The following is a 917431-nucleotide window of genomic DNA, read 5'->3' as shown; positions in this document are numbered from 1 at the left end:
CGCTCGGCACGTTCGTCGCCTTCTCCACCTACCTCGCCCAGCTGGTCGGCCCGGTCCGCATGCTCGCGGTGGTGCTCACCGTCGGCCAGCAGGCTCGGGCCGGCACCGAGCGCGTCCTGGAACTGATCGACACCGAGCCGTCGATCGAGGACGGCCACAAGGATTTGCCCGCCGACGCCCCCGCGACGGTCGAGTTCGACGACGTCTCCTTCGGCTACGACGACGCCCCCGGCGCGGCCGGCAGCGTCCTCGACGGACTGTCCTTCGAGATCCGCCCCGGCGAGACCCTCGCCGTCGTCGGCTCCTCCGGCTCCGGCAAGTCCACGGTCTCCCTCCTGCTGCCGCGCTTCTACGACGTCACCCGCGGGGCCGTCCTGGTCGGCGGGCACGACGTGCGCGAGCTGACCACCGAGTCGCTGCGCGCCGCGATCGGCCTCGTCCCCGAGGACTCGTTCCTCTTCTCCGACACCGTCCGCAACAACATCGCCTACGGCCGCCCCGACGCCACCCAGGAGGAGATCGAGAAGGCCGCCCGGGCCGCCCAGGCGGACCGTTTCATCAGTGAGCTCCCCGACGGCTACGACACCACCGTCGGCGAGCACGGCCTCACCCTCTCCGGCGGCCAGCGCCAGCGCGTCGCCCTCGCCCGCGCCATCCTCAGCGACCCGCGCCTGCTGGTCCTGGACGACGCCACCTCCGCCGTGGACGCCCGCGTGGAGCACGAGATCCACGAGGCCCTGAAGGGCGTCATGCGGGGCCGCACGACCCTGCTGATCGCCCACCGCCGCTCCACCCTGAACCTCGCCGACCGCATCGCCGTCCTGGACGGCGGCCGCCTCGCCGACCTCGGCACCCACGAGGAACTCCAGGAGCGGTCCGCCCTCTACCGGCGCCTGCTCACCGACCCGGACGAGCTGGGCGCGGTCTCCCCGGGCCACACCCAGCCGGCCTGCCCCCGGGAGGACACCTCCGTACGGGACGAGCTCGACGCCGAGTTCGACGCCGAGCGCGGGGTCACCCCGCGGCTGTGGACCGGCGACCGCGAGCGCAAGGACCTGGCCCTCGCCGAGAGCCCCGCCACCCCCGAGCTGCTCGCCCAGGTCGAGGCGCTGCCCCCGGCGGCCGACGTCCCGGACATCGACGAGTCGAAGGCGGTCCGGCCCGAGGCGTCCTACGGCCTGCGCCGCCTGCTGGGCGGCTTCGGGCTGCCGTTGCTGGTCAGCCTCGCCCTGGTCGCCACCGACGCGGGCATGGGCCTGCTGCTGCCCGTGCTGATCCGGCACGGCATCGACTCCGGCGTCACCCAGGCCGCGCTCGGCGCGGTGTGGGCGGCGGCACTGCTGGGACTGCTGACGGTCGCGGTGCAGTGGGCGGCCCAGATCGGTGAGATCCGGATGACCGGGCGCACCGGTGAGCGGGTGCTGTACTCGCTCCGGCTGAAGATCTTCTCCCAGCTCCAGCGCCTCGGGCTCGACTACTACGAGCGCGAGCTGACCGGGCGGATCATGACCCGGATGACGACCGACGTCGACGCGCTGTCGACGTTCCTCCAGACGGGCCTGGTCACGGCCTTCGTCTCGGTCGTCACCTTCTTCGGGATCATGGTGGCGCTCATGGTGATCGACGTGGAGCTGGCACTGGTCGTCTTCGCGACGCTGCCGCCGCTGATCATCGCCACCTTCTTCTTCCGCCGCGCGAGCGTGAAGGCGTACGAGCTGGCCCGCGAACGCGTGTCGGTGGTGAACGCGGACCTCCAGGAGTCGGTGTCCGGGCTGCGGATCGTGCAGGCGTTCCGGCGCGAGCGGGACGGCGAGCGGCGGTTCGGCGGACGCAGCGCCGACTACCGTGAGGCCCGCATCCGGGGCCAGTGGCTGATCTCGGTGTACTTCCCCTTCGTGCAGTTCCTGTCGTCGGTGGCCGCGGCGGCCGTGCTGATCGTGGGCGGGGCCCGGGTCGACGCCGGGACGCTGGCCATCGGCTCGCTGGTGGCGTACCTGCTCTACATCGACCTCTTCTTCGCGCCCGTGCAGCAGCTCTCCCAGGTCTTCGACGGCTATCAGCAGGCGACCGTGTCGCTCGGCCGCATCCAGGAGCTGCTGCGGGAGCCGACGTCGACGAAGTCCGCCGACGAACCCGTGGAGGTGCTGTCGCTGCGCGGCGACATCGCCTTCGAGGACGTGCACTTCGCCTACGGCGCCGCCGACGAGGGCGAGGCGGCCCTGGGAGGCGTCGACCTGCGCATCCCGGCCGGGCAGACCGTCGCCTTCGTCGGCGAGACCGGCGCGGGCAAGTCGACCCTCGTCAAGCTCGTGGCCCGCTTCTACGATCCGACCGGCGGCCGGGTCACCGTCGACGGCAGCGATCTGCGGGACCTGGACCTCACCTCGTACCGGCACCGTCTCGGGGTCGTCCCGCAGGAGGCGTACCTCTTCCAGGGCACCGTCCGCGACGCCATCGCCTACGGCCGTCCCGACGCCACCGACGCCGAGGTGGAGGCGGCGGCCCGCGCGGTCGGCGCGCACGACATGATCGCCACGCTGGAGGGCGGCTACCTCCACGAGGTCGCCGAGCGGGGCCGCAACCTGTCCGCCGGGCAGCGCCAGCTGATCGCGCTGGCCCGCGCCGAGCTGGTCGACCCGGACGTCCTGCTGCTCGACGAGGCCACGGCCGCCCTGGACCTGGCCACCGAGGCCCAGGTCAACCAGGCCACCGACCGCCTGGCAGGCCGCCGTACGACCCTCGTCGTCGCCCACCGCCTCACCACCGCCGCCCGCGCCGACCGGGTCGTCGTCATGGACCACGGCCGGGTCGCCGAGGACGGCACCCACGAGGAACTGCTCGCCCGCGGCGGCCGGTACGCGCAGCTGTGGCGGACGTTCATCGGCGCCGCCGAGCCGGAGGAGCCGGTCGGCGCGTCCCGCTGACGGAGCCGCCCGACCGCGTTTTCGTAACGCTCGTGCAACCATCCGACATACGTCATGCGTCCGTACTGGCGTACGCCGATGGTCGCGGACGGCGCGGTACGGGAGGACGAGAGTGCACAGTGGAGCGATACGCCGGCGGCTCGCGCTCGGACTGGCCGTGCTGACCGCCTCCGGGCTGCTCGCCGTCGCCGCGCCGGGGGAGGCGCAGGCCGCCTCCGCGTACTGTCCCGGCCGCAAGGTCCGCACCCTGTCGTTCTCCACCGGCACCGTGCTCGTCTACAAACGCGGCCAGTACGTCTGCGCCGTGACCCTCACCAAGAAGCCCGGCGTGAAGCGCAAGATGTCGGTGAGCGTGCAGGCGCGCGGCAACCGGCCGGTCGTCGACGCGGGCAAGTACGCCTACCACGCGGGCCCGGTGATCGTGCACGCCGGGCGCCGTTGCGTCTGGCTCAAGGGCCAGGTCGGCCAGGGGAAGTTCAGCTCCGGCTGGATCCTCTGCTGACGGACGCCGCGCACCCCGTCACACGCCCCCCGCGCACAGGGTTTTCCCTATGTCCCCTGGTGCTCCGGTGAGTTGGTCCGCTAGCTTCCGGCGCACATCTGTCTCACAGGGGAGTGCGCATGCGCAAGGCGCTCAGATGGCTGCTGGCGCTCACGGTGCTCATAGGCACACTGGGCACGGCGGGAGCGGCCACCGCCGCCGACGCCGCCGGCACCACCGACATCAAGGAGAGGCTGCTCTCCATACCGGGCATGAGCCTGGTCGAGGAGAAGCCGTACACCGGCTACCGCTTCTTCGTCCTGAACTACACGCAGCCGGTCGACCACCGCAAGCCGTCCAAGGGCACGTTCCAGCAGCGCATCACCGTGCTGCACAAGGACGTCGCGCGCCCGACGGTGTTCTTCACCAGTGGCTACAACGTCTCCACGACGCCCCGCCGCAGCGAGCCGACCCAGATCGTGGACGGCAACCAGGTCTCCCTGGAGTACCGCTTCTTCACCCCGTCGCGGCCCGCCCCGGCGGACTGGTCCAAGCTGGACATCTGGCAGGCCGCCAGCGACCAGCACCGCGTCTTCAAGGCGCTGAAGGGCATCTACGGCAAGAAGTGGATCTCCACGGGCGGCTCCAAGGGCGGCATGACCGCCACCTACTACGAGCGCTTCTACCCGCGGGACATGGACGGCGTCGTCGCCTACGTCGCCCCCAACGACGTGGTGAACAAGGAGGACTCGGCCTACGACCGCTTCTTCGCCCGCGTCGGCACCAAGGAGTGCCGCGACCGCCTCAACGGCGTGCAGCGCGAGGCGCTGGTGCGCCGCGAACCGCTGGAGAAGAAGTACGCGGCCTTCGCGCAGGAGAACGGCCTCACCTTCACCACCATCGGCAGCCTGGACAAGGCCTATGAGGCGACCGTCCTCGACTACGTGTGGGGCTTCTGGCAGTACAGCCTGCTGTCCGACTGCGACCAGATCCCGGCCGACGCCAAGAACGCCACCGACGACCAGATCTGGGACTCCGTCGACACGATCTCCGGGTTCTCCGCCTACGCCGACCAGGGCCTGACGACCTACACGCCGTACTACTACCAGGCCGGCACCCAGCTCGGCGCGCCGACCATCCGCTTCCCGCACATCGAGAAGCAGTACATCCGCTACGGCTACCAGCCGCCGCGCAACTTCGTCCCCCGGGACATCCCCATGAAGTTCCAGCCGTCGGCGATGCGGGACGTGGACACCTGGGTCCGGCACAACGCCCGCCACATGCTCTTCGTCAACGGCCAGAACGACCCGTGGAGTGCGGAGCCCTTCCGCGTCGGCAAGGGCGCGAAGGACTCCTACGTCATGACCGCCCCCGGCATGAACCACGGCGCCAACGTCGCGGGCCTCGTGCCCGAGCAGAAGGCCCTCGCCACCGCCCGCATCCTCGACTGGGCCGGTGTCGCCTCCGGTTCGGTGCAGGCGGACCCGCAGGCGGCCAAGCCGCTGGCGAAGTTCGACGCCAAGCTCGACAAGCGGGACGTCCAGCGTGAGATGACGCTGCGTCCGTAACCGCCCGCAGCCCGGCTACGACCGCCCCTCGGCCCCCTGGCCGAGGGGCGGTTCGCATGTTCCTGCGCGCGCGGTGAATGCTCCGTACGGTGACCTGATGGACAGTTCTGTCGTCTTCAACGTCGCGACCACGGCCATCGCCGTCGTCGCAGTGGTGACCTCCATCGTGTTCAGCACACGGCAGGCCCGCATCGCGAAGCACGCCAACCACATTTCGGTGCTGATCGATCTGCTCCGGGAGTTCCGGTCCGCCGAGTTCCACGAACAGCACGACTACGTGTGCACCCGCCTGGGGGCCGAGCACGACCCGGCGGACGGAGTACGCGGGTTACCGGCCGAGGCCAAGACGGCCTTCTGCAGCGTCGTGTACTACTACCAGTCCTTCGCCAACCTCGCTGTCTTCGGTCTGCTCGACCAGACGCTGCTGGTCACGGTCCTGCGCACGCGGATCGTCTCGGTCTGGAAGGCCGTCCGGCCGTTCGTGGAGCGGGAGAGGGAGCTGCGGGGCGAGGGCAGCACCGGAACGTACCTGTCGACCTTCGAGGAACTGGCCCGGCTGGCGGCGGACCTGCCCCCGCAGCACGTCCGCGACCAGATGGCCGAGGCCCGGCGAAGACTCCCGCGCAACAGGCTCTTGGGGTGACGCGGGCGATGGCCAACGCCCCGCTCACAGCGGCCGGGCGCACCCCACCGGCCGTTTCCCGCCCAGCCGGACGTACAGGGCGGTCGGGCCGGGGCAGTCGGCGCGGTCGGTGACCGCGCGGACCACCTTGTACTGCGGCTTGCGCTCGCCCTCGCCGTCGCAGGCGGTCTCGCGGACCTGCCCGTCGCCGGAGCCGTAGACGCAGTCGCCCACGATCGTGCGGGGCCCGCCCCCGCCGCCCGGGTCGCCGGGGTGCGGCGGCTGGAGGTTGCGCATGCAGGCGTAGCCCTGCGGGACCGCCCCGTCGCCGTCCTCGTCGGAGGCGGGCCGCTGCTCGCTGATGTGCAGCACGAAGTCGGTGGTCGCCGGGCAGCGCGGCCCGTCCCGCACCGTGCCGTCGTGCCGTGCCGTGACCCGGGCCGCCGCCCGCTCACCGGCGCACGGCACCTCGGTGAAGCTGGTCGTACCGAACGAGCTGCACTCGCCGACCGCGAGGAACACCGCCCCGTATCCGGAGGGCCGGGTCGGCACCGGTGACGCCGTGGCGGTCTGCGCGGTCCTGCCGGTCGCGGGATCGCCCAGCCGGCCGTCCTCCGCCACGCCGCCCGACGGGCTCTGGCAGCCGGTCAGCAGCGTGCCGAGCAGCGCCACCAGTCCCCAGACCACCCCCACGGAACTTCTCCCACGCATCGCCGACCCCCCGAGTGTGCTCGCCCAGCGTGACCCGCCGTCGCGGGCGCACGCCAGGCACATGGGGCGGTTTGCGCACGTTGGGGGTGGTGCGCCCGGGCCGTGGCGTACGTCTAGTACGACAGCCCGTAGCCGATGGGGTACAGCACCTGCTCCGGATCATCCGCCCGCTGCACCGCCACCGGCAGCTTCCCGCGCGGTTTCACCCGCCCGGCGATCACCCGTGCGGCGGCCCGCAGTTCGACGTCGGTCCAGGAGTAGGCGGCCAGGCAGGCCGGCACGGACGGCAGCTGGGCCACGTCGTACGGGTTGCGGACGGCCACCGCCACGACCGGCCTGCCGGTGGCCACGAGCTGCTCCACCAGCGCCTTCTGGCCGCTGCCCGCCGTGACGTTGTACGTGGCCACCACGACCGCGTCGGTGTCCCGCGCCGCGGCGACCGCCTTCGCGATGGTCGCCGCGGAGGGGGCGGTGCCGGTCGACAGGGCCGTGGCCGTGAAGCCCAGCGCGCCCAGCGCGCCCGCGAGCACGCCGGTGGGCGGCCCCGTCGTGCCGGACGGCGAGGCAGGGTCCGCGCCGACCACCAGCACCTTGGGGTGCCGGCGCCGCGACAGGGGCAGCAGCCGCCCCTCGTTGACGAGCAGCGTCGTCGTCCGCTCGGCGATCCGGTCGGCCGCCGCCAGATGCGCCCGGGTGCCGACGGTCCGGTCCACACCGGCCTGACCGACGTACGGCGAACGGAACAGTCCCAGCTTCGACTTCAGCCGCAGCACCCGCAGGATCGATGCGTCGAGCCGGGCCTCGGTCAGCTCGCCCTCGCGCACGGCGGTCAGGACGGCGTTCCAGGCCAGGTCCAGATCGGGCGGGTTGAGGAGCTGGTCCACGCCCGCCTTCAGCGCGAGCACCGGCACCCGGTCGTCGCCGTACTTGGTGCGTACGCCCTCCATGCCGAGGGAGTCGGTGACCACGACTCCGTCGTAGCCGAGGCGTTCGCGCAGGATGCCGGTGAGGATGGGCCGGGAGAGGGTCGCCGGATCGCCGGAGTCGTCGAGGGCCGGGACCATCAGGTGGGCGGTCATGATCGAGTCGATGCCCGCGGCGATCGCCGCCCGGAACGGCGGGGCGTCCAGCCTCTCCCACAACTCGCGGCTGTGGGTGATGGTGGGGAAGCCGGTGTGGCTGTCGACGTTGGTGTCCCCGTGCCCGGGGAAGTGCTTGGCGGTCGCGGCGACCCCGGACCCCTGGTACCCGGCGACCTCGGCGGCCACCAGCGCGGACACGGCCCGCGGATCGGCACCGAAGGACCGTACGCCGATGACCGGGTTGGCCGGGTTGACGTTCACGTCGGCCACGGGGGAGTAGTCCTGCCGGATCCCCATCGCCCGCAGCTCGGCGCCCGCGATCCGGCCGAGGGTGCGCGCATCGGACCGCGACCCGCCCGCGCCGACGGCCATGGCGCCCGGGAAGAGCGTGGCGGGCCTGCCGACCCGGGCGACGATCCCGTGCTCCTGGTCGGTGGAGATGAGCACCGGCAGACCGCGCGGCAGCTCCAGGGACGCCTTCTGGATGCCATTGGACAGGTCCGCGATCTGGTGCGGCTCGCGGGTGTTGTGCGCCCACGCGAAGTAGATGATGCCGCCGACCCGGTACTTCGCCACCAGCTCGGCGGCCGTACGGACCCCGATCTCCTTGAGGTTGGCGTCGATGTCGGCCTGGTCGGGGGCGGTGGCGGAGTGGCCGTAGACCCGCATCACGAAGAGCTGGCCGACCTTCTCCTCCAGCGTCATGCGGGAGACGAGGGCGCGCAGCCGGCTGTCGTCAGGGGCGGCGGCCCGCGCGGGCCCGGCGGCCGCGAGGGCGGCGGTGACGCCGGCCGTGGCGGCGAGGAGGGTGCGTCTGGAGGGCTGAGCCGTGTTTCCCGTGTTTCCCGTGCCGGTGTCGTGCACGTGCGCTCCTTCCGGAGGTGATCCGTTGCGGATCCGCTGAAGGAAACTTCCAAGAGGTCACCAATATCCGGGAAGTTTCTGCCAGTCAAGGGAATGCACGGTAACCGCCGAGGGGCCGCCACCGGCGCGGTTGGAGGGGGACGCGCCGATGGCGGCAGGTGCCGCCGGCCGCGGTACGGCGGAGAGGGTGGTCAGCGATCGCAGCCAGTGGCGAGGGCCGACACCGCACCGTGGTGACTCTCCGGTGGCCTGCGATTGGACGGGGACGGTCCGGTCCGGGTTCCCGGCCCGGCCCGGATTTCCGCAAGTCGGTACACAGGGGAACCAGGGGGTCAGCGGGGCGGATGAGCCTCCACTCCCGGCCACAGCTCACCGAGCACCCGTACGGTCTCCGCGATGGCCGGACGCCGCGCCGCACCCGTCCGCCACAGCGCGTACAGCCGCCGCACCGGCATCGGATCGAGCGCCACCGCCACCACCCCGGCGGGCAGCGGCCCGCGCCCCAGCCGCGGGATGAGCGCGACCCCGAGCCCGGCCGCGACCAGGGCCACCAGGGTGGGGTTCTCGTCGGCCTGGTGGACGATGTCCGGCTCGTGCCCGGCCGTGCGCAGCGTCCGCAGCAGCCAGTCGTGGCAGACCCGCCCCGGCGGCTGGCAGATCCACCGCTCGCCGCCCAGCTCCTCGCGCCGCACGGCGGCCCGCCCGGCGAAGGGATGCCCCTCGGGGACGAGCAGATCGCACAGGTCGTCCCCGATGACCGCCTGCTCCAGACCCGGCGGGGCGGGCAGCGGCGCGATGTCCCAGTCGTGCGCCACGGCGAGGTCGACGGCGCCCTTCGCCACCAGGTCGACCGACAGATGCGGATCGACCTCGCAGAGCCGGGCGTCCAGGGCGGGATGCCTGCGGCCCAGCTCGGCCAGCACACCCGGCATCAGCCCGCGTGCCGCCGACGGGAACGCGGCGACGGTCAGCCGCCCCGCCGGCCGGCCCCGCCGCTCCTCCAGTTCGGTCTCGGCGCGCTCCACGATGGCCAGCAACTCCTGTGCGGCCGCCACCAGGTGCTTGGCCTCGTCGGTGAGCCGCACGCCCCGCCCCTCCCGCTCCAGCAGCACGGTCCGGGTCTCCCGCTCCAGCTTGGCGATCTGCTGGGACACCGCGGAGGGCGTGTACCCGAGCGCGAGCGCGGCGGCGCCGACGGTGCCGTGCACGGAGACGGCGTGCAGGGCGCGCAGCCGCTGGAGATCGAGCACGGGGGGCTCCTTTCTGCTGAGCGGGTCGCCCGGGGGCGTGCTCGGCGATGCTGTTGCTGCTCAGCGTGCTTTTGCTCGACGTGCTTTCAGCGGGGCTTCTGGTCAGCGGGGCTTCTGCTTAGAGATGCTTCATCCAACCATGCAGCAATCATCGCTGGTGCTTCACGGTCGCGGGACGCGATGCTCACGGCATGCGCCCGTCACACCGTGCCCTCGCCGTCCTGGTCGCCGCCGTCTGGGGCGTCAACTTCACGGTCATCGAGATCGGCCTGGACCACTTCCCGCCCCTGCTCTTCTCCGCCCTGCGCTTCCTGGCGGCGGCGCTCCCGGCGGTGTTCCTCGTGGGACGCCCGAAGGTGGCGTGGAAGTGGATCGTGGCGGTCGGCCTGGTCCTGGGCGTCGCGAAGTTCGGCCTGCTCTTCGTCGGCATGGACGCGGGCATGCCCGCCGGTCTGTCCTCCCTGGTCCTGCAGATCCAGGCGGTGTTCACGGCGGCGATCGCGGCCCTGACCCTGGGCGAACGGCCGTCCCGCGTCCGCCTGCTGGGCATGCTGACCGCCCTCGCCGGTATCGCCGTGGCGGCCGTGGACGAGGGCACCTCGGGCCCACTCGGCGCGTTCGCCCTGGTCGTCGGCGCGGCGGCGTGCTGGGGCGCCTCGAACGTCCTCACCCGCAAGGCCGCTCCGCCGGACGCCCTGAACTTCATGGTCTGGGTCAGCACGGTCCCGGTCCTCCCCCTGCTGGCCCTCTCCCTCCTCACCGAGGGCCCCTCGCGCGACCTGGCGGCCCTGCGCGCGCTGGACTGGCAGGGCGCGGGCACGATCCTCTACGTCGCCTGGATCACCACGGTCTTCGGCTTCGGCGCATGGGGTTTCCTGCTGCGCCACCACCCCGCCTCCACGGTGGCGCCGTTCTCCCTCCTGGTCCCCGTCTTCGGCATGTCGTCGGCGTTCCTGTTCCTCGGCGAGCCGGTGAGCCCCCTGCGGTGGTGCGCGGCGGCGCTGCTGGTGGGCGGAGTGGGGCTGGCCTCCCTCACCCCGCGGGCCCCCGGGCCCCGGCGGCCGCCCCTAGGACGCCTCGACCAGCATCCCGGGCGGGCTGATGTGGAACGTGCGGGCCCGCACGCCGAAGCCCGTGTCGCCGTCGAGGTGGCTGTCGTCGTCCCAGGTGATGATCGCGCTCTCCGGGCCGTTGCCGAAGGCCGTCGCGGTGCAGGTGTGGGACCGGTTCCCGGGGTCGGCCGTGCTGACCCGCACCGGGTCGCCGAGTGAACCCTGGCTCTCCGAGCAGACCTTGGCCATCACGGTCGGCACGGTGTCGTGGGTGTCCGCGCTCTCCTCGACCCACGCCATCAGGAAGCGCCCGCCGGGCAGCCGGGACAGGGCCGGGGAGCTCCGGGTGAAGCCCCGGGGGTTGCCGGCCGTGATGTCGAACGTCTCGGTGCCGTCGGGCTGGAAGATGCTCGCCGCGACAGTGGTCTGCGGTTTGCCCAGGTCGCTGGGCTGGATGCGCTCGATGTGCGCGACGACGAACCGTCCGCTGTCGAGCAGGGTGATCGCGTTGACCCCGGTGAAGCCGCCGACGTCGGGCTGGATCTCCCCGCCCAGGGCATTGCCCTCGAAGTCGAAGAACCGCAGCGTGAGCCGGCCGCCGCCGATCGATGAGGGATCGGTCGACCAGGCGACGACGACGTTGCCGTTGGTGAGGATCGACGCGGCGGGCTTCTCGTGGAAGCCCTCGGTGGTGCTGACCGTGAACTCCGGTGTCGCCGGGCTGCCGTCCGCACGGAAACGCCGCGCGCGGATGCGCTGGTCGGGCCGCCGGCTCGCCCAGGTGACCAGCACACCACCGTCGATCATGAACGCGAGGCAAGGCCGGACCTTCGGATCCGCGTCGGCCGTGACGAGCGTCTCCGGACCGGCCTTCCGGCCCTCGGTGAACCGCTGGAGCTTCACGGACGGGCTGGGCCCGGGCATGCCGAACGGCGTCTCCAGCCATACGGCGAACTGGCCGCTGATCCCGGCGGACAGCACGGAAGGCCACAGCGGCCGCACCCCCGGCCCGTCCGCCGGCTGGGCACTGACCGCGAACTCGCTCCCGAGCTTGTCGCCGTCGTCCCCCAGGAACTGTCCCTTGATGACGAAGTCGCTGTCGTCCGACCACAGCTCCAGGAACTGCGTGCCGAACAAGCCGTCGACGGCGGGCTGGAGCTGGTCGCCGGACTTGGTGGTGTTGACGAGGAAGTCAGCCATGGCTGCTCTCCGAATCAGGATGCGAGGGGAAGAGAGAGCACTACGACCGGCCGAGTCCTTGGGAAAAGCGTGTCACGCCCGGGGGACGGGTGCATCCGGAACGGCCCGGGGCGGCCCCGGCACGCCACCGCCCCGCCCCCGGGTACACGGGGGCGGGGCGGAGGCGTGGTCCGCGGGGCGCGGTCAGCGGGTGTGTTCGATGAACCTCCGCGCCGTCTCGGCCAGGACCTCCTGGCCGTCGCGTGCCCACAGGACGTCGTTGAACAGCTCCACCTCGATGGCACCGGTGTAGCCGGCCGCCTCCACGTGGTCCTGCCACTCCCGCATGTCGATCGACCCGTCGCCGATCTGACCGCGGCCGGTGAGGACGCCCTCGGGGAGGGGAGTCGTCCAGTCGGCGAGCTGGAAGGTGTGGATACGGCCGCCCGCGCCCGCCCGGGCGATCTGCGCGGGGGCGGTGTCGTCCCACCAGATGTGGTACGTGTCGACCGTGACGCCGACCTGGTGCGCCGGGAAGCGTTCGGCGATGTCCAGGGCCTGGGCCAGGGTCGACACCACACAGCGGTCCGAGGCGTACATGGGGTGCAGCGGCTCGATGGCCAGCCGGACGCCGTGCCGCTCCGCGTACGGGCCGAGTTCCGCGAGGGCGTCGGCGATGCGCTCCCGGGCGCCGTGCAGGTCCTTCGAGCCCGCGGGCAGACCGCCCGAGACCAGGACCAGCGTGTCCGTGCCCAGCGTCGCCGCCTCGTCGATCGCGCGGCGGTTGTCGGCCAGGGCCTCCGCACGCTCGCCCGGGTCGATCGCGGTGAAGAACCCGCCCCGGCACAACGTTGTCACCGTCAGCCCGGCGTCCCGCACCAGCTTCGCCGCGGCCTCCAGGCCGAACGCCTGCACCGGCTCGCGCCAGAGCCCCACGTTGCGGATGCCCAGCCGGGCGCAGCCGTCGGCCAGTTCCGGCAGCGACAGCTGCTTCACCGTCATCTGGTTGATGGAGAAGCGTTCCAGGGACCCGCTCACTGGTTCACCCCGTACATGCTCAGCAGCGTCTTCATCCGCTCTTCCGCCAGCTTCGGGTCGGGGAACAGCCCCAGCCCGTCGGCCAGTTCGTACGCCGTCGCGAAGTGCGGCAGCGAGCGGGCCGACTGCAGGCCGCCGACCATCGCGAAGTGCGACTGGTGGCCGGCCAGCCAGGCCAGGAAGACCACGCCCGTCTTGTAGAAGCGGGTCGGCGTCTGGAACAGGTGCCGGGAGAGCCCGACCGTGGGGTCGAGCAGATCGCGGAAGCCCTGCACGTCGCCCGTGTCCAGGACCCGGACCGCCTGCGCCGCCAGCGGGCCCAGCGGGTCGAAGATGCCGAGCAGCGCGTGACTGAAGCCCTGCTCGTCGCCGGCGATCAGCTCGGGGTAGTTGAAGTCGTCGCCCGTGTAGCAGCGCACGCCCTTCGGGAGCCGGCGGCGGATGTCGATCTCGCGCTGTGCGTCCAGCAGGGAGACCTTGATGCCGTCGACCTTGTCCGGATGGGCGGCGATCACGTCCAGGAACGTGTCCGTCGCCGCGTCCAGGTCGGCCGACCCCCAGTAGCCCTCCAGGGCCGGGTCGAACATCGGTCCCAGCCAGTGCAGGACCACCGGCTCGGCGGCCTGGCGCAGCAGATGGCCGTAGACCTCCAGGTAGTCCTCCGGCCCGGAGGCCGCCGCCGCGAGTGCCCGGGACGCCATCAGGATGGCCTGCGCGCCGGACTCCTCGACGAGGGCGAGCTGCTCCTCGTAGGCCGCGCGGACCTCCGCGAGCGAGCCGGAGGCGATCTGGTCGGTGCCCACACCGCAGGCGATTCGGCCGCCGACCGACTTGGCCTCGGCCGCCGACCGGCGGATCAGCTCCGCCGCGCCCGCCCAGTCCAGGCCCATGCCGCGCTGGGCGGTGTCCATGGCCTCGGCGACGCCGAGACCGTGGGACCACAGGTGGCGGCGGAAGGCGAGGGTGGCGTCCCAGTCGACCGCGGCGGGCGAGTCGGGGGAGACGTCCGCGAAGGGGTCGGCGACGACGTGCGCCGCCGAGAAGACCGTGCGGGAGGTGAAGGGCGTGCCGGGGGTCACGGCCAGGGGCTCGGTGCGGGGCTCGTAGGTCCGCAACGCCCCGCCGGCGCCGGGAAGTCGGATGGTCACAGCGAGATCTCCGGCACGTCGAGACGGCGGCCCTCCGCGGAGGACTTCAGGCCCAGCTCGGCGAGCTGGACACCGCGGGCACCGGCCAGCAGGTCCCAGTGGTAGGGGGCGTCGGCGTAGACGTGTCGCAGGAACAGCTCCCACTGGGCCTTGAAGCCGTTGTCGAACTCGGTGTTGTCCGGGACCTCCTGCCACTGGTCGCGGAAGACCTCCGTGGCGGGGATGTCCGGGTTCCAGACCGGCTTGGGGGTGGCGCTGCGGTGCTGGACGCGGCAGTTGCGCAGGCCCGCGACCGCGGAGCCCTCGGTGCCGTCCACCTGGAACTCCACGAGCTCGTCGCGGTTGACGCGGACGGCCCAGGAGGAGTTGATCTGGGCGATCGCGCCGCCCTCCAGCTCGAAGACGCCGTACGCGGCGTCGTCGGCCGTCGCGTCGTAGGGCTTGTCGTTCTCGTCCCAGCGCTGCGGGATGTGCGTGGCGGTGAGCGCCTGGACGGACTTCACCCGGCCGAACAGCTCGTGCAGCACGTACTCCCAGTGCGGGAACATGTCGACGACGATGCCGCCGCCGTCCTCGGCCCGGTAGTTCCAGGAGGGGCGCTGGGCGGTCTGCCAGTCGCCCTCGAAGACCCAGTAGCCGAACTCGCCGCGCACGGACAGGATCCGGCCGAAGAACCCGCCGTCGATGAGGCGCTTCAGCTTCAGCAGGCCCGGGAGGAACAGCTTGTCCTGGACGACGCCGTGCTTGATGCCGGCCTCGTTCGCCAGCCGGGCGAGGTCCAGGGCGCCGTCGAGGCCGGTGGCGGTCGGCTTCTCGGTGTAGATGTGCTTGCCGGCCGCGATGGCCTTCTTCAGGGCCTCCTCGCGGGCGGAGGTGACCTGCGCGTCGAAGTAGATGTCCACGGTCTCGTCGGCGAGGACCGCGTCCACGTCCGTCGAGAAGTGCTCCAGCCCGTGCTGCTCGGCCATCGCCTTCAGCACGTGCTCACGGCGGCCGACCAGGATCGGCTCGGGCCACAGCACCGTGCCGTCGCCGAGGTCGAGGCCGCCCTGCTCGCGGAGGGCGAGGATGGAGCGGACCAGGTGCTGGCGGTAGCCCATGCGCCCGGTCACGCCGTTCATGGCGATTCGCACCGTCTTGCGTGTCAACGTCGTTCCCTTCGTACGCGGTCGCGGCGCCGCGTACGCCCCACCCGTCACAGGCGGCCCGGTGAGCCGTCGGTTAACTGGTGAGCGTTGCAGCAAGCGCTTTCTATATACGGAGAAGCTAGCCTCTGAACCGCGGTCCGGACAAGACCGTGACCAGGACGAGTTGTTCGAGGGGGCGAACAACAGGGGGTCGGGGGCTTAAGGTCTGCTCGGAACCTTGGCCATTGGTTCGCCGGGGGCGGGGGCGGTCGACCTGCTGATCCGTGCGGAACCATGTCCGGTGGTCTGGGTGTGTACGAGGGTGGAGACGAGACGAGATGCGCGACCGGAGGACGACGAGATGACGGTGACCCTGGCGGACGTGGCGGCCCGCGCCCAGGTCTCACCCGCGACGGTGTCGCGCGTGCTGAACGGCAACTACCCCGTGGCGGCCTCCACCCGCGAGCGGGTGCTGAAGGCCGTGGACGAGTTGGACTACGTGCTCAACGGGCCCGCGAGCGCGCTGGCCGCCGCCACCTCCGACCTGGTCGGGATCCTGGTGAACGACATCGCCGACCCGTTCTTCGGGATCATGGCGAGCGCCATCCAGGCCGAGATCGGAGGGCCGGGCGGCCGTGCGGGCGGGGAGAGACTCGCGGTGGTCTGCAACACGGGCGGCTCACCCGAGCGGGAGCTGACCTACCTCACGCTGCTTCAGCGGCAGCGGGCCGCGGCCGTGGTGCTGACCGGTGGGGCGATCGAGGACGCGGCGCACCAGGTGGCCATGGACGCCAAGGTGCGGAAGCTGGGGGAGGCCGGGACGCGGGTCGTGCTGTGCGGACGCCCGCCGGCGTCGGACACCGGGGCCATCGCGCTGACCTTCGACAACCGCGGCGGCGGGCAGGAGCTGACCGAGCACCTCATCGGGCTCGGACATCGGCGGCTCGGCTACATCGCGGGCCCCGAGGAACGGACGACCACGCGGCACCGGCTGGAAGGACACCGCGCCGCGCTGGCCGCGCACGGCATCGAGGAGGACCCCCGGTGGACGGTGCACGGCCGCTACGACCGGCGCTCCGGCTACGAGGCGACGCTGGAGCTGCTGCGCCGTGACCCGTCGCTGACGGCGGTCGTCGCGGCGAACGACTCCGTCGCGCTGGGGGCGTGCGCCGCGCTGCGCGACTCGGGCCTGCGGATCCCGGAGGACGTGTCGGTGGCGGGCTTCGACGATCTGCCGTTCAGTATCGACGCGGTGCCGTCGCTGACGACCGTGCGGCTGCCGCTGGCGGATGCGGGGGCCCGGGCCGGACGGATCGCCATGGGCCGTGAGGAGGCACCGCCCGGGGGGATCGCGTCGGTGCGCGGCGAGTTGATGGTGCGCGGGTCCTCCGGGGTGCCGCGCTCCTCTTAGCGGCCGGGGCCTGGTGGCGGGGGTGTGGGGCCTGCCGTCCCCATGCCCCTGCGCCCCCGCTTCGGCCCGGACGTCTCGCCCTCATGTGCTCCTGCGTCCGCCGGGCAGGCCCCTCCGGTACGTGCCACGTCCCGGGAACGCGACGGGAGGACGCGTGCGGGGCCCCGTCAGCGAACGACGTCGAAGACGTTCTTCTGCAGCCCGTTGGCGTAGGCCTCGTGCTCGACGAGCCGCAGCTTCTGGGTGTCCTTGTCCGTGGCGCTGAAGAGCCGCTTGCCCGCCCCGAGCAGGAGCGGAAAGACGAGCAGGTGGTAGCGGTCGATCAGGCCGGCGTCGGAAAGGGCCTGGTTCAGGGAGGCGCTGCCGTGGACGATGATCGGGCCGCCCTCGGTCTCCTTCAGCGCGGCGACGTCGTCGAGTGAGCGCAGGATCGTCGTCTCCCCCCAGTTCGACACAAGGTTCTCCTCGGCGAGGGTCGTGGAGACGACGTACTTCGGCATCACGTTGTAGTCGGCGAATTCCTCCATGTCAGGCCACACCGGGCTGAATGCCTCATAGCTGAGGCGGCCCATCATCATCGCGGTGGCCTCTTCCTGCTCCCGGCCTTTGATCTCGAACGCCTCGGGAAGGAACTCGACGTCCTTGAAGGTCCACCCGGAGTTCCGGTAACCGGGCTCGCCGCCCGGGGCCTCGACGACGCCGTCGAGCGACATGAAAGCGGTGCTGATCAGGGTGCGCATTTCGGGTTCCTCGGTATCTCGTGTCGGGTGCTCGGCGGATTCGTCCCCGCACGCTTCCACATCACTCGCGGCTGCGACGCACGAACACCCTTCCTGACCGCGGAACACGGAGAAACTCATCGGCCGTCGCCTGGCCGCAGCAGCTCGTCCTGGTCTCAGGTCCCCTGGACGTCTAGGCTCGACTCAGATATCTCTGACTGAGTCAAATATCGGGGGTCGAGACCATGACCGTCCAGGACATCCGCTCCTTCAACCGCTTCTACACGAACGTCATCGGCGCCCTCGACTACGGCCGCCGCCTCTACGCCCCCTACACCCTCACCGAGTCCCGTGTCCTCTACGAGCTGGCGCACGCGCCCCGTACGGACGCCGCCGACCTGCGGGCCCAGCTGCACCTGGACGCCGGGTACCTGACCCGCATCCTGAACAAGTTCGAGGAGGACGGGCTGGTCGAGCGCGGTCCGTCCGAGACGGACCCGCGTCGCCGCAGCGTCACGCTCACCGGGCCCGGCCGGGAGGCCGCCGCACTGCTCGACGAGCGGGCACGGCAGTCGGTCGGGGAGATGCTCGACACGGTCCGCGCCGAGGACCGGCCCCGGCTCGCGGAGGCCATGCGGACCGTCCGGACGATCCTGGGCGAGGGCCGCGCCCCGCGCCCCGAGGACGTCGTCCTGCGCGAGCCCGCACCCGGCGACCTCGGCTGGATCGTGCAGCGCAACGCCGCGCTGTACGCGGCGGAGTACGGCTTCGACGCCGACTACGAGGGCCTGGTGGCGAGGATCGTCGCCGACTACGCCGAGGACCGCGACCCGCGCCGGGAGCGGACCTGGATCGCCGAGCTGGACGGCCGCCCGGTGGGCTGCGTGATGTGCCTCCGGGACGACGCGCCCGGCGCCGCCCGGCTGCGGCTCCTGCTCGTCGAGCCCGACGCGCGCGGCCTCGGCATCGGCGACCGCCTGGTCGGGACGCTCGTCGGCTTCGCGCGCGAGGCCGGCTACCGCGAGGTCGTCCTGTGGACGAACGACGTCCTCGCCGCGGCCCGCCGCATCTACCAGCGCCACGGTTTCGTCCTGGTCGCGGAGAAACCGCACCACTCCTTCGGCCAGGACCTGACGGGCCAGGACTGGCGACTGGATCTCCACGCAACACCCGAGTGACGAAGGAGAGTCGCCGGCGGGGGTGCCGGGTAGGGTCCGTCAACATGAAGCTGGCGTTCTCCACCCTCGGTGTCCCCGGCCTGCCCCTGCCCGACGTCCTGCGGCTCGCGACCGCCCACGGCTATCACGGCGTGGAACTGCGCACCCACCCCGAGGAACCGGTCCACACCGGCCTCGGCCCCGCCGAACGGGCGGACGTCGCGGCCGAGTTCAAGGGAGCGGGCGTAGAGCTCCTGGGCCTGGCGGGATACGCACAGGTCGCCGCGCCGGGCGACGACGAGCCCGTCCTGGCCGAGATCCGTGCCCTCCTCGACCTGGCCCACGACCTGGGCGCCCCGTACGTCCGGGTCTTCCCGGGCGGCGACCTCGACGTGCAGACCCCCGAGGAGGCCGACGCGACGGCCGCCCGGCGCCTGGGCACGGCCGCCGAACACGCCAACGACCTGGGCGTACGCATCCTCCTCGAAACCCACGACTCGCACCGCACCGCCGCCGACGCGATGCGGATCCTCGGCCTCGTCGGCCACCGTCAGGTCGGCGCCCTCTGGGACGTGATGCACACCTGGCTCGGCGGCGAACAGCCCTCCGAGACCTACGCGGCGCTCTCCCCCCACCTCGGCTACGTCCAGGTCAAGGACATCGCCTCCCCCGACGACACGACCCCGCTGCCCCTCGGCGCGGGCGTCCTCCCGCTCGCCGAATGCGTCGAGATCCTCTCCCGCCACGGCTGGGACGGCTGGCTCTGCTGGGAGTACGAGAAGCGCTGGTACGAGGATGCGGCACCGCTGCCCGACCTCCTGGGGGCGGGGAGCGAGCACCTGAGCAGGTTGCTGAACGAGTCGGCGTGACGCTCGGCCCCGGGCGGCCCCGGTCGCCCGGACCATCAGCGGTCGCCCGGGCCGGCAGGTCTGCTAAGGCACCCGTGCCGGTCATGGGTGCCGTCGCCTTCCTGCCAGAGGCGTCGGTCACCGGGTACCGGGCTTGCCGAACTCCTCGATCAGCACCGGATACTGCTCCTTGCCGTGCCCGGCGGCGACCGCACGATCGGCCATCGCCTTGAGCAGTCTCGGAAGCTCGGCGTTGATCCCCGCCGCCTCGCTCTCCTCGATCAGATGCGCCATCGCCCGCGCGTCGGTCTCCAGCGCCGACACCTCGGCCGGGAACGAGCCCCGGTCGATCTGCCCGGCGTACCCCGGCAGCCAGTCGGCGACACCGGCGGCGATCCGTTGCGCGAACGGTGCGTACGTCCCGGCGTCGACACCCGCCGTCCCGAGCAGGGCCGTGCCCTGGAGCCAGGCGTTCAGCACGCTCCACATCATGGCCAGTCCGGCCGCGTCGTACAGCGACGCCAGCCCGTGGTCCGTACCGAGGTAGGTGACGGTGCCGAGAGCGCCGAGGGCCGGCTCATGCGCGTCGAAGTCCGAGCGCGCCCCGCTCTGAAGGATCACCGCGTCAGGGGTGCCGATGGCCGACGGGACGGCCATGACGGCGCCGTCCAGGTAGCGGGCGCCTCGCGCTTCGGCCCATCGGGCTGTCTCCCGGGCCTGACCTGAGTCGCCCGAGGTCAGGTTGATCAGCGTCGTGCCGTCCAGCTCGACATCGGCTGTGCCGAGTGTCTCGTGCACGGCTCGGTAGTCGGTGACACAGATGACCGTGAGGCGACCGGGCTCGATCGCGGCGCCGACGGTCGGGGCCGGCCGCGCGCCCTGGGCCACCAGCCGGTCGGCCTTGCCGGCCGTACGGTTCCACACGGTCGTGGGGTGTCCCGCCTTCAGGAACGCCCCGGCGAGCGCCTGGCCCATCAGGCCAAGTCCGATGACAGTCACGGGTGTTGTGGTTTCGTCGTCCATGGCAGCATCGTCGACGTTCATACCGGTGTGAAGGTCAAGCGAGGTTGTCGATGCGGATCGGGGAACTGAGCCGACGCACGGGCGTCAACGCCCATCAGCTGCGGTACTACGAGGCCCAGGGCCTGCTGGAGCCGGCCCGCGGGGCGAACGGCTACCGCGAGTACGACGAGGGTGCCCTGCTCCGCGTGAGGCAGATCCGCCACCTGCTCGGCGCCGGCCTGTCCTCCGAGGACATCGCCTACCTGCTGCCCTGTGCGACGGGGGAGGCCCCGACGCTGGTCGGATGCCCCGAGTTGCTCGCCGCGATGCGGTCACGGCTGCGGCAGCTGGACGACCGGTTGGCGAGCCTCGCCCAGTCCCGGGACGCCCTCGCCGACTACATCGAGGCGGCCGAACGCGTCGGCGGCGAGAGCTATCCGCCCCTGGGTCTCACACAGCCTGCCTAGCCTTCGATGTGCCCGTCCTTGACGGCGCTGACGAACGCGGCCCAGCCGCTCCGCGAGAAGACCAGGGCGGGGCCGTGGGCGGCCTTGCTGTCCCGCACCGGGACGTGGGGGTGGCCGGGGGCGACTTCGAGGCACTCGCCTTGATCCCCGCCGCTGTAGCTGGACTTGTACCAACCTGTGAGGGCGAGGTGCTCATTCATCACGCGCATGCTCCTCCGCTGCCGCCCTGACGAGGGCCAGTGACTCCTGCTGCGACAATGCGTCGCTCAGCGCCAGAGCGTAGGCGGTCTGACAGGCACTCACCAGAGCTGGCTCGTCCATCAAGTTGCCCGTCTGGAAGCCCTCCACGTAGGCCACCGGGGCCGAGTCCTCGAAGGTCATGAGCGTGAGCAGACTCTGCATGAGTGCGTGCGCCCCTACGCCGTAGGGGAGCACGTGCAGGCGCAACCGTCCCGACTCGGCCGTGTTCGCCACCTTGTGCAACTGCTCTGCCATGACGCGCGGCCCGCCGACACGGCGACGGAGGACTGCTTCGTCGAGCAGCGTCCAGACGACGGGTTGTGCAGGCCCGTCGAGGATTCGGCGGCGTCGCGTTCGAATGACAACGAGTTCGTCAAGTTCCTCGGGCGTGTGGTTCGGGCGGTAGGCCCCGAACAGGGCGCGTGCGTAGCCGTCGGTCTGAAGCACTCCGGGAACCAGGGAGAGTGCGAACTGCTGGATCTGCGTTGCCAGTTGCTCCAGCTCGGCCACCGCCGCGAAATGGTCGGTGTAGCGCGACTCCAGATCCTCCAGCCACCGCGCGAAGAACCCGTCCGTCCCCAGGGCCCGGTCGATCCGCCGCGCGTCATCCGGCTTGGGGAGGCGTCTGCCCGCCTCGAAATGGCTGATCAGCGTGGGTGAGCACACCACCTGGTCGCCCAGTTCCTCCTGGGTGAGACGGGCGGCGGTCCGCCTCAGCCGCATCTCCTCTTCTTGACAAACGCGATGTCAAGCTCCACCCCCTGGCAGGGTAGCGAGCGCCGGCCTCACTCTGTGAGTGATTCAGCACAGAGCGCAGTCACCGCAGGTGAGAAGGCAGGCAGACAGACGTGGTACACCTCATCGGCCCCCTCCTGGAGCCGTTCCTCCGCTTCCTCTTTCCTCCCCGGGGGAGGCGGCGGCGCCCGGCGGCGCCACCCCTGCGCACGTCCGCGTGCCCGGCGGCCTGCTGTCGTCCCGACGAGCGCCCGCTCCGGGGAGAGGACAACCGACTGGTGCGCCCCTACCTGATGGCGGAGGCGTCCGCATGACCGGCGAACCGCGCGACCGCACGGTGGCCGGGCGGCTGCTGCCCTGGACCGGTGACGACGGCAGACCGTGCTACCTCGTGGGCGACGGAACCGGCTACGTCTCACGGCTCGCAGACGAGATCGAGGACGTGCAGATCGACATGGCGGACCGTCTGCTCGGGCACGCCGCCGAACTCCTCGCGGAGCGCCGCGTGACTGGCGAGGAACTGCACTACCTGGCCCGGCGGCTCAGTGAGTCGCTGCGGGACGTCATAAGGGTCGCGGAGAGCAGAGGGGAGCGGCTGGCCCGACGGTCCCGGCCGTGACCGGGATGGTGTCAGCGCTGCTCGGTGCGGCGTGCGTACGCCCGGGCCGCGCGGGCGCGGTCGCCGCAGCGGGTGGAGCACCAGTGGCGACGGCCGTGGCGAAGCAGGTAGCGGTTGCAGGGCGGGGAACCGCAGGCGGTGAGGCGCTCGGCCTCGGGGGAGGTGAGCAGGTCGGCGGCGTCGGCGGCGAGGGTCGCCAGCGCGAGGTCGACGATCGCGGTGGTGGGGTGGGGGGCGGTGCGGTAGGGGCCGGTCTTGTCGTCCCACCGCAGCAGGGGGGCCGTGGGGACCCTGGTCATCGCGTCGTTGATGGCGCTCACGGCCGCGGGCAGGGCGGGTACGCCGTCGGCGCGGGCGGCGAACAGCGACCTGATCTGTTCGCGCAGCGACCGCAGTTGGGCCGCGCACATCTCCCGCATGCCGGCGTCGACGGGGGCGAGGCCGCGCTGGGTCAGCCAGTGGTTCGTCTGAGCGGGGGTGCCCAGGAGGTCCAGCGTGCGCCCGCCGGGCAGAGCGAGGGCGGTGTTGGCGAGGGCGAGGGAGGGGTGCTCCTCCTCGCCCTGGGCGGGCGGCGGGGCGGGCTGCTCAGTCACGGACTCCTCCATGCTTCTCATGGTACGGCTTGCCTCTATCCGTGAGAAGCGGCTACGGTCATCTCACGGTTCGATCGCTTCTATCCGTGAGGTGCTGCATGTCTTCCCTGCCCGTGACGGCCGACTTCCCCATCCGCGTCCTCGGCGGCCCGACCGCCGTCCTCGAATACGGCGGCCTGCGCCTCCTGACCGACCCGACCTTCGACGCGCCCGGCGACTACCCCCGTCCCGGGGGCCCGCTCCTGACCAAGACCGCACCCGCCGCCGGCAGCCCGGCCGACCTCGGCCGTATCGACGTGGTCCTGCTCTCCCACGACGAGCACGCCGACAACCTCGACATCTCCGGCCGGGCCCTGCTCGACGGCATACCCCTGACCCTCACCACGCCCGGCGGCGGCGAGCGGCTGCGTGAGAGCCTGGGGGAGAGGGTCAGGGGCCTGGCCGACTGGGAGTCCGTCGCGCTGGACCGCCCTGACGGCGGCACGATCACCGTGACCGGCGTCCCCGCCCTGCACGGCCCGGGCCCCCGCGAGCAGGTCGAGCCGTTCACCGGCCAGGTCGTCGGCTTCGTCCTGACCGGCGAGGGCCTGCCCACCGTCTACGTCAGCGGCGACAACGCCTCACTCGACGCGGTCCGCGAGATCGCCGGCCGCTTCGCCCCCGTCGACACCGCCGTGCTCTTCGCCGGTGCTCCCCGCTTCCCCGTCCTCTTCGACAACCAGGTCGTCGTCCTGGACAGCGCCATGGCCGCCGAGGCCGCGCAGATCCTCGGCGCCCGGCGCGTCGTCCCCGTCCACTACGACAGCTGGGCTCACTTCACCGAAGGCGGCGACGCGCTGGAAGCCGCCTTCACCGCCGCCGGGCTCGCCGACCGGCTGGACTGGGGCAAGGGCGCCTGACCTGGCGTCACTTGCGCCAGAACAGGTGATGGATCACCCCGCTCGGACTCGGCACGACATCGCAGTGGAAGCGGTCGAGCAGTTCCTCGGGCGACTCCCACAGCCGTGAGCCGGACCCGAGCACCACCCCGGGCGAGACCGTCACGTGCAGCGTGTCCACCAGATCGGCGTCCAGGAACTCTCGGACGGTGGCCGCCCCGCCGCCGAGCCGGACGTCCTTGCCCCCGGCCGCCTTGCGCGCCTCGTCGAGGACCTCGGCCGGATCCCCGCCGACGAAGTGGAACGTGGTGTCGGAGAGGGTGAACGACGGGCGCTCGTGGTGGGTCATGACGAACACCGGCGTGTGGAACGGGGGCTCGTCGCCCCACCAGCCCTTCCACTCGTGGTCCTGCCAAGGGCCGCGCTGCGGGCTGAACTTGTTGCGGCCCATGATCTCGGCGCCGATGTTGTTGTGGAAGTCGCGCACCAGGTAGTCGTCGAGGCCGCGGCTCCCGCCCGGGTCGGTGCGGTTCGGCCAGCTCGCGGTCGCGCCGGCCCAGGCGAACATCTGCCCGGGATCGGCGTGGCCGAACGGCCGCTCCAGGCTCTGGCCCTCACCGGCACCGAATCCGTCACTCGAGACGTTGAAGTTCTGTACGCGCAGCAGCTGGGTCACGGCGCTCCTCCTGTGGTCGACGCTAGAAAGACCGCCCGGCCCGGCGAAACTCATCGGGCGGAGCCGATGAATCACCGGTCCGGCGGGTCTTGTCGGCGTGGAGCCGGTGGATCGCTGGTCCGGCGGGTCTTGTCGGCGTGCAGCCGATCGGTCGCCGGCCCGGCGGAACCCGTCGCCGCGGCCCCGGCGGATCACGGCCCGGCGAACCTCATCGGCGCCGCCCCGGCGAACCCCATCGGCGCCGCTCCGGCGCGGCAAACGCTCCGGCTCACCCGGCCTGCGCCACCACGTGGTCGATCACCTGCTGGAAGTCCTCACTGGGCGAGAACTCCACCAGCTCACTGTCCTCCAGCGCCACCGGCACATGGCCGGGACCCCAGTAGTACGCCTGCCCCGCCTCGTACTCCTCCTCGCCCGTGGCCGTGCGCATCCTGATCCGGCCCTTGAGCAGGTAGCCCCAGTGCGGGCACTGGCAGGCGTCGTCGGGCAGGCCCTTGAGGGCCGGGCCCATGTCCGTGCCCTGGGGGAGGGTGATGTAGCCCACCGACAGGCCGCCGCCGATCGGCATCATGCGCAGTTCCACGCCGTCGCCTTCGAGGGCGACAGGTACGTCGTTCCGGGTCGCCGCCGTCATGGTTCCTCCGCTCCGGCCCACCAGGGCCTCGCACGCCCCACAGGAAACCCCCGTACCTCCAGCCTGGCCCGCCGGGCCGCCCCCCGCGACATCACGATCCGGTCAAGAGGTACCGCCGGGGGCTTGATTCGGATGCGTGTAATCGATTCCATGCTCCCGTCGATGTAATCGATTCCACGAGCACTCACCCCCGTGCTCCCCGACTGATCCACGAGGAGGTGGAGCGGCGGTGGCCAGCATCAAGGACGTCGCTGCCGAGGCCGGCGTCTCCGTCGCCACGGTCTCGCGCGTCCTGAACGACCACCCGTCGGTCAGCGCCGACGCACGCACCCGCGTGCTGGCCGCCGTCGAGACCCTGGGCTACCGCCCGAACGCCGTCGCCCGCTCCCTGCGCACCGACCAGACCCACACCCTCGGCCTGGTCATCAGCGACGTGATGAACCCGTACTTCACCGAACTGGCCCGCTCTGTCGAGGAGGAGGCCCGCGCGCTCGGCTACAGCGTCATCATCGGCAACGCCGACGAGCGGCCGGACCTCCAGGACCACCACGTACGCACCCTGCTGGACCGGCGGATCGACGGGCTGCTCGTCTCCCCGACGGACGGCGGCTCGCCGCTGATGCTGGAGGCCGCGCGGGCCGGGACGCCCATGGTGTTCGTGGACCGGTGGATCCCGGGCGTGGACGTGCCGGTCGTACGGGCGGACGGACAGGCCGCCGTGCGGGATCTCGTGGCGCACCTGTACGGGCTCGGGCACCGCCGGCTCGCCATCATCGCGGGCCCGGCGGCGACCACGACCGGCCGCGAGCGTGTGGAGGCCTTCCGCGAGGCGCTCGCCGCGTACGGACTCGAACTCCCCGACGCCTACATAGGGCAGGGCGACTTCCAGGCCGAGAGCGGCCGGCTGGTCACCGAGGGCTTCCTCGACCTGGCCGAACCGCCCGAGGTCGTCTTCGCCGCGGACAACCTGATGGCGCTCGGCGCCCTGGACGCCGTACGCGCGCGTGGTCTGCGCGTCCCGGACGACCTCGCGCTGGCCGCGTTCGACGACATCCGGTGGTTCGTGCACACCGATCCGCCGGTCACCGCGATCGCCCAGCCCACGGGCGAGCTGGGCCGGGCCGCCGTACGGGCCCTGGTCGACCGCATCGAGGGGCGGCCCGGCCAGTCCGTGACCCTCCCCGCCCGGCTCGTCGTACGCCGCTCGTGCGGCGAGCACCCCACCCCAGTGCAAAGGAGCACGACGTGAGCAACGCGGACGAGTTGCTGCGCATCGAGGGCATACGGAAGACCTTCCCGGGCGTGGTCGCGCTGGACGGCGTCGACTTCGACCTGCGCCGCGGCGAGGTGCACGTACTGCTCGGTGAGAACGGTGCCGGCAAGAGCACCCTCATCAAGATGCTCTCCGGCGCCTACACCCCCGACGCCGGGCGGATCCTGGCCGGCGGCGAGGAGACGCGCATCCAGGGTGCGCAGGACTCCGAGCGGCTCGGGATCGCCACGATCTACCAGGAGTTCAACCTGGTACCGGATCTGACGGTCGCCGAGAACATCTTCCTGGGGCGCCAGCCGCGCCGGTTCGGGATGATCGACCGGAAGAAGATGGAGGCCGACGCCGAGGTCCTGCTCCAGCGGGTCGGCGTGAACGTGTCGCCCCGCGCCCGGGTCCGTGAACTCGGCATCGCGCGCCTCCAGATGGTCGAGATCGCCAAGGCCCTCAGCCTCGACGCCCGCGTGCTGATCATGGACGAGCCGACCGCCGTGCTCACCTCCGAGGAGGTCGACAAGCTCTTCGCGATCGTGCGCACGCTGCGCGAGGACGGCGTCGGGATCGTCTTCATCACCCACCACCTGGAGGAGATCGCCGCCCTCGGCGACCGGGTGACCGTCATCCGCGACGGGAAGAGCGTCGGCCAGGTCCCCGCCTCCACCCCCGAGGACGAGCTCGTCCGGCTCATGGTCGGCCGCTCCATCGAGCAGCAGTACCCGCGCGAGCGGGCCGACCGCGGCGCCCCCCTGCTCACCGTCGAGGGGCTCACCCGGGACGGCGTCTTCCACGACGTCGGCTTCGAGGTGCACGCCGGTGAGGTCGTCGGCATCGCCGGACTGGTCGGCGCCGGCCGCACCGAGGTCGTCCGCGCGGTCTTCGGGGCCGACTCCTACGACAAGGGCACGGTGAAGGTGTCCGGCGCCCCGGTCGCCAAGTACGACGTCAACGCGGCGATGACCGCCGGGATCGGGCTCGTCCCCGAGGACCGCAAGGGCCAGGGCCTGGTGCTGGACGCCTCCGTCGAGGAGAACCTCGGCCTGGTGACGCTGCGCTCGGCCACGCGGGCGGGCCTCGTCGACCTCAAGGGCCAGCGCGAGTCCGCCGAGCGGATCGCCCGGCAGCTCGGCGTGCGGATGGCGGGCCTCGGCCAGCACGTGCGCACCCTCTCCGGCGGCAACCAGCAGAAGGTCGTCATCGGCAAGTGGCTGCTCGCCGACACCAAGGTGCTGATCCTCGACGAGCCGACGCGCGGCATCGACGTCGGCGCCAAGGTCGAGATCTACCAGCTCGTCAACGAACTCACCGCCGCCGGCGCGGCCGTCCTGATGATCTCCAGCGACCTGCCCGAGGTGCTCGGCATGAGCGACCGGGTCCTGGTGATGGCGCAGGGCCGGATCGCCGGTGAACTCTCCGCCGACGAGGCGACCCAGGACGCCGTCATGGCGCTCGCAGTAAGCAACCCCAGCACCGACAAGGAGGCCTCCCGTGGCCACTGACACGCTCAAGAGCACGACGGGCGCGGGTGGCGCCTCGGGAGGCCTGCGCCGCCTCCTCCTCGACAACGGCGCACTCACCGCGCTCATCGTCCTCGTCATCGCGATGTCGGCCCTGTCCGGCGACTTCCTGACGACGGACAACCTCCTCAACGTCGGCGTGCAGGCGGCCGTCACCGCCATCCTCGCCTTCGGTGTCACGTTCGTGATCGTCTCCGCGGGCATCGACCTGTCGGTCGGCTCGGTCGCCGCGCTGTCCGCCACGGTCCTCGCCTGGAGCGCGACCTCCGCGGGCGTCCCGGTCTTCCTCGCCGTCCTCCTCGCCATAGCGACGGGCATCGTCTGCGGCCTCGTCAACGGCATCCTCATCTCCTACGGCAAGCTCCCGCCGTTCATCGCCACGCTCGCCATGCTGTCCGTGGCCCGCGGTCTGTCCCTGGTGATCTCCGAGGGCTCCCCGATCGCCTTCCCCGACTCGGTCTCCCACCTCGGCGACACGCTCGGCGGCTGGCTGCCCGTGCCGGTCCTGGTCATGATCGTCATGGGCCTGATCGCGGCCTTCGTGCTCGGCCGGACCTACATCGGCCGCTCCATGTACGCGATCGGCGGCAACGAGGAGGCCGCGCGGCTGTCCGGCCTGCGCGTGAAGAAGCAGAAGCTCGCCATCTACGCCTTCTCGGGCGTCTTCGCCGCCGTCGCCGGTGTCGTGCTGGCCGCCCGGCTCTCCTCCGCGCAGCCCCAGGCCGCCGACGGCTACGAGCTGGACGCGATCGCCGCGGTCGTCATCGGCGGCGCCTCCCTCGCGGGCGGCACCGGCAAGGCGTCCGGCACGCTCATCGGCGCGCTGATCCTGGCCGTGCTGCGCAACGGGCTCAACCTGCTGAACGTCTCCGCGTTCTGGCAGCAGGTCGTCATCGGTGTCGTCATCGCGCTCGCGGTGCTGTTCGACACGCTGCGGCGCAAGGCGGGGGCGACCCCGGTGGCCGGTGCCTCCCAAGGGGGCAAGGGCAAGCAGGCGGCGACGTACGGGCTCGCGGCCGTGGTCACCGTCGCGATCGTCGGCGCCACGTCCTTCCTGCACAACGGCACCTCCGCCGCGAGCAGCCCGAAGCTGGGCCTGTCGCTGTCCACCCTCAACAACCCCTTCTTCGTGCAGATCCGGGCGGGCGCCCAGGCCGAGGCGGAGAAGCGGGGCGTGGACCTGACCGTCACCGACGCCCAGAACGACGCCTCCCAGCAGGCCAACCAGCTGCAGAACTTCACCAGTTCCGGCCTCGGCGCGATCATCGTCAACCCGGTGGACTCCGACGCCGCGAGCAACTCCGTCAAGGCCGCCGACAAGGCGAAGATCCCGGTCATCGCGGTCGACCGGGGCGTCAACAAGGCGTCGGTGGACGCCCTCGTCGCCTCCGACAACGTCGCCGGCGGTGAACTCGCCGCCAAGACCGTCGCCGACAAGCTGGGCGGCAAGGGCAAGATCGTGATCCTCCAGGGCCAGGCCGGCACGTCCGCGGCCCGGGAGCGCGCGCAGGGCTTCGCCAACGGTCTCAAGGCCTTCCCGGGCATCCAGGTCGTGGCCCAGCAGCCCGCGGACTTCGACCGCACCAAGGGCCTCGACGTCATGTCGAACCTGCTCCAGGCCCACCCGGACGTCCAGGGCGTCATCGCCGCCAACGACGAGATGGCGCTCGGCGCGATCAAGGCCCTGGGCTCCAAGGCCGGCAAGTCGGTCTCGGTCGTCGGCTTCGACGGCACGCCGGACGGACTGAAGGCGGTCGAGGGCGGCACGCTGTACGCGTCGGTGGCGCAGCAGCCGTCCCAGCTCGGGAAGATCGCCGTGGACAACGCCCTGCGCGCCCTGAAGGGCGAGAAGGTCGAGGAGACGGTGAAGGTGCCGGTGAAGGTGGTCACCAAGGAGAACGTGGCCGGCTTCAGCGGCTGACATCGGGGAACGGCCGGGCGGTCACCCACAGCCGGTGGACCGCCCGGCCATGTCACTCACGTGGGGAGCAACTCATGTACGACTACGACCTCCTGGTCGTGGGGTCGGCCAACGCCGACCTGGTGATCGGAGTGGAGCGCCGGCCCGGTGCCGGCGAGACCGTGCTCGGCTCCGACCTGGCCGTCCACCCGGGCGGCAAGGGCGCGAACCAGGCGGTGGCAGCCGCCCGGCTCGGCGCCCGTACGGCGCTCCTGGCCCGGGTCGGCGACGACGCGCACGGCCGGCTGCTGCTGGACTCGCAGCGGGAGGCCGGCGTCGACACGGTGGGCGTCCTGGTGGGCGGCGCACCGACCGGCGTCGCGCTGATCACGGTCGACCCGTCCGGGGACAACAGCATCGTCGTCTCACCCGGCGCGAACGGCCGCCTCACCCCGGAGGACGTCAGCGCCGCCGCGTGCCTCTTCCAGGGCTCCCGGGTGGTGTCGGCGCAGCTGGAGATCCCGCTGGAGACGGTGGTGGAGGCCGTACGGAGCCTGGCACCGGAGAGCCGTTTCGTGCTGAACCCCTCGCCGCCGCGCCCTCTCCCGCGGGAGGTGCTGGCGGCCTGCGACCCGCTGATCGTGAACGAGCACGAGGCGAAGGTGATCCTCGGCGACTCCGCCGTCGGGGACACCCCCGAGGACTGGGCGCGGATCCTCCTCGCCAAGGGCCCGAAGTCGGTGGTGGTGACGCTGGGTGCGGAAGGCGCGCTGGTGGCGTCGGCGGAGGGCGTCTCGCGCGTCCCGGCCGTGAAGGTGCACGCGGTGGACACGACGGGCGCGGGCGACTCCTTCACCGCCGCGCTGGCCTGGCGGCTGGGGGCGGGTGAGGCCCTGGCCCAGGCGGCGGCGTACGCGGTGCGGGTGGGGGCCGCGACCGTGACGAAGGAGGGCGCGCAGGCGTCCTTCCCGACGGCGGCGGAGGTCGCCGCACCGTGAAGAGGAGCGGAATACTGAACCGTCACCTCGCCGGTGCGCTGGCCGAACTCGGCCACGGCGACGGGGTGCTGGTGTGCGACGCGGGCATGCCCATCCCCGACGGCCCCCGGGTGGTGGACCTGGCGTTCCGGGCCGGGGTGCCGGCGTTCGCCGAGGTGCTGGACGGGCTGCTGGCCGAGCTGGTGGTCGAGGGGGCGACGGCGGCGCAGGAGCTGCGGGATGCCAACCCGGAGGCGTCGGCTCTGCTGGAGGGGCACTTCCCCGGGCTGCGCCTGGTGTCGCACGAGCGGCTCAAGGAGCTCTCGGCGGGGGCCCGCCTGATCGTCCGCACGGGCGAGGCACGACCGTACGCGAACGTCCTGCTCAGGTGCGGCGTCTTCTTCTGAAGCCGTCTGATTCCGAAGCCGTCCGACGCGTTCTGACGCCTGCGGCACGCGTGCGAACGGTTTCGAGGGGGCCCGGTCCGTCGACCGGGCCCCCTCGGCTTTTCCCCTCCCGTCAGGAACCCCCGCGATCCCCCCGGATCCCCCTCCAGAAGTCCTGACGCCTAGTACGACAGCCGTGGGGCCGGAAGGGTTGCACGGAGAAGTAAGAAATTCTTGCCGGATTCTTGAGGGCCCCTGCGGAGGCCGTGCCGGGCCGCCCTAGGTTGACACCATGCGCCTCTTCGACAAGCTGACCGGGACCGCCCACCCCGCCGACGGTGTCGCTCCGCGACCGGCCGAGGAGGTACGGACGGCCCTGCTCGGCCTGGGCACTCCCGATGTGCCGTACGTCATCCGCATCGGTGCGGCCGAGGGCGCCGACCTGGTCGCGGAGTGGAGGACGACCGAGCCCGCCTGGCAGCAGCTCTTCGTCCGGTCGCAGCTGACCCGGGCCGTCCGGTTCCGGATGCGTCTGGTCCCGGGGGCCCACGAGGTGCGGGTCGTCGAGGAAGGACGGGAGGTCACCCGGGTCGGCGATCCGCCGCGGCTGAAGATCTCCGGGCAGTACACGCGCGGGCCCGACCGAACCGTCTCCCGCCACTACACGATCGGCCGCGGGGAGAGTGGCCGCCTCGAAGCGACGGAGACCTACCGCTTCGACAGCGCGGAGTTGCGCGACCCCCTCAGGAACGCCGTCCTCGCAGCGGGCTGGACGTGGCGCTCCGTGGTGTTCGGGAGGCTGTGAGCACGCGGGTGAGACCACCGTCGTCCTCCTCGATATCGCGCACGTGCGCGAACCCGACCCGTCCGAGCAGGCGCAGCGAGGCCTCGTTCTCCGCGGCGACGGTGGCGTGCACCTCGCTGAGCCCGAGCGTCCCGAAGCCGTACGCCACGAGTGCCTCGGCGAGTTCCGTCCCGAGACCGCTTCCCCAGACCGCGGGGGACAGCGCGTAGACGATCTCGTGCCCGTCCACCTCGTCGGTCCGCTTGATCTCGGCGTGCCCGATCAACCGCCCGTCGCGCCGGACCGCCCACACGCCGAAGAGGTCCCGCGCGTAGACCTTGCTGAAGATCCGCCCGAACAGGGCCCGGTCGTCCGCCTCGGAAGAGGGCCCGTCACCCATCCACGGGGACACCCTGACGTCCTGGAACAGGGCGACGAAACCCTCTTCGTCGTCCGGTGTGTAAGGGTCCAGGAGCAGGCGCGCGGTGTGCAGGGTCGGAGGCATGGGCGGACGCTAGTCAGGCGGGAGGCGGAGCGGCAATCGGGTTTCGCGCCGCCCGGGCATCCGCCGACGCCCTCACCGCCGGAGGCTGTAGCTCACCATCGACGCCCCCACGACCGACCCGAACGCCGGCAGCAGGAACTGTGCGAAGGCCTCCCAGCCCCATACGATCCCCGCGCACGCCGCCGTGATGTTGATGGCCAGGGACATGATCCACAGGGCGACGCTCTGGGCCTGGGGTGACATCGTTCCTCGTCGTCATTCGGGGCGGGGGAGAAGGAAAAGGGCCCGGCGGAATCAGCCCGGCCCGGGGCTGGGGAGCGGGCGGAATTCCGGCGCGGGTTCCCGGTGCGGCGGGGGAAAGCCGGGGGTGTTCCCGTTCGGTGCGGAAGGCCCCGGAGCCACGACCGTGTGACCCCCGGAGATCGCGGGGGCGATCACGAGCAGCGTCAACGTGCTGACGGCGCACAGGGCTACGAGAAGCGTGCCCGCGGTGTACGCGCGCAGAGGGACGCTCGGGCCAGGGGAACGCATCGGCATCACGGTCGCTCCGGAATCGAATCCGCCCCCCTGTTGACGAACCCCTGAATTCTTCCACGGGAAAGGATCACAAAAGGGGCGGCCCAGATGCTTGAACTGTAAAGCTTCGGGTTCTTGTGTGAATTGGCCGTGAAAGGTGAAGCCTCGGCCGCATACTGATCGGTCGCTTTATGCGACTACCGCCCGCCGTTCCGCCCCGCCGCCCTGTCGTACCCGGGCGGTACCGTCGGATCATGACCGATCAGGCGGGGGCCGCCCAGGCGGGCGAGCGGCGCATGGCCACGCTGGAAGGCGTACTCGAACGCATCACGTACGCCAACGAGGAGAACGGCTACACGGTCGCCCGGGTCGACACCGGCAGAGGCGCCGGCGACCTGCTGACGGTCGTCGGCGCGCTGCTCGGCGCGCAGGTGGGCGAATCCCTGCGCATGGAGGGCCGCTGGGGCTCCCACCCGCAGTACGGAAAGCAGTTCCACGTCGAGAACTACACGACGGTGCTGCCGGCCACCGTCCAGGGCATCCGTCGCTACCTCGGCTCCGGCCTGGTCAAGGGCATCGGCCCGGTCTTCGCCGACCGCATCACGCAGCATTTCGGCATGGACACCCTCCAGATCATCGAGGAGGAGCCCAAGCGCCTCATCGAGGTCCCCGGCCTCGGCCCCAAGCGCACGAAGAAGATCGCCGACGCCTGGGAGGAGCAGAAGGCCATCAAGGAGGTCATGCTCTTCCTCCAGACGGTCGAGGTCTCCACCTCCATCGCCGTGCGCATCTACAAGAAGTACGGCGACGCCTCCATCTCGGTCGTGAAGAACCAGCCGTACCGGCTCGCGTCCGACGTCTGGGGCATCGGCTTCCTCACCGCCGACAAGATCGCCCAGTCCGTCGGCATCCCGCACGACAGCCCGGAGCGCGTGAAGGCGGGCCTGCAGTACGCGCTGTCCCAGTCCACCGACCAGGGCCACTGCTTCCTCCCCGAGGAGCAGCTGATCAAGGACGCGGTGAAGCTCCTCCAGGTCGACACGGGCCTCGTCATCGAGTGCCTGGCGGAGCTGGCCGAGCCCTCGGAGGACGGCGAGGACCCCGGCGTCGTACGGGAGAAGGTCCCCGGCCCCGACGGCGGAGAGCCCGTCACCGCGATCTACCTCGTCCCCTTCCACCGCGCCGAACTCTCCCTCTCCGCCCAGCTGCTGCGCCTCCTGCGCACCGACGAGGACCGCATGCCGGGCTTCCGGACCGTGGCGTGGGACAAGGCGCTGGGCTGGCTCAAGGGGCGCACCGGCACCGATCTCGCACCCGAGCAGGAGGCCGCCGTCAAGCTGGCGCTGACCGAGAAGGTGGCCGTCCTCACCGGCGGCCCCGGCTGCGGCAAGTCCTTCACGGTCCGCTCGATCGTGGAGCTGGCCCGTGCCAGGAAGGCGAAGGTCGTGCTCGCCGCCCCCACGGGCCGGGCCGCCAAGCGCCTGTCCGAGCTCACCGGCGCCGAGGCCTCCACCGTCCACCGTCTGCTGGAGCTCAAACCCGGCGGCGACGCGGCCTACGACCGGGACCGCCCGCTGGACGCCGACCTGGTGGTGGTCGACGAGGCGTCCATGCTGGACCTGCTGCTCGCCAACAAGCTGGTGAAGGCCGTCCCGCCGGGGGCGCACCTGCTCTTCGTGGGGGACGTGGACCAGCTGCCCAGCGTCGGCGCGGGGGAGGTGCTCCGCGACCTCCTGGCCGACGGCGGCCCGGTCCCCGCGGTCCGCCTCACCCGGGTCTTCCGGCAGGCCCAGCAGTCCGGCGTGGTGACGAACGCGCACCGGATCAACGCCGGCCAACACCCGGTCACGGACGGCATGAAGGACTTCTTCCTCTTCGTCGAGGACGACACCGAAGCAGCCGGCCGGCTCACCGTCGACGTGGCCGCCCGCCGCATTCCGGCCAAGTTCGGGCTGGACCCCCGCCGTGACGTCCAGGTCCTCGCTCCCATGCACCGCGGCCCGGCCGGCGCGGGCACCCTCAACGGCCTGCTGCAACAGGCCGTCACCCCGGGCCGGCCCGACCTGCCCGAGAAGAGATTCGGCGGACGGGTGTTCCGTGTCGGCGACAAGGTCACCCAGATTCGCAACAATTACGAGAAGGGCAAGAACGGTGTCTTCAACGGCACCGTCGGCGTGGTCACCTCGCTCGACCCGGTCGACCAGCGCCTGACGGTGCTCACGGACGAGGACGAGGAGGTGCCGTACGAGTTCGACGAGCTCGACGAGTTGGCCCACGCGTACGCCGTGACGATCCACCGCTCCCAGGGCAGCGAGTACCCGGCGGTCGTCATCCCGGTCACCACGGGCGCCTGGATGATGCTCCAGCGGAACCTGCTCTACACCGCGGTCACCCGGGCGAAGCAGCTGGTCGTCCTCGTCGGTTCGCGCAAGGCGATCGGCCAGGCGGTGCGCACGATTTCGGCGGGCCGGCGGTGCACGGCACTCGACTTCCGGCTCGGTTCCGCAAAAAATGATCGATCAAATGAGTCGTGAAGGTCACAAGACACTTCCGGAAGGGGGACCCAGGGGGCAGGATGAGCAAGTTGGCGGCACTCAGTGCCGTCAATAGGCCCGATGGTCGACCCCGAGTGCACTCTCCTGAGCCAAGTGGGGGATGGTAGAGACAGTCAGGGCAACCTCGAAGATGAGGCACAACGTCGGTGAGGGAAGACGTGAGCGACAACTCTGTAGTACTGCGGTACGGCGACGGCGAGTACACCTACCCGGTGATCGACAGCACCGTCGGTGACAAGGGCTTCGACATCGGAAAGCTCCGCGCCCAGACCGGTCTGGTGACGCTGGACAGCGGTTACGGCAACACGGCCGCCTATAAATCCGCCGTCACGTACCTGGACGGCGAAGCGGGCATCCTGCGGTACCGCGGCTACCCGATCGAGCAGCTGGCCGAGCGCTCCACCTTCCTGGAGGTCGCCTACCTGCTGATCAACGGCGAGCTGCCGACCGTCGACGAGCTCTCGGTGTTCAAGAACGACATCACGCAGCACACCCTGCTGCACGAGGATGTCAAGAACTTCTACAAGGGCTTCCCGCGCGACGCCCACCCGATGGCCATGCTGTCCTCGGTCGTCTCGGCCCTGTCCACGTTCTACCAGGACAGCCACAACCCGTTCGACGAGCGTCAGCGCAACCTCTCCACGATCCGGCTGCTCGCCAAGCTCCCGACGATCGCCGCGTACGCGTACAAGAAGTCGATCGGTCACCCGTTCGTCTACCCGCGCAACGACCTCGGCTACGTCGAGAACTTCCTCCGCATGACCTTCTCGGTCCCCGCGCAGGAGTACGAGCTGGACCCGACCGTGGTCTCCGCCCTCGACAAGCTGCTGATCCTGCACGCGGACCACGAGCAGAACTGTTCGACCTCCACGGTCCGCCTGGTGGGCTCCTCGCAGGCGAACATGTTCGCCTCGATCTCCGCCGGCATCAACGCCCTGTGGGGCCCGCTGCACGGCGGCGCCAACCAGTCGGTGCTGGAGATGCTGGAGGGCATCCGCGACTCCGGCGGCGACGTCGACTCCTTCATCCGCAAGGTGAAGAACAAGGAGGACGGCGTCCGCCTGATGGGCTTCGGCCACCGGGTCTACAAGAACTTCGACCCGCGCGCCAAGATCATCAAGGCCGCCGCGCACGACGTGCTGTCCGCGCTCGGCAAGTCCGACGAGCTGCTGGACATCGCGCTGAAGCTGGAGGAGCACGCGCTCTCCGACGACTACTTCGTCGAGCGCAGCCTCTACCCGAACGTCGACTTCTACACCGGCCTGATCTACCGGGCCATGGGCTTCCCGACCGAGATGTTCACGGTCCTGTTCGCCCTCGGCCGGCTGCCGGGGTGGATCGCCCAGTGGCACGAGATGATCAAGGAGCCCGGCTCCCGCATCGGCCGCCCGCGCCAGATCTACACGGGCGTGGTCGAGCGCGACTTCGTTCCCGTCGAGGAGCGCTGAGCCGCCGCAGCACCGCTTCGGCCCCCGTATCCGCTTGCCGGGTGCGGGGGCTTTCGCGTGGGCGGTGGGGCTACGGGGGTGGTGCGGGCTTCGTGGGCGGTAAGGGCTTCCGCGTGCAGTGTGGCGGGCTTCCGCGCGCGGGGTCCCGGCTTCGCGTGATCTCTCACGGGATTTCTTACGCAATGAAGAAGGCGCCCCGGCGTCGGTCCCCCCACGGGCCGACGTCCAGGGCGCCTTCCCAGTCCCGGTACGGATTCCCCCCACGGGATCCGGCCGGGCGTCTGTGAGGACAGCGCCTGAATCGCTGTTGAGCAGAACGAGCAGAACTCGTCGTACTGCGGTACTGCGGTGGTGCGGTACTGCGGCGGTGTGCGATCTGCCGGGACAGCGCACGCCCGGGAGGGCCGCTCAAAGCTTCCCGGTGTACGTGCCCCGGCAACGCTCCCCCAAGCTCTGAACTCCGTTCGAGCAGGGAGGTACCCCCACCTGGAGAAGTCCCCCAAGACATCTCCAGATGTCAGGTGGCGCCCCCCAAGACGCTCCCTGACATCGTCAACTTAGACCTTCGAACCCCTTCGATGGTTACGTTCGCATCACTGTGATCTGCGTCTCTTGCGTATGTCCGTTAGATGCGCAAGAGCCCGGGTATGCCGTTCGAGGCCCAAGCGTAAGGATGATGCGCGAGCCTTGTGAAGAGCTTATGTGAGCCGGGCCCGGGACTCCAGAGGGGCTCAAATCGCGTTCGCCGTGAACTTAGGCTGAATTCGGGCGACTTCACCGAAATGTCCGCAGTCGCAGACTGTTCGTGACGACGAAGACCGACGAGAAGGCCATCGCGGCCCCCGCGATCATCGGGTTCAGCAGGCCCGCGGCGGCCAGTGGCAGCGCGGCCACGTTGTAGCCGAAGGCCCATACGAGATTGCCCTTGATCGTGGCCAGGGTCCGGCGCGACAGCCGGATCGCGTCCGCGGCGACCCGCAGATCGCCGCGGACCAGCGTCAGATCGCCCGCCTCGATCGCCGCGTCCGTGCCGGTGCCCAGGGACAGGCCCAGATCGGCGGTGGCGAGCGCGGCCGCGTCGTTGACGCCGTCGCCCACCATGGCGACGACCCGCCCCTCGGCCTGGAGGCGCCGAACCGCGTCGACCTTGTCCTCGGGCAGCACCTCGGCCACGACCTGCTCGATGCCCACGGCCGCGGCCACCGTCTCGGCCACCGCACGGTTGTCCCCGGTCAGCAGCACCGGCGTGAGTCCCAGGGCGCGCAGCTCGCGCACGGCCTCGGCGCTCGTCTCCTTGACCGAGTCCGCGACGGCCAGCACGGCCCGCGCCGTCCCGTCCCAGCCGGCCACGACGGCCGTACGCCCGGCCCGTTCGGCCTCGTCCCGCGCGCGGGCCAGCTCCGGCGGCAGCTCGTCGAAGAGCCGCCCCACGGCGACGTCACGGCCCTCCACGCGCCCGCGTACGCCCCGCCCGGGCACGTTCTCGAACGTTTCCGCCTCCGGGAGCCGCCCGGCGCTCTCCTCGGCGCCCAGCGCGATCGCACGGCCGACGGGGTGCTCGGAGGCGTGCTCGACGGCGCCCGCGAGCCGCAGCACCTCCTTCTCGTCGGCTCCCTCGGCGAGGTGGATCTCCTGGAGGGTCATCCGGCCCGTGGTGACGGTGCCGGTCTTGTCGAGGACGACCGTGTCGACCCGGCGCGTGGACTCCAGGACCTCCGGGCCCTTGATGAGGATGCCGAGCTGGGCGCCGCGGCCCGTGCCGACCATCAGCGCGGTCGGTGTGGCCAGCCCCAGCGCGCATGGGCAGGCGATGATCAGGACGGCGACGGCAGCGGTGAACGCGGCGACGCCGTCGCCCGTCAGCCCGAGCCAGGCCCCGGCCGTGGCGACGGCGATCAGCAGCACCACCGGCACGAAGACCCCGGAGATCCGGTCGGCGAGCCGCTGGACCTCGGCCTTGCCGTTCTGCGCGTCCTCCACCAGCTTCGCCATCCGCGCGAGCCGGGTGTCGGCGCCGACCCGCGTGGCCTCGACGACCAGCCGTCCGCCCGCGTTGACCGTCGCGCCCGTGACCGCGTCCCCGGCCGTCACGTCCACCGGTACCGACTCGCCGGTCAGCATCGAGGTGTCCACGGCGGAGGCGCCCTCGACGACCGTGCCGTCGGTGGCGATCTTCTCGCCGGGCCGTACGACGAACCGGTCGCCGACGGCGAGGCGCTGCGCGGGGATCCGCACCTCGCGCCCGTCCCGCAGCACGGCCACGTCCTTGGCACCCAGGTCCATCAGCGCCCTGAGCGCGGCCCCCGCGCGGCGCTTGGAACGGGCCTCCAGCCACCGGCCCAGCAGGATGAAGGCGGTGACGCCGGAAGCGACCTCCAGGTAGATCGAGGAGGCGCCGTCCCCGCGCGAGACCGTGAGCTCGAAGGGGTGCCGCATGCCCGGCATGCCCGCGTCGCCGAGGAACAGCGCCCACAGGGACCAGCCGAAGGCGGCCAGCGTGCCGAGGGAGACCAGGGTGTCCATGGTGGCGGCGCCGTGCCGGGCGTTCGTCCAGGCCGCCCGGTGGAAGGGCAGCCCGCCCCAGACGACGACCGGTGCGGCGAGGGTGAGCGAGAGCCACTGCCAGTTGTCGAACTGGAGCGCCGGGACCATGGCCAGGAGGATCACGGGCAGGGCGAGGGCGGCGGAGACGGCGAGGCGCCGGCGGAGCGCCGACAGCTCGGGGTCGTCCCCTTCGGCGTCGGAGGCCTCCTGCCGCGGGGGCGCGGGCTCCTCGGCGGTGTACCCGGTCTTCACGACGGTGGCGATCAGGTCGGCGACCTCGATGCCCGCGGGGTAGGCGACCCGGGCCTTCTCCGTCGCGTAGTTCACCGTGGCCGTGACGCCGTCCATGCGGTTGAGCTTCTTCTCGACGCGGGCCGCGCAGGAGGCGCAGGTCATCCCGCCGATGAGCAGCTCGACCTCGGCGAGGGCCGGCTCACGGTCGGCCGGCGCCTGGGCGGTGGTGCTGGTCATGTCCTCTGACTCCAGGAGGTGCGGGCGCCCGCGAAGCGGAACGGGCCGTACGGGCCGGGGGCGGCGGCGTACGGCCCGTACGCGGGTACGAGTGCCCCCGTGCACGGGTACGAGTGCCCCGTGCGCGGGTACGTGTGCCGGGGCCGGCGTGTCTCGGACCTGCCGGCTGCCGGACCCGGGCGGGGTCGGGCCCGGCCGGGTGCCGGAACCGGGTGGCTCAGGCCCGGCCGGCCAGTTCGAAGCCGGCCTCGTCGACGGCGGTGCGTACGGCCTCGTCGTCGAGCGGGGCCGCGGAGACGACGGTGACCTCGCCGGTCTTGGCGACGGCCGTAACCGAACTCACGCCGGAGAGCTGGGAGATCTCGCCGGAGACCGCGCCCTCGCAGTGTCCGCAGCTCATGCCGCTCACCTTGAAGACGGTGGTGACGGGGCCCGTGGTGTCGGTCTGGGCGGTCATGTCGTTACTCCTCGTCGAGGCATGTGGGGCTGTGGGGTCCTTTGAGGGACCCGCATATCCCAACTGTACCCCTAGGGGGTATCACTTCACGACGTCCCCATGAGGGGCTCCAGGTAGCGCACGAGGGCACCCTTCAGCTCCTGCACGTACGCCTCCCGCTCATCGCCCTCATGGGCCAGGATCAGCTCCAGGCCGGCCTTGTAGATGCCGACGCACATCTGGGCGGTGCGGGTGACGGCCGCCGGGGGCGCGTCGGGTGTGAACGGGGCCAGGATCGTCTCGACCCGGGCGACCAGCGTCGTGTGCAGCGCGTCGTGCTCCTCGGCGATGCGGCCCGGGATGTCGGGGCCGTGCATCAGTGCGAAGAAGGCCGGGTGGCGGCAGTTGAACTCGATGAAGCGGTCGACGGTCCCGGCGATCACCTCCTCCAGCGGGGTCGTGTCGGGGGTGATCGGGGTGAGGACCTCGTCGTACGACTGCCGCATCTCGTGCATGAGCCGGCTGCCCAGCTCGATCGCGATCGCTTCCTTGTTCGGGAAGAACTGGTACAGCGTCCCGGGGGAGACGCCGGCCTCGCGGGCGATCGCGTTGGTGCTGGCGGCCGTGTAGCCGGTCGTGGCGAAGACCCGGGCGGCGGCTTCGAGCAGCTGGACGATCCGGCGCTCACCGCGGGCCTGCCGCCGGCGCGGCCGCTCTTCGGCGGTCGTTGTCGTTGCGGCCTGCGTTGCGGCCTCCGCTGCGGGCTTCTCGGTCTTCTCGGGCACGCGTTATCCCCAGGTCTCAGAACGCGATTGACAAACGCGAGTGGCCGCTCGCATTCTGGTGGTCGGCAGAAATGCGAGCGATCTCTCGTGTTTGCCAGTCTATGGCAGCCCCGTGCTGTCAGGCTGCGCCTGGACACGGGTCACGGTGAAGGGGACACCGCACGATGACCGAAGTCAACACACCACCGCGCGTCGGCGGCTGGACCCGTTTCGTCACCGCCCGGCCCAGGCTGTCGCTGCTGGTGGCGCTGGTGATCACCGCGCTCGCGGTGCTGGCCGGCAGCGGCGTCGCCGACCGGCTCGGCGCCGGCGGCTGGGAGGATCCGGCCGCCGAGTCCACCTACGCGACCAAGGTCCTTGAGCGCGAGTTCCCGGGCTCCCAGCCCAACCTGCTGCTCCTGATCGACGCGGGCGACGCCTCCGTCGACGACCCGGCCGTCGCCGCCGAGGCCAAGCGGCTCGCCGAGCGCCTCGCGGGCGAGCGGGGCGTCACCGGAGTCGGCTCCTACTGGCAGTCCGGCGCCCCGGCCCTGCGCTCTGAAGACGGGCACGAGGCGCTGATAGCCGCCCGCATCACAGGCGACGAGAAGACCGCCGGCGAGACGCTGGAGCGCCTCGCGCCCCACTACCGCGGCACGCACGGCCCGGTGGAGGCCGGCATCGGCGGCCCGGTCGCCGTGCGGCACGAGATGCAGACGATCATCCAGGAGGACCTGACCCGGGCCGAGCTCATCGCCCTGCCCGTGACGCTGGTGCTGCTCGTGATGGTCTTCGGCAGTGCCGTAGCGGCTCTGCTGCCGCTCGGCATCGGCATCGTCGCCATCCTCGGGACGAACGCCGTACTGCGCGGCCTCACCGAGCTCACGGATGTGTCCGTGTTCGCGATCAACCTCACGACGGCCCTGGGCCTGGGCCTCGCCATCGACTACGCGCTCTTCATCGTCCGCCGGTTCCGCGAGGAACTGTCCGCGGGCGCCGAGCCCCTGACCGCGATCGGCACGACCCTGCGCACAGCCGGCCGCACCGTGCTCTTCTCCGCCCTCACGGTCGCGGTCTCCCTGGCCGCGATGCTGGTCTTCCCGCAGTACTTCCTGCGCTCCTTCGCCTACGCCGGGATCGCCGTGGTGCTGCTGGCCGCCGCGGCCGCGCTGATCCTGCTCCCGGCGGCGCTGATCCTGCTGGGCCACCGGGTCAACGCGCTGGACCTGCGCCGCCTGTTCCGGCGCGGGCACCGGCCGGACCCCACCCGGCAGGAGGGCAGGGCCTGGGCCCGCACGGCGACACTCGTCATGCGCCGCGCCCCCTTCTTCGCCCTCGGCACCACAGCCGTCCTCGTCCTGCTCGGCCTGCCCTTCCTGGGCGTGAAGTTCGGCACCGCCGACGACCGCCAGCTGCCCTCGACATCGGAGTCCCATGTCGTGCAGCAGCACATCCGGGAGGGCTTCCCGGGCAGCCCCGGCGGCGGCCTCGAAGTGCTCGCCGAGGGCCGTGCGACCGAGGCGCAGTACGACGCCTACAAGGAGCGCCTCGCCGCACTGCCCGGCGTGGCCCGGGTCGACGGACCACTGGTGAAGGGCGACTCCGCGTACTTCACGGTGCTGCCGAAGGGCGAGGCGGTCGACGACCCGGCCCAGCGTCTCGTCGGCGACCTGCGCGAGACACGCGCCCCCTTCGACACCAAGGTGACCGGCACGGCGGCCGTCCTGGTCGACTCCAAGCACGCCATAGGGGAGCGCCTGCCGCTCGCGGCGGTCTTCATCACGATCGTCACCCTGCTCCTGGTCTTCCTCCTCACCGGCAGCGTGCTCATACCGATCCAGGCGGTCGTCCTCAACGCGCTCAGCCTGACGGCCATGTTCGGCGCGGTCGTCTGGGTCTTCCAGGACGGCCACCTGTCCGGCCTGCTGGCCTTCACCAGCCCCGGCTCCATCGAGACGACGCTCCCGGTCCTGATGTTCTGTGTGGCCTTCGGCCTCTCCATGGACTACGGCGTGTTCCTGCTCTCCCGCATCAAGGAGGAGTACGACCGCACCGGCGACCACGACCAGGCCGTCCGGCACGGCCTGGCTCGCACCGGCGGGCTGATCACGGCGGCGGCGGTCATCCTGGCCGTGGTCATGGTCGCCATCGGCACCTCCCGGGTGACCAACACCAAGATGCTCGGCCTGGGCATCGCCCTGGCGGTCCTGATGGACGCGATGATCGTCCGCAGCCTCCTGGTCCCGGCGGTCATGCGCCTCACCGGCCGCGCCACCTGGTGGGCCCCGGGCCCCCTGCGCCGCTTCCACGAGCGCTTCGGAATGAGCGAGGGCGAACCGGAGCGGACGGTGGCCGAGACGGAACCCGCCCGGGACAAGGCCGGGGCCTCGGCCGGCTGACAGGGCCGCCGACGGGGCTCGGGTCGGCAGGGGCTCGGGGCGGCGGCGTCCCGCACCGCGGCGCTAGCGTTCCCCGAGGCGCCGGACGCCCGGGGACGCGCGGTCACTCGACGCCACCCGGGGGGCCCGGCGCCCCGGGCACGACAGCGACGAAAGGCGGGTGGGTCCATGCGGGCCGTGGTGTTCGAGCGGTACGGGGAAGCGGCCGAGGTGCGGGAGGTCGCGGATCCGGAGCCCGCGGAGCACGGAGTGGTCGTGCGGGTCGAGGCCACCGGACTGTGCCGCAGCGACTGGCACGGCTGGCAGGGCCACGACCCCGACATCGCCCTGCCGCACGTGCCCGGGCACGAACTCGCCGGGGTCGTCGAGGCGGTGGGCGCCCGGGTGACCGGATGGCGGCCCGGCGACCGGGTCACGGTGCCGTTCATCTGCGCCTGCGGCACCTGCCCGTCCTGCGCGGCCGGCGACCATCAGGTATGCGAGCGCCAGACCCAGCCCGGCTTCACCCACTGGGGTTCCTTCGCCCAGTACGTGGCGCTCGACCACGCCGACGTGAATCTCGTGGCGCTGCCCGGAGAGCTGACCTTCGCGACGGCGGCCTCGCTCGGCTGCCGTTTCGCGACGGCGTACCGGGCGGTGGTGCGGCAGGGCCGGGTGGCGGCGGGGGAGTGGGTGGCGGTGCACGGATGCGGCGGGGTCGGGCTCTCGGCAGTGATGATCGCGGCCGCATCGGGAGCCCGTGTCGTGGCGGTCGACGTGTCGGAACGGGCCCTGGAGCTGGCGCGGACGTTCGGCGCGGCCAAGTGCCTGGACGCGACAGCCGTGCCGGACACCGCGGACGCGGTCCGTGAACTGACCGGCGGCGGTGCCCACCTCTCTCTCGACGCCCTGGGCTCACCCGGCACGTGCGCCGCCTCTGTGAACGGCCTGCGCCGCCGCGGCCGGCACGTCCAGGTGGGCCTGCTGCCCTCACCGGCCGGCACGACCCCCGTGCCGATGGCCCGCGTGATCGCCCTGGAGCTCGAACTGCTCGGCAGCCACGGCATGGCCGCGCACAGCTACCCGCCGATGCTGGAGCTGGTCCGCGGCGGCGTCCTGCGCCCCGACCTGCTGGTGACGTCGACGATCGGGCTGGACGACGTCCCGGCTGCGCTGGCGGCGATGGGGACGGCGCCGGGAGCGGGGGCGACGGTCATCGAGCCCTGGAGCTGACACCCCGGCCGACGACCGTGCCCCATGCGAGGGCGGGGCACGAGGCCGGGGCAGGAGAGGGAATCACTCGGCTCTTCGGCCGCGGTTGCCGGGCCTGGAGGCGACCCACGCCCGGACGGTGTCGGCGTACCAGTAGGGCTTGCCGCTCTCGACGTGGTCGGGCGGGGGCAGCAGCCCGTGTTTGCGGTAGGACCGCACGGTGTCGGGCTGCACCCGGATGTGCGCCGCGATCTCCTTGTAGGACCAGAGCCTTCGGTCGGTCATGACGTGCACCTCCCCGCGCGCACCACTGCGGCGGCCGTGGACGGCCGTCCGGGGGAGCCGGGCGCTGCGCTGGCGATCAACAAGCCTGTGTCCGGTCAACGACTCCCGGTGACAAGGGGCAGGGCCTGTGGGCCGGGTGTGACGGAAGACCCGCGTACACGGCACGCACGTGACAGGACGGGTGCGTTTGTGACACAGCCGGGGCAAAGCCGCGCACCGGACGATCGGCGAGGCGCCTTGACGCGAGGTTCGACGCGCGGGCGCCGGGGCCGAGCCGAGGCCTGAACTCCGCAGAACCGCGAAACCCGGATCGGGACATCCGGACCAGGACATCCGGACCAGGACATACGGAAAGCGCTGTCATGATCTGGTCCGAATGTCTGGACAAAACATTGACAGGGCGTCGAGAGGGGGCTACAAAACCGGGGAGAGCCGAGCACCGAGGGGACACCGATGGCGTACGACCTGATCACCATGGGGCGGATCGGAGTGGATCTGTATCCGCTCCAGACGGGCGTCCCGCTGCCGCAGGTCACGTCCTTCGGCAAGTTCCTCGGAGGCTCCGCGAGCAACGTCGCGGTCGCCGCGGCCCGCCTGGGGCGGCGGACGGCAGTGATCACCCGCACCGGCGACGATCCCTTCGGCACCTACCTCCACGAGGCCCTCCAGGGCTTCGGCGTGGACGACCGCTGGGTCACCCCGGTCCCGGGCCTGCCCACCCCGGTCACCTTCTGCGAGGTCTTCCCGCCGGACGACTTCCCGCTGTACTTCTACCGGCAGCCCAAGGCCCCCGACCTGGAGATCGACGCCCACGAGCTCGACCTCGACGCTGTCCGCGACGCCCGGGTCTTCTGGGTCACGGGCACGGGCCTGAGCGAGGAACCGAGCCGTACGGCGACCCTCGCGGCCCTCGCCCACCGCGCCAAGTCCGGCACGACGGTCTTCGACCTCGACTGGCGTCCCATGTTCTGGACCGACCCCGACGCGGCCCGCCCCTTCTACACCGAGGCCCTGCGCCACACCACCGTCGCCGTCGGCAACCTCGACGAGGTGGAGGTCGCCACCGGCGTGCGCGAACCCCACGCCGCCGCCCGCGCCCTCCTGGACGCCGGTGTCGAGCTGGCCGTCGTCAAGCAGGGCCCCAAGGGCGTCCTCGCGGTGAACAGCGCCGGCGAGAGCGCCGAGGTCCCGCCGCTGCCCGTGACCGTCCTCAACGGCCTCGGCGCCGGCGACGCCTTCGGCGGCTCACTCGTCCACGGCCTGCTGGCCGGCTGGGACCTGGAGAAGACCATGCGGCACGCCAACGCCGCCGGTGCCATCGTCGCCTCCCGCCTGGAGTGCTCCTCCGCGATGCCCACCCCGGCCGAGATCGAGGCGGCCGTCACCGCGGGGGCCGTCCAGTGACCGTCGACGTCTCCGAACTCGTCCGCCTGCGCAGCCACCGCCCGGAGGCGATCGCCGAAGCCGCGGCCCGCCGCCCCCGGAGGCCGCTGCTGAACACGAGCGGCCGCCTGATGATCGTCGCCGCCGACCACCCGGCCCGCGGCGCCCTCGGCGTCGGCGGTCGCAGCCTGGCCATGGCCAACCGCGCCGACCTCCTCGAACGCCTCTGCCTGGCCCTGTCCCGCCCGGGCGTCGACGGCGTCCTCGCCACCGCCGACATCCTCGACGACCTGCTCCTGCTCGGCGCCCTCGACGGCAAGGTCGTCCTGGGCTCGATGAACCGCGGCGGCCTCCAGGGCGCACGCTTCGAGCTCGACGACCGCTTCACCGGCCACCGCCCCGAGGACATCGAGCGCCTCGGCTTCGACGCGGGCAAGCTGCTCCTGCGCATCGACTACGACGACCCCGGCTCGCTCACGACCCTGGAGTCCACCGCCCGGGCCGTCGACGCCATGGCCGCCCGGAAACTCCCCGTCTTCGTCGAGCCGTTCATCAGTCACCGCGACGAGCGGGGCCGGCTGCGCAACGACCTCTCCGCCGAGGCCGTCACCAAGTCGATCGCCATCGCCTCGGGTCTCGGCGGCAGCTCCGCCTACACCTGGCTGAAGGTCCCGGTCACGGACAACCCCGACGACATGGCCGAGGTCATGGCCACCTCGACGCTGCCCGCCGTGCTGCTCGGCGGCGAGGTGGGCGACGATCAGGACGGGGCGTACGAGAAGTGGCGCGGCGCCCTGCAACTGCCCACCGTGTGCGGGCTGGTCGTGGGCCGTTCGCTGCTGTACCCGGCGGACGGCGACGTGGCCGCCGCCGTGGACACCGCCGTCGGACTGCTGTGAGGGCCGCCTCATGACCACCCGCACCTGCACCACGGGCGACAGCACGGAAGACCACGAGTTCCCCCTCCCGGGCGTGTCCCGGGCCCAGATCGCCTCCGGCGCGGGAGGCCGCTTTGCTTTGGCAGGAGCGAAGTGCGAGCGACAACTCCCCGCCCGCTACGGCCCCGCGCCGGAGGTCTCCCACCCGAGGCGTACGCGGCCTCCCCAGGTGAACACCCGTCGCGGCCGTCGCGTATCCGTGAGAACCCAGAGGGAGGGACACCGATGACCTCGACGACGAGGCTGACGGTCGCACAGGCGCTGGTGCGCTTCCTGGCGGCCCAGTACACCGAACGCGACGGCGTCCGGCAGCGGCTCATCGGCGCCACCTGGGGCATCTTCGGCCACGGCAACGTCGCCGGCATCGGTCAGGCGCTCCTGGAGCACGCCGAGGAGATGCCCTACCACCAGGGCCGCAACGAACAGGCCATGGTGCACGCGGCCGTCGGCTACGCCCGCCAGTCCGGCCGCCTGTCCACGCACGCGGTGACGACCTCCATCGGCCCGGGCGCCACCAACCTCGTCACCGGCGCGGCCCTCGCGACCATCAACCACCTTCCGGTGCTGCTCCTGCCCGGCGACACCTTCGCCACCCGCCCCGCCGACCCGGTCCTCCAGCAGCTCGAAGTGCCGTACGCGGGCGACGTGTCGGTCAACGACTGCCTGCGCCCGGTCTCCAGGTACTTCGACCGGATCACCCGCCCCGAGGCGCTGATCCCCGCGGCGCTCGGCGCGATGCGGGTGCTCACCGACCCCGTCGAGACCGGCGCCGTCACCCTCGCCCTGCCCCAGGACGTGCAGGCCGAGGCGTACGACTGGCCGGAGGAGTTCTTCGCCGAGCGCGTCTGGGCCGTGCGGCGGCCCGGCGCCGACCCGGCGGAACTGGCCGAGGCCGTGCGGGCGATCCGGGCGGCGAAGCGGCCGCTGGTCGTCGCGGGCGGCGGCGTCCACCACAGCCGCGCCGAGGAGGCCCTCGCCGAGTTCGCCGGGGCCACCGGCATCCCGGTCGCCTCCACCCAGGCCGGCAAGGGCTCACTGCGCCACGACCACCCCCAGGACGTCGGCGGCGTCGGTCACACCGGCACGGCCACCGCGGACGAACTCGCCCGCACCGCCGACCTGGTGATCGGCATCGGCACCCGCTACACCGACTTCACCACCGCCTCCGGCACGCTGTTCAGCAACCCGGACGTCCGGTTCCTCAACCTCAACATCGCGCCCTACGACGGCCACAAGCTCGCCGGGCAGCCCCTGGTCGCCGACGCCCGCAGCGGCCTCCAGGAGCTCACCGGAGCCCTCCGGCTGCACGCGTACCGGGTCGCCGGCAGCTACGCCACCGAGTACACCGAGGACAAGGAGCGCTGGGAGCAGCGCGTCGACGCCTGCTACGAGGTGGACGAACCGGACACCCGCCCGACCCAGCCGCAGATCCTCGGCGCCCTGGACGAGATCGCCGACGAGTCGGACATCCTGATCAACGCCGCTGGCTCCCTCCCCGGCGACCTGCACAAACTGTGGCGCACCCGGTCGCCCGACCAGTACCACCTGGAGTACGGCTACTCCTGCATGGGCTACGAGATCCCGGCCGCCATCGGCGTGAAGCTGGCCGCTCCCGACCGGCCCGTGTGGGCGCTGGTCGGCGACGGCACGTACCTCATGATGCCGACGGAGATCGTCACGGCGGTGCAGGAGGGCATCGCGATCAAGGTCCTGATCATCCAGAACCACGGCTACGCGTCCATCGGCGGACTGTCGGAGTCGGTGGGCGGCGAGCGGTTCGGCACCGCCTACCGCTACCGCTCCGAGGACGGCTCGTACACAGGGTCGCCGCTGCCCGTGGACCTCGCCGCCAACGCGGCCAGCCTCGGCATGCGCGTCCTGCGCGCGAAGACGGTCCGGGACCTCCGGGAGGCCCTCGCCGAGGCCCGGGCGGCCGACACTCCCACATGTGTCTACGTCGAGACCCAAACGGCAGACACAGTGTCGGGCGCGCCTCCCGCGCAGGCCTGGTGGGATGTACCCGTGGCCGAGACCGCGACACGGCCGTCCGCGGTCAAGGCACGTGAGCTGTACGAACGGCACGTCTCCACCCGACGCCGCCATCTGTGAAGGAGTTCCCGGCCATGACGAAGACCGTCAACCACTGGATCGGCGGCAAGACCGTCGAAGGCGCCTCGGGCACGCACGGGCCGGTGACCAACCCGGCGACCGGCGAGGTGACGACGAACGTCGCGTTCGCCTCGGTCGAGGAGGTGGACGCGGCGGTCGCCGCCGCCAAGGAGGCCTACCTGACCTGGGGCCAGTCCTCGCTGGCCCAGCGCACCTCGATCCTCTTCAAGTTCCGCGCCCTGCTGGACGCCAACCGGGACGCGATCGCCGAGCTGATCACCGCCGAGCACGGCAAGGTGCACAGCGACGCCCTCGGCGAGGTCGCCCGCGGCCTGGAGATCGTCGACCTGGCCTGCGGCATCAACGTCCAGCTGAAGGGGGAGTTGTCCACGCAGGTCGCGAGCCGTGTCGACGTCTCGTCGATCCGCCAGCCGCTGGGCGTCGTCGCGGGTATCACCCCGTTCAACTTCCCGGCGATGGTGCCGATGTGGATGTTCCCCATCGCCATCGCCTGCGGCAACACCTTCGTGCTGAAGCCGTCCGAGAAGGACCCCTCGGCGTCCCTCAAGATCGCCGAACTGCTGGCGGAGGCGGGCCTGCCGGACGGCGTCTTCAACGTCGTCCACGGCGACAAGGTGGCCGTGGACCGCCTGCTGGAGCACCCGGACGTCAAGGCCGTCTCCTTCGTCGGCTCGACCCCGATCGCCCGCTACATCCACACCACCGCCTCCGCCAACGGCAAGCGCGTCCAGGCCCTCGGCGGCGCCAAGAACCACATGCTGGTCCTGCCCGACGCCGACCTCGACGCAGCCGCCGACGCCGCCGTGTCGGCCGCCTACGGCTCCGCCGGCGAGCGTTGCATGGCCATCTCCGCGGTCGTCGCGGTCGGCTCGATCGGCGACGAACTGGTGGAGAAGATCCGCGAGCGCGCCGAGAAGATCAAGATCGGCCCCGGCGACGACCCGGCCTCCGAGATGGGCCCGCTCATCACCAAGGTCCACCGCGACAAGGTCGCCTCCTACGTCGAGGGCGCGGCGGCCGAGGGCTGCGAGGTCGTCCTGGACGGCACCGGCCACACGGTCGACGGCTTCGAGAACGGCCACTGGATCGGCATCTCGCTGCTCGACAAGGTGCCCACCTCCGCCAAGGCCTACCAGGACGAGATCTTCGGCCCGGTGCTGACCGTGCTGCGCACCGAGACGTACGAGGAGGCCCTGGACCTCATCAACGCCTCGCCGTTCGGCAACGGCACCGCGATCTTCACCCGGGACGGCGGCGCGGCCCGCCGCTTCCAGCTGGAGGTCGAGGCCGGCATGGTCGGCATCAACGTCCCGATCCCGGTCCCCGTCGGCTACCACAGCTTCGGCGGCTGGAAGGACTCGCTCTTCGGCGACCACCACATCTACGGCAACGACGGCACGCACTTCTACACCCGCGGCAAGGTCGTCACCACCCGCTGGCCGGACCCGGCCGACGCCCCGGCGGGCGTCGACCTGGGCTTCCCGCGCAACCACTGAATCCTCGTCAAGCAGTCAGGCGCACAGACCACACCGGAGGCGGCCCGTACTGCGGGCCGCCTTCGACATCTGGTCCCTGGAGTCGATCATCTACGGCACGAGTCTGAGAAGCCTGTTGGGTGATCCGGTCCCGATGTTGTTGAGGACTCCGGTTGTGGCCCCGTTCACGAGGGCGCTGTGTACGGTCGCCGGACCGGCGCTGGGGTGCGAGGTGAGGTAGACGGCCGCGGCTCCCGCGACATGGGGGGAGGCCATGGATGTCCCGGAGAGCGTGGTCGTCGCCGTGTCACTCGTGTGCCAGCCGCCGGTGATCAGGGAGCCGGGGGCGAACATGTCGAGCCGGGGACCGTAGTTCGAGAAACTGGATCGGCTGTCGGTCCAGGTGCTGGCCCCCACGGTGAGGGCGGAACCCACCCGGGCGGGTGAGAAGGAGGTGGCGTCCGCGTTCGAGTTGCCGGCGGCCACCGCGTACGTGACACCGGAGGCGATGGAGTTCCTCACCGCGGTGTCCAGCGACGTGCTGACGCCGGCGCCCAGCGACATGTTGGCGACCGCGGGCCGGACGCGACGCACCGTGACCCAGTCGACGCCCGCGATGACACCGGCGAGGGTGCCGGCCCCGTTGTTGTCCAGCACACGTACCGACACGATCTTGGACTGCTTCGCCACGCCGTACGTCTTGCCCGCGACCGTGGTGGCGACGTGTGTTCCGTGACCGTTGCCGTCAGAGGCGTTGGTGTCACGGTCGACGAAGTCGTAGCCGTGCCTGGCGCGCCCTGCGAACTCGGTGTGGGTGATGCGCACTCCCGTGTCGATCACGTACACGGTCGCGGATTTGCCCGCTGTGTCCGGATAGCTGTACATCAGGTTGCGTGGGAGCCGGGGCTGGTCGATGCGGTCCAGGCCCCACGGAGGGTTGTACTGGGTGGCCTCGAGGTGGACCATCCGGTCCTGCTCGACGAACTCGACGGCCGGGTCTTCCGCCAAACTCCTCGCTCCGGAGGCGCTGATACGGATGGCGAAGCCGTTGAGTACCTCGTCGTAGGTCCAGTCCACGGTGGCGCCGTACTTGGCCACCAGATCTTCGCCCTTCGTGGAGTTCGCCCTGAACCCCGCGGACTCTTTCAGTACGACGATGTAACTGTTCTCGACCGCGTTGGCGGAGTTCTCCTGCAGAATCCTTCCTGCGGACGGGGTGGCTTGGGCGGGCAGAGCGGAACCGCTCCCGATGACGGCCGCCGCGGCCACGGCGGCGACCGCTGCGACGATCCGCCGCCGGGCGGTGAAGGTTTCGCGCATCCTGAAGGCCTTCCTGACGTGTTGGCTGACGCTAATTCGAGGATGACCTGGCCGTTGGTCAGCACAATGCGCTATTAGTCCTTTTGATCCTTAATGACCACGAAGGGCTTACAGATCACCAACAGTTCTTCCTGGTCCTGTGTGGTGCGCTCGTGGCATCGGGCGATGACCCGGCCTGGAAGGACGTGAGCCGTGGCGGTCGGCTCCCCAGGCCGGTCGCAGTGGCAGGAACGCGGGGCCCGCTCACGCCTGACAGTCGCTCAAGATCGGGCTTCGTACCACGCCTGCAGTACGCACGGAGAACCCGTACTCCTGGGGGAGGGGTGGGGGTTCGCTCTCTGGTCGACAACTTGCCGACAGGTTGAGCCCTTACCGTTGACGCATGAATCTTCGACTGCCCGGACTGCGGGACCTGTGGTCACGGCGACGGCGACGGTTCATCGCTGCCGCGTCCGCCGTCGTCCTGCTCGCCGGTGCGGGTACCTGGACGGTGACGTCGGCCGTCGCCGCCGACGACCCGCCCCCGGTGCACCACGCCGACCAGCTCATGACCATGGGCGACGGGGTACGCGTCGACACCTCGTACTTCACCGCGGGCTCGGGCGGCCGCCGCCCCGCCGTCCTGCTCGGGCACGGCTTCGGCGGCAGCAAGGACGACGTCCGGCAGCAGGCGGAGGACCTTGCCCGCGACGGGTACGCGGTGATGACCTGGTCGGCGCGCGGCTTCGGAAGGTCCACGGGGAAGATCGGGCTGAACGACCCCCAGGGCGAGGTGGCCGACGTCTCGAAGCTCATCGACTGGCTGGCCGAGCAGCCCCAGGTCGAGCTCGACAAGCCCGGCGACCCGCGCGTGGGCATGGCGGGCGCCTCCTACGGCGGCGCGATCGCGCTGCTGGCGGCGGGCCACGACGACCGGGTGGACGCCATCGCCCCTTCGATCACGTATTGGAACCTCGCGGACGCGCTGTTCCCGAACGGCGTGTTCAAGAAGTTGTGGGCCGGTATCTTCGTCAACACCGGTGGCGGATGCCGGAGGCTCGAGCCCGCGCTGTGCCGGATGTACGAACGCGTCGCCGCATCAGGGAAGCCGGACGCCGAGGCGCGCGAACTGCTGGAGAAACGCTCACCGACCGCCGTCGGTGACCGCATCAAGGTGCCCACCCTCCTGATGCAGGGCCAGACCGACTCCCTCTTCCCGATGAACCAGGCCGATGCCGCGGCGAAGGCGATCCGCGCGGGCGGTGCCCCCGTCGACGTCGACTGGATCGCCGGCGGTCACGACGGTGGCGACATGGAGACCAGCCGCGTCCAGGCCCGGGTGCAGACGTGGTTCGACCGCTACCTCAAGAACGAGAAGGGCGCCGACACCGGTCCGGCCTTCCGGGTCGCGCGCACCGTCGGCACCGGCACCGGCGACGGCGGTCCGAGGCTGACCGGCGTGGCCGAGGACACCTACCCCGGCCTCAAGAGCGACCAGCACTCCGTCACCCTGACCGGGCGCGAGCAGCGCCTTGACAACCCGGCGGGTGCCAATCCGCCCGCCGTTTCCGCCCTGCCCGGCCTCGGCGGCGCGGGCGGCCTCTCCCAGCTGTCCTCACTCGGCATCGGGGTGGCCCTCGACTTCCCGGGCCAGTTCGCCGCGTTCGAGTCGGCGCCCTTCCGGGAGGACACGCAGATCACCGGCTCGCCGACGGTGACGGTCCGCGTGGCGTCGACCAGCGACGACGCCGTGCTCTTCGCGAAGCTGTACGACGTCGGCCGGGACGGCACCCGGCCGGTGCTGCCCTCGCAACTCCTCACGCCCCTCAGGGTGGAGGGCGCGAAGGCCGGCAAGGACGTGAGCGTCACCCTCCCGGCCATCGACCACGAGGTGGCCGACGGTCACCGGCTCCGCCTGGTCCTCGCCTCGACCGACCTCGGCTACGCCTCCCCGACGACCCCGGCGACGTACACCGTCTCCCTCAAGAGCGAGCTCAAGGTACCGATGCCCCTCGGCCGGACCGGCGGTGCGGGCCCGCTGCCCGCCTGGGTGTGGTGGATGCCGCCGGCCGGCGCGGTCGTCGCGCTGGCGCTGCTGCTGAGTGGACGGCGCCGCACGGTAGCGCCCACCCCCGACCCCGCGCTGGCCGAAGTGCCGCTCACCATCACGGATCTGTCCAAGCGGTACGCCAAGTCGACGGATCGCTACGCGGTCAAGGACCTGTCCTTCCGCGTGGAGAAGGGCCAGATACTGGGGCTCCTCGGCCCCAACGGTGCGGGCAAGACGACGACCCTGCGCATGCTGATGGGCCTGATCAAGCCGGACGGCGGCGAGATCCGCGTTTTCGGCCACGCGATCCGGCCGGGCACCCCTGTGCTGTCGCGCGTCGGCGCCTTCGTCGAGGGCGCGGGCTTCCTGCCGCATCTCTCCGGCCGCGGGAACCTCGAACTGTACTGGCGCGCCACCGGCCGCCCGCCCGAGGACGCGCACCTGGACGGAGCGCTGCAGATCGCGGGCCTCGGCGACGCCCTCGCCCGCCCGGTCCGCACCTACTCGCAGGGCATGCGCCAGCGCCTCGCCCTCGCCCAGGCCATGCTCGGCCTGCCGGACCTGCTCATTCTCGACGAGCCGACCAACGGCCTGGACCCCCCTCAGATCCGCGAGATGCGCGAGGTCATGATCCGGTACGCGGCGGCCGGCCGCACGGTCATCGTCTCCAGCCATCTGCTGGCCGAGGTCGAACAGACCTGCACCCACCTGGTGGTGATGGACCACGGGCGGCTCGTCCAGGCGGGGCTGGTGACGGAGATCATCGGCTCTGGGGACACACTGCTGGTGGGCACGACCACCCCCTTGGACGAGCCCCTCGTCGAGAAGGTGGGGGCATTGCCGGGCGTCGCCTCGGCGGTGCGCACCGACGAAGGACTCCTGGTCCGCCTCGACTCCGGCGGAACCCCTGCCCGCCTGGTCGCCGGGCTGGTACAGCTGCAGGTCGCCGTGGAGTCCGTAGGCCCCCACCGGCGCCTCGAAGACGCCTTCCTCACTCTGATCGGAGCCGAAGCATGAGCAGCATCGTGGCCGATCCCCCGGAGGTCGCGTCCGGCTACCGCGCGGGCCGCACGCTGCCCCTGCGGGTGGAGCTGGTCAGGCAGTTGAAGCGGCGGCGCACACTCGTCATGGGGGCGATCATGTTCGCCCTGCCGTTCGTCCTGCTCATCGCCTTCCAGATCGGTGGCGATCCGGGCCAGGACAACGGCCGGGTGAACCTCATGGACTCGGCCACGGCGTCCGGCGCCAACTTCGCCGCCGTGAACCTCTTCGCCTCCGCCGGTTTCCTGCTCGTCATCCCCGTGGCGCTGTTCTTCGGGGACACGGTCGCCGCGGAGGCCGGCTGGTCCTCGCTGCGCTACCTCCTCGCGGCGCCGGTGCCCCGAGCACGCCTGCTGTGGTCCAAACTCGTCGTCGCATTCGGCCTCAGCCTTGCCGCCCTCGTGCTGTTGCCGGTCGTCGCCCTTGCCGTCGGCACGACCGCTTACGGCTGGGGCCCGCTGCAGCTCCCCACCGGGGGCACACTGTCCGCCGGCACCGCCGCGCAGCGCCTGGTGATCATCGTGGCGTACGTCCTCGTCTCCCAACTCGTCACCGCGGGCTTGGCGTTCTGGCTGTCGACCAGAACCGACGCGCCTCTTGGTGCCGTCGGCGGCGCGGTGTTCCTGACCATCATCGGAAGCGTTCTCGACGAGGTGACAGCCCTCGGCGACTGGCGGGACTTCCTGCCCGCGCACTGGCAGTACGCCTGGCTCGACGCGGTCCAGCCCCAGCTCCAATGGACGGACATGATCCAGGGCACGGCTCTCTCCGTGACGTACGCGCTCGTGCTGTTCGCCCTGGCCTTCCGCGGCTTCGCCCGTAAGGACGTGGTGTCCTAGCCAGTGCGGGAGTCTTCGGATCCGCCTGGCGGATGGTGCAGGTCGGGGCCGTTCTCGCGCATCCACCTCATGCAGACCTGCCGCCCGTGAACGACCAGGCATTGCGCCCGGCCGGGCGGCGGAGGCACGGCCGAAGCGGCCGACGGGAGCGTGCGGTTGCGCCGTAAGCGGTGAGGACTCCGACCGCACGAGAGAACCGACCCGCCACACGATCGAGCGCTGTGTTCAACTCCCGTACCAACAGGTCGCCTTGGCCCACACATAGCGCGCCGGCCTACGCCGTATCACCCGCAGGCACCGACGTCATGACGGAAGCCGACACCCAAGCACAGCAGGCACGGCGATCCCGAACGCCCCGTCACCCGAGTGGCGGATCACCATGGTTCGCCGTGTTGCAGAGCTCGTGCCGACCGTGGTCACATCTTCCCGCCAAAGGCGCTTAAGGAACATTTCGCGCCGAGATCGAGCGGCTGGCCGCCCGGCGGTCGGCCGAATTGAACACCCTGGAGAACCAATGCCTCATCGCATGCTCCGTTCTGCGGCCACCGCGCTGCTGGCTTCAGCACCGCTCATCGCTGCCGCGCCCGCGCAGGCGGCTCCTCAGCAGCCCTTCCCCTGCAGCATCGGCAGCCACGCGGTCACCAACAACGTGACCAAGCAGTTCACGGTCAGCGTCACCTGCGACCAGACGCGGACCGTCGGTGTCCGCATCACCTCCGGCGACACGGAACTCGCGAACGTAAGCAAGACCGTCAAGGCGGGTGTTGAGGAGAGCGTCACGGTCACCGCGCCCAAGGCCCCGGTCTGCGCAACGCTGAAGACCGACGGTGAGAGCTTCCAGATCTGCGGCTGACGTAGCCCCTCCCCGGCAGTCGTCTGACGGGACTCCGTCACCGCCCAGTACTGCCGATACCAGGTGGCCGATGGCGGGACCACCATGAGGTGATCGATGCGAGCGGGTCCTCACCATGGTGAGGACCCAGGCCGACGCCGACGAGGCCTTGAACCGGGCATCCTCGGTGGTCTCCACGATCGTGCGCGCTCACCAACGCGCGGCCGGGGCCCGCAGAACGGGGGCCCCGGCCGACGAGTCGACGACCGCGCCATCAGCCGGTCCCGCACCCGGCCGGGCACCGGCTTCGCCGGGGATGCCGGGCAGCAGGCCACCCGAATTCGACCGTGAGGTTTACGAGCAGCGCACCACCGTCGAGCGGTGCGTCAACCGCCTGAAGCAGCGGCGAGGCATTGCCACCCGCTAGGAGAAGGCCGCGACCGGCTACCTGGCCGGCCGGACTCCACATCTCAGGCGTCTCCCTCCGGTCCGCCCGGTGATCCAGACGAAACGTCCGGAGCCGTCCACGCCTCCCCCCTGCAGCGACCGCAGCGTCTTCAGTCCGTCGGCTCGAAGAGGTCGATGTACGTGTTCCGGTCGTCACCACTGAGGACGGAACCCGGCATCCGTCGGCGTTCTCAGTCCCTGCTGCATCCGCAGGAGCGCATCACCGGTGACTTCCAGCACGGCCCCCCACACCCCCTGAGCGCGACTCAGCCTTCACCGGCACAAGAACAGCTCCGGCCGGCCCTCAAGTCCGGTATGTGTCAGGCGTATCGGTAGCGCTGTCACCGTGGCGCACGCCCAAGTCCTCCCCGAGCCGGGGAGGATTCCTGCCGGCTACCGTTCGGTTGCTCTCCGGCGGGGACTGCGTGGCCGCTGTGGACGTGCTGCGGGCCGAATCCGCCGTGTCGGGCCACGCCCCCCAGGTACGTCCGGCGGCCGAACTCCCCAATGCTGTGCTGGTCTGCGGGCATGCGGCTGACCTGCTTGACGGCGGCCTGTCCCTGCTGAACCGCCGCACAAGGCCGGTCTGTCTGACGGAGACTGCCCAAACTGCCTTCCACGTGTTGGCCAACTGCCCATCGCAGTGAAGGCGTTGCCTCCGGAGTGAAAATAGGAGCAATGCAGGAGGTTCGTCGGCCGCGCACCGGTCGAGGGGCAAGGGTGTGACCCAACTCTGTTGATTAACCGGTGTGTGTCCGGTGTGCCATTACTCCGATGGGTTGATCGACCCGTCGCGACCTGGGAATTCCGCACTCATATCATCTGCATCAGGGGGCCATGTGGATGAAGTTCCGGAGCTACGGGCATTCCGAGTGGAGCGTGCCCTGGAGTTGAGGCAATACTGGTTTCGTCCTTCCAGCCTGGAAGACACAGAACGGAGATATCAATGCGCACGAATGTTAAGCGCGGGGCTGCGTCGGCCCTCGCGGCGGTGGCCCTTCTCGCGGGTTCCGCCTCGGTTGCCAGCGCCAACGACTACGACGACGAGCCGGGCATCGTCATCGTCAACGAGAACGAGAACAACAACGACAACGACAACGACAACGACAACACGGCGACGGCCACTGCCGGCGTCGAGGTCGACCTCGTTGACGAGGCCGTCGCTGCTGCCCCCGCTGCTGCCCCCGCTGCCGCCCCGGCGGCCGCCCCGGCGGCGCAGAGCGCCTCGGACCCGAGCCTCCTGGGCTTCCTGCTGGCGGTTCTGTGACGCTGGGCTGAGCCCAATGCAGTCGGCCGGTGATCGTTCGAGTCCAGTTCGACGGTCATTCGATTCTCTCGGGATCGTGGCTCGAACTGCAAGCGTTTCTCCCTGACTGGCGGATGGGGTTACATCCTCATCCGCCGAGGAAGAGGAGCTCCGCTCGAACGGTGGCAAGCTAAGGCGAATGCGCGGCCTCGAGCCGCGCATTTCGTTTGCCGTCGCCCCCGAGTGGTCCCAGGGTATTTCGATGCGTCCTTAGAGACCGGTCGCCTGTGGCGGTCGGTCCTCTTGGTTTATTCGTGTGATTCACCGTTGCAGCGCAGCCGTTTCCGTTGGCCGGCCTGAGTGCTCGATCATCGACATAACCTGCAGCACAGGGCCATATGAGTGAAGTTCCGGACCAAGGGGCCTTTCAAGTTGTGCGGTCTCCGGTGTCGCGGCAATATCGATTTCGTTCTTCCAACGGGGAAGAAAAGGAACGGAGACAACAATGCGTATGACCATGAAGCGCGGAGCTGCGTCGACCCTCGCTGCGGTGGCCCTCCTCGCGGGTTCCGCCTCCGCTGCCAGCGCCGCCTGTGACAACGACGACAACGGCAGCGACGAGCCGGGCATTGTCATCATCAACGAGAACGAGAACAACAACACCAACACGAACACCAACACCAACACCGCTACGGCCACGGTCTCGGTGGTGATCGGGGACCTCCTCGACGCGGCTGTCTGAACGGCCTGAGTCCACTGGGGCCGGGTTTTGATCGTTCGAATACAGTTCGACGGTCAGGGGCCTCATCTCGATTCCCCGGGATGGAGGCCCGACCTGAAAGCGTCTCTCCCTGACGGGCGGATGAGGTGAGCATCCTCATTGACGGAGGGAGGGGCGCTTTCGTTCCGTGGTGTCAATCATATGAAGCGCCGGAGGCGACCATCCTTCCCGATGGCCGTCTTTTCACTCGGCTGGGGGAGTTTATGAGCCGCGGGCTATGCGTCCTTGTGTCATCTGATTAACGCACACTCGCATCAGCTTCCCAATAGGGGCCGAACGGACGAAGTCTGGAGACGGCTGACCCATAAGAGTGTCACCCGCTTGATGCAGCTTTCCTGCGGATGCACCATCGGTTCGGCCCTTCAGTTGAAGGGGGTTGCGAAACGCATATTTGAGGCGGTGTGAGTGGTATGATCATCTTGCCGCGATGCCCGGATACGAGGAAAGCGTCGTTCCGTACCAAATCCGAGGCGAGGCTCTGGCTGGTCAAGCAGTCATTGTTGGAGAAAACCCCTGACCGCATCTACCGGTGCTCGGGTTGTCGGTACTGGCACTTCACCGCATCCCATCACTGGACCAGCCAGAAAATCAGGCGGAGGAGAAATTACGGGAGGAGGGAAGTCGTCCCGAGCCCCCGCCGCAAGAAGAGTGGGAAACGCTGACGAATTCCGCACGCCGTGGCGACAGCTCGGCGGGCTGGATCTCGATCAGTCACTCCCTAGTCGATCTCTCGGTGCACCTGTACCGGATTCCCCGCAGCACCTGCCAGTCCGTCAGCGGTGAGGTTCGTTGACGCGTCGGCTGAACGGGCTGCGGCACGGGCCTACCCTGACGCTTTCCTCTTCTGGCCAGGGTCGGCTGTTCCCCTTTCCTCTTTCCTTGAGCAGGAAGACGACGATGCGAAAGAAACTGAGCAAGGGGCTGGTTGTGGCTGCGGCCGCGACGAGCATTCTGCCCCTGTACGGCATTCCGGCGTTGGCGGACTCGCATGGCGAGGCTCTCACAAACGCCTGCGGCAGCTCCTCTGGTGAGACAGCCGTGAACGGGCCCTCCTCCGGGAACGGCTGCACCAGCGGCACCAGTGTGCAGGGGCCGAACGATGCCCCCGACACCGCTCGCATCGACGGCTTGGACGAGCACAAGAGCCACGCCGATGCGGCGGTCGAGCGCGCTCTGGCCACGCTGAAGGACAAGGAGTCGGCCGCCGTACCCGCTGGCGAAGACAGCGATGACACGGAGGGCAGCAGCCGCGTCGCCACCGCGAGCGGGGACGAGGACGGCGGTGAGGGCGAGGAGTCTTACGGCAGCGAGGAGTCGGACGAGGCAGACGGCTCCGGTGCGACGTCGTCCACGCAGTCTCCCAGCACGCTGCCGGCGGAGGTGAAGCCGTCGGCGTCGTCTCAGGACAGCGACTACGGCGACGAGGAGAGCGGCGACGAGAGCCGGGACGACGAGAGCGTCGCCACCGCGAGCGGGGACGAGGACGGCGGTGAGGGCGAGGAGTCTTACGGCAGTGAGGAGTCGGAGGAGCCGGACGGCTCCGGTGCGACGTCGTCCACGCAGTCTCCCAGCACGCTGCCGGCGGAGGTGAAGCCGTCGGCGTCCCAGGACAGCGGTTACGGCGACGACGGCGGTTACGGCGAGGAGAAGCCTGGCTACGGCGAGGAGAAGCCCGGTTACGGCGAGGAGAAGCCGGGCTACGGCGAGGAGAAGCCGGGCTACGGCGAGGAGAAGCCGGGCTACGGCGAGGAGAAGCCGGGCTACGGCGAGGAGAAGCCGGGCTACGGCGAGGAGAAGCCGGGCTACGGCGACGACGGCTATGGCCACGAGAAGCCCGGCTACGGCGACGACGGCTACGGCCACGAGAAGCCCGGCTACGGCGACGACGGCTACGGCCACGAGAAGCCCGGTTACGGCGACGACGGCTACGGCCACGAGGAACCCGGTTACGGCGACGACGGCGGGTACGGTGACACGCCGTCCACGCCGCCTCACACCACTCCACCGGCGACGCAGCCGCCCACGCCCTCGACTCCCCCGCACACCAAGCCTCCGACGGATCGGCCCTCCCTCCCCGACACCGGGGGTGGGGAGGTGATCGCGGCCTCGGGCGCAGCCGCGCTGCTGCTGGCCGGTGGCGTCATCCTGTACCGGCGGGGACGGGTCCTGTCCCGTCGGTAGCGATCACTCCCTACCGGGTGCCGGACGCCAAGCGTCCGGCACCCGAGTCGGTTCCGGATCCATCGGCCAACCAGAGCCGGTCGTTAGGGTCAGGCCTCAGGAAACTGACGGGGTGCTGGTCGATCCCGCGTTTGCGGCGTGATCCAAACGACACCCCCTAGGGGCGGGTGCCCATCATTCGGGTGACCTTCCGTGTGAGGGGTCGCAATTTTCCGTGTGCCCGGTTTCCGCTCGCTCGAGGGCTCGTTGAAAGTGGTGAAGCAATTCCCGCTGGTGGCCCCGAATTGCTCGGACAGGAACACGATGTGGCCGGCACCGCCGCTCCTGCTGATGCGCTCGAAGCGCCGAAGGCCGGGGGCGCCGTACACACCGCAGACGTGACCGCGGTCAGCAAGCATCCCGGACCGTGGACGCACAGTTGAGAGGGAATCCCGGGCCGATCGCGTCGCGCATGCGAGGGGCCCGTCGAGCGTGTGTCATGTGGACCGCCCTGTTCAGGGCGAGGAAGAGGCAGGCATTGCGAACCGGCAAACCACTGCAGCCACAACCAGCGCGCCCCGCGGCGCCCGCGACGGTTCCCCCCGTGGCCGTCGGCTCTGCGCAGTCGCCCGCACACGCCGCCAGGACCACGGTGCGACGCCGGGTGCTGTGGGGGCTGTTCGCATCGGCGTTCTCGGTGACTCTCGCACCGGTACTGGTGGCGTCGGGGACGTCCCCGAGGGCGTCGGGAGCGGTGGGGAACGGGCCGGGACCGGCCGGCGACGGGGAGCGTTTCGACGAGACGTACCGCGGGCGCCGCATCGCAGGTGTCAGGTACGACGCCGGGCGGCCCGGGGAGGACGGTCGGAGCGCGTGGCACGTAACCGTGGACGGGCGGCCATTGCACCTGATGCGCCGGGCCGACGGCAGCTGGATGAGCATGGTCGACCACTATCAGTCGTATGCGACTCCGCTCGCCGCCGCGCGCGCTGCCGTCGACGAACTCGGTCCCGACGCACGGCTGGTCACGCCGGGTGAGCGGGACAGTCACATGGAGGACAGCCGTACGGCAGACGGAAACGGGCACGCCGAGGGGGAGCATCGCCGTGGTCTACACGCGTAAGGACGTCAGCACACTCACCCGCTCCGAACGGCGCCGGCTCGTCAACGCGCTGCTGGAGCTCAAACGGCGCGGCGAGTATGACGAGTTCGTGCGTATGCACATCGAGTACTACACCCCCGACGGCGAGGGCGGCCTGCGCGCCGCCCACATGGCGCCTTCCTTCCTGCCCTGGCACCGCAAGTTCCTGCTGGACCTGGAGAACGCGCTGCGCCGCGTGGACGAGTCGGTGACCCTGCCGTACTGGGACTGGACGCGCAACCGTTCGCGGACGGCCGTACCGTGGACCGATGACCTGCTCGGCGGCACCGGGCGGCGATCCGACCGGCAGGTGATGTCCGGCCCCTTCGCCCACCGCAACGGCAAGTGGACGATCAGAGTGGGGGTCACCGACACGAAGTTCCTCACGCGTGAGCTGGGCCGTCCGCGGGATCCGATCGCGCTGCCGACGGCCAAGGATCTGGAGGGGGCCCTCAACGACCCCGTCTACGACGCGGCACCGTGGCACTCCGGGTCGGCCAAAGGGTTCCGCAACAAGGTCGAAGGGTGGGGGCCCGGGCAGGGCTCCGCTTCGTGGCGCACCCACAACCGGGTCCACCGTTGGGTCGGCGGCCACATGATGGGTGGCGCGTCTGTCAACGACCCAGTGTTCTGGATGCACCACGCCTTTGTGGACCTTCTCTGGTTGCGCTGGCAGCGGCGGCACCGGGGCGCCCGCTATCTCCCCGCGAAGCCGCTGGCCCGGGGGGACGCTCAACGGGGCCGAGTCGTCGCGCGGCACCAGAAGATGCCACCGTGGGACGTCACACCGGCCCAGTTGGAGGACCAGAGCCACATCTACCGGTACGCGTAGTCCGAACGAGCCGGGTAGGGGTGCGGCTGCGTACGCGGGGCGCGCCAACGGGCACGGCGAGACCTGTCGGCGCTACCGCCGGGCCTTGCGGGTTGCGGCCGCCGCCGACGGCGGCGCCGTGACCGCCGGGCCAGGCGGTCACCAGGCGGCGCACCTCATCGGGCCAGGAGCCGTATCGGCGAGCCGGCCAGAAATGCCTGGATGTTCTCGACCGCCTGGCCGTAGTACGTCGCGTAGTTGGCCCGGGAGACGTAACCGAGGTGCGGGGTGGCGAGGAGGCGAGGGGCCGTGCGCATCGGGTGGTCGGCGGGCAGGGGCTCGATGTCGAAGACGTCGACGCCGGCCCCGGCGATCCTGCCGTCGTGCAGGGCGGCGAGGAGGGCCTCCTGGTCGACGATGGCCGCGCGTGAGGTGTTGACCAAGTACGCGGTCGGCTTCAGCACGGCGAGTTCGGCGGGGCCGAGCAGGCCGCGGGTACGGTCACTCAGCGCGAGGTGGACCGAGACGAAGTCGCTGCTCGCGAGGAGGTCCTCCTTGGAGGGGGCGAGCTCGACGCCGATCTCGGCGGTGCGCCCGCGGGTGAGGTTCTGACTCCAGGCACTCACGTGCATGCCGAAGGCGAGCCCGACCTGGGCGACCCGGCTGCCGATCTTCCCCAGGCCGAGCAACCCGAGCCGCCGACCGTGCAGATCGGCACCGACGGTGCTCTGCCAGGGGCCACCGGAGCGCAGGGAGCTGCTCTCCTCGACGATGCCGCGAGCGAGGCCGAGCAACAGCGCCCAGGTCAGTTCGACGGGTGGCGTGGAGGAACTGGCCGTGCCGCACACCGTGACGCCGCGTGCCTCGGCGGTCGCGTAGTCGATGACGGAGTTCCGCATGCCGGAGGCGACGATCAGTTTCAGCCGGGGCAGCCGGGTGATCAGCGACCCGGGGAACGGCACGCGTTCGCGCAGGGTCACCACGATGTCGAACGCGGCCAGGGCGGCGGCCAGGTCGTCCTCGCCCTCGATGTGCCGGTCGAAGGCGACGACCTCCACGTCGTCCGCGACGAGCGACCAGTCGGCGACCTCGGCCGCCACCTTCTGAAAGTCGTCCAGTACAGCGCAGCGCAGCCGCACGTCGTGCCCCTTTCACGGCCCGTGGGTCGATCCCCGGAGCAACCCACGGATCGGTCCATGATCCGGTTCCAGGGGTCCATGATCGCGCCGGGGCGCTGGTGCCGGAAGGCTCTCGCATCACCCGACCATTCGGTCGGTCGCAGCGTATCCTCCCGTGAAGGACCCCCTCGGCCCGCGTCGGGCTCCCCGATGAGGTCGTCAACGGGGCCGTCTTCCTCGCCTCCGGGTGTGGCGGGCGATGGTCCACATGGGATGGTCGTCGGCCGGCGGGTTCGCCGCGCGTGGCCTCGGTGTCGATCATCCCGGGGCTGACGCAGTTGGCGCGGATGCCGTAGGCGGCTCCTTCGGCGGCGAGTTGCCGGGTCATCGCGATCACCGCGCCCCTGGACGCTATGGGGGAAGGCAGTCCGCTGGTTGGTGAGCGAGCCGGTCAGGCCCGCTGGGGACCCCACCGTGACGATGCAGGTGCGACTGCGCACCAGTTGGGGCCGGGCAACCTGCGCGGCCGGCCATACCGAGTCCAGCTCGGCGCGCATCGTGCAGCCGAAGTCCTCGTACGGCTGGGTGTCGACGGCACCGAAACGGACGGCGTCGGCGTCGGCGTAGAGGATGTCGATGCCCCCGAAGGCGTCCGCGGCCTCCTTGACCCAGGCGCGGACGGAGTCCTCGTCGGTCGCGTCGAGCGGGCCGGGGGTGAGGGCCGCGCCGCCCGCCCGCGCGACGAGACGCTGGGCCCTCAGCTCGGACTCGTGCCGCAGGTTGCCGTCGACGACGATCGCGCCCTCGGCCGCGAACCGCAGCGCCGCCGCGCGTCCCGGACCGCGGGCCCTGCCCGATATCAGGGCCACCTTCCCTTTCAGCCGCTTCAATTCCCCTCCGGATTCGAGGCAGCCGAATCCACCGCAGCTGAACCCAGAGCGTCCGAGATGGACTTGACGCCCCCATGCGTGGTGAGTCCGCCGTCGACCGGGATCTCGGCGCCGGTGATGAAGGAGGACTCGTCGGACAGGAGGAAGACCACGAGCGGGGCGACCTCGTCCACCGTGCCGGTGCGGCCGAGAGGGGTCTCGCGGATGTTCGCCTCGCGGAAGGCAGGGGCGGCGGAGGCGGTCATCTCGGTCTCGATGAAGCCGGGGTGGATCGTGTTGACGCGGATGCCGCGCGGGCCGAGCTCTGTGGCCGCGGTCTTCGACAGGCCGCGCAGTGCCCATTTGCTGGTCGTGTAGGCGACCGGGTAGTGGCCGCTGAGCGCGGCGGTGGAACCGACGTTGACGATGGACGAGCCGGGCGGCATCAGCGGCGTCAGGTGCTGGATGGCAAGGAGCGGGCCGGTGACGTTGACGGCGTGGACTCGGGCGAAGTCGTCGGGGGTCACTTCGTCGAGGCGGGCGCGCCATGTGATGCCCGCGTTGTTGACCAGGCCGTGCACCTGGCCGTACGACTCCCTCAGTTCGGCGGCCAGCTCCGCCCAGTGCTCCTCGTCGGTGACGTCGAGGTGGCGGCAGCCGGGGGCCTCGGTCACGTCGGTGGCGATGACGCGGGCGCCCTCGCGGGTCAGGGCCTCGGCCTCGGCGGCGCCCTGGCCGCGCGCGGCGCCGGTGACGACGACCTTGTCGAGGAGCCTCTTGGGGTGCAGATCGTTCACGGCCGCTCCCGGCTGCGGCGCCGGGCGGTCGGCAGCGGCTCCGGATTCCTGCCCGCGACCACGGTGTTGGAGACGGTGCCGATGCCTTCCACGGTGAGGGTGACGGTGTCTCCCGGCTTCAGTGGGGGCGGGGACTGCTCGCCCCGGACGCCCCACAGCTCGGCGAGGCAGCCGCCGTTGCCGCAGGTGCCGGAGCCGAGCACATCGCCGGGGCGGACGACGGTGCCCCGCGAGGCGTAGGCGACCATCTCCTCGAAGGTCCAGCTCATGTTGGACAACAGGTCCTTGCCGACGACCTCGCCGTTCACCGAGGCGGTCAGCGCCAGGCGCAGAAAGCCGTCGGTGTCGCGGTACGGCTCCAGCTCGTCGGCGGTGACCAGGTACGGGCCGAGGGTGGCGGCCGTGTCCTTGCCCTTGCACGGGCCGAGGCGGACCTGCATCTCGCGGGACTGCAGGTCGCGGGCCGACCAGTCGTTGAAGACGGTGTAGCCGATGATGTGGTCCCGTGCCTGTTGGGGCGTCAGGTCCCGCCCCTCCCGGCCGATGACGGCGGCGACCTCCAGCTCGAAGTCGAGGACTCCGCTGCCCGGCGGCACCGGGACGTCGTCGTGGGCGCCGATGACGGCGTACGGGTTGGTGAAGTAGAACGTCGGGGCGTCGTACCAGGCTTCGGGCACCCCGCCGACGCCGACACCGTCGACGGATCGCCGTACGCCTTCGACGTGTTCCTCGAAGGTGACGAAGTCCCGCACGGTGGGCGGCTGAAGCGGTGGCAGCAGCCGCACCTCGGACACGTGAGGGCCCGGCGGGACGTCGAGCGTGGCGGCGCCGGCGCGCAGGAGCGCGTCGAGTCCGTCGCCGCGGCTGATCAGCTCCGTGAGCGAGCGCGCCCCGGGAACCGGGTGGAGGGTGCCGTCCTCCTCCACGACGGCGACCCGTCGCTGGTGTCGATGTTCATAGGTGGCGAAACGCATGTACGGCTCCAGGCTCCGGCGGTCTTCGGCAGCGGTGGGAACCGGGGACGCGGCAAGGGCGTCAGGGCGGTGACAGGGCCACCGCGTCCCCGGGGTTCGAGGGGGTCAGACCGGCGGGGCGACGAAGCAGCCGCGGTCGACGTCGTTGAAGGACTCCTTGGCGACCAGTTCGTTCATGGGATTGGCGGTGCCCCACTGGTCGGTGACCTCGGGCTGGGAGAAGTCGTAGACGTGGGGGTGCCAGGTGTCCTCGTCCAGCAGCTCCAGTTCCGTCGTGTACTCGACGGTGTTGCCGTGCGGGTCCAGGAAGTACGTGAACGTGTTGTCGCCCGCCATGTGCCGGCCCGGCCCCCAGACCTTCTTGAAGCCGGCGCGGATCACGCGGCCGGAGCCGCGCATGTACTCGTCCAGGCCGCGCATCTCGAAGGAGACGTGGTGCAGGGAGGTGTGCGGGCCCTTGGCGATAGCCATGGAGTGGTGCTGGTTGGAGATCCGCATGAAGTGCATGACCTCGCCCATGTGCGGCGTGCCGAGGGTGTCGGAGAGCCGGAAGCCGAGGTGGGTCTCGTACCACTCACGGGTCCTGTTCAGATCCGGGGAGTTGAGTACCACGTGCGACAGGCGGACCGGGATCGCCTCCTTCTCCTCGATACGGCGGTGCTGCCGTGCCTCGACATCGGCGGCGACCTCGATGGTGCGGCCGTCGACGTCGAAGAAGCGGAAGCCGTAGCCGCCGCCGGGTGTGTCGATCTTGCCCGGCTGGGAGATCAACTGCACGCCACCCACGAGGAGTTGCTCGGCGAGGGTGTCCACGTCCTCGGTGGAGCCGGCGCCGTACGAGACGAGGTCGAGGCGCTTCTCCTCGGCCTTGCGCAGCCGCACCACGTACTGCTCGGGGCTGCCCTCGGCGGCGAGGAAGGAGATGCCGGAGTCCTCGGCGACCTGGGTCAGGCCCCAGACGCCGGCGTAGAAGTCGAGCTGCTTGTCGTAGTCGGGCACGGCGAGGTCGACGTGCCGCAGATGGGTGAGCAGGCGTGCGTCCATGGTGGGTTTTCCTCCCGTGGGGGGTCAGGTCAGGCGCAGCAGCGTTGTCGCGTTGCCACCGCGCACGGCATGGAAGTCGTCGTCGGGCAGGCGTGCGGCGCGCAGTGCGCCGACGGGGTCCTCGGTGCCCATGTCGAAGGGGAAATCGGAGCCGAGCAGCACACGGTCCGGGCCGACCGCGCCGACCAACGCCCGCAGTACCTGCGGGTCGTGGACCAGCGAGTCGAAGTACAAGCGCTTGAGGTAGCTGCTGGGCAGGTGGGCGCAGCCGGCGCCCGCGTCGGAGCGGGCCGACCAGGCGTGGTCGGACCGGCCGATGTGGGTGGGCAGATACCCGCCCCCGTGCGCGGCGATGACCTTCAGCTCCGGGTGCCGGTCCAGCACCCCGGAGAAGATCAGGTGCGAGAGCGCGACGGCGTTCTCGGTGGGCTGGCCGACGGTGTTGGACAGGTACCACTGGTCGAGGCGCTCGTCGAGCGTGCAGCCGAAGGGGTGCAGGAAGAGGATCGCGCCCGACTCCTCGGCCCGGGTCCAGAAGGGTTCGTACGCAGGGTCGGACAGCTCGCGGCCCGGTGCGTGACTGGAGATCTCGACACCCAGAAGTCCCTGGTCCTGGGCGTGTTCGAGGGCCCGCACGGCCTGCTCCGGATGCTGGAGGGGGGCGAGACCGAGCCCTCGCAGCCGGTCGGGCGCCTGTGCGCAGTGCGCGGCCGTCGCCTCGTTCGCGAGCCGGTAGAGCTTCTCGGCCGTCTCCTCGTCCGCCCAGTAGTGGTAGTGCGAGGGGGACGGGCTGACCAGCTGGACGTCCACGCCCTGCGCGTCCATCGCGGCCAGTCGTACGGCAACGTCCGTCAGCCTCGGAATGCGCTCGGCGACCATGGGGCCGCTGACGGCCTGGGCCGCGGGCCCGTTGCGGCGGGCGTCGAGGGCCTTGGCCTCCGCCAGGTCCGGCAGGTCGGCCACCAGGGCCTCGACCTCGGGCAGGAGGAGGTGCGCGTGCACGTCCACCGTCCGAACGGGGTGCGCGTCCGTGCTCGCCGAGGGGCGGGGGTCGGGCTGGGGGCGGCTCCCAGCGGTAGCCGGGGGCGGGTGGGCCGTCACGGCAGCTCCTTGAGCACCGGCATGGTGGCCTCCAGCAGCCCGGGCACATCACCGGGCACGCCGTCGAGCTGCCACTGCCCGATCTGCACGGACGCTTCGACGACCATCCGGACCCGGTCGATCCGCCGCTCGTAGTAGCGCGTGAGCAGTTCCTCGTCCCACGCGGATCCGCTGGTCAGCAGCTGGGACAGCACCCAGGCGTCCTCCAGGGCCATGGCCGCGCCCTGGGCCATCGTGGGTGGGCAGCAGTGCGCGGCGTCGCCGACGAGGACGACCCGGCCCCGGTGCCAGGACCCCTCGACCAGCATCCGGTCGAACCAGGTGTAGTTCACCTGCGCCGGGTCGGTGATCGAGTCACGGATCTCGTCCCAGGCACCGCCGTAGCCCTCGGCGAGGCGGCGCATCTCCCGCGCGTAGGACTCGGGCGGGATCGCGGCGCGGCCGCGGGCGGCCTCCACCAGATAGGCGTAGATCGTGTCCTCGCTGGTGGGCGTGTAGCCGGCGATGTAGCAGGGTCCTCCGTGAGAGAGGACGCTGCACTCCACTCCGGCCGGGCGGGGCGCCGGGACACGCCAGATGGCCATGCCGGTCGGCTCGGGTTCGACGCCGGTGCCCAGGGCGACGCGGGTCGCGGAGTGCAGGCCGTCGGCGGCCACGACGAGGTCGTAGCGGCCCTCGGTGCCGTCACTGAACCGGACGGTCGCTGATGTCTCGTCCTCGGTGAGGATCTCGGCGGTGGTGCCCAGCCGGACGTTCGCGCCGGATGCCCGGACGGCGTCGACGAGGATGCGCTGGAGCACCGGGCGCTGCATGCCGAGGGTGGCGGGGAGGTCGTCTCCGCCGGTGCGGAGGACGTCACCGACGTGGAGCACGGTGCCGTCGGGCGTCGTCAGCCCCAGGGCGTCGAAGCCGAAGCCGTGCTCGCGGACCTCGTCCCAGACACCGATCTCGCGCAGCACGCGCAGGGCGTTGCCCTGAAGGGTGATGCCGGAGCCGCGTACGTTCCAGTCCGGCCTGACCTCGACGAGGTCGACGTCGATGCCGGCCCGCCGCAGCAGCACGGTCATGACGTTGCCGGAGGTGCCCCCTCCGATGACCAGGACTCTCTTTCCTTCCATGGCCAACTCCTTTGTTGGGCAGGTCACTTGACGGCGACCGGATTGACAGGGGAGCCGACGGCTCCGGTGATGGGCAGGGGCGCGGCGGTGAGCCAGAACTCGTACACGCCGTCGGAGGCGCAGTCGGCCGCGAGAGCGTCGGGGTCCCACATCTCGCCGATCAGCAGGCCCATGTTGGGAATGACGACCTGGTGCAGCGGCTGGAAGGCGCCGTCGAACTCGTTCGGCCGTACCTCGAAGCCCCACGTGTCGGTGGCGATCGCGGCGATCTCGCTCGTGTGCAGCCAGCCGGCGGTGGTGAAGGACAGGCCGGGAGAGTCGCCGCCCGCGTAGTCACCCCAACCCTCGCGGCGGGCGCGCGTCAGCCGCCCGGTCCGGACGACGACGATGTCCCCGCGGCCGACGGCCACGCCGTGCGCTTCGGCGGTCGCGGTCAGGTGTTCCTCGGTGATCGCGAAACCGTCCGGCAGTTCCCCGCGTTCGTCGCCGATCATCCGGCCGACGTCGAGGAGGACTCCGCGCCCGGCGACGTACGGGGCCATGTGCTCGATGCCGGTGACCAGATCGCCGTCCGAGGTGACGGTCTTCGCGGCGTCGCGTCCGTTCCACGCCTTGCCGTGGTCGAAGATGTGCCCGAGCCCGTCCCACTGGGTGGAGCACTGCAGAGGCATCGTGATCACGTCGTCGGCGCCGCCGATGCCGTGCGGAAAGCCCTGGTTGCCCAGCGCCGCGTCCGTTCCCGTGTCCAGCATGGTGTGGACGGGGTTGGTGCGGCGGCGCCAGCCCTTCTGCGGCCCGTTCATGTCGAACCGCTGCGACAGCGAGAAACTCACGCCCCGGCGGACCCGTGCCGCGCCCTCGCGGCGCTTGGCCTCGTCGAGGAAGTTCAGCGTGCCGAGCACATCGTCCTCGCCCCAACGCCCCCAGTTGGAATACCGCTTGGCGGCGCCGTTGATCGCGCCCTCGGCGTCCGTGGGGTCGAGCGGGGCCGTCACGACGCGGTCCCCTCGGCGACGCAGCGGGTGCGCTGCGCGCCCAGACCCGTGATGGAGCCCTCCATGACGTCACCGTCGCGCAGCAGCCGTCCCCAGTGCATGCCGTTGCCGGCCGGGCTGCCGGTGAGCACAAGGTCGCCGGGCAGGAGCCGGGAGGTCTGGGAGATGTACGACACCAGCCGGGCGATGCCGAAGAGCATGTCCTTGGTGGACTCGTCCTGCATGGTCTCGCCGTTGAGCTTCAGCGTGACGCGCAGGTCACCCGGGTCGGCGATCGACTCGGCGGGCACGATCCACGGGCCGAGCGGGGTGAAACCGGGAGCGTTCTTGCAGCGCAGCCAGTCGGTGCCGATGGCCTTCATGTCCCGGCGGAAGACGGTCGCGCGGTCGGTGAGGTCGTTGGCGATGGTGTAGCCGGCCACGTACTCCAGGGCCTCCTCGACCGTCACCCGGTAGGCGGGCCTCGCCATGACGGCCGCCAACTCCAGCTCCCAGTCCGGCTGCTGCGCCCAGTCCGGAAGTACGACGTCATCGAAGGGGCCGGTGATCGCGCTCGGCAGGCCGATGAACGCGTACGGCAGATCCTCGGCCGCCCGCCGGTCCATGACCGCGGCGATCTCCGCGCGCGCCTCCTCGACCGTGCGGGGGTCGTCGGGGGCGCGATGGGCGACCTCCAGATCGATCACGTGCTGCCGGTAGTTGGCGCCGGACTGGAAGACCTGGCGGGGCTCGACCGGCGCGTGCACCCGCAGGTGCTCCAACGGCCGCCAGTCGGCCGTCTCGTCGGCCGCGAGCTCGTGCAGGCGAGGGAGTATCTCGTCCCAGTGCTCGAAAATCCCCCGGGTCGTCAGGGCCGGCTCTCCGAGGGCCGTGCGAAGATCCAGCACGCGCCCCCCGGGGATCACAAGACCGGGGAAAGTCGCCTGGTCAGAGTCAGAGACGACGCCAAGGGCGAAGGGACCGGAAAAGGACGCGGAAGCGGCTGCGGGTTTCACGGGAATGTCCTCCAGATTGCGGTGCGACCAATCTGACTCCCACCCCGTAATCTGGGAAATAGATTCTTTAGATGTTGATCATCCACGGTGCAAATGTTTCCGCCGCAAGCGGCCTCGCTCTGGAGGCGTCGTGTCCCTCTCCGGCCTCGATCTCAATCTCGTCCTGTCCCTGCGGGCCCTGCTGGAGGAGCGCAACGTCACCCGCGCCGGGCAGCGCGTCGGGCTCAGCCAGCCGGCGATGAGCGCGGCCCTGGCCCGCCTGCGCCGCCACTTCGACGACGACCTGCTCGCGCGCGTCGGCAAACAGTACGAACTGACCGCTCTCGGCCGCGCTCTGCTGGACCGCACCTCGACCGCCTGCGACCTGCTGGAACGGGTCTTCAGCAGCAGGGCCGACTTCGCCCCGGGCAGCGAGGAGCACGAGTTCACCCTGCTCACCTCCGACTACGCCCTCACCGTGTTCGGCGCGGAGCTCGCCCGGACCGTGCACGCCGAGGCCCCGGGGGTACGGCTGCGCTTCCAGCGGACGCCCATCGACGTCACGGAGGACACCGCACCGCTGCTCAGCACGGCCGACGGGCTGCTGATGCCGCGCGGCATCATCGGCGGTTTCCCCGCCGTCGACCTGTTCACCGACCGCTGGGCCTTCCTGGTGGCCGAGACGAACGACGAGGTCGGCGACCAGCTGACCATGGAGGACCTGGCACGGCTGCCCTGGGTCATCTACCAGCGCGCCTACGACGCTCCGGCCGCCCGGCAGCTGAGCATGCTCGGTGTCGATCCCCACGTGGAGATCTCCGTCGACAGCTTCCAGGCGCTGCCCTTCCTGGTCGCCGGCACCCGCCGGATCGCTCTGGTGCAGCAGCGCCTGGCCGAGCTGCTGCGCGGCGTGGCCGCCGTACGCCTCATGGAACCTCCCTACGGGGCGGTGCCTCTCCAGGAGGCACTGTGGTGGCACCCGGTGCACACCCACGACGCGGCCCACATCTGGCTGCGCGAGACCGCGGCCCGCGTGGGAGCGGAGCTGGCCGCTTCCGAGCCCGGCCGTATCGCCACGGTCGCATCGAGATAGCGGGTCCGTGCAGGTGCCTGGCATCCAAGGTCCGGATGATCCACATCTTCGATATCGATCGGATGAGGGCTAGGCAGGACCTATCCGTTGGCCCATAGTCATCTCCACCCGGCGCCGTAGCCACACCATCCCCCGCTGCCGGGACCCGGCAGGCGCCCGGCGAGCCGGCCCGCCGCGACGTCCGGCAGTCATCGGCTCCCCGCTCCGAACCTGCCACGGATACCGGGCGGCCCGACCACGACGGCCGCACCATCCCGCCCCCCTCCCGACCCGCCACGTGGAGTTCCCGCATGCCTGCACCCGTGCCCCCGCTCCCGTCCCCGACGTCCGAAGCTGTCGCAGACGACCGACCCGAGCAGACCGTCTCCGGCCCCGGCCACAGGCTTCGCCTCACGCTGCTGATGGCTGGAAGCTGCCTGCCCATCCTGGGCGCCGTACTCATCGCCCCCGTCCTGCCGCAGATGCAGTCCCACTTCGCCGACGTGCCGGGCGTCGACGCGCTCGTCCCCATGGCCCTGACCATCCCCGCCCTCTCCCTGGCGCTGCTGGCCCCCTTCGCCGGTGTCATCGCCGACCGGCTCGGCCGCAAACGCCTGCTCGTCGTCTCGACCGTGCTGTACGCGATCCTCGGCACCGCCCCCCTGTGGCTGGACTCCCTCGGCGCCATCGTCGCCAGCCGCGCCCTCGTCGGTGTCGCCGAAGCCGCCATCATGACCTGCAGCACCACGCTGATCGGCGACTACTACTCCGGCCGGCAACGCGACCGCTACCTCGCGATGCAGACGATGTGCGCCTCGATCTCCGCGACGGCCTTCTTCGTGCTGGGCGGCGCGGCCGGATCGGCCGGCTGGCGCGCACCGTTCTGGGCCTACGCGGTGAGCCTGCTGCTCGCCCCGGCCATGGCCGCCTTCCTGCCGCGGCCCCGGCCGGCGGACCACGTGGAAGAGCCCTCCGTCACCGCCTCGGAACCGATGGCCAAGAGACCCTTCCCCTGGCGTCCGCTGGCCGGCACCTGCGCGCTGACCCTCCTCGGCGCCATCCTCTTCTACACCGTCCAGGTGGAGATGGCATTCCTCCTGAACGACATGGGCGTGAGCAACCCCGGCGTGATCGGACTGGCCACAGCCGGCTCCAGTGCCGCGGTCGTGATCGGCGCCGTCGTCTTCGCCAAGGCCGGCCGCAGCCCGCAAGCCTGGCTGCCCACCGCCTTCGGCCTGTCCGCCCTCGGCTTCGCGGTGATCTGGCTCGCCCCCAACCCCGTCGTACTGACCGCCGGCGCGGTGATCAACTGCCTCGGCAGCGGCATCATGCTGCCGAGCCTGCTCACCCTCGCCATGTCCAAGCTCCACTACGCCGACCGCGGCCGCGGCACCGGCCTGTGGACGGGCTTCTTTTTCCTCGGCCAGTTCATCTGCCCGCTCGTGGTCCTCGCGCTCGCCTCCGCCGTCGGCACCCTGGCGAACGCCCTGGGCGTACTCGCCCTCGCCGGGGCCGTCGCCACCGCCGCACTCGGCCTCGCCGCCCGGCGCCACCGGACGGCCACCCCGGAACCGATGCAGCAGACCGCGGGCTGACCACGCGGCGCCGATCCACCACGAGAACCACACACCCGTCGAGATCGGCATCGCGGATTTCCCCGCGATGCCGATCGCCACGCGTTCCACCGGAGAAACGAAGGATGCCGACGCCGACCCTGATCGCCGATCGCCGCCATCCGTCGCAAGCCGGGCATGACGCACCAGGCGTTCCTGCACTCACTCCAACACGTGCACGGCTCCCGGCCGCCGCGAACCCTCTTCGGATTCGGCGCTGACTCAGCTGTCCAATTCCGTGCGGGGTGACGATGGGCGCGGAATGGTCGTCCGTGCGGCTGTTGCGCTGTGGTACGGACGTGGGGGTGATGCGGGTGCCGATGCGGCCGAAGGGGCCTCATCGGGAGGGCGTCCGGGGCTTCGGCATGTCGGGCGGCATGTGCTCTGACCAGCAAAAAGCCCTCCCCAAAGGGAGGGCGGAGACTTGCGCCCCCGGCAGGACTCGAACCTGCGGCCAAGCGCTTAGAAGGCGCCTGCTCTATCCACTGAGCTACGGGGGCCGGGTGTGGTGGCCTCTGTCTGGGTGCCCGGGTGTGGGCCGATCCGTGACGTTGCCGGGGACAAGGATAGGGCTCCCGCGACCTTGTCCCTGTTGCTTCGCCTCCGTGGCTCGATGTGGAGGTTCAGTGAAGCGGTCCTGATAATCGCAGGCAGGTACGAATCGTGCATCGCTTTTGGCGTCAGAGGCATCGGGTGTTGTGCACTCGTTATGCCTGGAGTCTGCCTGTGTCCCAGTCGTCCCTTCCGTCCCTTGTGTTCTGTCGGCGCGCAGACATGCTCATATGCTTCAGAATTCCCCTAAAATTGGGCATTCTTCACATGTGGTGACCTTGGACGTACGGCCTCAGCTGCTCGACGCACTCTCCGCCCTGCGCGACCGTGTCGCCGCCGCACGCTTCCCGCTGCCCCTGGCGGGGGCCCCACGCGCGCGTGCCAACCGCGACGAACTCCTCGCGCAGCTCGACGACTACTTGGTGCCCCGGTTGCGGGAGCCCGAAGCGCCGCTTCTGGCCGTCGTGGGGGGGTCGACCGGAGCCGGGAAATCGACGCTCGTGAACTCCCTCGTGGGACGGCGGGTCAGCGAGGCGGGCGTGCTGCGGCCGACGACACGCACCCCCGTGCTGGTCTGCCATCCGGAGGACCACCACTGGTTCAGCGGGATGAGGGTGCTGCCCGACCTCACGCGCGTGTGGGTGCCCCAACAGGACTCCACCGACGACCTGCTGCTCCCCGGCGAGAACCCCGCGCGCGTGCTGCGCGTCGAGACCGCCGAGACACTCCCGCCCGGGCTCGCCCTCCTCGACGCGCCGGACATCGACTCCCTGGTCTCCGACAACCGGGTTCTGGCCTCCGAACTCATCTGCGCCGCCGACATCTGGGTCATGGTCACCACGGCCGCCCGCTACGCCGACGCCGTCCCCTGGCACATGCTGCGCACCGCCAAGGAGTACGACGTCACCCTCGTGACCGTGCTCGACCGGGTGCCTCACCAGGTGGTCAACGAGGTGTCGCGGCAGTACGGGGCCCTGCTCACCAAGGCCGGGCTCGGCGAGGTGCCACGCTTCACCGTGCCCGAACTGCCCGAGTCCGCCTGGGGCGGCGGGCTCCTGCCGGCGTCCGCCGTCGCCCAGTTGCGCACCTGGCTGGTGCACCAGGCCCAGGACCCCGCGGCCCGGCAGCACGTCCTCGCCCGTACGGCCTACGGTGTCCTCGACTCCCTCAAGTCCCGGATGCCGGAGCTGGCCGGTGCCGCCGCCGCGCAGTACGCCGCCGCACTGCGGCTCACCTCCGCCGTGGAAGGCGCGTACGACAGCGAGCACACGCGCGTGCGGGGCCGGTTGCAGAGCGGGGCGGTCCTCGCCGGGGACGCGCTGAAGCGATGGCGCGCCTTCCCCCTGGACTGCACGGCCGCCGAACTCCTCGACGCGCTTGTGGAGAGCCTCAGCACGCTGCTCCTGTGCGCCGTCACCGCCGCCGACGAGCGCGTCGACAACGCCTGGCGGCGCGAACCGGCCTCCAGCGCCCCGGAACTCGCCGCACGTGATTCCGGCGCGGACAACGCCGAGCACCGCATCGGGCTCGCCGTACGGCGGTGGCGGCGCGAGCTCGAGGAGCAGGCCGAGGAGGAGGTGCGCGAGCTCGACCGCAACCTCGCACCCGACCCCGAACTGGTCGCCGCCCTGGTCGCCACCTCCCTGCTGGGCGGCCGCCGGGGCCGGATGGCCGGTGAGAGCCTCGCCGAGCGGATGGGCGCCCATGGCGCACTACGACTGCGCGACCGCGCCGGGAGGCTGCTCACTGAGCACGTGGACCGGGTCGTGCACGCCGAACGTGAGCGCCGGCTCGCCCCGCTCGACGCGCTCGACGTTCACCCCGAGCCCCAAGCCGAGCTCATCGCCGCGCTGTCCGTACTGCAGAAGGAGAGGTGAGCGGTGACCGTCACCGACCAGGACCCCACCGAGCACGCCGATGAGCCGGATGACGACGCCCACCATGGCGGCGGCGACCGGAGCGCCCCGGGCGGAGAGTGTGCGACGCGTACCGACTCCACCGAGACCTGGGACGACGGACTCATCGCGCGCCGGGTCGCCGAGACAGCCGAAGGAGTCAGGTTCCCCATGACGGACAACCGCTCCGCCGCCTCGCCAACGGTGACCCCACTGGTGCACGAGGGGTCGCTGCGCTCGCGGCTCGAGGCCCTGCGCGAACTCGTGGGGCTCTCCCGCACCCGGCTCGACAGCCGGACTCTCTCGGGGGCCGGCCGGGTACTCGACGAGGCGGCCGCGCGGCGCAGGCTCTCCGGGCAGCACACCGTCGTCGCCATCGCGGGCGCCACCGGCAGCGGCAAGTCGCAGCTGTTCAACGCGCTCGCCGGGGTGACCATCTCGGAGACGGGCGTACGCCGCCCCACCACCGCCGCGCCCATCGCGTGCAGTTGGAGCGATGGGGCGGCCGGCCTGATCGAACGGCTCGGGATCCCGCCCCGGCTGCGCCGCCGTCCGTTGCCGACCGGGGACGGCGAGTCGCCGCTGCGCGGACTCGTCCTGGTCGACCTGCCCGACCACGACTCGGCGGCCGTACAGCACCGCCGGCACGTGGACCGCATCCTCGGGCTCGTCGACGCGGTCATCTGGGTCGTCGACCCGGAGAAGTACGCCGACGCCGTCCTCCACGAGCGCTATCTGCGGCCGATGGCGGCCCACGCCGAGGTCATGTTCGTCGTCCTCAACCAGGTCGACCGGCTGCCCGGGGAAGCCGCCGAGCAGGTCCTCGACGATCTGCGGCGGCTTCTCGACGAGGACGGCATCGCCCTCGGGGAGTACGGCGAACCGGGCACGACCGTGCTCGCGCTGTCCGCGCTCACCGGGGACGGCGTCGGGGAACTGCGCGAAGTGCTCGGCCAGTTCGTCTCGGAGCGCGGGGCGGCGAACCGCCGCATCTCGGCCGACGTGGACGTCGCCGCGGCGCGGCTGCGGCCCCTCTACGCCACCCAGCGGCGTACCGGGCTCAGCGAACAGGCACGGGAGGAGTTCTCCGACCGGCTGGCGGACGCGGTGGGCGCCACGGCGGCGGGCGAGGCGGCCGAGCGCGCCTGGCTGCGCAACGCCAACCGGGCCTGCGGCACGCCCTGGCTGCGGCTGTGGCGCTGGTACCAGGACCGCGGCGAGCCCACCACGGGCCGGCTCCCCTCGCGCACGCAGGCCGACGAGGAGGCGACGGCCCGTCAGAGGGTCGAGCAGGCGGTGCGGACCGTGGCCGACCGGGCGTCGGCCGGGCTGCCGGCGCCCTGGGCGCAGGCGGTGCGCGAGGCGGCCCTCCGTGGTTCGCATGGACTGCCCGAGGCGCTGGACGAGCTGACCGTGCGCGCGGGCGTGCCCGCGGGGCGGCCGCCGCGCCCGGGGTGGTGGCCGGTGGCCGTGCTCACCCAGGCGTCCATGACGATCCTGCAGTTCCTGGGCGGGCTGTGGCTGCTGGGTCAGATCATCGGGGTCATGGCGCCGAACCTGGGGGTGCCGGTGCTGCTGATGGTGATCGGCATCGTCGGCGGACCGCTCATCGAGTGGAGCTGCCGGATGGCGGCCCGCGGCCCGGCACGGCGTTACGGCCTGGAGGCGGAACGCCGGTTGCGGGAGGCGGCGGCCGGATGCGGCCGGGCCCGGGTCCTGGATCCGGTGGCGGCGGAACTGCTGCGGTACTGCGAGGTCCGGGAGCAGTACGGGAGGGTGGTGGGGGCGGGGCGGTGACGCCTTGGCAATGACGCCGTGACAGCGACGCCGTGACTGCGACTCCGTGACAGTGACTCCGTGACAGTGACGCCATGGTGGTGAGACCGGGGGCGGGGTCGCCACCCACTCCACCCACCCCGCCCCACCCGGCATCACCCGCCTGGGTGACTGCGTTATCCACAGGCACCCGGCGATCCACAGCGCTCAGCGGGCCCGGCCCGGCGACGGCAGTCTGGAAGACACAGCCGTACGGGACGGGCCCGTACGCGTGTCGGCCCGGTGCGTCGCCGCACTCGGGCGAGGGAGGGTTCGCGATGAACGAGACGATGGTCTGCGCGGTCGGCAGGGTGGCGACGCAGCCGGTGTACCGGGAGATGGCGTCCGGCCCGTCGGCGAGGTTCCGGCTGGCGGTCACCGCGCGCTACTGGGACCGCGAGAAGAACACGTGGACGGACGGGCACACCAATTTCTTCACGGTGTGGGCCAACCGCCAGCTGGCCACGAACACGGCGGCATCGCTGACGGTCGGCGAGCCCGTGATCGTGCAGGGCAGGCTGAAGGTGCGGACCGACGTACGCGAGGGGCAGAGCTGGACGTCGGCGGACATCGACGCCGTGTCGATCGGACACGATCTGGCCTGGGGCACCTCGGCCTTCAGGCGCGCCGGCAAGGCGGAGACGGCGCCTGCGCCGACCCATCCGGAGCCCAACTGGGAGACATCGCCCAATGGTTCGGCGGAACCAGCGGAGCCCGCCGACCAACGTCGGCCGGAGTCAGCCGTATTGACGTAGCGTCAAATCACCCAACCGCGGCCGTCCGCCCGAACTACGCCTTATCGCCCGGTGCGCACCGAACGGTCAAGGGTGGATTTGTCGATAAGCCCTGCCCACCAGGGATCTTGGCGATAACGATTCCGAGTCGGATCACTCGTCCGACCGTCTGACCGGCGGGCGGGGTCCCCCGCGTCCCTAGGATGCCGGACATGGTTCTCGGGTCTCTTGTGTCCTGTGAGGCCTCTGATTCTGCTGGTGGGACCGTCCCCCCACGTCAACGGTCCTGCTCGAAGGGGAATTCGGTGTTTGCTTCGTTCTCTGAGGTGTTCGTACGCAGGCGAGCGGCGACTCGTCTCGCCACCGCGACAGTGGTGTCCGGGCTCGTCGCCGCGGGCGGTCTGGCCGGTGCCGGCCGGGCCGTCGCCGACGAGACGACACAGAGACAGGGCGGAGCGGCCGCGACGATAGGCGGCCTCAAGACGTACGGCGCGGCAGTGATACACGCCGGCACGGGCGACCAGGAGATCTCGGCGGGCCTGTTCGAGATGTCCGTCGACGGCGGCGGCATGCTGCAGACGTACTGCGTCGACCTCCACAACCCCACGCAGCGGGACGCCAAGTACCACGAGACGCCCTGGAGCGGCACGTCCCTGGGCACCAACAAGGACGCCGGCAAGATCCGCTGGATTCTGCAGAACTCCTACCCGCAGGTGAACGACCTCGCGACGCTGGCGCGGAAGGCGGGCGTGCGTGGTGCGCTGACCGAGCAGGACGCGGCGGCCGGCACGCAGGTGGCGATCTGGCGCTACTCGGACGACGTGCCCGTCGACGCCCTCGATCCGCAGGCCGAGCAGCTCGCGGACCACCTGGAGAAGAGCGCCCGCGATCTGCCCGAACCCCGGGCCTCGCTCACCCTGGAGCCGCCCGCCGTATCCGGCCGGCCGGGGGAGCGGATCGGACCGGTGACCGTGCGCACCAACGCCGGCAGCGCGACGGTCACCCCGCCCGCGGACGCCGCCACGAGCGGGGTGCAGGTCGTCGACAAGCAGGGCAAGGCCGTCACCACCACGTCCGACGGCGGGCAGGTGTACTTCGACGTGCCCGAGGACGCGGCAGCCGGTACGGCGGACCTGACCGTGCAGGCCTCGACGACCGTGCCGGTCGGCCGGGCCTTCGCCTCCGAGAACCGCAGCCAGACCCAGATCCTGGCCGGCTCCAGCGAGTCGACGGTGTCCGCGACGGCCGGGGCCACCTGGGCGAAGCAGGGCCCGGTCCCGGCGCTGTCGGCGGCGGAGAACTGCGCCGAGGGCGGTGTCGACATCATCGCGTCCAACCAGGGCGACGAGCCGTTCACCTTCGAACTGGCCGGTCTGGAGCACACCATCGCCGCCGGCGAGACCCGCACGGTGACGGTGCCGCTCCAGGAGGACCAGGCCTACGACTTCACGATCCACGGCCCGGGCGGCTTCGAGAAGCGCTTCACCGGCATGCTGGACTGCCGGACGCGCGGCAGCGACACCGGCACCACCACCCAGACCCTCAGCGAACCGAGCCCCGCGACGGTGGGCGGCACCGCCACGGACACCAACCTCGCCGAAACGGGCAGCTCGGAGATAACCCCCGTGATCGTCGGCGTCGCCATCGGCCTGGTCCTGATCGGCGGGACGACGCTGGTCGTGCTGCGGCGCAGGGAGGCCACGGCGGGGGAGTGACCCGGCCGGGCGGCACCGCCCGGGCCACTCTCGTCAGCCGTCAGCCGTCAGCCGTCAGCGGCCGGCGAGGAGTTCGAGGGTGTCGATCACGCGGTTCGAGAAGCCCCACTCGTTGTCGTACCAGGCGACCACCTTGATGTGGCGGCCGTCGACGCGGGTGAGGGCGGAGTCGAAGATCGACGAGGCCGGGTTGCCCGTGATGTCGGCGGACACGAGCGGGTCCTCGGAGTACTCGAGGACGCCGGCGAGCGGGCCCTCCGCCGCGGCGCGGTAGGCCGCCAGCACGTCGTCGCGCGTCACGTCACGGGCGACGGTCGTGTTGAGTTCGACGATCGAGCCGACCGGAACCGGCACGCGGATCGAGTCGCCCGACAGCTTGCCGTCGAGGTTCGGCAGCACGAGACCGATCGCCTTGGCGGCGCCCGTCGTGGTCGGCACGATGTTGACGGCGGCGGCGCGGGCGCGACGGGCGTCGCGGTGCGGACCGTCCTGCAGGTTCTGCTCCTGCGTGTAGGCGTGCACCGTCGTCATGAAGCCGTGCTCGATGCCCGCCAGTTCGTCGAGCACCGCGGCCAGCGGCGCGAGCGCGTTGGTCGTGCACGAGGCGTTCGAGACGACCGTGTGCACGTCCGGGTCGTACGCGTCGGTGTTGACCCCGAACGCGAGCGTGACGTCGGCGCCGTCCGACGGCGCACTGACGAGTACCTTCTTCGCGCCGGCGTCGAGGTGGGCACGGGCGGCCTTGGCCGAGGTGAAGCGGCCGGTGGCTTCGAGGACGATGTCGACGCCGAGTTCGGCCCAGGGCAGCTGCGCCGGCTCGCGCTCGGCGAGCACCTTGATGCGGCGGCCGTCGACGACGAGGGTGTCCCCGTCGGCGGACACCGGGCGGCCGAGCCGGCCGGCCGTCGTGTCGTAGGCGAGCAGCCGGGCGAGGGTGGCGGGCTCCGTGAGGTCGTTGACGGCGACGATGTCGAGGGCGCTGTCACGTTCGAGCAGTGCGCGCAGCACATTGCGTCCGATGCGGCCGAATCCGTTGATTGCGATGCGCGTCATGAGTGGTGTTGTCCCTTCGGGTCTCTCCGGTTCGTCACCAGCGTCGCGGCAGGCATCCGCCCGGGACAGCGGCGGGATCGCCACGGTTCAAAAGGATCGCGCCACGGGCCACGTGCGCCACGGGACGGCGGGCTACTCGCCCCGGGCGAAGGTGCGCCGGTACTCGCTCGGCGTGGTGCCGAGGATGCGCTGGAAGTGCAGCCGCAGATTCGCACCGGTGCCCAGACCGACGTCGGCGGCGATCTGCTCCACGCCCCGTTCCGAACGCTCCAGCAGCTCACGGGCCACGTCGATTCGGGCGCGCATGACCCACTGCATGGGCGTGTACCCCGTGTCCTCGACGAAGCGCCGCGACAACGTACGGGGCGAGACCGCCGCGTGCCGTGCGAGCACGTCGAGGGTGAGGGGCTTGCCGAGGCGGTGCAGCGCCCACTCGCGGGTGGCGGCGAACCGCTCGCCGAGCGGCTCGGGCACGCTGCGCGGCACGTACTGCGCTTGGCCGCCGCTGCGATAGGGGGCCGCGACCAGACGCCGGGCCGCGTGGTTCGACGCGGCCACTCCGAGGTCGCCGCGCAGGATGTGCAGGCACAGGTCGATGCCCGAGGCGGCGCCCGCCGACGTCAGCACGCTGCCCTCGTCGACGAAAAGGACGTCCTCGTCGATCCGGACGAGCGGGTGCTTCGCCGCGAGCGCCCGTGAGTAGTGCCAGTGCGTCGTGGCGCGTCTGCCGTCGAGCAGGCCCGTGGCGGCGAGCGCGAAGGCACCCGTAGAGATGGCGGCGAGCCGCGCGCCCCGGGCGTGGGCCGCGATCAGCGCGTCGACGACGGCCTGCGGCGGGTCGTCGCGGTCCGGGAACCGGTAGCCGGGGATGAAGATGATGTCGGCCCACGCCAGCGCGTCGAGCCCGTGCGCGACGTCGTACGACAGACCGTCGCCGCCGGTCACGAGCCCGGGTGCCGCCCCGCACACGCGCACCTCGTACGGCATGCTGGCGCGGGTCGTGAACACCTGTGCGGGAATGCCGACGTCGAGCGGTTTCGCCCCCACGAGCACGAGGACGGCGACGCGATGCAGGCGGGAGGACGGCACGGGGACAGCGTACGAGGGAGTACGTGACTCCCACACGGATCCCCACCCCGCCCGCCCAGCCACATCTCACGAATCCCCAGGCCGCGGCAGCGCTTCGGGAGTGTCCGCGTCTGTCGAGCGGTGCGAGCCGTCAGCCCTGTCACTCAGGTAGCGAGGGCGACCCGGCCCGATGCAGGGGCGGCCCGCAGGGGATCACCCCTGGGCCGTCCCCAGGCCGTGCGAGGCTGCCCGAGGTCGACCATAGGCGACCCACAGTGACAGTCGCCCGGCAGCAGGCATCCGAGAAATGCCAGGTCAGCCGCCCCCGGCCATACGCGTTTCCACCCAGGGGTGGCGGTACGGCAAGATGGGGTGTATCTGCCCACTGCCAGTTTCAAGCTGCCGGACGGTTTCTCTTGGCTGAGTTCATTTACACCATGCGCAAGGCGCGCAAAGCGCACGGCGACAAGGTGATCCTCGACGACGTGACGACCAGCTTCCTGCCGGGGGCGAAGATCGGCGTCGTCGGCCCGAACGGCGCCGGCAAGTCGACGATCCTGAAGATCATGGCCGGCATCGAGCAGCCGTCCAACGGTGACGCCTTCCTCACGCCCGGTTACACGGTCGGCATCCTGCTCCAGGAGCCCCCGCTGACCGAGGACAAGACCGTCCTGGAGAACGTCCAGGAGGGCGTCGCCGGGATCAAGGGCAAGCTCGACCGGTTCAACGAGATCGCCGAGCAGATGGCGACCGACTACACCGACGCGCTCATGGAGGAGATGGGCAAGCTCCAGGAGGACCTCGACCACGCCAACGCGTGGGACCTGGACGCCCAGCTGGAGCAGGCCATGGACGCCCTGGGCTGCCCGCCCGGCGACTGGCCCGTCACCAACCTGTCCGGTGGTGAGCGCCGCCGCGTCGCGCTGTGCAAGCTGCTGCTGGAGCAGCCCGACCTGCTGCTGCTCGACGAGCCCACCAACCACCTCGACGCCGAGTCGGTGAACTGGCTGGAGCAGCACCTGGCCAAGTACCCGGGCACCGTCGTCGCGGTCACCCACGACCGGTACTTCCTCGACAACGTCGCCCAGTGGATCTGCGAGGTCGACCGCGGTCGCCTCTACCCCTACGAGGGCAACTACTCCAAGTACCTGGAGACCAAGGCCGCCCGCCTCAAGGTCGAGGGCCAGAAGGACGCCAAGCGGCAGAAGCGGCTCAAGGAAGAGCTGGAGTGGGTGCGGTCCAACGCCAAGGGGCGTCAGGCCAAGTCCAAGGCGCGTCTGGCCCGCTACGAGGAGATGGCCGCCGAGGCCGACAAGATGCGGAAGCTGGACTTCGAGGAGATCCAGATCCCGCCGGGCCCGCGTCTGGGCAACGTCGTCGTCGAGGTCAGCAACCTCAGCAAGGGCTTCGGCGACAAGCTGCTCATCGACGACCTCAGCTTCACGCTGCCGCGCAACGGCATCGTCGGCATCATCGGCCCGAACGGCGCCGGCAAGACCACCCTGTTCAAGATGATCCAGGGCATCGAGGAGCCGGACTCCGGCGCCATCAAGGTCGGCGACACGGTCAAGATCTCCTACGTCGACCAGAGCCGCGAGAACATCGACCCGAAGAAGTCGCTGTGGGCCGTTGTCAGCGATGAGCTGGACTACATCAACGTCGGCCAGGTCGAGATGCCGTCCCGCGCCTATGTGTCGGCCTTCGGGTTCAAGGGTCCGGACCAGCAGAAGCCGGCGGGCGTGCTCTCCGGCGGTGAGCGCAACCGTCTGAACCTTGCGCTCACCCTCAAGCAGGGCGGCAACCTGCTGCTCCTCGACGAGCCGACCAACGACCTCGACGTCGAGACCCTCTCCAGCCTGGAGAACGCGCTCCTGGAGTTCCCGGGTGCGGCCGTGGTCGTCTCCCACGACCGGTGGTTCCTGGACCGGGTCGCCACGCACATCCTCGCCTACGAGGGCGAGTCCAAGTGGTTCTGGTTCGAGGGCAACTTCGAGTCGTACGAGAAGAACAAGGTCGAGCGACTCGGTCCGGACGCCGCCCGTCCGCACCGCGCCACCTACAAGAAGCTGACCCGGGGCTGATCGATCTTGCGGCACATCTACCGCTGCCCGCTGCGCTGGGCGGACATGGACGCGTACGGCCACGTCAACAACGTGGTGTTCCTCCGCTACCTGGAGGAAGCCCGTATCGACTTCCTGTTCCGCCCGGAGAAGGACTTCAAGCAGGGGTCCGTGGTGGCACGCCATGAGATCGACTACAAGCGGCAGCTCGTCCACCGGCACCACCCGGTGGACATCGAGCTGTGGGTCACGGAGATCAGGGCCGCCTCCTTCACCCTCACCTACGAGGTGAAGGACGACGACCAGGTCTACGTGCGGGCCTCGACGGTGATCGTGCCGTTCGACTTCGAGGCCCAGCGCCCGCGCCGGATCACCGCCGAGGAACGGGAGTTCCTCAGCGAGTACACGGATGACGCCGAGGAGGGGGCCGTCGCGGCATGACGGTGCTCCACCTCGCCGACGAGGGGGAGGCGGCGGATCTCGCGGCCTTCCTCTCCCGGCTGCTCCGCTACGACCGTGGGGCCGCGGTGCGTCTGCAGGCAGCGGGCACCGCACTGGCCGTCTTCGGACGGCCCCCGTCCTTCGAGGTGCTGGCCGTGCGGGCGGTGCGGCTGGCGAAGCCGTACGAGAAGGGCCTTGAGGTCACGCTGGACGTGACCGTGTCCGCCGGTGAGTTCCTGGAGACGGTGGACGAGAACGCCGGCACGGCCGTCGTGCCGGGCGCGGTGACCGGGCCGCCGTGGGCGGGTGTGCTGCCGCCGCGCGGCGGCTGGCGCAGCGAGCCGGGGCTGCCGGCGCCGGACGCCCTGCGGTCCCTCGTCGCCGCCGTCGTCGCCGAGTTCCGTTCCCGTACGCAGGAGTTGTCCTCCGAGCAGCGGACGCGGGCCGAACTCGACCGGATCGGACGCGACATCTGGTCCCGTACGGTCGGGGACACCCGGCTGCCCGTGCGGGCCGTGCACGCGGCGCAGTCCCTCGGCTTCCTGCGGCCCGGGGTGCCGCTCGGGCTGTTCTCGTCGGGCGCGTGGCTGAGGCTGCGCACGCCGTACGGGTCCATCGCCGTACGACGTGCCGGGCTCGGGGCGCTGGACGTCAGCGTCCGCTGACCTGGCCCTCGACGGCCGTCAGCCCTCGGTGTTGACCATCGAGGCCGCCGCGTACGTCAGGTACTTCCACAGCGTGTGCTCGTGCTCCTCGGACAGCCCGAGCTCGTCGACGGCGACCCGCATGTGCTTCAGCCACGCGTCGTGCGCCGCACGGTCGACCGCGAAGGGCGCGTGCCGCATCCGCAGCCGCGGGTGGCCGCGGTTGTCGCTGTACGTCGTGGGGCCGCCCCAGTACTGGATGAGGAACAGCACGAGGCGCTCCTCGGCCGGGCCCAGGTCCTCCTCGGGGTACATGGGCCGCAGCAGCGGGTCCTCGGCGACTCCCTCGTAGAAGCGGTGGACGAGCCGACGGAAGGTCTCCTCCCCGCCGACCTGCTCGTAGAAGGTCTGCTCCTGAAGTGTGCCGCGCCGAATCTCATTCACGCGCTCCATGGTCTCAGACGCTCCGGCATAGGACTCAAGACCTAGGACCCTGCCGCTGTTGTCAGGGTCCTGCCCCTACTGTGGAGACATGGGCGGTTACGCACCCGGCAGGGAGCTCGACGATCTCGCCGCCGCCGCGCGGGAGGCGCTGGTGCGGCGGATCGGGGCGAGCGGGGCCTGGGACGCCGACCCGGGCTGGCGGGAGGCCTTCGCGGCGGTACCGCGGCACCTCTTCGTGCCGTACTACTACGTCGGCGTCGCGGGCGGCTACGAACGCCGCTGGGGAGAGAGCACCGACCCCGGAGCGCGTGAGCGGTGGATGCGGGGCGCCTACGAGGACACCCCGCTGGCCACCCGGCTGCGCGACGGCGAGCTGGTGTCCTCCAGCAGCCAGCCGTCCCTGATGGCGGACATGCTGGCCGCGCTGGGTGTCGCGGAGGGCCACACGGTCCTGGAGATCGGCGCCGGCACCGGCTACAACGCGGCGCTGCTGGCCCACCGGCTGGGCGACGACAAGGTCACCACCGTCGACCTCGACCCGGAGATCACCGAGTCGGCCCGCCGGCACCTGGCAGCCGCCGGGTACCACCCGGTCGTCGTCACCGGCGACGGCGCCCGGGGAGTGCCGGAGCGCGCGCCGTTCGACCGGATCATCGCCACCTGCGCCCTGGGCGGCGTCCCGCCCGCCTGGGTCGCCCAGAGCCGCCCCGGCGGCCGGATCCTCGTGCCGCTCGCCACCGGCCTGATCATGCTGACGGTGACGGGCGCCGGGCTCGCCGAGGGACGCTTCCTGCACACGCCCGCCTACTTCGTGCCGCTGCGCGGCGCCGGCCGGCCCGGGGGCGAGCCGGTCCAGCTGGGCGGGGTGCCGCACCGGGCCCGGGAGGACGACCTGTTCCGTTTCCTGCTGGCCCTGACCCGCGGCAGCCTCGACCCGCAGGAGGCGCACGCGTTGTGGGAGCAGGAGGGCAGGCCGCAGCGCGAGCGCTACGGCATCACCGTCAGCGGCGAGAGGCAGTGGGCCTGGCTGGACGACCCGGAGGGGCCGTACGCCTGGCCCCTCCCGTCGTGACGCGGCTGCCCGGGCGGGGGTTCAGCCGCGGCGGATCGTGATGGTCGTCCAGGCGCCCACGTGCACCCGGTCGCCGTCCTGCAGCGGTACGGGGACGAAGGGCTGGATCGGCTCGTCCGAGCCGTTGACCGTCGTGCCGTTCGTCGAGTTCTGGTCGACGACCGCCCAGCTGCCGTCCGGCTGCTGCACCAGCACCGCGTGCTGGTGCGAGACGCCCGGGTCCTCCGGCGGCGTCGACAGGTCGATGTCGGGGGTGTCGCCGGTGGAATGCCGGCGGCGCCCGATCGTGAGCTGGTTGCCGGTGAGCGTGCGCTGCTGCTCGGGCGAGTACGCGGGCAGGTTCAGGCCCGTGGCCTCGGGGCCGGAGCGCTGCATCATCGCCATGAAGTAGTCGCGGTCCGGGCCGATGGTCGCCGTCCACGTCGCGGGCCCCTGCGGTGCCTGGGGCTGCTGCGGGAAGCCGCCGGGTCCGGGCGGGGCCTGCGTCGCGCCGGGCTGCGGGTAGCCGTAGCCGCCCTGTCCGGGGCCGCCCTGGCCGCCCGGGCCGGACGTCGGCGGGGAGATCACCCAGTCGTCGTCACCGCCGCCGAAGGACGGACCGCCCTGCTGCGGGGGCCGCTGGGTCTCCTGCGGGAATCCGGGCGGGGCCTGCGGGCCGGACTGGTGGAACGCCTGCGGAGCACCGGGACCGCCGGGTCCGGGCGGGGGCGGGACCGGCCGCGAGGGGTCGGCACCGAAGCCGCCGGGACCGCCGGGACCTCCCGGACCACCGGGACCACCGGGACCGCCCGGGCCGCCGAAGCCGCCGGGACCACCCGGGCCGCCGGGGCCGGGCGAGGTCGGGGCACCGCCGGGCTGCGGGTAGCCGTAGCCACCGCCCTGGGGGCCACCGGGGCCGGGGCCACCGGGGCCACCGGGGCCACCGGGGCCGGGGCGGCCGGACGGGTCGCCGCCGAACGGAGGGATCGGCTCGGCGGGGCGGTTCACCTGCGACGGGCGGGAGCCCTGGTACTCGTAGGAGTCACCGCCGCCGTACGACGGGCCGGGCGGGCCCTGCCGGCCCGGTGGCTGGAAACGCACGCCGGGGCCGGGCGGCGGGGCCGCGGGGGTGTACGACGTCGCCGTGTTCGTCAGGAAGTTCCACCGGCACTCCTCGCAGAACGGGGCGCCGCCCTCACGCGGCGTACGGCACTGCGGGCAGAGCTCCGGTTCGGCGTTCGGTACGGCGGACAGGTGCGGCGGGCGTCCGCCGGGCTGGCCGCCGGGGCCCTGCGGGCCGCCCTGGCCGGGCGGGGGCGGGAAGCCGTAGCCGCCGGGCGGGGGCGGCGGGGGAGGAGGCGGAGGCACGGCACCCGCCATGCGGTGACCGCAGACCTCGCACCAGTCGTCGGAACCCGACTGGTGTCCGTTCGGGCAGGTCGGCATGTCGGCGCGTCCCTCCTTCGATCTCTTCTAGGTCACTTCTTCACGCGAACGGTCTTGGTGGAACGGGTTTCGAGCGTCATCTCGTCAGCCTCCGCGACCTTCGCCTTCAGTCGCACAGTACCGGTCGCGGCATCGACCACGTCCACCACCTTCGCAAGCAGTTTCGCAGTATCCGCGTTTCCGGAGGCACTGGCGAGCTGAACGGCCCGGCCCAGTTTGGCCGTTGCTCCGTCCATATCTCCGGACTTACGAAGATCCAGACCTTGTTGGATGACTTGTGCCAGTTCGGCCTGCCCGGTGTAGTGGGCGACCTGAGGGTTGATCGACGTCGAGGCGGCCATGTCGTCCGTCCACACGGCCCGCACCAGACCCTGCGCGCCGAGGTTCTGGACGCTGCCGTCGGGCTGCGGAATGACCAGGGAGATCCGGCCCGCCAGCATCTCCTGCCCGATGTTCGCGACCGGGACTTCGATGCAGACGTGGTAGTCACGCGACTCATCTCCCCAGGAACCAAGGGGGTAGTCGCCGGCGCGCGGACTCGCCTCGGTGCGCCGGCCGGTCAGGTCCTCGACCGTCGGTGCGACCTGCTTGACGAACCTCACGGTCGTGTCGACGGGGGTCCACAGCCGCAGCGAGACGTCCGCGACCTCCTTGCCCATCGCCGTCTCCATCATCCGCGTGAAGTCCGCGGCGAGCGCGGCCGGATCGGCGACGATGTCGGCGGTGCCGAGCAGGGCGGAGGCGATCCCTGTGACTTCTTTCACTTCCCAGTCGGTGCCCACGCCGCGCGCGTCACACGTGAAGCGCCCGGCGCAGGCGTCGAGCGCGGCCTTCAGGTCCTGGGGTGACTCGTGCTCGTTGCGGCCGTCGGTGAGCAGGATGCCGTGCCGGATCGCGACGTCGGCGGAGGACAGCAGGCGGTCGGCCAGTTTCAGCCAGGTGCCGATGGCCGTGCCGCCGCCGGCGCTGAGCGAGCGCAGCGCCTGCTTGGCCTGCTCGCGGGTGGTGGCGTCGGCGACCGCGACGCGCCCGCCGCCCGGGTAGACCTCCTTCGCCACGTGGGTCCCGCCGATCACCGCGAAGTGCACGCCGTCGCGCAGGGTGTCGATCGCCGCGGCCGTGGCGTCGCGGGCGTTGCGCATCTTGGTCGGCGGGTAGTCCATCGAACCCGAGCAGTCGACCATGATCGCCACGGCCGCGGACGGGCCCTGGCCGGGCGCGTAGAGGTGGGGCGCCGCGACCGCGGTGCCGATGGTGCCGCCGCCCGTCGCCGTCACCGTGACGATGGCGTTGACCTCGCCGGCGCCCTCCGGCAGGTACTCGTTCTGGTAGACGTCCACCGAGAACTGGGGCACGTTCGACTTCGAGAAATTGGCCATGCCTGCTTCGATCCCCCTCCAAAGCCCCCGCCGCGGCGAGGTGATGACGGTAGGCGGACCGGTCCCCTCCGGTCCGCCGAGGCGTCCCCGTACGTGGCCTCAGGCCGATCCTGCCCCCTGGGGCACGGCCGGGAACGGCACGAGCGCCACTGTTACGTTGTCGTGGCCCCCGCCGTCCAGGGCGTGGCCGACGAGCACCCGGGCGCTGTGCAGCGGTTGCGTGGCCGCGTCGAGCGGGACGACGCGGGCCATCTCCTCGGCCGCCTCCGCGTAGTTCCACAGGCCGTCGGTGCAGACCACCACCACACCGGGGCGGTCCGGCTTGAACGCGGCGGTGTGCGGTTCCAGTTCGTAGGCGTCCGCGCCGAGCCAGCCGGTGATCGCGTGGGCGCGCTCGTCGGCGTAGGCCTCGGCCTCGTTCATCAGGCCCGCGGCGACCATCTGCGCGGCCCAGGAGTCGTCCTCGGTGAGCCGGGCGGGGGGAGCGCTCCGGTCGACCGGCACCCAGTAGGCGCGGCTGTCGCCGACCCAGCCGACGATCAGCAGGCCCGACGTCACCACGGCGCCGACGATGGTGCAGGCGGGGGCGTTCTGGTGTGGGGCCTGCTCCAGGGCCGTGGCGGGCTCCGCGGCGAGCGAGTTGACGGCGCGCGAGGCGGCGAGGATCGCGTCGTGCATCGCCTGCTGCGGGTGCGTGCCGCGCGGCAGGGCCGCCAGCAGCGTCTCGCCCGCCGCCTTGGACGCCGCCGCGGAGGCGTCGTCGGGGCGGGTCGCCGAGGAGACGCCGTCGCAGACGATCGCGACGGAGGCGGGGGAGCCGTCGGGCAGCGTGGTGGTGCCGATGGCGAACGCGTCCTCGTTGCGGTGGTGGCGCAGACCGCGGTCGCTGACCGCGGCCAGGGGGCCGGACTCCTGCTCCATGTGGTCCCGTTCGCGCGGCTGGGCGTGGCCGCAGTTCTCGCAGTAGCCGTCGTCGTCCACGCGGCCGGCCCGGCAGGCGACGCAGACCTTGCCGCCGGCGCCCGCGGCCTGGGCCGCCGGCTCGGCGGACACCCGTGGGTCCGGTGCCTGGAGGAGGTACTCGTCGGGCTGTGTCTGGTAGATCTCCGGCGCCACCGCAGCCCCGTCGGGCTGCCGCGGCCGGTCGAAGCGCACGCCCGCGGCCGCGGCCGGCGGGGCACTCGGTGGCGGGGGCGCCTGAGGCGGCAGGGCCGAGCCGCCCGAGTCCGTGCCCGGCAGGTCCGTCGACAGGTGCACCGCCTCCGGGGCTCCCGTGCCGTCCGGCCCGGGGGCGGGCCAGGCCGCGCCGGCGGGGGGCGCCGACGGGGGCTCGGGATACTCGCCGGCCGGAGCGCCCTGTCCGGGCACCGAGCCGTTCATGGTGATGGTCGGGTTGTCCTGCGGCCGTTCCGGCACGGCGGACAGGTCATATCCGCACGCGCCGCAGAAACGGTCACCCGATTCGAGGGGTTCCTCGCAACTCGGGCAGGCGGACAACTGGGGCATCTGCGACATCAACTACACCCACGTCCGGGGGCGGTAACGATTGGCACGTTCCACCAGGTCGATCCTCTCCTCGCCGCCCCGCGCCAGCCGGGCCAGCGTGCGGTACGAGCGTTCCAGGCCGAAACGCAGGCCCCGCTCGTCCAGGCCGCTGCCGAGCAGCGTCCGTCCCCCGGCGGCGGGAGGGGCGGAACCCTGGCCCCCGGAGAGTACCCAGTCCAGCGCGCAACCGAGGACTTCGGCCGACAACTGTTCCCGCCGCGCCGGATCCAGACCGTACGCCTCCAGCGCCTCGACCTGCGCGGCGGCCGCCGTCAGATCCCCCAGGAACGCCGCGTCGGAGGCGCTCGCCGTGCGCTGCCGCAGCCGCGCCCGCACGGCCGCCACCCGGGCGGCCGTGTAGTGGATGGAGGACTCCGGGACCGACTCCAGCGTCCGTACGGCACCGAGCCGGTCCCCGGTCGCCAGCTGGACGCGGGCCAGGCCGAACGCGGCGCTCACGTAGCTCGGGTCGGTCGACCACACCAGCCGGTAGTACTCGGCGGCGTTGTCGAGCTGCCCCAGCACCTCCGCGCACAGGCCCAGTGCCAGCTTGGGCGCGATCTCACCCGGGAAGGCGTCGTAGATCGCGTCGAAGGCCAGCGCGGCGCCCTCGTCGTCGCCCGTGACCAGCGCGGCCACGCCCCGGTACCAGACCACCCGCCAGTCGTCGGGCCGCTCGCCCTCCAGCGCGACCAGCGCCTGCAGTGCGGCGGCCGGATCACCGGTCTCCAGCCAGGCCCGGATCTGCCGCAGCCGGGTCTCGATCGACGGGGCCGGCGCGGCGGCCAGGGCGCCGAGCAGTTCCGCGGGCGCCGAGGTCATCAGGCCCGCCAGGAAACCGGCGTTGGGGTCGGTCGGGTCGACGCGCGGGACGGGCAGGGCGAACGCGGCGGAGGGGGTGTCGACGGGCTTGACGAGGCTGTGTGCGGGCCCCGGCCGCTGCGGATCGGGCAGGGCGGCGGGAGCACCGGCACGAGCCCCGCTCCGCCGCACCACCCGGGCCCCCAGACGGGACACCTCGCCGTCCAGTCTCGGGAACAACTCCGTGTCCGTCACCCGAAGTTCCGGCCCGAACAGTGTCGAAAGGGCCGGGCGGGCGCGGCCCGTCTGGAGGGAGACGACCTCCCGCAGTACACCCGTCAGCTGCTCGGTCATCTCCTGCGCGGACGCGAACCGGCGGGCCGGGTCGGGGTCGGTGGCACGGACCAAGAGCCGGTAGAACGACTCGTACTGCCGGAACACCTCGATGTGGTCCGGGTCGGGCAGGGAGTCGGCGTAGACGTTCGTGTAGCCCTGGAAGTCGAAGGTCAGAACGGCCAGGGTGCGGGCGACGGTGAACAGGTCGCTCGCCACCGACGGGCCCGCCTCCGCCACCTCCGGGGCCTGGTAGCCGACCGTGCCGTAGATGGCCGACTCCTCGTCGTCCATCCTGCGCACCGCGCCCATGTCGATCAGCTTCAGCTGGTCCTCGGTCTGGATCGCGTTGTCGACCTTGAAGTCGCAGTACAGCAGGTTCCGGCTGTGCAGGTGCCCGAGCGCCTCCAGCGCCTCGATGCCGTAAGCGCACGCCTGCTCCACCGGCAGCGGGTCGCGCCTGCCCTGGGCGGTGCGGCGGGCGTTGGCGATCTCCTTGAGGGACTTGCCGCCGACGTACTCCATGACGATGTAGCCGTCGAGCGAACCCGTGCGCTGGTCCAGGTGTTCCACGAAGTTGTAGATCCGCACGATGTTGGCGTGCTCGATCTCCGCGAGGAAGCGCCGCTCGGAGATCGCCGCCGCCATCGCGTCCTGGTCGCCCGTGTCCAGCAGGCCCTTGAGGACCACCCAGCGGTCCGAGACCGCCCGGTCGACGGCGAGGTAGATCCAGCCCAGCCCGCCGTGCGCCAGGCAGCCGACCACCTCGTACTGGCCGTGCACCACGTCCCCGGCCTTGAGCTTCGGCACGAAGGAGTACGGATGGCCGCACTTGGTGCAGAAGCCCTCCGTGCGGCCCGGACGGTCGCCGCGCGCCCGGCCCACCGGGGCGCCGCAGTCGGAGCGCGAGCAGAACCGCTTCCGCTCGGGCACCTCGGGGTTGTCCAGGACCATCTCGCGCGGGTCGGGCCGCGGGATCGGCGGCACCTGCACCAGACCGGCGCCCAGCCGGCCCCGGGACCCGGAACCGGCGGTCGAACCGGAGCTGCGCACCGACACCGAGCGGCCCGTCGACTTGCCCGACAGGGACCGCGACAGGCGCCCCGACACCGAGCGGCGCGACTTCGACGACTGCGACGACGTCCGCGAACTGCGGCCGCTGGAGCGGGAACTGCCGCTGCCCGCGGACCCGCGGGAGCCGCCCCTGCCGCCGGCGGTCACGCCGGTGGGGGGCGAAGCGACCATGCCGTCCCCGGAGGGGGGACCCCCGGCCGCGACGACCGGGGCCAGACCGCAGGTGTCGCAGTACAGCTCGCCCCCGCCCACGTCCTCGTACGTACCGTCGCAGGCGGGACGCTGGCAGGTGCGTGGCTGCGCGCCGGGCGGCTCCTGCGGTGCCTGACTCATGGACTCCCCCTCGTCGCTCACGCGCCCGGCCCCCTCCGGTCGTCCTCGGGCACACCCTGCTCCGGCACCCTGGGGCCGCCGAACAGCTCCGCCGCCGCGTGCTGGTAGCGCAGCACCGCCTGCTCGGCCGCGCGCAGGTCGCACGGGGCGCTCCACAGCATGCGGCGCGCCTTCTCGTACCGCTCCACCAGCAGCGTGTCCTCGGCGAAGCCGTGCCGGGCGACCTTCGCCTTGTACGCGTCCAGCCGGCCGCGCAGCTCGGCGCGGACCGCCAGCGGGGCGGTGACCGCGGTCAATGACTCACGGGCGCGCAGCAGTTCGTCCTCGGCCTTCTGCTCCAGCGACTCCAGCAGCGGGGACAGCCGGTGCCACTGCGCCTGCCTGCGGTACTCCGCGGCCGCCGCCAGCTGCTCCTGCAGGACGGTCGGCGGGCCGCTGACGACCGGCACCTCCGTCGCCGCGATCTTCGCCAGCACCTCGCCGCGTGCCGTGCGCGCCTCGGCCAGCGTGCGGTCCGCGCGGCTGAGGAGGTCCCGCAGCTTCACGATCCGCTTCTCGGCGTCCTGCCGGACGGTCAGTACGGCGTCGATCTCACGGCGTACGTCGTCCAGCGCACGCGCCTCGCGGTCGTACACCGTCGTGTCCGGCCGGCCGCCGCCCGGCGCCGAACTGCCCTCCGCGGCCACCCAGAAGGCCAGCGGGTCCGAGACGACCTGCTCGCGCAGTTTCGTCAGTATCCGCGTGATGCGCTCCAGGTCGTCGCCCGCGGGGTGCTCGCCGGGGCGCACGCCGACCGAGTGCGCCAGCCGCCGGGTGCGCTGGAGTTCCGCCGCGAGCAGGTCGATCCGGGCCGGCAGGGCCGACCAGACCGCGTCCGCGGCGACCACCATGTCCAGGCTCGTCGCGTACAGCTCGTTCATCCGGTCGACGAGGGTGGTGAGCGAGTAGCGCTCGCTGAGTTTCGTCGGACTGCCGTGCAGGGTGGGGGCGTTGGCCGTCGCCGTGGCGCTGCCCGCGACGGTGACCGCGTCGCCGTTCAGCAGTTCCGTCAGCTCCGCCAGGTCCTCGCGGCTGGACCAGCGGCGGCGGGAACGGATGTCGCGGGCGGAGCGCAGCGCGTCGGTGTACGCGTCGAAGTACGTCCACAGCAGCGTGATCGACGCCTCCGTGGCCGTCCAGCGCTCCTGGGTGACGCCGGTGAGCTCGGCGCCCTCCAGGAGTCTGCGGCCCGCGTGGTCCTGCAGGGCGAGGAGCGAGGTCTCGATCGCCTCGTGCTCCGCGCCGAGCCGCGCCAGCGCACGGTCCACCTCGTCCCGGTCCATCACCGGCCCGGTGGGTCCCGTGACGCCCATCGATCACCTCTCGCTGCCGTTGTGTGTCGCGTGTCGTCTGTCGTCTTCTGGTGTGGGGTGCTCGCGGGTTCAGCAGGGTGTCAGCCGGTGGTGCGGAGGTACTGCGGTGCCGGTGGTTCCGACTTCTTCGCATCCTTGCCCAGTGTTGCCGACAGCCAATGGTCGTACGACGCCTGCCAGCCGTTCGCGGTGTCCTTGCGGTAGTCCACCAGGATCTGGTTGACCCGGCGTACCAGGTCGTCCGCGTCCTTCTTCATCGCCACGCCGTAGTACTCGGCAGTGAAGGCGTCGCCCTTGAGCTGGACCGTCGGATCCTGTGCCGCCTGGCTCGCCGCGAGCGCGCCGTCGGTGACGACGGCGTCGACCTCGCCGAGCTGGAGCCGCACCAGGCAGTCGAGTTGGTTCGGCACGGTGGTGGAGATGTCGGTACTGGCCGGGAGGTCGCCGTCCTTCTTGTCCGCCTCCAGGGTGGAGTACGCGGTGGAGCCCGCCGCCGTGCAGATCCTGCGGCCGGCGAGCGTGTCGTCGTACCCCTCGACGGGGGAGGACTTCGGGGCCAGGACCTGCTGGCCCGTCTTGAAGTAGGGCGCGGAGAAGGCGACGTCGGCGATGCGGGCGCAGTTGATCGTCATCGTGCGGACGACCATGTCCACGCGGCCGTCCTTGATGGCCGGGATGCGCTGGTCGGTGGGGATCGCCTTGAACTGCACGGCGTCCGGGTCGCCGAGTATGTCCTCGGCGATGCGGTGGACCAGGTCGATGTCGAAGCCTTCGAGCTCCGCGGTCTTGCCGCTGTTGGGGTTGCGGTAGCCCCAGCGGTAGCTGTTCTGGTCGACGCCGACGATCAGTTTGCGCTTCTCGCCCTCGCGGTTCTTGATCGCCCGGATGGTGTCGCCGTCGGCGGAGGAGGGGGAGAGGGTCTGCTTCTCGGGGGCCTCGCAGTCCTCTTCCGCCGCGGTCCGGGCGGTCTGGGTGGCCGCGGTGGTGTTCTGGGCGGACGTCGTGTCCGTGGTGAGCGGCAGGCAGAGGGCCACCAGCGCCACCAGGGCGCACACGACTGCCATCGCGGTCACTCCGCCCCAGCCCCTGAGCGCGTCTCGCACGGTCGTTCCTCCCTTCGCCTCCGGCCCGTTCACCGGTACTCCGACAGCCTGCGGCCGATGCCCAGGACCGAGCCCGCGGCGCCCAGCACCGCCAGTACGGCCGCGCCGGCCGGCATGCCCGTCAGCGCGTCGCGGCCGTCACCGGCCGCGCGCTTGAACTCCGTCTCCTCGTGCGCCAGTGCCGTGCGCAGGTTCTCGTCGACGCTGTCGAAGCACTCGCCCGTCGCGTCCTTGCTGCCGATGACGCGGTCCAGCGCCTGCTGGTAGTTGCCGTTCTCGTCCTGCTCGCGGGCCGCGGTGTGGCGCTTCTTCCACTCCGTCATGTTGCCCACGGCGGCGGTGACGGGGCGCTCGCCCGAGGTGTCGTCGGCTAGCTTCTCCGCCGCCGCCAGGCGCGCGGCCAGCGCCTTGATGTCCCTGCCGAAGTCGTAGTCGTAGGCGTCGTAGGTCTGTTCGCCGATCTTCTTCGTCTCCGCGCCGCGGGCCACCAGGGTCAGGTTCTCGTTGCCCCGGGCCTTGAGGGAGGCGATGCGCGCGTCGTGCAGGACGTTCAGGGAGCGGACGCCGTGGTCGTAGGAGTCGTCCAGGCCCGCGCGGGCGATGGTGTGGCCGACCACCAGCCAGAGGAGGACGACCGTGGCCGTGACCGTGGCGGTCACCAGGCCGTGGTTCAGGACCCTGTTCGTCCGCTGATAGTTGCGGTGCTGGGCCCACGCGAGGGCGGCCAGGGCGACGACGCCGAGGGCGATGGCCGCCCAGGGGTAGGGCGTGGCGCTCGCGTAGTCCGCGCTGAGGCGCTGGTTCTCCTTCGTGTAGAGGTCCTCCGCCGCCGGGAGCATCTCCTTCTGCATCTTCTCGTTGGCGTAGCGCAGGTAGGCGCCGCCGACGGGGAATCCCTGGCGGTTGTACGTACGGGCGCGCTCCACCAGGCCCTTGTACTCCGGGAGGAGTCTGTTGAGTTCGGCGATCGTCGCCGTGGACGGAGAGCCCGGTTCGGCGTTGGCGGCGGCGTTGACGAGCTTCTCGGCGGCCGTGCGGATGTCCCGCTCGTAGCGGTCGCGGGTGGCGGCCGACTCCTGGCCGCCGGCGAGGAAGCCGCTGGAGGCGGCGGTGTTGGCGTCGGCGAGGGAGCGGTAGATGTCGGCGGCGTCCGAACTGAGGGGCTGGCTGCGGGTGAGGACGTCGTCGGCGGCGGCCGCGCGGTCGGTCATCTGCCAGGCGGTGACGGCGCCGAAGGCGATGACGAGGAGGGCGAGGAGGGCACCGATGATGCGCAGGCGGCCTGGTTCGGTGGTGGCGGCGGCACGGAGCTGGTCGAGGCCCTCGGCGAAGGCGGTGCGGCGGGGTGCCGCCGGGGGCGCCTCGGGGGCCGGGGTGTTCTCGGGGGGCCGGGCCGGGGGCGCCGCCTGTGCCGGAACCGCCGGCAGGACGGGCAGGCCCGGGCCTGGTGGTGGCGGGCTGCTCTTCGGCGTGTACGTCACTGTGACCTCCCCCATGGTCATCCGTCGCCGCAAGTATCGCTGCCGGGACTGACATCCGCACCGGCCTTGCCTCGATCTTGATCGGATCGCAGCGTGGAGCGCGGCTCGCGCCCCCTTGCACCACCCCTCGCACCACCCCTTGTTCAGGAACACGTACGGGGAGGTTGTTCGGTTCCCGTGGGTGGGGTGCGTGCCTGCCTTTGCCTTTCGCCGGGTGGGGGGGCGCGCGCTTTCGCCTTCTCGCCGGTGGTGGGTCGGGGCCGCGCCGGGGGGTGTCCGTCCTCGGAACGGCGCGATGGGGTCGGACGCCGACTGACTGTTCGTTGACGCGCCAACCGCTGCGGGCGGACACCCCCCGACACGGCCCCTTCTCGCCGTACGCGGGTGCGGGTCGTCCCAGCTGCGGGCATGCGTGCCGCTAAGGGCGGCACGGGTGGGCGCAGCGGCACCCCGCTACGCCGGGCTGCGGACCCACCCCGCTCAGCGGCAACCGCCCTTGCGATCACACGCCGTAGTACCTCCGCAACCGCCCCTGCGCCCCCTCGCGCGTGCCCACTCTGTCCAGGCCCAGCAGCGCCGCCCCCAGCACCGGGCTCGCCGTCACCACCTGGGGGACCGCCTTGGGGGCGCGTTCCGTGAGCAAGTGGGCGATGCGGTCGTTCAGTTGGGGATGACGGGCCGCCAGGACGCCGCCGCCCAGGAGGACCGGGGTCTCCTCGGACAGGAGGTCCAGGCGGGTCAGGGCGACGACGGCCATGGCGGCAACCTCTTCGGCCTGGCGTTCCACGATGGTCCGGGCGACCGGGTCACCGCCGGAGGCCGTCGCGAAGAGGACCGGGGTCAGCTCGTGGCGTCGGAGCGGCGGGATGTGCTCCAGGTGCAGGGCCTCGATCAGGGCGTACATGGTGGGCAGGCCGAAGTGGGCGGGGAGGGTGCGGGCGAGGGCGGTGGGGGCGCCGCGGCCGTCCTCCGCCCGGGCGGCGTGCCAGAGGGCCTCCTCGGACAGGCCCCAGCCGCCGCCCCAGTCGCCCGAGACCCGGCCGAGGGCAGGGAAGCGGGCGGTGCGGCCGTCGGGGCGCATGCCCACGCAGTTGATGCCCGCGCCGCAGACGACCGCCACGCCGCGGGGTTCGGTGACACCGGCCCGCAGGATCGCGAAGGTGTCGTTGCGGACCGTCACGCTCCTGCCCCACGCGCGTGCTCGCAGCGCCGCGGCCAGTTGCTCCTCCTCGACGGGGAAGTCGGCGTTCGCCAGGCACGCCGAGACCTGGGTGACCGAGGTGAGCCCCGCGGCGGTGAGGGCCTGTGTCACCGTCTCGGCCAGGTCGTCCATCGCCGTGTCCACGCCCACGGCCGGCGGGCGGAAGCCGCCCCCGCGTGCCGTGGCCAGGACCTCTCCGTCGGACGTCACGATCGCGACGTCGGTCTTGCTGTTGCCCGCGTCGATGGCGAGGACGGTCAGGCCCACGCGAGGTGCTCCCGGTTGTGTGCGATCAGCCGGTCGGTGAGCGTCTCGGCGTACGCGTACTGGCCGATGAGGGGGTGGGAGAGGAGGGCGCGGAAGACGCGTTCCCTGCCGCCGTGCAGGGCGGCTTCGAGGGCCAGGTGCTCGTAGGCGGTGACGCCGGCCATCAGGCCCGCGTAGAGGGGGTCGACGGGGTGTACGGGGAGGGGGGTCGCGCCCTGGGCGCCCACGGCCGCCTGGACCTCGATCACCGCGTCGTCGGGGAGGAAGGGGAGCGTGCCCCGGTTGTACGTGTTCACCGCCTGGTACGGCGTGCCGCCGCCGCCCAGCAGGGCCGCAGCCAGGTCCACCGCCGCCTCCGAGTAGAAGGCACCGCCCCGCTTGCCGAGCAGCTCCGGCTTCTCGTCCAGGGCCGGGTCGGCGTACAGGGCCAGCAACTCGCTTTCCATGGCAGCCACTTCGGCCGCCCGGGACGGCTTGGTCCGGAGTTCCCGTACGACCTCGTCGTGCGCGTAGTAGTAGCGCAGGTAGTAGGAGGGGACCACGCCCAGGGTGTCGAGCAGGGGGCGGGGCAGGCGGAGGTCGGCGGCGATCCGCTCGCCGTGTTCGCCGAGCAGCTTCGGCAGGACGTCCTCGCCCTCCGGGCCGCCCAGGCGTACCGCCGTCTCCCAGGTCAGGTGGTTGAGGCCCACGTGGTCCAGGTGGATGTCGGAGGGCGCCGCGGACAGCAGTGCCGCGAACTTGCGCTGCAGGCCGATCGCCACGTTGCACAGGCCCACCGCCTTGTGGCCCGCCTGGAGCAGGGCGCGGGTCACGATGCCCACCGGGTTCGTGAAGTCGATGATCCAGGCCCGGGGGTTGGTGCGGCGGACGCGGTCCGCGATGTCCAGGACGACCGGGACCGTGCGCAGGGCCTTCGCCAGGCCGCCGGCGCCGGTGGTCTCCTGGCCCACGCAGCCGCACTCCAGGGGCCAGGTCTCGTCCTGCAGGCGGGCCGCCTGGCCGCCCACGCGGAGCTGGAGGAGGACCGCGTCCGCGCCGTTCACCGCCTCGTCGAGGTTGCTCGTCGTGGTGATGCGGCCCGTGTGGTCCTGGCGGGCGAAGATGCGGCGGGCCAGGCCGCCCACCAGCTCCAGGCGGTCCTGGGCGGGGTCCATCAGGACCAGTTCCTCGACGGGCAGGGTGTCCCTCAGGCGGGCGAAGCCGTCCACGAGTTCGGGGGTGTAGGTCGAGCCTCCGCCGACCACGGTGAGTTTCACTGAGGGGTCCCTCGCTTCCAGGCGCCCGGGACGACGACCATCGGCCGGGGGTCCGGGGGTTGGCCCCCGGGGAGATGCTGCATGTCTGTCTAACCCTTTACTCCGGTGAGCGTGACGCCCTCGACAAACGCCTTCTGCGCGAAGAAGAACACGAGGATCACGGGGGCCATGACCAGCACCGTGGCGGCCATGGTGAGGTTCCAGTCGGTGTGGTGGGCGCCCTTGAACGACTCCAGGCCGTAGGAGAGCGTCCAGGCGCCCGGGTTCTCCGAGGCGTAGATCTGGGGGCCGAAGTAGTCGTTCCAGGCGTAGAAGAACTGGAAGAGGGCGACGGCGGCTATGCCCGGCTTGGCCATCGGGAGGACGACCTTCAGCAGGGTGCGCAGGTCGCCGCAGCCGTCCACCTTGGCGGCGTCCACGTACTCGTCGGGGATCGTCGTCAGGAACTGGCGCAGCAGGAAGATGGAGAACGCGTCGCCGAACGCCATGGGGATGATCAGCGGCCAGAGGGAGCCGGACAGGTCCAGTTGCTTCGCCCAGAACAGGTACATCGGGATGATGATCACCTGCGGCGGCAGCATCATCATCGAGATGACCAGCATCAGGGCCAGATTGCGGCCCCGGAAGCGGAACTTGGCCAGGGCGTAGGCCACCGGGATCGAGGAGATCACCGTGAGCGCCGTGCCCAGGAACGCGTAGAACAGGGTGTTCCGCCACCAGGTGAGGAAGCCCGGGGTGTCGAAGACCTTTCGGTAGTTGTCCCACTCCCAGGTGTGCGGGATCAGGTCGCGGCTGAGCGCCTGGCTGTCGCTCATGAGGGACGTGAGGAGGACGAAGACGAAGGGGAGGGTGAAGAACAGGGCCGCGGCGATGCCGAGGGAGTGGACGGCGATCCATTCCAGGAGGGATCTGCGGCGGGCCGTGCGTTCCGCGGGGGAAGGCGGCGCCTTCAGCTCCAGGGGTTTGTCGAGTACCTGCGTCATCGTTCACCTGCCTGGATCAGGCCGCCCTTGCGGCGCATCAGAAGTGCCGTGAAGGCCATCGAGAGGGCGAAGAGGACCAGGGCGACCACGCAGGCCGAGCCGTAGTCGAAGCGCTGGAAGCCCAGGTTGTAGACGAGTTGGGGGAGGGTGAGGGTCGACTTGTCGGGGTAGCCGGGCTCGAACAGCGTGCCCGCTCCCTGGATCACACCCGAGGCGACCTTCCCGGCGATCAGGGGCTGCGTGTAGTACTGCATGGTCTGGATCACGCCGGTGACGACCGCGAACACCACGATCGGGGAGATGTTCGGAAGCGTCACGTAGCGGAAGCGCTGCCAGGGCGTCGCGCCGTCCAGTTGCGCCGCCTCGTACTGCTCCTTCGGCACGTCGAGCAGGGCGGCCATGAAGATGACCATCAGGTCGCCGATGCCCCACAGGGCCAGCAGGGTCAGGGCCGGCTTCGACCAGGACGGGTCGTTGAACCAGCCCGGGGCCGGCAGCCCGGTCTTCTCCAGGAGGGAGTTGACCGGGCCGGTGCCGGGGTTGAGGAGGAAGGCGAAGGCCATCGTGGCCGCCACGGGCGGGGCCAGGTACGGCAGGTAGAAGAGGGTGCGGAAGACACCCGTGGCCGTCTTGATCTTGGTGATCAGCAGGCCCACGCCCAGGCCGAAGGCGACCCGGAGCGTGACCATGATGACGACCAGCCACAGGGTGTTGCGCAGGGCGGGCCAGAACAGGGGGTAGTGCTCGAAGACGTACGTCCAGTTCTTCGTGCCGGTCCACACCGGCGGCCTGAAGCCGTCGTACCGCATGAAGGAGAAGTAGACGGTGGAGACGAGGGGGTAGGCGAAGAAGACCGTGAAGCCGATCAGCCAGGGGGAGAGGAAGGCGAGGGTGCGCAGGGTCGAGCGGCGGTGTTTCGCCCGCAGCGTGTAGGTGCTCATCGGCTCGTCGCCTACTTCGCCTGCGCGATGTCCGTGTCGATCTGTGCCGCCGTCTTCTTCAGGCCGGCCTTGAGATCGGTCGCCTTGCCGCTTTCGTAGTCGTAGCCGAACTGCTGGATCGTGGTGAGGTAGACGCCGCCGTTGACGGAGGCGGGAGCGGTGGTGGAGTCCGGGTTCGCGGCGATCTCCAGGAACGTCTTGAAGCGCGGGTCGTACGTCAGCTTCGGGGACTTCAGGGCCGCCAGCGTCGAGGGCACGTTGTGGATGGCGTTGGAGAAGTTCACCACCGCGTCCGTGTTCGTGGTCATGTACTTCACCAGCTCCCAGGCCGCGTTCTGCTTCTTGCTGGTCGCGGCGATACCGGCGATGGTGCCGGTGATGTAGCCCTTGCCGTACTGGTCGGCCTGGTCGTCCGGGACGGGCAGCGGGGCCACGCCGATGTCGAACTTCGGCTTGGCGTCCAGGGCCATGCCCAGGCGCCACTCGCCGTCGAGCTGCATGGCGACCTGGCCGGTGTGGAAGGGGTGCTTGGGGCCCCATTCGTCGCCGAGCCCGGAGCGGTAGGTCTCCAGCTTGCGGTAGCCGCCGAGTGCGTCGACCAGCTTCTTCTGCAGCTTGAACGCGGCCTCGAAGGCCGGGTCCTTCGCGACGTTCGACTTGCCGTCCTTGTCGAAGTACGTGGGGGAGAACTGGCCGAGGTAGTGCTCGGTGGTGGTCTCCCAGCCGTGGTAGTTCGGCATGAACCCGAGCTGCTTGTACGTGTCGCCCTGGGGGATCGTCAGCTTCTCGGCGTCCCGCTCGAATTCCGACCAGGTCTTCGGCGGGGCGGTGATGCCCGCCTTCTTGAACGCCGTCTTGTTGTAGTAGAGGCCGTAGGCGTCGCCGAGGAGGGGGACCGCGCAGCGGTTGCCCTCGAACCGGGTGTACTCGTTCATGGCCTTCGGGAAGGTCTTCCGCGGGTCGATGCCCGACTTCTCGAAGAAGGGGTCGAGATCCACCAGGGCGCCCGAGGAGCAGAACTTCCCGACGCTGTTCGTGGTGAACGACGAGATCACGTCCGGGGCCTTGGCGCCGCCGGTGCGCAGGGCCTGGTTCATCTTGTCGTCCGTCATGTTGCCGACGACATGGACGTGGATGTTGGGGTGCGCCTTCTCGAATCCGGCGACCAGGTCCTTGACGGCCTTCACCTCCGACGGCGCGCTCCAGGCGTGCCAGAAGGTGACGGTCGTCTCCTTGGAGGCGTCGTCGCTCGCGCCGGAGTCCGGCCGGCCGGTGCAGGCCGTGGCGAGGAGCGCGATGGAGGCGGAGGCGGCGAGGGCGATGGTGGTTTTTCTCGATATTCCGGGCATGGCAGGGCTCCCTGAGGCACGGGGGAAGAGGAAGGGAATCGCGGGAGGGGGGTGGGGTCAGCGGGAGGTGTCGAAGACCTCGTCGCGTGTCGTCGCGAGCGCGCTCTCCAGCGCGCCGCGCAGCACGGGGTGTTCACGGACGTCGCCCACGACCAGGCGCGGGCGGGACGCGGCCAGCTCTTCCAGTTCGGTCTGGACGAGGGCGCGCAGCGGCTCGCCGCCGGAGGTGAGGGACGTGCCGCTCAGCACGACGAGCTCGGGGTCGAGGACCGAGACCAGGGAGGCCAGACCGGTGGCCAGCCGGGTCGCGTAGGTCTGCAGGAGGTGCCGGTGGGCGTCGTCGCCGGCCTGTGCCGCCCTGGCCACCAGTTCGGCGGCGGCCTCGGCGTACGGGCCCTGCGGGACGTCCTCGATGCCGAGTTCGCGGGCCAGGCGCGGGACGGCCTGGGAGCCGGCCAGCTCCTGGTAGCCGCCGCTGTTGGCCTTGGTGACCTGGCGGACCAGGGGCGTGCCCGGCACCGGCAGGAAGCCGACCTCGCCGGCGCCGCCGGTCCAGCCGCGGTGCAGCCGGCCGCCCAGCACCAGGGCGGCGCCCAGGCCCTCCTGGTTCCACAGCAGCACGAAGTCCGCGTGACCCCGGGCCGCCCCGAGGCGCTGTTCGGCGAGCGCGACCAGGTTGACGTCGTTCTCGTACTCGAACGGCATCGGCAGGGCGGCGGCCAGCTCCTCCAGCAGGGTGGGGGAGTGCCAGCCGGGGAGATGGGAGGCGTAGCGCAGCCGGCCGGTGGTGGGGTCGAAGGCGCCGGGGGTGCCGATGACGAGGCGGTGGACGTCGTCCCGGGCGAGACCGGCCGCCTTCACCGCGCCGTCCAGGGCGTCGGTGACCTGCTGGACGACCGGGGTGCCGGTGCGCCTGCCGGGGGTGGGCAGTTCGAAGCGGCCGACCGTGCGGCCGGTGATGTCGGCGACCGCGGCGAGGATCCGCTGGGGGGTGACGTCGAGTCCGGCGGCGTGGCCGGCTGCCGGATTGACCTCGTAGAGCTGGGCGCTCGGGCCCGGCCGGCCTTCGGTGGTGCCGGTGGCCAGGACGAGACCCGCCGCCTCCAGTCGGGACAGGAGCTGGGAGGCGGTCGGCTTGGACAGGCCGGTGAGCTTGCCGATCCGGGTGCGGGACAGCGGTCCGTGCTCCAGCAGCAGGTCCAGGGCGGCCCGGTCGTTCATGGCGCGCAGGACGCGCGGGGTGCCCGGCGTGCCGGCGGTTCCTGCCATGCGTGTCCACACCTGCCCTTCGGCTGCTCAGCTTCTCAGTGATCAGGCGGGGAAGTCCATCGGACCGCCGCTCCCCGATCACTGTTAGGAAAGTTTCCTATCGGTGGGGAGGAAGGTAAGCCCGGCGCCGGGTGGCCGTCAATAGCGGACGCCCCGTCTCCATCCGGACATGCGAGAGGGCGGCATCCGGCAGAACCGGATGCCGCCCTCTGGGTAAGGGGGTGCTGCTACTTCGCTGTGCTGCTACTTCGTGGTGCTCGTCTACTTCGCTGTGCTGCTACTTCGTGGTGCTCGTCGGCGCGGGCGGTGCGAGCGGGGACGCCGCCGCCGACTGCGGGGACGTCGCGTTCGCGTACACCGACGGGGCGGCCATCCCCGCCGTCGGGTCGACGGGCTGCTCCTCCACCGGGGCCGTGGCGCCGCCGACGATCCGGATGCCCGCCGCGTCGAAGGCCCGCTTGATGCGCCAGCGCAGCTCGCGCTCCACGGTCAGGGACTTGCCGGGCATCGTCTTGGCCGTGACGCGCACGACCATGGAGTCCAGCAGCACGCTGTCCAGGCCGAGGACCTCGATCGGGCCCCACAGCAGCTCGTTCCAGGGCTCCTCGGCCCCCATCTTCTCGGCGACCTCGTCCAGGGTGGCCTTCACCCGGTCCAGGTCCTCGCCGGCGTGGACGGTGACGTCGACGTTGGCCGTCGCCCAGCCCTGCGAGAGGTTGCCGATGCGCTTGACCTCGCCGTTGCGGACGTACCAGATCTCGCCGCCGTCGCCGCGCAGCTTGGTCACGCGCAGGCCCACCTCGATCACCTCGCCGGAGGCGACGCCCGCGTCGATCGTGTCGCCGACGCCGTACTGGTCCTCCAGGATCATGAAGACGCCGGACAGGAAGTCCGTGACGAGGTTGCGGGCGCCGAAGCCGATCGCCACACCGGCGACACCGGCCGAGGCCAGCAGCGGGGCGAGGTTGATCTGGAAGGTGCCCAGGATCATCAGCGCGGCGGTGCCGATGATCAGGAACGACGCCACCGAACGCAGCACCGAGCCGATGGCCTGCGAGCGCTGCCGGCGGCGTTCGACGTTGACCAGCAGCCCGCCGAGCGCGCTGCCGTCCACGGACTGCACGGTCCGGTTCATGCGGTCGATCAGCTTGGTGATCGCCCGGCGCACGAAAATCCGCAGCACCGCGGCAATCACCACGATGAGCAGGACCCTGAGACCGATCGCGAGCCACGTCGACCAGTTCTGCTCGACCCAGCCGGCGGCGTTCGTCGCGCTCTCCTGGGCGTCCTGGAGCGAGGGCACTCTCGGAGTCTCCGAGTCCGAGGGGGTCGGCGACGGCGACGGGCCGGCGGCGAGCAGGACGGCGGACAGGGACACGGCAGGTACCTCCAGGTGCAGCGGTCTGCCCCGGTGCGGCGGTTCACGGGGGTCAAGGTCACGGCTGGGTCACCGAACGGGCAGAACCACCACACTAACGGGGCATTGTGTGTGCTTCGGCAGGATGTGTGAAGGAGAGACCGTGCTCACCTGGGCTTGAACAGGCCATGGTCCGGGGGATGAATCAGATGTGGTCGAAAACACTCCCAGCCCGTTACGGGGACATGGTGGCGCTTCCACCAGGCATGAGGGGAGACTGACTACGAATCGTCCCGGCGCGAGCCACGCGCCGCCGGCGTCCAAGGAGGCATCCGTGCCGCATGTCCTGGTCCTCAACGCGTCGTACGAGCCGCTAGGTGTCGTACCGCTCCGCCGCGCGCTCGTCCTCGTCCTCGAGAACAAGGCCGTATGCCTCGAGGAGTCCGGCGCCTATCTGCACAGCGCGACCGTCACAGTCCCCGCACCCAGCGTGGTCCGGCTCAAGCGATTCGTCCGGGTTCCCTATCGGGGGCCCGTTCCTCTGACCCGCCGGGCGCTGTTCGCCCGCGACGGGGGCCGGTGCATGTACTGCGGTGGCGTCGCAACCAGCGTCGACCACGTCATCCCGCGCAGCCGCGGGGGCAAGCACGTCTGGGACAACGTGGTGGCGTCCTGCCGCCGCTGCAACCACGTGAAGGCCGACCGGCACCTCTTCGAGATCGGCTGGCGGCTGCGCCACAAACCTGCCCCGCCCTCCGGCCTGGCGTGGCGCATCATCGGGACCGGCCATAGGGATCCGCGCTGGCTGCCCTACTTGCAGCCGTACGGCGCGGAGGACGCCATGGCCCGGATCGACGGCATTTCCGCCTGACGATCCGGGCCTTCGCATGCCCGGGGTGCGGCCGGACGGTCAGGTCCGGGGCCCCTCCGGCCGCGCCCCGCGCACGGCGTAGAAGGCGGTGCCGACCACGAAGGCCGCGCCGGCCGCGAGCCAGGCTCCCGGCTGGGGGCCCGGCTGCATCGGCCACGCCCACACCGTGACCGCGGGGCCGCGCACCCCGCTCGAGGCCAGAACCACCGAGCCGACGAAGCAGAACGGCGGCAGCCAGCTCAGGCGGGCGCCCAGCACGACGGACGCGGCGGCCGTGACGCCGACGCAGCCCAGGGTGTTGCGGATCATGGCCGGGGGGCCGAAGGCGGTCGCGTCCCCGAGCACGGCGAGCGGCAGCAGTGCCGCCGCGAGCGCGGTGAGGGCCAGCAGCTGGGTCAGCCGCCGCGGCCACCAGGGACGTACGGCCGTCCGGTCCAGCTCGTCGGAGGGGGTATGCAGGCTCACTCCGATCACCGCGGCGGCCAGCAGCGGGGACAGGGCCACGATCGGCACCCGCTGGTCGGTGTCGAGGTAGGTGTCCATCCGCTCCGCCGCCCACACCGCGAACCCGACGGTCCCGGCGAGCGCGGCGAGGGTGCGGGGAACGGTGCGGGAGCGGGCGTAGAGGAAGCCTCCGAAACTGCTCACAGCGCCGGCACCCCCCTCGCGTCGCAGTCGCCCGCCGTTGCGAAGTACGCCGACAGCCACGCCCGCCGCTCGTCCTCGTCCATCGCCGTCAGCCGGGCTCGCGCCGCCAGCCGCCGCCGCAACTCCGCCCGCTGGGCCTCGTCACCGGCGGCATCGTGCTCGTCGAACGTCTTCTCCATGGGGCTGGGCGCCAGATAGTGGGTCACCGCGTCGTCCTCCGTGTGCACCCGCGCGTCCATCGCCCCGCAGTCCATCCGGCCCTGCAGCGCCTGCACGGCCTCCCAGGCGTACTGCCCCGGATCGGTCAGCCGCCCCCGCACCACCGACCAGCCCAGCGGCGTCAGCATCGGCAGTTCCGCCTCGTCCCGACCCGGGCGGCCCGGCCGGTCCTCGAACCGCACCGGCACGTTCCGCACTCCCTCCAGGCGGCCGGTGATCCCCGACAGGGCGGCCGTCACCTGCGGCAACAGCTTCTCGTACCGAGCGTTGACGCAGATCTGGGGGCTGGTGGAGGTGTCGCACACCTGACGGCTCCCGGCGGGGTTGGTGCGCCACACCCCGTCCCCGGCCTGCACCAGCAGCGCGCCCGCGGCCGTCGCCGCCGCCAGCGGCAGGAGGGCCGTGTACCGGCGCCGGGCGGTGTGGGCCAGCACCACGGCCGCCGCGAGACCCGCGGTCCACAGCGCCACCGCCGCGGGCTGCCACGCGACCGGCACCGTGTCCGTGCGGACTGGGAACGCCGGGTTCAGCAGGCGACCGGACCCCTCGCGGACCGTCGACGCCATGCCCAGGACGACATACCCGGCCAACGCCAGCAGCGGCGTCGCCAGCCGCGAGGCGACCACCCGCCCCACGACCTGACCTGCCGCCGCTGCCGCCGCTGCCGCCGCCATGTCCGCCGGCAGCAGATCGAAGTAGGGACGGTCACCGGTGGCGTACGGCCAGGTGGCCACCAGCGCGCCCGCCGCGGCGGCCCCGTACCCGGCGGCCGTCCACAGCGCGACCGGCAGCGCCGCCACCACGAACCGGGCCAGCGGCCCGCGCGACACCGTCCCCCACAGTTCCTCCGTACGACGCCGGCGCTCCCGTCCGCCCTGCCAGCAGCCCGCGGCCGAGGCCAGGGGAAGGACGATCAGCATCCCCTCGTGCAGCCGTGACCGGGTCTCCGTCCAGCCGCCCTGCCACTGCTCGGCCGACCCCGCCAGCAGCACACCGAGGGTCAGGAAGACGGCCGCTCCGGCCCAGGGCGCGAAGCCGTGGACGGCTTCGGCGCGCAACGGGTGCGGCGCCCGGCGCGGGCGGCCCGTGCGTCGCGGCGGGGTCCGCCGCTCCGACACGAGGGTCATCGCGCCACCTCCCCGAGGGCCGCTGCCTGGCGCGGCCGGGCGCGGTGGGCGCGCAGCGCCGCCGTGTACCCGCGCTCGATCGGGTTGTCGCCGACGCAGTCCGTGGCGTCGCCCAGCCCGGCGAGGGAATCCGGGGTGCCCCGGTAGGCGACCCGGCCCCCCTCGACGAGGGTGACCTCCGTGCAGGCAGCCGCCACGTCCTCCACCAGGTGGGTGGAGACGATCACGGTCGAGGAGGCGCCCAGTTCGCGCAGCAGTTCACGGAACTCCACGCGCTGCTCCGGGTCCAGGCCCGCGGTCGGCTCGTCGAAGAGCAGCACCCGGGGGTCGTTGACGATGGCCTGCGCGATGCCGACGCGGCGGACCATGCCGCCGGACAGCGTGCGCACCTTCGCGTCGATGCGGTCGGCGAGGCCGACGCGGGCGACGGCCCGCTCGACGGCGTTCGGGGTGACGGCCGCGGGCATCTCCTTGAGCCAGGCCACGTACGCGACGAACTCCCGCACAGTGAAGCCCGGGTAGTAGCCGAACTCCTGCGGCAGGTAGCCCATCCGGCGGCGGACCCCGCTGCGCCGCCGGTGGTCGCCGGCGTCGTGGCCGAGGATCTCCACCCGGCCGCCGGACGGTTCGGCGACCGTGGCGAGCACGCGGATCAGCGAGGTCTTGCCGGCGCCGTTCGGGCCGAGCAGCCCGTGCACGCCCGGGCCGAAGTCGAGGTCCACCGAGTCCAGGGCGACGGTCCTGCGGTGCCGGACACGCAGGCCGGTGACCCGGATGCCGACCGGCTCCGCGGGCAGGGAACGTGAGGGGTGGGGGGCCGTGGTCAACGCATCTCCAGGAAGTGGTGGGCGGGGCGCCGCGTGGCCAGCACGGCGGCGCACAGGACGGCAGCCGCCGCCCAGCCGCCCTGTGCCGGGGCGCCGTCCAGGAAGGACGACAGTCGCTCGGACAGATGTGCGGTGAGCCGTCCGCCCGGGGCGGCGAGCACCGGACCGAGCACGGCGCACAGCCAGCCGCCGCCGGTCACGGCCGTGGCCGTGCGGACGCCGACGTGGCCGGCCAGCGCCAGCGAGGCCAGCGTCAGCGCGAGACCCGGCAGCAGCCAGGCGGCGGCGCCCGGGGCGTCCGAGGACGGCAGCAGCGCCCCGGCGAGGGTCAGCAGCGGCAGGCTCACCGCCAGCACGGCGGCGGTCCGCGTCAGCACCAGCCGCAGCCCGGCCGACGGGGTGGCCGCGGCGATCTCGTGCAGCGGGTCGGCGTGCGGCCCGTAGGACAGGGCGACACCGGCGACCGGCAGGACCGGGGCGAGGGCCAGCAGCCAGGGCCGCGCGTCCGGGAGGCCGCCCGCATGGGCCAGGGCGACGGCTCCCACGGCCACCAGCAGCACGGCCGGCAGCCACGCCCCGCGCACGGCCGGGCCGGCCGCCCACAGGATGCGGGCGGGGCGCGAGCCCGGCGCCCACGGACGGGCCCGGTGTGCCTTCCGCGCCGCCGCTGGTGCGCGGGGCGCCGCCTTCGCCGCGTGCGGGGCACCCGGCACGGCCTCGCGTGCGTTGCCCAGCACCGCTTCCCGGACCTCGGCCAGCACCACCCCCGCCGCCGCCCCGCGCACCGCCCGCGACACACGGGCCGCGCAGGTGCCGCAGCACTCCAGGTGCTTCTCCAGCGACCAGGCGTCCGACTCCGGCAGAGAGCCGTCCGCGTACCGGGTGACGAAGTGGTCGGGCGCGTGCCAGCCGGTCATGCCGGGCCTCCCATCGGCGACGGGCTCACCTGGGCGAGGGCCGCGCGCAGTTCGGCGCGGGCGCGCATCGCCCGGGACTTGACGGTGCCCTCGGGTATGCCGAGGAGCCAGGCGGTCTCGCGGGTGGTCAGCCCGTCGACGACCGTGGCGCGCAGCACTTCGCGCAGCTCGGGCGAGATCCTGTCGAGGGCGGTGCCCACGTCGCCGTACTCCAGCCCCGCCAGCACCCGGTCCTCCGCGGACGGCGCCGCCGGCCGGCAGTCGTCCCCCGCCTCCTCCATCGGCGCCGTCCGCAGCCGCGCGGTCCGCTGCTGCACCCGCCAGGCGTCGACCAGGCGGCGCGCGGCGATCGTCCACAGCCAGCCGCCGGCGTCCTCGCCGCGGTGCGAGTCCGCGGACCGCCACACCGTGACGAATGTGTCTTGCAGCACCTCGCGCACGACCTCCGGATCGGCGCAGCGCCGGGTCAGCCGCGCGTGCAGCCAGCCCGCGTGCCGGTCGTACAGCGCGGCCATCGCCGCCGAGTCCCCGCCCGCGACCGCCCGTAGCAGCGCCGCGTCCGAGTCCCCCTCGTCCGTCTCCCGGTGGCCCCCCATGGGGCGGAACAGTCTCACACCCCGTCTATCGACGGCCCCGGTGGCGCCGGTTCACGGCGCGACGGCGTACGCCTCCGCCGACCACAGCGAATACCCGTACGGGGTCGCCCGCTTGTCGCCCTGCACGCGCACGAAGCGCACGTCCTTCTCGTCCATGCGGACGTCCTCCCGGCCGCCCCGGCCGTCCCGGACCGTGGCGGCGGTGCGCCAGCGGCGGCCGTCCGGGGAGACCTGGACGCGGTAGGCCGAGGGGTGGGCGTCCTGCCAGTGCAGCGCGACCCGGCCGAGCCGCGCCGGGCGGGCCAGCTCGACCTGCCACCACGCGCCGTCCTCGGCCGGGGACGACCAGCGGGTCTCCGGATCGCCGTCGTTCGCCGCGCGCGCGGGGAAGTCGGGCGTCTCGTCGCCCGAGGAGCGGGCGGTGCCGGTGCGGGCCAGGTCGGGGCCGCCGGTGGGCGGGACGGCCCGGACGGCGAGGGTGCGGTCCGCCCCCGCGAATCCGAGCCGGACGTCGTAGGACCGCATCGGGGTGCCGCGCTCCACGGTCACCTCGACCGGGACCTCCACCGTCGTGCCGCGCCGCACGGTCAGCTCGCCCTTCGGCCCCCGGACGCGGACGCCCTCGGGCGCCTCGACGATCAGCCTGCCGCGGGCGTCGGCGGGGCGCAGCGATCCGAGCCGGGCCGTCAGCCGCTCGGTCCGCCCGGTCTCGACGTCCGCCCGGTCGCGGGGCAGGCCGAGGGAGGCGGCGGGGGAGTCGGTGAACCAGGGGATGAGGTGGTGCACGCGGGAGGGTGCGGGGCCGGTGACCCGCAGGGCGTCGGCGCGGGTCCCGAGCCGCACCTCGGTCGCCCCGGACCGGTCCAGCCGGCCCGCCCCGCGCCAGCCCTGCCCGGGCACGTGCACCTCGACGCCGCCCTCGGTGCCCGGCTCGGTCAGGGCCGTCACGGCGGTCAGCGCCCGGGGCTTCGGGAGGCGCAGGGTGCGGCCGTCGCCGGGGTTGCGGGGCGGCTCGTGGTCGATTCCCGACCAGGCCGTGTACGACTTCTGCGCCCGCTGGAGGAACGGGTCCAGGACGTCCTTGCCGACCTGGACCGGCGCCGACTCCAGCCGGGCCCGCAGCTCGCCGAGCCTGCGGTACGCCGTCCAGGCCGCCGCCGCGTCCCCGGAGCGCTGGGCGTCCAGCATGCCGAGCGCGGCCGTGCCCGCCTCGCCGTAGTCCTCCAGCTGCTCGGACCAGGGGCCCACCTCGGAGCCGAGGCCGGTGCCGGCCAGCCGCCGGGGCAGCTCGCGCAGCACGGTGAAGGCCTCGCGCAGCCGCCGCCCGGCGTCGCCGTCGGTGCCCGCGCCGCCGGCCGTGCGGGACCGCCAGTACGCCTCGGTCAGCGGCCGCAGATACGCCGACTCCTCGTCGTCCAGGACCGACGACGCGTCGTTGCCGGCCAGTGCGGCCAGGGCCTGCTCGCGGCGCCGGTCCCCGCCCGCGAGGTCGGCGATCGCGGCACGCCAGGACTCCCCGGGGCGGTACGCGCGCGGGTTCCAGGCGTAGTCGGCGGCGGTGAACAGCGGGATGCGGGACGCCTCCGGCTGCTGCATCGCGTTGGCGAGCAGGGCGGCCGAACCGGTCGCGACGGCCGGCTCACGGCCCTGGTAGGGGCCGAGGAAGATGCGCCCGGGGTCGTAGTCGTTGACCGGGTAGTTGTCCATGGTGACCAGCGGGTGCCCGAACGCCCTGCGTGCGTCGGCCAGTTCGCGGCCCGTGATGGTGCGGGGCACCACCCCGACACCCGTCCACGCCACCTCGACACTCGCGGCCAGCTCGTTCGCCAGCGCCCGCCGGTAGTCGGTCGTGCCGTCCTCGTAGTACTCGGTCGGCATCAGGGACAGGCGCGCGGCGCCGGGGTGCCGTTCCGCCAGGTGCCGGGCCACCGCGTTCGCCGCCCGGGCCTGCGCCCGCGCCGCCGCCTCGGGGCCGGAGCCGAACCGGTCGGCGTCCGCCCCGCAGTGCCACTCGCTGTAGCTGACGTCCTGGAACTGGAGCTGGAACGCCCGGAAACCCAGCGCCCACATCGCGTCCAGCTTGCGCGTCAGCGCCCGCACGTCGTCGTCCGAGGCGAAGCACATCGCCTGGCCCGGGGCCACCGCCCAGCCGAGCGTGACGTGGTTGCTCCGCGCCCGCTCGGCCAACTCCCGGAACCCGGCCCGCTGCCGCGCCGGGTAGGGCTCACGCCAGCGGGCCTGCCGGTAGAGGTCGTCGCCGGGGGCGTACAGGTAGCGGTTCTGCTTGGTGCGGCCCATGAAGTCCAGCTGCGCCAGCCGCTGCCGGTGCGTCCACGCGGTGCCGTAGAAGCCCTCGGTGATGCCGCGGACGGCGGTGCCGGGCCAGTCGCGGACGACGGCCGACGCGATCCTGCCGTCGGGGCGCAGGAGCTGCCGCAGTGTCTGCACGGCGTGGAAGAGGCCGTCCTGGCCGGTGCCGGTGAGGGAGACGCCGTCCGTGCCCACGGACAGTTCGTATCCCCCGGCGGGGAGGGCGTGCCGGTCGCCCGGGCGCACGGGCTCCGTCCGGGCACGCACGACCAGGGCGCCCGGCTCGGGCGTGTCCGTGATCCGGCGGGCGCCGGCCTGCCGCAGCAGCTCGCGCAGGGCGTCGACCGCGGCGGGGTCCGCCTGCGCGTCGGAGATCAGGGCGACCTCGTCGGGAACCGCGACCGGGGCGCCGTTCGCGCGCAGCGAGTGGGGGCGCGGCCAGACGGAGAGGTCCGCTCCGGCGGTGTCGGGGGTCGGGGCCGTCGCGGTCGTACCCGGGGGAGACGGAGCCGACATCGCGGCGGGCGGGGCCGCGAGGCTCCCGGCGACGACGGCGACCGCGAGGGCCGCGGCCCGTTTCCCACGCCGCAGTCCCACAGGCCCCCTCCAGATGCGTTCGACCGGCACGACGAGCCCACCACCCGCCCGGTGAAGGTGTCAACGAGAGTGGCCGTTGTGGGTGAAATGCCGGAATCTGGAGTGTGTGGAGGGGAGTGGAATGTGAGCAGGAGCACGATGTTCGGTCCGGGGCGTCTGCCTTCGCGTCGACTGGGTAGGGCTGCGATGACCCGTTGAAAGCCGTACCCGACAAGGAGGCCCCCGTGGCTGCGATGACTTTCCTTCCGCTCCCGGCCCCGTCCAAACCCGTGGCGGACCCGTCCGCCGACCTCGACGACACCCACCACGACGACCCGCGCTACTGCGTCTTCAGCTCCGAGAGCACCCACACCGAACTGCCGCTGACCAGCGAGCCCCCGCTGCCCGACGCCGAGCCCCTCACCAGTGAGCCGCCGCTCGCCGAAGCCGCTCCCCTGACCAGCGAGCCCCCGGCCTTCGTCCCGGACTTCACGAGGATGTAGATGACCGCACCCCGGCCGGCCGACCCGCCCTCCGAGGACCTGTCCCGCCTCGCCGTCCTGCACGGCGTCGCCACTTCCTACAGCCCCTCCCCGGACCGCTCGGTCGCGGCCTCGGCCACCGCGGTCACCCTGACCCTGGCCGCCCTCGGCGTGGACGCGAGCACGCCCGGCGCCGTACGCGCCGCGCTCGCGGCCCGCGAGGGGGAACTGGGCGAACGGCTGCTGCCGCCGACCGTGGTCGGCTGGAGCGGCAGCCCCCCGGCCGCCCTGGCCGCGCTCCCCGGCGGAACCCGGCTGCGGATCGACACCGAGCAGGGTGAGAGCCGCGCCTCGGCGGACGGTCTCCCGCCCGGCGTCCACCGGCTGACCGCGACCACCCCCGACGGCCGCACCGCCACCGCCCACCTGATCGTCGCCCCGCCCCGCCTGCCCGCCCCCGCCGGACGCTCCTACGGACTCCTCGTCCAGCTCTACTCGCTGCTGTCCCGCCGCTCCTGGGGCATGGGCGACCTCGGTGACCTCGCCGAGCTGGCCGGCTGGGCCGGGCGGTCGCTCGGCGCCGGATTCGTCCAGGTCAACCCGCTGCACGCGGCCGTGCCCGGAACCCCCACCGACCCCTCTCCGTACCGTCCCTCCTCGCGCCGCTTCCCCGACCCCGTACACCTGCGTATCGAGGACATCCCGGAAGCCGCCTACGCCGAGGACCCCGAGCGGCTGCGCGCCCTGCTGGAGAGATCCGGCCGGCTGCGCGAAGCGGTGCTGCGGCAGGGCGCGTTGATCGACCGGGACGCCGTGTGGGAGCTCAAGCGGGAGGCGCTGGAGCTGCTCGGCGAGGTTCCGCTCGGCCCCGGCCGGCGCGCCGCCTACTGCGACTTCCTCGCCGGGCAGGGCCAGGCCCTGGAGGACCACGCCACCTGGTGCGCCCTCGCCGAGGTGCACGGCTCGGACTGGCACCGCTGGCCGACCGGCCTGCGCGACCCGCGCTCGGCCGAGACGACCCGGGCCCGCAACGGCCTGATGGACCGGGTCGACTTCTGGTCCCGGCTGGCCTGGCTCACGGACACCCAGCTGACCGCCGCGCAGCGCGCCGGGCGCGAGGCCGGGATGCCCGTCGGGATCGTGCACGACCTCGCGGTCGGCGTCCACCCCGGCGGCGCCGACGCCTGGGCCCAGCAGGAGTACTTCGCCGCCGGCATGTCGGTGGGCGCCCCACCGGACGCCTTCAACGCCCGCGGCCAGGACTGGGGCCTGCCGCCCTGGCGCCCCGACCGCCTCGCCGAGTCCGGCTACGCCCCGTTCCGCGACCTGCTGCGCGCCCTGTTCCGCTACGCGGGAGCCCTGCGCATCGACCACGTCATGGGCCTGTTCCGCCTCTGGTGGGTCCCGCAGGGTCACCCGCCCACGGAGGGCACCTACGTCCGCTACGACGCCGAGGCCATGCTCGCCGTCCTCGTCCTGGAGGCCTCCCGGGCCGGGGCGCTGGTGATCGGCGAGGACCTCGGCACCGTCGAACCCGGCGTGCGCGAGGCCCTGCGCGAGCGCGGAGTGCTCGGCACGTCCGTGCTGTGGTTCGAACGCGACTGGGACGGCGACGGCCGCCCCCTGCCCCCCGACGACTGGCGCGCCGACTGCCTGGCCACCGCCACCACCCACGACCTGCCCTCCACGGCCGCCCGCCTCACCGGCGAGCACGTCGAACTGCGCGACAGCCTGGGCCTGCTGACCAGACCCCTGGAGGAGGAGCGCGCCGAGGCCGCCGCCGACGCGGGGGAGTGGCTGTCCCTGCTCTCCCGGCTCGGCCTGCTGCACGGCACGGGCGGCGGTGGCGACACGTCGTCGGAGGAGGCCGAGATCCAGGCCGTCCACCGCTTCCTGCTGCGCACCCCGGCCCGCATGGTCGGCGTCTGGCTCCCGGACGGCGTCGGCGACCGCCGCCCGCAGAACCTGCCCGGCACCTGGGACCAGTATCCGAACTGGCGCCTGCCGATCGCGGACGCGCAGGGACGGCCGGTGACGCTGGAGGACCTGGCGGCCTCGCCGCGGCTGCGCGCGCTGATGGAGGTGCTCAGGGGCGACGGGCACGAGGTCGGGGACGGTGGGTCATGAGCCGAGGGCCTCTTACGGCACCCCGGGCGCGCGTCCCTGGTCGGCGTTGGATATTTTGACACCGTGGACAAGAAGAACGCCCTGCGCGCCGGCGCCCTGGCAGCCGGTACGACGCTGATGATGCTGCTCATGTCGTCCCCCGCGAGCGCGCTCACCCGCGACGACGGTGACGACCCCGGCCCGGGCCTGAGCGTCATCGAGACGCTGGGCCTCTTCGTCGTGGCCCCGATCGCGCTGTACCTGGTCATCCACGCACTGGTGGTGATCGGCGACAAGACGCACAAGAAGAAGGACCCGACCAGCTCCAACATCGCCACCAAGGCCGAGGCGAAGAGCGAAGTCAAGGCCTGATCCGCGTTCCTCGTCGAGGGCGCCGTCGCGACATCCGCGACGGCGCCCTCGACGTGTCAGGACCTGTCCGTCCCGGCCAGCAGGTCCCGCAGCAGACCGGCCAGCTGCCCGGCCCGCTCCGCGCCCAGGACTGACAGGGCCTCCGTCTGCACCGCCAGCCCCGCTCCGACCGCCTCGTCGACCAGTGCGAGTCCCTCGTCCGTGAGCGTGACCTGCAGCCCGCGCCGGTCGTGCGGGTCGGGGGAGCGGCGCAGCAGCCCCGCCCGCTCCAGCTTGTCCAGGCGTCCCGTCATGCCGCCGGTGGTGAGCATCAGCGTCGCGGAGAGCTGCCGGGGCGAGAGCGTGTAGGGCTCGCCGGAGCGGCGCAGGGTCGCCAGGACGTCGAACTCCCCGCGTGAGACGCCGAACTTCGCATAGGCCTGGCCCACCCGCTCGCCGATCGCGTGCGAGAGCCGGTTGATCCGGCCGAAGACCTCCATGGCGGCGGTGTCGAGGTCGGGCCGGACCGTCGCCCACTGGCCGATGATCGCGTCGACGGGGTCCTTGCGCTGCTCCGGGCGTTCGCTCATGTCACGAGTATCGACCGCCTCTCGGTGACCCGCAAGAAAGTAGCTTGACTGAAAGTTGCTTAGCAGTAAGCTACTTTCTGCCGACCTACTTCGAAGGGTGCTTCCCATGGCCATCTCCCGACCGGCCCTCATCACCCTCACCGCCCTCGCGCCCGTCTCCTGGGGCACGACCTACGCGGTCACCACCCAGTTCCTCCCGCCCGACCGCCCCCTGTTCACCGCCCTGGTGCGCGCCTTGCCCGCCGGCCTGCTGCTGTTCGCCCTCGCCCGGGTGCTGCCGCGCGGCGCCTGGTGGTGGAAGGCGGCGGTGCTCGGCGCTCTGAACATCGGCGCCTTCTTCCCGCTGCTGTTCCTCTCCGCGTACCGGCTGCCCGGCGGGCTGGCGGCGGTGGTCGGCTCGGCCGGGCCGCTGTTCGTGGCCGGCCTGTCGGTCCTGCTGCTCGGGCAGCGGCCGTCGGCGCGCACGCTGGTGACCGGGGCCGTGGCCGCGTTCGGCGTCAGCCTCGTCGTGCTGAAGGCGGCCGGGTCGCTGGACACGCTCGGTCTGCTGGCGGCCGTCGCCTCCACGGCGTCGATGTCGACCGGCACGGTGCTCACCCAGCGCTGGGGCCGCCCCGAGGGCGTCGGGCCGCTGGCCCTCACCGGCTGGCAGCTGACCGCGGGAGGCCTGCTGATCGCGCCGCTCGCCTTCCTGGTGGAAGGGGCGCCCCCGGCGCTCGACGGCCCGGCGGTCGGCGGCTACCTCTACCTCGCCGTCGCGAACACGGCCCTCGCGTACTGGCTGTGGTTCCGCGGCATCGGCCGCATGACCGCCACCCAGGTCACCTTCCTCGGCCCGCTCTCCCCGCTGACCGCGGCCGTCGTCGGCTGGGCGGCGCTCGGGCAGGCGCTGACGCCGGTGCAACTGGTCGGCATGGGGCTGGCGTTCGGGGCGACGGTGGCGGGGCAGTTCGTCACGCGGCCGCCGCGAACCCCCGGCCCGGCAGGGAGGAATGCCACGGCGGTCCCGATCGGCTCGTCCGCCCGGCGGTAGGCCGGGGCGGGTGGAGCCGGATCGGCCTGTCCGCAACGGGGGTGGGCCGGGGCGGGTAGGGCCGGTCGGGACCGGTCCCGGGCGGGCCGGAGGGCAGACGAAGGGGCGCCCGGCACGAGCCGGGCGCCCCCAGCCGCTGGTGCGTGGCCCGTTACTCCCCGGCCGCCGCGTCCGCCCGCTGGGCCCGCAGGGCGCGCTCGACGCCCGCGCGGGACTCCGAGACCAGCCGGCGCAGGGCCGCGCTCGGCTCGGCCGAGGCCAGCCAGGCGTCCGTCTTGTCCAGGGTCTCCTGGGAGACCTGGACCGTCGGGTAGAGGCCGACGGCGATCTGCTGGGCCATCTCGTGGGAGCGGGACTGCCAGATGTCCTTGACCACCTCGAAGTACCGGTCCGCGTACGGGGCGAGCACCTCACGCTGGTCGGTCTGGACGAAGCCCCCGATGACCGCCTCCTGCACGGCGTTCGGCAGCTTGTCGGAGTCGACGACCGACGCCCACGCCTCCGCCTTGGCCTCCTCGGTCGGACGGGCCGCCCGGGCCGTGGCCGCGTGACGCTCACCGGCGGCCGTGCGGTCGCGCTCGTACTCGCCCGCGATCTCCGCCTCGTCGAACCGGCCGACCGCGGCGAGCCGCTGCACGAACGCCCACCGCAGTTCCGTGTCGACGACCAGGCCCTCCACGGTCTGCGAGCCGTCCAGCAGCGCGTCGAGCACATCCAGCTGCTCGGGGGTGCGGGCCGTCGCCGCGAACGCGCGCGCCCACGCCAGCTGGTGGTCGCTGCCCGGCGCCGCCGCCCGCAGGTGGGCCAGCGTCGCGTCGGTCCAGCGGGCCAGCAGCGCCTCGCGGGCGGCCGGGTCGGCGTACAGGTCGATCGCCAGCTTCACCTGGCGCTGGAGCGACTGCACCACGCCGATGTCCGACTCCTTGCCGATGCCGGACAGCACCAGGGACAGGTAGTCGCGGGCCGCGAGCTGGGCGTCACGCGTCATGTCCCAGGCCGACGCCCAGCACAGGGCGCGCGGCAGGGACGACTCGAAGTCGCCCAGGTGCTCCGTGACGAAGGCCAGGGACTGCTCGTCCAGGCGGACCTTCGCGTACGACAGGTCGTCGTCGTTGAGCAGGATCACGGCCGGGCGGCGCCGGCCCACCAGCTGCGGTACGGCGGTCAGCTCGCCGTCCACGTCCAGCTCAATGCGCTCGTCGCGGACCAGCTTGCCGCTGTCGTCGTCCAGCTCGTACAGGCCGACGGCGATCCGGTGCGGGCGCAGCGTCGGCTCGCCCTTGGCGCCGGCGGGCAGGGCCGGGGCCTCCTGGCGGATCGAGAAGGAGGTGATGACGCCGTTCGAGTCCGTCTCGATCTCGGGACGCAGGACGTTGATGCCCGCCGTCTCCAGCCACGCCTTCGACCAGGCCTTCAGATCACGGCCGGACGTCGTCTCCAGGGCGCCCAGTAGATCGGACAGGCGGGTGTTGCCGTACGCGTGCGCCTTGAAGTACGCCTGCACGCCGCGGAAGAACTCGTCCTCGCCGACGTATGCGACGAGCTGCTTCAGAACGGAAGCCCCCTTCGCGTACGTGATGCCGTCGAAGTTGACGAGCACGTCGTCCAGGTCGTTGATCTCGGCCATGATCGGGTGCGTCGACGGCAGCTGGTCCTGCCGGTACGCCCACGTCTTCATGGAGTTGGCGAACGTGGTCCAGGAGTGCGGCCAGCGCGACTCGGGGTGCGCCGCCTGGCAGGCGATCGAGGTGTACGTGGCGAACGACTCGTTCAGCCACAGGTCGTTCCACCACTCCATCGTCACGAGGTCGCCGAACCACATGTGGGCCAGCTCGTGCAGGATGGTCTCCGCGCGCGTCTCGTACGCCGCGTCCGTCACCTTCGAGCGGAACACGTACTGGTCGCGGATGGTCACCGCGCCCGCGTTCTCCATCGCGCCCGCGTTGAACTCCGGCACGAACAGCTGGTCGTACTTCTCGAACGGGTACGCGTAGTCGAACTTCTCCTGGAACCACTCGAAGCCCTGCCGGGTCACCTCGAAGATCGCGTCCGAGTCGAGGTACTCGGCGAGCGAGGGACGGCAGTAGATACCGAGCGGGACGGACTGGCCGTCCTTCTCGTACACGCTGTGCACCGAGTGGTACGGGCCGACGATCAGCGCCGTGATGTACGACGAGATGCGCGGTGTCGGCTCGAACTCCCAGACGTTGTCCTGCGGTTCGGGCGTCGGCGAGTTGGAGATGACCGTCCAGCCCTCGGGCGCCTTCACGGTGAACTGGAAGGTCGCCTTGAGGTCCGGCTGCTCGAAGCTCGCGAACACCCGGCGGGCGTCCGGCACCTCGAACTGGGTGTAGAGGTATGCCTGGTCGTCGACCGGGTCGACGAACCGGTGCAGGCCCTCACCCGTGTTGGTGTACGCGCAGTCGGCGACGACCCGGAGGATGTTGCGGCCCTGGAGCAGACCGGGCAGGGCGATCCGCGAGTCCGCGAAGACCTCGGCCGGGTCGAGGGAGTCCCCGTTCAGGGTCACCTCGTGCACGGCCGGCGCCACCAGGTCGATGAACGACTCCGCGCCGTTCTCGGCCGTCACGTCGAAGCGCACCGTGGTCACGGACCGGTAGGTGCCGCCCTCCTGCGCGCCGGAGAGATCGAGCTCGATCCCGTACGACTCAACGGCGAGCAGCTGCGCCCGCTGCTGCGCCTCTTCGCGGGTCAGGTTTGTGCCAGGCACGCGGTCATCTCCTCGTTATGGGTGGGTTGCGCCATCTTTCCACGGAGGATCGGCGTGAGGCGACGACCCGGGCGTCTCCTAGGGATACCCCTCGGCAGGCGAGGGGCGGGGCGAGCGCGCGCGTCCCGGCCGGCGCTGCCGGCCTTGCTCAGCGCGGGAACGCGACGTCCGGATCCCGCCGGTGCCACGGCGGTGCGCGAACGAGCCTGATGAGCATGACGACCACGCCCACGACTGCTGCCACGACCACGACTGCGACCACGCACACCGCACGCCCCATCGCTCCGCGCGCCCTGGAGGAACTGCGCACGACGGACGACGCGGGCCGCCCCACGACCCCGTTCACCGACACCGAGGGCGGGGCCCCGCTCCGCTGCTGCCTGCGCCGCAGCGAGCCCGGCGAACGGATCGCCCTGGTCTCCTACGCTCCCCTGCGCCGCTGGGCCGCCGAGACGGCTGCGGCACCGGGCGCCTACGACGAGGTGGGCCCCGTCTTCATCCACGCGCAGCCGTGCGACGGCCCGGCCGGAGCGTCCCTCCCCTTCACCGGCGCCCACCGCACGGTCCGCCGCTACTCCGCGCAGGGCCACATCCTGGGCGGGCGGCTGGTCGGGGAACCGGACGGCTTCGAGCAGGCCCTCACGGAAGCGTTCGACGACCCGGCCGTGGCACTGGTCCACGTCCGGGCCGTCGAGTACGGCTGCTTCCTCTACGAGGTACGCCGGGACTACGGGGCGGGCAGGGGCTAGCCCTTCAGCTCCGCCGCCACCAGCTCCGCGATCTGTACGGCGTTCAGCGCCGCGCCCTTGCGGAGGTTGTCGTTGGAGACGAAGAGGGCCAGGCCGTTGTCCACCGTCTCGTCACTGCGGATGCGGCCGACGTAGGACGGGTCCTTGCCGGCGGCCTGGAGGGGGGTCGGGATGTCGGAGAGCTCGACGCCGGGGGCGTCCTTCAGCAGCTCCGTCGCGCGCTCCGCCGAGATCGGGCGGGCGAAGCGGGCGTTGATCTGGAGGGAGTGGCCGGAGAAGACCGGGACGCGCACGCAGGTGCCGGAGACCTTCAGCCCGGGGATCTCCAGGATCTTGCGGGACTCGTTGCGGAGCTTCTGCTCCTCGTCGGTCTCGTTCAGGCCGTCGTCGACGATGCTGCCCGCGAGCGGCAGCACGTTGAAGGCGATGGGGCGCTTGTAGACGCCCGGCTCCGGGAAGTCCACCGCCTCACCGTCGTGGGTGAGCTTCTCGGCGTCGGCGACGACCTTCTGCGCCTGGCCGTGCAGCTCGGCGACGCCCGCGAGGCCGGAACCGGAGACCGCCTGGTACGTGGCGACGACCAGGGCTTCCAGGCCCGCCTCGTCGTGCAGCGGACGCAGCACCGGCATCGCGGCCATCGTCGTGCAGTTCGGGTTGGCGATGATGCCCTTGGGGCGGTCCTTGATCGCGTGCGGGTTGACCTCGGAGACGACCAGGGGGACCTCCGGGTGCTTGCGCCACGCGGAGGAGTTGTCGATCACGACCGCGCCCTGGGAGGCGACCTTCTCGGCCAGCGCCTTGGAGGTCGCGCCGCCCGCGGAGAACAGCACGATGTCCAGGCCGGTGTAGTCGGCGGTCGCCGCGTCCTCCACCGTGACGCCGTCCAGCTCCGTGCCCGCGGAACGGGCCGAGGCGAACAGGCGCAGCTCCGTGACCGGGAAGTTCCGCTCCGTGAGGATCCTGCGCATGACCGTGCCCACCTGTCCGGTGGCTCCGACGATTCCGACCCTCACGGTGACTCCCTCTCCTGCGTCTCTTCACGTGCTCGTTGCTTGGCCGAGGCTTTTCCATCATGCGGCCGACCACGGCCCGCCTGTCCACTTCTTTCCCCGGTCTGCCCGGAGAGTGGGACGGCGTGTCCCACTCCATGGTTGCGGACCTGCGGTGTCGACCCCGCTGAGCTGGAGGAATTCGTCCGGCAGGGGTCGTGCGCCGCAAGCTCGCCTGCCCCTGTCGGTCTCGGCCACACGGAAGTGTGACGTATGCCTCTGTCGCCCGGGCGGCACTCGCCGGGAAAACGGCCGAACGTTCCGGGCCGTACCGGCGTCGTAGGAGAAACACGGCGAGGGGGGTGGCTTGTGCTGCTGCGCGGGAGGGCCCGGCGCGCCCGGGAGGCGCACACCGCGACCGGCGACGATCCACGGGACGCGGCCGGTCCGCTGGGCGGGGACGAAACGTCGAGCGAGGCCGGTCGGCTGAGCAACGCCGGTCAGGCGGCCGCGGCCGATCCGCTGGACGCGGCGCAGGAGCGCCGGGTGCGGGCGGTGCTCGCGCTCGGCGGGGTGCCGCAGGCGGACCTGCCGGACGGGGTGCAGCAGGTCCGCCTGCGGCTGCTGGAGCGGGCCGCGAGCGGCCGGGAGGCGCCGCGGGACGTCTCGGCATGGGCGGCGGTCGTCGCCTCCAACCTGGCCATGGACTGGCACCGGGCCAAGCGCCGCCAGGAACGGCTCGGGGAGCGGCTGGCCGCCCTGCGCCAGCCGGCGGAGCACCCCTCCGGCGAGGACAGCAGCGTGCTGTCCGTCGCCGTCGCCCAGGGCCTGGACGAGCTGCCCGACGCCCAGCGGCAGGTCGTCGTCCTGCGCTTCTACGCCGACCTGCCCGTCCGGTCCATCGCCGATCAGCTCGGCGTCCCGGAGGGCACGGTCAAGAGCCGGCTGCACACGGCGGTACGGGCCCTGCGCGCCCGCCTGCACGAGGACGAGGTGGTGTGACGTGACCGCCGAGCATGGCAAGGACGGGTACGACGAGGTCGCGCTGATGGCGGTGCTCACCGGCGAGGCGCCACCGGACGATGCCCTGGCGGACGACGCCTTCATGACGGAGTACCGGTCCGCGACCGCCGACGTGGCGCTGCTGCGCGAGCAGCTGGGCCTCATCGGACAGGCACTGGCCGGGCCCGAACCGGTTCCCGGGCACGTCCCTGAGCAGGACCCGGACCACGTCCCTGCGCAGGGCCCCGAGCCCGGACCGGGGGCAGGAGGCGGCGCCTCCGTGACGTCGCTGTCCGCGCGCCGCGGCCGGCGCAAGCCCTGGGACCTGGCCCTGAAGGGCCTCGTCGCGGCCGTCGGTGCCGGTCTCGTGATCGGTATGGGCTGGCTCGTCGTCCAGAGCGGCGGCATGGACGCCGGGAGTGACCAGGGCGCGTCGTCCGCCGCCGACGGTTCCGCCGGCCGGGAGCACGCCGACCAGGACGCCAAGCTCACCAACGCCGGGTATCTCGCCTGCGCCCGGATCGTCGTCGAGGGCATCGTCACCGAGGTCGAGACCGTTCCCGGTACCGGCCAGGACCGGATCACCCTGGACGTGACGCGCTACTACAAGCCCGACAAGGGCCGGGCGCGGATCACCTTCCCCCTGGAGACCGGCGCCGTGCCCTCGCTCCGAGCCGGTGAACACATGCTCGTCGGCATCTCCGGCGAGCAGGCCCACCCGGACACGTGGGCGACCGGGGAGAAGGAGATCGCCCGCGAACGGGCGTGGATCACCGCCGCGCTGCCCGCCTCGCGCACGCTCCCGTGCCCGTAGGAAAGTGCCCGTAGGAACGTGCCCTCGGGAACGTGCCCTCCGGAACGGCAAGGGGCGGGCGCCCCATCGGACGCCCGCCCCCCCCAGTGCCGCGATACCGCTAAGGCAGAACCTTCTCGATCTTCACGCTGCCCAGGCCCGCGACCGTGCCGCGCGCGTTGACCAGCTGGACCTGACCGAAGAACTCACGCCCCTCGGGAGCGGCCGCCGCGGCGGTGACGCTGCCCGAGACCGTCGCGGAGTCGCCCGTGCCGAGCTTCACCGGCGCCGACCCGTCGACGCTGACGCTGCCGAGGGAGGGGGAGAAGAACACGTCCTGGTAGTCGTACTCCGTGGTGCCGGCCGGCACCGAGTAGCCGACGACCTCGATCGAGTACTTCCCGGCGGCCGGGGAGGGGATGGAGACCGACTCCTCCGAGTCGCCGTCGGCGGAGCTGCCGACCTGCGTGCCCGACGCGTCGTACACGGCGAGGTCCAGGTCCGCGGCCGTGTCCGAGACACCGCCGATGGCGACGTCCAGGGACTTCGCGCCCGCGGGCACCTCGACCGTCGTGGTCTGCGTCTCGCCCTGCTTGATCGAGGGGCGGGTCGCCTTGGCCGAGCCCAGCGGGCCGCCCACCAGCTTGCCGTCGAGCGCGGCGAAGCCGTTCGTCACCTTCCAGGAGGCGGCGGCCGGGGTGCCGACCTTCGCCTCGGGCACGGTCACGGTCTCCGGGTCGAAGGCCGCGCCGAGGACGGCGACGTCCAGCTTGTACGGGTTGTCGAGCAGCGGCGACGTACGGCGCGACTCGACCTCGATCTCCCACACGCCCGGCAGCGGGTTGGCGTACGAACGCACGTCGGGGCGGCAGGTGTTGGCCGGGTTGGTGTAGTTCGGGTAGCAGTTGATCGTCGACGTCGGGTCGGACGGGACGCCGTACGGGTGGATGGAGATGAACCGGGTCTGGCTCTTGTCCTTCAGCCCGCTCATCGCGACCTCAAGGGTCTTCGCGCCCTCCGGGACGGTGACGAAGTAGTGGTGCGAGCTGTTGCGCTGCACCGAGTTCTTCGCGGAGGTCGTGAACTTCAGCGGCGTGGAGACCACGGCCGTGCTGAGGACCTGGCGGTCGATGCCCTCGGTCTTCGGGTCGTCGACCTCCAGGATCGCGCTCTTGATGCCCGCGGACTTCGGCGCGGCCTGGACCTTGACGGTCACCGGCTGGTTCAGCGGCAGCTTCACCTCGTCGGAGCCCACGATGCGGAACGTGCCGCCCGCGTTGTTCTCGAAGTGCAGCTCGTGCCGGATCGCCTTGTCGGCGCCGGACGTACGGGTCAGGGTGATCTCGTACGTCTTCTTCTGGCCGGCCTTCAGGCCGCCCTCACGGTCGTAGAGGCCGGTGCCGAAGCCCGGGGTCTTCAGGAACTGGTCGATCGCGGTGTCGACCGGCGCCTTGACCGTGTAGGAGTGCGAGGTGGCGTCGTCGCGGATGGCGTCCCAGGCGTCGGGGATGTTCATCAGGCCCGCGCCCTCCTCGTACGCCTGCACACCCTTGATGTGGTCGGCGGTGGAGGTGAGGGCCGTGCGCAGGGTCGCCGGCGTGAGGTCGATCTTCTTCTGCTTGGCGGCCGAGATCAGCAGCGCCGAGGCACCGGCGGCCTGCGGGGAGGCCATCGAGGTGCCCTGGAGCATGCCGTAGCCGGCCGGCAGGGCGTAGCCCGCCTCGGCGACCGGCTGGCCCGGCATCCAGGTCTGGATGGTGTTGATCGCCGCGCCCGGGGCGACCAGGGTCGGCGTGAAGCCGCCGTCCTCACGCGGGCCGCGCGAGGAGAACGGCATCATCGCGTACTTCTTCTCCACGACCGAGCCGTAGTTGGCGGCCCAGGTCTCCTTGGAGACGGACGCGCCGACCGAGATGACCTTCTCGGCCAGGGCCGGGTCGCCGATGGTGTTGGCACCGGGGCCGGAGTTGCCCGCGGAGATCACCAGCTGGACGCCGTAGGTGTCGATGAGCCGCGTGTACAGCTCGGCGCGCGCGTTGTTGCCGTCGTTCAGCGCCGGCAGGCCGCCGATGGACATGTTGACGATGTCGACACCGCGCTTGGTGACGAGGTCGATCATGCCCTCGGTGAGCGCCACGTTGGTGCAGCCGCCGGACCAGGTGCAGGCGCGCGAGGAGACCAGCTTGGCGCCCGGAGCGGCACCGTCCATCTTCCCGCCGAACAGGCCGTTGGCGGCGGTGATGCCGGCGACGTGCGTGCCGTGCTCGGACTCGATGACTCCGATGTTGACGAAGTCGGACTTCTTGCCGACCCAGGTGCCGCCCAGCGGGTCCATCGGGACGTCCTTGCGGATCTCCACGACGAACGGCTGCCGCTCGGCGACGTCGGTGGCCGGGTTGTCGGTGCCGAAGTACCCGACCTGGTGGCCGTCCTTGTACGGCTTCATCGGGGCGTCGTCGGCGAAGTCGTTGTTGTTGTTCAGGTCGACCCGGACCGTGCCGGCCGCGGCGTCGTAGAGCACGCCCCAGACGTCGGTGGTGTCGCCGTCCCGGTTGGCGTCGCCCGCCGCGTCGCCGCCGGTGGTGTACGACTCCTTGAAGAGGCTGACGGCGTACGAGCCCGCCGGCGCCTTGTACGACTGGCCCTGGTAGGTGAAGGCCGGGCCGGAGACGGCCGAGACCATCGGGCGCCAGGTGTTGTCGTTGTCGATGATCGGGTCGGTCGCCGTCACCCAGTCGACGATCTTCCGCTCACCGGTCGTCGTCTTCTGCAGCGCCGGGTGGCCGAGGTCCACGCCGGAGTCCAGGATGCCGATGGTGACGCCGCGGCCGTCCGCCTTCGGGTGGTCCTCGACGAAGTCGACCGCGCCCGTCTCGAAGGACGGGTTGTACGGGTTCTCGGCCGGGGTCTTCTTCCCCGGCGCCGGGTAGGTCCCCTTCGCGGCCTTGGCGCCCTTGGCGGTGTCCGCGCTCGGTGCCGGGTCGTCCAGCGGGATCTCCTCGCGCAGGTCGATGCCGTGCACGGAGGACAGCTTGGCGGCGGCGGCGATCGCCGAGTCGGCCTTGGCCGTCGGGACGGTGGCGCGGACGTAGCCGAGCTTGTCGTCGGCCCGGCCGACCGAGCCGCCCTTGACCGCGTCCAGCTGCCCGGCGACCTGCTCGGTCTTCCCGGGCGCGGTGGCGATCATCATCGTGACGGTCTTGTCGCCGTCGGCCTTGGCCTCCGCGAGCAGGTCCGCGTCGTCCGAACCGAGCTTGGCGTGCGCGGACTTGACGCTCGGCTCGGCCGGGGCGTCCGCGCCCGGGCCGTCGGCGGAGAACGCCATGGGGATCGGCCCGGCCGCGGAGAGCGCGGCGACGAGACCGGCGGCCACGGCGATGCGTGCCACACGTCTCGGGCCCGATATCTGATCGCGCGGGGTGGGAGGGGTCATCGGCATCCCTTGTAGGTAAAGGAACGAGCGGGAAGCGACCGGGGCCCGATCGGTCCTGGTCGCAGACGGTCCGAACGGCAAGCCCGGACGATCGCACAGCCTTACGCAAGGTGAACTCCTTTGGGGAGTGTTGACCGAAACGAGATGGATGTATGGGGAAAACCCGCGATGCGATTTGTGAGCATCAGTCCTGAAGGTGGCAAAGAAATCGGTTAACGTCCCGGAGTGCGACAGAAGTTGAGGGTGGCGGCCTACGCCATATGCGTCCGGGACGGACAGATCCTGCTCGCCCGCTCACCCGCCCAGGACGGCACGCCCGAGTGGGTCGTGCCGGGCGGCGGCATGGAGCACGGCGAGGATCCCTACGACACCGTCCGGCGGGAGGTGGAGGAGGAGACCGGCTACCGCATCGAGGTGACCGGGCTGCTCGGCGTGAACTCCTCGCACCGCGTCTTCCGCAACGGCTTCGGGCCGGCCGTCGACCATCACGGCGTCCGGTTCGTCTACGAGGGCCGCATCACCGGCGGCGAACTGCGCAACGAGGTGAACGGCTCCACCGACCTCGCCGCCTGGCACGACCTGGACGCGGTGCCCGGGCTGGTGCGGATCTCGATGGTCGACATCGCCCTGCGGATGTGGCGCGAACGCCCGGTCACCGGACGGCTGGCCGACGTCCCGGAGTAGCACGCCCCCGGTGCAGTACCCCGGAAGGTGAACGCCGCGTGACCGGCTCCGGGCCGTATCCGGAGCAGGCGACGACGCGCGGGGTAGTCCAAGATCCACGTACGGTGATCGGCGCTGCGCGTTGCCGCCTCGTTTACGCGCAGGTCATTCCCGGTGCCAACGATCCAGTACGAGCGGGGTGTTCATGACGTGAACGCCCCGCGACCACTGCCGACGCGTTCGCACTCGGGGAGAGAAGCGCATGTCGCGCACACGCTCAGTCGCCGGCTCCGGCCGGGGCATCCACCGTCGTTCCGTCCTCGCCGCCACCGGAGCGGTCGCCCTCTCCGGAGGCGTCGGCTACGCCCTTCGGCCCAGCGACAGCCAGGCCGCCACCATCAAGGAGAGCACCGACACCGCCGTGGCGGCCTCCTCGCGCCGGGCACCGGCCGCTCCGCTGGCCCCGTACACCAAGGGCACCACCCTGGCGTCCGTCGCCGCCCCGCGCGGCGGCTCCGGCTACCGGCGTCTGAACGACGGACCCGGCTGGCAGCGGGTCGTCCGCTCCGACCTGGCCGCGCCCAAGCCCGGCCGGGCCGGCCGCCGTACCCCGCTCGCCGCGTTCGTGCAGCTCACCGACCTGCACATCATCGACGCCCAGCACCCGTTGCGTCTGGAGTACCTGCGCTCGGCCGACATCCACGCCTGGCGGCCGCACGAGGCGCTGACCGTGCAGGGCGCGATCGCGCTGGTGGAGCGGATCAACGCGCTGCGCGGCGCCCCCGTCACCGGCGCTCCCCTGCACTTCGCCATGACCACCGGCGACAACACGGACAACAACGCCAAGTCCGAGCTGGACTGGTTCCTGAAGATCATGAGCGGCGGGCGCATCACGCCCAACACCGGTGACCCGCGCCGGTACGAGGGGGTCCAGAACAGCGGCCTCAAGCAGTACTGGCAGCCCGACGCCGCGGTCCGCGACAGCGACAAGCAGGCGGGCTTCCCCCACCTCGACGGCTTCCTGAAGGCCGCGATCCGCGAGGTGCGCAGCCCCGGCCTCAACCTGCCCTGGTACTCGACGGTCGGCAACCACGACACCCTGCCGATGGGCTGCTACGCCTCACACGGCGACTCCTACCTCACCGAACTCGCCGTCGGCGGCAAGAAACTGATGGACGTCTCCGCGGCCGAGGCGCAGCGGCTCCAGGCGCAGATCAAGAAGGCCCGCGACCCCCAAGGTGTCCGCTACCACGACTTCCTCAAGTCCCACGCCCGCTCCACGCGTTCGGTCACCCCCGACGAGCGTCGCGCGCCCTTCACCCCGGCCGAGTACCTCCAGGCGCACCTGGACCCGGCCCACCGCGGCGTCGGCCCGGCCGGCCACGGCTACTCCTCCGCCAATCTGGACGCGGGCACCCAGTACTACGCCTTCCGCATCTCCGACGACGTCATCGGCATCAGCCTGGACACCACCGACTCCGGTGGCCACTACGAGGGGTCCATCGGCACGGCCCAGCTGAAGTGGCTCGACAAGACGCTGCGGGACAACAAGGACTCCTACGCGGTGATCTTCAGCCACCACACCAGCAAGACGATGACGAACCTCCGCAGCGACCCGGCCCGCCCCGCCGAGCGCCGCCACGACGGCCAGGAGGTCCTCGCCCTGCTCGGCAACCACCCCAGGGTGCTCGCCTGGGTGAACGGCCACATCCACAAGAACGTCATCACCCCGCACGCCCTGGCGAGCGGCGGTTCCTTCTGGGAGATCTCCACCGCCTCCCACGTCGACTTCCCGCAGCTGGCCCGGGTCATCGAGCTGACCGACAACAAGGACGGCACGATCTCCCTGTTCACCACGCTGGTGGAGTCATCGGCCCCGCACCGCACGGACTTCTCCGACCTCTCCCAGACCGGCCTCGCGGCCCTCTACCGCGAGCTGTCCCTCAACGCGCCCGGCGCCAGCACCTCGCTCGGCGGCGACCCGGAGGACCGCAACACCGAGCTGGTGCTCAAGAAGGCCTGATCCCGCTCAACCGCCAGGCGTTCGGTCAACCCCCGCCACAGCCGCCGGAGTCCCCCCTCCCGACACGACTCGATATGACGTGACGGGGGGAACATGAACAGACGAGCGCGTACGGCGGCCCTGACGGCGGCGACGGCGATGGTGCTGTCGGCGGCCCTGGCGGTTCCGGCGGTGGCGGCGAGCCCGGTGGCCGCACCCGGTGGCCATGACGCGACCGAGCGGGCCGTCCGGGCCGCGGTCGCCGACGGCGTCCCGGGAGTGACGCTGACGGTCCGGCGGGGCCACGGCACCTGGGCGGCCGCGGTCGGCGTCGGCAACGTGGAGACGGGCACGGCGCGTTCGGCCCGGGACCACTACCGCATCGCCAGCATCAGCAAGACGTTCGTCGCCACGGTCGTCCTCCAGCTGGAGGCGGAGAAGCAGCTGTCGCTCGACGACACCGTGGAGAAGTGGCTGCCGGGCGTGGTCCGGGGCAACGGCCACGACGGCCGCCGCATCACGATCCGGCAGCTCCTGAACCACACCAGCGGCATCTTCGACTACCTGGAGGACCCCGGCTTCCAGCAGAAGTACATGACCGCGGCCGGCTTCATGAAGCACCGCTTCGACGAGGCGGCCCCGGAGGACCTGCTCGCCGTCGCCATGGCCAACGAGCCCTACTTCAGGCCGGGTACGTCGTTCGCGTACTCCAACACCAATTACCTCCTGGCCGCGCAGGTGATCGAGAAGGCCACCGGCAACGACTACGGCGACGAGATCGACCGCCGGATCATCGCCCCCCTGCACCTGACGTCGACGTCGGTCCCCACCACCCGGGTCACCCTGCCCCGGCCCAGCAGCCGCGCCTACTCCAAACTGGCCAGGGAGACGACGGGCCCGACGTACGACGTCACGGAACTCAACCCGCGCCTGGCCTACGGCTCCGGCCAGATGGTCTCCAGCTCGGCCGACCTGACCCGCTTCTACTCGGCCCTGCTCGGCGGCCGGCTGCTCCCGCGCGAGCAGCTGAAGGAGATGAAGACCACGGTCGATTCCAGCCGGGAAACGAGCCGCTACGGCCTGGGGCTGGTCGATCGCAAGCTCGGCTGCGGCGTCCACGTCTGGGGCCACGACGGCGGGATCTACGGCTCGAACTCGGACGCGGTGACCACCGAGGACGGCCGCCACTCCCTCGCCGTCAACTTCAACGGTGACTGGTCGGGGAGCACGGACGCGATCATCGAGGCGGAGTTCTGCGACAAGTAGCGCTCCCGGCAGGAGAAGGGGCCGCCGGTGTGTCCCGGCGGCCCCTCCTCTCCCCTCCTGGTCCTGCCCCCGCGTCCGTCATCAACGGGGCAGCACCCCGACGTACGCGGCCGGTTCGCGGTCGGCCGAGGCCATCAGGGCCGTGCGGAGTACCGTCGCCTGCTGCTCCGGACAGTCGCGGAGCTTGCGCGGCGTGATGTACACGACCGTGATGCCGAGCCGCTCCAGGTGCTCGCGTTTGCGGGCGTACTCGGACCACAGGGCGTCGTCGTCCTGCCGGGGCGCCCGGGTGTCGAGTTCCACCGCCACCGCCTGGTCGGGCCAGTACGCGTCGAGGCCGCCGAGGTAGGGGCCGCCGGGCAGGCGCAGGTCGACGTTCCAGACCGGGTCGGGCAGGCCGTACTCGCGGACCATCCGGTACAGGCGGTCCTCCGCACGGGCCCGGCCCTCGGTGAGCAGGGAATCCACCGCGTCCACGACGTGCGGGCGGCTCAGCAGCCGGGCCTGGTTCAGTTCCCGGACCACCGCCGCCGGGTCGCAGTGGCCGCCGCGGACCGCCTCCGTGAGCAGCAGGCGGACGGTGCCGGCGTCCGCGAGTTCCGCCACCGCGTCGGCCAGCGCCCGGGCGACCGGTGCCACCGGCACCCCCGTGTCGTGCTCGGGGTCGGGCATGACGGGCGTGCGGACGATACGCGCGCAGCCCGTGGAGCGCAGCCTCCGCGGCCGTGGGACCAGGACGTCGATGGTGTCCAGGGACGGCAGCGGGGGAGTGGAGGAGAAGCCGTGCAGGGTCAGCGCGGCCAGGCCCGTGATCATCGCCTCGGGGTAGGCGGGGGCGTGCGGCCGGCTCCCGCCCGGCTGGGCGGGGACCCCGGTGCCGCGCTCCCGCGCCGCGTACATCAGCACCGCGTGCAGCCGCTCCTCGCTGGTCGGCGGGCCCGGGTGGAGCAGGACGACACCCGGGAGGAGCTGCTGCCAGGGGCCGCCCGCGCGGCACTGCTCGTTCGTCTCGGCGGTGGAGACGCCGTGCGAACGGAGCCGGGCCGTGGTCGTCACACGGGGGCGGCCACCGCCGGTCAGGTCGTGCAGCGGGCGGGGGGAGAGCGGGGTGTTGTGGGTCATGCCCCGCAATTTCCCGCGCTCCGGCCCTCTTTGAACCGCTGTTACAGGTCCGTCGAAACATGCGGACAATCCGGCACTAAAGGACGGATGTTCGGATGCCGAAAGCCCCTGGTCCGTTCGGGTGCGGGCCAGGGGTTACGGCTCACGGGGCGATCGTCTCGTAACGAAGGCGGAACGCCCGAGATCTCAGGCCAAAGCTAATGGTCAGAGGCCTCGTCGCACGCTTGTCCGCGCAACGCCCGTGCCAGATCGTCACGGGACTCCAGTACCAGCCGGCGCAGCGCCGGTGCCGCCTCCTTGTGGGCGTCCAGCCAGGCGTCCGTGGCGTCCAGCGTCTCCTTCGACTGCTGGAGCGACGGGAACAGGCCCTGCACCACGTGCATGCCGATCTGGATCGACCGCTCGGCCCACACCCGCTCGATCGCCGCGAAGTACTTCTCGGCGTACGGCGCGATCAGCTCCCGCTGCGAGCCCTGGGAGAAGCCCGCGATGGTCGCCTCGACCATGGCGTTGGACAGCGCGTCCGACTCCACGACCTGCGCCCATGCCTGCGCCTTGACCGCCTCGGAGGGACGGGCGGCCAGACAGCGCACCTGGTGGCGCTTGCCGGAGGCCGTGTCGTCCCGGGCCAGCTCCTCGGCCAGCGCCTTCTCGTCCACGGCCCCGTGCGCGGCCAGCGGCTCCAGGAACACCCAGCGCAGCTCCTGGTCCAGTTCGAGGCCGTCGACCGTCGCCGTGCCGGCGAGCAGGTCCCGCAGCAGCTCGAAGTCGGCCCCGGTGGTCGCCGTCCGGGCGAAGAAGCGTGCCCAGGCGAGCTGGTGTTCGCTGCCCGGCCCGGCCGCGTACAGCTCGCGCCGGGCACCCTCCGCGAGCAGCCGGGCGGCCGTCTCGCGCCGGGCGGGCGCCGTGTAGTGGGTGACCGCCGACTCGGCCCAGGCATGCAGCATCTGCACCACGCCGATCTCGGACTCGCGTCCGCCGAAGCGCAGCACCAGGTCCACGAAGTCCCGCGCCGGGAGCAGCGCGTCACGCGTCATGTTCCACAGCGCCGACCAGCACAGGGCACGCGCCAGCGGATCGGTGACCGAGCCCAGGTGCTCGCGCAGGGTGGCCAGCGACGTCGCGTCGAAGCGGGTCTTGCAGTACGTCAGGTCGTCGTCGTTGACCAGGACCAGGTCCGGTGCCTCGGCGCCGGCCAGTTCCGCCACGACCGTCCGGGCGCCGTCGACGTCGGTCTCCACGCGCGCGTACCGCTCCAGCGAACCGCTGTCCGACACCCTGTACAGGCCCACCGCGACCCGGTGCGGGCGCAGCTCGGGGTACGCCTCCGCCGCCTCCTGCACCACCGCCAGCTCCTCGATACGGCCGTCCGCGCCCAGCAGCACCTGCGGCGTCAGCGAGTTCACCCCGGCAGTCTGGAGCCAGGACCGCGACCAGGCACTCATGTCCCGGCCGCTGGTCTCCTCCAGCACCGACAGCAGATCGCCGAGGCGCGTGTTGCCGTACGCGTGCCGCTTGAAGTAGCGCCGGGCGCCCTCCAGGAACGCCTCCTCGCCGACGTACGCCACGAGCTGCTTCAGCACCGACGCGCCCTTGGCGTACGTGATGCCGTCGAAGTTCAGCTTGGCGTCCTGCAGGTCGCGGATGTCCGCCGTGATCGGGTGCGTGGAGGGCAGCTGGTCCGCGCGGTAGGCCCAGGCCTTGCGGCGGTTGGCGAAGGTGATCCAGCCGTTCTCGAAGCGGGTCGCGCGGACCAGGGAGAACGCGCCCATGAAGTCCGCGAAGGACTCCTTCAGCCACAGGTCGTCCCACCACTCCATGGTGACCAGGTCGCCGAACCACATGTGCGCCATCTCGTGCAGGACGACGTTGGCCCGGCCCTCGTAGGACGCCTGCGTCACCTTCCCGCGGAAGATGAACTCCTCCCGGAACGTCACCAGGCCCGGGTTCTCCATCGCGCCCAGGTTGTACTCGGGCACGAACGCCTGGTCGTACTTCCCGAACGGGTACGGGTGGTCGAAGTGGTCGTGGAAGAAGTCCAGACCCTGCTTGGTGACCAGGAAGACGTCGTCGGCGTCGAAGTGGGGCGCGAGGCCCTTGCGGCACAGGGCGCCGAGCGGGATCTCCAGCGTCGTGCCGTCGTCGAAGGTGCGCGAGTAGGAGTCCGTCACGTAGTGGTACGGGCCCGCCACCACACAGGTGATGTACGTCGAGATCGGCTTGGTCTCGGCGAACCGCCACACCCCGTCGGCCTGCTCACCGGCCCCGTTGCTCCACACCGTCCAGCCCTCGGGCGCCCGCACCTCGAAGCGGTAGGGGGCCTTCAGGTCGGGCTGCTCGAAGTTGGCGAAGACCCGGCGCGAGTCGGCCGGCTCGTACTGCGTGTACAGGTACACCTCGCCGTCCTCGGGGTCGACGAAGCGGTGCAGGCCCTCGCCGGTGCGCGAGTAGGCGCACTGGGCGTCGACCACCAGCTCGTTGTCCGCGGCCAGGTCCTCCAGCGTGATCCGACAGCCGTCGAAGACCTCGCCGGGGTCCAGATCACGGCCGTTGAGTGAGACGGCCGTCACGCTCGGCGCGATCAGGTCCGCGAAGCTGCTCGCCCCGGGCTCGTTGCAGCGGAAGCGGACCGTCGTGACGGAGCGGAAGGTGCGGGGCCCGTCCCCCCGGTCCTCACCGACCGCGGACCGCAGGTCGAGGGACACCTCGTACCCGTCGACGCTCAGCAGGGCGGCCCGCTCCCGGGCCTCGTCGCGGGACAGATTCTCACCGGGCACGGGCGGCACTCCTCGGATGTCGTGGGGTACGGCTGAACAGGACCGATCCTGCCACGTGCCCCTGACGCGGGGCAGCCGGGAATGACGGGAGCGCGCACCGGCGTTGCCGGAGAAAAGGTTTCCTCTTGAGGAGAGACATGTCGGACAAGACACCCGTCGACTTCTGGTTCGACCCGCTGTGCCCCTGGGCCTGGATGACCTCCCGCTGGGTTCTGGAGGTGGAGAAGGTCAGGGACATCGAGGTCCGCTGGCATGTCATGAGCCTCGCCGTCCTGAACGAGAACAAGCTGGACGAGCTGCCCGAGGAGTACCGCGAACTGCTGGAGACCAAGGCGTGGGGCCCCGTCCGGGTCGTCATAGCCGCGCAGCAGGAGCACGGCCCCGAGGTCCTCGGCGCCTTCTACACCGCGCTCGGCACCCGCATCCACAACCGGGCGGAGGGCCCCGGCAAGGAGACGGTCGCCGCCGCCCTGAAGGACGTCGGCCTGCCCGAGTCCCTCCTGGAGCACTGGGACGCCACCCCGTACGAGGCCGAGCTGCGCGCCTCCCACAAGGAGGGCATCGACAAGGTCGGCCAGGACGTGGGCACCCCGGTCATCGCCGTGCCCGGCTCCGACGGCGAGCAGATCGCCTTCTTCGGCCCGGTCGTCACCCCGGCCCCGCAGGGCGAGGAGGCCGGCCGCCTCTGGGACGGCACCCTCGCCGTGGCCTCGGTCCCCGGCTTCTACGAGATCAAGCGCACCCGCACCAAGGGCCCGGACTTCTCCAACCTGTAGGGCTCACTGCGTGGCGTCGGCTCCCGGGTTCTGCAACTCCTCCGGGAGCCGGCCCCCGCCTGCCTGATGGTCCCAGGGCTGATACCACCGGCAGCCCGCGGCGGTGCAGCGCCACAGGTCCGTGCGGTTCGTCCCGAGGGCCTTGCGCTCCCCGGGCTTGAGCGGCGTGAACACCTGAGTGCCGCTGCCCTTGCAGGTCGGGCAGTGCTTGTCCTTGAAGAACATCAGCTCCTCCTCGCGATCACCGCCAAGTCCGGGAAGTCGGTTACGACCGCATCGACCCCCATGCGGTAGTACAGCGTGTATTCCGCGAACGCGTCCCCGAAATCGTTCGGTCCGCTTCCGCGCCGGAACCGCTCCGGCAGGAACTGGTTCTCCGCGCGGAAGGTGTACGGCCCGATCCGCAGCCCCGCCGCATGCGCGTCCGCGACGAGCGCCGTGCCCGCGACCGAGGACTTGTCCGGCCCGATCCAGTCCGCGTACTCGGCGATCCCCGCCAGTCCCGCCGGCGTCATCATGTCCCGGTAGGTCACCGAGGGCAGGTCGTAGGGCCCGCCCGTCGTCCCCAGCGCCTGCCACAACGGCACGTTCAGATCCGTCATGCGCCGCAGGCTCGTCGGTTCGAAGGACTGCACGACGCACTCGCGCCGCCCGAGCCGGTTGCGGCGGATCACGGCCGCCAGCTTCGGCTCCAGCGGCAGTCCGATCGAGCGGAAGTACGTGGGGTGCTTGGTCTCCGGGAAGACCGCGATCGTCCGGCCGTGCTCCCGTGACAGCCGCCGCGCCAGGTCCACGACCTCCTGGAACGTCATGACCTCCGCACGCCCGTCGAAGACGGTGTTGCGGTTGCGGACCGCGGGCAGCCGCTCCACCGCCCGCAGCGTCTTCAGCTCGGCCAGCGTGAAGTCCTCCGTGAACCAGCCGGTGACCGCCCGCCCGTCGACCGTCTTCGTCGTCCGGCGGTCCGCGAACTCCGGCCGGCGGGCCACGTCGGTCGTCTGGGAGATCTCGTTCTCGTGCCGGACCACCAGCACATGGTCCTTCGTCGGCACCAGGTCCGGTTCGATCCAGTCGGCGCCCGTCTGCACGGCGTACGTGTACGAGGGTGCCGTGTGCTCCGGGCGCCAGCCGGCCGCGCCGCGGTGGCCGATGACGACCGGGCCACCGCCCTTGCGTGCTCCGGCCGCCGCCGGGCCCGCCGTGGCGGCTGCGCCGGTTCCCGCGGCCGCGGCGAGCAGGAGGGATCTCCGTCCGAGTCGCATACGACTCCCCTTCGTCGAAGGCAGGTTCACTTCCGTGCCCGGGCCCGTGCCCCGGCCAGCCGGTCCAGGTGCTCCTCGTAACCCCTGGTGTAGAACGCGGCCCGCTCCGGGTCCGGCTCGACGACCGCCGTCGGTTGCGTCCACACCTCCGCGTCCAGCGGCACCCCGTACCGCTCGGCCGCCGCCAGGACCGCGCCCCGCGCGCCCACCTCGCCCTCCACGACCCGCAACGGCCGCCCGAGCACATCGGCCAGCAGCCGCATCCAGGCGGAACTGCGGGTGCCGCCGCCGCAGACGGCCAGGCTCCCGGTGAGGCCCGCCGCCGCCAGGCAGTGCCGGGCCGCGTACCCGATGCCCTCGCAGGTGGCGCGGACCAGGTCACCCCGGCTCGACTCCAGGGACACGCCCGTGAGTTCGGCGCGCAGGCGCGGTTCGACGAAGGGGGCGCGTTCACCGGAGGGCGCGAAGTACGGCAGCACCCGGACACCGTTCGCGCCCGGAGGCGTCCCGGCCAGCAGGCCGTCCACCTCGTCGTGCCGCACCCCCGTCGTCGACAGCACCCAGTCCAGCGCCGCCGTGCCGACCATGGCGGGCATGGCGCGCAGCCAGTGCCCGGGCCGGTCCGTGGAGATGTACAGACCGGCCGGTTCACCGGTCAGGTCGAGCTCGGTGGTGGCGACCAGGCTGGCCAGACAGGTGCCGACGATCAGCAGACCGTCCCCGGGGGACGTCACCCCGGCGCCCAGCGCACAGGCCGGCAGGTCGTAGGGCCCGTTCGCGATCCGGGTCCCGGACGGCAGGCCCTCGCCCCGCGTCCCGGCCGTCGCGACCGGGTCGCTGACCGGGGCGAGCAGCCCGCGGCGGTGCGCCAGCCCCAGCAGTTCGACGACCCGGTTGTCGTAGGTCCGGGTCCGCGGGTCCAGGAACGGCATCGACGCGTCCGACACATCCGTCGTCGAACCGGCGCCGGTCAGCCGCTGGAACACCATGTCCTTGCAGTACAGGGCGGCCTTCGCGGCATCCAGCGCCTTCGGTTCGTGACGGTCCAGCCACGCCAGCAGCGGGCCCGGGGAGCCCGGGAACATCGCGCCGCCCGTCCGCCGGAACACCGTCTCGAAGGTGCCGTCCGCCAGCCACCGGTCGACCAGTTCGTGCGCCCGCCCGTCCATCCAGGAGGCGGCCGGCCGCACCGGCCGTCCCTCGCCGTCGACCAGCCACACCCCGTCGCCCTGCCCCGTGAGCCCGGCCAGCTCGACGGGCTCCGCCACGGCGGAGGTCAGCGCTTCGAGCACCGCGACGACCTCCCCGTACACCTCCTCCATGTCCTGCTCGACCAGCCCGCCGTGCAGCTTCAGGCCCACCGGGCGGGACTCCACCGCCAGTTGGCGGCCCATGGCGTCGAAGGCCGCCGCCTTGACCATGGACGTGCCCACGTCGATCCCCACGTACATGCGGCTCTCCTCCCGGTCCTCAGGTCAGGCAGTGCGCGAGCGGCTCCCCGCGCACCCAGCGGCCCACTTCCTCGGCGGCGATCCGGGCGGCCTTCTCGGCGACCGCGCGCGACGCCCCGCCCAGGTGGGGGGTGAGGACCACGCGGTCGGCCAGCCCCGGCAGCCGGGACTGGGCCGGCAGCGGCTCCCGCTCATAGGTGTCCAGAGCCGCCGCCGACAGCCGCCCGCTCTCCAGCGCGTCACACAGCGCGCCCTCGTCCAGCAGCGGGCCCCGGGCCACGTTGACCACCACCGCGCCGGACGGCAGCAGCCCCAGCTCCCGGGCGCCGATCAGCCCCCGCGTCTCGGGCGTGAGCCGGGCGTGCAGGGTGATCACCTGCGAGCGGCGCAGCAGGTCGTCGAGCGAGGTCACGCGCAGGCCGTGGATCTCGCCGTGCACATACGGGTCGTGGACCATCACCCGCGCCCCGAAGGCGCACAGCACGCGCGCGACCCGGCTGCCGACGGCCCCGTACCCGACCAGACCGACGGGCAGGTCCTCCAGCTCCAGTCCGCTCCGCTCGTACGTGTAGTACGTCGCCCCCTCCCAGCTGCCCTGCCGGGCGAGCGGGTCGTGGGCCTGGGGGATGCGGCGCAGGGCGGCCAGCATCATGCCGACGGTGAACTCGGCGGTGGCGGCGGCGTTGCGGCCCGGCGCGAAGCACACCCGTACGTCATGGTCCTTGGCCGCGTCCAGGTTGACGTTGACCGGCCCGCCCCGGCAGACCACGACCAGCCTCAGATCCGGGCAGGCGGCGAGGACCTTCCCGGTGACCGGCCCCATCTGCGTGACCAGCACCTGCGCCCCGGCCAGCGCCTCGATCAGCTCGTCCTCGGCGTCACTGGCCTCCTGCACCTCGGCGACCGGCCCGAACGGCTCCAGCGGCCAGCCGAGCCGCACTTCGTGGACGTCGGCCCGCTCCACCTCGTGCTCCACCGCCCGCGTGATCAGCGACGGCAGGACGAAGTGGTCGCCGGCGGCCACGACACGCACGCTGTTTCCGTCAGTCATCGCAGGGCCTCTCCTGTCTCGGCGTCGAAGACATGGGTGTGCTCGGGGTCGGCGGCGACCCGGACCCGGTCGTCGTGGGCGAGCCGCACCTCGGGGTCGGTGAGGACGACCAGATGCCGTTCGACCCCGTCCAGGGCGAGGGTCGCCAGGCCCGACTCCAGGAGCGGTTCATGGGCGACGACCCGGGCGGGCAGGCCGCCTTCGGCGGTGAGCCGGACGTCCTCGGGGCGGATGCCGACCACCACCTCCCGCCCCCGGTCCACCGGCACGGGCAGGGCGATCCGCACCGTGTCGGAGAGGCGGGCGTGGCCGTCGCCGCCGGAGATGCCGGGCAGCAGGGTGATCGCGGGCTCGCCGACGAAGTCCGCGACGAACACGTTGGCCGGGCTGTCGTAGATCTCGTAGGGCGTGCCGAGCTGCTGGATGACGCCGTCCTTCATCACGGCGATCCGGTCGGCGAGGGAGAGGGCCTCCTCCTGGTCGTGGGTGACCAGGATGGTGGTGTGGCCCAGGTCCTTCTGGATGCGCTTGAGTTCGCGGCGGGTGGAGTCACGCTGGGCCGCGTCCAGGTGGGAGAGCGGCTCGTCGAGGAGCAGCACGTCGGGCTCGCGGATCAGGGCCCGGGCCAGGGAGACGCGCTGCTTCTGGCCGCTGGACAGCCCCGCCGGGCGGGCATCGAGGAGGTCGGTCAGACCGACCCGCTCGGCGATGTCCTTGACCTTGCGGTCGACGTCCCCCCGGGAACCGCGGGCGGCCCCGCGCCGGGCCTTCAGCCCGAACGCCAGGTTCTCCGCGACCGACAGCGGCGGATACAGCGCGTAGTTCTCGAACGCCACCCCGATGTTTCGCTGCTGGGCGGGCCGTTCGACGACGGACGCCCCGCCGACCAGGATGTCCCCGCCGGTGACGGACTCCAGCCCGGCGATCATCCGTAACGTGGTCGACTTGCCGCACCCTGAGGGGCCGAGCAGCCCGAGCAACTCCCCGGACCGCAGGGTCAGGTCGATCCCGCGGACGGCGTCCACGGAGGGCCGCCCACGCGACCGGTAGGTCTTCCGCAGCTCACGTAGCTCCAGTCCCGTTCCCGTCATGGCCGTCCCCTTCTCATGGCCCGCTCGCCTCCAGGGCGCTTTCAGCCGGCGCCGAGGCCGCGACCGTGCTCGACCCTTCGGGCCTCCGCGCGCTCGCACCCTCGACACCGGCGCGCCCTTACGGCTCACGAGCGGGAGTCGCGCAAACCTCGTAACGGACCTTGTGCTCGTCCAGATCCCGCAGTGCCTCCGGCGACGCCCCGTCGTCGACGAGGAGCGTGTCGAAGCGGGACAGGGGGACGACCCGGTGCAGGGCGACCCGGCCGAGCTTGGTGTGGTCGATCAGCAGGACGTTCCGTGCCGCCGCGTCGAGCATCGCCCGCTTCACCGACACGATGTGCTGCTCCTGGTGGTAGGCGTAACCCCCGTGCACGGCCGACGTCGACGCGAAGCACACGTCCACCCTGAGCTGCTGGACCGCCTCCACGCACGACACCCCGAGGAACGAGGAGTGCAGCGGGTCGTAGTCGCCGCCGAGCGCCATCAGGTGGATGCCCCGCTGGCCGGAGAGGAGGTTGATGGCCTCCAGGAAGTTGGTGACGACCGTCAGCGGTGTGATCTCGGCCGTGCGCAGCCGTCTGGCTATCTCCAGGGTGGACGTGGAGTCGTCCAGCAGGATCGCCATCCCGGGCTCCACCATCCGCAGCGCGTGCTCGGCGACGGCGGCCTTCTCTGCGCGCATGCTCTTCAGCCGGTACTGCACGTTCGACTCGAAGACCCCAGACGGCTGCGCGGTCACCCCGCCCCGGAACTTCCGTACGATGCCCTGCCGTTCGAGCTCGTCGAGGTCCCGGTGGATGGTCATCAGGCTCACCCCGAACCGCTCGGCGAGTTCCGCCGCCGTCGCCGAGCCGTCGGCCAGCACCTGCTCGGCCATGGCGGCCTGCCGCGCCGCGGGCCCCTGCTGTCCACCACTGCTGTTGCTCATGGCTGCGTCTCTATCCGTCGTCCCGGTCGCTCCGGCCGGTCGGCCTCGAACAGCAGCAGGTTCTCAGGCCGGACCACGAGCCGTACCGGATCGTCCGGACGAAGGCGCGCCGCGTCCGCCCGCGGGGCCACCAGCGACACCCGCTGCTCCCCGGTCCCGAGCCGGACGGTGACCTCCACGGACCGGCCGAGCACCTCGGTGACGTACACGGTCCCGGCCAGCCCGTGGCCCTCGCCGCCGTGCAGGGCGATGTCCCGGGGACGCAGGCCCACCAGCACCTCCGTGCCCGGTGCGGCCTGCGCCCGGACCGGCAGCTCCACACCGCCGTCCGAGCGCACGCCGCTCTCCGTCACCACGCCCGGCAGCAGATTGATCCGGGGCCGGCCGAAGGCCCGCGCGACCTCCGTGTCGTACGGCTCGTACCAGATCTCCTCCCGCGTGCCCGTCTGCACGATCCGGCCCTCCCGGATGACCCCGATCCGGTCCCCGAGCGCCAGTGCCTCGACCGAGTCGTGAGTGACGTAGAGGGTGGTGGTGCGCTGCACGGCCCCGATCGCCTTCAGTTCCGCCCGCATCTGCTGGCGGAGCTTGGCGTCGAGGTGGGAGAGCGGCTCGTCCAGCAGGAAGGCCCTGGCCGGGCGGACCAGGACCCGGCCGAGGGCGACGCGTTGCCGCTGACCGTTGGACAGCTGCCCGACGGGCCGGTCCAGCAGCCCGGAGATGCCGAGCAGTTCGGCGATCGCGCCGATCCGCTGCCGGGCCTCGGCGGCGGGCAGCCGGTGCCGGGGCGAGCGCAGCGGCGAGGCGAGATTGTCGTAGGCCGAGCGGTGCGGATAGAGGGCGTAGCTCTCGAAGCACATCGCCACGCCCCGGTCGTACGGCTCGACCCCCCGCATGTCCTCGCCGTCGAGCACGACCGTGCCGGAGTCGGGCTGTTCGAGCCCGGCGACGGTCTTCAGGGTGGTGGTCTTGCCCGCGCCGGACGGTCCGAGCAGACAGAAGAACTCGCCTTCCCGCACCTCCAGTTCGAGTTCGTCGAGGGCGAGGGTCTTCCCGTACGACTTCCGTATCCCGCTCAGCCGGATCATGACTTCACCGCCCCGAACGACAGGCCCCGCACCAGGTACCGCTGGATCGTCAGCGCCAGCAGCAGCGGCGGTACGACCGACACCAGCGCGGCGGCGGCCGTGAGGTTGTACTTGGGCCGGTCCCCGCCGAGGAACGACAGCGCGCCCACGGTCACCGTCTGGGCCTCGTTGGAGGTGAGGATCAGCGGGAAGACGAAGTTGTTCCAGGCGAAGATGAACGCCAGCAGCGACACGGCCGCGATGCCCGGCTTGACCAGCGGGAGCGCCACCTTGAAGAACGCCTGCTTGCGGGTGTAGCCGTCGAGCAGGGCGGCCTGCTCCAGCTCGGGTGTGAGGTCGGCGAAGTAGGACCGCATGATCCACACGATCAGCGGCAGCGTGACGAGTTGCAGCACCCACACCATGCCGACGTACGTGTCGAAGAGACCGAGCTTCTGGTAGAGCACGAACAGCGGGATGATCACGGTGAGTTCGGGTGCGAAGCGGAACGACAGCAGCGTGAACATCAGGTTCTCGGAGCCCTTGAACCGCCACCGGGCCGAGGCGTAGGCGGCCGGCAGCCCCACCACCAGCGACAGCACGACCGCCCCCACCGACACCACCAGGCTGTTGACGAAGAACCGCACGAACGGGATGCCCTCGCTGTCGCCGAGGACCGTCCGGTAGCCGTCGAGGGTGGGGGAGAAGGAGAAGTAGGTGGAGAAGAGCTGGTCGGCCGGCTTCAGCGACAGGATCACCATCCAGGCGATCGGGAACAGCGCGAAGACGAAGTAGAGGATCAGGGCGGTGTCGCACAGCCACCCCACCAGGCGTTTCCTCATGTGGTCACCTCCGCGGCCTTCCGCTGGATCTTCCCCAGGTGCTTCACCAGCACCATCGCGGCCAGATAGACCACGGCCCACAGCACGATCGTGTAGCTGATCCCGAAGGAGTACCGCTGGAAGCGGATGGCTTCGAGATACGCCCGGATCTGGAGCACCACCGTCGAGTCGCCCGGCCCGCCCTCCGTCAGGGCGTAGATGATGTCGAACACCTTCAGCGAGTCCATGAACCGGAAGATCACCGCGACCAGGACGTAGGGCCACAACATCGGCAGGGTCAGGCGCCGGAAGGTGTACCACCACCCCGCGCCGTCCACGGCCGCCGCCTCGAACGGGGAGGCGGGCAGCGACCGCAGACCGGCGAGGGCGAGGATCGCCACGAACGGGGTGTAGACCCAGACGTCCACGGCGATCGACGACAGCAGCGCGCCCGTCGGGGTGTCGGTCCACTGCACCCCGCCCAGGCCGAAGGGCCTCAGCAAGTAGTTGACCACCCCGACCGACGGCTGGAGCATCAGCTTCCAGATGATCGCCGCGATCACCGGCGCGATCATCAGCGGCAGGATCAGGATCTTCTCCAGCACCCGGCCGACCATCGTCGAGCGGTGCAGCAGCAGGGCGACGGCCACCCCGAGCACCGTCTCGGCGAGCGCCGCCCCGACCGCGTACAGCACCGTCACCCACGCCGAGTTCCAGAACGCCTCCTGGGTGAAGACGGCTCCGTAGTTCTCGAACCGCACCATGTCCGGCTGCGGTTTGCTCGCCGAGAAGTCGAACAGCGTGTAGTACAGCCCGAGGCCGAAGGGGTAGAGGATCCCGCAGGTCAGCAGCAGTGCCGGGACGATCAGGAGGTACGGGCGCAGGGTGAGCCGCCACCCCATCGCTCTAGCCCACCTTGCCGGCGAGGTCGTCCGCCAGCCCGTCCAGGACCGACTTCGCTCCCTTGCCGCCGTAGATCTCCTGGAGGGCCGAGGCCCAGCTGGTCGTCGCGTCGAAGAACTGGGCCTGCGGGGTGAACTGGATCTTCGTCTGGTCGACGACCGTCTCGAAGGTCTCCAGGAAGCCCGGCAGATGCCGCATCTTGTCCTTGTACGCGGCGTCGTCGGCGACGGACTTGCGCACCGGGTCGATGTGGTTGTGCGTGATCGCGCTCTTGCGCAGGTGCTCCTTGCCGGTGGCCCACTGCAGGAACAGCCAGCTGGCGCTCTTCTTCTTGCTCTTGGCGTTCATGCCGAGCGACCAGATCCACATGTTGGTGGCCAGCGACCCTCCCGGCCCCTTCGGTCCCGGGTGGAAGGCGATCTTCCCGGAGGCGGGGCTCGCGCCCTTCACCGCCTGGAAGTAGGCGGCCGTGTCGGCGTCGAACAGCATCCCGGCCTTCTTCGCGCCCAGGTCGCTGGAGCACTGGTACCAGGTGTACGACGTCCAGGACGGCGGCCCGCCCCGCTTGACCATCCGCGCCCAGTCCTCCGTGAAGGCGACGGCCTCGGGGCTGTTCATGGCCGGGGTGAGCTTCCCGCCGTCGACCGTGAAGTCCTTCAGCCCGTTGCGGGCGTACATCGTCATGAAGCCCGGGTGGATGGTGGCCCAGCTCCTGGACCCGCGTACGGCGATCCCGTACATGCCGTCGAAGCCCGCGCCCGGCGCCTTGCGCTTGATGGTGCCGGCGAGTTCGGTCAGCTCGTCGAACGTGTCCGCCGGTTTCACGCCGAGCTTGCGGAACACCTCGGTGTTGTAGGCGACGACGTTGGTCTCCCAGCCCCACGGCAGCGCGTACTGTCCGCCCTGGCCGAGCGGGGCGCCCGCCTTCAGGGACCACTGGTCGGCCTGGAGCAGGTTCGGGAAGAAGTCCGCCTGGTCCCATTCGGCGCCCGTGGCCGAGGAGTTGCGCATCCAGGGGCCGAGGTCTTCCAGCCAGTTCGGCGGCCCGTACTGCCACACCATGTACGCGCCGAGCATGAAGACGTCGTAGGAGGCACGCCCGCTGGACAGGTCCACGGTGAGCTTGTCGAAGTAGTTGTCCTCGGGGAAGACGTCGTACTCGACCTTGATGCCGGTCTTCTCGGTGAACGACTTCAGGTCGGCGATGAGCGCGTCCGTGTAGGGATGCTTGTTGAGCAGGGCCTTGACGGTGGTGCCCTTCTCCCGCTTCCAGTCGAAGGAACCGGTGACGTCGTCCGCGGCGGAGCCGTCGCTCTTGTCGTCGTTCCCGCCGAAACCGGCGCCGCAGGCCGTGAGCATCGGGGCCGCCGCCGCCCCGGCGGCGAGGGCGAGGAAGCGCCGGCGGTCGTGCACGTGCGTGTCCATCCGTACCTCCGCGTGGAGCCTGGTTAACACGTCGAGTCGACTCGTTAACAGAGGGTGGAACGGCTGAAGTTGGGCGTCAATCCCTCGCGCACGGGAAAATATCGGGGCACAGTGAGAAGTTCACAGATCCGGCTGCGACGGCACGGGAGGTTCCGGATGGTGGACGAGGGTGCGGGCGAGGGCGCGGCCTGGCTGGGTATCGACCTCGGCACGCAGAGCGTCCGCGTGCTGCTCGTCACCGCCGACGGCACGGTCCTCGGCAGCGGCTCGGCCCCGCTGACGGGCCGGCGGGACGGGGTGCGGCACGAGCAGGACCCGCTGCGCTGGTGGGCGGCGCTGTGCGAGGCGTCGCGGGCGGCCCTCGGCTCCGCACCGCCCGGTCTGCCGGTCGGCGGACTCGCGGTGTGCGGCACGTCCGGCACGGTCCTGCTGACGGACGGCTCGGGCCGCCCGGTGAGCCCCGCCCTGATGTACGACGACGGGCGGGCGAAGGCGCAGGCCGCGCGGGCGCGGGAGGCGGGGCTCGCGGTCCAGGACACCTGGGCGCTGCCGAAGGCGCTGTGGCTGCTGGGGGAGTACGGCGGCACCCCACTGCGCCTGACGCACCAGCCCGACCTGATCGTCGGCCGGCTCACGGGCGAGCCACCCCCGGCCGATTCCAGCCATGCCCTGAAAACCGGCTACGACCTGGCGGGCGACGCCTGGCCGGAGGCCGCCCTCGCCCGACTGGGCCTGCCGGACGGCCTGTTGCCCGATGTCGTCGGCCCGGGGACGCGCCTCGGCGAGGTCTGCCCGGCCGCCGCCGACGCCACCGGCATCCCCGCCGGCACGCCCGTGCTCGCCGGGATGACCGACGGCTGCGCGGCCCAGATCGCGTCGGGCGCACTGCGGCCCGGCTCCTGGAACTCCGTGCTCGGCACCACGCTCGTGCTGAAGGGCGCCGCCCGCGACCCGGTCCGCGACCCCACCGGCGTGGTCTACAACCACCGTGCCCCGGACGGCACCTGGCTGCCCGGCGGGGCGTCGAGCGTCGGGGCCGGGGCGCTCACGGCGCACTTCCCGGGGGCCGACCCGGCCGGCATGGACGCGCGGGCGGCTGCTCACGAACCGTCCCGTGCGGTCGCCTACCCGCTGGTGTCACCGGGGGAGCGGTTCCCGTTCCGGGCGCCGGAGGCGACCCCGTTCGTCCTGGGCGACCCCGTGGAGGACGCCGACCTGTGGGCGGCCCTCCTCCAGGGGGTCGGCCTCACCGAACGCCTGTGCCTGGACTACCTGCACCATCTCGGCGCCCCCCTCGACGGCCCGCTCACCTTCACGGGCGGGGGCGCCCGCAGCCCGTACTGGAACCAGCTGCGCGCCGACATCCTGGGACGCCCGGCCCGCGTCCCCGAGCAGACCGAACCGGCCCTGGGGATGGCGGCGCTGGCCGCCCACGGGGCGTCGGGGGCCGGTGCCCTCGCGGACGTCGCCGAACGCATGGTGCGCGTCCGGACCGTCGTCGAACCCCGCCCCGGCCGCACCGCGGTCTTCGCCGAGCCCTACGCGCGTCTGGTCGACGCCCTGCGGGACCGCGGCTGGCTGCCCGGTCCGGTCGCCGCGCACGCACACAGCCGTCTGGGCGGGGATACTTCCGCATCATGAGTACGACCCTCCTGCTGGTCCGCCACGGACAGACCGTCTGGCACGCCGAGAACCGCTACGCCGGCATCAGCGACATCGACCTCACCGACACCGGCCGCGCCCAGGCCGAGGCCCTCGGCCGGTGGGCCGCCGCCCATCCCGTCGACGCGATCTGGACGTCCCCGCTGTCCCGCGCCGTCGCCACCGCCGAGCCCGCCTGCCGCGCCCTCGGCCTCACCCCCCAGAGCGAACCCCACCTGCGCGAATGCGACTTCGGCGTGCTGGAGGGCCGCACGCTCGCCGAGTTCGAGACCGAGGACCCGGAGTGGGCCGCGGCCTACCGGGCCGACCCGGTGGAGCACTCCTTCCCCGGCGCCGAGGACCCCCGGGCGGCGGCGGCCCGCGGCGTGCGCGCCCTGCGGGACATCGCCGCCGCGCACCCCGGCGAACGCGTCCTGGTCGTCGCCCACAACACCCTGCTGCGCCTGGTGCTGTGCACCCTGCTGTCGATCCCGGTCGGCGAGTACCGCAGGGTGCTCCCGCGGTTGCGCAACGGGGCCGTCAGCGAACTGCGCGTGAACCCCGACGGTTCCGCCGCACTCCTCTCACTCAATGTGCCGTGCGAGGCCGATGTGCCGTAGCACTATGAGCACATGAAGCAGATCGACACGTCGGTGCCGCATTCGGCCCGGATCTGGAACTACTGGCTGGGCGGCAAGGACAACTACCCGGTGGACGAGGCGGCCGGTGACGCGTACACCGCCGTCTTCCCCGGCATCGTCACCATCGCCCGCAGCAGCCGTGCCTTCCTCGGCCGCAGCATCCGGTACCTCGTCCAGGAGGCCGGCGTACGGCAGTTCCTCGACGTGGGCACCGGCCTGCCGACCGTCGACAACACCCACGAGGTCGCCCAGCGCCTCGCCCCCGAGGCGCGGATCGTCTACGTCGACAACGACCCGCTGGTCCTCGCCCACGCCCGCGCCCTGCTCACCTCCACCCCCGAGGGCGCGACGGCGTACGAGCCCATCAACCTCCACGAGCCCGAGCAGATCATCGAGGCCGCGGGGAAGACCCTCGACCTCACCCGGCCCACGGCCCTGATCCTGAGCGGCATCCTGGGTCACGTGGCCGACTACGAGGAGGCCCGCGACCTGGTCCGCCGCCTCATGGCCGGTCTGCCCTCCGGCAGCCACCTCTCCCTCAACGAGGGCTCACGCGGCACGGACCCGGCCTACGAGCAGGCCCAGGACGCCTACAACGAGACCGGCGCGGTCCCGTACTTCCTGCGGCCGGTCGAGCAGATCGAGGCGTTCTTCGAGGGCCTGGAGCTGGTGGAACCCGGCGTGGTCTCGGTGCCGCTCTGGCACCCCGAACCGGGCGCGCCGGCCGAGCCGATCGGCCAGCACGGCGGCCTGGGCCGCAAGCCGTAGCGCCCACACCACGGAAAGCCCCCGCGAGTCACGTCCTCGCGGGGGCTTCCTTCTTTCCGCCTGCCGTTCGTGAAGGGTGAGAAGACGATCACGAGGCAGGACGCTTCACGGCCTCAGGGGGCCAGGAGCAGCACATCCGCCCGGGACATGGCGGCCTCGTAACGGCGGGCCACGTCCTGCCAGTTGACGACCTGCCACATCGCCTCGATGAAGTCGACCTTCTGGTTGCGGTACTGGAGGTAGAAGGCGTGCTCCCAGGCGTCGAAGACGAGGATCGGGGTGGCGCCCTGGCCGACGTTGCCCTGGTGGTCGTAGACCTGCTCCACGATCAGCCGCCCGCTCAGCGGCTCGTAGGCGAGCACGCCCCAGCCCGAACCCTGCGTGGTCGCGGAGGCCTTGGTCAGCTGGGCCTTGAAGCCGGCGAACGACCCGAACGACTCGGTGATCGCGTCCGCGAGTTCACCCACCCCGTCCTGCGCCAGCGGCTCGCCGCCGCCGTCCTTCGGACCGGTCATGTTCTGCCAGTAGATGCTGTGCAGGATGTGCCCGGAGAGATGGAAGGCCAGGTTCTTCTCCAGCCCGTTGACCGCCCCCCACGTCTCCTTGTCCCGCGCCTCGGCCAGCTGCTCCAGCGTGTCGTTGGCGCCCTTCACATAGGCGGCGTGGTGCTTGTCGTGATGCAGCTCGATGATCTCGGGGCTGATCACGGGGGCGAGCGCGGAGTAGTCGTACGGCAGCTCGGGCAACGTGTAGACGGGCATGGGCGGGATCCCCTCCGGACCTTATTGCAACTTGCTTGCAAGTACACGCTAACAGCAAGAAGGACGCCGGGCCGGGCGGACGCGCGGAACGGCGGTGCGCGGCGGTGGAGTGCGACCTACTATCGGTTCTCGTAGGAAGGGGGCGGCCATGGGGCCCGAGATCGCCGAACTCGCCAGAACCGCGGGAACGACGATGGTGACGCTGATGGCCGGCCAGGCCTGGGAGTCGGCCCGCGAGGGACTCGTCTCCCTCTGGCAGCGCTTCCAGCCCGACCGCGCGGAGGCCGTCGGCGGCGAACTGGAGGCCACCCGCGAGGACCTCCTGCTCGCCCAGCGGACCGGTGACGCCGACACCGAGTCCGAACTCGCCGCCGAGTGGCAGGCGAGGGTCCGCCGTCTCCTGGTCGCCCGGCCCGAAGTGGCCGACGAACTCCGCCGCATCCTTGCGGAGTTGGACCCCCGGTCCGCGGAGGCACAGTCCGTGGTGGAGGTCCGGCTGCGCGCCGAGGTCTCCGGCAGCGGCCGGGTCTACCAGGCCGGCCGCGACCAGCACATCACCGAACGATGAGCGAGCTCGGCGCCCGGGCCTCGGGACAGGGGCGCATCTTCCAGACCTCCGGCGACCAGCACATCGAGGAACACCACCATCACTACGGGGCCGGCGCGGGCGGCCCGCTGTTCGGGCGGGAGGCCGCGCTGTCCGCGGGTGCCGGGCCGGCCGCTCCCGACTCCGTACGGATGCCGCTGGTCGGCCGGGCGCCGGGAGTGCTGCGCAACCGTGAGGAGCTGCGCGAGACGCTCGGCGCGGCCGTCGCCGGACCCGGTGGTGAGGTGCACGTCGTGCACGGCATGGGCGGCTGCGGCAAGACCGCGCTGGCGTACTGGCTGTTCAACGAGGCGGTGCGCGAACACGGGCGCGTCGGCTTCTGGGTCAACGCGTCCGAGCTGATGTCGCTGCGCGCCGGGATGCTGGCGGTTGCCGGGGACCGAGGTGCGGGGGCGGGCGAGCTCGCCGCCGCGGCAGCGGGCCGGCGCGCTGCCGCCGACCTCGTCTGGCACCACCTCGACCACTCCACCGACCCCTGGCTGCTCGTCCTCGACAACGCCGACGACCCGACGGTCCTGGAGAGCGGCGCCTGGCTGCGGTCCAGCGGCCGCGGCACGGTGCTGGTCACCACCCGCCACGCCACGTCGCCGCTGTGGCGGGGACCGGGCGTGCACCGGCACCCGCTGGGCGTCCTGCCGTTGGAGGAGGCGGCCCAGGTGCTGTGCGATCTCGCGCCGGACGCGGGCGACCTGGCATCGGCGCGGAAGGTCGCCGAGCGGCTGGGCCGGCTGCCGCTCGCCCTCACGCTCGCCGGCTCTCATCTCTCCCACCAGCTCCTGGAGTCGTGGTCCATGGACGAGTACGACCGCAAGCTCGGCGAGGAGTCGACGGTGATCGTCGACCGGGGAGCGGCCGGACACGGTGGCAGCCAGTCCCGCCAACTGGTGGGCCGCACCTGGCAGCTGTCGCTGGACGCACTGGCGGGGCAGGGGCTTCCCGAGGCGACGGCACTCCTGCGGCTGCTGTCGTTCCTGGCCGCGGACCCCGTGCCCTTGAGCGTGCTGGTGCCGGTGGCCCGGGGAGAGGTGACCGTCGACGGGCTCGAACCCGCCCTTCGCCCGGAACAGTTGGAGCCGTCGCTCAGGGGCCTGATCGACCACTCGCTGGCCGAACTGGTCACCGTGGACGGGGTGCGCTGCGTGCGGGCCCACGGCGTGCTGCTCGACAGCGTCGCCGGGGGAGTGCCCGAGGACCGGCGCGCGAGCGTCGCGGACGCCGCGGCCGCACTCCTGGAGACCGCCCTGCCCGACGAGGGCTCCGACACCCCCGCGACGCGCAGCCGGCTCGCCCTGCTGACACCGCACGTGACGAGACTGCTCACGGTGGCCGCCGACGAGCGGACCGCGCTCCTCGGAGTCCGGACCCTGCGGCAGGTCTACGAATCGGGGGACTACGCGGCGGCACTGGCGCTCGCGCCCACGGTCGTCGAAGCGGTCCGGGGCGTCCTGGGCGCCGACCACCGGCTGGTCCTGGAGGCCGAGCACCTTCAGGGCACGGCGTTGTTCCGGATGGGGCGGTTCGCCGACTCGGAGCAGCTGCACCGCCGGGTGCTGCAACGCCGGGAGACCCTGCTCGGCGCCGATGACGTGGACACGCTCCACAGCTGCGCCGCGCTGTCCCAGTCGCTCGATCTGCTCGACCGGGACGAGGAGGCCGAGACCTGGGCCGGACGGGCGCTGGACGGCTACCGGCGGACACTGGGGGAGGACAGTACGGAGGCGCTGTTCATCTGGTGCGGACTGATCGAGATCCTGCCCCAGCTCGGCAAGGAGCGGGAGTTCGCGCAGGAGGGCCCGGCACTCGTCGCGGCCTGCGAGCGTGCCCTGGGCCCGGACCATCCCACGACGGTGCTGGCCCGGCACGACTACGCCGGCGGCCTGTTCGGGTTCGGCCGCCACACAGAGGCCGAACCCATGGCCCGCCAGGTGCTGGCCGACCGGATCCGGCTCCAGGGCCCGGACCACCCCCTCACCCTGTCGGCCACCTCCCTCACCGCCCGGATCACCCATGCCCTGGGCAGGACCGACGAGGCCATCCGCATGATGAAGGAGCTGTCCGAACACCGGGCACGGGTGCTCGGCCACGAGCACCCCTTCGCCGCGCACGACCGGGCCTGGGTCGCCACCTGGCAGGCCGGGGCCCGGGGCTGATCAGACCCGGTGCCCGGCCCGCACCCGCTGCCACCCGTACCCGACCCCCGCCAGGACCAGGATCATCCCGCCCGTCGAGTACAGCTGCACCCGTGTGTCCGGCTCCCGGGCCATCAGGACGAAGACCGCGGCCATGCCGGCCAGGGCGACCCAGGTCAGCCAGGGGAACGCCCACATGCGCACGGCCAGCTTCTCGGGGGACTCGCGCTCCAGGCGGCGGCGCAGGCGCAGCTGGGAGACGGCGATGAAGATCCAGACGGCCAGGATCACCGCGCCGATCATGTTCAGCAGCCAGGCGAAGACGTCGTCGGGCCGCCAGTAGCTCAGCAGCACGCACAGGAACCCGAACACCGAGGACGCCAGCACGGCGATCCGCGGCACCCCGCCCGAGACCCGGCCAAGCCCCTTCGGGCCCTGGCCGCGCTCCACCAGCGAGTACGCGATGCGGGATGCGCCGTAGATGTTGGCGTTCATCGCCGACAGCAGGGCGACCAGCACGACCACGTTCATCAGCTGGCCGGCGCCCGGGATGCCGAGTTCGTCGAGGGCGGCGACGTACGGGCCCTTCTCGACGACCTCCTTGGAGTCCCACGGCACCAGCGTGACGATGACGGCCATCGAGCCGATGTAGAACAGCGCGATGCGCCACATCGCCGTACGGACCGCGCTCGCGACGCCCTTGACCGGGTTCTCCGACTCGGCCGCCGCGATGGTGACCGTCTCCAGGCCGCCGTAGGCGAAGACCGACGCGAGCAGGCCGATGACCAGGCCCTCACCGCCGTTCGGCAGGAAGTCCGTGAGGTGGCTGGCGCCGGGGGAGTCCGTGCCGGGCAGGATCCCGAGGATCGCCAGGACACCGAGCACCAGGAACAGGGTGATCGCTCCGACCTTCAGCGCCGCGAACCAGAACTCGAACTCGCCGAAGTTCTTCACGGCCGCGAGGTTCGTGCCGCAGAAGACGACCATGAACAGCGCGACCCACGTCCACTCCGGTGTGCCCGGCAGCCAGCCGCTGACGATCTTCGCGGCGCCGATGCCCTCCAGGCCGACGGCCGTGCAGAGCAGCACCCAGAAGGACCAGCCGGCGGTGAACCCGGCCCACGGGCCGATCGCCCGCTCGGCGTGCGCCGAGAACGACCCCGACGACGGATACGCGGCCGACATCTCGCCGAGCATCCGCATCACCAGCATCACGAGGACACCGGAGAGGGCGTAGGCGACCACGATCGACGGACCGGCCGCGGCGATACCGGCACCGGAGCCGACGAACAGCCCGGCTCCGATCACCCCGCCGAGGGCGATCATCGACAGGTGGCGCTGCTTCAGACCGTGGGAGAGGGAAGCGTCCGTGCTGGGCGGGGTCCCCGTGGTGGTGCTGCTGGGCATCGGCGCGGCTCGTCCTATGCGTGAGAGGCGTACGAGGGCAAAAACGCCGCCAGTCTCGGATGCCTCTCCGCTCACACGAAGAGGCATCCCACTATCCGGACAGTCGCGTCGCTCTGTGTGGCTAGGCGGCGACCGGTGTGTAGTGCGAGGCGTCGCCCTCGATGACGTAGCTCTCCTTGCCCTCCACCCCTACGGGGACGTCCCCGGCGACCGTCACCCGGTGCAGGCGGCGGGGCCGGCCGTCGTAGTTGTCGACGGCGTAGTGCTGGGTGATCCGGTTGTCGAACAGGACGAGCTGGTTCGGCGACCAGCGGTGGCGCAGGACGTTCTCCGGCCGGGTGACGTAGGCCTGGAGCAGGTCGAGGATCTTGCGGGACTCCCCGGGGGACAGGCCCACGATCCGCTGGGCGAACCCGCCGATGAACAGGCCTCGCTCCCCGGTGAGGGGGTGGACGCGGACCACCGGGTGGACCGTGCGGTACTTGATCGAGGTGAACTGGGCGCGCCGGGCGGACTGCTCCTCGTCGACGTCCTCCTCGGGGACGGCGTAGTCGTAGTCGTTGGTGTGCTCGGCCCACAGCGTGTCCGCGAGGCCGCGCAGCGAGTCGGGCAGGTTCCGGTAGGCGGCGGCCGAGCTGGCGATCAGCGTCTCGCCGCCGTAGGGCGGGACGGTGATGCTGCGCAGGCTGGTGGCCTGCGGCGGGTTGAGGACGAAGGTGACGTCGGTGTGCCAGTGGTTGGCGGCCCGGCCGCCCTCACTGTCGACCGGCAGCACGTTCGGGGCGCCGTCCACGGCCGACACCGTCGGGTGGGCGGTGGTGATGTCGCCGAAGTGGCGGACGAAGGCCTGCTGGCCCGCGTCGTCCAGGCCCTCCGCGTCGAAGACCAGGGCCTTGTGGGCGTTGAGCGCCTCGCGCAGGGCGGTGGAGGTCTCCTGGTCGAGGGGACGGGTGAGGTCGATGCCCTCGACGCGGGCGCCGATGTTCGCGGTGACCTTGTGGATCTCGATGGCCATGACGGGTTCCTTCCGGACGAGGGGGATCAGACGAGGGCGGGGGCGATGGTGTGCTGATTGGCGGGGCGCGGGAGGCCGTAGCGGTCCCGCAGGGTGCGGCGGGCGCTGCCGTACTCGGTGCGGAGCAGGCCGCGGGCGCGCAGGACCGGGACGACGTGGTCGACGAAGGCCTCCAGGCCGGACGGCAGCAGCGCGGGCATGATGTTGAAGCCGTCGGCCGCGCCCGACTCGAACCAGAGCTGGATGGTGTCGGCGACCTGCTCGGGCGTCCCGGCGAAGGTGAGGTGCCCGCGCCCGCCGCCGAGCCGCCCGATCAGCTGCCGCACGGTGAGCCGCTCGCGCCGGGCCAGCTCGACGACGAGCGTGTAGCGGCTCTTGGCACCCTCGATGGCGCTCTCCGGCGGCAGATCGGCGGGGAGCGGGCCGTCCAGTTCCAGGCTGCCGGGGGCCACTTGCAGCAGCCGCTCCAGGCGGTCCACGCCGTGCGCGTGCACGATGTGGTCCTCCAGGACCCGCTCGTTCGCCCGCGCCTCGGCCTCCGTGGAGCCGATCACCGGGACGATGCCCGGCAGCACCTTGATGTGGTCCGCGTCCCGGCCGGCCGCGACCGTCCGGGCCTTGAGGTCGGAGTAGAAGGCCTGCGCGTCCTCGACGGTCTGCTGGGCGGTGAACACTGCCTCCGCGTACCGCGCGGCGAACCGCTTGCCGTCCTCGGAGGAGCCGGCCTGCACGAGCAGCGGGTAACCCTGCGGCGAGCGGGGCACGTTGAGCGCCCCCTCGACGCTGAAGAAGCGCCCCTGGTGCCGGGGCGGGTGGATCTTCGCGTCGTCGCCCCACACGCCCGCCGCCTTGTCGGCGACGATCGCGTCGTCCTCCCAGCTGTCCCACAGCTTCAGCGCCACGTCGAGGAACTCGGCGGCCCGCGCGTACCGCTCGGCGTGCGCCGGCTCGGCGTCCAGACCGAAGTTCCGGGCGGCCTCGGCACCGGCGGTCGTGACGATGTTCCAGCCTGCTCGGCCACCGCTGAGATGGTCCAGCGTGGCGAACTTTCGGGCCAGGTTGTACGGCGAGTTGTACGAGGTGGAGGCCGTGGCGATCAGGCCGATGTGCTCGGTCGCCGTCGCCAGGGCGGTCAGCAGCGTGATCGGCTCCAGTGCCCCGGCGGGCCGCTGCGCGAGGTTGTTCCACAGCTGGGGGCCGTCGGCGAGGAACAGCGAGTCGAACGTGCCGCGCTCGGCGATCCGGGCGAGCCGTACGTAGTGCGCCAGGTCCACATGCGCGTACGGGTCGCTCTCCGGCAGCCGCCACGACGCCTCGTGGTGGCCGGTGTTCATCAGGAACGCGTTGAGATGCAGCTGTCTGCGGGTCATCGATGGTCCTCCGTGACGCCGAGCGCGGCCAGCAGCCGCTCCCGGTACTCGCCGAGCAGGGGGTCGCGGTACGACCGCGGGTGCGCGCGGTCGATGGTGAGGTCGAGGCCGATGCGGCCCTCCTCCAGGACGAGCACCCGGTCGGCGAGCACGATCGCCTCGTCCACGTCGTGCGTGACCAGCAGCACCGACGGCCGGTGGCGCTCCCACAGCTCCCTCAGCAGGCCGTGCATCCGGATCCGGGTGAGGGCGTCCAGCGCCCCGAACGGCTCGTCGGCCAGCAGCAGTTCCGGCTCGCGGACCAGGGACCGGGCCAGGGCGGCGCGCTGGGCCTCCCCGCCGGACAGCTCGCCCGGCCAGGCCCGCTCGCGGCCCTTCAGCCCGACCTCCTCCAGGGCCGCACGGCCCCTGCGGCCGGCGTCCTTGCCCTCCGCGCCGAGCAGCACGTTGTCGAGGACCCGCCGCCAGGGCAGCAGCCGGGAGTCCTGGAAGACCACCGACACCCGCTCGGGCGCGATCAGCTGCCCGGAGCCCGTGACGCCGTGGTCGAGTCCGGCGATGGCCCGCAGCAGGGTGCTCTTGCCGGAGCCGCTGTGCCCGAGCAGGGCCGTCAGCTGCCCGGCGGGCAGGTCGAGGTCGATGCCGTCGAGGACCGTGCGCCCGTCGAACGACCTGGTCAGGCCGCGCAGTTGGACGGCGGGGCGGGTCAGCTGCTCAGTGTGCGGCGCCATGACAGCACCCTCCGTTCGACAAGACGGACCGCGCTGTCGGAGATGAGGCCGAAGATGCCGTAGACGACCAGGCCGACGAGGATGACGTCCGTCTGGCCGTAGTTCTGCGCCTGGAACATCATGTAGCCGAGGCCGCTGGTGGCGTTGATCTGCTCCAGCACCACCAGGCCCAGCCAGGATCCGGTGACCCCGAGCCGCAGCCCGACGAAGAAGCCGGGCAGCGCGCCGGGTACGACGACCTGCCGGATGAACCGGAGCTTCGACAGGCCCTGCACCTCGGCGAGTTCGACGAAGCGGCTGTCGATGCCGGACAGCGCGGCGTGTGTGTTGAGGTAGATCGGGATGTAGACGACGATCGCGATGATGGCGATCTTGAAGGTCTCGCCGATGCCCAGCCAGAGGATGAACAGCGGGATCAGACCCAGGGTCGGGATCGCCCGGTTGAGGTTCACCGTCCCGTCGATCAGCGCCTCCCCGGTCCGGGTCAGCCCGGACGCCAGCGCGAGCAGGATCCCCACGACCAGGCCGATCGAGAAGCCGGTGGCCGCGCGCTGCAACGAGGTCAGGATGTCGTCCGGCAGCGTGCCCGCGCTCCACAGCCGGCTGCCCGTCTCCAGCACGGTCCAGGGGGCCGGGATCGCGCCCGGGTCGAGCAGCCCGGCGGCGGAGGCGACGCTCCACAGGGCGAGGACGGCCGCGGGCCCGACGAGCCGGGTGGCGGGCAGCCGCTTGCCGGGGGCCAGCCGCCGGCGCCGGCGCACCTGGCGCGTCCCGTCCTCGGCGAGGGCGACGAGCGGCGGGGTGGCGGTCGTGGTCGTCGACTGGGTCGACGAGTGCGTCGTCGTGTGCGTCGTCGTGGTCACGGCGGTCACCTCCGGTACTCCGCGGGCACGGCCTTCGCCGCGAGCGACTCGAAGCGGTGGTCGAAGAGTTCGGAGACGTCGAACTTCTTCACGAAGCCGCCCTCCGCGAGCAGATCGGCGGTCTCCTGCTCCCACCGGATCGCCTCGTCCCAACGGGGCGGGAACAGCGGCTTGTTGGCCAGCGCGGTGACCGCCTTCGCCTGGGCGAGGGTCAGGTTCTGCGTGCCGACGTAGAACCGCTCGTTCCACTCGTCGGGGTGCTCGTACGTCCACACCTGGCTCTTCGCCCAGTACGGGACGTACGCGGCGACCGCGGCGGCCTTCGCCCGGTCGTTCAGCACCGACACCGGCGCCCACAGCAGGCTCAGCAGGTCCACCACGTCCGTGGCGATGGTGCGGGCGGACTTGTACTGCGTCAGATACGCGGGTGCCTGGGTGTTGGCGAGCGGGGCGATGTCCACCTGCCCGGACTGCAGGGCGGTGAGGAACTGGTTGCTGGTCAGCGGCACCAGCTCCACGTCGTCGTACGCCAGCCCGGCCTTCTTCAGCGCCCGCAGCAGGACGACGCCCTGCGCCTGGCCCTGGGAGAAGGCCAGCCGCTTGCCCCGGAAGCCGGAGACCCGGCGGATGTCGCTGCCGGGCTTGGTGGCGAAGAGGTAGTTGGGCTTGCGGGTGATGTTGATCGCGACGATCTTCGCGTCGAAGCCCTGGTAGTGAGCCTGGATCGGCGGAATCCCGGCGTTGTTGGCGACGTCCAGGGACTGCGCGCGGAAGGCGTTGATGACATCGGGGCCCGCGCCGATGTTCAGCCAGTTGGACACCTTGAACGGCAGATCGTCGAATCCGGCCAGCTTGAACTGGAGTTGCTGCGCGTTCTGGTACGAGGAGATCTTCAGGCCCGTCCCCGCGGGGACCTTGGAGGCCAGTGGAGCGTCGGAGGCCGTCTCGTCGGCCGCGGCGCTGCTGTCCGCGCAGCCGCTCAGTCCGGCCGCCGCGGCCGTCACGCCGAGCAGCGAGGTCAGGAACAGGCGCCGGTCGGGACCGGAAACGGGGGGCGAGGGCATGGGAGGCTCCCTGGGTATGGAAAACGGCACAGCGCGCGGAATTCCGGGCAGGAAATGACCTGCCAAGGAATTCACGCGAATGTCACAAAGGAAGAAGAAGACGCTCCGTGAAGGGGCGCCGGGGGCGCGTCAACGGGTCAGCAACAGAGGGTGCGACAGCTCGTGAGCGGGCTCATGAACAGGATGTTCCTGGTCGGCGGCCCGCTCTGTCAACATTCCGAGTTTCTGAATTAAATAGCGTCAGGTGACGCGGCCAGCGGATCCCGGTAAAGGACGTCGAGCGCCACCGCGCCACCCGCAACGGCCAGCACGGAATCCGGGAAACTGACAGGCGAGACGGTCGCGGCGCGATCCGCTCCGACCTCCTCCCGCAGCGCGGCCAGACAGTCCGCCCGGTGCATGACCCCGATCTCCGTCACGACCACCCGCTCGGGATTGAGCACATCGAGCAGCAGCCCGACGGCACGACCCACCCGGCGCGACCGCTCCCGCAGCAGCCGCACGGCCACCGGGTCGCCGGCCGCCGCGGCATCGACCACGTGCATCGGGTTCACCCCGTCGACGACGCCCGCCGCACGGGCCCGCCGGCACAGCGTCCCTTCGCTCAGTTCGGCCTGGAGGCAGCCCAGCCGGCCGCAGTCGCAGGGCTCCGTGCCGCCCGGCACCGGCAGATGGGCGATCGACCCCGCCTGGGAGCGCGGGCCGTGGTGCACCTCGTCATGGGTGGCGAACGCCGCGTCCACGACATGGCCCGCGAACAGGTGCAGCACACTGCGGCTGCCCCGCGCCCGCCCGAACAGCCGCTCCGCGTTCACCAACGCCCGTGCGTGGCCGTCCACATGGACCGGCAGCCCGGTGCGCGCCCCGAGCACCTCCCGCACCGGCACCTCGCGCCAGCCCAGCAGCGGATGCTCCACGACGGTGCCCGAGTCCCGGTCCACCCAGCCGCCCGCGGCGAACCCGACCCCCAGCGCCCTGCTGCCCGGTGCCCCGGCGAGCAGCGCCGCCAGCGTGTCGGCGGCCCGGGCCAGCACCTGCGCGGGCTGGGCCCGTCCGTGCTTCACCTCGCTGCGGGCCAGCACCCGCCCACGCAGATCCAGGAGCGCGACCGTCGTGTACGGCACCGCCACGTGCACCCCGCCCACCACGAACCGGGAGTCGTCCAGGTCGACCGGCAGATGCGGCCGCCCCACACCCTTGGACCGCCGCGGCACGGCGGACTCCCGGATGAGCCCCAACTCGGCGAACCGGGCGCAGTAGTCGGTGACCGACGCCGGTGACAGGCCCGTCAGCCGGGCGATGGTGCTGCGCGCGACCGGCCCGTGCTCCAGCACGGACCGCAGGACGACGCTCGCACTGGTGCGGCGCCGGTCGCTGTCGGCGACACGGGGGATGGGGGACGTCAGAAGGGGAGCCGCTGTACGGGGCATGGGAATCTTCCTGGAGGCCGGTCCGACACTGCGCCGTCTCGATCGGCGGACCGGATCCCTCCGCCCCGCCTCACACCGGGCGGCGACAGGTGGCCGTGCCCTGGCGTCGCAGGTCGACATAGCGACGCGACGAGAAGTACCGGGCCTGGGCAACCATGTCGGCGACGCTAGCAAAACGACCAGGGGCTGCCCAGACGGCGACCGACGGGCGAGACGGCGCGCGGAGCCTTTGGGGGAACCCTACAGACGCGCCCCGTCCCGCTCTCGTGGCGCATGGCACCCCATCACCGTGACCGGCGTCACCGCATGGTCGCTGTAACCCGCATCCTTTGTGCGAAGCCGACCAACGGCCGGTCCACGTCTTTGTGGACGGCTGACGGTGATCGGGCCGGGCACGCTGGGATAGCGTCACGATGTCCCACCGGCCCTCACCTTCGCGGAGTCCCCATGAGCACCGCTGCCGCCACACCCGCCAGCACCGGGCAGGTCCTCGCCGACCTGCTCCCCGCATCCCGAGTCCGGGACGCGGCCCTCGTGCTCGGCGGCGCCGCGCTCACCGGCCTCGCCGCCCAGATCTCCGTGCCCGTGCCGGGCTCCCCGGTGCCGGTGACGGGCCAGACCTTCGCCGCGCTGCTCGTCGGCACGTCCCTCGGCGCCGGCCGCGGCTTCATGGCGCTCGCACTGTACGCCGTGGCGGGCATCGCGGGCGTGCCGTGGTTCGCGCAGGGCACCTCGGGCGTCGCCCCCTCCTTCGGCTACATCCTCGGCATGATCCTCGCCTCCACCGTCGTCGGCGCCCTGGCCCGCCGCGGCGCCGACCGCTCGGTGCTGCGCATGGCCGGCACGATGCTGGTGGGCGAGGCGATCATCTACGCCATCGGCGTGCCCTACCTGGCCCTCGCCACCGGCATGTCCGCCACCGCCGCGATCGCGGCCGGCCTCACGCCGTTCCTCATCGGCGACGCGCTGAAGGCGGCGCTGGCGATGGGCGCCCTGCCGACGGCCTGGAAGTTCGCGAACAAGCGCTGACGGCACAGGAGTTGCGGAAGAGGCCCGCCGGGGCGATGCCCACGGCGGGCCTCTCCGCGTTCCGCGCGGCGTGACAGCGGCTGGTTCAGCCCTCCTGAGCCCCCGGCCGCCGCCGCTGCGACCACCACATTCCGGCCACGCCCGCCGCGAGCAGCGACGCCCCGGCCGCGCCCAGCGGCAGCAGATCACGGGCCGGACCGGTCTTCGGCAGCTCCTTGCCGCCCGGGCCCGCCGGCTCGTTGTCGGTACCGAGCAGCAGGGGCGTGGCCGGAGCGTTCGGCGACGGGTTGCTCGTGCCGAACGGCACCGGGCCCTGCTGCCAGAAGGTCTTCTTCCCGTCGCCCGTCTGCACGGGCAGACAGATCTTCCCGGTCTTGCCGAGGTCGAACGTTGCGTCGACGGCGTACGACTTCGACTTACCGGCCGCGAGATTGTCGATCGGGCATGCGAATCCGCTGTTCGAGCCTTCCGGAAGTCCGTTCTCGGGTATCGCCGAACATCCCTCGACGCCCTTGACGACAAGCCCGTCGAAACCGACGACCAACAGCCTGATCTTTCCGCTGTCCTTGCTCCCCTCGTTCTTCACCGTGGCGGTAATCGCCGTCTTTTCCGAGCCGTTGTCGACCGAGATCTTCCCGGGCAGCAGCGTGGTGAGCTTCACCCCCGCCGGCGCCTCGTCAACTGCCTTTCCCCCCTTGCCGCTCGGCGGCCCTTCGTCCTCCGCCCCGGCCGTGCCGGAAAGGATCAACACCGCCGAGAAAGATGCCATGACCAGCGATCCCGCGACCGCTGTCGAACGACGAGAACTCATGTTCGCCCCCCTTGCGTCCCCCTGGGCTGCGCCTGAATTCGCAGCACTGAAAGAGGTACCACAAGATTTCACCGCACTATCCTGGTGCAGCACGAAGTGTGACCATTGTGTTTCACTGGAGTCGGTCGCGGTGTCGTGGAGGGGGTGCAGCGGATTGCCGGGGAATGCGAACAGCGGCGGTGTTCCAGGGATATTGGTGACGGGACGCTATCGGTTGGTCGAAAGTATCGGCCAGGGGGGAATGGGGCGGGTGTGGCGAGCCGCCGACGAAATACTCGACCGGCCGGTCGCCGTCAAGGAAATGCGGATTGACGGTCTCGACGCGGAGGACAGCAGGACCCGCCGCGAACGCACCCTGCGCGAGGCCAGGGCCACGGCCCGGATCGACCACCCCAACGTCGTACGGGTCTACGACGTGGTCGACGAGGGCGAACGCCTGTGGATCGTCATGGAGTTGGTCGCGGGCCGCTCCCTCGAACGGATCCTCACGGAGGCGGGCCCGCTGAGCCCCGGCGAGACGGCCCGCATCGGACTCGGACTGGTCGCGGCGCTGCGGCAGGTGCATGAACGGGGCGTACTGCACCGCGACATCAAGCCCGGCAACGTACTCGTGGAGCCCGCGGACGGGGTGGCCGGATCCGGGCGCGGCGACGGCACCGGTTCCGGCCGCGGAGGGCGGATCGTCCTCACGGACTTCGGGATCGCCGCGATCCAGGACGCCAAGGCGCTCACGATGGTCGGCATGCTGGTCGGCTCGCCCGACTACATGGCCCCCGAGCGCATCTCCGGCCGCCCCCAGGGCCCGCCGTCCGACATCTGGTCCCTGGGTGCGACCCTCTGCGCGGCCCTGGGCGGCCGCTCCCCGTTCTCCCGCGACACCACGCTCGCGACACTGCACGCGGTCCTGTACGAGGAGCCGGAACTCCCTGCCGCGGCAGGCCCGTTGCGGGACATCCTGACGTCCCTGCTCGCGAAGGAGCCGTCGGCCCGCCCGGACCTGGACGCGCTGGAGACGGCACTGCGACCGGTGGCGTTCCCGGTCCCGACACCGACGGTCACGGTGACGGTCGGGGTGGGACCGGGGGAGGCGGAGCCGGAGCGGGTACGGGAGCCGGAGCCGGAACGCCGGCGGGAGGCGGGGCCGGAGCCGAAGTCCGAGACGGACGAGGAGTCCCCACCGCCCCTGTGGCCACCGGCTGCGCCTGATCTGGAAACCACCCTCGGCGTGCGGCAACCGGCCCCGCAGCCGCACTCGCTGTCGCAGCCGCAGTCGTGGGCACCTCTGCCCACGCCCCCGCAGGAATCCACGCAAGAAGCCCCGCATGAATCACCGACCCCCGCCTACCTCCCGGCACCCAGGGACCCCCGCCGGCCCGCCCCCGCCCCGGGCCCGCACCTCCACCCCGCACCCACCACACCCACGGAGACGTCCACACCCACGGAGACGTCCGCGAAGTCCCGGGGCCCGGTCTCCCTCACCCGCGCACAGGCGGAGACCGAGCGCCGCCCCCACCCCGCACCCACGCCGATGCCGCCGGGTGAACTCCCCGGACCGGCCGTCCCGGCCGCGCCCGGCGCGCGTCCCCGGCACGGCGCGGGCCGCCGTCGTACGGCGCTCACCGCCGCGGCAGCCACCCTCGCCACCGCCGGCACCGTCGTCGGCATCCTGCTGGCGACGTCAGCGGGCTCACCGGGAGACGACGACACTCCCCGCGCCGGATCCTCCGCGTCCGCGCCGGCCAACCATGGCGGCAGCACCACCGCCCCCTCACCCACCGTCGAGGGCACCGCGAGGCCGCAGACCCTGCCGCCCGGCACACACCGGGAGGCGGGCGGGTTCGCGTGGGCGACGCCGGACGGCTGGCGGCGGGACGTGAAGACGGGCGCGGAGGTGCACTACACCTCCCCGGACGGCACCCAGGAACTGGTCGGCAAGTCCTCCCTGGCCCGCGGCGACCTGCTGGAGACCTGGCAGACCTCGGAGCGCAACGCCCACCAGGGCCAGGACTACCGCAAGATCCGCCTGGAGGAGACCACGTTCCGCGGCCACCCGGCGGTGGTCTGGGAGTACACGTTCACGCTGAAGGGCGTCCACTGGCACGCCCGGCTGCTCGGCTTCAACGTGACCGGCAAGTCGTACCAGGTCAACACGTGGTACGACGCCGGGGCCGAACAGGAGGCACTCGTCATCTACGAGAAGGTCAGGGACAGTTTCACGGTGCTGTGAGCGGCCGTGGGAAAGCGATGGAAAAGGAGAGGGGCCTGTGGTGCGTGCGGCAGCACGCACCACAGGCCCCCGTTCACGACGAACGGTGAGGCGGTGGCCGCAGGATCAGCCGGCCGACACCTCGCTGCGCTCCTCACCCTGAGCCTGCGGGGCATCGGCGGCCGGCCGGCCCCCGCGCACTCCCTTCTTCACGAAGGCGATGACGAGCACCACCGCGGCGACGAGCAGCGACAGCAGGATGGTCTGGCGCCCGTCGTGCTCGGTGTCGGTGAGCATGTAGCCGAGGATGAACACGATCAGCCCGGCGGTCGCCCAGGTCAGGTACGGGTACAGCCACATCTTCACGACGAGCTTCTCGGGCGCCTCGGCCTTGATGATCTTCCGCATGCGCAGCTGGGAGAAGCAGATCACCAGCCACACGAACAGCGCGACCGCACCACTGGAGTTCACCAGGAACAGGAAGACGGAGTCCGGGAACTTGTAGTTGAAGAAGACGGCCACGAAGCCGAAGGCGACGGAGGCGAGGATCGCCGTGCGCGGCACACCGTTGGAGGTCGTGCGGGCGAAGGCCTTCGGAGCGTCGCCGCGCTGGCCGAGGGAGAAGGCCATGCGGGAGGCGGTGTACAGGCCGGAGTTCAGACAGGACAGCACCGAGGTCAGCACGATGAAGTTCATGATCTGACCGGCGTGCGCGATGCCGAGGGAGTCGAGCGCGGCGACGTAGGAGCCGTCCTTGGCGATGGCCTTGCTGTCCCACGGAAGCAGGCACACGACGACGGCGATCGAGCCGAGGTAGAAGACGGCGACACGCCAGATGATGCTGTTGGTGGCCTTGGTGACGGCCTGCTGCGGGTTCTCGGACTCACCGGCGGCCAGGGTCGCGATCTCGCTGCCCATGAAGGAGAAGACGACGAGCAGCACACCGGTGAGGATGGCGCCGGCCCCGTTGGGCAGGAAGCCGCCGTGCTCGGTGAGGTTGCCCAGCCCGGCCTGCTCACTGTCCACACCGGGCAGCAGCCCGAAGACGGCCAGCCCGCCGATGACGATGAACGCGGCGATGGCGACGACCTTGATGCCCGCGAACCAGAACTCGAACTCGCCGTAGGAGCCGACGGAGACCAGGTTGGTGGCGGTCAGCACCACCATCACGATCAGGGCCCAGCCCCACTGGGGCACGGCCGGGATCCACCCCTCCAGGATCACGGCACCGGCGGTCGCTTCGACCGCCAGCACCACGACCCAGAAGAACCAGTACAGCCAGCCGATGGAGAAACCGGCCCAGGACCCGAGGGCCCGGTCGGCGTGCGCGGAGAAGGAACCCGAGGTCGGGTTGGCGGCCGACATCTCACCGAGCATCCGCATCACCAGCACCACGAGCGTGCCGACGAGGGCGTACGACAGCAGGATGCCGGGCCCGGCGGTGGCGATACCGGAGCTGGACCCGACGAAGAGTCCGGCGCCGATGACACCGCCGATGGCGATCATCGAAAGATGCCGGTTCTTGAGCCCGGCCTGCAGCCCGGAGCCCTCGGCTCCGGGTTCTCCGGGCCCTCCGGGTTCGTTTCCGGTCTTGTTCATGGTCGGCTGCGAGGTCATGGAACGGATTTCCTTTGCGCCGGGGAGCTGTACTTCCGTACGAGACGCACGAGCCGCACGAACGGGGTGTTTCGCGGCATGGCGGTGTACGGGGGACTCGCACGAGCGGTGTACGAGCCGGTCCAGTGAATCGGAGGCGAACGGATAGGAGAACCTTTGAATCCAGATTGTTACTTGAGGTTTTCCTGAGGTTCAGTAATGCGGCTCACATTTGCCTCGGGTTTTCAGGAGCGACACCCCGCGCGCCTTCCCCGAAACACCCGTGTCACACTCGTCCCATGCGCGTGTACCTCGGCTCGGACCATGCGGGCTACGAACTCAAGAACCACCTCGTCGAGTGGCTGAAGCAGGCGGGTCACGACCCCGTCGACTGCGGCCCGCACATCTACGACGCCCAGGACGACTACCCGCCCTTCTGCCTCCGCGCAGCGGAGCGCACGGCCGCGGACCCCGACGCCCTCGGTGTCGTCATCGGCGGCTCGGGCAACGGCGAGCAGATCGCCGCGAACAAGGTCAAGGGCGTCCGTGCGGCCCTCGCCTGGAGCGAGGAGACGGCGTCCCTGGGCCGTCAGCACAACAATGCGAACGTCGTCGCGGTGGGCGCGCGCATGCACTCGCAGGACGAGGCGACGAAGTTCGTGGAGACGTTCCTCGGCACGCCGTTCTCCGGTGACGAACGTCACATCCGCCGGATCGACATGCTGTCCGCCTACGAAACGACCGGCGACCTGCCCCCGATCCCGCCGCACCACCCGCAGCAGTAGCCGACCCGGCCTTCGGGGGTCGGGGCGGGGCGGAAGTCACGCTGTGCTGCGGGTTTCCCGCAGGGGCTGGACTTCTGTTCTGGCAGGGCGAGAGCTGCCCCCCGGCAGGGGGCGCAAGACCTGCCACGAGCGGGGAGCTCCGCCCGCCGGCAGGGCCGGAGCTCTGCTGGGGACAGGAGCTCTGCCGGGGGTCAGGAGCAGCCCCCCGCGGGGGTATGGGGGCGGAGCCCCCGAGAGGGGTGCAGGGGACGAAGTCCCCGCCGGGGTCCGGGGCGGAGCCCCGAGGCGACCTCGTCTCTCGACTCAACCGTGTAGGGCGGGCGGGTGGGCAAACCCTGCCCAGGCGCAGCCCCGAGACGTCTCGAAGGACCGCGCCGGGCAGACGGGTGGGCCGAGCCGGCCCGGGACCCCAGCCCGCCGCCCGTCCCGGCCGCCGGCAGGCAACCGCAACGACCAGGGAGACCCCGTGCCGGAAGGCCACACCATCCACCGCCTGTCCCAGGACTACGCGGCCGCCTTCCTCGGCACAAAGCCCCGCACCACCAGCCCCCAGGGCAAGTTCACCCCCGCCGCCGACCTCCTCACCGGCACGGAACTCACCCACACGGAAGCCCACGGCAAACACCTCTTCCTCGGCTTCCGTGACACCGACTGGATCCACATCCACCTGGGCCTCTTCGGCAAGGTCACCTTCGGCCCGGCCCCGGAACCGCCCCCCACCGACACCGTCCGCCTCCGCCTGGCGAACGACACCGCCTACGTGGACCTCCGAGGCCCCACCACCTGCGCCCTCATCACACCCCCCGAGAAGCAGGCGATACACGACCGCCTCGGCCCGGACCCCCTCCGCGGCGACGCCGACCCGGACACCGCGTACCGCCGTATCACCCGCAGCCGTACGACGATCGCCGCCCTCCTCATGGACCAGAAGGTCATCGCCGGCGTCGGGAACGTGTACCGCGCGGAGGTCCTCTTCCGGCACCGCATCGACCCGTACCGTCCCGGCAAGGACATCACCCCCACCGAGTGGCACGCGATCTGGAGCGACCTCGTCGACCTCATGCACGAAGGCGTCCGCAACAACCGCATCGACACCGTCCGCCCGGAGCACACCCCCGAGGCGATGGGCCGCCCGCCCCGCGTGGACGACCACGGCGGCGAGGTGTATGTCTACCGCAGGGCCGGCCTGCCCTGCCACATCTGCGACGGCGAGATCCGCACCGCCGACCTCGCCGCCCGCAACCTCTTCTGGTGCCCGTCCTGCCAATGCCCCTGAGCACCCCAGCCGGTGAGGCCCCCCCGCCCTCAGAAGCCGTGCGGCAACCACGGAGCCACGGCGGTCCCGAACCCCAGGGAGGCCTCCGCCAGCGCCCCCTGCCGTACCTCCCGCACCCGCCCGGCCGCCGCCAACGAGGCCAGCGACACACCCCCGAGGTACGCGGCCCCCAACTCCCTTATGGACAAAGCGAGATCCGCCGCATCCGCCGTACGCTCGCAGGACGCCCCCTTCGCATCCCCTCTGAGCCGCCAACGCCCGGAGTTCCAGGGGCAGAACGCGTCCTCCACCTCGAACACCACATCCACCGGCGCCTGATACGTCCGCGCCTCCAGTGCGGCCCCCAGGTCCACCGGCCGCAGGTACAGCGAATCCAGCAGCTGCGGCCGGCACCGCCGGATGTCGGACACCCAGTGCCGCCACCCCTCGTCCACCGGCCGGCCCCGCCTCCGCACCACCAGCGACGACGTCAGGTCGATGCCGAACAGGAACCGCCACAGCGCCGCGTCCGCGGCGGGGTCCAGCGCGGCCAGGCTCTGTAGGATCACCGTGCCGTCGGGCCCGGCGGCATCCCAGTCCGGTTTGACGCGGAAGCGCGCGTACCCGACCGTCTCGCCGTCCCGCTCGGCGAGGACGCACTGCAGGGGCGACGCTCCTTCCCGGTCGCTCTCCGGGTCGAGCAACTCGAGCCGCTCCCAGCCGGGCTGCCGTGCCAGCATCCCCGGCCGCGACGGGACCAGCCGGGCGTACACCGCCTCGCACGAGTCGAGTACATCGGCGGGAACCGCGTACCGCACCCGCACGTCATCCGTGCCCGCCGGCAGCGACGTGAGCCGCACCCGGGTCGTGTCGATCTCGGCGTTCAAGTGGAAGGTGGCGGCCTCGTATCCGAACCGGCCGTAGATCGCCGGTTCGGAGGCCGTCAGCACGGCCAGCGGCTCACCCGAGGCCCGGACGTCGTCCAGTTGCCGCCGCATCATCGAGGTCAGCACCCCGCGCCGGCGATGGGTGGCGGCCACGCTGACCATGGTGACGCCCGCGGCCGGTACCGAGGCGCCGCCGGGCACCGTGAGCCGGAAGCTGAACACCCCGGCCGTCCCCACGCACTCGTCGCCGTCCCAGGCGCCGAGGGAACGGTCGATCTCGGTCAGCGAGTTCCACAACTCCCGCTCCTCGGTGGACTCCGGCACCCCTCCGAAGCCCCGGATGAGAGTGTCGTACCACTTGTCCCAATCATCACGCCGAAGTACCCGAAGGCCGGGCGCGGAGCCGGTCGCGTCAGTCGCCATGGGCCATGCCTACCAGGGCGATGCGGGACGAGCGAGGGAATTTCTCCCGGAGGGCGGCGGAGCGGCGCGCCGTGAAGTTCACTGTGAAGTCGGCCCTCGGACGGGGGACAAGTGGGACCTCCCGTGCCAAGCGGCTGGTCCGATGGATAGGGTCCCGAACTAATGGCATCAGGACGAGAGCGGCGTGCGGAAGCCGATACGTTCACGGCCCGGTTGAAGAAGCAGTGGCACCGGGTCCGCGTCGGCGTGCGCCGCGCCGCCGTGGACTACTTCCGCGGCAACGGCTCGGACTGGATCGCCCTGGCCGGTCTGCTCCTGATGGTTCCCGTGATCGCGTCGGCCACGCTGGCGAACTCGGTGTGGTTCTCACCGGCCGCGCTGGTCCTGCCCGTCGTGGTGGGCGGTCTGCTGCTGCGCCCGGCGAGCCTGCTGGGCCTGTACGCGGCGGCGGCCACGGCACTGATCGTGGAGTCGGTGCAGCTCGGCCCGTACACGGAGGGCCCGTCGCGGGTCACCCCGGGCGTCGTGCTCGTGGTCGCGGCCTGCGGCTTCTTCGGGCTGCTCCTCGCTCAGTTCCGCAGCCGGGTCGGTGTGCCCTGGCGGCGCGGCGGCACCATGCTCTTCGACCTGCGTGAACGCATCCGGGTGCAGAGCAAGCTGCCCGATCTGCCGAACGGCTGGCACCGGGAGATGGCCCTGCGCCCGGCGGGCGGTCAGTCGTTCTCGGGCGACTTCGTGGTGGCGGCCCGTACCAACGGCGGCCGCACGCTCGAAGTCGTCCTCACCGACGTCTCCGGCAAGGGCATGGACGCGGGCTCCCGCGCCCTGCTGCTGTCCGGCGCGTTCGGCGGCCTGCTCGGCTCGCTCCCCCCGCACGCCTTCCTCCCGGCCGCCAACGGCTACCTCCTGCGCCAGGACTGGGACGAGGGCTTCGCCACCTCCATCCACCTGGTCCTCGATCTGGACTCCGGCGACTACGAGCTCTACTCCGCGGGCCACCCGCCGGGCCTCCAGCTCAGCGCCGGCACCGGCCGCTGGGAGGAGAAGGCGGCCGAGGGCCCGCTCCTCGGGGTGTACGACGGCGCCCAGTTCGACCCAGTGAAGGGTTCGCTGCGGCCGGGCGATGTGCTGATGCTGTTCACGGACGGCCTGGTGGAGACCGCCGACCGAGACATCGTCGAGGGCATCGACCGCCTCACCGGCGAGGCCGACCGCTATGTGGCCGGCGGCTTCCACGGCGCCGCCTGGCATCTCATCGAGGCCGTGGCCAAGGACGTCAACGACGACCGGGCCCTGCTGCTGATCTGCCGAGAGGGCCCGACGGCCACCGTTCCCCGCTGAGGTGGGGTTTTCCCCCGGTGGGTTCGGCGGCCGTCCTCATGGCCCGGCCACCCTCCGGCTCCGTACGTTCGAGACACACCGGCGCACCGGTGCGGACGACTCGGATCCGGAAGGACACACATGTCAGGCGACTGGGCCGTGGAACTGCACGGCATCCGCAAGCGCTACGGACGCGGCCGCACCGCCGTGCACGCCCTGCGCGGCGTCGACCTCACCCTCCGGCACGGCAGTTACACCGCGGTGATGGGCCCCTCGGGCTCCGGCAAGTCCACGTTCCTCCAGTGCGCGGCCGGCCTCGACCGCCCCACGGCCGGCACGGTCCGCCTGGGCGGCACGGAGATCACCGGCATGAAGGAGAACAAGCTCACGGCCCTGCGCCGCACCCGCATCGGTTTCGTCTTCCAGGCCTTCAACCTGCTGCCCTCGCTCACGGTCGAGCAGAACGTCGTCCTCCCGATGCGCCTGGCCGGGCACCGCCCCGACCGCCGCCGCGCCGCCGAGGTGCTGCACCAGGTCGGCCTCGCGGACAAGGCCCGCCGCCGCCCGGGCCAGCTCTCCGGAGGCCAGCAGCAGCGGGTTGCCATCGCCCGCGCCCTGGTCACACGCCCCGACGTCGTCTTCGCGGACGAGCCGACGGGCGCCCTGGACACCACCACGGCCACGGAGATCCTCACCCTCCTGCGCGGGGCCGTGGACACCCACGGCGCCACGGTCGTCATGGTCACCCACGACCCGGCCGCCGCGGCCTGGGCCGACCGCGTCCTGTTCCTGTCGGACGGCGAGATCGTCGACCACCTGGACCGCGAGGGCGCTGCCGGTCATGGCCTGGACCGCGACCGCGCTGCCGGTCACGGCTTGGACCGCGACCGTTCTGCCGGTCACGGCCTGGACCGCGAGGCCGCTGCCGGTCACGGCCCTGACCGGGCCCACGCCGACCGCATCGCCGCCCGGATGACCTCCCTGGCCGCCCCGCGCGCCCACACGAAGGCAGCCGCCTGATGCTCGCCCCCAACGGCCTCGCCCGCGCGGCCCTCAGGTTCCGTCCCGCCGCGTTCGTGGGCACCTTCGTCGCCCTCGTCCTGGCCGCCACGATCGTGTCGGCCTGCGGCATCCTGCTGGAGACGGGCGTGCGCGCCTCGGTGCCACCCGAGCGCTACGCGCGCGTCCCCGCCGTGGCCGCCGCCGAGCAGCGGGCCGGAAAGCAGGACGAGAGCAGCGCGGTGCCGGACCGGGCCCGCCTGGAGGACTCCCTGGTCGCGAAGGCCGCCGCGGTCCCCGGAGTGCACGCGGCGATCCCCGACGTCTCCTTCCCGGTGCTCACGCCCGAAGGCAGGCTCACCGCCCACGGCTGGGGCTCCACCGCCTTCACCGGCGAACGCCTCACCACCGGCCGCGCCCCCGGCCCCGGCGAAGTCGTCCTCGCCGGCGGCGGACACGCCTCGACCGGAGACACGGTCACCCTCACTCTCCCGGACGGCCCCCGCACGTACCGCGTCTCCGGTACCGCCGCCGCCCGGGACACGGTCTGGTTCAGCGACGCCGAAGCCGTACGCGTCTCCGGCCGCCCCCACCGCGTCGACGCCATCGCCGTCCTTCCCGACCCCGGAGTCGGCGCCGCCGCCCTCGACTCCCGCCTCACCCGCGCCCTGGGCGGCCGGGCCGAGATCCACACCGGCGACGACCGCGGCACCGTGGAGAACCCCGCCCTTGCCGAAGCCCGCGAGGTCCTCATCGGAATCGGCGGCTCCTTCGGCGGCGTCGCCGCCATGGTCGCCGTCTTCACCGCGGCCGGCACCGTCGCCCTCGCGGTCGGCCGCCGTGCCCGCGAGTTCGCCCTGCTGCGCGCCGTCGGCACCACCCCGCGCCAGATCCGCCGCACCATCGCCACCGAGGCGCTGCTCGTCGCGCCGGTCGCGGGCGCGCTGGGCTGCCTGCCCGGAATCGCCCTGGCCGCCTGGTGGTTCGGGCAGCTGAAGGACAAGGGCGCCGTCCCGGAACCCGTCCGTCTCGCCGTCTCCTGGATCCCCCTCACCGTCACGACCGGGACCGTCCTGCTCACCGCCCTGCTCGCCGGATACACGGCGGCGCACCGCAGTTCGCGCATCAAGCCGGGCCAGGCACTGAGCGAGGCGTCCGTGGAGCGGCTGCGCCCGGGCTGGGTCCGCACACCGCTCGGCGTGGCGGCGGCGGCCGGCGGCTTCGTCTGCGCGGGCCTGGCCGCCTCGGAGTCGGGCGAGGACGCGGCCAACGCCGCCCTCGGCGTCGTCATGCTGTTCATGCTGGCCGTCGCCCTGCTGGGCCCGCTGATCGCCCGCGCCTGCGCGTCCCTGCTCGGACTGCCGCTGCGGGGTGCGGGAGCCCCCGCAGCCCTGGCCGCCGCCAACTCCCGCACCAACGCGCGGCGTCTGGCCTCCGCGATCACCCCGATCGTGCTCGCCATGGCGTTCTCCTCCGTGCTGGTCTTCCTGCACACCAGCGAGGACCGGGCCACCGCGGAGCAGCAGCGGGAGGGCATCGTCGCCGATCACATCGTCACGGCCGACGAGGGCGCCCTGCCGCCGGACTCCGTGCGACGGGCCGGGCAGACGTCCGGGGTCACCGCGGCCGTCGGCCTGCTGCGGACGTCCGTCCTCGTCCGCAGCTCGGGAGTGCTGACCCCGGTCTCCGCGCAGGGCGTCACGGGCTCGGCTCGCGACCTGGCCGCCGTGCAGGACCTGGACATCGACAGGGGCCGGCTGTCGCTGAAGCCGGGCGAGATCGCCCTCGACGCGTCCGTCGCCCGTAACGCGAACGTGGGGGTAGGCGAGCGCATCCGCATCCGTCTGCCCGACGGCACCGGAGCCACCCCGCTGGTGGCGGCGACGTACGGCCGCGGCTTGGGCCTGTCCCAGGTCACCCTGAACCGTGGTGATCTGGCCCGCCACGTCAGTTCCGCCTTCGACACCGAACTGTGGGTCAAGGGCGGTACGGCGAAGGCGCTCGCCCCGCTCGGCCACGTCAGGGACCGCGCCGACCACACCGCCGCCCAGTCCCTCGACCGTGAGCTCAACGCCTGGGCGAACACGGTCATGGCGGCCGTCCTCGGCGGCTTCGCTGCGGTCGCCGCCGTCAACACCCTGGTGATGACGGTGCTCGACCGCCGTGGCGAACTGGGCACGCTCCGCCTGCTGGGTTCCACCCGACGTCAGGTGCTGCGCATGGTCCGCTGGGAAGCGCTTCTGGTCGCCGTCGCGGGCATCGCGCTCGGCACGGCGATCGCCCTGGCCACGCTGGTGCCGATGATGAGGGGCCTGACGGGCCGGGGACCGTACATCCCCCCGCTCGTGTACGGCTCGTTCGTCGCGGCGATCCTCGCCCTCGGCCTGGCCGCGGTCACCCTGCCGGCCCGGGCGGCGCTGCGCGGGGAGACACTGGAGCGGTGACCGAGACATCCCGTATGACCCTGGCCCAGGTCGAGGCCACCGCCCGCGCCGCGCACACCGGCCAGACCGACAAGGCCGGACGGCCCTACGCCGAACACCTCCGGGCGGTGGCGGAGGGCGTACGGGCGCGGGGCGGCGACGAGGAGCAGATCGCGGCGGCCTGGCTGCACGACGCGGTCGAGGACGACGCGCTCTCCGCACAGTGGCTGCGCGAGGCCGCGCTGAGCAGCCGCACGAAGGACATCGTCCTCGCGGTCACCAAACGGGCGGGGGAGCCGCCGGAGGCGTACGCCGCGCGGATCCTCGCCACGCCCGGGGCGCTGGTGGTGAAGGAGTCGGACCTGGCACACAACGCGGACCCGGCCCGTCTCGCGGTCCTCGACGAGGCGACCCGGAAACGACTGACCGAGAAGTACGCACGGATGCGCGCGCTTCTCGGTCTCGTCGGATGAAGTCCGCTGTGGGGGTCAGGCGTCGACCTTCTCGCGCTCACGCTCGCGCCGCTCGGCGCTCTGGCGTTCGCGGGCGAGTTCGGCGGCGTCCCTCTTGAAGGCCCAGTCCATCTTCGGCTCCATCGCGAACCGGAACATGCGCTGCACCGGCTTGGTGCACAGCACGGTCACGACGGCGGCCGCGAGGACGGTCACGAGGATCTCACCGGCCGGCCGGTGCAGCCAGGACGCCTCGAACCAGCCCTGGTAGTCGCCGGCCTTCACCAGGAAGCCGTGCAGCAGGTAGCCGTAGAGCGTTCCGGCGCCGAGGGCGGTGAACCACATCTGGCGGCGCGGCACCCAGGCGAAGAAGCAGGCGGTCAGCACCAGGGAGCAGCCGAACATCGCGAGCACCATGACCGGGCCGGCCCACCAGGGGGCGCCCAGCTCCTGCGCGGCGTCCCGGTGGTAGAACCACGCGGTGTTCATGTGCGGCACCGCCCACCAGCTGAACGCCAGCGCGACGGCGAACACCGGCACCGAGGCGATCCGCACCGCACGGGTGCGCACCATGTGGAAGTGCTCGGGCTTCATGACCAGGCCCAGCACGAAGAACGGCAGGAACTGCAGAACGCGCTGCAGGTCCAGGTCGTCGCCGATCTCCGGGGTGACGGTCGCCAGCATGGCGAGACCCAGCGCGAGCGGCAGCGGCCAGCGCACCAGGTTCCAGATGGGGGTGGTCAGACGCCAGATGAACAGCGCGACCAGGAACCAGGTCAGGTACCAGGGATCGAGGATGCTGATCTCCTGGTGCGGGTCGTTGTCGATGACCCGCTTGAAGAGCGGATAGGCCGTCTCGAAGATGATGTACGGCACGGCCACGCCGGTGATCAGGCGCTTCAGCCGGTCGGGCCGCATGTCGAAACTGCGGGAGAAGTAGCCGGAGATGAGGATGAACGCCGGCATGTGGAACGCGTAGACGACCTGGTACGCGGCCTCCAGTATCCGGCTGTCGCCCTTGAGCGGCTCCCAGGCGTGGCCCATGGCCACCAGCACGATCGCGAGGTACTTCGCGTTGTCGAAGAACGCGTCGCGCTGCTTGCCGTTCTGCTTCTTCTGCGTGCTGTGCGGCGAGCGCGGGCTCGGCACTCCGTCGGCCGGTGACTGTGCCGGGGGAAGTGGCGCCCTGCGGTCGCCGTTCGGTCGCAGCGAGTTCGTCACAGACCCTCCCACCAGGAGCTCGGGGAGACGATCCGGGACCTCGCTGCGCGTGCGGGGGACGAGGCAGCGTGGAACATCTGAGGCACCCTAGCGTTCCCAACAGCTATTCGTAAAACGCCGGAAGTGATTCCTGGCTATTCGCTGCGGGTACCCCGGATTACGGGTAGTTGACGTCACTGTCGGAGTGATGGCCGACACATCGTCCGAGGGCGGATTGTGCGCACCATCCAGGTCCTGCTTGTCAGGATACTTCCGGACTAAGTGACGCATAAGACCAGCAGGCGACTCCAGTGGAATGTCCGCTTCCGTCCTCTCCGGGCCCCGCCTCGAACGGCTGTTGAGGGGCTTGTGGCAGCAATTCGAATTAGCTGCGAACGCGTTGTGTGGAGACGGAAACGATACGGTCGAATTCTCTGTGCGGGTGGCTCGTCGAATTCCCGTGCGACAGCTCGGCGTTGGGGCCTTGCGCACATGCGTCCCCGCGCGGGTGGGCGCGACACGTGTGTGGTCGATGCGTCACCGGCCGCATAGCCCGGCCGTGTTGGTGGCACGATGGTTCTGGCGGGGGTGCGCGGGGTCGCGTCCCCGGGCCGGGAGAGCGGACCGACCGAGGGTGTGTGATCAGTTGTGGCCATTTCACTGTCTGTGGTGCTGCTGTTGGCGATCATCCTTGTGGTGTTGCTGAGAGGGGGATCCATCAAGGCGGGGCCGGCGATCGTGGCGATCCTCTTCGGCTTCTTCCTCGCCTCGACCGGCATGGCCCCGTCCATCAACCGGTTCCTCAACTCGATAGCGGACACCATCAACTCCATCAGCTTCTGACCGGGACGCCGACGCCTCCTCCCGCGCCCCGCGCTTCGGGCCCGGCGCAGGGGCGGTTACGCTCGCCCCGACCACAGGACGGTGCGTGACGGGGGGAACGTACGGGGATGGCGCTGCGCGATTCCGACCCGGCGGAGGTGGGTGGCTACCGCACCGAGGACCGCCTCGGATCCGGCGGCATGGGCGTGGTCTACCTGGCCCGCTCCGCCTCCGGCCGACGCCTCGCGATCAAGGTCGTGCACAGCCAGTACGCCGACGACGACGAGTTCCGCACCCGTTTCCGCCGCGAGGTCGCCGCCGCCCGCCGGGTCAGCGGCGCCTTCACCGCCCCCGTCGTGGACGCCGACGCCGACGCCCCGCACCCCTGGATGGCCACGCTCTACATCCCGGGCGCGGACCTCGGCACGTACGTCCGCGAGCACGGCCCGCTCCCGCTGCCCCGCCTGCGCGGCCTGGCCGCCGGCCTCGCCGAGGCCCTGCGCGACATCCACCGCGCCGGAGTCGTCCACCGCGACCTGAAGCCGGCCAACGTGATGCTCGCCGAGGACGGCCCCCGCGTCATCGACTTCGGCATCTCCCGCGCCGCCGACCACGCCGCCTCCGACGCCCTCACCCAGACCGGCCGCGTCATGGGCACCCCGCCCTTCATGTCCCCGGAGCAGTTCGCCTCCCCGCAGGACGTCGGCCCGGCCGCCGACATGTTCTCCCTCGGCTCGGTCCTCACCCACGCCGCCACCGGTCGCGGCCCGTTCGACAGCCCGAGCCCCTACGAAACGGCCCTGCGGGTCGTCGAGGGCGAACCGGACCTCACCGGCGTCCCCGGCGACCTGCTCCCCTTCATCCGCCTTTGCCTGGAGAAGCACCCGAAGGACCGCCCCGCCGCGGACGAACTGTTCACCCTGCTCCGCGAGGGCGGCGCCCCCGGCCCGGTCCTGGTGCCCGGCACCCGCGCACCGCGCCCCGTACGTCCGTGGCCGGGCGCCCGGCCGACCGAGCCCGCCGGCACGGCATGGCCCGACACGGCCCGCACCGAACGGGGCGAGGCGTCCCACGCCCTGCCCGACCAGGCGGACGGCGGACCGGACGCCCAGCCGGACGCCCAGCCGGACGCCGAGCGGCACGAGGCGCGGCACCCCGGGCCCGACAGGACCCCGACGCAACAGCACCGGCCGCCCCGCGCCCCGGACGGCGCGCCCGCCCCCGGTCCGGAGCGCACCCGCGGCCGCCGCAGACACGGACTGCTGCTGGTCTCGGCCGCCGCGGCCCTCGCACTCGCGGCGATCGTCACCACCACCGTCGCCCTGATCCGCGACAAGGACCGCCCGCCCTCCTCCACCCCCAGGGCGGCCGACCTCCCCGACGGCTGGAAACCGTGGGCCGGCCGGGCGAAGGTCCCGAACCGCCTCGACAGCGGCATGGGCCGCGACTCCTTCCGGAGCTGCGCCGTGGTGGACACGTCCCTGCTCTGCGCCGGTGCCCAGGTCATGGCGACCCGCTTCGACCTGGCCGGGGGCCGCAACACATGGACCCGGCTGGTGGACGCCACCGCACCGGAGAGCCTGACCAGCGACGAGGGCTCGATCATCGGCACGGGCCGCGGCCGCGTCTACGCCTACCAGGTGGACGAGAGGGAGATGGCGGACGGAGCCGGGCCGCTGTTCACCTACACGGTCTCCGCCCTGGCCGCCGGCACCGGGAAGGTGCTGTGGCGGACCGAGACGGCCGACGGCCAGACGGCGAGCGCCCCCGACGGCCGACAGGGAGGCGCCGTCGCGGTCCCCGAGGGCGTCATCACGTCCTACGGCGCCCAAGGAGAGCAGTACGCCCTGCTCGACACCGGCACGGGCGAGGTCCGCTGGAAGCGCCCCGAGCCACAGGGTGCGGACAACTGCCTGCTGCGCGCCGCGGCCGAACGGGCCTACCTGATCTGCACCACCGGCAGGTGGGAGCAGGACACAGCCAGGACCACCGTGTCCGAGATCGGCACGGCCGACGGCAAGCTCCGCTGGACGGTCGAGACGAAGGGCGCCCAGGACCTGCTCGGCCGGGACGGCGGCAGCCTGGTGCTGGCCGGCGCGTACTCGCCCGGCAACGGCCTGACCCTGCTCGACCTCTCCTCGCGCCGGCTCACCGCCGTGCGGGTCTCCGCCAAGCAGGCCGAGGCGTCCGGTGCCCACCTCCGGCGCGGAACCGTCTACTTCACCCGGGGCAGCGGCGGCGTCAGCGCGGTCTCGCCCCGCACGGGCCGGACCCTCTGGGACAGCAATTCCACCGTGGAGCAGCAGGGCCCGCCGGCCGCCTCCGCCACGCACGTCTACTTCGCGTCCCCCACTGGCCGGGTGGCCGCCCTGAACGTCTCCACCGGCAAGATCGAAGGCACCAGCGCCGGCCGGGACGACAGCGGCGAGCCCGACAACACCTCAGGCGCCGCGCTCACCCTGGTCGGGGACGCCCTGTACGTCCCGTACGGCGACCGCTCCGTCTACACCCTGGACGTCCGGACCCTCTGAAGCGGCGGGCGCTGGATCATCCGGCGCCGATCAGCCGGCGGGACGAAGATCGGTGACGAGACGGAAGCGCTCCAGAACCACCGGCGTCGTGTCGTCCACGGTGAAGTGCGGGTCCTCCAGGGCCGCCCGTACGTCATCGCCGTGCCAGAACCGCTCGTGACCCTCCCGCCACTCGGCCACGCCGCGGTGCCCCTCTCCCTCGTCCACCACGTGGGCGAGATCGACCTCGGCCAGCGGGACGACACGCACGCCGGTCACCTCGATGACCGCGACCGGACGCCCCTCCGAGTCGATGACCACCGAACGGTCCCCGGCCTCGGGTATCGGCTCGCCCTCGTGCTCGTAGTCGACGACGAGGGCCGTCGTGGAGGTCTTCGAACCGTCGAGGATCGCCGCGACGAGCCGATCGCGCAGCGAGCCGGGAAAGGCGAACTCGGCCCTGGGCATCGAGGCGATGTCCGCGGGCGAGAAGGAGCCGGAAGCCATACGACGACCGTAACGGCCCACCCCGGAAAACGATCAGGGCCAGGCGGAGAAAGGAACCTCCGGCCTGGCCCTGAGCCGTATGGAGCGGGCGACGGGAATCGAACCCGCGTAGCTAGTTTGGAAGATCGCGTATGCGGATCGGGACTCAGCTGGTGATCCATGATCCGCCTATGTCGGTGACGCACATCATGCGGTGGGCCGGCACGACAGGCTCGCTTGGCAGCGGATCGATTCCACGGACCCGTACGGCGCCGGTATCCGTGACGATGAGGGGTTGGGTCGGGAGCTTGGTCAAACGACAGCGGAAGGGGTCTGGGACGTCCCGGGCGTTCATTAGGCGAGTCGGCTGTCGGGCAATGATGTGTCGGCTGCCCCGAACTCCGCTTCGCGGCCCGCCCGACAGGGATCAGGCCGTCGACGACGAACTGGGACGAGGGGCATGGCTTCGAACTCGTCTCGTGAGTCGCCGTTCAGCACCGTGTGCGTATCAGGTGACGGATGCTCAGCGATGGCTGGGCCCGCCGGTCAGTCGATGCCGTCGATGATGCGGAAGTCGCGCACGACGCCGTCGGGGAGGGCCACCAGCGCCTTCTGGTATGCCTCGCTCTCGTATGCCGCGACGGCCTGTTCAAAGCTGTCGAACTCGATCAGAACGACGCGTTGCGTGATTCCGGCCTCGTGGGCGACGACTCGGCCGCCACGGGACGGGATCAGGGACACGGTGCGCCCGCCCCCAGCCTGGACAGCCGGACCGGCCAGCTCGTCGTAGGCAGTCAGCCCCTCAGGGTCGGACATGGCGGGGTAGACACTGACCCAGTAGCCCTTAGCCATGGAAACCTCCTGTGTTCGGCCGGACACGTCCGACTTCGAATTGACACTCAGATCGATCGATCCCGGCGACAGGTACTGCGGTCAATTGAATCGCCATATGCGCAGGTTAGGGCTCGATGTGCGGTCGAGGGAAAGACCGGTACGGGATAGACTCAGAACGGATCGTTATCAATCGGCAGGGAGGCCACGTGGCGCCGGATACGGTGAGCCTGCGGTACTTCCTGGTGCTGGCGCAGGAGTTGAACTTCACCCGCGCGGCCGCACGGATCGGTATCGCACAGCCCGCACTCAGCGCCCGGATGCGCCGATTGGAGGCGGAACTCGGTACGGCCCTGCTGGTCCGCAACACGCGCAGCGTCGTATTGACCACGGCCGGTGCGGCTTTGGCGGAGTCCGCGCCGCCCGCGCTGGCGGCGCTGGACCGGGCATGGGACACCGCCCGGAGCGCGGCGGCCGGTGAACTGGGCACGCTGCGCATCGGATACAGCCTCAGCACCGGGGCCGAGACGGCACCGGCCCTGGTGGACAGGCTGATTCGCGGCAACAGCGGACTCGAGGTCGGCGCGGTCCCGATGGCGACACCGGAGATCTCCCCCGCGGTCGCCGACGGCCGCATCGATGCCGGGATCACCCGCGGTGAACAGCCGGGCCGTGGCGTGCGCCGGTTCCTGCTGCGGCGCGCGCGCATCGGGGTCCAGCTGGCGCAGCACCATCCGCTGGCCGAACACCCGGAGATCGAGATCGCCGACGCGGCCGCATATCCGCTGCGACTCCCGGACCGTGCGGCCAACCCCGTGATCCACGATCAGCTGTCCGCACTGTTCCGAGACACCCGACCACACCCTCGATTCCACACGCCCGCAGTCTCTTTCGACATGTCTCAGCGCGACCTGCGCGACGGGGTCACCCTCGCCCCGGCCGGAGAAGCCGCGGCCACGGCACAACCGGCCGGTCTCACCTGGCGACCGCTGCGAGGCGCGCCCAGCCTGACAATCCACCTGGTCCTCCCACGCGAGCAGTCGCCACTACACCGCCGCATCCGTGCCGTCGCCAAAACCCTGGCGCACGAGCTGCACTGGCTGCCGGACTGACGCGCAAGAGATCAAGCGAGACGGACGCCTGCGGTGGCGAGGCCGAAGACCCTGCGCCCGGCGGACTTCGCGGTGATGACGACGACGGTGGTCTTGCTGAAGGTCCGACACGAACGGACCCCCCTCGCCCAGGTTCCCGATCGTGACTTCGCGTGCTGCGGACGGCAAGCGATCTCCCTTCACCCACCACTCTCCCCAGCTCCCATCCCGTCCGCCGTCGACCCACACACCGTGGAGCGGGCGTGGTCCATGGCGTCCAGGTGGAGCGCGCCACTGTTCGAACGACCTGGACGCCATGGGCCGCGTCTGCTCGGCTCTGCCTGGGTCGATGGCGGACGGGATGGGAGCTCCCCACGCACGCCACTACGGACCCGCGGCCGCGAACGGCACCTCCTCCCTCCCGGTGCCGGCCGATCCCCCGCCAGAGGCATCGTCTTGACCGCGGGCCGCTCCATACGGTGATCGACTCATGGCCACCGGCCCTATCCACAGGTGGGCGCGCGTCGGCGCAGCGCGGGCGGAGCGGGCCGGAGGCAGGAGCGGCGCCCGCAGCGGAGCCGGGAGCGCGCCCGGCGGAGCGGAGCGCAGCCGGGGCTTGATGAGGTAGAGAAACCTGTAACAGCTCATGGCCAATACGGCACTTGGCGCTGTCACGCCTCCGTGGTGATCTGGGAGAGAGCCGCGTACGAGGGGGCATGGGTGCAGCCGTTACTAGACGACTTGGCACGGAACCGGCCGGGCGACGCGGTGCGCCGCAAGATCCAGGAGTTGCAGCCGAACCCACTGCTGAGACTGCTTGACCGGTGGCGGCCCGGGTCGGAGATCCGTAGTTGGTCAGATGGCCTTACAGGGGAACGCATCACCGGCAAACGATTGAACAGCCTGCGGAGCCGAGGTTGGTTCACCCTTCATGCCATCCAGTGGGCGAGCGGCGCAGACATCGACCACCTCGCCATCGGCCCGGCTGGCGTCTTCTCCATCAACTCCAAGCGACACCGGGGCAAGTCCGTTTGGTACGGCGACGCTGCGATCACGGTGAACGGGGCCGTGCAGCGCCACATCTCGATCGGTCAGTCTGAGGCGCGCCGCGTTTCCCGCGCCTTGTCCCGGCGCTGTGGGATCGATGTGCCCGTCCGCCCCGTGATCTCCGTGGTGCACGCGGCGAAGCTCACCGTGAAGAACGCCAACCCTCCGGTACTCGTCCTCGCGGTTGAAGACCTGGGCCGGGTCCTGTCGGGGCTGTCGCCGGTGCTCCAGCCCGACCAGGTGGCGCACATCTACGGTGCGGCGCGGGACGCCCGGACCTGGGCTGCCTGATCAGGCGTAGAAGTCGTACTCCAGCACGTACGCGTTAGCGTCAAGGATCATTTCGTTCACCTCGACAGGGCGGCCCTCGTCTGCGAACGCGGTGCGGCAAATCATGATCACAGGGGTGCCCATAGAGAGCTGGAGCCGGCTTGCCTCCTCCTACGACGGCATTCGCGAGCGGATCTCCTCGCGGAAGTGCACGGGCTTGTAACCAAGCTCTGCCAAGCGGGCGTAGGTGCCGCCGGGGCCGGTGTCCTCTTGGGTGATCGCTGAACCGGCAACCAAGTCAGCAGGCAAGTAGGACGTGGAGAGAAGGACGGGTTTGTCGTCCAGGACGAAGCGTCGGCTCCGTACACAGGCCAAGGCGCCAGCCTCGATACTCAGGACCTGATTGATCCGATCGGGTGCAGCCTCCTCGGTGACCTGCACTTGGTCGACGACTAGCGCGCGGTCCCCAATGTCTGCCGACCAGATCGAACGCCCCGAACCCCACTGGTCACGGGAAAGCCGCTGTATGCCACGTCGCCTGAGCGGCTTGAAGGTGACCAAGGCGGACGCCGACGACTGGCTTGCCGACAAGCAGACCGAGCTGCGGCGCGGTGACTGGCACGACCCCGACGCCGGGAAGGTGCCCTTCGGCGAGTACGCCGCTGCGTGGATCAAGGAACGCGAGCTGACCTCCACCACGCGGCAGCTCTACGGCTCGCTCCTGCGGCACCACCTCGAACCCGCCTTCGGTGCCGTCAACGTCGCGGAGATCTCGCCCCCGCTCGTGCGACGCTGGCGCGCTGACAAGCTCGCATCCGGCACCGGCCCGACGACGGTCGCCAAGGCCTACGCGCTGCTGCGCGCGATCATGGGCACGGCTGTCGCCGACCAGATGATCAGGCGCAACCCGTGCACCATCAAGGGCGCCAGCACTGTGCACACCCCCGAACGGCCCACCGCCACCGTGCAAGAGGTCTACGACTTGGCCGACGCGATCCAGCCCCGCTACCGGGCGCTCGTGCTCATGGCCGGGTTCCTCGGCCTCCGCTGGGGCGAGCTGATCGGCTTGCACCGACGAGACGTCGACCTCGACCACGGCGCAGTACGCGTCCGCCGTGCCGTCGCCGAGCTGAACAACGGCCACCGCGAGATCAAGGCACCCAAGAGCGCGGCGGGCAAACGAACGGTGTCCATCCCGGCCGCGATCATCCCGGACATCCGTGACCACCTGAAGCGGTACGCCGAGCCCGGTGCCGATGGCCGGGTCTTCGTCGGAGCCAAGGGAGCGACCCCGCGCCGGAACCACTTCAACCGGCTGTGGCGCAAGGCGTGCGAGGACGCCGGCATCAAGGGCCTGCACTTCCATGATCTACGGCACACGGGCAACACCCTCGCCGCGTCGACCGGGGCCAGCACACGGGAGCTGATGTCTCGCATGGGCCACAGCACCGCTCGGGCCGCGCTGATCCCGGTCCCGGGAAACACTCAGGGCCAGGCGGAGGAATGTTCCTCTGACCTGGCCCTGATGCGTATGGAGCGGGCGACGGGAATCGAACCCGCGTAGCTAGTTTGGAAGACTAGGGCTCTACCATTGAGCTACGCCCGCACAGCACGCGCCGCAGGTTGGGTGACCGCGGCACTGAAGGCATCGTAGCGGGTCGGCCCCCTCCGTCGCACACCGCATTCCCGCCGGAGCCGACGCGGCACCGACCCTGTGGAAATGCGGCCGCCGCACCGCCTGGCGGCATGTACCCTACGTGTCGCACCAGACGGGGTGTGGCGCAGCTTGGTAGCGCGTCCGCTTTGGGAGCGGAAGGCCGTGGGTTCAAATCCCGCCACCCCGACCAGCCACCCGATCATCTCGCGTGATCGCCCATCCGATCACTCGCGTGATCGCCTTTTGGGCGGTGTAGGCGCTGCCGTTACTATGCAAGCTGCACGCCCGTGTGTCTCAGCGTCTGAAGTCTCCGGGCGGCGAAATCCGCCGGGCCGTTCTGGCCCCGGCAGAAACCAAGAAGTCAGCCACAAGGAGACCGAACCGTGAAGAGCGCCGTGGAGACCCTGAACCCGACCCGGGTTCGGCTGACTGTCGAGGTGCCCTTCGAGGAGCTCAAGGACAGCCTCGACGCGGCGTACAAGAAGATCAACCAGCAGGTCACGGTGAAGGGCTTCCGCAAGGGCAAGATCCCTGCCCGTGTCATCGACCAGCGGTTCGGCCGCGGTGCGGTGCTGGAGGAGGCGGTCAACGACGCGCTTCCGAAGTTCTACACCGACGCGGTCAACGAGGCCGAGCTCAGCGTGCTGGGCCAGCCCGAGGTCGACATCACGGAGCTGAAGGACGGCGAGACGCTGAACTTCACCGCCGAGGTCGACATCCGCCCCTCCATCGAGATCCCGGACTTCTCCGGCATCGAGGTCGAGGTCGACGCGGTCGAGGTCACCGACGAGGACGTCGACAAGGCCGTCGAGGAGCTGCGCGAGCGCTTCGCCTCCACCGCCCCGGTCGAGCGTGCCGCCGAGGAAGGCGACGTCGTCACGATCGACCTGCAGGCCAAGGTCGACGGCGAGGTCCTGGAGGACGGCGTCGCCGACGGCGTCTCCTACACCATCGGCTCCGGTGAGCTGCTGGAAGGCATCGACGACGCCGTGAAGGGCCTGGAGGCCGGTGGCGAGGCCACCTTCGCCTCCGAGCTCAAGGGCGGCTCCGCCGCCGGCAAGGAGGCCGAGGTCACCGTCAAGGTCACCCAGGTCGCCAAGCGTGAACTGCCCGAGCTGGACGACGAGTTCGCGCAGCTCGCCTCCGAGTTCGACACCATCGAGGAGCTGCGCGCCGACAGCCGCAAGCGCCTCGAGAACATGAAGCAGTACGACCAGGCCACGCAGGCCCAGGAGCGCGTCCTGGAGAAGCTGCTCGACCTGGTCGAGGTCCCGGTCCCCGAGAAGCTGCTCGAGGACGAGATCAACACCCGCAAGCACAACCTGGAGCACCACCAGCTCGGCCAGATGGGCCTCGACCTCGCGAAGTACCTGGAGATCCAGGGCAAGAGCGAGGAGGAGTTCGACGCCGAGACCAAGGAAGCCGCGGTCAAGGGCATCAAGACCCAGTTCGTGCTCGACGAGCTCGTCAAGCAGGAGAAGCTGAACGTCAACCAGGAGGAGCTCACCGAGCACCTCATGCGCCGTGCGGCCTCCTCCGGCATGTCCCCCGACCAGTTCGCCCAGGCGGTCGTCGAGGGCGGCCAGGTTCCGCTCCTGGTCGGCGAGGTCGCCCGCGGCAAGGCCCTGGCCGTCGTGGTCGAGAAGGCCACGGTCAAGGACACCAACGGCGAGGTCATCGACCTCGACGACGAAGAGGACGAGGACACCGCCGAGGCCTCCGCCGAGGAGACCCCGGCCGAGTCCGCCGAGGAGAAGACCGAGGGCTGAGGCCCGGCAGCGGTGACTCCGTGAAGAAGGCCCTGGGGCACGCCCCAGGGCCTTCTTGTCACTGGCGGGGCAGCTCACCTGGGGGGCGCGGGGAACTGCGCGAGCGACCACGACGCGCCCGCAGCCGCCGAGGAACGGAACCACCCCGCCGAAGCCACGCGGCGCTACGCCCCCGGCGAACACTCCCATCTCCGGGATTCCCCGAAGGGACCCGCGCGTTAGGGTCCATGAATACGAGGGCAGTGGAGTCCCCGAACGGCTCCTAGCCCCTAGGGAAACGTGAGACGGCCCGGCGCCGTCGTAAGACGAGCAGGTGGATACGTGACGAATCTGATGCCCTCAGCCGCCGGCGAGCCCTCTATCGGTGGCGGCCTCGGCGACCAGGTCTACAACCGGCTGCTCAACGAGCGGATCATCTTCCTCGGCCAGCCGGTCGACGACGACATCGCGAACAAGATCACCGCGCAGCTGCTGCTCCTTGCCGCCGACCCGGACAAGGACATCTACCTGTACATCAACAGCCCCGGCGGTTCCATCACGGCCGGCATGGCGATCTACGACACCATGCAGTTCATCAAGAACGACGTGGTCACCATCGCCATGGGCCTCGCGGCCTCGATGGGTCAGTTCCTGCTCAGCGCCGGCACCCCCGGCAAGCGCTTCGCGCTGCCGAACGCCGAGATCCTGATCCACCAGCCCTCCGCCGGCCTCGCCGGCTCGGCCTCGGACATCAAGATCCACGCCGAGCGGCTGCTGCACACCAAGAAGCGCATGGCCGAGCTCACGTCCCAGCACACGGGGCAGTCGGTCGAGCAGATCACCCGCGACTCGGACCGCGACCGCTGGTTCGACGCCTTCGAGGCCAAGCAGTACGGCCTCATCGACGACGTGATTCCCACGGCCGCCGGTATGCCGGGCGGCGGCGGCACCGGGGCCTGAGCGGTCCCCACGGGGCCTGTGGCGCCCCGTGAGACCCACGGAGCCCTCCCGGGCCCCAGCGACCCCAGACAGCCCCAGCCGACCGCCTCAGCCCTTTTCAGGAGACACCGTGAACCAGTTCCCCGGCAGCGGGATCTACGACCGTATGCACGCCGTGCAGGACATGAGCGCCTCGCAGGGCCGCTACACCGGCCCCCAGGCCGAGTCCCGCTACGTCATCCCCCGCTTCGTCGAGCGCACCTCCCAGGGCATCCGCGAGTACGACCCGTACGCGAAGCTCTTCGAGGAGCGCGTGATCTTCCTCGGCGTCCAGATCGACGACGCCTCCGCCAACGACGTCATGGCGCAGCTGCTGTGCCTGGAGTCGATGGACCCCGACCGTGACATCTCGGTCTACATCAACAGCCCCGGCGGCTCCTTCACGGCGCTCACTGCGATCTACGACACGATGCAGTACGTGAAGCCGGACATCCAGACGGTCTGCATGGGCCAGGCGGCCTCCGCCGCCGCCGTCCTGCTGGCCGCCGGCACGCCGGGCAAGCGCATGGCCCTGCCGAACGCGCGCGTGCTGATCCACCAGCCGTACAGCGAGACCGGCCGCGGTCAGGTCTCCGACCTGGAGATCGCCGCGAACGAGATCCTCCGGATGCGCTCGCAGCTGGAGGAGATGCTGGCCAAGCACTCCACCACGCCGGTCGAGAAGATCCGCGAGGACATCGAGCGCGACAAGATCCTCACGGCCGAGGACGCGCTGAGCTACGGCCTGATCGACCAGATCATCACCACCCGGAAGATGGACAACTCGAGCCTGCGCTGACGCGAGAGGCAGTAACGTCTGCCGCCCCTTGGCACGGTTTGACTCGGTTCACGTCAAAGCGAACCGCGCCAAGGGGGGCCCGAACGGGGGGCCCGGCAAGGTACCGTCGGACATAAGGCAGCACCAGGAGTCCGCTGGACGTCGACGTCCAGGAGTCTCCCAGGCGAAGGGGAAGCACACCGTGGCACGCATCGGTGACGGCGGCGATCTGCTCAAGTGCTCGTTCTGCGGCAAGAGCCAGAAGCAGGTCAAGAAGCTCATCGCAGGGCCCGGTGTGTACATCTGCGACGAGTGCATCGATCTCTGCAACGAGATCATCGAGGAAGAGCTGGCGGAGACCAGCGAGGTCCGCTGGGAGGAGCTCCCGAAGCCCCGCGAGATCTACGAGTTCCTCGAGGGCTACGTGGTCGGCCAGGAGGCCGCCAAGAAGGCCCTGTCCGTAGCGGTGTACAACCACTACAAGCGCGTCCAGGCCGGCGAGAACGGCGGAGCGAACGGCCGTGACGACGCCATCGAGTTGGCGAAGTCCAACATCCTGCTCCTGGGCCCCACGGGGTCCGGCAAGACCCTCCTCGCGCAGACCCTCGCGCGGATGCTGAACGTCCCCTTCGCGATCGCCGACGCCACGGCCCTCACGGAGGCCGGTTACGTCGGCGAGGACGTCGAGAACATCCTGCTCAAGCTGATCCAGGCGGCCGACTACGACGTCAAGAAGGCCGAGACCGGGATCATCTACATCGACGAGATCGACAAGGTCGCGAGGAAGAGTGAGAACCCCTCGATCACGCGCGACGTGTCGGGCGAGGGCGTCCAGCAGGCCCTGCTGAAGATCCTGGAGGGGACCACGGCCTCGGTCCCGCCGCAGGGCGGCCGTAAGCACCCCCACCAGGAGTTCATCCAGATCGACACGACGAACGTGCTGTTCATCGTGGGCGGCGCCTTCGCCGGCCTGGAGAAGATCATCGAGGCCCGGGCGGGTGCCAAGGGCATCGGCTTCGGCGCGCAGATCCGCTCCAAGCGCGAGATGGAGTCCAAGGACCAGTTCCAGGAGGTCATGCCGGAGGACCTGGTCAAGTTCGGCATGATCCCCGAGTTCATCGGCCGGCTCCCGGTCATCACCTCGGTCCACAACCTCGACCGCGAGGCCCTGCTGCAGATCCTCGTCGAGCCGCGCAACGCGCTCGTCAAGCAGTACCAGCGCCTCTTCGAACTCGACGGCGTGGAGCTGGACTTCGAGCGCGAGGCCCTCGAAGCCATCGCCGACCAGGCCATCCTCCGCCAGACCGGCGCGCGCGGCCTGCGCGCCATCATGGAAGAAGTTCTCCAGGGCGTGATGTACGAGGTGCCGTCCCGCAAGGACGTGGCCCGGGTCGTCATCACGGCGGACGTCGTCCAGTCGAACGTCAACCCGACGCTGATTCCGCGGGATGCGCGGGGCCGCGGGCCGGGCGAGCAGAAGACGGCGTGACACAGACGTGAAGGGAAGGGCCCCGGTCGATGACCGGGGCCCTTCCCTTTGTGCCTTCGCAGTCGTGAGACGTTGACGCTTGTGCCTTCGGAGTCGTCAGACCTTGACGCGGATCTCCGGGCGGATCTTGGTGGTGATGTCGATGGCGGTGTCCTTCGACGTGTCCCCGGCGGCGGTACCCGAGGAGACCACTGCGATGGTGCTGTAGTCGGCCCAGGCGCAGAACCAGTTGGTCTGCTCCTTCTTGGTCATGACGTTCGGGCCCTTGACCGCCTGGCACTTCATGACCGCGCCGTCGAGGTCTGCCTCCTCCGGCTCGCCGATCAGCTCGGTCTTGCCGCCGCTGCTGGAGGAGTCCTTTTCGGCGGACTTCTTGAAGTTGGCGAAGAACGTGTCCAGGGACGCCTCCGGGTCGGAGACCTCGCCGTAGACACCGAAGAAGTTGACGCTCTTGGCCGTGGCCATCTCGGCGGCCGAGGACGGGTCCGTGGGGTCGTACTTGGTGGGGTCCACCGTGGAGTAGGTGGCCAGCACCGACGTGCCGTCCTTGACGCCGCTCTTCTCCAGCTCCTTGGTGGACTCGCCGCCGGCGGTCGCCCCGTCCTTGGTGATGCGGTTGTACTCGCTCATCACCTTCGCCGGAGTCGCCAGCTTGTGCGGCCCGTCGTCCTCCAGGGCGCCCGCGCCACCGCCCCCGCCGATCACGAAGTACGCGCCGACGCCGATCGCCGCCACGACCGCGACCGCGCCGATGACGATGCCGGTCTTCTTCTTGCCGCCGCCCGGGGCGGGAGGCTGGGGGACGCCGTACGGGGCCTGGCCGTAAGGCGGCTGCGGCTGCTGGCCGTACGGGGGCTGCTGGCCGTAAGGCGCCTGCTGGGGCGGGACGCCCTGCGGGGGCTGCTGGGGGTAGCCGTAGCCGGGCTGGGGCGGAGGGGCCTGCTGGGGGTAGCCGTAGCCGGGCTGGGGCGCCTGCGGCGGCTGGCCGTACGGGCCCGGCTGGCCGTACGGACCGGGCTGCTGGGGCTGCCCGCCGTACGGGCCCGGCTGGTTGTAACTCATGTTCTGGGTTCCCCTCCAGATGCTTATGTGTTCCGGACATCCTGGCGCAGACCCGCCGTGTGCATGGCATCGGGGCCCCCACCGTTACAAACGAAACGCGTTTCGGGACCGGTCGGTGACACCTCTAAACTGACCCCCGTGACCGAGAACGCTCAGCAGCAGCCACCAGCGCCCAGCACCGACCTGCCGACCCAGTACGCGCCGGCCGACGTAGAGGGGCCGCTGTACGAGCGCTGGGTAGAGCGGGGTTACTTCGAGGCGGACGAGAAGAGCGACAAGCCGCCGTACACCATCGTCATCCCGCCGCCGAACGTCACGGGCTCGCTCCACCTGGGGCACGCCTTCGAGCACACGCTCATCGACGCCCTGACCCGCCGCAAGCGCATGCAGGGCTACGAGACGCTGTGGCAGCCCGGCATGGACCACGCCGGCATCGCCACGCAGAACGTCGTCGAGCGGGAGCTCGCCAAGGAGGGCAAGTCCCGCCACGACCTGGGCCGTGAGACGTTCGTCGAGCGCGTCTGGCAGTGGAAGGGCGAGTCCGGCGGCCAGATCAGCGGCCAGATGCGCCGGTTGGGCGACGGTGTCGCCTGGTCCCGCGAGCGCTTCACGATGGACGAGGGCCTGTCCCAGGCCGTCCAGACCATCTTCAAGCGCCTCTACGACGACGAGCTGATCTACCGCGCCGAGCGCATCATCAACTGGTGCCCCCGCTGTCTGACGGCCATCTCGGACATCGAGGTCGAGTATCAGGACGACGACGGTGAGCTCGTCTCCATGAAGTACGGCGACGGGGACGACACCATCGTCGTCGCCACCACCCGTGCCGAGACGATGCTCGGTGACACGGCCGTCGCCGTGCACCCCGGCGACGAGCGGTACAAGCACCTGATCGGCAAGCTGGTCAAGCTGCCGCTGACCGACCGCTCCATCCCGGTCGTCGCCGACGAGCACGTCGACCCCGAGTTCGGCACCGGTGCCGTCAAGGTGACCCCGGCGCACGACCCGAACGACTTCGAGATCGGCCAGCGCCACGACCTCCCGGCCCTGACGGTCATGGACGAGCACGCGGTCATCACCGCCCACGGCCCCTTCCAGGGCCTGGACCGCCTGGAGGCCCGCTCCGCGATCGTCGCCGCGCTGCGCGCCGAGGGGCGGATCGTCGCCGAGAAGCGGCCGTACGTCCACTCCGTCGGTCACTGCTCGCGCTGCAAGACGACCATCGAGCCGCGGCTGTCCATGCAGTGGTGGGTCAAGGTCGGCCCGCTCGCGAAGGCCGCCGGTGACGCCGTCCGCGACGGCACTGTCAAGATCCATCCGCAGGAGATGGAGAAGCGCTACTTCGACTGGGTCGACAACCTCCACGACTGGTGCATCTCGCGGCAGTTGTGGTGGGGTCACCGCATCCCGGTCTGGTACGGCCCGAACGGCGAGGTCGTCTGCGTCGGCCCCGACGAGGAGGCGCCCGGGACCGAGGCCGAGGGCTGGCGTCAGGACACCGACGTCCTCGACACCTGGTTCTCCTCCGGCCTGTGGCCGTTCTCCACGCTCGGCTGGCCCGAACAGACCGAGTCGCTCGCGAAGTTCTACCCGAACTCCGTCCTGGTCACCGGCTACGACATCCTCTTCTTCTGGGTCGCCCGGATGATGATGTTCGGCCTGTACGCGATGGACGGCACCCCGCCGTTCCACACCATCGCTCTGCACGGCATGGTCCGCGACCAGTTCGGCAAGAAGATGTCGAAGTCCTTCGGCAACGCGGTCAACCCGCTGGACTGGATGGACAAGTACGGCAGCGACGCCCTCCGCTTCACCCTCGCCCGCGGCGCCAACCCGGGCGTCGACGTCCCGATCGGCGAGGACTGGGTCCAGGGCTCGCGGAACTTCGCCAACAAGATCTGGAACGCGACGCGCTTCGCGATGATGAACGGCGCGACGATCGAGGGTCCGCTGCCGGACGTCTCGGTGATGTCGGCGACCGACCGCTGGATCCTGTCCCGGCTCAACTCGGTCGTCGCCGAGGTCGACGCGTTCTACGAGGACTACCAGTTCGCGAAGCTCTCCGACGCCCTGTTCCACTTCGCGTGGGACGAGGTCTTCGACTGGTACGTCGAGCTGTCCAAGACGACGTTCCAGGCGGGCGGCGAGCCGGCCGAGGTCTCCAAGCGGGTCCTCGGCGAGGTCCTCGACGTCACGCTGAAGCTGCTGCACCCGGTGGTCCCGTTCGTCACCGAGACCCTGTGGACCACGCTCACCGGCGGCGAGTCGGTCGTCATCGCCGACTGGCCGAAGGACAGCGGCTTCCGGGACGCCGACGCCGAGCGCGAGATCGAGAGCCTCCAGTCGGTCATCACCGAGGTCCGCCGCTTCCGCGCCGACCAGGGCCTCCAGCCCGGCCAGCGGGTCCCGGCCCGGCTGACCCTGGACGGCACCCGGTTCGCGCCCCACGAGGCCGCCATCCGCCAGCTGCTCCGCCTCCAGCCGGAGGGCGACGCCTTCACGGCCACGGCGACCCTCCCGGTCGCCGGTGCCGAGGTCGCCCTCGACCTCTCCGGCACGATCGACGTGGCCGCGGAGCGCAAGCGCCTCGCGAAGGACCTCGCCGCGGCGGAGAAGGAGAAGTCCCAGGCCAACGGCAAGCTCGGCAACGAGGCGTTCCTGGCGAAGGCCCCCGACCACGTCGTCGACAAGATCCGCACCCGCCTCGCCAAGGCGGAGGAGGACATCGCCCGCATCCAGGCCCAGCTGGAGAGGCTGCCGCAGGGTTAGGCGTTCGTACGGTGTGTGAGGCCCCCGGAGCCACCAGGCCCGGGGGCCTCACACGTACCTCCGTGTGACGACCCCAGGGGCGCGGGGCTGTATCGATGTGCGGCTCCGCCGCGTGGGCGCGACAAGCCACGGACGACCCGCAGACACCGGACGACACAAACCACCCGCCACCGATGTCACCCCCGCTCCGTAGACTGGCCCCGTGAGCGAGCTCCCTCCAGACCACAACGCCGACGACCAGCCCGACCCCCTCAACGCCTTCGACGAGATCATCGCGGAGGAGACCACCCGCGACCCCGACCTCGCGGTCATCGAGGCCGGCAGCCGAACCCTGCGCACCCAGGGCGGCCCCCCGGACGCCGACATCCCCACGCGCCCCGCCGACCCCGAGGTCGACAAGGCCCTGCGCGAGGTCGAGACCGAGCTGGCCACCCGCTGGGGCGAGACGAAGCTGGAGCCCTCCGTCAGCCGTATCGCCGCGCTGATGGACGTGCTGGGTGAGCCGCAGCGGTCGTACCCGTCCATCCACATCACGGGCACGAACGGCAAGACCTCCACGGCCCGCATGATCGAGGCTCTGCTCGGCGCCTTCGAGCTGCGTACCGGCCGTTACACCTCGCCGCACGTGCAGTCGATCACCGAGCGCATCAGCCTGGACGGCGCTCCCATCGCGCCCGAGCGGTTCATCGAGACGTACCAGGACATCAAGCCGTACGTGGAGATGGTCGACGCCTCCCAGGAGTACCGGCTGTCCTTCTTCGAGGTGCTCACCGGCATGGCCTACGCGGCGTTCGCCGACGCCCCCGCCGACGTGGCCGTGGTCGAGGTCGGCATGGGCGGCTCCTGGGACGCGACGAACGTGATCGACGGGGACGTCGCCGTCGTCACGCCCATAGACCTCGACCACACCGACCGGCTCGGCACCACGCACGCCGAGATCGCCACGGAGAAGGCCGGCATCATCAAGCAGGGTGCGACGGTCATCATGGCGCAGCAGCCGGTCGACGCGGCGCAGGTGCTGCTGAAGAAGGCCGTCGAGGTGGACGCGACCGTGGCCCGGGAGGGGCTGGAGTTCGGTGTCGTCGAGCGGCAGGTGGCCGTCGGCGGGCAGCTGGTGACGCTGCGCGGGCTCGGCGGCGAGTACCCCGAGGTGTACCTGCCGCTGCACGGCGCACACCAGGCGCACAACGCGGCCGTCGCGCTCGCCGCCGTCGAGGCGTTCTTCGGCGTCGGTGCGCAGCGGGCCGACGCACTGGATCCGGACACGGTCCGCAAGGCCTTCGCCGCCGTGGCCTCGCCGGGCCGACTGGAGGTCGTGCGCCGGTCGCCGACGGTCGTGCTGGACGCCGCCCACAACCCGGCCGGTGCCCGGGCCGCGGCCGAGGCGATCGGCGAGGCGTTCCAGTTCAGCCGCCTCATCGGCGTGGTCGGCGCGAGCGGCGACAAGAACGTCCGGGGGCTGCTGGAGGCCTTCGAGCCGGTGTTCGCCGAGGTCGTCATCACGCAGAACTCCAGCCATCGCGCGATGGACGCCGACGAGCTCGCCGGTATCGCCGTGGAGGTGTTCGGCGAGGAGCGCGTCCAGGTCGAGCCGCGGCTGCCCGACGCCCTGGAGGCGGCCATCACGCTGGCCGAGGAGGAGGGCGAGTTCTCCGGCGGTGGTGTGCTCGTCACCGGTTCCGTCATCACCGTCGGCGAGGCCCGACTGCTCCTGGGGAGGGGCTGAGTCCCGTGCGCACGCTCTGTTCTTCGACCCTGATCGGCGAGTTCTTCGTCATCGGGTTCGCCGGTCTGGTCGCCATGAAGGACCCCGACCTGTCCATGACGACCGTGTGGACGGTCAGCGGCATCGCGATGTTCCTGTGCCTGGTGCTGTGCGGCCTGGTGACGCGCCCGGGCGGGGTCGTCCTCGGCTGGGCGCTGCAGATCGCGCTCATCGCGTCGGGGTTCGTCGTCCCGAGCATGTTCTTCCTGGGGGCGATCTTCGCGGCCCTGTGGTGGGCGTCGGTGCACTACGGCCGGAAGGTGGACGAGGCGAAGGCGAGATTCGCGGCCCAGGCGGGCTCCTCCACACCTGACGCTGCGTAACAGCCGCCCTGACACGCCGGGTAACCTCGTCCCACCGCTAAACCTTTACCTACAAGGAGCCCGTCGTGAGCCAGCGCACCCTCGTCCTCCTCAAGCCCGACGCCGTCCGTCGCGGCCTGACCGGCGAGATCATCAGCCGCATCGAGCGCAAGGCGGGCTGGACGATCACCGCGCTGGAGCTGCGCACGCTGGACCAGGAGACGCTGGAGCAGCACTACGGCGAGCACAAGGGCAAGCCCTTCTACGAGCCACTGGTGGAGTTCATGGCCTCCGGCCCGGTCGTGGCGCTGATCGTCGAGGGTGAGCGGGTCATCGAGGGCGTGCGCGCGCTGGCCGGCCCGACCGACCCGATCGCCGCCGCCCCCGGCTCCATCCGCGGTGACTTCGGCGTCATCGTCCGGGAGAACCTGATCCACGCCTCCGACTCCGAGGAGTCCGCCGAGCGCGAGGTGAAGATTTTCTTCCCCGGCCGGGCGTAGCGCCCGCACCTCACCAGCACATTCGGCAGGTCCGGGGTCCCCACGCCCCCGGACTTTGCGGCATATGCGTGGCGATCGAGGGAACGATGGTCCCCGAACGCCCGTCTCCAGAAGCGAATGCGGACGGCATCTGCTGACAATGGCGGAGACCCTCCCGCAGTGTTCGCGAAGGCGCGTCTACGATGGAAGCCTTCACGTCACAGCACCCACCTTTGCCTACCTGAAAAGCCCTCAAAAGCCAGTGGGAAGGCCAGACGAATCCTGATGGGGAACTCAATGTCGTTCATCGGCCGTGACATGGCTGTCGACCTCGGGACCGCCAACACGCTGGTGTACGTCAGGGGTCGCGGGATCGTACTCAATGAGCCGTCCGTCGTCGCGATCAACACCAACACCGGTGGCATCCTCGCGGTCGGCGCCGAAGCGAAGAAGATGATCGGGCGCACGCCCGGCAACATCGTTGCCGTGCGTCCGCTGAAGGACGGCGTGATCGCCGACTTCGAGATCACCGAGCGGATGCTCCGCTACTTCATCCTGAAGATCCACAAGCGGCGGTATCTGGCTCGTCCGCGGGTCGTCGTCTGTGTGCCCTCGGGCATCACGGGCGTCGAGCGCCGCGCCGTCATCGAGGCGTCGTCCCAGGCCGGCGCCCGCCAGGTGCACATCATCGAGGAGCCCATGGCCGCGGCCATCGGATCCGGCCTGCCGGTCCACGAGGCCACGGGCAACATGGTGGTCGACATCGGCGGCGGCACCACGGAGGTCGCGGTCATCTCCCTCGGCGGCATCGTCACCGCCCAGTCCATCCGCGTCGCGGGCGACGAACTGGACAACGCGATCATCCAGCACATCAAGAAGGAATACTCCCTCCTGCTGGGTGAGCGCACGGCCGAGCAGATCAAGATCACGATTGGTTCGGCGTACGACCTCGACTCCGACGAGCACACCGAAATCCGCGGCCGGGACCTCGTCTCCGGGCTGCCGAAGACCGTGGTCATCTCCGCCGCCGAAGTCCGCAAGGCGATCGAGGAGCCGGTCAACGCGATCGTCGACGCCGTCAAGACGACCCTCGACAAGTGCCCGCCGGAGCTGTCCGGCGACATCATGGACCGAGGAATCGTTCTGACCGGCGGCGGAGCGCTGCTGCGGGGTCTCGACGAGCGGCTGCGCCGGGAGACCGGCATGCCGATCCACATCGCCGAGGACCCGCTGGACAGCGTGGCGCTCGGATCCGGAAAGTGCGTCGAGGAGTTCGAGGCGCTCCAGCAGGTGCTGGACGCCCAGCCGCGCAGATGACATAACTCTTCGATTCCGCCGTACGGGACGATCTCCTCTCGTACGGCGGATCGTTGATATAGAGGCATAAGCTCCCACAAAGCAGCCCCTCGGGTTTCCCTGGGGCTTCCCGAATTCCTATGAGGAAGGGCACGGCCGCCGCACGTGAGGGACACACGAGAGAGCCGGCTGCTCCTGGTGCTGCTGATCGCCATCGCGTTCGCGCTGATCACGGTGGACATCCGCGGCGGGGAGGACTCGCCCGTCGACGGTGCCCGGCAGGGCGCGGCAACGGTCTTCGGCCCGATCGAGAGCGGCGTCTCGGCCGCGGTCGACCCGATCGGCAACGCGGTCTCCGCCATTCGCGACTCCGGGGAGCGGCACGACCGGCTCGCCACGCTGGAAGCGGAGAACGCGGCCCTGAAGGCGCGACTCGGCAGCGACGACCGCAGCCGCAGCCGCCTCAAGCAGCTCGACAAGATGCTGAAGATCGCCGGCCAGGGCCAGTACGGCATCAAGGGCGCCGAGGTCATCGCCATCGGAGCCGCGCAGGGCTTCTCCTGGACCATCACCATCGACGTCGGCGCCAACGACGGCATCAAGCGCGACATGACCGTCCTGAACGGGGAAGGGCTCGTCGGCCGCGTCACCACCGTCGGGCCCAACACCGCCACGGTCCTGCTGGCCAGCGACCCCGACTTCACGGTCGGCACCCGGATGGAGTCCGGCGACGAGCTCGGCTTCGCCTCCGGGCAGGGCGACCGCCCGCTGCGCGTCGAACTCCTCAACGGCAAGGCCGAGGTGAAGAAGGGCGACCGCCTGGTCACCTTCGGCTCCCAGGCCGACCGGCCGTTCGTGCCCGGCGTGCCCGTCGGCGTGGTCTCCCGCGTCGACCCCTCCGGCGGCGGCCTGACCCGCACGCTCTACGTCACGCCGTACGCCGCCTTCACCAAGCTCGACATCGTCGGTGTCGTCGTCGAGGCCCCGAAGAAGAACCCACGTGACACGGTGCTCCCGCCCAAGCCCAAGCCCACCCCGAGGCCGACGGTGACGGTGACCGTGACGCCGTCCCCCGAGGCGCCCGTGGACGGCCAGAACCAGCAAGAGCAGTAGGAGCTGTCACCCCATGCGCGTCAACCGGATCCTGCTCTCCTCCGCCCTGGTCGTCGTCGCCCTGGTGATCCAGGTCAGCGTCCTCGCCCGCCTGCACCTGCCGGGCGCCGTGCCCGACCTGTTGCTGCTCACCGTGCTCGGCCTCGCGCTGGTGTACGGGCACGTGGGCGGCGCCCTCGTCGGCTTCGGCGCGGGCCTGCTCGCCGACCTGGCCCCGCCCGCCGACCACGCCGCCGGGCGCTACGCCCTGGTGCTGTGCGTCATCGGCTACCTCGCGGGCCTGGTGAAACCCGAGACGGGCCGGCTCAAGTCCGCGACCGGCCCCATGGCCGTGGTGTTCGCCGCCGCAGTCGGCTCCACCCTGCTGTACGCCGGGGTCGGCGCCCTCGTCGGGGACACCGCCGCCCGCCATGTGGGCCTCGGCAGCCTGCTGTTCACGGCCGCCCTGTACGACCTGCTGCTCGCCCCCTTCGTCGTGCCGGGGATCATGGCCCTGGCCCGGCGCGCCGAGAACGATCCGCTCGCCGAGTCGACCTCGGCCGCGGCCAAGGCCACGGACTTCTCCTCCGGCTGGCTCTCCGGCGGCACCGGACTGAAGATCGGCAGCCAGCGCAACGGGCTGCGTGTGAAGGCCGCCCGGGCGCGGATGGCACGCGCCGGGCGCATCAAGGGGGTCAAGCGGCTGTGAGTGCAGGGAAGTTCACTCGAACGGGTCGGTCCCGTAGGAACGCCGGCTCGTGGGCCGGGCGTTCATCACTCGACGCCGCACACACATGCCCCGGCAGACCGCCGGCTCCGCACACCCGTACGCGCACCGAGAGGGGGAGGCAGCCGCAGTGACCAACATTCCCGAGACCGGCCGGAACTCACGTGTCCAGATCCGGCTCGTCGTCATCCAGGTCCTCGTCCTCTCCCTCCTGCTCACCCTCGGCGGGCGCCTCTGGTACCTCCAGATCCGCGAGGGCGCCGCCTACGCCAAGGAGGCCTCGGGCAACCACGTCCAGCAGGTCGTCCAGCCGGCCGTCCGCGGCTCGATCCTGGACGCCCGCGGCGTGGCCCTCGCCGACAACGAGACGCGGCTGGTGGTCTCCGCCTCGCGCACCGACCTGCTGAAGATGAAGGACGACGGCAAGGAAGTCCTCACCAAGCTCGCCAAGGTCCTGGGCATGACGCCCAAGGAGGTCCAGGAGAAGGTCCGGCTGTGCGACGCCGAGACGCCGCAGCCCTGCTGGAACGGCTCGCCCTACCAGCCCATCCCCATCACCGACGAGGCCACCGCCAAGCAAGCCCTCCAGATCCGCGAGCGCGCCGAGGACTTCCCCGGCATCACCGCCGAGCCTGAGGCCGTGCGCCGCTACCCGAGCCCCGGCAAGGCCAACACCGCCCAGGTCCTCGGCTACCTCTCGCCGGTCACCGACGAGGAGATCAAGAAGGCGCAGAACAGCAACTCGCCGTATCTCCGCTCCGACCAGGTCGGCCGCTCCGGCCTGGAGCGCCAGTACGACAAGGCGCTGCGCGGCAAGGCCGGCGTCACCCGCTACGAGGTCGACAACCTCGGCCGCGTCATCGGCCAGGCCGAGGCCGACCCGACCCACCCCGGCGACAACCTCGTCACCAGCATCGACTCCCGGGTCCAGCGGATCGCCGAGTACCAGCTGAACGAGGCGATGAAGGAAGCCCGCAAGCAGCACGACCGGAACACCGGCACCAACTACAAGGCCGACTCCGGCGCCGTCGTGGTGATGGAGGCCAAGACCGGCCGCGTCGTCGCCATGGCCTCGAACCCCACGTACGACCCGAACGCCTGGGTGGGCGGCATCTCCGCCAAGGACTACGCGCGGCTCACCGGCAAGAGCTCCAACTACCCGCTGCTCAACCGCGCCATCCAGGGCCAGTCGGCGCCCGGCTCCATCTTCAAGGTCATCCCGACGGCCGCCGCGGTCAACGCCGGTTACTCCTTCAACGGCCCCTACGAGTGCTCCAGCTCGTACTCGATCGGCGGCCAGGTCTTCAAGAACTTCGAGTCCAAGGGATACGGCCCGATCAGCCTCGGCCGCGCCCTGGAAGTCTCCTGCGACACGGTCTTCTACCGGCTCTCCCACGAGGAATGGAAGCGCGACGGCGGCACCAAGCCGAAGAAGAACGCCAACGACTGGTTCTACAAGACCGCCCACCAGTTCGGCCTCGGCAAGGAGACCGGCATCGACCTGCCCAACGAGGTCACCGGCCGCGTCCCCGACCGCCAGTGGAAGCTGGACTACTGGAAGGCCAACAAGGACGCCTGGTGCCGCACCGGCAAGCGCAACGGCAGCTACGCCGAGAAGATCGCCTACGAGAACTGCCTCGAAGGCAACCGCATGCGCGCCGGTGACTCCGTCAACTACTCCATCGGCCAGGGCGACACGCTCGTCACACCCATCCAGATGGCCACCATCTACTCGGCCATCTCCAACGGCGGCACCCTCTACAACCCCTCCGTCGGCAAGGCCGTCATCAGCGCCGACGGCAAGACCGTCACGCCCATCAAGCCCGAGGCGCACGGCAAGCTCCCGATGAGCCAGAAGACGCGCAGCGAGATAAGCGATGCCCTCGCGGGAGTCGCCACCCGCGGTACGGCCGCCTGGAGGTTCGGCGGCTGGCCGCAGGACAAGATCCCGATGCACGCCAAGACGGGTACGGCGGAGGTCTACGGCAAGCAGACGACCTCCTGGTTCGCCACGTACACCAAGGACTACTCGATCGTCATGACGATCTCCCAGGGTGGTACGGGTTCCGGCGCCTCGGGCCCCGCCGTCCGCAACATCTACAACGCGCTGTACGGCGTCTCCGAGGACGGCGCCATCGACCCGAAGAAGGCCCTGCTGCCCACCCCGCAGAAGGCCCTGCCGAAGGTCAGGACGGACGGCACCATCACCTCCCCGAAGGTCCCGAAGGACCCGGCCAAGGACCAGAAGGCCGACAAGAAGGACCCGAACGCCCCGGCGGACCCGCTCCAGCCGGTCACGTCGGCTCCGCCGTCACCCGAGAACCGTGACACCCGAAGGCGGCGGCGCCGGGGAAGCCGGAGGTGCCCCGCATGACCGGCGGAGTGAACAGCTTCCAGGTCTCCGGCTACGGACCCGAACGCTCCGGCTGGACCCGACTGCTCGCCCGTGACTCGGTGGCGCGGCGGCTCGACTGGCCCATCCTGCTGTCGGCCGTGGCCCTGTCGCTGCTCGGCACGCTCCTCGTCTACTCGGCGACCCGCAACCGCACGGAACTCAACCAAGGCGACCCGTACTACTTCCTCGTCCGGCACCTGCTGAACACCGGCATCGGCCTCGCCCTGATGGCCGGCACCATCTGGCTCGGCCACCGCGCCCTGCGCACGGCCGTCCCGGTCCTGTACGGCTTCTCGCTGCTGCTGATCCTGCTGGTGCTCACCCCGCTCGGCTCCACGATCAACGGCGCCCACTCCTGGATCAAGCTGCCCGGCGGTTTCTCGCTCCAGCCCTCGGAGTTCGTCAAGGTCACGATCATCCTGGGCATGGCCATGCTGCTGGCGGCCCGGGTCGACGCGGGCGACAAGCAGTACCCCGACCACCGCACGGTCGTGCAGGCGCTCGGCCTGGCCACCGTCCCCATGCTGATCGTCATGCTGATGCCCGACCTCGGGTCGGTCATGGTGATGGTCATCATCGTGCTCGGCGTGCTGCTGGCCTCCGGGGCGTCCAACCGCTGGGTGTTCGGCCTGCTCGGCGCGGGCACCCTCGGAGCGGTCACCGTCTGGCAGCTCGGCGTGCTCGACGACTACCAGATCGCCCGTTTCGCCGCCTTCGCCAACCCCGCACTCGACCCGGCCGGCGTCGGCTACAACACCAACCAGGCCCGCATCGCCATCGGTTCGGGAGGCCTGACCGGCTCCGGCCTCTTCCACGGCTCGCAGACCACCGGCCAGTTCGTCCCCGAACAGCAGACGGACTTCGTCTTCACCGTGGCAGGTGAGGAGCTGGGCTTCCTCGGCGGCGGCCTGATCATCCTGCTGCTCGGCATCGTCCTGTGGCGTGCCTGCCGCATCGCCCGGGAGACCACGGATCTGTACGGCACGATCGTGGCCGCCGGCATCGTCGCCTGGTTCGCCTTCCAGACGTTCGAGAACGTCGGCATGACGCTCGGCATCATGCCGGTCACCGGCCTGCCCCTGCCGTTCGTGTCCTACGGCGGATCATCGATGTTCGCCGTGTGGATAGCGGTGGGGTTGCTGCAGTCGATCCGGGTGCAACGACCGATGTCGGCCTGACACCGCGCGGGGTGGCCCTCTGCCGCCCCGCGCCCCGGCCGACTAGATTCGGTTCATGGCGGACAGCAAGCGCGAGATCGAGCGGAAGTACGAGTCGGCGGACAGCGGACTGCCCGACCTGACCGGAGCCAACGGGGTCGCGGCCGTCGTCGACAAGGGTGTGGCCCACCTCGACGCCACCTACTACGACACCGGAGACGAACGCCTCGCGGCGTCGTCCGTCACCCTGCGCCGCCGCACCGGCGGTACCGACGCCGGCTGGCACCTGAAGTTCCCGGTCGCCCCGGGCATCCGCGACGAGATCCACGCCCCGCTCTCCGACACCCTCCCCGACGACCTCGCCGCGCTGGTCCGCTCCCGGGTCCGCGACAGCGAGCTGCTGCCGGTGGTCCGGCTGCGCTCCGACCGCGACGTACGCCACCTGCTCGACGCCGACGGCCGGCTGCTCGCCGAGGTGAGCGTGGACACCGTGCACGCCGAGCGGCTCACGGGGCGCGGCGGAGAAGCACGGTGGACCGAGATCGAGGTGGAGCTCGCCGACGGGGGAGACCCGGCCCTCCTCGACAAGGTCGAGAAGCGGCTGCGCAAGGCGGGCGTACGACCGTCGGCATCGTCGTCGAAGCTGGCCCGCGCCCTGGAGGAGACGGCACCGGGCAAGCGGCGCAAGTCCCCGCACGTCCGGCGACCGGTGACGGCCGGAGACCATGTGCTGGCCTACGTGCGCACCCAGCGGGACGCGATCGTCGAGCTCGACCCCGCCGTCCGCCGGGACGCCGAGGACTCCGTGCACAGCATGCGGGTGGCCACCCGCCGGATGCGCAGCACCTTCAAGTCGTTCGGCACGATCCTCGACCGGGCCGTCACCGACCCCGTAGCCGACGAGCTGAAGTGGCTCGCCGGCGAGCTGGGCCTGGACCGGGACCGCGAGGTGCTGACCGAGCGGCTGACCACGGCCGTCGACGAGGTGCCCGCCGGCCTGGTCCGCGGCCCGGTCACCGAGCGCCTGCACGCCTGGTCCAGCGCCGAGCACGGCGGGGCCCGCGGCCGCCTCCTCGGGGTCCTGGACTCCCGCCGCTACCTGGCCCTGCTCGACACCCTGGACGCGCTGATCGCCGACCCACCGCTGCTCAAGGCGGCCGCCAAGGAGCCCCGCAAGCCGATCGCCAAGGCCGTGCGCAAGGACTTCCGCAAGGTGTCCGGGCTGATCGGGCAGGCGGCGGACCTGGAACCCGGCACCGACCGGGACGTCGCGCTGCACGAGGCGCGCAAGAAGGCCAAGCGCACCCGCTACGCGGCGGAGGCGGCCCGGCCCGTCCTCGGCAAGCCGGCCAAGACCATGGTCAAGTCCATGAAGGCGCTGCAGAACCTGCTCGGCGAGCACCAGGACAGCGTCATGGCCCGGCAGGCCCTGCGCGAGCTGTCCGCGGTCGCCCACGCGGCGGGGGAGAGCGCCTTCACCTACGGCCTCCTCCATGAGCGCGAGGAGCAGCGAGCGGTGCGCGTGGAGGCAGAACTGCCCGGGTTCTGGGCCGGGATCAAGGACCACGCGGCGGACCTCTGATCTTCCGGCGTACGGAGGTACCCCGCGACCGCGTTAGTCTGGATGGTCACCCCTGTCAGTTCAGTCCAGCTCACGAAGGTGCGCGACATGCCTGCCGAAGTCGCTGCGTCGGTCTTCCCGCAGCTCGAAGCTCTGCTCCCGCATGTGCAGAAGCCGATCCAGTACGTCGGCGGAGAGCTCAACTCCACGGTCAAGGACTGGGACTCCTGTGACGTCCGCTGGGCGCTCATGTACCCGGACGCCTACGAGGTCGGTCTGCCCAACCAGGGCGTCATGATCCTCTACGAGGTGCTCAACGAGCAGCAGGGCGTCCTCGCCGAGCGCACGTACAGCGTGTGGCCGGACCTCGAGGAGCTCATGCGGGAGCACCACGTCCCGCAGTTCACGGTCGACAGCCACCGGCCCGTGAAGGCCTTCGACGTGTTCGGCCTGTCCTTCTCCACGGAGCTGGGCTACACGAACATGCTGGCCGCCCTCGACCTGGCCGGCATCCCGCTGGAGTCCAAGGACCGCGGTCTCGACGACCCGATCGTCCTGGCCGGCGGTCACGCGGCGTTCAACCCCGAGCCGATCGCCGACTTCATCGACTGCGCCGTGATCGGCGACGGCGAGCAGGCGGTCCTGGAGATCACCGCGATCGTCCGCGCCTGGAAGGCCGAGGGCCGACCGGGCGGCCGCGAGGAGCTCCTCTTCCGCCTGGCGAAGACGGGCGGGGTGTACGTCCCCGGCTTCTACGACGTCGAGTACCTGCCGGACGGCCGTATCGCCCGCGTCGTGCCAAAGCGCAGCGGGGTCCCGTGGCGGGTGTCCAAGCACACCGTCATGGACCTCGACGAGTGGCCGTACCCCAAGCAGCCGCTGGTCCCGCTGGCCGAGACGGTCCACGAGCGCATGTCGGTGGAGATCTTCCGCGGCTGCACCCGCGGCTGCCGCTTCTGCCAGGCCGGCATGATCACCCGCCCGGTGCGCGAGCGCTCCATCACGGGCATCGGCGACATGGTCGAGCAGGGCCTGAAGGCCACCGGCTTCGAGGAGGTCGGTCTGCTGTCCCTCTCCTCCGCCGACCACACGGAGATCGGCGACATCGCCAAGGGTCTCGCCGACCGCTACGAGGACGACAAGATCGGCCTGTCGCTCCCCTCCACCCGCGTGGACGCCTTCAACATCGACCTGGCGAACGAGCTGACGCGCAACGGCCGCCGCTCGGGCCTGACCTTCGCCCCCGAGGGCGGCTCGGAACGCATCCGCAAGGTCATCAACAAGATGGTCTCGGAGGACGACCTGATCCGCACGGTCTCGACGGCGTACGGCAACGGCTGGCGCCAGGTGAAGCTGTACTTCATGTGCGGCCTGCCGACCGAGACCGACGACGACGTCCTGCAGATCGCCGACATGGCGACGAAGGTCATCGCCAAGGGCCGCGAGGTCTCCCGCTCCAACGACATCCGCTGCACGGTCTCGATCGGCGGCTTCGTCCCCAAGCCGCACACGCCCTTCCAGTGGGCCCCGCAGCTCTCCGCCGAGGAGACGGACGCCCGGCTCCAGAAGCTGCGGGACAAGATCCGCGGCGACAAGAAGTACGGCCGCTCGATCGGCTTCCGCTACCACGACGGCAAGCCCGGCATCGTCGAGGGCCTGCTCTCCCGGGGCGACCGCCGCATCGGCGCGGTCATCCGCGCGGTGTACGACGACGGCGGCCGCTTCGACGGCTGGCGCGAGCACTTCTCCTACGACCGCTGGATGAGTTGCGCCGACAAGGCGCTGGCCCCCTTCGGCGTCGACGTCGACTGGTACACCACCCGTGAGCGCACCTACGAGGAGGTCCTCCCCTGGGACCACCTCGACTCCGGCCTGGACAAGGACTGGCTCTGGGAGGACTGGCAGGACGCCCTCGACGAGACCGAGGTCGACGACTGCCGCTGGACGCCGTGCTTCGACTGCGGGGTGTGTCCGCAGATGGACACAAGCATCCAGATCGGCCCGACGGGCAAGAAGCTGCTGCCTCTGACGGTCAAGAACGCGGCAGCGGCGCCCAGCGGTCACTCGCACTGAGGTGAGTGGCGCACTGCTCCCAGTGATGGAGTTCTGAAGCAGGTGATGACTGAGCCCCCTTCTACCCGGAGGGGGCTCAGTGGTGCCGGCGCCCGGTGACGGCCTTGCGCAGGGGGATGCCGTCGTGCGGGCCGCGTGCACGGCGACCGCCTGTACCGCTCCTCTTGGAGTTGTTCGTGCTGGTGCTGCCTCCGGCCGCGAACCGATATCCACCCGGCGTTCTTGATACGGGGTTCACCGCAAGAGCTCGCAGATCTTGAACAGCAGCATGGTGATGGCGATGAAGGTGCCCCCTGCCCAGGTGGCCGCGCCGAGGATCGTTGCGTGGAGGAGTACGGCCAGTACGCCCGCTGCCAGGCCGGTGAGCAGGCCGGTCAGTAAGGCGATGACGATGAGCAGGGCTCGTTGCGACAGGCCTCCGGCCGGAGGGGGCGGCACCTGGGTCATGACGTGCCTCCGCCCGGGCTCTGTATTCGCGGGGCCTGGCCGGTGACACAACTCGCGTTACTATCTGCCATGAGGCTTCCTGGTTGAGTCGAGTGGACGAGGTTGCTTCGCGGTGGGGGAGTACTCGGACGATGCTTGCCGGCTGACCGAGCGCTCCCCTTCTTGCTGTTCTTGGCCGAAAAGACGCTTGCCGCTCTACGGGGCGGGGCACCCCCTTTCTGCGATTTCCCGGTGTCGAGATCATCGGTATTCGGCGGCCTTGGCAGTCATGGCTCCTGCCGTCATACTGACGGCCGGCGGCCTGACAGTGCCATCGCTACCGCAGTGCGGGGTTGGGGGAGTCGTGACCTTTCCGGATCCGACATCGGAGTGGCGGAGGAGTTCTGCCAGTGGCGGTGAGAACTGCGTCGAGGTCTCTTTAGGTTGTCCCGTCATGGTCAGGGATTCGAAAGTTTCCGAAGGTCCCTGTTTTTCGGTCGGTTCCACGGCGTGGGCATCTTTTCTGGATTCCTTGTCCCGCTATGCCGCGACCTGAGGGTGTTGTGAACTCCACTCGGTGATGGGCTGGGCGTAGCGGTTCTCGATTTCCCAGAAGGCTTCGAGATAGGTCTCGACGCTCCGTTGCACGCCGACGATCGCCTTGTTGTTGAGGATGACACTTCCGTCGGGATTCTCGAGGTACACCACCCGTTCCTGATCGGCCTTGGTGAACTCGAAGATGACATACGGTGAACGCAGCAGTGGGTAAAGGCCGCTGCTGAACGGCACCACCCCGATGCTCACGTGCTCCAGTGCGCTGACCTGTTGCAGATGCTGGATCTGGGCCTCCATCAACTCGGCCGTGCCCACGACGCGTCGGAGTGCCGCCTCGTCGATCAGGAATCGCAGCTCGGTTTTGGGTTCACTCAGCATGCGTTCCTGGCGCTTCATGCGGAGGTCGAGCAGTTCCTCCTTCTCCGGGACGACGGACTGCTGCAGGGCGGCGCGCGCGTACTCCTCCGTCTGCAGCAGGCCGGGGATGAACAACGCCTCGAAGTTGCGGATCACGGACGCGGACGCCTCGTAGCCCAGGTAGGACTGAAAACCCTCCGACAGCAGGGAGCGGTACTCGTACCACCAGGGCTGCCGTCGCGCCTCCTCCGCCGCGCGACGCAACTTCTCCGATGCGTCGGGTGAGAGTCCGTAGAAGCTGATCAGTGCCTTGAGATCCGTCATGGAGATCTTCACCCTGCCTGACTCCAGGCGCATGACTTTCGACAGGGACCATCCCGTCTCCCGCGCAACATCGGGCTGTGTGTAGCCCGCCTTTCTGCGTGCCTCTTGAAGCTCTGAGCTCAGACGGTGCCGGGAAACCATCGGGTCGGCGTCGGGCATGGAGTTCTCCTTCTGGTGCCACAGGTCGGTCCGCCGCCAGGCACTTCGACCGTGTTCAAGACGACCAGTTTCGCAAGGCTACGCGGATTTTTGACAGGTGTCACTATGCATCACGGCTCTTCGCCGGCGCCGTCGAATCTGAAGAGATGCACGGGATGAATGAGAAGGAATGAAACATCGATACGGTTTACAGGGACGTTTGATCGATGCATTCACTCGCTTGAGTGACTTCAGTGCGTCAAGTCCCGGGAATTGTTGAATCCACTCACCTTGCTCATAGGGGAGACCGGGCAACAGGGGCCCCCGGGAGGTGAGAGCCCCGTTCTGCGGGGGACTCGCTCAGCAGGCCCGGTTGGCGACGCTCCCCCGGGGGGCCGGCCCGGTCAGGTTCCCCCAGTTCAGAATGTGTGCTGGGGGAGCCGTCAGGTCAGGCGTCCCTCTTCGCAGACCCGCCGGGCGACCTCGCGCAGCTTGATGTTCTTCTCCTGGGAGTATCGGCGCAGCACCTCGAAGGCCTGTTCCTCGGTGAGGCGGTGGCTGCCCATGAGGATGCCCATGGCCTCGCCGATGACGTGGCGCGTGGCCACGGCCTGCTCCATCTGGGCGTGGCTGCGGGCGCTGGAGAAGGCGATCGCCGCGTGCGAGGCCAGCAGCCAGCCGGCGGTCTCTCCGTCGTCCGTGAAGGCCCCGGGCCGGTGCGAGTAGAGGTCGAGCGCGCCCAGATCCTCGTCCTCGGTGTAGAGCAGGAAGCCCATCATGCTGCCCACACCCAGGCCGCGGGCCTGTTCGGCGTAGGCGGGCCAGCGGGGCTGCTCGGCGGTGAAGTCGGCGATGCGGAACACGCGCTGTCCGGTGCTGGGGCGGGCCGCGTCGAAGCAGGGGCCCTCCGCGAGGCGCTCCTGCAACCGGTCGCTCTCGACGACCAGGTCATGGGTGGGTGCCAGCGTCTCCACGCTCTTGCCGTGCAGGAGGAGGATGCCGGCCGCATCGCACCCCGGTACGCGCTCAGTGGCTGCTCTGGTGATGTGCTCCAGCGTGGCGCTGACCGAGTCCTGGGCGAGCAGGTCACGCGCCATGGAGGCCATCTCCCGTGCGAACGCGCGCCAGTCCACTGTCGTCCTCCTCGGTCCGAGTCCGGGCATGCGTCTCTCCTGCCACGGTGTCATGGGTCACATACCCCGGTCGGCAGCCGCTTGCCGCGTTCGTCTTCCTGCGGGCGCCCACTCTTGCGTCACCTATCGAGTTTCGATAGATTTCCATCGTGGTTCGATCGAAGGAGTGGTGATGGGGAAGCTGGCCGTGGCGGGATTGCGCGGGGTGCTCGTGGTGCTGCTCGCTGGATCGCTGTTCGTGCAGGGGGTGATGGTGCCGCTGCTGGCCGTCGACATGAACGGGCTCAGGCCCGAGTACGCCTATCTGCGCACTCCGATCCTGGTGATCACGATCCTGGGTATCGTGACGGCCCAGGTCGTCGTGGTCTGCGTGTGGCGGCTGGTGACGATGGTGCGTCGCGGGACGGTGTTCTCCACCGCGGCCTTCCGCTACGTGCACATCGTGATCGGCGCGTTCGTGGCGGCCGCCCTGCTGGTCTTCGCGCTCGCGGTCGTGCTCGCGCCGGGCGAGGCCGTGGCTCCCGGGGTGGTCCTGCTGCTGTGCGGGGTCGTCGTGGCCGTGCTGGGCGTCGCGCTGATCGTGCTCGTGCTGCGGATGCTGCTCGCGCAGGCCGTCGCACGTGACATCGAGGCGGCCCAGATGCAGGCCGAGCTGGAAGAGGTCATCTGATGCCCATCGCCGTCGACATCGACGTGATGCTGGCCAAACGCAAGATGTCCGTGGGTGAACTGGCGGAACGCGTCGGTATCACTCCCGCCAACCTGGCCGTCCTCAAGAACGGCCGTGCCAAAGCGGTCCGCTTCTCGACCCTCGCCGCGCTGTGCGAGGTACTGGAGTGCCAGCCGGGGGATCTGCTGCGCTGGGAGGAGGCGGAGGAGGCGTCCGGCTCGACGGCCGGCTCGACAATGGCCTGATGGAGAGCATCAGCATCCGCCCGGCCCGGCCCGCCGAACTGGCCGCAGTGGCCACCCTCCGCTGGGAGTGGCTCGTCGAGAACGGCTCGGAGGACCTCGGCGAACGCGAGGAATTCGTACGGCACTTCGTGACCTGGGCGGGGGAGAACGAGAACTCCCACCGCTGCATGGTCCTCGTCCGGGACGACCGTGTCATCGGCATGGCCTGGCTCGCGGTGGTGCAGCGGGTGCCCACGCCCCGGGCGCCGCGGCGGGCCTCCGGCGATCTGCAGTGCGTGTACGTCGTACCCGAGGCGCGGGACGGCGGGCTGGGCGGGCGGCTCATCCAGGCCGTCCTGGACGGAGCGCGCGAGCTCGGACTGGAACGCGTGACCGTGCGCTCCAGTCCGCGGGCCATCCCCGCGTACGCCCGCACCGGCTTCCAGGAGTCACCCCGGCTGCTCCAGGCGCAGGTCACCCGCGCGTGAGCCGTATGATCTTGCGGCCGAGTGGGGGAACTGCGGGAGAACGGGGCGGAACTGTGCGGTGCTGGATCCGGACGGGGCACTGAAGGCGTCTACGACGGTATGGATCTGGAGAAACGACCCCGCGAGGGTTCCGAGACGTGGGTCGATCCGCGAGAGCGGCCGGCCGGGCCGGCGGTCCGGCGCGAGCCCGATGCGCCGGAGGGGTGTCTCGCCGTCGCGATCCGGATTCCCGTGCGGATCATCGTGCTCGTCCTGGTCGTCCCCGTGCGGATGCTGTGGGACGCGCTCGTCGTGGCCGGACGGTTCCTGAACGACACCCTGCTCCGACCGCTCGGCCGGGCGCTGCTGTGGCTCGGGCGGGCGGTGTTCGTCTGGCCGTTCGTGGCGCTGTGGCGCTACGTCGTCGTCCCGCTGGGCAAGGCCCTCGGATGGCTCGGCCACGTCCTCCTCGTCGTGCCCCTGGTCTGGCTCTACCGGTATGTGCTGACCCCCGTGGGGCACGCGATCGCATGGGCCGCCCGGGGCGTCGGCGCCGGGGCCGGCTGGATCGCCAGAGGTCTGGGAGCCGCGCTCGGCTGGGTGTACGCTTGGCTGCTCACGCCCGTCGGGCATGCGGTGATGTGGGTTCTGAAGGGGATCGGCGCCGGGCTCGCCGCGCTCGGCATCGGCGTCTGGACGGCCGTGGCGTGGCTCGCGAGGTACCTCGTCGTCGTACCCGCCCTCTGGCTGTACACCTGGGTGCTCGCCCCCCTTGGCCGCGCGGTCGCCTGGTGCTGCAAGGGGCTCGTGTGGCTGCTGAGCACGATCGTCACCGGTATCGGCACGGCCCTCTACTGGATCGCCCGCATCCTGTTCGTCCTGCCCGCGCTCGCCCTGTGGCGCTGGATCCTCACACCGGCCGGGCGCGTCCTCGCCGTCGTCGGCCGGGAGGTGTGGGACGCCCTCGGCCACGCCTGGCGCGTCGCCGGGCACATCTCGCTCGCCGTCGGGCGCCTGCTGGGCACCCTTCTCCGGTGGATCTTCGTCGAACCGGTGCGGTGGGTGTACCGCAGCGTGCTGACGCCCGTCGGGCACGTCGTGCGGGACGCCGTCCTGCGGCCCGCCGCCGAGGCCGCCCGCAGTGTGCGGCGGACCACCCGGCAGGCGCTGGCCGCCGCCCGGGAGTCCGTACGCCAGGCCCGCGCCGACTTCCGGCGGATGCTCTTCGGCGAGCCGCGGCAGCCGCAGCCGGTCGACCGGAGGGAACCTTCGGGGCGCGAGCCACGTACTCTTGGTAGCAGTACGACCGCTCTCACGAAGGACTGAACGACACTGGGCAAGCGACAGCCCGAAGGCCCGCCGCCCGCACCCGCGGTGCAGCGCATCCGACTGCGCTACACCAAGCGCGGCCGCCTCCGGTTCACCAGCCACCGTGACTTCCAGCGCGCCTTCGAGCGTGCGTTGCGCCGTGCCGAGGTGCCGATGGCCTACTCGGCTGGCTTCACACCGCACCCGAAGGTGTCGTACGCCAATGCCGCACCCACCGGCACGGGCAGTGAGGCGGAGTACCTGGAGATCGCCCTCACCGCGCCCCGCGACCCGGAGCAGCTCAGGGCCCTCCTCGACGAGTCGCTGCCCACCGGGCTCGACATCACCGAGGCGGTCGAGGCCCGCACCTCGGGGCTCGCCGACCGGCTGACGGCTTCCGTCTGGGAGCTCCGGCTGGACGGAGTGCCGCCGGAGGAGGCCCGCCGGGCGGCGGACGCCTTCAACGCGGCCGAGACCGTCGAGGTCCAGCGCCTCGCCAAGAACGGCGTCCGTACGTTCGACGCCCGTTCCGCGGTTGCGAGCCTGGAAGTCCGCGACCTCACGGAAACGCACAGTTCGCAGGCTGATAGGCCGACCGACCAGCCCTGTGCGATACTGCGGCTGGTTGTTCGGCACGTGACGCCTGCCGTACGACCCGACGACGTCCTGTCCGGTCTTCGCGCCGTGGCCGACCTGGCGCCGCCGGTCCCCGCAGCGGTGACCAGGCTGGCGCAGGGGCTGTTCGATGAAGAGACCGGCACGGTGACCGACCCGCTCGCGCCCGACCGCGAGGCAGTCGAGGCCCACTCAACGGCCGAACCGACTGCCACCGCGACGGCGTCGGCGTAAGGAAGGTCCCGCGTAGGGACGGACGTCGTAGCGCCGCCCTCGGACTCGGGAGCCACCTGGGTCGGGCAGCGCACCGACCAGAAGACTTTCGCCAGGCCGTACGCATTCGGCGTACGGAACCGGCGAGACAGGACACAGAGAGCTCCCGTGCGGCGCCCGCGCCCCGGACGGCGGCGAACGCGCACAGCGCGCGCCGCGGACGTCACCGGCATCGCCGGACCAGGCGCGGCGCCCGGGAGCCTGACGGGAGATAAGCCCGCATGCTCGAACCGACCGAACCCACAGAGGGTTCCGAACAGAACACTCCCAGTGACACCCTGCCGCCCCGTCGGCGGCGGCGTGCCGCGTCCCGCCCGGCGGGTCCGCCCAGCGGTGCCTCCTCCGACGTGCCGGTGGAGACCGTCGCGCCGGCCATACCGGCCGCCGATGCCGAGGATCTCGCGGCTGACGTCGTAGCGGCTGACGTCGTAGAGGCCGACGAGGCCGAAGAGGCCGTTGCCGAGGCGGAGCAGGCTCCCGAGGCCGTCGAGAGCGAAGAGGCCGCCGCGCCCGCCCCGCCCAAGCGGCGTCGCGCCGTGCGCCGTGCCTCCGCACCCGCCGGTGCTCCGGAGGCCGCCGAGGCCGCCGAAACCGTGGTCCCGGTGACCGCCGGCACTCCCGCCGTCGCCGAGCCGGCCGAGGCCCCCGCCCCTGCCACCTCCGCCGAGGTGTCCGAGGACGCCGCCCCCAAGCGCACCCGGCGCCGCGCCACGCGCACCGTGACCTCGCCCGCCGCCGTTCCTGCGGAGGCCGCCGAGACGGTCGCGGCCCCGGCCGGGGCCGACGGCCCGGAGCCGGCCGTCGTGGCCGAGGGCACCGCCGAGGGTGCCGAGGCCGCTGAAGAGGCTGCTCCGCGTCGGACTCGCCGACGTGCCTCGCGGCGGGCGTCCGCGCCCGCCGGGGCGCCTTCCGCCGCGGACGCGATGGAGGGGAACGCCGAGGAGGCGAAGGCACCTGTGACCGAGAACCCCGCCGCCGAGCCCGCCCGCGCGTCCGAGGCCACCGCCTCCGAGACCGCTGCCGCAGAGCCCGCTCCCGCCGCCGAGGTCCCCGCCGAAACCGCCGCCGAGGCTGCCGACTCCGCCGAGGAGACCGGTCCGCGGCGCCGTCGCCGGGTCGTTCGCCGAGCCGCCGGCGGCTTCGCCGAGCCCGCCCAGCCCGCCAAGGGCGCGCGGGCCTCGAAGGCCGACGCCCGGGTGTCCGCGGACGCGGCCGATGGCGAGAGCGAGTCGACCTCGCGTCCGCGGCGGCCCGCCGTCGCGCTGTTCCAGGCGCCCGTCTTCACCGAGCCCCAGTTCCAGACGCCGGAGCGGGCCGCCGCCGCTGCCGCCGCTGAAGCGGCCGGGGCGACGGAGCCCGAGGAGCCCGAGGAGTCCGCACCGGCCGAGGCCCAGCGCGAGGAGCCGGCCGGCGGTTCGCGTCGCCGGCGCCGGCGCCGGGGTGCCGGCGACGACGCCGAGGCCCAGGCCCCCGAGCCCACCGCCGTCGACACCACCGCCGACGAGGCGGAGGAGGCCGACGAGTCCGAGGACCAGGCCGACGGTGACGACCAGGAGGAGTCCGAGGGCACCGGCTCGCGCCGCCGCCGTCGCCGGGGCGGCCGCCGTCGCAGGCGCGGTGAGTCCGCCGACTCCGACGGTGAGGGCGGCGAGGACGCCGAGTCCGAGCAGAGCGCCGAGCAGGACACCGAGGACGGCGCCGAGGAGGACGACGAGGACTCCGAGGACGCCACCGACCGTGACGAGTCCGGCGGAGGCGGCTCCAGCAGCAGCCGTCGGCGCCGCCGTCGTCGCCGCCGTGCCGGTGACTCCGGCACCGAGTCCGAGTCCTCCGACGACGACCCCGAGCGCACGGTCGTCAAGGTCCGCGAGCCCCGCCCCAAGGCGGAGCCGTCCGACGAGGTGCAGTCCATCAAGGGCTCGACCCGTCTGGAGGCCAAGAAGCAGCGCCGCCGCGAAGGCCGCGAGCAGGGCCGCCGGCGCGTCCCGATCATCACCGAGGCCGAGTTCCTGGCCCGCCGCGAGGCCGTCGAGCGCGTGATGGTCGTCCGCCAGCACGGCGACCGCACGCAGATCGGCGTCCTCGAGGACGACGTGCTCGTCGAGCACTACGTCAACAAGGAGCAGTCGACCTCGTACGTCGGCAACGTCTACCTCGGCAAGGTGCAGAACGTGCTGCCGTCGATGGAGGCCGCCTTCATCGACATCGGCAAGGGCCGCAACGCCGTCCTGTACGCCGGTGAGGTCAACTTCGAGGCACTCGGCATGGCTCACGGGCCGCGCCGCATCGAATCCGCCCTGAAGTCCGGCCAGTCCGTGCTCGTCCAGGTGACGAAGGACCCCATCGGTCACAAGGGCGCCCGCCTGACCAGCCAGGTCTCCCTGCCGGGCCGCTACCTCGTGTACGTGCCCGAGGGCTCCATGACCGGCATCAGCCGCAAGCTGCCCGACACCGAGCGGGCCCGGCTGAAGACCATCCTCAAGAAGATCGTCCCCGAGGACGCGGGCGTCATCGTGCGCACCGCCGCCGAGGGCGCGAGCGAGGACGAGCTGCGCCGGGACGTCGAGCGGCTGCAGCAGCAGTGGGAGGACATCCAGAAGAAGGCCAAGAGCGGCAACGCTCCGACGCTGCTGTACGGCGAGCCGGACATGACCGTCCGGGTCGTGCGCGACATCTTCAACGAGGACTTCTCCAAGGTCGTCGTCAGCGGCGACGAGGCCTGGTCGACCATCCACGGGTACGTCTCGCACGTCGCGCCGGACCTCGCCGAGCGGCTGTCGAAGTGGACCTCCGAGGTCGACGTCTTCGCCACGTACCGGATCGACGAGCAGCTCGCCAAGGCCCTGGACCGCAAGGTCTGGCTGCCGAGCGGCGGTTCGCTGGTGATCGACCGGACCGAGGCGATGGTCGTCGTCGACGTCAACACCGGCAAGTTCACCGGCCAGGGCGGCAACCTGGAAGAGACCGTCACCAGGAACAACCTGGAGGCGGCCGAGGAGATCGTGCGTCAGCTGCGGCTGCGCGACCTCGGCGGCATCATCGTCATCGACTTCATCGACATGGTGCTGGAGTCCAACCGGGACCTGGTGCTGCGGCGCCTGCTGGAGTGCCTGGGCCGCGACCGTACGAAGCACCAGGTCGCCGAGGTGACCTCGCTGGGGCTCGTGCAGATGACCCGCAAGCGGGTCGGGCAGGGCCTGCTGGAGTCCTTCTCCGAGACGTGCGTCCACTGCAACGGCCGCGGTGTCATCGTGCACATGGAGCAGCCGACGGCCGCCGGGGGCGGTGGCAAGCGCAAGAAGCGCGCGCGGGCCGGCGCCGCCGAGCAGCCGCACGTGCACGAGGCGGCCGTCGAGACCGCCGAGCAGGAGGCCGAGACCGAGGCCGAGGTCGGAGCCGAGGTCGCCGAGCCGATCGCGCTGCCCGAGCCGTCCTACGAGCCCGACGAGGAGCTGTACAGCAGCGCCGCCGAGGCGGAGGCCGCGGCCGGCCGTGGGCGGTCGCGTCGCCGGGCGAGCCGGCGGGTGTCGGCTCCGGCGGGTACCCCGCGGGGCGAGACGGAGCCCAAGGCCGAGCAGGGCAGGGACAGGACCCGGCGTGGCCGGGGCAGGGCCGAGCAGGCCGAGGCCGAGGTGCCGACGGCTCAGGACGTGACCGCCGAGCAGGAGGTCGCCCGTCCGGTGCAGCCGGAGCCGGCCGCCGAGGCGCAGGCCGAGCCGATGGCCGTGGAGGACCCGGTGGTCGAGGCCGCGCAGGCCGCTCCGGTCGTCGAGGCCGCTCCCGTCGAGGACGCCGCGCCCAAGGGCCGTACCCGGCGGCGGGCCACCCGCAAGGTGTCCGCTCCGGCCGGTTCCCCGGCGGGGGCGGAGGCGGCGGCGGTGGTGACGGTCGCGGAGACCGCTCCGGCGGTGCCCGAGGCCGAGGCCGCCGAGGTGCCCGAGCCGGCCGGACAGCCCGAGGCGCCCGCGGAGAGCGCCGCCCCGGCCCGTCCGCGCCGCCGCGCCGTGCGCAAGCCCACGGTGTCCACGGCGTCCGAGGAGACGGCCGTCGTGGTCGTCCCGTCGGCCGCGTCCGAGGCGCCCGTGTCCGCTGAGGCCCCGCAGGAGCCCGCGTCCGACGGTGCCGTCACGGAGGAGGCCGCCGAGGAGTCGGCCCCCGCCAAGAAGACGGCCCGCAAGACCGCGAAGAAGGCCACCGCGAAGAAGGCCGCCACCACCAAGAAGACCGCGGTGAAGAAGACCGCCGCCAAGAAGACGACGGCCAAGAAGGCGGCGAAGACCACCAAGACCGCCGCCAAGAAGACCGCGTCGAAGAAGACGGTGGCGGCGGAGCAGTCGGCGTCGTCCGCGTCGTCCGTCTCGGCCTCCACCGACGAGGGCTGAGATCCACTGCCTGTGCGACCGGCGTGACCGGTCGCACAGGCAGTGGGCCCGGCTCGGTTTGACCCCTTCGGCCGCGGCCCCGTAACCTTGACCGTCGGCGTGTCGAATGGCACGTCACATCCCCGTAAACCTCATCCTCCGGGCGCCGGGCGCCAGGAGAGGCCGCTCGCTGAGTCGGGCGGCTGGCCTGCGGGGGTGCCGTTTCCCGAGCTAGAGAGTGAGTTCCGCGTGTACGCCATCGTGCGCAGCGGTGGTCGCCAGCACAAGGTTGCTGTCGGCGACATCGTTGAGGTTGACAAGATTTCCACTGCCAAGGTTGGCGACTCGGTCGAGCTCTCGACCCTGCTCGTTGTCGACGGCGACGCCGTGACCAGCGACCCGTGGGTGCTGGCCGGCATCAAGGTCCAGGCCGAGGTCGTGGACCACCACAAGGGCCAGAAGATCGACATTCTGCGCTACAAGAACAAGACGGGTTACCGCCGTCGCCAGGGCCACCGCCAGCAGTACACGGCGATCAAGGTCACTGAGATCCCCGCGGCTGCGAAGTAAGGGACTGAGGAGAAATGGCACACAAGAAGGGCGCATCGTCCACTCGGAACGGTCGCGACTCCAATGCCCAGCGGCTCGGCGTGAAGCGCTTCGGCGGTCAGGTCGTCAACGCGGGTGAGATCCTGGTCCGTCAGCGTGGCACCCACTTCCACCCGGGCTCCGGCGTCGGCCGTGGCGGCGACGACACGCTGTTCGCCCTCGAGGCCGGTTCGGTGCAGTTCGGCACCCACCGTGGCCGCAAGGTCGTGAACATCGTTCCGGTCGCCTGATCGGAAACTTTCGCGAGGCGGACCTCACTTCCCTCACGGGAAGCGGGTCCGCCTTTCGCGTGTTACCCCAAGACATTCCCGCAGTAACTGGAGGCACATCCCATGACCACCTTCGTGGACCGCGTCGAGCTGCACGTCGCCGCGGGTAGCGGAGGCCACGGCTGTGCCTCCGTCCACCGTGAGAAGTTCAAGCCCCTCGGCGGGCCGGACGGCGGCAACGGCGGGCGCGGCGGGGACGTGATCCTCACCGTGGACCAGTCGATCACCACGCTGCTCGACTACCACCACTCCCCGCACCGCAAGGCCACCAACGGCAAGCCCGGCGAGGGCGGCAACCGCTCCGGCAAGGACGGTCAGGACCTCGTGCTGCCGGTGCCGGACGGCACCGTGGTGCTGGACAAGGCGGGCAACGTCCTCGCCGACCTGGTCGGGCACGGCACGTCGTACGTCGCCGCGCAGGGCGGCCGGGGCGGGCTCGGCAACGCGGCGCTGGCCTCCGCGCGGCGCAAGGCGCCCGGGTTCGCGCTGCTCGGTGAGCCGGGGGACATGAGGGATGTCGTCCTGGAGCTGAAGACGGTCGCCGACGTGGCCCTCGTCGGGTACCCGAGCGCCGGCAAGTCCTCGCTGATCTCGGTGCTGAGCGCCGCCAAGCCGAAGATCGCCGACTACCCCTTCACCACGCTCGTGCCGAACCTCGGTGTCGTCACGGCCGGTTCGACGGTGTACACGATCGCCGACGTGCCCGGGCTGATCCCCGGGGCCAGCCAGGGCAAGGGCCTGGGCCTGGAGTTCCTGCGGCACGTGGAGCGGTGCAGTGTGCTCGTGCACGTCCTGGACACCGCGACGCTGGAGTCGGAACGCGACCCGGTCTCCGACCTCGACATCATCGAGGAGGAGCTGCGGCAGTACGGCGGGCTGGACAAGCGGCCGCGCATGGTCGTCCTGAACAAGATCGACGTACCGGACGGCAAGGATCTGGCCGAGATGGTGCGCCCCGACCTGGAGGCACGCGGCTACCGCGTGTTCGAGGTGTCGGCCGTGGCGCACATGGGCCTGAAGGAGCTGTCGTACGCGCTCGCCGAGCTCGTGGCGCAGTCGCGGGCCGCGAAGCCGAAGGAAGAGGCCACCCGGATCGTGATCCGGCCCAAGGCCGTGGACGACACCGGCTTCACCGTGACGCAGGAGGCCGACGGCCTGTTCCGGGTGCGGGGCGAGAAGCCCGAGCGCTGGGTGCGCCAGACCGACTTCAACAACGACGAGGCCGTCGGGTACCTCGCCGACCGGCTCAACCGGCTCGGTGTCGAGCAGGAGCTGGTGAAGGCGGGCGCCCGGGGCGGCGACGGCGTCGCCATCGGCCCCGAGGACAACGCGGTCGTCTTCGACTGGGAGCCCTCCATGACGGCCGGGGCCGAGATGCTCGGCCGGCGCGGTGAGGACCACCGCTTCGAGGGGGAGCGGCCCGCCGCTCAGCGCCGTAAGGACCGGCAGGCCGAACGGGACGAAGCGCAGCAGGAGTTCGACGACTTCGAGCCGTTCTGAGTTAACAAGAAGCAAATTCGCAACGCACTCAGGTGCAACCAAGCCGTTCTCCGGTGAGTCGTACAGGGCGGTGCCGGTGAGGATCTTGTTCCTCGCCGGCACGTAACTGCCCAGCGGATCGACGGAGTTGACGTGCCACAGTCCATGAGCAAGCGCAGGGTCGGCCGGGCGGTAGCGGCGGCCATCGCCGTCGTCGCGGCCGTGACCACCCTGGTGGCCGCGCACGCCGCGCACGCCGCCCCAGCCGCCCCGTCCGTCGCGAAGAAGCTCAGGGACGACTTCAACGGCGACGGCTACCAGGACCTTGCCGTCGCCGCCCCGCACGGCAAGGTCGACGGGCAGCCCCAGGCCGGGTACGTGGCCGTCGTGTACGGCTCGGCCAAGGGCATCGACCTGACGCACAAGCAGGTCATCAGCCAGAACACCCCGGGCATACCCGGTGCCGCGGAGACCAACGACGACTACGGCGACGGTCTCGCCGCCGGCGACCTCGACGGCGACGGCTACGCCGACCTGGTCGTGGGCGCCCCGGGTGAGGGCGTCGGGGAGGTCACCTACGCCGGTACGCTCGCCGTGCTGTGGGGCGGGAAGCAGGGCCTGTCGGGCGGTACGGCCGTGGCCACCGGCACCGAGGAGGACCGGGTCGACGCCGAGACCCCGTCGCTCGGTGACTTCAACGGCGACGGCCATCTGGATCTCGCCACCGGCAACCGCCTGCTGTACGGGCCGTTCGACCGCACCACGGGTGCCGCGAGGAGCCGGACCCTGGCCATCGAGCCCGCGTACTTCACGGACGACGTGGCCGCCGGGGACATCGACCACGACGGCATCACGGACCTCGTCGCGCTCATCCACGACCGCAACGAGGACGACATGCACGACCCCGACTACAGGCACCGTCGCGCGGTCTTCCTGAAGGGCACCCGTGACGGCCTGAGCGCCCCCGCCCCCGTGAACAACCCGGACGGCACGCGCATGCGCGGCGGCGAGAGCCTCGGCGTCGGCGACGTGGACAAGGACGGGTACGCCGACCTCGTCATCGGCCGCCCGAACGACGGCTTCGGCGAGGTCGATCTCGACGACCCGCTGCTGAAGGGCGGCCAGATCGGCGTGGTGCACGGCTCGGCCGAGGGCCCCGACGCGTCCCGGACGACGATTATCACGCAGGAAACCCCCTATGTGCCCGGCAGTTCGGAGTGGGCCGACGGTTTCGGCGGGAGCATCTCCGTCGGTGACGTCAACGCCGACGGCTACGCGGACGTCGCCACCGGAAGTTCGAGCGAGGACCTCGGGGATGTGTACGCGGCCGGCCAGGTCACGGTCCTGCGCGGCGGCAGGCAGGGGCTGACCGGCAACGGCGCCTACAGCATGAACCAGAACACCAAGAACGTCCCGGGCACGGCGGAGCAGAACGACTTCTTCGGTTCCGACACCCAGCTGCTCGACGTCAACGGCGACGGCCGGGCGGAGCTGTTCACCGGCGCCACCGGCGAGAACCGGGACGGCGGAGTCTGGGCGTTCCCCAACCCGGTCAACACCCCCACCGCGACCGGCTCGGTCGGCTTCGGCGCGGGCACCCTCGGCACGGTCAGGAGCGGCTCCGGACTCGGCGCGGGTTTCGCTCGCTGACCCGGTACTGATCACCTGTCAGACTCGCCCCGGCAACGGCTTGTTCCGATGCTGGCGGCGAGTCTCTCTTTGTCTGCTTAGTTGTCATGTACGTGAACCCCGGCGTTCAGCGGGCGGACCGCCCGCGAGCGTGAAGCTTCCCCGTGTCCAAGTGGCCAGCGAGGTAAGGGAGTCAGCCGATGACCGGAGCAGTATCCCCCGACCGACGCCGCTTTCTGACCGCGGGTGCCGCGGTCCTCGGCGCCGCCGCCTCCGCCCAGCTGTGGCTTCCGGCCGCCGCCCGCGCGGCCGAGACCCCTCTGCCGGACGGCGTGTTCAGCCTCGGCGTCTCCTCGGGCGACCCGCTCCCGGACGGCATCGTGCTGTGGACCAGGCTCGCCCCGGACCCGCTGAACGGCGGCGGCATGCCCGACCGGGTCGTGCCGGTCGAGTGGCAGATCGCGGAGGACCACCGGTTCAGAAAGCTCGTCCGGCGGGGCACCGCCCAGGCCCGGCCCGAGTACGGGCACAGCGTTCACGTGGACGTACGCGGACTGCGCGCGGGCCGTACGTACTGGTACCGCTTCCGCACCGAAGGGCAGCTCTCACCCGTGGGCCGCACCCGCACCGCGCCCCACCCCTATAGCTCCGGTGGCTCCCTGCGCATGGCCCTCGCCTCCTGCCAGAACTGGCAGCACGGCTACTTCACGCCATACGCGGACATGCTCGACCAGGACCCGGACGTGGTGGTGTTCGTCGGCGACTACATCTACGAGTCCACGCCCTCGGCGACGGCCCTGCGGCGGCACGAGGGCACCGGCGAGCCGTTCAGCCTCGTCCAGTACCGCAACCGGTACGCCCAGTACCGGACGGACCCCGACCTCGCGGCGATGCACGCGAACGCGCCCTTCGTGGTGACCTTCGACGACCACGAGGTGGACAACGACTTCGCCGGCGAGATCCCGCAGGACCCCGACAAGCAGCCGCACGACGCGTTCGTGGCCCGGCTCACCGCCGCCTACCAGGCGTTCTACGAACACATGCCGGTCCGCGCCACCGCCGTCCCGGACGGCCCGCACATCCGGATGCACCGCCGCCTGGAGTTCGGCCGCCTGGCCCGGCTCAACGTCCTGGACACCCGTCAGTACCGCAGCGACCAGGCCACCAGCCAGGAAGGCGCCCAGGATCCGTCGCTGACCATGCTGGGCGCGCAGCAGAAGGAGTGGCTGCTGAACGGGCTCAAGAACTCGCCCGCCCGCTGGAACCTCGTCGCCTCCCAGATCATGATGGCCGAGACGGACCTCAAGGTCGGCGAGGGCAAACTCTGGTTCTACGACGCCTGGGACGGCTATCAGGCAGAACGCAACCGTTTCCTCCAGGAGTTCCGGCAGGTCCGCAACCCGGTCGTGCTCTCCGGTGACCGGCACCTGACGATGATCAGCGACCTCAAGGCGGACTTCGCCGACCCGGACTCGGACGTCGTCGGAGCCGAGTTCGTCGGCACCTCCATCTCCAGCAACGGCGACCAGGACCAGGAGGCCTTCCGCAGGGAGTGGGACCCGCGGCGCCCGGACAACCCGCACTGGAAGCTGCTCGACGCGCACCGCGGCTACCACCTCTTCGACGTCCACCGCGACCGCATCGACGCCCAGGTCCGGGTGGTCGACACGGTCCGGCAGACCACGGCGACCCCTAGCACGCTGGCCCGGCTGAGGGTCCGGGCGGGCCGCCCGGGCGTCGAGGTCGTCTGACCCGGCCCGCGTGGCGCGTGAGCCCGGGACTCCTCGGAGTCCCGGGCTCACGGCGTATTGCTCCGGCCGAGACCGAAATGCTGCGGGATCTTGACCAGGAATTCCACGGGCGCCGCCGTCGCCGTGGCGCCGGGCACACTCGCAAAGCGCGTACCGTGCACCGGACATCGTCCAAGGAACTCGGACAGGTCCCCGGTCGCCGCCGACGCGAGCGGCTTCGGCGCCGCTGCGCTTCTGTGGAGTTACTCACAGCAATTCCCGGGGCGCCCGCATCGCCGGCGGAACCGTCTCGCCAATCACCGGCGTCACCAGGTGAATGAGGGGTTGCGCGCACATATGCGGTGGAGGTCGCTCACCTTGCATTGCGGTAACCACAAGTGGGACCATTTCCAAGTTCCCTGTCGCCCCAAGGTAGGTCACCTGTGTCCCAGCACATAGCCAAGCCCCGTACCACCGCAGTGATCCTGGCCGGTGGCACCGGCCAGCGCGTGGGTCTGTCGATCCCCAAGCAGCTGCTGAAGATCGCCGGCAAGGCAGTCATCGAGCACACGCTGACCACCTTCGAGAACGCCGACTCGATCGACGACATCATCGTGCTGATGGCTCCGGGTTATGTGCCCGACATCGAGAAGATTGTCGCGAAGGCCGGATTCAAGAAGGTCTCGAAGGTCATCGAGGGCGGCTCCACACGGAACGAGACCACCGAGCGCGCCATCGCCGCGCTGGGCGAGGGCCTGGCCGAGGGCGAGGACGCCAACGTCCTCTTCCACGACGCCGTGCGCCCCCTGCTCTCGCAGCGCGTCATCGACGACTGTGTCGTCGCCCTGGAGCGCTTCCAGGCCGTCGACGTGGCCATCCCGTCCGCGGACACCATCATCGTCACGCGCACGCACGGCGAGGACGGCGAGTTCATCACCGAGATCCCGGACCGCTCCCGGCTGCGCCGCGGCCAGACGCCGCAGGCCTTCAAGCTGTCCACGATCAAGCGGGCCTACGAGGTCGCCGCCGGCGACCCCAACTTCCAGGCGACCGACGACTGCTCCGTCGTGCTCAAGTACCTGCCGGACGTGCCGATCCACGTCGTCGCGGGTGACGAGTACAACATGAAGGTCACCCAGCCCGTCGACGTCTTCATCGCCGACAAGCTCTTCCAGCTGGCCTCCACGGCCGCGCCCGAGCAGGTCTCCGAGGAGGCCTACCGCGAGCTGCTGACCGGCAAGACCATGGTCGTCTTCGGCGGCAGCTACGGCATCGGCAAGGACATCGCCGAGCTCGCCGAGTCCTACGGCGCCAAGGTCTACGCGCTCGGCCGCTCCACCACCGGCACCCACGTGGAGAACCCGGAGGAGGTCGACGACGCCCTGTCCAAGGCCTACGCCGAGACGGGCCGCATCGACTACGTGGTCAACACCGCCGGCGTGCTGCGCATAGGCAAGCTCGCCGAGACCGACAACGCCACCATCGAGGAGGCGCTGAAGGTCAACTACCTGGCCCCGGTGCAGATCGCCCGGTCGTCGTACAAGTACCTGTCCGAGACCAAGGGCCAGTTGCTGCTCTACACCTCCAGCAGCTACACCCGGGGCCGGGCCGAGTACAGCCTGTACTCCTCCACCAAGGCCGCCATGGTGAACCTCACCCAGGCGCTGTCCGACGAGTGGGCCGGCGACGGCGTCCGCGTCAACTGCATCAACCCCGAGCGCACCGCCACGCCCATGCGCACCAAGGCCTTCGGCCAGGAGCCCTCGGGCTCCCTGCTGTCCTCCGAGGCCGTGGCCCGCACCTCGCTCGACGTGCTGCTCTCCGAGCTCACCGGCCACGTCATCGACGTCCGCCAGCAGGACCCGACGGCCGGCGCGGCCCGGGCCTCCGGCTTCGAGCAGGCACTGGCCACGGTGCTGGACCGGCAGGACGGCGTGTAATAATTGGCGCCAAATAGACTTCAGTAATTCAGGCCTCTGCGCCCTCCTGTTAACGGGTTTTCGTCGACAGGAGTGTTCGCAGGGGCCTGAATCCATACAGTCTCGCGAATATTCACAGACCAGCCGCATTCTCGAACCAAGACCGGCACACCCCTCCCAAGAGCAGGTTTCTCCGTGATATCCACCGCTATTCGCGTCGCCCGGGTGGGCAGCGCGGCCGAGCTGGCCGCGGCGGTCCTCATGGTGGCGGGCTTCCCCGCCCTCATGCTGGCCGCGCTCGTCCCGAGCGTTCCAGCCTTCGCGGCAGCGGCCGCCGTGACGTACCTGGCGGACCACTATCTGCACCGCAAGGGCAGCTACCTGATCAACCGCCTCGGCAAGGTGCGGGCCGGCCTGTCGATCCGCTTCCTGATAAGGCAGCTGCTGCTCGTCCTGCTGCTGGCCCGGCTGTCCCTCGCGGACAACCTGATCTACTACGGGGCGATCGCCTGCTTCATCGCCTTCTACGGCCTCCAGGCCCCGCACGGCGCGCTGGTCCAGCTGATCCGCAACCGCCGCCGCATGCCGGTCGCCACCCGCAACGTCGACCTGGCCTCCCGCATCCGCATCCCGGACGCTCCGCCCCGCAGGCTGCTGCACCGCTCCGCCGAGAAGATGCTCCACCTCGACCTCGCGGCGGTCGTCGGCATCCTGGTCGCCGCGCAGGTCAAGTCGGCCCTGATCGGCTTCATCGGCATCGGCGTCACGGTGGCCGTGGCCACCCTGTACGTCCTGGCGCTCGTGCCCTTCGTGCGCGGCCGGAAGATCCCGCCGAACGCCGAGAAGGTCCTGGCCGCCGTCGACGACTGGCTGGCCGAGTACAAGCCGGAGACGGTCCTGTACTTCTCCGGTTCGAAGGACTCCGCCTACCAGGTCAACATGTGGCTCGACACCATGGAGAAGCTGGAGTCCAAGCCGCTGATCATCCTGCGTGAGCGGGCCATCCTGAACAATCTGGCGCCCACCACGGTCCCCGTCATCTGCGTGCCCGGAGGGGTGCACCTGATGAACATGGACCTGTCCACGGTGCGCGTCGCGCTCTACGCGGCCAACGTCGGCAAGAACATCCACATGCTGCGCGTGCCCACCATCAAGCACGTCTTCATCGGCCACGGCGACAGCGACAAGCTCGCCAGCGTCAACCCGTACAGCAAGGTCTACGACGAGGTGTGGACGGCCGGCCGCGCGGGCCGCGATCGCTACGCCATCGCCGACGTCGGTGTCCGCGACGACGACATCGTCGAGGTCGGGCGCCCCCAGCTCGCCCCGATCCGGACCTGGCAGGGCGTCCCCGAGGGCCGCATCCCGACCGTGCTGTACGCCCCCACCTGGGAGGGCTGGGACGGCAACCCGGGCAACACCTCGGTCGTGCTGGCCGGCGAGAACATCGTGAAGCAGCTCGTGCAGGCCGACCCGCCGGTCCGTGTCCTGTACAAGCCGCACCCGTTCACCGGCAACGTCAGCAAGGAAGCGGGCGCCGCGCACCGGCGGATCACCGCCCTGGTGCAGAAGGCCGCGGCCGAGCGCGCCATCAACACGCGGTTCGTCGCCGACACCGCCGCCCAGGCGCAGGCCAAGGCCGAGCTGGACCGCATCCAGGCCCGGCTCGCCCAGCTGTCCGGCTCCGGCGGTGACCGCGGCGACGAGGCCGTGGCCACCCGTGACGGGCTGATCGACGTCGCCCGGCACGAGGAGGCCGCCCGGCTGCGCGCCGAGTGGAACGACGCCTACTGGCGTTCCTTCCCGTCCTGGGAGCACCGCGTCATCACCGGCGCCGAGCCCCGGCTGTACGACTGCTTCAACGTCTCCGACGCGATGGTCTCCGACATCTCCAGCGTGGTCTCCGACTTCATCGCGAGCGGCAAGCCGTACGCGGTCACGGACTCCGCCGCGGTGGGCGTGGAGGAGTTCAAGCGGAACAACACGGCGGTGCGGGCCGCGGTGATCCTGTCCAACAGCGCGTCCGAGCTGGGCGAGCTGCTCGGCGCGGTCCGCGCACCGGACGCCGACCCGCTGGCCGAGGACCGCAAGGAGCTCAAGCGGTACCTGCTGGGCCCGGACGAGCCGACCTCGCTGGAGCAGTTCAACACCGCCGTCGCGAACCTCGCCCTCAAGGCCGAGACGCGCAACGTCGGCCAGCAGTCACGCGACGCGGCCGCCCTCGCGGAGAGCGAGGCCGAGCTGGCGAACGCCGTGCCCGGGCAGCGGGTGCCCACGGCCGGTGACACGGACGGGGTCGGCACGGCCTGAACTTCCGCCGCTGACTGAAGAGTTCGGCCCCGAGGAGCTTCTCCTCGGGGCCGAACTCTTGTCGTTTCCCGGACCCTGTCCGCTCAATGTGTGACCTGTCCCACTAACACCCGTGTGCGAGGCAACCGCTTGCCTCGATCACCCGTCTACCAAGTAGCGAATGAGGCGATACGGGGGGAATATCCCATTGACTAGGGGGAAACGTGACCGTGACGCAGCCTGATGTGAGTGTGATCATCGGGGCGTACGAAGCGATGCCGTATCTGATCGAGTGCCTCTCGTCCGTCGAGGCACAGACCATCGATCCGACACGCGTCGAGGTCATCGCGGTGGACGACGGTTCGACGGACGGGACGGGGGAGTACCTGGAGGAGTTCGCCGAGCGGGCTCCCATGCACGTGCTGGTGATCCGGCAGGAGAACTCCGGCGGGCCCAGCGGCCCGCGCAACGTCGGCCTGGGCAAGGCCACCGGGCGCTACGTCTTCTTCCTCGACGCCGACGACCGGCTGGGCCCCGAGGCCCTGGAGCGCATGGTCGGCATGGCCGACCGGGCGGGCACGGACGTCGTGCTCGGCAAGGTCGAGGGCGTCAACCGCTCGGCACCGAAGTCCATGTGGGGCAAGACCGTGGAGCGGACGGACGTCTTCTCCTCCAACATCAAGTTCACGCTCAGCGCGCAGAAGCTGTTCCGCCGCGACCTGCTGGACCGGCACGGCATGCGCTTCGACGAGTCGCTGTTCACCGGCGAGGACGCCCTGTTCACCATGGAGGCGTATCTGCGGGCGGACGGCGTCTCCGTGGTCGCCGACCACACCTGCTACTACCTGGTCGGCCGCGACGACGGTAAGCACGTGACGAAGAGCGGCAGTTACACGCTGCGCTTCGACTCCGCGCGGGCCCTGATGGAGCTCATCGCCGAGCTCGTCCCCGCGGGCGGCCGGCGCGACCAGCTGATGCTCCGGCCCTTCCTCGTCACGCTGCTGCCGCAGTTCGGGCCCAAGTACCTGACGGACAGCGAGGAGATACGCCGGCACAAGTTCGAGCTGGCCAAGCCGCTGATGGACGCCCACTGGACCGAGGGCGTCGCCCACCGCCTCAAGGTCCACGAGCGGCTGCGGCTGCACCTGGTCGCCGAGCAGCGTCCGGAACTGCTCCTGGACGTGGTGAAGTTCGTCAAGGCCAAGAAGCAGGCGGCGGCCCTCCTGGAGAGGAAGGGCCGCCGGGTGTACCTGGCCTACCCGCACTTCCGGGACCGCGCCGCGGGCGTCCCCGACTCCGTCTACCTCGCCGAGCCCCGGGAGGCCCGCGCCTTCCCCGGCTACCGCGAGGGCGGCGTCGACACGTTCGTACGCCGGGCGGTGCGCAAGGCGCGGCGGGTCATCACCTCGCGGGAGGTGCGGCACGCGGCCTGACCGCGTCCGCCGCCGCTCAGCGCGGTGCGGTCGGGAGCGCGGTCCCGGTGCGCTGGCCGGGCACCGCGGCCAGCCGGTCCGCCACCCGTGCCCGGTGGTCCCGGGCCTCCCCGCACAGCGCCCGGACGGCGTCGTTGAAGCGCTCCTGTGACGACGGCTCCGCCGGGCCCAGCAGGCGCAGCTTCAACTCCGCCCGCGCCTCGGCCAGCTCGTCGTTCTCCGGGTGCCGGACCGTCTCCAGCAGGCCCGGCACCCCGGCGGCGTCGGGGGTCAGCACCGTCGCGGCCACCACCGTCGGGAACGCCGTACGGAAGGCGTCCTCGGGCAGCCCGCTGGTGTTGGCCACCGCGTACGGCTTCTCGCTCGCCAGGAAGTCGCTGATCACGCTCGACACATCACTGATCAGCAGGTCGGCCACGTTGAAGCAGGAGTACAGCGTCGGCCGGGCGTCCGTGATGATCTGGTGCTCGCCCTCCGGCAGCGAGGCCCAGTACGCCTCCTCCCACGCGGCCGTCGCGCGCGCCACCGCCGCCGCCCGGCCCGGCTCCGGCGCCGACTGCACCAGCATCAGCTCCACGGTGTCGGCCCCGGCCCGGAAGGCCGACCTCGTGAGCCGGTCCAGCTCGGCGGTGCAGCGGGCGAGTTCCGCGCTGTCCGAGGGGCCCGTCGCCGCCCGCTCCCGGTTGGCCGCCCGGATCAGCTCCCGGATCCGCAGATCGGCCGCGCCCGCACGCGGGTCCACCGAGCCCGTCAGCGGATGCGGCTTGTACAGCAGCCGCACGCCCGGGTCGGAGAGCAGCGCCCGCACCAGGTTCTCGCCGGCCGCGACCACCGACGTGTTGCCGGGGTTGCCGTCCCAGCCCTCCCAGGTCGGCGCGTACAGCACGGTCGTGCGCGCCCCGGCCGGCGGACCCGCGTACGGCAGCACGCCGTCCAGCTGCGGGCGGCCGGTCTCCACCACGTCCTTGTCCTCGACCCCGACCTCGGCCAGCGCGTACCGCTCGCGCGCGGCGGGCCCGGCCACCCACACCTCGTCGTACGCCTTCGCGTAGGGGTTGCAGGAGGAGAGCTTGTCGCTCTCGCCGTGGTTGACGAAGGTGTGCTTGATCGTGGGGATCCGCAGCACCTGGGAGGTCTTGCCGGAGTTCGACGGGTGGATGAGGACCTGGAGCGTGGAGTGCTCCAGGTGCATCAGCGTCGACACCTTCGGCAGGCACACGATCGGGATGTCCGTCGCGGCGATCTTCTGCACCATGAACCGCTCGCGCAGCACGATGACCGGCCGGCCCTCCAGCCCGGCGAGCGGCTCCAGCCACATGTTCGCCTGGTAGGCCGAGGCGGCACCGCCGGAGAAGTACAGGCCCACGGTCGGCCGGTAGTCGGCCAGCCACGCGTCGAACCAGTCGAGCACCTCCTGCTCGCCGGCCGGACGACGGCCCGGCAGCAGCCGCAGGAGCAGCATGCCGAGGCCCGTCAGCCCGAGGGCCAGGGACAGGGCGATGCCCGCGGCCGCGTACACCGGCCGGTCGCCCGGCGCGCTGGCCAGGAGCCCGGCCGTGGCCGGCAGGCCGAACACCAGCAGCCGGTGTCCGGGACGCCGCAGCAGCACGGCCGGGGCCGGGGACAGGCGCAGCGCCGAGGCGTCGATGTTCCGGGTGACCACCGGCAGGGTGCGGGTGCGGCGTACCAGCACGGAGACCGCCTGGATCGCGCAGTGCAGCACGTAGAAGACGAGCAGCCCGGCCACCAGCGGGACGTAGACCGTCTCCCGGTCCTGCTCGCCCAGCCGCAGCAGGGCCACGACCAGGAGCAGGTCACGCACGACGTGCCGCACGGTGATGTCCGCGTGTGACTTGGCGAACAGCGACAGCACCCCGCGCTGCCAGCGGTACAGGACGCCCTCGGTGGCCAGGGAGACCACCGTCGCGGCGATCAGCAGCGGAACGTCGGGCAGCAGCGCCGCGACCGCCTGTGCGGCGAACGCGGCGGCCAGGACGACGGTGACCAGCCCCTTGAGGAGGGCCTGCGGGCGGGGGAGAGGTACGGGCACTGCGGTCACTCCAGGAGCGTCGGGTCGGCGCAGGTCGGCCGTCCGGGTTAACGCGCGGCGGCCTCCTGACGACACGCGCGTGTCGTCAGGGTGTGGGGAGCGGTCGTCGACGCGTGTCGTCGGACCGTAGCGGAAGGCAGCGTTCCTGTCGTCGGTGGGGCCGGGAAAAAGAAGATCGGATTCCCGGCGCGCGGCGGGACCGGACGAGGACGGCCGCCGTCCCGTGACACGGGCGGCACCGTCCGTAACGTGGACCGGCGCCACGCCCCGCCCGGCAGTCCCGTAGATTTCCTGGTGAGGGAGCGAATCGACGCGAGGGGACGGACGGCGACGTGGCAGGGGCAAGACAGGCCGTGGGCGAGGCCCGCAGGATCGTCGTCAAGGTCGGGTCCTCCTCGCTGACCACCGCCTCGGGCGGCCTGGACGCGGACCGCGTGGACGCGCTGGTCGACGTCCTCGCCAAGGTCCGCAGCGGCGGGGAACGCGAGATCGTCCTGGTCTCCTCGGGCGCCATCGCCGCCGGCCTCGCCCCGCTGGGCCTGCGCCGCCGCCCCAAGGACCTCGCCCGGCAGCAGGCCGCCGCGAGCGTCGGCCAGGGCCTGCTGGTCGCCCGCTACACCGCCTCCTTCGCCCGCTACGGCGTCCGCGTCGGGCAGGTCCTGCTGACGTCCGACGACATGAGCCGCCGCTCGCACCACCGCAATGCCTCGCGCACCCTCGACAAGCTCCTCGCGATGGGCGCCCTCCCGGTCGTCAACGAGAACGACACCGTCGCCACGGACGAGATCCGCTTCGGCGACAACGACCGCCTCGCCGCCCTCGTCGCCCACCTCGTCCACGCCGACCTGCTGGTCCTGCTGTCCGACGTGGACGGCGTCTACGACGGGGATCCCGCGAAGCCCGGCACCTCCCGCATCGGCGAGGTGCGCGACCCCGCCGACCTCGCACACGTCGAGATCGGCAGCACCGGCAAGGCCGGCGTCGGCACCGGCGGCATGGTCACCAAGGTCGAGGCCGCCCGGATCGCGGCCGCCGCCGGCGTTCCCGTCGTCCTCACCAGCACCGTCCACGCGGCCGACGCCCTGACCGGCCAGGACACCGGCACCTTCTTCCACCCCACCGGCAAGCGCTCCGCCGACCGGCTGCTGTGGCTCCAGCACGCCTCCACCCCGCAGGGCGCACTGACCCTGGACGACGGCGCCGTGCAGGCCGTCGTGGACCGCCGCAAGTCGCTGCTGCCGGCCGGGATCGCCGCCGTCGAGGGCGAGTTCAGCGCAGGCGACCCGGTCGAGCTGCGGGACGGCACGGGGCAGGCGGTGGCCCGCGGGCTCGTCAACTTCGACGCCAAGGAGATCCCCCGGCTCATCGGCCGCTCGACCCGGGAACTGGCCCGCGAACTCGGACCCGCGTACGAACGCGAGGTCGTACACAGGGACGACCTGGTGGTTCTGCACCCGTAATGCGTCGAAACGTCCGCCCCCGGTGGTGGACGTTCCGCAAAACCGCCACGCGATCCCTTGCGGCCTGCTCAACTTTGTCTCGGGGACCTATTCCGCAGCAGCGCCACTGTGCAAAAGGAGGCCGTCGTGCGACGAGTGCGCCCTGGGACTCAGGCGTCCCGCGGTGGTGCCGGCTCCCGCGCGGCCGGTGAGGAGCGCGCCCTGACGAGCGTGGCGGCCGGGGACCGGTTCCAGGGCGAGGAGCCCGGCGACACCCCGCGTCTGTGGCACGTCACCCTCAGCGTCTCCGGCAAGGAGGCCCCGCTCCCGGAGGTCCGCCGCGCCCTGGAGCAGCTCGCCCACGACCATCCCTTCTTCCTGACCAGCCGGTACGCGGTCGACCACGCGGAGATCCGCTACTGGGAGGAGGCCCGCGACCTGCACGACGCGGCCGCCGTCGCCCTGCGCCTGTGGGGCGAGCACCGGCAGAGCGCCGGGCTGCCGCCCTGGGAGATCGTCGGCCTGGAGGTCATCGACCGCGTGACGTACCACCAGCGCATCGCCGAGGGGTACGGACCGCCGCCGGCGTCGCCGGTCGGCGTTCACCCGTTTTGACCCGTTCCACGAAGTGTCTCGCGCTGTGGAACGAACGATGAACCGAACCGCCCGGCGCACTACCCTTCCCTCATGACCACGCTCTCTCCGTACGACTCCATGTCCCCGGTCACCGAGGCCGCCTACCGCGCCAAGGCCGCCGCAGCGACCCTCGCGCCGCTGCCCCGGGCCGAGAAGGACGACGCGCTGCTCGCCATCGCGGACGCACTGGAGGTCCGTGCGAGCGAGGTCGTCGAGGCCAACGCCAAGGACGTCGCCAAGGCCCGCGAGGCCGGCATCAGCGAGGGCATGATCGACCGGCTCACGCTCACCCCCGAGCGGATCCGCGCCATCGCCTCCGACGTGCGCGACGTCGCCGCCCTGCCCGACCCGGTCGGCGAGGTCGTCCGCGGCTCCACGCTGCCCAACGGCATCGACCTGCGCCAGGTCCGCGTGCCGCTCGGCGTCGTCGGCATCATCTACGAGGGCCGCCCGAACGTCACCGTCGACGCCGCCGCCCTGTGCCTGAAGTCCGGCAACGCGGTCCTGCTGCGCGGCTCCTCCTCGGCGTACCAGTCGAACACCGCCCTCGTGCGCGTCCTGCGCGACGCCGTCGGCGGGGCCGGGCTGCCCGCCGACGCCGTCCAGCTCGTCCCCGGCGAGAGCCGCGACAGCGTGCGCGAGCTGATGCGCGCCCGCGGCCTGGTCGACGTGCTCATCCCGCGCGGCGGCGCCTCCCTGATCAACACGGTCGTCCAGGAGTCCGTCGTCCCGGTCATCGAGACCGGCACCGGCAATTGCCACGTCTACGTCGACGCCCAGGCCGACCTCGACATGGCCGTCGAGATCCTGATCAACTCCAAGGCCCACCGGGTCGGCGTCTGCAACGCCGCCGAGACCCTCCTGGTCCACCAGGACATCGCCGCCGAGTTCCTGCCCCGCGCCCTGGACGCCCTCGCGGAGGCCGGGGTCACCGTGCACGCCGACGAGCGCGTGCAGGCCCACGCCAAGGACTCCAAGGCCACCGTGGTCGAGGCGACGGCCGAGGACTGGGAGACCGAGTACCTGTCGTACGACATCGCCGCCGCGGTCGTGGACTCGCTGGACAAGGCCGTCGAGCACATCCGGCTGTGGACCTCCGGCCACACCGAGGCCATCGTCACGACCTCCCAGCAGGCCGCCCGCCGCTTCACCCAGCTGGTCGACTCCACCACCGTCGCCGTGAACGCCTCCACCCGCTTCACCGACGGCGGCCAGTTCGGCTTCGGCGCCGAGATCGGCATCTCCACCCAGAAACTCCACGCCCGCGGCCCCATGGGCCTGCCGGAGCTGACCAGCACGAAGTACATCGTCACCGGGGACGGGCACATCCGGCGCTGACCACGTTCGGCGTAGGGCGGTATGCGGGCCGGTGCATGGATGTGCCGGCCCGGGCGACGCGGGCGCGTCGGTGTGCGGCGGGGGTGAACGGGGCCGGTGTGCGCTCTCCCGGACCCCGTGGGAGCCGTCTCGACCGGTGGATGAATTTCCATACCGTCTGCCCAAATTGACCCCCCAGGTCTACTCTGGATGCGTGCCGGAGGACGTGGGGGGCACGCCGTTTCCGGACGGCCGGGAGCCCGACGACGACCACGACCGCGGGGTGTCGGACGAAGAGTTCGCCTCCGTGGTCTTCGACGAGGCCTTCGTACGCGCGGCCGTGGTGCACGAGCCGACCGCAGTGGAGCGCCTCCTGGCCGCGGCCCAGGCGAGAGCCGAGGCCTCCGAGGCGGAGGCGCGCCGCGCCCACACCAGAGGCGACCGGTTCGACGACGGATACGGCGCGGACGGCCGTCGCGATTTCGGCCGTGATCCCGACCTCGACGACCTCGACGATTCCGACATCATCGAGGACCCCTACGGCGGGACGGGACCGTACTCCAAACAGGTCCGCTGGCACCGCCCCGTCGCCTGGATGCTCGCCCTCGTGATGGGCATCGGCATGGTCGCGCTGGCCTTCACGGCGGTCTACCGGGGAGCGTCCTCCAACCGCGACGAGCCCGCGCCGCCACCCGCCTCGACCGGGCTGGAACAGGGCGGCGGAGCCTCCCCCTCGGCCTCCGCCGACTACTCCCAGCCGGCCGTCTCGGTGATCCCCCGCAACCCCTGACCGGAACCCGCCCATCCTGGTGAGAACCTGTCAGAACTTGTGGTGCAGCGGGGCGTTTACCCGAGCTTCCGGCGACCTACCCTGAAGATATGGGCGGGCCTGGAGACCCACCTGAGGGGCGTCCCGAGGGCGCCCCCGGAGGTGGCGAGGACGAGTACCGATCCGTCGTCTTCGACGAGTCGTTCGTCCGTGCTGCCCGCCTCCAGGAGTTCTCCGCGCAGGAGCGCATCGCCGACCACGCGCCCGCCGTGCGGCGCCGCCCGCCCCTGCGCCGGGGTCTGTCACGGCAGGCCCTCGTCCTGGTCCTGCTGATCGCCGTCGCCTTCGGTACCGCGATCTACATGGGTGTACGGCACCCCTATCAGACCCCTGCCGCCCGGGAGCCCATCGAGCCCCTGCGGATGACCGTCATCCCGCTCGCCCCCGAGGGCAAGGTGCCCGGCAGGGCCGACCTGGAGTACCTGTACGAGCACAGCCCCGCGGCACAGTTCAAGGCCGGCGCGGAGGGCGTGCCGCTGCCCGCCTCGCGGCGTACCGCGCACTTCTCGGACAGTCAGGTCGTGAGCGCCCTGACCACCGCCAAGGACTACATCGTCCGGTCGGCCCTCGACCCGGAGGTGCTCACGGGCGGTGAGGTCCGTGCCGTCCGCGTGCTGCTCGACCCCGACCAGCTGGGACAGTTCGACCAGAGCTTCGCCCGCCCCACCGCCGACGGACGCCACGCGCCCACCGGCTGGCTCGTGCGCTTCGACCCCTCGCGCGCCGAGCTCGCCGACCGCAAGGTCCGGGTCCAGGGCACGCTGCAGGCCGCCGAGGCCGACTCGTCCACGCTTGAGGTCACCGCCGATCACACGTTCGTGTACGCGCTGCGGCCGGCCGGGGCAGGAGGCAAGGACGAGGTGTCCCTGTTCACCCTCCGGCGCGAGCTGCACTTCCGCTTCGACCGGGATGACCTGCGCCTGCACCAGGCCCAGCTCGTCGTCTCCTACGTCCAGGCCGGCCCGCTCTCCTGCGCGGAGGACTCCACGAACCACCTCCGGCCCCTCCTCGCCGGCCAGACCGCCAAGGAGGGCGGCCCCGCGGGCACCGATCCCTACGCCACGGGCAGCGCGACGGCCCTGTGCGGCACCCTGGCGACGAGCGCGCAGCCGAAGGTCTGAGGAGGCTCGGAGAGGGGGGAGGGGCTAGCTCCCGTCCGACGGCGGCCGGTCGTCCCCCGAGGGGTCCGACGGGCCCGACTCCGGGCCCTGGGACGGCTTGGCGGAAGGGCCGGTGAAGCCGCCGAAGCCGCGGCGGACCCGGTCGCCCAGGTCACCGGCGCCGCCCGCGAGGTCCGTGACCAGCTTCATCAGCGGGTCCTTCGAGCTCTTCACATGGGTGCCGTAGTGGTTCGCCGACTCCCGCCAGGAGTCCCGGACCGAGGTGTCCTTGTCCTCGTCGCGCCGCGGGTAATGGCCGTCCATGATCCGCTGGTAGTCCCGCGACTCGGCCCACTTCTTCAGCTCGGCCGCCCGCACGGTGGTGAAGGGGTGGGAGCGGGGCAGCACGTTCAGGATCTTCAGCACGGAGTCGCGCAGGTCGCCCCCGGCCTCGTACTCCTCGGCCTGGGCGAGGAACGCGTCCACGTTCATCTCGTGCAGGTGGTTGCCGCCCGCGATCTTCATCAGGCCCCGCATGGAGGCCTGCAGATCCTGCCCGACCAGCAGCCCCGCGCGGTCCGCGCTCAGCTCCGACTTGCGGAACCACTCCCGCAGCCCGGTCACGATCGCCATGATCGCGAGGTTGCCCAGGGGGATCCAGGCGACCCGGACGGCGAGGCTGGTCAGGAACAGCAGGATCGTCCGGTAGACGGAGTGCCCGGACAGCGCGTGCCCCACCTCGTGCCCGACGACCGCCCGCATCTCCTCCTCGTCGAGCAGTTCGACGAGGCCGGTCGTGACGACGATGATCGGCTCGTCCAGGCCGATGCACATCGCGTTGGGCTGCGGGTCCTGGTTCACGTACATCGGCGGGACCTTCTCCAGGTCCAGGATGTAGCAGGCGTCCCGCAGCATCACGTTCAGATGGGCGAACTGCTGGTCCGAGACCCGTACGGAGTCGGACAGGAACAGCAGCCGCAGACTGCGCTCGGGCAGCAGACCGCTGAGCGCCTTGAACACCGTGTCGAACCCGCTCAGCTTGCGCAGCGCCACCAGCGCGGAGCGGTCGGCCGGGTGTTCGTACGTACGCGAGGAGATCCCGGGGAAGCGCCTGCGCTGCCTGCTCGGCACGTGCTCGTGCCCGTTGTGCTCGTGGCCGTCGGACATGTCTTCCCCCATGCGTCTGTTGTGACCTTTGCGGCCCCTTGTGCGGCCTTTTGCTTCCCCGAGGCAGAGCCCAGCCTAGGCGGAGTTACGGTGGTCGGGCAGTACAGCGAAGGAGACCACCGCCATGGAGCAGCACCCCGCATCCGCCTGGCTCGCCGAGGCCGCGAGCACCGCCGAACGGCAAGGGGGACCGGGGATGCTGCGGTACGTACTGCTCGTGATGATCGTGGGCTGTGTGCTGACCGCATGGTTCCTGCTGCGTGGCTACAGACGGAAGGACGACTGAGGCCACACGAAGGTTCCCCGCCGGGTCCCGGGACCGGTCCGGTGGCGGCACGGGTGGCCGCCCGCGGCACGAACAGGCGGAGTCGTGGTGATCGCGCGGCGGGCGCCCGCTTACGATGAGCCGACGTCTTTAACCCGCCCACACGCGATAGGTCCTGCCGAAGATGAGCTTCCACAGCACCGCTGCCCAGTTGGTCACCCTCGCCGCCGAGGGCGAGGAGCACGGCGGAAACCACGAGAGCCTCAGCCCCTACCTCACCGGCGGCGGCGCGCTCTTCATCCTTCTGCTTCTGCTGTGGATCACCACCCGCTTCAACCGCGACCGCTGAGACCGGCGGGGCATCCCGCCGAGGAGGCCCAGGGGACCACGGGGGCGGCCGGAGCCCTCAGGCAGGGCCGGTAGGGTCTGCACGCATGGGAGAGCAGGACATGCCTACCGGTCCGGCGCACGAGACGCCGCACGACCCGGCACAGGACACGGCGAGCGGTACCGGGCGACACCCGGAGCCCCGCCGTGCCTCCGCGGCGGCCGGGACCGACGGTCCCCGCACGAGCCCGTCGCGGCCGGGCAAGCGCCGCCTCGGCGTCATGGGCGGCACCTTCGACCCGATCCACCACGGGCACCTGGTGGCGGCCAGCGAGGTCGCCGCGGCGTTCCACCTCGACGAGGTGGTCTTCGTCCCGACCGGCCAGCCCTGGCAGAAGAGCCACCGCAGCGTCTCGCCGGCCGAGGACCGCTACCTGATGACGGTCATCGCGACCGCCGAGAACCCGCAGTTCTCCGTGAGCCGCATCGACATCGACCGCGGCGGCCCCACCTACACCGTGGACACCCTGCGCGACCTGCGCGCGCTCAACCCGGACACGGACCTGTTCTTCATCACCGGCGCCGACGCGCTCGCCCAGATCCTCACCTGGCGGGACAGCGAGGAACTGTTCTCCCTGGCGCACTTCATCGGAGCCACCCGGCCGGGCCACCACCTGGACGACTCCGGGCTTCCCGAGGGCGGTGTCTCACTGGTGGAGGTTCCCGCTCTGGCCATCTCCTCCACCGACTGCCGTGCGAGAGTCGCCAAGGGCGATCCCATCTGGTACCTGGTGCCGGACGGAGTCGTGCGCTATATCGACAAGCGCGAGCTGTACCGCGGCGAGTGAGCCGAGAGGGGCACCGGTGAACGACCGATACGACGCGGGGGCCGCGAACCACGGCGCCGACCAGTACGAACTCGTCGGCTACGACGAGTACGGCCAGCCTGTCTACCGGCAGGTCCGGCCCCAGCAGTCCCAGCAGCAGACGTACGACCCGTACGCCCAGCAGACCCAGCAGTACGACCAGGGCTACGGCTACGACCCGTACGCGCAGCAGGGCACGCAACCGCCCGCCTACGACTACGGTGCCTACGACCCGTACGCCACCGGCTCGCACCAGGGCGGCGGCCCCGCGCCGGGCACCGCGCACGACCCCTACGGCCGGACCACCGCAGCGGAAGCACCCGGCCGGCAGCCCCACGCCGAACAGGCCGCGCAGCAGACCGCGCACATCCCGCAGCAGACCGCCCACATCCCGCAGCAGGCCGGCCCGGCGCACGACCAGGAAGCCCCCGCCGAACCGCAACGGGAGTACCACACCGAGCAGTTCGCCTTCGTCGAGGAACCGGACGCCAACTCCGAAGACGTCATCGACTGGCTGAAGTTCACCGAGAACCGCACCGAGCGCCGCGAGGAGGCCCGGCGCCGGTCCCGCAGCCGGATCGTCGCCCTGGCGGTCGTGTTCGCGCTCGTCGCGGCCGGCGGCGTCGGCTACCTCTGGTACGCGGGGAAGCTGCCCGGCCTCTCCTCCGACGGCTCCGCGACCGGCACAGCGACGGCCGCGGGCGCCCAGAAGCGCGACGTGATCGTCGTCCACCTGCACGACATCAAGGGCGACGGCACCGCCACGGCCCTCCTGGTCGACAACACCACCACCCAGCGGGGCACCACCGTCCTGCTGCCCAACTCGCTCGCCCTGACCAGCGACGACGGCACCACGACGACCCTGGCCAAGTCGGTCGAGGACGACGGCTCCGACGGCACCCGCGACGCGCTCGACACGGTCCTCGGCACCGACATCGAGGGCACCTGGCGCCTGGACACCCCCTACCTGCAGAACCTCGTCGACCTCGTCGGCAACATCGACGTCGACACCGACACCGACGTCCCCGACCCCACCGCCAAGAAGAAGGGCACTGCCCCCCTGGTCAACAAGGGCCGGGACCAGACCCTCAGCGGCAAGATGGCCGTCGCCTACGCCACCTACCGCGCCCCCGGCGAGGCCCAGGACGCCCAGCTGAAGCGCTTCGGGCAGGTCCTGCAGAGCGTCCTGCGCAAGCTGTCCTCCGACCCGCAGGCCGCGACGACCACGATCCAGACACTCCAGCAGATCCTCGACCCGTCCCTCACCGACAAGGACCTCGGAACCTTCCTCGCCGGGCTCTCCGACCTCGCCAAGGGCGGCGACTACAAGACGGACCTGCTGCCCGTCCGGAGCGACGGCACGCTCAGCGCCCAGACCGGCGCGGGGATCGTCAGGAACGTCCTCGGCGGCACCGCCAAGAGCCCGGACAAGGACGCCGCCGTCAGCGTCTCCGTCCAGAACGCCACCGGCGTCGAGGACAACACCGAAAAGGCCCGCGTCGTGCTCCTCAACGGCGGCTTCACCTTCCTGGAGGGCGGCACGGGCACCGCCCGGGCCACCTCGCAGGTCGTCTACGCCGACGCCGCCGGCAAGGCGAACGCCGCCGAGGTCGCGAAGACCCTGGGCCTTCCCGCGGGCTCCGTGACCAAGGGGAAGGTCTCCGGGAGCGCCGACGTCTCCGTCGTCCTCGGCCAGGACTACAAGCCGTCGTCCGACTAGACGACGGGAGGGCGCCCCTCACGTGATCCGGGTTATCGCGTAGGGGGCGCACGGCGGTCCGTGAGACCCTTGGTGGCAAGTGTCCGCCGACCGAAAGCCATGCAGTGACCGTGACCGACCGCTCTCACGAGCTGATCAACACCGCCGCCCAGGCGGCCGCCGACAAGCTGGCCCACGACATCGTCGCCTACGACGTCAGTGACGTGCTGTCCATCACGGACGCCTTCCTGCTGGCCTCGGCGCCCAACGACCGCCAGGTCAAGGCGATCGTCGACGAGATCGAGGAGCGCCTCTCGAAGGAACTCGGCGCGAAGCCGGTGCGCCGCGAGGGCGACCGCGAGGCCCGCTGGGTCCTCCTCGACTACGTCGACATCGTCGTCCACGTGCAGCACAGCGAGGAGCGTGTCTTCTACGCCCTGGAGCGGCTGTGGAAGGACTGCCCCGAGCTCGAACTGCCCGAGGAGGCCAAGGCCACCCGCGGCAAGGCCGAGGAGCACGCCAAGCTGCGCGCGGCCGAGGAGGCGGCGGAGCTGGACGGTGAGTGGCGGTGACCTCCATCAGTGAGGCGTCCGCCGGAACGGGCCGTGGCCGTCGCATCATCCTGTGGCGGCACGGCCAGACCTCGTGGAACGTGGAGCGCCGCTTCCAGGGCAGCACGGACGTCGAGCTGACCGAGACCGGTCTCGCCCAGGCCCGCCGCGCCGCCCGGCTGCTCGCCTCCCTGAAGCCGGACGCGATGGTCGCCTCCGACCTCCGGCGCGCCGCGGCCACGGCCGCCGAGCTCGCCACGCTCACCGGCCTCCACATCACCCACGACGAGGCGCTGCGCGAGACCTACGCGGGCGTCTGGCAGGGCCTGACGCACGAGGAGATCATCGCCCGGTACGGCGACGAGTACGCCGCGTGGAAGCGCGGTGAGCCCGTCCGCCGTGGCGGCGGCGAACTGGAGACCGAGGTCGCCGACCGAGCCGCCCCCGTGGTGCTCCGGCACGCGGAGAAGCTCCCCGAGGACGGCACGCTCGTCGTGGTCAGTCACGGCGGCACGATCCGCACCACGATCGGCCGCCTGCTGGGTCTCGATCCCCGCCACTGGGAGAGCCTCGGCGGACTCTCCAACTGCTGCTGGTCCGTGCTCGGCGAAGGCGCCCGCGGCTGGCGCCTGCTGGAGCACAATGCCGGCACCCTGCCGGAACCGGTGCTCGGCGACGACGACTGACCCCGGATTTCACTTTCCGGCAGGTCGCAGGCTAAAGTTCTTCTTGTTCGCCCCGCCAGACGGGGAGAGCGCAAGGGGCTATAGCTCAGTTGGTAGAGCGCCTGCATGGCATGCAGGAGGTCAGGAGTTCAATTCTCCTTAGCTCCACGTCAAGATCCCGTTCCCGCTCAGGGGGCGGGATTTTTCGTGCTCCGGCTTGAGTCACTCGGCCTGGCTGAGGCGTATACCTCTACGGCCCCGCCGGGTGCCGTGTCCGGACTGGTACTGAGGCGTCGCTGACCGTATTGGTCCGGCCGTGGCAGAATCAAACGGCCGGAAGGGGGCGCGGCCCGACGGGAGGAGTAGCGATGCCTGCGAGCATCCGCGAGGAGGTCGACCACCTCCTCGGAGCAGCGTTCACACGGGACATGTCCACCCGCCTCAGCTGCCCTTCCTGCGGTTCCGCGCACGTGGCCCAGATGCTCGGCGACAACGGCGGGGTTTCCTACGTGTGCACGGCCTGCGGCCACAGCTGGAGCTGATCGATGGGTGCACACAGGCGGAAGTGCGACTGGTGCGGCAGTGGGACTCCGATCGTCCGCGACATGGAACCGATCAATCCCGACTACCAGTACTGGTGCGAGGAATGCGCGCGGGCGCTGATCATAAAAGGCGACCCGATCGAGACGTACCGCGAGTTGGAGGGCGAGCCGATCTACGGCCGGCTTCTGGAGGAGCACTGCACGCTCAAGCGGTTCTACTCGTTCGTCACGGCATAACGGGCATTTCGGGCGAAGCGAAACCGATTTGGTGTTGGGGCTGATGGGCCAGTAATGTTGGCTTCGCCGCCGGGGAAACCCGGAGGAGCACCGGCAAGGGGCTATAGCTCAGTTGGTAGAGCGCCTGCATGGCATGCAGGAGGTCAGGAGTTCAATTCTCCTTAGCTCCACAGAAGTTGAGAAGCGGGTCATCCGATCGGATGACCCGCCTTCTTGTCGTGGGTATGCGTACGGCGGGCCCCTTCCAGGGGCCCGCCGTACGTGTGCTCAGCGGCCGAGAGCGCGGCGCCCGCGGCCCTGGGAGAGGACCGGGAGGTTGCGGGACGGCGCGCCCGGCGCGCCCGCCTCCTCGATGCGCAGCGCCAGCGCCGGGCAGCGGCGCACCGCGCGTAGAGCCTTCGCCTCGGCGTACCGCGGCACCTGTGCCTGCGCCACGGTCGGGAAGCCGTCGGCCCCCAGCTGGAACACCTCCGGAAGGATGTCCGCGCACAGCCCGTGGCCCCGGCACAGCGTCCAGTCGACGTAGATTTTCTGGCGGCTGGGGCCGTTCTCCTCGGACTCGCCGCCGCCCGGGATGCCCGTCGGGGCCTTGCCGCCCTCGAAGAGCGGCAGAACGCCCTCCACGGGCCGTCCGCAGCCGTTGCCGAGGACGTGGGCGGCCAGGTCGTCCGTGAACGCCTTGATGGTCGACTCCAGGAACATCGCGGAGCCGTCCGGATGCGAGCACGCGCCGCGCCGCTTCACGTTCTTGGCGACCTGCTTGAGCGCCTCCAGGGCGGCCGGCCCGCCGCCGTTGAGGATGTCCTCCAGACCGCGCGCGGCGGCGGGCAGACCGAGGTAGCAGGGGCCGCACTGGCCCGCGCTCTCCTCGGCCAGCCACTGCGCCACCCGCAGTGACTCGCCCAGCGGGCAGGTGTCCTGAGTGATCGGCAGAATCGCGCCGGCGCCGAGCGCGCCGCCCACGGCGTCCAGGGAGTTGCGGGACACGATCGCCTCGTTGACCGTCGCCGCGTCGATCCACTTGCCGTGGTAGCCGCCGGTGAGCACGCCCTGCGGTACCGGCGGTGCGCCGGCGAGCTGCAGGACGTACCGCAGGGGCACGCCCGTCGGGACCTCGATCACCATGGGGCGGGCGACCGCGCCGGAGACCGTGAGCATGACGGTGCCCGGCTCGTCGTACAGGCCGGTGTTGCCGTAGCGCTCCGGGCCGATGCGGGCGGCGATCGCCAGCTGGGCGAAGGTCTCGGCGTTGGACAGCAGGGTGGGTGCGCCGCCGACGCCGTTCTGCGAGGCGCTGACCTTGCGGCCGGGCGGGATGGCCGGCCCGCCGTCGATCGAGCGGATCAGTGACGCGGCCGCACCGGTGACCATGCGGACCGGATTGCGCTGGACACGCGCGCGCAGCGCCGAGCGGCGGCCGTTGTTGAGGCCGCGTTCGGCGAGCGCGGCCTCCATGGAGCGCTGGGTCGACTCACGGGTGACCCCCACCACGAGCGTGCGGGCACCCAAGGCCTCGGCGCACAGCAGCGCGCCGTCCAGGATCAGATGAGGAGCACGGTTGATCAGCACCGTGTCCTTGCGGCAGGCCGGCTCGTCCTCGCTGCCGTTCACGACGACGACCGGCCGGACGCCGCGCTTGATCGCCGCCTCGGCGACCGAGCGCAGCTTCTTGTGGAAGGGGAAGCCCGCGCCGCCGCGGCCCTTCAGGTTGATGCGTTCGGCGAGCTGCGCGAGCTGCTCACCGCCCATCGGCTCGAGCGGCCCGTGCACCTTGAGGTGCATGGGCAGATCGAGCCGATCGACAAGGTCGAAGCCCGACGTGAGCTGGGGAAGACCGACCACGCGGACTTCGGGTACGTCGGGCAGGGCCTCGTTCACTTAAAGCCTCCGGAAGGCGTGTTCCAAGGTTCGCCCGATCCCGGAGCGTCGAAGTCGTAGGACGCACCGGGATTTGTGTCAGTGGCGGGACCGCTGTTGTACGTGTCGTTCGGGTAGTACGTGTCGTAGACGGCATTCGTCTCACCCGTGTCGTACACGTCACTCGATCCGTAACCGGCGGCGCCTGGATTGCCATAGGCCGGGATGCTTTGTCCGGTGTCCTGCAGGGGGTCGTAGGGCGGGATGTTGAAGCCCGTGTCCTGGAGCGGGTCGTAGGCGGACGGCGGGGCCTCGCCGACCGGGGGCGGGGACGGGATGGGCCAGTTGCCCGAGGTGCTGGAGGGGCCGTCCACGGTCGGGATGGTCTCGGTGGGCTGCATGTCCAGCGGCAGCTGCATGCTGGTGGTCGGCCCGGGCGCGAAGGCCTGCTGGCCCTGGGGCGGGCCCGAGACGGCCCGGTAGGCGGCGGCGAAGCCGTTCGCCGGTTCCTTGGCCGCGGGGCGTTCCGCCCTCTCGTACAGCGGCCCGGACGGGGACGCCGAGGGGCGTGCGGGTGTCTCCCGGCCGTCGTAGCCGGGCAGCGCGGAGCCGGCGCCGGCCCGGGCCCGGCTCTCCTCCAGATCCCTGCGGCCCAGGCCCTCACCGGGCCCGATCAGCGAGGCGACCTTGTCGGCGACCTTGCGCTTGACCTGGCGCGGAGCGGCGCGCAGGGCGAGCGCTCCGGCCACGCCGACCAGGGCCAGGCAGTACAGGATGAGGAAGATCGGCTTGGCCGCGCGACCCGCGTAGAGTCCGTGGACCAGGGCGGCGCACCAGGCCGGGTAGGCCAGCATGTGCATGGCCCGCCAGCGGGCGGCGACCGGCGCGGGGGACGCGAAGCGGTTACGCAGCACGCCGGTGATGCCCACGAAAATCATGAGCATGCCTGCCAGGGTGCCCAGGCCGATCAGGAACGACCGGCCCGCGACCAGTTCGTCGTCGGTGAACAGCAGCCCGAAGGGGATCACCGCGGCGACCCACGAGGTGTGGGACAGCGCCAACTTCACCCCGATGTGCACCAGCAGGAAGGCGATCGAGGCGACGGCCGTGGTCCGGTGCACGGCCTGCGCCAGGATGCGGCGGCGCGCGTCGAGAAGGATCCGGTCCTGGGCCACGAGGCCCCAGATCACGGATGCCGTCAGACACACGAGGGACAACACGCCCGCACCGAAGTTGAGGAACTCGGCGAACGAGTCGTCTGCCGTGGAGTCGTAGGGATTCACGACCGGCCTCCCCACGTCCCGGCGTGCGGGGGTGGCGAGCTGATACTGCGATGAGGGTTCATGGGGGCAACTCCGAGCGGTTCGGGAAAGCAGCGGTCCCGCTGCCGAACTCTAAGCGGAGCCATACCGATCAGTACGAGGTTTGAGTTATTGCGTTGTTATCAAAGGACAATCTGGCTGCTGTGATGTCCTTTAGTAGCTGTTACGCGAAGTAACTATTGACCTTGGTTCAGCTTGTTTGGGCACCGAGACAGCCCCTCGGAAGTGCGTCGCGACGCGCTGGGGGCCTGCGGTACCCTAGCGCCATGCGTGCCGTACGCCTTCTGCTTAGCGGGCCGCGCTGATCAGTCCCGGCCACCGGACGAACCGAGTGGCCGGCATCGGCGCGGCGTCCCCTCCTGTGCGAGGGGATTTTTCGTTTCTCGAATCAGACAGCCGCAGGCAGAGACGATCGATGGAGCTTTGAGGATCATGAGCGAGACGAACCCCGCCGCCACCTCCGAGGTGGCGGCGCCGCACCGCTACACGGCCGCCATGGCTGCCGAGATCGAGGCACGCTGGCAGGACTTCTGGGACGCCGACGGCACCTACGCCGCACCCAACCCCAAGGGTGACCTGGCCGGTGCCCCGGAGATCGTCGCCCGCCCCAAGAAGTTCATCATGGACATGTTCCCGTACCCCTCCGGTGCGGGCCTGCACGTCGGCCACCCCCTGGGCTACATCGCCACGGACGTCTTCGCGCGCTTCCAGCGGATGACCGGCCACAACGTCCTGCACACCCTGGGCTTCGACGCCTTCGGCCTGCCCGCCGAGCAGTACGCGGTGCAGACCGGCACGCACCCGCGCGTGTCCACCGAAGCCAACATGGAGAACATGAAGTCCCAGCTGCGCCGGCTGGGCCTGGGCCACGACAAGCGCCGGTCGTTCGCCACGATCGACCCGGACTACTACAAGTGGACCCAGTGGATCTTCCTGCAGATCTTCAACTCCTGGTACGACCACGACGCCCGCCGGGCCCGCCCGATCGCCGAGCTGGTCGCCGCGTTCGAGTCCGGTGAGCGGCCCGTACCGGGGCACACGCGCGCGTGGGGCGAGCTGAGCGCCGCCGAGAAGGCCGACGTCCTGGGTGAGTTCCGGCTGGCCTACGCCTCCGACGCGCCGGTCAACTGGTGCCCCGGGCTGGGCACCGTGCTGGCCAACGAGGAGGTCACCGCCGAGGGCCGCTCCGAGCGCGGCAACTTCCCGGTCTTCAAGGCCAAGCTGCGCCAGTGGAACATGCGCATCACGGCCTACGCCGACCGGCTGCTGGAGGACCTGGAGGAGCTGGACTGGCCCGAGGCCATCAAGCTGCAGCAGCGCAACTGGATCGGCCGCAGCGAGGGTGCCCGCGTCGACTTCCCCATCGACGGCGAGCGCATCACCGTCTTCACCACCCGCCCCGACACCCTGTTCGGCGCCACCTACATGGTGCTGGCGCCCGAGCACCCGCTGGTGGAGAAGTTCACCCCGGCCGCCTGGCCCGAGGGCACGCACGACGTCTGGACCGGCGGTCACGCGACCCCGGGCGAGGCCGTCGCCGCCTACCGCGCCCAGGCCGCCTCGAAGTCCGACGTGGAGCGCCAGGCCGAGGCCAAGGACAAGACCGGCGTCTTCATCGGCGCGTACGCCACCAACCCGGTCAACGGCGAGCAGGTCCCGGTCTTCATCGCCGACTACGTCCTGATGGGCTACGGCACCGGCGCGATCATGGCGGTCCCGGCCGGTGACCAGCGCGACTTCGAGTTCGCGCGCGCCTTCGAGCTGCCGATCCACTGCATCGTCGAGCCGACCGACGGCCGCGGCACGGACACCTCGACCTGGGAGAACGCCTTCTCGTCGTACGACGCGAAGATCATCAACTCCTCGAACGACGAGGTGAGCCTGGACGGCCTGGACGTCGCCGAGGCCAAGGCCCGCATCACCGAGTGGCTGGAGCGGTCCGGCGTCGGCGAGGGCACTGTCAACTTCCGGCTGCGCGACTGGCTGTTCAGCCGCCAGCGATACTGGGGCGAGCCCTTCCCGATCGTCTACGACGAGGACGGCATCGCCCACGCGCTGCCCGAGTCGATGCTGCCCCTGGAGCTGCCCGAGGTCGAGGACTACTCGCCGCGCACCTTCGACCCGGATGACGCCGACACCCAGCCCGAGACCCCGCTGTCGCGCAACGAGGACTGGGTCAACGTCACCCTGGACCTGGGCGACGGCCGCGGTCCGCGCGCGTACCGGCGCGAGACCAACACCATGCCCAACTGGGCCGGTTCCTGCTGGTACGAGCTGCGCTACCTGGACCCGCACAACTCCGAGAAGCTGGTCGACCCCGAGATCGAGCAGTACTGGATGGGCCCGCGCGAGGGCCAGCCGCACGGCGGCGTCGACCTGTACGTCGGCGGCGCCGAGCACGCCGTGCTGCACCTGCTGTACGCGCGCTTCTGGTCCAAGGTCCTGTACGACCTGGGCCACGTCTCCTCCGCGGAGCCGTTCCACAAGCTGTTCAACCAGGGCATGATCCAGGCCTACGTGTACCGCGACAGCCGTGGCATCGCGGTGCCGGCCGCCGAGGTGGAGGAGCGCGACGGCGCCTACTGGTACCAGGGCGAGAAGGTCTCCCGGCTGCTGGGCAAGATGGGCAAGTCCCTGAAGAACGCGGTCACTCCGGACGAGATCTGCGCCGAGTACGGAGCCGACACGCTGCGCCTGTACGAGATGGCCATGGGCCCGCTGGACGTCTCCCGGCCGTGGGACACGCGCGCGGTGGTCGGCCAGTTCCGGCTGCTGCAGCGGCTGTGGCGCAACATCGTCGACGAGGCGACCGGCGACCTGACGGTGGTGGACGCCGAGCCCGACGAGGACACGCTGCGGGCCCTGCACAAGGCGATCGACGGGGTCGGCGGCGACCTGGAGGGCATGCGGTTCAACACCGCCATCGCCAAGGTCACCGAGCTGAACAACCACCTGACCAAGGTGGGCGGGGCCGTGTCCCGCCCGGTGGCCGAGGCCCTGGTGCTGATGGTCGCGCCACTGGCCCCGCACATCGCCGAGGAGCTGTGGCGCCGGCTGGGGCACACCGACTCGGTGGTGCACCAGGACTTCCCGGTGGCCGACCCGGCGTACGTCGTCGACGAGACCGTGACCTGCGTCGTGCAGATCAAGGGCAAGGTCAAGGCGCGGCTGGAGGTCGCGCCGTCGATCTCCGACGACGAGCTGGAGAAGGCCGCGCTGGCGGACGAGAAGGTCGTCGCCGCGCTGGGCGGGGCCGGGATCCGGAAGGTGATCGTGCGCGCGCCGAAGCTGGTGAACATCGTTCCGGCGTAGCCGCCGGGGCGTGCGGACCGCTCTCGGGGTGGGTTCTCATGGGCAGGGCCCCATGTGCAGGGCCCCCTCGGGGGCCCCTACGGGCAGGACCCGGGCAGGACCCCTCTCGGGGTGGTCCCCTACGGGCAGGACCCGGGCAGGACCCCTCTCGGGGTGGTCCCCTACGGGCAGGACCCGGGCAGGACCCCTCTCGGGGTGGTCCCCTACGGGCAGGTTCGGGGTTTTTCTGGAACTCCGGGCCTGCCTGTTGCGTTTACCGTTGAAGAGCGACGCGAAGCGCCGTGACGTCCGAGGAGGAGCCCTTGTGGATGCAGTGATCGCCGTCTTCGCCCTGCTCATCGTGCTTCTGTTCGGGCTCGGGGCGTACGCCACCGTGAAGGCGGTCGGCGCCGCCAAGCGCGGCGTGGACCGTGGCATCACCCAGGCCCGCCGCACGGTCGAGGACCACACACTGCGCGCCAAGTCCTTCGCCCAGCCCGGCGCCGCGGGGGAACTGGCCCAGCTCCGGCTGAAGCTGCGCACCTCGATGCGCACCACGCAGGAGGCGCTGCACGCGGCCGTCGCAGAGGACGAGTCCCTGAAGGAGTCCGTCGGCCTCTTCGAACGGCTCAGTGCGCACGGCCACGAGCTGGACGACGAGCTCAAGCGTCTGGAGTCCGAGCCGGACCGCGCCGCGCTCATCGAGCGGCTGCCCGGGCTGCGCGAGCGAACCGAACGCATCACGCACTCGGCCGACTCGCTGCGCTGGGCGGCCCGCGACCGGGCCCGCCGCTTCGCGGACGACGACCTGGACTCGCTCAGCGCCCAGATCGACCTGGAGTCCGGAGCGCTGCGGCACTGGACGGCTCCGGAGCCGCAACCCGCGTCCTCCGAGCAGCCTTCGTCCTCGGCGCAGTCCGCGACCACCCGGCAGCAGCCCTCGCCCTCGGCGCAGTCCGGGTCCGCCCGGCAGCAGGCCGCGCCGTCGCAGTCCGGGCCGCCGCCGTGGCCCGAGGCGCCCGCCGCCGATGCCGCCACGGCCGGGCAGACCTGGCCGGACACCGCGCAGTCGAGCTCCGCGCAGGAGCCGGTGCGGCCCGCCATCACGCCGCCGGCAGCACGCCCGACCTACCCCTGGCAGAAGAAGCCCCGCCCCGAGAGCACCACTTGATCCGGCCACGCGTGCCGCGGGGCGCGGGGGCCGGACTGCCGCACGGGCGCTACGGCAGGTAACCTCCAGCTCATGTCCCGCCATGTCGCGATCGTCACCGATTCAACGGCCTACCTGCCGGCCCGGACGATGGAGCGGCACGGCATCACGGCGGTACCTCTGACGGTGGTCCTCGGCGACCGGGCACTGGAAGAGGGCACCGAGATCTCGACCCGCGCCCTCGCCCAGGCTTTGCAGAAGCGGCGTCCCGTGACGACCTCGCGGCCGGCTCCCGCGGTCTTCGAGGAGACGTACCGCAAGGTCGCCGAGTCCGGTGCCACCGGCATCGTCTCCCTCCACCTCTCCGCCGAACTCTCCGGGACGTACGACGCGGCCGTCGTGGCCGCACGGCAGGCCCCGGTGCCGGTGCGGGTGGTGGACACGGGCATGATCGCGATGGCGCTCGGGTTCTGCGCGCTCGCCGCCGCGGAGGCCGCGGAGTCGGGCGGGACGGTGGACGAGGCCGTCGCGGCCGCGGAGAAGAGGGCCGCGGGCACCTCCGCCTACTTCTACGTCGACACCCTCGACTACCTGCGGCGCGGCGGCCGTATCGGTGCCGCGCAGGCCCTGCTGGGGTCGGCGCTCGCGGTGAAGCCGCTGCTGCAGCTGACCGACGGCCGTATCGAACCGCTGGAGAAGGTGCGGACCGCGTCCAAGGCGATCGCCCGCCTCGAGGAGATCGCGGCCGACCGCGCGGGCAGTGCCCAGGTGGATGTCGCCGTGCACCATCTCGCCGCCCCGGACCGGGCGTCGGCCCTCGCCGACCGGCTGCGGACGCGGGTGTCCGGACTGGCCGATCTGCATGTCAGCGAGGTCGGGGCGGTGATCGGGGCGCACACGGGGCCCGGGCTGCTGGGAGTTGTGGTTTCGCCCCGGTGAACATTGCTGAGGGGCTCGGATCGCCCGTGTGAGGGACGGAGTTGTCCACAACCGGTGGACTGTCCCCGGGAATCGAGCAAGATCATCGCGACGGGGCCGAGGTGGCCGATCCTCGTCGCATGGGACTTCGATCACGTTCACGTACAGCGACCGCGACCAGTGGGCCGGGCCGTGGGCCGGCGTCCGACGGGCGCGTCCGTCATCGTCGGCACGCGTCTGTCGCACGCGGGCGGATCCGTCGGGATCATGCGTCGGCGGAGGAACTCCGGCGGCGGGCAGGGGTTTTGTTCGGTGAGTCGGCCGGGTCGGCGGCGCCTGCCGGGTCTGCCGAGCTCGGCGGTTCGGCTGAGCTTGCGGGGTCTGTCGAGCTTGCGGGGTCGGCTGGGACGGCCCGGTCGGCCGGGCCTTCGGGGCGGGCGGAAACGGTCGAACGGGCCGGGGAGCGGCGGGAGTCGGGGCAGGGGCCACCAGGGCCGCCGGGGCCGCCGGGGCCGCCGGGTTTCGTCGGTGTCGAAGAGACCCGGCGAGGGCCGGTTGCCGTGGGTGCTTTCGCCGGGCCGGAGGGCGAGGACGGTGGCGTGGCGGAGGGAGCCTGGCGGGAGCGGGCCGGGCTTGCGCTGCGGGAGCGGATGCCGCTGTGGTTGCAGGCCAGGTGCGGTCTGGAGCGGCGCAATGTGCTGGCTCTGACGGTGGTGCTCGTCGTCGCGGCGGGGTTCGCCGTGCAGCACTTCTGGGCAGGCCGCTCGCAGACAGTGCGGCCGCCGGAGGTGGTGCGGGCGGCAATGCCGTTCGGGGAGCGGCAGGAGAGCGGACAGGCCGCCGGGGAGCGGGGCCCGGCTGCTGCCGGGATGCCTGCCGGGGCTCCTTCCGGAGCTGCCTCCGGGTCCGTCAAGGCGGGGACGGCCGCGATCGTCGTGGACGTCAGCGGCAAGGTCCGCGACCCGGGGATCCACCGGCTGCCGGCCGGATCGCGGGTGGCGGACGCGCTGCACGCGGCCGGCGGGGTGAAGCCGGGCACGAACACCGACGGGCTCAACCGCGCCCGGTTCCTCGTGGACGGCGAGCAGGTGATCGTCGGAGGGCCTGCTCCCGTCGGGGGAACCGGGGCGGGCGGTACGGCCCCTGGCGGTACGGCCGGTGCGGCCGGTGCGGCTGCGGGAGCGGCGGCCGCACCGGCGGCTCCCGTCCCGCTCAACACCGCCACCGCGGACCAGCTCGACACCTTGCCGGGTGTCGGCCCGGTGCTGGCCCAGCACATCATCGACTACCGCACGCAGCACGGCGGGTTCCGTTCCGTGGACGAACTGCGCGAGGTGAACGGCATCGGCGACCGCCGTTTCGCCGACCTGCGGAACCTCGTACGGCCATGAGGAGCCTCGCCGGCCCGCCGTCCCCGCAGGACGAGGCCGCGTCCGGGCTCCGGCCCGCCCGGTCGTCCGTGCACGCTTCCTCCGGCACACGCCTGGGCACCGCCCGTCCACGCCAGGAGGGCCCGACGGACCTGCGGCTCGTACCACCCGCCCTCGCGGCCTGGGGGACGGCGGCGCTCATGCTCGACGCGGCGCCGGAACGGGTCCTCGGCATCGTGATCGGCTGTCTGGTGGCCGTCGGACTGCTGCCTCTGATCCGGCGGCGCCGGACGGCGTCATGGCCGCGGGCCTCGGCGGCAGCCCTGCTGCTGTGTGTGGCCGCGGCTGCCGCCTCGGCCGGGCTGCACGGGGCCGATCTGCGCCGGGGGCCCGTGCCCGGCCTGGCGCGGGAGTACGCGACGGTGACCGCCGAGGTCGAGCTCACGTCGGACCCACGGCTCACCCGGCCGAGGGTCCGGGGCGATCACGTTGCTCCGACGGCCGTGCTGATCGACGCCGACGTGCAGCGCGTCCAGGAGGCGGGAGGCACGGCGGTGACGACGAGGGCGCCGGTGCTGCTGATCGTCGACGCGGACGCGGCGCCTCCCGGCCGGGAGGCCGGTGGGCGGGGGCGGTCACCGTGGCTCGGCCTGCTGCCGTCGACGCGGCTGCGGGTCAGTGCGCGGTCGGCGCCCGCGATGACGGGCGGCGACCGGATCGCGGCCGTGCTGCGGGTGCGGGACCAGGGCGAACCGGTCGTGGTGGGAGAGCCGTCGGGACCGCAGCGGCTCGCCGGGCGTCTGCGCGCCGGGCTGCGCGAGGCGACCGACGGACTGCCTGCGGACGCCCGGGCCCTGCTGCCGGGGCTGGTGGTGGGGGACACCTCACGAATCACTCCGGAGCTGGAGGAGGCGTTCAAGGAGACCGACCTCACCCACACTTTGGCTGTTTCCGGGGCAAACTTCACCATTCTCCTCGCACTGCTGCTCGGGCCGCCGGGCCTGGCGCAGCACGTCGAGCGGCGGGGGCTCGCGCCCCGGCTCGGTATCTCCCTGCGCGGGGCGGCGGTGCTCGGGGGTGCTCTCTCGCTCGGGTTCGTCATCGTGTGCAGACCGGACCCGAGCGTGGTGCGGGCCGCGGCCTGCGGGGCCGTGGCGCTGCTCGCCCTGGCGACCGGCCGCCGCAGATCGATGATCCCCGCGCTGGCGACGGCGGTTCTGCTGCTGATGCTGTACGACCCCTGGCTCGCGCGGAGTTACGGGTTCCTGCTGTCCGTCGTGGCGACCGGGGCCCTGCTCACGCTCGCGCCGCGCTGGAGCGCCGGGCTGCGGCGGCGGGGGGTGCCTCCGAGGCCGGCTGAGGCGCTGGGCGCCGCCGCGGCGGCGCAGGCCCTGTGCGCGCCGATCGTCGCCGTGCTGTCGGCGCGGGTGAGCCTGGTGGCGGTGCCGTGCAATCTGCTCGCGGAGTTCGCGATCGCGCCGGCGACCGTGCTGGGGTTCGCGGCGCTGGCCACGGCGCCGGTGGCGATGCCGGTGGCCGAGGTGCTGGCCTGGTGCGCGCACTGGCCCGCCGAATGGATCGCGCGGATCGCCCGGACCGGGGCGGCGCTGCCGGGCGCGGGAGTGGACTGGCCGGGCAGGTGGACGGGCGCGGCGCTGCTCCTGGCCGTGACCCTCGTGGTGGTGCTCGTCGGACGGCGGCTGCTCGGGCATCCCTGGTGGTGTGGGGTCTGCGGCGTGCTGCTGGTGCTGGTGGTGGTGCAGCCGCCGCCGCTGACCCGGGTGGTCACGGGCTGGCCGCCGCCGGGCTGGCGGCTGGTGATGTGTGACGTGGGGCAGGGCGATGCCCTGGTGCTCGCGGCGGGCGAGGGGACCGGTGTCGTGGTGGACGCGGGACCCGACCCGCAGCTCGTCGACCACTGCCTGCGCTCACTGGGCATCAGCAGGATCGCGCTGGTCGTACTCACCCACTTCCACGCCGATCACGTGGCGGGCCTGCCCGGGGTGCTGCGCGGGCGGGCGGTGGGCGCGATCGAGACGACAGGATTCGAAGAGCCCGCGGCCCAGGCCGCGTTCGTACGGAGACTCGCGGCGGCACGGCGGATCCCCGTGACACGGGCAGCAGCCGGAGAGCAGCGGCGTACGGGGGAGTTGGCCTGGCAGGTGGTGTGGCCGCCCCCGAGCCCGCCGCCGGACTCGCCGCCGGTCTCGCCCCCAGGGGTGGCCCCGGGGCTGCTTCCTGCTCATCCGGTGCCGGAGGGGCCGAACGATGCCAGTGTCGCCATGCTGGTCCGCTCGGGCGGACTGCGCCTGCTGCTCCTCGGGGACCTTGAGCCCCCGGCGCAGCGGGCACTGGCCCGGTCGCCGGCGGCCGAGGCGCTGGAGGGCGTGGACGTGCTGAAAGTCGCCCATCACGGCTCGGCGTACCAGGATCCGGGCCTCATGGGCCGGGTCGCCCCGAGGCTGGCCCTCATCTCCTGCGGTGAGGACAACTCGTACGGGCATCCTGCGCCCGGCACGGTGGCGGCGCTGCGCGACGGGGGTGCGGCGGTGCTGCGGACGGACCGGGACGGCGCGCTCGCGGTCGTGGGAGAGGGCGGAGAGCTGAGCGTGGCGCGAGACTGAGGGCATGAACTCAGCACAGGTTGATGCCTACCTTCGCCGACTGGGAGTCGAGCACCCGGCGTGGCCCACGGTCGACGCGCTGCGCGAGCTGCACCTGAGCCATCTGCAGACCGTGCCGTTCGAGAACCTCTCGATCCACCTGGGCGAGGAGATCGTGCTGGAGGAGAAGCGGCTGCTGGACAAGGTGGTGGGCGCGCGGCGGGGCGGGTTCTGTTACGAACTCAACGGCTTGTTCGGGGCGTTGCTCGCCGCGCTGGGGTACGACGTGGCGCTGCTGGCGGCGCGGGTGTACGGCGACGAGGGGCGGCTCGGGATCCCCTACGACCATCTCGCGCTGCGGGTGCGGACGGTGGACGGGGGTGATTGGCTGGCCGATGTGGGGTTCGGGGCGCACAGTCACCTTCCGCTGGCGTTCGGGGACCGGGGAGAACAGGAGGATCCGGGCGGCACGTTCCGCATCGTCGAGGCGGAGCCGGACGCGGCCGGGGTGCGTGGCGGGCACGGCACGGTGGAGGCGGCGGACCTGGACGTGTTCCGGGGCGGCACACCGCAGTACCGCCTGGAGGTGCGGCCGCGGGTGCTGGGCGATTTCGTGGCCGGCGCGTGGTGGCACAGCACGTCACCGGTGTCGCATTTCACGCGCTCGCTGGTCTGTTCGCGGGTGACGCAGGACGGAGGACGGATCACGCTCAGCGGGCGCAGGTTCACGGCGACGGAGGCCGACGGGACGCGGGAGGTGCGGGAGCTGGAGACGGACGAGGAGGTGCTCGGGGCGTACCGGGAGCGGTTCGGGATCGGGCTCGGCACAGTGCCGGCATTGCGAGATCCCGCGTAGACGCGGGGCGGCCAATTCCGGCCACACAGGGCTACATACGCCCACATATGGCGACCCCGGGACCACCCGGCACCACACGGGGCTACTCGTGCGTAGTACCAGCACATCTGCTGGATTCCCGTGATGTGGTCCCGTGTTGCCTCGAAAGCCTCACCAGTGGTCGAATGCGTCTTCGGCAATGTGTGATCAACAGTGATCGACAGGCGATTTCGAGCCACTCAGGGAGTCTGGATGATCGGCCGCTGGCGGGGAAGCCGCACCAGCCGGGTGCAACGGACGAGTCCCCTGGCGGCGGTGCCGACACCGCCGAGCGCGGGAGTGCTGGCCTGCCGGGTGCTGGACCCGGTCAACGAGCCGGTCAGAAACGCGGAGTTCGCGGTCACGGACGCCGCGGGGCGGCCGGTGGTCAGCGGGGGAGCGGACCCGTACGGGTCGTTCGTGACGACGGTGCCGGCGGGGGAGTACCGGCTCGCGGTGTCGGCGGAGGGGTACACGCCCTACCGGGCGACCACGCAGGTGGCCGAGAACACGCTCGCGTCCCTCGGGGACGTGACGCTCCAGGTGGCACGGCCGCCGGAGCTTCCCGACGCCGGTGACTGGGAGATCGAGTCGGCGCACTCCTCCATCGCCTTCACCGCGCGGCACATCGGACTGGCCCGGATCCACGGGCAGTTCAAGTCGTTCGCGGGGGTCGTACGGGTCACCGATCCGGTGGAGCGGTCGGCGATGCACGTGGTGATCGACGCGGCGTCCATCGACACCAACATGAGGATGCGCGACGACCATCTGCGCTCGGCGGACTTCCTGGACGTCGAGCGGTTCCCGACGCTGGAGTTCTACAGTGAACGGTTCCTGCACAAGGGCGGGAACCGGTGGGCCGTGACGGGGGCGCTGTCGCTGCACGGCGTGACGCGGACGGTCACGCTGGACACGGAGTACCTGGGGCTGGGCAACGGCATGGAGGGCGAGGTGCGGGCGGCCTGCCGGGCCACGACCGAGCTGCACCGGGACGACTTCACCGTGAGCTGGCAGACCATGCTGGCGCGGGGCATCGCGGTGGTGGGGCCGAGCATCAGGGTCGATCTCGACGTACAGGTCGTCCGCAAGGGCTGAGCGGCCGGGCCGCGACGCGGTGTCGGACAATGTCCGGCGTGAGTGACGTGCGACATGTGCTGGTGCTGCCCGACCGAGACGCGGCGGAAGAGGTGGTGGAGGCGCTGCGGGAGCGGTTCGGGGTCGTCGAGGAGCCGCAGCTGGTGCGGGACGCGCTGGCCGGGGAGGACGACGCCGAGGACGCGCAGTGGCTGGTCGTCCTGCGGGACGAGGACGGGCGGCTGGACGCCGGGGAGCTGGACGGCCTGGCCGGTGAGTGGGAAGGCTGGCGGGAGGAGCCGTAGGGCTCCCGGTCCCGTGCGCGCGGGAGGAGCCGTAGCGGCTCCCGGTCCTGTGCGCGGGCGGTTGCGGCGTCGCCGCACGTCGGGGGTCCCGTCCGGGCCCGCTGTCAGTGGCACGTGGGATGCTTGGCGCAATGGCCAGGAAGACTGCGAATGACGACCCCCTCGCCCCGGTGACGCTCGCCGTGGGCCAGGAGGACCTGCTCCTCGACCGTGCCGTGCAGGAGGTGGTGGCCGCCGCGAAGGCCGCCGACGCCGACACGGACGTACGGGACCTGACCCCGGACCAGTTGCAGCCCGGCACGCTCGCCGAGCTGACGAGCCCGTCGCTCTTCGCGGAGCGCAAGGTCGTGGTCGTACGCAACGCGCAGGACCTGTCGGCCGACACGATCAAGGACGTGAAGGCGTACCTGGGCGCCCCCGCCGAGGAGATCACCCTCGTGCTGCTGCATGCCGGCGGAGCCAAGGGCAAGGGGCTGCTCGACGCGGCGCGCAAGGCGGGGGCGCGTGAGGTGGCCTGCCCCAAGATGACGAAGCCGGCGGACCGGCTGGCGTTCGTGCGGGGCGAGTTCAGGACGATGGGACGATCCGCCACGCCGGAGGCGTGCCAGGCACTCGTCGACGCCATCGGCAGCGACCTGCGGGAGCTGGCCTCTGCGGCGTCGCAGCTGGTCGCGGACGTCGAGGGGACGATCGACGAGGCGGTCGTCGGGCGGTACTACACCGGGCGGGCCGAGGCGTCGAGCTTCACGGTCGCCGACCGGGCGGTCGAGGGGCGGGCGGCGGAGGCCCTGGAGGCGCTGCGCTGGTCGCTGGCGACCGGGGTGGCGCCGGTGCTGATCACGAGCGCGCTCGCGCAGGGCGTCCGGGCCATCGGGAAACTGTCGTCCGCGCGGGGTGGGCGGCCGGCCGACCTGGCGCGGGAGCTGGGGATGCCGCCGTGGAAGATCGACCGCGTGCGTCAGCAGATGCGGGGCTGGACTCCGGACGGCGTGTCGATCGCACTGCGGGCCGTGGCCGAGGCGGACGCGGGAGTGAAGGGCGGGGGCGACGACCCCGAGTACGCCCTGGAGAAGGCAGTGGTCACCATCGCCCGAGCGGCCCGCTCCAGAGGACGCGGCTAGCCGTACCCGGGCCGATCGGCGTCGGGCCCCGACGGCACCTTCCTCCGCGGGTCATCCGCCTGCGGCTTGTTTCGGGGACCGCCTCGCGCCGGGCCATCCGCCTGCGGCTTGCTTCGGGGACCGCCCTGCGCCGGGCCATCCCGCTACGGCTCGCTTGAGGGACCGCCTCGCGCCGGGCCATCCGCCTGCGGCTTGTTTCGGGGACCGCCCTGCGCCGGGCCATCCCGCTACGGCTCGCTTGAGGGACCGCCTCGCGCCGGGCCGTCCCCGTACGGCTCGCTCAGAGGCCGCCCCCGCGCCGGGTCCGCTCGGCACGGCTCGCCCCGTGAACCGTCCCGCCTCAGAACACCGGCTCCCCCACCCCCAGCAGGTTCCCCTCGCTGTCGCGGAACCAGGCGCCGCGTTCGCCTCGGGCGCCCTTGCTCGGGTAGTTCCCCTCGATCTCGGCGATGCCGCCCTGCGTGCGGAAGCCGGGGGCGTCGACCTCCTCGAAGACGACGCCGCGCCGCTTCAGCTCGGCGACCGCCGCCTCGATGTCCTCGACCTCCAGCGCCATCTGCGTGAACGTGCCGGGCGAGGACCCCGTGGAGCGGAACAGGACGAACTCCGCGCCGCCGCAGCGGTAGAGCAGCCCGCCGGGCCGCTCGTCGACGGGATCCAGGCCGAGTTTCTCCGAGTAGAAGCGCCGCGCCCGCTCCAGGTCCTGGGCGGGGAGCCTGGTCGCCACGCGGACCAGTACCGGCGCACTGGTGTCAGCTTTGTCCATGTTTCCACTGTGCCGTGATCGAGTCGCCCTCCTCCTGCCGAAGAGGAGAATCGGGTGTATCGGCCGTACGTCGCCAAGTGACGGAGAGGTGGCGAAGACCATGGCTGAACACCCGCACGCAGCGCTGGTCCGCAAGGGATTCGAGGCATTCTCTCGCGGTGACATGGACACCCTGCGCGGACTGATCGCCGGGGACGCCACCCACCACGTGCCCGGAGACCACCCGTTGTCGGGTGACTTCAAAGGGCTGGACTCGATCATCGAGATGTACGAACGGCTGGGCGCGGAGACGAACGGGACGATGCGCGCCGATCTGATCGGCATCTGTGTCGACGGGCGTGGTCACGCGGTCGGCATGACCCGCTTCACGGCCCAGCGCAACGGCAAGACCCTCGACGACACCGGCTGCATCATCTTCCGGATCGTCGGCGACAAGGTCACCGACCTCGACGAATGCGTCGAGGACATCGACAAGAACAACGAGTTCTGGTCCTGAACGGGCCGAAGGCCCCGCCGGCCGCTCTGGGGAAGAGCGGAAGGCGGGGCCTTCGATTCAAGCTGCTGGATCCGCGCCCGCGTGGCGAACGCAGGCCGCGCGCGGATCCGAGGGGTGCCGGACGGGAGCGGATGAGAGAGGGCCCGCTCGATTCCCTCCGGCGTCACATCAGATGTCAGCCCTTGAGCGCGTCGACCTTCTGAGCCAGCGCCGACTTCTTGTTGGCGGCCTGGTTCTTGTGGATGACGCCCTTGGAGACGGCCTTGTCGAGCTGACGCGCGGCGACGCGCTGGTACTCGGTGGCCTTCTCGACGTCACCCGCGGCAGCAGCCTCACGGGCCTTGCGGATCGCGGTCTTGAGGGAGGACTTGACGGCCTTGTTGCGCAGCCGCGCCTTCTCGTTGGTCTTGATCCGCTTGATCTGGGACTTGATGTTCGCCACGAATGAGCCTTCTCAGGTTCTGGCACGAGGGCGCACGCAACCGCGCGCTTCCCGCACCGGGTGATTTCTTGAGGTAGTGCCTCCTGCGAGAGGGCACGAGGCACAGCCACCCAGGCTACCAGTGGCCCCTTCCGCGGCCCAAACCCGTCCGTGGTCCCCACCCGTGGGACCATGGAGGCTACGTATCGATCCGACCCGAGACCGCAGACACTGCGGACGCCTCAAGAATCAGGACCCTGCGTGCCCGCGACCCCCAGCCACGTGCCCGAGCCGAGCCGTACCGATCCGGCTCTGATCCGCAACTTCTGCATCATCGCGCACATCGACCACGGCAAGTCCACGCTCGCCGACCGGATGCTCCAGCTGACCGGAGTGGTCGAGCAGCGGCAGATGCGCGCCCAGTACCTCGACCGCATGGACATCGAGCGCGAGCGTGGCATCACGATCAAGTCACAGGCGGTGCGTCTGCCGTGGGCTCCGACCCACGACAAGAACGACACGCACATCCTGAACATGATCGACACCCCCGGGCACGTCGACTTCACCTATGAGGTCTCCCGGTCGCTCGCCGCGTGCGAGGGGACCATCCTCCTGGTCGACGCCGCCCAGGGCATCGAGGCGCAGACCCTCGCCAACCTCTACCTGGCGATGGAGAACGACCTCAAGATCATCCCGGTGCTGAACAAGATCGACCTGCCGGCGGCGCAGCCCGAGAAGTTCTCCGAGGAGCTCGCCAACCTGGTCGGGTGCGACCCGGAGGACGTCCTCAAGGTGTCCGCCAAGACCGGCCTGGGCGTCGAGGCGCTGCTCGACAAGGTCGTCGCGGAGATCCCCCCGCCGGTCGGCGTCGCGGACGCCCCGGCCCGCGCGATGATCTTCGACTCGGTCTACGACTCCTACCGCGGTGTCGTGACGTACGTCCGTGTCATCGACGGTCAGCTCAACAAGCGCGAGCGCATCCGGATGATGTCCACCAACGCCACGCACGAGCTGCTGGAGATCGGCACCAACTCGCCGGAGATGCTGTCGGCCGACGGCCTCGGCGTGGGCGAGGTGGGCTACCTCATCACCGGTGTGAAGGACGTCCGCCAGTCCAAGGTCGGTGACACGGTCACCAGCCAGCACAAGGGCGCCGAAGAGGCGCTCGGCGGCTACAAGGACCCCAAGCCCATGGTCTTCTCGGGTCTGTATCCGCTGGACGGCTCGGACTACCCCGAGCTGCGCGAGGCCCTGGACAAGTTGCAGCTCAACGACGCCGCGCTGGTCTACGAGCCGGAGACCTCCGCGGCCCTCGGCTTCGGCTTCCGCGTCGGCTTCCTCGGCCTGCTGCACCTGGACGTGATCCGGGAGCGGCTGGAGCGCGAGTTCGGTCTCGACCTCATCGCCACCGCGCCGAACGTGGTCTACCGCGTTCTCATGGAGGACGGCACCGAGCACACCGTCACCAACCCCAGCGAGTTCCCCGAGGGCAAGATCTCGGAGGTCTACGAGCCGGTCGTGCGGGCCACCATCCTGGCGCCCAGCGAGTTCATCGGCTCGATCATGGAGCTGTGCCAGACCCGGCGCGGCACCCTGCTCGGCATGGACTACCTCTCCGAGGACCGGGTCGAGATCCGCTACACGCTGCCGCTCGCGGAGATCGTCTTCGACTTCTTCGACCAGCTGAAGTCCAAGACCCGCGGCTACGCCTCGCTCGACTACGAGCCCACCGGCGAGCAGACCTCCAGCCTGGTCAAGGTCGACATCCTGCTGCACGGCGACAAGGTCGACGCCTTCTCGGCGATCACCCACAAGGACGCCGCGTACGCCTACGGGGTGCGGCTCGTCGCCAAGCTGCGCGAGCTCATCCCGCGGCAGGCCTTCGAGGTGCCCATCCAGGCCGCCATCGGCTCCCGGGTGATCGCCCGCGAGACCATCCGCGCCATCCGCAAGGACGTCCTCGCCAAGTGCTACGGCGGTGACATCTCCCGTAAGCGGAAGCTGCTGGAGAAGCAGAAGGAAGGCAAGAAGCGGATGAAGATGGTGGGTTCCGTAGAGGTTCCGCAGGAGGCCTTCATCGCCGTCCTGTCGAGTGATGACAGTGCGGGGTCGGGCAAGGGCAAGAAGTAACCAAGGATTACCGAGGGTTACACCGCAATCCGGGTGAACAGGGGCCCGCCGTACGAAAGTGCGGCGGGCCCTGTGCGTACGTGGGGTAGCTCTCTGTACGAAGTGACAGGCCGCGGCCCCTTACGCGCGGGCCGGTCGCCCTTTACTCTGATCCCTGCTCGATAGTTACTCACGAGTTAAACAAGGGCTCGTGAGTGAACCCAGCCGCACCTGAGCCAGCCGCATTGTCGCGGGCCCCGGAGGATGTCGTGAGCGACGCACAGACCCTGATCGAGAACCGTCCGCCGTCCGTGGCGGGCCTCTTCCTGGAGCGCGTGACGGCCACGCCGGACGCCGAGGCCTATCGGTATCCGGTCCCGTCGTCGGCGGGCCAGGGCCCGGACGACTGGAAGTCGCTGAACTGGGCGCAGGCAGCCGAGCGGGTCTACGCCATCGCGGCGGGCCTCATCGAGCTGGGCGTGCGGCCCGAGCAGCGCGTCGCCCTCGCCGCCGGCACCCGGATCGAGTGGATCCTCGCCGACCTCGGCATCATGTGCGCCGGCGCGGCCACCACCACGGTGTATCCGCAGACCAACGCCGACGAGTCCGCGTACATCCTGTCGGACTCCGAGAGCCGGGTGCTGATCGCGGAGAACGCCGAGCAGCTGGCCAAGGCCAAGGAGAAGCGCGCCGAGCTGCCCGAGCTGACGCATGTCGTGGTGATCGACGCGGCCGGGGTGGAGACCGCCGACTGGATCCTCACCCTGGACGAGCTGGAGAAGCGCGGCGCGGCCCGGCTGGAGAAGGACCCCGACCTCGTCAAGGAGCGGGTCGGCGCGATCACCAAGGACCAGCTGGCCACCCTCATCTACACCTCCGGCACCACGGGCCGCCCCAAGGGTGTGCGCCTGCCGCACGACAACTGGTCGTACATGGCGAAGGCGATCGCCGCGACCGGGCTGGTCAGCACCGAGGACGTGCAGTACCTGTGGCTGCCGCTCGCGCACGTCTTCGGCAAGGTGCTGACCTCCGGGCAGATCGAGGTCGGGCACGTCACCGCAGTGGACGGCCGGGTCGACAAGATCATCGAGAACCTGCCGGTGGTACAGCCGACGTACATGGCGGCCGTGCCGCGCATCTTCGAGAAGGTCTACAACGGCGTGGCGGCGAAGGCCCGGGCGGGCGGCGGCGCCAAGTACAAGATCTTCCAGTGGGCGGCCGAGGTGGCCCGCGAGTACGCCAAGGTCTCGCAGGACAACTTCCGCCGGACCGGGACCGCGTCCGTGCCGTTCGGTCTCGGCGCGAAGCACAAGGTCGCCGACGCGCTGGTGTTCGCCAAGATCCGCGAGGCCTTCGGCGGGAACCTGCGGGCGTGCGTCTCCGGCTCCGCCGCCCTCGCGCCGGAGATCGGCTACTTCTTCTCGGGCGCCGGCATCCACATCCTGGAGGGCTACGGCCTGACCGAGTCCTCGGCGGCGTCCTTCGTGAACCCGGGCGAGGCCTACCGCACCGGCACGGTCGGCAAGCCGCTGCCCGGCACAGAGGTGCGGATCGCCGACGACGGCGAGATCCTGCTGCGCGGCCCGGGCGTGATGGAGGGCTATCACAACCTGCCCGAGAAGACCGCGGAGGTGCTGGAGCCGGACGGCTGGTTCCACACCGGCGACATCGGGGAGCTGTCGCCCGACGGGTACCTGCGGATCACCGACCGCAAGAAGGACCTCATCAAGACCTCGGGCGGCAAGTACATCGCCCCGGCGGAGGTCGAGGGGCAGTTCAAGGCGGTGTGCCCGTACGTGTCCAACATCCTGGTGCACGGGGCCGACCGGAACTTCTGCACGGCGCTCATCGCGCTCGACGAGGTCGCCATCACCGACTGGGCCAAGGACAACGGGCTGGAGGGCAAGCCGTACGCGGAGATCGTCGCCTCGCCGGTCACGGTGGAGATGGTCGACGGGTACGTGAAGCAGCTCAACGAGGGGCTTCAGCGGTGGCAGACCATCAAGAAGTTCCGGCTGCTGCCGCGTGACCTCGACGTCGAGCACGGGGAGATCACGCCGAGCCTGAAGCTGAAGAGGCCCGTCGTGGAGCGGGAGTACAAGCATCTGATCGAGGAGATGTACGACGGCTCTCGCGAGGCGTAGGGGGCGGCGGGGGCTGTGTGGCGGCTGCGGGTGCGTCGTGGCCGTTCGCGCCCACGCGGCGGAGCCGCACGTCGACACAGCCCCGCACCCCTAGGTGACTTCTCCCACCCGGCGTCGCAAGTCCTGGACCTCCGCCCTGAGGCGTTCCACCTCTCTGCCTTTTCGGTAGAGGTCCAGGAAGACGCTGACCTTGGCCCTGAGCACCCACGGGTCGAAGGGCTTGGTCACGTAGTCCGCGGCGCCCGTCGCGTAGCCGCGGAAGGCGTAGCCCGAGTCGTCGTCCGCGCCGGTGAGGAAGATGATCGGGACGTCACGGGTCTGGTCGAGGCGTTTGATGTGGGCGGCCGTCTCGAAGCCGTCCATGCCGGGCATGCGGATGTCGAGCAGGACCAGGGCGATGGGCTGCCGCAGCAGGGCCTTCATCGCCTCCTCGCCGGAGCGGGCGCGTACCAGCGGTTCGTTGAGGGCGGCGAGGACGGCCTCCAGGGCGGTCAGGTTGTCCTCCATGTCGTCGACGAGGAGGATTCCGGCGCGTTCGGGGTGAGTGGCCGTGCTGCTCATGCCTCTTCTTCCGTGCCCTCGGGGTCCAGCAGTTCGCACACGACCGTCAGCAGGCCGTCGATGTCCACCGGCTTGGGCACATAGTCGTTGGCGCCCCGGGCGATGGACTTCTCCCGGTCTCCGGGCATCGCCTTCGCGGTCAGGGCGACGATCGGCAGGCCCGCCCAGCGGGGTGTGCGGCGGATCGCGGAGATGGTTTCGTAGCCGTCCATCTCCGGCATCATGATGTCCATCAGGACCAGTTCCACGTCCCCGCTGCGCTCCAGTGTCTCGATGCCCTCGCGGCCGTTCTCCGCGTACAGCACGGTCATGCCGACCCGGCCCAGGACATGGGTGAGGGCGAAGACGTTGCGGATGTCGTCGTCGACGATCAGCACCCGCCGGCCGGCCAGGATCCGGCCCGGCCTGCCGGACGTCCACGCCTCCAGCTTGGTCGGGGACGGCCAGGCGTCGTCCGTGTCATGCGCCACCGGGAACGGCTCGGCGGCCGGCCGGAGGGGCAGCGGCAGGCCGGTGCGGTCCTCGGGGCCCGGTACCGGTGCCGGTGCCGTGTGGCCGGGGCTGACGACCGGGACGTAGAGGGTGAAGGTGGACCCCTTGCCCGGTTCGCTCTCGGCGACGATCCGGCCGCCGAGCAGGCCCGCGATCTCCCGGCTGATGGACAGGCCGAGGCCGGTCCCGCCGTACTTGCGGTTGGTGGTGCCGTCGGCCTGCTGGAACGCCTCGAAGATCACGGGGAGCTTCTCCGGCGCGATCCCGATGCCGGTGTCGGACACGGTGAACGCGATGACGTCGTCGGTGTCCCGGACCCAGCGGTGCTCGGCGTCCTGCACCCGGTCCACCCGCAGCTCGACCTTGCCGTTCGCGGTGAACTTGATCGCGTTCGAGAGCAGGTTGCGCAGGATCTGCTGGAGGCGCTGTTCGTCCGAGTACATCTCGCGCGGTACGTCCTCGCCGACCGCCACCTCGAAGGCCAGGCCCCGGTCCAGGGTGAGCGGACGGAAGGTGGCGTGGACGTAGTCGAGCAGCTTGATGAGGGGGAGCCGCTTGGGGCGTACGTCCATCCGGCCGGCCTCGATCTTCGACAGGTCGAGGATGTCGTTGATCAGCTGGAGCAGGTCCGAGCCCGAGCGGTGGATCGTCGTCGCGAACTGCACCTCCTGGTCGGAGAGATGGCCGTCCGGGTTGTCGGAGAGCAGCCGGGCGAGAATCAGCAGGGAGTTCAGCGGCGTGCGCAGCTCGTGCGACATGTTGGCCAGGAACTCGGACTTGTACTGGGAGGACGTGGCCAGCAGGGCGGCCTTCTCCTCCAGTTCGGCGTTGGAGCGCTGGAGCTCGCCCTGCTGCTTCTGGAGTTCGTCCGAGCGCTCCTGGAGCTGCATGGCCAGGCGCTGGGACTCGCCGAGCAGGGATTCCGTGCGGGAGTTGGCGATGATCGTGTTGATGGCGACGCCGATGGTGTTGACGAACTGGTCGAAGAACGCCAGGTGCACGTCGGAGAAGCGGGAGAAGGAAGCCAGTTCGATGACGCCGAGCAGTTTGTCCTCGAAGAGGATCGGGATGATGACGATGGTCGTGGGGGCCGCCTCGCCGAGGCCGCTGTTGATCTTGATGTAGTCGGGCGGGGCGCCCTCGACCAGGATCCGCTTCTTCTCCCGGGCCGCCTGCGCGACCAGACCGTGCACCGGCAGGCCGCCGGTCTCCACGGTCGCGTCCTGGGCGGCCCCGTAACCGGCGATGAAGGCCAGGCCCTTGGTGGGAACCGTCGCGCCGTCCTCCTCCGGGTCGGCCAGGTAGAACGCGCCGTACTGGGCGTTCACCAGCGGGGTCAGCTCGCGGAGTATCAGGTCGGCGACCTCCATCAGGTCCCGGTGGCCCTGCATCAGGGCGGCGAGCCGAGCCAGGTTGGACTCCAGCCAGTCCTTCGCGCGGGTCGTCTCACGCAGGTTGGCCACCATCAGGTTGATGTTGTCCTTCAGCTCGGCGACCTCGCCCTGTGTCTCCACCGTGATCGAGCGGGACATGTCGCCCTGGGCCACGGCGGAGGCGACCTCGGCGATGGCGCGGACCTGGGTGGTGAGGTTCGAGGCCAGTTCGTTGACGTTCGTCGTCAGGCGCTTCCAGGTGCCGTAGACGCCCTCGACCCTGGCCTGGCCGCCGAGCTGTCCCTCGGAGCCGACCTCGCGGGCCACGCGCGTGACCTCCGAGGCGAAGGAGGACAGCGTGTCGACCATCGTGTTGATCGTGGTCTTCAGCTCCAGGATCTCGCCGCGCGCGTCCACGTCGATCTTCCGGGACAGATCGCCCTGCGCCACGGCCGTCGCGACCTGGGCGATGTTGCGCACCTGGGAGGTGAGGTTGTCGGCCATGGAGTTGACGTTGTCCGTCAGGTCCCGCCAGACGCCGGAAACGCCCAGCACCTGGGCCCGCCCGCCGAGCCGGCCGTCGGTGCCGACCTCGCGGGCCACGCGCGTGACCTCGTCGGCGAAGGCGCGCAGCTGCTCCACCATCGTGTTGACGGTGTCCTTCAACTCCAGGATCTCGCCGCGGGCGTCGACCGTGATCTTCTTCGACAGGTCGCCGTTGGCGACGGCCGTCGTCACCTGGGCGATGTTGCGGACCTGCGAGGTCAGGTTCAGCGCCATGAAGTTGACGTTGTCGGTGAGGTCCTTCCAGACGCCGGAGACGCCCCGGACCTGCGCCTGGCCGCCGAGGTTGCCTTCCGTGCCGACCTCGCGGGCGACGCGGGTCACTTCGTCGGCGAAGGCGGAGAGCTGGTCCACCATCGTGTTGATCGTGGACTTCAGCTCCAGGATCTCGCCCTTGGCCTCGACCGTGATCTTCTTGCCCAGGTCGCCCTGGGCGACGGCGGTGGAGACGAGGGCGATGTTCCGCACCTGGGAGGTGAGGTTGTCCGCCATGAAGTTGACGTTGTCGGTGAGGTCCTTCCAGACCCCGGAGACGCCCCGGACCTGGGCCCGGCCGCCGAGGTTGCCCTCGGTGCCGACCTCGCGGGCGACGCGGGTCACTTCGTCGGCGAAGGCGGAGAGCTGGTCCACCATCGTGTTGATGGTCGACTTGAGCTCCAGGATCTCGCCCTGCGCGTCGACGGTGATCTTCTGCGACAGGTCGCCGTTGGCCACGGCCGTCGTCACCTGGGCGATGTTGCGGACCTGCGAAGTCAGGTTCGACGCCATGAAGTTGACGTTGTCGGTGAGGTCCTTCCACACCCCGGACACGCCCCGCACCTGGGCCCGGCCGCCCAGCTGGCCCTCGGTGCCGACCTCGCGGGCCACGCGGGTGACCTCGTCGGCGAAGGCGGACAGCTGGTCCACCATCGTGTTGACGGTCAGTTTCAGCTCCAGCAGCTCGCCGGTCGCCTCGACCGTGACCGTGCGGGTCAGGTCGCCGCGGGCCACCGCCGTCGTCACCGCCGCGATGTCCCGCACCTGGGCCGTCAGCCGGGACGCCATCGTGTTGACGGCCTCCGTCACGTCCCGCCAACTGCCCGACAGGCCCTGCACCTTGGCGCGGCCCCCGAGCCGCCCCTCGGTGCCGACCTCGCGGGCCACCCGCGTCACCTCGCCGGTGAACAGGGAGAGCTGGTCCACCATCTTGTTCACGGCCCGGCCCAGACGCCGCAGGTCACCGCGCAACTGCCGCGTGCCGTCGTGCAGATCGACCCGCTGGGTCAGATCGCCGCCGGCCACCGCGTCCAGCACGCGCGTGGCGTTCGCCGCGGGGGCGACCAGGGCGTCGAGCAGCTGGTTCACGTCGTTGACCCGGGACGTCCACAGACCCTGGCCCGGGCTGGCCGAGAGCCGCTCGTCGAGCCGGCCGTGGCGGACCAGCTCCCGTCTGACGCGCTGCACCTCGGTGGTGAAGTGGACGCTGCGGTCCATGATCTGGTTGAAGACCGCGGAGAGTTCGGCCGCCATCCCGTGGCCGGATTCCGGCACCTTGGTGAAGTCGCCGTCACGGGCGGCCGTCATGGCGGCGAGCAGGGGACGCAGATCGGATGCACGAATCTGACCGTCTTCGTACCGGTCTTCGACCACAGGAGTAGCACTGTTCTCACTCATGACGGCCCACTTCGGTAACTCGGCGCTTATGGGCGTAGTCAGTCTGTCACTCTGTCGGCATCGACTGTGGCGTATTCGTACGAACTGCCCGGGGAGCCGTCCATGGGGGCCATTCCGACGCAACGGGAGACCGTCTCCCGTGCCTCAGAGGCGCCTGCACACGCTGGGGAGACGCCTGTGCCCGTCCAGGAGGGGCCCGTTTTTGAGGAGCCCGCACCCCGTGCGGAGGCGTACGCGCCGGGGGGTGCGCGGGCGTGCGCGACCCTGCCCGGCAGTTCGCTCGCGCCGGGCGCCGCCCGCGACCTGGTGCGCGCGGCGCTCACCGAGTGGACCGAACTCGGCCTGCCCGGCGCCGAGCACCTCACCGACCGTCTCGCCGACGACGCCGTGCTCGTCGTCAGCGAACTCGTCACCAACGCCGTCGTGCACGCCGGCACCGACGTCGAGATGGAGTGCCGGCTGGAAGGCGACGCCCCCGGCACGGCGGCGCTCGTCGTCGAGGTCTCCGACCACCACCCCTCCCGCGCGCCCCGCGGCAGCGAGCCGGAGACACCGCACGACACCCCCGAGCACGGGCGCGGCCTGCGGCTCGTCGGTGCGCTCTCCGAGGCGTGGGGGATCACGTACCGCACGGGCCGCAAGACCGTCTGGGCCCGGCTGCCCGCCGCGGGGTGCACGGCGGGCGAGCAGATCGAGGCGTACGCCGGGGAGCACGCGCTGGCGCGCGGCCTGCGGGTCGCGGAGATCCTGGCACCCGAGCCGCACCCGGACGACGAGGCCGGGGAGGCCCTGGGGAGCCGGCGTGGCACGGGAGAGCCGTGGGATCTGCGTGAAGCGGGAGAGACCTGGGGCTCGCGTGAGGGCGGAGAGGCCCGGGACTGGCCGGACTTACGGGAAGTCGACGGCCTGCGTGACTGGAACGACCTGCGGGACTGGCGGGACCGGCACGAGAACCGCGACGGACGCAACGGGCCCGACGGCGCCTGGCTCGGCCGTGGCGCCCTCTCCTTCCTCGCCGAGGCCTCCGACCTGCTGGCCGGGCAGCTCGACGAGGACCTGGTCGCGGCCCTCGCCGGGCAGCTGATCGTGCCGCGGCTGGCCGACTGGTGCGCGGTGTGGCTGGAGGACGAGGCCACCGGCGGCGGCTGGAGCGGCGGAGCCGGCGTGGGAGGACCGCGCCTGGCCCGAGTCTGGCACGGCAGCGAGAACCGCATCGAGGAGCTGCGCCGCGTCCTGGAGAAGGACCCGCCGCAGCCGTTCGACCTGACGGGGACGTCCCCGTTCGAGCGTGGCCGGGAGCGCGGCGGGTCCGGGCCCGTCGACTACCCCTGGCCCGGCGAGGCGCTCGGGGACGGCGAGCCCGGCGCGGCCCTCGCGTACCGGCTGGTCGCCGGAGGGCGCCCGCTGGGCACCCTCGTCATCGGACGCTCCGGGAAGGCCGGCTTCCCCGACGAGATCACCGGCCTCGTCGAGGACCTCAGCCGCCGGGTGGCCCTCGCCATCGGCGCCGCCCGCCAGTACGCCCGCCAGGCCACCATCAGTGCCGTCCTCCAGCGCGGACTGCTGCCCGGTGCCGTGGCCGAGATCCCCGGCATGCGCAGCGCCCTCGTATACGAGCCGTGCGACAAGGGAGGTCCGAGCGGCGACTTCTACGACCTGTTCCCGGCCGGCGACGGCCGCTGGTGCTTCGCCGTCGGCGACGTCCAGGGCAAGGGGCCCGAGGCGGCCGTCGTGATCGGCCTGGCCCGGCCCTGGCTGCGGCTGCTCGCCCGCGAGGGGTACCGCGTCGCCGACGTCCTCGACCGCCTCAACCAGCTGCTGCTCGACGACGCCACGGAGGCCGCGGACGCGGCGGCCCGGGCCCTGGTGGCGGCGGGGGCACGGCCGACCCCGCCCGGCGACGGCCCGCAGACGCGCTTCCTGTCCTTGCTCTACGGCGAGCTGGTCCCCTTCGACGGCGGGGTCCGCTGCACCGTCGCCTCCGCCGGGCACCCGCTGCCCCTGCGGCTCGGGGCGGGCGGCGAGGTCCACCCGTGCGCGCAGCCGCAGACCCTGCTGGGCGTCGTCGAGGACGCCACCTACACCAGCGAGACCTTCGAGCTGCGTTCCGGCGACACGCTGCTGTGCGTCACCGACGGTGTGACCGAGCGCCGCTCGGGCTCGCGCCAGTTCGACGACGGGGACGGGCTCGCCGCGGCACTGGCCGGGTGCGCCGGGCTGGACGCGGAGCTGATAGCCGAGCGGATCAAACGGCTCGTGCACGAGTTCGGAGCGCGGCCCCCGGCGGACGATCTCGCCCTGCTGGTGCTCCAGGCGGACTGACCGCGCGGGTGCTGGACAATGGAAGGCATGCCTTCCGCACTTCCCGACGGCGAGCCCGTCCCCGACGACGGCGCGCTGCCCGCGTCCGCGCTCGCCGGGGCCGCCGACCGCCCCCTCGGGTTCTACCTGCACGTCCCGTACTGCGCGACCCGCTGCGGCTACTGCGACTTCAACACGTACACCGCGACCGAGCTGCGCGGCACCGGCGGGGTCCTCGCCTCACGCGACAACTATGCCGAGACACTGGCCGACGAGGTCCGGCTGGCGCGCAAGGTGCTGGGCGACGACCCGCGCCCGGTCCGGACGGTGTTCGTGGGCGGGGGCACGCCCACGCTGCTGGACGCCGGTGATCTCGTCCGGATGCTGAAGGCCGTCCGCGACGAGTTCGGGCTCGCGGAGGACGCCGAGATCACGACGGAGGCCAACCCGGAGTCGGTCGATCCGGCGTATCTGGCGGCCCTGCGCGAGGGCGGCTTCAACCGGATCTCCTTCGGGATGCAGAGCGCCCGGCAGCATGTGCTGAAGGTGCTGGACCGCACGCACACGCCGGGTCGGCCCGAGGCGTGTGTGGCGGAGGCCCGGGGCGCCGGGTTCGAGCACGTGAACCTCGACCTGATCTACGGCACGCCGGGTGAGTCCGACGACGACTGGCGGGCGTCGCTGGACGCGGTGCTGGGGGCCGGGCCGGATCACGTCAGTGCGTACGCGCTGATCGTCGAGGAGGGCACGCAGCTCGCGCGGCGGATCCGGCGCGGCGAGGTGCCGATGACCGACGACGACGTCCATGCCGACCGGTACCTGATCGCGGACGAGGTGCTCTCGGGCGCGGGCTTCGAGTGGTACGAGGTGTCGAACTGGGCGACCTCGGAGGCCGGGCGGTGCCTGCACAACGAGCTGTACTGGCGGGGAGCCGACTGGTGGGGGGCCGGGCCCGGCGCGCACAGCCACGTGGGCGGGGTGCGGTGGTGGAACGTCAAGCATCCGGGGGCGTATGCGGGTGCACTGGCTTCGGGGAGGTCGCCGGGGGCCGGGCGTGAGGTGCTGTCGGAGGAGGACCGGCGGGTCGAGCGGATTCTGCTGGAGCTTCGGCTCAAGGAGGGGGTGCCGTTGTCGCTGCTGCGGGAGGAGGGGCTTGCTGCTTCGCGCAGGGCGCTGTCGGACGGGCTGCTGCAGGCGGGACCGTATGAGGAGGGGCGGGCTGTGCTCACGCTGCGGGGCAGGTTGCTGGCTGACGGCGTGGTGCGCGATCTCGTGGACTGAGGTGCTCGGCCTCGGCGCCGGGCGCGGGGGGTTTCGCAGCCCGGCGTAGCGGGGTGCAGCTCTCCTTGGGACGGGAGCCGCCCCTCGCGGCACGCATGCCCGCAGCGGGGCGGCCGTCGTATGCCCGCAGCTAGGGCGCCGTCACGAAGTCGATCAGCTCCTCCACCCGGCCCAGCAACTCCGGCTCCAGGTCCTTGTACGAGTGGACTCCCGACAGGATCCGCTGCCAGGCCGCGCCGGTGTTCTCCGGCCAGCCCAGGGCCCTGCACACGCCCGTCTTCCAGTCCTGGCCGCGTGGGACGCGGGGCCAGGCGTCGATGCCCAGGGACGACGGCTTCACCGCCTCCCAGACGTCGATGTACGGGTGGCCGACGACCAGGGCGTGTTCGCTCGTCACCGACTGGGCGATGCGCCACTCCTTCGAGCCGGGTACGAGGTGGTCCACCAGGACGCCCAGCCGCGCGTCCGGCCCGGGGGCGAACTCGGAGACGATCGACGGCAGGTCGTCGACGCCCTCCAGGTACTCCACGACCACGCCCTCGATGCGCAGGTCGTCGCCCCACACCTTCTCGACCAGCTCGGCGTCGTGCCGGCCCTCGACGTAGATGCGGCCGGCGCGGGCGACACGCGCGCGTGCTCCGGGGACGGCGACCGAACCGGAGGCCGTGCGGGTGGGACGCGCGGGGCCGCCCGGCGCGGGGCGGACGAGCGTCACCACCCTGCCCTCCAGCAGGAAGCCGCGCGGCTCCATCGGGAACACCCGGTGCTTGCCGAAGCGGTCCTCCAGTGTCACCGTGCCCGCCTCGCAGCGGATCACCGCACCGCAGAAGCCGGTCCCCGGCTCCTCCACCACCAGACCCGGCTCCGCCGCGACCTCGGGCACCGGCTTCGGCTTCTTCCACGGCGGGGTCAGATCGGCGGAGTACTGGCGCATTCGCATGACGATAGGAGAAGCCGGAGGGCGATCACCGCGACACGCCGAAACGCGCCGCCAGCGCGTCCCGTTGCGCCCGCACGAACGCCGCGTCCACCACCGCTCCGTGACCGGGCACGTACACCGCGTCCTCGCCGCCCAGGTCGAGCAGCCGGTCCAGGGCGGCCGGCCAGTGCGACGGCACCGCGTCGGGGCCCGCCTGCGGCTCGCCGGACTCCTCGACCAGATCGCCGCAGAACACCACCTCCGGATCACCGGGCACCAGCACCGCCAGATCGTGCGCGGTGTGCCCCGGGCCGACGTTCGCCAGCAGCACCTGCCGCCCGCCGCCCAGGTCGAGCGTCCACTCGCCGGAGACCAGGTGGCCGGGCGGGACCAGCCGCTCCGCCGCCTCCTGGGCCGTGGGCGCCGCCAGGCCCTGGCGCACCCCGTCCTCACGCAGTTCCTCGCGGTCCCGCACCCGCGTCAGCAGCGCGTCCACGCCCACCGCGCCGAACACCTCGGTGTCCGGGAGCGCCGCGGCGCCGAAGACATGGTCGAAGTGCGGATGGGTCAGCGCGAGATGTGTCACACGGTGACCGGTGAGCGCCCGCGCCTGCGCGCCCAGTTTCGCGCCCTCGGCGAGGCTCGACCCCGCGTCGATCATGAGGACCGCCCCCTCCCCGGCGACCAGCCCGATCGTGCAGTCCCACACCGGCAGCCGGCACCGCCCCACGCCGGCGGCCACGCGCTCCCATCCGAGGTCTTCCCAAGTCACCGTCATACGGCGACGCTAGCGGTGCGCCCCGCTCGGGGCACGGCGCCGCACGACCAGCCTTGCCGGGGGTGTACCCCACCGCCGTACACTGGGCCGGGGGATGCTGGCACTCGCACGCGCAGAGTGCCAGGCTCGACAGGCAGGACCACGGGCGGACGACTTCTGGAGGTGTGCGCGATGCTCAGTGAACGCAGGCTTCAGGTGCTGCGCGCCATCGTCCAGGACTACGTCGGCACCGAGGAGCCGGTGGGCTCCAAGGCCCTCACCGAGCGGCACAGCCTGGGCGTCTCCCCGGCCACCGTCCGCAACGACATGGCGGCCCTGGAGGACGAGGGGTACATCGCCCAGCCGCACACCAGTGCCGGGCGCATCCCCACCGACAAGGGCTACCGGCTGTTCGTCGACAAGCTCGCCGGCGTCAAGCCGATGACCGCGCCCGAGCGGCGCGCCATCCAGAACTTCCTCGAAGGTGCCGTCGACCTCGACGACGTCGTGGCGCGCACGGTGCGGCTGCTCGCGCAGCTCACCCGCCAGGTCGCCGTCGTGCAGTACCCGTCGCTGACCCGGTCCACCGTGCGGCATGTGGAGTTGCTCTCCCTGGCGCCCGCGCGCGTCATGCTCGTGCTGATCACGGACACCGGGCGGGTCGAGCAGCGCGTGGTCGACTGCCCGGCGCCCTTCGGTGACGCCTCGCTCGCGGACCTGCGCGCGCGACTCAACAGCTGCGTGGCGAACCGCCGTTTCGCGGATGTGCCGAGTCTGGTGGAGGATCTCCCGGAGGCGTTCGAGCACGAGGACCGGGGTACGGTCTCTACGGTGCTCTCCACACTTCTGGAGACGCTCGTCGAGGAGAACGAGGAGCGGCTGATGATCGGCGGCACCGCCAATCTGACCCGCTTCGGACATGACTTCCCTCTCACGATCCGGCCGGTGCTGGAGGCGCTGGAGGAGCAGGTCGTGCTCCTCAAGCTGCTCGGCGAGGCGAAGGATCCGGGCGTGACCGTACGGATCGGTCACGAGAACGCCCACGAAGGACTCAACTCCACGTCCGTCGTGTCGGTCGGCTACGGTTCGGGCGGCGAGGCAGTCGCCAAGCTCGGCGTGGTCGGACCGACCCGCATGGACTACCCGGGAACGATGGGAGCGGTACGCGCAGTGGCACGGTACGTCGGACAGATCCTGGCGGAGTCGTAGTGGCCACGGACTACTACGCCGTACTCGGCGTGCGCCGCGACGCGTCGCAGGAAGAGATCAAGAAGGCCTTCCGGCGGCTCGCGCGCGAGCTGCACCCGGACGTCAACCCCGATCCGAAGACCCAAGAGCGGTTCAAGGAGATCAACGCCGCTTACGAGGTGCTGTCGGACCCGCAGAAGAAGCAGGTCTACGACCTCGGCGGCGACCCGCTCTCGCAGGCCGGAGGCGGCGGCGCGGGCGGCTTCGGAGCCGGCGGTTTCGGGAACTTCTCGGACATCATGGACGCGTTCTTCGGCACGGCGTCGCAGCGCGGACCGCGCTCGCGCACCCGCCGCGGCCAGGACGCGATGATCCGCATCGAGGTCGAACTCGACGAGGCCGCCTTCGGTACGACCAAGGACATCCAGGTCGACACGGCCGTCGTCTGCAACACCTGTAGCGGTGAGGGCGCGGCCCCGGGCACCTCCGCCCAGACGTGTGACATGTGCCGCGGCCGCGGTGAGGTCTCGCAGGTCACCCGGTCCTTCCTGGGCCAGGTCATGACGTCCCGCCCCTGCCCGCAGTGCCAGGGCTTCGGCACGGTCGTCCCGACCCCCTGCCCGGAGTGCGCCGGTGACGGCCGCGTCCGGTCCCGCCGCACGCTCACGGTGAAGATCCCGGCCGGTGTCGACAACGGCACGCGGATCCAGCTCGCCGGCGAGGGCGAGGTCGGCCCCGGCGGCGGTCCCGCCGGTGACCTCTACGTCGAGATCCACGAGCTGCCGCACAGCACGTTCCAGCGGCGCGGCGACGACCTGCACTGCACGGTGACGATCCCCATGACGGCGGCGGCCCTCGGCACGAAGGTGCCGCTGGAGACGCTCGACGGCATGGAGGAGGTCGACATCCGTCCGGGCACCCAGTCCGGCCAGTCGATCCCGCTGCACGGCCGGGGCGTCACGCACCTGCGCGGCGGCGGGCGCGGCGACCTCATCGTCCACGTCGAGGTCCAGACCCCGACCAAGCTCGACCCCGAGCAGGAGCGCCTGCTGCGCGAGCTCTCCAAGCTCCGCGGCGAGGAACGGCCCACGGGGCAGTTCCAGCCTGGGCAGCAGGGGCTGTTCTCGCGGTTGAAGGATGCCTTCAACGGGCGCTGAGGTGAGCGGTCCGGCCGCTGCCGGGGGTCCGGGGGTTGTCCCCCGGGCAGGCGCGGTCAGCCTGGGCAGCAGGGGCTGTTCTCGCGGTTGAAGGACGCCTTCAACGGGCGCTGAGACCGGGCGTGCTTCTGGTCTATGCCAGTCGGCAGGCCGGTTTCGGAGTTGTTCGGAGGACGTGACAACATGCGGTCATGTCCTCCGCACTGACCGATCTCTTCCCCCTCCCGATCGTGCAGGCCCCCATGGCGGGCGGCGTCTCCGTACCGCAGCTCGCCGCGGCCGTGTGCGAGGCGGGCGGGCTCGGGTTCCTCGCCGCCGGGTACAAGACCGCCGACGGGATGTACCAGGAGATCAAGCAGCTCCGGAGCCTCACCAGCAGGCCCTTCGGCGTCAACGTCTTCATGCCCCAGCCGGAGTACGCAGACCCCGCCGCCGTCGACGTCTACGCCCACCAGCTGGCCGGCGAGGCCACCTGGTACGAGGCCGAGCTCGGCGATCCGGACAGCGGACGCGACGACGGCTTCGAGGCCAAGCTCGTGGTGCTGCGCGACAACCCCGTGCCGGTGGTGTCGTTCCACTTCGGCGTCCCGAGCCGTGAGGTCGTCGACGCCCTGCACCGCGTCGGCACCTTCGTCCTGGCCGCAGCGACCACCCCCGACGAGGCCCGGGCCGTCGAACGGGCGGGTGCGGACGGGGTCATCGCCCAGGGCGTCGAGGCCGGCGGCCACCAGGGCACGCACCGGGACGTCCCCGAGACGGACGGTTCCGGCCTCGGGCTGCTGTCGCTGATCGCCCAGGTCCGCGAAGCCGTGAGCATCCCGATCGTCGCCGCCGGCGGCATCATGCGCGGCAGCCAGATCGCCGGTGTGCTCGCGGCGGGCGCGAGCGCCGCCCAGCTGGGCACCGCCTTCCTCGCCACGCACGAGTCGGGCGCGAACGCACTGCACAAGCGGGCGCTGACCAACCCCCTGTTCGTCCGAACGGAGTTGACCCGGGCGTTCTCCGGGCGGCCCGCGCGCGGCCTCGTCAACCGGTTCCTGCGCGAGCACGGTCCGTACGCGCCCGCCGCCTACCCCGAGATCCACCACCTCACCTCGCCGCTGCGCAAGGCCGCCGCCAAGGCCGGTGACGCGCAGGGCATGGCGCTGTGGGCCGGGCAGGGGCACCGCATGGCGCGGGAGCTGCCCGCCGGGCAACTGGTCGAGGTGCTGGCCGGTGAACTGGCTACCGCCCGGGCCTCGTTGGCGGGCGGGGGCGTGCTGTGACCGCGCCGGTGTTCGTGGTCGAGCACTTCGACGCGGGCGGGGGCGGCCGGTACGTCCTCGACGGACCGGAGGGGCGGCACGCCGTCTCCGTGAAGCGGCTGCGGGCCGGTGAGGACGTCGTGCTGACGGACGGGGCGGGCCGCTGGGCGGACTGCGTCGTGCTCGACACGGAAGGCAAGGACCGACTGATCCTCCAGCTGGACTCGGTGTCCGAGGAGCCCGCGGAGGAACCCCGGGTCACGGTCGTCCAGGCGCTGCCCAAGGGCGACCGGGGCGAACTCGCCGTAGAGACGATGACCGAGGTCGGCGTCGACGCGATCGTTCCGTGGGCGGCGGCCCGCTGCATCACGCAGTGGAAGGGCGACCGCGGGGCCAAGGCGCTGGGCAAGTGGCGGGCGACGGCCCGGGAGGCCGGCAAGCAGTCCCGCCGGGTGCGCTTCCCGGAGGTCGCGGAGGCGGCGACGACCAAGCAGGTCGCCGCCCTGCTGGCCCGGGCGGACTTCGCCGCCGTGCTGCACGAGAGCGGCGACGAACCGCTGGCCACGGCCGAACTGCCGGCCACCGGCGAGATCGTGCTGGTCGTGGGGCCCGAGGGGGGCGTGGCGCCGGAGGAGCTGGCGCTGTTCGAGGAGGCGGGGGCGCAGGCGTACCGCCTCGGGCGCAGCGTGCTGCGCACATCGACTGCCGGGACGGCCGCCGCGGCCGTGCTCCTGGCACGCACCGGACGCTGGTCCTGATCCCCTTGGAGGCACCGTGGAGCTCGCACAGGTTCGTCTGCTCGTGACCGACTTCGCCGCTTGTTACCGCTTCTACGGCGAGGTCCTCGGCCTCAAACCGCAGTCGGGCGCGGCGGACGGTCCGTACGAGAAGTTCAGCCCCGCCGTGGGCTCCGCGGGGATCGCGTTGCAGGACCGGTCGATGATGGCCGAGGTGCTCGACGAACTGGGCGACACGGCCGAGGGCCACCGCTCCCTCGTGGTGCTGCGGGTGGACGGGCTGGACGCGTACTGCGAGGAGATCACGATGCGCGGCGCCACGGTGCTGCACGGCCCTGCGCCCATGACGGACCGGATGCGGGTGGCGCATCTCAAGGACCCCGAGGGTAACTTGGTGGAGCTCCAGGAGTGGCTGCTGCTGCGCGGCTGACGCCTTTGCGCCCTACCGCGCGGCCTCCGTCAGTGGCAGGCTCCCTTCCATGGGGGCTTCGAGGAGGAATCGGCTGGGGCCGCGCGGTCGGCGAGTGGCGGTCGCGGCGACGTTCGGCGCGCTGGCGGTGGGCGGCGCCGTCGCCTGCGAGCCCGGCAGCATCAGCTCCGCGTCCGTCGCGTACACCACCGACGAGACCGTGACCAAAGAACTCAACCGGCAGAAGGCGGGCGTGCGTTGGCTCACCTGCACCGCCAACTACGGGGAGAGCGGCGGGAAGGCGTCACCCTCGGCGCGTGAGCGGACCGTCGCGACCGTCGACTGCGAGGGCGAGACCAAGGACGGCAAGGACATCACCGTCGACGGCAAGGTCACCCACGCGGTGGACGGTGCCTGCGTGCGCGGGAAGATCACCGCCAAGGTGGACGGCAAGGTGTGGTTCGAGGTCGACGGGCTCGGCGACTGCAACTCCACCAGTCCGCCCCCCGTCGGCGGGCCGTCGGCCGGGCAGCCCGGGCCGACCGTCACGGTGACCGTCACCCAGACCATCTGGTGCGAGAAGTATCCGGACTGCCGCCCCGTCGAGGGCAAGTGATCCGAACCCTGTCCGCGCGGCGTGGTCCCTGCATAGGGTGATCAGGTGACATCGTCTGCTTACCTCCGGTTCCCCCATGTGCACGGTGACCTGGTCGCCTTCACCGCCGAGGACGACGTGTGGCTCGCCCCGCTCGACGGCGGCCGGGCCTGGCGGGTCAGCGCCGACAACATGCCGGTGACCCACCCCCGCATCTCGCCCGACGGCACCACGGTCGCCTGGACCTCCACCAGAGACGGCGCCCCCGAGGTGCTCATCGCCCCGGTCGACGGCGGCCCGGCCAAGCGGCTGACGTACTGGGGGAGTCTCAAGACGCAGGTGCGTGGCTGGACCCCGGACGGCGAGGTCCTGGCGATCAGCACCGAGGGGCAGGCGAGCCTGCGCCGCACCTGGGCACGCGCCGTCCCGCTGGACGGCGGCCCGGCCACCACTCTGCCGTACGGGCCCGTCGGCGACGTCGCCCACGGCCCGCACACGGTGCTGCTGTCCGCGCCGATGGGCCGCGAGGCGGCCTGGTGGAAGCGGTACCGGGGCGGTACGGCGGGCAAGCTGTGGATCGACCGCGAGGGCGACGGGCAGTTCGTGCGGCTGCACGAGGACGTCGACGGGAACATCGAGTACCCGCTGTGGGCGGGCGACAGGATCGCCTTCCTCTCCGACCACGAGGGCACAGGAGCGCTCTACTCCTCCCTCGCCGACGGGTCCGACCTGCGCCGCCACACCCCCCTCGACGGTTTCTACGCCCGGCACGCCGCGACCGACGGCACCCGTGTCGTCTACTCCAGCGCCGGTGAACTGTGGGTGCTGGACGACCTGGAGGGGGCCGAGCCGCGGCGGCTGGACGTGCGGCTGGGGGGACAGCGCACCGATCTCCAGCCGTTCCCGGTGAACGCCTCCCGCTGGTTCGGCTCGGCGTCCCCGGACCACACCGCGCGCGGCAGTGCGGTCGCCGTGCGCGGCTCCGTGCACTGGGTCACCCACCGCGCCGGCCCGGCCCGCGCACTGGCCGCCACGCCCGGGGTGCGGGCCCGGCTGCCGCGGACGTTCCGCGCGGACGGCGAGGAATGGGTGGTGTGGGTGACGGACGCCGAGGGCGACGACGCCCTGGAGTTCGCGCCCGCCACCGGACTCGCCCCCGGGGCGACTCCCCGCCGGATCGCCGCCGGGCAGCTCGGCCGGGTGCTGGACCTCGCGATGGCACCCGACGGCAGCCGGGCCGCGGTCGCCTGCCACGACGGCCGCCTGCTGCTCGTCGAGCGGGAGACGGGCGAGGTGCGCGAGGTGGACCGCAGCGAGCACGGCGATGTGTCCGGGCCCGTCTTCTCGCCCGACTCGTCCTGGCTGGCCTGGTCCCACCCCGGCCCCCGGCCCCTGTGCCAGCTGAAGCTCGCCAACACCACCGACCTGTCGGTCACCGAGGCCACCCCGCTGCGCTTCCAGGACTACGCGCCCGCGTTCACCATGGACGGCAAGCACCTCGCGTTCCTGTCGACCCGCTCCTTCGACCCGGTCTACGACGAGCACGTCTTCGACCTGGCCTTCGTGGTGGGCGCCCGGCCGCATCTGATCACCCTCGCGGCCACCACGCCCTCCCCGTTCGGGCCGCAGCGGCACGGCCGCTCCTTCGAGACACCGGACCGCGAGGAGACCCCCGACAGCGAGGGCACCCCCACCACCCGCATCGACCTCGAAGGCCTCGCCGACCGCATCGTGCCCTTCCCGGTCGAGGCCGCCCGCTACACCAACCTGCGCGCCGCCAAGGACGGTGTCCTGTGGCTGCGCCACCCGGTCACCGGTGTGCTCGGCGCGTCCCGGGCCACCCCCGACGACCCCGACCCCAAGTCCGAGCTGGAGCGTTACGACCTCGCCCAGCAGCGCGTCGAGCATCTCGCCGTCGACGCCGACCACTTCGCGGTCAGCGGTGACGGCAAGCGGGTGCTGCTGTGGACCGACGGGCGGCTGAAGGTCGTGCCCAGCGACCGGCGCGCCTCGGGCGACGACGACAGCGACTCCAACATCACCGTCGACCTGGGCCGGGTACGCCAGTTCGTCGACCCGGCGGCCGAGTGGCGCCAGATGTTCGACGAGAACGGCCGCATCATGCGGGACCACTTCTGGCGGCCCGACATGAGCGGCGTCGACTGGGACGGCGTCCTCGACCGCTACCGCCCGGTTGTGGAGCGGCTCGCGACCCACGACGACCTGGTCGACCTGCTGTGGGAGGTCCAGGGCGAGCTCGGCACCTCGCACGCCTACGTCACCCCGCGCGGCGGCCACGGCGGCGGCCCCCGCCAGGGCCTGCTCGGCGCCGACATCTCCCGCCACGAGGACGGCAGTTGGCGCGTCGACCGCATCCTGCCCTCCGAGACCTCCGACCCGGACGCCCGCAGCCCGCTGGCCGCCCCGGGCGTCGCGGTACGCCCCGGGGACGCCATCGTGGCGATCGCCGGCCAGCCCGTCGACCCGGTCGCCGGCCCGGGTCCGCTGCTGATCGGCACGGCGAACAAGCCGGTCGAACTGACCATCTCCCCGTCCGGCGGCGGCGACCCCCGGCACGCCGTCGTCGTCCCGGTCGCCGACGAGGAGCCCCTGCGCTACCACGCCTGGGTCGCCGACCGCCGCGCCTACGTCCACGAGAGGTCCGGCGGCCGCCTCGGCTACCTCCACGTCCCCGACATGCAGGCCCCCGGCTGGGCCCAGATCCACCGCGACCTGCGCGTCGAGGTCGCCCGGGAGGGCCTGGTCGTCGACGTCCGCGAGAACCGGGGCGGCCACACCTCGCAGCTGGTCGTCGAGAAACTGGCCCGCCGTATCGTCGGCTGGGCCGTCCCGCGCGGCATGCGCCCCTACAGCTACCCGGAGGACGCCCCGCGCGGCCCCGTCGTGGCCGTCGCCAACGAGTTCTCCGGCTCCGACGGCGACATCGTCAACGCGGCGATCAAGGCCCTCGGCCTCGGCCCGGTCGTCGGCACCCGCACCTGGGGCGGCGTCATCGGCATCGACAGCCGCTACCGCCTCGTCGACGGCACCCTGGTCACCCAGCCCAAGTACGCCTTCTGGCTGGAGGGCTACGAGTGGGGAGTGGAAAACCACGGCGTGGATCCCGACGTGGAGGTCCCGCAACGCCCGCAGGACTACGCGGCGGGCAGGGACACCCAGCTGGACGAGGCGATCCGACTGGCACTGGAAGCGCTGGAGGCAGTACCGGCGAAAACGCCCCCAGGCCTGCCAACTTAAGGGGCGCGGGGAACTGCGCGACCAGCCCGAACGCGCCCGCACCCGACGACGATACGATGCCCGAGTAGGACCACATTCGGCCAACCCCCGGAGGGAAAATGGCAGGGGAGCCCCAGGAAGACTGCCTGTTCTGCAAGATCGTCGCAGGCACCATCCCGGCGACGATCGTCCGCCAGACAGACACCACCATCGCGTTCCGCGACATCAACCCCCAGGCCCCCACCCACGTCCTGATCATTCCCAAGGCGCACTACGAGAACGCCGCCGCACTCGCCGCCGCCGACCCGGCCCTCACCGCCGACATGGTCCGTGAGGCCCAGGCCGTCGCCGACGAGGAGAAGCTCGACAGCCACCGCCTCGTCTTCAACACCGGCAGCGGCGCCGGCCAGACGGTGTGGCACGTGCACGGCCACGTGCTCGGCGGCCGCGGCCTCGAATGGCCCCCGGGGTAGTCCGCCTTGTCCGTACGTGAACTCGTGGTCCTCGGCACCGCCAGCCAGGTCCCGACCCGGCACCGCAACCACAACGGCTACCTGCTGCGCTGGGACGGCGAGGGCATCCTGTTCGACCCCGGCGAGGGCACGCAGCGCCAGATGCTGCGTGCCGGGGTCGCCGCGCACGACCTGAACCGGATCTGCGTCACGCACTTCCACGGCGATCACTCCCTCGGCCTCGCCGGTGTCATCCAGCGCATCAACCTCGACCGGGTCCCGCACGAGATCACCGCCCACTACCCCCGCTCCGGGCAGCGCTTCTTCGACCGGCTCCGGTACGCCACCGCCTACCGCGAGACCGTCGGCATCACCGAGGCCCCGGTCGCCACCGACGGGCCGCTGGCCCGCACGGGCGGCTACACGCTTCAGGCCCGCAAGCTGTCGCACCCGGTGGAGTCCTACGGCTACCGGATCGTCGAGCCCGACGGCCGCCGGATGCTGCCCGAGCGGCTCGCCGCGCACGGCATCAAGGGTCCGGACGTCGGCCGGATCCAGCGCGAGGGAGAACTCGGCGGGGTCTCACTCGACGACGTCAGCGAGACGCGGCGCGGGCAGCGCTTCGCGTTCGTCATGGACACCCGGCTGTGTGACGGCGTGTACGCGCTCGCCGAGGGCTGCGACATGCTCGTCATCGAGTCGACGTTCCTCGACGAGGACGAGGAACTCGCCGTCGAACACGGGCATCTGACAGCCGGTCAGGCAGCCAGGGTGGCCCGGGACGCCGGCGTGCGGCACCTCGTGCTGACCCACTTCAGCCAGCGCTACACCGACCCGGACGAATTCGAGCGCCAGGCCCGGGCCGCCGGGTACGAGGGTGAGCTGACCGTGGCCCATGACCTACTGAGGGTGCCGGTTCCGAAGCGTCGGTGAAACGGCCGTACGATGAATTGATGTCCCTCCCCAAAGCCGAACTGCACCTTCACATCGAAGGCACCCTGGAACCGGAACTCGCTTTCGAGCTCGCCGCGCGCAACGGTGTCACGCTGCCGTACGCCGACACGGACGAGCTGCGCGAGGCCTACCGGTTCGAGGACCTGCAGTCCTTCCTGAACCTGTACTACGAGCTCATGGCCGTCCTGCGCACCGAGCGCGACTTCGAGGACCTGGCGAACGCCTACCTCGCCCGGGCCGCCGCGCAGGGCGTGCGGCACGCGGAGATCTTCTTCGACCCGCAGGCCCACACCAGCCGCGGGCTGGACATCGGCACGGTCGTCGAGGGGCTGTGGCGCGCGCTGGGGAGCAGCGAGGCGAACCACGGCGTCTCGACCCGGCTGATCCTGTGCTTCCTGCGCGACGAGTCCGCCGAGTCGGCCCTGTCCACGCTGGACGCCGCCAAGCCCTACCTGGACCGGATCACCGGCGTCGGCCTCGACTCCGCCGAGGTCGGGCACCCGCCGGTGAAGTTCCGCGAGGTCTACGAGGCCGCCGGCGCCCTCGGACTGCGGCGGGTCGCCCACGCCGGTGAGGAGGGCCCGCCGGAGTACATCACCGAGGCGCTGGACGTCCTCGGCGTCGAACGTGTCGACCACGGGCTGCGCTGCGTGGAGGACCCGGCGCTGGTGGAGCGGCTGGTGCGCGACCGGGTGCCGCTGACGCTGTGCCCGCTGTCCAACGTCCGGCTGCGCACGGTCGACACCCTCGCCGACCACCCCCTGCCCGCCATGCTGGACGCCGGCCTGATGTGCACGGTCAACTCCGACGACCCGGCCTACTTCGGCGGCTACGCCGGCGACAACTTCGACGCCGTGCGCGCCACTCTCGGCCTCACCGAGGAGCGGCTGCGCGAGCTGGCCCGCAACTCCTTCCTCGCCTCCTTCCTGGAGGACGACGAGGAGCTGCGGGCGCGGTATCTCGCCGAGGTGGAGGCCTATACCTTCGGGTAGCTCCGGGATCGGTGGGCTCCGGGTGGGTCAGAAGACCTCCGACCCCGCCTTGTCGTAGGCGCGCTGGGCGGGGACGGCCGGGGTCTCGACCGGGATCTCCACCACCGGCTGCTCCGGGGCGCCGATCTCGGGGATCGCGCCGCTGGGCGTGCCCGTGGCGGCGGCGACCAGGGCGGCCGGGTGACCGCCGCGGCGGCGGATCGCACCGGGCAGCAGCGGGCGTCCGCCGGTGTGCAGGGCGACGGCGGTCATCGGCAGGGCGATCACCAGCAGCCCGGCGCCGAGGACCGCGCCCATGACCGGGAACCCGGCCTGCGCCGACAGCACGCTGCCGGTCAGCGGCCCGGCGGCGGTGCCCAGCGAGGACGCCGAGCCGACCAGCACCGCCCAGCGGCCGCGCGGGTCGAGCGAGGCCGCGAGCCCGATGAGGTACGACAGCACCACCGGGTAGAGCGTGTTCCAGGCGATCTCGCCGGCCGCGAAGCTCCCCAGGTCGGTCGCGGAGGCGCTGAGCACGATGCAGGCGGCGATGAGGACCGTGCCGCCGCCGATGGGCAGCGCGCGGCCGAGACGGGCCCCGAGGGCGCCCGCCGCGAGGACCCCCGCCAGCCCGGCGCCGAGGCCGAGGGCGAAGACCACGCCGACGGTGGCCTCGCCCAGGTGCACCTGCTCCAGGCCGATCCGGCCGCTCACGCCCCACAGGGAGTTCTGGGCGAGCGACCAGCACACCATGGCGGCGGCCAGCAGCAGGCCTGAACGGGCGTGCGGCAGCCGGGCCTTGTCGTGCCGGGCGGGCGCGACGGGCGTGCCGACGGGGAGCCGGCCGGTGAGCGGCCAGACGGCCAGGGCCGTGAGGGCGATCGCGGCCAGGGGCAGACCGTGCCCCGGGCCGAGGTGCGGCACGGTCAGATACACGGCGCCCGCGAGGGCGGAGACGGTGAGCAGTCCGGCAGTGGAGGCCCGGTGCGGGTCGCGCTGAGCGGCGATGAGCGTGGCGGCGACGGTGGTGGCCGTGCCGGAGCCGAACCCGCCGAGGATCGCGCCGGCGATGACCGCGGGGACGGCGGTGGTCAGGGCGGCACCGCCGTAGCCGAGCAGGGCCAGGGCGAGCCCGAGCCGGGCGAGGGCGCGGGCTCCGATCCGTTCGACCCGGGAGGCCAGGACGAATCCGGCGGCGGCCGAACTCAGCAGCAGGGCACTGCCGACTGCGCCGGCCTGGGTGGCGGAGAGCGGAAGGTCCGAGTCGAGCCTGCCGACGGTGGTGGGCAGCAGATACGGAGCGAGGTACCCGGCCGTGAAAAGGGCGACGAGGGGCCAGGGAGTGGTGCGGGGGGCGAACACGGGCGTTCCCAGGGCATGCGAAAGGAGCGGGGGAAAGGGGGGTTGGGCGACGACCGTCGACGGACAGGAACGCGCGAGCAATTTGTATCAAGCACGTAGTCGCCCACGGGAGCCCGGGGGGTGTGATCTGGAGCACGTTGCGTTTGGGGTGGTGAAGCCCGGGTAAACGAGCGCCTTTCGTCAGGCGTCGGCGGCGTTTTGGCTAACGCCAGTGCACCGATCCGGACCCCGACGGAACGGTCGCCTCGGCCTTGATCCGGATCTCCCGCATCACCGCGATGATCCGCTCCTCGTGCGCGGGTGTGAGCCGGGCGACCGGCACCGAGCAGCTGATCGCGTCCTGCGCCGGGGCGTCGTAGCGCAGCGCGAACCCGAAGCCGACGATGCCGGTCACCCCCTCCTCGCGGTCCACGGACCAGCCGCGGGACCGGATCCGGGCGAGGTCGGCCGCCAGGGACTCCCTGCTCGTGTGCGAGTTCGGGGTCAGCGCCTCGTACGGCCCCTCGGGCAGCTCCCCGTCCGGGCGTTCCGCCAGCAGGGCCTTGCCCAGCGCCCCGGCGTGCGCGGGCAGCCGCCGCCCCACCCGGCTGATCGTGCGCAGGTACTCGTGCGACTCCCGGGTCGCCAGATACGCCACGTCCCGGCCGTCCAGCCGGCCCATGTGAATGGTCTCGCCGAGCGCTTCGGACGCCTCGTCGAGGTAGGGGCGCACGGCCCGGACCCGCGGGTCGGAGTCGAGGTAGCTCGTGCCGGTGAGCAGGGCGTGGATGCCGATGCCGTACAGGGAGCCGGTGACGTCCGTGCGGACCCAGCCGCGCGAGATCAGGGTCTGCAGCAGGGCGTACATCGAGCTGCGCGGGACGCCGAGTTCGTCGGCCAGCTCCTGGAGTCGGGCCGGGCGGTCGCCGCGCGCGGCGAGGAGTTCCAGCAGCTCGACCGTGCGCGCCGCGGACTTCACCTCACGGACGCCCCCTGTGTCTGACATGCACCGATGGTAATCGGGGCGCCCCGGGCGGTTGACGTTCGCATACACAACCCTCATTCTCATACGTAGATGACATCTACATGAGGAGATGACTGGGAGATGACGACCGTGAGCGCCGGACCGGTGGCGGTCGCGCAGCGGCTGCGGGCGGGGATGACGGTCGGCGTGCTGTCGTTCCCGCTGACCGCCTTCCGCGACGACGGCACCCTCGACCCGGACGGCTTCCGCGCCTACGTCGCCGAGCGGCTCGCCGCAGCCCCCGGCGCCGTGTTCCCGGCCTGCGGCACCGGCGAGTTCTTCTCACTCGACGAGGACGAGTACCGGCAGGTCGTCACCATCACCGTCGAGGAGGCGGCGGGCCGCGTCCCCGTCGTCGCGGGCACCGGCTACGGCTGGGCCCAGGCCGTCCGGTTCGCGCGCATCGCCGAGGACGCCGGAGCCGACGCGCTGCTCGTGCTGCCGCACTACCTCGTCGCCGCCCCGCAGGACGGCCTGGTCGCCCAGCTGGAGCAGATCGCCGCCCGCACCCCACTGCCCCTGATCGCCTACCAGCGCGGCCAGGTCGCCTTCACCGCCGGCTCGCTCCGCCGCATCGCCGCCCTGCCGAACGTCATCGGCCTCAAGGACGGCCACAGCGACCTCGACCGGCTCCAGCGCCTCACCCTGGCCGCGCCCGAGGACTTCCTGTTCTTCAACGGGGCGTCCACCGCCGAGATCCAGGCCCGCGCCTACGCCACCGTCGGCGTCCCCGCCTACTCCTCCGCCGTCCACGCCTTCGCCCCCGAGATCGCCGGAGCCTTCTTCGCCGCCCTGCGCGACGGCGACCACGGCACCGTCGACAAGCTGCTGCGCGCGTTCTACGTCCCGCTCGTCGAACTGCGCGACCGCGTCCCCGGATACGCCGTGTCGCTGGTGAAGGCCGCGGCCCGGCTCCGCGGCCACCGGGTGGGCCCCGTCCGCGCCCCGCTCACCGACCCCTCACCCGCCGACCTGGCCGCCCTCACCGCCCTCCTCACCGCCGGACTCGACCTCGTGGGAGCCTCCCTGTGAACCTCACCATCACCGACGTGACGCTCACACCGATCCTGGTCGCGGACCCGCCGCTGCTGAACACCCAGGGCGTGCACCAGCCGTACACGCCCCGGCTGATCGTCGAGGTCGTCACCGCCGACGGGATCACCGGCGTGGGGGAGACCTACGGAGACGCCAAGTACCTGGAACTGGCCCGGCCCTTCGCCGAGCGGCTGAAAGGGCGCCAGGTCAGCGATCTGAACGGCCTGTTCACGGTCGCCGACCAGGTCGCGGTGGACGCGTCCCGCGTCGAGAACGCCGTCGACGTCGGCGGGCTGCGCGGCGTCCAGACAGCCGACAAACTGCGGCTGTCCGTCGTCTCCGGCTTCGAGGTCGCCTGCCTCGACGCCCTCGGCAAGGCGCTCGGACTGCCCGTGCACACACTGCTCGGCGGGAAGGTCCGCGACGCCGTCGAGTACAGCGCCTACCTGTTCTACAAGTGGGCCCACCACCCCGAGGGCGTGCCGGCCGAGAAGGACGACTGGGGCGCCGCCGTCGACCCGGCGGGCGTCGTGGAACAGGCCCGCCGCTTCACGGAGCGGTACGGCTTCACCTCCTTCAAGCTCAAGGGCGGCGTCTTCCCGCCCGACCAGGAGATCGCGGCCGTACGGGCACTCGCCGAGGCCTTCCCGGGGCACCCGCTGCGGCTCGATCCGAACGGCGCCTGGTCCGTGGAGACGTCCGTGGAGGTGGCCCGGGAACTCGGGGACGTCCTGGAGTACCTGGAGGACCCGGCGCTCGGCACGCCCGCCATGGCCGAGGTCGCCGCACGGACCGGGGTGCCGCTCGCCACCAACATGTGCGTGACGACCTTCGCCGAGATCCAGGAGGCGTTCACGAAGGGCGCCGTCCAGGTCGTGCTGTCCGACCACCACTACTGGGGCGGACTGCGCAACACCCAGCAGCTCGCCGCCGTCTGCCGCACCTTCGGCGTCGGCGTGTCGATGCACTCCAACACCCACCTCGGCATCTCGCTCGCCGCGATGACCCACGTGGCCGCCACCGTCCCGGACCTCCACCACGCCTGCGACTCCCACTACCCCTGGCAGTCCGAGGACGTCCTCACCGAGCGGCTCACCTTCGAGGGCGGCAAGGTCGCCGTGTCCGACGCGCCCGGCCTCGGCGTGGAACTCGACCGCGAACGGCTGGCGGTGCTGCACCGGCGGTGGCTGGACGACGACGGCACCCTGCGCGACCGTGACGACGCGGCGGCGATGCGGATCGCCGACCCCGCGTGGGTGACCCCCGCGATGCCCCGCTGGTAGGCCCGCTCCCGTAGGCCCGCTCCCGCCCGGGGCGAGGGCACGCGAGGGCCGGCGCGAGCCGACGGGACGGGTGGGTCCGGCGTGATCGGCGTCACGTTGTCGGTGATGTGGTGCAGACTGGCCTGATCCGCACCACGTCAGGGAGCGCACAGTGACCGCGTCCACCGCCCCGGCCGGAAAGGGCCCGGCCGGAAAGGGATCGCACCGCCAGAGCCAGGTCGATCCCCTCGCCCCGCTGCGCACACCGGACGATCCGCCCTGGGACGTCTACCTCACCGGCACCGTCTTCCTGGACATCATCTTCACCGGTCTCGACTCCGCCCCGGTGCGCGGGACGGAGTCCTGGGCGCGCGGCATGGGGTCGAGCCCCGGCGGCGTCGCCAACATGGCGACCGCACTGGCCCGCCTCGGCCTGCGCACGTCCCTCGCGGCGGCCTTCGGCGACGACCACTACGGCGACTACTGCTGGGACGCCCTGGAGCACGGCGAGGGCATCGACCTCTCCACGTCGCGCACGGTGCCCGGCTGGCACTCCCCGGTGACCGTCTCCATGGCCTACGAGGGGGAGCGCACGATGGTCTCGCACGGCCACGAGCCGCCCCCCGAGGAACCGGCCCCCGAGTGCCCGCCCCGCGCGCGTGCCGCCGTCGCCTCCCTCGCGCCCGGCGTGAGCGCGCCCTGGATCGCCCAGGCCGCCGGCAAGGGCACCCGGGTCTTCGGTGACGTCGGCTGGGACGACACCGGGGCGTGGGACCTGGCGGGGCTGCCCGACCTGCGGCACTGCGAGGCGTTCCTGCCGAACGCGGAGGAGGCCATGCGGTACACGGGCGCGGACTGCCCCCGGGCCGCCGCGCACGCCCTGACCCAGTACGTGCCGCTCGCGGTGGTCACCCTCGGGGCGGACGGGGCCTACGCGGTGGACCGGCGCACGGGGGAGACGGCGGAGGTCCCGGCCATCGCCGTCGAGGCGCTCGATCCGACCGGGGCCGGTGACGTGTTCGTCGCCGGGTTCGTGACCGGGACCCTGGCGGACTGGCCGCTGGCGGACCGGCTGGCCTTCGCCGGGCTGACGGCGGCGCTGTCGGTGCAGGAGTTCGGCGGGTCGCTGTCGGCGCCGGGGTGGTCGGAGATCGCCGCGTGGTGGCGGAAAGTGCAGTCGGTCGAGGGCCAGTCGGCGGTGGCCCTGGAGAGGTACGGCTTCCTGGCCGACCTGGTGTCGGAGGAACTGGTGAGACCCTGGCCGCTGCGGCGTGCCGTCCCCACGATCGGCTTCCGCCGCTCGGCGTGAGGCGCAAGGCCGGAACCCCGACTCCAAAACCCCTACGGCCTTGTCACTCCCCCGTCGTACCCTGGGAATCGCGAGGCCGCCCTCAGCTGCGCGGCCGTGACGAGGAGGAACCGCAGGCCTTCAGCGCCGGCCCATGACTCAATCATCGACAGCTCACACCCCCGCGCAGGAGCAGGCGAGAGCACAGTTCACCGTCCCCGCCCAGCACCCCATGGTCACCGTCCTGGGGTCCGGCGACTCCCTCCTGCGCGTGATCGAGAAGGCCTTCCCGGCGGCCGACATCCACGTCCGGGGCAATGAGATCAGCGCGGTCGGCGACCAGAAGGACGTCGCCCTGATTTCGCGCGTGTTCGACGAGATGATGCTGGTGCTCCGCACCGGGCAGCCGATGACGGAGGACGCAGTGGAACGCTCGATCGCCATGCTGAAGGCGAGCGACAACGGCGAGAGCGACGGCCAGGAGACCCCGGCCGAGGTGCTCACGCAGAACATCCTGTCCTCGCGCGGGCGCACGATCCGTCCCAAGACGCTCAACCAGAAGCGCTACGTCGACGCGATCGACAAGCACACGATCGTCTTCGGCATCGGCCCGGCGGGCACCGGCAAGACGTACCTGGCGATGGCCAAGGCCGTGCAGGCCCTTCAGTCCAAGCAGGTCAACCGCATCATCCTGACCCGCCCCGCGGTCGAGGCCGGCGAGCGGCTCGGCTTCCTCCCGGGCACGCTCTACGAGAAGATCGACCCCTACCTGCGCCCGCTCTACGACGCGCTGCACGACATGCTCGACCCGGACTCGATCCCGCGGCTGATGGCGGCGGGCACGATCGAGGTGGCCCCCCTGGCGTACATGCGGGGAAGGACCCTCAACGACGCCTTCATCATCCTGGACGAGGCCCAGAACACGAGCCCCGAGCAGATGAAGATGTTCCTCACCCGCCTCGGCTTCGAATCGAAGATCGTGATCACGGGTGACGTCACGCAGGTCGACCTGCCGGACGGGACGAAGAGCGGGCTGCGGCAGGTGCAGGACATCCTGGACGGCCTGGAGGACGTGCACTTCTCCCGGCTCTCCTCCCAGGACGTCGTCCGGCACAAGCTGGTGGGCCGTATCGTCGACGCGTACGAGAAGTACGACACCACGCACGGCACCCAGAACGGCACGCACAAGAGCCGCGGCAAGTCCGGGCACAAGGGGAAGTAGACACACACAGCACCATGTCGATCGACGTCAACAACGAGTCCGGCACCGAGGTCGACGAGCAGGCGATCCTCGACATCGCCCGCTATGCGCTCGCTCGGATGCGCATCCACCCGCTCTCCGAGCTCTCGGTGATCGTCGTGGACGCCGACGCCATGGAGCAGCTCCACATCCAGTGGATGGACCTCCCGGGGCCGACGGACGTCATGTCCTTCCCGATGGACGAGCTGCGCCCGCCGTCCAAGGACGACGACGAGCCGCCGCAGGGGCTGCTCGGCGACATCGTGCTGTGCCCCGAGGTCGCGCAGAAGCAGGGCAAGGAAGCGGACACGCAGCACTCCATGGACGAGGAGCTCCAGCTCCTCACCGTCCACGGCGTGCTGCACCTGCTGGGCTACGACCACGAGGAACCGGACGAGAAGGCCGAGATGTTCGGCCTCCAGGCGGCCATCGTGGACGGCTGGCGCGCGGAGCGGGGCCTGACCGGCCCGTCCCCGGCGCCGACGGTCTCGTAACGCCGACGATGAGTCCGCAACTCGCCCTGGGCGCCATCGCCCTGGTCGTCGTGGCCTGGCTCGCCGCCTGCGCGGAGGCGGGCCTCGCGCGCGTCTCCAGCTTCCGCGCCGAGGAGGCCGTGCGCTCCGGCCGCCGGGGCAGCGCCAAGCTCTCCCAGGTCGCCGCCGACCCGACCCGCTACCTGAACGTGGCGCTGCTGGTCCGCGTCGCCTGCGAGATGGCCGCCGCCGCGCTGATCACGTACGGCTGTCTGAAGGAGTTCGACGGCACCACCGAGGCCCTCCTGGTCGCCATCGCGGTCATGGTCCTCGTGTCGTACGTCGCCGTCGGGGTCTCCCCGCGCACCATCGGCCGCCAGCACCCGCTGAACACCGCGACGGTCTCGGCGTACGTCCTGGTGCCGCTGGCCCGGATCATGGGCCCGATCCCGTCGCTGCTGATCCTCATCGGCAACGCGCTCACCCCCGGCAAGGGCTTCCGCCGCGGCCCGTTCGCCTCCGAGGCGGAGCTGCGCGCCCTGGTCGACCTCGCTGAGAAGGAGTCCCTCATCGAGGACGAGGAGCGCCGCATGGTGCACTCCGTCTTCGAGCTGGGCGACACCCTCGTCCGCGAGGTCATGGTCCCGCGCACGGACCTGGTGGTCATCGAGCGCTTCAAGACCATCCGCCAGGCCCTCACCCTGGCCCTGCGCTCCGGCTTCTCGCGCATCCCGGTGACCGGGGAGAGCGAGGACGACATCGTCGGGATCGTCTATCTGAAGGACCTGGTCCGCAAGACGCACATCAGCCGCGACGCCGAGTCCGAGCAGGTGTCCACGGCCATGCGCCCGGCGTTCTTCGTGCCCGACACCAAGAACGCCGGCGACCTGCTGCGCGAGATGCAGAAGGAACGCAACCACGTCGCCGTCGTCATCGACGAGTACGGCGGCACCGCCGGCATCGTCACCATCGAGGACATCCTCGAGGAGATCGTCGGCGAGATCACCGACGAGTACGACCGTGAACTGCCGCCGATCGAGGAGCTCGGCGAGGACCGCTTCCGCGTCACGGCCCGCCTCGACATCAGCGACCTGGGCGAGCTGTACGGCCTGGAGGAGTACGACGACGAGGACGTCGAGACGGTCGGCGGCCTGCTGGCCAAGGCGCTGGGCCGCGTCCCCATCGCCGGAGCCTCCTCCGTCGTGGACCTGCCCGACGGCCGGGAGCTGCGCCTGACCGCGGAGGCCGCCGCCGGCCGCCGGAACAAGATCGTGACGGTGCTGGCGGAGCCGGTGGGCCCGGCGGACCCGCCCGAGGAGGAGAAGCCGGAGTGACCCCGCAGGAGTTGCGCGCGTTCTGCCTGTCGTTCAACGCGGCGGTGGAGGACTTCCCGTTCAGCCCGGAGATCTCGGTCTTCAAGGTCCGGGGCAAGCTCTTCGCCCTGTCGTTCCTCGACGCGCGCCCCCTGAAGGCCAACCTCAAGTGCGACCCGGACGAGGCGGTCCGCCTGCGCGGCGAGTACGAGGGCCTCATCGTCCCCGGCTGGCACATGAACAAGCGCCACTGGAACACGGTCACGGTCGACGGCGGCCTCCCGGACCAGCTGGTCCGGGAGCTCATCGAGGACTCGTACGACCTGGTCGTGGCGGGCCTGCCCCGAGCGGACCGCCTGCGCCTCGACCGGCCCTGAGACGGGGCCGGGGCGGATCGCTCCGTATGCTCGGATCATGACCGACAGCAGCGCGCTCGACCCCGAGGACCGCAAGATCGTCACCCTGGCCCGTTCCGCGCGGGCCCGCAACGGTGTGCCCGAGGGCGCGGCCGTACGGGACGAGACCGGACGCACCTATGTCGCGGGCACCGTGGCCCTCGACTCCCTGAAGCTCAGTGCCCTGCAGACGGCGGTGGCGATGGCGGTGGCCTCGGGCGCGACGTCCCTGGAGGCGGCGGCGGTCGTGACGGAGGCGGAGACCGCGTCCGCGGAGGACCGGGCGGCGGTACGGGACCTCGGTGGCGCACAGACGCCGGTGCTGGTGGCCGGGCCCGACGGGACGGTCAGGACCACCGTGACCGCCGGCTGACGGGTTGGCCGAACGTCGCTGTAACCGCCGGTAATTAGGCCAGTTTTCAACCTTGCCGCCCCCTGCCCCAGGCGCATCAATGGAACCGTAAGTTCCGACGGACCGTCAGGTTCGGCTCTCGCGCAGCGTGCCCGCACTCACCTGCCGAGCGGTCCCCCCACGGAAACGGAGCCGGAATCCCATGAGATGCAAGCGAATCGGAGCAGGTGCGGCACTGGCGGCCGGGGCCCTCGCGGTCACCGGGCTCGCCTTCGCCCCCGCAGCCCTCGCCGTCACCCCCCAGACGGCGACGATCAACGCCGACTGCGGCAGCTTCGGCAGCGGCGAGGCCACCCTCACGGCCACGCAGGACGGCACCGCCGCCACCCTCACCGTCAAGTCCTCCGCCATCACCGCGCCGATCGGGCTCGGTGAGGACTCGATCTCGTCCACCCTCACCCTGGTGAAGGCCGGCGGCGGCACCGTCGACTTCACCGGCACGGAGAACCCGGCGATGGCCGCCGGAGCTCCCGTCGAGGTCGGCCCGCTCAGCGGCACCGTGGCGTCCGGCGACAGCCTGGAGGCCTTCGGCGGCTCGCTGAAGATGACCGTCTTCGGCATCACCATCACGTGCACGGCGAGCGGGCCGCAGTCCCCGGGCCCGTTCGTGTTCGACTGAGCCTTCGCGCACGGGGGTGGGGGCCGGGTGCCTACAGGGCGTCCGGCCCGCGCTCGCCCGTCCGCACCCGCACGACCGTGTCGACGGGCAGCGCCCACACCTTGCCGTCCCCGATCTTGCCGGTGTGCGCGGCCTTCACGACCGCGTCGATGACGGCGTCGGCGTCCGCGTCCTCGACGACGACCTCGATCCGGACCTTGGGCACCAGGTCGACCTGGTACTCGGCGCCGCGGTACACCTCGGTGTGGCCGCGCTGCCGGCCGTAGCCGCTGGCCTCGCTGACGGTCAGGCCGTGCACGCCGAGTTCCTGGAGGGCGTTCTTGACCTCGTCGAGGCGGTACGGCTTGACGATCGCGGTGATGAGCTTCATGCCTGGGGGGTGACCTTCTGGGCGTGGGGGACGACGGAGGAGGAGACCGGGGCGCCGTGGCCCAGGACCCCGTGATCGTAGGCCGTCTCGGCGTGCACCGTAAGGTCCAGGCCGGTCTGCTCCTGCTCCTCGCTCGCGCGCAGGCCCATCGTGACGTCGATCAGCTTGCCGATCCCGTACGTCACACCGAACGCGTACGCCGCCACCACGACCACGGCCACCAGCTGCCTGCCGAGCTGACCGAGGCCGCCGCCGTAGAGGAGGCCCTCGGCGCCGCCCGTCATCGACTCCACGGCGAAGACGCCGATGAGGAGCGTGCCGATGACGCCGCCGACCAGGTGGACGCCGACGACGTCCAGGGAGTCGTCGTAGTTCAGCTTGAACTTCCAGCTCACCGCGTACGAGCAGACGACACCGGCGGCGAGGCCGACGACCAGCGCGCCGAGCAGTGAGACGGACCCGCAGGACGGGGTGATGGCGACCAGACCGGCGACCGCGCCGGACGCGGCGCCCAGGGTCGTCGGGTGGCCGTCGCGCTTCTGCTCCACGAAGAGCCAGCCCAGCAGGCCGGTGCAGCCCGCGGCCAGGGTGTTGAGGAACGCGGCGGCCGCGAGGCCGTTGGCACCGAGCGCCGAGCCGGCGTTGAAGCCGAACCAGCCGAACCAGAGCAGACCGGCGCCCAGCATCACCATGGGCAGGTTGTGGGGGCGCATGGCCTCCTTCTTGAAGCCCATCCGCGGGCCCAGGACCAGGCACAACGCCAGCCCCGAGGCACCGGAGACGATCTCCACGGGCAGCCCGCCGGCGAAGTCCAGCGCGCCCAGCCGCTCCAGGATCCAGCCACCCGGGCCCCACACCCAGTGCGCGACCGGAACGTATACGAGCAGCGCCCACACCGGCACGAAGACCAGCCAGGCACCGAATTTCGCCCGGTCGGCGACCGCGCCGCTGACCAGGGCGGCCGTGACGATCGCGAAGGTGAGCTGGAAGGTGGCGAACAGGATCGTGGGGACCGTGCCCTGGACGCTGTCCGGGCCGAGGCCGCTCATGCCGACGTGGTCGAGCCCGCCGATGAGCCCTCCGGCGGCGTCCTCGCCGAAGGCGAGCGAGTAGCCGGCCGCCAGCCACACCACGGTCACCAGGGCGATCGACACGAAGCTCATCATCAGCATGTTGAGCACGCTCTTCGTGCGGACCATGCCGCCGTAGAAGAGGGCCAGGCCCGGGGTCATCAGCAGGACGAGGGCGGTGGCGGCGAGCAGCCAGGCGGTGTCGCCGGTGTCGGCGCTTGCGGCGGCCAGAGGCACGGTGTCTCCAACGGGTGGGGGCTCCGGGGGCTCGTCAGAGATTCACCGCCCCTCGTTTCCGGTTGCGTACGGGTGTGTTTCCGTGACGTTTCGTTGCGTGAGGGTTTCGGGAAGCTCACCGGGCGCATCCGGTGCGGGGCGGCTCCGAGGATCAGGGACAATGGGCGCCATGAGCGTTCGTACCCAGTCATCCGAAGAGCCGGCCGGGGCCGTCCACAGGGCCGGCTTCGCCTGCTTCGTGGGCCGCCCCAACGCGGGCAAGTCCACCCTCACGAATGCTCTGGTCGGCCAGAAGGTGGCGATCACGGCGAACCAGCCGCAGACGACGCGGCACACGGTGCGGGGCATCGTGCACCGCCCGGACGCCCAGCTGATCCTGGTCGACACCCCGGGCCTGCACAAGCCGCGCACGCTGCTGGGCGAGCGGCTCAACGACGTCGTGCGCACGACGTGGGCCGAGGTCGACGTGATCGGCTTCTGTCTCCCGGCGAACGAGAAGCTCGGTCCCGGTGACCGCTTCATCGCCAAGGAACTGGCGTCCATCAAGAAGACGCCCAAGATCGCCATCGTCACGAAGACCGACCTGGTGGACGGCAAGACGCTCGCCGAGCAGCTCATCGCGATCGACCAGCTCGGCACGGAACTCGGCTTCGAGTGGGCGGAGATCGTCCCGGTGTCGGCGGTCGGCGACCAGCAGGTGGGCCTGCTGGCCGACCTGATCGTCCCGCTGCTGCCGGAGGGTCCGGCGCTCTACCCGGACGGCGAGCTCACCGACGAGCCCGAGCAGGTCATGATCGCGGAGCTGATCCGCGAGGCCGCGCTGGAGGGCGTCCGCGACGAGCTGCCGCACTCCATCGCGGTCGTCGTCGAGGAGATGCTCCCCCGCGAGGACCGCCCCGCCGACAAGCCCCTCCTCGACATCCACGCCTTCGTCTACATCGAGCGCCCCAGCCAGAAGGGCATCGTCATCGGCCCCAAGGGCAAGCGCCTGAAGGAGGTCGGCATCAAGTCCCGCAAGCAGATCGAGGCGCTGCTCGGCACCCCGGTCTTCCTCGATCTCCATGTGAAGGTCGCGAAGGACTGGCAGCGCGATCCCCGGCAGCTGCGCAAGCTCGGGTTCTGAGGCGCCGCACAGCGAGGGGCCGCCCCCGCGCTATAACCGCGTCCCCAGGCTCGCCCACACCGCGTTGCCGCCCGTGAGGGTCGAGCGGGTGATGCCCCAGGCGTCGGCGATCTCCCGGACGAGCAGCAGGCCGCGGCCGTTCTCGTCGTCGGGGCCGGGGCAGCGGTCGGGGATGCCGCGGCCCGTGAGGTCGCCGTCGTGCACCTCCAGCCGGAAACGCGCGTCCGTCATCAGCTGGACGCCGCACAGGATCCGCTCGCCGAGCGTGTGCAGCAGAGCGTTGGTCACCAGCTCGGACACGAGCAGCACGGCGTTCGCGCACGCCTCCTCGGGCACCTGCCACGCGGCCAGCCGTGCTTGCATGGCATGACGGGCGACTCTGACACTGGTGCGCTGCGGCGGCAGCTCCAGCCATTCGGTGCGGTCCGGGCGCACCGCGTCCAGGAACCGGGGAGTGGATGTCGTGTGGGGGGACACGGCGATCGCCTTCCGTGGGGGGTGGGCGAAGTCGAGGAAGAGGCGAGCGGGCAACGGACCGGCCGGAGGTGGGGGTTGGTGCTTCCGGCACCCTGGTCACACACGTAACTATGCTCGGAGAGCAGTTCACGCTGCAACCATCTCCCTGATAATTTCAGAAGGACGGAACCGCCTGGGCGGAACGATCCGACGCATCGTTCAAGTCCTCGCAGAACGAGCGGCGATGACGACCCCTCAGGAGGCACGGCGTGAGCGACCCGCGACCAGGAACCGGCGCCGGTGCCCCCACCGTTCTGCGCATGATCCTGGGCCGCCGGCTCCAGGAGGCCAGGCAGCACGCGGGCCTGTCCCTCGACGACGCCGCCAGGGCCCTGCGCGTCACCCCGCTGACCATCCGCCGCCTGGAGAAGGCCGAGGTCGGCCTGAAGATCCTCTACGTCGAGAAGCTGCTGGAGACCTACGGGGCCGGCCGGCAGGAGATCGACGAGTTCGTCACCCTGGCCGAGCGGGCCAACGAGCCCGGCTGGTGGCACCCGTACCGCGATGTGATGCCGTCCTGGTTCACGGCCTACGTGAGCCTGGAGACCGGCGCGAGAACCCTGCGCACCTACGAGCCGCACTACGTCACGGGCCTGCTCCAGACGCCCGGCTACGCCCGTGCCGTGCTGCGCGGCGGCTTCCCCAACGACGGTGAGGACGGCCTCGACCGGCGCGTGGAGCTGCGGCTGCGCCGCCAGGGCCTGCTCACCAAGCCGGACGCGCCCACGCTGTGGGTGGTGATGGAGGAGGCCGTGCTGCACCGGGTGGTGGGCGGCCCCGAGGTGATGCGGGACCAGATCGACCGGCTCCTGGAGGCGTCCGAGCTGGAGCACGTCAGCGTCGACATCGTGCCGTTCGACGCGGGCGCCCACGTCGGGGCGTGCGCGCCCTTCACCTACTTCCGGTTCGAGGAGCGGGAGCTGCCCGACATCGTCTACAGCGAGATCCTCTCCGCGTCCGTCTACCTCGACCAGCGCGCGGACGTCGTGGCCCATCTGGAGGCGCACAACCGGCTGTCGCTGAAGACCTCGTCCGCGGACAGCAGGGCGCTGTTGAACCGCATGCGGAAGGAGTACTCATGACCGTCACCGGGGGAGCCGTGTACAACGGCATGCCCGCGTCCGACCTCGGCGAGCAGGGCTGGGAACGTCCGTGGAGCGGCCCGAACGGGGGCCAGTGCGTGGAGACGAAGCAGCTCGCCGACGGCCGCGTGGCGGTGCGCCAGTCGGCCGATCCCGCCGGTCCCGCGCTGATCTACACGCCCGAGGAGATCACCGCGTTCGTCGCGGGGGTCAAGCAGGGCCTCGCCGACCATCTGACGGCCCGCTGAAGCCCCACCGGACCGACTCGCACCACCACCCCCCACCGAGAGGCCCCCCACATGAGCAACTCGCAGGCCGCGCGGGACATCGACACCAGCAGGCCGCACTCCGCCCGCATGTACGACTACTACCTCGGCGGCAAGGACCACTTCGACGTCGACAAGCTGGCGGCCGAGCGGGTCGCCGAGGCCTACCCCGCGATATTCGTGTGCGCCCGCGAGAACCGGGCCTTCATGCACCGGGCCACCCGCGTCCTCGCCCGTGAGCACGGCATCCGCCAGTGGCTGGACATCGGCACCGGCATCCCCACCGAGCCCAACCTCCACCAGGTCGCCCAGTCCGTCGTCCCGGACGCCCGGGTGGTCTACGCCGACAACGACCCGCTCGTCCTGAAGTACGCCGAGCGCCTGATGCGCAGCACCTCCGAGGGTCGCACCACGTACATCGAGGCGGACGTCAACGACCCGCAGTCGCTGCTGGACGCGCCCGAGCTGGCCGAGGTCCTGGACCTGGGCCGCCCGGTCGCGCTGTCCCTCAACGCCCTGATGCACTTCGTCACCGACGCCCAGGACCCCTACGGCATCGTGCGCCGCCTGCTGGACGTGGTGCCCTCGGGCAGCGCCCTGGCCCTGAGCCACTGCACGCCCGACTTCGACCCGGCGACCTGGCAGAAGGTCACCGACATCTACACCTCGGCCGGGACGCCGGTGCAGTTCCGCTCCCGGGCGGACGTCGCCCGCTTCTTCGACGGCCTGGACCTGCTGGAGCCGGGCGTCGCGGTCGGCCACCGCTGGCGCCCGGACGCCGCCGAGGGCGAGGCCCCCACGGACGCCGAGGTCAGCCTCTGGACCGGGGTGGGCATCAAGCCGTAGGGCCCTGCGCCCTCAGCAGCTCCCGGTACCAGTGGTACGACGCCTTGGGGGTCCGCTCCAGGGTGTCGAAATCCACGTGCACCAGGCCGAAGCGGCGTGCGTAGCCCTCCGCCCACTCGAAGTTGTCGAGCAGGGACCACACGAAGTAGCCGCGCACGTCGACGCCCGCCTCCACGGCCCGGTGCAGGGCCCGGACGTGGCCGTCCAGGTAGGCGATGCGGTCCTGGTCGTCGACGCCCGGGTACGAGCAGCCGTTCTCGGTGATGACGACGGGCGGGAGCCGGTCGCCGTAGCGGTCGCGGAAGGTGGTGAGGAGCTCGGTGAGGCCCTCGGGGACGACCGGCCAGCCGAAGTCCGTGACCGGCCGGCCCTCGATCTCCCGGACGGAGAAGGGCAGTTCGGCGGGCATGGTGACCCCGCCGAACTCGATCTCCGCGCCCTGCGGGGCTCCCACCCGGGTCGGGGCGTAGTAGTTGATCCCGTACCAGTCGAGCGGCTCGGCGATCACCTTCAGGTCGGCCTCGACGTCCCCGGGCATCAGCTCGCCGATGCCCTCCGGGTACCGGCCCAGCAGCAGCGGGTCCGCGAACAGCCGGTTCAGCAGCAGGTCGTAGAAGTCCGCCGCCTCCAGGTCCGCCGCCTCCGTCGAGGCCGCCCAGGTCGGGCCGTGCGAGTTGGCGACGCCGATGTCCGTGGCGCCAGCGGCGCGCAGGGCCCGGACGGCCAGGCCGTGGGCGAGCAGCTGGTGGTGGGCGACCGGCAGCGCGTCGAACAGCAGCTTCCTGCCCGGTGCGTGCACGCCCAGGGCGTGGCCCAGCAGGGTGTGCTCGGCCGGCTCGTTCAGGGTGATCCACTTCGGTACGCGGTCGCCGAGGCGGCCGGCCACCAGGGACACGTACTCGGCGAAGCGCTCGGCCGTGTCCCGCTCCAGCCAGTCCAGGTCCGCGGGCAGGTCCCAGTGGAACAGCGTCGGGACGGGGCGGACCCCCGCCGCGCACAGGTCGTCGACCAGCCGGTCGTAGAAGTCCAGGCCCTTCCCGGAGCGCACCCGCGGCCAGGAGACGGAGAAGCGGTAGGCGTTCACGCCCAGCTCGGCCAGGAGTGCCACGTCCTCGCGGTGGCGGTGGACGTGGTCGCAGGCCACCGCCGCCGTGGAGCCGTCCTTCACCCGTCCCGGCTCGGCCGTGAAGGCGTCCCACACGGACGGCTCGCGCTCGTCCGCGCCGCCCTCGATCTGGTGCGCCGAGGTGGACACGCCCCAGAGGAAGCCGGCCGGGAAGCGGGGGATCGGGTTGCCTGCGTCAGTCGCCATGCGGTGGATCATCCGTACCGGCGGTAACGGAAGTCAACGGCCGGGCGGGAAGGAGCTGTTGCCCGGCTGGTGACGTGGACCCGTCATGCCCCTTCCGCGTCACGCCCCGTCCCTCGTCACGCCCCTTCCTTCAGCACCCGCGAGATCAGCTTCCGCTGCTCGTCCGTCAGCCGGGGGTCCGCGCAGTACACCGTCCTGCCGTCCACGGTGAGCTGGTAGCTGAACCCGTCCGGGACGCCGACCGGCGGCGTGCTCCGGCCGGCGGCCAGGGCCTGCTCGGCCAGCGTGTGCCACTCGGAGGCATCGGGCCGGCCCGAGGTGTCCACCTCGGCATACCGCTCGATGCCCGCGAACCCGCCCGTGCGCCGCACCTGAATACGCATGGCACCTGTCTAGTACGGAACTACAGGGTCCGCACCCCGACCTGCTCCCAGCCCTTCGAGACGGCGTCCAGCTCCTCCCCGTCGCCGAAGCGCTCCCGGGCGGCCTTGACGGTGAGCGTGGCGAAGTCGGCGAACATCGCGTCCTGCCGCAGCTCGCCGCCGGTCAGCACGTCGTACCAGACCTGTCCGGCCCGCTCCCAGGCGTGCCCGCCGAGGGCCGTGGCCGCGAGGTAGAAGGCGTGGTTCGGGATGCCCGAGTTGATGTGGACACCGCCGTTGTCGCGGCCGGTGCGCACGAAGTCGTCCATCGTCGCGGGCTGCGGGTCCTTGCCGAGGACGTCGTCGTCGTACGCCGTGCCCGGCGCCTTCATGGAGCGCAGCGCCGTGCCCGTCACCCGCGGGGCGAGCAGGCCCGCGCCGATCAGCCAGTCGGCCTCGGCGGCGGTCTGGCCGAGCGTGTACTGCTTGATCAGGGCGCCGAAGACGTCCGACAGGGACTCGTTGAGCGCGCCGGGCTGGCCGAAGTAGGTGAGGTTGGCCGTGTACTGCGTGACGCCGTGCGCGAGTTCGTGGCCGATGACGTCGATCGGGATGGTGAAGTCCAGGAAGATCTCGCCGTCCCCGTCGCCGAAGACCATCTGCTCGCCGTTCCAGAACGCGTTGTTGTAGTCGCGGTCGTAGTGCACCGTCGCGTTCAGCGGGAGGCCGTTGCCGTCGATCGAGTCGCGCCGGTAGGCCTGGAGGAACAGCTCGAAGGTGGCGCCGAGACCGGCGTAGGCGCGGTTGACGGTGGCGTCCTTGCCGGGCTTGTCCCCCTCGCCGCGGACCTTGTGGCCGGGCAGGTCGGTGCCGTGCCGGGCGTCGTGGATCGTGCGCTGCGGCCTGCCGTCGGCGACCGCGGCGACGGCACTGGCGCCGATGACCGTGGTGAGGCGGCGCTGGGTGCGCTCGAAGGCGTCGCGCTGCAGGGTGCGGCGGGCGGGACCGGCGAGTGCGGGGTCCTCGGCCTGGGCCAGCTTGTCGAGGACATGAGGCGGAACGATGGTGCAGAAGACGGGCTCGAAGCCCCCGTGAGTCGTCATGCCCGGCACCCTTGCACTGCGTGACGAACCTGTCACTAGTCGCCACCATGATTGGTGAAATACCGGGACAACGGCCCTCACGCTCCGTGGCGAGTGATATGGCGAAGTGGCATAGCGCACTTTTTGTCCCGTTTGCGCGCCGGGTCCCGCATACTGATACGACCCCACGCGGCGGGAGAGGCTCGGCTAGCATGCTGCGCATCATGCGTTTCGGGCTGCTTCTCCTTAGCTGCCGCGGCGAGGGCCTGTAGTCGAGGCCGACTCCCTCCCCGCGGAGCTTGGTGCTGCGTCGTCGGCCGTCCTTCCGGACACCCCCTGAGGAGCCCCCGCATCATGGCGAACCGCCAGCAGCCCAGTTCCCTGCCGATCCACAAGTACGGCCGCTACGAGCAGGTCGACATCCCGGACCGCACCTGGCCGCAGAACCGCGTCACCACCGCCCCCCGCTGGCTCTCCACCGACCTGCGCGACGGCAACCAGGCCCTGATCGACCCCATGTCGCCGGCCCGCAAGCGCGCCATGTTCGACCTGCTGGTCAAGATGGGCTACAAGGAGATCGAGGTCGGCTTCCCCGCCTCCGGCCAGACCGACTTCGACTTCGTGCGCTCCATCATCGAGGAGCCCGGGGCGATCCCCGACGACGTCACCATCTCCGTACTGACCCAGGCCCGCGAGGACCTGATCGAGCGCACGGTGGAATCGCTGAAGGGCGCCAAGCGCGCCACGGTCCACCTGTACAACGCCACGGCCCCCGTCTTCCGCCGGGTCGTCTTCCGCGGCTCCAAGGACGACATCAAGCAGATCGCCGTCGACGGCACCCGCCTGGTCATGGAGTACGCCGAGAAGCTGCTGGGCCCCGAGACCGAGTTCGGCTACCAGTACAGCCCCGAGATCTTCACCGACACCGAGCTGGACTTCGCGCTGGAGGTCTGCGAGGCGGTCATGGACGTCTGGCAGCCCGGCCCGGGCCGCGAGATCATCCTGAACCTGCCGGCGACCGTCGAGCGCTCCACGCCCTCCACGCACGCCGACCGCTTCGAGTGGATGGGCCGCAACCTCTCCCGCCGCGAGCACGTCTGCCTGTCGGTCCACCCCCACAACGACCGCGGCACCGCCGTCGCCGCCGCCGAGCTGGCCCTGATGGCCGGCGCCGACCGCGTCGAGGGCTGCCTGTTCGGGCAGGGCGAGCGCACCGGCAACGTCGACCTGGTCACCCTGGGCATGAACCTGTTCTCGCAGGGCGTCGACCCGCAGATCGACTTCTCCGACATCGACGAGATCCGTCGCACGTGGGAGTACTGCAACCAGATGGACGTCCACCCGCGCCACCCGTACGTGGGCGACCTGGTCTACACGTCCTTCTCCGGCTCCCACCAGGACGCCATCAAGAAGGGCTTCGACGCCATGGAGGCCGACGCGGCCGCGAAGGGCGTCACCGTCGACGACATCGAGTGGGCCGTCCCCTACCTGCCCATCGACCCCAAGGACGTCGGCCGCTCCTACGAGGCGGTCATCCGGGTCAACTCGCAGTCCGGCAAGGGCGGTATCGCCTACGTCCTGAAGAACGACCACAAGCTGGAACTGCCGCGCCGGATGCAGATCGAGTTCTCCAAGCTCATCCAGGCCAAGACGGACGCCGAGGGCGGCGAGGTCACGCCGAAGGACATCTGGTCGGTCTTCCGGGACGAGTACCTGCCCAACCCCGAGAACCCGTGGGGCCGGATCCAGGTCAAGAACAACCAGTCGACCACCGACACCGACGGCGTGGACACGCTGAAGGTGGAGGCCACGGTCGACGGCCAGGACACCGTCCTGACCGGTTCCGGCAACGGTCCGATCTCGGCCTTCTTCGACGCCCTGCAGTCCGTCGGCATCGACGTACGCCTGCTGGACTACCAGGAGCACACGATGAGCGAGGGAGCCTCCGCGCAGGCCGCCTCCTACATCGAATGCGCCATCGGCGACAAGGTCCTGTGGGGCATCGGGATCGACGCGAACACGACGCGGGCCTCGCTGAAGGCGGTCGTCTCGGCCGTCAACCGCGCGGCTCGCTGACCAGCCGTACGGGTTCGCGGCCGTAGGCCGCTCACCGGTGCCGCAGGGGCTCCGTCCGCCGATGTCCGGCGGGTGGAGCCCCGTCGTATACCGGCCATTGTCTGTGGAGGTCACGGAAAGGTCTCCTCCGGGGTGCTGACTCCTCGTCTTGGATGTGGCTAACATCACGCAAGCACGGCGACGTTGCCGTGCGGCGTGACGGAGGTGCGACGTGCTGCCAGGACGGGGACGAAACGGCCATGCCGCCAGGCTTTCTCGCATCCTGGGCACCCGCACCGCGTGGACGGCCGCCGGTGACGGCGAGTTCTTCTGCCCCGGCTGCGGCGGCGACCGCAACTACCAGCGGCTGACCGGACAGCGCCGCTTCACCCTGCTCGGCCTGCCCGTGCTGCCGCGCGGCGAGACCGGCCCGGTCGTGGAGTGCGCGGCCTGCCGCCGCCACTTCGGCACCGACGTCCTCGACCACCCGACCACCACCCGCTTCTCCGCGATGCTCCGCGACGCCGTGCACACCGTCGCCCTCGCCGTGCTGGCCGCGGGCGGCGCCGGTTCCCGCACGGCACTGGAGGCCGCCGTGCTCGCCGTGCGCGCAGCCGGCTTCGACGACTGCACGGAGGAGCAGCTGGCCGCGCTCGTCGAGGCGCTGGAGGCGGACACCGGCCGGATCACCGGCGAACCCTGCGGAGCCGGGCTGGCCATAGAGCTGCACGAGGCGCTGGACCCTCTCGCCCCGCACCTCGCCGGCGCCGGCCGCGAATCGATCCTGCTCCAGGGCGCCCGCATCGCCCTGGCGGACGGGCCCTACACCCCCGCCGAGCGGGACGTACTGGCGACGGTCGGGGCGGCGCTCACCATCTGCTCGGACGACGTCACGCGGCTGCTGGCGGAGGCCGCGCGCACGCCCTCGTAGGGCCCCCGGCGTTACTCCCGGGGGAGTAACACGAGCCCCGGACCGCCCCTCGCAGTAGGCCCCGATTCGACCTCACGCCCGACGAACCGGCACCCGACCGGCGGGAGTCTGGAGACCGATCCAGACACCCGACCGGAGGGAGCCGGACTCATGGGGGCCGTAAGGACGCGTACCGGGCGCAGGCGGGCCGTGCCCTGGGCGGTGGTCGGGCTGTGGCTCGCCGCGCTCGTGCTGGTCGGGCCGCTCGCGGGCAAGTTCGCCGACATCCAGCAGAACCGCGCCGTCGACTACCTGCCCGACAGCGCCGACTCCACCCAGGTGGCGCGGATCCAGGACGAGTTGCCGGGCGGTGAGGCGACCGACCTGGTGCTCGTCTACCACCGGGACGGCGGCCTGACCGACGCCGACCGGCGCACCGCCGACGAGCAGATCGCCGAGGTGAGCGGCGCCTACGACCTGACGGGAGAGCCGCGGGGCATCCCCTCGAAGGACGGCTCGACCCTGATGTACCCCGTCACCAGCACCCAGCCGGGCCAGGACGAGGAGGCCCGGGACGCCTTCGTCGACGGGGTGCGGGACATCGCCTCGGGCGGCGGCGGCGGGCTGAGCGTCGAGGTCGGCGGGCCCGGCGCGCTGAACACCGACATGAACAAGGTGTTCGAGACGCTCGACGCCACCTTGCTGCTCGCCACGCTCGGAGTCGTCACCGTGCTGCTCGTCCTCATCTACCGCAGCCCGTTCCTGTGGCTGGTGCCGCTCGCCGTGGCCGGGGTCGCCGCCGCCGTGGCGATGGCCGCCGGGTACGGGCTGCACGAACTGTTCGACGTCACCGTCACCGGCCAGAGCGGCGGCGTGATGACCGTGCTCGTCCTCGGCGCCGGCACCGACTACGCGCTGCTTCTCATCTCCCGCTACCGCGAGGAACTGCGGCGCCACGAGCGGCCGTACGACGCCATGCGCACCGCCCTGCGCGGCTGCGGGCCGGCCATCCTCGCCTCCTCGGGGACCGTCGCGGCCGGGCTGCTGTGCCTGCTCGCCGCGGACCTCAACAGCAGCAGCGGCATGGGGCCGGTCGGCATGGTCGGGGTGCTCGCCGCGCTGGTCGCCATGACGACCCTGCTGCCGGCGGTCCTCGTCCTGCTGGGGCGGCGGGTGTTCTGGCCGCTGATCCCGGCGTTCGGGAGCGAGCCGAAGGCCCGGCGGTCGCTGTTCGCCGCGATGGGCACCTCGGCGACACGGCGGCCCGTCACCGTGCTCGTCACCGGAGGCGTCCTGCTCGGAGCGCTCGCCCTCGGCACGCTGAATCTGTCCGGAAGCATCAAGCAGGAGGACTCCTTCACCGAGCGGCCCGAGTCCATCACCGCCATGCAGACGCTGGCACGCGAGTATCCCGAGCGCAGCAGCCGGCCCGTGACCGTCATCGCGCCCCGGGAACGGGCCGAGGCGGTGGGCGAACGGGCCCGGGCGACCGACGGGGTCGCCGAGGTGGTTCCCGGGCGGAGCGGGGCGGGGTGGACCGAACTCGCCGTCTTCACCACGGCGGCTCCGGAGACCCCGGCCGAGACCCGCACCATCGAGGCACTGAGGGCCGGGATCGACCCCGAGGGCGCCTACGTCGGCGGGCCCAGCGCACAGCAGATCGACCTGTCCGCGAGCGAGGCGCGGGACCGGAAGGTGATCGTGCCGCTGGTGCTCGGCGCGGTGTTCGTCATCCTGGTCGGGCTGCTGCGCAGTCTCGTCGCGCCGTTGCTGCTGCTGGCGGCGGTGGTCGCGGTCTGGGGGGCGGCGCTCGGCATCGGAGGGCTGGTGTTCGAGCCGGTCTTCGGGTTCGGCGGGACGGATCCCGGGCTCGGGCTGCTGTCCTTCGTGTTCCTGGTCGCCCTCGGGGTGGACTACGGGATCTTCCTGATGCACCGGATGCGGGAGGAGTCCGTAAGGGGAGCCGAGCCGGAGGCCGCGGCGCTCACCGCCCTGCGGACGACCGGCGGGGTCATCGCCTCCGCGGGTGTGGTGCTCGCGGCGACGTTCGCGGTGCTGACGACGCTACCGATGGTGGGGCTGGTGGAACTCGGGTTCGTCATCGCGGTGGGGGTCCTGCTGGACACCTTCCTGGTGCGTACGTACCTGGTGACCACGGCGAGTGTGCTGCTCAAGCGGCGGATGTGGTGGCCGGGCGGGCTCTCCCGCGCGCCGGAGCGGACGGTTCCGCAGAAGGAGCAGGAACCGGTGGCCGCCGACGTCCGCTGACCGACGGCGTCCCTCCTCTCCCGGAGGGGCGCCTTCCTGGCCGAGGATGATGCCCGTGCAGGCACCCACCACCCCGCAGGCGACCTGGTCGCGGTCCGCCGAGCGGATCATGGCCGCGATCAACCGCGACCCCCTGACCGCCCCGCACGCACTGCGCAACGACGCGCTGCTCGCCGTCTCGGTGGCCGTTGTCGCCGCAGCTCTCGCGCTGTTCGTCGACGACGGCCGCAGGCCCGACGCGCTTGGCTGGGCCTTGCTGCTCGTCTCCCACGTGCCGCTGGTGTGGCGCCGCCGCCGTCCGGTGCTCGTCCTGGTCGCCGTGATCACCTGCGTGTTCCCCTACCACTTCCTCGACTACCCGCACACCGCGGCCACCCAGGCCGCCTACGTCGCCCTGTACACCGTCGCCGTCACCGGCCGGCCGCTGCGCACCGTCCTGGTCGGCATCGGCGTCATCACCATGGCGGTGGGCGTGCTGCTCACCATCAGCGCGCAGGAGGCGCTGGGACTGCTGAAGGCTTCCGGCTGGGTCGTCGCCGTGCTGTTCTGCGGGGTCGACGTGCGCTTCTACCGCCAGTACGTCGCCTCCATCGTGGAGCGCGCCGAACGCGCCGAACGCACCCGCGAGGAGGAGGCCCGGCGGCGCGTCGCCGAGGAGCGGCTGCGGATCGCCCGGGACCTGCACGACCTGCTGGCCCACAGCATCACCCTCATCGGCGTGCAGACCTCCGTCGCCGCCCACGTCCTGTCGGCCGACCCCGAGCGGCTCGACCGGGAGACGGTTGCCAAGGCCCTCGACGACATCGCCGAGACCTGCCGCAGCGCGCGCGGTGAACTCCGCACCACGCTGGAGGTGCTGCGCGAGCACGGCTCACCGGACGCCCGCGGCCCGCTGCCCGGCCTCGACGGACTGCCCGACCTGGCGGAGGCCGCGCGGCTCGCCGGTGCCCGGGTCGAGCAGACCGTCCGGATACGGCAGGCACCGCCCGCCGTGGGCGCCGCCGCCTACCGCATCGTGCAGGAGGCCCTGACGAACGCCGTACGGCACGCGGGGCCCGGACCGGCCGTCCAGGTCGAACTGGCGGAGCGGCAGGGCGTCCTGCACCTGTCGGTCCGCGACGACGGCACCGGCCCGGGCCGGGGCGGCACACCGGGCTTCGGGCTCGTCGGCATGCGGGAGCGGGCCCGCAGCGTCGGTGGCACACTCGACGCCGGACCGCGTACCGGGGGCGGGTTCGAGGTCACCGCGGTCCTGCCGCTGACCACGACGGGGGAGAGGGACGGATGACCATACGGGTGCTGCTCGCGGACGATCAGACGCTGGTGCGGGAGGCGTTCGCGATGCTCGTGGAGTCGGCCCGGGACATGGAGGTCGTCGGCCGGGCCGCCACCGGCCGGCAGGCCGTGGAACTGGCCCGCGGCGCACGCCCCGACCTGGTGGTGATGGACATCCGCATGCCCGACCTGGACGGCATCGAGGCGACCCGGCTCATCGCCGCCGACGAGGATCTCGCGGGCGTCCGGGTGCTCGTCCTCACCACCTACGACACCGACGAGAACATCGTCGACGCGCTGCGCGCCGGCGCCTCCGGGTTCCTGGTCAAGGACACCAGGCCGGCCGAACTCCTCGACGCCATCCGCACGGTCGCCGCCGGGGACTCCCTGCTGTCGCCCGGACCCACCGCACGGCTGATCGAGCGGTTCCTGCGCAGCCCCTCCGCGCCGGCGACCGGCGGGCCCGAGTGCCTGTCCGGCCGGGAGCGGGAGGTGCTCGCGCTGGTCGCGCGCGGCCTCAACAACACGGAGATCGCCGACGCGCTGGGCCTGAGCCCGCTCACCGCGAAGACCCACGTCAGCCGCATCATGGGCAAGCTCGCGGTACGGGACCGGGCCCAACTGGTCATCGTCGCCTACGAGTCGGGCATGGTGACACCGGGCAGCGTCTGACGGGCGGGAGGGTTCTACAGCAGCCCCGCCGCCGCCAGGTGCTTGCCCACCTGCTCCACCTCGTCCGGGGACAGCGGGATCTGCGGCTGGGCCGTCGCCGGGCAGTCGATCACGCCGCGCAGGTGCAGCGCGGCCTTGAAGGCGCCGATCGCTGAGGAGTTCGGGCCCATCCGGGCCGGGTCACCGACGCTCACCATGCCGAACAGAGCACACAGGCGCTCCTGTTCGGCACGGGCCCCCTCCCAGTCCCCGGCGCGGCACAGGCCGTCCAGGCGGACGTAGCCGTGCGGGTCGACGTTGCCCAGGCCCGGCACCGTGCCGTCCGCGCCGATCGCGAGGGCCGCGTCGACGATCAGCTCGGAGCCGGTCAGCACGCTGAAGCCGGTGATGCCCCGGCGTTCCCGCACGCCGGTCACGACCTGCCGGAAGGCGGCCAGATCGCCGCTGGAGTCCTTGAGCCCGGCCACCACGCCGTCGGCGGCCAGCTCCAGCACCACGTCGGCCGGCAGCTTCGTGTGGACGGCGACGGGAAGGTCGTAGGCGATCACCGGGACCGGGCTCGCCGCGGCGACCGCGCGGTAGTGGCGGGCGATCTCCGCCGGGTGGGTGCGGGTGTAGAACGGGGCCGTGACGACGACCGCGTCCGCGCCCGCCGCCGTCACCGACGCCACGTGGTCCAGGACCCGGGGCGTCGTCATGTCGATCGCCCCGGCCAGCACCGGCAGCTGCCCGCCGACGTGCCCCGTCACCGACTCGACGACCAGCCGGCGCTGCCGGTCCGGCAGGAACGCGGCCTCCGAGGTCGAGCCGAGCACGAACAGACCGCGCACCCCGCCGGCCACCAGATGGTCGACGAGCCTGAGCAGCGAGGGAACGTCCACCTCGCCGTCCGGTGTCAGGGGCGTGCACACGGGCGGGATGACACCGGTCAGCGGGGTGAACGTCATGGGGCCTCCATCGGATCGCGCCGGTGGACGAGGTCACGGGTCGACTCGTCCTCCCGGACAGGATGGTGGCAGCGGAAGCGGTGCGAGGGCGCCGACGCGGCGGAGAAACCCGGCATTCGCTCCGCGCACGTCCCGTCCGCCTTCCAGCAGCGGGTGCGGAACGGGCAGCCGCTCGGCGGGCGGGTCGCCGACGGGACCGGGCCGGCCAGCGGGATCGGGTCGACCGGGTGGAGCAGGCCGGGCGTGGCCGAGAACAGGGCCCGGGTGTACGGGTGCCGGGCCCGGTCGGTGACCAGGGCGGCCGGGGTCTCCTCCACGATCCGGCCCAGGTACATGGTGATCACCCGGTCGCTCATCCGCCGTACCGTCTGGATGTCGTGCGAGACGAACACCAGGGCCAGGCCCAGGCGTTCCTTCAGGTCGAGGAGGAGGTTGAGGATCTGCGCCCGGACCGACACGTCCAGGGCGCTCGTCGGCTCGTCCGCCACGACCAGGTCCGGGTCCAGGGACAGCGCCCGGGCGATCGCGACGCGCTGGCGCTGCCCGCCCGACAGCTGCCCCGGCAGGGCGTCGGCGAGCGCCCGGGGGAGGCCGACCAGGGACATCAACTCCCGCACGCGCTCGTCGCGTTGCGCGCGAGTGCCCCGGTCGTGCACGTCCAGCGGGTCCCGCAGGATCCGCCGGACGGTCAGACGGCGGTTCAGGGCCGTCGACGGGTCCTGGAAGATCATGCCGGTGCTGCCGCCGACGGCCCGGCGGCGCTCGGCGGCCGGCATCGACCACAGGTCCCTGCCCCGGAAGGACACCGTCCCCCGCGTCGGCCGCTCCACCCCGACCAGCACCCTGGCCAGCGTCGACTTCCCGCAGCCCGATTCGCCGACCACGCCGATCGTCTCGCCGGGGGCGATGGCCAGGTCCGCACCGGTCAGGGCATACACGCGGTCGCGGGTGAACAGGCCGCCGCTGCGTGCCTTGTGGACGACGTGCGTGCCGGAGAGCTCCACCAGGGCGTTCACGTCACGACCTCCGAGGTGACCAGGTCGATCGCGGGGTGGTGGCAGGCCGCCGTGTGCGTCGCCGTGCCCAGCAGGCCGGGGGGTGCCGTACGGCAGATGCCGGTGGCGAGCGGGCACCGGCCGGCGAAGCGGCATCCCGCGGGGAAGTCGGCCGGGGACGGCACGACGCCCCTGATCTGCGTCATCCGCTGCTGCGCCGACTCCAGCGACAGCACGCTGCCGAGCAGCCCGCGCGTGTAGTGATGCGCCGGGGACTCGACCAGGTCGGCGGTCACGCCCGTCTCCACGATCTGCCCGCCGTACATCACCACCACCCGGTCGGTGACGTCCGCGACCAGCGCCAGGTCGTGCGAGACGAGGATCAGCGCGAAGCCCAGCTCCTCGCGCAGCCGCAGCAGCAGCTCCATGACCTGCGCCTGCACGGTCACGTCGAGGGCCGTCGTCGGCTCGTCCGCGACGATGAGCTTCGGGTCGCGGGACAGGGCCATCGCGATCAGCACACGCTGGCGCTGCCCGCCGGACAGCTCGTGCGGGTAGCTGCGCAGGGTGCGTCCGGGGTCGAGACCGACCATCGCCAGCAGCTCGGCGGGACCGCGGTGGCCGCCGCGCCGCACGACCTGCTTGAGCTGCGCTCTGATCGTCATCGCCGGGTTCAGCGACGACAGCGCGTCCTGGTAGATCATCGCCATCTCGTGCCCGAGCAGCCCGCGGCGCACCCGCATCGGCTCGGCGAGCAGGTCCCGCTGCCGGAAACGGACCTGGCCCCGCACGCGCGCCCCCTTCGGCTGGAGGCCCATGACCGCCAGTGCGGTGAGCGACTTGCCGCAACCCGACTCGCCGACCAGCCCGAGCACCTCGCCGGGGTGCACCTCGAAGCTGATGCCGTCCACGACGTCGACGCCGCCGTGCCGCCCGTCGAAGCCGATGGCGAGGTTCTCCACCGCGAGCACCGGCTGACCGTCCCGGGACAGCCTGCGGGCCCGGGCCCGCAACCGCCGCGCGGCCTCCGCCAGACCGGGCAGCGGCACGACCTCCCCGCTGCCGTCCTGCGGCGCCTCCAGCGGGTCGTCGTCCTCCGGTACGTCCACCTCCCGGGCCGACGGGGCCGCCCACGCGTCGGACACGCCCTCGGACAGGACGTTCAGCGACAGGACCGTGACCAGCATCAGCAGCCCGGGGAACACCGTCGCCCACCAGCCGCCGGTCAGCACCATGTTCTTGCCGTCCGCGATGACACTGCCCCAGGACGGGTCGGGCGGCCGTACACCCGCCCCGATGAACGACAGCGACGCCTCGAAGACGACCGCCTCGGCGACCTGGACCGTGCAGAACACCAGCACCGGAGCGGCACAGTTGACCGCCACGTGCTTCAGCACGATGTGCGGGGTCCGGGCGCCGATCACCCGTTCCGCCGTCACATAGTCCTCGCCGTACTGGTCGAGGACGTTCGCCCGGACCACCCGCGCCACCGGCGGGGTGAACAGGAACGCGATCGCGCAGATCAGCACCGTGATGCCACCGCCGAACACCGCGACCAGCACGGCGGCCAGCGCGATGCCCGGGAACGCCATCACCACGTCCAGGCAGCGCATCAGCGTCTCGTCCACCGCCTTGCGGGAGGTCGCCGCGATCGCCCCGAGCAGCGCTCCGGCCACCAGGGCCAGTCCGGTCGCGCCGAGCCCGATCGCGAGCGACCAGCGCGCCCCGTACATCAGCCGGCTGAGGATGTCCCGGCCGAGGCTGTCCTGACCCATCCAGTGCCCGGCGGACGGATGCCCGGTGCCGCCGGCCGGCGGCTGCTGGTCGAGCGGATCGTGCGGGGCGAGCAGCGGCGCCAGCAGCGCCATCAGCACGACGACCGCCAGGAAGCAGACGGCGATCTTCGACAGCGGCGGCAGCCGGCGCAGGCCGCGCAGCCGGACGCCGGGCCGGGACAGCGCCGCAGTGAGACTCTCGCGGGTCATCATGGGGTTGCGTCCCTCAGTCGCGGGTTGACCAGCAGGTACAGGACGTCGATCACGAGGTTCACGACGACGAACCCGGCCGCCGTCGTCAGCACCACGCCCTGGACGACGGCCGGGTCGCCGTTCTTCACGGCGTCGATCATCAGCTTGCCCATGCCGGGCAGCGAGAAGATCGTCTCGATGACGACCGCGCCGCCCAGCAGATAGCCGACGCGCAGGCCGAGCACGGTGAGGGGGTTGATCAGGGCGTTTCTGAGCACGTTCCGCCCGACCACCACCCGCGGCGGCAGCCCGCTGCCGATCGCCGTGCGTACGTAGTCCTTGTCCAGCTCCTCCACCACGGCCGTCCGCACGATGCGGGTCAGCTGCGCCGCCACCGGCAGCGACAGCGCGAAGGCGGGGAGGGTCATGGTCTTCAGCCAGCCCGTGAAGGAGTCCGCCGGGTTGATGTAGCCGCCGGTCGGGAACCAGCCCAGGTCGACCGCCAGGTACTGGATCATCAGCAGCGCCAGCCAGAAGCCGGGCGCGGCGACACCGGTCAGCGACACGACCCGGATGATCTGGTCGGGCAGCCGGTCCCGGTGGATCGCCGCGGTCACCCCGCCCACGAGGGACAGCACGACGGCGATGCCCAGTCCCAGAAAGGTGAGTTGGAGGGTGAGCGGCAGCGCGGTGGTGACCTGGTCGATCACCGGCGCCCGGGTCAGCGCGCTGGTGCCCAGGTCGCCGTGGAGCAGGTCGGCGACGAAGTCCGCGTAGCGCACCGGCAGCGGGTCCAGCAGGCCGTGCTCCTCGCGGAAGTCGTGCAGTTGCTGCGGGGTGGGGTTGGCGCCCTGGAAGAACGCGGACGCCGGGTCGACGTCCGAGAACCGCATCACCAGGAACACGAACAGCACGATGCCGAGCATCAGCGGCACGAGCAGGGCGAAACGGCGGAGCAGGATCCGCAGGACGGCCGTCATACGCTCAGGCCCACTTGGCCTGGAGGAGGTTGATGCCCGGGTACGGCTGTGCCCTTATGCCGCTGAGCCGCGCCGGGTCCCAGACGGTCATCAGCTCGTTGTGGACGACCGGGTAGAGCACGGCCTGTTCGGCGACGACGTCGATGTAGTCCTGGACCATCGTCTTCTTCTTCGCCGGGTCGGGCTCCCGGGTGGCCCGGTCCATGTCCTTGAAGAGCTGCCGGGCGACGGGGTCGGAGGCCCACCGCGTGTACTGCATCCAGAGGTTCTCGGGCCCGTAGTTGTAGTGCATGATCAGGTCGGCGTCGAGGCCGAACTGGTTGGGGTTAGAGGCGGCGGCCACGACCTGGTAGTCCTGCTTCTGGTCCATCTTCGTGAAGACGGCGGTGGTCTCCTGCGGGGACAGGGTCGTGCGCACTCCGATCGCGTCCCAGGAGGCCTTGACGGTCGGCAGGCAGTCGACGATCCAGCTGACGTTCACGGCCAGGATCTCGATGCTGAGCCCCTTGACCCCGGCCTCCTTCAGCAGCGCCTTCGCCCGGTCCGGGTCGTGGTCGTAGACCGTCTTCGCCCGGCGGTAGGACGGGTTGGCCTCGTCGAGGAAGGAGGTGGAGGGCTTGCCGTGGCCCTTGAGGGCGACCTCGACCATCTTCTCGGTGTCGATGGCGTAGTGCAGGGCCTGGCGCACCCGCACGTCGTCGAACGGCTTGTGCCGGGTGTTGAACATCAGGAACAGGTTGTTCATCCCGGCCCCGCCGGCGACCGTCATCCCGCCGCTCTCCAACTGGCCGATGTTGGCGTACGGGATGTTGTCCGCGATCTGCGCGCCCGCGCTCGACCCCGAGATCTTCGCGACGCGGGGGGCCGCGTCCACGATCGTCAGCCAGTTCATCTTCCGGAAGGCGGGCTTGCGCGGCCCGTTGTAGCCGTCGAACGCCTCGAAGGTCGTGTTCGACTTCGGGTGGTGCGCGGTCTGCCGGTACGGCCCCGAGCCGATCGCCTTGCCCTTGATGGCGTCGTCCCAGGCGCCCGGCCGGGAGAACACGTGCTTCGGCATGATCTTCGCGAGCGTCAGCCGCGAAAGCCCTTCCGGGAACGGGAACTTCAGCACCAGCTCCACGTTCTGCGCGTCGATCTTCCGGACCTCCTTCAGCCAGCTCGCGAAGAAGCCCTTGGCGAGGGTCTGGGTGTCCGGGTCGAGGATCCGCTCGAAGACGAAGACCACGTCGTCGGCGGTGACGGGCTTCCCGTCGTGGAACGTCGCGCCCGCCCGCAGGGCGAACGTCCAGGAGGTGCTGTCCGGGTTCCCCGGGACCTCGGTCGCCAGCGCCGCGTACGGCTCACGGGAGATCGGGTCCGTGTCCAGCAGCCCCTCGTAGATGTGGTGGTTGGCGGCCATGCAGAACGCGGACGCCGTCTGGGTGGGGTCCCAGCTGCCGTCGTTGCCGTAGCCGATCACCGCGGTCAGGGTCCGGTCCCGGCCGCCCCCGGTACCGGTGTCGTTGGTGGACTCCGGACCGGACGAACAGGCCGACAGCGACGCGGAGACGGCGGCCGCCGCGCCCAGCGCGCCGGTGTACTTCAGGAACGACCGGCGGTGCGGCGCCGGCACGTCGGGGGTCACGTCGCGCACGGGTCCTCCAGCGAGATCTGGGGGCAAGGGGCTGGCAGAGGAGATACGACGTCCTACGTCCTGCGGTCAGCGCGACCATAGGAGGGGCCGTGGGGGTGGTCAAGGGATCGCACACGAATGGCGTATCCACCGCGGGCCCGCACCATCGTCACCGCACCCGACGTGAGTTGACTGCCCGTCAGGACAAATCCGCCACCGGGCGGGCGAACGCGGAGCATGATGAGGGCCATGAGCGAGCTGTGGAGCGAGAGTGACGCCGGTGCCCTGCGACTGCCCTCCGGCCGGCTGGTGCGAGGCCGGGGCCTGCGCCACCCCCTGAACCCCGACGCGCCCCTGCCCTCCTACGGCGTCTACCTGCTCGGCCGGCAGCCGCCCGAGGTCCCCTGGGACTCGGCCTGGATCCGCTGGCCCGACTTCCGTCTCCCGGCGGACCGGGCCGCCGCCCGCGCGGTGCTGGCCGGCGTGTGGGAGCGGGCCGCCGGGGAGCGGGTGGAGATCGCCTGCGGCGGCGGACGCGGCCGTACGGGCACGGCCCTGGCCTGCCTGGCGGTGCTGGACGGGGTGCCGGGGGAGGAGGCGGTGGAGTACGTCCGCCGGCACTACGACCGGCGTGCCGTGGAGACGCCCTGGCAGCGACGGTACGTGCGCCGCTTCGGCGAGGGGTGAGCCTGACGGCAGTCTCCTTCCGGGAGCTGAAGCAGTACCCGCGGTGGGGCAAGCCGCTCGCCATCACCGAGTTCGGCACGTGCGCGTACCCCGGTGGCCCCGAGGCCGGCGGCATGGGCTGGGGCATCGTCGACTACGACAGGGAGCCGCCGGAGACCAAGGGGAACCCGGTCCGCAGCGAGCGCGTCCAGGCCGAGTACGTGGGCGGGCTGCTGGACGTCTTCGCGTCGATGGGCCTGTACGCCGCGATGGCCTTCGAGTTCATCAGCGCGGACGCCCGCACCACCCGGACACCCCCCGCCTGAACCTCGACTTGGCGTCGTACGCCCTCACCAAGGTGATCGAGGACCGCCCGGACGTCCCGGCCTCCGACTGGCACGGGGAGCCGAAGGAGGCGTTCCGCGCGGTGGCCCGCCGCTACGGCCGGAACGGCTGACGCGCGCGGTCCGAGGGCCGGGGGGACCATGGCCGGGGAGGTGTGCGCAAGGACTGGACTCTCGAAGTGCTCGTCGTGCCGGTCTCCGACCTGGACCGGGCCAAGGCCTTCTACCAGGACCAGTGCGGATTCCGCGCCGAGATCGACGCCGCGTTCTTCGAAGGCGTCGGCCGCTTCGTCCAGCTGACCCCGCCGGGGTCGTGCTGCTCGATCGTGCTGGAGTCGGGGATGCCCGAGCCGCCGGGGCAGCCGCGGATGGCCCCCGGTTCGCTGCGGGGCCTCCAGCTCTGCGTGACGGACATCGCGGCGGCCAGGGCGGCGCTGGTGGGACGCGGGGTCGAGGTGACCCCGGTCCTGCACGTGGGCGCGTCCGGCTGGGCGGAGGGCCGGGGCGAGGACGGCTGGAACTCCTTCCTCTTCTTCCAGGACCCCGACGGCAACGGCTGGACGGTCCAGGAGGCCCCGGCCCCCCTCGCCGAACGCTGAACGGTCCCTAGTCGCAGTACAGGTCCCGGCGGGGGCGTTCGCCCGACGCCAGGAAGCGGGAGACCGTTGCGTCACCGCAGGCGTTGCCGTTGGCCAGATAGGCGTCGTGGCCGGTGGAGTTCACGGTGACCATGACCGCCCGGCCGCCGAGGGCCTGCCGCAGTTTCCGGGCTCCCGCCAGCGGGGTGGCGACATCCCGCTCGTTCTGCACGAGCAGGACGTTGGAGGGGCCGCGGTCGGTGATCCGCACGGCCGGCTCCTTCGGCTTGTAAGGCCACGCGGCACACACCATCGGCCCGCGCGGCATGCCCGCGGTCAGCGGGTACGCGGCACGGCTCGCGGCGACGTCCTTCTGGTACGCGGCGGCCGAGCCGGGCCACTGAACGTCGTTGCAGATGGTGCCGACGCCGACCGCGGCGACGTTCTGCAGGACCGACTCGGGCGGGGCCTCGGGCGCGGGCGGCACGGTGCCCTTGCGGGCGGCACGGACGGCCTCGGCCAGGGCCGGGTAGTCGTCGGGGTCGTAGAGGCTCGACAGCATGGTCTGGCGGAGCGCGTTGCCGTCCAGCCGCGGGGGGCTGGCGCCGGGCCAGGGGAGGGGGTCGCGGTCCAGCCGGGCGGCGAGCCGCAGGAAGCCGGACCGGACCTCGGCGGGCGTACGGGCGAGCCGGTGCGGATTGCCCGGCCTGGACGCCCACGTGGCGAACTCGGGGAAGTTGTCCTCGACGCCGGTCTCGAAGGCGGCGAGCCAGTTGCGGGTCACGCGGGTGTGGTCGGGGTTGTTGTTGCTGTCCAGCACGATGCGGTCGGTGCGGTGCGGGAACAACTGGCCGTAGACGGCGCCGACGTAGGTGCCGTACGAGACGCCCCACGCGGAGATCTTCTTCTCGCCGAGGGCGGCCCGCAGGCGGTCCAGGTCGCGGGCCTCGTTCGCGGTGCTGATGTGCCGGATCAGCTCACCGCCGTTCCGGGCGCAGGCCTCGGCCGTACGCCGGGCGGTGGCCATGTTCCCGTCGACGGAACCGTCCGGGGCCGGCCAGGGCAGACGCTTCGTCATGCTGATGTCGGCGGGGTCGAGCTTGCAGTCGACGGAGGTGGAGGGCGCCATCCCGCGTGGCGCGAACCCGACGAGATCGTAGGCGTCCCGCACCTTCTGCGGCAGCTTCTGCCCCTTGCCGGAGGGGTCGCCGAGACTGTCCCCGCCGGGCCCGCCCGGGATGAGTAACAGCGCGCCCCGCCGCGCGGACGGCTTCTCACTGGGGATCCGGCTGACGGCGATCCGGATCTCCGGGCTGTCGGGGTCGGAGTAGTCCATCGGGACGTCGAGCGTGGCGCACTGCTGTCTGGGGTCGAGGCCGGGGCCGGTGCACCGTTGCCAGTCGAGGGGAGCGGCTGTGGGCTCGGACGCCCCACCGGGACCGGCGAACCCGAGCATCGCACCGGCGACGGCGACCAGCGCCAGATGTTTCGTGATCTGCTTCATACCGAGCAGCCTGGCGTACCCCGGCGGACGGCCACATCCGGGTAACTCCCGGTATTTACAGGGGGATTACCCCAGGACGAGTGCCTCGCTGAACACGGGCCCTTTTGCAACGCCCCGCACCGAACCCCTTTGTGTCGTGCCGCAGTTGTACGGCACAGACCCTTCCCGAGTGTAGACGCGGAACGTAATCGGGGAGATGCGAAGAGTGAAATGGCGAAAGGAGGGGGAGCACGGTGGAGGTACGACACTCGGCGCTCTGCGCCGAAGGGCGGAGGACGCGGTGAAAGAGTTGCGGGCAGAACTCGTCAAGGCCGGAATCATCCTGCCCTCACCGGGACTTGACCCGGTGAGTTTCGCGAGGAAAGCGCCCTGCCCGCTCATCGAAGGGGGCCGGTGTGCATCGGATACCGCCCGGCGGCTCGCGGCGGTGCCGCGATGAAACCTCCCGTCGGCGCGTATGTCGTGGACACCCGCAGTGGCCGCATCGGCATCGTGATGGGGCATGAGGGGCCCTACGTGCAGTTGCGGCCGTACGGGGGCGGCAGGGAGTGGGACGCCGACCCCGGAGCCGTCCGGCACGCCACCCCGGCCGAGCGGCTGCACGTGGCGACCGCGTACGCCGACGCCCGCAGCAGGGGCGAGGTCCCTTGACGTGACGACCCTGCCAGAATGGCTCCATGAGTCTGTTCCGCGACGACGGCATCGTGCTGCGCACCCAGAAGCTGGGTGAGGCGGACCGGATCATCACGCTGCTCACGCGCGGTCACGGACGGGTGCGCGCGGTGGCCCGGGGCGTGCGCCGGACGAAGTCGAAGTTCGGTGCGCGCCTGGAGCCGTTCTCCCACGTCGACGTGCAGTTCTTCGCCAAGGGGAGCGAGCTCGTCGGGCGGGGACTGCCGCTGTGCACGCAGAGCGAGACCATCGCGCCGTACGGCGGCGGGATCGTCAGCGACTACGCGCGGTACACGGCCGGCACCGTCATGCTGGAGACCGCCGAGCGGTTCACCGACCATGAGGGGGAGCCGGCCGTGCAGCAGTACCTGCTGCTGGTCGGAGGCCTGCGGACCCTCGCCCGGGGGGAGCACGCACCGCACCTCGTGCTCGACGCGTTCCTGCTCCGCTCCCTCGCCGTCAACGGGTACGCCCCGAGCTTCACGGACTGCGCGAAGTGCGGGATGCCCGGGCCCAACCGGTTCTTCTCCGTCGCGTCGGGCGGTTCCGTCTGCGTGGACTGCCGGGTGCCCGGCAGCGTCGTACCCTCGCCCCAGGCCCTGGAACTCCTCGGCGCCCTGCTTACGGGAGACTGGGAGACCGCGGACGCGTGCGAGGCGCGCTACGTCCGCGAGGGCAGCGGGCTGGTGTCCGCGTATCTGCACTGGCACATGGAGCGCGGGCTGCGCTCCCTGCGCTACGTCGAGAAGTAGCGCGAGCAGCGGAGAACGCGAGCAGCGGACATCGCGAGCAGCGGAAAACAGAGCAAGCGAGCACGAGGAGACGAGAAACACATGGCCGTACGCGGGATCCTGGGGCGCCAGCGCCGGGAGTACAGGACGCCGGAGCCGCACCCGTCCGGCGCGCGGCCCCCGAAGATCCCCGGGGAGTTCGTACCGCAGCATGTGGCGATCGTCATGGACGGCAACGGCCGCTGGGCCAAGGACCGGGGCCTGCCGCGCACCGAAGGGCACAAGGTCGGCGCCGAGCGCGTGCTGGACGTGCTCCAGGGGGCCATCGAGATGGGCGTGGGCGCCATCTCCCTGTACGCCTTCTCCACCGAGAACTGGAAGCGCTCGCCCGACGAGGTGCGCTTCCTGATGAACTTCAACCGGGACTTCATCCGCAAGACCCGCGACCAGCTCGACGAGCTGGGCATCCGGGTGCGCTGGGTGGGCCGCATGCCCAAGCTGTGGCGCTCGGTCGCCAAGGAACTCCAGGTCGCCCAGGAGCAGACCAAGGGCAACGACCGGCTGACCCTGTACTTCTGCATGAACTACGGGGGCCGGGCCGAGATCGCCGACGCCGCCAAGGCCATGGCGGAGGACGTGAAGAGCGGCAAGCTCGACCCGTCCAAGGTCAGCGAGAAGACCTTCTCGAAGTACATGTACTACCCGGACATGCCGGACGTGGACCTGTTCCTGCGGCCCAGCGGTGAGCAGCGCACCTCGAACTACCTGATCTGGCAGAGCGCCTACGCCGAGATGGTCTTCCAGGACGTGCTGTGGCCGGACTTCGACCGGCGTGACCTGTGGCGGGCCTGCCTGGAGTTCGCCTCGCGGGACCGGCGCTTCGGCGGGGCCGTCCCGAACGAGGAACTGCTGGCCATGGAGGGCGAGCAGCAGCCGTAACGCGCGGGCGGCCCGGCGGAGTACAGGGCGGGCGGACCGGCATCGCCTCCGGTGGCAGCCGGGCCGTGGCGGCGGTGTCCTGATGGCATGGGTTCCACCGCCGTCGGCGCACCCCGGCGGACCACACGACGGGCCGGGGTCTTCCTCGCGTCCTCCCTCGCCCTGTTCTGCATCCAGCTGGACTTCTTCGCGCTCAACCTGGCCATCCCCGGGATCTCCGACGAGCTGGACACGACCGTTTCCGCGGCGCAGTGGACGCTGTCGGCCTACATGCTCGCCATCGGCTGCCTGTTCATCGTCGGTGGGCGGCTGGGCGATCTCCTCGGCCGGCGTCCGGTCCTGCTGGCCGGGACCGGGCTGTTCGCCGCCGCGTCCGTCGGCTGCGCCCTCGCGCCGAGCCTCGGTGTGCTCGTCGCGGCCCGGATCGTGCAGGGCGCGGGCGCGGCGCTGATCTTCCCCGTGTCGGTGTCCGTGATCACCAACGCCTTTCCCGAGGCGACCCGGGCCCGGGCGCTCGGGGCGATGTTCGGGATCGCCAACGTCGGCACCGCCCTCGGGCCGTTCGTGGGCGGCGGCTTCACCGACGGGCCGGGCTGGCGGTGGATCTTCTGGCTGCTGGCTCCGCTGAGCGCCCTCGCCCTGCTGATCGCGCTGCGGTACGTGCCCGACTCGCGGGACGAGAGCGCCCCGCGCCAGGTCGACCTGCCCGGCTGCCTGGCCGTCGTGACGAGCCTGGCCGCACTGACCCTGGCCGTCGAGCGGGGCAGCGCCTGGGGCTGGGACCACGCCCGCACACTCGCCCTGTTCGGGGCCGCCGTGGTGGTCGGGGCCCTGTTCGTCCTGCGGGAACGGACCTGCCGGCATCCGCTGGTCGACTTCCGGCTCTTCCGTAACATCCGCTTCGACCTCGTCACCGTGATGGGGTCGGTGGCCAACATGGGCTACGCCGTCACCGTGTTCCTCGCCACCCTCCAGTTGCAGCAGGTGCGCGGCCTGTCGGCGGTCCTGTCCGGCACGGTGTTCCTCGCCCCGGCCGTGATGGTGGCCTGCTCCGGGCCCATCGGCGCCTGGCTGTCCGGCCGGATGCGCGCCACCAGCGTCATGGCCCTGGCCGGGGTCGTCGCCGGCACCGGCATGATCGGGCTGAGCTGGGCCTGGTCCTGGTGGGTCTACCTGCCCGTCTTCACCTGGTGCGCGCTCGGGCTCGGCCTGGGCTGGACCTTCGCCAGCGTGGCCACCCAGCAGGTCGTCTCGCCCGCCCGCGCCGGTGAGGCCTCGGGCGTCGTCCTCACCGCCCTCGTCACGCTGGGCGCCATCGGCCTCGCGGCCACGGCGGCGGCCATCACCTCGCTCACCCCGGAGACCGGCCCGGAACGCGCCTACGACCTCATCCTGCGCGTAGGCGGCGCAGTGATCCTGACCTCGACGGCCCTGTCTCTCCTCGTCCGCCGCACACTCGCCACCCGTGCTTGATGCCCTCTGCCTGAGACCGAGCTGACGGAAACATGCCCCAGGGGCGCGGGGAACTGCGCGACAAGCCACGATGCAGCCGCGGCCGGCGACCGGACGCAAGCCCCACGGCGATCAACCGCCGGAGGCCCCCGCACAGTCCACGCAGGTCCCGAAGATCTCCACCGTATGAGCCACGTTCACATACCCGTGCTCCGCCGCGATGGACTCCGCCCACTTCTCCACGGCCGGTCCCTCCACCTCGACGGCCTTGCCGCAGCTGCGGCACACGAGGTGATGGTGATGGTCGTCGGTGGAGCAACGGCGGTAGACGGACTCGCCGTCGGCGGTCCGCAGGACGTCGACCTCACCGGCGTCGGCGAGGGACTGAAGGGTGCGGTAGACCGTGGTGAGCCCGACCGAGTCGCCCTTGTGCTTGAGCATGTCGTGCAGTTCCTGCGCGCTGCGGAACTCGTCGACCTCCTGCAGGGCCGCCGCCACAGCGGCCCGCTGCTTGGTGGCGCGGCCCTTCACGGACGGTCCAGCGGTCGTCACCGTTGCCTCCTCACGTCTGCCTTGCCCGGGCCATTGTGCCAGCCCGGGGCGGGGGCGGTCAGACGCCCACTTCGTCGGTGGCCGACCGGCTGCCCGGAATCGCGCACTCGGCGGGGTCGGCCGTCGTGTCCGCGCCCGCCGCGGCGCGGGCGCGGCGGCGGGCCAGCGGGGCCGCGAGCGCCGTCAGCACGATGAACGCGCCGATGGTCAGCAGCACGATCGTCGCGCCGGGCGGCACGTCCTGGTAGTACGAGGTGACCGTGCCGCCGATCGTCACGCTCACCCCGATGGCCACGGCGATGGCGAACGTCGCGGCGAAGCTCCGGCCGATCTGCTGGGCGGCCGCGACGGGCACCACCATCAGCGCGCTGACCAGCAGCAGCCCGACCACGCGCATCGCCACGGTCACCGTGACGGCCGCGGTGACCGCGGTCAGCAGGTTCAGCACGCGCACCGGCAGGCCCGTCACCCGGGCGAACTCCTCGTCCTGGCTGACCGCGAACAGCTGCCGCCGCAGGCCGAGGGTGACCAGCACGACGAAGGCGGCCAGCACGCAGATCGCCGTCACGTCCGACTCGGACACCGTCGACAGCGAGCCGAACAGGTACGACGTCAGATTGGCGTTGGAGCCGGTGGGCGCGAGGTTGATGAACATCACACCGCCGGCCATGCCGCCGTAGAACAGCATCGCCAGGGCGATGTCGCCGCGGGTCTTGCCGTACCAGCGGATCAGCTCCATGAGGACCGCGCCGAGGACGGACACGAGGGTCGCCATCCACACCGGGGACCAGGTCAGCAGGAAGCCGAGACCGACACCGGTCATCGCCACGTGGCCGATGCCGTCGCCCATCAGGGCCTGGCGGCGCTGGACCAGGTAGATCCCCACGGCGGGGGCGGTGATGCCGACCAGGACGGCGGCGAGCAGGGCCCGCTGCATGAAGGCGTAGTCGAGGAAGTCCATCAGCTCAGCAGTCCCGTGCGGATCGGTTCGGCGCCCGCCGGTGCGTGCGGGTGTACGTGGTCGTGGCCGGGCAGGGCGTGCTGGCCGACGGCCTTCGGGGGCGGGCCGTCGTGGACGACGCAGCCGTCGCGCAGGACGACCGCCCGGTCGATGAGGGGCTCCAGAGGGCCCAGTTCGTGCAGCACGAGCAGCACGGTCGTGCCCTGGCCGACCTGCTCCCGCAGGGTGTGCGCCAGGACCTCCTGGCTGGCCAGGTCGACGCCGGCCATCGGCTCGTCCATGATCAGCAGCTCGGGTTCGGAGGCGAGCGCGCGGGCGATGAGGACACGCTGGTGCTGGCCGCCGGAGAGGGCGTCGACGGAGTCCTTGGCCCGGTCGGCCATCCCGACGAGGTCCAGGGCGCGCCGTACGGCCGCGTGGTCGGCCTTGCGCAGGACGCCGAAGCGGGCCCGGGACAGGCGGCCGGAGGAGACCACCTCGGTCACCGTGGCGGGCACGCCGCCCGCGGCCGTGGTGCGCTGCGGGACGTAGCCCACGCGGTGCCAGTCGCGGAACCGCCTGCGGTCCGTGTTGAACAGCCGGATCTCGCCGGCGCCGGTCTGCACCTGGCCGATGATGCTGCGCACGGCCGTCGACTTGCCCGAGCCGTTCGCGCCGAGCAGGGCGACGACCTCGCCGCTGCGCACGGTGAGGTCGATGCCGCGCAGCACGGGGCGCGAGCCGAGGTCCGCGCGGACCCCGCGCAGGGATACGACGGGCTCGGTCATGCCGTCCTCCGATGGGTCGATCACTTGGCTCCCAGGGCCGCCTGAAGGGCCTTGAGGTTGGATTCCATGACCTGGAAGTAGTCGTCGCCGCGGGACTTGTCCGTGATGCCCTCCAGGGGATCGAGGACGTCCGTCTTCAGGTTCGCGTCGCGGGCGAGGGTCTTCGCGGTCTTGTCGGAGACCAGTGTCTCGTAGAAGACGGTGGTGACGCCGTCCGCCTTCGCCTCCTGCTGGAGTTCCCGGACGCGGGCGCCGCTGGGCTCGCTCTCGGGGTCGATGCCGGAGATGGCCTCCTGGGTGAGACCGTAGCGCTCGGCGAGGTACCCGAAGGCGGCGTGGTTGGTGAAGAAGACCTTGGACTTGGTGTTCTTCAGGCCGTTCTCGAAGTCGCCGTTCAGCCCGTTCAGCTTCTTGACCAGGGCCTCGGTGTTCTTCTTGTAGTCGGCCGCGTGGTCGGGGTCGGCCTTCTCGAAGGCCTTGCCGACGCCCTGGGCGATCTCGGCGTACTTCACCGGGTCGAGCCAGACGTGCGGGTCGCGGGCGTGCTCCTCCTCCTCGGCGTGGCCTTCCTCCTCGGCGTGGCCCTCCTCACCCTCGTGGGCGTGGCCGCCGGTGCCGTGGTCCTCCAGGTGGGTCAGCGAGGCCGCGTCGATCTTGGTCTTGATGCCCGTCTGGCCGACGGCCTCGTCGACGGCGGGCTGGAGGCCCTTGAGGTAGAGCGCCGCGTCGGCCTCCTCCAGCTGCGCGCGCTGCTGGGTGCTGATCTCCAGGTCGTGCGGCTCCTGGCCGGGCTCGGTCAGGCTGGTGACGTTCGCGTGGCCGCCGCCGATCTGCTCGGCGAGGAACGCCATCGGGTAGAACGACGCGACGACGTCGAACTTGTCCGTGTTGCCCGAGGCCGCGCTGTCGCTGGAGCAGGCGGTCAGGGCGCCGAGGCCGAGAGCGGAGGCCAGGGCGGCGGGTATGAGGCGTCGTCGTACGTTCATGACACTCATTTTCAGCAAATATGGAAACCGTTGTCAATAAACGGTCCGAGCAGCGAGATCCGGAGGGCGCCTGGCGGCAGTCGAAGGGGGAGCGATTTGATTGAGGGGGCGCCCCCGCCGGTAACCTGAAGCATTCGCTGGAAGCAACTCGCTCCGCCCGCCCGTCTCCCGACCACCACCCCTCATCGAGGCGCTTCCGCGCCGCACCCATCAGTATTCGTCGTCGTAATGAAGAGAGCACCGTGGCCGCCGACAAGATCGACACCATCGTCAGCCTGAGCAAGCGCCGTGGCTTCGTATTCCCGTGTAGTGAGATCTACGGCGGTCAGCGCGCCGCTTGGGACTACGGCCCCCTGGGTGTCGAGCTCAAGGAGAACCTCAAGCGCCAGTGGTGGCGCTACATGGTGACGTCGCGCGAGGACGTCGTGGGCATCGACTCGTCCGTGATCCTGGCCCCCGAGGTCTGGGTCGCCTCCGGTCACGTCGCCACCTTCACGGACCCGCTGACCGAGTGCACCTCCTGCCACAAGCGGTTCCGCGCGGACCACCTGGAGGAGGCCTACGAGGAGAAGAAGGGCCGCGCCCCGGAGAACGGCCTCCTCGACGTCAACTGCCCCAACTGCGGCAACAAGGGCCAGTTCACCGAGCCCAAGCAGTTCTCGGGCCTGCTGTCCACCCACCTCGGCCCCACGCAGGACTCCGGCTCCGTCGCCTACCTGCGCCCCGAGACCGCCCAGGGCATCTTCACCAACTTCTCCCAGGTGCAGACCACCTCGCGCCGCAAGCCGCCGTTCGGCATCGCCCAGATGGGCAAGTCCTTCCGCAACGAGATCACGCCCGGCAACTTCATCTTCCGCACGCGCGAGTTCGAGCAGATGGAGATGGAGTTCTTCGTCAAGCCGGGCGAGGACGAGACGTGGCAGGAGTACTGGATGGAGCAGCGCTGGAACTGGTACACCGGTCTCGGCCTGCGCGAGGAGAACATGCGGTGGTACGAGCACCCGAAGGAGAAGCTCTCCCACTACTCCAAGCGCACCGCCGACATCGAGTACCGCTTCCAGTTCGGCGGCAGCGAGTGGGGTGAGCTGGAGGGCGTGGCCAACCGCACCGACTACGACCTCGGCGCCCACTCCAAGGCCTCCGGCCAGGACCTCACCTACTTCGACCAGGAGGCCGGCGAGCGCTGGACGCCGTACGTCATCGAGCCCGCGGCCGGTGTCGGCCGCGCGATGCTGGCGTTCCTGCTGGACGCCTACGTCGAGGACGAGGCGCCCAACGCCAAGGGCAAGATGGAGAAGCGCACGGTGCTGCGCCTCGACCAGCGCCTCGCCCCGGTGAAGGTCGCGGTCCTGCCGCTGTCCCGGAACCCGGAGCTGTCCCCGAAGGCCAAGGGCCTCGCCCAGGCGCTCCGCCAGAACTGGAACATCGAGTTCGACGACGCCGGCGCCATCGGCCGCCGCTACCGCCGCCAGGACGAGATCGGCACGCCGTTCTGCGTGACCGTCGACTTCGACACCCTGGAGGACAACGCGGTCACCGTCCGCGAGCGCGACTCGATGAAGCAGGAGCGCGTCTCCCTCGACCAGATCGAGGGCTACCTGGCGGCCCGCCTGATCGGCTGCTGATCGCCTCTCGCCGTGCCGTGGTGCCGGGTTCCTCCTCGGAGGGGCCCGGCACCGCCGCGTCTCACAGGTCCAGATCGACGTAGACCGCCGCGTGGTCCGAGGCGCGGTTCCACTTCGAGGTGACGGTGTCGAAGGACTTGACGGTGGACGGCGCCCAGACGCCGCGCCGTTCGACCTCCACGTGCTGCACCTGCTCCCACAGCGGCGGCGGCAGCATCACGTAGTCGAGCTTCTGGCTCTCGTCGTTGCCCGTGCCGTGGGTGCCCGGGGCGCCCCGGTAGGACGGGTGGCTCATCACGTCCCGCAGGCCCGTGGCCGTCAGGGCCCGGATCGCCTCGCTGGACGGCTCGTCGTTGAGGTCGCCGGCGACCACCACGTACGGCGAACGCTCCAGTGCGGCCTGGTAGATCGACGCCACCCGCCGGGCCTGGGCGATGCGCAGCTCGGGGTCGTCGCCGCTCTGGCTCTTGAGGTGGTTGCCCAGCAGCCACAGCGGCGTGCCGCCGATCTGGATCTCGTACTCCGGGCAGTCCCGGCTGAAGAGGTACGCGCCCGGGCGGTCCGGGTCCGGGTCGAACAGATGCGTCCGTACGGACGTGATCGGGTGGCGGCTGAGGATCCCCACGTCGATGCCGCGCAGGTCGTTGCCGTCGATCACCAGGTCGTAGGGATACGGCGTCTTCTTCAGGTCGGCGCCCAGCACCTGCTCGTTGAAGCGGCGCAGGGTCGTGCGGTCCTCCACCTCCACCGTGAGCAGGATGTCGGCGTCGACCTCGGCGATCACCCGTCCGGTGTTGTGCACCGCCTTCCAGCCGAGGTCGTCACGGACCAGCTCCACCCAGCCCGTCCACCCCGAACGGCCCTTGGCCACGATCTCGTAGGTGACGTCGTCGCCACCGCCCTTCGTCCTGAACAACGTGCCCTGGCCGCGCGTCTCGTTGACGAGGAACGGCCTGTCCTTGCGCGAGTCGTGCACCCGGTGCTTCTTGAGGAGTGCGGCGACGCGGGTCTTGGTGTCGTCGTCGTAGGTCTCCCGCTCCAGGAGGGAGACCAGCTCGGCGTAGTCGTCGAGGACCTCGCGGCGCTGCACGTCGCCCGGGAGGCGGAAGACTTTGGGGCGGCGGAAGAGGTTCTCCGCGTTGAAGGTGGCGATACGGATCGTCATGGCGCTCCCTCGGGCGGCGCAGGAGTTCCGCGCGACCGGTGGACGGGCGCCGCCGGGGAGACCGCTCACCGGCACTTCCATTGTCGGATCGGGTGTGAAGCATGTCGAACGGTGGGGACGTTGAGGTCCCTGGGGCCGGGGATTGGTCCCGTAGCGCCGAAGCCGATTGGTCCTGTCGCCGGGGCGGGGACCGCGCCAGGGTGACGGCATGAGCATCGCCTTCCTGCTGACCACCCTCGTCGTCGTCGCCACGCCGGGCACCGGCGTCGTCTACACCCTCGCCGCCGCGCTCTCCCGGGGGCGGCGCGCGAGTGTCGTCGCGGCCGTCGGCTGCACGCTCGGGATCGTGCCGCACCTGCTGGCCACGGTCACCGGCGTCGCAGCGCTGCTGCACGCGAGCGCGACCGCGTTCCAGGTGCTGAAGTACGCCGGGGTCGCCTACCTGCTGTACATGGCGTGGGCGACGGTGCGGGACAAGGAGGCGCTCGTGGTGGAGGAGCGTGAGGCGGCCCCGGACCTGTCGGCGCGACGGGTCATCGTGCGCGGGGTGCTGATCAACATCCTCAACCCGAAGCTGACGATCTTCTTCTTCGCGTTCCTGCCGCAGTTCGTCGCCCCCGGGGACCCGCACGCGCTGCTGCGGATGGCGGGGCTCGGCGGGGTCTTCATGCTGACGACCTTCGTGGTGTTCGCCGCATACGGGGTGCTGGCCGCGTCGGTGCGCCGGCATGTCGTGGGCAGGCCACGGGTGACGGCCTGGCTGCGGCGGGGCTTCGCGGGGTCGTTCGTGGCGCTGGGGGCGAAGCTGGCGCTCACGGCGCGGTAGCGGCGGACGGCGAACGGGGCGGAGACGTGCCCAGGGGGCCGGCAAGCACCGACTGACAAGCGCCGACGGACAAGCACCGACGGGCGAGGATCGCGTCGGCTGACAGATATCGAATGACAGATATTGAAATCTGTCAGCTGTCATGGCATCGTGGAGGGCATGACGATGCGAACCCGCACCCTCGGAACCACCGGCCCCCAGGTCTCCGCCCTCGGCCTCGGCTGCATGGGCATGTCCGCGCTGTACGGCGAGGCGGACCGGGCCGAGTCCATCGCGACCATCCACGCGGCGCTCGAAGCGGGCGTCACCCTGCTCGACACCGGCGACTTCTACGCCATGGGTCACAACGAGATGCTGATCGGCGAGGCCCTGCGCACCGCCCCCGCCGCCCGGCGCGAACAGGCTCTGACCAGCGTGAAGTTCGGTGCCCTGCGCGGCCCGGACGGCAGCTGGCTCGGCTACGACGGCCGGCCCGCAGCCGTGAAGAGCTTCGCCGCGTACTCCCTCCAGCGGCTCGGTGTCGACCACCTCGACGTCTACCGCATCGCCCGCCTCGACCCCGATGTGCCCATCGAGGACACGGTCGGCGCGATAGCGGAACTCGTCGAGAAGGGCTACGTACGGCACATCGGCCTCAGCGAGGTCGGCGCGCAGACGATCCGCCGGGCGGCCGCCACGGCACCCATCTCCGACCTCCAGATCGAGTACTCCCTCATCTCCCGCGGCATCGAGGACGAGATCCTTCCCACCACCCGCGAGCTGGGCATCGCCGTCACGGCGTACGGCGTGCTCTCCCGGGGCCTGATCTCCGGCCACTTCAGCGCCGACCGGCAGCTCGGCCCGGGCGACTTCCGGGCCATGTCGCCGCGCTTCCAGGGCGACAACCTCCGGCACAACCTGGACCTCGTCGAGGCGCTGCGGAAGATCGCCGAGCAGAAGGGCGTCAGCGTCGCGCAGATCGCCATCGCCTGGGTGCTCTCCCGAGGCGAGGACATCGTGCCCCTCGTCGGCGCCCGCAGGCGCGACCGGCTCACGGAGGCGCTGGGCGCTCTGGGTGTGACGCTGGAGCCGGCCGACCTGGCCGCGATAGAGGAGGCCGTACCGGCCGGTGCCGCCGCCGGCGACCGCTACCCGGCAGCCCAGATGGCGCACCTCGAAAGCTGAACAGCGCTTTGGGTACGGTCAGGGCATGGCACCGACCAGCGAGACTCTGACCGCCGAGCGCATCCTCGAGGCCACCGAGGAGGTGCTGCGCCGCCACGGACCGGCCAAGGCCACCGTGGTGGACGTCGCCCGGGCACTCGGCGTCAGCCACGGCAGTGTCTACCGCCACTTCCGGACGAAGGCTGCGCTGCGCGAGGCGGTCACCAAGCGCTGGCTGGACCGCACGTCCGGGCAGCTGTCCGGCATCGCCGAGGCGGACCGCGTCCCGGAGGCCCGGCTGCGGGACTGGCTCGCCGCGCTGTTCGCCGCGAAGCGCCGCAAGGCGGGTGAGGACCCTGAGCTGTTCGCCACGTACACGGTCCTCACCGACGAGAACGGCTCGGCGGTGGGTGAGCACATCACCGACCTGGAGTCCCAGCTGACCCGCATCATCCAGGCCGGCGTCGACACGGGCGACTTCTCCGCCACCGACGCCGAGGCATCGGCCAGGGCGGTCTTCCAGGCCACGGGCCGCTTCCACGACCCGTGTTATGCGAGGGAGTGGGAGGAGCCGGGGACCGAGGCCGACTTCGCGGCGGTCGTCGACCTGCTGGTGCAGGGGCTGAGGCGGACACTTTAGGGGTGCCCCGTCGGCACCGGGTGCGTCCCGGCCGGGACGGGCACAGGATGGAAGTGAGGGGCGGGTCGCCGCGCGGGACGCGCGAAGAAGGGGATGGCGATCGTGGATCTCACACTGCGCCCGGGTACCGCCGATGACGCCGCGGAGTGCGGCCGGATCTGCTATGAGGCCTTCGCCGGCATCGCCGAGGAGCACGCCTTCCCACCCGACTTCCCGAGCCCCGAAGTGGGTGTCGCGATGATCGAGGGCGCCCTCACTCACCCCGAGTTCTACAGTGTCGTCGCCGAACTCGACGGGCGGATCGTGGGCAGCAATTTCCTCGACGAACGCTCGGCCGTCGTCGGGGTCGGACCCATCACCGTCGACCCCACCATGCAGAACGCGGGCGTGGGCCGCCGGCTCATGCGGGACGTCATGGACAGGGCCACCGAGCGCGGGGCACCCGGCATCCGGCTCCTGCAGACCGGCTATCACAACAGGTCGTTCTCGCTGTACGTGAGCCTGGGCTTCGTCCACCGGGCCACGCTGGCCTGTGTCCAGGGACCGCCGCTGCGGGAAGCGATGCCCGGGTACGCGGTGCGGGAGGCCACGGACGCGGACCTCGGCGCCTGCAACGACGTGTGTCGGCAGGTCCACGGCGTCGACCGCGGCGGCGAGGTCGCCGATGCGCTCAAACAGGGCACCGCCCGGGTCGTGGAGCGCGCCGGACGCGTCACCGGCTACGCCACCGACCTCGCCTTCTTCGCGCACGCCGTCGGCGAGAGCACCCCGGACCTCCAGGCACTGATCGCGGCCGCCCCGCAGTTCCGCGGCCCCGGGATCCTCGTACCCACCAGCGACAGCGCACTGCTCAGGTGGTGCCTGTCCCACGACCTCAAGCTCGTCCAGCTGATGAGTCTGATGACCATCGGCCTGTATAACCAGCCCGACGGCGCCTACCTGCCCTCGATCCTCTACTAGTGCCTGCCGGGCCCGTCACGCCGCGGACGTCGGGTCCACCGTCGCCTGGTGAGCCTCCACCAGGTGTTCCTCCGCCTTCAGCCAGGGCAGGAACTGGGCATTTCTGCGCCAGCCGCAGGTGTCGCATCTGATCGTGCGCTGCACACCCGTGCGGAGCACGCGCACCACATGCTCCCGGCCGTGCTGGTCCCAGCGGCTGACCTTGCTCGTGTCGATCCGTGTCATGGCGCCCTCCCGCGTCGAGTGATCCGGCGTTCCGGTCTGCTCGCAGCAAGGAGTGTGCAGCAAGACCAACATCAACAGGGATTCCCCGGGGACGAGTTCTCAGTCGCGGACGGGGCCGACGAGCGCGCGGCCGTACGGCGACCTGCACGGCAACCTGCCGATATATACCGGGAGATGGGCGCAAGGGCCCTGCTAGGGTGCGCCGATGTCATCGATCAGGCAGGTCCAGGTCACGTTCGACTGCGCGGAGCCCGAGCGGGTGGCCCGCTTCTGGTGCGAGGTTCTGGGGTACGTCGTACCGCCGCCGCCGGAGGGGTTCGCGACGTGGGGAGACTATGAGCGCACCCTGCCGCCTGAACGCCGGGGCGCGGGATTCGTCTGCGGTGATCCCACGGGTGTGGGCCCGCGGCTGTATTTCCAGCGCGTCCCCGAAGGCAAGGTCGTCAAGAACCGGGTGCACCTCGACGTGCGGGTCGGCACCGGACTCGTGGGCGAGGAACGCCTGGCCGCGCTCGAAGCCGAGTGCGTACGCCTGGTCGCGCTCGGCGCCACCCGCGAGCGCGTGCTGCTCGCCGATGAGTACGACGAGTCGTGCATCGTGATGCAGGACATCGAGGGCAACGAGTTCTGTCTCGACTGACTCGACTGAGGGGACCCGAGTCGCAGACTCGGCCCGCACCGTACCGGCACCGGGCCTGGCTTGGTCGGCCCGCTGCTGTCAGGCACCGGCACCGGCGACCGCCGGGCCCGGGAGCCGTTCCGGACTCAGCCGCTCGTCCCGACGGTCTGCCGCACCTCCGCCGGCTCCAGCCGCTCTGCGGTCCGTTCGGCGGTGCCCCGGGCCCACCGCCCGCTCGTCACCGCCCCCAGCGCCAGCACCGCGAAGCCGCACACCACGAGGACCCACCAGCCCGGCCGCGCCGCGGACACGAACGCCTCGCGGTAGGAGGACGAGCCGACGCCCGAGGCGAGCACCGCGCCCACCACCGCGACCCCCAGCGTCTGGCCCAGCTGCCGGCTCGTGGAGGCGACCGCGGCGGCCACACCCGCCTGGGCGCGCGGCATGCCGGACACCGCCGTGTTGGTGATGGGCGCGTTGACGAATCCGAAGCCGATGCCGAAGAGGACGTAGCCGGCGAAGAGCGTGACGTTCGAGGTCTCTGCCTCGAACGCGGCGAACAGGACCCCGCTCGTCGTCATCGCGAAGCCCGCGATCAGCAGCGGCAGGCGGGGGCCACGCGTGCCCACCAGGCGTCCCGACAGCGGCGCACACAGGAACGTCGGGACCGCCATGGGCAGCATCCACAGCCCCGCCTCCAGGGCGCTCAGGCCCCGTACGTTCTGCAGGTACAGCGTCGACAGGAACAGGAAGCCGCCGAGCGAGGCGAACGCGCTGATCGCGATGACCGTCGCCCCGCTGAACGGCGCCGAACGGAAGAAGCGCAGGTCGATCAGCGGTTCCTTGCGGCGCGGCTCGTAGACGAGCAGTCCCGCCAGGGCGGCCAGGGCGACGACGGCCAGCGGTGCGACGGACCGGAACGGAGTGCTCGGCGCCTCGATGATCGCGTACGTCAGGGAGCCGAACAGCATGATCACCAGCACCTGCCCGACCGGGTCGGGGCGGCGGGCGCGCGGAGCGCGGGACTCGGGGACGAAGCGCAGGGTGAGCAGCAGGGCCGCCAGACCCACCGGCAGGTTGATCCAGAAGATGGAGCGCCAGCCGACGGAGTCGACCAGCAGACCCCCGACCAGCGGGCCGGCGGCCATGGAGATGCCGACGACCGCGCCCCAGGCGCCGATCGCCCGGGCCCGCTCGCGCGGGTCGGTGAACGTGTTGGTGATGATCGACATGGCGACCGGGTTCAGCATCGAGCCGCCCACCGCCTGCACCATGCGGAACGCGATCAGCGCCTCCAGGTTCGGTGCGAGGGAGCACAGCACCGAGCCGACGGTGAAGACGACCAGGCCCGCCATGAAGACCCGCTTGCGGCCGATCCGGTCGGCCGTGGAGCCCGCGAGCATCAGCAGCGAGGCGAGGACGAGCGTGTACGCGTCGATGGTCCACTGCAGGCCCGAGGTGCTCGCGTGCAGGTCCTGCTGCATGGACGGCAGGGCCACGTTCAGGACCGTGTTGTCGAGGCTCACGATCAGCAGGCTCATGCAGCAGATCGCGAGCACCAGCATGCGGCGGCGGTGACTGAGCTCGGGCATGCGGACCATCGTACGCCGACTTCGATAGTGTTGCTAACTAATGAATTTTGCCATCTCATTGCACGGCACAATGGAGGCATGTCCACGCCCCTGGAGATCGGCCCGCACACCGTCCAGCCGCCCGTCGTCCTGGCCCCCATGGCCGGGATCACCAACGCGCCCTTCCGCACCCTGTGCCGGGAGTTCAGCGGCGGCAAGGGCCTGTTCGTCAGCGAGATGATCACCACCAGGGCGCTGGTCGAGCGCAATGAGAAGACCATGCAGCTCATCCACTTCGACGAGTCGGAGCGCCCCCGGTCGATCCAGCTCTACGGTGTGGACCCGGCGACCGTCGGCAAGGCCGTCCGCATGATCGCGGAGGAGGACCTCGCCGACCACATCGACCTGAACTTCGGCTGCCCCGTGCCCAAGGTCACCCGCAAGGGCGGCGGCTCCGCGCTGCCGTACAAGCGGAACCTGCTGCGGGCCATCCTGCGCGAGGCCGTCAGCGGCGCCGGCGACCTGCCGGTGACGATGAAGATGCGCAAGGGCATCGACGACGACCACATCACCTTCCTCGACGCCGGCCGGATCGCCGTCGAGGAGGGCGTCACCGCCATCGCCCTGCACGGCCGCACCGCCGCCCAGCACTACGGCGGCACCGCCGACTGGGACGCCATCGCCCGGCTGAAGGAGCACGTGCCGGAGATCCCGGTGCTCGGCAACGGTGACATCTGGTCGGCCGAGGACGCCCTGCGCATGGTGCGCGAGACCGGCTGCGACGGGGTGGTCGTGGGCCGCGGCTGCCTGGGGCGGCCCTGGCTCTTCTCCGACCTGGTCGCCGCCTTCGAGGGCCGCACCGAGGACATCGCCCGCCCCGCCCTGCGCGAGGTCGCCGACGTCATGGTCCGGCACGCCGCCCTGCTCGGGGAGTGGATCGGCGACGAGGCCCGTGGCGTGATCGACTTCCGCAAGCACGTCGCCTGGTACCTGAAGGGCTTCGCGGTCGGCTCCGAGATGCGCAAACGCCTCGCGATCACCTCGTCCCTGGAGGAACTGCGCTCCGGTCTGGACGAGCTGGACCTCGACCAGCCCTGGCCCACCGGCGCCGACGGGCCCCGGGGCCGCACGTCCGGCAACAACCGCGTGGTGCTGCCGGACGGCTGGCTGAAGGACCCCTACGACTGCGCCGGGGTCGGCGAGGACGCCGAGCTCGACACCTCGGGCGGCTGATCAGCCCTTGGAGGGGTGCGGTGTGGAGCCGAACGCCTTCAGGAAGCGGTCGCGGAAGGAGCTCATCTTCCACACGGGCGCGTCACGGTCGGGCTTGAGGCCTTCCGTCCAGTTCCAGCCGGCGACCTTGTCCAGGACCTTCGGGTCCTTGGCGACGATCGACACCGGCACGTCCCGGCCGGCGCCGTTCCCGCTGACCCGGGCGATGGGCTGGTGGTCGCCGAGGAAGACCAGGACGGTGTCGTCGGTGCCGTAGCGCTCCAGCCACTGGGTGAGGCTGGTGACCGAGTACTGGATGGACTTGCCGTACTCCTCGCGGGACTTGGTGGTGTCGGTGAGGACGTCCGACGCCTTTTTGCCGGCCTTCTGGATCGCGTCGAAGACCGAGCCGTCGCCGAGTTCGTCCCAGCCGACCATCTTCGGGATGGGCGCCCAGGGCTGATGGCTGGAGGTCAGGATGACGAACGACATCAGCGGCTTGTCGCGCTTCTTCCCGTGCACCTGACGCTGGAACGCCTCCAGCGCGTACTGGTCGGGCATGGTCGACCAGCTGAACTTCGGGCCCCGGTAGCCCAGGTCCCGGGAGTCGTAGAGCGTGTCGAGGCCGTACCACTTCTCCTCCGGCCAGCCCTTCTGCACGCCCGGCATGACGCCGACCGTGTCCCAGGCGCCGGTCTTCTGGAAGGCCTTGGTGAGGGTGAGGTGGTCGCCGGCGCTGACCGTGCGGTAGCGCCGCTGGTTGTCGATCCACAGGCCGGACATGGTCGTGGAGTGGCCGAGCCAGCTGCTGCCGCCGTACGTCGCCGAGGTCAGCCAGCCGCTGCGCGCGGCGAAGCCGGCCTTCTCCAGGGCCTTGGTGCTCGTGTCGAGGGTCCGGTCGACGCCCGGTGCCATGATCGGGTCCTCGACGGCGCTGCGGCCGTAGCTCTCGATGAACGTGAAGATCACGTCCTTGCCGCGCAGGTCCGGGAGCAGCTGTCCGGGTGGGGTGTTGCCGAAGGTGTCCGCCTTGGACTGCTGCACGAACGCGGCCTCGTCCCGCAGCGACTCCACCGTCCGCTGCGCGTGCACCCGGAGGGCTCCGGCCCCGCGCTCGGAGGCGATCGGCCCGCCGAACAGGGTCAGGCCCAGCGCGGAGCAGGTGACCCAGACGGTGCCGGCGATCAGGGTGCCCTTGGTCGCCCGCACCCGGTGGCGGGCCAGCACGGTGGAGAGCCGGATCGTCGCCGCGACCATGACGGCCGCCACGAGCAGCACGAGCACGACCGCGCCGACGGTGACGGCGGTCGCGACGCCCCCGCCCAGCGTGTCCTCGACGTAGGCCTGCGCGTCGGGCAGCAGATCCCAGTCGAGCGCGGCGTTGAAGCCCCGGCCCAGGTATTCGTTGAACCCCATGTCGAGCAGGTTCACCGTGGTCAGGGCGGTGAGACCGAGCCCGTACAGCACCGCCGCCACCAGCCGGGGCCGGTGGGGCAGCGCCAGCACGACGACGGCCCCGATGACCGCCTCGGCCGGGATCCGCGCGAAGCTGACCGCTTTGAGGGCGGGGAGGGTGTTCGGCAGGAGCAGGGACCCGAGGACCAGGGCGGCGGCGAGGGCGGTGGTGGTCAGGTGGAGCGCGCGGGCCGCGCGGGGGTGCCGGGTGCGCCAGGCGCGCAGGCGGGTGAGGCGGTGGCCGAGGGAGGTTCGTGAGGCCTCCGGGGCCGGACCGGACGCCGCCGTCGCCCCTCTCTCGCCCTCCTCCCGCTCCCCGCCCGCCGGCTCGTCCTCGGCCTCGGGTACGCCGTCACCCGGCTGTGACGACCCGCTGAAGCGTGTGAAGACAGGCACCCGGAGGTCCTTCCCGTTCAAAGCCCGGTGAGGTGGCGGACCCGCGTGGGGGTGCGGGTCCGCCACCGTTCCGTACGGGGCACTCCTCGGGTGTGTTCAGCCCGCCGGGCCAGCGCTCGGCAAACACCCGGCAAACGGCGGGCCAACCAGCCCTCAGACCACACCGACCGCCGTGAGCAGCGCCAACGGGGCGGACGCGGACCGGGATTCACGCACGCAGGCGTGCGGGTACGGCACCGGCTCGGGGTGGGTGTCGCGGCCGTAACCCGCGAGGACCTCCGGGAGCCGGTGGCCGGTGGCGCCCGCCGCGTCGACCAGGCCGTGGGCGATCGTGCGGGCCTCGTCGTGCAGCCCGTAGCGGGCCAGGCCCAGTGCGATCAGCGCGTTGTCGTGCGGCCAGACCGAGCCGCGGTGGTAGGAGAGCGGGTGGTACGCCGGCTGCCCGGCCGCGAGGGTGCGCACGCCCCAGCCGGAGAAGAAGTCAGGTTCGAGCAGCCGCCGGCCGACGAGTTCGCCGTGCTCCTTGTCCAGCAGCCCCGACCACAGCAGGTGCCCGGCGTCGGAGGCCAGCGCGTCGACCTGCTCGCCCCTGCCGTCGAGCGCGAGGGCGGGGAAGGAGTGCTCCGGCATCCAGAAGTCGCGCCGGAAACGGTCGCGCAGGTCGCCGGCCGCCTGCTCCAGCAGATGCGCGTAGGTCGTGTCCTGCCACACCGTGCGGGCCAGGCCCGCCGTGCGGCGCAGGGCGTCGTAGGCGTAGCCCTGCGCGCCCGCCGCCGTCACCGGCCCGTGCGGGCGGGTGCCCTCGGCGGAGCAGATGGCGCCGGGGGAGTCCTTCCAGTTCTGGTTGGCGAGGCCGCCCTGGTCGGCGCGGTAGACGAGGTAGCCGCGCGAGGTCAGGCCGCCGTGGTCGAGCATCCAGCCGACGGCGGCGCGGGCGTGGCGTTCGAGGCGGCGGGCCGGGCCGGTGTCGCCGGTGTGCTCGGTGTACGCGCCGAGCAGCACGAGGAACAGCGGGGTGGCGTCGACCGAGCCGTAGTAGCGGCCGTAGGGGACCTGGCCGAAGTGGGCCAGTTCGCCGTGGCGCACCTCGTGCACGATCTTGCCGGGCTGGGCGATCCCGTCGGCGCTGCTCCCGGTGGCCTGGGTGGCGGCGAGCGCCAGCAGGGTGGCGGCGGCCGGCGCCGGGCGGTAGGGCAGGGCGAACAGCGAGGTCAGCAGGGCGTCCCGGCCCAGCAGCGTCAGGAACCAGGGTGCGCCGGCGGCCGGGACGCGCAGTTGCTCGCCGTCCGGGCCGGTCGCCGGCACCTGGAGCGCGGCCAGGTCGGCGAGACCCCGGGTGCAGGCGGCGGCCAGCTCGGGCCAGCCGGTGGGAAAGGCCACGCCCTGCGTGAACTCGCCCTCGCGGGCCCGCAGTCGCTGCCGGACGGCGGCCGGGGAACTGGGCACGCGCAGGGCGCGCCGGTCGCCGTGCGGGCGGGCCATGACCCGCAGGGTCAGCTCGGCGGTGCCGTGCGGTGCGAGGTCCAGGGTCCAGGCCAGGCGGCGGGCGCCGGTGCCGGTCTCCTCCACGGCGTCCGGCTGGGGGGCGGCCGTCACGGTCGTGACGGAGTGCCACTCGCCGCGCCGGTAGGCGAACTCCACGCCGTGCGGGAGCACGTGGCGGGAGCGGACGGCACCGGCCTTGGTGTAGGTGCGGTGGTCGGAGCGCAATTCGAACTGGTCGGTGAAGTCGGCGTCGGCGGTGATCGCGAGGTGGACCGTCGTCGGCACCGGGCGGTTGCTGGTGACGCGCAGCGACTCCACGAACGAGGAGTCCCCGACGGCCTGTTCGCGGAAGAGCGTGTACGCGGGCGGTTCGTCGCGGCCGCCGCGGGGGACGAGCACACAGCGCGCTGTGTCCCCGTCGGCCACCGGCGTCAGGGTGTCGGGCACCGCCCCGTCGACGGTAAGCTGCCACCGGCTCAGATGCCGGGCGTCCCGTACGAACATGCCGTCCGGGGCGCTGCCGCCCCGGTAGCCGCTGATGTCGCCGCGGTCGCCGACGGCGGCGAACGTCCGGCCGTGCACGAGCAGATGATGCCGGTCCGTCATCACCGGTCCCCTTCCATGATCGCCGTGAGGCCGTTCCTGCCCCGTGCGGGCCGGTCGTGCAGAAGATCGAGCGTGAGCGCGGCACTCCAGCCGAAGCCGGTGACACCGCAGGCCTGTGCCGTGTACGGGTCGACGTACTCCGCGAAGCCGGAGGCGCCGGCGGTGTGCAGCATGCCCTTGCGCAGGGCGTCGGCCCGGCCGCGCTCGCCGTGCAGCCGCAGCCCGCGCTCCAGCAGCCAGTTGGTGTTGAACCAGGCCGGGCCGCGCCAGTAGCGGTGCGGGTCGAAGGCGTCGCCGAGGAGGTCGTAGCTCGGGACCAGGCGGGTCGTGCCGCCGAGGCCGAAGTGCGGGCCGCAGACCGTGCGGACCAGGGTGGCCGCGAGGTCGCCCGGCAGGCCCGGCAGCAGCAGGGGGACGAGCCCGGAGACACCGCGCTCCGGGATCAGCTCCCCGGCGCGCACGTCCCGGCACAGGAACATCCCCGCCGCCGGGTCCCACAACCGCTCCACCAGGGCCGTCGTCAGGCGCTCCGCGCGGGCCTCCCGCGCCGGGCCGCGTGCACCCAACTCGTGGGCGATCCGCTCCAGGGCGTACTCGGAGGCGGCGAGCAGCGCGTTGAACGCCGGGTCCTCCACGGCGAAGTCGCCCGGGCCGTCGGCGTATCCGCGGTCCCGGTAGTCGGCCGCCAGGCGCACGTACCGCCCGTAGTCCAGATCCGTCGGCCGGTCCTCGGGGGCGCCGTGGTCGAGGTCGGCGCGGCGGAAGGAGCGGGCCGGGGCCGGAGCGACCCGGGACAACGGGCGGTCCCAGCAAGGGCTGTTGTCCATACCCTGCTCCCAGGGGTGCACGACGGACACCAGCCCGCCTCCGCCGAGGTCACGCCGGTGCAGGAGGTAGCCGTGCCAGGCGGCCAGCCGGGGGTACGCCCGGGCGAGGAAGCCGCGCGCCCTGGACAGGCCCGGGTCGGCGAGGTGCACCAGCCACGCGGCCAGCGCGTGCACCGGTGGCTGCACGATCCCGGAGGTCTGTACGGTGCGCGGGGCGCCCGCCGCACGCCCGGCGGTCGACGAGCGCCAGAAGTCGGGGCTCGGGAAGTAGGCGTCGAGGGGGACGGAGGGGTTGAAGACGATGTGCGGGATCCGCCCGTCCGCCCACTGGGCCGCCAGCAGCGTCTCCAGCTCCGTCTGGGCCCGTAACGGCGAGAGGTGCCGCAGGCCGATCGCGATGAACGCCGAGTCCCACGACCACTGGTGCGGATACAGGCCGCGCGAGGGCACGGTGGACGTGCCCGTCCAGTTGCCCTCCAACACCTGTGCGGCCCTGACCTGCAGGGAAGGTGGCGCGGCGGCCGGATCGTATGCGATCTCGCGTCCCGCGGGACGCGTGGTGAGCTGGGCGATGCGATCCACTCGGGGCTCTCCCAAAGACGTACGCCTGACCAGGATCGGCAGGGGCTACCGTAGGGTTACGTCTATTTAACACGCAAAACCCAATATGTAATGCAAGGTTGAGAAACGCAAGGGGGTGCGCATGACGGGACGTGTTCAGGCGAGCGCCGGCGATCTGCTCGAACTGGTGCGCAGTCGCCGCGCCGTGACAAGGGGTGCGCTCCAGCAGGCGACCGGACTGTCCCGGGCGACCGTCGGGCAGCGGCTGGACCGGCTCTTCCGCGCGGGCTGGCTGCGCGAGGGCGCCGGGGGGCCGGTGGACTCCCCGCTGGGCGGGCGGCCCTCCATCACCCTGGAGTTCGACGACGAGCACGCGGTGGTCCTCGCCGCCGACCTCGACACCCGGCACGCCCGGGCGGCCGTGCTGTCGCTGAGCGGCGAGATCCTCGCCGAGCACTCCGGCACCCTCATCGTCGAGGACGGGCCGGACGCCGTGCTCGGTGAACTGGGGCGCTGGTTCGCCGAGTTGCTGGTCAAGTCCGGGCGCGGGGCCGAGGCGGTCTGCGGGGCCGGGCTCGCGGTGCCCGGACCGGTCGACTCCGAGACCGGCCGCGTCGTCCAGCCGCCGATCATGCCCGGCTGGGACGGCTACGACATACGGGGCCGGCTGGCCCGGGCGCTCACCGAGCACGCGGGCGCCACCGGGGTGCCCGTCCTGGTGGACAACGACGCCAACCTCATGGCGTACGGCGAGCAGCGCGCCGGCCACCCCGACTGCTCCGCCTTCGTGCTGGTCAAGGTCTCCACCGGCATCGGCGCCGGGGTCGTGGTGGACGGCTCGGTCTTCCGGGGCGTCGACGGCGGCGCGGGCGACATCGGGCACATCCGGGTGCCGGAGGGCGCCGAGGCGCTGTGCCGGTGCGGCTCGTACGGCTGTCTGGCCGCCGTCGCGAGCGGTGGCGCGGTGGCGCGGCGGCTGGCGGAGGCGGGGGTGTCGGCGGCCTCCGGCTCGGACGTGCGGGACCTGCTGGCGGCCGGGCACCCCGAGGCGGTCGGACTCGCCCGCGAGGCCGGGCGCCGGGTCGGCGAGGTCCTCGCGACCGTCGTGACCCTGCTCAACCCCGGCGTCCTGATGATCGCCGGGGATCTGGCCGGAACCCCCTTCCTGACGGGCGTGCGCGAGCTGCTGTACCAGCGGGCGCTGCCCCGCTCCACCGCCCGCCTGGACGTGGTGACCGCACGGCTGGGTGAGCGGGCCGCGCTGGTCGGAGCCGGTGCGATGGTCGTGGAGCACCTCTACGCGCCCGAGAGGGTCGAGGAGCGGCTGCGCGCGCTCGGGGTGTGACGGCCGCGTTCCGGTCCCGTGACGCGTCCGCATGGTGAAATCCGGGCGGCTGTGGCAGCGTGATTCTCGCCACCCCTGATAAGGGTTGCGCTCAGATGAGCGGATCTTGAGCGACTGCACTTCTCCAAAGGGTGGCACTGAGTGCCACCCTTTGATCGTTCATCGAGCGAAATCAAATGTGCGGAAACACCGCTCACATGAGCGCTCTATGGGCTCTAGGGAGGCACTTGCGTTCAAGAAGTGAAAACATGCGGCTGCGATCGCTTGCTCAGCCTTGACTTTCGATCCGCTGGCGGACGAGTGGTTACAGGCGCATGACGCACAAGTGGACGTACCCAGACGCCTTTGATCTGGGTATGTTCCTGCCCGTCAGGGCAGCCACCGCGTCCTCGAGGAGTCGAGACCCGTGTCGGAAAACAAAGATCTCCCGGTAGCCGAGCAGGCCGCGAGCGTTGAGGGCGTGAAGTTCGTCTACGACTTCACCGAAGGCAACAAGGACCTCAAGGACCTCCTCGGTGGCAAGGGCGCCAACCTCGCCGAGATGACCAACCTGGGCCTTCCCGTCCCGCCCGGGTTCACCATCACCACCGAGGCCTGCAAGGTCTACCTCGACAGCGGCGAGGAGCCGGCGGCACTGCGTGACGAGGTGAGTGCGCACCTCGACGCGCTGGAGGCCCGCATGGGCAAGAAGCTCGGCCAGGCCGACGACCCGCTGCTGGTGTCGGTGCGCTCGGGCGCCAAGTTCTCCATGCCCGGCATGATGGACACCGTCCTCAACATCGGGCTCTCCGACAAGTCCGTGCAGGGCCTCGCCAAGCAGGCCGGCGACGACCGCTTCGCGTGGGACTCCTACCGCCGCCTGATCCAGATGTTCGGCAAGACCGTCCTGGGCGTCGACGGCGAGCTCTTCGAGGACGCCCTGGAGGCGGCGAAGACCGCCAAGAAGGTCACGGTCGACACCGAGCTGGAGGCCGCGGACCTCAAGAAGCTCGTCACCAAGTTCAAGAAGATCGTCAAGACCGAGGCCGGCCGGGACTTCCCGCAGAGCCCGCGCGAGCAGATGGACCTCGCCATCCACGCGGTCTTCGACTCCTGGAACACCGACCGGGCCAAGCTCTACCGCCGCCAGGAGCGCATCCCGCACGACCTCGGCACGGCCGTCAACGTCTGCTCCATGGTCTTCGGCAACCTCGGCCCCGACTCCGGCACCGGCGTCGCCTTCACCCGCGACCCCGCCTCCGGCCACCAGGGCGTCTACGGCGACTACCTGCAGAACGCGCAGGGCGAGGACGTCGTCGCGGGCATCCGCAACACCGTGCCGCTCGCCGACCTGGAGCGGATCGACAAGAAGTCGTACGACCAGCTGATGCAGATCATGGAGACGCTGGAGAACCACTACAAGGACCTCTGCGACATCGAGTTCACCATCGAGCGCGGTGTGCTGTGGATGCTCCAGACCCGCGTCGGCAAGCGCACCGCGGGCGCGGCCTTCCGGATCGCGACGCAGCTGGTGGACCAGGGCCTGATCGACGAGGCCGAGGCGCTCACCCGCGTCAACGGCGCCCAGCTCGCGCAGCTGATGTTCCCGCGCTTCGACGAGGACGCGAAGGTCTCGCAGGTCGGCCGCGGTATCGCCGCCTCGCCCGGCGCCGCCGTCGGCAAGGCCGTCTTCGACTCCTACACGGCCGTCAAGTGGTCCCGTTCCGGCGAGAAAGTCATCCTGATCCGCCGCGAGACCAACCCCGACGACCTGGACGGCATGATCGCCGCCGAGGGCATCCTGACCTCCCGCGGCGGCAAGACCTCCCACGCGGCCGTCGTCGCGCGCGGCATGGGCAAGACCTGTGTCTGCGGCGCCGAGGAGCTTGAGGTCGACACCAAGCGCCGCCGGATGACCGTGCCGGGCGGGCACGTCGTCGAGGAGGGCGACGTCGTCTCCATCGACGGCTCCTCCGGCAAGGTCTACCTCGGTGAGGTACCGGTCGTGCCCTCCCCGGTCGTGGAGTACTTCGAGGGCCGGATGCACCCGGGCGCCGACGACGCCGACGAACTGGTCGAGGCCGTCCACCGGATGATGGCCTTCGCCGACCGCAAGCGCCGCCTGCGGGTGCGCGCCAACGCCGACAACGCCGAGGACGCGCTGCGCGCCCGCCGCTTCGGCGCCCAGGGCATCGGCCTGTGCCGCACCGAGCACATGTTCCTCGGCGACCGGCGCGAGCTGGTGGAGCGGCTGATCCTGGCCGACACGCAGGCCGAGCGCGAGGAGTCCCTCAAGGAACTGCTCCCGCTCCAGAAGCAGGACTTCGTGCAGCTCTTCGAGTCGATGGACGGCCTCCCGGTCACCGTCCGCCTCCTGGACCCGCCGCTGCACGAGTTCCTCCCGGACATCACCGAGCTGTCCGTGCGCGTGGCCCTCGCCGAGTCCCGCCAGGAGCCGCACGAGAACGAACTGCGCCTCCTCCAGGCCGTGCACCGGCTGCACGAGCAGAACCCGATGCTGGGCCTGCGCGGTGTGCGCCTCGGCCTGGTCATCCCCGGCCTGTTCACCATGCAGGTCCGGGCCATCGCCGAGGCCGCGGCCGAGCGCAAGGCCGCCAAGGGCGACCCGCGCGCCGAGATCATGATCCCGCTCGTCGGCACGGTCCAGGAGCTGGAGATCGTCCGCGAGGAGGCCGACAAGGTCATCGCCGAGGTCGAGGCGGCCTCCGGTGCGCAGCTCAAGCTGTCCATCGGCACGATGATCGAGCTGCCGCGCGCCGCCCTGACCGCCGGTCAGATCGCCGAGGCCGCGCAGTTCTTCTCCTTCGGCACGAACGACCTGACGCAGACGGTGTGGGGCTTCAGCCGGGACGACGTGGAGGCCTCGTTCTTCACGGCGTACCTGGAGAAGGGCATCTTCGGCGTCTCCCCGTTCGAGACGATCGACAAGGACGGCGTCGGCTCCCTCGTGAAGCTGGCCGCCAAGGCCGGCCGCGAGACCCGCCCCGACCTCAAGCTCGGCGTCTGCGGCGAGCACGGCGGCGACCCCGAGTCGGTCCACTTCTTCCACGAGGTCGGACTCGACTACGTCTCCTGCTCCCCGTTCCGCATCCCGGTGGCCCGCCTGGAAGCGGGCCGGGCGGCGGTCCAGTCCCAGGGCAGCGACCACCGCTAGCCGGGGCCCACAGAACCCGGAGCCGTCGACGGTCCCCGACCACCCTCACCGATCGCGGCGGCTCCGGTGCACGGAGAAGAGCGGGGCGGCACCTTGTGCGGAGGTGCCGCCCCCTCGTGCATCATCTGCGGCGACTGTCAAGCTATGTCGCTGACCAGCGGGAATGGCGCTTGGTGGCGTTGATTGCCGCTGAACATGCGTGAGACCGTTGTGCCCTCGTTGTGCCCTGCACATGAGGCTAGGGTTCGTCACAAGCCGTCACTTCAGGATCCCCCGACCCCGGAGCTGACTCTCGGTCTTGCTGGACCAGGCGGGACGAAATGGAACAACGAGCGGCTTGCAAGCGGGGCTTAGGCGGGGGCATATGCAGTCTCCTGCTCGTAGCGCAGTCTGTACGGGGGTGACCCGCACAGGCGCCTCGGGCCGCTCCTACGGTCCATGACCTGGTCTACGTGCGGTCCACACCTGCCCATGTGCTGAACACCTAGGCGCGCCCGGCCGTGGCCGGCACCGCGGGAACACCGGGCCGTTTTGGATGCACTGCTGCGCATGTGCATCCAACCATGCAAGGATTTGCAGACGATCAGGTGCGAGACAGGGCGGGGGCACGTTGTCTGAACAACCGGAGCTGACGGCCGCAGAGCTTGTGGTCACGGTGCCGCAACCCGATGACTGGGGAGCCAACACACTTGATCGATACGACTGGCAAGCGTCCATGGCCGCAGCAGACGGGTTGGAGCTATACCGCCAGGCCCTCGGCGCTGACAAACGACTACAGGATGGCGAATCTCGAAGAGTCCTCTGCGAGTACCACGAGGACTGGGTAGCCCTCCACGGCGACGCCGCAGAGCTCGTCTCTGCGAAGCATCGAGACGCGTCTGCTGACGCCTACCGAACAGTGAACCAGCTGGCTCACGAGGGGGGCCTCGCGCACCTCTTTCTCAGGTGGCGAGCATTGCAGGAGAAGCCAACTTGCCGACTTGCGACGTCTGGCGGACTCGCACGAGGCGACGCACAGGAGTTCGAAGCAGCAGTTCGAGCCTTACGGGAAGTCCGTCTCTCAGGGCACCAGGTTGGCGTCACGGACGAACATCGACCAGCAATCGAGAAATTTTGCTCCGCCATCCATGCAAATAGCGGAAAACACCTCCCTTCAGACTGGGTCGAGGGCAGCGAGGGCGAAGTTTCCTTGGAGGATCAGCGGGAGCAGGTAGCTCGATTTATCTCCATGCTGACCATTGAATCCGAGCTTACGAGACGAGCAGATATCGGGTTTGCGGCTCCTACAAAATGCGCGAAGCCCGTCGTTGATCTTCTCGGCTTTGACGTGCCTTGCGAGGCCGTCTGGAATGCCGTGTACGGCCTCTTTTTTACTCGCATGAAGGCGGCTGGTCCGCGAAGTAATGCAATCATTTCCCCCGTGCTGGCTTTCGCGAGCGGTTCGCAACCCCCGACCTCGACTGACAGGGAACGTGAACTCGCATCACGGATCGTGACAATGCAAGATATAGATCTTGCCATCATGACTGCCGTAGCTAACCCGTCGGCCTATGGGTCGCTGAGCTCACCCATACGGCTGAGTCGGTCTGCCGTCAAAATGCGGAAGGGAAGATGCTCAGACAACAGTATTGAGCGGGGAGAGCAGCTCAGAAGGGACTTTCAGCGGTACTGGCGCAGCCGCCTAAGCGGAGACCCTACCGCGCTTGCCGAGCGCGAAAAATTGCGTCGACTCCTGTTGCGCGTAAGTGACAGGTCGGACACGCCGGCGCTGCGCTCCAAAGCTGAATGGGGAGCCGATTTCTGGATCGCCCTTCAAGAAGCGCTCGACAATGTTCCTGAGAACCAGCTTCCAGCCGGAATGGATCCCGACCTCCTGTTGGGGGGGATCAGCGAGCTGACCAATGAGTGCAAAATTTGGTTTAGTGAAGTCTTTGACGTAGCAGTGGAGATTAATAGGCTCCGCGAGCAAAATCGAGGGAGTGCAGCATGAGCATCACATACGATGACCTAGATACTGCACTGCTTCGTGACGATTTGGCCTACCATCAAGCTCGCGTCCTGCTGCTAGTGACTGCGGTATCTAAAGCAGCAGGGCATGCACGAAAACTAGATGGTCTGACAAAGTTGGCCAAGCTTGACTTCCTGCTCAGGTATCCGGCCTTAGCTCCCACGGTGCTTGAAGGACTTTCAGAGTCCGACCCTCGCTTAAATCTTTCACGAGAGGAACTCGAAGCACCTACAGAGGTAGAAGCGCCCATGGTGCGCTATAAGTATGGCCCTTGGGACGATCGTTACTATGCGATTATTGGTGCACTGGTTGGGCGAGGACTTCTGAAGTATGTAAAAGGTCGCAAGGGTAGCGTTGCGCTATCGCCCACAAGAGAGGGGAAAGTCCTTGCTGAAGGTATGGCGCAGGTTGGCGATTGGAGGGCCCTAGCTGAGCGCAGCGAGGCGATCGCAGATGCTACATCAGGCATGACCGGTAACACTATTAAAGAATTGATCTATGAAAAGCTCGCTACTTTGATGGATCGTCCGCATCGGCAGGTAATCCAGTGACTCTCAAATTCCGCCTCCACGCCGTGAGCTTGCACACGACGGAAGGTACTGTCAGTTACGAATTTGGATCCGATCTCACCGTACTCGAAGGCCCTACAGGAGTGGGAAAGACGACCCTCCTGGAATTGATCAGGTACGGGTTTGCCGCAGGAGAGCCTCGCCTCGCCACAGTTGCTACAGAGGCCGTGCACGACGTCGCGATTGATATCTCTATCGGTGGCGATGAGTATCTGGTTACACGCAGCCTTGATAGGCTGAAAAGCAAGAATGTTCGCATTGTTGATAAACGTACTGGCGAACGCCTTCCTGATCTCCCGGTCGATGGAGAGTTGAGTTTCAATACATTTTTGCTGGAAAAGCTCGGCCTCCCTGACGACATCAAGGCACCAGCGCAGAAGGGGAAGAGCAGCAAAGCTGGCAGTCGAGTAACTTTCGGCGACATTTTCAAGTATGTGTACATCCCGCAGTATGCAATTAACCGGGACATCGCAGATAGCAGGGAGGGGTACTACGACCCGAAAAGGAAAGCGGTATTTGAGCTGCTCTTCAAGCTGACTGATCCTGAGATTCTGGCTATGCAGTCACGAGTCAATGTGCTGAATGGAGAAATCGACAACGCGGACTCGCATCTGAATACGATTCTGGATTTCCTGCGCGACAGTAACACGAGCAGTCGAGAAGAAGTCGAACAAAATCTGCAAGAAGCTGTAGCAGAGCAAGAGGCCGCCCGGGAAGAGTTGAACTTGCTCCGGGAGGAACTCGATCCCGTGATTGACCGGCAGACTCAAACCTACCGGGATCTCTTGACGGACGCAGAGAGGTCATTAGCTGAAGCTCGTGCTGCCGCTCAAGATCTTGCCCGAGAACGCGATGAAATTGGCCTGGAGCGACGGCGAGTCAAGGCCGACTATGCCCGCCTTGCCCGCATGCGGGACGCCGGCGCCAGATTGGCCAACATCGAGTTCACCGTGTGCCCTCGCTGCATGCAGTCTTTGAGTAATCGCACTGTCGAGGAAGACAGGTGCCGCCTGTGCTTGCAGCCGGACCCAGTTTCACCCGAGCGTGCCGCTGATAGCTACGAGCTGCAGCAGCTTGAGCTGCAACTGGACGAAATGGATGCACAGAGGGAGGCGACGGAGCAGCAGTTCGAGAAAGCCCAACGGGCCATTACCGACCGCGAGTCGCTGATTAAGCATCTCACCGAGACCTTGGAAGCGAGGACTTCGCAGCGTGTTACTCCTAGACTGCAAGCATTCAGCGACGCCTCGGATCGGATGGCGACTGCCCGTACACGACAGGAAAGCTTCGAGGTAGCACTCCAGCAGTGGGACCGCGTCGAAGACATTGCGGGGCAGGTCAGACAGCTTCGATCAGAGCAAGATAGGTTGAAGGCAAGTATCGCAACACGCAAGGCCGCTCTGGCTATCCATCGGAACTCTGTATGCAATCGAATCGAGGAAGAGTTCCGTGAGACCGTGACCAATCTCAACATTGCTACGGTTGAGTCCGCCGGTTTCGACCGAGAGAACTATCTACCGATCATTAATGGGAAGGTCTTCACGAAGACCCTGATGAGCGGTGGGGGCTCTATGACGGCGACTCAGATCGCCTACTGGGTATCGCTAGTCACCGTGGCGCGGGAAATGGACACTCGCTACCCATCCATGCTGATCATCGACGGGCCCCGTTTGGCGCTGAATACAGCAACCGAGACATGTGCTGCAATTTACAAGCGACTCCTCAAGGGGGTCGCAGAAGATCCCGGTGCCGTTCAGTTCCTAGTCTCTGACAACGAACTTCCAGACGACTACGAGGGTGACTTCGCACGCGTCGAGTTCGACTACGAGAACCCGACCGTCGCTACGATTCGGCATCCAGGTGAAGGGCAAGTAGAGGTAATCGCCTCAGCTGAGGACTGAACCTTGGTCGCGACGCGCCGACCAACACTCTTCTGATCTGAGCTGGTTGCCTCGTAGGAGGAAGCCGAATCTCGTCCGGCTCATATACGGGGAACCGGGCGAGGGTCGTGGATTGTGATCAGTCTCAGGGCATCGGCAGCAGGCGGTCATCATGGGAAGCTTGACCCTGATGAAGCTCAGGCGGAGAGAGGGAGAGTGGGTGTCACAGCAGGCGAGCCCTCGGGGAACCTTCTTGAAGATCGCGGATGTGCTGCGAGCTCAGATCGAGTCGGACCCGAACATGAGCGAGCTGCCGTCGGCCGCAGAACTCATGCGTGACCACGGAGTCTCGCGGGGTGTCGCGCTTCGGACGTTCGGAGTCCTTCAGAAGGAGGGGATCGTAGAGTCGGTACCCGGTGGTCGCTGGAGGGTGATCAGGTCGGACCGGCGAGAGGACTGCCGCCCTCTGGTGGACCGGATTGCCGAAGTCATCACTACAGACGGGCTTGAGGTCGGAGCGCAGTTTCCCAGCACCTCCGCATTGGCCACGCGGTTCGGCAGCTCGCGGCCCACGGTGAGCAAGGCCCTGGACAGGCTAGAAGCTGCCGGACTGCTTTCGGCGAGCCGCCAAGGAAAACCAAGGACGGTTCTGGCGCAGCCAGACCGAGAGGAGCGTTCCTAGCCTTGACCACAATGGGATTGGTCGAGTGGGCATACCCCCTCGCTGAGTCGTTGCTTGCTGACCCGCTGCCGCGTAGGTGGAAGCACTCGGTGGGGGTTGCTGAGCGGGCGCGCATCATCGCGCCCATCCTCGATGAGGACGCCGAGCTGCTAGAAGCCGCAGCGGTCCTGCACGACATCGGGTACTCACCCGATCTCGCCAAGACGGGCTTCCATCCGCTCGACGGCGCCCGCTACCTCCGAGACGTGGCCAACGCTGACGAACGGGTCGTGAACCTGGTCGCGCACCACTCCTGCGCGTGGATGGAGGCAGAGGCGCGAGGACTGCGCGAGGAGCTGGAGGGTGAGTTCCCCCGCGAGTCCGCGCACCTCAACGACGCCTTGTGCTTCTGCGACATGAACACCACGCCGGATGGCACGCCCACGAACCCCATCGACCGCGTGAACGAGATCGCTGGACGCTACGGGCCGGACAGCCTGATCGGTACGTTCATCCGCCGCGCCGAACCGGAGATCCTGGCGAGTACCTCCCGCGTGCTCGAACGTGTCGCCGCCGCAAAGCGTCAGCCGATGTAGGGAGTCGTCTGCCTCCGATCCATGGCGTGCTCGATCCGTAGCCGCATGGTGGGGTGGATGTCGAGTTCGGACAGGTCCGCTGGGGCGACCCAGCGGACCTCTGTCGTCTCGTTGCTCGTGCGCAGCTCGCCGCCCACCGGCCGTGCCCGAAAGCAGATGCTGAACTGCTGGCGGACCTCGCCATCGTCGTACTGCATTACGTGACCGGGGTCGGTGTAGATCCCGGACATGTCGACGACTTCGGCCTTGACACCGGTCTCTTCCCAGACCTCGCGCACCACAGTGTCGCTGATGGACTCCCCCACATCGTGCCCACCTCCCGGCAGCGCCCAGCGCCCGTTGTCCGAACGCTTGATCATGAGCACCTGCCCTGCATCGTTCTGCACCAACGCAACGACGGACGGCACAACCGAGTTGGCCGGCGGCGCAGCGGGGTCGTGCAGGTAGTCAATGCGTCCCATGGTCAGGCTCCCGTGATATCGCGGTCCGTCACCTGGCGAGCGCCTCCCCAGGTCTGTTCGATGCTATTCGCGTACGTGTCGAACAGGCCGCCGCCTGGCATGCGGCGCAGATGAAAGACGGGGGCCATGTAGGCGCCGATGCCGTAGACGTGGGGATTGACGAGCATCTCGTCATCGGACCGGTAGATGGAGTTGTAGAGCGTCGTGGCGTGCAACCGGAAGCTGATCTCATGGTGGCTCGTGAAGAGCGGCCGGTAGTTCACCAACGCGTTCCGGATCTTGCCGTCCATGATCCGGTGTCCCTCGTCTATGCCGCGCTGCCGCACGGCCTCGCAGCCCGGGTCTCCCAGCAGGATGCGCACCTGAGTGCTCCCTTCAACCTTCTTCTTCAGAAGGTCGAGGAACAGGGGGTCCTCCGACAGGAAGAGCCCGGAGTAGACGAGAACGTCAAGGTTGGTCTCCGCTCTCGCGTACATCTCACGCCAGAGGTTCGGCGGCACCGAGTGGCGGTGCGGGTACACGGTCACGATCTCCGCCTTGGAGAGGTCTGTTGCGCTCTCCAAGGTGCGGCCGTCGTCCCACAGCGTCGTGACGTCGACCTGGAGCACGGTGGCCGTCGCGTACTGGTGCCGACGGTAAGGCACCTTGCCCTGTGTGATCCAACGTTCGACCGTCTTCGGGTTGACCTTGATCTCATCGGCCAGATCTTGGACGGACATGCCTCGCGCCAACAGGGCCGACCGTAAACGCTCGTTGGGCATCTGCACCCCCCGGTGGGACATCTAGGGACCTCTTGACCGTAGTGAGAACTCCCCGAGCTGTCCATGTACGGGGTAACCAACTCCCCTGACCTGCGGCGATTCTGAAAGTGCGCCAGGAAGTTCCCGGCGCCCATCCAAGAGGCTCCGACGAGGTACTTGACGGGGCCCCATGCAGTACCTGTAAAACAGGTACTGCAAGTGCGACGCCCGGAGGGTCCTCGAAAGGGACTCGAAGGAAGCGCAGGTGCCTTGAGAACTCAACAGCGTGCCTGGGAGGCCGTCCCTCCCCCGCCAACAAGAGGACGGACGCGTGCGGGTTACGCCCGTACGCACAGCACGAACCAGCCTCCGCAGCCTCGCTGCGGCCGGTTGCCTCCGCTGCTCGTCTCGTACGAGCAGCGCTGAGGGGAGCCGCGTGGGCTTCACCCGTCATCCATCGAGAGGACTGTTCATGGACCGTCTGAAGGCACAGGCCTCGAAGAACCGTGACGCGGCGAAGGTGCTGCGTAGCCGGGGCAAGGGCACCGCCGCGAAGCAGATGGAGGCCCGGGCCGACGAGCTGGAGTCGGGCCGTGTCACCGACGTCACCGACTCGGTCGTCGGCCTGTTCCGCTGGGCGCAGGGGGGCTGACCTCAGACCTGCTTCATCCGTAAACGGCGCGCCCCCGGAGTTGCACCTCCGGGGGCGCTGTCGGGCCGTATCTGTTGAGAGGACACACGACCCAATGAGCCACATCGTTACTGTTCAGGACGCTGTTACCGCGTTCGCCGACTTCGTCGAGCCGACGGATGCGGAGCTGGACGCGATCGAGCAGGAGATGCCCGTCATCCTGGCGGACGTCGAGTTGCTGGACGCGCAGATCATCACCCTGGACCGCGTCCCGACCGAGCTGGACAACCGGCGCCTGCGCAGGGCCCGCCGTCGGGCGCTGGCCGCGCGCATCGCCCTGGCCAACCGCACCACGGCCGCGACCCTGCCCGGGGGTGCCGCATGAGCACCACCCGGAGTCTGACCGCCGCGCACGCTGAGGTGAAGGCGGAGATCTCGCGGACTGACACCAAGACCGGTCTGCTGCTGGCGTTCGTTGGCGCGGTCCTGGCCGGCGCATGGACGGTCGCCCGCGACCTGCCCCTCACTGTCCCCGCTTATGTGGCGGGCGGGGTCGGGATGGTGCTGCTGGTCGCGGCGGCCGGTCTGCTGCTGCGCTCGGCCCGGCCGAACCTGCGTGGCCGGCACGGGTTCCCGCTGTGGGCCACGCTCACCGCCGAGGAGATCACCGCCGCCGTCGCCACCGACCTGGCCGCCGACATCGCCGGACTCTCCCGGCTGGCGGTCGCCAAGTTCACGTGCCTGCGCCGCGCGGTCGACCTGACCTGCGCCGGTGGGGCCATGCTCATCCTGGCCGCCCTGCTCACGGCCGGGGGTGCGCTGTGAAGGCCGCAAACCTGCTGCGCATCACGCGGGCCAAGACGGTGCTGCCCGCGGTTGCGATGACGGCGGTGTCCATGGTGCTCACCCTCGCCGTGGTCGTGATGTGGCTTGGTGAGGCCATGCCGCAGGGTGTCGCCCTGGTCGTCGGTCTCGGCCTGGACGGTGGGTGGCTGGCCACCCTCGCCTATGAACGGCGCCTAGCTGCGCAGGGCGACCACAGCACCCCGGTAACGGTGGTCGGTTGGATGTTCGGCGCCGCCGCAACCGGCGTCCTGGTCACCCACGCCCTCATGGCGGAGCAGGCGTCTGTCGGGGCCTGGCTCGCGGTGTCCTGGCTGCCGCTGGCAGCTAAGGCGCTGTGGCTGGTGCACGGGCTGTGGGAGCGCACCGCGCTCACCCCGGATGCACTGGATGCGATCCAGGGTATCCAGCAGGAGGCGCGCGACGAGGCGGCCGTGGCCCGTGCCCGGCTGCGCTCCGAGGCGGCCACGGAGGAGACCCGCCTGGCGGCCGTGACGCAGGCCGGAGCCCGCGTCGCACGCGTCCAGGCCGAGACCGCCGCCACCCTCGCCGAGGCGTGGTCGACGCTGGAGAAGGCCCGCCAGGGTGAGGACACGTCCAGGGCCCTGACCAGCGTGACGGGCCGCGTCACGCCCGACGTCACACCCTGCTGGGAACTGCCCGTCTGGGGGCCCATGGAGCAGGTTCCGGCGCTGGAGTCGGGGCCCGCGCTGAGCGACGAGGCGCTTGACGTTCTGGTGGACGAGATCCGGCGTAGTGAGGTCCCGGCCCTGTCCTATCGGGAGATGGCCGCCCGCTTCCGCACGGCCGGCCACTCGGCCTCTGAGGTCCGGTTGCGGGCCGCGTGGAAGCGCGTGGCGTGATGGGGGCGCTGCCGGTGTTCCGGTGGCGCTTGGCCCCGGACGGCTACGCCACCCGTCGCCAGCTCCGGGCTCGCGGTCTGCGCCCGGGCGGCCAGGACGTGGCCGCTCAACTCGAGCGGCCGCGCCGCCGCCGGGGGCCGCTGGTCGCCTACCTCTACCGCGTGGAAAAGGCCAAGCCGGTACGTCCGATGACGCCGGCGAAGTGGGCGGCCCTGGCCAAGGCCAACGCCGCCCGCCGTACCTGCCCCACCTGCGGGCGGGATGCGGGCTACGTCATCCCCACCTCACTCGGCATGTGCGTCACCTGCGCCTACCCCAACGAGTGCGCCGCCTGACCTGCGCGAATTCCTGAGACGGAGACAGTTCGTGAAGACATCCGTGAGCACACACAAGCTGCCCGGCTACGGCTCCACCCTGCGCACCTCCAAGCGGCTGACCGACCAGGCCGTCAAGCTCGTCAGCCGCTCCGTGTCCGGCCGCATGCCGGACGTGGAAGTCATCCTGACCAACGAGCGCGGCATGGCCGAACTGATGGTCGCCGCTGACATCGCCCTGGCCGGCGCCGCCGACCGCCGCGCCCTCAACCGCGCCACCCGCCAGGCCAAGCACACCGCCCGCGAGATCCAGGCAACAGCGATCCCGCGCCCGGACGGCTCGACGCTGATCCTGATCAACGCCGACAAGCACCCCACCCCGGCCGACTTCGCCGTGACGCTCGTGCACGAGCTGGTCCACGCCATGCAGTTCAGCCGCAAGGGCGTCTTGGAACGGATCGTGCGCAACACCCGCGCCGAACTCGGCATCGAGCGCCAGTCCCGCCGCCAGGCCCGCGAACACGAGCAGCTGGTCGAGCTGGACGAGAACGAGGCGCACAGCCGCGAGTACCTCGCCGAAAAGCTCGTCTCCGGCGCCCGCGCCGCCTGACACCGCACGCCCCCACCAGTGGGCGGGGTGGCCTCTTTCCTGCCACGGACCGGCCACCCCGGCGCCTCCCTCGACTCCCGCCCCGCATCGGGGCAGTCAGGAGAACCCTCAGCATGTCCGACAACGTCGTACGCCTCCACAAGGACACCGAACCCACCGCTCAGGACGCCTCCGTGACCACGCTCACCGTCGTGTCGGACGCTCCTGCCTCGGCCCCGGTGCCGCTTTGGGTGCGCTCCGGGCGGGCCGTGAAGCGGTTCGCCACTGACGAAAAGACCACGACCGCCGTCCGCGCGGTGGCCCGCCACGGGATGTACACGTTCAACGGGGGCCGGATCGTGGCCCGCCGCACCTGGGACGGGCGCACCGGCTCCCGCTACGAACGCATGATCCGCGCTGCTGAGGCCGCGGGGAACCACGAGCTCGCCGAGGAGTGGGAGGAGCGCCTGCAGCGCTTCCGGGACGCCCGGCACCGGCGCCGCATGGACCTGCTCACCTCGCCCGTCGACGTGGCCAAGGGCGCGGCCATCGGCACCGGGATGAGCATCGGCACCCTGGTCGCCCTCGGCATCGTGATGGCTCTCAACACCAAGGACGTCGCCGACGTCATCACCCCGCTGACTGCGGTGATCGAGTTCATCGGCCTGCTCATCACCATCGTCCAGGTCGTCTGGCCCTACGCCGTCACCCTCGGACCGCTGTTCGCCCTGCTCGCCCTGTGGTCGGTCGGCCGCAAGCAGCAAGCCGCACCCAACTGGGCGCTGCCCGACAACGTCCGTAACGGGGAGGGTGAGCCGATCACGCCGTCCATCGTCGTCAAGGCCCTGCGCGACCTCGGCGTGCCCGCCCTGGCGCGAGCCATCAAGGAGATGGGCGACGCCGGCGCGAGCATGCTCGGCCCGATCCGGATCGCCGGATGCGGCGTCGAGGTTGACGTCACGCTCCCGTCGGGTGTGTCGACGGTGGAGGTGCAGCAACGGCGGCGCAAGCTCGCCGAGAACCTCACCCGCCACGAGCACGAAGTGTTCATCACCATCCCCCAGGCCGCCCGCACGGTCCGGCTGTGGATCGCCGACTCCGGGGCGCTGGACGAGCCGATCGGCCCGTCCCCGCTGGTCACCGACGAGACCATGACCGCCGACTACGCCAAGGGCCGCGCCCCCTGGGGCCAGGACCTGCGAGGAGATGCCGCAGCGCTGAGCCTGTACCAGCGCCACCTGCTCATCACGGGCCTGTCCAACCAGGGCAAGACCGTCGCGCTCAGGTCGCTCGCGCTGTGGCTGTCGCTGGACAAGTCGGTGCAGTTCCTCATGGGCGACCTCAAAGGCGTGGGCGACTGGGCCATGTTCGACGGGCTAGCCACCACCCTCATCCAGGGACCGACCGATGAGCACGTCATCCAGGTCACGGAGATGGTCGAGGGCGCCGTGGACGAGATGAACCGCCGCATCCAGGCCCCGCCCGGCACCACGTTCCCGCCGCTGATCGTGCTGGTCGACGAGGCGCAGGTGGCATTCATGTGCCCGGCCAAGGACGAGGACAAGCGCCCCTACGGCGGCGCCAAGGCCAACTCCCGGTACTTCATGGCCGTCCGGAAGATCCACAACCAGGGCCGTGCGGTCAACGTGCTGATGTGGCAGGGCACTCAGGACCCGACGAACGAGAACCTGCCCAAGCTGGTCCGCGAGGGCGCCCACACCCGCGCCTCCCTCGCCCTGGGCACTGAATCCCAAGCCCGCATGGCGCTGGGAGACAAGGCCGTCGACGGGGGCGCCGCTCCGAACCTGCTGCGTCCGGGCCTGGATCGGGGAACTCTGGTCGTCGCGTCCGACGGCATCGCCATCCCGGCCGGGCAGTCGTCCATCACGGTGCGCACGCACTACATCGACGATGACGGCGCCGAAGCCATCACCGACCGGGCCAAGGCGCTGCGCGACGGCGTCACCACCCTGCACGCCATCGAGCAGGGCGAGGAGCGTGACCCGCTGGCCGACATCGCGAGCGTGCTCGGGGAGTCCTCGCGGGTGCGGACGAAGGATGTGCTCACCCGTCTGGCGAACCTGAACCAGGACGCTTACGGCGGCTGGTCGTTCATCGACCTCAAGCGCGTCCTGGACGACGCCGGCGCGGAGCCGTACAAGTCCGACGGCGTCATGGTCGTCTCCCGTGACCGTGTCTCCCGCGCCCTCGTCAACCGCGACAGCGACGGTTCCGCTTCCGCCTTCAAGTAACAGGGAGCCGACCCCCGACGGGTCAGGGAGGCAGGGAGAACTCCCTAACCCCCTCCCTGATCCGCCTCCCTGGCCCTGACCTGCGCAAATGATCAGTCAGGGAGTCAGGGAGGCGCGCAGGTCAGCACCCCTGAAACCCCCTCCACAGCGCACCCCCAAGGGGGTGTGTCTGCCTCCCTGAACCGACACCGGAAGGGATTCCGCATGTACCCCGAACACTCCGGCCACGCGCCCACCGAACGGGCCGTGGAAGTCCACCACACCACCCCCATCACCCCCGCCGCTGTGACGCCGGCACCACTCATCCCCGTCCAGCCCGGCACCGTTCCGTCGGTGGCGAGCGTGGTTCTGCCCGACGGCCGAGTCGTCACCGGCTACGCCATCGAACCCGCCCGCCCGGAACCGGTCGCCGCCAAGCCGGCCGTGTCCCGCGCGGCGGTGAACGTCGCCCTCGGGGGCGTGGGGTTCCTCGCCGTGTGCGGCGGCCTGCTGCTGCTCACCACGTTCATCACCGCCCTGACCGCACTCGTCACACAGCTCATCACCCTCGCCGCGGTCGTCTTCGGCGGCTGGATCGCCGTGCAGGTCTTCAGCGCGAGCAGCCACAAGGGCGGCAACACCTTCAACATCCGCAAGGCCGTCTTCAAGCGCAACCACTTCAACGGCTGACAGGAGCCCACGTGTTCGAGATCCGCGTCATCTGCGACCCCGCCGACACCGACCGCGTCACCACAGCACTCACCACCGCATTCACCACGGGCGCTGTGCGTCGGCGCCGGAGTCGAGACGGCGCACGCACCCGCCTCTACCTCACCGCCGACCACCTCCCCGACCCGGCGGACTGGCCCACCCCCGAGGAGGCATACGCCAAGGCCCCCAGCATCGTCAGCGAGATTGGCTGGACCGCGCGCACCATCGCCACAGCCGAGTGCTTCACCGAGCTGGACCGGGACTTCTACCTACGCAAAGCCGCTCTGCTGGACCGCATCGCGCTCATGGACGAACCCCAGGATCTCTTCAGCGAAGCCACCGAGACCGCCCACGCAGCGGCCGTCTCCCTGCTCGACAGGGACCAGCCGGGCGTGATCTGCGACCCGCGCGCCTACGTCCGCCAGCAGTACGCCCTGCTGACCGTCGACGACCAGTAGCTACGCCAAGGGCGACCCCTATTCCGCCAAGAACCCGGGGTCGCCCTTGTCCACCTGCCACTGACTGACCTGTGGAGGTCTCCCAGCATGACCCAACCCACCCCCATCCGGCGAGCATCCCGCCACAGGCCCCGCCTGCTGGACACCGCTCTCTCGCTGGCCGCGCACGGCATCCCGCCCCTGCCGCTGCGGGCCGGAAAGGTGCCGTTCGGCAACTGCCCCGACTGCACCGGCAACGCGTGCGGCGGACGGCCAAACATGAAGAGTGCCGGGCCCTGCCAGTGCCCCGGCGTCTGCCACGCATGGGCCGCCGCCACCACCGACCCCCGCACCCTCACGTCCACGCCGTGGGTGGCCGCGTGGCGCCAGGCCGCCGCGCTCGCCTACCACCCGGGCGGGGCCGGGGTGACCGTGGTCGACCTCGACAACGCCGCCGCAATGGAGTGGGCCCGGGCAACGCTGCCCGGCACTCGCACGGTGCCGACCACACGAGGCGAACACTGGATCTACCAGGGCGTCATGCGGTCGATGAACCACGTGCGGCCCGGAGTCGACGTCAAGTCGTCCATGGCGTACGTACGGTGGCGCGGGCCCGGCGGTGGCACCATGACCGCCCTGCCCGATGTCGTCCGTGCGCTGGCCGTGAAGGAACCGCCCGCCGCCCGTCCGGCGCCCCGTTCCATCTCCCTGCCCGCACGTTCCGGCGCCGGGCAGTGCCCGCACCGCACACCCGTCTTCCTGGACCGTGGCATCGCCATGGCGGAGCAGCGCATCATCGCCGCGCGCAGTGCGATCCACGCCACCGTGTACCGCTCGTTCCTCGCGGTGCTGTCCACGCACGGCCGGTGCGGCTGCCTCACCGACACCCACGTCGACCGGCTGTTCACCGCCGCTCAGGCCAAGGGCGAAACGGCCCGGCACTGCACGGACGCCTGGAACAACGCCCGCACCACGTTGGGACTGTGACCATGTCCGACGACGACAAGACACCCGCACGTGAGATCATCACCGACTACGCGCAATCGCACTTCCGGTACTTCCGCACCGCCGACGGAACCGTGTACGCGCAACGCAACGGCCACCCCGTGGCCCGCCCGATCCGCTCGCAGGGCACGACCGGTAGCCACCGGCAGGAACTCATGGTCGGACTGTTCAAGGACGGGATCGGCGTTTTCAACGGCACCGCCATGAAAGAGGCGCTCGACCTGATCGAGGCACTCGCCCTGACCGAGGACGTCCAGCCCGTACACATCCGCGTCGCCCCCGGATTCGACCGGGCCACGTGGCTCGACCTGGGCCGCAGCGACGGGCAGTCTGTGCGTATCCACCCCACCGGCTGGGACATCCGCACCCCGGACCCGCGTGAGGTGTGCTGGCGCCGCACCCAGCTCACCGGGGAACTGCCCCTGCCGGTCAAGGACACCGACGGCAAGGGCATCGACCTGCTGATGCGGCTGTGCAACTTCGCGACCGCGGAAACCGAGTGCCTGGCCATCGCGTGGCTCATCGGCTGCCTCGGGCCGACCGTTCCCGTCCCGGCCCCGTTCCTCACCGGACCGCAAGGGGCGGGCAAGTCCACCGGCGGGCGGATGCTCGTGCGGATCATCGAGGGCATGAGCGGCGACCTGCGCCGGGCGCCCAAGGATGAGGAGAACCTGATCACGGCGGTGGCGGCCGGTTGGGTCACCGCCCTGGACAACCTCTCCCACATGACCCCGGACCTGTCCGACGCGATGTGCCGAATCGTCACAGGTGCCGAAGACGTCAAGCGCGCCCTGTTCACCGACGGGGATGTTTTCCGCATCGGCTACCGCCGCCCCTTGCTCCTGACCGGCATCGACGTCGGCGTCATCCGGCCCGACCTCGCCGAACGGCTCCTACCCCTGCGCCTGGAACGCCCCCGCGTCCGGCGCACCGAAGCGGAACTGTGGTCCGACTTCGCAGAGGTGCTGCCCGTCATCCTCGGCTCACTCTTGGACCTCACCGTTCAGGTGCGCGCGGCGGAGGCGGACATCCCGACCGACCTGCGGATGGCCGACTTCGCGCACCTGTGTGCGCAGCTCGACGCGGCCACCGGCCTGGGGGCGCTCGCCGCCTACCGGGCCAGCCTGGACGACCTCAACGACGACGTCATCGAGGGCGACTTGCTGGCGCAGACCGTCCTCAAGCACGCCGCCGGCATCAACCCGGGCACCGAGCAGCGGATGACGTCCGCCGAATGGCTGTACTGCCTCACCGGCCTCTACACGGGCGAGGACTTCCGCCCCATGCCCAAGGGGTGGCCAACCACCGGCAAGGTGCTCTCAGACCGCCTCAAGCGCCTTCAACCCACCCTCGCCGCCCGAGGCGTACTCATCGACTGGGGACGCACGAAAACCTCCCGCTACATCGAAATCACGCGGTCGGCCGCCGCAACGCCCCCGCACGAACAGGAACCGGCTTTCTAACCGCGCCGCCCCACGTCCGAACAGCAAGAGGAGCACCCCGCGGCGCGTGCTCCTCTTGCTGTTCGGCGGCGGCGCCGCCCTGCGATGTTCGCGCCGCGAAGCGGCCCGTTCTTCACTCTCTGAGCCGCGCACCACAACAGACACCACCCCCTCTTGTCCGAAGTAGAGAGACGCTGCGTCACCTGCGTCACCCACACCCCGCAAAAGGCCAGTGACCTGCCGAAAGAGCGGTGACGCAGACGGCCAATCTCTGCGTCATCCTGCGTCACCTGCGTCACCCGATGACGAAGGTCTGTGTCACCGGTGACGCACCCTCCGGGTCCTGCGTCACCTCGAAACCGCAGGTCAGAGGCGTGAATGACGCAGATGACGCGGGTGACGCAGAAATCCGCACCTCGGACAGACAGGGCCACGCTCCCCCCCCATGTCTGACTTCTCAGGAAGGACTTCATGAAGAGGTACTTGACGACCGCGGAAGTCGCCGAGCGCTACCGCACGTCGCCCGCGACCATCCGCTATTGGCGCTACGCCGGAACCGGTCCGCAGTGCTTCATCAGGCGCGGTCGACATGTTCTGTACGACGCCGAAGCGCTCGACAGGTACGACGCCGACGAGATCGGAAACCGATCCGCAGCATGACCCGTAACAGCTCCACGGAGAGGGGGAACTGATGGCTGACGTGTATGACCGCTGGCACCTGTCCCGGCCGCCGGCCGACGCCGAGCCGTGCGAAGTGCACAGCACCAAGACGGCGACCGTGTACCCGAGCACAGAGCACGGAGTCGGCAAGCGCTGGCAGGTGCGCTACCGAGATCTGTCCGGCAAGCAGTGCAAGGAGAACTTCGAGAAGAGGACGGCGGCGGACTCCCGGGCCGCCAAGGTGAAGGCTGAACTCGACGGCGGCACGTTTCTGAACCGGGAGCTTGGCAAGCAGAAGTTCAAGGCTGTCGCTGAGCGCTGGCAGGAGACGGCCGTACACCGCGAGCGGACGCAGACGAACGTCGAGCGGGCCCTACGCCTGCATATCTACCCGACGTTCGGCAACCGTCAGATCGGCAGCATCCAGCGGGCAGACGGCCAGAGGTGGATCAAAGACCGGTCCGCGGTCATCGCCCCGTCGACGTTTGCGACCCCTTGGAACGTCTGCGCCAGCATCCTGAAGATGGCCCACCAAGAGGGCATCATCCCGAAGTACCCGTGGGAGGGCCTCAAGCCGCCCGAGGTCTTCTATCCGGAGATTCACCCGCTCGACCCGGAGGCGGTGAAGGCGCTGATTGTCACGGCGTCACCGCGGTATCGAGCGCTGGTGCGGCAGGCGGCTTCTACTGGACTCCGTCAGGGTGAACTGTTCGGCCAGGAAGATGATGAGCCGGCCGAGACCGTCTCGGTCAAGCACCAGCTGGTCGGTCCCGACAAGGGTGTGCCGTACTTGGGTGAGCCGAAGACCAAGCAGAGCTACCGAGCAGTGCCTCAGGGGCAGTCTGTCATCGAAGAGATCGAGGTCCACCGGAAGAATTTCCCGCCCAGGGTCGTGTACATCGAGGACCGGACGAACCCGCGTAAGCCCGTTTGGCGCCACGCTCGGCTTCTGTACACAAGCGAGACGGGTGGGGCGATCAGGCGCGGTAGCTGGGCGAAGGTGTGGGCCCGCAACATCAAGCGGGCAAACGCCTACCTGGCGAAGTCCGGGAGCAAAGTACGTGTCCCCGAGGGCACCACGCTTCACGACCTGCGCCACTTCTACGCCTCCGTGCTGATCAGAAGCGGGGCGACGCCGAAGCAGGTTCAGATGCGACTCGGTCACGCGAAGCCATCGATCACGCTGAACGTCTACACGCATCTGTGGGAGGCGGAGGCGGATCGGACGGCCGACATGATGGAAGCCGTCCTGAGCGATGTGCCCTGAGAGTGCCCTGAGGGCACGCAATACGGCTGACCTCCCAGGTAGGGAAGTCAGCCGTACACCCTGTGCGGAGGTGCCGCCCCGCTCTCGCGCGTTCGGTTCAAGGCCCGGGGACGCTCACAGCGGCAGGCCGTCGCGCAGGCACACGACCGTGCCGGTGGAGGCCGCGTTCAGCAGGGCGGTGAGGGTGGGCAGCCCGGTCGCCAGCGGGGTGGACTCCAGGTCGGCGAGGGCGAACAGGCCGTGCTGGTCGTGCTCCGCGCTGCGCCGGACGGGCTGCCCGGCCGGGAGCCGGCCGCCGTGGAAGTAGAAGTCGATCACCGGCCCGGTGCCCAGCACATCGGCCCGGTGGTCGTACCCGATGAACGGCATGTCCCCTTCGAGGGTGATGCCGGTCTCCTCGTGCAGTTCCCGGCGCGCGGCACCGGCGGGGTCCTCGCCGTGGTCGAGCATGCCGCCCGGCAGCCCCCAGAGGCCCGCTGCGGGCAGGCCCCCGGCGTAGCGCAGCAGCAGGACCCGGTCCTCGGCGTCGAGCAGCAGCACGCAGGACGCGACGATGGTCTGCGGCAGGGTCTTGACCCATTCGGCGCGGGGCAGCACACCCGGCGCGTTCGGGACGGGCGCGGTCGTGTCCACGGTGGTGTTCCTTCCGTCGGCCGGGCAGCCCGCTGCGAACTGCCCAACCGGTGGAACGGCCGGGCCCGCCGATGGTCACCGGCGGGCCCGGCTCAGGTGCCGCACACGCCCCCGGTTACGAGCGGAACGGGCCCGTCACCTCGTACGTGATGCCGCCCGAGGAGCTGCCGCTGGTGCCGCGCTGGCTGGAGAAGTAGAGGCGGGTGCCGTCGGGGGAGAACGCCGGGCCCGTGATCTCCGAACTCGACTGGCCGTCGACGCGCAGGAACGAGGCGACGATGTCGTCCGGGGTGATCACGCAGATCTCCATGGTGCCGCCGTCCTCGGCGACGAAGAGGTCGCCGGAGGAGGCGCCGGTGATGTTGTCGACGCCGGTGAGAGGGGCCGTGCCGTTGACGAGGGAGTCGTCGTAGGCGAGTTCGTAGGTGTTGTTCAGGAGGTTGACCTGCCACACGCGGTTGTCGCCCTTGGTGGTGAACCAGACCGTGTCGTTCGCGTAGTGGCAGCCCTCGCCGCCGTTGAAGGACTTCGAGCCGGAGACCTGGGAGCGGGTGGCGGTGGGGGAGCCGTCGGGGTCGGGGATGTCGGCCCAGGTGAAGGAGCCGCTCGTGGCGCTGCCCGCGACCATCACCTGGAGTTTGCCGGAGGACAGGTTGCCCCACGTGGTCGGGACGAAGCGGTAGAAGCGGCCGTTCGTCTCGTCCTCGGTCAGGTAGATCACCTTGCGCACCGGGTCGGCGGCGGCCGCCTCGTGCTTGAAGCGGCCCATCGCCGCGCGCTGCACCGCCGCGTTCGTGCCCCACGGGTCGGTCTCGTAGACGTAGCCGAGGGACACCTCCTCGCAGGACAGCCAGGTGTTCCACGGTGTCTTGCCGCCCGCGCAGTTCTGGCGGGTGCTGGAGAGGATGCGGTACGCGGCCGTGATCGCGCCCGTCGACGAGAACTTCACCGCGCTCGCGCCGCCCGAGGGGTTGATCTCGGAGTTGGAGACATAGATCCAGCCCGTGCCGTCGGCGTAACAGGCGCCGCCGTCCGGGGCGTTGTGCCAGGTGTAGGACGTGCTGCCGACGCGCTGGCCGGACCGGGCGATCACCCGGCTCGTGAAGCCGTTCGGGAGTCGGATGCCGTTGGCGTCCGGGGAGCCCAGCGGCCCGTAGGGGCCGGTGCCGGGCTGGGCGGGGGCCGCGTACGCGGCGCCGCGCCACAACGTTCCGCCCAGAGCGGCCGATGTGCCGCCGAGGACGGCCGCACGCAAGAGGCTACGACGTTCCACTCTCACTCCAAGAGGTGCCGTACCGCCCTGCCGCCGGTCGACGGCAGGGTCGTGCGTGGGGGGAGGCGAGAGGGACGCTAAGGGGGCAGGGTTGACGGGGCATGGACAACTCGTGGCCGTGGGGCGGCATGCTGTGTGCCGCCTGTGCGCCGCGGGATACGGGCTCTAGGCCGGCAGCGCCGGTGCCTCCCGTCTCGGCCTCCTCGGGCGGTCGCCGCCCGGACCGTGGTCACTCTCGCCCGGCGGCCGCGCGGACGGCAGCCGGATCACCACGTCCAGGCCGCCGGTCGCCGCCGCGCGCAGGGTCGCCTCCCCGCCGCTGGCATGGGCCAGCCGCTGCACCAGGGCGAGGCCGAGTCCCGTACCGCCCTTGGGGGCGCCCGGGGCGCGCCAGAAGCGGTCGAAGGCGCGGGCCCGCTGCTCCTCCGTCATGCCCGGGCCCTCGTCGGTGACATGCAGGTCGACCCAGCGGGGGCGGCTGTCGCGCAACGCCCGCCGGGGCGGGGCCTGCAGCCGCAGTTCGACCGTGACGGTGCTGCCCGCCGGGGACGCCCGCAGGGCGTTGGACAGCAGGTTGTCCATGATCTGCTCCACGGCCCCCGGCACCGCGAGCACCGGGCCCACGCTCCCCGCGAAGAGCACCAGCGAGACGTCCTCCCGTGCGAACAGCGGCTGCCAGGTGCGGTGCCGCTCCGCACAGACCGCACCCAGATCGACCGTGGCGGGAATGGCCGCGTGCTCCTCCAGCCGCGCCATGGCCAGCAGGTGCCCGACCATCCGGGCGAGCCGGTCCGTCTCCGTGACGGCCGCGGTGAGACTGCCCCGGGCGCGGGCGGCGACGTCCGGCTCCAGGTTCTCCAGGCGCAGCCGCAGCGCCGCCAGCGGTGTCTTCAGCTGGTGCGAGGCCTCGCCCGCGAACGCCCGCTGGGAGGCCAGCAGATGGGCGAACCGGGCCGCGGTGTGGTTGAACGCCGCGGCCAGACTGCGTACTTCCGGCGGACCCTTCGTGATCGTCACCGGCTCGAACCTGCCGCCGTCGGCCAAGTCGTGGGTGGCCTGCTCCAGTTCGCGGATGGGGCGGCCCGCCCAGCGGGCGAAGGCGAAACCGACCACCGCGACGGCCGTCAGCACGGCGAACCCGCCCAGCGCGAGCAGCAGCCAGACGTGATGCACCCGCTCGTGGACCGTCCGCGTCGGCACCGTCAGCCACACCGCACCCACCGGCCGCGCCTCCTGGCCGACCGGCGCGGCCACCGACAGGTACTCGACCCCGCCGATGGTGGAGGTGCGGACGTCCACGGTCGAGGTGCCCCGCAGCGCCGCCGCGATACCCGGCCGGGCGGCCAGCGTTCCGGACATCCCGGCGTCCAGCCGGTGCGAGGTGGCGAGCGGCGTGCCCGCCGCGTCGACGATCACGACCTTGCCCCCGATGCGCTGCGCGCAGTGCGCCACCCGCCCGGGAAGGTCCCGCTCGCCGCGCCCCGCCGCCAGGGACAGCGCCGCGTACGCCGAGACCGACTCGGCCTCGTCCTTCGCCGCGTTGACCACCCGCTCCCGCTCCCCGCGCGAGTACACGAAGCCCAGCGGGATCTCCAGGCAGAGCAGCACCAGCGCGGCCAGGCTGAGGTAGCTGAGCAGCAGCCGGCGGGTCATGGAGAGGCCACCTGCGGCCCCGTGTGCACGGACAGCCGGAAACCGACGCCCCGCAGGGTCCGGATCCACGCCGGGTGCCCCAGCTTCTTCCGCAGCGCGGCGACATGGACGTCCAGCGTCTTGGTCGGGCCGTCGTAGTGGGGGTCCCAGACGCGGTCGAGGATCTGCTGCCGCGAGTAGACCGCGCCGGGGTCCTCGCTGAGCAGCGCCAGCAGGTCGAACTCCTTGGGCGTGAGCAGCACGGGGGCGTCGCCGACCCAGACCTGGCGGGTACGGCGGTCCACGACGAGCGGGCCCGGGTCGTGCGCGGGGGCGGGGTCGGGGGTGGACGCGGACGCCGCCGGGGGTTCGTAGGAGAGGGCCGGGGCGGGTTCGTAGGCAGGTTCGGCCGGTGCCGGCTCGGGGGCGCTCAGAGGGCCCGGCGCCTCGGGGAACGCCGTGTGGGTGCGTTGGGTGGGTTGGGCGCGTTGCGTGCGGCGGGTCACCGCACGGACCCGGGCGACCAGTTCCCGCACGCTGAATGGTTTCGCCAGGTAGTCGTCGGCGCCCAGCTCCAGACCCAGCACGCGGTCGGCCTCCTCGCCGCGTGCGCTGAGGATGACGATGGGCACGTCCGAGACCTGCCGGATGCCGCGGCACACGTCGATGCCGTCCATGTCCGGCAGCCCCAGGTCTAGCAGCACGACGTCGTTGTACGGGCCTCTCAGGCCGTCCGTCCCGGTGGCGACGTGGTCGACCGTCAGCCCGAAGTGGCCGAGCCCCTCGGCGAGCGGCTCGGCGATCGTCTCGTCGTCTTCGATGAGCAGCACTCGTAGGCCCATACGTCCTGTCTCTCCGTGAAACCGGCATGAATCCGGGCAGCGTGAATTTACATTCCCTGCCGCGGAGTTCACACGCTACAAGAAGACGCTGCATCTGGGAATCCGGACAAAGAATGTGCAATTGCTGGCCGGGCTCTGGAGTTTGCTTAACCTTCCTCTGTAGGTCGGCCGTCTACGGTGGAGCGCACAGGGAGTAACCCCAGCTCAGGAGAGTGCGATGAAGGCTTTGCTGGACCGTGCCCGGACGTTCAGGACGCGCGTCGATTTCAACAGCGGCGAATACCGGAAACTGGCTGAAGGGCAATATCCGGAAGCGCTGTTCATTACCTGCTCGGACTCGCGTGTCATACCCGCGATGATCACCGGAGCGCGGCCCGGAGAGATATTCGAGCTGCGGAACGCAGGAAATATCGTGCCGCCCTACGGACGGCCCGGGGCCTGTGGAGAGGCGGCCACCATCGAGTACGCACTGGAGGTGCTCGGAGTTCAGGACATCGTGGTGTGCGGTCACTCACACTGCGGTGCGATGGGCGCGCTGAAGTCCGGCGACGACCTGTCGGCCCTGCCCGGCGTGGATGCCTGGCTCCGCATCGCCCGCCCCGAGCTGGCCTCCGTACTGGAGACCGCCCCGGACGACCCGTCCCTGCCGGAGGTCTCCCAGGGCAACGTCGTCAACCAGCTGGCCGCGCTGCGCAGTTACCCCGTGGTCCGGCAACGCCTCGACTCGGGCCGGCTGCGGCTGCACGGCTGGTACTACGAGGTCGACACCGGCTTCGTCTACGAGCTGGGCGACGAAGGCGACTTTCGGGTGCACGCCGCGTGAGCGGGGCCCATGCGCGGGGGAGGACGCGGGGCGGTCCGGGGGGCCGTCGATCCGGGGGGCCGTCGGGCGGCGAGGGCGGCTGGCGGTCGGGCGGTCCTCCGACGGACGGGTTCGCGGAGTGGGGGGCCGGTTCCGCGGGGGGCACGGGGGACACGGGGGGCTGGTCGACGGGCGGTCTGGAGGGGGATTGGTCGGGCGGGGGTCCGGCGGGGGGTTCGGGGGATTGGTCCGGCGGGGGCCCGGCGGCGGGTACGGGAGGCTGGTCGGGCGGGGGCCCGGCGGCGGGTACGGGAGGCTGGTCGGGCGGGGGCTCGGCGCCGGATACGGGGGACTGGTCGGCGGGCGGCCCGGCAGGGGATACGGGGGCCTGGCCGGTGGACGGTGGTGTGAGAGGTGGGGCGTCCGAAGGTCCGCCGGAGGGGCTCGGAGGCCGGGGCGGCGGCTGGTCCGGGGGCGGTTCAGGGGGGCGCTCGGACCGGGGACAGGGCGAGCACCTCCAGGGTGGTCCGGACGGCCCGGGAGCCGGCATCGCGGTCGGTGGCGCGCTGGGCGGGCTGCTCCGCGGTGTGATGAACGGTGCCAAGGGCGTCGGCGGCAGGGGTGGAGCGACGGGCGTCGGAGGCAAGGCGGGAGCGGAAGGCTCTGGCGGCAAGGGTGGCGCGAAGGGGGACCTGGCCACCGACATCACCGCCTCCCTCGTCGTCTTCCTCGTGGCCCTGCCGCTGTGCATCGGTGTTGCCGTCGCCTCCGGCGTCCCCGCCGAACTCGGGATCATCTCCGGGGTGATCGGCGGTCTGGTCGTCGGCGCCGTCCGGGGCAGCACGCTCCAGGTCAGCGGCCCGGCCGCGGGGCTCGCCGCGCTGGTCGCGGAGACCGTCGCCGAGGTCGGCGTGGCCATGCTCGGCGTGATCGTGCTGTTCGCCGGCCTCCTCCAGATCGTCCTCGGACTGGTCCGGCTCGGCCGGATGTTCCAGGCCATCTCGGTCGCCGTCGTCCAGGGCATGCTCGCCGGCATCGGTGTGCCGCTGATGTTCAGCCAGGCCTACCCGATGGCCGACGCCAAGGCCCCCGGCACCGCGTTGGAGAACATGGCCGGGATCCCCGGGCTGCTGGCCGGCGTCCTGACGAACCCGCAGGCGATGATCGCCATGCTGCTCGGTGTCGTCACGATCGTGCTCAGCTTCGTCTGGAAGAAGGTGCCCGGGCCGGCCGGGAAGATCCCCGCCGCCCTGGTCGCCGTCGGCATCGGCATGGTCGTCGCAGCGCTGCCCGGCGTGGACGTGAAGACCCTCCAGGTGGGCAACCTGCTCAACTCCGTGCAGGTGCCGGGCGCGGAGCAGTTCGCCGGGCTCGCCGACGGGACGATCATCACCGCGATCCTCACCTTCACGGTCATCGCGTCCGCGGAGAGCCTGTTCACGGCCGCCGCCGTGGACCGTATGCACAATGGCCCGCGCACCCGCTACAACACCGAGCTGATCGCCCAGGGCGCGGGCAACACCGTCGCGGGCATCCTCGGCGCGCTCCCCATCACCGCGGTGGTGGCGCGCAGTTCGGCGAACGTCCAGGCCGGGGCCAAGACCCGGCTCTCCCGCACCCTGCACGGCCTGTGGCTGCTGCTGTTCGCGCTGCTGCTGCCCCAGGTGCTCGCGCTGATCCCGATCTCCGTGCTGGCCGGCGTCCTCGTGCACAGCGGCTGGAAGCTGTTCGGGCCCGCCGAGTTCCCGAAGATGTGGCGTCAGGACAGGGGCGAGTTCGCGGTGATGACGCTGACCATGCTGGTCATCGTGGCGACCGCGCTGCTGGAGGGCGTGCTGTTCGGTCTCGCCGCGGGGATCGTGCTGGCCGCGCTGCGCATGTCGCAGACGGTGATCCGCCAGCACGTCGAGCAGGACACGGCCAAGGTCGTCATGGCCGGCAACGCCACGTTCCTGCGGCTGCCGAAGGTGATCGACGCGCTGGAGGCGGCCGCCGCGTCCGGGAAGCCGAGGATCCGTCTCGACCTGACCGGCGTGACCCACCTGGACCACGCCTGCCGCAGCCAGGTCGAGGAGTTCACCGCCCAGCAGCGAGGTCTTGGGCTGCGGGTGGAGCTGCTGATGCCGGGGGAGGCGAAGCAGGCCGTGGACCCGGGCCCGGCACCGGCGCCGCTGCCCCGGCGCCCGGTCCCCGGCGAGGATGCGGCGGAACCGTCGCCCTGGCCCACCGCGGACGCCGAGTGGTTCTACCTCGACACGCGGCCCCTCCCCGAGGAGCACGCACGGTCGCCCCTGGTGGGCTGAGCCTGCCCCTGCGGACATGGCGCGGTGGCGTGCACGCCCGAGCAGACGGGCGTGCACGCCACCGCGTTCGTACCGATGGCCGGTCCGGTCAGCCGCAGCTGCCCGAGATCCAGCGGTGGGAGCGGACCTTGTACGTACCGGCGAGGTTTCCGCCGTGCTGCTGGCGGGTGCAGCCGACCCGGTCGCTGTAGTTGGCGCCCCGGTAGTACGCGACACCGCTGGAGCTGCTGGTGCCGGCGTTCCACACGGACTTCACGTTGGTCGTGGCGGCCCAGGAACAGCGGACGGCACCGCTCTGCCAGTCGGGGTCGGCCACGTCCCAGGCGCACTTGCTGCCGGTGAAGTTGGCTCCGGTCCAGAAGCAGATGTGCCCGGACGCGCAGTCCACCGCGGCGGGCGCGGCCGGGGCCGCCGACGCGGAGCTCGGCACGGCCAGGGTGGCGACGGCGGCGGCGCTGACGGCGAGCACGGCGAGCAGCGGGTTTGCACGGGAGTTCCGGCGGACGGAAAGGCGCATGAGCCTGGTCTCCTCGGAGATCTGGGGACGGTGGTGCGGACGGCCCGACGCTGACAAGGCGCGACCGGGCCGGGCAAGGACGTGGGGGCCCGCTGGGACGCCGGGACGCCGGTGGGCCGCGCACCTGGCGCGTTCCGGAACCGTTGGGACGGCCATGGGACGCCTTTGGTGGCACAGTGGCGGCACGAGACGCCCGACCAGCGTCCGTGGGATTCCCGAGGGGGGAACGGCCTTGTCCGCATGCCCGGAAACGGAGCGGTTCGCCGCGCTGTTGCGTTCGTTGAAGAGCCGGTCCGGCCTGAGTTACGAGGCCCTCGCCAGGAAGTCCGGCCTTGCCGGCTCGACCTTGCACCGCTACTGCCGGGGCACGTCGGTGCCCCAGGACTACGGGAGCGTGCACCGGCTGGCCACGGTCTGCGGTGCGACCCCGGACGAACTGCGCACCTTGCACCGCCTGTGGGCCCTGGCGGACGCGGCGCGTGCCGCCGCGGAACGGGGACCGGTGTCGCAAGCGGCAGGCAGGACGGAACCGGAAGCGCCCCGGGAAGCCGAGCCGAACGCCGAGCCGAATGCCGAGCGGAAAGCAGAGCCGAACGTCGAGCCGAATGCAGAGCCGAGCGCCGAACCGAATGCAGAGCCGAGCGCCGAACCGAATGCCGAACCGGGCGCCGAGCCGATAGCAGAGGCGCCCACCACGGCCCCGCCCCCGGCCTCAACTCCAACCCAGGCCCAGGCCCAGGCCCAGGCCCAGGCCCAGGCCTCGGCCTCGGACGGCGACCGGGCACCGCAGCCCCCCGCCCCCGATGCGGCATCCCCGCCCGCGCGGCAGCCGCGTCGGCACCGGCTGCGCGTCACCGTCGTCGTCGCCGCGGTCCTCGCCGCCGTCACGGTCTCGGCCTGGGTGCTGTCGAGTGGCCGGTCGCCCTCCGGCGACGGCGACGGCGCCGGCGGCCGCAAAACCGGTGAGGCGGTCCGGCCGTTGTTCTCGGCCGGCTGCCCGCCGGTGATCGCGATGGGCGAGCACGACGAGTGCGTGCGGGAGGTGCAGCGCCTGCTGCACGCCAAGGGCGCGGACATCGGCGTGGACGGGGACTTCGGCCCGCAGACCCTGCGCCGGGTCACCGCCTTCCAGGTGCTCGCCGGACTGCAGCCCAACGGGGTCGTCGCGGAGCCGACGAAGAAGGCGCTGTACACCTCGCCCGTCCGGATGGGGGTGTGGTCGCCGCAGAAGGTGCGGCAGCGGGTCCGGGAGGTGTTCCCCGAAGTGCCGGACAAGGCGGTGGCCATCGCCGACTGCCAGTCCTTCCTCGACCCGCTGCACATCCTCCCCAACACCAACGGCACCCGGAACTGGGGCCTGTTCCAGATCTCCGACGCCCGGCTGCGCGAACTGGGCGGCACGCCGCGTAAGGCCCTGGACCCGGAGTGGAACATCCAGGCCGCCCGGAAGCTGTGGAGCCGGGACCGCGACTTCGGTGACTGGCCGCACTGCGAACGCGCCGCTGAGGCACCCCGGTCCCCGGCACCGAAACGGACGTGATCAGTACACGACGGACACGATCCGGCAGACGGCCTCGCCCAGCCGCCGGTCCCCCAGGACCCCGGCCCGTGCGAATGCCGTGGCCGGCTGGATGCCGCGTGTGCACAGTCGCCAGGCGGTCTCCGCATCCAGCCGCAGCGTGGCCGCAGGCCGGCCCGCGGGCGCGGGGGCCAGGGACCAGCCGTCCCGCCCCGCGGTCACGGTCCACCCGGCCTCGACGGGGCCGTCGACCGTCACCTGTATCTGCGTGCCGTCCGGCGCCCCGGTATCGCGCAGGGTGTGCGGCAGCGCCCGCATGAAGGTGTCCAGGACCAGGGACAGGACGCGCGGCTCCGCGTCCGTGTCCCGTCCCACCGCGTGCCGGATCTGCTGGCGGTGGGTCCAGTGCTCGGTGAACTCCCGGGCGCAGTCCAGCCACATCGGCGCCGGATCCACCCCCGCCCAGGACACACCGAGGGCAGGCGTGTACAGGTCTGCCCGGGCGAAGCGTTGGGCCAGTTCGGTGCCGGTCCGCTCCAGATCGTCGACGAGAGCCGCGTCGGTGACGTCCCGGTGGAGGTCGACCCACTCCTGGTTGGCACGGTGGATGAACGCCTCCAAGGCCTCGTCGGGAGCGAACACGAGGGGCGGCTCCCGGCGGCCGAGGCGGGCGCGGTAGTCGCCGAGCAGGTGCGCGGCGACGTCGTGAACGGTCCAGCCCGGGACGGCGATCCGTCCCCAGTCAGGGGCGCGCAGCCCGCGCAACAGGCCGAGGAGTGCCTCCAGTTCCGGGCCGAACAGCGGACGGGCGTCGATCGGGGGACCGAGCCGGGCGAGGCCGGGCCGGTCGTTCGGCTGTGTCACCATGGCCGCAGCCTGCCAGGTGCGGATCCCGGTGCCCGGTGCGGATCCCCGGTGCCCGCCCTCGCGCTCAGGCCGTGGCGCCGCTGTCCACCACCAGGTCCGTGCCCACCGTCGAGGCGGCGTCGTCGGAGGCCAGGTGGAGGACCGCCGCGGCCACCTCCTCCGTCGTGGTGACACGGCCGAGCGGGAGGGCGGTCCGGGCGCGGGCCGAGCGGTCGGCGTCCGTCTCGCCCGGCTGCAACGACATCGGTGTGTTCACGGCGCCGGGGCTGACCGCGTTGATGCGGATGCCCTCGCGGATGTGGTCGAGCGCGGCCCCCCGGGTGAGGGCGGACACCGCCGCCTTGGTGGCGGCGTACGCGGCGGCGCCGGGGTGGCGGGCGTGGGCGCCGAAGGTGGAGGCGATGTTGACGATCGCCCCGCCGGACGGCTGGGTGCGCATCTGCCGGATCTCGGCCCGGAGGGCGAGGAACACGCCGGTGACGTTGACGCCGAGCTGGGTGTGCCAGTCCTCCTCGGCGAGGTCGGCCAGCGGGGCTCCGCCCAGGAAGACGCCCGCGTTGTTCACCGCCACGTCCAAGGAGCCGAAGTGCTCGACGGCGGCTGCCACCGCCGCCTCGACGTCCGCCGCCCGCGCCACGTTCGCCGTGACGGCCAGCGCCTTGCCTCCCGCCGCCTCGATCGACTCCGCGGTCTCCTCCAGTGGTTCTCGCCGACGGCCCACCAGCACGACGTTCGCGCCCTCCGCCGCGAGTGCCCGGGCGATCGTGCGTCCGATGCCGGAGCCGGCGCCGGTGACCAGGGCGGTGCGGTCGGTGAAGCGGGCCCGGTACGGAGCAGTGGTCATGTGACGGTCCTTGTCTCGAAGAATACTTGAACGATCGGTTCAGTATCAGGGCACGGGAAAGGCACCTCAGTCGAGGTGCCTTTCAGTCCAGAAGTGCCAGGGCCTGCTCGGCCGCGTCCCTGACGCGCCCCGGGTCCGGCGAGGCCTTGCCGACCACACGCAGGCCCTGGAGCAGGACGAGCAGCATGCGGGCCAGTGCGAGCGGGTCGCGTGCGGCGGGCAGTTCCCCCTGCGCCTGGGCGCGGACCAGCGTCGAGTGCAGCACGGTCTCCAGCTGGTCCCAGTTGCGCTCCACGTGCCGGGTGGTCGCCTGGTCGTGCGGGGCGAGTTCCGCCGCCGCATTGGTGATCATGCAGCCGTTCAGGCGTTCCCGGGCGTCTGCGGCCTCCGCCGCGTACCGCCGGACGAGATTGCGCACGGCAGGCAGAGCGGGCCCCGGTTGGGACAGGTCCCGCAGGATCGGCGGGAGTCCCGTCCGGTCGTAGCGGTCCAGCGCCTTCAGGTACAGCTCGTGCTTGTTGCCGAAGGTGGCGTAGATGCTGGCGCGCCCGATGCCGAGGTGCGCGACGAGGTCGGACATCGACGTCGCCTCGTAGCCGCGCCGCCAGAACAGCTCGAGAGCTGCCTGGAGCGCGGCGTCCGGATCGAACTCCTTGGTCCTGGCCACGCGTCGAAGCCTAGGCTTTTTCAGAACGCCCGGTCAAGAACCGTCGGTCAAGAACCGTCGGTCGAGGACCGCCGGTCGGTCGGTCGAGAACCTTCGGTCGGGAACCGCTGCTACGACGTCCGCACCTTGTAAGCCGTCACCCGCACCGCCTCGTCGTCCAGGCACTGCCCGGACGCCAGGTCGAAGCGCTGCTTCAGCAGGGGCGAGGCGACGAACGGACGCCCCTGGTGCGTGCCGGTCAGGCCGCGGGAGAGGACCGCGGCGCCGGTGAAGGGGTCGCGGTTGTCGATGGCGAACAGTTCTCCGGAGCGGTCGCGGAAGATCGCGGCCTGCCGGCCGTCCGGCAGCAGTGCGGCCACCCCGCGGCCCGGGAGCAGCGTGCTCAGGTCGCAGACCGCGAACCAGTCGTCGTCCAGGGCGAGTTCGACCTTGAGGTCGGTGGTCTCCAGTGCCAGGGTCATCGCTGGGCGCTTCCTTCCAGTACGTCGGCGGGTCGCATGCCGATGGACAGCAGCGGCAGGTCGGGCTTCATCTGGTCGCGCTCGGGCACGAAGGCGACGACCGGGTCCGGGGTGTCCGGGGCGTTCACGAAGGACACGAACCGGGCGAGCTTCTCGGGGTCGTTGATGGTCTCGGCCCACTCGTCGCGGTAGTGCGCGACGTGCGCCTGCATCAGCTGCTCCAGCTCGTCGCAGATGCCGAGCGAGTCGTGGACGACGACGTCCTTCACGTGGTCGAGGCCGCCCGGGATCCGCTCCAGCCAGGTCGAGGTGCGCTCCAGGCGGTCGGCCGTACGGATGTAGAACATCAGGAACCGGTCGATCAGGCGGACCAGTTCGGCGTCCGACAGGTCCTGCGCGAGCAGGTCCGCGTGGCGCGGCGTGGCACCGCCGTTGCCGCCGACGTAGAGGTTCCAGCCGTTGGCCGTGGCGATCACGCCGAAGTCCTTCGACTGGGCCTCGGCGCACTCGCGCTGGCAGCCGGAGACCGCCGACTTCAGCTTGTGCGGGGAGCGCAGACCCCGGTAGCGCAGCTCCAGGTCGATCGCCATGCGGACGGAGTCCTGGACGCCGTAGCGGCACCAGGTCTGCCCGACGCAGGACTTCACCGTGCGCAGCGACTTGCCGTAGGCGTGGCCGGACTCGAAGCCGGCGTCGACCAGCCGGGCCCAGATCACCGGCAGCTGCTCGACGCGGGCGCCGAACATGTCGATCCGCTGGCCGCCGGTGATCTTCGTGTAGAGGCCGAAGTCGCGGGCGATCTCGCCGATCACGATCAGCTTCTCCGGGGCGATCTCGCCACCGGGGATCCGCGGGACGACCGAGTACGAGCCGTTCTTCTGCAGGTTGGCCAGGAAGTGGTCGTTGGTGTCCTGCAGCGCCGCCTGCTCACCGTCCAGGACGTAGCCGCTCGCGCCGATCGTGGGGGCGAGGGAGGCGATGATCGAGCCGACGGCCGGCTTGCAGACCTCGCAGCCGTCGCCGCCCCGGGCGCCCTCGCGGCCGTGCCGGTCCAGCAGGTCCTGGTAGGTGGTGATGCGCAGGGCGTGGACGATCTCGTACAGCTCCTCGCGGGTCTGCGCGAAGCAGCCGCACAGGCCCTTGTCGACCTCGACGCCGGACGCCTCCAGCTCGGCGGTGACCAGCTGGCCGAGGACCTTGACGCAACTTCCGCAGGTCGTACCGGCCTTGGTGCACTTCTTCACCTCGGGCACGGTGGTGCACTTGTGCTCGGTGACCGCGTCGCGGATCGTGCCCTTGCGGACGTTGTTGCAGGAGCAGATGATCGCGTCGTCCGGCAGCGCGGCCGGGCCGAGCTGGGCGGGCGCCCCGGCCCCGGCGGGCAGCACCAGCGACTCGGGCGAGACCGGCGGGACCGAGCCGGTGAACGCCTTCAGTGTGCCGTACGCCTCCGCGTCGCCGACCAGGATGCCGCCGAGCAGCGTGCCGTCGCGGCCGATGACCAGCTTCTTGTACAGGCCCGCGCGGGAGTCGGAGTAGACGACGTCCAGGCAGTCCTCGGCGGTGCCGTGCGCGTCGCCGAAGGACGCCACGTCCACGCCGAGCAGCTTCAGCTTGGTGGACAGGTCGGCACCGGTGAAGGACGCCTCGTCCGAGGCGATCGTGGCGGCCGCCGTCTCGGCCTGCTCGTAGCCCGGCGCCACCAGGCCGTACACCCGGCCGTCGGAGGCCAGCGCGCACTCGCCGATCGCGAAGACGTGCGGGTCGGCGACCGTACGGCACTGCTCGTCGACCGTGATGCCGCCGCGCTCGCCGACCGTCAGGCCGCAGTCGCGGGCCAGCTGGTCGCGGGGGCGCACACCGGCGGAGAACACCACCATGTCGGCGGCGAGTTCGGAACCGTCGGAGAGCTTCATGCCGGTGACGGCGCCCTCGGCGTCGACCAGGATCTCCTGCGTGCCCACGCCCGTGTGAACGGTCAGGCCCATCTCCTCGATGGTGCGCAGCAGCGCGGCACCACCGCCGTCGTCCACCTGGACGGGCATCAGCCGGGGCGCGAACTCCACGATGTGGGAGGTGAGTCCGAGCCCCTTGAGCGCACCGGCCGCCTCCAGCCCGAGCAGACCGCCGCCGACCACGGCACCCACCGTCGCCTTCGACTTCGCGTACTCCTCGATCGCGAGCAGGTCCTCGATCGTGCGGTAGACGAAACAGCCCTCGGCGTCCTTGCCCGGGACCGGCGGGACGAAGGGGTAGGAGCCGGTGGCGAGGACGAGGACGTCGTAGTCGAAGACCTCGCCGGACCGGGCGGTGACCTTGCGGGCCTCGCGGTCGACGGCGGTCGCCGGGTCGCCGACGTACAGCTCGATGCCGTGCGTCTCGATGAACTCCATGTCCGTCATGGACAGGTCCTCAGGGGTCTTCCCCGAGAAGTACGACGTGAGCGCCACACGGTCGTAGGCCGGGCGCGGCTCCTCGCAGAGCACGACCACGCGGTGCGTGGCGGTCAGGCCGCGCGCGGCGAGCGCTTCGAGGAAGCGCTGGCCGACCATGCCGTGGCCGACGAGCACGATCGTGGGGGTGGCCTCCGTGGCCTCCGGGGTGGCGGTCATCAGGAGCCTCCATCGTTGGTGAGCAGGTGGAGCAGCGGGCCGCCGTCGGAGGGGAGCGGCTCTGCTCCCTCCCAGGCGCGGGCGAGCGCGCCGACGGTGCCGAGTTCGCCGACGAGGACCCCGCCGACCAGGCGGTCGTCGCGGACGACGACCTTGCGGTAGGTGCCGCGGGTGGCGTCGGTGAGCTGGACGACGTCGTCGCCCGGCAGCGCCTCGGTCTCGCCGAACGCGGCGAGGTCGAAGGGGCTGTCGTGCCCGTTCAGCGTGAGCCGGGTCAGGGAACGGGTCCCGGTGTAGCGGGCGTTCGCGTCACCGGCGAGCAGCTCCGCGAGCGCGTCGGCCTGTTCGAGCGCGGGAGTGGCGAGTCCGTAGAGGACGCCGTCGTGCTGGGCGCAGTCGCCGATCGCGTGGATGTACGGGTCGGAGGTGCGCAGTTCGTCGTCGACGACGACGCCCTTGCGGACGTCGAGGCCGGCCGTCTGGGCGAGGCCCACCCGCGGATGCACACCGCAGGCGATGACCACCAGATCGGCGTCGAGCGCGTAGCCGTCGGCCATCTCCACGGAGCGGACGGCGCCGCCGACGCAGCGCACGTCCCGGACGCGGCACTCGGTGTGCACCTCCACGCCCAGGTCGGTCAGGTGCCGCTTGACGAGCTTGGAGGCGGCCGGGTCGAGCTGGCGTTCCATCAGCCGCTCGGACTGCTGGGCGAGCACGACCTGGGCGCCGCGCCGGGCGAGCGCGCGGGCGGCGGAGACCCCGAGGAGCCCGCCGCCGATGACGACCGCCTTCACACCCGGGCGGATCGCCTTGGACAGGCCCAGGCAGTCGTCCATGGTGCGGAACGCGTGGATGCCCTCGGGCAGTTCGTGGTTCTCGGTGAACAGGCCGCGCAGCGGCGGCAGCACCGGGTTCGAGCCGGTGGCGAGGACGAGCCGGTCGTATGCGATCACGGACCCGTCCGCGCAGGCGACGGTACGCCGCCCGCGGTCGATCCCGGTGATCCGGCCGCGCCTGACCCGCGCGGGTGCCGGCAGGGCGATCACCTCGGGGCTGTACCGTCCGGCCAGCACCTCGGCGAGCAGCACCCGGTTGTAGGGCCGGTGCTCCTCCTCGCCGATCAGCAGCGCGGGCGTGCCGAGCTCACCGAGCCGCCGGGCGAGCCGTACGCCCGCCAGGCCGGTGCCGATCACCACCACACGCTCATTCGAGGTCATGCACTTGAGCGTGCGGTGCCGGTGTTACCCGGCAGCATCGCCTCTGTTTCCCGCGGGGAACGCTGCCCTCAGCTGGCCGGGGTGACCGGTGTGAGGGTTCCTGACGTGCGGCGACGGCGGCTGTGAGGGGCGTCGCAGCACCTTCGCACCGGCCTCGCATAGGGTCGCGATCATGCCCGACATATCGCTGACCATGATCGTCCTGCTCTGCGTCGCGGCCCTCGCCGCAGGCTGGATCGACGCCGTGGTCGGCGGGGGCGGCCTCCTGCTGCTGCCGGTGCTGCTGCTGGGGCTGCCGGCGAACACACCCGCCGCGCACGCGCTGGGCACCAACAAGGCCGTCGCCATCGTCGGCACCACGGGCGCGGCCGTGACCTACGCCCGCAAGGCTCCCGTGAACGTCCGTACGGCCGTCCGCATCGGGCTGGCCGCCCTGGCCGGTTCCTCCGCCGGGGCCTTCTTCGCGGCCGGGATGAGCACCGAGGTTCTCAAGCCGGTCATCATGGTGGTGCTGCTCGGGGTCGCCGCCTTCGTGATCCTGCGGCCCGCCTTCGGCACGGCCCCCGCAACCGGCCCGGCCACCCGCCGCCGCATCCTCGCGGCCATCGGCCTGGCCGGCCTCGGCATCGGCTTCTACGACGGCCTCATCGGCCCCGGCACCGGTACGTTCCTGGTCCTCGCGCTCACCGCCGTCCTCCACCTCGACCTCGTCACGGCCTCCGCCACCGCCAAGATCGTCAACTGCTGTACCAACGCGGGCGCCCTCGCGACCTTCGCCTGGCAGGGCGCGGTCCTGTGGCAACTGGCCGCCCTGATGGCCGTCTTCAACCTGGCGGGCGGCACCCTCGGCGCCCACACCGCCCTGAAGAAGGGCAGCGGCTTCGTCCGGATCGTGCTGCTGACGGTGGTGTTCGCGCTGGTGGGGAATCTGGCGTACGAGCAGTGGATCGCCTAGACGCCGGCCGGGTCGCGCGGATGCCGGCCGGGTCGTCCACATGCCGACCGGGTCGGCTGGACGCCGGCCGGGATGACTAGGCGCCGCGCCGCAGATCCAGCAGCTCGATCATCCCCGTCCCGTCCTCCTCCCCGTGCCCCTGCGCCACCCGCCTCTCCATCAGCTTCAGGTACGGCGCCAGCAGCTCGGGACTGACGTGCTGTTCCTCGGCCGTGCGCAGGAACGTGGGGACGCCCGCCGCCTGCATCGCCAGGCTGGAGACGACGTTGCGGGTGTGGTCGCCGCTCTCCAGCCGGTCGGCCGTCTGGTGCACGGCCGGGGCCATCGCGGTCAGCCAGTCCGCGAGCAGTGGCGCGAAGTCCTTCGGGGCGATGTCCTCCGGGCGGACCAGGGCGAACGCGTGGAGCATCCCCGCGAACATGCCGTTCATGGCGCTCAGCAGGGCCACGTCGTAGAGGGCTGCGAAGCCGGGGTCGGCTCCGACCCAGCGGGTGCCGGCCGGGACGGCGAGGGTGTCGCGGTGCTCCTCGAACAGCTCCGGTGAGCCGCTGTAGAAGACGTAACCGCCGGAGTCCGCGACCCCGATCATCGGCGGTACGGCCATGATCCCGCCGTCCAGGAACCGGGCGCCGCGCGCCTCGGCCCAGGCGGCCCGCGTCCGGCCCTCGCCCGGGGTGCCGGTCGTCAGGTTCACCAGGTCCCGCCCGGCGAGAACGGCCTCGTCGAGGGCGTCGCCCACGGAGGCGTCGTCGAGCAGGCAGACGATCACGAGCCGGTTCGCGGCCACGGCCTCGGCGGCGCTCCGGACGACGACGGCGCCCTCGGCGGCGAGGGCCTGCGCACGGGCGGGTGTGCGGTTCCAGACGGTCACCTCGTGCCCGGCGGCGAGCCAGGTCCGGGCGAGGACGGTGCCCATGGCGCCGGTGCCGAGGAGGGTGAGAGGGGCAGGGGTACGGGGAGCAACTGCGTTGTCGGTCATGGCGTTTAGGCTCGTCGTAGGGGAAGGGCCTGCTCAAGTACGTACTTCGAAGTGGGTGGTTACCCCGGGGGAAGGGTCCAGGCAGCGAAGGGGAAGGAGACCGGGCATGGGGACGACGGGACGGCGGCCGGGTGCGTACGTCTGCGGGATCGACGCGGCGATGGACCTGATCGGCGGCAAGTGGAAGGTGCTGATCCTCTGGGCGCTGCACGAGCGGCCCTGCCGCTTCGGCGAGCTGCGCCGGGAACTGCCGGGCGTCACCGAGAAGGTGCTCGCCTCGCACCTGCGGGAGATGGAGGCCGACGGCCTGGTGCACCGCGAGGCGTACGACGAGGTGCCGCCGCGCGTGGAGTACTCGCTGACGGCCCGTGGCGTTTCCCTGAACGAGGCGCTGGAACCGCTGGGGGCCTGGGGGAGGGCCAACGTCCCGGGCATGTCACCGGCTCCCGGTCAGATGCGCGAAGACGACGACGTTCCCCTGGTAACCGGTGCCGCGTGAGTAGGTGCCGCCGCAGGTGATGACCCGCAGCTCGGGGCGGCCGGCGGCGCCGTAGACCTTCTCGTCGGGGAAGTCCTTCGCGGCGTGGACCTCGACGGCGTCCACGGTGAACACCGCGACGCCGCCGTCCCGCCGGTCCACCTCGATAGTGCTGCCCCTGGCCAGGGCGCCGAGGTCGTAGAACACGGCGGGTCCGTCGGCGTTGTCGACGTGGCCGGCGACGATCGCCGTGCCCCGCTCACCGGGGGTCGTGCCGGCCTCGTACCAGCCGGCGAGGTTCTTCTCCGCGGCGGGCGGCACATCGAGGCTGCCGGTCCTCGTCAGGCCGAGCCCGGTCAGCGGCGCGTTGACCCCGATCGCCGGGATGCGGATCCGGTCGGGCGGTGAGGGCGGCAGCGGTGGCACGGCGGGCCGCTCACCGGCCCGGCCGTCCAGCCCGGCCAGGGCCTGCGCGGCGGACGGCTGCGGCGGGGCGTGCGTCCCGGCGCCGTCGCGCAGCAGCCACACCCCGGAGCACAGGGCGAACACCGTGAGGGCGGCCATGGCCGCGTGCGCGGGATCGCGGACGCCGCTGCCGAACCCGGGGAACCTGCGCATACCCACCCTCTTCTGATCCGGCCCCGTGCCCCCTCCGGGCCGCGAGGGGCGTCGGACCCGGAGGGGAGGGGACATGCGGTACCGGTGACGGACAGCGGAGGGTGTCCGTCAGATCCCGTCGCCTCTCGCCCGGCGATGCAGGAGCCAGGTACCGCCCGCGGCGGCGACGGCGAGGGCCGCCACACCTGCCGCGGTCTGCACGGGATCGGGGCCCAGAGCGCCACCGACCCCCGTCTTCACGCTCCCCCGTGGATGGACCTGTCCGCGCACCGGTGTCAGCGTGACCACCAGGTCCCCGGTGATCCGCCGGCCGCTGCCGGCGCAGGTCACGGTGATCTCGTACGTGCCCGGCTGCGCGCTCGGCGGCACCCGGAACCGCCCGGTCGCGCCCGGCCCGTGCGCGTCCGGCGCCAGACCGATGGAACCCGCCCCGACCGCGCCGGCGTCACCCGTCGCCGAGCCGCCGTCGCCGCAGGCCGCCGTACGTACCGTGACCTGACCGCCCGGCACGACCGAGGCCGGGGACAGCTCCAGGCCACCGGCGGACGCGCCGTACGCGGGGGCGGCGGTGAGGGCCGCGGCGGCGACGGCGAGCGCGGTACCGGTCAGCGGCGGGGCGATACGTCGCATCGGTGCTCCTTCGAGCGGTTCGGTCTGCGCCTGCCCTTCCGAGGTAACGGGCAGCGGGACGGCCGCGCTTGCTGAAGGCGCGTCAGAATTGGGGTGAATGGGTGTCAGGCAGGGCTGAACCGGCTGCCTTCGACGGCCGTTTCGGCAGGTCACGGGCTTTCGATGGGCGAGGTGCGGAAAAGCGCGGGGCGCGCGTGTGAACGGGTGACCCGGATGTAGGCGGCCGCCGCTTGACCTCAAGGTTGGTTGAGGTTAGAGGCTGTCCGCATGAAGACAACCGCTACCGATCCAGCCACCCTGCCGCAGACCGCCGCCGACCCGCTCCGGCTGACCCTCGTCGTGGGCAGCAACCGGCACGGCCGCTTCGGTCCCGTCGTCGCCGACTGGCTCCTCGGCCGCATCCGGGACCGGGACGACCTCGTCGTCGAGGTCGTGGACGTCGCCGAGGCCGCGCTGCCGATGTCCCTCGAACCGACCCCGGAGGCATCCGCCGCGCTGTCCGGCATCACCCCGAAGCTGGCCCGCGCGGACGCGTTCGTGGTCCTCACCCCCGAGTACAACCACTCCTTCCCGGCGGGCCTGAAGAACCTCGTCGACTGGCACTTCGCCGAATGGCAGGCCAAGCCCGTCGGACTCGTCTCCTACGGCGGCCTGGCCGGTGGCCTGCGCGCCGCGGAGCACCTGCGCCAGGTCTTCGCCGAGCTCCACGCCGTGACGGTCCGCGACACCGTCTCCTTCCACAACGCCGGCGCCTCCTTCGACGACCGGGGCACCCTGCATGACCCGTCCGGCCCGGACGCGGCGGCGAAGACCATGCTGGACCAACTGGTGTGGTGGGGCCACGCGTTGCGGGAGGCCAGGGAGAAGCGGCCGTACGGGGGCTGAGCCGGTGTCAGCCGGGCACGGCCCTCACGTCCGCGCCCGCCAGTCGCCGCCCTCGATCGCCCGCCCACGGGCCCGCAGCCGCGTGGCGACGGCGGGTGCGGCCACGTACACCCAGGCCCGGACGGCCGCCCCGTCCGCAGCCCGGACGACCTTCCGCTCGACGCGTACGTACAGGCTGCGCGGATCGCCGGGCACGTACTCCTCCAGCCGGTCCAGCTCGGTGAGCAGCTCCGCGTACGCCTCCGGCAGTGCGGTCACCAGCTCCCCGCTGACCGCGCCGCCGCCGGGCTCCTCGACCGCGTACGGGTAGCCCGGCCCGGCGTACAGCACCGCGTCCGCGAGCCTCCCCGGCTCCTCGGAGCGGGTGCGGCCGCGCAGGAAGAGGCCGTGATTGACCTCTCCCGGGAGGAGGGTGCCGTAGACGAAGAAGGGGAGGGTCACAGGAACGATTCTGCACCCTCACACACCTGCACAACGGCGCTATGGACATGCCATGTCCGCGCCGCCTTAACTCGCGGTCAACATCAACGCCGCCCCCGGTCGACCCCACGCGACCGGGTGCGCCCGTATGAGGAGACCGATGAGTCGGATACGTCATGTCCGCGGTTCCCGTCTCGCCCTCGCCGGTGTGGCCCTCACCGGCACCACCGCCCTGCTGGCCGCCGTCCTCTCCCCGGCCGCCGGCGCGGCGGACCGGCCGACCAGGTCCGGTGCGATCGAGGACGCGGAGGCGGTGCTCGCGGACCGGGCCGGCGCCCTGGGCCTCACCTCGGCCCAGGAGACGGAGGTCCGGGACGTCGTCGTCGACGAGGACGGCACCCGGCACGTCCGCTACGACCGCACCTACCACCGGCTGCCCGTCCTCGGCGGCGACTTCGTGCTCCACCTGAACCCGGACGGCACCTACCGCGGCACGAGCCGCGCGACGACGTCCGCGCTCTCCCTGGCGAGCGTCACCCCGAAGGTGACCGCCCCCAAGGCCGCCGACCTCGCGGCGAACCTGCTGCGCGCCGCGCACCTCGGCGAGACCCTGAAGAAGCTGACCGCCAAGCCCCGACTGGTCGTCGACGCCCTGCACGGCGCCCCGAAGCTGGCCTGGCAGACCGACGCGGTGGCGCACGACGAACGCGGCAACCCGGTCGGGCGCACGGTGCTGACCGACGCGACGACCGGCGACCGGATCGACGCCTGGGACTCCATGGAGTCGGCCTCCGGCGACGGCAAGTCCCTCTACGGCGGCACGGTCCCGCTGGAGACGACGGCGTCCGGCTCGTCGTACCAGCTGAAGGACGCGACGCGCGGCGGCACGTACACAGGCGACGCCGAGAACAAGACGGACAAGTGCCTGCTGACCGTCTGCCTGACCCGCGCCCCCGCGACGCTCTTCACGGACGCCGACAACCAGTGGGGGACGGGTACGGCCGCCGACCGCTCCACGGTGGCGGTGGACGCCCAGTACGGCACCGACGTCACCTGGGACTACTACAAGAAGGTCCACGGCCGCGCCGGCATCGCCGGCGACGGCAAGGGGTCCTTCAACCGCGTCCACTACGGCAAGGACTACAACAACGCCTTCTGGGACGACAACTGCTTCTGCATGACGTACGGCGACGGCGACGGCAAGCTGATGGGCCCGCTGGTGTCGCTGGACGTCGCCGGGCACGAGATGTCCCACGGCGTGACGTCCAAGACGGCGGCGCTGACGTACTCGGGCGAGTCCGGCGGCCTGAACGAGGCCACCTCGGACGTCTTCGGCACGCTGGTGGAGTTCCACGCGGCCAACGCCGAGGACAAGGGCGACTGGCTCATCGGCGAGAAGGTCGTCCGCTCCGGTCTCGGCCGTGAGGCCCTGCGCTTCATGGACAAGCCGTCCAAGGACGGCAAGTCGGCGGACTGCTGGAACGCGAAGCTGGGCGACCTCGACGTGCACTACTCCTCGGGCGTCGGCAACCACTTCGCCTACCTGCTCGCGGAGGGCAGCGGCAAGAAGTCCCTCAACGGCGTCGCCTACGACTCCCCGACCTGCGACGGCTCCACGGTGACCGGCATCGGCCGGGCCGCCCTGGGCAAGATCTGGTACCGCGCCCTGACGGTCTACATGACGTCCTCGACGAACTACGCGGACGCCCGCAAGGCGACCCTGAGCGCGGCGAAGGACCTCTACGGCGCCGACAGCACCGAGCAGAAGGCGGTCGCCGCAGCCTGGAAGGCCGTGGCGGTGAGCTGATCCCTACCCCTCGACGGCCTCCAGCCGCACCGCGCACGCCTTGAACTCCGGCATCCGGGAGGTCGGGTCGAGCGCGGGGTTGGTGAGGGTGTTGGCGCGGCCCTCGCCCGGCCAGTGGAAGGGCATGAAGACGGTGTCGGGCCGGATGGCGTTCGTGATCCTCGCGGGCGCCACGGCCCGGCCCCGCCGTGACACGACGGCCACCGGGTCCCCCTCGGCCGCTCCCAGCCGGGCCGCCAGCCTCGGGTGCAGCTCCACGAACGGCCCGGGCGCGGCGGCGTTCAGCTCCGCCACCCGCCGGGTCTGCGCCCCGGACTGGTACTGCGCCACGACCCGCCCGGTGGTCAGCAGCACCGGGTACTCGTCGTCCGGTTCCTCGGCGATCGCGCGGTGCGAGACGGGGACGAACCGGGCCCGGCCGTCGGGCGTGGCGAAGCGGTCGAGGAAGAGGCGGGGCGTGCCGGGATGCACGGCCGGTGCCTCCTCGTCGTCACAGGCGTCCTCGCTCACGTCGGCCGTCTCCACCGCCGCCGGACAGGGCCAGAACACCCCGTTCTCCTCTGCCAGCCGCCGGTACGTGATCCCCGAGTAGTCCGCAGCCCCGCCCGCAGACGCCCGGCGCAGTTCCTCGAAGACCTCCTCCGGGTCCGTCGGGAAGCCCTTCTCCACGCCCAGACGGGCGGCCAGTTCGTGCAGCACCTCCAGGTCGCTGCGGATGCCGTCCGGCGGGGTGACCGCCCGGCGCCGCAGCAGGACCCTGCCCTCCAGGTTGGTCGTCGTGCCCGTCTCCTCGGCCCACTGGGTGACCGGCAGGACCACGTCCGCGAGCGCCGCCGTCTCCGACAGCACCACGTCGCAGACCGCCAGGAAGTCCAGCGACCTGATGCGCTCCTCGATGTGCGCGGCCCGCGGCGCCGACACCACCGGGTTGGACGCCATCAGCAGCAGCGACCTGATGTCGGTGCCCAGCGCGTCCAGCAGCTCGTACGCGCTGCGCCCGGGCCCGGGCAGGCTGTCCGGGTCGACACCCCACACCTCGGCGACATGCGCCCGCGCTGCCGGGTCGTCGAGCTTGCGGTAGCCCGGCAACTGGTCCGCCTTCTGCCCGTGTTCCCGCCCGCCCTGCCCGTTGCCCTGGCCGGTCAGACAGCCGTACCCGGACAGCGGGCGGCCCGCCCGGCCGGTCGCCAGGCACAGGTTGATCCACGCGCCGACGGTGTCGGTGCCCTTGGACTGCTGCTCGGGCCCCCGGGCGGTGAGCACCATCGCCGACTCCGGCTCGCAGAACAGCCGTACGGTCTCCCGTAGTTGAGGAACGGACACCCCCGTGATCCGCTCCACGTACTCCGGCCAGTGCGCCATCGCCGCCGCCCGGGCGTCCTCCCAGCCGGCCGTGCGCTCCCGGACGTACTCCTCGTCCACCCGTCCCTCGGCGATGACCAGGTGCAGCAGGCCCAGGGCGAGGGCCAGGTCCGTGCCCGGCCGGGGTGCCAGGTGCAGGTCCGCCTGCTCCGCGGTCTTGGTGCGGCGCGGGTCGATCACGATCAGCGTGCCGCCGTTCTCCTTCAGCTCGGTGAAGAACCGCAGCGACGGAGGCATGGTCTCCGCGAGGTTCGACCCGACGAGGATCACGCAGCCGGACTTCGGGATGTCCTCCAGCGGGAACGGCAGCCCCCGGTCGAGCCCGAACGCCTTGATGCCGGCGGCCGCCGCCGACGACATGCAGAAGCGGCCGTTGTAGTCGATCTGCGAGGTGCCGAGCACGACCCGCGCGAACTTGCCGAGCGTGTACGCCTTCTCGTTCGTCAGGCCGCCCCCGCCGAACACCCCGACCGCGTCCGGCCCGTGCTCCGCGCGCGTGCGGCCCAGCCCCGCGGCGATCCGGTCCAGCGCCTCGTCCCAGGAGGCGGGCACCAGCGTGCCGCCCTGGTCGCGCACCAACGGGGAGGTCAGACGGACGTTGCTCGCGAGCACCGCCGCGGACGTACGGCCCTTGCCGCACAGGGCGCCCCGGTTGACCGGGAAGTCCGTGCGCTCGCTCACCTCGACGGTCCCGTCCGGCGCGGGTGTCAGGTTCATCCCGCACTGCAGGGCGCAGTACGGGCAGTGCGTGGGCGTCACGGTGCTCTGCATACCGTTCAGCGTGCGTCGGCCGTGTTACGCCCGGGACGGTTCCCTGTTACGCGGCCGGGACGGCAACCTCCCCGCCACCGGCCCGCCCGCGTGAGGCAGGAGCCCGCCCGTCCTGGTGAGACACAGTCCAGCCCTCCTTCAGGTCGTCGCCGACCGCCACGGACGTTGCCTGTGGGACGAGAAACGCCACATGTGGCTCATTGCGTTCCTTTCTTGGCTGATCCGACCTCGTTGAGTGTTGAAGCATCCGCACTACGCTCTCGCTACGCGCAGCGCTCGCACGACTCCGCACGGCGTTCGACACCCGGGCATGCCCGCCGCTCACGGCTGCATCCACCCGCGGCCGGCCCGCAGGTGGCAATCCGACCTCGAAACAGCCAGGAGGCCACTCGATCATGCCTCTGCGCCACTTGACCCCCCATGACCAGCAGCTCTTCCGGCAGTACGGCCGGGGCCCCACCGTCCCCGTCCCCGACCCGCTCCTGCACCACGCCGTCGCCCGGCACGCCCGGACCACCCCGCACGCCGTCGCCGCCGAACACCAGGGCGCCCGCATCACCTACGGCGAACTCGACCGGTACGCCGGCGCCCTCGCCGCCCGCCTGGCCGACGAGGGCGTGCGCCCCGGCGACCACGTCGGCCTCTTCGTCCGCCGCTCGATCCCGATGCTGGTCGGCCTGCTCGGCATCCTGAAGGCCGGCGCCGCCTACGTCCCGCAGGACATCGGCCTCACACCCCCGGCCCAGCTCACCCACGTCATCCGCACCGCCCGCACCCGGGTCGTCCTCACCGTCGCCGAGCACGTCCACCGCGTGCCCCTGCCGGACGGCCATCTGCTGCTCCCGCTCGACGAGCCGCTGCCGTACGCCCCGGCCCCGCACGTCCGCGTCACCGGCGACGACGGCTGCTACGTGCTGTTCACCTCCGGCACCACCGGCCGCCCCAACGGCGTGAAGGTCACCCACCGCAACGTCGCCAACCTCCTGCTCACCGCCCCGGGCGGCCTCGGCGTCCGGCCCGGCGACCGGGTCGCCCAGCTCCTCAACATCGCCTTCGACATGGCCGCCTGGGAGATCCTCGGCTGCCTCGCCCAGGGCGGCACGCTCGTCATCCGCGGCAAGGACCTCGCCGCCGCGGCCCGCACCGCCGACGTGCTGATCGCGACCCCGACCGTGCTCTCCGGCCTCGACCCGGCCGCCTGCCCCCGGGTGCGCACGGTCGCCGTCGCGGGGGAGCCCTGCCCGCGCCCGCTGGCCGACCGGTGGGCCCGGCAGGCCGCCTTCTTCAACTGCTGCGGCCCCACGGAGACGACGATCGTCAACACGATGAGCCGCCACGACCCGTCCGCCCCGCTGCTCACCATCGGCCGCCCCACCCCGAACAACACGGTGTACGTCCTCGACGCCGACCGCCGCCCCCTGCCGGTGGGCGAGGTGGGCGAGATGTGGGCCGGCGGCGCCTGCGTCTCCGCCGGCTACCTCGGCGACGACGCCCTCAACGCAGAGCGCTACGTGCCCGACCCGTTCCTCGGCGGCGGCCGGCGCATGTTCCGCACCCGCGACCTCGGCCGCTGGACCCCCGGGGGCGAGCTGGAGCACCTCGGCCGCACCGACGACCAGGTCAAGGTGCGCGGCTTCCGCGTCGAGCTGGACTCCGTCTCCTCGGTCCTGGAGTCGGCCGCCGGCTGCACCCGCGCCGTCACCCTGAAACGCGACGCCCGCACCCTGGTCTCCTTCGTCTGCCCGGCGGACGTCGACCCGGACGCCGCCCGCCGCGCGGTCGCGGACGCCCTGCCCTACTACTGCGTCCCCGAGCGGATCCTGCCGCTCGCCCTGCTCCCCGAGACCGACCGCGGCAAGGTCGACAAACAGGCGCTGCTGCACATGATCGAGGAGCGCGTGGCGGTGGCCCGATGACCACGTCACCGCCCCGGAACGAGCAGGCCACCGGCGGCCTCCCGCCACTCCTGTCCGGCCCGCGCCGCCTGCTCAAGCACCCCCGCCTGATGCACTACAACCGGCTCGCGGCCCTGGTGCTCCTCGCCAACGCGGCCTTCGCCTGGATCAATTGGCCGGTGGCCGCCCCCACCCTCGGGCACGCGGCCCTCGCCAACCTCGCCCTCGCCGTCGTCGTACGCCAGCAGTACGTCGTCAACCTGCTGTTCCGGATGGCGACTTCGGCGCCGACGAGCTGGCCGCTGCGGGTCCGCTGGACGCTCGGCAAGGTCTACCACTTCGGCGGACTGCACGTCGGCGGGGCGCTGGCGGGCACGGCCTGGTTCCTGGCGTTGACGATCACGACACCCAGCGGCCCCCTCAGGGCCGTCGGCTGGACCCTCATCGCCCTCCTCGCCCTGATCATCGCCACCGCCCTGCCGCCCTTCCGCTCCCGCCACCACGACCACTTCGAGAAGATCCACCGCTTCGGCGGCTGGGCGGCCCTGGCCCTGTTCTGGACGCACACGCTGCTGGCGTCGCCGGGCCCCTGGGAGGTCGGCACGCTCGCGGTGGTCACCTTCAGCGTCGCCCTGCCGTGGCTCCGGCTGCGCAAGGTGGACGTCCGCCTCGAACGCCCCTCCTCCCACGTCGTCCTGGCCCGCTTCGACCACGGCGAGACGCCCTTCGCGGGCTCCTCCACCGCGATCAGCCGCAGCCCGCTGAAGGAATGGCACTCCTTCGCCAACGTCCCCGCCCCGGGCGAGCCCGGCTTCCGGCTCACGATCTCCCGGGCCGGCGACTGGACCGGCTCCTTCATCGACGACCTGCCCCGGCAGGTGTGGGTCAAGGGCATCACCACGGCCGGCGTCGCCAACATCGAGGTCCTGTTCACCAAGGTCGTCTACGTCGCCACCGGAAGCGGCATCGGCCCCTGCCTGCCCCACCTGCTCGCCGCCCAGGTGCCCTCCCGGCTCGTCTGGGCGACCCGCGACCCCCGCGCGACCTACGGCGACGCCCTGGTCGACGAGATCCTCGCCGTCCAGCCGCACGCCCTGATCTGGGACACCTCCCGGCACGGCAAGCCCGACATGGTGCGCCTCGCCCACGATGCCCACCGGGACTTCGGCGCCGAGGCCGTCATCTGCATCTCCAACAAGAAGCTGACCTGGCAGGTGGTCCACGGCCTGGAGCGGCGGGGCATCCCGGCGTACGGCGCGATCTGGGACTCATGACCCGTACGCGATGCTCGAAAGGAGCAGAGAGATGAACCATCTGAAGGTCGAACGGCACGGCCGTGTGGTGACCGTGCGCCTGCACCGCCCGCACGTCCGCAACGCGCTCAGCAGTGAACTCCTCACCGAACTCCTTGAGGTTCTTAGCCCGTTGGACTCGGACCCGGAGACCGGCTGCTTCGTCGTCACCGGCTCGGACACGGTCTTTGCCGCGGGCGCCGACATCAAGGAGATGGCGGGGAAGTCGGCCGTCGACATGGCCGACGAGGACTACTTCGCCGGCTGGGAGGAGTTCGCCGGCCTCCGCACCCCGAAGATCGCCGCCGTCAACGGGCATGCCCTGGGCGGCGGTTGTGAGCTGGCGATGATGTGCGACCTGGTCGTCGCGGGGGAGTCGGCGGTCTTCGGCCAGCCCGAGATCAAGCTGGGCGTGATCCCCGGCATCGGCGGCACCCAGCGGCTGACCCGGCTCGTCGGCCGGGCCACGGCCATGGACCTGGTTCTCACCGGCCGCACGATGGACGCACGGGAGGCTGGACGCTGCGGTCTTGTCTCCCGCGTGGTCCCGGACGACCGGGTCCTGCCCGAGGCCCTCGAAGCGGCATCGGCGATCGCCTCCCACGGCCGCGCGGCGGTCAGGGCGGCCCGCGAGTGCGTCGACCGGGCCCTGGAAACCGGCCTGCGCGACGGCATCCGCTTCGAACGCCGCGTCTTCCACGCCCTGTTCGCCACCGACGACCAGAAGGAGGGGATGACGGCGTTCCTGGAGAAGCGCCCACCGCGCTTCCGGGGCCGCTGACGGCCACGGCTGATCCGGGGGCGGGGGACGGCACTGCGCCCCCGCCCCCGGACGCGTTCAGGGACGGTGTCTGGTCAGGAAACGGTCCCGGTCACCCTGCGGGCAGCAGGGTCAGCACTCGTACGCGTAGTACGGCTCGTCACCCTGATCCAGACCGATCCTGCCGACCCCGCCGGGGCCGATCTGGATGCACGACGGGTCCCAGCCGTCGACTTCCACGCTGGCGGAGATGGTGTGCCCACACACGTTGTGGATGTCGGCCCACCACTGGCCGTGGGCGCCGAGCTTCGCGCAGCCCGGCTCCGGAGCCTGGATCACCGGTGAAATGGCCGCGTCAAACCCGTGGGCGGAGAACGTACGGATTCATCCGAGCGTTTCTTCGGCCCTGGCCAACGCCCTCTCCACGCCCGGCTCCCGCGGCCCGAGGAACCGCGGATCCGGCCGGAACACCGCGTCCAGAGCGGCCTTCCCGGCGGCGAAGATCTCCCGGGTGCCTCCGTAGTACCAGGTCGCGTCGTGCACGGCGTCCACCCCGACCCCGTACGACGCGACCCCCGCCGCCTCGCACAGCGCCACCGCCCGCCGGATGTGGAAGCCCTGGCTGATCAGCACGGCCTGGTCCACCCCGAAGATCTTCTTCGCACGCACGCAGGAGTCCCAGGTGTCGAACCCCGCGTAGTCGCTGACGATCCGCCCGTCGGGCACCCCGTGCCGGGTCAGGTACCCGCGCATCGCGTCCGGCTCGTCGTAGTCCTCGCGGCTGTTGTCCCCGGTGACGAGCACCACCTCCACCCGCCCCTCCCGGTACAGCTTCGCCGCCGCGTCCAGCCGGTGCGCGAGGTACGGCGAGGGTTCCCCCTCCCACAGCCCGGCACCGAACACCACCGCCACATCGGTACGCGGCACATCCGCCGCCGTACGCAGCCGGTCACCCGTCACGGCGTACATCCACGTCGCCGGAAGCAGCGCGAGCACGCACCCGGCCATCACGGCCTGCACCAGCCTCCGCTGCCCCCGCCGGGTTCGCGGCAACCGCGGTCTGCGGAACGTCACACGACGCATCGGACGGTCCCTCCCCAGGTCGGCCCCTCGACAGTCAGGGACGTCCTCCCGGGCCGCCCGGTTCATCCGCCCCCGCGTGACCAGCTTCACTCGATTTACGGAAACCGCAGGTCACGCCTCCTCACACACCCCTGTCCCGGATGGTGAACCGCTGGAAAACACCCGTGACGCCCAGGCAACGGGAAGGCAACGTGACGCCGCGACCATCGGTGCATGCCCCGTCAGCTGAGCCTCGTGCCGCCGCCCGCCCCGCGCCGCCCCGCCGCGCCCGCCCTCGTGGTCGTGGCGCACGGCAGCCGCGACCCCCGTGCGCTCAGCACCGTGAGCGCGCTCCTCGACCGGGTCCGGGCCCTGCGCCCCGACGTGCCGGTGCACCTGGGTCACATCGAACTCAACGCCCCCCTGCTCCCCGACACGCTCGCCGCCCTGGGCGACACGGAGGCGGTCCTCGTCCCCCTCCTCCTCAGTCGCGGCTACCACGTCAAGCAGGACATCCCCGAGATGGCCGCGGCCTCCCGGGCGCGCACCCACCTGGCGGCCCCCCTCGGCCCCCACCCCCTCCTCGTCGACGCCCTCCAGGCCCGCCTGACGGAGGCCGGCTGGGGCGGGACACCCCGCCGCACCAGCGCGGTGGTCCTCGCCGCGGCGGGCTCCCGCGACCCGGACGCGAAAACGGACACGGGCCGCACGGCCCACCTCCTCGCGGCCCGCCTCGGCGTTCCGGTCATCCCGGCCTACGCCTCCGCCGCGACCCCGACGGTCGAAACAGCCGTCCGCACCCTCCTGGCGAGGGGCCGCCGCCACATAGCCCTCGCGTCCTACTTCACGGCCCCCGGCCGCTTCGCCACAGAGTCCACCCAGAAGGCCCCCTGGATAGCGGCGGCGCCCCTGGGCACCCACCCCGCCATGGCCCAGCTCCTCCTCCACCGTTACGACGAGACACTGGCGAGGTCGGCAGCGGAACGGGAACTGGCCTCGGCATGATGCCCTGAGGGGCGCGGGGAACTGCGCGACAAGCCACAACGGGCCCGCACACGCCACACCACCGAACCCGGCACACGCAAAGGCGTACAGCACACCGGTGCCCGTACTGTCGATCCATGGACGGCACCGCACAGAACCCCCCGGCTTACGACCCGACGTCAGTCGACCGCTGGGCCCTGGAACCCGACAAACGCCCCGGCCGCACAGCCTTCCAACGCGACAGGGCAAGGGTTCTCCACTCCGCCGCCCTCAGAAGGCTCGCCGGCAAAACCCAAGTGGTGACGCCCGGCACCATGGGCCCCGCCTGGGACGCCAGCCCCCGCACCCGCCTCACCCACTCCCTCGAATGCGCCCAGGTCGGCCGCGAACTGGGCGCGGCCCTCGGCTGCGACCCCGACCTCGTCGAAGCCGCCTGCCTCTCCCACGACCTCGGCCACCCGCCCTTCGGCCACAACGGCGAACAGGCCCTCAACGAGTTCGCGGCGGACTGCGGCGGCTTCGAGGGCAACGCCCAGTCCCTCCGGCTCCTCACCCGCATCGAGCCCAAGCGGTTCACCCCGGACGGCTCCGTCGGCCTCAACCTCACCCGCGCCGCCCTCGACGCCGCCACCAAGTACCCCTGGCCCCGTGGCGCCCACCCCACCGACCCGGCCTCGAACAAGTTCGGCGTCTACGAGGACGACCGCCCGGTCTTCGACTGGCTCCGCAAGGACGCCCCCGGCACCCGCACCTGCTTCGAGGCGCAGGTCATGGACTGGTCCGACGACGTGGCCTACTCGGTGCACGACGTGGAGGACGGCCTGCACGCCGGTCACATCGACCAGAACTGCCTGCACGCCGATCCCGAACGCCGGGACGTCTTCGAGGTCGCCCGCGGCCGGTACGTGCCCGCCGACACCGACCCCGCCGAGCTCGCCGAGGCCCTGGACCGGCTCCTCGCCGAGGAATGGTGGCCGCACGGCTACGACGGCACCGCCGTAGCCCAGGCCCGCCTCAAGGACGCCACCAGCCAGCTCATCGGCCGCTTCTGCCTGGCCGCCGAGACCGCGACCCGCACCGCCTACGGCGCCGGGCGGCTCACCCGGTACGCCGCCGAGCTGGTCGTCCCGCGCGAGACCCGGATGGAGTGCGCCGTCCTCAAGGCCGTCGCCGACCTCTACGTCATGCAGCGCGCCGAGCAGGAGCGGCTGCGCGCCGACCAGCGGATCGTCGTCGCGGAACTCGCCGAGGCACTCACCGCCCGCGCCCCGGACGGCCTGGACCCGCAGTTCCGCGCCCTGTTCGACCAGGCGGCGGACGACCGAGCGCGCAAGCGGGTGATCGTCGACCAGATCGCCTCCCTGACCGACACCTCCGCCCGTTCGCTTCACGTCCGCTTGACGGGGCAGGCATGAGACTGACGCGATGGGAGGGACGCGAGCGCCCTCCCATGTGACCCTCCGTGGCCTGATCGGGTCACTCCCCCTTCCCGCATCACGCTCCGTGCGGGACGCTCGCAAGTGGCGACACCCTGACGAGGAGGCACCAAGTGGTCGACGCGGATCAGACATTCGTCATCGTCGGAGGCGGACTGGCCGGCGCGAAGGCGGCCGAGACGCTCCGCGCGGAGGGCTTCACCGGCCGCGTGATACTGATCAGCGACGAGCGCGACCACCCCTACGAGCGCCCGCCCCTGTCCAAGGGCTACCTCCTCGGCAAGGAGGAACGCGACAGCGTCTTCGTGCACGAACCCGCCTGGTACGCGGCTAACGACATCGAGCTGCACCTCGGCCAGACCGTCGACGCGATCGACCGTACGGCGAAGACGGTCCGCTTCGGCGAGGACGGCACGGTCGTCCGCTACGACAAGCTGCTCCTGGCGACCGGCGCCGAGCCCCGCCGCCTGGACATCCCGGGCACGGACCTGGCCGGCGTGCACCACCTGCGCCGCCTCGCCCACGCCGAGCGCCTCAAACACGTCCTGACCAACCTCGGCCGGGACAACGGCCATCTCGTCATCGCCGGAGCTGGCTGGATCGGCCTGGAGGTCGCGGCGGCGGCCCGCGAGTACGGCGCGGAGGTCACGGTCGTCGAGCACGGGCCGACCCCGCTGCACGGCGTGCTCGGCCCGGAGCTGGGCGGGCTCTTCGCCGAGCTGCACCGCGAGCACGGGGTGCGCTTCCACTTCGGCAGGCGCCTGACGGAGATCGTCGGCCAGGACGGCATGGTCCTCGCGGCCCGCACCGACGACGGCGAGGAGCACCCGGCGCACGACGTGCTGGCGGCGATCGGCGCCGCCCCGCGCACGCACCTGGCGGAGACGGCGGGCCTGGAGATCGCCGACCGGGCCCACGGCGGCGGCATCGTCGTCGACGAGCGGCTGCGCACCTCCGACCCGGACGTCTACGCGGCCGGCGATGTCGTCTCCTTCCCGCACCCCCTGTTCGGCACGCGGGTGCGCGTGGAGCACTGGGCCAACGCCCTCAACGGCGGACCGGCGGCCGCCCGCTCCATGCTGGGCCGCGAGGTGACGTACGACCGGGTGCCGTACTTCTTCTCCGACCAGTACGACCTGGGCATGGAGTACTCCGGCTGGGCGCCCGCGGGCTCTTACGACCAGGTGGTGATCCGCGGAGACGCCGGCAAGCGCGAGTTCATCGCGTTCTGGGTGAAGGACGGCCGGGTGCTGGCCGGGATGAACGTGAACGTGTGGGACGTCACGGACAAGATCCAGCGCCTGGTCCGCTCCAAGGCGAGGGTGAACACGGAGTCGCTGGCGGACCCGCACGTCCCCCTGGAAAGCCTCGCACCGTAGCTGTCACACCACCCCCGTAGACTTCACGCGTGGCAGGACGGATCAACGACGAGGACGTGAAGGCGGTACGGGACGCGGTCCCGATCGATGCCGTGGTGTCCGAGTACCTCCAGCTGCGCAACGCGGGCGGCGGGAACCTCAAGGGTCTCTGCCCCTTCCACGACGAGAAGTCGCCCTCCTTCCAGGTCAGCCCGAGCAAGGGGTTCTTCCACTGCTTCGGCTGCCAGGAGGGCGGCGACACCATCACGTTCGTGATGAAGATCGACCACCTCACCTTCTCGGAGGCGGTCGAGCGCCTGGCCGGCCAGGCGGGCATCACCCTGCGCTACGAGGAGGGCGGCTACAACCCCTCCCACCAGCGCGGCGAGCGGATCCGCCTGGTCGAGGCCCACAAGATCGCCGCCGACTGGTACGTGGAACAGCTCGCGACCAGCCCGGAGGCCGACACCGGCCGCCAGTTCCTCGCCGAGCGCGGTTTCGACCAGGCCGCCGCCCAGCACTTCTCCGTCGGCTACAGCCCCCAGGGCTGGGACCACCTCACGCGCTTCCTGCGCGGCAAGGGCTTCACCGACAAGGAGCTGGTCCTCTCCGGCCTCTCCCAGGAGGGCCGCCGCGGCCCCATCGACCGCTTCCGCGGCCGTCTGATGTGGCCCATCCGCGACATCGGCGGCGACGTCGTCGGCTTCGGCGCCCGCAAGCTCTACGAGGCGGACAACGGCCCGAAGTACCTGAACACGCCCGACACGGCGATCTACAAGAAGTCCCAGGTCCTCTACGGCATCGACCTGGCGAAGAAGGACATCGCCAAGGCGTCCCGCGCGGTCGTCGTCGAGGGCTACACGGACGTCATGGCCTGCCACCTGGCCGGTGTGACGACCGCCATCGCCACCTGCGGCACCGCCTTCGGCGGCGACCACATCAAGATCCTCCGCCGGCTGCTCATGGACAACGGCTCGGCCCGCGTCATCTTCACCTTCGACGGCGACGCCGCCGGCCAGAAGGCCGCCCTGCGCGCCTTCGAGGACGACCAGAAGTTCGCCGCCGAGACGTACATCGCCATCGCCCCCGACGGCATGGACCCCTGCGACCTGCGCCTCGCCAAGGGCGACGAGGCCGTCGCCGACCTCGTCGAACCCCGCACCCCGCTCTTCGAGTTCGCCCTGCGCCAGATCGTCAGCCGCTACGACCTCGACACCCCGGCGGGCCGCGCCTCCGCGCTGGACGAGGCCGCCCCGATCGTCGCCCGCATCAAGAACAGCGGTGCCCAGCACGAGGTCGCCGTCCAGCTCGCCGGGATGCTCGGCATCCTCGACACCCAGTTCGTGGTCAAGCGCGTGGCCCAGCTGGCCCGCTGGGCCCGCGACCGCGGCGGCAAGGGCCCGGCCCCGGAGCGGCACCACCAGGGGCAGCAGTACGCCGGCCCGCCCCAGCCCGCCGCCCCCCGCGGCCCGGCCCTCAACCTCCGCAACCCGGTCTTCGCCACCGAACGGGAACTGCTCAAACTGGCCCTCCAGCGCCCCGAGCTGGTCTCCCCGGCCTTCGACGCGTACGGCGTGGACGAGTTCACCGCCCCGCCCTACGCCGCCGTCCGCCAGGCCATCCTCGACGCGGGCGGCGCCGAACCGGGCGTCGCCGACCCCCAGGACTACCTGGTCAGGGTCCGCGAGGCCGCCCCCGACGACGCCGTCCGCGCGATGGTCACGGAGCTGGCCGTCGAGGCGATCATGCTGCACAAGGGCGTGAAGGGCGCCGACGAGGTGTACGCGGGCGCCCAGTTGGTGACGGTCCGCCGCCGGGCCGTCGAGCGCCGTATCCGCGACATCACCGGCCGGCTCACCCGCCTCGGCACCCACGGCGACCCGGCCGAGCTCGCCGCCGTGCAGAACGAGCTGTGGGTCCTCCAGCAGTACGACCAGACCCTGCGCGTACACGGCGCCGCCGCGCTCTGACACGGGTCAGGCCCCGGCCCCCTGGAAGGTCGGCGTCACCGCGCGCACCAGCCGCTCGGCGAACGTCCGCTCGTCGTACCGGAACCGCGGGTACTCGGTGACGAAGTGCTCCCACTCCACGTAGCCGACCGCCTCCGCCACGTCCTCCAGGAGGATCTTCTCGCGGTACGGGTACGGCCACTCGCCCGACAGCCGGAACACCTCGTGCAGCAGCTCGTAACGCAGCGGGTACCGCTCGGCCAGCAGGACGGCGTCGTACAGGTCCTTGCCCTGGGTGTGCACGTCGTTGATCACCCACAGCAGCTTCCACGCCAGCGACAGCTCCGGCGTCGCGGCCTGGACGAGCGCACCGCCCGGCAGCTCGACGAGTTCGGGTCCCTCGGGCAGCCGCTCGTTGAAGACGAAGTCCAGCTGGACGTGGCCGCCGGGCAGGCCGGGCGCGCCCCAGGGGAGCACCATGCGCCGGCCGGGCACGCGGTCGTAGGTCCAGATGTCCTCGACCACCGCGCCGCGTGCCGAGATCCCGACCCCCGGCCCCCGCGTCTCGGCCAGTTCCTGCGCCGCCTCCGCGATCCCGGTCAGCATCCGGTCCGTCCGGCCGTCGTCCATCCGCCAGGTGTGCGGAACGACGACGAAGTCCAGGTCACCGGGCTCGCGCGCGGCCTCCCCGAACCAGGCCGACATCAGCACGCTGCCCCGCAGCACCAGTGCGTCCACCCATGGCGAGCCGGCGATCGCGGCCAGTACCAGGTGCAGGGCCCGGCCGCGGGCCGCCCGCCACGCCTCGTCCCGCGCCGGGTCGGTGAAGCACGGGTCGGTGGCGCGATAGGCCTTCTGGAGGTGCTTGAGGGCCGGGTCGAAGACCGGCCGCTGCACCACGTCGTCCCCCGGCACCGGACGCAGCGTCTTCGGCAGGTGTTCCACCCGGCGGGTGGCGTCGTCCAGCGGCTCCCGGGGGATCTCGGAACTCAGCCAGCCGAACCTCTCCCATGCCGTCCCGGTCATGCCCCTACCCCCACCGGCTCCTCCAGCCATCCCTCGTCCACCGATACATCACTGTCGTGGAGCACGAACTCCCGCTCCACAGAGAGAACTTCACAGCCCCGCAGCTCGGCCAGCAGCCGCTCCAGTGCCCGGCCCGCGCCGTCGGCGTCCACCGCGTGGCAGCGCTGGGTCACGAACCGCTCGTGGTGCCGACCGTGCACCCGCCGGGCGTTCCAGGACAGATGGGCGCCGTGCGGCAGGACGCGCGCCGCGAGAGCCGCCAGGTCCGTGTCCGCGGTGAGCCGCAGCTTCACGTGGTGCTCGAAGTAGCGCCCGTCGTCGCAGGGCCGGCGCGGCACCTCCGGCGCCCAGGGCGACGACTCGATCTTCACGCGCACCGGATCGAAGCCGTCCGCCCGCAAGCGTGCGGCCACGTCCCGCACGCGCGCCGATTCGCCGGCGTACGACGGCGAACCGGACAGGGTGAGCATCGGCTGGTCGCGCATCCGGCCCCTGGCCAGCACGATGTGCGTGAGCTTGAACCCGCCCGCCGCCGCCCACCGGCCCAGCCGGGCGGACTCGTCGGGGCCGGAGCAGCGGACCGTCACATGTGACTCGTACAGGGAAGCGGACATCGGACGATCGTCGCAGACCGGTGGCATATGAGGCATCCGGGTTTCCCACGAGGGGCGACCGCGCGGTCACGGACGGGAAGCAAAAAGTCATCGCACGCCCCTCGTGGCGACGATGTGTCTTACCCCACACTGGGTTGCGGTGCCTGAGTCCTCGGAGCGCGGCCGATCCGTCACCGACGGGTCCCAGACCCCCGCGGTTCCGCTCATCGCGTACGGGACGGAAAGCGGCGAGGCCGACTCCGCCCCCGAAGTACCGCTGCCGTACCCCCTGGCAGCGATCATCCTGGAGGTCGCCCCCGTGCAGACCCAGACCCTCACCCAGACCGGCGCCGGTGCCGCCCCTGGCGCCGACGGGACCGATCCGGACGTGGAGGCCGACGCCCTGTCCGCGGTCCCGGCGCAGAGCCGCGCCGTGCACCACCCCGAGGCGGAACCGGAGCCGGAGGAGCCGCCCGCCGGTGCCGTGGAGCCGGCCGAGGAGCCCGAAGCCGTCGAACCGCCGCGCCTGCGCACCGAGACCGGCAGCCCCTCCTCGGACCTGTTCCGCCAGTACCTGCGGGAGATCGGCCGCATCCCCCTGCTGACGGCCGCGGAGGAGGTCGAACTCGCCCGCCGTGTCGAGGCCGGCCTGTTCGCCGAGGAGAAGCTGCGGCTCACCCCCGACCTGGACAGCCAGCTCGCCCTGGACCTGGACCGGCTCGTCGTCATGGGCCGCATGGCCAAACGCCGCCTGATCGAGGCGAACCTGCGCCTGGTCGTCTCGGTCGCCAAGCGCTACGTCGGCCGCGGCCTGACCATGCTCGACCTCGTCCAGGAGGGCAACCTCGGCCTCATCAGGGCCGTCGAGAAGTTCGACTACGCCCGCGGCTACAAGTTCTCCACGTACGCCACGTGGTGGATCCGCCAGGCCATGTCCCGTGCCCTGGCCGACCAGGCCCGCACGATACGGGTCCCGGTCCATGTCGTGGAGCTCATCAACCGGGTCGTCCGCGTCCAGCGGCGCATGCTCCAGGAGCGGGGCTACGAGCCGACCCCGGAGGAGGTCGCGGCCCACCTGGACCTCGCGCCGGAGCGGGTCAGCGAGGTCCTGCGCCTCGCCCAGGAGCCGGTGTCGCTGCACGCGCCCGTCGGCGAGGAGGACGACGTCGCCCTCGGCGACCTCATCGAGGACGGCGACGCGGCCTCTCCGGTGGAGTCGGCGGCGTTCCTGCTGCTCAGGGAGCATCTGGAGGCGGTCCTGTCGACGCTGGGGGAGCGGGAGCGGGAGCGGAAGGTGGTGCAACTCCGCTACGGGCTGGCGGACGGCCGCCCCCGCACGCTGGAGGAGATCGGCCGCATCTTCGGCGTGACGCGGGAACGGATACGGCAGATCGAGTCCAAGACCCTCAACAAGCTGCGGGACCACGCTTTCGCGGACCAGCTCAGGGGCTACCTGGACTGACGCCGTCCGCGGGCCGGTGGGGGCGGATCGCGCAGTTCCCCGCGCCCCTGAAGGGGCGTCAGCTTCACGTCCCCAAGGGGCGCGGGGCTGTGCCCGTGTGCGGCTCCGCCGCGTGGGCGCGAGCATCCCCCACCGGGCCCGCAGCCGCCCCACGGCCCCACTCGGCACCCCCGGGCGCGACTCAGTCCACCTCGGCCACGGCCTGCGCGAACTGCGCCTTGTACAGCCGCGCATACGCACCGCCCGCCGCGAGCAGCTCCTCGTGCGTGCCCTGCTCGACGATCGACCCGTTCTCCATGACGAGGATCGCGTCCGCGTCCCGGATCGTCGACAACCGGTGGGCGATGACGAACGACGTACGCCCGTGGGCGAGTTTCGCCATGGCCTTCTGAATGAGCACCTCGGTACGCGTGTCGACCGAGCTGGTCGCCTCGTCCAGCACCAGGATCACCGGGTCGGACAGGAACGCCCGGGCGATGGTGATCAGCTGCTTCTCACCCGCGCTGACCCCCGTCCCCTCGTCGTCGATCACGGTGTCGTACCCGTCCGGCAGCGTCCGGACGAACCGGTCCGCGTGCGCCGCCCGGGCCGCCTCCTCGATCTCCCCGCGGGTGACTTCCCGGGACGCGCCGTACGCGATGTTCTCCGCGATCGTGCCGCCGAACAGCCAGGTGTCCTGGAGCACCATGCCGATCCCGGCGCGCAGTTCGTCCCGGGACATCCGCGCGATGTCGACCCCGTCGAGGGTGATGCGCCCGCCGGTAACGTCGTAGAACCGCATCAGCAGGTTCACCAGGGTCGTCTTGCCGGCGCCGGTCGGGCCGACGATGGCGACCGTGTGCCCCGGCTCGACCTTCAGCGACAGGTCCTCGATGAGCGGCTTGTCGGGGTCGTAGCGGAACGACACGTGCTCCAGCGCCACCTGCCCGCGCAGCTCCTCCGGCCGCACGCCCGGCACCGGGTCGGCACCCTGCTCCTCCGCGTCGAGCAGCTCGAAGACCCGCTCCGCGGAGGCGACACCCGACTGCACCAGGTTCGCCATGGAGGCGACCTGCGTCAGCGGCATGGAGAACTGCCGCGAGTACTGGATGAAGGCCTGCACGTCGCCGATCGACAGCGAGCCCGAGGCGACCCGGAGCCCGCCCACCACCGCGACCAGCACGTAGTTGAGGTTCGACACGAACATCATCAGCGGCTGCATGACCCCGCTGTTGAACTGCGCCTTGAACCCCGCCTCGTACAGCGCGTCGTTCTGCTCGGCGAACTGCCGCGCCGACTCCTCCTGCCGCCCGAACACCTTCACCAGGGCGTGCCCGGTGTACATCTCCTCGATGTGCGCGTTCAACTGCCCCGTGGAGCGCCACTGCTGCACGAAGTGCGGCTGCGACCGCTTGCCCACCCGTGTGGCCACGACGAACGACAGCGGCACGGTCACCAGCGCGACCAGCGCCAGGATCCACGAGACGTAGAACATCATCGCGAGCACGCCGATGATGGTCAGCACCGAGTTGATGAGCTGCCCCATCGACTGCTGGAGCGTCTGCCCGATGTTGTCGATGTCGTTCGTCGCCCGGGACAGCACCTCACCGCGCTGGCGCTTGTCGAAGTACGACAGCGGCAGCCGCGACAGCTTCGTCTGGACGTCCTCGCGCATCCGGAACATGGTCCGGTTCACGGCCCGGTTCACCAGCCGCGTCGCCACCGCCATCAGCAGCCCGGCCACCGTGAACACTCCCAGCGCGAGCAGCAGCACATGCCCGACGGCCGTGAAGTCGATGCCCGCGCCGGGGGTGAAGTCGGTGCTGCGCAGCATGTCGGCGACGTCCCCGTCCCCGCGCTGCCGCATCGAGTCGAGGACCTGCTCCTTGCTCGCCCCCTCCGGCATGCCCCGTCCGACGATGCCCGCGAAGACCAGGTCGGTCGCCTTGCCGAGGATCTTCGGCCCGACGACGTTGAGGCCGACGCTGAGCACCACGCACAGCAGCAGCACGTAGATGGTCGCGCGCTCCGGGCGGAACCGCGCGACGAGCCGTTTGCCGGATCCCTTGAAGTCCAGCGAGCGCTGGTCGGGGCCGCCCCCGGCCATCATCCGCCCCATGGGCCCCGCCATCAGGCAGCCTCCGCTTCCGTGAGCTGGGAGAGCACGATCTCCCGGTAGGTCTCGTTGTCCGCCATCAGCTCGTGGTGCCGCCCGGTGCCGACGACCCGGCCCTCGTCGAGGACGACGATCCGGTCGGCGTCCCGGATGGTCGCCACCCGCTGGGCGACGATCACCACCGTCGCCTCGGCGGTCTCCCGCGAGAGCGCGGCCCGCAGGGCGGCGTCCGTGGCGTAGTCGAGCGCGGAGAAGGAGTCGTCGAAGAGGTAGATCTCGGGCCGTTGCACCAGCGTCCGGGCGATCGCCAGCCGCTGCCGCTGCCCGCCGGAGACGTTCGTCCCGCCCTGCGCGATCGGCGCGTCGAGCCCGCTCTCCAGGCCGTCGACGAAGTCCTTGGCCTGCGCCACCTCCAGCGCGTGCCACAGCTCCTCGTCGGTGGCGTCCGGATTGCCGTAGCGCAGGTTGGTCGCCACGGTCCCCGCGAACAGGTACGGCTTCTGCGGCACCAGCCCGACGGTCCTCGCGAGCAGCTTGGGCTCGATCTCCGCGACCTCGACCCCGTCGACGAGTACCTGCCCCTCGGTCGCGTCGAACAGCCGCGGCACCAGCCCGAGCAGCGTGGACTTGCCGCTGCCGGTCGAGCCGATGACGGCCGTCGTCTCACCGGGACGGGCCACGAGATCCACCGCCCGCAGCACCGGCTCCTCGGCACCCGGATAGCGGAAGCCCGCCCCGCGGATCTCCAGATGCCCGTGCCGGCGCAGCTCCCGCACCGGCGCCGACGGCGGCACGACGCTGGAGGAGGTGTCCAGCACCTCCTGGACGCGCTCGGCACACACCTCCGCGCGCGGCACCATCATGAACATGAAGGTGGCCATCATCACGGACATGACGATCTGCATCAGATAGGCCAGGAACGCGGTCAGGTCGCCGATCTGCATCCCGCCGCTGTCGATCCGGTGCGCACCGAACCACACCACGGCGATCGACGACAGGTTCACCACCGTCATGACGATCGGGAACATCAGCGCGAGCAGGTTGCCGGTGCCCAGCGCGAAGTCGGTGAGGTCGGTGTTGGCCTTCCGGAAGCGCTGCTGCTCGTACTCGTCCCGGACGAAGGCCCGGATCACACGGTTGCCGGTGATCTGCTCGCGCAGCACCCGGTTCACCGAGTCCAGCCGCTCCTGCATCGCACGGAACAGCGGCCGCAGCCGCCGCACGATCAGCGTCACGCAGATGCCCAGCACCGGCACGACCGCCACCAGCACCCCGGACAACGGCACGTCGAGCCCGAGCGCCAGCACGATGCCGCCCACGCACATGATCGGCGCCGACACCAGCAGCGTGAACGTCATCAGCGCCAGCATCTGCACCTGCTGGACGTCGTTCGTCGTCCGGGTGATCAGCGACGGCGCCCCGAAGTGGCCGACCTCACGCGCGGAGAACGACTGCACCCGGTCGAACACGGCACCGCGCACGTCCCGCCCCAGCGCCGCCGCCGTACGGGCGCCGTAGTACACGGCACCGATGTTGCACACGACCTGGACCAGCGAGATGCCGATCATCAGACCGCCGTAGCCCAGGATGTAGCCGGTGTCGCCGTTCACGACACCCTGGTCGATGATGTCGGCGTTGAGCGTGGGCAGGTAGAGCGTGGCGCAGGTCTGCAGGAACTGCAGCAGTACCAGCAGGGCGATGGGTCTCTGATAGGGCCTGAGATAGGTCCGCAGAAGTCGTATGAGCACGCTGCTTCTCTCGGAGTGGGCGACGGGGCGAGTGGTTGCCCCTGGCCCCTATCGTCGAACACTCCACCCGCGTTACCTCAACCGAATTAACCCAACGGGCGGTCAAAAGGTCAGAGGGCTCCGGGATGCGTCTGCTCCCGCACCGCCACGAACTGCTGCCGCACCGCCTGCCCCACGGCCAGTTCGTCCCCAGGCTCCAGCACCTGCGCCACCGCACCCTGCCAGACCGGCGGGTTCCGCACGTCGAGCGTGCCCTGCGACGCCCCCAGCGCCCAGGCCGCCTGACGGGCGGCGCCGATCGCCGCGTAGTCCGCCGGCTGCGGCACCACGACCTGCGTCCCGAACAGCGCGGGTGCCGCCGCCTGGACCGCGGGCAGCTCGGCGGCCGGCCCGAGCAGGAACACCCGGCGCACCTCCACACCCCGGCCGCGCAGCACGTCCAGCGCGTCCGCGAGCCCGCACAGCATCCCCTCGAACGCCGCCCGCGCCAGGTGCTCCGCCTTCATCGACTCGCGCCGCAGCCCGGCCAGGGTCCCGGCGGTGTGCGGCAGGTTCGGCGTCCGCTCGCCCTCCAGATAGGGCAGCAGCACCAGCCCGTGCGAGCCGGGCGTCGACTTCATCGCCAGGTCGGACAGGCTCTCCAGATCGGGCAGCCCGAGCAGCTCGGCGGCCCCGCGCAGGGTCCGTACGGCGTTCAGCGTGGTGACGACGGGCAGGTGCATGCCGGTCGCGTCCGCGAGCGCGGTGATCATGCCCGACCCGTCGACCAGGGCCTCGGGATGCACGGCCATCACGGACCCGGACGCGCCCAGCGACACCACCGCGTCACCGAGGCCGATGCCGAGACCGAAGGCCGCCGCCATGGTCTCGCCGGTGCCCACGGAGATCAGCAGCCCCTCCGGCGTCCTACCGGCCGCCTCCGCCGGGCCGATCACCTCCGGCAGCATCGCCTGGTGCCCGAGCGCCAGCTCCACGAGGTCGGTCCGGTAGCCGCCGGTCGCCGCCGACCAGTAGCCGGTGCCGGACGCCCCGCCCCGGTCGGTGGTCCTCCTGACCGGCCGGCCCAGCAGCTGCCACACCAGCCAGTCGTGTGCCTGGAGGAGGATCGCGGTGCGCTGCGCGTTCTCCGGCTCGGTCCGGGCCATCCAGCGCAGCTTCGTGACGGGCTGCGCGGCCTGCGGCACACAGCCCACGGCCTGCGCCCACGCCTCACGCCCGCCGAGCGCGTCGACCAGGTCGGCCGCGGCGACCTGCGTCCGCTTGTCACCGCCGACCATCGCCGGCCGCACGGTGTTGCCCTGCGCGTCCAGTGGCACGACGGCGTTCTGCTGCGTCGAGACGCCGATCGCCTGCACACCTTCGAGCAGCCCACCGCCCGCGGCCTCGCCCAGGGAGAGCAGCCAGGCCTGCGGATCGACGTCCGACGGCCGGCCACCGCCCGCGGGGCTCTCCACCGGATGCGGTGCATATCCCTGCCTGAGCACGGCTCCGGTGTCCGTGTCACAGACGACGATACGAGTGAAATCGGGTGAACTGTCCAACCCGGCGACTATCCCCATGGCCAAAATTCTGCCGCACCGCTGCGCCGGCTGGAGCCGTGGGCGCCGTGGGGGTGTGTCGCCGGGTTCAGCGTGCGGGTGCGTCGGGGCTGGTCGCGCCCACGCGGCGGAGCCGCACATCGATACAGCCCCGCGCCCCCGTTCAGGGGGTCCGGGGCTGCTCGGCATCAGGAGATCAGGTATTGGTCGTGCCCCAGTCGTCCTCGCCGCCGTTGTGGGTGGCTCGGTCGCGGAGGTGACGGACCCGGTCCGCCACCGAGTCGGGGACTCGGTCGCCGACCTTGTCGCTCACCACGTGGTACGCCTTGCCCGCGAACTCACGGCCCTGATGGGCCGCCGTCTCGGCGGTGTTGCGGACCGCGGGGTTCTGAGCGAACTGCCGGGCTGACTTCTTCAGCTGCTCGTAGCGCTCGCGCCCGGCCCTCGTGCCCAGCACGTAACCCAGGACGACTCCGGCGACGAACGTGAGCCGGTAACGCATGGCGGCCACCCTTTCCTTGCGTAGGTCTCCGGTGCGGCGTCGGTGCCGGGGAGTACCGATTGGCGAAGCACCCCCCTGCTTGCGCTAATGTATGTGTCGCAGCGAACGCGCGCCCCCTGGCGGATACCCAGGTAGGTGCGTTCGATGCAAAACGAGACCTTCCTCGGTAGCTCAATTGGCAGAGCAGCCGGCTGTTAACCGGCAGGTTACTGGTTCGAGTCCAGTCCGGGGAGCTCGGTCCTCCGTAGCTCAATTGGCAGAGCAGCCGGCTGTTAACCGGCAGGTTACTGGTTCGAGTCCAGTCGGGGGAGCAGGTTGAACGAGGACCCCTCTCAGGGGTCCTTTTTCATGTCCGATCCGCTGTCCGGGAACCGCGCGGCACCCGGCGCAGTCCTCAAGGTCATGTAGGCCGCGCGAAGCCGCCCAGCCGAAGCAGGAGATCGTATGAGCGGCTATGCTGCGGCAGACGGCGCGCACACATGTACGCGACACGCCGCTATGGGGCGGTAGCTCAGCCGGTTAGAGCAGCGGACTCATAATCCGTCGGCCGTGGGTTCGAGTCCCACCCGCCCCACCACTCGCTACGCGAGGAGAATCGATCTGACCGGCAACTATGCTGGTGGGGCGGCGATTTGAGGGACGCTGGTAGCGCGTCTCGACGGGTGCTTTCGTGATCGGCAGTGCAGATTCCGGACGCTGATTCCGGTCAAATCGGTCATAGGCCTCAAGGGGTGATTCGTGTCGGGATGCGGCAGGCCCCGCTGATCCGCCCTGCTTCGGTAAGCAGTCCGAATGGGAGCGCCTCGACATCCTGCGCACCTCCCTTGAGTGGCCTGCTGTGACTGGTGGCCGTATTCAATGTTGGCGATGTATCTTGGATGCATACATTGTGGATGTTGGAGGTGTCCGGTGTCCGTCACGCAGATTGATCTCGACGACGAGGCGCTGGCCGAGGCCATGCGGCTCATGGGTGCCACGACAAAGAAGGAGACCGTCAACGCGGCCCTTCGGGATTACGTGGCGCGGATCAAGAGACTTGAGGCAGCGGAGAAGCTCGCCGCGCGAGGTTCGCGTGGCGAGTTCGAGCAGGCCGCGGCGGCGCATGACGCTGAGAAGCGTGCGCGACGCGAGGCCTTCGGGTGATCACGTATCTGCTGGACACCTCGGCTCTGTGGCACCTGTTCCGTACTCCAGGTGCGCTGCGCCCCTGGGAAGGGCACATCGCCGCCGGGGTGTTCCACCTCTGCGAGCCGACACGTGCCGAATTTCTCTACTCGGCGACCAGCCCGTCTCACCGAGATGAGCTGGCAGAGGAGCTGGACGCGCTCTGCCTGCTCTCTCCGGTTCCCAAGAACGCCTGGCGGTGGGTCGACACCGCCCAGTACAAACTGACCCAGAGGGGCCAGCATCGGGCGGCGGGAGCGATCGACCTGTTGGTGTGTGCGACAGCTGTACACCATGGGCACACCGTCCTCCACGTGGACAATGACTTCGCGACGGTGGCCGGAGTCCTCAAGGAAGTTCAGCAGCGGGACGTACGAGCCTGATCTCCGGAGGCAGGATCACGTCTGTCGGCCTCTGGCCTCTCGTAGTGGCCGACGATCGGCGTGGGGGCCTTCGGCAGCGTGAAACACGGGCGAAACGGGCGTTTCCTAGACTCCGGCGCGTGCACCTTACAGTCCTTGACGCTCCTACCGAGTGGAGCCGCTTCACCGAGGGGTCCATCGAACGCCGGATGCTGCTGGCGCTCGGTGACCGGCTCGGCGTCAGTCTGCGGCCGAAGCCGCTCATGCTGCCCGACAACAGTCGTGTCGAGGTCGAGGGGATCGACGCGGCGGGTCGTGTGCTCGTTCAGCTCGTCAGCAATCAGGGGGGCTACAAGCCCGCGTACCGCAACAAGGTCATGGCGGACATGTTCAAGCTGCTCTGGCTGCGGGACTCGGTGCCGACCGCCGAGCGTGCGGTGCTGCTCGTCACCGAGGTGATCGTGCAGGCTCTGGGTGGGTGGGTGGCGCGTGCAGCGGCGGATCTCGGCATCGAGGTCTACGTCTTCGACGGGAGCACGGTCGTAACACCGGGCGGTCGAACGTAAAGTCCGCGAAACATTGTGCGGTCGGGCGCCGTAACACAGGGCTCCTAGTGTCCGGAGCACCTAAGCGGATTTCCGCGTCGCAGTCTCGCACTCGCTACGCACGCTCTCCGACTTCCAGGATCGAGCCTTCGCGCTCGCGACATGGATGGGAGCGTGAAGGTGACTGGTACGCCAGCACTTGAGTTGCGGTCGGTGCACCGGGTCTACGGATTCGGACCGTCCGCGACGAATGCCCTCGACGACGTTGATCTGACGGTGCCGTCCGGCCGCTTCGTCAGCCTCATCGGGCCCAGCGGCTGCGGCAAGTCGACACTGCTGCGCCTCGCGGCCGGCCTTGAGCGGCCCGACCGGGGTGAGGTCCGGGTGCACGGCGTCCCGCCCGCGCAGGCGTGCGCCGCCAAGATGATCGGGCTCGTGCCGCAGAGCCCCGCCCTGCTGCCGTGGCTGTCCGTGCTCCGGAACGTCACTCTGCCGCAGAAGATCAACAAGGGGTCGGCCAGGCGCCGCGAGCGCATCGCCGGCCTTGCGGAGCACGAATTCGTGCAGTCCGTGCAGTCCACGCCATCCGTCCCCGACATGCGGGAGCTCCTCGTCAAGGCCGGTCTCGGCGAGGCCATGCACAAGCTCCCCGCGGAGATTTCCGGTGGCATGCGGCAGCGTGCGGCGATCGTCCGCGCCTTCGGACTGCGGCCCGACGTACTCGTCATGGACGAGCCGTTCTCGGCACTCGACGAGTTCACCCGCGAGAGCCTGCAGGACCAACTCCTGGATCTGTGGGACGAGTTGAAGACGACGGTGCTGTTCGTCACGCACTCCGTGTCCGAGGCCGTCCGGCTCTCCGACACCGTGGTCGTCATGGCCCCGCGCCCCGGCCGCATCGTGGACGTCATCGATGTCGACCTGCCACGGCCACGCGGTGACCGCCTCTTCGGGGAGCGCCGCTTCCACGAGTACGAGGACCTGATCCGAGACCGACTGCGCCGTGCCTGGCGCGGCGAAGCCGCGTGAGTGGGGGCCTGGAGATGACCGTGACCGACGAACGCGCTCCCCTGGCCACCGAGAGCGAGCGGCCCGTCGAACCGTCGCGCTTCAGCCTCAGGCATCCGAAGTCCCGGATCGCGTGGATCCGCCCCTCCGTGTGGGCGCCCCTCCTCGTGATGCTGGCGTTCCTCGCCGTCCTGTGGCAGTGGGCAGCCCAGGAACTGCCCTACCTGCTGCCGCCGCTGCCGAAGATCGGCAGCTCGCTCACCACCCAGTTCGGCTACTACGTCGACAACGCCCTGGTGACCGTGGGCGAGGCGACAGGTGGCCTCGCAATCGGGTTCGTCGCCGCGTTCGTCCTCGCGGTGCTGACGAGTGAACTGCCGCTCCTGCGCCGGGCGGTCATGCCGATGGCGGTCGTCCTCAACGTCACCCCGCTCGTGGCGATCGCACCTGCCCTGGTCGTGGCCTTCGGCTTCGGTCCGCTGCCCAAGCTCATCATCGCCGGCCTGATCTGCTTCTTCCCGATTCTCATCAACACCGCGGCCGGCCTGGGATCCGTGCCGCTGCAGGTGCTGCAGGTGTACCGGACGATGGATGCCGGCCGCTTCGAGCTGCTGTGGCACGTACGCATCCCCAACGCCCTGCCGTTCCTGTTCGCGGCGCTGCGCATCGTCTTCCCGCTGTCGATCGTCGGCGCCGTGGTGGCCGAGATGTCGGCGTCGGGATCCACCCGTGGCCTCGGCACCGCGATCAGCACGGCCTCGTCCATGAACCAGCTGCCGGTCGTATACGCCTCGATCCTCGTCCTGGCCGTCATGGGCGTGCTGCTGCTGCTCGCCGTGACGCTGGTCGAACGCCGCGTGCTGCACTGGCACGACAGCGAGCACAACTGACGTTTCCCGCTTCCCCGTTCCCCCTTCCTCGTTCAGCCCGTGGCCCGCGATGGCGGGGCGCTCGGAGACCCATGCCCTCCTCCGCACCCTCCCCGGCGGCCACCGCCAGTCTGGAGTCACCCATGCCACACCCCGGCCTCATCAGAACCACGCTCGCCGCCGTCGCCTTGACCACCGTCCTCACGGGATGCGGCGCGGACTCCGCCGCTGACACCTCGGCGGGCTCGGCAGGGTCCGCGATCTCCGCGAAGCGTTGCGCCGAGAACAAGGACGCCGGCACGATCACCTACCTGTCGGGCTACCAGTACCAGTCGTCCGTGTCGATCCTCGAGTACGTCGCCGCCGCCAAGCTCGGCTACTTCAAAGACCTCTGCCTGAACGTCGTCCTCAAGCCCGGCACCGGCGACACCGCGCAGAACACCAAGCTGCTCGCCAGCGGTCAGGCGACCGTGGGTCCGGTCGCCGAGCAGGACGTCATCCAGGCCCGGGCCAACGGGATCGACCTCACGGGCGTCTCCTCGTACTCGAACGCCGGCCTCGAGGTCCTGATGACCAACAAGGACATCACCAAGCTGACCCAGCTCGACGGCAAGGTCGTCGGCCACAAGGGCTACGTCCCCGCCACCGTCAGGGCGATGCTGGTCAAGGCCGGGGTCAAGTGGGACTCGCTCAAGCTGGTCAAGCAGGGCTACGACCCTTCCGTACTGCCGCGCAGGCAGAACGGTCTCGCGGCCCTCACCGGATTCGTCTCCAACGAGCCCAACCAGCTCAAGGCGGCCGGCCACCCCGTCACGGTGTGGAAGCCGGTCGACTACGGCGTCCCGAGCTCGCTCGGCGCGATGGCGGTGAATACGGCGTTCGCCAAGGCGCACCCGCACGCCGTCGAGGACATCCTGCGCGCCGCGCTGCACGCCTACGACTACTGCGACGCCGGCGAGGCGCACATCGCCGAGTGCGTCGGGTACGCGGCGGAGCTGTCCGGACCGACGTACGACAAGAAGCTGAACACGACCATCTGGAAGACCGAGACGAGTTACGTCAAGGACCATCCGACGCCCGGGCAGCCGCTGGGCGGCATCGACCCCAAGAACGTGGCGGGGATCGTCGACATGCTGCACCAGTTCGAGGTCGTGCCCGGCAGCGTGACCGTCGAGCGGGCCGAGGGCTGGTTCGACACCTCCTACGTCAAGGACATCTACGCAGGCGCAGGCGTAGGCGGCAAGCTCGTCTGGCCCGCCCCGTAGCCGCATCGCGGATCAGGCATCTCACGAAAGGCGCACACATGCCCGCGAAAGAGTACGGAATCTTCCTCCCCATCGGGAACGGCGGATGGATGCTGTCCACGACCGCTCCCCACCCCGAGGCGGACTACGCGTGGAACAAGCGCGCCGCCCTGCACGCGGAGGCCATCGGCCTCGACTTCATCATGTCGATGGCGAAGTGGCGCGGCTTCGGCGGCAGCACCGACCACTGGGGCCGCTCGCTGGAGTCGATGACGATGATGTCGGCGCTCGCCGAGGCGACCAGCCGGGTCAAGATCTGGGCGACCATGCACGCGAACGTCCATAACCCCGCCATCGCGGCGAAGATGTTCACCACCCTCCAGGACATCTCCGGCGGCCGCGCCGGCATGAACATCGTCAACGGTGCCTACGCGGGAGAGTTCGAGCAGTTCGGCATGTGGGACCCGCGGCTCAGTCACGAGGACCGCTATCAGATGACGGAGCTGTGGACCGAGGCCGTCACCCGGCTGTGGAGCGAGGACTCCGTCACCCTGCGCACGCCGTACTTCGACCTCGTCGACTGCGAGTCCCGCCCGCATCCGGCCACCCGTCCGACCCTCATCAACGCGGGCCGGTCCGAGGAGGCCCGCCGCTTCCAGGCCAAGTACGCCGACGGCGCCTTCCTCGCCGCCGACAGCCTCGACGAGATGCGGAAGCTCTCGGCGGACGTCCACGAGCGGGCGAAGGCCAACGGCCGTGTCTGCAAGACCTATTCGATGCTCACCGTCGTCCAGGACGAGACCGACGAACTGGCCGTCAGGAAGGTGAAGGAGTGGGGCGCGGGCCTCGACCGTGAGGCGCTCACCCAGATGCGCCGCACTTGGGGCATGCCCGAGGACCAGGCCCGTGCGTGGGCCGACGGGGCCACCGGTGAGGCGGCGTTCCAGACCGCGTACGTCGCCGGATCGGCGCGGACGGTCACCGACCACATCGAGTACATCGTGCGCGAGGCCGACCTGGACGGACTCATGCTGATCTTCCCGGAGTACGACAAGGACATGCTGCTGTTCGGCGAGACCGTGCTGCCGGCCCTGCGCGCCCGTGACGAGGTGGCGGCCTGATGTCCGACCTGCGTGACAGACAAGACCTGCGTGAACGGCAACTCGCCCACCTCACCCGGCCCGGCAGCAGGCCCGCGCTGGTCGTGGTCGACGTACAGCGCGACTTCGCCGATCCGGACCGCCTCACGGAATACGGCCTGACGGCTGCCGCTCTGTCGGCGCTCGACCAGGCCGTCACCCGCATCCGCGACCTCGTCGACGCCGCCCGTGCGGCCGAAGTGCCCGTCGTCTGGGTCGAGTTGGGCAGCGACCCCGCGCGGCCCTGGCGGTCGAGCAACTGGCTGCGCGGGGGCGACTACGACGCACCCATGGGCCCGGACGAGCCGTGCGTACTCGGTACGTCGGGCGCCGAGTGGTACCGGATGCGGCCTGCCGAAGGTGAACCGCGCGTGGTCAAGCGGGCGTACAGCGGATTCCTCGGCACCGATCTCCGGGAACGGCTGCGCGCGGCCGGCTGCGACTGGCTCACCGTCGTGGGCCTGACGAGCGAGTGCTGCGTCTACGCGACCGCCCAGGATGCCGTACAACTGGACTGGCCCGTCGTCGTCCCCCGGGATGCAACGGCCGCCTACGACCTCGACGTCCATGCCGCGGCGCTCGTGCAGCTGGGCCTCAACGTGGCCGTGCTCGGCGATACCGACGAGGTCGTCGACCTGTGGAAGAAGGCAGCACAGTGAACGGCATGCACATCGCCTTCGACCTCTCCTTCACCCACACCGAGGGCGCCTGGGCCCGGCAGGGCTCCTGGATCGGGCGGGACTTCCCCGACGTACGCATGTACATGGAGCTGGCGCGGACGGCCGAGCGCGCCGGCGTCGGGATGCTGTTCTTCGGCGACGGCAGCGGCATACCGAGCACCTGGCGGGGCAGCATCGAGCCGGCAGTGGAGTGGGGCATCCAGTGGCCGCGCCACGACATGTCACCGGTCATCGCGGCGATGTCCACCGTGACGGAAAGGGTCGGCTTTGGGCTGACGTACTCCTCGACGTTCATGCACCCCTTTTACGTGGCCCGGTTGCTGAACTCGCTCGACCATGTGACGGGCGGGCGCATCGCCTTCAACGTGGTCGCCTCGACGCGCGGCGCGGACGCGGCGAACTACGGCTTCGGCGAGCTGATGGACCACGACCTGCGCTACGAGCGGATGGAGGAGTTCGTCGCCGTCTGCCGCGCTCTGTGGGACTCGGTGGCACCCGACGCCATCGTGCGCGACCGGGACACGGGCCGGTTCGCCGACCCGGCGAAGGTGCATCCGATCGACCACGAGGGGCGCTTCTTCACCGTCAAGGGGCCGCTCGCGTCGGTTCCCAGTCCGCAGCACCACCCGCTCGTCGTCCAGGCGGGCAACTCGCCCCGCGGCATCGCCGCCTCGGCACGGTTCGCCGATCTCGTCTTCGGCTTCGGCGGCAACCTCAACGCCCAGCAGCGCCACCGCACGCTGCTCGACGAGGCACTCCTCGCCGAGGGGCGCGACCCGGCCCGGGTGGGCATCCTCTGGGCCACGCAGGTCATCGTGGGCCGTACGACGGCCGAGGCACGGGCCCGCCGCGACGCGGTGCACGAGTTCTGGAACGAGGAAGCCGTCGCCACCTACCTGTCGCACAACGCCGGGTACGACTTCTCGACGCTGCCGCGGTCCTTCCGGCTGGCCGAGGTGCGCGACTCGCTCGTCGCGGTGAATGCCAGCCCGGCGGGTCTCATCGGCTCGCTCATCGCGGAGTTCGGCGAGGACCACACGATGAGCCGCGACGAGTTCTTCGCCCACGGCCGCGGCAGCGCGACGGGTCTCGATCACAGCGTCGTCGGCGACGCCGCCACCGTCGCCGACGCGTTGGAGGAGAACTTCGCCGCGACCGGATCGCGCGGCGGCTACATGATCTCCTGCCCGCTGGCCATGCCTTCCGGCTTCCACGACATCAGCGAGCTGCTGCTGCCCGAGCTGCGCCGCCGTGGCGCCCTCGCGCCCGCCCACACCGGCGCCACGCTCCGCGAGAACCTGGCGGTGTGAGATGACCGCGGCAAGCGGGCGACGCGACTGGCTCGCCCTCGGCAGCCTGTGCGCCGGGTTCTTCATGCTGCTGCTGGACAGCACCGTCACCTCGGTCGCGCTGCCCGCGCTGATCACCGGCCTGCACACCACCGAGACCCTCGCGATCTGGGTCAACAGCGGCTATCTCATCGCCTACGCGGTGCCCCTGCTCGCCGCGGGACGACTGGGCGACCGCTACGGCCACCGGCGCGTCCACCTGATCGGACTCTCAGCCTTCACGCTCGGGTCGCTGCTGTGCGCGCTGGCTCCCACCATCGAGGCACTCATCGGCTGGCGGGTGGTCCAGGGCGTCGGTGCCGCGCTGATGACACCGCAGTGCCTCACCCTCATCAAGGCGCTGTTCCAGCCCCCCCGCCTCGCCGTCGCGCTCGGCGTCTGGGGCGCGGTCGGGGGCGCCGCGGTGGCCGCCGGGCCGCTGGTCGGCGGCCTGCTCGTCGCCGTCGGCGGCTGGCCCGCCGTGTTCTGGGTCAACGTCCCGGTCGGCGTGGCCGCGATGGTCGCCGTGTCCGCGTTCGTACCCGCCCTGCCCCGTCAGGAGGTGGGCATCCCGGTGTGGGCGATCTGCGCGAACGCCGCCGGCGTCGGTGCCCTCGTCCTCGGCATCCAGGGCTCGGATGCCATGAGCGCCGACGCGTGGGGCGTACCGCGCTGGCTGCTCGCCGCCGCCGGCGCGCTGGTCGTCGTGGCCGTGGTCTGGCTGCAGCGCCGTGACGGGCTGCGCGCGCTCGTGCCGGTCGCGTTGCTGCGCAGCCGCGGGTTCGTCACCGCGGCCTGGGGCGGCGCGGCCGCGGCCTTCTGTGCGGGCTCGGCCATGATCCCGCTGATGCTCTACCTCCAGCAGGAGCGCGGTCTCGCCCCGGGGGCGGCGACACTCACGCTCGTACCGATGGGTGTCGTGTGCCTGCTCGGCGCCCCGATATCGGCCCGGCTCAACAACACGATCGGGCCCCGTGCCGTCGCCGTCCTCGGCTCGTCCGCGCTCGTCCTGTCCATCGCGGCCTCGGCGGCACTCGTCGCGACGGACGCGCCGATCCCCGCCCTGACCATCGCCTTCGCGGTGTACGGCGTGGGCAACTCGTTCGTCTGGTCACCTCTGTCGATCGCGGCGGTGACCACGGTCGCCGCGGACGAGGTCGGGGCCGCGTCGGGAGTCTTCAACGCCATGAAGCAACTCGGCGCGGTGCTGGGCAGCGCCGCCGGCGCCGTTCTCCTCGCCGGCTTCGGCTACGCCGCCACCCTCGGCGGACTCGCCGCCGGCGGACTGCTCTGCCTCCTCGCCTCCGTGTCCCTCCGGGTCGACCGTCCCGGGACCGGCTCTCCTGCGGAGTCCGCCGCCGCTCCCCATCTACCCACAGGAGTCGCCTGATGAAGGCCGTCGCCGTCATAGGAAACCCCAAGACCGGCTCACGCACCCGCGATGCCGCCGAACGCCTCGCCGCGGCCCTCGGGCTGGACTGCGAGCTCCTCGAAGTCGCCGAACTCGGCGCCGGCCTGCTCGCCTGGGGCGACCCGGACGTCACCGCGGCCGTCGAGCGGGTGCGGTCCGCCGGCGTCGTGATCGCGGCGTCTCCCACCTACAAGGGCACCTACACCGGCCTGCTCAAGCTCTTCCTCGACCGGTTCCCCACGGCGACCGGCCTCGCCGGCCAGGTGGCGCTGCCCCTCATGCTCGGCGCGGGACCCGCTCACGCCCTCGCCCCCGAACTCACCCTCAAACCCGTACTGGTCGAACTCGGCGCGACCTGCCCCGCGCAGGGTCTCTACCAGCTCGACTCCACCTACACCACGGATGACTCACTCGCCCGCTGGGCCGGGCAGTGGAGCCGGACCGTGCTCGACGCCGCGAAGACGAGGACCGCACGATGACGACCATGGAAGGCCTGGACGGAATGGCAGCTCTGGAAGGTATGGAAACCCTCACCTCCGATCTCGGCGAGCTGAAGCGGGCGTTCGCGGCGTTCCCCTCAGGAGTCGCCGCCCTGTCGGCGCGCGTCGACGGCGACGACCCGACCGTCATGATCGTCTCGTCGTTCACCGTCGGGGTCTCCGCCGAACCGCCCTTGGTCTCCTTCGCCGTGCAGCACAGTTCGACGACCTGGCCGGTGCTGTCCCGCGCGCGGGCGATCGGAGTGTCCGTCCTGGGCGAGGAGCACAGCGACAGGGCCCGGCAACTCGCGTCCCCAAGGAAGGAAGACCGGTTCGCCGGCGTCGACACGGCGGAAGCGGCATCCGGCGCGATCTTCCTTCAGGGCGCGCCGGTATGGCTGGAGTGCGCGATAGAGCACCACTACCCGGCCGGCGACCACGACATCATCGTTCTGCGGGTGCTGGCCATGATGGCCGACGACGACCGCAATCCCCTCGTCTGGCACCAACGGACGTTCAAGATGCTGGCCGACTGAGGCGATGCCGGTGCCACGACGTCCGCGCGGCCGACGCGTGGCGGGGAGCATCTCACCACCCCGCCGGTCTTGGCGGCGGCGGGGTGCGGCTGCCGGTCCGCAGTCGGCGTGCCGGTCGGCCCTGCACCTACCGACGCTGTCCATCCTGGGAGTCTTCGGGGAACCCACGGCCGACGGATCATGAGTCCTTCGGAGGATCTCGGCGACCCTTGTCGATCAACACTCATCCTTGACGTTTCCGCAGGTCAGCGGGGATGAGTACGGTCGAGCTCCTCAGCTCTTGTCAGTCTGTTCTCCTCCTTGTGTCCCGAACGCGTCCCGAACGCGCGAGTCCCACCCGCCCCACTCTGCACGCCTGTGACCTGCGGAAACGTCTCAGCGGGCGTGCGGATTCAGGACTTTCGGTCAACGGACTGAATCCGCTGCTCGTGAGTTCAACTCCGTTGCCGGTGGCGTTAGTTCGAACCATTCTGACCCGCACGGTCGCCCTGGTGGTAGGGGCAGGGGTGGTGCCGACCGGGAGTGGGCTCACGGCGTCCGGTGTGTCGCGAGCCCCCCGGATGATCTGAGGGCAGGGTTCCTCAGGAGACGTTCTGGGGTTCCTTGCGGTCTGTCGCCGAAGCATGAGCCGGAGCCTTCTGGAGGCTGGTTCCTTCGACGTCGAGGTCGGGCAGGCCCCTGTCCAGCCAGCCCGGTAGCCACCAGGCGCCCCGGCCGGCGAGAGCGAGCACCGCCGGTACGAGCGTCATGCGGACGGCGAAGGCATCGATGACCACGCCCACGGCGAGGGCGAACGCGATGGGTTTGATCAGGGAGTCGTCGAGAGGGAAGAACCCGGCGAAGACGGTGAACATGATCAGGGCGGCGGCGGTGACGACCCGCACGCTGTGGCGTGCGCCGTCGACGACCGATTGGCGTGCTTGGCCCGTGTGAGCCCATTCCTCGCGCATACCGGACACGAGGAACACCTCGTAGTCCATGGCCAGTCCGAACAGCACACCGATCAGAATGATCGGCAGGAAGCTGACGACAGGGCCGCTGTGGGGCACCCCGAGGATGTCGGCCAGCCAGCCCCACTGGAAGACGGCGACGACCAGACCGAGCGAGGCGCCGACCGAGAGCAGGAAGCCGACGGCGGCCTTGACGGGGATGACCAGCGACCGGAAGACGATCATCAACAGGAGCAGGCTGAGGCCGACGACGATGGCGACGAAGGGCAGCAGGGAGTCGCTGAGCCGGTTGGAGACGTCGATGTTGACGGCGGTGGTGCCGGTGACCGCGACGGAGGCGCCGGTCGTGTCACGGATGTCGGGCGCGGCCTTGCGGATGTCACGGACGAGTTGGTCGGTGCGGACGCTGTCCGGACCGGAGGCGGGCAGGACGGTGATGACACTCTGTGCCGGGTCGCTGGTGGGCTGGGGCGGGAGGACGGCCTTGACGTTCTCGAGGGTCTGGAGCTTCTGGGCCACCCGCACGCCGGCCTGTGCGCTCGCGGCAGCCGTGCCGTTCTTGGTCTCGGCCAGGACGAGGAGCGGGCCGTTGAAGCCGGAACCGAACTTGTCGCTGATCGTGTCGTAGGCCTTGCGCTCGGTGGAGGAGTGCGGGGCGGAGCCGTTGTCGGGAAGGGACAGGCGCATGTCCATGGCGGGCAAGGCGAGGGTCGCCAGGATGCCCGCCACCGCGAGCACCGTCAGCAGCGGCTTGGCGATGGCCCACTCGGTCCAGCGGGTGCCCATGGTGGTGTGGCCGATGGACCCCTCGGTGTCGGCGGCACGCCGGGCGGCGCGGCTGTTGGGCTGGGGAGTGAGCCGGGAGCCGGCGAATCCCGCGACGGCGGGGACGAGGGTGATCGCCGCCAGTACAGCGATGAGTACGGCTCCGGCGGCCCCGAGACCCATGATCGTCAGGAACGGGATGCCGATGATGCTCAGCGCGGCGAGCGCGATGATCACGGTGGTGCCGGCGAAGACCACGGCGCTTCCGGCCGTGCCGGTGGCCAGCGCGATGGATTCCTTCGGCTCGGTTCCGCGGGCCAGTTGCTGTCGGTGGCGCGACAGGATGAACAGCACGTAGTCGATGCCGACGGCCAGGCCCAGCATGAGGGCGAGTGTGACGGCGGTCGAGGAGATGCTGACCGCGGGCGCCAGGGCGAGTAGCCCGGCCAGTCCGACTGCTACACCGATGAGCGCGGGCACCAGTGCCATGCCCGCGGCCAGCAGTGAGCCGAACGTCACGACGAGGACCAGCAGGGCCACGGCCACGCCGATGATCTCCGACGGGCCGACGTGGACGCCCTTGCTGCTGTAGACGGAGCCGCCCACCGAGGTCTTCAGCCCGTCGTTCTCCACCGCTTCGGCCGCCTTCTCGATCGCGTCCACGGATGAGGTGCGGACCTGAGCGTTCTGGACGGGGTACTGGACCTGGACGATCGCCGTGGTCCGGTCGGCCGAGACGGCGCCGGAGTCCCGGGGGTCGACGACCTCGCTGACCTGGGGAGCCTTCCTGGCCTCCGCCACGGTCCGGGCGATGGCCGCGGTGTAGGGGACTTCGGTGACCTGGTGGCCCCTGGGGGCCGTGATGACGATCTGCGCGTTGGCACCCGAGGCTTCCGGGAGGGTCTTGCTCAGGCTGTCCAGCGCACGCTGCGACTCGGTGCCGGGCACCGAGAAGCGGTCGTCGAGCTTGCCGCTGAAGACGCTGACGCAGGTGATGAGCGCGGCCAGGACGAAGAGCCACAGTCCCAGGACGAGCTTTCGGCGCCGGTAGGCGCTGTGACCCAGCCGGTGGAGCAGGACGGCCATGACGAACTCCCTAGACGGTGGGGATCCCCGCACCCGGGCAGCGGACTGGGCGGGGGAAACGGAGGGCACAGGGTCGGACTCCGGCCACGTGACGGCAGCCGCGCGACCGGTCGGAGCCGATGGGTGCCTCGCACGGTGCGACCGACTTTATCACTTGCTCAAGTCGAACGACCGAGTCATTCGACTATTGCCTGGGTGACCATTGCCGTAACGGCAGGCCAGATGGCCTTTTCGTGTGACTGAATACACTGACATTGTCGACTGACCATGTCGTCTGTCAGCCGTTCGCCGACCGCTTCCCCGCTGTGCGTCAAGGAGTGACCATGACCAGTACGCGCGGCACGCAAGCCGCCAACGGGCAATGGAGCCGACGGGCCGACCTCGTCGTGATCGGTGCGGGACCGGCCGGGCTCACCGCAGCGTGAGAGCTCGTCGCGGCAGGCAACTCCGTGGCCGTTCTGGAGGCCCGCGACCGGGTTGGCGGGCGGCTGCTCAACCACGACCTGGGTGACGGTCAAGTGCCCGAGATCGGTAGGCAGTTCGCCGGCCCTACCCAGGACCACATCCTGGCGTCGGCAAAGAAGGTCGGCGTGACTCAAGCGCGTGGCCGTCTACGACACACCGTTCTGGCGGGCGGAGGGCCTTTCCGGCACGGGCCTGCTGCGTGGCGGTTCGCCCATCCGCGAGACATTGGACGACACCCCGCCCGACGGTGGACCGGGGGCGTGCTCATGGGTTGCCTCGGCGGCAGGGAATGGCGCAAGTGGGCGCACCGCCCGGTGGACGAGCGCCGCGAAGCGGTGCTGCGCTCCTTCGCCCAGGTCGTCGGCGAGCGTGCCTTCGACACCGTCGACTACGTCGAGCAGGACTGGACCGCCGAGCAATGGACCCAGGGCGGCCCGACGTCCGTCGCCGCCCCGGGGCGCTTACCGAGTACGGGGAGGGGATGGGCCGGAAGTCGGTCGCGTGCACTGGGCGGGGTCCGAGTCCTCCCCCTGATGGAACGGCCTCATGGACGGCGCGGTCCGCTCCGGCAATGGCCAACCTGAACACCCGGATCCGTTCCGAGGCACCCAACGCGCGTGACTGGTGCGGTGGCCGGCAAGGTTCACCGGCTCGCAAACCATGTCAGCTCGCAGGAACGGGTACCAGGTCCAGCCGACCGGCGGCCATGGCCACCACGGCGGATACGAAGGCCTGCAGGCAGGTGTGCTCGGCCTCCTCGTCGGGGTGGGAGAGACGTTGCATCGTGAGCCCGTCGAAGCCGGCGAGGAAGAACCGCGCAATCGTTTCCGCAGGCTGGGCAAGAGTCAGGCCGGTGCGCTCGGCCGCTTCGGTCACCAGCCTCGCCGTCACCTCGGTCACGCCCCGATGGTGGCTCTCCAGGGCCTCGCTCAGGGCGGGGGAGCGGAGCGCGAACATGGTCAGTTCCGTGAGCAGCTGATGACTGGCGGGCTGCTCGCGCACCGTCCGCCACAGGGCGGCGGCAAGCGTACTGGCCGTTTCCTCGAAGCCGGCGTCGGCCGGTGCGGCCTGTTCGACCTGAGTGATCAAGTCCTGCGTGAGCTGCTCCATGACGGCGCGGTACAGCCCTTCCTTCGTGCCGAAGGTGTAATGCACCGTGGCCTGAGCAACCCCCAGCTCGGCGGCGATGGCACGGGTGCTTCCGGCCGCGACTCCTTCCCTGGTCATGAAGTCGATGGCCGCTTTGATCAGTTGAGGGCGGCGCTCGGCCGCGGGAACATGAGCCATGACCGCATCATACCGACTTAGTCGGATGATGAAGTCACCCGAACAAGTCAAGTTGTGCGCAGCCGGATGTCGTGGCGCGGCCGCTGAGGTCCGGTCCATGGCCGCGCGGGTCAGTTCCCGCTGAACGGCGGGTGAATACGTTTCCTTGAACAACCGTGAAGCGGGACGAACGAGGAGGCAGGCCCGTGAAGGAAAGCCAGTTTGATACGTGTGTGATCGGGGCGGGGCCTGCCGGGCTGGCGGTCGCCAGGGCACTGGCGGAGCGGAATCTGCCGTACACGCATCTTGAGCGGCACACCGGGCCCGGCGGTATCTGGGACATCGACAATCCCGGCAGCCCGATGTACGAATCGGCCCACTTCATTTCCAGCAGGACCCTGTCGGGATTCGGCGGCTTTCCGATGCCCGACCACTTCGCCGACTACCCGCCGCACCGGCAGATCCTGTCGTACCTGCGGCTCTTCGCCGACGCCTACGGGCTGACGGACCGGATCGAGTTCGGCGTCGAGGTCGAAAGCATCGAGAAGAACGCGGACGGCACCTGGACGGTCACCCGGGCCGACGGCCGCGAAAGCGTGCACGGGCAGGTCGTCGTGTGTACGGGCTCGCAGTGGCAACCCAACATCCCCGAGCTTCCTGGGGAGTTCAGCGGTGAGGTCCGGCACACCGTCGGCTACCGCAGCGCGGAGGAGCTGCTCGGCAAGCGCGTCCTGGTCGTGGGCGCGGGGAACTCCGGCTGCGACATCGCCTGCGACGCCGCCCGGACCGCCGACCACGCGGTGATCAGCATGCGGCGCGGCTACTGGTTCATCCCCAAGCACCTCTTCGGCCGGCCGGTGGACACCATCGCCAGCAGCGGGCCGCACCTGCCGATGTGGCTGGCGCAGCGGATCTTCGGTGCCGTGCTGCGTATCATCAACGGCGACCCGACGCGACTGGGGCTGCCGAAGCCGGACCACAAGCTGTTCGAGACCCACCCGGCCATCAACTCGATGCTGATCCACCACCTCCAGCACGGCGACATCACCGCCAGGCCCGGGATCGCCCGTGCCGAGGGCAGAACCGTGCACTTCACCGACGGCACGAGCGACGACTTCGATCTCATCCTGCTGGCCACGGGCTACGTCCACAAAGTGCCGGTCGCGCAGCAGTACTTCGGCGACGAGCAGCACCCCGACCTGTACTTGTCGTCGTTCTCACGCGAGCACCTGGGCCTGTTCGGCATCGGCTTCGTGGAGACCAACTCCGGTGCGTACCGACTCTTCGACACCCAGGCGCAGCTGATCGCCGGGTATATCCACGACGCGCGGCACCGGCTGCGGAACGCTGAACGGTTCACCCAGATGATCCGCGCCGACCGCCCGGATCTGTCCGGCGGGCTGAAGTTCGTCGACTCGCCCCGCCACACCGGCTACGTCGACAGCGGGGCGCTCGTGAAGTACCTGGGCAAGGTCGCGCGCGACATGGGCTGGCGTACCGAGGGCCAGCCGCCGCCGGTGTGGTCCCTGCGCGCTGTCAAGGAAGGCAGCGCGGCATGAGCGGGTTCGACTACACCGACAAGGCCATGCTGGTGACCGGCGGCGCGGGCGGCATCGGCAGCGCGCTGTGCCGCCGTTTCGCCTCCGGCGGCGCCCGGTGCGTCGTCGTCGACATCGACGAGACCCGCGCCAAGACCGTCGCCGCAGATCTTCCCGGCGCCGGGCACACCGGCCTCGGCTGTGATCTGAGGGACCGCGCCCAGGTGGAGCGGGTGTTCGAGCTGGTCGCCGAGGTCTATGGCCGCCTCGACGTGCTCGTCAACAACGTTGGCATGACCAGCGCGGAACGCTTCGATGTCCGCAGCGTCGAGAGCATCGAGCGGGAGATCGGCCTCAACCTGATCTCCCCGCTGGTCACCACCCGGATCGCGATCCCCCTCTTGCGGGCCTCGCGGGACGCCCGGGTGGTCACGACAGTCTCCCTCGGCGGGATCTTCCCGCTGGGCGAGACCCCGATCTACACGGCGTCCAAGTTCGGGCTGCGGGGCGCGATGCTCGCCATCGGGCTCGACCTCAGGAGCAAGGGCATTCTGGCCGGCTCGGTGCTGCCGTCGGCGACCGACACCCGGATGCTGCGCCAGGAAGCCGTGGACGGCGGGAACTCCATGCAGTTCCAGGACCCACCACAGCAGCCCGCCGACGTCGTCGCGGCCGTGGTGAGCCTGCTGGACAAGCCCCGCCTGGAGGCCTACCCCCGGCCCGGCGAGTCCCGTCTGGTGCGGTTCGCGATGCTCATGCCGAACCTGCTGCCCAAGGTTTTCCCGCTGTTCCGCAAGCGGGGTGACCGCGGTATGGCCCGCTATCTCGAAGATCTCCGCCGACGCGGACTGGCCCGCCGGACCGACGGGCGCTGGGAGCTGGTGGAGGAAGCATGACCACGAACGAGATGCTGCAGGTCGTCAACCCCGCCACCGGTGAGCCGATCACCTTCCTGCCCGCCGCGAGCGCCGACGACGTCTCCAAGGCTGCCGAGCAGGCCCGGCAGGTCCACGAGGCCGGGGTGTGGTCGCGGCTGCCGGTCCGGGAGCGCGGAGCGGTGCTGCTGCGGCTGGCCGACCTGATGGAACGCGACGCCGAGATCCTCGCCCGGCTGGAGAGCGAGGACGCGGGCAAGCCGATCACGGAGTGCCGTACGGGCGACGTACCGGGGGCGATCGAGTCGATCCGCTGGTTCGCCGAGGCTGCCGACAAGGTCTTCGGCCGCCTCGCGCCGAGCGGGCCCGACGCTCTCGGCCTCATGAGCCGCGAACCGGTCGGGGTCGTCGCGGCGATTCTGCCGTGGAACTACCCGCTCGCCATGACCGCATGGAAGGTCGGACCCGCCCTGGCTGCGGGCAACTGCCTGCTCGTCAAGCCCGCCGAGGCGACCCCGCGCTCCGCCCTGCACCTGGCCGAACTCGCGACCGAGGCCGGCCTGCCCGAAGGAGTGCTCACGGTGCTGCCCGGGTACGGCCGGACAGCCGGGGTGGCCCTGGCCCGCGACCCCCTTGTGGGGGCGCTCTCCTTCACCGGGTCCACCGCGACCGGCCGCAGCATCCTCAAGGCCGCCGCCGACAGTAACTTCAAGCGCGTATCGCTGGAGATGGGCGGCAAGAGCCCCCAGGTGCTCATGGCCGACGCGCTCTCCTACGGTGATGAGCTCATCGGCAACATGATCGAAGCCGCGTTCCTGACCATGGGGCAGAACTGCACGGCCGGCTCCCGGGTTCTGGTGCACCGCGATATCGCCGAGGAGGTCGTCGAGCGGTTCACGGCCGCGGCGAGAGAGCTGGTCATCGGTGATCCGGCCGACCCGCACACGCAGATGGGGCCGCTCATCGACCACGCTGCCTTTGATCGGGTCGCGGGAGCCGTGGAGGCCGCACGGGCCGGCGGAGCCCAGATCCACACCGGGGGACTGCCGCACGGGCTGCCTCCGCGCGGCGCCTACTACCCGCCCACCGTGATCACCCGCGCCCCCGACGGCAGCGACGTTCTCACCAAGGAGCTCTTCGGCCCCGTCGTCACCATCCAGACCTTCACCTCTGAGGACGAGGCGGTACGCGGGGCGAACGCCACCGAGTACGGACTCGCCGCCTCCCTGTGGACCCGCGACCTCGACACCGCGCTGCGGCTGGCCCGCGGCATCGAGGCCGGCGTGGTCTCCGTCAACGCCTACAGCGAAGGGGACATCACCACCCCCTTCGGCGGTTGGAAGCAGTCCGGATTCGGTGGCGTGGAGAAGTCCACCAATGCCTTCGACCAGTGGACCCGGGAGAAGACGGTCTGGATCCGCACCCGCTGACGCGTCGTTACGTCATTCCGTCTGTCCCGTGTCCCGGAGCATCCGCTCCCGCAGACGGACCGGTGAGGTGCCGTGCCACCGGCGCACCGCGCGGCGCAGCGCCCGTTCGTCGGAGAATCCCGCCCGGCGGGCGATGTCGCGCAGTGTCAGTTCCGGACGGAGCAACAACTGCTCCACACGCTCCCGGCGCACTCCCTCGACGAGGGCCTCGTACGTCGTGCCGCACTCGGCCAGCCGACGGCGCAGCGTCCGCTCGCTTGTCGCATGCCGCCGCGCCTGCTCACCGAACGAAGGCGCCACGGGGAGACTCTGCGCAACGGAGATCTCCAGCACCTCCAGCAGATCCTGCTGGTCACGGCGGGAGGCCAGCTGCGCGTCGAGCATCTCCAGAGTCGACGCGTAGCTCACCGGATCCCGGCCGGGCATCCGGGTGCGGGCCCACGCGGGGTCGATGGCCAGGCGGTTGGCGGGGGCGCCGAACCGGACCGGACAGCCGAACAGGGCGACAAACGGGTCGTGTTGGCGGGGTGGCGGAAAGGAGAACTCCACGACCTTCGGCGCGAAGTCCGGACTGACGGCCAGCCTGGACAGGGTGACCACGGAGGCGAACGCCTCCTCGATCAGGAAGGCAGCCACGACCGGGTCCATGGCGGGATCGGGAAGATCGGCGCGCAGCACGAAGGCGTCGTCCTCCTCCCCCGCACCGGCCGACCACACCACCATCGCCCCGGACAGGTTCTGGTACCTCACCCCCGTCCCGATGGCGTGCCGCAACGTGTCGTCGGCCATCAGGGCGAAGCCGAGCAGGCCCCACGCGGTCAGGTGCTGCGCCGCACCGACCTTCAGTCCCAGGCGCTCGTCCCCGGTGAGCTCCACCGCACGGCGGATCACCGCGCTGCCCTGCCGGTACGACACCCGCAGCGCGGCGGAACGCATGATCGTCTCGTCCAGCCCGACCTGCTTCAACACGGGCCGCAGATCGACGCCGCGCTCGTCGGCGACCACGACCAGGCAGCGCAGGATGTTCGGCTGGATCGTCGCCGACGTGCTGCGACTGGTCCCGGGAGGGTCCGCCGGGCCGGGGATGAGGGACATCGCACCCACCTTCTCCTCGGTGACCACCGTAGGCAGCCGGCATCACCGGTCGCATGCTTTTGGCCCCCGAAGCCCCCTCTACGGCCCCTGGTGCCCTGAGCTTGCCTTTCGCGCCTGGCTACGGTTTCCGGAACCTGCACCCATCCGACTCGCTGGACCTCGACTGGTCACCCAGCGCACACAGGAACGAAGGCGCGACAGCATCATGTCCCTCAACGCTCCAGCCCGGGCGGGGACCGGGCACCCGGTCTCCAAGGCCGGCGCCCGAAGGGGCGCGACCCTCGCGTTCGCCGTACAAGGTCTGTCCGTCGCCGCCGTGTACACGACCGTCCCCGCTGTCACCGAACACCTGAACCTGGCTCCGCTCCTGACGACCGCCGTGATGGTCGCGGTGGCACTGACGGCAGGTGGCGGCAGCTTCCTGGGTCTGGCCGCGATCCGTCGCGTCGGTCCCGTCGCCACGATGCGCGGGGCCATGCTGACGGCTGCCGCCACGCTGGTGCTGATCGGACGGGCCTCCGACGAGGCGACCGTCATCTGCGCGTACATCCTCTTCGGGCTCGCTGTCGGTGCCCTCGACATCGGGGTCAACACCCGGGCAGCGGCGATCGAACGCGCCTACGGCCGCAGCATCTTCGGCTCCTTCTACACGGCATGGAGTGTGGGGGGCGTGGTCGCGGCCCTGCTCACCGCCGGGGTCGCCCGGCTGGAGTGGCCCGTAGCCGCCGGCCTGAGCGCTGAGGCGGGCATCGTGCTGCTCCTGGCCGTCTGTATGCGCACGCACGCCCTCCCTTCCCCCGCGGGGCCGTCGGACACCCTCGCGCGGCCGCCGCTGGGGCGCCGCCTGTGGATTCGGCTCATCCCGTTCGGCTTGGTCCTCCTCGTCGTCTACGTCGTCGACTCCACCGTCTCGGCCTGGTCGGCGGTGTACCTGCGCCAGACCCTCGCCGCGTCCCTCACGGTCGCGCCGCTGGCGTACGCGGCCTACCAGGCCGGCACAGTCGTCGGCCGCGCCGCCACCGATCGCCTCGTGCAACGGTTCGGAGCGGTCGCCGTCGTCAACACCGCGGCCCTGCTGGTCGCGGGAGCCCTGGTAGGCATGGCCGCCGCGCCGAGCTGGCCGTTCGCCGTTCTTGCGGCCGGGGCGGTGGGTCTGGGGGCGTCCGTCCTGGCTCCGCTGTGTCTGGCCTCCGCCGCGCGGTTGCGCCCCGCTGCCTCGGAGATGGTCCTGGCGCGCCTGAATCTCTTCAATTACGTCGGCGTCATCACCGGAGGCGCGGTGAGCGGGCTCCTCGGCTCCACCGGCCGGTTCCGTCTCGCCTACGCGGTACCGGCCGCCCTGGCGCTCCTTCTCCTGGCCGCCGCCCGCCACTTCACCCAGCCGTCGGCCCGGCCCGTGCGGAGAGCGACTCTCCCGTCGTCCGGGCAGGCTCCTCCACCCGTCGGCTGAGATTCCCGCATCGCGGGTTTCGGGGCATGGATGTCGCCCGGGACGGAGCCTCTGCGCGTTGGAATGAGAATCCGCTATGCGCGGGTTCGAGGCCCCTTCCTCAGCTGGCGGGATCGGGCCCACAGCTCCTTCAGCACGTCCATTCCGGGCTCGTTCGGGACGTGTTCGGGACGCAAGGATAGGAACAGGCCGACAAAGGCGAACGAGGGCCAACACTGCTCACCCCTTCTCACCAGCGAAAACGTCAAGGAGGAGCACTGATCGGCAAGGGTCGCCAAGATCACAGAAGGACTCATAATCCGTCGGCCGTGGGTTCGAGTCCCACCCGCCCCACCGCGCGCTACACGCGCAGAACCGTTTCCACTCGCGAGAGCGCGAGGACCGCGGTGCGGCTCCAGGGCGGCGCACCCGGTTCACCCGCCCGCCCCGCCGGCAGGAGCCGTCGGGCAGGGGACTGCTGACGGTCCGTCCGCCGGGGTCGCGCCGTGGTGGCGTTGGCGGCCGGTGTACGCGGTGATCGCCTGCCAGAGGTCGCGGCGGTCCGTGTCGGGCCAGAGGCCGGGGGTGAAGTGCAGTTCGGCGTAGGCCGTGTGCCAGGGCAGGAAGTTGGAGACGCGCTGTTCACCGCCCGTGCGCCACAGCAGGTCCACGTCCGGCAGGTCCGCCAGGGGCAGGTGCCGTGCGAAGTCGTCCTCGGCGATCAGGCCGGGCTCCAGACGGCCGGCCCGGACCCGGCCGGCCAGGGCGGCGGCCGTGCGGGTGAGCTCGTCCCGGCCGCCGTAGTCGATGCACATCGTCAGGGTCAGGCCGGTGCGGGCACGGGTGGTGCGCTCGCGCAGCTGGAGGACGTCGACCAGGTCGGGCGGCAGGCGGCCGGCGCGGCCGTGCCAGCGCAGCCGGACGTCCAGGTCGCGGAAGGGATTCTCGGTCATTTCGCGGCGCAGCAGGTCGAGGATGGCGTCGACCTCCTCCGGGTCGCGGTGCCAGTTCTCGGTGGAGAAGGTGTAGAGCGTCAGGTGGCGCAGGCCGATGTCCAGCGCGCCGTGGACCACTTCGCGGACCGCGTCGGCCCCGGCGCGGTGGCCCTCGTGCCGGGGCAGGCCGCGCTGCTGGGCCCAGCGGCCGTTGCCGTCCATGATCACGGCGACGTGGGCGGGCAGATCACCGGACGGGATCCCGGGGGGCCGCTCGCCGCTGGGGTGGGGCGGCGGCCGCAGGAAGGTGCCGGTGGGCGCCGGCAGGGCGGCTGCCGGTGGCCGCTGGGCGCCGGGGTGCTGGGGCGGCGGCACCGTCAGCGGGGTCAGGCTCCAGGCCAGGGCCGCGCGGGCCCGGGCGGGGGCGAGGATGCGGGCCCGGGTGGGGAGCGCGGGCCGGGGCGGGGAGCGCAGGAGCGCCGGGCCGGCCGCGTCGACGGCGTCGAGCTGTGCGTGCAGCAGGGCGGCCATGGTGTCCAGGACCGTCGCGGGGCCCGGGTGCATGCCGCGGGTGAGGGTCTCCTGGGCCACCCACTGGCGGGCCAGGCCGGTCAGGTGCGTGACCAGGGCGGCGACGCCGGGGCTCCAGCGGCGCTGCACCAGGTCGGCGGCCGAACCGGGGTGCAGGTCGAGGGCCTCGGCGGGCAGCAGGAGGTCGCCCTGGGCGAGGTCGGCGGACAGGTCGGTGAGGATGTCGGTGAGCCGGACGCCGTCGAGGAACTCCTCATAGGCCTCCCGGGTGTCCAGGCGCAGCGCCACGGGGACGCCGGCCCGGTCGAAGACCGTGCGGACCTGGCCGAACCAGGGCAGGAGGTTGTCCCGGCCCCAGGCGCGCCACTCCGCCCAGTCGGCGAAGTGCCTGCCGCGGGTGTCGTCCTGGACCTGGGCCATGGCGTCCCGCAGCTCGGACAGGTCCAGGCGCCAGCGGTTCGCGGTGTCCACCAGGGCGTGGCGGACCGGGTCCGGGCTGGAGCCGGTGGGCAGTTCGCGGTGCAGGGCCGTGATCCAGGCCTCGACCCGGGCGGCCCGCTCGGCCGCGGGCGCGGTGCGGTCGTCGCCGAGGTCGTCGAGGGCGTTGGCGGCGGCCCACAGGGCGTGCAGCGCCGGGCGCAGGGCCGCGGGCACCAGCTGGATCAGCGCGTACTCCGCCGGGTCCTCGTCCTTCGTCCGGCGCCGGCACAGTCGGTAGGCCGCCCGCAGGGCCGGATCGTCGCCGCTCACCGGGCCTCCGGCCGGGCCGGGGGTTCCGTGGGCCGTTCCTCGGTCTGCCGGTGCTGTGGTCGCGGGGGGCACGTCGGTCACACCGAGGACGATACGTCCTGGTTCGGCGCGGTGATCACAGGGGCCTGGCGCGCGTCAGGCGGGAAGTCATGGGCCCGGGCCCGGGTCGGGGTGCACGGCTTCGGTGATGCCGGCCCGGGCCGCTTCGAGCTGAGCGGCGAAGGCGATGCCGAGGAACAGGGCCACGCCGGTCAGATTGGCCCACAGCAGCAGAGCGACGAAGGCCGTCAGCGGGCCGTAGACGGCGCCGAAGGAGCCGCTCTTGGCGACGTAGAGCGCCAGCAGCCAGGTGGCCGTGATCCACAGCACCAGATGGACCGCGGAGCCGAACGCCAGCCAGGTGTAGCCCGGTTGGTCCCGGCGGGGCGCCCAGCGGAAGATCGCCGCCGAGGCCACCCAGGCCAGCACCACGCCCAGCGGCACGTCGAGGGCGGACCACCAGTCGAGCCAGGTGCGGGACCAGCCGAGGGCCTCCACCACCGCGCTGCCCACGGCGTCGCCCGCCACCAGCACGAGGAACCCCAGGACCATCGGCATGCCCGCGGCCATGGCGAGGAGCAGGGAACGGCCGTACTTGGCCAGGAAGGGCCGGTCGCGCTCGATGCCGTAGATGCGGTTGGCGCCCCGCTCGACCTGGGCCATCGCCGAGGCCAGGTTGAGTACGGCGAAGGCCAGGCCCAGCCACATGGCGACGGCGCCCCAGACGCCCGAACCGGCGCTGCGCGCGGTGCCGTCCAGGGCGTCCTCGACCAGGCCCGCGCTGGCGCCGGGCACGATCCGGCCGAGGGTGAGTTCGATGATCCGCCCCACGCTCTCCGTGTGCACGGTGGTGGCCACGCCGACCAGGGCGATGGTGAACGGCACCATGCCCAGGACGACCTGGAAGGCGAGGGAGCGGGAGCTGCTGAACCCGTCGGCGTAACGGAAGCGGGTGAACGCGTCGAGGAACAGCCGGCGGCCTCCGTAGCGCCGCAGCGCGGTGAACGCCTCGTCCCCGGAGAGTTCCTCCCCGATCATGTCCCGCGTCTGCGGGACATGCACTGCGGTGCCCATCGAGAAGTTCTCCTTCTGCCTGCCCTGCGTACTGGACCAGCATGCCGGGCGGCACGGCCGCGCGGTGGGTCAGAAGGGCATGCGGCCGCGGGTGCGGCGGCCGGCCGAGCCGCTGCGGCTCACCGCGCGGGAACTGGAGTGGAAGGGCTTGCTGAAGAGCCTGCCCAGCACTCCGGGTGCCTTGCTGCCGGCCCGGGCGCCGGCGCCGAGCGAACGCTGGGTGCCGCGCTCGGGGTGGTGCGAGAGGCGGGGGACGAGGAAGGCCAGCACGGCCAGGAGGACGCATCCGGCGATGACGACGGCGATGATCACGAGCAACTCCCTTGTGAGGTGGGGGAGTTACGGGTGCCCCGTCGTGTCGTCTCTATGTGGCCTCCTCCGTCGCGGTGGCCTCCGCCCGGTCGCCGTCGCCTTCCTCCCGGGCGTTCGTGTCGTCGCGGTCGCCCTCAGCCTGGGACGGAGTGGGACGCGGGGTCGTGTCCTGCTCGTCGTCGCGCTCGCCTTCGGCCTGGGACGGGGTGGGGTAGCTCATCGTGCACCTCCTCGCGCGGCTGTCGGCAGCCGGGTACCCCGCCGGGGCGGGGAGCACCGGCCCGGCACGCGGTACCCCGGGCCCCTGCCCCTCAGCCCCGGCGGCGCCTCGCGACGGCCCGCTGCAGCGCCGTGCGCAGCTCGGGCGACGGCGGCGGCCCGTCCGCCTCCGCGCTCGCCGTCACCGCCGCCGCGACGTCCCGCAGCTTCGTGTTCGACAGCTGGGACGTCTCCCGCAGGATGTGCCATGCCTCGTCCGAGGTGCAGGCGTGGGTGGCCATGAGGATGCCCCGGGCCTGGTCGATGACGGGGCGCGAGGCGATGGCCTGGCGGAGCTGCTCGACCTCCTCCTGCAGGACGTGCAGCCGCTCCGCGCGTTCCAGGGCGACCGCCGAGGAGGCCGGGGCGGCCGGCGCCACCGCGGAGACCGCACCGGCGGTGTCAGGACCGGCCAGCGGATCGGTCGTGTCCAGGCCCGCCAGCTCCAGGATCCGGCGCGGCTGGCCGTTCCAGTTCGCCGTCGTCACCGTCAGCGACCGCTGCCGGCCGTGGTCGGCCAGCACGTCCAGGAACTGCAGGCCGGCCGTGTCCATGAAGTGCACGCCCGCCATGTCCAGGTCGACCCGGGTGACGGTGGCCGGCAGGCCGACCAGGGTCTTCGCCAGGACGTCCGCGCAGCCGTGGACGAGCTCACCGCGGGGGGTGAGCTCGGCGCGGTCCGCGTCGACGCGGCCAGGGATGACCAGGGTGTCCAGCCCTCCTGTGAGATGTGGTGATGCCGCTGAGGTCATGTCACCGCCTTGTCGGTCCTCGTCTGTCGTGTTCGTCTCGCCGGACTGCACGACGTCACTCGCCCCCGTGGACGTCGGTGTGAGGTGCGCCTGCCCGCCGTACGGCGTACTACACACGTCCCGGGGGAATGAGCCTTTGCCTTACGGGTAAGAGCGCTGTGGTCCACAAGTGTGGGGAGAGGGGTTTGAACACTCGGCAGCAGCTGTCGGCGAACGGCCCTCGCGACCCCGCGCCCGGTCTGGCGGTGTTCCCGCTGGCCGGGCGGCGGGGCGTCCGGGCGGCCGGGGAGGTCGGCCTGACGACACGTGCGATCTGGGAAGGTGTACTGGAACAGGCTGTCCGTGAGGATGACGACGTGTACTACCTCGAACTGTCCGGCGTGACGTTCGTCGACGTAGCGGGCGCCGGTGCGCTCGCGGCCGCCGCCGGACAGCTCCGCGACGGCCGGCGGTTCGTGGTGCGCCGGCCGCCGCCCGCCCTGCGGCGCACGCTGGACCTGCTGTGGCCCGGCCAGAAGGGAATCGAGGTGTCCACATCATGACCAGCACGGTCACCGAGCCCTTCGGGCCCCTCGACCCCTTCGTCCACCCCGCGCTCTTCTACCGGGACGAGCAGGACTACCTCGACGGCACCCTCCCCTTCGTACGCGAGGGGCTGGAAGCCGGAGAACCCGTGGCCGTCGCCGTGCCCGGCAAGAACCTCGCCCTGATCCGGGACGCGCTGGGCGACGCCGCCGCCGCCGTGCGGCTCCTGGACATGCGCGAGGCCGGACGCAACCCCGGGCGGATCATCCCCGGCGTGCTGCGTGCCTTCGCCGACGCCCAGCCGGCCGGCCGCCGGGTACGCATCATCGGCGAGCCGATCTGGGCCGGCCGCTCCGACACCGAGTACCCGGCCTGCGCCCAGCACGAGGCGCTCATCAACGCCGCCTTCCGGGGCCGTACGGCGACGATCCTGTGCCCGTACGACGTCGAGCAGCTGCCCGAGCACGTCGTCGCCGACGCCTACGCCACCCACCCGACCGTCATCCACCCCGGCTCCCGCGCCGAGCAGCGCAGCGACGCGTACGCCCCCGAGGGCGTCGTCGCCCGCTACAACGAGCCGCTGCCGCCCGTGCCGGAAGCGCTGTCGTTCGCCTTCGACTCCGACTCCCTGCCCCACGCCCGGCACGTGGCCGTCGGGGAGGGCGCGCGGCTCGGCCTCGTCGGTGTGAAGCTGGACGACCTGGCCCTCGCCACGGCCGAACTCACCACCAACAGCGTGGTGCACGGCGGCGGTTCGGGCGTGCTGCGGGTGTGGGCCGAGGACGGGTACGTGGTGTGCGAGGTCCGCGACGAGGGGCACCTCGCGGACGCCCTGGCCGGACGCCGGCCCGTACCCCGCGACCAGCGCGGCGGCCGCGGGATCCTGCTGGTCAACCTGATCGCCGACCTGGTGCGGCTGCACCGGAGCGACAGCGGGACGACCGTGCGCTGCTGGTTCGCCCGCTGACCGGCGCCTCACTGACGTTCAGGTGCCCAGCGGGTCCAGCGCCAGCGGCGTGATCCTGCCCTCCAGCATCGCGCCGAGCCCCTGCACGGCGCACACGTCCGGGCGCTCGGCGATGTGCACCGGCATGCCGGTGGCCTGCCGCAGCATCTGGTCCAGGCCCGGCAGCAGGGCACTGCCGCCGACCATCATGATCCCCCGGTCGGCCAGGTCGGCGACCAGATCGGGCGGGCAGGCCCGCAGCACCTTGCCGATGCCGTCCAGGATCGCGGTGAGCGGCGCCTGGATGGCGTCCCGGACGGCCGCGGTGTCGACCTGGACGGACCGGGCCAGGCCCGTGGCGACGTCCCGGCCGTGGATCTCCGTGCAGGCCGGGCCCTGCGCGGTGAGGCCGTTGCCCGACAGGGCCAGTTGCAGGGGCCGCACCGACTGGCTCGGCAGAATCAGCTCGTGCTCGTGACGCAGGTGCTGCACGATCGCCTGATCGACGGCCTCGCCGCCCACCGGGAGGCGCTCGGCCGTGACGATCGAGCCGAGGGACAGCACGGCCACCTGCGTGGCCGCCGCCCCGCACACCATGATCATCGTGGCCTCGGGCTGCTCCACGGGCAGCCCGCAGCCGATGGCGGCGGCGATCAGCGTGTCGACCAGCTCCACCTTGCGCACCCCGAGACCGACCAGCGTCTCGATCGCGGCGCGCTGGGCCAGCGGGTCGGCGTCGTGCGGGGTGCAGGCCGCGGCGCGCAGGATCGGCTTGCGGCGCAGCGCGCGGCGCATCTTGTCACCGAGCAGGTGCCGCAGCATGCGCTGCGCCATCTCGATGTCGACCACGGTGCCGCCGGAGACCGGCCGGACCACCCGGATGTAGTGCGGGGTGCGGCCCGTCATCTTCTCGGCGAGCTCACCGACCGCGATCAGCGCGCCGGTGCGGGTGTTCACGGCGGCGGCGGACGGCTGGTCGACGACGAGCCCGGTGCCCTTGACGTAGACGCGTGTGCGGGCCGCCCCCAGGTCGACGGCGAAGTGGCAGCGGCGCAACTGCTCCAGACTGGCGGTCATGGCAGGTCCTCCCGAGAGCACAGACCGTGGGGGGCCGCCAGGTGGCGGGCCTCGCAGACGTGGGTCCGCCGGGCGGCGGGCCTCCTTCGCATCGTGCGCGGGAGGCGGCCGGGCCGCCTTTCCTGGGGGGCCGGGCGGGGCGCCGCCGAACGGGCGGTTCGGCGTTCGGTCACAGCGAGCGTGCGGCCTCCAGCAGCGGCGCGAGGGACGTCACCGTGGTTTCGCAGCCGGCCTCGCGCAGCTGCCGCTCGGTGGTGGCGTTGCGGGCGAGGCCGACGAAGCGCAGCCCGGCCCGCTGGGCGGCGGCCAGCTCGGCGACCGTGGAACCGATCACCAGGCCCGTCGCGGCCGACCCGTCGCAGGCGTCGAGGGCGCGCAGCATGCAGTCCGGGTGCGGGGTGAGCAGGGCCAGGTCCTCGGCGCGTCCGTGGACGCCGGCCAGGGGCAGGGCGCCGTAGGGCCGCAGGTATCGGGGTACGGCCTCGGCGCAGACGTCCGTGATCACACAGACGCGGCGGCCGGAGGCGTGCAGGGTGCGGACCAGGGGCGCGGAGTTGTGCGTCGCCGGGGCGTGCGGCACCGCCCGGAGTTCGATCTCGTCCAGGCGTTCGCGCAACAGCGGCCCGAGCGGGTCCTGCGCGAAGGCGCGGAGCACGTCCAGCGGATGGGCGAACGTCTCCCGCACCGCGCCGGGCAGGGCCTGCCCCGGGGCGCGGTGCTCGTCGGCCAGGGCGAGCAGGCCGAGCACGGCCTCGCGCGCGGTGCTCGCCGAGAACAGGCGGGCCATCGGGCCGTCGAAACCGACCAGGACCGTCTCGGCCTCGCCGAGGAGCCGCGGCAGCGGGAGCTGGGAGGCAGCGGCGCCCTGCGGTTCGGGCAGGGTCGCGCCCTCCCGGTCCAGTTGCACCGACGCCGTCACCGACAGCCCGGGCACCGGCCAGTGGCGCAGCGCGGCGCTGACCGCGCGCTGGGCGGCACCCGCCCGGCGCAGCGGATGCCTCCGGGTGATGCGGGCCGCCTCCTCCAGCAGGTGGCCGAGCAGCACCTCGGACACCCGGCCGGTCTCGGCCCGCACGAACGCCACGGGGTCCTCCACGTGCCAGGCCAGCTCGACCGCGGCGGCGAAGGCGCCCTTGCCCGAACTGGGCAGGGAGACCCGGTGGTGGGACTGGTGCGTGGTGAGGTCCACCTCGTAGTACGTCACGAGCCCCGGCGGCCGGCCGCCGTGCGGCCGGGCCGGGTTGAGGAGGGTCAGCGGGCCGTCGGGCCGGGTGTGGACGACGGCCGTGCGGCCCGGGGCCGGTATGCCGAGCCGGCGCAGGTCGCGGGTGATGAAGGGGCCCTGCACCAGGTCGCGGGCCCCGGGCTCCGGGGCCGTGGCGGGGGACAGCGGGCAGTACCAGGCGACGGGCGGAGTGTCGGTGGCGCCGTCCTGGAAGAGGGGCTGGAAGCGCTGGGGGCCCTGGGCGGCCGAGCTGGCGGCGAACTGCTCGTACAGGTCCGGGGAGACGATCACCTGGATGTCGGCGGGCACGCGCGGCGGCTCGGGCGGCGGGGCCGGCCGGTCCCAGAACGTGACGGTGAGGGGCGGCGGGTCCACGAGCCCGGTGAGGACCTCGGGCAGGCCGCGCAGGACGGCGGCCAGGACGGGGAGGAGGTAGGTACCGGGTTCGGTGTGGACGTCGTAGCCGCCGCTGCGGACGCGCACGTCGAACTGGTGGGGGGCGAGCGCGCCGCGGGAGAGCATCTCGTGCACCGCGTATTCGAGGGTGATGCGGGCCTCGGGGTGGCCGGTGAGGTCGTCGGCCTCGAAGAGGATCGTGGGGGCGGCGGCCTCCTGGGTGTCACCGACGGCTTTCCGGAGCCTCTCCAGCAGCGCGCGCAGGCGGTCCCGGGTGGCCGCGGCTGCGGGACCCGGGACGCCGTCGAGCGGGTCGCCGTACCAGAGGCCGAGGACCCGCCGGAGGTCGGTGCTGCCGCGCATTCGGTCGCTGAGGAGTTCTTCGCAGTGCAGCACGTCGACGTACAGGTCCGGCACGTGCAGGGCGTACGAGTCGGAGAACGCGACGAGGCCGCCGTCCGGCAGCACCTGCCGGACCTCCGCCGCCAGGGCGTCGAGGCGGTGGGCGGCCTCGCTCTCCGGCAGGGGTTCCTCCCACAGCCCGCGGGCCAGTTCGGAGTGGGGCACGCGCCGGCCGTGCCGGAGGAGCAGCATGCACAGCAGCGCCCGGGCCTCGGGGGAGGGGGGTGCCACGGGCTCCGGGCCGGCGCTGATGCGCAGGGGGCCGAGCAGGGCGAAGGAGCGCGGCGGTGGCCACCCCGCGGGCAGGCGGGCGGCGTACGCGGCGGCTTCCCGCAGCTCGTGCCGGTCGATCAGTTCGAGCAGTTCCCGGTGCTCGGCGGGCACATGGGTGCCGGCGACCAGCTGCTTGAGCAGCCACCGGAACTCCGCGACGTCCGCCTCGGGGGCCTTGTTCCGGGACTCCTCGCCCAGGGTGACGCGGCTGAGCAGCACCGTGCCGTCGGGGCGTAGCAGCAGGCCGTCCGGCCCGCGCTCCCCGCGCGCCAGACCGCGCGCGTGCAGGGCCTCCAGCCCCGCCATGCCCTGGCACACCAGGCGGGCGAAGGCGGGGAAGGTGATGCCCGAGAGCACTTCGGAGACCGTCAGGCCGTCCACGAACTCCGTCACCAGGTAGGGCGCGTCGCTTTCCACCCCGAAGTCGAGCACCTTCACCACATGCGGATCGTCGACCCCGGCCAGGGCCCGCGCCTCGTTCAGGAACCGTTCCTGCGGGGCGGGCTGCTCACGGTACCGGCGCACGATCACCTGCCGGCCGGTGCGGACGTCCACGGCCCGGGACACGCGCCCTTCCCCGTCGCGCCGCCCGGTCAGCCGGTACCGTCCCGCGAACAGCGTCTCTCCGCCGAGTCGCCGCACGGTCTCCTCGCTGACCGTCGCGAACGCCGGACCCGCATCGCCCTTCCCGCCGTCCGTCTCGGCCCGGAACTCCCCGGCCGCGAACCCCGCCCGCTCGTCGATCAGACCCCCGACCCGTTCGAGGAACTCCCGGGTCCGGCCGCGGGCCGTGCGGGGCAGGGAGCGCAGCAGCAACTCCCGTACGCCGGGCCGGAACGCGTAGGAGCCGGGCGGGCCGGGCGCGGAGGTGAGCATGCCGCTGAGGATGACCTCGGCCAGGTGCTGGGGGCGCGGGTCGCGCTCCAGGGTGCGCTGGACGAGGCGCATCACCGGCACCGAGGGGACCGCCAGCGCGAGATGCCCGGCGAGGCGGAAGGCCTCCGGGGACGCCGTCGCGCGAAAGCGCAGGACCAGGTCCTCGGGGGAGGCGGTGGTGATGTCGGGGGTGGGCTCGGCGGGCGGTGCGGGTGCGGGCGGCAGCCAGGCCACCGCGCCCGGTGTCCGGGCGCCGCCCGGGTCGGCGAGCAGGGCCGCCCAGTGGGCGAGCCAGGGGGCGCCCGGTTCCAGGACCGGCAGCGGCAGGGCCCGGTCCGGGGCCGCTGACGTCGCGTCGTACGGGGTGAACGCGAGGGCCGCCGAGGGGGCCGCGGTGGACGGGGACGTCAGCAGGCCCGGCTCGGCGGGCAACGCCGTGCCGGCCCACAGGTGTTCGGGGAGGGGCTGGACCACGGCGAGCGGCATGCGGTGGGCCCACTGCCGCAGGGTGCGGTACCAGCGCTCGCCCGCCTCGCCCGGGCGCCACTGCGGGCCCATGCAGTCGCTGACGACGAGGGTGGCCGTGCGGCCGTCGTCGAGGACGGGGACCTGGCGGGCGCGGCCGTCGGGCGTGGCGGGGTGCAGGGTGACCGTGCGGAAGATGCCCGACTGGGCGAGCGCCGTGTGCAGTTCGCTCACCAGGGGGCGCCAGACCGGCATGGTGGGGCCGGTGTCGTGCACGAGGTTCAGGCGCAGCCAGCGGTCGGGCGCCGGCCGCAGCACGGGGAACCACACGTCCGGGTGGGCGCCGAGCCGCGCGATCCGGTCGGCCGTCGCCCGTTCGTCGAGGAGGCGCAGATGCGGGGAGGGCACCTTGCGCTGGAGCGGGCGCAGGGCGCGCTGGAGCGCGAGGGGGTGGGGCAGCATCGGGGGCGCGGGCGCGAGGAGGGGCGATCCGCCGCCGGAGTGGTGGCCGGGGCGGTCCGGGGAGCGCGGCGCGGGGAGGCGGAGCGGGACGCGGCCCGGGCCGGCCAGGGCGGAAGGCTCGGCGGTCTGCGGTGCTTCGGGGGCGGCCGGCTCCTCCGGGCCTGTTGCCGCTCCCGCGGTGACGGGAGCCTCCGGAGCGGTCGGCCGGCCTGTCCGGGGCTCGCCGGACGGCCGGTCCAACTGACCAGCCAGCCACAGCAGTTCGGCGATCTCCCGCGGGGTCGGCGCGGCCCCCGCCGCCGACAGGGCCGCCTGCAGCCGGGCGACCGGAGACGGCCCGGGTCCGCCGTCAGAAGCCATCGCCGTCGGCCGCCGCGCTGAGGTACGGCATCAGCTGCTCGGCGAGATCGTCGCGGGACTCGGCGTCCAGGCCCGCCACTCCGGTGAGGTAGAGGGCGTTCAGCAGCTGGTCGGTGGCCAGTTCGCCGCCGGACGCCCGCTCCAGGAAGCGGGTGATCAGACGGTCCGCGTCCCCGCTCGGAGTGTCCAGATGGGCCCGGACGATATGGGTGAGCTGGTCCCGGCCGGGGCGGCGCAGCTTCAGCCGGACGCAGCGGCGCAGGAAGGCGGGCGGGAACTCGCGCTCCCCGTTGCTGGTCAGCACGACGAACGGAAACGCCCGGCAGCGGACCCGGCCGCGGCGCACGGTCACCGGCGTGTCCGTGCCGTCGGCGAGCACCTCGGCCGCGCCGTCGCCGGAGTGCCGGGCGGTACGCACCAGTTCCGGGATCTCGTACTGGCCCTCCTCCAGAACGTTCAGCAGGTCGTTCGGCAGGTCCAGGTCGCTCTTGTCGATCTCGTCGACGAGCAGGGCGCGGGGCCGGTCGTAGGGGAGCAGGGCCGTGCCGAGCGGGCCGAGACGCAGGTGGTCCTCGACACCGCCCCGTTCCTCCCGCGCATCCCGGGCCGCGTACAGCCGGGACAGCGGGTCGTACTGGTAGAGGCCGTCCGCCAGCGAGCTGCGGCTGGTGATGTTCCAGCGCAGCACCGGGCCGAGCCGGAGCTCCCGCGCCACCGCGTAGGCGAGGGACGACTTGCCGGTGCCGGGCGGGCCGGTGACGAGCAGGGGGCGGCGCAGGCAGAGCGCGGCGTTGACGAGCCGGACGCTCTCCTCGCCGGCGACGTACGACTTCGCCCGGTGCACACGGTCGGGGGAGACGGCCGTCGCGTCGTCGCCGTCGTGCGGCGGCGGCAGGGCCGGCCCGCCGTCGAAGGCGCGCCAGGGCGGCGGGGCGGGCAGGTCGTCGATGCCGTCGTGCGGCTCGTTCCGGCCGGTGTAGACGGACCAGTGCGGCATGGGGAGTGGTCTCGCTCTCCGTTTTCGTGCGGGTGTCTCTCGTGGCGCGTCGCCTGCGGGTGGTGTCAGGCCACCGGCGACCTCGTGTGCGCGGTGGCGACGGCGTGCGGGTCGGTGAAGACCCGCGGGTCGTCCCAGAGCAGCTGGATGCCGCGGGCCCAGTGGTCCTCCTCCGCGTGCGCCTCCTCGCGCAGCGCGAGGACCTGGCGCGGGAGCTCGGCGGGCGGTACGGCCATGACGTGCGCGTCGAGCGCGTCGAGGAACGCCTTGCCGGTGCAGCCGTCCGCACCGGCGCACTCCTCCTGCCCGGAGCCGCAGCCGCCCCGCGACCACACGATCACCGGGGCGGGTGCGGTGAGCGAGGTGTCGAAGTGGGGCCGGGTGCGGGCGGCGGCCGGGGCGGTGCCGAACCCGGCGAGGCAGGCGTCGCGCTGCCGCAGCCGCAACCGCAGCCGCCCGGGCTCCTCCGGCACACCGCACTCCACCCGGTGCATCCGCGCGCCCGGCCAGGAGTCCAGGCGCTTCCACGTCCGGGTCAGCACGTGCCGGGTGCTGGCTTTGCGGCGGGCGTGGTCGGTGACGACCAGCGGGTAGACACAGCCGAGCGGCGTGTCGTCGTCCGGGGCGCTCTCCCAGCGGTCGACCGGCCAGTCCAGCCAGTCCCGGGGCAGCGCGAACGCGACCAGCTCGTCCGCGCCGGGCGTCAGATACCGGAAGGCCGCCTCGATCCCCTCCTGCACGTACGCGTGCAGCCGGTGCTGCTCGACCGTGCCGGAGTCGACGGGGTGGCGCCGCCCTTCGCTGTACGCGGACACCTCGACCCGGACCAGGCCGTCGCCCGCCCCGCTGTGCCCGAGTTCGACGAGGATCGGCGACCAGTCCGGGGCCGACGGCTCCACGGCCGGGGCGTGCAGCAGATCCTGGAGCCGGTCGGCGAAGCGGGCGACGGTGCGGGCGGCGCCCGGGCCGTCGAGTTCGCACAGCACGAACAGGGCCGCCGACCACAGCGAGTCGAACCCCTCCTCGGGCGGCGGAGGGTCGAACGGGTCGGCCGCCGCCGTGTACAGCCGCACCGGTTCGCAGTCGACGCCCGCGCGGGCCGCCTTCTCGACCAGGGCGCGCAGCCGGGCGCGGTCGGCGGTGGCGTGGTCGGAGGTCGGGACCAGGCCCTGCAGGCCCGGCCAGTAGCGGGCCATGACCTGGGTGGGCATCATCCGGCCGGTGCGCACCTCGCCGCTGCCGGCGTCCGCCGTGACCATGCCGACGACCTCGCCGGTGTCGGCCAGGGTGACGGCGGCCCCGCTGAAGCCGGGGGCCAGGGGCTGGCCGCCCTGGTGCCAGGCCTCCAGCTGGAGCCACTCCCGCCGGATCAACTGCGATGCCGTGACACGGCATTCGGTGAGGACGCCCTCGTCGAAGCCGCGCGGGAAGCCGTAGACGACGAGCTTGCGGTCCGTCGTGCCGTGCGCCGCGTCGGCCGGGGCCAGCGCGGCCGGGGCGACCGGCACCTCCCGGTCGAGCTCCAGCACGGCCAGGTCACCGGGGTCGGTGATGCCACCGGCCCAGCCGCCGTGCGCGACGACCCGGGCGGACACGGCCGGGGTGCCGGGCCGCTCGGTGAAGGTCACCGCCAGGTCCTCGCCGTCGCCCACGACATGAGCGCACGTCAGTACCGTGCTCGGGGTGACGAGGAAACCCGCTCCGGCCACCCGGCCCCGTAACTCGATCCGTGCGTGCCACTCGGCGCTGTTCATGAGGGGGAGCTCGCCCCGGGGGCGTCCGGGGACCAGGTCAGCTTGACCACGAGATGGCCCTCGGCGGTGCCCTTGGCGATGAACGCGCCCGTCTCGGCGGCCAGTTTCACCCCGAACTCGATCTCCACGCCGTCGGGCCTCAGCGAGCCGTCCCGGAAGACGCGCAGCGCGGACTCGGCCGCCGCCCGCACACCCTCCAGGGCGCCCTCGAAGGTGCGGGCCGCCTGGACCGTGCCGTCGCCGCGGGAGACCAGACGGGAGCCGGACCGTTCCTCCACCGCCTCGACCGCGACCACGGCTCCGTCACCGGTTCTGAACTCGACCAAACCGTCCACGACACCCCCGTCGTCCGATTGCGCTGGGCAGCACCATTGTGACGGAAGGTGCTCGATGGCGCAGGGGGCATTCACGGAACTCACCCACCGACGGTCCCCCGGATCACCCCCAGCTCCACCAGGTCCTGTGGCCGGATGCGGAGTTGGTCCGCCGTCGCCTCCACCTCGCGCGGGGGGCGTTTGAGGATGGCCGCCGCCAGTTCCGGCGCGATCACCGAGAAGTAACTGTCTGGTGTGGCCCAGGTGTTGCCCGGCGCGGCGAGGGCCAGTGCGCCGCCGGAGCCGCCCTCGCCGATCACCAGCGTCGTCACCGGGGTGCGGGCACCCGCCACCGCGGCGAACAGGTCGGCGATCGCCGCGCCCGCGCCCTGCCGCTCCGCCTCCGCGTCGTTGGCCGCCCCCGGGGTGTCCACGAGGGTCAGCACCGGGACGCCGAGCCGGTCCGCGAGGCGGATCAGCCGGGCGGCGGTGCGGTATCCGGCGGGGCGGGTCGCGGTCCCGGTCTGCGCGGCGTAGGCGACCGTCCGGCCCTCGTGCGTGCCGAAGCCGCACAGCATGCCGTCCGGGTCGGTGCCGCCGCAGCGGTCGCCGCTGATCGCGGCCCGGTCCGTGAAGTAGGCGTCCAAGTAGGCCGTGGCGCGCGGCCGTTGCGGGGAACGGGCGCGGCGGACGGCGTCCCAGCCGGTGGCGGGCAGGACCGCGGAGCCGCCGAGCGGTTCCGGCGGCGGCGCGGGAGTCGTGGACGGGCAGGTCAGCAGCCGCAGCCACCGCCCGAGCGTCTCCCGCAGTTCCTCCGGCCGTACGACCGAGTCCGCCGCGCCCGCCGCGAGCTGCGCCTCCGCGGTGTACGCCGCCGGGTCCGCGTCCGCCGGCCGCACCCGGGAACCGGCGAAACCGACCTGGGCGCCGGGCAGCGCGAGCACCACGTCGGCGCCCGCGCCCAGGGTGGCCCAGCCGCCCCCGGTCGTCGGGTCGCGCACCACCGCGACCTGCGCGAGACCGGCTTCCCGGGTGAGCGCCGACTGGCGGGCCACCCGCTGGAGCTGGGTCAGCGCGAGCATGCCCTCCTGCATCCGGCTGCCGCCCGTCGCCACCAGCGGCACGACGGGGAAGCGGCGTTCCCGGGCGTACGTGTACGCCGCCTCCAGCCGGTCGCCGGTGCCCTCGCCCAGGGAGCCGCCGAGGAAGCCGAACTCGAACGCGATCAGCACGGCCCGGGTGCCGCCGATCCGGGCGGTGCCGCACACCACGGACTCCTGCTCGCCGGTGCGTTCGGCGGCCCGGGCGCGGGAGGCGTCGTAGCCCGGCCAGCCGAGCGGGCCGTCGGGCTTCGGCCTCCGTGCGGGGACGGGGAGTTCGGCGAAGGTGGCGTCGTCGGCGAGGGCGGTGACGGCCTCGCGGGCGGAGAAGCGCTCAGCCATGGGCCAGCGCCCGCTTCATGATCTTCCCCATGTCGTTGCGGGGCAGCGCGTCGAGGTGGTGCACGACCCGCGGCCGCTTGTGCGGGGCGAGCCGCCGCGCCACATGCCCGGCCAACTCCTCCAGGCCGGGCGGCGACTGGGGATCCGCCGGCACGATCCACGCCACGATCCGCTCACCCAGATCGGCGTCGGGCTCCCCGGTGACGGCCGCCTCCCGCACCCCGGGGTGTTCCAGGAGCGCGTTCTCGATCTCACCGGCCCCGATCTTGTAACCGCCGCTCTTGATCAGGTCGGTGGCCTTGCGGCCGACGATCCGGACGTAGCCGTCGGGGTCGCGCACCGCCATGTCGCCGGTGCGGAAGAATCCGTCGGCGGTGAAGGCGGCGGCGGTGGCGTCGGGACGGTTGAGGTACTCGGTGAACAGGTTCGGACCGCGCACCTGGATCTCGCCCACCGTCTCCCCGTCGTACGCGGTGACCTCCGAACCGTCCTCCTCGGCCAGCCGCAGCTCCACGCCCGGCAGCGGCACGCCGACCGTGCCCGGGCGGGCCTCGCCGTCGGCGCGGACGCTGGTGTTCATCAGCGTCTCCGTCATGCCGTACCGCTCGATCACCCGTCGTCCGGTCGCGGTCGCGATCCGGCCGTGGTCGTGCACGGGCAGCGCCGCGGAACCGGAGACCAGCAGCCGCGCCCCGGTCAGCGCCTTCACCAGTTCCGGATCGCTCGTCACGGCTTCGGCGATCCGGTGGTACATCGTCGGCACGCCGAACAGCATGGTCGCGCCGGCGTTGAGCTCGCGGGCGACGCCCTGGGTGCTGAAGCGGCCCAGGTGCCGCACCGATCCGCCGCGCCGCAGCGGGCCGAGGATGCCCAGGACCAGGCCGTGCACGTGGAACAGCGGCAGTCCGTGGACGAGGACGTCGTCACCGGTCCACCGCCAGGCGTCGGCCAGGGCGTCGAGGGTGCTCGCGACGGCCCGGCGCGGGACGACGGCGCCCTTGGGCGGGCCGGTGGTGCCGGAGGTGTAGACGATCAGGGCCGGGGCGCTCTCGTCGGCGGGCTCCGCGGGGGCGGTGCCGGTGCCGTGCACGTCGACGTCGAGCCGGGTCAAGCCCTGTACTGCCTCCGGGAGTTGGTCGTCGGGCGCGGTGAGCACCAGGTCGGGGGCGCTGTCGGTCAGGATGTGGCCGAGTTCCTTCTCGCCGGACTTGGGGTTGAGCGGCACGGCGGGCACTCCGGCCAGCAGCGCGGCGACGACGGCGACCGCCGTCTCCATCGTGGGCGTCGCCCAGACGGCGACCCGGCGGGCGTCCCCGATGCGGTCGGCCGTCGCACCGGCCGCGGCGGCGAGTTCCCCGTACGTCAGTGAGCGCTCGCCGAACCGCAGGGCGGGCCGGTCGGCCGAGCCGCCGGTCAGGGCCGGGAAGAGGGAGGTCACGCGTCACGTCTCCTTAGCTGTTCGCCTGTCACGGATCATCGGTACGGCTATCCCCAGCCGGGGACGACCATCACCAGCCACGCCGCCGCGGGGACGACCGCGACCACGATCCCTCCGTACACCATCAACTGCCGGAAGAAACGCTCGCGGTCGATGTCCGGTGCGGCGGCGAGGACGAGTGCGCCGTTCGTGGAGAACGGGCTGACGTCGACCACCGTCGCCGAGACGGCGAGCGCGGCGACCATGCCGATCGCGCCGATCTCGCCCCGCTCCAGGAACGGCACGGCCAGCGGGATCAGCGCGCCCATGATTCCCACGGACGAGGCGAACGCCGAGACCAGGGCGCCGATGTAGCAGAGAAGGACGGCCGCGAGGAGGGGGACGCCGATGCCGCCCACGCCCTCGCCGGCCCAGGTGATGGTGCCCATCTCGTCGAGGACGCCCACGTAGGTGAGGACGCCGCAGATGAGGAGGACCGTGGGCCAGGCGATCTGGCCGGTCGCCTTGCGGCTGTCCTCCGGCCAGGCGGTGCTGAGGATGACGGCGAGGGTGATGGCGGTGAGGCCCGCGTCCAGGTCGAGGACGAGGACGGCGACGACCAGGGCCAGCAGGGACGTCAGCGTGGCGATGCGGGCCGGGGTGAGGCGGGTGGTGCCGGGTGCCGCCGACTGTGCCGGCACGGCGGTGACGGTCGCGGTGCCGCCGGGGGAGGGCCGGTTCCCGCCGGTACCACCCGCGGGGCCCGGCTCGCCCGCACCGCCGTCGGCGTCGGTGCCGGGCCCCTCCACCGCCCCCCGGGCCCACAGCTTCAGCCCTCCGCACACCACGAACACCACCGCCGCGATGACCAGGTTCGCCGCGAGTGACGCCAGGAACAGGACGACCTCGCTGCCCGGGAGCTTCTCGCGTTCGACGATGCCGTTGACGATCGAGCCGTAGATGCTGATCGGGGAGAAGCCGCCGGCCTGGGCGCCGTGGACGACCATCGCGCCCATCAGGAGCGGGCTGATCCCGTAGCGGGCGGCGAAGCTCAGCGCGATCGGGGCGACGATCGCGACGGCGGCCGGGCTGACCGCGCCGATGGCTGTGAGGGCGCCGGTCAGGGCGAACATCACCCAGGGGATGAGCGCCACCCGCCCCCGCACGACCCGGACGGCGGCGTGCACCAGCCAGTCGGTGGTGCCGTTGGCGCGGGCGATCGCGAAGAGGTACGTGACGCCGACCAGGACGACGAACAGGTCGCCGGGGAACCCGGCGAAGATGCCGTCCGCGTCGAGGTCCGCGACCAGCCCGCCGACCGCGAACGCGGCGGCGAAGGCGAGGGCGCCCATGTTGACGGAACGGGTGGTGGCGATGACGAACACCACGACGAGGACGAGGATCGAGATGAGTTCGGGGGACATACGGGCTCCCGTCGTTGGGCCCCGGAGCGGCTGGGATCACTCCCAGTGGACGAGTGGCTGAACCACTTGAGGTGCGTTGGTCGAACAGCGTGGGCGCGACCCGGGCCCCCGTCAAGGGGGTGCGCGGGAATTGGCTCAGCCACTCCGCCACTGTGAAGGTCCGGTGTTACGCTCCCGGCGAGAGGGGGAGCCCGTGACCGACGCCCTGCGCCCCATGACGAAACAGCGCCTCTACGAACAGGTGCTGGAGCGGCTGCGCCAGTACGTCGCCGAGGGCGGTCTGCGCGCCGGTGACCGGCTGCCGCCCGAGCGGGATCTGGCCCAGCGGCTCGGGGTCAGCCGGGCCTCGGTGAAGCAGGCCATCGTGGTGCTGGAGGTCCAGGGCCTGGTGGAGGCCCGGCACGGCGGGGGCACCTACCTCGTGAGGGACAGTCTCGACACCGAACCGGTCGAGCGGATGGTCGAACGCCGGAGGCGCCTGCCCGATGTCCTGGAGGCCCGGGAGGCGCTGGAGACGAAGCTCGCGGAGCTGGCCGCCGAGCGGCGCACGGAGGACGACCTGGCGGCGATGCGCTCGGCGCTCGCCCTGATGACCGGGGAGATCGAGGCGGGCGGCCACGGCGTCGAGGGCGACCGGCTGTTCCACGCGGCCGTGACGGCGGCGGCCCACAGCAGTCTGCTCGCGGAGTTCATGCGCTCCATCGCCGAGCAGATCGCCGAGAGCCGCACCGAGTCGCTGCGTCAGCCCGGCCGCCCGTCCCGCTCCCTCTCGCAGCACCGGGCGATCCTGGACGCGATCGCCGCCGGACAGCCGAGGCAGGCGGCCACGGCCATGCGGCGGCACGTCCGCACGGTGGCGAAGGTACGGCTGCTGGACTGGGAGCCGGGGGAGGAGTAGCCCGGGCTCAGGCCCCGCCGCCGGCGCCGGGCGCCACGAACCGCCGGTGGGCCGGCGAGAACTCCACCTCGGGCTGCCCCGGCAGTCCGACCTCCTGCACGGCCGATGCCAGGCGCTCGGCGAAGAAGCGCTGGAAGTCCCCCTCGGCGTTCCACACGTCGGTCACGTGCATGACACCCGGCTCGAACCAGGCCACGTGCAGGACGAGACCGTCCGGCACCTGCTTCTCCCAGCCCACCGTGTCGAGCATCGCGTCGTACTGCTCGGGCGTCACCCCGGCCCAGCGCAGCGTCAGCACCACAGCCATGGGAATCCCTTCCTCCGTCGGTCTTCCGGCCAGTAGACCGGCCCGGGATCCCCATGGCCCGTGGTCCTACGCCGTCCGGGTCAGGGCTCCACCACGTCCGCCACCACGCAGCTGACGTTGTCCGGGCCGCCCGCCGCGTTCGCCGCCCCGACCAGGGCCCGGACCGTTTCAGCGGGGGACAGGGGCGAGGCGAGGAGTTCCCTGACGCGGTGTTCGGGGACGACGCCCGACAGGCCGTCGGAGCAGAGGAGATATCTGTCGCCGGCCCGGGTGTCGTGGAGGCGGAGGTCCGGGGACGCGCTGGCCCTGCCTCCGGTAAGGGCCTTCAGGAGCAGGGCGCGCTCGGGGTGGGAGGCCGCCTCCTCGGGCGCCAGCCGGCCCTCGTCGACCATCGACTGGACCATCGTGTGGTCGTGCGTGATGCGGAACAGCTCGCCGTCGCGCAGCAGATACGCGCGGGAGTCGCCGATGTGCACCAGCGCCAGCCGCGAGCCCGTCCACAGCAGGGCCGTCAGAGTCGTGCCGACCTCGTCGGAGCCGTCGGCGACGTCCCGCACGGCCTGTTCGGCGCCCCGTACCGCGTCCTCCAGGATGTCCAGGACGCCGCCGGACGGTACCTCGTCCGTGTCCAGGAAGCGCAGGGCCTCCACGGCGGCGCTGCTCGCGGGCGCGCCCGCCGGTCCGAAGCCGTCGGCCACGGCGAGCAGCCGGGTGCCCGCGTAGGCGGTGTCCTGGTTGGCGGGGCGTACGCGGCCGGTGTCCGAGTGGGCGGAGTAACGCAGTTCCAGCATGGCGGTGTCCTTCCCGGGCCCGTCCGGGCCCGTCGTCAGGTGATCGACCAGGAACGCGGCGAGGTCCCGCCGGGCCGCCGTCTCCGTCTCGACCCGCGCCCAGTAGGCACGGACCTCGCGGGCGGCGGCCGTGGAGTCGCGGTCGTGCAGGAGGCACACCCGGCGGATCTCGGCCAGCGGCATGCCCAGCCGTCGCAGCCACGCCACCAGCCGGGCCTGCTCCAGCTGCCCGGCCGCGTAGTACCGGTATCCGGTGTCCGGGTCCACGCGGGCGGGCCGCAGCAGGTCCAGCTCGTCGTACAGGCGCAGTGCCTTCGGTGAGAGCCGGCACGCCTTCGCGAACGCGCCGATCGTCAGCATGGCCATGTGACCCCCTGCGGTCCCCGCGCGCTCCTCGCGCTCGTTCCGCCACCGATGCTGGGGCTTCACCGAAGGTGAAGGTCAAACGGGGTGTCGCGGTTCCGGAGGGGATTGTTAGCCTGCGACGGACATCGAATCGAGCGTCCGTACGAGGATGGAGTCGCCGTGGCCGGCACCCCGCGCATCGCCGTCGTCACCTACGACCCCCGCGGCGAGGAGCACAAGGACCGCGACCTGCCGGTGCTGGTGCAGGCGCTGCGGGAGGCCGGGGCCGACGCCGTCGCCGTTCCCTGGGACGACCCGGACGTGGACTGGGCCGGCTTCGACCTCGCCCTCATCCGCTCCACCTGGGACTACAGCTGGCGCGCCGAGGAGTTCACGGCGTGGGCCGAGCGGTGCGGCGAGGCGACACGGCTCGCCAACCCGCTCGGGGTCGTGACATGGAACGCCGACAAGCGCTACCTCGGGCAGCTCGCGGAGGCCGGAGTGCCCGTCGTGCCCACCCGGTACTTCGCGCCCGGCGACCCCCTCGACCTGCCCGCCGACCGCGAGTTCGTCGTGAAGCCCGCCTCCGGCGCCGGTGCCCGCTACGCCGCCCGCTACCCGGCCGGGGAGCGGGACGCCGCCGTCCGGCAGGCCGAGCGCATGCACCGCGAGGGGTTCACCGTCATGGTGCAGCCCTACCTGAGCAGCATCGACACCCACGGCGAGCGGGCCCTGCAGTTCTTCGGCGGACGCCTGCTGCACGCCGGCGTCAAGGGCGCCGTCCTCGCGCCGGGCACACCGTACGACGCCGACAAGGTCGCCCACCCCGACCTCCGCCCCTGGGAGCCGACCGCCGCCGAACTGGCCGTCGCCGAGAAGGCGCTGGCCGCCGTGCCCGGCGACGCGGAGCTGCTGTACGCGCGCGTGGACCTGGTCACCGGGCCCGACGGCGAGCCGTGCGTGATGGAGCTGGAGCTGATCGAGCCGAACCTGTTCCTCCATCTGCATCCGGACTCCGTGCCGAAGGTGGTGGAGGCGGTGCTGGCCGCCGCCGGCTGAGCACGCCGCGCGAGGCATACGCCCCTGGGTGAGGCTTTTGGTGTAGTGATGCCACCATGCCCCCCGAGCAACGGACCTGGGCACCGCTGCTCGCGGTGTGCGCCGGGTACTTCATGGTGATCCTGGACGTGACGGTGATCAACGTCGCCGTGCCGGTGGTCGGGCGGGAGCTGTCGGCCTCGCTCACCGGGATCCAGTGGATCACCGACGGGTACACGCTGGTCTTCGCCGGGTTCCTGCTGACGGGCGGGGCGCTGGGGGACCGGCTGGGCAACCGGCGGGTCTTCTGCTGGGGCGTGGCGGTGTTCACCGTGTCCTCGGCGGCCTGCGCGCTCGCGCCCGGCACCGCCTTCCTGGTGGTGGCCCGGCTGGTGGAGGGGCTCGGCGCGGCGTTGATCGTGCCCGGTTCGCTGGCCCTGCTCCAGCAGGCCTACCCGGAGCCGGACGTACGCTCACGGGCCTTCGGGCTGTGGGGTTCGATGGCGGGCATCGCGGCCTCCGCGGGGCCGCTGCTGGGCGGGCTGCTCGTCTCCACGGTGGGCTGGCGCTGGGTGTTCCTCATCAACCTGCCCGTCGGCGCCGTCTGCCTGGCGCTCACCCTGCGGCACGTGGCCCGCTCGCCCCGGCGCGCCGACCGGGCCCTGGACTGGCCGGCGCAGGTCGCCGTCGTCGCGGCCGTCGCCCTGCTGACCGCGGCGCTCAACGAGGCCGGACGGCGCGGCTGGTCCGACCCGGCCGTGCTCGCCGGTCTGGGCCTGGCCGTACTGTCCGCCGCGGCCTTCGCCCTGCGCGAGCGGCTGGCCCGGTCTCCCGCCCTCCCGCTGAGCCTGCTGCACTCTCGCGCCATGGGCGGCGGAGCCGTCATCGGCCTGCTGTTCAACTTCGGCTTCTACGGCATGGTGTTCACCGCCAGCCTGGAGTTCCAGCACCAGCGCGGCTACAGCGCCCTCGGCACCGGCCTCGCGCTGTTCCCGGCGGTGGCGATGACGATGTTCGCCTCGGTCCTGTCCGGCCGGCTGTCCCGCCGGACCGGCGACCGCCCGCTGGTGGTCTCGGGCATGCTCCTGGCCGCGCTGGGTCTGGCCGGCTGGGCCGCGGCGGGCCCCGACCCCGCCTACGGGCTCCTGGTGCTCCCGATGATGGCCGCCGGTTTCGGCACGTCCTTCGCCCTCACCGGCTCCACCGCCACCGTGATGGGCGCCGCGCCCCCGGCCTATTCGGGGGCCGCCTCCGCCCTGTTCAACACCACCCGCCAGGTCGGCAGCGCCACCGGCGTCGCCGTCGGCGGCAGCCTGCTCGCCTCCGCCGCGAACTACGGCACCGGGATCCGGACCAGCATGGGCATCGGAGCCCTCGCCTACCTGGGCGCGGCGGTCCTCGCCTGGTGGTGCGTACCGGCGAAGACCCGCCGTCCTCCAGGACTCACGCAGCTCAGCCCTGGGCGCCGGTGACGGCCACCCGCTGCACCAGCCCCCAGGTGAACTCCGCGACCGCCTCCCGCCGCACCCCCTGCGCGTCCGGCGCGGTGAACGCCAGACCCCAGCGCGTCGGAGCCGTGCCCTCCAGGGGACGCGCCGGGGCGAAGGCCCGGGCCGCCTCGTCGACGGTGCAGGACCAGGGGGTGAGATCGTCGAGCGCGCGCAGCTCCGGGCCCGAGGCCCCGGGGGCGCGCACCAGCCACTCGTTCCACACCGCGCCCTTCGGGGTGGTCAGCACCTCGAAGCGCAGGGAGGGCCACAGCGGCACCGGCCACAGCCAGGCCTCGCAGTCGAGATCGCCGATCCGGCGGGGCGTGCGGGACTCGGGGGCGCCCAGGACCTGGCGGTAGCGGGACAGCGGCGCCCGGGAGCGCGGGGAGCGGACCATCGCCTGCCACCGCCGGTTCGCCTCGCGCATGTCGGCGATCGACACCCCCAGCTCATGGCGGGCGTCCTCCACGAGCCCGGGGTTGTGGTCGGCCATGCGGCGCAGCAGCACCAGCTGGAAGTCGAGCGGGGTGAAGGGGCTAGCGGGGTGCTTTCCGGAGGGCATGGGACCCATGGTCGCCCACCGGGGTCCTGCCCGGGCGGCGGCCGTCGGGGAGGAACAGGACGGAGTTGACGTAGCGCGGGCCCCGCAGGAACGGGGAGGGCAGGACACGGCGGAGCAGGCCGTGGGAGACGACGTAGGACGCGCGGGCCTGGTGGTCCTCCAGCGGGAACTTCGCCAGCGGCACCCAGGTGTCGCCGGGCAGCACCCAGCCGTCGTAGCCCAGCAGGGACAGATAGGTCACCACCGGCGCGATCGGCTGAATGCGGGACTCCAGCTCCACGAACAGGGCCGGCCGGTCGCGGGCCAGCAGGCCCGTCGCGCCGCGCAGCACCGCCGGCTCGTTGCCGTCCACGTCGATCTTGATGAAGCCGACGTCGCGCAGGCCCAGTTCGTCCAGCGTGACGCAGGGGACGTCCAGCGCACGGCCGTGGATGTCGCGGCGGACCAGTGAGGACACGCCCCGGTCGCCCGAGTCGTCCGAGGGCAGCCAGAGGCGGGCGATGCCCGGCCGGTCCGAGGCGGCCGCCCGGACCACGCGGACGTTCGGCGGGGCGGCGGCGGTCAGCAGCCGGGCCAGATGGGGCACGGGCTCGACCGTCACGACCTGCTCGGCGAGGCCGGACAGGCGGTGTGTCCAGGGCCCGTACCAGCCGCCGACGTCCACCGCCGTACGGCAGCCCGGCGGGCACAGCTCGGCGAGCCGGGCCAGCTCCGGTTCGAACCGGGGGTAGAGCGCCCGGGCCGCCGCGGCCACCAGCCGGGTGGGCAGCAGAGGGGCGACACGGGCCGCCAGGCTGGTCACGGCGCCATCCTCTTCAGAAGTTCCTCGTGCTCGTCGTCCGGCACCTGCTCCCCCGAGGACGGCAGCAGCTGCGGAATGCCGTCGGTGATCGGGTAACGGCGGTGCAGACGCGGGTTGTACAGCGCCTCCTCCTGCCCGGCCTCCTCGGCCAGCAGATGGAGCGGACCCTTGTCGAGCGGGCACGCCAGGATCTTCAGCAGCGGGTCGTCGGGCTTCATGGGGATGCCAGCTCCTTGGCGGGTGGGGAGGGTTGGGGAGCGGAGTCGTGCTTCGGCATGGTCAGCAGGACGGCGACCGCCAGGGCCGTGCCCGCCACCCGCAGCGCGAGCCGCAGCGGCTCGTCCGGCAGGGCCTCGCCGAACGACAGCGTGCCGAGCACCGCCGTGAACAGGGACGTCACGGTCGTGCACACCGGCACGATCAGCGAGGCCCGGCAGCGTTGCAGCGCCGCCTGGGACATCACCAGGCCGAACACACCGGTGAACAGCAGCAGATACGGATAGGGGGAACTCAGCAGGTCCAGCAGGGCGCCGCCGATGCCGTGGGTCGTCAGCCGGCTGGAGACGCCCTTGATGGCCAGTGAGCTGACCCCGTAGAGCAGGCCCACGGCCACGCCGTACTCGACGCCGGTCGTCGGCCTCCGGTGCCGGTTGCGGGTGCGCCGCTCGGCCGAGGCGTACAGCCACACCCCGGCCGCCAGCGACGGCACGCACACCAGCAGGATCAGCTGGTAGGGCGCGTCCTGGCTGACGGTGTCCGACCCCTCCCGCAGGGACAGCACCACCATCAGCAGCGCCAGCAGGATCGCGCCCAGCGCGTACCGCTCCCGGCCGGACGTCTCCTCCCCGAGCAGCCGCGCCGACAGCAGCACCAGCAGCACCAGGCCGGAGACGAAGATGCCCTGGGCGGCGGCGATGGGCAGGGTGCGGTAGACGACGAGCTGCGCGGCGAAACCCGAGGCCAGGGCGAGGGATCCGCCGATCCACAGCGGGCTGCCGATGACGAGGCGCAGCAGCCGGGCCGGTTGCCGGATGCTCACCTCCGGGAGAGAGGTGAGCGCCCGTTTCTCCAGCACGAAGCCCAGGCTGTACAGGGTGTTCGCCAGCAGGGCCGCGGCCACTCCCCACCACATGGGCTACGTCCTCCTGGCGTGCAGCAGCAGGATCGACGCGAGCTGCGGCCGGGCGCAGGCCAGCCGGTCCAGCGGGCGCAGCGGGCGCGGCACGCCGTGGAAGGGAGCCCCTTCCAGCCGTTCGACCGTGAAGCCGGACGCGGCGACGAACTCCTTGAGCGCGCGGGCGGTGTAGAGGCGCAGATGTCCCACGACCTCCTTGCCCGGGCGGCCGTGGATGCCGCGCAGGCTGACCTCCGAGAACACCGGCTGCACACCGGCCAGCAGCAGGCCGCGGTTGTACCAGGCGGCCAGATTCGGCGTGGACAGCATCAGATGGCCGCCGGGACGCAGGATCCGCCGGATCTCGTCGAGGGCCGCGTCGGGGTCGACGAGGTGCTCGACGACCTCGCTGAACAGCACGGCGTCGGCCGACCCGGAGGCGAACGGCAGCCCGCCGCCGGTGAGTTCGCCGCGCACCGCGTACGGGATGCGGGTGCGGGCGCGGCGCAGGGCGTCCTGGGACCAGTCGACGCCGATGACGCGGTGGCCGGGCAGGAGCGGGGCGGCGGTGGCGGCGGCGGTGCCGTCCCCGCAGCCGATGTCGAGGATCGTCTGCGGTCCCGCGGTCGCCGGGCCGTTCAGGGCGCGGGCCAGCATGCGGGCCTGGCGGAGGCTGCGCGGGGTGCCGGAGGCGACCGGGACGGCGGGGTTCTCGTAGAAGTCGCGCAGGTCGCGGGGCGGGGGTCCGGTGGTGGTCGGCGTCGTCACGGGGTCACCTCCGTGGTGTGCAGGTAGTGCTCGAACAGGTCGCGGAGGTGGGCGCCGTCGCCGTGGCTGAGCAGGGCCTTCGACCAGCGCAGGGCCAGATGGAGGCGGCCGGCCGTGGAGGCGGTGGTCACGGTGAGGCCGCGCGGCATGCGGGCGGGCGCGGAGAACCAGACCGCGTGTGCGCGGCCCGCCTCGTCGCCGAAGTCCAGGGGGTAGGGGATGCGGCCGATGTTGCTGAGCAGGGTCGTCGACGTCCAGGGCGCGGCGGCCCGGCGCAGGGTGCGGGTGAGGGCCGCGCGGGCGGTGACGGGTGCCCAGGGGGAGGTCAGGAGGGCCGCCCCGTGGCCGAGTTGGGGGCGTGGGAGGGATTTCAGGGCGCGGGTCCGCTCCGCGGTGCGGCGCAGCAGGGCCGGCATGTCGGTGACGTCGAGTTCCCCTGGCGCGTACGGGACCTCCACCAGGCGGGTGCCGTTGCCGATGGGCATGGTGGTGTCGCGGGGGCGGTCGTCCACGGGCATCGTGATGCGCAGGGGGCGGGGGCGGGCGCCGTGCTCCCGGTTCCAGTGGGCGATGGTGAGGGCCGTGGTGACCATGAGCTGGTCGTTGACGGTGTACGGGGACCCCTTGGGGCGGTGCGGGAGGGGCAGCTCGGCGACGAGCATGCCGTTGCCCGGGGAGGGGTCGGGGGTGCCGTGCGCCACCCGCGCCGGGGGCGACCAGCCGGCCGGGGTGTCGGGGGGTTCCTGCCGGGGTTCGGCGGGACGGGTCGGGGGCGCCGCCGGGGCGTTGTCCCGGCCGCCGTACAGCTCGGCGGCCGTGGCCAGGACGCGCAGGCAGGCCGGGCCGTCCAGGGCGGTGTGGTTGATGGTGAGCAGCAGGACCGAGTCCACCACTTCCAGCCGTATCGGCGGGGACGCAGACAGCGGCGGGGCTGCCGCGAGGGCCCGGGTCCGGGCGTCCAGCAGGGCTCGTGGGCCCGGCGGGGCGAAGGTCACCACCTCCACGTCCGGCTCCGGCGTCAGCTCCCACTCGTACTGCCGCCGGTACCACGGCCCCCGCGCCTCCCGCATCAGGATCCGCGGATGCCGGTGCAGGGCCTCCAGGAAGGCCTTGCGCAGCCGCGCCCGGTCGAGGGGGCCCGGGAGGTGGACCTCGATGTGGACCGTCTCAGGCTCCTCCTCCTGGAGGCAGTGCCGGGAGACCTCGTCCACCACCGGGAACGGAATGCGTACCGGTGCCGTCATGCGGGTTTGCCCTCCCCCGTCTCCGTCCTCGGCAGCCGTTGGGTCGGAGCCTCCGGGGCCGGTCGCTCGCGCAGGCTCACCAGGGCCGCGAACAGGCCGATCAGCGCCAGCAGTTGGGCCAGATGCCCGAACGCCCCCTCGCCCGCGCCCACCGGCTCCCCGGCCCCGGAGGCCGCGACGATCCCGGCTGCGGCCAGGGCGGCGAAGGCGATGGGCACCAGCAGGGTGTGCCGCCGGGCGGCGAGCAGCGCCAGCGCCGGCACCAGCAGGGCGAACCAGCCCGCGATCACGACACCGACCAGCGTCAGCGCCACCGTGCCGAGCCACAGGCCGGGCAGCGGCGGGGCCGGCTGGGGCGCGTCGGGGCTGGGGGCGCGGCGCCGCCACAGTGCCAGGCCCAGCAGAACCGCGATGCCGGCGCCGCTGCCGATCAGGGCCGCGTCGTACGTCGTGGCCGGCTCGTAGGACAGCTTGACGTCGCCGCCCGCCCCGGCCGGAACGCGCCAGCCCTGCTGCCAGCCGTCCAGCCGCACCGGGGTCAGCTCCTTGCCGTCCAGGGTGGCCTTCCAGCCGTCGTTGAAGTTCTCGTACGTCGTGAGGTACGAGGCGGCGCCCGAGCCGACCGTGACCGCGCGCCGGTCGCCCAGCCAGTCCCGGATCCGCAGGTCACGCCCGGCTGCCGCGGTCTCGGGGACCGTGCCGCGGGTCAGCGTCACGTCCGTGAGCGCGAGCGGGCCGGCGTCTCCGCCCTCCAGCCGGTGCTCTCCGGCGGGGAGCCGCACCTCGGCGTCGCCCCGGCCGTCCTGGCAGAGGGTCACCTCCACGCCCCGGCGCTCCACCAGATCCCGCACGGTGCCCCTCGCGCTCGTCTGGTACAGCTCGCCGTCCAGCGCCACGTCCGGGCCCTTGCCGCACGGCAGGGAGAACTTCCGGGTGCCGTCCGGCTGCGGGGTGCGGTACTGGTCTAGGGAGGGCAGGTAGGCCTCCGTGAGGCCCACCGGGAGGCGCAGGTCCTCGTCGGCGACCGGGTTGTGCAGGGTCAGCTCGGCCGTCTCGGTGATCGTGATGTCGAGCCGGTCCGTGGTGATCGGCGGGAAGCGGACCCAGCCGTTCTCGTCGACGCCGGCGATGGCCGCGCCGTCCGGGGAGCTGATGTGCACCTCGGAGGCGCGGGCGGACAGCCCGCCCGCGGGGGCCAGGACCAGTTCGCCGACCGGCTGCTTGCCCTCCCAGCGCAGGTGGATCGTCGGCCGGTCGCCCGCGATCCACGCCGTCGTCAGATCGCCGTCGGTGAGGTTGCGTGCCGTGAGGCCCGCGCCGAGGCGTGCCGTGGAGTCGGCGGTGGCGACGATCCGGGCCTGCTGCTCGGGTGCCACCTCGTAAAGCAGCTCGTCGAATTCCTCGCCCGGCACCGGCACCGCGCTCGCCTTCACCTCGTACGTCCCGGCGGCCGGTGTCGTGAAGCGGCGGTGCAATCCGGCCTCGGTGCCGGTCGCGGACAGACCCGTCGGGTCGGAGGCGCGGTGCAGGGAGACGACGGTCGCGGCCGACGTGGCGTTCTCGGCGTCCGCCGGGAGCCGCAGCAGCCGGGTCACCTGCACGTCCGGCAGGTCGACCTCGGAGAAGCCGGCGCCGGTGAGGCCGCTCCGGCGCTCCACGGAGTCCACGATCGTCAGCTTCATCCACCCCGTCGCACCCTCGGGCGCCTTGATCCGCTGCGTCTTGCCGTTCGGCTGGAGGAAGCTGGTCTTCTCGCCCTTCTCGGTCTCCACCCGCACCTTCGTGGCCGCCGCCCGCACGCTCTCCTGCGGCAGCGGCGTCACCTTGAAGGAGGACGGCATGTCGTAAGGGCCGGTGAAGCCGATGCGCAGCCACTGCCCGTCCGGCGTGTCCGGCGCGCCCTCCGCCCACGCGGTGCCCGGGTTGCCGTCGAAGGCGTTCACCGGGTCGTACTGCGGGAGGTGGAACAGCCAGTTGCCGTACGAGGACGCCGACACCGAGCGGGCGCCGCGCAGTTCGGCCACCGTCTGGTGATCGACGCCCTCGGCGGGCAGGATCTGCCGCGGCTTCTCGCCCGGGTCCTGCTGGGCGTCAGGCGCGTTGCGCTCGTCACGCGTGTACGTGTACGACGTACCGGCGTTGACCAGCCCGAACCGGGTGTCCGCCCGCCGCAGCCCGTCACCCACCACCTGCACGGCCGGCGTGCCGAGCCCGGGATGGTTGTCGCCGGTCAGGACGCTCGCCCGCCCGCGCAGCCGCTCCGCCAGCGGCAGCAGCGCCTCGGGCCCGCCGGACACCACGGCCGTGTCGGCGACCGGGGCGAGCCCGGCCTGCCCGGGCCGGACCACGTCCTCACCCGTCGGCCGGTAGATCTCCACGGCCCGCTGCCGCGGGTACAGCCCCTCCACCTGGAGCGGCGCGTCCTGCGCGATCCGGCCGCCGGTCATCACCGGCCCGAGCCCCGTCACCCGCTCGTACCCCGACTGCTCCAGGGTGCGCTTGACGGTCGCGGTGGGCACATGGCCGATCTGGTCGGGGTCGAGGTCGTTGCGTACGACGACGTAGTACAGCCCGGCCCTGCTCAAGTAGTCGGCGAGCCCCGGCACGTGGGAGCCGGACAGCAGCGCCTGCTCGACGGCGTCCATGGCACGCCGGTTGCCGGGCGTGCCGAACGGCACGTAGTCGCGCTGCGCCCACCGCGACTCGGCGAGCACGTCGAGCGGCTGGTCGATGGGGGAGCCCCAGGAGTAGACGCCGTGCGCGGTCGCCGGGACGACCAGGGCGCGCGAGTCGGGCGAGTACTTCTCCAGCCAGTCGGCGGTGGCCTGCCAGTAGGTGGGGAGCTTCTGGAAGGAACCCGGGTTGAGGATCGAGCCGTTGAGGTAGGGCCACAGCAGCCCCGGCAGGATCAGCACGGCCGCGATCAGCGGGGCGAAGCGCCGGCCGCGCACCTGCCGGGCCCCGCGCGGCTCGGAGGCCACGCCCACCAGATGCGCCAGACCCAGCACGAGCGCCAGCGCCACACCGGTCTGGAACTTGTAGATGTTCCTGAACGGCGACAGCCACCCGTCCAGCCAGCCCTGCACGACCCCGTGGAACGGCGCCCCGAACGCCCCGCCGTACCCGGCGAGCAGCACTGCCGCGGCCACGAGCACCGTCAGCACCAGCCACCGCCGCTCGGGCATGTCCCGCCGGGCGAGTCCGGCCAGCCCGAGTCCGGCCGCGAGCGCCGAGCAGAGGATCACGATCACGGAGGAGGCCACGGCCCAGCCGGCCGGCAGCCACGCCTCACCGAGGTGCAGATAGGCGACCCAGTTGCCGGCCCCGCGCAGCGCCTCGGTCGCCGCCATGGTGTCCGTCGTCGTCTGCGAGGTCTCTATATAGGGGAGGAAGTTCTCGCCGTAGACGCCGAGCAGCAGCAGCGGCACCCACCACCAGGCCGTCACCACGATCACGGCGGGTGCCCACCAGGCGATCAGCTTGCGCTGCCGCGGCCCGGGCGGCCGGGACAGCAGGTACAGCCCGACCGGCAGCAGCGACGCCAGGGTCGCCGACGCGTTCACCCCGCCCATGAACGGCACGAGCAGCGCCGACCGCAGGGCCGCGACCCGGGCGGCGTACCGCTCGTTCGTCAGCGGCAGCAGCGCCCACGGCAGGAACGCCCCCGGCAGCGCGGCGGCCGACGTCGACCCGATGACGGTCGTGAACACCGGCCACAGCGCGTACGCCACCGCGCCCAGCAGCCGGGACGTCCCGCTCCCCACCCGCAGCCGCTCCGCCAGCCGCAGCGCCCCCCAGAAGGCGACGGACACGATCAGCGACAGCCACAGCCGCTCCGCCAGCCACACCGGCAGCCGCACGAGGTCGCACAGCCAGTAGAACGGCAGCATCGGCCACAGATAGCCGACGTACTGGTCCTGGATCCCGCCGAACCCGGCCCGGTCGTGCCACAACTGGCCCAGATCGGCGAGGAACTGCCCCGGGTCGACCGTGACACCGAGCTTGGTGTCGAAGGTCTGCCGCCCGGGTTGCACCACGAGGAACAACACGAACACCACGGCCCAGAAACCCAGCAGCCAGCGCCGCGACCGCGGGCCGTCGGGCGGGCCCGCGGTGGTCGCGGAGGTGGGGACGGCTGCCGGGGGAGGAGCCTGGACCGTGGTTGTCATGTAGGACACCGCCGCAGAATGAGGAGGAGGTTCCAGGTGGCGAACTCGCGGATGCCGGGCGCCTTGACGACGGCCTCCGCGAGGAACGGCCAGTAGCGGGAGCGCGCCGAGACGACCGTGACGTCGTCCCGGGCCCGCACCTGCCGCAGGGTGGAGCCGATGTGCACGGCGAACAGGTTCTCGCCGAGGGTGTGCTTGGCCGGCCTGCCGGTCCGCCGCAGGTAGCGGGCCCGGGCCCGGTCGGCGCCGAAGTAGTGCCAGGGGGCCCACTCGTGCCCGCCCCACGGCGACAGCCAGTTGGTGAACGACACGTAGATCAGCCCGCCGGGCCGCGTCACCCGGGCCAGCTCACTGAGGAACGTCTCCGGATCGGCCACGTGCTCCAGCACGTTGGAGGAGAAGGTGACGTCGGCGGCGCCGTCGCGCACGGGCAGCAGGTACCCGTCGGCGACGACGGCCGAGTCGGGGGGCTTCTCACCGAGCTCGGCCAGGTCGGGCTCGAAGAGGAACGCGTTCGCCCCGCGGCGCCGGAACTCCCCGGTGAAGTACCCGCCGCCGCCACCGACGTCGAGCACGGTACGCCCGGCGACCGGCCCGTCGTAGGACTCGACCTGGTCGACGGCGTCGCGGGCGAGCAGCGAGTAGCAGGCCTCGGGATCGTCCTGCTCGTGGAGGAAGGCACGGAACAGGGCGAGGGACCTCCGGAACGAGGGGTCGCGCACAGAGGGGCCGGGGGCTGAGAGGTCTGCGGGTCCGCCGTGCGGGCGCGTGGGCGGCTTCACGGAGCCCAGCTCCTCACCGCCTCCGTGGCGACCGCCCTGAACTGCCGCACCGTCCGGTCCCACCGGAACTGCGCAGCCCGCTCCCGCGCCGCCTTCCCCATCAGCTCCCGCCGTCGCCCGGAGAGGGCGAGCGCGCACCACGCCGCGGCGAAGGAGGACTCGCCCCGCGCGAGGACGCCGGTCTCACCGTCGACCACGGAGTCCTTGAGCCCCGGCACGTCGAAGGCGACGGCAGGCGTCTCACGGGCCGCGGCCTCCGTCACCACCAGCCCCCACCCCTCCACGGCGGACGGGTGCAGCAGCAGCCAGGCCGCACACAGCAGCCGGTGCTTCTCGGCTTCGGAGACATATCCGGTGAACTCGACGCCGGGCCCGGCCAGTTGCTCCAGACGGCCTCGTTCGGGCCCGTCCCCGACGATCACCAGGCGCCCGCCGGTCACCGGCCGTACCCGCTCCCACAGCCGCAGCAGCAGATCGATCCGCTTGTACTCGACGAGCCGTCCGACGGCGACGAACAACGGCTCCGGCGAACGCTCGGCCCTCGGCCCCGGTTCCTCGACTCCGTTGTGCACGACCCGGATCCGGTCCCGCTCGACGCCGATCGCCCGCAGGGCGTGCGCGGTCGAGGAGGACACGGCGACGAGCAGACTCCGCTGCTGCGCCCCGGTCAGTGCCCAGTGTTCGAGTCTTCGGCCGATCCGCGCCGCCGGGGCCAGCGGCCCGCCGAAGCGCATCGGCCACAGGTCCGTGTGGACGTGGTTGACCAGGGTCAGCGTCGGCCCCCGGTGCCACAGCGGCGCCAGGTAGGGCATGCCGTTGCACACCTCGACCAGCAGGTCGCAGTCGCCGATCTGCCGGGTGAAGGCCGACCGGGCGCGCAGATAGTGGCCGTAAGGGCCGCCGGCGGAGACGACCCGGTAGTCGCGGAAGGCGGCCGGCCCTCCGCACAGCAGGGTCACCTGGTGACCCAGCCGGGTCAGTCCGTCGGCGAGTCGGTCGACCAGCAGCTCGGAGCCGCCGGCGGACGGGTTGTCCAGATCACGATGGGCGAGAAAAACGATCCGGCGCGGGTGTGGGGGGAGCGCCGAAAGGGGCTGCGACGCACTGGGGAGCGCGGCACGCAGCCGGGACGGTACGTGCTGGGGCATGGGTGCTCCAACTCGTGTTGGGGTGCGGAACTCAGCGTGGGGAAAACGTGGGGGGTGTGGTCGTCACAGGGGGTCGGTCTGTGCGGAGCCTGAGCTCTTCCTGGGAGGGGAGTGTGGACGGGATGTGCTCGGGTGGGGTTGGACAGTTTTCGCCCGGACGTTCGCCACGGCTACTCACCGGCGTGACAATTTCCGGCTTTGTTGGACCTGACGTCACATCACATCGTGAGGGTGGGCTGGGGCGTACCGGACGTATCGGCCGGAACGGGGCTCTCCGGCTCCTTCCGCCCACGCGCCACGAGAACGCCACCCACCACCGCCAGCACGAAGCCCCCCACGGCCGCTCCGATCGGCAGCGTCGTGCCCACCATCCGCAGTTGCCCGCTGTCCCGCTTCGCCTGCCGCACCGCTTCCTTCTGCGTCGCCGTCGTGAACGAGACCTTCCGGCTGTCCAGCAGCACCGCCGCGTCCTTCTTCCCGCCCGGCGCCCGCAGGGTCCGCTTCGGACCGGTCTGCGCGTAGATCACGCGGCCCGTCGCCTGGTCCACGACCAGTTCGAAGCCGTGGTTGGAGTACCACTCCTCGGCCAGCACCTGCGGCCGGTTCTTCTGGTCGACGAGGCTGCCGGGCACCATACGCGTGCCGGTCCTGGTCGGCGGCACGGAGCCGGTGAACTTGTAGCCCGTGTAGCCCTGGATCTTCGCGGTGCCCCGGTAGCGCAGCACGACCGTGTCGCCGAGGGTGTTGTCCCACCACTGGTAGGAGCGTTTCTGCACGTCGAAGGGGAATTTCAGGTACGCCTCGCCCTCGATGTAGGGCTTCTCGCCGCAGCAGTGCACCGGCCGTGTGGTCTTCCGGTCCATCACCCAGCGGTGCGGCACGAAGTCCAGCGCGTCGTGCGGATCGGCGGCCGGCAGCGACTTGTCGGTGTCGACCGTGGTCGTCACGTCCCAGACGGCGTTGCCGCTGCGTTCGCTGTCCTCGACGTTGCCCCGCACCCGCTGGGTCACGGTGATCTTCCGGCCGGGCACCGTCTCGATCCGGTCAGTGTCGAACACGCTGCCCCGGCCGGTGTACACGGCGGTCGTGTCGATGTCGATCGGGTTCACCGCTGCACGGGGCTCCACGTACCAGGCGAGCAGGGGCGCCAGCACCAGCAGGAACGTACCGAGACCCAGCAGGACCAGGGAAAAGGGAGAGGTTGTACGGCGCATCCGGGCACTCCAGTGGCTTGGGACGGCTCGACGTACGAGAGGGCCGGCACGGCGGCGGAATGCGCACGTGCGGTTGGGCCGGGAACCGTAGGCGGCTCTTGACGGGGTGTCAATGCTTGTCGAGACTGGGCGCGACAGGCAGGGACGGGACGCCGGGGTGGGGAAACCTCCGGACGATCTCCGGATGAATCCGGACAGAGAGGCTGACCCTGCGATGTCGAGACTGCTCGCTGCCGCGCTGACCGTCGCGCTCGCCGCCGCCCTCGCCGTGGGCGCCGCGCTGGGCGTCGTCGCGCTGCTCGAAGCCACACCCGACCAACCGAACACCCCGCTGATCACGTACGAGCAAACGGACCAGGGGAGTTGACCGTGACGGCCGCCCGCACCGCAGCCGCCCTCTCGACGCGCTCGGCCTGGCACGAGGTACCGCGCTTCCAGGTACGCCGGTTCGCCGCGATCGCCATGGCCGAGGCGCCCGCCCTCGCCGAGGAGATCCTCCGCGAGATCCAGCGGGAGTACCCGCATCTGCCCGTCGTCCTCGACGACTCCGGCGAGCCGATGGCCCTGGTCGGCATCCGCCGCGCCATCGAGGTGTTCGTGCAGCACCTGGAGCACTCGGAGGGACGCCCGACCGTCCCGCCCGGAGTCTTCCAGGACTTCGGCCGGGGCGAGGGCCTCAACGGGCGCTCCCTCGACTCCCTCCAGGCCATCTACCGCATGGGCGTACGGCTGGCCTGGCGGCGCTTCGCCGACATCGGCCAGCGCGTGGAGATCCCGCCCCCGGCGATGTACGAACTCGTCGACGCCGGCTACGAGTACCTCGACGGCCTGGTCGACCAGTCCGTACGCGGCTACGCCGAGGCCGCGGCCCGCCAGGCCGGCGAACGCCTGCGCCTGCAACGCCGCCTCATGGAACTGCTCCTCGCCGAGCACCACCGCGGCGACCCCTCCGAGGCCCTGACCGAACGCGCCGCCCGGATCGGCTGGCCCTTACCGGCGAAGGTCGCGGTCGGCGTCCTGCTCCGCCCCGCCCGCGAGGCGATGGCCCCCGCGGTCGGCCAGGGCGTCCTGCTGGACATGGAGTACGAGCAGCCCCGCATGGTCGTGCCCGAGCCGGACGCGGCGGGCCGCTCCGAGCTCATGCACCGGGCCCTGGCCGGCTGGTCCGGCGCGATCGGCCCACCGGTCCCGCTCACCGAAGCGGCCAAGTCCCTGCGCTGGGCGGAGGCGGCGGTCCGCCTGATGGAACGGGACCTCCTCCCCTCCGGCGAGGTCCTCTACTGCACCGAACACACCGAGGCCCTGGTCCTCCTCCAGCCCGAGGAACTCATCGACGACCTGGCCCTGAGGTGCCTGGCCCCCCTGACCCACTGCGGCCCCACCCACGGCCGGCGCCTCGCCGAGACCCTCCTGGCCTGGCTGGAAACCCGCGGCGGCGCCCCGGAGGTGGCCACCCGCCTAGGCGTCCACCCCCAGACGGTCCGCTACCGCCTGCGCCAGATCCGCGAACTGTGGGGCGACGAGATCGACGACCCCGACCGCCGCTTCGAACTGGAACTGGTGCTGCGCGCACAGCGGTTGAGGGGAGAGCTGGGAGGGGTGCGGGGGCGGCGGCGGGGGCGGGCCTGAGCGCCTCTCTCAGCGGGGCGGCTCGGTCACGAACGTGCCCGGCGGCGGCTGCTTCTCGGCCATCGCGTGGCCTCCGGCGAGCTTCGCCCTGAGCCGGATGACGGTCCCCGGCGGCAGGCCCGCCACCAGTGCGCCGGGCACCGCGAGTTCCAGGCGCCCGCCCACGTACCGGGACAGCAGGTCGGCCCGGCCGGCGACCGGCCGGGCGTCGAGCACGTCGACGACCAGCCGGTCCCAGCCCTTCAGCCGCGGATGGGGTTGCGAGGTGACCAGGCGGGTGGTCAGCGCGGTGAGGTTCTCGATCGCCTGCACCATGAGGTCACCTCCGGGTGTCTCCTACGGCCGGCGATAGGTGTGGAGCCTGCCGCCGACGGTCTCCTTCACCGGGGCCGGCGTGCCGTTGAACTCCGGTTGCGAGCCGGCCGCGGCGAGCGGCTTTGGCCTGCGCGCCTCATCCACCGTCTGCTCCAGCGCCTCCAGCCGGGCCCGGAGGGCGTGGACCATCTCGGGCAGACCGGTCTCGGCGGCCGGTTCCGCACGTGACGCACCGGCGTGGACGGGCAGGTGGACGGGGCCCGGCACGGTGACGTCGACGGTGGCCGTCATGGTGGGGCCGGACGCGGAGATGCCGGTGACGGAGACGCCGGTCGGGGCGCCCGCGTGGGAGTGCGAACTCGGGGCGGTCGCCGGACCGAAGGCGGTGTTGTTGGTGCTTCCGGGGTAGGGGTCGCCGGGATCACCGCGGTTCGTTGCGTGCTCCAGGTCCTGCGCGTCGTCGGCCTGCACCAGGCCCACCATGTAGTGGGTCTCGTCGGAGTTGTCCGGCTGGTGCGCGTCGATGTGCCAGATCTGGAGCCCGGACGCGGGCAGCGAGGCGTCGTAGCCGGTCTGCTGCCGGTTCTCCAGCAGGAAGTACTCGCTGCCGGGCAGCCCGCCGGTCCACAGCCGGTGCACCTGGTGGCTGTTCTTCACGTCGGGCAGCGAGAGGCTGGCCGGGCCGGTGACGTTGACCACCGTCGCCCAGCCCTGGTCGACCTTGCAGAAGGCCGACGGGTGGGTCGGCCGGTCGCCACCGAGCCCCCACGAACCGCCGCCCATCAGGCACCAGTTGCCGACGCCCTCCGACGTGCCGTCGATGTCGTACAGGTCCGGGAAGCCGAACACGAGGTGGCCCAGCTCATGGGCGCACACACCGATCTTCGCGTCCTCGGGAATGGTCAGGTAGGCGAAGATCCGCGCACCGTCCGCGTTGTAGGCGCTCGGCAGGACCCACTTGTGCGACCAGATGTCCCCGGGGTCGCCTGTGACCTCGCCGCCCCGGCCCGCGTGCACGACGATGAAGGCGTCGACGAAGCCGTTGCCGTCGTTGTCGTACGGCGCGTAGTTGATCTGCGGGTCGGCGGTGACCGCGGTGTCCCGGGCCATGAAGTGCGCCCTGGGGTCCCCGGAGGGACGGCCGATGCCGAAGTTGCCGTTCGCGTACCAGGAGAGCTTCTGCGGCAGCCGCACGGGGCCGACGACCTCGCCGACGATGTCGACCAGACCGTGCGTCACTTCCCGGAAGTACTCCCGGACGCTGCCGTGCTCCATGGCGCCGAGGGAGAAGAACAGCTTCTCGAAGTGCGCCTGACCGGCCGTCATCTCCTTGTCGGAGAAGTCGGCGAGGATGACGACCACGCGCACGGCACCGGTGAGCGGGGCGCGTTCGGCCGCCGCGGCGGCGATGGACTCACGCGGAGTGCCGATGGGGTACTCGTGGGCCGGCTTGATCATGCCGTCGTCGAGACCGGGGTAGCGCGGCCCGCCGCCCATGACGAACCGGCCGCCGAGCGACGAGGCGGACTCGACGCGCTGCCGCTCTTCCTGGAACCGCTCGCGCAGTTCGGGACTGGGGGACACGGCGCAGAAGTCGGACCAGACGGCGCCGGTGGGGTGGGTGAGGTGATCGGACATGATGGTGCCCCTCGATGCGGGAAAGTGGGGTCGGTGCCAGTCACGCACGCGCCCCGGGCCGCCGCAACCGCAGTCCCCGGCCCACGCGAACGCGGGCTCATCTCCCCGCCGTACGGCCCCCGGTGTGCGTGTGCGGGGCGGGCGAAAACGAGGTTTGATGGAAGGGAGCGCCGGGCCTGCCGCCCGCGCGAAGTCCCCAACAGGACGGCACAACGTTCAACTTCATCGGGGCGCCCCCCGGTCCCCCGCAGGCGCGGACCCTCGCACGCGTCACCCCGCGCCCCTCCACCGGCACACTCTCCGTGGAGCACCCTCATGCCTGGCATCCCGGATTCGAACCGCCCTCCGCTCTCCGCAGCGGAGATCCGCACCTCCCCCCTGCACGTTCCCCAGCACCAGGTCCCCGACCCCAACGGCCTCAAGCCCGTCGAGCTGCCCAAGTCGACGGTGGTGCCCGTGAAGACCCCGGCGGCCGGGGCTCAGCCGGCCGCCGACCTCCAGCCGTCGATGCCGGACCACCAGGACGGCATCAGCTTCGAACCGAACCGCTTCCAGGTCGGCGAACCTCCCCAGCTCGTCTTCGCCGGGCAGGAACTGGAACCGCTCCTGGTCTTCAACCCCGACGGCCGGCGCGTCTACGACGACCGGTCCTTCCCCTGGGTGCTGGCCTGCAACGTGTCCTCGGGCTCCGGGAGCGGCTCCGGCGCCCTGATCGGCCCGCGGCACGTCCTGACCGCCAGCCACGTCATCGACTGGCAGGCGCTCACCGTCTCCGTGAGCCTCGTCCAGGGCTCCACCCAGCTCGCGAGCGCGGGCGGCACCCACATCATGGCCTACGAGCACATCGTGGACGTGACGTACAGCAACGCCGACGACGACTACGCGGTGGTCATGCTCGACAGGCGGCTCGGTGACGGCTTCGGCTTCTTCGGCTGCCGCACCTACGACTCCGGCTGGGACAACGAGACCGCGAACTGGTTCAACATCGCCTACGAGCGGATCATCCACTCCACGGCGGCGAACTTCCAGACCGGCTTCTTCCTCGACGAGGACGACTTCGACCTCGGCGGCGGCCGCATGCTGATCACCAAGACCGGCGACTTCCTCAAGGGCATGTCGGGCAGTCCGGTCTTCGGCTTCTGGAACGAGGGGCCCTTCGTGGTCGGCGTGGCCAGCGCCGGTGCCGGCGGCGGCCTCGGCGGCAACTACAACGCCATAGCCGGCGGCAACAACCTCACCCGTCTCGTGAACAAGGCCAGGGCCGACTTCCCCTGACGACGGCCCCCCTGTGCACCGGCAGGAGCCGCCGCAGGAACGCGGCTCCTGCCGGTGTGCGTCTGCCCATTGCGTGCCTCTGCCCATTGCCCGGACATACCTCTATGGCTAGCCTGTGTTCGTCATGCCGATCGCCTGTTGAAATCTCGAACGCAGGCGCCTGAGACATATTAGGGAGGGGGCCGGTCGTGGGACGCCTCGTACCAGCCGTGACCCGGGCTCTCGACATTCTGGAGCTCTTCCTCGACGGGGACGGGACGCTCTCCGCCCCCGACATCGTGCGCAAGCTCCAGCTGCCGCGCACCACCGTGCACGAGCTGGTGACCACGCTCGCCGCCCGGAAGTACATCGTCCCGATGCCCGGTCAGCCCGGACGCTACCGGCTCGGCGTACGTCCGTACCAGCTCGGTGCCCGCTACTCCGAGCAGCTCGACCTCGCGGCCGAGGGCCAGCAGGTCGCCCGGACCGTCGCCGAGACCTGCGACGAGACCGTCCACGTGGCGATTCTGGAGGACACGGACGTCATCTACATCGCCAAGGTCGACTCCACGCACGCCGTGCGGATGGTGTCGGCGGCCGGCCGCAGGCTGCCCGCCCACTGCACCTCCGTCGGCAAGATGCTGCTGGCCTCCCTTCCCGAGCCGGAGCTCACCGCGCGCATCCCGGACAGCGCCCGGCTGGTCGCGATGACCCCCAACAGCATCACCGACCCGGGCGCGCTGCGCGAGGCCCTTGCCGAGATCCGTGAGCGGGGCCTCGCCGTGGAGAACCGCGAGTCCAACCCGGACGTGTCCTGCGTGGCCGCGCCGGTCCGCGACCGCACCGGGCAGGTCGTCGCCGCCCTGTCGATCTCCGTGCCCATGATCCGCTGGAGCGAGGAGCGCCGCGCCGAGCTGGAGCAGCTCGCCGTCAAGGGCGCCGCCGAGCTGTCCGAGCACCTCGGTCACCGGAGCATGGCATGACGATGCCGTACGACGTCGCGGTGCGGGCCGAGGCCGAGCTCGGCGAGGGACCCACCTGGGACGCGACGGCCGGCCGGCTGCTGTGGATCGACATCCTCGGCTCCCGCATGCACACCTACGACCCGGCCACCGGGCGCCGCACCGTCCGCCGCACGGAACAGCACATCGGCGCCGTCAAGCCGCGCGCCGGCGGCGGCCTGGTGCTGAACCTGCGCGACGGGATCGGCCTCCTCGACCCGGACGACAGCTTCCGCTGGCTCCACCACGAGCCGGTCCCGGGCCGCCGCGCCAACGACGCCGCGATCGCGCCCGACGGCGCGCTGTGGGCGGGCACCATGCGCTACGACGAGGCGCCGGGGGGCGGCACGCTGTCCCGCGTCACCGGCGGCGGCACCGTGGAGGCCGTGCTCGACGACGTCGCCGTCAGCAACGGCACGGGGTGGAGCCCCGACGGGCGGCTCATGTACTACATCGACTCCCCGACCCGGCGGGTCGACGTCTTCGACTACGCGGACGGGCGGATCTCCGGCCGGCGGACCCTCACCGTCATCGAGGAGGGCGCGGGCTTCCCGGACGGGCTGACCGTGGACGCCGAGGGGTGCGTGTGGGTCGCCCTGTGGCAGGGCTCGGCGGTGCGGCGGTACACCCCCGGCGGTGAGTTGGACCGGGTGATCGAGCTGCCGGTGTCGCTGGTGACGGCCTGCGCGTTCGGCGGGCCCGACCTGACCGACCTGTACATCACCACGGCCCGTACGGGGCTGACCGGGCCGCCCGCACTGGCGGGCTCCCTGTTCGTGGTGCCCGGGGCGGGCAAGGGACTGGCGCAGCCCGCGTTCGCCGGCTGACGCGGGACGGGGCGGCCGGGCCCCCGGGACTCCCGCCCGCGTGCGTACGCGGACGGGGGAGGGCCGGACCGCCCCTGCCTCAGTCTCCCGTGCGGTCCAGGCGCCGCAGCACCGCCCGCTCGTCCTCCGTCAGCGGCGCCCCCACCGCCGCGGGCAACGGCGGCCCGCTCAGCGTCGCCAGGACCGTCGAGGGCCGGAGCAGCCTGGCCGGCCCCGTCGTCATGCTCATCACGTCCCAGACCGCCGACGCCGCCGTGTACGAGCCGGTCGCCGTGCGGATCATGCGGCGGGTGTAGGCGGTGACCAGCCGGTCGGCGACCCCGGGCGAGCCCCCACGCGTCCCGGGGTACCAGACGTCCTGGCTCACCGCCATCGTCCACGCGGACTCCACCGGCCTGGCCACCCGCCGCTGCACCCGCCGGGCGAGCCCGGGCTCGCCGAGGCCGGACCGCCGCAGCTCGCGGTCCAGCTCCCGGGCGCCCAGCGCGGCCACCGACATGCCCTGGCCGTAGGCGGGGTTGAACGTGGCCAGCGCGTCACCGAGGACGACGAGGCGGTCGGGCCAGGAGCGGACCTTCTCCAGATACCGGCGGTGATTGCTGGTGCTGCGGCTGACATGGACGTCGGTGAGCGGTTCCGCGCCGGAGATCAGCCGGCCCACGATGGGGTCGGGCAGGTCCAGGGTGTACCGGAGGAACGCGTCCGGATCGGACGGCGGTTCGCCGCCGCCCCGCGTGCCGGCGAGGCTGACCATCCAGCGGTCGCCCTCGATCGGCAGCACCATGCCGCTGCGGCCGGGCCGCCCCTGGTACGGATCGGCCTGCACCATGGTCAGGGGGAAACGCCCGGCCCCCTCGGGAGTGCGGTAGAGGCGGGTGGCGTTCACCAGGCCGGCGTCCACCGTCTTCTCGCGCACGTCGTCGACGCCCAGCGCCGCCAGCCAGTTCACGATCCGTGAGCCGCGTCCGCTCGCGTCCACCACGAAGTCGGCGGCGAGGTCCTCCTCCCCGGCGGCGGTCGAGAGGCGGACCCCGGTCACCCGCTGCCGCGACCCCGTCAGCTCCAGCACCCGTGCCTTGCGGATCACCACCCCGGTGCTGTCCAGCACAGCCCCCCGCACCGCCCAGTCGAGCAGCGCCCGGGTGCAGGTCAGCATCCGCGGTCCGGGGTGACGCCAGCGCCGGAACCAGCCCTCGGGCGTCAGCGCGACCATGCCCGAGCCGAGCGGAATCTCGTGCGCACCGGCGGCGAGCAGGTGCTTGCGCATGCTCACGCCCGGCACCAGCTCCTCCATGGGGGCCAGACCGCCGGCCATGAGGAGATGCGCGTGACGTCCCTGCGGCAGGCCCTTGCGGTGCTCCGGCCCCTCGGGCAGGTCGTCGCGGTCGAGCACGACCACCTCGTCCGCGACGGCGGACAGGGCCGCCGCGGCCAGCATGCCGGCCAGACCCGCACCGATGACGACAGCTCTACGCGACATGCGACTCCCCGCACTCAGCCATGAAGGCTCCTTTGCCCTGAGGGCATTCCCCGTCGTCCGGCAAAAGCCGCGCGGCGCACAACACCCGTCCGCCGGCACCGGTTTCGAGCCATACAGGCCTCGTTCCGGACGGCTCTCACCGTACCTTCACGTACCGTGCGCGGCCCCCGCGCGGGTCTCGTCCGTGCAATCCGCCGGATACCACGGGCACCGGCCGCTGCCGGACCCGGCACCCGTGGGTGACCCGCGGCCCGGTCAGCCCGTGAGCGACTTGCCGTCCGTGTGGTCACGTGCCAGGGCGCGGATCGCCCGGAGGTCCTCCGTGCGGCGCAGGACGCGGGACACCGCGCCGATCTCGCGCAGCAGCTCCGTGGTGTCCCGGGCACCGGTGCCGTCGTCCTCCTGTGTCCGGGTCCCGGCGTCGGCCGCGTCCAGGATCGCCGCGGTGGCGGCGAGTGTCCTGGCCAGGCCGGGCGGGTGGCCGAGGGCGAGGGCGGCGTCGTGGAACCGTTCGCGCCGGTCCTCGTCGATGTGCCGGGCCAGCGGCAGCAGCACGTCGCGGATGAACGTCTCCCGGCGGACCAGCCGCAGCTCCGGCGTCGCGCGCAGCAGCAAGGGGACCCCCGTGCCGTTCACGGACCTCATCAGCAGGTACAGCGGCCGCAGTTCGTGGTGGGCGAGGCGGACGTGCCAGCGGCCGTGCAGGTACTGCCCGGCGTGCGGAAGGATGAAGCCGACCGCGATGAGCACCGCGGACAGGCAGGCGAGCGGCGGGGCGACGGCCGTGCTCAGCCAGTCCACGTTCCGCCCGGACCAACGCGCCACCACGGCACTGATCTTGGCGGCGTCGAAGAACAACTGCGCCGCGTAGCCCACGCCGAGGAACTTCAGCCCCCAGCGCAGCAGCGAGTCGAGCCCGTCCGTGCGGACCCAGTTCCAGATCAGCCCGTTGGTGACCAGCGCGGCCACGGTGTGCGCGAGCAGGTACAGCACGATCACCTCGCGCATGTACGGGGTGTTCGCGTAGTACGTGTCGAGATCCCGCAGCCGCTCCACCGGCACGTCCGCGAGGGCGAACAGCACCCACATCGCGACGATCACACCCGAGTAGACCGCCACGACCCCGCGCATCGCCCGCCGGGTGCGCTCCGAGCGGTCGGACAGGCCGTTGCGCCAGGAGATGATCAGCAGCAGGCAGAAGGCGCAGAACGCGGTGAGCAGCGAGTAGACCCAGGGTCCGGAGAAGTTCGCCACCCCGGTGAGCCGGTTGACCCGGGCGATCGTCGACGGCGCCACGAAGACGAACACCGCGCAGGCGAGCAGCAGCAGCCCGCCGACCGCGCGCAGCATCGGGTCCTTCCAGAGCCGGATGATGCTCGGCAGCTTGATGGCCAGGGCGGCGGCCAGGACCCCCGCGGGGATCCACCAGAAGTTCGGATAGAACTGGTTGACGAACTCGGCCGGGGTCAGTGCCACCGTCGTCACGGTGCCGCACCTCCTCGCGGCCCCCGGTAGTACAGCGACCGCTGTACGGGTTCGAGGGGTTCCTCCGGCTCGCGCCGCCCGCCCGGCAGCAGCGCCCGGCACCCCGCCGCCAGCCGGTGCCCGAAGGCGTCGGCCTCGGCCTCGTCCCGTTCCCGGGAGCCGTTGCGGGCGGCCACCGCGAGCGCGACGTCGTCCCACTCCGGCCGGCCGGCGAACGCGTGGGCCGCCGCCGCACCCGCCCCGTGGTGGTGTCCGTGCCCCGCGTGCAGATGCCACAGTTCGTGCCCGAGGATGACCAGCTGCTGCACCGCCTCGGCCCGTTCCTCGACGATGACGAGGTCGAAGTCCTGGAACTCCACCCACAGGCCGGTCACTTCGATCTCGTCGGGGAAGCGCTCGAAGCGCAGCTCGACGGGCCGCCCGCCGCGCCGGCTGCTCATCTCCTCGCACAGTGCCCGGCACAGGGACCGTACGTCGGCGGGGTACTCGGGTCTTTTCCGCACCGCGGTGGTCAGTTCGGCGGCCAGGCCGCGCATGGCCGAGCCACTGCGTGAGCGCCTGAGCGCGGCGGAGAGTCGTGCGGCCCGGGCCCGCGCGCCCGCGATGTCCATCGCTCCCCCTTCTCACCACCGGCCGACGGCCTGTCGCGGGTCCGAGACTACGCGCCCGAAAGTGTGCGCGTCATGCGATCCGACGTTCGATGTTCACAAGGGAACGACTGCTCCTGTCCGGAAAAGTCCCGCCCCAAGTCTGGCCGGACCATTGACGCGCAAGCGCTTCGAATTTACGGTCCCGTTCGAAGTAACGAGCGTCATCCGAAATATCGAACGGCTATCCGTCATCGATCACAAGGGCAGGGCATGGGACGACCTGACCTGAACCGCAGGCAGCTTCTCGGCGGGCTCGGCGGCCTCTTCGTCGCGAGCAGTTTCGGCTTCGCCGCACTCGGCACCGGCGCCGACGCACTCGCCTCCGACGCCGACACCCGGGTGCGTTACTGGAACCTCTTCAGCGGCGGCGACGGCTCCAACATGATCGCGATGCTGGACGCCTTCCGTCAGGCCAACCCGGACATCGCCGTCAAGGACTCCACCCTCCAGTGGGGCAGCCCCTTCTACACCAAACTGGCCATGGCGGCGGCGGGCAACCGCGCCCCCGACCTCGGCGTCATGCACCTCGGCCGCGTCACCGGCTTCGCACCCGGCCGCCTCCTCGACCCCTGGGACCTCGGCCTGCTCGCCAAGTACGGCGTCCGGGAGCAGGACTACAACCCCACCCTGTGGAAGCGGGGCGTCATCGACGGCAAGCTCTACGCCCTCCCGCTCGACATCCACGTCCAGCTCTGCTTCTACCGCAAGGACGTCCTGAAGAAGGCGGGGCTCCTCGGCGACGACGGCCGGATCGTGCCCGTCACCTCCACCGACGAGTGGTTCGACGTCCTGAAGGAGGCCAAGCGGGCCACGAAGAAGGGGCTCCAGACCATCGGCATGTGGAACGCCGACCAGAACTTCCAGTGGTGGTTCTTCGTCGCCTTCTACACCCAGCTCGGCGGCACCTGGTTCAACGACGCCGGCACCGAGGTCACCTTCGACACCGACAAGGCCGTCCACGTGCTGGAGTTCCTGCGCCGGCACGTCACCGACGGGTACTCCGACCCGGGCTTCGGAGGCCTCGCGAGCGCCGAACAGTTCATCAACGGCTCCCCCTTCGTCTGGGAGGGCAACTGGTCGGTCCCCGTCTACTCCGGAGCGAAGCTCGACTACGGAGCGACCCCCCTGCCGCCCGTCTTCGGCAGGCAGGCCACCCACGCCGAGTCCCACTCCTTCGTCCTGCCGCACCAGTCCGACCGCGGCGGCCCCGCCAACGAGGCCGCCCACCGGCTCGCCGCCTACGTCGTCCAGCACGCCCAGCAGTGGGCGGCCGGCGGCCACATCCCCGCGTACACCCCCACCCTGTCCACGGCGGCGTACAAGAAGCTGGACCCGCAGAGCGCGTACGTCTCCGCCATGGACCACCAGGCCACCGAGCCCAAGGTGTGGTTCGCGGGCTCCACCGGCATCCTCGCCCAGCGCGTCGGTCCCGTCGTCGTCTCCTCCACGATGGGCTCCGCCGAGCCGCAGACCGCGGCCGACCGCATGAAGAAGGCGCTCACCCAGCTCCTCGCCACGAAGAACCCCATGGACGGGAAGACCGCCGCAGAAGGAGGTGCCGCCTGATGGCGACCAGCGCCCACACCATCGCCGCACCCGCACGCGCGAGGACCGCCGCCGGCAGCGCCACCCTCCGCCGCAGACAGGGCTTCCAGCACGGCGGCTGGTTCGTCGCCCCGTTCCTGCTGCTCTTCGCCCTGTTCGTGATCTGGCCGCTGCTGCGCGGCGTCTACCTCAGCTTCACCGACGCCAACATCACGGGCGAGGGCGCGAGCTTCGTCGGCCTCGACAACTACCGCGAGGCCCTGGACGACCCCCTGGTGTGGGACTCCCTCGGCCACAGCGCGTACTTCACGCTCCTGGTCGTCCCCTGCATCACCGTCCTCGCCTTCCTCCTCGCGATGCTCGCCCACCACATCGAACGCGGCAAGTGGCTGTGGCGGCTCTGCTTCTTCGCCCCGTTCCTGCTGCCGTCCACCGTCGCCGCCAACCTGTGGCAGTGGCTGTTCAACCCCGGCACCGGCATGATCGACCACGTCTTCGGCCTGGAGACGCCCTGGCTGACCGACAAGTCCTACGCGATGCTCGCCATCGTCATCACCACCCTGTGGTGGACCGTCGGCTTCAGCTTCCTGCTCTACCTCGCCGCCCTCCAGGGCATCCCGGACCACCTCTACGAGGCCGCCAGACTGGACGGCGCGAACGCCTGGCACCGCACGGTCCACATCACCCTGCCGATGCTGCGCAGCATCACCGGCCTGGTCATCGCCCTCCAGGTCCTCGCCTCGCTCCAGGTCTTCGACCAGGCCGTCGTGATGATGGACTTCCTCCCCGGACCGGAGGGATCGACCCGCACCTTCGTGCAGTACACCCTCGAAGAGGGCTTCACCAGCTACCGCGTGGGCTACGCCTCCGCGATCTCCGTCATCTTCTTCGTGATCATCGCGGCCGTCGCCCTCGCCCGGATGTGGCTGCTGCGCAACCGTGAGGAGAGCGCCCGATGACCACCAAGGCGTGGACGCCCAGCCAGATCCTGCTCACCCTCCTCGGCACGGCCGTGTCGGTCGTCTTCCTCGCCCCCTTCGCCTGGGGCCTGTTCACCTCGCTCAAGTCCGAGACCGAGGCGGTGGAGGTCCCGGCGCACTGGCTCCCCGAGGACTGGACGGGCCAGGCCTGGCAGGCCCTGTTCGACTCCGGCAACATCACCAACTGGTTCGTGAACTCCCTGGTCGTCTCGGTCTGCGTGACGTCCGTCGTCCTGCTGGTGAGCGCCCTGGCCGGCTACGGCTTCGCCCGCACCGAGTTCCGCGGCAAGAACGTCCTGATGGGCCTGGTCATGGCGGGCCTGATGATCTCGCCCGCCGTCCTCGGCGTGCCGCTGTTCACCACCGTCCAGCAGATGGGCATGGTCGACACCTACTGGGGCATGATCCTGCCGCAGTGCGCGCCCGCCGCGATGGTCTACATCCTCTACAAGTTCTTCCAGGGCATCCCGCGTGAACTGGAGGAGGCCGCCTTCATCGACGGCGCCGGCCGCTGGCGCGTCTTCTTCACCATCGTCCTCCCGCTCTCCCGCCCCTCCCTGGCGGCGGTCGGCATCTTCACCTTCATCGCCTCGTGGAACAACTTCCTCTGGCCGTACATGGTGACCAACAACCCCGACCTGATGACCATGCCGAACGGCATCGCGACCGTCATGAACTCCTACGGCATCCAATGGGCCCAGCTCATGGCCGGCGGCCTGATGGCGGGCCTGCCACTGATCATCGTGTTCGTGTTCTTCCAGAGGCAGATAGTGGCGGGCGTGGCCCACACGGGTCTGGCAGGCCAGTGATCATGTCGGCTGCGCGGCAGCCGCCCACGAAAGACGAACCACCCACCCCGAAAGGCGAACATGCACAAGGCCCGCTTCACCCTCGACCCCGCATTCACCGTCGGTGAGGTCAACCCTCGCCTCTTCGGCAGCTTCGTGGAACACCTCGGCCGCTGCGTCTACACCGGCATCTTCGAACCCGGCCACCCCGCAGCCGACGAAGCCGGCCTCCGCCAGGACGTCCTGGACCTCGTCCGCGAACTCGGCGTCACGGCCATCCGCTACCCCGGCGGCAACTTCGTCTCCGGCTACAAGTGGGAGGACTCGGTCGGCCCGGTCGAGGACCGTCCCCGCCGCCTCGACCTTGCATGGCGCTCCACGGAGACCAACCGCTTCGGCCTCTCCGAGTACATCGCCTTCCTGAAGAAGATCGGCCCCCAGGCCGAGCCCATGATGGCCCTCAACCTCGGCACCCGGGGTGTCGCCGAGGCCCTCGAACTCCAGGAGTACGCCAACCACCCCGCCGGCACGGCCCTGTCCGACCTCCGGGCCGCGCACGGCGACAAGGACCCCTTCGGCATCACCCTCTGGTGCCTCGGCAACGAGATGGACGGCCCCTGGCAGACCGGCCACAAGACCGCCCAGGAGTACGGCCGGACCGCCGCCGAGACCGCCCGCGCGATGCGCCAGATCGATCCGGGCGTCGAACTCGTCGCCTGCGGCTCCTCCAGCCAGTCCATGCCGACCTTCGCCGCGTGGGAGGCGACGGTCCTGGAGGAGACGTACGACCTCGTCGACTACATCTCCCTGCACGCCTACTACCAGCCCGAGGACGGCGACCTCGACTCCTTCCTGGCCTCCGCCGTCGACATGGAGTCCTTCATCGAGAACGTGGTCGCCACCGCCGACCACATCGGCGCGAAGCTGAAGTCGAAGAAGAAGATCAACCTCTCCTTCGACGAGTGGAACGTCTGGTACATCTCTCAGTGGCACGAGATCGAGAACTCCGGCGCGCGGGACTGGGCCGAGGCCCCGCGCCTGCTGGAGGACAACTACAGCGTCATGGACGCGGTCGTCTTCGGCTCGCTCCTCATCGCCCTGCTCCGGCACGCCGACCGCGTCACGGTCGCCTGCCTCGCGCAGCTCGTCAACGTCATCGCGCCGATCATGACCGAGCCCGGCGGCCCGGCCTGGCGCCAGACCACGTTCTTCCCGTTCGCGCAGGCGAGCAAGTACGGCCGCGGCCGGGTCCTGGACGTCCGCGTGGACTCGCCGAAGCACGAGACGAAGAAGTACGGCGAGACCGACCTGCTGCACGCCACCGCCGTGCGCGCCGAGGACGGCACCGTCACCGTCTTCGCCGTCAACCGCAGCCGCACCGACGCTCTGCCGCTCGACGTCGCCCTCAGCGGCCTCGACCTGACCCGCGTGGTCGAGCACAGCGCCCTCGCGGACGCCGACCCCGACGCCCGCAACACCCTGGACGACCCCGAGCGGGTCGCCCCCCACCCGGTCGACGGCACGGCCCTGCGGGACGGCACGCTGAGCGCCGTCCTGGAGCCGCTGTCCTGGAACGTGATCCGGCTGGCCTGACGGCCCCCGGCCGGTCCGGTCAGACCGGTTTCACGGGCACTCCTCCGGCCGCGGCGCCCAGCAGCGTCAGCCGCACCTCGCCCGGCCCGGAGGGGGTGGTCCCGTCCGACAGCACCGCCAGCGCCAGGGTGTTGGCACCCCGCGTGCGCAGGATGCCGTTCGGCAGCACGAAGGTGTGCTGCGGGCCCACGTCGTTGATGTACTGGCCCATGTTCCAGCCGTTCAGGAAGATCTGGACGCGGTACGCCCGTTCGGGATCGTCGTCGAGGACGAGCCCGACCGAGGCGTCGACGCCCGGGGCGACGTCCAGCCGGAAGCCGGTCCGGTACCAGGTGACGCCCTGCCGCCGGTCGCTCCGGGGGAGTTCGGCGTCCTTCCAGTCCCCGTCGTCGTACTCGGGCAGGTGCCAGCCCTCGCGCTCCCCGTGCAGCCCGCCGCTGTTCATCGGCCCGCGCACGGGGTCCGGCGTGGTCGCGCCCTGGATACGCCACTTCACCCCGGGGGAGCCGCCCTCGAAGGTGACGGCGGTCAGCCCGCGCGCGGCCTTGTGCGTGTCGAGGGCCTCGCCGTCCATGTCGTGCTGCATCCGCCGGACGAGCACGGACAGCACGTGCCGCTGCTCCGGCTCTCCCTCGCGGAGCTTCTCCCGCAGCCGCTTCGGCAGGTCGAAGCCGGCCTTCGCGGTCCACGTGCCCTGCCGCGCCCGCTCCTTGTCCGGCACGGGCATCCGGTGCGTGCCCAGTGGCTCGCCGTCCAGCCAGGCCATCAGCAGGCCCTGCGTGCCCGTGCTGTAGGCAAGGGACACGGACTCGATGCCGCTGTCGCCGGTCCACTCGCCGCGGTACCAGACGTCGCCGTAGTGGAAGCCGTAGTCGTCGGCGAAGAGGACGGGCTGCCCGTCGGGCACGGGCGTGGTGCTGAACGTGGTCTCCTTGTCGGCCGCCGTCCAGTCCGAGTCGTCGAAGTCCGGCTCGGCCTCCGGGTTCCCGGCCCGCCGCCGCCAGCCGTCCAGGGTGGGCAGGGCCGGCCGGGTCACACCGGGCAGCGGCCGCAGCGCCAGCAGACTTCCGGAGGCGCTGATCCGGGTGGGGACCGGGCGCCCGTTCCAGGTGACGTGGGTGATCCCGCGCGGCCCCCACACCTCCAGGCCCGTCTGCCCGGTGGTGTCGCCGGTGAGATGGACCGTGGAGCCGCGCAGCTCGGCCGAGCGCAGCAGGGCGGGGCCGTAGACGAGCAGCGGGCCGGACGGGGTCTCGTAGGGCCACAGCCGCAGGGCGGTGGCGTCGTCGGCGAACAGCACCAGCATCGGCGTGTCCACACCGTCGCCCTCGACCCGCACGCGGCTCAGCCCGCCGGCGCCGAGCGGAGCGGTGATGTTCAGCTTGCCGAGGTTCCAGGACCAGGCGGGCTCCGCGTCCAGCCGCATGGGCGTCGGCTCGTCCGCGCACTCCAGCACGACCTGGGCCATCTCGCCCCGGCGGCCCGCGAACACCGCGATGTCCAGCCGCCCGGCGGTCAGGCTCACCATGGGCTGCACGGTGGAGTGCACCAGCGTCCGCCGCCCGAGCCGCAGATTCGCCGCGATCAGTTTGGCGTCGCGGGCCGGGACGGTGACCGGCACGTCGATCCCGGCGTCCGGAAGCGGCGAGGAGACCGCCTCGCCGGTGTCGTTGCGCAGGACGTAGAAGCGGGCCCCGGTGTCGGGGTTGGCCAGGTGGTAGACCTTGATCCGCTCGTCGGCCGCCCGCACGGACTCCGCCCGGTTCAGCCTGGCCAGGTCGGGCACGGACCGCAGCAACTGCCCGATCTGGTGCATCGGGGCGAGCTTCGGGGTGGCGTTGCGGGCCTCGTCGAACGCGGCGCCGTAGTCGTACGAGGTGTACACGGCGGGTGCGGGCAGCCAGCCCCAGGAGGTGCCGCCGTACGTCATGTAGACGTTGTGCAGCGTGATGCCGTTGGCGAGGTTGGTGAGGTAGAAGCGCCGCTCGTACGCCGCGTCCCGGGTCCGGCGCGCCTCGGCGTACCCCTTGCCGTCGAACCAGGACCCGCCCCACGGGTCGAACCAGCCCCCGCCGAACTCGGGCACGAACCCGGGCGTCTTCGGACTGGCCGAAGCCCCGCCCTTTCTGCCGCCGGTCCCGAACGACCCCCAGTCCGGCGGCACCTCGTCCGGCTCGGGGTATCCGTCGAACCCGTACAGCCAGCGCCCCTTCTCGCCGCCGGTGCCGAACGAGCCGGGCGCCCAGTAGCCGTTCCTGCCCTTGTCGTTGTGGAACAGCGGCACGTCGATGCCGTCGGCGCGGACCTTCTCGTACAGGTACGACATGTAGGCGCGCCCGGACGTCTCGTCGACGTGCGCGTCGTACTCGTTCTCGATCTGGTAGAGCAGCACCGTGCCCGTGCCTCGTGTGAACAGGCGTTTCGCGACGATGGCGTTGACGGCGGTCAGCCACTCGTCGACATAGCGCAGATACGTCGGGTCGGAGGTCCTGGCCCGGCCCTCGGTGGCGGTCAGCCAGCCGGGGAAGCCGCCGGCGTCGACCTCCGCGTTGATGTACGGCCCCGGCCGCAGGATCACGTACATCCCCGTCTCGGCGGCCGTCCGCAGGAACAGGTCCAGGTCGCGCACGCCGGTGAAGTCGTAGCGGCCGGGGGCGGGGGAGTGGTGGTTCCAGGCGACGTACGCGCTGACGGCGTTGTAGCCGTGGGCGCGCATCTTCTCCAGCACGTCCCGCCACAGCGACGGGCTCGGCAGCCGGAAGGGGTGCATCTCGCCCGACCAGAGGACCAGGCGGCGGCCGTCGACGATCAGCGAGTGGTGGTCGAAGCCGATCTCGTGCGGTCGGCCGTCCGCGCTCGGCACCGGGGGCGGCGGGCCGGTGGGCGGGGTGCGTGCCGGGTTGGCGGAGGTCGGCGACCCGCTGCCGGTCAGCGCGAAGCCGAGCGCCGCCGTGCCGGCCAGAGCGTGGAAGGTACGCCTGCTGAGCTCCAAGGGAGCGCCTCCTGTTGTGCCATGCGATAGGTGGTGCGTGTGCTTGTCGTACGGGGTGCGTGTGTTCGTTGTGGTGCGGGGTGCGTGTGCTCAATGTCTACAGGGTGACGGCCACAATGGTCCTATGAGGATCTCGGCACGTGCGGACTACGCGGTACGAGCGGTCGTGGAGCTGGCCGTCCGGCAGGGGGAGGGGCCGGTCAAGGCGGAGGCCGTCGCCACCGCGCAGGACATCCCCCACAAGTTCCTGGAGGGGATCCTCGGCGATCTGCGGCGCGGCGGCGTCGTCGACAGCCGGCGCGGCGGGGGCGGCGGCTACCGGCTGGCCCGGGAGGCCTCGGAGATCACGGTCGCGGACGTGATCCGGGCCGTGGACGGGCCGATCGTGTCGGTGCGCGGCGAGCGGCCGACGGGCCTCGCCTACTCCGGCACCGCCGAGCCGCTGCTGCCGCTGTGGATCGCCCTGCGGGCCAATGTCCGCAGGATCCTGGAGGGCGTGACGATCGCCGACCTCGCGGCCGGGGCCCTGCCGGAGCCGGTGGAGCGGCTGGCGGCGGAACCGGCGGCCTGGGAGAACCCCTGAGCGGCGGCGGCCGTGATCGGCGCTGTGCGTGATCCTCATTCCGTCCTCGGGATGTCCTCGGGATGTCCTCGGTCGGACGCACTGCTGCAACGCACCCTATGCGTCCGCCGGTACCGGGTGAATTCCCGCCAGTGTGAATGGCCGGAGAGCGACCTGGTCCACCCCTGCCGCCCTGCGTACGATGCCACCGCTCCCGCTCTTCACATCTCCTTCATGGAATGGTCACAGGCCGGGGGTGTGTGTACTTGTCGCTTTGACATGTGCATGCTCATGCACTTTCACGACTCACCCCCCACGAACGGATGGGAGAACCATGGCCGGTGGCCTGCTTCTGAGCGGCGCGATCGCCGCGCTGCTCACCAGCGCACTTCCCGCACAATCCCCGTCCTCCGGGTTCGACGACCCGCCCCCGGACAAGATCATCATCCAGGTCGCCACGGTGAACGGCTCCGGCTGCCCGCAGGGCACGGCAGCGGTCGCCGTCTCCGAGGACAACACGGCGTTCACGGTCACCTACAGCGACTACCTCGCCCAGGCCGGCGGGAACTCCGACCCGACCGCGTTCCGCAGGAACTGCCAGCTCAACCTGAAGGTCCACGTCCCCGGCGGCTTCACCTACGCCATCGCGAGCGCGGACTACCGGGGATTCGCCTCCCTCCAGCGCGGCGCCAGCGCCACCCAGCGGGCCTCGTACTACTTCCAGGGCTCGCCCAGCACGGTGTCCAGGAACCATCCGTTCAGCGGCCCCCTCAACGACAACTGGCAGGCCACCGACGAGACGGACTGGGCCCAACTGGTCTACGCACCCTGCGGAGTGCAGCGCAACTTCAACATCAACACCGAGATCCGCGTCAACGCCGGCACCCAGTCGGCCGACAAGGTCAGCTTCATGACGATGGACTCCACGGACGGGGACATCAGCACGGTGTATCACCTGGCGTGGAAGGAGTGCCCGAAGAAGTCGTGACGGTGTGAACGGGGGGCGGCTTCACCGGCCTTGTGGTCCGGTGGGTCGCCCTTCCTGGTCCGGCGCGTCGTCCGGCCGGTGGCCGACGCCGGCCACGGCCGTACCGAGAAGGACGTACGCGGCGAGGGCCGGAACCGGTATGTGCCCGCCGGCGCGGTCGATGTCGTCGCTGAAGTATCCGGAGAGCATCACCCAGGCCGACCCGCCGACGAGCACGAGCAGGGTGTTGCCGCTCTCCCGCATCACCAGCATGCCGGCCCACAGCAGCAGTGGCATGAGCGCCCAGGAGGCGGCCGTGGTGAGCAGGAACTCGAAGGCGCCGGCCCACGTGTCGTCCTCGCTCGTGGCCGCGCTTTCGCGTGCCCCCGCGAAGCCGGCGTACATGAGGGAGTGGCAGGCGGCGGTGGAGACGGCGACGGTGACGGCGCCTTTGACGAACCGTACGTACCGCATGGCAGGGGCGTCCTCGTTCTTCGGTGAGGGCCGGTCAGTCCTGGGGCGCGAGAGCGGCGGCGGTGGCCGCCACGAAGGCCTCCGGGTTGTCCAGCATGATGTTGTGGCCGCAGTCGGGGAGCGCGACGACGGAAACCCCTGCCTCGGTGAGGGCGTCGGCGCCCGGGAGCGGGCCGTCCGCCGCGGGGAGCAGGAAGGTGCGGGGGATCTTCAGGTCCAGCAGGAGCTCGCGCATGGTCGGGGTCGTGCCCCGGGTGAGGTGGAACGCGCTGCGGTGCAGGGCCTCGCGGCCGGCCAGGCGCATCGTGGCCCACCAGTGCGGGCCGACCCGGTCACGGACCTCCTCCCATCCGCCGCCCGTCACGAACTCCTCCTCGGAGTAGGCGGCGATGCCGCTGCTGCCCGAGGAGCCAGGGGCACGCGGGAGAGGGTCCAGGTTCGCGTCGATCAGGACCAGGCGGGAAACCAGGTGGGGGTGGCGGGCCGCCAGGACGATCGCGACCGAGCCGCCCATGCTGTGGGCGATCACCTCGGCGGCCGAGACACCCGCCGCCGTCAGAGCGTTGGCGAGTGCGTCGGCGTGCGACTCCAGCGTGTAGTCGAAGTGCGTCGGGCGGTCGCTGATGCCGTGGCCCAGGAGGTCCAGGAGCAGGGAGCGGTGACCGGACAGCTTGGGGTCGATCGCGGCTTCCGTGAAGTAGGCCGGTGATGTGGCGCCCAGTCCGTGCACGTAGACGCGTGGCGGCTCCTGCCCCGGCAGTTCGACCCAGCGGATCTGGTCGCCCTCGGGCGTTACGGCGGCACTGCGCACGGTCTGCTCTCCTGCGGTCACGATGACGGGAGACACGAGAGTAGCCACCGAGGTTGGATGAGCCATGGAGTTTTTCTGCTACCACCGCGACCGGCCCGGCTCCCTGCCCCTGCGTGAGGAGCTGGGGGAGGCGCACTGGGCCTATATGGACCGCTACGAGGCCGAGTTGATCGCCCGGGGGCCGACGTTCGCGGAGGACGGGGAGACGGTCACGGGCAGTGTCCACATCGTCGACCTGCCGGATGCCTCCGCCGCCCGCGCGTTCGCCTTCGACGAGCCCAACTACCAGGCCGGGGCGTACCGGGATGTGCTGGTGCGACGGTGGCGGAACCTGCTGGGCCGCACCATGTGGGAGTTCCCCGGCGGCCGGACGGGCGGGAAGCGGTACCTCGTTCTCGGGCTCGGCTCGGGGGACGGTGCCGACCTCGATGTGCCGGGTGCCCGGCAGGACGATCTGATCGCGTACGGGCCGCTGCTGTCCGACGACGGTGCCGTGTGGGTGGGCACGGCGGCACTGGTGCGGGCTGCGGATGCGGAGGCGGCACGTGCGGTGCTGACCTCGCAGCGGTACGCCGCGATCGAGGTGCATGACTGGGAGTTCGGCGGGCGACGGTGAGGCGCAGGGGGCACGCCCGTCCGTGTCCCTGCCGCTCCTAGGCTGTGTTGATCACCGTCGAGAGGAGATTTCCGTGTCCGGTCGGGTCGTGCTTGAGGTGGCGCAGTGGCAGGGGTCGGGAGCGGCGACCGCCGGCCGGTTGCGCGATGGGGCTGCCCGGCTCGCCGAGCTGATGCCCGAAGGCCGGCGGTGCACGGTCGCGCTCGACGGCGGCGTCGGGAGCGCGCGAGGCGGCGTACGGAACGCCGACGTGCTGGAGCGGAACCTGCGAGCGGTGCGCGAGGCACTGGCCGAGGTTCCGCCGGGTGACACGGTCGTGACCGTCGGCGGCGACTGCGGGGTCGATCTCGCCCCCGTCGAGACCGCGCTCTCCGTGTTCGGGGACCGGCTGGCGCTGGTGTGGTTCGACGCGCACGCAGACCTCAACACACCGGAGTCGTCGCCCTCCGGGGCGTTCCACGGCATGGTGCTGCGCGCGCTCATCGGTGACGGACCGGAGGGCCTGCGACCCGTGCGGAGCCTGTCGGCCGACCGTGTGGTGCTGGCGGGGGCCCGGTCCCTGGATCCGGACGAGCGGGACCTCGTCGAGCGCCGCGGCATCCGGCACGTCGGCGTAGAGCAGCTGGCCGAACCGGGTCCGCTCCTGGCCGCGGTGCGCGCGACCGGCGCCGAGGCGGTCTACGTCCACATCGACCTCGACGTCCTCGACCCGCGGGTCTTCCCGGCCGTCGGCACACCGGAACCCGGGGGTCTCGGCATCGACGACCTGCTGGGAGCGGTGCGGGCGCTGACGCGGGAATTCGCGCTCGCCGGCATCGCGCTGACCGAGTACGAGCGGGGGGAAGACACCGGTCAGGAGGAGGCCGCACTGCGGCGGATCGTCGACGGGCTCTTCGGGACCGCCCGGGGCTGAGCAGTGAAGTGGGCGGCGGCCCCGGCAGTTACTCGGCGGCGTGCGTGAGGAAGGCGGACCAGGCGGTGGGGGAGAGGCGGAGCTCGGGGCCCTGCCTGTTCTTCGAGTCCCGGATGTGGATGGTGTCGAGGTGAGGGGTTACGGCTACTTCGACGCAATCGCCGTCGCCACTGCTGCTGTAGCTGGACTTGGACCAGGCCAGTTCGACGGTGCTCATAGGTTTCCTCGCATCCGCTGCAACAGGCTCAAGGAGTCTTCGAGGGAGAGAGCCTGCGAACGCATCCTGGCATACCGCCTGTGAAGCACGCTGATCTCTTTCGGGTCAGAGATGAACTGGCCTCCGCGCTGGCCTTCGTTGTAGGCGAGCCACCGGTTCTCGGGTGTTTCCAGCAACTGCATGGGACCCGCCAATCCTGCGTGTGCCCCTTGCGCCACCGGCATGATCTGGACCTCGACGTTCCGCAGCTCCGCGATCTCCTGCAGATGATCGACGAGCTCACGGGTGACTTCACCCCCACCCAGGCATCGCAGGAACAGGTGCTCCTCCAGGATGAAGCTGAAGGCGGTGTTCGGTCGCCCCTTCAGTAGCTTCTGCCGCTCGGCCCGAGCGGCCCACCGTTCCTCGATCTGTCCGTCGTCCAGCGGCGGCAACTGATTGGCGAAGAGCGCTCGCGCGTATGCCTCGGTCTGCAACAAGCCAGGAATCATGCGGCACTCGTACGTGTACAACGTGATCGCCGCCTGCTCCAGCGCAGCCCACCGCCGAAACCAAGCCGCCAGTCCCGGCTGTCGCTCCAGACACCCCGCCGCCCTCCGCAACGCCCCCGTCCTCCCGAACACCTCCTCCGCCCGCTGCACGAATTCCGCGTCCGGCATCCTCCTCCCCAACTCCACCGAAGCCACCGTGTGTTTGGAGAACCGCACCAGCTCCCCGAACTCCTCCCGGCTCAGCCCCGCGTGCTCGCGCAAGCCCTGGACCACCGCTCCGAACGTCCGCAGACTGTCGGACGACTCCGGCTCGCCGGCCGTGCCCGTCCCCACCACGCCATCGACCACCGTCGGTCACCTCCCGGAGTGATCGTCACGGGTGGTAACCGGTACTGTCCAGTCCGTTACCGCGTACGCTGTCGCAGCGTACGCGGCGGCAGCCTGGAGAATCGCCCCTCTCAGCCGCCAGATTGGGCGCATGACGCCACAGTCCATCCCCCGGAACCTGGTCACCGTACGTGTGTTCAGACAGCGCCTCAGCTCCACCCCGCGCGGTGCCCGCCTCGCCCGCAACCTCACGCTGAACCAGTTGCACTCCTGGGGCATCCCCTACGGATCGGACGTCTCCTACGCGGCCGGCGCGATCGTGGCCGAGTTGGCGGCCAACGCCGTGACGCACGGGCGCGTTCCGGGCCGGGACTTCGAACTGCGGCTGGCGATCGTCACGGGCAGCGTCCGGGTGGAGGTGACCGACGCCCGCAGTGGGCCGCCGTATCCGCCCGCTCCGGGTGCCGTACGCCCGCCTCGGCCCTTCGACGAGCACGGCCGGGGGTTCGTCCTGGTCGACGCGCTCGCCGACCGCTGGGAGGTGCTCGACCGCGAGCCGCCCGGCAAGACCGTGCGTGCGGAGATCCAGCTGCCGGAGTGGATTTCGGAGCCGATTTCGAAATGACAGGGCACCGCCCGGTGTTGGCGATGTCATGACCGACAGACCGACGCCCCGCCTCCTGTCCGACGCAGCCCTCTCCGACCTTCTCGCCGCGCAGCAGTTCGGCACGCTCGCCACCGTCAAGCGCAGTGGCCACCCCCACCTGACCACCATGGTGTACAGCTGGGACGCCGAGTCCCGCACGGTGCGGTTCTCCACGACGGCCGACCGTGTCAAGGTCAAGCACCTGCGCCGCGAACCGCGTGCGGCGTTGCACGTGCAGGGCGCGGACGTCTGGTCGTTCGCCGTCGCCGAGGGCGATGCCGAGGTATCCGAGCCCACCACCGTTCCCGGCGACACGGTCGGCCGGGAACTGCTCGCGATGATCCCGGCGGGCGCCCAGCCGGAGGACGAGGACGCGTTCCTCCGGCAACTGGTCGACGAGCGGCGTGTCGTCATCCGGCTGAAGGTGGACCGGCTGTACGGGACCGCGCTCGACATCGAGGGATAGGGCTGCGGCACGATGAGCGCATGAACGCACAACGGGGAAGCACTGAGGAACCCTCCCTCGCGGAACTCGCCCGGCGGCTCCGCGCGGCGGACACCGGCGGCTGGACGCCGGAGGGGGTGAACGCCCTGGCGGACGGGCTCGGCTGGGCCCGGGGCGGCACGGCGGACCATCCGGTCCTGATCACCGGCCGGTCCTCGGGCGACGCCCGCCTGCGTCCCGTCGGCACCTACGAAGAGCCGTACACCGACGGCGAGTCGTATGTGGAGCTCGCGGTACCGGTGGCGGTCGCCGCACCCGACGCCCCCGCACAGGCCGTCGCCTTCCGCGCGGCCCGCGACGAACTGACCGCGGCCCTCGGTCGGCCGTCCGTCATGGGTTCACACGGCGACATGGGACCCTTCTACGACGGCGGGCCGTCGTGGGGCGCCCCCTTCCTGCGCTGGCGCGGCAGTACGGACACCCTGGAGCTGCGCGCCGGGAAGGCGGGGCCGGAGCTGGTGTTGCAGCCCACCGGCCCGGCGGAGAACTGGTTCTGGCGTCAGGGTCACGGCGAAGAGCACGCCATCAGCGGCTTCTTCGGCAGCAACAGCGACCCGGCCAACGCCGGCCTCGGCTTCCCCGGCGGCTGGACCGCGCGCAGCTGGGAGACCGCCACCCGGTCGCTGGGCGACTTCCTGGGAGCCCTGCCCGCTGAGGCCGTCGCCCTCGGTGTCGGTTTCGGCATGCCGTTCTACGGGCGGACCGGCGGTGGTGCGCCCCTCCTCTTCGACGTCACGTGCGGCGACCGGCTGTCGATCGGCTGCTTCGCCCCGGACGGCGTCGACGCCGCCTCGCTCGGCTGGGGCACCGTCGCCGAACACCCGGCTACGGCCTCGGTGTGGCGCGACGACGATCCGGTGTGGCGCGTGGACGCGGGAGGACCCGGCGAACCCAAGGGCCGCGCCCTCGCGGAGATGCTCGTGGCGACGGCCAGGGCGGCGGGTGTGGCCGAGCCGGCCGGTCTGATCGTCGGCGGTGAGGCCGAGTACGTGGACGGCTATCACATCAGGTACTACGGGCTGGGACTTCCGACCGGCTGACACCTCCGCGTCCCAGCCGAACTTCGATGGTCCGCGCGGTCGTTGCTGCGCGGACCATTGACGCGCAAGGGGTTCGATTCTACGGTCCCGTTCGAACTTGCGATCACTGTTCGAAATATCGGCCAGCGCTGTCACCCCCACCGCAAGGAGGACCGGCATGAGCCGCACCCCCGTGCGCAGGCGCACCGCCCTGCTCGCACTCCCCGCCGCAGCACTGCTCGCCCTGATTCCGAGCACGGCGTCCGCATACCCCAACCCCGGCCGGGTCACCGGCGACGTCGTCACCCACGACCCCTCGATGATCCGCACCTCGTCCGGGCAGTACCTGCTGTACGCCACCGGCGGCGCCATCGCCAACAAGACGTCCACCGACCGCACCGCCTTCCGCAACGGCAGCGACGCCTTCTCCAGCCGGCCGGGCTGGTGGCGGAACTACTCCTCCGTGCCGGAGGCCTGGGCGCCGGACATCTCGTACCACGGCGGCAAGTACCTGATGTACTACTCCGTCTCGAAGTTCGGCTCGAACACCTCCGCCATCGGCCTCGCCACCTCCAGCACCGGCCAGCCGGGCAGCTGGACCGACCAGGGCACCGTCTACACCTCGAACTCCGCGAGCGACTTCAACGCCATCGACCCGAACCTCTTCGTGAACGACGACGGCAAGTGGTGGCTGTCGTTCGGCAGTTGGTGGACCGGGATCAAGATGATCCAGATCAACCCGTCCACCGGGAAGCAGCTCTCCTCCAACACCACCCGGTACTCGCTCGCCTCCCGCCCCACCGGGACCAAGGCCGTCGAGGCGCCCTTCATCGTCAAGCGGGGCGGCTCCTACTACCTCTTCGCCTCGTACGACACCTGCTGCGCCGGCACCAGCTCGACGTACAAGGTGAAGGTCGGGCGCGCCTCCAGTGTCACCGGGCCGTACCGCGACAAGAACGGCGTCGACCTGATGAACAACGGCGGCACGCCCGTCCTGGAGTCGCACGGCAGCGTCATCGGCCCCGGCGGCCAGTCGATCCTGAAGGACGCCGACGGCGACCTGATCGTCTACCACTACTACGACGGCAACGCGAACGGCACGCCCAAGCTCGGCATCAACCTCCTGAACTGGAGCAACGGATGGCCCGTCGCCTACTGACCCTGCTGGCGGCCCTGCTGCTCGCGCTGAGCGTAGGCCAGCCCTCCGCGAGCGCCGCCTCCTTCTCCAACCCGGTCAAGTCCGTGAAGGGCGCCGACCCCTGGATCTCGTACCACGACGGCAACTACTACCTGGTGACGACCAGTTGGACCGACGTCATCACCATCCGCAAGTCCACCACCCTCGCCGGGCTCTCCACGGCCCCCGGCGTCCAGGTGTGGAAGGGCGACAACGCCTCCCGCTGCTGCAACATCTGGGCGCCGGAGCTGCACTTCCTGAACGGCCGCTGGTACCTGTACTACGTCGCCGGGCAGAACGTGTCGGACTACAACCCGACGCAGCGCAGCCATGTGCTGGAGAGCGCCGGCTCCGACCCCATGGGGCCGTACACCTACAAGGGGCAGCTCAACAGCGCCTGGATGCTCGACCCGAGCGTGCTGAACGTGGGCGGCCGGCTGTACATGCTCGGCAGTGCGATCACCGGCGGCACGCAGAACCTCGTCATCGCCCCGATGTCCAACCCGTACACCGTCAGCGGCTCCTACTCGACGATCTCGACCCCGACGTACGCCTGGGAGCGGCAGGGCGGCACGGTCAACGAGGGCGCGGAGATCCTGCAGCGGGGCGGCCGGACCTTCCTGATCTACTCGGCGAGCGGCTGCTGGACGCCCGACTACAAGCTCGGGCAACTGGAGCTGACCGGCTCCAACCCGCTGTCGGCCGCCTCCTGGACCAAGAAGTCCACGCCCGTCTTCCAGCGCAGTGACGCGAACGGGGTGTACGGCCCCGGCCACAACGGCTTCTTCACCTCGCCCGACGGCCGTGAGAACTGGATCGTCTACCACGCCAACGACTCCGCCTCGGAGGGCTGCGACAACGGCCGTACGACCCGGGCGCAGAAGTTCACCTGGAACTCCGACGGCACGCCGAACCTGGGCACGCCCGTCCGGCTGGGTGCCTCGCTCCCCGGGCCCTCCGGCGAACCGGTCACCACCTCGACGGCCTATACCGTCACCAACCGCAACAGCGGCAAGTGTCTGGAGGTGGCCGGGAGTTCCTCGGCCGACGGAGCCGACGTCCGGCAGTACGGCTGCAACGGGGGTGCCAACCAGCGCTGGCGCCTGGAGGACCTCGGTGACGACACCCACCGCCTGGTGAACGTCGCCACCGGCAAGGTCCTCGACACCGCCGACTGCTCGACGGCCGACGGCGCCGACCTGCGCCAGTGGTCCTGGCTGAACAACACGTGCCAGCGGTTCCAGTTCGTGGCGACGGACGGTGGTCATGTCCGCATCACCAACAAGGCCACGGGGAAGGTGGCGGACGTCGCCGGTTGCTCAACGGCCGACGGAGCCGACGTACGCCAGTGGTCCTGGCTCAACAACAACTGCCAGCAGTGGAAACTGGCTGCGGCATAGGCAACTCAGGGGCGCGGGGCCGTGCTTCATGTGCGGCTCCGCCGCGTGGGCGCGACAGGCCACGTCGCGCCCGCACCCGCCGAACTACCCCGCCTGCCCCATCCCCGCCGCGTTGGGCCAGCTCTGCGCGGCGGGCCACCCCGTGGCCGGCGCCGGCGTCAGCCCGTTCGTCCCCCGCACCTGCGCCGCCGTCAGGCCCCCACGGGCCGGAACACCGGGCGGCGTGGGTCCGGTGAACGGAGCGGCCATGGGCGACGGAGAGGCCATGGGCGACGGAGCGGCCGGCGCGGCCATGGGCGACGGAGCCGGAGCCGGAACCGGTACCGGCGCCTGTGCCGCAGGCGTCAGCGGCGGGGCCGGCGCGGCCATCGGCTGAGGCGCGGGCTGCGGCACCGCCTGCGGCATCGGGGGCTGGGGCATCTGCGGCTGCGGCATCTGCGCCGCAGCCGGCATCGGCATCCCGCCGCCCGCACCCGCCGGTACGGCGGACGCGGCGGCGGGGAGCGGCATGCCGATGCCGGTGGCCGGAGTGGGCGCCGGCATGGGCGCCGGAGCGGGAGCCGGGGCAGCGGCAGCCGGGGCGGCGGCGAGCCCCGGCCCGCCCACGCTCGCGGCCGCGGCAGCAGGTGCGAGCCCTGGCTCGCCGACCCCCGCGGCGGCCATCCCCACCGCCTGCGCCGCGAGCCCCCGCATGCCCGACCCGTTCGTCTCGCTCACCAGGCGGTCCACGGCCGCCGTACCCGAGCTGTAGCTGGTCCCATTGCCCAGCTCGGGTACGGCGGCTCCCCTCCTGGACGTCCCGTAGAGCACCTGTTCCAGGCCGGACACCAGGCGACGCACGTCCACCTGGGGGCGCACCACGAGACGCAGGAAGCGACTGGACGAGCCGATCTTGTTGCCGCACTCGCGGACCAGGATCCGGTGCTCGGTGAGCATCCGGTCCCGGACGACGGTGCCCTCGGCACCCACGGGGAGGCGCACGAAGAGGAAGTTGCCCTGCGACGGGTAGACCGTCAGCCCGGGCAGGGAGGAGAGCTGGCCGGCCATGTCGAGGCGGTCGCGGCGCACCTGCTGGAGGCTCTGCGCGTACTCGGCGCCGTGCTCCTTGAGCATGAAGACGACGTGCTCCGCGAAGGAGTTGAGGTTCCACTTGGGGAGCATCGAACGGATCCGGCCCGCGAGCGCCGGGTTGGCGACCAGGTAGCCGAAACGGATGCCGTGCAGGCCGAAGTTCTTGCCGAGGCTGCGCAGGACGACGACGTTGGGCCGCAGCATCGCCTCCTGCACGACGGACGGTTCGGCCTCGGCGTCCGCGAACTCCAGGAACGACTCGTCGATGACGACCAGGTCGAGGTCGGCCATGGCGTCCATGAACTGCACGATGGCGTGCTTGTGCAGGAAGCCGCCGTCGGGGTTGTTGGGGTTGCAGATCACCGCGACGCGGGTGCCCCGGGCCCGGATGAACTCGGCGTACTGCGCGAGGTCGAGGGCGAAGCCGCTGGACTCCTGGAGCGGGAACATGTCGACCCGTTTGCCGGTCTCCATGGGCTGGTCGGTCCAGCGGCCGAAGGTGGGGACGGGCACGGCGAGGGACTCGCGGACCAGCAGGTGGTCGATCCAGGTGATCAGCTCGGTCGAGCCGTTGCCCATGGCCACGCACTGCGGCGGCAGCTGGAGCAGGCTGCACAGCTCGGCCGTGATCGTGTCGGCGCTGCTCGGGTAGTACGTGATGATGTCGCGCAGCCTGCCCGCCATGTCCTCGAACATGGCCGGGGTGGGGAAGTACGGGTTGCAGGGGATACAGAAGTCCACGGGGCCGGCTCCCTCGCCGCCCTCGCGTGTCAGAGCCGCCATCGACGGGCTGTGGGCCGCGGTACTGCGGAACAGCGACGTGACGTTGTCGGCCATGGAACCTCCGTATGGGGCGGGCCCGTTGGGGACGGACGGGCCCGACGTTTAAGGGCGGCCCGCGCGGGGGAGCGCGGGCCGCCCATTCATACGGAGACCACGGTGACACTGTTCAACCGTCGGGAAAACGGTCGGAACATGTGTCGAGTCTGTGAAGACCTGTCAGTGGCCTCAGCAGCCGAACGTGTGGATCGTGGTCGTGCGGTACGTCTGCCCCGGTCGCAGCACCGTCGACGGGAACTTCGGCTTGTTCGGCGAGTCCGGGAAGTGCTGCGTCTCCAGGCACAGTGCGTCGCCCTGCCGGTAGGTGCGGCCTGACGGGCCGGTCAGCGTGCCGTCGAGGAAGTTGCCGGAGTAGAACTGCAGGCCCGGCTCGTTCGTGGCGATCTTCAGGGTGCGGCCGGAGGCCGGGTCGCGCAGGGTGGCGACGTGCTCGGGGCGGGCGGTGATGCCCTTGTCGAGGACCCAGTTGTGGTCGAAGCCCTTGGCGGTGACCAGCTGGGGGTGGGAAGCGCGGATGTCCCGCCCGATCGGCTTGGCCTTGCGGAAGTCGAAGGGGGTGCCCGCGACCTTGGCCAGCTCGCCCGTGGGGATCAGGCCCGCGTCGGTGGGCGTGTAGCGGGAGGCTGCGATCTGGAGCTCGTGGTCCTCGATCGTGCCGCTGCCCTCACCGGCGAGGTTGAAGTAGACGTGGCTGGTGAGGTTGACGACGGTGGCCTTGTCCGTGGTGGCCTCGTAATCGACGCGCCAGTCACCGTGCCGGGTGAGCGTGTACGTCACCTTCGTCTTGAGCGTGCCCGGGTAGCCCATCTCGGCGTCGACGCTCGTGCAGTACAGGTGCAGGCCGACGTCGGAGCCCTGCACGAACGGCTCGACGTCCCACACACGCTTGTCGAAGCCCTGGGTGCCGCCGTGCAGGCTCTGCTCACCGTCGTTGACGGACAGCTGGTAGTCCTTGCCGTCGAGGGTGAACTCGCCCTTGCCGATGCGGTTGCCGTACCGGCCGATCAGGGCGCCGAAGTACGGGGTCTTCGCGACGTAGTCGTCGATGTTGTCGAAGCCCGCGGAGACGTTGGCGTACCGGCCGCGACGGTCGGGGATCTCCAGGGACTGGACGACACCGCCCCAGGAGAGGACCTTCAGGCGGGTGCCGCCGTTCTCCAGCGACCAGCTGTAGATCTTGGTGCCGTCGGCGAGCTCGCCGAAGAGATTCTTCACCGGCTTCCTGCCTTCCGCGGCGTGCGCCGTGCCGCTGAGCGTCGTGGCGGCCACTTCCCGCCGCCGCTGCTCCCGCGATGACCGTGCGTCGGTTCAGTTCCACATGTGCGGCTCCACCGCATGGGGAAACTGCTGGCAAAGAGCCGGGCCCCGCCGGGCGGCGGGGCCCGGTCCCGCTTACGAACCGACCTTGCGCTTGTTCCACACGTCGAACCCGACCGCCGCCAGCAGCACCATGCCCTTGATGACCTGCTGCCAGTCGGTGCCGATGCCGACGAGGTTCATACCGTTGTTCAGCACGCCCAGGACCAGGCCACCGATGATCGCGCCGAGGACGGTGCCGACACCGCCGCTCATCGACGCACCGCCGATGAACGAGGCCGCGATCGCCTCCAGCTCGAAGTTGAGGCCGGCCTTGGGAGAGGCCGCGTTGAAGCGGGCGGCGAAGACCAGACCCGCCAGGGCCGCGAGCATGCCCATGTTCAGGAAGACAAGGAAGGTGACCTTCTTGTCCTTCACACCCGACAGCTTGGCCGCCGGGAGGTTGCCGCCGATCGCGTAGATGTGGCGGCCGATGATCGCGTTGCGCATGACGTAGCCGAAGCCGACGAGCAGCACGCCCAGGATGAGCAGCACGATCGGGGCGCCCTTGTAGCTGGCCAGCAGCATGGTGAGCGTCAGCACCGCGGCGCCGATCGCGACCAGCTTCAGCAGGAACAGCTTGGCGGGCGGGACGTCCAGGTTGAACTCCTGCTGCCGCTTGCGGTCACGGACCTCCTGGAAGATCACGAAGGCGATCATCGCGAAGCCCAGCAGCAGGGTGAGGTTGTGGTAGTTCGTGTTCGGGCCGACCTCGGGCAGGAACCCGTTGGCGACCTTCTGCAGACCGTCCGGGAACGGGCCGAGGGTCTGGCCCTCCAGGAAGATCTCCGTCAGACCGCGGAAGATCAGCATGCCCGCCAGGGTCACGATGAACGAGGGTATGCCGCCGTACGCGATGAAGAACCCTTGTACGGCACCCGCGACCGCGCCCACGGCCAGGCACAGCACCACCGCGAGGGGCCAGGGCAGATCCTGTTTGACCATGAACACGGCGGCCATCGACCCGACGAACGCCGTCAGCGATCCGACCGAGAGGTCGATGTGGCCGGCGATGATGACCAGCATCATGCCGATCGCGAGGATCAGGATGTAGCTGTTCTGCAGCACCAGGTTGGAGACGTTGCGCGGCAGCAGCAGGTCGCCGTCGGTCCAGACGGCGAACAGGACCACGATCAGGCCCAGCGCGATGAGCATGCCGTACTGCCGCATGTTGCGGCGCATGCCCTCCATCACCAGCTGCAGCAGGCCGTCGCCCGCGGCCCCTCCGCTCTTGCCCGGCGGCGCGGGGGCCGGGCTCTTGGCGGTCACGTCCGTGCTCATCGGGATACCTCTTTGTCCTTCGTCATCTGACGCATCAGCGATTCCTGGGAGGCCTCGGCCCGCGAGAACTCACCCGTCAGCCGTCCCGCGGCCATCGTGTAGATGCGGTCGCACATGCCGAGCAGCTCGGGCAGCTCGGAGGAGATGAAGACGACCGCCTTGCCCTGGGCCGCCAGCTGGTCGATGACCGTGTAGATCTCGTACTTGGCACCGACGTCGATACCGCGCGTCGGCTCGTCCAGGATCAGCACGTCCGGACCCGAGAAGATCCACTTGCTGAGGACGACCTTCTGCTGGTTGCCGCCGGACAGCTTGCCCACCGGCTCGAACACCGTCGGCGCCTTGATGTTCATGGACTTGCGGAAGCCCTCGGCGACCTGCCGCTCCTCGTGCTCGTCGACCACACCGCGCTTGGCGACCTTGCCCAGGGCGCTCAGCGAGATGTTCCGGTTGATGGTGTCGATGAGGTTGAGGCCGTAGTGCTTGCGGTCCTCGGTGACGTACGCGATGCCGTGCTTGACCGCCTCCGGGACGGTCTTCGTACGGATCTCCTTGCCGTCCTTGAGGACCGTGCCGTCCGCGTACCGGCCGTAGGTCCGCCCGAAGACGCTCATCGCGAGTTCGGTGCGGCCGGCGCCCATCAGGCCCGCGATGCCGACGATCTCCCCGCGCCGCACGTGCAGCGACACGTCGTCGCACACCTTGCGCTGCTGGTCGATCGGGTGGTGCACGGTCCAGCCCCGGATCTCCAGGGCCGGTGCCGCGCCCTCCTCGGGCTCGTGGGGCGACCGCTCCGGGAAGCGGTGCTCCAGGTCGCGGCCGACCATGCCGCTGATGATCCGGTCCTCGGTGGTCTCCTCGGCCTTCACATCGAGAGTCTCGATGGTCTGGCCGTCGCGCAGGATCGTCACCGAGTCGGCGACCTTGCGGATCTCGTTGAGCTTGTGGGAAATGATGATCGAGGTGATGCCCTGCTTCTTCAGCTCCAGGATGAGATCCAGGAGCTTGCCGCTGTCCTCGTCGTTCAGCGCGGCGGTCGGCTCATCCAGGATGAGCAGCTTGACCTTCTTCGACAGGGCCTTCGCGATCTCCACGAGCTGCTGCTTGCCCACGCCGATGTCGGCGACGCGGGTGTCGGGGTGGTCGGAGAGGCCGACCCGGCGGAGCAGTTCGGTGGCGTGCCGGAGGGTCTCGGTCCAGCTGATGATCCCCCGGGTGGCGTGCTCGTTGCCGAGGAAGATGTTCTCGGCGAGGGAGAGGTAGGGCACCAGGGCCAGTTCCTGGTGGATGATCACGATGCCGCGCTCTTCGCTGGCCCGGATGTCCTTGAACTGGCAGACCTCTCCCTCGAAGAGGATGTCGCCCTCGTACGTGCCGTGCGGGTGGACGCCGGAGAGGACCTTCATCAAGGTCGACTTGCCGGCGCCGTTCTCCCCGCAGATGGCGTGGACCTCGCCCTGCCGGACGGTCAGTGTGACGTCCGACAGCGCCTTGACGCCGGGAAAGGTCTTGACGATCGAGCGCATTTCCAGGACGGGTCCCGCCATGGTCGTGCCTTCCAATCAGTGGTGAATCGTCGGTGGGCGGCGGGGACTACTTGAGGTCGCTCTCCTTGATGTAGCCGGAGTCGACGACCTCCTTCTGGTAGTTCGCCTTGTCCACCGCGACCGGCTCCAGCAGGTACGCCGGGACGACCTTCGCGCCGTTGTCGTAGGTCTTGGTGTCGTTGACCTCGGGCTTCTTCTTGTTGAGCAGCGCGTCGACCATGTTCGAGGACACCTTGGCGAGCTGGCGGGTGTCCTTGTAGACGGTCATCGACTGCTGGCCGGCGATGATCGACTTCACCGAGGCGACCTCGGCGTCCTGGCCTGTGACGACCGGCAGCGGCTTGCTCTTGGAGCCGTAGTCGTCGGACTTCAGCGCCGACAGGATGCCGATGGAGATGCCGTCGTAGGGGGACAGGACGGCGTCGACGCGCTCGCTCTTGTAGGCCGAGGTCAGGATGTCGTCCATGCGCTTCTGGGCGGTGCCGCCGTCCCAGCGCAGGGTGGTGACCTGGTTGAGCTTGGTCTGCTTGGAGCGGACGACGAGCTGCTTCTTGTCGATGTAGGGCTGCAGGACGTTCATCGCGCCCTGGAAGAAGTAGCGGGTGTTGTTGTCGTCGTTGGAGCCGGCGAACAGCTCGATGTTGAAGGGGCCCTTCTTGGAGCCGTCCTTCAGGCCGAGCTTCTCGACGATGTAGCTGCCCTGGAGCTCGCCGACCTTCTCGTTGTCGAAGGAGGCGTAGTAGTCGACGTTCTGCGTGCCGAGGATCAGGCGGTCGTAGGAGATGACCGGGATGTTCGCGTCCTTGGCCTGCTGGAGGACGTTGTTCATCGACTTGTTGTCGATCGCGGCGATGATCAGCGCCTTGACGCCCTGCGTGATCAGGTTCTCGACCTGCGAGACCTGCTGGTCGGGGTCGTCCTCGCCGTAGACCAGCTTGGTCTTGTAGCCCTTGGACTCCAGGTCCGCGACGACGTTCTTGCCGTCGGCGATCCAGCGCTCGGAGGACTTGGTCGGCATCGCGATGCCGATGGTGGCGCCCTTGGTGTCGCCTCCGGACTCCTTGCTGCCTCCCTCACCGCTCTGGCCGCAGGCGGACAGGGTGAGGGCGAGGGACGCGGCTCCGGCTATGGCGGTGAGGGCGGCTCTGCGGTTACGCATGATCATCATCCTTGATCTGTGTGCAGGGCTCGGTCTGGGGGGCGCGAAGTCGCTCCGGGTGGTCGTGCCGGAAAGACCGAGAAGATGTGGTGGATTCTGGTTGGCTGTGTCGTCTTCTGTGAAGCCGAGTTTCCGGAACGTTATGCCGGGATTTCGAACCGTTGCAGATCGCCGGGCAGCCGCGAGCCCAGCGGCGCCATGTCGCCGTCCGCGCCGTGGCGGGCCAGCAGGTCCAGGGCGAGCCGGCCGCGACGCACCCGCTCCTTGGCGGTGGCCAGGGTCACATCCCGCATGTGGTGCCCGTAGGGGTAGATCCCGGGGGCCTTCGACAGGCCGAACTTCAGGTAGAGCGGCGCGCCGCGTCTGATCAGCTCGGCGACCTCGTACATCCGCACGTACCCGCCGAGGTCGTCGGGGGCCTCGATGTACATGTCCATGGGGGCGCCGGAGACCCGGCGGATTTCGGTGAGGTGGTCGAGGGTGAGATCGCTCGGCACGTTGATCGAGTCGCCGCCGAGGTTCTCGTACACGGCGTAGGCGGTCGGGTTGACCGGGCCGATCAGCGCCGACACCTTGAAGGTCGTGTCGGCGGGCAGGATCCCGGCGACACGGGCCCGGTGCAGCGTCCACAGCACGCCCTCGTCGGCGATGAGCAGGCACTTGACGCCCAGCTCGGTCGCGCGGACGGCGTCCTCCACACAGCCGGCGACCGCGTCGTGGCCACGGGCCCTGAGGCCGCCGCCCCTGGAGTCGGTACGGGTCGAGCCGCCGATGTCCCAGGTGCCGCGCGGGCCGGTGAAGAGGCAGAGCTCGATGTCACGCTCGGCCGTCGCCTCCACCATCTCGGTGATCTCGGCGTCGGTCAGCATCCAGACGCCGCTGCCCTGGCTGATCCGGTGGATCGGCACGTCGAGGCGCGAGGACTCCTTGAGGACCACGCCGAGCGCCTCGGGCCCCTCCACGGAGGGCACCTCGGTGCGCCAGCGCCCACCGCCCGGGAAGCTGTGCGGGGAGGCGTCGGCGGGGTCGAGGGCGGGCGCGCTCAGTCCGAGCGCGGTAAGCGCCTGCTCGCCGGGCCGGCGCGGCGACGGTGCGGTGGTGTCGGTCACTGGCTGTCCTTCACATTCGATATTTCGGACGAGGTTCGCGGCTCTGGGTACAACGAGATTGTGGGTGTACGCCGGTACGAAGTCGTCAGGTACCCCGCACCGGCGTACGACTGAGGGTGGGTCAAGGCCGCAGCAGGACCTTTCCGACCGTCGGGTCGCCGGACCCCACCAGCTCGATGGCCTGGGGGAACTCCTCCAGCGGAAGCTCGTGCGTGACGAGCGGCAGCGGATCGAGGAGCCCGGCCCCGAAGACCCGCACGGTGTGCGCCCAGGCGTCCGGCGCCGCGCCGAACACCGTCTGCACCTCGAGCTGGCGTACGACCAGATCCGTCGGGTCGAGCCCGTCCGCGCCCGGCGCCGGGATGCCCGTCAGGACCAGGCGGCCACCGCGCCGCAGCAGGGCGGCGGCGGTACGCGCGGCGTCCGCGGATCCGGCGGTCTCGATGACGACGTCGAAGTCGCCCGGAAGCTCCTGGTCCTTGGTCAGGAACTCCGTGGCGCCGAACCGCTTGGACAACTCGGCCCGGTCCGGACGGGTGCCCACGACGAGCAGCTCGGCCGGTGAGGCCGCCTTCAGGAACTGAACGGCGAACATGCCGAGCGTTCCGGTGCCCACGACCGCGACCCGCTCACCGGGAACGGCCCGCGCCTTGAGCGCGGCGGCCGCGATGCACGCGGCCGGCTCCAGCAGCGCCGCCGCCGTCAGATCGGCGTCGTCGGCCAGGACGTGCAGCAGACGGGCGGGGAGCGTCAACGTGGTGGCCATGGCGCCCGGCTGGGTGAAGCCGGTCTCCTCGTACCCCGCGGTGCACAGCGTGGTCTCGCCCGCGTGACAGCGGTCGCACACCTGGCAGTTGCGGAAGCCCTCGCCGACGACCTTGCGGCCTACGAGACTTGAAGGAACGCCGTCTCCGACCGCGGTCACCGTCCCGGACCACTCGTGGCCCGGGGTGAGGGGGTAACGGACGTATCCTTCGGGCCGGTTGCCCTGGAAGACCTCACGGTCGCTGCCGCAGATCCCCGAGGCGTGCACCCGGACCAGGGCCTCGCCGGCCTCCGGCTGTCGAGGCTCGTGCGGCACCAGCCGGTGCTCGCCCGGAGCCTCGATCACCACGGCGGAGTTCACTGGTTCCCCCTGGCGCCGGGGCGGCGGGTCCTCACTGGGTGCCCTTCGGCTTGCGCTGCTCCCAGCCCTCGGCCCACAGGTCGAAACGGGCCTGCTGCTGGGGGAACTCCGCCGCGGCGTCCACGTCCAGCTCGACACCGAGACCGGGCTCGTGGGAGAGGTGGAAGCAGCCGTCCTCGGGGTTGACCTGGGGGGCGCCCTTGATGACCTTCTTGATGTCCGCGTCCGCGAAGTCGTTGAAGTGCTCAAGGACCTTGAAGTTGGGGGCGGTGAAGCCGACCTGCAGCGAGGCGGCGGTCAGCACCGGCCCGCCCACGTTGTGCGGGGCGACCAGCATGTAGTGGGTCTCGGCCGTGGCGGCGAGCTTGCGGGTCTCCCAGATGCCGCCGATGTGGCCGACGTCGGGCTGGATGATGTCGACGGCCTGGCTCTCGAAGAGCTCGCGGAACTCGATGCGGTCGTGGATGCGCTCACCCGTGGCGACCGGCATGTCGACCTTGGCGGCGACTTTCTCCAGCGCCTTCAGGTTCTCCGGCGGCACCGGCTCCTCCAGCCACGCGGGCTTGAAGGGCGCCAGGTCCTTGGCGAGGCGGACGGCGGTGGAGGGCGAGAACCGGCCGTGCATCTCCAGCATCAGCTCGGCGTCCGGCCCGATGGCGTCGCGCACGGCCTCGATCAGCGAGACGGCGTACAGGCTCTCCTTGTGGTCCAGCTCGAAGTGGCCGGTGCCGAAGGGGTCGATCTTGAGCGCCCGGTATCCCCGCTCCATGACGCCCCGCGCCGCCTTGTGGTACGCCTCGGGCGTGCGCTCGGTGGTGTACCAGCCGTTGGCGTACGCCTTGACCTTGTCGGTGACCTTGCCGCCGAGCAACTGCCAGACGGGCACGCCGAGGGCCTTGCCCTTGATGTCCCAGCAGGCCATCTCGATCACGGCGATGCCGGACATCACGATCTCGCCGGCCCGGCCGTAGTCGCCGTACTTCATCCGCTTGACGAGATCCTCGACAGCGAACGGGTCCGAGCCGAGAATGTGGTTGGTCTTCGCCTCGTGCAGATAGCCGAGGAGCGCGTCGGTGTGGCCCAGCATGCGGGTCTCGCCGACTCCGGTGAGTCCCTCGTCGGTGTGCACCTGCACGTAGGTCAGATTCCGCCAGGGCGTTCCTACCACGTGTGTGCTGATTCCCGTGATGCGCACGGTACTCCCTGCCCTCATCGAGTTTGTTCGAGATTGTTCGAGATTTCGTCACCTGTTCGAAATGCTGGTCGCGACAGTAAGGACGACCGGTCGGGGTGTCAATGGGTCGACGTGACAACGGTTTCAGGTCGCCGACCGGGATCGTGACGAATAGGTGGAAACAACCCCCGCTCAGGCCCTGAGAAGTAGCGCTCATTGTGAGCGTGATGACCCGGATGTTGGTCATGTCCATAGCGGATGCCAGGTCGTACCGGCGGGGCGGACGGTCTCCGTGGGGTGGGTGTCGAGCGACTGTTCCCGGCCATGGTGGCATGGGCCGGGTGGTGATCGGTTTGAACGCTCCGAACTACCGAAAGGCGGCTCTGGCGGGCCGATCGGCCCTTGTATCGCCCCGATGCGCGGCGGCGGGGCGGCCCGCGTCAACGCGTTCGGGCCAACGGGCTGTCCCCGGCCGGGACGCACCCCGCAGGAGGCCGCCTTCGTGACATTCGGCGACCGGCGCGTTATTCAACCGTGACGGCCGACCTTGCGCAGCCCTCTTGACCGCCCTGAATTGTTAGCGCTCACAATGTCTCCGCATTCACCACTCGTCGCCCCATGGCCTCTGAGGAGGTACGAGCGTCGTGCCCCAACCGCGTCAACTCGCCTTCCCGTCCGGTGCCTCGGGGCGTACCGGAACCCCGACGTGAAGCCGGCCAAGCGGACTTGTCCGCCCGCGGCACAGGTCTTACCCGCAGCACAGGTCTTACCGGCAGACGATCACCAGGGAGGTGCGGCCGTGACCCACTCGCAGTTGCGACCGCCCACCATGGCCGACGTGGCACGCCAGGCCGGTGTGTCCCACCAGACCGTCTCCCGCGTACTGGGCGATCACCCCAATGTGCGGGAAGCGACCCGGGCCAAGGTGCTGCGGGCGATCGAGGAGATGGGCTACCGCCGCAACTTCTCCGCACGGGCCCTCGCCACCCGGCGCACCCGGACCCTGGGCGTGGTCGCCTCCAACACCACGCTCTACGGCCCGGCCAGCACACTCTTCGCGCTGGAGGAGGCGGCCCGGGCCCAGGGGTACCTCGTCTCGACGGTCAGTGTGCGTGAGCTGACGGTCGAGGCCCTGGCCGAGGCGCTGGACCGCCTCAGCGAGGGAGGGGTGGAGGGGGTGATCGCCCTCGCCCCGCAGCGCTCGGCCGTCCAGGCCCTCGCCGAACTCCGCCACCCCTTCCCGGTGGTGGCCGTCGGCACCGGGTCCGGCGCCGAGATCCCCAGCGTCAACGTCGACCAGCACCTGGGCGCGCGGCTCGCCACCGGCCACCTGCTGGCCGCCGGTCACCGCAGGGTCTGGCACCTCGCCGGACCCGAGGACTGGCAGGAGGCGCGGGACCGCACCGCAGGCTGGCGTGAGACTCTCGAAGAGGCAGGCGTGGAACCGCCGATGGCCCTGCGGGGGGACTGGAGCCCGCTGTCGGGCTACCGGGCCGGCCAGGAACTGGCGGGCTGGGTGGGCCGGGGCCTGACCGCCGTCTTCGTCGCCAACGACCAGATGGCACTGGGGGTGTTGCGGGCCCTGCGCGAGGCGGGCGTGCGCACTCCCCAGGACGTGGCGGTGGTCGGCTTCGACGACATCCCGGAGTCGGAGTTCTTCGCCCCACCGCTCACCACCGTCCGGCAGGACTTCTCCACGGTGGGCCAGCGAAGCATCGCCCTGCTGCTGGACCTCATCGAGGGGCGGACCCCGTCCGGCACCTCCACGGTCGCGATCGAACCCCAACTCGTCGTCCGTGCCAGTACGTTCCCGTACATCCCCCAACCGGGCACCGCGCCCGGCTGACGACCCACCGCCTCCTTGCGCCCCCCACTGCACATGTCCGAAATCTCGAACAATGCTCGACAGGCTGGACGCACTGCGGTCGGTCCCATCGAGTGACAACCGAGTACCAGGGGCCCTCCCCGAACCGGCTCTTCAAAGGAGAAGACACATGCTCAACAGACGGAACTTCCTCACCGCGGCGGTCGGCGTGGCGGCGGCGGGCACCCTGGCGGCCTGCGCCAAGGAGGACGGCGGCCCTTCCGACTCCTCCTCCGGCGGCAGCAAGGCGATCACCCTCGGCTTCGCCCAGGTCGGCTCCGAGAGCGGCTGGCGCACCGCCAACACCGACTCGGTGAAGTCGGCCGCCAAGGAGGCGGGCATCAAGCTGCAGTTCTCCGACGCGCAGCAGAAGCCGGAGAACCAGATCTCCGCGATCCGCAGCTTCATCGCGCAGAAGGTGGACGTCATCGCCTTCTCGCCGGTGGTCGTCAAGGGCTGGGACGCCGTGCTCAACGAGGCCAAGAGGGCGAACATCCCGGTCGTCCTGACCGACCGGTCCGTCGAGAGCGACGAGTCCCTGTTCGTCACCCTGGTCGGCTCCGACTTCACCGACGAGGGCCGCCGTGCCGCCAAGATCCTGGAGAAGGTTCTGGAGAAGGCCGGCCACAAGGGCAAGGTGAAGATCGCCCAGCTGGAGGGCACCACCGGTGCCGCCCCCGCGATCGAGCGCGCCAAGGGCTTCAAGGAGGTCATGGACGCGGAGCACAAGGACGACTGGGAGATCGTCGCCAGCCAGACCGGTGACTTCACCCGGGCCGGCGGCAAGCAGGTCATGGCGGCCTTCCTGCAGTCCAACCCGGACATCGACGTGCTGTTCGCGCACAACGACGACATGGGCCTCGGCGCCATCCAGGCCATCGAGGCGGCCGGCAAGAAGCCCGGCAAGGACATCCTCATCGTCACGGTCGACGGCGTGAAGGACGGCTTCATCGCCATGTCCGAAGGCAAGATCAACGCGATCGTCGAGTGCAACCCGCTGCTCGGCCCCCAGCTCATGGAGGTCGTGAAGAAGGTGCAGGCGGGCGAGACGGTCGAGCGCTGGATCAAGACCAAGGAGAGCGACTTCATGCAGGACCAGGCCAAGGACGCGCTCCCCACCCGTAAGTACTGACCGACCGCACCCACCGGCAGGGAGCCTCCGGCCGACCGGCGACCACCCGGTCCCGGGAGGCTCCCTGCGGGCCTGAACCCATTTCAAGGAGAGCGCTGCCATGGCAGAGCCGCGGCCCGTCCTGGAGATGACGGGCATTGTCAAAGAGTTTCCGGGGGTACGGGCTCTGTCGGGCGTCGACTTCCGGCTCTTCCCCGGCGAGATCCACGCCCTCATGGGCGAGAACGGGGCCGGGAAGTCCACCCTCATCAAGGTGCTGACCGGGGTCTACTCCCTGGACGGCGGCACCATCACCCTCGACGGCAAGGCCGTGCGGATCGGCAGCCCGCTTCAGGCACAGCACGCCGGCATCAGCACGGTCTACCAGGAGGTCAACCTCTGCCCCAACCTCTCGGTGGCGGAGAACATCTTCATCGGCCGTGAACCCACCCGCGCGGGCCGCATCCAGTGGAAGCAGATACGCAAGCAGGCCGCGGAGATGGTCGACCGGCTCGGCCTCGACATCGACGTGACGGCGCCGCTGTCCTCGTACCCGCTGGCCGTGCAGCAACTGGTCGCGATCGTACGGTCGGTGGGCCACGGCGACAGCGACGGCGAGGGCTCCGGCACCAAGGTGCTCGTCCTGGACGAGCCCACCTCGAGCCTCGACCGCGACGAGGTCCTCGAACTGTTCCGCCTGATGCGGCGGCTGCGGGACGAGGGCGTCGCGATCCTCTTCGTGTCGCACTTCCTCGACCAGATCTACGAGATCTGCGACCGCATGACCGTGCTGCGCAACGGCACCCTGGTCGGCGAGCACATGGTGGCCGACCTCGACCAGGTCGGGCTGATCGAGCTGATGATCGGCAAGGCCCTGGACCAGCTGGAGGAGCTCCACGAGCACCAGATGCGCTCCGACGTCGGCGAGACGCTTCTCAAGGCCGAGGGCCTCGGCCGCGCCGGCGGTATCGCCCCCTTCGACCTGGAGATCAAGAAGGGCGAGGTGCTCGGCCTCGCCGGACTGCTCGGCTCGGGCCGCACCGAACTGGCCCGGCTGCTGTTCGGCGCCGACCAGCCCGACAGCGGCAAGGTGAGCATCGCAGGCAAGCAGGTTTCGATGAGCGCCCCCAACGACGCCATCGGCGCCGGGGTCGCGTTCTGCTCGGAGAACCGCAAGACCGAGGGCCTCGTCCCCGATCTCACGGTGCGCGAGAACATCATCCTCGCCCTCCAGGCGTCCCGCGGCTGGACCCGGCCCATCCCGGCCTCCCAGCGCGACGAACTCGTCGCCAAGTACATCAAGGCCCTCGACATCCGCCCCGCCGACCCCGAGGCCCGCGTCGGCCGGCTCAGCGGCGGCAACCAGCAGAAGGTGCTGCTCGCCCGCTGGCTGATCACCCAGCCGAAGCTGCTGATCCTCGACGAGCCCACGCGCGGCATCGACGTCGGCGCCAAGGCCGAGATCCAGAAGCTCGTGGTCTCCCTGTCCGAGGACGGCATGTCGGTGCTGTACATCGCGGCCGAACTGGAGGAGGTGCTCCGGCTCAGCCACACCATCGGAGTGCTGCGCGACCGCAAGCTCGTCGCGCGCATCACCAACGGGCCGGAGATCACCACCAGCAAGATCCTGGAGACCATCGCGAGCGGAGAGCACCAGTGAGTACCCCGGCAGTGACCACCCCCTCCCGCTGGCGAGCACTGACGCACCACCACCTGTTCTGGCCGGTCGCGGTCCTGATCTTCCTGCTGCTCGTCAACGTCCCCTTCACCCCCGACTTCTTCGCGATCAGGATGACGGACGGCCACCTCTACGGCAGCCTCGTCTCGATCGTGCTGTACGGCTCACCGCTTATCCTCGTGGCGGTCGGCATGACCCTGGTCATCGCCACCGGCGGCATCGACCTCTCCGTCGGTGCCGTGGTCGCCATCACCGGCGCCCTGACCTGCTCGTACATCAGCGACCAGGCCGACCAGAACGCGCTGGCGGGGGTCTTCCTCGCCATGGGCGTCGGCCTGGTGGCGGCCGTGGTCTGCGGCCTGTGGAACGGCTTCCTGGTCGCCCGGATGGGCATCCAGCCCATCATCGCGACCCTCATCATCATGGTCGCCGGGCGCGGTGTCGCCCAGCTGATCACCGACGGCCAGATCATCACCACCAACAGCGAGCCGTACAAGTTCATCGGCGGCGGCTACTGGCTGACGCTGCCCTTCTCCATCTTCGTGGTGGCCGCCGTCGTGGCCGTCACGGTCGCGCTGACCCGCCGTACGGCGCTCGGCCTGCTCGTCGAGTCGGTCGGCGGCAACGCGGAGGCCAGCCGCCTGGTCGGCATCCGCTCCCGACGCATCAAGATCATGGTGTACATGTTCTGCGCCCTGTGCGCGGGCATCGCCGGCCTGATGATCAGCTCCAACACCTCGGCCGCGGACGGCAACAACGCCGGTCTGTGGATCGAGCTGGACGCGATCCTCGCGGTCGTCATCGGCGGCACCTCGCTGCTCGGCGGCCGGTTCTCCATCGGCGGCACCGTGATCGGCGCCCTCGTCATCCAGACCCTGACCACCACGATCTACACCATCGGCGTGCCCACGCAGACCAACCTGGTCTTCAAGGCCGCCGTCGTCATCGTCGTCTGTCTGCTGCAGTCCCCGAAGTTCCGGGCCAAGGTCTTCGGCGCGAAGGGCGCCCGGACCACCGCCCCGGCGGAGCCCGCCACCCCGGCCGACGCCGCCCCTGAGATGGAGGTGTCGCGATGAGCGCGACTACCAAGACCCGTACGGCAGCGGAAGGCCGTACGCCGTCCACGGCCGCGCGCCTGCTCGGCGATCAGCGGCTGCCCGTGCTGGTCACGGCCGGCCTGTTCCTCGCGATGTACATCGGCGGGCTCAGCCGCTACCAGAACTACGGTTTCGGTGAACCGCAGGTCTTCCTCAACCTGTTGATCGACAACAGCTACCTGCTGGTCGCCGCCGTCGGCGCCACCTTCGTCATCATGTCCGGCGGCATCGACCTGTCCGTCGGCTCGCTGATCGGCTTCACCACCATGTTCACGGCGTGGCTGGTGGAGCGTCAGGGGCTGCCGCTGCTGCTGGTCATCCCGCTCGCCCTGGGCGTGGGCGCGTTCGGCGGCTTCCTCATGGGCTATGTGATCCACAACTTCGAGATCCAGCCCTTCATCGTGACCCTCGCCGGCCTCTTCCTCTTCCGGGGCCTCTGCCTGGTCATCAACAAGGAGTCCATCTCCATCAGCGACTCCACGGTGAGCAGCATGGCCCAGACCCGGGTGTCGCTCGGACTGGGGGAGCTGTCGATCGGCGCGATCGTGGCGCTGGTGGTGCTGGGAGCCGCGTTCTACGTGTTGCACTACACGCGCTTCGGCCGCCGGGTGTACGCCGTCGGCGGCAACGAGCAGTCGGCGCTGCTGATGGGGCTTCCGCTGGGCGGCACGAAGATCGCCGTGTACACGTTGAGCGGCTTCTGCTCGGCGCTGGCAGGCCTGCTGTTCATGCTGTACATCCAGTCCGGTGACCCGCTGCACGCCGTCGGCATGGAACTCGACGCGATCGCCGCGGTCGTCATCGGCGGCACGCTGCTGACGGGCGGCTCCGGCTACGTCCTGGGCACCCTCTTCGGTGTCCTCGTGCTGGGCCTGATCAAGAGCATCATCCAGTTCGAGGGCACGCTCAGCTCCTGGTGGACGAAGATCGCCACCGGTGTCCTGCTCTGCGCGTTCATCCTGATCCAGCGGGCCATGACGAACCGTAAGCAGACCTGACCCGAGGAGAACGCCCGCGGACCCACGCGGTCCCTCCCACCCCACGCGGTCCGTCGCACACCCCCCGTGCGACGGACCGCGTGGCATGTCCGGGCCCGCCACCGGAGGATCGCGGCGAATGGTCGGGCTTGACCTCAAGTGGGCAAAGCGGAAAGGCGGGTTCCGCACACAACCTTCACATCGGCCTCTAGGAACGCCCCCCGTGCGGAACTTAGTCTTCCCGCGTCATGGACTACTGCGACCCGTGCCGACGGCACCTCAACGGCGCGCTGGCCTGCCCCGGGTGTGGCACCTCAGCGGAATCGCCGCGCTGGCGTGAGCCGGATCACGGCGGGTACGGCGCCGCCCCGTCCGGGGCCGAGGGCGAGGCGCCGCAGCGTCCGGAAGGGCCGGAAGGGCCCGACGGCGAGTACGGCGAGAGCGGCGGGTACGACGAGCGCGTCGACGACGCCGACGGTGAGCCGTCGGGGCGGGCTGACCGGCGGCGCGGACGCGGGCGCGGTCCCGCCGTCGACGGTCCGGGCGGCGCGAGCCGGCGGGACCGCAAGGCCGCGGCACACCGCAGGCGCCGCCGCCGGACCCTGTTCGTGGCGGCCGGGTTCGTGCTGGCGGCGGGCGGCCTGAGCCTCGCGGAGCTGGGCATGGACACCCCCCGTTCGACGCCGAAGCCGGCCGCGGCCGGAGGCGAGTCGGCGGACGGGGACGCCTCCGTGGAGGCGGGGAAGCCGAGCGGCGGTCCGGGCGGGAATGCCGCCGGGGCTGAAGGCCCGTCAGGCTCGCCCTCACCGGAGGCGTCCGACTCGCCGTCCGCTTCCGGATCCCCCGACGACGAGGAGTCGAAGTCCCCGAAGGACGGCGAACCGTCGAAGGACCCCGAGCCGGCGACGGCGGGAGGCGCCCCCAGCCGCCCGGCGTCCGCCCCCACCGCGGCCCCGCCGGCCCCGGACCCGGCCCCGACGTCGGACCCGACCACCCAGGCCCCGCAACCGGAGCCGTCCCCGTCCGAGCCCTGCAAGCGGTTCCTCTGGTGGTGCGCTTAGGGCCTGACCGGGCGTCCGCAACTGGTGCGTGTCCGCTGGCCGCGCGTCACCTCGGCCCGGCCATCCAGAGTTCCACTCGCTGCTGGGTGTCCTGCTCGCCCCCGACGACCCCGACGCGCGTGCCGACCTGGACCAGATGGCCGCCACGGTGACGCGATGAACGTGACAGGCGCCGGTCGCGCAGGGAAGCCGACCCGGGCCTTCGGCCTGTCGTACACGGCGATGGCCGTCGCCGGCACGGCCTCGGTCCTCACCGGGCGGCTTGCGGACCGCTGGGGCAGCCGGCCCGTCTTCGTGCAGGGCGCGCTGCCGTACGCGGCGGGCGTGGCGCTGCGGGGCGGGCGTGGCGTTGCGGGGCGGGCCCGCGGCACGATCCACGTGCGGATCGCGATGACAACACCGGAGGCGCCGAGGCCGGTCACGAAGACGGACGGCACGGCGACGACGGGACGGCGTCGGCCACGTCCCGCGGATCGCCGGGCTGGCAGCCCGGCGCCAGCGGCGCGTGCGCAGCGCCCTGTGCGCGGTCCTGGCCCTCAGAACCAGGCCGCGCGGCCCGCCCTCAGCCCAGCATCCGCCGCAGCGTGTCCCGCAGTGCCACCCGTTCGCCCTCGGAGAGCCCGGCCAGGGGCTCCCCGGCGAACCGCAGCGACTCCCGCAGGCTCCGGGCCACCTTCCGGCCCTCGGCCGTGGCCGCCGCCACCTTCACGCGGCGGTCGGCGGGGTCCGGCCGCCGCTCGACCAGGCCCCGCGCCTCCAGCCGGTCCACGATCCCCGTCACATTGGACGGCTCGCACTTCAGCTGCCGGGCCAGCCTGCGCATCGGCAGCGGTTCGAGGCACAGCAGGCTGAGCAGCCGCGCCTGCGCGCCGGTCAGGGCATGGTCCGCCGCCGCCGACTCGTAGTCCTCGTGGAACCGCGCCACGACCTCCCCGATCAGCTCGACGACCTCAAGGGTCAGCGGATCCGGGCGCTTGGTCAGGTCTTGGGGCGTCGGTGTGGTGGAGGCCATGCCATCGAGGGTACCCGGTTATTTGACAACCTGAAATTTTGAGGAGCATGGTTGTTTCAGGTACTGAAACATTCGCATCGAGCCAGTGAGGTAAGGCGCATCATGACCGACACCCCCACCCTCCCCGCCGTCAGCCGCGAGTGGCATCTGGCGAGCCGCCCCGTCGGCTGGCCGAAGCCCGAGGACTTCGCCTTCGTCGAGGCGGAGGTCCCGCAGCCGGCCGAGGGGCAGGTCCTCGTCCGGAACAAGTACCTCTCCGTGGACCCGTACATGCGTGGCCGGATGAGCGACGTCAAGTCCTACGTCGCCCCGTTCGAGCTCGGCAAGGTCATGCAGGGCGGTGCCGTCGGCGAGGTCCTGGCCTCGAACGCCGAGGGCCTGTCCGTCGGGGACCACGTCCTGCACTTCTTCGGGTGGCGCGAGTACGCGGTCGTCGGCGCGAAGAACGCCGTGAAGGTGGACCCGGAGGCCGCGCCGCTGTCGACGTACCTCGGTGTGCTGGGCATGACCGGCCTCACCGCCTACGCGGGCCTGCTGCGGACCGCCTCCTTCAAGGAGGGTGACACCGTCTTCGTGTCCGGTGCCGCCGGCGCCGTGGGCGGCCAGGTCGGGCAGATCGCCCGGCTGAAGGGCGCCTCGCGGGTCATCGGCTCCGCCGGGTCGGACGAGAAGGTGAAGCTCCTCACGGAGGAGTACGGCTTCGACGCCGCCTTCAACTACAAGGACGGGCCCGTGGCCCAGCAGCTGCGCGCCGCCGCCCCGGACGGGATCGACGTCTACTTCGACAACGTCGGCGGTGACCACCTGGAGGCGGCCATCGGCTCCCTCAACGAGGGCGGCCGGATCGCCGTCTGCGGCATGATCTCCGTCTACAACAACACCGAGCCCGCCCCGGGCCCGAAGAACCTCGCCCGCCTGATCGCGACCCGCGGCCGCATCGAGGGCTTCCTGGTCGGCGACCACTACGACCTCCAGCCGCAGTTCGTGCAGGAGGTCGCCCCCTGGGTCGCCTCCGGCGAGCTGAAGTACCGGGAGACCGTCGTCGAAGGCATCGAGAACAACCTGGAGGCGTTCCTGGGTGTTCTGCGCGGCGACAACACCGGGAAGATGATCGTCAAGCTCTGACGCCTTCTGTTGGTTTTCGGCATGCAGTAAGTTTTTTCCGAATCCGCTCGGCCCGGGCGCGAGCCGCGGCGGACGACCGAAGGAACACAACCACATGCCGATCCAGCAGCCCGACGTCCTGTACACCGCCGTCGCCACCGCCGAGAACGGGCGCGACGGGCGGGTCGCCACCGACGACGGCAGGCTCGACGTCGTCGTCAACCCGCCCAAGGAGATGGGCGGCAGCGGCGCCGGCACCAACCCGGAGCAGCTGTTCGCCGCCGGCTACAGCGCCTGCTTCCAGGGAGCCCTCGGCGTCGTCGCCCGTCAGGAGGGCGCCGACCTGACCGGTTCGACCGTCACCGCCAAGGTCGGCCTCGGCAGGAACGGGGACGGCTTCGGGATCATCGTCGAGATCTCGGCCGACATCCCCAAGGCCGACCGCGGGGTCGCCCGCTCACTGATCGAGAAGGCCCACGGGGTCTGCCCGTACTCGAAGGCGACCCGCGGCAACATCACCGTGACGCTGGTCTGACCACAGTCGTTGCGTACGCGGAGGCCGCACCCCTGGACGTGGGGTGCGGCCTCCGCCCGTGTCCGGGCTCAGGGGTCCTCAGAAGGCGAGTGCCGCCGTGTGGACCGCCCTCACCAGCCGGCCGTTCTCCGGAGCCGCCCCGCCCGGGAAGGCGAACCGGCGCCGCGTGTAGCCGTAGGCGAGGCCGCTCCACGGGTCCGCGAAGGCCTGGGAACCGCCCGCGCCGCTGTGCCCGATCGTCCCGGCGCCGAGGAACGGGTGCCACGTGTCAGCCGTCATCTGGAAACCGAGCCCGAACGACTTGTGGGCCCGGGCCACCAGGTCGTAGCCGGTCGAGTGGAACTGGCCGAACTCCGCCACGGTGTCCGGCTTCAGCAGCGCCGGCTGCTCGCCCACCTCGCTGATCGCCGCCGCGTACATCCCCGCAAGGCCCCGCGCGGACGCCACCCCGCCCACCGACGCCGGGCCCTTCGCCCGGATCAGCGGCATGTTCGGAAGGGAGACGAGGTCGGTCGGCTCCGCCGCGTTGCCGTTGAACGCTATCGAGGCCAGTGAGTGCGGGCCCGTGGGCGTGGCGTCCAGGACGGCCTGCTGCTCCGGGGTCGGGACCATCGGCTGGGTGGTGCGGAAACGCGGTTCCTCGGGCGCGGGCAGGCCCAGGTGGAAGTCCAGGCCGTACGGGGTCCGGATCCGCTCCTGGTAGACCTCCTGGAGCGTGCGGCCCGTCGCACGGCGCACGACCTCGCCGGCCAGGGCGCCGGCGCCCAGCGCGTGATAGCCGAACGCCGTGCCGGGGCGCCAGAACGGCCGCTGGTCGGCGAGGCGTTCGGCGAGCTGGCGGTCGTCGGCCAGCTCCGCGAGCGTGAAGCCGGTGTCGGTACCGACCACGCCCGCCCGGTGCGCGAGCAGGTCACGCACCGTCAGGGCGCCCTTGCCCTCGGCCGCGAACTCCGGCCAGTAGTACGTCACTTTGCGGTCCAGTTCCAGCGTGCCGTCCTGCACGAGCAGAGCCACGACCAGATAGGCGGCGCCCTTCGTGGACGAGAACACACCGTAGAGGGCGTCCGCGCCGGTCCCCGCCCACAGGTCGACGACCTTCCGGCCGTGGACGTAGGCGCACAGCTGCCCCTCGTAGTCGGCTCGCTCCCCGGCGACGAACGCGGCGAACTCCTCGCGCACCGCCTCGAAGCCGTCCGCCACGGTGCCGTGGATCTCCTGCGTCATCCGCTCTCCTTGACTGAAGCGCTGTGTGCCACTGTGAACAATGCCCTCGCCACCTGCGGGAATTCCCCCTTGGGGTGGTCCCGGAAGAGTGGTTCGGTGCCGAACAGAACGGTCCGGTCCCCGCTGACGACCGAGGCCTGCCCGGCGGCGGCGGTGGGACCGCCGGTGCCGTCCCCGAGCGGCCGCCAGTGCCCGGAGACCAGCGGGTTCCCGGTCGCGTACGACTGCTCCACGCGGACGCCGGGGCCCGGGTCGGTGAACCAGAGCGGGGCGTAGACGAAGCCGCGGTCCGGTGCGTCGTGCGTGACGGCGCCCGAGTTCGTCACCCGCACCACGCCGTTCGCATCCGCGTTGCCCTCCACCGGCTTGACGGCCAGCCGGCCCGCCGCCGCGTTCAGGGCGGCTCCGGTCGCGCCCCGGCCGACCAGGCCGTGCCCGTCCAGGAAGGCGTCCAGGGCCCGCCGGGCGGGGGCGGTCAGGGCCGCGCGGTCCAGGCCGGCGGACACGAACAGCACGTCCGCGCCGGACGTACGCCAGTCGAAGCCCGCGTTCAGGACAGCCGTCGAGACCGGCGTGACCTCGAAGCCCATCTCCCGCAGGGCGAACAGCTCACCCGGCGTGACGGCGGCGGCGACGCGAAGGCGGCCCAGCGGAGCCGTGCCGGTCTGCCGGGTCGCCGTGAAGGGCACGTCGTGGGCGCGGGCGGCCGTGCGCGCCTCGCGGCGGGCCGACGCCGGGACGATCACGCTGCCGTCCGCCGCCCGCCGGACCGGGACGCCCTGCCGCAGCAGGGAGTTGAGGGCCGCGATCTCGCGCGGGTCGGTCAGCCGCAGCCGCAGGTTGCCGTGCGCGGGCACGTGGGCCACGGGTGCGGCCTCGCCGACCGGGCGCAGGGGTGCGCCCCGCAGGCTGCCCGACGGCACCCGCTCGACCGTGGCGCCCCACAGACTGCCCAGGCTCCAGCCGGAGATGTCGTACATCACCGAGACCTTGCCGCTGATGTCCCGGCCGTCGGCCAGCAGCACGTTCGCCATGCCGCGTTTGGGCTGGTGCATGTCGACGACGTACGAGCCGCCGGGGTGGGTGCGTCCGTCGAGCCGGAAGGGGCGGGTGGCGCGGGCGACCCGGACGCCGTTGGCCAGCAGGTGGTCGACCAGACGGGTCGCGGCGGGTCCCGAGCGCTGGGTGCGGGCGCCGGCGGGCGGGATGACGTAGGCGCGCGGGAACGTGGTCGTGTAGACGTCCTCCGGGCCGATGCCGGGGACGCCGGGGACCGTCCGCGGGGACACCGGCACCTGCGCGGCGCCCGTGGCGCCACGGCGGAAGACCTCGATCTGGTCGGTGATCAGGGTGCCGCGGTGCTCGCGGACATGGTCCAGGGTCGCGCGGATCGCCGCGCCCGCCACGGCCGTGTTGACCGCGGAACGGCGGCGCAGCTCCGGCACCGGCAGCTCGTCGTACTCCTCGTTGTTCACCGCCAGCGGGATCTCCACCGTGTGGGCGGCCACCGTGCCGTGGAAGGCCGCGTACTGCGGGGTGAAGATCGGCGGCCAGTCGTCCCAGCCCTCCTCCTGGTCGCGGAAGGGGATCTGGGCCGCCTCCACACCGTCCTTCGCGGGCGTGTAGCCGAGGGCGTTGACCGCTGACTCCATGCCGAGGGCGTTGGCGTAGCTGTTCTTCAGGAAGAGGTCGTACTCGTAGTTCTCGCCGTGCGGGGGAGTGGTCGGCTCGATGAGGGTGCCGTTGACGTAGCCGTGCAGGTCGAGCAGGACGGCCGGCTGCTTGCCGAGCTCGATCTGCCGCATCGCCCGCGTCTCGGGCTGGGAGGCGGTGACGAAGTCGCGGTTGAGGTCGAAGCCGTTGGCGTTGGCGCGGGTCCCGGCGATCCGGCCGTCCGGGTTAGCCGTGATGTTGAAGTAGAGGCGGCTGTGTGCGAGGAGGTCCCTGGTCTTCGTGTCCTTCGCGGTGGCGAGCCGCTCGATGACCTTCAGGGAGGCGTCCGTGCCCTCCCACTCGTTGCCGTGGATGTTGCTGTTGACGAAGACCGGTGTCTTGTACTCCCGTTCGATCTCACGGGACTTGGCCGCCGCGGCGGGCGCGTTCTCGATCAGGTCGCGCATCCGCTCCTGGGCGAGGGCCTGCCGGGTGGACTCCGGGGCGGTGACCGTGACGAGGTAGAGGCGGTGGCCGCCGGCCGAGCGGCCCGTCACCTCCACGCTCACCCGGTCGCCGAGGCGTTGCAGGGCGTTCAGCTTCGGCGCGATCGCGTGGTACGGCGTCAGCCCCAGCTTCAGGGACTTGTCGCCGGGGTTCCGGGGGTCGGGGGAGAGGGTCTGGCGCCGGGGGTAGCCGCGGGTGGTGGTGGCGGTGGAGGAGTCCGCGGTCAACGCGCGTCGCGCCGCGCTCACGGGAGCCCGCGCCGCGCGGTCGTCCACGGCGGAGCCCTCACGGGTGACGGGTAACGGGTCGGCGCCGGCCGCGCCGGGGGCGAGCAGGAGTGAGCCCGCCGTGGCCAGGGCCAGGACGGCGATCAGTGCAGGTCTCGCGGGAACGCTTCTCGTGGTGCGCACGCGTGCCTCCTCCGGGGCTTCCTGAGATCGGTACGGCGAGGTGTACCGGTTCGACTCAACGGCAACAAGGGCGCCTTGGTGTCACCGAAGCCCCGTACGGCCCTGTCGGGGAGCTGCCCGGCCTGCCCCGATAGGGTTTCTCCATGCGCGATCTAGGGGCAGGTTTCCGGTACCTCCTGAAGGGCCAGCGATGGGTGGCCCGGCACGGCAGGAGCTACGGCTTCGGCCTGCTCCCGGGCCTGGTCACCCTCGTTCTGTACGCGGCGGTGCTGGTCGCGCTGGCGCTGTGGGGCGAGGACGCCGTGACCTGGGCGACGCCCTTCGCCGACGACTGGTCGAGCCCGTGGGCCGGCCTCTTCCGCGGCTTCCTGACCGCCGTGCTGTTCGCCCTCGCGCTGCTCCTCGCCGTCGTGACCTTCACCGCGGTGACCCTGCTGATCGGGCAGCCCTTCTACGAGAACCTCTCGGAGAAGGTCGACCGGGACGTGTCCCCGGACGGGTACGCCCCCGAGTCGGGGCTGCCGCTCTGGCGCGAGCTGTGGATCTCCGCCCGCGACAGCCTGCGGATCGTGGTGCGGGCCGCCCTGTGGGGTGTGCTGCTGTTCGGGTGCGGCTTCATCCCGGTGGTCGGGCAGACGGTCGTCCCGGTGGTCGGGGTCTTCGTCACCGGGTTCTTCCTCACCGAGGAGCTGACCGCCGTCGCCCTCCAGCGCCGCGGCGTCGAACTGCGCACCCGCCTCGCCCTGCTGCGCTCCCGCAAGACCCTCGTCTGGGGCTTCGGCGCGCCCCTCGCCGCGGCCTTCCTGGTGCCGTTCGTCGCGGTGTTCCTGATGCCGGGCGCGGTCGCGGGCGCCACCCTCATGGCGCGTGACCTCCTGGGTGAGGAGATCGACGAGGGTGGCGAGGCGGGCGAGCAGGCCGCTACGACGTTTCCGCAGCCACCTTCAGGATCGCCTTCACCTGGGCGATGATGTCCAGCCGGTTCCGCACGAACTCCGGGTCGGTGACCTCGGTGGTGTTCCCGGCCCCGAACTGCAGCACCGGCGTGTGCACATGCCCGCCCGGCAGCGTGTCGCGCAGCCCCAGCCGGTCCCGGAGCAGTGTCGCCCGGTAGGCGATCTCGTTGGAGAGGTAGTCCCCGCCGCCGCCCGCGCGGGCGGTCGAGCCGGGGGTGGGCCCCTCGGGTCGCACGACGGGCTGGGTACCGCCCGCCGGGATCTCGGTGACGCTCGTGTTGTCGTACACGGGGAAGCGGCCGGTGGGGGCGGCGACGATCGCCGCGTACGGCAGGGTGGTTGTCGTCCACTGGGGCTGCGAGGCGGGGTCGGCGACCGGGACGGTCTCGGTGCGGCCGACGTTCTCGTTGTCCCCGAAGCCGCCCCGCCAGGCCCCGTTGGTCCGCTCGATGTCGAAGCGCCCGACCCGGCCCTGGCTCACCGTCGTGAAGAGGTCGGCCTTCGGCAGGTACGGCCGCAGGGTCCGCTCCACCGTGCCGTCGGTGAAGTCCTGCCAGCGCACCGGGAACACGGCCGTCTCGACCCGGGCCGGGCCGTCCGCCGTCTCGATCACCGTGCCGTCGAGGGCCAGCGCGGTGGCACCGGACGGGTTGGAGATACGGATGTCCCGGTCCAGCGTGAACGGGTCGAAGCCGGTGAGCAGGATCCGCTTCAGGCCCTTGCCCTCCGGATAGCGGATGGCGTTCTGCCCGCGCGAGGAGCGCTCCAGCTCGTCCAGCAGCGTCGCCCGCTGCCCGTCCGTCAGGCCGAACTCCGGCTCCCAGGTGCGCACTTCACGCGTCATGCCGAGCCGCGCCCAGTAGAGCGGCCGGTCGTCGTCCCGGCTGAGGTCCCCGCCGGCCGGTCCGCCCCCCTGCGCCCGTTCGACGGCACGCTGCCACAGCCGCGCACCCTCGCGGCTGACCGCCCGGCGCGCCTCCCCGTAGGAGCGGGCCCCCTCCAGCGCCCGGGCCAGCCCCGGGGCCACGGTGTCGAACCCGGAGCGGCGCAGGATCTCCTGTGGGACGGCTCTGCCGAGCCGCTGCTCCTCGACGGTGGGGGACGGGGCCGCCGGGGCGGCGCTCGCGGCCGTCGGTGTGGTGAAACCGGTCAGCAGGGCGAGGCCGAGGACGCCGAGGCGAACGCGTATGGAGTTCAAGGGTGTTCGGGCCTTCCGTCGCGGTGGGGGGTCGGTGCCGGACGGACCGCAGTATCGCGTGACGGGTGGGGCCGACGCCATGGGCGGGGCTCAGGCGGGGATCTTCGCCGTCGCCTCCCGCACTGCGTCCAGGAAGGCCGAGGCCGCGTGGGTCAGGGACCGGCCGCGCACCGTCGCCGCGTACACCGCCCGGGCCGGGGCGCCCTCGTCCCGTACCCGCAGCAGCGTGATGTCCGGCCGTACGGACTCCGCCGCGAGCGCCGGAACGAGGGTCACGCCGAGCCCCGCGGCGACGTAGCCCTGCTTGGCGGTCCACTCGCCGACGACATGGGCGACCCGCGGCCGGAAGCCCTGGCGCAGGGCAGCGTCCAGGAGGGTGCCCTCGGGGCGCGCGCTGCCGGAGATCCAGTCGGCGTCCGCGAAACGGCCGAGCGGCACCGGCCCCTCGTGGGCCGCGAGAGGGTGGCCGTCCGGGACGGCGACGAACAGCGGCTCGTCGAGGATGTGGTGGAGCTCGTACGACTCCAGTGGTGCGCGGCCCGTCGTGGAGACGACCGCGAGGTCCAGGTGACCGGCCGTCAGCCGGTCGAGCAGCGCGGGCGTGAAACCCTCCTCGCGCAGGACCCGGACCCGGGGGTGGCGGGCGCGGAAGAGGGCCAGGGCGTGCGGCACCAGGGCCGCGTCGGCGGTGGCGAAGGCGCCGAACCGGAGCCGGCCGCCGGCCGCCTCGCGCAGGGCGCCCAGTTCGCGCCGGGCGTCGTGCAGCGCGCCGGTGACCGTCTCGGCGTACGGCACCAGCAGCCGCCCCGCCTCGGTCAGCGCCACCCCGCGCGGCAGCCGGTCGAAGAGCGGACCGCCGTCCAACGCGGCCTCCAGCGAGGCGACCTGCCGGGACACCGCGGACTGCGTCCAGCCGAGCGTCCGCGCCGCCACCGTGAACGAGCCGTGCCGGGCGACCTCCAGGAAGACCCGCAGCCAGACGGTCGAGACCTCGGACCCGGCGTCATGCGTGTTCGGCATATCAACCATGCTAGACATTCGCTTGTCGCATCTCCGCCGCCCCGCTTAGCGTCGGCGGCATGCAGATCACCGTGGACAACCCCGCCTCCGCGCCCCAGCCCCTGAGCCCCTACTACTCCCAGGTCGCCCGCATCGAACACCCCGACGGCAGCGCCCTGTTGTTCGTCTCCGGGCAGATCGCCGAGGGCGCCACGCTCGCCGAGCAGACCCGTGGCGTCTTCGAGACCCTCACCGCCCTGCTGAAGGCCCACGGCGCCGGTCTGGCCGACGTGGTCAACATCCGCACGTACCTCACCGACATCTCCAAGCTGGATGAATACGGCGCCGTACGACGGCAGTTCCTCACGGGGACCCCGCCGACCAGCATGACCTTCGAGGCGTCCCGCCTCTTCCGCCCCGAGGCCCTCGTCGAGGTGGAGGTCGTGGCCGCCGTACCCGCGCGCTAGCTCAGTCGTCGCCCTCGCCCAGCAGCGTCAGGAAGTCCCGGAACGCCGACGCCATGTCGACCGACTCCGGGTCCAGCAGCCACTGGTACTGCAGGCCGTCCAGGACCGCCACGAGGAGGGGTGCGGCCCGCTCGGGGGTGAGGCCGCTCGGCAGCCGGTCGCCGTACTCGGCGCGCAGCACCCCGGCCATGCCGGCCCGCACCCCGGCGTAGCGCTCCGTGAAGTAGGCCCGGGCCGGGTGCTCCTCCGTCACGCTCTCGCCGAGGAGCGCCGAGAAGGTCTGGACGATGGCGGGCCGCATGGCGTTGTACTTCTGGGTGAGTCCGACCCGTTCGGCGACCGCGGCCAGGCTCGCCCCCCGGTAACCGCGCTCGGCGATCACCTCCAGAGCGGCCCGCACGATCTCCGCGCGCCGTGCCCTCCTTTGCGGCTGAACCGCCGCCGCTCTCGCGGAGGTGGTTGCTCGCCATGGGGGTTGCTCGATGATTGGTCGCGGTCGCGAGTCCTTCGCATGCTGCCGAGGCAGGATGATGACGTACATCGACTTCGACGAGGAGGCCGACGTGGCGGAGACGACACAGGCGATGCAGGATGCGGCCCGCGAGGTCGTCGTCGAGACCGCCCTCGGCGCCCTCGACCTGGACGCCAAGACGCGGCTGCTGGCCGGCCAGGACGTGTGGAGCCTGCCCGCGCTGCCGGAGGCCGGACTGGCCTCACTGGTCATGTCCGACGGCCCGATCGGCGTCCGCGGAGTGCACTGGAGCGCCGACGACCCGTCCGTCGCCCTGCCCTCACCGACCGCCCTCGCCGCCACCTGGGACCCCGGCCTCGCGCACCGGGCCGGTGTGCTGCTGGCCCAGGAGGCCCGCCGCAAGGGCGTTCACGTCCTGCTCGCCCCCACGGTCAACCTGCACCGCTCCCCGCTCGGCGGCCGGCACTTCGAGGCCTACAGCGAGGACCCGTACCTCACCGGCCGGATCGGCACCGAGTACGTCCGCGGCGTCCAGTCCGGCGGCGTCGGCACCACCGTCAAGCACTTCGTGGCCAACGACGCCGAGACCGACCGCCTCACCGTGAACAACCTCGTCGGCGAACGCGCCCTGCGCGAGCTGTACCTGGCCCCCTTCGAGGCGATCGTCGAGAACGCCCACCCCTGGGGCATCATGACCGCCTACAACTCCGTCAACGGCCCGACCATGACCGAGCACCACCACCTGGTCAACGAGGTCCTGCGCGGCGCGTGGGGCTTCGACGGGGTCAACGTCTCCGACTGGACCGCCGCCCGCTCCACCACGGGAGCCCTCGCCGGCGGCCTCGACATCGCCATGCCCGGTCCCGGCACCGTCTTCGGCGAGGCCCTCGCCCGGGCCGTGCGCGACGGCGAGGCCGACGAGGCCCTGGTCGACGAGGCCGTGCGCCGCGTCCTGCGCCTCGCCGCCCGGGTCGGCGTCCTCGATGGGGCCGAACCGGTCGTCACCGACCCGCCCGACGCCGTCGACGGCGAGGCGCTGGCCCGCGAGATCGCCCGCCGCTCCTTCGTGCTCGTCCGCAACGACAACGGCGCTCTGCCGCTGAGGCCCGGCCGGGTCGCCCTGATCGGCGCCGCCGCCCGCGACGCCCGCGTCCTCGGCGGCGGCTCGGCCACCGTCTTCCCCGCCCGGGTCGTCTCCCCGCTCGACGGCCTCACCGCCGCCCTCCCCGACGGCACCCTCACCTACACCCTCGGCGCCGACCCCAACACCGAACTCCCCGTCGCGGACCGGGGCTTCGAGCTGCGCGCCGTCTGCCGCGACGCGACCGGCCAGGTCCTCGGCGCGCGCTCGGCCCCCAGCGGCCACCTTCAATGGACGGGCTCGGACCTCCCCGAGGGCGTCACCCACGAGAACCTGCACAGCGTCGAACTGACCGGCTCCTTCACCCCGCGCGAGAGCGGCACGCACACCTTCGGCATCAAGGGCCTCGGCCCCTTCCGGCTGACCGTCGCGGGCACCACGTACTACGACGGCGTCCAGCGCCCCGCCGGCGACGACCCCTTCCTGACCTTCTTCGGCCCGCCGGTGCCCCACGCCGGGGTCGAACTCACCGCGGGCGAACCGGTCGAGGTCTCCCTCACCTACACGGTCCCGCCGGCCGGCGACCACCCCCTGCGGGTCATCGGCTTCACCCTCGCCCACCAGGACCCGCAGCAGGACGCCGACGAGCGGATCGCCGAGGCCGCCGAGGCCGCCCGGGCCGCCGACACGGCCGTCGTCGTGGTCGCCACCACCGACCGCGTGGAGTCCGAGGGCTTCGACCGCACCGACCTGCGGCTGCCCGGCCGCCAGGACGACCTGGTCCGCGCCGTCGCCGCCGCCAACCCCAACACCGTCGTGGTCGTCAACTCCGGTTCCCCGGTGGAGCTGCCGTGGCGCGACGACGTCGCCGCCGTGCTCCTGTCCTGGTTCCCCGGCCAGGAGGGCGGCGCGGCCCTCGCCGACGTCCTCACCGGCGCCCACGAGCCCGGCGGCCGCCTGCCCACCACCTGGGGCAGCCTCACCGACGCCCCGGTCACCCAGGTCGTCCCGGAGAACGGCGAACTCCCCTACGCAGAGGGCGTCTTCATCGGCTACCGCGCCTGGGAGAAGCACGGCCGCAGCCCCGCCTACCCGTTCGGCCACGGCCTCGGCTACACCGACTGGACCTACGACTCCGTCGAGGTGGCGGAGGCCGCCGGGACCACCACCGCGAAGGTCCGCCTCCGCAACACCGGCGACCGCCCAGGCCGCGAGGTCGTCCAGCTGTACCTCGCCCCGGCCGACCCCGACCCCACCCGCCCGGCACGCTGGCTGGCCGGCTTCGCGAGCGTCGAGGCCGCACCGGGCGACGGCGCCGAGGCGACGGTCGAACTGCCGCGCCGCGCCTTCGAGATCTGGGACGAAGCGACCGGCTCGTGGTCGTTTGTGAAGGGTTCGTACGAGATCCAGGTCGGACGCTCGATCACGGACCGCAGGATCACCGCGACGATTAACGTCTGATCCGGGACAAGTTCCCCCACCAGCTGCCCCGGTCCGGGACCTGACCTCCGGACCGGGGCACCAGGTCCGCCGCGGGCACCCTCAGCGGGTGCCGAACCCGTACACCGTCTCCGAGCGGAACACCCCGCCCGGCCGCAGCACCGTCGTCGGGAACTCCGGCCGGTTCGGCGAGTCGGGGAAGTGCTGGGTCTCCAGCGCGATGCCGTCACCGGGCGCGAAGGGCTCGCCCAGGTGGTCGGCGGTGTACAGCTGGAGGCCCGGCTCGGTGGTCGCCACCGTCAGCACCCGCCCGGACGCCGGGTCGTGCAGCTCGGCGACCTCCACCGGAGCGTCCGTCACACCCTTGTCGAGCACGAAGTTGTGGTCGTAGCCGGAGCCGGTCTTGCGCGCCTCGCGGAAGTCGAAGCGCGTGCCGGCCACCTCCTCCGGAGCGCCGGCGGGAATCAGGTCCGCGTCGACCGGCGTGTACCGGGAGGCGGCCAGCCGCAGCTCATGACCGCCCGTGTCACCGGAACCGGCCAGGTTGAAGTAGCTGTGGTTGGTCAGGTTCACCACGGTCGGCGCGTCCGTCACCGCCTCGTACGCGATCCGCAGCGCACCGCTCCCGTCGAGCGTGTACGTCGCCGAGACCTCCAGCCGCCCCGGGAAACCCTCCTCGCCGTGCGGGCTGATCCGCGTCAGCCGCACCCCGTGCTCCACGGGCTCCGCGTCCCACACGCGCTTGTCGAAGCCCCGAGCGCCGCCGTGCAGCGAGTTCGGCCCGTTGTTCGGTTCCAGCGCATACGTCCGACCGTCCAGGGTGAACCGGCCTCCGGCGATCCGGTTGGCGTACCGCCCGACCAGGGCGCCGAAGTACGGCTCCGGGTGGGCCAGGTAGCCGTCGAAGTCCCGGAACCCCAGCACCACCTCGCCGGTCCGGCCCTGCCGGTCCGGCACCTCCACGGACTGCACGATCCCGCCGTACGACAGGACCCGCACCCGTACACCGGCCCGCTCCAGGCTCCAGCGGTACACCGGCGTCCCGTCGGAAAGTGTTCCGAAGAGTTCGTTCATGTGCGGAACTCTAGGCCAGGGCCCGCCTCAGGGCCTCTTCGCGGTGACGGCGCGGTACGCGATCTCCGCCAACCGGGCCTGTCCGTTCACGCTGGGGTGGAAGTAGTCCCAGCGGCTCAACTGGGTGGTCCCGAAGCGGTAGTCGTACACCGCGCCCCCGTCGTAGCGGCACCGCTTGTCCTCGGCGCAGACGTCCCTCAGGACCTTGTTGTAGTCCTCCACCCGCTTCTGCACCGTGTTCCGCCGCAGGGTGGCCGCCGAGTCCAGGGCGTCCGGGTCGCCCAGCATCGACGGGCAGATGCCCAGTTTCCACACCTGCTTGCCCATCGGGCTGGTACGCCCCTCCGACCACAGCCGCTTCAGGTTCGGCACGCTCGCCACGAACACCTGGGCCTTGGGCAGGGCCTTGCGCAGCGAGCGCAGGGAATCCTCGAAGTCGGCACGGAAGGCCGGGACCGGGGTCATCGCCGCGGGCGTCGACCGGCAGGCGTCGTTCGCCCCGACCATCACCGTCACCAACTGCGGCCTGCGCCCCACCGCCCGGGCCATCTGCCCGGGCAGATCGGCCATCCGGGCCCCGCTCACGGCGTAGTTCCAGCTCCGCTGCGCGGCGCCGGTCCTTCCCAGCAGCCGCACCGCGAGCGAATCGACCTCGGGACTGCCACCGGTCGCCCAGGAGGCCTCCGGGCAGTCCGACAGCACGTCACAGGCGTCGAACCCGCGCGTGATGGAGTCACCCACGGCCGCGACGGAACCCGGGCTGCGATCCCACAGGGGCGTGGGCTTGGGGGACGGCTTCGCGGACTCGGACGGGGCGGCGGAATCGCCCCCCACGGCATCACACCCGGTGACCCCCAGCACGCCCGCCGCGACGACGGCCAGAACGCCCTGTGTACGGCGGTCCCGCTTCCGCATCCCTGGTCCATCCCCTCGCCACGCCGTGCCTGTCTCCCCAACCCATAACAACGCACGAGGGTTCCCGACCGATCAGGTGCAACGGCTCACACCCGTACTAGCGTCCCCCTGGGTGAATGGCAGGCGTTTCCCGGCACCTGGACCGACCGTAGGTCACACTCCTTGCGCCACCGCACGGTAGCCTCGCCATCAACGTGACCCGCCCGGTCACAGCCGTTCCGCCCGTTTGCACCATGTCCCGCTCTGCCCGGAGGTTCCGGTGACGACACGTGGAGTTCTGTACGTGCACTCCGCGCCGCGCGCGCTGTGCCCGCACGTCGAGTGGGCCGTCGCCGGGGTGCTCGGCACACGCGTCAGCCTGGACTGGATCCGTCAGCCGGCCGCCCCGGGCACCTGGCGCTCGGAGTTCTCCTGGCAGGGCCAGGCGGGCACGGCGTCCAAGCTGGCCTCGGCGCTCCGCGGCTGGCACCTCCTCCGGTTCGAGGTCACCGCGGAACCCTGCGCCACCGCCGAGGGCGAGCGCTACAGCTGCACCCCCGACCTGGGCATCTACCACGCCGTCACCGGCATCCACGGCGACATCCTCATCCCCGAGGACCGGCTCAGAGCGGCCCTGCAGCGCAGTCGGCAGGGGGAGACCGACCTGGAGGCCGAACTCAACAAGCTGCTCGGCAAGCCCTGGGACGACGAACTGGAACCCTTCCGCTACGCAGGCGAAGGCGCCCCGGTCCGTTGGCTCCACCAGGTGGTGTAGACGGACTTGAGGGGGCGCGTCGTAAGGGGCGCGGGGCTGTTTCGATCTGCGGCTCCGCCGCGTGGGCGCGACCAGCCCCCACCGGCCGGCACCCGGCACACCACGTCACCGAAACGGCGAACGGCCCGAACCCCCCACCGGGAGTTCGGGCCGATCAACGCTCAGGATCAAACCGTCCGGAACGCCAGCACCACGTTGTGCCCACCGAACCCGAACGAGTCGTTCAGCGCGGCGATACGGCCCTCGACGGGCAGCTTCCGAGCCTCACCCCGGACGACGTCGGCATTCGCCTCGGCCTCGGGGTCCAGGTTCTCCACGTTGATCGTCGGCGGAGCCACCCGGTGGTACAGCGCCAGCACGGTCGCGACCGTCTCGACACCACCCGCACCACCCAGCAGATGCCCGGTCATCGACTTCGTCGCGGACACCGCGAAGTGGTCCGCGTCGTCGCCGAACACCTTCCGCAGCGCCTTCAGCTCGGCGATGTCGCCCGCCGGCGTGGACGTCGCGTGCGCGTTGACGTGCACGATCTCCGACGGGTCCAGGTCGTTGCGGTCCAGCAGGTTCTGCAGGGCGTGCGAGATGCCCCGCCCTTCCGGCTCCGGCTGCACGATGTCGTGCGCGTCGGCGGAGATGCCCTGCCCGACCGCCTCCGCGTACACCCGGGCACCGCGCTTGGCCGCGTGCTCGGCGGACTCCAGGACCACGACACCGGCGCCCTCACCGAGGACGAAACCGTCGCGGGCGGTGTCGTAGGGGCGCGACGCGCCCTGCGGGTCGTCGTTGTTCTTGGACATCGCCATCATGTTGCCGAAGGCGGCGATGGGCAGCGGGTGGATCGCCGCCTCCGTGCCACCCGCGACGACGACGTCGGCACGGCCGGTGCGGATCATCTCGATGGCGTAGCCGATGGCCTCGGCGCCCGAGGCACAGGCGGAAACCGGCGTGTGCACGCCCGCCCGGGCACCCACGGCCAGACCCACGTTGGCCGAGGGGCTGTTGGGCATCAGCATGGGCACGGTGTGCGGGGAGACGCGGCGGACGCCCCTCTCCTTCAGCACGTCGTACTGGTCGAGTAGCGTCGTCACGCCGCCGATACCGGAGGCGATGACCGCGCCGAGCCGGTCGGGGTCGATGTTCGGGTCCTCGCCGGCCTTCGCTTCGAAACCGGCGTCGGCCCAGGCCTCCTTGGCCGCGACCAGCGCGAACTGCGCCGAGCGGTCCAGACGGCGGGCCTGCGGCCGCGGGATGACCTCGGTCGGCTCCACGGCGACCGGGGCCGCGATACGGACCGCCTGGTCGGCGGCCCACTCCTGCTCCAGGGGCTTGACGCCGGACTTGCCGGCGATCAGGCCCTCCCAGGTAGAGGCTGCGTCGCCACCCAGCGGTGTGGTTGCGCCGATACCGGTGACGACCACGGTGCGATTGGTCGAGCTCACGGGAATTCTTTCTCCAACGGATACGAGGATTAAGCGGCGCCACCGCCGGGTGGCGGGGCAGTCAGACGGACGGCCTGATCGGCCGGTCAGCCCTGGTGCTTGAGGATGTAGTCGGTCGCGTCACCGACGGTCTTGAGGTTCTTGACGTCCTCGTCCGGGATCTTGACGTCGAAACGCTCTTCGGCGGCGACGACGACCTCGACCATGGACAGCGAGTCGACGTCCAGGTCGTCGGTGAAGGACTTGTCCAGCTGGACGTCCTCAACCGGGATGCCGGCGATCTCGTTCACGATCTCGGCGAGACCGGCGACGATCTCTTCCTGAGTGGCGGCCATGTCGGCGCTCCTTCGTAGATATTCAGAGGGTGTGGCAGGTGTTTCCTTCCGCACCGGATCGCATGATCCGGCACGGAGTGCCTAGGGGAGGGTAACGACAGTCGCGGCGTAGACGAGACCCGCCCCGAAGCCGATGACGAGCGCGGTGTCGCCGCTCTTCGCCTCTCCGGTCGCCAGGAGCCGCTCCATCGCGAGCGGGATCGAGGCGGCCGAGGTGTTGCCGGTGGTGCGGATGTCACGGGCGACCGTGACGTGCTCCGGCAGTTTCAGGGTCTTCACCATCGAGTCGATGATCCGCTCGTTGGCCTGGTGCGGGATGAAGACGTCCAGGTCGTCCGCGCTGATCCCGGCCGCGTCCAGCGCCTGCTGGGCGACCTTCGCCATCTCGAACACGGCCCAGCGGAACACCGCCTGGCCTTCCTGGGTGATCGCCGGGAACTTCTCGACCGTCCCGTCGCGGTAGTCCGTCCACGGCACGGTCTGCTTGATGGTCTCGGACTTGTCGCCCTCGGAGCCCCACACCGTGGGGCCGATCGCGGGCTCCTGGGCCGGGCCGACCACGACCGCGCCGGCACCGTCGCCGAACAGGAAGGCCGTCGCGCGGTCCTCCAAGTCGGTCAGGTCGCTCAGCCGCTCGACACCGATCACCAGGACGTACTCCGCCGAGCCCTCGACGATCATGCCCTTGGCGAGGGTGAGGCCGTAGCCGAAGCCCGCGCAGCCCGCCGAGATGTCGAACGCGGCGGCCTTGGCGGTGCCCAGCTTGTCGGCGATCTCGGTGGCGACGGCCGGGGTCTGCTTGAAGTGCGAGACGGTCGAGACGATCACGCCGCCGATCTGCTCGGCGGAGATCCCGGCGTCGGCGATCGCCTTGCCCGACGCCTCCACCGACATCGCGGCGACGGTCTCCTCGTCGGAGGCCCAGTGCCGCGTCTCGATGCCGGAGCGCGAGCGGATCCACTCGTCGGACGACTCGATCGTCTCCAGGATCACCTCGTTCGGCACGACCCGGGTCGGGCGGTAGCCGCCGACGCCGAGGATGCGCGCGTACGGGGCGCCCTTGCTGGGCTTGATCTTCGCCATGCTCTCGGGCTCCTTCTCAGGCACTCTGCTCGGCGATGAGCTCGCGAGCCGCGTCGAGGTCGGCGGGGGACTTGAGGGCCAGCGTCTTCACGCCGGGCAGGGCCCGCCTGGCGAGGCCGGTGAGGGTGCCGCCGGGGCACAGCTCGATCAGGGCCGTGACGCCGAGGCCCTTGAAGGTCTCCATGCACAGGTCCCAGCGGACGGGGTTGGCGACCTGGCCGACCAGACGCTCCAGCACCTCGGTGCCTGCGGCGACGGCCTGCCCGTCAGCGTTGGAGACGCAAGGGAGCTTCGGGTCGCCGGGCGCCAGGGCCTCGGCGGCCTTCGCGAGCGTGGCGACCGCGGGGGCCATGTGGTGCGTGTGGAACGCGCCGGCGACCTTCAGCGCGACGACCTTGCGCACGCCCTCGGGCTTGTCCGCCTCCAGCGCGGCGAGCTGCTCCTTGGTGCCGGCCGCGACGATCTGGCCCGCGCCGTTGATGTTGGCGGGGGTCAGGCCCAGCTTCGTCAGATGCGGGATCGTCACGTCCGGGTCACCGCCGAGGAGGGCGGCCATGCCGGTCTCGGTGACGGCGGCGGCCTCGGCCATGGCGAGCCCGCGGGTGCGGACCAGGCGGAGGGCGTCCTCGTGCGGCAGCACCCCGGCGAGCGAGGCGGCGGTGAACTCGCCGACGCTGTGCCCGGCGACGGCACCGACCTTCCCGGGCAGGTCGGCCGGGTCGTCGAAGAGCAGTTGCGCGGACGCCAGTCCGGCCGCGACCAGCAGCGGCTGCGCCACCGCGGTGTCGCGGATCTCCTCCGCGTCGGCCTCGGTGCCGTAACGGATCAGGTCGATCCCCGCGGCGTCGGACCATGCCTCAAGGGCACCGCGGACACCGGGGAGGTCGAGCCATTCAGTCAGGAAGCCGGGCGTCTGAGCGCCCTGGCCGGGAGCGACGAGTACGAGCACTCTCACACTCTCTCTTGGGGACGGGCACGGCCGCCCGTGAGGACAAGGACGAAGAACACGGGGGGGTTTTGTCGAGCCCCGACAAAACCTTAGAGCTGGAGATCTCCATCGACCAGACGCCCCAGGATCAGTGCGATCCGCAGGGTGAACGCAGAGCGTACATCGGAGGGTGACCAACCGGTGACGTCAGTCACACGTCGAAGCCGGTAGCGGACGGTGTTGGGATGGACGAACAGCATCCGGGCGGCCCCCTCCAGACTGCTCGCCTGTTCGAGATAGACGCTGAGGGTCTCCAGGAGCGCGGCCCCGGCCTCCTCCAGCGGTCTGTAGATCTCCTCCACCAGTTGCTCACGGGCCGAGGGGTCCCCGGCCATCGCGCGCTCCGGGAGCAGATCGTCCGCCAGGACCGGGCGCGGGGCGTCCTGCCAGGCGGAACACGCCTTCAGCCCGGCCGCTGCGGCCTGCGCGGACCGGGTCGCGGCCTGCAGGTCGGGCACGACCGGGCCTGCCACGACCGGTCCGGCGGCGAACGGGCCGATGAGCGACTTGGCCACGGCCAGCGGGTTGTCGCTGCCGCCCGCGATGACGACCAGCCGGTCGCCGAGCACACCGGTGAGCACCTGGAGCTTGGCGTGCCGGGCCGCACGCCGTATCGCCTCGACGGTCAGTTCGCTGTCCCCGTCGGGCGCCGTCCCGAGCACCACGCACACGTGCTCCGGCGAGTTCCACCCGAGGGCGGCGGCCCGCGACACGGCCCCCTCGTCGGCCTCGCCGCTGAGCACGGCGTTCACGACCAGGGACTCCAGCCGCGCGTCCCAGGCGCCCCGCGCCTCGGCGGCCTGGGCGTACACCTGGGCCGTCGCGAAGGCGATCTCCCGGGCGTAGACGAGCAGCGCCTCGCGCAGCACCCGCTCGTCGCCGGGGGCCGCGACCTCGTCGATCGCGCTCTCCATGACCTCGATGGTGGTGCGCACCATCTCCACGGTCTGGCGCAGCGTGATCGCCCGGGTCAGCTCGCGCGGCGCGGTGCCGAACACGTCGGTGGAGATGGCCTGCGGGGCGTCCGGATACCGGAACCACTCGGTGAACGCGGCGATGCCCGCCTGTGCGACCAGACCGATCCAGGAACGGTTCTCCGGGGGCATGGCCCGGTACCAGGGCAGCGTCTCGTCCATCCGCGCGATGGCCTGCGCGGCGAGCGATCCGGACGACTTCTCCAGCCGCTTCAGCGTCGCGGCATGCGGATGGACGTCATGGGCTGCGGCTTCGTTCTTACCGGTTTCGGGTTCGGGCACGGGACAAGACTGCCTTATCCGGACGGGAAGGTGGGTCGCCGGGTCTACGGTGGGCTCCGTGATGGACATTCGGCGCGCAGGCGAGCGCTACCAGGGCGGCGACCCGGCGGCCGGAATCGAGAGCCGGCACGCCTTCTCCTTCGGGTCCCACTACGACCCGGACAACCTCCGTTTCGGCGCGGTGCTCGCGTGCAACGAGGAGCGGCTGGCGCCCGGGGCCGGCTTCGACGAGCATCCGCACAGCCACACCGAGATCGTGACCTGGGTGGTGGAGGGCGAGCTGACGCACCGGGACTCCACCGGGCGCGAATCGGTCGTGCGGCACGGCGACGTGCAGCGGCTCAGTTCGGCGGGCGGCGTGCGGCACGTGGAGCGCAACGACGGCCCGGAACCCCTGACCTTCATCCAGATGTGGCTGGCCCCGCTGCGGCCCGGCGGCGACCCGTCCTACGAGGTCGTCCGCGGCATCGCCGACTCGACGCCCTACGCCGTCCCCGAGGCCGGGGCGATGCTGCACGTGCGGCGCCTCGGGCCCGGGGAGCGGACGGCGGTGCCGGACGGGGCGCACGCGTACCTGCACGTCGTCCGCGGCGAGGTACGCCTGGACGGCGAGACGCTGGGCGCCGGCGACGCGGCCCGGATCACGGACGCCAAGGGCCTGGAGGCGGAGGGTACGACCGGGGCGGAGCTGCTGATCTGGGAGATGGGCCCGGCCTAGGGCCCTTCTGATGGATCTCCGCGGCGTCGCGATGCCCGGCACGCACTCTCGCCGCACCGGACAAAAGCCCTAGTAGCTCCGCTACGAGGGCTTCCGCCCGGCACGCCGAGAGCACGCACCGAACACCGCTCCTTCCTCCACGGAGATCCATCAGAAGGGCCCTAGAGCTCGGCCCGCACCGCGTCCGTGAACGGCGGCCACGCCTCGATCGCCCACGGTCCGAACGCCCGGTCCGTCAGTGCCACGCAGGCCGCGCCCGCGTCCGGGTCGATCCACAGGAACGTACCCGACTGCCCGAAATGTCCGAAGGTGCGCGGCGAGGACGACGAGCCCGTCCAGTGCGGCGACTTGGAGTCGCGGATCTCGAAGCCGAGCCCCCAGTCGTTGGGGTTCTGGTGGCCGTACCCCGGCAGGACGCCCTTGGTGCCCGGGTAGTGCACGGTCATCGCCTCGGCGACCGTGCGGGGATCCAGCAGCCGCGGGGCCTGCACCTCGGCGGCGAACCGCAGCAGGTCCTCGACCGTCGACACGCCGTCCTTGGCCGGGGAGCCCTCCAGGGTCGTCGAGGTCATGCCCAGCGGCTCCAGCACGGCCTGCCGCAGGTACTCCCCGAACGGGATGTCGGTGGCCTTGGCCACATGGTCGCCCAGCTGCTCGAAGCCGGCGTTGGAGTACAGCCGCCGCTCCCCGGGCGGGGCCGTGACCTTGTGCTCGTCGAAGGCGAGGCCCGAGGTGTGCGCCAGCAGGTGCCGGACCGTCGACCCGGGAGGACCCGCGGGTTCGTCGAACTCGACGGCCCCCTCCTCGTACGCGACGAGCACCGCGTAGGCGGCCAGCGGCTTGGTCACCGACGCGAGCGGGAACCGCTGCCCGGCCGGCCCGTGGGTGCCGAGGACGGTGCCGTCCGCTCGTACGGCACCCGCCGCAGCGGTGGGAACCGGCCAGTTCTCGATCAGGGCGAGGCTCTTCAGCGACATGCGTTCGAGCCTATGCGCTCAGAGCGTGAGTTCCAGCAAGGGGTCGGGCTTGGGCCGGAACCCGAGGGAGACGTACAGCGGCTCGGCCTCCGGCGAGGCGGTGAGCTGCACGCGCCGGGCACCGCGCTCGCGGAACCAGGCAAGGAGCGTGGTCATGCAGGCGCGCGCGTAACCCCGGCGCCGCGCACCCGGGTCGGTGGCGACGCTGAACACGAAGCCCACCATGCCGTGCGGATCCCCCGGCTTGCCGATGCGGTAGTCGATCGTCCCGGCCACCAGGGAGGCCAGCGCCCCCGGCCGCTCGGGGTGGTCGACGACGAACGCCACGAAGTCCCCGTCCGTTTCGCCGAGTCTGGCCCGGAGGGTGGGGAGGGATTCCCCGTGCCAGGCGAAGGAGGAACCGGAGGCGAACACCGCGTCGATCATGACCTGACGCAGGCGCAGGACTTCCTCGGCGTCGGCGGGCAGGGCGCGACGTACAACACTCATGAGTCCGTACGCTAACCAGCCGGATCCGGAAACGTCCTGCCGATTTCTTACCGTCGGCGCTTGCTTGGAGCGCACTCCAAGGTTCTAGCGTTGGGGCCATGACGGTGATGGAGACCACGGGGACCAGGACCGACACCTGCGCCGGCCCGCCGCAGCAGAACCGGCGCCCGGACGGTGACGACCACTACACGATCAGCGAGGTCGTCGCCTTCACCGGCCTGACGGCACACACCCTGCGCTGGTACGAGCGCATCGGCCTGATGCCGCACATCGACCGGTCCCACACCGGCCAGCGCCGCTACACCAACCGCGACCTCGACTGGCTCGACCTCGTCGGCAAGCTCCGCCTGACGGGCATGCCGGTCGCGGACATGGTCCGGTACGCGGAACTGGTGCGCGAGGGCGACCACACCTACGGCGAGCGCTTCCAGCTGCTGAAGACGACCCGTGAGGACGTCCTGGCCAGGATCGACGAACTCCGGGGCACGCTCGCCGTGCTCGACCGGAAGATCAGTTTCTACGCGGACGCCGGGCACGCCCTGGCGTCGGAGAGGTCCCGATGACGGACGGCAGGATCACGACGGCGAAGCTCGGCGACAAGGGTCCCGAGGTGAGCGTCCAGGGCCTCGGCTGCATGGGCATGAGCTTCGGCTACGGCCCCTCGGACGCCGACGCGTCCCGGGCCACGCTGGAACGGGCGCTCGAACTGGGCGTCACCTTCTACGACACGGCCGACGCGTACGGGGCCGGCGAGAACGAGCGGTTCCTGTCGCCGTTCTTCAAGGCCCACCGCGACGAGGTCGTCATCGCGACCAAGTTCGCCCTGTCGATCCCCCCGGACGACCCCACCCGCCGGGTCATCCGCAACGACCCGCCCTACATCCGCCAGGCCGTCGAGGCGAGCCTGAAGCGCCTGGACGTCGACGTCATCGACCTCTACTACATGCACCGGCGCGATGTGAACGTGCCGATCGAGGAGAGCGTCGGCACGATGGCCGACCTGGTGCGCGAGGGCAAGGTCAAGCACCTCGGCCTGAGCGAGGTCACGGCGGACGAACTGCGGGCCGCGCACGCCGTCCACCCCATCGCCGCCGTGCAGTCGGAGTGGTCGCTGTTCAGCCGGGACATCGAGACGTACGTCGTCCCCGCGGCCCGTGACCTGGGCGTGGCCCTCGTCGCGTACTCGCCCCTCGGCCGGGGCTTCCTCACCGGCTCCTTCACCGACGCCGAGCAGGACCTGAGCGCCGGTGACTTCCGCCGCCAGCAGCCCCGCTTCACCGGCGACAACGCCACGGCGAACGCGACCCTGCTGGAGCTGATCCGCTCGGTGGCCGACGCCCATGACGCGACCCTCGGTCAGATAGCCCTGGCCTGGGCCCAGCAGCAGGCGACGGTCCACGACCTCCCGGTCATCCCGATCCCCGGCACCCGCAAGCCCTCCAGGATCGAGGAGAACACGGGGGCGACCAGGATCGTCCTGACCGACGGGCAACTGGACCTGCTGGACGGCATAGCGGCCCAGGTGGCGGGCACGCGGTATGCGGACATGGCGTTCACGTCGGCAGGCAGGGAGTAGGAAAGGCCCTTTGGGGGCGCGGGGAACTGCGCGAACAACCACACGCGACCCGCGCCCGCCCACCCACAGGCACCCGGCAGACGCTAAAGCTCCGCCAACAACTCCGCCTTTTTGACCGAAAACTCCTCATCCGTCACCAACCCGGCCTGATGCAACTCACCCAGGTGCCGAATCCGCTCGGCGATGTCCGCGGGGTCACGCCGCGGCGCGGGCACGGCCGCCACCGGACTCGACGTCCGCACCGCCGCCAACACCGCGGCAGCGAACGGCAGCGACTCGTGCACGGGGCCGTACCCCAGCCCGAACACCACCGCCGCGGGGTCCTGATCGGCCTGGGCCGCCGACATCTCCGCATCCCTGCGCAAAAGCCGCAAATGCCCTTCGAAGACCTCCGGCGATCGCCACTCCACCCCGTTCAGCTCCCCGACGGAGAAGCTCTGGTCGCCGGCCTTCCACTTCGCCGACGACGCCCCCGTCCAGAACCACCGGAAGTTCACGGTCCGTCCGTCGAAGGTCGCCTTCCCGTCGTACGCCTTGAAGGACAACGGCCCCTCGGGCGGCTTCACGAGGAACCGGTCCGCCGGCCCGGACTCGGTCAGCAGCGTGCGCAGCTCGTCGGCGTAGTACTCGGCGAGCACCTCCCGCTCGGCGGGCAGCACCAGCCGGTAGGGATCGCCGCTCTCCTTCAGCTGCCCGGCGGCCGCCTCCATCAACGGGTCCGCCCCGGGGCGCGGCTCGACGCGCAGCACGACCGTGCCGCGTTTCCCGCGGGTCAGCGTCACCCCGGCGATCGCCTCCAGGGGCACACGGCGTTCCCCGAGAGCCTGGAACAGCTTGGGTGTTCGAATCCCCCGTTCGTAGCGGATGAGCACGGAGTCGGACTCGAACTCCCAGGCGGCATGAAATCCGGCCAGTACGTCACCCATGCGGCTCATCGTATGCGGCACGCGCTCCTCCGTCCCCCTCCCGAGCAGACCGCAACTTCTTCGCCTCTACGCGCGTCAGGCCGCCGCCGTGCCGGACAAACCGGTACGGCAGACGCCGTCTTCGTGCGCGCAGTGCACCGAGCGGTATGCGCCAACGCCGATCTCTGCGAAATTGAACAGACTTGCCGTCCCGGGCTCGAAGTAGCCCGCGTGACCCTTCGCGCCGGCCGCCGACAGCACCCGCGCCCCGAACCCGGCGGACACCGGGTCGGCTCCGTGGCCCAGCCCGCCGACCTCCATGTAGGGCACGTCCTGGATCCAGTCGTCGGAGTCCCGCATCGCCCACACCCGGGCACTGGTGTGCAGCTGGGCCGCCCTCTCGACCCGCATGCCGGGGCTGCCCGCCACCGCGATGTCGGACACCCGGCCCGGCAGCGAGTGCGCGGCGACCCCGCACACCACGGAGCCGTAGCTGTGGCAGAACAGCGAGACCGGCGACTTGCCCGGCAGGGCCCGCACGAGCCCGTTCAGCCGTACGGCACCCTCCTCGGCGCGCATGGCCGTGGCCGAGTCGATGCCGAGGCCGCTGGGTGCCGTGTAGTCGGCCCAGGCGATGACGGCCGTACGGGTCGAGGGGCTCACCTGTCGCTCGGCCGCGTACAGGGACTTGGCCATGCCGACGGGCGCCGCGTACTTGCGCTGCGTGCGCTGGAAGGTGAGCAGGTCGGTGTCGACACCGGGGACGACGACCGAGACCCGCTCCGCCTCGCGCAGGTCGCCGAAGACCTCCGCCACCCGGCCCGAGCCCTCCGGGTCGAAGGCCAGGATGTGCCGGCCCTTCTCCAAGAGGTCCCCGAAACGGTGCATCCTGCGCCCGGCCTCGTGCTGTCCGGCCTGGGTGAGGCGCTTGTCGTGCATGCGTTCCCGCTCGACCTTGCGCGCCTTCGCGAGCGCGAGACGGTTGGCGCGGTAGCGCAGCTCGACCGGCGCGCCGTTCATGTTGCCCACCGCGAGCGAGTACTTGCGGACCAGGGTCGAACGGTCCTGCTCGGTGAGCGACGCGAAGAAGCGGGCCAGTCTCGTCGGCTCGGACTGCGGGTCCGGCAGCGGGTGCCCGCCGATCCGGCCGTGCTCCCAGGCGGTGAGCGAGGCCTGGAGCGGTGTGGCGCCCCGCTGGTTGCGCAGGGCCGTCCAGCCGGTGGTCGCCAGCATCACGAAGACGACGGCCAGGGCGAGCAGTGCGCGCCAGACGTTCAGTTGCGGGGAGGTGTCGAAGGAAGTCACTGAAAGGACACACTAGGAGAACGAGAGGGTCTCGCGTTAACCAAGTGACCGGGATCACGTTTCGGTGTATGCCCTAAGGGGACTGCTCCGCACGCCAGTTCCCGGCCAGTGCGGGACCCACCTGATCCAGGTATGTCGTGGTGAGTTGGCGCATGCCGTCCAGGGTGAGGTCGCCCCCGGTGGACCACAGTCGCTCGGTGACGCGAATCACCCCGCCGAAGAGGGCGACGACGATCCGCGGCCGGGGGTCCGTATCCACGTCGAGACCCTCGCGCTCGGCGATGATGCCCGCGAGCTGCTCCTCCAGCTCCGCCGACCGCCGCAGATGGGCGGCGAGCAGCGCGGGCGTCGACTCGATCACCCGGTAGACGCGCATATGGAGCTCCATCGGCACGAGCTCCACCACGGCCTCGTTGATCGCGTCCCAGCTCTCCAGCACGGCCCGGCGCAGCGCCTCCAGCGGCACCTCGTCCGGCGGTCGGGTGCGCAGGGCCTCGACGACGAGCGTCTCCGCGAGGCGCGGCACGAAGAACGCCGTCTCCTCCTTGCCGGCGAAGTAGCGGAAGAAGGTGCGCTGCGAGACGTCCACGGCGGCGGCGATGTCGTCGACGGTCGTCTCCTCGTACCCGCGCGTGGCGAAGAGTTCCAGCGCGGCCCGCAGCAGTGCGTCCCGGGTGCGCCGCTTCTTGCGTTCGCGCAGGTTCAAGGCCGGCCTCTCGTCTGAAGTGTTTGCCCAGTTCAGGCTATAGGGATGTCGTGTCAGTTACCGACTAGTGAATTGGTTTGTCAATTGTCAGTGGCTGTCACTAGCCTCGAAGGATGACTAGTCAGACCACCATCGACACGACGGGGCCGGGGGGCAAGGTACCGGCGACGCCGTCGGACGCGACGCCGGGCAAGGGGCTGCGAGGGCACCCCTGGCTCACCCTCATCACCGTCGCTGTGGGGGTCATGATGGTGGCCCTCGACGGCACCATCGTGGCCATAGCCAACCCGGCGATCGGCAAGGACCTGGGCGCCTCATGGTCGGATCTCCAGTGGATCACCAACGCCTACTTCCTCGCCCTCGCGGTGTCCCTGATCACCGCCGGCAAGCTCGGTGACCGTTTCGGCCACCGGCAGACCTTCCTCATCGGCGTGGCGGGCTTCGCCGCCTCCTCGGCCGCCATCGGGCTGTCCCAGGGCATCACGGCGGTCATCGTCTTCCGCGTCTTCCAGGGGCTCTTCGGCGCGCTGCTGATGCCGGCCGCGCTCGGCCTGCTGCGGGCCACCTTCCCTGCCGAGAAGCTGAACATGGCCATCGGCATCTGGGGCATGGTCATCGGCGCGTCCACCGCGGGCGGCCCGATCCTCGGCGGCGTGCTCGTCGAGCACGTCAACTGGCAGTCGGTGTTCTTCATCAACGTGCCGGTCGGCGTCCTCGCCCTCGTCCTCGGCGTGCTGATCCTGCTCGACCACCGCGCCGAGAACGCCCCGCGCTCCTTCGATCTCCTCGGCATCTTCCTGCTGTCCGCCGCGATGTTCTGCCTCGTCTGGGCTCTGATCAAGGCACCGGAGTGGGGCTGGGGCGATCTGAAGACCTGGGCGTTCATCGTCGCCTCGGTGGTCGGCTTCGGGCTCTTCGCCGTCTGGGAGACGAAGGTGAAGGAGCCGCTGATCCCGCTGGGGCTGTTCCGCTCCGTCCCGCTGTCGGCAGGTGTCGTCCTCATGGTCCTGATGGCCATCGCCTTCATGGGCGGCCTGTTCTTCGTGACGTTCTACCTCCAGAACGTGCACGGCATGAGCCCGATCGACGCCGGTCTGCACCTGCTGCCGCTCACCGGCATGATGATCGTCGGCTCCCCGCTCGCCGGCGTGATGATCACCAAGTTCGGCCCCCGCATCCCGCTGGCCGGCGGCATGGCGTTCACCGCGATCGCCATGTACGGCATGTCCACGCTGGACGCGCACACGGGCAGCGGCGTCATGTCCGTCTGGTTCGCCCTGCTGGGCCTCGGCCTCGCGCCGGTCATGGTGGGCGCCACCGAAGTCATCGTCGGCAACGCCCCGATGGAGCTCTCCGGTGTCGCGGGCGGTCTCCAGCAGGCGGCCATGCAGATCGGCGGCAGCCTCGGCACGGCCGTGCTGGGCGCCGTCATGGCCTCGAAGGTGGACAGCGAGTTCGCCGGCAACTGGGCCGACGCGGGGCTGCCGCCGCTCACCCCGGCCCAGTCCGAACAGGCCGCGCTGGCCGTTCAGCAGGGCGCTGCCCCGGTGCCCGAGGGCACCCCTGAGCAGATCGCCGCGAAGATCACCGAGGTCGCGCACACCACGTTCATCGACGGCATGAGCCTGGCCTCCCTGACCGCTGCGGGTGTGGCGGCCGTCGCCGTGTTCGTCGCGTTCCTCACCAAGCGCGGCGAGAACGCGGAGGCCGGTGCGGGCGCGGCGCACATCTGACGCTCCACGGCGGCTCGTTCGCCTATCCGGGTGAACACCACCGCCGAACTCTCCCCTCCGGCACGCGCCGCAGGTCACAGTGGGTCAAGTCCTCCGCAGGGCATGGAGGGCGCACGCTGCGGCGCGCTGCCGGAGGGGGGCAGCGCGCAGGCGGCGGGATTAACGCGCGGCTACGGGGTACTCGCCATGTCGTACCCGAAGAGAACCCCAACCGACCGAGGGTTTACGGGAGTTGATGATGGCGAGCTTCGGACACGGTACGCGCAGGCACCCCCGCTCACGTGGCCGGACGTGGTCACGGGCCGGGACGGATCGCGCGACGCTCGGACTCATCGGAGTCATCTGCGCCGTTGCAGGCTTCTTCGTGCTGGGGATCGTTCTCGGTCCCGCCGCGATGGTCTGCGGCTGGCTCGCCATGGGCCGCGCATGGTCGGGCGCACGCCCCACCGCGGCCGTGGTCGCCCTGGTCCTGGGCGCCATCGACACGCTCCTGGCCATCATCTGGCTGTCCGGAGCGGCCACACCGGGCTTTGGCATGATCTGACCCGAGTGCGGCGAGGGAAGGGCCTCCGGCGATGCGACCGGGGGCCCACCTTCGTGCCCCGGGCTACTCGGCCGGCGTCCTCTTGAGCGCCGCCAACTCCCCGCGCAGCGCCCGCACCTCGTCGGTCAGCTCCCGGATCGCCTCGGTCTGCCGCCGTTCCTCGACGTCGTCCTTCTCGAACCGTGCGATGAACCAGGCGGCGATGTTCGCCGTGACCACACCGAGCAGCGCGATCCCGGACAGCATCAGCCCGACCGCGAGTATCCGTCCCAGGCCGGTGGTCGGTGCCATGTCCCCGTACCCCACGGTGGTCATGGTGGTGAACGCCCACCAGACCGCGTCCCCCAGGGTGTGGATGGAGGCGCCGGGCTCGTCCCGTTCCACCTCCAGCACGGCCAGCGCACCGAAGACGAGCAGTCCGAGGCACGATCCCGCGACGTACGTGGTGACCCGTACCTGCGACGCCATCCGCGCCCGCTGCCCCGCGAGGAACAGCATCGACACCAGCTTCAGCAGCCGCAGCGGCTGGGCCAGCGGCAGCACCACGGCCAGCAGGGCCAGCGGATTGCCGCGCACGAACCGCAGCCGGTCCTCGGCCAGCCACAGACGGACCAGATAGTCGGCGGCGAAAGCGGCCCACACCACCCAGTTGGTGACATGGCATGCGGTGAGCAGGTCCTGCGGAGCCAGCGGGGCCACGATCGGTATGGCGTAGGCGATCGCGAACAGGACGGCCAGCGCCAGCAGCGGGCTCTGGGTACGCCGCTCCCAACGGGCCAGCGTGGTCGAGGCGGTCATCGGGAGCGTCATGGATGCATGGTAGGAAACGCGCGGGGCGGCACCGGTCAGGGTGCCGCCCCGGGGAAACCGCCCTCGGCGTCCTACGCGTCGCCGCCCGCGGCTCCCGGGTCGGCGGCCGACACGTCGAGCAGCTGGTAGCGGTCGATGGCCTGCTTGAGCACGGAGCGGTCGACCTTGCCCTCACGGGCCAGCTCGGTCAGCACGCCCACCACGATCGACTGCGCGTCGATGTGGAAGAACCGCCGGGCGGCGCCCCGCGTGTCCGCGAAGCCGAAGCCGTCCGCGCCGAGCGACTGGTACGTCTGCGGCACCCAGCGCGAGATCTGGTCCGGAACCGCGCGCATCCAGTCGGACACGGCCACGACCGGCCCCTGCGCGTCGGCGAGCTTGCGCGTCACGTACGGCACCCGCTGCTCCTCCTCGGGGTGCAGCAGGTTGTGCTCCTCGCAGCTCACGGCCTCGCGCCGCAGCTCGTTCCAGGAGGTCGCCGACCAGACGTCCGCCTTGACGTTCCAGTCCTCGGCCAGGATCTTCTGCGCCTCGATGGCCCAGGGCAGCGCGACACCGGACGCCAGGACCTGTGCCGGGATCTCGCCGGACGTGCCCTCGCTGAACCGGTAGAGGCCCTTGAGGATGCCGTCGACGTCCACGTTCTCGGGCTCGGCCGGGTGCTGGATGGGCTCGTTGTAGACGGTCAGGTAGTAGAAGACGTCCTCGCCGTGCGGGTGCTCCTCGGAGCCGCCGTACATCCGGCGCAGGCCGTCCTTGACGATGTGGGCGATCTCGAAGCCGAACGCCGGGTCGTAGGCGACGCAGCCCGGGTTCGTCGAGGCCAGCAGCTGCGAGTGTCCGTCCGCGTGCTGGAGGCCCTCACCGGTCAGGGTCGTACGGCCGGCGGTCGCACCCAGGACGAAACCGCGCGCCAGCTGGTCGGCCATCTGCCAGAACTGGTCGCCGGTGCGCTGGAAACCGAACATCGAGTAGAAGACGTAGACCGGGATGAGCGGCTCGCCGTGGGTCGCGTACGCGGAGCCGGCGGCGATCAGCGACGCCGTGCAGCCCGCCTCGGAGATGCCGTCGTGCAGCATCTGGCCGTTCGGCGCCTCCTTGTAGGCGAGCAGCAGGTCGCGGTCGACCGACTCGTACTGCTGGCCGAGCGGGTTGTAGATCTTCGCACTCGGGAAGAACGAGTCCATGCCGAACGTGCGGTACTCGTCCGGCGCGATCAGCACGAAGCGCTTGCCGATCTCCTTGTCCCGCATGAGGTCCTTCAGGAGCCGCACGAAGGCCATCGTCGTCGCGATGGACTGCTGACCCGAGCCCTTCTTCACGGTCGCGTACGTCTTGTCCTCGGGCAGCGCCAGCGGCTTGGAGCGGACCACGCGGGTGGGGACGTAACCGCCGAGGGACTTGCGGCGGTCGTGCATGTACTGGATCTCCTCCGAGTCCCGGCCCGGGTGGTAGTACGGCGGCACGCCGGACTCCAGCTCCTTGTCCGGGATCGGCAGGTGCAGACGGTCGCGGAAGCGCTTGAGGTCGTCGACCGTCAGCTTCTTCATCTGGTGCGTGGCGTTGCGGCCCTCGAAGTTCGGGCCCAGCGTCCAGCCCTTGATCGTCTTGGCGAGGATCACCGTCGGCTGGCCCTTGTGCTCCGCGGCCGCCTTGTACGCCGCGAAGATCTTCTTGTGGTCGTGACCGCCGCGGCCCAGGTGCAGGATCTGGTCGTCGGTCATGCCCTCGACCATCGCCCGCAGCCGGTGGTCGTCACCGAAGAAGTGGTCCCGGATGTACGCGCCGGTCTCCGTGGCGTATGTCTGGAACTGCCCGTCCGGCGTGGTGTTCATCTTGTTGACCAGCACGCCGTCGCGGTCCTGGGCGAGCAGCGGGTCCCAGCTGCGGTCCCAGACCAGCTTGATCACGTTCCAGCCGGCGCCGCGGAAGATCGACTCCAGCTCCTGGATGATCTTTCCGTTGCCGCGCACCGGGCCGTCGAGGCGCTGGAGGTTGCAGTTGACGACGAACGTGAGGTTGTCCAGGCCCTCGCGGGCGGCGATGGACAGCTGGCCCAGCGACTCCGGCTCGTCCATCTCGCCGTCGCCGAGGAACGCCCACACCTGCGACTTCGAGGTGTCGGCGATTCCGCGCGCCTCCATGTAGCGGTTCATCCGCGCCTGGTAGATCGCACCGATCGGGCCGAGGCCCATCGACACCGTCGGAAACTCCCAGAAGTCCGGCATCGACCGCGGGTGCGGGTACGACGACAGCGCGTGCGGCGCCTTCGACTTCTCCTGGCGGAAGCCGTCCAGGTGCTCCTCGCCGAGCCGGTCCAGCAGGAAGGCGCGGGCGTAGATGCCCGGCGAGGCGTGCCCCTGGAAGAAGACCTGGTCGCCGCCGTCGCCCTCGTCCTTGCCGCGGAAGAAGTGGTTGAAGCCGACGTCGTAGAGGGAGGCGGAGGACGCGAACGTGGCGATGTGCCCGCCGACGCCGATGCCGGGGCGCTGGGCCCGGGAGACCATCACCGCCGCGTTCCAGCGGGTGGCGTTGAGGACCTTGCGCTCGATGTCCTCGTTGCCCGGGAAGAACGGCTCGCTCTTGGTGGGGATGGTGTTGACGTAGTCCGTGCTGCGCATCTCCGGCACGGCCACGCGCTTCTCGCGGGCCCGCTCGATCAGCCGCAGCATCAGGTAGCGCGCCCGCTCGCGGCCGCGCTCGTCGACGGCGGCGTCGAGGGAGTCGAGCCACTCCTGAGTCTCTTCGGGATCGAAGTCAGGAACCTGACTCGGAAGGCCGCCAATGATGATCGGGTTGCGATCGGATGCGGAAGCCACGCTGTTCCTTACCTGTCAGAGGGCCTGCGAGGGCCGCTGTTTCGCTGTCGTCGCCGGGGGCGTCGTCGCCGGGGGGCGCGCCGCTCCCATGGTCCACCCAGGGGCCGGGAAACGTCATCTCTACCCAGCGGTAACCCAGACGTGAGATCGACTCCGTGACGTATGGGGCGAATACCTTCGAGTCTCGTACCCACAGACGATTCCCAAACGCCCAAACGGGGCAGAAAGGTGTGGTGTGCGTCACCTCGGACCATGATGGTGTGCCTGGAGTTGCGGTGACACCGCCAGGATCGTCACCGTTTCGGCGGTCTGAACGGCCGGGTACTTGCGCGATCCGTCCCGCCCGTGTGGACTACGGCCAATGCTTCGCGCACGCGCGTGGCTGAGTTATTCCCAAGACATGATCAGGAGGCAACCCGTGAGCGCGACCGCGGACCACGCGGAGGAGCGGACGAACCCTGCCGCCAGGCTGGGGTTCCAGCCCGGGCAGGTGGTCCAGGAGATCGGCTACGACGACGACGTGGACCAGGAGCTCCGCAAGGCCATCGAGGGCATCATCGAGGCCGACCTGGTGGACGAGGACTACGACGACGTGGCCGATGCCGTTGTGCTGTGGTTCCGTGACGACGACGGCGACCTGACGGACTCGCTGGTCGATGCCACCACGTACATCGAAGAGGGCGGCGCGATCCTGCTCCTGACCCCGAAGACCGGCCGTTCGGGATACGTGGAGCCGAGCGACATCTCGGAAGCCGCCACCACGGCGGGTCTGACGGCGTCCAAGAGCGTCAGCGTCGGCAAGGACTGGAGCGGCAGCCGGCTGGCCACGCCCAAGGCCGCCAAGTCCAAGCGGTAGCAGTACGGCGGGCGGGCCGGCGTCGTCGGCCCGCCCATCGGCCTGTGCCGGTGCCTGCGTAGGGTGGTCCCATCCGAAAAGCCCCATGAAGGGACACCCACAGCGATGGCGATCCAGCCCGGCGAGAAGGCCCCTGACTTCGAGCTCAAGGACAACCACGGCAGGACCGTGAAGCTGTCCGACTTCCGGGGCCGCAAGAACGTGGTGCTGCTCTTCTACCCCTTCGCCTTCACCGGCGTGTGCACGGGCGAGCTGTGCGAGCTGCGCGACAACCTGCCGCAGTTCTCCGACCGCGACACCGAGCTGCTCGCCGTCTCCAACGACTCCATCCACACCCTGCGCGTCTTCGCCGAGCAGGAGGGCCTGGAGTACCCGCTGCTGTCCGACTTCTGGCCGCACGGCAACGTCTCGCGGGCCTACGGCGTCTTCGACGAGGACAAGGGCTGCGCCGTGCGCGGCACCTTCGTCATCGACAAGGAGGGCGTCGTGCGGTGGACCGTCGTCAACGGCCTGCCGGACGCGCGCGACCTGAACGACTACGTGAAGGCGCTCGACTCCCTGTGACCCGGTCGGGCGGCATGCGCCCGACACCCGCTGAATTCCAGGCTTCAGGGCCTGGGTGGGGCGGGAACCCGTCACTAGGATCGACTCGTTGATCCGACATCCGAGCACAACGGGGCATCCCGCCCCTGGACACCAATGGAGGACTCGTGGGAGTCAGCCTCAGCAAGGGCGGCAACGTATCGCTGAGCAAGGAGGCGCCGGGCCTGACCGCGGTCATCATCGGTCTGGGGTGGGACATCCGCACCACGACCGGCACGGACTTCGACCTGGACGCCAGCGCGCTGCTGCTGAACAACTCCGGCAAGGTCGGCAACGACCAGCACTTCATCTTCTTCAACAACCTCAAGACCCCGGACGGCTCCGTGGAGCACACCGGTGACAACCTCACCGGTGAGGGCGAGGGCGACGACGAGCAGATCAAGGTCAACCTCGCCACCGTCCCGGCCGACGTGGAAAAGATCGTCTTCCCGGTCTCGATCTACGACGCCGAGACCCGCCAGCAGTCCTTCGGCCAGGTGCGCAACGCGTTCATCCGCGTCGTGAACCAGGCGGGCGGCACCGAGATCGCCCGGTACGACCTGAGTGAGGACGCCTCCACCGAGACCGCCATGGTCTTCGGTGAGCTCTACCGGCACGGCGCGGACTGGAAGTTCCGCGCCATCGGCCAGGGCTACGCCTCGGGCCTGCGCGGCATCGCGCAGGACTTCGGCGTGAACGTCTGAACCACCGGAAGGGCCCTGGAGACAGGGCCCGAAGGTCTTCTTGTCCGGCGCCGCACGGTTTACGTGCGGCGCCGGACGTGCAGGACCACCTCAGTGACACCACCGGGCCTGTGGCCCCAAGGGGAGGGACAGCATCATGGGCGTCACGCTCGCCAAAGGGGGCAATGTCTCCCTGTCCAAGGCCGCGCCGAACCTCACTCAGGTGCTGGTCGGGCTCGGCTGGGACGCACGCTCCACCACCGGAGCGCCCTTCGACCTCGACGCCAGCGCTCTGATGTGCAGCAGCGGGCGCGTGCTCGGGGACGAGTGGTTCGTCTTCTACAACCAGCTCAAGAGCCCGGACGGCTCGGTCGAGCACACCGGCGACAACCTCACCGGCGAGGGCGACGGCGACGACGAGTCGCTCCTGATCGACCTGCCCAAGGTGCCGCCGCAGTGCGACAAGATCGTGTTCCCCGTCTCGATCCACATGGCCGACGAGCGCGGCCAGACCTTCGGCCAGGTCAGCAACGCCTTCATCCGCGTCGTCAACCAGGCCGACGGCCAGGAGCTCGCCCGCTACGACCTCAGCGAGGACGCCTCCACGGAGACCGCGATGATCTTCGGCGAGCTCTATCGCTATCAGGGCGAATGGAAGTTCAGGGCCGTGGGGCAGGGGTACGCGTCGGGGCTGCGGGGCATCGCACTGGACTTCGGGGTCAGCGTCTCATAACGCGTTATGAGCAAAAACCGGGGCCCAGTGGGGTGCTGAGGGGGGACGACTAGACTTCGGCTTCAAAGTTTCGTAAAGCCGGGTACGGCGCGGGGGAGCCCCGTACACACACGATTGGGTAGCCAGTGGTTCTGAAAACCTTCGGGTGGTCGTTCGCGGTCACCGCGCTCGGCCTGGTCGCAGCGGTTCTCTACGGAGGGTGGACCGCGTTCGGCGTCGTAGCGATCCTGTCCGTCCTCGAGATCTCGCTGTCCTTCGACAACGCGGTGGTCAACGCCGGAATCCTGAAGAAGATGAATGCCTTCTGGCAGAAGATCTTCCTCACCATCGGCATCCTGATCGCCGTCTTCGGCATGCGGCTGGTCTTCCCTGTCGTGATCGTCGCGCTCAGCGCCCAGCTGGGCCCGATCGAGGCCGTCGACCTCGCGCTCACCGACAAGGACCAGTACCAGCAGTACGTCACCGACGCCCACCCGTCGATCGCCGCCTTCGGTGGCATGTTCCTGCTGATGATCTTCCTGGACTTCATCTTCGAGGACCGTGACATCAAGTGGCTCGGCTGGCTGGAGCGCCCGCTGGCCAAGCTCGGCAAGGTCGACATGCTGTCGGTCTGCATCGCCCTGATCGTCCTGCTGATCTCCTCGATCACCTTCGGCGCCAACGCCCACCAGCACGGCGGCACCCACGCCGACAAGGCCGAGACCGTCCTGCTCTCCGGTATCGCAGGTCTGATCACCTACATGATCGTCGGCGGTCTCTCCGGCTACTTCGAGGACAAACTCGAAGAGGAGGAGGAGCGCGAGCACGAGGCCGAGGAGAAGGCGGCGCGCGAGGGCAAGCCCAAGTCGGCGGTGAAACTGGCCGGCAAGGCCGCGTTCTTCATGTTCCTCTACCTGGAGGTCCTGGACGCGTCGTTCTCCTTCGACGGTGTGATCGGCGCCTTCGCCATCACCAACGACATCGTCCTGATGGCCCTCGGCCTCGGTATCGGCGCCATGTACGTCCGGTCGCTGACGGTCTACCTGGTCCGCGAGGGCACCCTCGACGACTACGTCTACCTGGAGCACGGCGCGCACTACGCCATCGGCGCGCTCGCCCTGGTCCTCCTCGTCACCATCCAGTACGAGATCAACGAGTTCATCACCGGCTCCATCGGCGTCATCCTGATCGGTGCCTCGTTCTGGTCCTCCGTCCGCCGCAACAAGCGGCTCGCCGCGGCCGAGGGGGACGCCGGCTCGGACTCGAAGACTGAGGTCTCGTCCGGGGTGTGACACCCCTCCGGGTGAGGAACGCTCTGTGCGGGGCGGCCGCCGAGGACTCCTCGGCGGCCGCCCCGTCGGTCGTCATGGGCCGTGGGTACGGTGATGACCTGCGGTCTCCGAGTGAACGTGGGGGCTAAATGGGCCTGTTCGACGGACTTCGGCGTGGGCGCGAGGCGCAGTTCGACTCGGGCGACGCGTCGACCAACGCGATCGAGCTGACCAAACGGCGCGCGCAGATATCACTGACCAAACAGGGGGCGGCCACCGGCCATCTGCGCGTCAACCTGAGCTGGCGGATGCGCACCTCCGACTTCGGCGGATCCCAGCGCGAGAGCCTGCTGCGCCACCCCTTCCGGGCCCTCAAGCCCCCCGAGGTCGTCGGGCACAGCCAGAGCATGGTCAACGTCGACCTCGACCTCGGCTGCCTCTACGAACTCCAGGACGGCAGCAAGGGCGTCGTCCAGCCCCTGGGCGGCTACTTCGGGGACACCAACGCCGCGCCGTACGTCAAGCTCAGCGGCGACGACCGCTTCGGCTCCGCGTCCGGCGAGACGATGTACATCAACCTCGACCACCGCGACAACATCAAGCGGCTGCTGGTGTTCGTCTACATCTACGACCAGACGCCCGCCTTCGACCGCGCCCACGCCATCGTCACCCTCTACCCGAGCAACGGCCCCCGCATCGAGATCCACCTCGACGAACGCCAGCCGCAGGCCCGCTCCTGCGCCGTCGTCATGATCGAGAAGGTGAAGAACGAGATCATCGTCCGCCGCGAGGCGAAGTTCGTCTACGGCTTCCAGGCCGAGCTGGACCGGCTGTACGGGTGGGGACTGCAGTGGGGGCGGGGCTACAAGACCAAGGTCGACCGCTGACCGCGGAGCCCTGAGGGGCCCCGCCCCGGAGTTCCGCTCAGCGCCCGACGAACTGCGGGCCCTGCGGGGGCAGCCGGAAGTCCGGGTCGGGGACCGCGGTGACCGGCGGCGGGTAGCCGTAGCCGGTCTGCGCCCCCGCGGCACCCGCCGCCGCCGGTGCCTGGGGGTAGCCGTACGCGGGCCTGCCGGTGTTCTGCGGGTAGCCGTAGGCCGGCTGTGTCGCCGGCGGCTGCTGCGGCGGATATCCGTAGCCGGGCTGGCCGGGCACCGCGGTCGGCTGCTCCGGGGGCAGCGGCACGGAGACCTCGGGGGACTGCGGGGAGGCTCCCGCCGTCGTCGGCTGCGCGGCCGTGTTCGTGGTGGGGGGCGTGGGGACCGTCGTGGTCGCCTCTTCGGCAGCCGCCGCCTCCGACTCGTCCACCGAGATGCCGAAGTCGGTCGCGAGCCCCTTCAGCCCGTTCGAATAGCCCTCGCCCAGCGCCCGGAACTTCCAGCCCTCCCCGCGCCGGTACAGCTCGCCGCAGATCAGCGCGGTCTCCTCGCCCGTCTCCGGCGTGACGTCGAAATACGCCAGCGCCTCGGTGCCGCTGTCCGCCGCGTCGTACAGCAGGATGCGCAGCTCCCGCACGCGGTCGAACGTCACGCCGTCCGCCGATGCGACCAGCAGAATCCGGCTGACCTCGGACTCGACACCGGTGAGCTCTGTCTGGATCGTGTCGGTAAGGCCCTCGGCGACCCGCTTCTTGCCGAGCCGCCACACCTTCCCGGCCGGGTGCCGGGGCTGGTTGTAGAAGACGAAGTCCTCGTCGGAGCGCACACGGCCGTCGGGGCCGAGGAGCAGCGCGGAGGCGTCGACGTCCGGAACCCCCTGCCCCGGTGTCCAGCGCAGCACGGCGCGCACCGTGGTGGCTTCCAGCGGGACGTTCGACCCCTTCAGCATGGCGTGCGTCATGCGGTCATCCTGCCTGCTCGGTCCTGCTCACGACAACGCGGGGCCCCTGGTCGCGAGCGGCGCCGACCGCCGTCGCGGACTACGGTTGTCATGGCTGGGTACTGGCTGTGATTGCCCGCGTTACCTGAAATTCATGCCTGATGGGAACCTCCGACACGGACTTCTACGTACTATTACCGGCCACCTTTCGTCGATTCGCAGGTCGCACCATCACCACGGGGGAGCTTTATGCGTCATTTCGGGCACGTCGCCCCTGAGGTGCGGAAGCGTCTCTTCTTCCGCGAGCCGGGCGTGTTCACGCCGGACTCCCCGGCCCGGCTGCTCGCGGCCGCCCTCGGCGCCACGCTGTACAGCCCCGCCACCCGGCCGCGCCTGGCCGACGACGTCCTCAAGCAGGCCGCCCGCGGTGTGGTCTCGATGGTGTTGTGCCTGGAGGACTCGATCGACGACGCGGACGTCGGCCCCGGCGAGGAGAACCTCGTCCGCCAGCTGACGGCCCTGGACGAGCTCCCGGACGCCGACCTGCCGCTGCTGTTCATCCGGGTCCGCGCCCCCGAGCAGATACCCGACCTGGTGCGCCGCCTCGGCCCCGCCGTCCGGCAGCTGTCCGGATTCGTCCTGCCCAAGTTCACCGAGGAACGCGGCATCCCCTTCCTGGAGGCCCTGGCCATCGCCGAGGCCGAAAGCGGCCGTCGCCTTTTCGCCATGCCCGTGCTGGAGTCCCCGGAGCTGCTCTACCGGGAGTCGCGCGTGGAGACCCTGGAAGGCATCTCCCGGGCCGTCGACAAGTACCGCGACCGCGTCCTCGCCCTGCGCCTCGGTGTGACGGACTTCTGCTCCTCCTACGGGCTGCGCAGAGGCCCCGACATGACGGCCTACGACGTGCAGATCGTCGCCTCCGTGATCGCCGACGTGGTGAACATGCTGGGCCGCGCCGACGGGACCGGCTTCACCGTCACCGGGCCGGTGTGGGAGTACTTCCGGGTCCAGGAGCGCATGTTCAAGCCGCTGCTGCGGCAGAGCCCGTTCCTGGAGGTGCAGGCCGCGGAGCTGCGCGAGAAGCTGATTGAGCACGCCATGGACGGTCTGCTGAGGGAGATCTCCCTGGACCACGCCAACGGACTGCTGGGCAAGACCTGCATCCACCCCTCGCACGTGCTGCCGGTGCACGCCCTGTCGGTCGTCAGCCACGAGGAGTTCACGGACGCCCAGGACATCCTGCGCCCCGAGCGCGGCGGCGGAGGTGTGCTGAGATCGGCGTACACGAACAAGATGAACGAGGTGAAGCCGCACCGGGCCTGGGCCGAGCGGACCCTGCTGCGTGCCGAGGTTTTCGGCGTGGCGAACCAGGACATCGGCTTCGTGGAACTGCTGGCGGCGGGACTGCCGGCCTGACCGCACGGCTTCCGAGGATGCGAAGGGTTCATGGAGAAGGCAGTGAACGAGGGGGAGCACCGCGAGGTGCGCGACGACGCGGACGGCGTCTGGTCCGGCAGCTGGGTCGCCGAGCGGCTCGGCGTCGAGCTCGCCGGTGACGGCCGGCTGACCGGTCTGCTGGGGCTGGCGCTGCGCCGCAACCCCAAGCGGGCCCACCTGCTGGTGTCGAACGTCCTGGGCAAGCACGTGCCGCAGTCGCCGTCCGTGGTGTACGGCTACGGAGTGGAGCTCGGCCGCCGGGTGCGGGACCTGCTGGGCGACGACGAGGCCCGCAGGGCCGTCGTCCTCGGCTACGCCGAGACCGCGACCGGCCTCGGCCACTCCGTCGCCGACGGGCTGGGCCTCGCGCCCTACCTGCACTCCACCCGCCGCCCGGTCGCCGGTGTCACCCCGGCCGGCGGCTTCGAGGAGTCCCACTCCCACGCGACGTCGCACCTGCTGCTGCCGGAGGATCCCGCGCTGTTCACCGGCGACGGGCCGCTGGTCCTGGTCGACGACGAGTTCTCCACGGGGAACACGGTGCTGAACACCGTGCGCGATCTTCATGCGCGGTATCCGCGGCGGAGGTATGTCGTGGTGGCGCTGGTCGACATGCGGTCCGCTGCCGATGCGGGTCGCCTCGCGGATTTCGCCGAGGAGATCGGCGCCCGGGTCGACCTGGTCGCGGCGGCCTCGGGGACTGTACGGCTGCCCGAGGGGGTGCTGGAGAAGGGTCAGGAGCTGGTGGCGCGGTACGGATCGGAGGGGTCGTCGGCGGGTGCGGCGCCGTCGCGGCCGGTCGCGCAGTTCCCCGCGCCCCTTGAGGGCGCTGCCGACACGCCCCTTTCAGGGGCGCGGGGAACTGCGCGACCAGCCCCCACCGGCCCGCAGCCGGAGTACGAGCGCATCGACCTGCACTGGCCCGCCGACCTGCCGGACGGCGCCCGGCACGGGTTCACGCCCGCCCACCGCGCCCGGCTGGAGGCCGCCCTGCCCGCGATGGCGGCCAGGATCGCCGAGGCTCTGCCGCACAACGCCCGCCGCGTGCACATCCTCGGCTTCGAGGAGCTGATGTACGCGCCGCTGAGGCTGGCCCGGGAGCTGGAACGTACGACGGACATCGAGGTCCGCTATTCCACCACCACCCGCTCACCCGTCCTGGCCGTCGACGACCCGGGCTACGCGATACGCACCCGCCTCGCCTTCCCCGCCCACGACGACCCCGCCGACGGCCCCGGCGAGCGCTACGCCTACAACGTCGCCGGCGCCGGCTTCGACGCCGTCGTCGCGGTCGTCGACTCGGCCGCGGACACCCCCGCGCTGCACGCGCCCGACGGTCTGCTGTCCCGCCTCGCCGCGCACACGCCGCGGGTCCTCCTCGCCGTCATACCGTCGTACGCCCCCGAAAGGCCCTCCATGCTGCCCGAGCCCCTCCGCGGCCCCGCCTTCTCCTCGTACGCGCCCGAGGAGGTCGGCTGGCTGCTCCAGGACCTCTCGGACGTGACGCTGGAGGCGCCGACCGAGGAGCGCGAGGAGGCGATCCAGAGCGGCGGCGCGCACTACGCGGAGTCGCTGCCCGTGGAGTACCAGCCGACCGAGCAGTACCAGGAGCTGTTCCACGCCGCGCTGAAGGAGTCGGCGGCCCGGATCGCCCAGGCGGTCGGCGTCGTCACCGAGACGGTCCTCGCGGAGCGGTCGCCGCGTCCCGTGCTGGTCTCCCTGGCCCGTGCCGGGACGCCCGTCGGCATCCTCATGCGCCGCTGGGCCCGGCACCGGCACGGCCTGGACCTGCCGCACTACGCCGTGTCGATCGTCCGCGGCCGGGGCATCGACGCCAACGCGCTGCGCTGGCTCGCCCGGCACCACGACCCCCGGGACGTCGTCTTCGTCGACGGCTGGACCGGCAAGGGCGCCATCACCCGCGAACTCGCCCAGGCCCTGGAGGAGTTCGAGAAGTCCGACGGCATCACCGGCTTCGACCCCGAGATCGCCGTCCTGGCCGACCCGGGCTCCTGCGTCCGCACCTACGGCACCCGCGAGGACTTCCTCATCCCCTCCGCCTGCCTCAACTCCACCGTCTCCGGCCTGATCTCGCGGACCGTGCTGCGCGCGGACCTGGTCGGCCCCGACGACTTCCACGGCGCGAAGTTCTACCGCGAACTCGCCGGCACCGACGTCTCGGTGGCCTTCCTGGACGCCGTGTCCGCCCGCTTCCCCGAGGTCACCGACGCCGCCTGCGCCCAGGCCAAGGAACTGCTCGCGACCGACCGCTCGCCCACCTGGGAGGGCTGGGCCGCCGTCGAGCGCATCAGCGAGGAGTACGCCATCCACGACGTGAACCTCGTCAAGCCCGGCGTCGGCGAGACCACCCGGGTCATGCTGCGCCGCGTGCCCTGGAAGGTCCTGGCACGCGCCGGGGCGGGCAGCGACCTCGACCACGTGCGCCTGCTGGCCGAGCAGCGCGGGGTGCCCGTGGAGGAGGTCGACGGTCTGCCCTACACCTGCGTCGGCCTGATCCACCCCAAGTACACCCGCGGCGCGACCGGCGCCGACGGCAAGGCGGTGTCGGTCTGATGCCCGTCCTCGTCGCGAGCGACCTCGATCGCACCCTGATCTACTCCGCCGCCGCCCTGGCACTCACCATGCCGGACGCGCGAGCGCCCCGGCTGCTGTGCGTGGAGGTGCACGAGAGCAAGCCGCTGTCGTACATGACGGAGACGGCGGCGCAGCTCCTCACCGACCTGGGCGACGCGGCCGTGTTCGTGCCGACGACGACCCGGACGCGCAAGCAGTACCAGCGCATCAACCTGCCGGGCCCGGAGCCCACGTACGCGATCTGCGCGAACGGCGGCCACCTCATGGTCGACGGCGTCTCCGACCCCGACTGGCACGCGCAGGTCACCGCGCGGCTGGCCGACCAGTGCGCGCCGCTCGCCGAGGTGCAGGAGCACCTGCTGCGGGCCGCCGACCCGGTCTGGGTGCGCAAGCACCGCGTCGCCGACGACCTCTTCGCCTACCTCGTCGTCGAGCGCGAGCTGCTCGACGAGGACTGGGTGAAGGAACTCGCGGTGTGGGCGGAGAACCGCGGCTGGACCGTGTCCCTCCAGGGCCGCAAGATCTACGCCGTTCCCAAGCCGCTCACCAAGAGCGCGGCGATGCGGGAGGTCGCCCGGCGGACCGGGGCCGATCTCACGCTCGCCGCGGGTGACTCGCTGCTCGACACCGACCTGCTCCTCGCGGCGGACCAGGGCTGGCGGCCGGGCCACGGGGAGCTGGCCGACACCGGCTTCGCGGCTCCCTCGATCAGAGTGCTTCCCGACCGGGGTGTCCTCGCCGGGGAGCGGATCCTGCGGGAGTTTGTGGGGGCAGTACGGGGCGCTGGCGCTGGGCCTCAGCCGGGCGCCTGAGGACTCGGGTGTCCTGGTCGTCGTGCGGGTGCGGCTGCGTGGTGGCTTGTCGCGCCCCGCGGCGGAGCCGCTGATCGACAGGGCCCCGCGCCCCTTCAGGGCGTCGCCGGAGCCGTACGGCGATGAACACCACCACCGCCAGCGCCGCCACGGCGAGGACCACCTTCGAGTACGTGGAGACGATGTCCGACACCTGGTGCCAGTTCGCGCCGAGGAAGTAGCCCGCGAGCACGAACACCGTGTTCCAGATGGCGCTGCCCAGGGTGGTCAGTCCCAGGAACACGGGCAGGCGCATGCGCTCGACGCCCGCCGGCACGGAGATCAGGCTGCGGAAGATCGGGATCATCCGGCCGAAGAACACGGCCTTGGTGCCGTGCTTCAGGAACCATGCCTCGGTCTTCTCGATGTCCGAGACCTTCACCAGCGGCAGCCGGGCCGCGATCGCCACCGTCCGGTCACGGCCGAGCAGCGCGCCGACCCCGTACAACGCGAGCGCGCCGATCACCGAGCCGGCCGTCGTCCACAGCAGGACGGCGAGCAGGCTCATCCGGCCGCTGCTCGCGGCGAACCCGGCCAGCGGCAGGATCACCTCGCTGGGCAGCGGCGGGAACAGGTTTTCCAGGGCGATGGCGAGACCGGCTCCCGGCGCGCCCAGCGCGTCCATCAGGTCGTTGACCCACTGCGGTCCGGCGTCCGCTGCGATGGCTGTCATGCCGCCACGTTAGGGACCCGAAGCTGAAGGACTCCTGAGGAAATCCGGGGAGGGACGTCAGCCGCAGCAGCCGCCACCGCAGCAGCCGCCCCCGCCGCCGCCCGCGCGGGGCGCCGGAGCCGGGGCGGAGGCCGAGCCCCCGACCGCGACCGTCGAGAGGAGCTTCACCGTGTCCTCATGACCGGAAGGGCAGGCCGCGGGGTCGGAGGACTCGGCCATGGGACGACTGAGTTCGAAGGTGTCGCCGCAGGTCCGGCAGCGGTACTCGTAGCGAGGCATGGGGACAGGTTAATCCGCGACGGCGGAAGTGCCGCCCCTCCGGGCTCCGTTTGATCACTCTTGCCGTACCGGTGTGGAGGAACTGTAAAGGCCGCTGGTAACTTTCGAACGCCGCGAGAAGCCGTAAGGGCGGGGGAACGTGAGGGCTCGCTGCCGTCGACCACGGCAGCCATGTCCTTCCGCGCGAGCACCACCGTGAGCGGGAGGGAGACGCAGCCGTGTCCAAGGCTGGGCGGGAATCGGACGAGACCATGCAGTTGAAGGTCCCCGCTTCCCCGAACGCGGACGAGACCATGATGTTGCGCGCCGTCGAGCCGGCCGCCACCGGCCGCGCGGACACGCGCTCCGGCACGGCGCCGGACGGCAGCGGCCGCGGCAGGTCACGCCGCCGGCGCAAGGCCCCCCGTGCCTCCGCCCTGTCCCGTCTCCCCGCCGCACCCCCGGGGCTGACGCGGCTCGTCACCCGCCTCGCGTCCGACGCCCGCCGCCTGCGGCCCCGGTACCCGCACGCCGACCGGGCCGGCTGGCGGCGCTGGGCACCCTCCTGGCGGCAGTGGCTCGGCGCCGCGCTGGCGTTCACCGGCCTGAGCGTCGTCCTCCTCGGCTCCGCCTACGCCGCCACCGACATCCCGGAGAACCTCAACTCGTACGCCACCCAGCAGGACAACGTCTACTTCTGGTCCGACGGGACGCCCATGGCCCGCACCGGCTGGGTGCGGCGGCAGGCGATGCCGCTCGACGACATACCGGAGGACGTCCGCGACGCGGTGCTGGCGGCGGAGAACGCGAGCTTCTACAGCGACCCCGGCATATCCCTCAGCGGCCTCGCCCGCGCCCTGTGGCGCACCGTCGGCCAGGGAGACACCCAGGGCGGCTCCACCATCACCCAGCAGTACGTCAAGAACGTCTACCTCAGCCAGGACCGCTCGGTCGGCCGCAAGTTCACCGAGGCCATGCTCGCCCTCAAGCTCGACAACCAGATGAGCAAGGACGACATCCTGGAGGGCTACCTCAACACGAGCTGGTTCGGCCGCGGCACCTACGGCATCCAGCGCGCCGCCCAGGCCTACTACGGCAAGGAGGTCGGCGACCTCGACGTCAGCGAGGCCGCCTTCCTCGCCTCCCTCCTCAAGGGCGCGGGGCTCTACGACCCGGCCCTGAGCGAGGCCAACCACGACCGGGCGGTGGAGCGCTGGTCCTGGATCCTCGACCGCATGGCCGAGACCGGCACCCTGTCGAAGGCCGAGCGGGCCCGGTACACGAAGTTCCCCGAACCGCTCAAGCGGGCGCCCGGGTTCGACACCGGCAAGCAGAGCGACTACCTCGTGGAACTGGCCGCCCGGTACGCCAAGAAGGCGGCGCACCTCTCGGACAAGGAGTTCGACTTCGGCGGCTTCCAGATCTACACGACCTTCGACCGCAAGCAGGAGAGCGCACTCACCGAAGCCGTCGCCGAAGCCCGCAAGCAGGCGCGGAAGACGGACGCGGCCAAGGCGAAGTCCCTGCACTTCGGCGCCTCCTCGGTGGCCACCGACGGGCGGATCCTCGCCGTCCACGGCGGCCCCGACCACCGCACCCAGGGCTACAACGAGTCGAACGCGACCACCGTGCCCGCCGGTTCGGCCTTCCTGCCCTTCGTCTACGCCGCCGCCCTGGAGAACGGCGTGCACAAGACCCGGGACGGCGCCGCGACCGAGGTGACCCCGCAGACGCTGTACGACGGGGACGACGGCATCGCCGTCAGGACACCCGAGGGCCCCTACTGGGACCGCGGCGGCAAGCAGGTCACCTCCCACAACGACGGCAAGAAGTCCTACGGGCGGATCGGCCTGGGCCGGGCGCTCGCCCTGTCGGTGAACACGCCGTTCATGCAGCTCGGCATGGACACCGGCCTGGACCAGGTCCGGGACACCGCCCAGCGGGCCGGCCTGCTCCCCTCCAGCTTCGGCCCGCAGGTGCCCGCGATGTCCCTCGGCAGTGCCACGCCCAGCGCGATCCGCATGGCCAGCGGATACGCCACGTTCGCCGCCGCCGGCAAGCACGTCGAGCCGTACTCGGTGTCCCGCATCACCCGCAACGGTTCCGGGATCGCGCTGACGAAGCCGGCCTCGCGCCGCGCGGTGAAGGCGAGCGTGGCCGCGGCGGTCCAGTCCGCCCTCACGGACGCCTTCCGCACCGCCCGCCCGGGGGCGGACCCGGCCGCCACGGTGGCCGGGAAGGCCGGCACCACGCAGAACGACACCGCCGCCTGGTACGTCGGCACGGCCCACTCCGTGTCGACGGCCGTGGTGGCCTACCGCATCGACCTCGGCAAGAGCCTCGAACCCCTCCCGCTGAACGGGATCGCGGGCTCCCCGGGGAACAGCGTCCCGTACCGCATCTGGTCCGGTGCCCGCGGCATCGGCTGACCCCGCGCCCGGCACCGCCCCGTACCCCCCACCCCCTTTCGCAGAATGAGCCGCGCATGAAATCGCCCTCCGGCCGCCGCCGACGACCCCGCGCCTCCCGCCGCAGCGCACCCCCGGGGATCCTGACCCTGGCGGCCCTCCTCGTCGTCGCGTCCCTGGTCGCGGGCTATCTGATCCTGACCGGCTCGGACACCACCGCCCCGGCCGCCTCTTCCGGGGCCCGTAGGGAGCCCGCCGCGAAGCCGGACCGGGAACCCGAGTGGGACGGCAGGACGAAGGTCCTCGGGGACGGCTCCACCTCCTACACCGGCCCCCCGAAGGGCCAGTTGAAGCCGGTGCCGCTCAAGCCGGGCCAGAAGCCGCCCCAGTTCGTCGTCTTCTCCTGGGACGGCGCGCTGCAGGGCGACGACGGCCTCTTCTCGCACTACCGGGAGCTGGCCGAGGAGTACGACGCCCACATGACCTTCTTCCTCACGGGCATCTACCTCGTGCCCAAGAGCAAGAAGGACCTCTACGCCCCGCCCCAGCACTCCAAGGGCTCGGCGGCCATCAGCTTCGCCACCGACGAGCACATACGCACCACGCTGGAGCAGCTCGGCAAGGCGTGGCAGGGCGGCAACGAGATAGGCACCCACTTCAACGGCCACTTCTGCGGCGAGAAGGGCGGCGGCGACTGGAGCGTCGCGGAGTGGAAGAGCGAGATCGACCAGTTCTACGACTTCGCCGAGAAGTGGAAGACCAACACCGGTTTCCGGGAACTCGATCCGCTGCCGTTCGACTTCAGGAAGGAGGTCACCGGCGGCCGGGCGCCCTGCCTGGAGGGCCAGGAGAACCTGCTGACGGCCGCCAAGGACTACAAGTGGCGCTACGACGCCAGTTCCGCCGGCGACTTCCAGATATGGCCCCGCAAGAAGAACGGCATATGGGACTTCCCGCTCCAGATGCTCCCTTACGAGGGCGGCAAGTACCAGGGCCTGTCGATGGACTTCAACTTCCTCTACAACCAGTCCGAGGGTGAGACCGAGGGCGACCCGGCGAACTACCCCCAGTGGGAGGAAGAGACCGTCGCCTCCTACATGTCCGGCTTCGACCGCGTGTACTACGGCAGTCGGGCTCCGCTGTTCATCGGCAACCACTTCGAGGACTGGAACGGCGGCATCTACATGAGGGCCGTCGACCGGGTCGTCAAGACCATGTGCACGAAGAAGGACGTCAAATGCGTGTCCTTCAGGGAACTGGCCGACTGGCTCGACGTGCAGAAGCCCGGAACCCTGCAACGGCTCCGCGGCCTGGACCCCGCACAGTCACCCGACTGGTCGACGGTCGTGAAGTGACCAGGCCCGAAAGTAATAGGCGCAACACCCTTCACAGTAGTCACACATTCCATGCAAAGATCTCCTACCCCGGCAACCCTTTGGCCGGGGCAAGAGGGGAAACACCAGTGAAATCACGGAAATTGAGCGGGACGCGACGCCGCGTCACGATAGTCGGCGCCGCGGCGACGTCGGTCGTCGCCGGAGTCGCCCTGCTGCCCAACTGGAGCGCGGGCGCGGCGGTCAGCGACGACCCGACGGTGGACGCCCGGACCAGGGCCACCTTCCAGCGGCTGGCCGACGCGGTCTTCACCGACCGCACCAACGCCCTGGTCGGCGGCGGGCGGGCCGACGCGGACAAGCCGCTGACCGACGGCTTCTCCGGCGACGTCGCGCTGTCCTCCGGCACGGCCCGCACCGAGGACGCCACCCGGTCCGCGCTGGGGCAGCGCAAGGAGAAGCTGGCCCGGGCCGGCGAGACGTACCGCGACGCCAGCACCACCGTCACCCTGAACGCCACGCGGGTGACGGGCCGTACGGCCAAGGCGGAGGTCACCGAGACCACGACGCTGACCTACGCCCGGACCCGCGGCAACGCGCCGAAGACCACCGGCTTCCAGGCCCGGCACGAACTGACCTTCACGGCCGACCGTCGGGGCGACTGGCGGCTGACGGGCGTCCGCGACGCCGATCAGGGCGGTCTCGCGGTGAACACGCTCTCCAAGCCGGCCCCCGTCAAGGCGACCGCCGCCGCCGACACCATGCCGAACGCCCCGCGCGCGGCGACCACCCGCAACCCGGCCGCCGCCCCGAAGACCGGCACGACGTACGACTACAAGGCCATGGCGGCCTACGCCGAGAAGCACTGGAACGCCTACAACAAGGACTACCCGGACTTCAGCGGCCGCGGCGCCGGCGGCGACTGCACCAACTTCGTCAGCCAGTCCCTGAAGGCGGGCGGCTGGAAGCACGTCCCCGGCTACGTGCACGACTACACCAGGTGGTTCGGCAACGCCGACATCCAGTCGCACTCGTTCATCGGCGTCAACGAGTGGTCCTGGTTCACCCAGAACTCCAAGCGGACCACGCCGCTCGCCAACGTCTACCAGCTGGAGGTCGGCGACGTCCTCCAGGTGGACTTCGACAAGGACGGGTCCAAGGACCACACGATGATCGTCACGTACAAGAGCGGCGGGGTGCCGTACCTGACTTACCACTCCAACAACACCCTCCGCAGGTCGGTGGCGAGCATCGTCGCGTCGTACCCGAACGCGTACTACTACGCCTACCGCACCTGAGACCGGACGGGGGCCGGGCTCAGTGTCCGGCCCCTCGCTCCTCGCGGATCCCGTCCACCACCCGGGCCACCGACCGCCGGATCCCCTCCGTCTCCGTGAGGAAGTGCCAGTAGTCGGGGTGGCGGCCTTCGAGGCCGGCGACGGCGCGGTCCAGGCGGGCCACGGCGTCGTCCAGGGGGCGGGCGTGGCGCGGGTCGGGGGTGTTGCGGCCGGCCATGGCGAGGCGCTGGGCGTCGCGGATGGCGAAGCGGGTGCGGTCGATCTCCTGCCGGGGGTCCTTCTGCACCGCGTTCAGGCGGTGCAGGCGGTCCCCGGCGGCCGACACGGCCTCGTCGGTGTTGTTCAGCAGGGCCCGCACGGTCGACAGCAGGGCCGTCGCGTCGGCCCAGCGCTGTTCGCCGCGGGCGGTGCGGGCCTCGGCCAGTCTCGTCTCGGCCTGGCGGACGTTCTCGGCGGCGGCGTCCGGGACGTGCTGGAGGTCCTGCCAGCAGGCCGCGGTGAAGCGGCGCCGGAGTTCGCTCAGGGTCGGTTCGACCTGCTCGGAGCGGGTGGTGAGGGCTTGGGCGCGGGTGCGCAGGGAGACGAGCCGGTGGTCGATCTCGGCGGCGCGGTCGGGCAGCCGCTCGGCCTCCACCCGGACCGCCTCGGCCTCGCGCGTGACCCGCTCGGCCCGCTCCAGGGTCTGCGGCACGCCGTGCTGCCCGGCGCCCTGGTTCAGCTTGGTCAGCTCCGGGGAGAGGGCGGCGAGCCGGGCGGCGAGGTCGTCCGCCCTGAGACCCGACGCTCGTACGGCGTCCAGCGCGTTGGAGGCGGCGAGCAGGGCCTGACGGGCGCGTTCCACCGCGGGGGCGAGACGGGCCAGCTGGGTCTCCGCCTTGCCGAGGAGCGGGCCGAGACCGTCGGTGAACCGGTCGAGCTCCTGCTTGACCCGGCCGAGTTCCTCCTTGGCGGCGGTCAGTTCGCCGCGGGCACGGGACGCGGCGGACGCCTCCAGGTCGTCGCGGTCGAGATCATGCGCGTCGACGGCGTTGATGTACCGGCGACTGGCCTCGTCGATCCGCCGGCCCAGCGCGTCGAAGTCGGCGACGGCCCGCCGGGCTGCGGGGGAGTCGTCGACGGCGGTGATCGTCTCGATCGAGATGCGCAGGTCGCGCTGGGCGGTGTCGAGCTCGTAGAAGGCCGCCGCGGCGTCGTCCTTCGCGGCCTGGGCCTCGGCCCGCTGGTTCTCGGCCCGGCCGCCGAACCAGCGCCGGGTGCCCCCGCCCGCGAAGGCGGCGGCCAGGGCCGGAGCGGCCAGCAGCGGGAGCGCGGCCACGACGAGCGTGTCGCGCAGCGGCCCGGGGATGCGGAGGAGGGGCCCGAGGGCGCGGAGGGGCCCGGGGACGCGTGGGCTGCGGCGGCGCGGACGATGTGCGCGCGGCACCGACGGCGAGTCCGGCTGTCCTGGTGTCGCCGTCACATCCCTCTCCCGTGCTGTGGTCCACCCTGCCCGGTGTCATTCTCCCACCGGTAGAGGACGAACACACGGGCCGTTCAGTTCACTGTTCGCACCGTCACGCTGCCGTCGCCGGTGTGGGCGGACACCCGGTGGGAGCTGCTCTCGTCGCGGGGCACGGACACGTCGACGCCGCCGTCACCGGTCTCGGTGGTCACGCGGTAGGTGGCCCGGGGCAGTGCGATGGTCACGGAGCCGTCGCTGCTGCGGGACTCGACACGGTCCGGCACGGCACCGAGTTCGAGGCGGGCCGAACCGTCGCCGGTGTGGGTGCGGACGTCGAGGGAGGAGACGTTCGCACGGATGGATCCGTCGCCAGTGCGCATCCGCAGGGGACCACTGGTGCCGGTGACGCGGATGGACCCGTCGCCGGTGCGCACCTCCACGGGGCCGGTGGTGTCGGTGACGCGGACGGATCCGTCGCCGGTGCGGATGTTCAGGGGGTCCTGGAAGCCCCGGGCGTGGACCGTGCCGTCGCCGTCCCGGACCTTGACGGTGATGCCGCGGGGGACCTCGACGCGGTGCTTGGCCGAGCAGTCGGCGACGATGCCGGAGCACTTCAGACGCAGCACCAGACGGTCGTCGCGCATGGCCCAGGTGACCTCGGGTTCCTTCCCGACGACGACCGAGCCCTGGAACCACCGGGTGACCTCGACCTTGCCCGCCGGGCTCTCGTCGGAGGCGACGATCTCCAGGGCCGAGTCGTCGGAGTCGACGGTGAGGGTGCGGCCCTGGAGGCCGAAGGACCGGTGGTCGGGGTCCGTGTCCTCCCCGGCGGACGCCCCGCAGGCGCTGAGCCCGGCGACGAGCACGACGACGGCCCCGGCGAGGGCGGTGGCGCGGGCGGTGGCGTTGCGTGCGGTCATGACGGTCTCCCCCTGGACGGACGGTGGGCGCTCCGGTGCGCTCTACGACCGTATGGACCCGGGGCCCGCCGGGGGATCCGGGCCACTCCCGGATCAACGGTGGGGTTACCCCCAGGTGCGGCACCCCGGACGCTCCCGCGATACGGGTTTGCGGGACTGCGCCCCGGGCCATGTAGGCTGTCGACTCGTCCTGGGCGCATGGCCCGGGAGCCGGGTGCGTAGCTCAGGGGTAGAGCGCCTGCCTTACAAGCAGGATGTCGGCGGTTCGAAACCGTCCGCGCCCACAGTGTCGAGCAATGCGTCAGGGGCCTCCTGGGAACTTCCCGGGAGGCCTTTCCCATGACCGCCGCCGATGCCCTCCTGAGTGGTCCCTGCACAGCACCGGCCAGGCCCCTTCCCTCGGTCTCGGGGGCTGTCACTACGATGGGCGCGTGAACAGCCCCGCCCGTGCTCAGCGACCCCCCCTGCGGCGGTGGCATGTGCTGTGCGTGCTGGGGCTGTTGGCGGGGTTGCTGGGGATGCACGGGCTGGCGCCCGGGGGTGGTCTGTCTCAGCGGGCGCATGTGATGCAGGGTCACCAGGCCCGGACGGCCCCGGCCTCCGTGCCGACGACCCACGTCATGCCCTATCTGCACTGCCCTGACGGGCATGTCCGGCACGCCGACGCGACCTGTGCGTCGGCCGCCGTGGGCGGGGGGCCGGTGCTGCCCCCGCTGGTTCCCGACCCGGTCCCCGTGTCCGTGGGGGAGAGCGCCGTTCGGGCGTACGCGGTCGTGGATTCGGACGGTGCCAGGGCCCCGCCTTCCCTGGCCGAGCTCCAGCTTCTGCGGATCTAGACACAACGCATCACGCCGACCGGTGACGGCGTGGTGCTCCGTCGTGTCCGGAATTCTCAGTTCCTTGCAGAAGCAGGAGTTCACGCATGAGCAACAGCATTCGTATCCTGGCGCGCCGCGCCGCCCTGGTGGCGGCCACGGGTGCCGCGGCGGTCGTCCTCGCGGCCTGTGGCGGTGACGGCGCCGACCGTGCCGCGGGCGGTGCCGGGCATGGCGACGCCGGAAGTCACGGCCCCACCGGGACCCCGTCGGCCGGCGGTGCCCACAACCCCCAGGACGTCACCTTCGCGCAGGGCATGATCCCGCATCACCGGCAGGCGCTGGAGATGGCGCGGCTGGCCGGCGGCCGGGCCTCCTCCGGGGCGGTCAAGGACCTCGCCGGGCGGATCGAGAAGGCGCAGGATCCGGAGATCCGGACCATGACCGGCTGGCTGAAGACCTGGGGCGAGGACGTGCCCCGGGCGGGCGGCGGCATGGACCACTCCGCGTCGGGCCACTCCGGCATGCCCGGGATGATGGGCGACGAGGACATGGCCGCACTGGAGAAGCTGACGGGCAAGGCCTTCGACCACCAGTTCCTGACCTTGATGGTCGAGCACCACGAGGGGGCCGTGGAGATGGCCCGGACCGAGCAGAGCAAGGGCCGCTACGGCCCCGCCAAGGCCATGGCAGGGGACATCGTCACCGCCCAGCAGGCCGAGATCCGCGAGATGAACGGGATGCTGGGCGACAAGAGCTGATCCCGTAGGCCGTCACGAGGTTCCGCCGGTCTCCTCCGGCGGGACCTCGTGCGCGTGCTTCAGCTCCGAGCGGGCCGCCACCCGCTCGGAGCCGGCGAGATCGGACCAGTAGCGGTGGGTGCTGACGAACACCGCCAGCTCGTGCTCCCGCCGCCGGAGTTTCTCCACTTCGGCCTGTTCGTCGGCGCTCCAGCCGGGAGAGGCGGGGCGTTCCACCTTGCGCCAGCCGTTGTCGTCGCTGAAGCCGTCCAGCGGCTCCACCGACCAGGGAAGCCGCTTCAGCAGGGCCGACAGCTCGGCCCGGACCTGATGGAGTTCCTCCTGACCGGCCAGGAGGTCACTCGGAAAGTCATAGGTCGTAGCCACGACCCAATGATACGCCTGTTCGAATTTGCCGAGCGAGTTCCTTCCTGTGGTTCATGCGAACGGGTGTGCTGGCAGCGACGGCTCCGTATCAGCGCCGGGCCGTGCCCCCGGCCCCGTCCGACAGCTCGCGCACCACCCGTGCCGCCACCGGGGCCGCAACTCCGTGGCGCTCGGCCGCGCGGAGCAACGCGCCGCCGATGGCGTCCAGTTCGAGGGGCCGGCCGGCCTCGGCGTCGCGCTGCATCGACGACTTCGTCGCCGCCGGGAACGCGTCGTAGCGGGCGATGGCCTGGGCGGGGTCCGCCGGGCCACCGCACGCGTCGCTGATCGCGGCGGTCTCCTCCACCAGGGCGGTCAGCTCGTCGCGGTGGCGGGTGCGGACGTCGCCGAGGGGGAGACCGTAGCGCGTGGTCAGCAGGGCGAACGGCGCCAGGAACGACATCTTCGCCCACAGGGCCGCCGTCTCGTCCGCCAGGACCCGGGTGGCCGGACCGGCCGCGGCGAAGGCCTCGGCGAGGGCGTCCAGGCGCGGCCGGGGCACGTCGGTGCCGGTCAGGTCGATCTCCGCGAAGGGGCTGCCGTGTTCGACGACGCCCGGTGCGACCCGGGTGGACTCGACCCGGATCACGGCGGGGGCCACGCGGTCGGGCCGGTAGCGGGCGCGCAGGGCCGCCGGGTGTTCGACACCGTTCAGGAACGGCACGAGAAGGCCGTCGCCCAGCACCGGGGCGGGGACCCGCGCCGACGCGGCGTCCAGAGCGGTGTCCTTGACGGTGACCAGGCACGCGTCGACCGGCTCGCGCAGTTCGGTGTCCGCCTCGACACGGGCCGTGAAGTCGCCGAAGCGCGCGCTGCGCACCTGGATGCCGCCGGTGCGCAGGGTCTTTGCGGTCTGCTCGCCGGACAGGCAGATCACGCGGTGGCCGGAGCGGGAGAGCAGGGCGGCGAGCAGGCCGCCCACGCCGCCGGGGCCCAGGACGGCCACGGTGAGTTCGTTCGTCACGAGGAGTTCCTCTCGTCGGTCGGCCCCGGAATGGTGGCCGCCTCGGAGTGATCATGACAGGCGCCGCTGTCGCAGGAGGGCCGGACGGGTGAAACTGGGGGCATGTGCCGGAGTATCAAGACGCTGCGTCCGCCCGCGATGCCCGAAGAGGCCACCGAGGCCGACGTGCGCGCTGCCGCCCTGCAGTACGTGCGGAAGATCTCGGGATTCCGCGCCCCCGCCGCTCACAACCAGGAGGTGTTCGACCGTGCCGTGGAGGCCGTGGCGCAGGCCACGGCCGAGTTGCTGGACGGTCTGGAGGTCCGCGGGGCCGGGACGCGGAAGGCGACGAGCCGGGCCTGACCGGACGCGGCGACGGCCGGGGCCGTGCGGTCCGCGCGCGGCCAGGGTTGGTCGGACCGCCGCGCGGCCCTGGCCGGTCCGTACGCCCCGGGCCTCAGACCGCCAGTTCCGGCTGCGGCTCGGGGCGCGGTGCCGGTACGGCCTCCGCTTCCCACAGCCGGGTGGTCCGCAGGTAGCCGTAGACCACCGAGGCCATCGCCAGCAGGAGCAGGGGGCCGGACAGCCACGGGTGGGCGGCCATCTCCAGCGGCACGAAGCGGTAGGACGCCAGCAGCACCGTGAAGACGGCCGCCCCGTACGCGATCAGCCGCACTCCCGCCCGGTCCCAGCCGCGGTCGTGCGTGCGCAGCGCCGCCTCGACCGTGTACGCGAACACCACGCCGGCGATGAGGTCGACGCCGTAGTGCCAGCCGAATCCCAGCGTGGCGGCGAGGGTGGCGACCAGCCAGAACGTGCCGGCGTACCGCAGGGCGCGCGGGCCCTTGCGGGAGTGGATGAAGATCGTGGTGGCCCAGGCCGTGTGCAGGCTGGGCATGCAGTTGCGCGGGGTGATCTCGTCGAACGGCAGCTCGTAGGGGGTGGTGATCGGGGGCAGGGTGTCCGGCCACAGGTTGGCCGCCGCCCAGTGCCCGCCCTCGGGGCCGTAGGCGAACATCGGCCCGACCACGGGGTAGATCATGTAGAAGGCCGGTCCGAGCAGGCCGATCAGCAGGAAGGTGCGCACCAGGTGGTGGCGCGGGAAGCGCTGCTCGGCCGCCACGTTGCGCAGCTGGTACAGCGCCACGCAGACCGCCGCCACGGCGAGCTGGGCGTAGACGTAGTCGAGGGCGTGCTCGCCGACCGGGCCGCTCGCCCGCAGGAGCCGGCCCGCCAGCCACGACGGGTTGCCCAGCGCGTGATCGGCCATGGCGACGTACGGGTCGAGTGTGACCGGGCGGGTCTGCGACGTGATCAGCAGCCAGGTGTCACCCGTCTTGCGGCCGGTCACCAGCAGCAGGCCGAGCCCGACGCCCTTCAGCATCAGGACGCGTTCCGGGCCGGTGCGGCGGACGAGGGCGAAGACCGCGACGCCCAGGATCACCCACAGCGCGCCGTTGCCGAACGGGTGGCCTTCGGCGGGATAGGTGCCGGTCGCCCACCGCACCAGCAGGAAGACGAGGTCGATGCCGACCGCGGTGCCGAGGGCGATGAGCCGTTGCCGCCAGGTGAGCACCACCATCATCAGCGCCATGCTCGCGTAGAGCAGGAACCCCGACTTGGGGGCGTGGATCACCTCGCGGGCCTGCGTGGTGATCGGCCCCGGTATGCCGAGGTGGTGTGCGGTGATCTGGAGCGCGACGAGGAACCCGAGCGTGATCACGCCGGCGGCGGCCCACAGCATCGCCCGGGGCCGCCGCCTCGCGGCGAGCGCGATCCGTCCTATTCGGGAGGCTTCCCGCGACGCTGTGGTTGTCAATGTCTCAGCCGCTTCCAGGTCTCGGAGTGGTCGTGGTGGCCGGTCGGAGGTCTACGACGTCCGCGGCTCGCGCCGCATCAGGTACGCCGCCCCCGCCCCGGCGCCGAACAGCGCCCCCACCGACACCGCCGTGGCCACCCAGCTCGCGCCCAGCAGATGGGCGCCGAAGTAGCCGAGGGCGACGCTGTACGCGGCCCAGGTGAGACCGGCCAGGGCCGACCAGGGCAGGAAGTCGCGGGCGCGGCGGCGGGCGGCGCCCGCGCCGAGGGAGACCACCGAGCGGCCGGCGGGAGCGAACCGGGCGAGGACGACGAGGGCGCCGCCGCCGCGCGCGAGGGCCGCGCCGAGGTGCTCCTGGGCGGTGGTCAGCCGCCGGGAACGCGCGATCGCCCGGTCCAGCCGGGCGCCGCCGCGCCAGGCGAGGCGGTAGGCCAGCAGGTCGCCCAGGACGGAGGCGGTGGCCGCGCAGAGGGTCAGGGCGAGGATGTCGGGCACCTCGGCCGCCGTGCCCGCTGCCGCCGCCGTGGCCGCCGTGATCACCAGGACGCCGCTGGGCAGCACCGGCAGGAACACGTCGAGCAGGACGGACAAGGCCACCACCGCGTAGATCCATGGGCTGCCGATCAGCAACCCCAAGTGCTCCGGCACCGCGACTCCCCATGACTCCCCCGTGGGCCAGACCGTGCCGCGATGGCGCGGGCGGAGACGGCAGGAGTGGCCATGACAGCCATAGAGCGTACGCCTGGGGTGTGACGGGCGGTTCACGGGGGGCTCATACGTTCGGTGCGGAGTGTTCACCTCGTCGCGCATCGCCCCGGATTGTCGGCATATATGCGGGTGCCGTCCTCATCGCGCTGAGGCCGGGCCGGTACAGACGCAGCGGCGCCTCCCCCGCTGGGGAAGGCGCCGCCGGCTGTCCGAGGGGCCGGGCGGATCAGGCGGCCACCGGGGCCTGGCCCGCGGAGCGCTGCTCCTGCGTCGAGGTGCGCTTGGCCAGCAGCCGGTCCAGGCCGAACGCGCCGGAGCCCGTGAAGATCAGCAGGAACATGGCCCAGCAGTACATGGCCGCGCCCTCGCCGCTGTTCTCGATCGGCCACAGGCCCTGGGGCTGGTGGACCTTGAAGTACGCGTACGCCATCGCGCCGGAGGAGATGAACGCCGCGATGCGGGTGCCGAGGCCCAGCAGCACCAGGGTGCCGCCGACGAGTTCGATGACGGCCGCGTACCAGTTCGGCCAGGCACCGGTCGCGGCGGTGCCGCCCTTGCCGTCCACGCCTCCGAGGACGCCGAAGAGTGCGACGGCTCCGTGGCAGGCGAAGAGCAGACCGACGACGATCCGGAACAGTCCGAGCGCGTACGGCTGTGCGCCGTTGAGGCGAGCGGTCATGTGGGGGGTCTCTCCTTCGGTTGGCCGGCCCTGGGGAGGCCGGTCGGGGACGGATACCGCGGAGTAGCCCACGTTAGGTGTGCCTAATTGATGCTTGCAAGTTCAACATTTGGCCACGGCTTTGCCTCTGATTGGGGCTCGATTTCGCGCCCAGTCGCACGTAGAACGGCTCTCGCCACCGCGTCCGCGTCCGAAAGAGTGACCGAATCCACCCCTGGGCGAGCTCCGGCGGCGGTCACCCAATGCACGCCTTCTGTCGGCACGCCGAACGCGAACAGCCTTGTGTGTGCAACTCCTTGACGATCCATCAGACGATAGGGGCGGGATGTTACGTCCAGTCCGCCTGTCTCATAACCGTCGACGGTGTGCGGCCGGCACCGTCCGCTGCGCAGCAGGCCGGCCAGGAGGGCGTCGGCGGTGTCCCGCAGGTCCGGTTCCGGCAGGCGCGCCTCTATGAGGGTTCTCACACGGACGGCCGAGCCCGGAACGTCGGGGGAGTGCGCGGCCCAGGCCCCGTCCTCCTCCGTCACCCGCAGCCGCGGCCCCAGTACCTCCACGACACCCGCCTCGATGAGGGCCACGAGTTCCTCGATGCGGCGCCGCGGCGGGCCGATGGACAGGAACGCGTTGAGCGGGGTGTACCAGCGGTCCAGGTGGTCCCGGCGGGAGGCGCCGGCGAGGCCGCCGTGGTCCACGATCAGCCGCAGCTCGTTGCGCAGGTCGCGCAGCACGTCCAGCGCCGCCTTCAGCGGGCCGTGCACATTGCCCAGGGCGGCCTGGGCGGCGTCCTCGCGCAGATGTGCCAGCAGCCAGTCGCGCCACCGGACGGGGTGCGCGACGTCCCGTCCGGCGTACGGGCGGGAGATCCGCTCCCAGCACCAGCGGTCGCCGTCCGGCACCCCGAACTCCTCCAGCAGCGAAGCCTCCCGGGGGTCGCCGTGCGGAACGGCGAGGAAGCGGTCGGCGAACTCCCGCTCGGGTCCGGCGAACTCCCGCTCGGGTCCGGCGAACTCCTGCTCCGGTCCGGCGAACTCCTGCTCGGGTCCGGCGAGCTTCCGCTGGGCTCCGGAGAGCTCCCGCTCCCGCCCGCCGAACTCCCGCTCCCGCTCCCGCCCGGCGCGGTCCGCGGCCCGGCGGATCAGCCCGGTGTAGTAGACCGTCTCCACCTCCTTCGCCACCAACGGCCAGATCTCCGCGAGGAAGTCGGGCGCCTCCCCGGAGTCGGCGCGCTTGCGGAACCCGGCGATCACCTCCGGGGTGAGGACGAGCGGAACGTGCCGGCCGTACGGCCCCTTCGCGTTGTCGCCGCGTGCCTGGTACGGGACGCCGCGCCGGGAACCGGCGAAGAGCCGCGGCTCACGGCCGGAGGGCAGATAGCGCAGACCGTCGGCGTCCCGTACGAAACGGCCACCCCGGCCGGTCGTCAACAGGGCCGTGTGGTCGAAGAAGTTGAGGCCGAGGCCGCGCAGCAGAACGGGCTCGTCCGGGGGTATGGAGGACAGGTCGACATCGGCCGGGTTGGCGGGCGGGACGTGGCGCAGGCCGTTCCGCGCGGCGTGGGCCGCGTGCCGCAGCAGGTCGGGGCCGGCGAGCCTGGGCAGGTGCCCCTGGGCCAGCACCACCGCGGACAGGCCGGTCAGGACGCGGCCGTCGTCGAGGGTGAGGGCCTGGCGGTCCCCGGGTGTGTCGTCGAGCCGCACCGCGCGCGCCCGGTGCGTCTCGACCCGTACGGCCGGCGGCGCCTGCCGTACGACCTCGGCGAACACCCACTCCAGGTAGCGGCCGTAGTCGGCCCGGGTCGGGTACTCGTCCGGGCCCAGTCCGCCGTCCGCCCACTCGTGCAGGCTCGGGCCCGGGCGGATCGGGCCCGAGCAGTCCACGCTGTCGTCGGTGAACAGGGTGACTTGGCAGGCCACGGTGTTCATCAGCAGCTCGGGCGACTGGGCCGTGCGCCAGACGCGGCCGGCGCCGGGCGGGTCCGGGTCGATCACATGGACCGTCAGCAGGGCACCCGGCGGCAGCAGCTCCGGGGCGGAGGCGCACAGGCGTTCCAGGACGCTGGTGCCGCGTGGTCCGGCCCCGACCAGGGCGACGGAGACCCGCACGGGCCCCGGAACCGGACCGGGACCTCCGGCCGGTTCGGGACCCCCGGCCGGTTCGGATTCCTCGGTTTCCTCGAAGGCTTCCTCGAAGGTTCCCTGGAAGGTTTCCTCGGAGGTTTCCTCGGGCGACGCAGACAAGGGTGGAACTCCCGGGCGTGGGGGGCGCGTGTCGGCGGTCCGCCGGGCAGGAAGCGGACGGTCCGCCTCATCATGCCGCCGCCGGGAGCGGTAACCGAGACTCGTGGGGAAGGATTGACGGTCGCTGTGGGATGCCTCACTGCCATCACGGGGCATCAAGGAACACAGCGGCAACAAGCGGGCGCAAACGGTGGGTTAGGGGGCGAGCTCGGAGTCCAGGAGCGTCGTCATGCGAGGGCCCGTGCCCTCGCGGGGCTTGGCCTGCTCCAGTCGCAGCCGGGCCGAACGGCCGCGCAGGGTCAGGGTCATGAGCTGGTTGCCGAACCAGGGGCCGCCCGTCTTGCGCCAGCCGACCGGCGGCTTCGGGAGGCGGCCGTGCCGGGCGAGCCCGCGGCCCAGGCGCCGCGCCATCGCGCTCCAGCCGATGCGGAACGCCAGCCGCATCGACAGCGGGACGGAGTTGTGCACGGGGGAGCAGACCAGCTGCACCACCCGGGCGTCCGGGCCCCGGCCGGGCCACGAGGGCTCGGCGATGTAGGCGTGGTGCACGTCCCCGGAGAGCACGCACACCGTCGCCGGCGCGTGATCGCCCGAGCCCGCCTCGGCGATCAGCTCCGCCAGCCCCGCGAAGGACTCGGGGAACGCCGACCAGTGCTCCAGGTCGGCGGCGCGCCGCACCTTCTCCCCGAATCGCGCCCAGCGCTCGCCGCGTTCACCGCCGCACAGCGCCGCGTTCCAACCCTCGGCGTCGTGCACCAGATGCGGCAGCAGCCAGGGCAGCGAGGTGCCGATCAGCAGGTGGTCGTACGCCTCGCGCGAGTCCAGCACCTGCTCGCGCAGCCAGGCTTCCTCGCCCGGGTCGAGCATCGCGCGCTCGTCCTCGGCGAGGACCCGGGCGGCCCGGCTGTCCACCATCACCAGGCGTACGCGCCCGAAGTCGCGTCGGTAGCTCCAGCGGGCCGTGGCCGCGTCGGCGTCGGCCCGGGAGGCGAAGGCGCGCAGCACATCGGTCCCGTCGGGGGCCTCACGGACCGCCTCGTACACCGGGTCGGCCGCCAGCTCCTCCAGGGAGAGGTTGCCGAGGTGCTGGTGGACCCAGTACGACATCAGGCCGCTCAGCAGCCGCTCCTGCCACCAGTCGGTGGAGCGCATGTCGGCGAGCCAGGCGGCGGAGGTGTTCCAGTCATCGATCACGTCGTGGTCGTCGAAGATCATGAAGCTGGGCACGGTGGACAGCAGCCAGCGGATGCGCGGGTCGAGCCAGGACTCGTAGTACAGATGGGTGTACTCCTCGTAGTCCGCGACCCCGTTGCCCGGCTCCTCCTTCAGGTCGCGGCGGCCCGCCAGCCAGCGTTGCGTGGCGTCGGAGGTCTCGTCGGCGTACACCTGGTCGCCGAGCAGCAGCAGGACGTGCGGCCGCTCGCCCTCGGGGTCGGCCGCGAGGCGGGTGGCGAGGGCGTCCAGGGCGTCCGGGCCCACGGGGTCGTCCCCGCCCGCCGGGGGAGAGGCCCAGCGGCAGGAGCCGAAGGCGACGTTGAGGCCGCCCTCCGGGCCCGGCGCGTGGATCGCCGAGGGCGGGAAGGGGGAGCCGGGCAGGGGCCACACCCGGGTGCCGTCGAGCAGCACCTCGTACGTCGTGGTCGTACCCGCCGTCAGGCCGGTCACCGGGATCAGCGCGTAGTGGTGGCCCGCGATCTGGAAGCTGTGGGCCGTGCCGCCGGCGCCGTCGGCGCAGCGCACCTCGGCGGTGCACGGACGGCTCGTCTCGACCCACACGGTCGCGGACGAGCCGTCGGTGTACCTCAGCAGCGGTCCGAGGCGCAGTGCGCTCATGTCGTTCCCCTCTCCGTCGCCCCGTACGGTACGCAGCGACGGAGGTCAGCGGGGAGGTCCCGACACGAAATCAGCGTGTCAGCAGCTCGCGAGGTAGTTCTGCAGCGCGGACTTCTCGGCCGAGTCGACGGAGAGGCCGTAGTAGTACTTCACCTGCACCCAGGCGCGGACGTAGGTGCAGCGGTACGCCGTCCGGGAGGGCATCCAGGTGGCCGGGTCCTGGTCGCCCTTGGCCTGGTTGACGTTGTCGGTGACCGCGATGAGCTGCGGGCGGGTCAGGTCGTTGGCGAAGGACTGGCGGCGGGACGTCGTCCAGGAGTCGGCACCGGAGTCCCAGGCCTCGGCGAGCGGGACCAGGTGGTCGATGTCGACGTCGGAGGCGGCGGTCCAGGTGGCGCCCTCGTAGACGGAGTACCAGCTGCCGCTGGTGGCGGCGCAGGAGGAGTCCTGCTGGACGTTGGAGCCGTCGCGCTTGAGGACGACCTCGCGGGTGTTGCAGGAGCCGGACTGGGTGATCCAGTGCGGGAAGAGGTCGCGGTTGTAGCCGGTGCGGTCCTCGGTCGCCACGGTGAGCGAGGCGAGGTAGGAGCGGGCGGTGGCGCCGCTCACGGGGGTGGGGAGGGCGGCTGAGGCCGTGGGGGCGTTGAAGAGGGCCACGGACGATATGAGCGCGGTGGCGCCCGCGGCCATGCTCAGCCGTCGACGCGCGTAGAACCTGGGCATGCGAACTCCCTGGGGAGAGGGGGGTGTTGGCGTACGAGCGAGGGGAATGCTCGCGGTGCCGTGTTGCGCACAGGTGTGCGCCCGGTGAGAAGTTAGTGACACGTGCATGACATGACAAGGTTCACGGGGAAAGTTTTCGCGCGAGGGTGTCGCGTACGATGGACGGCGCAGAAGGGGAGTAGCTCTTCGCCGGACCGTCGACATACTGCTCAGCCCGCCTGAGCCGGCGCCCGGAGGCCGGTCCTTTCCCGGACCTGCCAGCGAGACCTTCGGCAAAGCAGTGCACGCCCGCGCTTCCCGGCGCGGGTGCCGTGTGTGCTGCCGTGCCGAGGTGTCGTGTGCGAAGGTCCAGCACTCTCGGTGGGGCAGCCCCGACCGATTGAGGAACCCTTGATCAGCCTGACCGTGACGGCCGTCGTCTTCGGCGTCGTCTTCCTCGCGGAACTGCCGGACAAGACCGCCCTCGCGGGCCTCGTCCTCGGCACCCGCTACCGCGCCTCCTACGTCTTCGCCGGTGTCGCCGCCGCCTTCGCGCTGCACGTCGCGCTGGCCGTCGCCGCCGGCAGTGTGCTGACGCTGCTGCCGCAGCAGATCGTGCAGGCCCTCACGGGCGTGCTGTTCCTGGGCGGGGCCGCGGTGCTGCTGCTGAGGAAGGGGGAGGACGAGGAGGAGGTCCGCAAGCCGGAGAACCAGTCCTTCTGGAAGGTCTCGGGCGCCGGATTCATGCTCATCCTGGTCGCCGAGTTCGGTGACCTGACGCAGATCATGACCGCGAACCTGGCCGCCCGCTACGACGACCCGCTCTCCGTCGGCCTGGGAGCGGTGCTCGCGCTGTGGGCCGTGGCCGGGCTCGGCATCGTCGGCGGCAAGGCGCTGATGAAGAAGGTGCCGCTGCGGCTGATCACGCAGGTCGCGGCGCTGGTCATGCTGGCGCTCGGCGTGTGGAGCCTGTGGGAGGCCGTGACCGGCTGAGCAGGGCGAGCCGAACAGTGGGTGAACGTCCGGTGGGGCCCCCTGGCGCGAAGGCCGCCTTGTTTTGTACCGTAGAGAAACAAAGTGGCCTCCGCCCGTTTTCCCTGACCGGCGGGCGGGGCCGCCTTGTCTCCCGGGGCGTGCCGGTCGCGATCCGTCGTCCGCCCCCCTCCCGCGCTGGAACGCGCCCCGAGCCTTGGAGCTGCCGATGACGGCCACCGCCGTGCTCACCGCCCGCGCCCTCCTGCTGGACATGGACGGCACCCTCGTCAACTCGGACGCCTCGGTCGAACGCGTCTGGCGGCGCTGGGCCCAGCGTCACGGGCTCGACGGGGACGAGGTCATGAAGGTCGTCCACGGCCGGCAGGGCTACGCCTCCATGGCGCTGCTGCTGCCCGAGCGGCCGATGGAGCAGAACCACGCCGACAACGCCCGGATGCTCGCCGAGGAGACGGCCGACACCGACGGCGTCGTCGCGATCCCCGGGGCACCGGAGTTCCTGGCCTCGCTGCGCGGACTCCCGCACGCGCTGGTGACCTCGGCCGACGTGCCGCTCTCGACGGCGCGGATGGCCGCGGCCGGTCTGGAGCAGCCCGGGGTGCGGGTGACCGCGGAGTCCGTCGGGGCGAGCAAGCCCGACCCGGAGGGCTTCCTGAAGGGCGCCGCCGAGCTGGGCGTCGCCCCCGAGGACTGTGTGGTCTTCGAGGACTCCGGGGCCGGGATAGCGGCCGGGCGCGCCGCCGGGATGACGGTGGTCGGGGTCGGGCCCCGGGCCGCGGCCCACGAGCCGGACGTCGTGGTGGAGGACCTCACGAAGGTGCGGGTGCAGGCCGGCGCTGACGGGACGATCCGGCTGCACATCGGGTGAACGCCGGTTGTGCCGGTCACTCGGGCGGCGCGGGCGCACCCGTCACCTGGGCGTCACCCGGGCGGCGAGGGCGCACCCGTCACCCGGGCGGCGATGACGCGCGCGCACTCCAGGGACTCGGTGTGGGTCGTGTCCACCTCCACGTCGTAGCTCATCCCCTCGTGCACGACCAGCGCCTGTGACGCGGCCATGCCCTTGACCCGGTCTCCCCGGGCGATCTCGCGGCCCGCGGCGACCTCGGCGTCGCACCGGACGCCGACCCACAGCACGGTGAGTCCGGCGAGAGCCTTCTCCCACCGCTGCCGGGAGGCCGCGCCGCCGAGGAAGACGTCGTCGACGACGATCCCGGCGCCGGCGCGGGCCATGGCGGCGATGCCCTCGGTCCAGGTCGCCTCCAGGGCCCGGAACTCCGCGCCGACGCTCACGCCGCCGTCCGCCGCGAATGTGATCCCGCCCTCCGAGCCCTGGAGCTTCGCCGGCAGCGCCTCGACGAACGAGTCGACGCCGAAGGCCATCCACGGACCGGGCAGGACCTCTTGCAGGCATCGGACGATCCCCGACTTGCCCGAGCTGGAACCGCCGTTGAGAACGATCACCTGAGTGGTCACGGCGTCACGATAGGGCGGCCAGGCGGGTCAGGGCTCCCGGGTTTCCGACTCCAGCTTCGCCCGGGTCTCCCGGTCGTAGACGCCGAGGTCTTCGGCCTCGATGCCGCGGGACCACTGGTAGGTGCGGACCGCGTCCTCCAGCCGGTCGTCGAAGCGGCCGTCGGTGTCGTCGTCGTACAGGTACAACTGCCGCAGACGGAGCTGGAGTTCGGTGACCTCCGGGCCGTTGTCGCCGAGGCGGAGGACGGCCGGGCCCTTGTTCTGGCGGGAGTTGTCCGGAGCCGCCTGCCCGGGGCCGGTCGCCGATGCCGACGGCTGCGATGCCGACGGGGAGGGCGACTGCGACGGGCTCGCCGAGGCGCTGGGCGCGGACGGCGACGGTGAGGCGGACGGGCTCGCGGTGCGCGACGGCGACGGCCGCGGCGCTGCCGGGGCCGGCGGGGCCACCGAGGCGCTGCCCTGCGGGGGCGTGGACGCCGCGCTGCTCGACGGGGCGTCCGGCACGCTCGCGCGGATGTCGTCCGGCAGTGCCGTGTCCCGGGACGGGCTCTCGTAGGAGAACAGCCCGCTCGCGTACCCGGCCGCCGCGACGACGGCGACGCAGGCGCCGGCGGCGGCGACGAGGAGGTTCCGGCGCCGTCGCCCGGACCTCCGCGCTCCGGGCCCGCCCGCTGCCGTCGCGCCGCGATCCGCCCCCGCCGTGCCGTCGAACATGCGCAGATCGGTGACGCTCGGCTCGGTCGCGGCAGGAGCCAGGGGTGTCGGGATCGCCGAGGTGGCGGAGGCCGTCGGCAGTACGGCGGTCGCGTCCGGGTCGACGGGGCGCAAGGGCATGGTGGCGTCGGCGGGGGAGGGCGGCCGGGCGGCACCGCCGGGGCGTGAGACCTCGGTGTGCGGGCGGCTGCCGGCACTGGCCGCCGCGGCGGCCTGGCCCGGTGTGCCTGCGGTCCGAGACCGCGGCGCCGTGCCGCTGCTGTCCATCGCGGCCTGGCGCGGTGTGCCCTCGGCCCGAGACCGCGGCGGCCTGCCACTTCCGTCCATCGGGGGCCGGCCCGGTGTGCCCTCGGGCGTGGGCCCGGCGTCCTGGGTCCGCGGGGCCTCTGCGGAACCGTTTCCTGGTGGCCGAAGGGGGTCTCCGTGCGCAAGCGCGGCGCCGTTGTCCGACGCGGACCGGCCTCGGGCGCCCTCGGCCGTCGGGCCGGGGCGGCCCTGGGCGCGTGGCGCTTCCGCCGGACCGGTTCCCGGCCGTCGGGCGGTGCCGTCCGGGGCGTACGGGGTGGGCTCGGCCGGGGGTGCCGTGACCGGGGTGCCTTCGAACGACGCCCCCGTGGGCCCCCCCGGGCGCGGCGCCGTCGTCGCCCCCGCCGGTGAGGACGGCTGCCCCTCGCCGACGGCGGGTGCCGCTCCCCCGTCCGGTCCGCCGGAGGCCTCCCCGCCGTCGATCTCCACGTATGGGCGGATCCGCAGCGGGTCGAAGTCCTCCGCTGCCGCCGCCTGGGTCGTGCGGGCGTCGCGGAGGGCCTCGGCGGCACGGTCGGTGCAGGCGCAGGCGGGGGTGTTGTCCCGCTGTCTGGGCGCGCCGCACTCCGGGCACGGGTGGCCGTTGGGCGGTTCCACGCGTTCCTCCCTCCCCTCGCGAACTCCAGAGATTATCCAGATCTTCTCCACAGTGCGGTCGAGGAGCCCCCGGAAGCGCAGCTTCCAAAAGGGCCCGGCGGGCCATAACAGGTCACAGCGGTCACGATGGAAAATGTCACAGGAGACGCGGGAGGTCGGATGGCCGAGGACGGGAACGCCACCACGCTGACGCCCCAGGGCGCGGCCCCCGGGGAGCAGGTGTCCGGGAACGTCCTGGTCTCCATCGGAGCCCTGCTCCTCGGCATGCTGCTCGCCGCCCTCGACCAGACCATCGTGTCGACCGCGCTGCCCACGATCGTCAGCGATCTCGGCGGTCTGGATCACCTCTCCTGGGTGGTCACCGCGTATCTGCTGGCCGCGACCGCCGCGACCCCCCTGTGGGGCAAGCTCGGCGACCAGTACGGGCGCAAGCGGCTGTTCCAGACGGCGATCGTGATCTTCCTGGTCGGGTCCGCGCTGTGCGGCGCCGCGCAGGACATGGCGCAGCTGATCGCGTTCCGGGCCCTGCAGGGCCTCGGCGGCGGCGGGCTGATCGTGCTGTCGATGGCGATCGTCGGCGATCTGGTGTCGCCGCGTGAACGCGGCCGCTACCAGGGCCTGTTCGGCGCCGTCTTCGGCGCGACCAGCGTGCTCGGGCCGCTGCTCGGCGGGCTGTTCACCCAGCATCTGAGCTGGCGCTGGGTGTTCTACGTCAACCTGCCCGTCGGCGTCGTCGCGCTCGCCGTGATCGCCGCCGTCCTGCACATCCCGCGCACGGCGCAGCGCCACGTCATCGACTACCTCGGCACCTTCCTCATCGCCGCCGTCGCCACCTGCCTGGTACTGGTCGCCTCGCTCGGCGGGACGACCTGGGCCTGGGGGTCCTGGCAGATCGTCGGCCTGGCGGTCCTGGGCGTCGTCCTCGCCGGCGCCTTCGTCGCCGTCGAGCGGCGGGCCGCCGAACCCGTCCTGCCGCTCAAGCTGTTCCGCGTACGGACCTTCACGCTCGCCGCCGTGATCAGCTTCGTCGTCGGGTTCGCCATGTTCGGCGCCATGACCTACCTGCCGACCTTCCTCCAGGTCGTCCAGGGCATCAGCCCGACCATGTCCGGTGTCCACATGCTGCCGATGGTGCTGGGCCTGCTGCTGGCCTCGACGGCCTCCGGACAGATCATCAGCCGCACCGGCCGCTGGAAGGTGTTCCCGATCGCCGGCACCGGCGTCACCACGCTCGGGCTGCTCCTGCTCCACCAGCTGGACGAGCACAGCTCCACCGCCGAGCTGAGCGGCTTCTTCTTCGTCTTCGGGCTCGGCCTCGGCCTGGTGATGCAGGTCCTCGTCCTCATCGTGCAGAACGCCGTCCCCTACGAGGACCTGGGCGTGGCCACCTCAGGTGCGACCTTCTTCCGCTCCATCGGCGCCTCGTTCGGGGTCGCCGTCTTCGGCACGGTCTTCGCCGGCCGCCTCGGCGAGCAGCTCACCGACGCCTTCCGCGGTGCCACGCTGCCGCCCGGCGTCTCGGTGGACGCCCTGGAGGCCGACCCGCGCGGCATCGCCGCCCTGCCGCCCGGCCTGCGCCCGCCGGCCCTGCACGCCTACGCCGTCTCCATCACGGACGTCTTCCTGTACGCCGCCCCCGTCGCGCTCCTCGGCTTCGTGCTGGCCTGGTTCCTGAAGGAGGACCGGCTGCGCGGCTCGGTCACCGCGCCGGACGTCACCGAGACCCTGGCCAGCAACCCCGTCGAGCGGTCCTCGTACGACGAGGTGTGCCGGGCCCTGTCGGTGCTCGGCACCCGCGCGGGGCGGCGCGAGATCTACCGGAAGATCACCGCACGGGCGGGCTACGACCTGCTGCCCGCGACGAGTTGGCTGCTGCTGCGGATGCGGCGCCACGGCTCGGTGGAGCCGGGCGTCCTCGCCGACGCCATGCCCGTGCCCCTGACCGTGATCATGGAGGCCGCCCGGCAGGCCGAGGAACGCCGCCTCGCCGTGCGCCGGGGTGTCGACATGGTCCTGACCGAGCAGGGGCGCGAGGTCGCCGGCCGGCTGGCCGAGGCCCGCGAGGAGTCCCTCGCCGAGCTGCTCGGCGACTGGTGGGGGCCGGACCGGCCGACCGACCTGGAGCGGCTCGTGCGGGAGCTGACCGGCGAACTGTGCGGATCGCGCCGCGAGCGGCCGTACAGCACGGGCTCCACGCGGGAAAGGGTCTGAACTTCAGCCCAGCTCCTTGCTGAACCAGTGCTCCGCGTATCGGCCGTCGTTGTGGGGTGCGGTCTCCGTGTAGCCGAGGCGGGCGTAGAGGCCGCGGGCCTCGACGAGGTCGCCGCGGGTGTCGAGGATCATCCGGGCGGCACCCAGCGAACGAGCGGCCTCCTCGGCCGCCCGGACCAGGAGCGGGGCGCCGCCCCGGCCGCGCACCGGCTCGTGCAGGAACACCCGCGTGAGCTCGGCGGTCGCGCCGTCCAGCAGCCGTACGCCCGCGCTGCCGGCCGGCTCACCGTCGTACCGGGCGACGAGCAGCCGCCCGCCCGGCGGGGCGAGGTCGGCACCCGGCTGGGCGGCGATCTCCCGCTCCAGCTCGGCCGGCTCGGTCCGGCGTCCCTCGTGCAGCAGGTACCAGCGGTCGCTGACCTCGGTGTAGTACGCCCGCCACAGCGCGGCGGCCACGGGGGAGTCGTACGGTTCCGGAGTCACGGTCCAGGTCATGGACCGCATTCTTCGCAGGCGTCCCATCGGACACGCAAGCGAATAGTCCCGGCCACCTGTTCGCGCCCGGTAGCGCCCGCGCGCCGTTTGGAGACGGGCTTTGGGGACACCCGACGGGCGAACCGGCTCGCGAGGAGAGCCGGTTGGGCCGAGAACCCGGAAGGCATTCATGTCCACTGGCCTGATCATTGCTCTGATCGTGATCGCGGCGGTCGTCATCATCGCGGCCGTCATGACCCTGCGCGCCCGCGGGCCTCGGCAGGGCCCGAGCCTGAAGCGGCGCTTCGGACCCGAGTACGACCGGGCCGTCGCCCGGCACGACGGTGACGCCAAAGCGGCCGAGCGCGAACTGACCGAGCGCGTGCAGCGCCACGGCGAGCTGCGCGAGCGGCCGCTGGAGCCGGCGCAGCGCGAGCAGTACGAGGCGCGCTGGACGGCCGCCCAGGAGCGGTTCGTCGACTCGCCGCGCGACGCCGTCGCCGAGGCGGACCGGCTGCTCGCCGAGCTCGCCGGTGCCCGGGGCTTCCCGGACGGCGGGCAGTACGAGGAACAGCTGTCCGCGCTGTCCGTGCACCACGCCCACCACGTGGACGGCTACCGGCGCGTGCACCGCGCCGCGCATCTGCGCGCGGAGGACGCCCGCGACGGCGGCCAGGGTACGGAAGACATGCGTGAGGCCATGGTGGCGGCCCGCGCCCTGTTCGAGGAGCTGGTGAAGCCGGCCCGCCACGGCGGCGGCGGCCACACCGGCGGACGGCACGACCACGGCCGCGAGCGCGCCGCCCTGGACGGCGGCCGCAAGGCCCCCACCCGCGGCGGGCACATGCCGTGGGCGATGAACCGACGTCAGGCGAAGGAGAGTTGAGGCAATGACCGACATGACCCGACCGCCGGGCGACCACACGCCGGACGCACCGGACGCCCGCGGCGAGAGCGCCCTGGGCACCGGCCGCCGCCCGGCCGCACCGGGCACCGACCGTCACGAGACGGCCCGGGGCCCGGAAACGGACCGCGGCGCCGCGCGCGGCATCGAGACCGACCGCGGTGCCCCGCACGGCACCGACGCGGACCGCGCGGCAGCGCACGGCACCGACGTACCCGCTGCCGACCTGCCCGGCACGGACCGGCACGGTACGGCCGGCACCGACCGGCTCGGCACGGACGGGCTCGGCACCGACCGGCACGATCCGGACCGGCTCGGCACCGAAGCACCCCGCGGTGACCACGGCACCGGCCCCGACAAGGTCGGCTCCGCCAAGAACCGGGCCCACCTCCTCGCCCACGACGACTCCGACAAGCTCGGCTCGCAGTTGCAGCACGCCGTCGCCGGGTTCGTCGACGGGCCCCGGGCCGCCGTCGAGGAGGCCGACCACGTGCTGGAGGAGATCGCGGCCCGCTTCACCGAGGCCGTGACACAGCGCCGCCGCACCCTGCGCCACTCCTGGCAGTCCGTCGAGGGCGGCGAGGGCAGGTCCGTGTCCTCGGCCGACACCGAGCAGCTCCGGCTGGCCCTGAAGGACTACCGCGAACTGGCCGAACGGCTGCTGCACGTGTGATCCCGGGGGGGAGAACCCCCGGTCACCCCCCCGGGGCACCCCCCGGTCACCGGTCCGCCCGGCGCTCCCGCCACTGCCGTACGACGTCCTCGACGTCGTACGGCTTCTTTCCCAGCGGGGGGCCGGGCGGCGGCTTGAACATCATGTCGCGGACCTTGTCGTTGATCTCGCCGATGATCTTCCGGACGATCCGCTCCGAGGGGGCCGCGAGGGCGGCCTCCAGCGCGTCCTCCGCCTCCTTGCGCAGCGCCAGCGTGGGCGGGAGGACGGAGAAGCCCTCGCGGGCCATCTTCCGCTTGACCCACCACAGTTCGTCGTAGGTGCTCTCGATCTCTCGGGGGAGCGGTTCGCCCGCGCCCGGCAGCCGGTCGAACTCCCCGCGCGTCTCCGCGTCACGGATCTGCTTGTCGACCCAGGACTCGAAGTCGACGCCCGGTGGCTTTCGCTCGGTCATGAGGCCATTGTGCCGGACACCGCGTGGCCGGGCGTTTTATCATGCGGCGGGCCAAGAACCTGTCTGGCCCACCGGGACGTCTCAGAAGGAGCGCACGTGCTCGAACTCACCATGGCCACCGTCGCGGAGGCGGAGGCGGGCGCCACGGCCGGCATGCTCATGGCCGACGCGCCGAGCGAGCCGGGCGCGGTGCTGCGGGTGGGCCGCGACAAGTCCGTGTGCCGGCTGAGCACGCCGGACGACTGGCTGTTCGTCTCCCGCGTCCACCTGGAGTTCCTGTGCGGACCGGAGGGGACCTGGCAGGTCACCTGGCTGCGCGGCTCCCAGCCCGACCCGTCCTCCGAAGTGCGGCTGACGATGGGGCAGTACGTCCAGCCCCTCGCCTACGGCGGCACCGTCCCGCTGCCCAGGGGCGGCAGCGGCGAGATCATCATCCAGGACCGCACCGCCCCGCGCAGCGTCAACGTGGGCTTCTACCACGAGGCGTGACGCCGGGCCCGCACGCCGTGTGACGGCTCGGCCTCACGCCAGCACGCGGGCCAGCGCGAACCCGTCGTAGCCCTTCATCCCCACCGTCTGGATCGCGGTGCCGCTCAGCCTCGGGTGGGCGGCGATCAGTTCGATCGCGGTGCGGGTGCCCGTCACGTCCGGGGCGGTGCTGTCCTCGTCGACGACCCGGCCGCCCCGTACGACGTTGTCGAGGACGATCAGGCTGCCCGTGCTGGTGAGCCTGATCGCCCACTCCACGTAGTGCGGGTTGTTGGCCTTGTCGGCGTCGATGAAGACGAGGTCGAACGGGGGCGGGTTCTCGTCGGCCAGCTTGGGCAGCGACTCCAGGGCCGGGCCGACCCGCACCTCGACCAGTTTGTCCAGGCCGGCGCGGGCGATGTTGCGGACGGCGACCTCGGCGTGCAGGGGGTCGTACTCCAGGGAGACCAGGCGGCCGTCGGCGGGCAGGGCGCGGCCCAGCCAGATGGTGCTGTAGCCGCCGAGCGTGCCGATCTCCAGGATGTGGCGGGCGCCCTGGATCTGGGCGAGGAGCTGAAGGAGCTTGCCCTGGTTGCCCGCGACGTTGATGTGCGGAAGCCCGGCGGCGTCGCTGTCGCGCAGGGCGGCCGCCAGGGCTTCGTCGTCCGGAGCGAGGTGGGCGGTGAAGTAGGCGTCGACCTCGTCCCAGACGTGCGACTCGCTCATGCACCTCTACCTTTCGTCAGCATAGTTAGCAGCCCTAACTACTGGCGCTGACGAAGATAGTTGGTGCGCGGGTCGCTGTCAGCGGGATTTCACTCGGCGTGTCGACCCGCCACGGAGGGCGCCGAGCCGGGCAGCGGACGCCCCGCCGACTCCGTCATGCGCCACACGGCGAAACCGCCGATCACGGCCGCGGCCATCATGTAGTACGCGGGCATCATCATGTTCCCGGTGGCGCCGATCAGGGCCGTGACCACCAGCGGGGTCGTGCCGCCGAACAGGGACACCGAGACGTTGAAGCCGATCGACAGCGAGCCGTAGCGGACCTTGGTCGGGAACAGCGCCGGGAGTGCCGAGGGCATCGCCGCCGTGAAGCAGACCAGCAGCAGGCCGAGGGCGCCCATGCCGAGCGCGACCGCGAGCAGGCTGCCCTCGCGGATCAGCAGCAGGGCCGGGACGGACAGCAGCAGGAAGCCCGCGCAGCCGGTGGCGATCACCGGGCGGCGTCCGACGCGGTCGGTCAGCGCGCCGGCGAACGGCTGGGCGATCATCATCACGGCCATCACGCCGAGGACGACCAGCAGGCCGTGCGTCTCGTCGTAGTGGAGCTGCCCGGTCAGGTAGCTCGGCATGTACGACAGCAGCATGTAGTCGGTGACGTTGAAGACCAGCACCAGGCCGACGCAGAGCAGCAGCGCGCGCCACTGGCCCGCGACCATCTCGCGCAGCGGCGTCTTCGGGCGGTTGTTCTCGGCCTTCTCCGCCTCGGCCGCGAAGGCCGGGGTCTCCTCCAGGCGCAGCCGCAGGTAGAGGCCGATGATGCCCATCGGGCCCGCGATCAGGAACGGGATGCGCCAGCCCCAGGAGGTCAGGTCGTCGGCGGAGAGCAGGGCGGTCATGATCGTGACGAGGCCCGCGCCGGCGATGTAGCCGGCGAGCGTGCCGAACTCCAGCCAGCTGCCGAGGAAGCCGCGCCGCTTGTCGGGGGCGTACTCGGCGATGAACGTGGAGGCGCCCGCGTACTCACCGCCGGTGGAGAAGCCCTGCACGAGGCGGGCCACCAGGAGCAGGATCGGCGCGCCGACGCCGATCGTCGCGTACGACGGGATCAGGCCGATCGCGAAGGTGCCCGCCGCCATCATGATCATGGTGAGGGCGAGGACCTTCTGGCGGCCGACGCGGTCGCCGAGCGGGCCGAAGACCATGCCGCCGAGCGGGCGGACCAGGAAGGCCGCGGCGAAGGCGCCGAACGTGGACAGCAGCTGGGCGGTGGGGTTGCCGGAGGGGAAGAAGACCTTGCCCAGCGTGACCGCGATGTAGCTGTAGACGCCGAAGTCGAACCACTCCATCGCGTTGCCCAGCGCGGCCGCCTTCACGGCACGCTTGACGAGCGCGGGGTCGGTGACGGTGGGGTCGGGGGCTTTCGCCGTGGGGGTCTTCACGGGGGACGCGGGGGCGACGACTGAGGCAGTCGACAAGACTCGCTCGCCTACCTTTCGACGGGGACAGGGACGCGGTCCCGCGCGGCGGCGCTGTCGTACGGGCCGAAAAAGCGACGATAGGCGGATTTGCGCCGCTTACGGGCGGTACGGAGTTGACTGCATACTGCATGTAAATCGGCGCTGTGCTGGCCCTTCTGCCCGTCGGGAAGCGGTTCACGGCCGATCTTGATGTGATCCTTATCGCTTCCGTGAGGGGTCATGGCTGCCGTCCGGGTGCGGACGCCGCCCCCGCCGCCCTCCTCTCGGAAGCCGCGCCTTCTTCCCGGAAGTCGTGCCTCATGCCCGGAAGCCGCCCGCTCCCCATAGGGTTTGCAGGAGAAATGCGCATATTCGGTGCATACGGGATGTACTGGTGTCGGAGGCCGACGAGGCGTGGCGAATGCGGATCACGGCGGCGGACGGCCGGCGGAAGGCTTCGGAGCGACGGCCGCCGGCGGGGACCGCCCACGTCTGCGGGTCGCCCGCGCGGGGCTGTGGCTGATCGCCGCCGTCCTCGCCGCCCGGCAGGTCGCCGCCGTCCTCGCCACCCCGCGCGGTGAACGGCTGACGGACCTGGAGACCTGGGTCGGGCCGAACGGCGTCCTGCATGTGAACGGCTCGCTCTACGACTCCACCCGCTTCACGGGCACGCCCTTCGGCGGGCTCGTCCTCAAGCCCCTCACCCGCTCGGCCGAACAGGCCCTCGGCTGGGGCTGGACCTTCGGCACGCTGCTGCTCGTCGTCGCCCTCGGGCTCATCGCTGCCCGCGCCCTGCCCCCGCCGGTCAGCCGCCGTACGGCCCTGCTGGCCGCGCCGGTCGCCGTCAGCCTGCTGATGCTGTCCCTGCCCGTGCGCAGCACCCTCTCGCTCGGCCAGACCAGCATCATCCCGGTCCTGCTCGTTCTGCTCGGCTGCTTCACCGCCCGCGGCCAGCGCACCAGCGGCCTGCTCATCGGCCTCGCGGCGGCGCTCCAGCCGACGCTGCTGCTGTTCACGCCCCTGCTGTGGTGCACCGGCCGCAGACGCGCAGCGCTCGCCACCGGCGTCACCTTCGCCGCCTGCTCCGGACTCGCCTGGGCGGCGATGCCGCACGACTCCCACCGCTACTGGGTCCACCACATGGCCGGCGTCGGCCTCGGCGGTCCGGCCGACGGCCTCGCCAACCAGTCCCTGCACGGCGCCCTCCTCCGCCTCGGCCTGAACGGCCCCCTGGAGATCGCGCTCTTCCTGACGCTCGGCGCGGCCGTCGCCGTCCTGGCCCTGCGCCGGGCCGTGCGGTACTTCGGCGACGGTCAACTGCTGCTCGCCGTCGCGATCACCGGCTGTGCCGCGATCGTCGTCTCGCCCACGGCCTGGGAGCATCAGCTGCTGTGGGTGCTGCTCGCGATCGTCGGCCGGGCCGGCACCCGCGCCTCGGACCGCTACGTCTGGCCGGTCGCCGTCGTCCTGGTCATGACCCTGCCGGCCCGGATGCTGCTACCGGACATGGCGTTCCTCCGGCCGCTGCGTGACAACGTCGTCCTGCTGGCCGCGCTCGTCGCCGCCACCGCGGTGCCGTTCCTGTCCCGCTCCTCGCCCGCCTACCGGTCACCGGCACCTCCCGCCCCCGCGCCCACCGCCCCGGCCCGCTTCCGGTTCGTGCCGCTGCTGCCGTTTCTGCGCCGGGTCCTCACCCGGCCGAACCTCCTGCTGGAACTGCTCCTCCTGCGCGTCACCTACGCCGCCTACTCCCAGGTCCGCCTCGCCGCGGGCGGCGGCAGCAACTCCGCCGGCCGCGCGGAGGCCGAGGAGCACGGCAGGCAGATCTACGACCTCGAGCGCGTCCTGCACCTCGACATCGAGCGCTGGGCCAACCACACCGTCGTCGGGATCGGCTGGCTGCGGGACTTCCTCGACCAGTACTACACGTCGTTCCACTTCATGGTCCCGCTGGCCGTCCTCGCGGTCCTCTACCGGCGCCGCCCCGGCGACTACCGCTGGGCCCGCTCCGTCCTGGGCTTCGCCACGCTGCTCGCCCTGGTCGGCTTCTGGCTCTACCCCCTGGCCCCGCCCCGTCTGATGCCGACGCTCGGTTTCATCGACACGGTGCACGGCGTCCAGGACTTCTCCCAGCCCGACTACGGCACGCTCACGGCCCTCACCAACCAGTACGCGGCCATGCCGTCCCTGCACTTCGGCTGGTCCCTGTGGTGTGGCGTCGTGATCGCCGTGCTGGCGACGCGCTGGTGGTTGAAGGCGCTGGGCCTGCTGCATCCGCTGCTCACGCTCGCGTCGATCGTGGCGACGGCGAACCACTGGGTGCTGGACGCGGCGGGGGGAGCGGTGGTGATCGCGGCGGGCTTCGGCATCACGTATCTCCTCCAGGGGCCGCGGGCGCGGACGGTGGCGGCGGCCGACCGCGAACGCACACCGACCCGGAAACCCGTACACGGTTGACAGGTTCCCGAGGCCCACGCCGCCTGGCTCCACCCCCTGGCGCGGCCATCCCCGAGATGCAACCTGGTTGAGGGCCGCGCACGATGAGAAAAGGGGTGCCCTTGCCCTCTGTGGAGGTGATCGGGATGCGATGTGTGCTCATCGCCGTGGCGGCTCTGGCTGTGCCGATCTCCCTGGTGGGAGCGCCGGCTGTCGCGGCATCACCTGGGACCTCTGCGACCGCGGTGGTGCAACCCGCCTAGGCCGCAGACAAGTTGAACCGTCCAACGGCTCTTGTGGCCCAGGGGCCGGATGACATCTGTGATTTCACCATCAACCGGCCGAACCTCCGTCTGAGGTCGTCCGGGGCGGTGGTCCAGCAGGCCCAGTGCTATCTGAACCAGGCGATCGACGCCGGTCTGGACGTGGACGGGGACTTCGGCCGCGTCACGCAGTCCGCGACGAGGGCCTTCCAGAGTTGCGCCGGCATCGTCGTCGACGGTCGCATCGGAGCCCAGACCTGGTCGTTCCTCTCCTTCTGGGCCAACGCGCCCGATGCTCCCTTCTGCTGACGGGTTCGGCGACGGTGCGTCTCCACGGGCGGGCCGTGGCTGCCGGACTACGCGTACGGGGCGAGCAGGGCACGCAGTTGCGGGGCCGCGAGGTAATGGACGACCTTGTGGAAGTCGAAGGCGTGGATCGGCCGTGTCTTGGGCTGTTCTCTGTCCACTCCTTCGAAGCAGCGCTCGACGCCTCCGGGCGGGAGCGCCACGATGTCGCCCGGGTCGGCCAGGTTCACCCACCGGCCGACGCCGGGCGGGCGCCCGCCACGCTCATCGACCGGGGCCGGCTGAAGCCGGGGGAACACAGCGTGCGGCAGGGCGAGGGGAGAGCCGAGCGTGACCAGCAACTCGACGTGCAGGGAAGGGTTCTCCCAGAGCGTTTCGTAGGTGACGACGGATCCCAGCGAATGGGCGAGCACCACGCGCGGCCGATGCCTGGCCACGAGGTCGGCCACCCGGTCACGCGCCTCCTGACGTGCCGGAGTCCGCAGATACGTGACGACTTCCCGGAAGAACCGCGCGACGAACCGCTCGGTGACCGGACGGCCCAGCCCGTGCGTTCGGGCCAGCCAGGCGAGCGCTTGGCGCAGGGGCGCGGTGGCACGGCCGGCGGCGGTGGCGTCGGGCAGACCGCACTCCTCCAGCCAGATGGCGACGAGTTCGCGTTCGAAGTCGTCCAGGGAGTCCAGGTCGATGTCGCCCCCCTGACGGCCCCGGTGGCCGTGGTGGTGCAGCAGGTCCGCGTAGTAGGCCGTGAAGACCTCGTGACCGGTGTCGAGGGCCGCAGCCCAGATCTCCGCGAGTGCGGCGCTCGCCGCCTCCGGTGTCAGGTCCGGGCGGTGGTTGCCGACTCCGTGTACGCCGAGGATGCGCATCAGACCCTCCCGGTCTTCCGTTCCATCACCACGACCCCGCTGCCCGTCCCGATCACCAGGGCGCCGTCCTGACCCAGCGCCACCGACGAGACTGGGCGCGGCATGGTGAGGATCTCGCACTGCCCGGTCCGGACGTCCCAGAGCCGCACGGTCCCGTCGTAGCTGCCGCTGACCACGACGGGCCGGTCCTCGACGACCGCGCACGCGACCGACTGCACGCTTCCCTTGTAGCCCACCAGGGACTGACCGGAGGGCCCTCCGGTCAGAAGGTCCCAGATGCGTACTGTTCCGTCGTAGCTGCCGCTGACCACGACGGGCCAGCCATCGATCACCGTGCACGCGACCGACCGCACACCACCCCTGTGGCCGACCAGGGGCGCCGTTGTCGGACGTCCCGTCAGGAGGTCCCAGATGCGCACCGTTCCGTCGTAGCTCCCGCTGACCACGACGGACCGGCCTTCGACCACTGCGCACGCGACCGACCGCACACCGGCGGTGTGCCCGGTCAGCGGTGCGCCGATCTGTCTGCCGGTCGCGAGGTCCCAGATGCGCACCGTCCGGTCGTCGCCGCCCGTCACCACGACGGGACGGCCCCCCGCATCCGCCGTGGCGACCGCCTTGACGCCGCCCGAGTGCCCGGTCAGCGGTTCCCCGACCGGCCTTCCGGTCGCGAGGTCCCAGATCCGCACCGTCCCGTCGAAACCCGCGGACAGGGCGGCCGGGCGGCCGCCGATGGTCGTGCACGTCACCCCGTCCACCCAGTCCGTGTGGGCGCGCAGGGGTTCACCCACCGGCTCTCCCGTGGCCAGGTCCCAGACACGGACCGTACGGTCGTTGCTCCCGGTCACGGCGACGGGTCGGCCCTCGACCTCCGTGACCTCGACCGCCGTCACTCCGCGCGTGTGCCCGTCCCTCGGGTCGCCGACGGCTGTGCGGGGGGTCGGGTCCCAGAGCTGCACCACCCCGTCCCTGGCGCCCGTGACCACGATGGGCAGATCGTCGATCAGGGTGCTCGCGACGGAGACGCAGGAGACACCGGTGAGCCGCCCCACGAGCTGACGGGTGACCAGGTTCCACAGGCGCACTATTCCACCGTTGTCGGCGACCGCAGTGACCGGCTGGCCTCGCAGGGTGGTGCACACGACCTGGGAGACCCGCGCGCCCTCCCCCGCCAGTTCCCAGAGGGGGTAGCGGCCGTACAGGTCCCAGACGCGCACAGTCCCGTCGTCGCTGCCGACCACTGCGACCGGATCGTCGTCGAGGATGGCGCAGGCGATCGCGGTCACGCCACCGGATGAGCCATTCAGCCCACCCAGGTGGAACCGGCCCCGGAACCAGACGTGCGCCGTCCCGTCGTTCCCGTGCGTCACCATGAATGGTGGCCGCCGTGGATCGTTCGTACACGCCACCGTCGTCATCTGCTTGGCATGCCGGCCCCGCACCGTGGCCACGCACTGACCGGTGGTCAGATCCCAGACCCGCAGCGTGCCGCCCGAGCACGAGACGGCGGCGGGCCGGCCCTCGTACGTGGTGCACGCCACCGCCAGCACATCTTCGTTGTGGCCGGTCAGCGGTTCACCGATGGGCTGACCGGTCCTCAGGTCCCAGACACGCAGGGTGTGGTCGTAGGAGGCGGTGACCGCGACGGGCCGCTCCCCGATGACCGTGCACGCCACGGAATTCACCCCGGCGGTGTGGCCTTCCAGCGGGGGACACATCGGTTGTCGGTCCACGAGATCCCATAACTGCACCGAAGAGTCACTGCCCGTGGTGACGGCGACGGGCCGATCGTCGACGGTCGTACACGCCACACCGGTCACCCAGCTGGAGTGGGCGTTGAGGAGGTCGACGAGGGCGGGGTCGGGCGCGCTGCCCGCCGCCCAGCGCGGTTGCCAGGCGGACACCGGCAGAGACCGGGTGAAGCGCCTCTGCAACTCCGTGTCACCGTAACGAGCTGCGTCCAGGGCGAGGAGTCGGCAGCGTTCCTCCCAGTGGGCGGTGCGATGGCGGTGGTAGGAAGCGTTGTAGACGGCCGCCGCCAGGAACGACTTGTCCGCTCGTGCGGCCAGCAGGGCGGGCGCGAGCGACCGTGGATCCGCGTGCACGAGGAAATCCGGGTCGGTGATCAGGGCGTCGGCCTGTCCCGCGTCCCTCGCGTGCTCGATCGCGTGACGCAGGAGGTAGGGAGCGGCGTGGGCCCAGACCAGGTGCGCCGCTCCCGCACGGGGCGTGAGCAGGACCGAGAGGACGCGGTCCGCGGCGGGAACACGGGGAGGGGGCACACTGCCGGGGCCGGAGGAGGGGCGGCGGTAGGGGTGGGAGCGGAGGTGGTCAGTCAGTCCCTGGTGGAACAGGCGGTACAGAGTGGTGCCGTCGGTGTCGGTGTGGGTGCGCAGGTAGAACAGGGACTCCTCGAGGACGCGGGAGAAGTCGGCGTCCCCGGGACCGGAAGCCGGACCATCGGGGCAGAAGGCACGCGCCAGAGGAAAGGCCAGTTCGGTGGGGATGCCCCCGCCCTTGCTGTGGGCGATGGCGGCCAGGAGCGCTCGGGTGGCTTCGGGCGCGGCGCGCGAGGTCAGATCCAGTTCGAAGACATCGGGCAGCGTCACCGGAGCCGCTGCACCCAGGCGGGCGGCGTCATCGACGTCGGTGACGGCACGCGTCGAGGCGAGATAGCTGGTGAAGACGGAGGCGACCAGAAACTCGCCCCACCGTTCCCCGCGTTGAGGAGTGCGGGCCAGGGTCGCGGCAGTGGATCCGGCCAGTCGCTCGCGCACGCTGCGTGCCCGGCCACTGCGGTATCCGTCCACACCGGTGAGGGCGTCGTTCAGGTAGGCGGCCAGGTCGTCCTCGAGTTCCGCCGGGTCGGTCCGGTCGAGGTCGATCATGAGGCCTTCCCGTGCGGCCAGCGTCTTGAGCTCGTCGAACTGCTCCCAGGGCCGCATCCCGACGAGCAGCCGGCAGACGGCACCGCCGTCGTAACGGCGCTCGGAGGTGAGGGGGAGGAGCAGGCGGTCGGTGATGTCCGCCGGGTCGAGGGCCTCGTCCAATGCGTCGAGCACTATGACGGGCGGATCGTGCAACGCCCGTACGGCGAACACGAAGTCCTCCGCGGTCCAGCCGCGGGCGGGAGCCACCAGCCTCAGCTGCTTCGCCAGCACGTCCAGAAGGGTCTCCAGACCGCGCTGCCGGGCCTGGACGGCGGCGATCGTCTCGTGCACGGCGGGCCGGCACGCGCCGGGGAGGCGTTCGCGGATGTGCCGCGCCTGCTCGGTCAGTTGCGGGTGCGCGGCGCACATCAAGGCACCGAGCAGAGCCGACTTTCCCGTCCCGGGACTGCCCACCACCACGCACAGACGTGATCCCGCCGGGTCGTCCAGCCAGGGAGCCAGTACCCGCAGTTGCGTGCGGCGCCCGGTGAAATGTCGTCCCGGCCGGTCGGTGAAGTGCCGTACGTCCAACGGGTCGAGCTCTTCGAGGAAGTCCCGGACCGTTGAGTCGAGGGCGGACCGGCCTGCGCGCTGGGGATCCTCGGCGAAAGCCGCGTACGCGGGATTGGGGAAGAACGGCAGGACGGGCTCCGGTGCGCTGGGGTCCATCAGCGTCGCCCGGACCGTCTGGACCCGCCCGTCGGCGGCCTCCAGCCGCATGCCGATGTGGCGGGCGACCAGGGAGAAGGCCACGAACTCCTGCGACTCGTCCGTGCCCAGGCCGGTGCGCGACAGCTCTTCCAGGACCTCGGCGACCGCGGTGCTGAAGCGTCCGTCGTACGCCTCCTCCTCGCTGTCGGAGGCGGCGATGACCCAGGCGAAGCCTTCCTCGCCCGCCTCGTGGACGTAGGACGGCAGCCGGGCGGCGACGCCGGATCCGCACAGATCGATCAGGAACAGCGTCAGCCGACGCTCGGCGTGACTGTCGGAGATCCATCCGGTGACATCCGTGTCCCGGCCCAGTCGCCCGTCGGCTGGCACCATGTCCAGCCGTGCGCGTCGTCCGTTCGCGCTTCCGTGGGAGACCACGTGGACGATGCGGTGCGCCTCCTGCGCGCCGCGGTTCTCCGAGTCGCACAACAGGTCTCTCAGCTCGCTGCGTACGGGGTCCAGCCGGTCGGTCACCCGGTACCCGAGCCGCCCGACGGCCCGGCGGACCCGGGCGAGCACCTCCGGCACGAAGACCAGGGGTTCCCACGTCGGTGACCCCAGCGGTACCTCTTCGCCGTCCGGCACGGGCGACCGGAACGTGCTGACGCCGATCACCACCGCTTCGCCCTGGCCCATGTCCCCCTCCTCAGAGCGGCACAGTACGGCAGTCGGGCCCTACGTCAGGACGGACTCGGCAACGCATTCGAACCACTCCACCCTCACACCGGCCGGCTGCCGCAGCAACAGCAGCGCGCAGCGGCGGTCCGGGACGTGCCGCACGACGTTGGCGAGCAGCTCGGTCACGCCCAGCTCGACGGCGTCCGACAGCTCGGGCATGCGCCACTCTGCGAGGAAGGAGCGGACGATACGGCGGATGTGCCGGGGGGCGTGTTCACCGACGGTGAGGCGCATCGCGTACTGGGCGGGAATGTATTCGTTCACGGGACGAGGCTGACGTGCGGTGACTACGCTCGGCTACAGAACGGATACAACCGGTTCCTTTGTGGGCCGAGTTGCGTGAGAGGGGCTTCTGCCGTGACCCACATCAACGCCCTTGACCCGGGTGCGTCGCCGCTCGACTACTACGGTTTCGAGCTGCGGCGGCACAGGGAGGCCGCCGGGCTGACGCAGCGGCAGTTGGGGGACATCCTCAACTACACGGGCTCCTTGGTGGGCCAGATCGAGACGGCTCGGAAGCTTCCGACGCCGGAGTTCAGCGAACGGGCGGATGCGGCGTTGGGAACGGACGGTATGTTCTCCCGGCTGGTTGAGCTGGTGCTGCGCAGTCGGCTTCCGGCGTGGTTCCAGCAGGTGGCAGAGCTGGAGGGGCGGGCGACGGAGATCAGCACCTTCCAGACTCATGCCATCCACGGACTTCTTCAGACCCCCCAGTACGCACGTGCCGTGCTCGGGGTGCTGGACGACACCGACCTGGAAGACCGCACCGCCGTCCGATTGGCACGACAGCGCATCCTTGAGAAGGGGCAGGCCGCGGTCATCTGGATGGTCATCAGCGAATCCGTCCTGTACCAGGAGGTGGGTGGTCGGGAGACCATGCGGGGGCAACTGGCTCATCTGTTGGCCTTCGAGCGCATCCCCGCGGTCAACATCCAGGTCTTGCCGTTCTCTGCCGGTGCGCATGCAGGAATGCAAGGCTCGTTCACCCTCTTTCGGTTCGCGAGCGACGCAGCCATCGTCTACACAGAGGGCTACGGCAGCGGGCATCCGGCCGCGAATCCGGACACTGTCAAGGACTGCTCGCTCCGTTACGATCATCTGCAGGCCGCCGCGCTCTCCCTCAGGGATTCGGCGGAGTTGATCCGGCGACTGATGGAGGAACGCTATGGCGAGCAACGCGCTTTCGGCGGGGACTCAGTGGCGTAAGTCCAGCTATAGCGGCGATCAGGGCGGAGAATGCGTCGAATGCGCGCCGATCGGGGCTCTGGCCTGGCGCAAGTCCGCGCACAGCGGCGACCAAGGCGGCCAGTGCCTCGAAGTCGCCGAAACCCCGGAAGACACTGTCGCCATACGCGACAGCAAGACCCCGGCGGGACCGATCCTCACCCTCGATCCCGCCACGTTCACCACCTTCGTCAACTGGACGTCTAAAGCCGCTGAATGATCGTGCCGGTGGCCAAACCGCCCCCCGCGCACATGGTGATCAGCGCGAACTCCTTGTCCGCGCGCTCCAGTTCGTGAAGTGCCGTCGTGATGAGCCGGGCCCCGGTCGCTCCCACCGGGTGCCCGAGCGCGATCGCGCCGCCGTTGACGTTGACCTTCGACAGGTCCTGGTCGAAGACCCGCGCCCAGCTGAGCACCACGGACGCGAACGCCTCGTTGATTTCCACCACGTCGATGTCCTTGAGGGACATCCCGGCCTTGCCCAGGACCGCCTTGGTCGCGTCGATCGGGCCGTCGAGGTGGAAGTGGGGGTCGGACCCCACCAGTGCCTGGGCCACGATCCGGGCCCGGGGGCGGAGCTTCAGCGCCCGGGTCATCCGCTTCGACGCCCACATGACCGCCGACGCCCCGTCCGAGATCTGCGACGAGTTGCCGGCCGTGTGCACCGCCGTCGGCATGATCGGCTTCAGGGAGGCCAGGGCCTCCGCTGTCGTGTCGCGCAGGCCCTCGTCCCGGTCGACCAGGCGCCACATGCCCTGCCCGGCGTGCTGTTCCTCCTCGGTGGTCGGGACCTGGACCGCGAACGTCTCCCGTTTGAAGCGCTCCTCCGCCCAGGCGTGGGCGGCCCGTTGCTGCGAGGCGAGACCGAGCGCGTCGACGCCCTCGCGGGTCAGGCCCCGGTGGCGGGCGATGCGCTCGGCCGCCTCGAACTGGTTGGGCAGGTCGACGTTCCACTCGTCGGGGAACGGCTTGCCCGGCCCGTGCTTCGAGCCCGACCCCAGCGGAACCCGTGACATCGACTCCACTCCGCAGGAGATGCCGACGTCGATCACGCCCGCCGCGACCATGTTGGCCACCATGTGCGAGGCCTGCTGGGACGACCCGCACTGCGCGTCGACGGTCGTGGCGGCCGTCTCGTACGGGAGCCCCATGGTCAGCCAGGCCGTGCGCGCGGGGTTCATGGACTGCTCGCCGGCGTGCGTGACCGTACCGCCGACGATCTGCTCGACGCAGTCGGCGGGGATGCCGGTGCGGCCGAGGAGTTCGCGATAGGTCTCGCCGAGGAGGTAGGCGGGGTGCAGGTTGGCGAGCGCGCCGCCGCGCTTGCCGATGGGGGTGCGTACGGCTTCGACGATCACGGGTTCGGCAGCCATGGGTGCGGGTCCTCTCCGGGAGGCTCAGCGGAACTAGTACGCGTTCTAGTTCTGTGCACAGTGTGCTGAGGGCCGCTCGGTGACCGCAATAGTCGTGCGGGCAATTGGCGGGGTCGTGCCTCTTGCTACTTGTAGAACCCGTTACTACCGTCACCGCAACTCCGCACAGCTGATGGACCGTCAGACCTCAGAGCCGGTACGAGTGGTGGGAGCCGCCCATGCCCTGTCCCGCGCTGCCCGACGGGTTCGACTTCACCGACCCCGACCTGCTGCACCACCGCGTACCCCTGCCGGAGTTCGCCGAGCTGCGCCGGGCCGAACCGGTCTGCTGGGTGCCGCAGCGGGCCGGACTCGCCGGCTTCCAGGACGAGGGCTACTGGGCCGTCACCCGGCACGCCGACGTCAAGTACGTGTCCACGCACCCCGAGTTGTTCTCGTCGTCCCTCAACACGGCGATCATCCGCTTCAACGAGCACATCGAGCGCGACTCCATCGACGCACAGCGGCTGATCCTGCTGAACATGGACCCGCCCGAGCACACCCGGGTCCGGCAGATCGTGCAGCGCGGGTTCACGCCCCGGGCGATCCGGGCGCTGGAGGACCGGCTGCGGGCGCGGGCCCACTCCATCGTCGCGTCCGCCCGCGCGCACACCGGGCCGTTCGACTTCGTCACCCAGGTCGCCTGCGAACTGCCCCTCCAGGCGATCGCCGAGCTGATGGGCGTGCCCCAGGAGGACCGGGACAAGATCTTCGACTGGTCCAACAAGATGATCGCGTACGACGATCCCGAGTACGCCATCACCGAGGAGGTCGGCGCCGAGTCGGCCACGGAGATCATCGCCTACGCGATGAACATGGCCGCCGACCGCAAGCAGTGCCCGGCCCACGACATCGTCACGCAGCTCGTCGCGGCGGAGGACGAGGGCAACCTCAGCTCCGACGAGTTCGGCTTCTTCGTGCTGATGCTGGCCGTCGCGGGCAACGAGACCACCCGCAACGCCATCACCCACGGCATGCACGCCTTCCTCACCCACCCGGAACAGTGGGAGCTGTACAAGAGCGACCGGCCGGAGACGACGGCGGAGGAGATCGTGCGCTGGGCGACCCCGGTCGCCGCCTTCCAGCGCACGGCCACCCAGGACACCGAACTCGGCGGCAAACGCATCCGCAAGGGCGACCGGCTGGGCCTGTTCTACGCCTCGGCCAACCACGACCCCGAGGTCTTCGACGACCCCGACACCTTCGACGTCACCCGCGACCCCAACCCGCACCTCGGTTTCGGCGGCGGCGGACCGCACTACTGCCTGGGCAAGTCCCTCGCGGTGCTGGAGATCAACCTCATCTTCAACGCGATCGCCGACGCCATGCCCGGGCTGAGGCTGGTCGGGGACCCGCGGCGGCTGCGGTCGGCGTGGATCAACGGAGTGAAGGAGCTGCCGGTGAGCACGGGCTGAACCACCGGTCCGGACATGGCACAGGCGACGGCCCCGGGGATCAGGGGGCCGTCGCCTGGTCGTCCAGGGAAACAGGGCCCGCCCGTGCCGGCAAAGCCCTCTCGTACTAGGCAGGGCAGCACGTCCGGCGCGGCACCGGGCCTCTGACCGGGAGCGTGTTCCTACGAACGCGCTTCGTACGTGACGTGGGTCATGTGGGAGGCCTCACTGCCGGGGCGGCTCGAACGTGACCGGCGTCTCGAAGGCCGCCCGGCGCGTCGCCCGGCGCAGCGCCCTGAGGACCGCCGGGCCGAGGACGAGCGTCAGGACGACCGTGACGAGGGCCCGCCCCAGGTCCCAGCCGAGCGACGTGGCGACGCAGTACGCGACGAAACGGGCCAGGTTCGCGGCGAGCGGCGCGTGCGGATCGAAGGCCACGTTCGAGGCGAGGGCGCTCATGAAGGGCCAGCCCGCCATGTTCATCACCGTGCCGTAGGCGAACGCGGCGAGGAAGCCGTAGCCGGCCAGCATCGCGAGTTCGGTCCGGCCGCGCAGCCGGTCCGGGCCCGGCAGCAGGCCCGCGCCCATCGCGAACCAGCCCATCGCCAGCATCTGGAACGGCAGCCACGGCCCAACCCCGCCCGTGAGCAGCGCGGACGCGAACATGGTCACCGAGCCGAGGACGAACCCGAAGCCCGGGCCGAGCACCCGGCCGCTCAGCACCATCAGGAAGAACATCGGCTCGATCCCGGCGGTACCGGCGCCGATCGGCCGCAGGGCCGCCCCCGTGGCCGCCAGCACGCCGAGCATCGCGACCGCCTTCGGGCCGAGACCGGACTCCGAGATCGCCGCGGCCACGACCGCCACCAGCAGCACCAGCAGGCCCGCGAAGAGCCAGGGCGCGTCCTGCGCGTGCGCGCCGATCCGCGAGCCGGGCGGGGCGAGGAAAGGCCAGCCGAAGCCGGCGACGCCCACCGCGCTGACCAGGGCCAGGGCGGTGAGGGAGCGGGGGCCGAGGCGGACGGCCCGGGCCTGGCGCCGGTCCGTGGGCGAGGTGGCCATCAGTCGGCCTCGGGGCGCAGGGCCTCGCGGACCTGCGCGACCGTGAGCCAGTGCTGGGGCGCCAGGATCTTGGTGACCTGCGGGGCGAAGGACGGCGAGGAGACCACGACCTCGGCCGTCGGGCCGTCCGCGATCACCTCGCCCTCCGCCAGCAGCACCACCCTGTGGGCGATCTCCGCCGCCAGCTCCACGTCGTGCGTGGCCAGGACGATGGCGTGCCCCTCGGCGGCCAGCGCGCGCAGTACCGTCACCAGCCGGGCCTTCGCCGCGTAGTCCAGGCCCCGGGTCGGCTCGTCCAGCAGGAGCAGCGGGGGCCGGGCCGTCAGCACGACGGCCAGGGCGAGCGCGAGCCGCTGCCCCTCGGAGAGGTCCCGGGGGTGGGCGTCGTCGGTGACGCCGGGCAGCAGCTCGGTGACCAGGGCCCGGCAGGTGCCCGGGTCCGCGCCGGCGTCCTGGTCGGCCGTCGCGCACTCGGCGGCGACGGTGTCGGCGTAGAGCAGGTCGCGCGGCTCCTGGGGGACCAGGCCGACCTTGCGGACGAGGTCCTTCGGCGGGGTGCGGTGGGGGGTGGCTTCGCCGACCCGGACGGTTCCCGAGGTGGGCTTGACGAGGCCGACCAGGGCGTTGAGGAGGGTGGACTTTCCGGCGCCGTTGCGGCCCATGAGGGCGATGGTCTCGCCGGGGGTGATGGTGAGGGTGATGTCGTGCAGGGCTTGGATGCGGGCGCGGGTGACGGAGAGGGCCTGGATGTGGGCGGCGCCTTCCGGGGCGGGCTGTGCGGGTCGTTTGCGGGTGCGGGCCGAATGTGCTTGATCGCGCCCACGCGGCGGCAGCCGCACATCGACTGCAGCCCCGCGCCCCTGAAGGGCGCTGCCCTCGCGTGCCTCAAGTCGTTGGCGTAGATCCCCTGCCCTGCGGCGGGCGTCGCGGACCGTCAGGGGCAGCGGGGTCCAGCCCGCGAGGCGCCCCAGGGCCACCACCGGCGGGTACACCGGGGACACCGCCATCACCTCGGCCGGGGCGCCCAGCACCGGGGCAGCGCCCGGTGCGGGCAGCAGGACGACCTGGTCGGCGTACTGGATGACGCGTTCCAGGCGGTGTTCGGCCATGAGGACCGTCGTGCCGAGGTCGTGGACGAGCCGCTGGAGGACCGCCAGCACCTCCTCCGCGGCCGCAGGGTCCAGCGCGGAGGTCGGCTCGTCCAGGACGAGGACGCTTGGGTGCGGGGTGAGGACCGAGCCGATCGCCACGCGCTGCTGCTGGCCGCCGGAGAGCGTCGCGATCGGCCGGTTGCGCAGGCCGGCCAGGCCCAGCAGATCGAGCGTCTCCTCGACGCGGCGGCGCATCACGTCCGGGGCCAGGCCCAGCGACTCCATGCCGTAGGCGAGTTCGTCCTCGACGGTGTCCGTGACGAAGTGGGACAGCGGATCCTGGCCGACCGTCCCCACGACATCGGCCAGTTCACGCGGCTTGTGGGTGCGGGTGTCGCGGCCGGCGACCGTGACCCGGCCGCGCAGGGTGCCGCCGGTGAAGTGCGGGACGAGTCCGCTGACCGCGCCCAGGACGGTGGACTTGCCGACACCGGACGGGCCCGCCAGCAGGACGAGTTCGCCTTCCGGGACCTCGAAGTCGATGCCCCGGACGGTGGGTTCGGAGGCCCCGTCATAGGTCACGGAGACATCCTCGAAGCGGATCACGACAGCTCCTTGGGGTCGGGGGCGACGAACGCGGGCAGCAGGCCGAGCAGTACGGCCGCGGCCGGCCAGAGGGGGAGGGCGGGGGCGACCAGGGGAACCACGCCGGGGTGCAGGGCCGCGGGGTCACGGGCCGCGGCGAGGGCGAGCAGGGCCGCTGTCGCGACGCCGGAGGCGACGACCAGCCAGGCGCGCACGTCCCAGCGGTCCGGGCGGTAGCGGGTGCGCAGCGAGCGGCGGCCGCCGAGCTTGAGGCCCGCGAGGGCGGCGGCCAGACCCGCGAGGAGGACGGGGAGACCGTAGGCGGCGCCTTCGGCCGTGAGGAGGCCGTACGTTCCCGCGCAGACGCCGAGCAGGCCGCCGAGGGTGAGGGCGGCGGTGGTACGGCGTACGCCGGGCGGGACCTGTGCGGTACGGCCGTAGCCGCGGGCGTCCATCGCGGCGGCCAGGGCGACGGAACGCTCCAGCGCCCCCTCCAGGACCGGGAGGCCCACGTGCAGCAGGCCCCTGATGCCGCTGTCCGGGCGCCCGCGCAGACGGCGTGCGGCGCGCAGCCGCTGGACGTCGGCGATGAGGCTCGGGGCGAAGGTGAGGGCGACGACGACCGCGACGCCCATCTCGTACAGGGCGCCCGGGAGGGACTTGAGGAGTCGGGAGGGGTTGGCGAGGGCGTTCGCGGCGCCCACGCAGATGAGGAGCGTGGCCAGCCGCATTCCGTCGTACAGCGCGAAGGTGAGCGCTTCCGCTGTGACCTCGCCGCCGAGGCGGATGCCCTGGGCCCAGGCGGGGAGGGGGAGTTCGGGCAGCGTGAGGAGGGTGTGCGTGCCCGGGACGGGGGAGCCGAGGACGATCGCGAAGACGAGGCGGATCAGGATCACCGCGAGGGCGAGTTTGACGAAGGCGCCGTAGGAGTGGGACCAGGGGGTGTCGGGGCGGCGGGTCGCCACGACGTAGGCGGAGACCGAGACGAGGAGCGCGAGGAGCAGGGGGTTGGTGGTGCGGGTGGCGGCGGTGCCGAGGGAGAGGGACCAGAGCCACCAGGCTCCCGGGTGCAGCTGTGCCCGGCGTTGCCGCCCCGGCCGGGGCGGCTGCGCGGCCCGGCGCTCCGGGGTGCCGGCCAGACCGCCCGCAGGCTGGGCGGGACGGCTAGCCACGCCGTCGTACCTGCCAGATCGCCGCGCCGCCCAGGGCCACCACCACGGCGACACCCGCGAGCAGGCCCAGGGACGGCCCGTCGTTCGACGGGGCGCTCTTCTCCGCCACCGGCTTCCGCTTCTGTTCGTCCCGGGAGACCTGTTCGCCGCAGCCCTTCTCCGGATAGCCCGAGATCGCGCACAGCAGGGCGTTGGTGTCGTAGCGCAGCGGCTCGGCCACCGCGGCCAGGGCCTCGGCCGTCGTCGCGTCGGGGGAGACCCGGGCGCAGGCCGTGCGGGCGGCGGGCGGGGATTCGCCGCCGGGGGCGTCCGACGGGGTGCCGAAGTCGATGACCAGGGCCACCCGCTTCCTGCCCTCCTGCGCCGGCGTCTTCGCGCAGATCGTCGCGAAGTCGGCCGTGCCGCGCGGCCGGACCGCGTTCGCGGAGTCCTCGCTCACCGCGAAGCGGAAGCCCTGGACGTCGCCGTCCGAGGGGCGGGCCAGGGACGGGCCCTGGGTGGCGTAGACCCAGCGGCCGGCGTCGCGCTCCCAGAACGACCAGTACCGGTAACCGGCGGCCTGGGCCTGGCCCGCACCCGCGCACAGCAGGAGCGAGGCCAGGAGCAGGAGAACGGCCCGGCGGATCACAGCTGCTGCTGCTTCTTGCGGCCGGTGAACAGGAAACCGATGCCGATGCCGGCGACCAGGCAGACGCCGACGTACCACCAGACCCCGAAGAAGTCCGAGCCGGAGTCCTCCTTCTCGTCCGAGGCCCCGGACGTGGTCTTCCCGGCGGTCTGCGGGGCCGGGCCCGTGGCGCCCAACTGCTTGACGAGGTCCGCGCCGCCGAAGTCACGCGGGTTCGTGCCCGTCGCGTGGGCGGCGAGGATCAGCTGCGCGTAGGCGGCCGGACCGCTCTGCGCGGCCCAGGACGCGGAGTTCTTCTCCAGCCACCGCACGGACTTCTCCGCCTGCGCGGTGTCCCCCTGCGCGGCGAGCGCGACGACCGCGTCGGCGGTGTTGCCGAAGTCGGGCTGGGGTTCGGCACCGGCCAGGGCGGACATGAGGTGGTCGCCGTCCTTGGCGAGGGCGGCGGTGAGGTAGCCCGCGCCGTTCGCCGCCGCCTGCCGCGGCGTCGCGGCCTTCTCGCAGGTCGCGTCGGACTTCTTGCCGGGCTCGACGACCATGCCCGTGCCCAGCGCGCCGAGCACACCGGCCGCCGTGGCGTCCGCGTTGGCGGCGAGCTCGCCCTTCTTGTCCGGCTGGAACGCGAAGGCGCCGTCGCCGTCCCCGCCGCAGGGCAGGGCGAGCTTCAGCAGCGCGTCGTAGGGGGACTTGCCGTCCTTCTCCACCTGGTCGGGCTTCTCGCCCGCGGCGGCGAGCGCGCCTATGACGATCGACGTCGAGTTGGTGTCGCTGGCCCCACCGGGCGAGTAGCCCCAGCCGCCGTCCTTGTTCTGCACGGCCTTCAGCCAGCCGACGGCCTTGCGGGTGACGTCGTCGTGCCCGCCGAGCGCGGTGAGGGCCTGCACGGCGGCGGACGTGGCGTTGGTGTCGAGCATGGTCTTGGCGTCGCACGCGGTGGTGGGGTCGGGGCGGTACGAGGCGAAGGAGCCGTCCGCGCACTGCTGACGCACCAGCCACTGGACGGACTTCGCGGCCGGCTTCACCCCCACGGTGTCCTGCGCGAGCAGCGCGAGCGACTGGCGCCAGACGCCGTCGAACTTCGGGTCCTTGTCGCCGTACAGGGCGGAGGGGAACGCCTGGGACGGCGACGGGGACGGGTCTGCGGCGGCCGGGGTGGCGGCGCCGATCACGGCGACGGCGGCCAGGACCGCGGCGCTGCGGCGGACGTTCATGATCGGCGGGTGCCTCTCCCTGTGGGGGAGCCGGGCAGCACGGGACACCCCGGCGGCTCGGCTCCGTATACCTCGACGGTGCCGTGACCGGCGGTCTGCCGGGCACGTGAGCCGGTCACGAAACCGTACGGGGCGATCCGGCTCACCACCTGGGCGGCGGTTCACGGTTGCGGGTCAGCGCCGGAATTGCACCGGCTTCCCCCCGTACGGTGTGATGACGACCCGCTTACTGTACCCGGACGTAGGAATCGGGCCGAGGGGGGCGGAGTGGGGGGGCTCGGGCCCCGGCTCATGGGAGGATCCTGAAGTGTTCGATTTCGGGATCGGCGGCTACCGGCCTCATTGGCTGAACGGTCGCTTCGCGGTCGAGGCAGCGCATGGCCGGCGATTGCGTGCTCTCATCGGCCGCCCGCTGGCCCGCGTCTGGCTTGTCCGGGACGTCCAGGACGACGAGTGGTTCTCCGACTGCCCCGTCCTGTTCGACTTCACCGGAGAACAGGTCGAGATCAACCACCAGAAGTTCGACGACCTCTCGATCACCTGGAACACGGTCGACCCCCGCCAGCCGGTCCGATGGGCCGACTTCGATCTCCAGTGGCGTCACGACAGGCGCCCCGAGCTGCACGCTCTGCAGGACCAGGTCCTTCAGGACGTACAGCTCCTCGAGTGGACGGGCGACGACATGGCCCAGGGAGCAGTCGCCGTCAGCTTCAGCTTCCCCCGCGGCCGGCTGACCATCGCCAACGCCCTCGACGACAACGAGCTCACCTTCGGGCCACCCGATTCGCGCTATCAGAAAAGAAGTCTCAGCATTCTCGAAGCTCAGCCGTCTTCCGCGGATCGTCCGCGAGAATGCGGGCCGCGAGCTGCCGTGCCTGCTCCTCCACGGACTGATCGTGGGTGACGAACAATTCGTACGCGTAAGAACATGCACGCTCTCCCGGTGCCTGGCCGTGCTGGAACTCGACATCGACGCCCTCGGGGCTGGTGAGCTCCTCGGCGACGCCGGGCTCTTTGCGGCGTGGCCAGACACCCGTGAGAACGCAGCCCCACCGCTCGAACCAGCCGCTGCCCGTAAGGGTCTGCTCAAGCAGCCGGGCCACGGTGTCTACCGGCTCCTCCCAGCTGCGGTCCGCTGCGGCGCGTGCGAGTTCGGCGTCGTACTGGGCGGCATCGAAGTGGATGTCCGCGAGCACGGCGGTGATGTTGCTGGTGTTTTCCCAGGCGTCCCAGACCACCCGGTCGCCCTCGCGGCGCATGGTGACGTACAGAGCGCCGCAGCAGCCGGCGGTGCAGGTCGGCTCGGTTAGCATGACTCTGCGTGGCTGATTCGTCGCTTTCAGCGGCCAGCTCTCGGCCGGGCCCCTCCAGTGTCGGCAGCTGAGTGCCACCCCTTCCGGATGGACTCCCTTCAGAAGGTCTACGCCGTCGATCAGGGGGCGCACCTCGGCCCAAGGGTCCGCCGCCCAGTCGTCCGGGATCCTGTGCTGCAAAGTCAGAACACTGATCGTCAGCTGATCGGTCATGCTCACATGATCGGCTGACGCCACGAAGCCGCGTACTCATTTCCTGAGCGTGCTCAGCCTCGGCCGGCCGTGCCAGGGCAGCCACCGCTCGTGATCGAGAAGCTCGCGCCCGCGGCGCCAGACGCGCGGTGACGCGGGCTGAACAGAACTCCTGGCTGCCGCAGCGGAGTTGATCCTCTCCCGGGCGCAGACCGACTAACGTGGGGCTCCCCGACCACACACGCAGGAGTGTCCATGACCGACCAGGCGGAGACCCCCGAGCAGGAGCCGTTCCCCAAGATCGACACCTCGGTGCCGCACTCGGCCCGGATCTGGAACTACTGGCTGGGCGGGAAGGACAACTACGAAGTCGACCGGGTGGCCGGCGACGCGTTCCGCGAGATCTTCCCCGGCATCGAGACGGGCGCCCGCGCCGCCCGCTACTTCCTCGCCCGGGCCGTCCGCCACCTGGCCGCCGAAGAGGGCATCCGCCAGTTCCTGGACATCGGCACCGGCCTGCCCAACGTGGACAACACCCACCAGATCGCCCAGCGGGTGGCCCCGGAGAGCCGGATCGTCTACGTCGACAACGACCCCCTGGTGCTGGCCCACGCCCGCGCGCTGCTCACCAGCACGGCGGAAGGTGTCACCAACTACGTCGACGCCGACCTGCGCGAGCCCGGCACGATCGTCCGGGAGGCCGGGAAGACCCTGGACTTCGACCGGCCCGTCGCCCTCATGCTGATGGGCATCCTCGGCCACATCGAGGACCACGACGAGGCGCGCTCGATCGTCCGGCAGCTCGTGGACGCCCTGCCCCCCGGCAGCTACCTCGTGCAGTACGACTCCACCGACACCAGCGAGGACTACGTCCGCGCCATCCAGCAGTACAACGACGGCGGTTCGATCCCGTACATCCTGCGCAGCCCCGAGCAGATCGAGCGCTACTTCGACGGCCTGGAACTGCTCGAACCGGGCGTGGCCTCCTGCTCGCGCTGGCGTCCCGACGCGGCGGCCCTGGGGCTTCCCGCCGAGGTGCACCAGTACGGCGGCGTCGCCCGCAAGAACTGAGCGCTCAGGTCTCCTGAAGGATGCGGTGCAGAATGGTCGGAGTCTCGTCCGGCGACTCGGCTTCGACCACCAGCCGGTTCATGGCGTCCCAGTAGCACTCGATGTCGGCCGGCCGGTCGGGGTAGAGCGCGGTGGTGAGCTGCCCCAGGTGGACCACGTCGGGCAACTGCCCGCCGGGCAGCCGCAGAATGGTGACCGGACCGCCCTCCGCGGCGTGCGCGCCGGCCACGAACGGCAGGATCTGCACCGTGACATGCGGGAGCCGGCACATCTCGATGAGATGCCTGAGCTGGTCCCGCATCACACGGATACCGCCCACCGGGCGGCGCAGCGCCGCCTCGTCGATCACGGCCCACAGCTGGGTCGCCGGCTGCCGGTGCAGGACCCGCTGGCGGGCCATCCGCAGCGCGACCCTGCGGTCGGTCTCCGCCGCACCGGCGTCCGGGTGGGCGAGCCGGACGTCGGCCCGGGCGTAGTCGGGGGTCTGCAGCAGGCCGGGGACGCGCTGGACCCGGAAGCAGCGGATGAGGCTCGCCGCCTGCTCGGCCCCGAGGTAGGTCTGCGTCCAGGTGGGCACGACGTCGCTGTAGTGCCGCCACCAGGCGGGGGTGTTGGCCTGCTCGGCCAGCGCCAGCAGGGTGGCCCGCTCGGCCTCGTCGGTGACGCCGTAGAGGGTGAGCAGATCGGCGACGTCACGCAGTTTGAAGCCGTGGCGGCCGGCCTCCATCCGGCTGATCTTGGAGGAGGAGGCACGGATGACGTGCCCTGCGTCGGCCCGGCCGATGCCCCGTTCCTCCCGCAGCGCGCGCAGCCGCGCGCCGAGGGCGAGGCGCGGCACCATGGGCCCGGTGCACCCGCCGTCCAGGGCCCCGCTGCCGGTCGTCGTGCGTGCGGCCTCTTCGGTGCCCATGGGCATCTCTCCCGGTGCGAGCGTTGCGTCCGACCATCCTAGGGGGCGCCCGGCAACGTCAAGAGCCGTATGACGCAGGCATGTTCGGACGCGGTGTGGGTCCGCCGAAGGGGAGATGGAGGGTCCGTGAGGCGAGCAGCCAGGTCCCGTCGCCGGCCCGGCGGAACGTGTCCTCGTAGTGCCCGATCTGGACCGGCGGCCCGGCCGGGATGACACCGCCCTCGTAGCCGTCGACGCGGTACGTCGTGAAGTAGGAGACCGCTTCGGCCGTGTCCCGCGAGGTCACCGTGACCAGGACGTTGGACATCATGCGGCGGGACAGCCGGTCGGCCGGACGGGATCCGAAGTACGCACGCAGGGCGTCACGCCCCTCGGCCCGCCGCCCGTCCTGCGGCCACTGCCAGACACCGTCCTCCGTGAACAGCCCGGCGACGGACGAGGGTTCACCCAGGTCGAGCCGGTGGACGAAGTCGAGGATCAAGCGCTCGCAGGCGCGTTCGGCGAGGAGGCGCTCCATGGGGTCCATGGGGGTTTCTAGCATTCCTTCGGGCCGCCCGGCGACGCGGTTGCACCTGGCATTGCCCGTTGCTTGCGCCGCCTTCACACCGCCGCGTACGTCACCGGGTCGCTCCCCGGCACCGCCTCCGCCCGGCCCAGCTTCACCAGCCGCCGCAGATGCGCCTCGGCCTCCGAGACGGCGATGGTGCGGGAGCCGTACGGGATCTCGGCCCAGGGGCGGTTCCACTCCATGCGCTCGGCGAGCTGCCAGGGCGTGAGGGGCTCGGCGAGCAGCGCCAGCAGGGCGGTCAGGCGTGACTCGTGGTGCGTGAGCAACTCGCGTACGCGCCCGGCGGCGTCGGGGAACGGGTGCTGGTGGGCCGGGAGGACCTCGGCGGGGGCCAGCCGGCCGACGCGCTCCAGGGAGTCGAGGTAGTCGCCCAGGGGGTCGGTGACAGTGGCGTCCTCCGGATCCTCGTAGAGGCCGATGTGCGGGGTGATCCCGGGCAGCAGGTGATCGCCGGAGAACAGGCGCCCCCGGCCCGGGAGCCGGGCCGGGTGGGTCTCCTCCAGGTGGAGGCAGACGTGGCCCGGTGTGTGCCCCGGGGTCCAGATCGCGCGCAGGCGGCGGCCGGGCAGCGCCAGGAGTTCGCCGGGGACGATGTCGCGGTCGGGCAGGGCGGGGGAGAGGCCGGGCAGGGTGCGGTGGCGGGGCTGCCGCAGGGGCGCGATGTGCTCCTCGGGGGCGCCGGCCGCGGCGAGCTTGGCCGCCATGTACGTGAACCAGCGCTCGGGGCGGGCCTCCCGGGTCCGCCGTACGACCGCGGTGTCCGCCGCGTGCATCGCGATCCACGCGCCCGACGCCTCCCGGACCCGGCCGGACAGGCCGTGGTGGTCCGGGTGGTGGTGGGTGATGACCACGCCGTGGATCTCGGCGGCCGAGGTGCCGCAGGCCGTGAGGCCCTCCGCGAGGGTGTCCCAGGACTCCGGGTCGTCCCAGCCGGTGTCGATCAGCACCGGTCCGCGGTCGGTGTCGACGACGTACACCAGCGTGTGGCCGAGCGGGTTGTCCGGGATCGGGACCCGGAGGGACCGGACCCCTCCGCCGTGATCGGTCACCTGTGTCATGGGCTCCCCTGTCGCCGGCTCCCCGTCACTATAACTAGAACCGGTTACAAAGGTTGCCCCCAGACACGGCCCAGCGATGGGAGGCGTTGATCGCTTCCGAGGTCACCTACTCAGGCCGGGTGCGCAATCGGCGCATCAGTTCGACAAGGGCCAGCAGGCTGATCACGGGAGAGAGGGCGGCGAAGAGCATTCCTGCCGAGTCGTCTTCCTTGCTGAGGGAGGCCCATAGGCTCCAAGCAAGCGCTGCCGCCACGCCCGTCATGGTGATAAGCCAGGAGGAAGATTCTCGCCGACCGTCAATGATGGCCGCTGTGATGCCCAATCCGCCGCACACCATAAGTCCCATGACGAGTGCCGCATGGCCCCAACTGGGAACACCGAGTGCTCCGTCGAAGACAGGTTCGGCGTCCAACTGCCGGTACGTGGCCCAAAGGCTGCCGATGTACACCACCATGAGCGCCAGCAGGCTCAGCACCTTGATCAGCCGCCCAAGCAGGCCGCGTTGCTCAGTTGTCATTTCGTCCTCACTGTTACCGTTGGGCTCTTTCTCTGCCAGAGAATCAAGGAAGCCGGCGCCGGTGCACCCTTGAAAGAGGCGCTCGGTTCACGGCGCTTTGGCAGCATGGCGAGTGCCAATCAATCCGGGACACGATTCAGGGGGACCGCAGTGATCTCGATGAGCCGGATGTGGCCACCGGGGATGATGACGTAGTCCGCGTCCGTGGACCGCGGGTGGTCTTCGCCGGGGCTGCGGATGGAGATGGGGTGGTGCAGGGCGACGTCGCGGTAGTAGGTGTCCCGCTCGTCGGACACCATGTGTCCACTGCCGTACACCAGCGTGCCGTCGTCCATCAGCACTTGCACCTCGGGGTCAGCCTCCCCCCGCCGGGGTTTGAGAAGTTCCGCCCATACAGTGCCGGGCGTGGTGGACCAGCTGCTCGCGCCGCTGTGACGGCCGCGCAGCTCCCCCAGCACGATGCAGGTGACGGTGCTGAGGGTGAGGATGAGGACTCCGGAACGGATGAGGTGCCAGGCATGCGAGCGGGCATAGGCGGCGCCGGACAGGACGCCGTCGAGCGTGGCGAGGCCCGGCACGTTCTCGGCGAGGGCGAGAACGCCTGCTGCGGTGGCAAGCGCCGCGAAGGTGCCGACCGTGAAGAGCTCGGCGACTTCCCTTGTGGCGCCTGGTCGTTCGCGCAGGCCGTGGCGTTCGTAGTGGATGAGGTAGAGATAGCCGGGGACGGCCGCGAACAGCAGGGCTATGAGCCCCACGAGGCTGGAGGGCATGAAGGGTCACTCGGCGGCTGGGGGTGTCGGGGGAGCCGGTGGAACCGGCGGAGAAGGCGGGGACGGACGGCGGTCGGTAGGTTTGTACTGGCTCTTGATGCCGCCCAGTGGGCGGTCCTCGTCCGCTTCGGCGTCCCTGTCCAGCAGGCTCCGTAACGCCTTGGCCTCCTCTTCCGCGGAGGGCGTGGGCGGTGTCGGCTGCGGCTCCGTCTCGTCCGTCATCGTCGTCCTTCCCGCTCGTGGTCGAGCGTCATCGTCGTCCTTCAAGGGCTGTGGTCACCTAGCTCCGTAGGCCGTTATGCCGGCCCACTTGTCGGTCTGCTCAGGTGAGTCGTCCTCGTCCAGCAGTGCCACCGCGGCCCGTCGAGCGGCTTCCAGCGGGGCGCTGCCGTGACAGCGGTGGACGATCCACTCGGCGCAGTGGTGAGTCGCCAGCCTCGACCGCATGGGGAAGGGGCTGGCCAGGACAAAGGCCGCTCCCGCCTCGTGGAAGGCGTGAACCAGCGCGTTGGCGACGTCACCGGCCAGTTCGAGCGGGCGTGGTGTGAGGGGCGTCAGGAATTCGAGTGCCCCATGCCCACCGCTGTGGTCGGCCGTGGCTCGCAGACTGGTGCTGCATGCTGTGAGCAGCACCTCTTGGAAGCACATGCGGCTCATGAGGACTTCGCCCGCTTCGAGTACGCCGTCGATCAGCTGCACCCCGGCGTCGAAAGGTGCCCCTGGGGCTGCCAGGCCGTGGGTGACGATGTGGAGTACGTCCGTGATGCTGCGGTCGGGCGGCCCGGAGTTCAGCAGGTCCCGCAGCGTCGCAACTGTGGCATGGTGACCGGTGATTGGATCCTCGCGAAGCCGGTGCGCTCCCAGGTACTCGGCCAGGCTGCGCACCGCCCGCCCTGCCTCCGGCAGCTCCTTGCCCTCGGGTTGTCGGGTGACGCCCAGCAGTGTGGCCCGGACCCGTCCGGCGGGGCGGTGGTCCAGGAGCGGCACACAGGACAGGTTGGGGACGATGCCGATGGCCGTTCGGCGGATCACATGATGGCCATGGTGGCGGGCGACCGTCCAGGGCAGGGTGTGCAGGCGTCCGTGCGGAGCCAGCAGACAGGTGCCGCTGTCGGCGATCTTGTCGGCGAAGGCCGGAGGGATCAGGTCGGCCAAGCCGATGCCGCGATGGCCCCAGAAATCCAGGAGCGCGGGCCCTTCTTGGAGTTCGCGCTGGTGTGCCTCCAGCGCGCTCAGAACCCTGTTGTCCAGCCGCCGGGTGCCCATGTGCAGTCCGCCGTCCGGTGTGGCCAGCACGGCCAGGACACTGTCGGGGCGTTCGTACAGGCTCAGTGCCACGCACGGGCCGGGATTGCCGCCCGTCGCGGCGGTGCCGTAGGCGGCCAGGAAGTGGCTGAGCCTGTCGAGGTCGAAGGGCGGATCATCCCTGATGAGACGCCAGCGAGGATCGATCGCTCGGATCTTGGTGAGCAGTCCGGCACGCTCGACGCGCAGGCGATCGGCTTCCTTCCAAGCGCCGCGTCGCTCGGCGCTCGCGAGCCGCCGGCTCACTTCCGTGAACGCGCCGTGGTCCGGTCCGTTCCGTACGTCCCGCCCCGTGGTGTCGGCCGAGGCGGCCGGCGTGCGCCACGCTTCCGAGCGGAGCAGGGACAACCGTGCCGAGAAGGCGCGGGCCTTGAGCAGATCGGTGACGACCGCACACAGCTGCGCATCGCCGGTCTCCTCAGCGAAGGCCTGGACCTCCTTGAACAACGGCTGGTGAAAGCGCAGATGCAGTGTGTCGAAGCGGTGACCCAGCGGCACGCGCAGCACCCGGTCGAGAGCGAGTGCCATCTGGCGATAAGCACGCACCGCACCTGTCTGGTCTCCGGTGGCGCGGTGGGCCCGGGCGCGCTCGGCGTGCAGGCCGGCCGCCAGCAGGTCGTCGGGATGGTCTGCCGTGCAGCGCTCACCGCGGTCGCACCAGCGCAGCGACTCCTTCCACCATCCGTCCCCATTCCCCAGCCGGGCAGCCTCGGCACGCAGGCGGCAGTACGCCGCGCCGCGTACCAACCGAAGATGTGCCCGCATCGACGTCCGGTCTCCGGCGTCGGCTCCGTCGAACAGCGGAGCGGCCAATTCCAGCAGCCGGTGTGCCTCGGCCACCGCGTCGCGGTCGAGCGCGCAACGGGCACGTTGCAGCAGTCCCACTTCCGTCAGACCGGACGCGGTGTAGAGCGGCATGCATCTCACAAACGCCCGCTCGGCCGCTTCCGGCCGGCCCGTGTCCCGCAACGCGCCCGCTTTCACATCCAGCAGCCGCATATAGACGGTGGATGCCTGGAGCAGCCGGGCGGCCGTCGCCGGTCCGTCGTCGCCGTGGCCGGAGCGGGCCGAGAGAAGACGCATCGCTTCGGGGTCGGTCTCGTCGATCGGCCCGTCAGGGAGGAGGGCGGCGAGCTCCGCCTCCAGAGGTGCCAGCACCTCCAGAACGGTCTCCTGATCGTGAAGCCGGTGCAGCACCTCGGCGTGCAGCACTCGCAGGTCTCCGTAAGGGGATGGCGGTGGGAGGGCAGGGCCGTCCGGCAGGTGGGTGGCCCGGTCCACGAGCGCCAGGGCCTCACTGGCCCGGCCCTCCTGAAGCTCGTACTGTGCTTTGCCCGCCAGGAAGTTGCGGAGCTGGTCCGGGGTCGCGTGGGACGTGAACTCCTCAGCCGCCGCCCAGAACTCCTCGACCTGCCGGTACGTCCGGGCTCCGGACGGGTGGGTGGTCAGCTCGCGGCCGTGGACGTCGAGCAGGATCCCCGCGACGTCGGACGCCTTGACCGGGCCCGGTGTGGCACCGCCGGGCCGGCCCAGCACCGTGAGCAGCCGCCGTCCGAGGAGGGTCAGTTGCTGAAATAGCCCTCCGGTCGGCTGCCCTGCGTCAGCCGCCTGCCAGTACTGCGCCTGCACCTCGAAGAAGTCCGTGGCCAGGTTGTGGAATTCCGTCATACGCCCCGTGCCCCCGTGTCCCCGAAATCGCTCCATGTCCCCGATGTCGTCGGCAGACGGACGGCCGCATGTCACCCAAGTGCCGTGGCATACCGAGCTGTTGCGGGAAATCCGATGCAGCCAGGCGGCCTGTCAGAACACCGTACGACCGCCAGTGCTCTTGCCGTACCACCGTGCCAGGGCCGAGCGTGGCGCGAATCAGGATGTTCCCTAGTTCCTGCGGGCGCGACGGGGGATCGGCCACACTCGTCACGCGGCGTATAGACGTCGCCACTGATCGGTCGTCTGTTGCTCGGGGGATGTTGTGATGACGCTGGGGGGACTGCGGGGACTACTGTCGCGGGCGGAGGAGCGGGCGCGTCTGCGGCAACTCGTCGCGGATGCCCGACGGGGGCGAAGCGGAGTACTCGTATTGCAGGGCGAGCCGGGAATCGGAAAGAGCGCCCTGCTGGAGGAGGTGGTGGCGGAGGCCGCGGGGATGGTGGTGCTGCGGGCCACGGCCATCGAAATGGAAGCCGAACTCGCCTTCGCCGGGCTCGGTGAGCTGGTGCGTCCCGTGGAGCACCTGATCAACCGGCTGCCGTCGGCACAGGCACGCGCCCTGCGCACCGCCCTGTCGCTGGAGGAGGGCCACACTCCGGACGGATTGACCTTAGGGGCAGCCACACTGACGCTGCTCACGGATGCCGCCGCCGCAACTCCTGTACTGGTCGCCGTGGACGACGCGCACTGGATGGACGAGGCAAGCACAAAGGCCCTGCTCTTCGCATTTCGGCGCTTACAGGCCGAGGCGGTGGCGGTGCTGGTCACGGCACGCGACGACGAGGACTGCCCCTTCACCGCGGCCGGGTTGCCGACGGTGCAACTCAGCGGTCTCGAGCCGACGGCAGCCGCCGCGCTGGTGCAAAGGGTGGCTGACGTACCCGCCGACAGCGAACCCTTCAAACGGCTCTACCGGGAGACCGCAGGCAACCCTCTGGCCCTCCTCGAAGCAGCGTCCGCTCTGCCCGACGCTCAGGTACTCGACGGGCCTTGGCCGGTGGGCCCGCGGCTGACCGCCGCCTACTCGGCCCGGCTGGCAGCCCTCCCGGAGGCCAGTCGCCGCGCGCTGACGGTTGCGGCAGCCGCATACACCGAGGAAGCCGCGGTGCTGACGGCGGCGCTGCGTCGACTCACCCTGAACGTCGAGGTTCTGCAGACACTCGAGGCAGCTCATGTCATCGACCGGTCAGGCGGCAAGGTGACGTTCGCGCACCCGCTGCTGCGCGCGGCCGCATACCACATGGCCGGAGCCGAGCAGCGGCGTGAGGCCCACCGAGCCCTGGCCGGGGCGCTCACTGACCGAACCGGCCCGGTGGACCGTGAGCAACGCAGCTGGCATCTTGCCGCCGCGGCGGCCGAGGCGGATTCTGCCGCAGCGGCGGCGCTGGCTGACACCGCCGCCAGGGCCCGCGACCGGGGCGCCTTGCCCGCCGCTGTCCGTGCCTACGAGCGTGCCGCCGATCTTTCGCCCCTCCCGGTCGACCGGGGACGCCACCTGTTGGCAGCCGCCGAGGTGGCACAGCTCGCCGGCCGAGGGGATCAGGCGTTGACTCTGGCCGAGACCGCCACGAACGCCACCGACGACGCGACGGTATGCGCCGGGGCGACCGGATTGCGCAGTCAGATCCTGCTTCTGCGCCAGCCACCGCGCCGTGTCCACGACCAGTTGGTCGACATGGCCGAGGGGCTCGAGACGGCGCATGCGGTGCCGCTGTTGGTCGCCGCCGCGGGTGCGGCATGTATGGGCGGCGGGATCGCCCAAGCGCGCGTGACCGCCGACCGGGCTTCCGCATTCGTCCGCCAGGATGGGGCCGCATCATTCGAAAAACCGGCGGCCCTGATGCGGGCGCACACGATGATGCTCTCCGGCGAACGCCGCGAGGCCGCCGCCGTATTCGACTCCTGTGAAAAGTTCCTCACTGAGACCGACCCGCTCTCCATCGGAGTCGAGGCGACGAGCTTCTCCGCAATGGATCTCATGTGGCTCGAGCGGTTCCCCGCGGCACGGACGCTGCTGGAACGAGCCATCCGGAGCGCACGCAGGATCGGCGCCTCGGAGCGGCTCGTCCCCTACCTGACCGTCTTGGCCGACCTGCAGCTGCGCACCGGCTGCTGGGACGACGCCTACGCCCTGGCCGGCGAAGGAACCGCCCTTGCTGCCGAGGTGGGACAGCCGGTCCTGCAGGCCTACGCAATCTCCACTTCGGCCCGGATAGAGGCTGCTCGGGGACGCACCGCGGAGTGCATCGAACATGCCCGCCAGTTTCGCCGACTCGTCGAGGGTCGGGGGGCGGACCTGGTCACCCCGTACATGGAAGCCGCAGTCGGTCTCCTCGACCTGGGCAGCGGCAAGGATTCCGAAGCCGCAGCCCGCCTTCATGACCTCCAGCAGCAGGTGGCGGCCTCGGGGCTTGGGGAACCGGCCGTCTTGCAGCACCAGCCCGACCTGATCGAAGCATGCTTGGCCGCAGACGACCCCTGCGGCGCCGAAGCGGCGCTGAGTGAACTCATGGGCCAGGTCCAGCGGGCGCCGTCCTCGTGGGGACAGGCGGTTACTGCACGGTGCCGAGGGCTCATCCATGCCGACGAAGACGCCTACGTGGAGGCCTTGCGGCATCACGAGCTACTGCCGGATCCCTTCGCGAAGGCCCGTACCGACCTCGCGTACGGACGATTCCTGCGGAGGGGAAGGAAGCGCGGTGCCGCCCGTCGTCCCCTCCTCGCCGCCCGACGGGTGTTCGAGCGCCTCCGCGCAGATCCGTGGACGGGGATCGCCGAGCGGGAACTTCGAGCGGCCGGATTCGAGACGCCCACCCGTCGCAGCCATGAGCCTGTCGCACTGACAGAGCGAGAGACGCAGGTCGCAGTGCTTGTCGCCAAGGGTCACACCAACCGCGAAGTGGCCGCGACGCTGTTCCTGTCCGAGAAGACGGTCGAGTATCACCTCAGCCATATCTACACCAAACTGCGCGTTCGGTCCCGAGTCCAACTCGCCAGTCGTCTGGCCGTCGGCACGCAGCATCCTGCATGAGGGACGCCGCGGTCCTCATTGCCGCCGAAGTGGTGAGGCGGAGTGGGCGACCGATGCCGGCACGGATGCGGAGCCCGGCACGGCTAGGGAAATCACTGGTATGTCCCAGCGGTGAAACTCCGTAACGTGCACAGCGTGCTTCCTCGGCCGCCGCAGCGATGCGCAGATGGGAAGGCACCCGACCAGCGCCTACACGCACCCGCGATGTTGAGCGATGTCATGCGGAAATCGTCGCTTCCGTCTGGGCCGAGGGGCGCCGAGACGAAGCGAGTTATGCGCCGTCCGTGAGGAGGACCGCGAACAGATGCGCCAGTTCATCATCTTCGTCGAATTCCTGGCGGCGATTGTCTTCCTGCTGACTTTGGTGTCGACATGCACGGCTCCGGAGTCGCCTCCTGCCAGCCCCTACCAGGTGCCCGCGCCGCCACCGCCCCCGCCACCGTGCTGCGACGCAACCACTTGCTGGTGTCCGCCCTGATGCGGAGAGGGGCTGACTCCGCGGCCGGCAAGCCCCCTGATGGCCCATGCGTTCCAAGCCCGTACCTGATCACTGGGGAAACCGATGGTCAGAGGATTCTCGTCCCGTCCGTGGACTACTCCAACTAGAACTGGTATCAGTTCTGAAGCGCCGTCAGAAAGGGCGTCGTCCCCCGGGAGGCATACGCCATGACCGAGCTCGTGGAACACGGACAGCTGTTCATCGGCGGGGAGTTGACCGACCCCCTGGGCCAGGACGTCATCGAGGTGATCTCGCCGCACACCGAGGAGGTCATCGGACGCGTCCCGCACGCCTCGACGGCGGACGTGGACCGGGCCGTGGCGGCGGCGCGGCGGGCGTTCGACGAGGGGCCCTGGCCGCGTATGAGCCTCGACGAGCGGATCGAGGTCGTGGGCCGGATCAAGGACGCCATCGCCGTCCGGCACGACGAGATCGCCCGCGTGATCTCCGCCCAGAACGGATCGCCGTACTCCTGGAGCGTCCTCGCCCAGGCGCTCGGCGCGGTGATGGTCTGGGACTCGGCGATCACCGTCGCCCGGGACTTCACCCACGAAGAGTGCCGGGACGGCGTGCTGGGCCGGATCCTCGTACGGCGTGAGCCCGTCGGGGTCGTGGCCGCCGTGGTCCCCTGGAACGTCCCGCAGTTCGTCGCCGCCGCCAAGCTCGCCCCGGCCCTGCTCACCGGCTGCACGGTCGTCCTCAAGCCCTCGCCCGAGTCCCCGCTCGACGCCTATCTGCTCGGCGAGATCGCCCGCGAGGCCGGGCTGCCGGAGGGCGTGCTGTCGATCCTGCCCGCCGACCGGGACGTCAGCGAGTACCTGGTCGGGCACCCCGGCGTCGACAAGGTGTCCTTCACCGGCTCGGTCGCAGCCGGCAAACGCGTGATGGAGGTCGCCGCCCGCAACCTCACCCGCGTGACGCTCGAACTGGGCGGCAAGTCGGCGGCCGTCGTCCTGCCCGACGCGGACGTCGAGACGGCCGTGGCGGGCATCGCCCCGGCGGCCTGGATGAACAACGGCCAGGCCTGCGTCGCCCAGACCCGCATCCTCCTGCCGCGCTCCCGCTACGACGAGTTCGCCGACGCCCTCGCCGCCGCGGCGGGCGCCCTGACGGTCGGCGACCCGCTGGACCCGGCGACCCAGGTGGGCCCGCTGGTGGCCCGGCGACAGCAGCAGCGCAACCTCGACTACATCCGGATCGGCCAGGAGGAGGGCGCCAAGATCCTCACCGGCGGCGGACGCCCGGCCGGCCTGGACCGCGGCTGGTACGTCGAGCCGACCCTCTTCGGCGACGTCGACAACTCCATGCGCATCGCCCGCGAGGAGATCTTCGGCCCGGTGATCTGCCTGCTGCCCTACGGCGACGAGTCCGACGCCGTGAAGATCGCCAACGACTCCGACTACGGGCTCAGCGGCAGCGTCTGGACGGCGGACGTGGAGCACGGCATCGACATCGCCCGGCAGGTCCGGACGGGCACGTACTCCGTCAACACCTTCAGCCTGGACATGCTCGGCCCCTTCGGCGGCTACAAGAACTCGGGCCTGGGGCGGGAGTTCGGGCCCGAGGGGTACGGCGAGTACCTGGAGCACAAGATGATCCACCTCCCGGCGCAGGGGTAGCGATGGGCGACCGCTGGCACGTCGAGGTCGACCGTTCCCTGTGCATCGGCTCGGCCCAGTGCCTCCACCACGCGCCGGACGGCTTCCGCCTGGACGCCGCCCGCCAGTCCCGTCCCACAGCGCCCGACATGGACGCGAACGAGCGGGTGCTGGAGGCGGCCGAATGCTGCCCGGCGGAGGCCATCACGATCACGCTGGGGGGCAGCGGGGAAGCGGTGTTCCCGCCGGAGGAGTAGCGCCCCCAGCGCCGGCACCGTGGCGCCCGAAAAATCATGGATAGAGGGGTTTCATTCCCTTGTGGGCGTTCTATCCTGGAAATCGGCCTACGAGGCGAGTGAGGGAGTCCGACCGGAGTAGCCGACGTCGGCGGGAAGTGAAGTTAGGGCTTCCGCTGGTGCCGACTGCGACGGTAGGGCTGAGAGGCCGGAAGGACGCAGGGCCGCAAGGCCGGGCGACCGGAAGGCGACCCCCATCACCTGATCCGGACCATGCCGGCGAAGGGAACCCGTCTCGTAGGTCCTTCGTCGTGTCCGGGCGCCTACGGAGTGGCCGGTGCCGTCAGGTCGATCAGACGGCACACCGTCTCGATGTCGATCTTCACCTGAGCGATCGAGGCCCGGCCCGACAGCCACGTGATCAGCGCGGAGTGCCAGGTGTGCTCGATGACCCGGACGGCCGAGAGCTGCTCCGGGGTCGGGTTCTCCTGGCCCATCGCGTCCAGGATGATCGCCGTCGTCTGACGGGAGACCTGGTCCACCTCGGGGCTCACGCTGCGGTCGGCGAACGTCAGCGCGCGGACCATCGCGTCGGCCAGATGCGGCTCGCGCTGGAGGGCGCGGAAGGCCCGCATCAGCGTCTCAGCCACCCGCTCGGCCGCCGTCTCGCCCTGCGGGGGCTTCTTCCGCAGCGTGCCGTGCATGTGCTCCAGCTGGTCCTGCATCGTGGCGACCAGCAGATGGATCTTGGAAGGGAAGTAGCGGTACAGCGTGCCGAGCGCCACCTGCGAGGACTCCGCGACCTCGCGCATCTGCACGGCGTCGAAGCCGCCCCGGCTGGCCAGCTGCGCACTCGCGTGCAGGATGCGGCGGCGGCGGGCCTCCTGCCGCTCCGTGAGGGGCGGGGAGGCGGGGGCTGCCGCTCCGGCTTCCACCTTGGCCGGCTTGTTCACCTTGGCGCTCACCTTGGCTTCCGCGGGCATGTGTCGGTCCCGTTCCGTGACCGTCCGTGAGGACGAGTGATCACACAGCATGGCACGGCGCCGGTCGTGGCGTGAATCACCTGATCCACTGCTCACAGCACCCCTACCTGCCGGTAGATTCAGAGCCTCCGAACGATCAAGTCTGAAACTTGTTCTAGATTAGCGTCCCGGCGTAATCTCGCGGGACAGTGCAGGGAGAAGGGGGCCCAGAGTGACCGCTGAGGCCAGTCAGGCCGGGGCTACGGAGGGCCCCGCCGCCGACGGCTTGCGACCGCTCCACATCGCGCTCCTCACCTATAAAGGGAACCCGTTCTGCGGCGGACAGGGCGTCTATGTCCGGCATCTCTCCCGCGAACTGGCCCGCCTCGGCCACCGCGTCGAGGTCATCGGCGCCCAGCCCTACCCCGTCCTCGACGAGGGCTACGACGGGCTGCGTCTCACCGAGCTGCCCAGCCTCGACCTGTACCGCCAGCCGGATCCCTTCCGCACGCCGGGGCGCGGCGAGTACCGCGACTGGATCGACGCGCTGGAAGTCGCGACGATGTGGACGGGCGGCTTCCCCGAACCGCTGACCTTCTCGCTGCGCGCCCGCCGCCACCTGCGCGCCCGCCGCGGCGAGTTCGACGTCGTGCACGACAACCAGACCCTCGGTTACGGCCTGCTGGGCGATGTCGGCGCGCCCCTGGTGACGACCATCCACCACCCCATCACCGTCGACCGGCAGCTGGAGCTGGACGCGGCGGACGGACGGAAGCGGCGCCTGTCGGTGCGGCGCTGGTACGCCTTCACGCGCATGCAGAAGCGCGTCGCGCGCAGGCTGCCGTCCGTGCTCACCGTGTCCGGCACCTCGCAGCAGGAGATCATCGACCACCTCGGCGTCCGGCGGGACCGCATCCACGTGGTCCACATCGGCGCCGACACCGACCTGTTCTCGCCCGACCCCTCGGTGCCGGTCGTGCCGGGCCGCATCGTGACGACGTCCAGCGCGGACGTGCCGCTGAAGGGCCTGGTGCACCTCGTCGAGGCGCTGGCCAAGGTCCGTACCGAGCATCCCGGCGCCCATCTCGTCGTCGTCGGCAAGCGGCCCGCCGAAGGTCCGGTCGCCCAGGCGATGGAGCGCTACGGCGTCGCCGAGGCCGTCGAGTTCGTCAAGGGCATCTCCGACGCTGAACTCGTCGACCTCGTGCGCTCGGCGCAGGTCGCCTGCGTGCCGTCGCTCTACGAGGGCTTCTCGCTCCCGGCCGCCGAGGCCATGGCGACGGGCACGCCCCTGCTCGCCACGACCGGCGGCGCCATACCCGAGGTCGCCGGCCGCGACGGCGAGACGTGCCTGGCGGTACCGCCCGGCGACGCGGGCGCGCTCGCCGCGGGCCTGGGCCGGCTGCTGGGCGACGCGGAGCTCCGCGCCCGCCTCGGCGCGGCCGGGCGCGAACGGGTGCTGCGCCACTTCACCTGGGCCAGGGCCGCGGAGGGCACGGTGGCCCGCTACCGCGAGGCGATCGACCGGGCCGGGGTGCGTACCGTGCCGCGGACTTCCGGCCTTACGGCCCCCTCGACCGGTGCCGCAGCCGTAGCCCCGGCAGGCACAGCAGGTGCTGTCCCCGCAGCCCCGGCAGATGTAGAAGGCGTCAACTCCGAAAGCAGGGCCACGTGCTGACCGTCGACTTCTCCCGGTTCCCGCTCGCCCCGGGCGACCGCGTCCTGGACCTCGGCTGCGGTGCCGGCCGGCACGCCTTCGAGTGCTACCGGCGTGGCGCGCAGGTCGTGGCCCTGGACCAGAACGCCGACGAGATCCGCGAGGTCGCCAAGTGGTTCGCGGCGATGAAGGAGGCCGGCGAGGCCCCCGAGGGCGCCACCGCCACGGCCATGGAGGGCGACGCCCTCGCGCTGCCCTTCCCCGACGAGTCCTTCGACGTCGTGATCATCTCCGAGGTGATGGAGCACATCCCGGACGACAAGGGCGTCCTCGCGGAGATGGTGCGGGTGCTGAAGCCCGGCGGGCGCATCGCCGTCACCGTCCCGCGCTACGGGCCCGAGAAGGTCTGCTGGGCCCTCTCCGACGCCTACCACGAGGTCGAGGGCGGCCACATCCGCATCTACAAGGCCGACGAGCTGGTGGAGAAGATCCGCGAGGCCGGCCTGGAGCCCTACGGCACGCACCACGCCCACGCCCTGCACTCGCCCTACTGGTGGCTCAAGTGCGCCTTCGGCGTCGACAACGACAAGGCGCTGCCGGTGCGGGCGTACCACAAGCTGCTCGTCTGGGACATCATGAAGAAGCCGCTGGCCACCCGGGTCGCCGAGCAGGCGCTGAACCCGCTGATCGGCAAGAGCTTCGTGGCGTACGCGACCAAGCCGCACCTGCCGCGTCTGGCCGACACCGGGGCGGACGCCACGTGACCACTCCCCGGACGGAACATCTGGTCCTGCCCGGGGTGCTCACCGCCGGGCAGGCCGCCGCGACCGTCGCCGGCATCCTCGCCGTGCAGCGCGAGGACGGGGCGATCCCCTGGTTCCGGGGGCACCACCTCGACCCGTGGGACCACGTCGAGGCGGCCATGGCCCTCGACACGGCCGGTGAGCACGAGGCCGCCGAACGCGCCTACCTGTGGCTGTCCCGGCACCAGAACGAGGACGGCTCCTGGTACGCCGCCTACACCGACGGCGACCCCGACGCGGTCACCGACCGGGGCCGGGAGACCAACTTCGTCGCCTACATAGCCGTCGGCGTCTGGCACCACTATCTCTCCACCGGCGACGACGCGTTCCTGGACCGGATGTGGCCGGCGGTGTACGCGGCCGTGGAGTTCGTGCTCCGCCTCCAGCAGCCCGGCGGGCAGATCGGCTGGCGGCGCGACGACGACGGCACGCAGACGGCGGACGCCCTGCTGACGGGCAGCTCCTCCATCCACCACGCGCTGCGCTGCGCTCTCGCCATCGCCGAACAGCGCGAAGAGGCCCAACCGGACTGGGAGTTGGCGGCGGGTGCGCTGCGGCACGCCATACGCCACCACCCCGAGCGGTTCCTCGACAAGAACCGCTACTCCATGGACTGGTACTACCCGGTGCTCGGCGGTGCGCTGACCGGTGCGGAGGCCAAGGCCCGGATCGAGGAGGACTGGGAACGGTTCGTCGTGCCCGGGCTGGGCGTGCGGTGTGTGGTTCCCAACCCGTGGGTGACGGGCGGTGAGTCGGCCGAACTCGCGCTCGCGCTCTGGGCGATGGGGGAGTCCGACAGGGCACTGGAGATCCTGCAGTCGATCCGGCATCTGCGGGACGAGGACAGCGGGCTGTACTGGACCGGGTATGTGTTTGACGACGACGCGATCTGGCCGCGGGAGCTGACCACGTGGACGGCCGGGTCGTTGCTGCTGGCCGTGGCCGCGCTGGGGGGACACGAGGCCACGTGCCAGGTGTTCGGTGGTGCGGAGTTGCCTGTGGGGCTTGAGTCGGAGTGCTGCGCCTGAGAGCTCGGCGGGCTCGCCCGTTGCGCGGGCGTGGGTGGTGCGTGGCTTGTCGCGCCCATGCGGCGGAGCCGCATATCGACACAGCCCCGCGCCCCTGGAGGGCGAGCCCCCCACCGCGTTCTCAGTGCCGGTGGGCGCGGTTGGCTATCGCGTGGCCTATGAACAGGTAGACCACCGCCGCCAGGCCGTAGCCGCAGACCACTCGGGCCCACGCCTCGTCGAAGGTGAACAGGTCGTGCGACCAGCCGGCGAGCCAGCGGGCCGCGTCGTGGATGAACTGGACGAACGAGTTGCCGGGGTTGGCGTCCAGGAGGTACATCAGGATCCAGAGACCCAGGATCAGGGCCATGATGTCGGCCACGACCGCCACGATCGTGCCGGCTTGATTCGCACCGTTGCGATATCGAGGGGACATACTCTCCGGATTGCCCTTGAACTCTGGATGAAACCCGGTCGGGTGTGCCACGTCCGCCGGCCTCCTCCGTGCGCTTCCCCGTGCGGCCAACCAACGTTCCCGCAAGGGTCGTTCGGGGTACACCCGCATCACCGACGATCCTGGCCCGGCCACTCGGGGAGAACGCCGGTGTCACGGGGGGAGCATGCAGGTGCCCGCGAACAGACCCGCAACCCAAGAGCCGCGGCTGACCGTCACCAGACCCCCGCGCCGGCGTCTGCGCAGAGCGCTGGCGTCGGCGCTGCCCGTCCCGGTCATCGGGCTGGCGCTGCTCGTGGCCACCGGGAACCTCCTGCTGCCGCTGCGGCACGTGGTCACCATCGAGGCCAAGATGGCCTCGAAGAGGGACTTCTTCCAGGACCCCGAGGTCGAGCGGCTGCTCATGAAGCACGGCTTCCGCATGCACATCACCAACATGGGTTCCCGGGAGATCGCCCAGCAGGACCACGAGGGGTACGACGTCGTCTTCCCCTCCGGCCAGCCCGCCGCCGACCTGATCAGCCGGGAGCGCGCCCGGGCGAACCGTCCGGTGCTGCTCTACCGCCCCTTCGTCAGCCCCATCGTGCTGGCCACCTACCGCGACTACGCCGAGGTCCTCACGGCGGAAGGCGTCGCGCAGCGCCTGCCGGGACCGGGCGGGCGGCCGCTGTACTACACCCTCGACATGCGGAAGTTCATCGATCTGGCCCGCGGCAAGCGGAACGGCACTCGGCGCGACGCCGACAACGGCTACCGCTGGGACGAGATCGACCGCCACGACCGCGTCCGCAACGGCAACAAGATCCTCGCCCAGACCTCGGACATCTGCGAGGCCAACTCCGCCGGCACCTACCTCGGTCTCGTGGCCTTCGTCGAGCACGGGAACGACGCGCCGGACCACGAGGCCGAGGCGGAGCAACTCGCCCGCACGATCAAGCCGCTCCTCGTCGAGCAGGGCCTGCCGTCCTCCGAACGGGCCGAAACGTATCTGTCCCCCGACGGGCAGAGCATCGCCCCCGTCTCGGTCATCTACGAGCACCAGTTCCTCGCCCACCAGATCAGGCACCAGGCCGAGAAGGGCGCGACGGACGACGAGCGCGTCCTGCTCTACCCGTCCACCCGGTTCGTCACCGAACCCCAGCTCGTCGCGCTGACCGGCGACGGCGCCCGGCTCGGCGAGCTGGTCAGCGAGGACCCCGAACTCCAGCACCGGGCCATGGAGCTGGGATTCAGGGCCCGCAACGCCACCGGCGGCGCGGCCGGTGACGAACTCACCCGGTTCCTCACCGAGCGGCGGATCCCGGTGCCGACCACATCCTCCGACGACACCCGGGCCGTGCTGCCCAGCCTGCCGCTGCTGGAGAAGATGATCGAGATCGTCGGCGACTGCCCGGACCGGACGGACAGCCGGTGAGGCGCGGCGCGGGCCTGCTGGCCCTCTGCCTCGTGCTCGTCGCCTCCCTCGTCACCGCCTGCTCGGGCGGCGACGGCGACGACCCGGTCCGGCTGCGCGTGCTGGCCGGCCCCGACCTCGCCGTACTGGCCCCGCTGCTCGGTGAGCTGCGGGACGAGACCGGTGTCGACCTGCGCATGGAGCACCGCGCCGACGCCGAGACGAGGAACCCGGACCGCGACCGGTACGACCTCGCGTGGCTGTCCTCCGACAGCTATCTGCGCCTCACCGACAAGAACGCGACCAGGGGGCTGCAACGCACGCCCACCATGACGTCCCCCGTCGTCGTCGGCCTGAAGCCCGAGGTGGCGCGGCAGTTGCGCGCCCGGGTTCCCGGTGCCCGGCTCACCTGGGCCGACATCGCCGACGCCGCCGCCACCGGCAGAGTCCGCTTCGGCATGGCCGACCCCCGGCACGCCGGCAGCGGGCTCGCCGCCCTCGTCGGCGTCGCCACCGCCGCGGCCGGCACCGGGGCCGCGCTGCGCCCCGAGGACGTCTCCTGCGACCGGCTGCGCGGCTTCCGCTCCGGCCAGACCCTCACCGCCGACACCGGACCTGCCCTCGTCGACTCCTACGCCGACCACCAGGGCGAGGCCGACGCCCTCATCACCTACGAGTCCGACCTGCTCGCCCTGAACGCCTCCGGCCGCCTCGACGACCGTCTGGAGGTCGTCCGCCCCGAGGACGGCATGGTCCTGGCGGACTTCCCGCTGCTCCTGCTGAACCCGGCCCACCGCACCGCGTACGACAAGGTCACGCAGTGGCTGCGCCGCGACTCGGTGCAGCGGCAGATCATGCGGCACACCCTGCGCCGCCCCGTGAACACGACCGTCACGCGGGACGCGCGGCTGCGCGAACCCGTCGGCAACGCGCTCTTCTACCCCGACCGGCCCGCCGTCGTCGAAACCCTGCTGGCGGACTACGGCGATCCCGGCCGCCGCACCACCAGCCAGGTGGTCTTCCTCCTCGACTTCTCCGGCTCGATGCGCGGCGCCCGGATGACCGCACTGCGCGAGGCCTTCGCCGGGCTCAGCGGCGCGGACCCCTCCGCCTCCGGCAAGTTCACCCGCTTCCACCGGGGCGAGCGGCTGACCGTCGTCCGCTTCGGCGGCCGGGTGCTGGGGGAGAAGACCGTCACCGTCACCGGGCCGAAGGACCTGGATGCCCTCGCCGACACCGTCGCCCGGGGCGGCTACGGCGACGCCACCGCCGTGTGGTCCGCCCTCGACCACGGCTACCGCACCGCCGCCCGAGCACGGGCCGCCGACCCCGACCGTTCCGTCTCCCTCGTCCTGATGACGGACGGCGAGAACAACGCGGGCCTGACCTACGCGGAGTTCGTCCGCCGCCACGACGCGCTGCCCGCCGCCGTGCGCGCCGCCGTCCCCACCTACCCCGTCCACTTCGGCGAGGCCGACGCCCGCGCGCTGCGGCGCGCGGCTGCGCGGACGGGCGGACGGATGGTGGAGGCCGCCCGCTCTTCCCTTTCCGAGGCTTTCAAGGAGATCCGTGGCTGTCACTGACGCACTGTGGTGGAGCCTTTGGTGGCCGTGGATGACGGTCTGGCTGGTGACGGCCGCCGGCGCCGTGGTGCTCGCCGTGGTCCTGGTGCGCCATGCCCGGGAGCGCCGCAGGCACCTGCGGCGCTGGCAGTCGGCGTACAGCATCTGCCTGTACCTGGACGAGCAGGCGGTGATGGACCTGTGGGAGCTCGGCAACTACCGGTCCGCGCTGGAGGAGGCCGTCGAGCTGCGGACGAAGGTCGACACGAGTGTCGGCTTCTGGAGCCGGGTGCTGACCTTTCTGTTCCGGTTCCGGCTGAAGCGGGACGTCAGCCAGGAGACGTTCCGCAAGTTCGTGCGCAAGGACAAGCCGATCAACGTGATCGGCGTGGTCATGGAGGCCTTCGACCGGGCCGACGCCATCGTCCACGCCGACCTGACCACCCTGACCGTCGTCCCCAACCGGAACCTGTCCGCCAACCTGGCGGACGGCCGTGCGGTGACCCTGAGCCGCATCGGCGAGTTCGTCTCGGTCAAGGGCGTCTTCACCCGCGTCCCGGACGTGGCGGAGGGATTCGAGCTGCGGGCCGAGTACGGAGACGAGCAGCCCCCGGTGTCCATGCGGGTCGTGGCCCCGGGGAACGCGCGCCGCTCGATCCCGGCGGGCACCTTCACGGCCCGCTGCCTCGGCAAGATGACCGGCTGGCGCGAGGAGACCCGCGAGGTGACGCTGGAGGCGATCGCGATCTTCTGGTGACGGCCGCTCACCGGGAGTTGAGCTCGGCCAGCACCCGCAGGGTGTGCGGGTCGGGTGCGAGGGCCAGAAGGTCCGTCACCGGGCCCTTGCGCCACGACTCCAGCCGCTCGGCGATGCGTTCACGGGGGCCGACCAGGGAGATCTCGTCGGCGAAGGCGTCGGGGACCGCCAGCACGGCCTCCTCCCGGCGGCCGGAGAGGAACAGCTCCTGGATGCGGCGGGCCTCGGCCTCGTAGCCCATGCGGGCCATCAGGTCGGCGTGGAAGTTGCGGGCCGCGTGCCCCATGCCGCCGATGTAGAAGCCGAGCATGGTCTTGACGGGCAGCAGGCCCTCGGCGACGTCGTCGCAGACCCGGACCTGGGCCATCGGGGCGACGAGGAACCCCTCGGGGAGGTCGCCCAGGGCCGGCCCGTAGACCTCCGGCCGGGTCGGCGACCAGTACAGCGGCAGCCAGCCGTCGGCGATCCGGGTCGTCTGGGCGACGTTCTTCGGCCCCTCCGCGCCCAGCAGGACCGGCAGGTCCGGGCGGAGCGGGTGCGTGATCGGCTTGAGGGGTTTGCCGAGGCCTGTGGCGTCCGGGCCCCGGTAGGGGTGGGAGTGGAAGCGGCCCGCCAGTTCGACGGGGGCCTCGCGGCGCAGCACCTGCCGCAGGACGTCGACGTACTCGCGGGTGGCGGTGAGCGGCGAGGCGGGGAACGGGCGGCCGTACCAGCCCTCGACGACCTGCGGGCCGGAGAGGCCGAGGCCCAGCATCATGCGGCCGCCGGACAGATGGTCCAGGGTGAGGGCGTGCATCGCGGTCGTGACCGGCGACCGGGCCGCCATCTGCGCGACCGCCGTGCCGAGCCGGATGCGGGAGGTGTGGGCCGCGATCCAGGTGAGCGGGGTGAACGCGTCCGAGCCCCAGGACTCCGCCGTCCACACGGAGTCGTAACCGAGCCGCTCGGCCTCCTGCGCGAGGGGCACATGGCCGAGGGAGGGGCCGCGGCCCCAGTAGCCGAGCGCGAGACCGAGCCGCATGCCTGCCTCCTGACGGTGTGTCAGCTGACGGGACGCCGACTGTACGACAACGGCCCCCCGCCCGGAAGGGCGAGGGGCCGGGTGGTGCTGAGGGGCTCAGCCGCGCTGGATGCCCGACGTGTCCTGAAGGACACCGCGGCGGCCGTCCTGCGTCTGGGCGACCAGGGCCGCACCGCGCTGCTCGACGGCCAGGTACCAGGTCCCCGGGGCGAGTTCGGCGATCGGTGTGGGCGAGCCGTCCTCCGCGAACAGCGGCCGCGGCACCGGCACCGCGAACCAGAACGGGGAGAAGTCCCCGGCCGGCGGCTGCGGCTGCGGCTGGGCCTGCGCCTGCTGGGGCTGGCCGCCGAACGGCTGCCCGGGCTGCCCCGGCTGCGGCTGGCCGTAGCCGCCGGGCTGCTGCGCGCCCGGGTAGCCGTAACCACCGGGGGGCTGGGCGCCGTAGGGCTGCGGGGCGGCCGGACGGGGGGCCGGGAGCAGGGCGCCCTTGAGGGCCGGGACGAGGGGGGTGGCGAGGGCGGCGGCGGCCATCAGCAGTGTGGCGACGAGGGCGAGGATCATGCCGATGCCGGGGCTCGGCAGGAAGTCGCTGTTGGTCCCCTCGATGTTGTCGTAGCCGCCGGTCACGTCGAAGATGTTGCCGAGGGCGCTCCACGCGGCGAACACCGTGAAGGCGACGCCGAACGGGACGAGTTCCAGCCCCGCGATCTTCGGCGCCTGCGGCAGACCCCGGCCGACGACGACGAGCGCGGCGCCGATGATCCCGGCCAGCACGACGCTGAACACGACCGGGCCGCTGCCCCACAGGCTGGGGAGGTCGACGCTGTCGGGGACATTGTCGAACGAGTAGAGGTCGAGGAACGACGCGATCAACAGCAATACCGCTGCTCCGATCACCACGCCGTCGCCCCGAGTGAGGGAGCGGATATTCACTTCAGGTCCTTCGTAGGTCGTCTCATCGTCGGTAGAGGCGTCGCCGTCACCATGCCGCCGTCCGGACTCGGTGTGAAGCGCGGGGGTGGCCCCTCATCGTAAGGAGGACCCTATCGTCCGCCCCATCAGGGTGTCCGCCGGGATCTGCCGGTCCGGGACTACCCGCGCAGAAAACTCACGATTCCCTCGGAGATCCCTTGCGCCGCCTTCTGTCGCCATGCGCCGCTGGTGAGCAACGCCGCGTCCTTGCTATCGCGCATGTTGCCGCACTCGATGAACACCTTGGGAACCGTTGACAGATTGAGACCGCCCAGGTCCTTACGCGTGACGAGTCCGCCGCCGTCGCCGACGTAGTTGGAGGGCGCGCTGCCGGTGACCGCGACGAAGCGGCCCGCGACGCGCTCGCCGAGATCCCGGGAGGGACCGACGATCGCCCGGGTGTCCGCGGCACCCGCCTTGACCGAACCGGGCAGGATCACGTGGAAGCCGCGGTTGCCGGCGCCCGAGCCGTCCGCGTGGATCGAGACGACGGCATCCGCCTTCGCCTGGTTGCCGATCCGGGCCCGCTCGTCCACGCACGGCCCGTACGGCCGGTCGCCGTCCTGCGTCAGCTTCACCGTGGCGCCCTGCTTCTGAAGCAGCGTGCGCATCCGGTGCGCCACGTCCAGCGTGAACTTCGCCTCGGTGTAACCGTCGTTGGTGGACGTGCCCGTGGTGTCGCACTCCTTCGAGTTCGTTCCGATGTTCACCTTGCGGTTGATCTCGGAGGCGTGCTGGAAGTTGCCCGGGTTGTGCCCCGGGTCGATGACGACCACCTTGCCCTTGAGCGGCCCGGAAGCGGCGGGCGCGGAGGCCGAGGGCGTGGCCGTGGGCTCCGGTGAGGCGCCCGGCTCCTTGGCGTCGTCGGAGGGCGCGCTCGACGCGGCGGGCGGGGAGGACCGCACGGTCGCCTGCCCCGAACCCCCGTCGTCCCCCGGGCCGCCCACCGTCTCGTACACCAGCCAGCCGAGCAGCGCCCCCGGCACCAGCGCGGCGAGCGCGACGGTCAGGGGGCCGCGGCGGGGGCGGCGGTTCTGGGGAGGTTCGAAGTCCGGGCCTACGTACGACACGCCAGCCACCCTAGCGGCCGTCGGCGGGGGCGGCGGGCCGGAGACGGCTCGACGGGTGGCGGCAGGGCCGTGCCCGGACTTCGCGGGCGCGGCCTACGCCCCGTTCCCGCCGGCGTCCCCGTGCCGTACCGCCTCCTTCACCCGCGCCTCCACCTCCTGGCGCGGTGTGCCCTCCTGCTTCGCGTACCCGGTCACCGCCGCCTGGACGTCGCGGGCGAGATCGCGCCAGGCCCGCCAGGCCGTCTCCCAGGTGGTGGTCTGCTGGTCGCTCCACTTGGTCTGGGTGGGCGGCCCGTACGCGTCCTGGAGGTGACGCACGCGGGCGTACGCCTCGTCCGCCGCGCGTTGCTTCTCCACGAGCTCTTCGAAGGTGTGTGCCACGCGGCCGGATCCTTGGGCAGCGGCGGTCGCCCGCCGACGCGCCACGCCGCCCGTGGGCCGACCGGGCGGGGTGCGGAGGGCGCAGTTCACCCGCCCAGCCGTGCTCTCAGATGCCCGGGCCGGTGCGGCGCAGGACCCGCAGCGAGTCCGTCGCCGAGACCTCCGTGAAGGCGCCGGACGCGAGCGCCCGGAGGTAGACGCGGTACGGGGCCTGGCCGGTGAACTCGTCCTGCGGGTCGGGGAAGACGTCGTGGATGAGCAGCAGGCCGCCCTCGGCGACGTGCGGCGCCCAGCCCTCGTAGTCGGCGGTGGCGTGCTCGTCGGTGTGGCCGCCGTCGATGAAGACGAAGCCCAGCGGCGTCCGCCAGAACGCGGCGATCCGCGGGGAGCGCCCGACCAGCGCCACCACGTGCTCCTCCAGGCCCGCCTTGTGGAGCGTGCGGCGGAACGTGGGCAGCGTGTCCATCAGCCCGACCTCGGGGTCGACCGTCTCCGGGTCGTGGTACTCCCAGCCGGGCTGCTGCTCCTCGCTGCCGCGGTGGTGGTCGACGGTGAGCGCGCTGACCCCGGCCTCGCGGGCCGCGTCGGCGAGCAGGATCGTCGAGCGGCCGCAGTACGTGCCGACCTCCAGCAGCGGCAGCCCGAGCCGCCCGGCCTCCACGGCCGCCGCGTACAGCGCCAGGCCCTCACCGGCGGGCATGAACCCCTTCGCCGCCTCGAACGCGGCCAGGATCTCGGGCTTCGGCGCCGCGGGCATGGGGGTCCTCTCGGTCGTACGACGGACGGTCAGGGCGCCATCGTGCCGTACCCCCTGCCGGGAGGACGACAGGGGGTACCGGTGAGTAACGGAATCGGGCGGCGGGTCAGGCGGAGACCGTCTCGCCCGGCAGCGACAGGTCCAGGTCGACCGGGCGTTCGTCGCCCGCGTGGGTCGCGGACGAGGCGAGCGGGCCGTGCCCCGCGGCGCGTGCGGCCACGACGTAGGAGCCCTGCGCGGGGACGGCGAGCGCGTAGCTGCCGTCCTCGGCGGAGAGCGTCGCGCCGGCCCGGCGGCCGCGGCGGTCGATCAGCGTGACCGTGGCGCGGGCGACCGGAGCACCGTCCGCGGCCAGCACCCGGCCGCGAAAACCGCGCAGGACCCGCTCGGCCCGCTCCAGCGCCGCGTCCTCCTCGCTGCTCGCGCGCAACTGCGGCTTCCCGGACGGCCGTCGGCCCGGCAGGAACAGCGCCAGGAGCAGGCCCACGGCCACCGCGCCCGTCGCGATCAGGAAGGAGAGCCGGAAGCCGTGCATGGTCGGGATCTCGACGCCGCCGACGTTGTTCGCGGTGTTCGCCAGCACCATGCCGATCACGGCACTCGACACCGACGTGCCGATGGAGCGCATCAGGGTGTTGAGGCCGTTGGCCGCACCCGTCTCCGACGCCGGGACCGCACCCACGATCAGCGCGGGCAGCGAGGAGTAGGCGAGACCGATGCCCGCGCCCAGCAGCACGGAGATGACCAGGCTCTGCCAGGCGGCGCTCATCAGGCCGAGGCCGGCGCCGTAGCCGATCGCGATGATCAGCAGGCCGAGGATCAGGGTGACCTTGGGGCCGTACTTCGCGGACAGCCGGGCGTAGACGGGCGCGGTGACCATCATCGTCAGGCCGAGCGGCGCCACGAGCAGACCCGCGACGACCATCGACTGGCCGAGACCGTAGCCGGTGGACTTCGGCAGCTGGAGCAGCTGGGGCAGGACCAGGGAGACGACGTAGAAGGAGACGCCGACCATGATCGACGCGAGGTTGGTGAAGAGGACGGCGGGGCGGGCCGTGGTGCGCAGGTCGACCAGCGGGGCCTTCAAGCGCAGCTCCATCACGCCCCACAGCACGAGCACCACCGCCGAGGCGCCGAACAGGCCGAGGGTGGTGCCGGAGGCCCAGCCCCAGTCGCTGCCCTTGGTGATCGGCAGCAGGAACAGCACGAGCCCCGTGGACAGTCCGATGGCGCCCGGCAGGTCGAAGGAGCCCTCGGCGCGCATCGGCGACTCGGGCACGACGAGCAGGGTGAGGGCGATGGCGAGGACGCCGAGGCCGGCGGCGCCGTAGAACAGGGCGTGCCAGTCGCTGTGCTGGGCGACCAGGGCGGCGGCGGGCAGGGCGAGGCCGCCGCCGACACCTATGGAGGAACTCATCAGCGCCATCGCCGAGCCGAGCTTCTCGCGGGGCAGCATGTCGCGCATCAGGCCGATGCCGAGCGGGATCGCGCCCATCGCGAAGCCCTGGAGCGTACGGCCGATGATCATGAGCAGCAGATCGCTGGTGAGCGCGCTGACCAGGGCGCCGACGACCATCACGGCCAGGCTGAGGATCAGCATCCGGCGCTTGCCGTAGAGGTCGCCGAGGCGGCCCATGATGGGCGTGGCCACCGCTCCCGACAGGAGGGTCGAGGTGAGGACCCAGGTGGCGTTGCTGGGGGCGGTGTCCAGCAGTTGCGGCAGATCCTTGATCACCGGAACGAGCAGGGTCTGCATCACCGCGACAACGATGCCCGCGAAGGCGAGCACCGGGACCAGGGCCCCGCTCGCTCTGCCGGCGGGGCGGTCTGTCGTCGTCTGCGTCATTGAGGAGGGCCTCCAGGCCGGGAGCGTCGGGTTACGTGGAGTGGGAACCTTGTATGTCCAGGCAACTATTCCGTTGCTTCGGCACCCTAACGAAAACTTGACCTTTCCTTGGGATTGCGTAAAAGCCCGAGGCCGGACGCGACCTAGGACCCGGGACCGAGGCGGGGCCCGGCGAAATCCCGATGCAAGGGGTGCAAGGCGGTTGAGAGCATGACACCCATGCTCGAATCCGCCGACGCCGCCACCGCCCGCACATCCCGCCCATCCCGGACGCCCCGGCTGTCCCGGCTGCGTCCGGGCGGGGCGCCGCCGATGTGGCTCGTGGTGACGCTCACCTGCGCCGGGCAGTTCCTCGTCGTGCTGGACGTGTCCGTCGTCAACGTGGCCCTGCCGTCCATGCGGACCGGGCTCGGGCTCAGCGAGCAGGGCCTGCAATGGGTCGTGAACGCCTACGCCATCGCCTTCGCCGGGTTCATGCTGCTCGGCGGCCGGGCCGGAGACCTCTACGGCCGCAAGCGGATGTTCCTCGTCGGGCTCGGCCTGTTCACCCTGGCCTCGGCGGCCGGCGGGCTGGCCCAGGACGACTGGCAGCTGCTGGCGGCGCGGGCCGTGCAGGGGCTGGGTGCGGCGGTGCTGGCGCCCTCGACGCTGACGATCCTCACCGCCTCCGTGCCCGAAGGGGCGGCCCGGGCCCGGGCCATCGGGACCTGGACCGCGGTCGGGGCCGGCGGCGGCGCGGCGGGCGGCCTGGTCGGCGGGCTGCTCGTGGAGACGCTCTCCTGGCGCTGGGTGCTGCTGATCAACGTGCCCGTCGGGGCCGTGGTGCTGTGCGCCGCCGCCTGGTTCCTCACCGAGGGCCGGGCCGGGGACGGCCGGCGCCTCGACCTGCCCGGCGCGCTGCTCGTCACGGCCGGCCTGGCCACGCTGGCCTACGGCATCTCCCAGACGGAGGCGGCGGGCTGGACGGCACCGGCCACCCTGGTGCCGCTGCTCGCCGGACCGGCCCTGCTCGGGGCGTTCCTCGCGGTCGAGGCCCGCACGGCGAGCCCGCTGATGCCGCTCGGCCTCCTGCGCATCCGCTCGGTCTCCTCGGCGAACGTCTCGATGTTCCTGTGCGGTTCGGCGATGTTCTGCATGTGGTTCTTCATGACCCTCTACGCGCAGAACGTCCTCGGCTACACCCCGCTGGAGGCCGGCCTGGCCCTGGTTCCGAGCTCCCTCGCCGTCATCCTCGGCTCCAAGCTCGCGCCCCGCCTGATGCGCCCGATCGGCCCGCGCAACGTCGCCGCGCTCGGAACCCTGGTCGCCGTGGCCGGGTTCGCCTGGCAGTCCACGATGACGCCCGACGGCTCCTACGCCACGGTGATCCTCGTTCCCGGCGTCCTCATGATGCTCGGCGCGGGCCTGGCCGCGACCCCGCTCGCCTCCCTGGCCACGTCCGGCGCCGCCCCCGGGGAAGCGGGCCTGGTCTCCGGCCTCGTCAACACGTCCCGCACGATGGGCGGTTCCCTGGGCCTGGCGGTCCTGTCCACCCTTGCGGCGGCCGAGTCGGCGGGCAGCACGACTCCGCGGGCCCTGACGGAGGGCTACGCGCTCGCGTTCCGGGTGGGGGCCGTGGTGCTGACGGCCGGGGTCGCGCTGATGTGGGTGTGGCTGCCGCGGACGGCGGGGGAGCGGGAGGCGGTGGAGCGGGAGGCCGCCGCCTGAAAACAGTGCGGCCGGCGCGGCCCGGAACAGGGGCGTGACGACCCGTCACGGGTGCGCCGCCGCTCTTTCGGCCCGGGGGCGGTGCGGCCCGTCCCCGGGGTGCCTCCCGGCCCCGCCGCGGCCCGCGCACGGCCTTCCGCTGATGCCGGGAAACCCGCCCTGACCTGGCCTTTCAGCGCATCTGGGCCTACCGTCGACGGAAGCGGAAAGGGGACCGGATGGACCGGAACATACGCACCGTCGACGACGTACTCGCCCTGCTCGACGACCTGTTCGCACCCGAGGCCGATCGGTGGACCGGGCGCGGTGCCCACTGGTGGGACGACTTCTACGCCGACCGCTCCCGGCCCGTGCCGTTCTTCGTGGCGCGGCCGGACGAGAACCTGGTGGCAGCGGTGGAGCGGGGGTCGCTGCGCAGGGGACGGGCGCTGGATCTGGGATGCGGGCCGGGGCGCAACGCGCTGTACCTGGCGGCGCGGGGCTTCGACGTCGACGCGGTCGACCTGTCCTCGACGGCCGTCGAATGGGCCGGGGAGCGGGCCCGCGAGACGGGGGCCGGGAACGTGCGGTTCCACTGCGGGGACGCGTTCGCGCTCGGCGGCCGGGACCTCACCGGCCCGTACGACCTCGTCTACGACTCCGGCTGCTTCCACCATCTGCCACCGCACCGCCGGGTCAGTTATGTCGCCCTCTTGGAGCAACTCCTGGCACCCGCAGGCCTCTTCGGTCTCACCTGCTTCGCCGCCGGAGCCGGCGGGATGGGGTCGGAGCTGTCCGACACCGACTTCTACCGCGAGGGGGCCGGGCTGCGGGGCGGCCTCGCGTACACGCCCGAGGCGTTGCGGGAGATCTTCTCCGGCCTGACCGAGCTCGAACTGCGGCGCATGCGCGACGAGCCGGAGGAGTCCGCGTACTTCGGGAAGTCCTTCCTCTGGACGGCGTTGTTCCAGCGGGCGTGAGGTGAGAAGCCCTGCCGGACGTCCGGCAGGATCACCAAGCCGGTACGGACTGCGGCAGGCCACATGCCACCGCGACACCGATCTGACGCAGTGTCAGGAGCCTTCACAAGTGCCGGGGCCTCGGCTATACAGAGGGCGCGGGACTGGAACGCGTTTCAGTTGGCGTCCCGGTCCGGCCCAGACGGCCTCGGTGCGGCCGACGGTGCGGACGGCCGTACCGAGGTCCTTCCTCCGGCGATCAGGAGCCCCATGCCCATCGACGCAGCCAAGGCGCTCGCCGCCGGCCCCCGGACCGGCGAGATCTCCTGGGACCACAAGGACGTGCAGCTCTACCACCTCGGCATCGGCGCGGGCAGCCCCGCCACCGACCCCGACGAGCTGCGCTACACCCTGGAGTCCCGGCTGCACGTCCTGCCGAGCTTCGCCACCGTCGCCGGCGCCGGCAAACCCGGCGTGACCGGCGGCCTGTCCATGCCCGGCATCGAGGTCGAGCTGGCCCGCGTCCTGCACGGCGGCCAGAGCCTCCTCGTCCACCGGCCCATCCCGGCGACGGGCACCGCCACCGCCACCCACCGGATCGCCGCCGTGTACGACAAGGGCACGGCGGCCGTCCTCGTGCTGCGCACCGAAGTCGCCGACACCGAGGGCCCGTTGTGGACCAACGACGCCCAGATCTTCATCCGCGGCGAGGGCGGCTGGGGCGGCGACCGCGGCCCCTCCGCCCGCCTCGAACCGCCCACCGGCGAACCCGGCCGGACCGTCGAGCGGCCCGTCCGCGACGACCAGGCCCTGCTCTACCGCCTCTCCGGCGACTGGAACCCGCTGCACGCCGACCCGGAGTTCGCCAAGGTCGCCGGATTCGAACGGCCCATCCTGCACGGCCTGTGCACCTACGGCATCACGCTCAAGGCCGTCGTCGACACACTGCTCGGCGGGGACGTCACCCGGGTGCGGTCCTACGCCACCCGCTTCGCCGGGGTCGTGTACCCGGGGGAGACCCTGCGGATCCGCATGTGGCACACACCCGGATCCACCCGGGTCGCCGTCAGCGCCGTGGAGAGGGCCGACGCGCCCGTCCTCGCCGACACCGTCGTCGAACACACCTGACTCCAGAACGCCGTACGAGGGGAGCCCGCACCATGCGCGCAGCCGTACTGCACGAGATCGGCCAGGACAAACTGGAGGTCCTCGACGACGTCGAGGCGGTGGGGTTCGGGCCCGGCAGGGTGAGGATCCGGGTGCGCGCCACGGGGCTGTGCCACTCGGACCTGTCCGCGATGAGCGGGGTGCTCCCGCAGCCCGCGCCCTTCGTCCCCGGGCACGAGGGGGCGGGGGAGATCCTCGAAGTCGGCGAGGGTGTGCGTCATCTGAAGGCCGGTGACCGGGTCGTCGTGTGCTGGCTGCCCGCCTGCGGCTCCTGCCCCGCCTGCAAGCGCGGCCAGACCGAGCTGTGCCTGGCCGGGTTCATGAACGCGGGCACCCCCAACTTCAAGCGCCCCGGCGGGGACGTCTTCGGCTTCGCCGGCACCGGCACCTTCACCGAGGAGGTCGTCGTCGACGCCGGCTGCGCGGTGCCCATACCCGACGACGTGCCCTTCGACATCGCCGCCCTCATCGGCTGCGGGGTGACCACCGGCCTCGGCGCCGCGCTCAACACGGCGGACCTGGAAGCCGGTTCGTCGGTGGCGGTCATCGGCTGCGGGGGCGTCGGCATCTCCGTGATCCAGGGCGCCCGGCTCCAGGGCGCCGCGGAGATCGTCGCCGTGGACCCGGTGCCCTCGCGCCGCGAGGCGGCCCTCCGCTTCGGCGCCACCCAGGCCGTCTCCCCCGACGAACTGCCCGACGCCAAGCAGCAGATCACCGCCGGCGAGGGCTTCGATCACGTCTTCGAGGTCGTCGGCAAGTCCGCCACGGCACGCACCGCCTACGACAACACCCGGCGCGGCGGCACCCTCGTGGTGGTCGGCGCCGGAGCCATGGACGACTTCCTCCAGCTCAACATGTTCGAGCTGTTCTTCGACGAGAAGCGGATCCTGCCCTCCCTGTACGGCGGCGGTGACGTGCTGCGCTCCTACGAACGCACCATCGCCCTGTGGCGCGCGGGCCGCATCGACCTCGCCGGCCTGATCACCCACCGGGTCCCGTTCGCCGACGTCAACGAGGCACTCGACCAGATGCGGACCGGGACCGCCCTGCGTACGTGCATCGAGATGTGAGGACTCACCCCATGCCGCTGCTGCCGCTCCAGGGACTGTCCGCGATCGTCACGGGCGCGGGCCGCGGACTCGGCCGGGCCGAGGCGCTGGAACTCGCCCGGCTCGGTGCCGCCGTGGTCGTCAACGACTACGGGCAGCCCGGCCGCGACGGCACGGGCGAGGCCTGCGCGGGGCCCGCCGAGGAGGTCGCCGCCGAGATCCGCGCGGCGGGCGGCACCGCCCTCGCGCACACCGGCGACGTCTCCGACTTCACACAGGCGCGCACGCTCGTCGAGTCGGCCGTCGCCGCGTTCGGCAGGCTCGACATCCTGGTCAACAACGCTGGCATCCTGCGCGACCGCATGGTCTTCTCGATGGCCGAGGAGGAGTGGGACTCCGTCCTCCGCGTGCACCTCAAGGGCCACTTCAACACCACCCGGTTCGCCGCCGCGCACTGGCGGGAGCGCTCCAAGCGCGCCGGGGAGCCGGTGTACGGGCGCATCGTGAACACCTCCTCGGAGGCTTTCCTCGCCGGTTCCGCCGGGCAGCCCAACTACGCGGCGGCCAAGGGCGGCATCGTCGGCCTCACCACCTCCACCGCCCTCGCCCTCGGCAAGTACGGCGTCACCGCCAACGCCATCTGCCCCCGCGCCCGCACCCGCATGACCGAGGACGTCTTCGCGGGCGTCGAGCAGCCCTCCGGCACCGGCCTCGACCCGCTCGCCCCCGAGCACGTCGCCCCGCTGGTCGGCTATCTGGCCTCGCCCGGCGCCGCCCACGTCAACGGGCAGCTCCTCGTGGTGCACGGCGGGATGGTCGCCGTCGTCGAACGGCCCCGGGTCTCCGCGAAGTTCGACAGCAAGCAGGACGCCTTCACCTACGACGAACTGGAGGCCGTCCTCGGGCCGTACTACGCGGACCGTCCGGCCGGGGAGACCTTCGCGGCGGCGGAGGTGCTGGGCCTGAAACGAGGGTGAGAGATACCGAAAGCACGGAACGGCCCTCCCCGCTTGTGGCGGGAAGGGCCGTTCGCCGTCTGGTGACCGGCGTGCCGTCAGGCCGCAGTCACGGCCTGTTCGGTCTCCGCCACCGGCTTGCGGTGACGTCCGCGCGGAGCCGTCTCGCCGTCCTGCGTGGAGACCTCTCCACGGTGCCGGCCGGGGCCGGTGGAGGACTGCTGGACGTCGGCATTGCGCGGCTGGTTCGTGCTGGCGTCACTCATCGGATGGAATTCACCCCGTCAACATGATCTTTTTTACAGCCGGGTGAGTCTAACCGGCCCTCCTGACCTCGGATCCAGGCAGCCACGCCAACCGGCACTAGTTCGTTACAAGGCGTCCCAACGGCGCTTCCTGAAGGGGCACAGGGCGTGGAGCGGAGGGCGCCGGAGGCTCGGCGGGCTGAGCCGATGCTTCCGCGGACTGTGCGGAGTGTTCCGCGGGCGGGGCCGCCGATTCGGGCTCCGGAAGCGGTGCCGTCGCCACCCCGGACTCCGGTACGGCGGCCGGCGGCGGACTCACCCGCGCCACCCCGCACGGCACGGCCTGCGTCGCGTACGGCAGCCGCAGCACCCCCTCCGGCGTCCACAGGCCCGTACCCGCCAGCCACCCCTCGGGCGCCCGGAGATGGTGCACCCGCCGCTCGGCGGGCCGCCAGACCCCCACCCAGCTGCCCCGCGGCCCGTCCACCCGCAGCGCCACCGCGCAGCTCTCCGGCGTCAGCACCTGCCCCGGCTGGATCGCGAACGGCGTGACGGAGCAGTCCCGCACCCGCAGGCACTCCGGGAAGCGCACCGGCAGTGTGCTGCCGAGGACGCCCCAGCCCAGCCGGGCCTGCCCCGGTGAGGGCGCGTCCGAGCGGACGATCAGCAGCCCGCTGTCGTGGTCGGCGAGCAGCAGCCGGTCGTCGCTCTCCGCGGCGATCTGGAGCAGCGGCGACACCTCGCCGCACTCCAGGTCCACCACGACGGTCTTGACGCGGCCCCTGGCCTCCTGGTCCAGCGCCAGCAGCCGCGCCGTCCGGTCCAGCCAGACCCCGCCCGAGCAGCGGCCCGGCAGCTCGGCCAGCCGTTCGGGCCCGAAGGCGCCGCCCGCCACCAGCCACACCGAGGTCGTACGCGGCCCGACGGCGAGGGCGTAGGCCCGCTCGCCGCCCGGGGCGGGCGGCAGCAGCCGCAGCCGGGCGGTCTCGTCCCGGCACTGGACCCCGCCCAGGGGCAGCTCGCCGGTGCCGGGCCCGGTCGGGTACAGCAGCGCGAAGGCGTGCCGCCCGGCCACCACGCGGTGGATGAGGACCCGGCCGTCGCCCATCGGCTGCACCTCGGTGCCGGGCTCCTCCGGCTGGTTGCGCGGCAGGGGCACCGCGTACGGCTCATGGCCGTCCAGGGTCCAGCGCTCCGGGAACCAGGAGTCGCCGGCCGACGCGAGACGCGCGCCGTAGGCGCCGTCCGCGGTGAGCGTGCAGCCTGCGGGCCGGGACCACCTCTCGTCCTCGTCCGCGTCGTCGTGTCGCACCGAAGGCTCGATCGCACAGACCGTCATCGTTCGGTCACCTCCAGTGACGAACGTAGTTTTCGCACACGGGCGGCGAATTCCACTGCCGCGGACTTCACACATAAGGGTGTTCCAGGAACGATTCGCCTGAGGGAAGGGGGGCAATTGTGCTGAGCGGGGCCAGGGGTGCCGGGAGCGGGCGGTGGCGGTGCAACGCCACAGATCAGGCGGGTAGCCTTGCTCCCGTGCCCCGTCTGTCTGAAGTCATCGCCGCGCTGGAGACCCTGTGGCCCGCCGAGCGGGCCGAGTCCTGGGACGCGGTCGGCACCGTCGCGGGCGACCCGGACCAGGAGGTCACGCGCGTCCTGTTCGCCGTCGACCCGGTCCAGGAGATCGTCGACGAGGCGGTGAAACTGGGCGCCGACCTGCTCGTCACCCACCACCCGCTCTACCTGCGCGGCACGACGACGGTCGCGGCGACGCACTTCAAGGGCCGTGTCGTCCACACCCTCATCAAGAACGACATCGCGCTGCACGTCGCCCATACCAACGCCGACACCGCCGACCCGGGTGTCTCCGACGCCCTCGCCGGCGCGCTGGACCTACGCGTCACCGGGCCGCTCGTGCCCGACCCCACCGACCCCGAGGGCCGCCGCGGCCTCGGCCGGCTCTGCGCGCTGGACCACCCGCTGACCGTCCGAGAGTTCGCCGCCCGCGCCGCCGAGCGGCTGCCCGCCACCGCGCAGGGCATCCGCGTCGCCGGCGACCCCGAGGCACCCGTACGCACGGTCGCCGTCAGCGGCGGCTCCGGCGACAGCCTCTTCGACCACGTACGCGCGGCCGGCGTCGACGCCTTCCTCACCGCAGACCTGCGCCACCACCCGGTGTCGGAGGCCCGCGCCCACAGCCCCCTCGCGCTGCTCGACGCGGCGCACTGGGCCACCGAGTGGCCCTGGTGCGAGCTGGCCGCGAGCCAGCTCGACGAGATCTCGGACCGGCACGGATGGGACCTGCGCGTCCACGTCTCGAAGACGGTCACCGACCCCTGGACCGCGCACGCGGCCTCCGCCACTTCCGATCCCCTTGGAGCCCCGAACTGAACGCCGCGCCCGCCGACCAGATCCGACTCCTCGACGTCCAGGACCTCGACGTCCGCCTCCAGCAGCTCGCGCACAAGCGCAAGTCGCTGCCCGAGCACGCCGAGATCGAGTCGCTGACCAAGGACCACACCCAGCTGCGCGACCTGCTCGTGGCCGCGCAGACCGAGGAGAGCGACACCGCCCGCGAGCAGACCAAGGCCGAGCAGGACGTGGACCAGGTGCGCCAGCGCGCCGCCCGCGACCAGCAGCGCCTCGACTCGGGTGCCGTCACCTCCCCCAAGGACCTGGAGAACCTCCAGCGCGAGATCACCTCCCTCGCCAAGCGGCAGGGCGATCTGGAGGACGTGGTGCTGGAGGTCATGGAGCGCCGCGAGTCCGCCCAGGAGCGGGTCGCGGAGCTGACCGAGCGCGTCACCTCCGTCCAGTCGAAGATCGACGACGCGACCGCGCGCCGCGACGCGGCCTTCGAGCAGATCGACGGCGAGGTCGCCACGGTCACCAAGGAGCGCGAGGTCGTCGCCGGTTCGATCCCCGAAGACCTGCTGAAGCTCTACGACAAGCTGCGCGGGCAGCAGGGCGGCGTCGGCGCGGCGAAGCTGTACGCGCGCAGCTGCCAGGGCTGCCGGCAGGAGCTCGCCATCACCGAGCTGGCCGAGATCCGCAAGGCGGCGCCCGACACGGTCGTCCGCTGCGAGAACTGCCGCCGCATCCTGGTGCGCACGTCCGAGTCCGGTCTCTAGGCCTTCAGGGAGCCCTTCCGGTGCGGGAGTTCATCGTCGAGGCCGACGGCGGCTCACGGGGCAACCCGGGGCCGGCCGGCTACGGGGCCGTGGTCAGCGACGCGGCGACGGGGGAGACCCTGCGGGAGACCGCCGAGTACATCGGCGTCGCCACGAACAACGTCGCCGAGTACCGCGGCCTCCTCGCCGGCCTGCTCGCCGCCCGGGAACTGGACCCTGACGCGACGGTCCACGTCCGGATGGACTCCAAGCTCGTCATCGAGCAGATGTCGGGCCGCTGGAAGATCAAGCACCCCGACATGAAGCCACTGGCGACGCAGGCGTCCCGGGTCTTCCCGCCCGGGCAGGTCACGTACGAGTGGATGCCGAGGGCGCAGAACAAGCACGCGGACCGGCTGGCCAACGAGGCGATGGATGCCGGGGCCAGGGGCGAGCGGTGGTCGGAGCCGGCGTCGACGGCGGAGCTGGATGCGGCTGCCGGGGGTGCCGGGGGCACTTGGGGTGCCGGGCGCGCCGAGGCCGCCGCGTCCCACGGCCCGCCCGGTGACGCGGTGGCGGGTGCGGCACGGGTGCGCGGGGCTCTGGCGGCGGGCCGTGCCGCCGCCGCGCCGACCGGCCCGGGGGCGGACGCCGCGCCTCCTCACGCCCCTGAGGCGGCCGGCCCGTCGGGCGGAGGCGACGCGGCACGAACCGCCGCGTCGCAGGCTGAAGCGGACGCGGAGACCGGCAGGCCCGGGGCTGCCGTCCGCCCGGCGGAGGCTGCCGCCGATGCGCGTGCCGCGCAGGCCGTCGCGCAGGGCGGCATCGCGAGGGCCCAGGCCGATGTCCGTGCTGCGAAGGCCGGGTCTGCCGCCGGTGGTCACGCCGTGACGGCGGACGCCCCTGCCGCGGGGGCCGTCGCGGGTGGCGGTGCCGCCAAGGCTGACGCCGACGCCCGCGCGGTCAAGGCTGAGGGCCCGGCCGACGCCCGCGCGGTCAAGGCTGAGGGCCCGGCCGACGGCGGTGCGGTCCAGGCCGAGGGCCCCGCCGATGCCCGTGCGGTCAAGGCCGAGGGCCCCGCCGACGGCCCTGCCGTGACGGCGGACTCCTCTGCCGCCGAAGCCGCCTCCGACGCCCGCGTCGCGAAGGCCGGGGCACTCGCCGAGAACGCCGACGCCGACTCCCGGGCCGCCCAGGCCGTCGCCACGCCCGGCTGGGCTCCCGCCGACATGGGTGCCCCCGCCACCTTCGTCCTGCTCCGGCACGGCGAGACGCCGTTGACGCCCCAGAAGCGGTTCTCCGGCAGTGGCGGAACCGACCCCTCCCTGTCCGGCACCGGCCGTGAGCAGGCCGAGCGGGCCGCCGCGATGCTGGCCCGGCGGGGCACCATTCAGGCGGTCGTGTCGTCGCCGCTCGCCCGGACGCGGGAGACCGCCGGGATCGTCGCCGCCCGGCTCGGGCTCGACGTCGGCATCGACGACGGGCTGCGCGAGACCGACTTCGGCGCCTGGGAGGGGCTCACCTTCGCCGAGGTGCGCGAGCGCCACCCCGACGACCTGAACGCCTGGCTGGCCTCCCCGGACGCCGAACCCACCGGCGGCGGCGAGAGCTTCGCGGCGACGGCCACCCGGCTCGCCGCCACCCGCGACAGGCTGGTCGCGGCCCACGCGGGCCGAACGGTCCTGCTCGTCACGCACGTGACCCCGATCAAGACGCTCGTCCGGCTCGCCCTGGGCGCCCCGCCGGAGTCCCTGTTCCGCATGGAACTGTCGGCCGCGTCCCTGTCGGTCGTCGCGTACTACGCGGACGGCAATGCCAGCGTCCGCCTCCTCAACGACACGTCCCACCTGCGCTGAGCGCGGAGGCCGCACGGGCCAGCGTCTCGACACGGCCCCAGTCCTGGGCGGCGACGGCATCCTGCGGCAGCATCCAGCTCCCGCCCACACAGCCCACGTTGGGCAGGGTCAGATAGTCCGGGGCGGAGTCCGGGCCGATCCCGCCCGTCGGGCAGAACCGCGCCTGCGGCAACGGACCCGACAGCGATCTCAGATACGCCGTACCGCCCGCGGCCTGCGCCGGGAAGAACTTCATCTCCCGCACCCCGCGCTCCAGCAGCGCCACGACCTCGGACGCGGTCGACACCCCCGGCAGGAACGGCACCCCGGACGCCCGCATCGCCTCCAGCAGGACGTCCGTCCAGCCGGGACTGACCAGGAAGCGGGAGCCCGCGGCCACCGCCTCCGCGACCTGCCCGGGACGGATCACCGTCCCGGCCCCGACCACCGCCCCGGGCACCTCCCGGGCGATCTCCCGGATCGCCTCCAGAGCCGCGGGCGTCCGCAACGTCACCTCGATCGCGGGCAGCCCGCCCGCGACCAGCGCCCGCGCCAGCGGTACGGCGTCGCCGACGTCCTCGATGACGACGACGGGGACGACGGGCGCGAGGTCCAGCACGGAAGCGGGCAGGGGAGGGGAGGCCATGGCGTCATCCTGCCGTCGACATGCAGGCTGCGCAAAGGTCATTGCGTAGGGTGCAACGCGCGTTAGTGCACCTCGTCCACCAGCACGTCCAGCGACCACGCCTGCCCCGCCTTCGCGGGCGCCTGCGCCTCCACGACGTACCCGAGATCCTTGAGCGTCTCCACCAGCTCGGCCGGGCCCTTCGGGTCGGCCCCGGCGGTCAGCAGACTGCGCACGATCCGCCCCTTCGTCGCCTTGTTGAAGTGGCTGACCACCTTCCGCGTCGGCGCGTGCAGCACCCGCACGGACGCCGTACGCCCGGCGACCTCACCCTTCGGCTTCCAGGCGGCTGCGTACGCGGCGGACCGCAGATCCAGCACCAGCCCGCTCCCGGCCACCTCCGGCAGCACCGACGCCATCGGCGTCCGCCAGTGCGCGCCCAGCGCCCCGAGCCCCGGCAGCTTCACGCCCATCGAGCACCGGTAGGACGGAATCCGGTCCGTCACCCGCACGGCACCCCACAACCCGGAGAACACGAGCAGTGACCGCGCGGCCCTGCGCTTGGCGGCCGGGTCGAGGGAGGCCAGGCCGAGGGAGTCGTAGAGCACGCCGGTGTAGATCTCCCCGGCCGGCCGGGCGCCCGCGGTCCGCAGCTCCGCGTTCTTCGCGACCTCGCCCCGCAGCCCCTCGCTCAGCCCCAGCACCTCACGTGCCTTGTCCTCGTCACCCGCGCACAACTCGACCAGCTCGGTGAGGACGGCCTCCCTGGCTCCGGAGAGCCCCGGCAGCGACAGCGACTCCGGCTTCAGCGGCGCACCACGACCGGACGATGCCTTTCCTTCGGACGGCGGCAGCAGGACAAGCACGCGTACTCCTTCGATCGAACTCCGCCGACAGCGTACGGGGGTGTACGGGGAGCTCAGACGCGCGCCCGGCCGAGGGCACGCACGAGCCCGTCGGCGTCGTCGGCGTGGAAACGGACGACCCGCACCTCGCGGCGCCGACCGAGGAAGGTGACGTGCGTGACGGGCTCCGTCAGTTCGAGCGTCACGGTGGTCTGCGAGCCGACCTCGACGTTCAGCTCGCCGTCGGCCCGCTCGTGGGTCATCCGCAGCTCACGCCGCACGGAGGCGATCCGCTCCAGCGGCACGCACAGGTCGACATGGACGCACCGCCGTATCCGCAACGAGCCGCGCTCCACATGCAGCACATGCGGACGTACGACGGACGAGGCGTGCAGCGCGACGACGAACACGATCGTGTACACGTCCAGGAAGAGAACCGCCGCGTGCACGGCCGGCCAGTCGCGCAGCAGCACGGACAGCGCGACCGTCTCGACCAGGCACACGAACGCGAACCCGGCCGTCATCGCCCCCTGCCCGCCCGCGTACCCGAAGGCCCGGCCCCCGCCCGTCCCGTGCGTACGCCGCGCCACCCACAGGGCGAGACTCACGAGCAACCGCACCTCGTGCCGCACCAGCAGCCCTCCGACCCTCATCGCCGCTCCTCGGTGAGGATCCGCAGTGCACGGCGGATGACCTCTGCCTGGGCCGGGGAGAGATCGTCGTAGAACGCGCGCAGGAAACCGTTGTCCTGGTCGAGCTCCCCGGCCTCCGGGAACAGCCCCGGCGGGATGCAGCCGGCGAGTGCCCGGGCCGCCTCGTCGACGCGCGGGTCATCGGGGCCGGCACCGGCCAGCGCGTCGAGCAGCGCGTAGGCCTCGCCGGCCCGCGCCACGGCCCCCGGGCTCCCCAGCGCCTCCCCGATCGAGGACACCATCTGCTCCCGGGCCTCCGCCGGGACGGCGGTCTCCAGGAACGCGATGATCTCGCGGTCCTTGGCGGCCATGGGCGAGTCCGACAGATGCGCGGTCCCGGCGAACAGCGCGGCCAGCTCGGGCGACACGGGCCCCTCGGCGGGCACCCCGCCCTCCGCGTCCAGCAGCGACCGCAACCGCGCCCGCCGCTCCCGGAGCGCCTCCTCCTGCCGCGCCAGATCCTCGTCCAGCTCGGTCAGCACCTCGACGAGATCCTTCCCGGCGTCGTCCGCGAGCACGTCCCGCACCTCCGCGAGCCCCAGCCCCAGCTCGGTCATCCGCCGGATCCGCGCCAGCACGACGGCATGCCGCAACCCGTACTCCCGGTACCCGTTGGCCCGCCGCTCGGGCTCGGGCAACAGCCCCAGATGGTGGTAGTGCCGCACGGCCCGCGTGGTGACGCCGACGACCGCGGCGAGTTCTCCGATCCGCATGCCACCAGTGAAGACGTTGACGTTGCGGCAGGGTCAAGCGAGCCGTCCGGCCTTCTGACGGGGGCCGTGATCGTGTGCCACGATCGAGGGAACGGTTCCCGATCTCACGGCGGGTGGTTCGGCGATGTCCCAGTCTGGCGGGCGACAGAAGGAGGGGCGTGACATGACTGCCATGGCCCACGAGCCGCTCTCGCAGGAAGACGTCCTGCTGGAGGGCTTCCTCGCCCTGGACACCCCAGAGGGTTTCCGGGCAGAGCTGATCGAGGGGGAGATCGTTGTGACGCCGCCGCCGGACGGGGATCACGAGAAGTACATCAGCCGGATCGTGAGGCAAGTGATCAGGCGCTCCCAGACCGACATGGACTTCTCCGGGAACAAAGGGCTGAAGCTGAGGAGCGGGGGTGCCTGCCCCAAGAATCACCTGGTTCCGGACGTCACCTTCGGGCCCATCGAGCGCGACTTGTTCGGCGGAGCCGACTCCTGGATGCCCTGCGACGGCGTCGCCATGGTGATGGAGGTGACCTCCACCAAGCCGCAGGCCGACCGCGAGGCCAAACGCCGCTGCTACGCCCGCGCGGGCATCCCGCTCTATCTGCTCTTGGACCGGGACACCGCTCAGGTCACGGTGTTCAGCGAGCCCAAGGACGACGACTACCGCGAGCACTGCGCCCGCCCCTTCGGCAAGTCCGTCACGCTTCCCGAACCGTTCGCCTTCGACCTGGACACGGCCGACCTCCTCTGATCCCCTGTGGGGCGGGGGTGGGCCACATGGGGATACGAGAACAGGCCAGCTGGACCAGGGCACGCCTGGGCCGGTCCGGCCCGCCCCTGGACCTCCTCACCGCCCACTTCGACAGCCACGTCTACGCGCCCCACGCCCACGACGAATTCACCATCGGTGTCACGGTCGGCGGCTCGGAGGTCATCGCGTACCGGGGCGGTCACATCCACTCCTACCCCGGCTCGATCGTCGTCCTGGAGCCCGGCGAGATGCACACCGGCGGCCCGGCCGCCTGCGACGGCTACGCCTACCAGGCCCTCTACGCCGAACCGGCCCTGCTCACCGACGGCACCCTCGGCGGCCTCCCGCACTTCCGCGACCCCGTCCTCCACGACCCGGAGCTGGCGGCGGCCCTGCGCGCCGCCCACACCGACATCAGCGCCTGCCCCGACCCCCTGGAGGCCGAGTCCCGGCTGCCCTGGCTGCTCACGGCCCTGGCCCGCCGCCACTCCACGGCCCGGGCGACGAGCGACACCGTGGCCGGGGCCGACGGCATCGCCAGGACCGTACGCGACCGCCTGGCCGACGAGCTGCTGGACCCTCCCTCCCTGGCTCTGCTCGCCACGGACCTGGGCATGTCCCGCTACCAACTGCTCCGCGCCTTCCGCACGACGATGGGTGTGCCGCCGTACGCCTGGCTCGCCCAGCACCGGGTGGCCAGGGCCCGCGGCCTCCTGGAAGCCGGACTGCGCCCCGCCGAGGTCGCCGGCCTCGTCGGCTTCGCCGACCAGGCGCACCTCACCCGCTGGTTCCGCCGGGTGCTGGGGGTGACCCCGGCGGCGTACCGCAACAGCGTTCAAGACACCAGGGGGTGACACGGCCGAGACTCGTCGCATGACTGCACGCGGCTGGTTCCTGTTCTCCCTCATGGGAGTGATCTGGGGCGTCCCCTACCTGATGATCAAGGTGGCGGTGGACGAACTGTCCCCGTCCATGGTGGTGTTCGCACGCTGCGCCCTCGGCGCCGCTCTCCTGCTTCCCTTCGCCCTGCGCCAGGGCGGCTTCGGCCGTACCGTCCGGACCCACTGGAAGCCGATGCTGGCCTTCGCCGTCATCGAGATCATCGGCCCCTGGTGGACCCTGACCGACGCCGAACGCCACCTGTCCAGCTCCACCGCCGGACTCCTCATCGCGGGCGTGCCGATCGTCGCCCTCCTCCTGGCCCGCTTCTTCGGCGCGGGGGAGCGGGTTGGCACCCGCCGCATCGCGGGCCTGGCCCTCGGCCTCGCGGGCGTCACCGTCCTGACGCTGCCGCACCTCACCGGCGGCGACGCCCTGTCGATGGCCGAGGTGCTGGTGACGGTCGTCGGCTACGCCACGGCCCCGCTGATAGCAGCCCGGTACCTCAAGGACGTCCCGACCCTCCAGCTGATCACCCCGTGCCTCACGCTCGCCGCCGTCGTCTACGCCCCAGCGGCCTTCCTGACCAGGCCCGCCACCATGCCGTCGGGCGAGGTCCTGGCAGCCCTCGCCGGCCTGGGCGTCGTCTGCACCGCGATCGCGTTCGTGGCCTTCCTGGAGCTGATCAAGGAGGTCGGCCCGACCCGGGCCGGCGTGATCACCTACGTCAACCCGGCGGTGGCGGTCGCCGCGGGCGCGCTCTTCCTGGACGAGAAGCTGACCCTCGGCATCGGCGTCGCCTTCACCCTGATCCTGGCGGGCTCGGTACTGGCCACGGCGGCCGCGGCGCCGAAGCGGGGCATCCGCCGGGTACCATGGTCGACACGGCAGACGAGCCGGGCGGACGGCCGCGTGGAGTCCCCCTGACGGGGAGCTTCCCGAGGAACGTCCGGGCTCCACAGGGCAGGGTGGTGGCTAACGGCCACCCGGGGTGACCCGCGGGACAGTGCCACAGAAAGCAGACCGCCGGGGACCTCGGTCCTCGGTAAGGGTGAAACGGTGGTGTAAGAGACCACCAGTGCTTGAGGTGACTCAGGCAGCTAGGTAAACCCCACCCGGAGCAAGGTCAAAAGGGAGCACCTCGGTGCTCCTGCGCGGACGATCGAGGGCTGCCCGCCCGAGTCCGCGGGTAGACCGCACGAGGCCGGTGGCAACGCCGGCCCTAGATGGATGGCCGTCGCCCCGGCTCCCGCGAGGGAACCGGGGAACAGAACCCGGCGTACAGCCCGACTCGTCTGCCGCTAGCATCGGTGCGGGTGTCGGCTGCCTGTTGTCGGGGCATGTCCAGGTGGCGTCACCTTGGGCGGACGTGTTGTCGGTCGATGTGACACGCGACGGTGGCTGGACCTAGCCGCCCACGGCCCATCGCGCTCCTGCAACCACGGCCAACAGCAGAGCGGGGAATATCCACCACCACGGCATGGTCCTCCGCACCGAAGGCACCAGCCACAGCGCCGCCGCGGCTACGGCGGCGGCGATGGTGACGACGCACGACAGAACGATTCCGGCGTACGCGTCGTCGTCCCAGGTACCGGACGGAGTGATGGTCAATGCCGTCCAGCAGAAGTACGCGGCGATCAGGGTGAGCAGGATGAGGGGTACAGCGAGGACCACACGGAGGCAGCCGCGGTCGTCGTCCAGGTGGGAAGGGCTGGTCATCAGCGCAGTGCGTTCCTTGCCTCGTCCAGATTGTTCGCGAACCCACGCCCGTAGTCCTGGGCGTCGTCGGTCTCCCAGTACGGCCCGCCGTTGTAACGCGCGGCGAGTTCCTGGTACTGGGCTGGTGTCATCTCCTCGGCCGGCACAGCGGCGAACTCACTCTCCGCCTTGAGTTGGGCCAGGTACTCCGAAGCGATGAAGATGTTCTGCGCAGGATCCTGCAAGGCTGTTTCCACCGTGCCGCGCTGCTGATCGGTGAGGTGCTCGGGGTCGTAGCCGAGAACCTCGGCGCCACGTCGCACCTGGATGGCGATGGGGCCCATCGACGTGTTGTCCGGGTCACCGCCGAGGCGCCACGGCAGGCTCTCGGGAGCGATCGGGCTCAGGGGAGAGTCCGCCTGTTCGCGGATGGTGTCGGTCATGTCGTCCAGGATGCCGGGCTGTCCGCCGACCTCCTGCCACGCGATACCGGCGACCATGTCCGGTGGCAACCCCGAATTCCGTGCCGCGGCCTTGATGATCTCCTTGTTCGCCGCTATCCAGTCGGCCCGGTCCTGTGCGGTCGACGGCGGACTCCAGTAACTGTCCTCCGCACCAGGAAGGTTGGCGATCTGGAGGCGAATGTCTCGCAGGGTCGGGGACACGATGTCGTCGCCGGCGGTGGGGTAGTAGTCCCCCTTGGGACCGCTGCCGGGCAGCCGCATCAGCGGGTTCGTGCTCGCCTCGGCCGCCTCTCGCCGCAACTCCGCGATCGCCGAGACGACGTCGACACGTTGGATGAAACCCATCCGGAAGTCCGGCAGCAGGTCGTAGGCCTGCTTGAGCTCGTGCACGCAGATCTCCCGCGCCTCGTGCTCCGTGGTCTTCGCCAGGTGGAAGTCCCCACCGGCGGCATCGTGCAGCCGGTTCGCGTCGTCGCGGATGTCGTCGACATCCATGGTCAGCTCGGCGAAGAAGTCCATGACCCCGGTGGTGTCCCGCATGTCCTCCCACTGGCGCATCGGCTCCGCCTCCTGCGCCTCACGGGTGATCGCCGTGCCCTTGGTGTGGATCAGTTCCGCGAGGGACTGCTCGTTCGCCTTGCCGTTGGAGTAGTGGGCCTTGGCGACCTCCAGCGCGAACGCGTAGCTGCGCAGAGCGCCGGACGCTTTGGCATAGCCTTCCGCAAGCTGCGCGATCAGCTTGCGGGCCTCGGTGAGCCGGGCTTCGTAGTGCTGACTGCCTTCGCTCTTCCACTGGGTGTGCTTCTCGGCGCGCTCGGCGGAAGGGTCAACCGCCACGAGCATGTCGTGCAGGCGCTTGAACTCGTCCGCGTTCCGTTCGACGAGGGGTGGGTTGCAGTCTTCCAGGAACTCGACGTCCTTACGGTGGCTGATGCCGCTGCTCATCGCGCCTCCGGGGCGACGTACTGCCCGTACTTCAGAACGTCGTCGAGGAAGTGTTGAGCCGTGTCGTCATCGATCTTCACGAAGTCGCTGCCGGCCGTCCTCAGGCGAGTGGACAGCGCCGCGAACAGGGCGACCGCGTCCAGGTACTGGTCATCGGCGAAGCCCGCGAACCGTGCGACCTGCTTGGCCACGTCCGCGGGCACCCGGGGTGCGCGGGCCATGGTGGTCAGTTCGGCATCCGGCCGGCCCTCATGGAGAAAACCCGCGATCTCGATCAGCAGATTCGCGTTGCCATTGATCGACTGGGCCTTGGCGACCAGGGAGCCGGCAGCCGGGGAGACGGCACCGCCGCCGCCGCTGTCTGCCGGCAACTGATTGATCTGCACACCGGTTTGCTGACGTGCCAGGGCGTCGGCCTTCAGCTGGGCCCACTCCTCTTCGAAAGACAACCTGTTCCCCCTCCAAGTCCGTCACCTCGAACAGTCAATCGATCATGCCACTGGAGGGTGTCTACCGAAAGCTTGCCGCTTCCCGTGGGGGCCGGATCACACACTCTCTTGGCCAGTCGAGCACAACCAGGGCCGCTTTGAATCTGCGATCGCTCCCTGAGCAGGGCATTCCCTGCGCGCTCGCGGGCGATTGCCAGCACCTCGTCACCCGCCTGCGGGCTATGCCGTAGCCGCAACGTGCGCAAATCCCCGCGACGGACCCACCGCCCTCCCCCGTAGAGCAGACGACAGGAAGCTCGCAGGGAGGGGAACAGCACGTGGCAGGGCACAGGGGCAGACGTGTCAGGGGTACGGCGGCCGCGGTGGTGGCGATGGCGGCGCTCACCGCGTCGCAGGCGCCGGGGGTGATCCCGGCGCGGGCGTCCGCACCGGCGCCCCGGCAGGCACCTGCCGATGACGGACCGAGCGTGTCCGGTGACGCGCCGTACCGCACGGAGCTTCCGCCGCTGCGGACCGGGAAGCGCGCGGGCGGTGGCGGGGCGGTCGTGGAGGTGGGCGGCGCGCTGCCGGCGAGCGTGTTCGCCGCCTATCGGCGGGCCGAGGACCGGCTCGCGCGTGAGGCGCCCGGCTGCCGGCTGCGCTGGCAGCTGCTGGCGGCGATCGGGCAGGTGGAGTCGGGGCAGGCGCGGGGCGGCAGGGTGACGTCGGACGGTACGACCGTGGCGCCGATCCTCGGCCCGCGGCTGGACGGCGTGGCCTTCGCGCTGATCCGGGACACCGACGGAGGTGTCCACGACGGGGACAAGGCGTACGACCGCGCGGTCGGGCCGATGCAGTTCATCCCGTCGACCTGGGCCCGCTGGGGTGCGGACGGCAACGGCGACGGGCGTACGGATCCGAACAACGTCTTCGACGCGGCACTCGCCGCCGGACGGTATCTGTGTGCCGGTGGCCGGGACCTCTCCGTCCCCGCCGAGCTGGACCGGGCGATCCTCGGCTACAACCACTCGACGGCTTATCTGCGCACGGTCAGGGCCTGGTACACGTACTTCATGGAAGGGCACCGGGTGGTGCCGGACGGCTCCGCCGGGTCCTCCTCCGCGCACCCGGAGCCGTCGCGGCCGGCCGCCACACCGAAGCCGTCGCGGACACCCTCCGCCCGGCCGAGTGCCCCGCCGTCCCGTACTCCGTCGACCCCCGCCTCCCCAACCCCGGCCGCAACCGGCCCGGCCACCGAACCCGCGAAGCCGGACGAGCCGCAACTCCCCGTCACCGACCCGGACATGGAGCTCCCCGGCGAGAACCTGCTGCCCAGCGGCGCTCCACTCACCAGTAACAGCGCGGACTCGATGACCGTCTCCCCCTCCACAACCGCCGATACTGGGCGGTAATGTCGCCCCCCGCCGGACAGCACGAGGCCGGTGGGTGAGCGCGAAGGGGTCCTCATGGCGACGGACATGCCCGCAGAGACACCTGTGGAGATGCACGCGGTCGACGAGCGGTGGCGCCGCATGTGGAGCCACCGCGAGCATTTGCTCAAGGTGGCCCGGCGCAGGTCGATGAGTGCGGAGGACGCCGAGGACGCGGTGCATGAGGCGATGCTGCGCGCCGCCGAGCGGCCCGACCTGGACGAGGAACGGCTCGCGGCCTGGCTGACGACGGTGACGATGCGCCTGTGCGTCGACCGCTACCGGCAGATGAACCGCGAGGCCGAGGTGCGGACCAGCCCGACGCTCATCGCCCCCGGTCCGGTGCCCGTCGAGGAGGCGGTGTGCGACCGGGCCGAGGCGAAGTGGCTGGCGGTGCGCAGTGGTGAGCTGCCCGCGCGACAGGCCGAGGCGCTGCGGCTGAAGTCGGAGGACCTGGACGTCGGCCAGGTCGCCGTCCGGATGGGGCTGAGCTACCGGACCGTCGAGTCGCTGCTGGCCCGGGCCCGGCGGACGCTGCGGCAGTCGCTGGCCGCCACGCTCGGGTTCGCGCTGTTCCTGATCGGGTGGGGGCGGCCGCGCGGGGTCGGCAGGGCACAGGCCGTGGCGGTCGCCTCGACGGCGGCGTCCCTGGCGGTGGCGGGGTTCGTGCTGCCGTACGCCCTCGACGGCAGCGGAGGCGGTGGCGGAAAGGTGCCTCGGCCCGCGGTCGCCACGCCGGACACGGAGACGATGCGGCCGGACGGCCGTGGCGAGGGCCGTACGCCTCGGGGGACTGAGCCCACGGCTGCCGCAGGCGAGCGCGGGGCGGCCGGGGCTCCCGTCGGTGAATCGTTCCTCCCGCTGTCCGTGCCGTCGCTGCCGGAGATCCCGGTCGTCGCCCAGGTCCCGGACGTTCCGGGGGTGCCGGTCGTCGGGCAGGTCCCGGACGTTCCGGAGGTCCCGGCGGCCCCGTTGCCCGGGCTGTCCGCGCCGGAGGTCCCGCAGGTGCCCGACGTCCCCGACCTGCCGGTGGAGCCCTCCGCCGTGCCGACGGACACGGCGGCCACGGCCGTCCCGGAAGCTCCCGAGACATCCGACGCGCCGTCCACCTCGTTCCCCGAGCTCACGTCGACCCCGCTTCCGTAGCGCTGCCGGAGAACCTGCCCGATAGCGCTGCCGGGCGACCGTCCGAAGGCGCTGCCCGGGCACCGACCCGAGAGTGCTGCCCGGACACCGACCCGAGAGCGCTGCCCGGACACCGAGCCGAGAGTGCTGCCCGGAAACCTTCCCGAAAAAAATCCGCCACACGAGCGACGGACGCCCGGCCCCTCCCCGTAGAGCAGATGTCAGAGCTGCTCCGCGGGCTGAAGGGTGGACCGGATGGGTGTCGAGATCTGTGTGGAAGGGCTGACCAAGTCCTTCGGTCACCAGGTCATCTGGCAGGACGTCTCGCTGACGCTGCCCGCCGGGGAGGTCTCGGTCATGCTCGGCCCCTCGGGCACGGGCAAGTCCGTGTTCCTCAAGACGCTCGTCGGACTGCTGAAGCCGGAGCGCGGCTCGATCACGATCCAGGGCCGGGACATCACCAAGCTCCGCGAGCACGACCTGTACGAGGTGCGCAAGCTCTTCGGCGTGCTGTTCCAGGACGGCGCGCTGTTCGGCTCGATGAACCTGTACGACAACATCGCCTTCCCGCTGCGCGAGCACACCCGTAAGTCCGAGAGCGAGATCCGGCGCATCGTGCTGGAGAAGATGGACATGGTCGGGCTGATCGGCGCCGAGGGGAAGCTACCCGGCGAGATCTCCGGCGGGATGCGCAAGCGCGCCGGGCTGGCCAGGGCCCTCGTCCTGGACCCGGAGATCATCCTCTTCGACGAACCCGACTCGGGCCTGGACCCGGTCCGCGTCGCCTACCTCAACCAGCTCATCGTCGACCTCAACGCCCAGATCGACGCGACCTTCCTGATCGTCACGCACGACATCGCCTCGGCCCGCCAGGTGCCGGACAACATCGGGCTGCTCTTCCGCCGCGAGCTGGTGATGTTCGGGCCGCGCGCAGAGCTGCTGACCAGCGACGAGCCGGTCGTACGGCAGTTCCTGAACGGCCGGATGCAGGGCCCCATCGGCATGGCGGAGGAGAAGGACGCGGCGCAGGTCGAGCAGGAGCTCGCGCAGATCGACGACAGCGCGCGCGTGCAGCAGCTGACTCCCCGCCTGCTGCCGGGACCGGGCATCACCCGCCCGCCCCGCTGGCAGGCGATCGCACGGCGCGAGGCCCGTCTCCACCAGAAGGAGGTGGCCGGCGCATGAGCCTGTCACCGGCCGGAGCGCTGCGGCACTCCGGCAGCCTCTTCGCGATGGCGCTGGACGTCGTCCGGACGATCCCCCGACGGCCCTTCCAAGCAAGGGAGTTCATTCAGCAGGCGTGGTTCGTCGCGAGCGTGACGATCCTGCCGACGGCCCTGGTCTCCATCCCGTTCGGGGCGGTCATCGCGCTCCAGATCGGCAGTCTGACCCGGCAGCTCGGCGCCCAGTCCTTCTCCGGGGCCGCCTCCGTCCTCGCCGTGCTGCGCGAGGCCTCGCCGATCGTCACCGCGCTGCTGATCGCGGGCGCCGGCGGCACGGCGATCTGCGCCGACCTCGGGGCGCGGAAGATCCGCGACGAGATCGACGCGATGCAGGTGCTGGGCATCGACCCCATCCACCGGCTGGTCGTTCCCCGCGTGCTGGCGTCGATGCTGGTGGCGGTGCTGCTCAACGGCCTGGTGTCGGTGGTCGGGGTGGCAGGCGGCTACTTCTTCAACGTCGTCCTCCAGAACGGCACTCCCGGCGCCTACCTGGCCTCCTTCACCACCCTCGCCCAGCTCTCCGACCTGTGGGCGGCCGAGGTCAAGGCGCTGGTGTTCGGTGCGATCGCCGGCATCGTCGCCTCCTACAAAGGGCTGACCGCGAAGGGCGGGCCCAAGGGTGTGGGCGACGCGGTGAACCAGTCGGTGGTGATCACCTTCATGTTGCTGTTCGTGACGAACTTCGTGATGACCGCCGTGTACTTCCAAGTCGTTCCGCAGAAGGGCTGAGGCATGGCGCTGCTGAGTCGTCTGGAGGAGCTGGGTGCCCAGCTGTCCTTCTACGGGCGGTCGCTGGCCTGGACCGGCCGCACCCTGCGCCGCTACAAGAAGGAGATCCTGCGGCTGCTCGCCGAGGTGAGCTTCGGGCGGGGCGCGCTCGCCGTCGTGGGCGGCACGGTCGGCGTGATCGCCTTCCTGTCGTTCTTCACCGGCACGGAAGTGGGCTTGCAGGGGTACGCCGCGCTCAACCAGCTCGGCACCTCCAACTTCGTCGCGTTCCTCTCGGCGTACTTCAACACCCGTGAGATCGCCCCGCTGGTGGCCGGGCTCGCCCTCTCCGCGACCGTCGGCGCCGGGTTCACCGCCCAGCTCGGCGCGATGCGGATCAGCGAGGAGACCGACGCGCTGGAGGTCATGGGCGTGCCCTCGCTGCCGTTCCTCGTGACGACCCGGATGATCGCCGGGTTCGTGGCCGTCATCCCGCTGTACGTGATCGGCCTGCTGTCCTCGTACCTGGCCGCCCGCACCATCACCACCGGCTACTACGGGCAGTCCACGGGCACGTACGACCACTACTTCCAGCAGTACCTGCCCCCGGTGGACGTGCTGTGGTCCTTCGGGAAGGTGCTGGTCTTCGCCGTCCTGATCATCCTGGTGCACTGCTTCTACGGCTACTACGCGAGCGGCGGCCCGGCGGGCGTCGGCGTCGCGGTGGGCCGTGCGGTGCGGACCTCGATCGTGGCGATCAACGTCCTGGACTTCTTCCTGTCGCTGGCGATCTGGGGCGCCAGCACGACCGTACGGATCGCGGGGTGAGCCGCCGAATGAGGGTGCTGCGACTGAGGTTGTACGGCGTCGTCTTCATCGCCGTGCTCGCACTGCTGCTGTCCCTGTCCGTCGCCGTCTACCGGCAGGCGTTCACGCCGGTCGTGCGGATCACGCTGGAGGCCGACAGCCTCGGCAACCAGCTCGATCCGCGCGCCGACGTCAAGCTGCGCGGGCTGCTGGTCGGCGAGGTGCGCGAGGTGCGGGCCGACGGGACGAAGGCGACGCTCGACATCGCGCTGAAGCCGGAGCACGTCGCCCATATCCCGTCCGACGTGCACGCGCGCCTGCTGCCCAAGACGCTGTTCGGCGAGAAGTACGTCGACCTGATCGCACCGCGCGGCTCATCGGGCCGGCCCATCCGCGCCGGGGACGTCATCACCCAGGACCGCACCCGCGTCGGCATCGAGGTCCAGCAACTGATGAACGACCTGCTGCCCCTGCTGCGGACCGTGCAGCCCGGCAAGCTCAACGCCACGCTCTCCGCGTTCGCCACCGCCCTGGAGGGACGCGGCGACCGGATCGGCGACAACCTCACGCGAGTGGAGGCCTACCTGCGCCGCCTCAATCCGCACCTGCCGTCCCTGAAAGAGGACATCGCACGCTTCGCCGACGTCGCCGAGATGTACGGCGACGCGGCGCCCGACCTGATGGAGATCCTGCGCAACACCGTCACCACCAGCCGCACGATCGTCGAGCAGAAGGACCGGCTGGCGGCGGCTCTGACGACCACGGCGACCGTCGCGGGCACCGCCGAGGGCTTCCTCGACGCCAACGGCGACCGGCTGATCACCCTCGGCCGGGTCTCCCGCCCCACGCTGGAACTGTTCGCCCGTTACTCGCCCCAGTACCCCTGTCTGCTGGCCGGCCTGGTCCGGCAGGAGAAGGCGTCCGAGGAGGCGTTCCGGGGCGGGAAGATGCACATCACGCTGGAGGTCGTACGACCGCAGGGTGCGTACGAACCGGGTGAGGAACCGCGCTACGGCGAGCGGGCGGGCCCGAACTGCCGTGATCTGCCGCACCCTCCGGTGCCGGCCCCCGGCGCCCACCTCGATGACGGTTCCAAAGAGCCGGGTACGGCCTCGGGCGGTCCGCTCGGCGTCTCCGCCACCCGGGCCGAGCAGCGGGCCGTCGGCTCGCTCGTGGCGCCGGTGCTGGGCGTGCCCGCCGACGAGGTGCCGCCGGTCGCGACGCTGCTGTTCGGGCCGATGGCGCGCGGGACGGCGGTGAGCGTCGCATGAGTACCACAGGTGCCCGGCAGACCGCCGCTCCGCTGATCAAGTTCAGTCTCTTCGCGCTGGTGACGGTGGTGGCGACGGCCCTGCTCGCTGCGACCATCGTGAACATCTCCCTCACGCCCGAGCACGAGTACCGCGCGGTATTCAGCGATGTCACCGGCCTGGAGGAGGGTGACGACATCCGGGTGGCCGGAGTGCGGGTCGGCGAGGTCGCGGGCATCCGGATCAAGGACCGGACGCTGGCCGAGGTCACCTTCACGGTCAGCCGGGACCGGCCACTGCTCATCAGCACCGGCGCCGTCATCCGCTACCGCAACCTGGTCGGTCAGCGCTACGTCGCGCTGACCGAGGGCGCCGGCGACGGCACCCGGCTGCGCCCCGGCGGCACGATCCCGCTCGCGCGCACCCAGCCCGCCCTCGACCTGAACGCGCTGCTGAACGGCTTCAAGCCGCTGTTCGCCGCGCTCAGCCCGAAGGACGTCAACCAGCTGGCCACCGAGATCATCAAGACCCTCCAGGGCGAGGGCGGCACCGTCAACAGCCTGCTGACGCACACCGCGTCGCTCACCACGACGCTGGCCGGCCGCGACAAGCTGATCGGCTCGGTGATCGACAACCTCAACACCGTGCTGAAGACGCTCGACAAGCGCGGCGCCCGCTTCTCCGGACTGCTCAAGCAGCTGCGCCGGGTCATCTCCGGCCTGTCCGCCGACCGCAAGCCCATCGGGGAGTCGCTGGTGAGCATCGGCGACCTGACGGAGGCCACCTCGGGCCTGCTGAAGGACGCGCGCCCGCCGCTCAAGGACGACATCGCGGAACTGACCGACCTCACCGGGACGCTGAACGACAACGAGAAGACCGTGGAGGGCGTGCTGAAGAGGCTGCCGAACAAGCTCACCGAGCTGACGGGGACGGCGTCCTACGGCTCGTGGTTCAACTTCTACCTGTGCGACTTCGACGGCCGGATCGTGCTGCCGAAGACGAAGCAGGTGCTCACGCCCGAGATGCACGTGGCGAGGGCGAGGTGCGGGGCATGAGCCGCAAGCGCCGCCCGGAGCCGCTGGTCAAGGTGCGGGTGGAACCGCCGAAGCTGCCGAGGGTACGGCTGCCGGAGGTACGGCTCCTGCCCCGCCGCAAGCCGCGTCCACAGCCGCTGGTCAAGGTCCGCGTCGACCCGCCGAAGTTGCCGAGGATACGGCTCCGCCGTCCGCACCTCCGCCCCTTCCGCGAACGCAATCCCATCGTCATCGGCGCCGTCGGACTCACCGTCCTCGCACTGCTGACCGTGGCCGCGTTCAACGCCGACCGCCTGCCGGTGATCGGCGACGGCGAGACGTACAGCGCCGCCTTCGCGGAGGCGGGCGGTCTCAAGCCGGGCGACGAGGTGCGGATCGCCGGGGTCAAGGTCGGCAAGGTCGAGGAGGTCGACCTGGACGGCGACCACGTGAAGGTCACCTTCAAGATCAAGGACGAGCCGGCGTTCGGCACCGGGACCGGAGCGTCGATCCGGGTCAAGACGATCCTCGGCGCCAAGTACCTCGCCTTGCACCCCAAGGGGCGGGGCCGGCTGGAGCCCGGCAGCGAGATCCCGCTGGAGCGGACCGTCCCCGCGTACGACGTCGTGCAGGCGTTCAGCGATCTCACCACCACGACGGAGAAGGTCGACACCGACCGGCTGGCCAAGGCCCTGGACACCATCTCCACCACCTTCGAGGACTCACCGCAGGAGGTACGGGAGTCCATCAAGGGCCTGTCGAAGATCTCCCGGACGGTGGCCTCGCGCGACAAGGCCCTCGGGGAGCTCCTCGACCATGCGAACGGCGTGACGGGCGTACTCGCCGACCGGTCGGGCGACTTCACCGCCCTGGTCGAGGACGGCGACAAGCTGTTCCAGGAGATCAGCAAGCGGCGTGCGGCGATCCACAAGCTGCTGAAGACCTCCGCCGCGCTCGGCATCCAGCTCTCCGGCCTGGTCCAGGACAACGACAAGGAGATCGGGCCCGCGCTCAAGGGCCTCAACACCGTGGTGAAGATGCTCGAACGCAACCAAGCCGGCCTGGAGCGGAGCATCAAGCTCCTGGCTCCCTACGTACGCGTCTTCACCAACACCCTCGGCAACGGCCGCTGGTTCGACTCCTACGTCCAGAACCTGGTCGCCGCCCCGGTGGTACCGAGGACGCGAACGGGAGGTGCGCGGTGAGCAACCGCTGGAAGAAGAGCCTGGCCCTGCTGACCGTCCTGGCCCTGGTCGCCGCGCTCACCTGTGTCCTGTGGCCGCGGACCGAGCCGGCCCGCGTCACGGCGTACTTCCCCCGCACCGTCGGCATCTATCCCGGCTCGGACGTCCGCGTGCTGGGCGTGCGGATCGGCGAGGTCAGGAAGATCACGCCGGAGGGCGGCCGGGTGCGGGTGGAGCTGGAGTACGACGCGGACCGCAAGGTCCCGGCGGACGCACAGGCCGCGATCATCAACTCCTCGGTGGTCAGCGACCGTTACGTGCAGCTGCTGCCGGTGTACCGGAGCGGCCCGGTACTGCGGGACGGGGACGAGATCCCCGAGTCGCGCACGGCCGTGCCCGTCGAACTGGACCGCGTCTTCGACAGCCTGCACACCACGGCCGAGGCGCTGGGACCCGAGGGCGCCAACAAGGACGGCGCCCTGTCACGGCTGCTCGGCGTCAGCGCCGACAACCTCGACGGCCAGGGCGAGAACCTGCACCAGACGGTGGAGGACCTCTCGGAGGCGGTCACGACCCTGTCCGACGGCCGCACGGACCTGTTCGGCACGGTCCGCAACCTTCAGGTGTTCACGGCGGCGCTGGCGGCGGACGACAAGAGCGTGCGGTCGTTCAACAGCAGCCTCGCCAAGGTCGCCGGGCAACTCGCGGGCGAGCGCAAGGACCTGGCGGCCGCGCTGAAACACCTCGGCACGGCCCTCGGTGACGTGTCCGCCTTCGTGAAGAAGAACAAGAAGTCCCTGACGTCGAACGTGGAGGGCCTGAGCAAGGTGACCAAGGTGCTCGTCACCCAGCGGGCGGCGCTGGAGGAGCTGCTGGAGGTCGCGCCGACGGGCATGTCGAACCTGAACAACGCCTACAACCCCGCCGCCGGCACCCTCGACACCCGCAACAACCCCGACCACCCGCAGGATCCGGCCTCCCTGCTGTGCTCGATCCTGAAGACGACAGGGGAGAAGACCGACTGCCGGGACCTGAGGACCCTCTTCGACTCCCTGCCCGAAGTGCCCGAAGCACCCGACGGCACTGCGGCCACCGGCACGGTCGACCGCACCCTCGGCGGAATCCTGGGGGCACGCGCATGAGGCCGCTGCGCAAGGGCGGGGCCGTCGCGTGGGCGGCCGTCGGGACACTGCTGCTGTCCGGCTGCGAGTTCAACGGCTGGTACGACGTCCCGCTCCCCGGCGGAGCCGCCGACGACGGCCGTGCCTACCACGTCACCGTCGAGTTCCGCGACGTCCTCGACCTGGTGCCGCAGTCGGCGGTCAAGGTCGACAACGTCACCGTGGGCGCGGTGGAGAAGGTGGAGCTGGAGGGCTGGCACGCGAGGGTCCGCCTCCGGGTCGCCGACTCGGTGAAGCTGCCCGCCAACGCCGTGGCCGGGCTGCGGCAGACCAGCATGCTCGGTGAGAAGTACGTCGCGCTGGCCGCGCCGCCGGAAGGCACACCGGTCGGCCGGCTCCGCGACGGCGACGTGATCCCCCTGTCCCGCAGCGGCCGCAACCCGGAGGTCGAGGAGGTGCTGTCCGCGCTGTCCGCCCTGCTCAACGGCGGTGGCGTGGCCCAGCTCAAGACGATCACCACGGAGCTGAACAAGGCCCTGGAAGGCCGGGAGAACCGGGTCAAGTCCCTGCTCAAGGAGCTCGACACCTTCATCGGCGGCCTGGACGACCAGCGCCAGGACATCGTCCGCGCGCTGAAGGCCGTGGACCGGCTGGCCAAACGGCTGGGCAAGGAGAAGAAGACGATCGCCGAGGCCGTCGACACGATGCCGCCCGCCCTGAAGGTCCTGGCCGACCAGCGCCGCGATCTGACGAGGATGCTCACCGCCCTGTCCAAGCTGGGCAAGACCGGCACCAAGGTGGTCAACGCCTCCCACGAGGACACGGTCGCCAACCTCAAGCGGCTGCGGCCGATCCTGCGACAGCTCAACAAGGCGGGCAGCGACCTGCCCAACTCCCTGGAACTGCTGACGACGTACCCGTTCCCGCGCAACGTGGTGGACGCCATCAAGGGCGACTACGTCAACCTGCACATCACGGCGGACCTCGATCTGCCCGGGATCTACGGCAACCTGACGGACGAGCCGGGCGGCCGGAACGGCGGGGACACGCGGACACCGGAGCTTCCCGAGGCCCCGGACCTGCCGGACGTACCGGATCTCCCGGAGGCACCGGATCTGCCGGACGTGCCGAAGCCCACCGCGCTGCCGAGCGGTCCGAGCGTGCCGTCGGCACCCTCGGGCGGTGACGACCCGCTGTGTCCGCCGGTGTGCACCGCCGGCTACGGCTCCGGCGGCCACCGCACCGGGGGCGACTGGCCCGAGGGGATCGACCTCGAACTCGCCGAGCTGATGCTGAAGGGGGTCCGGCCGTGATCACCCGTACGGTCAAGGCGCAACTGATCGCCTTCGCCACCCTCACCGCCGTGGGCGTGTCGTACGTCGGCGCCGAGTACACGGGCCTGGTGGACGAGGTCCTGGACCGCGGCTACACCGTGCGGGCCGACTTCGCCGACTCCGGGGGCGTGTTCCCCGGTGCCGAGGTCACCTACCGCGGGGTGCCGGTGGGCAAGGTCGGCGCCCTGCGCCTGGCCGGCCGGGAAGGCGTCTCGGTCACGCTCGACATCGAGGACGGGGCGCCGCGCATCCCGGCGGACACGCTGGCGGTGGTGGCGAACCGTTCAGCGGTGGGCGAGCAGTACGTCGACCTCCAGCCTCGGTCCTCCCGCGGCCCGTACCTGCTGGAGGGCAGCACGATCCCCCGTGAGAGCACGCGGGTGCCGCTGTCCACGACGGACATGGTCCTCGGCCTGGACCGCCTGGTGAACTCGGTCGGCAAGGACGACCTGGGGGTCACGGTCGACGAACTGGGCAAGGCGTTCGCCGGCACCGGCCCGAACCTGGGCCGCCTGGTGGACTCGGGCAACACCCTGGTCGAGTCGGCGTCCGAGGCACTGCCGGAGACGATCGCCCTGATCGAGGACTCACGGAAGGTCCTCAAGACGCAGGCCGACCAGGGCTCTTCGATCAAGTCGTTCGCGCGCGATCTGGCGTCGCTGTCAGCCCAGCTGAAGTCCAGTGACGGGGACCTGCGCAAGCTGATCGGCAACGCGCGGCCGGCGGCGCAGGAGCTGAACTCCCTGCTGAAGTCGGCCGGGCCGCAGCTGTCGGTCCTGCTGGCCAACCTGATCAGCGGCGGCCAGGTCACGCTGGCCCGCCTCCCCGGTGTGGAGCAGGCCTTGGTCACCTTCCCGCTGATGGTCGCGGGCAGCTACACGGTCGTCCCGGGCGACGGCACCACCCACTTCGGCCTGGTGCTGAACGCCGACGACCCGCCGGCCTGCACTCAGGGGTACGGCACGGCACGCCGCGACCCCGCGGACACCAGCACACGCGAGGCGAACACCGGCGCCCGCTGCACTCTCCCGCGCGGTAGCCAGTCGTCGGTGCGGGGCGCGCAGAACGCCCCGGGCGCGTCGGCCTCCGGCGGGGGAGCGAACCAGGCGGCGTACGTCACCCCGTACGACCCGGAGACCGGCACCACCACCGGCCCGGACGGAAACAACGTCGAGATCGGCTCGACGGGCGGCCAGCAGGCCGTGTTCGGAAAGGAGTCGTGGCAATGGCTGCTCGTCGGCCCCATGGCATGAGGCAGGTACGACCCCGAGTGATGACGGCGGGACTCGTCGCGGCGACCGTCGTCACCACAGCACTGGCGCTCTGGCTGGCCTTCGGAATCTACGAAACGAACGAGGCGGACCACCGACGCCAGGGCATCCTGGCCGCGGCCCGCCAGTCGGCACTGAACTTCACCTCCCTCGACTACCGGCACTACGACCGCGACAGCGCGAATGTCCTGGCGGGCGCGACGGGCGACTTCAAGAAGCAGTTCACCGCCCAGACGGAGCAGTTGACGAAGCTGGTGGCCCAGAACAAGTCCGTGTCCCAAGGCCAGGTCCTGGAGGCGGGCATCGTCCGCTCCGACGAGAACTCGGCCCGTGTGCTGGTGGTCGCCGACAGCAAGGTGACCAACACCGCCGTGCCCGGGGGAGAGGCGCGCACCTACCGGCTCCAGCTCGACCTCGTACACAAGGACGGCCGCTGGCTGACGTCCGACGTCGAGTTCGTCGGCTGATTCACGGGCCGATTCGCCGACCGACAAGCACCGACGAGGAGTACCACCATGCCGAAGACGACCACCGGCCGCGCCCCCGGTCCCGGCACCCGCCGCACCATGACGGCCGCCGCCCGCGCGGCGGCGAAGCGCGCGGAGCGCGGCCACCGCGAAGCGGGCGCGGTGACGGCCGCCCACGAGGAGTCCCCGCGCCGGGCCGAGCGGCCACTCGCCGGACGCACCGTCCTCATCGAGGCCCCGAAGCACGGCTGGGACGACCCGCCGGAGCCGTCGCCGGAGTCGTTCGGGGAGGACGGGCCGCAGGAGCGCAGCGAGCCCGGCTCCGGCGGCCGACGGAAGCTGCTCACCTTGCTCCTGGCCGTCCTGCTCGTCGCCGGCCTGGTCGCGCTGGCCGCGCTGGGACGGCAGTACCGCGACGGCCGCCTGACGGAGACCGCCCGGACCGAGGCGCTCTCGGCCGCGCGCACAGCGGCACCGATCGTCCTGTCGTACGACTACCGCCACCTGGAGAAGGACTTCTCACGGGCCCGCGCCCACCTGACCGGCGATTTCCGCGACGAGTACGGCAAGACCACGAAGACCGTGGTCGCCCCGACGGCCGAGAAGTACCACGGCGTCGTGAAGGCAAGGGTCGCCGCCCCCGGCTCCGGCGGCGCCCCGGCCGCCTCCGTCGTCTCGGCTTCCCCCGACAAGGTCGTCGTCCTGCTGTTCGTCAACCAGGTCACCGAGAGCACTCAGGTGTCGGGGTCCCGCGTGGACCAGAACCGGGTGCGGATGACGATGGACCGTACGGGTGGCGAGTGGAAGGTGAGCGCGGTGGACGCGCTGTGAAGGCAGGACCGGGATCCCGTGGACGACACCGGGCCAGTCAACGGAAAGGCGGACGGGCTCTTGTGCGTTGCCCGGTGATCAGAGCGACTGACGAGGAACGTCCGCCTGTGCCGAGTGCGCCGTGGACCGTCGTGTCACCCGCTCCAGGTGCCGTGCAAAGACCTCTCGCGCCTCCGGCGTCAGGGTCCGCAGCGCCAACAGCGCCGTGATGACGACGTCGCACAACTCCGCCTCCACGTCCTCCCACGTGTGCGTGACCCCTTTGCGCGGGTTCTGCCCCGTCACCCCGATCACCGCCTGCGAGACCTCGCCGACCTCCTCGGAGAGTTTCAGGATGCGCAGGAGGAGGCCCTCGCGGCCCTCTACCGGGCGGTTGGTGTCGAGCCACTCGTACAAGGCGTCGATGCTGGACCAGAGTTCAGGGGCGGGGGACTGTTCGTTCATGGGGGCGTAGCCTGCCATGGGGCACTGACAGCGCCGGGTCCCGGCTCCTCCGCCCCCTACTCCATGTACTCCTCCTCGAACAACGCCTCCTGCTCGCCCTCCTTCGCCTTCCGCAGGCGCCTCGCCCGGGAGCCCACCACCACCGCCGTGCCCGCCGCCGTCGCCGCGAAGGCCGCGGGAATCATCCAGCCGCGGTTCACCGCGTGGCCGAGCAGGTGGTCGACGGAGAGGCGGCCCGGGCCCGTGATGGCCAGGCCCGCTGCCGTGAGGCCCAGCGTCGCCGCGTACTCGTAGCCGCCGCCCTGGTTGAAGAAGCCGTTCGGGGCGTGCACCGCCGCCGCCCCCGCCATCGCGCCGGCCGCCGCCGCGCCCGCGGCCGGGGTGGCCAGGCCCAGGGCCAGCAGCGTGCCGCCGCCGGTCTCCGCGAGGCCCGCCGCCGTCGCGCTCGCCTTGCCGGGGACGTAGCCGACGGACTCCATGAACTGGCCGGTCCCCTCGATGCCGTGCCCGCCGAACCATCCGAACAGCTTCTGCGCGCCGTGGGCCGCCAGAGCACCGCCCGTCCCCAGCCGGAGCAGCAGCAGGCCCAGATCACGTCGGTCGTTACGCCTCACGTCGACTCCCGGAGCAGACAGCAGGTACGGGACAGCAGGAACAGAGGGGCTCTCCTCCTCTTCGCGTTTCCACCGTCGCACCACTCACACCCCGCTACACCCGGCGGCCCCGTCCGGGAGGCCGTTCGGGTGGCACGGGTGGCGGGCGGCGGTGGCCGGTACGAGGCTGGCTCGCATGACGATTCAGACCACGCGCCTGAGCGATCCGGCCGTCCGGGCCTTCGTGGCCGCCGTGAACCACCACGACCGCGAGAGCTTCATGGCGCTCCTCGCGCCGGGCGCGACCATGACGGACGACGGTTCCGACCGGGACCTCGTCGACTGGGTGGACCGGGAGATCTTCTCCTCGCACGGTCACATGGAGGTCGACAACGAGTCCAACGGCGGCCGTTCCCTCATCGCCCGCTACAGCAACGACACCTGGGGCGAGATGCGCACCCGGTGGAGCTTCACCGTGGACGACGACGGCAGGATCACGCGCTTCGAGACCGGCCAGGCCTGAGTTTCCCGGCAGGTCCTTGCGGGACCTTGGGGCAGTCTTTGAACGTTCCGGGCCCGCCCACGCGGTTCCGCTTCGTACCGTCGCGGGATGTGCGACTCCGCCCGGCTGTCCCGACGTACGCTGCTCGCCCTGGCCGTCGCGGCCCCCGCATCAGGGACCCGCCCCGTCCTCGGCGGCGACCGCCTCGCCCGCGACACCGTGCAGGCGGGCAGCACCACCGGACTGCCCCGGCGGCTCACCGCCCGGTCCTGGCTCGTCGCCGATCACGACACCGGCCAGGTGCTGGCCGCCCACCGTGCGCACCGGCGGCTGCCGCCCGCGTCCACGCTGAAGATGCTGTTCGCCGACACGCTGCTCGACCGGTTGCCGCGCGGCGGGCGGCACACCGTCACCGCCGCCGACCTCGCCGGCATCCCGGCGGGCTCCAGCCTCGTCGGCATCCGGGCCGGGACCACGTACACCGTCGACCAGCTCTGGCAGGGCGTCTTCCTGCGCTCGGGGAACGACGCGGTGCACGTCCTGGCCCACATGAACGGCGGGGTGGCGAGGACCGTCGCCGAGATGCGGGCCAAGGCGCGGGAGCTGCGGGCCCTGGACACGCACGTGGTCAGCCCGGACGGCTTCGACCACCCGGGGCAGGTCTCCTCGGCGTACGACCTGACGCTGTTCGCCCGGCACGGACTGCGCGACCCGGGATTCCGTTCCTACTGCCGGACGCGGACGGCGGACTTCCCGGCCGGGGGCGGGAAGACGTTCCAGATACAGAACACCGACCGGTTGCTGAGCGGTACGTGGGGGCTGCGGGCGTATCCGGGGCTGATCGGTGTGAAGAACGGCTACACCAGCAATGCCGGCAACACCTTCACCGGTGCCGCGACGCGCGGCGGGCGCACCCTGCTCGTCACCGTCATGCACCCCGCCGACAGCACCAACGCCGTCTACGAGCAGGCCGCCGCGCTGCTCGACTGGGGTTTCGCTCAGGGTGCGGCGGCGCGGCCGGTGGGCACGCTGGTGGAGCCGGTGGGTGAGGGACACGGGACGGCGCCGTCACCCACGAGCGGATCCGGTGCCGGCGGTACGGTCGCCGGCGGCACCGTCGCGCGTGGGCCCTCGGCGGGGCGGCTGGTGGAAGGCGCCGGAACCGCGGTCGCGTTGCTCGCGGGCGGCGCCTGGGCGCTGCGCCGACGGCGGGCGCCCGTGCGGGCGCGGGGGCGGCACCGGGAATGACGGTCACCGGCAGGACCGCGTCCGGTCCTTGAGCTGTGCGGCAGCCGTTCCACGCGCACCGGTGCGTACTCCGCGGTCCCTCGCGGAATCCACCCCCACCCGGTGCGGTGGAACGACTGCCGCCTCCCCCCTGGATGTGGCCTGCGGAAGCGATCTGCTCCAACTGTGAAGCTTTGGTGTAGGAGAGTTGAGCATAAGTCCCCTACCGGCCGCAATGGGGCGGACGTTGCTATTCCGTTTGTGCAGGTTGACGAGTTGACGAACTCCGTCGTGCGCTCAGCCGCGTCCGATGTACGGCATCGCCGTCGCCAGTACGGTCGCGAACTGCACGTTCGCCTCCAGCGGCAGCTCCGCCATGTGCCGCACCGTGCGGGCCACGTCCGCGACGTCCATCACCGGTTCCGGGGCGACTTCCCCGTTCGCCTGGAGCGCTCCCGTCTGCATACGGGACGTCATGTCGGTGGCGGCGTTGCCGATGTCGATCTGCCCGACGGCGATCCCGTACGGCCGCCCGTCCAGGGAGAGGGACTTCGTCAGGCCCGTCAGCGCGTGCTTGGTCGCCGTGTAGGCCACCGACATCGGGCGGGGCGTGTGCGCGGAGATGGAGCCGTTGTTGATGATCCGGCCGCCCTGCGGGTCCTGCTCCTTCATCTGCCGGTACGCCGCCTGCGCGCACAGGAACGCCCCGTTGAGGTTGGTGTCCACCACGTGCCGCCAGGCCTCGAAGGGCAGTTCCTCGACCGGGACGCCGCCGGGGCCGAACGTGCCGGCGTTGTTGAACAGCAGGTCGACCCGGCCGAAGCGCTCGACGGTCGCGGCGAACAGGGCGCTCACGTCCTCGGGGCGGGAGACGTCCGTGCGCACCGTCAGAGACGCGGCCCCGGGTGCCAGGGCCGCCGTCTCCTCCAGTGTCTCCGCGCGCCGGCCCGCCAGCGCCACCGACCAGCCCGTGCGCAGCAGTTCCACGGCGACCGCCCGGCCGATGCCGGAACCCGCCCCGGTCACCACCGCGATCGCATTGTCCTTGGCATTCATGGGCCCGCAGCGTACGGGAGCACTCCCGTGCCCCCGGCGGGATCAGGGCGTCAGGCGAGCGTGAGTTCCGGCTCGCCCGTCTCGTCGGGGTAGCGGACGCCGACGCGGCCCCGGATCGCGTCGAGCGTCCGCATCACGGCGAGCGTGCCGTCCAGCGGCACCAGCGGGGACTCCGTCTCGCCGGCGCGCACCGCCCGCATGACCTCCAGCGCCTCGTGGCGCATGCTGTTGCGCGGGCCGTCCGCCGGGTCGGCGGTGAACTCCTCGGCGTCACGGCCGTCCCGATGCAGGACGAAACGGTCCGGGAAGAAGAATCCGTGCGGGATGTCGATCCGGCCCTTGGAGCCGGTGACCGACGCGGAGGTCGCCGTACCGCCCACGATGGAGCAGTGCACCGAACCGAGCGCGCCGCTGTCGAAGGAGAGCACCGCCGCCGTCTGGAGGTCGACACCCTCCTCGGAGAGCACCGCCCGCGCCACGACGTCCGACGGCTCCCCGAGCAGCAGCTGCGCGAACGACACCGGATACACGCCCAGATCGAGCAGCGCGCCGCCGCCCAGCTCCGGGTTGCGCAGCCGGTGCGAGGGCGGGAACGGGCCGGCCAGCCCGAAGTCGGCCTGGACGCTGCGCACCTCGCCGATCACCCCGTCGTCGACGAGGGCCTTGAGCCGCCGTACCAGCGGGTTGCAGTACATCCACATCGCTTCCATCAGGAAGCGGCCGTGCTCCCGCGCCAGCGCGACGAGTTCCTCCGCCTCGCCCACGTTCAGCGTGAAGGGCTTCTCGCACAGCACGTGCCGCCCGGCCGCGAGACACAGCCCGGCGGCGGTCCGGTGCGCCGTGTGCGGGGTGGCGACGTAGACGACATCGATGTCCTCGTCCTGCGCGAGGGCGTTCCAGTCGCCGTAGGCCCGGGGGATCCCGAACCGCTCCGCGAACGCCTTCGCCGACGCCTGAGACCGCGACGCCACGGCCACGACCTCCGCGTCGGGCAGGTCGATCAGATCCGCCGTGAACGCGCCCGCTATCCCGCCGGTCGCCAGGATCCCCCACCGCACCGTGTCCGCCGTCATTGCCGCCCCGCCTCCACCTCGTGACCCCGAGCACTGCGTACGAGCTGAGAGCATAGGTGGCGATCGACACACAGAGGGAGGGACTCATGCCCGAGGGCGGGGCGTCCATATCGAAGACCGCGCAGGAGGCATCGGACACCGAGCGGGAGGCCGCAGCCGGGACGGAGCGGCCCGACCGCACCCCGCACCGCCGCACCGGGCTCCTGGTCACCTTCCTCCTCGGAAGCCTGACCGCCGTGCCCCCGCTGGCGATGGACATGTACCTCCCGTCCCTGCCGCAGGTCACCCGCTCCCTGCACGCCCCCGCCGCGACCGTCCAGCTCACCCTCACGGCCTGCCTGGCCGGCATGGCGCTCGGGCAGCTCGTGGTCGGGCCGATGAGCGACCGGTGGGGGCGCCGCCGTCCGCTGCTCGCCGGGCTCGCCGTCTTCGTCGTCGCGACCGTCCTGTGCGCGCTCGCCCCCACCGTCGAGCTGCTGGTGGCCTTCCGGCTGGCCCAGGGCCTCGCGGGGGCGGCCGCCATAGTGATCGCCCGGGCCGTCGTCCGCGACCTCTACGACGGCATGGCCATGGCCCGCTTCTTCTCCACCCTCATGCTGATCTCCGGCGTCGCCCCGATCGTGGCGCCGCTGATCGGCGGGCAGGTCCTGCGCGTCACGGACTGGCGGGGCGTGTTCGCCGTCCTCACGGTCATCGGCGTGCTGATCGGGGTCCTGGTGTGGGCACGGCTGCCCGAGACGCTGGCGCCCGCCGAGCGGCACAGCGGCGGCGTCGGCGAGGCCCTGCGCTCGATGCGCGGCCTGCTCGCCGACCGCTCCTTCGCCGGCTACACCCTCGCCGGCGGCTTCGCCTTCGCCTCCCTGTTCGCCTACATCTCGGCCTCCCCGTTCGTCATCCAGGAGATCTACGGCGCCTCCCCGCAGACGTTCAGCCTGCTGTTCGGCGTCAACTCCGTCGGGCTGGTCCTCGTCGGCCAGATCAACGGCAAGGTCCTGGTCGGCCGGGTCAGCCTCGACCGGGTGCTGGGCATCGGCCTCGCGATCGTCATCACCGCCGCGACCGCGCTGCTGCTGATGTCCCTGGGCGTCTTCGGCGAGGTCGGACTCGTGCCCGTCGCCGCGGCGCTGTTCGTGCTGATGTCCGCGATGGGCATCACCCTGCCCAACACCCAGGCCCTCGCCCTGATGCGCACCAAGCACGCCGCCGGTTCGGCGTCGGCCCTGCTCGGCACCACCTCGTTCCTCATCGGCGCGATCGCCTCCCCGCTCGTCGGCGTCGCCGGGGAGGACACCGCCGTCCCGATGGCCGTCGTCCAACTGGCCGCCGCACTGGTGGCACTTGCCTGCTTCATGGGAATGTGCCGACCCTGGAAGAAGGACAGCAGCCGCCCGAGCGTGGAAGGAGCAGTCAGCTGAGCGCACCCAGACTGCGCGACGGCACGCCGGAACGGGCCGGACTCGACCCCGCGGAGCTGCGTCACCTCGTCCGGGAGGTCCACGTCCTGACCACGGGGCAGCGCCCCTGGGCGCCCGGAGCCGTCCTGGTCGTCGGACGCGGCCCGGTGATCGCGGTGGAGGAGGCCGCGGGGTGGGCCGTGCGCTACGCGGCCTACGACCCCGAGGCCGACGCCGGGGTGGAACTGCCCCGCGAGGACCGGGTCCCGATGACCGTCGGCACGCCCTTCGACCTGGCATCCCTCACGAAACTGTTCACGTCCGTGGCCGCCGTGCAGCAGATCGAGCGCGGCACGCTCGGCATCGACGCGAAGGTCGGGGCGTACCTGCCCGACTTCACGGCGGCCGCCCGGCACGGCATCACCGTGCGGCAGCTGCTCACCCACACGTCGGGGCTGCGGCCCGAACTGCCCCTCTACGACTACGCCGACGACGCGCAGCGGCTCGCCGCGCTCCAGGCGGAGCCGCCGGTCGGGGTCCCGGGCACGTACTGCTACTCCGACCTCAACATGCTCCTCCTCCAGTACGTCCTGGAGCGCGTCACCGGCCGCACGCTCGACGTCCTCGTCCACGACGGCATCACCCGGCCGCTGGGCATGACGGCGACGGACTTCGGGCCCTGCCCGGGTGCCGCGGCGACGGAGGACCAGCGGCGGCCGTGGGCGAAGGCGGACCGGGGGATGCTGCGGGGCGAGGTCCACGACGAGAACGCCTGGGCCCTCGGGGGCGTGGCCGGCCACGCGGGCCTGTTCTCCACCGGCCGGGACCTCGCGGTGTTCTGCCGCACCCTCCTCGCCGGCGGTTCCTACGGCCCGGCCCGTATCCTCGGCCCCGACTTCGTCGAGCTCCTCTTCACCCCGCCGGGCCTCGGCTTCTCCCTCGACCAGCCCTGGTTCATGGGCGACCTGGCGGGCCGCGGCGCGGCGGGCCACACGGGCTTCACCGGCACGTCCCTCGTCCTCGACCCGGCCACGGACACGTTCCTGATCCTCCTCACCAACGCGGTCCACCCACGCCGCCGCCACCCGGACAGCGCACCGAGAGCGGCAGCGGCGTCACGGGTGGCACGGGCGGTGCGGTGACCCTCCGGTAGGGGTGGGGGCGCCCGGCCGGGGAGTGGTGTCGTCGCCTCACGGCTCCGGCGGTGGACGCGGCCTCCCTGAGGGCCGTCGCGTCGTCCCGCGGTGACCGGCACGGGCCGCCCGGGGGAGCCCGGCCGGTTCCCGGCCCGTCGCGCCGCGGTCCGGACGGTCACGGTGGTCACGGTGGTTACGGCGGTCACGGCGGTCATGGTGATCACAGCGGTCATGGACTGGCAGCTCAGCCCAGCTCAGCCCAGCTCAGCCCAGCCCAGCCGAGCCGGCCCGGCCCCGGAGCCAGGGCGGAGACGGACACCGGCGGCGCCGTAGGACGGTGGCCGGAAGCCCGGGCGCGGACCGCCCCGGGCGAGCGCCGCGCCCGCCCCGGCCCGCCTCGTAGAATCGCCGGGTGAACGCCCCCGCACCCCCGGCTGAAAACCTCCGTGCCGCTCTTGCCGGTCTGCTCGACGGGCTGCCGCCCCGGCAGGCCTCGCAGGCGGTCGAGCGGCTGATCGCCAGCTACCGGGGGGCCACCCCGACCGACGCTCCCATCCTCCGGGACCGGGCCGACGTCGCCGCCTACGCCGCCTACCGGATGCCCGCGACCTTCGAGGCCGTACGCGCCGCGCTGGAGGCGTTCGCGGACGCCGTGCCCGCGTGGGCGCCGGGCGGGCACACCGACCTCGGCGGGGGCACGGGCGCCGCCGCCTGGGCCGTGAACGCGGTCTGGGGCGGGGAGCGGCCCGTCACCGTGCTCGACTGGGCCGAGCCCGCGCTCGCCCTGGGGCGGGAGATCGCCGCGGCCAACCCGGAGCTGCGGGACGTACGCTGGCAGCGCTCCCGGATCGGACCGGCGCTCACCCTCGACAGCACGGACCTCGTCACCGTCTCCTACGTCCTCAACGAGCTGACCGCCGCCGACCGCACCGCCCTCGTCGACGCCGCCGCGGCCGCCGCACAGGCCGTCGTGATCGTCGAGCCCGGCACCCCCGACGGCTACGCCCGGCTCATCGAGGCCCGCGACCGGCTGATCACGACCGGTTTCCGCATCGCCGCCCCCTGCCCGCACAGCGCCGCCTGCCCCATCGCCCCCGGCACGGACTGGTGCCACTTCTCCGCCCGGGTCAGCCGCTCCTCCCTGCACCGCCAGGTCAAGGGCGGCTCCCTCGCCTACGAGGACGAGAAGTTCGCCTACGTCGCCGCTGCCCGCTTCCCCGTCGAACCGGCTGCCAACCGGGTCGTCCGGCGCCCTCAGATCCGCAAGGGCCAAGTCCTCCTCGACCTGTGCGAGAGCGAACCGTCCCTGCGCCGGACCACCGTCACCAAGCGCCACGGCGACCTGTACAAGGCCGCGCGGGACGCCGACTGGGGAGACGCCTGGCCGCCCTCCTGAGCTTCTGTCAGGTACGCATAAGATCAACTCGCGCCCTCGGGCGTGAGCAACGCGTACCACTGAAACGGGAGGAACCTTGAAGAAACTGCTGATCGCCCCACTGGCGGTGGCGGCCCTGGCCCTGGCCGGGCTCGTGCCGAGCGCCTCCGGCACGGCGACGGTCAAGAGCGAGGACATGGCCACCGTCGCGGCGACGGCGAACTGCAAGAGCCTGACGGCCCTGTCGACCGTTCACGTCCGCAAGTCGGCCAGCACCCGGTCCACCAGTCTGCGCCTCTGGTACAAGGGCACCAAGGGCTGCGACATCAAGGGCGTCGACGGCGGCTCGTACAGGAACACCTGCGGGATCGACAGCTACCACTACTGGCGCAAGGTCAACTACCGCGGCACGGTGGGCTACGTGCCCAACGTGTGCGTGAAGTACTCCTGACCCGCCCAGCGGGCCAGCGTGTCCTCCGCCGCCGTCCGGTCGGCGGGGGACAGGTCCGCGAGGTCGGCCCCGTGGTTCCCGCCCGGCACCCACAGCACCCGTGAGTCCGGGCCCCCGGGGCGGAAGTGCTCGGCCACCGACGGGTCCTGGGTGCCGTAGAGGAACAGCAGCCGGCTGCCGCGCCGCCGGACCCAGCGGTCGATGTCGGGCATCGCTGCCCGGTCGAAGCGCAGGGGGACGTCCCGGGGGACGAAACTGCGCGGCTCGGCGGCGCCCGGGTGGCGGAGCAGGCCGGCGAGGTGCGCGGTGGGGAAGCCGCCGTAACCGAGCTGGGTGCCGATCTGGTACCAGTACGGGATGTAGTTCCGGGCGGTCGTGTCGGCGTACAGCTCCAGGCCCGCCGTGTCGTCCAGCCAGGTGTACAGCTCGCCGTCCGTCGCGCCGGGGCCGGGGATCGCCGCGACGTCGGCCGGTGTGCCGCGCTGCCAGAACATGAACGGCGCGCGCAGGACGGCGATTTCGAGCGCCCTGTCGGCGCCGCCGACGAGCCGGAAGGTGTCGTTGGCGGCGGCCGCCCAGGCCTCGTAGCGGGCGGCCATCTCGGCCCGGCGCAGCAGGATCGCCCGCTGGGCCGTCCGCTGGGCCTCCCGGGCCGCGGGGGTGCCGACCGTCTCCAGGAAGCGGAGATACGCGCGGTCGTCGCGGTCGTCGGTGTTGTTCGGGGCCGAGTAGACCACCGTGCCGTTCACGTCGTGGGGATGGAAACGCCGGTGGTAGACGCTCGCCATGCCGCCCTTGCTGCCGCCGGTGGAGATCCACGCGCCGGGGTAGATCCGGCGGAAGAGCCGCACGACGCGGTGGTGGTCGTCGGCGGCCTGGCGGATCGTGAGGTGGGCGTAGCCGGGTTCCGCCGGACGTGAGGCGCCGAAGTAGCGGTGCTCGACCTGGAGTTGGTTGGCGCCGAGCAGCACGGCCGGTTCGGTCAGCCGTGGGGTGAGGACCGCGGTGTAGCCCGTGCTGAACAGCACGGTGGGGCGGTCGGCGGCGGTGTGGAGCAGGGTGAGGCGCTGCTCGAAGGTGCCCGCGGCGGGGTTCGTGTGGTCGACCGGCTGGCGCAGGCCCAGGACGAAGTGCCGGTACCCCGGTCCGGCGTCCTGCCGCTCCTCGATCAGACGCACTGCGGGCAGGGCCCGTAAGGCGTCGGCCACGTCGGCGTCCCCGGTGCGGGCCGTCGCTGCCGCCGCCCGCGCGGGCGGCGCCGCCGCGGTGGCGAGGCCCGCCGCCGGGAGGGCCGTGGCCGCCGCCGAGGTGAGCAGCCGTCGTCTGGTCCATGCGGTCATGAGCCGAGTCCTCCCGGGTGTCCGTGCGGCGGGTGTGCGCCGGTCGCGGGCCGCGACCGCCTCAGTACATCCGCCGGACGTCCCGGGAGGATCCCGCGCGCGGGGGTCCGCTCTCCCTCGCGCGGGGGAGGCTCACGACACCTCGCCGGCCGTGCCCTCCTCCCGCCCCTCCCGCTGCTGTCGTTTCTCCTGGAGCTTGCGCAGCAGTTCGCGCTTCTGTGCCTGCGGGTCGAGACCGCCGCCGATCCGGCCGCCCCGGCCGCCGCCGCGCAGCGCCGTGCGGCCGAGGTTCCTGCGCGATCCGCCGACACCCAGCATGTTTCCGGCTCCGCCTCGGGCCATCCCGGGCTCCTTCCCTGATTCCTGATTCACTACGAGACGGTTCGTCTCGTGTGCACCGCTCCACTGTCGGCGAGACGCTCCGTCTTGTCAACCTGATAAGTTCGAGTCATGGCCGCCCAGAAATCCGCCCAGCCCGCCCCCGGCAAGCACGCCCCCGACTCCGCCCGGCGCAGCGAGAAGTCCCGCCGCGCCATCTACGACGCCGCCCTCGCGCTCGTCGTCGAGGCCGGCTACCCGAAGACCACCATCGAGGGCATCGCCGCCCGCGCCGGTGTCGGCAAGCAGACGATCTACCGATGGTGGTCGTCCAAGGCGGACGTCCTGATGGAGGCCTTCCTCGACCTGGCCGAACGGTCCGCGCCGGACGCCGGGCCGGAGTCGTACACCTTCCCGGACACCGGGGACATCGCCGCCGACCTCAAGCTCGTCCTGCGCGCCACCGTCGACGAACTGCGCGACCCGAGGTTCGAGGCGCCCTCCCGCGCGCTGGCCGCCGAGGGCGTCGTCAACGAGCAGCTCGGGCGCGAGCTCGTGGCGAAGCTGATGCAGCCCTCACTCGACCTCTACATCACCCGGCTGCGCGCCGCGCAGGAAGCCGGCCAGGTGCGGCCCGAGATCGACCCGCGCATCGCCCTGGAGTTCTTCGTCTCCCCGCTCGCCCAGCGCTGGCTCCAGCACACCGGCCCCATCTCCTACGAGTACACCGACACCCTCGTCGACTACGCCCTTCACGGCCTGGCCCCGCGCTGAGCGGCCCGGGCCAGGCGCCCCGGCGCGTCCGTGATCACGCCGCCGCAGCCCAGCGCCAGCACCCGGTCCCGCTGCGTGTCCGTCAGCACGGTGTGCGCCCACACCCGGGCGATCCCCGAGTTCACCGCCCGCACCAGGTCCGCGTCGCGCGCCCGGTGGTCCACGTCGAGCAGATCCACGAACGACCGCCAGCGTTCCGGGCGGTCCGTGCGGAGCTGCTGCGCCGAGCGCCACAACTGAGCGAGCAGCCCGAGGCGGTGGACGCGCCGGGCGACCTCGGGGTCGTTGGAGTTCACGAACACCGAGCGGGTCAGGCCGCGGGCCCGGATCAGCTCGGCCAGCCGGTCCAGGCTCCGCGGATCCTTCGCCTCCAGCATCAGCACGATCCGCCCGCCGAAACGATCCAGCACCTCGGCGACCGTCGGCGGCCGCTCCGACCGCCAGCTCCCCGGCAGCCTGTCCTTCGGGCGCAGCCGTACGCCCCGCCACTCCCGGGCGTCCAGGCCGCCCACCGCGCCGCCCAGGTAGGTGGTGCGGTTCAGGGTCTCGTCGTGGAACACCACCGGCGTGCCGTCGCGCAGCAGCCGCGTGTCGAAGTCCAGCACCTGCGCCGTCCCGCGCTCGTAGGCGGTCGTCAGCCCCGCCATGCTGTTCTCGGGTACCTCACGGGCGCCGCCACGGTGCGCGACGTAGGTGATCCGGGGCAGGGCCGCCACGGTCAGCGGGCCCGCGCCCCACTCCAGTGGGGCCGGGGCACGGCCGCCGGGGCCCGTGAGGGTCAGCGAGACCACGGAAGCCGCGGAGGCCAGACCCGTCAGCGCGATCCATGTGACCATGGCGACCACGGTAGGGCGCTATGTCACGGCAAAGCGGGCAATGACACCCGATCATGGCGGGAAGCGGCTTTCGCCGTTTCTTCTCCCTTCGGACGCCCGCTGTACGTTGCGTCCTACCTGTCCTGGATGGTGGGCACTGGCCCCCCGGTGCGCGGGAAGGTGGGACCATGAGGCATGCTGTTCCGCACGACGGCGAGGCGAGGGGATAGATGAGCGCGGAGTTCGGCGGCCGGAGCGGCCTGCAGGGCAAACTCACCCAGTGGCTGCGCGCCGGGCGCCGGCCGAAGGAGACCGCCGGGGACGGCGGCCGTGAGGCCCTGCTGCTCGCCGCCGCCGAGGCGGGACTGCCCCTCGCGCCCGCGGCCCACCCGGCGGCCGGGTACCGCTGCTCCTGCGACCGGGTCGGCTGTCCCACCCCCGCCCGGCACCCGGTGTCCTTCGCCTGGCAGACGCAGTCGACCACCGACCGCGGCCAGATCGAGCGCTGGGCCCGCCACCAGCCGCAGGCCAACTTCATCACCGCGACCGGCATGGTGCACGACGTCCTCGACGTGCCCCTCGATGCCGGTCGCGACGCGTTGGAGCGGCTGCTCGCCGCCGGCGTCGAGGTCGGGCCGGTCGCCGAGAGCGACGACGGCCGCCTCCTCTTCTTCACGCTCACCCGCGGCACTCCCGAGGACGAGGACGAGTGGTGGCCGTGCGAACTGGACTGCCACCCCGAGACGGCGGACGAACACCCCGGGCTGCGCTGGCACTGCCGGGGCTCCTACGTCCTTGTGCCGCCGGCGCTGCTGCCCGGTGAGGACCGGGCGGTGCGGTGGGTGCGCGGGCCGGAGCACGCGCTGCCGGATCCGCTGAGCCTGCTGGAGGTGCTCACGGAGGTCTGTGCGCGCTACATCGGTGAGGACGCGGACCACTCCGCAGGGGCGGGCTGGCCCCTGCGGCACTGAGGCCCGCTACGAGCCCTCCGCCGACGTCAGGCCCTGGATCCTGCCCAGGATGGTCACCTTGCCCTGGCCCTTGGGGTCCAGCGCCACCTCGTTGGAGACGAACTCCATCGTGAAGGACTGCTTGATCTCGCCCTTCGTCAGGGCGAGGACGTCCTTGTTGGGGGTGGGGACGGAGGTGCCCGCGTAGGCGGTCTGCTTCTCGAAGTGGCGTGTGGTGAAGAACACCAGCGCCCCGCCGTCCGCCGTGCGCAGCGCGAGGGGGGCGTAGTCGCCGTTCGTCAACGGCTCGTCGATGTACTGGGTGACCATGCCCGGCTTCTTGGAGTTCTTCTGGCGCACGGCACGCCACTGGCTGGTGTGGGGGCCGTCCGTGAAGGTCTCTCCGCCGTCCTTCAGATACGTCGTGTACGTCCGGCTCAGGTCGCCGGGGTCCGTGGCCAGGTCGGTGGAGTTCACGGGGACGGGCTCGGCCCAGCCGTCGGCGTCCGTCTTGAACTGCGGGACCTTGTCCGGGGCGACGAGCGTCAGGTACGCCACCTGGAAGGGGTCGTCCAGGCTGCTGCGGGTGAAGACCAGGAGCCAGCGGGAGGTGCCGCCCTTGTTGCCGGCCGCGTCGGCCACGAACCAGCGGGGCCAGCCGGCCTTCTTCGGGATCGTGAACTTCGCGTCCGTCAGCTTCAGCGGGGTGTGGCGCGGGTTGCCGTCCGGGTTGTTCGCCTTCCCGGCCTTGAGGCGGGCCGAGTCGATGTCGGCGAGGGCGCCGGTGGTGTGGCCGGCGTCCAGGGTGCCGTCGTAGGCCTTGTCGGCCTCGTTGTACGCGGTCGTGAACTCCTGGAGGGCCTGGGCGGCTTCGGCACGGGTCGTGGACGGGAGGATCTCCCGTTCGCCGTGCACGACGACGCATCCACTGGCCGTCAGCGACAAAGCGGTCGCCGAGGTTGCTATGAGGGCGCTCCGGGCGGGCCTGCGGAGCGTTCGAGGGTCGCGATCCCTGCTCATCGGGTACCTTCACCTTCCCCTTTCCGGAGGCGAACCCTACCGGGTGCCTCCGGCGGTTGGGCGCGGGGTGGGGTGGGGGTGCGCGTTCTCTTCGGCTTGCGCCGGGTGGGGGTGCGCGCTTCGCCTGACCGTGGGGGGGTGGGTCGGGGCCGCGCCGGGGGGTGTCCGTCCTCGGAACGGCGCGATGAGGTTGCGTGCCGACTGACTGTTCGTCGACGCGCCAACCGCTGCGGGCGGACACCCCCCGGCACGGCCCCTGCTCGCCGTACGCGGGTGCGGGCTCGCCCCGCCCAGCTGCGGGCATGCGTGCCGCTGGGGGCGGCACGGGTGGGCGCAGGCGGCACCCCGTTCCGCCGGGTTGCGGAACGCCCCGGCCTCAAGTGTCAGCGGCGGTGCGTTGTCACGCCTTGTCGCGGACCGGAGTTGGGGCCGTCGTCCGGGTCGGTGCCAGGAACAAGGCCAGGGTCGGGATCAAGTACAGGAGCCACACCGTGACTTGGAGTGTCGTGGGGTCGGGCTGGAAGTTGAGGATGCCCTTGAGGAGCGTGCCGTACCAGCTGTCCGGAGGAATCGTGCCGGAGATGTCGAAGGCCTTGTCGGTGAGGCCGGGCAGGAAGTCGGCCTCCTGGAGGTCGTGGAAACCGTAGGCCAGGACGCCGGCCGCGACGACCACCAGCATGCCGCCGGTCCACGTGAAGAACTTGGCCAGGTTGATGCGCAGCGCGCCCCGGTAGAACAGCCAGCCCAGGAGGACCGCCGTGAGGAGGCCCAGGGCGACGCCGAGCAGGGGACGCGGCGTGCCGTCGCTCGCCGCGTGGACCGACGCCCAGACGAACAGGGCCGTTTCCAGACCCTCCCGGCCCACCGCGAGGAAGGCCGTGGCGACCAGCGCGCCCGTGCCCATCGCCAGCGCGGCGTCCAGCCTGCCGTGCAGCTCCGACTTGAGGTGACGGGCGGTGCGGCGCATCCAGAACACCATCCACGTCACCAGTCCCACCGCGAGGATCGACAGCGAGCCGCCGAGCGCCTCCTGCGCCTGGAACGTCAGCTCCTGGGAGCCGAATTCGAGGGCGCAGCCGAAGCCCAGCGCGAGGGCGAGCGCGACGGCTATGCCGGCCCAGATCGGCTTCAGGGCGTCCCTGCGGTCCGTCTTGACCAGGTAGGCGATGAGGATGCAGACGACGAGGCTCGCCTCCAGGCCCTCGCGCAGACCGATCAGGTAGTTGGAGAACACCGGGTCAGGCCTCCTTCGAGAACAGCGTCCGGCCCCACCAGTCGTCCTTGTCGCGGACGCCCGGCGGGACGGCGAAGAGCGCCGAACCCACGTGCTGGATGTACTCGTTGAGCGCGTCCGCGGCCAGACTACGCTGGACGGGGATGAAGCCCTTGCGGACGTCGCGCTGGTAGGCCAGGAAGAACAGGCCCGCGTCCAGGCGGCCGAGGCCGTCCGTGCCGTCGGTGAAGGAGTAGCCGCGGCGCAGGATCGTCGCCCCGTGGTTGGTGTCGGGGTGCGCCAGCCGGACGTGCGCGTCGGGCTTCATCGCCTTCAGGAACGGCTCGTCGCGTTCCTTGGCCTTGCCGACCGGGGCGCCCTCGCCCTTGTCGCGGCCGAAGATGTCCTCCTGCTCCTGCAGCGAGGTGCGGTCCCAGGTCTCGATGTGCATGCGGATACGGCGGGCGACCAGGTAGGAGCCGCCCTCCATCCAGGGCGGGCCGTCCTTGCCGTCCACCCAGACGAACTTCTTCAGGCGGTCCGTCTCCGTGCCCGCGATGTTGCGGGTGCCGTCCTTGAAGCCCATGAGGTTGCGCGGGGTCTGCGCCTCGGGCGTGGTGGAGGAGGTCTTGCCGAAGCCGAGCTGCGACCACTTGACGACGACCTTGCCGAAGCCGATGCGGGCCAGGTTGCGGACGGCGTGGACCGCGACCTGGGGGTCGTCGGCGCAGGCCTGGATGCACAGGTCGCCGCCGCTGCGGTTCTTGTCGAGGTTGTCACCCGCGAACTTCGGCAGGTCGACCAGGGCCTCCGGGCGGCGGTCGGTGAGGCCGAACTTCTCGAACAGGGACGGGCCGAAGCCGATGGTGAGGGTCAGGCGGGAGGGCTTCAGGCCCAGTGCCTCGCCGGTGTCGTCCGGGGGCGCCTCGGCCAGGCCGCCGTAGGCGCCCTCGCCGACGGCGTGGCCGGCCGTCATGCGCCGGGCGGCCGCCGTCCAGTCCTTCAGCAGCCGGACGAAGGCCTCGCGGTCGTCGGTCGTCACGTCGAACGCGGCGAAGTGCAGGCGGTCCTGGACCGGGGTGGCGATGCCCGCCTGGTGGGGGCCGTGGAAGGCGATCGCCGAGCCGGCCGACGGCGAGGCGTCGTCCTCGGTGCGGGCCATCGCCACCGCGCCGCCCGCCGCGGCCGCGCCGAGCGCCAGGCCCGCGCCGCCCCAGCCGAGCAGGGAACGGCGGCTGGGGGAAGGGGAGTTGGTGTCCGTCATGGCTACTTCACCACGGCTGCGGCGAGCTTCGACAGCGGCTCCGCCAGGGCGTTGACCGCGTCGGAGAGCTCCTTGCGGTCGGCCTTGCCGACCTTGTCGTAGGAGGTGAAGTCGTACGACGTGGTGTTCGGGCGGTACCGGTCGAGCAGCTTGTCCAGGGCCGCGAACTGCTCGTCGAGTTCGGTGACGAGGGCCGCGTCGTTCTCCTTCGCGACCGGCTTCAGCAGGTCGTACGACTTCTGCGCGCCCTCGACGTTGGCCTTGAAGTCGACCAGGTCGGTGTGCGAGTAGCGCTCCTCCTCGCCGGTGACCTTGCCGGTGGCGACCTCGTCGAGGAGTTCCTTGGCGCCGTTGGCCATGGACGTGGGGGTGATCTCGGCCTTGCCGACCCGGTTCTGCCAGTCCTTCAGGTCCTTGATCAGCAGGTCGGCGAGGTCCTTCTCGCGGTCGCCGATCTTCTTGTCCTGCCAGAGGGCCTTCTCCAGGCGGTGCCAGCCCGTCCAGTCGGTGGCCGGGTCCTGGCCGTCCTCCAGCCCGTCCTCGCGGACGTCGACCTTGGGGTCGATGTCCCCGAAGGACTCGGCGACCGGCTCGGTGCGCTCCCAGCCGATGCGGGAGGGGGCGTACGCCTTCTTCGCCGCCTCGATGTCGCCGTCCTTGACGGCCTGGGCGAACGCCTCCGCCTTCGGCAGCGTCTCGTCGGCCTGCGCCTGCGCGTAGGCGCGGTAGGCCGCCACGGCCTTGTCCAGGCGCGGGTCGCGCTTGACGGCCTTGCCGCCGGTGGCCTTGACGGCCTGGCGGATGCCGTCGCCCTTCATGCCGGGCTTGCACGCGATCTGGTAGTCGCCGGCCTTCACCTCGGCGGTCACCCGCTGCTTGGTGCCGGGGCCTATGTTCTCCCGCTCGGTGACCACGCGGTCGTCGGGAAAGAGGACGTAGACCTCGGTGACCTTGGAGCCCTTGTTCTCGACGGCCAGCTCGACGTGCCCGGCCGGGAACTCCTTCTTCGACACCTGGCACTTGTCGTCCGTCGCCGTCACGTTGATGACGTGGTCGCCGTCCTTCGCGTCGCTCTTCTCGGTGCAGCCGGTGACGGCGGCCAAGGCCGCCGCGGCGGCGATGACGACGGAAGCGGGACGGGCGGGTCGCATGAAGGCTCCAGGGGAGAGAAGGTGAGGCTCACCTAAGACGGCACATAAGGATTACCTAAGTGACTCAAAATCGACCCCATGGTTGCGTCAAGGGAAGGTCAAAGGTCGCCTCGCGACCCCTGGCGCACCGGCATGCGCCCTTGACCGGCGAGAATGCCCTCGTGACTGACTACGACGTGCTCCGCGTCTTCTGCGGGCCGAACGGCGGGTACGGCAACGAGCTCGGGGTCGTGCGTGAGGGATCCGTGATGCCCGGGCGGGACGAACGCCAGGCGTTCGCCGCGAAGGCCGGATTCAGCGAGACCGTGTTCGTCGACGATCCCGAGCGCGGAGTGATCGACATCTACACCCCGACGCTGCGGCTGCCCTTCGCCGGGCACCCCTGCGTCGGCACGGCATGGCTGCTCGACGTGCCCGAACTGGTCACGCCCGCGGGCGTGGTCGGCGCCCGGCAGGACGGGGAGTTCTGCTGGATCGAGGCCCGGGCGGAGTGGGTGCCGCCGCGGACGCTGCGCCGGTACGGCAGTGCCGCCGAGGTCGACGACCTGGCCGTGCCGCCGCCGGGGGAGTGGGTGTACGCCTGGGCGTGGGAGGACGAGCCCGCCGGGCGGATCCGGGCCCGGGCCTTCCCCGGCCGGGGCGACGGCATCGACGAGGACGAGGCGACCGGGGCCGCGGCCCTGCTGCTCACCGACCGGCTGGGCCGGGCCCTGAACATCACCCAGGGCGCGGGCTCCCAGATCCTCACCGCGCCCCAGCCGGGCGGATGGACCGAGGTCGGCGGCCGGGTCCGCCTCGAACGCTGACCCGGACGGAGCGCGGCCGTACGGTGGAACAGCGTGTAGGGGCGGCCGGTTCTCACCCGAGCCGGCACCGGGGCCCCTCGCCGCGCGCGGGGGGCCCCGCCCCTTCACGCCGTCAGGGGGAACTCCTCGCCCAGCGCCTCGAACACCGCGTTGTTCAGCGCGTACGCCCGCTTGCACTCAGCCACGATCCGCTGCCGCTCCAGCTCGTCACCGGGCACCGCGTCCAGCAGCTCCGCGTAAGTCCGCTTGAAGGCGGCCGGGTTGGGGATCTCCTCGAAGACGTAGAAACGGACGCCGTCGCCCTTCTTCGGGAAGCCCCAGTTCCTCTCGGCCGTGTCGCGGATGATCTGCCCGCCGGAGAGGTCGCCGAGGTAGCGGGTGTAGTGGTGCGCGATGTAACCGGCCGGCCACTCGCGCGCGCACTCCGTGATCCGCTCCGCGTACTCCAGGGTGGCCGGCAGCGCGCTCACCGTCCGCCGCCAGCCGGGGCCGCGCAGGTACTCCAGGTCCCGCTCCAGCGCCGCCATCCGGAACAGCTCCGGCCGGACGAACGGGCCGGCCACCGGGTCCGCGGCGAGCTGCCGGGCGCCGGCCTCCAGCGCGCCGTACACGAACCACAGCTGCTCCGTGTAGCGCGCGAACGCCTCTACCCCCAGTTTGTGCCCCAGCAGGTCGCCGATGAAGGTCGAGCCCCTGACCTCCTCGTGCTGCTCACGAGAAGCGGTCCGAAGAAGCGTGGAGAAGGATTCCATGGACGTACTTTTCCCGACGGGCTGTCGGTAAAAACCCCGGGTCCGAAAGGAACGGCCCGCCCTCGCGGGAGAGGGCGGGCCGGGTGGCGGTGTGCGGGCGGCGGGGTTACGGCAGCGTGAGGATCTCCGCGCCCGAGTCCGTCACCACCAGGGTGTGCTCGAACTGGGCCGTGCGCTTGCGGTCCTTCGTGACGACCGTCCAGCCGTCGTCCCACATGTCGTACTCGTGCGTCCCGAGCGTCAGCATCGGCTCGATCGTGAACGTCATGCCGGGCTGGATGACCGTCGTCGCGTGCGGGCTGTCGTAGTGCGGGATGATCAGGCCCGAGTGGAACGACGAGTTGATGCCGTGCCCGGTGAAGTCGCGGACGACTCCGTAGCCGAAGCGCTTGGCGTACGACTCGATGACCCGGCCGATGATGTTGATCTGCCGGCCCGGCTTGACCGCCTTGATCGCCCGCTCCAGGGACTCCCGGGTCCGCTCCACCAGCAGCCGCGACTCCTCGTCGACGTCACCCACCAGGTAGGTGGCGTTGTTGTCGCCGTGCACACCGCCGATGTACGCCGTCACGTCGAGGTTGACGATGTCGCCGTCGCGCAGCACCGTCGAGTCCGGGATGCCGTGGCAGATGACCTCGTTGACCGACGAGCACAGCGACTTCGGGAAGCCCCGGTAACCCAGAGTCGAGGGGTAGGCGCCGTGGTCGCACATGTACTCGTGCGCGACCCGGTCCAGCTCGTCCGTGGTCACCCCGGGGGAGATCAGCTTCGCGGCCTCCGCCATCGCCCGGGCCGCGATCCGGCCGGCCACGCGCATCGCCTCGACGGTCTCGGGCGTCTGCACCTCCGGTCCGGTGTACGGCGTCGGCGCGGGCTTGCCGACGTATTCGGGGCGGCGGATGTTTCCGGGCACGGGACGGGTGGGGGACAGCTCCCCCGGTACGAGCAGCGACTGGCCAGACATGCCAGCGAGTCTAACCAGCGGCCATGGGGGAACATGTCGATGGCGAGAGGAGCTGGTCATGGCCCTGTTCAAGAAGCGCACGGTCGGCAAGCCGGGTGAGTGGTACTACTGCCTGGAGCACAAGAAGGTCGAGGAGGGGCCGGAGTGCCCCAACAAGGACCGGTTCGGGCCGTACGCCTCCCGCACGGAGGCCGAACACGCGATGGCGACCGCCCGCGAGCGCAACCTCCAGTGGGAGAACGACCCCAAGTGGCACGACGCCCCGGCGGGCACCCGGGACGACGAGAGCTGACCCCTCAGGGGTCCTGGACCCCTTCGACGCCCGGGCCCGCGACAGCCGCGGACCCGGGCGTTCGCCCCGGCTCACCGTAGGACGCCCGGACGTCACCAACGGGCCGGCGGCGGCGCCGTCAGATGCTCCGCCAGGCGCGCCACCCGGTCCCGCAAGCGGCGCCGCCCGCGCGGGGTGGGCAGGGCGTTCTCCCCGGCCGCCGCACTGACCAGGTGCTGCACCGTGTCGAGGTCCAGTTCCGAACCGTCGGGCACGGCCAGGACCTCGTGCGCCATGGACGGCAGCTCGCCCTGCCCGGGGCCGAGGGCCAGGACCGTCGCCCCGGCCCGACGGGCGTCGGACACCCGTTCCACGAGCGGCGCGGCCGGCGTCGTGGGGGCTACCACCAGCAGCGTCTCACCCCGCCGGGCCGCCTCCAGCCGGCCCAGACCGACCGCCAGATGCGCCGGATCCGAGGGACGCGCATCGTGCCGCACCAGCGTCGGGGCCAGCTCCGGAGTGCCCGACCAGGCGGCCTCGTCCACCAGGTGCGCCGCGAGATGCCACGGCTCGTACTCCGGCGTGCCGACCAGCAGCAGCCCGCCCCCGTGCGACACCACCGAGCCGCGCAGCGCCCCGGCGAACCGCCGCGTCGACCCCAGCCACTCCGTCCCGGCGAGCACTTCCCGCAGCAACGCGACCCGAACCGCATCCATGGGAGCGCATCCTGCCCCGAACGGTCACTCGTGATGTGCGGTTCACCCCGTATTCGCCCGGGCTGGGTAGGCCGACCGGTCACCCGTACCGCCGTCGAACGACCGGAGGAACCCGCCGATGACCGAGACCAGCGTCCCCTTCCGCGCCGGACAGGAGGGGTACGCCAGCTTCCGTATCCCCGCCGTCGTCGCCACCGGCACCGGTGACCTGCTCGCCTTCTGCGAAGGCCGGGTCGGCTCCCGGGACGACTTCGGGAACATCGACATCGTGCTGAAACGCTCAACGGACGGCGGCCGCACCTGGGGCCCGCTCCAGGTCGCCGCCCGCAACGGCGACGCCCTCGCCGGCAACCCCGCGCCCGTCGTCCTCGGCACCGGACGCGTCATCCTCGTGCACGTGCGCAACGCGGCCCTCGCCACCGAGGACGCCATCCGGCGCGGCAAGGTGAGCGCGGCGGACGGACGCCGCGTGTGGGTGCAGCACAGTGACGACGAGGGCCGCACCTGGTCCGCGCCGAGGGAGATCACCCAGCAGACCAAGCGGCCCGAGTGGCGCTGGTACGCCACCACCCCGGGCCACGCGATCCAGCTGAGCACCGGCAGGGTCGTCGTCCCCGCCAACCACTCCCTGCCGCCCACCGGCACCGACAACGGCACCGAGGGCAGGTACAACGGCGGCCACTGCCTGCTCAGCGACGACGAGGGCACCACCTGGCGGATCGGCTACGTCGACGACAACCCCGACGGCCACATCAACGCCAACGAGACCACCGCCGCCGAACTCCCCGACGGCCGCCTCTACTTCAACACCCGCAACGACTCGCCCTCACCCGGCACCCGCGCCGACGCGCACTCGGCCGACGGCGGACAGACCCTGGTGAAGCCCTTCCGCCCCCAGGCCGGTATCGCCGCCCCGGTCTGTGAGGCCGCCGTCCTGCACCTGCGCGAGCCCGACCTGCTCCTGTACTCCGGCCCCGCCGACCCGGGCTTCCGCGCCCTGATGACGATCCGTGCCTCCACCGACGCCGGCACCACCTGGCGCCCGGCGTACACCGTGGACGGCCTGCCCGCCGCGTACTCGGATCTCGTGCGCGTCGACGCCGGCACCGTGGGCCTGCTGTACGAGACCGGCGACTTCGGCGCCTACGAGACGATCACCTTCCGGCGGGTGCCCGTGACGGAGCTGACCTGAGCCTCCCGGAGCGGTGACGCGGTCGTAGAGTCGGGGCCATGACCTCTACCGACAGTGCTGCCGCCGACAACGCCCAGAAGGCCCCCGCCAAGGACCCCTGGGACCTGCCCGACGTCTCCGGACTCGTGGTGGGGGTGCTCGGCGGGACCGGACCGCAGGGCAAGGGCCTGGCCTACCGGCTCGCCAAGGCCGGCCAGAAGGTGATCATCGGCTCGCGTGCCGCCGACCGCGCCCAGGCGGCCGCCGACGAACTCGGCCACGGCGTCGAGGGCGCCGACAACGCCGAGACCGCCCGCCGCAGCGACATCGTGATCGTCGCCGTGCCCTGGGACGGCCACGGCAAGACCCTCGAATCCCTGCGTGAGGAACTGGCCGGCAAGCTCGTCGTCGACTGCGTCAACCCGCTCGGCTTCGACAAGAAGGGCGCCTACGCCCTCAAGCCCGAGGAGGGCAGCGCCGCCGAGCAGGCCGCCGCCCTGCTGCCGGACTCCCGGGTCACGGCCGCCTTCCACCACCTGTCGGCCGTGCTGCTCCAGGACCCGGAGATCGACGAGATCGACACCGACGTGATGGTGCTCGGAGAGGTCCGCGCCGACGTCGAGATCGTCCAGGCCCTCGCCGGGCGCATTCCCGGCATGCGCGGCATCTTCGCCGGGCGGCTGCGCAACGCCCACCAGGTGGAGTCGCTGGTGGCGAACCTGATCTCCGTGAACCGCCGGTACAAGGCGCACGCGGGCCTGCGCGTCACCGACGTGTGAGCCGGTGACGGGCATGGGGGACACTGGACGGCACCAGCAGTGCCGCAGTGTCCCCCGACAGGAGTCACCCTCATGTCCCCCTTGCTCCCACCCGGCCCGGCCCGGCGACTCGGCCTCTACGCCCTGATCGTCTGCGTGCTCTCCGTGGCCGCCGCCGTCGTCTCCTTCACGCGGGGCAGCTTCCTGGGGATCGTGTGGGTACTGCTGGCGGGCCTGTCGTCCAACATGTGCTGGTACTACGTCAAGCGCGCCAGGCAGCAGAATTCCGTCACCGGCTGAGCCGCACCGGTCAGGGAGCCGCCGAGCAGAACTCGTTCGAGCCCTGCCAGAAGCGGTACAGCGCCTGACCGCAGTACGTCTCGAAGTCGCTGATCCCGAGGGACTTCAGGATGGTGTCGATCACGTCGAAGAAGACGCCGTTCACCGCCGGCAGCCACAGCAGCGCGAACACGAACAGCAGGCCGAACGGCGCGAACGGCTCCACCTGGCGCCGGATGCTGTACGACAGCCACGGCTCGATCACGCCGTAGCCGTCCAGGCCCGGCACCGGCAGGAAGTTCAGCAGCGCGGCCGTCACCTGGAGCAGCGCGAGGAAGGCCAGCGCGAACCGGAAGTCGTTCGGCACGCCGTCCAGGGCGTCCAGCCAGAACGGGGCGGTGCAGACGACGGCGAACAGCACGTTCGTCAGCGGGCCCGCCGCCGAGATCAGACTGTGCTTCCAGCGGCCCTGGATCCGGTTCCGCTCGATGAACACGGCACCGCCGGGCAGACCGATGCCGCCCATGATCACGAAGATCACCGGGAGCACGATGCTGAGCAGGGCGTGCGTGTACTTCAGCGGATTGAGGGTCAGATAGCCCTTCGCGCCGATGGAGATGTCGCCGCTGTGCAGGGCGGTGCGCGCGTGCGCGTACTCGTGGAGACACAGCGAGACGATCCACGCCGCCGTCACGAACAGGAACACGGCGACGCCGGGCTGCTCGGCGAACCCGGTCCAGGTCGCCCATCCCGTGACCGCCGTCACGGCGACGATCCCGACGAACACGGGACTGATCCGTCGCTCGCTGTGGCGGGTGGTGGCGGTGGTCATGGGGCTCCCTGCACTCGTCGACACGGGGTGGGACGGCCCGACGGTACCGGGCTCGGGTGAAAAACGTCTCGCGCGGGGCGGTCGGTTCCGGGGAGGGTGGGTCCATGGGGCTGTGGCACGTGTTCTACGAGGACTGGCAGATGGAGTGCTGCGGCACACCGTTCTCGGTCGGGGACGAGGTGAGCTGGCCGCTGCTGCTCCTGGACGCGGACACCGTGCTGGGCGGCGGCTGGCACGACCAGCTCACCGAGGTCGCCGGGCCCGTGGAGGACGTGGGCGGCGTGCGGATGGTGCGGGAGGAGACGGGCCTCCCGGTGGCCCTGGGGGCGGACCCCGACGCCGAGGAGGACCGGCGCCCGGAGCCGGGGGGCCGGACCCGGTCGGCCGGACTGCTGTCCGTCGAGCGGCACGGTGCGCGGTGGCCCGAGGCCGGCGGACTCGTGCGGGCCGTGCAGGTGCTGACCCAGACCTGGGCCGAGACCGCGCCCGGGTCGCGCTCCTACGAACCGGTGGCGGGGGAGCGCCGGCTGCGGCCGGCGGACCGGTGCCCGAAGTGGTTCAGGGAGACCGAGACGGAGCGGGCGGCCGACGGGCGGGGGCGGTGCTCGCGCGAGTCGGGGGTGGTGGTGACCCTGGAGGTGCCGGGCACGGACTCCCGCCTCTCCCACGCCGTCCGCGAGGCCCGGGGCATCCCCCGGCAGGGGGCCGAGCCGGGCGCGGAGACCCGGGGCATCCCGGCGGCGGATCTGATGGCCCTGCTGGGGAACCTGAGCACCCCGCGGAGACGGGCCCGCTCCGGCACCGCCGGATGGCCGACGGCCCCGGGTCCCCTCGCACGAGGCGGACCGGACGAAGGCCGGTGAGGATCCCCTGCACCCCACCCGCCGCCCCGACCGGGGCCCGCCGCTCCGACCGGGCCCGTCTGCCGCCCCGGCCGGCCGCGCGGGGCGCCTCCGATGGCCCCGGCCCCCTTGAGCCGGGCTCTGGGCGTCCCGGGCGGCTGCGTCGGGTGGGGGGTGCCACCCCGTACCGGCCCCCCGACGCCCCGCCGCGCCGTCAACCGCCGTGACCCGCCCTCGTATCACCGGAGACAATGAGCCCGTGCATTACCGCATCCTCGGCACCACGCAGGCGCTCCGCAGTGACGGGTCGGTCGTTCCGGTCGGTGGGGCGCGGCTGCGTGCGTTGTTGACCGTGCTCGCGCTGCGGGCCGGACGGACCGTGCCCGTGGGGCTGCTCGTCGACGAGGTGTGGGGCGGGCAGCCGCCCGCCGACGCGCCGGGGGCGCTGCAGGCGCTGGTCGGGCGGTTGCGGCGGGCGCTCGGGGCGGGCGCGGTCGCCTCCGTCGAGGGCGGGTACCGGCTCGGGGCCGCGCCCGACGACGTCGACCTGCACCGGTTCGAGCGGCTGGCCGGCGAGGGGCTGCGGGCGCTGGCCGACGGCGACCCCGCCAAGGCCGCCGTGGTCCTCGACGACGCCCTCGCCCTGTGGCGCGGCCCCGCTCTCGCCGACCTGCCCGACCGCACCGCCGAGGCGGCCCGTTGGGACACCCGGCGTCTGGACGCGCTACGGGCCCGGCACGCCGCCGCCCTCGCCCTGGGCCGGGCCGAGCAGTCCCTGCCGGAGCTGACCGCCCTGTGCGACGGCCACCCCTTGGACGAGCCCCTCCAGGCCTTGCGCGTGCGCGCCCTGCGGGACGCCGGCCGTGCGGCGGAGGCGCTGGACGCCTTCGAGGACGTCCGACGCCTCCTCGCCGACCGCCTCGGCGCCGACCCGGGCCCGGAACTGCGCGCCCTGCACGCGGAGTTGCTGCGACTGGGCGACACGCCCGCGCCCGCGCCGGCCCGGCCCGCCGGCAACCTCCGGGCCCGCCTCACCTCCTTCATCGGCCGGGAGACCGACATCGAGACCATCCGCGGGGATCTCGCGGAGGCCCGGCTGGTCACCCTGCTCGGCCCCGGCGGCGCCGGGAAGACCCGGCTGTCGCAGGAGACCGCGGAGACCGTGCGCGAGGCCATGCCCGGCGGCGTGTGGCTGGCCGAACTCGCCCCCGTCGACGACCCGGACGCCGTGCCGGAGGCCGTGCTCACCGCCGTCGGCGCCCGGGAGACCGTGCTGTACGGCGCCGGCGCCGAGGGCATCCGCGCCGCCGTCGCCGACCGGCTCGACGACCCCGTCGAGCGGCTCGCCGAGCACTGCTCACGGCCCCGCATGCTGCTGATCCTCGACAACTGCGAGCACGTCGTCGACGCCGCCGCCCGGCTCACCGAGGAACTGCTGGCCCGCTGCCCGGAGCTCACCGTCCTGGCCACCAGCCGGGAACCCCTCGGTGTCCCGGGCGAGTTGCTGCGGCCCGTGGAGCCGCTGCCCGAGCCGGTGGCGCTGCGCCTGCTGGCCGACCGGGGCGCGGCGGCCCGGCCCGGCTTCCGGATCGAGGACGACCCCGGGGCGTGCGCCGAGATCTGCCGGCGCCTCGACGGTCTGCCGCTGGCCATCGAACTGGCCGCCGCCCGGCTGCGGATGCTCACACCCCGCCAGATCGCCGACCGGCTGGACGACCGCTTCCGCCTGCTCACCTCCGGCAGCCGCACGGTCCTGCCCCGCCAGCAGACCCTCAGAGCGGTCGTCGACTGGTCCTGGGACCTGCTCGACGAGGAGGAACGCGACGTCCTGCGGCGGCTGTCGGTGTTCGCCGGCGGCTGTGACCTGCCCGCCGCCGAGGCGGTGTGCGGACCGGCCGCCCTGGAGGCGCTCGGCTCACTCGTCGACCGCTCCCTGGTCGTGGCCGCCCCGCCGGACGGGTCCGCCGACGGGGAGATGCGCTACCGGCTGCTGGAGACCGTCGCCGAGTACGCCGCCGAGCGGCTGGACGAGTCCGGGCGGCGCGCCGAGGCCGAGCGGGCCCACCTGACGTACTTCCGTGAACTGGCCCGTGTCACCGACCCGTTGCTGCGCGGCCCCGGCCAGCTTGCGGCCATCCAGCGGCTGGAGCGCGAGTACGAGAACCTGCGGACCGCGCTGCGGCACGCCGTCGCCCTGCGCGACGAGCAGGAGGCGCTGTGCCTGGCGCTGTCCCTCGTCTGGTACTGGCAGATGCGCGACCTGCGCATCGAGGCGCGCAACTGGTGCCGCGAGGTGATGGTGCTCGGCCCGGACCCCTTCACCGAGCCGGTCCGCCCCGCCACCGCGGTGTGGCAGCGCTGCACCGACGCCCCGCCCCCGATGACCGGCGAGGTCCTGTGGGAGGCCCGGCGCGGTATCCACCTCGCCCATCTCGCCTGCATGGACACCGAGCTGGACGCCTGGCAGAACCCGGACTCCCAGCGGAAGCTGCGCGCCATCGCCGGGACGTACGAGCCCGGTCTGCCGCAGAACTGCCGGCTCCCCGGCCTGCTCTGGTTCTTCGCCGTGATGCTGACCGGCGACATGGACCGGCTGCGCGTCATCATCGACGCGTCCATCCGCACCTGCCGGCAGACCCCTGGCTTCGACTGGGAGCTCGCCTCCGGCCTGCAGATGCGGGCCAACTTCCTCGCCAACCGCATCGACTGGGCCGGTGACGCCGCCCACGACGCCGACGAGTCGCTGGAGATCTACCGGCGTCTCGGTGACGCCTGGGGCACCGCCGAGGCCCTCTCCGCCCGCGCCGAGGCCCACGAGCGCAAGGGCCACTACGCCCTGGCCGCGGCCGACTACGAGGCGGCCATCGCCCACGCCGAACACCTCGGCGCCCGCGCCCAGGCGGCGGTGCTCAGCGCCCGGCTGGGCAGCGCGCTGCTGGAGGCGGGCGACGGCGAACGCGGCGAGCGGCTGCTGCGCGAGGTGATCGCCCAGCGCGAGGACTCGCACAGCGAGGCCATGCCCGCAGCCCGCCTGTTCCTCGCCGGCTGGCTCGGCCTGACGGGCCGCACCGCGGAGGCACGCGAGCAACTGGGCCGGCTGCGGCAGGATTTCCGTATCGCCCACTTCATCGTCTTCGACGCGTTCATCCTCGGCTCGGAGGCCTGGCTGTATGCCGCCGACGGCCGGTACGAGGAGTGCCTGCACCTGATCCGCAAGGCACTGGAGCGGGCCGCCGATCCGCTGTCCACGGCCATCGCGCCGTACATGCGCTCGGGGTACCTGATCATCGGCGCCTGGGCCCTGGCCGGTCTCGACGGCGGAGGGCGCGCCGAGGATGCGGCCCGCTGTCTGGGCGCCTTCGACGCCCTGCTGCCGCCCGGGCACATCGCCCAGCGGCAGGAGCGCGAGACCCGCGAGGCCACGGAGCGGCAGGCCCGGGCCCTGCTCGGCGACCCGGCCTACGAGGCCGCGTACGCGGCGGGCGGTGGCCTCTCCCTCGAAGAGGCCACCGCCCTGCTCTGAGAGTCTGAGAGTCTGAGAGGCCACCGCCCTGCTCTGAAAGGGCCCGTGCGACGGATCCGCTCGCCCGGTCAGTTCTTCGTGCGGAACTTGTGGATCGCGACGGGCGCCATCACGGCCGTGATCGCCACCGACCAGCCGAGCGTCACCCACAGGTCGTGCGCGACCGGCCCGCCCACCATCAGCCCGCGCGCGGCGTCCGCGAGGGTCGACAGCGGGTTGTAGTCGGTGAACGCCTGCAGCCAGCCCGGCATCGACGTGGTCGGCGCGAAGATCGACGAGCCGAACTGCAGCGGGAACAGCACCAGGAAGCCCATCGCCTGCACGGACTGCGCGTTCTTCAGGATCACGCCCAGGGTGAGGAACACCCACATGATCGACGAGGCGAACGCCGTGGACAGGGCCACGGTCGCGAGCAGCCCCGGCCAGTTCGTGATCTCGAACCCGACGGCCACGGCGACGACCATCAGCACGGCGGTGGCGAACAGCATCCGCAGCAGTTCCACCGAGATCTTCGCGAACAGCACCGAGCCGCGCCCGATCGGCAGCGACCGGAACCGGTCCATGACACCGGAGTTGAAGTCCTGGCTGAAGCCGGTGCCGACGCCCTGGGACAGGGTCATGCTCATCATCGCGATCATGCCCGGGATCACGTACTGCACGTACCGGTCCTGCCCGCCGCCCAGCGCCTGCCCGATCGAGCCGCCGAAGACGAACACGAACAGCAGGGTGAAGATGACCGGCATCAGCAGGGCGTCGGCCATCGACTCCGGGTCCTTGCGGATCCACAGCAGGTTGCGGCGGATCAGGGCGCCGGTGTGGCGCAGATGGCCGCGCAGCGGGATACGGGCGTCCGTGGCGGCGTCGTGGACGGTGACGGCGCTCATACGGCGGCCTCCTGAAGGTCTTCGGCGGGCATGTCGTCCTGCGGGGCACTGGCACGGTGGCCGGTGAGGGACAGGAACACCTCGTCCAGGCTGGGCAGTTCGGTGGTGATGGAGGAGAGCGTGATGCCGCGCGCGGTGACCGCGCCGACCACGGCCGTCAGCTGCTCGTCGCTGAGGATCGGCACGAGGACGTCGCCCCGGTCGCTGTCGACGGTGGTGGTGGCGAGCCCGGTGATCCCCAGTTCGTCCAGCGCGCCGGCGAGGGGCCGCAGGTGGGTGGGATCGGCCGGGCGGACCCGCAGCGCACGGCCGCCGACCTTCGCCTTCAGCGCCTCGATCGCGCCCCCGGCGATGACCTGGCCGCGGTCGACGACCGTCAGCTCGGAGGCGAGCTGCTCGGCCTCCTCCATGTACTGGGTGGTGAGCAGCACGGTGACCCCGTCGCCGACCATGCGCTTGACCTCGTCCCACACCTCGTTGCGGGTGCGGGGGTCGAGGCCGGTGGTCGGCTCGTCGAGGAAGAGCACGGCCGGCCGGCCGATCATCGACGCGGCCAGGTCCAGCCGGCGCCGCATCCCCCCGGAGTACGTCGCCGCCGGCCGCTTGGCCGCCTCGGTCAGCGAGAAGCGCTCCAGCAGCCCGTCGGCACGGGCACGGGCCTCCTTGCGGGGCAGGTCGAGCAGCCGCCCGATCATGTACAGGTTCTCCCAGCCCGAGAGCTTCTCGTCCACGGACGCGTACTGGCCCGTGAGCCCGATCACCCGCCGCAGCTGCCGCGGCTGGCGTACGGCGTCGTACCCGGCCACGGTGGCCTGTCCCGCGTCGGGCGCAAGCAGGGTGGACAGGATCCGCACCAGGGTGGTCTTCCCGGCCCCGTTCGGCCCGAGCACCCCCATCACGGTGCCCTCCCGCACCTCCAGGTCGACCCCGTCCAGTGCCTTGGTCTCCCCGTAGTGCTTCACCAGCCCCCGCACGGTGACAGCGGCGCCGCTGGTCTGTGTGTCGATTCGCGTCATGACACAGACGGTCCCAGGACCCACCGACAAACCACCGACAAGCCGCCGACACCCTTTGTCGGTGGTCCCGGAGAAAGGGGACAGCCCGTCGACTGGGGGAAGATCGACGGGCTGTCCGTGGTACCGCTGTGGCTTGTTGTGACTCTCTGCGACTCTTGTTGACTCCCTAGTGAACGGAGTTCTCCTCCTGCGGGAACGTCCCACCGACGACCTCGTCGGCGAACGCCTTCACCGCGTCGCCCATGACCTCACGCAGGTTCGCGTACTGCTTCACGAACTTCGGCACCCGCCCGCCGGTCAGACCCAGCATGTCGGTCCACACCAGCACCTGCGCGTCGGTCTCGGGGCCCGCCCCGATCCCCACGGTCGGGATGTGCAGCACCCGCGTCACCTCGGCGGCCAGCTCCGCGGGGACCAGCTCCAGCACCACCGCGAACGCGCCCGCGTCCTGCACGGCCTTCGCGTCCCGCAGCAGCTGCTGGGCCGCCTCCTCGCCGCGGCCCTGCACGCGGTAGCCCATCGCGTTGACGGACTGCGGGGTCAGGCCGATGTGCGCCATGACCGGGATGCCGGACTCGACGAGCAGCCGGATCTGTTCGTGCGACCGCTCGCCCCCCTCCAGCTTCACGGCCTGCACGCCCGCCTCCTTCACCAGCCGGGTCGCCGAGCGCAGCGCCTGCACCGGGCCCTCCTGGTAGGAGCCGAAGGGCAGGTCGCCGACGATCAGGGCGCGCGAGGTGCCCCGTACGACCGCCGCCGACAGCATCGTCATCTCGTCGAGGGTGACGGGCACGGTCGTCTCGTACCCGAGGTGGCAGTTGCCCGCCGAGTCGCCGACGAGCATCACCGGGATCCCGGCCTCGTCGAAGACGGACGCCGTCATGGCGTCGTACGCGGTGAGCATCGGCCACTTCTCGCCGCGCTCCTTGGCGGCGGCGATGTCGCGCACGGTGATACGGCGGGTGCCCTTGCCCCCGTACAGCGCCCTGCCGCTGCCGGAGGGCTTCATCTGAGCAGTCTGGGCAGCCGGAAGCTGCGTCATTGCACGGCTCCTAACACGTCATCTCGAGGCGCCCTGACGGCGTCCCCGGACCACGTCCATGGTGGCACCTCGTGCCATCGAGGGCTAGGGGAGCCCCTGTGAGTTCCGTCCGCGGGGTGGGTCCGGACGGTTCCGTCCGCGGGGTCCGGACGCGGATGCCGCGTAAGATCCCGGTAAGAGAATTCCAATACGAGACGGTCTCGTATCGAAATGCTTCTAGGCTCGGTGCCATGACTACTCCTGCCGAACCGGCCGCCCCCACCGGCCCCCGCGTACCGGAAGCGGTGCACCGGCGCCGCTGGGCGATCCTCGGCGTGCTGATGCTGAGCCTGCTGATCGTCGTGCTCGACAACTCGATCCTGAACGTCGCCATCAAGACGATCTCCACCCCGGCCCCCACCGGCCTCGGCGCCACGCAGAGCCAGCTGGAGTGGGCCATCAACGCCTACACCCTCGTCTTCGCGGGCCTGCTGTTCACCGCCGGGCTGCTCGGCGACCGGCTGGGCCGCAAGAAGGTGCTGCTCGGCGGTCTCGCCGTGTTCGGCATCGGCTCGGCGCTCGCCGCGTTCTCCGGCTCGCCGGGCCAGCTGATCACCTTCCGGGCCGTGATGGGCCTGGGCGCCGCGTTCGTGATGCCCGCCACCCTGGCCGTCCTCATGAACGTGTTCGAGCGCGAGGAGCAGCCCAAGGCCATCGGCATCTGGGCGGGCGGCGTCGGCCTCGCCGTCGCCATCGGCCCGATCACCGGCGGCGTCCTGCTCGCCCACTTCTGGTGGGGCTCGGTCTTCCTCGTCAACGTGCCGATCGTGCTGCTCGCGTTCGCGCTGATGCTCTGGCTGGTGCCCGACTCGCGCGATCCGAACCCGGGCCGGGTCGACCCCGTCGGCGTGGTGCTGTCCGTCGTCGGCCTGGTCCTGCTCGTCTACGGCATCATCAAGGGCGGCCAGCTCGCCGACTTCACCGACGCGACCGTGCTGGCGACCATCGGCGCCGGCCTCGCCGTGCTCGTCGCGTTCGTCGTGTTCGAGAAGCGCAGCGACCATCCGTCGATAGACGTCACGTACTTCAAGAGCAAGGTCTTCTCGGCCGCCATCGCCGCCGTCGCGCTGGTCTTCTTCGCGCTGATGGGCGTGACCTTCTTCTCCGTCTTCTACACGCAGAGCGTGCGCGGCTACTCGCCGCTGCAGACCGGTCTGCTGATGCTCCCGCTGGCCGCCGCCCAGCTGATCTTCGCGCCGCGCGCCCGGCTGGTGGTCGACCGCTTCGGCAACCGGGTCACGACCACGGCCGGGATGGTCGTCATCGCCGCCATGCTGGCCGCCTTCGCCACCCTGGACGGCGACACCCCCATCTGGATCCTGGAAGTGATCTTCTTCCTCATGGGGGCCGGCATGGCGCACATCATGACGCCGGTCAGCGTCGTCATCATGCAGGCCCTGCCCCGCGAGAAGGCCGGCTCCGCCTCTGCGCTCAGCAACACCTTCCGGCAGGTCGGCGGCGCCCTCGGCATCGCCGTCCTCGGTTCGGTGCTGTCCACGGCCTACCGCACGGGCATCGAGGACAAGCTCGGCGTCCTGCCCCCGGCCCTGCGGCACACCGCCGGGGAGTCCATCGAGGCCACGCTCGGCGTCGCGGACAAGCTGGGCCCGCGAGGCGAGTCCCTCGTCGCCCCGGCCTACGACGCGTTCCTGCACGCGATGCACGTCACCGCCCTGTGGGGTGCGGGCGTCGCCCTGATCGGCGCGGTCGTCGTGGCGCTGTTCCTGCCGGGCAGGCCGCCGTCGCCCCAGCAGGCACAGGGGGACAAGGAGTTGTCGCACACGGGTTCGTAGACCTGCGGGAGAATGCACTCCCCGCGCAGCCGGGAACGGTCTCCACCCCGTCAGGAAGGACGCAGCGACGTGAGCCTCGCCGAACGGCCCACCCCGCCCGACGGTCCCGCGAGGGGCCGCCCCAGAAGCGAGGCCGTCGAGCGCGCCATCATCGAGGGCGTGATGAGGCTCCTGGAGGAGGGCGTGCCCCTCGCGGAGCTGTCCATCGAGCGCATCGCCCGCACCGCGGGCGTCGGCAAGGCCACCATCTACCGCCGCTGGAGCGGCAAGGAGGAACTCTTCGTCGACGTCGTGCGCGCCGCCGAGCCCCCCGACCCGCCGCTCCCCGGCACCTCCATGCGCGACGACCTCGTGGTCCTGCTGGAGCAGGTGCGCCGGCGCGGCCTGGCCAACCGCTCCTCGGCGATCCTGCACAGCGTCCAGGCCCAGATGAAGAGCAGCCCGAAACTCTGGGCGGCGTACCACGCCACCGTCGTCGCCCCGCGCCGCCGGCTCGGCCTGGAGGTCCTGCGCCGCGGCCAGGAGAACGGCGAACTGCGCACGGACCTCGACCTCGAACTGCTGAACGACATATTCGTCGGCCCGATGCTCCTCCGCGCCGTGCTGCGCACCGACGCCGACCTCCCCGACGACCTCCCCGGCCAGGTCGTCGACACCCTGCTCGAAGGCCTACGCCCCGTCAGTTCCGAGTCCCACCGGCCCGGGTGAGTGTGCGCGTTTCGTCACAGACGGCGCTTTCGGCGGGCGGGTCCGGAACTCTCCCCGGGGACTCGGACGTCATCGCCCCCGTACGGCCGTCACAGGACGGCGGGAACGGAACGGATCATCCCCTAGGGTCGTAAGGACACGGGGGCGATGGTGTGCACGGCAGGCAGTGAGGCGACGGTATGGCGCAGCAGGCGTACATGACGGAGACGGACAACGGCGGCTCGGGGCCCGAGCACCGGGGAACCCGGCTTCGGCGCCTGTTCGACCGGCTGGCGGGCCCCTGGCGGGGCGACCCGCGGATCTGGCGGCGCGGACTGGTCGTCGCCGCGTGCGCGGTCCTGCTGGCCCTGGTCATGGTGCTGCACTCGCGCATCCCGAACACCATCGGCAATCTGGGCAGTCTCACCGAGACGTTCCTGCCCTGGCTGGGGCTCCTCGTCCCGGTGCTGCTCGTCCTCGCCCTGGTCCGCAAGTCCGCGACCGCGCTGATCGCGGTGGTGCTGCCGTCCGTGGTCTGGCTGAACCTCTTCGGCGGCCAGCTCAGCGACAAGACCGCGACCGGCGGCGACCTCACGGTGGTCACGCACAACGTCAACGCCGACAACTCCGACCCGGCCGGCACCGCCCGTGACGTGGCCGCCTCCGGCGCGGACGTGCTGGCCCTGGAGGAGCTGACGCCGGCCGCCGTCCCGACGTACGAGAAGGCGCTGGCGCCGACGTACCGCTACCACTCCGTGCAGGGCACGGTCGGAGTGTGGAGCAAGTACCCGCTGAGCGGCGTGCGGGACGTCGACCTCGACATGGGCTGGACGCGCGCGATGCGCGCCACCGTGACCGCACCGTCCGGGCAGGTCGCGGTCTACGTCGCCCATCTGCCGTCGGTGCGCGTGAAGATGGAGGCCGGCTTCACGGCCCGCCAGCGCGACCGGAGCGCCGACTACCTCGGCGAGGCCATCGCCCACGAACCGCTGAAGAACGTCGTCCTGCTCGGTGACCTGAACGGCACGATGAACGACCGCGCGCTCAACGCCGTCACCTCGCAGATGCGTTCCACGCAGGGCGCGGCCGGCAGCGGGTTCGGCTTCAGCTGGCCGGCCTCGTTCCCGATGGCGCGCATCGACCAGATCATGGTGCGGGGCCTGAAGCCGGAGAGCTCGTGGACCCTCCCGCAGACGGGCAGCGACCATCTGCCGGTCGCGGCCCGTGTGAGGGTCACCACAAGCGGTTCCTGAAAACCGCTGGTCAGGGCAGTTCCGTCAGAAATCCGCAACCTCGGCGTCACCGCGTGGAATAGTGCGCCTGCGAGACTTTGTTCCGTACTTGAACATACGCGTACGGATCTCCAAGCAAGTCTCGAAAGGCTCCTTCATGCCCCTGGCCCTGCTCGCCCTTGCCGTGGGCGCCTTCGGCATCGGTACGACCGAGTTCGTGATGATGGGGCTGCTGCCCGACGTCGCGGACGACCTGAACATCTCGATACCCAGCGCCGGCCATCTGGTGTCGGCGTACGCGCTGGGCGTCGTCATCGGCGCCCCGCTGCTGGCCGCGGTCACCGCCAGGATGTCCCGGCGCACGGTCCTGATCGGCCTGATGGGGCTGTTCGTCGTGGGCAACGCCCTGTCGGCCCTCGCGCCCGACAACGGCTGGCTGCTGGCCGCCCGCTTCCTGAGCGGTCTGCCGCACGGCGCCTTCTTCGGCGTGGGCGCCGTCGTCGCGACGAACATGGTCGCCCCCGAACGCAAGGCGCGTTCGGTCTCGCTGATGTTCCTCGGCCTGACGGTCGCGAACGTCGCGGGTGTGCCGGTCGCGACCCTGATGGGCCAGCACCTCGGCTGGAGGGCGACGTTCCTCGGCGTCAGCGCCATCGGCCTGGCGGCGATCGCCGCGCTCGCGTTCCTCATCCCGCACGACCACGAGCACACCACCGCGAAGGGCCTGCGCGGTGAACTCGCCGCCCTGCGCTCCCTGCCGGTCTGGCTGTCGCTCGGCACGACCGTCGCGGGCTTCGGTGCCCTCTTCGCCGCCTACAGCTACATCACCCCGATGCTCACGGACGCCGCCGGCTACGCCGATGCCAGCGTCACCCTGCTGCTGGCGCTGTTCGGCGTCGGCGCGACCGCGGGCAACCTGCTGGGCGGCCGCCTGGCCGACCACTCCCTGCGCGGCACGCTGTTCGGCGGCCTCACCGCGCTGGTGGCGGTTCTGGCGCTGTTCCCGTTGCTGATGCGCACGGAGCTCACGGCCGCCGTGGCCGTGATCCTGCTCGGCATGGCGGCCTTCGCCACCGGCTCCCCGCTCCAGCTGATGGTCATGGAGAAGGCCTCCTCGGCCCCCTCCCTGGCCTCCTCGGCCAACCAGGCCGCCTTCAACCTGGCCAACGCCGGCGGCGCCTGGATCGGCGGCCTCGCGCTGGCCGCGGGCTTCGGCGTCACCTCCCCGGCGCTGGCCGGTGTGGCCCTGGCCGTCCTCGGCCTGGCCGTGGCGTCGCTGGCCTACGCGGTGGACCGGCGCCGGGCTCCGGTCGCCGGGCGCGAGCGGATCGTGGCGAGCCACGTCCCGCAGGAGGCCGAAGCGGTGCACCACTGACGGCTCCTTCCGCGCGGCGGCCCGTGGGATCACCTCCCGCGGGCCGCCGCCGGCGTCTGCCGGGTCGCCCGGCGCCGCGGGACGACGACGGCGTCTGCCGCGTTGCCCGGCACGCCGCGGGGCGACGGCGGCCGGACCGGTGGGGGCGGACCGGTGGGGGCGGGCCGCTGGGGGCGGGCCGGTGGGGGTGAGACCTCGCCGGGACGGCACGCTCACTCCCGACCGGATCCGCCGCCTTCACGGCGGGTCACCTCCCCCCCGGCCGACTGTCGGCCGCGGCCTGACCACCTGTCAGTGCAGAGACCAGCTGACCGAGTTCGTCGAAGCGCCCGTCGAAGTCGTCGGAGTCCGTGGGCGGATCACCGCCCGGCCGGTGCACGTAGGCGGTGCGCATGCCGGCCGCCCGGGCACCCCGGAGGTCCCAGGCATGGGCGGCCACCATCAGCACGCGGTCCGGGGGGCACCCGGCGCTGTCGAGGGCCAGCCGGTACACCTCCGGCGCCGGCTTGTAGGCCCGGGCGGCCTCCGCGGACAGCGCCCGGTGCCAGCGCAGCCCGGCATATGCGTTGAGGTGCAGCAGCGTGCTGCCGCCGGCGTTGGACAGCCCGATGACCGGGAAACCGCGGGCGAGCCGCTCCAGCCCGGCGACGGCGTCGCCCCACGGGGGCAGTCGCCGCCCGGCCGTGGCGAGGCGGGCGATCGCCCCCTGGTCCGTGACTCCGGCCCGGTCGGCCACCCGCCGCGCGGCCTCGGCGTCCAGAACCTCGGTGCTCACGTACGGGCGGAGCCCCTGCCGGACGCGCTCCTGTTCCCGCCCGCAGTGCCGCTGCCACAGGGCGACGAGTTCGTCGGCAGCCGCCGCGTCCGGCACCCGCGTCGCCTCTTGTACGGCCGATCGGAGGCCGCCGGGCTCGTCGACCATGGTGCCGAGGACGTCGAAGACGACGACCTCGATGTCCCGGATCTCCGCCATGCGCTCTCCCGCGTCCCGTCCCCGGCTGCGTCACCACCTGAGCAGGTGATGATGGTGGCACCGCTTCTGTCACCGGTCAAGGTGGTGACGGCATGTGGGGGTCGGGTGCGGCGCCGGTCTACTGCTCCGGCTGGGTCGCGATCTGGATCAGGTTGCCGCAGGTGTCGTCGAAGACGGCCGTGGTGACCGGGCCCATCTCCAGGGGCTCCTGGGTGAAGCGGACGCCGAGGCCGCTCAGGCGCTCGTACTCGGCCCGGACGTCGCTGACGGCGAACTGGGCGAGTGGGATGCCGTCCGCGGCGAGTGCGTCGCGGTAGGGCTTGACGGCCGGGTGGCCGGCGGGCTCCAGAAGCAGTTCCGTACCGCCGGGCTCCTCGGGGGAGACGACGGTCAGCCAGCGGTCCGTCCCGCCCACCGGGACGTCGTACTTCTTCACGAAGCCGAGGATCTCGGTGTAGAAGCGGAGGGCCTTGGCCTGGTCGTCGACGAAGACGCTGGTCAGGTGGATCCTCATGACGGGCTCTCTTCCGGTCCGGAGGGGTCGGGCACCGGCCATCGCTCGGTGATCTGCCGGAGCGGGGCCGTGTTCAGGTCGTGGAACTTGCAGCGGCCCTCCCGCCTCGTCTCGACGAGCCCGGCGGCCTCCAGCACCGCGAGGTGCTGGGAGACCCCCTGGCGCGAGATGCCGAGCCGGTGCTTCATGCTCAGCCGCGAGCAGATCTCGAACAGTGTCTGCCCGGACTGCTCCGCGAGCTCGTCGAGGATGGTGCGACGGGTGGGGTCGGCCAAGGCTTTGAAAAGGTCGTCGGCCACGACCCCAGAATAGGCAAGTGTGCACTTGCCTATCAAGCCTTCCGGCCTTCCGGCCTTCCGGCCTTCCGGCCTTCCGGCCTTCCGGCCTTCCGGCCTTCCGGCCTTCCGGCCTTCCGGCCAGTCCCGTCAGCCGGCCCCTCTCGTAAGCCGGTACCTACCGTCAGCCGGCCCCGCCCGTCAGAGCGACTCCCGCCACCCGTTCGTGATCGGCAGCCGACGGTCCTTCCCGAAGCCCTTCGGGGAGATCTTCGTGCCCGGCGGGTACTGGCGCCGCTTGTACTCGGCCGTGTCGACCATGCGCAGCGTCTTCGCGACCAGCCCCGCGTCGAACCCGGCCGCCACGATCTCGTCGGCTCCCCGGTCCCGGTCGACGTACAGCTCCAGGATCGCGTCCAGCACCGGGTAGTCGGGCAGCGAGTCGGTGTCCACCTGGCCCGGGCGCAGTTCCGCGCTCGGGGGCTTGCTGATGGAGTTCTCGGGGATCGGCGGGGTCTGGCCGCGTTCCCGGGCGGCGCGGTTGCGCCACTCGGCGAGGCGGAAGACCGACGTCTTGTAGACGTCCTTGATGGGGCCGTACGCCCCGACCGAGTCGCCGTAGAGCGTCGAGTAGCCGACCGCCAGCTCCGACTTGTTGCCCGGGGCCAGGACGATGTGGCCCTCCTGGTTGGAGATCGCCATCAGCAGCGTGCCGCGCAGACGCGACTGGAGGTTCTCCTCCGCCAGGCCCGTGAGCCCCACGGAGCCCATGTAGGCGTCGAACATCGGCTCGATCGCGACCGTGCGGTAGTTCAGACCCGTGCGGCGGGCCAGTTCGGCGGCGTCGTCCTTGGAGTGGTCCGAGGAGTACTTCGACGGCATCGACACGCCGTACACGTTCTGCGCGCCCACCGCGTCGCACGCGATCGCCGCGACCAGCGCCGAGTCGATACCGCCCGACAGGCCGATCAGGACCGACGTGAAGCCGTTCTTCGCGACGTACGCCCGCAGGCCGACGACCAGAGCGGAGTAGACCTCCTCGTCGTCCTCCAGACGGTCCGCGTAGCCGCCCGTGAGCTCGGGCTCGTACGCGGGCAGCGGCTCCTCGGAGAGCACCACGCGGTCGATGCGCAGCCCGTCGTCGACCACGCCGGTGGGCGCGTCCGCCGAGGCGGCCGGCAGGTCCAGGTCCAGGACCACACAGCCCTCGGAGAACTGCGGCGCCCGCGCCACGACCTCGCCGTCCTTGTCGACGACGATCGAGTCGCCGTCGAACACCAGCTCGTCCTGGCCGCCGATCATGGCCAGGTACGCCGTGGTGCAGCCGGCCTCCTGGGCCCGCTTGCGGACCAGCTCCAGGCGCGTGTCGTCCTTGTTGCGCTCATAGGGGGAGGCGTTGATCGAGACCAGCAGGCCCGCCTGCGCCGAACGGGCGGCGGGGACGCGGCCGCCGTCCTGCCAGAGGTCCTCGCAGATGGCCAGGGCGACGTCCACGCCGTGCACCCGCAGCACCGGCATGCTGTCGCCGGGCACGAAGTAGCGGAACTCGTCGAACACGCCGTAGTTCGGCAGGTGGTGCTTGGCGAAGTTCAGGACCACCTCACCGCCGTACAGCACCGCACCCGCGTTCTGCGGCGCGCCGGCCGGCTGGCCGTACTTCGGCTGGGCGGTCGCACTGCGGTCGAGATAGCCGACGATCACCGGCAGCTCTCCGAAGCCCTCGTCGGACAGGCGCGCCGCGAGCGCGCGCAGCGCCGCCCGGGAGGCCTCCACGAAGGACGACCTGAGCGCCAGGTCCTCGACGGGATACCCGGTCAGCACCATCTCGGGGAACGCCACGAGATGCGCTCCCTGTTCGGCGGAGTGCCGGGTCCAGCGGACGATCGACTCGGTGTTCCCGGCGAGGTCGCCGACGCCGGCGTCGATCTGGTTCAGGGCGAGACGTAGTTGAGGCACGCCGCCCAGTGTAATCGTCAGTGCGACACAATGGGGTGGTGTGAGTCACCCCACACCACCCCGCACAACCCGTCGTCCCCTTGTGGAAGTCAGCCGCGCCGGTACGACTCCACGTAGCCCTTCGCGGGTGAGCCCACGCCGGTGACGTCGTCGTAGCCCTTCACGGCCGCGAGCGAGCTGTCCTTGCCGAGACTGCGCACGGACGTGGACAGACCGCCGGTGGCGTCGTAGCCGTTCACGAAGTCCACCCGGGCCACGGCGAGGCCGGAGCCCGTCGGGTCGTCGGTGACGTCGTGGTACACCTTCGAGCCGGCCTTGGCGTAGATCGCCGGGTTGGCGAAACCGATCGCCTTGCCGCCGCGGGCCTCCTGCGCCAGTGCCTGGATGGCCGCGATCGTCGGGGCCGCGAGCGAGGTGCCGCCGATGCGGTACTCGCTGTACGCCTGCGTCCTGCCGTCGGGCGAGGTCTGCGTCTGCCCGACCAGGAAGCCGGTGTTCGGGTCGGCGATCGCCGCGATGTCCGGCACGACCCGGTTGCCGTCCGCGCTGTTGGCCTTGGCCAGCGCGTCCGGTACCACGCCCTGCTGGTAGAAGGGCTCGGCGACGGTCTTGCTGGTGCCGCCGCCCGCGCCGGAGGTGAAGGCGCCGGGGAAGTCCGTCCAGCTCTTGCCGTCGGCCGACAGGTTCGCCTTGTCGGTGCCCCAGCCGGTCTCCCACAGGTACGTGTTGTCCTTGCCGACGGCCAGCGAGGTGCCGCCGACCGCGGTCACCCACGCCGAGTTGGCCGGGGAGTCGACCTGCTTCGTCCCGGAGCTGGCGACCTCGTCGCCGTCGTCGCCGGAGGAGAAGTAGAAGCCGATGCCCTCGACCGCGCCCAGCTGGAAGACCTGGTCGTAGGCGGCCGCGAGGTCCGGGGTCTGCGCCGCCTCGACCTCACCCCAGGAGTTGGAGACGATGTCGGCCAGGTGGCTGTCGACGACCTTGCCCAGCGCGTCGAGCAGATCGCCGTCCATGCAGGAGGCGGCGCCGACGTAGGTGACATCCGCGGCCGGGGCGACCGCGTGCACCGCCTCGACGTCCAGGGTCTCCTCGCCGTACCAGCCGGAGGCCGAGCAGTCCTTCGTGTTCGTGTACTTTTTCGGCAGCGCCTGGTGCAGCTGGCCGGTCTTCCACGCCGCGTCGCCGTTGCGCTTGGCGTAGGTGCCGGCGTCGTAGGCGATCGTCGGCGAGGCGTACGCGTCGGTGATGGCGACCCGGACGCCCTTGCCGGTGCGCGTGCCCGCGCCGTAGGCGGCCCGCAGCTGCTTGCCCGTGTAGCCCTTGACGGCGTACGGGATCTTCTTGCCGTAGGCGTCCGGGAGGGTGCTCGCGGTGTTCGAGCCGTAGTACGAGGAGAACGGTCCGGCGTTGCGGAACACGGTGTCCGGCGGCGGGAGTTGGTCGTCGTGCGTGGCCATGTGCGGCGCGTTGTCCAGCCCGGTCACGGTCAGGACGGCGTCGGCCAGGCTCTGCGGCACGGACGCGGTGCTCGCCGGGGCGCGGTACGTCTTCGAGCCCTTGGCGAAGTTGTGCAGCCGGGTGCCGAACGCCTTCTCGGCGGCGGCCACGTCACCGCTGACGGAGACGTAGTGCCGGGTGACGCCGGTGACCTTCAGGCCCGACGCCGTCAGCCAGGACTTCACGGCCGCCACCTGGGCCTTGGTCGCACCGAAGCGGGACTGCGCCTGCTCGGCCGTCAGGTACGTGCCGTACGAGGACGAGTCCGGGTCGGAGACGGCCTTCGCGTAGGCGGCGAGGCCCGCGGCGTCCTTGCCGGCCAGGTAGACCCGGGCCGAGACCTGGGCACCGTCGGAGGTGGCGCCCCTGTCCGCGCGAGCCGTGGCCCACGCGGGGCGGGTCCCGGACAGCAGGTCACGGAGCGGGTGGTCGGCGGCGTGCGCCGCGGGTATGCCGAGCGCCAGCGCACCGGCGAGCATCGGCAGTGTCGCTGCCATGCTCACCCCGGCGCGCACCGAGGCGCGGTTGGATCTCATGGAACCCCCTGTGCGGTTCGTCGCGAGTGGATCACTCGACGGTCGCCACTCTCGCGATGAACCGTTCATGCAAGGGAATTGCGCAGCCCAAGAAGCGCTCTACGCAGACCAAGAAGAGCCCAAGAGGCCGCCGGGCGGGGCGATTTGAGGCTTACGCGCCCCTCCGCTAGGACCGCGGTGCGGCGCCGCGCTCCTTGAGCATGTCCGCCATCAGCCGGATCTCCGACTGCTGCGCGTCCACCATGCCCTGCGCGAGCCGCTTCTCGACACCGACCACGCACCGGTCCACGCAGCCCTCGGCCATGTGGACGCCGCCCTGGTGATGGTCCGTCATCAGCTGGAGGTAGAAGACCTCCGCCTGCTTCCCGCTGAGCTCTCCGAGCTTCTTCATCTCGGAGTTGGTCGCCATGCCGGGCATCAGCGCGCCGTCCTTGGCGGAGGCCATGCCGCCCATGTCCATCCAGGTCATCGGCGGCTTCGAGGACACCTTGGGCAGGCCCCACAGGTCGAGCCAGCCGAGCAGCATGCCGCGCTGGTTGGCCTGCGTCTGCGCGATGTCGTAGGCCAGGCGCCGGACCTCCTCGTCCTTGGTGCGGTCGCGCACGATGTACGACATCTCCACGGCCTGCTGGTGGTGCACCGCCATGTCCCGGGCGAACCCGGCGTCCGCGGAGTCGGCGGAGGGCGTCCTGCCGCTGCCGTCGTCCCCCGCGACGGCGTAGGTGATCGCACCGGCCGCGACGAGCGCCGTCGCCGCGGCCCCGGCGATCAGGCCGGCCTGCCTCACTTGGACAGCCCGTTCGTGCAGGCGGCACCCGGCTCGGGGGTCTGCTCGCCCTGGACGAACTTCTCGAAGAACTTGTCCACGTTCGGGTCGCTCGCGCCCGTCACCGCGCGCTGGTGACCCCACGCCGAGAGCATGATCGGGTCCTTCTGGTCGTCCATCGGGCTCATCAGCGTGTACGGCGTCTTCTTCACCTTCGCCGCGAGCGCGTCGACGTCGGACTTCTTCGCGGCGGCGTTGTACGTCACCCACACCGCGCCGTGCTCCAGCGAGTGCACGGCGTTGGTGTTCTTCACCGGCTCGGTGTAGACGTCGCCGTTGCAGTTCATCCAGACAGGGTTGTGGTCGCCGCCCACCGGCGGTTCGGAGGCGTACTTCACGGCCTTGGTGACGTGGTTGCGGGCCAGCTTCCCCTCCCACGTCTTCACGCCGTCCTTGCCCGTCACGAACCTGCCCTTGCCGGAGGAGTCGCTCGCGGCCGCGGTGTCACTGGCCCCGTCGTCCTGGGACCGCACGAGCACGACGCCGCCGACGACGAGTCCGGTCACGATCACGAGGCTGGCCGCGATGGTGAGGATCCGGCCGCGGCGCTCACGGGCCTGCTCGGCGCGCCGCATCTCCTCTATGCGAGCCTTGCGTGACGTGCTGGCCTTCTTGGCGGAGCCCATGGGGTGTCCTTCGTGGGAAAAGTGACGGTCGGGTGGGCTGATCGTAATGGGGGAGACGGGGCGCCTCGTAGAGCGGCCGCGGGAATGGGCCGAATCGATACGGCACCGACAGGTGGACGACAGCTTCACCGCTCCCGGAGCCGCTCGCCCGCGCTCTCCCGCCGGAAAATTTGAACCGCGGATTCCCATTACTTACGCTGCCCGCATGCGGCTGCTGCGCTCCACCGACCTCGCCCTGCGGGTCCTGATGCGGCTCGCCGTCGCGGGCGGGTCGAGTCCGACGACCCGGGACGTCGCGGACGGCATGGACGTGCCGTACACCCACCTGGCGAAGGTCGTCGCCGAGCTCCAGCACATGGGCCTGCTGCAGGCCCGCCGCGGCCGGGGCGGCGGCCTCACCCTCACCGAGCAGGGCCGTACGGCCTCGGTCGGCGCCGTGGTCCGCGCCTTCGAGGGCGGCGGCGACGTCGTCGACTGCGAGGGCCCCACCCCCTGCCCCCTCAACTCCGCCTGCCGCCTGCGCGGCGCCCTGCGCCGGGCCCAGGAGGCGTTCTTCACCTCACTGGACCCGGTCACGGTGGAGGACATCGTGGCGGAGCCGACGGGCGCGCTGCTGCTGGGGATCTCGCGGGGTCCCGGCCCCGGTGACGTCTAAGGGGTCCTTTCACCATGAGCGTCCGATCAGGGCGCGTGGTCTGGTGCCGTGCATCGCAAGGCGCCGGGAAGCCCTTGTAGCGGAGCTACTAGGGCTTTTCGGCAACGCGGCGAGGTGCGGTGCCAGGCAGCGCGACCCGGACGGGCATGGTGAAAGGACCCCCTAAGCCTGCCCGGCCAGCCACAGGTCCGGGCCGAACACCTCGTAATGGATGTCGGCGGGGGCCACGCCCTTCGCGATCAGCTGGGTCCGCACCGCCCGCATGAACGGGAGCGGGCCGCACAGGTACGCGCGCGTGCCCGGGGCGAGTGCGACGCCGGTGAGGTCGGCCAGGCCGGTGCGGGCGCCTGCGGGGGCGTCCTGCTCATACCAGAGGTGGACGGCCGCGTCGGGGAGCTTGGCCGCCCAGGCCTCGTGGTCGGCGCGCAGGGCGTGGGCCGCGGGGGAGCGGTCGGCGTGCACGACGGTGACCGGGGCGCGGTGCCCGGAGCCGGCGAGGTGGGCCAGCATCGCGGTCATCGGGGTCACACCGATGCCCGCCGAGGCCAGCAGCAGGGGCGTGTCGGGGCCGGCGTCCAGGACCAGGTCGCCGTACGGCTCGGACAGCTCCAGGACGTCGCCCACCCGCACGCGCGCGTGCAGGTGGTTGGAGACCTCTCCGTCGGGGGCGCCGGTCTCGCGCACGCGTTTCACGCTGATCTGCCGCAGGTCCGGTCCGGGCGCCCCGGAGAGGCTGTACTGCCGTATCTGCCGGGCGCCGTCGGCGAGGGCGACACGCACGGAGACGTACTGGCCGGCCAGGAAGTCCCGCACCGGGCCGCCGTCGACAGGCCGCAGCCGGAACGTGGCGACGTCCGCGGTCTCGGTGACCCGCTCGACGACCTCCCAGGTCCGCCAGGTGTGCCCGCCGCGCTCCTCGCGCAGCCGCTGCTCCACGGCGATCAGCGCGTTCGCCATCAGCCAGTAGACCTCGTCCCAGGCGGCGGCGACCTCGGGCGTGACCGCGTCGCCCAGCACCTCGGCGATGGCCGCGAACAGGTGCTCGTGGACGATGCCGTACTGCTCCGGCGTGACGCCGAGCGAGGCGTGCTTGTGGGCGATGCGCTGCAGCATGGCGTCCGGCCGCTGCTCCGGGCGGTCCAGCAGGTGCGTCGCGAAGGCGGCGACGGAACCGGCCAGCGCCTGGCGCTGGGTGCCGGCGGCCTGGTTGCCCCGGTTGAACAGGTCCCGCAGCAGCTCCGGGTGGGCCGCGAACAGCCCGGCGTAGAAGCGCTCGGTGATCGTGCCGAGCGCCGCGCCGACGGCGGGGAGTGTGGCGCGGACGGTGGCGGCGGACTGCTCGGACAGCATCAGGGCTCCTCAAGGCTCGACTGTACGCACGCTAGTTAAAGTTGCATATGAGATGCAAATTAAGCGTGTGGCGCAGCGCAAGGAACCGGCCGTTACGGATGCCGGTGCGAGCAGGCACTATGGGCGTCAGAGCAGTTCACCTGCCGTACGTGAGGCGTTCGATCCCGGGCCGGCCGGGCGATCATGGTCCGCAACGCGTACGAAACGGAGGTGTGGTGGGATGCTCAGGTGCCCGACCGCCTCCCGTGGTACGGAAGAGAAGGCGGCCTGACCAGCAAGGATGGGGAAGCGGAAGATGGACAAGCAGCAGGAGTTCGTGCTCCGGACGTTGGAGGAGCGCGACATCCGGTTCGTACGCCTGTGGTTCACGGACGTGCTGGGCTTCCTCAAGTCCGTCGCCGTGGCCCCGGCCGAACTGGAGCAGGCCTTCGACGAGGGCATCGGCTTCGACGGCTCCGCGATCGAGGGCTTCGCCCGGGTCTACGAGTCCGACATGATCGCCAAGCCGGACCCGTCGACCTTCCAGATCCTGCCGTGGCGCGCGGAGGCCCCCGGCACGGCCCGGATGTTCTGCGACATCCTCATGCCGGACGGCTCCCCGTCCTTCGCCGACCCGCGCTACGTGCTCAAGCGCGCCCTCGCCCGCACCTCCGACCTGGGCTTCACCTTCTACACCCACCCGGAGATCGAGTTCTTCCTGCTGAAGGACCGCCCGCTGGACGGCTCCCGCCCCACTCCGGCCGACAACTCCGGCTACTTCGACCACACCCCGACCAACGTCGGCATGGACTTCCGCCGCCAGGCGATCACCATGCTGGAGTCCATGGGCATCTCGGTGGAGTTCTCCCACCACGAGGGCGCGCCGGGCCAGCAGGAGATCGACCTCCGCTACGCCGACGCGCTGTCCACGGCCGACAACGTCATGACGTTCCGCCTCGTCATGAAGCAGGTGGCCCTGGAGCAGGGCGTGCACGCGACGTTCATGCCGAAGCCGTTCTCGGAGCACCCGGGCTCCGGCATGCACACCCACCTCTCCCTCTTCGAGGGCGACCGCAACGCCTTCTACGAGTCGGGCTCGGAGTACCAGCTCTCCAAGGTCGGCCGCTCCTTCATCGCGGGCCTGCTGCGGCACGCGGCGGAGATCTCCGCGGTCACCAACCAGTGGGTGAACTCCTACAAGCGCATCTGGGGCGGCGCGGAGCGCACGGCCGGCGCGGGCGGCGAGGCCCCCTCGTACATCTGCTGGGGCCACAACAACCGCTCGGCGCTCGTCCGCGTCCCGATGTACAAGCCCGGCAAGACGGGCTCGGCCCGGGTGGAGGTCCGCTCCCTCGACTCCGGCGCGAACCCGTACCTGGCGTACGCGCTGCTGCTGGCCGCGGGCCTCAAGGGCATCGAGGAGGGCTACGAACTCCCGCCGGGCGCCGAGGACGACGTCTGGGCCCTCTCCGACGCGGAACGCCGCGCGATGGGCATCGAGCCGCTCCCGCAGAACCTCGGCGAGGCCCTGACCCTCATGGAGCGCAGCGACCTCGTCGCCGAGACCCTCGGCGAGCACGTCTTCGACTTCTTCCTGCGCAACAAGCGGCAGGAGTGGGAGGAGTACCGCTCGGAGGTCACGGCGTTCGAGCTGCGGAAGAACCTTCCGGCCCTGTAGGTCCCTTCCGCCCGGGCCGGCGGGCATCCGCCGGCACCGCTCACACCGACGCGTTCTCCGACGCCGTCGTCCAGGCGAATCCGTCCGGGTCGGTGAACGGCCCGGCGTCCGCGGCGATGGTGAGGCGGTGGGAGCCCGTGCCGTCGGGGGCGACGCCGGCGACCTTGGCGAGGCCGCGGCGCTTGTAGAGGGCCAGCTTGACGGGGCCCCCGGTGGCGAACTCGACGTACTTGCCGCCGAAGCTCTTCCCCACGGCCAGACCGTGCTCGACGTAGAACTGCTTGCTGGCCTTCACGTCCTCGACCCCGAGCAGCAGGACGAACTCGTCGACCTGCCGGGTCGCCGGGCCGGTGTTCTTCTTCGACGAGGACGCGAGCTGCCAGATCGTCCCGTCGGGCGCCTGGACGACGCCCCCGTAGCCCCAGAGCGACTTGGCGGCGGGCTTCAGCGTCGTCGCCCCGGCCTGCACGGCCGCGTCGAGCAGGGCGTCCACATCGGCCGGCTGGGCGACCACGAGCGACAGCGTGAACCCGCGGAAGCCGGAGGTCGGTGCCTCCGACGCCCGCAGGCGCAGCCGGTCGCCCAGACCGAAGGCGGCGGCGTAGAAGCGTTCGGCGGCGGAGGGGTCGGCCACCTCAAGGGTGACGGATGCGATGGAAGTCATGACAACGACGCTAATCGCGCTCCGGCACCCCTGCTTCTCGATTCCTGACCGGTTCCCCCGGGGGCCTCAGGCCTGCTGCCGCTTCAGGTCCGCCAGCAGCCGGTGCAGCGGCTCGGTCGCCCGGCGCCGGTACTCCTGGACCGCCCACCCGTTGCCGTCCGGGTCCTGGAAGTGCATGAACGTGGCGCCGTCGTCCGGCGAGTACTGGACCGGCTCCGAGACGTCGAGGCCGCGGGCGACCAGCTCCGCGTGGGCCGCCTTGATGTCGGCGACGCACAGTTGCAGGCCCTGGTAGGAGCCCGGCGCCGGGGTGGGGCCGGGCGTCATCTCCCAGATGGACTCGCCCAGGGCGATCGAGCAGCCGGAACCCGGCGGTGTCAGCTGGACGATCCGCATCCCGGGCATGACCTCCTGGTCGATGTCCACGTGGAAGCCGACCTTGTCCCGGTAGAAGTCCCGGGCGCGGTCGATGTCGGTCACGGGCAGCGGGATGACTTCGAGGGTGATGTCCATGGCGTGACTCCTTCGTCCGGCCTCATGAGAACCGATCACCTCGTCCGGCTGACGCGGGCTGAAACCGACTGAAGCCGGCTGAACGGCTCCCCCTCACCGAAGCCGAAAACGGTGTGCGGCGCCACCGAGTAGACGGCGGCGGGACCCGTGCCGTGGTGCAAATGGCCCTGGCGTCTGCCGTAGCGCGGCCAACCGCCGTACCCCGCCTCCCACGGCGCGGCCAGCCCCCGTAGCCGCGCGCCTCTGGCCGCCTTCGGCGGTGCGGTCGTCCCTCGTCGGTCGCGTGCCTCTCGCCGCACAGGCCCACAACCCCCACCGCACAGGCCCACGACCCCCGCCGCACAGGCCAACAGCCCCCGCCGCGCGGCCCTCGTCCGCCTGCCGAACTCCCCGGCGCTTCCCCCGGCCCGTGCGGTTAGGCTCAAAGCCGTACGACCTTGATCCGATGCATGTCCGAGGAACAGTGCGAGGGAGGCCCGGATGACGGCGGCGCCGGGGCGCAGGAGCAGTACCTTCACACGGCTGCTGCGGCACGGCTTCACCGACGCCTCCGCCGCCGAGCGGCTCCTGGACAGCCCGGAGCTCGCGCCCCTGCGCGACGACCCGGTGCTGCTGGAGGCGCTGGGCGCAACCGCCGACCCCGATCTCGCGCTGCTCGGCCTCGTCCGGCTGCTGGAGGCCCAGCAGAGTCCGGGCGCCCGCCGGGAACTGCTCGACACCCTGATCGCGGCCAAGCCCCTGCGCGACCGCCTCCTCGGCGTCCTCGGTGCCTCCACCGCCCTCGCCGACCACCTCGCCCGGCACCCGGACGACTGGCAGGCACTCGTCATGTACGAGGCCTACGACCTGCACCCCGGGGTGGAGGAGTTCGAGGCCGGCCTCGCGGACGCCACCGACCCGGTCTCGCTGCGGGTCGCCTACCGGCGCTGCCTGCTGTCCATCGCCGCCCGGGACGTCTGCGGCACCACCGGCGTCGCCCAGTCCGCCGCCGAGCTGGCCGACCTCGCCACCGCCACGCTGCGTGCCGCGCTCGCCATCGCCGAGGCGGCCGCGCCGGAGGACGCCGAGCAGTGCCGGCTCGCGGTCATCGCGATGGGCAAGTGCGGCGGCCACGAGCTGAACTACGTCTCCGACGTGGACGTCATCTTCGTCGGGGAGGCCACCGAGGGCACCGACGAGACCAAGGCCGTACGCGCCGCGACCCGGCTCGCCTCGCACATGATGCGGATCTGCTCCGAGACGACCGTCGAGGGCTCCATCTGGCCCGTCGACGCCAACCTCCGGCCCGAGGGCAGGAACGGCCCCCTCGTGCGGACCCTCTCCAGCCACCTCGCCTACTACCAGCGCTGGGCCAAGACCTGGGAGTTCCAGGCGCTGCTGAAGGCCCGCCCGGTGGCCGGCGACCTCGGCCTCGGCGAGGAGTACGTCGCCGCCGTCCAGCCCCTGGTGTGGAAGGCCGCCGAGCGCGAGAACTTCGTCCCCGACGTGCAGAAGATGCGCCGCCGGGTCGTGGAGAACATCCCCGTCGCCGAGGTCGACCGCCAGCTGAAGCTGGGCCCGGGCGGCCTGAGGGACGTCGAGTTCGCCGTGCAGCTGCTCCAGCTGGTGCACGGCCGGGCCGACACCTCCCTGCGCAGCGGCACGACCCTGGACGCGCTGGGGGCCCTCGCCGCCGGCGGCTACGTCGGCCGGTCCGACGCGGCCCAGCTCGACGACGCCTACCGCTTCCTGCGCTCCATGGAGCACCGCATCCAGCTGTTCCGGCTGCGGCGCACCCACCTCGTCCCCGAGGACGAGGCCGAGCTGCGCCGCATCGGCCGCTCCCTCGGCCTGCGCACGGACCCGGTCGCCGACCTGCACCGCGAGTGGCGGCGGCACGCGGGCGTCGTACGCCGGCTGCACGAGAAGCTCTTCTACCGGCCGCTGCTCGACGCGGTCGCCCAGCTCGCCACCGGCGAGGCCCGGCTCAGCACCGAGGCGGCCCGCGAACGCATGGTCGCCCTCGGCTACGCCGACCCGGCCTCCGCCCTGCGCCACCTGGAGGCGCTGGCCTCCGGCGTCACGCGCAAGGCCGCCATCCAGCGCACCCTGCTGCCCGTGCTGCTCGGCTGGTTCGCCGACTCCGCCGACCCGGACGCGGGGCTGCTCAACTTCCGCAAGGTGTCCGACGCGCTCGGCAAGACCCCCTGGTACCTGCGGCTGCTGCGGGACGAGGGCGCCGCCGCGCAGAACCTCGCCCGGGTCCTGTCCGCCGGCCGCCTCGCGCCCGACCTGCTGATGCGCGCCCCGGAGGCGGTCGCGTTGCTCGGCGACGGGGACGGCGGTGGACTGGAACCCCGGCCGCGGGCCCACCTGGAGCAGGAGATACTCGCCGCCGTGAAACGCGCCGACGGCGCCGCCCAGGCGGTCACGGCCGCTCGCGGGGTGCGCCGCCGCGAGCTGTTCCGCACGGCCGCCGCCGACATCGTCGGCTCCTACGGCACCGAGGAGCAGCCCGCCGAGGCCGACCAGGGCGCCCTGGTGGACCGGGTCGGCGGCGCGGTGTCGGATCTGACCGCCGCGACCCTGGCCGGCACCCTCCGCGCGGTCGTACGGGACAACTGGGGCGACGACCTGCCCACCCGGTTCGCGATCATCGGCATGGGCCGGTTCGGCGGGCACGAACTGAGCTACGGCTCCGACGCGGACGTGCTGTTCGTGCACGAACCGCGCGACGGCGTCGACGAGCGGGAGGCCTCCCAGGCGGCGAACAAGGTCGTCTCCGAGATGCGCCGCCTGCTGCAGATCTCCAGCGCCGACCCGCCCCTGCTCATCGACGCCGACCTGCGCCCCGAGGGCAAGTCCGGGCCGCTGGTCCGCACCCTCACGTCCTACGAGGCGTACTACCGCCGGTGGGCCCTGACGTGGGAGTCGCACGCGCTGCTGCGGGCCGAGCCCGTCGCCGGCGACGCGGACCTGGGCCGCCGCTTCATCGAGCTGATCGACCCGCTGCGCTACCCGGCGGACGGGCTCGCCGACGAGGCGGTACGCGAGATCCGGCGGCTGAAGGCGCGCATGGAGTCCGAGCGGCTGCCGCGCGGCGCCGACCCCAAGCTGCACGCCAAGCTCGGTCCGGGCGGCCTGTCCGACGTGGAGTGGACCGTGCAGCTCATGCAGCTGCGGCACGGCTCGGCGGAGCCGGGCCTGCGCACCACCCGCACCCGCGAGGCCCTGGCCGCGGCCCGCGCCGCCGGGCTGATCACCGAGGAGGACGCGGCGACCCTCGACGAGGCCTGGGTCCTCGCGACCCGCGTCCGCAACGCGGTGATGCTGGTCCGCGGCCGGGCCGGCGACACCTTCCCTTCCGACCCCCGGGAACTGGCGGCCGTAGGACGCTACTTGGGCTACGGCCCCGGCCACGTCGGCGACATGCTCGACGGCTACCGGCGAACCGCGCGCAGGGCGCGAGGCGTGATGGAGGAACTCTTCTACGGGGCCGCGGAGCGCTGAGACCTGCCGGTCGGCGCCCCGGGCGCGTCCTCTTCTCGTTCCCCGGCCCCGTCCCGCACCCGGGCCCCGTCCCGCACCCGGGCGGCGTCCCGCCTGCGGGCCGGCACCGACCGGGGCAGGGCGTACGGCTGCCTTCCGTACCAGAGCCGGGCCACCGTGAACCCGACGGCCAGGCACAGCACGCCACCGACGGCATCCAGCCAGAAGTGGTTGGCCGTGGCGACGATGACCACCAGCGTCAGCGCCGGGTAGAGCAGGCCCAGCACCCGCACCCAGGGGACGCTCGCCAGGGCGAAGATCGTCAGGCCGCACCACACGGACCAGCCGATGTGCATCGACGGCATCGCGGCGTACTGGTTGGACATGTGCTTCAGGTCGCCGGACGCCATCGAACCCCAGGTCTGGTGGACCATGACCGTGTCGATGAAGCCGCCGCCGTTCATCAGCCGCGGGGGCGCCAGCGGATACAGGTAGTAACCGACCAGGGCGAAGGCCGTGGTCGCGAACAGCACCAGCCGGGTCGCCGCGTAGCGGCCGGGATGGCGACGGTAGAGCCACACCAGGACACCCAGCGTGACGATGAAGTGCAGCGTCGCGTAGTAGTAGTTCATCCCGACGATAAGCCAATGCACCGAGTTCACGGCGTGGTTGACCGTCTCCTCGACGGCGATGCCCAGATGGTGCTCGGCCTGCCAGATCCAGTCGGCGTTGCGCAGCGCCTCGGTCTTCTGCTCGGGCACGGCGTTGCGGACGAGCGAGTACGTCCAGTAACTCACCGCGATCAGCAGGATCTCGAACCAGAACCGGGGCCGGTGCGGGGTGCGCAGCCGGCGCAGGGGACCTCGACCCGTATCGGCCGCAACGGTCTCCTGGAGGGCCGCTTCCAGGCCCTCCGGCTTCGTCACGGTCGTTTCACCCATAGGCGCAAAGTCTGCCAGAAAAGGACTTCCCCACCGATCATCCCGCGGCCTTGTACGAGCCGCATGTTCTACGGCGAAATCAGGTCGAAGGTCTCAGGAGCGACCGCGTTCCCCCGGGGCCGAGGCCGTCGAACCGCGCACCACCAGCTCTGGCATGAACACGAACTCGCTGTGCGGCGCGGGCGTCCCGCCGATCTCCTCCAGCAGCGTGCGCACGGCGGCCTGCCCCATGGCCGGGACCGGCTTGCGGACCGTGGTCAGCGGCGGGTCGGTGAAGGCGATCAGCGGGGAGTCGTCGAAGCCGACCACGGAGATGTCCTTCGGCACGTCCAGACCGAGCTGCCGGGCCGCCCGGATCGCGCCCAGCGCCATCATGTCGCTGGCGCACACCACGGCCGTGCAGTTCCGCTGGATCAACGCCGTGGCCGCCGCCTGACCACCCTCAAGGGTGTACAAGGAGTGCTGCACCAGCTCCGACTCGACGGTCTCGGCGCCCAGGCCCAACTGGTCCTGCACTGTGCGCACGAACCCCTCGATCTTGCGCTGCACCGGCACGAACCGCTTCGGCCCGAGGGCCAGGCCGATCCGGGTGTGCCCCAGTGACACCAGGTGCGTGACCGCGAGGCTCATCGCGGCGCGGTCGTCGGGGGAGATGAACGGCGCCTGCACCTTCGGCGAGAAGCCGTCGACCAGCACGTAGGGCACGCCCTGGGCGCGCAGCCGGTCGTAGCGCTGCATGTCGGCGGTGGTGTCCGCGTGCAGTCCGGAGACGTAGATGATGCCGGCGACCCCGCGGTCCACGAGCATCTCCGTCAGCTCGTCCTCCGTCGAGCCGCCCGGGGTCTGGGTGGCCAGCACCGGGGTGTAGCCCTGCCGCGTCAGCGCCTGGCCGATGACCTGCGCCAGGGCCGGGAAGATCGGGTTCTCCAGCTCCGGGGTGATCAGCCCCACCAGCCCCTCGCTGCGCTGGCGCAGGCGCACCGGGCGTTCGTAGCCGAGTACGTCGAGAGCGGCCAGCACGGACTGGCGGGTGGTGGCGGCGACGCCCGGCTTCCCGTTGAGGACGCGGCTGACGGTCGCTTCGCTCACCCCCGCCTGCACAGCGATGTCGGCAAGCCGTGTGGTCACAGCACTGGACTGTAGCGGCCGGGGTTCTCCTTGCACACCGACGGGACGCCTGGTGCGCGCCGTCGCACGGCCCGCTGCGGGTGGCTTGGTCATCGCGGTCCTCGAAACTCGTGGTCGGCGTCCGATCCGCAACGGATGATTCCCCCGGCGCAGACGGATGGCAAGTGCTTGCAGAGTCTTGCACAGCTGTCCGACTCCCCGCCGATCAGCGGTATCTCCGGGCTCCGGGGCGATCGAAGGGAGGTCACGGCGGGATAACCATCCGCACCTCTTGCAACTTTTTGCTGCAAGGTCTTTCGCAAGACGTTGCGGCGAGGTTAATGTCACCGACGCCCGGCCGCCAACGGCGCAGTCGGCAGCACGAACGGGCTTCACCCTCAAGGAGAACTCATGCGGCGTGGCATAGCGGCCACCGCGCTGGTGGCGTCCCTCGCCCTGGCGGCGACGGCCTGCGGCGGAAGCGACAGCGGCGACGAGGCCGGCGGCCCGGTCACCATCACCTGGTGGGACACCTCCAACGCGACCAACGAGGCGCCGACGTACCAGGCCCTGGTCAAGGAGTTCGAGGCCGCCAACAAGGACATCAAGGTCAAGTACGTCAACGTCCCCTTCGACCAGGCGCAGGTCAAGTTCGACACCGCCGCCGGTTCCAAGGGCGCCCCGGACGTGCTGCGCTCCGAGGTCGGCTGGACCCCGGCCTTCGCCAAGAAGGGCTTCTTCGCGCCGCTGGACGGCACCGAGGCCCTCGCCGAGCAGGACAAGTTCCAGCCCAGCCTGATCGAGCAGGCCAAGTACGAGGGCAAGACCTACGGCGTCCCCTTCACCACGGACACCCTCGCCCTCGTCTACAACAAGGCCCTGTTCAAGAAGGCCGGCATCGAGGCCCCCAAGACCTGGGACGACCTGAAGAAGGCCGCCGCCACCATCAAGGACAAGACCGGCGTCGACGGCTACTGGGGCTCCACCCAGGCCTACTACGCCCAGTCCTTCCTCTACGGCGAGGGCACCGACACCGTCGACGCCGACGCCAAGAAGATCACCGTCACCTCGCCCGAGGCCAAGAAGGCCTACGGCACCTGGCAGGGCCTGTTCAAGGGCAAGGGCCTGCACAAGGCCGACACCACCGCCGACGCCTACGCCCACATCCAGGACGCGTTCGTCAACGGCAAGGTCGCCTCGATCGTCCAGGGCCCCTGGGAGATCACGAACTTCTACAAGGGCTCGGCCTTCAAGGACAAGAGCAACCTCGGCATCGCCACCGTCCCGGCCGGCTCCACCGGCAAGGCGGGCGCCCCGACCGGCGGCCACAACCTCTCGGTGTACGCGGGCTCGGACAAGGCCCACCAGGAGGCCTCGCTGAAGTTCGTGAAGTTCATGACCTCGGCCAAGGCCCAGGAGACCATCGCGCTGAAGAACAACACGCTCCCCACGCGCGAGGACGCCTACACCGCCGAGGTCAAGGCCGACCCGGGCATCGCCGGCTACCAGAGCGTGCTCTCCGCCGCCCAGCCGCGCCCGGCCCTGCCCGAGTACAGCTCCCTGTGGGGCCCCCTCGACGACGAACTGATCAAGATCGCGGGCGGCAAGGAGTCCCTGGACAAGGGCCTCGGCAACGCCGAGACGGCCATCGCCAAGCTGGTGCCGGACTTCACCAAGTGATCGCCGGGTGGCCGCCGGATCCCCCTGTCATGGGGGAGGGGATCCGGTGGCCACCGGCACGCGCCTGCGCCTCGACCCGGGCAGCTCCCCTCCGAACTCCTTGAACTTCCAGAAGGTGTCGAACCATGACAGTCGCCATCGACCGAGCGACCGGCAAGCGGCGCGGTGAGCGGGAACCACGGCCCGGGCCGGTGCAGCGGCTGAAGAACGGCCTCCACAAGCACTGGTACGCCTACGCGATGATCGCCCCGGTGGCGATCGTCCTCGCCGTCCTCGTGCTGTATCCGCTGGGCTACGGCCTGTACCTGACCCTCACCGACGCCACCAGCCTGAACACCGCCCGCACGATCGGCGTCAACGAGATCGACGCCACCTACAAGTTCATCGGCCTGGACAACTACGCCGACATCCTGTGGGGCCCGACGGCGTACGACCGCTTCTGGTCGCACTTCCTGTGGACGGTGTTCTGGACGGCCGCCTGCGTCACCCTGCACTACGGCATCGGTCTCGGCCTCGCCCTGCTGCTCAACCAGAAGCTGCGCGGCCGCACCCTCTACCGGATGATCCTGGTGCTGCCCTGGGCCGTGCCGACCTTCGTCACCGTGTTCGGCTGGCGGTTCATGCTCGCCGACGGCGGCATCATCAACTCCGGCCTGGAACTCCTGCACCTGCCGACGCCGTCCTGGCTGGAGGACACCTTCTGGCAGCGCTTCTCGGCGATCATGGTCAACACCTGGTGCGGTGTGCCGTTCATGATGGTCTCGCTCCTCGGCGGCCTGCAGTCGATCGACGCCAGCCTGTACGAGGCCTCCGAGATGGACGGCGCGAACGCCTGGCAGCGCTTCCGCTACGTCACCCTGCCCGGCCTCCGGTCCGTCAGCACCACGGTCGTCCTGCTCGGTGTGATCTGGACGTTCAACCAGTTCGCCATCATCTTCCTGCTGTTCGGCAACACCGCCCCCGACGCGCAGATCCTCGTCACCTGGGCCTACCAGCTGGGCTTCGGACAGCAGCCGCGCGACTACGCCCAGTCCGCCGCCTACGGGATCCTGCTGCTGTCCATCCTGATCGTCTTCACCTCCTTCTACCGCCGCTGGCTGAACCGCAACGAGCAGCAGCTCGCGATCTGAGGCAGGAGTCCGAAATGAGTACGACCACCGTCGAGACCCCCGCCCCCGCGGACGAGCGGCGCCCCGCGGGCGCCCCCGGCCGGACCCGCCGGCGCGGCGAGCAGAGCCGCGCGGCCTCCCTCGCCTCACACGCCGTGCTGATCGTGGCGAGCCTGACCGCGCTCTTCCCGGTCGCCTGGCTGTTCTTCCTGTCCCTCGGACCGGACAAGGACGACTACCTCCACCCCGGACGCATCTGGGGCAAGATCACGCTCGACAACTACGCGTTCGTCCTCCAGGACACCGGCTTCTTCGACTGGCTGAAGAGCACGCTGATCGTCGTGCTGGGCACGACGCTGATCGGTGTCGTCGTCGCCGCCTCCACCGGCTACGCGGTCTCCCGCATGCGCTTCCCGGGCTACCGCAAGCTGATGTGGGTGCTGCTGGTCACCCAGATGTTCCCCATCGCGGTACTGATCGTGCCGATGTATCAGATCCTCTCGGATCTACAGCTCATCGACAGCTACCTTGGTCTCATCCTTGTCAACTGCACCACGATCGTGCCGTACTGCGCCTGGCTGATGAAGGGCTATTTCGACACCATCCCGTTCGAGATCGACGAGGCCGGGCGCGTCGACGGGCTGACCCCCTTCGGCACGTTCGCGCGGCTCATCCTGCCGCTCGCCAAGCCCGGGCTCGCGGTCGCGGCCTTCTACAGCTTCCTCACGGCCTTCGGTGAGGTCGCGTTCGCCTCGACGTTCATGCTGAGCGACGACAAGTACACCTTCGCCGTCGGTCTGCAGACGTTCGTGAGCGAGCACGACGCGCAGCGCAACCTGATGGCCGCGACGGCTGTGCTGATCGCGATACCGGCCGCCATTTTCTTCTACCTCGTGCAGAAGAACCTGGTGACCGGGCTGACCGCCGGCGGCACGAAGGGGTGACCCGGTGCCTCCCGGGGCACCGCCGAACCTCACCCCACCAGCCCGAGGCGGCCGCGGCGCCCATCCGACCCCGCTGTGCCGCGGCCGCCTCGTCACCCCACCCACGCCTTCCATGACCGACATCCTGTTACGCATCAAGGACGACATGAGCCAGCACTCAGCTGCACCTGCCCCCACCCCCACGTCCGCCACGGCCGTCGCCAAGCGCCGCGACTGGTGGCGGGACGCGGTGATCTACCAGGTGTACCCGCGCAGCTTCGCCGACAGCAACGGCGACGGCATGGGCGACCTGGAGGGTGTCCGCACCCGGCTGCCGTACCTGCGCGACCTCGGCGTGGACGCCGTGTGGCTCAGCCCCTTCTACGCCTCACCGCAGGCCGACGCCGGCTACGACGTCGCCGACTACCGCGCCGTCGACCCCATGTTCGGCAACCTCCTGGACGCCGACGCCCTGATCCGCGACGCCCACAGGCTGGGCCTGCGCATCATCGTCGACCTGGTGCCCAACCACTCCTCCAACCAGCACGAGTGGTTCAAGCGGGCCCTCGCCGAGGGCCCGGGCTCCTCGCTGCGGGACCGCTACCACTTCCGCCCCGGCAAGGGCGAGAACGGCGAACTGCCGCCCAACGACTGGGAGTCGATCTTCGGCGGCCCGGCCTGGACCCGCGTCACCGAACCCGACGGCACCCCCGGCGAGTGGTACCTGCACCTCTTCGCCCCCGAGCAGCCCGACTTCAACTGGGAGCACCCGGCGGTCGGCGACGAGTTCCGCTCCATCCTGCGCTTCTGGCTGGACATGGGCGTCGACGGCTTCCGCATCGACGTCGCCCACGGTCTGGTGAAGGCGGAGGGGCTGCCCGACCTTGGATCCCACGACCAGGTGAAGCTGCTGGGCAACGATGTCATGCCGTTCTTCGACCAGGAGGGCGTGCACGAGATCTACCGGCAGTGGCGGCTGATCCTCGACGAGTACTCGGGTGAGCGCATCTTCGTCGCGGAGGCGTGGACGCCGACCATCGAGCGCACGGCCCACTACGTCCGCCCGGACGAGCTGCACCAGGCCTTCAACTTCCAGTACCTCAGCACCCACTGGGACGCCGAGGAGATGCGCGAGGTCATCGACCGTACCCTGGAGGCCATGCGCCCGGTCGGCGCCCCCGCCACGTGGGTACTGTCCAACCACGACGTCACCCGGCACGCCACCCGCTTCGCCAACCCGGCGGGGCTCGGCACCCAGATCCGCCTGGCCGGCGACCGCGCCCTCGGGCTGCGCAGGGCCCGGGCCGCGAGCCTGCTGATGCTGGCGCTGCCCGGCTCGGCCTACGTCTACCAGGGCGAGGAGCTCGGCCTGCCCGACGTCGTCGACCTGCCGGACGAGGTGCGCCAGGACCCGGCGTACTTCCGGGGCGCGGGCCAGGACGGCTTCCGCGACGGCTGCCGGGTGCCGATCCCGTGGACCCGGACGGGCTCCTCGTACGGCTTCGGTGACGGCGGCAGCTGGCTGCCGCAGCCCGACGGGTGGGGTGAGCTGAGCGTCGAGGCGCAGACGGGCGAGGCCGGTTCGACCCTGGAGCTGTACCGGGCCGCGCTCCGGGTGCGGCGCGAGCAGCCCGACCTCGGCGCCGGCACGTCCGTGGAGTGGCTGCGGGCGCCCGAGGGCGTGCTGGCCTTCCGGCGCGGGGAGTTCGTGTGCGTCGCCAACACCACCGGCGAGTCGGTGGCGATGCCGGCGTACGGCCGGGTGCTGGTGGCGAGCGGGGAGATCGTCGAGGTCGACGACGAGGCGAAGGTGCCGGCCGACACCACGGTGTGGTGGACCACCGCGACCTCCGGGGCCCGCGCCTGATTTTCCTTTGAATTTCGTACGGCCCGCTGCCCTTTCGGGTGGCGGGCCTCTACTATCTGCGTCACCGCAAGGTTTCTGAACCTTGCAGCAAGAACCTTCAAAGAAGAAGGAAACCCCACATGGCACGCAGATACCTCGCCTCCGCCGTCGCGCTCGCCGCGGCTGCGGTTGTCATGAACCCGACTGGTGTGCAGGCCTCCCCACCCGGCACCAAGGACGTCACCGCCGTCCTCTTCGAGTGGAAATTCGCCTCGGTGGCCCGCGAGTGCACCACCACCCTCGGGCCCGCCGGATACGGCTACGTCCAGGTCTCCCCGCCCGCCGAGCACATACAGGGCCCGCAGTGGTGGACCTCGTACCAGCCGGTCAGCTACAAGATCGCCGGCCGGCTCGGCGACCGCGCGGCGTTCCAGAACATGGTGAACACCTGCCACGCGGCCGGCGTGAAGGTCGTCGTGGACACCGTCATCAACCACATGGCGGCCGGCGGCGGCACCGGCACCGGCGGCTCGTCGTACACGAAGTACACCTACCCCGGCCTCTACTCGGCGCCCGACTTCGACGACTGCACGGGCCGGATCACCAACTACCAGGACCGCTGGAACGTCCAGCACTGTGAACTGGTCGGCCTCTCCGACCTCGACACGGGCGAGAACTACGTCCGCGGCGCGATCGCCGGCTACATGAACGACCTGCTGTCCCTCGGCGTCGACGGCTTCCGCGTCGACGCGGCCAAGCACATGGACGCCGCCGACCTCGCCGACATCAAGTCCCGGCTGAGCAACCCGTCGGTGTACTGGAAGCAGGAGGTCATCTACGGCTCCGGCGAGGCGGTCCAGCCCACCGAATACACGAGTAACGGCGACGTCCAGGAGTTCCGCTACGCCTACGACCTCAAGCGGGTCTTCAACAACGAGAACCTCGCCTACCTGAAGAACTACGGCGAGGGCTGGGGCTACATGAGCAGCGGCGTCTCCGGTGTCTTCGTCGACAACCACGACACCGAGCGCAACGGCTCGACCCTCAGCTACAAGGACAACGCCAACTACACCCTGGCCAACGTCTTCATGCTGGCCTGGCCCTACGGCGCCCCGGACATCAACTCCGGCTACGAGTTCTCCGACCACGACGCCGGCCCGCCGAACGGCGGCCAGGTGAACGCCTGCTGGCAGGACGGCTGGAAGTGCCAGCACAACTGGCCGGAGATCAAGTCCATGGTCGGCTTCCGCAACGCCACCCGGGGCCAGGCCGTCACCGACTGGTGGGACAACGGCGGCGACGCCATCGCGTTCGGCCGGGGCGGCAAGGGCTTCGTGGCCGTCAACCACGAGTCGGGATCGCTGACCCGGACCTACCAGACCTCACTGCCCGCGGGGACGTACTGCAACGTCCAGAACAACACGGCGGTGACGGTGAACTCCGGCGGGCAGTTCACGGCCACGCTGGGTTCGAACACGGCCCTGGCGATCTACGCGGGGAAGTCCGGCTGCTGAAGCCGGGCGCCGTGTGCGGCCCCGGCAACCACGTCTTGTGCCGGCCGGGGCCGCTCTCGCCCAACTCCGGTGGTTGAAAGTTCTTTCCCATGGTTTCAAGACTCTTGCTGTAAGCGTTTCGGCGGCGATACGGTCGCGCGGGGTCGGACCCGAAGAGCCGCACATCGCAAGGAGTCCACGTCTTGATACCGAGATGGCCGGTGCCGTCGAGGCGCCGAACTGCCCGTACCGGACGGGTCGCCGCGGTCACCGTCACCGCGCTGGCCGCAGCGCTCGTCCAGCCGCTCGCCGCCGGGGCGGACACCCCGCCCCCGCCCCCGTCCGACGCCAAGCTCGCCGCCGAGCCCGCCCGGCACGACTCCACGCGCGAGCAGTTCTACTTCGTCCTCCCGGACCGTTTCGCCAACGGCGACCCGCGCAACGACAAGGGCGGCCTGACCGGCTCCCGCCTCGCCACCGGCTACGACCCCACCGACAAGGGCTTCTACCAGGGCGGCGACCTCAAGGGCCTGACCAAGAAGCTCGACTACATCAAGGGCCTCGGCACCACCGCCCTCTGGATGGCCCCGATCTTCAAGAACCAGCCCGTGCAGGGCACCGGGGCGAACGCCTCGGCCGGCTACCACGGTTACTGGATCACCGACTTCACCCAGGTCGACCCGCACTTCGGCACCAACAAGGACCTGGAAACCCTCATCGACAAGGCCCACGCCAAGGGCATGAAGGTCTTCTTCGACGTCATCACCAACCACACCGCGGACGTCGTCGACTACGAGGAGAAGTCCTACGACTACCTGTCCAAGGGGGCGTTCCCGTATCTGACGAAGGACGGCAGGCCCTTCGACGACGCGGACTACGCGGACGGGAAGCGGGACTTCCCGGAGGTCGACCGCGACTCCTTCCCGCGGACGCCGACCGTCCCCGCGGCGAAGAAGAACGTCAAGGTCCCGTCGTGGCTCAACGACCCGACGATGTACCACAACCGCGGCGACTCCACCTTCGCCGGTGAGAGCTCCGCCCACGGCGACTTCTCCGGGCTCGACGACCTGTGGACCGAGCGCCCCGAGGTCGTACGGGGCATGGAGAAGATCTACCAGCGCTGGGTACGGGACTTCGACGTCGACGGCTTCCGGATCGACACCGTGAAGCACGTCAACATGGAGTTCTGGACCCAGTGGGCCACCGCTCTCGACGCCTACGCGGCCAAGCGGGGCCGGGACGACTTCTTCATGTTCGGCGAGGTGTACTCGGCCGACACGAACGTCACCGCCCCGTACGTCACCCAGGGCCGCCTCGACGCCACGCTCGACTTCCCCTTCCAGGAGGCGGCCCGCCAGTACGCCTCGCAGGGCGCGAGCGCGCAGAAGCTCGCCGGTGTCTTCGGCGACGACCACAAGTACACGACCGGCAAGGCCAACGCGTACGAGCAGGTCACCTTCCTCGGCAACCACGACATGGGCCGCATCGGGTCCTTCCTGAAGCAGGACGACCCGAAGGCCACCGACGCCGAGCTCCTCGCGAAGGACAAGCTCGCCAACGAGCTGATGTTCCTCAGCCGCGGCAACCCCGTCGTCTACTACGGCGACGAGCAGGGCTTCACCGGCCAGGGCGGCGACAAGGACGCCCGGCAGAGCATGTTCGCCTCGCGCACTGCCGACTACCTCGACGACGACCGCATCGGCACCGACCGCACCCACACCGAAGACGCCTACGACACCAAGGCCCCGCTCTACCGGCAGATCAGCGCCCTCGCCGCACTCCGCAAGGCCAACCCGGCTCTCACCGACGGCGTCCAGCAGCAGCGGTACGCGGCCGACGGCCCGGGCGTCTACGCCTTCTCCCGCACCGACGCGAAGACCGGCACCGAGTACGTCGTCGCCTTCAACAACGCGAGCGAGGCGAAGACCGCGACGTTCCCGACCGGCTCGGCCGGTATGACCTTCAAGGGCATCCACGGCACCGACGCCTCCCCGAAGAGCGACGGCGACAAGAAGCTCACCGTCACCGTCCCGGCCGGCTCGGCGGTCGTCCTCAAGGCGTCCGGCAGGCTCGCCAAGCCCGCCACGGCGCCCACGATCACCCTGAAGGCCCCGGCCGCCGGCGCCACCGGCACCGTTGAGGTCTCCGCGGACGTGGACGGCGGGCAGCTCAACCGGGTCGTCTTCGCCGCCCAGACCGGCAACGGCAGGTGGCAGACCCTCGGCTCCGCCGACCACGCCCCGTACAAGGTCACCCACACCATCGGCAAGAACGTGGCGCCCGGCACGGCCCTGCGCTACAAGGCCGTCGTGATCGACTCGGCCGGCCGCACCGCGAGCGCCCTCGCCGCCTCCAGCACCGGCACCCCGCCCGCCCCCGAGCCGCCCACCGCCTCCTCCCGCGACTACGCGATCGTCCACTACAAGCGCACTGACGGCGACTACGCCGACTGGGGCCTGTACGCCTGGGGCGACATCGCCGAGGGCGAGGCCACCGAATGGCCGAAGAGCCACCCCTTCACCGGCCGCGACGCCTACGGAGCCTTCGCCTGGGTCAAGCTCAAGCCCGGCGCCTCGAACGTCGGCTTCCTCGTCATCGACAAGGACGGCGACAAGGACGTCTCCACCGACCGCACCATCGACGTCACCAAGACCGGCGAGGTCTGGATCGAGCAGGGCAAGGACACCGTCACCACCGAGCGCCCCGACCTACCGGCGCCCGACAAGACCAAGGCCGTCCTGCACTACCACCGGGCCGACGGGAACTACGACGGCTGGGGCCTGCACGTCTGGACCGGCGCCGCGAACCCCACCGACTGGTCGAACCCCCTCAAGCCGGTGAAGACTGACTCCTATGGCGCTGTCTACGAGGTGCCGCTCACCGAGGGTGCCACCAGTCTCAGCTACATCATCCACAAGGGCGACGAGAAGGACCTGCCCACCGACCAGTCGCTCGACCTCAAGGCGAACGGCCACGAGGTGTGGCTGGTGAACGGCCAGGAGAAGTACCTGGTCCCGCAGCCCGCGGGCAGCGCGGCCGCCCTCGACCTGACCACCTCCAAGGCCGTCTGGATCGACCGGAACACCCTCGCCTGGAACGGCTCCGACGCCGCCGCCTCCACCCAGCTGCTGTACTCCCGCGACGGTTCGATCGCCGCGAAGGACGGCGCCCTGACCGGTGACGCGAAGTGGCTGCGCCTGTCGAAGGGCGAGCTGACCGACGCCCAGAAGGCGACGTTCCCGCATCTGAAGGAGTACGACGCCTGGACCGTCGACCCGCGCGACCGCGACCGGGTCCGCGAGGCCCTGCGCGGCCAGGTCGTCGCCACCCAGCACGCGGCCAACGGCGCCGTGCTCGCCGCGACCGGCGTGCAGATCGCCGGAGTCCTCGACGACCTGTACCCCGGCGCCACCAAGGCCGACCTGGGGCCGACGTTCTCCAAGGGCCGCCCCACCCTGTCCGTCTGGGCGCCGACCGCCCAGCAGGTGTCCCTGGAGATCGGTGACTCCACCGTGCCGATGAAGCGCGACGCCGCCACCGGCGTCTGGTCCGTCACCGGCCCGAAGTCCTGGAAGGGCAAGCCCTACCGGTACGTCGTGAAGGTCTGGGCGCCCAGCGTCCGCAAGGTCGTCACCAACAAGGTCACCGACCCCTACGCCCTCGCCCTCACCGCCGACTCGAAGCGCAGCCTCGTCGTCGACCTGGACGACAAGGCGCTCAAGCCGTCCGGCTGGTCGGCGTACACCAAGCCGAAGGCCGTACCGCTGCGGGACGCGCAGATCCAGGAGCTGCACATCCGGGACTTCTCCGTCGAGGACCGCACGGCGAAGCACCCCGGCAGCTATCTCGCCTTCACCGACAAGGCGAGCGACGGCAGCAAGCACCTGCGCGAGCTGGCGAAGGTGGGCACCTCGTACGTCCACCTGCTGCCCGCGTTCGACATCGCCACCATCCCGGAGAGGAAGGCCGACCAGGCGAGGACCGACTGCGACCTGGCCTCCTTCCCCGCCGACTCCGACAAGCAGCAGGAGTGCGTCGGGAAGATCGCCGCGAAGGACGCCTACAACTGGGGCTACGACCCGTTCCACTACACGGTCCCCGAGGGCTCCTACGCCACCGACCCGGACGGCACCGCCCGCACGGTCGAGTTCCGGAAGATGGTCAAGGCCCTCAACGACGACGGACTGCGGGTCGTCATGGACGTCGTCTACAACCACACCGCGGCGAGCGGCCAGGAGAAGACGAGCGTCCTCGACCGGATCGTGCCCGGCTACTACCAGCGGCTCCTCGCCGACGGCTCGGTCGCGAACAGCACCTGCTGCGCCAACACCGCGACCGAGAACGCCATGATGGGCAAGCTCGTCGTCGACTCGGTCGTCACCTGGGCGAAGGAGTACAAGGTCGACGGCTTCCGCTTCGACCTCATGGGCCACCACCCGAAGGCCAACATCCTCGCGGTCAGGAAGGCCCTCGACGCGCTGACCCTCGCGAAGGACGGCGTCGACGGCAAGAAGATCATCCTCTACGGGGAGGGCTGGAACTTCGGCGAGATCGCCGACGACGCCCGGTTCGTCCAGGCCACGCAGAAGAACATGGCCGGCACCGGCATCGCCACCTTCTCCGACCGGGCCCGTGACGCCGTGCGCGGCGGCGGCCCCTTCGACGAGGACCCCGGCGTCCAGGGCTTCGCCTCCGGCCTGTACACCGACCCCAACTCCTCGAAGAACAACGGCACTCCGGCTGAACAGAAGGCCCGTCTGCTGCACTACCAGGACCTGATCAAGGTCGGGCTTTCGGGCAACCTCGCCGGCTACCGCTTCACCGACACCGCCGGCAAGGAGGTCAAGGGCTCCGAGGTCGACTACAACGGCGCCCCGGCCGGCTACGCCGACGCCCCCGGTGACGCCCTCGCCTACGCCGACGCCCACGACAACGAGTCCCTGTTCGACGCGCTCGCCTTCAAGCTGCCCGCTTCGACGAGCGCGGCCGACCGGGCCCGGATGCAGGTCCTGGCCATGGCGACGGCCACCCTCTCGCAGGGCCCGGCCCTCTCCCAGGCGGGCACCGACCTGCTGCGCTCCAAGTCCCTGGACCGCAACTCCTACGACAGCGGCGACTGGTTCAACGCCGTCCACTGGAGGTGCGAGGACGGCAACGGCTTCGGCCGCGGCCTGCCCATGGCGGCCGACAACACCGACAAGTGGCCGTACGCCAAGCCCCTGCTGAGCACCGTCGAGGTGGGCTGCGAGCAGATCGAGGGCACCTCGGCCGCCTACCGCGACCTGCTGCGGATCCGCAGCGCCGAGAAGGACTTCTCCCTCGGCACGGCCGCACAGGTGCAGTCCCGGCTGTCCTTCCCGCTGTCCGGCACGGACGAGACGCCCGGCGTGATCACCATGCGGCTCGGTGACCTCGTCGTCGTCTTCAACGCCACGCCGGAGAAGCAGGAGCAGCGCGTGCCCGCACTCGCCGGGGCGGGGTACCGGCTGCACCCGGTCCAGGCGGCGGGGGCGGACTCTACCGTCAAGTCCGCCTCCTACGCCGCCGAATCGGGAACCTTCGCCGTTCCGGGGCGAACGGTCGCCGTCTTCACCCGGGCCGCCGGATAGCGCACTACGTTGGGTGGGGCGGGCCGTGATCCACGGTCCGCCCCACCCCCGTACGCGCCCCGAGAGGCCACCGAGAGGCACGCCAGCGGTATGCAGCACAGCCCCGGCACCACCGTGCTGGTCGTGGACGACGTCGCGGCCAGCCGCTACGCCATGGGCGCGGTGCTGCAACGGGCCGGTCACCGGGTCGTGCCCGTCGCCAGCGGCGGCGAGGCGCTCGTCGAACTCGACGTACGGCTGCGGGACGGCACCCTGCCCGACGTGGCCCTCGTCGATGTGGGCCTGCCCGACATGAGCGGCTTCGAACTGTGCCGCCGGGTCCGGGCCCAGCTGCCCATGGCCGCGCTGCCCGTCGTGCACTTCTCGGCCGCCGCGACCGCGCCCGGCGACCGGTGCCGGGGCCTCGACGCCGGCGGGGACGCCTATCTGACCGTGCCCGCCGAACCACGGGAGATCCAGGCCGTCGTCCGGGCCGCCGTACGCGGGGCCCGCCGCGCCACGGGCGCCGAGACCGCCGTGCACCGGCTGACGCTGCTGGCCGAGGCCGTCATCACCGTGCAGGCGGCACGCTGCCCGCGGGAACTGGCCACCGCGGCCGCCGAGGGCACCGCGCGCCTCACCGCCTCACCCGCCGAGGTGTTCGTCATCGGCCCGGACGACGAGCCGTACCGCGGCACGGCCCGGGGCCGCCCCGCGGACGCCGGCAGCGACGCCCACCAGGCGGCGGCACGGCTGGTCACCCGGCTCGCGGAGGGCCGCACGGGCGTGGACACCATCGTCGTCCCCGCGCCGCTGTGGCCGGCCGGGGTCTTCCGGCCGGGCGTCGAGGAGGACGCCCGCGTGACCGTGGCGACGGCCCAGGACGGCCGGACGACGGTGTGCCTCGCCACGCCCGTCCGGCGCACGGCGACCGGCGACCCCGCGGACGACGGGCTGCGCGCCCGCCTCGCCCAGGCCACCGTGCTCGCCGCCGAACCGCTGCTGATGTACCAGGTGGAGCGGCATGTCGCCCTCACCCTCCAGCGCAGCTTCCTGCCCCGGCCGCACAAGCTGCCGCACCTGCCGGGCGTCGACATCGTCGTCCGCTACGAGCCCGCCTCCGAGCAGACCGAGATCGGCGGCGACTTCTACGCCGCCCTGCGCACCCGCGACGGGATCCTCACCGCGGTCGGGGACGTCGTCGGGCACTCGCTGGACGCGGCCACCGTCATGGTCGAGATCCGCCACGCCCTGCGCGCCTACTGCGTCGACGAGAGCGACCCGGTCGTACTGGCCACGCGGCTCGACCGGATGCTCCAGGAGTACCACCCGGACGTCACGGCCACCGTGTGCCTGGCCCTGGTCGACCCCGGCAGCGGGCGGGTGCGCATCGCCAACGCCGGCCACATCCCACCGCTGATCCTGCGCGCGGGAGGCGACGCCCGGTACGCCGACGCCTGCGGTCCGCTGCTCGGGCTGGGCCTGGAGCGGCCCCAGGCGACCGAGTGCCGTCTGCACCGCACCGACCGGCTGCTCATGGTCACCGACGGCCTCATCGAGACCCGCGGCATCCCCATCACGACTTCCATGGACCAGCTCCGCACGGCCGCCGCCGATGCCCCGCCCGGCCTGGACGCCCTCTGCGACGTGCTGCTGGGCTGTTTCGGCCGCGACCCCGAGGACGACATCGCGATGCTGGCCCTGCGGCTAGGGTGAGCCCGTTGGCCGCCCAGAACAGGAGTACTGATGCCGCAGATCACCGTCGACTATTCCGCCGACCTCGCCGGCGACTTCGACCGGCCCGGTTTCGCGAAGGCGCTGCACGAGGCGACGGTCGAGATCGCGGCCGCCAAACCGGCGGCGTGCAAGAGCCGGTTCCGTCCGACCGAGGACATCGTGGTCGGCCCCGAGGCCGAGGGGCACGCCCATGTGCACGTCCACATCGCGCTGCTCGCCGGCCGCACCGACGAGACCAAGGCCCGGCTCACCCAGGCCGCGCTGGAGCTGCTGCGGACCCACCTCAAGCCCGCCGGGGGGCTCGCGCTGCACGCCTCCGCCGAGGTCCGCGACCTGGACCCGTCGTACGCGAAGTTCGAGAGCTAGGCCGGATCAGCTCGCCAGGGCGATGAGCCGGCCGGCCAGGTGCGCGAACGGGCCGTCGGCCGGCTCGTCCTTGACGATCTCGCGCAGCAGCGCGGCCATCTCCTCGTCGTAGGCGGCGCTGACCGCGGCGAGGGCCGCGAAGTCGTTGACGAGCTGGGGCTCCAGCTCCTCGCGCGGGATGCGCCGGCCGTCCAGCCAGATCAGCGCCGTCGACTCGGCGAGCGAGATCCAGGAACGGACGACCAGTTCGAGGCGCGCGGGCGGATCGCTCACGCCCAGGTGCGAAAGGATCTGGACATACGCAGCCTGCCGTACGGAGTCGACGAGCGCGTTGGTCGTCGAGGAGCCCACCGCCGGGCCGCCGCGCATCAGGGCGGAGAAACCGGGCCCGTGCTCGTCCACGAAGTCGAAGTAGCGGTGCATCACGCGCAGCAGCCGCGCTCCCAGCGGACCCTCGTGCGGCTCCACGAAACGGGCCGCCAGATCGTCCGAGGCCCGCTGCAACGCGGCCTCGTACAGGCTGAGTTTGCCGGGGAAGTAGTGGTAGACCAACGGGCGTGAAATGCCCGCGGCCGACGCTATCTCGTCGATGGAGACCTCGTCGGGCGAGCGGCGGCTGAACAGTTCGAGGGCGACGCCGATCAACTGCTGCCGCCGCTCCTCGACTCCCATTCTGCGGCGAACCCCGATAGTCATACGAACACCTTACCGATCGATTCCGGCCTCGAACGGGCCGGATCGATCACGGGGTCTTCCCGGCCTCACCTCGCGGACACGGAAACCGCCCGCGTCAGCCCAGTCCGCGCAGCGAACGCCCGTCCTTCAGGGTGCCCTTGAGCTGAGCCTGCGCTCCCTGCTCGGCCGGCACGGTCAGCAGACTGCTCCGCTGTACTCCGTTCACGCCGCCCGTCGCCCGGATCGACGCGGTCTCCCGGCTTCCCGCGGCCAGCAGGTACCAGTCGCCGGCCTTCGACTTCCACAGCACCCCGGCCAGCACATGCGGGTCACGCTCCCCGCACGCCGGGACGTTCTCGGCCTGCGTCGCCGCCGCCCCGTAGGCCCCGCCCGGCGTGTGGAACTGCGCCAGCACCCGCGCCCCGCCGCCCCGCCAGGTCTCGGCGCGCGTGCACACCCACGCCGCCGAGCCGCTCGCGTCGGGCAGCGGCTGCTCGTTGAACGCCCAAGCGTTGACGCTCCGCACGCCTGCCGAACGCACCGTGCCCAGCGAGCAGGCGAACGGCTGCCAGGTGCGCAGCGCCGCGGCGCCGGACACCTCACGCGGAGAGCCCGGCCGTCCGGTGGTGAGCCGCGCCGGCACGAGTTCGCCGAGGTCGGTCAGCAGCCGCGTCCTGGCGCCGTCGGTCAGCTGCAGCACGTTCCACGAGGTGCAGGGGCCGGACCGCAGGGCCGGGCTGGCCAGGGGCGTGGTCACACCGTCGGTGAGCGTGAGGTCCATCGCGCCGGAGCCCGGCTTCATCAGGTCCCGCTCGCCGGCCTTCTTCACCCAGGGGGCCGTCAGATAGCGGACGTTGCCGTCGGAGCGGCTCAGGACCACCGCGCCCGCCTCGGCCCGGCCGGCCCCGTCGACCCGGGCGAAGTCGAGGGCGGCGCCCTGCGTGCCGTCCTGCGGCTCGGCGTACCGGGCGATGCGCAGACCGTCGTAGAGGATCACCACGCGCGCCGCGTCGACCGTCCCCGCGTACAGCAGCTGGGGCGGTCCGGCCGGGCCGCCGGAGAGGGTGCCGGGGGTCACCGACACCTGGACCGTCTCGCCCGGGCGGGCCCACACGGCCAGGGCACGCCGCAGCAGGGCCTTGTCGCCGGTCAGGTCGCCGCGGGCCGGCCACACGGAGAAGTCGGTGCGCGCCGAGCTGCGCCAGGCGGCCGGGGGCATACTGGTCAGCTTCGAGGGGTCCAGGGCGGCCTGCGCGGCCGGGTTGCGCGCGTACGGGGGTGCCGCGGCGCCCTCGGGGCCCCAGCCCTCACCGGGCAGGCCGAGCAGCGCCCCGCACACCAGCAGCGCGGCACCGGCGGTCAGCACGGCCTTCAGGTGCTGGCGGCGGCGCATCAGGTCGGTGGGGCGGGCCTGGAGCGAGCAGGGGTCGAACTCGGGGGAGTCGAGCAGCCCGTACTGGGCGGGGATCCCGTCGGCCTCCAGCACCGCGCCCTCCGGGTCGGCGACGCCCACCGCGGCGAGGACCTTGCACACTCCGTCGTCCGTGAGCCGCTCCAGACCGCGCAGCGCGTAGACGGCCCGGGCCGGTCCCGACAGGGTGGACAGCCGCTGATCCAGGGCGAGTTCGTCGGCGCCGCCGGAGCGCGGGAACAGCTTCAGGCCCCACACGTGCGGCAGCAGCGGCGGCAGCTGGGACCTCTTGGGCCACGCCTTCGCCGTCAGCGGCAGGCCCGCCTCCAGCGCCGTGCGCAGCACCTGGAGACGGACCAGGGCGTAGCCGGGGTCACCGTGACGGCCGGTGGACTGGGCCGGGATCACCGGGGCCGGTGTGCGGTTGCGGGGGAGGGCCCGCTGGGCGAGGGCGTGTGCGGTCAGGACGCGGCGGCTGCGGCCCAGCCGGGGCGGCAGCACCAGGTAGGCCAGCCGGACGAGCCGCGGGTAGTGCTCGACGAGCGCGGCCTCGGCCTGCTCGACGTCCACGACCAGACCGGTGGGGGAGGGGGGTGCGGGGCGCTGGGCGACATCCTGTGACTGCACGTTCAGCAGAACGAGCGAATGGGTGGATGGTCACCTGGGAGCGGTGCGTCACGCCCCCGGGTGCTGCCCGGGCTCCACGAGCAGCCGGGCGTAGTTCGCCATCGACCGTTGGTAGCGCGGCAGATGCGGGGCCAGGGCGCCCAGGGCCAGCGCCAGGGCTTCCCGGTCGCGGCCGAGACTCGACAGGCACAGGGCGAGACAGGCGCGTACGGCGTCGTCCAGCTCGTCGGACGGCGCGACCAGTTCGGGTGTCAGCAGGGCGACGCCCTCCTCGGCCCGGCCGACGTTGCGCAGCGAGCTGGCCAGCTGGATCTTCGTCCGGCGGGCCTTGTAGGGGCTCACGTCGGCGAGGCCGAGCCCCAGCGCCTCCTGGTACAGAGGGACCGCCTTGTCGGAGCGGCCCGTGGAGTCCCAGGCGCAGGCCCGCTCGAAGGGGCCGTGCGGACTGCCCTCGGGCAGCTCGGCGACGAGGGCGTCGACGTCGGAGCGGAAGCGGGCCTCGTCCTCCTCCGTCTCGGCGTAGTCGTCGAAACGGTCCCAGAGGGCGGCCACACGGTCTTCCCAGTCCTGATCCACCTGCCCACCTTCGCACAGGAGTGCACAGCGGGTCAGCGGAATTTGAGCACGGCGGGCGCCGCAGCCGTATCGAAGGCGAGAGCCTCTTGCCGGGGCTCCGTGCGGCATGCGTCCGGATCGTGCCGTGGCAGGACCGTGCCGATGAGGACCGGAGGAACAGATGAGGGTGACCCGACCGATGCTCGCGCTGAGCGGCGCGGTGGCGATACTGGCGCTGACCGGCTGCGGCGGATCCGGCGGCAAGGACGCGGCGGCCGTTCCGAAGGAGGTGAGCGGCAGCCTGGAGCACATCGCGGCCGAGGCCGACTGCGAGCCGGACATGCAGACCGACGCCGACACCATCCGCCAGGCCCTGTGCAAGAAGGGCAAGGACAAGTACGTCCTCGCCACCTTCGCCACCGACCGGGGCCAGCGCGAGTGGCTCAACAGTGCCAAGGACTATGGCGGCTACTACCTCGTCGGCCGCAAGTGGGTCGCCGTCGGCCAGCAGAAGACGGTCACCGCGCTGCAGGGCACCCTCGGCGGCACGATGGAGGAGGGTTCCGAGCACATGAACCCCGGCGGCAGCCACAACAAGGGCGGTCACGGCGGCGGCAGCGGCCACCACGGCTGATCCCCCCGGGCCGGAAAAGCCGAAAGCCGGAAAAGCCGAAAGCCGGCGGTGGGAATTCCCACCGCCGGCTTTCGGCTGTCACCGGACCAGGACTACTGGCAGTCCTCGCCGTTGTTGATGCACTGGACCATCTCGTTCATCACGTTCTCGTCGAAGAAGTTGATGAAGTCGTTGTGGTCGGTGATCGCCTTGTGCAGCTGCTCCGGGAAGGAGTCCACCGCGAAGGCGTTCTGCACCTGTCCGTCGTTGATCTGCGGCGCCTGGACGTCGTAGACCAGGCGGACCTGGAGCTGGGGGATGGCCTGGAAGCCGTTCGAGCAGCTGCCGTCCGCCTCCACGAAGTCCACGTGGGTGCGGTGGTTGGCGCTGTCGATGTTCTGGCCGTCCCAGCAGCTCTGGAAGTTGGACGTCCGGACCACGGAGCTGCCCTCGGGGCAGAGCGGGTACTTGTCCGTGACCTGGCGGTCCTCGAAGCCGGTGCAGCTCCAGGAGGTGTTGGCGTTGTTCAGGCCGTTGGTGAAGGCCTTGGCGTCACCGGTGATGATGCGCAGGGCCTTCGGCATCGCCACGACGTCGCTGGTGCGGTTGCCGACGAACTTCAGCTGCGCCTCGGCGGGCTCGACGATCTTGCCGACGTTGCCGTCCTGGCCACCGCCGGGCTGACCCGCGTCGATGTCGTCCGAACCGTCCTGGATCCGCAGGACCGGCCAGAAGTACGAGGACTTGTCGCCCTGGTTCTGGCAGGTGGTCTGGGCGTTCGCCAGGTCCTCGTCGCTCGCGAAGGCGTTGTTGCTCTGGTTGCCGACGTAGTCGTGCTGGTGCTGCGCACCGTTGGAGACACCCGGCGCCACGATCACGTTGTCCGAGTTGCGGTTCTCGTTCTCGTTGGTGCCGCAGTTCGTGGTGAACGTGCCCGTGGAACCGCCGTCGCCGTTCGCGGCGAGGCCGTTCGGCAGGTTGCGGGAGTTGGGCTGGACGTCCTGGATGTTGATGAAGTCGTCCGCCACGGGGCCGTTGTCGGCCTGGCCGCCGTTGCCGCCCTGGTCCTGCCCGTTGTCCTGGCCGCCGTTGTCCTGACCCTGGTCCTGACCGCCCTGGTCCTGACCGCCCTGGTCCTGGCCGTCGTTGTTCTGGCCGTCGTTGTTCTGACCACCGTCGGCCTGGCCGTCGTTGGTGTTGGCCTCGGCGGCCATGCCCTTGCAGGAGGCCAGCTGCTCGAGGTTGCCCGGGGCCTGTCCGCCCACCCGCCGGATGTTGATGCCGATCCGGTCGATGACCGCGACGCGCTTCGACTTCAGCGGGCCGAGGATGGCGTTGTCGACGAAGCCCGCGTCACCGGCCTGGGCCTGGCGCGTGGAGGCGAGCCGGGTGTAGGCCTCGCTGATCTGCTTGTCGAGGTTGGCCAGCTCCTTGTCCACCCCCTGGCGAGCGCCGTCCGGCACATCGGTCAGCTTCTGTCCGACGTCCGGGCACTGGATCGTGGCGATCTGTGCGCCGGCGGACTTGGTCTGGTTCGCCGAGTTCTCCTCGTGCGCCGAGGCGTAGAAGTTTGCCCAGATCAGCCCGCCCCCACCGAGCGCTAGGGCCGCCGATGCGGCAATGGCCTTGGTGGCCAGCGGCGTACGGCGTTTTCTTGTGTTGCGTCCCATGGAACTCCTCTGACTTCCTTTTTCGGGGGCATCGAGGCGCCCGACAGGAGTGAAGCGGCTCCCTTCCATACGCAGGGCGTCCCAGGGGTGTTCAGAGGTCTCGGAAATTGATGCGAGATTCGTGAGGACTCTGTGCCCTCAACAGCCCCTTTGGCGCCGGGAGTTGTGGATCATCCACGGTGGGTGAAGCGGCCCGCCCGGTTTCACCGCCCGTGGTCGAGATACGCGAGAACCGCCAGCACGCGCCGGTTGTCGTCGTCCGAGACCTCAAGCCCCAGTTTGGCGAAGATGTTGGCGGTGTGCTTGGCGATCGCCCGTTCCGTCACGACCAGCCTCCCGGCGATCGCAGCGTTGGACCGGCCCTGCGCCATCAGCTCCAGCACCTCCCGCTCCCGGGGCGTCAGCCGCGCCAGCGGCCGGTCGTCGCCCGAACGGCGGGCCAGCAGCTGCTGGATGACCTGCGGGTCCATCGCCGTGCCCCCGGCGGCGACCCGCCGTACGGCGTCCACGAACTGCTCGGCGTCGAACACCCGGTCCTTCAGCAGATAGCCGACCCCGCCGGTGCCGTCGGCGAGGAGTTCACGCGCGTACAGCTGCTCCACGTGCTGGGAAAGCACCAGCACCGGCAGTCCGGGCCGCTTCCGGCGGGCGTCGAGCGCGCACTGCAGGCCCTCGTCGGTGTGCGTGGGCGGCAGGCGTACGTCGACGACGGCGACCTCCGGGTCCAGTTCGGCCAGCGCGGCGGCCAGTTCCGGCCCGGACTCGACGGCCGCCGCGATCTCGAAGCCGTGCGCCTGGAGCAGCCGGACGAGTCCGTCGCGCAGCAGGAAGAGGTCTTCGGCCAGGACTACGCGCAAGGGATCTCCACGGTGACCATGGTGGGGCCGCCCGCGGGGCTGCTGACGGCCAGGACGCCGTCGAATGTACCCAGTCGCCGCTCGACCCCGGCCAGTCCCGAACCGGCCCCGATCACCGCGCCGCCCTTGCCGTTGTCGGTGACGGTCGCCCGCAGCATGCCGTCCGCCCGGTGCAGGTCGATCCAGATCCGGTCGGCGCCCGAGTGCTTCACGGCGTTGGTGAGCACCTCGCTCACGGCGAAGTACGCGGCCGACTCCACCGGCGCCTCGGCCCGCCCGGGCAGGTCCACGCTCACCTCGGTGGCCACCGGCAGCCGCAGCGCCAGCGCCCGTACCGCGTCGCCCAGGCCCCGCTCGGCGAGGACCGGCGGGTGGATGCCCCGCACCAGCTCGCGCAGCTCGGACAGCGCCTCCACCGAGGACCGCCGCGTCCGCGCGATCAACTCCTTGGCCTGAGCCGGGTCCTTGTCGAGGAGCGCCTCGATGGTGCCGAGGTCCATGCCGACGGCGACCAGCCGGGCCTGGGCTCCGTCGTGCAGGTCCCGCTCGATGCGCCGCAGTTCGGCTGCGGAGGCGTCGACCGCGTCCCGCCGGGTCTCGGTCAGGACCCGTACCCGCTCGGCCAGTTCCCGCTGGTTGCCACCGAGCACGGCCCGGGTGAGCCGGAAGTGGACGCCCAGCAGGCGCGGGGTGAGGAAGTGCGCGAGGAACAGCAGCACCAGGCCCAGGGCCGCCGCACCGAACGCGGACGCCTGCCCGGTGACCGGCACGAACCCGTACCAGTACCCGTCGGGGAAGACCCGCCACAGCCCGATCGCGAGCGCGAACCCCTCCAGCGGATAGAGGAGCAGAACCGCCGGCAGCAGCGCCGTGACGAACCCGGCGGTCATGTCGACCGGCAGCCACCGCAGGTCCCGCCAGGTCGCCGGGTCACGCAGCAGCGCGACGGTGCGCGTCCACGGATCGGCCCTCTCCGGCAGCGGCCGGTACGCCGGAGGGATCCGCACCCCTCCCCACTCCGCCGCGAGCACCCGCCGCCAGTCGGCGAACGCCCGCACCCCCGTCAGCACGTACGGCGTGGTGACGAGCCCGACCCCGATCGGGATGAGCGCGATCGAGACCAGGGACAGGCAGAAGCACAGCACCGCCCCCGGCAGGGAGACGAGGGCCAGCGCCAGCCCCCGCACCGCGGCGAGCCCGATGCCCCGCCCTGTCGTCCGCCCGTTGCCGTTCTTCGTCTCCGTGGTCATGGCGTCAGTTTCGTCGAGCGCGCGTGCCGGGTCACGGGGCCGGGACACCCGGCCGGGGGGTGGTGCTACGTACACCTCCCGGGCAGCGCGGGGAGGTTCACCCTCCGGTCCCGGACGCGAGCACTTTCGCCTCCACCTCCGGATCGAGGCCCGAGCGCGGCCGGTCCGGGCGCTGGGGCACCACACCCCCGAGGTCCTGGAGCCACCGCCAGGTGTCCGCCACGGTCTCCTCGACGGGCCGGCAGACCAGTCCGGCCCCGACCGCCCGGGAGACGTCCGCGCTGTGCAGGGCCTCGTACAGGTCGCTGCCCTGCGGCACCCACACCGGCAGCTCGGTCCACGGCTCGATCCCCGCCTCCAGGATCACCCCGGGCTCGGTCCAGCGGAGCTCGGCGGCGCCGCCGGTGACCCGCGCGCAGGCGTCCAGCAGCGTGCCCATGGTGGCGTGGCCCTGCGGACTGACCAGGTTGTACGGCCCGCTCAGCTCCCGCTCGGCCGCGAGCACGATCCACTCGGCCAGGTCGCGGACGTCCACGTACTGCAGGGGCAGGTCACGAGGGCCCGGCGCCAGCACCGGGCCGCCGCGTGCCATGCGACCCAGCCACCACGGCAGCCGGCCGATGTTCTCGTAGGGGCCGAGGATCAGCCCGGCCCGTACGAGCACCGACCGGTCCGCGCCGAAGGCGTCCAGCACGGCCAGTTCACCGCCCCGCTTGTCCTGCGGGTAGGCGGTCTGCTCCGCGTCGGCCGACGCCCCCTCCACCAGGGGCGCGTCCTCGTCGAACCTGGCGGGCCGCTCCCACGCGTACACCGAGCGGCTCGACACGTACACGTACCGGCCGGCGCGGCCCCGCAGCAGCCGCGCCGTGTCCCGCACCGCGCTCGGCGCCGCCGACCACGTGTCGACGACGACGTCCCACTCGCCCGGGTCGTCGGCGAGGGCGGCCAGGCCGCCGGGTGCGGTGCGGTCACCGAGCAGCGACCGCACACCCGGCGGCGCCTCGTGCCGCCCCCGGTGGAAGACGGTCACGTCCCAGCCCCGCTCCAGCGCCGCCTCCACGACGGCCCGCCCCACGAACTCCGTACCACCCAGCATCAGAAGCCTCATGCCGGTGACTCTGCCCGGCCGGGCGAGGGGACGGAACAGGGATCTGCTGTCAGCAGACGGAGCCACCCCGGTCGCCCCCGGGCGTCAGTGTCCCGTCGGGGGCACGTACGTGTAGCCGACGCGGCGCACCGTCCGGATCGTGTCGCGGTGCTCCGCGCCCAGCTTGCGGCGCAGGCGGGCGACGTGGACGTCGACCGTGCGGCCGTCCCCCACGTGCCCGTAGCCCCACACCGTGCCGACCAGCTGGTCGCGGGTGTGCACCCGGCCCGGGTGCGCCACCAGGTGCGCCAGCAGCTCGAACTCCAGATACGTGAGGTCGAGGGGCCGCCCGGCCACCCGGGCGGTGCGCTGCACGGTGTCGACGCGGATCAGCGGCTCGCCGCCGGGCTCGGCAGCGGGCTCCGGCCCGGTGGCCTGCGGCAGGTCGGGCACCGCCACCGGGAACGGCGGCTGCTGGTCGGCCGGGACGAGCACCAGGTAGCCGACCATCGGCGGCTGCCCCGGCAGCGTGGGCAGGGTGTGCGGCGGCGCCGGCAGCCAGGTGGCACCCGGCAGCAGGTCCGCGACCGTCACCACCTCGTCCCGCTCGACGGCACGCAGCCGGTGCCGGGGGCCGTGCGGCGCGGGGGCGTTGAAGGGGGCGGCGGTGGACAGGGAACGAGTGGTCGCCATGAGAGGTCAGCTCTTTCGCGCGAGGAGTTCGTCGGGGAGGTCGACGGCCGCGATTCGTGGTCGGGCTCGCCGAGGGACGTACGCGGTTCGCGCTGGCCGAAGGCCGGGGTGTACGGCTTTAGAGGGCCGGCGCGTTCATCGCGCGGCAACACACCCGGTCGAAATCGTGGTCCTGGCGGGACGGCCAGAAGGGCTCCAGGTCATGACGACCCGTCGCGATGCACTTCCGGTAGCTGGCCATGACTCCATTGAAGCAGAGCTGATCGCGCACGGGGACCCTCCTCTCACTGCTTGGACACGAGCGCCCCGTCAGGGCCGCGGGGAACCGCGCGAACAGCCACGACGGCGCGGCAGACGAAAGGGGGCGCCCACCGCGAACGGTGAGCGCCCCCTCAGGCACTGGCGGGCGGATCAGACCTGGCCGGCCTTCTCCAGCGCCGAGCAGCAGGTGTCGACGAGCAGCCGCGTCACCACGTACGGGTCGACGTTGGCGTTCGGGCGGCGGTCCTCGATGTAGCCCTTGCCGTCCTTCTCGACCTGCCACGGGATACGGACCGAGGCGCCGCGGTCGGAGACGCCGTAGGAGTACTTGTCCCACGGGGCGGTCTCGTGCAGACCGGTGAGGCGGTCGTCGATGCCGGCGCCGTAGTTCTTGACGTGGTCGAGCGGCTTGGAGCCCTCGCCGAGCGACTCGGCCGCGGTGATGATCGCGTCGTAGCCCTCGCGCATCGCCTTGGTGGAGAAGTTGGTGTGCGCGCCGGCGCCGTTCCAGTCGCCCTTGACCGGCTTGGGGTCGAGGGTGGCGGCGATGTCGAAGTCCTCGGCGGTGCGGTAGAGCAGCCAGCGGGCCACCCACAGGTGGTCGGAGACCTCCAGCGGGGAGACCGGACCGACCTGGAACTCCCACTGGCCGGGCATGACCTCGGCGTTGATGCCGGAGATGGCGAGACCGGCCTTGAGGCAGTTGTCCAGGTGCGCCTCGACGACGTCACGGCCGAAGATCTCGTCCGCGCCGACGCCGCAGTAGTAGCCGCCCTGCGGGGCCGGGAAACCGCCCTTGGGGAAGCCGAGCGGGTATCCGTCCTTGAAGAACGTGTACTCCTGCTCGATGCCGAAGATCGGCTCCTGCGCCGCGAACTTCTCCGCGACCTCGGCCAGCGCCGCGCGCGTGTTGCTGGCGTGCGGGGTGAGGTCGATGTTCAGGACCTCGCACAGCACCAGGATGTCGTCGCCACCGCGGATCGGGTCCGGGCAGGAGAAGACCGGCTTGAGGACGCAGTCCGAGGAGTGCCCCTCGGCCTGGTTGGTGGAGGACCCGTCGAAGCCCCAGATCGGCAGCGCGTCCAGACCGGCGGGCGAGCCCGCGATGATCTTGGTCTTGGAACGCAGTTTGGCCGTCGGCTCGGTGCCGTCGATCCAGATGTACTCAGCCTTGAAGGTCACGGGCCACATCCTCGGGTGTGTCTGGGCGCGTATCGCGGGTGCTTGCGGCGCTGCGGCACTGGGGCGCCGCGTCTGCTGCCCGGCAGCCTGGCAACAGGCGATTTCCCGGCCATTGCTCGAATGTGAACCCCGTGTTACCGGGTGACGCTGTGCCGTACTTCACGCCGAGAGGCCGCTTCGCGCGGGGCGGCGCCGGTGACCGGCTCCCCTCCGTCAAGCCGGTCACCGGCACCGCGCGGGCCCGCACGCGCCGGTCCTGCCACCCCTGGCCGGGGGCGGCAGGACCGGTGACACGTACGAGGTGGGCGGCCGAGGGGGTGGCCGCCGCCTCATCGGTTCACTGGGTCGTACGGCGTCACCCCACCTTCTCGATCAGGGCCCGGCGGATCAGGAACTTGCCGGGCTCACGGACCTGTTCGAAGGCCGCGTTGTTGAGCAGCGCACAGCTGCCGGAGACCGAAGTGACCTCCACCGTCGTGGACTTGTCGTTGTCCAGGTTGGTGACCTTCAGCTTCGTGCCGGCCGGGAACTGGTTGCTGGACGCGGCAGGCGCACCGCCCTCGCCGGAGAGCGTGACCGTGGAGCCGTTGCACACCTGCTGCCCGGAGGCGGCGGCACCGCCCCCGGCGTCTCCCGCGGGGGCGGACGCGGCGGGCTGCGACGGCTGGGCCGAAGCCGCGGGCGGCTGGGCCGACTGGGCGGGCTGCGACGGCTGCGCGGTCTGGGAGTCCTGAGCCGACTCCCCGACGGCGCACCCCGACGCCTCCTGCTTCCGCTTGATCTCCGCGACGACCGCCTCGCGGTTGGCGATCCGCGCCTCGGACTGGGCGTCCGGGTTGGCCCGCTGGTCCGCGATGAACTTCTGGTTGTTGCCGAGGGCGGTGGCGAGACCCAGGCAGACCGTCGACTCCGACGCCGACTTGGGGGTCGGCGCGGCGTTCGACGTGCTCGCCATGACGAAGGCCCCGCCTCCCGCCACCGTCGCCGCGCTCACCAGCAGCGCGATCTTCTTCTTCGTGCCGAGTGTTCTCCTGCGCGACATGCGCGCCTCCTGAGAGGTAGGGGAGCGTACGCCGCTATGTACGAGATACCGAACGAGGTTACTCAGCGGTTACAGGAGTCACTCAAGTGACCTGTGCCACATGCAGGTCGGCGGCTGGTCGGTGCGTCAGCGCGACAGGGCGTCCCGTACGGCCTCGTCGGTGCGGCCGACCACCGCCGTTCCGTCGTCCGCGGTGATGATGGGGCGCTGGATCAGCTTCGGGTGCTCGGCGAGCGCCGTGATCCAGCGGCCGCGCGAACCGGCGTCCCGCGGCCACTCCTTGAGCCCGAGTTCCTTGGCGTCGGCCTCCTGGGTGCGGGTGATGTCCCAGGGTTCGAGACCGAGGCGGTCGAGCACGCCCCGGATCTCGTCCTCGCTCGGCACGTCCTCCAGATAGCGGCGCACGGTGTAGTCGGCGCCCTCGGCGTCGAGCAGCGTCAGGGCGCTGCGGCACTTCGAGCACGCGGGGTTGATCCAGATCTCCATGCGCACACGGTACGCGCCGACCGTCTTGTTCGATTTTCCGGCGCCTCACCCGCACCTTGCGGACCGGCCGTGACGTGACGCCAATTCCCTTATCCACCTGGGAGTTTGCGGCGCCTTGCGGACTCCCCGTTGTCAGTGCCGGGCGGTAAACTGTAAGCAGTGTTCGAGGGTGGCGCCGGGGATGCCGACGTCTTCGGTGAGCCGCCCGACGCGACAGGAGGATGCCCGTGCCCGCTGCCGCCCTGAAGTCGAAGCCGTTGCCCACCCAGTCCACCGCGAAGCGTCCCGTCCTGCTCGACCTGCCGTACGCGCCCGTGGAGAAGCGGCCGCTGCCGCCGGGCCGGCCCCGCCAGTGGTACGTGACGCACAACCGCCGCCTCAAGGCCATGCGCCTGGCCATCGCCCTGCTCGACTCGGGCGTATACATGCCGAACCAGGCCCGCAACGAGACGATCCGTGACACGGCGGAGCAGATCGGCGTCCACCCGCCGTCGGACACGACGTGCCACATGGTGCGGGCGTTCATGCGGTACGCCCGCTGACCCGCTCCGCTGCGAGCGCCGGGCGCCCCGGACGGCGGGGTGCCCGGCGCTCGTTCATGCCGCCCGGCCGGGTGCGGGGATCACCGGCGGGTTCAGGCGGGCGAAGCCCTCCTGGCGCTCATAGGGGAAGTAGGGGTAGGGCGCCGGGCGGTGGCTCGCCGCGTCGAGCTTCGCCACCTGCTCGGGGGTGAGGCTCCAGCCGACGGCGCCGAGGTTCTGCCGCAACTGCCGCTCGTCGCGGGCGCCGATGAGGACGGACGACACGGTCGGCCGCTGGAGCAGCCAGTTCAGGGCGATCTGCGGCACCGCCCTGCCCGTCTCCTCGGCGATCTCGTCCAATGCGTCCACCACGTCGTAGAGGTGCTCGTCGGAGACGGGCGGGCCGTGGTCGGCGGTGCGGTGCAGGCGGCTGCCGGGCGGGAGCGGGGTGCCGCGGCGGACCTTGCCGGTCAGGCGCCCCCAGCCGAGCGGGCTCCAGACGATCGCACCGAGACCCTGGTCGAGGGCGAGCGGCATCAGCTCCCACTCGTAGTCGCGGCCGATCAGGGAGTAGTACACCTGGTGTGCGACATAGCGGGGCCGGCCGTGGCGCTCGGCGGCCGCGAGGGACTTCATCACCTGCCAGCCGGAGAAGTTGGAGACGCCGGTGTAGCGCACCTTGCCCGCCCGGACCAGTGCGTCGAGCGCGGCCAGCACCTCCTCGACCGGGGTCCCGGCGTCGAAGGCGTGGAGCTGGAAGAGGTCGAGATGATCCGTGCCGAGTCTGCGCAGGGCGTCCTCGCAGGCGCGGATCAACCGGGAGCGGGAGGAGCCCGCGTCGCCCGGGCCGTCGCCCATCGGCAGGCTCGTCTTCGTGGAGACGATCACCTGGTCGCGGCGGCCCTTGATCGCCTCCCCGAGCACCTCCTCGGACGCGCCGCCGGAGTAGACGTCGGCGGTGTCGAACATCGTGATCCCGGCGTCCAGGCAGATGTCCACCAGGCGGCGCGCCTCCCGCGCGTCGGTCGTGCCCCAGGCGCCGAAGAGCGGACCCCGCCCGCCGAAGGTGCCGGCTCCGAAGCTCAGCGCGGGGACCATCAGGCCGGACGCGCCCAGTCGTCTGTACTCCATCGCGGACTCCCGTCGACAGCGACCCACTCTTAATGGGTCTACAGTTCCATTAATAGTCACTAAGGTAGCAGGGTGAAGTGGCTAATGGAACAGGAGTGCCGTTATGGCTGACGGAGGGGAGCCCGGGACCGTACGGCCCGGGGGGCGCACGGCGCGCGTGCGGGAGGCAGTGCTGCGGGCCGCCGAGGACGCCCTCACCGAGCAGGGCTTCACCGGCCTGGACCTGGCCGACGTCGCGCGCCGCGCCGACGTGGGCAAGACGACCGTCTACCGGCGCTGGGGATCGGTGACCGCGCTGGTGGCCGACCTCCTTGAGGACATGGCCGAGCAGTCCGCGCCGCGCACCGAGACCGGCTCGCTGCTCGGCGACCTGACGGCCAACGCCCTCCTCGTCCAGCGCACGCTCACGGACCCGCGGCAGGGGCCGCTGTTCAAGGCTCTGATCGCCGCCGCGACCGGCGACGCGAAAACGGCCGCGGCGCTGCACCGCTTCTACGACATCCGCGTCAGGGAATGGGCTCCCTGTGTCCGGCAGGCCGTGAACCGGGGCGAGGTGCCTGAGGGCACCGACCCGCACGAGGTGATCCGCGCGGTCTCCGCCCCGCTCTACTACCACCTGCTGATCAGCGGTGGACGGCTCGACGAGGTCACCGCCGCCCGGGCCGCCGAGGCGGCGGTGACGGCGGCGCGGGCGGGCGTGTACGTCACGGGCTGAGAGGGAAGGCCCCAGCGCGCGTGAGGGGCGGGGAGGCGCGGCAAGACGCGGGGGCAGGGGGCAGGGGGCATACGGGGTACGGGAAGGGTGGGGCATGGGAAGGGTGGGGCATGGGAAGGGTTCGGGAGGCTCCCAGCCGGCCCCGACCGGCCCGCCGCCTCAGGCGTACCGCTCCATCAGCCCCTCCACATAAGCCCTCAGCCGCTCGCCCAGCACCTGCGGCGTCAGATCGGTCCGGCCCAGCTCCCGCCATGGCCCCGCCAGCTTCGCCGCGTCGGGGACGTAGGCCAGGGCGTCGAGCAGCCGCCAGTACAGATGCTCGGCTCCGTCGGCCAGGCGCCGCCCGCCCAGGGCCTCGTAGCGCTCCCGGAAACCGAGGCCGTACTCGGGGCCGAACAGCAGCGCCAGTGCCGTCGAGCAGTGGGCGACATCCAGGTCGGCGGGCCCCCACGAGGTCTCCACCCAGTCGACGACACCGCTGATCCGCAGACCGGCCCCCGAACCCGTGAACAGGACGTTCCCGGGGTGGAAGTCCCGGTGCAGAAAGCAGCCCTCGTACGGCGGGGGATCGCGGCGGATGACGTCCACGGCCCGCTCCCACCCGGCCGGGACCGCCGCCGGCGACGTCCACGCCTGGTAGGCACGCGGGCGCTCCCGGGGGACGATCCGGTGGATCCGGGCCAGCTGACCCGCCAGCAGGTCCACCCGCGGGCCGACTTCCTCCTCGTCGACCCGGACCCGCCCCGGCAGCACCGACATCAACAGGGACGGATGGTCGCAGTGTTCGCCGGTCGCGTCGACACCGGTCAACTCGGCGGCCGGCACGCCCTCCTGCTCCGCCAGCAGCGTGAGGATCTCCGCCTCGCGGGCCAGCAGCCCGGGCGCGTGCCGCCGGAAGAAGGGCTTCACGAAGGTCCGCAGCGCCAGGTCGGTGCCGTCGTCGAGGGTGAGCCGCCGCATCTGGGCGCTCCAGCCGCCGGTCAGAAAAGCCGATTTGTCGACCGTACGGCCCTTCGGCAGCTGCTTGGTCACCCATGCGCGGGTCGCCGTCCAGCCCTGCTCGCCGAGCCCGGTCAGCACGGCGGTGACGAACTCCCGCCGGTCCTCGGGGTGGTCGCGGAACCACAGCCCCAACCGGTGCTCGGCATTCGGGAGTTCCCAGTGGGTGAACTGGGCGCGCCGGGCCAGCGCTTCGGAGAACGCCTCCGTCACGGCGGGCGGGATCACCTCGTCCGTCCCCGGCACCACGAGGACCGCCCGTCCCTCGAACGCCCGCAGGACGTCGAGCGCCGGGGCCTCATGCCAGCTCCCGGGCCTGCGGATGATCTCGCTGAACCGCCCGTCACCGGCGCCGAACGGCACGTCCCACGCCTCGGCCCCGTACACCGCCGGCGCGCACAGCCCCAGGGCCGCCACCCGGTCCCCGTAGTGCCGCACGAGATCCGCCACCGTCTGGCCGCTCATGCTGAACCCGACCAGGACCAGTGGCGCGTCCTCGCGCACGCGTGCGTCGATGACGGACACGGCCTGTTCGAAGCGGCGGCGCAGGCTCAGCTCCCGCAGCAGGCCGGTGCTCTCCCCGTGCCCCGAGAAGTCGAAGGCGAGGGCGTGACAGCCGTGCGCGGCGAACTCCGCATGCAACGGCAGCAGCCGCTCCTTGCTTCCGGTGCCCGCGCCGTGCAGCAGGACGACCGTGGCCCGGGCCGGCCGGCCACCGCCGTCGGCCAGCCCGCTGAGCCGTTCGCCGCCGACGACGTGATGGAAAGGGATCAGCTCACTCATACGGCCATTCACTCACGCGGCCCCGGCCCACGAGGGGGCGTTCACAGCCCTGGCGCCCCCCACACCGGGAACCAGCGGCCCAGGTCCGGCTCCAGGCGCAGATCGTCGGAGAGGGCGGCCCGCACCTGGAGTTCGAGCGGGTTGTCGCGCCGCTCCGTGCCGTCCGGCAGGGGCGCGAAGGGGTAGAACGTGCCGCGTTTGTAGAGGTAGACCAGCGCGAGCCGCCGGCCGGAGCGGTCCTCGAACCCGGCCAGGGAGCACAGCAGTTGGGGACCGAACCCGTTGACCTCCATCTGGCTGTTCACGGCGTGCAGGTCGTTCACGAGCACGGAGAGCTGGTCGGGGGAGCGGCGCGAGACCAGCCACGAGTAGCCGTAGTCGTCCTGCCGCAGCTCCACCGGCGGGCCGTCGCGGTCGCTGTCGGCGTCCAGCAGGGCCTGCACCTCGCGGTGGGACTGCTCGAAGGCCGCGCCCTCGACGGTGGCGAAGCACACCGCGCCCTGCCCGGTCGGCGTGAAGCCGGCGGCGGCCTCCAGCGTCACGGCCGCCGAGGGCAGCGCGAAAAGCCGGTCGAGATCCGCCCCGACCGGTTTCGTCCGGCCGAGCAGGATGTCCAGCAGTCCCATGCGTCGGTCACATCCCTCCGGGGGCCGCCGCCTCGCCCAGCTCGGCGGAGATCCGGCCCAGCTGGTCGAGCCGCTGCTCCAGGCTCGGGTGGGTCGAGAAGAGCCGCGCGATCCCGGGCTCGCGGCCCAGCGCCGGCGTGAAGTAGAAGGCGTTGAAGGCCTGGGCCGTGCGCAGGTCCTTGGCGGGGATGCGGGCGATGTCGCCGGAGACCTTGGTGAGCGCGGAGGCCAGCGCCGAGGGCCGGCCGGTGAGCTGCGCGGCCGCCCGGTCCGCGGCCAGTTCCCGGTACCGGGACAGGGCCCGGATCAGCAGGAAGCTGATCGCGTAGACGGCCGCGGACACGCCCATCACGGCGGCGAAGACGGCAGCGGTGTTCTGGTCCCTGCGGCCCCCGCCGAACAGCTGCGAGTAGAAGGCGAACCGCACGATCAGCCCCGCGATCACCCCGAGGAACGACGCGACGGTGATCACGGCCACGTCCTTGTGCGCCACGTGCGACAGCTCGTGCGCGAGCACGCCCTCCAGTTCGGCCGGCTCCAGCCGCCGCAGCAGACCGGTCGTCACACACACCACCGCGTGATCCGGATTCCGCCCCGTCGCGAACGCGTTCGGCATGTCCATCCCCGACACCGCGACCACCGGCGCCGGCATGTCGGCCAGGGCGCACAGCCGGTCGATCACCGCGTACAGCTCGGGATACTCCTCCCGCTGCACGACCCGCCCGCGCATGGCGTACAGGGCGATCCGGTCGGAGAACCAGTACTGAGCACCGAGCAGCGCCGCCGCGACCACCACGACCAGCACCCACGATCTCAGCAGCACGATCAACGCGGCGACGAACCCCACGTACAGCAATCCGAGCAGGAACAGCGTGATCCCCATACGGGTGGTCAACCGCCGGTCGCTACGGAAGCGGCTGTGCATCTGCCTCACCCCGCAGTCACGCACTCGTCCCACCGCCAGTGTGCACCCGGGCCTTCCCATGAAGGGGTCGTGATCGCCCCCAGGACCGGCAAAGCCGTCAGCCGCCGGCGGTCACCGCGTAGCCGGGCACGGACGGCCACCGCACGGTCAGCACGACCGACTCCTCCTCGGCACGCCAGGAGTGATCGACGCCACGCCCCCACACCACGTAGTCCCCCTGCCGCTCCAGCAGCACGCTCCGCCCGGGCAGTTCGACCCGGAAACGCCCGCTGACCAGGACCAGGAGCGAGGTCCGCTCCTCACCCCGCACCCACTCGGCCCGCTCGTCCCCCGGGGGATGCACCCCCCCACTTGATCTCCACGGCCTCACTGTGCCGCGGATCCCCGGCGTCCTTGAAATGCCCGAGGATCCACCCCCGGTCCAGTGCCGCGTCCCGGCCCGCGTTGCCCACATACACGCTGTCGCTCACGGGGCCGGACGCTAGCAGCCGGGCCCCGGACCGTCGGACAGCCGTACGATCAGGCCCCGCGCCTCGGCCAACCGGCGCGCGGCGATCCGGACATGCCGAGGCCGCTCCGCCTCGAGGCGCTCCATAAGCCAGGCCTCCGGCAACAGCGCCGCGGACGGCAACAGGGCAGCCGTGGCCTCGCGCACGACGCCGGGCGCGGGGTCGTCGATCAAGGACCGCAGCTCCTCCACGGCCGTCACGTCCAACGCCCGCAGGCCTGCCACCGCCCGGGCCCGCACCGCCGGCACGCGGTGGGTGAGCAGCGGCCGCAGCAATGCGGCGTCCCCGCGCTCCCCGCACTCCGCCAGGCCGATGGCCGCGCCGGGCGGCAGCGCCGGATCATCGGCCTGGGCACATCGCCGCCGGTACCAGGACAGGGGGTCGCTCCCGTGCTGCCGCACGACGTACCGCGCACAGGCCCGCACCAGGGCCGACCGGTCGGCCAGGAACTCCAGGGCCCGCTCGGGACGCCCGGCCCGCCGCAGGGCAGTGACGCCGGCGGACCGGGCGCGCGTGTTGCGGGCGGCGAGCAATGGTTCGAGTACCTCGTCGAGGCCACCCTCCTCGCGCACGGCGGCCAGCGCCGCCTCGGCGCACAGGGTTTGCACGACGACGTCGTCGTCCCAGGCGGCGGTACGGGCGAACCGGTCGGGGGAGAGCAGCGACTCCTCGGCGGCCAGCCGGTACGCGAACCGCCGTACGGTGCGGTCGGGGTGGACGAACAGGGTGGCCGGCGCTCCGTGCGGTGCCCGGCGGAGCATCGCGCCGAGCAGTTCCACGCCGTAGGATCCCCGCTCGCGCCGGCCGATGCGCAGGATCAGGGGGGCGAGCGCGACGCCGGTGCGCATGTCGAGGCCCGCCCGCAGCAGCTCCCGGGCCTTGTCACGTACAGGTGCCGCCCAGTCCGCGGCGCGGACGACGACCAGGGGCAGCAGGGCGGGGCGGGCCGCGACCCGGGCCAGGGCCGCTTCACGGGTGTGGCCGTCCGGGTGGCACAGCGCCACGGCGAGCCGGGGGTCGGTCGAGGGCCCATGAGCGGGCTCCGGACGCCGTCGGGACGACCGGAACACCCAGCGCCCGGCCCCGGACCGGCCCGGCGGCCCGGTTTCCCCGTCCAGGGCCTCGACCCATGCCTTGTCCGGCAGATCCTCGATCCCGTACCCGCCCCAGGCCCGCACGCCCGCGTCCAGTCCGGTCCAGGCAGCCGGATCGTCGACGTCGAGAACCTCGCCGAGCTGCGTCCCCCGGGCCAGCCGCGCCGCGGCCGCCTCCCCGCCCCGGATGTCCTCGTTCACGCCCGCCCCCGTTCGACCTGCTGTTTCGGGGATCGTACGGCGCAGGGACGGTGACCGGCGCGCGGATTTGCCGCCGACTGCCTAGTACGGCGCCCTGAAGTTGATGTACCCCAGCAGCACGATCACCGCCGCCACGCTGCCCAGCACCACCACGGTCGAGATCCACGAGGAGCGGCGGCGGGAGCCGACGTGCTCCGGGTCGGCCCGGAACGGCACGGGTCCGGGCGGGTTGTGCTTCCAGCGGGCGGCGAGCATACGGGCCCGGGCCGAGGGCTCCTTGTGCTCGGCTCCGTCCGCCCATCTGAGGTCGAACTCGCGCTGCTGGTCGTCCTGTTCGTGCTCGGGCATTCCCGCTCCACCCCCGTGTGGTCCTTGACCCAAGAATAGAACAAACGCCCGCGCCCCCGCCGTCGGAAAGGACGGCGGGGGCGCGGGCGCGATGCCTCGGTCAGGCGTCGATCACACGTCGAAGTACAGCTCGAACTCGTGCGGGTGCGGACGCAGCTGCAGCGGCGCGATCTCGTTCGCGCGCTTGTAGTCGATCCACGTCTCGATCAGGTCCGGGGTGAACACGTCGCCCTGGAGCAGGAACTCGTGGTCGGCCTCCAGACGGTCGAGGACGGCCGGGAGGGAGGTCGGCACCTGCGCGACGCTCGCGTGCTCCTCGGGAGCCAGCTCGTAGAGGTCCTTGTCGATCGGCTCGGCCGGCTCGATCTTGTTCTTGATGCCGTCGAGGCCTGCGAGGAGGAGGGCCGAGAAGGCGAGGTACGGGTTGCCGGAGGAGTCGGGCGCGCGGAACTCGACGCGCTTGGCCTTCGGGTTGGAGCCCGTGATCGGGATACGCATGGCCGCGGAGCGGTTGCGCTGCGAGTACACCAGGTTGATCGGCGCCTCGAAGCCCGGGACCAGACGGTGGTAGGAGTTCACCGTCGGGTTGGTGAAGGCCAGCAGCGACGGGGCGTGCTTGAGGATGCCGCCGATGTAGTAGCGGGCGGTGTCGGACAGGCCCGCGTAGCCGGCCTCGTCGTAGAAGAGCGGCTGGCCGCCGGTCCACAGCGACTGGTGCACGTGCATGCCCGAGCCGTTGTCACCGAAGATCGGCTTCGGCATGAAGGTCGCGGTCTTGCCGTTCTGCCAGGCCACGTTCTTCACGATGTACTTGAAGAGCTGGAGGTCGTCGGCCGCGGCGAGCAGCGTGTTGAACTTGTAGTTGATCTCCGCCTGGCCGGCGGTGCCCACCTCGTGGTGCTGGCGCTCGACCTGGAGGCCGGAGGCGGCCAACTGGAGGGAGATCTCGGCACGCAGGTCGGCGAAGTGGTCGACCGGCGGGGTCGGGAAGTAGCCGCCCTTGTAGCGGACCTTGTAACCACGGTTGTTCTCGACCGCACCGGTGTTCCAGGCGCCGGCCTCGGAGTCGATGTGGTAGAAACTCTCGTTCGCCGAGGTGGAGAAACGGACCGAGTCGAAGACGTAGAACTCGGCCTCGGGGCCGAAGTACGCGGTGTCCGCGATACCGGTCGACGCGAGGTAGGCCTCGGCCTTCTTCGCCACGTTGCGCGGGTCACGGGAGTACTGCTCGCCCGTGATCGGGTCGTGGATGAAGAAGTTGATGTTGACCGTCTTGTCGCGGCGGAACGGGTCGACCCGGGCGGTCGACAGGTCCGCGCGGAGCGCCATGTCGGACTCGTGGATGGCCTGGAAGCCGCGGATCGAGGAGCCGTCGAAGGCGAGCTCCTCGGCCGGGTCGAAGGCCTCGGCAGGGATCGTGAAGTGCTGCATCACGCCCGGCAGGTCGCAGAAGCGGACGTCGATGAACTTGACGTCCTCGTCCGCGATGTACTTCTTGGCCTCGTCGGCGTTCTGGAACATCCAGCTCCTCCTACTCCCGACCGTCCCGCCGGGGTGGTAGTTCGTTCGTGCGGCCAGTGCGGGTGGCACACGCTGACCTCGACCCTAGGGACGGGTGGTTTCTCGGGCGTGACTCATTTGTTTCGCACAAGTTAACCGGCTCACCCTCCACCGTAGCCCGGACACACCCCGCCGTGCCCTGGTCATTTACGGGCGCAGTACCGTGGACGGGTGGACAACAGGCAAGCACTCGGATCGTGGCTTTCCGGGCCCCGCGCGGCCGCGGAAGAGGCCGGTGTCGACTTCGGATACCGGGGCGAGCAGCTCGGTCTGCCCGAGGAGGGACCCGGCTCGATCGCCCGCCCGGGCCGCCGGCTCGGTGCCCTCGCGGTCGACTGGGGCCTGTGCCTCCTGATCGCATACGGTCTTATCACCCAGAGCTACAACGATGCGGCCCAGATCTGGGCGCCGCTCATCATGTTCGCGCTGATGGTCCTCACGGTCGGTACGGTCGGCTTCACTCCGGGCAAGCGCCTGCTCGGCCTGAGGGTGCTCGCCCTGGACACCGGCCGGGTCAGCCCGTGGCGCGCCGCACTGCGCACGGTCCTGCTCTTCCTCGCGATCCCCGCCCTGATCTGGGACCGCGACGGCCGCGGACTGCACGACCGGCTGGCCGGCACGGTCGAGGTCCGCATCTGACCCGAAGCACGAACCGACCGACATGAACGAGGGGCGCCCGGTCACACCGGGCGCCCCTCGTTCATGTCGTGTGCGGAGTGTCAGCGAGCCTTCGGCCCGCCCTTCGGCAGCCGCATGCCCTTCGGCATCGGCCCCTTGGGCAGCGGCATGTTGCTCATCAGGTCACCGAGGGCGCGCAGCCGGTCGTTGGTGGCCGTGACCTGCGGGCCGGTCAGTACGCGCGGGAGCTTCAGCATGGTCGTCCGCAGCTTCTTCAGCTCGATCTGGCCCTCGCCCGTGCCCACGACCAGGTCGTGCACGGGGACGTCCGCGACGATGCGGTTCATCTTGCGCTTCTCGGCGGCCAGCAGGGTCTTCACCCGGTTCGGGTTGCCCTCGGCGACCAGCACGATGCCGGCCTTGCCGACCGCGCGGTGCACCACGTCCTGGTTGCGGTTCATCGCCACCGCGGGGGTCGTCGTCCAGCCCCGGCCGATGTTGTCGAGCACCGCCGCCGCGGCGCCGGGCTGTCCCTCCATCTGCCCGAAGGCGGCCCGCTCGGCCCGGCGCCCGAACACGATCGCCGACGCGAGGAAGGCGAGCAGGAGGCCCAGGATGCCGAGATAGATGGGGTGACCGATCAAGAAACCGATCGCGAGGAAGACACCGAAGGTGACGATTCCGACTGCCGCGAGTACAAGGCCGATCTTCTTGTCGGCCTTGCGGGTCATCTTGTAGGTCAGAGCGATCTGCTTCAGTCGCCCGGGGTTCGCAGCGTCCGCTGCAGGTTCCTTCCTCGCCATGCCACGCAGTCTACGTGGCCCCACAAGCGCCGACGACGGCAGTGCTCGCGGGGGCCCCTGGGGGAGGGCCGGGAAGGGGCGGGGGTCAGGGACGGACGGACAGGGACTGCTCGATGACGCGCTGCGTCTCGACCCGGTCCTTGGCGCGACGGCGGTCCTCCAGCACGGAGGTCCACGCGTTGCGGCGGGCGGTGCGCTGACCGCTGCTCATCAGCAGCGACTCGACGGCACGCAGTGCGGTCGTGAAGGACGGGATCGCGGTGGCGCGGACGGGCGGCGCGGCCTGCATGGGTGAGGTCCCCCCTCGGGTGATGGGTGTACGTGCTGTGAGTTCAGCGTCACTGATTGGTGTTACCAGGGCGTGACCGGCCGGTCAAACACCCATGAAGCCCCGGCGGAGCGTGGTGGAACGCCGACGCGGTCCTGACATGTGCCCTCATCTGCGAGGACGGTCAGGACCGCGTCAAATCGGTCACTACTGGCGAGTAGCCTCTTGTGCGCGAATTCACACGCTTGTCTCGCCCTGTGGTGGGCAGCGGTGGTGACGGTGTGTCAGACAGCCTGCGCCGCGATGTAGCCGTCCCCCCGCGGCGGAGCGGCCGACTGACGCTGCTCCACGGCCATCTGGTAGAGGCGCCCGGCGCGGTACGAGGAACGCACCAGCGGCCCGGACATCACGCCGGAGAAGCCGATCTGCTCGGCCTCCTCCTTCAGCTCCACGAACTCGTGCGGCTTCACCCAGCGCTCGACGGGGTGGTGGCGCACCGAGGGCCGCAGGTACTGCGTGATGGTGACCAGCTCGCAGCCCGCCTCGTGCAGCTGCTTCAGGGCGTCGCTGACCTCTTCGCGGGTCTCGCCCATGCCGAGGATGAGGTTCGACTTGGTGACCAGGCCGTAGTCGCGCGCCTCGGTGATGACCTTCAGGGAGCGCTCGTAGCGGAAGCCGGGGCGGATGCGCTTGAAGATCCGCGGGACCGTCTCGACGTTGTGCGCGAAGACCTCGGGACGGGAGGAGAAGACCTCCTCCAGCTGCTCCGGGACGGCGTTGAAGTCCGGGGCCAGCAGCTCGACCTTGGTGCGGCCGGCCTCGCGGCCCGCGGTCTGCTGGTGGATCTGGCGCACGGTCTCGGCGTACAGCCAGGCACCGCCGTCCTCCAGATCGTCGCGGGCGACGCCGGTGATCGTGGCGTAGTTCAGGTCCATCGTGACGACGGACTCACCGACCCGGCGGGGCTCGTCACGGTCGAGCGCCTCGGGCTTGCCGGTGTCGATCTGGCAGAAGTCGCAGCGCCGGGTGCACTGGTCGCCGCCGATCAGGAAGGTCGCCTCGCGGTCCTCCCAGCACTCGTAGATGTTCGGGCAGCCGGCTTCCTGGCAGACCGTGTGCAGGCCCTCGCTCTTCACGAGCTTCTGCATCGCGGTGTACTCGGGGCCCATTTTCGCCCGGGTCTTGATCCACTCGGGCTTGCGCTCGATGGGGGTCTGGCTGTTGCGGACCTCCAGGCGCAGCATCTTGCGTCCGTCGGGTGCGACTGCGGACACGACCGGCTCCCTAGCGATTGATTCTTCGGCGTCCTCAAGGGTACGCCCGTTGATTTGAATGCCTGTGCGGGTGGCTACCCCTCCAGCTCCGCCACGGGCCGATTTATGCCGCCGGCGTCTTCTCGATCTCCCGGGGCTTCAGGTCCGCGTTCTCCAGGACCTCCCGCAGATGCCGCTCGGCGACCGGCAGGACCTCCTCGATCGTCACGTCCCGGCCCAGCTCGCCGGCCAGCGAGGCGACGCCCGCGTCGCGGATGCCGCACGGGATGATCCGGTCGAACCACTTGTTGTCGGGGTTCACGTTGAGCGCGAAACCGTGCATGGTGACGCCCTTGGCCACGCGGATGCCGATCGCGGCGATCTTGCGGTCCTCCCGGCGCTGGCCCGCGTTGGACGGCGCGTACTCCGGGCCGTTCATCCGCGGGTCGAACTCCTCGTCGTGCAGCCGGGGGTCGAAGTCCAGCGCGAGGCCGCCCGGTGCGGGGCGCTGCTCGACCGGGTCGCCCAGGATCCAGACGCCGCTGCGGCCCTCGACCCGGCTGGTCTGCAGGCCGAACTCCGCGCAGGTGCGGATCAGGGCCTCTTCGAGGCGGCGCACGTGCGCCACGACGTCCACCGGGCGCGGGAGCTTCTGGATCGGGTAGCCCACCAGCTGGCCCGGGCCGTGCCAGGTGATCTTGCCGCCGCGGTCCACGTCGATGACGGGCGTGCCGTCGAGGGGCCGCTCGTTGTCCGCCGTGCGCCGTCCGGCCGTGTAGACCGGGGGGTGCTCCAGGAGCAGCACGGTGTCGGGGATCTCGTCGGCGAAGCGCGCCGCGTGCACCCGGCGCTGTTCGTCCCACGCCTCCTGGTACTCGACGGCCTCGTCACCGAACCCCATGCGGACGAACCGCAACTCACTCACGGCAAGCGCCTCCCTCGGACGGGTGTATCAGGCACGTAGCGCGCCCAAGCCACTGTACGTCCGGCCCGGACACGTCAGTCCCGGGGCCAATCCTCACACGATCGGATGAATGTCCGGCAAAATGTGTGATGGGGTGCTTACTCTCCGCTACATTCGCGCCGATCAGCAAGCCAAAAGGCCTGCTCACAGGCAATCCGGCACGTCACCGACACCGGAAGGCAGGAGACCGCACCGCACCATGACGGAACGACCCGCGCAGCGCACCCCCAACCGACAGCTCGCCGCGCTCATCGCAGAAGCGGGGTTCTCCAACGCGGGACTCGCCCGTCGCGTGGACCAGCTCGGTCTCGAACACGGGCTTGATCTGAGATACGACAAGACCTCCGTCACCCGGTGGCTGCGCGGTCAGCAGCCCAGGGGCACCACGCCCGCCCTGATCGCCGAGGTCTTCACCCGGCGCCTCGGCCGCCGCCTCTCCGCCCAGGACCTCGGCCTGGACGCCTGCGCCCCGGTCTACGCGGGGCTGGAGTTCGCCGCCACCCCCGAGGAGGCCGTCGACATCGTCAGCGGGCTGTGGCGCAAGGACTCCGGCAGCCACGCCGAGCTCCGCAAGATCGCCTTCACCCCGGCGGGGCTCGTCGTGCCCAGCCGCGACTGGCTCATCGGCCGGGCCGACGAGAAGGTCGCCCGGGGCGAGCAGGCCGCCGCCCGCATCCCGGTCCACGGCCGCCCGGCCCTGCGCCCCACGGCCACGCCCGAGCAGGGCGTGCCGTCCCTGCCCCGCCAGCGCGGACAGGCCGAACGCGGACCGGGCCAGAAGGTCACCGCCGGCGACATCGCCGCCCTGCGCTCGGTCGGCGAGCTGTTCCGCACCCTCGACGACGCCTACGGCGGCGGTCACGCCCGCCAGGCCCTCGTGCGTTACCTGGAGCACGAGTGCGAGCCCATGCTGCGCGGCACCTACGGCGAGCAGACCGGCCGCCGGCTGTTCGCGGCCGCAGCGGACCTGACCCGGCTCGCGGGCTGGACGTCGTACGACATCGCCGCGCACGGACTCGCCCAGCGCTACTTCGTGCAGGCGCTGCGGCTCGCCCAGGCGGCAGGGGACCGGACGTACGGGGCCTATGTACTGGTCACCATGAGCCGCCAGGCCGTCTACCTCGGGCACGGGCGGGAGGCCGTCCAGCTCGCCCGCGTGGCCCAGCAGGGCGTCGGCACCTCCGGGCCGCCCGTCGTCCAGGCCCTGCTGCACGCCTCCGAGGCGCGCGGGCATGGGGTGCTCGGCGAGGTCCGGGCCTGCACTGCCGCCCTGGTCCGCGCCGAACGCGCCCTGGAGACGGCCCGGCCCGGGGACGACGTCCCGCACTGGGCGAAGTTCTTCGACGAGGCCCAGCTCGCCGACGAGTTCGGCCACTGCCACCGCGACCTGCAGCAGTTCCGCGCCGCCGCCCAGCACGCGGAACGCTCACTCCAGCTGCGGGCCCCCTCCTTCGCCCGCAGCCGCCTCTTCTGCCGTGTGGTCCTCGCCACCGCCCGCCTGGGCCTCGGCGAACTCGACCAGGCCTGCCAGCTGGCCGCGGAAGCGGCGGGCCAGGCCGCGGAGATGCGCTCGGTACGGGCGGTGGAGTACGTGAGGGACTTCGAACGACGCCTGGAACCGTACAAGGACGCGGCTCCGGTGCGGACTTACCGCGACAAGGTATCGGCTTTGGGGTAAGGGCCTCGGGGGGCGGGGCCGTGTCGATATGCGGCTTCGCCGCGTGGGCGCGGACAGCCGCAACGCGCCCGCACCCGACGACCCGCCTATGCAGCCCGTGGCACGGTCGGCACAGGATCGGCGACGTGCATCGACCGCCCCGCCCCGAGGTCCGCCAGGATCGCCGCAGATGCCCGATGCCCCGAGTGCAGAGCACCCTGGACCGTACTGGTGTCCCGGTGATCCCCGCACACATACAGCCCGGCGATCAACCGCACCGGCCGCCGCAGATCATGCGGCGGCCGCATCGCGGGCACGGCCTCCGCCGTGTGGTGCACGGCCAGCGTCTCCCACCGCGCCGTCGGCACCCCGTACAGCCGCGCCAGATGCATCCGCACCGCGGTGTCGACATCGCCCGGCGGCCGTCCCGGCACCGTCGACGACACCAGCGCCCGCCCCGCCGGCGCCCGGGTCGGATCGACGTCACTGACCACCGCCGTGTGCGCGACCGGCCCGCCCAGATCCGCGTCGAGCAGCAGCGACGCCCCCGTCCCCGGCGGCTCGTCGGTCGTGTGGTGCACCACCGTCACCGGATGGAACTCCGGCACCCGCAAGCCGGGCAGCAGCTCGGCCGCGGCCCGCGCGCCCGTCGCCACCAGGACCGCCCGGCACCGGATCTCACCGTGCTCCGCGGTGGTCACCGAGGTCGTCGACACGGAGGTGACGCGGACGCCGGTGTGCACCGTGCCCGGCGGCAGCGTGCGCGCCAGCTGTTCCGGCAGGGCGTCGGCGCCGCCCTCCGGCAGACACAGCCGGCCCCGGGCGAAGGCGCGCAGCGCGAGGTCCGCGCACCGGCTGGACGTGGTGAGGCCCGGGTCGCACAGCAGCGCGGCGAGCAGCGGACGCAGGAAACCGTCGATCGTACGGGCGGGCAGCCCGCGCGCCGCCAGGGCCTCACCGGCCGGCAACTCCGGGCGGGACAGCAGCCGTTCGGCCGGGGTTCCTGCCAGGCGGGTCAGGGCGGCACCCAGCCGGGCCTGGTCGACGGCCGTGCCGAGCGGGGCGCCGGACCTGCTCCGGGGGACGGAGACCTGCCGGCCCGGCACGGCCACCGGCCTCCTGGGCGGCCTCGGTGCGGACGGCGGCCGGGGAGCACTCGCCAGCGCGCGTACCGCATGCAGTGCGCCCCGTGCGCCCCCTGCGCCCGGCTGGACACCGGCGCGGTGATGGCGTCCGTCGCCGTGCAGCAGGACACCGGGTGTGAAGGGCCGCAGCACCAGCCCGTCCAGACCGGGTGTCAGCCGTAGTTCGGGATACGCCGTGGACAGCAACTGACCGATCCGGTCGAGCCGGAAGCCGTCGACCTTCTCCGTCGCCATGCGGCCGCCGACCCCGTGGGCGGCCTCCAGGACCATGGTCGTCACTCCTGCGCTGGTCAGCCGGTGCGCGGCCGAGAGTCCGGCGACCCCGGCCCCCACGACGACCACGTCCGCCTGGTACGCGGGCTCAAGCACGTGCCCCTCCTCGAGGTTGCGCGGGCGCTGGAGACGTCATGCCCTCAACAGGCCGCAGGGATACGCGAGTTCTGGTCGAGGGTAGGACCGTGATCGGTCAGCGGGAGTCGCGCATCGACAGGGCACGGTCGCACGGCGGTCGCATACGGACGCCTTGTGGGCATGAAGTGGTCGCAGGAGGCTGGTGTGCGACTCGAACGAGCTGTCTTGGAAAGGCCGGTCGGATCCCGGACAGACGGCCGGTCCGCGCCGCCGGGGCCCGCCGGGGAGCCGTCACAACGCCGCCCGGATCGCTCCCTCGATCTCCGGGAAGGCGAACCGGAAGCCCGACTCCAGCAGCCGCGTCGGCAGCACCCGGACGCTGCCGAGGACGTCCCCGGCCATCTCGCCGAGCACCGTCCGCAGCACGGCCGCGGGCACCGGGAACAGCGTCGGGCGGTGCAGCACCCGGCCCATCGCCGCCGTGATCTCACGGTTCGTCACGGGGTTCGGGGCGGTGACGTTGAACGGCCCGGACAGACCGTCGGTGTCGATCAGATGCCGGATCGCGGCGACCTCGTCGTGCAGCGCGATGAACGACCAGTACTGGCTCCCGTCGCCCATCCGCCCGCCGGCCCCCGCCCGGAACAGCGGGAACAGCCGGGCCCAGGCGCCGCCCTCGCGGGACACGACAAGACCGGTCCGGGTGAACACCGTGCGGACACCGGCCTCCTGGGCCGGCGCCGTGGCCCCCTCCCACTCCACGCACAGCTCGGGCAGGAAACCCTCTCCCGCGGGCGTGCTCTCGTCGGCCGTGCGCTCACCGGTCTCGCCGTAGTAGCCGATGGCGCTGCCGTTGACGAAGACCCGCGGCCGTTCCTTGGCGTCCAGGGAGGCCACCGCCCCGGCCAGGGCCGCCGTGCCCTTCACGCGGCTGTCGCGGATCCGCTGCTTGTAGGCGTCCGTCCAGCGCCGGTCACCGACGCCGGCCCCCGCCAGGTTGACCACCGCGTGGCACCCGGCGAGCCCGGCCGCGTCCACCCGCCCGTCCTCGGGGTCCCAGCGGATCTCTCCGGCCGTCCGGGGCGTGCCGCGCACCAGACGGCGCACCTCGTGTCCGTCGGCGGTCAGGGACCGCACCAGAGCACCGCCGATGAGACCGGACGCACCCGCCACCGCGATTCTTGAACGCTCCATGAACCCATCCTGCCGCGCCGCTCCGTAAAACCCCTGCAAGGCCTTGATCCGCTCGCCGTAGGGTGACGCCCATGCCCGAGCTCCCCGCACCGCACATCCGCACCGCCCGGCCCGACGACGACGGCGAACTGGCCCTGCTCGACCGGCTCGCCTGGTCGCACCGGCACGCGGTGACGCCCGAGCCACAGCCGCCCTACGCTCCCTTCTTCAGCGAGCGGCACACCCCCGACAACTGCCTCGTCGCCGAACTCGACGGCGCTCTCGCGGGCTATGTCCACCTCGGTTTCCCCACACCGCTCGACTCGAACCGGCACGTCCACCAGATCCAGGGCCTCGCCGTCGCCGGGGAGGCGCGCGGCCGTGGGGTCGGCCGGGCGCTGGTCCGGGCCGCCGTCGACGAGTCCCGCCGGCGCGGCGCCCGCCGCATCACGCTGCGGGTCCTCGGGCACAACACCCCGGCCCGGGCGCTCTACGAGGCCGAGGGGTTCGTGGTCGAGGGGGTCCTGCCGGAGGAGTTCCTGCTCGACGGGGCGTACGTCGACGACGTGTTCATGGGGCGCTTCCTGTGAGCCGGAGCTACGACGCGGCCAGCTCGCCCGTGTCCACCGGCGCCGTCGCGGCCGCGGCGTCGCGCGCGTCGGAGCCGACCTCGTCCGCCGTCAGGACGTAACCCGTCTCGGCGTCCGTGGTGGAGCGGGCGAAGACCACGCCGAACACCCGGCCGTCCGTGGTGAGCAGCGGGCCACCGGAGTTGCCCGGGCGGACGGTGGAGCGGATCGAGTAGATCTCCCGAACGGCCGTCCCGTCGTTGTAGATGTTCTGGCCCGTCGCCCGCACCCGGTTCGCGACCGTCGCCGCCTGGAGGTTCAGGTCGCCGTCCTCCGGATAGCCCGCGACCACCGCCGCCCCGCCCCGCTCGGCGTCGTCGTCGAAGCGCAGCACGGGCGCCTTCAGACCCGGCACGTACAGCACGGCCACGTCCTTCTGCGGGTCGAAGAGCACCACCCGAGCCTCGTACGTCCGCCCGACCCCGCCGATCTGCACGGTCGGCTCGTCGATGCCCGCCACCACATGGGCGTTGGTCATCACGCGCTCGCGCGCGTAGACGAACCCGCTGCCCTCACGGCCCTGCGTGCCCGCCACGCCTTCGACCTTCACCGTGCTCCGCTTGGCGGCGTCGGTCGCGGCGGCCGTGACACTGTCGCCGGTGGGCTTGGCGACCTCGGCCGTCGACTCGTTCTCGAAGGGGTTGAAGACCTGCGGGAAGCCCGCCTGCGTCAGAGCGGACGTGGCCCCCGAGAACCAGGCCGGCGTCGTGTCCGGCATCGTCCGCTGCACGGCGCCGAGCAGGCGTGAGTCCCGGATGGCCGAGGTGACCAGCGGCGACGAGGACGCGCCGAGGACGCTCGCGGCCACCCACGCCACGATCAGCACGGCCACCGCGTTGGCCACGGCCCCGCCGATCCCGTCCGCCACTCTGAGCGGCCCCCGGTCCAGCTCCCGCCGCAGCCGCAGCGCGAGGCGCCCCGCCAGCTCGTGCCCCACGACCGCCGGGAGCAGCACCGTGAACACCGCCGCCAGCGTCGCCCGCGTCGTCCCGGGCTCCACCAGGTCCATCACCCACGGCAGGACCCACACGCCGACGACCGCACCGCCCACGAAGCCCGCCAGCGACACACAGCCGGCCACCAGCCCGCGCCGGTACCCGGACGCCGCGTAGGCCAGAACGACCAGCAACAGCAGGATGTCGAGCAGGTCCACGCACGCCGCCTTTCTCTCGGAACCCCTTAATACGCGGGGGGAGGGCCCGGTGATCAGTCACACGCGCACGCGATGATCGGAACCGGCCACGCGGGCGTGCATTCGGAAAAACGTCGCGGACCGTGACGATGGTTCCACCGGGTGGCACATCACACATCGCGGACGGACGGGATCGGGCCGACAGTGGGATCATGCGTGTCTTCCGAAGACGGCGGGGCGCACGCAGGCACTCCGCCGACGGGACACCCGGCACAGCCGGTCTGCCGCGCGCGGCCCGGCTCCTGCTCGGCTGCCTGCCGGGCGTCGCCGCCGTCGTGGCGCTGGTCCTGTGCGCCCACGGCGTCGAGAACGCCGCCGAGACCGGCTCCCGCGCCGCCCCGCCCCGCTCCGAAGCCACGCCCTACAGCGCCCCGCGCCCGCCCGTCGTGCCGAGGGCGCACTGGCTGGGCGACGCCGCCCGCGCGCAGCCCCGCCCGCGCTACGACGACCGGGTCCTCGCCGTCTTCGTCCACCACACCGACTCGCCCAACGGCTACGACTGCGCCGACGCGCCCCGCATCATCCGGGACCTCTACACCGGCCAGACCGGCACCCGCGACTGGGACGACATCGGCTACAACTTCGTCGTCGACCGCTGCGGCACCGTCTACGAGGGCCGCGCCGGGGGCGTGGAACGCGCCGTCACCGGCGCCCACACCCAGGGCTTCAACCACCGCACCACGGGCATCGCCGCCCTCGGCACCTTCACCGAGGGCATGCCCGTCCCGCAGCCCATGATCCGGGCGATCGCCGCGCTGTCCGCCTGGAAACTGGGCCTGACGGGCACCGACCCGCGCGCGGACGTCCGCCTCGTCTCCAGCAACGGCCTGAGCCGGTACGCGGCCGGCTCCACCGCCCGGCTGCCCGCCCTCGCCGGCCACAACGACGGCTACATGACCAGCTGCCCGGGCGCCGCCCTGCACGCCCGCCTGCCCGAGATCAGACAGCTCGCGGCCCGCCTCCAGGGCCGACCGGACGGACCACAGCGAGGCCACAGCGAACGCGCAGCGTCCTGAGATCCCGGCCCCCTACGGTCGTCCCCACAGACAGCCGACCGAAGGCGGGGACCATGAACGACGGTCGTACGAAGACCCCGGGGCACACGGACGTGCGGACGGGGAGCACCCGGGGCCCCTGGGCGGTGCTCTGCGCGGCGGTCACCGTCGTCCTGGGCCCGGCCGCGGTCACCGCCTGCGCCCTCGACCAGGCCAACGCCGCTCCGATGCACCACGCGGTGCGGGCCGATCAGACGCAGGCGTACATACCGTCCGACGCGAGCCGCCGACGGGTCGCCTGATCAGCCCCTGAAGCGCTCCCACAGCCGGGGGTAGCGCTCGGCGAGCAGCGCCTCGTTCTCGAAGTTCAGCGGCGTGCCCTCCGGCTCCGGGGGCGCCGGGGCGATCTCCAGGTCGGGCGCGACCACCCCGGTGAGCTGTTCGTAGGCCTCGTCCGCCGCGTAACCCAGCTCCTCGCCGTCGCCGTCGATCTCCTCGTCGAAGTCGTCCAGCAGACCGGCGAGCGCGTCCGGGTCGTGCACGGCGCCCTCGAACACCTCGCGGCCCTGGCCGATCAGCCAGCACCGGAAGAAGTCGAAGGCGTCGTCGCTCGCCCCGTCGAGCAGCACCCAGGCGGCGCCCCACAGGTCCCAGCGGTAGGCGCGGTTGTAACGGGACTCGAAGTGCCGGGCGAAGTCCAGGACCGAGTCCGGGTCCAGCTGGGCGAGCCGGTCCACGAGCAGGTCGGCCTGCTCCTCCGGGTCGCCTTCGGCAGCCTCCCGGGCGTCGTCCACCAGCTCCCAGAACTCCGTCTCGTCCATCACGGGTCAAGCATCGGCCCTGGGGCACAGGGCCGCACCCGGAGTGCGCGGGATCGTTATGCGCCGCGCTCGGGCCGGTAGAGCCGGGCCAGCCGCGCCGCGTCGGCGGCGAACCGCTCGCGCAGACCCGCCGGCTCCAGCACCTCCGCCTCCGGGCCCAGCGCCGCCAGCTGGGTGTGCGCGACCTCCTCGGACTCCACCGGCAGGTCCACCGTCACCCAGCCGCCCTCGTCCGGGGCGCCCGCGTCCGCCAAGGCCTCCCGGGCGGTCAGCGCGTCCAGGGCGTACGGCAGTGCGCGCACGCCGTCGGGGGACAGCCGCACCACGACCCGCGTCCGCAGGATGGACCGCGCGAACTGCTCCGCCCGCTCCTCCCAGAACGCGGGCAGGTCGAAGTCCGGCTCCCGCTCGAAGCGCTCACCGTCCGCGTCCACCGCTGTGAACCGGTCGATCCGGTACACCCGGAAGGACCCGCCCCGGGCCACCCGCGCGCACAGGTACCAGACGCCCGCCTTCAGCACGAGCCCGTACGGCTCCAGCTCCCGGACGACCTCGTCCTCCTCGCGCCGGTAGCGGGCGCCGATCCGCCGGTCGTCCCACACCGCGTCGGCGACGGCGGGCAGCAGGGCCGGCGTCTTCGGCTCCTTGAACCAGTTCGGCGCGTCCAGATGGAACCGCTGGGCGGCCGACCTGGAAGCGTCCCTGAGGGACGGCAGCAGCGCCGCCGACACCTTCAGCCGAGCCGCCGAGGCCGCGTCCTCCAGCCCCATCTCCCGCAGTGCCCCCGGCACCCCGGACAGGAACAGCGCCTCGGCCTCACCGCGGTGCAGCCCGGTCAGCCGCGTCCGGTACCCGCCGACCAGCCGGTACCCACCGGCCCGCCCGCGGTCCGCGTACACCGGCACGCCCGCCTCCGACAGCGCCTGGGCGTCCCGGGTGATCGTCCGCTCCGACACCTCCAGCTCACCGGCGAGTTCGGCGGCGGTCATGGAAGGCCGGGACTGGAGCAGCAGCACCATCTTGATCAGCCGGGCAGCACGCATGGCCACATCATGCAGCAGGCCCCCGCCACAGCGGGGGCCTGCCGATCACCGGTCCCTGGGGACCTTACCGATCACCGGTCCTCACAGACCGTACTTCTCGCGCGCTTCCTTCACGGACGCCGCCTTGACCTCGCCGCGCCGCGCGAGCTGGGCCAGGGCCGCGACGACGATCGACTCGGCGTCGACGCCGAAGTGGCGGCGGGCCGCCTCACGGGTGTCCGAGAGGCCGAAGCCGTCGGCGCCCAGCGAGGACCAGTCCTGCTCGACCCACTGCGCGATCTGGTCCGGGACCTGGCGCATGTAGTCGGAGACCGCCAGCACCGGGCCCTCGGCACCCTGGAGCGCCTGCCGCACGAACGGCACCCGCTCCTCGCCGCGCAGCAGCGCCTCGTCCGCCTCCAGGGCGTCCCGGCGCAGCTCGCTCCAGGACGTCGCCGACCACACGTCGGCCGCAACGTCCCACTCCTCGGCGAGCAACTGCTGCGCCTTGAGCGCCCAGTGGATCGCCGTACCGGAGCCGAGCAGCTGGATCCGCGGGGCGTTCGCCGGGGGCGTGATGCCCGCCGACTCCGCCGTGTTGAAGCGGTACAGGCCCTTGACGATGCCCTCGTCGACACCGGCGACGGACGGCTTCGCGGGCTGCGGCAGCGGCTCGTTGTAGACGGTCAGGTAGTAGAAGACGTTCTGGTCCTCACCCGGGGCCGCCTCGCCGTACATCCGGCGCAGACCGTCCTTGACGATCGTCGCGACCTCGTAGGCGAACGCCGGGTCGTACGACAGCGCCGCCGGGTTCGTCGCCGCGATCACGGGGGAGTGGCCGTCGGCGTGCTGCAGGCCCTCGCCCGTCAGCGTCGTGCGGCCGGCCGTGGCGCCGACGAGGAAGCCGCGGCCGAGCTGGTCGCCGAGCTGCCACATCTGGTCGGCCGTGCGCTGCCAGCCGAACATCGAGTAGAAGATGTAGAACGGGATCATCGCCTCGCCGTGCGTCGCGTACGACGTCGAAGCGGCGATGAAGTCGGCCATCGAACCGGCCTCGGTGATCCCCTCGTTGAGGATCTGGCCGTTCTTGGCCTCCTTGTAGTACATCAGCTGGTCGCGGTCGACCGGCTCGTACGTCTGGCCCTTCGGCGAGTAGATGCCGAGCGAGGGGAACAGCGACTCCATGCCGAAGGTGCGCGCCTCGTCCGGGACGATCGGCACCCAGCGCTTGCCCGTCTCCTTGTCGCGGACCAGGTCCTTGACCAGACGGACGAACGCCATGGTGGTGGCCACGTTCTGCGAGCCGGAGCCCTTGTCGAAGGAGGCGAACGCCTTCTCCGCCGGGGCGGGCAGCGGGGCGACCGGGTGCACCCGGCGGGCCGGGGCCGGACCGCCGAGGGCGGCACGCCGCTCCTGGAGGTAGCGGACCTCGGGGGAGTCGGCGCCCGGGTGGCCGTAGGGCACCACGCCGTCGACGAAGTCGCTGTCCTTGATCGGCAGTTCGAGCAGGTCGCGCATGTTCTTGAACTCGTCCACCGAGAGCTTCTTCATCTGGTGGTTGGCGTTCTTCGACGCGAAGCCCTCGCCGAGGGTGTGGCCCTTGACCGTCTGGGCCAGGATCACCGTCGGCGCGCCCTTGTGCTCGACGGCCGCCTTGTACGCGGCGAACACCTTGCGGGCCTCGTGACCACCGCGCGAGAGGTGGAAGCACTCCAGGATCTTGTCGTCGCTCAGCAGCTTCGCCATCTCCACGAGCGCCGGGTCGCCGCCGAAGAAGTCCTGGCGGATGTAGGCCGCGTCGCGGGTCTGGTACGTCTGGATCTGCGCGTCCGGTACCTGACGCAGGCGGCGTACGAGCGCGCCCGTGGTGTCCAGCCGGAACAGCTCGTCCCAGGCCGTGCCCCACAGCGTCTTCACGACGTTCCAGCCGGCCCCGCGGAACTGGGCCTCCAGCTCCTGCACGATCTTGAAGTTGGCGCGGACCGGGCCGTCGAGGCGCTGCAGGTTGCAGTTGATGACGAACGTGAGGTTGTCCAGCTCCTCACGGGCCGCCAGCGCGAGGGCCGCCGTCGACTCGGGCTCGTCCATCTCGCCGTCACCGAGGAACGCCCACACGTGCGAACCGGCGGTGTCCTTGATGCCGCGGTTGGCCAGGTAGCGGTTGAAGCGCGCCTGGTAGATCGCCGACAGCGGGCCGAGGCCCATGGAAACGGTCGGGAACTCCCACAGCCAGGGCAGCCGGCGCGGGTGCGGGTAGGAGGGCAGGCCGTTGCCGCCCGCCTCCCGGCGGAAGTTGTCGAGCTGCTCCTCGTTCAGACGGCCGTCGAGGAACGCGCGGGCGTAGATGCCGGGGGAGGCGTGGCCCTGGATGTAGAGCTGGTCGCCGGAGCCGTCGGCCTCTTTGCCCTTGAAGAAGTGGTTGAAGCCCGTCTCGTACAGCCAGGCCGCGGAGGCGAAGGTGGCGATGTGGCCGCCGACGCCGTACTTGCTGCCCCGGGTCACCATCGCGGCCGCGTTCCACCGGTTCCACGCGGTGATCCGCTGCTCCAGCGCCTCGTCACCGGGCACGGCCGGCTCGGCGGAGGTGGGGATGGAGTTGACGTAGTCGGTTTCGAGGAGCTTCGGCAGCGCGATGCCGGCGCCCTCGGCGCGCTCCAGCGTGCGGCGCATCAGGTATGCGGCACGGTGCGGCCCGGCAGCCTTGGTGACCGCGTCCAGGGAGGCCTGCCATTCGGCGGTCTCCTCCGGGTCCCGGTCGGGGAGCTGGTCGAGCTCGCTCGGCTGGATGGCGTTGGGGTCGGTCATGTCGCCGCCTTCCTCAGTCGAAGGGGGTTCCCTCACATAAGGGGATCGGGGGTGCCCTTTGTCTTTGGCAGGACAGGGCGTGAGGCTCTGGTGGAAGCCCGTCGGCGACTGTAACCCGCTGATCGATGATCGATCAAAGGGTTGAGGGGCAAAACCTCTTGATCACGAGAAAATAGGCACGGGGTGCCTTGGGTGATGGCACGCGGTGACTGTCTATCGGGCGGTTTTCGCAGGTCGGAGGCGTTTGAGCGCGGGGGTGCTCGGGTGTCACGCCCGGGGCGCGCAGCCCAGCACGTGGGCCTTCACGAGCTCGGCGATGCGCGGGTCGCGGCGCTTGAACGCGGCGACCAGCTCCTCGTGCTCCTCCGCGTACGACTGCTGCTGGGTGCCCAGCCAGCGGATCGACAGGGCCGTGAACACCTCGATGCCGAGGCCTTCCCAGGTGTGCAGCAGGACGGAATTGCCCGCGGCGCGCACGAGTTCGCGGTGGAAGGCGACGGTGTGGCGGACCTGGGCCGTGCCGTCGGAGACGCGGTCGGCCTCGTACAGGGCGCTGACGTGGGGCTCCAGAGCCGAGCAGTCCTCCGCGAGGCCCTGGGCGGCCAGCTCGGCGGCGATGGCCTCCAGGCCGGCCCGGACCGGGTAGCTCTCCTCCAGGTCGGCGGCCGTGAGATTGCGGACCCGCACGCCCTTGTTCGGAGCGGACTCGATCAGACGCAGCGACTCCAGCTCGCGCAGGGCCTCGCGGACCGGGGTCTGGCTGACCTCCAGCTCGGTCGCGATCCGGCGCTCCACGATCCGCTCACCCGGCTGCCAGCGTCCGCTGATGATCCCCTCCAGGATGTGCTCGCGGATCTGCTCGCGGAGCGAGTGGATGACGGGCGCGGTCATGAGGGCTCCTTACGCGGGATTGACGTTTAGACAATACGGCTGGTTCGCTCCGCGGGTGAGGCGGGTGGGGGCGCTTTGGTGCAGGTGAGACGAGACTTACACGGGGGGAGTGGGATTGTCGTTCGACTGACGGTTGGTTGTGGTTGCTCGCGCAGTTCCCCGCGCCCCTGGGTACGACGGTGCCCCGTCCGGAAAATCCGGACGGGGCACCGATGCGTGCGGCTGGTCGGCGATTACAGGCCGAGCTCGACCTCGAACTCGCCTGCCTCCAGGATGGCCTTGACCGCCGTCAGGTAGCGGGCGGCGTCGGCGCCGTCCACCAGGCGGTGGTCGTAGGACAGGGTCAGGTACGTCATGTCGCGGACGCCGATGACCGTGCCCTCCTCCGTCTCGATGACGGCGGGGCGCTTGACCGTCGCGCCGATGCCGAGGATCGCGACCTGGCCCGGCGGCACGATGATCGTGTCGAAGAGCGCGCCGCGCGACCCGGTGTTGGAGATGGTGAAGGTCGCACCGGACAGCTCGTCCGGGGTGATCTTGTTGGCGCGGACCTTGCCCGCCAGGTCGGCCGTGGCCTTGGCGATACCGGCGAGGTTGAGGTCACCGGCGTTCTTGATGACCGGGGTCATCAGGCCCTTCTCGGAGTCCACCGCGATACCGACGTTCTCGGTGTCGAAGTAGGTGATGGTCCCCTCGGCCTCGTTGATCTTGGCGTTGATCGGCGCGTGCGCCTTCAGCGCCTGCGCCGCGGCCTTGACGAAGAACGGCATCGGCGAGAGCTTGACGCCCTCACGCGACGCGAACGCGTCCTTGGCACGGGCGCGCAGCTTCATCAGACGCGTGACGTCGACCTCGACGACCGAGGACAGCTGGGCCTGCTCGTGCAGGGCCTTGACCATGTTGTCGCCGATGACCTTGCGGATCCGCGGCATCTTGACGGTCTGGCCGCGCAGCGGGGACGCCTCCAGCACCGGGGCCTTCTTGGCGGCCGACGGGGCGGCAGCGGCGGGGGCCGGGGCGGCGGCGGCGGTCTTCGCGGCCTCGGCGGCGGCGACGACGTCCTGCTTGCGGATACGGCCGCCGACACCCGTGCCCTTGACGGACGACAGGTCGACGCCGTGCTCGGCGGCGAGCTTGCGCACCAGCGGGGTCACGTAGGCGCCGTCGTCGGCGGGCTGGGCGGCGGCCGGAGCGGCCGGAGCGGCCGGGGCCTGGGCCGGAGCCGGGGCGGGAGCAGGAGCGGCCGGGGCCGGCTCGGGAGCCGGGGTGACCTGCTGCTGCGGGGCCGGGGCCGACGGGGCCTGCGGGGCCGGGGCGGGCTGCGCCGGGGCCGGAGCCGGGGTGGGCTCGGGCTGGGCCGGGGCGGCCGGGGCCTCCTGCGCGGGGGCGGCGGCCGGAGCGGCACCCGCCTCGCCGATGACGGCGAGCTTGGCGCCGACCTCGGCGGTCTCGTCCTCGCCGACCACGATCTCCAGCAGCGTGCCGGAGGTGGGGGCGGGGATCTCGGTGTCGACCTTGTCCGTCGACACCTCAAGCAGCGGCTCGTCGGCCTCGACGGTGTCACCGACCGACTTCAGCCAGCGGGTGACGGTGCCCTCGGTGACGGACTCGCCGAGCGCGGGCAGGACGACGTCCGTGCCCTCGGCGGAGCCGCCGCCGGCGGCGGCGTCGGCGGAGGGAGCGGCCGCCGGGGCGGCCTGCTCGGTGGACGGGGCGGCCGCGGCCGGCTCGGGAGCCGGCTCGGCGACCTGCTCCGCGGCGGGCGCGGACTCGGCAGCGGGCGCGCCGCTGCCGTCGTCGATCAGGGCCAGCTCGGCGCCGACCTCGACCGTCTCGTCCTCGGCGACCTTGATGGAGGCCAGGACACCGGCGGCGGGCGAAGGAATCTCGGTGTCGACCTTGTCGGTCGACACCTCGAGCAGCGGCTCGTCGGCCTCGACGCGCTCGCCCTCGGCCTTCAGCCAGCGGGTGACAGTGCCCTCGGTGACGCTCTCGCCGAGCGCCGGAAGGGTTACGGAAACCGCCATGGTTTCGGTTGCTCCTTACGGAAAGTGCGGAAGTCTGTGTCGTCGCGTGTGTCGACCGAGGGGTCAGTCGTGCGCGTGGAGGGGCTTGCCGGCCAGGGCCAGGTGGGCCTCGCCGAGCGCCTCGCTCTGGGTCGGGTGGGCGTGGATGAGCTGCGCGACCTCGGCGGGCAGCGCCTCCCAGTTGTAGATCAGCTGGGCTTCGCCGACCTGCTCGCCCATGCGGTCGCCGACCATGTGGACGCCGACGACGGCACCGTCCTTGACCTGGACGAGCTTGATCTCGCCCGCGGTGTTCAGGATCTTGCTCCTGCCGTTGCCCGCGAGGTTGTACTTGAGAGCGACGACCTTGTCCGCGCCGTAGATCTCCTTGGCCTTGGCCTCGGTGATACCCACGGAGGCGACCTCCGGGTGGCAGTACGTCACCCGCGGGACACCGTCGTAGTCGATCGGAACGGTCTTCAGACCGGCCAGGCGCTCCGCCACCAGGATGCCCTCGGCGAAGCCGACGTGCGCGAGCTGGAGGGTCGGGACGAGGTCACCGACGGCGGAGATGGTCGGCACGTTCGTGCGCATGTACTCGTCGACCAGGACGTAGCCGCGGTCCATCGCGACGCCCTGCTCCTCGTAGCCCAGGCCCTGGGAGACCGGGCCGCGGCCGATGGCGACCAGCAGGACCTCGGCCTCGAACTCCTTGCCGTCGGCGAGGGTGACCTTGACGCCGTCCTGGGTGTACTCGGCCTTCTGGAAGAAGGTGCCCAGGTTGAACTTGATGCCGCGCTTGCGGAACGAGCGCTCCAGCAGCTTGGAGGAGTTCTCGTCCTCGACCGGGACGAGGTGCTTCAGGCCCTCGACGATCGTGACCTCGGTGCCGAAGGACTTCCACGCGGAGGCGAACTCGACGCCGATGACACCGCCGCCCAGGATGATCGCGGACTTGGGCACGCGGTCCAGGACGAGGGCGTGGTCGGAGGAGATGATCCGGTTGCCGTCGATGTCCAGGCCGGGCAGCGACTTCGGCACGGAGCCGGTCGCGAGCAGGACGTGGCGGCCCTCGACGCGGCGGCCGTTCACGTCGACGGACGTGGGGGAGGACAGACGGCCCTCACCCTCGATGTACGTCACCTTCCGGGAGGCGACGAGCCCCTGCAGGCCCTTGTACAGGCCCGCGATCACGCCGTCCTTGTACTTGTGGACCCCGGCGATGTCGATGCCCTCGAAGGAGGCCTTCACACCGAACTGCTCGCTCTCGCGGGCCTGGTCGGCGATCTCGCCCGCGTGCAGCAGGGCCTTGGTGGGGATGCATCCCCGGTGCAGGCAGGTGCCGCCGACCTTGTCCTTCTCGATCAGGGCGACGTCCAGGCCCAGCTGCGCCCCGCGCAGGGCCGCGGCGTAACCACCGCTGCCACCGCCGAGGATCACTAGGTCGAAAACGGTGCTGGCGTCGTTCGCCACGTCACGTCCTCCATGCATGTGCGCCGTGAGCCGGTCTTCAGTGACCGGCAGGCGGCTGGTGTCCGGCCGCTCGTTCTTCGGCCCTTCGGTGGGGCCCTGTCCTGCCGAGCCCCATCTTCGCACTTGTCGGCACACAAGGAGACGCCGGGCTGCGGTGTGAGACGCCCCACGTTCAGATGAGCCCCGCCGGGGAAACGCCCAAGGGGCGCGGGGAACTGCGCGAACAGCCCCCACGCCCCCGCACTCGCCACACGACGGACGAGACCGAGCTCTCAGGCGACGATCAGCCCAGATCGCCCGCAGCCGTCAGCTCCGCCAGCCGCACCAGCGTCCGCACGGCCGTCCCCGTACCGCCCTTCGGCGTGTACCCGAAGGGCCCGCCTTCGTTGAAGGCCGGCCCGGCGATGTCCAGGTGCGCCCAGGTGATGCCCTCGCCCACGAACTCGCGCAGGAAGAGACCGGCGACCAGGCCGCCGCCCATCCGCTCACCCATGTTCGCAATGTCGGCCGTGGGCGAGTCCATGCCCTTGCGCAGGTGCTCCGGCAGCGGCATCGGCCACGCCGGCTCCCCGACCTCCTCGGCGGCCTCGACCAGCGCCGCGCGGAACGCGTCGTCGTTGCCCATGATCCCGAACGTCCGGTTGCCCAGCGCCAGCACCATCGCCCCGGTCAGCGTCGCCACGTCCACGATCGCGTCCGGCTTCTCCTGCGACGCCGCCCACAGGGCGTCCGCGAGCACCAGCCGGCCCTCGGCGTCGGTGTTGAGCACCTCCACCGTCTTGCCGCTGTACATCCGCAGCACGTCACCCGGACGGGTCGCGGAGCCGGAGGGCATGTTCTCGGCCAGGGCGAGCCAGCCGGTGACGTTGACCTCCAGGCCGAGACGCGCGGCGGCGACGACCGCGGCGAACACCGAGGCCGCGCCGCTCATGTCGCACTTCATCGTCTCGTTGTGACCGGCCGGCTTCAGCGAGATGCCGCCCGAGTCGTAGGTGATGCCCTTGCCGACGAGGGCGAGGTGCTTCTTCGCCTTCGAGGAGGTGTAGGACAGCTTCACCAGGCGCGGTCCCGCCGCCGAGCCGGCCCCGACGCCGAGGATGCCGCCGTAGCCGCCCTTGACCAGGGCCTTCTCGTCGAGCACCTGCACCTTGATGCCGTGCTCCTTGGCCGCGGCCTGGGCGATCGCGGCGAACGACTCGGGGTTCAGGTCGTTCGGCGGGGTGTTGACCAGGTCGCGGGCGCGGTTGAGCTCCTCGGACACGGCGACGGCACGCTCGACCGCGGCCTTGTACGCCTTGTCGCGGGGCTTGCCGCCGAGCAGGGCGACCTCGGCGAGGGGAGCCTTGCCGTTCTTCGCCTTGGCGTCCTTGCCGTTGTCCTTGTACGCGTCGAAGGAGTACGCGCCGAGCAGCGCGCCCTCCCCGATCGCGCCCGCGTCGGCGGCGTCGCCCAGCGGCAGTGCGAAGGCGGCCTTCTTGGAGCCGGCCAGGGCGCGGGCGGCGACACCGGCGGCCTTGCGCAGGGCCTCGGTGCCGTACTCGGCGTCCTTCTCCGGGACCGGGCCCAGACCGACCGCCAGGACGAGCGGTGCCTTGAAGCCGGACGGCGCCGGCAGCTTCGTCACCTCGCCCTCGCCGCCGGAGGCGCCGAGCGTCTCCAGAACGCCGGCCAGCCTGCCGTCGTACGCCTTGTCCACGGCCTCGGCGCCCGGTGCGACGACCGGCCCCTTGGCACCCTTGGCGACACCGATCACGATCGCGTCGGCCCGCAGGCCGGGCGCCGCGGCGGTGCTGAGAGTGAGAGCAGTCACGGTGGTGAAATCTCGCTTCCGATGTGAAGTTGCTGTGGTCGAACGGTGTGGGTCGACCGGGCCCGACAGGCGACCCTATGCGGACCCCAGGGTCTGTGGGTCACGGGGCCTTCCCCGGTGCGGCGAACACTCGACGACGAGACTACGCGCGTGGCCCCGTTCGCTCATTCCTCCGGGTGTTCACCTGTCGGTGGCGTAGTGGCCATTTCTCGATCCTTCATGTCGGTGAACTGACTCACACTCGTCGCGATCCGGTGAGCGCTCTGCCCGCCGCTTTGCATGATTGCTGGGCCCCTGGGCCGCGTACCGCGCGCTGACCCCGCAACCCCGGCCCGGCGGCACGGACATACGGCTGTGCCACCTCGTCTACGACGTGCCGCCCGGCGCCGACCCGGAGGGTCTGGCCCGGGCGCGGGGCGCGGCGGTGCACTGCGCGGTGACCGGCACCGGAGATCATCCTTGGGGCACGCTCCCGTACACCCTGCACAAGCCGGAGAACACCTCGTGAGACGCCCGTCCCTGCTCGTCGCCCTGCTGGCCCTCCTGCTCGCGGGCTGCACCCAGGAGCCCGACGACAAGCCCGGCCCGCGCTGGCAGCCCCGCCCCGGCACGGCCTGGCAGTGGCAGCTGAGCGGACGCCTGGACACCTCCGTCGACGTGCCGGTCTACGACATCGACGGCTTCGACCACTCCGAGGAAACCGTCGCCCGGCTGCACCGCGAGGACCGCAAGGTCATCTGCTACCTCTCCACGGGCGCCTGGGAAGAGTTCCGCCCGGACGCCGGGAAGTTCCCGAAGGCCGTGCTCGGGCGCGGCAACGGCTGGAAGGGCGAGCGCTGGCTCGACATCCGTCGCACCGACGTCCTGGAACCGCTCATGGCGGCCCGGATCGAGATGTGCCGCGACAAGGGCTTCGACGCGGTCGAGCCGGACAACATGGACGGCTACCGCAACGACACCGGCTTCCCGCTCACGGCCACCGACCAGCTCCGCTACAACCGCCTCATCGCCCGGCTGGCCCACGACCGGGGCCTGGCCGTCGGTCTGAAGAACGACCTGGACCAGATCCCGGAACTGGTCGGGGACTTCGACTTCGCGGTCAACGAGCAGTGCGCCCAGTACCGCGAGTGCGCGGCCCTCAAGCCGTTCGTCGAGGCCGGCAAGGCCGTCTTCCACGTCGAGTACGAGGTCCCCACGGGCCGCTTCTGCGCCGACTCCCGCCGCCTGAAGCTCAGTTCGCTGCTCAAGAAGTACGAACTGGGGGCGTGGCGACGGGCCTGCTGAACCCGATGCCGGTGACCGCCGTACCCGCGACGCGGTCGGCGAGGGACCGGCGGCCGGGGGAGAGGACCGGCAGCGCGTTCATCAGGAACAGCACCACCGCGACCGCCCACACCAGGACCGACAGCACGATCTGCCCCTCGACCAGCAGGACGCAGGCCACGGCGTACACGGCGATGTCCGCGGCCGTGGTGACCGCGGCCCGCCGCGCCGCCCTGACCCGGGGCGGGAGGTTCGGAGTCACCTTCAGACCGGTCAGGGCCTTGCCGACCGTGCGCCCGGCCAGGGCCAGGCACGCCCACTGGTAGAGGAACACCGTCAGCACCAGCAGCCCGAAGGCCTGCTCGACGTACAGCACCGACTTGTTCCACAGCGAGAGCCCCAGGTCCTGGGAGGCGTCGAGCACGTCGCCGCGCGAGGTCAGCAGGTCGAAACCGCCACGGGTCGCCAGTTCGGGTACGTCGGTGACGAGCGCGGAGACCCGGTGGAAGGTGAGCACGGCGAGCGCCGAGGCCAGCGCCGCCACCAGCGCGAAATCCACGAGCCAGGCCGTGGCACGGCGCAGCTTCGGCATGAACGTCCCCCGATCACTTGTGTGTCGGGCAGGAAGCTAGCGGCTGGGCGGCCCGGGCAGGAGAGGGACGGGAAGATCGTTTCAGCCCAGTGACAGAACGATGAGCGCCGTGGTCGCCGCCGTCTCCGCCAGACCGCCGAAGACATCCCCCGTGACCCCGCCGAAGCGGCGCGTGCAGTGGCGCAGCAGCGCCTCGGCGGCGGCCAGGGCGAGAACGGCCGCGAGTGCGGTGCGGACCGGGCCGTACGGCCCGAAGAGGGCACCGGCCGCCGCCACGGCCCCCACGACGGCCACGGCGGCGAGCACCGCCCCCCGCAGCGGCACCACCCCCGCGACGGCCGCCCCCAGCCCCTCCGGCCGCGCCGCCGGCACTCCGGCCCGGGCCGCCAGGGTCAGGGCCAGCCGGGCCAGGGTCGCGGAGACGACGGCGGCGCACGCGCCCCGGGCCCAGGAGGCGTCGTACGCCTGGGCGAGTGCGGCGACCTGCGCGAGCAGGGTGAGGACGAGGGTGATCACCCCGAAGGGCCCGATGTCCGACTGCTTCATGATCCGCAGCGCGTCCTCGGCGGGCTTCCCGCTGCCCAGCCCGTCGGCGGTGTCCGCGAGCCCGTCGAGATGCAGCCCCCGGGTGAGGACGGCCGGGACGGCGACGGTCGCCACGGCGGCCGACGGCGCGCCCGCGCCGAGGAACAGCAGCACCCACCCGAGCCCGGCGGCGGCGGCACCGACCGCCAGCCCGGCCAGCGGAGCGCACAGCATGCCGACGCGGGCGGCCTCCCGGTCCCACCGCGTCACCCGGACCGGGATCACCGTGAGGGTGCCGAAGGCGAAGCGGAGGCCGTCGAGGGGCGAGATTGCGGGCACCGGCGCAGGCTACCGGCCGGTCAGGAGAGCGAGCACGCCGGCCGAGGATAAAGTGCGCATATGGGATGGTTCGAGCGGAACATCATGGAACCCGGCAAGCTGCCGTTGCTTCTCGCTCTCGTGTCCTTCGTCCTCACCTTCGTGATCACCCGGGGCATCACCCGTCTCATCCGGGCCGGCAAGGGCCCCTTCCGCAATATCAGCGGCAGCGGCGGTGTCCACGTCCACCATGTGGTTCCCGGCGTCATCCTGACGATCATCGGCGGCTTCGGCGCGGTCGCCGGCGGCCAGTACGGCTTCGGCTCGGCGCTGGCCGCGGTGATCTTCGGCATCGGCGCGGGCCTCGTCCTCGACGAGTTCGCCCTGGTCCTGCACCTCGCCGACGTCTACTGGACCCCGGACGGCCGCAAGAGCGTGGAGATGGTCGTCCTCACGGCCTCCCTCGTGGGCCTGCTCCTGATCGGCTTCTCGCCGCTGGGCGTCAACGACCTCAACGAGGACCAGCAGCAGAACCGCGCCGTCGTCCTGGTCAACGTCCTCGTCAACTTCGCGTTCGCCCTGATCGCCCTGTTCAAGGGCAAGGTCCGGCTCGCCGTCCTCGGCCTGGTCATCCCGCTCGTCGCCCTGGTCGCGGCCGTACGGCTGGCCCGCCCCACCTCCCCGTGGGCCAGACGGTTCTACCGGAACCGGCCCCGCGCCCGGGCCAGGTCCGGCCTGCGGGCCTACCACCACGACCGCCGCTGGGCGGGCCCCCGGCGCGCCTTTCAGGACTGGATCGGCGGTGCGCCCGACCCCGAGCCCGCCCGGTCCCTGGAGCGCCGCTGACGCAGCTCGCCGACCCCGCACAGCACCAGCACCGCCATGATCGCGGCGAGGTGCTCCTTGCCCGCGAGGTTCTCCTTCAGCGCCACCTCGAACACCATCGCCGCGATCACCACCGAGGCCGTGACGTACGCGCGGTAGCGCCAGCCCAGGAAGACGGCCAGGCCCACCACCGCCGCCGACGGCCCGGTGTCCACGACCCAGGCGTCCGAGGCGGGCAGGCCGAGCGGGGAGTGGGGGCCCAGCCGGATGCCCAGGCGTGCGTACAGCGTGCCAGCGAGCGTCGCCACGTAGGCGAGGGCCAGCGTCCGCCACCGGCCCAGGCACAGCTCGGCGATGCCGAACACCAGCAGGATCTGCACGAGCGCGCCCCAGACCGGCAGGTCCAGAGCGGGCACGAACAGCGACAGCGGTGTCCGCAGCAGGGCCAGCCACAACGGGTCCACGGCCCGCACCCCGCCGGTGTTCTGCACGAACTGGTAGCCCCACGCCTGGCCGTGCACGAGGTGCAGCACGGCCGTGAGACACACGGCCACTACGGCCAACGGCACGGCCCGCCACCGCCGCTCGGCCAGCGGCCCGCGCACCGCGGTGTACAGCCGTCCCCATTCGGCGCGGGCCCAGCGGGCGAGCGTGGTCATCCGGCGGCCGTCCTCGTCCGTACGCGGCGATGTCTGAGGGTGTCCGTGACTCAGTCAAACCGACACCACATCCCAAGACCGACCGGAACGGGACGAAGTTGAGCCAGGCGTGAGTGACCTGGATCTCGGGGGTGCTACTGCTCGGCGGGCGCCTCCGACTCCGCCGCCGCCTCCGGCCCGGCCGGTGCCTCGGACTCCTTCGGCTTCTCGGGCAGCTCCGCCGCCAGCGCGGCCGAGGCCTGCACGAGCGGCAGCGCCAGCAGACCGCCCGCACCCTCCCCGACGGTCACCCCGTGGGCCAGCAGCGGCTCCAGGGCCATCCGGTCCAGCGCCTTCGCCTGCCCGGGCTCCCCGCTGTCGTGCGCGGCCAGCCACCAGTCCGGCGCCCGGAACGCGATCCGCTGCCCGACCAGCGCGCACGCGGCCGTCACGACCCCGTCGAGCACCACCGGCAGCTTGCGCACCGCGCTCTGCAGCAGGAAGCCCGTCATCGCGGCGAGGTCGGCCCCGCCCACCGCCGCCAGCAGCTGCAACTGGTCCCCGAGCACCGGCCGGGCCCGGCGCAGCGCGTCGCGGATCGCCGCACACTTGCGCATCCACGCCAGGTCGTCGATCGCCAGCCCGCCGCGCCCCGTGACGACCGACGCGTCGACCCCGCACAACGCCGCGACCAGCACGCTCGCGGCCGTGGTCCCGCCGACGCTCACATCGCCGAGCACCACCAGGTCCGTGCCCGAGTCGGCCTCCTCGTCGGCCACCGCGATCCCCGCCCGGAACGCCGCCTCGGCCTCCTGCGGGGTCAGCGCGTCCTCGATGTCGATCCGCCCGCTGCCGCGCCGCACCCGGTGCCGTACGACGTCCTCGGGCAGCGTCTCGGGGTCGCAGTCCAGGGCCATGTCGACGATCCGCACCGGCACGCCCAGCCGCCGGGCCAGCACCGACACGGGCCGGCCGCCCTCCAGCACCTCGCGCACCAACTCCCCGGCGCTGCCCGCCGGACGGGCCGAGACGCCCAGCTCGGCGATGCCGTGGTCACCGGCGAAGAGCACCACCCGCGGCCGTTCGACCGGCCGCACCGGCACGGCCGACTGCGCCGCCGCGAGCCACTCACCCAGTTCGTCGAGGCGGCCCAGCGACCCGGGCGGCACGATCTGTCGCTCCCGGCGCGCCTCGGCGTCACGGCGGATCCCGCCGTCCGGACGCTCGATCAGATCGGTGAAGTCGTCGAGATTAAGCGAGCTCATTCGCCGAACAGTACCGGCCCCGGTCGAACGCCACGGCGCCACATCACCACTCCGTCACGGCGACGTCGTTGCACCCGAGATCGGCTTCCCATACGTTCCGTTTTGCAGCGGATTGTCGTACGTGGTGCGTGCGACGTCCCCGCCGTACGTCCTTGCCGTACGCCGTCGCCCCCGGGAGCCGCCCATGCCCGCACATCCCGCCTCCTCAGCACCCCCCGCCCCCCAGACGACCGCACGGGTCCACGAACCGCGCCGGGAGGACTGCCCCTGGTGCGGCTCCGACCGGCTGCGCAACCGGCTGCGCACCGGTGACCTGCGGCAGTACAAGCCGGGCGGCTTCACCCTCGACGCCTGCCGGGACTGCGGCCACACCTTCCAGAACCCCCGCCTCACCCTGGAGGGCCTGGCCCTCTACCACCGGACCGCGCGCGGGGCGCCCAGGGACCCGGCGAGCGACGGCCTCCTCGCCCTGCGCGGCAGCCCGCGCCGCCACCGCTCGGCCGCCCGCGCCATGCTGAGCTGCGGCGAACCGGAGAGCTGGCTCGACGTCGGAACGGGCCACGCCGACTTCCCCGCCACGGCCCGGCAGTTCTTCCCGTACACCGCCTTCGACGGCCTGGACCCCACCCCGCGCGTGGTCCGCGCCCGCACGTCCGACCGCGTCGAGGAGGCCCACGTCGGCCGCCTCACGGACACCAAGATCGCCGGGCCCCTGCGCGCCCGCTACGACGTGGTCAGCATGCTCCACCACCTGGAGGGCACGCCCGACCCCCGGGCGGAACTCCGGGCCGCCCTCGCCGTCCTGCGCCCGGGCGGCCACCTGCTCATCGAGACCCTGAGCCCCCGCAGTGTCTTCGCCGCCCTGCTGGGCCGCTGGTGGCTCCCCTACGACCAGCCGCGCCACCTGCACCTCCTGCCCCCGCAGAACGTCCGCGCGGAACTGGAGTCGACCGGCTGCGCGATCCTGACGCTCGACCACCGCCCGGTCCACGTCCCCCACGACCTCGCGGGCGCCATGTCCCTGGCCCTCTCGCACGCCCTCCCGGCCCCGGACACCCCCTGGCGGGCCATCCCGCCGCCCTCCGTCCAGCGGCACGCCCGAACCGCCCTGCTCCGCGCCGGCCTGCCCCTGGTGGCCGTGGCCGCGCTGGCCGACCACCTCATCGCCCCGGTCGCCCGCCGCACGCGCTTCGCCAACACCTACCGGGTGATCGCCCGCAAGGCTCCCTAGCCCGGCGCAGGGGCAGCCGTGGGGCCCTGTCAGCCCCGCAGCACCACGGCCTGCCCCGCCACCACCAGCAGCACGTGCTCGCACTCGTCCGCGAACCCCGCGTTCAGCCGGCCGAGTTCGTCCCGGTAGCGCCGCCCCGACGCCGTCGACGGCACGATCCCCGACCCCACCTCGTTCGACACGGCGACCACGGTCCGACGGGTGACCCGCACCGCCTCCGTGAGCTCCCGCACCCGCTCCCGCAGCACCTTCTCGCCCCGCTCCGCCCACACCGCGTCGTCCCACGCCCCGGCGGCGTCCATCGCGTCGGTCAGCCACAGCGACAGACAGTCGATGAGCAGGGGCGGCCCCTCCGCCTCCAGCAACGGCACCAGATCACAGGTCTCCACCGTGTGCCACGACCCCGGCCGCCGCTCCCGGTGGGCCGAGACCCGCGACGACCACTCCGTGTCGCCGTTGCGTGACCCGCCCGTGGCCACGTACAGCACGTCCGGAAAGGCCTCCAGCCTCCGCTCGGCCTCCACCGACTTGCCCGACCGCGCCCCGCCCAGCACCAGCGTCCGGCGCGGCACGTCCGGTACCTCCTCGTACGCCCCCACCACCAGCGTCACCCCGTCCGGCACGGCCCGGGCCCCGGCCGCCGCGAGCCGCCGCCCGAGCTCCGGTCCCGGCGGCACGTCGTGGTCCAGATGGACGGCGACCACATCGGTCGTCGGCCCGACCGCCCCCACCGCCCGCAGCTTCGCCAGCGCGTCCGGCCGCCCCACGACATCCGCGAGGACCATGTCGTACGACTCGGCCGGCCCCTCCAGGCCCGCCGGCGCCCCGCCCGGCGGCAGATACAGCAGCCGCTGCCCCTCCGGCCCGGTCACCGCGTACCCCGTGCCCGGCGAGTCCAGCGCCACCGCCCGCACCCGGTGCCCCGTCAGCAGCGTCAACTCCCGCCCGTCCGGCACCCGTCCGGGCTGCGGCAGCCCCGCGGGCACCTCGACCGCCGGCCCGTCGTGCGGATGCGACAGCAGCACCTGCCGGACGCCCGTCAGGGAACGGCCCGCCCGCGCCGCCGCGAACGCCGCGCCCGGCGTCAGATCGAGCAGCAGCGCCCCGTCCAGGAGCAGCGCGGTGGCCGCCCGCGCGTCGGGGCCGAGGGCGGCCGCACAGGCCGCGCAGGGACAGTCGGGGCGGGGGAGGCCCGCGGGGGCACCGGTGCCGAGCAGAGTGAGTTCCACGCCCCGATTCTGACCCGTGAGCATGAGACATGCGTGATGGAGACGCCCCTGAAGGGGCGCGGGCCGTGTCGATATGCGGCTCCGCCGCGCGGGCGCGACCAGCCCGCCACGACCCCTGCAGGCCCACAACCCGCACCCCGCAAGCCCTGTAACGCCCCACCCGGTGGAGCGCTTACGCTCTGAGAGGGAGCCGGACCAAGATCCGGCTTTCGCTGTGCAGTGTGCTCACACACATGGGAGGCGTACATGGCGGCATGGACGTGGCGGTTCGAGAAGACCGACGGGACGGAGGTCCAGCCCGCGGTGCCGCCGGAGGAGTTCCCCACCCAGGGGGACGCCGAGTCCTGGATCGGGGAGCACTGGAAGGCCCTCCAGGAGGGCGGTGCCGATCAGGTGCGGCTGTTCGAGGACGCCACGGAGATCTACGGGCCGATGAGTCTGCACGCCGCCGAGGCGTGAGCCCGGCAGGGGCGGGGGCCGACGGTCCCCGCCCTTCCTCCGTGGGTCAGCCGCGCACGCCGCACAGATGCAGCAGCGCCGCCACCCCGCGGTACGGATCCGTCCGCCCGGCCTTCTCCTCCACCGCGAGCAGCGTCTCCACCTCGGCCGGGACCTCCGCGCCGTCCGCCGCCGTGTCGGTGAACACCCGCACCCCGTACCAGGCGTGCAGCGGCGCCCCGATCCCCGCGAGCGTCGACGTCAGGTCCTTCAGCCGGTCGGCCCGCACGTCGAGGCCCAGCCGGTTCCGGTAGGCGGTCGTGTCGAAGGCAGCCATGGCGCCCGACCAGTCACCGGACAGGCCCGGCCGGAACGCGAGCGCGTCGCCGTTGCGCACAAGAAGCGACAGCAGCCCGCCGTGCGCCAGCATCCGGGCGAGGCCCGCCAGCAGCGGGTCGGGCTCCTCGACGTACATCAGGACGCCGTGGCACAGCACCACGTCGAAACTGCCCGGCAGGAAGTGCACACCGGTGTCCCGGCCGTCGCCCTCGATGATCCGCATCCGCTCCCGGATGCCCTCCGGTTCCCCGGCGAGGGACTCCCGGGCCGCGGCGACCATCGTCGCGTCCTGCTCCAGACCGGTCACCTGGTGCCCGGCCCGGGCCAGCCGCAGTGCCTGCGTGCCCTGGCCCATCCCCACGTCGAGCACCCGCAGCCGCTGCCCGACCGGGAACCTGGCCACTATCTGCTCGTCCAGCTGGCGGGTCACCAGCTCCTGCCGGACGACATCGCGCAGCCCGCCCAGCCTGTCCAGCCAGGCATCCGCCGCACTCCCGGAGAACGGCGTCGTGGTCAGGGCCGTTCTCCGCGCTTGACCTGCGGCTTCGGCAGCCGGAGCCGGCGCATCTGGAGAGAGCGCATCAGGGCGTAGGCGACGGCGCCGCGCTTGTTCTCACCCGCGAAGCGCTCGGCCAGCTGCTTCTTCAGACGGAAGCCCGTGACGAACGAGTCGAGCACGATCAGCACGATCACCACGAGCCACAGCAGCAGCGCGATGTTCTGCAGCGCCGCCACCCGCACCATGCTCAGCACGAGGATGACCACGGCCATCGGCAGGAAGAACTCCGCGATGTTGAAGCGCGAGTCGATGAAGTCACGCGCGAACCGGCGGACCGGCCCCTTGTCGCGGGCGGGCAGGTAGCGCTCGTCGCCGCTGGCCAGCGCCTGGCGCTGCCGCTCCAGCGCGCTGCGGCGCTCCTCACGCTGCCGCTTGGCGGCCTCCTTGCGCGTCATCGACGTGTTGGCCACGCTGCGGCGCTGCGACTGGGCAGAGCTGCGCTTGGGCGTGGGGCGCCCCTTGGGGGCCTCGGGGTGACGGGGCTGACTGGAGTCGGTCACCGGCGCCTTGTCGGCGTCCTGGGCCTTCTCATCCTTCGCACGGCTACGGAACACAAAACCCAAGGGTAAGGGCTTCCGGGCATGGACCCCAGCCCGGTGGGGAACGATCCGGCAACACCAGTCGTCAGTAAGGGGACAGAGGGGACGTTGCGTACGCCTCCGGATGTTTCCCGGGGTGTACGGCTCCGGTAACCCCGGGGACCACCTACTCCCTACGCCGGAGCGGGAGCGCACGCAGTCGTCCTTGGGGATGAGCGCATCCGTCCCCGAACAGTGCGGTAATGGATGCAGGGCCCGTACTGTGGGTTCTGTCGCAGGAGCAGCTGCCGGAGTCGGTCAGAAGGGGGCGCGCGAAGCCCATGAGCGGTGTCATGAAGCGTATGGGGATGATCTTCCGCGCGAAGGCGAACAAGGCCCTTGACCGGGCCGAGGACCCGCGCGAGACCCTCGATTACTCGTACCAGAAGCAGCTGGAGCTGCTGCAGAAGGTCCGCCGCGGCGTCGCCGACGTGGCGACCAGCCGCAAGCGCCTGGAACTCCAGCTGAACCAGCTGCAGTCACAGTCCGGCAAGCTGGAGGACCAGGGCCGCAAGGCACTCGCGCTGGGCCGTGAGGACCTGGCCCGCGAAGCGCTCTCCCGCCGGGCCGCGCTCCAGCAGCAGGTGACCGACCTGGAGACCCAGCACGCCACGCTTCAGGGCGAGGAGGAGAAGCTCACCCTCGCGGCCCAGCGGCTCCAGGCCAAGGTCGACGCCTTCCGCACGAAGAAGGAGACGATCAAGGCGACGTACACGGCGGCCCAGGCGCAGACCCGGATCGGCGAGGCCTTCTCCGGCATCTCCGAGGAGATGGGCGACGTCGGCCTGGCGATCCAGCGCGCCGAGGACAAGACGGCCCAGCTCCAGGCCCGCGCCGGCGCCATCGACGAACTGCTCGCCTCCGGTGCCCTCGACGACCCCTCCGGCATGCACAAGGACGACATCCAGGCCGAGCTGGACCGGCTCTCCGGTGGTACGGATGTAGAGCTGGAACTGCAGCGCATGAAGGCCGAACTGGCCGGAGGCTCGGGCAGCGGGCAGCAGGCCATCGAGGGCGGCTCGGACGGCCGGCAGTCCCAGCAGCAGCCGCAGGACACCCCGCGCTTCGACAAGCAGTAGGGGTCCACGCCTAGGAGGGCGACATGATCGTACGGATCATGGGGGAGGGTCAGGTGATCCTGGCCGACGGCCACCTCGCCGAGCTGAACAGGCTGGACGACGAACTCCTGGCGGAAATGGAGAACGGCGACGGCCCCGGCTTCCGCCGCACCCTCCAGGCCCTCCTGACGAGGGTCCGCGACCTGGGCGAACCCCTCCCGGACGACTCCCTGGAGCCGTCGGAACTGATCCTGCCGTCTCCCGACGCGACCTTGGAGGAAGTCCGGGAGCTCCTCAGCGACGACGGCTTGATTCCGGGCTGACGTGACCGCGGGCACGCGTGCCGCTCGGGGCGCTGGGGGTACCCCCTGCTCGAAGAGCTTGGGGGAGGCACCCCGCAGCGCCGGGCTGCGCGAACGCCCCGCCTCGGCCTCGACGCCCAGCACCTCACACACTCACGGCCGGCCCGGCTACCGTAAACACCCGTGAGCACCCTCGCGCGGGCCAGATGCCAGGCCAAAGCGCATCCCCTGGCGATGGACGCCGTCCTGGCCACCGCCGTCCTGGTCTGCATGGTCGCCGGTTCGTTCGTGGAACCCCGGCACCGGGACAGCGTCAGCTGGGCCCTGCGCACCCCCGACCCGCTCAGCCTCCTCCTCATGACCCTCGGCGCCGCGGCCCTGGTCTTCCGCCGCCGCGCCCCCATGACGGTCCTCGCCCTCACCGGCGCCCTCTCCGTCATCGAGTCCGTCACCGGCGACCCCCGCGCCCCCGTCGCGATGTCCGCCGTCATCGCGCTCTACACCGTCGCCTCCACCACCGACCGCCCCACCACCTGGCGGGTCGGACTGCTCACTATGACCGTGCTGACCGGCGCCGCCATGGCCGCGGGCCCCCTGCCCTGGTACGCCCAGGAGAACCTCGGCATCTTCGCCTGGACCGGCATCGGCGCCACCGCGGGCGACGCCGTCCGCAGCCGCCGCGCCTTCGTCCAGGCGATCAGGGAACGCGCCGAGAAGGCGGAACGCACCCGCGAGGAGGAGGCCCGCCGCCGGGTCGCCGAGGAACGCCTGCGCATCGCCCGGGACCTGCACGACGTCGTCGCCCATCACATCGCCCTGGTCAACGTGCAGGCCGGGGTCGCCGCCCATGTCATGGACAAGCGCCCCGACCAGGCCAAGGAGGCCCTCGCGCACGTCCGCGAGGCCAGCCGCTCCGCGCTCAACGAACTGCGCGCCACCGTCGGCCTGCTCCGGCAGTCCGGCGACCCGGAGGCCCCGACCGAACCGGCCCCGGGCCTCGACCGCCTCGACGAACTCACCGGCACCTTCCGCAGCGCCGGCCTGCACATCGAGGTCGCCCGCGCCGACCAGGGCTCCAGCCTCCCGGCGGCGGTCGACCTGGCCGCCTACCGGATCATCCAGGAGGCCCTCACCAACGTGCAGAAGCACGCCGGGCCCCAGGCCAAGGCGGAGGTCAGCGTCGTACGCGTCGGACCGAACATCGAGATCACCGTGCTCGACGACGGCAGCGGCGAGCACGAGACCCAGGACGGCGGCGGCCACGGACTGCTCGGGATGCGCGAGCGCGTCACCGCCCTGCGCGGCACCCTCACCACCGGTCCCCGGTACGGCGGCGGCTTCCGCGTCCATGCCATCCTGCCGGTCAAGAACCGCACACCGACCGGGGAGGACCCCGCATGACCATCCGTGTCCTGCTCGCCGACGACCAGGCGCTCCTGCGCAGCGCCTTTCGCGTGCTCGTCGACTCCGAGCCCGACATGGAGGTGGTCGGCGAGGCCTCCGACGGCGCGGAGGCGGTCCGGCTGACGAAGGAGCAGCAGGCCGACGTCGTCCTCATGGACATCCGCATGCCCGGCACCGACGGCCTCGCCGCGACCCGCATGATCAGCGCCGATCCCGATCTCGCCGACGTCCGGGTGGTCATCCTGACGACGTTCGAGGTGGACGACTACGTCGTGCAGTCGCTGCGCGCCGGCGCCTCCGGCTTCCTCGGCAAGGGCTCCGAACCCGAGGAACTGCTGAACGCCATCCGTATCGCGGCCGGCGGCCAGGCCCTGCTCTCCCCGGCGGCCACCACGGGCCTGATCGCCCGGTTCCTCGCCACGGACGACCCGGCCGACGGCGACCGCGACCCGGCGCGCGGCGAACGGCTCGACTCGCTCACCGTCCGGGAGCGCGAGGTGCTGGTCCAGGTCGCCGGCGGGCACTCCAACGACGAGATCGCCGAGCGCCTCGAAGTCAGCCCGCTGACCGTGAAGACGCACGTCAACCGGGCCATGGCCAAGCTCGGCGCCCGGGACCGCGCCCAGCTCGTGGTGACCGCGTACGAGTCCGGCCTGGTCCGTCCGAGGGTGGAGTGAGCTCGGCCCGGGCGTACTGCGGCCGGAGTATGCGCCGCATAAGGATTTGGACCTGGGGCCTACGAAACCCGGTTCCCGCATGGCTCAGGGTGTAGGGGCGGGCGCTCATCTGCGCGCCCGCTGCCGCTTCTGCCGCTAAACAGAAGAGAGACCCTCACCCATGTCCTGGCTGTCCAGGTTCAGCCTCGCGCAACGGGCCTTGATCGGGCTGATGTCGATCATCGCGCTCGTCTTCGGGGCGATCGCGATACCCCAGCTCAAGCAGCAGCTGCTGCCCACCATCGAACTGCCCATGGTGTCCGTGCTGGCGCCGTACCAGGGCGCGTCCCCGGACGTGGTCGAGAAGCAGGTCGTCGAGCCCATCGAGGACACCCTCGAAGCTGTCGACGGCATCAGCGGCGTCACCTCCACCGCCGGCGAGGGCAACGCCGTGATCATGGCGTCCTTCGACTACGGCAACGACACCGAGCAGCTGGTCGCCGACGTCCAGCAGGCCGTCAACCGGGCCCGCGTCCAGCTCCCCGACGAGGTCGACCCGCAGGTCGTCGCCGGCTCCACGGACGACATCCCGACCGTCGTCCTCGCCGTCACCTCCGGCCGCGACCAGCAGGCCCTGGCCGACCAGCTCGACAAGACCGTCGTGCCGGACCTGAAGAGCATCGACGGCGTCGGCCAGGTCACCGTCGACGGCGTGCGCGACCTCCAGGTCACCGTCACGCCCGACGACGCGAAGCTGGCGAAGGCCGGTCTGACCTCGCAGTCCCTCTCCCAGGCGCTCCAGGCGGGCGGCGCGACCGTCCCGGCCGGCTCCTTCGACGAGGACGGCGCCAACCGCACCGTGCAGGTCGGCGGCGGCTTCACCTCGATCGAGCAGATCAAGGACCTGATGGTCACCGGCGAGCCGGGCAAGGGCAAGCCGGCCCGCCTGGGCGATGTCGCCACGGTGAAGCAGCAGGAGGCCACGGCCGACTCCATCACCCGCACCGACGGCAAGCCCAGCCTCTCCGTCGCTGTGACGATGGACCGCGACGGCAGCGCGGTCGCCATCTCCGACGCCGTCCAGGACAAGCTGCCGGACCTGCGCAAGGACCTCGGCTCCGGCGCGACCCTCACGGTCGTCAGCGACCAGGGCCCGGCCGTGTCCAAGTCCATCAAGGGCCTGACCACCGAGGGCGGGCTCGGTCTGCTCTTCGCCGTCCTGGTGATCCTCGTCTTCCTCGCCTCGATCCGCTCGACCCTCGTGACCGCGGTGTCCATCCCGCTGTCCGTGGTCCTCGCCCTGATCGTGCTGTGGACGCGCGACCTGTCGCTGAACGTCCTGACGCTGGGCGCCCTGACCATCGCCATCGGCCGGGTCGTCGACGACTCGATCGTGGTCCTGGAGAACATCAAGCGCCACCTCGGCTACGGCGAGGAGCGCCACTCGGCGATCCTCCAGGCCGTCCGCGAGGTCGCGGGCGCGGTGACGTCCTCGACGCTCACCACGGTCGCGGTGTTCCTGCCGATCGGCCTGGTCGGCGGCATGGTGGGCGAGCTGTTCGGCTCGTTCAGCCTGACCGTGACGGCCGCGCTGCTGGCGTCCCTCCTCGTCTCCCTGACGGTCGTGCCGGTGCTGTCGTACTGGTTCCTGCGGCCTCCGAAGGGCACGCCCGAGGACGCGGACGAGGCGCGCCGGATCGCTGAGGAGAAGGAGGCCAGGAGCCGCCTCCAGCGCATCTACGTCCCGGTCCTGCGCTTCGCGACCCGCCGCCGTCTCACCAGCGTGGCCATCGCGATCGTCGTCCTGGTCGGCACGTTCGGCATGGCGCCGCTGCTGAAGACCAACTTCTTCGACCAGGGCGAGCAGGAAGTCCTCACCGTCAAGCAGGAATTGAAGCCCGGCACCAGCCTGGCCGCGACCGACGCCCAGGCGAAGAAGGTCGAGCGGCTGCTCGCCGGTACCGAGGGCGTGAAGGACTACCAGGTCACGATCGGCTCGTCCGGCTTCATGGCGGCCTTCGGCGGCGGCACCGACAGCAACCAGGCCTCGTACCAGGTGATGCTGGACGACTCGGCGTCCCACGCGGACGTCCAGGACAGCATCGAGAAGGGCCTGGCCGGGCTGAAGGGCATCGGCACGACCACCGTCGCCGCCGGTGACGGCTTCGGCAGCCAGGACCTCAGCGTGGTCGTGAAGGCCGCCGACGCGGGCGTGCTGCGCACGGCGTCCGAGGAGGTCCGCAAGACGGTCGCCTCCCTCGACGACGTCACGGACGTCTCCAGCGACCTCGCGACCAGCGTGCCGCGCATCTCGGTCAAGGCCGACGACAAGGCGGCCGCGGCCGGGTTCAACGACCAGACGCTCGGCGCCGCCGTCGCCCAGGCCGTCCGCGGCACCACCGCGGCCAAGGCGGTCCTGGACGACACCGAGCGCGACGTCGTCATCCGCTCGGCGAAGCCCGCGCAGACGCTCCAGCAGCTGAAGGACCTGCGCCTGGGCAAGGTGAAGCTCGGCGACATCGCGACCGTGCGGACGGTCGACGGGCCGGTGTCCATGACCCGCATCGACGGCCAGCGCGCCGCCACCATCACCGCGAAGCCGACCGGCGACAACACCGGAGCGGTCAGCACCCAGCTCCAGTCGAAGATCAACGCGCTGAAGCTCCCCGACGGCGCCACGGCGTCGATCGGCGGTGTCTCCGAGGACCAGGACGAGGCGTTCGCCAACCTGGGCCTGGCGATGCTGGCGGCCATCGCGATCGTGTTCATGCTGCTGGTCGGCACCTTCCGGTCCCTGGTCCAGCCGCTGATCCTGCTCGTCTCCATCCCGTTCGCGGCGACGGGCGCGATCGGCCTGCTGATCGCCACCGGCACCCCGATGGGCGTCCCGGCCATGATCGGCATGCTGATGCTGATCGGCATCGTGGTGACGAACGCGATCGTGCTGATCGACCTGATCAACCAGTACCGCAAGCAGGGCCACGGCGTCGTCGAGGCCGTGATCGAGGGCGGCCGGCACCGGCTGCGCCCGATTCTCATGACCGCTCTGGCGACGATCTTCGCCCTGCTGCCCATGGCCCTCGGCATCACCGGCGAGGGCGGCTTCATCGCCCAGCCGCTGGCCGTGGTCGTGATCGGCGGCCTGGTCACGTCGACCCTGCTGACGCTGCTGCTGGTCCCGACGCTGTACGCGATGTTCGAACTCCGCAAGGAGCGCCGGGCGAAGAAGCGCGCGGCGAAGAAGGGCCTCAAGGCCCAGCGGACGGACGCGGCGGAGCCGGAGCACGCGGGCGTGTGACGGCCTGACCCGGCGGCGGCCGGGCACCGGACCTTCACGGCCGGTGCCCGGCCGCCGCCATGTGCCGTTACGTATCCTGTGGCCCTCGAACGGCTTTACGGGGGAAGGGGATTCGGGCGTGTCGCTGCACAGCGAGGACCCGAAGTCGGTCGGCGGCTACCGGCTGCTCGACCGGCTCGGGGCCGGGGGCATGGGCGTCGTCTACCGGGCCAGAGCGCGCTCGGGCCGTGATGTGGCCATCAAGGTCGTCCACGCCCAGTACGCCGCGGACACCGTCTTCCGCGCCCGGTTCCGGCAGGAGATCGCTGCCGTCCGCAAGGTCAGCGGAGCCTTCACGGCACCGGTCCTGGACGCGGACCCCGAGGCGGCCCGGCCCTGGATGGCCACCCAGTACGTGCCCGGCCCCTCGCTCGCGGGGCGGATCCGTGACCGGGGCGCCCTGCCGGACGCCGAACTGCGCGGGCTGGCGCTGGGCCTGGTGGAGGCCCTGCGCGACATCCACCGGGCAGGGGTGGTGCACCGGGACCTGAAGCCGGCCAACGTCCTGCTGGCCGAAGACGGCCCGCGCGTCATCGACTTCGGCATCTCCCGCGCGGCGGAGAACCACCAGACGCTGACCGAGACCGGCCAGATGATCGGCACGCCGCCCTTCATGTCGCCCGAACAGCTCGTCGACGCCCGCGCGGTCGGCCCGGCGTCGGACGTCTTCTCCCTCGGGGCACTGCTGGTGTACTCCGTCACCGGGCGCGGCCCCTTCGACGCGGACAGCCCCTATCTGACGGCGTACCGCGTGGTGCACGACGAACCCGTGCTGGAGGGCGTCGGCGGGCCGCTGCGCGGGCTGCTGGAGCGCTGCCTGTCCAAGGAGCCCGCGGACCGGCCCGGGCTCGACGAGCTGGCCCGGCAGCTGGCGGCCGTCCTGCCCGAACCGGCGGACGGCGACCCGGCCACCATGCCCCTGCGCGCGGACCGGCTCCCGGCCGTCGAGCCGGTCCGTCCCGCGACCGTGGCGGACCCGCCGGGCCCCGTCCGTCCCGCGACCGTGGCGGACCCGCCCGCTCCCGCTCGCCCCCGCCGCCGTATCCGCCCGCTGCTCGCCGCGACGGGCACGGTCGGCGCCGCCGTCCTCGGCCTGACGGCCTATCTGACGCTCGGCCCCGGCTGGGCGCAGAGCGCTTCACCGTCTGCGAACTCCCGTTGGGCGGCACCGCCGGCCGGATGGAAGCCCTGGCAGACGACCGTGTACGAGACGGCCGGGCGCGGTGTGCGCAAGACGCAGCAGCCGGATTCCGGCGGGCTGCGGGGCGGTCCGGAGTGCCGGACGTACGAGGGGGCCGTCTACTGCGCGGGCGACGGGATCCTCCCCGTCCGCCTGGACGGGAGGACGGGCGAGACCGTCTGGCGCGCCGGCCCCGCGGCGGCCGTCACCGGCGACGACCTCTCCAGGTTCGTGATCCTGGGCGTCCGGGACGACGCCGTCCTGGTGCGGCAGGAGCCCCCGGGCGAAGGGACGACCCGGGTCTTCGCGTTCGACACCGGGACCGGTGACCGGCTCTGGGACCGTGCGGTGAACGACGCGTGGGCGGAAGTGGCCTTCTCCGGCGACATCGTCGTGATCCCGGAGGGCGACGGCACCTCGATGACGGCCCGCTCGGTCCGCACCGGCGCCCCGCGCTGGACGGAACGCCTGCCCGCGAAGCACTACTGCGGGATCAAGCAGGTGGCGGGGAAGCTGTGGCTGGAGTGCGGCTCGGAGGAGAGTCCGGAGAACGGTCTCGTCATGGAGCTGCACCCAGCCGACGGCCCGGCACGCCGGCTGAGCGTACCGAGCAAGGCAGAGTTGCTCGGCACCTTCGACCGTCGGCTCCTCTTCCTGGACCTGACCCAGGACGAGAACGGGAACGTCCTCATGGGGGAGGACGCGCCGTTTGCGGCCATCCGGCTGGTGGACCCCGGCACCGGTGCGCAGAGCACGACGAAGCTGGCCGAGGAGTACGAGGGCGAGGTGACGCTGGCGGACGGCACCCTGTGGTTCGCCACCGCCAGCGGACGGGTCACCGCCGTGTCGGCCCGCACGGGCAGACCGCTGTGGCAGACCCCCACCAGCCTGGAACAGCCGGGCGAGGCGACGTACGACCCGCGGACCCGGGCCGTGTACCTCGCCAGTGCCAGCGGCCGCGTCGGGGCGCTCGACACGAAGAAGGGCACGCTGCTCTGGGAGACGCAGCCGAGGGCCCAGAGCAACGCCACCGACTGGGGCGCCACTCCGGTACGGCTCCTCGGAGGCGCCCTCGTCGCGACCACCCCCGGCGGCAGCGTCTTCACCCTGGACCCAGCGCACCCCGAGCGGAAACCGCGCTCGGGGTGACGACGGACGGGGCCGGGGTTACGGCAGGGCCAGCATCCGCTCCAGGGCCAGCTTCGCGAAGGCCTCCGTCTCCTTGTCCACCTCGATGCGGTTGACGAGGTTGCCCTCGGCCAGCGACTCCAGGGCCCAGACCAGGTGGGGGAGGTCGATGCGGTTCATGGTCGAGCAGAAGCAGACCGTCTTGTCGAGGAAGACGATCTCCTTGCCCTCCGGCGCGAAACGGTTCGCCAGGCGACGGACCAGGTTCAGCTCCGTGCCGATGGCCCACTTGGAGCCGGCCGGCGCGGCCTCCAGGGCCTTGATGATGTACTCCGTCGAGCCGACGTAGTCCGCAGCGGCCACGACCTCGTGCTTGCACTCGGGGTGCACCAGGACGTTCACGCCGGGGATGCGCTCGCGCACGTCGTTCACCGAGTCCAGGCTGAAGCGGCCGTGCACCGAGCAGTGGCCGCGCCACAGGATCATCTTCGCCGCGCGCAGCTCGTCGGCCGTCAGGCCGCCGTTCGGCTTGTGCGGGTTGTAGAGGACGCAGTCCTCCAGGGACATGCCCATGTCGCGCACGGCGGTGTTGCGGCCCAGGTGCTGGTCGGGCAGGAAGAGCACCTTCTCGCCCTGCTCGAACGCCCAGTCCAGGGCCCGCTTGGCGTTGGACGAGGTGCAGATCGTGCCCCCGTGCTTGCCGGTGAACGCCTTGATGTCGGCGGAGGAGTTCATGTACGAGACGGGCACGACCTGCTCGGCTATCCCGGCCTCGGTCAGCACGTCCCAGCACTCGGCGACCTGCTCGGCCGTCGCCATGTCGGCCATCGAGCAGCCGGCGGCGAGGTCGGGCAGGACGACCTTCTGGTCCTCGGACGTCAGGATGTCCGCGGACTCCGCCATGAAGTGCACGCCGCAGAACACGATGTACTCGGCCTCCGGGCGGGCGGCCGCGTCGCGGGCCAGTTTGAACGAGTCACCCGTCACGTCGGCGAACTGGATGACCTCGTCGCGCTGGTAGTGGTGGCCGAGCACGAAGACCTTGTCCCCGAGCTTCTCCTTCGCCTTGCGGGCGCGCTCCACCAGGTCCGGGTCGGACGGCGAGGGCAGGTCGCCGGGACACTCCACGCCGCGCTCGCTCTTCGGGTCGGCCTCACGGCCGAGGAGCAGCAGGGCGAGGGGCGTCGGCTGTACGTCGAGCTCCTGGGTCTGGGCGGTGGTCACGACACGCACCCTTTCTGTTTCTGCGACTTTTCGTCGATTTGACGCTATCTATCATAACCGCTTCACGTCACTTTGACGATGGCCATAGCGTCGGTGTGACGTGAATCCCGGTGAGCCACCGTTCATTCCCGGGAAGACCCGGAAAGAGCCGTTTTCCGGTTCCCGGCGTGTGTGCGAGCATGAAAAGGAGCCGGGATCGAGAGCCCGGCCCGGAATGAATCCGCGGCCCCGCCGGTTGCAACCGTCGGCAAGCAGTCTCCGTACAACCCGGGAGAGATGTAGATGTCCGTATCGGACGAGACCAGCACCGTCACCGACGGCATCATCCTGACCGACGCCGCCGCGTCCAAGGTCAAGGCGCTGCTCGACCAGGAAGGCCGCGAGGACCTCGCGCTGCGCGTCGCCGTCCAGCCCGGCGGCTGCTCGGGCCTGCGCTACCAGCTCTTCTTCGACGAGCGCGCCCTCGACGGCGACGTCGAGAAGGACTTCGACGGTGTGAAGGTCGTCACCGACCGCATGAGCGCCCCGTACCTGGGCGGTGCCACGATCGACTTCGTGGACACCATCGAGAAGCAGGGCTTCACGATCGACAACCCGAACGCGACGGGCTCCTGCGCCTGCGGCGACTCCTTCAGCTGAGCCTGCCGAGCCGCTCCGGCGGCCGCGGACACGACGAAGGCGGCGGCCCCCTCCGACGGGGCCGCCGCCTTCGCGCTGTGTGCCGCTCCTACCGCTCCTGCGTCGGGGGAGCCGGCAGCCGCGCGCCCTCCTTGGCCAGCGGCACCGCCTTGCCGTCCGTGTTCACCACCGCCCGGTCACCGAGCGGCTCGTCCAGTTGGACGGTCTTCTGGAACTGCTTGGCGATCATGACGCAGACCTTGTCCGGCCACGGCGTCGACGTCACGGAGACCGTCACCTCGTCGCCCTTCTCGCTCGCCTTCACGTCGTAGTCGGCGCACACCCCGCCCGTGAAGGTCACCGTCAGCTCCGAGCCCTCGGCCCGGTAGCCGTCCACCTTCACCTCGCGCGGCCCGGGAGCCGAGGTCGGCCGGTCACTCGGCTCGCTCGGCTCGGGGGAGGCCAGGAACTTCGGCTCCACCGCCGGGTACGTCACCGTGAACGGGTCCTTCGCGCCCGGAGCCGTCACCTCGAACAGCCAGGACGGCACCAGCGCCTGCCGCCCGTCCACGACGTGCGCGGCCAGCCCGAACACCGCGTTCTGGACCGTGACCGTGTCCTGCTGAGGAGCGCCGCTCGACGGCTGCTCGCAGGGCTGCTCCAGCCGGTCCTTCAGCGGCACGGGACTCGCGCAGCCGCCGATGCCCATCCGGTGGTCGCTCTTCGGCTGCCCCTCCATCAGCTCCAGCGCCTTCTCCGCGCCGACCACGGGGTACGTGTCGCCCTTCACCGGCGTCTTCAGCTGTCCGCTGCCGCCGACGACCTCGCCGTCGGAGCCGACCGTGATCCCGGTCGTCCAGCCGTGCGTGGGCAGCCCGCCGATCTCCGGGGAGGCGTTCACCATCCGCTGGGCTCCCATGACCTGGCTCGCGTCGACCTTCGCGTCGTCCTGACCCAAGGCCTTCAGCACCGGCGCCGCGGCCTTCTGCGCCGCGTCCTCGCCCACCGGGGTGCCGCCGGGCTGCGGGGCGGTGCAGGTGTCGGTGCCCTTGCAGTCGTCGGTGCCCGGGGCGTAGCGGGTGAACGTCCAGGCGCCCGGCGCCTCCCGGTTCACCTGCAGACTGGGCCCCGACCCGTCCTGGCCCCCGATCTTCCAGGCCTCGCCCTGTGCCACCGGCGACCCCTCGACCCCGAGGGCCTTCGCCAGCCGGGCCACCTCCGCCTTCGTGACCTCGCCCTGCGCCCGGTACACCGGCGCCTTGCCGGGACCGTCGGGGAGGGTGCCGTCGACCCGATAGGTGGCGCCGTAGGGGTTGGGCTCGCCGGGCGCGATGCCGTTGCCGTCGCCCGCCGTGGACTCCGAGTAGCCGTCGAGCGCGAGCGGCGGGGGAGTGTCGTCCCCACCGGGTGCGCCGGTCGTCGTACCGCCGCCCGACCCGCTGGACGCGTTGGAGGCGAGCCAGGCCCCGCCACCGCCGATCAGCAGCACGGCTGCGGCGACGGAGGCGATGATCGCGGGCGTACGGGAGCGGCCACCGCCGTGACGGACCAGGTCGTCTTCGTCCCTGGGGAGGTCGCCCACCGGTACCGGGGTGGCAGCGGGGCGGGCTTTTTCCTCGACGCCCCCGGCTTCCGCGGCGGCTTTCCGCTCGCCCCCGGCTTCTGCGGCGGTTTCCCGCTCGCCCTCGTCCTGCCGGTCCCCGGGCGGACCCGTGGTCCCGGCTTCCGGTGCGCCCTGCTCGTCTGCTGCCGGGGCCGCCTTGCCCTCGCTGCCCCCATCGGCCGGTGCGTCCTCATCCGGCGTGTGAGAGGCCTCGGCGGCCTCAGAAGCCTCGGTGGCCTTGGTGACCTCGGAGGTCTCGGCGGCCTCGGTGACTTCGGAGGTCTCGTCCGAGTCAGCGGCATCCGGCGACACCTCGGCCCCGGTGGACACCTCGGCCCCGGCCGGCCCCTCGGCCTCTGCCGACGCCCCGGCCTCCGCCGGGGTTGCGGCGTCCGCCGTACCCGGCTCCTCGACCTCCGGGGCGTCGGCGGTGGCGCCGGCCGCTTCCCTGGCGTCGTCGTCGTTGTCGGGTCGCTCGGTGTTCACCGCATCGCTCCTTCGGCTGCACAGCTGTCCCATGGGACCCGGCCCGTCACCTACGGGCCCGCTGGTGGGTCGTATCCCGCCTCCCCTTTACGGGGGACAGCGATGGGACGCAGCGGGGGAGCACACGGTTCCCGCGTGTGCGCCGTTCAGTCCCCGTAGTCCTCCATGGCGTCGAGCAGCCGGGCCGACGCGGGGGGTACGGACACGCCGTGGATCAGGGCAGGGGAGACCGGCCGCGAGGCGGCCCGGGCGGGGACCGCCCAGTGCGGAGCCATGCGCGCCCCGTCCCCGGGCAGCGATGCCAGATCGCCTTCGAGATCGACCGGAACGGGTGCATGGACCTTGATGTTCGTCATAGCGGCACCGTATGCACGGTCGAGCTCACGGAGAAAGATCTACTATCGGGTAGTTTCGATGGCTTCAGAGCGGCCCCGCCCACCCGATAGCGTGAACTGTCAAGGTCCGCCTCCCTCAGGAGAATCCACGCCGTGCGCATCGCAGTCACCGGCTCCATCGCCACCGACCACCTCATGACCTTCCCCGGCCGCTTCGCCGACCAGCTCGTAGCGGACCAGCTGCACACGGTCTCGCTGTCGTTCCTGGTCGACAAGCTCGACGTCCGCCGCGGCGGCGTCGCCGCGAACATCGCGTTCGGCATGGGGCAGCTCGGCACCCGCCCGGTCCTGGTCGGCGCCGCGGGCGCGGACTTCGACGAGTACCGCGCCTGGCTGGAGCGGCACGGCGTCGACACCGACTCCGTCCGCATCTCCGACACGCTGCACACCGCCCGTTTCGTGTGCACGACCGACGCCGACCACAACCAGATCGGCTCCTTCTACACCGGCGCCATGAGCGAGGCCCGCCTCATCGAGCTGAAGACCGTCGCCGACCGCGTCGGCGGCCTCGACCTGGTCTCCATCGGCGCCGACGACCCCGAGGCCATGCTCCGCCACACCGAGGAGTGCCGCTCCCGGTCCATCCCGTTCGCCGCCGACTTCTCCCAGCAGATCGCCCGGATGGACGGCGAGGAGATCCGCATCCTGCTGGACGGGGCGACGTACCTCTTCTCCAACGAGTACGAGAAGGGCCTCATCGAGACCAAGACCGGCTGGAGCGACGAGGAGATCCTGTCCCGCGTCGGCCACCGCGTCACCACCCTGGGCGCGCGCGGTGTACGCATCGAGCGGGCCGGCGAGGACCCGATCGAGGTCGGCACGCCGGACGAGGAGCGCAAGGCCGACCCGACGGGCGTCGGCGACGCCTTCCGCGCGGGCTTCATGTCGGGCCTGGCCTGGGGCGTCTCCCTGGAGCGGGCCGCGCAGATCGGCTGCATGCTGGCGACCCTCGTCATCGAGACGGTGGGGACGCAGGAGTACCAGCTGCGGCGCGGGCACTTCATGGAGCGGTTCACCAAGGCGTACGGGGACGAGGCGGCGGAAGAGGTCCGGGGGCACCTCGGCTGATCCGCCGTCCGCGGGAGCGTGGGGGCTGGTCGCGCCCCGCGGCGGCAGCCGCATGGCGGCACAGCCCCGCGCCCCTGAGTGACTCAGGTAGCCCGGCGGACCACGTACGCCGTTCCTCGGTCCGCCGGCTCCTCGCCCACGTACTCCTGGTTTCGCATCTCGCACCATGCCGGGATGTCCAGGCGGGCCGCCTCGTCGTCCGACAGGACCCGGACCAGGCCGCCCACGGGGACATCACCGATGACCTTGGCCAGCTCGATCACCGGGATCGGGCAGCGCTTGCCGAGGGAGTCGACGACCAGGATGTCCTCCTCGCGGACCACCTCCGAGGCGACCGGCGCGCCCAGCTTCTCCCGCACGGCCGACACGGCCCCGGGAAGGACGGCCAGGAACCTCTCCACATCCTCCTCGGCCGCCCCGAACGGCAGCGAAACCCGCACATTGCCCTCACTCAGCACGCCCATCGCCCGCAGCACATGGCTCGGCGTCAGCGTGCTGCTCGTGCAGGACGATCCGGACGAAACCGAGAAGCCCTCCCGGTCCAGCTCGTGCAGCAGCGCCTCCCCGTCGACGTAGAGACAGGAGAAGGTGACGACCCCGGGCAGCCGGCGCACCGGGTCGCCGACGACCTCGACGTCGGGCACCAGCCGTGGCACCCGGGCCCGGATCCGGTCCGTCAGCTCCCGCAGGCGCACGGCCTCCTCGGCCGCCTCGGCCCGCACGGCCCGCAGCGACGCGGCCGCCGCCACGATCGCCGGGATGTTCTCGAAGCCGGGCGCCCGCCCCGACTCCCGCTCGTCCACCGGCCCTTGCGCCGCGAACCGCACGCCCTTGCGGACCACGAGCAGACCGACGCCGGACGGCCCGCCCCACTTGTGCGCACTGGCCGTCAGCAGCGACCAGCCCCCGTCCACCGGCCCCCACCCGAGCGACTGCGCCGCGTCCACCAGCAACGGCACCCCGGCCGCCCGGCACACCTCGGCCACCGCCCCGACCGGCTGCTCGGTCCCCACCTCGTGATTGGCGGACTGGAGGCACGCCAGCGCGGTGTCCGCGCGCAGGGCGTCACCGTAGGCCGCCGGGTCCACCAAGCCACCGCGGTCCACGGCGACCTGGGTGACGCTCCCCCCGGCCGCCTCCAGGACCTCCGCCGAATGCAGTACAGAGGAGTGTTCGACAGCGGACACGATCAGGTGACGTCCGATCCGCCTCCGCCCGGCCAGCGCCCCGGCAATCCCCGTGTGCACGGCGCGGGTTCCGGACGAGGTGAAGGCCAGCTCGTCCGGCCGGCAGCCCACCGCCTCGGCGGCGGCCTCCCGCGCGGCGTCCAGCAGCACCCGGGCCCGCCGCCCTTCCCGGTACAGACGCGCGGGATCCGCCCACCCTTCGTCGAGCGAGGCCTGCAGGGCCTGCCGGGCGACGGGATGAAGCGGAGCAGCGGAAGCAGCATCGAAGTAGGCCACACAGCAACGCTAGAACGTCCCCGGGCGAGGCGTACCTCAGGGGCGCGGGGCTGTGACATCTGCGGCTCCGCCGCGGGGCGCGAACAGCCACAAACGGACCGCAGCCGCCAATTCAGCGAACCACCCGGGTGAGTAGGCACCCCTCCCCGAGAACCCCCGGAGGGCGTCGGCTAGGGTTTGGTCCGCATAAACATCCAAACCCCTGCCCGACGCAGGGCCGCGACCGACCAGCGAGAAGGCCAGGCCGCAGCCGATCCGCGCGGGCGAGACTCTCGGGAAGGCGCTACGTGAGTCCCAACGGCTCCGACCGCTCGCCGCGGCGCCCGATGCGGCGGAAGCTGCTGCAGGCACTGACCGCGGGCCTGGTCTTGGCGACAGCCACCGGTTGCTCGTACAACTGGGAAGACTTCCCCCGCCTTGGTATGCCCACCCCGACCACGGAAGAGGCTCCGCGGATCCTCTCCCTGTGGCAGGGGTCCTGGGCGGCTGCGCTCGCCGTCGGCGTGCTGGTGTGGGGTCTGATCCTGTGGAGTGCTTTCTTCCACCGGCGCAGCCGCACCAAGGTCGAAGTTCCTCCGCAGACCCGGTACAACATGCCCATCGAGGCGCTGTACACGGTGGTCCCGCTCATCATCGTCTCGGTGCTGTTCTACTTCACCGCCCGTGACGAGTCCGAGCTGCTCAGCCTCAAGAAGAAGCCCGACGTCACGGTCAACGTGGTCGGCTTCCAGTGGAGCTGGTGCTTCAACTACATCGAGCCCGTCGCGGGTTCCACCGGTGACGCCAAGACCTCCAAGGACCTGGACGCCATCCCGGACCGCTTCAAGAAGGCGTTCCCGGACAACGCGGGCGGCGTCTACGACTGCGGCACCCCCGGCACGCGGAACCCGCAGACGGGCAACCCGGGCCCGACCCTGTGGCTGCCCAAGGGCAAGACGGTCCGCTTCGTCCTCACCTCGCGTGACGTCATCCACTCCTTCTGGGTGGTGCCGTTCCTCATGAAGCAGGACGTCATCCCGGGCCACACCAACGCCTTCGAGGTGACCCCCAACAAGGAGGGCACCTTCATGGGCAAGTGCGCCGAGCTCTGCGGCGTCGACCACTCTCGGATGCTGTTCAACGTGAAGGTCGTCTCCCCCGAGCGCTACGAGCAGCACCTCAAGGACCTCGTGGACAAGCAGCAGAACGGTTACGTTCCTGCCGGCATCGCGCAGACGAGCCACGAGAAGAACCGGGAGACGAACAACCTGTGAGCATCCTCAACGAACCCCAGGGTGCCGCGGCAGCAGGGTCCCACTACCAGGACGAGCTGCCGGTCAGGCGCCAGAACCGCGGCAGTGTCGTGGTCAAGTGGCTGACGACGACGGACCACAAGACGATCGGCACGCTGTACCTGGCCACGTCGTTCGCGTTCTTCGTCATCGGCGGCGTGATGGCGCTGCTCATGCGCGCCGAGCTCGCCCGGCCCGGCCTGCAGATCATGTCGAACGAGCAGTTCAACCAGGCGTTCACGATGCACGGCACGATCATGCTGCTGATGTTCGCGACGCCGCTGTTCGCCGGCTTCGCGAACTGGATCATGCCGCTGCAGATCGGCGCGCCGGACGTGGCGTTCCCGCGGCTGAACATGTTCGCCTACTGGCTGTACCTGTTCGGCTCGCTCATCGCGGTGGGCGGCTTCCTCACCCCGCAGGGCGCGGCCGACTTCGGCTGGTTCGCCTACAGCCCGCTCTCGGACGCGGTCCGCTCCCCGGGCATCGGCGCCGACATGTGGATCATGGGTCTGGCCTTCTCCGGCTTCGGCACGATCCTCGGCTCGGTCAACTTCATCACCACGATCATCTGCATGCGCGCCCCGGGCATGACGATGTTCCGCATGCCGATCTTCACCTGGAACGTGCTGCTGACCGGTGTCCTGGTCCTGCTCGCCTTCCCGGTCCTGGCCGCGGCCCTGTTCGCCCTGGAGGCGGACCGCAAGTTCGGTGCTCACATCTTCGACTCCGCCAACGGCGGGGCCTTGCTGTGGCAACACCTCTTCTGGTTCTTCGGCCATCCAGAGGTGTACATCATCGCCTTGCCGTTCTTCGGCATCATCTCCGAGGTCATCCCGGTCTTCTCCCGTAAGCCGATGTTCGGTTACACGGGTCTGATCGGCGCGACGATCGCGATCGCGGGCCTGTCCGTGACGGTGTGGGCGCACCACATGTACGTCACCGGCGGTGTGCTGCTGCCGTTCTTCTCCTTCATGACGTTCCTCATCGCCGTACCGACCGGTGTGAAGTTCTTCAACTGGATCGGCACGATGTGGAAGGGCTCGCTGTCCTTCGAGACACCGATGCTCTGGGCGACGGGCTTCCTGATCACCTTCACCTTCGGTGGTCTGACCGGCGTCATCCTGGCCTCGCCGCCGATGGACTTCCACGTCTCCGACTCCTACTTCGTGGTGGCCCACTTCCACTACGTCGTCTTCGGCACCGTGGTGTTCGCGATGTTCTCCGGCTTCCACTTCTGGTGGCCGAAGTGGACCGGCAAGATGCTGGACGAGCGTCTCGGCAAGATCACCTTCTGGACGCTGTTCATCGGCTTCCACGGCACGTTCCTGGTCCAGCACTGGCTGGGCGCCGAGGGCATGCCGCGCCGGTACGCCGACTACCTGGCGGCCGACGGCTTCACCGCGCTGAACACGATCTCGACGATCAGCTCGTTCCTGCTCGGCATGTCGATCCTGCCGTTCTTCTACAACGTGTGGAAGACGGCCAAGTACGGCAAGCCGGTCGAGGTCGACGACCCGTGGGGTTACGGCCGCTCCCTGGAGTGGGCGACCTCCTGCCCGCCGCCGCGGCACAACTTCATCACCATGCCGCGGATCCGCAGCGAATCCCCGGCGTTCGACCTGCACCACCCGGAGATCGCTGCTCTCGACCAGCTCGAGAACGTCGGTCACGGCGAGAAGTCCCTCGCTGGCGGCAAGGAGGCCGGCAAGTGAAGATCCAGGGCAAGATGTTCATGTGGCTGAGCGTCTTCGTGCTCGTCATGGCGGTCGTCTATGGCGTGTGGTCGAAGGAGCCGGCCGGCACCACGGCCCTCTTCCTGGCCTTCGGCCTGTGCATCATGATCGGCTTCTACCTCGGCTTCACGGCCAAGCGGGTCGACGTGGGCGCACAGGACAACAAGGAGGCGGACGTCGCGGACGACGCCGGCGAGGTCGGGTTCTTCAGCCCGCACAGCTGGCAGCCGCTCTCCCTGGCCATCGGTGGCGCCCTCGCCTTCCTGTCGATCGCGATCGGCTGGTGGCTGATGTACTTCTCGCTGCCGATCATCCTGATCGGCGTCTGGGGCTGGGTGTTCGAGTACTACCGCGGTGAGAACCGCACCCAGTAACACGCGCCGAGCGCTTGAGGGGCCCGGACACTCCGTGAGGAGCGTCCGGGCCCCTGCTTTTGGCGTAATGCGTGTCACTCGTACGGTTCGCTCGGCGTGCCGCTGTTGACGCTGCTTCCTAGCGTGAGCTCATGAGCCACACAGCGATATCCCGCCCCCGCACCGTCGTCGGCTGCACACTGCTGGTGATCGCCCTCTGCGCGGGCGTCAGCGCCTGCGGCTCCGACGGCAACCCCCTGGCCGCCCGCCCCTACGACGCGGCGGACCAGGTCTCCTTCAACGGCCCCTCGGAAGGCCGTAAGAAGGCCGACCCGGACAAGCCCCTGGAAGTCGTCGAGGACTCCGACGGGCGCATCACGGACGTCACCGCCCACGACGCCTCAGGACGCTACGTGGCGGGCGAACTCGCCGCCGACGGCAGCCGTTGGCACAGCACCTCCCCGCTCGCCGCGAACGCCAGCTACACGGTCCGCGTGAGCACCGAGGACGAGGACGGGGCGCCCGGCCGCAAGGTCGTCACCTTCGACACCGGCAAGCCCACCACCAAGAAGAGCCTGAACGTGACCTTCGGACCCAAGGCGGGCACCTACGGCGTCGGCCAGCCCGTCACGGCGGAGCTGAGCCAGCCCGTCAAGGACAAGGCCCAGCGGGCCGTCGTGGAACGCGCCCTCAAGGTCTCCTCGGCGCCCTCCACGGACGGCGCCTGGCACTGGGTGGACGACAAGAAGCTCCACTACCGCCCGAAGGACTACTGGCCCGCCCAGGCCACCGTCCAGGTCCGCAGCAACCTGGAGGGCATCAAGATCGGCGACCGGATGTGGGGCGGCAAGGCCAAGCCGCTGACCTTCACCACCGCGGACAAGCTCATAGCCGTCACGGACGCCGCCGCCCACCAGATGACCGTCTACAAGAACGACGAGGTCGTCCGGCAGATACCGGTCACCACGGGCATGCCCGGCTACGACACCCGCAACGGCGTCAAGGTCGTCCTGGCCAAGGAGGGCACCGTCCGCATGACCAGCGCCAGCATCGGCGCCTCGGACTTCTACGACCTCATGGTGCACCACTCGGTCCGGGTCACCAACAGCGGCGAGTACGTCCACGCCGCCCCCTGGTCCGTCGGCTCCCAGGGCTACGCCAACGTCAGCCACGGTTGCACCGGCATGAGCACCGAGAACGCCGCCTGGTTCTACGACACCGTCCGCGAGGGCGACATCGTCAAGGTCGTGAACTCCGGCGGCGACATGATGGCCCCCTTCGGCAACGGCTTCGGCGACTGGAACCTCGACTGGGCGAAGTGGCGCACCGGCAGCGCGCTGGTCGGCGGCACCCCGGACGGCCCCGCAGAGGCCGACAGGGCCCGTCTACGCCCTCAGAGCGTCTGACCTGAGGGGCGCGGGGAACTGCGCGACAAGCCACAGGGCACCCGCACCCGCCGACGAACGAATGGCCCCGCCCCCTAGGCGTTCAAAGCCGCCCTCTCCCGCAGCAGTGAAGCCAACGCGGCAGCGAACTCCACCGGCTCCACCGGCAGGGTCACCGCGGACTCGGCCCGGCTCCAGGTCGCCAGCCAGGCGTCCTGGGGCCGCCCGATCAGCAGCAGCACCGGCGGGCAGTCGAACACCTCGTCCTTGATCTGCCGGCAGAGGCCCATCCCCCCCATCGGCACGGCCTCGCCGTCCAGCACACAGACGTCGATCCCACCCCGGTCCAGCTGTTCGAGCACCGCGGCCGGAGTCGCGCACTCCACGAACTCCACCACGGGAACGTCCGGAGCCGGCCTCCGTCCCGTGGCGAGCCGCACCTGCTCGCGGGTGTTGGAGTCGTCGCTGTAGACCAGCACCGTGGCGGTCGGCTGCATTGTTCCTCCGTGACGTCAGCGTCGTAAGGACAGGCCCGTTGGGCCGGATGCTACTCCCTTGAACACCACGTCAACACCGGTACGACCGGCGAAGACACTCCGAACGGCACCCCCCGGAGTGAGGGCGGGATAAGCGACCGACATAATGTCGGTCGTGGCGACAGCAACGACAGTAGAAACCGGGCACGCGCACCCGTCGGTCAACCGGCCGAACCTCACCAGCGTCGGAACCATCATCTGGCTGAGTTCCGAGCTGATGTTCTTCGCGGCCCTCTTCGCGATGTACTTCACCCTGCGATCGGTGACGGGTCCCGATCACTGGAAGGAGATGGCTGCCCATCTCAACTTCCCGTTCTCGGCGACGAACACCACCATCCTGGTGCTCTCCTCGCTCACCTGCCAGCTCGGCGTCTTCGCCGCCGAGCGCGGTGACGTGAAGAAGCTCCGGATGTGGTTCATCGTCACGTTCGTGATGGGTGCGATCTTCATCGGCGGTCAGGTCTTCGAGTACACGGAGCTGGTCAAGGACGCGGGCCTGTCCCTGTCCTCCGACCCGTACGGCTCGGTGTTCTACCTGACCACCGGCTTCCACGGCCTGCATGTGACGGGCGGTCTCATCGCCTTCCTGCTGGTCCTGGGCCGGACCTACGCGGCCAGTAGGTTCACCCACGAGCAGGCGACGGCCGCGATCGTCGTGTCCTACTACTGGCACTTCGTCGATGTCGTCTGGATCGGTCTCTTCGCCACGATCTACATGATCAAGTAGCAGGGCCCGCATCCGCGCGTGCTCGACGAAGCGCGCATCCCAGAAGCATCGACGCAGAAGATCCTGACACCGGGGTAATCCGTGAAAAAGCTCTCCGCACGACGACGCCACCCGTTGGCGGCGCTCGTCGTCCTACTCCTCGCGCTGGCATGCACCGGGGGGCTGTACGCCGTGTTCGCACCCGCGGACAAGGCACAGGCCGACGAAACCGCCCAGTCCCTCACCATCGAGGAGGGCAAGAAGCTCTACGCCGTCGGCTGCGCCAGTTGCCACGGCACCGGCGGTCAGGGCACCTCCGACGGGCCGAGCCTGGTGGGTGTGGGCGCCGCGGCCGTCGACTTCCAGGTGGCCACGGGCCGTATGCCGGCCGCCACCTCCCAGGGTCCCCAGGTCCCGGAGAAGAAGAACATCTACTCGCAGGCCGAGATCGACCAGCTCGCGGCGTACATCGCCTCGCTGGGCGCCGGCCCGTCGGTCCCGACGGAGGAGCAGTACGGCCCCGAGGGTGCCGACATCGCCAAGGGCGGTGAGCTGTTCCGCACCAACTGCGCGCAGTGCCACAACTTCACCGGCAAGGGCGGCGCGCTGACGCACGGCAAGTACGCGCCGACCCTCGAGGGCGTCTCCCCGAAGCACATCTACGAGGCCATGCAGACCGGCCCGCAGAACATGCCGTCCTTCCCCGACACCACGCTGTCGGAGAAGAACAAGAAGGACATCATCGCGTACCTCGACGCGGTCAACAGCGAAAAGACCGAGAGCCCCGGCGGCCTCGAACTGGGTGGCCTCGGGCCGGTCAGCGAGGGCCTGTTCGGCTGGATCTTCGGTCTCGGCGGTCTGATCGCCGTCGCCGTGTGGGTCGCCGCCCGGACCGCAAAGGCCAAGAAGTCATGAGTAGCCAAGACATTCCAGAAGAGAACCTGCCTGCCGCGCAGTCCGCAGGACATGACGAGCACGGGCACGGCGCGGTGAGCGTCGCGGACGACAAGCACCCGTTCGCCGACCCGGGCCTGCCGCCCCACGAGCACCGGATCCAGGACGTCGACGAGCGGGCCGCCAAGCGCTCGGAGCGCTCGGTCGCCCTGATGTTCACGATGTCGATGCTGGCCACGGTCGCCTTCATCGCCTCGTTCGTGGCGATCCCGGTCGACAAGTCGGTCTTCATCTGGCCGCTCGGTCACATCAGCGCCCTGAACTTCGCGCTGGGCATGACGCTCGGCATCGCGCTGTTCTGCATCGGCGCGGGCGCCGTCCACTGGGCACGCACCCTGATGTCGGACGTGGAGGTCGCCGACGAGCGGCACCCGATCGAGGCGACGCCCGAGGTCCGCGAGAAGGTCTTCGCGGACTTCAATCAGGGCGCCAAGGAATCCGCGCTCGGCCGCCGCAAGCTGATCCGCAACACGATGCTCGGCGCGCTCACGCTGGTGCCGCTCTCCGGCGTCGTGCTGCTGCGCGACCTCGGCCCGCTGCCCGGCACGAAGCTCCGCCACACGCTGTGGTCCAAGGGCAAGCTGCTCGTCAACATGAACACGAACGAGCCGCTGCGTCCGTCCGATGTCGCGGTCGGTTCGCTGACCTTCGCCAAGCCCGAGGGCCTGGAGGAGCACGACCACGACTTCCAGAACGAGATCGCCAAGGCCGCCCTGATGATCGTCCGGATCCAGCCGGAGGACATCAAGGACAAGCGCGAGCTCGAGTGGTCGCACGAGGGCATCGTCGCGTACTCGAAGATCTGCACCCACGTCGGTTGCCCGATCTCCCTGTACGAGCAGCAGACGCACCACGTGCTCTGCCCCTGCCACCAGTCCACCTTCGACCTCTCCGACGGTGCCCGAGTGATCTTCGGTCCCGCCGGTCACGCCCTGCCGCAGCTCCGCATCGGCGTGAACGACGAGGGCTACCTCGAGGCGCGCGGCGACTTCGACGAGCCCGTCGGCCCTGCATTCTGGGAGCGCGGATGAGCACTGCACAGACACGCCGCAAGGCGCCCGCGGGTGAGCGGGTCGCCGACTGGGCCGACGGCCGCCTCGGGATCTACTCCCTGGCCAAGGCCAACATGCGCAAGATCTTCCCGGACCACTGGTCCTTCATGCTGGGTGAGATCTGCCTCTACAGCTTCATCATCATCATCCTCACGGGTGTGTACCTGACGCTGTTCTTCCACCCGTCGATGAACGAGGTGGAGTACCACGGCAGTTACGTCCCGCTCCAGGGGCAGCTGATGTCGGAGGCGTTCGCCTCCACGCTGGACATCAGCTTCGACGTCCGCGGCGGTCTGCTCATCCGGCAGATCCACCACTGGGCGGCGATCATCTTCCTCGCCGGCATGTTCGTGCACATGATGCGCGTCTTCTTCACCGGCGCGTTCCGCAAGCCGCGCGAGATCAACTGGATGTTCGGCTTCCTGCTGTTCGTCCTGGGCATGTTCACCGGCTTCACCGGCTACTCGCTCCCGGACGACCTGCTCTCCGGCACCGGTGTCCGCTTCACGCAGGGCGCGATCCTGTCCGTGCCGATCGTGGGCACGTACATCTCGATGTTCCTGTTCGGCGGGGAGTTCCCGGGCACCGACTTCGTCGCCCGGTTCTACTCGATCCACATCCTGCTGCTGCCGGGCATCATGCTCGGGCTCGTGGTCGGCCACCTGATCCTGGTCTTCTACCACAAGCACACCCAGTTCGCGGGTCCCGGCCGCACCAACAAGAACGTCGTCGGCATGCCGCTGCTGCCGGTCTACATGGCCAAGGCCGGAGGCTTCTTCTTCCTGGTCTTCGGTGTCATCTCGGCCCTCGCCGCGATCGCGACGATCAACCCGATCTGGGTCCTCGGCCCGTACCGGCCCGACCAGGTGTCGACCGGCGCCCAGCCCGACTGGTACATGGGCTTCGCCGAGGGTCTCATCCGTGCGATGCCCGGCTGGGAGATCAACCTCTGGGGCCACACGCTCGTCCTGGGTGTGTTCATCCCGCTGGTGCTGTTCGGCGTGTTCCTCGGGATCATCGCCCTGTACCCGTTCATCGAGTCGTGGGTCACCGGGGACAAGCGCGAGCACCACATCCTGGACCGGCCGCGCAACGCCCCGACCCGCACCGGCGTCGGTGTCGCGTGGGTCACCGGCTACATCATCATGCTGATCGGCGGTGGCAACGACATCGTCGCCACGCACTTCCATCTGTCGATCAACGCGGTGACCTGGTTCGTCCGGATCGGATTCTTCGTCGGACCGGTCCTCGCCTTCATCGTCACCAAGCGCATCTGCCTCGGGCTGCAGCGCCGGGACAAGGAGAAGGTGCTGCACGGCCGCGAGTCGGGCATCATCAAGCGCCTGCCGCACGGTGAGTTCATCGAGGTGCACGAGCCGCTCAGCCAGGAGCAGATGTACACGCTCACGGCGCACGAGCAGTACCAGCCGGCCGAGATCGGCCCGACGGTCGACGAGAACGGTGTCGAGCGCAAGGTGAAGGGTTCCGAGAAGCTGCGCGCCAAGCTCAGCGACGCCTACTACGGCGAGGGCGCCCAGATCCCGAAGCCCACCGCCGAGGAGTACCGGGAGATCACGAGCGGCCACGGCCACCACTGATCACTGCTTCGCCACGCCACACGAAGGCCCCGTCCGATCACCGGACGGGGCCCTTCGTCATGCCCCCGGCTGGATAGGGTGGACCCCGTTGAGACTCTCGTCCCGTAGTGCGGGACGCCTGACCCTGGAGCGGCTTATGAGCGCTGTGACCCCCGCTGGAGGCGACACCGCGGCGGGCCGCTCCTGGCCCCAGCTGTTGAACGGCCTGCTGGACGGCAGGCACCTGAGCGCGGACGACACCGCCTGGGCGATGGACCGGATCATGCGCGGCGAGGCGACCGAGGCGCAGATCGCCGGGTTCGTCGTGGCGCTGCGCGCCAAGGGCGAGACCGTCGAGGAGATCAACGGCCTGGTCCGCACGATGTACGCGCACGCCAACGTGATCGAGGTGCCCGGGGCGACGGTCGACATCGTCGGGACGGGCGGTGACGGCGCGAAGACGGTCAACATCTCCACGATGTCCTCGATCGTCGTCGCCGGCACCGGCGCGAAGGTCGTCAAGCACGGCAACCGTGCCGCGTCCTCGGCGTCCGGGGCCTCCGACGTGCTGGAGAAGCTCGGCGTCAACCTGGAGCTGCCCCTGCACCGGGTGACGGAGGTCGCCGAGGAGGCCGGGATCACCTTCTGCTTCGCGGTGAAGTTCCACCCGGCGCTGCGGCACGCGGGCGCCGCCCGCGGCCAGTTGGGCATCCGTACGGTGTTCAACGCCCTCGGCCCGCTCACCAACCCGGCCCGGGTCCGCGCCCAGGCGGTCGGTGTGGCGGACCCGCGCATGGCGCCGATCGTCGCGGGCGTCTTCGCCGAGCGCGGCAACTCCTCCCTGGTCTTCCGGGGCGACGACGGCCTGGACGAGCTGACCACCACGGCCACGTCCCGGGTGTGGATCGTCCGGGGCGGCGAGGTGACCGAGGAGGCCTTCGACCCGCGTGACGTCGGCCTCGAACTGGTCCCCGTGGAGGCGCTGCGCGGCGCGGACGCCTCCTACAACGCCGAGGTCGCGCGGCGGCTCCTGGACGGGGAGACGGGGCCGGTGCGGGACGCGGTGGTGCTGAACTCGGCGGCGGCCCTGGTCGCCCTGGAGCCCACCGCCGCGCCACTGACCGAGCAGATCCGCGCCGGGATGGTGAAGGCGGCCGAGTCGATCGACTCGGGCGCCGCGAAGCGCACGCTGGAGCGCTGGGTGGCCGCCAGCAACAGGTAGGGAACCACGGACGGCGTCCCGCGATCCGGACTCGGGTTGCGGGACGCCGATCTTTTCGCGTACGTTCCTGATCAGGTCATGAGTGACAGTCATGAGGCCCCGGCCGACTGTCCGGCAACCCTCCGTCCGTGGCGGGGTGCCCCGGGTGAAGACCAGGCCGCAGGCAGCGAGGTCTGTGGCAAGCGCGGACCCCTCGCACGCTTTTGAAAAGTGTGGGGCCAGGGGTCCTGGTCGTCGAGGAGCTCTCCCGTGAATCAGCGAATGCGATAGGGCCGCAGAGCCCCGCCTCCGCATCCCTCTTTCCTTCACCCCCCCCGCTGGTAGCCGTACCGGCTCGCGGGCGGATTCCACCTGCCTTCACGGGAGTTCACCATGTCCGTCTCCACCGTTGCCGCCGCCCCGTCCGTTTGTGCCCCGCTGCCCGTTCTGGGCCGAGATGTCACCGTGCCGCTCGTGACCGGTGGCGAGGTCACCTACGCAGCCCTCGACTACGCCGCCAGCGCCCCGGCGCTCCAGCGGGTCTGGGACGACGTCGCCGCCTACGCGCCCTACTACGGCAGCGTCCACCGCGGCGCCGGGTACCTCTCCCAGCTCTCCACCGACCTGTTCGAGAACGCCCGCCGGACCGTCGCCGAGTTCCTCGACTGCCGCGAGGACGACCAGGTCGTGTTCACGCGGTCGACGACCGACTCCCTCAACCTCCTCGCCGCCGCCCTCCCCGCCGACTGCCGGGTCTTCGTCTTCGAGACCGAGCACCACGCCTCTCTGCTGCCGTGGCGCGGCGCCCAGGTCACCTACCTCGACGCCCCGCGCAGCCCCCGCGAGGCCGTCGAGACCCTGGAGCGCGCCCTCGCCGACCGCGACCCCTACGGCCCGGCCCTCGTGTGCGTCACCGGCGCCTCGAACGTCACCGGTGAGCTGTGGCCCGTACGGGAGCTCACGGCCGCCGCGCACGCCCACGGTGCGCGCATCGTGCTGGACGCCGCGCAGCTGGCCCCGCACCACCAGGTGTCCGTCGCCGGCCTCGACGTCGACTGGGTCGCCTTCTCCGGGCACAAGCTGTACGCGCCCTTCGGCTCTGGCGTCCTGGCCGGGCGGGCCGACTGGCTGCGCGCGGCCGAGCCGTACCTCGCGGGCGGCGGCGCCAGCCGCAAGGTCAGCCGGCGCCAGGACGGGGGAGTGGACGTGGAGTGGCACGACAGCGCCGCCCGCCACGAGGCCGGGTCGCCCAACGTCATCGGCGCTTATGCCCTCGCCTCGGCCTGCAAGGCGCTGACCGAGGCCGGTTTCGACACCCTCGTCGCCCGTGAGCAGTACCTGGTCCGTGCCGTGCGGGAGGGGCTCGCCGACGTCCCCGAGGTGCGGTTCCTGTCCCTCTTCGGGGACGACGCGCCGCGCGTCGGCGTGCTCTCCTTCGTCGTGGAGGGCTGGAACAGCTCGCACTTCGCCGCCGCCCTGTCCGCCGAGTACGGCATCGGCGTACGGGACGGGCTGTTCTGCGCCCACCCGCTGGTGCGCACGCTGCTCGGCAGCGACCCGCAGTCGCAGGGCGCGTGCGGGTCGCCGGAGGCAGCGCCCGGGGAGAAGTCGCTCAACGCCATCCGGGTCAGCTTCGGGGCGGGCACGCCCGACGAGCACGTGGAGCGGTTCGTGCGGGCCGTCAGGGAGCTCGTGACGGACGGGGCGAAGTGGAACTACCGCACCGAGGACGGGCGCTGCGTGCCGGACACCTCCGCCTGAACCGGCAGCCGGGTGCCCAGGACGATCATCCGCAGGGCGCGCTCGGTGGCGTCCGTGAGGAGCTCACTCCCGCGCAACAGGGCCTCGGCCAGCTCCATCGGGGCGGGCAGGATGCCGTGGCAGGCGTCCACGCCCGGCACCTCGCCCGCGCCCTCGCCGAGCGTGCCGGCCAGGGCCAGGACGGGCCGGCCGTGGAGTTTGGCGCGGCGGGCCACCTCGGCGGGGACCTTGCCACGCGGCGTCTGGAGGTCCAGGGCGCCCTCGGCGGTGACGACCAGGTCGGCGCGGGCCAGCCGGGCGTCCAGGTCCAGGTGGTCCAGCAGCACGTCGAAGCGGGGGAGCAGCCGGGCGCCCAGGGCGGCCAGCCCCGCCCCCAGGCCGCCGGAGGCTCCCGTACCGGGCCCGGAGCGCAGGTCGCTGTCCGGCACGGCGGCATCGCGGGTGAGGACGAACGCCCAGTTCTCCAGGGCCGCCGACAGCTCCTCCACCTGCGCGGGGGTCGCGCCCTTCTGCGGGCCGAAGACCCGGGCCACGCCCCGCTCGCCGCACAGCACGTTGTACGGGTTGCAGGCGACGAGCAGCTCCACCTCCGTGAGCCGGGGGTCCAGGCCGGTGGGGTCGATGCGGTGCAGGCGCGTCAGCTCCCGGCCGCCCCTGGGGAGTTCGCGCCCGTCCGCGTCCAGCAGTCGCGCCCCGAGCGCCTGGAGGGCGCCCGCGCCCCCGTCCGAGGTGCCCGAGTCGCCGCAGCCGACGAGGATCCGCCGGGCGCCCGTGTCGAGGGCGGCGCGGATCAGCTCGCCGACGCCGTACGTGGTCGTGGCACCCGGGTCGCGCAGGCCGTGCGGGACGAGCGAGAGGCCCGCGACCGCCGCCATCTCCACCACCGCGGTGTCCCCGCCGCCGAGGAGGGCGAAGTGCGCGGCGATGGTCTGCCCGACCGGGCCGGTCGCCGCGGTGGTGACGATCCGGCCCCCGGTCGCGGCGGCCAGGGCCAGAGCCGTGCCCTCACCGCCGTCCACCAGCGGGACGAGGTCGATGTCGGCGCCGGGCAGGACCCGGCGTACGCCAGCCGCGATGGCCTCGGCGGCGGCCTCGGCGGACAGGGACTCCTTGAAGCCGCTGGGGGCTACGACGACACGGTTCAGCACGGAAGGCTCCTCAACGGGTGACGGACACGCCGAGCAGCGGCCACACCGCGACGGCGAAGAACAGGACGAGCGCGGCGGTCAGCGGCGCCAGGACGGCGGACAGCCGCAGCAGGTCGCGCGGGGCGTAGGTCGGGGTGCCGGGGAGCTGCGCGAAGAGCGTGACCGGCTTGGCCGAGGCGGGCAGGGTGTGGCAGAAGCCCGCGGCGGCGGTCGAGGCGAGGGCGGCGGCGACCGGGTTGACCCCGACGCCGGCGGAGGCGGCCACGACCAGCGGCACCAGCACCGACGAGCGGGCCGAGCGGGACTGCAGGACCAGATGGGCCGCGGTGCTGACGGTGATCACGACCGCCAGGAACACCATCGGGGACGCGCCGGCCGGCAGCCCGGAGACCAGCCACTTCGCCGCTCCCGAGTCGGCGAGCGCCACCCCCATCGCCATCGTCGCGGCCATGAACAGCAGCAACGACCAGGGGACGGTCTTCAGCGCGTCCTTCAGGCGCACGGTGCCGAGGGCGGGCGAGGCGGCGATGACCGCGCCGATCAGCGCGACCAGGGCCGGCGGCACGCGGTGCAGCGGCTCACTGCACCACAGGGCGATCACGGTGGCCAGCAGCAGGACGCAGCGCTTCTCGGCCTGGCTCCAGGGGCCGGTGACCGGCTGTTCGCTGTGCCGCTGGATCTGCTCGGGGGTGATGTGGACGGGGCCGGTGCGGTCCGCGCGCCGGGTCGTCGTCAGCAGGACCAGCTCCGCGGCCAGGTGGGAGGAGGCCACGGCCAGCGGCAGGCCCAGCAGCAGCCACTGCGTGAAGCCGATGTGCTGTCCGGTCGTCTCCCACAGCACCGACACCGTGATCAGATGGGCTCCCGCGCCGATCAGCGTCGCCACCGCCGACAGCAGGATCACGGTCGGGAACAGCAGGGCCAGCATCACGACCAGTCGCCTCCGGTCGGCCAGGACCTTGGCGAGGGCGAGGAAGACCGGCAGCGCGAGCGCGGCCCGGCCGGAGGTGGCGGGCACCGCGAACGCCGTGACGACCAGGGCGGCCGTCGTCAGGTGCACGAGCTGCCGGACGGTGCGCGCCCCGCTCACCAGGAACACCGCCGCCCGCCCCGCGAGCCCGGTCCGGCTCACCGCGGCCGCCAGCACGAACGCGCAGATCAGCAGCCACACCGTGTCATCACCGAGCGTGCCGAACAGGGTGTCGCTGCTGATCACCCCGGTCACCGTGAGCGCGAGCCCGGCGCCGAGCGCGATGTAGGTGTCGTCGATCGACGTCCCGATCCACGCGCAGGTCGCGAGGACGAACACGACGAGCGTGAGCCGGGCGTCGCCGCCGAGTCCCGGGAAGTTTGTGGGGACGGCAAGGAGCGCGCACATGGACAGGGCGACGCACAAGGCGGTGGTGGTTCGGAGGTTCAGCGTCACACCATCGAGGATTTTCCCGGGCAGTGAGTCGTTGATGAGTTCCACATGAAGGAACTTTCAGGTGCGGTACCTCAGGGGCGCGGGGAACTGCGCGCCAAGCCACGGAAAACCCGCACCCGGCGACGGCGCTCAAGTGGCACTCACGCCAACCGGTACCCCATCCCCCGCACCGTCTCCACCCGCTCCGCCCCCAGCTTCTTCCGCAGCGTCCGCACGTACACGTCCACGATGTTGGACCCCGGATCGAAGTCGTAGCCCCACACGTGGGACAGGATCTGTTCCCGCGACAGCACCTGCCCCGGATGCCGCAGGAACAGTTCCAGCAGCACGAACTCACGAGCCGTCAGATCGACCGTCCGCTCCCCGGACCGCGCACGCCTGGTGCGGAGATCGAGGCTCAGGGAGCCCGACCTGAGCACCGTCACCTCCGGCGCCCGGGCCGCCGTCCGCAGCCGCAGCCGCACCCGGGCGAGCAGCTCCTCGAACCGGAACGGCTTGGTCATCCAGTCGTCGGCGCCGCCCTCCAGACCGGCCACCGTGTCCCGTACGGAGTCCCGCGCGGTCAGCACGATCACCGGCACCGACACCCGCGCCTCGCGCAGCTCCCGCAGGACCGTGAAGCCGTCCCGGCCGGGCAGCCCGATGTCCAGGACGACGAGGTCGAAACCGCCGGTCAGGGCGTACTCGTAGCCCGCGTCGCCGTCGCTGACGACGGTCGTGGTGAAGCCGTTGGAGCGCAGGCCCTTCTCCACGAAGGAGGCGATGCGCTCCTCGTCCTCGACGATGAGGATGCGGTTCACGAGGGGTCCCCTTCCGGTGCCCGGGGTGCGTTCAGGACGAGGGCGAAGGTGGCGCCGCCCCCGGGTGTGCCGTGCAGCCGGACCCGGCCCCGGTGCCCCTCGGCGATCGCCTTGACGATGGACAGCCCGAGTCCGGCGCCGGAACCCCGGGCACCCCGGCGGGCAGTACCGCGCCGGAAGCGCTCGAAGATCACCTCGACGTCCTGCGGCTGCACACCGGGCCCCGAGTCGGCCACGTACAGCTCCAGGTCCGGGCCGTCGGTGCGGGAGCCGATGCGGATGGTCTGGCCGGGCGTGGTGTGCTGCACGGCGTTCTGCGCGAGCTGCACCATGGCCTGGGTGATCCGCTGCGGATCCAGTCCGGCCTCCAGGTCGGCGACCCCGTCGAGCTGCCAGTCGCGGTCGCCCAGGGTGCGGGCCTTGACGTAGACGTCGGCGGTGAGTTCGGCGACCTGGACCGGCTCGGGGCAGACGAAGTCGGGGCGTTCGGCCTTGGCGAGCAGCAGCAGATCCTCGACGATGCGGCTCATCCGGTCCAGCTCGTCGGTGACCAGCCGGACGGTCTCCTCGCGTTCGGCCGGGTCGTCGCCCATGACCTCCAGGTGCCCGCGCACGATGGTGATGGGGGTGCGCAGCTCGTGGCCGGCGTCGTCGACGAATTCGCGCTGTGCGGCGAAGGCCCGCTCCAGCCGGTCGAGCATGCCGTTGAACGTCTCGGCGAGCGCCGCTATGTCGTCGTGGCCGTGCACCGGGATCCGGCGGGTGAGGTCCTGCTCGGTCAGCTGCGCCGCCGCGGCGCGCACCACCCGCACCGGTTTGAGGATCCGCCCGGCGACCGCCCAGGCGATGCCGACGGTCAGCAGCAGGGCCACTCCGGAGATGCCGAGCAGCGTGCGGAACACGCTGTTGACCCGGGCCTGCTCGCGCTCCGGGTGGAACGCCACGACGAACGCGGCGTCCGGCGCCCGGCCCGGCCGGCCCACGGTGACTTTCGCCCAGCGGATCTCGCCCTGCGGCCGGTCGAGCACGCCGGAGGAGTCGGGGGAGCCGAAGATGCGGGCCCGGGCCCCGGGGTCCTCGTGCAGGGGCAGGGCGACGGGCAGGTCGTGCGGCTGGCGGATCTGCCGGGGGCCGGTGCCCGCCCGGCCGACCAGGCCGATCAGCTCCTCGTCCGCGTCGGGGTACTGCCGCTCCAGGAACACCGTCAGCAGCCGGTCCGCGTCGGTGAACGGGCGGCCCGTGCGCGGATCCCCGCCGCGCTCCACGAAGTTCGCGAACTCGCCGGTCTCCTGGGTGAGCAGGCGGTTGATGCGGTGGTCGACGTCCCGCAGCAGGAACGAGCGGGTGGTCATGGCCACCGCGGCGAGCGCGAGCGCCATCACGAGCAGCAGCCACAGCAGGATCCGGACCCGGGCGGAGACCCGCCGGCCGCCGGTGTCAGCCGTCGGAGCCGGGGCCGTCGTCGTCGCCCGGTCCGTCGTCTCCGGTGCCCTGGCCGTGGTCGTCGTCGTCATCGTCACCCGCTGAGCTGTCGGTCACCGGAGGCCGCGAGACGACCTCGTCACCCGGTGTGGCGCCGGGCGGTGTGGCCTTCTGGGAGGGCCGGAGGGTGGAGGTGGGCGTGGGCGAGCGGTGGTCCAGCTCGACCTGCTGGGAGGGCACCCGGGGCGACGCGGGGCTGTCCGCGAGCGCGTAGCTGGTCGCGGCGATGCCCAGCGGGATCAGCACGACGGCGGACAGGGCCGCCATCCGGCGAGAGAAAACCATGGGCCCGATCCTGCGGACGGAACCCGGGGAGCGGGATGAAGCCCGGATGAAGAACTCCTCATCCGGGACCCGGCGGGCAGGACGGGGCCGCTAGTTGTCCAGCCCGATCGAGAAGGCCGCCTCCAGGTCGTGCTGGGAGTACGTGCGGAACGCCACGTGTGTGTCGGTCCCCTCCACCCCGGGGATCTTGCTGATCCGGCCCGGGATGACCTCCGCCAGGTCCTCGTGCTCCTTGACCCGGACCATCGCGATCAGGTCGTAGGTGCCCGTGACGGAGAAGACCTCGCTGACGCTGTCCAGCGCGGCGATCGACTCGGCGATCTCGGGGATCCGGTCCACGCTGGTCTTGATGAGGACGATCGCGGTGATCACGGCTGGTTCTCTCCCTCGGGGGCCGGTGCAGGGGCGGCCTTCACTCTAGTAGGGCTGGTGGGACGGCCGTAGCGGACCGACGCATAGCCGAAGCCCAGACCGAACCCGATCAGGTGGGCGAGGTAGGCCACCCCCGGCCCGTCCGAGGCCCGCCCCGCCGCCAGCCACTGCAGCGCCGCCCAGAACGGCAGCACCACCCACGCCGGGAAACGCACCGGCAGGAAGAAGAGGAACGGCAGGAGACTGGTCACCCGGGCACGGGGGAACAGGTACAGGAACGCACCGAGGACCGCGGAGATCGCCCCCGAGGCACCGACCAGGGACTGCTCGGAGTCCGCGTTGGCGACGGCGTAACCCAGCAGGGCCAGGTAGCCGCAGCCGACGTAGAACAGGGTGAACTGCACTCGCCCCATCCGCTCCTCGGTCATCGCCCCGAAGACGTAGAGGAAGAGCATGTTGCCGAGCAGGTGCACCCAGCTGCCGTGGACGAAGAGCGCGGTGGCGGGGGTCAGGGCCGCCCCCGCGGACCCTTCGAACAGTTCTGCGGGAATCACGCCCCAGCGCCGGAAGTAGGCCCGCTGCACGGCGAGCAGTTCGTCGCCCGTGCCGTACGCCGGATTCAGGCCCGAGGCGGGCCCGGCCAGGAAGGCAAGGCAGCACAGGGCGATCAGTGAGTACGTCACCGGCGCCGACGACCCCCTGGCCGCTCTGCCGGCCCGGACGAGCGACGCACTCCACTTGCGGATCATGAATACAGAGCATGACGTAACCGGACGCAACCACCCAGACCGCCTCGCCGCCGTGGACGCGCGGGCGGCGGGTACCCGCCAGGCCGTAGGGTTACGAGCCACACGCACCGGGGATGCCGGTCGCGTCGCGGACACTAGAAGGAAAGAGAACAGGTCACGATGACGGTTCCCCTGCCGACCGCCGAGACGCGGTGGCGCTGCACCCTCTGCGGCAACCTCACGAGGTTCGACGTGACCCGCTCGGCGAAGGTCGTCGAGTACGTCCACCTCGACCTGGCCGGAGAGCCGAAGGTCGAGGAGCGCGAGGTGCTCAGTGAGACCATCGAGTCGGTGCGCTGCCGCTGGTGCAACGCGGTGGACCAGGTGGAACTCGTGGACAGGCCGGGCGCCGGCTCCTGACGGGAGCGGGCCCCGCTCAGGCATTGGGGTGTGACGGATGGTGGAGACCACGGGCGGGGGGCCGGACGACGGCGCCGCCGAGGTGCTCGACCGTCCGCTGCCCGACGGCGTGCGCCGCAGGGTCGTGCAGATCGTCTCCGACGGCTTCGGCGCGCTGACGGTCGGGGAGCTGCCCGCCCAGCTCCGGCAGTACGCCCGGTTCGCACCGAACCGCCGGGCGAAGTTCGCCGGCAACGCGATGGCGGCCGCGCTGGAGACCGATCCGCTCTTCCGGCAGCGCATCGGGGAGAAGCTCAGAGAGGCCCAGCCGGAACTGACCGGCGCCCTGGACTCAGGCTCCCCGCCCCCGGCCGCGGACCCGCTCGACGTGGCGGCCGCGGCCTACGTACTGCGGCCCCCCGGCTGGGTGAAGCAGGTGACCGCCGCCGGCGAGGAGGCCCAGCGGGCCGACGCCGAGCGCGCCGACGAGGAGGGCCGGGCCGAGCTGGAGCGGCTGCGCGCCGAACTGGACCGGGCCCGCGACCATACCCGAGCCGAGACCGAGCGGCTGCGCACGGAGCTGGAATCGGCCAAGAAGGAAACCGAGTCGCTGCACCGCAAGCTGCGCGCCGCCCTCAGCGACGTCAAGCGCGGCGAGGCCGCCCTGCGCAAGGCGCAGGGCGAGATCGAGGCCGTCCGCGCCGAGGGGAACGCCCAGGTGTCCGCCGCCGAGAGCGAGAGCCGGCGGCTCAAGTCCCGGCTGGGCGAGACCGAGGCCGCCCTGGAGGCCGCGCGCCGGGCCGCCCGCGAGGGCCGCAGCGTCGAGGATATGCGGGTCCGGCTGCTGCTGGACACCCTGCTGGACGCCACCCAGGGGCTCCGTCGCGAACTGGCCCTGCCGCCGGTGTCGGTGCGCCCCGCCGAGACCGTCGACGCCGTCGAGCCGGGCCGGATGTCCCCGAAGGACATCGCCGCCCGCGCCCTGTCCGAGAACGACCCGCAGGTCATGGACCAGCTGCTGGCGCTGCCGCAGGCCCATCTGGTCGTCGACGGCTACAACGTCACCAAGACCGGCTATCCGCAGATGCCGCTGGAGAAGCAGCGCCTGAGGCTGCTCGGGCAGCTCTCCCAACTGGCCGCGCAGAGCGGCGCCGAGGTGACCTGCGTCTTCGACGGTGCCGAACTCGCCGCGCCGGTGCTGCTCGCGCCGCCGCGCGGCGTCCGGGTGCTCTTCTCGAAGCCGGGCGTCACCGCCGACGAGCTGATCCGCCAGCTGGTGCGTGCCGAGCCCCCGGGCCGCCCGGTCATCGTGGCCTCCACCGACCGCGAGGTCGCCGACGGCGTGGCCCGCGCCGGCGCCCGCCCGGTGGCCTCGGCGATGCTCCTGAAGCGCCTTTCGCGGTCCTAGGAGACGTACGTCCCTTGCGTAACCTCCGGGCGTGATGCCCGAATTGATGGGACCTGTGAGCCACGGTGCGTCAAGTGGGTCTCACCGCCCGTGAGTCCAGAGGAAAAGTTGGCCTACCGTGACGCAATTTTTCATCTGAGGATTTGAACTGATCACAGGAAGGTCACTAGGGTCGGGCCGAACCTCCGCTCGGGTGATCACTCATCGGGAGAGACGGCGGAGGGGCTGAGAAGGAGCTTTTCACCCGTGGCGTCCCACCGTCGTCCCAAGCAGCCGAGCCGCGCACGTGTGACCGTGCTGACCACCGCCGCCGCCGCTGCCGTCGCCTTCAGCTCGCAGGCCGCCAACGCCGCCCCCAGCGAGAAGCCGAGCAAGGACGAGGTCAAGGCCAAGGTCGACAAGCTCTACGAAGAGGCGGAGCAGGCCACCGAGAAGTACAACGGGGCCAAGGAGAAGCAGGAGAAGCTCCAGAAGGAGATCTCCACCATCCAGGACAACGTGGCCCGCGGCCAGGAGGAGCTCAACGAGCTCCGCGACAGCCTGGGCCTCGCCGCCGCGTCGCAGTACCGCACCGGCTCCATCGACCCCTCCGTCCAGCTGTTCCTCTCCGCGAACCCGGAGGACTACCTGGACAAGGCCTCCACCCTCGACCAGTTGAGCAGCCAGCAGGTCGAGGCGCTGAAGAAGGTCCAGGAGAAGCAGCGCGAGCTGGCCCAGGAGCGCGCCGAGGCCTCCGAGAAGCTCAAGGACCTCGCCTCCACCCGGACCGAACTCGGCAAGAAGAAGAAGGAAGTCCAGGGCAAGCTCTCCTCCGCGCAGAAGCTGCTCAACACCCTCAGCGCCGCCGAGAAGGCCGCACTGGCCGCCGAGCAGAACCGCGCCAGCCGGACCAGCGAGCGCGACGCCCTCACCGCCGACGTCCCGCCCGGCTCGGGCCGTGCCGCCGCCGCCTTCGCCTTCGCCCAGAGCCAGCTCGGCAAGCCCTACGTCTACGGCGCGACCGGCATGAGCTCCTACGACTGCTCCGGCCTCACCTCCCGGGCGTACGCCGCGGCCGGCGTCCAGATCCCGCGCACCTCCGAGGCCCAGACCGGCGCCGGCACCAAGATCTACTCGGTCAGCCAGCTCAAGGTCGGCGACCTGGTCTTCTTCTTCAACGACCTGCACCACGTGGGCCTCTACGCCGGCAACGGGCAGATCATCCACGCCCCGCGCACCGGCACGGTCGTCCGCTACGAGTCGATGGACACCATCGGTGGCCCGTTCATGTTCGGCGTCCGGGTCTGACACCGTCCCCCGTCGCCGTCCCCCGAAGACCTCTCGGCGTCCTCGAGACCAGGACACCGTGTCCGCCGTCCGGGCGAATCGCAACAGCCCCGAGTGAGCCCCCGCCCCGCCGTTGACCTGCGTCAGCGGCGGGGCGCCGTGCTGAGTACCCACGGATGGTCGTTGGCGGCCCCCTGTCGCGGGGCTACTGTCTGCCGCGTTCCAAGTCCGCCAGCGGAAGGAGAGCTGCTTCCCGTGGGGTCCCATCGCCGCCTTGCACCGTCCGGGTTCGACCGGGGCGCCGGTGCCGCGGTCAGCGTCCTGGCCGTCGCGGCCGCCGCCGTCGGCGCGGTACCGTCCGTCGCCGCACCGTACGACGACACCCGGGCCACGTTGGACCGGCTTTACGAGCAGGCCGAGAAGGCGACCGAGGCGTACAACGAGGCCGACGAGCGTGCCGACGAGCTGCGCGACGAGGTCGGCACCGTCCGGGACCGCATCGCCCGCGGCCAGCACCGCGTCAACACCCTGCGGGACTCCCTCGGTTCGCTGGCCGGCGCCCAGTACCGCGAGGGCGGCATCGACCCGTCCATCGCCCTGCTGTTCTCCGACGACCCGGACGACTACCTCGACCACGCGTCCCGGCTCGACCGCCTCACCGCCCACCATGCCGGTGAGCTGAGGGAGCTCCGGCACGCCATGCGCGAACTCGCCCAGGACCGCGAGGAGGCCGCCGGGAAGCTCCACGAACTGGACCGGAGCCGCGAGGCCGTCACCGCGCACAAGAAGGCCGTCGAGCGGAAACTCGCCACGGCCCGGCGGCTGCTCAACTCCCTGCCGGAGTCCGAGCGCGACGCCTACGGCCGGGCCTCCCGCTCCGGCCGCGGCGGCCTGCCCGGCCCCGGCGGCGCCACCGCCGCCTCGGGACGCGGGTCGGCCGCCGTCGCCGCCGCCCGCAGTGCTCTCGGCAAGCCCTACGTCTGGGGCGCCAACGGGCCCTCAGGCTTCGACTGTTCGGGCCTGATGCAGTGGTCGTACGCGCAGGCCGGGGTCTCCCTGCCGCGCACCTCGCAGGCCCAGCGGTACGCCGGCCGGCAGATCCCGCTGTCCGAGGCGCGCCCCGGTGACCTGGTCGTCTACCGGGGCGACGCCAGCCACGTCGGGATGTACATGGGCAACGGCCAGGTCATCCACGCGCCCTACCCCGGCGCGCCCGTGCGCTACGACCCGGTCGGGATGATGCCCGTCTCGTCGGTCACCAGGGTCTGACCGGGGCGGCCCGGCGCCCGTACGATCGGGAACGTGGCTGGTCGAAGGTCGGGGTCCGTGCTCGTGGCGCTCGTCGTGCTGCTCGTCGCCCTGACCGGGTGCGGCGGGCGGCCCGCGGCCGACCGTGCCACGGCCGACGTCCAGCGGCTTCTGGACCGGCGGGCCGCAGCCGTCCTCGACCGCGACGAGCGGGCCTACGAACGCACGGGCAGGGGGACGGATTTCGCCAGACTGCGCGCGGTGCCCGTGGCCGCCTGGTCGTACCGGGTGACCGGACTGCGCCGCACCGGCGACACGGCCACCGCCGACGCCGAACTGCGCTACCGCGTCGCCGGGTACGACCGGGCGCCGGTGACCGCCGGGCGCACCCTGCGGCTGAGCCGGGGCGCTGACGGGAAGTGGTCCGTCGACACCGACCGGCCCGCGAAGAAGTCCGCGCAGCAGCTCTGGGACCAGGGGGCGGTGCACCTCGTCCGGGGCCGGTACAGCCTCGTGCTCGGCGTCGGGCAGTCCGGGCGGGCGCTGCGGGACTTCGCGGACCTGGCCGACCGTGCCGTGCCCGCCGTGTCGGACGCCTGGGGCACGCGATGGAGCCGGCGGGTCGTCGTGCTCGTACCGAGGTCGCTGGAGGGGATGGCGGGGCTGCTCGGCTCGCCCGCCTCCTCCTACCGCGGGATCGCGGCGGTCACCACCGGTGAGACGGGCGCGCGGGACCGGGCGTCGGCGGACCGGATCATCGTCAACCCGGACGCTTTCGCGCTCCTCGGCGGTCTCGGCGAGCAGGTCGTCGTCACCCACGAGACCACCCATGTCGCCACCCGCGCCCGCACCACGGCCGCCACGCCCCTGTGGCTGTCCGAGGGGTACGCCGACTGGGTCGGCTACCGCGCCACCGGCCGCACCCCTGCCGAGGCCGCGCCCGAACTGTCCCGGGCAGTCGGTGCGGGCCGGGTCCCCGGCGCGCTCCCGGACGACGAGGACTTCGGCTTCACCGGCGACGCGAGCCGCCTGGCCCGTGCCTACGAGAGCGGCTGGACGGCGTGCCGGCTGATCGCCGACCACTGGGGCGAGTCCCGGCTGCGCGACTTCTACGGGGCCGTCGGGGAGCACCGGGAGCGGCCCGGGGCTGTGGAGGACGCGATGCGGAAGGTACTGGGGACGACGCCGGAGGCCTTCACGGAGCAGTGGCGGGCCTATCTGCGGGATCAGCTGGGCTGACCCCGGGGCCGGACCGTCCGCGGCCTCACTCCTGCCGGTCGAGCAGCTCGACGGCCTCCCGCAGCCAGGCCCGTTCGGCCTCGCCCGTCGCCCGGGCCACGCGCAGCATGCCCTGGCGGAACAGGTCGTCCGACTCCTCGGCGCGGACCGGCTTGCCGGAGTCGTAGAAGAAGCTCGCCGGGGTTTCCAGGAAGTCCAGCCGGCGGCGCAGCACCGCGGCCTGCTCGTGCCGGTCGGGCAGATGGCGCAGGAACGCGAGGACCGTGTTGAAGCGGACGTGGTCGGTGATCTCCGTCTGCTTCGGGTCGCGCAGGCGCGCCAGCAGTTCCTCCCGGCCTTTTGCGGTGAGGGCGAGGATCCGGCGCGGGGCCGCGCTCGCGCCCGGCTCGGTGTGCTGGTCGAGCAGGCCCGCCGTGGTCAGCCGGGTGATCGCCGGGTAGAGCGCACCGTCGCTGACCGGACGCACATGCCCGGTCAGCGCTTTGATGCGTTCCTTCAACTCGTAGCCGTGAAGGGGCTCCTCGGCCAGGAAACCCAGGATCGACAGCTCCAGCATGGTCCTCCTTGCGGGCGGGTCAGAACGCATGCTACCTCTTACCGAGATACCTCGATCCGAGCTACCTCGAACAGATGTAGATCGGATCGTGTCGGCTCGGACCGAGGTGTGCCGCATCGCGGTTCATCAGGACTCAGGGGGACCGTCACCGTGAACGCCCACCGCGAACAGCTCGTGCTGCTCGCCCGGCCCGTGTACTTCTCGCTCCTCGCCTCCGTCGCCGCCGGGATCATCAACACCGTCTGGGTCGCCCGGCTGGGCGGACCGGCCGTGGCCGCCGTGGCCGTGGCGACCACCACGGAGAACGTGCTGCTCGGCGTCGCCCTGGTCTTCGGCTCGGGCACGACCGTGCTGGTCGCCCACGCCCGGGGCGCCCGCGACCCCGCCGCCGTACGGGCCGCGGTGCGCGGCGGATGGGCGCTGTGGGCGCTGGTGACACCGGTGGTGGTGGCCTGCGGCCTGCTGGGGCGCGAACCGCTGGCCCGGCTGGTGCTGGGCGGGGCCGACGGCGCCGCCCTCCCGCTCGCCGTCGCCTACTTCACGCTCTCCATGCCGGGCCTGGCCGTCTTCTTCGCCCAGCAGCTCGTCGACGGCATCCTCAAGGGCACCGGCGATACCCGCACCCCGATGCGCCTCGCCCTGCTGGCAGGCGGCCTGCTCCTGGCCCTCGACCCGCTCTTCATCCACCTCTACGGCGTCCGGGGTGCCGCAGCCGCGACGGTGCTGTCCCGGTGTGCGGCGCTCGGGGCCGGACTCGTCGCGCTGCGGCGCTCCCCCCTGCTGCGCACGGCCCGCCGGGCCGAACCGGCCGAGTCCCTGGACGCCTCCCTGCGGCGCACGCTGAGGACCGGCCTGCCCATGTCCGCCGACTTCACCGTGCGCCAGACCGGAGCCCTGGTCCTGGTCGCGATCGTGGCGCGGCTCGGGGTGACGGCGGTGGCGGCGTACGCGATCGCCTACAAGGTCATGTACGTGGTGACCATGGCCTTCTACGCCGTCCGGCAGGCCGCCTCCATTCACACCGCGCACACGCGGGGTGCCGGTCGGGACGCCCGGCGGGCGATCGGGCGGCAGGCCGTGCTCCTCTCCGGCGCCGTCGGGCTCGCCGGGGCCGTGCTCCTGGCCGTCACCGCCCCCTGGATCATGGCCGCCTTCGGCGCCGGGCCCCGGGTCGCGGGCGAGGGCGTGCTGTTCCTGCGGTGCGTCGGGCCCTACCTGGTGCTGCTGGGCTGTCTCATCGCGCTCGGCGGGGTCTTCGAGGGCAGCGGGCGGGCCCCGGTGCTGCTGCGGGTGACCGTGCTCGGGACGGCCGTCCAGCTGGGACCGGCATACGCCCTCACGGGGTTCGGGCTGCCCGGGGTGTGTCTCGCGATGGCGCTCGCGGCGGCCGTGCAGTGCGCGTCGGCGGGGCTGCTGTTCCGGCGGGACCCGGCTCAGGAGGAGACGGGGGTCTCGTCGGTGCGGACGGGCTGAGCGGGCACGGGAGCGGGGAGGGTACGCGGCACCGCCGCACGCCACAGGGCGCGGGCCGCGACCAGCGCCGCGGCCACCAGGAGGCCGTTGCGCAGGAACAGCAGGGTGAGGCCGAGGCCGTCGCTGGCCACGACGTTGGCGAAGTAGAACGGGAACTCCAGCGCCGTCACGAAGCACGCCACCAGCACCAGGACGACCGGCAGCCGCATCCGGCTCCCCGGGAAGTACAGGCACACCGCCGCCAGCCCGACCAGCCACACCATGTACTGCGGGCTGATCACCCGGCTGGTGGTGGTGAACATCAGCACCGCCACGAAGGCCGCGTCGGCGAGCGTGTGCTCCTCGAAGCGCCGGGCCAGCAGCCGCCACAGCACCAGCCAGCCGAAGGCCGCCCCGGTCAGGAACAGGGCGCCCGTGCTCACCTCGCTCACATACGGCCCGATGAACTCGATCGAGCCGTAGTTCAGTTTCACCTCGCCCTGCCAGCCGAAGTGCCGGGCGACATGGAAGACCAGTGCGCCCAGCGACTCCACCTCGGTGCCCCGGTCGCGCTGGAAGGTCAGGAACGCGAACGCGCCCGGCATGGTCAGCGCGAACGCACCCGTCACCACGATGCCCGTCACCAGGGCCGACACCCAGGCGCTGCGGCGGCGGGCGGCCAGCAGCAGCATGGCCGGCCAGATCTTCAGCAGGGCGCCGAAGGCTGCCAGGGCTCCCAGCGCCTTCGGGTGCCGGGCGCCCGCGAGGAGGGCGGCCATGGCCACCGCCGTGACCATCACGTCGTAGCGGGCGTAGACCGTCGGGCCGAGCAGCGGTACGCCGATCACCCAGACCCAGGCGCCGCGCAGCGAGCGGCCCGGGCGGCGTCCGGCGTACGTCATCAAGGCCAGCACGGCCAGGTCGGTGACGCAGACCAGCACGAAGAACGCGGTGCCGTAGTCCAGGAAGGGCAGCAGGCCGGGGGAGAGGATCGCCAGCGCGGCGGCGGGCGGGTACTGCCAGGTCACGTCGCGCAGCGGGAACGTTCCGGTGCTGAGGACCTCGTACCAGCCCCGGTAGATCACGTGCACGTCGCTCGTGACGTCCGGGCCCGGGAAGACGTACACCTTCAGGACGAACAGCAGCAGCAACAGTCTCGTGAGACACCAGACCACCGGCAGCCATGCCAGGGACCGCCTCGTGCCCGTCGTCTTCACGTGATCCCTGCCCGTTCGTGCGCCGTGTTGATGGGGCCATGATGGGCCCGTCAGCTGTGAGCGTGCCATACCTGCCGGCGCGTACGGCGGCGAGGGCCGTTGGGTAGGGTCGGCGGCGTGCGCAAGACCCTGATCGTGACCAACGACTTCCCGCCGCGGCCCGGGGGCATCCAGGCGTTCCTGCACAACATGGCGCTGCGGCTGGACCCCCAGCAGCTGGTCGTCTACGCCTCGACCTGGAAGCGGACCCGGGAGGGTGTCGAGGCGACCCGCGCGTTCGACGCCGAGCAGCCCTTCACCGTCGTACGGGACCGTACGACCATGCTGCTGCCCACGCCTGGTGTCACCCGGCGGGCCGTCGGACTGCTGCGGGAGCACGGCTGCGCCTCGGTGTGGTTCGGGGCGGCGGCCCCGCTCGGCCTGATGGCACCGGCCCTGCGCAGCGCGGGCGCCGAGCGGCTGGTCGCCACCACGCACGGCCACGAGGCCGGCTGGGCGCAGCTGCCCGCCGCCCGGCAGCTGCTGCGGCGGATCGGGGACTCCACGGACACGATCACCTACCTCGGCGAGTACACCCGCTCACGCATCGCCTCGGCCCTGACGCCCGAGGCGGCCGGGCGGATGGCGCAGCTGCCGCCCGGGGTCGACGAGAAGACGTTCCACCCGGGCTCGGGCGGCGAGGAGGTGCGGGCCCGGCTGGGCCTGACGGACCGCCCGGTCGTGGTCTGCGTCTCCCGGCTCGTCCGCCGCAAGGGCCAGGACACGCTGATCCGGGCCCTGCCGCGCATCCTGGCGGCCGAGCCCGACACCGTCCTGCTGATCGTCGGCGGCGGCCCCTACGAGAAGGACCTGCGGCGGCTCGCGCACGAGACCGGCGTCGCCTCCGCCGTGCGCTTCACCGGCGCCGTGCCCTGGTCCGAGCTGCCCGCCCACTACGGCGCCGGCGACGTCTTCGCGATGCCCTGCCGCACCCGCCGCGGCGGCCTGGACGTCGAGGGCCTCGGCATCGTCTACCTGGAGGCCTCCGCGACGGGCCTCCCGGTCGTGGCCGGCGACTCGGGCGGCGCCCCGGACGCGGTCCTGGACGGCGAGACGGGCTGGGTGGTGAGGGGCGGCTCCCCCCAGGAGACGGCCGACCGCATCACCGTCCTCCTCGGCGACGCCGAGCTGCGCCGCAGAATGGGGGAGCGGGGCAGGGAGTGGGTCGAGGAGAAGTGGCGCTGGGACCTGCTGGCGGAACACCTCAAAGACTTGCTGTAGTGCAGTTTGCCTTTCAGGGGCGCGGGGCTGTTCCGATATGCGGCTGCGCCGCGTGGGCGCGAGAAAGCACGAACGACCCCCACCCGCCGTCAAGGATCAAGTCCCACCCCACTAGGCGGAACCCGCAAATCCGCCGATGCTGCGCAACATGACAGCAAACCTGACGCGTCGTCACCTGACAAGACGTCAAATACTCGGAATGGCAGCCCTTCAGACAGCTGCCGCCCTCGGCTTCACCCGCATCGGCCTCCAAAGCGCCCGAGCCGCCCAGCCCGATGCGGTCGACACCGCCCCCGCCATAGTCGTCGGCTCCGGCTACGGCGGTGCCGTAGCCGCCCTGCGCCTCGCCCAGGCCGGCATCCGCACCCTCGTCCTGGAGATGGGCCGCCTCTGGAACACCAACGGCCCCGACGGCAAGGTCTTCTGCACCACCAGCGCACCCGACCACCGCTCCATGTGGTTCCGCGACCGCACCGAGGCACCCCTCGGCACCTTCCTCTGGCTGGACGTCGTCAACCGGGACATCGGCCGTTACCCGGGCGTCCTGGACCGCGTGCACTTCGACCACATGTCCGTGTACGTCGGCCGGGGCGTCGGCGGCGGCTCCCTGGTCAACGGCAGCATGGCGGTCACCCCGCCCCGGTCGTACTTCGCCGAACAGTTCCCGACCGTCGACACCGACGAGATGTACGGCACGTACTTCCCGCGCGCCCGGGCCGCCCTGGGGGTGAACACCGTCGACCCGGCCTGGTTCGAGTCGACGGAGTGGTACCGCTTCAGCCGCGTCTCCCGCAAGCACGCCGAGAAGACCGGCCTGCGCACGACCTTCGTGCCCAGCGTCTACGACTTCGGCCACATGCAGCGCGAGGCGGCGGGCACCGCCCCGAAGTCGGCGCTCGGCGGCGAGGTCATCTACGGCAACAACCACGGCAAGCGCAGCCTCGACAAGACGTACCTCGCCACCGCGCTCGGTACCGGCAGGGTCACCATCCACACCCTGGAGAAGGTGCGCGCGATCAGCCGCGCGCCGGACGGCACCTACGTCCTGACCGCCGACCGCATCGACGAGACCGGCCGCGTCGTCGAGACCAAGGAGTACGGCTGCACGTACCTCTTCCTCGGCGGCGGCAGCCTCGGCACCACCGAACTGCTGCTGCGCGCCCGGGAGACGGGCACCCTGCCCGCGCTCGACGCCAGTGTCGGGGCCGGCTGGGGCACCAACGGCAACGTGATGCTCGGCCGGGCCAACCACCTGTGGGACACGGTCGGCGCCAACCAGTCGACCATGCCGGTCATGGGCATCGACGACTGGGCCAACACCGCCAACCCGGTCTTCGCCGAGATCGCCCCGCTGCCGACGGGCCTGGAGCACTGGGTGAGCCTCTACCTTGCGATCACCAGGAACCCGGAACGGGCGTCCTTCTCCTACGACGCCGGCTCCGACCGGCTGCGGCTCGGCTGGACGGCCGCCCACAGCGCGGTCTCCGTCGCCATGGCCAAGAAGCTCTTCGACCGGATCAACGCGGCCAACGCGACGATCTACCGGTACGACCTCTTCGGCTCGAAGAGCAAGGTCTTCGCCGACGACTTCACCTACCACCCGCTGGGCGGCTGCGTACTGGGCCGGGCGACCGACGACTACGGGCGGGTGAAGGGGTACTCCCGGCTGTACGTCACGGACGGCTCGCTGGTGCCCGGGTCGCTCGGGGTCAATCCCTTCGTGACCATCACCGCCCTCGCCGAACGCACGATGGCGCGGGTCCTCGCCGAGGACACCGCGCCATAACCGACCCGGCCGTGGGTCACTTCGCGTAGATGGCCTCGACCTCGTGCGCGTAGTCCTTCGCCACCACGTTCCGCTTCAGCTTCAGCGAGGGCGTCAGGTGGCCCGAATCCTCCGTGAACTGGGAGGACAGAATGCGGAACTTCCGCACCGATTCCGCCTTCGACACCGCGGCGTTGCCGTCGTCGATCGCCGCCTGGATCGCGGCCAGCAGGTCCGGGTCCTCGCTCAGCGACGCCGCGGTGGCACCCGCCGGCTTGCCGTGGTCGGAGCACCAACGGCCGAGGAACTCCTCGTCGATGGTGATCAGCGCGCCCACGAACGGCCGCCCGTCACCCACCACCATGCACTCCGCGACCAGCGCGTGCGCCCGGATGCGGTCCTCGATCACGGCCGGGGCGACGTTCTTGCCGCCCGCGGTGACGATGATCTCCTTCTTGCGGCCGGTGATCCGAAGGTAGCCGTCCTCGTCCAGGGTCCCGATGTCACCGGTGTGGAACCAGCCGTCGGCCAGCGCCTCGGCGGTCGCGCCGGGGTTGTTCCAGTACTCCTTGAACAGGTGCTCGCCGTGCAGCAGCACCTCGCCGTCGTCGGCGATCCGCACCACCGAGCCGGGCAGCGGCTGCCCGACCGTGCCGATCTTCTGCCGGTCCCACGGGTTGAACGCGGTGGCCGCACAGGACTCGGTCAGGCCGTAGCCCTCCAGGACCGTGAAGCCGATGCCGCGGAAGAAGTGCCCGAGGCGCTCACCGAGCGGGGCGCCGCCGGAGATGGCGTACTCGCCCCGGCCGCCGAGGACCGCCCGGAGCTTGCTGTAGACGAGCTTGTCGAACGTCTTGTGCTTGATCTTCAGGCCGAACGACGGGCCCGAGGGGGTGTCCAGCGCCTTGCTGTAGGCGATCGCGGTGTCGGCGGCCTTGTCGAAGATCTTGCCCTTGCCGTCGGCCTGGGCCTTGGCGCGGGCCGAGTTGTAGACCTTCTCGAAGACGCGCGGCACACCGAGGATCAGCGTCGGGCGGAACGCGGCCAGCTCGTCGGTGAGGTCCTTGATGTCCGGGACCGTGCCCAGCTTGATCGGCGCCATCATCGGGGCGATCTGCACCAGCCGGCCGAAGACGTGCGCGAGCGGCAGGAAGAGCAGCACCGAGCACTCGCCGGTGCGGAACAGCGGACGCAGCCGCTCTACGATGTTGCCGCACTCGGCGAAGAAGCTGCGGTGGGTGAGCACACAGCCCTTGGGGCGGCCGGTGGTGCCCGAGGTGTAGACGATGGTCGCCGGGTCGTCGGCCTTGGCGAACGAGCCGCGCTCCTCGACCGTCGCGTCGGTGACGTCCTGGCCGAGCCGGCCCAGCTCGTCGATGCCGCCGCCGTCGATCTGCCACACGTGCTTGAGCGCCGGCAGCCCGTCGCGCACCGACTCGATCGCGGCCGAGTGGGCGTCCGACTCCACGACACAGGCGGTCGCGCCCGAGTCGCCGAGGATCCACTGCACCTGCTCAGGCGAGCTGGTCTCGTACACCGGCACGGTCACCGCGCCCGCGCTCCAGATCGCGAAGTCCAGCAGCGTCCACTCGTAACGGGTGCGGGACATCAGACCCACCCGGTCGCCCGGCTGCACCCCGGCGGCGATCAGCCCCTTCGCCGCCGCGTGCACCTCGGCGAGGAACGCGGTGGCCGTGACGTCCTGCCAGCTGCCGCCGACCTTGCGGGCGATGACGGCGACGTCCGGGTGCTGCGCGGCGTTTCTGCGGACGATGTCGGTCAGATTTCCGTCCGCAGGGACCTCGTACAAAGCCGGAAGGCTGAACTCGCGCAAGACTGCTGCTCCTCATAGGGCGCCGGCGCCACGACGGTGTGTGCTGCGACGGTGCGGTCCAAGGCTCGGGGAGGTGCTCGCGCATTCACTTGTTGAAATGCAGAGCACGACTGGACTGGCCGGACGTTACCCGCCGGTATGGCTTCTACGACAGGGGGTCCCGTCGAGATGTTCGCTGCGTCACACAGTTGGGTATTCCTTCGCGCACAGTAGTCCACGGGCTAACTGACTGGCCAGTAACCGCAGGTAGGGCCGCCACTGTTCACAAGGGCAGCGCTCGACCTACGCTTGATCGTCATGGCACCCACACCAGCCGGAAACCAGCGGACGCGCGTCCACGTGGTCAGCGACGTGCACGGCAACGCCCGCGACCTGGCCAGGGCCGGCGAGGGCGCCGACGCCCTGATCTGCCTGGGCGACCTCGTCCTGTTCCTCGACTACGCGGACCACTCGCGCGGCATCTTCCCCGACCTGTTCGGCGTCGAGAACGCCGACCGCCTCGTCGCGCTGCGCACCGCCCGCCGCTTCGAGGAGGCCCGGGTGCTCGGGGCCGAGCTGTGGGCCGGCCTCCAGGAGAACCGCGCCACGGTGATCGAGAAGGCGGTGCGCAAGCAGTACGCCGAGCTGTTCGCCGCGTTCCCCTCTCCTACGTACGCCACCTACGGCAACGTCGACATGCCGACCCTGTGGCGGGAGTACGCGGGCCCCGGCACGACCGTCCTCGACGGCGAGCGCGTCGAGATCGGCGGCCGGGTCTTCGGCTTCGTCGGCGGCGGCCTGCGCACACCGATGCGGACGCCGTACGAGATCAGCGACGAGGAGTACGCGGCGAAGATCGAGGCGATCGGCGAGGTCGACGTGCTCTGCACGCACATCCCGCCCGAGGTCCCGGAGCTGGTCTACGACACCGTCGCCCGCCGCTTCGAGCGCGGCAGCCGCGCCCTGCTGGACGCCATCCGCCGCACCCGGCCCCGCTACTCCCTCTTCGGGCACGTCCACCAGCCGCTGGTGAAACGGATGCGGATCGGTGCGACCGAGTGCGTGAACGTGGGGCACTTCGCGTCGACCGGGACCCCGTGGGCGCTGGAGTGGTGAGGACGGCCCAGGTCGGGTGAGATCCGCGGGTCCCGTGCGCGGTAGCCTTCACGCTGCACACACGTGCGCAGTAAGACGTCTTACCGGCCCGCATCTGGAGGAGCCACGGCGATGGCGGAACACACCAGCTCGAGCATCACCATCGAGGCCGCCCCGGCCGACGTCATGGCGGTCATCTCCGACTTCGCCCGCTACCCGGACTGGACCGGCGAGGTGAAGGAGGCGGAGGTCCTCAAGACCGACGCCCAGGGCCGCGCCGAGCAGGTCCGTCTCGTCATGGACGCGGGCGCGATCAAGGACGACCAGGTCCTCGGGTACACCTGGACCGGCGAGAACGAGGTGTCCTGGACGCTGGTGAAGTCCCAGATGCTGCGCTCCCTCGACGGCTCGTACATCCTCAAGCCGTCCGGCGCGGGCGGCACGGAGGTCACGTACGTCCTGACCGTGGACGTCAAGATCCCCATGCTCGGCATGATCAAGCGCAAGGCGGAGAAGGTCATCATCGACCGGGCGCTGGCCGGGCTGAAGAAGCGGGTCGAAGCGGGCAAGTAGCCCCGGCCGCGCAGCCGGCCGGCGGCAGCACCGGGCGCTCCGGCGACTCCCGGTACCGTTCAGCCCCATGCGCACCATCCTGATCACCGGCCCCGGCGGCAGCGGTCGTACCACCCTCGCGGCCGCGACCGCCCTGGCCGCGGCGGCCGAGGGCACCCGCACCCTCGTCCTCGGCACCGACCGCACGGACAGTCTCGGTGCCGCCCTGGGGGTGCCGACCGGCCCGGCCCCGGTCCAGGCCGCCCCCGGGCTCACCGCCTGGCGCCCCGACGCCGCCCAGGACTTCCGCAAGGACCTCACCGCACTCCAGGACCGCGCCTCCACCGCCCTGGACCTCCTCGGCGCCTCCCGCCTCGACCCCGACGAACTCACCCCCCTGCCCGGCGCCGAGGAACTGGCCCTGCTGCGCGCCCTGCGCGACGCCGCGCTGTCGGAGAAGTACGACACCCTCGTCGTCGACCTCCCCCCGGCCCCGCAGGCCCTCGCCCTCCTCGCCCTGCCCGAGGAACTCCGCCGCTACCTGCGCCGGCTGCTCCCGGCCGAACGGCAGGCCGCCCGCGCCCTGCGCCCCGTCCTCGGCCGCCTCGCCGGCGTCCCCATGCCCGCCGAGTGGCTCTACGAGACGGCCGGCCGCTGGGACCTGGAACTGGCCGCCGTCGAAGCGGTCGTCGCCGACCGGGACACCGTCGTACGTCTGGTCGCCGAGCCCGGCCCGGCCGGTGCCGAAGCGCTGCGCACCGCCGGCCTCGGCCTCGCCCTGCGCGGTCTGCGCACCGACGTCGTGATCGCCAACCGCGTCCTGCCCGAGGCGTCCCCGGACACCTGGCTCGCCGGCCCCGTCGCCCAGCAGCGCAAGACACTGGAGGAGTGGCGGGAGTCCCACGACGTCCGCACCGTGGCCCACCTCGGACACGACCCGCGCGGCACCGACGACCTCACCGCCCTCGCCGTGCCCGGCGTGCAGCCGGCACCCCCCGCGGCCGACTGGCCCGTGACCGACCGGCTCGACGCAGACGGCGTCCTCGTCTGGCAGATCCCGCTACCCGGTGCCATACGCGAGGAACTGGACCTCGTCCGGCGCGGCGACGAACTCGTCGTCACGGCGGGGCGGTTCCGCCGGATCGTCCCGCTGCCCTCCGCGCTGCGCCGCTGCACCGTCGACGGGGCCGCCCTGCGCGAGGGCGAGCTGCGGATCCGCTTCGTGCCCGACCCCGGACTGTGGCCGCAGAGCAGGTGACACGGCGGGCGGCGGACCGGGGAGGAACGGCCGGCCCCGGCCCGTGAACGCGGTACGCCCGTTCGGGTAACGTCGTAGGGACGAACCGTAGTCAGGAGTCCGTCATGAGCGAAGAGCCCTCCCCGTCCGGCGCCGCCCGCGAAGAGGCCGCGGACGAGGTGCGGGCGAGCGACGCCGACGCCTGGGCGACCGCGTGCGCCGAGGACCTCCAGGCGGAGAAGGCCCGCCGCCGCACTCAGTACGGCAAACCCCCGGGCTCCGCGGCCGACGAGCTGAAGAAGCTCGTCGACGCCGTCGCGGAGAAACTCTCCGGCGTCCAGTCCCCGCTGCTCGGCGCGGTCGCGGGGCCCGCCGCCCAGCAAGTGGTCCGGCAGGTCGTCCAGCAGGCCAAGGACGCCGTGGAACCCGTCATCGAACGCAACCCGGACGTCTTCGACCACCTGGCGGCGGCCGGGAACGAACTGCTCGCCGCCTACCGCTCCGCCGTCCAGGCCCAGGAGCGCCGCTGGACCGGCCGCGACGATCAAGGCGACCCCCGTGACCAGGACGGACGCCGGGACGGCGGCGACGACGCCGGTCCCGGGGAGCGCATCGACCTGGACTGAGTCCCCGGCCCCGGCGAGCGGCGGGCCCGGTGCGGCCGGCCGGGGGTGCCCACCGTGCGGACGACCGCCGACCCGACCGCAGGGCCTCGGGTACCGTTATCCGTAGCGGGGCTCGACCGAAACTGAGGGATTCATGGGACTCACCATCGGCGTCGACATCGGCGGCACGAAGATCGCGGCCGGCGTGGTCGATGAGGAAGGCAACATCCTCTCGACCCACAAGGTGCCGACCCCGGGCACGGCTGAGGGCATCGTGGACGCCATCGCCTCGGCGGTGGACGGCGCTCGCGTCGGTCACGACATCGTCGGCGTGGGCATCGGCGCCGCCGGCTACGTGAACCGGCAGCGCTCCGAGGTCTACTTCGCGCCCAACATCCACTGGCGCAACGAGCCGCTCAAGGAAAAGGTCGAGGCTCGCGTGGGCCTCCCGGTGGTCGTGGAGAACGACGCCAACGCGGCGGCGTGGGGCGAGTACAAGTTCGGCGCGGGCAAGGGCCACCGCAACGTCATCTGCATCACGCTGGGCACCGGCCTCGGCGGCGGCATCATCATCGGCAACAAGCTGCGCCGCGGACACTTCGGCGTGGCCGCCGAGTTCGGGCACATCCGCATGGTGCCGGACGGCCTGCTGTGCGGCTGCGGCTCGCAGGGCTGCTGGGAGCAGTACGCGTCGGGCCGGGCCCTGGTGAGGTACGCCAAGCAGCGCGCCAATGCCACCCCCGAGAACGCCGAGACCCTGCTCGGCCTCGGCAACGGCACGCCCGACGGCATCGAGGGCAAGCACATCTCCATGGCCGCCCGCCAGGGCGACCGGGTCGCCGTCGACTCCTACCGCGAACTGGCCCGCTGGGTCGGCGCGGGCCTCGCCGACCTGGCCTCCCTCTTCGACCCCTCCGCGTTCATCGTCGGCGGCGGCCTCTCCGACGAGGGCGAACTGGTCCTGGGTCCGATCCGCAAGTCGTACAAGCGCTGGCTGGTCGGCGGCAACTGGCGCCCGGTGGCCGAGGTCCGCGCGGCGGAACTGGGCAACAAGGCCGGCCTGGTGGGCGCGGCGGACCTGGCCCGGGAGCCCGACCCGATCATGTAGACGCCCTCGGGGGACGCGCCTCAGGGGAGGCGCCTCAGGGGCGCGGGGCTGTATCGACGTGCGGCTCCGCCGCGTGGGCGCGACAAGCCACGAACGACCGGCACTCGCGCCCAACCCCGCGCCCCGCCCCTCCGGGCGTAAATTGATCACATGTCGCTGCTCCCCAACTCGCGTACAGAACCCGACGGTTCCGCAGTCATCAGGGTTCTCGGCTACAACATCCGCTCCATGCGCGACGACACCGATGCCCTGGCCCGCGTCATCAGGGCCTGCGAGCCCGACCTCGTCCTCATCCAGGAAGCCCCGCGCTTCTTCCGCTGGCGCAAGAAACTCGCCCGCCTGGCCCTCGCCTCCGACCTGGTGATCGTCACCGGCGGCGCCACCACCACGGGACCGGCCATCCTCAGTTCGCTGCGGGTGACCGTCGAACGCACGGAGGACATCCTCCTGCCCCCCACCCCCGGTCTGCACCGCCGCGGTTTCGCCACCGCGGTCGTCCGCATCGCCGGCGCCCGCCTCGGCGTGCTCAGCTGCCACCTGTCCCTCCAGAAGGACGAGCGCTACGAGCAGTCCGGCATGCTCCTGGACCGGCTCGCCGGCCTGGGCGTGGAGCACGCGATCGCCGGCGGCGACCTCAACGAACGCCCCGAGGGCCCGGCCTTCCGCCGGCTGGCCGGCCGGCTGACCGACTGCCGGGCCGCGGCCCCCTGGGGCGGCGAACACACCTGGACCCCCGCCGACCCCTACCAGCGCATCGACGCGATCTTCGCGACCGACGGCATCGAGGTCCTGGGCTGCGGCGTGCCGACCGGGCAGCCGGGGGTGTCCGACGCGGACCTGAGGGCGGCCACGGACCACCTTCCGGTCCTGGCCGCCCTCAGGGTTCCCGCTTCCTAGGGTCTAGACGACCGCGCCCCGCCCGGGGTCGTCGTCCTCGTCGTCCGTGCGCATGCGCATCACCAGCGTCGCGAACCCGCCGAGGAACCCGCCGATCCCCAGCGTGGCCAGCCACCACGTCATGTCCCAGCCGAGCAGCACGGCCAGCAGGAGCAGCACCGGCCCGCCGAGCACGCCGAGCCAGGCGAACTTGGACGTCGGGTCGGCGGTCGGCAGCGGGGGCGGCTCCGGGGGCACGAAGTGGCCCTCGTCGTCCTCGTCGAAGTCGTCCTCTGCGGGCTCGGGCGTGGTGTAGTCGCGCGGGCCGACGCCCGGCGCGAACGAGACGGAGCCTCCCAGGGGCTGCACGGCCTTGTCCCCGGGCTCCTCGGCCTCCCGCGGCTCGGCCGGCTTGACGGTGTCGCCGGACTTCACGGCCGTGTCGCCGCCGTCGATCCCGGCGTCGTTGGTCCCGGCCGCCGGCAGGGCCAGGTCCTCGATGGACTTGAACGGCTTGGCGCCCGGCGGGTCCGGCGGCTCCTCGCCATACCCGGCGACGATCGCCGCCCAGGCGGCCTCCTCGTCGAAGGGGACGCCCTGCTCCTCCGGCTCCCGGCCCTCACGGTCGGAGTCGTGCTCAGCCACCTGCGGTCGTCCCTTCCTTGCCGAGCCCGGGCTCCTTGCCGAGGGCGGACGCGATGCGGCCGATGAACGCGAGGCTCTCCTCGTGGATCCGGTCCGCGTCATGGTCCAACGTGGCGACGTGGTAGCTCTGTTCCAGGATGACCTCTTTCACATCCGTCGAGGAGATGCGGCTGAGGATCCGGGCCGAGTCGGCGGGCGGCACCACATGGTCCTGCGGGCTGCGCATCAGCAGCACCGGCTGCGTGACCTGCGGCAGCTCGCGGTCGGTGGCCTGGAAGAACTGCCGCAGCGAGTGAGCCGCGTGCAGCGGCACCCGGTCGTAGCCGAGCTCCCTGCCGTCCGGCTTGGCGATGTCGCTGGCGATGCCCTTCGTCGCGGGGACGAGGTGGCGCACCACCGGCAGGGCGTGCGCGGCCAGGCCGTGCACCTTGTTCGCGGGGTTGACGACCATGACACCGCGGACGGCGTCGCCGTGCTTGGCGGCCAGCCGCAGGGCGAGTGCGCCGCCCATGGACAGACCGGCCACGAAGACCGTCTCGCGGCGCTCGCACAGCAGACGCAGCGCGCGGTCCACCTCCGCGTACCAGTCCTGCCAGCCGGTGATCCGCAGGTCCTCCCAGCGCGTGCCGTGCCCGGGCAGCAGCGGCAGGGAGACGGTCAGGCCGTGCTCGGCGAGGTGCTCCGCCCAGGGGCGCAGCGACTGCGGTGATCCGGTGAAGCCGTGGCAGAGGAGGACGGCGACCTCTCCGCCTTCGTGGTGAAACGGCTCGGCTCCGGCAAGGACCGGCACCTTCGGCCTCCTGGTCGTGAGAAGGGACTGGCACGATCACGGAATGTCACGGAACGTCATGGAAGGGGTCGCACGGCGTTCGCGGGACCTTCACCGTACGCGACCGCACTGACACCGACCAGGGCCGTCGGCGCCTTTGACGGTGCTCCGGGTTAAGGTCTGATCGACACATACAGGAGGCACTCGGTTGTTGTATGGCGCGATGAAGGTCACCATCGGGGGTCCGCTGAAGCTCGCCTTCAGACCCTGGGTGGAGGGCCTGGAGAACGTACCCGCCGAGGGCGCTGCGATCCTGGCGAGCAATCACCTGTCGTTCTCAGACTCGTTCTTCCTGCCCGCCGTCCTCGACCGCAAGGTCACCTTCATCGCGAAGGCCGAGTACTTCACCACGCCCGGCGTGAAGGGCCGGATGACGGCCGCCTTCTTCAAGGGGGTCGGGCAGCTCCCCGTGGACCGCTCCGGGGCGCGCGGCGCGGGTGAGGCCGCCATCAAGAGCGGCGTAGAGGTGCTGGAGCGCGGTGAGCTGTTCGGGATCTACCCGGAGGGCACGCGCTCGCCCGACGGGCGGCTCTACCGGGGCAAGCCGGGTGGCCTCGCGCGCGTGGCGCTCGCCACGGGCGCGCCGGTCATCCCCGTCGCCATGATCGACACGGAGAAGATCCAGCCGCCCGGAAAGGTCATGCCGAAGCTGATGCGGCCCGGCATCCGGATCGGCAAGCCCCTGGACTTCAGCCGCTACCAGGGCATGGAGCACGACCGGTTCGTGCTGCGCGCGGTGACCGACGAGGTCATGTACGAGATCATGAACCTCTCCGGCCAGGAGTACGTCGACATGTACGCGACGGCCATGAAGCGGCAGCTCACGGAAGCGGCGAAGGCGGAGAAGGAAGCCGAGAAGGCGGCCAAGGCCGCTCTCGCGCGGGCCGAGAAGGAACAGGCCGAGAAGGAAAAGCAGGAGCAGGAGCGGCGGCGGACCGAGCCCTAGCCGGGGCTTCGGTCGGGGGGCGGGGGAGATGGCCAAGCGCGAGCGAGTCATGAGGATGTCGGTCGAGCAGCCCCTGTGGCGTGCCCTCACCGGGTACCGGGTGCTCACGATGCTGTACGCGGTCGGCCTGTTCGCCACCGCCTACGACGAGTTCACCCGCCCCTGGGTCGCCGTCGCCTACTTCGCCGTGCTGTGCGCCTGGACCCTGGCCACGCTGCCCCGCGTCGCGAACGCCGCCCGCTGCACCAAGCGGTTCCTCGCCGCCGACCTCACCATCGCCGTCACCGGCATCCTGCTCACGCCCGTCGCCGACGCCCACGAGCGGGTCCAGGCGGGTGGCCCGACGCTGCCGTCGATCTGGACCGCCGGTGCCGTCCTCGCCTTCGCCATCAAGGGCGGCTGGCGCTGGGCGGCCCTCGCCTCCGGCCTCGTGGCCGTAGCCAACCTGGTCGAGCGCGGCAGCCCGGCCCGCGACACCGTCCACAACGTCATCCTGGTCTGCATCGCCTCCGTCGCCATCGGCTACGTCGTCGAGGTCGCCCGGGCCTCCGAGCGCACCCTCGCCCGCGCCCTGGAGATCGAGGCCGCGACGCGCGAGCGGGAGCGCCTCGCCCGGGACATCCACGACAGCGTGCTCCAGGTGCTGGCGATGGTGCAGCGCCGCGGGGCCGTGCTCGGCGGAGAGGCGGCCGAGCTGGGCCGGATGGCCGGTGAGCAGGAGGTCGCGCTGCGCACCCTGGTCTCCGGCGGCCTCGTGCCCGTCTCGCGGGTCTCGGAGGACGCCGCCGAGGGCGCGCTCGTCCGGGCCGTCGACGAGGAGCCGGAGCCGAGCGGCCCCGTCGACCTGCGCGCCCTGCTCGCGCCGTACGCGGGTGCCCTGGTCAGCCTCGCGGAGCCCGGCGCGCCCGTACCGCTGGCGCCGGCCGCCGCCCGGGAGGTCGCCGCAGCCGTCGGGGCCGCCCTGGACAACGTCCGCCGGCATGCCGGTCAGGACGCGCGCGCGTGGATCCTCGTCGAGGACGAGCCGGACGAGGTGATCGTCACCGTCCGGGACGACGGCCCCGGCATCCCGGAGGGGCGGCTCGTCCAGGCCGAGGGCGAGGGGCGGCTCGGCGTCGCCCTGTCCATCCGCGGCCGGCTGCGCGACCTCGGCGGCAGCGCGGAACTGATCTCGGTGCCGGGACAGGGCACGGAGGTCGAGCTGAAGGTACCGAAGGACGTGACGGACACACGGGGGAAGGCGGAGCAGCGATGACGGAGACCAGCGCAGACCGGCAGGACCCGATCAGGGTCATGGTCGTCGACGACCACCCCATGTGGCGCGACGCCGTCGCCCGCGACCTGGCCGAGTCGGGCTTCGAGGTGGTCGCCACCGCGGGCGACGGCGAGCAGGCCGTACGCCGCGCCAAGGCCGCCGCGCCCGACGTCCTCGTGCTCGACCTGAACCTGCCCGGCAAGCCCGGCGTCCAGGTCTGCAAGGAGGTCGTCGGCGAGAACCCCGCGCTGCGCGTCCTCGTGCTGTCCGCGAGCGGCGAGCACGCCGACGTCCTGGAGGCCGTGAAGTCCGGCGCGACCGGCTATCTGCTGAAGTCGGCCTCCACCGGCGAGCTCCAGGACGCGGTCCGCCGCACGGCCGTCGGCGACCCGGTCTTCACCCCCGGCCTGGCCGGACTGGTCCTCGGCGAGTACCGCCGCCTGGCCTCCGAGCCCGCCCCCGCCCCCGACACCGACGAACCCAAGGCGCCCCGGCTCACCGACCGCGAGACCGAGGTGCTGCGGCTGGTCGCCAAGGGCCTGAGCTACAAGCAGATCGCCGAACGCCTGGTCATCTCCCACCGCACGGTGCAGAACCACGTCCAGAACACGTTGGGCAAGCTCCAGTTGCACAACCGCGTCGAGCTCGTCAGGTACGCGATAGAGCGCGGCCTCGACGACGAGTGAGACGCCCGTCACACTGACCCTTCGTCAGGCACCTGCGGCGAAGGGACTGTTCCATGCGCGTCGGAGTACTGACCGGAGGCGGCGACTGCCCCGGCCTCAACGCCGTCATCCGGGCCATCGTCCGCAAGGGCGTGCAGGAGTACGGCTATGACTTCACCGGCTTCCGGGACGGCTGGCGAGGACCCCTGGAGAACGCCACCGTCCGTCTCGACATCCCCGCCGTGCGCGGCATCCTGCCCCGCGGCGGCACCGTCCTCGGCTCCTCACGGACCAACCCGCTGAAGGTGGCGGACGGCATCCGCAGGATCAAGCAGACCCTCGCCGAGCTGGAAGTCGATGCGCTGATCACCATCGGCGGCGAGGACACCCTCGGGGTGGCCGCCCGCCTCTCCGACGAGCACGGAGTGCCCTGCGTGGGCGTGCCGAAGACGATCGACAACGACCTGTCCGCCACCGACTACACCTTCGGCTTCGACACCGCCGTCGGCATCGCGACCGAGGCCATCGACCGGCTGCACACCACCGCCGAGTCCCATATGCGGGTCCTGGTCGTCGAAGTGATGGGCCGTCACGCCGGCTGGATCGCCCTGCACTCGGGCCTGGCCGGCGGCGCCAACGTCATCCTCATCCCCGAGCAGCGCTTCGACGTCGAGCAGGTGTGCGCCTGGGTGACCTCCCGCTTCCGGGCGTCGTACGCGCCGATCGTCGTCGTCGCCGAAGGGGCGATGCCGAGGGACGGCGACATGGTCCTCAAGGACCAGTCGCTGGACTCCTTCGGGCACGTCCGGCTGTCCGGGGTCGGCGAGTGGCTCGCCAAGGAGATCGAGAAGCGCACGGGCAAGGAAGCCCGCACCACGGTCCTCGGGCATGTCCAGCGCGGCGGCACCCCCAGCGCCTTCGACCGCTGGCTCGCCACCCGCTTCGGGCTGCACGCCATCGACTGCGTCCGCGACCGCGACTTCGGCCGGATGGTCGCGCTGCGCGGCACCGACATCGTCCGCGTCCCCATCGCGGACGCCACGGCCCGCCTGAAGACGGTGGATCCGGCGCTGTACGAGGAGGTCGGGGTGTTCTTCGGCTGACGGCCCGGCACCGGGTCAGACCGAGGGCGCGCCCGTGCCCCGCACCTGCGCCACCAGCTCGCGCACCACCGCCGCACCGTTCAGCGTCAGCACCGACTCGGGATGGAACTGCACCCCCGCGAACCCGCGAGCGCGCAGCGCGTGCACCTCCCCGTTGGCGGCGCGAGCGACCTCGACCCCGTGTGCCGACAGCTCGGCCGCCTCCTCGTCGTCGCAGCGCGCCACGAAGCTGTTGTAGAACCCGACGGTCTCCCGCCGCCCGAACAGCTCGATCTCCGTCTGCGCCCCCTGGTACGGCACTTCCTTCCGTACGATGTCCAGCCCCAGCTCGGCCGCGATCAGCTCGTGCCCGAGGCACACCCCCAGCACGCCCTGCCGTTCGCCGCGGATCACCTCGGAGGTGAGGCCGCGCAGGAAGCGCATCTTGGGATCGGCGAGGTCGGACGGGTCGCCCGGGCCGGGCCCGAGCACGACGGGCCCCTCGTGCGCGAGCACCGCCTCCCGCAGTCCCGGCTCGTCGTACCGCCGCACGCTCACCTCCAGGCCGCCGGCGCGCAGCACGTGCGCGAGCATCGCCGTGAACGTGTCCTCGCCGTCGACGACCAGGGCGTGGCCGGTCAGTTCCGCGGAGCGCTCCTGCATCCGCAGCCAGAAGGGCGCGAGCGAGGAGCGGCGTCCGTCGAGCGCGGCACGCACCCGGGGGTCGTCGGCCAGCCGCGGCCGCACGGACTCCTCGCGCGGCCGTCCCGGCCGTACACCCAGGGCCGCCAGGACACCCGCCGCCTTCGCATGGGTCTCCGCGACCTCGCCGGCCGGGTCGGACCCGCGCACGAGCGTGGCGCCGACCGGAACGCGCAGCCGCCCCTCGGAGGAGATGTCGGCGGTGCGGATCAGGATCGGGGAGTCGAGGGTCTGGGCGCCGCCGGAGTCCCGGCCGATCAGGGCCAGCGCGCCCGCGTAGTAGCCCCGCCCCTCGGCCTCGTGCCGTTCGATGACCCGGCAGGCGTTCTGCACGGGCGAGCCGGTGACGGTCGCCGCGAACATCGTCTCCCGCAGCACGTCCCGCACGTCCAGCGAGGACTTCCCGCGCAGCTCGTACTCGGTGTGCGCGAGGTGCGCCATCTCCTTCAGCCGGGGCCCGATCACGACCCCGCCCATGTCGCCGACGGTGCACATCATCTTGAGCTCCTCGTCGACGACCATCGACAGCTCCTCGATCTCCTTGCCGTCGGCGAGGAAGCCGAGCAGATGCTCGGGCGTGGGCCCCTCGGCGGGGTAGCGGTAGGTGCCGCTGATCGGGTTCATGACGACCGTGCCGCCGGACATCCGCACGTGCACCTCGGGGCTGGCCCCGACCAGCGTGCGGTCCCCGGTGTGCACGACGAACGTCCAGTACGCGCCCCGCTCGCCCTCCAGCAGCCGGCGGAACAGGGCCAGCGCGTCGGTCCGCCCGAACCCGGGGATCTCGCCCTCGTAGGTCCGCCGGATCACGAAGTTCGCGCCCTCGCCCCGCCCGATCTCCTCGCGCAGCACGCGCCCGACGATCTCGCCGTACTCCTCGTCGGCCACATCGAAACCGCCGCCCTCGACGCGCACGTCGTGCGCCGGGAGCTGCTCCAGGGCTTCGGCCAGCGGGACGTCGTACGACTCCTCGGGCGTGAGCGCGAGCAGGGGCGTGCCGTCGTCGCGGACGTCGAAGCCGCGCTCGCGGATCTGCCGGAAGGGAACCAGCGCGAGGCTGCGGTCGGGGAGGTCGGCGAGGCGGTCGTGCGGGGCGACCGGGCCGATCAGGACCTCGACCCGTTCCTGGTCGTGGCCCGGGGTGCGGCGGCGCAGCAGGGCGAACGGACGGGGGTCGTCCGGCAAGCCGAGCAGGTTCATGGGTCCGTGCTCCATCTCGGTGAGAGAGGAACGGACCCCGGGAAACACCGAAGGCCGCCCCTCGGGCGGCCTTCGCGAAGTCTTGAGTACGCGCAGTCAGCGGGCCGCCGGATGAGCGGTCCACCACCAGGTCTGGGTCGAGTGCGCGAACATGCGACGCACCCTACCCCATGCCCGAGGAGTGTTCGGGGTGTCTCAATTGCTGGTCATGGGTCAGGACGCCCGACACGACCCCGTAGTGTTGAGGTCGTGACCGTGAACGCTAAGACCAGCGCCTCCGCTGGCAACACCTGGCGAGATCTGCCCGCGGCGCAGCAGCCCGAGTACCCCGACACCGAGGCTCTGCGCGCAGTCGTTGCGGACCTCGCGTCGTATCCGCCGCTCGTCTTCGCGGGCGAGTGCGACCAGCTGCGCGCCCGGTTGGCGGCCGTCGCCAAGGGAGAGGCGTTCCTCCTCCAGGGCGGCGACTGCGCCGAGGCTTTCGACGCGGTGTCCGCCGACCACATCCGCAACAAGCTGAAGACGCTGCTCCAGATGGGCGCCGTGCTCACGTACGCCGCGTCCGTGCCGGTCGTGAAGGTCGGCCGCATCGCCGGCCAGTACTCCAAGCCGCGCTCCAAGCCGACCGAGACCCGCGACGGCGTGACGCTGCCGACCTACCGCGGCGACTCCGTCAACGGCTTCGACTTCACCGAGGCCGCGCGCGTCCCGGACCCCGAGCGGCTGAAGCGGATGTACCACGCGTCCGCCTCCACGCTGAACCTCGTGCGCGCCTTCACCACCGGCGGCTACGCCGACCTGCGCCAGGTGCACGCCTGGAACCAGGACTTCGTGAAGTCGTCCCCGTCGGGCCAGCGCTACGAGCAGCTGGCGCGCGAGATCGACAACGCGCTGAACTTCATGCACGCCTGCGGGGCCGACCCGGAGGAGTTCAAGACGGTCGAGTTCTACGCCTCGCACGAGGCGCTGCTGCTCGACTACGAGTCCGCGCTGACCAGGGTCGACTCGCGCACTGGCCAGCTGTACGACGTCTCCGGGCACATGGTGTGGATCGGTGAGCGCACCCGGCAGCTGGACCACGCGCACATCGAGTTCGCCTCGAAGATCCGCAACCCCATCGGCATCAAGCTGGGTCCGACGACCACCGCCGAGGACGCGCTGCAGTACATCGACCGTCTCGACCCGGACCGCGAGCCGGGCCGCCTGACCTTCATCGTCCGCATGGGCGCCGACAAGGTCCGCGACAAGCTCCCCGAGCTGGTCGAGAAGGTCACCGCCTCCGGTGCCACCGTCGCCTGGATCACCGACCCGATGCACGGCAACACCTACGAGGCGGCCTCCGGGCACAAGACCCGCCGCTTCGACGACGTGCTCGACGAGGTCAAGGGCTTCTTCGAGGTCCACAAGGCCCTCGGCACCCACCCGGGCGGCATCCACGTGGAGCTGACCGGCGACGACGTCACCGAGTGCGTGGGCGGCGGCGACGAGATCTTCGTCGACGACCTGCACCAGCGCTACGAGACGGCCTGCGACCCGCGGCTCAACCGCAGCCAGTCGCTCGACCTGGCGTTCCTCGTGGCCGAGATGTACCGGGACCAGTGATGTACAGGGGCCAGTGACGGGTCCGCCTCTTACCGGGGCATGGACTGGGGCGCGGATCACACGATCCGCGCCCCTCTCCACTTTTGTGCCCCGGACCCGACGGGTAAGGTTAGGTTAGCCTCACCGATCAACGGGGACGGCATATCTGAGAACGACCCGTCGGAGGTGAACCGCGTGTACGTCTGCAGTTGCTTCGGGATCACCGAGCAGCAGGTCAAGCAGCACGCGGACGGCGGCGCCTGCACCCCCCGCCAGATAGCCTCCGCCTGCAAGGCGGGCACGGACTGCGGGTCCTGTGTGCGCCGTATCCAGGCGATCCTGGGCAGGGGAGCCTGCCCTCGCCGTGATCTGGCCGACCGGGGCGAGCCGGTCCTCACGGAGCTGGAAGACGCCGCCTGACCGGCAGCCCTAGCTCGGCTGCTCGATCTGCTGCGCGATGTACAGCGCCTCACCGAGCTTTTCGATCAGCTCCAGCTGCGTGTCCAGGTAGTCGATGTGGTGCTCCTCGTCCTCCAGGATCGACTCGAAGAGGTTCGCGGACGTGATGTCGCCCTTGCTGCGCATCACCTCGATGCCGCGCCTGAGCCGGTCGATCGCCTCCACCTCGACCTGCCGGTCCGCCTGGAACATCTCGGTGACCGTCTGGCCGACTCGTACGTGGAAGAGCCGCTGGTAGTTGGGCAGGCCGTCCAGCATGAGAATGCGTTCGGTGATCTTGTCCGCGTGCTTCATCTCATCGATGGACTCTTCACGCGTGTACTTGGCGAGCTTGGTCCAGCCCTTGTTGTCCTGGATCCGGTAATGCAGCCAGTACTGGTTGATCGCCGTCAGCTCGCCGGTCAGCTGCTCGTTGAGGAATTCGAGGACCTCGGGGTCGCCCTGCATCGCAGAGGCTCCTTCCACGCGGGGGAACTGGCAGGTTGCGCCGCATGATTCCACTGGTGAAGAAGATCGTCCAGTAAGTCTGCACTTAGTAAGTAAGGGCATGCTTAGTTGAGTTTGCCCCTTTTCGAAGTGAGCCCGGTCAGGGGCATCACCCGGGGTCTGTCAGGATGGAGTCATGGGTCAGCCGCTGGAACACGAATCGGGAGAAGGGCGCGATCCAGCAGGAGCGACGCAGCCGGAGCTCCCCCCGGGACAGCGGCTGCAACGCGGCTGGCCGGTCACGCACTACGGACCCGTCCCCAAGTTCCGGCCCGAGCGCTGGGAGTTCCGGGTCTTCGGCGCCACCGCGGGCGGCGGCAAGCACTGCTGGACCCACGAGGAGTTCACGGCCCTGCCCCACACCACCGTGGTGGCCGACCTGCACTGCGTGACGAAGTTCAGCATGCTGGGCGCCGAGTGGGGCGGCATCCCCGCGCGCACGCTCCTCGACCTCGCCCCGCCCGCCGACGACGTCACCCATGTGATGGTGTGGGCCGAGTACGGATTCAGCTCCAACCTGCGCCTGACCGACTTCGCCGACGAGCAGGTCCTCTTCGCCACCCACAAGGACGGCGAACTGCTCACCGCCGAGCACGGCTTCCCGCTGCGCCTGATCGTGCCCCACCTCTACGCCTGGAAGGGCCCCAAGTGGGTGCGCGGCGTGGAGTACATGACCGCCGACCGGCGGGGCTTCTGGGAGGAGCGCGGCTACCACAACATCGGCGACCCCTGGCAGGAGCAGCGCTACTCGTACCAGGAGTTGCCCGGGGACGGCCCCGACCTCTGACGGCTCAGCCGTCGCGCAGCTTCTTCAGCCGTTCCACGTCGGCCGCGTGCCCCTGCTTGCCGCCCGGCGTCTCGATGATCAGCGGCACCCCCTCGGTCGCGGGGTGCGTCATCAGGGCGCGGAACGGGTCCTCGCCGATGTGGCCGACGCCGATGTTCTCGTGCCGGTCCTTGTGGGCGCCCACCACGTCCTTGGAGTCGTTGGCGTGGATCAGTTTCAGCCGGCCCTCGCCGACGGTGTCCACCAGCAGGTCCAGCGTCTGGTGCATGCCGCCGGGGCCGGTCAGGTCGTGCCCCGCGGCATAGATGTGGCAGGTGTCCAGGCACACGCCGAGCATCGGGTGGGCGTCCAGCGCCTCGAAGTACGGGCCGAAGTCCCACGTCCGCGAGCACAGCGAGGCGCCCTGCCCGGCCGTCGACTCCAGCAACAGGTACGGGTCGTCGTCGTGGGTCAGCTCGTCCAGCAGCGGCAGCAGGTGCTCCCGTACCTGCTTCAGCGCCACGGACCGCTCCCGGCCGCCGGTCGCGCTGCCCGTGTGCACGACCACCCCGTGCGCCCCGATCTCCCGGCCGCGCCGCAGCGAGTGCCGCAGCGACTCCACCGACCGCTCCACGGTCGCCTCGGTGTGCGAGCCGAAGTTGATCAGGTAGGGGGCGTGCACATACGCCGGGACCGACTCGGCCGCGCACGCCGCGCGGAACGCCTCGTCCTGCTTCGGGTTACCGGTCGGCGTGGCCCAGCCGCGCGGGTTGGCGACGAAGACCTGGACGGCCTCCGCCTTCAGGTCACGGGCGTACGACAGGCCTACGGAATGGAGCCCGCCGGCCACGGGGACGTGACCGCCCACGGGGTTGCGGGAGGGGCCGGACAGCTGACTGTTCACCCGTTCAGGGTGTCATGCGTCCGGCCCTGCCCCGGCCGCGGGCCGCCGCCCGTGCCCCTCACCTGATCTTGATGGTGATCGTCGAGCCCTTGGGCGCCGTCGCACCGCCGTCGACGGACTGGCTCTTGACCTCGTCGCCGAACAGGCCGAGCAGACCGCGGTCCTCGTCGACCTGGAATCCGGCGCCCTCCAGCGCGCGCGTGGCGTCGTCGACGCTGGCGCCGACCACGTCCGGGACCTCGACCATCTCGGGGCCCTTCGACAGCGTCAGCGTCACGGTGTCGCCCTCGGCCGCCGTGCTGCCGGACTTCGGCGTCTGCCGGACGACCTGGCCCTTGTCGTACTCGGAGGAGTTGACCCGCTCGGTGGCGATCCTCACCTTGAGGCCGGCCTCGGTCAGCTCGGACCTCGCGTCGGCCTCGTCCGAGCCGGTGACGTCGGGGATGTCGATGGGGCTGCCCTTGCTGACGACCAGCGCGACGGCCGTGCCCGAGCGCACCTTCGTGCCGTCGGCCGGCCGCGCGGAGACCACCGAGCCGCGCGGTACGTCCTCGCTGAACTCCCGCGTGACCATGCCCGGCTCCAGCCCGCCCTCCTTCAGCAGGGCACGCGCCTCGTCCAGCTTCTGGCCCGCCAGAGCGGGCACCCGCACGGTCTCGGGGCCGTCGGAGACGGTGATGCTCACCGAGTCGTTGCCGCGGATGCGCTCCCCGGCCTTCGGGTCGCTGCTGATGATCTGGCCGCGCTCCACCGTGTCGCTGTAGGCGTGCTCGACCTTGCCGAGTTCGAGACCGGCGTCCTCCAGCCGGTTCTCGGCCTGCTCCTGCGTCTTCGCCAGCAGCGGCGGGACCTCGGTGAACTGGCCGGAGTTGATGTACCAGACGCCCGCGCCGATGCCCAGCACGAGCAGCACGGCGACGACGATCGCCGCCGGCCCGCGCCGGGACCCCGGGCGGCGCCGGGACGGCGGGGGCGGCGGCGGGGACGCGAACCGGCTGGTGCGGTCGAGGGCGGCCCCGGAGGCCTCCTCGTCCTCGTTCACCGGCAGCGGGCGCGGTGTGGTCAGGGCGCGCGGGATCACGGTCGTCCGGTCGTCGCCGTTGTCGTGGTCCACCGCGAGGGCCTGCGGCGGCACGGCGTCCAGCTGCTCCTCGCTCAGCCGGCCGCGTCCGTCGCGGACCTGCGCGAGCAGCGCCACCGCGTCGTGCGGACGGACCGCCGGGGTGCGGGCCGTCGCCGAGGCCACCAGCTCGTCCAGCTCGTACGCCATCCCGGGCACGGCGGCCGAGGGCGGGGGCACGTCCTCGTGCAGGTGCTTGTAGAGGATCACGGCGGGGGAGTCCCCGTCGTGCGGCTTGTCGCCCGTCAGCATCTCGTACAGCATCACGCCGCACGCGTACACGTCGACGCGGGGATCGGCGGTGCCGTCCTCTATCTGCTCCGGGGCGAGGTACGAGACCGTGCCGAGGACGGTGCCGGTGGTGTTCGTCACCGTGTCCACGGCCCGGACCAGACCGAAGTCGGCGACCTTGACCCGGCCGTCGTCCCCTATGAGGACGTTCTCGGGCTTCATGTCGCGGTGCACGAACCCGGCGCGGTGGGCGGCGCCCAGAGCGGCCAGCACCGGCTCCAGGATGTCCAGGGCGGCGCGCGGCTGCAGGGCACCGCGCTCGCGCAGCACGTCACGCAGCGTGCAGCCCGCCACGTACTCCATCGCCAGGTACACGTACGAGCCGTCGGTGCCCTGGTCGAAGACCTGCACCACGTTCGGATGGGCCAGCCGGGCCACCGACTTCGCCTCGCGGATGAACCGCTCGACGAACGAGGCGTCGACCGCGAGCGCGGGGTGCATCACCTTGAGCGCGAGGACCCGGTCGAGCCGGGTGTCCACGGCCCGGTAGACCGTGGCCATCCCGCCGACCGCGATCCGCGCGTCGATGCGATACCGGCCGTCGAGCACCTGCCCGACCAAGGGGTCCTGAAGGGTCGTGTCCACGCAGGCGAGTGTACGAGCCGCCACCGACAGCTCTCCCGCCCCGCCCGATTTCGGGGCGGGACTGCAGCCGACCTGTGACGTGTGGACAAGTCCCTACTGGAAAGCGGGCCGTTCCGGGTCCAGGGCGGCCCTGCCCTCCGTCGGCGACGACGCCTCCGCGAAATGCCGCCGGGGGATCCGCCCGGCCCGGTACGCCAGCCGCCCCGCCTCCACCGCGTGCCGCATGGCGTCGGCCATCAGTACGGGTTCCTGGGCCCGCGTCACCGCCGAGGCGAGCATCACACCCGCGCACCCCAGCTCCATCGCCAGCGCAGCGTCCGAGGCCGTACCCGCGCCCGCGTCCAGGATCACCGGCACGCGCGCGTGCTCCACGATCAGCTGGAAGTTGTGCGGGTTGCGGATCCCGAGACCGGAGCCGATCGGCGAGCCCAGCGGCATGATCGCCGCACAGCCAGCGTCCTCCAGCTTCCGGGCGAGCACCGGGTCGTCGTTGGTGTACGGCAGCACCGTGAACCCGTCGTCGACCAGCGTCTCGGCCGCCTCCAGCGTCTCGATCGGGTCCGGCAGCAGCGTGCGCTCGTCGGCGATGACCTCCAGTTTGACCAGGTCGGTGCCGAGGGCCTCGCGCGCGAGGCGGGCCGTGAGGACGGCCTCGCCGGCGGTGAAGCAGCCCGCCGTGTTGGGCAGCACCCGGATGCCGAGCCTGTCCAGGACGGACAGCACCGAACCGTGCACCGAGGCGTTCACCCGGCGCATCGCGACGGTCGTCAGCTCCGTCCCCGAGGCGACGAGCGACCGCTCCAGCACATCCAGGCTCGGCGCCCCGCCCGTGCCCATGATCAGACGGGACGTGAACGACGTACCACCGAGGACGAACGGATCGTCGGCCATGGTCAGCCTCCTTGGACGGCCGTGAGGACTTCCACCCGGTCTCCCTCGGAGAGCGGCGTGGCGGGCCACTGCCTGCGCGGGACGACGGTCTCGTTGAGGGCGGCGGCCACGCCCGAGGGCGAGGCGGTGAGCGACCTCACGACGCTGTCCAGAGCGGTGCCGGGCCGGACGTCCCGGGGCTCGCCGTTGACGGAGATGTTCATGCGGGCTGCTCCGTGAGTGCGGTGGCGGGACTGAAACGCTTCGGCGTGAAGGCGCGCGCCTCCTCGGGGAGTTCGCCCGTCGCCAGGACGTGCGCCATGGCGTCGCCGGTCACGGGTGTGAGCAGGACGCCGTTGCGGTAGTGCCCGGTGGCCAGCAGCAGGCCCTCCAGGCCGGTGGGTCCGAGCAGCGGGGCGTTGTCGGGGGAGCCGGGCCGCAGCCCGGCCCGGGTCTCGGTGAGCGGCAGTTCGGTGATGCCAGGGACCAGCTCGTGCGCGTCGCGCAGCAGCTCGTACACGCCGCCCGCGGTCACGGTGGTGTCCCAGCCCAGCTCCTCGCTGGTCGCCCCGACGACGAGTTCGCCGCTCTCGCGCGGCACCAGGTAGACGTGACTGCCGCGCACCACCGCGCGCACGGTCCGGCTCAGGAACGGCCCGTGCCGCAGCGGCATCGTCAGCCGCAGGACCTGCCCCTTCACCGGCCGCACCGGAGGCAGCACGTCCTCCGGAACCCCGGCGAGCCGCCCGCTGAGGCTGCCCCCGGCGAGCACCACCTGCCCGGCGGCTGCCTCGGTCCCGTCGGCCAGCACGGCACCCGCGGCCCGGTCCCGTACGACGGTCAGCCGCTCGGCCCACGTCCGGTGGACGACCACGCCCGCCCGCTCACAGGCGGCGACCAGGGCACCGGCCAGCCGCCGGGGGTCGATCTGGTGGTCGCCGTCGACCCGCAGCCCGCCGCGCACGCCCGGCGCGAGCATCGGCTCCAGACGCCGGCACTCGCGCCCGGACAGCCACTGCGACTCCAGGCCCGACTGCTGCTGCAAGGCGTGCAGTTCGCGCAGGTGGGCCCGGTCGTCGGCGTCGAGGGCGACAGCGAGCGTGCCGCAGCGGCGGTAGCCGAGGTCCTGGCCGGTCAGCTCGGTGAGCTCGGCGGCGAAGTCCGGGTAGCGCCGGGCGGAGGCGAGGTTCAGGCCGAGCAGGGTCTGCTCGCCGTAGTGCAGTTCCGTGACGGCGGCCAGCATGCCGGCCGCGACCTGTGCGGCCCCGCCGCCCGGCTCGGGGTCGACGACGGCCGTGGCGAACCCGCGCTGCGCGGCCCGCCAGGCCGTGACCAGGCCGATGATCCCGCCCCCGATGACGAGGACGTCCGACGATGTGGACGTAGGCGACATGGGCGTCCAGCCCCTCCCTTCGCCGGCATGACCCGGATCAGGTTCGTACGGTCGGAGGCCGCCAGCCTCCCTCTCAGCCCGGTGCGTCCGGGCTCCCGCGAGTGCTTTACGTTGGCCACCCTAGCCCGATGCCCCGTGCCGCAGTAAGGGAGCCTCCGTCCATGTCCCGGTCCCTCGACGGTCTCGTCCTCGCCCCGGTCGCCGACCAGGCACCGGGCCAGGTGGGCACCCGCACCCGCTTCACGTACCACGAGCGGCAGGGCGAGATCTGGGCCGAGTACGCGGGCGGCGACGTCGTACGCGGCCATCTCGTGGGTACCCGGGAAGGTGACCGGCTGGACTTCCGGTACGTCCAGCTCAAGCGGGACGGGACCACTTCCTCGGGGCACTGCGTGTCGGCGGTCGTGGAGCTGCCCGACGGGCGGGTGCGGCTGGAGGAGACCTGGGAGTGGGAGTCCCAGCAGGGCAGCGGCACGAGCGTTGTGGAGCAGGTCACGGAGCATGAGGACTGACTGACAATTCGTCAGGTGTCTATGGTGATCAGGTGAGCGAGCAGACGCAGGAACCAGGTTCGTCCGCGCCGCGGCGCGTCGTCGTGGCGGGTGCGGGCATGGCCGGGGTGCAGACCGCCGTCGCCCTGCGCGAGCGGGGCTTCACCGGTGACGTGATCCTGCTCGGCGCCGAGCCCCACCAGCCCTATGACCGGCCCCCGTTGTCCAAGGCCGTCCTGCTCGGCAAGTCCGAGGGTTCCGCCTTCGACGTCGACTTCGAAGCCCTCGGCGTCGAACTGCGGCTCGGCTGCGAGGTGCTGGGCCTGCGCCCCGCCGACCATGAACTGGACACCGAGGACGGACCCGTGCCGTACGACGTCCTGGTCGTCGCGACCGGCGCCGAACCGGTCCGGCTGCCCGGCGCGGAGGGCGTGCCCGGCGTGCATCTGCTGCGCACCCTGGACGACGCCGAGCGGCTGCGGCCGGTCCTGGCCCGGCGGCACGACATCGTGGTCGTCGGCGCGGGCTGGATCGGCGCCGAGTTCGCCACGGCCGCCCGCGAGGCGGGCTGCGCGGTGACCGTCGTGGAAGCCGCGGAACGGCCGCTCGCCGGAGCACTGCCCGCCGAGGTCGCCGCCCCGATGACCGGCTGGTACGCCGACGCCGGGGTGACCCTGCGGACGCACGCGCGCGTGGAGCGCGTCGAGCCGGGCGCGGTACTCCTCGACGACGGCTCGCGGCTGCCCGCGGGCGCCGTGGTCGTCGGCATCGGCGCCCGCCCCGCGACGGCGTGGCTGGCCGGTTCCGGGATCGAGCTCGGCTCGCACGGAGAGATCGTGGCCGACGAGCATCTGCGCACGTCCGTGCCGGACGTGTACGCCGTCGGCGACTGCGCCTCCTTCCCCTCGGGGCGCTACGGCGAGCGCCTGCTGGTCCACCACTGGGACAACGCCCTCCAGGGGCCGCGCACGGTCGCCGTGAACATCGTCGGCCGGGCCACGGGGGAGACGCCGGCGGTGTACGACCCGGTGCCGTACTTCTGGTCCGAGCAGTTCGGGCGGTTCGTCCAGTACGCCGGGCACCACGCGGCGGCGGACACGATCCTGTGGCGGGGCGACCCCGCCGGACCGGCCTGGACGGTCTGCTGGCTGCGCGGCGAGCGGCTGGTCGCGCTGCTGGCGGTGGGCCGGCCCCGGGACCTGGCGCAGGGCCGCCGCCTGATCGAGTCGGGCACCGCGATGAATCCGGTGCTGCTGGCGGATCCGGCCAGGCCCATGAAGGCGGCGAAGGCCTGACATCCGGCGCCCTCGCAGGCCGCCCGGACGGCCCTGCCGGGCCCGGCGCGTCCGCCCGCGTGGACCGTGCCGACTTCCGACTGTCAGTGGCAGATGGCAGGCTGGTTTCCGTGACCGAGATTGACGCAAAGATCGATGCTCTCGTCCCCGCCTGGCTCACCCTCCCCGACATCGCCGAACAGTTCGGCGTCGAGGTGACGCGTGTGCGGCAGCTGGTCAAGGAAGGCCAGCTCATCGCCGTACGCCGCGGTGAGAACCGCGCGCTGCACGTTCCCGCCGCCTTCATCGACGGGGACAAGGTCGTCAAGGGCCTGTCCGGGACCTTGACGCTCCTGCGGGACGACGGCTTCACGGACGAAGAGATGCTGGAGTGGCTCTTCACCCCGGACCCCAGCCTGCCCGGCACCCCCGCGCAGGCGCTCAGTGAGAATCGCGGCACGGAGGTGAAGCGCCGCGCCCAGGCGCTCGCGGTCTGACCCGGCCTCGACCGGACAGCCGTCCGGCGCCGTGCGAGCGGGGCCGGACCTGAACAACCGCCCGAAGGGGCCGTGACCCGAGGGGCCACGGCCCGGGGGTGGCCCGTGCCCGTCCGGGCCGGTGGGCGTCCCCGCGGGAGCAGCGGGACGGCCACCGGGGTCGTGGCGGCACCCGCGGGCAGGCGTAGGGTGCCCGAGGCGTTCGCAGCGGGACACGGCGCTCCCGCGCCGCTCGCCGCCGGTCCCCGCGCGGGCGCTCCCGCGCGCCGCCGACGCACGGACGGGCTCACAAGCCCGCACGCCGCCGACGCACGGACCGGCCCACCGGCCCGCCCGCCACGACACCCAGGGGGACATGCATGACCGGCACCGCCGCCGCCACCGCCCGGGCCCAGCTCGCCGACGCCCGGGTCTACCTCTGCACCGACGCGCGCAAGCGGCAGGGCGACCTCGGCGCGTTCCTCGACGCCGTACTGTCCGGCGGGGTCGACATCGTGCAGTTGCGGGACAAGGGCATGGAGGCCGGCGAGGAGCTGGAGCACCTGGCTCTCTTCGCCGACGCCTGCGCCCGGCACGGCAAGCTGCTCGCGGTCAACGACCGGGCGGACGTCGCGCACGCCGCCGGCGCCGACGTGCTGCACCTCGGCCAGGGCGACCTCCCCGTTCCCGCGGCCCGCGCGCTCCTCGGCGACGACGTCCTGATCGGCCGCTCCACCCACGCCGAGTCCGAGGCCGCCGCGGCCGCCGTCCAGCCGGGCGTGGACTACTTCTGCACCGGCCCCTGCTGGCCGACCCCCACCAAGCCGGGCCGTCACGCGCCCGGCCTGGACCTCGTCCGGTACACCGCCGCTCTCGGCACCGACCGCCCCTGGTTCGCCATCGGCGGCATCGACCTCGGCAACCTCGACCAGGTCCTCGAAGCGGGCGCCCGGCGCGTCGTGGTCGTACGGGCGATCACCGAGGCCGACGACCCGGGGGCCGCGGCGGCCGTGTTCGCGAAGCGGCTGCGGGAGGTCTAGGGCCTGTCCGAACGGCAGGCCCGGCCGAGACGGTTGTCCAAGGGGTGGACAACAAGGGGACAATCCGGGCAAATCCCGGCCCATGGTTGGGGGACCGACCTCCCCTGGCTAACCTGCCGGTATGGCCCTCGGCACCGCATCCATCAGGTCGGACCACGCCCGCACCGTCCGCGACATGCTCGCGGCCGGCAAGACGACGTACTCGTTCGAGTTCTACGCCCCCAAGACCCCGAAGGGCGAGCGGAACCTGTGGAACGCGCTGCGCCGGGTCGAGGCGGTGGCGCCCGACTTCGTCTCCGTGACCTACGGCGCGGGCGGTTCCACCCGCGCGGGCACGGTCAAGGCGACCGAGGCGATCGCCTCCGACACCACCCTCACCCCGATCGCCCACCTCACCGCGGTCGACCACTCGGTGGCCGACCTGCGCAACATCATCGGCCAGTACGCCGACGCCGGGATCCGCAACATGCTCGCCCTGCGCGGCGACCCGCCCGGCGACCCCATGGGCGACTGGGTGCCGCACCCCCGCGGTCTCGCCTACGCCGCCGAACTCGTGGAGCTGATCAAGGCGTCCGGCGACTTCTGCGTGGGCGTCGCCGCCTTCCCGGCGATGCACCCGCGCTCCGCCGACTGGGACACCGACGTCCGCCACTTCGTCGACAAGTGCCGGGCGGGCGCGGACTACGCCATCACGCAGATGTTCTTCCAGCCGGAGGACTACCTCCGGCTGCGCGACCGGGTCTCGGCCGCAGGCTGCGACACCCCGATCATCCCCGAGATCATGCCGATCGCGAGCGTGAAGACCCTGGAGCGGATCGGGTCCCTCACCAACGCCGCGTTCCCGGCCGCCCTGAAAGAGCGGATCCTCACAGCAAAAGACGATCCGGCCGCTGTACGCTCCATTGGTATCGAATTCGCCACGGAGTTCTGTGCGCAGCTGCTCGCCGAGGGGGTGCCCGGCTTGCACTTCATCACGCTCAACAACTCCACCGCGACACTGGAAATCTACGAAAACCTTGGCCTGCACCATCCATCGCAGGCCTAGACCGTTCGCATCGGTATACGACACACTGCGTAGCGGCCACTGGGAGAGGGGCGTACATGGGCTGGGCGGTCCTCTACATCGCGTTCGGCATCGTCGCGCTGTGGCTGCTGGGCGAGGTGCTGCTGCAGTACAAGGCGCGGCTGCGCTGGCGGCTGCTGGCCTTCGCCGGGTTCCTCGGTGTCGTCGTCGGTGTTCTGATCCCGTCGGTCGTCGTGATCGGCCTCGGCGCGGCCGCCTTCGCCGTCGGGCAGACCTACGTCACCCTGTCGTTCCGCAGCGGCTTCGCGGCCGGCTGGGCGATGAACGCGCCCGCGCTGGGCGGCAGCAAGCGCCGCCGCGGTGAGCGCGGCCGCCAGGAACCGACCCTGGAGGTCTCCGGCCTGGAGGCCGAGGGCGGCTACGACGACGAGGCCGGCGCCTACCGCCGCGACACCGCCGCCTACGGCCAGGACGACGACTACGACCGCGACGACGTCTTCACCCCCGCCCGCCCCGCTCACCAGCCGACGGCCGCCGAGACCACGGCCGTCTACGAGCCGCAGCCCATGCCGGAGGACACCGGCTCCTACGGCACCTACGACAGCGGGTACCAGGCCACGGGACAGCAGGCCCACGACCAGTACGCCGCCCAGGCCGCCGACCAGTCCTACGCCTACGACTACTCCGGCTACGGCCAGCAGCAGGGCTACGACGCCACCGGCCAGCAGCAGTACGCCGCCTATTCAGACCCGTACATCGGTTCGTCGAACTACGGCCAGGGCACGTACGACGGCACCTACGGCGACCAGCAGTACTACGGCCAGCAGCAGGGCTACGACGCCACCGGCCAGCAGCAGTACGCCGGCACCTACGGCGGCGAGACCCCGCCCGGCGGGGTGTGGGTCCCGCAGCAGCGCAACACCGACGAGTACGGGCAGGAGCTGCCGCCGGAGCAGCCGTACCCGTACCAGGGTGGCGGGCAGCAGCCGCAGGGCAACGGCTTCGACGAGCAGTACCGTTTCTGAGGCGCAGGTCGCGCCGAGGCGTCTTCCGGGGCTTCGGTCCCGCCGGGGCGTCGCGTTCACTGCGAGCCGCGGAACTCCGGCCCCTCCACGATCAGCCCCGCGACCAGCGCGCCCGACATGCCCGCGTGCGGCAGTCCGCCGCCGGGGTGCGCCCAGCCGCCCACGGTGAACAGGCCGGGCACCCGTGTGCCGTTGGACGGATGCAGCAGCTGCCCGCCGGCCGCCGCCAGGGCCGGCACCGGCACCGCCCCGCCCTCCGCACCCGTCTCGTCCGCGGTGTCGGCCGGGGTGCGTGTCTCATGCCAGAGGAGGCGGTCGCGCAGACCGGGTACGGCCCGTTCGGCGGCGGTGATCATGTGGTCCACGAGGTCGCCGTGAGGTGGGCCGGGCCGCGCGGGCACCGCCGTCGTGACGGTGACCGCCTCGTGGTCCGCCGGAGCCGGGCGGGGGTCGTCGGGCCGTAGCACCGTGACCGTCGGACGGCGATTCCCGGCAGCCGTGCCGAACAGGGCCTCCAGCTCGGCCTCGCGGTCCGGGGTGTGCACCACCGTGCGGTGTGCCGTGCCCGCGGGGCGGGGGCCGCGCAGGGCGAGCAGGAGCGTCAGCCGGCCGGCCGCGGCGCCCTGCGGCGGAACCTCGCTCTCATCCCGCAGGAGGGTGCCGGCCGTCATCCGGGCCAGGACGCCGGGCGCGACGCCGGCGACCACGAAGTCCGCCTCCGCGACCGACCCGTCGGCGAGCTCCACCCCGGACGCCCGGCCGTCCTTCTCCAGCACGCCGGTGACCTCGGCGCCGAAGTGGAACTCGACCCTGCGGGCCAGACACCGCTCGTACACCGCCCGCGCCAGCTCGCGCAGGCCGCCGCGCACGTACCAGGTGCCGAAGGCGTGCTCCATGTACGGCAGAACGGCCGCGCTCGCCGGGGCGGCCCGGGGGTCCAGGCCGTATCCGAGGGCGTGGCTCTCCAGGAGTGCCGCGAGCCGGGGGTCGCGCAGCTCCCAGGCGCCGACCTCGGCGAGGGTGCCGGCCCGGCGGGTGCGCAGCAGCCGCTTGTGCGGCACCGACGGGTAGGGCTCGCGCTCGGCCAGCACCTGCCAGTTCGGCCAGAGGGGCTCCTCCAGCAGCGGCCGGCGGGTCCGGTCCCAGGCCTCGCGGGCCCTGACCAGGAAGTCGCCCCAGCGCTTCCCGGCGCCCGCGCCGAGCCCCTCGTCCAGGGCGGCGACGACGCCCGCGCGCGAGGCGTTCGGCAGCGACACCGCCGTGCCGTCCGCGAACACGTGCCGGGACGACGGATCGACCTGGACCAGCTCGACGCAGGACTCCAGCGGCTCCTTGCCGGTCTTGACGAACAGGTCGCGATAGACGGCCGGCAGCGGCAGCAGGGCGGGGCCGGTGTCGAAGGAGAAGCCGTCGCGCTCGAAGCGGCGCAGCGCTCCGCCGTAGGTGTCCGTCCGCTCGTACACCGCCACCCGGTGGCCCGCGACGGCCAGCCGGGCGGCAGCCGTCAGCGCGCCCATCCCGGCGCCGATCACCGCAATCCGTGCCATGCGGCGACTTTATCGGCCTCCACCGACAGCCTCCGCCGACGGCCCCCTGCCGCTACCTCCCGACGGCCCCTGCCGGTGGCCTCCGAGTACGGGCGCGGAGGTGATCGTGACCAGGCGGCGGCACAGCGCTGTGGTGCCGCGTGCGCAGGACTGAGTATCCGTACCTAGCCGGGGAGTTGAGTACGCGCGCGGATGGGGGACGACCTGCGCGGACGGGAGAGTGGAGACACGGAAAGGGGCACGGCTCCGGCACCGGCGACACGGGGCGCCGGAACGGAGCCGGCCCACGATCCGCTCCTTCCGCCGGCGGTGTCGGCGGGAGCGAGGCACGGGGGAGAACCGGGGGATAACCGGGGGACGACCGCAACGGGGGTCCTGCGGGGGGAACGTACGGGGGAGCAGGAAACGGGGGAGCACGGAAGGCGCCGGTTCGAGGTGGCCCGCGGGGGACGCGGCCACAGCGGACCGGCGCCTTCGCACGCTCGCCGCAGGCGGGGTCAGCGGCAGCCGCTGACCCGCCCCTGGAGCAGCCGCGACAGGGCCGCGTGGACGTCGTCCAGGGAACGCTCCGGCTGGAACGACTTCCAGTCGAGCGCGGCGACCAGGACCATGCCGACCAGTGCCGCCGCCGTCAGCGGCACGTCGATCTCCTCGCTGAACTCGCCGTTGCCGACACCCTCGCGCAGGACGTCCTCCACGACCGCGACGGCCTGCTGCCGGACCACCATCAGCGTGGACTGCCACGCCCGGTTGGTGCGCCACAACTCGGCCACGTACAGCTGGGTGAAGGCCGGGTAGCGGTCGATGAAGACCAGCCCCGCGCGGATCATCGCGTCCAGGGCGTCGACCTTGCTGCCGCCCTCCCGCGCGGTCCGCTCGGCCGCTTCCCGCAGGGAGGCGGTCAGCAGACCCACTCCGTGCCGCAGCAGTTCCTCGAAGAGGACGGACTTGCTCGCGAAGTTGTAGTAGACCGTGCCCTTCGCGACCCCGGCACGCTCGGCGATCTCGTCCACGGTCGTGGCGGAGAACCCCTGCTCGGCGATGAGCGTGACGGCCGCCTCGTAGAGCTTCTGCCGGGTGGCCTCGCGGCGCGTGCTGCCGCCCGACGCGGCACTGCTGCTTTCCATGGCCCTGATTGTCACAGGAACCTTTCCGGGGGACGTGACGGCGGGGGCGCCGGCGGGCGCGGCGGCGGGGCTCACAGGCTCAGTTCCGGGTGCAGCCGGTCCAGCGTCCACACCTGGCGCCGCCGGGCCGCCACGGCGGTCAGCGCGAGGGCGCCCGCGGTGAACGCCGTCAGCACCACGCACCCGTGCCACACCGGTTCGAGACCACCGCCCGTGATGAGCCGCCTCAGGGCCTCGACGACGTAGCTCATCGGCAGGAACGGGTGGAGCGCGTTGAAGAACCCGGGGCTGGTCTGCACGGGGTACGTGCCGCCCGCCGAGGTCAGCTGGAGCATCAGCAGCGCGAGGACCAGGATCCGGCCCGCAGCCCCGAAGCGCGCGTTCAGCCACTGCACGATCGCCGCGAAGCACGCCGTCACCAGGAACAGGAAGCCCACCGTCCCGGCAGCCCGTGCCATCTCCAGGCCGACCGCCCAGTGCAGCACCGACATCAGCGCCACCGTCTGCAGCACCCCGATCGCCACCACCGGCAGCCAGCCCGCCAGCGCGATCCGCCACGCCGGCGCGCCCGCCGCCAAGGCCCGCCGGTTCATGGGCGCGATCAGCATGTACGCCACCATCGCGCCCACCCACAGGGACAGCGGGATGAAGTACGGCGCGAACCCGGTGCCGTAGTTGGGCGCCTTGTGCAGGTCCTGGGATGCGAGCCGGACGGGGTCGGCCATGACCTCGGTGCGCCGGTCGCGGTCCTGCTCGTCGTAGTCGGGGATCTTCTCCGCCCCGTCGTGCAGGCCGCCGGCGAGCTTCCCGGAACCTCCGACGAGCTTGTAGATGCCGCCGTTGAGGTCGTCGGCGCCCGTCTTCAGCTTGCCGACGCCCTTGTCCAGGCCGACGGCACCGGTCTTGGCCGTGCCGATGCCCTTGTGCAGCTTCTTCGCCCCGGCGGCGACCTCGGCCGCCCCGTCGTTGAGCTTGTTGATCTTCTTGACGGCGTCGGTGAGGTCCTCGGAGAGGTGCGGGGCACGGTTCGCGAGGGCCTGCGACTGCTTCTGGAGGGTGGCGAGGTTCTTGTCGAGCTTGTCCAGGTCGCCGTCCTGGTTTGCGATCACTGTGTTGACGTCGTCCGCGATGGTGGTGACGTCGGCGGCGGCGTCCTTGGCCTTCTTCAGGTCGGAGCAGGCCGCGTCGGGCAGGACGGGGTCGTCGCAGCGCCGGGCGTAGACGTCGTTCAGCGTGCCGGATGCCGCGCGGGCGCCCTTGGCGGCGGTCGGAGCCGTCTTCACCAGGGTGTCCAGGTGCTTGCGGGTCACCCTGGAGGAGTCGGCGACCAGCTGCGCGGTGTCGCCGATGGTCTTCTCGTTGCCCTTCAGGAAGGGGCCGACCTTGTCGGCGGTGCCGTTGACCCGGTCGGCGAGCTTCTGCGTGCCCGCGGCGACCTGCTTCGCGCCGTCCGCCACGTCGCCCGCGCCGGTGTGGAGCTTCGTCAGGCCCGTGGAGAGTTTGCCGCTGCCGGTCTTGGCCTTCCTCAGGCCGTCGGCGAGGTCCTTGGAGCCCTTCTCGGCCTTGCCGATGCCGCCCTTGAGCCGGTCGGCGCCCTCTGCCGCCTTCACGGTCTTGCCGTGGATGTCGGAGAACGACACGAAGATCTTGTCCAGGAACGACCGGGACGTCTTCGTGGACGCCGCCTGCCGCACCTCGCTGAAGACCGTCCGGGAGATCTGCCCGACGATGTAGTTGTTCGCGTCGTTCGTGCGCACCTGGAGGGCGCCGGTCTCCGGGCTGTTCCCGGAGCTGGAGGCGATCCGCTCGCTGAAGTCGGCGGGCAGGGTGAGCGACAGGTAGTAGCTGCCGTCCTCGACGCCCCTGCGGGCCTCGGCGGCACTCACCTCCTGCCAGTCGAAGGTCTTGCTGTCGTGCAGGCCCTTCGTGATGTCGTCGCCCGCCGTGATCTTCTTCCCGTCGGCGGTCGCCCCCCTGTCGTCGTTCACCAACGCCACCGGGATCTTGTCCAGACGGCCGTACGGGTCCCAGAACGACCACAGGTACAGCGCGCCGTACAGCAGTGGCAGCACCAGCAGCGCGACCAGAGCGGCGCGCGGCAGCTTCCCCCGCCCGAAGCGGCGCAGCTCAAGCGCGGCCAGTCTCGGCGAGCGCATCGGCCTTCTCCTCTCCCTGGTCGGCCTGGTCGGCCTGGTCGGTCTGGTCGGTCCGGTCGGCCTGGTCGGTCTGATCGGTCCGGTCGGTTCCCCGATCGGTCCGGCCGTCCTCGGGGGCCGGTTCCTCGGGGTTCTCGGCGGTGGAGAGCTTGACGGCGCCCTCGGGGGCCTCGCTGCACACGGCCACGACCGTCGTCCCGGCATCGGCCAGGGACCTGAGCAGCGCCCAGGCCTCCTCCCGCTCACCGTCCGCGAGCTTGAGGTCGGTGTCGTCGATGCCGAGCAGCCGCGGCCCGCCGACCAGGGCGAGCGCCACCGACAGCCGCAGCGCCTCCAGGCGCTCCAGGTCCCGTACGGCCGTGCGCGGCCCCTTGGGCAGGGCCTCCAGGTCGAGACCGGCGGCTTCGAGGGCGGCGTCGACGCGCTGCCCGGCCTCCGCCGCCCGCTCGCTGCGGGGCCGCAGCAGGCCGCGCAGTGACGCGCCGAACCGCTGCTGGAGCAGCGCCCGCTCCCGCAGGTGCTCACCGACGGTCAGCGCCGGATCGAGGTCGGTGACCCCCGGGACGTGCGCCAGCGCGCTGACGCCGCGCACCGCCGCCATCTGCTTCGGCAGCCTCGCGTCGCCCACCGAAGCGGTGCCCTCCGAGATCTTCATCCGCCCCGTCAGCGCGAGCAGCAGGCACGTGCGGCCGGACCCGGACGGGCCCTCGACCGCGACGAGCGCCCCCGGCCCGGCGTCGACGGAGATCCCGCGGACCGCCCACCCCCGTGGCCCCTTGATCCCGAGGCCGTCGGCGACGATCCGCACCCCTCCCGCGTGTTCCCCCACGAGTCTCCCCTGAATTTGAACTGACTGGTCAGTGCAAAAACTACTCCGAACCTACGAGCGAGGCAAAACAGCAGGTCAGAACGGATTGTCAGTGCCATACCTCACGATGGGTCACATACGGCACTCCGTGACCGGACGTGCCGTCACACAGACGACAGGAGGTTCGTCATGGCCAGCTATAACGCAGCAGCCGCCCGTCGGCGCCGCGCCACCGGCCCTGCCCCCTCACTGACCGGCCCCGCGAGCGACGTGCACCCCGTGCTGCGCCGGGCCACGGCCCCGCCCGCCGCCCTCGACCTGCTCGCCCAGGCCCGCGCGAGCCTCGACGAGGCCACCTCACTGGAGACACCGAACGAGCGCTACGCGACGGCCCACCTCGCCGCCCTGCGCACCGCCGCCGCGGTACTCGCCGCCCGGGGGCGCCCGGAGACCTCGCCCCGGGCCCGGGCCAAGATCCGGAGCGCCTGGGAAGTGCTCCCCGAGATCGCGCCCGAACTGACCGAGTGGAGCGCGCTGTTCGCCGCGGGCGCCCGGCGCCGGGCCCGGGCCGAGGCCGGCATCCAGGGCGCCGCCACCGGCCGGGACGCCGACGACCTGATACGGGACACGGCGATGTTCCTGCGCCTCGTCGAACGGATGCTGGTCCTCCAGCCGGTCCTCCCGCAGCCCCGCCCGGACCAGGACCGGCCGGAGGGCCCCGGCCCGGGGAGGGACATGCCGGACGCGGGCTGAGCGGGCGGCGGCGGCAGGGGATCGGTCGGCGGCCCTGGATCCGGTTGGCAGCCTGGGTCCGGTCGGCGGCCCTGGACCGGTTGGCGGCCAGCAGCCCTGGTCCGGTCGGCAGCCTTGGGCCGGTCGGCAGCCGGGCTGGGAGCGCCTGACCCGGGGTCCGTCCCGGCACCGGGTCATCCGGACGCCACGGCGTAGGCAATAGGGTGGGGGACGCCTGAAGTCTTCCCTCCCCGCTGGCCGGGGCCGGGGAAGACGCCCCGTTCACGCCGCCCCGCAAGAGGCGGTGCCGCGCCGAGGAGTCAACTGCCGTGTCGGACCCGATGCGCCCCCGCGCCTCACTCCGTACCGCCGTGGTCTGGGAGGTCCTCCAGGACGCCCTGGACCGCCGGGCCAAGGCCACGGGTCGGGAGTCGCTGGACGTCCTCGACACCGGAGGCGGCAGCGGCAACTTCGCGGTGCCCGTCGCCCGTCTCGGCCACCGTGTCACCGTCGTCGACCCCAGCCCCAACGCGCTGTTCGCCCTGGAGCGCCGCGCAGCCGAGGCCGGCGTCGCCGACCGGGTCGAGGGCGTCCAGGGCGACGCCCACGGCCTGTTCGACGTGGCCGAGCGCGGTGGCTATGACGTGGTGCTGTGTCACGGCGTCCTGGAGTACGTGGACGACCCGGCCGAAGGCGTCCGCAACGCGGTGGCGGCCCTGCGCGCGGAGGGCGTCCTCAGCCTGCTCGCCGCAGGCCTCGGCGGTGCCGTGCTGGCCCGTGCCCTCGCCGGGCACTTCAAGGAGGCCCGGCAGGCACTCGACGACCCGAACGGACGATGGGGCACGGGTGACCCCGTGCCGCGCCGCTTCACCGCCGAGCAGCTCACGGGCCTGGTCGAGGCCGCGGGGCTGCGCGTCGGCGCGGTGCACGGGGTGCGGGTCTTCGCCGACCTCGTGCCCGGCGTCCTCGTGGACACCGAGCCCGGAGCCCTGGAAGCGCTGCTGAAGCTGGAGGAGGCCGCGGCCGAGCTCCCCGCCTTCCACTCGGTGGCCACGCAATTGCACGTGCTCGGTGAGACGGGCGGGACCGGTGCGACAGGTGGGGCCGGCGAGACCGATGGGGCTGCCGAGGCCTGAGCCGCTTCGTGAGGCACCGCCGCTGATCAGCGCCTTGGCTGCGCATGGAGTACGCCACAGGCCCCCCGAATGGGGGCGGCGCGCCGTATGATCGAGGGAGACCGTTCCGGCATGACGGGTCGGCCGCCGGGGAATGGAAGCCTCAGCGAGCCGGGACGCCCATGGCGGGGTCCGGTTGGTCAATTGGCGCAGAGGGGCGGGTTTCACGGGGGCGATTCCCTGCCTATCCTGAAGGGACCCCCCGGGTCGCCCCGGCGACTGCACGATGAGGAGGACTCCGTGCCGCTCTCGGAGCACGAGCAGCGCATGCTCGAGCAAATGGAGCGAGCGCTGTACGCCGAAGATCCCAAGTTCGCGACAGCGCTTGAGGGAAGCGGGCTGCGCACGTACACCCGGCGACGGGTCTACCAGGCGGTCGCCGGCTTCCTCGTAGGTATCGCGCTCCTCATGGCTGGAATGGTCGCCAAGCAGGTCTGGCTCAGTGTCGTGGGCTTCCTCGTCATGCTGGGCTGCGCGGTGCTCGCCGTCACCGGCTGGCGCAAGGCTCCCAAGCCGGGTGAACAGGTCGGCGGTGCCGCCGGGCCCCAGGCCCGCCGACAGGGCCGGCAACGCCGCTCCGTGATGGACCGCATCGAGCAGCGCTGGCAGAAGCGCCGCGACGAGCAGGGCGGACACTAGCCCTCCGCGCAGCCCCTCTCCAGGCCTACGTCCGCATACGTACGTCAGGGGGTGACCACCGAGCTGGTGGTCACCCCCTGACGCATGCGTCGGCAGCCGGGGCCAGGCCCTCGCTCCGCTCGCTTCCGTTGCAGCGTTCGCAGCTTTCGCAGCTACGGGCCCACATCGGAGGCGGCACTGTCGGCCGCCCCGGTTGGGCATAGGCAGGCCCGGTAGGCGAAGGCCGTCCCGGCCCCAGGTTCGCGAAGGCCGTCCCGGCCCTGGGTAGCGAAGGCCGGCGGGTACGCGAAGGGCCGTCCCGACCTTGGGTTCCCGAAGGCCGTCCCCCCCGTCCACGCGAAGGCCGGCCGGCGCATTCGCGCCGGCCGGCCTGAGCCGCTCGTATCCCTCAGCCCTGCTGCTGGCCCGACGCCTTCCGCCAGGTCGGCCGCAGCGCCACGGCCCGCTCCCTGACGTCCGTCCACCAGGCCGACGCCGCCCACACCACCCGCACGGTGGAGCGGGGAGCCACGAGCGCCCGGAGCCGGGCCGGGCGGCCGGCCGCCGCGCTGAGGCCCGCCGTCGCCCGCCGGACATCGTCCGTGAGGCCGGCCACCGGGCGGGGATGCGGTGCGTACAGGACCTGCTCCACCGCGTTCGCCACCCGGTGCACCGAGTCCGCGGCCGTCGCGTCGAGCTCGCCCAGCCGGACGATCCGGGCGGCCGCCTTGCGCGCTGTCTGGGACTCCTCCGGCGTGATGCCGAAGTCCCACGCCGTGTCGGTCAGCTCCTGCCAGACGGCCAGCGTGTGCCGCGCCGCGTCCGCCTCGCTGCGGCCGTGCGCCCCGAGTCGCACCGAGCGCGTCCGCAGCCGCCACAGCATCGGCGCCAGGGGCAGAGCGAGGACGGCGAGACCGGCGAGGGCCCACACCAGGAACGCGTACCACCTCGGGCCGTCGTCGTCCGTGGGCAGCGCCGCCTCCGGCGACTCGCTCGCGCAGCCGCCGTCCAGCTTCTTCTGCTCCGGGGTGCAGGACTCGCTCGCCGACGGCGCCGAGGAAGGCGCGGTGGACGTCGTCTCGGACGGCCGCACCGGGTCCGGCACCGAGCTGTCGGGGCTGTCCGGCAAGGTGTACGACGGCATCGAGCCGCGGTTCGGGGTGGGCTCGAAGCGGGTCCAGCCCACGCCCTCGAAGTACAGCTCCGGCCAGGCGTGTGCGTCGCGCAGCCCCACCGACACCGAGCCGTCCGCCTGCGGGGACCCGGGCGCGAAGCCCACCGCGACCCGGGCCGGGATGCCCAGGGAGCGGGCCATCGCCGCCATCGCGAAGGAGAAGTGCACGCAGAAGCCCTGCTTGTCCTTCAGGAAGCGGGCGATGGCCTGCGAGCCGCTGCCCACCTGCACCTGCGTGTCGTACTCGAAGCCGCCGGTCACGGCGAACCAGTCCTGGAGCTTGACCGCCTGGTCGTACGGGTTGGCGGCGCCCGAGGTGACCTGGCGGGCGGTGCGGCCCACCACCGACGGCAGTGAGTCGGGCAGTTCGGTGAAGTCGCCCTCGATGTCCGCGGGCGGCGGCCCCGCCGCGGCGAGCTGCTCCGCCGTCGGCTGCATGTTCAGGCTCTTGACCTGGTACGTCAGGCCTCTGGTGTTCTGTCCGTGGTCGCCGACCAGGGTCATGCCCACTGGCTCGTAGCGCCAGTTGCCGCTGATGCGGACACCGCTCGGCGGGTACGGCATGGGCAGCCAGTCCTGGGCGTACCAGTCGGCCGCCGTGATCGTGGTGTCGACCTCTTTGCGCTTGACGTCCGGGCTGAGGCCGACCGGGTCCGGGAAGGTGCCGTCGGGGACGGCGGTGATGGACCGCCGGGACGGCTTCCACGTGGTGCCGTCGAAGTCGTCCAGGGACACGATCCGCAGATACAGGTCCGAGACGTCTTCCATCTTCGTCCGCACGGACAGGACCTGCTGGTCGTCGTCCGCGTTCAGGCTGTCCCGCAGCGACACCAGCGGATTCACGGCGGAGATCGTGCCCCCGCCGCCGGGGCCGCCGCCCGCGCCGGCTCCCACGGAGTCCAGCAGGCCGCCGTTCATCGCGGGCAGGCCGAGCGGCACCACCAGGGCGATGCCCAGCGCGACCACGCCGATGCGCCGGCCGGTGCGGACCGGGGCGACCGCGCCGCTCGGCTCCCCGCCGGACGTGCGCGGAGCGCCGCCGAAGACCCGGCCCCACTGTGAGAGCCGGTCCCGGCCCTCGGCCAGGAGCAGCATCAGATAGCCGGCCGCCGCCACCAGGAACCACAGCCAGTCGGTGCCTCCGTCGGACAGTCCGGCGGCCACGGAGTACAGCGCGAGCAGGGGCAGACCGGCCGGGGCGGCGCTGCGGAAGGTCACCGCGAGGGTGTCCACCAGCAGTCCGATGACCAGGACCCCGCCGATGAGCATCAGCCGGATGCCGTCGGACTCCAGGGGGGCCGGGATCGCGTACCGGGCGATGTCGTCCCCGCCCTGCTGGAGCAGGACCGCGAAGCGGTCGAAGGCCTGCGGCCCGGGGATCAGTCCAACCAGGGCCTGCTCACGGGCGAACACGAAGGTCAGCAGCGCGACGGTGACCACGGCCTGCGCCGCGACGGTCAGCGGCCGGGCCAGTGGCACCCGGCGGGCAGCTGCACCCACGCCCGCCTGCAGGGCCAGCAGGAAGGCCGCCTGCACGATCCAGGTGGCCGGCTTGACGAGGGGCAGCAGGGCGCACGCGGCCATCAGCGTGGCCGCCCAGGCGCCCAGCGTCAGTCGAACCCGCCCGCTCATCTCGGTCCCTCCCCGCCGCTCGCGGCGGCCACGCCCCTGCGCTCCCGGTCGGCCTGCCGCCACACCTCGTCCACAGAGGCCCCCCGCGGCACCCGCAGGGCCGTCCAGCCGGCCTCGCGCAGCATGCGCAGCCGGTCCTCGCTCCTGTCCAACGGGCCCGGGACGTCGCTCGGTTCCCGCACCCAGCTCTCGCTGTCCAGCACGAAGGCGACCGCGCCCGGGCTGCGCTGCCGCATCCGGCCCAGCACCGCCGCCTGGTCCTCGTCCAGGTCGCCGAGGAAGGCCACCAGCAGCCCCTCGTTCCCGCCGCGCAGCACGTCGTAGGCCCGGGACAGGCCGGCGCCGTCGGAGTGGTCGATCACCGCGAGGGTGTCCATCATCAGCCCGGCCGCGTCCGCCGACTCCTGGCTCGCGCCCGCGAAGCCGTCACCGCCCTCACCGGGCACCGCGTTGCCGGTGTCCGTCAACAGCCGCACCGAGTAGCCCCGTTCGAGCATGTGCACCAGCACGGACGCGGCTCCCGAGACGGCCCACTCGAAGGCCGAGTCCGGTCCCGCGCCCTGGTAGGCGATGCCCCGGGTGTCCAGCAGCACCGTGCAGCGGGCGCGCTGCGGCTGCTCCTCGCGGCGCACCATCAGCTCGCCGTAGCGGGCGGTGGAGCGCCAGTGCACGCGGCGCAGGTCGTCGCCGTAGCGGTAGCCGCGCGGGATCACGTCGTCCTCGCCGGCCAGCGCGAGCGAACGCTGCCGGCCGTCGCCGTACCCCTTGGCCTCACCGCTGAGGCGCACCGGCGCCAGCGCCTCCACACGCGGGATGACGGTGAGGGTGTCGAACGTCGAGAAGGACCGGGTCAGCTCGCACATGCCGAACGGGTCGGTCAGGCGCAGCTGGAGCGGGCCCAGCGGGTAGCGGCCGCGCAGGTCGGAGCGCACCCGGTAGGAGACCTCGCGCCGGCCGCCCGCCTCGACCCGGTCCAGCACGAAGCGGGGCCGGGGGCCGAGCACGTACGGCACCCGGTCCTGGAGCATCAGCAGGCCCGTGGGCAGCCGCGAGACGTTGTCCATCCGCAGGTGGACCCGGGCCTCGCTGCCCGCGGGCACGCGCGCGGGGGAGAGCCGGCGGCTGCCCGCGACCCGGTAGCGCGTGCGGTACAGCACCGCCGCGCACACCAGCGGCAGCACCGCCAGGAGGAGACCGACGCGCAGCAGATCGGCCTGCCCGAGCACGTACGAGCAGACCGCCGCCGCGACACCGGCGGCCAGGAAGGAGCGTCCGCGGGTGGTCAGACCGGCCAGGGCGGTACGGATGCCGCCCTTCTCGCCCCGGTCGGCTTCCGCGTGCCCCGTCCCCGCGGTGGTCATCACAGCCTCCGCGGCGGCTGCTGGGGATAGGCCGGCGCCGCACGGTCGAGACCGCCGAAGCCGCTCTGCTGCTGTGGCGCCGCGGTCGGCACCGGGGTGCGCTGCAGGATCTCCTCGACGACCTGCTCGGAGGTGCGCCGGTTGAGCTGGGCCTGGGCCGTGGGCAGCAGGCGGTGGGCCAGGACGGCGACGGCGAGGGCCTGCACGTCGTCCGGCAGCGCGTACTCCCGGCCGCTGAGGGCCGCGGACGCCTTCGCCGCGCGCAGCAGATGCAGCGTCGCGCGCGGGGAGGCGCCGAGTCTCAGGTCGGGGTGCGTGCGCGTGGCGCCGACCAGGTCGACCGCGTAGCGCCGGACCGGCTCGGCGACGTGCACGCCGCGCACCGCCTCGATCAGCTTGAGGATCTCGTGCGCGTGGGCCACGGGCTGGAGATCCTCCAGCGGCGAGACGCCGCCGTGCACGTCCAGCATCTGCAGCTCGGCCTCCGCGCTCGGGTAGCCGACCGACACCCGGGCCATGAAGCGGTCGCGCTGGGCCTCCGGCAGCGGGTAGGTGCCCTCCATCTCGACCGGGTTCTGCGTCGCCACCACCATGAAGGGGCTGGGCAGCTCGTAGGTCTTGCCGTCGATGGTGACCTGGCGCTCCTCCATCGACTCCAGGAGCGCGGACTGCGTCTTGGGCGAGGCGCGGTTGATCTCGTCGCCGATCACCACCTGCGCGAAGATCGCGCCCGGCTTGAACTCGAAGTCACGGCGCTGCTGGTCCCAGATGGACACACCGGTGATGTCCGACGGCAGCAGGTCCGGCGTGAACTGGATGCGCCGCACCGAGCAGTCGATGGACCGTGCCAGTGCCTTGGCCAGCATCGTCTTGCCGACACCCGGGACGTCCTCGATCAGCAGATGTCCCTCGGCGAGCAGTACGGTCAGCGAGAGCCGTACGACCTCGGGCTTGCCCTCGATCACGCCTTCCACAGACTCCCGCACGCGCTCCACCACGGCGGTCAGATCAGTGAGGCTCGCTCGATCGTCATAGGTCGTCACCCGGCCCTCCTCGGCCTTTCCCGCGCTCCCAAGGAGCACGGGATACCCCATTTTCCCGGGCCGACGCCGCATGACGCAGGCCGGCCCACCCCGAACCACGGACACCACGCGTGAAAAGTTCCGCGTGACGCCACTCCCGCATTCTTGCTGCCGTTACCGTTTCGTGTCACTCGACTGTGGACAACTGGCTGCGATATGTCGGTCTTGCGACCATTCGAACGCGTGACTGACAGGCTTTCGACAGCTACAGCAGGTGGCTTTCCGGGGTGGACGGCCCACGGCGCCCAGGCCTGCGGGCCGGGTCAGGAGGCCGGGTCGACCTCGCGCAGCAGGCCGGTCTTCACGTCGAACACGAATCCGCGCACGTCGTCGGTGTGCGGCACGAAGGGCGAGGTCCGCACCCGCTGCATCGACTGCCGCACGTCCTGGTCGACGTCCCGGAAGGACTCCACGGCCCACGCCGGGCGCTGGCCGACCTCGGCCTCCAGCTCGTTGCGGAAGTCCTCGGTGAGGCTCTCCAGGCCGCAGCCGGTGTGGTGGATGAGCACCACGCTGCGGGTCCCCAGCTTGCGCTGGCTGATGGTGAGCGAGCGGATCACGTCGTCGGTCACGACGCCGCCCGCGTTGCGGATCGTGTGGCAGTCACCCAGCGCAAGACCGAGCGCCGCGTGCAGGTCGAGACGGGCGTCCATACAGGCCACGACCGCCACCTGCAGCACGGGCCGGGCGTCCATCCCGGGGTCCGTGAAGGCGTCGGCGTACCGGCCGTTCGCCTCGACGAGACGGTCGGTGACCGTGCCGCCGGCCGCTATGGCGCTCTCCGAACCTGTGGGAACCGATGCAGAAGTCGTCATAGGTATGACGTTACTGGTCACACCCCGTCCAGGCCTCCTGTGGGAGTGGACAAAGAATGCCGTCGAGAGGCGGTTGTGAGGTAACCCACAAGAGTGGCGTCCCGGTCTCCGCGCGAACGGCGGCGACGCGCAGGCCGGTTGATTGACCGCGCGACGGGGTGGACTAAAGTGACGCGAAGCGGGAGGCGAGACTCTCCCCGCTGGACTGATTTCTTCGGAGACCCCGGCGACGACCGGAGATCTCCCCGCGTGCGCGGCGCGTACGTACGGCTCGGCCTCCTCCCGCTCCCGGCCGGCTGACGCTTCCGGCGCCGGCGGGCCGCCCCTTCACCGGGGCCCCAGTGACGCTGGGAACGGGCGGGGACCCGGCGGTGCGTACGGCCGCGCCGGATCTGAGAGGGCCCCTTGAGCGAGAGTCGACACGTCCCGGTGATGCTCCAGCGGTGCCTGGACCTGCTGGCACCCGCCCTGGAGGGCCCGGACGCCGTGGTCGTCGACTGCACCCTCGGCCTCGGCGGGCACAGCGAGGCACTCCTCGCGAGGTTCCCCGACGCCCGGCTCGTCGCCCTCGACCGCGACAAGGAGGCCCTGCGCCTGTCCGGCGAGCGCCTCGCGCCCTACGGCGAACGCGCCACCCTCGTCCACGCCGTCTACGACGAGCTCCCCGAGGTGCTGCACCGGCTCGGCATCGCGCGCGTGCAGGGCGTCCTGTTCGACCTGGGCGTCTCCTCCATGCAGCTCGACGAGGCCGACCGCGGCTTCGCCTACGCCCAGGACGCCCCGCTCGACATGCGCATGGACCAGACGACCGGCGTCAGCGCCGCCGAGGTCCTCAACACCTACCCGCCGGGCGAACTCGTGCGCATCCTGCGGGCCTACGGCGAGGAGAAGCAGGCCAAGCGGATCGTGAGCGCGATCGTGCGGGAGCGGGAGAAGGAGCCGTTCAGCAACAGCGCGCGGCTCGTCGAACTGATCCGGGACGCGCTTCCGCAGGCCGCCAAGCGCACCGGCGGCAACCCGGCCAAGCGCACCTTCCAGGCCCTGCGTATCGAGGTCAACGGCGAGCTCTCCGTCCTGGAGCGGGCGGTCCCGGCCGCCGTGAAGGCGCTCGACGTGGGCGGACGGATCGCCGTGCTGTCGTACCACTCGCTGGAGGACCGGCTGGTCAAGCAGGTCTTCGCAGCAGGCGCCGCCACCACCGCGCCGACCGGACTGCCCGTCGTCCCCGAGCGCTACCAGCCACGGCTCAAGCTCCTCACACGCGGTGCCGAACTCCCCACCGAAGAGGAGATCGCCGAGAACCGGCGGGCGGCACCGGCGCGGCTGCGCGGCGCCGAGCGCATCAGGGAGGACGTCGAGTGAGGCGTGTGCAGGCCGGACCGAGGGAGCGTGCGTGAGCGGCAAACCCGAACTGAAGGGGAGGGCGGCCCGACTCGCGCGGCTCCTCCCGACCGGCCCCGGGCAGGCGGCCCGCACGCCCTTCGTCCTCCTGGTCTTCCTCCTCCTCGGCGGCGGTCTCATCTGCCTCCTGGTGCTGAACTCGGCCCTCAGCGAGGGTGCGTTCAAGCTCGACGACCTCCAGCGCGGGACCAAGAACCTCACCGACGAGGAGCAGGCCCTCCAGCGGGACATCGACGCCTACTCCGCCCCCGAATCCCTGCAGCGCCGGGCCCGCGAGCTCGGCATGGTGCCCGGCGGCGACCCCGCCTTCCTCGATCGCGACGGCACCGTCAAGGGCGTCCCCAGTCCCGCCCCCGGCGTGAGGAAGACCGCCGCCCACACCCCCCTGGTCCTCGCCCCCGAGGCCATGACCGACGGCCCTACTCCGACCGGCAGGTGACGGAAGTGTCCGACAGGGAACCGCCACGCCGCCGCGTGCCCGGCCCCGCCAGGCCCGCCCGCCCTGACGCCCGGCGCCGTCCCGGCCCCGGTGCCCGTCCGGCCCGGCGGCCGGGGCAGGGCCGCCCGGCGGCGCCCAGGCCACTGCGGCTCGGCAGCCCCCGCCCCCGCCTGCGCCTGGTCGGACTCGCCCTGACCCTGGTCCTGGCCGCCTTCGTCGTGCGGCTCTTCCAGGTGCAGGCCGTCGACGCGAGTACGTACGCCGCGAAGGCCGAGCAGAACCGCTACGTCGGGCAGGTGCTGGCAGCGGACCGGGGCGAGATCACCGACCGGTCCGGGGTGGCCCTCGCGACCAGCGAGGACGCCTACGACATCACCGCCGACCCCACGATGTTCGCCCCGAAGATGCTGAAGATCGGGGACGGACCCGAACAGGCGGCCGCCCTCCTCGCGCCGATCCTCGGCCAGGAGCAGGAGGACCTGGTCGAGAAGCTGCGGCCGGAGAACAAGGCCCTGCGCTACGTGAAGCTGGCCTCCCGCCAGACCCCGCAGGTCTGGAAGCAGATCAAGGACCTCAAGTCGGCGCTCGCCAAGCAGGCGGAGACGGACAAGTCCACGCCCAACGTCCTCTCGGGCGTGTTCTCCGTCGCCACCAGCAAGCGCGTGTACCCCGGAGGCGACCTCGCCGCCGGGATACTGGGCTGGGTCAACGGCGAGGGCAAGCCCGGCGGCGGCATCGAGCTGCAGCTGAACAAGCAGCTCGCCGGCAAGGACGGCAAGATCCGCTACGCCCAGTCCGGCGGCCGTCTCGTGCCCACCGCGGGCTCCACGGAGACTCCTGCGGTCCCGGGCAGCGACGTCGAGCTCACCATCGACCGCGACATCCAGTGGGCCGCCCAGAACGCCATCAGTGACCAGGTGAAGGAGTCAGCGGCCGACCGCGGCTACGTCATCGTGCAGGACACCCGCACCGGGCAGATCCTGGCCATGGCCAACTCGCCCGGCTTCGACCCGAACGACCTGTCCGACGCCGACCCGGCCGCCCTCGGCAACGCCGCCCTCCAGGACGCCTTCGAGCCCGGCTCCACCGCCAAGGTCATGTCGATGGCGGCCGTCCTCCAGGAGAGGGCCGCCACACCGGGGACGCATGTCGTCGTGCCCAACCGGCTGCACCGCGGCGACCGGCTCTTCAAGGACGACATCGACCACCCGACGTGGTACCTGACGCTCAACGGCGTCCTCGCCAAGTCCAGCAACATCGGCACCATCCTCGCCACCGGACAGCTCGGAAAGACCCAGGCCAAGGCCAACAAGGTCCTCTACGACTACCTGCGCAAGTTCGGCCTCGGAAGCTACACCGGGCTCGGCTTCCCGGGCGAGACCAAGGGCATCCTCGCCCCGCCCGACAAGTGGTCGACGTCGCAGCAGTACACGATCCCTTTCGGCCAGGGCGTCTCCATCAACGCCATGCAGGCGGCCTCGGTGTACTCGACCATCGCCAACGGCGGGGTCCGCATCGAGCCCACCCTCGTGCGCGGCACCAAGGGACCCGACGGGCGCTTCGCACCCGCCCCGAAACCCGCGGAGAACCGGGTCGTCAGCGCCAAGACGGCGAAGACCCTCGCCCAGATGCTGGAGTCCGTCGTGGACGACGAGGAGGGCACCGGCACCAAGGCGCGCATCCCCGGCTACCGCGTCGCGGGCAAAACGGGTACCGCCAACCGGGTGGATCCGGCCACCGGCAAGTATCACGGCTACACCTCGTCGTTCGCCGGGTTCGCGCCCGCCGACAAGCCCCGCATCACCGTCTACTGCGCCATCCAGAACGCCACCCAGGGCAGCTACTTCGGAGGTCAGATCTGCGGACCCGTCTACAAGAAGGTCATGGAGTTCGCGCTGAAGTCCCTCCAGGTCCCGCCGACCGGCGCCAAGCCCGCGAAGCTGCCCGTCTCCTTCAAGCAGTGATCAGGGCCGACACGCCCTGACCCGTACTCAGCCCCACCGAGCCACCAGGACCCCCTCCGTGACAACGATCACCCCCGAGCCCGGCAACCAGAGCAGCCCCAGCCCTCGCTTCGCCCGGAGGCGGGTACGCCCGGTACGCTCACCGCCGTGCCACACGCTGATCAGTCCCAAACCACCCAGAAGGGCCATCCCGTGACATACCCCGGGCCGCCCAGGCCGGTGCAGGTCCCCGCCACACCCCTCGCGGAACTCGCCGATCAGCTGGGTGCTTCCACGCCGGAGAGCGCCGCCGAGGTCACGGGCATCACCCATGACTCGCGCGCCGTACGCCCCGGTGACCTGTACGCCGCCCTCCCGGGGGCCCGGCTGCACGGTGCCGACTTCGTCAACCAGGCCGCGGGCCTAGGCGCCGCCGCCGTGCTGACCGACCCGACCGGCGCCGAGCGCGCCGCCGCGTCCGGGCTGCCGGTGCTGGTCGTCGACGACCCGCGCGGGCGGATGGGCGAGCTGGCCGCCACGATCTACGGCCACCCCGGCCGGGACCTGCTCCAGATCGGCATCACCGGAACCTCAGGCAAGACCACCACCGCCTACCTCGTCGAGGGCGGTCTGAAGACGGTCAGGTCCACCGGCCTGATCGGCACGGTCGAGATGCGCATCGGCGACGAGCGCATCAAGTCCGAGCGCACCACCCCCGAAGCCACCGACCTCCAGGCCCTGTTCGCCGTCATGCGCGAACGTGGTGTCGACGCGGTGGCCATGGAGGTCTCCAGCCACGCCCTGGTGCTGGGCCGCGTCGACGGCTGCGTCTTCGACATCGGCGTCTTCACCAACCTCAGCCCGGAGCACATGGAGTTCCACTCCGACATGGAGGACTACTTCCAGGCGAAGGCGCAGCTGTTCACCCCGAAACGGGGCAAACTCGGCGTGGTCAACGTCGACGACGAGTACGGCCGCAGGCTGGCGAAGGAAGCCGGCGTCCCGGTCGTCACCTACTCCGCCGAAGGGCACCCCGACGCCGACTGGCGCGCCGAGGACGTCGAGGTCGGGCGGCTCGACTCGACCTTCACCGTCATCGGCCCCAAGGGCGAGCGGATCGCCGCCAAGTCGCCGCTGCCGGGTCCCTTCAACGTTGCCAACACCCTCGCCGCGATCGTCGCCCTCGCCGTCGCCGGCCTCGACCCGCAGGCCGCCGCCGACGGCGTCGCCGCCGTCCCCGGTGTCCCGGGCCGTCTGGAGCGCGTGGACGCGGGGCAGCCCTACCTCGCGGTCGTCGACTACGCCCATAAGACCGACGCCGTCGAGTCCGTGCTGCGCGCCCTGCGCAAGGTCACCGAGGGCAGGCTGCACATCGTCCTCGGCTGCGGCGGTGACCGGGACAAGACCAAGCGCGAGCCCATGGGCGCCGCTGCGGCGCGGCTCGCCGACACCGCCGTACTGACCTCCGACAACCCCCGCGGCGAGGACCCCCTCGCGATCCTCGCCACGATGCTCCAGGGCGCGGCCTCCGTGCCCGCTCACGAGCGCGGCGAGGTGCAGGTCTTCGAGGACCGGGCCGCCGCGATCGCCGCCGCCGTCGCCCGCGCCGAACCCGGCGACACCGTGCTGGTCGCGGGCAAGGGCCACGAGCAGGGCCAGGACATCGCCGGGGTGGTCCGTCCGTTCGACGACCGCCAGGTGCTGCGCGAAGCCATCCAGAAGACCCAGGGATGAAAATCCAGAAGACCCAGGGGATGAACTTGTGATCGCCCTCTCCCTCGCCGAGATCGCAGAAGTCGTCGGCGGGCAGACGCACGACATACCGGATCCGTCCGTCCAGGTCACCGGCCCGGTCGTCCGGGACTCCCGCGAGGCGGGGCCGGGCAGCCTGTTCGTGGCCTTCGCCGGGGAGCGCGTGGACGGCCACGACTTCGCGGCGTCGGTCGTCGAGGCGGGAGCGGTGGCCGTGCTCGGCACCCGCCCCGTCGGCGTACCGGCCATCGTCGTGGACGACGTCCAGACCGCCCTCGGCGCCCTCGCCCGGCACGTCGTACGCCGCCTCGGTGCCACCCTCGTCGCCCTCACCGGCTCGGCGGGCAAGACCAGCACCAAGGACCTCATCGCGCAGGTGCTCCAGCGCAAGGCGCCGACGGTGTTCACGCCCGGCTCGCTCAACAACGAGATCGGACTGCCGCTGACCGCGCTGAGCGCCACCGAGGAGACCAGGTTCCTGGTCCTGGAGATGGGCGCCCGCGGTATCGGGCACATCAGCTACCTCGCCGGCCTGACGCCCCCCAAGGTCGGCCTGGTCCTCAACGTGGGCAGCGCCCACATCGGCGAGTTCGGCGGCCGCGAGCAGATCGCGCAGGCCAAGGGTGAGCTGGTCGAGGCGCTGCCGTCCGAGGCCGACGGCGGCACCGCGATCCTCAATGCGGACGACCCCTACGTACGGGCCATGGCCGCCCGTACGAAGGCGAAGGTGATCTTTTTCGGAGAGTCCGGCGAAGCGGACGTTCGAGCCGAGAACGTGCGACTCACGGACACCGGACAGCCCTCGTTCAGGCTTCACACACCCTCCGGTGCAAGCGATGTGACCATGCGCCTGTACGGTGAGCACCACGTGTCGAACGCGCTCGCCGCGGCCGCCGTCGCCCACGAGTTGGGCATGTCCGCTGACGAGATCGCCGTCGCGCTCTCCGAGGCGGGCTCCCTCTCCCGCTGGCGGATGGAGGTCACCGAGCGCCCGGACGGCGTGACGGTCGTCAACGACGCCTACAACGCGAACCCCGAGTCCATGCGAGCCGCTCTGCGCGCGCTCGCGGCGATGGGCAAGGGGCGTCGTACGTGGGCGGTGCTCGGCAAGATGGCCGAGCTCGGGGACGAGGCTCTCGCCGAGCACGACGCGGTCGGGCGGCTCGCCGTCCGGCTCAACGTCAGCAAGCTCGTCGCGGTCGGTGGCAGGGAAGCCGCCTGGCTGCAACTGGGCGCATATAACGAGGGTTCGTGGGGTGAGGAGTCGGTGCACGTGTCCGACGCACAGGCGGCGGTCGACCTGTTGCGCAGCGAGTTGCGCCCAGGGGACGTCGTGCTCGTGAAGGCGTCCCGTTCGGTCGGCCTCGAGAGCGTGGCGCAGGCGCTCGTCGAGACCGGTGCCGAGGGTGAGGTTTCCGCCCGATGATGAAGCAGATCCTGTTCGCAGGAGTCATTGGTCTCTTTCTCACGCTGGTCGGCACCCCGCTGCTGATCAAGCTCCTCGCGCGTAAGGGCTACGGCCAGTACATCCGCGACGACGGCCCGCGCGAGCACGCCAGCAAGCGCGGTACGCCGACCATGGGCGGCATCGCCTTCATCCTGGCGACGGTCGCCGCGTACTTCCTGGCCAAGGTGATCACGGGTTACCTGGACCCGGACGTCGACGCGGCGCCGACCTTCTCGGGCCTGCTGGTGCTGGGCCTGATGGTCGGCATGGGCCTGGTCGGCTTCCTCGACGACTACATCAAGATCGTCAAGCGGCGTTCGCTCGGTCTGCGCGCCAAGGCGAAGATGGCCGGCCAGCTGATCGTCGGCATCGCCTTCGCGGTGCTGTCGCTGCAGTTCGCGGACGCCCAGGGCCAGACCCCGGCGTCCACCAAGCTCTCCTTCGTCTATGACTTCGGCTGGTCCATCGGGCCGGTGCTGTTCGTCGTCTGGGCGCTGTTCATGATCCTCGCGATGTCGAACGGCGTGAACCTGACGGACGGTCTGGACGGCCTCGCCACCGGCGCGTCCGTGCTGGTGTTCAGTGCCTACACCTTCATCGGCGTCTGGCAGTTCCAGGAGTCCTGCGTGAACGCGGAGACCCTGACGAACCCGACGGCCTGTTACGAGGTGCGCGACCCGCTCGACCTCGCGGTCGTCTCCTCCGCGCTGATGGGCGCCTGCCTCGGCTTCCTGTGGTGGAACACCTCGCCGGCCAAGATCTTCATGGGCGACACCGGTTCGCTCGCCCTCGGCGGTGTGCTCGCCGGTCTCGCGATCTGCTCCCGCACCGAGCTGCTGCTCGCCATCCTCGGCGGCCTGTTCGTCCTCATCACCATGTCCGTGGTGATCCAGGTCGGCTCCTTCCGCCTCACCGGGAAGCGCGTCTTCCGGATGGCGCCACTTCAGCACCACTTCGAACTCAAAGGCTGGTCCGAAGTGCTCGTGGTGGTTCGTTTCTGGATCATCCAGGGCATTTGCGTGGTAGTCGGACTCGGTCTCTTCTACGCGGGATGGGTAGCGGACAAGTGATCTCCTCGGAGCCCTTCGACTTCCAGGGCAAGCACGTCACCGTCGCCGGGCTCGGCGTCTCCGGCGTCCCGGCGGCCAAGGCGCTGCACGGCCTCGGCGCGAGCGTCACGGTCGTCAACGACGGTGCCGACGAGCGCGCCCGGGCGCAGGCGGCCGAGCTGGAGGCGCTCGGCATCACCGTGCGCCTCGGCGACGGCGACACCCTGCCCGAGGGCTCCGAGCTGATCGTCACCGCGCCCGGCTGGAAGCCGGACAAGCCGCTGTTCGCGGCGGCGGAGCAGGCGGGCGTGCCCGTCTGGGGAGACGTCGAACTGGCCTGGCGCCTGCGCGGCCCCGACGCCGCCCCGTGGCTCGCCGTCACCGGCACCAACGGCAAGACCACCACCGTCCAGATGCTGGCGTCGATCCTGAAGGCGGCGGGCCTGCGCACGGCGGCCGTCGGCAACATCGGCGTCTCTCTGCTGGACGCGGTGCTCGGCGAGGAGCAGTACGACGTCCTGGCCGTGGAACTCTCCAGCTACCAGCTGCACTGGGCGCCCTCCCTGCGCGCCCACTCGGCGGCCGTGCTGAACCTCGCCCCCGACCACCTCGACTGGCACGGCTCCATGGAGGCGTACGCCGCCGACAAGGGCCGTATCTACGAGGGCAATCGCGTCGCCTGCGTCTACAACGCGGACGCCACCGACAAGCCGTCCACCGAGGACCTGGTCCGCGAGGCCGACGTCGAGGAGGGCTGCCGCGCCGTCGGCTTCACCCTCGGCACCCCGGGCCCGTCCCAACTCGGCGTCGTGGAAGGCCTCCTGGTCGACCGCGCCTTCGTCGAGGACCGGCACAAGAACGCCCAGGAGCTCGCCGAGGTCGGCGACGTCAACCCGCCGGCCCCGCACAACATCGCCAACGCCCTCGCCGCGGCGGCCCTCGCCCGCGCCTACGGCGTGCCCGCCAGGGCCGTGCGGGACGGCCTGCGGGCCTTCACCCCGGACGCCCACCGCATCGCGCACGTGGCCGACGTGGACGGGGTCGCCTACGTCGACGACTCCAAGGCCACCAACACGCATGCCGCGGAAGCCTCGTTGGCGGCCTACGAGCCGATCGTGTGGATCGCGGGCGGCCTCGCGAAGGGCGCGACCTTCGACGAACTGGTCGCCAAGTCGGCGAAGCGGCTGCGGGGCGCCGTACTGATCGGCGCGGACCGCGCGCTCATCCGGGATGCCCTCGCGCGACACGCCCCACAGGTACCCGTCGTCGACCTCGACCGGAACGACACTGGGGCGATGCGCGCGGCGGTCCGGGAGGCGCGGAAACTCGCTCACGCGGGCGACACGGTGCTGCTGGCTCCGGCCTGTGCCTCCATGGACATGTTCGCCAACTACAACAAGCGCGGGGACGCTTTCGCGGACGCCGTCCGTGAGCTCGGCTCCGCCGACGGCTGACCCGGGTCCGCCTCGCCCGGCGGCGGTGCCGGGTGTACCTGGGAGGGACGCGTGACACGGATGTGGCTGGTGCCCGAGCGGCCAGGGGGCGTGCACCGCGCAACGCTCCCCTCCGGCACGGCGGGGTGAGCCGCGATGCCCACCAGCCGCACCGGACGGCCTCCGACCCCACGCGCCCCCAAGCGCCCCGCCGCGCCCCGGCTCGCGCGGGAGAACCGCGTCCTGAGCCTCTACGCCCGCGCACGCAGGGGCTGGGACCGGCCGCTGACCGCCTACTACCTGATCCTCGGCGGCAGTCTGCTGATCACCGTGCTGGGCCTGGTGATGGTCTACTCGGCCTCCCAGATCACCGCGCTGCAGATGTCGCTGCCCGGTTCGTACTTCTTCCGCAAGCAGTTGCTCGCGGCGGGGATCGGCACCGGTCTGCTGCTCGCGGCCTCGCGGATGCCGGTGAGACTGCACCGGGCGCTCGCCTACCCCATCCTCGCGGGCGCCGTCTTCCTCATGATCCTGGTGCAGATCCCGGGGATAGGGGTGTCGGTCAACGGCAACCAGAACTGGATCTCCCTCGGCGGCTCCTTCCAGATCCAGCCCAGTGAGTTCGGCAAGCTCGCCCTCGTGCTGTGGGGCGCCGACCTGCTCGCCCGCAAGCAGGACAGGAAGCTGCTGACCCAGTGGAAGCACATGCTCGTGCCGCTGGTGCCGGCCGCGTTCATGCTGCTCGGCCTGATCATGATCGGCGGCGACATGGGCACCGCGATCATCCTCACGGCCATCCTGTTCGGCCTGCTCTGGCTGGCAGGCGCCCCTACGCGGCTGTTCGCCGGGGTGCTGTCGATCGCCGCCGTCCTCGGCCTGATCCTCATCAAGACCAGCCCCAACCGCATGGCCCGGCTGCAGTGCCTGGGCGCCACCGAACCCCAGTCGGGGCCCGTCGACTGCTGGCAGGCCGTGCACGGGATCTATGCCCTCGCCTCCGGCGGAATCTTCGGTTCCGGGCTGGGTGCGAGTGTGGAGAAATGGGGCCAACTCCCCGAAGCCCACACCGACTTCATCTTCGCCGTCACCGGTGAGGAACTGGGCCTGGCGGGGACGCTGTCGGTACTCGCCCTCTTCGCGGCTCTAGGCTATGCGGGTATCCGCGTGGCCGGACGCACGGAGGACCCCTTCGTGAGGTATGCCGCGGGAGGCGTGACCACCTGGATCACGGCCCAGGCCGTGATCAACATCGGTGCGGTGCTCGGTCTGCTGCCGATCGCCGGAGTCCCCCTCCCGCTGTTCTCCTACGGGGGATCCGCCCTGTTGCCGACCATGTTCGCCATCGGGTTGCTGATCGCCTTCGCGCGTGAGGACCCCGCTGCGCGGATGGCGCTTGCGATGCGGCAACCCCGCTTTGGTAGAAAGCGGGGGGCGGGGGGCACCGGTTCCGGTCGGAGTCCCCGGAGATGGAACACGATGCGACGGCGTGCCTCGGCGGCGCGCTCGTCCGGAGAGCGGTGAATTTCGGTGCATGTCGTACTCGCCGGCGGAGGAACCGCGGGCCACATCGAGCCCGCGCTCGCCCTCGCGGACGCCCTGCGCAGGCAGGACCCGAGCGTGGGCATCACGGCCCTGGGCACGGAGCGCGGCCTGGAGACCCGTCTCGTACCCGAGCGCGGGTACGAACTCGCGCTGATCCCCGCCGTTCCGCTGCCGCGCAAGCCCACCCCCGAACTGATCACCGTCCCGGGCCGGCTGCGCGGCACGATCAAGGCGACCGAGCAGATCCTGGAGCGCACCAGGGCCGACGCCGTGGTCGGCTTCGGCGGCTACGTCGCCCTGCCCGGCTACCTCGCGGCCAAGCGCCTGGGCGTGCCGATCGTGATCCACGAGGCCAACGCCCGCCCGGGCCTGGCCAACAAGATCGGCTCGCGGTACGCCAGCCAGGTCGCCGTCTCCACGCCCGACAGCAAGCTGCGGGGAGCCCGCTACATCGGCATCCCACTGCGCCGCTCCATCGCCACGCTCGACCGGGCCGCCGTACGCCCCGAGGCCCGGGCCGCGTTCGGGCTCGACCCGAACCTGCCCACGCTGCTGGTCACCGGCGGCTCGCAGGGCGCCCGCCGCCTCAACGAGGTCGTCCAGCAGGTCGCGCCCTGGCTCCAGCAGGCCGGGATCCAGATCCTGCACGCGGTCGGCCCGAAGAACGAGCTGCCGCAGGTCCACCAGATGCCGGGAATGCCCCCCTACATCCCGGTAAGTTATCTGGACCGGATGGACCTCGCGTACGCCGCGGCCGACATGATGCTCTGCCGTGCGGGCGCGATGACCGTCGCCGAACTCTCCGCCGTCGGGCTCCCGGCCGCCTATGTCCCGCTGCCCATCGGCAACGGCGAACAGCGGCTCAATGCCCAGCCGGTGGTCAAGGCCGGCGGCGGACTGCTGGTCGACGACGCGGAGCTGACCCCCGAGTGGGTCCAGCAGAACGTCCTGCCCGTGCTCGCCGACCCGCACCGGCTGTACCAGATGTCCCGCAGTGCCGCCGAGTTCGGCCGCCGGGACGCCGACGAGCTGCTCGTCGGCATGGTGTACGAGGCGATCGCCGCCAGTCGTGCACACCGATAGGACTGTATGACGGAAGGCAGGGGAGCGTGGCCGGATCGACCACCGCCGAACGCGGTGAACGCCAGCAGGAGTCGTCCGGCCCGCCGCCCCGCCTGCGGTCGAGGCGGGCCAGGCTCCGCGCGATCGTCCTCCTGGGCCTCGCCCTGGTCTTCCTCGGCATCCCGACGGTCTGGCTCTTCTACGGCTCCGACTGGCTGCGCGCCGAGCAGGTCTCCGTGTCCGGCACCCGGGTTCTGACGCCCGCTCAGGTCGAGTCCGCCGCGGAGGTTCCACTCGGGAAGCCGCTGATTTCCGTCGACACCGGTGCGATCGAGACACGATTGCGCCGGAAATTGCCCCGAATCGACGCGGTTGACGTGGTCCGTTCCTGGCCTCATGGAATCGACCTGAAAGTGGTGGAGCGGACTCCGGTTCTGATTGTCCACAAGGGTGAAAAGTTCGTCGAAGTGGACGATGAAGGTGTCCGCTTCGCCACGGTTTCTGAAGCCCCGAAAGGCGTCCCCGCGCTGGAATTGACGCTCTCCCGGTCCAGCTCCGCCGCCGCGAGCCTGCGCCGCTTCGGCGAGTCCCGGCTGGTGCGCGAGGCGGTCCGTGTCGCCCGCGCGGTTCCGGCCGCCGTCGCGCGCGAGACACGGACCGTCAAGGTCCGTTCCTACGACGACATCTCGCTGGAGTTGAGGGACGGCCGCACGGTCGTCTGGGGGAGCAGCGAGAAGGGCGCCGCGAAGGCCCGTACCCTCACCGCCCTGATGAAAGCAACGCCCGATGCGGGGTACTTCGACGTGAGTGTGCCCACCGCCCCGGCGTCATCGCGGAGTTGACGCACATCAGCGCAGGCCAGCACCCTGGTTGGGCAGTGCTACGGCTGATCACATAGGGTGAAAAGAAAAACGGGAGGTTCGGCGTGTTCGTTGAACGTGCGCCACTTGTCGACTTAGTGTCCTGTTCAGAAGACTCCAAGGAACAGACACACTGGTAACCCTAAACTTCAGGGTTAGGGTTCGGGTCGGCGATACGGACCGTCCCATTCGGCATCAGTCGTCGGGTCGCGGGGCGCAAGGCGTCACGCTGATCCGTCGACACGTAACTCGAGGCGAGAGGCCTTCGACGTGGCAGCACCGCAGAACTACCTCGCAGTCATCAAAGTCATCGGTGTCGGCGGCGGTGGTGTCAATGCCATCAACCGGATGATCGAGGTCGGTCTCAAGGGCGTCGAGTTCATCGCCATCAACACCGACGCGCAAGCTCTGTTGATGAGCGACGCCGACGTCAAGCTGGACGTCGGCCGTGAACTCACCCGCGGACTCGGCGCCGGAGCCAACCCGGCCGTCGGCCGCAAGGCCGCCGAGGACCACCGTGAGGAGATCGAGGAGGTCCTCAAGGGGGCCGACATGGTCTTCGTGACAGCCGGTGAAGGCGGCGGCACCGGCACCGGCGGCGCGCCCGTCGTGGCCAACATCGCCCGCTCGCTCGGTGCCCTCACCATCGGTGTGGTCACGCGTCCGTTCACCTTCGAGGGACGGCGCCGCGCGAACCAGGCCGAGGACGGCATCGCCGAACTCCGCGAAGAGGTCGACACCCTCATCGTCATCCCGAACGACCGGCTGCTGTCCATCTCGGACCGCCAGGTCTCGGTGCTGGACGCCTTCAAGTCGGCCGACCAGGTCCTGCTCTCCGGTGTCCAGGGCATCACCGACCTCATCACCACCCCGGGCCTCATCAACCTCGACTTCGCCGACGTCAAGTCGGTCATGTCCGAGGCCGGCTCGGCCCTGATGGGCATCGGCTCGGCCCGCGGCGACGACCGCGCGGTGGCCGCCGCCGAGATGGCGATCTCCTCGCCGCTGCTGGAGGCGTCCATCGACGGCGCCCGCGGTGTCCTGCTCTCCATCTCCGGCGGCTCCGACCTCGGTCTGTTCGAGATCAACGAGGCCGCCCAGCTGGTGAGCGAGGCCGCGCACCCCGAAGCCAACATCATCTTCGGCGCGGTGATCGACGACGCCCTAGGCGACGAGGTCCGGGTCACCGTGATCGCGGCCGGCTTCGACGGCGGCCAGCCGCCCGCCAAGCGGGACAACGTCCTCGGCTCCTCCTCGGCCAAGCGCGAGGAGCCGGCCCCGGCGCGGCAGACCGAGAGCCGCCCGTCCTTCGGATCGCTCGGCAGCGTGACCCCGAAGGAGGACCCGGAGCCCGCTCCGGAGCCGGTCAAGGACATCCCGGTCGCGCCGCCGGTCACGCCGGCGCCGCGGACCTACTCGGACAGCGCGGCCGAGGAACTGGACGTACCGGACTTCCTCAAGTGATCCTTCAGTCGTGATAGGACAGCGCGAAAGCGCGAGCGGCGCGCACTTCGGCTTCACCGACCGGTGGGGCGGGGTGAGCGCCGCTCCGTATGAGGAGCTCAACCTCGGCGGAGCGGTCGGCGACGACCCCGACGCCGTACGCACCAACCGGGACCTGGCCGCGGGGTCCCTCGGCATCGAGCCGGACCGGGTCGTCTGGATGAACCAGGTGCACGGCGCCGACGTCGCGGTGGTGGACGGACCGTGGGGATCTTCGGACCCGGTCCCGTCGGTCGACGCGATCGTCACCACGCGCCGGGGGCTCGCCCTCGCCGTGCTCACCGCCGACTGCGTGCCGGTGCTGATGGCCGATCCCGTCGCCGGTGTCGCCGCCGCGGCCCACGCGGGCCGGCCCGGCATGATCGCCGGAGTGGTCCCGGCCGCGCTGCGAGCGATGACGGACCTGGGCGCCGAGCCCTCCCGGATCGTCGCCCGCACCGGGCCCACCGTCTGCGGCCGGTGTTACGAAGTGCCCGAGGCGATGCGCGCCGAGGTGTCCGCCGTCGAGCCGGCGGCGTACGCCGACACGAGTTGGGGCACACCGGCGGTCGACGTGAGCGCCGGAGTGCACGCCCAGCTGGATCGGCTCGGGGTGCGCGACCGGGAGCAGTCGCCGGTGTGCACGCTGGAGTCGCGCGATCACTTCTCGTACCGCCGCGACCGCACCACCGGTCGGCTCGCGGGTTATGTGTGGCTGGACTGATAGGGCATGACGGACCGTAAGGACGAACTCGCCGCGAATCTGGCGAAAGTGGAACGGCGCATCGCCGACGCGTGCGCCACGGCTGGGCGGGCGCGCGACGAGGTGACCCTCATCGTGGTCACCAAGACCTATCCCGCGAGTGATGTGCGGATCCTCGCCGAACTCGGCGTGCGGCACGTCGCCGAGAACCGCGACCAGGACGCGGCCCCCAAGGCCGAGGCCTGCTCGGATCTGCCGCTCACCTGGCACTTCGTGGGTCAACTCCAGACCAACAAGGTGCGATCGGTGGTCGGTTACGCGGATTTCGTGCAGTCCGTCGACCGTTCCAAGCTCGTCACAGCTCTGTCGAAGGAGGCCGTCCGGGCCGGGCGCGATGTGGGGTGTCTGCTTCAGGTGGCACTCGACGCCGATGAGAGCGGCCGGGGCGAGCGGGGCGGGACCGGGCCCGGCGGAATCGGGGAGTTGGCCGATCTCGTTGCCGGGTCCCCGGGTCTGCGGCTCGACGGACTGATGACCGTCGCGCCGCTCACGGGGGAGTACGCGGGACGCGAACAGGAGGCCTTCGAGCGGCTGATGGTTTTGTCGACCGACCTGCGCCGGAGTCATCCGGCTGCCACCATGGTCTCGGCAGGGATGAGTACGGACCTCGAACAGGCCGTGGCGGCCGGAGCGACACATGTGCGCGTCGGCAGCGCGGTACTCGGAGTCCGCCCCAGGCTCGGGTAACGTCGCCAAGAAGTCGGACCACAGCAGAAAATATGGTCATTGCCGCCGAAAGGCGGATTCAAGGACCTCGTGGATCGCGGGCACTTGGCAGTCGTCAGCCGATCCACCACAGAGCGGAGGACTCAGAGCATGGCCGGCGCGATGCGCAAGATGGCGGTCTACCTCGGCCTCGTGGAGGACGATGGGTACGACGGCCGCGGATTCGACCCCGACGACGACTTCGAACCCGAACTGGACCCGGAGCCCGAGCGGGACCACCGACGGCACGAGCCGTCCCACCAGCCGCACGTCTCACATCAGCCCCAAAGGGACGAAGAGGTACGAGTCGTACAGCCGTCCGCGCCCCGCGAACAGGCCGCCCGCTCCGCTTCGCTCCCCGCGGAATCCAGCCGCCCGGCGCGCATCGCGCCCGTGGCATCCATCACACAAGAACGCGCAAGTCTGGAGAAGAACGCACCGGTGATCATGCCCAAGGTCGTGTCCGAACGAGAGCCTTACCGGATCACCACGCTTCACCCACGGACCTACAACGAGGCCCGTACCATCGGGGAACACTTCCGTGAAGGCACCCCGGTGATCATGAATCTGACTGAGATGGATGACACAGATGCAAAGCGACTTGTCGACTTTGCCGCCGGTCTGGTGTTTGGTCTTCACGGCAGTATCGAGCGGGTGACGCAGAAGGTGTTCCTGTTGTCGCCTGCTAACGTCGATGTCACGGCGGAGGACAAGGCCCGCATCGCAGAGGGCGGGTTCTTCAACCAGAGCTGAGACGCACCACCGGAAACAGCAGTACCGAGCAGGGCACAGGGGAGAGGGAAGCAAGAGGTCATGAGCGTGGTTCTGGATGTCGTCTACATCGCGCTGATGTGCTTCCTCATCGTGCTCATCTTCCGGTTGGTCATGGACTATGTCTTCCAGTTCGCCCGCTCATGGCAACCCGGCAAGGCGATGGTGGTCGTTCTGGAGGCCACCTACACTGTCACTGATCCACCGCTCAAGCTTCTGCGGCGGGTCATTCCGCCGCTGCGTCTCGGGGGCGTGGCGCTAGACCTGTCCTTCTTCGTACTGATGATCATCGTCTACATCCTGATCTCGATCGTGAGCCGGCTGTGATGAGCGATGTGACCTACCGTCTTGCCGAATGCCGACGACTACGTTGAGGTGAAGAGATGCCGTTGACCCCCGAGGACGTGCGGAACAAGCAGTTCACGACCGTCCGCCTCCGAGAAGGCTATGACGAGGACGAGGTCGATGCCTTCCTCGATGAGGTCGAAGCCGAACTGACCCGCCTACTCCGTGAGAACGAGGACCTGCGCGCCAAACTGGCCGCGGCCACGCGCGCTGCTGCGCAGAACCAGCAGAACATGCGCAAGCCTCCGGAGCCGCAGCAGGATCAGCAGCAACAGCAGCAGCAGGGTATGCGCGGTCCGGGTGGTCCTGTCCCCGCCGGCATATCGGGCCCGCCGCAGCAGCAGATGGGTGGCCCCATGGGTGGTCCGCCCCAGCTGCCGAGCGGTGCCCCGCAGCTGCCCGCCGGTCCCGGCGGTCAGGGTGGACCCCAGGGTCCCGGTCCGATGGGCCAGGGTCCGGGTCCGATGGGCCAGCCCCCGATGCAGCAGCAGATGGGCGGCCCCATGGGCGGCCCCGGCCCCATGGGCGGCCCGATGGGCGGCCCCGGTCAGGGAGGCCCCGGTGGCGACAGCGCCGCCCGTGTCCTCTCGCTGGCCCAGCAGACCGCCGACCAGGCGATCGCCGAGGCCCGTTCCGAGGCCAACAAGATCGTCGGCGAGGCGCGTTCGCGTGCCGAGGGTCTGGAGCGTGACGCCCGTGCCAAGGCCGACGCCCTGGAGCGGGACGCGCAGGAGAAGCACCGCGTCGCGATGGGCTCCCTGGAGTCCGCCCGCGCCACGCTGGAGCGCAAGGTCGAGGACCTGCGCGGCTTCGAGCGCGAGTACCGCACGCGCCTGAAGTCGTACCTGGAGTCGCAGCTGCGCCAGCTGGAGACCCAGGCCGACGACTCGCTGGCCCCGCCGCGCACTCCGGCGGCCGCGTCCCTCCCGCCGTCCCCGGCGCCCTCCATGGCTCCGGCCGGCGCGAGCGCCCCGTCCTACGGCGGCGGCAACCCGACGATGGGCGGCGCTCCCGGCCCGGCTGCTCCGTCCTACGGCGGCCAGCAGCAGATGTCGCCGGCGATGACCCAGCCGATGGCGCCGGTACGCCCGCAGGGCCCGTCGCCGATGGGCCAGGCGCCCTCGCCCATGCGGGGCTTCCTGATCGACGAGGATGACAACTGACGGCCTGATGGCCAGTAGTACGGCATAGACGTCGGCAGCGTTCAGGGCGGGGCCCCGGGTATGAACCCGGGGCCCCGCCCTTTTGCCACGCGCGTTCGTGCGTACGCAACGCCGAAGGCCCGGTCCCGCCAAGATCTTTGGCGGGACCGGGCCTTCGGGCTGTTCGGCCTGTGGGTTACGCCTTGCGCAGGCGGAACGTGAGGGTGAGGCCCTCGTCCGTGAACGGGGCGCCGTAGCCGCTGTCCGCCTCGCCCTGGGCGAAGTCGGCCGCCAGCACCTCGTCGGCGATCAGACCGGCGTGGTCGGTCAGGGCCGCCGCCGTCGCCTGGTCCATGGCCGTCCAGCGCAGTGCGATGCGGTCGGCCACGTCGAGGCCGCTGTTCTTGCGGGCCTCCTGGATCAGGCGGATCGCGTCACGGGCCAGGCCCGCACGGCGGAGCTCCTCGGTGATCTCCAGGTCCAGCGCGACCGTCGCGCCCGAGTCGGAGGCCACCGACCAGCCCTCGCGGGGGGTCTCCGTGATGATGACCTCGTCCGGAGCCAGCGTGATGGTCTCACCGTCGACCTCGACCGACGCCGTGCCCTCGCGCAGGGCCAGCGACAGGGCGGCCGCGTCCGCGTTCGCGACGGCCTTGGCCACGTCCTGGACGCGCTTGCCGAACCGCTTGCCCAGCGCGCGGAAGTTGGCCTTCGCCGTGGTGTCGACCAGGCTGCCGCCGACCTCGCTCAGCGTCGCCAGCGACTCGACGTTCAGCTCCTCCGTGATCTGCGTGCGCAGTTCGGAGTCCAGCGTCTCGAAGCCCGTCGCCGCGATCAGCGCGCGGGACAGCGGCTGGCGCGTCTTGACGCCCGACTCCGCGCGCGTGGCACGGCCCAGCTCCACCAGGCGGCGCACCAGCACCATCTGCCTCGACAGCTCCGGGTCGATGGCGGTGAGGTCCGCCTCCGGCCAGGACGACAGGTGGACCGACTCCGGAGCGCCCGGGGTGACCGGGACGATCAGGTCCTGCCAGACCCGCTCGGTGATGAACGGGGTCAGTGGGGACATCAGCTGCGTGACCGTCTCGACGACCTCGTGCAGCGTGCGCAGGGCGGCCTTGTCGCCCTGCCAGAAGCGGCGACGCGAGCGGCGCACGTACCAGTTGGACAGGTCGTCGACGAACGCGGACAGCAGCTTGCCGGCGCGCTGGGTGTCGTAGGCGTCCAGCGCCTGGGTGACCTGGTCGGTGAGGGCGTGCAGTTCGGACAGCAGCCAGCGGTCCAGGACCGGGCGGTCGGCCGGGGCCGGGTCGGCCTCGGACGGGGCCCAGTCCGACGTACGGGCGTACAGGGCCTGGAAGGCGACCGTGTTCCAGTACGTCAGGAGCGTCTTGCGGACGACCTCCTGGATCGTGCCGTGGCCCACGCGACGGGCCGCCCACGGGGAGCCGCCGGCCGCCATGAACCAGCGGACCGCGTCGGCGCCGTGCCGGTCCATGAGCGGGATCGGGTCCAGGGTGTTGCCCAGGTGCTTGGACATCTTGCGGCCGTCCTCGGCGAGGATGTGGCCGAGGCAGACGACGTTCTCGTACGACGACTTGCCGAAGACCAGCGTGCCGACCGCCATCAGCGTGTAGAACCAGCCGCGGGTCTGGTCGATGGCCTCGCAGATGAACTGCGCCGGGTAGCGGGCCTCGAACAGCTCCTTGTTCTTGTACGGGTAGCCCCACTGCGCGAACGGCATCGAACCCGAGTCGTACCAGGCGTCGATCACCTCGGGCACGCGCGTGGCCGTCTTTCCGCAGCCGCCCTGCGGGCAGGCGAAGGTGACGTCGTCGATGAACGGGCGGTGCGGGTCCAGGCCCGACTGGTCCGTGCCGGTCAGCTCGGACAGCTCCGCGAGGGATCCGGCGCAGGTGAGGTGGTCGTCCTCGCAGCGCCAGATGGGCAGCGGGGTACCCCAGTAGCGGTTGCGGGACAGGGCCCAGTCGATGTTGTTGTTCAGCCAGTCTCCGTACCGGCCGTTCTTGACCGTGTCCGGGAACCAGTTGGTGCCCTCGTTCTCCGCGAGGAGGCGGTCCTTGATCTCCGTGGTGCGGATGTACCAGGAGGGCTGCGCGTAGTAGAGCAGCGCGGTGTGGCAGCGCCAGCAGTGCGGGTAGCTGTGCTCGTACGGGATGTGCTTGAAGAGCAGGCCGCGCTCGTCGAGGTCGGCGGTGAGCTTCTCGTCGGCCTTCTTGAAGAAGACGCCGCCGACGAGCGGGACCTCCTCCTCGAAGGTGCCGTCCGGGCGGACCGGGTTCACGACCGGCAGGCCGTAGGAGCGGCAGACCTTGAGGTCGTCCTCACCGAAGGCGGGGGACTGGTGGACCAGACCCGTGCCGTCCTCGGTGGTGACGTACTCGGCGTTGACCACGAAGTGCGCCTCGGCCGGGAACTCGACCAGCTCGAACGGGCGCTGGTAGGTCCAGCGCTCCATCTCGGCGCCCGTGAAGGTCTGGCCGGTGGTCTCCCAGCCCTCGCCGAGGGCCTTGGCGAGGAGCGGCTCGGCGACGACCAGCTTCTCCGAACCTTCTGGGCCCTTCGTCGCCACGACGTAGGTGACCTCGGGGTGCGCGGCGACCGCCGTGTTGGACACCAGGGTCCAGGGCGTGGTCGTCCAGACCAGGAGCGCGGCCTCGCCGGCGAGCGGGCCGGAGGTGAGCGGGAAGCGGACGAAGACCGACGGGTCGACGACCGTCTCGTAGCCCTGCGCCAGCTCGTGGTCGGACAGGCCCGTGCCGCAGCGGGGGCACCAGGGGGCGACGCGGTGGTCCTGGACCAGCAGGCCCTTGTTGAAGATCTCCTTCAGCGACCACCAGACCGACTCGATGTACTCGGGGTCCATCGTGCGGTAGGGGTCCTGGAGGTCGGTCCAGTAGCCCATGCGGGTCGTGAGCGCCTCGAAGGCGTCCGTGTGCCGGGTCACCGACTCGCGGCACTTCTCGTTGAACTCCGCGATGCCGTACGCCTCGATGTCCTGCTTGCCGGAGAAGCCGAGCTCCTTCTCGACGGCGAGCTCGACCGGGAGGCCGTGGCAGTCCCAGCCGGCCTTGCGGGCGACGTGGTAGCCGCGCATGGTCCGGAAGCGGGGGAAGACGTCCTTGAAGACGCGGGCCTCGATGTGGTGGGCACCGGGCATGCCGTTGGCGGTGGGCGGGCCCTCGTAGAACACCCACTCGGGGCGGCCCTCGGACTGCTCCAGGGTCTTGGCGAAGATCTTCTGCTCGCGCCAGAAGTCGAGCACGGCGTGCTCGAGGGCGGGCAGGTCGACCTGGGCGGGCACCTGGCGGTACGTCGGCGATGTCATCAGCGGGGTTCCTCCGGCGGACTTGCTGCCTTCCGTCCGGAGGGACGAGAGCTACGTCTGCCTGCGCCGCCTTCGGCGCGCTCCCGCGGTACCACCCTCCTTGGCCCTCCGGCACGGGGTGTGCGCCGGCGAGCCCCCTCATTGGGGTCGCGATGCCGGGTCTACCGGCCGCTGCGCTCGGCTGCGGCGTTCTTCCGGCGGCTCCGGGGTGATCTTCACGTCGCGCTCGCCCCCGGGCTCACACCGTCCCCGGGTCGCTCTGGGCTGCGTACGCCGCTACTCGTCCCCATCCACGCTTTTCGCTCCGCCCAGTGTACGGCGCCCCGCGGACGGCGGCCGACCGGTTTTCCGGGCCGCCGGGCCGCGCGGGGCTCCGGCGGGTACCGGGCGGGGTGCGATATGGGTTTGATGGCCCTAATGGGGTGGTATAGGTGTTCGGATCCTGGGACGTCTGGCTCGGCGGATTACCGGGCGGGGAGCTGGGCACAACGGATGCAGGTTCGCCGCGGCGTGCGCGAGGCGGGCGAATCAGGCGGTGTGCCCCGTTGCCGCGGGACTGAAGTCGATTTATCGTCCCAGCACGATTCGCGAGCAAGATCACAATATGTGAAGGGGCCGCGACCATGGTGGCGAAGAAGACCGCCGTACAGCAGCCGGCGTCCGGCAGGTCCGCGGAGGCCTCCGGCGGCGCGGCCAAGGACGTGGGCGGGAAGAAGTCCACGCAGGGGGGCTCGGCGGGGCGGACGGCGAAGGAGGGCCCGGGCAAGGCGGCCGGGGTCACGCCGTCCGGGGCCAGGTCGTCCGGGGCCAGGTCGTCCGGGCCTGAGCCGCCAGGGGCCGAGCCGTCCGGGGCCGAGGTGGCCAGGGCCGAGCAGAGCGCGGCCAAGGCGGCATCGGCCGGAGCGGCTGGGGGGAAGAGGGCGGCGGCCGGGGCATCGGCGCACGGGGCATCGGCCAAGGCGTCAGCTGCGAAGGCACCGGTGAGGAGGACACGGGCCAAGGCCTCGGCCCACGACGCGCCGGCCGATCCACCAGCGGAGACGGAGACGGAGACGGAGACGCAGACGGAGTCGGCCGAGTCATCGGCGGAGAGGGCACCGGCCGAGAAGGCGGCAGGAAGGAAGGCGGCAGGGAAGAAGGCGGCCGTCAGCAAGACCGCCTCGGCCGGGAAGGCCACCGCCCGGAAGGCCGCCGCCGAGAAGGCCCCGGCCCGGAAGGCCACCGGAGGCAAGAGCACCACCACCAGGACCGCGGCCGGTAAGGGCGCTGCCCGGACCGGCGCGGTCACACAGGACACGGCCATGAGCAGCACGGCCAAGAAGGCGGGTGCGGCCGAGGCCGCGCAGCAGACGGGAGCGACGACGGTGGTTGCGAAGAAGACTCCTGGCACGGCCACGGCGGCGAAGACCGCCGTTCCGAAGGCACGGATCGCCGCGGCGGAGCCCGGTGAGCTCGCGGTACGCGCGGGCGAGGACCCCTGGACGGCGGAGGAGGTCGAGGAGGCGCGGTCCGAGCTGACATCCGAGGAGACCCGGCTGCGCGAGGAGATCACGTCGTCGGAGCGGTCGCTGGCCGGTCTGATGCGGGACTCCGGGGACGGCGCGGGCGACGACCAGGCGGACACCGGCACCAAGAACATCACCCGCGAGCACGAGCTGGCCCTGGCCGCGAACGCTCGGGAGATGCTCCTCCAGACCGAGCGCGCCCTGGAACGCCTGCACGCGGGCACCTACGGCCTGTGCGAGAACTGCGGCAACGCCATCGGCAAGGCCCGCATGCAGGCCTTCCCCCGGGCCACACTCTGCGTGGAGTGCAAGCAGAAGCAGGAGCGCCGGTACTGACCGGCCGCCGAATGCCTCCTGAGCACGTGCGACGTACGGGGTGTGCCGTACCCTCGTCCTCAGTCAGGCACCTAGGTTGAGGGACTCACGTGGCAGAGGCGGAGCGCATCATCGGTACGCCGGACACACCGGACGCGGCCGGGGGCGGCAATGAACGGCCCGACTCCGAGGGCACCCCGCCCGACGAGTCCGGCGCCGGGCGGGGCCGGCGCCGGATCGCGGTGCTGTTCGCCGTCGCCTCGCTCGCGTACGCCCTCGACCTGATCAGCAAGTTGATCGTGGTGGCCAAGCTGGAGCACCACCCGCCCATCGAGATCATCGGGGACTGGCTGAAGTTCGAGGCGATCCGCAACGCGGGCGCGGCCTTCGGCTTCGGCGAGGCCTTCACCGTGATCTTCACGATGATCGCGGCGGCGGTGATCGTGGTGATCGCCCGCCTCGCCCGCAAGCTCTACAGCCTGCCCTGGGCGATCGCGCTCGGCCTGCTGCTCGGCGGTGCGCTGGGCAACCTCACCGACCGGATCTTCCGGGCGCCGGGCGTCTTCGAGGGCGCGGTCGTGGACTTCATCGCGCCCAAGCACTTCGCCGTCTTCAACCTGGCCGACTCGGCGATCGTGTGCGGCGGCATTCTGATCGTGCTGCTGTCGTTCAAGGGCCTCGACCCGGACGGGACCGTCCACAAGGACTGAGCGCGCGTACAGTGCTGTCGGAGGCGTCCGGCATACTCGACGGGTGAGCACGCTTCCCGAGATCCGTACCCTGCCCGTGCCCGACGGCCTGGAGGGCGAGCGCGTCGACGCCGCCATCTCCCGCATGTTCGGCTTCTCCCGTACCAAGGCTGCCGAGCTCGCCGCCGCGGGGAAGGTCACGGTCGACGGGTCGGTGGTCGGCAAGTCGGAGCGCGTGCACGGCGGCGCCTGGCTGGAGGTCGAGATGCCGCAGGCGCCCGCGCCGGTGCAGGTCGTGGCCGAGCCGGTCGAGGGCATGGAGATCGTGCACGACGACGATGACGTGGTCGTGATCGTCAAGCCCGTCGGCGTCGCCGCGCACCCCTCGCCAGGCTGGACCGGGCCGACCGTCATCGGGGGCCTGGCCGCCGCCGGGTACCGGATCTCCACCTCCGGCGCCGCCGAGCGCCAGGGCATCGTGCACCGGCTCGACGTGGGCACCTCGGGCCTCATGGTGGTCGCCAAGTCGGAGCGCGCCTATACCTCGCTCAAGCGCCAGTTCAAGGAGCGCACGGTCGACAAGCGGTACCACACGCTCGTCCAGGGCCACCCCGACCCGACCAGCGGCACCATCGACGCGCCCATCGGCCGGCACCCCCAGCACGACTACAAGTGGGCCGTCACCGCCGAGGGCAAGCCGTCCGTCACGCACTACGACCTCATCGAGGCGTTCCGCGCGGCCTCGCTGCTCGACGTGAAGCTGGAGACCGGCCGCACGCACCAGATCCGCGTCCACATGGCCGCCCACCGGCACCCCTGCGTCGGCGACCTCACCTATGGCGCCGACCCGACGCTCGCCAAGCGCCTGGGCCTGACCCGGCAGTGGCTGCACGCGGTGCGGCTCGGCTTCGAGCACCCCGGGGACGGGCAGTGGGCGGAGTTCTCCTGCGACTACCCGGAGGACCTGCAGAAGGCCCTGGAGCAGGTCCGCGAGGAGACGTACGCGTGAGCACCCCGTACGTGGTGCGCCTCGCCGAGGACCCTGCCGACCGGGAGGCGTGCTTCGCGGTGCGCAAGGAGGTCTTCGTCGGCGAGCAGGGCGTACCGGAGGACCTGGAGTACGACGCGTACGACGCCGGCGCGGTCCATGTGCTGGCGGTCCGCCAGGACGGCGTGCCGCTCGGGACGGGGCGGCTGCTGCACGGGGAGCCGGCCGTGGCGCAGACCGGCGCCGGCCCGTCCGTGGGCTCTCTCGGCCGGCTCGCCGTGACGGGAGCCGCACGCGGGCTCGGCGTCGGTGCCGCGCTGGTGCGGGCCATCGAGGACGCGGCCCGCGCCCGGGGGCTCGCGGCCGTGGACCTGCACGCGCAGACGCACGCGCTCGGCTTCTACGCGCGGCTGGGCTACGAGCCGTACGGGCCCGAGTACTTGGAAGCGGGCATTCCGCACCAGGGGATGCGGCGTTCGCTTTAGCCCCTCGTGGTGGGTGCCGAAACGGTTTGTCCCGGGAGTTGCGTGGCAGGCTTGAGGTCAGTCGTGTGAACATTTGACCTTCCGGAGCGCTGACCGTGGATCAGTTGGCCCTGCTGTTCGTGCTGCTGCTCGGGGCCGTGATCAGTGTCCCCGTGGGGGACCGCTTCAAGGTGCCCGCGCCGGTGCTGATGACGCTCCTGGGGATAGTCCTCGCACTGCTGCCGTTCGTGCCGAACGTCGAGATCGCGCCGGACCTGATCCTGCCGCTGCTGCTGCCGCCCCTGCTGTACGCCGCCGTGCGGCGCACGTCCTGGCGGCAGTTCGCGGCCAACAAGAGGCCGATCTTCCTGCTGGCCGTGGCCCTGGTGTTCGTCACCATGGCCTGTGTGGCCGCCGTCGCCGACGCGATCGTGCCGGGGCTGCCGCTCGCCGCGGCCTTCGCGCTGGGCGCGCTGGTGGCGCCGCCGGACCCGGTCGCGGCGACCGCCGTGGCCGGGCAGCTGGGACTGCCGCGCCGGCTGGTGTCGATCCTGGAGGGCGAGGGCCTGTTCAACGACGTGACGGCCATCGTCCTCTACCACGTGGCGATCGCAGCCGCCGTCAGCGGGACGTTCTCGCCCTGGAAGGCCGGGCTCGATCTGGTGCTGTCGGCCGTGGTGGCGGTGGCCGTGGGCCTCGTGCTGGGCTGGGGCGCGAACAAGCTGATGGAAGTGCTCGGCGACGCCACCCTGCAGATCGGGCTGACCCTGCTGGTGCCGTACGCCTCGTACGTCATGGCCGAGGAGCTGCACGGGTCCGGCGTGCTCGCCGTGCTCACCACCGCGCTGTTCCTCGCGGAGTACGGCTCCGACGCCGACGACGTCATGACGCGGCTGGCCGGGCACACGTTCTGGAACATCGTCGACACCCTCGTCACCGGCGTCGCGTTCGGGCTGGTCGGTCTTGAGTTGCACAACGCGATCCGCACGGCCTCCGGGCGGTGGGGCGAGCTGCTGGGCTGGGCGGCGGTGGTGGTGGTCGTCGTCGTCTTCGCCCGGCTGCTGTGGCTGCTGCCGGCGACCTGGCTGACCAAACGGCTGCACGCGCGGCGGGACTACGACGAGGACATCCCGGTGAGCTGGCGCGAGACCGTGGTGATGTGGTGGTCGGGGATGCGCGGGGTGGCCTCGGTCGCGCTGGTGCTGGCCATTCCGCTGGAGACCGACGGGGGCGCGCCGTTCCCCAGCCGGGACGAGATCATCTTCATCGCGTTCGGGGTGATCATGGCGACGCTGGTGCTGCAGGGCCTGACATTGCCGTGGCTGGTGCGGTGGCTCGGGGTGAAGGCCGACACGGACAAGGAGAAGGAGTTCGCGAAGGACCTGGCGATCCGCGCTGCCAAGGCGGCCAAGCAGCGGCTGCGGGAGATCGAGGGGACCGAGGAACTGCCGGAGGAACTGTCCGAGCAGATGCTGCGGCGGGCCTACGACATCGGGGTGCGGATCAGTCCCGAACTGGCGGAGGACGAGCGGCGGGAGGCGTACCGCGAAGGAGCCCGGCGGGTGAAGCGGGTCCGGCGGATCCAGCAGGAGATGCTCAGTGCGGCGCGGCACGAGGTGCTTGCGGCGCGGAGTGAGCCCGGGGCGGATCCCGAGGTGGTCGACCGGGTTCTGCGGCACCTGGACGTCCGCAGCCTGAGGTGAGCCGCGGCTCACCGGTGGTGGTTTGACGGTGGGCGCCCGGGGCGTCGTAGGGTCGTCCGTATGGCACGGAATGTAGTAATCAGTGGTGGGGGTACGGGAATTGGGCTCGCGGCGGCCCGGGTGTTCGCCGCCGGAGGGGACCGGGTGCTGCTGCTCGGGCGGCGGGCCGATGTGCTGGAGAAGGCCGGGGTGTCCGGCGCGCTGACGTACGCGGCCGATCTCACCGAGCCGCAGGACGTGCACGGTGTCGCCGCTTTCGTCGAGCGGGAGTTGGGGGCCGTGGACGTGCTCGTGCACAGCGCCGGGGGCAGCGGGCTGCTCGAACCGGAGGCCCCGGGTGACGATCCGCTCGCGGCCGTCGCGCACACCTGGAGCGTGAACTTCCGGCTCAACACCCTGACGGCGGTCCTGCTCACCGAGGCGCTGAAACCGCGGCTCGCCGAGCCTGGCGGACGCGTGCTGTTCCTCAGCTCCATCGCCGCCTACCGGGGATCCGGGAGCGGGGCGTACGCGGCGGCCAAGGCGGGGCTGCACCCCTACGCCCACGATCTGGCCAGGGAGCTGGGGCCGCGCGGCATCACCGCGAACGTGGTCGCGCCCGGGTACATCGAGGACACCGAGTTCTTCGGGGACGCGATGGCCGAGGAGCGGCGGGAGCGGCTCATCGGCGAGACCTCGACCGGCCGGGCCGGGACCCCGGGGGACGTCGCCCAGACCCTGCACTGGCTGGCCTCCCCGGGCGCCGGGCACATCACCTCACAGATCATCCAGGTCAACGGCGGCGCCGAGCGCGGCCACTGACCGGCGGAAGGGAAATGGGGCACCCCGCGCCGCGGGGTGCCCCATTTCCCTTCCGTGTGAGGGGTCAGTGCTCCGGCCGCCCCGAGTTGTGGTTGCTGTGGTAGCGGCGCTGCTGGGCCGGGACGCCGTCCGGGGACGAGCGGTGGCCGCTGCCGTTGCCGTTGCCGTCGGAGGACGGCGGAAGGACCGCGTCCGCCGTGTTGACCCGGGGCAGGGCGTACGGGTGCTCGTCGGCAAGCCAGCCCATCATCTGTTCGCGGACCGTGACCCGCACCGTCCAGATGTCGTCCGCGTCCTTGGCCGTCACCAGGGCCCGCACCTGCATGGTGCTCGGGGTGGTGTCCGTGACCGACAGGTTGTAGGCGCGGCCGTCCCAGGCGGGGCACTCGCGCAGGATGTCGCGCAGCTTGTCGCGCATCGCCTCCACAGGGGCGGAGTGGTCGACGTGCCAGAAGACGATGCCCGTCATCTGCGGGGTGCCGCGCGACCAGTTCTCGAACGGCTTGGACGTGAAGTACGACACCGGCATGGTGATGCGCCGCTCGTCCCAGGTGTGGACGGTCAGGAAGGTCAGGGTGATCTCCTCGACCGTGCCCCACTCGCCGTCGACCACCACCGTGTCCCCGATGCGCACCATGTCGCCGAAGGCGATCTGGAACCCCGCGAACATGTTGCTCAGCGTGGACTGCGCGGCGACACCGGCGACGATGCCGAGGATGCCGGCCGAGGCCAGCAGCGAGGCGCCCGCCGCCCGGAACGCCGGGAAGGTCAGCAGCATCGTCGCCACCGCCACCACACCGACGATCGCGGACACCACCCGCATGATCAGCGTCACCTGGGTGCGCACCCGGCGGACCCTGGCCGGGTCGCGGTGGGCCCGGGCGCTGGCGTACCGGCTGTACGACGTCTCGACGATCGCCGCCGCGATACGGATGACCAGCCAGGCGGCCGATCCGATCAGGATCAGGGTCAGCGTCCGGCCGACTCCTTCGGCGCGGCTCTCCAGCAGGTCCGCCTCGTCGTAGGACCCTCTCAGCAGGGCCGCGAAGAGGACGATCATGTAGGGGATGCGGCCACGGCGGAGCAGACCCCACAGCGGGGTCTCATGGTGCCGTTCGTCGGCCTTGCGCAGCAGGAAGTCGGTGGCCCAGCCGATCACCAGCGTGAGCACGACCGAGCCACCGACCACGATCAGCGGTCGTAGCAGGTTCTCCATGCCACCGAACCTAACCGGCCATCGGGGTGCATGAACATGTGACTTCCGCTGCGTCGTGGGTAGTGCCGGGATCCCGGCTTGTCACACCCGGCTGGCACCATGGCCTCATGAACATCATGCTGTTCCACTCGACCCAGGGTCTGCGGCCCGCGGTGCTCCAGGCCGCTGACAGACTGCGCGCGGCCGGACACGAGGTGTGGACACCCGACCTCTTCGAGGGGCACACGTTCGACACGGTCGAGGAGGGCATGCAGCACCAGGAGAAGATCGGCAAGGACGAACTGCTGAAGCGTGCGGTGATGGCCGCCGCGCCCTACTCCGAGCGCGGGCTGGTGTACGCCGGGTTCTCGCTCGGCGCGTCCATCGCCCAGACCCTCGCCCTCGGCGACGACAAGGCGCGCGGCCTGCTGCTCCTGCACGGCACGTCGGACATCGCGCCGGACGTCACGGCCGAGGACCTGCCGGTCCAGCTGCACGTGGCCGAGCCGGACCCCTTCGAGACGGACGACTGGCTCAGCGCCTGGTACCTCCAGATGGGCCGCACCGGCGCCGACGTCGAGGTGTACCGCTACGCCGGGGCCGGCCACCTCTACACCGACCCCGACCTGCCGGACTACGACGAGGAGGCCGCCGAGGCCACCTGGCGGGTGGCGCTCGGCTTCCTCGAAACCCTGTAGCGGCGGTTACACCGGGTCGTAGGTGCGCTCGACCTTCTGCGTGCCGCTGCGGGTGCGGTACGAGCGGGACCACTTGGCGCTCGCGTCGCGCTTCGCGCGGTCGGAGACGACGTAGAAGTCCATCTGCGCGCGCTCGGCCGTGATGTCCAGGACGCCGAAGCCGTGCCGGTCGGTGTCGACCCAGTGGACATGGCGGTTGGCGGCGCGGATGACCGGCGCGGCGACCGCGGAGACCGTGCCCTCCGGAACCTTGACGATGTCGTCGAGGTTGTCCGAGGTGACCGAGGTGACGACGAACTCCGTGGCGGCCGACGGGGACAGCGGATACGTACCGGCGTCCACCGGCACGTCGTTGGCCCAGGCCATGTGGATGTCGCCGGTGAGGAAGACGGTGTTGCGGATCGCGTTCGTCCGCAGGTGCGCCAGGATCTCGCGGCGGTCGTCGGTGTAGCCGTCCCACTGGTCGGTGTTGAGGGCGAGTCCCTCCTGGGGCAGGCCCAGCAGCTTGGCCAGCGGCTTCAGCAGATCGGCGGAGAGCGAGCCGATGGCGAACGGCGAGATCATCACCGAGTTGCCGACCAGCCGCCAGGTGGTGTCGGACGACGTCAGCCCCGCCTTGAGCCAGTCCAGCTGGGCACGGCCGGTGAGCGTGCGGTCCGGGTCGTCGACCTCGCCGTTGCCGACCTTGACCTGCTGCGAGCGGAAGGAGCGCAGGTCCAGCAGGGAGAGGTCGGCGAGCTTGCCGAAGCGCAGCCGGCGGTAGGTGGTGCCCGCGATCGCCGTGCGCACCGGCATCCACTCGAAGTAGGCCTGTTTGGCGGCGGCCTGACGGGCGGACCAGGTGCCCTCCGCGCCCTCCGTGTGGTTCTCCGCCCCGCCCGGCCAGGCGTCGTTAGCGAACTCGTGGTCGTCCCAGATCGCCACGACCGGGGCCGCGGCGTGCAGCGCCTGAAGGTCCGGGTCGGTCTTGTACCGGGCGTGCCGGGTGCGGTAGTCGGCGAGCGTGACGATCTCGTGGGCCGGGGCGTGCGGGCGGACGACCTTGCCGCGGGTGCCGTACTCGCCGGTGCCGTACTCGTAGATGTAGTCGCCGAGGTGCAGCCAGGCGTCCAGGTCGCCGCGGGCCGCGAGGTGGCGGTACGGGGAGAACCAGCCGGCCTCCCAGTTGGCGCAGGAGACCACGCCGAAGCGCAGGCCCGTGACGGCCGCGTCGTGCGCGGGGGCGGTGCGGGTGCGTGCGGCGGGGGAGTCGGTGCCGCCGGCGGAGAAGCGGAACCAGTAGTCGGTACCCGGCTTGAGGCCGCGGATGTCGGCCTTCACGGTGTGGTCGGAGGCGGCCGTGGCGGTGGTCGAGCCCTTGGCGACGACGGTGGTGAACGCCTTGTCCTCGGCGACGGTCCAGCTCACCTCGGTGTCCGGGCCGGCTCCGGAGCCGGGTATCGCCTCCGGTACCGGAGTGACGCGGGTCCACAGCAGGACGCCGTCCGGCAGCGGGTCCCCGGAGGCGACGCCGTGCAGGAAGGCGGGAGCCTGGTCGACGGCGCGCGCCGGCAGGGTCGCCGCCAGTGGGCCGGCCAGGACAGCGGTCGCCGCCGCGGCCTTGACGACCGTACGGCGGCGCGGGGTGAGGGAGTTGATGCCCTCTGACGTATTCGATGATCTGTATCGACTGGTCACGACCGATCAGGTTACTGGTCGGTATGGGCCGGAGCGGGCGAACTCCGGAAGTTCGCCCGCTCTTCACACGCCGACCGGTCCCTGACCGGCCGTCACTTCTTGAGGGCCTCGCCCACGACCCGGTTGAAGTCGGCCACCGTCATCAGCGGTGTGCCCTGGCTGTCGGCGGTGAGCTGCTTGCCGTCCATGACGAAGCCCGGAGTGCCCTTCACGCCGTCCTTGTTGTCGTCGAAGGTCTTCGACATGGCCATGGCCCAGGCGTCGTAGGTGCCCTTCTCGACCGCGTCCTGGAACTTCTTGTTCCCCTTCAGCTCGGGGACGGCGTCCGCGACCTTGATCAGGTAGCTGTCGTCCTTGAACTTGTCGGTCGTCTCCTCCGGGTGGTACTTCGCCGAGTACAGCGCGGCCTTGTAGTCGAGGAACGCCTGGTCGCTCACGTTCAGCGCGGCGCCCATGGCGCTCAGCGCGTTCTTGGAGCCCTCGCCGTTGTCCTTGTTGTCGATGAAGGTGGCGCCGACGAACTGCATCTTGTACTTGCCGTCGTCGATGTCCTTCTTCACGGTCGGGCCGACGGTCTGCTCGAACTGGGCGCACACGGGACAGCGCGGGTCCTCGTAGATCTTCAGCGTCTTCTTCGCCGAGTCCTTGCCGATGACGACCGTGGTGCCGTCGGTGCCCGTGGTGTTGGCCGGCGTGACGACCTTCTCGTCCTTGACCGCCTCCCAGTGGGTGGGCTTGTTGGCCTGGACGACCGCGTACCCGATGCCACCGGCTATCGCCAGGACACCGACGATGGAGCAGGCGACGATGACCTGCCGCTTGGTCTTCGCCCGCTTGGCCTCGCGCTCGCGCTCGATGCGCAGCCGCTCGCGGGCCGCGGTCTTCGCCGACTGGCTGTTGCGCTTGCTCATGGTGATGTTCTCCGTAGGGGACGCGCACACCTGGGGTGTGCGGAATGCGTAGGGGGACTGCTGGTGCTCGGAAGTGCCGCACCGGGGGCGAAGGCGCCTCCCGCGACGCGGGTGCCTTACTGCGCGAAGGCGGGTGAGCACGGCGGTCCACGCCGTCCCAGGGAGTACGCGAGGATCCGGTCGCGGGCGGTGGGGGTGCGGTCGGCGGTACGCGCCGGCAGGCGCCGCCCTGCCGGGGCCCGCTCCACCGCGACCGCGGCGACCGCCAGCAGCAGCGGCCGGAACGTCGTCGCCGTCACCGCCCGCAGCAGCTGGGCCAGGGCCCGCTCGCCGCGGCGCAGCCAGACGGCGGCGAGGAGCCCGACGCCGACGTGCGCCCCGAGCAGCAGCCAGGCCGTGGCCGGTTCGGCGTGGGCGACCGCGGCCGCCAGCCGCTCGGTGCCGGTGGCCCCGGCCATCCGGGCCAGGGGCGTGCCGACCTCTCCGCCGCCGCAGAGCACATCCAGGCCGACCGAGCGCAGGGGCCCGGCGACCGGGCCGCCCGCGCGGCCGTAACAGGCGTGCTGGCCGGTGGTGAACACCGTGTCGGCGGTCAGTTCCAGCGGGATCAGCAGGGCCGCGATCCGACCGAAGGAGCGCTCCCGGCCGGCCAGGGCGAACGCGATCACGAACACGGCGGCGGCGACCGCGGCCACCGTGCCCACCGGCAGCGGGGCCCGGGACAGCAGCACGTGCGACGCGGTGCTGAGCGTCACGACCACGGCCGTGAACAGCGCCGCGCGTACGGCTCTGAGGCGGATCCCGGATATGTCCATAGCGAAAGGAGAGTCTGTCA

806 protein-coding genes, 9 tRNA genes, 1 other RNA gene, 9 pseudogenes and 3 riboswitches (1 of these 828 running past the window's edge) are annotated in these 917431 nt (G+C 71.4%); of the genes and pseudogenes, 450 read left to right on the top strand and 375 right to left on the bottom strand.

Features of this window, described 5'->3' with window-relative positions:
- From RFN52_RS14420 to RFN52_RS14405, 4 genes are all read left to right on the top strand, one after another.
- On the top strand, positions 1 to 2924 hold the 3' portion of the coding sequence (locus RFN52_RS14420; RefSeq protein ID WP_184846608.1) for an ABC transporter ATP-binding protein. Its footprint begins 817 nt before the window's first position; the window shows 2924 of its 3741 coding nt (coding positions 818–3741); its start codon lies beyond the left edge, outside the window; it ends in the stop codon at positions 2922 to 2924.
- 112 nt (positions 2925 to 3036) lie between these two features.
- A complete protein-coding gene (locus tag RFN52_RS14415) occupies positions 3037 to 3426 on the top strand; it encodes a hypothetical protein (protein ID WP_184846606.1) in 390 nt (129 codons plus the stop codon).
- A 119-nt stretch (positions 3427 to 3545) separates the two neighbouring features.
- Entirely contained in the window at positions 3546 to 4973 is a 1428-nt protein-coding gene (locus tag RFN52_RS14410) for a S28 family serine protease (protein ID WP_184846605.1), read from the top strand.
- A 97-nt stretch (positions 4974 to 5070) separates the two neighbouring features.
- Positions 5071 to 5616 (top strand): DUF4760 domain-containing protein, encoded by a 546-nt coding sequence (locus RFN52_RS14405; protein ID WP_184846603.1) that lies wholly within the window; start codon positions 5071 to 5073, stop codon positions 5614 to 5616.
- 24 nt (positions 5617 to 5640) lie between these two features.
- Here RFN52_RS14405 and RFN52_RS14400 read toward each other — a convergent pair whose 3' ends face one another.
- From RFN52_RS14400 to RFN52_RS14390, 3 genes are all read right to left on the bottom strand, one after another.
- Positions 5641 to 6306 carry a hypothetical protein gene (locus RFN52_RS14400; RefSeq protein WP_184846601.1) on the bottom strand — a complete coding sequence of 222 codons (666 nt, stop codon included), beginning with the start codon at positions 6304 to 6306 and terminating at the stop codon, positions 5641 to 5643.
- A gap of 113 nt (positions 6307 to 6419) precedes the next feature.
- On the bottom strand, positions 6420 to 8252 hold the full coding sequence (locus RFN52_RS14395) for a glycoside hydrolase family 3 protein (RefSeq protein ID WP_184846599.1): 1833 nt from the start codon (positions 8250 to 8252) through the stop codon (positions 6420 to 6422).
- A 332-nt stretch (positions 8253 to 8584) separates the two neighbouring features.
- Positions 8585 to 9502 carry a LysR family transcriptional regulator gene (locus tag RFN52_RS14390; protein WP_184846597.1) on the bottom strand — a complete coding sequence of 306 codons (918 nt, stop codon included), beginning with the start codon at positions 9500 to 9502 and terminating at the stop codon, positions 8585 to 8587.
- Positions 9503 to 9693: 191 nt separating this feature from the next.
- Between RFN52_RS14390 and RFN52_RS14385 the strand changes: the two genes are divergently transcribed.
- Positions 9694 to 10773: an EamA family transporter gene (locus RFN52_RS14385; RefSeq protein ID WP_311240955.1), complete on the top strand. Its 1080-nt coding sequence runs from the start codon at positions 9694 to 9696 to the stop codon at positions 10771 to 10773.
- Between the two features lie 1164 nt (positions 10774 to 11937).
- On the opposite strand, the gene RFN52_RS14380 is transcribed toward RFN52_RS14385, so the two are convergent.
- Genes RFN52_RS14380 through RFN52_RS14370 form a run of 3 tightly spaced genes read right to left on the bottom strand, consistent with a single transcriptional unit; the run spans position 11938 to position 15067 of the window.
- The gene (locus RFN52_RS14380) at positions 11938 to 12735 is read right to left on the bottom strand and encodes a sugar phosphate isomerase/epimerase family protein (RefSeq protein WP_184853892.1); all 798 of its coding nucleotides are present in this window, start codon (positions 12733 to 12735) and stop codon (positions 11938 to 11940) included.
- Between the two features lie 32 nt (positions 12736 to 12767).
- On the bottom strand, positions 12768 to 13919 hold the full coding sequence (locus RFN52_RS14375; RefSeq protein ID WP_184846593.1) for a dihydrodipicolinate synthase family protein: 1152 nt from the start codon (positions 13917 to 13919) through the stop codon (positions 12768 to 12770).
- Positions 13916 to 15067 carry a Gfo/Idh/MocA family protein gene (locus RFN52_RS14370; protein WP_184846591.1) on the bottom strand — a complete coding sequence of 384 codons (1152 nt, stop codon included), beginning with the start codon at positions 15065 to 15067 and terminating at the stop codon, positions 13916 to 13918. The genes RFN52_RS14375 and RFN52_RS14370 overlap by 4 nt, the downstream gene beginning before the upstream one ends.
- 340 nt (positions 15068 to 15407) lie before the next feature.
- Here RFN52_RS14370 and RFN52_RS14365 point away from each other — a divergent pair, with 340 nt between their 5' ends.
- Positions 15408 to 16457 carry a LacI family DNA-binding transcriptional regulator gene (locus RFN52_RS14365; protein ID WP_184846589.1) on the top strand — a complete coding sequence of 350 codons (1050 nt, stop codon included), beginning with the start codon at positions 15408 to 15410 and terminating at the stop codon, positions 16455 to 16457.
- A 167-nt stretch (positions 16458 to 16624) separates the two neighbouring features.
- Here RFN52_RS14365 and RFN52_RS14360 read toward each other — a convergent pair whose 3' ends face one another.
- Positions 16625 to 17197, bottom strand: coding sequence for a dihydrofolate reductase family protein (locus RFN52_RS14360; RefSeq protein ID WP_184846587.1), 573 nt, complete (start codon positions 17195 to 17197; stop codon positions 16625 to 16627).
- A gap of 224 nt (positions 17198 to 17421) precedes the next feature.
- Between RFN52_RS14360 and RFN52_RS14355 the strand changes: the two genes are divergently transcribed.
- Both RFN52_RS14355 and RFN52_RS14350 read left to right on the top strand, forming a co-directional pair.
- Positions 17422 to 18354 (top strand): bifunctional helix-turn-helix transcriptional regulator/GNAT family N-acetyltransferase, encoded by a 933-nt coding sequence (locus RFN52_RS14355; protein WP_184846585.1) that lies wholly within the window; start codon positions 17422 to 17424, stop codon positions 18352 to 18354.
- 44 nt (positions 18355 to 18398) lie between these two features.
- Complete coding sequence (locus RFN52_RS14350) at positions 18399 to 19202, top strand: sugar phosphate isomerase/epimerase family protein (RefSeq protein ID WP_184846583.1); 804 nt, start codon at positions 18399 to 18401, stop codon at positions 19200 to 19202.
- Positions 19203 to 19319: 117 nt separating this feature from the next.
- Here RFN52_RS14350 and RFN52_RS14345 read toward each other — a convergent pair whose 3' ends face one another.
- Positions 19320 to 20204, bottom strand: a complete 885-nt coding sequence (locus tag RFN52_RS14345; protein WP_184846581.1) for an NAD(P)-dependent oxidoreductase — start codon at positions 20202 to 20204, stop codon at positions 19320 to 19322.
- 50 nt (positions 20205 to 20254) lie between these two features.
- On the opposite strand from RFN52_RS14345, the gene RFN52_RS14340 reads away from it, so the two are divergent.
- The gene (locus RFN52_RS14340) at positions 20255 to 20650 is read left to right on the top strand and encodes a MerR family transcriptional regulator (protein WP_184846579.1); all 396 of its coding nucleotides are present in this window, start codon (positions 20255 to 20257) and stop codon (positions 20648 to 20650) included.
- Here RFN52_RS14340 and RFN52_RS14335 read toward each other — a convergent pair.
- Positions 20647 to 20850, bottom strand: coding sequence for a DUF397 domain-containing protein (locus RFN52_RS14335; RefSeq protein WP_311241221.1), 204 nt, complete (start codon positions 20848 to 20850; stop codon positions 20647 to 20649). The two genes, RFN52_RS14340 and RFN52_RS14335, sit on opposite strands and share 4 nt — an antisense overlap.
- Positions 20843 to 21613, bottom strand: a complete 771-nt coding sequence (locus RFN52_RS14330; RefSeq protein ID WP_184846575.1) for a helix-turn-helix domain-containing protein — start codon at positions 21611 to 21613, stop codon at positions 20843 to 20845. The genes RFN52_RS14335 and RFN52_RS14330 overlap by 8 nt, the downstream gene beginning before the upstream one ends.
- Before the next feature lie 322 nt (positions 21614 to 21935).
- On the opposite strand from RFN52_RS14330, the gene RFN52_RS14325 reads away from it, so the two are divergent.
- A complete protein-coding gene (locus RFN52_RS14325) occupies positions 21936 to 22244 on the top strand; it encodes a hypothetical protein (protein ID WP_184846573.1) in 309 nt (102 codons plus the stop codon).
- An 11-nt stretch (positions 22245 to 22255) separates the two neighbouring features.
- Here the strand turns inward: RFN52_RS14325 and RFN52_RS14320 are convergent, their stop codons facing one another.
- Positions 22256 to 22849 carry a CGNR zinc finger domain-containing protein gene (locus tag RFN52_RS14320; RefSeq protein ID WP_184846571.1) on the bottom strand — a complete coding sequence of 198 codons (594 nt, stop codon included), beginning with the start codon at positions 22847 to 22849 and terminating at the stop codon, positions 22256 to 22258.
- 86 nt (positions 22850 to 22935) lie between these two features.
- Here RFN52_RS14320 and RFN52_RS14315 point away from each other — a divergent pair, with 86 nt between their 5' ends.
- Complete coding sequence (locus RFN52_RS14315; RefSeq protein WP_184846569.1) at positions 22936 to 23736, top strand: MBL fold metallo-hydrolase; 801 nt, start codon at positions 22936 to 22938, stop codon at positions 23734 to 23736.
- Positions 23737 to 23743: 7 nt separating this feature from the next.
- On the opposite strand, the gene RFN52_RS14310 is transcribed toward RFN52_RS14315, so the two are convergent.
- Positions 23744 to 24391 (bottom strand): dihydrofolate reductase family protein, encoded by a 648-nt coding sequence (locus RFN52_RS14310; protein WP_184846567.1) that lies wholly within the window; start codon positions 24389 to 24391, stop codon positions 23744 to 23746.
- A 268-nt stretch (positions 24392 to 24659) separates the two neighbouring features.
- Positions 24660 to 25025, bottom strand: coding sequence for a cupin domain-containing protein (locus RFN52_RS14305; protein ID WP_184846565.1), 366 nt, complete (start codon positions 25023 to 25025; stop codon positions 24660 to 24662).
- Positions 25026 to 25254: 229 nt separating this feature from the next.
- Between RFN52_RS14305 and RFN52_RS14300 the strand changes: the two genes are divergently transcribed.
- The 6 genes from RFN52_RS14300 (at position 25255) to RFN52_RS14275 (ending at position 31877) form a co-directional block, all read left to right on the top strand.
- Positions 25255 to 26274: a LacI family DNA-binding transcriptional regulator gene (locus tag RFN52_RS14300; RefSeq protein WP_184846563.1), complete on the top strand. Its 1020-nt coding sequence runs from the start codon at positions 25255 to 25257 to the stop codon at positions 26272 to 26274.
- On the top strand, positions 26271 to 27791 hold the full coding sequence (locus RFN52_RS14295; RefSeq protein ID WP_184846561.1) for a sugar ABC transporter ATP-binding protein: 1521 nt from the start codon (positions 26271 to 26273) through the stop codon (positions 27789 to 27791). Before RFN52_RS14300 ends, RFN52_RS14295 begins: the two co-directional genes overlap by 4 nt.
- Positions 27781 to 29730, top strand: coding sequence for an ABC transporter permease/substrate-binding protein (locus RFN52_RS14290; RefSeq protein WP_184846559.1), 1950 nt, complete (start codon positions 27781 to 27783; stop codon positions 29728 to 29730). Before RFN52_RS14295 ends, RFN52_RS14290 begins: the two co-directional genes overlap by 11 nt.
- A 74-nt stretch (positions 29731 to 29804) precedes the next feature.
- Positions 29805 to 30707 (top strand): ribokinase, encoded by a 903-nt coding sequence (locus RFN52_RS14285; RefSeq protein WP_184846557.1) that lies wholly within the window; start codon positions 29805 to 29807, stop codon positions 30705 to 30707.
- Positions 30704 to 31093 (top strand): D-ribose pyranase, encoded by a 390-nt coding sequence (rbsD, locus tag RFN52_RS14280; protein ID WP_184846555.1) that lies wholly within the window; start codon positions 30704 to 30706, stop codon positions 31091 to 31093. Before RFN52_RS14285 ends, rbsD begins: the two co-directional genes overlap by 4 nt.
- Before the next feature lie 271 nt (positions 31094 to 31364).
- Positions 31365 to 31877, top strand: a complete 513-nt coding sequence (locus RFN52_RS14275; protein WP_184846554.1) for a hypothetical protein — start codon at positions 31365 to 31367, stop codon at positions 31875 to 31877.
- Here RFN52_RS14275 and RFN52_RS14270 read toward each other — a convergent pair.
- Positions 31816 to 32361 carry a GNAT family N-acetyltransferase gene (locus RFN52_RS14270; protein ID WP_184846552.1) on the bottom strand — a complete coding sequence of 182 codons (546 nt, stop codon included), beginning with the start codon at positions 32359 to 32361 and terminating at the stop codon, positions 31816 to 31818. The two genes, RFN52_RS14275 and RFN52_RS14270, sit on opposite strands and share 62 nt — an antisense overlap.
- A gap of 72 nt (positions 32362 to 32433) precedes the next feature.
- Complete coding sequence (locus tag RFN52_RS14265; protein ID WP_157851227.1) at positions 32434 to 32604, bottom strand: hypothetical protein; 171 nt, start codon at positions 32602 to 32604, stop codon at positions 32434 to 32436.
- A 527-nt stretch (positions 32605 to 33131) separates the two neighbouring features.
- Between RFN52_RS14265 and recD2 the strand changes: the two genes are divergently transcribed.
- Both recD2 and RFN52_RS14255 read left to right on the top strand, forming a co-directional pair.
- Entirely contained in the window at positions 33132 to 35411 is a 2280-nt protein-coding gene (gene recD2 / locus RFN52_RS14260) for an SF1B family DNA helicase RecD2 (protein WP_184846550.1), read from the top strand.
- A 179-nt stretch (positions 35412 to 35590) separates the two neighbouring features.
- Positions 35591 to 36880 carry a citrate synthase gene (locus RFN52_RS14255; RefSeq protein WP_030838214.1) on the top strand — a complete coding sequence of 430 codons (1290 nt, stop codon included), beginning with the start codon at positions 35591 to 35593 and terminating at the stop codon, positions 36878 to 36880.
- A 774-nt stretch (positions 36881 to 37654) separates the two neighbouring features.
- Here the strand turns inward: RFN52_RS14255 and RFN52_RS14250 are convergent.
- From RFN52_RS14250 to RFN52_RS14240, 3 genes are all read right to left on the bottom strand, one after another.
- Positions 37655 to 39895 carry a heavy metal translocating P-type ATPase gene (locus tag RFN52_RS14250; RefSeq protein ID WP_184846548.1) on the bottom strand — a complete coding sequence of 747 codons (2241 nt, stop codon included), beginning with the start codon at positions 39893 to 39895 and terminating at the stop codon, positions 37655 to 37657.
- Between the two features lie 217 nt (positions 39896 to 40112).
- Complete coding sequence (locus tag RFN52_RS14245; RefSeq protein WP_184846546.1) at positions 40113 to 40352, bottom strand: heavy-metal-associated domain-containing protein; 240 nt, start codon at positions 40350 to 40352, stop codon at positions 40113 to 40115.
- A gap of 86 nt (positions 40353 to 40438) precedes the next feature.
- Complete coding sequence (locus RFN52_RS14240; RefSeq protein ID WP_229856361.1) at positions 40439 to 41008, bottom strand: TetR/AcrR family transcriptional regulator; 570 nt, start codon at positions 41006 to 41008, stop codon at positions 40439 to 40441.
- 272 nt (positions 41009 to 41280) lie between these two features.
- Here RFN52_RS14240 and RFN52_RS14235 point away from each other — a divergent pair, with 272 nt between their 5' ends.
- Both RFN52_RS14235 and RFN52_RS14230 read left to right on the top strand, forming a co-directional pair.
- Positions 41281 to 43494, top strand: a complete 2214-nt coding sequence (locus tag RFN52_RS14235) for an MMPL family transporter (RefSeq protein WP_184846542.1) — start codon at positions 41281 to 41283, stop codon at positions 43492 to 43494.
- 168 nt (positions 43495 to 43662) lie between these two features.
- Positions 43663 to 44706 (top strand): zinc-dependent alcohol dehydrogenase family protein, encoded by a 1044-nt coding sequence (locus tag RFN52_RS14230; protein ID WP_184846540.1) that lies wholly within the window; start codon positions 43663 to 43665, stop codon positions 44704 to 44706.
- 63 nt (positions 44707 to 44769) lie between these two features.
- Here RFN52_RS14230 and RFN52_RS14225 read toward each other — a convergent pair whose 3' ends face one another.
- Entirely contained in the window at positions 44770 to 44970 is a 201-nt protein-coding gene (locus tag RFN52_RS14225; RefSeq protein WP_184846538.1) for a helix-turn-helix transcriptional regulator, read from the bottom strand.
- A gap of 453 nt (positions 44971 to 45423) precedes the next feature.
- Between RFN52_RS14225 and iolC the strand changes: the two genes are divergently transcribed.
- The 5 genes and pseudogenes from iolC to mmsA (RFN52_RS14200) all read left to right on the top strand — a co-directional run bounded on the left by iolC (position 45424) and on the right by mmsA (RFN52_RS14200) (position 50917).
- Complete coding sequence (iolC, locus tag RFN52_RS14220) at positions 45424 to 46374, top strand: 5-dehydro-2-deoxygluconokinase (RefSeq protein WP_184846536.1); 951 nt, start codon at positions 45424 to 45426, stop codon at positions 46372 to 46374.
- A complete protein-coding gene (locus RFN52_RS14215; protein WP_184846535.1) occupies positions 46371 to 47252 on the top strand; it encodes a Cgl0159 family (beta/alpha)8-fold protein in 882 nt (293 codons plus the stop codon). Before iolC ends, RFN52_RS14215 begins: the two co-directional genes overlap by 4 nt.
- A gap of 64 nt (positions 47253 to 47316) precedes the next feature.
- A pseudogene (locus RFN52_RS14210) lies at positions 47317 to 47430 on the top strand (5-deoxy-glucuronate isomerase); the annotation flags it as partial.
- An 86-nt stretch (positions 47431 to 47516) separates the two neighbouring features.
- A complete protein-coding gene (gene iolD, locus RFN52_RS14205) occupies positions 47517 to 49400 on the top strand; it encodes a 3D-(3,5/4)-trihydroxycyclohexane-1,2-dione acylhydrolase (decyclizing) (protein ID WP_184846533.1) in 1884 nt (627 codons plus the stop codon).
- Between the two features lie 14 nt (positions 49401 to 49414).
- On the top strand, positions 49415 to 50917 hold the full coding sequence (gene mmsA / locus RFN52_RS14200) for a CoA-acylating methylmalonate-semialdehyde dehydrogenase (protein ID WP_184846531.1): 1503 nt from the start codon (positions 49415 to 49417) through the stop codon (positions 50915 to 50917).
- A 90-nt stretch (positions 50918 to 51007) separates the two neighbouring features.
- Here mmsA (RFN52_RS14200) and RFN52_RS14195 read toward each other — a convergent pair whose 3' ends face one another.
- Positions 51008 to 52216: a S8 family peptidase gene (locus RFN52_RS14195; protein ID WP_184846529.1), complete on the bottom strand. Its 1209-nt coding sequence runs from the start codon at positions 52214 to 52216 to the stop codon at positions 51008 to 51010.
- 382 nt (positions 52217 to 52598) lie between these two features.
- Between RFN52_RS14195 and RFN52_RS14190 the strand changes: the two genes are divergently transcribed.
- From RFN52_RS14190 to RFN52_RS14150, 9 genes and pseudogenes are all read left to right on the top strand, one after another.
- A complete protein-coding gene (locus tag RFN52_RS14190) occupies positions 52599 to 55262 on the top strand; it encodes a CocE/NonD family hydrolase (RefSeq protein WP_184846527.1) in 2664 nt (887 codons plus the stop codon).
- Positions 55259 to 56125 carry an ABC transporter permease gene (locus RFN52_RS14185; RefSeq protein WP_184846525.1) on the top strand — a complete coding sequence of 289 codons (867 nt, stop codon included), beginning with the start codon at positions 55259 to 55261 and terminating at the stop codon, positions 56123 to 56125. The genes RFN52_RS14190 and RFN52_RS14185 overlap by 4 nt, the downstream gene beginning before the upstream one ends.
- Before the next feature lie 526 nt (positions 56126 to 56651).
- Positions 56652 to 56978: a hypothetical protein gene (locus RFN52_RS14180; protein ID WP_184846523.1), complete on the top strand. Its 327-nt coding sequence runs from the start codon at positions 56652 to 56654 to the stop codon at positions 56976 to 56978.
- A gap of 292 nt (positions 56979 to 57270) precedes the next feature.
- Positions 57271 to 57381: pseudogene (locus tag RFN52_RS14175) on the top strand (IS5/IS1182 family transposase); the annotation flags it as partial.
- A 969-nt stretch (positions 57382 to 58350) separates the two neighbouring features.
- Positions 58351 to 58671, top strand: a complete 321-nt coding sequence (locus tag RFN52_RS14170) for a hypothetical protein (protein ID WP_184846521.1) — start codon at positions 58351 to 58353, stop codon at positions 58669 to 58671.
- A 490-nt stretch (positions 58672 to 59161) separates the two neighbouring features.
- Positions 59162 to 59392, top strand: coding sequence for a hypothetical protein (locus RFN52_RS14165; protein ID WP_184846519.1), 231 nt, complete (start codon positions 59162 to 59164; stop codon positions 59390 to 59392).
- 1077 nt (positions 59393 to 60469) lie between these two features.
- Positions 60470 to 61612, top strand: coding sequence for an LPXTG cell wall anchor domain-containing protein (locus tag RFN52_RS14160; RefSeq protein ID WP_184846517.1), 1143 nt, complete (start codon positions 60470 to 60472; stop codon positions 61610 to 61612).
- A 451-nt stretch (positions 61613 to 62063) separates the two neighbouring features.
- Positions 62064 to 62714, top strand: coding sequence for a tyrosinase family oxidase copper chaperone (locus tag RFN52_RS14155; RefSeq protein ID WP_374050217.1), 651 nt, complete (start codon positions 62064 to 62066; stop codon positions 62712 to 62714).
- A complete protein-coding gene (locus RFN52_RS14150; RefSeq protein WP_184846514.1) occupies positions 62698 to 63564 on the top strand; it encodes a tyrosinase family protein in 867 nt (288 codons plus the stop codon). Before RFN52_RS14155 ends, RFN52_RS14150 begins: the two co-directional genes overlap by 17 nt.
- A 155-nt stretch (positions 63565 to 63719) precedes the next feature.
- On the opposite strand, the gene RFN52_RS14145 is transcribed toward RFN52_RS14150, so the two are convergent.
- The 9 genes and pseudogenes from RFN52_RS14145 to RFN52_RS14110 all read right to left on the bottom strand — a co-directional run bounded on the left by RFN52_RS14145 (position 63720) and on the right by RFN52_RS14110 (position 72554).
- Complete coding sequence (locus RFN52_RS14145) at positions 63720 to 64682, bottom strand: D-2-hydroxyacid dehydrogenase family protein (protein WP_184846512.1); 963 nt, start codon at positions 64680 to 64682, stop codon at positions 63720 to 63722.
- 482 nt (positions 64683 to 65164) lie between these two features.
- Positions 65165 to 65530 (bottom strand): annotated as a pseudogene (locus tag RFN52_RS40065) (SDR family oxidoreductase); the annotation flags it as partial.
- A gap of 17 nt (positions 65531 to 65547) precedes the next feature.
- Positions 65548 to 66327 (bottom strand): SDR family NAD(P)-dependent oxidoreductase, encoded by a 780-nt coding sequence (locus RFN52_RS14140; RefSeq protein WP_184846510.1) that lies wholly within the window; start codon positions 66325 to 66327, stop codon positions 65548 to 65550.
- A complete protein-coding gene (locus RFN52_RS14135) occupies positions 66324 to 67301 on the bottom strand; it encodes a fumarylacetoacetate hydrolase family protein (RefSeq protein WP_184846508.1) in 978 nt (325 codons plus the stop codon). Before RFN52_RS14135 ends, RFN52_RS14140 begins: the two co-directional genes overlap by 4 nt.
- Before the next feature lie 105 nt (positions 67302 to 67406).
- A complete protein-coding gene (locus RFN52_RS14130) occupies positions 67407 to 68345 on the bottom strand; it encodes a VOC family protein (RefSeq protein WP_184846507.1) in 939 nt (312 codons plus the stop codon).
- Between the two features lie 24 nt (positions 68346 to 68369).
- Complete coding sequence (locus RFN52_RS14125; RefSeq protein WP_374050158.1) at positions 68370 to 69446, bottom strand: amidohydrolase family protein; 1077 nt, start codon at positions 69444 to 69446, stop codon at positions 68370 to 68372.
- Positions 69443 to 70564: an FAD-dependent oxidoreductase gene (locus RFN52_RS14120; RefSeq protein WP_184846505.1), complete on the bottom strand. Its 1122-nt coding sequence runs from the start codon at positions 70562 to 70564 to the stop codon at positions 69443 to 69445. The genes RFN52_RS14125 and RFN52_RS14120 overlap by 4 nt, the downstream gene beginning before the upstream one ends.
- Before the next feature lie 23 nt (positions 70565 to 70587).
- Positions 70588 to 71559 carry a cyclase family protein gene (locus tag RFN52_RS14115; RefSeq protein ID WP_184846503.1) on the bottom strand — a complete coding sequence of 324 codons (972 nt, stop codon included), beginning with the start codon at positions 71557 to 71559 and terminating at the stop codon, positions 70588 to 70590.
- Positions 71556 to 72554: a fumarylacetoacetate hydrolase family protein gene (locus RFN52_RS14110; RefSeq protein ID WP_184846501.1), complete on the bottom strand. Its 999-nt coding sequence runs from the start codon at positions 72552 to 72554 to the stop codon at positions 71556 to 71558. Before RFN52_RS14110 ends, RFN52_RS14115 begins: the two co-directional genes overlap by 4 nt.
- Positions 72555 to 72684: 130 nt before the next feature.
- On the opposite strand from RFN52_RS14110, the gene RFN52_RS14105 reads away from it, so the two are divergent.
- Positions 72685 to 73626 carry a LysR family transcriptional regulator gene (locus RFN52_RS14105; protein WP_184846499.1) on the top strand — a complete coding sequence of 314 codons (942 nt, stop codon included), beginning with the start codon at positions 72685 to 72687 and terminating at the stop codon, positions 73624 to 73626.
- Between the two features lie 290 nt (positions 73627 to 73916).
- Entirely contained in the window at positions 73917 to 75200 is a 1284-nt protein-coding gene (locus RFN52_RS14100) for an MFS transporter (RefSeq protein WP_184846497.1), read from the top strand.
- Between the two features lie 445 nt (positions 75201 to 75645).
- On the opposite strand, the gene RFN52_RS14095 is transcribed toward RFN52_RS14100, so the two are convergent.
- A tRNA-Arg gene (locus RFN52_RS14095) sits at positions 75646 to 75718 on the bottom strand.
- Positions 75719 to 76039: 321 nt separating this feature from the next.
- On the opposite strand from RFN52_RS14095, the gene RFN52_RS14090 reads away from it, so the two are divergent.
- The 4 genes from RFN52_RS14090 (at position 76040) to RFN52_RS14075 (ending at position 81929) form a co-directional block, all read left to right on the top strand.
- Positions 76040 to 77647 carry a dynamin family protein gene (locus tag RFN52_RS14090; protein WP_184846495.1) on the top strand — a complete coding sequence of 536 codons (1608 nt, stop codon included), beginning with the start codon at positions 76040 to 76042 and terminating at the stop codon, positions 77645 to 77647.
- A 3-nt stretch (positions 77648 to 77650) separates the two neighbouring features.
- The gene (locus RFN52_RS14085) at positions 77651 to 79462 is read left to right on the top strand and encodes a YfjP family GTPase (protein ID WP_184846493.1); all 1812 of its coding nucleotides are present in this window, start codon (positions 77651 to 77653) and stop codon (positions 79460 to 79462) included.
- A 296-nt stretch (positions 79463 to 79758) separates the two neighbouring features.
- On the top strand, positions 79759 to 80235 hold the full coding sequence (locus tag RFN52_RS14080) for a single-stranded DNA-binding protein (protein WP_184846491.1): 477 nt from the start codon (positions 79759 to 79761) through the stop codon (positions 80233 to 80235).
- A gap of 284 nt (positions 80236 to 80519) precedes the next feature.
- Positions 80520 to 81929: a Cys-Gln thioester bond-forming surface protein gene (locus tag RFN52_RS14075; protein WP_184846489.1), complete on the top strand. Its 1410-nt coding sequence runs from the start codon at positions 80520 to 80522 to the stop codon at positions 81927 to 81929.
- Positions 81930 to 81983: 54 nt separating this feature from the next.
- Here the strand turns inward: RFN52_RS14075 and gap are convergent, their stop codons facing one another.
- Together gap and RFN52_RS14065 are read right to left on the bottom strand one after the other, a co-directional pair.
- Positions 81984 to 82982: a type I glyceraldehyde-3-phosphate dehydrogenase gene (gap, locus tag RFN52_RS14070; RefSeq protein ID WP_184846487.1), complete on the bottom strand. Its 999-nt coding sequence runs from the start codon at positions 82980 to 82982 to the stop codon at positions 81984 to 81986.
- Positions 82983 to 83114: 132 nt separating this feature from the next.
- Complete coding sequence (locus tag RFN52_RS14065; RefSeq protein ID WP_184846486.1) at positions 83115 to 84071, bottom strand: GlxA family transcriptional regulator; 957 nt, start codon at positions 84069 to 84071, stop codon at positions 83115 to 83117.
- A gap of 395 nt (positions 84072 to 84466) precedes the next feature.
- Here RFN52_RS14065 and ettA point away from each other — a divergent pair, with 395 nt between their 5' ends.
- From ettA to RFN52_RS14050, 3 genes are read left to right on the top strand one after another with little or no spacing between them, the layout of a single operon-like run.
- Positions 84467 to 86131, top strand: coding sequence for an energy-dependent translational throttle protein EttA (ettA, locus tag RFN52_RS14060; RefSeq protein WP_184846484.1), 1665 nt, complete (start codon positions 84467 to 84469; stop codon positions 86129 to 86131).
- A 6-nt stretch (positions 86132 to 86137) separates the two neighbouring features.
- Complete coding sequence (locus RFN52_RS14055) at positions 86138 to 86551, top strand: acyl-CoA thioesterase (protein WP_184846482.1); 414 nt, start codon at positions 86138 to 86140, stop codon at positions 86549 to 86551.
- The gene (locus tag RFN52_RS14050; protein ID WP_184846480.1) at positions 86548 to 87216 is read left to right on the top strand and encodes a DUF8185 domain-containing protein; all 669 of its coding nucleotides are present in this window, start codon (positions 86548 to 86550) and stop codon (positions 87214 to 87216) included. The genes RFN52_RS14055 and RFN52_RS14050 overlap by 4 nt, the downstream gene beginning before the upstream one ends.
- Before the next feature lie 18 nt (positions 87217 to 87234).
- On the opposite strand, the gene RFN52_RS14045 is transcribed toward RFN52_RS14050, so the two are convergent.
- A complete protein-coding gene (locus RFN52_RS14045; protein WP_184846478.1) occupies positions 87235 to 87648 on the bottom strand; it encodes a globin in 414 nt (137 codons plus the stop codon).
- A 79-nt stretch (positions 87649 to 87727) separates the two neighbouring features.
- Here RFN52_RS14045 and RFN52_RS14040 point away from each other — a divergent pair, with 79 nt between their 5' ends.
- Entirely contained in the window at positions 87728 to 88711 is a 984-nt protein-coding gene (locus tag RFN52_RS14040) for a methyltransferase domain-containing protein (protein ID WP_184846476.1), read from the top strand.
- Between the two features lie 21 nt (positions 88712 to 88732).
- On the opposite strand, the gene RFN52_RS14035 is transcribed toward RFN52_RS14040, so the two are convergent.
- From RFN52_RS14035 to RFN52_RS13970, 14 genes are all read right to left on the bottom strand, one after another.
- On the bottom strand, positions 88733 to 90136 hold the full coding sequence (locus RFN52_RS14035) for an FHA domain-containing protein (protein WP_184846475.1): 1404 nt from the start codon (positions 90134 to 90136) through the stop codon (positions 88733 to 88735).
- A 32-nt stretch (positions 90137 to 90168) separates the two neighbouring features.
- Positions 90169 to 91515: a vWA domain-containing protein gene (locus RFN52_RS14030; protein WP_184846473.1), complete on the bottom strand. Its 1347-nt coding sequence runs from the start codon at positions 91513 to 91515 to the stop codon at positions 90169 to 90171.
- A 99-nt stretch (positions 91516 to 91614) separates the two neighbouring features.
- The gene (locus tag RFN52_RS14025) at positions 91615 to 93030 is read right to left on the bottom strand and encodes a PP2C family protein-serine/threonine phosphatase (protein WP_184846471.1); all 1416 of its coding nucleotides are present in this window, start codon (positions 93028 to 93030) and stop codon (positions 91615 to 91617) included.
- Positions 93031 to 93033: 3 nt separating this feature from the next.
- Positions 93034 to 95601 carry a serine/threonine-protein kinase gene (locus RFN52_RS14020; protein ID WP_184846469.1) on the bottom strand — a complete coding sequence of 856 codons (2568 nt, stop codon included), beginning with the start codon at positions 95599 to 95601 and terminating at the stop codon, positions 93034 to 93036.
- A gap of 17 nt (positions 95602 to 95618) precedes the next feature.
- Positions 95619 to 96953: a coiled-coil domain-containing protein gene (locus tag RFN52_RS14015; protein WP_184846466.1), complete on the bottom strand. Its 1335-nt coding sequence runs from the start codon at positions 96951 to 96953 to the stop codon at positions 95619 to 95621.
- Between the two features lie 80 nt (positions 96954 to 97033).
- Positions 97034 to 98017: a glutamate ABC transporter substrate-binding protein gene (locus RFN52_RS14010; protein ID WP_184853890.1), complete on the bottom strand. Its 984-nt coding sequence runs from the start codon at positions 98015 to 98017 to the stop codon at positions 97034 to 97036.
- Between the two features lie 68 nt (positions 98018 to 98085).
- Entirely contained in the window at positions 98086 to 99537 is a 1452-nt protein-coding gene (locus tag RFN52_RS14005) for a GlnX family signal transduction membrane protein (RefSeq protein ID WP_184846464.1), read from the bottom strand.
- Between the two features lie 502 nt (positions 99538 to 100039).
- Positions 100040 to 101005, bottom strand: a complete 966-nt coding sequence (locus RFN52_RS14000) for an N-acetylglucosamine kinase (protein ID WP_184846462.1) — start codon at positions 101003 to 101005, stop codon at positions 100040 to 100042.
- Positions 100996 to 102261 carry a 6-phospho-beta-glucosidase gene (locus RFN52_RS13995; protein WP_184846460.1) on the bottom strand — a complete coding sequence of 422 codons (1266 nt, stop codon included), beginning with the start codon at positions 102259 to 102261 and terminating at the stop codon, positions 100996 to 100998. Before RFN52_RS13995 ends, RFN52_RS14000 begins: the two co-directional genes overlap by 10 nt.
- An 89-nt stretch (positions 102262 to 102350) precedes the next feature.
- On the bottom strand, positions 102351 to 103244 hold the full coding sequence (locus tag RFN52_RS13990; RefSeq protein ID WP_184846459.1) for a carbohydrate ABC transporter permease: 894 nt from the start codon (positions 103242 to 103244) through the stop codon (positions 102351 to 102353).
- Positions 103241 to 104185 carry a carbohydrate ABC transporter permease gene (locus tag RFN52_RS13985; protein WP_184846457.1) on the bottom strand — a complete coding sequence of 315 codons (945 nt, stop codon included), beginning with the start codon at positions 104183 to 104185 and terminating at the stop codon, positions 103241 to 103243. The genes RFN52_RS13990 and RFN52_RS13985 overlap by 4 nt, the downstream gene beginning before the upstream one ends.
- Before the next feature lie 11 nt (positions 104186 to 104196).
- Positions 104197 to 105534 (bottom strand): ABC transporter substrate-binding protein, encoded by a 1338-nt coding sequence (locus RFN52_RS13980; protein WP_184846455.1) that lies wholly within the window; start codon positions 105532 to 105534, stop codon positions 104197 to 104199.
- A gap of 57 nt (positions 105535 to 105591) precedes the next feature.
- Complete coding sequence (locus tag RFN52_RS13975; RefSeq protein WP_184846453.1) at positions 105592 to 106803, bottom strand: ROK family transcriptional regulator; 1212 nt, start codon at positions 106801 to 106803, stop codon at positions 105592 to 105594.
- A 277-nt stretch (positions 106804 to 107080) separates the two neighbouring features.
- Positions 107081 to 108181: a mechanosensitive ion channel family protein gene (locus tag RFN52_RS13970; RefSeq protein ID WP_184846451.1), complete on the bottom strand. Its 1101-nt coding sequence runs from the start codon at positions 108179 to 108181 to the stop codon at positions 107081 to 107083.
- A gap of 313 nt (positions 108182 to 108494) precedes the next feature.
- Here RFN52_RS13970 and RFN52_RS13965 point away from each other — a divergent pair, with 313 nt between their 5' ends.
- Positions 108495 to 109031: an HNH endonuclease gene (locus RFN52_RS13965; protein WP_033314199.1), complete on the top strand. Its 537-nt coding sequence runs from the start codon at positions 108495 to 108497 to the stop codon at positions 109029 to 109031.
- 39 nt (positions 109032 to 109070) lie between these two features.
- Here the strand turns inward: RFN52_RS13965 and RFN52_RS13960 are convergent, their stop codons facing one another.
- Genes RFN52_RS13960 through RFN52_RS13935 form a run of 6 tightly spaced genes read right to left on the bottom strand, consistent with a single transcriptional unit; the run spans position 109071 to position 116272 of the window.
- A complete protein-coding gene (locus RFN52_RS13960; RefSeq protein WP_184846449.1) occupies positions 109071 to 109679 on the bottom strand; it encodes a hypothetical protein in 609 nt (202 codons plus the stop codon).
- A complete protein-coding gene (locus RFN52_RS13955; RefSeq protein WP_184846447.1) occupies positions 109676 to 111025 on the bottom strand; it encodes a hypothetical protein in 1350 nt (449 codons plus the stop codon). The genes RFN52_RS13960 and RFN52_RS13955 overlap by 4 nt, the downstream gene beginning before the upstream one ends.
- On the bottom strand, positions 111022 to 111852 hold the full coding sequence (locus RFN52_RS13950; RefSeq protein ID WP_184846445.1) for an ABC transporter ATP-binding protein: 831 nt from the start codon (positions 111850 to 111852) through the stop codon (positions 111022 to 111024). Before RFN52_RS13950 ends, RFN52_RS13955 begins: the two co-directional genes overlap by 4 nt.
- Positions 111849 to 112769 (bottom strand): zf-HC2 domain-containing protein, encoded by a 921-nt coding sequence (locus tag RFN52_RS13945; protein WP_184846443.1) that lies wholly within the window; start codon positions 112767 to 112769, stop codon positions 111849 to 111851. Before RFN52_RS13945 ends, RFN52_RS13950 begins: the two co-directional genes overlap by 4 nt.
- Positions 112766 to 113365, bottom strand: a complete 600-nt coding sequence (locus tag RFN52_RS13940) for an RNA polymerase sigma factor (protein ID WP_184846441.1) — start codon at positions 113363 to 113365, stop codon at positions 112766 to 112768. The genes RFN52_RS13945 and RFN52_RS13940 overlap by 4 nt, the downstream gene beginning before the upstream one ends.
- 51 nt (positions 113366 to 113416) lie before the next feature.
- Positions 113417 to 116272 carry a glycoside hydrolase family 84 protein gene (locus RFN52_RS13935; RefSeq protein WP_184846439.1) on the bottom strand — a complete coding sequence of 952 codons (2856 nt, stop codon included), beginning with the start codon at positions 116270 to 116272 and terminating at the stop codon, positions 113417 to 113419.
- 224 nt (positions 116273 to 116496) lie between these two features.
- On the opposite strand from RFN52_RS13935, the gene RFN52_RS13930 reads away from it, so the two are divergent.
- The 3 genes from RFN52_RS13930 (at position 116497) to RFN52_RS13920 (ending at position 119211) form a co-directional block, all read left to right on the top strand.
- Positions 116497 to 116754: a hypothetical protein gene (locus RFN52_RS13930; protein ID WP_184846438.1), complete on the top strand. Its 258-nt coding sequence runs from the start codon at positions 116497 to 116499 to the stop codon at positions 116752 to 116754.
- On the top strand, positions 116755 to 118860 hold the full coding sequence (gene malQ, locus RFN52_RS13925) for a 4-alpha-glucanotransferase (protein ID WP_184846436.1): 2106 nt from the start codon (positions 116755 to 116757) through the stop codon (positions 118858 to 118860).
- A 63-nt stretch (positions 118861 to 118923) separates the two neighbouring features.
- Positions 118924 to 119211, top strand: coding sequence for a hypothetical protein (locus RFN52_RS13920; protein WP_184846434.1), 288 nt, complete (start codon positions 118924 to 118926; stop codon positions 119209 to 119211).
- A gap of 56 nt (positions 119212 to 119267) precedes the next feature.
- Here the strand turns inward: RFN52_RS13920 and RFN52_RS13915 are convergent, their stop codons facing one another.
- Positions 119268 to 119780, bottom strand: a complete 513-nt coding sequence (locus tag RFN52_RS13915; RefSeq protein WP_184846432.1) for a MarR family winged helix-turn-helix transcriptional regulator — start codon at positions 119778 to 119780, stop codon at positions 119268 to 119270.
- A gap of 106 nt (positions 119781 to 119886) precedes the next feature.
- Between RFN52_RS13915 and RFN52_RS13910 the strand changes: the two genes are divergently transcribed.
- Positions 119887 to 120813: an EamA family transporter gene (locus RFN52_RS13910; RefSeq protein ID WP_184846430.1), complete on the top strand. Its 927-nt coding sequence runs from the start codon at positions 119887 to 119889 to the stop codon at positions 120811 to 120813.
- Positions 120814 to 120964: 151 nt separating this feature from the next.
- On the opposite strand, the gene pepN (RFN52_RS13905) is transcribed toward RFN52_RS13910, so the two are convergent.
- Positions 120965 to 123544 (bottom strand): aminopeptidase N, encoded by a 2580-nt coding sequence (gene pepN / locus RFN52_RS13905; RefSeq protein WP_184846428.1) that lies wholly within the window; start codon positions 123542 to 123544, stop codon positions 120965 to 120967.
- Between the two features lie 215 nt (positions 123545 to 123759).
- On the opposite strand from pepN (RFN52_RS13905), the gene RFN52_RS13900 reads away from it, so the two are divergent.
- A complete protein-coding gene (locus RFN52_RS13900) occupies positions 123760 to 124293 on the top strand; it encodes a DUF1203 domain-containing protein (protein ID WP_184846426.1) in 534 nt (177 codons plus the stop codon).
- Here the strand turns inward: RFN52_RS13900 and RFN52_RS13895 are convergent.
- Complete coding sequence (locus tag RFN52_RS13895; RefSeq protein WP_184846424.1) at positions 124290 to 125306, bottom strand: aspartate-semialdehyde dehydrogenase; 1017 nt, start codon at positions 125304 to 125306, stop codon at positions 124290 to 124292. The two genes, RFN52_RS13900 and RFN52_RS13895, sit on opposite strands and share 4 nt — an antisense overlap.
- A 348-nt stretch (positions 125307 to 125654) precedes the next feature.
- Here RFN52_RS13895 and RFN52_RS13890 point away from each other — a divergent pair, with 348 nt between their 5' ends.
- Both RFN52_RS13890 and RFN52_RS13885 read left to right on the top strand, forming a co-directional pair.
- Complete coding sequence (locus tag RFN52_RS13890) at positions 125655 to 126284, top strand: sigma-70 family RNA polymerase sigma factor (protein WP_374050216.1); 630 nt, start codon at positions 125655 to 125657, stop codon at positions 126282 to 126284.
- Between the two features lies 1 nt (position 126285).
- On the top strand, positions 126286 to 127098 hold the full coding sequence (locus RFN52_RS13885) for a hypothetical protein (RefSeq protein WP_311240954.1): 813 nt from the start codon (positions 126286 to 126288) through the stop codon (positions 127096 to 127098).
- Between the two features lie 100 nt (positions 127099 to 127198).
- Here the strand turns inward: RFN52_RS13885 and RFN52_RS13880 are convergent, their stop codons facing one another.
- A complete protein-coding gene (locus tag RFN52_RS13880; protein WP_184846422.1) occupies positions 127199 to 130510 on the bottom strand; it encodes a S8 family serine peptidase in 3312 nt (1103 codons plus the stop codon).
- A 225-nt stretch (positions 130511 to 130735) separates the two neighbouring features.
- Here RFN52_RS13880 and RFN52_RS13875 point away from each other — a divergent pair, with 225 nt between their 5' ends.
- From RFN52_RS13875 to RFN52_RS13865, 3 genes are all read left to right on the top strand, one after another.
- On the top strand, positions 130736 to 131194 hold the full coding sequence (locus RFN52_RS13875; protein ID WP_311240953.1) for an NUDIX hydrolase: 459 nt from the start codon (positions 130736 to 130738) through the stop codon (positions 131192 to 131194).
- Between the two features lie 241 nt (positions 131195 to 131435).
- Positions 131436 to 133196 (top strand): TIGR03767 family metallophosphoesterase, encoded by a 1761-nt coding sequence (locus RFN52_RS13870; protein ID WP_184846420.1) that lies wholly within the window; start codon positions 131436 to 131438, stop codon positions 133194 to 133196.
- 93 nt (positions 133197 to 133289) lie between these two features.
- Positions 133290 to 134441, top strand: a complete 1152-nt coding sequence (locus RFN52_RS13865) for a serine hydrolase domain-containing protein (protein ID WP_184846418.1) — start codon at positions 133290 to 133292, stop codon at positions 134439 to 134441.
- An 81-nt stretch (positions 134442 to 134522) separates the two neighbouring features.
- On the opposite strand, the gene RFN52_RS13860 is transcribed toward RFN52_RS13865, so the two are convergent.
- Together RFN52_RS13860 and pepN (RFN52_RS13855) are read right to left on the bottom strand one after the other, a co-directional pair.
- A complete protein-coding gene (locus RFN52_RS13860; protein WP_184846416.1) occupies positions 134523 to 135563 on the bottom strand; it encodes a hypothetical protein in 1041 nt (346 codons plus the stop codon).
- A 197-nt stretch (positions 135564 to 135760) separates the two neighbouring features.
- Positions 135761 to 138340 (bottom strand): aminopeptidase N, encoded by a 2580-nt coding sequence (pepN, locus tag RFN52_RS13855; RefSeq protein ID WP_184846414.1) that lies wholly within the window; start codon positions 138338 to 138340, stop codon positions 135761 to 135763.
- A gap of 137 nt (positions 138341 to 138477) precedes the next feature.
- Between pepN (RFN52_RS13855) and RFN52_RS13850 the strand changes: the two genes are divergently transcribed.
- The gene (locus RFN52_RS13850; RefSeq protein WP_184846412.1) at positions 138478 to 139116 is read left to right on the top strand and encodes a mycothiol-dependent nitroreductase Rv2466c family protein; all 639 of its coding nucleotides are present in this window, start codon (positions 138478 to 138480) and stop codon (positions 139114 to 139116) included.
- Positions 139117 to 139119: 3 nt separating this feature from the next.
- On the opposite strand, the gene RFN52_RS13845 is transcribed toward RFN52_RS13850, so the two are convergent.
- From RFN52_RS13845 to RFN52_RS13800, 10 genes are all read right to left on the bottom strand, one after another.
- Positions 139120 to 139341 carry a hypothetical protein gene (locus tag RFN52_RS13845; protein WP_184846410.1) on the bottom strand — a complete coding sequence of 74 codons (222 nt, stop codon included), beginning with the start codon at positions 139339 to 139341 and terminating at the stop codon, positions 139120 to 139122.
- Positions 139341 to 140378: a glycerophosphodiester phosphodiesterase family protein gene (locus tag RFN52_RS13840; protein ID WP_184846408.1), complete on the bottom strand. Its 1038-nt coding sequence runs from the start codon at positions 140376 to 140378 to the stop codon at positions 139341 to 139343. The genes RFN52_RS13845 and RFN52_RS13840 overlap by 1 nt, the downstream gene beginning before the upstream one ends.
- A 26-nt stretch (positions 140379 to 140404) precedes the next feature.
- A complete protein-coding gene (locus RFN52_RS13835) occupies positions 140405 to 141829 on the bottom strand; it encodes an FGGY-family carbohydrate kinase (RefSeq protein WP_184846406.1) in 1425 nt (474 codons plus the stop codon).
- Positions 141830 to 141848: 19 nt separating this feature from the next.
- Positions 141849 to 142880 (bottom strand): 2-hydroxyacid dehydrogenase, encoded by a 1032-nt coding sequence (locus RFN52_RS13830; RefSeq protein ID WP_184846405.1) that lies wholly within the window; start codon positions 142878 to 142880, stop codon positions 141849 to 141851.
- Positions 142877 to 143971: an ABC transporter ATP-binding protein gene (locus RFN52_RS13825; RefSeq protein WP_184846403.1), complete on the bottom strand. Its 1095-nt coding sequence runs from the start codon at positions 143969 to 143971 to the stop codon at positions 142877 to 142879. The genes RFN52_RS13830 and RFN52_RS13825 overlap by 4 nt, the downstream gene beginning before the upstream one ends.
- A gap of 118 nt (positions 143972 to 144089) precedes the next feature.
- Entirely contained in the window at positions 144090 to 144899 is an 810-nt protein-coding gene (locus tag RFN52_RS13820) for a DeoR/GlpR family DNA-binding transcription regulator (protein WP_184846401.1), read from the bottom strand.
- A complete protein-coding gene (locus tag RFN52_RS13815) occupies positions 144896 to 145987 on the bottom strand; it encodes an ABC transporter ATP-binding protein (protein ID WP_184846399.1) in 1092 nt (363 codons plus the stop codon). Before RFN52_RS13815 ends, RFN52_RS13820 begins: the two co-directional genes overlap by 4 nt.
- Positions 145984 to 146808, bottom strand: a complete 825-nt coding sequence (locus RFN52_RS13810) for a carbohydrate ABC transporter permease (RefSeq protein WP_062926869.1) — start codon at positions 146806 to 146808, stop codon at positions 145984 to 145986. Before RFN52_RS13810 ends, RFN52_RS13815 begins: the two co-directional genes overlap by 4 nt.
- Positions 146805 to 147689 carry a carbohydrate ABC transporter permease gene (locus RFN52_RS13805; RefSeq protein WP_184846397.1) on the bottom strand — a complete coding sequence of 295 codons (885 nt, stop codon included), beginning with the start codon at positions 147687 to 147689 and terminating at the stop codon, positions 146805 to 146807. Before RFN52_RS13805 ends, RFN52_RS13810 begins: the two co-directional genes overlap by 4 nt.
- Positions 147690 to 147693: 4 nt before the next feature.
- Complete coding sequence (locus tag RFN52_RS13800; RefSeq protein ID WP_184846395.1) at positions 147694 to 149115, bottom strand: ABC transporter substrate-binding protein; 1422 nt, start codon at positions 149113 to 149115, stop codon at positions 147694 to 147696.
- A 156-nt stretch (positions 149116 to 149271) separates the two neighbouring features.
- On the opposite strand from RFN52_RS13800, the gene RFN52_RS13795 reads away from it, so the two are divergent.
- From RFN52_RS13795 to RFN52_RS13785, 3 genes are read left to right on the top strand one after another with little or no spacing between them, the layout of a single operon-like run.
- A complete protein-coding gene (locus RFN52_RS13795) occupies positions 149272 to 150756 on the top strand; it encodes an FGGY-family carbohydrate kinase (protein ID WP_184846394.1) in 1485 nt (494 codons plus the stop codon).
- Positions 150753 to 151376, top strand: coding sequence for a histidine phosphatase family protein (locus RFN52_RS13790; RefSeq protein WP_184846392.1), 624 nt, complete (start codon positions 150753 to 150755; stop codon positions 151374 to 151376). Before RFN52_RS13795 ends, RFN52_RS13790 begins: the two co-directional genes overlap by 4 nt.
- Before the next feature lie 12 nt (positions 151377 to 151388).
- Complete coding sequence (locus RFN52_RS13785) at positions 151389 to 152165, top strand: SAM-dependent methyltransferase (RefSeq protein WP_184846390.1); 777 nt, start codon at positions 151389 to 151391, stop codon at positions 152163 to 152165.
- A gap of 113 nt (positions 152166 to 152278) precedes the next feature.
- On the opposite strand, the gene RFN52_RS13780 is transcribed toward RFN52_RS13785, so the two are convergent.
- Positions 152279 to 152926, bottom strand: coding sequence for a superoxide dismutase (locus tag RFN52_RS13780; RefSeq protein WP_184846388.1), 648 nt, complete (start codon positions 152924 to 152926; stop codon positions 152279 to 152281).
- Between the two features lie 148 nt (positions 152927 to 153074).
- Between RFN52_RS13780 and RFN52_RS13775 the strand changes: the two genes are divergently transcribed.
- Positions 153075 to 153494 (top strand): hypothetical protein, encoded by a 420-nt coding sequence (locus RFN52_RS13775; RefSeq protein ID WP_311240952.1) that lies wholly within the window; start codon positions 153075 to 153077, stop codon positions 153492 to 153494.
- Positions 153491 to 155683 (top strand): tetratricopeptide repeat protein, encoded by a 2193-nt coding sequence (locus RFN52_RS13770; protein WP_311240951.1) that lies wholly within the window; start codon positions 153491 to 153493, stop codon positions 155681 to 155683. The genes RFN52_RS13775 and RFN52_RS13770 overlap by 4 nt, the downstream gene beginning before the upstream one ends.
- On the opposite strand, the gene RFN52_RS13765 is transcribed toward RFN52_RS13770, so the two are convergent.
- From RFN52_RS13765 to RFN52_RS13735, 7 genes are all read right to left on the bottom strand, one after another.
- The gene (locus RFN52_RS13765; RefSeq protein ID WP_184846383.1) at positions 155684 to 157069 is read right to left on the bottom strand and encodes an amino acid permease; all 1386 of its coding nucleotides are present in this window, start codon (positions 157067 to 157069) and stop codon (positions 155684 to 155686) included. It lies immediately after the preceding gene.
- 121 nt (positions 157070 to 157190) lie between these two features.
- Positions 157191 to 158084 (bottom strand): TauD/TfdA dioxygenase family protein, encoded by an 894-nt coding sequence (locus RFN52_RS13760; RefSeq protein WP_184846381.1) that lies wholly within the window; start codon positions 158082 to 158084, stop codon positions 157191 to 157193.
- Positions 158085 to 158110: 26 nt separating this feature from the next.
- Positions 158111 to 159454, bottom strand: coding sequence for an LLM class flavin-dependent oxidoreductase (locus tag RFN52_RS13755; protein WP_184846379.1), 1344 nt, complete (start codon positions 159452 to 159454; stop codon positions 158111 to 158113).
- Positions 159451 to 160185 carry an ABC transporter ATP-binding protein gene (locus RFN52_RS13750; protein WP_033314236.1) on the bottom strand — a complete coding sequence of 245 codons (735 nt, stop codon included), beginning with the start codon at positions 160183 to 160185 and terminating at the stop codon, positions 159451 to 159453. The genes RFN52_RS13755 and RFN52_RS13750 overlap by 4 nt, the downstream gene beginning before the upstream one ends.
- Entirely contained in the window at positions 160161 to 161057 is an 897-nt protein-coding gene (locus RFN52_RS13745) for an ABC transporter permease (RefSeq protein ID WP_184846377.1), read from the bottom strand. The genes RFN52_RS13750 and RFN52_RS13745 overlap by 25 nt, the downstream gene beginning before the upstream one ends.
- Positions 161054 to 162112, bottom strand: a complete 1059-nt coding sequence (locus RFN52_RS13740) for an ABC transporter substrate-binding protein (RefSeq protein ID WP_184846375.1) — start codon at positions 162110 to 162112, stop codon at positions 161054 to 161056. The genes RFN52_RS13745 and RFN52_RS13740 overlap by 4 nt, the downstream gene beginning before the upstream one ends.
- A gap of 230 nt (positions 162113 to 162342) precedes the next feature.
- Positions 162343 to 163542, bottom strand: coding sequence for an ROK family protein (locus RFN52_RS13735; RefSeq protein WP_184846373.1), 1200 nt, complete (start codon positions 163540 to 163542; stop codon positions 162343 to 162345).
- Positions 163543 to 163989: 447 nt separating this feature from the next.
- Here RFN52_RS13735 and RFN52_RS13730 point away from each other — a divergent pair, with 447 nt between their 5' ends.
- Positions 163990 to 164571: a biotin transporter BioY gene (locus tag RFN52_RS13730; protein ID WP_184846372.1), complete on the top strand. Its 582-nt coding sequence runs from the start codon at positions 163990 to 163992 to the stop codon at positions 164569 to 164571.
- An 85-nt stretch (positions 164572 to 164656) separates the two neighbouring features.
- Here RFN52_RS13730 and RFN52_RS13725 read toward each other — a convergent pair whose 3' ends face one another.
- Complete coding sequence (locus RFN52_RS13725) at positions 164657 to 165382, bottom strand: hypothetical protein (RefSeq protein ID WP_184853886.1); 726 nt, start codon at positions 165380 to 165382, stop codon at positions 164657 to 164659.
- 241 nt (positions 165383 to 165623) lie between these two features.
- Between RFN52_RS13725 and RFN52_RS13720 the strand changes: the two genes are divergently transcribed.
- Positions 165624 to 167609 (top strand): serine/threonine-protein kinase, encoded by a 1986-nt coding sequence (locus RFN52_RS13720; RefSeq protein ID WP_374050215.1) that lies wholly within the window; start codon positions 165624 to 165626, stop codon positions 167607 to 167609.
- A gap of 105 nt (positions 167610 to 167714) precedes the next feature.
- Here the strand turns inward: RFN52_RS13720 and RFN52_RS13715 are convergent, their stop codons facing one another.
- A complete protein-coding gene (locus RFN52_RS13715; protein WP_184846368.1) occupies positions 167715 to 169205 on the bottom strand; it encodes an amino acid permease in 1491 nt (496 codons plus the stop codon).
- A 278-nt stretch (positions 169206 to 169483) separates the two neighbouring features.
- Between RFN52_RS13715 and RFN52_RS13710 the strand changes: the two genes are divergently transcribed.
- Both RFN52_RS13710 and RFN52_RS13705 read left to right on the top strand, forming a co-directional pair.
- Complete coding sequence (locus RFN52_RS13710; RefSeq protein WP_033314244.1) at positions 169484 to 169969, top strand: ribose-5-phosphate isomerase; 486 nt, start codon at positions 169484 to 169486, stop codon at positions 169967 to 169969.
- Positions 169970 to 170435: 466 nt separating this feature from the next.
- On the top strand, positions 170436 to 171245 hold the full coding sequence (locus RFN52_RS13705) for an Fpg/Nei family DNA glycosylase (RefSeq protein ID WP_184846366.1): 810 nt from the start codon (positions 170436 to 170438) through the stop codon (positions 171243 to 171245).
- Between the two features lie 29 nt (positions 171246 to 171274).
- Here RFN52_RS13705 and RFN52_RS13700 read toward each other — a convergent pair whose 3' ends face one another.
- Positions 171275 to 172534 (bottom strand): GNAT family N-acetyltransferase, encoded by a 1260-nt coding sequence (locus tag RFN52_RS13700; protein WP_184846364.1) that lies wholly within the window; start codon positions 172532 to 172534, stop codon positions 171275 to 171277.
- A gap of 162 nt (positions 172535 to 172696) precedes the next feature.
- Here RFN52_RS13700 and RFN52_RS13695 point away from each other — a divergent pair, with 162 nt between their 5' ends.
- From RFN52_RS13695 to RFN52_RS13680, 4 genes are all read left to right on the top strand, one after another.
- On the top strand, positions 172697 to 173875 hold the full coding sequence (locus tag RFN52_RS13695; RefSeq protein WP_184846362.1) for a PP2C family protein-serine/threonine phosphatase: 1179 nt from the start codon (positions 172697 to 172699) through the stop codon (positions 173873 to 173875).
- A gap of 120 nt (positions 173876 to 173995) precedes the next feature.
- Complete coding sequence (locus RFN52_RS13690; RefSeq protein ID WP_229856290.1) at positions 173996 to 174874, top strand: ABC transporter ATP-binding protein; 879 nt, start codon at positions 173996 to 173998, stop codon at positions 174872 to 174874.
- Positions 174874 to 177297: an ABC transporter permease gene (locus RFN52_RS13685; protein ID WP_184846360.1), complete on the top strand. Its 2424-nt coding sequence runs from the start codon at positions 174874 to 174876 to the stop codon at positions 177295 to 177297. Before RFN52_RS13690 ends, RFN52_RS13685 begins: the two co-directional genes overlap by 1 nt.
- 14 nt (positions 177298 to 177311) lie before the next feature.
- The gene (locus RFN52_RS13680; RefSeq protein WP_184853885.1) at positions 177312 to 177749 is read left to right on the top strand and encodes an HD domain-containing protein; all 438 of its coding nucleotides are present in this window, start codon (positions 177312 to 177314) and stop codon (positions 177747 to 177749) included.
- 15 nt (positions 177750 to 177764) lie between these two features.
- Here the strand turns inward: RFN52_RS13680 and RFN52_RS13675 are convergent, their stop codons facing one another.
- Positions 177765 to 178877 (bottom strand): acyltransferase family protein, encoded by a 1113-nt coding sequence (locus tag RFN52_RS13675; RefSeq protein WP_229856288.1) that lies wholly within the window; start codon positions 178875 to 178877, stop codon positions 177765 to 177767.
- A 699-nt stretch (positions 178878 to 179576) separates the two neighbouring features.
- Here RFN52_RS13675 and RFN52_RS13670 point away from each other — a divergent pair.
- Together RFN52_RS13670 and RFN52_RS13665 are read left to right on the top strand one after the other, a co-directional pair.
- On the top strand, positions 179577 to 179771 hold the full coding sequence (locus RFN52_RS13670; RefSeq protein WP_031107160.1) for a hypothetical protein: 195 nt from the start codon (positions 179577 to 179579) through the stop codon (positions 179769 to 179771).
- A 107-nt stretch (positions 179772 to 179878) separates the two neighbouring features.
- A complete protein-coding gene (locus RFN52_RS13665; protein ID WP_184846356.1) occupies positions 179879 to 182281 on the top strand; it encodes a serine/threonine-protein kinase in 2403 nt (800 codons plus the stop codon).
- A gap of 30 nt (positions 182282 to 182311) precedes the next feature.
- On the opposite strand, the gene RFN52_RS13660 is transcribed toward RFN52_RS13665, so the two are convergent.
- Both RFN52_RS13660 and RFN52_RS13655 read right to left on the bottom strand, forming a co-directional pair.
- Positions 182312 to 182767, bottom strand: a complete 456-nt coding sequence (locus tag RFN52_RS13660) for an ASCH domain-containing protein (RefSeq protein WP_184846354.1) — start codon at positions 182765 to 182767, stop codon at positions 182312 to 182314.
- A 525-nt stretch (positions 182768 to 183292) separates the two neighbouring features.
- Positions 183293 to 183598 (bottom strand): DUF1330 domain-containing protein, encoded by a 306-nt coding sequence (locus RFN52_RS13655; protein WP_107456992.1) that lies wholly within the window; start codon positions 183596 to 183598, stop codon positions 183293 to 183295.
- Between the two features lie 188 nt (positions 183599 to 183786).
- Between RFN52_RS13655 and RFN52_RS13650 the strand changes: the two genes are divergently transcribed.
- Both RFN52_RS13650 and RFN52_RS13645 read left to right on the top strand, forming a co-directional pair.
- Positions 183787 to 184689 carry a LysR family transcriptional regulator gene (locus tag RFN52_RS13650; RefSeq protein ID WP_128433175.1) on the top strand — a complete coding sequence of 301 codons (903 nt, stop codon included), beginning with the start codon at positions 183787 to 183789 and terminating at the stop codon, positions 184687 to 184689.
- Between the two features lie 660 nt (positions 184690 to 185349).
- Positions 185350 to 186006, top strand: a complete 657-nt coding sequence (locus RFN52_RS13645; RefSeq protein WP_311240950.1) for a nuclease-related domain-containing protein — start codon at positions 185350 to 185352, stop codon at positions 186004 to 186006.
- On the opposite strand, the pseudogene RFN52_RS13640 reads toward RFN52_RS13645, so the two are convergent.
- Positions 186007 to 186537 (bottom strand): annotated as a pseudogene (locus RFN52_RS13640) (GntR family transcriptional regulator); the annotation flags it as partial.
- A 1-nt stretch (position 186538) separates the two neighbouring features.
- On the opposite strand from RFN52_RS13640, the gene RFN52_RS13635 reads away from it, so the two are divergent.
- Positions 186539 to 187549, top strand: a complete 1011-nt coding sequence (locus RFN52_RS13635; RefSeq protein ID WP_311241219.1) for a tyrosine-type recombinase/integrase — start codon at positions 186539 to 186541, stop codon at positions 187547 to 187549.
- Here RFN52_RS13635 and RFN52_RS13630 read toward each other — a convergent pair.
- Positions 187518 to 187591: transfer RNA gene (locus tag RFN52_RS13630), tRNA-Gly, on the bottom strand. The two genes, RFN52_RS13635 and RFN52_RS13630, sit on opposite strands and share 32 nt — an antisense overlap.
- A gap of 164 nt (positions 187592 to 187755) precedes the next feature.
- On the opposite strand from RFN52_RS13630, the gene RFN52_RS13625 reads away from it, so the two are divergent.
- The 5 genes from RFN52_RS13625 (at position 187756) to clpX (ending at position 192635) form a co-directional block, all read left to right on the top strand.
- A tRNA-Pro gene (locus tag RFN52_RS13625) sits at positions 187756 to 187832 on the top strand.
- Between the two features lie 193 nt (positions 187833 to 188025).
- Positions 188026 to 189411, top strand: a complete 1386-nt coding sequence (tig, locus tag RFN52_RS13620; protein ID WP_184846350.1) for a trigger factor — start codon at positions 188026 to 188028, stop codon at positions 189409 to 189411.
- A gap of 333 nt (positions 189412 to 189744) precedes the next feature.
- Positions 189745 to 190350 (top strand): ATP-dependent Clp protease proteolytic subunit, encoded by a 606-nt coding sequence (locus RFN52_RS13615; RefSeq protein ID WP_167526581.1) that lies wholly within the window; start codon positions 189745 to 189747, stop codon positions 190348 to 190350.
- Positions 190351 to 190459: 109 nt separating this feature from the next.
- Positions 190460 to 191167, top strand: a complete 708-nt coding sequence (locus RFN52_RS13610; protein ID WP_031107154.1) for an ATP-dependent Clp protease proteolytic subunit — start codon at positions 190460 to 190462, stop codon at positions 191165 to 191167.
- 181 nt (positions 191168 to 191348) lie between these two features.
- Entirely contained in the window at positions 191349 to 192635 is a 1287-nt protein-coding gene (gene clpX / locus RFN52_RS13605) for an ATP-dependent Clp protease ATP-binding subunit ClpX (RefSeq protein WP_031114127.1), read from the top strand.
- Between the two features lie 96 nt (positions 192636 to 192731).
- On the opposite strand, the gene RFN52_RS13600 is transcribed toward clpX, so the two are convergent.
- Entirely contained in the window at positions 192732 to 193697 is a 966-nt protein-coding gene (locus RFN52_RS13600) for a hypothetical protein (RefSeq protein WP_184846347.1), read from the bottom strand.
- 138 nt (positions 193698 to 193835) lie between these two features.
- Here RFN52_RS13600 and RFN52_RS13595 point away from each other — a divergent pair, with 138 nt between their 5' ends.
- The 11 genes from RFN52_RS13595 to RFN52_RS13545 all read left to right on the top strand — a co-directional run bounded on the left by RFN52_RS13595 (position 193836) and on the right by RFN52_RS13545 (position 209313).
- Positions 193836 to 196466, top strand: a complete 2631-nt coding sequence (locus RFN52_RS13595) for a valine--tRNA ligase (RefSeq protein ID WP_184846345.1) — start codon at positions 193836 to 193838, stop codon at positions 196464 to 196466.
- Between the two features lie 202 nt (positions 196467 to 196668).
- On the top strand, positions 196669 to 198192 hold the full coding sequence (folC, locus tag RFN52_RS13590; RefSeq protein ID WP_184846343.1) for a bifunctional tetrahydrofolate synthase/dihydrofolate synthase: 1524 nt from the start codon (positions 196669 to 196671) through the stop codon (positions 198190 to 198192).
- 5 nt (positions 198193 to 198197) lie between these two features.
- Positions 198198 to 198554: a DUF4233 domain-containing protein gene (locus RFN52_RS13585; protein ID WP_184846341.1), complete on the top strand. Its 357-nt coding sequence runs from the start codon at positions 198198 to 198200 to the stop codon at positions 198552 to 198554.
- Positions 198555 to 198619: 65 nt separating this feature from the next.
- Positions 198620 to 199033 carry a nucleoside-diphosphate kinase gene (ndk, locus tag RFN52_RS13580; protein WP_184846339.1) on the top strand — a complete coding sequence of 138 codons (414 nt, stop codon included), beginning with the start codon at positions 198620 to 198622 and terminating at the stop codon, positions 199031 to 199033.
- Positions 199034 to 199309: 276 nt separating this feature from the next.
- Positions 199310 to 200329, top strand: a complete 1020-nt coding sequence (locus tag RFN52_RS13575; protein WP_004001297.1) for a rod shape-determining protein — start codon at positions 199310 to 199312, stop codon at positions 200327 to 200329.
- Positions 200330 to 200473: 144 nt separating this feature from the next.
- Positions 200474 to 201421, top strand: a complete 948-nt coding sequence (gene mreC, locus RFN52_RS13570; protein WP_184846337.1) for a rod shape-determining protein MreC — start codon at positions 200474 to 200476, stop codon at positions 201419 to 201421.
- Positions 201422 to 201434: 13 nt separating this feature from the next.
- Positions 201435 to 202109, top strand: a complete 675-nt coding sequence (mreD, locus tag RFN52_RS13565) for a rod shape-determining protein MreD (protein ID WP_184846335.1) — start codon at positions 201435 to 201437, stop codon at positions 202107 to 202109.
- Between the two features lie 148 nt (positions 202110 to 202257).
- Positions 202258 to 204501, top strand: a complete 2244-nt coding sequence (gene mrdA / locus RFN52_RS13560) for a penicillin-binding protein 2 (protein ID WP_184846333.1) — start codon at positions 202258 to 202260, stop codon at positions 204499 to 204501.
- Entirely contained in the window at positions 204498 to 205700 is a 1203-nt protein-coding gene (rodA, locus tag RFN52_RS13555) for a rod shape-determining protein RodA (protein WP_184846331.1), read from the top strand. The genes mrdA and rodA overlap by 4 nt, the downstream gene beginning before the upstream one ends.
- Positions 205701 to 205755: 55 nt before the next feature.
- Entirely contained in the window at positions 205756 to 207261 is a 1506-nt protein-coding gene (locus tag RFN52_RS13550; protein ID WP_184846329.1) for a CYTH and CHAD domain-containing protein, read from the top strand.
- A gap of 87 nt (positions 207262 to 207348) precedes the next feature.
- Positions 207349 to 209313, top strand: a complete 1965-nt coding sequence (locus RFN52_RS13545) for a TIGR03960 family B12-binding radical SAM protein (protein WP_184846327.1) — start codon at positions 207349 to 207351, stop codon at positions 209311 to 209313.
- Between the two features lie 234 nt (positions 209314 to 209547).
- On the opposite strand, the gene RFN52_RS13540 is transcribed toward RFN52_RS13545, so the two are convergent.
- The gene (locus RFN52_RS13540) at positions 209548 to 209760 is read right to left on the bottom strand and encodes a cytochrome c oxidase assembly protein COX20 family protein (protein ID WP_033306390.1); all 213 of its coding nucleotides are present in this window, start codon (positions 209758 to 209760) and stop codon (positions 209548 to 209550) included.
- Between the two features lie 268 nt (positions 209761 to 210028).
- Here RFN52_RS13540 and RFN52_RS13535 point away from each other — a divergent pair, with 268 nt between their 5' ends.
- Positions 210029 to 210295, top strand: coding sequence for a DUF397 domain-containing protein (locus RFN52_RS13535; RefSeq protein ID WP_184846325.1), 267 nt, complete (start codon positions 210029 to 210031; stop codon positions 210293 to 210295).
- Here RFN52_RS13535 and RFN52_RS13530 read toward each other — a convergent pair.
- Together RFN52_RS13530 and RFN52_RS13525 are read right to left on the bottom strand one after the other, a co-directional pair.
- A complete protein-coding gene (locus RFN52_RS13530; protein WP_184846323.1) occupies positions 210280 to 211134 on the bottom strand; it encodes a helix-turn-helix domain-containing protein in 855 nt (284 codons plus the stop codon). The genes RFN52_RS13535 and RFN52_RS13530 overlap by 16 nt on opposite strands.
- 422 nt (positions 211135 to 211556) lie before the next feature.
- A complete protein-coding gene (locus tag RFN52_RS13525; protein WP_311240949.1) occupies positions 211557 to 212276 on the bottom strand; it encodes a GAF and ANTAR domain-containing protein in 720 nt (239 codons plus the stop codon).
- Between the two features lie 142 nt (positions 212277 to 212418).
- Here RFN52_RS13525 and RFN52_RS13520 point away from each other — a divergent pair, with 142 nt between their 5' ends.
- The 14 genes from RFN52_RS13520 (at position 212419) to RFN52_RS13455 (ending at position 231521) form a co-directional block, all read left to right on the top strand.
- A complete protein-coding gene (locus RFN52_RS13520; RefSeq protein WP_062926836.1) occupies positions 212419 to 212916 on the top strand; it encodes a DUF2975 domain-containing protein in 498 nt (165 codons plus the stop codon).
- Positions 212916 to 213161, top strand: coding sequence for a helix-turn-helix domain-containing protein (locus RFN52_RS13515; protein ID WP_184846321.1), 246 nt, complete (start codon positions 212916 to 212918; stop codon positions 213159 to 213161). The genes RFN52_RS13520 and RFN52_RS13515 overlap by 1 nt, the downstream gene beginning before the upstream one ends.
- Positions 213161 to 213628, top strand: coding sequence for a GNAT family N-acetyltransferase (locus RFN52_RS13510; RefSeq protein ID WP_184846319.1), 468 nt, complete (start codon positions 213161 to 213163; stop codon positions 213626 to 213628). Before RFN52_RS13515 ends, RFN52_RS13510 begins: the two co-directional genes overlap by 1 nt.
- A 99-nt stretch (positions 213629 to 213727) precedes the next feature.
- Positions 213728 to 214933: a hypothetical protein gene (locus tag RFN52_RS13505; protein WP_184846317.1), complete on the top strand. Its 1206-nt coding sequence runs from the start codon at positions 213728 to 213730 to the stop codon at positions 214931 to 214933.
- 48 nt (positions 214934 to 214981) lie between these two features.
- Positions 214982 to 215764, top strand: coding sequence for a TIGR03936 family radical SAM-associated protein (locus RFN52_RS13500; RefSeq protein ID WP_184846315.1), 783 nt, complete (start codon positions 214982 to 214984; stop codon positions 215762 to 215764).
- 260 nt (positions 215765 to 216024) lie between these two features.
- Positions 216025 to 220185 carry an Rne/Rng family ribonuclease gene (locus RFN52_RS13495; RefSeq protein WP_184846313.1) on the top strand — a complete coding sequence of 1387 codons (4161 nt, stop codon included), beginning with the start codon at positions 216025 to 216027 and terminating at the stop codon, positions 220183 to 220185.
- A gap of 228 nt (positions 220186 to 220413) precedes the next feature.
- Entirely contained in the window at positions 220414 to 220734 is a 321-nt protein-coding gene (rplU, locus tag RFN52_RS13490) for a 50S ribosomal protein L21 (protein WP_031130898.1), read from the top strand.
- A gap of 14 nt (positions 220735 to 220748) precedes the next feature.
- The gene (rpmA, locus tag RFN52_RS13485) at positions 220749 to 221003 is read left to right on the top strand and encodes a 50S ribosomal protein L27 (RefSeq protein ID WP_031107501.1); all 255 of its coding nucleotides are present in this window, start codon (positions 220749 to 220751) and stop codon (positions 221001 to 221003) included.
- A gap of 102 nt (positions 221004 to 221105) precedes the next feature.
- Positions 221106 to 222542 (top strand): GTPase ObgE, encoded by a 1437-nt coding sequence (gene obgE / locus RFN52_RS13480; protein WP_184846311.1) that lies wholly within the window; start codon positions 221106 to 221108, stop codon positions 222540 to 222542.
- A gap of 144 nt (positions 222543 to 222686) precedes the next feature.
- The gene (locus RFN52_RS13475) at positions 222687 to 224171 is read left to right on the top strand and encodes an FG-GAP-like repeat-containing protein (RefSeq protein ID WP_184846309.1); all 1485 of its coding nucleotides are present in this window, start codon (positions 222687 to 222689) and stop codon (positions 224169 to 224171) included.
- A 179-nt stretch (positions 224172 to 224350) separates the two neighbouring features.
- Positions 224351 to 225901, top strand: coding sequence for an alkaline phosphatase D family protein (locus RFN52_RS13470; protein WP_184846307.1), 1551 nt, complete (start codon positions 224351 to 224353; stop codon positions 225899 to 225901).
- Positions 225902 to 226323: 422 nt separating this feature from the next.
- Positions 226324 to 227820 carry a bifunctional cytidylyltransferase/SDR family oxidoreductase gene (locus RFN52_RS13465; RefSeq protein WP_184846305.1) on the top strand — a complete coding sequence of 499 codons (1497 nt, stop codon included), beginning with the start codon at positions 226324 to 226326 and terminating at the stop codon, positions 227818 to 227820.
- Positions 227821 to 227994: 174 nt separating this feature from the next.
- Positions 227995 to 230109 (top strand): CDP-glycerol glycerophosphotransferase family protein, encoded by a 2115-nt coding sequence (locus RFN52_RS13460; RefSeq protein ID WP_229856280.1) that lies wholly within the window; start codon positions 227995 to 227997, stop codon positions 230107 to 230109.
- A 203-nt stretch (positions 230110 to 230312) separates the two neighbouring features.
- Positions 230313 to 231521 carry a glycosyltransferase family 2 protein gene (locus tag RFN52_RS13455; RefSeq protein ID WP_184846303.1) on the top strand — a complete coding sequence of 403 codons (1209 nt, stop codon included), beginning with the start codon at positions 230313 to 230315 and terminating at the stop codon, positions 231519 to 231521.
- 16 nt (positions 231522 to 231537) lie between these two features.
- Here RFN52_RS13455 and RFN52_RS13450 read toward each other — a convergent pair whose 3' ends face one another.
- Positions 231538 to 233571: a CDP-glycerol glycerophosphotransferase family protein gene (locus RFN52_RS13450; protein WP_184853881.1), complete on the bottom strand. Its 2034-nt coding sequence runs from the start codon at positions 233569 to 233571 to the stop codon at positions 231538 to 231540.
- Positions 233572 to 233924: 353 nt separating this feature from the next.
- Here RFN52_RS13450 and proB point away from each other — a divergent pair, with 353 nt between their 5' ends.
- From proB to RFN52_RS13425, 5 genes are all read left to right on the top strand, one after another.
- Positions 233925 to 235031: a glutamate 5-kinase gene (gene proB, locus RFN52_RS13445; protein WP_184853880.1), complete on the top strand. Its 1107-nt coding sequence runs from the start codon at positions 233925 to 233927 to the stop codon at positions 235029 to 235031.
- A gap of 135 nt (positions 235032 to 235166) precedes the next feature.
- Positions 235167 to 235625, top strand: a complete 459-nt coding sequence (locus RFN52_RS13440) for a DUF8830 family protein (protein WP_229856343.1) — start codon at positions 235167 to 235169, stop codon at positions 235623 to 235625.
- A gap of 72 nt (positions 235626 to 235697) precedes the next feature.
- Positions 235698 to 236984 (top strand): glutamate-5-semialdehyde dehydrogenase, encoded by a 1287-nt coding sequence (locus tag RFN52_RS13435; RefSeq protein ID WP_184846300.1) that lies wholly within the window; start codon positions 235698 to 235700, stop codon positions 236982 to 236984.
- A gap of 193 nt (positions 236985 to 237177) precedes the next feature.
- Positions 237178 to 237753 carry an SCO2584 family spore wall biosynthesis protein gene (locus RFN52_RS13430; RefSeq protein WP_445082011.1) on the top strand — a complete coding sequence of 192 codons (576 nt, stop codon included), beginning with the start codon at positions 237178 to 237180 and terminating at the stop codon, positions 237751 to 237753.
- Positions 237754 to 237842: 89 nt separating this feature from the next.
- On the top strand, positions 237843 to 238913 hold the full coding sequence (locus RFN52_RS13425) for an SCO2583 family membrane protein (protein ID WP_184846296.1): 1071 nt from the start codon (positions 237843 to 237845) through the stop codon (positions 238911 to 238913).
- A 24-nt stretch (positions 238914 to 238937) separates the two neighbouring features.
- Here RFN52_RS13425 and RFN52_RS13420 read toward each other — a convergent pair whose 3' ends face one another.
- Positions 238938 to 240059, bottom strand: coding sequence for a M48 family metallopeptidase (locus RFN52_RS13420; protein ID WP_184853879.1), 1122 nt, complete (start codon positions 240057 to 240059; stop codon positions 238938 to 238940).
- A 124-nt stretch (positions 240060 to 240183) separates the two neighbouring features.
- Here RFN52_RS13420 and RFN52_RS13415 point away from each other — a divergent pair, with 124 nt between their 5' ends.
- The 10 genes from RFN52_RS13415 to RFN52_RS13370 all read left to right on the top strand — a co-directional run bounded on the left by RFN52_RS13415 (position 240184) and on the right by RFN52_RS13370 (position 245381).
- The gene (locus tag RFN52_RS13415; RefSeq protein ID WP_184846294.1) at positions 240184 to 240345 is read left to right on the top strand and encodes a hypothetical protein; all 162 of its coding nucleotides are present in this window, start codon (positions 240184 to 240186) and stop codon (positions 240343 to 240345) included.
- Between the two features lie 163 nt (positions 240346 to 240508).
- Entirely contained in the window at positions 240509 to 240673 is a 165-nt protein-coding gene (locus tag RFN52_RS13410) for a hypothetical protein (protein ID WP_003990192.1), read from the top strand.
- An 85-nt stretch (positions 240674 to 240758) separates the two neighbouring features.
- Positions 240759 to 241499 (top strand): nicotinate-nucleotide adenylyltransferase, encoded by a 741-nt coding sequence (gene nadD, locus RFN52_RS13405; RefSeq protein WP_184846292.1) that lies wholly within the window; start codon positions 240759 to 240761, stop codon positions 241497 to 241499.
- Between the two features lie 16 nt (positions 241500 to 241515).
- A complete protein-coding gene (locus RFN52_RS13400) occupies positions 241516 to 243237 on the top strand; it encodes a LytR C-terminal domain-containing protein (protein WP_184846290.1) in 1722 nt (573 codons plus the stop codon).
- 104 nt (positions 243238 to 243341) lie between these two features.
- Positions 243342 to 243788 (top strand): ribosome silencing factor, encoded by a 447-nt coding sequence (gene rsfS / locus RFN52_RS13395; RefSeq protein WP_184557959.1) that lies wholly within the window; start codon positions 243342 to 243344, stop codon positions 243786 to 243788.
- A complete protein-coding gene (locus RFN52_RS13390) occupies positions 243779 to 244453 on the top strand; it encodes a histidine phosphatase family protein (protein WP_373308471.1) in 675 nt (224 codons plus the stop codon). Before rsfS ends, RFN52_RS13390 begins: the two co-directional genes overlap by 10 nt.
- A gap of 74 nt (positions 244454 to 244527) precedes the next feature.
- Positions 244528 to 244600 (top strand) — tRNA-Ala (locus tag RFN52_RS13385).
- Between the two features lie 200 nt (positions 244601 to 244800).
- Positions 244801 to 244974, top strand: a complete 174-nt coding sequence (locus RFN52_RS13380) for a hypothetical protein (RefSeq protein WP_106974245.1) — start codon at positions 244801 to 244803, stop codon at positions 244972 to 244974.
- Between the two features lie 3 nt (positions 244975 to 244977).
- On the top strand, positions 244978 to 245211 hold the full coding sequence (locus tag RFN52_RS13375; RefSeq protein ID WP_006136074.1) for a hypothetical protein: 234 nt from the start codon (positions 244978 to 244980) through the stop codon (positions 245209 to 245211).
- 97 nt (positions 245212 to 245308) lie between these two features.
- Positions 245309 to 245381: transfer RNA gene (locus RFN52_RS13370), tRNA-Ala, on the top strand.
- Positions 245382 to 245478: 97 nt separating this feature from the next.
- Here the strand turns inward: RFN52_RS13370 and RFN52_RS13365 are convergent.
- Together RFN52_RS13365 and RFN52_RS13360 are read right to left on the bottom strand one after the other, a co-directional pair.
- Positions 245479 to 247089, bottom strand: coding sequence for an NADH-quinone oxidoreductase subunit NuoF family protein (locus RFN52_RS13365; RefSeq protein WP_184846286.1), 1611 nt, complete (start codon positions 247087 to 247089; stop codon positions 245479 to 245481).
- A complete protein-coding gene (locus RFN52_RS13360; protein WP_184846284.1) occupies positions 247086 to 248351 on the bottom strand; it encodes a ferric reductase-like transmembrane domain-containing protein in 1266 nt (421 codons plus the stop codon). The genes RFN52_RS13365 and RFN52_RS13360 overlap by 4 nt, the downstream gene beginning before the upstream one ends.
- Positions 248352 to 248822: 471 nt before the next feature.
- Between RFN52_RS13360 and leuS the strand changes: the two genes are divergently transcribed.
- The 9 genes from leuS to holA all read left to right on the top strand — a co-directional run bounded on the left by leuS (position 248823) and on the right by holA (position 261096).
- Positions 248823 to 251702: a leucine--tRNA ligase gene (gene leuS / locus RFN52_RS13355; protein ID WP_184846282.1), complete on the top strand. Its 2880-nt coding sequence runs from the start codon at positions 248823 to 248825 to the stop codon at positions 251700 to 251702.
- Positions 251703 to 252006: 304 nt separating this feature from the next.
- Positions 252007 to 252852: a hypothetical protein gene (locus tag RFN52_RS13350; RefSeq protein ID WP_184846280.1), complete on the top strand. Its 846-nt coding sequence runs from the start codon at positions 252007 to 252009 to the stop codon at positions 252850 to 252852.
- 72 nt (positions 252853 to 252924) lie between these two features.
- Positions 252925 to 253770: a DegV family protein gene (locus RFN52_RS13345; protein ID WP_184846278.1), complete on the top strand. Its 846-nt coding sequence runs from the start codon at positions 252925 to 252927 to the stop codon at positions 253768 to 253770.
- A gap of 119 nt (positions 253771 to 253889) precedes the next feature.
- The gene (locus RFN52_RS13340; RefSeq protein ID WP_184846276.1) at positions 253890 to 255140 is read left to right on the top strand and encodes a ComEA family DNA-binding protein; all 1251 of its coding nucleotides are present in this window, start codon (positions 253890 to 253892) and stop codon (positions 255138 to 255140) included.
- Complete coding sequence (locus RFN52_RS13335; RefSeq protein WP_184846274.1) at positions 255137 to 257743, top strand: ComEC/Rec2 family competence protein; 2607 nt, start codon at positions 255137 to 255139, stop codon at positions 257741 to 257743. The genes RFN52_RS13340 and RFN52_RS13335 overlap by 4 nt, the downstream gene beginning before the upstream one ends.
- A 4-nt stretch (positions 257744 to 257747) precedes the next feature.
- Positions 257748 to 258578 (top strand): arylamine N-acetyltransferase family protein, encoded by an 831-nt coding sequence (locus RFN52_RS13330; protein WP_184846272.1) that lies wholly within the window; start codon positions 257748 to 257750, stop codon positions 258576 to 258578.
- A 231-nt stretch (positions 258579 to 258809) separates the two neighbouring features.
- Complete coding sequence (locus RFN52_RS13325) at positions 258810 to 259691, top strand: YceI family protein (protein WP_184846270.1); 882 nt, start codon at positions 258810 to 258812, stop codon at positions 259689 to 259691.
- 38 nt (positions 259692 to 259729) lie between these two features.
- A complete protein-coding gene (locus tag RFN52_RS13320) occupies positions 259730 to 259975 on the top strand; it encodes a hypothetical protein (RefSeq protein ID WP_079129358.1) in 246 nt (81 codons plus the stop codon).
- A 131-nt stretch (positions 259976 to 260106) separates the two neighbouring features.
- Positions 260107 to 261096: a DNA polymerase III subunit delta gene (gene holA, locus RFN52_RS13315; protein WP_184846268.1), complete on the top strand. Its 990-nt coding sequence runs from the start codon at positions 260107 to 260109 to the stop codon at positions 261094 to 261096.
- 340 nt (positions 261097 to 261436) lie between these two features.
- Here holA and RFN52_RS13310 read toward each other — a convergent pair whose 3' ends face one another.
- On the bottom strand, positions 261437 to 261862 hold the full coding sequence (locus tag RFN52_RS13310) for a VOC family protein (protein ID WP_184846266.1): 426 nt from the start codon (positions 261860 to 261862) through the stop codon (positions 261437 to 261439).
- 100 nt (positions 261863 to 261962) lie between these two features.
- Here RFN52_RS13310 and RFN52_RS13305 point away from each other — a divergent pair, with 100 nt between their 5' ends.
- Positions 261963 to 262358 (top strand): nuclear transport factor 2 family protein, encoded by a 396-nt coding sequence (locus RFN52_RS13305; protein ID WP_184846264.1) that lies wholly within the window; start codon positions 261963 to 261965, stop codon positions 262356 to 262358.
- Between the two features lie 175 nt (positions 262359 to 262533).
- On the opposite strand, the gene rpsT is transcribed toward RFN52_RS13305, so the two are convergent.
- A complete protein-coding gene (gene rpsT / locus RFN52_RS13300) occupies positions 262534 to 262800 on the bottom strand; it encodes a 30S ribosomal protein S20 (protein WP_184846262.1) in 267 nt (88 codons plus the stop codon).
- Positions 262801 to 263040: 240 nt separating this feature from the next.
- Here rpsT and lepA point away from each other — a divergent pair, with 240 nt between their 5' ends.
- On the top strand, positions 263041 to 264909 hold the full coding sequence (gene lepA, locus RFN52_RS13295) for a translation elongation factor 4 (protein WP_184846260.1): 1869 nt from the start codon (positions 263041 to 263043) through the stop codon (positions 264907 to 264909).
- Positions 264910 to 265157: 248 nt separating this feature from the next.
- The gene (locus tag RFN52_RS13290) at positions 265158 to 267032 is read left to right on the top strand and encodes an AMP-dependent synthetase/ligase (protein ID WP_184846258.1); all 1875 of its coding nucleotides are present in this window, start codon (positions 265158 to 265160) and stop codon (positions 267030 to 267032) included.
- Between the two features lie 90 nt (positions 267033 to 267122).
- On the opposite strand, the gene RFN52_RS13285 is transcribed toward RFN52_RS13290, so the two are convergent.
- Together RFN52_RS13285 and RFN52_RS13280 are read right to left on the bottom strand one after the other, a co-directional pair.
- Positions 267123 to 267593 (bottom strand): response regulator, encoded by a 471-nt coding sequence (locus RFN52_RS13285; RefSeq protein ID WP_184846256.1) that lies wholly within the window; start codon positions 267591 to 267593, stop codon positions 267123 to 267125.
- Complete coding sequence (locus RFN52_RS13280) at positions 267590 to 271585, bottom strand: HAMP domain-containing protein (protein WP_425579484.1); 3996 nt, start codon at positions 271583 to 271585, stop codon at positions 267590 to 267592. The genes RFN52_RS13285 and RFN52_RS13280 overlap by 4 nt, the downstream gene beginning before the upstream one ends.
- Positions 271586 to 271777: 192 nt before the next feature.
- Between RFN52_RS13280 and RFN52_RS13275 the strand changes: the two genes are divergently transcribed.
- Together RFN52_RS13275 and hemW are read left to right on the top strand one after the other, a co-directional pair.
- Positions 271778 to 273997, top strand: coding sequence for a SpoIIE family protein phosphatase (locus tag RFN52_RS13275; protein ID WP_184846252.1), 2220 nt, complete (start codon positions 271778 to 271780; stop codon positions 273995 to 273997).
- A gap of 27 nt (positions 273998 to 274024) precedes the next feature.
- Positions 274025 to 275257 carry a radical SAM family heme chaperone HemW gene (hemW, locus tag RFN52_RS13270; RefSeq protein ID WP_184846250.1) on the top strand — a complete coding sequence of 411 codons (1233 nt, stop codon included), beginning with the start codon at positions 274025 to 274027 and terminating at the stop codon, positions 275255 to 275257.
- Between the two features lie 130 nt (positions 275258 to 275387).
- On the opposite strand, the gene RFN52_RS13265 is transcribed toward hemW, so the two are convergent.
- Positions 275388 to 276191 carry a DUF3097 domain-containing protein gene (locus tag RFN52_RS13265; protein ID WP_184846248.1) on the bottom strand — a complete coding sequence of 268 codons (804 nt, stop codon included), beginning with the start codon at positions 276189 to 276191 and terminating at the stop codon, positions 275388 to 275390.
- A gap of 31 nt (positions 276192 to 276222) precedes the next feature.
- A complete protein-coding gene (locus RFN52_RS13260; protein WP_184846246.1) occupies positions 276223 to 276954 on the bottom strand; it encodes an MBL fold metallo-hydrolase in 732 nt (243 codons plus the stop codon).
- Positions 276955 to 277125: 171 nt separating this feature from the next.
- On the opposite strand from RFN52_RS13260, the gene hrcA reads away from it, so the two are divergent.
- From hrcA to RFN52_RS13210, 10 genes are all read left to right on the top strand, one after another.
- A complete protein-coding gene (gene hrcA / locus RFN52_RS13255; protein ID WP_184846244.1) occupies positions 277126 to 278142 on the top strand; it encodes a heat-inducible transcriptional repressor HrcA in 1017 nt (338 codons plus the stop codon).
- On the top strand, positions 278142 to 279278 hold the full coding sequence (gene dnaJ / locus RFN52_RS13250; RefSeq protein WP_033306348.1) for a molecular chaperone DnaJ: 1137 nt from the start codon (positions 278142 to 278144) through the stop codon (positions 279276 to 279278). Before hrcA ends, dnaJ begins: the two co-directional genes overlap by 1 nt.
- Positions 279279 to 279469: 191 nt before the next feature.
- Positions 279470 to 280543, top strand: a complete 1074-nt coding sequence (locus RFN52_RS13245; RefSeq protein WP_184846242.1) for a nitronate monooxygenase — start codon at positions 279470 to 279472, stop codon at positions 280541 to 280543.
- On the top strand, positions 280540 to 281280 hold the full coding sequence (locus tag RFN52_RS13240; protein ID WP_184846240.1) for a 16S rRNA (uracil(1498)-N(3))-methyltransferase: 741 nt from the start codon (positions 280540 to 280542) through the stop codon (positions 281278 to 281280). Before RFN52_RS13245 ends, RFN52_RS13240 begins: the two co-directional genes overlap by 4 nt.
- A gap of 16 nt (positions 281281 to 281296) precedes the next feature.
- A complete protein-coding gene (locus RFN52_RS13235; RefSeq protein ID WP_107454896.1) occupies positions 281297 to 281689 on the top strand; it encodes a VOC family protein in 393 nt (130 codons plus the stop codon).
- A gap of 49 nt (positions 281690 to 281738) precedes the next feature.
- Positions 281739 to 282284 carry a hypothetical protein gene (locus RFN52_RS13230; RefSeq protein WP_184846238.1) on the top strand — a complete coding sequence of 182 codons (546 nt, stop codon included), beginning with the start codon at positions 281739 to 281741 and terminating at the stop codon, positions 282282 to 282284.
- A 45-nt stretch (positions 282285 to 282329) separates the two neighbouring features.
- Positions 282330 to 285521, top strand: a complete 3192-nt coding sequence (locus RFN52_RS13225) for a S41 family peptidase (RefSeq protein WP_184846237.1) — start codon at positions 282330 to 282332, stop codon at positions 285519 to 285521.
- Between the two features lie 98 nt (positions 285522 to 285619).
- Positions 285620 to 285973: a histidine triad nucleotide-binding protein gene (locus tag RFN52_RS13220; protein ID WP_184846235.1), complete on the top strand. Its 354-nt coding sequence runs from the start codon at positions 285620 to 285622 to the stop codon at positions 285971 to 285973.
- Positions 285974 to 285979: 6 nt separating this feature from the next.
- Complete coding sequence (locus tag RFN52_RS13215; RefSeq protein WP_184846233.1) at positions 285980 to 286885, top strand: ribonuclease Z; 906 nt, start codon at positions 285980 to 285982, stop codon at positions 286883 to 286885.
- Positions 286886 to 286905: 20 nt separating this feature from the next.
- Positions 286906 to 287898: an adenosine deaminase gene (locus RFN52_RS13210; protein WP_184846231.1), complete on the top strand. Its 993-nt coding sequence runs from the start codon at positions 286906 to 286908 to the stop codon at positions 287896 to 287898.
- 27 nt (positions 287899 to 287925) lie between these two features.
- On the opposite strand, the gene RFN52_RS13205 is transcribed toward RFN52_RS13210, so the two are convergent.
- Positions 287926 to 289239 (bottom strand): MFS transporter, encoded by a 1314-nt coding sequence (locus RFN52_RS13205; RefSeq protein ID WP_184846229.1) that lies wholly within the window; start codon positions 289237 to 289239, stop codon positions 287926 to 287928.
- Between the two features lie 202 nt (positions 289240 to 289441).
- Entirely contained in the window at positions 289442 to 290224 is a 783-nt protein-coding gene (locus RFN52_RS13200; RefSeq protein ID WP_184846227.1) for an IclR family transcriptional regulator, read from the bottom strand.
- A 99-nt stretch (positions 290225 to 290323) separates the two neighbouring features.
- On the opposite strand from RFN52_RS13200, the gene RFN52_RS13195 reads away from it, so the two are divergent.
- The 9 genes from RFN52_RS13195 to RFN52_RS13155 all read left to right on the top strand — a co-directional run bounded on the left by RFN52_RS13195 (position 290324) and on the right by RFN52_RS13155 (position 298279).
- Positions 290324 to 291274: a 5-dehydro-4-deoxyglucarate dehydratase gene (locus RFN52_RS13195; protein WP_184846226.1), complete on the top strand. Its 951-nt coding sequence runs from the start codon at positions 290324 to 290326 to the stop codon at positions 291272 to 291274.
- Entirely contained in the window at positions 291271 to 292560 is a 1290-nt protein-coding gene (locus RFN52_RS13190) for a glucarate dehydratase family protein (RefSeq protein WP_184846225.1), read from the top strand. The genes RFN52_RS13195 and RFN52_RS13190 overlap by 4 nt, the downstream gene beginning before the upstream one ends.
- Positions 292561 to 292711: 151 nt before the next feature.
- A complete protein-coding gene (locus RFN52_RS13185) occupies positions 292712 to 293848 on the top strand; it encodes a carbohydrate kinase family protein (RefSeq protein WP_184846224.1) in 1137 nt (378 codons plus the stop codon).
- Positions 293849 to 293981: 133 nt separating this feature from the next.
- On the top strand, positions 293982 to 295049 hold the full coding sequence (locus RFN52_RS13180; protein ID WP_184846223.1) for a PhoH family protein: 1068 nt from the start codon (positions 293982 to 293984) through the stop codon (positions 295047 to 295049).
- A 14-nt stretch (positions 295050 to 295063) separates the two neighbouring features.
- The gene (ybeY, locus tag RFN52_RS13175) at positions 295064 to 295561 is read left to right on the top strand and encodes an rRNA maturation RNase YbeY (protein WP_184846222.1); all 498 of its coding nucleotides are present in this window, start codon (positions 295064 to 295066) and stop codon (positions 295559 to 295561) included.
- Between the two features lie 8 nt (positions 295562 to 295569).
- Positions 295570 to 296874 (top strand): hemolysin family protein, encoded by a 1305-nt coding sequence (locus tag RFN52_RS13170; RefSeq protein ID WP_184846221.1) that lies wholly within the window; start codon positions 295570 to 295572, stop codon positions 296872 to 296874.
- Complete coding sequence (locus tag RFN52_RS13165; RefSeq protein WP_184846220.1) at positions 296871 to 297230, top strand: MmcQ/YjbR family DNA-binding protein; 360 nt, start codon at positions 296871 to 296873, stop codon at positions 297228 to 297230. The genes RFN52_RS13170 and RFN52_RS13165 overlap by 4 nt, the downstream gene beginning before the upstream one ends.
- Before the next feature lie 37 nt (positions 297231 to 297267).
- Entirely contained in the window at positions 297268 to 297621 is a 354-nt protein-coding gene (locus tag RFN52_RS13160; RefSeq protein WP_184846219.1) for a cytidine deaminase-like protein, read from the top strand.
- 181 nt (positions 297622 to 297802) lie between these two features.
- The gene (locus RFN52_RS13155) at positions 297803 to 298279 is read left to right on the top strand and encodes a hypothetical protein (protein ID WP_184846218.1); all 477 of its coding nucleotides are present in this window, start codon (positions 297803 to 297805) and stop codon (positions 298277 to 298279) included.
- A 31-nt stretch (positions 298280 to 298310) separates the two neighbouring features.
- Here RFN52_RS13155 and RFN52_RS13150 read toward each other — a convergent pair whose 3' ends face one another.
- Complete coding sequence (locus RFN52_RS13150) at positions 298311 to 298649, bottom strand: P-II family nitrogen regulator (RefSeq protein WP_033306329.1); 339 nt, start codon at positions 298647 to 298649, stop codon at positions 298311 to 298313.
- Positions 298646 to 299956: an ammonium transporter gene (locus RFN52_RS13145; RefSeq protein WP_184846217.1), complete on the bottom strand. Its 1311-nt coding sequence runs from the start codon at positions 299954 to 299956 to the stop codon at positions 298646 to 298648. Before RFN52_RS13145 ends, RFN52_RS13150 begins: the two co-directional genes overlap by 4 nt.
- 160 nt (positions 299957 to 300116) lie before the next feature.
- Between RFN52_RS13145 and era the strand changes: the two genes are divergently transcribed.
- Positions 300117 to 301079: a GTPase Era gene (era, locus tag RFN52_RS13140; protein WP_184846215.1), complete on the top strand. Its 963-nt coding sequence runs from the start codon at positions 300117 to 300119 to the stop codon at positions 301077 to 301079.
- Between the two features lie 30 nt (positions 301080 to 301109).
- Here era and RFN52_RS13135 read toward each other — a convergent pair whose 3' ends face one another.
- Entirely contained in the window at positions 301110 to 301556 is a 447-nt protein-coding gene (locus tag RFN52_RS13135) for an ATP-binding protein (RefSeq protein ID WP_184846213.1), read from the bottom strand.
- 248 nt (positions 301557 to 301804) lie between these two features.
- Between RFN52_RS13135 and RFN52_RS13130 the strand changes: the two genes are divergently transcribed.
- Genes RFN52_RS13130 through RFN52_RS13120 form a run of 3 tightly spaced genes read left to right on the top strand, consistent with a single transcriptional unit; the run spans position 301805 to position 303789 of the window.
- A complete protein-coding gene (locus RFN52_RS13130) occupies positions 301805 to 302677 on the top strand; it encodes a Sco1979 family transcriptional regulator (protein ID WP_184846211.1) in 873 nt (290 codons plus the stop codon).
- Complete coding sequence (locus RFN52_RS13125) at positions 302674 to 302925, top strand: DUF397 domain-containing protein (protein ID WP_184846209.1); 252 nt, start codon at positions 302674 to 302676, stop codon at positions 302923 to 302925. Before RFN52_RS13130 ends, RFN52_RS13125 begins: the two co-directional genes overlap by 4 nt.
- 51 nt (positions 302926 to 302976) lie before the next feature.
- Positions 302977 to 303789: an SAM-dependent methyltransferase gene (locus RFN52_RS13120; RefSeq protein ID WP_184846207.1), complete on the top strand. Its 813-nt coding sequence runs from the start codon at positions 302977 to 302979 to the stop codon at positions 303787 to 303789.
- On the opposite strand, the gene RFN52_RS13115 is transcribed toward RFN52_RS13120, so the two are convergent.
- The 3 genes from RFN52_RS13115 to RFN52_RS13105 form a co-directional block, all read right to left on the bottom strand.
- Positions 303779 to 305101: a GH1 family beta-glucosidase gene (locus tag RFN52_RS13115; RefSeq protein WP_184846205.1), complete on the bottom strand. Its 1323-nt coding sequence runs from the start codon at positions 305099 to 305101 to the stop codon at positions 303779 to 303781. The two genes, RFN52_RS13120 and RFN52_RS13115, sit on opposite strands and share 11 nt — an antisense overlap.
- Before the next feature lie 116 nt (positions 305102 to 305217).
- On the bottom strand, positions 305218 to 305484 hold the full coding sequence (locus RFN52_RS13110) for a protealysin inhibitor emfourin (RefSeq protein WP_184846203.1): 267 nt from the start codon (positions 305482 to 305484) through the stop codon (positions 305218 to 305220).
- A 20-nt stretch (positions 305485 to 305504) separates the two neighbouring features.
- Positions 305505 to 306566 carry a M4 family metallopeptidase gene (locus RFN52_RS13105; protein WP_184846201.1) on the bottom strand — a complete coding sequence of 354 codons (1062 nt, stop codon included), beginning with the start codon at positions 306564 to 306566 and terminating at the stop codon, positions 305505 to 305507.
- 333 nt (positions 306567 to 306899) lie between these two features.
- Between RFN52_RS13105 and leuA the strand changes: the two genes are divergently transcribed.
- The 5 genes from leuA to RFN52_RS13080 all read left to right on the top strand — a co-directional run bounded on the left by leuA (position 306900) and on the right by RFN52_RS13080 (position 313725).
- Positions 306900 to 308621 (top strand): 2-isopropylmalate synthase, encoded by a 1722-nt coding sequence (gene leuA / locus RFN52_RS13100; protein WP_184846199.1) that lies wholly within the window; start codon positions 306900 to 306902, stop codon positions 308619 to 308621.
- 211 nt (positions 308622 to 308832) lie between these two features.
- A complete protein-coding gene (locus tag RFN52_RS13095; RefSeq protein WP_184846197.1) occupies positions 308833 to 309531 on the top strand; it encodes a TerB family tellurite resistance protein in 699 nt (232 codons plus the stop codon).
- Between the two features lie 150 nt (positions 309532 to 309681).
- Positions 309682 to 311778 carry an MMPL family transporter gene (locus RFN52_RS13090; protein WP_184846195.1) on the top strand — a complete coding sequence of 699 codons (2097 nt, stop codon included), beginning with the start codon at positions 309682 to 309684 and terminating at the stop codon, positions 311776 to 311778.
- Positions 311779 to 311824: 46 nt separating this feature from the next.
- Positions 311825 to 313066, top strand: a complete 1242-nt coding sequence (locus RFN52_RS13085) for a sensor histidine kinase (protein ID WP_374050157.1) — start codon at positions 311825 to 311827, stop codon at positions 313064 to 313066.
- The gene (locus tag RFN52_RS13080) at positions 313063 to 313725 is read left to right on the top strand and encodes a response regulator (protein WP_184846193.1); all 663 of its coding nucleotides are present in this window, start codon (positions 313063 to 313065) and stop codon (positions 313723 to 313725) included. Before RFN52_RS13085 ends, RFN52_RS13080 begins: the two co-directional genes overlap by 4 nt.
- A 14-nt stretch (positions 313726 to 313739) precedes the next feature.
- Here RFN52_RS13080 and RFN52_RS13075 read toward each other — a convergent pair whose 3' ends face one another.
- Genes RFN52_RS13075 through RFN52_RS13055 form a run of 5 tightly spaced genes read right to left on the bottom strand, consistent with a single transcriptional unit; the run spans position 313740 to position 320247 of the window.
- Positions 313740 to 314672, bottom strand: a complete 933-nt coding sequence (locus RFN52_RS13075) for a dihydrodipicolinate synthase family protein (protein ID WP_184846191.1) — start codon at positions 314670 to 314672, stop codon at positions 313740 to 313742.
- Complete coding sequence (locus RFN52_RS13070; protein WP_184846189.1) at positions 314669 to 315688, bottom strand: oligopeptide/dipeptide ABC transporter ATP-binding protein; 1020 nt, start codon at positions 315686 to 315688, stop codon at positions 314669 to 314671. The genes RFN52_RS13075 and RFN52_RS13070 overlap by 4 nt, the downstream gene beginning before the upstream one ends.
- Entirely contained in the window at positions 315685 to 317655 is a 1971-nt protein-coding gene (locus tag RFN52_RS13065) for a dipeptide/oligopeptide/nickel ABC transporter permease/ATP-binding protein (RefSeq protein ID WP_184846187.1), read from the bottom strand. Before RFN52_RS13065 ends, RFN52_RS13070 begins: the two co-directional genes overlap by 4 nt.
- Positions 317652 to 318614: an ABC transporter permease gene (locus RFN52_RS13060; protein WP_184846185.1), complete on the bottom strand. Its 963-nt coding sequence runs from the start codon at positions 318612 to 318614 to the stop codon at positions 317652 to 317654. The genes RFN52_RS13065 and RFN52_RS13060 overlap by 4 nt, the downstream gene beginning before the upstream one ends.
- Before the next feature lie 4 nt (positions 318615 to 318618).
- Positions 318619 to 320247, bottom strand: a complete 1629-nt coding sequence (locus tag RFN52_RS13055) for an ABC transporter substrate-binding protein (RefSeq protein WP_184846183.1) — start codon at positions 320245 to 320247, stop codon at positions 318619 to 318621.
- Positions 320248 to 320475: 228 nt separating this feature from the next.
- Between RFN52_RS13055 and RFN52_RS13050 the strand changes: the two genes are divergently transcribed.
- From RFN52_RS13050 to RFN52_RS13040, 3 genes and pseudogenes are all read left to right on the top strand, one after another.
- Positions 320476 to 320913 carry a protein-tyrosine phosphatase family protein gene (locus RFN52_RS13050; RefSeq protein ID WP_184846181.1) on the top strand — a complete coding sequence of 146 codons (438 nt, stop codon included), beginning with the start codon at positions 320476 to 320478 and terminating at the stop codon, positions 320911 to 320913.
- 20 nt (positions 320914 to 320933) lie between these two features.
- Positions 320934 to 321349: pseudogene (locus RFN52_RS13045) on the top strand (abortive phage infection protein); the annotation flags it as partial.
- 42 nt (positions 321350 to 321391) lie between these two features.
- The gene (locus tag RFN52_RS13040; protein ID WP_184846179.1) at positions 321392 to 321835 is read left to right on the top strand and encodes a VOC family protein; all 444 of its coding nucleotides are present in this window, start codon (positions 321392 to 321394) and stop codon (positions 321833 to 321835) included.
- 7 nt (positions 321836 to 321842) lie between these two features.
- On the opposite strand, the gene RFN52_RS13035 is transcribed toward RFN52_RS13040, so the two are convergent.
- Positions 321843 to 323318 carry an alpha/beta hydrolase gene (locus RFN52_RS13035; RefSeq protein ID WP_184846177.1) on the bottom strand — a complete coding sequence of 492 codons (1476 nt, stop codon included), beginning with the start codon at positions 323316 to 323318 and terminating at the stop codon, positions 321843 to 321845.
- A gap of 435 nt (positions 323319 to 323753) precedes the next feature.
- Between RFN52_RS13035 and RFN52_RS13030 the strand changes: the two genes are divergently transcribed.
- The 4 genes from RFN52_RS13030 to RFN52_RS13015 all read left to right on the top strand — a co-directional run bounded on the left by RFN52_RS13030 (position 323754) and on the right by RFN52_RS13015 (position 327133).
- On the top strand, positions 323754 to 323969 hold the full coding sequence (locus tag RFN52_RS13030) for a hypothetical protein (RefSeq protein ID WP_184846175.1): 216 nt from the start codon (positions 323754 to 323756) through the stop codon (positions 323967 to 323969).
- A gap of 26 nt (positions 323970 to 323995) precedes the next feature.
- Positions 323996 to 324742, top strand: a complete 747-nt coding sequence (recO, locus tag RFN52_RS13025) for a DNA repair protein RecO (RefSeq protein ID WP_003990109.1) — start codon at positions 323996 to 323998, stop codon at positions 324740 to 324742.
- A gap of 81 nt (positions 324743 to 324823) precedes the next feature.
- Positions 324824 to 325660, top strand: coding sequence for an isoprenyl transferase (locus RFN52_RS13020; RefSeq protein WP_184846173.1), 837 nt, complete (start codon positions 324824 to 324826; stop codon positions 325658 to 325660).
- 87 nt (positions 325661 to 325747) lie between these two features.
- Positions 325748 to 327133, top strand: a complete 1386-nt coding sequence (locus RFN52_RS13015) for an MFS transporter (RefSeq protein WP_184846171.1) — start codon at positions 325748 to 325750, stop codon at positions 327131 to 327133.
- A 111-nt stretch (positions 327134 to 327244) separates the two neighbouring features.
- Here the strand turns inward: RFN52_RS13015 and RFN52_RS13010 are convergent, their stop codons facing one another.
- The 4 genes from RFN52_RS13010 to RFN52_RS12995 are packed head-to-tail and all read right to left on the bottom strand — an operon-like array spanning position 327245 to position 330378.
- Positions 327245 to 327664 (bottom strand): Fur family transcriptional regulator, encoded by a 420-nt coding sequence (locus RFN52_RS13010; RefSeq protein WP_184846169.1) that lies wholly within the window; start codon positions 327662 to 327664, stop codon positions 327245 to 327247.
- 58 nt (positions 327665 to 327722) lie between these two features.
- Positions 327723 to 328625 carry a metal ABC transporter permease gene (locus RFN52_RS13005; protein ID WP_184846167.1) on the bottom strand — a complete coding sequence of 301 codons (903 nt, stop codon included), beginning with the start codon at positions 328623 to 328625 and terminating at the stop codon, positions 327723 to 327725.
- Positions 328625 to 329392 (bottom strand): metal ABC transporter ATP-binding protein, encoded by a 768-nt coding sequence (locus tag RFN52_RS13000; RefSeq protein WP_184846165.1) that lies wholly within the window; start codon positions 329390 to 329392, stop codon positions 328625 to 328627. The genes RFN52_RS13005 and RFN52_RS13000 overlap by 1 nt, the downstream gene beginning before the upstream one ends.
- A 20-nt stretch (positions 329393 to 329412) precedes the next feature.
- Entirely contained in the window at positions 329413 to 330378 is a 966-nt protein-coding gene (locus tag RFN52_RS12995; protein ID WP_184846163.1) for a metal ABC transporter solute-binding protein, Zn/Mn family, read from the bottom strand.
- 242 nt (positions 330379 to 330620) lie between these two features.
- On the opposite strand from RFN52_RS12995, the gene RFN52_RS12990 reads away from it, so the two are divergent.
- On the top strand, positions 330621 to 332003 hold the full coding sequence (locus tag RFN52_RS12990) for a glycine--tRNA ligase (protein ID WP_107454857.1): 1383 nt from the start codon (positions 330621 to 330623) through the stop codon (positions 332001 to 332003).
- 61 nt (positions 332004 to 332064) lie between these two features.
- On the opposite strand, the gene RFN52_RS12985 is transcribed toward RFN52_RS12990, so the two are convergent.
- Complete coding sequence (locus tag RFN52_RS12985) at positions 332065 to 333168, bottom strand: endonuclease/exonuclease/phosphatase family protein (RefSeq protein WP_184846161.1); 1104 nt, start codon at positions 333166 to 333168, stop codon at positions 332065 to 332067.
- 208 nt (positions 333169 to 333376) lie between these two features.
- Between RFN52_RS12985 and RFN52_RS12980 the strand changes: the two genes are divergently transcribed.
- The 4 genes from RFN52_RS12980 (at position 333377) to RFN52_RS12965 (ending at position 336737) form a co-directional block, all read left to right on the top strand.
- Positions 333377 to 333994 carry a LysE family translocator gene (locus RFN52_RS12980; protein ID WP_184846159.1) on the top strand — a complete coding sequence of 206 codons (618 nt, stop codon included), beginning with the start codon at positions 333377 to 333379 and terminating at the stop codon, positions 333992 to 333994.
- Positions 333995 to 334153: 159 nt separating this feature from the next.
- The gene (locus RFN52_RS12975; protein WP_184846157.1) at positions 334154 to 335158 is read left to right on the top strand and encodes an aldo/keto reductase; all 1005 of its coding nucleotides are present in this window, start codon (positions 334154 to 334156) and stop codon (positions 335156 to 335158) included.
- A 25-nt stretch (positions 335159 to 335183) separates the two neighbouring features.
- Positions 335184 to 335777 carry a TetR/AcrR family transcriptional regulator gene (locus RFN52_RS12970; RefSeq protein WP_184846155.1) on the top strand — a complete coding sequence of 198 codons (594 nt, stop codon included), beginning with the start codon at positions 335184 to 335186 and terminating at the stop codon, positions 335775 to 335777.
- Between the two features lie 93 nt (positions 335778 to 335870).
- A complete protein-coding gene (locus RFN52_RS12965) occupies positions 335871 to 336737 on the top strand; it encodes a GNAT family N-acetyltransferase (RefSeq protein WP_184846154.1) in 867 nt (288 codons plus the stop codon).
- Positions 336738 to 336752: 15 nt separating this feature from the next.
- On the opposite strand, the gene RFN52_RS12960 is transcribed toward RFN52_RS12965, so the two are convergent.
- The gene (locus RFN52_RS12960; protein WP_184846152.1) at positions 336753 to 336962 is read right to left on the bottom strand and encodes a hypothetical protein; all 210 of its coding nucleotides are present in this window, start codon (positions 336960 to 336962) and stop codon (positions 336753 to 336755) included.
- A 205-nt stretch (positions 336963 to 337167) separates the two neighbouring features.
- Between RFN52_RS12960 and RFN52_RS12955 the strand changes: the two genes are divergently transcribed.
- A complete protein-coding gene (locus RFN52_RS12955) occupies positions 337168 to 337602 on the top strand; it encodes a VOC family protein (protein WP_184846150.1) in 435 nt (144 codons plus the stop codon).
- Positions 337603 to 337727: 125 nt separating this feature from the next.
- Here RFN52_RS12955 and RFN52_RS12950 read toward each other — a convergent pair whose 3' ends face one another.
- Positions 337728 to 339173 carry an MFS transporter gene (locus RFN52_RS12950; RefSeq protein ID WP_184846148.1) on the bottom strand — a complete coding sequence of 482 codons (1446 nt, stop codon included), beginning with the start codon at positions 339171 to 339173 and terminating at the stop codon, positions 337728 to 337730.
- A gap of 78 nt (positions 339174 to 339251) precedes the next feature.
- Here RFN52_RS12950 and dusB point away from each other — a divergent pair, with 78 nt between their 5' ends.
- Complete coding sequence (gene dusB / locus RFN52_RS12945) at positions 339252 to 340385, top strand: tRNA dihydrouridine synthase DusB (protein WP_184846147.1); 1134 nt, start codon at positions 339252 to 339254, stop codon at positions 340383 to 340385.
- On the opposite strand, the gene RFN52_RS12940 is transcribed toward dusB, so the two are convergent.
- The 3 genes from RFN52_RS12940 to RFN52_RS12930 form a co-directional block, all read right to left on the bottom strand.
- Positions 340386 to 342215: a sulfatase-like hydrolase/transferase gene (locus RFN52_RS12940; RefSeq protein ID WP_184846145.1), complete on the bottom strand. Its 1830-nt coding sequence runs from the start codon at positions 342213 to 342215 to the stop codon at positions 340386 to 340388.
- A 153-nt stretch (positions 342216 to 342368) separates the two neighbouring features.
- A complete protein-coding gene (locus RFN52_RS12935) occupies positions 342369 to 344306 on the bottom strand; it encodes an amylo-alpha-1,6-glucosidase (protein WP_184846143.1) in 1938 nt (645 codons plus the stop codon).
- The gene (locus RFN52_RS12930; RefSeq protein WP_184846141.1) at positions 344306 to 345715 is read right to left on the bottom strand and encodes an MGH1-like glycoside hydrolase domain-containing protein; all 1410 of its coding nucleotides are present in this window, start codon (positions 345713 to 345715) and stop codon (positions 344306 to 344308) included. The genes RFN52_RS12935 and RFN52_RS12930 overlap by 1 nt, the downstream gene beginning before the upstream one ends.
- Before the next feature lie 121 nt (positions 345716 to 345836).
- Between RFN52_RS12930 and RFN52_RS12925 the strand changes: the two genes are divergently transcribed.
- The 7 genes from RFN52_RS12925 to RFN52_RS12895 all read left to right on the top strand — a co-directional run bounded on the left by RFN52_RS12925 (position 345837) and on the right by RFN52_RS12895 (position 355907).
- Entirely contained in the window at positions 345837 to 347039 is a 1203-nt protein-coding gene (locus RFN52_RS12925; RefSeq protein WP_184846139.1) for an ROK family transcriptional regulator, read from the top strand.
- A 406-nt stretch (positions 347040 to 347445) separates the two neighbouring features.
- Complete coding sequence (ppdK, locus tag RFN52_RS12920) at positions 347446 to 350193, top strand: pyruvate, phosphate dikinase (protein WP_373308468.1); 2748 nt, start codon at positions 347446 to 347448, stop codon at positions 350191 to 350193.
- A gap of 1228 nt (positions 350194 to 351421) precedes the next feature.
- A complete protein-coding gene (locus tag RFN52_RS12915) occupies positions 351422 to 352183 on the top strand; it encodes a hypothetical protein (protein WP_184846138.1) in 762 nt (253 codons plus the stop codon).
- Positions 352180 to 352752, top strand: coding sequence for a hypothetical protein (locus tag RFN52_RS12910; protein WP_311240948.1), 573 nt, complete (start codon positions 352180 to 352182; stop codon positions 352750 to 352752). The genes RFN52_RS12915 and RFN52_RS12910 overlap by 4 nt, the downstream gene beginning before the upstream one ends.
- Positions 352749 to 354671, top strand: coding sequence for an AAA family ATPase (locus RFN52_RS12905; protein WP_184846136.1), 1923 nt, complete (start codon positions 352749 to 352751; stop codon positions 354669 to 354671). The genes RFN52_RS12910 and RFN52_RS12905 overlap by 4 nt, the downstream gene beginning before the upstream one ends.
- 151 nt (positions 354672 to 354822) lie before the next feature.
- Complete coding sequence (locus RFN52_RS12900) at positions 354823 to 355332, top strand: GntR family transcriptional regulator (protein WP_311240947.1); 510 nt, start codon at positions 354823 to 354825, stop codon at positions 355330 to 355332.
- Positions 355333 to 355343: 11 nt separating this feature from the next.
- Positions 355344 to 355907 carry an HD domain-containing protein gene (locus tag RFN52_RS12895; RefSeq protein ID WP_184846134.1) on the top strand — a complete coding sequence of 188 codons (564 nt, stop codon included), beginning with the start codon at positions 355344 to 355346 and terminating at the stop codon, positions 355905 to 355907.
- Here the strand turns inward: RFN52_RS12895 and RFN52_RS12890 are convergent.
- Together RFN52_RS12890 and RFN52_RS12885 are read right to left on the bottom strand one after the other, a co-directional pair.
- Positions 355895 to 356368, bottom strand: a complete 474-nt coding sequence (locus RFN52_RS12890) for an NUDIX domain-containing protein (protein WP_184846132.1) — start codon at positions 356366 to 356368, stop codon at positions 355895 to 355897. The genes RFN52_RS12895 and RFN52_RS12890 overlap by 13 nt on opposite strands.
- A 2-nt stretch (positions 356369 to 356370) precedes the next feature.
- Positions 356371 to 357129 (bottom strand): helix-turn-helix domain-containing protein, encoded by a 759-nt coding sequence (locus RFN52_RS12885; RefSeq protein WP_184846130.1) that lies wholly within the window; start codon positions 357127 to 357129, stop codon positions 356371 to 356373.
- Positions 357130 to 357580: 451 nt separating this feature from the next.
- On the opposite strand from RFN52_RS12885, the gene RFN52_RS12880 reads away from it, so the two are divergent.
- From RFN52_RS12880 to RFN52_RS12820, 13 genes are all read left to right on the top strand, one after another.
- Positions 357581 to 357760: a hypothetical protein gene (locus RFN52_RS12880; RefSeq protein WP_184846128.1), complete on the top strand. Its 180-nt coding sequence runs from the start codon at positions 357581 to 357583 to the stop codon at positions 357758 to 357760.
- A 94-nt stretch (positions 357761 to 357854) separates the two neighbouring features.
- Positions 357855 to 358124 (top strand): DUF6284 family protein, encoded by a 270-nt coding sequence (locus RFN52_RS12875; RefSeq protein ID WP_184846126.1) that lies wholly within the window; start codon positions 357855 to 357857, stop codon positions 358122 to 358124.
- The gene (locus RFN52_RS12870) at positions 358121 to 358564 is read left to right on the top strand and encodes a Pycsar system effector family protein (protein WP_184846124.1); all 444 of its coding nucleotides are present in this window, start codon (positions 358121 to 358123) and stop codon (positions 358562 to 358564) included. Before RFN52_RS12875 ends, RFN52_RS12870 begins: the two co-directional genes overlap by 4 nt.
- Positions 358561 to 359445, top strand: a complete 885-nt coding sequence (locus tag RFN52_RS12865; protein WP_508162250.1) for a protein spdB — start codon at positions 358561 to 358563, stop codon at positions 359443 to 359445. The genes RFN52_RS12870 and RFN52_RS12865 overlap by 4 nt, the downstream gene beginning before the upstream one ends.
- Positions 359445 to 359780: an RRQRL motif-containing zinc-binding protein gene (locus tag RFN52_RS12860; RefSeq protein ID WP_184853873.1), complete on the top strand. Its 336-nt coding sequence runs from the start codon at positions 359445 to 359447 to the stop codon at positions 359778 to 359780. Before RFN52_RS12865 ends, RFN52_RS12860 begins: the two co-directional genes overlap by 1 nt.
- A 43-nt stretch (positions 359781 to 359823) precedes the next feature.
- Positions 359824 to 360369 (top strand): hypothetical protein, encoded by a 546-nt coding sequence (locus RFN52_RS12855; protein WP_311240946.1) that lies wholly within the window; start codon positions 359824 to 359826, stop codon positions 360367 to 360369.
- A 113-nt stretch (positions 360370 to 360482) separates the two neighbouring features.
- Positions 360483 to 362600, top strand: a complete 2118-nt coding sequence (locus tag RFN52_RS12850; RefSeq protein WP_184846120.1) for an FtsK/SpoIIIE domain-containing protein — start codon at positions 360483 to 360485, stop codon at positions 362598 to 362600.
- Positions 362601 to 362804: 204 nt separating this feature from the next.
- Complete coding sequence (locus RFN52_RS12845) at positions 362805 to 363269, top strand: hypothetical protein (protein WP_184846118.1); 465 nt, start codon at positions 362805 to 362807, stop codon at positions 363267 to 363269.
- An 11-nt stretch (positions 363270 to 363280) separates the two neighbouring features.
- Positions 363281 to 363748 (top strand): hypothetical protein, encoded by a 468-nt coding sequence (locus tag RFN52_RS12840; protein WP_184846116.1) that lies wholly within the window; start codon positions 363281 to 363283, stop codon positions 363746 to 363748.
- Positions 363749 to 363835: 87 nt separating this feature from the next.
- Positions 363836 to 364714, top strand: coding sequence for a bifunctional DNA primase/polymerase (locus RFN52_RS12835; protein WP_184846114.1), 879 nt, complete (start codon positions 363836 to 363838; stop codon positions 364712 to 364714).
- Between the two features lie 2 nt (positions 364715 to 364716).
- Entirely contained in the window at positions 364717 to 366195 is a 1479-nt protein-coding gene (locus RFN52_RS12830; RefSeq protein ID WP_184853872.1) for an AICE element replication initiation protein, read from the top strand.
- A gap of 450 nt (positions 366196 to 366645) precedes the next feature.
- On the top strand, positions 366646 to 366834 hold the full coding sequence (locus RFN52_RS12825) for a helix-turn-helix domain-containing protein (protein ID WP_184846112.1): 189 nt from the start codon (positions 366646 to 366648) through the stop codon (positions 366832 to 366834).
- A gap of 31 nt (positions 366835 to 366865) precedes the next feature.
- Positions 366866 to 368101: a tyrosine-type recombinase/integrase gene (locus RFN52_RS12820; protein ID WP_184846110.1), complete on the top strand. Its 1236-nt coding sequence runs from the start codon at positions 366866 to 366868 to the stop codon at positions 368099 to 368101.
- Between the two features lie 114 nt (positions 368102 to 368215).
- On the opposite strand, the gene RFN52_RS12815 is transcribed toward RFN52_RS12820, so the two are convergent.
- The 4 genes from RFN52_RS12815 to RFN52_RS12800 form a co-directional block, all read right to left on the bottom strand.
- The gene (locus RFN52_RS12815) at positions 368216 to 368734 is read right to left on the bottom strand and encodes an NUDIX hydrolase (RefSeq protein WP_184846108.1); all 519 of its coding nucleotides are present in this window, start codon (positions 368732 to 368734) and stop codon (positions 368216 to 368218) included.
- Positions 368735 to 368849: 115 nt separating this feature from the next.
- Positions 368850 to 370007: an alkaline phosphatase PhoX gene (locus RFN52_RS12810; RefSeq protein ID WP_184846106.1), complete on the bottom strand. Its 1158-nt coding sequence runs from the start codon at positions 370005 to 370007 to the stop codon at positions 368850 to 368852.
- 165 nt (positions 370008 to 370172) lie between these two features.
- Positions 370173 to 371660 carry a sensor histidine kinase gene (locus RFN52_RS12805; RefSeq protein ID WP_184846104.1) on the bottom strand — a complete coding sequence of 496 codons (1488 nt, stop codon included), beginning with the start codon at positions 371658 to 371660 and terminating at the stop codon, positions 370173 to 370175.
- Positions 371657 to 372481, bottom strand: coding sequence for a response regulator transcription factor (locus tag RFN52_RS12800; RefSeq protein ID WP_184846102.1), 825 nt, complete (start codon positions 372479 to 372481; stop codon positions 371657 to 371659). Before RFN52_RS12800 ends, RFN52_RS12805 begins: the two co-directional genes overlap by 4 nt.
- A gap of 217 nt (positions 372482 to 372698) precedes the next feature.
- Here RFN52_RS12800 and RFN52_RS12795 point away from each other — a divergent pair, with 217 nt between their 5' ends.
- Positions 372699 to 373304 carry a carbonic anhydrase gene (locus RFN52_RS12795; protein WP_184846100.1) on the top strand — a complete coding sequence of 202 codons (606 nt, stop codon included), beginning with the start codon at positions 372699 to 372701 and terminating at the stop codon, positions 373302 to 373304.
- Between the two features lie 569 nt (positions 373305 to 373873).
- Positions 373874 to 375586, top strand: coding sequence for a SulP family inorganic anion transporter (locus tag RFN52_RS12790; protein WP_311240945.1), 1713 nt, complete (start codon positions 373874 to 373876; stop codon positions 375584 to 375586).
- 88 nt (positions 375587 to 375674) lie between these two features.
- On the opposite strand, the gene RFN52_RS12785 is transcribed toward RFN52_RS12790, so the two are convergent.
- Positions 375675 to 376103, bottom strand: coding sequence for a peptidase inhibitor family I36 protein (locus tag RFN52_RS12785; RefSeq protein WP_051814286.1), 429 nt, complete (start codon positions 376101 to 376103; stop codon positions 375675 to 375677).
- Positions 376104 to 376335: 232 nt separating this feature from the next.
- Here RFN52_RS12785 and RFN52_RS12780 point away from each other — a divergent pair, with 232 nt between their 5' ends.
- Positions 376336 to 377643, top strand: a complete 1308-nt coding sequence (locus tag RFN52_RS12780) for a helix-turn-helix domain-containing protein (RefSeq protein ID WP_311240944.1) — start codon at positions 376336 to 376338, stop codon at positions 377641 to 377643.
- On the opposite strand, the gene RFN52_RS12775 is transcribed toward RFN52_RS12780, so the two are convergent.
- The 6 genes from RFN52_RS12775 to RFN52_RS12750 form a co-directional block, all read right to left on the bottom strand.
- Positions 377644 to 378489, bottom strand: coding sequence for a maleylpyruvate isomerase family mycothiol-dependent enzyme (locus tag RFN52_RS12775; RefSeq protein WP_184846096.1), 846 nt, complete (start codon positions 378487 to 378489; stop codon positions 377644 to 377646).
- A gap of 64 nt (positions 378490 to 378553) precedes the next feature.
- Entirely contained in the window at positions 378554 to 379333 is a 780-nt protein-coding gene (locus RFN52_RS12770) for an SDR family NAD(P)-dependent oxidoreductase (RefSeq protein WP_184846094.1), read from the bottom strand.
- A gap of 82 nt (positions 379334 to 379415) precedes the next feature.
- A complete protein-coding gene (locus RFN52_RS12765; protein WP_184846092.1) occupies positions 379416 to 380000 on the bottom strand; it encodes a TetR/AcrR family transcriptional regulator in 585 nt (194 codons plus the stop codon).
- A 110-nt stretch (positions 380001 to 380110) separates the two neighbouring features.
- Entirely contained in the window at positions 380111 to 380461 is a 351-nt protein-coding gene (gene nirD, locus RFN52_RS12760; protein WP_033306285.1) for a nitrite reductase small subunit NirD, read from the bottom strand.
- A complete protein-coding gene (gene nirB, locus RFN52_RS12755; protein WP_184846091.1) occupies positions 380458 to 383073 on the bottom strand; it encodes a nitrite reductase large subunit NirB in 2616 nt (871 codons plus the stop codon). The genes nirD and nirB overlap by 4 nt, the downstream gene beginning before the upstream one ends.
- Positions 383073 to 384290, bottom strand: coding sequence for an NAD(P)/FAD-dependent oxidoreductase (locus tag RFN52_RS12750; RefSeq protein WP_184846089.1), 1218 nt, complete (start codon positions 384288 to 384290; stop codon positions 383073 to 383075). The genes nirB and RFN52_RS12750 overlap by 1 nt, the downstream gene beginning before the upstream one ends.
- A gap of 172 nt (positions 384291 to 384462) precedes the next feature.
- Between RFN52_RS12750 and RFN52_RS12745 the strand changes: the two genes are divergently transcribed.
- Positions 384463 to 385245, top strand: a complete 783-nt coding sequence (locus RFN52_RS12745) for a sulfite exporter TauE/SafE family protein (protein WP_184846087.1) — start codon at positions 384463 to 384465, stop codon at positions 385243 to 385245.
- A gap of 76 nt (positions 385246 to 385321) precedes the next feature.
- Here the strand turns inward: RFN52_RS12745 and RFN52_RS12740 are convergent, their stop codons facing one another.
- Entirely contained in the window at positions 385322 to 386224 is a 903-nt protein-coding gene (locus RFN52_RS12740) for an NAD(P)-dependent oxidoreductase (protein ID WP_184846085.1), read from the bottom strand.
- Between the two features lie 106 nt (positions 386225 to 386330).
- Here RFN52_RS12740 and RFN52_RS12735 point away from each other — a divergent pair, with 106 nt between their 5' ends.
- Positions 386331 to 386723, top strand: a complete 393-nt coding sequence (locus RFN52_RS12735; protein WP_184846083.1) for a winged helix-turn-helix transcriptional regulator — start codon at positions 386331 to 386333, stop codon at positions 386721 to 386723.
- Here the strand turns inward: RFN52_RS12735 and RFN52_RS12730 are convergent.
- Complete coding sequence (locus tag RFN52_RS12730; protein ID WP_184846081.1) at positions 386661 to 387320, bottom strand: class F sortase; 660 nt, start codon at positions 387318 to 387320, stop codon at positions 386661 to 386663. The two genes, RFN52_RS12735 and RFN52_RS12730, sit on opposite strands and share 63 nt — an antisense overlap.
- 108 nt (positions 387321 to 387428) lie before the next feature.
- Positions 387429 to 387950 carry a GVDTG sorting domain-containing protein gene (locus RFN52_RS12725; RefSeq protein WP_184846079.1) on the bottom strand — a complete coding sequence of 174 codons (522 nt, stop codon included), beginning with the start codon at positions 387948 to 387950 and terminating at the stop codon, positions 387429 to 387431.
- Between the two features lie 267 nt (positions 387951 to 388217).
- Between RFN52_RS12725 and RFN52_RS12720 the strand changes: the two genes are divergently transcribed.
- Positions 388218 to 388835: an NADPH-dependent FMN reductase gene (locus RFN52_RS12720; RefSeq protein WP_184846077.1), complete on the top strand. Its 618-nt coding sequence runs from the start codon at positions 388218 to 388220 to the stop codon at positions 388833 to 388835.
- 24 nt (positions 388836 to 388859) lie between these two features.
- Here RFN52_RS12720 and RFN52_RS12715 read toward each other — a convergent pair whose 3' ends face one another.
- Positions 388860 to 389276: a gamma-glutamylcyclotransferase family protein gene (locus tag RFN52_RS12715; RefSeq protein WP_184846075.1), complete on the bottom strand. Its 417-nt coding sequence runs from the start codon at positions 389274 to 389276 to the stop codon at positions 388860 to 388862.
- A gap of 139 nt (positions 389277 to 389415) precedes the next feature.
- Here RFN52_RS12715 and RFN52_RS12710 point away from each other — a divergent pair, with 139 nt between their 5' ends.
- Complete coding sequence (locus tag RFN52_RS12710) at positions 389416 to 391062, top strand: M4 family metallopeptidase (protein WP_184846073.1); 1647 nt, start codon at positions 389416 to 389418, stop codon at positions 391060 to 391062.
- Between the two features lie 3 nt (positions 391063 to 391065).
- Here RFN52_RS12710 and RFN52_RS12705 read toward each other — a convergent pair whose 3' ends face one another.
- Positions 391066 to 393195 (bottom strand): molybdopterin oxidoreductase family protein, encoded by a 2130-nt coding sequence (locus RFN52_RS12705; protein WP_184846071.1) that lies wholly within the window; start codon positions 393193 to 393195, stop codon positions 391066 to 391068.
- Positions 393196 to 393590: 395 nt separating this feature from the next.
- On the opposite strand from RFN52_RS12705, the gene RFN52_RS12700 reads away from it, so the two are divergent.
- From RFN52_RS12700 to RFN52_RS12690, 3 genes are read left to right on the top strand one after another with little or no spacing between them, the layout of a single operon-like run.
- Positions 393591 to 395111, top strand: a complete 1521-nt coding sequence (locus RFN52_RS12700) for an amino acid adenylation domain-containing protein (RefSeq protein WP_184846069.1) — start codon at positions 393591 to 393593, stop codon at positions 395109 to 395111.
- A complete protein-coding gene (locus RFN52_RS12695) occupies positions 395108 to 396364 on the top strand; it encodes an FNR domain-containing protein (protein WP_184846067.1) in 1257 nt (418 codons plus the stop codon). The genes RFN52_RS12700 and RFN52_RS12695 overlap by 4 nt, the downstream gene beginning before the upstream one ends.
- 31 nt (positions 396365 to 396395) lie before the next feature.
- Positions 396396 to 397163 carry an enoyl-CoA hydratase-related protein gene (locus RFN52_RS12690; protein WP_184846065.1) on the top strand — a complete coding sequence of 256 codons (768 nt, stop codon included), beginning with the start codon at positions 396396 to 396398 and terminating at the stop codon, positions 397161 to 397163.
- 111 nt (positions 397164 to 397274) lie between these two features.
- Here RFN52_RS12690 and RFN52_RS12685 read toward each other — a convergent pair whose 3' ends face one another.
- Together RFN52_RS12685 and RFN52_RS12680 are read right to left on the bottom strand one after the other, a co-directional pair.
- The gene (locus RFN52_RS12685; RefSeq protein ID WP_184846063.1) at positions 397275 to 397481 is read right to left on the bottom strand and encodes a hypothetical protein; all 207 of its coding nucleotides are present in this window, start codon (positions 397479 to 397481) and stop codon (positions 397275 to 397277) included.
- 45 nt (positions 397482 to 397526) lie between these two features.
- Complete coding sequence (locus RFN52_RS12680; RefSeq protein ID WP_184846061.1) at positions 397527 to 398225, bottom strand: SanA/YdcF family protein; 699 nt, start codon at positions 398223 to 398225, stop codon at positions 397527 to 397529.
- A 213-nt stretch (positions 398226 to 398438) separates the two neighbouring features.
- Here RFN52_RS12680 and RFN52_RS12675 point away from each other — a divergent pair, with 213 nt between their 5' ends.
- The 4 genes from RFN52_RS12675 (at position 398439) to dnaG (ending at position 403952) form a co-directional block, all read left to right on the top strand.
- The gene (locus tag RFN52_RS12675) at positions 398439 to 399209 is read left to right on the top strand and encodes a sirohydrochlorin chelatase (RefSeq protein WP_184846059.1); all 771 of its coding nucleotides are present in this window, start codon (positions 398439 to 398441) and stop codon (positions 399207 to 399209) included.
- 116 nt (positions 399210 to 399325) lie between these two features.
- A complete protein-coding gene (locus tag RFN52_RS12670) occupies positions 399326 to 400603 on the top strand; it encodes a deoxyguanosinetriphosphate triphosphohydrolase (protein WP_184846057.1) in 1278 nt (425 codons plus the stop codon).
- A 134-nt stretch (positions 400604 to 400737) separates the two neighbouring features.
- Positions 400738 to 402003 (top strand): NAD(P)/FAD-dependent oxidoreductase, encoded by a 1266-nt coding sequence (locus RFN52_RS12665; protein WP_184846055.1) that lies wholly within the window; start codon positions 400738 to 400740, stop codon positions 402001 to 402003.
- A gap of 29 nt (positions 402004 to 402032) precedes the next feature.
- On the top strand, positions 402033 to 403952 hold the full coding sequence (gene dnaG, locus RFN52_RS12660) for a DNA primase (RefSeq protein WP_184846053.1): 1920 nt from the start codon (positions 402033 to 402035) through the stop codon (positions 403950 to 403952).
- Between the two features lie 6 nt (positions 403953 to 403958).
- Here the strand turns inward: dnaG and RFN52_RS12655 are convergent, their stop codons facing one another.
- The gene (locus RFN52_RS12655; RefSeq protein WP_184846051.1) at positions 403959 to 404957 is read right to left on the bottom strand and encodes a nucleotidyl transferase AbiEii/AbiGii toxin family protein; all 999 of its coding nucleotides are present in this window, start codon (positions 404955 to 404957) and stop codon (positions 403959 to 403961) included.
- Positions 404954 to 405571 (bottom strand): hypothetical protein, encoded by a 618-nt coding sequence (locus tag RFN52_RS12650; RefSeq protein WP_184846049.1) that lies wholly within the window; start codon positions 405569 to 405571, stop codon positions 404954 to 404956. Before RFN52_RS12650 ends, RFN52_RS12655 begins: the two co-directional genes overlap by 4 nt.
- 139 nt (positions 405572 to 405710) lie before the next feature.
- Between RFN52_RS12650 and RFN52_RS12645 the strand changes: the two genes are divergently transcribed.
- The gene (locus tag RFN52_RS12645; protein ID WP_311240943.1) at positions 405711 to 407012 is read left to right on the top strand and encodes an RNA polymerase sigma factor; all 1302 of its coding nucleotides are present in this window, start codon (positions 405711 to 405713) and stop codon (positions 407010 to 407012) included.
- Between the two features lie 181 nt (positions 407013 to 407193).
- On the opposite strand, the gene RFN52_RS12640 is transcribed toward RFN52_RS12645, so the two are convergent.
- The 4 genes from RFN52_RS12640 to RFN52_RS12625 form a co-directional block, all read right to left on the bottom strand.
- On the bottom strand, positions 407194 to 409122 hold the full coding sequence (locus RFN52_RS12640; RefSeq protein ID WP_184846045.1) for an ABC transporter ATP-binding protein: 1929 nt from the start codon (positions 409120 to 409122) through the stop codon (positions 407194 to 407196).
- Positions 409122 to 410855: an ABC transporter ATP-binding protein gene (locus RFN52_RS12635; RefSeq protein ID WP_184846043.1), complete on the bottom strand. Its 1734-nt coding sequence runs from the start codon at positions 410853 to 410855 to the stop codon at positions 409122 to 409124. The genes RFN52_RS12640 and RFN52_RS12635 overlap by 1 nt, the downstream gene beginning before the upstream one ends.
- Before the next feature lie 110 nt (positions 410856 to 410965).
- Positions 410966 to 412414, bottom strand: a complete 1449-nt coding sequence (locus RFN52_RS12630; protein ID WP_184846042.1) for a xylulokinase — start codon at positions 412412 to 412414, stop codon at positions 410966 to 410968.
- Positions 412415 to 412589: 175 nt separating this feature from the next.
- The gene (locus tag RFN52_RS12625) at positions 412590 to 412895 is read right to left on the bottom strand and encodes a YtxH domain-containing protein (protein ID WP_062926707.1); all 306 of its coding nucleotides are present in this window, start codon (positions 412893 to 412895) and stop codon (positions 412590 to 412592) included.
- A gap of 160 nt (positions 412896 to 413055) precedes the next feature.
- Between RFN52_RS12625 and RFN52_RS12620 the strand changes: the two genes are divergently transcribed.
- From RFN52_RS12620 to RFN52_RS12550, 15 genes are all read left to right on the top strand, one after another.
- A tRNA-Asn gene (locus RFN52_RS12620) sits at positions 413056 to 413128 on the top strand.
- A gap of 5 nt (positions 413129 to 413133) precedes the next feature.
- Positions 413134 to 413206, top strand: a tRNA-Asn gene (locus RFN52_RS12615).
- Between the two features lie 189 nt (positions 413207 to 413395).
- Positions 413396 to 413472: transfer RNA gene (locus tag RFN52_RS12610), tRNA-Ile, on the top strand.
- A 332-nt stretch (positions 413473 to 413804) separates the two neighbouring features.
- On the top strand, positions 413805 to 414038 hold the full coding sequence (locus RFN52_RS12605) for a type II toxin-antitoxin system VapB family antitoxin (RefSeq protein ID WP_184846040.1): 234 nt from the start codon (positions 413805 to 413807) through the stop codon (positions 414036 to 414038).
- A complete protein-coding gene (locus RFN52_RS12600) occupies positions 414035 to 414442 on the top strand; it encodes a PIN domain nuclease (protein ID WP_184846038.1) in 408 nt (135 codons plus the stop codon). The genes RFN52_RS12605 and RFN52_RS12600 overlap by 4 nt, the downstream gene beginning before the upstream one ends.
- Positions 414443 to 414561: 119 nt before the next feature.
- Complete coding sequence (locus tag RFN52_RS12595) at positions 414562 to 414987, top strand: hypothetical protein (RefSeq protein ID WP_184846036.1); 426 nt, start codon at positions 414562 to 414564, stop codon at positions 414985 to 414987.
- Between the two features lie 159 nt (positions 414988 to 415146).
- Positions 415147 to 415995, top strand: a complete 849-nt coding sequence (locus RFN52_RS12590) for an ABC transporter ATP-binding protein (RefSeq protein WP_229856272.1) — start codon at positions 415147 to 415149, stop codon at positions 415993 to 415995.
- Between the two features lie 14 nt (positions 415996 to 416009).
- Positions 416010 to 416864, top strand: coding sequence for an ABC transporter permease (locus RFN52_RS12585; RefSeq protein ID WP_184846032.1), 855 nt, complete (start codon positions 416010 to 416012; stop codon positions 416862 to 416864).
- Positions 416865 to 416986: 122 nt separating this feature from the next.
- A complete protein-coding gene (locus RFN52_RS12580) occupies positions 416987 to 418108 on the top strand; it encodes an ABC transporter substrate-binding protein (protein WP_184846031.1) in 1122 nt (373 codons plus the stop codon).
- Between the two features lie 38 nt (positions 418109 to 418146).
- Positions 418147 to 419208 carry an LLM class flavin-dependent oxidoreductase gene (locus RFN52_RS12575; protein WP_184846030.1) on the top strand — a complete coding sequence of 354 codons (1062 nt, stop codon included), beginning with the start codon at positions 418147 to 418149 and terminating at the stop codon, positions 419206 to 419208.
- A complete protein-coding gene (locus tag RFN52_RS12570) occupies positions 419208 to 419885 on the top strand; it encodes a cysteine hydrolase family protein (protein ID WP_184846029.1) in 678 nt (225 codons plus the stop codon). The genes RFN52_RS12575 and RFN52_RS12570 overlap by 1 nt, the downstream gene beginning before the upstream one ends.
- 5 nt (positions 419886 to 419890) lie before the next feature.
- Complete coding sequence (locus RFN52_RS12565) at positions 419891 to 421216, top strand: NtaA/DmoA family FMN-dependent monooxygenase (RefSeq protein WP_311240942.1); 1326 nt, start codon at positions 419891 to 419893, stop codon at positions 421214 to 421216.
- A 1-nt stretch (position 421217) separates the two neighbouring features.
- On the top strand, positions 421218 to 422624 hold the full coding sequence (locus tag RFN52_RS12560) for an MFS transporter (protein WP_184846027.1): 1407 nt from the start codon (positions 421218 to 421220) through the stop codon (positions 422622 to 422624).
- Entirely contained in the window at positions 422624 to 423124 is a 501-nt protein-coding gene (locus RFN52_RS12555) for an NAD(P)H-dependent oxidoreductase (RefSeq protein WP_184846026.1), read from the top strand. Before RFN52_RS12560 ends, RFN52_RS12555 begins: the two co-directional genes overlap by 1 nt.
- On the top strand, positions 423121 to 423660 hold the full coding sequence (locus tag RFN52_RS12550) for a flavin reductase family protein (protein WP_229856268.1): 540 nt from the start codon (positions 423121 to 423123) through the stop codon (positions 423658 to 423660). Before RFN52_RS12555 ends, RFN52_RS12550 begins: the two co-directional genes overlap by 4 nt.
- A 581-nt stretch (positions 423661 to 424241) precedes the next feature.
- Here the strand turns inward: RFN52_RS12550 and RFN52_RS12545 are convergent.
- Positions 424242 to 426461: an MMPL family transporter gene (locus tag RFN52_RS12545; RefSeq protein ID WP_184846025.1), complete on the bottom strand. Its 2220-nt coding sequence runs from the start codon at positions 426459 to 426461 to the stop codon at positions 424242 to 424244.
- A gap of 449 nt (positions 426462 to 426910) precedes the next feature.
- Between RFN52_RS12545 and RFN52_RS12540 the strand changes: the two genes are divergently transcribed.
- Positions 426911 to 427510: an FAD-dependent oxidoreductase gene (locus RFN52_RS12540; RefSeq protein ID WP_311240941.1), complete on the top strand. Its 600-nt coding sequence runs from the start codon at positions 426911 to 426913 to the stop codon at positions 427508 to 427510.
- Positions 427511 to 427589: 79 nt separating this feature from the next.
- Here the strand turns inward: RFN52_RS12540 and RFN52_RS12535 are convergent, their stop codons facing one another.
- Positions 427590 to 428213, bottom strand: coding sequence for a TetR/AcrR family transcriptional regulator (locus RFN52_RS12535; RefSeq protein ID WP_184853869.1), 624 nt, complete (start codon positions 428211 to 428213; stop codon positions 427590 to 427592).
- Between the two features lie 185 nt (positions 428214 to 428398).
- Between RFN52_RS12535 and RFN52_RS12530 the strand changes: the two genes are divergently transcribed.
- From RFN52_RS12530 to RFN52_RS12520, 3 genes are read left to right on the top strand one after another with little or no spacing between them, the layout of a single operon-like run.
- Positions 428399 to 429751 carry a flavin-containing monooxygenase gene (locus tag RFN52_RS12530; protein WP_184846024.1) on the top strand — a complete coding sequence of 451 codons (1353 nt, stop codon included), beginning with the start codon at positions 428399 to 428401 and terminating at the stop codon, positions 429749 to 429751.
- The gene (locus RFN52_RS12525; RefSeq protein ID WP_184846023.1) at positions 429748 to 430626 is read left to right on the top strand and encodes an SDR family NAD(P)-dependent oxidoreductase; all 879 of its coding nucleotides are present in this window, start codon (positions 429748 to 429750) and stop codon (positions 430624 to 430626) included. Before RFN52_RS12530 ends, RFN52_RS12525 begins: the two co-directional genes overlap by 4 nt.
- The gene (locus RFN52_RS12520; protein WP_184846022.1) at positions 430623 to 432035 is read left to right on the top strand and encodes an aldehyde dehydrogenase family protein; all 1413 of its coding nucleotides are present in this window, start codon (positions 430623 to 430625) and stop codon (positions 432033 to 432035) included. The genes RFN52_RS12525 and RFN52_RS12520 overlap by 4 nt, the downstream gene beginning before the upstream one ends.
- Positions 432036 to 432047: 12 nt before the next feature.
- Here RFN52_RS12520 and RFN52_RS12515 read toward each other — a convergent pair whose 3' ends face one another.
- Positions 432048 to 433130 carry an AraC family transcriptional regulator gene (locus tag RFN52_RS12515; RefSeq protein WP_184846020.1) on the bottom strand — a complete coding sequence of 361 codons (1083 nt, stop codon included), beginning with the start codon at positions 433128 to 433130 and terminating at the stop codon, positions 432048 to 432050.
- Positions 433131 to 433335: 205 nt separating this feature from the next.
- Between RFN52_RS12515 and RFN52_RS12510 the strand changes: the two genes are divergently transcribed.
- A complete protein-coding gene (locus RFN52_RS12510; protein ID WP_184846018.1) occupies positions 433336 to 434580 on the top strand; it encodes an MFS transporter in 1245 nt (414 codons plus the stop codon).
- A gap of 413 nt (positions 434581 to 434993) precedes the next feature.
- Here the strand turns inward: RFN52_RS12510 and uppS are convergent, their stop codons facing one another.
- The 5 genes from uppS to RFN52_RS12485 all read right to left on the bottom strand — a co-directional run bounded on the left by uppS (position 434994) and on the right by RFN52_RS12485 (position 439210).
- The gene (uppS, locus tag RFN52_RS12505) at positions 434994 to 436775 is read right to left on the bottom strand and encodes a polyprenyl diphosphate synthase (protein ID WP_184846016.1); all 1782 of its coding nucleotides are present in this window, start codon (positions 436773 to 436775) and stop codon (positions 434994 to 434996) included.
- A 147-nt stretch (positions 436776 to 436922) separates the two neighbouring features.
- Entirely contained in the window at positions 436923 to 437888 is a 966-nt protein-coding gene (locus tag RFN52_RS12500; RefSeq protein WP_184846014.1) for a YihY/virulence factor BrkB family protein, read from the bottom strand.
- 69 nt (positions 437889 to 437957) lie between these two features.
- Positions 437958 to 438200, bottom strand: a complete 243-nt coding sequence (locus RFN52_RS12495; RefSeq protein WP_184846013.1) for a DUF6411 family protein — start codon at positions 438198 to 438200, stop codon at positions 437958 to 437960.
- Between the two features lie 52 nt (positions 438201 to 438252).
- Positions 438253 to 438420: a hypothetical protein gene (locus RFN52_RS12490; RefSeq protein WP_184846011.1), complete on the bottom strand. Its 168-nt coding sequence runs from the start codon at positions 438418 to 438420 to the stop codon at positions 438253 to 438255.
- Positions 438421 to 438511: 91 nt separating this feature from the next.
- Positions 438512 to 439210 carry an ANTAR domain-containing protein gene (locus tag RFN52_RS12485; RefSeq protein WP_184846008.1) on the bottom strand — a complete coding sequence of 233 codons (699 nt, stop codon included), beginning with the start codon at positions 439208 to 439210 and terminating at the stop codon, positions 438512 to 438514.
- A 185-nt stretch (positions 439211 to 439395) separates the two neighbouring features.
- On the opposite strand from RFN52_RS12485, the gene RFN52_RS12480 reads away from it, so the two are divergent.
- The gene (locus RFN52_RS12480) at positions 439396 to 439752 is read left to right on the top strand and encodes an STAS domain-containing protein (protein WP_107454798.1); all 357 of its coding nucleotides are present in this window, start codon (positions 439396 to 439398) and stop codon (positions 439750 to 439752) included.
- Positions 439749 to 440702 (top strand): anti-sigma factor RsbA family regulatory protein, encoded by a 954-nt coding sequence (locus tag RFN52_RS12475; protein WP_184846006.1) that lies wholly within the window; start codon positions 439749 to 439751, stop codon positions 440700 to 440702. Before RFN52_RS12480 ends, RFN52_RS12475 begins: the two co-directional genes overlap by 4 nt.
- An 18-nt stretch (positions 440703 to 440720) precedes the next feature.
- On the opposite strand, the gene RFN52_RS12470 is transcribed toward RFN52_RS12475, so the two are convergent.
- The 8 genes from RFN52_RS12470 to RFN52_RS12435 form a co-directional block, all read right to left on the bottom strand.
- A complete protein-coding gene (locus RFN52_RS12470) occupies positions 440721 to 441758 on the bottom strand; it encodes a rod shape-determining protein (RefSeq protein ID WP_184846004.1) in 1038 nt (345 codons plus the stop codon).
- Between the two features lie 169 nt (positions 441759 to 441927).
- A complete protein-coding gene (locus tag RFN52_RS12465) occupies positions 441928 to 446217 on the bottom strand; it encodes an SAV_2336 N-terminal domain-related protein (protein WP_184846002.1) in 4290 nt (1429 codons plus the stop codon).
- Positions 446207 to 447214, bottom strand: a complete 1008-nt coding sequence (locus RFN52_RS12460) for an AAA family ATPase (protein ID WP_184846000.1) — start codon at positions 447212 to 447214, stop codon at positions 446207 to 446209. Before RFN52_RS12460 ends, RFN52_RS12465 begins: the two co-directional genes overlap by 11 nt.
- 65 nt (positions 447215 to 447279) lie before the next feature.
- Positions 447280 to 448968, bottom strand: a complete 1689-nt coding sequence (locus tag RFN52_RS12455) for a VMAP-C domain-containing protein (protein WP_184845998.1) — start codon at positions 448966 to 448968, stop codon at positions 447280 to 447282.
- Positions 448965 to 449303 carry a CU044_2847 family protein gene (locus RFN52_RS12450; protein ID WP_184845996.1) on the bottom strand — a complete coding sequence of 113 codons (339 nt, stop codon included), beginning with the start codon at positions 449301 to 449303 and terminating at the stop codon, positions 448965 to 448967. Before RFN52_RS12450 ends, RFN52_RS12455 begins: the two co-directional genes overlap by 4 nt.
- An 80-nt stretch (positions 449304 to 449383) precedes the next feature.
- Positions 449384 to 450724 (bottom strand): carboxyl transferase domain-containing protein, encoded by a 1341-nt coding sequence (locus RFN52_RS12445; RefSeq protein ID WP_184845994.1) that lies wholly within the window; start codon positions 450722 to 450724, stop codon positions 449384 to 449386.
- Positions 450717 to 452162 carry an acyl-CoA synthetase gene (locus RFN52_RS12440; RefSeq protein ID WP_184845992.1) on the bottom strand — a complete coding sequence of 482 codons (1446 nt, stop codon included), beginning with the start codon at positions 452160 to 452162 and terminating at the stop codon, positions 450717 to 450719. The genes RFN52_RS12445 and RFN52_RS12440 overlap by 8 nt, the downstream gene beginning before the upstream one ends.
- A 47-nt stretch (positions 452163 to 452209) precedes the next feature.
- A complete protein-coding gene (locus tag RFN52_RS12435; RefSeq protein ID WP_184845990.1) occupies positions 452210 to 453565 on the bottom strand; it encodes an SLC13 family permease in 1356 nt (451 codons plus the stop codon).
- 193 nt (positions 453566 to 453758) lie between these two features.
- On the opposite strand from RFN52_RS12435, the gene RFN52_RS12430 reads away from it, so the two are divergent.
- Positions 453759 to 454463 carry a FadR/GntR family transcriptional regulator gene (locus tag RFN52_RS12430; RefSeq protein ID WP_184845988.1) on the top strand — a complete coding sequence of 235 codons (705 nt, stop codon included), beginning with the start codon at positions 453759 to 453761 and terminating at the stop codon, positions 454461 to 454463.
- Between the two features lie 7 nt (positions 454464 to 454470).
- Here RFN52_RS12430 and RFN52_RS12425 read toward each other — a convergent pair whose 3' ends face one another.
- Complete coding sequence (locus tag RFN52_RS12425) at positions 454471 to 454770, bottom strand: hypothetical protein (RefSeq protein WP_184845986.1); 300 nt, start codon at positions 454768 to 454770, stop codon at positions 454471 to 454473.
- Positions 454771 to 454850: 80 nt separating this feature from the next.
- Positions 454851 to 455927 (bottom strand): MerR family transcriptional regulator, encoded by a 1077-nt coding sequence (locus tag RFN52_RS12420; protein WP_184845984.1) that lies wholly within the window; start codon positions 455925 to 455927, stop codon positions 454851 to 454853.
- 159 nt (positions 455928 to 456086) lie between these two features.
- Between RFN52_RS12420 and RFN52_RS12415 the strand changes: the two genes are divergently transcribed.
- Both RFN52_RS12415 and RFN52_RS12410 read left to right on the top strand, forming a co-directional pair.
- Positions 456087 to 456965: an ATP-grasp domain-containing protein gene (locus RFN52_RS12415; RefSeq protein ID WP_184845983.1), complete on the top strand. Its 879-nt coding sequence runs from the start codon at positions 456087 to 456089 to the stop codon at positions 456963 to 456965.
- Positions 456966 to 457021: 56 nt separating this feature from the next.
- A complete protein-coding gene (locus RFN52_RS12410; RefSeq protein WP_184845981.1) occupies positions 457022 to 458416 on the top strand; it encodes an MFS transporter in 1395 nt (464 codons plus the stop codon).
- Here the strand turns inward: RFN52_RS12410 and RFN52_RS12405 are convergent.
- The 10 genes from RFN52_RS12405 to pgfA form a co-directional block, all read right to left on the bottom strand.
- The gene (locus tag RFN52_RS12405; RefSeq protein ID WP_184845979.1) at positions 458397 to 459005 is read right to left on the bottom strand and encodes a hypothetical protein; all 609 of its coding nucleotides are present in this window, start codon (positions 459003 to 459005) and stop codon (positions 458397 to 458399) included. The two genes, RFN52_RS12410 and RFN52_RS12405, sit on opposite strands and share 20 nt — an antisense overlap.
- Positions 458971 to 459798 (bottom strand): FkbM family methyltransferase, encoded by an 828-nt coding sequence (locus tag RFN52_RS12400; RefSeq protein WP_184845977.1) that lies wholly within the window; start codon positions 459796 to 459798, stop codon positions 458971 to 458973. The genes RFN52_RS12405 and RFN52_RS12400 overlap by 35 nt, the downstream gene beginning before the upstream one ends.
- On the bottom strand, positions 459795 to 460016 hold the full coding sequence (locus RFN52_RS12395; protein WP_107454782.1) for a Trm112 family protein: 222 nt from the start codon (positions 460014 to 460016) through the stop codon (positions 459795 to 459797). The genes RFN52_RS12400 and RFN52_RS12395 overlap by 4 nt, the downstream gene beginning before the upstream one ends.
- Positions 460013 to 460918 (bottom strand): hypothetical protein, encoded by a 906-nt coding sequence (locus RFN52_RS12390; RefSeq protein ID WP_184853868.1) that lies wholly within the window; start codon positions 460916 to 460918, stop codon positions 460013 to 460015. Before RFN52_RS12390 ends, RFN52_RS12395 begins: the two co-directional genes overlap by 4 nt.
- Before the next feature lie 15 nt (positions 460919 to 460933).
- Positions 460934 to 461680 carry a class I SAM-dependent methyltransferase gene (locus RFN52_RS12385; RefSeq protein ID WP_184845975.1) on the bottom strand — a complete coding sequence of 249 codons (747 nt, stop codon included), beginning with the start codon at positions 461678 to 461680 and terminating at the stop codon, positions 460934 to 460936.
- Complete coding sequence (locus tag RFN52_RS12380; RefSeq protein WP_184845973.1) at positions 461677 to 462924, bottom strand: condensation protein; 1248 nt, start codon at positions 462922 to 462924, stop codon at positions 461677 to 461679. Before RFN52_RS12380 ends, RFN52_RS12385 begins: the two co-directional genes overlap by 4 nt.
- Positions 462921 to 467093 carry an alpha-(1->3)-arabinofuranosyltransferase gene (locus RFN52_RS12375; protein ID WP_184845971.1) on the bottom strand — a complete coding sequence of 1391 codons (4173 nt, stop codon included), beginning with the start codon at positions 467091 to 467093 and terminating at the stop codon, positions 462921 to 462923. The genes RFN52_RS12380 and RFN52_RS12375 overlap by 4 nt, the downstream gene beginning before the upstream one ends.
- Positions 467090 to 467815 carry a class I SAM-dependent methyltransferase gene (locus RFN52_RS12370; RefSeq protein ID WP_184853867.1) on the bottom strand — a complete coding sequence of 242 codons (726 nt, stop codon included), beginning with the start codon at positions 467813 to 467815 and terminating at the stop codon, positions 467090 to 467092. The genes RFN52_RS12375 and RFN52_RS12370 overlap by 4 nt, the downstream gene beginning before the upstream one ends.
- Positions 467816 to 467871: 56 nt before the next feature.
- Positions 467872 to 469023: a glycosyltransferase family 4 protein gene (locus tag RFN52_RS12365; protein ID WP_184845969.1), complete on the bottom strand. Its 1152-nt coding sequence runs from the start codon at positions 469021 to 469023 to the stop codon at positions 467872 to 467874.
- A gap of 218 nt (positions 469024 to 469241) precedes the next feature.
- Positions 469242 to 470237 (bottom strand): cell envelope lipid trafficking protein PgfA, encoded by a 996-nt coding sequence (gene pgfA, locus RFN52_RS12360; RefSeq protein ID WP_184845967.1) that lies wholly within the window; start codon positions 470235 to 470237, stop codon positions 469242 to 469244.
- Positions 470238 to 470451: 214 nt separating this feature from the next.
- On the opposite strand from pgfA, the gene RFN52_RS12355 reads away from it, so the two are divergent.
- Both RFN52_RS12355 and RFN52_RS12350 read left to right on the top strand, forming a co-directional pair.
- Entirely contained in the window at positions 470452 to 470604 is a 153-nt protein-coding gene (locus RFN52_RS12355) for a hypothetical protein (protein WP_167345865.1), read from the top strand.
- Between the two features lie 2 nt (positions 470605 to 470606).
- Positions 470607 to 471866 (top strand): PucR family transcriptional regulator, encoded by a 1260-nt coding sequence (locus RFN52_RS12350; RefSeq protein WP_184845966.1) that lies wholly within the window; start codon positions 470607 to 470609, stop codon positions 471864 to 471866.
- Between the two features lie 9 nt (positions 471867 to 471875).
- On the opposite strand, the gene RFN52_RS12345 is transcribed toward RFN52_RS12350, so the two are convergent.
- A complete protein-coding gene (locus RFN52_RS12345) occupies positions 471876 to 472181 on the bottom strand; it encodes a hypothetical protein (RefSeq protein ID WP_184845965.1) in 306 nt (101 codons plus the stop codon).
- Between the two features lie 21 nt (positions 472182 to 472202).
- Positions 472203 to 473819: a M6 family metalloprotease domain-containing protein gene (locus RFN52_RS12340; RefSeq protein WP_184845964.1), complete on the bottom strand. Its 1617-nt coding sequence runs from the start codon at positions 473817 to 473819 to the stop codon at positions 472203 to 472205.
- A 315-nt stretch (positions 473820 to 474134) separates the two neighbouring features.
- Here RFN52_RS12340 and RFN52_RS12335 point away from each other — a divergent pair, with 315 nt between their 5' ends.
- The 3 genes from RFN52_RS12335 to RFN52_RS12325 all read left to right on the top strand — a co-directional run bounded on the left by RFN52_RS12335 (position 474135) and on the right by RFN52_RS12325 (position 476901).
- Positions 474135 to 475094, top strand: a complete 960-nt coding sequence (locus RFN52_RS12335) for a trypsin-like serine peptidase (RefSeq protein WP_184845963.1) — start codon at positions 474135 to 474137, stop codon at positions 475092 to 475094.
- 188 nt (positions 475095 to 475282) lie between these two features.
- On the top strand, positions 475283 to 476056 hold the full coding sequence (locus RFN52_RS12330; RefSeq protein ID WP_184845962.1) for an IclR family transcriptional regulator: 774 nt from the start codon (positions 475283 to 475285) through the stop codon (positions 476054 to 476056).
- Positions 476053 to 476901, top strand: coding sequence for an SMP-30/gluconolactonase/LRE family protein (locus RFN52_RS12325; RefSeq protein WP_184845961.1), 849 nt, complete (start codon positions 476053 to 476055; stop codon positions 476899 to 476901). Before RFN52_RS12330 ends, RFN52_RS12325 begins: the two co-directional genes overlap by 4 nt.
- A gap of 79 nt (positions 476902 to 476980) precedes the next feature.
- Here the strand turns inward: RFN52_RS12325 and RFN52_RS12320 are convergent, their stop codons facing one another.
- The 3 genes from RFN52_RS12320 to RFN52_RS12310 all read right to left on the bottom strand — a co-directional run bounded on the left by RFN52_RS12320 (position 476981) and on the right by RFN52_RS12310 (position 480477).
- A complete protein-coding gene (locus RFN52_RS12320; protein WP_184845960.1) occupies positions 476981 to 478381 on the bottom strand; it encodes an FAD-dependent monooxygenase in 1401 nt (466 codons plus the stop codon).
- 255 nt (positions 478382 to 478636) lie between these two features.
- Positions 478637 to 479866, bottom strand: a complete 1230-nt coding sequence (locus tag RFN52_RS12315; RefSeq protein ID WP_184845959.1) for a hypothetical protein — start codon at positions 479864 to 479866, stop codon at positions 478637 to 478639.
- Positions 479863 to 480477, bottom strand: coding sequence for a toxin-antitoxin system, toxin component family protein (locus RFN52_RS12310; RefSeq protein WP_184845957.1), 615 nt, complete (start codon positions 480475 to 480477; stop codon positions 479863 to 479865). The genes RFN52_RS12315 and RFN52_RS12310 overlap by 4 nt, the downstream gene beginning before the upstream one ends.
- A gap of 249 nt (positions 480478 to 480726) precedes the next feature.
- Between RFN52_RS12310 and RFN52_RS12305 the strand changes: the two genes are divergently transcribed.
- The 4 genes from RFN52_RS12305 to arfA are packed head-to-tail and all read left to right on the top strand — an operon-like array spanning position 480727 to position 485422.
- Positions 480727 to 482082 (top strand): extracellular solute-binding protein, encoded by a 1356-nt coding sequence (locus RFN52_RS12305; protein WP_184845955.1) that lies wholly within the window; start codon positions 480727 to 480729, stop codon positions 482080 to 482082.
- Positions 482082 to 483020: a carbohydrate ABC transporter permease gene (locus RFN52_RS12300; RefSeq protein WP_184845953.1), complete on the top strand. Its 939-nt coding sequence runs from the start codon at positions 482082 to 482084 to the stop codon at positions 483018 to 483020. The genes RFN52_RS12305 and RFN52_RS12300 overlap by 1 nt, the downstream gene beginning before the upstream one ends.
- Positions 483017 to 483850, top strand: coding sequence for a carbohydrate ABC transporter permease (locus tag RFN52_RS12295; protein ID WP_184845952.1), 834 nt, complete (start codon positions 483017 to 483019; stop codon positions 483848 to 483850). Before RFN52_RS12300 ends, RFN52_RS12295 begins: the two co-directional genes overlap by 4 nt.
- A gap of 60 nt (positions 483851 to 483910) precedes the next feature.
- A complete protein-coding gene (arfA, locus tag RFN52_RS12290) occupies positions 483911 to 485422 on the top strand; it encodes an arabinosylfuranosidase ArfA (RefSeq protein WP_184845950.1) in 1512 nt (503 codons plus the stop codon).
- A 19-nt stretch (positions 485423 to 485441) separates the two neighbouring features.
- On the opposite strand, the gene RFN52_RS12285 is transcribed toward arfA, so the two are convergent.
- Positions 485442 to 488414, bottom strand: a complete 2973-nt coding sequence (locus RFN52_RS12285) for a glycoside hydrolase family 35 protein (RefSeq protein ID WP_184845948.1) — start codon at positions 488412 to 488414, stop codon at positions 485442 to 485444.
- A 124-nt stretch (positions 488415 to 488538) separates the two neighbouring features.
- Between RFN52_RS12285 and RFN52_RS12280 the strand changes: the two genes are divergently transcribed.
- Both RFN52_RS12280 and RFN52_RS12275 read left to right on the top strand, forming a co-directional pair.
- Complete coding sequence (locus RFN52_RS12280) at positions 488539 to 488997, top strand: RrF2 family transcriptional regulator (RefSeq protein ID WP_010042345.1); 459 nt, start codon at positions 488539 to 488541, stop codon at positions 488995 to 488997.
- Positions 488998 to 489310: 313 nt separating this feature from the next.
- A complete protein-coding gene (locus RFN52_RS12275; protein WP_184845946.1) occupies positions 489311 to 489964 on the top strand; it encodes a DUF4360 domain-containing protein in 654 nt (217 codons plus the stop codon).
- 21 nt (positions 489965 to 489985) lie between these two features.
- Here RFN52_RS12275 and RFN52_RS12270 read toward each other — a convergent pair whose 3' ends face one another.
- Both RFN52_RS12270 and RFN52_RS12265 read right to left on the bottom strand, forming a co-directional pair.
- The gene (locus tag RFN52_RS12270; RefSeq protein ID WP_184845945.1) at positions 489986 to 490417 is read right to left on the bottom strand and encodes a hypothetical protein; all 432 of its coding nucleotides are present in this window, start codon (positions 490415 to 490417) and stop codon (positions 489986 to 489988) included.
- Between the two features lie 34 nt (positions 490418 to 490451).
- Complete coding sequence (locus RFN52_RS12265) at positions 490452 to 491228, bottom strand: alpha/beta fold hydrolase (protein ID WP_184845943.1); 777 nt, start codon at positions 491226 to 491228, stop codon at positions 490452 to 490454.
- Between the two features lie 64 nt (positions 491229 to 491292).
- On the opposite strand from RFN52_RS12265, the gene RFN52_RS12260 reads away from it, so the two are divergent.
- The gene (locus RFN52_RS12260; protein ID WP_184845941.1) at positions 491293 to 491844 is read left to right on the top strand and encodes a YciI family protein; all 552 of its coding nucleotides are present in this window, start codon (positions 491293 to 491295) and stop codon (positions 491842 to 491844) included.
- Between the two features lie 73 nt (positions 491845 to 491917).
- On the top strand, positions 491918 to 492757 hold the full coding sequence (locus tag RFN52_RS12255; protein ID WP_184845939.1) for an arginase family protein: 840 nt from the start codon (positions 491918 to 491920) through the stop codon (positions 492755 to 492757).
- A gap of 28 nt (positions 492758 to 492785) precedes the next feature.
- On the opposite strand, the gene RFN52_RS12250 is transcribed toward RFN52_RS12255, so the two are convergent.
- Together RFN52_RS12250 and RFN52_RS12245 are read right to left on the bottom strand one after the other, a co-directional pair.
- Positions 492786 to 492974 carry a DUF397 domain-containing protein gene (locus RFN52_RS12250; protein ID WP_184845937.1) on the bottom strand — a complete coding sequence of 63 codons (189 nt, stop codon included), beginning with the start codon at positions 492972 to 492974 and terminating at the stop codon, positions 492786 to 492788.
- A complete protein-coding gene (locus RFN52_RS12245) occupies positions 492971 to 493813 on the bottom strand; it encodes a helix-turn-helix domain-containing protein (RefSeq protein ID WP_184845935.1) in 843 nt (280 codons plus the stop codon). The genes RFN52_RS12250 and RFN52_RS12245 overlap by 4 nt, the downstream gene beginning before the upstream one ends.
- Before the next feature lie 130 nt (positions 493814 to 493943).
- Between RFN52_RS12245 and RFN52_RS12240 the strand changes: the two genes are divergently transcribed.
- The 5 genes from RFN52_RS12240 to RFN52_RS12220 all read left to right on the top strand — a co-directional run bounded on the left by RFN52_RS12240 (position 493944) and on the right by RFN52_RS12220 (position 498539).
- The gene (locus tag RFN52_RS12240) at positions 493944 to 494417 is read left to right on the top strand and encodes an ATP-binding protein (protein ID WP_184845933.1); all 474 of its coding nucleotides are present in this window, start codon (positions 493944 to 493946) and stop codon (positions 494415 to 494417) included.
- A gap of 28 nt (positions 494418 to 494445) precedes the next feature.
- Positions 494446 to 494904 (top strand): PPOX class F420-dependent oxidoreductase, encoded by a 459-nt coding sequence (locus tag RFN52_RS12235; RefSeq protein WP_184845931.1) that lies wholly within the window; start codon positions 494446 to 494448, stop codon positions 494902 to 494904.
- A gap of 20 nt (positions 494905 to 494924) precedes the next feature.
- On the top strand, positions 494925 to 495983 hold the full coding sequence (locus tag RFN52_RS12230) for a hypothetical protein (RefSeq protein WP_184845929.1): 1059 nt from the start codon (positions 494925 to 494927) through the stop codon (positions 495981 to 495983).
- Between the two features lie 157 nt (positions 495984 to 496140).
- Positions 496141 to 497121 carry an arabinan endo-1,5-alpha-L-arabinosidase gene (locus RFN52_RS12225; protein ID WP_184845927.1) on the top strand — a complete coding sequence of 327 codons (981 nt, stop codon included), beginning with the start codon at positions 496141 to 496143 and terminating at the stop codon, positions 497119 to 497121.
- Positions 497103 to 498539 (top strand): family 43 glycosylhydrolase, encoded by a 1437-nt coding sequence (locus RFN52_RS12220; RefSeq protein WP_184845925.1) that lies wholly within the window; start codon positions 497103 to 497105, stop codon positions 498537 to 498539. The genes RFN52_RS12225 and RFN52_RS12220 overlap by 19 nt, the downstream gene beginning before the upstream one ends.
- An 84-nt stretch (positions 498540 to 498623) precedes the next feature.
- Here the strand turns inward: RFN52_RS12220 and RFN52_RS12215 are convergent, their stop codons facing one another.
- From RFN52_RS12215 to RFN52_RS12180, 8 genes and pseudogenes are all read right to left on the bottom strand, one after another.
- A complete protein-coding gene (locus tag RFN52_RS12215) occupies positions 498624 to 500447 on the bottom strand; it encodes a pyridoxal phosphate-dependent aminotransferase (protein ID WP_184845923.1) in 1824 nt (607 codons plus the stop codon).
- 171 nt (positions 500448 to 500618) lie between these two features.
- A pseudogene (locus RFN52_RS12210) lies at positions 500619 to 501768 on the bottom strand (aldose epimerase family protein).
- Positions 501769 to 501842: 74 nt separating this feature from the next.
- Positions 501843 to 503087: a multiple monosaccharide ABC transporter permease gene (gene mmsB, locus RFN52_RS12205; protein ID WP_107454755.1), complete on the bottom strand. Its 1245-nt coding sequence runs from the start codon at positions 503085 to 503087 to the stop codon at positions 501843 to 501845.
- Entirely contained in the window at positions 503084 to 504634 is a 1551-nt protein-coding gene (gene mmsA / locus RFN52_RS12200) for a multiple monosaccharide ABC transporter ATP-binding protein (protein ID WP_184845919.1), read from the bottom strand. The genes mmsB and mmsA (RFN52_RS12200) overlap by 4 nt, the downstream gene beginning before the upstream one ends.
- 46 nt (positions 504635 to 504680) lie before the next feature.
- Positions 504681 to 505793 (bottom strand): multiple monosaccharide ABC transporter substrate-binding protein, encoded by a 1113-nt coding sequence (gene chvE / locus RFN52_RS12195; RefSeq protein ID WP_351118216.1) that lies wholly within the window; start codon positions 505791 to 505793, stop codon positions 504681 to 504683.
- Positions 505794 to 505933: 140 nt separating this feature from the next.
- The gene (locus tag RFN52_RS12190; protein ID WP_184845915.1) at positions 505934 to 506902 is read right to left on the bottom strand and encodes a hypothetical protein; all 969 of its coding nucleotides are present in this window, start codon (positions 506900 to 506902) and stop codon (positions 505934 to 505936) included.
- Positions 506903 to 507023: 121 nt separating this feature from the next.
- The gene (locus RFN52_RS12185; RefSeq protein ID WP_184845913.1) at positions 507024 to 508028 is read right to left on the bottom strand and encodes a zinc-dependent alcohol dehydrogenase; all 1005 of its coding nucleotides are present in this window, start codon (positions 508026 to 508028) and stop codon (positions 507024 to 507026) included.
- A gap of 31 nt (positions 508029 to 508059) precedes the next feature.
- Positions 508060 to 509223, bottom strand: a complete 1164-nt coding sequence (locus RFN52_RS12180; RefSeq protein ID WP_107454750.1) for a mandelate racemase/muconate lactonizing enzyme family protein — start codon at positions 509221 to 509223, stop codon at positions 508060 to 508062.
- A gap of 778 nt (positions 509224 to 510001) precedes the next feature.
- Between RFN52_RS12180 and RFN52_RS12175 the strand changes: the two genes are divergently transcribed.
- The 7 genes from RFN52_RS12175 (at position 510002) to RFN52_RS12145 (ending at position 517150) form a co-directional block, all read left to right on the top strand.
- On the top strand, positions 510002 to 511048 hold the full coding sequence (locus RFN52_RS12175) for a LacI family DNA-binding transcriptional regulator (protein WP_184845911.1): 1047 nt from the start codon (positions 510002 to 510004) through the stop codon (positions 511046 to 511048).
- 148 nt (positions 511049 to 511196) lie between these two features.
- Positions 511197 to 512198: an ABC transporter substrate-binding protein gene (locus RFN52_RS12170; protein WP_184845909.1), complete on the top strand. Its 1002-nt coding sequence runs from the start codon at positions 511197 to 511199 to the stop codon at positions 512196 to 512198.
- 100 nt (positions 512199 to 512298) lie between these two features.
- Positions 512299 to 513837, top strand: coding sequence for a sugar ABC transporter ATP-binding protein (locus RFN52_RS12165; protein WP_184845908.1), 1539 nt, complete (start codon positions 512299 to 512301; stop codon positions 513835 to 513837).
- Positions 513834 to 514931, top strand: coding sequence for an ABC transporter permease (locus RFN52_RS12160; protein WP_229856265.1), 1098 nt, complete (start codon positions 513834 to 513836; stop codon positions 514929 to 514931). Before RFN52_RS12165 ends, RFN52_RS12160 begins: the two co-directional genes overlap by 4 nt.
- A complete protein-coding gene (gene yjfF, locus RFN52_RS12155) occupies positions 514928 to 515950 on the top strand; it encodes a galactofuranose ABC transporter, permease protein YjfF (protein WP_184845907.1) in 1023 nt (340 codons plus the stop codon). Before RFN52_RS12160 ends, yjfF begins: the two co-directional genes overlap by 4 nt.
- A gap of 227 nt (positions 515951 to 516177) precedes the next feature.
- Positions 516178 to 516990 carry an SCO2400 family protein gene (locus tag RFN52_RS12150; RefSeq protein ID WP_184845906.1) on the top strand — a complete coding sequence of 271 codons (813 nt, stop codon included), beginning with the start codon at positions 516178 to 516180 and terminating at the stop codon, positions 516988 to 516990.
- 28 nt (positions 516991 to 517018) lie between these two features.
- Positions 517019 to 517150, top strand: coding sequence for a hypothetical protein (locus tag RFN52_RS12145; RefSeq protein ID WP_268254239.1), 132 nt, complete (start codon positions 517019 to 517021; stop codon positions 517148 to 517150).
- Positions 517151 to 517552: 402 nt separating this feature from the next.
- Here RFN52_RS12145 and RFN52_RS12140 read toward each other — a convergent pair whose 3' ends face one another.
- The gene (locus RFN52_RS12140; RefSeq protein WP_184845905.1) at positions 517553 to 518002 is read right to left on the bottom strand and encodes a MarR family winged helix-turn-helix transcriptional regulator; all 450 of its coding nucleotides are present in this window, start codon (positions 518000 to 518002) and stop codon (positions 517553 to 517555) included.
- 102 nt (positions 518003 to 518104) lie between these two features.
- Between RFN52_RS12140 and RFN52_RS12135 the strand changes: the two genes are divergently transcribed.
- Entirely contained in the window at positions 518105 to 519127 is a 1023-nt protein-coding gene (locus RFN52_RS12135) for an NADP-dependent oxidoreductase (protein ID WP_184845904.1), read from the top strand.
- 94 nt (positions 519128 to 519221) lie between these two features.
- A complete protein-coding gene (locus RFN52_RS12130) occupies positions 519222 to 519641 on the top strand; it encodes an organic hydroperoxide resistance protein (RefSeq protein ID WP_184845903.1) in 420 nt (139 codons plus the stop codon).
- Positions 519642 to 519719: 78 nt separating this feature from the next.
- Here the strand turns inward: RFN52_RS12130 and RFN52_RS12125 are convergent, their stop codons facing one another.
- Both RFN52_RS12125 and RFN52_RS12120 read right to left on the bottom strand, forming a co-directional pair.
- Positions 519720 to 520865: a serine hydrolase domain-containing protein gene (locus RFN52_RS12125; RefSeq protein WP_184845902.1), complete on the bottom strand. Its 1146-nt coding sequence runs from the start codon at positions 520863 to 520865 to the stop codon at positions 519720 to 519722.
- A complete protein-coding gene (locus RFN52_RS12120) occupies positions 520862 to 523435 on the bottom strand; it encodes a M14 family zinc carboxypeptidase (protein WP_184845901.1) in 2574 nt (857 codons plus the stop codon). The genes RFN52_RS12125 and RFN52_RS12120 overlap by 4 nt, the downstream gene beginning before the upstream one ends.
- A gap of 143 nt (positions 523436 to 523578) precedes the next feature.
- Here RFN52_RS12120 and RFN52_RS12115 point away from each other — a divergent pair, with 143 nt between their 5' ends.
- On the top strand, positions 523579 to 524406 hold the full coding sequence (locus RFN52_RS12115; protein WP_184845900.1) for an EI24 domain-containing protein: 828 nt from the start codon (positions 523579 to 523581) through the stop codon (positions 524404 to 524406).
- On the opposite strand, the gene RFN52_RS12110 is transcribed toward RFN52_RS12115, so the two are convergent.
- Both RFN52_RS12110 and RFN52_RS12105 read right to left on the bottom strand, forming a co-directional pair.
- A complete protein-coding gene (locus RFN52_RS12110; protein WP_184845899.1) occupies positions 524357 to 525589 on the bottom strand; it encodes a pyroglutamyl-peptidase I in 1233 nt (410 codons plus the stop codon). The genes RFN52_RS12115 and RFN52_RS12110 overlap by 50 nt on opposite strands.
- A 90-nt stretch (positions 525590 to 525679) precedes the next feature.
- Complete coding sequence (locus tag RFN52_RS12105) at positions 525680 to 526618, bottom strand: LysR family transcriptional regulator (protein ID WP_311240940.1); 939 nt, start codon at positions 526616 to 526618, stop codon at positions 525680 to 525682.
- 50 nt (positions 526619 to 526668) lie between these two features.
- Here RFN52_RS12105 and RFN52_RS12100 point away from each other — a divergent pair, with 50 nt between their 5' ends.
- The gene (locus tag RFN52_RS12100; protein ID WP_184845897.1) at positions 526669 to 527055 is read left to right on the top strand and encodes a RidA family protein; all 387 of its coding nucleotides are present in this window, start codon (positions 526669 to 526671) and stop codon (positions 527053 to 527055) included.
- Position 527056: 1 nt separating this feature from the next.
- On the opposite strand, the gene RFN52_RS12095 is transcribed toward RFN52_RS12100, so the two are convergent.
- Positions 527057 to 527455, bottom strand: a complete 399-nt coding sequence (locus RFN52_RS12095; RefSeq protein WP_374050156.1) for a TetR family transcriptional regulator C-terminal domain-containing protein — start codon at positions 527453 to 527455, stop codon at positions 527057 to 527059.
- A gap of 130 nt (positions 527456 to 527585) precedes the next feature.
- Here RFN52_RS12095 and RFN52_RS12090 point away from each other — a divergent pair, with 130 nt between their 5' ends.
- A complete protein-coding gene (locus RFN52_RS12090; RefSeq protein ID WP_184845896.1) occupies positions 527586 to 530069 on the top strand; it encodes a beta-glucosidase family protein in 2484 nt (827 codons plus the stop codon).
- Between the two features lie 81 nt (positions 530070 to 530150).
- Here RFN52_RS12090 and RFN52_RS12085 read toward each other — a convergent pair whose 3' ends face one another.
- Complete coding sequence (locus RFN52_RS12085; protein WP_184845895.1) at positions 530151 to 531122, bottom strand: aldose epimerase family protein; 972 nt, start codon at positions 531120 to 531122, stop codon at positions 530151 to 530153.
- A gap of 27 nt (positions 531123 to 531149) precedes the next feature.
- Positions 531150 to 532037 (bottom strand): SGNH/GDSL hydrolase family protein, encoded by an 888-nt coding sequence (locus RFN52_RS12080; RefSeq protein ID WP_184845894.1) that lies wholly within the window; start codon positions 532035 to 532037, stop codon positions 531150 to 531152.
- A gap of 259 nt (positions 532038 to 532296) precedes the next feature.
- Between RFN52_RS12080 and RFN52_RS12075 the strand changes: the two genes are divergently transcribed.
- A complete protein-coding gene (locus tag RFN52_RS12075; protein WP_031131293.1) occupies positions 532297 to 532791 on the top strand; it encodes a DUF3145 domain-containing protein in 495 nt (164 codons plus the stop codon).
- 167 nt (positions 532792 to 532958) lie between these two features.
- Here the strand turns inward: RFN52_RS12075 and fabF are convergent, their stop codons facing one another.
- The 5 genes from fabF to fasR all read right to left on the bottom strand — a co-directional run bounded on the left by fabF (position 532959) and on the right by fasR (position 537892).
- Positions 532959 to 534230, bottom strand: a complete 1272-nt coding sequence (gene fabF / locus RFN52_RS12070) for a beta-ketoacyl-ACP synthase II (protein ID WP_184845893.1) — start codon at positions 534228 to 534230, stop codon at positions 532959 to 532961.
- 86 nt (positions 534231 to 534316) lie between these two features.
- The gene (locus RFN52_RS12065) at positions 534317 to 534565 is read right to left on the bottom strand and encodes an acyl carrier protein (protein WP_003989952.1); all 249 of its coding nucleotides are present in this window, start codon (positions 534563 to 534565) and stop codon (positions 534317 to 534319) included.
- Positions 534566 to 534646: 81 nt separating this feature from the next.
- Positions 534647 to 535648, bottom strand: coding sequence for a ketoacyl-ACP synthase III (locus RFN52_RS12060; RefSeq protein WP_184845892.1), 1002 nt, complete (start codon positions 535646 to 535648; stop codon positions 534647 to 534649).
- A 16-nt stretch (positions 535649 to 535664) separates the two neighbouring features.
- Positions 535665 to 536597 carry an ACP S-malonyltransferase gene (locus tag RFN52_RS12055; protein ID WP_184845891.1) on the bottom strand — a complete coding sequence of 311 codons (933 nt, stop codon included), beginning with the start codon at positions 536595 to 536597 and terminating at the stop codon, positions 535665 to 535667.
- 89 nt (positions 536598 to 536686) lie between these two features.
- Positions 536687 to 537892 (bottom strand): fatty acid biosynthesis transcriptional regulator FasR, encoded by a 1206-nt coding sequence (fasR, locus tag RFN52_RS12050; RefSeq protein ID WP_184845889.1) that lies wholly within the window; start codon positions 537890 to 537892, stop codon positions 536687 to 536689.
- A gap of 61 nt (positions 537893 to 537953) precedes the next feature.
- Here fasR and RFN52_RS12045 point away from each other — a divergent pair, with 61 nt between their 5' ends.
- Positions 537954 to 538610, top strand: coding sequence for a pirin family protein (locus tag RFN52_RS12045; RefSeq protein WP_184853864.1), 657 nt, complete (start codon positions 537954 to 537956; stop codon positions 538608 to 538610).
- Positions 538611 to 538771: 161 nt separating this feature from the next.
- On the opposite strand, the gene RFN52_RS12040 is transcribed toward RFN52_RS12045, so the two are convergent.
- Both RFN52_RS12040 and RFN52_RS12035 read right to left on the bottom strand, forming a co-directional pair.
- Positions 538772 to 539587 (bottom strand): serine hydrolase domain-containing protein, encoded by an 816-nt coding sequence (locus RFN52_RS12040; RefSeq protein ID WP_184845887.1) that lies wholly within the window; start codon positions 539585 to 539587, stop codon positions 538772 to 538774.
- A gap of 18 nt (positions 539588 to 539605) precedes the next feature.
- A complete protein-coding gene (locus RFN52_RS12035; protein ID WP_184845885.1) occupies positions 539606 to 540076 on the bottom strand; it encodes a GNAT family N-acetyltransferase in 471 nt (156 codons plus the stop codon).
- 98 nt (positions 540077 to 540174) lie between these two features.
- Between RFN52_RS12035 and RFN52_RS12030 the strand changes: the two genes are divergently transcribed.
- Both RFN52_RS12030 and RFN52_RS12025 read left to right on the top strand, forming a co-directional pair.
- On the top strand, positions 540175 to 540639 hold the full coding sequence (locus RFN52_RS12030) for a MerR family transcriptional regulator (protein ID WP_184845883.1): 465 nt from the start codon (positions 540175 to 540177) through the stop codon (positions 540637 to 540639).
- The gene (locus tag RFN52_RS12025; protein ID WP_184845881.1) at positions 540636 to 541652 is read left to right on the top strand and encodes an aldo/keto reductase; all 1017 of its coding nucleotides are present in this window, start codon (positions 540636 to 540638) and stop codon (positions 541650 to 541652) included. Before RFN52_RS12030 ends, RFN52_RS12025 begins: the two co-directional genes overlap by 4 nt.
- An 83-nt stretch (positions 541653 to 541735) precedes the next feature.
- Here the strand turns inward: RFN52_RS12025 and RFN52_RS12020 are convergent, their stop codons facing one another.
- The 3 genes from RFN52_RS12020 to RFN52_RS12010 form a co-directional block, all read right to left on the bottom strand.
- A complete protein-coding gene (locus tag RFN52_RS12020; RefSeq protein ID WP_184853863.1) occupies positions 541736 to 542587 on the bottom strand; it encodes a DUF4429 domain-containing protein in 852 nt (283 codons plus the stop codon).
- A 66-nt stretch (positions 542588 to 542653) separates the two neighbouring features.
- Entirely contained in the window at positions 542654 to 543862 is a 1209-nt protein-coding gene (locus RFN52_RS12015) for an alpha/beta hydrolase (RefSeq protein WP_184845879.1), read from the bottom strand.
- Between the two features lie 73 nt (positions 543863 to 543935).
- Complete coding sequence (locus RFN52_RS12010) at positions 543936 to 544568, bottom strand: TetR family transcriptional regulator (protein ID WP_229856261.1); 633 nt, start codon at positions 544566 to 544568, stop codon at positions 543936 to 543938.
- 113 nt (positions 544569 to 544681) lie between these two features.
- Between RFN52_RS12010 and RFN52_RS12005 the strand changes: the two genes are divergently transcribed.
- Together RFN52_RS12005 and RFN52_RS12000 are read left to right on the top strand one after the other, a co-directional pair.
- The gene (locus RFN52_RS12005; RefSeq protein WP_184845877.1) at positions 544682 to 546301 is read left to right on the top strand and encodes an MFS transporter; all 1620 of its coding nucleotides are present in this window, start codon (positions 544682 to 544684) and stop codon (positions 546299 to 546301) included.
- A gap of 235 nt (positions 546302 to 546536) precedes the next feature.
- The gene (locus RFN52_RS12000; RefSeq protein ID WP_184845875.1) at positions 546537 to 546845 is read left to right on the top strand and encodes a small hydrophobic protein; all 309 of its coding nucleotides are present in this window, start codon (positions 546537 to 546539) and stop codon (positions 546843 to 546845) included.
- A gap of 63 nt (positions 546846 to 546908) precedes the next feature.
- Here RFN52_RS12000 and RFN52_RS11995 read toward each other — a convergent pair whose 3' ends face one another.
- Complete coding sequence (locus tag RFN52_RS11995; protein WP_229856259.1) at positions 546909 to 547655, bottom strand: potassium channel family protein; 747 nt, start codon at positions 547653 to 547655, stop codon at positions 546909 to 546911.
- A gap of 71 nt (positions 547656 to 547726) precedes the next feature.
- Entirely contained in the window at positions 547727 to 550474 is a 2748-nt protein-coding gene (aceE, locus tag RFN52_RS11990; RefSeq protein ID WP_184845873.1) for a pyruvate dehydrogenase (acetyl-transferring), homodimeric type, read from the bottom strand.
- 418 nt (positions 550475 to 550892) lie between these two features.
- Between aceE (RFN52_RS11990) and RFN52_RS11985 the strand changes: the two genes are divergently transcribed.
- The 6 genes from RFN52_RS11985 (at position 550893) to RFN52_RS11960 (ending at position 555465) form a co-directional block, all read left to right on the top strand.
- On the top strand, positions 550893 to 551330 hold the full coding sequence (locus RFN52_RS11985) for a DUF3052 domain-containing protein (RefSeq protein ID WP_031104104.1): 438 nt from the start codon (positions 550893 to 550895) through the stop codon (positions 551328 to 551330).
- A gap of 105 nt (positions 551331 to 551435) precedes the next feature.
- Positions 551436 to 551894: a peroxiredoxin gene (locus RFN52_RS11980; protein WP_184845871.1), complete on the top strand. Its 459-nt coding sequence runs from the start codon at positions 551436 to 551438 to the stop codon at positions 551892 to 551894.
- Positions 551895 to 552040: 146 nt separating this feature from the next.
- Positions 552041 to 552616 (top strand): TerD family protein, encoded by a 576-nt coding sequence (locus RFN52_RS11975; protein ID WP_184845869.1) that lies wholly within the window; start codon positions 552041 to 552043, stop codon positions 552614 to 552616.
- Positions 552617 to 552752: 136 nt separating this feature from the next.
- Positions 552753 to 553328, top strand: a complete 576-nt coding sequence (locus RFN52_RS11970; RefSeq protein WP_184845867.1) for a TerD family protein — start codon at positions 552753 to 552755, stop codon at positions 553326 to 553328.
- Positions 553329 to 553453: 125 nt separating this feature from the next.
- A complete protein-coding gene (locus RFN52_RS11965) occupies positions 553454 to 554599 on the top strand; it encodes a DUF475 domain-containing protein (protein ID WP_184845865.1) in 1146 nt (381 codons plus the stop codon).
- A 128-nt stretch (positions 554600 to 554727) separates the two neighbouring features.
- Positions 554728 to 555465, top strand: a complete 738-nt coding sequence (locus tag RFN52_RS11960) for a TerD family protein (protein WP_184845863.1) — start codon at positions 554728 to 554730, stop codon at positions 555463 to 555465.
- Between the two features lie 37 nt (positions 555466 to 555502).
- Here RFN52_RS11960 and RFN52_RS11955 read toward each other — a convergent pair whose 3' ends face one another.
- Positions 555503 to 556417: a TerD family protein gene (locus tag RFN52_RS11955; protein ID WP_184845861.1), complete on the bottom strand. Its 915-nt coding sequence runs from the start codon at positions 556415 to 556417 to the stop codon at positions 555503 to 555505.
- Between the two features lie 228 nt (positions 556418 to 556645).
- Between RFN52_RS11955 and RFN52_RS11950 the strand changes: the two genes are divergently transcribed.
- From RFN52_RS11950 to RFN52_RS11940, 3 genes are read left to right on the top strand one after another with little or no spacing between them, the layout of a single operon-like run.
- Positions 556646 to 557812, top strand: coding sequence for an HpcH/HpaI aldolase/citrate lyase family protein (locus RFN52_RS11950; protein ID WP_184845858.1), 1167 nt, complete (start codon positions 556646 to 556648; stop codon positions 557810 to 557812).
- A 30-nt stretch (positions 557813 to 557842) separates the two neighbouring features.
- Positions 557843 to 560407, top strand: coding sequence for a phosphoribosyltransferase (locus RFN52_RS11945; protein ID WP_184845857.1), 2565 nt, complete (start codon positions 557843 to 557845; stop codon positions 560405 to 560407).
- Complete coding sequence (locus RFN52_RS11940; protein WP_184845855.1) at positions 560407 to 561240, top strand: HAD family hydrolase; 834 nt, start codon at positions 560407 to 560409, stop codon at positions 561238 to 561240. The genes RFN52_RS11945 and RFN52_RS11940 overlap by 1 nt, the downstream gene beginning before the upstream one ends.
- On the opposite strand, the gene RFN52_RS11935 is transcribed toward RFN52_RS11940, so the two are convergent.
- Positions 561137 to 561952, bottom strand: coding sequence for a DedA family protein (locus tag RFN52_RS11935; protein WP_184845853.1), 816 nt, complete (start codon positions 561950 to 561952; stop codon positions 561137 to 561139). The two genes, RFN52_RS11940 and RFN52_RS11935, sit on opposite strands and share 104 nt — an antisense overlap.
- Before the next feature lie 57 nt (positions 561953 to 562009).
- The gene (locus tag RFN52_RS11930) at positions 562010 to 562231 is read right to left on the bottom strand and encodes an FmdB family zinc ribbon protein (protein WP_184557282.1); all 222 of its coding nucleotides are present in this window, start codon (positions 562229 to 562231) and stop codon (positions 562010 to 562012) included.
- Positions 562232 to 562482: 251 nt separating this feature from the next.
- Between RFN52_RS11930 and RFN52_RS11925 the strand changes: the two genes are divergently transcribed.
- The 3 genes from RFN52_RS11925 (at position 562483) to RFN52_RS11915 (ending at position 567250) form a co-directional block, all read left to right on the top strand.
- Positions 562483 to 564639, top strand: a complete 2157-nt coding sequence (locus RFN52_RS11925; protein WP_184853860.1) for a transglycosylase domain-containing protein — start codon at positions 562483 to 562485, stop codon at positions 564637 to 564639.
- A gap of 56 nt (positions 564640 to 564695) precedes the next feature.
- The gene (locus RFN52_RS11920) at positions 564696 to 565973 is read left to right on the top strand and encodes a polysaccharide deacetylase family protein (RefSeq protein ID WP_311240938.1); all 1278 of its coding nucleotides are present in this window, start codon (positions 564696 to 564698) and stop codon (positions 565971 to 565973) included.
- A gap of 122 nt (positions 565974 to 566095) precedes the next feature.
- Entirely contained in the window at positions 566096 to 567250 is a 1155-nt protein-coding gene (locus tag RFN52_RS11915) for an amidase domain-containing protein (RefSeq protein WP_229856257.1), read from the top strand.
- 19 nt (positions 567251 to 567269) lie between these two features.
- On the opposite strand, the gene RFN52_RS11910 is transcribed toward RFN52_RS11915, so the two are convergent.
- Both RFN52_RS11910 and RFN52_RS11905 read right to left on the bottom strand, forming a co-directional pair.
- Entirely contained in the window at positions 567270 to 568709 is a 1440-nt protein-coding gene (locus tag RFN52_RS11910; protein WP_184845847.1) for a coiled-coil domain-containing protein, read from the bottom strand.
- A gap of 74 nt (positions 568710 to 568783) precedes the next feature.
- Positions 568784 to 569611 (bottom strand): DUF4097 family beta strand repeat-containing protein, encoded by an 828-nt coding sequence (locus RFN52_RS11905; RefSeq protein WP_184845844.1) that lies wholly within the window; start codon positions 569609 to 569611, stop codon positions 568784 to 568786.
- A 212-nt stretch (positions 569612 to 569823) separates the two neighbouring features.
- Here RFN52_RS11905 and RFN52_RS11900 point away from each other — a divergent pair.
- From RFN52_RS11900 to RFN52_RS11890, 3 genes are all read left to right on the top strand, one after another.
- A tRNA-Val gene (locus tag RFN52_RS11900) sits at positions 569824 to 569895 on the top strand.
- Between the two features lie 195 nt (positions 569896 to 570090).
- On the top strand, positions 570091 to 570447 hold the full coding sequence (locus RFN52_RS11895) for a DUF6153 family protein (RefSeq protein ID WP_184853859.1): 357 nt from the start codon (positions 570091 to 570093) through the stop codon (positions 570445 to 570447).
- 86 nt (positions 570448 to 570533) lie between these two features.
- On the top strand, positions 570534 to 571187 hold the full coding sequence (locus RFN52_RS11890; protein ID WP_184845842.1) for a DUF305 domain-containing protein: 654 nt from the start codon (positions 570534 to 570536) through the stop codon (positions 571185 to 571187).
- A 12-nt stretch (positions 571188 to 571199) separates the two neighbouring features.
- On the opposite strand, the gene RFN52_RS11885 is transcribed toward RFN52_RS11890, so the two are convergent.
- Positions 571200 to 571553: a DUF8825 domain-containing protein gene (locus tag RFN52_RS11885; protein WP_184845840.1), complete on the bottom strand. Its 354-nt coding sequence runs from the start codon at positions 571551 to 571553 to the stop codon at positions 571200 to 571202.
- A gap of 88 nt (positions 571554 to 571641) precedes the next feature.
- Positions 571642 to 572556 (bottom strand): ketopantoate reductase family protein, encoded by a 915-nt coding sequence (locus RFN52_RS11880; RefSeq protein WP_184845838.1) that lies wholly within the window; start codon positions 572554 to 572556, stop codon positions 571642 to 571644.
- Positions 572557 to 572658: 102 nt separating this feature from the next.
- Here RFN52_RS11880 and RFN52_RS11875 point away from each other — a divergent pair, with 102 nt between their 5' ends.
- Entirely contained in the window at positions 572659 to 572898 is a 240-nt protein-coding gene (locus RFN52_RS11875) for a DUF2277 domain-containing protein (RefSeq protein WP_184845836.1), read from the top strand.
- A 94-nt stretch (positions 572899 to 572992) separates the two neighbouring features.
- Here RFN52_RS11875 and RFN52_RS11870 read toward each other — a convergent pair whose 3' ends face one another.
- The 6 genes from RFN52_RS11870 to RFN52_RS11845 form a co-directional block, all read right to left on the bottom strand.
- On the bottom strand, positions 572993 to 574279 hold the full coding sequence (locus tag RFN52_RS11870) for a phosphatase PAP2 family protein (RefSeq protein ID WP_184845834.1): 1287 nt from the start codon (positions 574277 to 574279) through the stop codon (positions 572993 to 572995).
- 126 nt (positions 574280 to 574405) lie between these two features.
- Positions 574406 to 575002 (bottom strand): DedA family protein, encoded by a 597-nt coding sequence (locus RFN52_RS11865; RefSeq protein WP_184845832.1) that lies wholly within the window; start codon positions 575000 to 575002, stop codon positions 574406 to 574408.
- 286 nt (positions 575003 to 575288) lie between these two features.
- Positions 575289 to 575741, bottom strand: a complete 453-nt coding sequence (locus tag RFN52_RS11860; RefSeq protein WP_161361983.1) for a DoxX family protein — start codon at positions 575739 to 575741, stop codon at positions 575289 to 575291.
- 83 nt (positions 575742 to 575824) lie between these two features.
- Entirely contained in the window at positions 575825 to 577846 is a 2022-nt protein-coding gene (locus tag RFN52_RS11855; protein ID WP_184853858.1) for an FAD/NAD(P)-binding protein, read from the bottom strand.
- Between the two features lie 330 nt (positions 577847 to 578176).
- Entirely contained in the window at positions 578177 to 579814 is a 1638-nt protein-coding gene (locus RFN52_RS11850) for an alkaline phosphatase D family protein (RefSeq protein ID WP_184845830.1), read from the bottom strand.
- Between the two features lie 78 nt (positions 579815 to 579892).
- The gene (locus RFN52_RS11845; RefSeq protein WP_184845827.1) at positions 579893 to 580537 is read right to left on the bottom strand and encodes an HNH endonuclease family protein; all 645 of its coding nucleotides are present in this window, start codon (positions 580535 to 580537) and stop codon (positions 579893 to 579895) included.
- A gap of 390 nt (positions 580538 to 580927) precedes the next feature.
- Here RFN52_RS11845 and RFN52_RS11840 point away from each other — a divergent pair, with 390 nt between their 5' ends.
- Together RFN52_RS11840 and RFN52_RS11835 are read left to right on the top strand one after the other, a co-directional pair.
- Positions 580928 to 581509, top strand: coding sequence for a TMEM165/GDT1 family protein (locus RFN52_RS11840; protein WP_062926595.1), 582 nt, complete (start codon positions 580928 to 580930; stop codon positions 581507 to 581509).
- Positions 581510 to 581717: 208 nt separating this feature from the next.
- A complete protein-coding gene (locus tag RFN52_RS11835; protein WP_184845825.1) occupies positions 581718 to 582377 on the top strand; it encodes an HAD-IA family hydrolase in 660 nt (219 codons plus the stop codon).
- Between the two features lie 53 nt (positions 582378 to 582430).
- Here the strand turns inward: RFN52_RS11835 and cpt are convergent, their stop codons facing one another.
- Together cpt and RFN52_RS11825 are read right to left on the bottom strand one after the other, a co-directional pair.
- Positions 582431 to 582985, bottom strand: a complete 555-nt coding sequence (cpt, locus tag RFN52_RS11830) for a chloramphenicol phosphotransferase CPT (RefSeq protein WP_184845823.1) — start codon at positions 582983 to 582985, stop codon at positions 582431 to 582433.
- A gap of 27 nt (positions 582986 to 583012) precedes the next feature.
- Entirely contained in the window at positions 583013 to 584602 is a 1590-nt protein-coding gene (locus RFN52_RS11825; RefSeq protein ID WP_311240936.1) for a peptidoglycan-binding protein, read from the bottom strand.
- 159 nt (positions 584603 to 584761) lie between these two features.
- On the opposite strand from RFN52_RS11825, the gene RFN52_RS11820 reads away from it, so the two are divergent.
- Positions 584762 to 586813, top strand: a complete 2052-nt coding sequence (locus RFN52_RS11820; RefSeq protein WP_184845821.1) for an MDR family MFS transporter — start codon at positions 584762 to 584764, stop codon at positions 586811 to 586813.
- 3 nt (positions 586814 to 586816) lie between these two features.
- Here the strand turns inward: RFN52_RS11820 and RFN52_RS11815 are convergent, their stop codons facing one another.
- Positions 586817 to 587308, bottom strand: a complete 492-nt coding sequence (locus RFN52_RS11815; RefSeq protein WP_184845819.1) for a GNAT family N-acetyltransferase — start codon at positions 587306 to 587308, stop codon at positions 586817 to 586819.
- 169 nt (positions 587309 to 587477) lie between these two features.
- Here RFN52_RS11815 and RFN52_RS11810 point away from each other — a divergent pair, with 169 nt between their 5' ends.
- Both RFN52_RS11810 and RFN52_RS11805 read left to right on the top strand, forming a co-directional pair.
- Entirely contained in the window at positions 587478 to 588173 is a 696-nt protein-coding gene (locus RFN52_RS11810; protein WP_184845817.1) for a hypothetical protein, read from the top strand.
- Between the two features lie 4 nt (positions 588174 to 588177).
- Complete coding sequence (locus tag RFN52_RS11805) at positions 588178 to 588864, top strand: hypothetical protein (protein ID WP_184845815.1); 687 nt, start codon at positions 588178 to 588180, stop codon at positions 588862 to 588864.
- Between the two features lie 46 nt (positions 588865 to 588910).
- Here the strand turns inward: RFN52_RS11805 and RFN52_RS11800 are convergent, their stop codons facing one another.
- Positions 588911 to 589318 (bottom strand): DnaJ family domain-containing protein, encoded by a 408-nt coding sequence (locus RFN52_RS11800; RefSeq protein WP_184845813.1) that lies wholly within the window; start codon positions 589316 to 589318, stop codon positions 588911 to 588913.
- Positions 589319 to 589414: 96 nt separating this feature from the next.
- Between RFN52_RS11800 and RFN52_RS11795 the strand changes: the two genes are divergently transcribed.
- A complete protein-coding gene (locus tag RFN52_RS11795; protein ID WP_184845811.1) occupies positions 589415 to 589807 on the top strand; it encodes an FHA domain-containing protein in 393 nt (130 codons plus the stop codon).
- Positions 589808 to 589840: 33 nt separating this feature from the next.
- On the opposite strand, the gene RFN52_RS11790 is transcribed toward RFN52_RS11795, so the two are convergent.
- Together RFN52_RS11790 and proP are read right to left on the bottom strand one after the other, a co-directional pair.
- Positions 589841 to 590512: an O-methyltransferase gene (locus tag RFN52_RS11790; protein WP_184845809.1), complete on the bottom strand. Its 672-nt coding sequence runs from the start codon at positions 590510 to 590512 to the stop codon at positions 589841 to 589843.
- 89 nt (positions 590513 to 590601) lie between these two features.
- Complete coding sequence (gene proP, locus RFN52_RS11785; protein ID WP_184845807.1) at positions 590602 to 591987, bottom strand: glycine betaine/L-proline transporter ProP; 1386 nt, start codon at positions 591985 to 591987, stop codon at positions 590602 to 590604.
- 396 nt (positions 591988 to 592383) lie between these two features.
- Here proP and RFN52_RS11780 point away from each other — a divergent pair, with 396 nt between their 5' ends.
- Entirely contained in the window at positions 592384 to 594426 is a 2043-nt protein-coding gene (locus tag RFN52_RS11780; RefSeq protein ID WP_184845805.1) for a bifunctional glycosyltransferase 87/phosphatase PAP2 family protein, read from the top strand.
- Positions 594427 to 594776: 350 nt separating this feature from the next.
- A complete protein-coding gene (locus RFN52_RS11775; RefSeq protein ID WP_184845803.1) occupies positions 594777 to 594977 on the top strand; it encodes a peptidoglycan-binding domain-containing protein in 201 nt (66 codons plus the stop codon).
- 47 nt (positions 594978 to 595024) lie between these two features.
- Here the strand turns inward: RFN52_RS11775 and RFN52_RS11770 are convergent, their stop codons facing one another.
- The 3 genes and pseudogenes from RFN52_RS11770 to RFN52_RS11760 form a co-directional block, all read right to left on the bottom strand.
- Positions 595025 to 595843 carry a serine peptidase gene (locus RFN52_RS11770; RefSeq protein WP_184845801.1) on the bottom strand — a complete coding sequence of 273 codons (819 nt, stop codon included), beginning with the start codon at positions 595841 to 595843 and terminating at the stop codon, positions 595025 to 595027.
- Positions 595843 to 600120, bottom strand: a complete 4278-nt coding sequence (locus tag RFN52_RS11765) for a WD40 repeat domain-containing protein (RefSeq protein ID WP_184845800.1) — start codon at positions 600118 to 600120, stop codon at positions 595843 to 595845. Before RFN52_RS11765 ends, RFN52_RS11770 begins: the two co-directional genes overlap by 1 nt.
- A gap of 75 nt (positions 600121 to 600195) precedes the next feature.
- Positions 600196 to 600426: pseudogene (locus RFN52_RS11760) on the bottom strand (ATP-binding protein); the annotation flags it as partial.
- A 93-nt stretch (positions 600427 to 600519) separates the two neighbouring features.
- Between RFN52_RS11760 and RFN52_RS11755 the strand changes: the two are divergent.
- The gene (locus RFN52_RS11755; protein ID WP_184845798.1) at positions 600520 to 601368 is read left to right on the top strand and encodes a helix-turn-helix domain-containing protein; all 849 of its coding nucleotides are present in this window, start codon (positions 600520 to 600522) and stop codon (positions 601366 to 601368) included.
- On the top strand, positions 601328 to 601606 hold the full coding sequence (locus tag RFN52_RS11750) for a DUF397 domain-containing protein (protein WP_184845796.1): 279 nt from the start codon (positions 601328 to 601330) through the stop codon (positions 601604 to 601606). The genes RFN52_RS11755 and RFN52_RS11750 overlap by 41 nt, the downstream gene beginning before the upstream one ends.
- Here the strand turns inward: RFN52_RS11750 and RFN52_RS11745 are convergent.
- On the bottom strand, positions 601590 to 602759 hold the full coding sequence (locus RFN52_RS11745; protein ID WP_184845794.1) for a steroid 3-ketoacyl-CoA thiolase: 1170 nt from the start codon (positions 602757 to 602759) through the stop codon (positions 601590 to 601592). The two genes, RFN52_RS11750 and RFN52_RS11745, sit on opposite strands and share 17 nt — an antisense overlap.
- A 218-nt stretch (positions 602760 to 602977) precedes the next feature.
- Between RFN52_RS11745 and RFN52_RS11740 the strand changes: the two genes are divergently transcribed.
- Positions 602978 to 604213 (top strand): cytochrome P450, encoded by a 1236-nt coding sequence (locus RFN52_RS11740; protein WP_184845792.1) that lies wholly within the window; start codon positions 602978 to 602980, stop codon positions 604211 to 604213.
- Between the two features lie 204 nt (positions 604214 to 604417).
- Here RFN52_RS11740 and RFN52_RS11735 read toward each other — a convergent pair whose 3' ends face one another.
- From RFN52_RS11735 to RFN52_RS11715, 5 genes are read right to left on the bottom strand one after another with little or no spacing between them, the layout of a single operon-like run.
- The gene (locus RFN52_RS11735) at positions 604418 to 605254 is read right to left on the bottom strand and encodes an ECF transporter S component (RefSeq protein WP_184845790.1); all 837 of its coding nucleotides are present in this window, start codon (positions 605252 to 605254) and stop codon (positions 604418 to 604420) included.
- Positions 605254 to 606951: an ABC transporter ATP-binding protein gene (locus tag RFN52_RS11730; protein ID WP_184845788.1), complete on the bottom strand. Its 1698-nt coding sequence runs from the start codon at positions 606949 to 606951 to the stop codon at positions 605254 to 605256. Before RFN52_RS11730 ends, RFN52_RS11735 begins: the two co-directional genes overlap by 1 nt.
- Entirely contained in the window at positions 606948 to 608069 is a 1122-nt protein-coding gene (locus RFN52_RS11725; protein ID WP_184853856.1) for a CbiQ family ECF transporter T component, read from the bottom strand. Before RFN52_RS11725 ends, RFN52_RS11730 begins: the two co-directional genes overlap by 4 nt.
- Positions 608070 to 608094: 25 nt before the next feature.
- Positions 608095 to 608730 carry an SCO2322 family protein gene (locus RFN52_RS11720; RefSeq protein ID WP_184845786.1) on the bottom strand — a complete coding sequence of 212 codons (636 nt, stop codon included), beginning with the start codon at positions 608728 to 608730 and terminating at the stop codon, positions 608095 to 608097.
- Positions 608727 to 609941: an SCO2321 family membrane protein gene (locus RFN52_RS11715; protein ID WP_184845784.1), complete on the bottom strand. Its 1215-nt coding sequence runs from the start codon at positions 609939 to 609941 to the stop codon at positions 608727 to 608729. The genes RFN52_RS11720 and RFN52_RS11715 overlap by 4 nt, the downstream gene beginning before the upstream one ends.
- 122 nt (positions 609942 to 610063) lie before the next feature.
- Positions 610064 to 610152, bottom strand: a riboswitch (adenosylcobalamin-variant (AdoCbl-variant) riboswitch).
- Between the two features lie 96 nt (positions 610153 to 610248).
- On the opposite strand from RFN52_RS11715, the gene RFN52_RS11710 reads away from it, so the two are divergent.
- Positions 610249 to 610845: a hypothetical protein gene (locus RFN52_RS11710; RefSeq protein WP_229856247.1), complete on the top strand. Its 597-nt coding sequence runs from the start codon at positions 610249 to 610251 to the stop codon at positions 610843 to 610845.
- Here the strand turns inward: RFN52_RS11710 and RFN52_RS11705 are convergent.
- Positions 610748 to 611467, bottom strand: a complete 720-nt coding sequence (locus tag RFN52_RS11705) for a hypothetical protein (RefSeq protein WP_184845783.1) — start codon at positions 611465 to 611467, stop codon at positions 610748 to 610750. The two genes, RFN52_RS11710 and RFN52_RS11705, sit on opposite strands and share 98 nt — an antisense overlap.
- A 234-nt stretch (positions 611468 to 611701) precedes the next feature.
- Between RFN52_RS11705 and RFN52_RS11700 the strand changes: the two genes are divergently transcribed.
- Complete coding sequence (locus RFN52_RS11700; RefSeq protein ID WP_184845781.1) at positions 611702 to 612517, top strand: SAM-dependent methyltransferase; 816 nt, start codon at positions 611702 to 611704, stop codon at positions 612515 to 612517.
- A gap of 4 nt (positions 612518 to 612521) precedes the next feature.
- Here RFN52_RS11700 and RFN52_RS11695 read toward each other — a convergent pair whose 3' ends face one another.
- The 6 genes from RFN52_RS11695 to RFN52_RS11670 all read right to left on the bottom strand — a co-directional run bounded on the left by RFN52_RS11695 (position 612522) and on the right by RFN52_RS11670 (position 619313).
- Positions 612522 to 613427 (bottom strand): Sco1979 family transcriptional regulator, encoded by a 906-nt coding sequence (locus RFN52_RS11695; RefSeq protein ID WP_184845780.1) that lies wholly within the window; start codon positions 613425 to 613427, stop codon positions 612522 to 612524.
- A 58-nt stretch (positions 613428 to 613485) separates the two neighbouring features.
- The gene (locus RFN52_RS11690; protein ID WP_184845779.1) at positions 613486 to 613953 is read right to left on the bottom strand and encodes a nuclear transport factor 2 family protein; all 468 of its coding nucleotides are present in this window, start codon (positions 613951 to 613953) and stop codon (positions 613486 to 613488) included.
- A 74-nt stretch (positions 613954 to 614027) separates the two neighbouring features.
- Positions 614028 to 615053, bottom strand: a complete 1026-nt coding sequence (locus RFN52_RS11685) for a Strvi_7410 family MBL fold metallo-hydrolase (RefSeq protein ID WP_184845778.1) — start codon at positions 615051 to 615053, stop codon at positions 614028 to 614030.
- 106 nt (positions 615054 to 615159) lie between these two features.
- The gene (locus RFN52_RS11680; RefSeq protein ID WP_184845777.1) at positions 615160 to 615570 is read right to left on the bottom strand and encodes a hypothetical protein; all 411 of its coding nucleotides are present in this window, start codon (positions 615568 to 615570) and stop codon (positions 615160 to 615162) included.
- Between the two features lie 119 nt (positions 615571 to 615689).
- Positions 615690 to 616340, bottom strand: coding sequence for a DUF6338 family protein (locus RFN52_RS11675; protein WP_184845776.1), 651 nt, complete (start codon positions 616338 to 616340; stop codon positions 615690 to 615692).
- Between the two features lie 276 nt (positions 616341 to 616616).
- Positions 616617 to 619313: a CHAT domain-containing protein gene (locus RFN52_RS11670; RefSeq protein ID WP_184845775.1), complete on the bottom strand. Its 2697-nt coding sequence runs from the start codon at positions 619311 to 619313 to the stop codon at positions 616617 to 616619.
- A 307-nt stretch (positions 619314 to 619620) separates the two neighbouring features.
- Between RFN52_RS11670 and RFN52_RS11665 the strand changes: the two genes are divergently transcribed.
- The 3 genes from RFN52_RS11665 to RFN52_RS11655 all read left to right on the top strand — a co-directional run bounded on the left by RFN52_RS11665 (position 619621) and on the right by RFN52_RS11655 (position 624740).
- Entirely contained in the window at positions 619621 to 622386 is a 2766-nt protein-coding gene (locus tag RFN52_RS11665; protein ID WP_184845774.1) for an AAA family ATPase, read from the top strand.
- A gap of 666 nt (positions 622387 to 623052) precedes the next feature.
- A complete protein-coding gene (locus tag RFN52_RS11660; protein ID WP_184845773.1) occupies positions 623053 to 624504 on the top strand; it encodes an aldehyde dehydrogenase in 1452 nt (483 codons plus the stop codon).
- A 2-nt stretch (positions 624505 to 624506) separates the two neighbouring features.
- Positions 624507 to 624740 carry a ferredoxin gene (locus tag RFN52_RS11655; protein ID WP_184845772.1) on the top strand — a complete coding sequence of 78 codons (234 nt, stop codon included), beginning with the start codon at positions 624507 to 624509 and terminating at the stop codon, positions 624738 to 624740.
- 302 nt (positions 624741 to 625042) lie between these two features.
- Here the strand turns inward: RFN52_RS11655 and RFN52_RS11650 are convergent, their stop codons facing one another.
- On the bottom strand, positions 625043 to 625702 hold the full coding sequence (locus RFN52_RS11650) for a TetR family transcriptional regulator (protein ID WP_184557148.1): 660 nt from the start codon (positions 625700 to 625702) through the stop codon (positions 625043 to 625045).
- Positions 625703 to 625913: 211 nt separating this feature from the next.
- Here RFN52_RS11650 and RFN52_RS11645 point away from each other — a divergent pair, with 211 nt between their 5' ends.
- Genes RFN52_RS11645 through RFN52_RS11635 form a run of 3 tightly spaced genes read left to right on the top strand, consistent with a single transcriptional unit; the run spans position 625914 to position 629169 of the window.
- The gene (locus RFN52_RS11645) at positions 625914 to 627359 is read left to right on the top strand and encodes a glycosyltransferase family 4 protein (protein WP_184845770.1); all 1446 of its coding nucleotides are present in this window, start codon (positions 625914 to 625916) and stop codon (positions 627357 to 627359) included.
- On the top strand, positions 627353 to 628102 hold the full coding sequence (locus RFN52_RS11640; RefSeq protein ID WP_184845769.1) for a class I SAM-dependent methyltransferase: 750 nt from the start codon (positions 627353 to 627355) through the stop codon (positions 628100 to 628102). The genes RFN52_RS11645 and RFN52_RS11640 overlap by 7 nt, the downstream gene beginning before the upstream one ends.
- Positions 628099 to 629169 (top strand): prenyltransferase/squalene oxidase repeat-containing protein, encoded by a 1071-nt coding sequence (locus RFN52_RS11635; protein ID WP_184845767.1) that lies wholly within the window; start codon positions 628099 to 628101, stop codon positions 629167 to 629169. The genes RFN52_RS11640 and RFN52_RS11635 overlap by 4 nt, the downstream gene beginning before the upstream one ends.
- 121 nt (positions 629170 to 629290) lie before the next feature.
- On the opposite strand, the gene RFN52_RS11630 is transcribed toward RFN52_RS11635, so the two are convergent.
- Positions 629291 to 629584 (bottom strand): hypothetical protein, encoded by a 294-nt coding sequence (locus RFN52_RS11630; protein ID WP_030837127.1) that lies wholly within the window; start codon positions 629582 to 629584, stop codon positions 629291 to 629293.
- A gap of 184 nt (positions 629585 to 629768) precedes the next feature.
- Here RFN52_RS11630 and RFN52_RS11625 point away from each other — a divergent pair, with 184 nt between their 5' ends.
- From RFN52_RS11625 to RFN52_RS11615, 3 genes are read left to right on the top strand one after another with little or no spacing between them, the layout of a single operon-like run.
- Positions 629769 to 631016, top strand: a complete 1248-nt coding sequence (locus RFN52_RS11625; RefSeq protein ID WP_373308464.1) for a hypothetical protein — start codon at positions 629769 to 629771, stop codon at positions 631014 to 631016.
- Entirely contained in the window at positions 631013 to 632578 is a 1566-nt protein-coding gene (locus RFN52_RS11620) for a vWA domain-containing protein (protein ID WP_184845765.1), read from the top strand. The genes RFN52_RS11625 and RFN52_RS11620 overlap by 4 nt, the downstream gene beginning before the upstream one ends.
- Positions 632565 to 633314, top strand: coding sequence for a hypothetical protein (locus RFN52_RS11615; protein WP_184845763.1), 750 nt, complete (start codon positions 632565 to 632567; stop codon positions 633312 to 633314). Before RFN52_RS11620 ends, RFN52_RS11615 begins: the two co-directional genes overlap by 14 nt.
- 7 nt (positions 633315 to 633321) lie before the next feature.
- Here the strand turns inward: RFN52_RS11615 and RFN52_RS11610 are convergent, their stop codons facing one another.
- The 6 genes from RFN52_RS11610 to RFN52_RS11585 all read right to left on the bottom strand — a co-directional run bounded on the left by RFN52_RS11610 (position 633322) and on the right by RFN52_RS11585 (position 639361).
- Complete coding sequence (locus tag RFN52_RS11610) at positions 633322 to 634335, bottom strand: LLM class F420-dependent oxidoreductase (RefSeq protein WP_184845761.1); 1014 nt, start codon at positions 634333 to 634335, stop codon at positions 633322 to 633324.
- Positions 634336 to 634431: 96 nt separating this feature from the next.
- Positions 634432 to 635268: a DUF5336 domain-containing protein gene (locus RFN52_RS11605; protein ID WP_184845759.1), complete on the bottom strand. Its 837-nt coding sequence runs from the start codon at positions 635266 to 635268 to the stop codon at positions 634432 to 634434.
- A gap of 158 nt (positions 635269 to 635426) precedes the next feature.
- Entirely contained in the window at positions 635427 to 636377 is a 951-nt protein-coding gene (locus RFN52_RS11600; RefSeq protein ID WP_184845757.1) for an N-acetylmuramoyl-L-alanine amidase, read from the bottom strand.
- A gap of 93 nt (positions 636378 to 636470) precedes the next feature.
- Complete coding sequence (locus tag RFN52_RS11595; protein ID WP_184845755.1) at positions 636471 to 636758, bottom strand: hypothetical protein; 288 nt, start codon at positions 636756 to 636758, stop codon at positions 636471 to 636473.
- A gap of 106 nt (positions 636759 to 636864) precedes the next feature.
- The gene (locus RFN52_RS11590; protein WP_184845753.1) at positions 636865 to 637515 is read right to left on the bottom strand and encodes a class I SAM-dependent methyltransferase; all 651 of its coding nucleotides are present in this window, start codon (positions 637513 to 637515) and stop codon (positions 636865 to 636867) included.
- Between the two features lie 106 nt (positions 637516 to 637621).
- Positions 637622 to 639361 carry an MFS transporter gene (locus tag RFN52_RS11585; RefSeq protein ID WP_184845751.1) on the bottom strand — a complete coding sequence of 580 codons (1740 nt, stop codon included), beginning with the start codon at positions 639359 to 639361 and terminating at the stop codon, positions 637622 to 637624.
- Between the two features lie 210 nt (positions 639362 to 639571).
- On the opposite strand from RFN52_RS11585, the gene RFN52_RS11580 reads away from it, so the two are divergent.
- From RFN52_RS11580 to RFN52_RS11560, 5 genes are all read left to right on the top strand, one after another.
- Entirely contained in the window at positions 639572 to 641068 is a 1497-nt protein-coding gene (locus RFN52_RS11580) for an MFS transporter (protein WP_311240935.1), read from the top strand.
- 218 nt (positions 641069 to 641286) lie between these two features.
- Positions 641287 to 642027, top strand: a complete 741-nt coding sequence (locus RFN52_RS11575) for a class I SAM-dependent methyltransferase (protein WP_184845749.1) — start codon at positions 641287 to 641289, stop codon at positions 642025 to 642027.
- Positions 642028 to 642276: 249 nt separating this feature from the next.
- Positions 642277 to 643134, top strand: coding sequence for an enoyl-CoA hydratase ChsH3 (gene chsH3 / locus RFN52_RS11570; protein ID WP_184845747.1), 858 nt, complete (start codon positions 642277 to 642279; stop codon positions 643132 to 643134).
- Positions 643135 to 643166: 32 nt separating this feature from the next.
- Positions 643167 to 644243, top strand: coding sequence for a Zn-dependent alcohol dehydrogenase (locus RFN52_RS11565; protein WP_184845745.1), 1077 nt, complete (start codon positions 643167 to 643169; stop codon positions 644241 to 644243).
- Positions 644244 to 644254: 11 nt separating this feature from the next.
- A complete protein-coding gene (locus tag RFN52_RS11560; RefSeq protein ID WP_184845743.1) occupies positions 644255 to 645199 on the top strand; it encodes a 3-oxoacyl-ACP reductase in 945 nt (314 codons plus the stop codon).
- 77 nt (positions 645200 to 645276) lie between these two features.
- Here RFN52_RS11560 and RFN52_RS11555 read toward each other — a convergent pair whose 3' ends face one another.
- Positions 645277 to 645444: a hypothetical protein gene (locus RFN52_RS11555; RefSeq protein WP_184845741.1), complete on the bottom strand. Its 168-nt coding sequence runs from the start codon at positions 645442 to 645444 to the stop codon at positions 645277 to 645279.
- A gap of 97 nt (positions 645445 to 645541) precedes the next feature.
- Positions 645542 to 646762: a hypothetical protein gene (locus RFN52_RS11550; protein ID WP_184845738.1), complete on the bottom strand. Its 1221-nt coding sequence runs from the start codon at positions 646760 to 646762 to the stop codon at positions 645542 to 645544.
- 197 nt (positions 646763 to 646959) lie between these two features.
- Here RFN52_RS11550 and RFN52_RS11545 point away from each other — a divergent pair, with 197 nt between their 5' ends.
- From RFN52_RS11545 to RFN52_RS11530, 3 genes are read left to right on the top strand one after another with little or no spacing between them, the layout of a single operon-like run.
- Positions 646960 to 647814, top strand: a complete 855-nt coding sequence (locus RFN52_RS11545) for a Nif3-like dinuclear metal center hexameric protein (RefSeq protein ID WP_033306038.1) — start codon at positions 646960 to 646962, stop codon at positions 647812 to 647814.
- A complete protein-coding gene (locus tag RFN52_RS11540; protein ID WP_184853853.1) occupies positions 647811 to 648554 on the top strand; it encodes a zinc ribbon domain-containing protein in 744 nt (247 codons plus the stop codon). Before RFN52_RS11545 ends, RFN52_RS11540 begins: the two co-directional genes overlap by 4 nt.
- 20 nt (positions 648555 to 648574) lie before the next feature.
- Entirely contained in the window at positions 648575 to 650389 is a 1815-nt protein-coding gene (locus RFN52_RS11530; protein ID WP_184845736.1) for a bifunctional RNase H/acid phosphatase, read from the top strand.
- Here RFN52_RS11530 and eda read toward each other — a convergent pair.
- The 4 genes from eda to RFN52_RS11510 form a co-directional block, all read right to left on the bottom strand.
- Positions 650364 to 651014 carry a bifunctional 4-hydroxy-2-oxoglutarate aldolase/2-dehydro-3-deoxy-phosphogluconate aldolase gene (gene eda, locus RFN52_RS11525; protein WP_184845734.1) on the bottom strand — a complete coding sequence of 217 codons (651 nt, stop codon included), beginning with the start codon at positions 651012 to 651014 and terminating at the stop codon, positions 650364 to 650366. The two genes, RFN52_RS11530 and eda, sit on opposite strands and share 26 nt — an antisense overlap.
- Before the next feature lie 62 nt (positions 651015 to 651076).
- Positions 651077 to 651859, bottom strand: coding sequence for a peroxide stress protein YaaA (gene yaaA, locus RFN52_RS11520; RefSeq protein ID WP_184845732.1), 783 nt, complete (start codon positions 651857 to 651859; stop codon positions 651077 to 651079).
- 53 nt (positions 651860 to 651912) lie between these two features.
- Positions 651913 to 652491, bottom strand: coding sequence for a hypothetical protein (locus RFN52_RS11515; protein WP_184845730.1), 579 nt, complete (start codon positions 652489 to 652491; stop codon positions 651913 to 651915).
- Complete coding sequence (locus RFN52_RS11510) at positions 652488 to 653243, bottom strand: MerR family transcriptional regulator (RefSeq protein ID WP_184845728.1); 756 nt, start codon at positions 653241 to 653243, stop codon at positions 652488 to 652490. The genes RFN52_RS11515 and RFN52_RS11510 overlap by 4 nt, the downstream gene beginning before the upstream one ends.
- A gap of 163 nt (positions 653244 to 653406) precedes the next feature.
- On the opposite strand from RFN52_RS11510, the gene RFN52_RS11505 reads away from it, so the two are divergent.
- The 4 genes and pseudogenes from RFN52_RS11505 to rnpB all read left to right on the top strand — a co-directional run bounded on the left by RFN52_RS11505 (position 653407) and on the right by rnpB (position 656162).
- Entirely contained in the window at positions 653407 to 653985 is a 579-nt protein-coding gene (locus RFN52_RS11505) for a Uma2 family endonuclease (RefSeq protein ID WP_184845726.1), read from the top strand.
- 26 nt (positions 653986 to 654011) lie between these two features.
- The gene (locus RFN52_RS11500) at positions 654012 to 654839 is read left to right on the top strand and encodes an AraC family transcriptional regulator (RefSeq protein ID WP_184845724.1); all 828 of its coding nucleotides are present in this window, start codon (positions 654012 to 654014) and stop codon (positions 654837 to 654839) included.
- 19 nt (positions 654840 to 654858) lie between these two features.
- Positions 654859 to 655638 (top strand): annotated as a pseudogene (locus RFN52_RS40060) (DMT family transporter); the annotation flags it as partial.
- A 118-nt stretch (positions 655639 to 655756) separates the two neighbouring features.
- Positions 655757 to 656162, top strand: an RNA gene (rnpB, locus tag RFN52_RS11495) — RNase P RNA component class A.
- Between the two features lie 109 nt (positions 656163 to 656271).
- On the opposite strand, the gene RFN52_RS11490 is transcribed toward rnpB, so the two are convergent.
- Genes RFN52_RS11490 through RFN52_RS11480 form a run of 3 tightly spaced genes read right to left on the bottom strand, consistent with a single transcriptional unit; the run spans position 656272 to position 658420 of the window.
- Complete coding sequence (locus tag RFN52_RS11490) at positions 656272 to 656583, bottom strand: hypothetical protein (RefSeq protein WP_184845722.1); 312 nt, start codon at positions 656581 to 656583, stop codon at positions 656272 to 656274.
- The gene (locus tag RFN52_RS11485) at positions 656583 to 657971 is read right to left on the bottom strand and encodes a hypothetical protein (protein ID WP_184845720.1); all 1389 of its coding nucleotides are present in this window, start codon (positions 657969 to 657971) and stop codon (positions 656583 to 656585) included. The genes RFN52_RS11490 and RFN52_RS11485 overlap by 1 nt, the downstream gene beginning before the upstream one ends.
- Positions 657968 to 658420, bottom strand: a complete 453-nt coding sequence (locus tag RFN52_RS11480; protein ID WP_311240934.1) for a hypothetical protein — start codon at positions 658418 to 658420, stop codon at positions 657968 to 657970. Before RFN52_RS11480 ends, RFN52_RS11485 begins: the two co-directional genes overlap by 4 nt.
- A 371-nt stretch (positions 658421 to 658791) precedes the next feature.
- Here RFN52_RS11480 and RFN52_RS11475 point away from each other — a divergent pair, with 371 nt between their 5' ends.
- From RFN52_RS11475 to RFN52_RS11415, 13 genes are all read left to right on the top strand, one after another.
- A complete protein-coding gene (locus RFN52_RS11475; protein ID WP_184853851.1) occupies positions 658792 to 659811 on the top strand; it encodes a lytic transglycosylase domain-containing protein in 1020 nt (339 codons plus the stop codon).
- 54 nt (positions 659812 to 659865) lie between these two features.
- Complete coding sequence (locus tag RFN52_RS11470) at positions 659866 to 660975, top strand: sigma-70 family RNA polymerase sigma factor (protein ID WP_184845718.1); 1110 nt, start codon at positions 659866 to 659868, stop codon at positions 660973 to 660975.
- Between the two features lie 234 nt (positions 660976 to 661209).
- The gene (locus RFN52_RS11465; protein ID WP_184845716.1) at positions 661210 to 662139 is read left to right on the top strand and encodes an ABC transporter ATP-binding protein; all 930 of its coding nucleotides are present in this window, start codon (positions 661210 to 661212) and stop codon (positions 662137 to 662139) included.
- A complete protein-coding gene (locus RFN52_RS11460) occupies positions 662136 to 662906 on the top strand; it encodes an MlaE family ABC transporter permease (RefSeq protein WP_184845714.1) in 771 nt (256 codons plus the stop codon). The genes RFN52_RS11465 and RFN52_RS11460 overlap by 4 nt, the downstream gene beginning before the upstream one ends.
- Positions 662907 to 662909: 3 nt before the next feature.
- Positions 662910 to 663713 carry an MlaE family ABC transporter permease gene (locus tag RFN52_RS11455; RefSeq protein ID WP_184845712.1) on the top strand — a complete coding sequence of 268 codons (804 nt, stop codon included), beginning with the start codon at positions 662910 to 662912 and terminating at the stop codon, positions 663711 to 663713.
- Between the two features lie 8 nt (positions 663714 to 663721).
- Positions 663722 to 664963, top strand: coding sequence for an MCE family protein (locus RFN52_RS11450; RefSeq protein ID WP_184845710.1), 1242 nt, complete (start codon positions 663722 to 663724; stop codon positions 664961 to 664963).
- A complete protein-coding gene (locus RFN52_RS11445; protein ID WP_184845708.1) occupies positions 664960 to 665997 on the top strand; it encodes an MCE family protein in 1038 nt (345 codons plus the stop codon). Before RFN52_RS11450 ends, RFN52_RS11445 begins: the two co-directional genes overlap by 4 nt.
- Positions 665994 to 667160, top strand: a complete 1167-nt coding sequence (locus RFN52_RS11440; RefSeq protein WP_311240932.1) for an MCE family protein — start codon at positions 665994 to 665996, stop codon at positions 667158 to 667160. Before RFN52_RS11445 ends, RFN52_RS11440 begins: the two co-directional genes overlap by 4 nt.
- Positions 667157 to 668281, top strand: coding sequence for an MCE family protein (locus RFN52_RS11435; protein ID WP_184845706.1), 1125 nt, complete (start codon positions 667157 to 667159; stop codon positions 668279 to 668281). The genes RFN52_RS11440 and RFN52_RS11435 overlap by 4 nt, the downstream gene beginning before the upstream one ends.
- Positions 668278 to 669573, top strand: a complete 1296-nt coding sequence (locus RFN52_RS11430) for an MCE family protein (RefSeq protein ID WP_184845704.1) — start codon at positions 668278 to 668280, stop codon at positions 669571 to 669573. The genes RFN52_RS11435 and RFN52_RS11430 overlap by 4 nt, the downstream gene beginning before the upstream one ends.
- Positions 669570 to 670847 carry an MCE family protein gene (locus RFN52_RS11425; RefSeq protein WP_184845702.1) on the top strand — a complete coding sequence of 426 codons (1278 nt, stop codon included), beginning with the start codon at positions 669570 to 669572 and terminating at the stop codon, positions 670845 to 670847. The genes RFN52_RS11430 and RFN52_RS11425 overlap by 4 nt, the downstream gene beginning before the upstream one ends.
- 20 nt (positions 670848 to 670867) lie before the next feature.
- Positions 670868 to 671332, top strand: coding sequence for an Rv1363c family protein (locus tag RFN52_RS11420; RefSeq protein WP_184845700.1), 465 nt, complete (start codon positions 670868 to 670870; stop codon positions 671330 to 671332).
- Positions 671333 to 671380: 48 nt separating this feature from the next.
- Positions 671381 to 672163 (top strand): Rv1363c family protein, encoded by a 783-nt coding sequence (locus RFN52_RS11415; protein ID WP_184845698.1) that lies wholly within the window; start codon positions 671381 to 671383, stop codon positions 672161 to 672163.
- 78 nt (positions 672164 to 672241) lie between these two features.
- Here RFN52_RS11415 and RFN52_RS11410 read toward each other — a convergent pair whose 3' ends face one another.
- A complete protein-coding gene (locus tag RFN52_RS11410; protein ID WP_184845696.1) occupies positions 672242 to 672607 on the bottom strand; it encodes a MazG-like family protein in 366 nt (121 codons plus the stop codon).
- Positions 672608 to 672663: 56 nt separating this feature from the next.
- Positions 672664 to 673221, bottom strand: a complete 558-nt coding sequence (locus RFN52_RS11405) for a DoxX family protein (protein WP_184845694.1) — start codon at positions 673219 to 673221, stop codon at positions 672664 to 672666.
- Between the two features lie 175 nt (positions 673222 to 673396).
- Between RFN52_RS11405 and RFN52_RS11400 the strand changes: the two genes are divergently transcribed.
- Together RFN52_RS11400 and RFN52_RS11395 are read left to right on the top strand one after the other, a co-directional pair.
- Positions 673397 to 673723 (top strand): nuclear transport factor 2 family protein, encoded by a 327-nt coding sequence (locus tag RFN52_RS11400; protein ID WP_184845692.1) that lies wholly within the window; start codon positions 673397 to 673399, stop codon positions 673721 to 673723.
- An 87-nt stretch (positions 673724 to 673810) separates the two neighbouring features.
- Positions 673811 to 674950, top strand: coding sequence for a D-alanyl-D-alanine carboxypeptidase family protein (locus RFN52_RS11395; RefSeq protein ID WP_184845690.1), 1140 nt, complete (start codon positions 673811 to 673813; stop codon positions 674948 to 674950).
- 276 nt (positions 674951 to 675226) lie between these two features.
- Here RFN52_RS11395 and RFN52_RS11390 read toward each other — a convergent pair whose 3' ends face one another.
- Positions 675227 to 675985: an SDR family oxidoreductase gene (locus tag RFN52_RS11390; protein WP_184845688.1), complete on the bottom strand. Its 759-nt coding sequence runs from the start codon at positions 675983 to 675985 to the stop codon at positions 675227 to 675229.
- Positions 675986 to 676035: 50 nt separating this feature from the next.
- On the bottom strand, positions 676036 to 677058 hold the full coding sequence (locus RFN52_RS11385; protein WP_184845686.1) for a Gfo/Idh/MocA family protein: 1023 nt from the start codon (positions 677056 to 677058) through the stop codon (positions 676036 to 676038).
- A gap of 86 nt (positions 677059 to 677144) precedes the next feature.
- On the opposite strand from RFN52_RS11385, the gene RFN52_RS11380 reads away from it, so the two are divergent.
- The 4 genes from RFN52_RS11380 to RFN52_RS11365 all read left to right on the top strand — a co-directional run bounded on the left by RFN52_RS11380 (position 677145) and on the right by RFN52_RS11365 (position 681414).
- On the top strand, positions 677145 to 678473 hold the full coding sequence (locus RFN52_RS11380) for a multidrug effflux MFS transporter (protein WP_184845684.1): 1329 nt from the start codon (positions 677145 to 677147) through the stop codon (positions 678471 to 678473).
- On the top strand, positions 678416 to 679594 hold the full coding sequence (locus RFN52_RS11375) for a serine hydrolase domain-containing protein (RefSeq protein ID WP_184845682.1): 1179 nt from the start codon (positions 678416 to 678418) through the stop codon (positions 679592 to 679594). The genes RFN52_RS11380 and RFN52_RS11375 overlap by 58 nt, the downstream gene beginning before the upstream one ends.
- Before the next feature lie 406 nt (positions 679595 to 680000).
- Positions 680001 to 680984: a small ribosomal subunit Rsm22 family protein gene (locus RFN52_RS11370; protein ID WP_184845680.1), complete on the top strand. Its 984-nt coding sequence runs from the start codon at positions 680001 to 680003 to the stop codon at positions 680982 to 680984.
- A 76-nt stretch (positions 680985 to 681060) separates the two neighbouring features.
- On the top strand, positions 681061 to 681414 hold the full coding sequence (locus tag RFN52_RS11365; RefSeq protein WP_184845678.1) for a hypothetical protein: 354 nt from the start codon (positions 681061 to 681063) through the stop codon (positions 681412 to 681414).
- Here the strand turns inward: RFN52_RS11365 and RFN52_RS11360 are convergent.
- Positions 681381 to 682754, bottom strand: coding sequence for a S28 family serine protease (locus tag RFN52_RS11360; RefSeq protein ID WP_184845676.1), 1374 nt, complete (start codon positions 682752 to 682754; stop codon positions 681381 to 681383). The two genes, RFN52_RS11365 and RFN52_RS11360, sit on opposite strands and share 34 nt — an antisense overlap.
- A gap of 132 nt (positions 682755 to 682886) precedes the next feature.
- On the bottom strand, positions 682887 to 683096 hold the full coding sequence (locus RFN52_RS11355; protein ID WP_184845674.1) for a DUF6243 family protein: 210 nt from the start codon (positions 683094 to 683096) through the stop codon (positions 682887 to 682889).
- A 108-nt stretch (positions 683097 to 683204) separates the two neighbouring features.
- Here RFN52_RS11355 and RFN52_RS11350 point away from each other — a divergent pair, with 108 nt between their 5' ends.
- Positions 683205 to 683846, top strand: a complete 642-nt coding sequence (locus tag RFN52_RS11350; RefSeq protein WP_184845672.1) for a TetR/AcrR family transcriptional regulator — start codon at positions 683205 to 683207, stop codon at positions 683844 to 683846.
- Here the strand turns inward: RFN52_RS11350 and RFN52_RS11345 are convergent.
- Positions 683825 to 684682 carry a glycerophosphodiester phosphodiesterase gene (locus RFN52_RS11345; protein ID WP_184845670.1) on the bottom strand — a complete coding sequence of 286 codons (858 nt, stop codon included), beginning with the start codon at positions 684680 to 684682 and terminating at the stop codon, positions 683825 to 683827. The two genes, RFN52_RS11350 and RFN52_RS11345, sit on opposite strands and share 22 nt — an antisense overlap.
- A 209-nt stretch (positions 684683 to 684891) precedes the next feature.
- Between RFN52_RS11345 and RFN52_RS11340 the strand changes: the two genes are divergently transcribed.
- On the top strand, positions 684892 to 685632 hold the full coding sequence (locus RFN52_RS11340) for a bifunctional DNA primase/polymerase (RefSeq protein ID WP_184845668.1): 741 nt from the start codon (positions 684892 to 684894) through the stop codon (positions 685630 to 685632).
- Between the two features lie 6 nt (positions 685633 to 685638).
- On the opposite strand, the gene RFN52_RS11335 is transcribed toward RFN52_RS11340, so the two are convergent.
- The 4 genes from RFN52_RS11335 to efeO form a co-directional block, all read right to left on the bottom strand.
- A complete protein-coding gene (locus tag RFN52_RS11335; protein WP_184845666.1) occupies positions 685639 to 686631 on the bottom strand; it encodes an SCO2278 family lipoprotein in 993 nt (330 codons plus the stop codon).
- 400 nt (positions 686632 to 687031) lie between these two features.
- Entirely contained in the window at positions 687032 to 687865 is an 834-nt protein-coding gene (gene efeU / locus RFN52_RS11330; protein ID WP_184845664.1) for an iron uptake transporter permease EfeU, read from the bottom strand.
- A gap of 4 nt (positions 687866 to 687869) precedes the next feature.
- Positions 687870 to 689108: an iron uptake transporter deferrochelatase/peroxidase subunit gene (efeB, locus tag RFN52_RS11325; protein ID WP_184845662.1), complete on the bottom strand. Its 1239-nt coding sequence runs from the start codon at positions 689106 to 689108 to the stop codon at positions 687870 to 687872.
- Between the two features lie 2 nt (positions 689109 to 689110).
- A complete protein-coding gene (gene efeO, locus RFN52_RS11320; protein WP_184845660.1) occupies positions 689111 to 690259 on the bottom strand; it encodes an iron uptake system protein EfeO in 1149 nt (382 codons plus the stop codon).
- Between the two features lie 161 nt (positions 690260 to 690420).
- Here efeO and RFN52_RS11315 point away from each other — a divergent pair, with 161 nt between their 5' ends.
- Positions 690421 to 691065, top strand: coding sequence for a PhzF family phenazine biosynthesis protein (locus tag RFN52_RS11315; RefSeq protein WP_184845658.1), 645 nt, complete (start codon positions 690421 to 690423; stop codon positions 691063 to 691065).
- Between the two features lie 104 nt (positions 691066 to 691169).
- On the opposite strand, the gene RFN52_RS11310 is transcribed toward RFN52_RS11315, so the two are convergent.
- A complete protein-coding gene (locus RFN52_RS11310) occupies positions 691170 to 691817 on the bottom strand; it encodes a biliverdin-producing heme oxygenase (protein ID WP_184845656.1) in 648 nt (215 codons plus the stop codon).
- Positions 691818 to 691923: 106 nt separating this feature from the next.
- Positions 691924 to 692781 carry a type I methionyl aminopeptidase gene (gene map, locus RFN52_RS11305; RefSeq protein ID WP_184845654.1) on the bottom strand — a complete coding sequence of 286 codons (858 nt, stop codon included), beginning with the start codon at positions 692779 to 692781 and terminating at the stop codon, positions 691924 to 691926.
- Positions 692782 to 692839: 58 nt separating this feature from the next.
- Between map and RFN52_RS11300 the strand changes: the two genes are divergently transcribed.
- Positions 692840 to 693073, top strand: coding sequence for a hypothetical protein (locus RFN52_RS11300; RefSeq protein WP_184845652.1), 234 nt, complete (start codon positions 692840 to 692842; stop codon positions 693071 to 693073).
- Between the two features lie 92 nt (positions 693074 to 693165).
- On the opposite strand, the gene RFN52_RS11295 is transcribed toward RFN52_RS11300, so the two are convergent.
- On the bottom strand, positions 693166 to 693768 hold the full coding sequence (locus tag RFN52_RS11295; RefSeq protein WP_184845650.1) for a hypothetical protein: 603 nt from the start codon (positions 693766 to 693768) through the stop codon (positions 693166 to 693168).
- Between the two features lie 118 nt (positions 693769 to 693886).
- Between RFN52_RS11295 and RFN52_RS11290 the strand changes: the two genes are divergently transcribed.
- From RFN52_RS11290 to RFN52_RS11280, 3 genes are all read left to right on the top strand, one after another.
- Positions 693887 to 694960, top strand: a complete 1074-nt coding sequence (locus RFN52_RS11290; RefSeq protein WP_184845648.1) for a sialidase family protein — start codon at positions 693887 to 693889, stop codon at positions 694958 to 694960.
- A 38-nt stretch (positions 694961 to 694998) separates the two neighbouring features.
- A complete protein-coding gene (gene npdG, locus RFN52_RS11285) occupies positions 694999 to 695718 on the top strand; it encodes an NADPH-dependent F420 reductase (RefSeq protein ID WP_184845646.1) in 720 nt (239 codons plus the stop codon).
- A gap of 72 nt (positions 695719 to 695790) precedes the next feature.
- Entirely contained in the window at positions 695791 to 695997 is a 207-nt protein-coding gene (locus RFN52_RS11280) for a hypothetical protein (protein WP_184845644.1), read from the top strand.
- Between the two features lie 10 nt (positions 695998 to 696007).
- Here the strand turns inward: RFN52_RS11280 and RFN52_RS11275 are convergent, their stop codons facing one another.
- Positions 696008 to 696808: a site-2 protease family protein gene (locus RFN52_RS11275; RefSeq protein WP_184845642.1), complete on the bottom strand. Its 801-nt coding sequence runs from the start codon at positions 696806 to 696808 to the stop codon at positions 696008 to 696010.
- A gap of 104 nt (positions 696809 to 696912) precedes the next feature.
- On the opposite strand from RFN52_RS11275, the gene RFN52_RS11270 reads away from it, so the two are divergent.
- Together RFN52_RS11270 and RFN52_RS11265 are read left to right on the top strand one after the other, a co-directional pair.
- Complete coding sequence (locus RFN52_RS11270; protein WP_184845640.1) at positions 696913 to 697671, top strand: DUF6578 domain-containing protein; 759 nt, start codon at positions 696913 to 696915, stop codon at positions 697669 to 697671.
- Between the two features lie 238 nt (positions 697672 to 697909).
- Positions 697910 to 701173 (top strand): ATP-binding protein, encoded by a 3264-nt coding sequence (locus RFN52_RS11265; RefSeq protein WP_311240931.1) that lies wholly within the window; start codon positions 697910 to 697912, stop codon positions 701171 to 701173.
- Positions 701174 to 701241: 68 nt separating this feature from the next.
- Here the strand turns inward: RFN52_RS11265 and RFN52_RS11260 are convergent, their stop codons facing one another.
- The 3 genes from RFN52_RS11260 to panB form a co-directional block, all read right to left on the bottom strand.
- Complete coding sequence (locus RFN52_RS11260) at positions 701242 to 702057, bottom strand: ABC transporter permease (RefSeq protein ID WP_184845636.1); 816 nt, start codon at positions 702055 to 702057, stop codon at positions 701242 to 701244.
- Entirely contained in the window at positions 702054 to 703073 is a 1020-nt protein-coding gene (locus tag RFN52_RS11255) for an ATP-binding cassette domain-containing protein (RefSeq protein WP_184845634.1), read from the bottom strand. Before RFN52_RS11255 ends, RFN52_RS11260 begins: the two co-directional genes overlap by 4 nt.
- 166 nt (positions 703074 to 703239) lie before the next feature.
- A complete protein-coding gene (panB, locus tag RFN52_RS11250) occupies positions 703240 to 704115 on the bottom strand; it encodes a 3-methyl-2-oxobutanoate hydroxymethyltransferase (protein WP_184845632.1) in 876 nt (291 codons plus the stop codon).
- A gap of 230 nt (positions 704116 to 704345) precedes the next feature.
- On the opposite strand from panB, the gene RFN52_RS11245 reads away from it, so the two are divergent.
- The 4 genes from RFN52_RS11245 to RFN52_RS11230 all read left to right on the top strand — a co-directional run bounded on the left by RFN52_RS11245 (position 704346) and on the right by RFN52_RS11230 (position 709241).
- Complete coding sequence (locus RFN52_RS11245) at positions 704346 to 705947, top strand: MFS transporter (protein WP_184845630.1); 1602 nt, start codon at positions 704346 to 704348, stop codon at positions 705945 to 705947.
- Positions 705948 to 706016: 69 nt separating this feature from the next.
- On the top strand, positions 706017 to 706655 hold the full coding sequence (locus RFN52_RS11240) for a TetR/AcrR family transcriptional regulator (protein ID WP_229856224.1): 639 nt from the start codon (positions 706017 to 706019) through the stop codon (positions 706653 to 706655).
- 179 nt (positions 706656 to 706834) lie between these two features.
- Positions 706835 to 707887 carry an endonuclease/exonuclease/phosphatase family protein gene (locus tag RFN52_RS11235; protein WP_184845627.1) on the top strand — a complete coding sequence of 351 codons (1053 nt, stop codon included), beginning with the start codon at positions 706835 to 706837 and terminating at the stop codon, positions 707885 to 707887.
- A 136-nt stretch (positions 707888 to 708023) separates the two neighbouring features.
- A complete protein-coding gene (locus RFN52_RS11230; protein ID WP_184845625.1) occupies positions 708024 to 709241 on the top strand; it encodes an MFS transporter in 1218 nt (405 codons plus the stop codon).
- A gap of 247 nt (positions 709242 to 709488) precedes the next feature.
- Here RFN52_RS11230 and RFN52_RS11225 read toward each other — a convergent pair whose 3' ends face one another.
- From RFN52_RS11225 to RFN52_RS11195, 7 genes are all read right to left on the bottom strand, one after another.
- Positions 709489 to 710214, bottom strand: coding sequence for a haloacid dehalogenase type II (locus RFN52_RS11225; protein ID WP_184845623.1), 726 nt, complete (start codon positions 710212 to 710214; stop codon positions 709489 to 709491).
- Positions 710215 to 710332: 118 nt separating this feature from the next.
- The gene (locus tag RFN52_RS11220; RefSeq protein ID WP_184845621.1) at positions 710333 to 710728 is read right to left on the bottom strand and encodes a VOC family protein; all 396 of its coding nucleotides are present in this window, start codon (positions 710726 to 710728) and stop codon (positions 710333 to 710335) included.
- On the bottom strand, positions 710725 to 711027 hold the full coding sequence (locus RFN52_RS11215; RefSeq protein WP_184845619.1) for an ArsR/SmtB family transcription factor: 303 nt from the start codon (positions 711025 to 711027) through the stop codon (positions 710725 to 710727). The genes RFN52_RS11220 and RFN52_RS11215 overlap by 4 nt, the downstream gene beginning before the upstream one ends.
- 177 nt (positions 711028 to 711204) lie before the next feature.
- Positions 711205 to 712959: an NAD+ synthase gene (locus tag RFN52_RS11210; RefSeq protein ID WP_184845617.1), complete on the bottom strand. Its 1755-nt coding sequence runs from the start codon at positions 712957 to 712959 to the stop codon at positions 711205 to 711207.
- Between the two features lie 89 nt (positions 712960 to 713048).
- Positions 713049 to 714992: a S53 family peptidase gene (locus RFN52_RS11205; protein ID WP_184845615.1), complete on the bottom strand. Its 1944-nt coding sequence runs from the start codon at positions 714990 to 714992 to the stop codon at positions 713049 to 713051.
- 166 nt (positions 714993 to 715158) lie between these two features.
- Positions 715159 to 715779 carry a DUF305 domain-containing protein gene (locus RFN52_RS11200; RefSeq protein WP_184845613.1) on the bottom strand — a complete coding sequence of 207 codons (621 nt, stop codon included), beginning with the start codon at positions 715777 to 715779 and terminating at the stop codon, positions 715159 to 715161.
- Complete coding sequence (locus tag RFN52_RS11195) at positions 715776 to 716444, bottom strand: thioredoxin-like domain-containing protein (protein ID WP_184845611.1); 669 nt, start codon at positions 716442 to 716444, stop codon at positions 715776 to 715778. Before RFN52_RS11195 ends, RFN52_RS11200 begins: the two co-directional genes overlap by 4 nt.
- 205 nt (positions 716445 to 716649) lie before the next feature.
- Here RFN52_RS11195 and RFN52_RS11190 point away from each other — a divergent pair, with 205 nt between their 5' ends.
- Entirely contained in the window at positions 716650 to 717099 is a 450-nt protein-coding gene (locus RFN52_RS11190; protein WP_107454585.1) for an RrF2 family transcriptional regulator, read from the top strand.
- Between the two features lie 162 nt (positions 717100 to 717261).
- Here the strand turns inward: RFN52_RS11190 and RFN52_RS11185 are convergent, their stop codons facing one another.
- Complete coding sequence (locus RFN52_RS11185; protein ID WP_184845609.1) at positions 717262 to 718449, bottom strand: globin domain-containing protein; 1188 nt, start codon at positions 718447 to 718449, stop codon at positions 717262 to 717264.
- A 295-nt stretch (positions 718450 to 718744) separates the two neighbouring features.
- On the opposite strand from RFN52_RS11185, the gene glnA2 reads away from it, so the two are divergent.
- Positions 718745 to 720106 carry a gamma-glutamylpolyamine synthetase GlnA2 gene (gene glnA2 / locus RFN52_RS11180; RefSeq protein ID WP_033312643.1) on the top strand — a complete coding sequence of 454 codons (1362 nt, stop codon included), beginning with the start codon at positions 718745 to 718747 and terminating at the stop codon, positions 720104 to 720106.
- A 40-nt stretch (positions 720107 to 720146) separates the two neighbouring features.
- Here glnA2 and RFN52_RS11175 read toward each other — a convergent pair whose 3' ends face one another.
- Both RFN52_RS11175 and RFN52_RS11170 read right to left on the bottom strand, forming a co-directional pair.
- Positions 720147 to 720770 (bottom strand): VOC family protein, encoded by a 624-nt coding sequence (locus RFN52_RS11175; protein ID WP_184845607.1) that lies wholly within the window; start codon positions 720768 to 720770, stop codon positions 720147 to 720149.
- Between the two features lie 66 nt (positions 720771 to 720836).
- The gene (locus RFN52_RS11170) at positions 720837 to 721283 is read right to left on the bottom strand and encodes a VOC family protein (protein ID WP_184845605.1); all 447 of its coding nucleotides are present in this window, start codon (positions 721281 to 721283) and stop codon (positions 720837 to 720839) included.
- 480 nt (positions 721284 to 721763) lie between these two features.
- On the opposite strand from RFN52_RS11170, the gene RFN52_RS11165 reads away from it, so the two are divergent.
- Entirely contained in the window at positions 721764 to 724772 is a 3009-nt protein-coding gene (locus RFN52_RS11165) for a bifunctional [glutamine synthetase] adenylyltransferase/[glutamine synthetase]-adenylyl-L-tyrosine phosphorylase (protein WP_184845603.1), read from the top strand.
- Here the strand turns inward: RFN52_RS11165 and RFN52_RS11160 are convergent.
- Both RFN52_RS11160 and RFN52_RS11155 read right to left on the bottom strand, forming a co-directional pair.
- Positions 724751 to 725692 carry a phosphatase PAP2 family protein gene (locus tag RFN52_RS11160; RefSeq protein WP_184845601.1) on the bottom strand — a complete coding sequence of 314 codons (942 nt, stop codon included), beginning with the start codon at positions 725690 to 725692 and terminating at the stop codon, positions 724751 to 724753. The genes RFN52_RS11165 and RFN52_RS11160 overlap by 22 nt on opposite strands.
- Positions 725693 to 725785: 93 nt before the next feature.
- Positions 725786 to 726820: a LacI family DNA-binding transcriptional regulator gene (locus RFN52_RS11155; protein ID WP_184845599.1), complete on the bottom strand. Its 1035-nt coding sequence runs from the start codon at positions 726818 to 726820 to the stop codon at positions 725786 to 725788.
- Between the two features lie 390 nt (positions 726821 to 727210).
- Between RFN52_RS11155 and RFN52_RS11150 the strand changes: the two genes are divergently transcribed.
- The 8 genes from RFN52_RS11150 (at position 727211) to RFN52_RS11115 (ending at position 741541) form a co-directional block, all read left to right on the top strand.
- Positions 727211 to 728479, top strand: a complete 1269-nt coding sequence (locus tag RFN52_RS11150; RefSeq protein ID WP_184845597.1) for an extracellular solute-binding protein — start codon at positions 727211 to 727213, stop codon at positions 728477 to 728479.
- A gap of 125 nt (positions 728480 to 728604) precedes the next feature.
- Positions 728605 to 729609, top strand: coding sequence for a carbohydrate ABC transporter permease (locus RFN52_RS11145; protein WP_184845595.1), 1005 nt, complete (start codon positions 728605 to 728607; stop codon positions 729607 to 729609).
- A gap of 14 nt (positions 729610 to 729623) precedes the next feature.
- Positions 729624 to 730532: a sugar ABC transporter permease gene (locus RFN52_RS11140; protein WP_184845593.1), complete on the top strand. Its 909-nt coding sequence runs from the start codon at positions 729624 to 729626 to the stop codon at positions 730530 to 730532.
- A 145-nt stretch (positions 730533 to 730677) separates the two neighbouring features.
- Positions 730678 to 732378, top strand: a complete 1701-nt coding sequence (locus RFN52_RS11135) for a glycoside hydrolase family 13 protein (protein WP_184853849.1) — start codon at positions 730678 to 730680, stop codon at positions 732376 to 732378.
- Between the two features lie 119 nt (positions 732379 to 732497).
- On the top strand, positions 732498 to 733871 hold the full coding sequence (locus RFN52_RS11130) for an alpha-amylase (RefSeq protein WP_184845591.1): 1374 nt from the start codon (positions 732498 to 732500) through the stop codon (positions 733869 to 733871).
- A gap of 182 nt (positions 733872 to 734053) precedes the next feature.
- Positions 734054 to 739459 carry a pullulanase-type alpha-1,6-glucosidase gene (gene pulA, locus RFN52_RS11125; RefSeq protein WP_184845589.1) on the top strand — a complete coding sequence of 1802 codons (5406 nt, stop codon included), beginning with the start codon at positions 734054 to 734056 and terminating at the stop codon, positions 739457 to 739459.
- A 90-nt stretch (positions 739460 to 739549) separates the two neighbouring features.
- Positions 739550 to 741154, top strand: coding sequence for a fused response regulator/phosphatase (locus RFN52_RS11120; RefSeq protein ID WP_184845587.1), 1605 nt, complete (start codon positions 739550 to 739552; stop codon positions 741152 to 741154).
- A 30-nt stretch (positions 741155 to 741184) separates the two neighbouring features.
- Positions 741185 to 741541: a 5-carboxymethyl-2-hydroxymuconate Delta-isomerase gene (locus RFN52_RS11115; RefSeq protein ID WP_184845585.1), complete on the top strand. Its 357-nt coding sequence runs from the start codon at positions 741185 to 741187 to the stop codon at positions 741539 to 741541.
- 6 nt (positions 741542 to 741547) lie between these two features.
- On the opposite strand, the gene RFN52_RS11110 is transcribed toward RFN52_RS11115, so the two are convergent.
- From RFN52_RS11110 to RFN52_RS11100, 3 genes are all read right to left on the bottom strand, one after another.
- A complete protein-coding gene (locus RFN52_RS11110; protein WP_184845583.1) occupies positions 741548 to 742237 on the bottom strand; it encodes a TetR/AcrR family transcriptional regulator in 690 nt (229 codons plus the stop codon).
- A gap of 94 nt (positions 742238 to 742331) precedes the next feature.
- Positions 742332 to 744254: a hypothetical protein gene (locus tag RFN52_RS11105; protein ID WP_184845581.1), complete on the bottom strand. Its 1923-nt coding sequence runs from the start codon at positions 744252 to 744254 to the stop codon at positions 742332 to 742334.
- A gap of 48 nt (positions 744255 to 744302) precedes the next feature.
- Positions 744303 to 744830, bottom strand: coding sequence for a tetratricopeptide repeat protein (locus RFN52_RS11100; protein ID WP_229856223.1), 528 nt, complete (start codon positions 744828 to 744830; stop codon positions 744303 to 744305).
- A gap of 160 nt (positions 744831 to 744990) precedes the next feature.
- Between RFN52_RS11100 and RFN52_RS11095 the strand changes: the two genes are divergently transcribed.
- Positions 744991 to 745443 carry a hypothetical protein gene (locus tag RFN52_RS11095; protein ID WP_184845577.1) on the top strand — a complete coding sequence of 151 codons (453 nt, stop codon included), beginning with the start codon at positions 744991 to 744993 and terminating at the stop codon, positions 745441 to 745443.
- A gap of 92 nt (positions 745444 to 745535) precedes the next feature.
- On the opposite strand, the gene RFN52_RS11090 is transcribed toward RFN52_RS11095, so the two are convergent.
- From RFN52_RS11090 to RFN52_RS11055, 8 genes are all read right to left on the bottom strand, one after another.
- Positions 745536 to 747092: a DUF1996 domain-containing protein gene (locus tag RFN52_RS11090; protein ID WP_184845575.1), complete on the bottom strand. Its 1557-nt coding sequence runs from the start codon at positions 747090 to 747092 to the stop codon at positions 745536 to 745538.
- Between the two features lie 203 nt (positions 747093 to 747295).
- Complete coding sequence (locus RFN52_RS11085) at positions 747296 to 747949, bottom strand: LuxR C-terminal-related transcriptional regulator (RefSeq protein ID WP_184845573.1); 654 nt, start codon at positions 747947 to 747949, stop codon at positions 747296 to 747298.
- Positions 747940 to 749199 (bottom strand): sensor histidine kinase, encoded by a 1260-nt coding sequence (locus tag RFN52_RS11080; RefSeq protein WP_184845571.1) that lies wholly within the window; start codon positions 749197 to 749199, stop codon positions 747940 to 747942. The genes RFN52_RS11085 and RFN52_RS11080 overlap by 10 nt, the downstream gene beginning before the upstream one ends.
- A gap of 97 nt (positions 749200 to 749296) precedes the next feature.
- A complete protein-coding gene (locus RFN52_RS11075) occupies positions 749297 to 750307 on the bottom strand; it encodes an SDR family oxidoreductase (RefSeq protein ID WP_184845569.1) in 1011 nt (336 codons plus the stop codon).
- 84 nt (positions 750308 to 750391) lie between these two features.
- Positions 750392 to 750979, bottom strand: coding sequence for a winged helix-turn-helix domain-containing protein (locus tag RFN52_RS11070; protein WP_184845567.1), 588 nt, complete (start codon positions 750977 to 750979; stop codon positions 750392 to 750394).
- A gap of 411 nt (positions 750980 to 751390) precedes the next feature.
- Complete coding sequence (glnII, locus tag RFN52_RS11065) at positions 751391 to 752422, bottom strand: glutamine synthetase (protein ID WP_184556807.1); 1032 nt, start codon at positions 752420 to 752422, stop codon at positions 751391 to 751393.
- 355 nt (positions 752423 to 752777) lie between these two features.
- On the bottom strand, positions 752778 to 753464 hold the full coding sequence (locus RFN52_RS11060; protein ID WP_184845565.1) for an SCO2207 family protein: 687 nt from the start codon (positions 753462 to 753464) through the stop codon (positions 752778 to 752780).
- A 126-nt stretch (positions 753465 to 753590) separates the two neighbouring features.
- Positions 753591 to 753950, bottom strand: coding sequence for an arsenate reductase family protein (locus RFN52_RS11055; RefSeq protein ID WP_184845563.1), 360 nt, complete (start codon positions 753948 to 753950; stop codon positions 753591 to 753593).
- 227 nt (positions 753951 to 754177) lie between these two features.
- On the opposite strand from RFN52_RS11055, the gene RFN52_RS11050 reads away from it, so the two are divergent.
- Entirely contained in the window at positions 754178 to 754492 is a 315-nt protein-coding gene (locus RFN52_RS11050) for a hypothetical protein (protein ID WP_033312582.1), read from the top strand.
- A 54-nt stretch (positions 754493 to 754546) separates the two neighbouring features.
- Here RFN52_RS11050 and RFN52_RS11045 read toward each other — a convergent pair whose 3' ends face one another.
- Positions 754547 to 755602 (bottom strand): aldo/keto reductase, encoded by a 1056-nt coding sequence (locus tag RFN52_RS11045; RefSeq protein WP_184845561.1) that lies wholly within the window; start codon positions 755600 to 755602, stop codon positions 754547 to 754549.
- Between the two features lie 103 nt (positions 755603 to 755705).
- Between RFN52_RS11045 and RFN52_RS11040 the strand changes: the two genes are divergently transcribed.
- On the top strand, positions 755706 to 756317 hold the full coding sequence (locus RFN52_RS11040) for a TetR/AcrR family transcriptional regulator (RefSeq protein WP_184845559.1): 612 nt from the start codon (positions 755706 to 755708) through the stop codon (positions 756315 to 756317).
- A 159-nt stretch (positions 756318 to 756476) separates the two neighbouring features.
- On the opposite strand, the gene RFN52_RS11035 is transcribed toward RFN52_RS11040, so the two are convergent.
- The 7 genes and pseudogenes from RFN52_RS11035 to glnA form a co-directional block, all read right to left on the bottom strand.
- Positions 756477 to 758099 (bottom strand): alpha/beta fold hydrolase, encoded by a 1623-nt coding sequence (locus RFN52_RS11035; RefSeq protein ID WP_184845557.1) that lies wholly within the window; start codon positions 758097 to 758099, stop codon positions 756477 to 756479.
- 41 nt (positions 758100 to 758140) lie between these two features.
- Positions 758141 to 758725, bottom strand: coding sequence for a PspA-associated protein PspAB (gene pspAB / locus RFN52_RS11030; RefSeq protein WP_184845555.1), 585 nt, complete (start codon positions 758723 to 758725; stop codon positions 758141 to 758143).
- A gap of 7 nt (positions 758726 to 758732) precedes the next feature.
- The gene (gene htpX, locus RFN52_RS11025) at positions 758733 to 759650 is read right to left on the bottom strand and encodes a zinc metalloprotease HtpX (protein ID WP_184845553.1); all 918 of its coding nucleotides are present in this window, start codon (positions 759648 to 759650) and stop codon (positions 758733 to 758735) included.
- A 97-nt stretch (positions 759651 to 759747) separates the two neighbouring features.
- Positions 759748 to 760120: pseudogene (locus tag RFN52_RS11020) on the bottom strand (cupin domain-containing protein).
- 11 nt (positions 760121 to 760131) lie between these two features.
- Positions 760132 to 761454, bottom strand: a complete 1323-nt coding sequence (locus RFN52_RS11015) for an ATP-binding protein (protein WP_184845551.1) — start codon at positions 761452 to 761454, stop codon at positions 760132 to 760134.
- Between the two features lie 81 nt (positions 761455 to 761535).
- A complete protein-coding gene (locus RFN52_RS11010) occupies positions 761536 to 761802 on the bottom strand; it encodes an SCO2583/SCO2584 N-terminal domain-containing protein (protein ID WP_184845549.1) in 267 nt (88 codons plus the stop codon).
- A 111-nt stretch (positions 761803 to 761913) separates the two neighbouring features.
- Positions 761914 to 763323 (bottom strand): type I glutamate--ammonia ligase, encoded by a 1410-nt coding sequence (glnA, locus tag RFN52_RS11005; RefSeq protein ID WP_031131746.1) that lies wholly within the window; start codon positions 763321 to 763323, stop codon positions 761914 to 761916.
- A gap of 210 nt (positions 763324 to 763533) precedes the next feature.
- Between glnA and RFN52_RS11000 the strand changes: the two genes are divergently transcribed.
- Positions 763534 to 764001, top strand: a complete 468-nt coding sequence (locus RFN52_RS11000; RefSeq protein ID WP_184845547.1) for an RDD family protein — start codon at positions 763534 to 763536, stop codon at positions 763999 to 764001.
- An 80-nt stretch (positions 764002 to 764081) separates the two neighbouring features.
- Here RFN52_RS11000 and RFN52_RS10995 read toward each other — a convergent pair whose 3' ends face one another.
- The 4 genes from RFN52_RS10995 to lipB all read right to left on the bottom strand — a co-directional run bounded on the left by RFN52_RS10995 (position 764082) and on the right by lipB (position 767229).
- Complete coding sequence (locus tag RFN52_RS10995; RefSeq protein WP_184845545.1) at positions 764082 to 764783, bottom strand: DUF4191 domain-containing protein; 702 nt, start codon at positions 764781 to 764783, stop codon at positions 764082 to 764084.
- An 85-nt stretch (positions 764784 to 764868) separates the two neighbouring features.
- Positions 764869 to 765072 carry an SCO2195 family GlnR-regulated protein gene (locus RFN52_RS10990; protein WP_030837456.1) on the bottom strand — a complete coding sequence of 68 codons (204 nt, stop codon included), beginning with the start codon at positions 765070 to 765072 and terminating at the stop codon, positions 764869 to 764871.
- A 263-nt stretch (positions 765073 to 765335) separates the two neighbouring features.
- The gene (gene lipA / locus RFN52_RS10985; RefSeq protein ID WP_184845543.1) at positions 765336 to 766325 is read right to left on the bottom strand and encodes a lipoyl synthase; all 990 of its coding nucleotides are present in this window, start codon (positions 766323 to 766325) and stop codon (positions 765336 to 765338) included.
- Between the two features lie 103 nt (positions 766326 to 766428).
- Positions 766429 to 767229: a lipoyl(octanoyl) transferase LipB gene (lipB, locus tag RFN52_RS10980; RefSeq protein WP_184845541.1), complete on the bottom strand. Its 801-nt coding sequence runs from the start codon at positions 767227 to 767229 to the stop codon at positions 766429 to 766431.
- A 238-nt stretch (positions 767230 to 767467) separates the two neighbouring features.
- On the opposite strand from lipB, the gene RFN52_RS10975 reads away from it, so the two are divergent.
- Positions 767468 to 768946 (top strand): NsdA family TPR-like regulatory protein, encoded by a 1479-nt coding sequence (locus tag RFN52_RS10975; RefSeq protein ID WP_184845539.1) that lies wholly within the window; start codon positions 767468 to 767470, stop codon positions 768944 to 768946.
- 86 nt (positions 768947 to 769032) lie between these two features.
- Here the strand turns inward: RFN52_RS10975 and RFN52_RS10970 are convergent, their stop codons facing one another.
- On the bottom strand, positions 769033 to 770439 hold the full coding sequence (locus RFN52_RS10970) for an NAD(P)/FAD-dependent oxidoreductase (RefSeq protein WP_184845537.1): 1407 nt from the start codon (positions 770437 to 770439) through the stop codon (positions 769033 to 769035).
- Positions 770440 to 770712: 273 nt separating this feature from the next.
- Entirely contained in the window at positions 770713 to 771615 is a 903-nt protein-coding gene (locus RFN52_RS10965; RefSeq protein ID WP_184845535.1) for a TIGR01777 family oxidoreductase, read from the bottom strand.
- A 71-nt stretch (positions 771616 to 771686) separates the two neighbouring features.
- Between RFN52_RS10965 and RFN52_RS10960 the strand changes: the two genes are divergently transcribed.
- Positions 771687 to 772184: a GNAT family N-acetyltransferase gene (locus RFN52_RS10960; protein ID WP_184845532.1), complete on the top strand. Its 498-nt coding sequence runs from the start codon at positions 771687 to 771689 to the stop codon at positions 772182 to 772184.
- Between the two features lie 7 nt (positions 772185 to 772191).
- On the opposite strand, the gene RFN52_RS10955 is transcribed toward RFN52_RS10960, so the two are convergent.
- On the bottom strand, positions 772192 to 773376 hold the full coding sequence (locus RFN52_RS10955) for a MarP family serine protease (protein ID WP_184845530.1): 1185 nt from the start codon (positions 773374 to 773376) through the stop codon (positions 772192 to 772194).
- Positions 773377 to 773567: 191 nt separating this feature from the next.
- Here RFN52_RS10955 and RFN52_RS10950 point away from each other — a divergent pair, with 191 nt between their 5' ends.
- Entirely contained in the window at positions 773568 to 774431 is an 864-nt protein-coding gene (locus tag RFN52_RS10950) for a peptidoglycan recognition protein family protein (protein ID WP_229856222.1), read from the top strand.
- Positions 774432 to 774484: 53 nt separating this feature from the next.
- Positions 774485 to 774712: a hypothetical protein gene (locus RFN52_RS10945; protein ID WP_184845528.1), complete on the top strand. Its 228-nt coding sequence runs from the start codon at positions 774485 to 774487 to the stop codon at positions 774710 to 774712.
- Here the strand turns inward: RFN52_RS10945 and RFN52_RS10940 are convergent, their stop codons facing one another.
- The 7 genes from RFN52_RS10940 to RFN52_RS10910 all read right to left on the bottom strand — a co-directional run bounded on the left by RFN52_RS10940 (position 774713) and on the right by RFN52_RS10910 (position 785238).
- Positions 774713 to 775234, bottom strand: a complete 522-nt coding sequence (locus RFN52_RS10940) for a DUF4240 domain-containing protein (RefSeq protein ID WP_184845526.1) — start codon at positions 775232 to 775234, stop codon at positions 774713 to 774715. It abuts the gene before it with no gap.
- Between the two features lie 53 nt (positions 775235 to 775287).
- Positions 775288 to 776274, bottom strand: a complete 987-nt coding sequence (locus RFN52_RS10935; RefSeq protein WP_184845524.1) for a helix-turn-helix transcriptional regulator — start codon at positions 776272 to 776274, stop codon at positions 775288 to 775290.
- Between the two features lie 81 nt (positions 776275 to 776355).
- On the bottom strand, positions 776356 to 779058 hold the full coding sequence (gene aceE / locus RFN52_RS10930; RefSeq protein WP_184845522.1) for a pyruvate dehydrogenase (acetyl-transferring), homodimeric type: 2703 nt from the start codon (positions 779056 to 779058) through the stop codon (positions 776356 to 776358).
- Between the two features lie 267 nt (positions 779059 to 779325).
- Positions 779326 to 779949, bottom strand: coding sequence for a GntR family transcriptional regulator (locus tag RFN52_RS10925; RefSeq protein WP_033312601.1), 624 nt, complete (start codon positions 779947 to 779949; stop codon positions 779326 to 779328).
- A gap of 233 nt (positions 779950 to 780182) precedes the next feature.
- Positions 780183 to 781976 carry a 2-oxoglutarate dehydrogenase, E2 component, dihydrolipoamide succinyltransferase gene (gene sucB, locus RFN52_RS10920; RefSeq protein WP_184845520.1) on the bottom strand — a complete coding sequence of 598 codons (1794 nt, stop codon included), beginning with the start codon at positions 781974 to 781976 and terminating at the stop codon, positions 780183 to 780185.
- Between the two features lie 63 nt (positions 781977 to 782039).
- Positions 782040 to 783428, bottom strand: a complete 1389-nt coding sequence (lpdA, locus tag RFN52_RS10915) for a dihydrolipoyl dehydrogenase (RefSeq protein ID WP_184845518.1) — start codon at positions 783426 to 783428, stop codon at positions 782040 to 782042.
- A gap of 283 nt (positions 783429 to 783711) precedes the next feature.
- Positions 783712 to 785238, bottom strand: coding sequence for a leucyl aminopeptidase (locus RFN52_RS10910; protein ID WP_184845516.1), 1527 nt, complete (start codon positions 785236 to 785238; stop codon positions 783712 to 783714).
- 283 nt (positions 785239 to 785521) lie between these two features.
- Here RFN52_RS10910 and RFN52_RS10905 point away from each other — a divergent pair, with 283 nt between their 5' ends.
- Positions 785522 to 785746, top strand: coding sequence for a hypothetical protein (locus RFN52_RS10905; RefSeq protein WP_184854228.1), 225 nt, complete (start codon positions 785522 to 785524; stop codon positions 785744 to 785746).
- Positions 785743 to 786522: an endo alpha-1,4 polygalactosaminidase gene (locus RFN52_RS10900; RefSeq protein WP_184845514.1), complete on the top strand. Its 780-nt coding sequence runs from the start codon at positions 785743 to 785745 to the stop codon at positions 786520 to 786522. The genes RFN52_RS10905 and RFN52_RS10900 overlap by 4 nt, the downstream gene beginning before the upstream one ends.
- Here RFN52_RS10900 and RFN52_RS10895 read toward each other — a convergent pair.
- Entirely contained in the window at positions 786482 to 787093 is a 612-nt protein-coding gene (locus RFN52_RS10895) for an RDD family protein (protein ID WP_184845512.1), read from the bottom strand. The genes RFN52_RS10900 and RFN52_RS10895 overlap by 41 nt on opposite strands.
- Before the next feature lie 81 nt (positions 787094 to 787174).
- Positions 787175 to 787957 carry an adenosylcobinamide-GDP ribazoletransferase gene (locus RFN52_RS10890; protein ID WP_184845510.1) on the bottom strand — a complete coding sequence of 261 codons (783 nt, stop codon included), beginning with the start codon at positions 787955 to 787957 and terminating at the stop codon, positions 787175 to 787177.
- A gap of 60 nt (positions 787958 to 788017) precedes the next feature.
- Here RFN52_RS10890 and RFN52_RS10885 point away from each other — a divergent pair, with 60 nt between their 5' ends.
- Complete coding sequence (locus tag RFN52_RS10885) at positions 788018 to 788782, top strand: hypothetical protein (RefSeq protein WP_184845508.1); 765 nt, start codon at positions 788018 to 788020, stop codon at positions 788780 to 788782.
- On the opposite strand, the gene RFN52_RS10880 is transcribed toward RFN52_RS10885, so the two are convergent.
- Both RFN52_RS10880 and cobT read right to left on the bottom strand, forming a co-directional pair.
- Positions 788722 to 789420: a hypothetical protein gene (locus RFN52_RS10880; RefSeq protein WP_184845506.1), complete on the bottom strand. Its 699-nt coding sequence runs from the start codon at positions 789418 to 789420 to the stop codon at positions 788722 to 788724. The two genes, RFN52_RS10885 and RFN52_RS10880, sit on opposite strands and share 61 nt — an antisense overlap.
- A 134-nt stretch (positions 789421 to 789554) precedes the next feature.
- Positions 789555 to 790664, bottom strand: coding sequence for a nicotinate-nucleotide--dimethylbenzimidazole phosphoribosyltransferase (cobT, locus tag RFN52_RS10875; protein ID WP_184845504.1), 1110 nt, complete (start codon positions 790662 to 790664; stop codon positions 789555 to 789557).
- A 184-nt stretch (positions 790665 to 790848) separates the two neighbouring features.
- Between cobT and RFN52_RS10870 the strand changes: the two genes are divergently transcribed.
- Positions 790849 to 791895, top strand: a complete 1047-nt coding sequence (locus RFN52_RS10870) for a class I SAM-dependent methyltransferase (protein WP_184845502.1) — start codon at positions 790849 to 790851, stop codon at positions 791893 to 791895.
- A 29-nt stretch (positions 791896 to 791924) separates the two neighbouring features.
- Here RFN52_RS10870 and RFN52_RS10865 read toward each other — a convergent pair whose 3' ends face one another.
- Positions 791925 to 793124, bottom strand: a complete 1200-nt coding sequence (locus RFN52_RS10865; RefSeq protein ID WP_184845500.1) for a bifunctional adenosylcobinamide kinase/adenosylcobinamide-phosphate guanylyltransferase — start codon at positions 793122 to 793124, stop codon at positions 791925 to 791927.
- Between the two features lie 246 nt (positions 793125 to 793370).
- Here RFN52_RS10865 and RFN52_RS10860 point away from each other — a divergent pair, with 246 nt between their 5' ends.
- A complete protein-coding gene (locus RFN52_RS10860) occupies positions 793371 to 793583 on the top strand; it encodes a hypothetical protein (RefSeq protein ID WP_062926420.1) in 213 nt (70 codons plus the stop codon).
- A gap of 46 nt (positions 793584 to 793629) precedes the next feature.
- Here RFN52_RS10860 and RFN52_RS10855 read toward each other — a convergent pair whose 3' ends face one another.
- Both RFN52_RS10855 and RFN52_RS10850 read right to left on the bottom strand, forming a co-directional pair.
- Positions 793630 to 794331: a class I SAM-dependent methyltransferase gene (locus RFN52_RS10855; RefSeq protein WP_184845498.1), complete on the bottom strand. Its 702-nt coding sequence runs from the start codon at positions 794329 to 794331 to the stop codon at positions 793630 to 793632.
- Positions 794332 to 794414: 83 nt separating this feature from the next.
- A complete protein-coding gene (locus RFN52_RS10850) occupies positions 794415 to 795014 on the bottom strand; it encodes a DUF3043 domain-containing protein (protein ID WP_184845496.1) in 600 nt (199 codons plus the stop codon).
- A gap of 305 nt (positions 795015 to 795319) precedes the next feature.
- On the opposite strand from RFN52_RS10850, the gene RFN52_RS10845 reads away from it, so the two are divergent.
- The 6 genes from RFN52_RS10845 to RFN52_RS10820 all read left to right on the top strand — a co-directional run bounded on the left by RFN52_RS10845 (position 795320) and on the right by RFN52_RS10820 (position 804124).
- Positions 795320 to 796117: a PspA/IM30 family protein gene (locus RFN52_RS10845; RefSeq protein ID WP_184845494.1), complete on the top strand. Its 798-nt coding sequence runs from the start codon at positions 795320 to 795322 to the stop codon at positions 796115 to 796117.
- A 23-nt stretch (positions 796118 to 796140) separates the two neighbouring features.
- Complete coding sequence (gene pspAA / locus RFN52_RS10840; protein WP_184845492.1) at positions 796141 to 796419, top strand: PspA-associated protein PspAA; 279 nt, start codon at positions 796141 to 796143, stop codon at positions 796417 to 796419.
- A 162-nt stretch (positions 796420 to 796581) separates the two neighbouring features.
- Positions 796582 to 797799, top strand: coding sequence for a sensor histidine kinase (locus RFN52_RS10835; protein WP_184845490.1), 1218 nt, complete (start codon positions 796582 to 796584; stop codon positions 797797 to 797799).
- Entirely contained in the window at positions 797796 to 798479 is a 684-nt protein-coding gene (locus RFN52_RS10830) for a response regulator (RefSeq protein ID WP_107454518.1), read from the top strand. Before RFN52_RS10835 ends, RFN52_RS10830 begins: the two co-directional genes overlap by 4 nt.
- Before the next feature lie 160 nt (positions 798480 to 798639).
- Complete coding sequence (locus RFN52_RS10825) at positions 798640 to 801756, top strand: efflux RND transporter permease subunit (protein WP_184845488.1); 3117 nt, start codon at positions 798640 to 798642, stop codon at positions 801754 to 801756.
- Between the two features lie 118 nt (positions 801757 to 801874).
- Positions 801875 to 804124 (top strand): serine/threonine-protein kinase, encoded by a 2250-nt coding sequence (locus tag RFN52_RS10820; RefSeq protein WP_184845486.1) that lies wholly within the window; start codon positions 801875 to 801877, stop codon positions 804122 to 804124.
- Positions 804125 to 804142: 18 nt separating this feature from the next.
- On the opposite strand, the gene nadA is transcribed toward RFN52_RS10820, so the two are convergent.
- Positions 804143 to 805327 carry a quinolinate synthase NadA gene (gene nadA, locus RFN52_RS10815; protein ID WP_184845484.1) on the bottom strand — a complete coding sequence of 395 codons (1185 nt, stop codon included), beginning with the start codon at positions 805325 to 805327 and terminating at the stop codon, positions 804143 to 804145.
- A 282-nt stretch (positions 805328 to 805609) separates the two neighbouring features.
- Here nadA and erpA point away from each other — a divergent pair, with 282 nt between their 5' ends.
- Entirely contained in the window at positions 805610 to 805966 is a 357-nt protein-coding gene (gene erpA / locus RFN52_RS10810; protein WP_030837535.1) for an iron-sulfur cluster insertion protein ErpA, read from the top strand.
- 88 nt (positions 805967 to 806054) lie between these two features.
- Here the strand turns inward: erpA and RFN52_RS10805 are convergent, their stop codons facing one another.
- Together RFN52_RS10805 and RFN52_RS10800 are read right to left on the bottom strand one after the other, a co-directional pair.
- A complete protein-coding gene (locus RFN52_RS10805; protein ID WP_311240930.1) occupies positions 806055 to 808034 on the bottom strand; it encodes a hypothetical protein in 1980 nt (659 codons plus the stop codon).
- A gap of 146 nt (positions 808035 to 808180) precedes the next feature.
- Positions 808181 to 808390 carry a hypothetical protein gene (locus RFN52_RS10800; protein WP_184845482.1) on the bottom strand — a complete coding sequence of 70 codons (210 nt, stop codon included), beginning with the start codon at positions 808388 to 808390 and terminating at the stop codon, positions 808181 to 808183.
- A 132-nt stretch (positions 808391 to 808522) separates the two neighbouring features.
- Between RFN52_RS10800 and RFN52_RS10795 the strand changes: the two genes are divergently transcribed.
- Positions 808523 to 809497: a carbohydrate kinase family protein gene (locus RFN52_RS10795; RefSeq protein WP_184845480.1), complete on the top strand. Its 975-nt coding sequence runs from the start codon at positions 808523 to 808525 to the stop codon at positions 809495 to 809497.
- An 83-nt stretch (positions 809498 to 809580) separates the two neighbouring features.
- On the opposite strand, the gene RFN52_RS10790 is transcribed toward RFN52_RS10795, so the two are convergent.
- Positions 809581 to 810960 carry a cysteine desulfurase/sulfurtransferase TusA family protein gene (locus RFN52_RS10790; RefSeq protein ID WP_184845478.1) on the bottom strand — a complete coding sequence of 460 codons (1380 nt, stop codon included), beginning with the start codon at positions 810958 to 810960 and terminating at the stop codon, positions 809581 to 809583.
- A 287-nt stretch (positions 810961 to 811247) separates the two neighbouring features.
- Here RFN52_RS10790 and ctaC point away from each other — a divergent pair, with 287 nt between their 5' ends.
- The 4 genes from ctaC to RFN52_RS10770 all read left to right on the top strand — a co-directional run bounded on the left by ctaC (position 811248) and on the right by RFN52_RS10770 (position 815726).
- On the top strand, positions 811248 to 812213 hold the full coding sequence (gene ctaC, locus RFN52_RS10785; RefSeq protein ID WP_184845476.1) for an aa3-type cytochrome oxidase subunit II: 966 nt from the start codon (positions 811248 to 811250) through the stop codon (positions 812211 to 812213).
- Positions 812210 to 813946, top strand: coding sequence for an aa3-type cytochrome oxidase subunit I (ctaD, locus tag RFN52_RS10780; protein WP_184845474.1), 1737 nt, complete (start codon positions 812210 to 812212; stop codon positions 813944 to 813946). Before ctaC ends, ctaD begins: the two co-directional genes overlap by 4 nt.
- The gene (locus RFN52_RS10775; RefSeq protein WP_107458433.1) at positions 813943 to 814341 is read left to right on the top strand and encodes a cytochrome c oxidase subunit 4; all 399 of its coding nucleotides are present in this window, start codon (positions 813943 to 813945) and stop codon (positions 814339 to 814341) included. Before ctaD ends, RFN52_RS10775 begins: the two co-directional genes overlap by 4 nt.
- 131 nt (positions 814342 to 814472) lie before the next feature.
- On the top strand, positions 814473 to 815726 hold the full coding sequence (locus RFN52_RS10770; protein WP_184845472.1) for a L,D-transpeptidase: 1254 nt from the start codon (positions 814473 to 814475) through the stop codon (positions 815724 to 815726).
- A 74-nt stretch (positions 815727 to 815800) separates the two neighbouring features.
- Here RFN52_RS10770 and RFN52_RS10765 read toward each other — a convergent pair whose 3' ends face one another.
- A complete protein-coding gene (locus RFN52_RS10765) occupies positions 815801 to 816202 on the bottom strand; it encodes a response regulator (protein WP_184845470.1) in 402 nt (133 codons plus the stop codon).
- 145 nt (positions 816203 to 816347) lie between these two features.
- Here RFN52_RS10765 and ctaE point away from each other — a divergent pair, with 145 nt between their 5' ends.
- The 6 genes from ctaE to RFN52_RS10735 all read left to right on the top strand — a co-directional run bounded on the left by ctaE (position 816348) and on the right by RFN52_RS10735 (position 823492).
- Positions 816348 to 816968, top strand: coding sequence for an aa3-type cytochrome oxidase subunit III (ctaE, locus tag RFN52_RS10760; RefSeq protein ID WP_003989683.1), 621 nt, complete (start codon positions 816348 to 816350; stop codon positions 816966 to 816968).
- A gap of 81 nt (positions 816969 to 817049) precedes the next feature.
- Positions 817050 to 817862: a cytochrome bc1 complex diheme cytochrome c subunit gene (qcrC, locus tag RFN52_RS10755; protein ID WP_184845468.1), complete on the top strand. Its 813-nt coding sequence runs from the start codon at positions 817050 to 817052 to the stop codon at positions 817860 to 817862.
- The gene (gene qcrA, locus RFN52_RS10750) at positions 817859 to 818932 is read left to right on the top strand and encodes a cytochrome bc1 complex Rieske iron-sulfur subunit (protein ID WP_184845466.1); all 1074 of its coding nucleotides are present in this window, start codon (positions 817859 to 817861) and stop codon (positions 818930 to 818932) included. Before qcrC ends, qcrA begins: the two co-directional genes overlap by 4 nt.
- Complete coding sequence (qcrB, locus tag RFN52_RS10745) at positions 818929 to 820551, top strand: cytochrome bc1 complex cytochrome b subunit (protein ID WP_184845464.1); 1623 nt, start codon at positions 818929 to 818931, stop codon at positions 820549 to 820551. Before qcrA ends, qcrB begins: the two co-directional genes overlap by 4 nt.
- A 136-nt stretch (positions 820552 to 820687) precedes the next feature.
- Positions 820688 to 821752, top strand: coding sequence for an anthranilate phosphoribosyltransferase (trpD, locus tag RFN52_RS10740; RefSeq protein WP_184845462.1), 1065 nt, complete (start codon positions 820688 to 820690; stop codon positions 821750 to 821752).
- A gap of 74 nt (positions 821753 to 821826) precedes the next feature.
- Positions 821827 to 821943: riboswitch (SAM riboswitch) on the top strand.
- A 181-nt stretch (positions 821944 to 822124) separates the two neighbouring features.
- Positions 822125 to 823492 (top strand): aminotransferase class V-fold PLP-dependent enzyme, encoded by a 1368-nt coding sequence (locus RFN52_RS10735; RefSeq protein ID WP_184845460.1) that lies wholly within the window; start codon positions 822125 to 822127, stop codon positions 823490 to 823492.
- On the opposite strand, the gene RFN52_RS10730 is transcribed toward RFN52_RS10735, so the two are convergent.
- The 7 genes from RFN52_RS10730 to RFN52_RS10700 form a co-directional block, all read right to left on the bottom strand.
- On the bottom strand, positions 823447 to 824640 hold the full coding sequence (locus RFN52_RS10730; protein WP_184845458.1) for a glycerate kinase: 1194 nt from the start codon (positions 824638 to 824640) through the stop codon (positions 823447 to 823449). The two genes, RFN52_RS10735 and RFN52_RS10730, sit on opposite strands and share 46 nt — an antisense overlap.
- Before the next feature lie 10 nt (positions 824641 to 824650).
- Complete coding sequence (locus RFN52_RS10725) at positions 824651 to 826066, bottom strand: SLC13 family permease (protein WP_184845456.1); 1416 nt, start codon at positions 826064 to 826066, stop codon at positions 824651 to 824653.
- Between the two features lie 140 nt (positions 826067 to 826206).
- On the bottom strand, positions 826207 to 826866 hold the full coding sequence (locus RFN52_RS10720) for a response regulator transcription factor (RefSeq protein ID WP_184845454.1): 660 nt from the start codon (positions 826864 to 826866) through the stop codon (positions 826207 to 826209).
- Positions 826863 to 828380: a sensor histidine kinase gene (locus RFN52_RS10715; protein ID WP_311240929.1), complete on the bottom strand. Its 1518-nt coding sequence runs from the start codon at positions 828378 to 828380 to the stop codon at positions 826863 to 826865. The genes RFN52_RS10720 and RFN52_RS10715 overlap by 4 nt, the downstream gene beginning before the upstream one ends.
- Positions 828304 to 828633 (bottom strand): small secreted hydrophilic protein, encoded by a 330-nt coding sequence (locus RFN52_RS10710; RefSeq protein WP_184845450.1) that lies wholly within the window; start codon positions 828631 to 828633, stop codon positions 828304 to 828306. Before RFN52_RS10710 ends, RFN52_RS10715 begins: the two co-directional genes overlap by 77 nt.
- 90 nt (positions 828634 to 828723) lie before the next feature.
- On the bottom strand, positions 828724 to 829005 hold the full coding sequence (locus RFN52_RS10705; protein WP_030848030.1) for an Lrp/AsnC family transcriptional regulator: 282 nt from the start codon (positions 829003 to 829005) through the stop codon (positions 828724 to 828726).
- A complete protein-coding gene (locus RFN52_RS10700) occupies positions 829002 to 829754 on the bottom strand; it encodes a rhomboid family intramembrane serine protease (protein ID WP_184845448.1) in 753 nt (250 codons plus the stop codon). Before RFN52_RS10700 ends, RFN52_RS10705 begins: the two co-directional genes overlap by 4 nt.
- 159 nt (positions 829755 to 829913) lie before the next feature.
- Between RFN52_RS10700 and RFN52_RS10695 the strand changes: the two genes are divergently transcribed.
- From RFN52_RS10695 to RFN52_RS10675, 5 genes are all read left to right on the top strand, one after another.
- Positions 829914 to 830153, top strand: coding sequence for a hypothetical protein (locus RFN52_RS10695; RefSeq protein WP_033312729.1), 240 nt, complete (start codon positions 829914 to 829916; stop codon positions 830151 to 830153).
- A 37-nt stretch (positions 830154 to 830190) separates the two neighbouring features.
- A complete protein-coding gene (locus RFN52_RS10690) occupies positions 830191 to 831540 on the top strand; it encodes an NYN domain-containing protein (protein WP_184845446.1) in 1350 nt (449 codons plus the stop codon).
- 246 nt (positions 831541 to 831786) lie between these two features.
- On the top strand, positions 831787 to 832827 hold the full coding sequence (locus RFN52_RS10685) for a C40 family peptidase (protein WP_184845443.1): 1041 nt from the start codon (positions 831787 to 831789) through the stop codon (positions 832825 to 832827).
- Between the two features lie 234 nt (positions 832828 to 833061).
- Positions 833062 to 834075: a C40 family peptidase gene (locus RFN52_RS10680; protein ID WP_184845441.1), complete on the top strand. Its 1014-nt coding sequence runs from the start codon at positions 833062 to 833064 to the stop codon at positions 834073 to 834075.
- A 33-nt stretch (positions 834076 to 834108) separates the two neighbouring features.
- Positions 834109 to 835293, top strand: coding sequence for a hypothetical protein (locus RFN52_RS10675; protein ID WP_184845439.1), 1185 nt, complete (start codon positions 834109 to 834111; stop codon positions 835291 to 835293).
- A 25-nt stretch (positions 835294 to 835318) separates the two neighbouring features.
- Here RFN52_RS10675 and RFN52_RS10670 read toward each other — a convergent pair whose 3' ends face one another.
- Entirely contained in the window at positions 835319 to 835849 is a 531-nt protein-coding gene (locus tag RFN52_RS10670) for a PadR family transcriptional regulator (protein ID WP_184845437.1), read from the bottom strand.
- A gap of 150 nt (positions 835850 to 835999) precedes the next feature.
- On the opposite strand from RFN52_RS10670, the gene RFN52_RS10665 reads away from it, so the two are divergent.
- The gene (locus RFN52_RS10665) at positions 836000 to 837322 is read left to right on the top strand and encodes an MATE family efflux transporter (RefSeq protein ID WP_184845435.1); all 1323 of its coding nucleotides are present in this window, start codon (positions 836000 to 836002) and stop codon (positions 837320 to 837322) included.
- On the opposite strand, the gene RFN52_RS10660 is transcribed toward RFN52_RS10665, so the two are convergent.
- On the bottom strand, positions 837283 to 838518 hold the full coding sequence (locus RFN52_RS10660; protein WP_184845433.1) for a glycosyltransferase 87 family protein: 1236 nt from the start codon (positions 838516 to 838518) through the stop codon (positions 837283 to 837285). The two genes, RFN52_RS10665 and RFN52_RS10660, sit on opposite strands and share 40 nt — an antisense overlap.
- A 117-nt stretch (positions 838519 to 838635) precedes the next feature.
- Between RFN52_RS10660 and RFN52_RS10655 the strand changes: the two genes are divergently transcribed.
- Positions 838636 to 839778, top strand: coding sequence for a glycosyltransferase family 4 protein (locus tag RFN52_RS10655; protein ID WP_184845431.1), 1143 nt, complete (start codon positions 838636 to 838638; stop codon positions 839776 to 839778).
- A 148-nt stretch (positions 839779 to 839926) separates the two neighbouring features.
- The gene (locus tag RFN52_RS10650) at positions 839927 to 841564 is read left to right on the top strand and encodes a GMC oxidoreductase (RefSeq protein WP_445082015.1); all 1638 of its coding nucleotides are present in this window, start codon (positions 839927 to 839929) and stop codon (positions 841562 to 841564) included.
- Between the two features lie 16 nt (positions 841565 to 841580).
- Here the strand turns inward: RFN52_RS10650 and RFN52_RS10645 are convergent, their stop codons facing one another.
- The gene (locus RFN52_RS10645; protein ID WP_184845427.1) at positions 841581 to 843377 is read right to left on the bottom strand and encodes an AMP-dependent synthetase/ligase; all 1797 of its coding nucleotides are present in this window, start codon (positions 843375 to 843377) and stop codon (positions 841581 to 841583) included.
- Between the two features lie 297 nt (positions 843378 to 843674).
- Here RFN52_RS10645 and RFN52_RS10640 point away from each other — a divergent pair, with 297 nt between their 5' ends.
- The 6 genes from RFN52_RS10640 to RFN52_RS10615 all read left to right on the top strand — a co-directional run bounded on the left by RFN52_RS10640 (position 843675) and on the right by RFN52_RS10615 (position 848850).
- A complete protein-coding gene (locus RFN52_RS10640) occupies positions 843675 to 844472 on the top strand; it encodes a metallophosphoesterase family protein (protein ID WP_184845425.1) in 798 nt (265 codons plus the stop codon).
- A 111-nt stretch (positions 844473 to 844583) separates the two neighbouring features.
- A complete protein-coding gene (locus RFN52_RS10635; protein ID WP_062926382.1) occupies positions 844584 to 845024 on the top strand; it encodes an SRPBCC family protein in 441 nt (146 codons plus the stop codon).
- Between the two features lie 67 nt (positions 845025 to 845091).
- Entirely contained in the window at positions 845092 to 846261 is a 1170-nt protein-coding gene (locus RFN52_RS10630) for an ArsA family ATPase (RefSeq protein WP_184845423.1), read from the top strand.
- A 104-nt stretch (positions 846262 to 846365) separates the two neighbouring features.
- Entirely contained in the window at positions 846366 to 846866 is a 501-nt protein-coding gene (locus tag RFN52_RS10625) for a DUF5304 domain-containing protein (RefSeq protein ID WP_184845421.1), read from the top strand.
- Between the two features lie 133 nt (positions 846867 to 846999).
- On the top strand, positions 847000 to 847953 hold the full coding sequence (locus tag RFN52_RS10620) for an ROK family glucokinase (protein ID WP_031107652.1): 954 nt from the start codon (positions 847000 to 847002) through the stop codon (positions 847951 to 847953).
- 150 nt (positions 847954 to 848103) lie between these two features.
- Complete coding sequence (locus tag RFN52_RS10615) at positions 848104 to 848850, top strand: endonuclease/exonuclease/phosphatase family protein (RefSeq protein ID WP_184845419.1); 747 nt, start codon at positions 848104 to 848106, stop codon at positions 848848 to 848850.
- Between the two features lie 3 nt (positions 848851 to 848853).
- On the opposite strand, the gene RFN52_RS10610 is transcribed toward RFN52_RS10615, so the two are convergent.
- Positions 848854 to 849474: a hypothetical protein gene (locus RFN52_RS10610; protein ID WP_184845417.1), complete on the bottom strand. Its 621-nt coding sequence runs from the start codon at positions 849472 to 849474 to the stop codon at positions 848854 to 848856.
- Positions 849467 to 850264, bottom strand: a complete 798-nt coding sequence (locus RFN52_RS10605; RefSeq protein ID WP_184845416.1) for an alpha/beta hydrolase — start codon at positions 850262 to 850264, stop codon at positions 849467 to 849469. Before RFN52_RS10605 ends, RFN52_RS10610 begins: the two co-directional genes overlap by 8 nt.
- Before the next feature lie 202 nt (positions 850265 to 850466).
- Here RFN52_RS10605 and RFN52_RS10600 point away from each other — a divergent pair, with 202 nt between their 5' ends.
- Genes RFN52_RS10600 through RFN52_RS10585 form a run of 4 tightly spaced genes read left to right on the top strand, consistent with a single transcriptional unit; the run spans position 850467 to position 854272 of the window.
- Positions 850467 to 851249 (top strand): lysophospholipid acyltransferase family protein, encoded by a 783-nt coding sequence (locus RFN52_RS10600; protein WP_184845414.1) that lies wholly within the window; start codon positions 850467 to 850469, stop codon positions 851247 to 851249.
- Positions 851250 to 851277: 28 nt separating this feature from the next.
- Complete coding sequence (gene macS, locus RFN52_RS10595) at positions 851278 to 852504, top strand: MacS family sensor histidine kinase (protein ID WP_184845412.1); 1227 nt, start codon at positions 851278 to 851280, stop codon at positions 852502 to 852504.
- Complete coding sequence (locus RFN52_RS10590) at positions 852501 to 853190, top strand: response regulator (RefSeq protein ID WP_184845410.1); 690 nt, start codon at positions 852501 to 852503, stop codon at positions 853188 to 853190. The genes macS and RFN52_RS10590 overlap by 4 nt, the downstream gene beginning before the upstream one ends.
- A 53-nt stretch (positions 853191 to 853243) precedes the next feature.
- On the top strand, positions 853244 to 854272 hold the full coding sequence (locus RFN52_RS10585; protein ID WP_184845408.1) for a 6-phosphofructokinase: 1029 nt from the start codon (positions 853244 to 853246) through the stop codon (positions 854270 to 854272).
- 15 nt (positions 854273 to 854287) lie between these two features.
- On the opposite strand, the gene RFN52_RS10580 is transcribed toward RFN52_RS10585, so the two are convergent.
- Positions 854288 to 856153, bottom strand: coding sequence for an anthranilate synthase family protein (locus RFN52_RS10580; RefSeq protein WP_184845406.1), 1866 nt, complete (start codon positions 856151 to 856153; stop codon positions 854288 to 854290).
- A 96-nt stretch (positions 856154 to 856249) separates the two neighbouring features.
- Entirely contained in the window at positions 856250 to 856306 is a 57-nt protein-coding gene (locus RFN52_RS40055) for a trp operon leader peptide (protein ID WP_078625594.1), read from the bottom strand.
- A 96-nt stretch (positions 856307 to 856402) separates the two neighbouring features.
- On the opposite strand from RFN52_RS40055, the gene RFN52_RS10575 reads away from it, so the two are divergent.
- A complete protein-coding gene (locus RFN52_RS10575) occupies positions 856403 to 857755 on the top strand; it encodes a class II 3-deoxy-7-phosphoheptulonate synthase (RefSeq protein WP_184845404.1) in 1353 nt (450 codons plus the stop codon).
- Between the two features lie 165 nt (positions 857756 to 857920).
- Positions 857921 to 858154, top strand: coding sequence for a (2Fe-2S)-binding protein (locus RFN52_RS10570; protein WP_062931395.1), 234 nt, complete (start codon positions 857921 to 857923; stop codon positions 858152 to 858154).
- Positions 858155 to 858163: 9 nt separating this feature from the next.
- Here the strand turns inward: RFN52_RS10570 and bfr are convergent, their stop codons facing one another.
- A complete protein-coding gene (gene bfr / locus RFN52_RS10565; protein WP_033312705.1) occupies positions 858164 to 858640 on the bottom strand; it encodes a bacterioferritin in 477 nt (158 codons plus the stop codon).
- A gap of 175 nt (positions 858641 to 858815) precedes the next feature.
- Here bfr and RFN52_RS10560 point away from each other — a divergent pair, with 175 nt between their 5' ends.
- Positions 858816 to 859466 (top strand): sulfite oxidase-like oxidoreductase, encoded by a 651-nt coding sequence (locus RFN52_RS10560; RefSeq protein ID WP_184845402.1) that lies wholly within the window; start codon positions 858816 to 858818, stop codon positions 859464 to 859466.
- A 4-nt stretch (positions 859467 to 859470) separates the two neighbouring features.
- Here RFN52_RS10560 and RFN52_RS10555 read toward each other — a convergent pair whose 3' ends face one another.
- The 5 genes from RFN52_RS10555 to thiO form a co-directional block, all read right to left on the bottom strand.
- A complete protein-coding gene (locus RFN52_RS10555; protein ID WP_184845400.1) occupies positions 859471 to 860349 on the bottom strand; it encodes a deoxyribonuclease IV in 879 nt (292 codons plus the stop codon).
- 58 nt (positions 860350 to 860407) lie between these two features.
- Positions 860408 to 862345 (bottom strand): Stk1 family PASTA domain-containing Ser/Thr kinase, encoded by a 1938-nt coding sequence (gene pknB, locus RFN52_RS10550; protein WP_184845398.1) that lies wholly within the window; start codon positions 862343 to 862345, stop codon positions 860408 to 860410.
- Positions 862346 to 862438: 93 nt separating this feature from the next.
- On the bottom strand, positions 862439 to 863236 hold the full coding sequence (locus tag RFN52_RS10545; RefSeq protein WP_184845396.1) for a thiazole synthase: 798 nt from the start codon (positions 863234 to 863236) through the stop codon (positions 862439 to 862441).
- A 2-nt stretch (positions 863237 to 863238) separates the two neighbouring features.
- Entirely contained in the window at positions 863239 to 863439 is a 201-nt protein-coding gene (gene thiS / locus RFN52_RS10540; RefSeq protein ID WP_184845394.1) for a sulfur carrier protein ThiS, read from the bottom strand.
- The gene (thiO, locus tag RFN52_RS10535) at positions 863436 to 864608 is read right to left on the bottom strand and encodes a glycine oxidase ThiO (protein ID WP_184845392.1); all 1173 of its coding nucleotides are present in this window, start codon (positions 864606 to 864608) and stop codon (positions 863436 to 863438) included. The genes thiS and thiO overlap by 4 nt, the downstream gene beginning before the upstream one ends.
- Positions 864606 to 864717: riboswitch (TPP riboswitch) on the bottom strand. (Overlaps the previous gene by 3 nt.)
- Positions 864718 to 864769: 52 nt before the next feature.
- On the opposite strand from thiO, the gene RFN52_RS10530 reads away from it, so the two are divergent.
- The 6 genes from RFN52_RS10530 to RFN52_RS10505 all read left to right on the top strand — a co-directional run bounded on the left by RFN52_RS10530 (position 864770) and on the right by RFN52_RS10505 (position 869938).
- Positions 864770 to 865120, top strand: coding sequence for an avidin-fold protein (locus RFN52_RS10530; RefSeq protein WP_184845390.1), 351 nt, complete (start codon positions 864770 to 864772; stop codon positions 865118 to 865120).
- 32 nt (positions 865121 to 865152) lie between these two features.
- The gene (locus RFN52_RS10525; protein ID WP_184845388.1) at positions 865153 to 866394 is read left to right on the top strand and encodes an NAD(P)/FAD-dependent oxidoreductase; all 1242 of its coding nucleotides are present in this window, start codon (positions 865153 to 865155) and stop codon (positions 866392 to 866394) included.
- Positions 866395 to 866504: 110 nt separating this feature from the next.
- The gene (locus RFN52_RS10520; RefSeq protein WP_039932287.1) at positions 866505 to 866870 is read left to right on the top strand and encodes an Rv2175c family DNA-binding protein; all 366 of its coding nucleotides are present in this window, start codon (positions 866505 to 866507) and stop codon (positions 866868 to 866870) included.
- Positions 866871 to 867229: 359 nt separating this feature from the next.
- Positions 867230 to 867889 (top strand): thiamine phosphate synthase, encoded by a 660-nt coding sequence (gene thiE, locus RFN52_RS10515; RefSeq protein WP_184845386.1) that lies wholly within the window; start codon positions 867230 to 867232, stop codon positions 867887 to 867889.
- A gap of 121 nt (positions 867890 to 868010) precedes the next feature.
- Positions 868011 to 868934: a methylenetetrahydrofolate reductase [NAD(P)H] gene (metF, locus tag RFN52_RS10510; RefSeq protein WP_184845384.1), complete on the top strand. Its 924-nt coding sequence runs from the start codon at positions 868011 to 868013 to the stop codon at positions 868932 to 868934.
- A gap of 56 nt (positions 868935 to 868990) precedes the next feature.
- Complete coding sequence (locus tag RFN52_RS10505; protein ID WP_184845382.1) at positions 868991 to 869938, top strand: SCO2102 family sporulation regulator; 948 nt, start codon at positions 868991 to 868993, stop codon at positions 869936 to 869938.
- A gap of 56 nt (positions 869939 to 869994) precedes the next feature.
- Here RFN52_RS10505 and RFN52_RS10500 read toward each other — a convergent pair whose 3' ends face one another.
- The 4 genes from RFN52_RS10500 to RFN52_RS10485 form a co-directional block, all read right to left on the bottom strand.
- The gene (locus tag RFN52_RS10500) at positions 869995 to 871485 is read right to left on the bottom strand and encodes a phytoene desaturase family protein (RefSeq protein WP_184845380.1); all 1491 of its coding nucleotides are present in this window, start codon (positions 871483 to 871485) and stop codon (positions 869995 to 869997) included.
- Between the two features lie 497 nt (positions 871486 to 871982).
- The gene (locus tag RFN52_RS10495) at positions 871983 to 872612 is read right to left on the bottom strand and encodes a TetR/AcrR family transcriptional regulator (RefSeq protein ID WP_107458477.1); all 630 of its coding nucleotides are present in this window, start codon (positions 872610 to 872612) and stop codon (positions 871983 to 871985) included.
- A gap of 71 nt (positions 872613 to 872683) precedes the next feature.
- Entirely contained in the window at positions 872684 to 874768 is a 2085-nt protein-coding gene (locus RFN52_RS10490) for a YhgE/Pip domain-containing protein (RefSeq protein ID WP_184845378.1), read from the bottom strand.
- Positions 874740 to 875597, bottom strand: coding sequence for an ATP-binding cassette domain-containing protein (locus RFN52_RS10485; protein WP_311240928.1), 858 nt, complete (start codon positions 875595 to 875597; stop codon positions 874740 to 874742). Before RFN52_RS10485 ends, RFN52_RS10490 begins: the two co-directional genes overlap by 29 nt.
- Before the next feature lie 168 nt (positions 875598 to 875765).
- Here RFN52_RS10485 and RFN52_RS10480 point away from each other — a divergent pair, with 168 nt between their 5' ends.
- From RFN52_RS10480 to RFN52_RS10470, 3 genes are all read left to right on the top strand, one after another.
- Complete coding sequence (locus RFN52_RS10480) at positions 875766 to 876329, top strand: SAV_6107 family HEPN domain-containing protein (RefSeq protein ID WP_184845376.1); 564 nt, start codon at positions 875766 to 875768, stop codon at positions 876327 to 876329.
- Positions 876330 to 876637: 308 nt separating this feature from the next.
- Positions 876638 to 877444: a methyltransferase gene (locus tag RFN52_RS10475; RefSeq protein ID WP_184845374.1), complete on the top strand. Its 807-nt coding sequence runs from the start codon at positions 876638 to 876640 to the stop codon at positions 877442 to 877444.
- 279 nt (positions 877445 to 877723) lie between these two features.
- A complete protein-coding gene (locus RFN52_RS10470; protein WP_184845372.1) occupies positions 877724 to 878122 on the top strand; it encodes an SCO2097 family morphological protein in 399 nt (132 codons plus the stop codon).
- Positions 878123 to 878510: 388 nt separating this feature from the next.
- Here RFN52_RS10470 and RFN52_RS10465 read toward each other — a convergent pair whose 3' ends face one another.
- The 4 genes from RFN52_RS10465 to RFN52_RS10450 form a co-directional block, all read right to left on the bottom strand.
- Positions 878511 to 880907 carry a transglutaminase TgpA family protein gene (locus tag RFN52_RS10465; RefSeq protein WP_184845370.1) on the bottom strand — a complete coding sequence of 799 codons (2397 nt, stop codon included), beginning with the start codon at positions 880905 to 880907 and terminating at the stop codon, positions 878511 to 878513.
- Entirely contained in the window at positions 880904 to 882268 is a 1365-nt protein-coding gene (locus tag RFN52_RS10460; RefSeq protein ID WP_184845368.1) for a DUF58 domain-containing protein, read from the bottom strand. Before RFN52_RS10460 ends, RFN52_RS10465 begins: the two co-directional genes overlap by 4 nt.
- Positions 882268 to 883311, bottom strand: a complete 1044-nt coding sequence (locus RFN52_RS10455; protein WP_033312684.1) for an AAA family ATPase — start codon at positions 883309 to 883311, stop codon at positions 882268 to 882270. The genes RFN52_RS10460 and RFN52_RS10455 overlap by 1 nt, the downstream gene beginning before the upstream one ends.
- Before the next feature lie 302 nt (positions 883312 to 883613).
- On the bottom strand, positions 883614 to 884165 hold the full coding sequence (locus tag RFN52_RS10450; protein ID WP_184845366.1) for a beta-class carbonic anhydrase: 552 nt from the start codon (positions 884163 to 884165) through the stop codon (positions 883614 to 883616).
- A 405-nt stretch (positions 884166 to 884570) separates the two neighbouring features.
- Here RFN52_RS10450 and rsmH point away from each other — a divergent pair, with 405 nt between their 5' ends.
- From rsmH to RFN52_RS10370, 16 genes are all read left to right on the top strand, one after another.
- The gene (gene rsmH / locus RFN52_RS10445; protein WP_184845364.1) at positions 884571 to 885527 is read left to right on the top strand and encodes a 16S rRNA (cytosine(1402)-N(4))-methyltransferase RsmH; all 957 of its coding nucleotides are present in this window, start codon (positions 884571 to 884573) and stop codon (positions 885525 to 885527) included.
- A gap of 31 nt (positions 885528 to 885558) precedes the next feature.
- Positions 885559 to 886005, top strand: a complete 447-nt coding sequence (gene ftsL, locus RFN52_RS10440; RefSeq protein WP_184845362.1) for a cell division protein FtsL — start codon at positions 885559 to 885561, stop codon at positions 886003 to 886005.
- Between the two features lie 5 nt (positions 886006 to 886010).
- Positions 886011 to 887969 carry a peptidoglycan D,D-transpeptidase FtsI family protein gene (locus tag RFN52_RS10435; protein ID WP_311240927.1) on the top strand — a complete coding sequence of 653 codons (1959 nt, stop codon included), beginning with the start codon at positions 886011 to 886013 and terminating at the stop codon, positions 887967 to 887969.
- A gap of 192 nt (positions 887970 to 888161) precedes the next feature.
- Positions 888162 to 889682, top strand: coding sequence for a UDP-N-acetylmuramoyl-L-alanyl-D-glutamate--2,6-diaminopimelate ligase (locus RFN52_RS10430; protein WP_184845357.1), 1521 nt, complete (start codon positions 888162 to 888164; stop codon positions 889680 to 889682).
- 28 nt (positions 889683 to 889710) lie between these two features.
- Positions 889711 to 891126: a UDP-N-acetylmuramoyl-tripeptide--D-alanyl-D-alanine ligase gene (locus RFN52_RS10425; protein ID WP_184845355.1), complete on the top strand. Its 1416-nt coding sequence runs from the start codon at positions 889711 to 889713 to the stop codon at positions 891124 to 891126.
- Complete coding sequence (gene mraY, locus RFN52_RS10420) at positions 891126 to 892217, top strand: phospho-N-acetylmuramoyl-pentapeptide-transferase (RefSeq protein ID WP_184853845.1); 1092 nt, start codon at positions 891126 to 891128, stop codon at positions 892215 to 892217. The genes RFN52_RS10425 and mraY overlap by 1 nt, the downstream gene beginning before the upstream one ends.
- Positions 892199 to 893650, top strand: a complete 1452-nt coding sequence (murD, locus tag RFN52_RS10415; protein WP_184845353.1) for a UDP-N-acetylmuramoyl-L-alanine--D-glutamate ligase — start codon at positions 892199 to 892201, stop codon at positions 893648 to 893650. Before mraY ends, murD begins: the two co-directional genes overlap by 19 nt.
- Before the next feature lie 135 nt (positions 893651 to 893785).
- Positions 893786 to 895150 carry a putative lipid II flippase FtsW gene (gene ftsW, locus RFN52_RS10410; RefSeq protein ID WP_184845351.1) on the top strand — a complete coding sequence of 455 codons (1365 nt, stop codon included), beginning with the start codon at positions 893786 to 893788 and terminating at the stop codon, positions 895148 to 895150.
- 6 nt (positions 895151 to 895156) lie between these two features.
- Entirely contained in the window at positions 895157 to 896254 is a 1098-nt protein-coding gene (gene murG / locus RFN52_RS10405; protein ID WP_184845349.1) for an undecaprenyldiphospho-muramoylpentapeptide beta-N-acetylglucosaminyltransferase, read from the top strand.
- A gap of 26 nt (positions 896255 to 896280) precedes the next feature.
- A complete protein-coding gene (locus RFN52_RS10400; protein ID WP_184845347.1) occupies positions 896281 to 897075 on the top strand; it encodes a cell division protein FtsQ/DivIB in 795 nt (264 codons plus the stop codon).
- Between the two features lie 288 nt (positions 897076 to 897363).
- The gene (ftsZ, locus tag RFN52_RS10395; RefSeq protein ID WP_033312673.1) at positions 897364 to 898557 is read left to right on the top strand and encodes a cell division protein FtsZ; all 1194 of its coding nucleotides are present in this window, start codon (positions 897364 to 897366) and stop codon (positions 898555 to 898557) included.
- A 10-nt stretch (positions 898558 to 898567) separates the two neighbouring features.
- On the top strand, positions 898568 to 899299 hold the full coding sequence (gene pgeF / locus RFN52_RS10390; RefSeq protein ID WP_184845345.1) for a peptidoglycan editing factor PgeF: 732 nt from the start codon (positions 898568 to 898570) through the stop codon (positions 899297 to 899299).
- 6 nt (positions 899300 to 899305) lie between these two features.
- Positions 899306 to 900025 carry a YggS family pyridoxal phosphate-dependent enzyme gene (locus RFN52_RS10385; protein WP_184845343.1) on the top strand — a complete coding sequence of 240 codons (720 nt, stop codon included), beginning with the start codon at positions 899306 to 899308 and terminating at the stop codon, positions 900023 to 900025.
- Positions 900026 to 900154: 129 nt separating this feature from the next.
- Positions 900155 to 900796, top strand: coding sequence for a cell division protein SepF (locus RFN52_RS10380; protein ID WP_184845341.1), 642 nt, complete (start codon positions 900155 to 900157; stop codon positions 900794 to 900796).
- Positions 900797 to 900856: 60 nt separating this feature from the next.
- Positions 900857 to 901141, top strand: coding sequence for a YggT family protein (locus RFN52_RS10375; RefSeq protein ID WP_030248691.1), 285 nt, complete (start codon positions 900857 to 900859; stop codon positions 901139 to 901141).
- Between the two features lie 56 nt (positions 901142 to 901197).
- Complete coding sequence (locus RFN52_RS10370) at positions 901198 to 902322, top strand: DivIVA domain-containing protein (protein ID WP_184845339.1); 1125 nt, start codon at positions 901198 to 901200, stop codon at positions 902320 to 902322.
- Positions 902323 to 902497: 175 nt separating this feature from the next.
- Here RFN52_RS10370 and ileS read toward each other — a convergent pair whose 3' ends face one another.
- Complete coding sequence (ileS, locus tag RFN52_RS10365; protein ID WP_184845337.1) at positions 902498 to 905650, bottom strand: isoleucine--tRNA ligase; 3153 nt, start codon at positions 905648 to 905650, stop codon at positions 902498 to 902500.
- Positions 905651 to 906273: 623 nt separating this feature from the next.
- Here ileS and RFN52_RS10360 point away from each other — a divergent pair.
- The 6 genes from RFN52_RS10360 (at position 906274) to RFN52_RS10335 (ending at position 912115) form a co-directional block, all read left to right on the top strand.
- Positions 906274 to 907491, top strand: a complete 1218-nt coding sequence (locus RFN52_RS10360; protein ID WP_184845335.1) for a TraR/DksA C4-type zinc finger protein — start codon at positions 906274 to 906276, stop codon at positions 907489 to 907491.
- 89 nt (positions 907492 to 907580) lie between these two features.
- Positions 907581 to 908180, top strand: a complete 600-nt coding sequence (lspA, locus tag RFN52_RS10355) for a signal peptidase II (protein WP_184845333.1) — start codon at positions 907581 to 907583, stop codon at positions 908178 to 908180.
- Positions 908181 to 908223: 43 nt separating this feature from the next.
- Positions 908224 to 909168 (top strand): RluA family pseudouridine synthase, encoded by a 945-nt coding sequence (locus RFN52_RS10350; protein WP_033312665.1) that lies wholly within the window; start codon positions 908224 to 908226, stop codon positions 909166 to 909168.
- A complete protein-coding gene (locus RFN52_RS10345; RefSeq protein ID WP_184845330.1) occupies positions 909165 to 909632 on the top strand; it encodes a GNAT family N-acetyltransferase in 468 nt (155 codons plus the stop codon). The genes RFN52_RS10350 and RFN52_RS10345 overlap by 4 nt, the downstream gene beginning before the upstream one ends.
- 95 nt (positions 909633 to 909727) lie before the next feature.
- Entirely contained in the window at positions 909728 to 911314 is a 1587-nt protein-coding gene (locus RFN52_RS10340) for a Na+/H+ antiporter (protein ID WP_184845328.1), read from the top strand.
- Positions 911315 to 911374: 60 nt separating this feature from the next.
- On the top strand, positions 911375 to 912115 hold the full coding sequence (locus RFN52_RS10335) for an SDR family NAD(P)-dependent oxidoreductase (protein ID WP_184845326.1): 741 nt from the start codon (positions 911375 to 911377) through the stop codon (positions 912113 to 912115).
- A gap of 64 nt (positions 912116 to 912179) precedes the next feature.
- Here RFN52_RS10335 and RFN52_RS10330 read toward each other — a convergent pair whose 3' ends face one another.
- Complete coding sequence (locus RFN52_RS10330; RefSeq protein WP_184845324.1) at positions 912180 to 913331, bottom strand: mechanosensitive ion channel family protein; 1152 nt, start codon at positions 913329 to 913331, stop codon at positions 912180 to 912182.
- A 62-nt stretch (positions 913332 to 913393) separates the two neighbouring features.
- Between RFN52_RS10330 and RFN52_RS10325 the strand changes: the two genes are divergently transcribed.
- Positions 913394 to 914008 (top strand): dienelactone hydrolase family protein, encoded by a 615-nt coding sequence (locus RFN52_RS10325; RefSeq protein ID WP_268254231.1) that lies wholly within the window; start codon positions 913394 to 913396, stop codon positions 914006 to 914008.
- Between the two features lie 6 nt (positions 914009 to 914014).
- Here the strand turns inward: RFN52_RS10325 and RFN52_RS10320 are convergent, their stop codons facing one another.
- The 3 genes from RFN52_RS10320 to RFN52_RS10310 form a co-directional block, all read right to left on the bottom strand.
- Positions 914015 to 915685, bottom strand: coding sequence for an alkaline phosphatase D family protein (locus tag RFN52_RS10320; protein WP_184845322.1), 1671 nt, complete (start codon positions 915683 to 915685; stop codon positions 914015 to 914017).
- A gap of 92 nt (positions 915686 to 915777) precedes the next feature.
- Complete coding sequence (locus RFN52_RS10315; RefSeq protein WP_184845320.1) at positions 915778 to 916596, bottom strand: thioredoxin domain-containing protein; 819 nt, start codon at positions 916594 to 916596, stop codon at positions 915778 to 915780.
- 116 nt (positions 916597 to 916712) lie between these two features.
- On the bottom strand, positions 916713 to 917411 hold the full coding sequence (locus RFN52_RS10310) for a hypothetical protein (protein WP_184845311.1): 699 nt from the start codon (positions 917409 to 917411) through the stop codon (positions 916713 to 916715).
- Between the last annotated feature and the right edge of the window lie 20 nt (positions 917412 to 917431).

The sequence above is a fragment of the Streptomyces collinus genome, assembly GCF_031348265.1.
GTDB classification, from domain to species: Bacteria; Actinomycetota; Actinomycetes; order Streptomycetales; family Streptomycetaceae; genus Streptomyces; species Streptomyces collinus.
The sequence above is the reverse complement of the archived record's forward strand: the minus strand, read 5'-3'. Positions and strand labels throughout refer to the sequence as shown.

What these genes read in the sequence shown, in the direction of transcription:
- RFN52_RS11920 (WP_311240938.1), top strand. Translation starts at nt 564,696, where the DNA reads ATGAAATCGCCCTCCGGCCGCCGCCGACGACCCCGCGCCTCCCGCCGC.
- RFN52_RS10765 (WP_184845470.1), bottom strand. Translation starts at nt 816,202, where the DNA reads ATGCAGCCGACCGCCACGGTGCTGGTCTACAGCGACGACTCCAACACC.
- RFN52_RS12040 (WP_184845887.1), bottom strand. Translation starts at nt 539,587, where the DNA reads ATGTCGCTGAAGAGCCTCGCCCTGATCGAGAACTGGCCGGTTCCCACC.
- RFN52_RS11475 (WP_184853851.1), top strand. Translation starts at nt 658,792, where the DNA reads ATGGCGGCGCTCACCGCGTCGCAGGCGCCGGGGGTGATCCCGGCGCGG.
- RFN52_RS12875 (WP_184846126.1), top strand. Translation starts at nt 357,855, where the DNA reads ATGAGCCACATCGTTACTGTTCAGGACGCTGTTACCGCGTTCGCCGAC.
- RFN52_RS12925 (WP_184846139.1), top strand. Translation starts at nt 345,837, where the DNA reads ATGACGGGACGTGTTCAGGCGAGCGCCGGCGATCTGCTCGAACTGGTG.
- RFN52_RS13435 (WP_184846300.1), top strand. Translation starts at nt 235,698, where the DNA reads ATGACCACGCTCTCTCCGTACGACTCCATGTCCCCGGTCACCGAGGCC.
- RFN52_RS11890 (WP_184845842.1), top strand. Translation starts at nt 570,534, where the DNA reads ATGAGCAACAGCATTCGTATCCTGGCGCGCCGCGCCGCCCTGGTGGCG.
- RFN52_RS13730 (WP_184846372.1), top strand. Translation starts at nt 163,990, where the DNA reads ATGAGCACCGCTGCCGCCACACCCGCCAGCACCGGGCAGGTCCTCGCC.
- RFN52_RS13015 (WP_184846171.1), top strand. Translation starts at nt 325,748, where the DNA reads ATGGGTTCCACCGCCGTCGGCGCACCCCGGCGGACCACACGACGGGCC.
- RFN52_RS11460 (WP_184845714.1), top strand. Translation starts at nt 662,136, where the DNA reads ATGAGCCTGTCACCGGCCGGAGCGCTGCGGCACTCCGGCAGCCTCTTC.
- RFN52_RS13540 (WP_033306390.1), bottom strand. Translation starts at nt 209,760, where the DNA reads ATGACCCAGGTGCCGCCCCCTCCGGCCGGAGGCCTGTCGCAACGAGCC.
- RFN52_RS11770 (WP_184845801.1), bottom strand. Translation starts at nt 595,843, where the DNA reads ATGCGCATCCTCGGCGTACACGGAGTCGGCAACCACCGCCCGGACCTG.
- RFN52_RS11680 (WP_184845777.1), bottom strand. Translation starts at nt 615,570, where the DNA reads ATGACAACTGAGCAACGCGGCCTGCTTGGGCGGCTGATCAAGGTGCTG.
- RFN52_RS11850 (WP_184845830.1), bottom strand. Translation starts at nt 579,814, where the DNA reads ATGAGCGCACTGCGCCTCGGACCGCTGCTGAGGTACACCGACGGCTCG.
- RFN52_RS11060 (WP_184845565.1), bottom strand. Translation starts at nt 753,464, where the DNA reads ATGTCGCGCAGGAGAACACTCGGCACGAAGAAGAAGATCGCGCTGCTG.
- RFN52_RS12735 (WP_184846083.1), top strand. Translation starts at nt 386,331, where the DNA reads ATGGGGACGACGGGACGGCGGCCGGGTGCGTACGTCTGCGGGATCGAC.
- RFN52_RS12060 (WP_184845892.1), bottom strand. Translation starts at nt 535,648, where the DNA reads ATGGCGAAGATCAAGCCCAGCAAGGGCGCCCCGTACGCGCGCATCCTC.
- RFN52_RS10490 (WP_184845378.1), bottom strand. Translation starts at nt 874,768, where the DNA reads ATGCGCTCGCCGAGACTGGCCGCGCTTGAGCTGCGCCGCTTCGGGCGG.
- RFN52_RS14185 (WP_184846525.1), top strand. Translation starts at nt 55,259, where the DNA reads ATGAGCAGCATCGTGGCCGATCCCCCGGAGGTCGCGTCCGGCTACCGC.
- RFN52_RS12750 (WP_184846089.1), bottom strand. Translation starts at nt 384,290, where the DNA reads ATGACCTCGAATGAGCGTGTGGTGGTGATCGGCACCGGCCTGGCGGGC.
- RFN52_RS14020 (WP_184846469.1), bottom strand. Translation starts at nt 95,601, where the DNA reads ATGAGTCAGGCACCGCAGGAGCCGCCCGGCGCGCAGCCACGCACCTGC.
- RFN52_RS13820 (WP_184846401.1), bottom strand. Translation starts at nt 144,899, where the DNA reads ATGAGCAACAGCAGTGGTGGACAGCAGGGGCCCGCGGCGCGGCAGGCC.
- RFN52_RS11580 (WP_311240935.1), top strand. Translation starts at nt 639,572, where the DNA reads ATGACACCCATGCTCGAATCCGCCGACGCCGCCACCGCCCGCACATCC.
- RFN52_RS12490 (WP_184846011.1), bottom strand. Translation starts at nt 438,420, where the DNA reads ATGAGCTACCCCACCCCGTCCCAGGCCGAAGGCGAGCGCGACGACGAG.
- RFN52_RS11440 (WP_311240932.1), top strand. Translation starts at nt 665,994, where the DNA reads ATGAGCCGCAAGCGCCGCCCGGAGCCGCTGGTCAAGGTGCGGGTGGAA.
- RFN52_RS11350 (WP_184845672.1), top strand. Translation starts at nt 683,205, where the DNA reads ATGGCCGCCCAGAAATCCGCCCAGCCCGCCCCCGGCAAGCACGCCCCC.
- RFN52_RS11455 (WP_184845712.1), top strand. Translation starts at nt 662,910, where the DNA reads ATGGCGCTGCTGAGTCGTCTGGAGGAGCTGGGTGCCCAGCTGTCCTTC.
- RFN52_RS12700 (WP_184846069.1), top strand. Translation starts at nt 393,591, where the DNA reads ATGCCTCTGCGCCACTTGACCCCCCATGACCAGCAGCTCTTCCGGCAG.
- RFN52_RS11930 (WP_184557282.1), bottom strand. Translation starts at nt 562,231, where the DNA reads ATGCCTCGCTACGAGTACCGCTGCCGGACCTGCGGCGACACCTTCGAA.
- RFN52_RS11170 (WP_184845605.1), bottom strand. Translation starts at nt 721,283, where the DNA reads ATGGACATCACCCTCGAAGTCATCCCGCTGCCCGTGACCGACATCGAC.
- map (WP_184845654.1), bottom strand. Translation starts at nt 692,781, where the DNA reads ATGTCTGGCCAGTCGCTGCTCGTACCGGGGGAGCTGTCCCCCACCCGT.
- RFN52_RS11225 (WP_184845623.1), bottom strand. Translation starts at nt 710,214, where the DNA reads ATGGCGGAGATCCGGGACATCGAGGTCGTCGTCTTCGACGTCCTCGGC.
- RFN52_RS13740 (WP_184846375.1), bottom strand. Translation starts at nt 162,112, where the DNA reads ATGCCCTCGCCCCCCGTTTCCGGTCCCGACCGGCGCCTGTTCCTGACC.
- RFN52_RS13725 (WP_184853886.1), bottom strand. Translation starts at nt 165,382, where the DNA reads ATGAGTTCTCGTCGTTCGACAGCGGTCGCGGGATCGCTGGTCATGGCA.
- RFN52_RS13915 (WP_184846432.1), bottom strand. Translation starts at nt 119,780, where the DNA reads ATGAGCGAACGCCCGGAGCAGCGCAAGGACCCCGTCGACGCGATCATC.
- RFN52_RS13310 (WP_184846266.1), bottom strand. Translation starts at nt 261,862, where the DNA reads ATGGACAAAGCTGACACCAGTGCGCCGGTACTGGTCCGCGTGGCGACC.
- RFN52_RS14135 (WP_184846508.1), bottom strand. Translation starts at nt 67,301, where the DNA reads ATGCGTTTCGCCACCTATGAACATCGACACCAGCGACGGGTCGCCGTC.
- RFN52_RS11115 (WP_184845585.1), top strand. Translation starts at nt 741,185, where the DNA reads ATGCCGCAGATCACCGTCGACTATTCCGCCGACCTCGCCGGCGACTTC.
- RFN52_RS13945 (WP_184846443.1), bottom strand. Translation starts at nt 112,769, where the DNA reads ATGACCGGCTGGCACGCGCCCGACCACTTCGTCACCCGGTACGCGGAC.
- RFN52_RS12325 (WP_184845961.1), top strand. Translation starts at nt 476,053, where the DNA reads ATGACGATGCCGTACGACGTCGCGGTGCGGGCCGAGGCCGAGCTCGGC.
- RFN52_RS13110 (WP_184846203.1), bottom strand. Translation starts at nt 305,484, where the DNA reads ATGCGTATTCAGGTGCGGCGCACGGGCGGGTTCGCGGGCATCGAGCGG.
- RFN52_RS12890 (WP_184846132.1), bottom strand. Translation starts at nt 356,368, where the DNA reads ATGGGACGCATTGACTACCTGCACGACCCCGCTGCGCCGCCGGCCAAC.
- RFN52_RS11860 (WP_161361983.1), bottom strand. Translation starts at nt 575,741, where the DNA reads ATGACCGCTCGCCTCAACGGCGCACAGCCGTACGCGCTCGGACTGTTC.
- recD2 (WP_184846550.1), top strand. Translation starts at nt 33,132, where the DNA reads ATGACCGATCAGGCGGGGGCCGCCCAGGCGGGCGAGCGGCGCATGGCC.
- RFN52_RS12565 (WP_311240942.1), top strand. Translation starts at nt 419,891, where the DNA reads ATGCACATCGCCTTCGACCTCTCCTTCACCCACACCGAGGGCGCCTGG.
- eda (WP_184845734.1), bottom strand. Translation starts at nt 651,014, where the DNA reads ATGGCCTCCCCTCCCCTGCCCGCTTCCGTGCTGGACCTCGCGCCCGTC.
- RFN52_RS10830 (WP_107454518.1), top strand. Translation starts at nt 797,796, where the DNA reads ATGACCATCCGTGTCCTGCTCGCCGACGACCAGGCGCTCCTGCGCAGC.
- RFN52_RS13900 (WP_184846426.1), top strand. Translation starts at nt 123,760, where the DNA reads ATGACGACCACGCCCACGACTGCTGCCACGACCACGACTGCGACCACG.
- RFN52_RS11870 (WP_184845834.1), bottom strand. Translation starts at nt 574,279, where the DNA reads ATGCTGTGGGCCGCCGCCGGCGTGATCACGCTCGGGTTCCTCGTCGCG.
- RFN52_RS11690 (WP_184845779.1), bottom strand. Translation starts at nt 613,953, where the DNA reads ATGGACCCCATGGAGCGCCTCCTCGCCGAACGCGCCTGCGAGCGCTTG.
- RFN52_RS12980 (WP_184846159.1), top strand. Translation starts at nt 333,377, where the DNA reads ATGAGCATCGCCTTCCTGCTGACCACCCTCGTCGTCGTCGCCACGCCG.
- RFN52_RS13075 (WP_184846191.1), bottom strand. Translation starts at nt 314,672, where the DNA reads ATGACGTTCACCCCGCTGACCGGTGTCATCCCGCCCGTGTGCACGCCC.
- RFN52_RS10500 (WP_184845380.1), bottom strand. Translation starts at nt 871,485, where the DNA reads ATGGCACGGATTGCGGTGATCGGCGCCGGGATGGGCGCGCTGACGGCT.
- RFN52_RS13155 (WP_184846218.1), top strand. Translation starts at nt 297,803, where the DNA reads ATGAGATGCAAGCGAATCGGAGCAGGTGCGGCACTGGCGGCCGGGGCC.
- pspAA (WP_184845492.1), top strand. Translation starts at nt 796,141, where the DNA reads ATGATCGTACGGATCATGGGGGAGGGTCAGGTGATCCTGGCCGACGGC.
- RFN52_RS14405 (WP_184846603.1), top strand. Translation starts at nt 5,071, where the DNA reads ATGGACAGTTCTGTCGTCTTCAACGTCGCGACCACGGCCATCGCCGTC.
- RFN52_RS14360 (WP_184846587.1), bottom strand. Translation starts at nt 17,197, where the DNA reads ATGCGCACCCTGATCAGCACCGCTTTCATGTCGCTCGACGGCGTCGTC.
- RFN52_RS11385 (WP_184845686.1), bottom strand. Translation starts at nt 677,058, where the DNA reads ATGACGGCGGACACGGTGCGGTGGGGGATCCTGGCGACCGGCGGGATA.
- RFN52_RS12165 (WP_184845908.1), top strand. Translation starts at nt 512,299, where the DNA reads ATGGCAGAGCCGCGGCCCGTCCTGGAGATGACGGGCATTGTCAAAGAG.
- RFN52_RS13840 (WP_184846408.1), bottom strand. Translation starts at nt 140,378, where the DNA reads ATGCGACTCGGACGGAGATCCCTCCTGCTCGCCGCGGCCGCGGGAACC.
- RFN52_RS13495 (WP_184846313.1), top strand. Translation starts at nt 216,025, where the DNA reads ATGCTCGAACCGACCGAACCCACAGAGGGTTCCGAACAGAACACTCCC.
- RFN52_RS12500 (WP_184846014.1), bottom strand. Translation starts at nt 437,888, where the DNA reads ATGGGCACCGCAGTGCATGTCCCGCAGACGCGGGACATGATCGGGGAG.
- RFN52_RS12835 (WP_184846114.1), top strand. Translation starts at nt 363,836, where the DNA reads ATGACCCAACCCACCCCCATCCGGCGAGCATCCCGCCACAGGCCCCGC.
- RFN52_RS13545 (WP_184846327.1), top strand. Translation starts at nt 207,349, where the DNA reads ATGCCTGCCGAAGTCGCTGCGTCGGTCTTCCCGCAGCTCGAAGCTCTG.
- RFN52_RS12215 (WP_184845923.1), bottom strand. Translation starts at nt 500,447, where the DNA reads ATGGCCGACAACGTCACGTCGCTGTTCCGCAGTACCGCGGCCCACAGC.
- RFN52_RS13325 (WP_184846270.1), top strand. Translation starts at nt 258,810, where the DNA reads ATGATCGGCCGCTGGCGGGGAAGCCGCACCAGCCGGGTGCAACGGACG.
- RFN52_RS12485 (WP_184846008.1), bottom strand. Translation starts at nt 439,210, where the DNA reads ATGACCTCAGCGGCATCACCACATCTCACAGGAGGGCTGGACACCCTG.
- holA (WP_184846268.1), top strand. Translation starts at nt 260,107, where the DNA reads ATGGCCAGGAAGACTGCGAATGACGACCCCCTCGCCCCGGTGACGCTC.
- RFN52_RS11220 (WP_184845621.1), bottom strand. Translation starts at nt 710,728, where the DNA reads ATGAGGATCCACCTGACCAGCGTCTTCGTCGACGACCAGGCCAAGGCC.
- RFN52_RS11585 (WP_184845751.1), bottom strand. Translation starts at nt 639,361, where the DNA reads ATGACGCAGACGACGACAGACCGCCCCGCCGGCAGAGCGAGCGGGGCC.
- panB (WP_184845632.1), bottom strand. Translation starts at nt 704,115, where the DNA reads ATGACGCAGCTTCCGGCTGCCCAGACTGCTCAGATGAAGCCCTCCGGC.
- RFN52_RS12435 (WP_184845990.1), bottom strand. Translation starts at nt 453,565, where the DNA reads ATGTCCCCCGAACTCATCTCGATCCTCGTCCTCGTCGTGGTGTTCGTC.
- RFN52_RS14170 (WP_184846521.1), top strand. Translation starts at nt 58,351, where the DNA reads ATGCGCACGAATGTTAAGCGCGGGGCTGCGTCGGCCCTCGCGGCGGTG.
- RFN52_RS13815 (WP_184846399.1), bottom strand. Translation starts at nt 145,987, where the DNA reads ATGATCCGGCTGAGCGGGATACGGAAGTCGTACGGGAAGACCCTCGCC.
- RFN52_RS13575 (WP_004001297.1), top strand. Translation starts at nt 199,310, where the DNA reads ATGTCGTTCATCGGCCGTGACATGGCTGTCGACCTCGGGACCGCCAAC.
- RFN52_RS13515 (WP_184846321.1), top strand. Translation starts at nt 212,916, where the DNA reads ATGCCCATCGCCGTCGACATCGACGTGATGCTGGCCAAACGCAAGATG.
- RFN52_RS11630 (WP_030837127.1), bottom strand. Translation starts at nt 629,584, where the DNA reads ATGTCCCCTCGATATCGCAACGGTGCGAATCAAGCCGGCACGATCGTG.
- RFN52_RS11135 (WP_184853849.1), top strand. Translation starts at nt 730,678, where the DNA reads ATGAGCCAGCACTCAGCTGCACCTGCCCCCACCCCCACGTCCGCCACG.
- RFN52_RS11955 (WP_184845861.1), bottom strand. Translation starts at nt 556,417, where the DNA reads ATGACGCACGCCATGCTGAAGGGGTCGAACGTCCCGCTGGAAGCCACC.
- RFN52_RS13335 (WP_184846274.1), top strand. Translation starts at nt 255,137, where the DNA reads ATGAGGAGCCTCGCCGGCCCGCCGTCCCCGCAGGACGAGGCCGCGTCC.
- RFN52_RS11075 (WP_184845569.1), bottom strand. Translation starts at nt 750,307, where the DNA reads ATGAGGCTTCTGATGCTGGGTGGTACGGAGTTCGTGGGGCGGGCCGTC.
- RFN52_RS13275 (WP_184846252.1), top strand. Translation starts at nt 271,778, where the DNA reads ATGGGGGCCATTCCGACGCAACGGGAGACCGTCTCCCGTGCCTCAGAG.
- RFN52_RS13845 (WP_184846410.1), bottom strand. Translation starts at nt 139,341, where the DNA reads ATGTTCTTCAAGGACAAGCACTGCCCGACCTGCAAGGGCAGCGGCACT.
- RFN52_RS14155 (WP_374050217.1), top strand. Translation starts at nt 62,064, where the DNA reads ATGCGAGGGGCCCGTCGAGCGTGTGTCATGTGGACCGCCCTGTTCAGG.
- RFN52_RS12625 (WP_062926707.1), bottom strand. Translation starts at nt 412,895, where the DNA reads ATGCGTTACCGGCTCACGTTCGTCGCCGGAGTCGTCCTGGGTTACGTG.
- RFN52_RS13615 (WP_167526581.1), top strand. Translation starts at nt 189,745, where the DNA reads ATGCCCTCAGCCGCCGGCGAGCCCTCTATCGGTGGCGGCCTCGGCGAC.
- RFN52_RS12410 (WP_184845981.1), top strand. Translation starts at nt 457,022, where the DNA reads ATGCCCCCCGAGCAACGGACCTGGGCACCGCTGCTCGCGGTGTGCGCC.
- RFN52_RS11655 (WP_184845772.1), top strand. Translation starts at nt 624,507, where the DNA reads ATGGGCGACCGCTGGCACGTCGAGGTCGACCGTTCCCTGTGCATCGGC.
- RFN52_RS14190 (WP_184846527.1), top strand. Translation starts at nt 52,599, where the DNA reads ATGAATCTTCGACTGCCCGGACTGCGGGACCTGTGGTCACGGCGACGG.
- RFN52_RS14320 (WP_184846571.1), bottom strand. Translation starts at nt 22,849, where the DNA reads ATGGAGGAGTCCGTGACTGAGCAGCCCGCCCCGCCGCCCGCCCAGGGC.
- RFN52_RS13280 (WP_425579484.1), bottom strand. Translation starts at nt 271,585, where the DNA reads ATGACGGCCGCCCGTGACGGCGACTTCACCAAGGTGCCGGAATCCGGC.
- RFN52_RS11185 (WP_184845609.1), bottom strand. Translation starts at nt 718,449, where the DNA reads ATGCTGTCCGAGCAGTCCGCCGCCACCGTCCGCGCCACACTCCCCGCC.
- RFN52_RS11110 (WP_184845583.1), bottom strand. Translation starts at nt 742,237, where the DNA reads ATGACTATCGGGGTTCGCCGCAGAATGGGAGTCGAGGAGCGGCGGCAG.
- RFN52_RS10735 (WP_184845460.1), top strand. Translation starts at nt 822,125, where the DNA reads ATGTCCGTCTCCACCGTTGCCGCCGCCCCGTCCGTTTGTGCCCCGCTG.
- RFN52_RS13775 (WP_311240952.1), top strand. Translation starts at nt 153,075, where the DNA reads ATGGGGCCCGAGATCGCCGAACTCGCCAGAACCGCGGGAACGACGATG.
- RFN52_RS11275 (WP_184845642.1), bottom strand. Translation starts at nt 696,808, where the DNA reads ATGACCACCGCCACCACCCGCCACAGCGAGCGACGGATCAGTCCCGTG.
- RFN52_RS14245 (WP_184846546.1), bottom strand. Translation starts at nt 40,352, where the DNA reads ATGACCGCCCAGACCGACACCACGGGCCCCGTCACCACCGTCTTCAAG.
- RFN52_RS14305 (WP_184846565.1), bottom strand. Translation starts at nt 25,025, where the DNA reads ATGACGGCGGCGACCCGGAACGACGTACCTGTCGCCCTCGAAGGCGAC.
- mreD (WP_184846335.1), top strand. Translation starts at nt 201,435, where the DNA reads ATGCGCGTCAACCGGATCCTGCTCTCCTCCGCCCTGGTCGTCGTCGCC.
- hemW (WP_184846250.1), top strand. Translation starts at nt 274,025, where the DNA reads ATGCCTTCCGCACTTCCCGACGGCGAGCCCGTCCCCGACGACGGCGCG.
- RFN52_RS11245 (WP_184845630.1), top strand. Translation starts at nt 704,346, where the DNA reads ATGACTACTCCTGCCGAACCGGCCGCCCCCACCGGCCCCCGCGTACCG.
- RFN52_RS13195 (WP_184846226.1), top strand. Translation starts at nt 290,324, where the DNA reads ATGACGACCGTGAGCGCCGGACCGGTGGCGGTCGCGCAGCGGCTGCGG.
- RFN52_RS13795 (WP_184846394.1), top strand. Translation starts at nt 149,272, where the DNA reads ATGGTGGACGAGGGTGCGGGCGAGGGCGCGGCCTGGCTGGGTATCGAC.
- RFN52_RS13530 (WP_184846323.1), bottom strand. Translation starts at nt 211,134, where the DNA reads ATGCCCGACGCCGACCCGATGGTTTCCCGGCACCGTCTGAGCTCAGAG.
- RFN52_RS11610 (WP_184845761.1), bottom strand. Translation starts at nt 634,335, where the DNA reads ATGCGGCTCGGTCTCGCGCTCGGCTACTGGGGCCGCGGCCCCTCCCTC.
- RFN52_RS10580 (WP_184845406.1), bottom strand. Translation starts at nt 856,153, where the DNA reads ATGAACCTGCTCGGCTTGCCGGACGACCCCCGTCCGTTCGCCCTGCTG.
- RFN52_RS14400 (WP_184846601.1), bottom strand. Translation starts at nt 6,306, where the DNA reads ATGCGTGGGAGAAGTTCCGTGGGGGTGGTCTGGGGACTGGTGGCGCTG.
- RFN52_RS14325 (WP_184846573.1), top strand. Translation starts at nt 21,936, where the DNA reads ATGACCGGCGAACCGCGCGACCGCACGGTGGCCGGGCGGCTGCTGCCC.
- RFN52_RS14345 (WP_184846581.1), bottom strand. Translation starts at nt 20,204, where the DNA reads ATGGACGACGAAACCACAACACCCGTGACTGTCATCGGACTTGGCCTG.
- RFN52_RS12465 (WP_184846002.1), bottom strand. Translation starts at nt 446,217, where the DNA reads ATGGCTTCTGACGGCGGACCCGGGCCGTCTCCGGTCGCCCGGCTGCAG.
- RFN52_RS10330 (WP_184845324.1), bottom strand. Translation starts at nt 913,331, where the DNA reads ATGGAGAACCTGCTACGACCGCTGATCGTGGTCGGTGGCTCGGTCGTG.
- RFN52_RS12885 (WP_184846130.1), bottom strand. Translation starts at nt 357,129, where the DNA reads ATGCCCAACGAGCGTTTACGGTCGGCCCTGTTGGCGCGAGGCATGTCC.
- RFN52_RS11835 (WP_184845825.1), top strand. Translation starts at nt 581,718, where the DNA reads ATGACGGCCACCGCCGTGCTCACCGCCCGCGCCCTCCTGCTGGACATG.
- RFN52_RS14025 (WP_184846471.1), bottom strand. Translation starts at nt 93,030, where the DNA reads ATGTCGCAGATGCCCCAGTTGTCCGCCTGCCCGAGTTGCGAGGAACCC.
- RFN52_RS11740 (WP_184845792.1), top strand. Translation starts at nt 602,978, where the DNA reads ATGCCCTGTCCCGCGCTGCCCGACGGGTTCGACTTCACCGACCCCGAC.
- RFN52_RS12820 (WP_184846110.1), top strand. Translation starts at nt 366,866, where the DNA reads ATGGCTGACGTGTATGACCGCTGGCACCTGTCCCGGCCGCCGGCCGAC.
- RFN52_RS12000 (WP_184845875.1), top strand. Translation starts at nt 546,537, where the DNA reads ATGATGGCGAGCTTCGGACACGGTACGCGCAGGCACCCCCGCTCACGT.
- RFN52_RS11905 (WP_184845844.1), bottom strand. Translation starts at nt 569,611, where the DNA reads ATGACCGCACGCAACGCCACCGCCCGCGCCACCGCCCTCGCCGGGGCC.
- RFN52_RS12455 (WP_184845998.1), bottom strand. Translation starts at nt 448,968, where the DNA reads ATGAACAGCGCCGAGTGGCACGCACGGATCGAGTTACGGGGCCGGGTG.
- glnA2 (WP_033312643.1), top strand. Translation starts at nt 718,745, where the DNA reads ATGGACAAGCAGCAGGAGTTCGTGCTCCGGACGTTGGAGGAGCGCGAC.
- pgfA (WP_184845967.1), bottom strand. Translation starts at nt 470,237, where the DNA reads ATGCGCCGTACAACCTCTCCCTTTTCCCTGGTCCTGCTGGGTCTCGGT.
- RFN52_RS11675 (WP_184845776.1), bottom strand. Translation starts at nt 616,340, where the DNA reads ATGCCCTCCAGCCTCGTGGGGCTCATAGCCCTGCTGTTCGCGGCCGTC.
- RFN52_RS10635 (WP_062926382.1), top strand. Translation starts at nt 844,584, where the DNA reads ATGGCGGAACACACCAGCTCGAGCATCACCATCGAGGCCGCCCCGGCC.
- RFN52_RS12150 (WP_184845906.1), top strand. Translation starts at nt 516,178, where the DNA reads ATGGACTACTGCGACCCGTGCCGACGGCACCTCAACGGCGCGCTGGCC.
- RFN52_RS14265 (WP_157851227.1), bottom strand. Translation starts at nt 32,604, where the DNA reads ATGTCACCCCAGGCCCAGAGCGTCGCCCTGTGGATCATGTCCCTGGCC.
- RFN52_RS13150 (WP_033306329.1), bottom strand. Translation starts at nt 298,649, where the DNA reads ATGAAGCTCATCACCGCGATCGTCAAGCCGTACCGCCTCGACGAGGTC.
- RFN52_RS13330 (WP_184846272.1), top strand. Translation starts at nt 257,748, where the DNA reads ATGAACTCAGCACAGGTTGATGCCTACCTTCGCCGACTGGGAGTCGAG.
- RFN52_RS13305 (WP_184846264.1), top strand. Translation starts at nt 261,963, where the DNA reads ATGGCTGAACACCCGCACGCAGCGCTGGTCCGCAAGGGATTCGAGGCA.
- rodA (WP_184846331.1), top strand. Translation starts at nt 204,498, where the DNA reads ATGACCGGCGGAGTGAACAGCTTCCAGGTCTCCGGCTACGGACCCGAA.
- RFN52_RS14335 (WP_311241221.1), bottom strand. Translation starts at nt 20,850, where the DNA reads ATGAATGAGCACCTCGCCCTCACAGGTTGGTACAAGTCCAGCTACAGC.
- RFN52_RS11230 (WP_184845625.1), top strand. Translation starts at nt 708,024, where the DNA reads ATGCCCCTGGCCCTGCTCGCCCTTGCCGTGGGCGCCTTCGGCATCGGT.
- RFN52_RS12650 (WP_184846049.1), bottom strand. Translation starts at nt 405,571, where the DNA reads ATGTCCGCTTCCCTGTACGAGTCACATGTGACGGTCCGCTGCTCCGGC.
- RFN52_RS12045 (WP_184853864.1), top strand. Translation starts at nt 537,954, where the DNA reads ATGGACATTCGGCGCGCAGGCGAGCGCTACCAGGGCGGCGACCCGGCG.
- mraY (WP_184853845.1), top strand. Translation starts at nt 891,126, where the DNA reads ATGAAGCAGATCCTGTTCGCAGGAGTCATTGGTCTCTTTCTCACGCTG.
- RFN52_RS12555 (WP_184846026.1), top strand. Translation starts at nt 422,624, where the DNA reads ATGAAGGCCGTCGCCGTCATAGGAAACCCCAAGACCGGCTCACGCACC.
- RFN52_RS12985 (WP_184846161.1), bottom strand. Translation starts at nt 333,168, where the DNA reads ATGACGATCCGTATCGCCACCTTCAACGCGGAGAACCTCTTCCGCCGC.
- RFN52_RS10885 (WP_184845508.1), top strand. Translation starts at nt 788,018, where the DNA reads ATGGGATGGTTCGAGCGGAACATCATGGAACCCGGCAAGCTGCCGTTG.
- RFN52_RS11625 (WP_373308464.1), top strand. Translation starts at nt 629,769, where the DNA reads ATGCAGGTGCCCGCGAACAGACCCGCAACCCAAGAGCCGCGGCTGACC.
- RFN52_RS11735 (WP_184845790.1), bottom strand. Translation starts at nt 605,254, where the DNA reads ATGGCCACCTCGCCCACGGACCGGCGCCAGGCCCGGGCCGTCCGCCTC.
- RFN52_RS13245 (WP_184846242.1), top strand. Translation starts at nt 279,470, where the DNA reads ATGTCCTCCGCACTGACCGATCTCTTCCCCCTCCCGATCGTGCAGGCC.
- RFN52_RS11555 (WP_184845741.1), bottom strand. Translation starts at nt 645,444, where the DNA reads ATGAGTGACGCCAGCACGAACCAGCCGCGCAATGCCGACGTCCAGCAG.
- RFN52_RS12850 (WP_184846120.1), top strand. Translation starts at nt 360,483, where the DNA reads ATGTCCGACAACGTCGTACGCCTCCACAAGGACACCGAACCCACCGCT.
- RFN52_RS12805 (WP_184846104.1), bottom strand. Translation starts at nt 371,660, where the DNA reads ATGACCCGCCGGCTGCTGCTCAGCTACCTCAGCCTGGCCGCGCTGGTG.
- RFN52_RS12030 (WP_184845883.1), top strand. Translation starts at nt 540,175, where the DNA reads ATGACGGTGATGGAGACCACGGGGACCAGGACCGACACCTGCGCCGGC.
- RFN52_RS13470 (WP_184846307.1), top strand. Translation starts at nt 224,351, where the DNA reads ATGACCGGAGCAGTATCCCCCGACCGACGCCGCTTTCTGACCGCGGGT.
- RFN52_RS13090 (WP_184846195.1), top strand. Translation starts at nt 309,682, where the DNA reads ATGGGGGCCGTAAGGACGCGTACCGGGCGCAGGCGGGCCGTGCCCTGG.
- RFN52_RS13220 (WP_184846235.1), top strand. Translation starts at nt 285,620, where the DNA reads ATGGCAGGGGAGCCCCAGGAAGACTGCCTGTTCTGCAAGATCGTCGCA.
- ileS (WP_184845337.1), bottom strand. Translation starts at nt 905,650, where the DNA reads ATGACATCGCCGACGTACCGCCAGGTGCCCGCCCAGGTCGACCTGCCC.
- RFN52_RS12460 (WP_184846000.1), bottom strand. Translation starts at nt 447,214, where the DNA reads ATGCCGCACTGGTCCGTCTACACCGGCCGGAACGAGCCGCACGACGGC.
- thiE (WP_184845386.1), top strand. Translation starts at nt 867,230, where the DNA reads ATGACCGGCACCGCCGCCGCCACCGCCCGGGCCCAGCTCGCCGACGCC.
- RFN52_RS10465 (WP_184845370.1), bottom strand. Translation starts at nt 880,907, where the DNA reads ATGAGCGGGCGGGTTCGACTGACGCTGGGCGCCTGGGCGGCCACGCTG.
- RFN52_RS14270 (WP_184846552.1), bottom strand. Translation starts at nt 32,361, where the DNA reads ATGCCTCCGACCCTGCACACCGCGCGCCTGCTCCTGGACCCTTACACA.
- RFN52_RS13880 (WP_184846422.1), bottom strand. Translation starts at nt 130,510, where the DNA reads ATGACCCCTCCCACCCCGCGCGATCAGATATCGGGCCCGAGACGTGTG.
- RFN52_RS11235 (WP_184845627.1), top strand. Translation starts at nt 706,835, where the DNA reads ATGGCGCAGCAGGCGTACATGACGGAGACGGACAACGGCGGCTCGGGG.
- RFN52_RS13870 (WP_184846420.1), top strand. Translation starts at nt 131,436, where the DNA reads ATGTCGCGCACACGCTCAGTCGCCGGCTCCGGCCGGGGCATCCACCGT.
- RFN52_RS11140 (WP_184845593.1), top strand. Translation starts at nt 729,624, where the DNA reads ATGAGTACGACCACCGTCGAGACCCCCGCCCCCGCGGACGAGCGGCGC.
- macS (WP_184845412.1), top strand. Translation starts at nt 851,278, where the DNA reads ATGGCCAAGCGCGAGCGAGTCATGAGGATGTCGGTCGAGCAGCCCCTG.
- RFN52_RS13835 (WP_184846406.1), bottom strand. Translation starts at nt 141,829, where the DNA reads ATGTACGTGGGGATCGACGTGGGCACGTCCATGGTCAAGGCGGCGGCC.
- RFN52_RS13000 (WP_184846165.1), bottom strand. Translation starts at nt 329,392, where the DNA reads ATGACCGAGCCCGTCGTATCCCTGCGCGGGGTCCGCGCGGACCTCGGC.
- RFN52_RS12225 (WP_184845927.1), top strand. Translation starts at nt 496,141, where the DNA reads ATGAGCCGCACCCCCGTGCGCAGGCGCACCGCCCTGCTCGCACTCCCC.
- RFN52_RS11510 (WP_184845728.1), bottom strand. Translation starts at nt 653,243, where the DNA reads ATGCGGATCGGAGAACTCGCCGCGGTCGTCGGCGTCACCACGCGGGCC.
- RFN52_RS10335 (WP_184845326.1), top strand. Translation starts at nt 911,375, where the DNA reads ATGGCACGGAATGTAGTAATCAGTGGTGGGGGTACGGGAATTGGGCTC.
- RFN52_RS12115 (WP_184845900.1), top strand. Translation starts at nt 523,579, where the DNA reads ATGCGCGATCTAGGGGCAGGTTTCCGGTACCTCCTGAAGGGCCAGCGA.
- RFN52_RS10800 (WP_184845482.1), bottom strand. Translation starts at nt 808,390, where the DNA reads ATGACGAACATCAAGGTCCATGCACCCGTTCCGGTCGATCTCGAAGGC.
- RFN52_RS12085 (WP_184845895.1), bottom strand. Translation starts at nt 531,122, where the DNA reads ATGAACGAACTCTTCGGAACACTTTCCGACGGGACGCCGGTGTACCGC.
- RFN52_RS14165 (WP_184846519.1), top strand. Translation starts at nt 59,162, where the DNA reads ATGACCATGAAGCGCGGAGCTGCGTCGACCCTCGCTGCGGTGGCCCTC.
- RFN52_RS13200 (WP_184846227.1), bottom strand. Translation starts at nt 290,224, where the DNA reads ATGTCAGACACAGGGGGCGTCCGTGAGGTGAAGTCCGCGGCGCGCACG.
- RFN52_RS10950 (WP_229856222.1), top strand. Translation starts at nt 773,568, where the DNA reads ATGCGTGTCTTCCGAAGACGGCGGGGCGCACGCAGGCACTCCGCCGAC.
- RFN52_RS13685 (WP_184846360.1), top strand. Translation starts at nt 174,874, where the DNA reads ATGCTCGCCCCCAACGGCCTCGCCCGCGCGGCCCTCAGGTTCCGTCCC.
- RFN52_RS13830 (WP_184846405.1), bottom strand. Translation starts at nt 142,880, where the DNA reads ATGACTGACGGAAACAGCGTGCGTGTCGTGGCCGCCGGCGACCACTTC.
- RFN52_RS11705 (WP_184845783.1), bottom strand. Translation starts at nt 611,467, where the DNA reads ATGACCGATCAGCTGACGATCAGTGTTCTGACTTTGCAGCACAGGATC.
- RFN52_RS11175 (WP_184845607.1), bottom strand. Translation starts at nt 720,770, where the DNA reads ATGACTTCCATCGCATCCGTCACCCTTGAGGTGGCCGACCCCTCCGCC.
- RFN52_RS11420 (WP_184845700.1), top strand. Translation starts at nt 670,868, where the DNA reads ATGACGGCGGGACTCGTCGCGGCGACCGTCGTCACCACAGCACTGGCG.
- RFN52_RS14130 (WP_184846507.1), bottom strand. Translation starts at nt 68,345, where the DNA reads ATGGACGCACGCCTGCTCACCCATCTGCGGCACGTCGACCTCGCCGTG.
- RFN52_RS14315 (WP_184846569.1), top strand. Translation starts at nt 22,936, where the DNA reads ATGTCTTCCCTGCCCGTGACGGCCGACTTCCCCATCCGCGTCCTCGGC.
- RFN52_RS12960 (WP_184846152.1), bottom strand. Translation starts at nt 336,962, where the DNA reads ATGACACGGATCGACACGAGCAAGGTCAGCCGCTGGGACCAGCACGGC.
- RFN52_RS11470 (WP_184845718.1), top strand. Translation starts at nt 659,866, where the DNA reads ATGGCGACGGACATGCCCGCAGAGACACCTGTGGAGATGCACGCGGTC.
- RFN52_RS10995 (WP_184845545.1), bottom strand. Translation starts at nt 764,783, where the DNA reads ATGGCGAGGAAGGAACCTGCAGCGGACGCTGCGAACCCCGGGCGACTG.
- RFN52_RS11995 (WP_229856259.1), bottom strand. Translation starts at nt 547,655, where the DNA reads ATGACGCTCCCGATGACCGCCTCGACCACGCTGGCCCGTTGGGAGCGG.
- RFN52_RS14050 (WP_184846480.1), top strand. Translation starts at nt 86,548, where the DNA reads ATGACGGTGCTCCACCTCGCCGACGAGGGGGAGGCGGCGGATCTCGCG.
- era (WP_184846215.1), top strand. Translation starts at nt 300,117, where the DNA reads ATGGGCGCCATGAGCGTTCGTACCCAGTCATCCGAAGAGCCGGCCGGG.
- nirB (WP_184846091.1), bottom strand. Translation starts at nt 383,073, where the DNA reads ATGACCGCCACCCCGGAGGCCACGGAGGCCACCCCCACGATCGTGCTC.
- RFN52_RS11360 (WP_184845676.1), bottom strand. Translation starts at nt 682,754, where the DNA reads ATGACCGCATGGACCAGACGACGGCTGCTCACCTCGGCGGCGGCCACG.
- RFN52_RS14195 (WP_184846529.1), bottom strand. Translation starts at nt 52,216, where the DNA reads ATGCGCGAAACCTTCACCGCCCGGCGGCGGATCGTCGCAGCGGTCGCC.
- RFN52_RS11650 (WP_184557148.1), bottom strand. Translation starts at nt 625,702, where the DNA reads ATGCCCGCGGAAGCCAAGGTGAGCGCCAAGGTGAACAAGCCGGCCAAG.
- RFN52_RS12950 (WP_184846148.1), bottom strand. Translation starts at nt 339,173, where the DNA reads ATGCCCGAGCTCAGTCACCGCCGCCGCATGCTGGTGCTCGCGATCTGC.
- RFN52_RS11695 (WP_184845780.1), bottom strand. Translation starts at nt 613,427, where the DNA reads ATGGGCACCGAAGAGGCCGCACGCACGACGACCGGCAGCGGGGCCCTG.
- RFN52_RS11300 (WP_184845652.1), top strand. Translation starts at nt 692,840, where the DNA reads ATGGCCCTGTTCAAGAAGCGCACGGTCGGCAAGCCGGGTGAGTGGTAC.
- efeO (WP_184845660.1), bottom strand. Translation starts at nt 690,259, where the DNA reads ATGCGACCCGCCCGTCCCGCTTCCGTCGTCATCGCCGCCGCGGCGGCC.
- RFN52_RS12305 (WP_184845955.1), top strand. Translation starts at nt 480,727, where the DNA reads ATGGGACGACCTGACCTGAACCGCAGGCAGCTTCTCGGCGGGCTCGGC.
- RFN52_RS13535 (WP_184846325.1), top strand. Translation starts at nt 210,029, where the DNA reads ATGGCTCCTGCCGTCATACTGACGGCCGGCGGCCTGACAGTGCCATCG.
- RFN52_RS10715 (WP_311240929.1), bottom strand. Translation starts at nt 828,380, where the DNA reads ATGACGACGACGACCACGGCCAGGGCACCGGAGACGACGGACCGGGCG.
- trpD (WP_184845462.1), top strand. Translation starts at nt 820,688, where the DNA reads ATGAGCGCTGTGACCCCCGCTGGAGGCGACACCGCGGCGGGCCGCTCC.
- RFN52_RS13990 (WP_184846459.1), bottom strand. Translation starts at nt 103,244, where the DNA reads ATGACGCAGGTACTCGACAAACCCCTGGAGCTGAAGGCGCCGCCTTCC.
- RFN52_RS12830 (WP_184853872.1), top strand. Translation starts at nt 364,717, where the DNA reads ATGTCCGACGACGACAAGACACCCGCACGTGAGATCATCACCGACTAC.
- RFN52_RS12140 (WP_184845905.1), bottom strand. Translation starts at nt 518,002, where the DNA reads ATGGCCTCCACCACACCGACGCCCCAAGACCTGACCAAGCGCCCGGAT.
- RFN52_RS10360 (WP_184845335.1), top strand. Translation starts at nt 906,274, where the DNA reads ATGGTGGCGAAGAAGACCGCCGTACAGCAGCCGGCGTCCGGCAGGTCC.
- RFN52_RS13720 (WP_374050215.1), top strand. Translation starts at nt 165,624, where the DNA reads ATGGGGCGGGTGTGGCGAGCCGCCGACGAAATACTCGACCGGCCGGTC.
- RFN52_RS13285 (WP_184846256.1), bottom strand. Translation starts at nt 267,593, where the DNA reads ATGAGCAGCACGGCCACTCACCCCGAACGCGCCGGAATCCTCCTCGTC.
- RFN52_RS11700 (WP_184845781.1), top strand. Translation starts at nt 611,702, where the DNA reads ATGACCGACCAGGCGGAGACCCCCGAGCAGGAGCCGTTCCCCAAGATC.
- RFN52_RS11090 (WP_184845575.1), bottom strand. Translation starts at nt 747,092, where the DNA reads ATGGGACGCAACACAAGAAAACGCCGTACGCCGCTGGCCACCAAGGCC.
- RFN52_RS12105 (WP_311240940.1), bottom strand. Translation starts at nt 526,618, where the DNA reads ATGGTTGATATGCCGAACACGCATGACGCCGGGTCCGAGGTCTCGACC.
- RFN52_RS12080 (WP_184845894.1), bottom strand. Translation starts at nt 532,037, where the DNA reads ATGCGGAAGCGGGACCGCCGTACACAGGGCGTTCTGGCCGTCGTCGCG.
- RFN52_RS11335 (WP_184845666.1), bottom strand. Translation starts at nt 686,631, where the DNA reads ATGAGCAGGGATCGCGACCCTCGAACGCTCCGCAGGCCCGCCCGGAGC.
- RFN52_RS10615 (WP_184845419.1), top strand. Translation starts at nt 848,104, where the DNA reads ATGTCGCTGCTCCCCAACTCGCGTACAGAACCCGACGGTTCCGCAGTC.
- RFN52_RS10825 (WP_184845488.1), top strand. Translation starts at nt 798,640, where the DNA reads ATGTCCTGGCTGTCCAGGTTCAGCCTCGCGCAACGGGCCTTGATCGGG.
- RFN52_RS11665 (WP_184845774.1), top strand. Translation starts at nt 619,621, where the DNA reads ATGACGCTGGGGGGACTGCGGGGACTACTGTCGCGGGCGGAGGAGCGG.
- RFN52_RS14030 (WP_184846473.1), bottom strand. Translation starts at nt 91,515, where the DNA reads ATGGCCAATTTCTCGAAGTCGAACGTGCCCCAGTTCTCGGTGGACGTC.
- RFN52_RS12025 (WP_184845881.1), top strand. Translation starts at nt 540,636, where the DNA reads ATGACGGACGGCAGGATCACGACGGCGAAGCTCGGCGACAAGGGTCCC.
- RFN52_RS14250 (WP_184846548.1), bottom strand. Translation starts at nt 39,895, where the DNA reads ATGACCAGCACCACCGCCCAGGCGCCGGCCGACCGTGAGCCGGCCCTC.
- ybeY (WP_184846222.1), top strand. Translation starts at nt 295,064, where the DNA reads ATGTCGATCGACGTCAACAACGAGTCCGGCACCGAGGTCGACGAGCAG.
- RFN52_RS13005 (WP_184846167.1), bottom strand. Translation starts at nt 328,625, where the DNA reads ATGGACTTCCTCGACTACGCCTTCATGCAGCGGGCCCTGCTCGCCGCC.
- RFN52_RS12470 (WP_184846004.1), bottom strand. Translation starts at nt 441,758, where the DNA reads ATGACCGCCAGTCTGGAGCAGTTGCGCCGCTGCCACTTCGCCGTCGAC.
- RFN52_RS13910 (WP_184846430.1), top strand. Translation starts at nt 119,887, where the DNA reads ATGGCCATCTCCCGACCGGCCCTCATCACCCTCACCGCCCTCGCGCCC.
- RFN52_RS14385 (WP_311240955.1), top strand. Translation starts at nt 9,694, where the DNA reads ATGCGCCCGTCACACCGTGCCCTCGCCGTCCTGGTCGCCGCCGTCTGG.
- RFN52_RS13425 (WP_184846296.1), top strand. Translation starts at nt 237,843, where the DNA reads ATGGGCGGGCCTGGAGACCCACCTGAGGGGCGTCCCGAGGGCGCCCCC.
- RFN52_RS10495 (WP_107458477.1), bottom strand. Translation starts at nt 872,612, where the DNA reads ATGGAAAGCAGCAGTGCCGCGTCGGGCGGCAGCACGCGCCGCGAGGCC.
- htpX (WP_184845553.1), bottom strand. Translation starts at nt 759,650, where the DNA reads ATGCACAGCCGCTTCCGTAGCGACCGGCGGTTGACCACCCGTATGGGG.
- RFN52_RS11415 (WP_184845698.1), top strand. Translation starts at nt 671,381, where the DNA reads ATGCCGAAGACGACCACCGGCCGCGCCCCCGGTCCCGGCACCCGCCGC.
- RFN52_RS11040 (WP_184845559.1), top strand. Translation starts at nt 755,706, where the DNA reads ATGGCTGACGGAGGGGAGCCCGGGACCGTACGGCCCGGGGGGCGCACG.
- RFN52_RS11195 (WP_184845611.1), bottom strand. Translation starts at nt 716,444, where the DNA reads ATGGGCTCCGCCAAGAAGGCCAGCACGTCACGCAAGGCTCGCATAGAG.
- RFN52_RS13210 (WP_184846231.1), top strand. Translation starts at nt 286,906, where the DNA reads ATGTCCCTCCCCAAAGCCGAACTGCACCTTCACATCGAAGGCACCCTG.
- RFN52_RS10505 (WP_184845382.1), top strand. Translation starts at nt 868,991, where the DNA reads ATGGGCTGGGCGGTCCTCTACATCGCGTTCGGCATCGTCGCGCTGTGG.
- cobT (WP_184845504.1), bottom strand. Translation starts at nt 790,664, where the DNA reads ATGAGCTCGCTTAATCTCGACGACTTCACCGATCTGATCGAGCGTCCG.
- RFN52_RS10370 (WP_184845339.1), top strand. Translation starts at nt 901,198, where the DNA reads ATGCCGTTGACCCCCGAGGACGTGCGGAACAAGCAGTTCACGACCGTC.
- murD (WP_184845353.1), top strand. Translation starts at nt 892,199, where the DNA reads ATGGGTAGCGGACAAGTGATCTCCTCGGAGCCCTTCGACTTCCAGGGC.
- RFN52_RS10895 (WP_184845512.1), bottom strand. Translation starts at nt 787,093, where the DNA reads ATGCCGAAGCTGCGCCGTGCCACGGCCTGGCTCGTGGATTTCGCGCTG.
- gap (WP_184846487.1), bottom strand. Translation starts at nt 82,982, where the DNA reads ATGACGCGCATCGCAATCAACGGATTCGGCCGCATCGGACGCAATGTG.
- RFN52_RS10990 (WP_030837456.1), bottom strand. Translation starts at nt 765,072, where the DNA reads ATGCAGGCCGCGCCGCCCGTCCGCGCCACCGCGATCCCGTCCTTCACG.
- RFN52_RS13710 (WP_033314244.1), top strand. Translation starts at nt 169,484, where the DNA reads ATGCGCGTGTACCTCGGCTCGGACCATGCGGGCTACGAACTCAAGAAC.
- RFN52_RS11515 (WP_184845730.1), bottom strand. Translation starts at nt 652,491, where the DNA reads ATGAGGGTCGGAGGGCTGCTGGTGCGGCACGAGGTGCGGTTGCTCGTG.
- RFN52_RS11550 (WP_184845738.1), bottom strand. Translation starts at nt 646,762, where the DNA reads ATGACGGTCTGTGCGATCGAGCCTTCGGTGCGACACGACGACGCGGAC.
- RFN52_RS10375 (WP_030248691.1), top strand. Translation starts at nt 900,857, where the DNA reads ATGAGCGTGGTTCTGGATGTCGTCTACATCGCGCTGATGTGCTTCCTC.
- RFN52_RS12020 (WP_184853863.1), bottom strand. Translation starts at nt 542,587, where the DNA reads ATGAGCCGCATGGGTGACGTACTGGCCGGATTTCATGCCGCCTGGGAG.
- RFN52_RS12220 (WP_184845925.1), top strand. Translation starts at nt 497,103, where the DNA reads ATGGCCCGTCGCCTACTGACCCTGCTGGCGGCCCTGCTGCTCGCGCTG.
- RFN52_RS13080 (WP_184846193.1), top strand. Translation starts at nt 313,063, where the DNA reads ATGACCATACGGGTGCTGCTCGCGGACGATCAGACGCTGGTGCGGGAG.
- RFN52_RS12970 (WP_184846155.1), top strand. Translation starts at nt 335,184, where the DNA reads ATGGCACCGACCAGCGAGACTCTGACCGCCGAGCGCATCCTCGAGGCC.
- dusB (WP_184846147.1), top strand. Translation starts at nt 339,252, where the DNA reads ATGTCCACGCCCCTGGAGATCGGCCCGCACACCGTCCAGCCGCCCGTC.
- qcrA (WP_184845466.1), top strand. Translation starts at nt 817,859, where the DNA reads ATGAGTAGCCAAGACATTCCAGAAGAGAACCTGCCTGCCGCGCAGTCC.
- RFN52_RS14410 (WP_184846605.1), top strand. Translation starts at nt 3,546, where the DNA reads ATGCGCAAGGCGCTCAGATGGCTGCTGGCGCTCACGGTGCTCATAGGC.
- RFN52_RS12800 (WP_184846102.1), bottom strand. Translation starts at nt 372,481, where the DNA reads ATGGGCCTACGAGTGCTGCTCATCGAAGACGACGAGACGATCGCCGAG.
- qcrB (WP_184845464.1), top strand. Translation starts at nt 818,929, where the DNA reads ATGAGCACTGCACAGACACGCCGCAAGGCGCCCGCGGGTGAGCGGGTC.
- RFN52_RS11490 (WP_184845722.1), bottom strand. Translation starts at nt 656,583, where the DNA reads ATGACCAGCCCTTCCCACCTGGACGACGACCGCGGCTGCCTCCGTGTG.
- RFN52_RS14225 (WP_184846538.1), bottom strand. Translation starts at nt 44,970, where the DNA reads ATGACCGACCGAAGGCTCTGGTCCTACAAGGAGATCGCGGCGCACATC.
- RFN52_RS12710 (WP_184846073.1), top strand. Translation starts at nt 389,416, where the DNA reads ATGAGTCGGATACGTCATGTCCGCGGTTCCCGTCTCGCCCTCGCCGGT.
- RFN52_RS10710 (WP_184845450.1), bottom strand. Translation starts at nt 828,633, where the DNA reads ATGGTTTTCTCTCGCCGGATGGCGGCCCTGTCCGCCGTCGTGCTGATC.
- RFN52_RS13160 (WP_184846219.1), top strand. Translation starts at nt 297,268, where the DNA reads ATGACCGACAGCAGCGCGCTCGACCCCGAGGACCGCAAGATCGTCACC.
- RFN52_RS12135 (WP_184845904.1), top strand. Translation starts at nt 518,105, where the DNA reads ATGACCGACACCCCCACCCTCCCCGCCGTCAGCCGCGAGTGGCATCTG.
- RFN52_RS12295 (WP_184845952.1), top strand. Translation starts at nt 483,017, where the DNA reads ATGACCACCAAGGCGTGGACGCCCAGCCAGATCCTGCTCACCCTCCTC.
- RFN52_RS13550 (WP_184846329.1), top strand. Translation starts at nt 205,756, where the DNA reads ATGGCGGACAGCAAGCGCGAGATCGAGCGGAAGTACGAGTCGGCGGAC.
- erpA (WP_030837535.1), top strand. Translation starts at nt 805,610, where the DNA reads ATGTCCGTATCGGACGAGACCAGCACCGTCACCGACGGCATCATCCTG.
- RFN52_RS13980 (WP_184846455.1), bottom strand. Translation starts at nt 105,534, where the DNA reads ATGCCCGGAATATCGAGAAAAACCACCATCGCCCTCGCCGCCTCCGCC.
- RFN52_RS12090 (WP_184845896.1), top strand. Translation starts at nt 527,586, where the DNA reads ATGACGTACATCGACTTCGACGAGGAGGCCGACGTGGCGGAGACGACA.
- RFN52_RS12320 (WP_184845960.1), bottom strand. Translation starts at nt 478,381, where the DNA reads ATGTCGCGTAGAGCTGTCGTCATCGGTGCGGGTCTGGCCGGCATGCTG.
- leuS (WP_184846282.1), top strand. Translation starts at nt 248,823, where the DNA reads ATGAGCGAGACGAACCCCGCCGCCACCTCCGAGGTGGCGGCGCCGCAC.
- RFN52_RS12740 (WP_184846085.1), bottom strand. Translation starts at nt 386,224, where the DNA reads ATGACCGACAACGCAGTTGCTCCCCGTACCCCTGCCCCTCTCACCCTC.
- RFN52_RS12975 (WP_184846157.1), top strand. Translation starts at nt 334,154, where the DNA reads ATGACGATGCGAACCCGCACCCTCGGAACCACCGGCCCCCAGGTCTCC.
- RFN52_RS10585 (WP_184845408.1), top strand. Translation starts at nt 853,244, where the DNA reads ATGCGCGTCGGAGTACTGACCGGAGGCGGCGACTGCCCCGGCCTCAAC.
- RFN52_RS11960 (WP_184845863.1), top strand. Translation starts at nt 554,728, where the DNA reads ATGGGCCTGTTCGACGGACTTCGGCGTGGGCGCGAGGCGCAGTTCGAC.
- RFN52_RS10935 (WP_184845524.1), bottom strand. Translation starts at nt 776,274, where the DNA reads ATGCGTGCTGCCCGGCTGATCAAGATGGTGCTGCTGCTCCAGTCCCGG.
- RFN52_RS13600 (WP_184846347.1), bottom strand. Translation starts at nt 193,697, where the DNA reads ATGAGTTACAACCAGCCGGGCCCGTACGGCGGGCAGCCCCAGCAGCCC.
- RFN52_RS13800 (WP_184846395.1), bottom strand. Translation starts at nt 149,115, where the DNA reads ATGGACACGCACGTGCACGACCGCCGGCGCTTCCTCGCCCTCGCCGCC.
- RFN52_RS11380 (WP_184845684.1), top strand. Translation starts at nt 677,145, where the DNA reads ATGCCCGAGGGCGGGGCGTCCATATCGAAGACCGCGCAGGAGGCATCG.
- hrcA (WP_184846244.1), top strand. Translation starts at nt 277,126, where the DNA reads ATGCTCAGTGAACGCAGGCTTCAGGTGCTGCGCGCCATCGTCCAGGAC.
- RFN52_RS13065 (WP_184846187.1), bottom strand. Translation starts at nt 317,655, where the DNA reads ATGATGACCCGCGAGAGTCTCACTGCGGCGCTGTCCCGGCCCGGCGTC.
- RFN52_RS12675 (WP_184846059.1), top strand. Translation starts at nt 398,439, where the DNA reads ATGCCCCGTCAGCTGAGCCTCGTGCCGCCGCCCGCCCCGCGCCGCCCC.
- RFN52_RS10650 (WP_445082015.1), top strand. Translation starts at nt 839,927, where the DNA reads ATGACAGCAAACCTGACGCGTCGTCACCTGACAAGACGTCAAATACTC.
- RFN52_RS11820 (WP_184845821.1), top strand. Translation starts at nt 584,762, where the DNA reads ATGGCCGAGGACGGGAACGCCACCACGCTGACGCCCCAGGGCGCGGCC.
- RFN52_RS11255 (WP_184845634.1), bottom strand. Translation starts at nt 703,073, where the DNA reads ATGACGCGAATCGACACACAGACCAGCGGCGCCGCTGTCACCGTGCGG.
- nirD (WP_033306285.1), bottom strand. Translation starts at nt 380,461, where the DNA reads ATGACCCTGGCACTGGAGACCACCGACCTCAAGGTCGAACTCGCCCTG.
- RFN52_RS12770 (WP_184846094.1), bottom strand. Translation starts at nt 379,333, where the DNA reads ATGACCACTGCTCCGTACCGGGCCCGCTTCACCGACCGCACCGCCCTG.
- RFN52_RS12130 (WP_184845903.1), top strand. Translation starts at nt 519,222, where the DNA reads ATGCCGATCCAGCAGCCCGACGTCCTGTACACCGCCGTCGCCACCGCC.
- RFN52_RS11945 (WP_184845857.1), top strand. Translation starts at nt 557,843, where the DNA reads ATGGAGAAGGCAGTGAACGAGGGGGAGCACCGCGAGGTGCGCGACGAC.
- RFN52_RS12405 (WP_184845979.1), bottom strand. Translation starts at nt 459,005, where the DNA reads ATGGGTCCCATGCCCTCCGGAAAGCACCCCGCTAGCCCCTTCACCCCG.
- RFN52_RS13850 (WP_184846412.1), top strand. Translation starts at nt 138,478, where the DNA reads ATGTCGGACAAGACACCCGTCGACTTCTGGTTCGACCCGCTGTGCCCC.
- RFN52_RS13060 (WP_184846185.1), bottom strand. Translation starts at nt 318,614, where the DNA reads ATGACGGCCGTCCTGCGGATCCTGCTCCGCCGTTTCGCCCTGCTCGTG.
- RFN52_RS12915 (WP_184846138.1), top strand. Translation starts at nt 351,422, where the DNA reads ATGCTGACCATTGAATCCGAGCTTACGAGACGAGCAGATATCGGGTTT.
- RFN52_RS12275 (WP_184845946.1), top strand. Translation starts at nt 489,311, where the DNA reads ATGGCCGGTGGCCTGCTTCTGAGCGGCGCGATCGCCGCGCTGCTCACC.
- RFN52_RS12375 (WP_184845971.1), bottom strand. Translation starts at nt 467,093, where the DNA reads ATGACAACCACGGTCCAGGCTCCTCCCCCGGCAGCCGTCCCCACCTCC.
- RFN52_RS11465 (WP_184845716.1), top strand. Translation starts at nt 661,210, where the DNA reads ATGGGTGTCGAGATCTGTGTGGAAGGGCTGACCAAGTCCTTCGGTCAC.
- RFN52_RS11790 (WP_184845809.1), bottom strand. Translation starts at nt 590,512, where the DNA reads ATGAGCGAGTCGCACGTCTGGGACGAGGTCGACGCCTACTTCACCGCC.
- RFN52_RS14285 (WP_184846557.1), top strand. Translation starts at nt 29,805, where the DNA reads ATGTACGACTACGACCTCCTGGTCGTGGGGTCGGCCAACGCCGACCTG.
- RFN52_RS11290 (WP_184845648.1), top strand. Translation starts at nt 693,887, where the DNA reads ATGACCGAGACCAGCGTCCCCTTCCGCGCCGGACAGGAGGGGTACGCC.
- RFN52_RS12125 (WP_184845902.1), bottom strand. Translation starts at nt 520,865, where the DNA reads ATGACGCAGGAGATCCACGGCACCGTGGCGGACGGCTTCGAGGCGGTG.
- RFN52_RS11160 (WP_184845601.1), bottom strand. Translation starts at nt 725,692, where the DNA reads ATGGGTGAAACGACCGTGACGAAGCCGGAGGGCCTGGAAGCGGCCCTC.
- RFN52_RS13105 (WP_184846201.1), bottom strand. Translation starts at nt 306,566, where the DNA reads ATGACGACTCACGGGGGCTTCGAGCCCGTCTTCTGCACCATCGTTCCG.
- RFN52_RS13120 (WP_184846207.1), top strand. Translation starts at nt 302,977, where the DNA reads ATGAGCAACTCGCAGGCCGCGCGGGACATCGACACCAGCAGGCCGCAC.
- arfA (WP_184845950.1), top strand. Translation starts at nt 483,911, where the DNA reads ATGCACAAGGCCCGCTTCACCCTCGACCCCGCATTCACCGTCGGTGAG.
- chsH3 (WP_184845747.1), top strand. Translation starts at nt 642,277, where the DNA reads ATGCCCATCGACGCAGCCAAGGCGCTCGCCGCCGGCCCCCGGACCGGC.
- RFN52_RS13265 (WP_184846248.1), bottom strand. Translation starts at nt 276,191, where the DNA reads ATGCGCCAGTACTCCGCCGATCTGACCCCGCCGTGGAAGAAGCCGAAG.
- RFN52_RS12910 (WP_311240948.1), top strand. Translation starts at nt 352,180, where the DNA reads ATGAGCATCACATACGATGACCTAGATACTGCACTGCTTCGTGACGAT.
- RFN52_RS14180 (WP_184846523.1), top strand. Translation starts at nt 56,652, where the DNA reads ATGCTCCGTTCTGCGGCCACCGCGCTGCTGGCTTCAGCACCGCTCATC.
- RFN52_RS13345 (WP_184846278.1), top strand. Translation starts at nt 252,925, where the DNA reads ATGTCCCGCCATGTCGCGATCGTCACCGATTCAACGGCCTACCTGCCG.
- RFN52_RS13770 (WP_311240951.1), top strand. Translation starts at nt 153,491, where the DNA reads ATGAGCGAGCTCGGCGCCCGGGCCTCGGGACAGGGGCGCATCTTCCAG.
- RFN52_RS11950 (WP_184845858.1), top strand. Translation starts at nt 556,646, where the DNA reads ATGCGTCATTTCGGGCACGTCGCCCCTGAGGTGCGGAAGCGTCTCTTC.
- RFN52_RS12260 (WP_184845941.1), top strand. Translation starts at nt 491,293, where the DNA reads ATGGAGTTTTTCTGCTACCACCGCGACCGGCCCGGCTCCCTGCCCCTG.
- RFN52_RS13030 (WP_184846175.1), top strand. Translation starts at nt 323,754, where the DNA reads ATGAAACCTCCCGTCGGCGCGTATGTCGTGGACACCCGCAGTGGCCGC.
- RFN52_RS13525 (WP_311240949.1), bottom strand. Translation starts at nt 212,276, where the DNA reads ATGCCCGGACTCGGACCGAGGAGGACGACAGTGGACTGGCGCGCGTTC.
- RFN52_RS11500 (WP_184845724.1), top strand. Translation starts at nt 654,012, where the DNA reads ATGGGGATACGAGAACAGGCCAGCTGGACCAGGGCACGCCTGGGCCGG.
- RFN52_RS12655 (WP_184846051.1), bottom strand. Translation starts at nt 404,957, where the DNA reads ATGACCGGGACGGCATGGGAGAGGTTCGGCTGGCTGAGTTCCGAGATC.
- RFN52_RS12380 (WP_184845973.1), bottom strand. Translation starts at nt 462,924, where the DNA reads ATGACGGCACCGGTACGCATTCCGTTCCCGGTGGTGGACGAGGTCTCC.
- RFN52_RS14040 (WP_184846476.1), top strand. Translation starts at nt 87,728, where the DNA reads ATGGGCGGTTACGCACCCGGCAGGGAGCTCGACGATCTCGCCGCCGCC.
- RFN52_RS10310 (WP_184845311.1), bottom strand. Translation starts at nt 917,411, where the DNA reads ATGGACATATCCGGGATCCGCCTCAGAGCCGTACGCGCGGCGCTGTTC.
- RFN52_RS13955 (WP_184846447.1), bottom strand. Translation starts at nt 111,025, where the DNA reads ATGACCCTCGTGTCGGAGCGGCGGACCCCGCCGCGACGCACGGGCCGC.
- RFN52_RS10880 (WP_184845506.1), bottom strand. Translation starts at nt 789,420, where the DNA reads ATGACCACGCTCGCCCGCTGGGCCCGCGCCGAATGGGGACGGCTGTAC.
- RFN52_RS13760 (WP_184846381.1), bottom strand. Translation starts at nt 158,084, where the DNA reads ATGGCCATCGAGATCCACAAGGTCACCGCGAACATCGGCGCCCGCGTC.
- RFN52_RS10625 (WP_184845421.1), top strand. Translation starts at nt 846,366, where the DNA reads ATGAGCGAAGAGCCCTCCCCGTCCGGCGCCGCCCGCGAAGAGGCCGCG.
- RFN52_RS12005 (WP_184845877.1), top strand. Translation starts at nt 544,682, where the DNA reads ATGACTAGTCAGACCACCATCGACACGACGGGGCCGGGGGGCAAGGTA.
- RFN52_RS14365 (WP_184846589.1), top strand. Translation starts at nt 15,408, where the DNA reads ATGACGGTGACCCTGGCGGACGTGGCGGCCCGCGCCCAGGTCTCACCC.
- RFN52_RS11390 (WP_184845688.1), bottom strand. Translation starts at nt 675,985, where the DNA reads ATGAATGCCAAGGACAATGCGATCGCGGTGGTGACCGGGGCGGGTTCC.
- RFN52_RS12955 (WP_184846150.1), top strand. Translation starts at nt 337,168, where the DNA reads ATGTCATCGATCAGGCAGGTCCAGGTCACGTTCGACTGCGCGGAGCCC.
- RFN52_RS14120 (WP_184846505.1), bottom strand. Translation starts at nt 70,564, where the DNA reads ATGGAAGGAAAGAGAGTCCTGGTCATCGGAGGGGGCACCTCCGGCAAC.
- RFN52_RS10640 (WP_184845425.1), top strand. Translation starts at nt 843,675, where the DNA reads ATGGCACCCACACCAGCCGGAAACCAGCGGACGCGCGTCCACGTGGTC.
- RFN52_RS12580 (WP_184846031.1), top strand. Translation starts at nt 416,987, where the DNA reads ATGCCACACCCCGGCCTCATCAGAACCACGCTCGCCGCCGTCGCCTTG.
- RFN52_RS12335 (WP_184845963.1), top strand. Translation starts at nt 474,135, where the DNA reads ATGCCTGGCATCCCGGATTCGAACCGCCCTCCGCTCTCCGCAGCGGAG.
- RFN52_RS12680 (WP_184846061.1), bottom strand. Translation starts at nt 398,225, where the DNA reads ATGCGTCGTGTGACGTTCCGCAGACCGCGGTTGCCGCGAACCCGGCGG.
- RFN52_RS14100 (WP_184846497.1), top strand. Translation starts at nt 73,917, where the DNA reads ATGCCTGCACCCGTGCCCCCGCTCCCGTCCCCGACGTCCGAAGCTGTC.
- RFN52_RS12445 (WP_184845994.1), bottom strand. Translation starts at nt 450,724, where the DNA reads ATGGCTGAGCGCTTCTCCGCCCGCGAGGCCGTCACCGCCCTCGCCGAC.
- RFN52_RS12355 (WP_167345865.1), top strand. Translation starts at nt 470,452, where the DNA reads ATGTCGAGACTGCTCGCTGCCGCGCTGACCGTCGCGCTCGCCGCCGCC.
- RFN52_RS11980 (WP_184845871.1), top strand. Translation starts at nt 551,436, where the DNA reads ATGGCGATCCAGCCCGGCGAGAAGGCCCCTGACTTCGAGCTCAAGGAC.
- RFN52_RS12345 (WP_184845965.1), bottom strand. Translation starts at nt 472,181, where the DNA reads ATGGTGCAGGCGATCGAGAACCTCACCGCGCTGACCACCCGCCTGGTC.
- RFN52_RS11055 (WP_184845563.1), bottom strand. Translation starts at nt 753,950, where the DNA reads ATGGAGATCTGGATCAACCCCGCGTGCTCGAAGTGCCGCAGCGCCCTG.
- RFN52_RS10870 (WP_184845502.1), top strand. Translation starts at nt 790,849, where the DNA reads ATGCCCGCACATCCCGCCTCCTCAGCACCCCCCGCCCCCCAGACGACC.
- RFN52_RS10630 (WP_184845423.1), top strand. Translation starts at nt 845,092, where the DNA reads ATGCGCACCATCCTGATCACCGGCCCCGGCGGCAGCGGTCGTACCACC.
- RFN52_RS10845 (WP_184845494.1), top strand. Translation starts at nt 795,320, where the DNA reads ATGAGCGGTGTCATGAAGCGTATGGGGATGATCTTCCGCGCGAAGGCG.
- npdG (WP_184845646.1), top strand. Translation starts at nt 694,999, where the DNA reads ATGACCTCTACCGACAGTGCTGCCGCCGACAACGCCCAGAAGGCCCCC.
- RFN52_RS10380 (WP_184845341.1), top strand. Translation starts at nt 900,155, where the DNA reads ATGGCCGGCGCGATGCGCAAGATGGCGGTCTACCTCGGCCTCGTGGAG.
- RFN52_RS11925 (WP_184853860.1), top strand. Translation starts at nt 562,483, where the DNA reads ATGCAGTTGAAGGTCCCCGCTTCCCCGAACGCGGACGAGACCATGATG.
- RFN52_RS12240 (WP_184845933.1), top strand. Translation starts at nt 493,944, where the DNA reads ATGACGCCACAGTCCATCCCCCGGAACCTGGTCACCGTACGTGTGTTC.
- RFN52_RS10695 (WP_033312729.1), top strand. Translation starts at nt 829,914, where the DNA reads ATGACGGTTCCCCTGCCGACCGCCGAGACGCGGTGGCGCTGCACCCTC.
- RFN52_RS11970 (WP_184845867.1), top strand. Translation starts at nt 552,753, where the DNA reads ATGGGCGTCACGCTCGCCAAAGGGGGCAATGTCTCCCTGTCCAAGGCC.
- RFN52_RS12035 (WP_184845885.1), bottom strand. Translation starts at nt 540,076, where the DNA reads ATGAGTGTTGTACGTCGCGCCCTGCCCGCCGACGCCGAGGAAGTCCTG.
- RFN52_RS13475 (WP_184846309.1), top strand. Translation starts at nt 222,687, where the DNA reads ATGAGCAAGCGCAGGGTCGGCCGGGCGGTAGCGGCGGCCATCGCCGTC.
- RFN52_RS10945 (WP_184845528.1), top strand. Translation starts at nt 774,485, where the DNA reads ATGAACGACGGTCGTACGAAGACCCCGGGGCACACGGACGTGCGGACG.
- RFN52_RS11400 (WP_184845692.1), top strand. Translation starts at nt 673,397, where the DNA reads ATGACGATTCAGACCACGCGCCTGAGCGATCCGGCCGTCCGGGCCTTC.
- RFN52_RS11575 (WP_184845749.1), top strand. Translation starts at nt 641,287, where the DNA reads ATGGACCGGAACATACGCACCGTCGACGACGTACTCGCCCTGCTCGAC.
- RFN52_RS10690 (WP_184845446.1), top strand. Translation starts at nt 830,191, where the DNA reads ATGGTGGAGACCACGGGCGGGGGGCCGGACGACGGCGCCGCCGAGGTG.
- RFN52_RS11560 (WP_184845743.1), top strand. Translation starts at nt 644,255, where the DNA reads ATGCCGCTGCTGCCGCTCCAGGGACTGTCCGCGATCGTCACGGGCGCG.
- RFN52_RS12535 (WP_184853869.1), bottom strand. Translation starts at nt 428,213, where the DNA reads ATGGCTCATGTTCCCGCGGCCGAGCGCCGCCCTCAACTGATCAAAGCG.
- RFN52_RS11800 (WP_184845813.1), bottom strand. Translation starts at nt 589,318, where the DNA reads ATGACCGAGCGAAAGCCACCGGGCGTCGACTTCGAGTCCTGGGTCGAC.
- RFN52_RS13790 (WP_184846392.1), top strand. Translation starts at nt 150,753, where the DNA reads ATGAGTACGACCCTCCTGCTGGTCCGCCACGGACAGACCGTCTGGCAC.
- RFN52_RS11070 (WP_184845567.1), bottom strand. Translation starts at nt 750,979, where the DNA reads ATGGCGACCACTCGTTCCCTGTCCACCGCCGCCCCCTTCAACGCCCCC.
- recO (WP_003990109.1), top strand. Translation starts at nt 323,996, where the DNA reads ATGAGTCTGTTCCGCGACGACGGCATCGTGCTGCGCACCCAGAAGCTG.
- RFN52_RS11810 (WP_184845817.1), top strand. Translation starts at nt 587,478, where the DNA reads ATGTCCACTGGCCTGATCATTGCTCTGATCGTGATCGCGGCGGTCGTC.
- RFN52_RS11485 (WP_184845720.1), bottom strand. Translation starts at nt 657,971, where the DNA reads ATGAGCAGCGGCATCAGCCACCGTAAGGACGTCGAGTTCCTGGAAGAC.
- RFN52_RS11875 (WP_184845836.1), top strand. Translation starts at nt 572,659, where the DNA reads ATGTGCCGGAGTATCAAGACGCTGCGTCCGCCCGCGATGCCCGAAGAG.
- RFN52_RS11295 (WP_184845650.1), bottom strand. Translation starts at nt 693,768, where the DNA reads ATGGATGCGGTTCGGGTCGCGTTGCTGCGGGAAGTGCTCGCCGGGACG.
- RFN52_RS11670 (WP_184845775.1), bottom strand. Translation starts at nt 619,313, where the DNA reads ATGACGGAATTCCACAACCTGGCCACGGACTTCTTCGAGGTGCAGGCG.
- RFN52_RS12795 (WP_184846100.1), top strand. Translation starts at nt 372,699, where the DNA reads ATGAAGGCTTTGCTGGACCGTGCCCGGACGTTCAGGACGCGCGTCGAT.
- RFN52_RS11270 (WP_184845640.1), top strand. Translation starts at nt 696,913, where the DNA reads ATGGGGCTGTGGCACGTGTTCTACGAGGACTGGCAGATGGAGTGCTGC.
- RFN52_RS11430 (WP_184845704.1), top strand. Translation starts at nt 668,278, where the DNA reads ATGAGGCCGCTGCGCAAGGGCGGGGCCGTCGCGTGGGCGGCCGTCGGG.
- RFN52_RS12550 (WP_229856268.1), top strand. Translation starts at nt 423,121, where the DNA reads ATGACGACCATGGAAGGCCTGGACGGAATGGCAGCTCTGGAAGGTATG.
- RFN52_RS10530 (WP_184845390.1), top strand. Translation starts at nt 864,770, where the DNA reads ATGTCCCGGTCCCTCGACGGTCTCGTCCTCGCCCCGGTCGCCGACCAG.
- RFN52_RS13750 (WP_033314236.1), bottom strand. Translation starts at nt 160,185, where the DNA reads ATGGCGCCGCACACTGAGCAGCTGACCCGCCCCGCCGTCCAACTGCGC.
- RFN52_RS12425 (WP_184845986.1), bottom strand. Translation starts at nt 454,770, where the DNA reads ATGGCTGTGGTGCTGACGCTGCGCTGGGCCGGGGTGACGCCCGAGCAG.
- RFN52_RS10770 (WP_184845472.1), top strand. Translation starts at nt 814,473, where the DNA reads ATGAGCCACACAGCGATATCCCGCCCCCGCACCGTCGTCGGCTGCACA.
- RFN52_RS13375 (WP_006136074.1), top strand. Translation starts at nt 244,978, where the DNA reads ATGGGTGCACACAGGCGGAAGTGCGACTGGTGCGGCAGTGGGACTCCG.
- RFN52_RS14330 (WP_184846575.1), bottom strand. Translation starts at nt 21,613, where the DNA reads ATGCGGCTGAGGCGGACCGCCGCCCGTCTCACCCAGGAGGAACTGGGC.
- metF (WP_184845384.1), top strand. Translation starts at nt 868,011, where the DNA reads ATGGCCCTCGGCACCGCATCCATCAGGTCGGACCACGCCCGCACCGTC.
- RFN52_RS11410 (WP_184845696.1), bottom strand. Translation starts at nt 672,607, where the DNA reads ATGAACGAACAGTCCCCCGCCCCTGAACTCTGGTCCAGCATCGACGCC.
- RFN52_RS12310 (WP_184845957.1), bottom strand. Translation starts at nt 480,477, where the DNA reads ATGGACATCGCGGGCGCGCGGGCCCGGGCCGCACGACTCTCCGCCGCG.
- RFN52_RS12395 (WP_107454782.1), bottom strand. Translation starts at nt 460,016, where the DNA reads ATGAAGCCCGACGACCCGCTGCTGAAGATCCTGGCGTGCCCGCTCGAC.
- RFN52_RS13660 (WP_184846354.1), bottom strand. Translation starts at nt 182,767, where the DNA reads ATGGCTTCCGGCTCCTTCTCGCCCGCGGACATCGCCTCGATGCCCAGG.
- RFN52_RS13125 (WP_184846209.1), top strand. Translation starts at nt 302,674, where the DNA reads ATGACCGTCACCGGGGGAGCCGTGTACAACGGCATGCCCGCGTCCGAC.
- RFN52_RS14275 (WP_184846554.1), top strand. Translation starts at nt 31,365, where the DNA reads ATGCGCCTCTTCGACAAGCTGACCGGGACCGCCCACCCCGCCGACGGT.
- RFN52_RS13050 (WP_184846181.1), top strand. Translation starts at nt 320,476, where the DNA reads ATGAGCGAGCTGTGGAGCGAGAGTGACGCCGGTGCCCTGCGACTGCCC.
- RFN52_RS13340 (WP_184846276.1), top strand. Translation starts at nt 253,890, where the DNA reads ATGGGACTTCGATCACGTTCACGTACAGCGACCGCGACCAGTGGGCCG.
- RFN52_RS13180 (WP_184846223.1), top strand. Translation starts at nt 293,982, where the DNA reads ATGACTCAATCATCGACAGCTCACACCCCCGCGCAGGAGCAGGCGAGA.
- RFN52_RS12585 (WP_184846032.1), top strand. Translation starts at nt 416,010, where the DNA reads ATGACCGTGACCGACGAACGCGCTCCCCTGGCCACCGAGAGCGAGCGG.
- RFN52_RS10560 (WP_184845402.1), top strand. Translation starts at nt 858,816, where the DNA reads ATGGGTCAGCCGCTGGAACACGAATCGGGAGAAGGGCGCGATCCAGCA.
- RFN52_RS10600 (WP_184845414.1), top strand. Translation starts at nt 850,467, where the DNA reads ATGAAGGTCACCATCGGGGGTCCGCTGAAGCTCGCCTTCAGACCCTGG.
- RFN52_RS11280 (WP_184845644.1), top strand. Translation starts at nt 695,791, where the DNA reads ATGTCCCCCTTGCTCCCACCCGGCCCGGCCCGGCGACTCGGCCTCTAC.
- RFN52_RS12630 (WP_184846042.1), bottom strand. Translation starts at nt 412,414, where the DNA reads ATGGGGATAGTCGCCGGGTTGGACAGTTCACCCGATTTCACTCGTATC.
- RFN52_RS10860 (WP_062926420.1), top strand. Translation starts at nt 793,371, where the DNA reads ATGGCGGCATGGACGTGGCGGTTCGAGAAGACCGACGGGACGGAGGTC.
- RFN52_RS11685 (WP_184845778.1), bottom strand. Translation starts at nt 615,053, where the DNA reads ATGACACAGGTGACCGATCACGGCGGAGGGGTCCGGTCCCTCCGGGTC.
- RFN52_RS11080 (WP_184845571.1), bottom strand. Translation starts at nt 749,199, where the DNA reads ATGACCACGGAGACGAAGAACGGCAACGGGCGGACGACAGGGCGGGGC.
- yjfF (WP_184845907.1), top strand. Translation starts at nt 514,928, where the DNA reads ATGAGCGCGACTACCAAGACCCGTACGGCAGCGGAAGGCCGTACGCCG.
- RFN52_RS12525 (WP_184846023.1), top strand. Translation starts at nt 429,748, where the DNA reads ATGAGCGGGTTCGACTACACCGACAAGGCCATGCTGGTGACCGGCGGC.
- RFN52_RS11130 (WP_184845591.1), top strand. Translation starts at nt 732,498, where the DNA reads ATGGCACGCAGATACCTCGCCTCCGCCGTCGCGCTCGCCGCGGCTGCG.
- RFN52_RS11935 (WP_184845853.1), bottom strand. Translation starts at nt 561,952, where the DNA reads ATGACAGCCATCGCAGCGGACGCCGGACCGCAGTGGGTCAACGACCTG.
- RFN52_RS14355 (WP_184846585.1), top strand. Translation starts at nt 17,422, where the DNA reads ATGACCGTCCAGGACATCCGCTCCTTCAACCGCTTCTACACGAACGTC.
- RFN52_RS10670 (WP_184845437.1), bottom strand. Translation starts at nt 835,849, where the DNA reads ATGCTGGAGCTGTCGATCCTGGGTTTCCTGGCCGAGGAGCCCCTTCAC.
- RFN52_RS13690 (WP_229856290.1), top strand. Translation starts at nt 173,996, where the DNA reads ATGTCAGGCGACTGGGCCGTGGAACTGCACGGCATCCGCAAGCGCTAC.
- RFN52_RS13805 (WP_184846397.1), bottom strand. Translation starts at nt 147,689, where the DNA reads ATGGGGTGGCGGCTCACCCTGCGCCCGTACCTCCTGATCGTCCCGGCA.
- RFN52_RS10460 (WP_184845368.1), bottom strand. Translation starts at nt 882,268, where the DNA reads ATGACCACCGCGGGGACGGGGCACGCGGAAGCCGACCGGGGCGAGAAG.
- aceE (WP_184845522.1), bottom strand. Translation starts at nt 779,058, where the DNA reads ATGACCGACCCCAACGCCATCCAGCCGAGCGAGCTCGACCAGCTCCCC.
- RFN52_RS12745 (WP_184846087.1), top strand. Translation starts at nt 384,463, where the DNA reads ATGCCCGACATATCGCTGACCATGATCGTCCTGCTCTGCGTCGCGGCC.
- RFN52_RS12340 (WP_184845964.1), bottom strand. Translation starts at nt 473,819, where the DNA reads ATGTCCGATCACCTCACCCACCCCACCGGCGCCGTCTGGTCCGACTTC.
- RFN52_RS14230 (WP_184846540.1), top strand. Translation starts at nt 43,663, where the DNA reads ATGCGGGCCGTGGTGTTCGAGCGGTACGGGGAAGCGGCCGAGGTGCGG.
- RFN52_RS12170 (WP_184845909.1), top strand. Translation starts at nt 511,197, where the DNA reads ATGCTCAACAGACGGAACTTCCTCACCGCGGCGGTCGGCGTGGCGGCG.
- RFN52_RS13700 (WP_184846364.1), bottom strand. Translation starts at nt 172,534, where the DNA reads ATGGCGACTGACGCGACCGGCTCCGCGCCCGGCCTTCGGGTACTTCGG.
- RFN52_RS12100 (WP_184845897.1), top strand. Translation starts at nt 526,669, where the DNA reads ATGCAGATCACCGTGGACAACCCCGCCTCCGCGCCCCAGCCCCTGAGC.
- RFN52_RS11450 (WP_184845710.1), top strand. Translation starts at nt 663,722, where the DNA reads ATGAGGGTGCTGCGACTGAGGTTGTACGGCGTCGTCTTCATCGCCGTG.
- RFN52_RS14045 (WP_184846478.1), bottom strand. Translation starts at nt 87,648, where the DNA reads ATGGAGCGCGTGAATGAGATTCGGCGCGGCACACTTCAGGAGCAGACC.
- RFN52_RS12230 (WP_184845929.1), top strand. Translation starts at nt 494,925, where the DNA reads ATGAACGCACAACGGGGAAGCACTGAGGAACCCTCCCTCGCGGAACTC.
- RFN52_RS11355 (WP_184845674.1), bottom strand. Translation starts at nt 683,096, where the DNA reads ATGGCCCGAGGCGGAGCCGGAAACATGCTGGGTGTCGGCGGATCGCGC.
- RFN52_RS14035 (WP_184846475.1), bottom strand. Translation starts at nt 90,136, where the DNA reads ATGCCGACCTGCCCGAACGGACACCAGTCGGGTTCCGACGACTGGTGC.
- RFN52_RS13505 (WP_184846317.1), top strand. Translation starts at nt 213,728, where the DNA reads ATGGATCTGGAGAAACGACCCCGCGAGGGTTCCGAGACGTGGGTCGAT.
- RFN52_RS12365 (WP_184845969.1), bottom strand. Translation starts at nt 469,023, where the DNA reads ATGCCCCAGCACGTACCGTCCCGGCTGCGTGCCGCGCTCCCCAGTGCG.
- RFN52_RS12235 (WP_184845931.1), top strand. Translation starts at nt 494,446, where the DNA reads ATGACCGACAGACCGACGCCCCGCCTCCTGTCCGACGCAGCCCTCTCC.
- RFN52_RS12300 (WP_184845953.1), top strand. Translation starts at nt 482,082, where the DNA reads ATGGCGACCAGCGCCCACACCATCGCCGCACCCGCACGCGCGAGGACC.
- RFN52_RS13735 (WP_184846373.1), bottom strand. Translation starts at nt 163,542, where the DNA reads ATGCCCCGTACAGCGGCTCCCCTTCTGACGTCCCCCATCCCCCGTGTC.
- RFN52_RS12545 (WP_184846025.1), bottom strand. Translation starts at nt 426,461, where the DNA reads ATGGCCGTCCTGCTCCACCGGCTGGGTCACAGCGCCTACCGGCGCCGA.
- iolD (WP_184846533.1), top strand. Translation starts at nt 47,517, where the DNA reads ATGACCTCGACGACGAGGCTGACGGTCGCACAGGCGCTGGTGCGCTTC.
- RFN52_RS13680 (WP_184853885.1), top strand. Translation starts at nt 177,312, where the DNA reads ATGACCCTGGCCCAGGTCGAGGCCACCGCCCGCGCCGCGCACACCGGC.
- RFN52_RS12730 (WP_184846081.1), bottom strand. Translation starts at nt 387,320, where the DNA reads ATGCGCAGGTTCCCCGGGTTCGGCAGCGGCGTCCGCGATCCCGCGCAC.
- RFN52_RS13170 (WP_184846221.1), top strand. Translation starts at nt 295,570, where the DNA reads ATGAGTCCGCAACTCGCCCTGGGCGCCATCGCCCTGGTCGTCGTGGCC.
- RFN52_RS14235 (WP_184846542.1), top strand. Translation starts at nt 41,281, where the DNA reads ATGACCGAAGTCAACACACCACCGCGCGTCGGCGGCTGGACCCGTTTC.
- RFN52_RS12995 (WP_184846163.1), bottom strand. Translation starts at nt 330,378, where the DNA reads ATGAACGTACGACGACGCCTCATACCCGCCGCCCTGGCCTCCGCTCTC.
- pspAB (WP_184845555.1), bottom strand. Translation starts at nt 758,725, where the DNA reads ATGGGACTGCTGGACATCCTGCTCGGCCGGACGAAACCGGTCGGGGCG.
- RFN52_RS13035 (WP_184846177.1), bottom strand. Translation starts at nt 323,318, where the DNA reads ATGAAGCAGATCACGAAACATCTGGCGCTGGTCGCCGTCGCCGGTGCG.
- RFN52_RS13860 (WP_184846416.1), bottom strand. Translation starts at nt 135,563, where the DNA reads ATGACCCACAACACCCCGCTCTCCCCCCGCCCGCTGCACGACCTGACC.
- RFN52_RS13810 (WP_062926869.1), bottom strand. Translation starts at nt 146,808, where the DNA reads ATGAGGAAACGCCTGGTGGGGTGGCTGTGCGACACCGCCCTGATCCTC.
- RFN52_RS12510 (WP_184846018.1), top strand. Translation starts at nt 433,336, where the DNA reads ATGTCCCTCAACGCTCCAGCCCGGGCGGGGACCGGGCACCCGGTCTCC.
- bfr (WP_033312705.1), bottom strand. Translation starts at nt 858,640, where the DNA reads ATGCAGGGCGACCCCGAGGTCCTCGAATTCCTCAACGAGCAGCTGACC.
- RFN52_RS13755 (WP_184846379.1), bottom strand. Translation starts at nt 159,454, where the DNA reads ATGACCCGCAGACAGCTGCATCTCAACGCGTTCCTGATGAACACCGGC.
- obgE (WP_184846311.1), top strand. Translation starts at nt 221,106, where the DNA reads ATGACCACCTTCGTGGACCGCGTCGAGCTGCACGTCGCCGCGGGTAGC.
- RFN52_RS12690 (WP_184846065.1), top strand. Translation starts at nt 396,396, where the DNA reads ATGAACCATCTGAAGGTCGAACGGCACGGCCGTGTGGTGACCGTGCGC.
- RFN52_RS12845 (WP_184846118.1), top strand. Translation starts at nt 362,805, where the DNA reads ATGTACCCCGAACACTCCGGCCACGCGCCCACCGAACGGGCCGTGGAA.
- RFN52_RS12825 (WP_184846112.1), top strand. Translation starts at nt 366,646, where the DNA reads ATGAAGAGGTACTTGACGACCGCGGAAGTCGCCGAGCGCTACCGCACG.
- RFN52_RS12870 (WP_184846124.1), top strand. Translation starts at nt 358,121, where the DNA reads ATGAGCACCACCCGGAGTCTGACCGCCGCGCACGCTGAGGTGAAGGCG.
- mmsB (WP_107454755.1), bottom strand. Translation starts at nt 503,087, where the DNA reads ATGAGCACGGACGTGACCGCCAAGAGCCCGGCCCCCGCGCCGCCGGGC.
- RFN52_RS10385 (WP_184845343.1), top strand. Translation starts at nt 899,306, where the DNA reads ATGACGGACCGTAAGGACGAACTCGCCGCGAATCTGGCGAAAGTGGAA.
- RFN52_RS11165 (WP_184845603.1), top strand. Translation starts at nt 721,764, where the DNA reads ATGACGGCGGCGCCGGGGCGCAGGAGCAGTACCTTCACACGGCTGCTG.
- RFN52_RS12570 (WP_184846029.1), top strand. Translation starts at nt 419,208, where the DNA reads ATGTCCGACCTGCGTGACAGACAAGACCTGCGTGAACGGCAACTCGCC.
- chvE (WP_351118216.1), bottom strand. Translation starts at nt 505,793, where the DNA reads ATGCGTAACCGCAGAGCCGCCCTCACCGCCATAGCCGGAGCCGCGTCC.
- RFN52_RS11150 (WP_184845597.1), top strand. Translation starts at nt 727,211, where the DNA reads ATGCGGCGTGGCATAGCGGCCACCGCGCTGGTGGCGTCCCTCGCCCTG.
- RFN52_RS11815 (WP_184845819.1), bottom strand. Translation starts at nt 587,308, where the DNA reads ATGACCTGGACCGTGACTCCGGAACCGTACGACTCCCCCGTGGCCGCC.
- RFN52_RS13695 (WP_184846362.1), top strand. Translation starts at nt 172,697, where the DNA reads ATGGCATCAGGACGAGAGCGGCGTGCGGAAGCCGATACGTTCACGGCC.
- RFN52_RS11590 (WP_184845753.1), bottom strand. Translation starts at nt 637,515, where the DNA reads ATGCCCGCGGCGCCGAAGCCCGAGATCCTGGCCGCGTTCGAGGCGGCG.
- RFN52_RS14340 (WP_184846579.1), top strand. Translation starts at nt 20,255, where the DNA reads ATGCGGATCGGGGAACTGAGCCGACGCACGGGCGTCAACGCCCATCAG.
- RFN52_RS12515 (WP_184846020.1), bottom strand. Translation starts at nt 433,130, where the DNA reads ATGTCCCTCATCCCCGGCCCGGCGGACCCTCCCGGGACCAGTCGCAGC.
- sucB (WP_184845520.1), bottom strand. Translation starts at nt 781,976, where the DNA reads ATGGCGGTTTCCGTAACCCTTCCGGCGCTCGGCGAGAGCGTCACCGAG.
- RFN52_RS11715 (WP_184845784.1), bottom strand. Translation starts at nt 609,941, where the DNA reads ATGAACGTCCGCCGCAGCGCCGCGGTCCTGGCCGCCGTCGCCGTGATC.
- malQ (WP_184846436.1), top strand. Translation starts at nt 116,755, where the DNA reads ATGACCGCACCCCGGCCGGCCGACCCGCCCTCCGAGGACCTGTCCCGC.
- RFN52_RS10975 (WP_184845539.1), top strand. Translation starts at nt 767,468, where the DNA reads ATGACGGAACGACCCGCGCAGCGCACCCCCAACCGACAGCTCGCCGCG.
- RFN52_RS11750 (WP_184845796.1), top strand. Translation starts at nt 601,328, where the DNA reads ATGGCGAGCAACGCGCTTTCGGCGGGGACTCAGTGGCGTAAGTCCAGC.
- RFN52_RS12720 (WP_184846077.1), top strand. Translation starts at nt 388,218, where the DNA reads ATGAAGACAACCGCTACCGATCCAGCCACCCTGCCGCAGACCGCCGCC.
- glnA (WP_031131746.1), bottom strand. Translation starts at nt 763,323, where the DNA reads ATGTTCCAGAACGCCGACGAGGCCAAGAAGTACATCGCGGACGAGGAC.
- RFN52_RS11145 (WP_184845595.1), top strand. Translation starts at nt 728,605, where the DNA reads ATGACAGTCGCCATCGACCGAGCGACCGGCAAGCGGCGCGGTGAGCGG.
- RFN52_RS11310 (WP_184845656.1), bottom strand. Translation starts at nt 691,817, where the DNA reads ATGGAATCCTTCTCCACGCTTCTTCGGACCGCTTCTCGTGAGCAGCAC.
- RFN52_RS13420 (WP_184853879.1), bottom strand. Translation starts at nt 240,059, where the DNA reads ATGTCCGACGGCCACGAGCACAACGGGCACGAGCACGTGCCGAGCAGG.
- RFN52_RS10450 (WP_184845366.1), bottom strand. Translation starts at nt 884,165, where the DNA reads ATGACGACTTCTGCATCGGTTCCCACAGGTTCGGAGAGCGCCATAGCG.
- RFN52_RS12270 (WP_184845945.1), bottom strand. Translation starts at nt 490,417, where the DNA reads ATGCGGTACGTACGGTTCGTCAAAGGCGCCGTCACCGTCGCCGTCTCC.
- RFN52_RS11190 (WP_107454585.1), top strand. Translation starts at nt 716,650, where the DNA reads ATGCGGCTGCTGCGCTCCACCGACCTCGCCCTGCGGGTCCTGATGCGG.
- RFN52_RS10545 (WP_184845396.1), bottom strand. Translation starts at nt 863,236, where the DNA reads ATGGCCGACGATCCGTTCGTCCTCGGTGGTACGTCGTTCACGTCCCGT.
- iolC (WP_184846536.1), top strand. Translation starts at nt 45,424, where the DNA reads ATGGCGTACGACCTGATCACCATGGGGCGGATCGGAGTGGATCTGTAT.
- RFN52_RS12575 (WP_184846030.1), top strand. Translation starts at nt 418,147, where the DNA reads ATGCCCGCGAAAGAGTACGGAATCTTCCTCCCCATCGGGAACGGCGGA.
- RFN52_RS13230 (WP_184846238.1), top strand. Translation starts at nt 281,739, where the DNA reads ATGGGGGCTTCGAGGAGGAATCGGCTGGGGCCGCGCGGTCGGCGAGTG.
- ftsW (WP_184845351.1), top strand. Translation starts at nt 893,786, where the DNA reads ATGCCCACCAGCCGCACCGGACGGCCTCCGACCCCACGCGCCCCCAAG.
- RFN52_RS12640 (WP_184846045.1), bottom strand. Translation starts at nt 409,122, where the DNA reads ATGGCGGGGCCCATGGGGCGGATGATGGCCGGGGGCGGCCCCGACCAG.
- RFN52_RS11845 (WP_184845827.1), bottom strand. Translation starts at nt 580,537, where the DNA reads ATGCCCAGGTTCTACGCGCGTCGACGGCTGAGCATGGCCGCGGGCGCC.
- RFN52_RS13975 (WP_184846453.1), bottom strand. Translation starts at nt 106,803, where the DNA reads ATGGCAGGAACCGCCGGCACGCCGGGCACCCCGCGCGTCCTGCGCGCC.
- RFN52_RS14080 (WP_184846491.1), top strand. Translation starts at nt 79,759, where the DNA reads ATGAACGAGACGATGGTCTGCGCGGTCGGCAGGGTGGCGACGCAGCCG.
- rpmA (WP_031107501.1), top strand. Translation starts at nt 220,749, where the DNA reads ATGGCACACAAGAAGGGCGCATCGTCCACTCGGAACGGTCGCGACTCC.
- RFN52_RS14010 (WP_184853890.1), bottom strand. Translation starts at nt 98,017, where the DNA reads ATGGCAGTCGTGTGCGCCCTGGTGGCGCTGGTGGCCCTCTGCCTGCCG.
- nadD (WP_184846292.1), top strand. Translation starts at nt 240,759, where the DNA reads ATGGGAGAGCAGGACATGCCTACCGGTCCGGCGCACGAGACGCCGCAC.
- RFN52_RS12695 (WP_184846067.1), top strand. Translation starts at nt 395,108, where the DNA reads ATGACCACGTCACCGCCCCGGAACGAGCAGGCCACCGGCGGCCTCCCG.
- RFN52_RS12250 (WP_184845937.1), bottom strand. Translation starts at nt 492,974, where the DNA reads ATGAGCACCGTCGAACTGGCCTGGTCCAAGTCCAGCTACAGCAGCAGT.
- RFN52_RS13410 (WP_003990192.1), top strand. Translation starts at nt 240,509, where the DNA reads ATGAGCTTCCACAGCACCGCTGCCCAGTTGGTCACCCTCGCCGCCGAG.
- RFN52_RS10960 (WP_184845532.1), top strand. Translation starts at nt 771,687, where the DNA reads ATGCCCGAGCTCCCCGCACCGCACATCCGCACCGCCCGGCCCGACGAC.
- RFN52_RS11445 (WP_184845708.1), top strand. Translation starts at nt 664,960, where the DNA reads ATGAGTACCACAGGTGCCCGGCAGACCGCCGCTCCGCTGATCAAGTTC.
- RFN52_RS12860 (WP_184853873.1), top strand. Translation starts at nt 359,445, where the DNA reads ATGGGGGCGCTGCCGGTGTTCCGGTGGCGCTTGGCCCCGGACGGCTAC.
- RFN52_RS12420 (WP_184845984.1), bottom strand. Translation starts at nt 455,927, where the DNA reads ATGGCCATGCTGACGATCGGCGCGTTCGCGAAGGCGTGCCGGCTCTCA.
- RFN52_RS13825 (WP_184846403.1), bottom strand. Translation starts at nt 143,971, where the DNA reads ATGACGGGAACGGGACTGGAGCTACGTGAGCTGCGGAAGACCTACCGG.
- RFN52_RS13020 (WP_184846173.1), top strand. Translation starts at nt 324,824, where the DNA reads ATGGCCGTACGCGGGATCCTGGGGCGCCAGCGCCGGGAGTACAGGACG.
- RFN52_RS12785 (WP_051814286.1), bottom strand. Translation starts at nt 376,103, where the DNA reads ATGCGCCTTTCCGTCCGCCGGAACTCCCGTGCAAACCCGCTGCTCGCC.
- RFN52_RS11260 (WP_184845636.1), bottom strand. Translation starts at nt 702,057, where the DNA reads ATGAGCGCCGTCACCGTCCACGACGCCGCCACGGACGCCCGTATCCCG.
- RFN52_RS12775 (WP_184846096.1), bottom strand. Translation starts at nt 378,489, where the DNA reads ATGGTGACACAGCCGAACGACCGGCCCGGCCTCGCCCGGCTCGGTCCC.
- efeB (WP_184845662.1), bottom strand. Translation starts at nt 689,108, where the DNA reads ATGACGGACACCAACTCCCCTTCCCCCAGCCGCCGTTCCCTGCTCGGC.
- RFN52_RS11120 (WP_184845587.1), top strand. Translation starts at nt 739,550, where the DNA reads ATGCAGCACAGCCCCGGCACCACCGTGCTGGTCGTGGACGACGTCGCG.
- RFN52_RS12935 (WP_184846143.1), bottom strand. Translation starts at nt 344,306, where the DNA reads ATGACGGACCGGCATCATCTGCTCGTGCACGGCCGGACGTTCGCCGCC.
- RFN52_RS12670 (WP_184846057.1), top strand. Translation starts at nt 399,326, where the DNA reads ATGGACGGCACCGCACAGAACCCCCCGGCTTACGACCCGACGTCAGTC.
- mmsA (WP_184845919.1), bottom strand. Translation starts at nt 504,634, where the DNA reads ATGGCGGGACCCGTCCTGGAAATGCGCTCGATCGTCAAGACCTTTCCC.
- RFN52_RS12725 (WP_184846079.1), bottom strand. Translation starts at nt 387,950, where the DNA reads ATGCGACGTATCGCCCCGCCGCTGACCGGTACCGCGCTCGCCGTCGCC.
- RFN52_RS10315 (WP_184845320.1), bottom strand. Translation starts at nt 916,596, where the DNA reads ATGAGCAAGCGCAACAGCCAGTCGGCGAAGACCGCGGCCCGCGAGCGG.
- RFN52_RS13765 (WP_184846383.1), bottom strand. Translation starts at nt 157,069, where the DNA reads ATGCCCAGCAGCACCACCACGGGGACCCCGCCCAGCACGGACGCTTCC.
- RFN52_RS10700 (WP_184845448.1), bottom strand. Translation starts at nt 829,754, where the DNA reads ATGATCCGCAAGTGGAGTGCGTCGCTCGTCCGGGCCGGCAGAGCGGCC.
- RFN52_RS11565 (WP_184845745.1), top strand. Translation starts at nt 643,167, where the DNA reads ATGCGCGCAGCCGTACTGCACGAGATCGGCCAGGACAAACTGGAGGTC.
- RFN52_RS11940 (WP_184845855.1), top strand. Translation starts at nt 560,407, where the DNA reads ATGCCCGTCCTCGTCGCGAGCGACCTCGATCGCACCCTGATCTACTCC.
- RFN52_RS13655 (WP_107456992.1), bottom strand. Translation starts at nt 183,598, where the DNA reads ATGGCTAAGGGCTACTGGGTCAGTGTCTACCCCGCCATGTCCGACCCT.
- leuA (WP_184846199.1), top strand. Translation starts at nt 306,900, where the DNA reads ATGGCGAACCGCCAGCAGCCCAGTTCCCTGCCGATCCACAAGTACGGC.
- RFN52_RS12900 (WP_311240947.1), top strand. Translation starts at nt 354,823, where the DNA reads ATGGGAAGCTTGACCCTGATGAAGCTCAGGCGGAGAGAGGGAGAGTGG.
- RFN52_RS11660 (WP_184845773.1), top strand. Translation starts at nt 623,053, where the DNA reads ATGACCGAGCTCGTGGAACACGGACAGCTGTTCATCGGCGGGGAGTTG.
- RFN52_RS10590 (WP_184845410.1), top strand. Translation starts at nt 852,501, where the DNA reads ATGACGGAGACCAGCGCAGACCGGCAGGACCCGATCAGGGTCATGGTC.
- RFN52_RS13785 (WP_184846390.1), top strand. Translation starts at nt 151,389, where the DNA reads ATGAAGCAGATCGACACGTCGGTGCCGCATTCGGCCCGGATCTGGAAC.
- RFN52_RS13510 (WP_184846319.1), top strand. Translation starts at nt 213,161, where the DNA reads ATGGAGAGCATCAGCATCCGCCCGGCCCGGCCCGCCGAACTGGCCGCA.
- ctaE (WP_003989683.1), top strand. Translation starts at nt 816,348, where the DNA reads ATGTCGGTCGTGGCGACAGCAACGACAGTAGAAACCGGGCACGCGCAC.
- RFN52_RS11395 (WP_184845690.1), top strand. Translation starts at nt 673,811, where the DNA reads ATGTGCGACTCCGCCCGGCTGTCCCGACGTACGCTGCTCGCCCTGGCC.
- RFN52_RS12065 (WP_003989952.1), bottom strand. Translation starts at nt 534,565, where the DNA reads ATGGCCGCCACTCAGGAAGAGATCGTCGCCGGTCTCGCCGAGATCGTG.
- RFN52_RS11010 (WP_184845549.1), bottom strand. Translation starts at nt 761,802, where the DNA reads ATGCCCGAGCACGAACAGGACGACCAGCAGCGCGAGTTCGACCTCAGA.
- RFN52_RS12520 (WP_184846022.1), top strand. Translation starts at nt 430,623, where the DNA reads ATGACCACGAACGAGATGCTGCAGGTCGTCAACCCCGCCACCGGTGAG.
- RFN52_RS12880 (WP_184846128.1), top strand. Translation starts at nt 357,581, where the DNA reads ATGGACCGTCTGAAGGCACAGGCCTCGAAGAACCGTGACGCGGCGAAG.
- RFN52_RS13520 (WP_062926836.1), top strand. Translation starts at nt 212,419, where the DNA reads ATGGGGAAGCTGGCCGTGGCGGGATTGCGCGGGGTGCTCGTGGTGCTG.
- RFN52_RS11095 (WP_184845577.1), top strand. Translation starts at nt 744,991, where the DNA reads ATGAGGGTGACCCGACCGATGCTCGCGCTGAGCGGCGCGGTGGCGATA.
- RFN52_RS11045 (WP_184845561.1), bottom strand. Translation starts at nt 755,602, where the DNA reads ATGGAGTACAGACGACTGGGCGCGTCCGGCCTGATGGTCCCCGCGCTG.
- RFN52_RS12475 (WP_184846006.1), top strand. Translation starts at nt 439,749, where the DNA reads ATGACCAGCACGGTCACCGAGCCCTTCGGGCCCCTCGACCCCTTCGTC.
- RFN52_RS13260 (WP_184846246.1), bottom strand. Translation starts at nt 276,954, where the DNA reads ATGACGGTGACTTGGGAAGACCTCGGATGGGAGCGCGTGGCCGCCGGC.
- RFN52_RS14350 (WP_184846583.1), top strand. Translation starts at nt 18,399, where the DNA reads ATGAAGCTGGCGTTCTCCACCCTCGGTGTCCCCGGCCTGCCCCTGCCC.
- RFN52_RS11345 (WP_184845670.1), bottom strand. Translation starts at nt 684,682, where the DNA reads ATGGTCACATGGATCGCGCTGACGGGTCTGGCCTCCGCGGCTTCCGTG.
- RFN52_RS12790 (WP_311240945.1), top strand. Translation starts at nt 373,874, where the DNA reads ATGAACGGTGCCAAGGGCGTCGGCGGCAGGGGTGGAGCGACGGGCGTC.
- RFN52_RS11745 (WP_184845794.1), bottom strand. Translation starts at nt 602,759, where the DNA reads ATGGCTGCCGAACCCGTGATCGTCGAAGCCGTACGCACCCCCATCGGC.
- RFN52_RS12560 (WP_184846027.1), top strand. Translation starts at nt 421,218, where the DNA reads ATGACCGCGGCAAGCGGGCGACGCGACTGGCTCGCCCTCGGCAGCCTG.
- RFN52_RS11035 (WP_184845557.1), bottom strand. Translation starts at nt 758,099, where the DNA reads ATGAGTGAGCTGATCCCTTTCCATCACGTCGTCGGCGGCGAACGGCTC.
- thiS (WP_184845394.1), bottom strand. Translation starts at nt 863,439, where the DNA reads ATGAACATCTCCGTCAACGGCGAGCCCCGGGACGTCCGGCCCGGCACC.
- RFN52_RS13780 (WP_184846388.1), bottom strand. Translation starts at nt 152,926, where the DNA reads ATGCCCGTCTACACGTTGCCCGAGCTGCCGTACGACTACTCCGCGCTC.
- RFN52_RS11340 (WP_184845668.1), top strand. Translation starts at nt 684,892, where the DNA reads ATGAGCGCGGAGTTCGGCGGCCGGAGCGGCCTGCAGGGCAAACTCACC.
- RFN52_RS11205 (WP_184845615.1), bottom strand. Translation starts at nt 714,992, where the DNA reads ATGAGATCCAACCGCGCCTCGGTGCGCGCCGGGGTGAGCATGGCAGCG.
- RFN52_RS13415 (WP_184846294.1), top strand. Translation starts at nt 240,184, where the DNA reads ATGGAGCAGCACCCCGCATCCGCCTGGCTCGCCGAGGCCGCGAGCACC.
- RFN52_RS13665 (WP_184846356.1), top strand. Translation starts at nt 179,879, where the DNA reads ATGGCGCTGCGCGATTCCGACCCGGCGGAGGTGGGTGGCTACCGCACC.
- RFN52_RS10925 (WP_033312601.1), bottom strand. Translation starts at nt 779,949, where the DNA reads ATGACCGCGCCCGTCATCCACTCGCTCCGCGAGCAGATCCGCGAGCAC.
- mmsA (WP_184846531.1), top strand. Translation starts at nt 49,415, where the DNA reads ATGACGAAGACCGTCAACCACTGGATCGGCGGCAAGACCGTCGAAGGC.
- RFN52_RS14015 (WP_184846466.1), bottom strand. Translation starts at nt 96,953, where the DNA reads ATGGGCGTCACGGGACCCACCGGGCCGGTGATGGACCGGGACGAGGTG.
- RFN52_RS10965 (WP_184845535.1), bottom strand. Translation starts at nt 771,615, where the DNA reads ATGGAGCGTTCAAGAATCGCGGTGGCGGGTGCGTCCGGTCTCATCGGC.
- RFN52_RS12705 (WP_184846071.1), bottom strand. Translation starts at nt 393,195, where the DNA reads ATGCAGAGCACCGTGACGCCCACGCACTGCCCGTACTGCGCCCTGCAG.
- RFN52_RS10620 (WP_031107652.1), top strand. Translation starts at nt 847,000, where the DNA reads ATGGGACTCACCATCGGCGTCGACATCGGCGGCACGAAGATCGCGGCC.
- RFN52_RS13715 (WP_184846368.1), bottom strand. Translation starts at nt 169,205, where the DNA reads ATGACCTCGCAGCCGACCATGAACAAGACCGGAAACGAACCCGGAGGG.
- RFN52_RS11805 (WP_184845815.1), top strand. Translation starts at nt 588,178, where the DNA reads ATGACCGACATGACCCGACCGCCGGGCGACCACACGCCGGACGCACCG.
- RFN52_RS13865 (WP_184846418.1), top strand. Translation starts at nt 133,290, where the DNA reads ATGAACAGACGAGCGCGTACGGCGGCCCTGACGGCGGCGACGGCGATG.
- RFN52_RS12965 (WP_184846154.1), top strand. Translation starts at nt 335,871, where the DNA reads ATGGCGATCGTGGATCTCACACTGCGCCCGGGTACCGCCGATGACGCC.
- RFN52_RS11765 (WP_184845800.1), bottom strand. Translation starts at nt 600,120, where the DNA reads ATGGGCCAGGGCGAAGCGGTGGTGATCGGCGTCAGCACGTTCCGGTCG.
- RFN52_RS13380 (WP_106974245.1), top strand. Translation starts at nt 244,801, where the DNA reads ATGCCTGCGAGCATCCGCGAGGAGGTCGACCACCTCCTCGGAGCAGCG.
- thiO (WP_184845392.1), bottom strand. Translation starts at nt 864,608, where the DNA reads ATGTCGCCTACGTCCACATCGTCGGACGTCCTCGTCATCGGGGGCGGG.
- RFN52_RS13115 (WP_184846205.1), bottom strand. Translation starts at nt 305,101, where the DNA reads ATGGCGACTGACGCAGGCAACCCGATCCCCCGCTTCCCGGCCGGCTTC.
- RFN52_RS11505 (WP_184845726.1), top strand. Translation starts at nt 653,407, where the DNA reads ATGACTGCCATGGCCCACGAGCCGCTCTCGCAGGAAGACGTCCTGCTG.
- RFN52_RS13940 (WP_184846441.1), bottom strand. Translation starts at nt 113,365, where the DNA reads ATGGGGGGCCACCGGGAGACGGACGAGGGGGACTCGGACGCGGCGCTG.
- RFN52_RS12895 (WP_184846134.1), top strand. Translation starts at nt 355,344, where the DNA reads ATGGGATTGGTCGAGTGGGCATACCCCCTCGCTGAGTCGTTGCTTGCT.
- RFN52_RS10480 (WP_184845376.1), top strand. Translation starts at nt 875,766, where the DNA reads ATGGCCAGCTATAACGCAGCAGCCGCCCGTCGGCGCCGCGCCACCGGC.
- RFN52_RS13085 (WP_374050157.1), top strand. Translation starts at nt 311,825, where the DNA reads ATGATGCCCGTGCAGGCACCCACCACCCCGCAGGCGACCTGGTCGCGG.
- RFN52_RS14380 (WP_184853892.1), bottom strand. Translation starts at nt 12,735, where the DNA reads ATGACGGTGAAGCAGCTGTCGCTGCCGGAACTGGCCGACGGCTGCGCC.
- RFN52_RS13985 (WP_184846457.1), bottom strand. Translation starts at nt 104,185, where the DNA reads ATGAGCACCTACACGCTGCGGGCGAAACACCGCCGCTCGACCCTGCGC.
- RFN52_RS12280 (WP_010042345.1), top strand. Translation starts at nt 488,539, where the DNA reads ATGAGGATCTCGGCACGTGCGGACTACGCGGTACGAGCGGTCGTGGAG.